The sequence below is a fragment of the Streptomyces sp. 184 genome, assembly GCF_045781775.1.
GTDB lineage: Bacteria > Actinomycetota > Actinomycetes > Streptomycetales > Streptomycetaceae > Streptomyces.
In genome coordinates this window covers 7,394,559-8,186,397 of the sequence record NZ_CP123230.1, presented here as the reverse complement: position 1 = coordinate 8,186,397, position 791,839 = coordinate 7,394,559, and the positions used below count along the sequence as shown (strand labels likewise).

Below are 791,839 nucleotides of genomic sequence, written 5' to 3'. Positions count from 1 at the left end.
GCCGAGCTGCACCATTCAAGTCGCTGTCCACAGGCTGTGCACAGTGTCCGGTGGCGTGTCGGCCGCACGGGGCCGGTTTGACCGGATGGCACGCGCCCGCGTACCGTGTCGAGGTCGAGATGTCGACGGCTGCTGCCGCCTGCCTCCGAACAGTCTCAGGCCGCGACAGTGATCATGTCACGTGTCGGGCGATGACGAGCCGGCTCGAGGGCGCACGGTGGCAGCCGTTCGGCGCCTAACCACCCGTGACAAATCTCCTGGAGCCCCCGAGTGAGCAAGCGCACTTTCCAGCCGAACAACCGCAAGCGTGCCAAGACGCACGGCTTCCGGCTGCGTATGCGTACCCGCGCCGGCCGTGCCATCATCACGGCCCGTCGCACCAAGGGCCGCGCACGCCTGTCCGCCTGACCACGGTGTGTGCTCGTGCTGCCCGCTGAGCACCGGCTGCGGCGGCGCGAGGACTTTGCCCGAGCGGTACGCCGCGGGCGACGGGCTGGCCGCCCGCTGCTCGTCGTACATCTGAAGAGCGGCGGTGACCCGCATGCCGCCGGGGAGGACACCTCCCCGCCGCGTGCGGGTTTCGTCGTCAGCAGGGCCGTCGGTTCCGCGGTCGCGCGCAACCTTGTCAAGCGTCGCCTGCGTCATCTCCTACGGGATCGGATGGATCTGCTGCCCGCAGGTAGCCTGGTGGTCGTACGGGCGCTGCCTGGCGCCGCGGAGGCCGGCTACGACCGGCTGCGCGATGACCTGGACGCAGCGCTGGGGCGGTTGCTGGGAAGGGCGCCGCGATGAAGTATCCGCTGCTTTGGTTGATCAAGCTCTACCAGTGGACCATCAGCCCACTGCTGGGGCCGGTCTGCAAGTACTACCCGTCGTGCTCGCACTACGGCTATGAGGCGATCCGGCTGCACGGCGCGGTCAAAGGCACGGGCCTGACCGCCTGGCGCATCCTGCGCTGCAATCCGTGGTCGCTCGGCGGAGTCGATCACGTTCCGCCCCGCAAGCATCCGGTCTGGCACCAGCGGCTGCGCAGCCGCCTGGGCAAGACGCAGCCCAAGGCCCAAGGAGCCTGATTCGTGGACACGGTCCTCAAACCTCTCTATATCGCCGTTTCCTGGATCATCGTCCAGTTCCACTCGCTGTTCAGCCTGGTCTTCGACGAGGCCAGCGGCTGGGCGTGGGGGCTGTCCATCGTGGCGCTGGTGGTCGTGATCCGTATCGCGCTGATCCCGCTGTTCGTGAAGCAGATCAAGGCGACGCGGAACATGCAGGTTCTTCAGCCGAAGATGAAGGCGATCCAGGAGCGCTACAAGAACGACAAGCAGCGCCAGTCCGAGGAGATGATGAAGCTGTACCGGGAGACGGGTACCAACCCGCTCTCGAGCTGTCTTCCGATCCTCGCCCAGTCCCCCTTCTTCCTGGCGCTCTTCCAGGTGCTGAACAAGATCGCCGGTAACAACGAGGTCGGCGTCCTCAACGCCACGCAGGTCGAGCAGGCCCGTGAGGCCCACGTCTTCGGGGCGCCGATCGCGGCCAAGTTCATGGACAGCGCGAGCAAGGTGGAGAGCCTCGGCGCCACGCTCGCCGACGTGCGGGTCGTCACCGTCATCATGATCGTGCTGATGTCGGGGTCGCAGTTCTACACGCAGCGCCAGTTGATGACGAAGAACGTCGACCTCACGGTCAAGACGCCCTTCATGCAGCAGCAGAAGATGCTGATGTACATCTTCCCGCTCATGTTCGCCGTCTTCGGCATCAACTTCCCCGTCGGCGTCCTGATCTACTGGCTGACCACCAACGTCTGGTCCATGGGCCAGCAGATGTACGTGATCAAGCGGAACCCCACCCCGGGCAGCAAGTCCTACGCGCACCTCCTGGAGCGCATGCAGAAGCACGTCATCGACCGCGGCGGCGTGCGCGGCCGCCGCGACCGCTACGTCGTCAAGCAGATGGTCGCCAAGGGCAAGGACCGCAACGACGACGAGCGGAAGTTCGTCTCGGCCCTGGCCAAGCACGACCTCCTGCCCCAGGCGGACGGCACCGTGATCAAGAGCGAGACCCCGCTGGCGGACGCCAAGCCGGGCGGCGGTGACCCCGGCCGGCGGCAGCAGCCGAAGCGGCAGTCGAAGTCCCAGCGCCGCAGCCACGCCCAGTCCGGCGGCTCCGACGAGCAGGACGAGAGCGACGCCGCGGAGCCCGAGGACAAGAAGCCCGCGTCGAGCACCGCGAAGAAGAAGGCGGGCGGCTCATCCGGCCGCGGCGGTGCGGGCGGCAACGCCCGTAACGCGAAGTCCGGTCAGCGCAAGGGGCCGCAGCGGCCCAAGCACCCGTCGAAGAAGTAAGAAGGAGTCCCCACGTGACGGACACCGCTTCCGCGACCGGCGAAGCCGGTTCGGAGATCGAGGCCCAGCCCGAGAAGACCGAGGCCACGGCCGAGGACGTCCTGACGCGGCTTGAGCAGGAAGGCGAGATCGCCGCCGACTATCTGGAGGAACTGCTCGACATCGCGGACCTCGACGGCGACATCGACATGGACGTCGAGGGCGGCCGGGCCTCGGTGTCGATCATCAGCGAGGGCTCGTCCGACCGACAGTTGCAGAAGCTGGTGGGGCGCGAGGGCGAGGTGCTGGAGGCGCTCCAGGAGCTGACGCGGCTGGCCGTGCACCGCGAGACCGGCGACCGCAGCCGGCTGATGCTGGACATCGCCGGGTTCCGGGCGCAGAAGCGGGCCGAGCTGACCGAGCTGGGCACCGAGGCCGTGGAGCGGGTGAAGGAGAGCGGCGAGCCGGAGAAGCTGCGGCCGATGTCCCCGTTCGAGCGCAAGGTGGTGCACGACGCGGTGAAGGCCGCCGGGCTGCGCAGCGAGTCGGAGGGCGAGGAGCCCGAGCGGCGCGTGGTCGTGCTCCCGGCCTGACCGAAACGTACTTGCTTCACCTCTGGGCCGGTTGACCCGACCGGCCCAGACTGCTCCCCTGTCACCTGCCGCCGCTCGACCGCCAGCGCTCCAGCGAGAGGACCTCCCCGTGTCCGATGTTGCGGATCTCCCGCCGGCGCCGGAAGCCGCCGAGAAGATCTTCGGCGGTGCCCTCCCGGACGCGGTGCGCTACGCCGAGCTGCTGGCCGACACGGCGGTGACGCGCGGGCTGATCGGCCCGCGGGAGGTGCCCCGGCTGTGGGAGCGGCACCTGCTGAACTGCGCGGTGCTCGGCGAGGTGGTGCCCGAGGGCGTCGCGGTCTGCGACGTCGGCTCGGGCGCCGGGCTGCCGGGCATCCCGCTGGCGCTCGTCCGTCCCGACCTGCGGATCACGCTCCTGGAGCCGCTGCTGCGGCGGACCCGGTTCCTCCAGGAGGTCACCGAGCTGCTGGGCCTTGAGCAGCAGGTGACGGTCGTGCGCGGCCGGGCCGAGGAGGTCCTCGGCACGCTGGAGCCCGTCCATGTGGTCACCGCGCGGGCGGTGGCCCCGCTGGACCGGCTGGCCGGCTGGGGCGTCCCGCTGCTGCGCCCGTACGGCGAGATGCTGGCGCTCAAGGGCGAGAGCGCCGAGGAGGAACTGCGCGCCTCGAAGGCCGCGCTGCACAAGCTCGGCGTCACGGAGACCGAGATCGTGCAGGTCGGAGCCGATGCGGTCGACCCCCCGGCGACCGTGGTGCGGGCCGTGGTGGGCGAGAGCCCCGGCGGTGTGCGCTTCGCCGCGAAGCGGGCGCGGGCTGCTCGGAAGGGCGGTCGCGGCGGGCACGGCCGACGCCGTTAGTCTGCTCGTATCCGAAAGAGGGCCGATCGGTCCATTAAAGCCGCCTACCGTACATACACCGGAGTGTCGCTGCGGTGGTGCCCCCGCGGGGCTGTGCATCGTGTTTCACGTGAAACATCGTTCGTTGCTCCCCGGGATCCTCAGCCGAGGACGCGGTGCCCGAGAGGCCCGCGAGTCGGCTGTGGATAAGGAATCATCCACAGGAGAACGGGCCTCGCTGGTTCGCGACCCCGAAAGCATGGCAGGCTCTGTGCAGTGCGAGTCTGAAGTCGAGGAGAGTGAATCCTTGCGGTCCGACGCCAATGTCGCGGGACCGATGGCCGATCCGGTCCCCGGTCCCCGCTCCGAATCGGCGGATGTTTCACGTGAAACTCCGCCTCCGATGGACGACACTCCGATCGGGCGTGCCGCTCAACTCGCGGTAGAGGCGCTCGGGCGGGCCGGTCAGGGTCTGCCGCGCCCTGCGCAGACCCGTGTGATGGTCGTCGCGAACCAGAAGGGTGGGGTCGGCAAGACCACCACCACGGTCAACCTGGCGGCATCGCTGGCCCTCCACGGGGCCCGGGTGCTGGTCGTCGACCTCGATCCGCAGGGCAATGCCTCGACCGCGCTGGGCGTCGACCACCATGCGGAGGTGCCGTCGGTCTACGACGTGCTGGTGGAGGCCAGGCCGCTGGCCGAGGTGGTGCAGCCGGTCCCCGATGTCGAGGGGCTGTTCTGCGCGCCGGCGACCATCGATCTCGCGGGTGCGGAGATCGAGTTGGTCTCGCTGGTGGCGCGGGAGAGCCGGTTGCAGCGGGCGATCGACGCCTACGAGCAGCCGTTGGACTACATCTTCATCGACTGCCCGCCCTCGCTCGGCCTGTTGACCGTCAACGCCATGGTGGCGGGCAACGAGGTGCTGATCCCCATCCAGTGCGAGTACTACGCGCTGGAAGGGCTGGGTCAACTGCTGCACAACGTCGACCTGGTCCGCGGGCACCTCAACCCCCGGCTCCATGTGTCGACGATCCTCCTGACGATGTACGACGGGAGGACGCGCCTGGCCTCCCAGGTGGCGGACGAGGTCCGCGGTCACTTCGGCGCCGAGGTGCTGCGGACGAGCATCCCGCGTTCGGTCCGTATCTCCGAGGCACCGAGCTACGGGCAGACGGTCCTCACCTACGATCCGGGGTCGAGCGGCTCGCTCTCCTATCTGGAGGCGGCCCGCGAGATGGCCATGCGCGGTATGCCCGTACAGGGCGAAGCTCATCACGAGCAGCACGGAGGGGCTCAGTGACGGAAAGACGCAGAGGGCTGGGCCGCGGGCTGGGGGCGCTGATCCCCGCCGCTCCCACTCCCGCCGATGACTCGGGACCGCTGGTCGGCGGCGCCACCATGTCGCCGGGAGCGGTGCCGGTCATAGTGTCGGAGCGGGCGCCGCAGCCCGAGACCCAGGGGTACGAGGAGCTGCCGCCGGAGCACGCCTACGAGGCGCCGCCGGCCGTCGAGGGTGCCGCGGAGAGCGGCGAAGTGGCCGGTGCGCACTTCGCCGAGGTTCCGCTGGACGCCATCACGCCCAACCCGCGGCAGCCGCGTGAGGTGTTCGACGAGGACTCCCTCGCCGAACTGGTCACCTCCATCCAGGAGGTCGGGCTCCTCCAGCCGGTCGTCGTCCGCCGGCTGGGCCAGGACCGCTATGAGCTGGTCATGGGTGAGCGCCGCTGGCGTGCCTGCCGTGAGGCCGGCATGGAGCGGATCCCCGCGATCGTCCGCGCCACGGACGACGAGAAGCTCCTCCTGGACGCCCTGCTGGAGAACCTCCACCGGGCGCAGCTCAACCCGCTGGAAGAGGCCGCGGCCTACGACCAGTTGCTCCGGGACTTCGACTGCACGCACGACCAGCTTGCGGACCGGATCGGCCGCTCGCGTCCCCAGGTCTCCAACACGCTGCGGCTGCTGCGGCTCTCGCCGCCCGTGCAGCGGCGGGTGGCGGCCGGGGTGATCTCGGCGGGCCATGCGCGGGCGCTGCTGTCCGTGGAGGAGGCGGGCGAGCAGGACCGCCTGGCGCACCGCATCGTGGCCGAGGGGCTGTCGGTGCGGGCCGTCGAGGAGATCGTGACCCTGATGGGGTCGGAGCCCAAGAGCGGGCGCCGGCCGAAGGCGCCACGGGCCGGCAACCGGATGTCTCCGGCGCTGACCGATCTGGCGTCCCGGCTCTCCGACCGCTTCGAGACCCGGGTGAAGGTCGACCTGGGGCAGAAGAAGGGGAAGATCGTCGTCGAGTTCGCCTCGATAGAGGATCTGGAGCGCATCCTCGGCTCGATGGCACCCGGCGAGGGCAGGGTGCTGGAGAAGAAGCTGAGCGGCGAGGACGCCGACGAGGACGAGTGACCCACTCCCCTCTCGATCCCGACGAGACAGGCCGCGGAATGAATCCGCGGCCTGTTTTGTCATCTCCGGATACGATGCACACGGGTATCGAGGGGGATGCCGGTGAAGGAGAGGATCGGGCGCCATGGGGCGAAGGCTCGTACCGCTCACCCTGGACAATCTCCCGGACGTCCCCCGGCGTTGCCGCTCGTGCGTCTTCTGGGAGCTGGATCCCGTCAACGGTGAAGCCGCCGTCAAGGCCGGGCGGCCGGAGGGGGAGAAGGAAGCCTGGATCTCCTCCGTTCTGCTGGAGTGGGGATCCTGCGGCCGGGTCGTCTACGTGGACGATGTGCCGGCCGGGTTCGTGATGTACGCCCCGCCCGCGTACGTGCCCCGCTCCCTCGCCTTTCCGACGAGCCCGGTGTCGGCCGACGCCGTCCAACTGATGACCGCGTGGCTCAACCCCGGGTATCAGGGGCAGGGTCTCGGCCGGACCATCGTCCAGACCGTCGCCAAGGATCTTCTGCGCCGGGGCGTGAAAGCCGTCGAAGCGTTCGGGGACGCCGCCTGGAAGGAACCGGCGTGCGTGCTGCCGGCGGACCATCTGGTGTCGGTCGGCTTCAAGACCGTACGGCCCCACCCCCGCTATCCCCGGATGCGGCTGGAGCTGCGCTCCGCGATCTCCTGGAAGGAGGACGTGGAGCTGGCGCTCGACAAGCTCCTCGGTGCCGCGCGGAAGGATCCGGTGCTGCGGCCCCTCTGACACCCGCCCGGCACGACGAAGGGCCCGTCCCCGCGGGGACGGGCCCTTCGTATGTCCGCGTCTGCGTTTCACGCGCCACGTTCACGTTTCACGTGAAACGAGGATCGCTCTGTCAGCCGATGAACTCGTTGAGGTCGCGCTCCAGGGCGGCCTTCGGCTTGGCGCCGACGATGGTCTTCACGACCTCGCCGCTCTGGTAGACGTTCATCGTCGGGATCGACATGATCCCGTACTTCGCGGCCGTCGCCGGGTTCTCGTCGATGTTGAGCTTGACGACGGTGATCTTCTCGGGGTTCTCCGCGGCGATGGCCTCCAGCGACGGGGCAATCTGGCGGCACGGACCGCACCAGGCAGCCCAGAAGTCCACCAGCACGGGCTTGTCGCTCTTGAGGACCTTCTCCTCGAAGTCCGCGTCGGTCGCGGTCACCGTGGCACCGGCCATGGCGTACTCCTTACGTCGTTGTGCGTTGATGGCTACTCGGTCTCAGACGGCGTCTGCGACCTTCTCCGGCTCCGCCGACTTCTCCTTGTCGGCGATCGCGGCGAGGTAGCGCTCGGCGTCCAGCGCCGAGGAGCAACCCGTCCCCGCGGCGGTGATCGCCTGGCGGTAGGTGTGGTCGACAACGTCGCCCGATGCGAAGACCCCGGTGAGGTTGGTGCGCGTGGAGGGGGCGTCGACCGTGAGGTAGCCCTCCCCGTCGAGCTCCAACTGTCCCTTGAACAGCTCCGTGCGCGGGTCGTGTCCGATGGCGATGAACAGACCCGTGACCGCGATCTCGGACTCCTCGCCGGTCCGGACGTTTCGCAGGGTCAGACCGGAGAGCTTGTCGCCGCCGTGGATGGCGGCGACCTCGCTGTCCCAGATGAACGAGATCTTCGGGTCCGCGAAGGCCCGCTCCTGCATCGCCTTGCTGGCGCGCAGGCTGTCCCGGCGGTGGACCACCGTGACGCTGCTGGCGAAACGGGAGAGGAAGGTGGCCTCCTCCATCGCCGTGTCGCCGCCGCCGACGACCACGATGTCCTGCTCGCGGAAGAAGAAGCCGTCACAGGTGGCACACCACGAGATGCCCCGACCGGACAGTTCGTCCTCCCGCGGCAGCCCCAGCTTGCGGTGCTGCGACCCGGTGGAGACGATCACGGCCCGCGCGCGGTGCACGGTGCCCGCGGTGTCGGTGACGTTCTTGATGTCGCCGGTGAGGTCGACGGCCACCACGTCGTCGGGAACCAGCTCGGCGCCGAAGCGCTCCGCCTGGGCGCGCATGTTGTCCATCAGGTCGGGGCCCATGATCCCGTCGCGGAACCCCGGGAAGTTCTCCACGTCCGTGGTGTTCATGAGCGCGCCACCGGCGGTGACGGCGCCTTCGAAGACCAGCGGTTGCAGCGCGGCGCGGGCGGTGTACAGCGCGGCGGTATAGCCCGCCGGCCCCGAGCCGATGATGATCACGTTGCGAACGTCGCTCACGGACTCTTCCTTGTCTACGACCGGCTGCCTGAAGGGGCGGGGACCGCTTGCAATCCGTCCCTCTCACCCCACCCAACGGATCCTACGGGCCGGACATTCCCGTGTGCGGGTGGGCGCGGCTCAGGGGCGCCGGAAGGTGTCGCGGTGCAGAATCTCGCCCGGCTGGTCCGGGGAGGCTGTGCAGGAGGAATCCACCACGTAGGCGTCCACTCGCTCTGGGGCGCCGGTGTGCGGCAGCACGACGACGTAGACGGGGGTTCCCTCGTACGTGTCGGTATCGGCCGCGAGCACCGCCTCCGAGCGGTTGACGGCGGCCCGTACGCACTGGGGAACCTGCGGGGCGTCGCCCTCGGCGACGAGCGGACCGTCGCCGCTGTCGGCCGTGCCCTCGCCGGCGCCACCCCCCTCCCGCCGATCCGGCTGCTCCGGCTGCTGGAGCATGCCGACGACCCGGGACTCCAGCGAGCCGGGGCTCAGTGGCCCCCGGCTTGCGTCGCTCGGCGCGGTCTTGGGGGCGTTCTCCTGGGTGTGCTCCTGGCCGGTGGCGACGTCCGCGGCCCCGCCTTCGTCGCCGCTGTCGCCGCTTCCGGGGAGCTGGACGAGGAGGACGGTCAGGGCGACGAGCGCGGCGGCCCCCGCGGCGCCGAGAACGGCGCGGGGCCAGCGCCGCGCACGCCGGCCGGGGCCGGTGGTGTCCGCGCGGTGTGCGGCGGGGCGCCGGTGCGAGCGGGCGGGCCGTGTTTCACGTGAAACAGCCTCGCGCGGCGCGGGTACGTGGGTGTCCGGCGGCTCGGTTTCACGTGAAACATCGGCGGCCGACACATCGACGGCGTAGCGCGCCTCGGCCGCCAGTGCGGCGTCGATACGCCCCGCGACCTCCGCCGGCATCGGGGCCGGCTCCGGGAGGCTGCCGAGGAGTCCGCGTACGCCGTCGAGGGCGTCCCGGATCTCGCGGCAGATGGCGCACTCGTCGAGGTGGCGGTGGAGCTGCTGGCTGCGGGCCGGGGACGTCAGGCCCTCGGCGAGGTCGGCCAGTTCCTCGACCTCCGGGTGCCCGTCATCGGCCCCGGAGGACTGCGGGGTCTGCGTCACGGCTTCTCACCTCCGCCCTTCGACGCGCGTACGTCCTTCTGCTCTGTCGTCGGTGGGACGGATGTCCCCGGCGCCGGGTTCCGTCCCCCCGCCCCGGAGCCCGCGGCGGACAGCCGCAGATGCCGTACGAGAGGGAGGAGACGGGCGCGACCGCGGGCGCAGCGACTCTTCACGGTACCCGCGGGAACGCCGAGGATGTCGGCCGCCTCCGCGACGGGGTAGCCGGCCATGTCCACGAGCACCAGGGCCGCCCGCTGCTCCACGGGCAGCGTCGCCAGCGCCTCGCGTAGCTCACGGCCGGTGTCCTCCCGTTCCGCGGGCGCCTCTGCGGACTCCTCCGGCTCCAGCAACTGCTCGAAGTGCTCGGTGTCCGCGACCGGTGCCGCGCGGCGGCTGGCGGCCTTGCGGGCCCGGTCCAGACAGGCGTTCACGGTGATGCGGTGCAGCCAGGTGGTGACGGCGGACTGGCCGCGGAAGGTGTGCGCCGCGCGGAAGGCCGACAGCAGCGCGTCCTGCACCGCGTCCGCGGCCTCCTCGCGGTCGCCGAGCGTGCGGAGCGCCACGGCCCACAGCCGGTCCCGGTGGCGCCGGACGATCTCGGCGAAGGCGTGCGGGTCCTCACCGGAGACATGGCGGGCGAGGAGTGTGCGGTCGTCGACTTCGCCGCCGCTGGCGTTCTCCAACGCCGACCCCTCCCCCTCGTCGAGTGCTTTCTGCTCAGCTCCGAATCCGGATGTCGGAGATCTTGCCACGGAAGTTGCCCTCGTTCGACGGCGGAATCTCCGTGAGCCACAGCAGAACGTACTGGGTGACGACCGGCTTGGTGGGCTTGAGCGTCAGATTGGTGCCCTTCGCGGCGTCGAACTCCTCGAAACCGGAGAGGTCCGTCGGCATCGACGCCGCGTCCTGCGGGGTGGCCATGGCGGTCAGCTTGCTGTCGCCGATGAGGGACACCTTCACGCTGCCGACGCGCTTCGGCTCACCGAGGTCCAGGACCAGCCCGACGCCGTCCTTGAGGTTCCCGAAGACCTCGCTGGTGTACCACTTGGTCTCCCAGTAGCTCGACGGGTCGGAGTCGTAGGCCGCGGCGACACTGCTCGGGGATTCGCTGCCGGTGCCGTACGGGTCGAAGTCCCGGGCGCTCTCGATCTCCACCGGCTTGCCGCCGGCCTCGCGGCCGCCGCCGGAGCCCCCGCCCCCGCCGGGCTGCGCCGCGGAGTTGCCGGTGTCGCCGTTGCGGCCGTCGTGGTTGATGAGGGCGTCGGCGAGCTGCCAGCTACCGAGGGCGAGCGCGACGATCAGCAGCACGGACACGCACCACTTCACCGCCTTCCCGGTCCGGCCCGGGAGCGCGGGCGGAGCGGGCGGCGGCACGGCGGCGGCTGCCGCCCCGGCGGGCCCGCCCGGGCGGCCACCGCTCTGCGCGTAGCCCTGCTGGTACGTCGTCTGCTGGTACGGCGCGGGCCGCGGGTACTGCGGCTCCGGGGGACGGATACGCGGCAGTTCGGCGCAGGCGGCGCTCAGCTCCGCCGGCGTCGTGCACGGCCGCGAGTGTGCCGCGGCGGCGGGGGAGCCGGCCGCCAGCGCGCGCATGGCCAGCTCCGAGAGCCCGCGATGCACCCCCGCGCGCACCTGGTCCGGGGCGATGAGGCCGACGTGCTTGGGCAGCCCCGCCAGCCCGTAGGCGTCCCCCTCGTACGGCCAGCGGCCCGTCAGCGCGGCGTACAGCAGGGCGCCGACGGCTTCGGTGTCGGTGCGCTGCGGATCGTCCGCCTCGGTGCCGTACAGCGCCGCGTGCACGGACAGCCCGCGGATGCGCCACTGCCCGCTGCCGGTCCGCAGCACGGCGGACGGCGTCAGCCTCAGGTGCGCGAGGTCCTTGCGGTGGGCCGCGGCCAGCGCCTGGGAGACCTGCGTGACGAGTTCGTACGCCTCGTGCGGCTCCATCGGTGCTCCGCCGGCGAGCAGCGTGGACAACTCGGTGGCGTCGGGGAGCCATTCGTGGACCACGTAGACGACGCCGTCCTCCTCGACGGCGTCGAGGACCTGGACGAAGCGCGGGTCGCCGATGAGGGCCGCGGCGCGCGCCGCGTCGAGGACGGCGTCGGCGTGGGCGTGCCCGGCGGCCAGGACGTGGACGCCGACCGCGCGGCGCAGCTTCTCGTCCACCGCGCGCCAACTGCTGAAGCCGTCGAGCCGGGTGACGCACTCCTCCAGCCGGTAGCGCGCGGCGAGTTTGTGGCCGCTGTGCATGTCGACGACGGGTACGCCGCCCCGTGGCGGCTCCTCGGGCGCGGGCGGCTGCGCGGCCGTGGCCTCCGCGTCGGGGGCCTCCCCGGCCGGGCCGTCCCCGGCACCGGCCTCCGTAGCGCCTGCCTCCGCGGTACCGGCCTCTGCGGCGCCGGCCCCCGGGTCGGGCGGTTCCGGGTCGGTGGCCTCGGCAGCGGGGGTCTCCGCAGCGCTTGTCGGGTCTTCCGTGTCCGCCGCGTTCGTCGTGTCGGCCGCATCGCTGCGGTCGGCCGCCGAGCCGTCGACGGCTGCCGTGCTCCGTTCCGCCACCGGCGTTCCTGCCTCCCCAACTCTCGTGTCGTGCAGCCGCGCCGTGCCAATTGTGCCCACAGCCTCACGTCATCCACGACACACGGCGATGACGGAAGGTTGTGCCCCCGGTTACCGGCCGAGGCGGCCGCGGACCATCCCCATCATCGCGTTCAGCTCCTGGATCCGCATCCGCCGGGCCGCGACGTAGAAGATCACGCCGAGGACGAGCGAGCCGGCCAGGAGCGCGGCGATGGAGCCGGTGACGCCGTCGCCCAGCTTGTTGGTCGTGGCCCACGCCGTGGCGCCGCCGGCGAGCGCCGCCGGGATGCTGGCGCCGATGAGGCGGGCGTATGTGCGGACGACGTGGGCGCCGTCCAGGTCGTTGGTGCCCATGCGCTGCTTCAGCCGCCGCCAGGCGACGCCGACGCCCACGGCGTACGCGATGCCGTAGCAGGCGGCCATGCCGATGACCGCGTGCCGGTCGGGCAGCAGGACGAAGGCGATCACCGAGCCGGTCGCGAAGACCGCGGCGACGATCAGCGTGTTGTAGAAGGGCGTGCGGGTGTCCTCGTAGGCGTAGAAGCCGCGCAGGACGACGTACTGCACGGAGAAGGGGATCAGCCCGAGGCCGAAGGCCATCAGGACGTATCCGATCGAACTGGCGGCGTCGCTGCCGACCGCGGCGAACAGCAGGGTGCACATCGGGATCCCGAGCGCGACGAGCGCGAAGGCGATCGGCACGATCGCGACGGCCGAGGTGCGCAGGCCGTGCGAGATGTCGTCGCGCACCGCCGTGGGCTCGCCGTCGGCGGCGGCCCGGGAGATGCGCGGCAGCATCGCGGCCATCACCGACACCGTGATGATCGCCTGCGGCATCTGCCAGATCAGCAGCGCGTTCTGGAAGGCCATGATGCCGGTGCCGTCGTGGCCCACCTCGGAGGCGGACTCACCGGCCCAGGTGGCGAGCTGCGTGACGACGAGCATGCCGGCCTGGTTGGCGAGGACGAAGAGGAACGTCCACTTGGCGAGCTTGGCCGCCTTGCCGAGGCCGTGGCCCTTCCAGTCGAAGCGCGGCCGGATCTTGAAGCCCGTCTGCCGCAGGTACGGGATCATCGCCAGCGACTGCACCACCAGGCCCAGCAGCGTGCCCACGCCGAGGAGCCGCACGCCCTCCGTCGGGATGGTGCTCTCGTCCATCGCCGAGGAGTCGGAGGTGCCGTACACCCACAGGAAGAGGCCGAAGGTGGCGATGATGACGATGTTGTTGAGGACCGGCGTCCACATCATCGGGCCGAAGCTGCCGCGCGCGTTGAGGATCTGCCCCATCACCACGTGGATGCCCATGAAGAAGATGGTGGGCAGGCAGTACTGCGCGAAGGTGATCGCGACCTCGTTGGACTGCGGGTTGTCCGCGATCTTCACCGACATCGCGCGGATGAGCAGCGGGGCGGCGAAGACGGCGACGAGGACCATCCCGCCGAGGATGACCGAGACGAGGGTCAGCAGCCGGTTGGCGTAGGCGATGCCGCCGTCCGGATCGTTCTTCATCGCGCGCACGAGCTGCGGGACGAAGACGGAGTTCAGACCGCCGCCGATGGTGAGGATGTAGATCATCGTCGGCAGCGTGTACGCGACCGTGTACGTGTCGCCGAGGACGGCGACGCCGAGGGCCGCGGAGATCACCAGCGTGCGCAGGAACCCCGTGATGCGCGAGACGAGGGTGCCGGCGGCCATGACGGCGCTGGAGCGGGCCAGGCTCGCGACCCGGCCGCCGCGGGCGCGCTGCGGCGGTACGGGCGCGGGCCCCGCCGGCTGCGGCTGGAGACCCATCGGGGGCGGCTGCGGGGCACGCTGGTCGCGGAAGAGGTGGGCGAAGGCGTCCGGCTCCGGCTGCGCCGGCTCGCCGGCCCGGGTGACGAGGTCGTCGACGCCGACGAACTGCGCACCCTGGTCGCCGTAGCGCAGGTGCCGCGTGGGGCCGTCGGGCTCGGGCGCGGGCGGGCCGGCCCACAGCCGGGGGTCCGGGTTGTAGTGCGGCGAGGGCGGCTGCTGGTACGGCGGCTGGGCCGCGGGCTGGCTGCCCGCAGGCGGCGGGGGGTGGGCGGCGTGGTCGTACAGCGCGTCACCGAGGGGGTCGGCGCGCTGCTGGTACGGGTCGGGGGCGTAGGCGTCCTGGAGGTACGGGTCCTGGGGGTAGGGCGGCGACGGGGAGGCCGCGGCCTGCGCGGCGTGGCCGTACGGGTCCTGGGGGGCGGCGTGCGGGTGCTGCCGGTGGCCCTGGGGGTGGTGCGGCTGCTGCGGGTGCTGCGGGGCCCGGGGGTCGGGCTGCTGGTACGGGGAGCGGGGGTCGTGCGGCGCCTGCGGGCCCGCGGGCTGGGCGTAGGGGTCCTGGCCCGGCTGGGCGGGGCGGCCGTACGGGTCGGGCGCGTGCGGGCTCTGCGGCTGCCCCTGGTGCGCGGGGGGGCCGGGCTGGGCGTACTGACCGGGGTGGCCCTGCTGGGCGGGCCCGCCGTGCTGAGGCGGCTGCGGGTAGCCGTAGTGGGGCGGCTGGCCGTGCTGACCGTGCTGACTGGGCTGGCCCTGCTGGTTGTGGTAACCGGGCTGGCCGTGCTGCGCGTACGGGTCCGGGGCCCCCGGGTGGGCCGGCGGTGCGTGCTGGGCGTAGGGGTCGGGAGCGGCGGGAGGCGCGTAGTGGCCCGGGCCGCCCTGCGCGTACGGGTCGGCGGCCGGCGGGGCGTAGTGCTCCTGCGGGTACGGCGCGTACGGGTCCTGGGCCCCCTGCGCGTACGGGTCGGGCGCGTACGGGTCGGCGTTCTGCTGGTCGGCCGGGGGCTGCGGGTGGGCAGGCGGAGGCGGCGACCCGGCGGGCGGCAGGTTCGCGGGATCGCCGGTGCCCTGACTGCGGTCACCGTCGTACGGCGCGTTCATCGACACCCCACAAGGGTCATGGCCGGCCTGGAAACGGCCTGGTCTTTCTCACCGCTCCACTCTCTCACTGGCACCCGACCGGGCACCGCTTTCCGTGTCGGTGTCGTCGGCACGGTCGCCGCCGGTGGGGTGCGTTCGGTGTGCCTCCTTGTCGGATTCCCCGCTATCGCCGTCGTTACCGGGGTCTGCCGTGTCTTCCGGGCCCCCGGCGCCGTCGGAGCCGTCGTCCCCGTCCCCGTTTCCGTTCTCTTCCCCGTCCCCGTAGGTGTCTTCGTCCGTGTCCGCCGTCCGGGCGGCGCGCTTGCGCTGCGAGTACATCCGTACGCCGGCGAGGACTAGCAGCAGGATCCCGGCGCCGATGACGAGCAGCACCGTGGAGGTGATGGAGGTCACCTCCACCTGGAAGGTCTTCGCCTCGCCGAAGGGCTTGCCGTCCGCGGTGAAGAGCTGGGCGGTGATCTTCACCGGCCCGCTGGCCCGCGCGGACGCCTCGAACTTCACCGAGGTGCTGTGGCCGCCCGCCACCTCGATGGGCTGCCGCTCCTGCTCGATCCGCAGCCGGCTGGGCACGCCCGACGTCAGCCGCAGCTCCAGCCCGCGGACGTTCTGCACCAGGTTGTTCTGCACGGTCACCGGGATCGTGCCGCTGTTGCCGGACAGCGTGAGGTCGGACTTGTCGATGAGCTGCACCTGCGAGGTGAGGTCCTGGAGGTACTCCTGCACCTCCAGCCGGAACGCCTCCGCCTCGGCCTTGCGCCCGCGCCACTGCGTGGACATCTCACGCAGCAGCGCGTTGCCGAAGGGCACGATGACCCGCCGGCTCCGGTCGAGGATGTCGGAGAAGTTGTCGAGCTGCTGCCGGGTGGCGAGGATCCGGTCGAACGCCCTGCGGGGGATCTCCTGCTTCCGCAGCTTCTTCGGGTACGCGCCGGTGCCCGGCACCGTGCGGTTCGCGGCCGGGTCGGCGGGCTCCACGGCGGCGCTGCTGAGGTTGAGCGGCGTCATCCACGTGCTGGTGTCGAGGTCGCCGAGCGCCTCGGCCATCGCCTGCGCCTGGCCGAGCGTGGGCGTGCGCTGGGGCGCGACGACGATGCTCCGCTGCATGTTCGGCTGCTGGAGCGTCGTCACGAGGGTCTGGGCCAGGAACTCCTGGACGGCCAGGGAGAACGTCTCCGCCCGGCTCATGTCCCCCTCGAAGGCCCGGGAGAGCTGTGCGTCGGCCACCAGCGCCGTCTGGCCGCCCCCGATGGGGCGGGCCGCGGTCGGCGTGTATGACAGGCCGCTCTCGGTCATGCTGTCGCTGCGGGCGAGGAGCCACTGCGCCCCGGCCGCACCCGCGACACCGGCGATGCGCCGGTCGACCGCGCCCTCCGCCGGCCAGGCGAGGTCGGTCTCCGGCTCCAGGTGCAGGACCGACTCCACGGTCGTACGGGCCAGGGTGGTGGCGTCGCCGAGCTGGTCGAGGGTGCCGGAGACCTTGCGGCCGCGGTGGGCGATGGAGGCCAGGTCCGGGTCGCCGAAGGGCAGTGCGACGACCTCGCGGCCCTTCACGGCGTTCTGGAGGTCCCCCAGCCACTGCCGGGCGGTCTCCTGGCCCTTGCCGGGGACGGTCTCGCCGTCCTCGGTCAGCACGTTGTACGGCTCCGTCATCGCGGACGCCGCGGCCAGCAGCTCCGGATCGACGACCCACGTCACGGGCAGTTCCTCGCCGAGCGCGACCATCTGCTGGAGCCGGCCGCCGGGCTCCATCTGCTCCAGCAGGCCGTCGCCGGCGAACAGCGGCGTCTGCACGTCGTCCGGCTCGGTGCGTGCGGTGAGCCGGGGGGTGGCGATGAGGGGCCAGACGAAGGTGAGCCGGGTCTTGGTGGACAGGTTGTCGGGCTGCCAGGGCAGGAAGGTGTGCTCGATGCCGAGCACCTGCTCGTAGCCGGCGTCCGCGGAGGTCCCGCTGAGCGAGACGGCGAGCTGGTAGACGCCGGGCGCGTCCAGCGGCAGCCGGTCCACGGGGATCGTCATGCTGAACTCGCGGCTCATGCCGGGGGCCAGGCTCCGCAGCTCCTCGGTGCCGGGACCGCCGATCTCCGCCCCGTCGTACTCCGAGATCCAGCCCGTGCGCTCCGTGGCCTGGGAGACCTCGCTGCGGCTCGTCAGCGGTCCGCTGAGGCGCAGCGAGACATGCGGGTCGGTGATCTTGGCCTCGGTCTTGTTGGTGACCTTCCCGGAGACCGTGAGGTCGTCGCCGCCGGAGGGGACGGAGGGGTTCAGATAGTCCACGGACACGCTGACCGAGCGGGAGCCGGACGGCTGCGCACGCGCCTCGCCGGCCGCCGGCAACTGCACGAGCGCGGCCGGCAGCAGCAGCGCCACGAGCAGCAGGGCGGTCAGCAGCCGCCGGTGGGCCGGGGGACGGGCGGGAGGCCCGCCCGCGGACCCCGTGAAATGTGCCAGCTCGGCCACGCGCTCGCCCGTCCTCGTCGTCCTCGTGCCCGGCCCGCGGCCTTGTGCCGCCTGCCTTGGACCCCGATGGTAACGAGGTGCGGGACGCCGGGTGTCGGGGACTGCGTCAACCTCCGGGCGGCCCGCCACCCGATCGACGCCGGGGCAGTACGGAGGTGCCGCGGAGGGTGGCCAGTTGCGGTCCCGCGGCGCGCGGCCCGTACCCTGTTCTGTTGTGCCGAATGCCCGCGAAGACCACCGAACCCAGCAGGCCACGCTCAGCCGTGCCCAGCGCAGCGCCGTCAGCGAACTGCTGCGTGTCTCCCCCGTCGCCGACGACCTGGCCCACCGCTTCCGGGACGCCGGCGCCCGGCTGGCGCTGGTGGGCGGCTCCGTACGGGACGCGCTGCTCGGCCGGCTCGGGAACGACCTCGACTTCACCACCGACGCCCGCCCGGAGCGGGTGCTCGACATCGTCCGGCCGTGGGCGGACGCGGTGTGGGAGGTCGGCATCGCGTTCGGCACCGTCGGCTGCCGCAAGGGCGATCTCCAGATCGAGATCACCACGTACCGCTCCGAGGCGTACGACCGGACGTCCCGCAAGCCCGAGGTGTCGTACGGCGACTCCATCGAGGAGGACCTCGTCCGCCGGGACTTCACGGTCAACGCGATGGCCGTGGCGCTGCCGGAGAAGGAGTTCGTCGACCCGCACGGCGGGCTGGACGACCTGGCGGCCCGGGTGCTGCGCACCCCCGGCACCCCGCAGGAGTCCTTCGGTGACGACCCGCTGCGGATGATGCGGGCCGCGCGGTTCGCGGCCCAGCTCGGCTTCGAGGTGGCGCCGGAGGTCGTCGCGGCGATGACGGACATGGCTGAGCGGATCGAGATCGTGTCCGCCGAGCGGGTGAGGGACGAGCTGAACAAGCTGCTCCTCGCCCCCCGCCCGCGCCTGGGTCTGCACCTGCTGGTCGACACCGGCCTGGCGGAGTACGTGCTGCCGGAGCTGCCCGCGCTGCGGCTGGAGCGCGACGAGCACCACCGGCACAAGGACGTCTACGAGCACTCCCTGATCGTGCTGGAGCAGGCCATCGCGCTGGAGGCGAACGGGCCCGACCTGGTGCTGCGGCTCGCGGCGCTGCTCCACGACATCGGCAAGCCGCGCACGCGCCGCTTCGAGCAGGACGGCCGGGTCTCCTTCCACCACCACGAGGTGGTCGGGGCCAAGATGACCAAGGCCCGGATGACGAAGCTGAAGTACCCCAACGAGCAGATCAAGGACGTCTCCCGGCTGGTCGAGCTGCACCTGCGCTTCCACGGCTACGGCACCGGCGAGTGGACGGACTCCGCGGTGCGCCGCTACGTGCGCGACGCCGGGCCGCTGCTGGACCGGCTGCACAAGCTGACCCGCTCCGACTGCACCACCCGCAACAAGCGCAAGGCGCTGGCCCTCCAGCGTGCGTACGACGGGCTGGAGGAGCGCATCGCGCGGCTCCAGGAGCAGGAGGAGCTGGACGCGATCCGCCCGGACCTCGACGGCAACGAGATCATGAAGGTTCTCGGCATCGGCCCCGGGCCGGCGGTCGGCGGCGCGTACCGGCACATGCTGGAGCTGCGGCTGGAGCACGGCCCCCTGGAGCACGAGGCCGCCGTCGAGGCGCTGCGCGCGTGGTGGGCGGAGCAGAACCCGGCGTAGGGCTACGGGGCCGGAGGCCGGCGGCGTGCGGCCGACCGGCGTAGGGCGAACCGACGCGCCACCGGCCGACGCAAGGCCGCCCGGCCTACGGAGGCGGCGGCGCCGCGCCGGGCGCGGGCGTCACGTTTCACGTGAAACATGCGGCTCGGCGCCGCCCTCCAGGGCCGCCGGGTGAGCCTCCTCGGGCGTGTGTTTCACGTGAAACATCGACAAGGCGATGCCCGCGAAGATGAGCGAGACCCCTACCACCAGCACCGCCGAGCGCCCGTCCGCGGGCAGCAGCGCCGCCGACGCCGCGGCGGCGCCGACGAAGGCGACGTTGAAGAGCATGTCGTAGAGGGAGAAGACCCGGCCGCGGTAGGCATCGTCCACCGATGACTGCACCACCGTGTCCGTCGTGATCTTGACGCCCTGGGTGGTGACCCCGAGGACGAACGCCGCGGCCAGCATCGGCCCCGGCGCGAAGGACAGCGCCAACGTCGGCGTCAGCACCGCCGCCAGCGCCGCGCACAGCGTCATCCAGCCGGACCGGCCCAGCCGCGTCACCAGCCAGGGCGTCAGCACCGCCGCGACGAAGAACCCCAGCCCCGACAGGCCGACGGCCACGCCGAGCAGCGCCATGCCCTCGTCCTCGCCGTCGGACCAGGCGTAGCGGCAGAGCATCAGCAGCATCACCGTCAGCGCGCCGAAGCAGAAGCGCATCAGGGCCATGGCGGACAGCGCCTGCGCCGCCTCGCGCCGCTCGCGCAGGTGCCGTACGCCCGCGACCAGCCCGCGCGCGGTGCTGGCGACCGCCGCCGCTACCCGCGGCAGCACCAGCTCCGGGTCCGGCCCCAGCGCCCCCGGCGTCATCCGCAGCGCCGCCAGCGCCGCGCAGAGATACAGCCCCGAGCCGACGAGCACCGTTATCGCGTCGGCCGCGCCTCCCTTGGGCCCGGCCAGCCCGACGAGGAACGCGACGCCGCCGCCCGCCGTGGCCGCCAGCGTGCCCGCGGTCGGCGACAGGGAGTTGCCGACGACGAGCTGTTCTTCGGTGTCCACCACGCGCGGCAGCGCGGCGGAGAGCCCGGACAGCACGAAGCGGTTGACGGCGGTGACGGACAGCGCGGAGAGATAGAACAGCCAGTCCGGCACCCCGGCGAGCAGCAGCGCCGCCGTGCCCGCGGCGAAGACGGCGCGCAGCACGTTCCCGTACAGCAGCACCTGGCGGCGCCGCCAGCGGTCCAGCAGTACGCCGGCGAAGGGGCCGACGATCGAGTACGGCAGGAGCAGCACCGCCATCGCGGAGGCGATGGCGGCCGGCGAGGTCTGTCGCTCCGGGGAGAAGACCACGTACGCGGCGAGCGCCACCTGGTAGACGCCGTCGGCGCCCTGGGAGAGCAGCCGCACGGCCAGCAGCCGGCGGAAGCCGGGCAGCCGCAGCAGGCTGCGGAGGTCGCGGACAACGGGCATGGCGTTCAGCATCACATGCCGAGGGGCCCCGGGCGGCAGCCCGGGGCCCCTGAAGACGGCGAGTCGCCGGCGACGGTGCCGCTCAGCGCTCGACTTCGCCGCGGATGAACTTCTCCACGTTCTCCCGCGCCTCGTCGTCGAAGTACTGCACGGGCGGGGACTTCATGAAGTACGAGGACGCCGACAGCACCGGGCCGCCGATGCCGCGGTCCTTGGCGATCTTCGCGGCGCGCAGCGCGTCGATGATGATGCCCGCGGAGTTCGGCGAGTCCCAGACCTCCAGCTTGTACTCCAGGCTGAGCGGCACCTCGCCGAAGGCGCGGCCCTCCAGGCGCACGTACGCCCACTTGCGGTCGTCCAGCCAGGCGACGTAGTCCGACGGGCCGATGTGCACGTTGCGCTCGCCCAGGTCGCGGTCGGGGATCTGGGAGGTCACGGCCTGGGTCTTGGAGATCTTCTTGGACTCCAGCCGGTCGCGCTCCAGCATGTTCTTGAAGTCCATGTTGCCGCCGACGTTGAGCTGCATCGTACGGTCCAGGATGACGCCCCGGTCCTCGAAGAGCTTCGCCATGACGCGGTGCGTGATGGTGGCGCCGACCTGCGACTTGATGTCGTCGCCGACGATCGGCACGCCCGCCTCGGTGAACTTGTCGGCCCACTCCTTGGTGCCCGCGATGAACACCGGCAGGGCGTTGACGAAGCCCACACCGGCGTCGATGGCGCACTGGGCGTAGTACTTCGCGGCGTCCTCGGAGCCGACCGGGAGGTAGCAGACCAGCACGTCTACCCGGCGGTCCCGCAGCACCTGCACGACGTCGACGGGCTCCTCGGCGGACTCCTCGATCGTCTCGCGGTAGTAGCGCCCGAGGCCGTCGAGCGTCTGGCCGCGCTGCACGGTCACGCCGCTGTTGGGCACATCGCAGATCTTGATGGTGTTGTTCTCGCTCGCGCCGATGGCGTCGGCGAGGTCGAGACCCACCTTCTTGGCGTCGACGTCGAACGCGGCGACGAACTCGACGTCACCGACGTGGTAGTCGCCGAACTGGACGTGCATCAGCCCGGGCACCCGGCTGCCCGGGTCGGCGTCCCTGTAGAACTCGACGCCCTGCACGAGAGACGCGGCGCAGTTGCCCACGCCGACGATGGCTACACGAACCGAACCCATTGACGGTTGCTCCCTGTTCTTCGTTGAGGCCGTGTTAGGGCAGGGCCTCAGTTGGCGGTGTCGTCGGACGGATCCGGCCGGGTGCTGTCCCGGTCACGGGGCAGGCCGCCCGTCTCTGGTGAACCGGCGTCTCCCGAAGGGCGCTGGTCGCGCCCCGCCCGTTCGCTCTCGATCAGCTCGGTGAGCCAGCGCACCTCGCGCTCGACGGACTCCATCCCATGCCGCTGTAGCTCCAGGGTGTAGTCGTCGAGTCGCTCGCGCGTGCGCGCCAGCGACGTGCGCATCTTGTCCAGGCGCTCCTCCAGCCGGCTGCGCCGGCCTTCGAGCACCCGGACCCGTACGTCACGCGACGTCTGGCCGAAGAAGGCGAAGCGGACGCCGAAGTGCTCGTCCTCCCACGCCTCGGGCCCGGTCTGGGCGAGCAGCTCCTCGAAGTGCTCCTTGCCCTCGGCCGTCAGCCGGTAGACGATCTTGGCGCGCCGGCCCGCCAGCGGCACGGCGGGGCCGTCCTGCGGTGCGGGCGCGGCCTCCTCCGTCAGCCATCCCTGTGCGACCAGAGTCTTCAGACAGGGATAGAGGCTGCCGTAGCTGAACGCGCGGAACACCCCCAGCGAGCTGTTGAGCCGCTTGCGCAGCTCGTAGCCGTGCATGGGGGACTCGCGGAGCAGGCCGAGGACGGCGAATTCCAGGACGTCCGAGCGTCTGCTCATCGCCTCCTCCTCCCGTGCCGCGGATGCCCCGCTCTGGTTATGCCGGGCCGATGTGTCAGACCGATGTGTCGTGCTGATGTATCGACTCGATACATCCCGACGATAGAACGGGTCGGGGGCGGCGGCAAGCGAGGGTTCTGTGAACGGCGTCACATCCGCTTGACCGGGCGAGCCGAAGTGTCCGGTATAGCGCGTAATACCCGGCGCAAAGCGGGCAACGGCGGTGCGTACTCTGTTCCGCATGCTGTCGGAAGGGAACCTGGAGCCGCCTGCGGACGTCTTCGTCCTCGGTACAGTGCGGCTGGTTGCCAGAGGACAGAGACCGGTCGTGCATCGGGGGGACCGGCTGACAGAAGACGCCCACAGGCGATGCCACCTGTTCGAGGAGTAGTCCCTTCATGAGCGAGCACCGTCGCAAGCCGCCGAACAGCGGCCGCGGAGGAGGCCGTCACGGCGCCCACTCCGGCCGCCGCGGGACGTCCGGCGCGGAGGGTGGCTACGCCCCCGGCCGCGCCGCCGGCGGTGGCGGCCGACGGCGGGCCGGCGGCACGAACCCCGGCACGAACCCCGGCTACGGCGCGGGCGCAGGCGCCGGTGCGGGCGCCGCGGGCGCGGCAGCAGGCGGAGCCGGGCACGGCGGCGGCCACGGACCCGGCCACGGCGGCCACGGCGGCGGTGGCCACGGCGGCGGCGGACACGGCCGCAGCCACTCCGGCGCCGGCGGCTACGACGGCCCGCGCCGCAGGCGCCGCCCCGAGCCGCCGCCGCGGAAGCGGTTCATCGACTACCCCCGCTCCAACCACACCGGCCTGCGCCGCTGGCTCCCCTCCTGGAAGCAGGTCATGGGGATGTGCGTGCTCGGCGTCGGGCTGCTCATCGGCCTGTTCTTCCTCGGCTACATGCTCGTGGAGGTGCCGAGCGTCGCCGCCGCCGCCAAGGCGCAGAACAACGTCTACTACTGGTCCGACGGCACCCAGATGGCCACGTACGGCGGCGAGAAGAACCGCCAGATCGTCGATCTGGAGGACATCCCGGAGGAGATGCAGAACGCGGTCATCGCCGCGGAGAACGCCACCTTCTACTCCGACCCCGGGATCGACCCCAAGGGCATCGTCCGCGCCATGTTCAACATGGCCGCCGGCGGCTCCACCCAGAGCGGTTCGACCATCACCCAGCAGTACGTCAAGAACGCCCGGCTCGACGACCAGTCGCAGACCATCTCCCGCAAGGTGCAGGAGCTGTTCATCTCCATCAAGGTGGGCGCGAAGGTCGACAAGAACGAGATCCTCGCCGGCTACCTCAACACCGCGTACTACGGCCGCGGCGCCTACGGCATCCAGGCCGCCGCCCAGGCGTACTTCCGTGTAGACGCCGAGGACCTCGCGCCCGACCAGTCCGCCTTCCTCGCCGCCGTCCTCAAGGGCCCGGACCTCTACGACCCCCAGGGCGGCTCCGTCCCGGGCGCCTCGCCGGAGGACAACCGGGCACGCGCCGAGGAGCGCTGGGAGTGGATCCTCGACCGGCAGACCGAGGTCGAGCTGGACGGCCAGAAGATGATGTCGCCGGCCAAGCGGGCCGAGTACGACAAGTTCCCCGAGATCGAGAAGTACAACCCCAGCGCGGGTCTGACGGGACAGAAGGGCTATCTCATCGAGACGGCCAACAGATACGTCCTGAAGAACTCCAACATCGAGAAGGAACAACTGGAGCGCGGCGGCTACCGCATCTACACGACCTTCGACAGGAAGAAGGTCGCGCAGATGGAGAAGGCGGTCGACGACGCCCGCAAGGAGTACCTCGACCCGAAGAAGCGGGAGAAGGACAAGTACGTCCAGTTCGGCGGGGCCTCCGTCGAACCGGACACGGGGAAGATCGTCGCCCTCTACGGCGGCGAGGGCTTCGACAAGGACCACTTCACGAACAACGCCGACACCCTCGGCGTCCCGGTCGGGTCCACCTGGAAGCCGTTCGTCCTCGCCTCCGCCTTCGAGAACGGCACGTACCGCAGCGACGGCGAGCCGATCTCACCGGAGAGCAAGTACAACGGCAACAACGAGATCATCATCCGGGACCAGAACGGCGACCCGATGCCCGGGCCAGGAGGCGAGGACTTCCGGCAGGTCAACGAGGCCGACCAGAGTTACGGATACGTCGACCTCAACATGGCGACCGGGCTGTCCATCAACACCCCGTACGTCCAGCTCGGCATCGACGTGGGACTGGACAACATCCGCGAGACGGCCGAGAACCTCGGGATCCTCGAGGACTCGATGGACCCGAACAACAACGCCTCGTTCTCCATCGGCACCTCGACCCCCAGCGCCATCCGCATGGCCAGTGCGTACGGAACGTTCGCCGCCTCCGGCGAGCACATCGAGCCGTACTCCGTGACGAAGGTGGTCGAGGACGGCAAGGAACTGCCCGGCTACGACAAGCACCCCACCAAGCGCGGCATCGACGCGAACGTCGCCGACACCGTGACCAAGGTGATGGAAGACAACGTCATCAACGGCGAGTTCGGCGAGTTCGGCTCCGGCACCGGCGCCGCCGCGCGCGACCTGGAGCGGCCCGCGGCGGGCAAGACCGGCACCACGGACAAGAACAAGTCAGCCTGGTGGGTGGGGTACACCCCGCAGTTGTCCACGGCCGTCACCCTCTTCCGTACCGACCCGCGCAGCGACAAGCAGGAACTGCTGTCGATGAACGGAACCGGCGGCTTCGACTCCATCCACGGTGGTCAGATCCCGACGGAGATCTGGACCAACTACATGAAGGCCGCCCTGGCGGGCGAGGACGCGAAGGAGTTCCCGGAGCCCGGCCCGCTGGGCGAGATCGTCGATGGCGGCGGCGTCCCCACGCCCACCCCGACCGACATCGAGCCCGAGCCGTCCGAGACCAAGCCCAGCGAGGAGCCGGACAAGCCCACCAACAGCCCGCCGCCCTCGACGTCGCCCCCGCCCAGCCAGACGTGCGAGCCGTGGGACCTGGAGTGCCAGACCGGCGGCGCGACGAACGGCGATCCAGGCGGCGAGACGAACGGGGAGACCACGACCGGGGAGACGACGGGAGAGACGACCGGGGAGACCACCGGGGAGACGACGACCGACGGCGGCTGGAACGGCGGCAACAACGGCAACGGAGGCAACGGCGGCGACGACGGCGGAGGAGTGATCCCATGACGCCCGCCGCGCCCCCGTCCGCCGCGCCCTCATCCGCCGCGCCCCCGGCCCCCGCCGCCGTGGTCCCCGTCCCGGCCGACGTGTCCTGAGCGCCCCCGGCCCGCCTGGAGCGGGAGCCCGCGCCGGGCGGGCCGCCCGCCCGGTCCCGGTGGCCCGTACGCGGCCGGGGCCCGCCCGCCCCGTCGCGCGCGGTGCCCGTACGCCCGCCTGCGCCCCGCCCTCGTACGGCAGGATGGCCCCATGACGAGCGTGGACCACGACCCGGCCCGGCGGCCGGCCGCGGCGGGGGCGCCCGACGGGCCGCCCGTGGCCCCCACCCGGCACGACGAGATCGCCGTCCGCGGCAGCGAGGTCCTCGGCGGGCCGCTGGGCCGCCGGGCGCTCTTCGGCGGGTCCTGGTGGACGCCGGTGCGGGTGATCGCGCTCGTGGCGATCGGGATGTTTGCGCTGGGCATGGTGCAGAAGTACCCGTGCTACGACGGCGCCTGGTTCTCGGGCGCCAACGCGCAGTACACCCGCGCCTGCTACTCCGACATCCCGCACCTGTACCAGGGCCGCGGCTTCGCCGACGACCTCACCCCGTACTTCGACCGCATCCCGCCCCAGGTCTCCGGCGGCATGGAGTACCTCGAATACCCGGTCCTGACCGGGCTGTTCATGGAGGCCGCCTCCTGGCTCACCCCGGGCGGCGACGACCTCGTCCACCGCGAGCAGGCCTACTGGCTCGTCAACGCTGGCATGCTGATGGCCTGCGCCGCCATCGTCGCCGTCTGCGTCGCCCGTACGCACCGCAGACGGCCCTGGGACGGGCTCCTCGTCGCGCTCGCCCCGGCGCTCGCGCTCACCGCGACGATCAACTGGGACCTGCTCGCCGTCGCCCTCACCGCCGCCGCGATGCTCGCCTGGTCCCGCAGCCGCCCCGTCGCCGCCGGCGTGCTCCTCGGCCTCGCCACCGCCGCCAAGCTGTACCCCGTGCTGCTGCTGTGGCCCCTGCTGGTGCTCTGCCTGCGCGCCGGGCGGCTACGGCAGTTCGGCACCGCGACCGCCGCCGCGGCCGGCGCGTGGCTCGTCGTCAACCTGCCGGTGATGGTCAAGGCCCCGGACGGCTGGGCGAAGTTCTACACCTTCAGCCAGGAACGGGGCGTGGACTTCGGCTCGTTCTGGCTGATCATCTCCCAGCGCTCCGGCGAGCCCCTGGACGACGCCAACATCTACGCCGCCTGCCTGATGGTCCTCGGCTGCCTCGGCATCGGCGCCCTCGCGCTCGCCGCGCCGCGCCGCCCGCGGTTCGCGCAGCTCGCGTTCCTGATCGTGGCGCTGTTCATCGTCACCAACAAGGTCTATTCGCCGCAGTACGTCCTGTGGCTCATCCCGCTCGCCGCCCTCGCCCGGCCGCGCTGGCGCGACTTCCTCATCTGGCAGGGCTGCGAGGTCGCGTACTACCTGGGCATCTGGCTCTACCTCGCCTACACCAACGGCGGCGAGGACGCCAAGGGCCTGCCCCCGGACGGCTACCACCTGGCCATCGCCGCGCATCTGCTCGGCACGCTGTACCTGTGCGCCGTCGTCGTACGCGACATCGTGATGCCCGACCGCGATCCCGTACGCCGCCTCGGCGACGACGACCCCGGCGGCGGCGTCCTGGACCGGGCGCCGGACGTGCGGGTGCTCGCCGAGGCCGGCCACGGGCGGCACGCGGCGGGCGTGCCGGGCGGACCGGGCGTACCGGTCGGACCGGGCGCGCTTCGGGTGCGGTGGGGTGCGGAACGTAGCGCAAAAGCGGGTCGGGTGTCCCCGATCGAGTGACGCGCTAGCGCTCGATCACCCGGTCCGGCTGCGTCGTCGTGTGCCGCAGATGCGCGACCATCTCGTCCCCCTGCACCGGCGCCGACGACTCCGCCGGCAGGTACAGGATCGAGACCTGCATGTGCGGGGGCTCCGCGAACCAGCGCTGCTTGCCCTCCCACACGAACGGCGACAGGTTCCGGTTCACCGTCGCCAGCCCGGCCCGCGCCACGCCCTTCGCCCGCGGCGCCAGCCCGTGCATCGCCTTCGGCGCCTCCAGCCCGACGCCCTGGGACGTACCGCCGGCGACCACCACCAGGTGGCCGTCGCCCGACACCTTCTGCTGCCGGTAGCCGAAGCGGTCGCCCTTCGCCACGCGCGTGACGTCCAGCACCGTGCCCCGGTACTGCGTCGCGTCGTGGTCGCCCAGCCACAGCCGGGTGCCGATACGCGCCCTGAAGCGCGTCTGCGGGAACTGCCGCTGCAACTGCTCGAACTCGTCCGCCCGCAGATGGCTGACGTACATCGTGTGCAACGGCAGCCGCGCCGCGCGCAGCCGGTCCATCCACGCGATGACCTCGTCCACCGCGCTGGAGCCGTCGGTGCGGTCCAGCGGCAGGTGGATCGCGAAGCCCTCCAGCGTCACGTCGGAGAGCAGCGACGCCAGCTTCGGCAGCTCCTCCTCCGTCACCCCGTGCCGCCGCATCGAGCTCATCACCTCGATGACGATCCGGGCCCCGACCAGCCGCCCCACCGCGTCCACCGACGCGACGGTGCGGATCACCCGCGTCGGCAGCGGTACGGGCTCCTCGGTGAGCTGGTACGGGGTGAGGACCAGCAGGTCGCCGCTGACGAAGTCGCGCGCCCGCGCCGCCTCGTACACCGTGCCCACCGCCAGCGGACTCGCCCCCAGCCGGGCGGCCTCGGCGGCCAGGCGCTCGTGGCCGAAGCCGTAGCCGTTGCCCTTGCAGACGGGGACGAGTCCGGGGAACTGCTCCAGGATGTGCTGCTGGTGTGCGCGCCACCGCGCGGAATCGACGTAGAGCGTGAGCGGCATGGCGGTCGATGTACCTTCCTTCGCGGTGTCGGGGGCCCTTTCCTTCACGCGCAAGCCCGCTGCTTCACGCGCGAGTCCGCTGAGGTCAGCGGCGGGACATGTAGATGTCGAGAGCCTTGTGCAGCAGCTTATTCAGTGGGTAGTCCCACTCGCCCAGGTATTCGGCCGCCTGCCCGCCCGTGCCCACCTTGAACTGGATCAGCCCGAAGAGGTGGTCGCTGTCGACGAGCGCGTCGCCGATGCCGCGCAGGTCGTACACGTGCGCGCCGGCGGCGTGCGCGTCCTTCATCATCTGCCACTGGATGGCGTTCGACGGGCGCACCTCGCGCCCGTGGTTGGCGGAGGCACCGTACGAGTACCACACGTGCCCGCCCACCGTCAGCATCGTCGTCGCCGCCAGGCACTCGCCCTGGTAGAGGGCGAAGTACAGCCGCATGCGGCCCGGCTCCTCGGCGTTGAGCACCTTCCACATGCGCTCGAAGTACCCCTGCGGCCTGGGCCGGAACTTGTCGCGCTCGGCCGTGATCTCGTACAGCCGCTGCCACTCGCCGAAGTGCTCCAGACCGCCCTGCACCACCTCGACGCCGGCCTTCTCGGCCTTCTTGACGTTGCGCCGCCAGAGCTGGTTGAAGCCCTTGAAGACCTCGTCCAGGGACCGCCCCGCCAGCGGCACCTGGAACACGTAGCGGGGCTGTACGTCGCCGAAGCCCGCGCCGCCGTCCTCGCCCTGCTGCCAGCCCATCCGCCGCAGCCGCTCGGCGACCTCGAACGCCTGCGGCTCGACGACGTCGGCGTTGACGTCGCGCAGCCGCTTGACGTCCGGGTCCGCGATGCCCGCCTTGATCGACGGCGCCTCCCACCGGCGGATGATCACCGGCGGCCCCATCTTCACGGAGAAGGCGCCCTGGCTCTTCAGATGCGCCAGCATCGGCGTCAGCCAGGCGTCGAGGTTCGGCGCGTACCAGTCGATGACCGGCCCCTCCGGCAGGTACGCCAGATACCGCTTCACCTTCGGCAACTGCCGGTACAGCACCAGAGCCGCGCCCACCTGCCGGCCGTCGGCGTCGAACCAGCCCAGGTTCTCCGCGCGCCACTCGGACTTCACGTCCGCCCACGCCGGGATCTGGCAGTGGCTCGCGGCGGGCAGGCTGCGGATGTACGCCAGATGCTGCTCGCGGCTGATGGGCTGCAGGGTCAGGCTCATGGCGGCGCTCCTCGTGCTGCGGCGGGTTGCCGACGGCGGCAGGCTTCTCGCGGGTGAAGCCTACTGCGGGCGCGCCTGCCCCCAGGAGGGAAGGCCCCAAGCCGCGGGGCCGCGCAGACATGCGTGAGCGCCGGCCGCCGAAGGGCGCCGGCGGCGGCCGGCCGTCGTCACGCCGGGGGCGTCAGGCCGGGGCGTCAGGCCGGGGGTGTCAGAGGGAGAAGCCCCCGCGCGCCATCGCCAGGAAGAAGCCGAGGCCCGCCGCTCCCAGTCCGAGGAGGATCAGGAACCGCTCCCGGGTGGTCACCGAGATCATCTGTCCCCATGCCCCGGTGACGATCCCGATGAGTCCGGCCCAGGTCGCCGGCACGTGCAGGCCGCGCCACTGCGCCAGTACGAGCGCGAGGGCGCCGACCACCAGCGTGATGGCGACAAGGGTGTCCTGGGCGACGTGCGGTCGGCCGTCGCCGGCGAAGAGGCCGATGTTGCGCTGCGGGGGCTGTACTGCCTGAGGCATAGGGCACCTCCATGCCCGTATGGCGGCGCGGGCTACCGGTCGTACGTGACGCCGCTCACACCCGTTACGTACAGATTGCCGGGAATCGTGGCCGGATTTCAACCGGAAGGGCTGCTGCGGGTACTGTGTACGTTCTGTAGCGGAGTCTGCCCAGGCCATCCCACCGCATCGGCGCCGTACCCGGCGCCGCCGCTCCGGGATGTCAGTGCCGGGCGCTACCGTTGCGACGCAATGAAGAACCTCCTGCCACGGAGAGACCGTGGCCGCCGAGTCCAGAGGAGGTGGGTTCCACAATGCGTCACTACGAGGTGATGGTCATCCTCGACCCCGATCTCGAGGAGCGTGCAGTCTCCCCGTTGATCGAGTCCTTCCTGTCCGTGATCCGTGAGGCCAAGGGCAAGGTGGAGAAGGTCGACACCTGGGGCCGTCGTCGTCTCGCTTACGAGATCAAGAAGAAGCCCGAGGGCATCTACTCGGTCATCGACATCCAGGCCGAGGCCGATGTCGTCAAGGAGCTCGACCGGCAGATGAACCTCAACGAGTCGGTGCTGCGGACCAAGGTCCTGCGCCCCGCAATCCACTGACGGCAACCGACGAGCAGTCCGCGTGCGGCCCGTCCGGTCACGGACGGTCCGCGTACGAGTAACCGAACCGACAGCACCGACTGCACCGACAAGCCAGACCGCACCACCCGGCAGCAACCGCGAGAGGTCAAGACATGGCAGGCGAGACCGTCATCACCGTCGTCGGAAACCTGACCGATGACCCCGAGCTGCGCTTCACGCCGTCCGGCGCGGCCGTCGCGAACTTCACGATCGCGTCGACGCCCCGGACGTTCGACCGGCAGACGAACGAGTGGAAGGACGGCGACCCGCTGTTCCTCCGCGCTTCGATCTGGCGCCAGGCGGCGGAGAACGTCGCCGAGTCGCTGACGCGCGGCACGCGCGTGGTTGCCCAGGGCCGGCTCCGCCAGCGTTCGTACGAGACCCAGCAGGGCGAGAAGCGGACCGTGGTGGAGCTGGAGGTCGACGAGATCGGCCCGGCGCTCCGGTATGCCACCGCCAAGGTCACCAAGACCACCGGCAGGGGCGGCCAGGGCGGCGGATTCAGCGGCGGTGGCGGTGGCGGTGGCCAGCAGGGCGGCCAGGGCGGCGGCTGGGGCGGAAACCCCGGCGGCGGCCAGGGCGGCGGCCAGGGGGGTGCCCCGCAGGGCGACCCGTGGGCGACGTCCGGCGGCGGCGGTCAGCAGGGCGGCCAGGGCGGTAGCTGGGGTGGGAACTCCGGCGGCGGCCAGGGCGGCCAGGGCGGCGGTTACTCGGACGAGCCCCCGTTCTGATCCCGGGCCTCCCGGGACGTGACGTGGGTGCTCGCACACCACACTTCTTGATCACACTGGAGTAAGAGACATCATGGCGAAGCCGCCTCCGCGCAAGCCTAAGAAGAAGGTTTGCGTCTTCTGCAAGGAGAAGATCTCCTACGTCGACTACAAGGACACGAACCTGCTGCGGAAGTTCATTTCCGACCGCGGCAAGATTCGTGCCCGCCGGGTCACCGGCAACTGCACCCAGCACCAGCGCGATGTCGCCACGGCCGTGAAGAACAGCCGGGAGATGGCGCTGCTGCCCTACACCTCGACCGCGCGCTGACTGGGAGGGTGAGTAAAGCATGAAGATCATCCTCAAGGGCGAGGTCTCCGGCCTCGGTGCCGCGGGCGATGTCGTCGAGGTCAAGGACGGGTACGCCCGCAACTACCTGATCCCCAACGGGCTGGCGATCCGCTGGACCCGTGGCGGGGAGAAGGACGTCGCGCAGATCCGGCGCGGCCGCAAGCTGCGCGAGATCGCCTCGGTCGAGCAGGCCAACGCCGTCAAGTCGGAGCTGGAGGGCGTGCAGGTGCGCCTGTCCACGCGCGCCGGCGCCAGCGGCCGCCTCTTCGGCGCCGTCACCCCGGCCGACATCGCCACGGCGATCAAGGCGGCCGGCGGCCCGGACGTGGACAAGCGTCGCATCGAGCTGTCCGCGCCGATCAAGAGCCTCGGCGCCCACCAGGTGTCCGTACGGCTGCACCCCGAGGTCGACGCGAAGGTCGGCGTCGAGGTCGTGGCCGGCTGACACGCTGTTCGGCAGCGGGTAGAACGAAGGACGGGCCGCATCCCCACGGGGGTGCGGCCCGTTCGCGTGCGCGGAACTACGGGACCGGGCGGGCGGGGGACGTACGCGACCGGGCGGGCGGGGGCACCGACGGCACCCGGAGCTGTGGGTTCCGTGGGCCCGTACGGCAGGGGCGCCCCTGCGCGTCCGTCCGTGCGGGACCGGCGCCTACGCCCGCACGGCGCCCGTGACCAGCCACCGCCCGGACCGCGCGCGCAGCCACAGCGTCACCAGCCGGGTCAGCATCATCAGCCCCATCGACCACCACACCGCCGTCAGTCCCCCGCCCAGCGCCGGCACCGCCAGCGCCACCGGCGCGAAGACCGCCAGCGTCAGCAGCATCGCCCAGGCCAGATACGGCCCGTCGCCCGCGCCCATCAGGACGCCGTCGAGCACGAACACCACCCCCGCCACCGGCTGCGTCACCGCGACGACCAGCAGCGCCGGCAGCAGCACGTCGTGCACCCCCGCGTCGTCCGTGAACAGCGGCAGGATCAGGGGCCGGGCGGCCACCACCAGCGCGCCGAGCACCGCGCCGGTCGCCACCCCCCACTGCACCATCCGCCGGCACGCCTCCCGCGCGCCGTCCACGTCCCCCGCGCCCAGATACCGGCCGATGATCGCCTGCCCGGCGATCGCGATCGCGTCGAGCGCGAACGCCAGCAGCGACCAGATGCTCAGCACCACCTGGTGCGCGGCGACGGACTCGTCCCCGAGCCCCGCCGCCACCGCGGTCGCGATGAGCCCGATGGCGCGTAGCGACAGCGTACGGATCAGCAGCGGCACCCCGGCCCGCGCGGAGGCCCGTATGCCGGCCGGCTGCGGGCGCAGCGCGGCGCCGTGGCTGCGGGCGCCGCGTACGACGACGACCAGGTACACCGCGGCCATCCCCCACTGCGCGAGCACGGTGCCCCAGGCGGAGCCGGCGATGCCGAGGCCGGCGCCGTAGACGAGCGCGACGTTCAGCACGGCGTTGGCGGTGAAGCCGCCGATGGCGACGTACAGCGGGGTGCGGGTGTCCTGAAGGCCGCGCAGCACGCCGGTGGCGGCGAAGACGACGAGCATGGCGGGGATGCCGAAGGCGCTGACGCGCAGATACGTGACCGCGTACGGGGCGGCGGTGTCGGAGGCGCCGAAGAGGCCGACGAGGCCGGGAGCGGTCGGCACGGTGACGGCGACGAGCAGGGCGCCGAGGAGCGCGGCGAGCCAGATGCCGTCGATGCCCTGCTGGATCGCGGAGCGCAGATCGCCGGCGCCGACGCGGCGGGCGACGGCTGCGGTGGTGGCGTAGGCGAGGAAGACGAAGACGCTCACGGCGGTGGTGAGGAGGGCGGCGGCGACGCCGAGCCCGGCGAGCTGGGAGGTGCCGAGGTGGCCGACGATGGCGCTGTCGAAGAGCACGAAGAGCGGCTCGGCGACGAGGGCGCCGAAGGCGGGGACGGCGAGCGCGACGATCTCGCGGTCGTGCCGCCGCCGGGCGCGGCGGCGCCGCTCGCCGGGCTTGCCCTGGTCGGCGGCGGTGGGCGAGGGGGCGTCGTGCATGCAGCAAATCTAATAGTCCACAGGTAACAGACGCAACTGGGTAAGGCCACTTACAAGTCGACGTGTGGGGGGTGAGCGGGCGCGGCGCCCGCCGCGACCTTGGCCCGGACGGGAAAGTTTTTCTCCTCCACCGGCGGTGGACGGAGAATCAGCAGGTCAAACGGGTGATCGCGGAGCGATAGTGTGCTTGTCCACAGCACTGTCCCCCGGCTCGTACACAGCTTTCCCCAAGTAATCCACAGGTTGGCGGACGCTTTCCACACCCCCTGTGGATAGCGCAATTGGCCAGGGGCCGCCGCGGACCTACGGTGGACCCTCCCCCCTGCCGATACCGGCGCCGCCGCCCCGCGGTCCCGGGGGCCGGCCGACGCGCCGTAAGCGGAACGCCGCGGGCGAATTGTCAGCGGCGTGCCGTAAGAAAGAGGGGCGCCCTGAGAGGTCCGCCGCAAGGCGGGTGGGAGGAGGTGGGGCTGCCGTGTCCGAGCACCGGGACTACGTGGACACCATGCCCGGGGACGTCCGTCCACTGCGCCGGGAGCCGGACCAGCACAGCCGGCCGGAGCAGCCCGTCCCCGAGGACCCCTGGGGCCCCGGCGCCCCGGCCGCCTTCGAGCGCGTACCCCCGCAGGATCTGGACGCCGAGCAGTCCGTCCTCGGCGGCATGCTGCTGTCCAAGGACGCCATCGCCGACGTCGTCGAGGTCCTCAAGGGCCACGACTTCTACCGCCCGGCCCACGAGACCGTCTACACCGCGATCCTCGACCTCTACGCGCGCGGCGAGCCGGCCGACCCCATCACCGTCTCCGCCGAACTCACCAAGCGCGGCGAACTCGCCCGCGTGGGCGGCGCGTCGTACCTCCACACCCTCGTCCAGTCCGTCCCCACCGCCGCCAACGCGGAGTACTACGCCGAGATCGTCCACCAGCGCGCCATCCTGCGCCGCCTGGTCGAGGCGGGCACGCGCATCACCCAGATGGGATACGCGGCCGACGGCGAGGTCGACGACATCGTCAACTCCGCCCAGGCCGAGATCTACGCCGTCACGGAACAGCGCACCGCGGAGGACTACCTCCCCCTCGGCGAGATCATGGAGGGCGCGCTCGACGAGATCGAGGCCATCGGCTCGCGCAGCGGCCAGATGTCCGGCGTCCCCACGGGCTTCACCGACCTCGACTCCCTGACGAACGGGCTCCACCCCGGCCAGATGATCGTCGTCGCCGCCCGCCCCGCGATGGGCAAGGCCCTGGCCCTCGACACCCCGCTGCCCACCCCCACCGGGTGGACGACGATGGGCGAGGTCCGCCCCGGCGACTTCCTCCTCGCCGCCGACGGCGGCCCGACCCGCGTGGTCGCCGCCACGGAGGTCATGACCGGCCGCCCCTGCTACGAGGTCGCCTTCGACGACGGCACCACGATCGTCGCCGACGCCGACCACCAGTGGCTGACGGACACCCGGGCCTCCCGCCGCTCCCGGCGCACCCCGGCCGCGGTCCGTACGACCAAGGAGATCGCGCAGACCCTGCGCTGCACGCACCTGGCGGACAACCGCCTCAACCACTCCATCCCCACCGCCGCCCCCCTCACGCTCCCGGCCCGCCCTCTGCCCGTAGAGCCGTACGCCCTGGGCGCCGCACTGGGAGAAGGCGACACCGCGGACACCGCGGGCGCGCGGCAGGCGGGGGCGCTCCGTGCGAACGGCCTCCCGCGGGACTACCTGCGCGCCTCGGCCGCGCAGCGCACGGACCTGCTCGCCGGACTCCTCGACAGCGCCGGCACGGTCACCCGCGCGGGCTCGGTCCGCTTCGCCGTCACCAGCAGGACCCTGGCCGACGACTTCCGCGAACTCGCCACGAGCCTCGGCCACCGCTGCGCCACGACGACGCAACACCCCGCGGAATCGCCTGCCGTCCACGTCGTCGGCTTCACCACCCCCGACGACGTCTTCCGCCTGGAGCACAAGCGCCGCACCCACGCCGCCCGCCGCAGGCCCGGCACCCGCCGCCACCGCTTCGTCACCGAGGTCCGCGAGGTGCCCAGCGTCCCGGTCCGCTGCGTACAGGTCGAGCACCCCGACCACCTGTACCTGGCCTCCCGCTCGATGGTGCCCACCCACAACAGCACGCTCGCCCTGGACTTCGCCCGCGCCTGCTCGATCAAGAACAACCTGCCCAGCGTCATCTTCTCGCTGGAGATGGGCCGCAACGAGATCGCGATGCGGCTGCTCTCCGCGGAAGCCCGCGTAGCGCTGCACCACATGCGCTCCGGCAGCATGACGGACGACGACTGGACCCGCCTCGCCCGCCGGATGCCGGAAGTCACGGGCGCCCCGCTCTACATCGACGACTCGCCGAACCTGTCGATGATGGAGATCCGCGCCAAGTGCCGCCGCCTGAAGCAGCGCAACGACCTCCGGATGATCGTCATCGACTACCTCCAACTGATGCAGACGGGCGGCTCCCGCCGCCCGGAGAGCCGCCAGCAGGAGGTCTCCGAGATGTCCCGGAACCTCAAGCTGCTCGCCAAGGAGCTGGAGGTCCCGGTGATCGCCCTCTCCCAGCTCAACCGCGGCCCCGAACAGCGCACGGACAAGAAGCCGATGGTCTCCGACCTCCGCGAGTCGGGATCGATCGAACAGGACGCGGACATGGTCATCCTGCTGCACCGGGAGGACGCGTACGAGAAGGAGTCACCGCGCGCGGGAGAAGCGGACCTGATCGTGGCCAAGCATCGCAACGGCCCGACGGCGACGATCACGGTCGCCTTCCAGGGCCACTACTCCCGCTTCGTGGACATGGCCCAGACCTGACCGTGCGAGCGTGCGGGCCCGCCGGCCCGCTCGCCGGGTGGTCCTCGGTCAGTCCTGGCCGGTTTCCGCGGAGAAGTCCGGTGGTGCCTGGAGGTCGTGGGCGCGGAACAGGACGGCGTGCTCGACGCCCATGGCCTTGCCGCTCATCGCGGTGAACGTCGGGATGAAGTCCTTGGGGGCGGGGTGGTCCGGGAGCGCCGCCAGGTACGCGGCGTGCGCTTCGAGCGAGGCGATGCCGCGGTCCAGCGGCTCACCGGTGACCTCGACGCCGTGGGTCGCGCCGCGGCCGGGGAGCCCGGGGGTGATGAACCAGCGCACCGAGTGCGGTTCGAGGCCCTCGTCGTCGACCTGTTCCGGGAAGACCCACCGGTTGCCCGCGTCGCGCACCGCGTCGAGCGTGGCGAGCCCGGCGGCGCGGTGGTCGGCCTGGTCGAAGCCGAAGGGCGTCTCGACCGCGTACCCCGTACCGAGCACGACGTCGGGCTTGAACCGGCGGATCTCCCGGGAGATGTCCCGGCGCAGGTCGAGGCCGTAGACGAGCACGCCGTCCGGATGTTCGAGGACGGTCAGGTGCTCGACGCCGACGACGGCGCAGGCGGCCTGCTGCTCGGCGACGCGCAGGCGCGCGGTCTCCTCGGGAGGGTTCGGCATGCCCGCCTCGCCGCGGGTGAGCAGGAGGTAGCCGACGTCGATGCCGCGCGCGGTCCAGCGGGCGACGGCCGCGGACGTGCCGTACTCCATGTCGTCCGGGTGGGCGACGACGCAGAGCACGCGCCGGAAGGACTCCTCGGGGAGGGCAGGCAAAGTCATATCGGCCATCCTTTCGTGTTCAGGAGCCCGCCGCCAGGCACATGGGGTGCCGGCGAGCCCCGGGCCGCGGACCGGCGCGCCGCCGGCCCCAGCGGTAACGCGGCCCGCCGGCGGGACTCAGCCGCCTGTCAGTTCCCACCTCTATGCTCCGGCCATGAGCATGATCGGAGAGTACGTGCGGGTCACGCCGGCCGAGTTGGACCGAGCCGTTCGCGAACCCGACTGGGCAAAGACCTTCGTCTTCGGACTCCTCGAAGTCGAACCCGATGACGAGACCGACGACGAGCCCGATCCCGGCGAAGCGCGCTTTCTGGATACGGACAAGGCGTGGGGCGCCATCGAGTACCTGCTCCGCCGCATCGACTTTCCGGTGAACGTGGTCCACGGTGAGGAGTCCCTCCCCGGGGCCGAGGAGTGGGGCTACGGTCCGCCGCGCTATCTCACTCCCGAGCAGGTGCGGAAGGCCGCCGAGGGACTCGTGACGACCGGATTCGGTCGGCTGGCGCAGGGTGTGACCCCGGACGACCTGGCACGCGCGGACGTCTACCCGCAGATCATCTGGAAGCGCGCCGAGTCGTTCGACTACGTGCAGGGCCACTACGAAGCACTCGTCGAGTTCTTCGAGGCGGCGGCGCGAGAGGGCGATGCGCTGCTGGTGTGGCTGGGCTAGGAGGGGCGGTGCCGGGGCGGTGCTGGTACCGGTGGCGCTAGCGGGGTGCGGAGCGTACGCCGAGCCACTGTTCGGCGCCGTAGGCTTCGAAGCGTTCCGCCTCGGTGAACCCCAGCCTGGTCGCGAGGCGCATCGAGCGGACGTTGGCGCTCTGGGTGACGATCGCGACCGGCTCGCCGGGGAGCACGGGATGTTGTTCGTGCTCCCCGGGGGTGGGCTACTCCTCGCCTGCCAGGGTCAGGGAGCGTAGGCGCTGGGCGGCGAACCACGTGGTGCCCACGGTGACGACCAGGAGGAGGACCGTCGCCACCGGCAGGGCCACGTCGGAGACGACGTGGCCGCCCTGGCCGATCTTCTCGCCGACCGCCAGCGCCCACTGCTGGATGCTGAGCGTCTTCACGCCCTCGACGAGGCTGCCGAGCAGGGCTTCCCATACCAGCGCGTAGACGAGTCCGAAGACCACCGCGTGCCGCGAGATCGTGCCGAGCATCAGGAAGAAGGCGGCGTACGCGACCGACGCGACCGCCGCGGCCAGGGCGTACGCGACCGCCAGGCGGCTGCCGTTGCCGCCGAGGATGATGCCGGCGATCAGCGTGGGGAACGCGGAGAAGACGGCGGTGACGCCGACCGCGACGGTCAGTTTGGTGAGGATGATCGTCGGCCGCGGCACGGGCTTCGCGAGCAGGTAGACGATCGAACTGTCGTCGATCTCCGGGCCGATGGCGCCCGTGCCGGCGATGACGCCGATGAGCGGCACCATGGTCGCCAGGGCGAAGCCGCCGAGCAGGTCGGCGGTGACCTCGTCGTCGGCGCCCACGAGGGCGCGTACGACGATGGCGATGACGATGAGCAGCGCGGGCAGCAGGAGCAGGATGAGCGCCCGGCGGCGGCCGAGTACGGCCCGCTGGGTGAGCCGGGCGACGGTGGGGTGGTACAGCATCGCGTTTCTTCGCTCCTTCTCAGGCCGCGACCAGGTACGAGAAGACGGATTCCAGGGACTCGTCGGACGGCGAGACCTCGTAGAGGCGGATGCCGTGGTCCCTGGCGACGCGCGGCAGCAGTTCGGTGAAGCGGGCGAAGTCGACGGCCTGGACGTGCAGGACGCCGTCGCGCCGGTCGAGTTCGAGCCCGGCCGTGGACGGGTCGGCGATGAGTGCGGAGGCGAGTGTGCGGTCGTCGCTGGAGCGTACGGCGTAGTGGTGGGGGCGGTCCGTCATCAGCCGGCGGATCTTGCGGAAGTCGCCGGAGGCGGCGTGCCGGCCGGCGACGATCACCTCGATGTGCGCGGCGAGTTGCTCGACCTCCTCCAGGATGTGCGAGGAGAACAGCACGGTGCGGCCCGCGGCGCCCATCTGCCGCAGCAGGTCCATCAGGTGCATGCGCTGGCGCGGGTCCATGCCGTTGAACGGTTCGTCGAGGAGCAGCACGTCGGGCTCGTGGACGAGCGCGGACGCCATCTTCACGCGCTGCCGCATGCCCTTGCTGTACGTGCCGATCCGGCGGTTCTGCGCGTACTCCATCTCGACCGTGGCCAGCGCCTTCTGCGCGGCGGCGGCGCCGAGGCCGTGCAGCTCGGCGTTGGCGAGGACGAACTCGCGGCCGGTGAGGAAGTCGTACATCGCCTCGCGCTCGGGGACGAGCCCGATCTGCTTGTAGACCTGCTCGTTGCGCCAGATGCGGACGCCGTCGAGGGTGACCGCGCCGGTGGAGGGGGCGAGGAAGCCGGCCATCATGTTGATGAGGGTCGACTTGCCGGCGCCGTTGGGGCCGAGGAGGCCGGTGACGCCGGGGGCGATGGCCATGCTCACGTCGTTGACGGCGACGACGTTGCCGAACCAGCGGGAGACGCTGTCGATCCGGATGGTGGTCACAGCCCGGCCTTTCGGTAGCGGCGCAGCAGGAACAGGTGGCAGCCGGCGGCGATGGCCAGCGCGATGAGCAGGGCGGCCACCCCGGCCGCGGTCGACGGGTCGACGGGTTCGGGGGAGGCGGTGGCGGGGGTCGCGCCGAGGAACGTCGACTGGATGTTGTCGATGAGGCCGATGGGCGAGAAGAGCGCGAACCAGCCGATGGCGCCGAGGTTGTCCTGCTCCCAGGAGATGCCCTGGAGGGCGCTCACGGCACCGAACGGCACGGTGAACGCGGCGATGACGGCGGCGACGCCGAAGCCGCGGCGCGGGGTGAGGGCGGCGATGGCCAGGCCGATGCCGGCGAAGAGCAGCGACAGCAGGGCGACGGAGACGAGCGCCTGGGCGAAGCCCTTGGTCTGGTCGGTGAAGTCCAGCTTCGCCAGCAGCGCGCCGACGTAGAGGATCAGCAGGGGGGTGGCGGTGAGGATGAAGAGCGCGGAGGCCATCGCCGCGTACTTGGCGGAGACGTAGTCGATGCGCTCGACGGGGCGGGAGAAGTACAGCGGTACGGTCCGGAACCGCAGGTCGCGGGAGACGGACACGGGGGCCTGGGCGGCGATGAAGAGGAAGATGACGGGCTGGAGGTAGATCGCGTAGTCGGTGTAGTCCAGCGGCAGTTCGTCCATGTTGGTGCCGACGGCGACCGCGACGATGATCAGCGCGACCAGGGACATGATGCCGAAGAGGAGCGCGGGCGGGACCTTGGACTTCGCGGAGCGGCCGAGGCCGTATGCGGCGCGCAGGGACTGGGTGAACAGCGAGCGTCGGGCGTAGCCGCGGCCGAGGCGGGGGCCGTCGTAGTGGCGGTAGCCGATGTCGTGGATGACGTCGGTGGCGGCGGGTGTGCTCGTGCCGGGGGCCGGGCCGGGGCCGGTGTCGCCGGTGGTGGGCGCGTCAGTGGGCATGAGGGCTTCCTGCAGTGTCGGTCGCGGTGTCGGTCGCGGGCGGGCTCGCCTTGGCGGTCGCCGGGTCGGCGTCGTCGCGGAAGATCTCCGCGATGCGGTGCCGGCGCTGTTCCATGCGCACCAGCCCGAGGCCGAGCCCGGCAACCGCGTCCCGTACGACGTCGTACGTGCCGTCGTCCTCGGCCTCCACGTACAGCAGCCGGCCGTCCGCGGTGATCCCCAGGCCCGCGCCGGCGAGCGCCTTGCGCAGGGTGGCGGTGCCGTCGGGGTGGGCGTCGGTGTCGGTCACCTCGACCGCGAGGGTGGCGGTGCTCTGCGTGAAGTCGCTGGTGGAGCTGGAGCGCAGCAGCCGGCCGCCGTCGATGACGACGACGTGGTCGCAGGTGCGCTCCAGCTCGCCGAGGAGGTGGGAGGTGACGAGGACGGAGATGCCGAAGTCGGCGTGGACGCGGCGGATGAGGCCGAGCATGTCGTCACGGCCGACGGGGTCGAGGCCGTTGGTCGGCTCGTCGAGGAAGACGAGCTGCGGGTCGTGTACGAGGGCCTGCGCGAGCTTGACGCGCTGCTTCATGCCCGTGGAGTAGCCGCCGATGGGGCGGTAGCGCTCCTCGTACAGACCGACGTGGCGCAGGGTGTCGGCGGTGCGTTCGCGGGCCGCGGTGGCGGGCAGGCCGGACATGCGCGCCATGTGGACGACGAACTCCGTGGCGGAGACGTCGGGCGGCAGGCAGTCGTGTTCCGGCATGTAGCCGACGCGCTCGCGGATGGTGGCGGCGGTGTCGCTGCCGGCGGCCACGTCGAGGCCGAGCACGGTGGCGGAGCCCTCGGAGGCGGGCGAGAGGCCCAGCAGGATCTTGATCAGCGTGGACTTGCCGGCGCCGTTGGCGCCGACCAGGCCCGTGACCCCGGGGCCGATGTCGAGGGTGAGGCCGTCGAGCGCGGTGACCCGGGGAAACCGTTTGCTCAGATTCTCGGTGGCGATGACTGTCACGTGCATGACGGTAGTGGGGAGCGGGCGTGGGGGGCGTCAGACCTGGCGATGGTTGGGAGATACGCCGCGGGGGTGACGAACCCGTAGGGGGAGAGGGCCCGGAACCCTGAGGTTACCCGCGGTATCCACAGGGCGACTGCGGGCATTGACGGAGCCATGGGCCGATGTCACAGTCATTGGTGTCAGCTTTCGGGGGCGGTGCCGGCTTCGGTGAAGTCGGTCCGGGCAGTGTGGATTTGGGGTGTGGCTCGGCCCGGCAGCGCCGGCAGCGCCGGCAGCGCCGGCTGCGGCGGTGCGGGTTCGGGCGGCGGGTGCGGGACGGGAACGGGAGGGGCGGACTGATGACACTCACCGGGTCGTCGGCGGTGCTGCGCGGGTTCAGGAGCGTGCAGCGGCTGGCGTACGAGTGCGCGGAGGCGGTGGCGGCGCAGCTCCGGCCGGGGGTCACGGAGCGGGAGGCGGCGCGGATGCAGCGGGAGTGGCTGCGCGAGCGCGGCGTGCGGGACTGGTTCCACCTGCCGTTCGCGTGGTTCGGCGACCGGACCGCGTTCGCGGGCTTCAAGGTGCCGCTCCAGTTCTTCCCGACGAACCGGGAGCTGGCGCCGGGCATGCCGTTCATCCTCGACCTCGCGCCGGTGCACGGCGGCTATACGGCAGACGTCGGCTATTCCGGCTGCCTCGGGCCCAACCCCGTGCACGACCGGCTGATGCGCGACCTGCGGGTGCACCGCGAGCTGATCCTGCGCGAGGTGCGTGAGCGCCGCCCGCTGCGGGAGATCTACGAGGACGTGGAGTGCCTCATGGTCCGCCAGGGGTATCACAACCGGCACCGGGCCTATCCGTTCGGCGTCATCGCGCACAAGGTCGACCAGGTCCGGGAGCGGCGCTTCGCACCGCACGTGTTCGGCTTCGGCGCGCAGAGCCTGAAGGGGCTGGCGAAGGACGCCCTGCGCGGGCACCGCGAGGGCTGGTCGCCGCTGTGGAGTCCGCACCGGTTCTCGCAGCATCCGCCGCGGCCGGGGCTGTGGGCGGTGGAGCCGCACCTGGGCTTCCGGGGCACGGGCGCGAAGTTCGAGGAGCTGCTGGTCGTCACGGATTCACGGGACGCGCAGGAGAGCGCGTTCTGGCTCGACGACGACCTGCCGCACGTGCGGCGGTGGGCCGAGGCGGAGGCGGACCGGGAGTTGGAGGCGGACCGGGAGCGGGAGGCGGACCGGGAGCAGGAGGCGGAGGGCGAGATGGAGTCGGGCGGGGAACAGGAGTCGGGCGGGGCCGTGGCGAAGGGCCGGGCGTCCGACCGCGCGCGGGAGTCGGCGCAGGGGCGGGAGCCGGAGAAGGGGTGGGTGGCGTGAGCGAGTCGCGCGGCGCGGCTGCGGTACGGGAGCGGTGGGTGCGGGCCGCCGGGGTCGACCTGTGCGTGGCCGAGCTGGGGGAGGCCGGGCGGCCGACAGTCGTGCTGCTGCACGGCTATCCGGACAGCAAGGAGGTGTGGTCCGAGGTCGCGTCCCGGCTCGCCGAGCGCTTCCACGTCGTGCTGTACGACGTCCGCGGCCACGGCCGCTCCTCCGCGCCGAGCCCGCTCAGGGGCGGCTTCACGCTGGCCAAGCTCACGGACGACTTCCTCGCCGTGGTCGACGCCGTCAGCCCGGACCGCCCGGTGCACCTCGTCGGGCACGACTGGGGCTCGGTGCAGGGCTGGGAGTTCACCACGGTGGAGCGCGCGGAGGGCCGCATCGCGTCGTTCACCTCCCTCTCCGGCCCGTCCCTCGACCACTTCGGGCACTGGATCAACGGCCGGCTGCGCCGCCCCACGCCGCGGCGGGCCGCCCAACTGCTCGGCCAGACCGCCAAGTCCTGGTACGTGTACCTGCTGCACACCCCCGTGCTGCCCGAACTGGCCTGGCGCGGCCCGCTCGGCGCGCGGTGGCCGGCGATCCTGCGGCGGCTGGAGAAGGTTCCGGGCGACGGCTATCCGACGCCCTCCCTGGGCGACGACGCCGCGCACGGCGCCTGGCTCTACCGGGACAACGTCCGCGCCCGGCTGCGCCACCCCCGCGCCGACGCCTACGCGCACGCGCCGGTGCAGCTCATCACCCCCGCCGGGGACGCCTTCCTCTCCCCGAGCCTCTACGACGACCTGGACCGCTGGGTGCCGCAGTTGCTGCGCCGCACGATCGACGCCCGGCACTGGGTCCCGCGTACCCGGCCCGACCAGCTCGCCGAGTGGATCGGCGAGTTCGTGCTCGCCCACGAGGACGGCAAGCCGGTGGCGGAGATCGTCCCCGACGCCCCGCACGCGGACCGGTTCGGCGGGCGGCTCGTGCTGGTCACCGGCGCGGGCAGCGGCATCGGCCGGGCCATCGCCTTCGCCTTCGCGGAAGCGGGCGCGCGGATCGTGGCGGCGGACATCGACGCCGAGGGGGCGGCCACGACGGCCGAGCTGTGCCGGATGATCGGCGCGCCGGAGGCGTGGGCGGAGGCCGTGGACGTCGGGGACGAGGGGGAGATGGAGAAGTTCGCCGAGCGCGTCGCCGCTTCGTACGGGGTGGTGGACGTACTGGTGAACAACGCCGGGATCGGTCTGTCCGGCCCGTTCCTCGACACCTCGGCGGCGGACTGGCGCCGGGTGCTGGACGTCAACCTGTGGGGGGTCATCCACGGCTGCCGGCTCTTCGGCAAGCAGATGGCCGAGCGCGGCCAGGGCGGGCACATCGTCAACACCGCCTCGGCCGCCGCGTACGCGCCGTCGCGCACCCTGCCCGCGTACGCGACGTCGAAGGCGGCGGTGCTGATGCTCTCGGAGTGCCTGCGCGCGGAGCTGGCCGGGCAGGGGATCGGCGTATCGGCCGTCTGCCCCGGCTTCGTGCACACCAACATCACGGCCACCACCCGGTTCACGGGCGTATCCGAGGAAGAGGAGCGGCGCCGCCAGAAGAGCGCCCACCGCTGGTACGGGAAGCGGAACTACCCGGCGGAGAAGGTCGCGGACGCCGTGCTGCGGGCGGTCGTGCGCAACCAGGCGGTGGTGCCGGTCACCCCGGAGGCGCGGGGCTCGCGGCTGCTGGCCAGGTTCGCGCCGCGCGCGCTGCGGGCGATAGCCCGGGTGGAGCCGAAGATCTAGCGCCCCGGCTCCCCTGCCCGGCACCCTCTTGCCCCTGCCCCTGCCCCTGCCCCTGCCCCTGCCCCTGCCCCTGCCCCTGCCCCTGCCCCTGCCCCTGCCCCTGCCCCTGCCCCTGCCCCTGTCCCTGTCCTTGTCCCCTGTCGCCTGTCCTGGTCCCTGCCTCGGTTCCTCTCGCCGTCGCCGTCTCTGTCCCTGTCGTCGATTGCCGTTGCCGTTGCCGGCCCGGTTTCCCTTTCCAGGAGTCGCCTCGTGAGCACCGTGCCGGTCGTACCATCCCTCCCAGGAGAGCCCGCCGCGGCGGGCCGGGGCGCGGACCGGTGAGCGGGGCGACGAGCGGGCCGGGTCATCGGCTGGGGGGCAGGAGAGCGGTGCTGGAGCAGCAGACGGCCGGCGAGTACCGGATAGAGGACCTGGCGCACGCCAGCGGCACGACCGTACGCACCATCCGCGCGTACGCCGACCGCGGGCTGCTGCCCCGGTCGGAGCGGCGCGGGCGGACGAACGTCTACGGAGACGAACACCTCGCCCGGCTGCGCCAGATCGCCGGTCTCCTCGACCGCGGCTACACCCTGGCGTCCATCAAGGAGCTGCTGGAGGCGTGGGACGCGGGCCGGGGGCTCGGCGGGGTGCTGGGTCTGGTCGCCGAGGTGCAGGGGCCGTGGACCGACGAGGAGTCCGGGCAGTTGAGCCGTGCGGAGCTGGAGGAGCTGTTCGGCGGGGCGGCGGACGAGTCCGCGGTCGAGGAGGCCGTCGAGCTGGGCGTGCTGGAGCGGGTGGCGGGCGAGCCGGAGGTGTTCCTCGTGCCCAGCCCGCAGCAGCTCACGGTCGCCGCGGAGCTGCACGCGGCGGGCGTACCGTTCGCCGCCATCACCGGCCAACTGCGCGAGCTGCGGCTGCGGGTGGAGGAGATAGCCGCCGGCCTGCTCGACTTCACGGCCGAGCACGTCTTCCAGCGCTACCTCAGCCACCCCCCGTCGGACGCGGAGGCGACCGAGGCCGCCGGCCTGGTCCGCCGGCTGCGCCCGCTGGCGCAGCAGACGATGGACGCGGAGCTGGCCCGCGCGATGCGCACCCTGGCCACGCGCCAGCTCCACCAGCACCTTGCCGGCCCGGCCGACCCGCCGGCTGCCGGCCCCGCGACGGTGCCGGTGAGCCTGCCGGCGGCCACGGTGGCGGCGGTCCGCGACCTGGTGGGCCCGGCGGCGACGGCGGAGTTCGTCACCGCGGCGGCGGAACGGGAGGTCCGCAAGCGCCGCATGGACACCCTGGCGAAGGACCGGGGCGGGACGGCCGGCGCGGGCGGGGCGGACGCCCCGGGCTGAGCGGGTCTGCCCGGGCCGCGCGGCCGGGGCCGAGCGGGTCCGTCCGGCCGAGTGGGTCGGTACGGGCCGAGTGGGTCGGTTCGGCGGGCGGGTGCGTGGCGGATCCTGCGGGCCCAGCGCGGGGTTGACCCCACGTTACTCGCGGGTCACTCTGACTCAGCCGGACAACGGGAGGAGAACACGCATGCGCAGACGCAGTTTCGTCAGAGGGTTAACCGCCACGACCGCCGCCACCGGTCTCGGCCTCACCGCCGCCGGACACGCCCACGCCACCGGCACCGGTACCGCCGCAACCGGAGGCCACCGGTCCGTCCCGACCGCCCGGTCCCGTGCCGCCGCCTGGCGGGAGGTTGCCGTACCGGCCGGTGAACCCGCCGTCCTGCTCAACGCCGTTGCCGCCGCGGGGCCCGATCTCGCCTGGGCCGTGGGCGAGGAAGCCCGCAGCGGCTCCGCCTCCGGCCGCCCCCTCGCCCGTACCTGGGACGGCTCCGCCTGGCAGCCCACCGACGTCTCCCACCTCGCCTTCGCCGGCAGCCTGCGCAACGTCGCCGCCGCCCCCGCCGGCGCCGCGGGTGCGGTCGCCGCCTGGGCCGTGGCCTACGACCGTGCCGGTGCCGACCACCTCCTCGCCTGGGACGGCGCCACCTGGCGCGAGCACGACTTCCCCGGCCGCGGCGAGGCCGGCACCGAGCTGTGGGCCGTCACCGTCGCCCCCGACGGCACCGTCCGCGTCTCCGGCACCCGCGACGGCGCCTCCCGCGTGCTGCGCTCCGACGACGCCGGCGGCACCCGCTGGAGCTGGTCCCCCGCGCTGCCCACCGACGACGGCTCCGCCCCCAGCCTGTGGAACGTCCACGTCGACGGAGCGGGGGCCACGTGGGTCTCCGGCGGCCTCGTCGTGGCCCGCTACGACGACGGCTCCTGGCACGTCCTGCCCAAGCTCTTCGGACTGCGCCTGTCCGTCACCGACCTGCTCCCCGTCGCGCCCGACGACATCTGGCTCACCGGCCACGACTACGGCGCCGGCGGGCCGCCCGGCAAGCCGCCGGGCGTCGTCCTGCGCCACTACGACGGCACGGCGTGGAGCGACGTCGCCGCCCCCTTCACCGTCGGCTCCCTCGGCGCCATCGCGCCCGACGCCGCCGGGCGCCCCGCCGTCATCGCCGGCTGGGACTTCTGGGACGGCACCAGCGCGCACTACCTCCGCTGGGACGGCACCGCCTGGACCAGCGAGCGAGGCCCCGTCGGAGCCGGGGGCGTCACCCCCCTGATGTCCGCACTCGCGCCCATACCGGGCACGGCCGGCTTCTGGTCGGTGGGCACCACGGCGCAGTCGCCGTTCCCGCCCGCGCAAGCGCGTATCGAGCGCTACGGCTGACGTTCCCGCCCTCTACGCTGGACGCCGGCAGAACGGACGGCGCCGGGAGGGTGGCTGGTGGGCAGCGGACGGATCCCCGTCGTCGTACTCGCGGGGTTTCTGGGCTCCGGCAAGACCACCCTCCTCAACCGGCTGCTGCGCAACGGCGGTGGCAGCCGGATCGGCGCCGTGGTCAACGACTTCGGCAGCATCGAGATCGACGCCATGGCCGTCGCCGGCCAGGTCGACTCGATGGTCTCCCTCGGCAACGGGTGCCTGTGCTGCGCCGTCGACACCGCCGAACTGGACGCCTACCTCGACCGGCTCGCCGGCACCGGCCGGATCGACGTCATCGTGGTCGAGGCCAGCGGCCTCGCCGAGCCGCAGGAACTCGTCCGCATGGTGCTGGCCAGCGAGAACGACCGCATCGTGTACGGAGGGCTGGTCGAGGTCGTGGACGGCGCGGAGTTCGCCGCCACCCGCGAGCGGCATCCCGAGATCGACCGCCATCTCGCCGTCGCCGACCTCGTCGTGCTCAACAAGACCGACCGGATCGACGACGCCGAACGCCGCCGCCTCCGCGAGACGATCGGGGAACTGAGCCCCGGCACGCCCGTGGTGGCGACGGCGTACGGGCGGGTGGATCCCGAGCTGTTCTTCGACCCGCGGGGCGACGACCGTCCCGGTACGCCGTCGGCGCCCCGGCACCGCCAGCTCTCCTTCGCCGACCTCGCCGCGGACGACGGCCCCGGCGGTAGCGACAGCGCCGCCGACGACCACAGCGCGCACCTCCACGCGGCGTACGAGAGCGTCGAGTTCACCACCGACCGGGCCGTCAGCCCGCGCCGCCTGCTGGACTTCCTCGACACCCGCCCCGCCGGCCTCTACCGCATCAAGGGCTTCGTCCACTTCGGCGTCCCCGGCCACCCGCAGAAGTACGGGCTGCACGCCGTCGGCCGCTTCCTGCGCTTCCGCCCCACCGCCTGGGGCCGTGGCGAGGAGCGGGCCACGCGGCTGGTGCTGATCGGCTCGGGGATCGACGCGGACGCCGTACGCAAGGAACTAGACGCCTGCCGGGGCCATGCGCCGCAGGACGGGGGCGAGGACGCGATGTGGGGAGTGCTGCGGTACGTGGACGGAGAAGAGGACTCCGGGGCGTAGGAGGTCACCCGGGTTCAACTGCCCGTTGCGGGACAGAAAGTCTGCGGGCCCCGAGACGCTGCAAGCTGGCCCCGTCGTGCATCCGACCGAGAGGGATCCCGCATGAGCACGTTGAGCCGCCGCGCCCTGGTCACCGGGGCGTCCGCCACCGGCCTCGCCCTGGCGCTGCCCCGCCCCGCCACAGCCGCCGAGCCCACCGCCGAGCCCACCGCTCAGCCCACGGCCCAGCCCGACGCCGGCGCCGCCGTCGCGTACGCCGCCTTCCGCCTCGCACGCCTGCGCCCCGGCGACCCGGCCACGCCCGAGGTGACGCTCCCCGACGGCTACGAGTTCGTGCCCGGCGACCGCTACCACGTCGCCAGCCGCGCCGAGTACTACTCCTTCGTCCGCGGCCCCGCCACCGCCGACGGCATCGAGGTCTCCGTCCGCTGGCCCGGCGTCACCGTGGCCGCCGTCGTCCACATGGACACCCGGCTGCGGATCAGACGCGACCGCGCCGACCGCCACCGCATCGCCTTCACCCTCCCGGTCACCCAGCCCTCCGCCGACGCCAACCAGCCCACCCTCCAGATCTGGAGCCACCCCGACATATCCCCGGGCATGTACTACAAGCTCGACCACAACGACCCGAACCGCGTCGCCGGTCCCTGGGCGACCGTCGCGTGGCCGGCGAAGGAGGCCCGCTCCCAGCTCCACCAGCTCGTCGCCGCGCACCGCATCCTCGTCGACTCCGGGCTGAAGGCGACCGCGGCGGGCAAGGGCCACCGCTGGTTCGTCGCCGGCTTCGAGACGAACAACACCCTGCACGCGGACAACCCGCCGCACTGGCACATCTCCTACAACTCCGGCCCCGACTTCAACTCCCCCACCCACAACACCCACTTCTGGCTCGACGCCGACGCGAAGAACTTCTACAACGGCATGGACGTCACCGGCCTCGGCCGCCTGCGCCACTACGTCGGCGACCCCGCCCGCCTCTACGACTTCACCGGCGACGCCAACGACGGCCGCGGCGAACTCGTCGCGACCATGACCATCCGCGAGGACGGCGGCATCGACATCGCCCCGCCCACCGGCCCCGCGTACGCCCTCGCCGCGGGCCGCGACGGCACCCTGGTCGAGGAGGTCACCGTCGAACGCGACGGCCGCCCCTGGCTGCGCGTCGCGACCGAGGACCGCTACCGCGCCGGTCTCATGACCGTCCGTACGAAGGGCCTGCGCCACCCCGCCGACAACGACTTCACGCTCCTGCGCTACGACCCCCTCACGGGCGTCCTCGCCTGAGCCCCGACCCACCGGCCCACGGCTCACCGGCCCACGGCTCACCGGCCCACGGGTCACCGGCCACCGGCCCCGCGTACGGGCGGTCAGATCCCCGGCCCGTACCCGGGGTCCGGCGGGCGCCGCGGCGACCACCACTCGGTGAGCCCCCACACCCCCAGCCCCAGCACCGCCACGGCCGCCAGCGCCACCACCCAGGGCCGCCGCACCCACCGCAGCCCCAGCGCCCAGACGCCCAGAGGCAGCAGCGCACCACCCAGGACGACGAGCGGCAGGTCGACGTAGAGCACGCGCAGGTCCCGGGCGTGGCCCTCGAACCCGCCGCGCACGCTGACCGCCGCCCGCGGTGCCCAGGCAAGCGGCGCGACGGCCGCGCCGACCAGCGCGAGCAGACACCCGCCGAGCCCGACGCTCCTGCCGAGCCCGACGCCCCCGCCGTCCCGCGCCCCCGCACCACCCGTGCCCGTGCCCGTGCCCGCGCCCACGTCCATGTCCCCAACAGACGCACCCGCCCCGGCGGAAGGTTCCCGCACCTCCCCCCACGCGCCCCCTGGCGACGCGCGTAGACATCGGGCATCATCCTGCGTTGTACCACCTGCTCAGCCGGACCCCCACAACTCCCCACCCCCAGCAGGAGGTTCCACATGCGCGTACGTTCCGCACTCACGGCCCTCGCCCTCGCCGCCGGCGTCGCGGTGGGCGTCACCGCCGCCCCCGCCCAGGCCACGCCCGCCCAGGCCGCGTCCCCCGCCGCTTCGGCGTCCACGGCCCCCGCGTCCGCCACGGCCCCCGCCGCGCCCCTGGTCACGAAGATCACCCACGCCCAGGCCACGTCGAGGTTCCGCTCCTCCGGCATCACCTGGTCGTCCTCCGGCGGCTGCTCCAACCGCAACAACCCCACCTGCACCTCCTTCGACCAGCTCAACCTCGCCTCCGCCCAGGGCGCCCAGACGCTCAAGTCCGCGAGCGGCTGCGCCCTGAACATCACCGGCGGCACCGAGACGGGCCACGCCGGCGGCACGTACAGCCACTGGAACGGCTACAAGCTCGACTACTCCCTCGGCACCTGCATCAACAACTACGTCACCGGCAACTTCGCCTACATCGGCCAGCGCAGTGACGGCGCGGCCATGTACCAGTCCGGCTCCGGCAACATCTACGCCCGCGAGGGCAACCACTGGGACGTCCTCTACTACAACTGCGGCGGCTGCTGACACCACCCCGCACCCACCACCCCGCACCCGCCGCTCCGACGCCCCCACCGCGACCCTGCGGCCCCGCAACACAGGCCGTAGGGTCGCGGTATGCGACTGAGCACCCTGATCCTCCCGGTCCGGCGGTGGCACTCCGGCGGCCGTGCGCAATGGCAGCGGGCGGAGGAGCTGGGCTTCTTCACCGCGTACACCTACGACCACCTGTCGTGGCGTACGTTCCGCGACGGGCCCTGGTTCGGTGCCCTGCCGACGCTGACCGCCGCCGCCACCGCGACGGCCCGGCTCCGCCTCGGCACGCTCGTGACCTCGCCGAACTTCCGGCACCCGGTCACGCTCGCCAAGGAGTTGATCTCGCTGGACGACGTGTCCGGCGGCCGGATGACGCTGGGGATCGGGGCGGGCGGTTCCGGGTTCGACGCGACCGCGCTGGGGCAGCAGCCGTGGGCGGTACGGGAGCGGACGGAGCGGTTCGGGGAGTTCCTGCCGCTGCTGGACACGCTGCTGACCGAGGACACGACGTCGTACGCGGGCACGTACTACTCGGCGCACGAGGTGCGCAACATCCCCGGCTGCGTGCAGCGTCCCCGGCTGCCCTTCGCCGTCGCCGCGACCGGACCGCGCGGGATGCGGCTGGCCGCGCGGTACGGGCAGGCGTGGGTGACGACCGGCGACCCCAAGACCTCAGCGACCGGCACCGCCGCCGAGTCCCTGGAGGCCCTGCGCACCCAGGTCGCCCGGCTCGCCGAGGCGGGCGCCGCCGTGGGCCGGGACGTCGCGGCGATGGAGAAGGTGCTGCTCGCCGGCTTCACGCCGGACCGGCCGCTGGACTCCCTGGACGCCTTCGTCGACTTCGCCGGCCGGCACGCCGCCCTCGGCTTCACCGAGATCGTGCTGCACTGGCCCATCCCCGACTCCGTCTTCGCCGCCGACGAGCGGGTCTTCGAGCGCATCGCGGTCGAGGCGCCCGCGCAGTTGGCGAGCTGACCGCTACGGGGTGCGCAGGGCGTCCACCGCCAGGCGGGCGGCGGTGCCGATCACCGCGTCGGCCGCCGGGAGGGTGACCGCGGTCGCGGCGGCGCGGGTGCAGACGGCGACCGCGTAGCGGCCACCGTCCGGGTACTCCACGACGCCGATCTCGTGGCGCAGCGTCGGCAGCGTGCCCGTCTTGCCGCTGATCCGTACGTCGTCGAAGGGGAAACCGGACGCCAGCCGGTGGCCCCACGCCTGGGTGCCCAGCGTGCGGCGCAGGTCGGCGGCGTACGCGCCGGTGCACACCTCGTCGCGCCAGACGGCGGCGAGGAGGGCGGTGAGTTCGCGGGGGGTGGAGCGGTTGGTACGGGCCGGGTCGAGGGCGCGGAGGCGGGCGACGCGGGCGGGGTCGAGGAGCGCGGTCGCACCGGCGTCGCCGGCGTCCTCGGCGAGCGCGGCGTAGAGGTCGCGTACCTTCTGCACGGCGGTGGTACGGGTCAGGCCGAGGCCGGTCATGGTGCGGTTGACGGCCTCGGTGCCGACGGTGTCCCACAGCACGTCGGCCGCGGTGTTGTCGCTGACCGAGACCGCGAGCACGGCCAGGTCGCGCAGCGAGAGGCGGGCGGCGTCGCGCATGGCGCCGAGCCCGGTCGGGCCGGGGGTGCGGCCGGCGACCGGGACGTCGACGGCGGCGGTGAGGTCGACGCGGCCGTGTTCGGCCTCGCGGTAGAGGGTGGCGAGGAGGCACACCTTGTGCACGCTGGCCGTGCTGACCGGGGTGTCGGCGGCCACCGCGAGGTCGGCGCCGGTGTCGATGTCGCGGGCGTGGAGCTGGCCGGTGACACCGGCGTCCGTGAACGCCCGACGGATGCGGGCCCCGGCGGTGCGGTGGGCCCGGTGCTCCGGCTGCTCTGGGGGCGGGGGCGGGGGCGGGGTCACAGCGGGAACTCCGATGCGGGGCGGGGGTGGACGGCCGCGGCGGGGGCCGGACGCATGCCGGCGTGGTCGCGCATCGCCTCGTGGGCGGCCTCCGCGAAGCGGGCCACGGCCGGGTTGCGGCCGTCCGCCGGCCACGCGGCGGACGTACGCCAGCCGATCGGCTCGCCGGCCAGCGGGCGCCACACCGTACCGGGACCGGCTGTCGTACGGGGCAGCAGGGCGACGACACCGCCGGGCGCGCCGGGTGCCTCGGGTGCCTCGCGTTTCGCCGGGGCGCCCGGTGCGGTGGAGAGGACGAGCGCGCGGGTGAAGTCGCCGCCGGACGCCTCGTGGACGGCGGCCGGGGTGCAGCCGTGCCGGGCGCAGGCGGTGAGCACCTCGTCGTACAGCGCCGGGTCGTCGGCCCGCGGCGTGAGGACCAGCGCGCGTCCGCTCAGGTCCGCCGCGGTCAGCCGCCCGCCCGCGGCGAGCGGGTCGGCGGCGGCGAGCAGCGCGCCGAGCGGCTGGTGGAGTACGGGCCCGAAGGCGAGCCCGGGTGCGGGACACGGATGCCGTACGACGCCCGCGTCGAGGGTGCCGGCGGCCAGTTCGCGGGCCTGCGCGGTGGTGGTCAGCTCGCGCAGCTCCAGCTCGCCGCCCGGGGACCGCTCGCGGTAGCCGGTGATGAGCGCGGCGACGGCGGCCGGGCCCAGGTGCGGCGGGACGGCGGCCCGCAGCGTACCGGCCGCGCCGCTGCCGATCCGGGCGACGGCGGCGGCGAGCCGGTCCGCCGCGGCCAGCACCCGGTCGGCCTCCTCCAGCACGAGCCGGCCGGCGGGGGTGAGCGCCGTGCCCTGGCTGCCGCGGTCGAAGAGCCGCACGCCCAGCTCGTGCTCCAGGCGGCGGATGCGCTGCGACAGCGACGGCTGCGCGATGCGCAGCCGCTCGGCGGCGCGGCCGAAGTGGCGCTCCTCGGCGACCGCCCTGAAGTAGCGCAGATGCCGGAGGAGGTCCATGAACAGCGAGGATAGTCAATCGCCTATCGGCTCGATGAGGATATTGGTCTTGGACTGGACAGCCGGGCGGCTGATCTGCTGTCCGGCATGACACGACATGGGGTGGGGTACGGGGACGGGGCGCGGGACTCGCCGCACGAGAGCGGCGCGTACGGCGCTTCGTACGGCGGCGATCCGGATGGCGCCGATCCGTACGGCGCCGATCCGTACGGCGCTGACCCGTACGGCGCTGACCCGTACGGCGCTGATCCGTACGGCGCCGAGCCGCATGGCGCCGGACCGTACAGCGCCGATCCGTACGGGCTCGACCCGTACGGCGACGTCTCCCCGCCGCGCCCGCGCGTGCGGCGGCGACGGCGGCGCGGTCCGGTGCTCGCCGCGGTGGCGGTGGTGCTGGCAGGCGGCGGGTACTGGGCGGCGACGGCCGGACCCCTCGACGGCGGCGCCGACGGCGGGGGCGGCGGCTCCGCGGACCCGGAGGCGCGGCGCACGGCCGAGCGCTTCCTCGACGGCTGGTCGGCGGGGCGGATGAAGGCCGCGGCCCGGCTGACGGACTCGCCGGCCGAGGCCGAGCGCATCCTCGCGAGCTTCACCGAGGGCCTGGAGATCGCGAAGCCGAAGCTCACGGCCGGGAAGGCCCGGGCCGACGGCGACGACGGGGCGCAGGTGACGTACACCGCGAAGATGCCCGTACGCGGTCTCGGCACCTGGACGTACGACGCGACCCTGCCGCTCGCCCGCGAGGGCGACGACGGGGCGTGGCGGGTGCGCTGGGAACTCGGGGTGGTGCACCCGAAGCTGACGGAGACGGAGAAGTTCCGGCTGGTGCGGGAGGAGTCGGCGGAGCTGGACGCCGTCGACCGGGACGGCGCCGCCGTCTCCGCCGCGGACCACCCGTCGCTGGCGGGCGTGCTCGGCCTGGGCGGCGGCCGGCCGCAGGGCGCGGTGCAGGTCGTCGACCGGCACACCGGGGACGTACGGAGTACGGAGGCGCGCTTTGGGCCGCCGCGGGGCGCGGGGGACGGGACGGTGCGTACGACGGTGGACGCGGAGTTGCAGGGCGCCGCGGAGGCGGCGATGGAGCGGCACGTCGGCGGGCGCAACGCCGGGCTCGTCGCGCTCGACATGGACAGCGGCGAGGTGCTGGCCGCCGTCAACTCGCCGGCCGCGGGCTTCAACCGGGCCTTCCAGGGCACGTACGCCCCCGGCTCGACCTGGAAGGTCGTCACGACGGCCGCGCTGCTGGACAAGGGCGCGGTCAGCCCGGGGACGACGGTGGACTGCCCGAAGTACCTGACGGTCGGCAAGCAGTTCCACAACGTGGAGACCTCCGAGATCCCCGGCGCGACCTTCCGCGAGGACTTCATCCACTCCTGCAACACCGCCTTCGTCGCGCTGCGCGACTCCCTCGGCGACGAGGAGATGACGGACTTCGCGCGCCGGTACTTCGGTATCGGGGAGGAGTGGAGCACGGGGGTGCCGTCGTTCGACGGGGAGGTGCCGGTGCCGGGGGACGAGACGGAGAAGGCCGCGGCGCTCTTCGGACAGGGGCGGCTGCGGGCGAACCCGCTGGTGATGGCGTCGGTCACGGCGACGGCGGCGACGGGGACGTTCCGGCAGCCGGTGATCGTGGCGGAGCAGGAGCCGACGGCGTCGGCGGAGGAGTTGCCGGAGGCCGTGGTGACGCAGCTCCGCGAGCTGATGGCGGACACGGTGACGGAGGGCAGCGCGCAGGTGCTCGCGGGGCTGCCGGGGGACGTGGGGGCGAAGACGGGGACGGCGGAGGTGACGGCGACGGGGCCGAACAACGGGTGGCTGGTGGCGTATCGCGACGGGGTGGCGGTGGCGTGCGTGGTGGAGGACGCGGAGAGCGGGTCGGGGGACGCGGGGCCGGTGGTGCGGGAGGTGCTGGAGGCGGTGGGGTGAGGCGGGCGGGATAAGGCGGGTGGGATGAGAGGGGCAGGGTGAGGCCGGTGGGGTGAAGGCGGCGGGGCGAGGCGGGTGGCTCGGCGTGCGCCGTGGCCCGGGCGGGTGCCGGGGCCGGTGCGGGTGCCGGCCCGGGGGCGGGTGCTGACCGCCCGGGCGGCGGCCGGCCCGTACGCCCGTGCCGCCTGCGTGGGCCGTACGCGATGATGGCCGGGTGACCGACGCCGCCTCCTTCCCCACGTTCCCGCCCTCCCCTCCCCCTCCCCGGCTCATCGCCACGGACCTCGACGGCACCCTCCTGCGGGACGACAAGACCGTCTCCGCGCGCACGGTCGCCGCGCTCGCCGCCGCGGAGGCGGCGGGGCTGGCGGTGGTGTTCGTCACCGGCAGGCCGGCGAGGTGGATGGGGCTGGTCGCGGAGCACGTGCACGGGCACGGGATGGCGATCTGCGCCAACGGCGCCGCCGTGGTCGACCTGCACCGCGGGGGTGAGCCGACGGAGGTCTGCCCGCTGCCGACGGCCGACGCGCTGGCGGTCGTCGGCGTGCTGCGCACGATCGCGCCGGGTACGGCGTTCGCGGTGGAGCACACGGGCGGCTTCGGCCGCGAACCGGAGTACCCGCTGCACCGGGGGCCGGGGCAGATAGCGCCGGTGGACAAGCTGCTCGCGGACGACGCGGCGCGGGCGGGTGACCCGCTGCTGAAGCTGCTGGCGTACCACCCGACCGTCGAGGCGGACGCCTTCCTGCACGAGGCGCGGGCGAGGGCGGGGGCGCACGGCGAGTTCACCCGGTCGTCGCCGAGCGCGCTGCTGGAGGTGAGCGGGCTGGGCGTGAGCAAGGCGAGCACGCTGGCGCGCTACTGCGAGGCGCGGGGGATCACGCCGGAGGAGGTCGTGGCCTTCGGCGACATGCCGAACGACATCGAGATGCTGACATGGGCCGGCAGGTCGTACGCGATGGCCAACGCCCACCCGGCGGTACGGGCCGCGACGACGCACAGCACGGCGGGGAACGAGGAGGACGGGGTGGCGCTGGTCATCGAGCAGTTGCTGCACGGCCGCTGAGCGGGACCTCCCACATCAGCGACGTCCCGCCGCCGCAGTCCCCGAGCCCCGGGCCGTACGTCGCCCGGCCGCCCAGCTCCTCCGCCCGCCGCTCGATGTTGCGCAGTCCGCTCCGCCGCCCGTACGGCGACAGCCCCCGCCCGTCGTCCGCCACCGTCAGCCGCACCGCGTCCCGGCCGTCCGCCAGCTCCGCCGTCGCGTCGACCACCACCCCCACCTGCCCCGCCCCCGCGTGCCGCGACGCGTTCGACAGCCCCTCCCGCAGCGCCGCCAGCAGATGCCGCGCGATCGACTCGTCCACCCGCTCGTCCACCGCGCCCACGAAGCTCGTCGACGGCTGGAACCCCAGCGGAGCCGCCGCCGTCGCGACCTCCCGCAGCACCAGCGCCCGCAGCCCCGTCGGCGCCTGTTCCGGCTCCTGCTGGAGCGCGTAGATCGTGCCGCGGATCTCCTCGATCGTCGTCTCCAGCGCGTCGACCGCCGCGTCGATCCGCTCGCGCACCTCCGGCGCCCGCTCCAGCCGCTTCGCGCCCTGCAACTGCATCCCCGTCGCGAACAGCCGCTGGATCACCAGGTCGTGCAGGTCGCGCGCGATCCGGTCGCGGTCCTCGTACACCGCCAGCCGCTCCCGGTCCCGCTGCACCTCCGACAGCATCAGCGCCAGCGCCGCCTGCCCCGCGAACTGCGTCGCCGACTGCTTCTCCGTCTCCCGGTAGAGCCGGGCACCCGGCGCCCGCGGCAGCGACAGCGCACCCAGGACCCGCTTCCCGCTCCGCAGCGGCAGCATCATGCACGGCCCGAAGCGGTCCGCGGCGTCGCTCGCCGCCCGCGGGTCGGCGGCGGCGTCGTCGAGGAAGACCTCCTTGCCCGCCAGCAGCGCCTTCACCGTCGGGCTGTACGACGGCAGCACCCGCCCGACGAGGTCGTCCACCCCCTCCCCGGCCACCGCCGCGACCTCCAGCCACTCCGGGCCGTGGCCCCGCCCCTGGCCCTGGCCCTGTTCCTGTCGCTGGCCCTGTCCTCGCCCCCGTGCTCGCCCTCGCTCCCGGGCCGCGCCGGCGGTGACGTCGTCGCCCGACCGCGGCAGCAGCACCACCCCCGCCATCGCGTCCGCGAGGCCCCGCGCCTGCTCCGCGATGACCCCCAGGGCATCCCGCGCGTTCGCGCTCGACAGCAGCGCGGTCGTCACCGCGTGCGCCCCGTCGATCCACCGCTCGCGCTGCCGCGTCTCCAGGTGCAGCCGCGCGTTGCCGATGGCGATGCCCGCCTCGGTGGCGATGATCCGGACGAGGTGCAGGTCGTAGTCCCGGAACCGGCCGCCGCCGAGCTTCTCCGACAGCACCAGGTCCCCGAAGTACCGCCCGTCCACGTCGATGGGGACCGTCAGCGTCGTCCCCGGCTCGTCCGGGATCTCGTCGATACGGGCCCGGTCCACCTCGTCCACGCCGTACGACGCGAACTCGTCCAGGTCACCGCTCTGCTCGTCGATCACCACGATCGAGGCGTAGCGCGCGCCCGCCAGCTCCGCCGCCGTCTGCGCGATCACGTCGAGCGTGGGGTGGAGCTGGAGCCCGGTGCCGATGGACCGCATGGCGGCCAGCAACTGCGTCACCCGCTCGGCCAGCTCGCTGGAGACGCCCTGGAGTCCGCGGGTGGCGCGGGCGGCGGCGTCCATGGAGTCGGCAGCGGTCATGTCCCGAGGGTAATAAGCGGCTCTCGGTCGGGAAAGTCGGGATTGTCGGTTGGGGTGGGGGTGGCGTGGCCGTCCGTCGCCTCCTGCGGGTACGGAGACGGGTGCGCCCGCTCCCGTAGCAGCGTGCGCCGGAACGGGCCCTCGGCCTCCGCCAGCCCGGCGTACGAGCCGCGCTGCACCACCCGGCCGCGCTCCAGCACCACGATCTCGTCCACCGCTTCCAGGCCGGTCAGCCGGTGCGTGATCAGCACCGTCGTGCGGCCTTCTGTGGCGGCGAGCAGGTCCGCGGTCAGCGCGTCGGCGGTGGGCAGGTCGAGGTGCTCGGCGGGCTCGTCGAGCACGAGGACGGGGAAGTCGGCGAGGAGCGCGCGGGCGAGCGCGAGGCGCTGGCGCTGGCCGCCGGAGAGCCGGGCGCCGTGTTCGCCGACGGGGGTGTCGAGGCCGAGGGGCAGGGTCTCGACCCAGTCGAGGAGGCGGGCGGCGGCGAGGGCGGCGCGCAGGGCGTCGTCGTCGGCGTCGGTGGGGGTACCGCTCGGGCCGTTCAGGGTACGGGGGAGGGCGAGGCGGAGGTTCTCGCGCAGGGTGCTGTCGAAGAGGTGGGCGTCCTGGGCGCAGAGGCCGACGAGGCGGCGTACGGCGTCGGAGTCGCAGGCGAGGGCGTCGGCGGTGCTCTCGTTTGAGATCAGTGCTCTCGAAGGAGAGCGGTGCTCCGAATCGAGAGCGGGGTCCGCGGCGGGTGCTGGGGCCGGGGCCGCAGCGGCGGGTGCCGCGGCCGGGGGCGTGGCCGCAGCCTCCGGGCCCAGCCTGTACGTGCCCGCCACCGGATCCAGGAACCGCAGCAGCACATGCGCCAGCGTCGTCTTCCCCGACCCCGACGCACCCACCACCGCGACCCGCCGCCCCCGCGGCAGCGTCAGGTCCACACCCTCCAGCGCCAGCCCGCGCTGCCCCGGGTGCCGCGCCGACACCCCCGTCAGCGTCACCGGGAACGGATCGGCCGGCGGCTGCCCCGTCCCCTCCGCGGCCGGCGGCGGCGCGTCGAGGATCTCGTCGATACGGGCGGCGCTCCGCCGCACCCGGGCCCGCTGCTGGAGCGCCAGCGGCATCCCGTTCACCGACTCGAACGCCGCGAGCGTCCCCAGCACCACCACCCCCAGCCACACCCCGGGCAGCCGCCCCTCGTACACCGCCTGCGCCCCGGCCGCCGCCGCCCCCACCACCGTCAGCCCGCAGACCAGCGCAGAAAGACCCGCGCCCAGCGCGAGCGCCGCGGCGCTGCGGGCGGCGATACGGGTCAGCCGCCGGTCGGCGTCGCGGAGCGCGGCGAGCCGGCGGGGCAGGGCGCCGGCGACGGCGAGTTCCGCCGTACCGGTGAGGACGTCGACGACCTCCGTGGCGAGCGCGGCCCGCGCCGGCGCGAGCCGCGCCTCCGTGCGCCGGGCGGTGGCCGCGGCGAGCAGCGGCACCCCGACGCCGGCCGCCAGCAGCCCCGCCGCCAGCATGGCACCGGCCTCGGGCAGCAGGACGCCGGCCGTCGCCACGGACGCCGTGCCGACGAGGGCCGCGGCGGAGACGGGCAACAGCCAGCGCAGGTAACGGTCCTGGAGGGTGTCGGTGTCGGCGACGAGCCGGGTGAGCAGGTCGCCGCGGCGGTGCGGGGCGAGGCCGGCGGGGGCGAGGCGTTCGAGCCGGGTGTACACGGCGACGCGGAGGTCCGCGAGGATCCGTAGCACCGCGTCGTGGGAGACGAGGCGCTCGGCGTAGCGGAAGACGGCGCGGCCGATGCCGAACGCGCGGGTGGCGGTGACGGCGACCATCAGGTAGAGCACGGGGGGCTGCTGGGAGGCGCGCGAGATCAGCCACCCGGAGACGCCCATGAGCCCGACGGCGGACGCGAGGGCGAGTGCGCCGAGCAGCGCGGCGAGCGCGAGCCGGCCCCGGGCGGTGGTGCTGCGGAGCGCGCTGCCGCCGGCCCGCCCGGCGCGGGGTGCGCCCTGCGGCCCGTACGACCCGCTGCCCTGCCCGTACGCGCCCTGGGCACCCTCCTCCGGTACGGACACGGCCGCCGACGCCGACGTGTTCGCCGGGGCTGTCGCGGGTGCCGGGGCCCGTACCGCGTCCGTTCCCGCGGTCACCCGGGTGCGGCCGTCCCCCAGCCGCACCACCCGGTCCGCGACCCCCAGCAGCGCCGGGCGGTGCGCCACGAGCAGCACCGTGCTGCCCCGGGCCAGCCGGGCGATCGCGGCGGTGACGGCCGCCTCGGTGTCGCCGTCGAGGGCGGCGGTCGGCTCGTCGAGGAGGACCACGGGCCGGTCGGCGAGGAACGCCCGCGCCAGCGCGACCCGCTGCCGCTGCCCGGCGGAGAGACCGGCGCCCGCCTCGCCGAGGACGGTGCCGGGGTCGAGGTCGCCGGCGGCGGCGTCGCGGAGCGCCCGCGCGACCTCGGCGTCGGTGGCGCCGGGGCGGGGGAGGCGGACGTTGTCGGCGATCGTGCCGGCGAAGAGCGCGGGCCGCTGCGGCACCCAGGCGACCTGCGCGTGCCAGCTCGCCAGGTCGAGCGCGGCCAGGTCCCGCCCGCCTACGAGCACCCGGCCGGCGGCGGGCCGTACGAGGCCGAGGAGCGCGGCGAGCAGCGTCGACTTGCCGGTGCCGGAGGGCCCGGTCAGCGCCACGGTCTCGCCGGGGCGGAGGGTGAGGGTCGTACGCGGCAGGGAGTCCTCGGTGCGGCCTTCGTGCCGTACGACGAGCCCGTCGAGGACGAGGCGGGCCCGGCGGGCGTCGGGGCAGGCGCTGCCGGTGCTGTCCGTGCCGCCCGTGGCGCTCGTGCTGTCCGCGCTGTCAGTGGGGCGGCCTACCCTTGGGCGGGAGTGCGGGGTTTCCTGGGTCTCCGAGCGCTGCGAGCGCTGCGAGGGCTCCGTGGCCTGCGAGGGCTCCGAGCGCTCCAGGATGGCGAACACTCTGTCCGCCGCCGCCAGGCCCTCCGCCGCCGCGTGGTAGTGCGTACCGACCTGGCGCAGCGGCAGGTACGCCTCCGGGGCCAGGATCAGCACCACCAGCCCGGTGTACAGGTCCAGTTCGCCGTGGACCAGCCGCATGCCGATGGTGACCGCGACCAGCGCCACCGAGATCGTCGCCAGCAACTCCAGCGCGAACGACGACAGAAAGGCGATACGCAGGGTGCGCATCGTCGCGCGACGGTAGTCGGCGGTGATGGTGCGGATGCTGTCGGCCTGCGCCTTCGCGCGGCCGAAGACCTTGAGCGTCGGCAGGCCGGAGACCACGTCGAGGAAGTGGGCGGAGAGCCGCGACAGGGTGCGCCACTGGCGGTCGGTGGCCGTCTGGGTGGCCCAGCCGATGAGCAACATGAAGACCGGGATCAGCGGCAGGGTGCCGGCGATGATCGCGGCGGAGACCCAGTCGTCCGTGACGATGCGCGCCAGGACGGCCGCAGGGACGACGACGGCGAGGCCGAGTTGGGGCAGGTAGCGGGCGAAGTAGGCGTCCAGGGCGTCGATCCCGCGGGTGGCGAGCGCGGCGAGTTCGCCGGTACGAAGCTCGTCCCCGCCGGTCCCGGCCGGCCCCCCGGTCCGTACCGCCTCCGTCAGCAGCCGCATCCGCAGCTCCGACTTCACCGCCGCACTCGACCGGTGCGCCGCCAGCTCCGTCAGCCAGCTCACCACCGCCCGCCCGGCGGCGACGGCGGCGAGCAGCAGCAGCGGCGTACGCAGTCCGGCGGCCGACAGGCCGTCCTCGAAGGCGCCGACGACGATCTCCGCCATCAGCACCGCCTGCGCGATGACCAGCCCCGCACCGGCCACGCCCAGCGCGACGGTGGCGAGCAGGAACAGCCGGGTGCCGCGGGCGTACCGGGTCAGGCGGGGGTCGACGGGCTTCATGTCACCGGCCCGCCCCACCGGCACCCGAGCCGCCCGACGTGCCTGAGCCCTCCGCGCCGCTCGTGCCCGACCCGTCGCCACCCGACCCGTCGCCGGCCGCGCCACCGGCCCCGTCCGCGGCGACCGCCGCGTGCGCCTCCGGTGCGATGTGCTGCGTCCCGATGCGCTTGCGGAACACCCAGTACGTCCACCCCTGGTACATCAGCACCACCGGCGTCGCGATCCCCGCGCACCACGTCATGATCGTCAACGTGTACGGCGTCGACGAGGCGTTCTCCGCCGTCAGGCTCCACTCCGGGTTCAGCGACGACGGCATCACGTCCGGGTACAGCGCCAGGAACAGCATCGCGACCGTGGCCACGATCGTCACCCCGGAGTAGAGGAACGACCACCCCTCCCGGCCCGCCGCCACCGCGCCGATCGCGCAGAACAGCGCCGCCACCGCCACGACCAGCGCCACCATGCTCTGCTCGTCGCCCGTCTCCGCCTGGAGCCACAGCAGGAAGCCCAGCGCCAGCGCCGCCGTCGCCGTACCGAGGACGGTGGCCAGCCGGCGCGCCCGCATCCGGATGCCGCCGGTGGTCTTCAGGGCCGTGAACACCGCGCCGTGGAAGGTGAAGAGGAAGAGCGTGACCAGCCCGCCGAGCAGCGCGAAGGGGTTGAGCAGGTCGAAGACGTCGCCGACGTACTCCTTGTCGGAGCCGATCTTCACCCCGCGCACGATGTTGGCGAACGCGACGCCCCACAGGAACGCGGGCAGCAGGGAGGCCCAGAAGATGGCGAGTTCCCAGTTGCGCTGCCAGTGCTCCTCGGGCCGCTTGGCCCGGTACTCGAAGGCCACGCCGCGGATGATCAGGCAGACCAGGATGACCAGCAGGGGCAGGTAGAAGCCGGAGAAGAGGGTGGCGTACCAGTCGGGGAAGGCGGCGAAGGTGGCGCCGCCCGCGGTGAGCAGCCAGACCTCGTTGCCGTCCCAGACGGGGCCGATGGTGTTGATGAGCACGCGCCGCTCGGTGCGGTCGCGGGCCAGCACCCGGGTGAGGACGCCGACGCCGAAGTCGAAGCCCTCCAGGAAGAAGTAGCCGGTCCACAGGACGGCGATGAGGACGAACCAGACGGTGTGCAGTTCCATGACGTGGTCTCCCCCCTCAGTACGAGAAGGCCATGGGCCGGTCGGAGTCTTCGCGGTCGTGGCCGCCGATCTTCGTCGGCGGGTTGCGGTCGGACTCGGTGAGTTCGGGCGGTCCGGCCTTCACGTACTTGATCATCAGCTTGGCCTCGATGACGGCGAGGGCCGCGTACAGGAGCGTGTAGACGCTCAGCGAGGTGATGACCTCGCCCTGCGAGACGCCGGGGGAGACGGCGGAGGAGGTGGGCAGGACGCCGTAGACGACCCAGGGCTGGCGGCCCATCTCGGTGAAGATCCAGCCCCAGCAGTTGGCGATGAGCGGGAAGAGGAGGGTGAGCAGGGCGAGTCGCCAGTACCAGCCGCCGAGGCGGGCGCCGAGTTCGCGGTCCTTGGTGAGGGCGAGCCGGGGGACGTCGTCCGCGCCGGTACGGAGCCGGTCGGCGAGCCAGAAACGGCGGCGGGTGAGCCAGAGGCCGAGGATGCCGAGGCCGAGGGAGGACATCCCGAAGCCGATCATCCAGCGGAAGCTCCAGTACGCGACGGGGATGTTGGGCCGGTAGTCGCCGAGGCCGAACTCGTCGTCGTACTTCTCCCTCATCTCCTCGTTGGTGGGGTTGATGCCGGGCACCGAGTCGGAGAAGTTGTCGTGGGCGAGGAGGGAGAGCACGCCCGGGACCTCTATGGCGACCCTGTTGTGGCCCTTGTCGACGTCGCCGATGGCGAAGAGCGAGAAGGGCGCGGGCGCCTCGGTCTCCCACAGGGCCTCGGCCGACGCCATCTTCATCGGCTGCTGCTCGTACATGATCTTGCCGAGCCGGTCGCCGGTGAACGCGGTCAGCAGCCCGGCGACGACCATGGTCATCAGCCCCAGCCGCAGCGAACTGCGCATGACGGCGACGTGCCGGCCGCGCATGAGGTGGTACGCGGCGATGCCGACGACGAACGCGCCGCCGGTGAGGAAGGCCGCGGTGATGGTGTGGGCGAACTGCGCGACGGCGGTGTTCTGGGTGAGTACGTGCCAGAAGTCGGTCAGCTCGGCGCGGCCGGACTCCTCGTTGATGCGGTAGCCGACGGGGTGCTGCATCCAGGAGTTGGCGGCGAGGATGAAGTACGCGGAGAGCACGGTGCCGGCCGCGACCATCCAGATGCAGGCGAGGTGGATCTTCTGCGGCAGGCGGTCCCAGCCGAAGATCCACAGGCCGATGAAGGTGGACTCGAAGAAGAAGGCGATCAGGGCTTCGAAGGCGAGGGGCGCGCCGAACACGTCGCCCACGAAGCGGGAGTAGTCCGACCAGTTCATGCCGAACTGGAACTCCTGGAGGATGCCGGTCACCACGCCCATGGCGATGTTGATCAGGAAGAGCTTCCCCCAGAACTTCGTCGCCCTGAGGTACTTCTCGTCGCCCGTGCGCACCCAGGCGGTCTGAAGCCCGGCGACGAGGGAGGAGAGGGAGATCGTCAGGGGGACGAAGAGGAAGTGGTAGACGGTGGTGATCCCGAACTGCCAGCGCGCCAGGGTCTCCGGGGCGAGTGCCAGATCCACGTGGGCTCCTCTCCGCGATCACGGGGCGCGGCACTGAAGATGATCCACGCGCCGGTCGGTCCGGTGGGGCCGTGGCGGCATGGCATACAGGCGGAAACCCACATGAACAGCACCGCTCGTGAATGCGTTCACATTCACAAGCCCCAGTGTGGCACAGCGCTTCTCCGTCCTGGCAGGGGGGTCCCCTACGTCTCGTTTCGACGCCTGCGGGGGGTGCGGGAAAAATGCGAGAGCGATGCTCTCAAGCGAGAGCAGTGCTCGCGCGCGTGACGATGCTCTACGACGAGTGCGGCGCTCTCGTACGAGATCACTGCTCTCGTACGAGAGCGCCGCTCTCCGCTCTCCCGCCCCCAGCTCCAGCCCGCCCCGCGGCCTACAGCTCCTTGCGGAACTCCTCCGCCACCGCCAGCAGGATGTCGTTCGCCTCGGGCTCGCCCACCGACGCCCGTACCCCGTCCCCCGCGAACGGCCGCACCACCACGCCCGCCGCCTCGCACGCCGCCGCGAAGTCCACGCTCCGCTCCCCCAGCCGCAGCCAGACGAAGTTCGCGTGCGTCTCCGGCACCGTCCAGCCCTGCGCCAGCAGCCCGTCCCGCACCCGCGTGCGCTCCGCGACCAGCGACTCCACCCGCGCCAGCAGCGCCTCCTCGCTGTGCAGCGAGGCGATCGCCGCCTCCTGCGCGATCTGGCTCACCCCGAACGGCACCGCCGTCTTCCGCAGCGCCGCCGCCACCGGCTCGTGCGCCACCGCGAAGCCGACCCTCAGCCCCGCCAGCCCGTACGCCTTGCTGAAGGTGCGCAGCACGCACACGTTGGGCCGGTCCCGGTAGATCTCCAGGCCGTCCGGGATCCCGCCGTCCACGCCGTCGTCCCGTACGAACTGGCAGTACGCCTCGTCCAGCACCACCAGCACGTCCTGCGGCACCCGGTCGAGGAACCGCTCCAGCTCCCCGCGGCGCACCGCCGTGCCCGTCGGGTTGTTCGGGGTGCAGACGAAGATCAGCCGGGTGGCGTCGGTCACCGCGTCCGCCATCGCGTCCAGGTCGTGCCGCTCCTCCGCCGTCAGCGGAACCTGCACCGACCGCGCGCCCGAGATCTGCGTGATGATCGGGTACGCCTCGAACGACCGCCAGGCGTAGATCACCTCGTCGCCCGGCCCGGCCGTCGCCTGGAGCAACTGCTGCGCCACGCCCACGGACCCGGTGCCCGTGGCCACGTGCGCGGGCGGCACGCCGAGGCGCTCGGCGATCTCCGCGGTCAGCGCCGCGCACGCCATGTCGGGGTAGCGGTTGAAGCTCCCGGCCGCCTCGATCGCCGCCTCCAGCACGCCGGGCAGCGGCGGGTAGGGGTTCTCGTTCGAGGAGAGCTTGTACGCCGCGGCGCCGGCACCGGCACCCGCCGCCGCCGGCTTCCCGGGCTTGTACGTGGGAATGCCCGCCAGCGCGGACCGCAGCCGGGGAGCCCCCGGCGCCCCGGCAGCAGCCCCGGCAGCCCTGGAGGCCCCGGGAGCCTCGGAAGCCCCGGTAGCCCCGGTAGCCCCGGTAGCCCCGGTAGCCCCGGGAGTCTTGTCGTTCGTCACCGCGGTCCTCCTCGACCCAGCCCTGCCGTCACCCGCCACCGGGCATCACACGTGTCGTACCTGTCGTCCCTGCCGTACATGTCGCACCCGTCCTACCTGCCGCATACGAAGGCGTATACGAAGGGGGCGCATCCACCCTGGCGCGCACGGGTGGCGGACGCCATGGCGCGCATCACCCGTGAAGGTGACTGAGACCTCTTCGAGACCTTCGTACCATGACAGGTACCACGCACGTTGCGCCATGGACCGGCGGTCGGCAGTGGTGCAACCACTTGGCATTCCATGGTCGTTTGACCGTTGCGGCCCCGCAGAATCGTGCCTGTCAGTTACGGTTCGGATTCTCCCGCAATCGAGCCATCCGAGCCCTACTATCAGCTCGCGATGACAAGCCTGACTATTGCGGCTTGCACGGGGGACCACGTACGTGTTTGAAGAAAGAAGGCGCATGACCGGCTCGATCCAACCGCAAGTGAGCCGGCCGCCCAGCCGCAAGCTGGCGCGGGCGGGCATCCGGGATGTCGCCGCCGCAGCGGGCGTCTCGATCACCACCGTCTCCGACGCGCTCAACGGGAAGGGACGGCTGCCGGAAGCGACCCGCCGGCACGTCCGCGAGGTCGCCGACCGCCTGGGCTACCGGCCGTCGGCCGCCGCGCGCGCCCTGCGCACCGGCAAGTCGGGGCTCATCGGCTTAACGGTGACGACGTACGGGGAAGAACCGTTCACCTTCACGGAGTTCGCGTACTTCGCCGAGATGGCCCGCGCCGCGACGTCCGCAGCCCTCGCCCGCGGCTACGCGCTGGTGATCCTCCCCGCGACCTCGCGGCACGACGTGTGGTCCAACGTCGCCCTCGACGGCACGGTGGTCATCGACCCGGCCGAGGGCGACCCGGTGGTCAGCGAGATCGTCCGGCAGGGCATCCCCGTCGTCAGCGACGGCCGCCCCGGCGGCTCCCTGCCCGTCACCGCCTGGGTCGACAACGACCACCAGGCCGCCGTCCTCGACCTGCTCGACCACCTCGCCGAGGCCGGTGCCCGCCGCATCGGGCTGCTCACGGGCACCAGCACGGACACGTACACCCGGCTGTCCACCACCGCGTACCTCACCTGGTGCGAGCGCGTCGGCCAGGACCCGGTCTACGAGTCCTACCCCGCGCACGACCCGCGGGCCGGCGCCGTCGCCGCCGACCGGCTGCTCGCGCGCCCCGACCGCCCGGACGCCGTCTACGGCCTCTTCGACCCCAACGGCACCGACCTCCTCGCCGCCACCCGCCGCTACGGCCTGCGGGTGCCCGACGACCTGATGCTCGTCTGCTGTAGCGAGTCCCCGGGCTACGCCTCCACCGACCCGCCGATCACCACGCTGTCGCTGAAGCCGCGCCGCATCGGCACGGCCGTCGTGCAACTGCTGATCGACGCCATCGAGGGAGTCGACGCGGGCCGGCCCATCGAGCAGGTCATACCGACGGACCTGATCGTGCGGGCGTCCTCGCAGCGCCGCCCGCCGCGTACGGTCGTCAGCGCCCCGCGCCGCCCGGCGTAGCCGCGGGCGCGGGGGCCGTCACGAGAGCCGTGCGCGAAGGCCCGCGCGCGGCCCGTGCGACGCGCTGAGACGCGCTGGGACGCGCTGAGAGGCGCTGACGCGACGGGCCGTACGGCCCCGGCCCCCGCCGGGTTCGTACGGCCGGATACGGCGCCGCGCGACGGCCGCGCGACAACAGATGACCGCTTGCGGCCCACGAGAAGCACGAGCACCGCCTCGCCGCGCCTCGCGCCCCACGCCGGTCGTGCCCCGTTTGCCCGGTTCTGGTGGTCCGACGGGTGCCGTCTTCCGCAGCCGGAACCAATTGGCGGCCCCTGGTACCGCACAAGCTGCGACAGGCATTTCTATGATGGGCGCACGCACACCGCGGATCTCCTCCACCTGCACGGGGGAGCGGCACCTGGTCCCATGGCGGCCCGGTCGTGTCCCGGTGGGAGAACGGCTAGGCGGTGGAGGGGTTCGATGCAACAGGGGGCCGGTCAGACGCCGGGGCTGCGGACCACGGCTGGGGTGCCCGCCGGGGCGGCGCCCCCCGTCCCCGCGGCACCGCCCGCCGACGGCGACGCCTACGGGCACGCCGACGACGGGTACACCCCGACCCAGGCCGACCTGCCGGTCATCAGGCCCGGCGAGAGCGGCGGCTACGGCCCGCTGTACGTCGTCGGCGACGTCCACGGGTATCTCGACGAGCTGCGCGCCGCCCTGCGCGCCCAGGGCATCGTCGACGAGGCCGACCGCTGGATCGCCGGCAACACGCGCGTGTGGTTCCTCGGCGACTTCACCGACCGCGGCCCCGACGGCATCGGCGTCATCGACCTCGTCATGCGCCTGTCCGCCGAGGCGGCAGCGGCCGGCGGCTACTGCAAGGCGCTCATGGGAAACCACGAGCTGCTGCTGCTCGGCGCCAAGCGCTTCGGCGACACGCCGGTCAACTCCGGTGCCGGCACCGCCTCCTTCCAGGCGGCCTGGCTGCTCAACGGCGGCCAGCGCACCGACATGGAGCGGCTGGAGGACGTCCACCTCCAGTGGATGGCCCGGCTCGACGCCATCGCCGAGGAGGACGACCACCTCCTGGTGCACTCCGACACCACCGCGTACCTGGACTACGGCGAGTCCATCGAGGGCGTCAACGACACCATCCACGACATCCTGGCCCGGTCGGAGGCGGACGAGGTCTGGGACCTCTTCCGCAAGTTCACCAAGCGGTTCGCCTTCCGCGACGAGGAGACGGGCCCCTCGGCGGTACGGGAGCTGCTGGGCCGCTACGGCGGCGAGCGGCTGGTGCACGGGCACAGCCCGATCCCGTATCTGCTCGGCGAGGTGCCCAGCGAGGACACCGACGGCGAGGAGCGGGGAGCGGCTGTCCAGGGCCCGCACATCTACGCGGACGATCTCGCGATCGCCATGGACGGAGGGGTCACCATGGCCGGAAAACTGCTTGTCGTGCGACTTCCGCTGGTCGGACGCTAGCGGACTTCCGCCCGTCGTGCTCTAATACGGAACCTCCTTTTCTGAAAAGACACTTATCCGCCATACGCGAAGCGCTCTACCATCGGTATTAGGCCCTGCCGCCCAGGGCCTAGCGCCGCAGGCACGCTCCGTCCCCGTTTGCCTTGTTGCCTGCCCATCCGGGGGAGCACGAGCACATGACCAGTGCGTCGCATCTGCTGACGGAGGACCGCCCGGACTTCGAGCGGCTCCTCGATACCGCGCTGCACAGCGCCGAGTTCACGGTCGGCGCCGGTCGCGCACGCCCGCTCAACCCCGAGCAGCTTCGCACCAAGGCCCTTGGCGCCATGGCCGCAATTTCCGCGTGCGCGTCGGCCGAATACGAACGCTACGTACGACTGCGCACCGAGCTGCGCCGGCCCACCCCGAGCGGCGGAACCCTGGGCGGCGCGGAGGGCATCCGCTTCGCGGGCGCGATGGCCGGCGGCCAGAGCGGCAGCACCAACGCGGGCGTGGCCGCGGCGGCGGCGGTGCTGGTGCCGGTGCTGGCCGGTACGGCGGCGGTGATCTTCCTGCTCGTCGGCTATCTGCTGCAACTGATGGACCCCGAGCCCTCCGTGGCGTCCTCGATGCGCCAGGCGGGCTGGATCTTCGCGATGCTCGCGGTCGCCGCCATCGTCATCGCGATGGTCGCGCTGCTGCTGACGGCCGTACGCAACGGCTCGACGTCCATCAGGGCCGCGGCCAGCCGGGAGTTGACCGACGAGGTCGACAGAGCGCGCGAGGAGTGGCGCGAGGCGCTGCTCGCGCGGGGCATCCAGCCCTTCCTGGAGCAGGCCCTCGCCGTCGGGGCCGAGGCCGGCGGCCCGGAGGGCGTCGGTTCCGGGGGCGGCGGGGCGTACCCCGCGGTGCGTACCGACCCGGCCGCCACCCGCACCCCGCGCCTGGGCTACTCCCGCCCGGCGTTCTCCAGCCCCGACGACGGGCAGGCGAAGGACGGGCCGAGCTATTCGAGCCCGGACTTCACCAGCCCCGACTACGGCGGCCCCGAGCACGACCCGGACTGAGCCCCTTGCTGAACCGCTTGCTGAACCGCGGACAAAGAACCGCGTGCTGCACCGCGGGTCGGACGAGTAATCGATTGTCCGCGGCCCTGCCCGCGTTCTAGCCTCACGCCATGTCCCGGCTGCACATCTTCGACATGGACGGCACCCTGCTGCACGGCTCCTCCGCGAACATCGAGATGGCCCGGCAACTGGGCCTGGTCGCGGAGTTCCAGGCGCTGGACGCCGCGTTCGTCTCCGGCGAGATCGACACGTACGCCTACGCCCAGCACGCCCACGGCATGTGGAGCACCCTGACGCCCGAGATCCTGGCCCGTGCCTTCGCGGGCGCGCCGTGGCTCGCGGGGATACGCGACGTGTGGGCCGACATCACCGCGCGCGGCGAGCACTGTGCGGTGATTTCGCTGGCGCCCGGGTTCTTCGTCGAGCGGCTGCTGGAGTGGGGGGTGCACGCGGCGCACGGTTCGCGGTTTCCGGCGCTGCCGTTTTGCGAGCCGGTGGACATGGGGGGCATCCTGGGGCCGCCGGACAAGGTGCGGATCGCGGATCTGCTCTGCGCGGAGTACGGGCTGACGCGGGCGGACTGCATCGCGTACGGGGACTCCATGTCGGACACCCACCTGTTCGGGGTGGTGCCGCGGTCGGTCGCCGTGAACGCCGACCACCATGTGAGCGGGCTCGCCTCGCACGCGTACAGCGGGCTGGACCTGCGTGAGGCGTACGCGCTGACGCGCTAGCCGGCGCCCTCGGTGACGGAGCCGTCGGCGAGGAAGTCGGGGGCGAGGACCGCGAGGACGCCCTCGATGTTCGTGCGCAGAAAGGCGCGCAGGCTGGGCGGGACGACGTCGACGGAGTCGACGCCCTCGCGGGTGAAGGGGATGCGCACCGCCTCGTACTCGCCGCAGGGCTCGTCCACTTCGGGGCCGTGCCGCCGCATGAGGTCCATGGACGTCAGCCGGCAGGCGAAGAAGTGCTGGACCTTCACGCCGCGTTCGCCCTCGGGGACGGTGTCGACGAAGACGGGGACGACGCCGGTGACGCGGGCGCCAAGCTCCTCGTCCACCTCGCGGTGCAGGGCGGCGACGACGGAGGCGTCGGCGGGCTCGACGCCGCCGCCGGGGGTGATCCAGTAGGGCTCGCGGCCCGGCTTGGTGCGCTTGATGAGCAGCATCTCGTCGCCGTCGAGGAGGACGGCGCGGGCGGTGCGCTTGACCACGGGCCGGTGGGACACGGTCATGGGATGTATGTGGCACGCGGGGCGGCGGTCGAAACCCGCGCCCGCCGAACGAAACCGGCGGCAGGGTGCGTACCGCGGGAGCACCCCCGTCCCGCCGCGCCGGGCGCACGGGGCGCGGGGCGCGACGGGACGGGCGGGAGGGGTGGGGAGCCGGTGGACGGCGGCGGGGTGGTGCCGCCGCTCGTGCTCACCGCCGCATGTCGTCGTCGCCGTGCGGGTCGTCCGCGCCGTAGACGCGGTGGGTGGTGCCGCTCTCGTCGGTGCCCGGCCGGCTCTCGTGCGCGGTGCCGCCGGTGATGTCGCTGTGGGTCGTGTGGTCGCCGGGGGCGGGGGACGTACGGGAGGCGGACGTACCGCCCTTCATGCCGGACGAACCGGAAGTGCCGGACGTGCCACCGGACATGTCGCCCTTGCCGCCGTGCATGTGGCGCTTGCCGCCGTGTGCGTCGTGCTTGCCGCCGGCGCGCATGTCGTCGTCGGACTTGCGCATGTGGCCGGTGTCCGCGCCGTAGTCGCGGCGCGTGCCCGTGGTCTGCGCGGCGCGGTTGGTGGCCTCGCTGCGGCGGCTGCCCGTGCCGGACTTCTTCGCCAGCCCCGCGAGGCCCAGCAGACCTGCCAGGCCCAGCCAGCCCCAGTTGCTCGCGCCGTCGCCCTTCGGGCCGCGCGGGCCCTGCTCCTGCTGGACCGTGGTCTGGGGGCTGTCCGCCGGGGCGGCGGCGGGCTGCGCGCTCGCGCCGGTCAGGGGGGCCAGGGCGAGTATCCCGGCCGCACCCAGTGCTGCGGCGATCTTACGCATGGTGTGATCTCCCTTGAGAGCTGTTCCGACGGGCGTCTCGAACGCGGCTCTCGACCCGCGTGCCCGCGGTTTCCCCCACACACCATGAACACATGCCTTGCTGATTTACGCGAGTTTTATCCCTTTTGCTGGCTTTGTGCGGCGTCAGCGGGCGAGGGCGTACGCCAGCGCTTCCCGCAGGTCAGCGACGAGATCGGCGCTGTCCTCGACCCCCGCCGAGAACCTCACGAAGCCCTCCGGCACCGCGTCCCCGCCCCACCGCCCGCGCCGCTCCGCGGTCGAGCGCACGCCGCCGAAGCTCGTCGCCTCGTCGACCAGCCGCGCCGCACCCAGGAACCGCTCCGCCGCCGCCCGGTCCGGCAGCGTGAACGCCACCACGCACCCGTACCGCCCGGCGCGCATCTGGCGCGCGGCCAGCGCGTGCGCGGGATCGGACGGCAGGCCGGGATGGCGTACGTCCCGCACCCCGGGCGTCGCGCGCAGCGCTTCCGCGACGGCCAGGGCGTTCGCCGCCTGGCGCGCGGTGCGCAGCTCCAGGGTCGCCAGCGAACGGTGCGCGAGCCACGCCTCCATCGGACCGGGGATCGCGCCCGCCGTCTTCCGCCAGGTGCGCAGCCGGCGGGCGAGCGCGGGGTCGCGGGTGACGGCGTAGCCGAGGAGGACGTCGCCGTGGCCGGTGAGCGCCTTGGTGCCGCTGGCGACGGACAGGTCGGCGCCGAGCTCCAGGGGGCGCTGGCCGAGGGGGGTGGGCAGGGTGTTGTCGACGGCGACGAGGGCGCCGGCGGCGTGCGCGGCGGCGGCCAGGCGGCGGATGTCGCAGACGTCGAGACCGGGGTTGGAGGGGGACTCCAGCCACAGCAGGCGGGCGCCGTCGAGGAGTTCGGCCTGCGCGTCGCCGGCGGTGGGGGCGGCGCGTACCTCGGTGCCGTGCTCTTCGAGGAGGGTGCGCAGGCCGCCGGGGACGAGGTTGTAGCCGTCGGAGGGGAGGACGACGTGGCCGGGGCGGGGGGCGTCGGCGGGCTCCGCGGTGGGCGTGGGGCCGGGGAGGGCCATGAGGACGGCGGTGATCGCCGCCATGCCGGAGGCGAAGGCCACGGCCTCGGCGGGGACGCCGGGCGACTCCAGCTCGGCGAGGGCGGCTTCGAGGCGGGTCCAGGTGGGGTTGGCGTCGCGGCCGTAGTCGTAGGGGGCGGCGGTGACATCGCCGGGGAGGTGGTAGTGGGCGGCGAAGACGGGGCCGGGGAGGGCGGGTTCGTACGGCTCGGGGGCGGGGAGTCCGGCGCGTACGACGCGGGTGGCGTCGGCGTCAGCGGGGCGGGCGCCGGGGCCGGGCGAGGGCTGGGCGCCGGGGGGCTCGTCGGCGGGCGGGGGGTTGTCGTGGGTCATCGGCCGGCTCCCGTCAGTGCCGCGCGCGCCGCCGCGCCGCACTGCGCGCCGTAGCCTGCGCCGAACAGCGCGGCGTGCACGAGCAGGTGGTGGAGCTGGTACAGCGGGACCCGGCCGCGCCGGCCGGGCAGGGGGCGTACCTCCTCGTACGCCCCGAGCAGCCGCCCCAGGTGCGGGCAGCCGAACAGCTCCAGGAACGCGAGGTCCACCTCGGGGTGGCCGCCCTGCGCGGCGGGGTCGATGAGGTACGCGCGGTCGCCGGCGGCCCACTGCACGTTGCCCGACCACAGGTCGCCGTGGATGACGGCGGGCGGCTGCGGCGGGCCCGCGACCTCGTCGATCACGGCGCAGAGGCGCTCGACGGCGCGGGTGTCGGCGGGCGTGAGGGCGCCGTTGTCAGTGGCGAGGCGTAGAAAGGGAAGCAGCCGGTGCCGGGCGTAGAAGCCGGGCCAGTCGTCGGGGGAGGCGGGCGCATGTGCGGCGTGCTCAGGGGGTGGTTCCGGAGCCGGATCCGGGCCAGGGCCCGGACCAGGGATGCCCGGGCTGCCCGCGCCGTCCGGGACGGTCGGGGACGGAAGCGGCAGCGAGCCGATGTAGGCGGGCCAGGGCGTGCCGAAGGCGTCGGCGGGGGTGTCGTGCAGCGCGGCGAGATCGCGGCCCAGCCGCTCCGCCTGCGCGGGCGTCGCGGAGGCGGGTTCGATCCACTCCAGCAGGATCATCCCGGGCTCCTCGCCGAGCACGGCGGGGACGGCGACGGCGCCGGTGTCCGCGAGGAGGCGCAGGCCGTGCGCCTCGGCGGCGAAGAAGTCGGCGGGGACCGCGGCGCGGGTCTTGGCGAAGACGCGGCGGCCGTCGGCGAGTTCGAGGCGGTGCGCGGCGGAGATGTCCCCGCCGCCGACACCCGCGCGAGCGCGTACGGGGGCGCCGGCGAGCGCGGCGGCGCGCGCCTCGACGCCGCGGGGGCCGTCGGCGGACCGGCTGCCGGGGTCGCCGCTGCCAGAGGCGCCGCTGCCGGGGGCGGGTCCGGGTGCCGGGCCGGTCACGGGCGGGCGGTGAGTTCGTCGCGTACGGCCTGGAGCAGGCCGTCGGCGGCGGTCTCGATCAGGTCCAGAGCTTCTTCGAAGCCGCCGGTGCCGCCGTAGTAAGGGTCCTCGACGTCGCTCAGGTCGACGTCGGGCGCGAAGGAGAGGAGCAGCCGCACCTTCTCGGCGTCCACGGGCGTCGGCGCGATCTTGAGCAGCCGGCGCACGTGCCCGCTGTCGAGACCGAGGACGAGGTCGCGTTCGGCGAACCAGTCGGGGGTGAACTGCCGGGCGGTGTGCGCCAGCTCGTAGCCGTGCCCGGTGAGCACGGAGGCGGCGCGCGGGTCGGCCGTTTCGCCGACGTGCCAGCCGTCGGTGCCGGCGCTGTCCACCTCGATCTCGCCGTCGAGCCCCGCCTCCGCGACACGGGCGCGGAAGACGGCCTCGGCCATCGGCGAGCGGCAGATGTTGCCGGTGCAGACGAAGCAGACGCGGAAAGGCGCGGGTCGGGGGCGCTCGCTCGTTCGCATGCGCTCCATCCTGCCTCAGCCCGGGCGAGGGCGCCCGGTGCCGGTGGCCGGTACCTGCCGCCCGGAGGCTGACTTTCCGTTTCCGTACCGGCGCCCGCGTGCTCCCGGCCCGCGGACCGGGCTCGGGGGCCCGTGACGGCCCCGGTCGCAGCCCGGCGCTCAGTCCCGGTCGAGGGCCATGCTCGTCGCCCACGAGACGATGCTGATCACCAGTCCGCCGAGCACCGCCGTCCAGAACCCGTCCACGTGGAAGCTCAGGTCCGCCTCGTCCGCGATCCAGGAGGTGAGCAGCAGCATCAGCGCGTTGATCACGAGCGTGAACAGCCCGAGGGTCAGCACCAGCAGCGGCAGCGACAGGAGTTGCACGAGGGGCTTGACGATGAAGTTCACGACACCGAAGATCAACGCGACCAGCAGCAGCGTGAGCGCCTTGTCGGCGTTGTCGTCACCGGTGAGCGCGATGTCGGGGATCAGCCAGACGGCGACCGCGAGGGCGCCTGCGTTGGCCAGGGTCTTGATCAGGAAAGTCTTCATGGGTGTGATCGTTCCAGAGGTAGTCGGGAGCACCATGGAAGCGGAGGGCGGAGCACGATGAAGGCATTCCGGCTGGACGACCTGGAGGCGGAGCGCCGTGCGAACGACGGAGCGTACCTCCAGTTCCTGCGCGAACGGAACATGTCGGTGGGCCTGTACGCGCTGGACGCCGGGGCCACCGACACGCAGCAGCCGCACCGCCAGGACGAGGTCTACGTGATCATGAGCGGTCGCGGCTCTGTCACCGTGGGCGACGAAACCCTCCAGGTCGGAAGGGGCTGCGTCGTCTACGTACCGGCGGGCGTGCCGCATCGTTTCCACCACATCACCGAGGATCTCCGGGTACTGGTGGTCTTTTCTCCACCCGAGGCGTGAATCAGTCCCTCAGGGTCGCCTCGGGGTTCGTTCCGGGATGGACCGGGGCAGGGGGCACTCCCATCCGCCCGTCCGGCGTTTTAGCATCGAAGACACCGGGACAACCCCGGCGTACCGGAGGAGGAATGACCGTGTCCGTGAAAGAGATCACCGCGGGACTGCCGTGGTGGGTGACGTGGGTGCTGGTCCCGGCGATCGTGCTGGTGGTCTTCGGCAGCCTGATCATGTGGGTGGTCGGCGTCATCATCGGCCTGCTGTTCAAGGTGCTGCTGGCCGCGGCGCTGATCGCGGGTGCGATCTTCCTGGTGCGGAAGTTCATGACCGCGTCGTCGTCGAAGGGCGACTGGTAAGCCGGCCGCCGTTCCCGACTCCGGCGCTACCTCCGGCGCCGCCGACCGCCGCCGCCCCGGCGGCGGGAGCGGCCCTCGGGAGGAGCCGCGGCAGCGCCGGAGCCCGTGCCCGCCCCCGAACCCGGTCCGCCCCAGGCACCCGCACCCGTACCAGCCCCCGCCACCGCCCCTGGCCCTGAAGCCGGCCCGGCCCAGACACCACCCGCACCACTCGTACCAGCCCCCGCCCCAGAACCCGGCCCGGCTCCCGTCCCGGCCCCCGGACCCGGCTGCCCGCCCGGCCCGGCCCCCGGCCCCCGGCGGCGGTCGGCCGAGACGACGAGCGCCGCGAGCCCCGTCGTCAGCGGCACCGAGGCGACCAGCCCGATGCTCCCCACCAGGGTCCGTACGATCTCCTCGGCGACGAACTCGCTCGTCGCCACCGTGCCGACGCCCTGGTCGGCGATCGTGAAGAGCAGCAGCATCGGCAGCGCCGCCCCCGCGTACGCCAGGACCAGCGTGTTCACCACCGACGCGATGTGATCGCGCCCGATCCGCATCGCGGACGCGTACAGCTTCCGCCACGGCGCCGACGGATCCGCCTGCCGCAGCTCCCACACCGCCGACGCCTGCGTCACCGTCACGTCGTCGAGCACCCCGAGCGAGCCGATCAGCACCCCCGCCAGCAGCAGCCCGCTCATGTCGATGTCCGGGTACTGGGTGTGGATGAGCCCCGTGAAGTCGTCGGTGTTCCCCGTCAGCTTCGACCAGCCGATGAACAGCGAGCCCAGCAGCCCGATCAGCAGCAGCGACGCCAGCGTGCCGAGCGCCGCCACCGACGTACGCACGTTGAAGCCGTGACACAGGTAGAGCGCGATCAGCATGATGGCGCTGCCCCCGACCACCGCCACCACCAGCGGATTCGACCCGTCGAGGATCGCCGGCAGGATGAACAGGATCAGGATCGCGAAGCTCACCGCCAGCGCCGCGAGCGCCGCCAGCCCCCGCAGCCGCCCGACGATCACCACCGCCACCGCGAACACCAGCGCCAGCGCCGTCATCGGCACCGTACGCACCACGTCGGAGACCGCGTACTGCAACTCGCGCGGCGCCTTCGGCGAGTAGGAGACGACGAGTTCCTGCCCCACCTCGTACCGCCGGGACGCATCCGGCGCGACGACCTCCGTGAAGGTGCGCCCCGCGTGTTTGCCCGACGTCACCTCGATCGTCGCCTGCTCGCACACCGCGTCCTCGTCCGGCCGCGGCTCGTCCGCACCGCCACCGCCACCGCCGGGCGACCCCGGCTCCTGGATCTGCGCGCCCACATCCGAGCACTTCACCTGCTCGACCTTCGTGACCTTCGCCCGCTGCCGCTCCTGGTCGAAGCCGATACCGCTGCGCTCCCCGGCCGGTTCGTCCCCCGGCCACAGCGCGATCAGCCCGGCGAGCACCGCCAGCGCGAACGGGACGAGCACCGCGGCGATCACCGTACGCAGCCGGTGCGAGGCGGGCGGGGCCGGGGCGCCGCCGTGGTCGTGGGCATGGCCGTGCGAATGAGTCACGGCCAGATCATCGCAGGAACCGTCCCGGGGCCCTCTTTCGTGCCGGGACGTGCAGCGGTTAGCGTGGGCGGCGAACTGCACACCGCGGGAGCTCGGAGCACCGGGCTGAGAGGGCGCTGACAGATCCGAATCCGGACCGAAGCTGCGCCGACCGCCGAACCTGTTACCGGGTAATGCCGGCGTAGGGAGTGGGTCTCCATGACCGTTTCGGATGCACGTACGCCCGCCACCGGGGAATCCCCCGGGGATCCCACCGGGATCGGCTGGCACAAGGACCACCACCAACACCCCGTCCGGCCCGACATCAGGGTCCCGGTGCGGCGCGTGCACCTCACGAACGGCCGCGACGTGACGCTGTACGACACGTCCGGGCCGTACACCGACCCGACCATCGACACCGACGTACGCCGCGGGCTCACCCCGCTGCGCGACAACTGGATCATCGCCCGCGGCGACACCGAGGAGTACCCGGGCCGCCCGCCCAGCCCCGAGGACGACGGCCTCAAGCACACCTCACCCCGCGGCGGCCTGCGCAACCTCGACGCCGTCTTCCCCGGCCGCCCGCGCCAGCCGCGGCGCGCCCGCGGCGCCGCCGTCACGCAACTCGCGTACGCCAGAGCGGGGGAGATCACCGCGGAGATGGAGTTCGTCGCGCTGCGCGAGCGCGTCGAGCCCGCCTTCGTACGCGACGAGATCGCCGCCGGCCGCGCCGTGCTCCCCGCGAACGTCAACCACCCCGAGTCCGAACCGATGATCATCGGCAAGAACTTCCTGGTGAAGGTCAACGCCAACATCGGCAACTCCGCCGTCACCTCCTCCATCGAGGAGGAGGTGGAGAAGATGACATGGGCCACCCGCTGGGGCGCCGACACGGTCATGGACCTGTCCACCGGCCGCAACATCCACACCACCCGCGAGTGGATCCTGCGCAACTCCCCCGTCCCCATCGGCACCGTCCCCCTCTACCAGGCACTGGAGAAGGTCGACGGCCGCGCCGAGGAACTCAACTGGGACGTCTACCGCGACACCGTCATCGAGCAGTGCGAACAGGGCGTCGACTACATGACCGTCCACGCCGGCGTCCTGCTCCGCTACGTCCCGCTCACCGCCCGCCGCAAGACGGGCATCGTCTCCCGCGGCGGCTCCATCATGGCCGCCTGGTGCCTGGCCCACCACCGCGAGTCGTTCCTCTTCACCCACTTCGAGGAACTCTGCGAGATCCTCGCCGCCTACGACGTGACCTTCTCCCTCGGCGACGGCCTGCGCCCCGGCTCGATCGCCGACGCCAACGACGAGGCGCAGTTCGCGGAGCTGCACACCCTCGGCGAACTCAACCGGACCGCGAAGTCCCACGGCGTACAGACGATGATCGAGGGCCCGGGCCACGTCCCCATGCACAAGATCAAGGAGAACGTCGACCTCCAGCAGGAAATCTGCGAAGAGGCACCCTTCTACACCCTCGGCCCCCTGGCCACCGACATCGCCCCCGCCTACGACCACATCACCTCCGGCATCGGCGCGGCGATGATCGCCTGGTGGGGCACGGCGATGCTCTGCTACGTCACCCCCAAGGAACACCTGGGCCTCCCCGACCGCAACGACGTCAAAACCGGCGTCATCACCTACAAGATCGCCGCCCACGCCGCGGACCTCGCCAAGGGCCACCCCGGCGCCCAGGACTGGGACGACGCCCTCTCGGACGCCCGCTTCGAGTTCCGCTGGGAAGACCAGTTCAACCTGGCCCTCGACCCGGACACGGCCCGCGAGTTCCACGACGAGACCCTCCCGGCGGAACCGGCGAAGACGGCCCACTTCTGCTCGATGTGCGGCCCGAAGTTCTGCTCCATGAAGATCAGCCACGACATCCGCCGCGCACACGGCACGACGGAGGAGGAGATCGAAGCGGGCATGGCGGAGAAGTCCAAGGAGTTCGCAGCCTCGGGCAACCGCGTCTACCTCCCCCTCACGGACTGACCCACCACCCGCGAGGACGGGCCCGCATCGCACGAAAGACCGCGAGCCCGTCCTCTCGCATCCCCCCCCACTCGGCGACCGCCCCCGCCGCCGTGAGCGGGCGTCGCACAGCGACGCCCAACCGAGCCCCTGCTCACGGCGCACGGACGACCCCGGTGCTCCATCAGCTCCCGGCTCCGTCAGCTCCCGTGCTCTCATCGGCATGCCCGCCGATCGCGGGGCCTGCCACTGCGTCGCCTGCAAGGACATCGACGAGCCGGACCCCCGCACCCAGGCCACCATGCGCACCGTCGAGCGGCACGGCTGGCAGGTCGTCATGGTCCCCACCGACGACAAAGGCCCAGGCTGGGCCTACACCATCGGTCCGTGGCACCGTCACCGGATCCCCGAGCCGGCCGTGTTCGGCCCGGACAGCCACCTGACGCAGAACCTGCTCAACGGCCTCGGCCGGCGGGCGGTCGACGGACAGTCCGTGGCAGCCGACCAGACGCAGCACGACTTCACCGGCGCCACTGTCACCCTCAAGGCGATCGACTACCGCTGGTACAAGGCTTACTTCGGAACCGCGATCCGCTTCTACCGCAAGCCGCCGTTCCCGTTCCTCCAGGTCGTCCGGCAGGCCGGCGGCGAGGACCTCCGGACCGTCCAGCCCCAACTCTGGCTGCACCCCGACGCGCACCCCGCGGGCATCTGGACCCAGGACCTGTAGGGGACACGTGCTCGATCGGTGGCGTGATGAGCGTCGCGTGGTAAGGGATCCGGCTTTGCTGGACATTGCTGAACATGGACCAGGACGAGCGCAGTGAACAGCTGGAACGGCTGTTCCGACAGACCTACCGCCGGGTCATGGCCTACTGCCTGCGCCGGACCGACGAGAGCGCCGCGCACGACGCGGTGGCCGAGGCGTACGCGGTCGCCTGGCGTCGGCGACGGCACTTGCCCGCGGACGACGAACAGGCCGTGCTGTGGCTGCTGGGCATCGCCCGCCGGGTACTCGCCAACCAGGCACGCAGCCGGCACCGCTGGACGCGGTTGCTGCTGCGCGTGGCCCAGCGCGCCGATCCGGAGCCCGCCGCCGTCCACGGGCACGACACCACGGACGAGCTGGCCACGGCGCTGGCGGAGCTGCCGGCAGCCGATCGCGAACTGCTGCGCCTGGCCTACTGGGACGACCTGTCCCGAGCCGAGATCGCCGCGGTGCTCGGCATCTCCGTCGGTGCCGTCGACACCCGGATGCACCGGAGCAGGAAACGTCTCCGCGAGCGGCTCGCCGCCGCCAACCACCATCAGGCCACCCCAAAGGAGCGGGATCATGCTGAGCGATGACGAACTCGATCGGATGCTCCGCGACAGCGATCCGCATCCGGCTTCGACGGCCACGGCCACCGCCACCGACCCGGAGTCGCCGACCGCCGTACGGATCCTCGCCCGGGTGCGCCGCCGCACCCGGCGGCAGCGGCGCTTCCGGGTCATCGTCCCGGTCGTCGCGCTGGCCGTGGTCGGCGCCACCGCGGGGACCTACGCCTGGGTGGCCGGCGACGGCCAAGGACACACGCTCGACTCGTCGGGGCTCAACTGCGTCGGATCGTCCTCCTCCGATGCCGTCATGAATTTCAATCCCGTCACCCAGGATCCGGTGCGCGAGTGCCGGAGCAACTGGGAGGAAACGTTCGGCAAGCCGGCACCGGCCGAGCTCACCGCCTGCGTCGACAGCTCCCAGCAAGGCTCCATCAAGGTCTATCCCGGCGGCCGGGAACAGTGCGCACGCCACCGGGCCGACGTCTACCGCGGGCCGACAGGGACACAACTCGCTCTCGGCCGCTTCCGCACCGACATCGAGGCACACTTCGCGGGCCGCACCTGCGTCACGTATCCCGAGCTGCGCAAGGGGATCGACAAGTTCCTGACCAAGCACGGTCTCCACGAGTGGTCGACCCGCCTGCACTCCTCCGGCAACGAATCGGCAGACGCCTGCGCGGAGGTCGTCTACTACGACGAGCCGGAGCGGACCGTCTACATCTGGAACCACGAAGACGGCGACCCCATCATCTGGCCGTAGACCTCAACCACCTCAACCACCTCGGCCACCTCGACCGCCCGCGGCTCCCCGGCAGCCGCGGGCGGTCCGTGACGTCGAATGCGCCCCGCCGTCCGACCGGTGACCTCCCCGGCGGCATCTAGGGGGTCGGTTCGAGGAAGAGCCCTGCCAGGCGCGGGAGGCGGCGGTGCATCTCCTTGTCGTCGTCGAAGTCGAAGGCCTCGCCCATGTCCCCTTCCGTGCTCCCCCGGCCACCGGACTCGGCGCGGGCCGCGTAGAAGGCGTCGCGGTCTCCGGTACGGCGCTCGAAGGCGGTGCCGGCCGCGTAGTTCACCTCTTCGTAGAAGAGGGCCTCGTCGTAGAGCTTGGCCCGCCCTTCGAGCAGGGCGGCCTCGTCCCCGTACAACTGCGCCGCCTCGGTGACGGCCGGGTGCCCGGCGAGACCGTCCGGTTCGGCGGCCGCGCGCTCGTACCACTCGCGGCCGAGGGCGATCACCCCGGCGCGGAAGTCTATGAAGCTGTCGTCGGAGCAGCCGCCGCCTATGAGGTACGCCGCGGCCCACACGTCCCAGCGGTACAACGCATCGTGCGCCTCCGAGAATCGCGCCTCGAACTCCAGGATCTCCTGCGTGGAGAGCCCGGCGAGGAGCTTGACGAGCGCCTCGTCGAAAGGCTCGCCCGCCGCGACCGCGGCGGAGCGTGCCGATTCGACCAGGCCCCAGAACCGATCGATGTCCATGGCCCGTACTGTGCCACCCTCCACTGACAATCCGGTCGCGCCGGAACGGTGCCGAAAAGGCGTTGCACGGGCCCGGCAGGCGTGGGAAGTTGGCGGCCGTCCGCGATCTCGCGGACCAAGCCGCCGACCGGCCCGTCGGCGCACTCACGGTGAGGAACGAAGCCTTTGATCCCGGCGTCCGCCAGTGGCCGCCGTCGGCGCCGAACGGCCGGCCCGCTTCCGTAGCGGAGCCGTCGGCTCGTACCGCAGGACACGACCGTTCGGACACGACCCGTACGGCGGCCCCACGATGCCCGCGCGCAGTGCCGCGTGGGCGCTCTCTCCTGTCTGCGCACGTCAGAGACTTCGTGAGGTCGATATCACCGTGGCCACCACCATGGACAAGCAGGTCCAGAACTTCGCCGTCGCCAACCTCCGCCGCCGCCCCGCCGTGGTCGAGACCGGCGGATTCGTCGCGGGCTTCTCCCCCGACACCGACAGTCCGTACCTCAACTACGCAACCCCCCTGCCCGGCGCCGCGCCCACCCGCGGCGACGTCGCCGCGCTGGTCGGCGCCTTCCGGGAGCGGGGGCTGCTGCCGCGGCTGGAGTTCGCGCCGGAGGCCGCGCCCGCGGTGGCGCCGGCGCTGCGGGCGGCGGGGTTCGGGACGGAGGCGGTGCACGAATACCTCGTCTGCACCCCGGACACGTACACCGACCCCCTGCCCGGCGGCGACGGGCCGCGGGTCGAGACACCCGCCACCGACGAGGAGTTCCGGGCGCTGGACGCGGCGCTCGCCGAGGCGTTCGGCGGCGCGTTCGGCGCGTCGGCCGAGGGGGCGGCGCGGCTGCGGCGGCTGGCGGAGAGCGGCGGGGAGGCGCGTTTCGTACGGGCCGGGGACGGCGGTTGCGCCGGCGGCGCGACGTGCTCGCCACCGGCCGAGGACACCGCCGAACTCGCCGGCGTCGGCACCCGCCCGGCGCACCGGCGCCGCGGAGTCGCCGCGGCGGTGACCGCGGCGCTGACGAGGGCGATGTTCGGCCGCGGGGTCGGATCGGTGTGGCTGGAGTACTCCGGCGAAGGCTCCCGCCACACGTACACCCGCGTCGGCTACCGGCCCGGCGGCACCCGCCTGTACGTCTCGCTCCCGGCAACACCGCCCGCCTGACCGGGGGATGCGGGGGAGGGAGGGGCGGGGGGTGGGGTGCCGGGGCCGGGAGCGCTCCGGGGTCACAGCTCCGGCTTCCAGGGCAGGACGTGGAAGTCGCCGGTGCCGCGCTTGACCTTCTCGAACGGTGCCGAACTCACGCACGGCGCCAGGTCCTTGTCCTCCGCCGGGCTGCCCGTGCCGGCCCAGCTGTAGCCGAGGCGGTCGTTGCCGCCCTGGTCGTGGACGGTGACGCCGACGCGCAGACCCTTCGCGCCGGGGAGGTCGGTGTCGGTGATGGTGCCGGTGACGACGGCCACCTTGCCGCCGGTGACGAGGCAGTCGACATCGGCCTTTGCCCAGGCGCCTTCGCCGCCGAGGTAGTGGCTGAATCGGAAGGTGCCGGTGGCCTGGAGGGGGTCGTCGTTGTGCTTGGCGGCGAGGCGGGCGTCGAAGGAGAAGGTGATGTCGTCGCCGAGGGAGCGGGTGAGCTTCGCGGTACCGGTCAGGGCGGCGGCCGGCCGCTTCCCGCGATCGCCGCCGTGGGCTCGGGCTTCGGTGTCGGTGTCTGTGGCGGCTTCGGCTTCGGTGCCGGCGTGGACGGCGGCGTTCCGGGCGCGGTCGGCACCGCCGCGGTCGCCGTCGCCGCCGTCGCCGGTCGCGGCGGCGGTACCGGCGGTGGCCGTCGCGAGGAGGGCGGCGGTGAGGGCGACGGCGCGGAGGCGGTTGCTGCGTACGTAGCGCAAGGGAACTGCTCCTCAAGGGCTGTTGGCCCGGACGTTCCGGGTGCCAGCAGCTTCGCCCGCGGCGGGTGCGCGCCGCGTCAGCCCGCGGCGGCAAGTGACGTACCCCCGCGGTCTGGCCCACCGACCGGCGCGGCTACCTCCGGGGCATGACACGCTGTACGTGACCTGGCCATGTTCCCGACCACCGGCAGGGTGCGCCGCACCCCACCGCGGACGCCGCAGCCGCCGCTCGGCCGCCTCGAAGATCGAAGGGGACGGATTCCATGCCCACCGGATCGCTCGCCAAGGGCGCCAACCTGCCCGTCGACGCCCCCGCGGTACGCGCCGAACTCTCCTGGTCCGAGGGCCCCGGCGTGCCCGACGTCGACGCCTCGGCGCTGCTGCTCACCGCGGCCGGACGGGTCCGCGACGACGGCGACTTCGTCTTCTACAACCAGCCGCAGCACATCTCCCAGGCGGTCACCCACCTCGGCAAGCAGAACGGCGGCGGCCGGTACACCGACTCCGTCGAGGTGCTGCTGAAATCCCTGGGACCGGGCGTCGAGCGGGTCGTACTGTGCGCCTCGGCCGACGGCGGCACGTTCGGCCAGGTGCCCGGGCTGTCGCTGCGGCTGCTCGACGCCGGCACGGGCGGCGAGCTGGCCCGCTTCGACATGGAGGCGACGACGGAGACGGCGTTCGTCGGCGGGGAGCTGTACCTGCGCAACGGCCGCTGGAAGTTCCGCGCGGTGGGCCAGGGCTACGCCTCCGGGCTGGCCGGCCTGGCCACCGACTTCGGCATATCGGTCGACGACACACCCCCGGAGCACCTCCCTCCGGAGCACCAACCGCTGGGCCACCTCTCCCCGGAGCACCAACCCCGGGGCCACCACCCCCCGCCCCCTCCCTCCCCCATCCCCGCCCCGCCCGCACCGCCCGCACCCCGCTCGTATGCCGCCCCCGTGCCTGCCCCTGGACCTGCCGCCTCACCCGGCCCGGCCGGTGGGCCGCGCCTGGTCAAGGGCGAGGAGCATCTGCCCGTCGACATGCGCAAGCGGCTGTCGCTGCGCAAGGAGCAGGTGGCCATCAGCCTGCGCAAGCACGGGGCCGCCGATGTCTCCGCTCGCGTCGTCCTCGTCCTGGACGCGTCCGGTTCCATGACCCGCCTTTACGCCCAAGGCGCCGTCGCCGACGTCGTCGAGCGGATGGCCGCGGTCGCCGCGGAGCTGGACGACGACGGCGCCATGCAGGCGTGGACGTTCGCCTCCCATCCGGCCCGGCTTCCGGACCTGTTCCTGGGGGATCTCCCCGAGTGGCTGCGACTGCACGTGCACGTCGGGCAGCTCGCCCTCTTCCGCCCCCGCAAGAAGCGCAAGGGCCTGGAGAACGGGCAGATCGACATGCGGTCGGTCGGCATCCAGAACGAAGAGCAGAAGGTCATCGCCGAGGTCCGCGCCTACGTCCGCCAGAACCCGGCCCCCGACCCCACGCTCGTGCTGTTCTTCTCCGACGGCGGCGTCTACCGCAACGCCGAGATCGAGCGCGAGCTGCGCGAAGCGGTCGAGGAACCGATCTTCTGGCAGTTCGTGGGACTGGGTGCGTCCGACTACGGCGTACTGGAACGGTTCGACAGCCTCGGGGGCCGCCGCGTCGACAACGTCGGGTTCTTCGCCGTGGACGACATCGGTGGACTCCCCGACCCACAGCTCTACGACCGCCTCCTCTCGCAGTTCCCCGGCTGGATCACCGCCGCGCGCCACGTGCGCATCCTCTGACCCGGCCTCTGTCTCCCTCCTCCCCTACTCCTCGACTCCGGCGCCCGCCGGTGCCGCCGGGTCAGCTTCCGGCTGCGCCCGTGTGCGGGACAAGCGCGGATATGACCGTGTCCCACAGCTCCGGGGGCGGCATCTGGTGGCCCATGCCGGGCAGCGGTACGAGCCCCGCCCCCGGGATCTCGCGGGCCAGCGCCTCGCCGTGGGCGTACGGGAAGAGCGGGTCGTGCGTGCCGTGGAGCACGAGGGTCGGCGCGGTGATGCCGCCGAGGGAGAACGCGGCCGGCTCCTTGGCGTCGTCGAGCAGCCAGTGGTTGGCGGCAGCGGCGGGGACGGGGCTGCGGTCGAAGGCGCGGCCGGCGATGCGGCGTACGCGCTGCTCGTCCACGGGGATGGCGCCGGCGAAGGTGCGTTCACCGGCGAGGAAGTAGGAGACCACCGACTCGCGGTCCGACCAGTCCGGCCCCGGCTGCGGCTCCGCGAACTTCCGCGCCAGCTCCTCGCTCATCGGCGGCAGCTCGGGGCGGTCGGGCCCGCCCGGCGCCTCGGGGCTCGTGGAGATCAACGTCAGCGAGGCGACCCGGCCGGGATAGCGCGCCGCGATGAGCTGCGAGAGCCCGCCGCCCATCGAGACGCCCACGAGATGCGCCGAGGCGAGCCCGAGCGCGTCGAGCAGCCCGATCACGTCGGTGATCAGGTCCTCGCGGCCGTAGGTCGGCGCCCCGACCGGGAACGTCGTGGACCGGCCCGTATCGCGCGTATCGAAGCGGACGACGTACCGCCCGGCTGCGGCGAGGCGTGCGCAGAAGCCGTCCTCCCACCAGTCCATCGACGCCTCCGCGCCCCCGATCAGCAGGATCGGGGGATCCGCGGCTGCGCCGAACGTCTGCGTACAGATCTCGACATCCCCGACGCGCACCAATCGCTCGGCCGCGGGTTGGACTTGTGCCGTGGCGTTCATGATTTGCCTCCCTCACCTGGCTTTCCTGAAAGCTACTACATTTATCGAAGCTTGTGCTACATTTTTCGTAGTGAATTTCGGGCGAGGGAGGAGAGCGGCGATGGCGAGGGGCAGCGGCGACGAGAGGCGGACCTACGGGCAGGCGTGCCCGATCGCCCACGCGCTCGACATGATCGGGGAACGGTGGGCGCTGCTCGTCGTGCGCGAGCTGCGCCTGGGCCCGCGGCGCTACGCCGACATCCAGGCCGCGCTCCCCGGCATCGGGCCCAGCGTGCTGTCCCAACGCCTGCGCGATCTGGAGCGGTTCGGCGTGCTGGAGCGCCGCACGCTGCCGCCGCCCGCCTCGGCGAAGGTGTACGGGCTGACGGAGTGGGGCAGCGAGCTGGAGCCGGTCTTCGCCGCTCTGCGCAGGTGGGGGCTGCGTTCGCCGGTGATACCGCTGGAGGGCGTGCTGACCTCCGACACCGTTCTGCTCGGGCTGCGCGCCTACTTCCAACCGCAGCCGCACGCGGCGTGGTCGGCGAGTTACCGCATAGAGCTGGAGCGCGAGGTGTACCGGCTGGAGGTCGCCGACGGCGAGCTGACCGCGGTGCGGCGCGGGGAGGAGCCGCTGGCACCGGACGTCGCGGTGACGACGGACCACGACACGCTCCAGTCGGTGCTGTCGCACGAGCGCCCGCTGTCCGAGGCGGTCGAGGCGGGGGAGCTGACGGTCGAGGGCGACGGTGAGGTGATGGAACGGCTGGTGGAGGCGGTGCAGCGGCGCTGAGGACCCGGGCGGCCAAGTCGCCGAGGGTGCACCGGGATTCGGGAGGCGGGGAGGCGTCGCGGGAACGCGTGGGTCACCAGATGGGGCGGAGCGGAGGGGGGTCGTCGCCGGCGAGGCCGTGGACGAGGTGGAGGAGTTCGGTGCGGAGGAGGGGGATGTCGGTGCCCGTGCGGCGGGCGAGTTCGGCTTCCAGGTCGTGCAGGGCGTCCCCGGCGACGGCGAGGTGCCGGCGGGCGGCATCGGTGAGGACGACGAGTTTGCGGCGTCCGCCGGCGGGGTGGGCGGTGCGGAGTACGTAGCCGCGGCGTTCCAGGTCGTCGACGAGTTGGCCGGCCGCCTGTTTGGTGACGCCGAGGCGGGCGGCGAGTTCGCTGCTCGTGGCGCCTTCGGCGCCGAGGATCTGGAAGGTCATGCCGTGCACCGGCCGCAGATCGGGGTAACCAGCCGCGGCCACACGCTCGTTGAACTCGGTCAGCACGAGCTGGAAGGCCATGCCGAGCAGGAACAGCAGCTCGGGGGCGGGCGGGCTGTCGTCGTCGCGGGTCACGGGGACATCTTGACACGGTTGAGTAAACCTCCTTTACTCAACCCATCAAGTAAAGGAGCTTTACACGCATGAAGGTCATCACTCCGACCCCCGACCGCACCGTCACCACCCCGAACGCCGCCATGGAGTCCCTTGCCACCCCCTCCCGGGGCAGCACCGCGCTCAGCACCTGGCGGGTGCGCATGGAAGCCGGCCGGTCCGGGCCCGTGCACGCCATCGACCGCGAGCAGGTCTGGATGGTCATATCCGGCACCCTCGCCGTGACCTGCGACGGCCGCACCGAGACCGCAGCCGCCGGGCAGGCGGTCCTGCTCCCGCCCGACGTGCTGCGGCAGTTCGCCGCGGCCGAGGGGGCCGGCGCCGTCGAGGCGCTGGTGGCGATGGAGGCCGGCGGCAGCGCCGTCACCGAGGACGGGCAGCGGCATCCGCTGCCGTGGGCGGAGTAGGGGCGGCCGGCGCCGCGTCCTCGTCCTCGTCCTTGTTCCGTCCGGTGCCGCTGTCTTTTCGCAGGTCGTCGCCTTCGTCGCGTACGGCGCTGCCCGCCACCCGCAGCGTCCGTGAGGCCGCCGCCGCACCCGCGGTGGCGCCCGCGCGGCGCTCCAGTCTCGCGGCGAGGACCGCGAGGGCCAGGCCGGAGGCGGCGAGCGTGGCGCCGACCCAGTTGGGGGCGGTGTAGCCGAGGCCGGCGGAGATGGTGAGGCCGCCGAGCCAGGCGGCCAGGGCGTTGCCGAGGTTGAACGCGCCGACGTTGACGGCGGAGGCGAGGGTGGGCGCGGCGGCGGCCTGGTCGAGCACCCGCTTCTGGAGCGGCGGCACGGTCGCGAAGCCGAAGAACCCGACGAGGAAGATGCTCAGGGCCGCCGCCGGCTTGTTGTGCGCGGTGAGCGTGAACAGCGCCAGCGTGGCGGTCAGCGCGCTGAGCGCGACGTACAGCATCGGCATCAGGGCGCGGTCGGCGTAGCGCCCGCCGAGCAGGTTGCCGCCGACCATGCCGAGGCCGAAGAGGGCGAGGAGCCAGGTGACGGAGCCGTCGGCGTAGCCGGCGACGTCGGTCATCATCGGCGCGATGTAGGTGACGGCCGCGAAGACGCCGCCGAAGCCGAGGACGGTCATGCCCATGGCCAGCAGCACCTGGACGTTGAGGAAGGCGGCCAGCTCGCGGCGCAGGCCGGGGCCGTCGGTGGTGGGGGAGGCGGGTTCCCCGGGCGTCCGCGGCAGGTCCGGTACGAGCCGGGCGACGCCGGCCAGCCCGACGACGCCGATCGCCGCGACCGCGAGGAACGTGGCCCGCCAGCCGACGGTCTGCCCGACGAGTGTGCCGCCGGGGACGCCGACGACGTTGGCCACGGTCAGCCCCGTGAACATCATCGCGATGGCCCCGGCCCGCTTGTCCTTGGCGACGAGTCCGGCGGCGACGACCGCGCCGATGCCGAAGAACGCGCCGTGCGCGAGCGAGGCGACGATGCGCCCGGCGAGCAGGATGCCGAAGGCGGGTGCGAGGGCGGAGAGGACGTTGCCGGCGATGAACAGGCCCATGAGGCCCATCAGCATCCGCTTGCGCGGGACGCGGGTGCCGAGCGCGGTGAGCAGCGGGGCGCCGCCGAAGACGCCGAGGGCGTAGCCGGTGGTGAGCCAGCCGGCGGTCGGGACGGAGACGGAGAACTCGTCGGCCACCTCGGGCAGCAGGCCCATGACGACGAACTCCGTGGTGCCGATCCCGAAGGCGCCGATGGCCAGCGCGAGCAGCGCGAGAGGCATGCGGGGACTCCTGCGGTGGGTGCGGGACTGCCATTTACCAAGCGTCCACAATAATTGCGCACGCCGACCCTTGCAAGCGCGGGCTATTGCGGTGGTGGAGTAAACTCGGAGTCAGGAGACGGCGATCGCACGTACTCACTCACGGGACGCGGAGGCGCTCATGGCGGCCACAGCCGAGCAGCTCGACGAACTGGCCCGGGGCTGGTCGGCCCTGGCATCCCTGCACGCCCGCATCGAGACCCACGTGGAGCGCACGCTCCAGCGCGCCCACCGGCTCAGCGCCCGCGAGTACTCCGTACTGGACGCCCTCGGCCGCCAGGACGACTTCCACCTGCGCATGAACCAGCTCGCCGACACCGTCGTCCTCAGCCAGAGCGCCACCACCCGCCTCGTCACCCGCCTCGAAGACCGCGGTCTGCTCAGCCGCTACCTCTGCCCGGACGACCGCCGCGGCATCTACACCGAGGTCACCGAGGCCGGCCGCCGCCTCCTCGCCGAGGCCAGGCCCGGCTACGAGGTCGCGCTGCGCGCCGCGCTGGACGAGGCCGCGAAGCGGCCGGAGCTGGCGCCGCTGGTATCGGCGGTCGAGAAGCTGGAGTCCCCGCCGGCGTACGTGAGGTAGGAGAAGCGGGCGCGAGGTTGCTCCCGGGCTCTTGGGAGCTTCGCTGCTTCGGTGCCCTATCGCTTCCGGAGGCTCGTACGGCATGGGGGAGCCCCGGGGGCACGCGTAGGGTCGGCTGCATGAGCGACCTGGAAATGCGCCACGCGACGGCCGCCGACGTCCCCGCCATCGTGGCGATGCTTGCCGACGACCCCCTGGGCGCCGCCCGCGAGACCCCCGACGACCCCGCCGTGTACGAGCACGCCTTCGCACGGATCGACGCCGACCCCGGGCAGCACCTCGCCGTCGCCGAACGCGACGGCCGCGTCGTCGGCACGCTCCAGCTCTCGGTCATCCCCGGGCTGTCGCGGCGTGGCGCGACGCGGGCGCTCATCGAAGGGGTGCGGGTGCACCGCGACGAGCGCGGGGGCGGGCTGGGCACGCAGCTCATCGAGTGGGCGGTCGAGGAGGCGCGGCGGCAGGGGTGCGCGGTCGTGCAGCTCACGTCCGACGCGACGCGCACGGACGCGCACCGCTTCTACGAGCGGCTGGGGTTCGCGGCGTCGCACGTGGGCTTCAAGCGGATGCTGTAGCCCTCGCGCTGCTCGTCTCTTGCGTGACGTGTCCCTGGTTATCGCCTGGTCAGAGAGGTGTCCAGGGGGAAGATCCAAAGTTATCCACAGGCCCGAGCGGGCCGGCGCGGGCTTCGGCATACTGCCACTATGCAGATCACGACAGAGCAGCGACGAGCCCGGATCGGGGTGCGGCACGCACTGGCGCCGACCGCCCGGGCGGCCTCACCCGTCGAGGCGGCGGACGCGGTCGTCGCGCTGCATGCGACGGACGCGGCGACCGTCTTCCTCTCCGCCTGCGCGCGCATGAGGGAGCCGGGCGTCACGCCCGTCGAGCGCGCGCTCTACGAGGACGTGGCGCTGGTGAAGCTGCTGTCCATGCGGCGCACGCTCTTCGCGGTCAGCCGCGAGCTGGCGCCCGTCGTGGACGCCGCGGCGGCGCGGGCCATCGCGGCGCGCGAGCGCGCCACCTTCCTCAAGCACCTCAAGGGCTCGAACGGCCTGGACGAGGCGTGGCTCCAGCGCGCCGAAGCCGCCGCGCTGGCGGTGCTCAAGGACAAGGGCGAGGCGACCGGCAGCGAGATATCCGCCGCCGAGCCGCTGCTGCGCACCAAGATCACGGTCTTTCCCGGCACCCGGCAGGAGACGCAGCAGGGCGTGGCCACGCGCGTGCTGCGGATGCTGGCCTGCGACGGCCACATACGCCGCGGATACCCGCGCGGGTCGTGGACGTCCAGCCAGTTCCGCTGGGCGCCGGGCGAGGACTTCGGCGGCATGGACGTCGCCGAGGCCCAGACCGAGCTGACCCGTCGCTGGCTGTACGCGTACGGGCCGGCCACCGAAGCGGACCTCGTGTGGTGGACCGGCTGGACGAAGACCGCCGCGCGCAAGGCGCTGGCCGCGACCGGTGCGGTGGCGGTGGACCTGGACGAGGGCGCGGGGTACGTGCTGCCGGACGACACCGACCCGGTCGCGGAGCCGGAGCCGTGGGCGGCGCTGCTCCCGGGGCTCGACCCGACACCGATGGGCTGGAAGGAACGCGACTGGCACCTCGACGCCGGCTACCGCAAAGCGCTGTTCGACGGCAGCGGCAACGTGGGGCCGACGGTGTGGTGGAACGGCGAAGTCGTCGGCGGCTGGGCACAGCGGCAGGACGGAGAGGTGGTGTGGCGGATGCTCACCGACGTGGGCGGCGAGGCGGAACGGGCGGTGGCCGCGGAGGCCGAACGGCTGGCGGCGTGGGTGGGCGACGCCCGAATAACGCCGAGGTTCCGCACGCCGCTGGAGAAGGAGCTGTCGGCGTAGGGCGCGGTCGGCGTAGGGCGCGGTCGGGGCAGGGGGTGTGAGGCCCGAGGGCTGGAGGGTCGGGGGCTGTGGGGGAGCCGCCCGGGGTCGCTGTTGGGGCGAGGGCTGTGGGGCGGCAGTCGGTAGTCGCTCACTGCCGGGCCAGGGCAGGTTGGGGCAGCCGTCCGGGGGCGGTTCCGTCAGGTCCAGCCTCGGGTGCCGCCGGGGACGGGGGCGTCCCGGTCGTACGGTTCGCGGGTGAAGACGAAGGTGCCCAGGTCGAGGTGGGAGACCTCGCCGTCCACCGACCGCTCCACCCGCAGCGTCTCACCGGCGCAGTAGCCGTCGACCGCCGTCCACGTGCCGTCCGCCTCCGGGCGGAGGCGCGAGGTGTAGCCCGCGCCGGCCAGCGGACTCAGGTCCAGCCACCGGTCCTCCTTCAGCCGCAGCACGTGCGGGTTCGCGCCCCAGTACCACGGCCCGGTGAGGGCCAGCAGCTCCGGATCCACCGCGTCCGCGGCCAGCGGACGCCACGGCTCGGGGATGCGCGGCTCGTGCCGCACCACGGTGCCGATCAGGTCGCCGGCGAGCCCGGAGACGGACACGCCGGAAGTGACGTTCGTGAGGGCGACCGCGCTCACGCCCTCGTCGATGTCGGAAAGGAGGCAGGCGAGGAAGCCGGGCATGGAGCCGGTGTGGCCGGCGAGCAGCGTGCCGTCGCGGCGGATGAGCTGCATGCCGAGTCCGTACGCGCTGTCCCAGGACGCCGCCTCGGGGGCCACGGCGGGGGTGCGCATCTCCGCCAGTGTCTCGGCGCAGAGCACGCGGTCGTCGCCGCGTACGAGGAAGGCCGCGAAGCGGGCCAGATCGCCGGCCGTGGACCACAACTGGCCCGCGGGGCCCATCCGGCCGGTGTCGTGCAGCGGCTCGGGCTGCATGACGTCGGCCCACGGATGGACGGCGAAGCCGCCGGCGTGCGGGGCCTTTGGCAGCAGCGTCGTACGCCGCAGCCCCAGCGGCTCCAGCAGCTCGCGGCGCAGCACTTCGCCCCACGGTGCGCCGCGCAGCGCCTCGACGAGCGCGCCGAGGTAGGCGAAGCCGGGGTTGGAGTAGTGGTGCCGGCGGCCTGCCGGGTGGCGGGCGGGGTCGCCGTCGAAGAGTTCGCCGACCTCGGGGCGGAGCGTGCCCGGGGTCCGCTCCCACCAGGGGCCGCGGGGCTCGGCACCGATACCGGAACTGTGAGAGAGGAGTTGGGCGATGGTCACCGCGGGAGCCTGAGTGCCGGGGAGGTGCTTCCCCAGCGGATCGGCGAGGTCGACGAGGCCCTCGTCGCGCAGCCGGAGCACCAGCACGGCGACGAACGTCTTGGTGATCGAGCCGATGCGGTACTGGGTGCCGGACGTCGGCTCGTGTCCGTCGATCATCGAGCGGGCGCCGGACCACACCGGCTCCCCGTCGCGTACGACGGCCGCGACCAGCGACGGCGTACGGCCCTCGCGCTGCGCGACGGCGAGCCGGTGGCGCAGGGCCCGGTCGGTGGCGGGGAGCAGGGCGTCGTCATTCGGCGGCAAGGGGCGCGGCATGGGGCGCAGCCTAGCCGCGGCCCGCGGCGCGGGGCGCGGGGGTTTCGGCGCCGCGGCTGCCGGCGACGCGGGTGGCGTACCAGACGGTGGCGGTCACCAGCGCGCAGCCGGCGTACTGCGTCGCCGTGGGCCGCTCGCCGAGGAAGGCGACGGCGGTGGCGATGGCGAGCACCGGTTGCAGCAGGAGCAGGGCCGCCCCGGTGGCCGGGGCGAGCCGAGGGAGGGCGGGGGTGATGAGGAGGAGGGCGAGGACCTGGCCGAGGGCGGCCATCGCGGCCAGCCAGCCGAGGGCGGCGGGGTCCGGCGTCGGATCGATGCCGGTCCACAGCGCGCCGAGGATGCCGGAGGCGATGCCGGCGGAGAACGTCGCGGTGCACACCGGCACCGCGATGTGTCCGCGGGGGCTCCGGGGGCCGGCGGCGCCGCCCAGGCGGGTGAGGAAGAGGTAGCCGGCGAAGGCGACGCCGGCGGCCGTGCCGTAGAGGATGCCGGTGACGGGGCTGCTGCCCGGTTCCGGATCGCCGATCGCGCCGCCCGCCAGCGCCACCCCGGCGAGCAGCACCGGGGCGGTCAGCCAGAAGCCGCGCGGCAGCGGCGTACGGGTCAGCAGCCGCGCCAGCAGGGGGAAGACGAGGACCTGGATGTTGAGCAGCACGGTCGCGATGGAGGCGCCGACGTCCCTGATACTGGCCGCCCAGAAGACGAAGTCGACGCCGAGCAGCAGTCCGGCCGCCAGGTCGGTGAGCACCGGGCGCCGGGCCCGTGGTCCGAGGCGGCGCAGTTCGACCGCCGCCAGCGGGACGAGCAGCAGCAGGGCCAGGGCGCAGCGGAGGAAGGCGGCGGTGCCGGCGTTCACGTCGGAGAGCTTCACGAACATCGCCGACAGCGAGATGCACGCCGAGCCGCCGATGACCATCGCGACCGGGGTGGCCAGGCGGTTCAGGAGTCCCGGGGCGGTGGAGGCGCCCCGTAGGTCGTCGGGGAGTGAGGTGCTGTCCGGAGGCAGTGGGTGGGTGGGGGGTGGTATATCGCCGTGGTCGGGCCGGTCGCCCCCGTCGACTCGCATGCTTCTCACTCTGCCTGCCCGGTCTCCCAAGAAAAAGCGATGATTCGTTAGCCGAAAGCGTTAGCATCGCTTGGTGTTCAGTATCGAGCGCCTGCGCGCCCTCGACGCCGTCGCCGTGCACGGCACCATCGCCCGCGCCGCCGAGTCGCTGCACGTCACGGCCTCCGGCGTCTCGCAGCAACTCGCCAAGCTGGAGCGCGAGTCCGGGCACCGGCTGCTGGAGCCGTACGGGCGCAGCGTCCGCCTCACCCACGCCGGCAAGGTGCTCGCCGCGCATGCGGCGCGGGTCTGCGCGCAGGTCGCCGAGGCCGAGGCGGATCTCGCCGATCTCCAGGACGAGATCCTCGGTCCGCTGCGCCTCGGCGGCGTGGGCAGTTCGCTGCGCGCGCTGCTGCCCGAGGTGCTGACGGCGCTCACCGCCTCGCACCCGCGGCTGGCCCCCACGGTCGTCGACGGCGAGGTCGTCGAGCTGGTCCCCCGGCTGGCCGGCGGGGAGCTGGACCTGCTGCTGATCGAGAGCTGGAGCAGCCGGCCCATCCGGCTGCCGCAGGGGCTGGCGGCGCGGGCGCTGGTGGTCGAGGACGTGCAGGTGGCGGTGGCGGACGCGCATCCGCTGGCGGGCCGCGAGCGCGTCGGCCTCGCCGAGCTGGAGGCGGCGGTGTGGGCGAGCTGCCCGGTCGGCACCGAGCCGTACGAGGGGCTGACGCAGGCGCTGCGCGAGGTGGGTCTGGAGCCGGAGGTGCGGTATCAGGTGACGGAGTACGCCACGCAGCTCGCGCTCGTGCGGGGCGGGTTGTGCGTGTCGCTCGTACCGGAGATGGCGCAGCGGCCGTGTCCGCCGGGGGTGCGGTTCGTGCCGGTGCGGCCGGTGGTGCGGCGCACGGTGCAGGCCGCCTGGCGGACCCGGGGCGAGAGCCCGGCGGTGCGGGCCTGCGTGGCGGCCCTGGGGGACGCGGCGCGGGCGGCGCTGGCGGGGCCCGCGGCGGGCGGGTGACCTGCGGGGCCGCTTCCGTCCCGTGCGAGGATCACGGTACCGAGCACAGCCACTGGAGGACCGGATGTTCGCGATACCCCTGGGGGACGACGGTGCCGAGCTGCGGCCGCTGGAGCCGTGGCAGGCCGAGGAGTTCCTCGCCCACATGGACCGCGGTCGCGAGTTCATCGGCCGCCACGTCGGCCTCCCCGACGCCGCCGCCGACCTCGACTCCGCCCGCGCCTGGCTCCAGTCGTACGCCGACAAGGCCGCCGCCGACACCGGCCGCCTCTACGGCATCTGGCTCGACGGCCTCCTCGTCGGCGGCGTCCTCTTCCGCGTCTTCGACGCCCAGCAGCGCTCCTGCGAGGCCGGCTGCTGGCTGGAGCCCGCGGCGGCCGGCCGCGGGCTGGTCACCCGCGCGGTGCGCGTGATCATCGACTGGGCGGTGCGCGAGCGCGGCATGGAGCGCGTCGAGTGGTACGTGTCCGCCGAGAACACCCCGAGCATCAAGGTCGCCCAGCGCCTCGGCATGAGCCGCGACGGAGTGCTGCGTTCGAGGTACCCGTACCGGGGGGTGCGGCAGGACACCGAGGTGTGGTCGGTGCTGGCGGCCGAGTGGGTCAAGGATGGAGGGGCGTAGCGGCGATTCCCTGGCGTACGGGCCCCCTCGCCCCGATCGGGCGTCCTGCCCCGTCCCGCCCCGTCAGGTCGCCGTTCCGGCTGCCTCCAGCAGTGCCGGCAGCTTGCGCATGTCGTCGAAGAGCACCGTGCCGGGACCGGCCAGCCAGTCCGCCGGTGACAGCCCGCCGGTGAAGCCGTACGCGCGCATGCCCGCGGCGCGCGCCGCCTGCACGCCGTAGCGGCTGTCCTCCACCACCGCGCACGCCTGCGGCGCGTAGCCCATCTGCCGCGCCGCGTACAGGAAGAGGTCGGGCGCGGGCTTGCCGCGCCCGCCGACGTCGGCGGCGGAGTAGATGCGTCCGGCGAAGCGGTCGTACAGCCCGGTCCGGCCGAGGGTGCGGCGCATCCGCTCGTGGCCGCCGCTGGACGCGACGCAGGTGGGCAGGCCGGCGGCGGCGATGGCGTCGAGCGCCTCGACGACGCCGGGTACGGCTTCGAGGCGGTCGAGGCCGGCGAAGAACTCCTCGTAGTAGCGGGTGCGCCAGGTCTCGTCGGTGCCCGGGCCGAGGCGTTCGACGACCATGGCGCCGACGGATTCCTGGGACTTGCCCATGAAGAGTTCGACGGCGTCGGCTTCGGTGAGCGGCCAGCCGAGTTCCGCGCCGACGGTGACCTGCACGGCGGCGGCGATGCGCTCGGAGTCGACGAGGACTCCGTCGCAGTCGAATATGACGAGTTCGATGGCTCCGGGCATGGTCACGAGGCTAGCCGAGGGGCGGCGGCCGGGCCGCGGTGGTAGCCGGCGGGGGCCGCCGGCGTCAGCGGGTGCCGGGGACGACGAGGCCCGATTCGTACGCCATGACCACCGCCTGCGTTCGGTCGCGCAGACCGAGCTTGGCCAGCAGCCGGCTGACGTGCGTCTTCACGGTCTCCTCGCCGACGTGCAGGCGCGCGGCCAGTTCGGGGTTGGACAGCCCCTCGGCGAGGAGCCGCAGCACCTCCGTCTCGCGCGGCGTCAGCGCCGCCAGCGGCGCGCCCGGCCCGTCCTGGTCGCCGCCCCGCTCCGGCCGGGACGAGCGCAGCCGCGCGAACTCGGCGATGAGCCGCCGCGTCACCGCCGGCGCGAGCAGCGCCTCGCCGGCCGCGACGACGCGCACGGCGTCGAAGAGCTGCTCCGCGGTGACGTCCTTGAGCAGGAAGCCGCTGGCACCGGCGGCGAGCGCGTCGTAGACGTACTCGTCCAGGTCGAAGGTGGTGAGGATCAGCACCTTCGGATGAGGGGCGTCCGCGGTGAGCCGGGCGGTGGCCTCGATGCCGTCGACGCCGGGCATACGGACGTCCATGAGGACGACGTCGGCCCGCCGCGCGCGGCAGACGCGGACGGCCTCCGCGCCGTCGTACGCGGTGCCGACGACGTCGAAGTCGGGCTGGGTGGCGAGGAGTCCGGCGAAGCCGGCGCGTACGACCTCGTGATCGTCGGCGACGACGACGCGCACGGGGGCGGTGTCCGCCCGGCCGGTCATGCCGCGGCTCCCTTGTCGCTCTCGTCGTCCTTGTTGCTCTTGCCGTCCCCTCCGCGGTTCGCGCCCGTGCCCGTTCGCGTCTGTGCCGGGAGGGTTGCTTCGAGCAGGAAGCCGCCGCCCGCGGCGGGCCCGCTGCGCAGCCCGCCGCCGACTGCCGCGGCGCGTTCGCGCATGCCGACCAGCCCGTGCCCGCCGGCGCCCGCGGCCCCGAGGCGCGGACCGGGGCCGTTGTCGCGGATGCGCAGGCGCAGGGCGGCGTCGGCGTAGTGGAGTTCCACGTCCACGGCGGAGCCGGGGGCATGCCGGCGGGCGTTGGTGAGGGCTTCCTGCACGATGCGGTACGCGGTGAGTTCGATGCCGGTGTCGAGGGGGCGTACGGCGCCGCTGACGATGAGGCGGACGGCGGCGCCGGCGGCGTCGCGGGCACCGTCGAGGAGTTCGTTGAGCTGGGCGAGACCGGGCGGAGGGCGGCGTTCCGCGGGGGCGGCCCCGGCGTCTTCGCGCAGCACGCCGAGCAGGCGGCGCATCTCGGTGAGGGCGGTGCGGGCGGTGTCGCCGATGTCGCGGAGCCGGCGCGCGCCTTCGTCGGGGAGGCCGGGGGTGGTGAGGCGGGCGGTCTCGGCCTGTACGGAGATCATCGAGATGTGGTGGGCGACGACGTCGTGGAGTTCGCGTGCGATGCGGGCGCGTTCGCCGCGGGCGGCGTGCTCGTAGAGGGTGTGGGCGATGGCGCGTTCGGTGGCGCTGTGCGCGGCGGCGGCGCTGCGCGCGCGGCGGGCGAGGCCGGTCGCGGTGGCGGCGGCGAGGAGCACGGCGGCGGCTACGGCGAGCAGCCGCCCGGCGTCGCCGAGCCGGCCCCCGGCGGCGGTGCCGGGGTCGCCGACGGCGTACCCGGCGAGCGGCAGCACGAGCAGCACGGCGAGGGTGCGCACCCGGCGGGTGCCGTGGCGGGCGAGCCGGTGCAGGAGGAGTGCCTGGGCGGCGACGCCGGCGGCGACGGGGGCGCCGAGGAGGGCGACGAGCGGGGCGTTCGCGGCGGTGGCGAGGACGGCGGCCGGGGTGGGGTGGGTGCGGAGCAGCGCGACGGGGGCGGTGGCGCCGAAGGCGAGGAGCAGGGCGGCGGTGAGGCGGTCGCCGGCGCCGGCGCGCAGGACGGCGTCGACGGCGGCGAGGAGCGCGAGGACCGCGGCGGCGGCGAGGGGGCCGTCGGGCGAGGCGGCGAGCCGGCGGAGCCGGGCGGCGGCGGGGGTGTGGCGGCGGGGCGGGGGAGTTGTGGCGTGGCTCGTACGGTCCGGGTGGGGCGGGTCTGCCGCGTCCTTCGCGTACGCGCGGTCCCTGCTTCTGCCGTCCGCGCCGTCCGCGCCGTACGGACTGTCCGCGTCGTACGGACCGTCCGCACCACGCGTCCCGTCCGTACCCCCCGTCCACTCCCCCCGTGCTTCCGTCACGCCGCCATTCTCCCCGCGTCCGCCCCTCCCGGCGTCCCTCGTGCTCCGGACAGCCGCCTCCCCCACACGAGCTACGCCGCCGCCCGCAAGACTCCTCCCCCGCGTGACGACCCGCCCGCCGCCCGCTTCGTAGCCTCCTGACCATGGCAGCGTCAGAAGCAACCATCGAGGTCCGGGAGCTGCGCAAGCGCTTCGGGCCGGTCGCCGCCGTGGACGACCTGTCGTTCACGGTCGTCCCGGGTCAGGTCACCGGGTTCGTCGGCCCCAACGGGGCCGGCAAGTCCACCACCATGCGCATCGTCCTGGGCCTCGACGCCCCCGACGCGGGCAGCGCGCTGGTCGGCGGCCGTCCGTACGCGGCGCTGCGGCGCCCGCTCCAGCACGTAGGCGCCGCGCTGGACGCGGCGGCCGTGCACCCCAGCCGGCGCGGGCGCGACCACCTGCTGTGGCTGGCGCACTCGCACGGCCTGCCGCCGCGCCGCGTCGACGAGCTGCTGGAGCAGGTCGGTCTCGCCGCGGCGGGCCGGCGGCGGGCCGGCGGCTACTCGCTCGGCATGCGCCAGCGCCTCGGCATCGCCGCCGCGCTGCTCGGCGATCCGCCGGTGCTGCTCTTCGACGAGCCGGTCAACGGCCTGGACCCGGAGGGCATCCGCTGGATCCGCGGCTTTCTGCGCCGGCTGGCGGCGGAGGGGCGGGCGGTGCTGGTCTCCAGCCATCTGATGAGCGAGCTGGAGGACACCGCCGACCACCTGGTGGTCATCGGCCGCGGCCGGCTCGTCGCCGACATGCCGGTGGCCGAGGTGCTGGCCGCCGCCTCCGACAACCGGGTCGCGCTGCACACCGGGGCGCGGGAGCGGGCGATGACGGTGCTGTCGGCGGCGGGGGCGACGGTGGCCGCGACGGGCCGGGAGTCGCTGACGGTGTCGGGGCTGCCGGCGGAGCGGGTGGCGGAGCTGCTGGGCGCGGGGGCGGTGCCGTTCTCGGGTCTCGCGGCGCACCGGGCGTCGCTGGAGGAGGCGTACATGGAGCTGACGCGCGGCGAGGCGGAGTTCGCCGCCGAGCCGGAGGGGGAGGGTCCGCGATGAGCGGGGGCGGGGGTACGGACCCGGGTGCCGGTGCCCGTGCCGGTACGGGTGCCGGTGCGGGGTCCGAGCTTGGCGGCGGTACGGGAGAAGGTGACGGCGGCGGTACGGCGACGCGGGTGCGGGCGGGCGCCGGGGGTGTGGCCCCGTACCGTTCGAAGCTGCCGCCCGCGCGTGACGGGTTCCGGCAGTTGCTGCACGCCGAGTTCACGAAACTGCGCACTATCGACCGCTGGCTGCTTACGCTGCTCGCGGGCATGGTGGTGACCGTCCTGGTGTCGCTGGTGTCGGCCGGCGGCAGCGATGTGGTCACGTCGGGCGACGCGGGCGCCTCCGGCAAGGAGGAAGCGGCGGCGCCGCGGGTGGCGGACTCGTTCCGCTTCGTGCACCGGCCGCTGGGCGGGGACGGCAGCGTCACCGCGCGCGTGACGGATCTGACGCTCGGCACGGGCACGGACGCGCCGTGGGCGAAGGCCGGCGTGATCGTGAAGGCGGACACGGAACCGGGCAGTCCGTACGTGGCGCTGATGCGCACCGCCGAGCACGGGGTGCGGCTCCAGCACGGGTTCGAGCACGACACCGCCGGTGGTGGTGTGGACGGTGACGCCGCGGTGTGGCTGCGCCTGACGCGCGACGGCGACCGGCTGACCGGCTACCGCTCCGCCGACGGCGAACGCTGGGACGAGGTCGGCAGCGTCTCCGCGGCCGGACTGCCGCGGACGGCGCGCGCCGGGCTGTTCGTGGCGGCGCCGGAGACGGTGCAGGTGGAGCGGTCGTTCGGGTCGCTGAGCATCGGGACGGGGCCGAGCGAGGCGACGGGGGTCTTCGACCACGTACGACTCGAAGAGGACGGCGGCGGCGACGGTGGCGGGTCCGGCGCGGCGGCGTGGCGGGACGAGGCCGTGGGGCCGGTATCCGGCCCGGCGGCGGCGAACGGCCCGGTCGGCGGCACCGAGCGCTCCGGCGGCACCTTCACCGTCACCGGCTCCGGCGACATCGGCCCGCGCCCGCCCGTGGCGGACCTGACGTGGATGAGCCTGGCGGGCGCGCAGGTCGGGCTGATCGCGTTCGCGGCACTGGGGGTGCTGTTCATCACCGCCGAGTACAAGCGCGGCATGATCCGTACGACGTTCACGGCCGGCCCGCGGCGCGGGCGGGTGCTGGCGGCGAAGAGCGCGGTGCTGGCGGCGGTGTCGTTCGCGGCGGGGCTGGCGGGCGCGGTGGTGTCGTTCCTGGTGGGGCAGCAGGCGCTGCGCTCCGGCGGGCACCGGCCGCCGCAGTTCCCGGAGGTGTCGCTGTCCGACGGGCCGGCGCTGCGGGCGGTGGTGGGCACGGGGCTGCTGGTGGCGCTGGTGGCTTTGTTCGCACTGGGGCTGGGGGCGCTGCTACGGCACACGGCGGCTGCGGTGACGATCGTGGTGGTGCTGTTCGTGCTGCCGCTGGTGCTGGGCGGAGGTCTGCCGCTGGGGGCGGTGGAGTGGCTGTTCCGGGTGACGCCGGTGGCGGGGTTCGGGGTGCAGAGCACGACGCCGCGGTACGGGCAGGTGGAGACGGTGTGCCTGCCGGAGGACGGGTGCATGCCGCAGGGGCCGTGGGCGGGGCTCGGGGTGCTGGCGGTGTGGGCGGCGGTGGCGCTGGCGCTCGCGGTGTGGCGGCTGAGGCGGCGCGATGCTTGAGGGGGGTGTGGGACATGAGGGGCGTGACGGGCTGCGGGGACCGCGGGAGTCGCGGGGCACGCTGAGGCCGCGGTACGCGCCGGGGGACGGGCCGGTGTTCGAAGGCGTACGGGCCGCGGCGTACGCCGCGCGGGCCGAGTGGACCAAGCTGCGCACCGTCCCCAGCACATGGTGGCTCCTCCTCGCCGTCGCCGCCGTCACCGCGGCGGTCGGCGCGGGCGCGGTCAGCGGGCTGTCCACGGCGCACTGCCCGCCGGACGGCTGCCGCGAGGACGTCGTGAAGACCAGCCTGGCCGGCGTGTGGGCCGGCCAGGCGGCGGTCGCGGTGCTCGCGTCGCTGGCGTTCACGGCGGAGTACGGCACGGGCACGATCCGCACGACGCTGACCGCCGTGCCCGGCCGGCTGCGCCTACTGGCCGCGAAGTCCGCCGTGGTCGGCGCCGCGGTGCTGGTGGCGGGCGGCGCGGGGGTGCTGGGCGCGCTGCTCGCGGGGCAGGCGCTGGTACCGGCGGGCTTCGACTCGTACGACCTGGGGGCGGGGCCGGTGCTGCGGGCCGGCTTCGGGACGGCGCTGTACCTGGTGCTGGTGGCGCTGCTGTCGCTGGGCCTGGGCGCGGCGCTGCGGGACACGGCGGGGGCGGTCGCGGCTTGCCTGGGCGTGCTGTACGCGTCGCCGCTGGTCGCGGGGATGCTGGCGGACCCGGAGTGGGTGGAGCGGCTCCAGCGGTACGGGCCCACGTCGGCGGGTCTTGCCGTGCAGTCGACGGTGGGCACGGCGGAACTGCCGATCGGGCCGTGGGCGGGGCTGGGGGTGCTGGCGGCGTGGTCGGCGGCGGCGCTGGCACTGGGCGCGACGGCACTGCACCGCCGGGACGCCTGAGGCGGAGCCGGCGGCGAAGCCGACTGCGGGCGCGGAGGCGGTGCACCGGCTCCGCGCCCGACACCGGCGGCCCGGCTACACCCCGGCAGGCGGCGGAGCTGGCGCTACATCCCGGCAGCCGACGAATCCGGTGCTACGTCCGACGCCGGCCCATCCGGCGCTGCACCCGGGCGCTTTCGGCGAACCCGGTGCTACGTCCGGCGTCGGCAAATCCGGTGCTACGCCTCGGCAGTCGGCGCATCCGGCGCCAAGCCCCCGCAGGCGGCGCCCCGGGCGCTACGCCCTCGCATCCGGCGCACCCGGTGCTACGCCCCTCACCCCCGCACCCCGTCCAGAAACCCCGCCACGAGGTCGCCGCCCCGGCCAGCAGCTCCGCGACGTCGCCCAGGGTGTCCCACAGCCCAGGCCCGCCGTGGCAGAACACCGCCGGTATCGCGCCGTCCCCCTGCCGCACGGCCCACAGCCGCACGCCGTCCCCGGCGGCCACGACCGGGCCGCCCTTCTCTTCCACGCCCTCACCACCCCTCTCGTCGAGCACCCCCCGCCCCTGCCCGGCCCGCTCCCCCGTTATCTTCTTCGCGGTCCTGCAAGAGGGCCGCTGGCCTCCGGGTCCGGCATGACTGTTCCCCCCTGTCGAACGGATGACCTGGGGGGTGGTGTCACCGGGCCCGAGAGGCGCCGTTGGAGACGCTGATGAGAGGTCCGACTACCGCCTGGCCTGGTGCAATGCCCGGCCGCCTTGCGGGCGGCAGGTCTGCATAACGTGGATGCGCGCATACGACGCCAACGCCCTGGCCAGCACCGCACGAACCCTGTTCGGGAGGATGGGTTGGACGACATCGACGACGTGGGCGTTTTCCTCGGCCTGGACGTCGGCAAGAGTGCCCATCACGGGCACGGACTCACACCGGCCGGCAAGAAGGTCTTCGACAAGCAGCTGCCTAACAGCGAGCCGAAGCTGCGGGCCGTCTTCGACAAACTGGCCACGAAGTTCGGCACCGTGCTGGTGATCGTGGACCAGCCCGCCTCCATCGGAGCCCTCCCTCTGACGGTCGCCCGGGACGCCGGCTGCAAGGTCGCCTACCTGCCCGGCCTGTCCATGCGCCGGATCGCCGATCTCTATCCGGGCGAAGCGAAGACCGACGCGAAGGACGCCGCGGTGATCACGGACGCCGCACGGACCATGCCACACACCCTGCGCTCGCTGGAGCTCACCGACGAGATCACCGCCGAGCTGACCGTGCTGGTGGGCTTCGACCAGGACCTTGCGGCCGAGGCCACGCGCACTTCCAACCGGATACGCGGCCTGCTCACCCAGTTCCACCCCAGCCTGGAACGCGTCCTGGGCCCCCGCCTGGACCACCCTGCCGTGACCTGGCTGCTGGAACGCTACGGATCCCCGGCCACCCTGCGGAAAGCCGGTCGTCGCAGGCTGGTCGAGGTGATCCGGCCCAAGGCCCCGCGCATGGCCCAGCGGCTGATCGACGAGGTCTTCGACGCGCTCGACGAGCAGACCGTCGTCGTCCCGGGCACCGGCACCCTCGACGTCGTCATCCCGTCCCTGGCCCGCTCGCTCGCCGCCGTCCACGGACAGCGACGAGCCCTGGAAGCACAGATCGGGCAGCTGCTGGAGGCTCACCCTCTTTCCGCGGTCCTGACCTCGATTCCGGGGGTCGCGGTCAGGACCGCCGCCACGCTGCTGGTCACCGTCGGCGACGGCACCAGCTTCCCCACCGCCGCCCACCTGGCCTCTTACGCCGGCCTCGCCCCCACAACCAAGTCGTCGGGGACCTCGATCCACGGCGAACACGCGCCCAGAGGCGGCAACCGGCAGCTCAAACGCGCGATGTTCCTGTCCGCGTTCGCCGCCCTGCACGACCCCGCCTCCCGCACCTACTACGACCGATGCCGGGCACGGGGGAAGACCCACACCCAGGCCCTCCTCCGCCTGGCCCGACAACGGATCAACGTGCTGTTCGCGATCCTCCGCGACGGCACCTTCTACGAACCCCGAACCCCACGCCTCGCTTGACGAAAAACATAGAGGCACCCCCGCTACCTATCTCGCAGCGCCCGTCCCAGCAGCCGCACCCCCTCGGTCACCGCGTCGGGGTGGCTCGCCGCGTATCCCAGGACCAGGCCCGGCGGGCCGGACCGTAGCCGGTGCCAGGACAGCGGCTGCACCTTGACGCCGCAGCCGAGCGCCGCCGCCGCCAGCTCCGTATCGGTCACCCCCGCCAACCCCGCGCCGGCCCTCCCGCCCGGCCCGTCGAACGTCACCGTCAGGTGCAGTCCCGCCGCCGCCCCGTGGACCACCGCGCCCGGCAGGTGCTCCGCGACCGCCGCGATCATCGCGTCCCGCCGCCGCCGGTGCCGCCCCCGCAGCAGCCGCAGGTGCCGCTCCAGCTCCCCCGACTCCATCAGCCGGGCCAGGACGAGCTGCGGCAGCACCGCGTTGCCGAGGTCGGTGAACCGCTTGGCGTTGACCAGCGCGTCCCGGTATCCCGGCGGCGGTACGACCCACCCGACCCGCAGCGCCGGCGCCAGCAGCTTCGAGACGCTGCCCATGTAGCAGACCCGCTCCGCGAGCATCGCGCGCAGCGCGGGCACCGGCGGCCGGTCGTAGCGGTGCTCGGCGTCGTAGTCGTCTTCGAGTACGAGCCTGCCGCCGTCCTCCGCCCAGCGCAGCAGCTCGCGGCGGCGCTCGCCGCTGAGCACCGCGCCGGTCGGGAACTGGTGCGCCGGGGTGAGCAGCACCGCCCGGGCGCCGGTGGCGCGCAGCGCGTCGACACGTATGCCGTCGGCGTCGACCGGCACCGGGAGGATGTCCAGCTCGCCGTTCTCCAGATGCTGGCGCATACCGAGCGAACCGGGGTCCTCCAGCGCCACCGCCTCCATGCCGTCGGCGCGCAGCACCGGGTGCAGCAGGGTCAGCGCCTGCGCGGTGCCGGCGACGATGACGACGTCGTCGGGGTCGGTGCGGATGCCGCGGTTGCGGGCGAGCCAGCCGGCGACGGCCCGGCGCAGCGCGGGGGTGCCGTGCGGGTCGCCGTAGCCGAGGTCGGTGGCGGACAGCTCGGCGAGGACGGCGCGCTCGGCGCGCAGCCAGGCGGCGCGGGGGAACGCGGCGAGGTCCGGCAGCCCGGGGGTGAGGTCGATCCGGGCCGGGGCGCCGCGCAGCGCGTCGAAGGCGTCGGGCCCGGGCGCGGGCGGGAAGAACACGGAGGGCCGCCCCGGTCCCGGCCACTCGGACCCCGGCCCGCCGGAGCCCCGTGAGCCCGGACCCGGGCCTCCCGGATCCGGCCCTCCGGCGCCCCGCGCGCCCGCACCCAGGTCTCCCGAACCCCGTCCCCCGCGCCCCGACCCAACGGATCTCGGCCCCCCGGACCCCGGCCGCCCGGATCCCGGCCCCCCGGATCCCGCCGCCGACCCGGCCCGTACCGGCGCCGCGACCACCACCGTCCCGCCGCGCCGCCGCCCCTCGACGTGCCCGTCCTCCGTCAGCCGCCGGTACGCCTCCGTGACCACCCCGCGCGACACCCGCAGCTCCGCCGCCAGCACCCGCGTCGGCGGCAGCCGGCCGCCCACCGCCAGCCGCCCGTCCGCGATCGCCTCCCGCAGCCGCCACGCCAGCCAGTCCGCCATCCCGCCCGCCGGCGCGTCACCGACGTCGAGCTGGAGGAAATCCGACCCGTACGTTTTGGACCTCTCGGAGGTCTGCTCTTCCACCCCGTTCATGGAGCCATCGTGGCACGCGCCACTGACAACGCCCCTCCGCGGCCCGGCGGCCACGGCTCCATACGGCCCGCTCACTCCCGGCATGACGACGAGTCACTCCCCGAAGACGAACTCCGGCGCCCCCTCCGTCAGCAGCGCCGCCTTCGGCGCCACGCCCCACAGGCGCTCCAGCTCCCCTTCCACCGCACCGACCAGCTCCGCCACATCCGCCGCGGCCGTCCCGTGCATGGCCTCCGCCACCACCAGCACCCTGCGCGTCTCCGCGCCGACCGCCGAATAACCGCTCTGCCGGTTCGTCCAGCGCCGGGCGTGCGCGCGCCCCGCCGAGTCGGCGAACGTCACCTCCCCCGGCACCGGGTGCTCGGTCCCGCCGCCGAACGTCGTGTACGTCTCGTCGCCGCCCGCGCGGCGCACCTGGAGCCACGGCTCGGCGATCCGGTCCACGTCCAGTACGGCAACGGGGATCGCGTACGCCACGGAGACCGCGTTGCACAGGTCCACCACCGGGTGGATCCGCGGCAGCGACCCCTCCCGCCGCAGCCGTCGCAGCAGCGACTCCGACGCGCACCGGTACTGCGTCGGCCGCAGCCCCAGCTTCGTGTACGTCCGCCGCCACGCCCGTACCTCGGGGAACTCCCCCTCCGTGCCCGCCGCCAGCCGCCCCCGCGCGACGTCCGTGTACGCCGCGACCCGCGCCTCCCACTCAGCGCCCCCACCGGGGCCACCCCCGCCGACAGCACCACCGCCCCCGCCGGCCCCGGCAGCACCACCGCCCCCGAAGTCCGCGTACAGCGCCCCCGCCGCCAGCTCCGGAAAGTCCGCCCGCAGCTCCCGCGCATGCCCGAACCGCATCGTCACGCCACCGCCAGCTTCGCGCCCAGCCCCACGAACGACACCGCGAACACCCGCCGGATCGCCGCCATCACCCGCGGCCGGCCCAGCACGTGCCCGCGTACGGCCGCCGCGCACATCCCGTACGCCGCGAACACCACGAACGTCAGCCCCATGAACACCGCGCTGAGCCGCAGCATCGCCGCCACCGACCCCTCCTGGCCCGCCGGCACGAACTGCGGCAGGAACGCGACGAAGAACATCGTCAGCTTCGGGTTGAGCAGGTTCAGCAGCACGCCGGAGACGATCACCCGTCCCACCGGCTGCGGCCCTGCCGCCGCGTCGTCCTGGACGACCAGAGCCTGCTTGTCGCGCAGCGTCGACCACGCCATGTACAGCAGATAGGCGACGCCCAGGTACTTCACCACCTCGAACGCCACGGCGCTGGCGTGCAGCAGCGCCGCGAGCCCGGTGACGGTGGCGACGACGTGCGGGACGGTGCCGAGCGTGCAGGCGAACGCGGCCACCACGCTCGCGCGCCGGCCGTGGGACAGCCCGGCGGCGAGTGTGTAGACCACGCCGGTGCCCGGCGTGACGACCACGACGAGCGTGGTCAGCAGAAAGGCGATGCTCACGGGACGGCCTCCGGCGGTGACGATGCGGTACAGCGGAACGTCACCCACCCTCGCCCACCGATGGCCTGACCGGCAGAGCCAAAGAGGGGAGAGATCACCGGTCCATAACTACTGTGCCCTCCTACGCCTCCACCTCCTACGCCTCCACCTCCTGCGCCACCATGTCCGCAAACGTCCGGGCCAGCGGCGACAGCGCCGCCCACCGCCGCACCGCCCACCCCGCCCACAGCGGCGGCAGATCCGGGACGGGCACCAGCCGCACCCCCGGGTGCCGCCCGTGCCGCCACCCGGGCAGCTCCGGTACGACCGCGTACCCGAGGCCCAGCTCCGCGAGCAGGATCGCCGTGTCCCAGTCCGCGACCGACGTGTCGAACGCCGGCAGCTTGGCCCCCGACTCCGCGAACCACGCCTCCAGATGTGCCCGCGAACTGGAGTTCCCGGGCAGACCTATGAGCCGCACCGCCGCCAGGTCCGCCGCCCCCACCGCCGGCCGGTCCGCCAGCGGATCGTCCTCCCGTACGGCCAGCACCCACCGCAGCTCCGCCGCGCGCCGCAGCTCCACGCCCCGTACCGGCGCGGCGATCGTGATCCACGCCAGGTCGGCGCCACCCGCGGCCAGCGCGGCGACGCAGCCGCGGCTGGAGTTCTCCGTCTGGAACTCCAGGCTCACCTGCGGATACCGCTCGCGGAACGCGACGACCGCCGCCGACATGAAGTGCCGTACGGTCGTCGCCCCCGTCGTTACCCGCACCGACCCGCCGTCACCGCGCGCCAGGTCGCGCAGCCGCCGCAGCGCTTGGTCCACGCCGCCGATGCCCTCGGCGGCGGCGCCGCGCAGCAGCTCCCCGGCGTGCGTGGGCACCACGCCGCGCGGATGCCGCTCCACCAGGCTGAGGCCGACCTCCCGCTCCAGCCGCTTGACGTGCTGGCTGACGGCGGACTGCGTACAGCCCAGCTCCCGCGCCACCGCGCTCAGGCTCCCCGCCCGGCACACCGCGACGAACACCCGCAGGTCGTCCAGAGTCATGCGCGTCAAGCTAGCCCTTGGGGACGCCCAAGGACACCCGCGGATTGACTTGGGCGGATCGCCGCGCACACGATGACACGATCTTCACCGCGCACCCGGCCCGCCCGGAACGCGACCGACCGACCGCCCCGACGACCTACGGAACGAGGGACGCCGTGGAACCGCTCGAAGCCGTCGCGCTCGCCGGCGCCGGACTCGTCGCCGGCGGCATGAACGCGGTCGTCGGCTCCGGCACCCTGATCACCTTCCCCACGCTCCTGGCCCTCGGCTACCCCCCGGTGCTCGCGAACGTCTCCAACACCGTGGGCCTCGTCCCCGGCGTCGCCGGCGCCGTCTACGGCTACCGCCGCGAGCTGCGCGGCCAGCGCAGCCGCATACTGCGCTTCGGCACCGCCTCCCTCCTCGGCGGCCTGGCCGGTGCGCTGCTGCTCCTGCAACTGCCGGCCGAGGCGTTCCAGGCCGTGATCCCCGTCCTGATCCTGACGGCCTGCGCGCTGGTCCTCCTCCAGCCCGTCCTCAGCCGCCGCCTCGCCCGGCGCGGCGAGGACGACGACAAGGACGGCGGCACCCCGATGTGGTTCGGCGTCCTCGGCACGGGCGTCTACGGCGGCTACTTCGGGGCCGCCCAGGGCGTCATCCTCATGGGCCTGTTCGGCACGTTCGTCCGCGACGACCTCCAGCGCCTCAACGCCGTCAAGAACGTCCTCGCCGCCCTCGTCAACGGGGTCGCCTCGATCGTCTTCATCATCGTCACCGACGTCGACTGGACCGCGGCCGGCATCATCGCCATCGGCTCCACGCTCGGCGGCTTCCTGGGCGCGCACCTGGGCCGCAAGCTCACGCCCGCCCTGATGCGTACGATCATCGTCGCCGTGGGCACCACGGCCGCCCTCATCATGATCATCCGCTGACGGCGGGAGCCCGGGCCACGCACCGGCCCGCGGGTGTACGTGCCTAGCCGAACACCCGGTCCAGCACCGCCGCGATGCCGTCCTCGTCGTTCGACGCGGTCACCTCGTCCGCCACCGCGACCAGTTCCGGGTGCGCCCCGGCCATCGCCACGCCGTGCCCGGCCCAGCGGAACATGGGGATGTCGTTCGGCATGTCCCCGAACGCGATCGTGTCCGCCCCCCTGACCCCCAGGCGGCGCGCCGCGAGCGACAGGCCGGTGGCCTTGCTCAGCCCGAGGGGCAGCACCTCGACGGTGTCGGCGCCGGCGAGTACCACCTCCACGAGGTCGCCGACGGTGTCCCGGGCGGCGGCCGTCAGCGCGTCGTCGTCCAGGTCGGGGTGCTGGAGGTAGAGCTTGCCGATCGGCTGCGCCCACAGCTCGGCACGCTCCGCGACCCGGCGGACCGGCAGGTTCCCCCGGGCCACGGCGCGGAAGCCGGGGCCGAAGACCACCTCGCCCGCGAGCCCGTCGGTGCTGGCGGCCACGGCCACCTCGCCGACCTCCGCCTCCAGCTTCGCCACCGCGTCGGCGGCGAGGCGCCGGTCGAGCGTCACGGAGGTCAGCAGCCGGTGCTCGCCCGCGTGGTAGACCTGCGCGCCCTGGCCGCAGACGGCCAGCCCGTCGTAGCCCAGCTCGTCGAGTATGTGCCGGGTCCAGGCCACGGCGCGGCCGGTGACGACGATGTGCGCCGCGCCCCGCGCGCACGCCGCCTCGATCGCGGCGCGCGTACGCGGTGAGACCGTCTCGTCGCTGCGCAGCAGTGTGCCGTCGAGGTCGGTCGCGATGAGCCGGTACGGGAGCACGCCGTCCACGCCGCTCATTTCGCGACCGGCTCCAGCAGCTCGCGCCCGCCCAGGTACGGCCGCAGCACCTCCGGCACGACCACCGAGCCGTCCCGCTGCTGGTGCGTCTCCAGGAGCGCCACGATCGTCCGCGGCACCGCGCACAGCGTCCCGTTCAGCGTCGCCAGGGGGCGCGCCGCCTTCTTCTGGCCCTGCCCGTCGCGCATCCGCACCGACAGCCGCCGCGCCTGGAACTCGCCGCAGTTCGACGTGGACGTCAGCTCGCGGTACTTGCCCTGCGTCGGGATCCACGCCTCGCAGTCGTACTTCCGCGCGGCCGACGCGCCCAGGTCGCCGGACGCCACGTCGATCACGCGGTACGCCAGGCCGAGCGCCGACAGCCACTGCTTCTCCCACTCCAGCAGCCGCGCGTGCTCCGCCTCGGCGTCCTCCGGGGCCACGTACGAGAACATCTCGACCTTGTCGAACTGGTGCACCCGGATGATGCCGCGGGTGTCCTTGCCGTGCGAGCCCGCCTCGCGGCGGAAGCAGGGCGAGAACCCGGCGTAGCGCAGGGGCAGCCGGTCGGCCTCGATGATCTCGTCCATGTGGTACGCCGCGAGCGTGACCTCGGAGGTGCCGACGAGGTAGAAGTCGTCGCGCTCCAGGTAGTACACGTCCTCGGCGGCCTGGCCGAGGAAGCCCGTGCCCTCCATGGCGCGCGGCTTGACCAGCGCGGGCGTGAGCATCGGGGTGAAGCCGGCGGCCGTGGCCTGCGCGATGGCCGCGTTGACCAGGGCCAGCTCCAGCAGGGCGCCGACGCCCGTCAGGTAGTAGAACCGCGAGCCGGAGACCTTCGCGGCGCGCTCGACGTCGATGGCGCCCAGGATGCGGCCCAGCTCCAGGTGGTCGCGCGGCTCGAAGCCCTCGGCGGCGAAGTCGCGCGGGGTGCCGACGGTCTCCAGCAGCGCGAAGTCGTCCTCGCCGCCTACGGGCACTTCGGGATGGACCACGTTCGCCAGGCGCAGCAGCAGGCGCTGCGTCTCGGCGGCGGCCTCGTCCTGCTCGGCGTCCGCGGCCTTGACGGCCGCCGACAGCTCGCCGGTGCGCCGCAGCAGGTCCTGCTTCTCCTCGCCCTGCGCGCGCGGGATCAGCTTGCCGAGCTGCTTCTGCTCGGCCCGCAGCTCGTCGAAGCGGGAACCGGACGACCTGCGCCGCTCGTCGGCGGAGAGCAGGGCATCGACGAGGTCGACGTCCTCTCCACGGGCGCGCTGCGAGGCGCGCACTCGGTCGGGGTCCTCACGAAGCAGGCGAAGGTCAATCACGGAGTCAGGTTACCGGGGTGCGCGGACCGGCTCGAAGCCGATTTCCACCCCTGTGGATTTCCAGGCGTTTTGCGGTGAATAGCCGGTTTCGCGGATCGCCCTCCCCGCGGGGTGGAGAAAAGGGGCGTGAAGGTGCAATCAGGACATAAGGCCGACGGATGTCCGTGGTGCGCAGGGCAGTTGAGGATCCCTTTTCCACAGGTGGACGCGGATCCCGAAAGTTATCCACAGGTCGGGGAGGCGGCCTGTGGAAGTCGGGGAAGATCGTTCCGTGTGGCCGGTGCTGGCGCAGGAATTCCCCGATGAGGCCCCGGCTACACACCCTTTGGAGCGGAATTGCCTACCGCCTTAGAGTGGATCAAGCGAATTGCCGTGACGAGTAACCATCTGAGCAGTTGGACGCCGGAAATCAGTCACTAGACAGATTTGTCGACATTGCCCGTTCGGGTGCCGGAGTTATGCACAGCACGCCCCCGCACCCTGTGGATAACTCTGTGACCTGTGCACAGATGCCAGGTCAGCCGCGGCCGTCCAGGCACCGCGTGAGCCAGTCGGAAGCCTCCGTGAAGGCCGTGTCCGACGTCCCGAGCCGCAGCGGCTGCACATCGGCCGGCGACAGCCCCGCGCGCGGGTACGAACCCAGGAACCGCACCCGCGGACAGATCCGCTTCAGCCCCATCAGCGCCTCGCCCACCCGGCGGTCGGTGATGTGCCCCTCGCAGTCCACCGAGAAGCAGTACCGCCCGATGCCCTCGCCCGTCGGCCGCGACTCGATGCGCAGCAGGTTGACGCCGCGCACCGCGTACTCCTGGAGCAGCTCCATCAGCGCGCCCGGGTGGTCGTCGCCGAGCCAGATCACGACCGACGTCTTGTCCGCGCCCGTCGGCGCCGCAGGCCGCGCCGGGCGGCCGACGAGGACGAACCGGGTCTCGGCGTTCTCCGCGTCGTGGATGTCGGAGACCAGCGGCTCCAGCCCGTACACCGACGCGGCGAACTCGCCCGCGAACGCCCCGTCCACCCGCCCCTCCTGCACCTGCCGCGCACCGTCCGCGTTCGACGCCGACGACTCCCACACCGCGTCCGGCAGATGCCCGGCCAGCCAGCGCCGCACCTGCGGCTGCGCCACCGGGTGCCCGGTGACCGTCTTGAGGTCCTCCAGCCGCGTCCCCGGCCGCACCAGCAGGGCGAACGCGATCGGCAGCAGCACCTCGCGGTAGATCATCAGCGGCTCGCCGAGCGCCAGCTCGTCGAGCGTGGCGGTGACACCGCCCTCAACGGAGTTCTCGATCGGCACCAGCGCGCCCGCGGCACCCCCGCCGCGCACCGAGTCCAGCACCGCGGGCACCGACACCATCGGCACCAGCTCGCGCGTCGCCGCCTCCGGCAGGGTGCGCAGCGCGGCCTCGGTGAAGGTGCCTTCGGGGCCGAGATAGGTGAAGCGGCTGGCGGACATGAGGGCGGCTCCTCGTGGGCGGTCGGCGAGACGGCCACGATACCCACGGGCGCGGGGCGGGGGGCGCCGGTCCGGGTAACGGACGATCATGGAGCGGGGCGGGGGGCGGTCGGGGGAGACGGCCGGTGCGCATCCCGTACGACCCGGGCGGGCCCGTGCCGTACGGAAACCGCGAGGCCCGTGCCGTACGGGAAGCGCTGGCCCCTGCCCTACGGGAAGCGCGGACCGTGCCGGGTACCCCCGGTCCGTACGAGAGCCCCGCTCAGCCCTCCAGCAGCCGCTGCCCCACGTACTCGCCCGCCGCCGCCCCGCCCGGCACCGCGAACAGCCCGCTCGCCTCGTGCCGCAGGAAGCGCGACAGCCCGTCGCCCCGGTCCAGCTTCCGCTGGACCGGCACGAAGCCCTTCAGCGGATCCGCCTGCCAGGCGACGAACAGCAGCCCCGCGTCCGGCACCGGCCCGTCCCGGGTGTCCAGATAGCCGTCGTGGTACGAGAACGAGCGGCGCAGCATCGTCGCCCCGCCGTTGGACTCCGACGCCGCCACCCGCACGTGCGCGTCCCCCGCGATGGCGAGCGACCCGTCCGCGAGTTGTTTGTTCATGTCCACCGGCGTCGTCTCCTCGCCACCGGACAGCGGGGCCCCGTCGGACCTGCGGCGGCCGATGACCCGCTCCTGCCGCTCCCGCGACAGGTGGTCCCACGTGTCGAGCAGCATCCGGATCCGGCGGAACACGGCGTACGAGCCGCCCGCCAGCCACTCCTGCTCGCCTCCCCCGCCGGCTACGCCCTCATTGGCGGGGGTACCCCCATTGGCGGGCACGAAGACGTGCCCGTCGAAGTCCGGGTCGGTGGGCTTGGGGTTGTTGGTGCCGTCGACCTGCCCCATCAGGTTGCGTGCCGTACGGGGCCGGTCGGTGGCGCCCGGCGTGCGGTTGAAGCCGCTCATCTGCCACCGCAGCACCGCCGCGTCGCCCGCCCGGCGCTGGAGCGTGCGCAGCGCGTCGAACGCCACGAGCGCGTCGTCCGCGCCGATCTGGAGCCACAGGTCGCCGTCGCTGCGCCGCGGGTCCAGCGCGTCCGCGGAGAACGGCGGCAGGGGGGCGAGCCCGGCGGGGCGCCGGGCGGCCAGGCCGGTGCGGTCGAAGAACGTGCGCCCGAAGCCGAACGTCACGGTCAGCCCGGCGGGCCCGGCGTCGAGCGCGCTGCCGGTGCCGTCCGCCGCCGCCCCGCCCTCGCTCAGCTCACGGGCCGTCGCCGACCAGCGCTTGAGCAGCGCCGCGGCTTCCTTGCGCCTGGCTCCCGGGGCGAGGTCGAAGGCGGCGAAGTGGCCCGCGGCCTGGAGCGGTGTGGTGATGCCCGCCTGGTGGGTGCCGTGGAACGGCACGCCGTTCGCGCCGATCGACGTCAGCGGCGCGGGCGGCTCGTCCCGCAGCGCTTCGGCGGCGACCGCGCCGGAGGCGCCCCCGGCGAGGAGCCCCGCCGCCCCGGCGGCCCCCGCGGCGCCGACGAGGCGGCGGCGGGAGACCGGGTGCCGTGGGGGCTCGGCGGCGTCGGCGTCGGCGTCCGGTTTCGTACGGGAGGAACGTGTGGAACTCACGGGATGGTCAACTTCTTCTTTTCTGTCACCTGGTCGATGGGTGAGGTGCGCACGGTCATCCTCAGGGTCCACTCCCCGGCCATCGGGAGCTGCACGCCGGTGGCGGCCCAGTGCCCGTTCTCCACGGGGGTGGGGACGACGTCGAGCGGGCCGACGTCCTTCTCCTCCAGGGTGAAGGAGAGCCGTAGCTCGGGGACGTTGAGGAGCTGGTTGTTGGCGTCGGTCAGGTAGATGTGCAGTTGGTTGTCGCCGGTACGACCGGGGTCCACGGTGATCTCCGCGGTACCGGCGCCGCCCTGCCCGCCCGTGTCGTACGGGATCCTCACCTTCACCGGCCCGGCCGGCTGCTGCTGCGCCGACTCGGCCGCGGCCTGCTCGGTCTCGGCCCTGCCCGGCTGGGTGCCCGTGAGCAGCGTGACGACCGACAGCAGTACGACGGCGAGGGCCGTCTCGACAAGGACCGACTGGCGCAGGCCCCGGCGCACGGGGTCGGAGTCGCGCTCCTTGCGCGCGCGGTTCGCGTCGACGGCGGCCCGCTGGCGGGCGAGCTGCGCGGCGCGGTCGGGGTCGTCGGCGTCGCCACCGGTGTCGGTGTCGGGTTCGTCACCGGAGGTGTCGCCGTCAGGTACGGAGCCACCGGAGCCCGAGCCCTGGACCGGCACCGTGGCGCCGTCCCGCGCCCCGCCACCGCCCGCCGGCACCGCCCCGCCGCCGGCCGCGGCGTGGACGAGCGGCGCCTCCGCCGTCTCCTCCGCCGGCTCCGCGCTCGCCGCGAGCCCCGAGCCGGCCAGGCGGTGCGTCCAGCGCCGCGACGTCCAGCCCGCGGTGATCAGCACCGCGACCAGCCCCAGCTTCACCAGCAGCAACTGCCCGTACGTCGTGTCCGTCAGCGCGCCCCAACTGCCCAGCCCGCGCCACGCCTGGTACAGCCCCGTGCCGGCGAGCACGGTCACCGCCGTCAGCGCCATCCGCGAGAAGCGGCGTATGACGTACGACGGGACGCGCGGCCCGAGGCGCAGGCTCAGCGTCAGCGAGGTGAGGCCGCCGAGCCAGACGGCGACGGCCAGCAGGTGCAGCATCGTCATCGGGACGGCCAGCCACGGCTGGATGCCGGTGGAGGCGTGCTCGGCCATGCCCCACGTCGCGGCGAGGCCGACGGCGACCACGCCGCCGCCGAGCAGGAGGCCGATGGCCAGGTCGCGGCTGCGGGCGGCGGCGTCGTCACCGGACGCGGGCGCGGCGGCCGTACCGGAGCCGGCATCCGGGCCCGTACCCGCATCCGCGCCCTTCTCGGCCTCCGCGCCGACCCCGGAGCCCGCCCCGGCGTCCGCTCCCGCTCCCGCCTTCGCCCCCGCCTCCGCCTCCGCGCGCGCGGTCTTCGCGCCCGGGTCGGTCTCCCGCCCGTACACCCCGAACAGCACCGCCAGCACCACCGCCGCCGCGCCCAGCAGCAGCAGCCGCGACAGCAGGGCCGTGCCAGGGCGGGTCTCCAGCACGTCGCGCAGCGAGTCGAGCCCGAAGTCCGCGCCCGTGTACGGCCCGCGCAGCAGCAGCAGTGCCACGGTGGCGGCGAACAGCAGCGCCCACCCCCCGCTCGCCACCCGCCGCACGATCCGGTTGCGCCCGCCGCAGACGCCCGCGAACACCGCGCCGCCGACGAGCAGCACGAAGCCCGCGTACGCCACGTAGCGCGCGGTGTCGTAGAGCGCCTTGGCGCTGCCGTTGTCCTCGCCCGCCTCGGACACCGCCACCGTCGTCTTCGACGGCTTGCCCACGGAGAACGTGAACGCCCCCGAGATCGGGTGGCTGTCGGCGGACACGGTCTTCCAGACCACCGTGAACGTGCCGTCCGGCAGCCCGGGGCGCAGCGCGGTCGACGCCGTCTTGGTGTTGCCGTCGACGTGGCCGGCGTCGCCCTTGGTGACGTCGTTGCCGTCGGGGTCGAGGACGCGGATGGCGTCGTCGCTCAGTTGCACGCCCTCGGAGAAGGTCAGCGTGACGGCCTGCGGCGCCTCCTGCACGACCGAGCCCTCGGCCGGGTCGGTGGCGGTGAGCGCGGCGTGCGCGGCGGCCGGGGTGGCGCCGGGCAGGAGGACGCACAGCACGGCGGCGACGGCGGCGCACAGCGCCCCGAGCGCGCGCCTGCGGTGCATCGAGCGCCGGCGGATCGGTGCGCGGCGCACTCGGTGGAGCTGTCCGGATGGGGTCATGGCACGCCTCTCACTCCGCGGGGCGGTATGTCGTCGGCTGCACCGGCACCTCGACCTCGATCGGCTCCGACTCGGCGAAGTGCAGCACGAAGGAGACCTTCTCGCCAACCTCCGGGCGCCGGTCCAGCTTCTCCAGCATCAGGTGGTCACCGCCGCGGGCGAGGCTCAGCTCGCCGCCCGCGGGCACGTCGAGGCCGTCCACGGCGCGCATCCGCTCACCTTGCGTGGTGTGCAGGGTGACGTCGTCGGCGAGGTCGGTGCTGACGCCGGTGAGCCGGTCGGCGGCGGCGCCGTCGTTGCGTACGGTCAGGTAGCCGGCGGCGAGGTCCTTCAGCACCGGCCGGGGTACGAAGCCGGCCTCGGCGCGCAGCCGCGGGCCGTCGCCGGAGCGGGGTTCCGCCTTCGTCCCCGTACCGGAACCGCCACCGGAGCACGCGGTCAGGCACCCGAGGGACAGGGACACGGCTACCGCAGTAACTACTGCTGCCCGCCCGGCACGCCTCACGGGTTCTGCCCCCTGACCAGCTTCGGCATGTCCTTGGCGTACTCCTCCGCCGTCACCCCGGCGAGATACAGGACGTGCGCCTTGTCGTCCTTCGGCGAGTACGCCAGGACCTCCGCGCCGTGGCTGACGGTGATGCTGCCGTCCTTCTCCTCGACCGGCTTCTCCAGGTGCACGCCGACGCTTTTCGCGGCGTCCTTGACCGCGGCGAAGTCGCCGGTCAGGCCGATGAAGTCCTTGTCCTGGGCGTCGAGCCAGGCGCCCAGCCGGCGCGGGGTGTCCCGCTCGGGGTCGGTGCTGACCATGACGACCTGGAGCTTCTCCTGCTCGGCGCGGGGCAGCTTCTGCTTGGCGATGGCGATGTCGCTCATCGTCGTGGGGCAGACGTCGGGGCAGTTGGTGTAGCCGAAGAAGAGCAGGGTGGGCTTGCCCGCGGTCTCGGCGACGAGGTCGAACTCCTTGCCCTCGGTGTCGGTGAGGACGAGGGCCGGCTTCTCCTTGGGGGTGTCGAGGACGACGCCGGGATCGGTGCTGCCGCCGGAGATCTCGACGGCCGGCTTGGCGCCGTCGCCGCCGGAGTCCGAGCCGCAGGCGGTGAGGGTGAGGGCTGCGGCGGCGGCGAGGGCCGCGGCGGCGTAGGCGGTGGTGGTACGGGTTGTGCGCATGCTGTGGTTCCTTGAGGGGTGGGGTGGCCCGGCCCGGCGCTGCCGGCCGGGCCACCGCTTGCGTATGGCGTGCCGAGTGCCGTTCCCGCGCCTACTGCGCCGCGGACGAGCCGCCCGCGCCGCGCCGCCGCGACAGCACGCCGAACGCGACGCCGCCGGCGCCGAGCACGATGCCGACGATGCCGAGCGTGCGGGCCGTGGTGTCGGAGGAGCTTTCGTCGTCGGCGGCCGTGTCGTCGGCGCCGTCGTCGCCCTCGGCCGCGGCGGGCTCGGTCTCGTCGCCGTTCGCGGCGTCGTCGGCGTCGTCCCCGGCGCCGCCGTGGCCGCCGTCCTCGGCCGGCTCCAGCGCCAGCACGGGCGCCGGGTGCTCCGGCTCCTCCGCGCCCTCCTCGGGCACCTCGATCCAGCGGACGACCTCGTCGCTGTCGTACGTCTGGACGGCCTTGAACACCAACTGGTCGGCGTCCTCGGGCAGCGCGCCCATGGAGACGGGGAACTGCTGGAACGTGCCCGGCTCGATCTTCCCGCCGGACCAGGTGACCTTGCTGGCGGCCTCGGTGATCTTCTCGCCGTGCGAGTCGATCGGGGTGTCGAGCGTGGCCTTCTCCACCTTCACGTCCCAGCCGGGCACGGGCTGGGGCATGACGGACGTCAGCGGGTGGTCGGTCGGCAGGGTGACCTCCAGCTTGATCGTGGAGGCGTCGTCGCGCTCGTTGGGCACCTTGAAGTTGACGGTCGCGTACCCGCCCTGCTCGGCCTCGCCGGGGTCGATGCTGACGTGCGCGGCGGCCGGCCCGGCGAGAACCAGGACGGCGCCGGCGGCGATGGCGGTACTGACGGACATTCGCCGCATACGGGATGACTTCATGACTGACACACTCCGGTCGGTGGGGATGGATTGGGGGGTTGGCGCGCGTGCGGCAGCGGCGCGACCACCCGCTCATCCGAAGCCCGGGGCCCGTGCCCGCCCGTGCCGGGCGGGGCGTGCGGCGCGTGGGCCGTAAGCCGGAGGGGTGCCGTCGCGTCAGGCCGCGAGGGCGAGGGCCGGGGGCCCGCGGCGTACGACGGCGTGCTGGAGATCGCGTACGGTACGGGCGCTCCGCCCGTCGTACGCCGTCGCCGCCCCGGGGCGCGCGGCCGGCCGGCCGGCGTCGTCGAGCCCGGCGTCCAGTGCCCGCACGTAGCGCACGGCGGCGCGCAGCGGGGCGAGGCCGGCGCCCGCGCCGGTGGCGGCGGCGATGCGCAGGAGGGTCGTGATCGCGGCGTCGCCGCGGCGCAGGAGGCAGCCGGCGGCGAGGGCGGCGAGGAGGTGGCCGAGGACCATCGGCAGGGAGTACGTGGACAGGTCGAACGCGGCGCCGAGGCCCTCGCCGATCCCGCCGTGCCCGGCGTGCGGGAGCGCCGCGCCGCCCGCGCCGCCCGCCCCGCCCGCGCCGCCCGCCCCGCCCGCGCCGCCCGCCCCGCCGAGGCCGGCGTCCGGGTCGAGCCCGGCGTTCGTGACGATCTTGCGCGCGTGGCCCTCGGAGAGGTTCATCGCGGCGTCGTTGCACAGCAGCCGGCGGGCGAGGTCGACGGCGGCGCTGCCGCCCTCGCCGCCCGCGTGCGAACCGCCGTGCGCCCCCGTCGCCGTACCCGCCCCCGCGGCCGTACCGCCGACGGCGCAGTACTGCCCGAGCCCGAAGACGCCGTGCAGCCCGATCTGCCCCACCGCCAGCAGCGCCGCGATCCCCGGCAGCGACCGCTCCCGCCCGGCCAGCGGCACGGCCACCGCGAACACCAGCGCCGCGGCGACGCCGAGCGTCCACAGCGGCACCGTCTCGTCCGAGGCCAGGACGTGCCCGCCGGCGGCCAGCACGACGCAGACCGCGGTGAACACCGCGGCCCGTAGGAGGCGCAGCTCCGCAGCGGCGGGAGCGTGAGGGGCAGCCATGGCGGGCGCTATCATCTCACCGCACGGCCGTACGAGCCCGTCCGGGGCACCGATCGGCCGGATCCGGGCCATGTCATGTCCCACCCCGAAAGGCGGAAGAAACCCCTCCGCCGAATGAGGGTTCTCACGCAACTCGCGTGCTTACGGTGCCGACACAAGGGTTATACGTACCGTATGTCGGGGTGGCGGCCAGGAGGCTGAACGCATGAGCATGTGGTGGTCCCTGCGACTGCGCCGGGAGGCGGCCAGCGTCCCGCTCGCCCGCCGCCTGCTGGTCGGCGCGATGGAGACGGCCGGGGTGGACCCGGACGTCGCCTTCGACCTCTCTCTCGCCCTCACCGAAGCGTGCGCCAACGCCGTCGAGCACGGCGGCGCCGCGGCCGGCGATGACTACCGTGTCACCGCCCACTTCGACGGCGACCGATGTCACATCGAGGTCATCGACTCCGGCCCCGGCTTCGCCGCCCGCACACCCCCCGACCCCACCCACCCCCCGGCCACCGCCCCGCCCCTCACCGACACCGGCGCGGAGGGCGGCCGCGGGCTGTTCCTGATCGCGGAGCTGAGCGACCACGTCGACATCCGCGACCGCCCCGGCCGCGGCGCGGTCGTCAGCTTCGACAAGATCCTCAAATGGCGCGAGGACGCCCCCCTCCAGGCCGCCTGACCCTCTGACCCTGGGCCTGCGCGTTCAGTCGACGGCTTCGTGCAGCAGGTCCCGCAGGGTCAGTGCCGCCGGTAGCGGGGCGGCGGGCAGTGCCACGTGGACGGTCCGGCGCAGGGCCGGGTCGGTGAGGCGGCGCAGGACGAGTTCGGCGGGGACCATCCGGGCGGCCAGCGAGGGGACCAGCGCCACCCCCAGGCCGGCGGCCGCGTAGCCGAACTTCCCGGTCCATTCCGCGATCCGGATGATCTTCCTGGGGGTGAAGCCCGCCCGGGCGCAGGCGTCGGCGAGCATCGTGGGACGGTCGCCGTACGCGCTGTGGAGCCATGCCTCGTCGTGCAGTTCACGCAGGTCGACCGTCGAGGCCCCGGCCAGGCGGTGCGTGCGGGGGAGGGCGACGAACAGTTCGTCCTCGCACAGCACGGTCGTCGTGACGCCGTCGGCCGACGGCAGGCCGGACGGGTAGTCGCTGACGACGGCGAGGTCCAACGCCCCGTCCGCGAGGCGCTCCATCAGCGTGTCGGTCCAGCCCTCGACCGCGATGACCTCGACGTCCGGCTTGGCGTGCCGGAGTGCCCGCAGGGCGGTGGGCACGAGCGAGATGTTGGCGGTGGCGAAGGCGCCCGTGTGCAGCAGTCCGCCGTTTCCGGCGTTGATCACGGCCAGTTCCCGCGCCGCCCGCGACAGCCGGTCGAGCACCTCCACGGCGTGCCGGTGCAGCGTACGGCCGAGGGGGTTGAGCCGTACGCCCCGGGGGAGTCGTTCGAACAGCGGGCCGCCCGCCTGCCGTTCCAGCGCGGCGATCCGCCGGGACACCGCGGACTGCGTGTAACTGAGCCGGGTCGCCGCCTTGGTGAACGATCCGGTCTCCGCCACGGCCACGAGCAGCCGAAGCGCGTCGACCTCGAACACGTCACTCCCCCTCCCTCGGCCACCCATTCTCCCAGTGCATGGGTCCCATGCGATCCAGTCGCTGGTGGAATGCCTTGGCCCGCCCTAACGTCATTCACCCGGCGGGCTTCGCGGGGGAACGGCCCGCCGCACCGCTGCCCATGAAGGCCGAGGGGGAGATGTGCCGTCAAGACCGGGAGCGCGGCAGACAGACGGCACGGGGAGGGACCGGTGACCCGGGGGGCGGCCGTCGAACTGCCGGCGATGCTGGCCGATCTGGCGGAACTCGTACGCTGCGAGTCCTTCTCGGCCGACCACGCGGCGGTGGCGCGAAGCGCCGAGGTGGTCGGCGCGCTCGGGCGGCGGCTGCTGGGGGCCGGGCCGGAGACGGTGGTGATCGGCGGTGTGACCCATCTGCGGTGGACGTTCGGCACCCCGCGGGTCCTGCTGGTGGGGCACCACGACACGGTGTGGCCCATGGGCTCGATCGAGAGCCGCCCCTGGTCGGTGGCCGGCGGGATCGCGCGCGGCCCCGGGGTCCTGGACATGAAGGCGGGCCTGGTGCAGATGTTCCACGCCGTGGCCTCGCTTCCGTCCCCGGACGGGGTGCGCATCCTCGTCAACGGGGACGAGGAGGTCGGCTCGGCAACCTCCCGGCAACTCATCGAGGAGTCCGTGCGCGGGTGCGCGGCCGCCCTTGTCCTGGAAGCGTCCGCGGACGCCGAGGGTGCGCTCAAGACCGCCCGCAAGGGCACTTCGCGGTACGAGGTCGTGGTGCACGGCAGGGCGGCGCACGCGGGCCTGGAACCGCAGAAGGGGATCAACGCCGCGGTCGAGGCCGCCCACCAGGTGCTGTCCATCGCCGGTCTAGGGGCCGGTCTCGGGGCGGGGGTCGGTGCCGGGGTGGGTGCCGTCGAGGGCGCCGACCCCCTCCTGGGCCTCGGCCCCGCGACCGTCACGCCCACCCTGCTGTCGGCCGGCAGCGCGCGCAACACGGTGCCCGCGCTGGCGCGGGTGTCGGTCGACGTGCGCGTGCCGACCTCGGTGGCGCAGGACCGGGTCGACTCGCTCATGCGGGGGCTCACGCCGCGGCTGCCCGGCGCCCGGCTGGAGGTGCTGGGCGGCAGCCGACGCCCGCCCATGGAGCCGGGTTCCTCCGCCGCACTGTTCGCCCTCGCCTCCCGAATCGCCGCGGAACTGGGCCAGGAACCGCTGCGGGGGATCGCCGTCGGCGGCGCCTCGGACGGCAACTACACCGCGGCCGCGGGCTGTCCGACGCTGGACGGCCTGGGCGCCGTGGGCGGTGGCGCCCATGCGGACACCGAGTACGTCAACGTCGGGCAGATGGTGCCCCGCACCCGTCTGCTCGCCCGGCTCATCGAGCGGAGCCGCAGGTGACGGCCTACGGCCGGTCCACATCGGTGGGTACGGCCCTGTTCCGGGGGAGGCGATGCACCATGCGGCATGGCGGGGACGGGTCCGGCCTCGGCGAGAAGCTCGGAAGCTATCCCATCGCGGGGGTGGGGGGCGGCCTGGCGCAGGTGGCGCGCCGGATCGGCATGGTGCTGTACGGCCTCGTGATCGTCTGCCTGGCAGCGCTCTCGCCCCCGGCGGCGTTCGCCAAGGGCGCCGTCCTGACAGCGGTGGTGCTCGTCCTGGCCGGCCTCGTGCCGGCATGGCGTCGTCTGTCCGCCAGGTTCGGACTCAGGCAATGCCACCTCTACACGGACGGCCTGGTCGTCACCAACCTGTTCGGCGGCGTGCAGGACGCGGTGACGTGGAGCGAGGTGACCGCGCTGAACCGGCTCAGCGGCGCGTCGGTCTTCATGGCCTTCCACCGGGTCGAGATCGCACGGCGCGGCCCGAGGCCCCTGGCGTTCCTGGCGATGGGCCCGAAACCACCCCTCGTGGACGCTCTGGTGGGCCAACTGGCCAGGAGCGGTATCCGCTGAGAGCGGCAGGCCGGGGCGGTGCGGGCTGCGCCGCGGGGCGTTACTCGAAGCTCACCTCGCCGTGTTCGTCCGCGCGGACGGGCAGGTCGTTCCAGGCGAAGTCGAAGTCGCCGTTCCGGCAGGACCACAGGATGTCCTGGCAGTAGTAGCCGGTGTCCTCGCCCGGTTCCGCGGTGAAGACGTCCGGCAGCCGGTCGCAGCGCGGGTCGCGGGGGGCCAGCGGGCCGGCGGCGTCGCTGCGGCCGACGTGCCAGGCGTACGCGGCGTAGACGGCCCTGGCGGTGTGGACGCTGGTGAGGGGGCGTATCTCGTAGCGGGGGCGGCTGTCCGCGGCGGCGTCGCGGGAGGTGTCGCGGGGGGTGTCGGTGATACGGACCCTCCAGGGCACCTCCACGTCCGCGTAGAGGACCGTGCAGCGCGCGGTGGCCCCGGCACGGTCGGGGAGTTCGCCGCCGGTGCAGCGGCCCGGCCGGACGGGCCGCAGGTCGTCGGCCATCAGCAGCGTCTCGCGCTGGAGGCGGACGAGGATCCTTTCGGTGTCGCTCGCGCCGCGGCCCGCCGCCGGTACGGCCCGCGCGGCGGCGGCGCCGGCCAGGGCGGGGCGCTTGCCGCCGGGGCGGATCTCGACGGGGCGCTGGTGGCCGCGGACGTCGGAGGGCTCGGGGCGGTCGTCGCAGCGGTGCGACGCCTCCGTACAGCCAGATAACAGGGTCACCACGGCTGTCACGGCTGCCACGGCGGAGACCAGGGCGCGGCTCATTACTCCGTTCTACCTCCGGACACCCTCCCGAACGAACAGTGCGCCCGGTTTACCCCGGCGGACACTCCGGCGGCGCTCGCTCTGTACGCTCCGGCGGACCGGCGCGTCCGCGGGCCCGTGGGCGCTTCCGCAGGCGCTTCTGTGGGCGCGTACGCCCGTTCGCTGCTCCGGTCGTGCGACCCCTTTGCCCTGAATGTACGATTTTGGCGTTGCCATTTCCTCCTGGAAGGAAGTCCGATGCCCCGTACGCGGAAAGCGACCCTCGGCGCCCTGGGCGCCACGCTCTGCGCGACCGCCCTTGTCGGCACCGCAGGCACCGCCCAGGCACAGGACGACAACGGCGTCGCGAAGAAGAGCGCCGCCGACATAGCCGCCCAGGCCGAGGAAGCCTTCAACGGCGCCCGGTCCATGCACGTCACCATGGAAAGGCAGGGCTCCGGCCTCGGCCGCGAGGACCCGACCAGCCTGGAGGTCTCCGCCGACCGCTCCGACAACTGCGTCGGCACCGTCGGCTACGCCGCGGACGGGGGCAGCCTGGAGATCATCAGGCACGGCGACAAGGTGTGGCTCAAGGCCGACACCGCCTGGCTGCGGAACAACCTCCCCTCCGACCAGGCGAACGACATCCAGAAGCTGGCCGGCAAGTACCTCCAGGGCACCGCCCAGGACCAGGGACTCTCCGACCTCGCCCGGCTGTGCAGCATCGACGAGTACCGCGACACCCTCAAGGACGCCACCTCCGCCGGCACCCTGGAGAAGGGCAGCGAGACGACCGTCGACGGCGTGCCCGTCATCGAGGTCACCGGCAAGCCCAACGGCATGGACCTGACCCTCTCCGTCGCCACCACGGGCACCGCCTTCCCGGTACGGGCGACCATGAACGGCAGCGGCGAGCAGCAGACGTCGAACTTCTCCTTCGACCAGCCCGTCCCCGACAAGACCCCGACCGCCGGCGAAACCGTCCCCTGGGGCACCTGACCCCGCCGCCTGACCCGCCCACCTGACCCGGCCACCGGACCCCGGCCCCCGGCACACACCCGCCCGCCCGCGCTCGCCCTGCCGCGATGTCAGTCCCCGGTGTGAGACTGGGGCGCATGAGCGAAGAGCGCGGGCGGGCACGTGACTTCGGCATCCCGCTGACCGGCGAGCCCGGCGAGTGGAACGCGATCACCGACGTCCCGGGAGTCCAGGTCGGGTACGTGACGCTGACCGAGGGCGACGACGTACGCACCGGGGTCACGGCGCTGCTCCCGCGCGGGCGCGACGGCGTCGGTGTCCCGTGCGCGGCCGGCTGGCACTCGCTCAACGGCAACGGGGAGATGACCGGCACCGCGTGGCTGGAGGAGAGCGGCGCGCTGGCGACGCCGGTGCTCCTCACCAACACGTACGCGGTCGGGCCGGTGCACCGCGGAGTGGTCGAGTGGGTGCGTACGCACCGGCGGGACATGGCGCCGGAGTGGCTGCTGCCGGTGGTCACCGAGACGTGGGACGGACACCTGAACGACATCCACGGCGACCACGTCACGCCCGCGCACGCGGGCGCCGCCATCGACGCGGCGGCGGGCGGGCCGGTCGCGGAGGGCAGCGTCGGCGGCGGCACGGGGATGCGGTGCTACGGGTACAAGGGCGGCTCGGGGACGGCGTCGCGGGTCGTGCGGTACGGGGCGGAGCGGTACACCGTCGGGGTGTTCGTGCAGGCCAACTTCGGGGCGCGGCGGGAGCTGGTGGTGGCGGGGACGCCGCTGGGGCGGGGGCTGGCGGAGGCGGCGCGGGCGGAGCGCGGGGGCGGTGCCGGTGGCGGCGGTGCCGGTGGCGGTGGTGCCGGCGGTACGGGCGCGGGCGGCGGGCCGGGCAGCGGCGGACGGAGCGGCGGTGCGGGTCGGGCCGGCGGCGGGCCGGGGGACGGTTCGTACGAGAACGGGAAGAGCCCTGCGAGCCCTGCCGGCCCCGCGGGTCCTTCGGGTCCCTCCGGTCCCGAGCGGCCCCTGCCGCCCGGGGCCGGGTCCGTCATCGTCGCCGTCGCGACCGACGCGCCGCTGCTGCCCGGCCAGTGCAAGGCCCTCGCCCGGCGCGTGCCGCTGGGCCTGGCCCGTACGGGCACCACCGGCAGCCACTTCTCCGGCGATCTCTTCCTCGCCTTCTCCACCGCCAACCCCGGCGCCCTCACCAGCACGTTCCCCGCGCGCCCCGCCGCGGGCGGGGACGCCGGCGGCGCCGAGGAGGCTCCGTACGAGACGCTGCGCTTCATCCCCTGGGGCCGTGTCGACCCCTTCCACACCGCGGTCGTCGAGGCCGTCGAGGAGGCCGTGCTCAACGTGCTGACCGCCGCCGGGCCCATGACCGGCCGCGACGGGCACCACGTGCCCGCGTTCCCGCTCGCCGCCCTCGCCGCACTGCCGGAGGCGCGTACGGACTGAACCGACCCCGGCGACCCCGCCACCGCGACCCCGCCCCGTCGGCGGCGTGTCGGTCCGCGCCCCGCCGCCGCCGGTGCCCACGATGGGTGCGCCGAGGCGAGAGGAGCCGCACCGTGGCCCTGCACCAGACCGACCGCGGCGTGGACGCACCGTACGACGACGTCTACGCGATGCCCATCAGCGAACACGGCCTGCCCAAGTACCGCATGCCCGAAGCGGTCTCCGACCCGCGCGCCGTCCACGCACTCATCCACGACGAGCTGGCCCTCGACGGCAACGCCGCGCAGAACCTGGCGACGTTCTGCACCACCTGGGCCGAGACCGAGGTCCACGACCTCATGGACGAGTGCCTCGACAAGAACATGGTCGACAAGGACGAGTACCCGCAGACCGCCGAGATCGAGAACCGCTGCGTGCACATCCTCGCCGACCTGTGGCACTCCCCCCACGGCGAGACCACCATGGGCTGCTCCACCACCGGCTCCAGCGAGGCCGCGATGCTCGGCGGCCTCGCCCTCAAGTGGCGCTGGCGCAAGCGCCGCCAGGCCGAGGGCAAGCCCGCCGACCGGCCGAACCTGGTGTGCGGGCCGGTGCAGGTGTGCTGGGAGAAGTTCGCCCGCTACTTCGACGTCGAGCTGCGCCAGGTGCCGCTGGAGCCGGACGCCACCGGGCTGCGCCCGCACCAGTTGCGCGAGTACGTCGACGAGAACACCATCGGCGTCGTCGCCATCCTCGGCGTCACGTACACCTGCGACTACGAGCCCGTGAAGGAGATCGCCGCCGAACTCGACGCGATCCAGGACGACACGGGCCTGGACGTACCCGTGCACGTGGACGCCGCCAGCGGCGGCTTCGTCGCCCCGTTCCTCCGCCCCGAGCTGGAGTGGGACTTCCGCGTGCCGCGGGTGGCGTCCATCAACTCCTCCGGCCACAAGTACGGCATGGCGCCCCTCGGCGTCGGCTGGGCGGTCTGGCGCTCCGCCGACCTGCTGCCCGAGGAGCTGATCTTCCGCGTCAGCTACCTGGGCGGCGACATGCCCACGTTCGCGCTGAACTTCTCCCGGCCCGGCGGCGAGGTCGTCGCGCAGTACTACAACCTGCTGCGGCTGGGCCGCGAGGGCTACCGCCGCATCTACCGCGCGGGGGCCGCCAGCGCCGAGTGGCTGGGCGGGCAGATCGCCGGCATGGGCCCGTTCACGCTGCTCTACGACGGGCGCGGCGCGCTGCCCGCGGTGTCGTGGACGCTGACGGACCCGGCGGGCGCGGGCTTCACGCTGTACGACCTGACGGAGCAACTGCGGCTGCGGGGCTGGCAGGTGCCCGCGTACCCGCTGCCGCCGCGGCGGCAGGAGACCGTCATCCAGCGGGTGCTGATCAGGCACGGGATCAGCCACGACAAGATCGAGCTGCTGGCGGGGGACGTACGGGCGGCGCTGGCGCGGCTGAAGGACGGGGCCGGGACGCCCGCGCCGCAGCAGCCGGGGTTCCACCACTGAGGCGGGGACGGCTGTACGGGGTCAGCCGGGGACGCCTGTGCGGGATCACTCGGGGACGCCCGTACGGGGTCAGTCGGCCGCACGGCGTACGGTCGGCGCGTAGAAGCGGGCGAAGAGCAGCGTCAGCACCGCACCCCCCACCGCCCACGCCCCCAGCACCAGCAGCGGCCCCGTGATCGCCCGCCCGTCGAAGTACGCGATCGACCGCGCCGTCCACGTCCCCGCGCCCGGGATCAGCGCCGGGCCGATCTCCCGCCAGAACGGCGGCAGCAGCGGATACGGATACGCCCCGCCCGCACTCGGGTTGCCCGCGATGACGATCACCAGCACCGTCACCCCGATCCCGACGACGCCCAGCATCCCCTGGAACGCGAACGTCGTCGCCCCCGCCGCACACACCACCAGCGCCCCGAGCGCCGCCAGCCCCACCACACTGCCCGGCAGCGCCCCCAGCACCGGCCCGACGACCACCGCCCCCAGCAGCCCCAGCGCAACCGAGTACAGCACCAGCACCGCCAGCCGGATCACCGCCCGCCGCAGATCCGAGGGGCGGGCCCCGTAACTGACGGCGAGGATCGCCGCGCACAGATACCCGCCGACACACCACCCCACGACCAGGTAGAACGCCGACAGCCCGCGCGCGTCCCCGGCGCTCGCCGGCGCCACGTCCACCGTCCGTACGGCCCGCCCCTGCTCCCGTTCCGCCGCCGTGACGACCTCCCGTACCGCATCCGCCAGCGACTGCCCGCCGCCGCTCGCGACCAGCAGCACGTCCCTGTCCCCCCGCGGGTCGGCGACCAGCGCGCCGTCCAGCTTCCGGTCCCGGATCCGCGCCACCGCCTCGTCCCGCGACGCCACCGCCCGCGCCGCCAGCGGCGAGCCCGCCAGCCCGTCGAGCCCGCCGACCAACTCCCCGCGCACCCGCTCCGGCGCCACCACCCCGAACGGGACGTCCTTCGGCTTCGGCGAGTGAAAAGCACCCGCGTACGAGGTGATGAACAGCACCCCCAGCGCCAGCACCCCGAGCACCAGCAGCGCCGAACGCGGCGTCACCGCGTCCCTCACCTCGCCCCGGAAACTCCCCGCCCCGCCACCGCCCGTCCCAGAGGCCCCGCCGCCCCCCGCACCGCCCCCGGCCAGCCCGCCGCCGGCCGCCCCGCTGCCACCCCGGCCGTCCCCGCTGTCCAGACGCATGACCTCAGCGTCCGCGACACCCCACCCGCCCGCACCGCGGATACACCCGAACGTGCGCCCCCACCCCGCTCACGGCATCACCGCCAGCACCAGATACGCGCAGAACAACGCCAGATGCACCCCGCCCTGCTGCAATGTCGCCCGCCCGTGCGTCACCGTCAGCGTCCCCACCGCCACCGTCATCGTCAGCAGCACCAACTGGCTGCTGCCCAACCCCAGCTTCAGCGGCCCCTCCAGCCATATCGACGCGATCGCCACCGTCGGGATCGTCAGCCCGATGCTCGCGATCGCCGACCCGTACGCCAGGTTCAGACTCGTCTGCACCCGGTCCCGGCCCGCCTCCCGCACCGCCGCGATCGACTCCGGCAGCAGCACCAGCAGAGCGATCGCCGCACCCACCGCCGACTGCGGCAGCCCCGCCGCATCGAGCCCGTCCTCGATCGCCGGCGACAGCCCCTTCGCCAGCCCCACCACACAGACCAGCGCCAGCAGCAGCATCCCGGTACTCAGCCACGCGGCCCCCCGCGACGGCCGGTGCGCCGGATCGTCCAGGTCGTCGATCACGTCACCGCCCGGCGTCACCGGCAGGAACTTCTCCCGGTGCCGCACCGTCTGCGTCGCCACGAAGACCCCGTACAGCGCGATCGACGCCAGCGCCGCGAAGGCGAGCTGCGGCGTCGAGAAGACCGGCCCCGGCTCGCTGGTGGTGAACGTCGGCAGAACGAGGCTCAGCCCCGCCAGCGTCGTCACCGTCGCCAACTGCGTGCCCGTGCCCTCCGCGCTGAAGAACGCCTCCCCGCGGCGCAGCGCGACCAGCAGCAGGCTCAGGCCCACGATCCCGTTGCAAGTGATCATCAAGGCGGCGAAGACCGTGTCGCGCGCGAGCGCGCTCGACTTCTCACCGCCGTCGACCATCATCGTGACGATCAGCGCCACCTCGATGACCGTCACCGCCACCGCCAGCACCAGCGCCCCGTACGGCTGCCCGATCCGCTCGGCGATCACCTCCGCGTGGCGCACGGCGGCGAGCACGGCGGTGATCAAGAAGAAGGAGACCACGCCGGTGAGAAGGCCCGAGAGCGAACGCTGCCAGGTGAAGGCGAGCATCACGGCGGCGACCGGCGGCACGACGGCCGACCAGTGGAGGCGCCTGGCAGCCGTGCGGACGGTCATGCTCCGACACTGGCAGACGGCAGGCGCCCCTGCTCATCAGGCGCGGCCGGACGGCGGTCCCGTACGCCCCCTGCCCCACACCCCGAACCCCCCTGCCCTACGCCCCCCTCAGCCCACCGCCGCCAAGCGGTGCTCCTGCGGGCTCACCCCGTGCACCCGCTTGAACGCCGCACTCAGCGCAAACGGACTCCCATACCCCACCCGCCGCGCCACCGCACCCACCGTCGCATCCGGCTCCCGCAGCAGATCCGCCGCCAACGCCAGCCGCCACCCCGTCAGATACGTCATCGGCGGCTCCCCCACCAACTCCGCGAACCGCCGCGCCAGCGCCGCCCGCGACACCCCCGACCGCACCGCCAGCTCCGCCACCGTCCACTGATGCGCCGGATTGTTGTGCAGCAGCTTCAACGCCCGCCCCACCACCGGATCACCCTGCGCCCGATACCACCCCGGCGCCCGCGCCTCCGGCCGCGCGAACCACGCCCGCAGCGCCGCCACCACCAGCAGATCCAGCAGCCGGTCCAGCACCACCCGCTGCGCCGGCCCGTCCCGCCCGATCTCCTCCTCCAGCACCGGCAGCAGCGGACAGTCGCACATGTCCTTCGTCAGCACCACCAGCCGCGGCAGCGCATCCAGCAGCCGCGCCCCGATCTCCCCCGTGTTCTCGTACGAACCGATCAGCATCTTCGACGACGCATCCCGGCTGTACCCCCACGTCCGCACCCCCAGATCCATCTCCCCCGCGAGACTCTGCCCGTCCGGCGTCTCACACCGCCCGCCCGGATGGATCATCGCCTGCGGCTCGGTCGACGGATCGTCGGAGAAGACGTACGGATCCGGGCCGCGCATGATCGCCATCTCGCCCTCCCCCACCCGCACCGGCGCCGCGTCGTCATACGTCACCCACGCCGAACCACTCGCCAGCGCCACGATGCACAACGGCGCCCGGTCCACGATCCGCACCGACCACGGCGGCTCCAGAATCGCGCGCATCATGAAAGCGCCGTGCGCGCGCGGGCTGTCCAGTAGCCCCGCAATCGAATCCATGCCCCCCAGCCTAGACGCTCGCGTATGCCGACGAGCCTTTCAACCATGGAGCGTCCAGCCCGCCGCGGCTTCACTATCCCTATGACACAGACCGGCACCACCACAGAACAGAACACCCACCTCATCATCGGCGGCACCGGCAAGACCGGCCGCCACGTCGCACAGACCCTCACCGCCCGCGGCCACGCCGTCCGCGCCGTCTCCCGCCGCAGCGACACCCCCTTCGACTGGCACGACAGCACCACCTGGAAACCCGCCCTCCACGGCGTGAGCGCCGCCTACCTCACCTACGCCCCCGACCTCGCCGACCCCGCCGCCGCCCCCGCCATCCGCGCCTTCACCGAGACGGCCGTACGCGCCGGAGTGGAGCGCCTCGTCCTCCTCTCCGGCCGCGGCGAACCCGAGTGCCACCCCAGCGAGGACGCCGTCAAGGAATCCGGCGCCCGGTGGACCGTCGTCCGCTGCTCCTGGTTCATGCAGAACTTCGACGAGGACTTCCTCCTCGACCCCGTCCTCAGCGGCGAACTCGTCCTCCCTGCCGCCGACGTCCCCGAGCCGTTCATCGACACCCGCGACATCGCCGACGTCGTGGTCGCGGCCCTCACCGAAGACGGGCACAGTGGGACCACGTACGAGCTGAGCGGCCCCCGGCTGCTCACGTTCGGCGAGGCCGCCGCCGAGATCAGCGGCGCCACGGGCCGCGACGTGCGCTACGTGCCCGTCACCCCCGAACAGTTCCGCACGGCCGCCGCCGGACACCTCCCGACCGATGTCGTCGAGATCTTCGCCGACCTGTTCACGCGCATACTCGACGGCCGCAACGCCCACCGCACCGACGGCGTACAGCGAGCCCTGGGGCGCGCCCCCCGCGACTTCACCGACTTCGTGCGCGAGGCCGCCGAGAGAGGAGCCTGGAATGTCTGACTTCCGTACGGCGGTGCTGTTCGCGGCCGTCCTCACCACCGGACTGAGCGCAGGACTGTTCTACGTCTGGTCGTACTCCGTGATGCCGGGCCTCGCCCGCGCCGGCGACCGCACCTTCGTCGAGTCCTTCCAGCACATGAACCGGGCGATGATGAACGGCTGGTTCGCCCTCAGCTTCGGCGGCGCCTTCGTCCTCCTGCTCCTCGCCGGCGGACTGCTCCTCGGCGCGGACGGCGACCAGCGCTCCAAGGCACTGCCCTGGCTGATCGCCGCCCTCGTCCTGTACGTGGCCATGCTCGTCATCACCTTCGCCGTCAACGTGCCGATGAACAACGAACTCGACGCCGCCGGCGCCGTCGACCAGATCAAGGACCTGGCGGGACTGCGCGAACGGGTCGAGGACAGGTGGGTGCGCTGGAACAACGTCCGCTCCGTCGTCACCGTGGCCTCCTTCGGCTGCGTGAGCTGGGCACTGCTCCAGTACGGACGCGCCACCGGCAAGGGATAGCGGGGTGGCGGCACGAGGCCGGCGCCGGGAACCACGGGGTTCCGGCGCCGGCCTCCGGCGTGTGCGGGGGGCGCTTGCGCGGGCGCGGGCCGGGCCGGGAGGCGGGCCGGGGGGCGGGCCGGGGGGCGGGGCTCAGCGCGGGCCGGGCCCGGCCAGGGCTCGCGGCCGGGCAGGGGAAAGCCCCCGGCGGGGCCCGCCTCCGCGTGCACTGGGGGGAGTGTCGCGGGGCGGCCCGCCGGGGGCCCGGGGGATGGTCTGGGAGCGGATGCGGTGACGGGGGAGCGGGGACCGGGCGCGGCGGTTCTGCCGGCTGTCAGCCGGGGGTCAGGGCCGTCGCCGTCGGATCAGTCGTCGTCGCGGTCGTCGGAGTCGTCGTCGTCCCGGTCGTCGTGGTCGTCGTCCTTGCCGTCGTCGTCCCGGTCGTCACGGTCGTCGTCGCCGTCGCCGTCGTCGTCCCGGTCGTCGCTGTCGTCGGTGCGGTCCGCGACGACGTCACCGCTGCCGGCATCGACGTTCACCTCGTACCACTTGCCGTCCTCACCGAGGATGTCGATCTCCCACCGGTGGGCCCCGCCGCGGTCGTCACCGTCGAACTCCGCCGACTCCACCGTGCCGGCCCGCTCCTGGAGCGCCGCCGCGATCGCGTCGTCCACGCTCACCTTCGCCGCGGCGAGCGCCTCGCCCTCGGCCCGGTCGTCGGCGTCGCGGCCGTCGTCGTCGCGGCCGTCCTTGCCGTCGTCGTCCCGGTCGTCCCGGTCTTTCCGGTCATCGCGGTCGTCCCGGTCGTCGCCGTCGTCGTCACGGCCGTCGTCGTCGCCGACCTGCACGTCCGCCGGCACCGAGGCCGCATCCGCCCCGCTGTCGCCGTTCGAGACCGCGACCGCGGTCACCGTGCCACCCGTGACCAGCGTCGCGGTCGCGATGGCGGCGATGACGATGTTGCGCTTCATGAGGGTCCTCCCGCTTTCGGCGGCTCGTGCCGCTGTGTGCTGACAGAGACCAACCTGCCTGAACGATCCTGAAGGGACCCTGAAGGGACCTGAAGGGTTCTTCAGCTTCGGTTTGCGACCCTTGGGGCATGCGACTGCTGATCGTCGAGGACGAACGACGCCTCGCCACCTCCCTCGCCCGCGGACTCGCCGCCGAGGGCTTCGCCGTGGACGTCGTCCACGACGGCGCGGAGGGCCTGCACCGGGCCACCGAGACCGACTACGACCTCATCGTCCTCGACATCATGCTCCCCGGCATGAACGGCTACCGCGTCTGCTCCGCCCTCCGCGCCGCCGGCGACGAGACCCCGATCCTCATGCTCACCGCCAAGGACGGCGAGTACGACGAGGCCGAGGGCCTCGACACAGGCGCCGACGACTACCTCACCAAGCCCTTCAGCTACGTCGTCCTCCTCGCACGCGTACGCGCCCTCCTGCGCCGCCACGGCCGCACCGCCGCGCCCGTCCTGCGCGTCGGCGCCCTCGCCGTCGACCCCGCCACGCGCCGCGTCCACGTCGGCGAGGCGGAGGTGGCCCTGACGACCAAGGAGTTCGCCGTCCTGGAAGTGCTGGCGCAGCGCGCCGGCGAGGTCGTCGCCAAGTCCGAGATCCTCGACCACGCCTGGGACTTCGCGTACGACGGCGACCCCAACATCGTCGAGGTCTACGTCAGCGCCCTGCGCCGCAAACTCGGCGCCCGCACCATCCAGACCGTACGCGGCGCCGGCTACCGGCTCGCCGACCCGGACGGCGCCGGCGGTGCCCGTGCGTAGCCCGTTCGCCTCGGTACGCGCCAAGGCCGCGGTCGGCGCGACGGCCGTCGTCGCCCTGGCGCTCGTCGCCGCCGGCGTCGCCGTCCTGCTCGTGCTCCGCTCCAACCTGCACGACCAGGCCGCACTCCGGGCCGAGGTCAACGCCCGCCGCATCGCCACCGACCTGAGCAACGGCACCCCGCTCGCCGACATCGACCTCCCCGACGACAACCCCATGGTCGTACGCGACGACAACGACCAGCCGGTGCTCGCCAGCGACGACCTCACCATCATCGACGGCGCCGGCGGCCCCGAGACCCAACTCCCGCCGGAAACCCGCAAGGAGCCGACCGCATCCCCGACGCCGACGTCGAGCCCGAGCCCGAGCCCGGCGAGCCCGACGCCGAGCCCCACCGGGGACTCCGACGACTCCGACGACTCCGACGACTCCGACGACGACGGGGACGACGGGGACAGCGGGGACGACGACTCCGACGACGACGCGGACGACGACTCCCCCTCCGGCTCCGACGACGACTCCAACTCGGACGACTCCGGCTCGGACGACTCCAACGCCGACGACTCCGCCTCGGACGACTCCGACGACGACCCCGCGCCGCGCCGGGGCGAGGTCGAGGACGAGCCCGACCACGACGACGGCACGGCCGTACTCGACGGCGAACGCGGCGACTACCGCTTCGCCGGCCTCAAGACCACCTCCCCCGACGGCCGGACCTACACCGTCTGGGCCGGCGTCCCCCTCGACACCGAGCAGAAGGCCGTCGACACCGTCGGCCGCACCATGCTCGCCGGGCTGGTGCCGCTGCTCGCCGTCGTGGCCGGCGTGACCTGGCTCGTCACCCGGCGCGCGCTGCGCCCGGTCGAGGGCATCCGCGGCGAGATGGCCGCGATCACCGCCTCCACCGACCTGTCCCGCCGGGTCCCGGAACCCGCCACCCGCGACGAGGTCGCCCGGCTGGCCCGTACCACCAACGAGACCCTGACCGCGCTGGAGGAGTCCGTCGAGCGCCAGCGCCGCTTCGTCGCCGACGCCTCCCACGAACTCCGCAGCCCCATCGCCTCCCTGCGCACCCAACTGGAAGTCGCCGCCGCCCACCCCGAACTGCTCGACCTGGACGGCGCGGTGGCGGACACCGTGCGGCTCCAGCACCTCGCCGCCGACCTGCTGCTGCTGGCCCGGCTCGACGCCGGGGAGGAGCCTTTGGGCAAGCCGGTCGCGCTGGACGCGCTGGTGCGCGAGGATGTGGAGCGCCGGAACGCGGAGGGACCGGGCGGCCCCGACGCCGGGCGCCGGGTGGCGGTCGTGGCCGGGGAACCGGCCGACGCGACGGTGGCCGGTTCGCGGAGCCAACTGGAGCGCGTCCTCGGCAACCTGCTGGACAACGCCGTACGGCACGCCGCCGGCCGGGTCGACGTCCGGGTGCGCCGCGAAGGTACGTGGGTGGTGCTGGAGGTCGCGGACGACGGCGCGGGAGTGCCGCCGGCGGACCGGGAGCGGATCTTCGAGCGGTTCGTACGCCTCGACGACGCGCGCAGCCGCGACGACGGCGGCGCGGGCCTGGGGCTGGCGATCGTCCGGAACGTCGTCGAACGCCACGGCGGCTCGATCGGCATCGGCGAAGCCCCGGGCGGCGGGGCGCTGTTCACGGTGCGGCTGCCGCTGCGCGGGCAGACCGACGGATGATGACCCATGGCTAACGAATGACGGATGACGGCTGACAGATTGCAAATTCTGTCAGGTGGTCGTGGGTTGGCGACGGATGGCCCCGGCGGCTGCCGGCGGGCACGGAATTCGTGCGAACCTTCCGTGCCCGCCTTGCGTCTTCTCCAGTGCACCGGCCGGTGTCCGCCCGTACGCACCGGCCGGTGCTCCGCACTTCTCGCGCAGCCCCGCGACCGCGTCCCCGCGCCCTGCCCCCGCCTCAGGCGCGCAGGCGCGCCATCCAGGATTCCACCTCGTCTGCCTGCCGCGGCAGGTGGTCCGACAGGTTCCGGCAGCCCAGCTCCGTCACCAGGATGTCGTCCTCGATCCGCACCCCGATGCCCCGGTACTCCTCCGGCACCGTCAGGTCGTCGAGCTGGAAGTACAGCCCCGGCTCCACCGTCAGGCACATGCCCGGCCGCAGCGTCCCGCCCACGTACTCCTCGGTGCGGGCGGCGGCGCAGTCGTGGACGTCGATGCCCAGCATGTGCCCCGTGCCGTGCAGCGTCCAGCGCCGCTGGAGCCCCAGCTCCAGCACCTTGTCCACGTCGTCGACCTGGAGCAGCCCCCACTCGATGAGTTTCGCCGCCAGCACCCGCTGCGCGGCGTCGTGGAAGTCGCGGTACGCCGCGCCCGGCCGGACGGCGGCGATGCCGGCCTCCTGCGCCTCGTAGACGGCGTCGTAGATGCGCCGCTGGAGCGGCGTGAACGTGCCGTCGATGGGGAGGGTGCGGGTGACGTCGGCGGTGTAGAGGTTGCGGGTCTCGACGCCGGCGTCGAGCAGGAGCATGTCGCCGGAGCGGACGGTGCCGTCGTTGCGTACCCAGTGGAGCGTGGTGGCGTGCGGGCCGGCGGCGCAGATGGAGCTGTAGCCGACGTCGTTGCCCTCGACGCGGGCGCGGAGGAAGAATGTTCCCTCGATGTAGCGCTCGCTGGTGGCCTCGGCCCGGTCGAGGACCTTCACGACGTCCTCGAAGCCGCGCGCGGTCGACTCGCACGCGTACTCCAGCTCCGCGATCTCGAACTCGTCCTTGACGAGCCGCATCTCGGAGAGGAAGACGCGGAACTCCTCGTCCCGCTCGCCGGTGACCTTGTCGTCGAGTGCTTTGTCGACGGCCGCGTCGTAGCCGCGCAGCAGCCGTACGGGCCCGGTGGCCTCGGCGAGGTGCTCGGTCAGCTTGCGCACGTCCTTGACGGGCAGGCCGAGCAGTTTCTCGTTCTCGGTGAGGCTGTTGCGCCGGCCGACCCACAGTTCGCCCTGGCCGGAGAGCCAGAACTCGCCGTTCGTACGGTCCGAGCGCGGCAGCAGGTACGCGGTCGCCTCGTGGCCCGGCTTGCCGTCGTCGGTGGTGACGGGTTCCAGGACGAGCACGCCGTCCTCGGTCTGGTCGCCGGTGAGGTAGGCGTAGTCGGAGGAGGGCCGGAAGGGGTATTCGGTGTCGTTGGCCCGCACCTTGAGGTTGCCGGCGGGGACGACGAGGCGTTCGCCGGGGAAGCGGGCGGAGAGCGCGGCGCGGCGGTCGGCGGCGTACGGGGCCTGCGGGACGGGCCGCAGGTCGTGGCGTTCGGTGTCGGCCCAGCCGGACTTCATGTTCTCGGCGAGTTCGTCGGAGAGGCCGCCGTAGAGGCCGTTCTTGCGCTGCTTGACGGGCTTCTCCGCGTCCTCGGTCCCCTCGGCCCCCTCGGCGCCTTCGACTCCTTCGGTTCCCCCGGCGCCCTCCGCACCGTCCGCGCCCGCGGCGCCTTCCGCGGTCTCCGCGGGTTCCGCGGTCTCCGCGTTCTCGGGCGTCCGGGTCTGCGGCTGCTCCTCGGTCACGGCTTCCTCCTCTGCGATGCGTCGGCCGCTTCCAGCGTACGGCCGGGGGCGCGGCTCGAAGACCCTGCGAGCAGTGACGTTTCGAACGAGCGGGAGCGCTCAGCCGGTGAGCTGTACGGCGAGCAGGACGACGTCCTCGGGGTGGTCGGCGCCGTCGTCGGGGCCGGGGGGCAGGAGGCGGGCGAGGACGTGGTCGGTGAGCGCTTCGGGGTCGTCGCGTACGGGCGCGGGGGCGGTGGCGGCGGCGTGGTGGAGGCGGGTCATGGCCTGGTCGGTGGGCCGGCCGGTGCGGTGGAGGAGGCCGTCGGTGTAGAGCAGGACGGTTTCTCCGGGGGCGGGGTCGATGGTGACGCTGGGCGCTTCCCAGCAGGTCAGCATGTTCAGCGGCGCGGACAGGGTGGTCTCGGCGTACTCGGTGCGCCAGGGGCCGGTGACGAGCGGCGGGCAGTGGCCGGCGCCGGCGACGACGATGCTGCGGCGGCCGGGCGGCGCGTACGCGAAGAGGGCGGTGGCGCGGCGCCCGGGTTCGGTGAGCCGCATGAGCAGTTCGAGGTCGGAGAGGACGGCGACGGGGTCTTCGCCTTCCATGACGGCGTACGCGCGCAGTCCTGCCCGCAACTGGCCCATGGCGGCGACGGCGGCGGGCCCGCCGCCGCCGGCGGAGCCGACGGCGAGGCCGAGGGCGCCGTCGGGGAGGGGGAGTACGTCGTAGAAGTCGCCGCCGCCGCGGGGTCCGGTGCGGTGCCGGACGGCGACGCGGGCGCCGGGTACGCGGGGGAGGCACGCGGGGAGCAGCGCGGCGCGTACGCCGTCGGCGGCGGTGCGGGCGCGGGCGAGGTCGAGGAGGCGGGCGAGGTGGTCGCCGGCGTGGCGGGCGTAGAGGCCGGCGATGCGGCGCTGGCGGTCGGTGGGGCGGGCGGGTTCGTCGTAGAGCCACTCGACTGCGGCGAGGAGCGCGGGCGCGGAGGAGGCGGGCGCGGGGGCGGGGCGTCCGGGTGGGCGGGGGGCGCCGGGTTGCGGGGGCGCGCCGGGCCGGGAGGGCGGCGGCGGTACGGGCCCGGGGCGTGCGCCGGGGGCGTAGGGGGGTCCGGTGGGCGGTACGGGGCCGGGCGCGCCGGGTTGTCCCGGTACGGGGTATCCGGGGGTGTGCGGGTCGGGGGGTGTCGCGGCGGGGCGGCCGGGGTGGGCGGGGCCCGGTGCGGGCGGGGCCTGCGGTCCGTAGCCGGTCGGGCCGGGTGCCGCGGGGTGCCGCTGCCCGTACGTGGTCTCGCCGGGCTGGGCGGCACCCGGCTGCCCCGGCCCGGCGTGCCCCGGGCCCGTACCCGCGTGTCCGGGAGCCGGCTGCCCGGGTGCCGCTTGTCCCGCGCCCGCTTGCACCGCGCCCGGCTGTCCCGCGCCCGGCTGTCCCCGCTGTCCCCGCTGTCCGGTTCCCGTCTGGCCCGGTTGTGCCATACCGCCCTGGTCCGGCTGTCCCGGTCCCGGGTGTCCTGAACCCGCCGGTGCGCTCCCCGCCGGCCCTCCGTCGCCCCCCGCGCCCGCGCCGCCGGCCCTGTCCGTCGTCGCGGTGAGCGGCACGGCGTAGCCCGCCGCGTAGCCGAGGCGGGTGGCGACGTCGCGGTGGCGGGGGTGGAGATCGGGTTCGGCGGCGAGGTCGGGGCGGCAGATGTCGGCGGGGCGGGTGGCGGCGGGGGTGTCGAGGATCCGTCCGTACGACGTGGACGCGCGTGGCACGGTTTCCATGGCGCCCAGTTCCGCGGCGCCGATGCCGTAGCCGACGCGGGCGTCGGGGCCGCGGCCGTCGGCGGGCTGGAGTACGGCGAATCCGCGGCGCGCGCCGAGCAGTTCCGCGCCGGCGCGGAGGATCTCGTGGAGCGCTTGTTCCAACTCCGTGGTGCGTGCGAGGCGTCCGGTGAGTTCGTGCAGGGCGGTGAGGTCGCCGGCCCAGGCGGAGAGGCGGTCGTACGAGGCCGCGGGGGACTCGGTGGGGTGGGTGATTGCGGGTCGTAGCAGCCGCTGTAGCTCAATTCCAGCCACATTCGGGAACGGTGGGGTGCTCAAAGCAGGCGGCCTTCGCGCAGCGGTCCCGCACCCGCGGCCGGCGGTCCGGTGCAGCCCCTCCATACGGGCCTGACCGGCACTTGCATCGCGCTCAGCAGCATTGCAGACCCCCATCTCATGCTGTACCACTCGCAATAGATCCACATTTACACGGACTGGTGATGCGATGTCCAGTGTTGTCGGCCCGGGCATGGTGGTGTTCGCGGGGCATCTGTGATTGGCTGAAAATCGATGGGTGCTCTGTTCAACTGCGGTCGACTGGATTTCGACACGGAGGTCCCCACACAAGCCGGCAACGGCAGGAACCCGCCCAGGCGGCAGTGCGTCCTACAGATCAGAGCCCGGGCTCCGCCCGTGCGTGCCGCGCGACCGTACGAACCCAGCGCACGCACCGACGCACCGAAGCAGCGCACCGACGCAGCAGAGACACCGCATCGAGACAGCAGTGACTGCATGACCCTCGCAAGGTGATCGGCCAGCAGACCCTGGTGCCACGGAAGGATGAGCGCTCATGCGCGAATATCCCGGAAAGCGGCGCAGGCGTAACGGGCAGCGGGCGCTGCCGGACGCGGCGCTGACGTTCGCTTCGCAGTGGCAGTGGCCCGTCGTGCCCGGAGCGAGCCTGGAGCCCCCGAGGCGCGGCCGGCGAGACCGGACGCAGGCCCCGGCCGCGCAGCCGCGCGACCGCGGGTGTGCCTGCCCCTATCCGGAGTGCGCCGCACCCGGAGCACATCCCCATGACCCCGGCGTGCTCGCCGCGACCACGGACCCGCGGATGGTCCACTGGTGGTGGGAGCAACGCCCCGACGCGCCGGTGCTGCTCGCGACCGGCGGCCGCGCCCCGAGCGCGGTCAGCCTGCCCGCCGTGACCGCCGCCCGGGCGCTGACCCGGCTGGACCGGCTCGGTGTGCGTACGGGCCCGGTGGTGGCCACGCCGGAGCGCTGGGCGCTGCTGGTGGCCAGCTACGACTACGACGAGCTGGGCGAACTGCTCGGCGAGCACGGCTGGGTGCCCTCGTCGCTGGGTTTCCACGGCGAGGGCGGCTATCTGGCGCTGCCGCCGTCGGAGACGGGTGCGGGGCGGGTCCGCTGGGAGCGGGCGCCGCGGCCGGACGGCGGGGCGCCGTGGGTGCCTCCGGTGGCGTCGGTGGTCGACGTCCTGGTGGAGGCGGTGGCGGCGGCCCCGGGCGGCGGCAGCAGACTCGCCGGCTGAGCGGCGCGCGGCGCCGGGCCGTATGGTGCCGGGCCGTGTGGTGATGAGCGGCGCGGCGCCGGGCCGTGTGGTGCGTACGTACGGCCGGGCCGTGCCTGTGCGCGGCCGTGTGGTGCGTACGAGAGGCAGAGCGGTGCGTACGGGCAGGTGTGCCGTGAGGCGGCCCGTGCGCGCCGTCGGCTTTTCCGGCTCCACCGGAATGGCCCTGTGCGGTCGGGGTGGTGGGTTCCGCGGCTTCGCGTGAAATTTCGGCGGGCGCCGGCGACCGGGCATGTAAAGACCCGGCCGCTGGCGACGGGGGATGCACCAGCGACCGGGCTACAAGCGACGGTAACAACACTTTGGCGTTTCGCAAATTCGAACGTCGTAATTCCCGTCAAATGATGGACCCGTCATACCGCACGGTATGCAGTTGATCAGCTCAGCGTCACCTGGCGGTTGGCGAGTCCGCCGCGGGCCTTGCGCTCGGTCCCCGTGAGCGGTTCGGTCACGGCCAGCGCCGCCTCCAGCCGCTCCCGGAACTCGGCGGCCGGCTTCTCGCAGTCCTCCGCCGTCATGGCCGACGGCAGGTCCCACACGGGCACCACGAGCCCGTGCGCGCGGAACGACCCGACGAGCCGGGTGTCTTCGGCGAGCGCGGAGGTGCCGGCGGCGTGCAGCCGGGCGAGGGCGTCGAGGAGGCGCTCCTCGGGGTGGGGCATGACCCAGCGCAGGTGGTTCTTCTCCGGCGCCTCGCACCAGTACGCGGCCTCGACGCCGTCGAGGCGGGCGGTGGGGATGGCGGCGGCGTTGGCCCGTTCCAGCGAGGCGGTGACCTCGCCGGTGGCCGACTCGGCGTCGTCCAGCCAGAACTCGAACCCGTCGTGCACCACGGGCCTGATCGCCGCCGAGGAGTCGAGGAGGTCCTGGAGCCGCGGGCCGTCGCCGGTGCCGGTGGGGGCGGCCGGTTCGACGGGGGAGCCGGGGGTGGCGGTCAGCGCGCGCTTGAGCACGTCGGCGAGGTCGCGGCTGATGTCGCCGGAGGCGGTGTCGTTCTGGAGCCCGAGGAGGACGGTGCCGTCGTCGCGGCGCAGCGCGGGCCAGGCCATGGGCAGCACGGTGGCGAGGGTGAGCGACGGTACGTCGTCGGGCAGGCCGGCGGCGAGGGTCAGTTCGGCGGTGCCGGCGGGCACCAGTTCGCGCAGCGCCACCCAGTCGCACTCGCCGGGCAGGCCCTCGAAGGGCCGGCGGACCAGCTCGGTGACGGCCTGCGCGGCGGCGCGGCCGTGGCATGCCTTGTACCGCCGGCCGGAGCCGCACGGGCAGGGCTCGCGGGCGCCGACGACGGGAATGTCGCCGTCGGGCACGGCGGCGGGCTGGGATGCCTTCGTACGGGGGCGGCGCTTCTTCGCCATGGCTGGATTGCTCCGTTCGGGGCGCGGACGGTGTCACGTACCGCCGGAGCCTAGTCCCAGCGTCGGGTGTCCGGGTCGGGTGCCCGTGCCCGGGGCGGTGGCGCGTGCGGTGCGGGGTCCGTGCCGCGTGCGGTCCCGGGGCCGGCGTCAGTGGCCGGGAAGGGACGCCCAGACCGTGACCTCGCCGAGGGCGCCGGCGTCGTAGCGCACGCCCCAGTCGCAGGCGAGGGAGGAGATGATGGCCAGCCCGCGGCCGCCTTTGGCGGTGACCGAGGGTGTGGCGGGAAGTGGTCGGGTGGGTCCGCCACCGTCCGTGACGGCGACGGTGACGCGGCCGTCCGGATCGATGCGCCAGTCGGCCCGTACGCGGGTGTCCGCGGTACCGGGGGCCGGGGCGGCGGGCGGTGATTCGGGGGCCTGGGCGGCGGTGCCCGCGGCTTCCGCGCCGGGGGGCGGGTTCCGGCCCGGGCCGTGGTCCGGCGCGGTGTCGCCCCGGGCGCGTACGAGCACTTCGGCGTCCGCGGTCGACGCGGCCGTGGCCAGCGGTCTGGCGTGCCTGCATGCGTTGCTGAGCAGCTCGGACAGGACGAGCACGGCGTCGTCGACGGTCGCCTCGGACGTGCCCCGGGCGCGCAGGTCGGCGCGCAGGCGGCGCCGCGCGAGCCCCACTCCGTCCGGGCCGTGGGGAACGGCCATGGACGAAGCCGGCGCTTGCTGTGCCACCACGAACATCACCACCCCCAGCGATCTCCTCGCCCCGCAACAGGGAGTCAATGCCCCCGCGGGGTGGATCGGAAACCGGCCAACCGGCGACCGTTGATGCACTCGTTACGTAACCGAACGCAGTGCGCGCGCCGGTGTACTACGCGTAGTCACGCATGGCCCGTGGGCGGGTTGTCGTAGCCGATGCGGTCGAGTTGGGCCCGGACCTGGCGCGGGCGGTTGGTGATGAGGGCCTCGACGCCGAGGCGCGCGCACAGGTCGACGTCGTCGGGTTCGTTGACGGTCCAGACGTGGACGCGGTTGCCGGCGCGGTGGAGGCGGTCGACGTAGCCGGGGTTGTTCCGGACGATGCGCAGGCTGGGGCCGGCGATGCCGACGCCGCGCGGGAGGCGGCCGTCGCGGAAGCGGGGGAGGAGGAACTGCATGAGGAAGACGGTCGGGACGGCGGGCGCGGCGGCGTGGATGCGGTGCAGGGAGCGGGCCGAGAAGCTCATCACCCGGACGAGGGAGGGCTCGTCGGTGGCGGGGGTGGTGCCGGGGGCGGTATGGGGTGGGAGGCCCGCGGCCCTGCGGGTTGTGCGCCGGGTGCCGCCGGCCGGCGGGGTGCCGGGGCCCGGCGGGCCGGCGAGGCCGAACCGGCGCAGCAACTCGACCAGCTTCTCCTCCACCTGCCCGGCCCAGCGGGTGGGGTGCTTGGTCTCGATGGCCAGCTCCACCCGCCGCCCGGCGTCGGTGACCAGTTCCAGCAGCCGCTCCAGGGTGAGTACCGAGGTGCGTTCCCAGTCCGGTTCCTCCGGTGCCTCGCGCTGGCGCCGGCCGATCTCGTCGCGGCGGGCCTCGCGCGCCTTCCAGGAGCCGAAGTCGAGGGTGGCGAGGTCGGCGAGTTCCAGTGCGGAGACGGCGCCGCGGCCGTCGGAGGTACGGTTGACGCGCCGGTCGTGGACGCAGACGAGATGGCCGTCGGCGGTGAGCCGCACGTCGCACTCCAGGGCGTCGGCGCCCTCCTCGATGGCCGTGCGGTACGCGGCGAGCGTGTGCTCCGGTGCGTCCTCGGACGCGCCCCGGTGCGCGACGACGGCGGGCGGGCCCGGTTCCGTACGCCCGTACGGCCGATCCGCGGGTGCTTGGCTCACCGGCTCATGGTGCCACCCGTCGGGGCCGCCGGCCCGGCCCTCGTCTGCCACCCAGGGGATGCGCCCGGTATGTCCGAAGTAAAGGATGTCAGCCAAAGACTAGGTGCGGTTTACCGTCCGCTGACAAGGCGTGCGGGACCCTGGTTGGGCGGGTAGGCGCAACTGGCACCTGGCGTGAGACGTGAAGGAGAGAGCTGTGAGCACCGAGAACGACGGCGCGACGCCTCCGCGGCCGGACTTCCCGCCGCCGGATGCCGGAGCGAGGTCTCCGGTCGGGTCTCCTGAGCGTACGAGCGGAGGGGCCGGCGGCGCCTGGCCGGCGGGACCCGAAGGGCCGGGTGGTTCGGACGCTGCCGGCTCTCCGGGTGGCCCGGGTGCCGGGGGGCACGGTGGGGCGCGTACGGAGCAGTTCGCCGCGGTCGGCGCCGCGGGCGGGACGGGCTCCGGCGCCGGCCACACCGGGCCCGCCGGAGGTCAGGCCGGGCCCAGCGGCGCCGCCGGTTCGTCCGGCGGCGCCGGCCCGCAGTGGCCCCCGCCCCCGCCGCCGGCGGGAACCTCCCCTGCGGGTGCCACACCGGCGAGCCCCCTCCCGGCGGGCTCGCCGCCTCCCACCCAGCCCGGCTGGGGCAGCGCCCCGCCCCCGGGCGGCGGCGGCTGGGACTCCGGTCCCCGGCCCCCCTCGGGCGGCGGCCGGCGCGTGGGCACCGTCGTCGCGGCCACCCTCGTCGCCGCACTGCTCGGCGGCGGCATCGGCGGCGGCGTCGGATACTGGGCCGCCGAGCGCGACGACGACTCCAGCGGCACGTCCACGACCGTCTCCGGCACCCAGGACGGCCAGAAGATCGAGAACCCGCCCGGCTCCGTCGCCGGCATCGCCGACAAGGCGCTGCCCAGCGTCGTGACCATCGAGGCCAGCGGCGGCGGCGGTGACAGCGGCACCGGCGAGGAGGGCGGCGCCGCCACCGGCACCGGCTTCGTCTACGACAAGCAGGGCCACATCCTCACCAACAACCACGTCGTGGCGGGCGCCGAGGGCAGCGGCTCGCTGACGGCGACGTTCTCCAACGGCAAGACGTACGACGCCGAGGTCGTCGGCCAGGCCAGCGGCTACGACGTGGCCGTCATCAAGCTCGCCGACGCCTCCGACGCCGACCTGACGCCGCTGCCGCTCGGCGACTCCGAAAAGGTCGACGTCGGCGACCAGACCATCGCCATCGGCTCGCCCTTCGGCCTGTCCGGCACGGTCACCACCGGCATCGTCAGCGCCAAGAACCGCCCGGTGGCCTCCGGCGACGCGACCGGCCAGCAGGAGTCGTACATGAACGCGCTCCAGACCGACGCCTCCATCAACCCCGGCAACTCCGGCGGCCCGCTCCTGGACCACGACGGCAACGTCATCGGCATCAACTCCGCGATCCGCCCCGCGGACAGCGGCAGCCCCTTCGGCGGCGGGCAGGGCGGCAGCATCGGCCTCGGCTTCGCGATCCCCATCAACCAGGCGAACCGCGTCGCGCAGGACCTCATCGACACGGGCGAGCCGGTCTACGCGATCATCGGCGTCTCCGTCGACAACTCGTACCAGGGCAAGGGCGCGAAGGTCAGCGAGTCGGCCAGCGACTCCACCGGCGACCCGGTCACGCCCGGCGGCCCCGCCGCCGACGCGGGGCTCCAGCCCGGCGACGTCATCACCAAGCTGGACAACACGATCATCGACAGCGGACCGACGCTGATCGCCCAACTGTGGGCGCACAAGCCGGGCGACAAGGTGGAGATCACCTACGAGCGCGGCGGCGACCAGAAGACGACGGAACTCACCCTCGGCGAACGCGAGGGCGACCAGTAGGCGGACCGGGGCAGCAGGCGGCCGGGCACCCGAGGCGGGTGCCCGGCCGCTGTGGTGTGTGGGGGGGTACGGGACGGGGGCCGCGGAGCGGAAGGCGCCGCGGAACGAGAGACGGAGAGCCCGCGGAACAAGAGCCCGCGGAGGGCCCGTAGACGGAGAGCCCGTGGCGGGAGGGCGGCACGTAGAGAGGTCCGGGCCGGGTGTTCAGGGCCGTCCCTCACGCTGCCCTGCCCCTCACCCGGCCCGGACCCGTTCACGACCGGGGCCCGTCACCGCCCCGCTCGGAACCTCCGCACGCCCGCGGTCACGTGCTGCGGGCCGCCTCCGCCCGCGCCTGCGCCCAGGCCGCTTCCTTCAGCGCCATCCGCGCGGCGGGCAGCCGGCCGCCCGCCGTCTGCCAGTACGGATGGGTGGACACCCGGACCGAGAGCCGCAGCAATCGCCGCCGCAGGACCGCGGTTTCGCTGGCGCTGTGCCGCGGCTCCTCGGCGAGTCTGCGGTACACCGCGTACCAGTCGCGCTGGGTCTGGACGAGGTCTTCGGGGAAGGTGTGGGTCACGCAGTTATTCTGACACGTGTTCGATTTTCGAGTCACGTGTATTCCCCGGCTCCCATCCCGCCACAGCGGCCCACCGCTCCGCCGCGATCATCAGCACCTCCGTCGCCGGCGCCTTGACCTGCCCGTACGACTTCAGGGCCGGAAAGCCGTCCGCCAGCCGCGACTTGAACTCGCCCCACGCCCGGCGCGCCGCGGCGTCCGCGCGCAGATAGTCGCGGAAGAGGAGCGCGAAGCGGGCGTTCGGGCCGTCGGCCTCGCGTACGTGGACGTTGCACCGCCGCGCGCCGACCGGCGGCGCGAACACCAGCTTGCGGCACTCCCGACCGCCGGAGACCTCGGTGCGGTTCCAGGGCTCGGGGCGGCAGCGGTAGCCGGCGGCGCCGAGGAGCCGGACGGGCTCTTCCTCGTCGAGCGGCGCCGCCACCCGTATCTGGATGTCCACGCAGTCCTTCGCCGGCAGCCCCGGCACGGACGTGGACCCGATGTGGTCGATGGCGTGCGCGTACGGGCCGGCGGCGGCCCGCAGCTCGCCGGCCAGCCGGGCGAAGTCCCGCGGCCACTCCGGCCGGTACGCGAGTACAGCCGCCACCTGCGGTTCGTCAGGGAAAGGCATCCCGCCAGTGTGGCGGCGGCCCGGGGCGGCGCGGGGGAAAACCGTTCGACAGCGCGGGCGTCCGGGGGATGGGATGAGGCGGACCGCAGGCCGGGAGGAGAGTCGTTTGTCGGCCGAGACCACCGCGGGCAGCCCCGCGGGCAGCGACGTCGTCACCACCCCCGTCGTCGACGAGGCGCTGGCCCGGCGCCTGTTGGCGGCGCAGTTCCCGCGGTGGGCGCATCTGCCGCTGCGGCCCCTGCACCCCGGCGGCTCGGACCACGTGATCTTCCGGCTCGGCGATGCCATGTCCGTACGCCTCCCGCGCGGCGACTGGGCGGCGGGCCAGGCCGAGAAGGAACACCTGTGGCTGCCCCGCCTCGCCCCGCACCTGCCGCTGGCGGTGCCGGCGCCGCTGGAGGTGGGCGGGCCGGCGTTCGGCTACCCGTGGCACTGGTCGGTGTCGCGGTGGCTCGACGGCGAGCCGCCGACGCCCGCCGGCCTGGCGGACCCGGACGAGGCCGCCGCGGACATCGCGGAGTTCCTGCGCGCGTTGCAGGGCCTGGCGCTGCCCGCCGAGGGCGCGTACGGGCTGCTCTCCCCCGCCGTAGCGCTGCGGGAGCGCGACCGTACGACGCGGGCGGCGATCGCGGCGGTCGGCGCGGAAGGCGCGTTCGACGCCCGCGCGCTGACGGAGGTGTGGGAGGCGGCCGTCGCGGCGGGGGAGCGGGACGGTCCGCCGGTGTGGTTCCACGGCGACATGCACAACGGCAACCTCCTGGCCCGGGCCGGGCACCTCAGCGCCGTCCTCGACTTCGGCGGCCTGGGCGTCGGCGACCCGGCCTGCGACCTGGTCATCGCCTGGACCCTGCTGGACCCGGGCCCGCGCGCCGCGTTCCGCGCGGCCTTGGGCGCGGACGACGCGGCGTGGGCGCGGGGGCGGGGCTGGGCGCTGACGACGGCGCTGAGCGCGTACACGACGTACGCGGCGACGAACCCGCACGTCGCCCGCAACACGACCCGCCAGATCACCGAGGCCCTGGCGGACACCACGGCGTAGCCGCCGGCTGCGAGGGAGCGACACGATGACCACCGAGGACATCCACACCGAGGGCACGCACATCGGGCCGGCGAGCGTGGCCGACTTCCACCGGGTCCTCGCCGACCACCCCCGCTACTGGGGCGAGCGCGACATGCGCGCGCTGCACCTGCTGGCGATGGTGCAGGAGTTCGGCGACACCTGCCTGGTCGCCCGCGCCCCGGACGGCATCCGCGGCTACCTCTTCGGCTTCGTCACCCCGACCGCCACCGCGTACGTCCACCTGATCGCCACCCGCGACGACGCCCGCGGCACGGGCCTGGGCCGCCGCCTGTACGGGGAGTTCGCGGCGGCGGCGGAGCGGCAGGGGGCGCGGCGGCTGAAGGCGATCACGTCGGTGGCGAACACGGGGTCGCGGGAGTTCCACCGCAGGCTGGGCTTCGAGTCGCGGGTGGCGGAGGACTACGACGGGGCGGGGCGGACGATGGTGGTGTTCGGGCGGGGTCTGCCGCTGTAGGGGGCGACTATCCGCGACGAGTGAGAGGTGGGCGCGGGGGTTGCCCGCGCCGTCCGACAACGCCCCGAACGTCGCCTGCATCTCGACCCGGATCGGCAGGGCGGGGAGTTCGGCGTCCGGCTCGAACCCAGGCCGCCTGGAGGCTGTGGGTGCACGGCGCTGCGGGCGCGGTGCGGTGCGCAGGGCGGAGAGTGTGGGATTCGAACCCACGGTGACGGGATACGCCACGACGGTTTTCAAGACCGTTCCCTTAGGCCACTCGGGCAACTCTCCCTGCCGTCGCTCGGCGGCGGCAGGGACCAAGGCTAGCGGTTCGGGTGACGGCGTTGCGTGCGGGATGGGGGCGGTCTGCGGGGGTGGTGGGGCGGGGTCAGGCGGCTGTGGCGGCGGTGGGGTCCATCCAGAAGATCTCCCACTGGTGGCCGTCCGGGTCGAGGAAGCTGCGGCCGTACATGAAGCCCTGGTCGTTGGGCTCGTTCGCGACGGCGCCGCCTGCCGCCAGCGCCTTGTCGACGATCTCGTCGACCGCCGCGCGGTCGTCCACGCTGAGGGCGAGGATCGCCTCCGTGGAGGTGGTGGCGTCCGCGATCTCCTTCTTGGTGAAGCCCTTGAAGAACGGCTCCGTGAGGAGCATCGCGTAGATGTCGTCCGTGATGACGAGGCAGGTGGCGTTCTCGTCGGTGAAGTTCTCGTCGAAGCGGTAGCCGAGGGCGGTGAAGAACGTCACCGAGCGGTCCAGGTCCTTCACGGGAAGGTTGACGAAGATCTTGTGCGGCATCGTGGTGGCCCCTCTCCGGGCTGCGGTCGTCGGCTCCTGGAGCGCGCTGTCTGAGGGGTAGACGGAGTGGGCGCGCGGAACTCATCGGTGGGTGTCGCCTCCGGGCGGAGTTTTTCTGCCGGGAGGTGGCAGGGCCGGGGCGGGGGTGGGGCGGCGCCGGGTGGGCGGGCGGTCTGCCGGTGGGGGTGGGTGGGCCGCGGGGGTGTGGGCGCTTTACGGGGGTGTGTGTTTTGCCGCCGAGGCCACCGTCGCCTTCGCCTCCCGTTCCGGCAGGCCCGTCGTCATCGCCGCGCGGACCAGCGCCGCCGCGACGTCCGGGCCGTGGCCCGTCTCGTACGCGCGGCAGGCGGCCCAGAAGAGGCGGGCGTTGCGTTCGCCGGGGTGGGAGGCGGTGACGAAGCGGATCAGGGAGTCCGCTCGGCGTTCCCATCCCGGGCGCTCGTCCGCGGCTGCCGAGTGTGCGAGCGGGGGTGTGGGCGGGGGGTCCGGTGGGGGCGGGGTCAGGAGGCGGAGCAGCGCTCGCGGGGCCGGGGCCGGGGCGCGGGTGGAGCGGGGTGCCAGTCGGTACGTACCGTGCAGGGTGCGTGAGCCCGGGCCCGCGAGGTAGCCGCCGGCGCCGCGGACGTCGATGCCCGGCGCGAGGCGGCCCACGGAGTTGGGGACCGTGTGGTCGGGACGGCCGGTGAGCCAGATGTGCCGGCCGCCTCCGGGGGTGAGGATCACCACCGTCGGCGGCAGCACGATCCCGTGCGTGGCGAGCAGCGACTCGAACATCCCGAGCGCGTCCGTCCCCGTTTTCACGTCGAGATCCAGCCCGATCAGGTGATGCGGCGGCCGGCCGCACGCGATGCCGTAGCCCGTGGCCCAGGGCGCGGCGGCGAAGAGGGTGTGTATCGCGTCGGTGTCGGTGGTCGCGTCGTACACGCCGTGGCCGATACGTCCGCACTCCCCGCGGCAGGGCACCCGAGGCCAGTCGACGTGGTGCGGGGAGCGGACCGCGGGCTGTTTCGCGCGGGACAGCGGGAAGACGGGCAGGCCGCGGCGGGCGGCGGCCAGCGCGGCGGTCAGGGCGTGGCTGTGTACGGAGCTGTCCATCCCCCCAGTCTCGTACAAATGTTCGATAGCCGAAAGTGCCACGGCTGTGCGGGTTTACCTGCCGCCGATCATGCCTGCGGGGGAACTGGGCCCCGGGCGGCGATTGTCCCGGGTTCCGTGGGAAACGATGCTCTCGCGACGTCGCAAACCGCCGGAGAGCCGGCCGGGAACCCCCGGCCGGCTCCCGATCACGGAACCGTCTTCCGTTACATAGGAGGAAGCAGATGGCACGCACGCGCATCACCCGCATCATGGCCGTGGCAGCTTCACTGCCGCTCGCTGTCGCGCTCTTCGGAGGGGTTGCGCACGCGGACAACGGGGTCGGGGCGTTCGCCAACGACGACTCCAACTCCGCGGTCGTCGGCCAGCTCGGCGGCGTCGGTGACGACAACTACGGCAACAACGCCCAGACCCAGCAGGTGAACAACGGCGGCGGCTTCAACGAGTCCAACACCGCCAACGTCCAGGGCTTCGGCAACTTCGTCGACCAGTCGGACACGGTGGTCGTCTTCGCCAACCTCTGGTAGGGCTCACGTAGTTCGGGGTGCTCATGGGGATGGCCGCGCGGCCGCACCGTCACGGTGCGGCCGCGCGGTCGCGTGCGGGGTGGGGTGGGTTTCGTTCCGCTGTCCTGTTCGGGGTCGTGGTTCGTCTCGTTTCTCGTACGGGCCCCCGGCCCTCGGTTCTCCTTCGTCCCTTCGTCCCTTCGTCCCGCGTACGGGCCCCACTCCACCCTCCGGACGGCCCACCGGTGCGTGTCGCACCGGCCGCTCCGTCCGCCCGGGTCGTTCACTGCTCGACATGCCTCCCCCCGAGACCCGCCCCCGCCGCTCCCGCCGCTCCCGCCGCTTCCGCCGTTTCCGGCTTTTCCTCGCCCCGCTCGTCGCCGTCCTCGCCGTGTTCGCCGGCACCCTCGCCGGCAGCCCCAGCGCCGCCGGCACCGCCGCCCCCGTCTCCGTACCCGCCGACCTCCGCGACCCCCGCGACCTCGGCGCCCACGTCTTCCGCGGCCGGGCCTTCGACACCTGCCACACCCCCTCCCGCGCCGCCATGTCCGCCTGGCGCGCCTCCCCCTACCGCGCCGTCGGCGTCTACTTCGCCGGCCGCGGGCGCGCCTGCCCCGAGCAGCCCCACCTCACCACCTCCTGGCTCCGCGGCGTCCACCGCATGGGCTGGCGCGTACTCCCCATCTACGTCGGCTCCCAGTCCCCCTGCGTCACCGCCGACAACAAGCGCCACGTACGCATCGACTCCGCCCGCCCCCGCCGCCAGGGCCGCGCCGAGGCCCGCGACGCCGTGCGCAGCGCCCGCGCCCTCGGCATGGTCAAGCGCAGCGCCCTCTACCTCGACATCGAGCACTTCCGCGGCTCCGCGGCGTGCAAGCGCACCACGCTCGCGTACATCCGCGCCTGGAACCGGGAGGTGCGCCGGCACGGCTGGTTCCCCGGCCTCTACAGCAGCGCGAACTCCGGCATCCGCATGATCGAGAAGGCCCGCCGGGCCGGGCAGGACGGCATGCCGTCGATGATCTGGGTGGCCCGCTGGCACACCAGGCCCTCGCTGTACGGTGAGCCGCACGTCGACCCCGCCGCCTGGCGCCCGCACCGCCGTCTCCACCAGTACGCCGGTATGGTCGAGGAGCGCCACGGCGGCAAGCGGATCCTCATCGACCGCAACGTCGTGGACGCCCCGGTCGCGATCATGGGACCCCGGACGTAGTACCCCGACGGGTCGTCCGGGCGGCCCTCCACCTACGGGAGGTCCGGCCGGCTCCCCACCTACTCCCTCGGGTGGAGCCAGCATCGCGACCTCCGGCCGATCCGCCGACCCGGGTGCCGCTCCTAGCGTGGAGCCATGTCCACAGCCAGCACCACCGAAGCCCCCGCGGCGGACACCGCGCGACCGCCCCGTCCGACCTTCGCGGCGTACGTGAACCTGCGGGGGCCGGTGCTGCTGCGCACCGCGCGCTCCCTGACCACCAGCCCCTGGGACGCCGAGGACCTGCTCCAGACGGCGCTGGCGCAGACCTATCTGGCGTGGGACCGGATCGAGGACCCGCGCGCCCTCGACGGGTACGTACGCCGCGCGCTGCTCAACACCCGCACCTCGCAGTGGCGCAAGCGCCGCGTCGACGAGTACGCCGCGGGCGACGACCTCCCCGAGCCCACCCCCGTGCCCGGCCCCGACCCGGCGGAGCACCAGGCGATGCGCGACGCGATGTGGCGCGCGGTGCTGCGGTTGCCGGAGCGGCAGCGGGCGATGGTGGTGCTGCGGTACTACGAGGACCTGAGCGAGGCGCAGACGGCGGCCGTGCTGGGGGTGTCGGTCGGGACGGTGAAGAGCGCGGTCTCGCGAGCGCTGGCGAAGCTCCGGGAGGACACGGGGCTGGGGGAGATGGCGCAGGCGGCGTAGCGGCCTGTCCCGGCCGCGTTGGCGTGGCCGCCCTTGCCCCGCCGGCCGCCTTGCGGAGGCGGCTCGCGTACGGGCCCTCCGTGCGGGCCCTTGTACGACGCCTCTGTACGGGCCTCCGTACGGGCGTGCATAGGGGCTGATGTAGGGGGCAGGGACGTACAGACATCCCCGCCCGAGGTAGTGACAAGGTGCCCGGTCACCAGCAGAATCAGCGCCACCGTTTACTGGCGCGTAACCGCTGCGTGTCTCTGCGTGTCCTACCCCCGGGAGGCCCTCCGTGTTGAGCACGATGCAGGACGTACCGCTGACCATCTCGCGGATCGTCACCCACGGTTCGACCATCCACGGCTCCGCCAAGGTCATCACCTGGACCGGATCGGGCGAGCCGCCCCAGACCAGGGACTACGCCACCGTCGGCGCCCGCGCCGCGCAGCTCGCGCACGCGCTCCGCGACGAGTTGGGCGTACGGCAGCAGGAGCCGGTCGGCACTCTGATGTGGAACAACGCCGAGCACCTGGAGGCGTACCTCGCGCTGCCCGCCATGGGCTCCGTACTGCACACCCTCAACCTGCGCCTCGACCCCCGCCAGCTTGTCTGGATCATCAACCACGCCCGCGACCGCGTCATCCTCACCAACGGCACCCTCCTCCCCCTTCTCGTCCCGCTGCTGCCGCAGCTCCCCGGCGTCGAGCACGTCGTCGTCTCCGGCGCCGGCGACCGCGCGCTCCTCGACGGCACCCACGTCACCGTCCACGACTACGAGGAACTCATCGCCGGCCGCCCCGAGTCGTACGACTGGGCGGTCCTCGACGAACGCGAGTCCGCCGCCCTCTGCTACACCTCCGGCACCACCGGCGACCCCAAGGGCACCCTCTACAGCCATCGCTCCATCTACCTGCACTCCCTCGGCGTCCTGGCCGCCGAGGGCTTCGGCATCACGCCGCGGGACCTCGCGCTGCCGATCGTGCCCATGTTCCACGTGAACGCCTGGGGCCTGCCGCACGCCGCCTTCATGGCCGGTACGTCCCTGCTGATGCCCGACCGCTTCCTCCAGCCCGGCCCGATCGCCGAGATGATGGAGACCTGCCGGCCCACCATCAGCGGCGCCGTCCCCACCATCTGGCAGGGCCTGCTCAACGAACTCGACGCCAGACCCCGCGACGTCTCCTCCCTGCGCACCGCCATCATCGGCGGCTCCATCTGCCCCGCCCAGCTCATGAAGGGCTTCGAGGAGCGGCACGGCATCCGCGTCGTCCAGGCGTGGGGCATGACGGAGACCTCGCCGCTGGGCTGCATCGCGCACCCGCCGCCGGGACTCGAACCGGCGGAGGAGTACCCGTTCCGGCTGATGCAGGGCCGCTTCCCCGCGAGCGTGGAGGCGCGGCTGCGCGGCCCGGACGGCAACCTGCTGCCGAAGGACGGAGCGTCGGCGGGGGAGCTGGAGGTACGCGGGCCGTGGATCACGGGCGCGTACTACGGGGGCGCGGACGGCGAGCCGTTCCGGCCGGAGGACAAGTTCAGCGAGGACGGCTGGCTGTGCACCGGCGACGTCGGCACGATCACGCCCGACGGCTATCTGGTGCTGACGGACCGGGCGAAGGACGTCATCAAGTCGGGTGGCGAGTGGATCTCGTCCATGGAGCTGGAGGACCACCTGATGGCCCACCCGGACGTCGCGGAGGCGGCGGTCATCGCCGTACCGGACGAGGAGTGGGACGAACGGCCGCTGGCGGCGGTGGTGGTGCGCGAGGGCGCGGACGTCACCTACGAGGAGCTGCGGGCGTATCTGGGGGAGAAGATCGCGAAGTGGCAACTGCCGGAGCGGTGGGCGCGGATCGGGGAGGTGCCGAAGACGAGCGTGGGGAAGTTCGACAAGAAGGTGCTGCGGCGGCGGTACGCGGACGGGGAGTTGACGGTGACGCGGTTGTGAGGGCGGCGGGGCGCGCGGGGGTGGTGGCGGCGTGATTCCCGCGCGTGCTGCTGTCGCTGCTGCCTGACGGCGGGTTTCGTTTCGCCGACTACGTCGAGCGTTGTGCGTCGTGCGTCGTGCGTTGTGCGCCGTGCGGGGCTGCGTTCTGGCGGTTACGTGGTGCCGATCTTCGCCAGCAGGTCGACGATCCGGTTCTGCACCTCGGCGCTCGTCGACCGCTCCGCCAGGAACAGCACCGTCTCCCCCGAGCGCAGCCGCGGCAGTTCGGCGCGGTTGATGTCCACGGCCGTGTACACCACCATCGGCATGCGGTTCAGCATCCCGTTCGCGTTCAGCCAGTCCACGATGCCCGTACGCCGGCGGCGGATCCGCATCAGGTCCATCACGACCAGGTTCGGCCGGAAGCGCGTCGCCAGGTCCACCGCCGCCTCGTCCGACGTGGCGTGCATGACCTGCATCCCGCGCCGCTCCAGCGTGGCCGCCAGGGCGTCCGCGATGTCCGGGTTCTCCTCGAAGAGGAGCACGCGCGGCGGGTGTTGCTCGCTGTCGCGCGGCGCGAGCGCCTTGAGCAGCACCGCCGGGTCCGCCCCGTACGCCGCCTCCCGCGTCGCCTGCCCGAGGCCCGCCGTGACCAGCACCGGTACGGACGCCTCCACCGCCGCCATCCGCAGCGACTGGAGCGCGGTGCGTGTGATCGGGCCGGTGAGAGGGTCCACGAAGAGGCCGGCGGGGGAGACGGAGATCTGCGCGTCCAACTCCTCGCGGGAGTGGACGACGACGGGCCGGTAGTTGCGGGCGGTCAGCGCCTGCTGCGTGGCGGCGTCGGGCTCGGGCCAGACGAGCAGCCGGCGCGGGTTGTCCAGCGGCTCGGGCGGCATCTCGTCGTCGAGGCGCAGCGGGGTCGTCTCGGGGTCCTGCGCGGCGACCTCGACCACGCCGTGCCGTCCGTCGAGCGGTTCGGGGCCCTCGGCGGCGGAGGCGTCGGGGGCTCCTATGGCGAAGGCCCGCCCGATGGCGTCCCGCCGGGCCCCTGAGCCGGGGCGGGGCGGGGGGCGGTGGGGGGCGTGTTGCTGGGGGTGCTGCGGGGGGTGTTGCTGGGTTTGCTGGTGGGGCTGGTGGTGGGTTTGCTGGTGGGGCTGGTGCTGGGACTGTTGGTCGGGCTGGTGCTGGGGGCGCGTGGACTGCGGGGGCGCGTCCGCGGCGGCCATGCCGTTGCCGTGGGGCGCGCCGTGCGGGGGCGCGCCGTCCGCGGGGGTTCCGGCGCCCAGGCGGCGCCGGCGACCGCCGGTGTGCTCGTCGGCTGAGTCGTACGGCTCGTGGGTGGGGCCGTGCGCGGGGTCGCCCGCGGAGGCGTACGGGTCGTACGCGGAGTCGTGGGCGGGGTCGTAGGGGTCGTGGGGGTCGTGCGTGGGGTTGGTGGTGCGGGGGGCGCCGGTTCTCCCGGTTCCTCCGGCTCCTCCGGTGCTGTCGTGGGTGCTTCGGGTGCCTTGGCCGCCTCGGGTGTCCTGGATGCTCTGGCCGCTCTGGCCGCTCTGGCTGCTCCGGGTTTCTTGGCCTTCTCGGGTGCCTTGGTTGCCCTGGGGGCCCTGGCCACCCTGGCCGCCTTGGCCGCCCTGGGAGGGCGGGCCTGTGGGCTGGTCGACGTAGGCCACGCCCTGGCCCAGGGTGCGCACGCTGATGGGGCCCGACTGCTGCGCCGGCAGTGCCGGCATCGCGGGGGTCGGGGCGGAGCGGGCGAAGCGGGTGGCGCCGCCGCGGGCGGTGGGTGCGGAGCCGGTGGCGGCGGGGCGGGGTCCGGCGGCGTCGGCGGGGGTGGCCTGGGCGTGCGCGGGGTCCGGTGCGGCGCGGGGTGGCGCCTGGGGCGCGGCCGCGGGCGGGGTGTCCTGAGCGGGGACGGTGGGCGGGGCAGGGGTGTGGGCGGCGTTCCCGGTGGGGGGCGCGGTCGGGGCCGGGGCCCCGGGCGGGGCCGCGGTGGGCTGGTGCGGGTGGGCCGTGGCGCGGCGCGGGTCGACGCCGCGGGCGGGGGTCTGCATCTCGTGCCGCGGGTCTACGGGCACGGGGGTGTGGCCGGAGGCGTGGGGGCCGGCGGCGTGGGGGCCGGCGGACTGGGCGGCGGGGGCGTCGGCGGGGTGCGGGCCGGGCTGCCGGCGGGCGGGGGCGCCGCCCTGGGTACGGGGATCGCCTTGGGTGCGGGGGTCGTTCTGGCCGCCTTGCGTGCGCGGGTCGTTCTGGCCGCCCTGGGTGCGGGGGTCGCCCTGGGTGCGCGGGGCGCCTTCCCCGCGGCCGTCGCCCTGCGCGCGCGGGTCGTGCTGGGCGGGGACCGCCGGGGCCGGGTTGCCGCGCCGGGGGTGCCGGGTGTCCGGGGTGCCGTGGCCGGGGTGCGGGGTCTGCGAGGTGCGTACGGTGCGGACCTCGCCCGTGTCGTCGCCGGCGGGCGCGCCGCGGTCGGCGCTGTCGCCGGCCCCGCGGTCGCCGTCGTGGGGGTACGGCCCGGTGTCCGGGTCCTGTACGGGCCGGCCGGTGGGCCGGCGGGGGCCGGGGGCGGCGTAGGCGGGCGGGGCGTCGTCGTAGGCGCCGGGGCCGTGGCCGGGGTTCTGGGAGTGGGGGTACGGGCCGGTGTCCGGATCCTGGACCGCGGGGTCGGGGCGGCCGGGGTGGTCGGAGCGGGTGGGGTGGCCGGGCGGGCGCCGGTTGCCGGGGGCCGGTGCGGGGCCGGCGGCGGCGTTGGCGTTGCCGGGGTCCGGTGTCGCCGCCCAGTCTTCGCCGGGGGGCAGGGCGGGGACGCCCTGCGGGGTGTCGGCCGGTGCGGCAGGGCGGCGGCGACGGCCGGTGGGGTGCTGCGGCTGAGCCGGTCCGGCGCCGGTGCCGGCGGGGGGTACGGGGGCGCCGGGGGCGTGCCGTACGGCCGGGTCGGTGGTGCCCTGGGGCAACTGCGGCGCCGCCGGGTTCTGCGCGGCGGGGAGCGCGGGGTGCGCCGTACCGGGGCGGTGCCCGGCGGGGTCGGCGGGCTCCAGCCGGTCGGCCGAGGGCCCTCCGGCGCCGGCGCCACCGTGCCCCGGCTGCGCGGCGTTGCCGTACTCCCCGGCGCCGGGATCGCCGCGTCCGGCGTACGCGCCGGGGTTGCGGCGCGTACGAGCGGGCCCGTGGCCCGGCTGCGCGGGGTCCTCGTATTCGCCGTTGCCGGCCGGGCCGTTGGGGCCGCCGGGTCCTGCGTACGCCGCGGGGTTGCCCCGGCCGCGTCCGCGCGCCGCGGCGTCGTCGTACTCGCCGGGCTCGGAGTCGGCGCCCGCGCGGGCGGGGCCGTGGGGATCGCCGCGTCCGGCGTACGCGCCGGGGTTGCCGCGCGTACGGGACGGGCTCTGACCGGCCGCCGCGGGACCGTCGTACTCACCGTCGCCCATCGCGTCATCGGGGTCACCGGGTCCGCCGGGTCCTGCGAATCCGCCGTGGTAGCCCCGCGCACCGGCCGGGCCGTGGCCGGGTGCCACCGGGTCGTCGTACTCGCCGGGGCCCGCCGTGTAGCCGGGCCCGGGGCGTCCGCCGGGGGACCGCCGCGTACGGGAGGGCCCGCGCCCGGCGTCGTCGTACTCGCCCGGCCCCGCCGTGTACGCGGGACCGGCCTGCCGACCACGCGAAGGGTGCCCGCCGGGCGCCGCCGGGTCGTCGTACTCGCCGGGTTCGCTCGGCTCTACGTCGCCGGGGGCGTGGCCCGTACGCGAGGGATGGTCGCCCGGCTCCGCCGGGGCGCCGGGGCCCATGTGGGCGCCGGAGTCGGCGTGCGCGGTGGGGCCGCCGGGGGCCACCGGCCCGGGGCCGACCGGACCGTGCGGCCCGACCCGCCCACCGGGACCACCGGGCGCCGCGGGGCCAACGGGCCCGCCCGGTGCGCCGGGCCCGCCGGGTCCAGCCTGCCCACCGGGCCCGCCGAGCCCTCCGGGCCCGCCCGGACCACCGGGACCTCCGGGCCCGATCGGGCCGCCCGGCCCCATCGGGTCGTCCGGCCCTTCGGGCCCGCCCTGGCCGTCGTACCCGCCGGGGCCACCGTTTCTGCCGCGCCTACCTGGGCCACCTTGCCCACCCGGGCCGCCGGGTCCACCGGGACCGCCGGGTCCGTCGTGCCCACCCGGACCGCCGTGACTTCCGGGCCCGCCCGGACCGTCGTGTCCGCTCTGACCTCCGTGCCCGCCCGGACCGTTCTGCCCGCCCGGCCCGCCTTGGCCACCCGGCCCGCCCGGACCGCCGTGACCATCCGGACCACCGGCTACGCCAGGTCCGCCAGGTCCGCCCTGCTCGTCGAGCCCGGGTCCGCCCGGGGCCCCGGGACCCTCCGGGCCCGCCGGCCCACGTCCTACGGGACGCCGCCGGGCGCCCGCCGTGGGGTCACCCGCCTCGCCCAACTCCCCCTGCTGCGCCTGACTGACCGGCCCCTGGCCCACGGGCCGCCGGCGACGGCCGCGGCCCTGCGTCCCCGGGAGGGCGTGCCCGAGCGCCGCGGCGCCGGTCTCCACGGCGCTGATCTCCCCGGCACCGGCGCCACCGCCAACCGCGGCACCACCGTCAGCCTCCGAACCGCCCGAACCACCGGGACCGCCCGCGCCACCCGAACCGCCCGGACCAGCCACGCCGCCCGGACCACCCGAACCGCCCATGCCGCCACCCGGCGCCGGCACACCGCCCCCGCCGTCGTACGCGCCCTGCCCCTCGTCCGGCGTCCCCCGCCGCCGGCGCCCGCCGGCCCCGCTCGTACCGTGCGGCGGCGTCGGCCCACCGGGAGCCGCCTGCCCGGCGACGCCACCGACCGCGTCGGGCGCCGCCGCGCGCCGCGGCGCACCGGGCCCCGCCGCGCGCCCCGGCTCCTGCGCAACCGCCGGCCCACCGGCCTCCGCGCCACCGGCCCCGCGACCGCCTACCGCGCCCGCACCGTCGTGCCCCGCACCGCCGTGCCCCGCACCGCCGTCCGCCCCGGGCCCCGGCGGCAACCCCGCCACCGCACCGCCCTCCGCGGACTCCCCGGCCCCGGCGCCGGTCGGCACCCCGGCCGCCGGGGTGGACCCGCGCCGGCGCCGGCCCGTACCGCCGACACCCGTACCGCGCGGGGGTGTTCCGGCTCCGTCGCCGGAGTCCGCGGCGGGAGCAGCGCGGCGCCGCCGCCCACCGGCCGTACGCCCAGCACCACCCGTACCGCCACCGGAAGCACCACCACGGGCAGCACCACCAGCCGCGCCACCCTCAGCCCCAACAGACCCAGCATCCCCACCAGCGGAACCAGCCCCGCCAGGAGAACCAGCCCCACCCCCCGACCGACCCCCCGGCGCACTCCCCCGCCCCGGCGCCTCCGCGCCCGGCATCACCGTCGTCTCGTTCCCCGTGTCCCGCCCGCGCCCCGACGCCTCCCGCGCCCGCGCGGCCCGCGCCGCCGGACCCGCGGCCGCCACCGGCACCTCAAGCAGGTACGCCCCGCCGTTCTGCCCCGGCACCTCATGCGTCTGGAGGATTCCGCCGTGCAGCAGCGCAACGCCCCTGGCCAGCGGCTCGTGCACCGAGCCCGCCCCGGCCGACTCCCCGGCACCGCCCCCGCTCCCGGCACCGGCACCGGCACCCGAACCGCCCCCGGCACCACGGGACGACCCGGCGCCACGGGCACCGGAACGGCCACCCGGCCCCCGCGGCCCCTGCACCTCTATCCGCACCACGTCACCGCGCTGCGCCGCCGCCACCACGACCGGCGCGTCCGACGCCCCCGCCGTCCGCTGCCCCGTGGCGTCGACCCCCGCGACCTCCGCGATCAGGTGCGCCAGCGCCAGCGCCAGCCACCGCCCGTCCGCCTCGATCTCCAACTGCGGCGCGTGCACCACGAACTGCGCCCGCCCCGGCCCGATCAGCTCGTCCGCACCCTCGGTCGCGGCGTGCACCGCGTCCGCGACGTTCACCGGCCCCACCGCCAGCCGGTCCTTCCCGGAGTCCAGCCGCTGGAAGTCGAGCACGCTGTCGATGAGCGCGGTCATCCGCCCGTAGCCGGCGGAGAGGTGGCGCAGCGTCTGGTTGGCCTCGGGCCAGAGCTGTCCCGCCGGATCGTCGACGAGCGTGTTCAGCTCCGCGCGCAGGGTGTCGAGCGGACCGCGCAGCGCCACGTCGAGCACGGCCTGCAACTGCGCGAGCCGCGCCTCCAGCGCGTCGCGCCGCCGCCGGTCGGTGAAGGCGAGGACGGCGCCGACGAGTTGGTCGCCGTCGCGCACCGGGGCCGTCGTCATGTCCACCGGCACCGGCAGCCCGTCGCGCCCCCAGAGCACCTGGCCGCGTACGCGGTGCTTGCGCCCCGAGCGCAGGGTGTCGGCGATCGGGGTCTCCTCGTACGGCAGGGGGGTGCCGTCGGGGCGGGAGTGGTGGATGAGGGGGTGGAGGTCGGCGCCGCCGAGTTCGCTGGCGCGGTAGCCGAGGATCTGCGCGGCGGAGGGGTTGACGAGGACGACCTTGCCGGTGGTGTCCGTACCGACGATGCCCTCGGCGGCGGCGCGCAGGATCATCTCGGTCTGCCGGCGCTGCCGGTGCAGCTCCGCCTCCACCTCCGCGGAGCCCGTGAGGTCCCGTACGACGAGCATCAGCAACTCGTCGCCCGTGTAGTGGTGGCCGGGCGCGTACGGGGACTCGCCGCCCGGGCCGTCCTCCAGGTCGGCGCTGGTGACCTCGGCGGGGAAGTCGCTGCCGTCGGTGCGGCGCGCGGCCAGCCGCAACGGCTTCGTACGCTCGTCGGCGCTCAGGCCCGCGTCCGGGGCCACGGAAGCCGTGGCGTCGCCGCGCGGCCGGCGCATGGAACCGGGGATGAGCTGCGGGTCGAAGTCCGGCAGCAGATCGAGCAGCCCGCGGCCGACGACGGCGGCGCCGGGCCGCTCGAAGGTCTCCAGCGCGACGCGGTTGGCGGCGACGACCGTGCCGTTGGTGTCGACGAGGAGCAGCGCGTCGGGGAGCGCGTCGAGTATGGCGGCGAGGCGAGCAGCGCCTCGGGATGGCCTGCTGCTCACGACGAACTTCCTCCTCGACGACCGTTCTTGCTGTGCTCCGCGGCCGGCCCTCGCGCCGTCGCGCTTCCCGTACGCACCCGCGTGCGTGCCGGTGGCCGTGCCACGAGAGGATTCTACGGTCCTCCGTTGCCCGGGGGACGGCGGATGAGAATCGTCACGCCGCCACCACAACTCCGCCCGGCCCCGCCGCGTCCGCCGGTGAGCGGCCGGGAGGCGGCCCGCGCCGTCCTTGTATCGTGCGGTCCGCGACGGTACGGGCACGTGGTACGGGGCACGCGGTACGGCTCCGCACCGGTGGCCGGGCACAGGTCGTGCACGCGCCGGGCACCCGCCCGGCACTGGCGGCAGGGTACGTGAAGAACTCGCGGGCGGTTGCGGGAAAACCGGGGGACGGGGCGGCATGAAGGCAGAGCGCGACGGATCCGGCGGCCGTACCGACCACCCCGCAGGCCCCACCAACACCCCCGGCCTCCGCGCCGCAACCCCCGCGAAACGCCCGGCCAGAAAACCCACCGGCGCAAGGAAACCCACCCCCGCGAGGGAATCCACCCCCGCGAGGAAACCCACCCCCACCCCCACCCGCACCCACCTCCGCCGGTCGTCTCCACCGGCGGCGACCACCGCGTCACCCCCGCCGAGCTGTTCTTCGACCTCGTCTTCGTCTACGCCTTCATGCAGGTGACCGCGCTCCTCGCCGAGGACCCGACCCCCATGCGCCTGCTCGGCGCCGGCGTGGTCCTCGCGCTGCTGTGGTGGTGCTGGTGCTGCTTCGCCTGGCTCGGCAACGTCGTACGCGCCGACACCGGCCCGCTCCTGGGCGTACTGCTGACGGCGATGGCGGCGGTGCTCGTCGTGTCCCTGACCGTGCCGGAGGTCTTCGCGGGCGGGGAGGGCGGCATCAACGCGCCGCTGGTCTTCGTCCTCTGCTACGGCGCCCTGCGCGTCCTGCACCTCGTCGCGTACTGGGTCACCCACCCCGGCGACGACCGGCTGCACGCCACCATCCGCGCCACCGCCCTGACGTCGGTCGCGCCGCCGTTCGTGCTGCTGGTCATCGGCAGTTTCTTCACCGGCTGGACACAGATCCTCATCTGGCTCGCCGCGGTCCTCGTCGACTACGGCGCCATCTACGCCACCGGCGGCTCCGGCTGGCGCCTGGCGGCACCGGGGCACTTCGCGGAGCGGCACGGGCTGATCGTGATCATCGCGCTGGGCGAGTCGATCGTGGCCATCGGCGTGGCGGTACGGGGCTACAGCCCGACGTACGGCGTGCTGGCCGGCTCGGTCGCCGGGCTGCTGGTCTCGGCGGCGCTGTGGCGGCTGTACTTCCGCCGGGTCGGCGAGCCGGCGGAGGAGCGGCTGGCGGCGGCGGAGGGCGACGCGCGCACACGGCTGGCCCGCGACGTGTACACCTTCCTGCACCTGCCGCTCGTCGGTGGCGTCGTCCTCACGGCGCTCGGCGTGAAGCAACTGCTGCACCAGGTCGCCGACACCGGGCACTACGACCTCGCCGAGCCGCTGCACGGCGTCGGCGCGTGGGCGCTGGCGGGCGGGGTGGGGCTGTTCCTGCTGGGCGCGGCGGCGATCCGGAGCCGCACGGGCGGCCGGCCGCCGGCGGCGCTGGCGGCGGGCGGGGTGGTGTGCCTGGCGGCGGGTCCGGCGGTGGAGCACGTACCGGGGCTGGCGGCGCTGGGGGCGCTGGCGGTGGTGACGGCGGCTGTGGTGGGGCTGTACGGCCGGGAGGCGGGCCCGGCACGGGCGTAGCACCACAAGCAACGAACCCCACCCAACGCCACCCCGCCCAACGCCACCCCACCCCCCTCTGCCCAGGGCGAATCTGCCCCCGGCAAAGACCCCTCCCGTTCGCGGCGCCTCCCGCCGACTGTGGAAGCAACGCAAGCAGCACGCATGCCACGAGGGAGGCACGATGACAGCACCGCCCCGACCCACGACCTGGCCGCCCGGCACCCCCACCGCCTGGACACCGGCCCTGACACCGCGCGCAGAGGACGAGGAGGCGGCACCGCCCCCGTCGAGGTTCGACGACCACCTGTCCGCCCAACTCCTCGGCCAGCGCATCGTCCTCCTCGGCACCGAGGTCACCGACGCCTCCGCGAACCGCGTCTGCGCGCAGCTCCTCCTGCTCTCCGCCGAGGACCCGCGCACCGACATCGCGCTCTACGTCAACAGCCCCGGCGGCTCCGTCCACGCGGGCCTCGCCATCTACGACACGATGCGGCTGATCCCCAACGACGTGGCCACGCTCGCGATGGGCTTCGCCGCCAGCATGGGGCAGTTCCTGCTCACCGTCGGAACGAAGGGCAAGCGCTTCGCGCTGCCGCACGCGCGGATCATGATGCACCAGCCCTCCGCGGGCATCGGCGGCAGCGCCTCCGACATCGAGATCCAGGCGGACAACCTGGAGTACAGCAAGACGCTGATGGAGCGCCTCCTCGCCGAGCACACCGGCCAGGACGAGGCGACCATCTCGCGGGACGGCGACCGCGACCGGTGGTTCACGTCGGAGCAGGCGAAGGAGTACGGGATGGTCGACCACGTCGTCGAGTCGCTGGCCGACATCCGCCCGGCAGGTTCGAAGCGACGGATGGGGCTGTGACATGAGCCAGTACACGATCCCGAACGTCGTCGAGCGCACCGCGCACGGCGAGCGCGCCTACGACATCTACAGCCGGCTGCTCTCGGAGCGGATCATCTTCCTCGGCACCGAGATCGACGACGGCGTCGCGAACGTCGTCATCGCCCAGCTCCTCCACCTGGAGTCGGCGAGCCCCGGCAGCGAGATCTCGATCTACATCAACTCACCCGGCGGCTCGTACACCTCGCTGATGGCGATCTACGACACCATGACGTTCGTCGGCGCCCCCATCTCCACGTACTGCGTGGGCCAGGCGGCGTCGACCGCGGCGGTGCTGCTCGCGGGCGGCGAGAAGGGGCGGCGCTTCGTACTGGAGCACGCGCGGGTGCTGCTCGGGCAGCCGGCGAGCGGCGTGCGGCGCGGGACGGTGTCGGACCTGAGCCTGGAGGCGAAGGAGATCCTGCGGATCCGCGCGCAGATGGAGGAGGTGCTGGCGCGGCACACGGGACACGAGACGGCGACGCTGCGCGCGGACACGGACCGGGACAAGGTGTTCACGGCGCAGGAGGCCGTGGCGTACGGCCTGGCGGACCAGGTGATCAGCAAACGCCAGCTCTGACGGGACGGGGCGGGGCGGGCACAGCGGGGCGCCGCCCCGCTGTGCCGTACGGGAACGGACCGCTCAGGCGGCCAGCCGCACGTCGCCGGACCGCGAACGGGCGGAGGGCAGTTCGGTGACGGAGGAGAGCGCGGCGGACCGCTCCCGGCCGGCGGCCTTCTCGTGGTCCCGGATGGCGGTGAGGCGGACGATCTCGCCGTGCACGAGCACGAGCAGGTCGGCGAGGCGCAGCCCGAGCGCCTGCGCGGCGGCGGCGAGGACTTCGGAGGAGGCTTCCTTGAGGCCGCGCTCGACCTCGGAGAGGTACGGCATGGAGATACGCGCGGCGTCGGCGACGTCCTTCAACGTACGCTCCTGCGCCAGCCGCTCCCGCCGCAGCACACCCCCGACGACCTGCCGCCACAGTGGCTCGCGCCCGTCATCGGCCTCGCGCGCCGGCGGGCGCAGGGGGAGGACGCGGGCGTGGCGGTTCGGCGCGTGGTTGGTCACGGTCTCAGCGTAGAAGGACGGCGGGCGGAGGCAAGGGCGAGGCGATCTGCCAACGGCAGAATCGCCAGAGGCGAACACGGGGGTCGGCGCCCGCGGGGCGGGAACCCACCGCCCCGGCAGCAGGCAGCCGGAAGGCCGCGACCGCAGAAACCCCGTAAACAACCCGCCCCCGGCAGAACCCGAAAACAACCCGCCCCCCGGCAGAAGAAGCGCGAACTCCCCACCGCAGGAACCAGTCCCCCCACCTCCCCTCCCCCCGGCACTCACTCTCTCCCCTGAGCCTCCCGGGCGGCGTCCTCGACCCGCCGCCGGTAGGACTCCCACCAGGCGCGGTCGCCGGCCGCGAGGTTGTCGTTGGTCCGCCGCATCCCGGCGGACCCGTCGACCAGCTCACGGACGATGTCGGCGTGCCCGGCGTGGCGCTGGGTCTCGGCGAGCATGTGGACGAGGACGCGGTGCAGGGACACCTCGGCCCGGTCGTCGGGCCAGTGCGGGACGCGGCCCAGGTCGTCCAGGGCGAACTCCGCGATCGTGGTGTCGGAGTGCGCGCACACGCGCCCGTAGAGATGGACGATGTCGTCGCGGGACTCGTCGGCGGTCGCCCACATGTCGACGTTGGGCTCCTCGGCGGCGGGGCCGTCGAGCCAGGGCACGGATTCGCCGAAGGGGCGTCCGAAGGTGTCGCCGAAGTACGTGGTCTCGCAGCCGATCAGGTGTTTGACGAGCCCCAGCAGGTTGGTGGCGGTCGGCGTCAGCGGCCGCCGTACCTCGTACTCGGACAGCCCGTCGAGCTTCCACAGCAGCGCGTCGCGGGCGGCCTGGAGGTAGCGCTGGAGGTCCGCCTTGGGATCGGTGTCGGCCATGCGCACCAGCATGGCACTGCCCCGTACCGCTCCAGGGGATGGCGCCGCGGGCCCTCGCCCGGGGCGCCGCGGGGCGACGCCCGTAGGATCGGGGGCATGTACTTCTTCCACCTGCGCTAGGGCGCCGTCGGCGAGGCGAGGAGCCCCCGTCGCCGACGAGGCGGGGCGGCGTGGCGCCGTCCCGGGCCTTGGCGTGGGAGAAGAACACATCATGCGCGACGACGCACACTTCGTCGCTCGGTGCGCCCGCGGTCTGGAACCGCAGTTGGCGGCCGAGATCCTTGAGGGCGAACTGGGCAGTATCACGAGGGCCGGACACCGCTCCGTCCACTTCCGGGCCTGGCGCCCGTACGACACGGGGGTGACGGCGCTCCGTACGGCGGACGACGTGTTCCTGCTGGGAGCAAGGGGCCGGGAAGCAGGACGAACGAGATCGGCCCTGCGAACGATGGCGGAACTGGCAGCGCAGGCGAACCCGGAAGAACTACTAAGCCACCGCAACGCCCTGGCCCCGCACCCCACCGCGAGACCTTCGGGGGTGGAGGTCTCGGCATCGTTCCTGGGGAGAAGGAACTTCAACAGGTACGACGCGGAGGACGCGGTAGGGGAGGCGCTGGCGGCCCGCCTGGGGGTCCCGTACCACCCACGCCGCACGGAGGGCGCGCCCCCGCCGGACTACGCGGCGTGGCGCCTGACGCTGGACGGCACCGAGGCGACGCTGATGCTCCGCATCACCCCGCGCCCACTCCACCGCCGCCCGTACAAGCAGTCGACGGTACCGGGGAGCCTGCACCCGCCGCTGGCGGCGGCGATGACGAGGCTGGCGGCCATCGGCCCGGGCCACACGGTCCTCGACCCCTGCTGCGGAGCGGGCACCCTGCTCATCGAGGCGGCACTGGCCCACCCGGAGGCGGGGCGCTACCAGGGCTACGACATAGACCCGACGGCGCTGGCAGCGGCCGGCACCAACAAGAGAACAGCGTCGTTGGACCACATCCGCCTCCACCGGGCAGACGCAGGCAGACTCCCACTCCCCGACACCACGGTGGACCGCATCGTGTGCAACCCCCCGTGGGGGACCCAGGTCCCCCCGAAGGCCCGCCTCGCCAAAGCCCCCACAGCCTGGTGGCAAGAACTCCGCCGCGTCCTCACCCCCACGGGCACCGCAGTACTCCTACTGCCCACCCCAACGCCGCTGGCCCCAGCCATCCAAGCGGGCCTACTCCCCACCCACACCCAACGCATCCACCTATCCGGCACCCCCACCTACCTAACCAAACTAGAACCCAAAACGCCGTGACACCACAACCTGCTCGCCACCCCCACCCCGCAAGACACCCCCGAACCCGCCCGCACTACACAAGACGGCGCCCAACCAACGCCGCAGGCCACCAAGGGCGCACCGACTGACGCCGTTGCCGTAGGACATGCGAAAGCCCCCGCAGATGACGTCTGCGGGGGCTTCGGCTGGTGCGCGCTCGGCAGGATTCGAACCTGCAACCTTCTGATCCGTAGTCAGATGCTCTATCCGTTAAGCTACGAGCGCCTGCTTTCGGGCATTAGCGGCCCGGCTGCGTTGCGGGAACAACCTTACATGACCCTCCGCGCCAGGTGAAATCCGATTCCCGCACCCCCTCCGACCTGCGGAAAGTCGTGCCCGCGGGGCGGATGCAGAGAGCCCGCGCCGTTGGGCGCGGGCTCGCTGGTCTGGGGCGGAGGCGGAGGGATTTGAACCCTCGATGGGGGGTAAACCCCAAACCGCATTAGCAGTGCGGCGCCATAGACCAGACTAGGCGACGCCTCCCGCACACCTGCCGGTCAAGCAGGTGTGTGCAGATGATGGCACAGGCGGCGGGGCCGCTGCCAATCGCACCTACCGTACCGGTCACCGGGTCGCCGGGGCAAAGGGCTTGTCGGGGTGCGGGGTCGGGGCGAAGGGGAGGAGGCGGGGCGGAGCGGGCATAGCATCGGTGTACGGGCCGTTTCGGTTCGTAGGCCGATGGTCACGATGCGACAGCACCTCTAGGAGGCGCACGATGGCGTCCGTCCGCCGCAAGGTCCGCGGCGCCCGGGTGAGCATCTGGCTCACCGGGCGGCCGAAGGGGCGGCGCAGGGGGCCTGCGCCCGCCGCGGGGGAGGCCGACGGGCTGGATCTGGAGAAGATCGTCGCGGCCACCGTGCGGTTGCTCGACGCCGAGGGGCTGGGGCGGTTGTCGATGCGCCGGCTCGCCGCCGAGCTGGGGGTCACGGCGATGTCCGTGTACTGGTACGTCGACACCAAGGACGAACTCCTGGAGCTGGCCCTGGACTGCGCGTACGCCGAGCTGGACCTCCCGGCCGAGGACGACGGCGACTGGGCCGCCCAGCTCCGTCAGCTCGCGTACGAGCACCGGCGCATACTCGTCGCCCACCCCTGGGTCTCCCGCCTCGCCGGCGAGTATCTGAACGTCGGTCCCCGCGCCATGGCGTGCGTCGCCGCCGCGCAGCGCGCGATGCTGCGGGCCGGGTTGCCGGAGGAGTGCCTGACGGGCGGGCTGTCGCTGCTGTTTCCGTTCTCGTACGGGTTCGGGGGTGCCGGCGGGCGCTGGGCTGAGCTGTGCCGGGCGGCGGGGGTGACGGAGGACGAGTGCTACGGCGAGTTCGTACGGACGCTGCGGGAGCATCCCGAGTACGTGCAGCCGCCCGCCGCCGCCGCGCATCCGGTGCCCGTCCCTCCCGCTCCGCCCGCTCCCCCCGCTCTCCCCTCCCCTCCCGCTCCCCCCGTGTCTTCCGTGCCCGACGGGCTTTCCGGGCACGAGCAGCGCGACCGCGACTTCAACTTCGCCCTGGAGTGCGTCCTCGCCGGCATGGCCGCCATGCGCGACCGCGTGGCCGAGCAGGTACGGCCCACCATCACCCCCGCGTGAGCGCCTAGACCCTCGCCTTCGCCGGCGTCTCCGTGCGCTCCGGCGAGCCCGCCTGCTGGAGTCCGCTGCGCGTCCGCAGCGCCACCTCCTTGATGCACGTCACCATCACGAACGCCAGCAGCGCCGCCGGCGCCGCGTACAGGAAGATGTCCGCCAGCCCGTGCCCGTACGAACTCTCCACCACCGTCCGTACCGGCACCGGCAGCTTCGCGAGGTCCGGGATCGTGCCGTCGCCGCCCGTCTCGCCCGCGGCGCGGGCCGGCGGGATGCCGAGGCCGTTCAGGCCGTCGCGCATGTAGCCGGAGATGCGGCTGCCGAGGATCGCGCCGAGGGCGGAGACGCCGACCGCGCCGCCGAGTGAGCGGAAGAACGCGACCGCCGAGCTGGCGGCGCCGAGGTCGGCGGGGTCGACCTGGTTCTGGGTGCACAGGACGAGGTTCTGCATCATCATGCCGATGCCCGTGCCGAGCGCGGCCATGAAGATCGCGATGTGCCAGTACGGGGTGTCGTAGCGCATGGTGCCCAGCAGGCTGAGTCCCGAGGTGAGCAGCAGCCCGCCGGCGACGAGCCAGACCTTCCAGCGGCCGGTACGGGTGATGACCCATCCCGAGATCGTCGACGACAGGAAGATCCCCATGATCATGGGGATGGTCAGCAGACCCGACTTCGTCGGGCTCTCGCCGCGCGCGAGCTGGAAGTACTGGCTGAGGAAGACCGTCGCGCCGAACATCGCGATGCCGACGAAGAGGGAGGCGAGCGAGGCGAGGGTGATGGTGCGGTTGCGGAAGAGGCGTAGCGGAAGCACCGGCTCCGGCACCCAGGTCTCGACCCACAGGAACGCCAGCCCGAGCGCGAGCGCGCCGCCGGTCATCGCGAACGTCTGCCAGGACAGCCACGCGTACGACCCGCCCGCCAGCGTCACCCAGATCAGCAGCAGCGAGACGGACGCGCTCATCAGCACCGCACCGCGCCAGTCGAGCGACACCTTCCGGCGCACCACCGGCAGCCGCAGGGTCTTCTGGAGTACGACGAGCGCGAGGATCGCGAACGGGATGCCGATGTAGAAGCACCAGCGCCAGCCCAGCCAGCTCGTGTCGGTGATGACGCCGCCGAGGACGGGGCCGCCGACGGTGGCGACGGCGAAGGTGGCGCCGAGGTAGCCGCTGTAACGGCCGCGTTCGCGCGGGGAGATCATCGCGGCGAGGATGATCTGCGCGAGCGCGCTGAGGCCGCCGACGCCGATGCCCTGGACGATGCGGCAGGCGATGAGCATGCCGGTGCTCTGGCTCAGGCCGGCGACGGCCGATCCGGCGACGTAGATCACGAGGGCGATCTGGACCAGGAGCTTCTTGCTGGCGAGGTCGGCGAGCTTGCCCCACAGGGGCGTGGAGGCCGTCATCGCGAGCAGGGCGGCGGTGACGACCCAGCTGTACGCGCTCTGCGTGCCGTCCAGGTCCGCGATGATCCGGGGCAGCGCGTTGGTGACGATGGTCGAGGAGAGGATGGCCACGAACATGCCGAGCAGCAGGCCGGAGATGGCCTCCAGTATCTGCCGGTGGGTCATGCCGGGAGACTCGGCTTTAGTTTGTTGCACTAAGCAACAGTATGACGAATGGTTGCCGAAGGCAATCGAAGCCGGGGCGGCGGCGGCGCGGGCGGCCGGAAGGGGGCGTTCCCCCCGCTGACAGGCGTCAGGGGCGTTCGCTAGTGTCCTGCTCCATGGCTCACAATCCGCAAGGTCAACAGCCCGATCCCAACAACGACCCGGCCGGGAGCACGCAGATGTTCCGCGCCTTCGTGGACGAGGGCGGCGGCCCGCAGGCGCGGCGGCCGCAGCAGCCGGCGGCCGCGGCGGCGAGTTCGGGGCCGCGGGTGGGACTGATCATCGGGATCGTCGTCGCGGTGGCGGTGCTGGCGGGAGTGGTGTGGCTCGCGGTGGGCTGAGCCGGGGGCTGCGGAGGACCCGAGCGCGCTTTCCGGGCCCGTTCGGCGTCCTGAGTCCTGAGTCCTGAGTCCTGAGTCCTGAGTTCGGTGTCCGGGGGTCGTGACGCGTCCGGGGTTCCGCAGGTCGCGGCCGTTGGTTGCGGCGCGTGGGGTGCGGCTCGTGGCGGTCCGTGGGGTGCGGTCCGTGGGCCTGGGCCTCTCGCCCCGGCCTGGCGTTCCTCGCCGGCGGTCGCCGCCGTACGGGCGCACGGGCGCATCGCCCTCTGTACGTTCCGTAGACAGGGCATACGGCGCCGTCCACGGTCCCACGCGGTACGAGCCGGGGCCGGCCCCGCGCCGGCCCCCGTCGTCAGTCCGCGATCAGCCCTGCCCGAAGCTGCGCCAGCGTGCGCGTCAGCAGCCGGGACACGTGCATCTGCGAGATGCCCACCTCGTCGCCGATCTGCGACTGCGTCATGTTGCCGAAGAACCGCAGCATGATGATCCGCCGCTCCCGCGCCGGGAGTTGGGCCAGCAGCGGCTTCAGCGACTCGCGGTACTCCACGCCCTCCAGCGCCGTGTCCTCGTACCCGAGGCGGTCCGCGAGCGAGCCCTCGCCGCCGTCCTCCTCCGGGGCGGGGGAGTCGAGCGAGCTGGCCGTGTACGCGTTGCCGACGGCGAGGCCGTCGACCACGTCCTCGTCGGACACCCCCAGGTAGTGGGCGAGTTCCGGCACGGTCGGGGAGCGGTCCAACTGCTGCGCGAGGTCGTCGCTCGCCTTGGTGAGCGCCAGGCGCAGCTCCTGGAGCCGGCGCGGGACGCGCACGGACCAGCTCGTGTCGCGGAAGTAGCGCTTGATCTCGCCGATGACCGTGGGCATGGCGAAGGTCGGGAACTCGGTGCCGCGCCGGCAGTCGAACCGGTCGATCGCCTTGATCAGGCCGATCGTGCCGACCTGGACGATGTCCTCCATCGGCTCGTTGCGACTGCGGAAGCGGGCCGCCGCGTAGCGCACGAGGGGGAGGTTCAGCTCGATCAGGGTGTCGCGCACGTACGACCGCTCGGGGCTGTCCCCGGGGGGCAGCTCGGCGAGGCGGAGGAAGAGGGCGCGGGAGAGGGTGCGGGTGTCGATGCTGCCGGAGGTGACGGTGGCGTCGGGGTCCGGGGCGGCGTCGGGGCCCGGCGCGGCGTCCGGGCCCTGGGCGGCGTCGTCGGCCGGGACGGCGGGGGCCGGCACGGTCGGGGCGACGGCCCCGGCGGCACCGAGGGCCGTGGGGGCCGCGGGGGCACCGGCGGCGTGGGGGGTCGGGCCGGTACGAGGTACGCCGGCGGCGGTCGTCGTGAGGCTCGTCGTGGCACCTGCCGTGGTCGTGGCCGTGGCCCCGGGTGGTGGTGACGGTGGCGCCTGGGCGCGGCCGTCGGCAGCCGGGTCGGAGGCCGGGGCCAGGGTGCGGGCCGGGCCCTGGGCCGAGGCCGGGGCGTCGGGGAAAGCCGCTTGTGCGCCAAGCGGCGCGACTTCGGTGAGCATCTGCGAGCTGCCCAGTTCTGCGGACATGCCACCCCCTTGAGGTCGCGGACGGTTGCAGACCGCCCCTCCCATTGAACCGGAAGGAGCCTCGACTCCCGCCGGACCGCCGAGAGAAGCAGCCTCCGACTGAGATACCGGGTGCCGGGGCACGCCAAACACCGTTCCAGCAGAATGTCACAAGTCGGCAACGCGCTGTAGCGCCAAGTCGACATATACGCGCAGATACGGAGCCTGGGCGTCAGCGATGACCTCGAAGAGTCCTACCCGATCCGGTTAGGAATCGATCCGGTTTGCGGACCGCAGTCGCGCGAAGCTGCGCGACAGCAGCCGGGAGACGTGCATCTGGGACAGCCCCAGCTCCGCGCTGATCTGCGACTGAGTCATGTTGCGGTAGTAGCGCAGCATCAGAATGCGCTGCTCGCGCTCCGGCAGTTGGACGAGGAGGTGGCGTACGAGGTCGCGGTGCTCGACGCCGGCCAGCGCCGGGTCCTCGTACCCGAGCCGGTCCAGCAGGCCCGGCATGCCGTCGCCCTCCTGGGCGGCTTCGAGGGAGGTGGCGTAGTACGAGCGACCCGCCTCGCGGCAGGCCCGTACCTCGTCCTCGCCGACCTTCAGATGCGCGGCGATCTCGGCGGTGGTGGGCGCCCGGCCGTGCCGTACGGTCAGGTCCTCGGTGGCGCCGCTGACCTGGGCCCACAGCTCGTGGAGCCGGCGGGGGACGTGGACGGTGCGGACGTTGTCCCTGAAGTAACGTTTGATCTCGCCGACCACGGTGGGCATGGCGAAGGTCGGGAACTGCACGCCGCGGGCCGGGTCGAAGCGGTCGATGGCGTGGATGAGGCCGATGGTGCCGACCTGGAGGACGTCCTCCATGGGCTCGTTGCGGCTGCGGAAGCGGGCGGCGGCGTAGCGGACGAGGGGCAGGTTGGCCTCGATGAGCGCGGTGCGGACGCGGGTGTGCTCGGGGGTGCCGGGTTCGAGGTCGGTGAGCTGCGCGAAGAGGGCGCGGGTGAGGGTGCGGGAGTCGGGTTTGCGGGGCTCATCGTGGTCGATGGAGGGGGCGGGGTCGGAGGGGTCGCCGGGGGCGGCGGGGTCACTCGATCCGCGGGGTTCGCCGGGGGCGGTGCCGGTGCCGGTGCCGGTGCCGGGTGCCCGTTCGGGGTCGCCGGCCGGCGCGGGCGGGGCGGCGGCAGGCGCCGGGGCGGGAGTGGGCGCCTGGGCCGGGGTGGCGGCGGGCGGGCCGGGGGCAGGCGGGGCGGTACGCGCGGACAACGGCTGCACCACACCACCACCCCTTCGCGACCACGTGACGTAGACCGGCACCATGGCGCGCACCGCAGGCGGGCCCGGCAAATCCGGAAAAGCGGTCATAGCATCACAAGAGATGCGCACTCTGTGCAAGCACCGTAATTTGCCGTGTTGGCGGCCAGTTGGCCGCCGCCGCGGCCCCCGGCCGGAGGCCGTTCGGCCAGGCAGGAGGGCTGATCGCGTACGGGCGTACGGGGCTGATCGCGTGGTCGCCGATCACCCGGGTGGAGATCCGCCGCGGGGCCGCCCGCCCCGGTGCGTACCCCCCGGTGTCACTCCGACGACGAGGCGTCGTCCAGCAGGTCGGACATGACGTCCCCGATGGCCTTGGCCGCCTCCGAGATCCACTCGAAGACGACCTGCACGACGTCGGCCGCCTGCGACGGGGAGCTGATGATGGAGTAGATGGCGAAGAGCCCGACGAGCGCCAGCGCTATCTTCTTGAAGTCCACGAGCGTCGATGCCTCCCCTGTGCGGCACACGCCCGATCCCGCTCTCTCCCCAGGCGCAGTCGCACGATTCTATCCGCGCTTGGAGTCGTACCCATGATTTATGGACTAAAGGCCCGGTCACACGGGGCTTTTGCTGGTCACGCCGCCGGCCGCGGCGGCGCACCATGGACGCAGAGCCCGCCGGGCCCGGCAGGACCCCGGCGGGCTCGGGGCGGGCTCACTGCGCGTCCGCCGCGGCTACTCCCCCCTCGCCGCGGCGTGTCGTACGGGCCCGCCCGCTGCGGGGGGAGGCGGCCGGATTCCCCCCGGGGCCGCCTCCCCCTCCGCCGTCTCCCGCTCCGCCGCCCTCCCCTTCCGCCGACTCCGCCCCCCGGGCTCCACGGGCTCGTGTCGTACGGGCGAGGCATCATGGAACCCATCGGGCGCCGGGCGTGTGAAGGGGCGGGCGTGGACACACAGCAGCGGCTGGCGGAGCGGTTCGAAGAGCACCGCGCGCAACTGAGAGCGGTGGCCTACCGCATGCTCGGCTCCTTCAACGAGGCCGACGACGCCGTGCAGGAAAGCTGGTTCCGGCTCAGCCGCTCCGACGTCTCGGACGTACGCAACCTCGGCGGCTGGCTCACCACCGTCGTCTCCCGCGTCTGCCTCGACATGCTCCGCACCCGCCAGTCCCGCCGCGAGGAGCCCCTCGACTTCCACCTCCCCGACCCGGTGGTCACGGCGGCGGAGGGCGCGGATCCGGAGGCGGCGGCGCTGGCCGTGGACTCCGTCGGCTGGGCGCTGCTCGTCGTCCTCGACACGCTGGCGCCGGCGGAGCGGCTCGCGTTCGTCCTCCACGACATGTTCGCCGTACCGTTCGACGACATCGCCCCCATCGTCGAACGCACCCCGGCCGCCACCCGCAAACTCGCCAGCCGCGCCCGCGCGCGCGTGGAAGGCCGCTCGGCGGCGGTCGAACCCGACCTGGGCCGCCAGCGCGACGCGGTCGACGCGTTCTACGCGGCCGCCGCGGGCGGCGACTTCGACGCCCTCCTCGCCGTCCTCGACCCGGACGTCGTCCTCCAGGCCGACACGGGCGCGGCCCTCGCGGGCGTGGCGAAGCTACGCCGCGGCGCAACGGAGGTCGCGGACAGCGCCCTGCTCTTCCGCACCCCGGGCGCGGTCAACCACCCGGTCCTGGTGGGCGGCACCGCGGGGGTGGTCACGTACGTCGCCGACAGGCCGACGTCGGTGGCGGCGTTCACGGTCGCGGAGGGCCGAATCACCCGCATCGACATCCTCTCGGACCCGACCCGCATGGAAACGCTCCCGCTGCCACATAGGACGTGACCACCACTTGGCCGCAGGTTACGGGCACGTCCACCGGGCTCCCCTACCTCTTCGGGCTCAGGACTGGCAGGGGCACTGCGAGGATCTCTGCGCCCCGCCCGTCCAGCACTCGAACTTGAACTCGATACTGGGCGACGACCCGCTCGTTCTGACACGTGCCCGGGTAGCCACCTGGCACCGGGGTCGACGGCGAGACCATCACCGGGGCGGTGGACTACCGGAACTTCCAGCGGGCCGCACTCAGGCCGCTGCCCACCCGAGACGAGGTGGCCTGCCTGTTCCCTTGCGTGACGCGGGTGCAGCCCGGCGCGGTGTCCTACTCGCGTTGGCGGACCTCGGAAGACGTCGGGCTGGGCCGGCTCGTCGCTCGTAACAAGGCTCTCCTATAGCTTCGTTCGAGACTACGTACCGCTGCCCTGGGAGGAACCGTGGGTAACCGTCCGACGGACTGGCACGTGCTCGACCTGGACGAGGACCCCACGCCGGGCGATCCGGACCGGGTGAAGCAACTCGCCCGGGAGTTGCACGACTTCGCCGACGACGTTGCGGATGCGTTACGCCAGATCAAGGGCATGGCCGGCGAAGACGCCCTCCTGCGCTGGGCGGGCAAGACCGCGAAGGCGTTCCAGGACGAGTTCGAAGAGGTCCCCAAGAACCTCAGGAAACTCCAGCGCTCCTACGACCTCGCGGGCGACGCGCTCGCCGCGTACTGGCCGAAGCTGGAACGCGCCCAGTCGCTCGCGGACAAGGCGCTGGCCAGGGGCCGCGAGGCCCGCAGCGAACTGTCCGCCGCGGCCGGCCGCCTGGACTCGGCCACCTCCTGGGTCGAACGCGCCACCGCCAAGACCGAGGAGTATGACGAGAAGGAGGGCAAGGAAAAGCCCGACGACTCCGAGGTACGGGCCGCCACCCGCAACGCCACCGACGCCAAGTCCGCCCAGACCAGCGCCCAGACGGCCGTCGACAACGCCGAATCCGGCCTGGAAGCGGCGAAGAAGATGGCCGCCGACGCCAAGAAGATGCGCGAGGACGCCGCCTCCGACGCGAAGGACAAACTGGAGGACGCCTCCGACGCGGGCATCCAGAACCGCAAGTGGTGGGAGAAGGCGGTCGACTGGGTCAAGGACAACTGGGACACCATCGTCACCGTCTGCAAGGTCATCGTCGCCGTCCTCGGCATCGTCGTCCTCATCATCGGCGGCCCCCTGGCCTGGGTCGTCCTCGCCGCCGCCCTGGTGGTCCTCGCGGACACCCTCGTGAAGTACATGAACGGCGAAGCGTCCCTGTGGGACGTCGCCTTCGCCGCCCTGGACTGCATCCCCGGCCTGAAGGGCCTCACCACCCTCGGCGGTCTGGCGAAGATGGCCAAGGGCGGCCTGAAAGCCATGAAGGGTCTGAAGGCCATGAAGGCCGGCGTGCTGGGCTTGGCCAAGCGTGGGCGCACCATGCTCGGTGATGCAGCCCGAGGCGCCCGTGACCGGTTCAAGAGCGTCGTCAACAAGCTCACCGACCCGATCGACCTGGCCACCGGCGAGATGTATCTCCCCCAGACCGACATCGAGTTACCCGGTCTCCTGCCCCTGGCGTTCAACCGTCGGGTCGGCTCGGCGTACCGGTGCGGGTGGTGGTTCGGCCCCACCTGGACTTCCACCGTCGACCAACGGCTGGAGATCGACGAGCAGGGTGTCGTCTTCATTACCGAAGACGGACGCCTGCTGGCCTACCGCCACCCTTCCGGCCCCGGCGTTGCCGTCCTGCCGGAATCGGGCCCGCGCTGGCCCTTGACCGTTCTGGAGACCGGCAGTTACACGATCACGGATCCAGTCACCGGTCGCACCCGCCACTTTCAGAACCCGGACAGCGATGGTCTCACCCTGTTGCACCGGATATCCGATCGCAACGGCCACACCATCACCTTTTCCTACGATGACGCAGGCGCTCCGACTGACATTCGCCACTCTGCCGGCTATCACCTCCGTCTGACGACGGAGGACGACCGGGTCACCGCCCTCCACCTCGCCGGTGCCGCCACTGACGGCACCGACGTGGAGATCAAGCGCTTCGGGTATGACGAGGACGGCAACCTCACCGAGGACTACAACTCCTCCCGCTTCCCGCTGACTTTCACCTATGACGACCGCCTGCGCGTCACCTCTTGGACCGATCGCAACAACCACTCCTATACCTATACCTATGACCGACATGACCGCTGCGTCGCTGAAGGCGGCGAGGCCGGTCATATCGCTCTCACCCTCACCTACGGCGCCGCCGACCCCGCCTGGCCAGACTGCACCGTCACCACTCTCACCACGACGGACGGCTCGACCACCCGCTTCGTCATCAACGACAACTCCCAGGTCATCGCGGAAATCAACCCCCTCGGCGCGATCACCCGAAGTGAATATGACGACCGCCACAACCTGGTTGCCGAGACCGACCCTCTTGGCCACAGCACTCGGTACACCTATGACGGCGACCGCCGCTGCACCACCGTCACCCGCCCCGACGGAAGTGAGACTCACGCGGTCTATGACGGCCACCCCACACCCGTCGAGTTGATCAACGCCGACGGCACGGTCTGGCGTCAGACCCTCGACGACCGGGGCAACCGGGTGGCACTGACGGACCCAGCCGGCCACACCACCGGCTACGCCTACGACGGTGCGGGCCGGCTCGCCTCGGTGACCGATCCCCTGGGCGCAATCACCGAAGTGGAATGCAATGCCGCCGGCTTGACCACCCGGATCACCGATCCCACCGGCGGAGTCACCGCCTACGACTGGGACGCCTTCGGCCGCCTGATCGCCGCCACCGAACCGACCGGCGCCACCACCCGCATGGAATGGACTATCGAGGGCCAGCCGGCCCGCCAGGTCGGGCCTGACGGCGCCGAGCAGCGGTGGACTTACGACGGCGAGGGCAATTGCCTGACCCTCACCAACCCCGCGGGGTACACGACGGCGTTCACGTACACCCACTTCGACCGGATCGCCACTCGCACCGACCCCGACGGCACCACCCACACGTTCACCCACGACCAGCGGCTACGCCTCACGCAGGTCACCAATCCACTAGGACTGACCTGGGACTACACCTACGACCCAGCCTGCCGTCTCGTGTCCGAATCCGACTTCGACAACCGCCGGACCACCTATGAACTCGACCCCGCCGGCCGGCTAGCCACCCGCACCACCCCTCTTGGCGCAACCGTCACTTACCAGCGTGACTCGCTCGGCCGTCTCACCGAGAAGAACACCGGCGACACCGTCACCCGCTACACCTACGACCGCGCAGGCCGCCTCGCATCTGCCACCAGCCCTGATGGTGAACTCCGCCTCAAGCGCAACCTGGTCGGACAGATCACCGCGGAAGTATGGAACGGGGCAACCGTTGCTCACGGCTACGACGCCGCCGGCCGCCGTACTCACCGGAGCACTCCATCCGGTCACGTCAGTACCTACACATACGACGCCGCGGGCCGCCGGACCAGGCTGACGGCCGGTAGCCACGCCGTGGACTTCGCCCACGACGCCGCCGGCCGTGAAACCGAACGCAGCATTGGCGCTCTCACCCTCGCCTCGGACTGGGACCCAGTCGGCCGCCTCGCCCAGCAGACCCTCACCGCGGGGCTCACTCCCGTCCAATCCCGCGCGTACACCTACCGCCCGGACGGATACCTCCTTGCCCTGGACGACCAGATTTCCGGGCGGCAGACCTTCGACCTCGATCCCGCCGGCCGCGTCACCCAGGTCAGCGCCGCCGACTGGACCGAGACGTACGCCTATGACTCCCTCGGAGCTCAGGCCAACGCCACCTGGCCCGCCGAACACACCACCCCCGACGCGTCAGGTCTGCGCACCCACACCGGTACCACCCTCACCCGTGCCGGCCGCTACCGCTACCAACACGATGCTGCCGGACGGCTGGTTCGCCGCACGCGGACGCGCATCTCCAAGAAGCCCGAGACCTGGCGTTTCGCATACGACGCCGAAGACCGCCTCACTCACGCAGCCACCCCGGACGGCACCGAATGGCGCTACACCTACGATGCTCTCGGTCGCAGACGCGCCAAGATCCGCCTGGCCCCAGGCACCGACACAGTCGTCGAAACGATCACATTCGCCTACGACGGCCTCACTCTCATCGAAGAATCCACCCGTTCCCCCAGCCTGCCCAATCGCCTCACCCTCACCTGGGACTACAACGGCATTGCCCCGATCTCCCAGACCGAGCGCATCACCGATGCCACCACCCAGGACGAGATCGACGCACGCTTCTTCGCGATCGTCACCGATCTCGTCGGCACTCCCCGCGAACTGGTCACTCCCGACGGCGACATCGCCTGGCGAACCCGCACCACCCTCTACGGCACTACCGCTTGGAATCAGGGAGCGACCGCCCATACCCCTCTCCGCTTACCCGGCCAGTACGCCGACGCGGAGACCGGTCTCCACTACAACCTGCACCGCTACTACGACCCCGCTACCGCCCACTACACCACCCCCGACCCTCTAGGCCTCGAACCCCTCCCCAATCCCACCACCTACGTCCGCAATCCTCATACCCAGACCGACCCCACCGGTCTTGCACCATGCCTTGCTCTTGGTCTGAGTCGAGGCGGGGACCTGGTGGAATTCGCCAGACGGAATTCCTTTGAACATTTCATGGGCATGAGCTTCGAAGACGCACTGGCCAACGTCAGGCACGTCGCCCATGAGGAACCACAGAGAAGAATCCACGTCCTGCTCGACGGGTTCATGACCACGAACAGGAACCCGTCCCCGCAAGAGCAGTTTGAGTACTTCTACCAAGAAGGAAGGGCAGGTGCGAATTGGATCACGACCCAGCGGGAGATGAACATTCTCGGTGAATCAGTCCGGCGTGGCAGCAGAGACTGGTCGTCCATCACCTTTTGGCGCGACGGGGAGATCCAAGACCTCGTGGAGCCGAACTTCGACGGACTTCGCAGAGACGTCGGGCTCGGATAGTCCCAACGCTAAAATACCCTCAACGACAGGCATGCCAGTAAAAAGGGGAACGGTTCATGATCATTGCTCGGTGGGAACGTGACTTCAAGGTTTGGCAGTACAGCCAGAGCTGGTCTCGACTCCTCCTTCGGAGTGAGCCCAGGAATGAGGATGACACCAGGCTTGAGATTCTCTTTTCGAACGTTATCTATATGCAGATTCCGACAAAGTTGAGCGAGTTGGAAGTTTCGGAAGGCTCGCTGTCCGAGGTGGACCTGCCGCTGGGAGTCCGTGAGGAGCCAGGGCGGCCCTGCAAGGTATTTCGCCTCAACGACGGCGTCGGCACCGTGATCGCGACTCATTGCAACTGGCGTGAGGACAGCGAGTGGGTGGACGCTCCCACGCCCTTCGGGCCGATGCCCGGAGTGTCAGGGAACGAGGTGGATTGACTCCGTCGGTCCTAGCCCTGGCAGCGGCGGGTGGGAGGTCGGATCCGGCGCGGTGGCTGTGGGGTTGGGGGCGGGCGTGGAACCGCCTCCGGCCCGGGGTGTCGGGCGGAGGCGGGTTCTCGTTGGCGGTAGCGGTGGGATTTGAACCCACGGTGGAGTTGCCCCCACACTCGCTTTCGAGGCGAGCTCCTTCGGCCGCTCGGACACGCTACCGCCGAGCAGCTTAGCCCACCTGCCGCCGTGAGCAGAAATCGTTACTGGCGCGGGGGGGCCGCCGCCGGGCCCTCGCGGAAGAAGGTGGTGAGGAGGGCGGTGGAGGCCGGGGCGAGGACGTGGGGGACGACCTCGGGGCGGTGGTTGAGGCGGCGGTCGCGGAGCACGTCCCAGAGGGAGCCGGCCGCGCCCGTCTTCGGGTCGCGGGCGGCGTAGACGACGCGGTCGACGCGGGCGAGGACCGCGGCGCCCGCGCACATCGTGCACGGTTCCAGCGTGACGACCAGCGTGCACCCCGTCAGCCGCCAGCCGCCCACCGCCGCCGCCGCGGCCCGTAGCGCCAGGATCTCCGCGTGGGCCGTGGGGTCGCCCGTCGCCTCGCGCTCGTTCCTGGCGCGGGCCAGGATCCGGCCCCGCGGGGGCGCCTCGATCAGGGTTTCGTACGGGGTGGCGGACGCGTCCGTGTGCACCGGGCCCACCACCACCGCGCCCACCGGGACGTCCCCCGTCTCCAAGGCGCGCTCCGCCTCCGCCAGGGCCTGCCGCATCGGCGGTGCCCACAGCTCCTCGTACGGGCCGCTCTCCCCTCCTCCGCCGGGATCCGTCAGCGGACCGTCTCCAGCACGTCTGCCGCGCCGAGCATCTCGGCGATCTCGTTGACCGCGTCGCCGTGCAGCGCCAGCAACTGCTTCTCCGAGACCCCGAGGTCCTCCAGCAGCTCCGTGTCGCCCACCGGGCCCGCCGGGGCGCCGGGCGGGGCGTCGGCGTCCGCGTCGGAGTCCGGGTCCGGGACGGTGTCGTCGTCCGGCTCGCCGTCCTCGGTGCCGTCCAGGTCCGTCAGGCTGTCCAGCGCGCTGTCGTCCTCCGGCTCCCGGCCGAGCAGCTCGGGGGTGAGCAGGATCTCCCCGTACGCGCTGCGCCCCGCGGCGGCGGCGTTCGAGACGAAGACGCGCGGGTCGTCCTCACCGTCTATCCGGATGACGCCGTACCAGATGCCCTCCTGTTCGAGCAGCACCAGCACGGTCTCGTCGTCGTCGGCCGTCGCCTCGCGGGCGAGGTCGGCCAGGTCGTCCAGCGTCTCCACGTCGTCGAGCTCTGTATCGCTCGCTTCCCACCCGTCTTCGGTGCGCGCGAGCAGTGCGGCGAAGTACACCGTGACTCTCCCACTGGTCCTAGGTGTGCCGGGCCGGGTGGTCGAGCTTGCCTGCTCTCTCCCCCCGACCAGGGGCGGGGGACCCGCCCTCACCGGAATCGTGACAGAAACCTGCGCTGTCTGCGGGGTCTTCCGCTGTGCGTCGTGAATTGGGCCGCCGCGAGGCCCGCGTTCGGGCGCACTTCGGCCGTCTACCAGCGGAACGTCCGCATGCGGTGGACGTGCCGCCGTCGCGCCGCCCGGGCGCGCCGCGGCTGGACGCGTGCTCGCAGCTCCTCGGCTTCGTGCAGGTCGCGGAGGAAAGCGGCCCGGCGTCGGCGGCGGTCGTCGGTGGTCCCGGGCAGCGGTTCACCGCTGCGCAGATCACGATCCGGCATCACACACCTCCTGCGTCAGGGCGGGCCGGGCGGACATATCCACCTTGCACCCGGTTGGCGGTTGTGTACGAACCGCGGCCCGTTCATCCACGCGTACCCCCTGCCCCTCACACGTATCCGTGCCCGGTCAGGACTCGGATAGATTCGGTCGCATGCGGATTCATGTGGTCGACCACCCCCTGGTGGCGCACAAACTCACCACGCTGCGCGACGAGCGCACGGACTCTCCCACCTTCCGCCGGCTCGCCGACGAGCTGGTGACGCTCCTCGCGTACGAAGCGACCCGGGACGTCCGCACCGAACAGGTCGACGTCCGCACCCCGGTCGCCGCCACCACCGGCGTGCGCCTGGCGCGCCCCAGGCCGCTCATCGTGCCGATCCTGCGCGCCGGGCTCGGCATGCTGGACGGCATGATGCGGGTGCTGCCGACGGCGGAGGCCGGTTTCCTCGGGCTGATCCGCGACGAGGAAACCCTCCAGCCCAGCACCTACGCCAACCGGCTGCCGGAGGATCTGTCCGGGCGGCAGGTCTACGTCCTCGACCCGATGCTGGCCACCGGCGGCACGCTCGTCGCCGCGATCCGCGAGCTGATCCGGCGCGGCGCGGACGACGTCACGGCGATCTGCCTGCTGGCCGCCCCGGAGGGGACCGACGCGGTGGAGCACGAGCTGGCGGGCGCGCCGGTGACCGTGGTCACGGCGGCGATGGACGAGCGGCTGAACGAGGCGGGGTACATCGTGCCGGGGCTCGGCGACGCGGGTGACCGGATGTACGGCACCGCGTAGCGGCCGGCGGCTGGCTGTGGCCCCGCGTGGCGGCGGCCCTGGCTGGCGGCGGCCCCGTGTGGCGGCGGCCCTGGCTGGCGGCGGGTCTTCGCGGCGGCCCTGCCTGGCTGGCGCCGGGTCCTCGCGGCGGGTCCTGGTGCCTGGCGGCAGGGTGTCTGATCCCCGGTTTCTGGCGGTCTGCGTGGGCCGCCGGTTGTGCCGGGGGTTGTGGGGCCCGTGCGTGCGCCGGGCGCGCCGTGGCGCGGGTGGTTGCGCGTCGCGACCGGGCTCAGTCCGCCCGTACCGCCTGTCCCTCCGCCCTCAGTCGCACTGGCCCGGCCTCGGCACCGGCGTCGCCAGCGCCTTCAGCGCCGCCTTCGCCTCCGCCGGCTTCGTCAGCCCGCGGAAGTCGTCGCCGATGATCAGGTCGACCACCGCGCCCTTGCGCTCCACCGCCTTCGGCTCCGCCTTCGCCAGTTGCGTGCCCAGCACCTTCAGCTCGCCGTCGACCGTGCCCGGGGCGCCGAGCAGCACGCCGGGGCCGCGTACCTTCTTGTCGTACTCCGCGGGCGCGTTGTCCACCTTGCCGATCTTGAAGCCGCGCTTCTCCAGCTCGTCGGCGGTCTTCTGTGCGAGGCCGGTCCTGGCGGTGGCGTTCAGCACGTTGACCTCGACGCGCGCCGGGGCCGGCAGCCTCGCCGGCTTCTTCCCGCCCCTGCTCTCCGGCTTCTTGCTCTCGCCGGACTTCGCGCCCGTGTCCCGCGCGGCGCAGTCCTCCGGCTTGCCGGCCTGCACCGTCGTGTCCTCGTCGCCGCCGCCCGCGAAGGTGTCGACGAGCTGTAGCGTCCCCCAGCCGACGACCGCGACCGCGAGCACGGCGCCGAGCAGGGCCAGCACCTTCCGGCGCCGGCGGTTTCGGCGCATATGCGGGTACTTGGTGCCCTTGATGCGGTACGGCCCGCCCATGTCGGGGGGCGTCAGCATGCTCATGGCGGCAGCGTAGTGGCCGGAAGGGGCCGTGCCTACTAAATGATCTACGGGGTGGACTCGGTTCCCCCCGAAAGGGGCAACGGACTGGTCAGTCCAGCTCAAGGACGCGCGCGTGCAGCACCTGGCGCTGCTGGAGCGCCGCGCGCACCGCGCGGTGCAGTCCGTCCTCCAGATAGAGGTCGCCCCGCCACTTCACGACGTGGGCGAAGAGGTCGCCGTAGAAGGTCGAGTCCTCGGCGAGGAGCGTCTCCAGGTCCAGTTGCTGCTTCGTCGTCACCAACTGGTCGAGGCGTACCGGGCGTGGTGCGACGTCAGCCCACTGGCGGGTGGACTCCCGGCCGTGGTGGGGGTACGGCCTCCCGTTTCCGATGCGCTTGAAGATCACACGGAAAGCCTACCGGGGATGCGCCTCCGGGCGCAGCAGTGATGCACAGGAGTGGCAAGTCAGAGGCAAGCGCGGAGCAAGGCGGAGGCAAGGTCCGGGCGGGAAAGGGGCCCGGGGGCGGTGTGGGGCCGGGGCAGGGAAGGGGGTGCGGGGGGCGCGGAGTGGTCCGGGGCGGGGACGGGGGTGCGGGCGGCAGGGAGCCCGGGCCGTTTCCGCCGCCCGGGCTCCCCATGCCTTCGTGCTACGCCGTCACGCGCTCACCGCTCCGCGTGGTCGTCGTGCGCACCGCCGCCGCTGCCCTCGTTGCCCTCGGTCGGCACGAACGACACCGGCTCGCGCAGGGCGCTCACGTCGTGCGCGTACGTCCCGACCGCGTTGGCGATGACGTCGATGTTCGCGTCGAACGCCGGCATGCTGATGTTGTCCAGGTCGTCGCACGCCTCGTGGTAGCACGGGTCGTACGCGACGCCCGCCGTGCCGCCGAACTTCACGGCCTGCGCCTCCGTCTTCGTCCCCTCCGCGCCCGTGAACGTACCGCCGGACGGGATGCCGACCTCGATGAACGGGCCGTAGTCGGAACGGCCGGTGAAGTCGGTGCCCTCGTGCGGCAGGCCCCGCCGGTCCATGAAGTCGGTGATCTGCCGTTCGAGCTGCGCCGAGCCCTCCGGGCCCGCGCCCTCGCCGACGCCGTCGGAGTCGTCGCCGTCGTAGACGAAGAGGCCGTAGTTCGGCGAGGCGACCATGTCGAAGTTCAGGTACAGCTCGATGTCCCGCAACTGGCGCGGGGTCAGCCGGCTCACGTAGTCCGTGGAGCCGACGAGGCTCAGCTCCTCCGCCGACCAGAACGCGAAGCGCACCTGGTTGCGCGGCTTCTTCTCGGCCTTCGCCAGCTCCTTCGCGACCTCCAGGAGCGCCGCCGAGCCCGAGGCGTTGTCGTTGATGCCGGCGCCCTCGGGGACGGAGTCGAGGTGCGCGCCGAGCATGACGGTGCGGTCCTCGGCGCCGCGCTTGGTCTCGGCGATGACGTTCCGCGTCGTCCGCGGCTCGACGATCATCTGGATGTCGACGTGGACGGTGACCTCGCCCTGCGTCAGCAGCGCGGCCAGGGCCTCGCCCTCGGCCTTGGTGATGCCGCCGGTGGGCACCTTGACGGCCTCGGCGTCGCCGAGGGTGCCGTTGAGGGAGCCCGCGGTGTTGTTGTAGATGACGGTGGCGACGGCGCCCGCGTCCGCGGCGTTGCCCTGCTTGACGGCGAAGTCGCAGCCGCCGCGCTGGACGAGCGCGACCTTGCCGGTGTAGTCGCCGCCCGCGAAGTCGCCCGGCTCGCAGCCCGAGGTGCCGTCGGCATCGACGGGCGCGGCGGCCAGCGGGGCGTCGAGGCCGCCCTCGGGGGTCGCCTTGGAGAAGGTCATCGCGTGTATCTCGATGTCCCGCGCCTCGGGCGAGACGACGGCGAACTCGTCCTTCAGCGTCTGGGAGTAGGTGAAGTCGAAGGTGTCGTACGAGACGTCGTAGCCGGCCTTCTTGAGCTGGTCGTAGACGTACGCGGCGGACGCCTCGTAGCCCGGCGAACCGGCCGCGCGGTGGCCGCCGTTGCGGTCCGCGATCCGCTGGAACGCCTTGAGGTGCTTGTACGCGTCCGAGGCGCCGGCCTTGCGCACCAGCTCACGGGCCAGCTTCGCGCCGTCCTTCGCCGGGGGCGCGGCGCTCGCGGGCGTGGAGCTGGCCAGGAGGAGGGGGACGGCGAGGGCGGCCGCGCCCAGCGCAGCCGTGAATCTTCGAGGGAACACAGGAGTCCTTCCGACGTCAAAGGTGGGCGAACCTGTCCGGCGTGTGGGGTCTCCTGTCCGCAAGGCGGACGGGGTGCGAGCAACCTAGCGACTCGAACGGCGTTGCGGAATGGTCCGGAGGCCAACCCGTCCCGGTTCGGGACGTCTTCTTCGCCTCCGCGTTCCCGGGGCGCTGCCTACGCCCCGCGCGCCCCGGATGTCCCCGCTGTCCCGGACGGCTTCGCCTTCGCCGCCTGCTTCGCCTCCTGCTTGTACGCCCGCACCTCGGCCAGCGAGTCCGGCCCGGTGATGTCCGCGACCGAGCGCCGGCTGCCGTCCTCGCCGTACGCACCCGCCGCCTCGCGCCAGCCGTCGGGCGTGACGCCGTACTGCTTGCCCAGCAGCGCGACGAAGATCTGCGCCTTCTGCTTCCCGTACCCCGGCAGCGCCTGGAGCCGCCGCAGCAGCTCCTTCCCGCTGGTCACCCCGCGCCAGACGCCCTCGGCGTCGCCGTCGTACTCGTGCACGAGGTACGCGCAGAGCTGCTGGACCCGCTTGGCCATCGAGCCGGGGTAGCGGTGCACCGCCGGCTTCTCCGAGAGGAGCTGCACGAAGGCGTCGGGGTCGTGCGCGGCGATGGCGTGGGCGTCGAGGTCGTCGCCGCCCATGCGGTGGGCGATCGTGTACGGGCCGGAGAACGCCCACTCCATGGGTACCTGCTGGTCGAGGAGCATGCCGATCAGGGCGGCCAGCGGGCTGCGGCCGAGCAGCGCGTCGGCCTCCGGCTGCTGCGCGAGACGGACGGTGACGTTCATACGAGCATCATGGCAGCCCGCCCCCGCGGCCCCGCCCGGCAACACGCGGGCCCCCGGCGCGGCCGAAGCGCCGGGGGCGTGGGGGCTCGGGGGGAGGGGCCCGGAGGGAGGGTCCGGGGGCGGGCGGCTCAGGCGCCGGCGGGGAGGTGCTTCGCGCGGTGGCGGATGCGCATCGCGGTGACGATCTCGATGACGCCGACCGCCAGCAGCCAGGCGCCGGCCAGGTAGGTGAGGAGCGCGATCGACGTCAGCGGCGAGACGATCAGCACGATGCCGGCCAGCGCCGAGATGACGCCGAGGCCGATCTGCCAGCCGCGCGCCGGCATCGCCTCGTCGGAACCGGCGGCCACCGCCTGGGTGATGCCGCGGAACAGCCAGCCGATGCCGATCCACAGGGCGAGCAGCAGGATGGACTGGAGCGCGCTGCGGAAGCACAGCAGGCCCAGCAGGATGCACAGGGCGCCGCTGATGAACGCCATCACGCGCAGCGCGGTGGAGGCGTGCGTACCGAACGCGGCGACGAGCTGCATCACGCCGCTGACCACCAGGTACACGCCGAAGAGGATGCCGACGACGCGGAGCGTCTCGCCGGGCCAGGCGAGCGCGAGGACGCCGAGGACGAGGGCGGCGACGCCGGCGAGCAGCACCGTCTGCCAGGCGCCCCTGGCCAGCAGGGCGAGGGGCCCTTCGGGGAGGGCGTCGCGGTCGCGGTCTCGGTCGGCGGTACGTTCCGTGCCGCCGCCGGGGGGCGGCGGGCCGCGGTGCTCGTCGCCCTCGACGACGGTCAGCCGGCGCTCCTGGGGGGTGGCCGGGGCCGTGGGCCGGGGGGTGTCCCGGCCTGCGGCGCGGTCGTCCATGCGGCGGATGCCGTTGCCGGCGCCGCGAGGGCCGTTGCCGGCGCCGCGGGTGCCGTCGTCCACGCGGCGGGTGCCGTCGCCGACGGGACGTATGCCTTCGTCGGAACGGAGGGGCCGGTCGTGGCCGCCGGGCTGGCCGGATCGACCGGGCCGGCCGGGCTGGCCGGGGTGGGATGCCGGGTCGGTGCTCATGTTCCAGGCTGCGAGCGGAGCCTGCCGGGCTGCCACCGGCGTGGGCCGAACGGGTGACCCGTACGCCCTCTCCCGCAGGCCCCCCTACTTCCCCGGCCCGCCCTTCAGCCCCGCTCCAGCTCCTCCGCGAGGACCGGCACGTGGCTGCGCTCCACTTCCTTCGTGCTGGTCACCAGCGTCAGCGGCCCCCGCTCGTACAGCTCGCGCAGATGCGCCAGCGCCTGCGCGCGCCCGCCCTCCGCCAGCTCCGCGCGATAGCGCCCGGCGAAGTCGGGGAAGCGGTCGAGGTCCGCGTGGAGCCAGTGGCGCAGCTCGTCCGAGGGCGCCACGGCCTTCAGCCACTCGTCGACGTGTGCCCTGTCCTTGGAGACGCCGCGGGGCCAGAGCCGGTCGACGAGGACGCGCGTGCCGTCGTCGGGCTCGGGGGCGTCGTAGACCCGTCGTATCCGAGGGGGTGCGTGCTTTGTGGCCATACGTCCACGGTAGCCGTGCGGCGAGCCCCCCGCGCCCGCCGCACGGCCCCGCTCACTCCTCGCCGGCCCCGTGTCCTTCAGCCGCCACCGCCCGGAGCAGCCCGCCCGCCGGCGGTACGGGCCCGCCCGCCGCGGAGCCGGCCGTCAGCCGGGGGAGCAACTGTGCCGTGAGGAGGGTCGAGAGCGCGGAGACGTCTCCGCCCCCGCCGCCGTCCGTGCGGATGACCGTCGGCTGCGGCGCGCTGCCCGCGAGCACCGCGCCCACCTCCAGCCGCCGCCTGGCCAGCTCGTACTGGAGCACCGCGCGGTTGTCGCGGTACGCCTGCGCCAGCCGCCGCTGCGCCTTCGCCTCGTTCTCGGCGGCGATCAGGCCGCTGCGCCCGCGGGTCTCGATCTCGAAGCGGACCTTCTGCGCCTCGGTCTCCTGCTGCTCCAGCAGCCGGGCGACCTCCTCGCGGGCCCGGTTCAGCGCGGCCTTGACCTCGACGAACCGCGCGTCGCGCGCCTTCTTCGCCCGCTCGATGTCCATCTGGAGGTTGTCGATGCGGCGCTTGCGCGTCAGGCCCCACTCCTGCTCGTACGCGGTCCGCTCCTTCGCCACCCGCTCGCGGGTCGCCAGGTGCTGCTGGTACTGCGTGGGAAGTTGGACGTCGGGGATGTTGGCGCCGGTGATGCGTACGCCGTAGCGGGCCAACTGGCGGTTGAGCAGGTCCTGCATGTCCGCGACGTCCGAGCCGCGCAGGTCGTACGCCCGCTCCGTACGCACCCGGCGGGCGCGCTGGCGGATGGCGTCCTGCACGGCGCTGGAGAGTACGAGGTCGAAGTTGCCGGCGCCGATGGTGCGGACGAAGAGCACCGCGTCGGTGATGCGGAACTTCAGGAAGAACTCGATCGAGCGCAGCGGCACGTTCTCCTGCGTCGGGCAGGCCATGACCGGCGCCGAGTAGGGGATCTCGGTGGCGGTGTCGACGACGAAGTCGACCCGCGACCAGGGGTGCCAGACGAAGTGCCGGCCCGGGTCGAGCGTGCGGGAGATGGCGCCGTAGCGGGTGAGGACGCCGTTCGTACCCTGCTCGATCTTCACGATCGAGGAGCGCCACCACCACAGCACGCCGACGATCAGCAGGAAGACGCCGGTGCCGTACGAGGCCGCCGCCAGCGCGTCGTACGCGCCGGCGCTCCAGCCGTCGTCGCTGCCGCTCTGGAGCCCGGACATGACGCCCGTCGCCAGCGCCAGCAGCGCCAGCCACAGCGGCACCATCCACCACAGCCGGCGGCGGTGGCGCGGGATGATGACGGGGATCAGGGTGCCGGCCTCGCCGCCGCGCAGCAGTTGGGGGATGTCACCCCAGGCCGCGACGAGTTCGGAGATGACCGACCTGCGCTTCATGGCCGACGTGCTCATGCTCCCGCCTCCTCGTGGCCGTGGCTCTCGTGTCCGTAACCCTCGTTCGCGGCCCCGACTCCGGCGCCGACTCCGACCGTCTGTTGCTGTCCCGCCTCGCCGCTGCCCGCCGGGGCGGGCACCGGCGCCGGCCGCTCGGCCTCGCGCAGCGCCCGGATCTCCGGCTCGCGCTCGGCGATCCGCGCCGCGACCTCGGTCAGCCGCTCCCGTACGGCAGCCATCTCGGCCTCCGAGAAGAGGTCCGCGCCGTGCTCGCCGATCAGCTCCCGGGCGAGCGCCAGGAAGTCGACGCCCGCGCCGCCGCCGGCGCCGTCCACGGGGCCGCCGATGCGCAGCAACTGCGGCAGGTGGTCGGCGACCTGCTCCAGGGTGTCGAGCACCTGCTGCTGGTAGCGGTACTCCAGGATCTCCGGCGCCTCGGCCGTCGTCACCGCGCGGATGTCGAGCGCCTGCGCCTCCAGCAGCGCGGCGTTGGCCCGCGCCTCGGACTCGGCCTGGACGTACCGCTGGCGGGCCAGCGCCTCGGCGCGGTTGGTCTCGCGCTCGACGGCGGTGTCCATCTGGGCCTGGTACTGGGCGATGTCCGCCTGGATCGCGGACAACTCCTCCTCGCGGGTCGCCAGTTCCTTGCTCAGGTCGCCCTCGTCCTGCTCCTTGCGGAGCTGGAGCGAGTACTCGTGGGTGTACGCCTCCTTGGCCATCCGCACCATCTCCGGCGCCGCGAGGTCCATGCGGTACGGCTGGTCGGAGGGCTCGGCGCTGGTGATGTTGGCGTTGGTCAGCTCGACCGCGGGCCGGAACTGGTGGTTCAGCGAGTCGAGCAGCCGGGTGGTGTCCTCGCCGACCATGTCGTAGATGCCGGCGGCCTCCTGCTCGTAGATGAGGCTGCGGATCGTCTCGCTGACGGCGTTGTTCAGCTTCTCCTGGAAGCCGCGCACGGCGCCGAGGGTGTAGACGAACTCGACCGGGTCGCTGATCCGGAACTGGATGAACAGGTCGATGGACGCCTTCACCCCGCCCTTCGTCGGAGCCTCGCGTACGGGCGCGTTGAAGGGGTACTCACGGGTGGTGTTGAGGATGTACGAGACCCGCTTCCACGGGTTCAGCAGGATCACCCGGCCGGGGCCGACGACCTGCTCCAGCTTGCCGAACTTGGTGATCAGCGCATGACACCCGTCCGGCACCATCACCATGCCCTGCCGCCACCACACGAACCCGACGGCGAAGATCGCCAGCACCCAGTAGTGGGCGCCGAACAGCGGGTTCGTCACGACGGAGTCGCCGGTGGCGGCCACCGCGATCGTGCCGACGGCGCCGATGACGAGGAGCAGTGAGACGGGCAGCATGCTGAGGAACGAGCGCCCGCGCGGCAGCACCATCGGGCAGATGGCGTGCACCTGCTCCAGGCCCTCGCGCTTCAGCTCGCTGCGGTTCAGCACCTCCCCGGCCTCGTCCAGCGGCACGGACTGCTGGCTCATGACGGTGTCGAGGCTGCCGCCCTGGTCGCGGGCGGCGGGGAAGTCGGCCGGGTCCATCCCGTCGTCGCGGGGCGCGTCCCCGCGCCGGCCCCGGCCGGCTTCCCTGCCCTCGTGGCCCCCCTGCTCCCCGTCCGGCAGCACGCCGCGACGGCGCAACTCGTCCTGGGCGAGCTGTCTCGGGTCGTTCCCCTGCATCACGGCCTGTGCAGCGCTTCTGATGGTCTGCGCGCGCGAACGTGCCATATCGTCCCCCTCTTCAGGTCGCGTGATCACTCTCCGCAATCACAACTGTTTCGTACAGCAGTACGCAAGGACAGTCGCGGATCGTGACAACACGGGTACGTGGTCATTGCACGATTCCGGCAGCGAAAGCCCGGTCCCCGTAGGATGTTCCGCACGCCGAAACGTGTCCGTCTCGGTTCGGCGACTTGGCGCGGTGGCCGGCAGGGAGGGGGCGAGGTGACGACGAAGCAGGTGGTGTGTCCCCGTACACCGGAGGACATCCGTCGTGCGCTGGAGCGCAAGCCGGAGTGGCTGCACGGGTTCCAGCAGGAGTGGATGGCAGCGGCCACGGACTTCTCCGGCCAGGCACTGGACGAGGTGCTGGACAGGTGGCACCCGTTCGCGGTGGCGTGCGCGACTCCGGGGCACATGGACGAGGCGGAGGACCTGGCGCGCCGGCTGGGCACCGGCGACACCGAGGGGATCGTGTTCTACGACGACGACGGTCGGGCCTGGACCGCGGACAACGAACGGGTCCCGGAGAGGGACGACCCGCGCTGACGGCGACGTACACGATCCGCTACGCGGACCGGGCGCGGGCGGTGAAGCGGAGCCTGTCTTCGGAGCAGAGGGCGTCGTTAGGGGCGCTGGAGAAGAGGCTCGCGGGCAACCCGTACGGGCACAACGCCAAGAGCAACCGGGACAATAGCTGGTCGGCGTCCTTCACCGGCGGTGTGATCACCTACGTCGTGTCGAACAGGTACCTGATCATCAACGTGATCGCCGTCGTCGGCTTCTGACCTGGCCCGTGACCTCCGGGGCTTCGCCTGCCCTGGACCGCCGCCTGGTCGTAGCCCAGGCGGTGGCCCTGGACCCCCTCCAGTCCCGCTGAGGTTCTCTACGCGGAGAACTCGCCGCCCTTGACGGAGCCGACGAACGCCGCCCCGGCGGCGGGTTCGAAGAGCAGCACGGGGCCGTGGGGGTCCTTGCTGTCACGGACGGGGACGACAGCGGGGAAGTCGTCGCAGACCTCGATGCACTCGCCGCCGTCCTGGTTGCTGTACGAGGACTTGCGCCAGGTAGCGGTGCTCAGGTCGGTGCGTCAGCGTGGCGTCGGCGATGTCGTCGACGTGCACGAAGTCCCGTACCTGCATCCCGCCCCCGTTGAGGTGCAGCGGCAGGCCCAGCGCAGCCCGCATGGTGAACCAGGCCACCGCCCAACTGTGGCTGTTCTCCTTCACCACCTGCGGCTCGCCGTAGACGGAGAAGTAGCGGACGATCGCGTATGAGTCGTTTCCGCTGCCCAGGGTCAGGGCTGTCTGGTGCGCGACCGCGGACGTCAACGCCGACGCCGGGCGCTGCTGGCTCGACCTCGGCGACCCGGTCCGGGCCAGCGCGGCGATCGACGACGGACTGGGTCGGGTCGACCCCCGCCGCGCCCGCACCACAGCGGTCTTCCTGACGTACCGTGCCGAAGGCGCAACTCCGCACCCGCAACGCCCCGGCCGCCGCCGCCAACGCCCGAGCCGCCCTGGACAGGGCACTCGACACAGGGGCCGCCCGCTGCGTCGACCTCGTCACCAACCTCATCGACGGCTTGGACGAGCGCACCGAGCGACCCCTCGTCGAGTTGCGCGAGTACGTCCGTGAACGCCTCGCTGGGACATGACCTCCATCGCCGCCCGACCCGGAATTCGGGTGCGGCTGGGGGCGGGGCGGTGTGGGATCGGGGGATGAGGGTCTCTTTGGGTGTGCCCGCGGTTGGTGGGCTTGAGGGTGTCGGTCGGGTGTTGGGTGCTTGGCAGGACGACGACGGGCACGTGCAGCTTCATCCCGGGGATCTCGGGTGGTTTCGGCGGTTCGGGGCGGAGGCCACGGCCGCGGCCGTGCGGACGTGGAGCCGGGGCGGGGAGGTGCTGGCGGTCGGGTTGCTGGACGGGCCCGGGTTGCTGCGGCTGGGGGTCGCGCCGGGGGCGCTGGAGGACGGGGAGTTGGCGCGGCAGGTGGCCGAGGACGCGTCGGTGCCGGGGCGCGGGGTGCTGCCCGGGGGCGAGGTGTACGTGGCCGCGCCGCCCGGTGCGCTCGTCCGGGAGTTGCTGGCGCGGGGCGGCTGGGAGGTCGACGAGCCCTGGACGCCGCTGCGCCGCGATCTGGTCGAACCCGTACCGGATCCCGGTGTGCACGTCGAGGTGGTCGGTCCGGAGCAGGCGGCCGAGCGGGCCGCGGTCCAGCGGGCGGCGTTCGGCAAGTCCACGTTCACCGCCGAGCGCTGGCACGCGATGGCCGCCGCGGCGTCCTACGCCGACGCGCGCTGCCTGCTCGCCCGCAACGACCGCGGCGAGCCGGTGGCCGCCGTGACGGTGTGGTCGGCGGGCGAGGGCAGGCCGGGCATGATCGAGCCGATGGGTGTGCACGCGGACCACCGCGGCCACGGTTACGGCCGGGCGATCACCGTCGCGGCGGCGCACGCGCTGCGGGGGATGGGTGCGTCCAGCGTCGTCGTGGACACGCTCGGTTCGAACACGGCCGCCGTCGCCACGTACCGCTCGGCCGGGATGCGGCAACTGCCGGATCTGCTGGACCTGCGCCGCGGCGCCTCTTCCCCCGCGGCGTAGCGGATCGTTACCGGAAGGCTTCGACGTTGCGGCGGGCCCACTCGGTGAAGGGCCGGGGGGCGCGGCCCAGTATCCGCTCGACGTCCGGGCTGAGCCGCAGCTCGGCTGCGTTGGGCTCGCCGAGGACGGCCAGCGTGGTCTCGATGACCGGCTTTGGCATGAACGCGGCCATCCGCGCGTGTGCCTCGGCGCGGGTCAGCTCCACGAACCGCACCGGCTCGCCGAGTGCCAGCCCGATCGCCTCGGCCTGCTGCCGGGGCGTGACGGCCGCCGGCCCGTTCAACTCGTAGACGTGTCCCGTGTGTTCGTCCTTGCGCAGGGCCACGGCCGCGACCTCCGCGATGTCCGCAGGGTCGACCACCGGGATCCCGACGCCGCCGAACGGCGCCGCGACGGTCCGCTCGGCGCGTACCGACTCCGCCCAGGCGCAGGCGTTGGACGCGAAGCCGCCGGGCCGCAGGATCGTCCAGGCAAGGCCCGACTCGCGCACCGCTTCCTCGATCGCCCGCATCACGCCTCCGTGCGACGGCGACTCGGGTCTGGTCACGACGCCCTGCGAGGAGAGCAGCACCACCCGCCGGACGCCGGCGGCCCCGGCCGCCGCCAGGATGTCCCGCGGCCGGAGCCCGTGGCCGCCCGCGCCGCCGTCGTGCAGGAACAGTGCATCGGCGCCGTCGAGGGCGGGCCGCAGGGTCTCCGGGGCGGTCAGGTCGGCCCGTACGTGTCCGACCCCCGTCGGCAGGTCCACCGGGGAGGCCCCCCGCGACACCGCGGTCACCCGCTCGCCCGCCTCTGCCATGGCCCGCACCAGCGGCCGTCCGACGTTCCCGGTGGCACCCGTCACCACGATCATGTGCAACTCCCGTGTCTTTCCGTGTTTTCTCGCGACGACGGGGACGCTAGCAACCTCGGTATAGTAGGTACCTAGAGGAAAGTGACTACCTCGGCGGGGAGAATCATGGCGACCGAGACGGGCCGGCCGACGGCCGATGCCACCACCGCCCCCGAGCTGGCCTGCCCGGTCTCCCCCGTCGTGGACATCGTGTTCAGCCGCTGGACCACTCCGATCCTCTGGTCCCTCCACACCTTCGGCCGCCAGCGGTTCGTCGAGTTGCAGCGGCGCGTCACGAGCATCACCCCCAAGGTGCTCACCCAGCGACTGCGCCAGTTGGAACGCGACGGCCTGGTCGTGCGCACCTACCACCCCGAGGTGCCGCCGCGCGTCGAATACGAGATCAGCGAACTCGGCCGCAGCCTCGCCCCCCTCTTCGCCCACCTCGCCGAGTGGGCCGACACCAACCTGGAGCATGTCGAACGGGCCCGGCGGCACTACGACGACGCGGGGTCGCCGCGCGGCTGAGGCCGGAGGACCGGGGAGGACGGAGTGCTAGGGCAGGGTTCTTACCGGGCCGCCCGTGAGCCAGCCGGCCACCTCGCGTAGCTCCTCCGCGTGCGCGGCGGGGTCGAAGCCGTCCTCCGTGGCCGCCAGGTAGGCCGCGTCGATCACGGTGACGAGCCACCGCGCCGTCCGCGCCGGCGGGAACGCGGGCCGGCGGCCGGTGGCCGCCAGGCGGTCCAGCAGCGTCGTCAGCGCCGCCATCGTCCCGGCCTCGTCCTCGCTCAGCAGGGCCGCGAACTTCTCGTCGCGGCTCGCCTGGAGCAGGGCCGCCGCGATCAGGCCCGGGGCCAGGGGGTCGGCGAAGTCCGCGGTGAGGCGGTCGAAGAGGAGGGCGAAGCCCTCCTCGGGGTCCTCCGCGGCCACCGCGCGCTCGCGGATCTCGGCGGTACGGGCCAGGTCGTCGGCGAAGAGGGCGTGGAAGATCGCCTTCTTGGTGGGGAAGTAGTGGAAGAGGGTCCCCGAGCCGATGCCCGCGCGGCGGCAGATGCGCGCCGTGGACGTCCCGTCCACCCCGTTCGCCGCGAACTCCTCCGCCGCCGCGGCCAGGATGCGGGCCCGTTTGCGGGCGTGCTGCTCGGGGTTGACGGTGCGCATGACCGCCGAATATACGGTGTGGCGCGGGCGGGTGACCGGCGTAGGGTCGCGGCCATGTCTGCTGCCCGGATGCACGCCGACGAGGCGGAGATACGCCCCGGCCTCGTACGTCGCCTGATCGCCGCCCAGTTCCCGCGGTGGGCCGGCCTGCCCGTCGAGCGGGTCGCCTCCGGCGGCACCGTCAACGCCGTCTTCCGGCTCGGGGACGAGCTGGCCGTACGGATGCCGCTGACCCCGGGCGGCGCCAAGGACGTGGATCTGGAGTACGAGCATCTGCCCCGGCTCGCCGCCGGCCTGCCCGTGCCGCTGCCCGTGCCCGTGCCCGAGCCGGTCGCCAAGGGCGAGCCCGGCCCCGGCTACCCCTGGCCCTGGACCGTCTGCCGCTGGCTGCCCGGTACGGTCCTGCCGCCCGACGCCGGCGTCGCCGCCCCCGGCCCGCTCGCCGGCGACCTCGCCGTCTTCGTCAACGCCATGCGCGCCGCCGACCCGGCCGGCGCCCCGTCCTCGTACCGCGGCGGGACCCTGGCCGACCGCGACGCGGGGACCCGCGCCGCCCTCGCGCTGCTCCGCCCCGGCGACGGGGTCGACGTACCGGCCGTCACCGCCGCCTGGGAGACCGCCCTGCGTGCGCCCGCGCACACCGGGCCGCCGGTGTGGCTGCACGCCGACCTGTCCCCCGGCAACATCCTGGTCACCGACGACGGCCGCCTCGGCGGCGTCATCGACTTCGGCTGCATGGGCCTCGGCGAACCCGCCGTCGACCTGATCGCCGCGTGGAACCTCTTCACCGGCCCCGCGCGCGAGGCGTTCCGCGCCGCCGTCGCAGGCGGCGGCGGTGCCGGCGACGAGGAGGCCGCGTGGGCGCGCGGGCGCGGCTGGGCGCTGTCGATCTCGCTGATCCAGCTCCCGTACTACCGGCACACCAACCCGGTCATGGTCGCCAGTTCGAGGTTCGTCATCGACCAGGTGCTGGCGGATGGGTAGGATGGTGCCCATGACCTGGCGACATTGATTCACCCGCGGTACCGGCGCATCTCCCGGTGCACCTTCGGGGCGGCGGCTGGCCGCCTGCCTTTACGCGTACGCCTTCCTGGACGACTTCGTCCTGCTCTACCCGGTGTACGCGCTGCTCTTCGCCGACCACGGGCTGTCGCTCTGGCAGGTCTCCTCGCTCTTCGTCATCTGGTCGCTGACGTCCGTCCTGCTCGAAGTCCCCTCCGGGGCCTGGGCCGACGCGTTCTCCCGCAAGCTGCTGCTGTGCGCGGGGCCGCTGCTGACGGGTGCCGGGTTCGCGCTGTGGGTGCTGGCGCCGTCGTACGGGGCGTTCGCGGCGGGGTTCGTGCTGTGGGGCGCGAAGGGCGCGTTCGCGTCGGGGGCGCTGGAGGCGCTGGTCTACGAGGAGTTGGGCCGGGCGGGCGCGGCGGACCGGTACGCGCGCGTGCTGGGGCGGTCCCGCGCGGCGGGCACGGTGGGCGTGATGGCGTCGATGGCGGTGGCGGCGCCGGTGTTCGCGGCGGGCGGCTACGCGGCGGTGGGGGCGGCGAGCGTCGCGGCGTGCCTGGCGGGCGCGGCGGTGGCGACGCGGTTTCCCGAGCACCGGGCGGGTGCGGGCGGCGGTGCGGATGACGTCGTACGGGACGGGGGCGGGGGCCTCCGTGCGGACGAGCGGGGCGGGGACGGCGGTCCGGGCGGGCCCGAGCCGGGTGGCTCCACGCCCGGTGGCTCCGGTTGCGGCGAGTCCGCTCCCTGCGGCGGCCCCGAGCCCGGCGACGGTCCGGCCGGCCCCGAGGCCGGTGACCTCGGTCTGGGCGGCACCCTGCGGGCCGGCTTCGCCGAGCTGCGGGCCGGGCCCTCCGTCCGCGGCGCCGTCCTCCTCGTTCCCGCCGTCGCCGCCGTCTGGGGTTCCCTCGACGAGTACACCCCCTACCTCGTCCGCGAGTCCGGCGTCGCCGACCCCGCCGTGCCGCTGTACCTGCTGCTCGTCTGGGCCGGCGCCGCCGCCGGCGGGCTGCTGGCCGGCCGGGTCGAGGAGCGGGGGCGGGCCGGGCGGACGCCGGCGGGGGTGCTCGCCGCGCTGCTCGCCGGGTCCGCCGTCGCGCTGGCCGCGGGCGGGCTGCTGGGTACGGTCGCGGGGATCGCGCTGGTGGGTGTCGCCTTCGGCGGGTTCCAGGTGGCGACCGTGCTGGCGGAGGCCCGGCTCCAGGAGCGGATCACCGGCCCGGCCCGGGCGACCCTGACCTCGCTGGCCGGCGTCGGTACGGACCTGGGGACGATCGCCGTCTACGGTGCGTACGGCCTGCTCGGCTCGGCGGGGGGGCTCGGGCACGGGGCGGCGTTCGCGGTGTGCGCGCTGCCGTATCTGGTCGTCGCGCCGCTGCTTCTGCGCCGGCGGAAGCGCGGCGGGGCGTAGGGCGCGCCCACGGCGGACGGCGGATGGCGGACGGCGGATGGCGACGGCGGCGGGGACCGGAGGCGAGGGCGTCCGGCGCCCCGGTCCCCGACGCCGCTACGCGCCGTCCCCCGACCGCGGCGCGTGGCCGGGGACCGACGTCAGGCCGGCGTGCAGCACCTTCGGGTCGGCCGGGCTGACGGCGAGCGCGCCGATGCCGTGGTGGCCCGAGTGCCGGATCGTCAGCTTCCCGCTGCCCGCGTCGTGGCGGTAGAGGTTGGTGCCGGTCCACTGGTCGCCGTACTCGAAGTAGGCGACGTCCGCGTCGGTCGGGTCGGGGCGGATCCAGCCGCCGTTGTAGATCACCACGTCCTCCCCGTCCTGGAACTGGTCGACCACGGCCCGGAAGGTCCGGCCGCCGTCGGTGGAGCGGTAGAGGTGCCGGCCGCTGTCGCCCGCCTCCAGCTCGGTGACGTTGAGCCCCTTCGCGTAGACGACGCGCGGGTCGACGGGGGAGATCGCCATCGAGAAGCCGTTGACCTTGTCGCCCGCGGCGCCGAGCTTGGCGCGGCGCCAGGTGCGCCCGCCGTCGTTGCTGGTGAAGCCGCCGGCGTCGCTCACCCCGACGACGATGCGGTCGAGGTCGGCGGTGGAGACCTTCGCGTCGTAGAACATGGTGTGCGGGCCGACGTCGTCCAGCGGGACGGGTGTGCCGACGGGGCGGAAGGAGCGCCCGCCGTTCCGGGAGTCCAGCACCCGGCCCTCGTCGGTGACGGCCCGCAGGTGGCCGGGGTGGCGCGGGTGGGCGGTCAGGCCGTAGAGGCCGCCGAGCCGCTCGCCGTCGAAGGCCGGCATTTTGACGACCTTGGTGCCGTAGACCCGGTAGACGCGCTCGCCGCGCAGCTCCCAGACGTAGGCGCTGCCGTCGCGCGCCGGAGAGACGAACCAGTGGCCGTTGCCGAGCGTGGCGATGGTGCGCCAGCGGCAGCCGGAGTCGGTGGACCGGGTCACCCGGCCGTTGATGTCGGTGGCCAGCAGCCGGTTGCGGGTGGCGAGGGGCTCCAGGCCCGTCACCAACTGGTAGTACGGCGGGCGTTCGGCGGTGGTGGTCGGGGCGAAGGTGGCGCCGCCGTCCCGGGTGTGGGTGAGCGAGCCGTCGCTGACGACCCGTGCGCACTTCGGTGATTCCCAGTGCCCGGGGTGCTTGGCGGCGTGTGCCGGGGCGGCGGCCGTGAACAGGCTCGCGACGAGCGCCGCACCGGTGGCCACGGTGGTAATCGCGCGGTGAAGGGGTCTCACCCGGATCTCCTCCTCGATGACGTTGTCCTCACCAGGAAGTACCGTGATCGTCTGGATGTCCACGTGCTTCGGCTGGCGAACGGACGCCATGGCGCGCATGCGCCGCTCGCTCTGCCCCCACCAGGCGGGACATATCCGATACGTGCCCGGGGGGCTCCACGTCACATGTTCGAACCGTTCGGCGTCCTCGCGTCCGACGAGGCCCTGTACCGCCTGCTGCTCCGCCAACCGCCCGTCGACCTCGCGGGACTGGCCGCGGCGGCCGGGCGTACGGAGGCCGAGACCGCCCCGGCGATCGACCGGCTCACGGAGCTGGGCCTGGTGACGCTGCTGCCCGGCGCCCCGGTCCGGCTGGTCGCGACCCGGCCGGACGCGGCGGTCGACCAGCTCACGGTCCGCTGGCAGGACCAGGTCTCCGTGGCCCGTACGGCGGCCACCGCGCTGCTCGCCGACCTTCCGGTCGAGCGGCGGCACCGCCCCGAGGACCAGGTGGAGATCCTCTTCGGCCGCGGCTCGGTCGCGGCGCGCTTCGACCGGCTCCAGCGGTCGGTGCGCAGCGAGTTGCTGGTCCTGGACCGTCCGCCGTACGCGCAGGAGCCCGCCGAGCCGAACCGGGCGGAGCTGGAGATACTGGCGCGCGGCGCGCGGGTGCGCGGCCTGTACGCGCCCGAGGCGCTTCAGGTGCCGGGTGCGTTCGACATCTTCGAGGCGGTCGTCGCGGCCGGTGAGCAGGCCCGGGTCCACACGGACGTGCCGCTCAAGCTGGCCGTCGCGGACGCCTCGACGGCCATCCTGCCGTTCAGCCGCGAGGCCCACGAGATGGTCGACAGCGCCTTCGTCATCCACGAGGGGGCGCTGCTGGACGCGCTGGTGCAGCTCTTCGAGCTGCTGTGGGCCGCGGCGGTGCCCGTGCCCGGTCCGTGGTCCGGCGGCGGGGCCGAGGGTGAGCCGGCGACGGATGCCGCGGCCGACCGGCAACTGGTCACGCTGCTCGCCGCCGGGCTGAAGGACGAGGCGGTGGCGCGGCGCCTGGGGGTGAGCGCCCGTACCCTCAACCGCCGGGTCAGTGCGCTGATGCAGCGCCTCGGGGCCCGGACCCGCTTCCAGGCGGGGCTTCAGGCCGCGCGCGACGGCGCGGTGGATACCTGACGTAGCGTCAGCTACTTGAGGAGGGCGGGGGAGCGCTAGATGCCGGCGGGCGGTGGCGCGTCCGGCAGCGCCTGCTCCAGCACCTCGCGGTGCGTCGGCCTGGCGTCCTCGTACAGCCGCCGGCCCTTCTCCGTCAGCAGGACGAAGATGCCCCGCCGGTCCACGTCGCACATGGCCCGCTGGACGAGGCCCGCGCGCTCCAGCCGGGCGGTCAGCCGCGACGTCGCGCTCTGGCTCAGGTGTACCGTGCCGGCCAGCTCGGCCGCGCGGCACTTGTCGTGGCCGCAGTTCGCCAGGCCCTCCAGGGCCTCGAACTCGCTGACGCCGATGCCGTGCCTGCTCTGCAACTCGCGCTCCAGCGCGCTCCACACCGCCGCGTGACAGGCCAGGAGGCCGTGCCAGCGGTCCACCAGGGCGCGTTCGGCGCCGACGTCGCTCACGCTCACGTCGTCCAAGGTAACATGCGCGTGAACCTAATGCGACTTCATTAAATGCGTTGGCATTAGATGTCTCTGCATGTAGTGTCGTCCCCCATGAGCTCTTCCGCACATCTGTCCACGACTTCGACGAAGTGGGACGCCCGCCTGTGGGGCATCCTGCTGACCGTCTCCCTCGTGGTCGGCCTCGACGCTCTCGACGTGTCGATGGTGGGGGTCGCCCTCCCCTCCATCCAGGCCGACCTCGGGCTGTCCACCAGCACCCTCCAATGGGTCGTCAGCGGGTACGTCCTCACCTACGGCGGTCTGCTCCTCCTCGGCGGCCGGACCGCCGACCTCCTCGGCCGGCGCCGGGTGTTCCTCGTCGCCGTCGCGGTCTTCGCCGTCACCTCGCTGCTCGGCGGGCTGGTCGACGACGGTGGGCTGCTGATCGCGACCCGGCTGCTGAAGGGCGTCTCCGCGGCGTTCACCGCGCCCGCCGCGCTCTCGATCATCACCACGACCTTCGCCGAGGGCCCGGCCCGCAACAAGGCGCTCGGGATCTTCGCCGTCTTCGGTGCCAGCGGCTACAGCGCGGGGCTCGTCTTCTCCGGCCTGCTGACCGAGGTCGGCTGGCGCTGGACATTCTTCCTGCCGTTCCCCATCGCCCTGATCGCGCTCGTCGCGGCCTTCCGCGTGCTGCCGAAGGAAGGGCGGCCGGAGCGTACCGGCGGCTACGACCTCCCCGGCGCGGTGACGGGCGTCGGCGCGATGCTGCTGCTCGTCTACACCGTCGTCGAGGCGCCCGAGGTGGGCTGGGGCGCGTCCCGCACGCTCCTCCAGTTCGCCGTGGCCGCGGTGCTGCTGGCCGCGTTCCTCGCCATCGAGCGGCGCAGCAAGCACCCGCTGATCCGCCTGGGCATCCTGCGCTCCGGGCCGCTGGCCCGCGCGAACCTCGGCGCCGCGGTGTTCTTCGGCGGCTACCTGGGCTTCCAGTTCCTGGTGATGCAGTACCTCCAGTCCGTGCTGGGCTGGTCGGCGATGGAGACGGCGCTCGGCTTCCTGCCGGCGGCGCTGATCGTCGCGTTCGGTTCGCCGCGGATGGACGCGGTGATCGCCCGGGTCGGCACCACGCGCACCATCGCGGGCGGCGTGGTGGCGCACCTGCTGGCGTACGTGCTGTTCCTCGCCATCGACCGGGACGCGCCGTACCTGGTCGGCACGCTGCCGAGCATGGTGCTGCTGGGCCTCGGCTTCATGCTGGCGTTCGCGTCGTTCAACATCCAGGGCACCGCGGGCATCCCGGACCACGAGCAGGGACTCGCGGGCGGGCTGCTGAACACCTCGCTCCAGGTGGGCGGGGCGATCGGGCTGGCGATCGTGACGGCCGTGCTGACCGCGAACGCCGAGGGCGAGACCGGCTCGGGGGCGCTGCTGAACGGCTTCGACCCGGCGCTGTACGTGGTCGCCGCCATGGCGGTGGTCGGCCTGGTCATCGCCCTGTCCGGCCTGCGCGGGACGCGCCGGCCGGAGCAGGAGCCGAAGCCGGTGGAGGACCGCGAGTTCGTCTACGCGGCCGACTGACCACAGTCGTCGGAACCACGGGGAATCGGGGGTATGCGGACCCGGGCCGGGCAGGCCCGGGTCCGCACGTACGCGGGCACGGGGGTACGGGGGCGGGGGAGCTACGGGGCCGGGTCGTCCTGTTCGTCCGGGTCCACCCCCAGGCTGTGGAGGAACGCCGCCGCCGCCGGGGACGGCCGGGTCCGCGGCCAGACCAGGCGCTCCTCCCGGGTCGGGCCGCCCGCGACCCGCACCGTGGCCAGGCCCGTGAGGCGCGGCGCGAAGGTGCTCGGCAGCAGGGCCACGCCCAGGCCCGCGCGGACCAGGTCCGCCATGAAGTCCATAGAGGACACCTCGAAGCCCACCGTCCGCCGCAGCCCCGCCGCCGCGAACGCCTCCTCCGACTGCGCCCGCGCCGCCGTGCCCGCCTCGAAGTCGACGAACGTCTCCTCCGCAAGCCGCGCCAGATCCGTCCAGCCGGCGTCCGCCAGCGGGTGGTCCGGCGGCACGACGGCCAGGTGCCGGTCCCGTACCAGGACCCGCTCGCGGACCTTCTGCGCGCGAAAGCCCGCCGGCACCCCGAGCAGCGCCAGGTCGTACGTGCCCTCCGCGACCGCCCGCACCAGCTTCTCGCTCGCCCCCACCGCCAGGCTGATCCGCACCTGCGGGTACGCGTCGTGGAACTCCCGCAGCGCCGCGGGCAGGTCCACCGCCGCCACCGTGGGGATCGTCCCGATCGCGAGGCGCCCGCGCACCTCCCCCGTCGCCGCCGCGACCTCCGCGCGGGCCCGCTCCGCCGCCGCGAGGGTCGCGCGGGCGGCGGGCAGGAACGCCTCGCCGGCGCGGGTGGGGCGGACCTGCCGGCTCGTCCGGTCGAACAGCCGGGCGCCCAGCTCCCGTTCGAGCTTGCCGATCTGGTGGCTCAGCGCCGACTGGACGACGTGGCAGCGCTCGGCGGCCCGGGTGAACCCGCCGGTGTCCGCGACGGCGACGACGTAGCGCAGTTGTTGCAGCTCCATGCGATCCATCGTGATACGAGATGGATCAGATGACAACTATGTGTTGGACTCATCGATGCCGGTGGGCGGAGCCTGGCTGCATGACAACGGACTCGGTTTCCCCGCGCGAGCAGCCCGGCACCCTGGGGCGCGGACTGCTGCTGCTCATGGCGACCGCCACCGGCCTGTCCGTGGCGGGCAACTACTTCGCCCAGCCCCTCCTCGACCTCATCGGCCGCGACCTGCACGTCGGCAGCACGCTCGCCGCGCTCGTCGTCACCGCCGCGCAGACCGGCTACGCGCTGGGCCTGATACTCCTCGTCCCCCTCGGCGACGTGACCGACCGGCGGCGGCTGTCCGTGGGCCTGTTCGTCGCCACCGCCGCGTTCCTCGCGCTCACCGCCGCCGCGCCCAACGGCCCCGTGCTGCTCGCCGGTACGGTCCTGACCGCGCTGGCGTCCGTCGGCGCGCAGGTAGTCGTCCCGTACGCGGCCGGGCTCGCGGCGCCGGAGGAGCGGGGGCGGGTCGTCGGCGTCGTGATGTCCGGCATCCTGCTCGGCGGGCTGCTGGCCCGTACCGCCTCCGGTGCCCTGTCCGAACTCGGCGGCTGGCGCACGATCTACTGGGTCAACGCCCTGCTCATGGCCGGCATGGCCGTCCTCCTCCACCGCCACCTGCCCCGCCTGCCCGCGGCCGGCGCCGGCATGTCCTACCCCGCGCTGCTGCGCTCCACCGTCGCGCTGCTGCGCGAGGAGCCGGTGCTGCGGCGGCGGTCCGCGCTCGGGGCGCTGTCGCTGGCCTCGTACAGCGTGCAGTTGACGGCGCTGACGTTCCTGCTGGCCCGGCCGCCGTACGGCTGGTCGGAGTCGGCGATCGGGCTGTTCGGACTCGTCGGGGCGCTGGGCGTGGTGACGATGACGTTCGCGGGGCGGCTGAACGACCGCGGCCACGTGCAGGCGGTGACCGGCGCGGGCGTGCTGCTGCTGACCGGCTCGTGGGTGCTGCTGGGGGTGGCGGGCGAGTCGCTGGTGTGGCTCGTCGTCGGGATCGTCGGCCTCAACGTCGCGCAGCAGGCGGTGCTCAACAGCAACCAGGCGGTCGTGTACGCCATCCGCCCCGACGCCCGCAACCGCATCAACTCCGCCTTCATGACGAGCTTCTTCGCCGGCGGCGCGGTCGGCTCCGCGCTGACGTCGGTGGTCTGGACGCGGGGCGGCTGGCCGGCGGTCTGTGCGCTGGGCGCGGTGCTGGCGGCCGGGACGGTGCTGCTGTGGGTGGCGGAGCGGGTGGGCGCGAGGCGGGAGCGGGTGGGCACGGGAACGGCGGCGGAGCCCGGGGCGCCGGCCGTACGGGACGAACCCGCGCCCCGCGACGAACCCGCGCCCCGGCACGCGCCCGTGCGGTGACGGGCTACCCGCCGCCCCCGCCCTGCTGCAACGGCGCCAGCGCCGCGGCGATGTGCGCCTCCGTCGCCGCGCGGTCGACGCCGAGCCGGGAGAGCACGCCGTCGCCGTTCTCCTGCTCCAGCAGCGCCAGCAGGATGTGCTCCGTACCGATGTAGTTGTGGCCCAGCCGCAGCGCCTCGCGGAAGGTCAGTTCCAGCGCCTTCTTCCCCTCCGCGTTGTACGGGACCAGCTCCGGCACCGTGCCGCCGGTGGCCGGCGGCAGCGCCGCGGCGGCCTCCTGCCGTACGGCGTCCAGCAGGATGTCCTGCGCCTTGATGGCCGCCCCGCCGACGGCGTCGGGCTCGGCGAGCAGGCCGAGGACGAGGTGGGCGGGGCCGATCTCGGTGTTGCCCGCGGCGCGCGCCTCGTTCTGGGACGCCATCACGACGTTCTTGGCGCGGGGCGTGAAGCGGGCGAAGCCCTCGCTCGGGTCGAGCGTGACGCCCCCTTCCGAGCCCTTGGTCACGAACCGCTTCTGGGCCGCCTGCCGGGTGACGCCCATGCTCTTGCCGATGTCCGTCCAGGAGGCGCCGGAGCGCCGGGCCTGGTCGACGAAGTGGCCGATGAGGTGGTCGGCCACCTCGCCGAGGTGGTCCGCGGCGACGACGGCGTCGGTGAGCTGGTCGAGGACGTCGGGGTGGACCTTCTTGATCGCCGCGATCAGGTCGTCGAGGCGTACGGGATTCGCCGTGCGTTCGGGTTCGGTCATGGTGACAACCCTAGGTTGACACCCTCCCCTGCGTCAACCTTCGGTTGACACCACGCGGTAGTGGGTGGTCAGCCGGCCGTCCTCGTCCAGGACGTGGAACGCCAGGGCCGGCGGCTGGTCGAGATGCACGTGGTCGTCCGCGTGCGCCCGGTGCTCCCAGGGCAGCCGGACGGTGTTGACGACGCCGGGCGCGACGAGCAGCGGCCGGCCGGCGAAGGTGGTGGCGGCGGCGGTGTGCGCGTGCCCGGCGAGGAAGGCGGTCAGCCGGGGGTGCCGGCCGGCCAGCTCCGCGAGGCGCCCCTCGTCGAACTGCCGGATCCCGTCGACGTACGGGATGTGCAGCGTCACCGGCGGGTGGTGGAACGCGACGAGCACGGGCTCGCCCTCCGGCGCCCGCCCCAACTCCTCCTCCAGCCACGCCAGCGTCCCGTCGCCGAGCCACCCCTCCGGCTTCCCCGGCACCGACGAGTCGCACGCGATCACCGTGAACCCCGCCCCCCGGTGCACCTGGTCCACCGGCTCCGCCGACCCCGGCTGCCCGAGCAGCCCGCGCCGGAACTCCGCGCGGTCGTCGTGGTTGCCGGGGCAGACCAGCACCGGGTGCCGGGAGGCGAGCAGGCCGCGGGCCGTCGCGTACTCCTCGGGGGTGCCGTGGTCGGCGATGTCGCCGGTGACCAGGACAAGGTCCAGGTCGTACGGCAGGTTCTCCAGGTAGTCCGCCACCGCGCGGGTGCGGCGGACGCTGCGCTCGTCGTCGATGTGGACGTCACTGAGGTGCGCGATCACGGCCATGGTCTGGCTCCCTCCCCGGTACGCCGACGTCGGTGCCGGCGCCCGTGGCGGCGACGCTACGGGCCGGACACGGCGGCGGTGAACGGCCAGTCGGGGGCCGGTGGCCCGACGGCGACCACGGCGCAATCATCGTGTGGTTGCCGCGCCGGTGCTTTCAGGTCCGGCCGGAGCTGGATCTGCACGTCGAGCAGGGGGTGGACCCCGGCGGTGGCCTCCTGGTGGTCGAGGTCACCTCCTACGATCAGGACGCGGATACCTGCGACCCCGTGGAGAAGCCGCTTGCCTATGCAGAGGCGGGCCTTCCGGTCTGGCTGCTCATCGACCGTACGACCTGTGAGACCGTCATCCACAGCGAGCCCGAGGACGGCGAGTACCGGGCCGTACGTTCCCACCCCTACGGCAGCACTTCCGGTCCGTGATTCCCAAGACCCGCACGGCCCCGCGCCCATCTTCGACACGGCCGCCTGGTCGTCGTTCGTCGAGGCCGTCAAGGGGCGGACAGTTCCCCACTTGAGTTTCAGGAAGCCGCAGCTTGAGATAGATAGCTGCCAAAGATATACGTCACCTGGTCCAGGAACGTGAATCCAGTTGACGTGTAGGTATCGGCATGTTCATTGGAGCAACTCATCGCCATCTCGTTATGGGAATTCGGAAGATCGGTGGTGGATATATTCCATATCACAAACCCGAATACGGCACAGATCAGTCCGACGCGGGCCCAGCGGGGCGGCCTGGGTCGCCCGACCGTGAGAACCATGAGAAAAGTGGTAGCGAACAGTAGAGTTCCTGATGCCACCTTGCCGGCGCCGAGCAGCACAACGCCGAACAAGCCGGTAAGGACAATTCCTGTCCACGTCGCCATCTTCTTGAGGTTGTCCATCAGGGGTTTCTCCTTGTTTGCGGTCAGGCCGTTCGGCTGGCTCGGCCGGAAAGCTGGATGCCGTCGGCGACGGTGAGGTCACCGAGCCCTCGGTCGGCTCGTCCGGCCCGGTGACGGGGTGTGCAGGCGCTCGTAGCGCCTGGCCACACCTGCCAGTTCGATCACGTGGGTCGGGGGAATCGTCCGCCCTGGGGGTCGCAAGGGCTCATGCCGTGCTGTTCCCCGCGAACATAGGGTCGGGCCGTGCCACGGCGCGTCGGCCGCGGCAACGACATCCGGCCGTCCTCGCGGAGGACACGGCGGCGGGTCATCCTTGAGGCGTACGCCGGCGGGACAACTCCCGTGGTCGTGCGGCGGACGTCCAAGCGATTCGAATGGGCCTTCCGGCAGCCTCCGGATGGGCTGCACGGCACGTGCGGCGGTTGCTGGACGACGTGTGCAGCGTGCCGCAGGGCGGTGTGCCGGGTGCGGCCGGCGGGGGCTTGACCGTCGTGCGGGAAGCCGGATGGTTCCTCACCTTGAGGGCCGCGTGCAGGGAGGGGCCGCCCGGGATTCTGGTCAGCGCCGCGGCGCACTGCCTGATCGCCCCTGTCGGTACCGAGCCCGCCCGGCTGGAGGTCTACGCGCGGCCCCGCCACGAGCGCCCCGACGCTCTGGACGGCCGGGCATTGAACCCCCTCGGCGTGCACACCGTCGCCCGGGGCCAGGTCCTTGCGCTGGCTGCCGGACAACGTGTCGCCGTCTTCACGCAGCCGGAGATCGTCTGCCCGCATCTGCTGCTCACCGGGCCCCTGGTCCTCGCCTACCGGCCGGCCTATGACCGCACGACGCTGTGTCCGGTCCAGGTCATCAGTGGGCGCAACCGTCGATACGGCCGACACCGACTCCGTGCTCGCCTCGGCCGACGCCCTCAACGCGCGGAACGGTGACGAGGATCTGCTGGTCGACCACCTCAAGCACGAGCTTGGCGATCTCGCCTCCTGGCAGAAGGGCAACCCCTACACGGGACCGTCACTGCTCCTGGGCCACGGTGACGCGCCGTCTGATCGGTGTCGACCTGAGCGGCGAGGAGTTCGACCAGGCCCCCGACGTCCCCGGCGACATTTCCGAGATGGCCGCCGAGAAGGCCCGCGTCCGGGGCACCGCCGTTTGATCGTCCTCGACACATGCGCGGTCATGGCCCTTGCCGCCGTGGGGCGGCGGCGACCGGGCACCGGGGGTTGTTGCGCCGGGACGCCCCGGGGTCAGCGGGTCGCCGGGCGGGTCGGCGCCGGGTTCGGTTCCAGGACGTCGACCTTTTCGTTGCGCAGGAGCCCAGGTCGCGGCCCTCCTTGTGGGCGTTCAGCAGTTTCCCCACCTGGGGCTCGGACAGGCCGTTCTCCTTACCCGGTCGGCCCGGACTACGCCGGCCCCGGCGCGTTCTCCGGCGCCCGCCCGGCACGCAGCAGGCCCAGGCTGGTGAACATCTCCCAGCACCACGCCAGCGCGGTGTCCACCGTCTCCCACTGCGAGTCCTCCGGCGACAGGTACGACAGGACGTACGGCTCCACGATGCCCCCGGGCAGGTCCTCCGCGTAACAGTCGTACGGCCCGCCCCCGTACGAGGTGTCGCGCATGCGGCGGGCCACCGCGTGCGGGGCGCTGTCCCATGCCGCGAACCACAGGCGGCGCAACATCGCCGGGTGCGCCATGACGAACATCAGCCGCCCCATGTCCAGCGGTTCCGCGGCCGAGATCACCCGCGCCACCGCCGCGAACCGGTCCGTGTCGCCGACGTACGGGGTGAAGCCGGACCAGATCTCGACGCTGTGGCCCGCCGCGATGATCGAGGAGCACAGGGCGGACAGCGCCACCCCGCGGTGGTGGATGGCCGAGTGCGGGGTGGTGTTCACGTACCCGGCCGGGACGAGGAACGTCACCACGCGGCCCCGGGCGGAGATCCGCTGCGGCACCGCGTCCACCATGCACTCCGGCTCGCCGCTCAGGTAGGCGCCGATGTCGACCTCGCTGCCGGTGACGTCCCACGCCGGCACCAGGGCGGTCGTCAGCACCTCGTCGCCGATCCGCTCGCGCAACTGGGCCACCTCGGCGTCCACGTCGGGCAGCACGGTGGTCCAGCCGTCCTCGGCAAGGCGCAGCGCCTCACTCCACGTCGCGCCCGGCCAGTCGCCCCCGGCATGCCGGCCGTCCCCGTCGTCGATGGTGTCCGGCGCGCGGGCGGCGTCCACGAACTCCTGCCAGGACCACATCGGAGGCAGGGCGTGGTCGGTGTCCTCCGGCCCCGGGTGCCGCCGGCTCACGTCCCGGCGTCCTCGTCCAGCCCCAGGGCCGCGCGGTGGGCCGCCGACATGCCGCGCACCACCCGCCACCGGACGGCCTGCTCGACGCTCGCCCCCGCCTCCAGCAGCCGGGCCGCGTCGATGCTGGCGCGGGGCGAGAACATCACCGGCAGCCGCTTCTCGGCCGCCGTGGCGCGCAGCTCCCGCACGTTCTCGATCACCCGCCGGGCGTCCGCCGTCCGCGAGGGCGCGTACGCGAGCGCGACGCGCTCCTCCAGGTCCTCGTCCACCGGCACGTCGATGACGACGTACCGGTCCAGCGTCGCCGCGTCCAGCGCCTGCCGGCCCACGTACTGCCGGTCGCCGCCGGTGCCGTAAGTGTTCCCGGTGGCGATCAGGCGGAACTCCGGGTGCGCGTCGACCATGCCGTCGGCGAAGGCGCAGGACCGGATGGACAGGGCCTGGTTCAGCTCCGCCAGCAGCCCCGGGTGGCCGCTGTCCAGCTCGTCGAGCAGCATCAGGCCGCCGTGCTCGAAGGCGCGGCGGAACGGCGTGTCGTGGTAGTGGCCGTGCGCGTCGTAGTAGCCGAAGATCTTGCTCATCGGCGTCGTCGGCCCGAGGGAGAGGGCGTGGAACTCCCGCCCGAACGCCTCCGCCGCCTGCTGCGCCATCATCGACTTCCCGGTGCCGGCCGGGCCCACCAGCAGCACGTGGCAGCCGGCGCCGAGCGCGAGCAGCACGTCCGGCAGCAGGGCGTGGGTGTGTCCACTGACGCGGACCGGGTCGGCGGCTTTTCCGACCCTGACGTCCACGACGTGCGGCGCCTCGGCGACGGCCTCGGCGACCGCGCGGGCCGCCTCCTTCCGGGCGAACGCCGAGGCGGACCGCATCATCTCCGTCCGTGACTCCGCCATCTCGGTCCGGGCGTTGCCCAGCGCCTCGTCCAGCTCCCCCTGGGCCTTGCCCAGCACGTCGTCCAGCTCCCCGCGGGCCTTGCCCAGGACCTCCCCCGCCGCGTCGCGCGCCTCTGCCAGCGCCTTGGCCGACGACTCGGCGGCGAGGCCCGCGGCCGTCGCCTCGGCGACCCGTTCCGCCGTCCGGGTCGCCGTGGCCCCGGCCGCCGCCTCGGCGGCCCGGACGATCTCCTCGGCGTGCGCGACGCGCTCGTCGGCGATGGCGTGGGCTGTCTCCGTGGCCACCCGCTGCGCCGTCGTCTCCATCGTCTGCTGGGCGTACGGGGATCTGGCGAGGACGTCGGCGTAGCGCATGATGGTCTCGCTCGCCACGGCGTCTGCGATCAGGCGGACTTCCGCCCTGCTGGTCTCACGCATACCGGAATTCTGGCGGGCCGCGCCGGGACCCCTCCCGGTGCCGGGGCCGTTCACTCCTCCGGCCCGCCGCGGAGGACTCTTCTCCCCGGTCTCCCCGGTCTTCCCGGTTCGATCGGGTCAGCGGGCCGACAGGCGGTCCAGCGCGAGGTTCAGTTCCAGGACGTTGACCCGGTCGTTGCCCAGGAAGCCCAGGTCGCGGCCCTCCTTGTGGGCGTTCACCAGGTTCTCCACCTGGCGTTCGGACAGACCGTTCTCCCGTGCGACCCGGTCGACCTGGATCTCCGCGTACGCCGGGGAGATGTGCGGGTCGATCGCCGAACCCGAGCCGGTGACGGCGTCCTTGGGGACGTCCGCGACCGGCACGTCGTTGAAGGCGGCGACCTGCTCGCGTGCCTCCTTCACCGTCCTGACCAGGGTGGCGTCGGAGGCGCCGAGGTTGGAGGGGCCGGTGGCCAGCGGGTCGTAGCCGCTGTGGGAGGGGCGGGGCTGGAACCAGCGGGGGTCGGGTTCGTCCGTGCCCTCGATGTTCCAGCTCTGGCCGATCAGCTTCGAGCCCGCGTCACGGCCTTCGAATGCGACCTTCGAGCCGTTCGCCTCGTCGGAGAACGCGCCCTGCGCGATCCCTGTGATCACCAAGGGATAGATCACGCCGGTGACCACGGTGAGGACGAGCAGCGCGCGCAGCGCGCTGAAGAGCAGCCGTGCGGTGGTGTGTGCGGAAGAGTTCATCGGGGGTCCTCAGCCGATTCCGGGGATGAGCGAGACGACGAGGTCGATCAGCTTGATGCCGGCGAACGGGGCCACCAGCCCGCCGAAGCCGTAGACCCCGATGTTGCGGCGGAGCATCCGGTCGGCGCTGACCGGCCGGTACCGCACGCCCCGCAGGGCGAGCGGTACGAGCGCCACGATGACCAGCGCGTTGAAGACGACCGCCGAGAGGATCGCCGACTCCGGCGAGGACAACTGCATGATGTTGAGCCTGTCCAGGCTCGGGTAGGCGGCGGCGAACATCGCGGGGATGATCGCGAAGTACTTCGCGACGTCGTTGGCGATGGAGAACGTCGTCAGCGCGCCCCGGGTGATGAGGAGCTGCTTGCCGATCTCCACGATCTCGATGAGCTTGGTGGGGTCGGAGTCCAGGTCGACCATGTTCCCGGCCTCCTTGGCGGCGGAGGTGCCGGTGTTCATGGCGACGCCGACGTCGGCCTGGGCGAGCGCCGGGGCGTCGTTGGTGCCGTCGCCGGTCATCGCGACGAGCTTGCCGCCGGCCTGTTCGCGCTTGATCAGGGCCATCTTGTCCTCGGGCGTGGCCTCGGCGAGGAAGTCGTCCACGCCCGCCTCGGCGGCGATGGCCCGGGCCGTCTTCGTGTTGTCGCCGGTGATCATGACGGTCCTGATGCCCATCCGGCGCAGCTCCGCGAAGCGTTCGCGCATGCCCTCCTTGACGACGTCCTTGAGGTGGACGACGCCGAGGACCCGCGCGCCGCGGGCGTCGGCGACGGCGACGAGCAGCGGGGTGCCGCCGGACTCGGCGACGGAGTCGGCCGCGTCCCGTACGGCGTCGGGGACGTCGCCGCCCCGGTCCCGTACCCACGCCGCGACCGCCCCGGCCGCGCCCTTGCGGACCTGCCGGCCGCCGGTGTCCACGCCCGACATGCGGGTCTGCGCGGTGAACGGCACCCGGTCGGCCCCCGCCAGTTCGCCGGGGCCGCGCTCGCGCAGCCCGTAGCGGGACGTGGCGAGGACGACGATCGAGCGGCCCTCCGGGGTCTCGTCGGCGAGCGACGACAACCGCGCGGCGTCGGCGAGTTCCGCCTCGGTGGTGCCGGGCGCGGGCACGAACTCGTGCGCCTGCCGGTTGCCGAGGGTGATGGTGCCGGTCTTGTCCAGCAGCAGCGTGGACACGTCGCCGGCGGCCTCGACGGCGCGGCCGGACATCGCGAGCACGTTGCGCTGCACCAGCCGGTCCATGCCCGCGATGCCGATCGCGGACAGCAGCGCGCCGATGGTGGTGGGGATCAGGCAGACGAGCAGCGCGGCGAGCACGACGAGGGACTGCTCGGCGCCCGCGTAGACCGCGAACGGCTGGAGCGTGACGACGGCGAGGAGGAAGACGACCGTGAGCGAGGCGAGCAGGATGTTCAGCGCGATCTCGTTCGGCGTCTTCTGCCGCGCCGCGCCCTCGACCAGCGCGATCATCCGGTCGATGAACGTCTCGCCGGGTCTGGCGGTGATCCGTACGACGACGCGGTCCGACAGCACCCTGGTGCCGCCGGTGACCGCGGAGCGGTCGCCGCCCGACTCCCTGATCACGGGGGCCGACTCGCCGGTGATCGCGGACTCGTCGACGGAGGCGACGCCTTCGACCACGTCGCCGTCGCCGGGTATGACGTCGCCGGCCTCGCAGACGACGAGGTCGCCGACGCGCAGGTCGGTGCCCGGGACCCGCTCCTCACCGTGCGCGGTACGGCGGCGGGCGACCGTGTCCGTCTTCGCCCTGCGCAGGGTGTCGGCCTGCGCCTTGCCGCGGCCCTCGGCGACGGCCTCCGCCAGGTTGGCGAAGAGCACGGTGAGCCAGAGCCACCCGGCGATGACCCAGCCGAACCCGTCGCCGGGGTCGGTGACCGCGAGGACCGTGGTGAGCACCGAGCCGATCTCGACCACGAACATCACCGGCGACTTCACCAGCGTCCGCGGATCGAGCTTGCGCAGCGCCTCGGGTACGGAACGGACGAGCTGTCCCGGGTCGAAGAGCCCGCCGGCGACCCGGGGTCCGGGCTCGTGCCGTACGGGATCCGCGGCCTGATCGTGCGGCGCGGGGGCGGGGGTGTGGGTCTGGATGCTCATGCGGCCAGTCCTTCGGCGAGCGGTCCGAGTGCGAGCGACGGGAAGAAGGTGAGCCCGGCGACGATGGCGATGCAGGCCACCAGGACGCCGGTGAACAGCGGCTTGTCGGTACGGAGCGTCCCGGCCGACGCCGGCACGGGCCGCTGCCGGGCGAGCGAGCCGGCCAGCGCCAGCACGAACACCATCGGCAGGAACCGGCCGAGCAGCATGCACAGGCCGAGCGCGGTGTTGTGGAACCCGGTGTTCGCCGAGAAGCCCGCGAAGGCGCTGCCGTTGTTGTGGGAGGCGGAGGTGTAGGCGTAGAGGACCTCGGAGAAGCCGTGCGGGCCGGTGTTCGTCATCGACGACTCGCCGTTGCCCGTGCCCATCGCCAGCGCCGTGCCGGTCAGCACCAGCGCGGGGGTGACGAGGATGTAGCAGGCCGCGAGCTTCATCTCGCGCGGCCCGATCTTCTTGCCCAGGTACTCGGGCGTACGGCCCACCATCAGCCCGGCGACGAACACCGCGACGATCGCCATGACCAGCATTCCGTACAGCCCGGAGCCGACGCCGCCGGGCGCGATCTCGCCGATCATCATCCCGAACAGCAGCACGCCGCCCGACAGTCCGCCGAAGGAGTCGTGGAAGGCGTTGACCGCGCCCGTCGACGTCATCGTCGTGGAGACCGCGAACAGCGACGACGCGCCCTCGCCGAGCCGCTGCTCCTTGCCCTCCATCGCGCCGCCCGCCAACTGCGCGGCGGTGCCCGGGTGCGCGGCCTCCAGCCAGGTCACGGCGACCACGCCGGCCAGCCAGATGCCGGCCATCGCGGCCACGACGGCGTAGCCCTGGCGGACGCTGCCGACCATCTTGCCGAAGGTGCGCGGCATGGCGAACGGGATGACGGTGAGGAGGAAGATCTCCAGGAGGTTGGAGAGGCCGTCGGGGTTCTCGAAGGGGTGGGCGGAGTTGGCGTTGTAGAAGCCGCCGCCGTTGGTGCCCAGCTCCTTGACGGCCTCCTGGGAGGCGACGGCCCCGCCGGTGAGGTGCTGGGTCTGCCCGGTCACGGTCGTCACGGACTGCGTGCCGGAGAAGTTCTGGATCGCGCCGCACGCGACCAGCAGCACGGCCGCCACGGCGGCCATCGGCAGCAGGATGCGTACCGTGCCGCGCACCAGGTCCGCCCAGAAGTTGCCCAGGTCGCCGGTGCGGGAGCGGGCGAAGCCGCGGATCAGCGTGACCGCGACGGCCATGCCGACGGCGGCCGAGACGAAGTTCTGCACGGCCAGGCCGCCGGTCTGGGTGAGGTGGCCCATCGCCGACTCGCCCGGGTACGACTGCCAGTTGGTGTTCGCGACGAACGACGCGGCGGTGTTGAACGCCTGGTCGGGGCTGATCGCCGCGAAGCCGAGGGAGAGCGGCAGCCTGTCCTGGAGCCGCTGGAGCAGGTAGAGGAAGAGGACTCCGGCCAGCGAGAACGCGAGCACGGCACGCAGGTACGCGGGCCAGCGCATCTCGGCGTCGGGGTCGGCGCCGATCGCGCGGTAGATCCAGCGCTCGACGCGCAGGTGCTTCTTCCCGGCGTAGACCCCGGCCATGTGGTCGCCGAGGGGGCGGTGGACGAGCGCGAGGGCGACGACCAGCGCCGACACCTGGAGCACGTCAGCGAGTATCGGGCTCATGCCGGGACCTCAGAACCTCTCGGGGAAGACGAGGGCGAGGACGAGGTAGCCCAGCAGGGCGACGGCCACGATGAGGCCCACCACGTTGTCGGCGGTCACAGCTTGGCCACCCCTCGGGCGATGAGCGCCACCAGCGCGAAGACCGCGAGGGTGGTGACGACGAAGGCCGCGTCGGCCATCGGGTGCTCCTAGACGGTGTCGGTGTCGGGTCGGTGTCGGTGTCGTTGTCGGTCTGGTGTCGGATCGAACGGACACGTCCAGGGAAACCCCGGGGCGGGGCGGATGTGACGGGTGTTGACGGGCCCCTGACGAGGCGGGGGGCGGCGTTGACGGGATTCATACGCAGGTGAGGGGCGCGCGCGGCGGGTAGCCTGGGGCTTACGGAGACGGCCCCCCGGATGACGGGTGTGCCCTCCCTGCGGCGGTGGGGCCCGCCGTACCCGAACCGCGGCGCCGGATGCCGCCAACGGTCCCTGCTTGCGACGGAAGGCGCGCGCTGCCGCGCGCCGCGGCGAGTGGGCGAGGTACGCGATGGCACAGGTCCCGCAGCCCGGGGAGCCCGCCGGCCGGGCACACCCGGCCGAACCGGTCGACCCCGACGTCGAGGTGGCGCTCCCCGCGCCGCCCGACCACCGGTGGCGCGGACAGGGCGCCCCGGTCGCGATGGTCGCCCTCGGCGGCGGCCTCGGCTCCGCGGCGCGCTACGGCGCGGGGCTGCTGTGGCCCACGGAGCCGGCGGCCTTCCCGTGGACGACGCTGGCGGTCAACGCCGCCGGGTGCGCGGCGATCGGCGTGCTGATGGTCCTGATCACGGAGGCGCGGACGGCGCACCGGCTGGTGCGGCCGTTCCTGGGCGCCGGGGTGCTCGGCGGGTTCACGACGTTCTCGACGTACGCGGTGGACGTGCAGCGGCTCGTGGCGGAGGAGGGCCGGGCGGGGGCGGGCCTCGCGTACCTGGCGCTGACCCTGGCCGCGGCGCTGGCCGCGGTCACGGCGGCGCAGGCCGCGACGCGGCGCGCGGTGCGGCGGCCGCCGTCGTCCGGCGGGGGCGGGGGCGGGGCGTCGGCGGCTTCGGCGGCGGGTGAGGGGGAGGGGGGCGCGTGAACTGGCTGCTCGTCGTCGCCGGGGGGATGGTCGGGGCGCCCCTGCGGTACGTCGCGGACCGGGCGGTGCAGTTGCGCCACGGCTCGCCGTTCCCCTGGGGCACGCTCGCCGTCAACGTCGCCGGCTGCCTGATCCTCGGCACCCTCACGGGCGCGACGCTGGCCGGCGCCGCCTCGGAGCCGGTGCGACTGCTGCTGGGCACGGGGCTGTGCGGGGCGCTGACGACGTACTCGACGTTCTCGTACGAGACGCTGCGGCTGGCCGAGACGGGGCGGGGGCGGTGCGCGGCGGCGTACGTGGGGGCGAGCCTGGCGGTGGGCCTGGGCGCGGCGTTCCTGGGCGCGGCGGTGGGGGAGGCGGCTTGGGGGTGAGGGCTCGCGCCTGCGGGGCGGGGGGTGTGGGGCGTACCGAACGGTGCGTACGGGAAACCCGTGTGCTTCCGCGGCGATCCGTCGGGTAGCGTGCGCGTCATGTCGAGCCCCGAGTCGGACAGGGCGGGGGCTTTCGGTCACGCCGTCAGCCCCCTGGACCGCTAGTCCGCAGCCTCCCGCCCCGCCGCGCAGCGGGGCCGGACGCGCGCGCCGCCGGGCGCTGACCGCGGTGATCGAGACGCCTCCCTTCCGTGCTTCTCCTCGCCTCGGAGCCTCTCGATGCCCTTCCCGCTCTATCTCCTTGCCCTGGTCGTCTTCGCCATGGGCACCTCGGAGTTCATGCTCGCCGGCCTGCTGCCGGACATCGCCGCCGACCTCGACGTCTCCGTCGGTACGGCCGGCAGCCTCACCTCGGCGTTCGCGATCGGCATGGTCGTGGGCGCCCCGCTCGTGGCCGCGCTCGCCCGCAACTGGCCGGGCCGCGGCACGCTCCTCGGGTTCGTCCTCGTCTTCTCTGCCGCGCATGTCGTGGGCGCCCTCACCCCGAGCTTCGCGGTGCTCTTCGCGACCCGCGTCGTGGCCGCGCTCGCGAACGCGGGCTTCCTCGCCGTCGCGCTGACCACCGCCGCCGGCCTCGTCCCGCCCGACCGGAAGGGGCGCGCGCTGGCCGTCCTGCTCTCCGGCACGACGGTGGCCACGGTCGCCGGGGTCCCGGGCGGCTCGCTGCTGGGCGCGGCGTTCGGCTGGCGGGCCACGTTCTGGGCGGTCGCCGTCCTCTGCCTGCCCGCGGCCCTCGGCATCCTCGCGGGGATCCCCGCGCGCCGGGGACGGCCGGGCGGGGCCGACGGGCCGGCGCTGCGGGCGGAGATCGCCCGGCTCGGGAGCCCGCGGCTGGTCCTCGTCATGCTGCTCGGCGCGCTGGTGAACGCGGCGACCTTCGGCAGCTTCACGTTCCTGGCCCCGCTGGTGACCGACACCGCGGGGCTGGCCAAGCCGTGGATCTCCGTCGCGCTGGTGCTCTTCGGGGCGGGTTCTTTCGCGGGCGTCACCCTCGCGGGCCGGCTCGCCGACCGGCGGCCCTGGCAGGTCGTCGCGGCCGGCGGGCCGCTGCTGCTCGCCGGCTGGCCGGCGCTGGCGCTGCTCGCCGGGTACCCGGTGGCACTGCTGGGGCTCGTGTGCGTGCTGGGGGCGCTGTCGTTCGCGGTGGGCAGCACACTGATCACGCGTGTGCTCTACGAGGCCGCCGGGGCGCCGACGATGGCCGGGGCGTACGCCACGGCGGCGCTCAACGTCGGCGCCGTGGCGGGTCCGCTCGTCGCCGCGGGGGCCATCGGCGTCGGCGGGAACCGCGGGCCGCTCTGGGCCAGCGGGCTGCTCGTCCTGGCGGCGCTGGTCGTCGCGGTGCCGTTCCGCGGGGTGTTCGCGGCGGCGCGGAGCGGCGCGGGGTGACGCCGGGCGGTGGCGCCGGTGTCGTCAGAGGAGGTCGGGGAGGAGGGGGAGGTCGAGGTCGATGCCGCCGCGGTCGGAGTCGTCGTCCGAGCCGCCGCCGTTGCCGGAGCCGGAGCCGCCGCCCGAGCCGCCGTCGCCGCTGCCGCCCTCTTCGCTCGGGGTGGGCGTCGGGGTGCCGGTGGACGGGGACGACGAGCCGGACTCCGTGGAGTCCGGTGCCGTGACGCGGCCCTCCGCCGGGGTGGTGGTCGACGGTGCCGGGTCGTCCGTCGTCGGCGCCGCGCTCTCCGACGGCCGGTCCGCGCCGCGGGCCGCCTTCGACGGCGGGGTCCGCGGCTGCGTGGGCTCCGCCTCGTCCGGCGTCGCCGCGCCCGAGGGCCGGTCGCCGTCCGGGGTGGGGCCGCCGGTGCCGTCGCCGGGCTCCTCGGAGGGGAGCGGCTGCACCGGGGTGTCGGCCCGTTCCGCGGCGTTGTCCGTACGGGCGCCTCCGCCGCCGCCCATGGCGTTCGCGGCGAGCAGCCCGCCGGACAGCACGGTCATCCCCGCCGCCGCCAGCCCGGCCAGGCGCCGGCTCCGCCGCTTGTAGCGCCGGTGCCGCGACCGGGGCCGTACGGGCACCAGTTCGGCCCCCACGCCGCCGCCGCCCCCGGCGTCCGCCGGGTGCCCGGCTTCCGGCACGTCCGCGGGGTCCCCGGCGTCCTCGGCCGCGTACGGCGACCGGTCGCGGTCCGCGAACAGCTCCAGGTCCCCGGGCGCAGGCCCGTCCGACGCCCCCGCGGGCAGTTGCAGCGCCGCCGCGCTCAGCGTCCCGTAGACCTCGGGAACGCTCCGCGGCGGAGCGCACCACGGTGCTCCCGCCGCGTCGTGCCGGCTGTCGCAACGCGGGCAGTAGATCGTCGTCACTGTCCTGCCGTCCCTTCCGTCGCCTTGGGGGGAGGGGTGCTCGACGCCGGAACAATGTGCCAGCGCCGGAATCCCGCGGAGCACGAAGAATCCCCATAAGGAGTGCGGCGGTGAGACCTATCTCACATGGCGGGTCCGGGCGCAGACCACCCTTCGTCCGGACATGGCACCCACGGCCGCCCCGGAACCCGCGCTTCCCGGGGGGACTGCGAGACTGCGGCGATGACGGTTCAGCTCGTGTCCGTGATCGGGAACAGCCCCGGGGTCGGCAAGTCCACCCTCTGCCGCGGCCTCGCCGCGGCGCGCCGCGAAGGCGGCGCGGAGGTCGACCACTTCGAGGAGGCCGACATCCTCACGCGGGAGGCGTTCCGCCCGGTGGCCGAGGAGTTCGCGGACGGGGCGGGTGCCGTACGGCCGGGGACGCTGGTCGCGTGCATGCGGGCGTACGTCGCTGAGGCGGTCGCCGCCGGGACGGACGTCCTGGTGACGGACGCGCTGCTGCCGTTCGTGCCGTCCCTCGTGGCGTGGGGCCACGACGAGGACACGGTCGCGGGTGTCGTGGCGGACCTGGAGTCGGCGGCGGCGCACCTGCGGGCCGAGACGGAGCTGACCCGCCGGGTGCTGGCGCGTACGCCGTGGCGGGTGGTGCCGGTGGACGCGGGGCGGCTGGACGCGGAGGCGGCGTTCGCGTACGCCCGCGGGCAACTGGCGGAGCCGGCCGCGGGGTTCTAGCGGGAGGGACGGCAGGGCGTCGATCCGTACGAGTCCCAAGCCCCAAGCCCCAAGCCCCAAGCCCCGAGTCCCGAGGTTCGTGTCCCGAGGCCCTTGGGTCGCTGCGCTCCGCGGGTCGTGGTCGGTGTCCCCGTTGCCCCATACGTCCCGTGGGTTTCTCCCGCCACGAGCGCCCCGCTGACCCCCGATGTCCGACCCGCGCGCGATGCTCGAATCCGAACCGTTTGTTGACGACTTCCGTAAGGATCCGAGATGAGCAAGCTTGACGACCTCCGCTCCGCCGTCCGGGGCCGGGTGCTGCTGCCCGGCGACGACGGCTTCGAGCCGGCCACCCAGCCGTGGAACCGCGCCGTGCCGCAGCCCTCCGCCGCGGCCGTGGTGGAGGCGGCCGACGCCGACGATGTCGCCGCGCTGGTCCGCTATGCGCGGCGGGCCGGTGTCGCCGTTGCCGCGCAGCCCGGGGGGCACGGCGCCTCGGGCGACGTGGAGGGCGCCGTGCTGCTGCGTACCCGGCTGCTGGACGAGGTGCGCGTCGACCCCGCGGCGCGTATCGCCCGGGTCGGGGCCGGGGTGAAGTGGGGGCGCGTACAGGAAGAGGCGTCCCGGCACGGGCTGACCGGGCTGCCCGGCAGCTCGCCCGTCGTCTCCGTGACGGGCTACACGCTGGGCGGCGGCGTGAGCTGGTTCAGCCGCGCGCACGGCTGGGCGGCCGACTCCGTGACCGCCTTCGAGGTCGTCGACGCGGACGGCGAGGCGGCCCGGGTGACCGCCGAGTCCGACCCCGAGCTGTTCTGGGCGCTGCGCGGCGGCGGTGGCGACTATGCGCTGGTCACCGCGACCGAGTTCCGGCTGCACCCCGCGCCCGCCCTGTACGGCGGGCAGATGGTGTGGCCGGCGGCGCGGGCCCGGCAGGTGCTCGACGTCTACCGCGAGGTGACCGCCGCCGCGCCCGACGAGCTGACGGTCTGGGCCGGGCTGCTGAGCGTCCCCGGCGCCGAACCGGTGGTCGCCGTCCACACCACGTACCTCGGCGAGGGCGCCGGCGAGGCCGCGCCCGCGCTGCTGCGCCCGTTCGACGCCGTCGAGGACCGGATCGACGACACCCGCGCCGTGCTGCCCGTCCACGAGCTGGGTTCCATCACCAAGGAGCCCACCGACCCGAGCCCCGGCCTCATCCGCGGCGAGCTGCTCACCGCGCTGGACGACACCGTGGTGGACGCGCTGCTCGCGGAGCCGATCGACCCGCTGCTCGGCGTCCAGCTCCGGCACGTGGGCGGCGCGCTGGCCCGCCCCTCGGACTCGCCGCACGGGCCGCTGACCGAGCCGTACGTCCTGTACTTCTTCGGCGTGCCCTTCTCCCCCGAGGTCGCCGCCGGCATCCCGGTCCGCCGGGGCGCGCTGCTGGAGGCCCTCGGTGCGTACGTCGCGGGGCACAAGCCGTACACGTTCCTCAGTGCCGGCGAGCGCGCCTCCGACACCTTCGGCGCCGAGAGCCTGGCCCGCCTGCGGGCCGTCAAGCGGGCCCGCGACCCGCAGGGGGTCTTCCGCAGCAACTTCCCCGTCGACAAGGGCTGACCGCCGTCACTTCACCACCGCGGTGAACTCCGCGGTGCGCACGGCGTCCTCGTGCTTGAAGTCGAGGAACAGCCGGTACGTCCCCGGGCCCGGCACCTGCGCGTGGAACGCCACGACGGGCCCGGGCTCGGTCGTGCCGTCGCCGGGGGAGCCGTCCGGGTGGACGTGGACGTACGCGAGGTCTTCGAGGCGCAGCGCCACGAGGTGCCCGTACGCGGCGAGGTAGGGCTGGAGGTCGGTGACCGGCCGCCCGTCGCGGGCGACCGCGAACTCCAGCCGCCGCCGCTCGCCCGCGGCCGGCTCCCCGGTGAGCGTCACCTCGCGGCCGTCCACGGCGAAGGCGGGCGCGGGCCCGGGGAGTTCGCGCGCGGGGCCGTCGCCGTCGCCGGCCCCGAGGTCGGCGCCGAGGGTGAGGGTGCGGCCGAGCGCGGCGGGGGCGAAGTCGGCGAAGACGCGGTAGGCGCCGGCCTCGGGCAGGCGGACGCGGACGGACCAGGTGCCGTCGTCGGCGACGGCGGGGTGGACGTGGACGTAGCGGGTGAGGTCGCGGCGTACGACGATCAGGTGGACGAGCTTGTCGTGGATGGGCGTGAGGTCGGCGACGGGGCGGCCGTCGGTGCCGAGGAGGCGGAAGCGCAGGTCGGAGTCGGTGCCCGCGGGGAGCGCGACGGTTTCCAGCGCGAGGGTGTAGCCGTCCTGGGAGCTGTCCAGACCGGCGGGACCGTGCTGCTCGTGCTGTCCGTGGTGGGCGTGGGCGTCGTGGTGGTGCGGGGTGTTCATGGCGGGTGTCCTGCCTTTCGAGTCCGGTGCGGCCTGTCGGTGGCGAGCGTAGCAGATATACCCCCAGGGGGTATCTGGGCTTTACGCCGCGGTGGTCGTACGCTCCCGGGTCCACCGCGCGCCGCGGGCCGGCCGGTACGCGCCGGCCGCCGCCCCGCCCGTACGCCCCGAGCCCGCCGGCCGCCACAGCAGCACCGCCGCCACCGCCGCCCCGAGTCCGATGACCGCCAGCGCGCCCGCCGCCGCGGCCGTCCCCGCCCGCGCCGCCAGATAGCCGGCCAGCGGATACGTCAGCAACCACGCGACGTGCGACAGCGAGAACTGCGCCGCGAACGCCGCCGGCAGGTCCGCCTTCCCCGGCACCGCGCCGCGGATCAGCCGCCCCGTCGGCGTCACCATCGCCGAGGTCGCCGCCCCGAGGACGGCCCACGCGGCGAGCAGCGCCGGCCAGGCCCGTACGCCCGCCGCCAGGCCCGCCCCGACGGCGGCGAGCACCGGCGCGGGCACGAACGCCGCCGGGAGCATCACCGCCCGGTCGCCGACCCGCTCCAGCACCCGGGGGAGCGCCAGCGCGACGGCCATCGACCCGGCGCCGAAGGCGCCGAGGGCGAGCGAGACGTCGCCGACCGAGCGGGCGAAGTGGTCCCGTACCAGGACAACGGTGTTCACGACCACCATCGCGCCGGCCGCCGCCACCGCCAGGTTGAGGGCCAGCAGGGCGCGGAGCTGCGGCGCGGAGCCGAAGAGCCTCATGCCGTACGCGGCCTTGCCGAACGCCCCGCCCCTCGCGCTGCTTCCACCGCTCCCGCCGCGGGTGTCGCCGGGCGTCGGCTTCGGCAGCGCCACGGAGACGACGAGCGCGGCGGAGGCGGCGAAGCCGGCGGCGGTGCCGAGGAAGAGCCGGTCGTAGGTGATCAGCGTCAGCAGCCCGGCGGCGAGCACGGGGCTGAACAGGCTCTCCATGTCGTACGCCAGCCGCGACAGCGACAGCGCCCGGGTGTAGTCGCGCTCGGCGGGCAGCACCTCGGGGATGGTCGCCTGGAAGGTCGGGGTGAACGCGGCGGAGGCGGACTGGAGCAGGAAGATCAGCACATAGATCTGCCAGACCTCGGTCACGAACGGCAGCGCGAGCGCGACGGCGCCGCGCACGAGGTCGGCGGCGACCAGCAGCGCGCGGCGCGGGATGCGGTCGGCGAGGGCACCGACGACGGGGGCGATGCCGACGTAGGCGACCATCTTGACGGCCAGGGCGGTGCCGAGCACGGCGGAGGCGTTGCCGCCGGCGAGGTCGTACGCGAGGAGGCCGAGCGCGACCGTGGCGAGGCCGGTGCCGAGGAGGGCGATGGCCTGGGCGGCGAAGAGGTGTCTGTAGGTGCGGTTGCGGAGTACGGGGAACATGGCACTGACCTCTTCCCTTGCTCGTGTGCGCATATACGCACACGTTAAAGGGAGGAGGGCCCGGGCGCTATTCCCGACGCGGTGGGACCCGGCTCAGGAGTGCCAGGGCTCGCCGGTCATGAGGTGATCGGCGTGGTTGAGCGCCTCGACGACGAGGCCGCGCAGGTGCCCGTCGCGCAGCGAGTACACGACGCGGCGGCCTTCCTTCCTGGAGTGCACCAGGTGGGCGAGGCGCAGCTTGGCCAGATGCTGGCTGACGGCCGGCCGGGCGGCGCCGCTGGCGTTGGCCAGCTCGGTGACGTCGGCCTCGCCCTCGGCGAGCAGCCACAGCAGGTGCAGCCGCGTCGCGTCGGCGAGCAGCGCGAACACCGTGCTCGCGGCTTCGAGCTGCTCCCGGTCGGGGGTCCACTCGTGACGGTGGACGGCGGGGGTGGGGGCGGTGTCGCGCTCCGGCATGCGCCCATCGTATGGCCGTGCGAGGCGGGCGGCGGGTGGTGCGTCCGGCGGTGAGGCCGCTCAGCGGGGGCTGAGGTAGCGGTACATGCCGACGGAGTCGTGCGCGGCGACGTCGGCGAAGCCGAACTTCTCGTACAGGAACCGCGCGGGGCCGTCGGCGATGAGCGACACGTAGGCGGTGGCGGGCGCCCCCCGCTCCAGCTCCGCGGTGAGCGCACCCATGATCCGCTTCCCGAGCCCCTGCCCCTGGTGCGCGGGCAGCACGCACACGTCCACCACCTGAAACGCGGTCCCCCCGTCCCCCACGACCCGCCCCATCCCGACGGCCGTCCCCCGGTGGTACAGCACGACGCCGTACCAGGTGCGCGGCAGCGCAACGGCGGCGGCCTCGGCCGACTTGTCGGACAGCCCGGCCCCGGTCCGCAACAGCCGGTACACCTCGACGGAGGGCACCCCGGGCCGTATCTCGTAAGGGTCGCGATTCGCTTCCATGCATTACACCTTAACCGGGTGCCGCCCGGCGATCACCCGGCGGGGCATGGACCGCCCGACGGCTCTCCAGCACCTCGCAGCGCGGCGGCGACGGTCTCTGCCTTGGTGGTCGTGCCGAGGACCTGGGCGACCTCGGCGAGGAGGTCGTCGTCCAGGTCGATCACGGTGCGGCTCATCGCATGACTCCGGGTCGCGTCGGGGTGTCGATCTGACCACGAGTCACACCCCCTGCTCCACCTCTCCCGCCCGCACTCCCCCGGCGGGCATGCGTCTGCGATGATGGGCGCGCCTACAGGTGACGGCGGAACGAGGAAGCCGGTGTGAATCCGGTGCGGTCCCGCCACTGTGATCGGTGAGTCGACTCCGAACAGGCCACTGCCCGGATGCGGGTGGGAAGGCCAGGGGTCGGTGGTGAACCGAGAGCCAGGAGACTCACGTCGTCGCCTCCTCGACGGATCTGGGGCGGATTTCCCCGGAGAGGAGCGTGCGTCGTCGTGCGTGCTCGTGTGCGCCGTCCGGTGGTGCGGCCGCTGCGTGTGGTCGTTCCCGCGGCTCTGCTGTTCGTTGCCGCCTGCGGTGGTCCCGCCGGGGGCGGTGGTGGGGGTGGAGGGAAGGCGCCGGCGGGGTTTCCCGTTTCGGTCGGCAACTGCGGGGTCGAGACCACCTACGAGCGGCCGCCCGAGCGGGCCGTGACCCTCAACCAGCACGTCACCGAGATCATGCTCGCGCTCGGCCTGGAGAAGTCCATGGTCGGCACCGGCTATCTCGACGACGAGATCCTGCCCGAGTACCGCGCCGCGTACGACGGCATCGAGGTGATCGCCGACGAGTACCCCTCGTACGAGGCGCTGCTCGCCGCCGAACCCGACTTCGTCTACGGCGGGTTCGCCAGCACCTTCGAGGAGGGCCGCAGCCGCGACGCGCTCGCCGGGGCCGGCATCGACTCGTACCTCAGCCTGGAGGAGTGCGCCGAGCCGCCCGTGACCGTGGACCTCATGGACCGCGAGATACGCACCGTCGCCGAGGTGTTCGGGGTGCCGCGGCGGGCGGAGCGGCTGCTCGGGGAGTTGCACGGGACGCTGGACGGCGTACGGGATGCGGTGGGCGGGGTCGAGGCCGCGAGGGTGTTCGTCTACGACAGCGGGGACAAGACCGCGTTCACCGCCGGCGGGGCCGGGATCGGCAACGAGATCATCGGACTGGCCGGCGGCGCCAACGTCTTCGCCGACCTCGGCAAGACCTTCGGGGACGTGTCGTTCGAGCAGGTGGCCGCCCGGGCGCCGGACGCCGTCGTCATCTACGACTACGGTGACCAGTCGGTCGCCGACAAGAAGCGGTTCCTCCTCGACCACCCCGCCCTCCAGGACGTTCCCGCGATACGCGACGAGCGCTTCGCGGTGCTTCCGCTGTCCTCGACCGTGCTCGGCGTGCGCGTCCCGGAGGCCGTCGAGTCGCTGGCCCGGCAGCTCCATCCGGAACGCTTCCGGTGACGAAGGTCCGGGCGCCGCGCCGGCCGGCGCTGCCCTTTCCGCTTCTTCTGCTTCTCCTGTGCGGCCTCGTGCTGCTCTCCGCCACCGCCGCCATCGCCCTCGGCTCCGTCCGCGTCCCCGCCGGCGAGGTCTGGGGCATCCTGCTGCACCGCCTCCACCCCGCCCTCGCCGACCCCGGGTGGGCCCCCGTGCGCGAGACGATCGTGTGGGACGTACGCCTGCCGCGCGTGCTGCTGGCCGGGGCGGTGGGGGCGGGGCTCGCGGTGTGCGGGATGGCGTTGCAGGCGCTCGTACGCAATCCGCTGGCCGATCCGATGCTGCTGGGCATCTCGTCGGGCGCGACGGTCGGCGCCGTGCTCGTCGTGGTCTTCAACGTCACCGTCCTCGGCCTGTTCACGCTGCCGCTCGCCGCCTTCGCCGGTGCCCTCGGCGCCCTCGTCGCCGTCTACTTCCTCGCCCTCGGCGCCGACGGCCGGATGACGTCGCTGCGCCTGGTGCTCGCGGGCGTGGCGATGGCCGAAGTCCTGTCGGCCGTCGTCGGCTTCCTCATCGTCACCTCCGGCGACCCGCACAAGACGCAGGCCGCCCTGCGCTGGATGCTCGGCGGGCTCGCCGGCAGCACGTGGCGGCTGATCTGGATCCCGCTGGCCGTCGTCGTCCTCGGTACGGTCGCGCTGCTCGCCGTCGCCCGTCCGCTCAACCTGCTCCTCGCCGGCGAGGAGGCAGCCGCCGCCCTCGGCCTGGACGTCCACCGCTTCCGCTCCGCGATGTTCGCGCTGGTCGCCGTGATGGTCGGGGCGGCGGTCGCGGTCAGCGGCGCGATCGGGTTCGTCGGGCTGATCCTGCCGCACGTGGTGCGGTTGCTCACCGGGGCCGACCACCGGCGGGCGCTGCCCGCGGCGGCGCTGCTCGGCGCCGCGTTCCTGATCGCCGCGGACCTGGCCGCGCGCACGCTGATCAGCCCCGAGGAGGTGCCGGTCGGGGTGCTGACCGCGCTGGCCGGCGGGCCGTTCTTCCTGTGGCTGATGCGGCGGGGGGCGGCGGCCCGGTGACATACGCGAAGGGAGCGAACGCCGCCGGCGCCCCGGGCGCGCTGCGGCTGGAGTCCGTCAGTGTGGCCGCCGGCGGGCGCGCGCTCGTCGACGCCGTGTCGCTGGACGTCGCGCCCGGCGAGGTCGTCGGCCTCGTCGGCCCCAACGGCGCCGGCAAGACGACGCTGCTGCGCACCGTCTACCGCGCCCTGCGGCCCACCTCCGGGCGCGTACTGCTCGACGGCGACGACGTCCGCGCCCTGCCCGCCAAGCGGCTGGCGCGGCGGCTCGCCGCGGTGCTCCAGGAGATCCCGGGCGCCTTCGAGCTGACGGTGTACGACGTGGTGGCCATGGGCCGTACGCCGCACAAGCGGGCCTTCGAGGGGGACGACGACGCCGACCGCGCCGTCATCGCCGACTGCCTCGCGGCGGTCGGGGCGGGCGACCTGGCCGCGGCGCCGTTCGACCGGCTGTCGGGCGGTGAGAAGCAGCGGGTGCTCATCGCCCGCGCGCTGGCGCAGCGCGTGGGCACGATGGTGCTCGACGAGCCGACCAACCACCTCGATCTACGCCACCAGCTCGACGCGCTCCGCCTCGTGCGCGGCCTCGGTGTCACCGCCCTCGTCGCGCTGCACGACCTCAACCTGGCCGCGGCCTTCTGCGACCGCATCTGCGTGCTACGCGCCGGCCGCGCCGTCACCGTAGGGCCGCCGGCCGACGTGCTGACGCCCGCGCTGCTCGCCGAGGTGTACGGCGTGGCGGCGGAGGTCGCGGTGCACCCGGCCACCGACCGCCCGCACATCACCCTGCTCCCCGACGCGGTGCCGCCGGGGGCGGCCACGGCCGGGGGCGCGGGCTCGCCGGGTGGCGTTGACCTGCCCGGGAGCGCGGGTTCGCGCGGTCCGCTCAGCCTGCCCCCGGACGCCGTCCTGCCCACGGGCGTGGACCCGCCCGGCCTGCCGGGCCCGCCCGCCCCGCGCTCGGACACCGCTCCGCCCTCGGCCGCCGATTCCCCCGGTCCGATACCGGCCGTCGATCCGCCCGATCCGCCCGATCCGCCCCATCCACCCGGACCACCCACCGGCGCCGACCCGCCCCGTCCCGCCCCGAAGGGAGCACCGTGACCCCCTCCGCCGACCGGCCACTCCCCGCCTCCGCAGCCGCCGCCGCGCTCGCCGACGCCGCCGCCCTCGGCCCGTTCTTCACCCTCACCGTCGGCGGCCCCGACGCCGGCTGGCACCCCGTCGCCGACACCTACGCCCGCGGCGCCGCCGACCTCGTCGCCGCCACCGCACGCAGGCTCGGCACCGCCGAACTGCGCATCGGCGCCTCCCTCGTCCAGTTCGGCCACGCCTCCCGGCTCTGGTCCCCCGTGCTCGCCTGCGCCCTCCTCCACGGCGTCGTACCGGACCTGACCGGGCTCCAGCGCGCCGACGACGGCCCCGCACTGCGGCTGCCCACGGCCGCCGGCCACCCCGCGCCCGCGACGGCCGGGCTGCCGGAGGCGCTGTACGACGCGGTGGTGACCCGGCACCTGGAGCCGCTCGCCGCCGGCCTGCGCGTGAAGGTCGCCCCGGGCCTGCTCCACGGCAACGCCGCCTCCGCGCTCGTCGGCGCCGCCGCCGCGCTCCGCGCCGCCCGCCCGGCGCTGGGCGACCCGCTGACCCGGCTCACCCGGGCCCTGCTGGGCGCCGGCCGGCTGGCCGGCACGGGGGTGCTCACCGGGCCGGGGCCCACCTTCCGGCGCCGTAGCTGCTGCCTGTACTACCGGGTGCCCGGCGGCGGCACGTGCGGCGACTGCTCACTGCGTACGTAGGCACCGTCCACGGCACCCCCACGACAGCCCCCACCCGGAACCCTCACCGCTTCCCCCGCGCCCGCAGGAAGCGGTCCAGCCCCTCCTCCAGCTCCACCACCCGCTCCGGATACCCCAGCCGCTCCCGCTCCCCCGCCGGCAGCATCCACGGCCGGTGCGCCTTCGCCCCCGCCACCTCCGCCAGCTCCGGCACCCACCGCCGCACGTACGCCCCCTCCGGGTCGTAACGCTTCGCCTGGGTCAGCGGGTTGAGCACCCGGTTGGGCCGGGAGTCGGTGCCCGTCCCGGCCACCCACTGCCAGTTGAGCTGGTTGTTCGCGATGTCGCCGTCGACCAGCAGGTCCAGGAAGTGCGCGGCGCCGACCCGCCAGTCCACGTACAGCGTCTTCGTCAGGAAGCTCGCCGCCAGCAGCCGCCCCCGGTTGTGCATCCAGCCCTCGTGCGCGAGCTGCCGCATCGCGGCGTCGACGATCGGGTAGCCGGTGCGCCCGTCGCGCCACGCCGCGGTCCCGGCCGCGTCCGTACGCCACCGGTCGCCGTGCGGGCGGTAGTCGGCGTGGGCGGCGTCGGGGCGCGCGGCCAGCACCTGGTGGTGGAAGTCGCGCCAGGCGAGCTGCCGTACGAAGGCGTCGGCGCCCGCGCCGCCCGCCGCGCGGGCGCGGTGCACCAGCTCGGCGGCGGACAGCGTGCCGAAGTGCAGGTGGGGGGAGAGCCGCGAGGTGGCGTCGCCGGGGAGGTCGTCGTGGCGGTCCGCGTAGGCGGACACCCCGGCGCGCAGCCAGGCCGCGAAGCGCCGCCGGCCCTCCTGCTCCCCGCCGCGGGCGAGGCCGGGGGAGGTGCCGGAGACCGCGGCGCGGGCGGGCGGTGCGGCGGACCGGAGGCCGGCCGGCACCGGGACGCGGCGCGGGGCGGGCAGCGGCGTGCGCAGCGGGGCGGCGCGCCAGCGGCGGAAGTACGGGGTGAACACCGCGAAGTGGTCCCGCCCCTGCGGCGTGACCTCGCCGGGTGCGAGCGCGGTGACGGCCGCGTCGTGGACGGTGAGCCGGCGCCCGTCCGCCGCCAGCGCCGCGCGCAGCCGGGTCTCGCGGTGCTGCGCGTACGCGCTGACGCCCGCGGCGACGTGCACCTCGTCCGCGCCGGCCCGCGCCGCCACCCGGACGGCCTCGCGCACCGGTTCCCCGGTGCGTACGACGAGCCGGCCGCCGCGCGCCCGCAGCGCCTCGTCGAGCGCGGCCAGGCAGTCGGCCAGGAACGCCCGTCTGTTGGGCGGCGCGAAGCCGATCCGGGCGATGGCGTCGTCCGACACGAACAGCGGCACGACTTCGTCGGCCGCCCGCACGGCGGCGTGCAGCGCGGGGTTGTCGTGCAGCCGCAGGTCGGACGTGAAGAGGCAGACGGCGACGCTCATGGCGGCATTCTCACGGCGCCGGGGCCGGTGCGGCGTCCGCCATGCCGGTGGCGTACGACCGGACCCGCTCGGTGACGTACGCCATCGAAGGCCCGTGCCCGCGGGGCGTTTACCGGTTCATGACACGGCAAGACGCCGTCCATGTCTAACAGAAGCAGACCCAGTGCGGCGGCGGTGGTCGTCGCGATAGCGGATCTGGCCGCGTTCGTGATCGGTCTCTGGATCCTCCTCTTCATCCTGGACGCGAACCGCACGAACGACTTCGTGGACTTCGTGCACGACCTCGCCGGCTGGCTGGCGGGCTGGTCCCGGGACATGTTCTCCGTCGATCCCGACTGGTGGCGTGTGATGCTCAACTACGGGATCGCGGCCGTCGTGTACCTCATGATCGGACATGTGGCGGCCCGCGCGGTCAGACGGTGGTGAACTGAGCCGATACCGCACGCCGCCCGACGCAGGGAGGGCCGATGAGGGGACCCCGGCTGACGTTGGTGGTGCTCAGCTCCAGCCCGGACTGCGCGGTGATCCGCGTGGGGGGCGAGCTGGACCACGGGGGCGAGCGGCTGTTCCTGGACACCCTCGGGTCGAGCGTGGACTCCGGGCACCGCTACCTCGTGCTCGACATGACCACGCTCACGTTCTGCGACTCCCGCGGCCTCAACTGCCTCTTCGCGGTGCGCTGGCTGCTGCGCCGACAGGGCGGCGAGCTGCTGCTCGCCGCCGTCGGCCGGCGGCTGACGTACCTGCTGGAGCAGACGGGCAGCGCGGACATGCTCACCGCGTACCGCAGTGTGCGGGAGGCGCTGGACCAGGTGCCGGAGGGGCTGCGGGCGAGCTGGCCGCCGGGAGCGGTCCCGGGGCCCACCCACCCTCCTTCTCGATAGCTAATTTCGGCGTGCTGCAAATGGCCTATGAGCGGTCAGAAATGGCTGCTGGAAGGGGTGTTGCCGGGTCGAGATGATTCCAGTGGCAAAGTAACGGTCAGGTATAGGTGCTGTGCGGACGGGTAAGCGCACAAAACGTTTGTCCAGCAGAAGCCCACCTGGGGGACGACATGACGACGACATCAGTGACGCGCGACAGCGGGACCGCGACCGGCCCCGACACGAGTTCGGTCACCGACCCGCTCGCCGGCTTGGACCTTCCGCCGCTCCCTGAGCTGCGCGAGGCGAGCACGGCTGACGCGCGCGCCATGTCCCGTGTTCTCTTCGTCCGGCTGGCCGAGCTGGAGGAGGGCACGTACGCGTACTCGTACGTCCGCAACACCCTCGTCGAGCTGAACCTCGCGCTCGTCCGCTACGCCGTCAGCCGCTTCCGGCTGCGCAGCGAGTCCCGCGAGGACGTCGTGCAGGTCGGCACCGTCGGCCTCATCAAGGCGATCAACCGCTACGACCTCGCCGAGGGCACCGAGTTCCCCACGTTCGCGCTGCCGACGATCGTGGGCGAGATCAAGCGCCACTTCCGCGACACCTCCTGGGCGGTGCGGGTGCCGCGCCGGATGCAGGAGCGGCGGCTGCTGCTGGCGAAGGCGAGCGCGAAGCTGGAGCAGTCGCTCGGCCGCGCGCCGAGCGTCGCGGAGCTGGCGGAGCAGACGGGTCTGGACCCGGACGAGGTCGTCGAGGGGCTGGTCGCCGCCAACGCATACAAGACGTCGTCCCTCGACTACCACGCCGCCGACGAGGAGGGCGAGTCCTTCCTCGCGCGGCGCACCGGTGCACCGGACCCGGACCTGGAGAAGGTCGAGAACCTGGTGTCGCTGAAGCCACTGGTCGAGGCGCTGCCGGAGCGCGACCGCAAGGTCCTGGACCTGCGGTTCGGCGCCGAGATGACGCAGAGCGAGATCGGCGCCGAGCTGGGCATCTCGCAGATGCACGTGTCGCGGTTGCTCAGCGGAATCCTCAGACGGCTGCGCGCCGGGCTGACCGAGCCGGCGTGAGCGCGCGCGTGCGGCGGGCCGGGCGGGGCGGGTTCGCGAGCATACGGACCGGGCGTTCCGGAGTCGCCGTGCCCTCGTGGGCAGGCGGGCTTTCTGAGCGCGTGGGCCGAGTCGGCGGTGCCGGCGGCGCAGGCCGTGCAGGCCGCGTACGGAGCAGGAAGGCGGCCGGGGCCGCCGGCCCCGCCGTCGCCGGCGTACGGCGAACGGCGCGGGTGCTGCGGGCCGCCGGACTGGGCGTGTACGAGGAAGCCGCCGGCCGGGGCCGTGGCGCCCGGGCCGCGGCGAGGCGGCTGCGCGCGGCTGACCGGGTGCTCTTCGCCCGGGTCGCCGCGACCCGCTGGCCCGGCGCCGAGCCGGTGCTGCCGCGGCTGAGCCGGGGCGCCGACCACGGCTTCCTGTGGTTCGGCACCGCTGCGGCGATCGCCGCGGTCGGCGGCCCCCGAGGTCGCCGCGCCGCGCTGCGCGGCATCGGCTCGCTGGCGCTGGCCTCCGCGACGGTGAACACGGCCGGCAAGGGCGCGTTCCGCCGGGCGCGGCCCGTGCTCGACACCGTGCCCGTCATCCGGCACCTCTCCCGCCAGCCGATCACGTCGTCCTTCCCCTCCGGCCACGCCGCCTCCGCCACCGCCTTCGCGTGCGGGGTGGCGATGGAGTCGCCGCGCTGGGGCGCGGCGGTGGCGCCGGTCGCGTGGTCGGTCGCCTTCTCCCGGATCTACACCGGCGTGCACTACCCCAGCGACGTGCTCGCCGGTATGGCGCTCGGCTTCGGCGCGGCGCTCGTCGTACGCCGCCTGGTGCCGCCGCGCCCCCGCGGCACGCACCCGACGCCGCCGCCCGCGGAGGCGCCGGCGCTGCCCGACGGCGAGGGTCTGTACGTCGTCGTCAACCCCTCCGCGGGCGCGCAGCCGCAGTTCCTCGACCCCGTACGGCAGCTCGCGGCGGTGCTGCCCGAGGCCGAGGTGGCGGTCGTCGGTGAGGACACCGGCTCGCTGCCCGAACTGCTCGACGCCGCCGCGAAGGAGGCCGAGCGGTCCGGCGGGGCCCTGGGCGTGTGCGGCGGGGACGGCTCGGTGGCCGCGGCGGCGGTGGCGGCCATGGCGCACGGCGTGCCGCTGGCGGTGCTGCCGGGCGGCACGTTCAACCACTTCGCCACCGACCTCGGCGTGGAGAACGTCCCCGAGGCGTGCCGGGCGGTGGCGAACGGCAGCGCCGTCGCCGTGGACGTCGGCCGGGTCCGTCCCGGGCCGCGGGCGGCGTCGGGCCCGCCCGCCTACTTCCTGAACACCTTCAGCCTCGGCGTCTACCCCGAGCTGGTGCGGCTGCGCGAGCGCTGGTCGCCGCGGGTCGGCGGGCCGCTCGGCTCGGCCGCGGCGGTGCTGCACGTCCTTCGTACGGCGCAACCGGTCACCGCGCGGATCAACGGCCGCCGCCGGGAGCTGTGGCTGCTCTTCGCGGGCTCGGGCGCGTACCACAGCGTGGGCATCGCGCCCGTGCGCCGTGACAACCTCGCCGACGGGGTACTCGACGTGCGTGCCGCCCACGCCGGGCGCTTCGGCCGCACCCGCCTGCTGGCCACCGCGCTGGCCGGCGGCCTGGCCAGGACCCGGCTGTACGCGGCGGGGCGGCTGCGCCGGGTCACCGTCTCCGGGCTGCCGGACGGCACGCGGATGGCGTACGACGGGGAGGTCGTCCCCGCGCCGACCGCGTTCGTGCTGGATAAGCTCGAAAGAGCGCTGACCGTCTACCGGCCGGTCAAGGACTGACGCATCCCCCGGGAGGCCCGATGTTCGAGGCACACGACATCCGCGAATGGCGCGGCCACCCCGTCCGCGGCGCGGACGGCGGCAAGATCGGCGAGCTGGAGGCCGTCTACGTCGACACCCGCACCGACATCCCTGCCTTCGCCACCGTCAAGGCCGGAGGGCCGGGGCGCAAGCGGCTGGTGTTCGTCCCGCTGGCCGGCGCCTCCGTCAGCCCCGGGTACGTGACCGTCGCGTACGACAAGGGCCTGGTCAAGGGCGCGCCGTCGATCGGCACGGACGGCGAGCTGGCGTTCGAGCAGGAGCCCGCGGTCTTCTCGCACTACGAGCTGGAATACCAGGCCGGCGCCGAAGGCGAACGGCGGCTGGCGCGGCGCTGACGCCGCCCCCGGCGCCCCGCGTGCGGGCGCCGCGACCCTCACCGCGGTACGGCCGTCACCGACGGGCGCCGCGGGGGGCGGGCGGTCTCGGGCGCCGCGGCCTCGGCGCGGGCCAGCAGCGCGTTGAACTGCGCGCCGGCCAGCAGCGCCAGGTTCGAGAACCACAGCCAGATCAGGAAGACGACCACGCCGGCCAGTGACCCGTACAGCCTGCTGTACGTGCCCGCCGCGTACGAGGCGTAGAGCGCGAAGGCCGCCGACGCCAGCAGCCACAGCGCACCCGCCAGCAGCCCGCCGGGCACGGCGTGCGACACGGCGCGCGACTCGGGCGGCCCCGAGCGGAAGAGCAGCAGCACCAGCAGCGCCGCCACGACGCCCAGGAACGGCCAGCGCAGGAAGTCCCACGCCGCGGCCGTCTGCTCGCCCAGCCCGAACGGCCGCCCCAGCGCGCGGGCCACGGGACCGGAGACGACGAGCGTCAGCGCACCGGAGACGAGCAGCGTCAGCAGCAGCAGCGCCATCGCCAGGATCGCCGGCGCGCGGCGCAGGACCGGCCGGCTGTCGGGGGTGCCGTACATCGCGTGCAGGGCGCGGCGGAAGACGGACAGGAAGCTGCACGCCGACCAGACGGCGCTGGCGGCGCCCGCGGCGGTGAGGATCCAGGCGGTGGAGTGGCCGCGGGTGACGTCGTGCAGCGCGTCGTTGAGCGCGGCGCCGGAGCCGGCGGGGGCGATGCCGGCGACGTAGGCGATGAGGGCTTCGGTGCCGGAGGGGTCGGCGAGGCCGATGACGGTGAGGGTGACGAAGAGCGTGGGCAGGACGGTGAGTATGGCGTAGTACGTGAGGGCGGCGGCCCAGTCGGTGATGTCGTCGTTCCACAGGGCCACGGGGGTCCGGCGCAGGGCGGCCCGGTAGCGCGCCCATTCCGACTGCCCGCCCCGTGCGTGCGCCCCACGCTTCATCCGCCCATGCTCCGTTCTTCGTTCGCTCCGCGCCTGCCCGGCTCGCCGGCCGTCGACTGCCCTGTCTACCGCGTGCGGGCGGCGCGCGCTTCAACCGGGCGTGCGCGACCCGTCGTGGAACCGGTGCCACCAGTGTCGGCGGCGCGGGTGGACGGCGCGGCCGAGCCGGCGGCCGAGGAACAGATAGCCGAGGAAGGCCCCGGTGGTGTTGAGGATGACGTCGTCGATGTCGAACGCCCGGCCCGTGACGAACGTGCCCTGGACCACCTCGACCGCCAGCATCACCACGGCGGTGCACACCCCCACCCGCAGCAGTCCGCGGGCGCGCGGCACGAGCACGGGCAGGAGCAGCCCGAAGGGCACCCCGAGCAGGATGTTGCCGCCGAGCTGGCGGAGGGTGTCGACGAACTCCGGCTGGGAGAGGTAGTCGCGGATCGAGTCGCCGGGGCGCGTGTTGGTGTGCGTCAGGGGCTCGGAGGCGGTCGAGGACTCCAGGGTCAGCCGCGCCAGCACCGCGGCGAACCCCACCATCAGGGCGAACGCCAGCAGCATCGCGAAGGCCCGCACCCACCGCGTGACGGGCGGCGTGCCGACCGGCGTTCCGGTGGTCTCCTTCGCCGCCGGCCCGCCGGTCCCGGCGGCCGTCTCGTCGTACGGCCGCTTCCGGGAGATTCTCATGACGCCCCCCTCGGCCCGGAGAGCCGGGTGTGGCCGGCGGGCGGCAGCCCGCCCGGGGCGGGCCGCAGCTCCCCGTGGTCGGTCCGGCCGGCGGGTGTCGACTCGTCGGTGGACAGGGGCCTGATGGACATGAACCCTCCCTTCCGGAGCCGGGCGGTCTGCCCGGTGGGTTGCGAGCGGGCGGTTACCCGGCCGGCCGGCCGGTATGCACGGGGGCGTGGCGCGCGGGGGCGGCGCGGTCCCGTGGGGCCCGTGGGAGGGGTGTGCCGGCGCTACGACGGGCGTTCGGCGGTCCCGTGTACGTGCGACGGCCGGGCGGCGGGGCTGTGGGATTGCGGGCTGCGGGCTCCCGCCCGGTGTCCGGGGGCGTGCCGTCGTGTGCCGTGCCGTCGTACGCCGCGGCGCGGGCCGGCCCCGTGTCCGGCCCGCGCCGCGGCTGTCCCGGTGCGGTGTGCGCGCTCGATGCGCTTCCCGTGGTGTAAGTGAGGTACGTGAGACATGCGCCCTCCGCTCACGCGCCCCCGTCGAGAACCTCCCGGAGCTTCGCCCCGAAAGCCTCCGGCCGGCCCGCGTAGCCGAACTCCGCGTCGAGGAACCCGCCGTGGTGGCTCGGGAAGACCGTCGCCTCCTGCCCCAGCAGCGCGGCCGTCCCGCGCGCCGTACGCGCCGTGAACGTGTCGCCCGACTCCTCGCCCACCGCGATCACCACGCGCGTCGGCGCGGCGGCGAGCGCCGCCGGGTCCGGGCGGTAGCTGCTGACCTGCCAGGAGTGGTCGGAGAGCAGCGGGTCGTCGCGGTTGCCGTCGTCGCCGTCGGGCATGCCGAAGGCCGCCGGGTCGGGCAAAGGCTGCGCGAAGTAGGCGTCGGTGAACTCGCCCTGCCACGCGCCCAGCGCCAGGAACGCCGCCATGCCGGCGCCCCAGCCCTTGGCGTTGTACGCGTCCGTGACCCCCTGCCGGGCCCGCTCCGCGGCCTCGGCGTCGGGCAGCGCCGGGATGATCGGCGGTTCGTGCGCGACGAGCGTGGTCACGTCCCCGGGGTACGCGGCCACCAGCGCCAGCGCCGTCACCGCGCCGCCGCTGCTGCCGAACAGCTCGACCGGGCCCGCGCCGAGCGCGTCGATGACGGCGTGCACGTCCTCGGCCTGCGTCTGCGGGGTGTTGTCGAGGCGGCCGTCCTTGCGGATGCTGCGGCCCAGGCCGCGCGGGTCGTACGTGACGACGGTCCGGTCCGGGAACTGCGCCGCCAGCGCGCGGAAGCCGGTGGCGTCCATGGGCTGGCCGATGAGCAGCAGCGGGGGGCGGCCGTGGGCGGTGGGCAGCGGGCCGCGTACGTCGTAGACGAGGTCGGCGCCGGGGGTTTCCAGCGTGTGAGTGTCCATGTGTGTGCAGACGGTCCGAGCGGCGGAAACTCATCGGCACCCGCCGCGAGGCCGCCGTTACTGCAACTCGTGGGTTGCAGTATGGCTCTCCATGTGCAATGCTTCAGTTGCAGGTAAAAACACGAGGAGGAACCGTGAACGACATCGCTTACACCGAGGAAGAACTGACCGAGCTCGACCGGATCGCCCGGCAGATCGACATCGACGCCCCCGCCGACCGGGTCTGGGACCTGGTCGTCCGGCCCGGCTGGTACATCAACGACGGCGAGGTCGACCCCGCCGGGCAGGACGTGCGCCAGGAGGGCGACGTGACCGTCATCCGCGAGGCGGGCTCCGGCGACTACCGGTTCAGCACCGTGGAGCTGGACAAGCCGCGCTACGCGGCCTTCCGCTGGCTCTCCGCCCCGCACCGCAAGGAGGCGACGGGCTCGACGCTGGTGGAGTTCTGGATCGACGAGCGCCCCGGCGGCGTGACGCTGCGCGTCGTGGAGAGCGGCTTCTCCGGCCTCTCCGAGGACCCGGCGGTGTGGCTGAAGGAGCGCGCGGGCAACGACAAGGGCTGGCTGGAGGAGCTGGCGGCGGGGAAGGCGTACGTCGAGAAGACCGCCGCGGCGCCGCGGCCGTGACCGCGGCCCCCGGCCTCCCCGTCGTGTGCGCCGCGCTCGGCGAGCCGACGCGCTGGGAGATACTCACCCACCTCGGCGAGGGCCCCATGTCGGCGTCCGCGCTGGCCAAGGTCATGCCGGTCAGCCGGCAGGCCATCGGCAAGCACCTCGACGTGCTGCGCGAGGTCGGGCTCGTGGAGTCCGAGCAGCGCGGCCGGGAGGTCGTCTACGTCGCCGTGGGCGCCCGGCTCAACGCCCTCGCGCGCGAGCTGGACCGGATCGGACGCTCCTGGGAGACCCGCCTGCTGCGGATCAAGGAGCTGGCCGAGCGGCCCGACGCCGACCCGCCCCCGCCGGCCTGACCGCGCGGGACCCCTCTCCCCGGCCGTACGGGGGCGGCCGGGGAGGGGTGCCGCGGGCTACCGGCCGCCCCGGCTGCGTACCAGCAGGTACATGAAGTACGGCGTGCCGATGACCGCCGTCATCAAGCCCGCGCCGAGCTGCGCCGGCGCGATGACCGACCGGCCGAGCACGTCCGCCGTGCACACCAGCACCGCGCCCAGCAGCACCGCCACCGGGAGCACCCGGGTGTGCTGCCGGCCGACCAGCGCCCGCGCCGCGTGCGGCGCCACCAGGCCGACGAACCCGATCGTGCCCGCCGCCGACACCGCCGTGCCGGCCAGGGTGACGCTGAGGATCAGCAGCCACAGCCGGCTGCGGCCGAGGTCCAGGCCCAGCAGCCGCGGGGTGTCCTCGTCGAGCGAGACGAGGTCAAGCTCCCGCCGCCGGGCCGCCGCGATCGCCAGGCCCGCGAGAAGGACGATCGCCAGCGGTACGACGTCCGGCAGCGTCCGCCCGTACGTGGAGCCGGAGAGCCAGGTCAGCGCCATCGTCGCGTTGAACGGGTCGGTCAGCACGATGAGCAGGCTGATCAGCGCCGTCGAGGCGGTGGCGAAGCCCATGCCGACGAGCACCAGCCGGTTCTGCTGGAACCCGCCGCGCGCGGCGAGCCCGAAGACCCCGACCGAGGTGAGCGCCGCACCGCCCAGCGCCGCGGCGGACAGCCCCCACGAGCTGGGCACGTCCACCGTCGTCACCAGCAGCACAGCGCCGAGCGCCGCGCCGTTGGAGACGCCGAGCACGCCCGGCTCGGCCAGCGGGTTGCGGGTCACGGCCTGCACGATCGTGCCGGACAGCGCGAGCGCGGCGCCGGCCAGCAGCGCGGCGAGCACCCGCGGGACGCGGGTGTCGAGCACCACGTCGGTCGTCGGACCCGCCCGGCCCTGCACCCAGTTGAGTACGTCTCCCAGCAGCAGCTTGGTGTCCCCGACGAGCAGCGCGACGATCGTGACGGCGACCAGCGCGGCCAGCAGCACCGCCGTGGCGGCGACGAACGTCCGGTGGCTGCGGATGCGCAGCTTGTCGGTGTCGGCCGCGCCCGCGGTGTCCCGCAGCCGGGCCGCCATCACCACGAGGAACACCGCGCCGACGAGGCTGGTGACCACGCCCGTCGGTACGGAGACCGCCGTGTCCGCCGGCACCATGGCCCGCAGCAGCACGTCCGCGCCGAGCACCAGCGCCATGCCCAGCAGCGCCGCCAGCGGCATGCCCGCCCGCGTCCTGCCGTAGATACGGAACCTGCGGGCGACCGACCGCACCAGCGCCGGCGCGCACAGCCCCACGAACCCGATCGGCCCGGCGAGCGTCACCGCCGCCGCGGAGAGCAGCACCGCGAGCAGCACCGCCGTGACGCGGGTGGCGCGCACCGGCACGCCGAGGCCGCGCGCGGCGTCGTCGCCGAGCGCCAGGGCGTCGATGCGCCGCGCGAGCAGCAGCAGCCCGGCGAGCCCGGCGAGGACGAGCGGCAGCATCTGCACCACGCCGTCCCAGCCGCTCTGCGAGATGCTGCCCTGCTGCCAGTCGTAGAGGCCCTCGGTCTCCTCCGGGAAGAGCAGCAGCATCGCCTCGGTGACCGCGTACAGACCGAGCGTCAGCGCGGTGCCCGCGAGCACCAGCCGCACCGTGCCCGTGCCCAGGCCCGAGAGCCCCAGCACCACCGCCGCGGCGGCCAGCCCGCCGGCGAACGCGACGCCGGAGGACGCGAGCATCGGCAGCGACACCCCGGTGGCGGCGGCGAGGCCCAGCGCGGCGTACGCACCGGCGTTGACGGCGAGGGTGTCCGGCGAGGCCAGCACGTTGCGGCTGACCGCCTGGAGGGCGGTGCCGGCGATCGCCAGCGCCGCGCCGACCACCAGGCCCGCGGCCATCCGCGGCAGCCGGGAGGCGATGACGACGGAGGAGTCGCCCGAGTCGGCCTGGCCGGTGAGGGCCTTCCAGACCTCGGGGGCGCCGGCGTCGGAGGTGCCCTGCGTGAGGTCGACGACCGCGAGGACCGCGACCACCAGCGCGAGCCCGGCCGCCACCGCCGCCGCGCCCGTGCGTGACCGGGCGGTCGGCGGACGGGCGGGGGCGGGGGCGGTCTTGGCCGGGGCGGAGACCGCCATCGGCTACTTCGTCAGCGCGCCGACGAGGCCGTCGACGTACTGGTTCATGGACTCGGTGCCGCCGAACATCCAGATGCCGTCGTCCAGCCGGTGGACATCGCCCGCCTTCACGAACGGCAGGGACTTCCAGACGGAGTTGTCCGCAAGCTCGCCGCCCTCGGTGAACGGGGTGCTGGAGTCGTCGTCCTTGTTGGCGATGTAGGTGAACTTCACGTCGTCGGGGAGCTTCGTCAGGCCCTCGACGTCGGTGGAGCCGAGGCCGTAGTCCTTGTCGCCCTCGACGTCCCAGGCGTTCTTCAGGCCCAGCCGCTCGTTGACCGCGCCGAGCAGCGAACCGCTGGTGAACGGGCGGATGGAGACCTGGTTGGAGACGACGTAGCCGTCGGCGAAGGCGACGTTCGCGCCGCCCAGGCCGGCGTCGTCGAGCGCCTTCCTGCCCTCGGCGAGCTTGGCGTCGAGGCCCTTCTTCAGCTCCTCCGCCTTGTCGGTGGTGCCCGTGGCCTTCGCGATGAGGTCGAGGTTCTCGGTCATCCGGCCGATGGGGTCGGCGGCGTCGGCGGAGCGCAGGGTGAGCACGGGGGTGCGCTTGCTGAGCTGCTTGACGGCCGACGCGGGCAGGTCGCTGGTGGCGACGATGAGGTCGGGGTTGAGCGCGGCGATGGTGTCGATGCTGGGCTCGCCGCGGGTGCCGATGTCCTCGGGCTCGTTGGTGAGCGGGACCGCGGAGTCCCAGGTGTCGTAGCCCTTGACGTCGGCGACGCCGACGGGGTCGATGCCGAGCGAGACGAGGTGCTCGACCACGTTCCACTCGGTGCCGACGACCTTCGTGGCGGGGCCGTCTTCGAGCGTGACCTTCTTGCCGGTGGAGTCGGTCAGGGTGATCGGCTGCGCGGCGCCCTTGCCGGCGCCGCCCTTGTCGTCGTCGTCCGCGGCGTCTTCGGTGGTGCCGCAGGCGGCCAGGGTGAGCGTCGCGGCGGTGGCGACCGCCGCGGTCAGCAGGAGGCGTCTCATGAGGAAGTGCTGAGCCTTTCGCTTCGCTGGTGGTGTCGGCCGATGGCGCGGGTGCGCAGCCGGCCCGTCAGGGGGTCGTCGTCGACGTCGATGCGGATCCCGTACGCCTTGCTGAGCAGTTCGGGCAGCAGGACGTCCTCGGGGCGGCCGTCGGCGACGATGCGGCCGTCGTCGAGCAGGACCATGCGGTCGGCCACGGCCGCCGCCTGGTCGAGGTCGTGCAGGACCGCGCCCACCGCGATGCGGTGGTCCTCGGCCAGGTCGCGTACGAGGTCGAGCAGTTCGACCTGGTAGCGCAGATCGAGGTGGTTGGTCGGCTCGTCGAGCAGCAGCACGCCGGTGTCCTGCGCGAGGCAGCCGGCGAGCCAGACGCGCTGCAACTGCCCGCCGGACAGGTGCTCGGCGCCGCGGTCGGCGAGGTCGGTGACGCCGGTCATCGCCAGCGCCCGGTCGACGGCCGCCCGCCCGCCGGGGTCGGAGGCGCCCCAGCGGCCGCGGTACGGGTAGCGGCCGAACTCCACGACGTCGCGGACCGTCAGCCCGCTGGGCGTGGGCCGCCCCTGCGTGAGCAGCGCGACGTGCCGGGCGAAGTGGCGGGTGGACAGCGCGAACCCGTCGGTGTCCTCGTCGATGACGAGGCTCGCCCGCCGGGCCCGCTGGAGCCGCGCGAGCGTGCGCAGCAGCGTCGACTTGCCGCTGCCGTTGGGCCCGACGAGGACGGTCACCTCTCCGGGCCGCAGCCGCAGCGAGGCGTCGTGGACGACGTCCACGCCGTCGTACGCCACGGTGACGTCGGCGGCGGACAGGGCGTGCCCGCGGGGTCCCGCGGCGGTCGGCGTGCTCTCTCCGGCTCTCACGGGAGCTTAGGTTAACCTAACCTCACCCCGGCCCGGCAGTCGGTGTACGGAGATAGCGTGCGCCCCACCGCCCGGAGCCGCCCCGTCCGCCCCGGTCGCCCCGGCCGCCCCGTGCACGCCGTGCGTCTGCGCGTGTCCCGGGAGCCGCCGGAAGGCACCGAGGCGAACCTCACTGGCGCACGACGGGGGTGGCGGGGCGAGAATACGGGTGGGCGGCGTGCGGATGCCGGACCACCGGGCGGTGCCGCGGCACCCGCGGCGCCCGACGACGAGCACATCCAGGAGGCTCCGTGACCGCCGCACCACCGCGTACGACAGCCGCCCCCGCCCCCGCCGCCGGCGGCGCGCAGGCGCCGCAGGCCGCCGTGCCGTGGGCCGCGGCCGTGTGGCTGCGGGCGCCGTGGCTGGCGGCGCTGAGCCGCCGGGCGTGGTTCCGGCCGGCGCTGGCCGCCGTGTCCGGGGTGCTGCTCGCGGTGGCCTTCCCGCCGTACGGGCTGTGGCCGCTGGCCGCCGTCGGGCCCGCGGCGCTCTTCGTCCTGCTGCGCGGCGCCCGCCGCAAGCGGGACGCGTTCTGGCTCGGCACGGCCTTCGGCGTCGCGTTCTTCGTGCCCCTGCTGTGGTGGCTGTCCAACCTCGGCATCCTGCCGTGGCTGCTGCTCAGCGTCATCCAGGCGGTGCTGCTCGGCGCGCTGTGCCTGGCCGTGCCGCCGCTGGTGCGGCTGCCGGTGTGGTGGCTGTGGGCGGCGGCCTGGTGGGTGGCGGTCGAGGCGGTGCGCTCGCGGGTGCCGCTGGGCGGCTTCCCCTGGGGCCGGCTCGCCTTCAGCCAGGCCGACGCCCCGACCCTGGGCTGGGCGTCCGTCGGCGGCGCCCCCCTGGTCAGCGCCGTCGCCGCGCTCGCCGCCGGGGCCCTCGCGGCGCTGGTCACCGCGCGGGCCGCGCGGCGGACGGTGCCGGCGGTCGCGCTGGCCGCGGCGGTCGCGCTCGGCGCGTGCGGGACGCTGCTGCTGCCCAGCGCCGGCGACGCCGGCGACGAGCGGGCGGACGTGGCCGTGGTGCAGGGCAACGTGCCGCGGGCCCGCAGCCTTCAGGAGCAGGCCCGGGTCGAGATGGTCGCCGAGAACCACATCGCCGCCACCGAGGAGCTGGCCGAGGACGTCAGGGCGGGCCGGGTGGAGCGGCCCGACCTGGTGCTGTGGCCGGAGAACGCCACCGACCGCGACCCGCGCAACGACCCCGTACTCAGCGCCCGGATCTCCCAGGTCGTGGACGACCTCGGCGCCCCCGTCGTCGTCGGCGCCATCCTCGACGCCCCCGACGACCGCATCCGCAACGCGGGCCTCCTCTGGCTCCCGGGCAGCGGCCCCGGCGCGTACTACGCGAAGCGGCAGCTCGTGCCCTTCGGCGAGTACATCCCGATGCGCTCCCTCCTCGGCGGCTTCGGAGACCTCCAGCTCATCCCGCGCGACTTCGAGCCCGGCGACAAGGCGGTGCGCCTGGACGCCGGGGCCGTGCACCTGGCGGAGTCCATCTGCTACGAGGTCGCGTACGACGGCCAGGTCCGCGACCAGGTGCGTACCGGCGCCAACCTGCTGGCCGTACCCACCAACAACGCCACGTACATGCGCGACGGCAACCTCGGCGAGCCCGAGCAGCAGCTCGCGATGTCCCGGCTGCGCGCGGTCGAGCACAACCGCTCGACGCTGGTCGCCTCCACCACCGGCATCAGCGCGATCGTCACGCCGGACGGCGAGACGGTCGACGAGACGGGCCCGTGGCGCCGCGAGGTGCTGACCGCGTCGGTGCCGCTGCGCACGGACGAGACCCTGGCGACGCGGGTGGGGTCGGCGCCGGAGTGGGCGATCGTGGCGCTGGCGGCGGGTGCGCTGGGCACGGCGCTGTACCTCCGGCGCCGCGACGGCGCCGCGGCCGGGGCCGCCTCCGGGGCTTCCGGGACCCGTACGGCGACGGAGGACTGAGCCGCGCCGTGACCGGGTCGGCGTGACCGGGCCCCGGCGCGGCTCGTACGCCGCCGGGGGTCTCGGCGTGGCTCGACGGCCGCCGGGGCGTCAGTGGAAGCGGGTCGTGACGATGCGGGCCTTGTAGATCTGCGCGCCCGGGCGGGTCTTCGACTGGCCGGCGGAGAAGTAGACCGTCGGGCCGCCCCAGGGCGGGTCGGCGGGCGTGGGGTCCAGGGTCCACATCGCCTCGCCGTCGGTGTAGCGGACGTAGGACTTGACGTAGTTCTCCTCGGAGACGACCGTCACCTTCCGCGCCGCCTTGTCCAGCGAGTACACCCGGCCGCTGTCGGTGACCCACAGCTTGCCGGGGTCGGTGTAGTCGGGCTGGATGTCGTGGCCGTTGCCGGCGAAGGCGATGTCCGTGCCGGACTTCACCAGCCGCGCGGTGGAGTTGGCGCCGGTGACGCGGTAGGTGCGGATGACCTTGCCGCCGGTGACCCACAGCAGGTCGTTCACGTCGTCCCAGAGCACGGCGTGCGGCTTGGGCATGTCGGTGATCGTCTGCACCTCGCGCAGCGTGGAGTGGTCGCTGTTGGCGCCGCCGTAGACGTGGATGCGGTCGCGGGTGCCGGCGACGACGACGGCGGCGAGGTTGGGGACGCGCTCGATGCAGTGCGGGTAACTGGCGACGGACGCCTCCCAGATGAGGTCGCCGCGGTCCAGCCGGTTGCCGTTGCCGGTGACCCGGACGATGCCGGCGCGGCCGTTGCCGGGCCGGCCGGCGGTCATCAGCGCGATCGTGCCGTAGCGGGTGGTCTCGCGGAAGCGGATCTCGAACGGGTCGTCCCAGCCGTTCGTCGTGCCCGGGGTGAAGCTCCAGTTCGACGCGCCCGACCAGTCGCCGGTGCGGTCGAAGACCTGGAAGCTGTTGGTGCTCTGGTCGGTCAGCGCGATGGGGTAGTTGGCCGCCGCGGCGCGCGCGGGGGAGGCGCCGAGGGTCACGGCGGCGGGCGCGGCGGCGGCGCCGGCGAGGGCTCCGCGGAGGAGGCTGCGTCGCTTCATCGTCCGTCCGTTCCTCGGTGCGGATTCGGCAAGTCTTCCGTTGTAACGCAGGGCGGTTGCGGGACGGTTGCGCGGGGTCAGGGGCGTACACCGACTTCATAATTCTGTCAGGAGCATGACTTCCCACGGCCATTCTACGCGCATAGTCTGAGCGCCGGCACGACCGACTGCCGGCACGCCCGCGGCAGTTGGCGCACCCCCCAGGCCGTGCGCCGCGACCCGGCGCACCTACCCGAGGAGTCCCCCATGCGCCCCACCGCAACGAAGGGTCTGGTCGCCGCAGGCGTCACCGCGGCTGCCCTCCTGGCAACGGCCACCACCGCCGAAGCCGCCCCCGCCGACAAGCCCCAGGTACTGGCCAACTTCACCCAGACCAGCGCCGCGAGCTACAACGCCTGGGCGTCGGCCGAGTCGAACCGCGGCGCCTGGTCGGCGTACGCGTTCAACTGGTCGACCGACTATTGCAGCAGCTCCCCCGACAACCCGTTCGGCTTCCCCTTCGAGAAGTCCTGCCAGCGCCACGACTTCGGCTACCGCAACTACAAGGAGATCGGCGCCTTCGACGCCAACAAGTCCCGTATCGACAGCGCCTTCTACGAGGACCTCAAGCGCGTCTGCAACCGCTACTCGGGCGCCACCAAGACCTCCTGCAACAGCACGGCCTGGGTCTACTACCAGGCCGTACGCGCCTTCGGCTGACCCACCCCACCCGGCCCCGGCGGTACCCCCACGCCGCCGGGGCCGGGGCAGGCGCCGGGGCACTCCCGGGGCACTCCCGGGGCACTCCCGGGGCACCGCCGGGGTGAAGTCGCCCGGCGGACATATTCCGTTGACCGAGAGTCGGCCCGGGCGCAAGAGTGGTGGTCCGGTCGGGATCGGCGGTGTACCTGGGGCGGTGTGCGGTGGCTGGCGCGGAGATGGCCCGTGACCTGCAAGCCAAGGCGTCCCCTCCCGCCACACCCCTGTGGACGGCGGATTTCCGGCTGTTCTTCACCGCCCGCACCACCTCCCTCCTCGGCGACGCCATGCTCCCCGTCGCCATCACCGCCGCCGTCCTGCACGCCGGATACGGCGCGAGCGGCGTGGGCTACTCGCTGGCCGCGCTCGTCGGGCCGTTCGCCGCGCTGATCATCTTCGGCGGCGTACTCTCCGACCGCCTCGGCGCCCGCCGGCTGATGATCGTCTCGGATGTGGCGCGGCTGGTCTTCCAGATGGCGCTCGCGCTGCTGTTCCTGCTGGGTACGCCCCGGCTGTGGCAGATCCTCGTGCTGCTGGCCCTGGTCGGCGCGGGCAGCGCGCTCTTCCAGCCCGGCGTCGCCAGCATCACGCCGCGCGTCGCCGTGGACGTCCAGAAGGCCAACGCCACCCTGCGCATCTCCGAGTCCGTCACCCTCGTGCTCGGCCCGTCGCTCGCCGGGCTGCTGCTGGCCGTCTCCTCGCCCGCCGTCGTCGTCGCCCTCGACGCCGTGACGTACGCGGTCAGCGGCGCCTGCCTGTTCGCGCTCCGCGCGGTCCCCATGGGGCGCGGCGGCGAACGGGACGGCGCGCCGTCGTTCCGGGCCGATCTGGTCGAGGGCTGGCGGGAGTTCACGGCCCGCACCTGGCTGTGGAGCGTCATCGTCGTCTTCATGCTCTGGCAGCTCGCGGGCGCGGGACCCACCACGACCCTCGGCAACAGCACGCTCGTCACCGACTACGGCGCCTCGACGTTCGGCCTGGTCATGTCCTCCCTCGGGGCGGGCAGCGTGCTGGGCGGGATCGTCGCGATCAGACTCCGCCCGCGGCATCCGCTGCGCGCGGGCGCGCTGTCGATGACGGTCTGGGCGCTGATGCCGCTGGGCGTCGCCCTCGGGCTCTCCGCGCCGCTGGTCGCGGTGTGTTACGGGATCAGCGGGATCGGCGCGGCGTTCTGGATAGTCATGTTCCACACCAGCGTGCAGACGCACGTCCCGCAGGACGTCCTGGGCCGCGTGCACGCGTACGACGCGGCGGGCTCGCTGGTGATGAAGCCGGTCGGCCAGGCGGCGGCGGGGCCGCTGGCGGGGGTGGTGGGGACGGTGCCGCTGCTGTACGTGTCCTCGACGATGGCGGTGCTCACGTGCCTGCTGCTGCTGGCGATCCCGGCGGTACGGGGGCTGCGGCGGGTGGACCGCTAGGCGGGGGGCCTGGGCGTTGGTCGCGGGGGCGCCGGTGGCCGTCTCGGGCGCGCGTGATGATCGAGCACCACGAGGGCGCCGTCGCCATGGCCGGGACGGAGCGGGCGGACGGTTCGTACGGGCCCGCGAAGAAGATGGCCGGGCGGATCGTCAGCTCCCAGGAAGCCGAGATCGACGCGATGAAGTCGATGCTCGACAAGGGCTGACCGCGCCTCGCGCGGGGCGGACGCCGTACGCCGGCGCCCGCCCTACGCGCAGCGGACGGTCCGCCGCCGTACGGACACGAGGGCCACCAGCGAGACGCACACCGTCAGGACGTACGCCGCGAACGCCCAGGCCGCCGGGTCCCCCGAGGAGATCGTCAGCAGGGTGATCGCGGCGCCGGTGCCGACGAGGACGTAGAAGAGCAGGTTCTCGGAGGCCGGGTCGCGCCATGCCTTCACGACCGTCGGCAGCGCCGCCGCCGCGTCCGCGGCCACCGCGAACAGCACGGCGAGCGCCGCCTCGCCGAGCCCCAGCCACACCCCGAGCGCGGCGACGGCGACGGCCGCGCAGGCGAGGTCGAAGACCCCGAGCCGCGCGAGGTTCCGCCGGGTGCACACCCCGGTCACCACGACGACGAGCGGCCCGGCCCCGGCCACCAGCGTCTGCACCGCGGGCAGCCCCACGCCGGAGTCGAGCTGCGCGGAGAACGCGATCAGCGGCACCGCGGCCCACAGCGACCACGTCACCAGGTTCGGCCGTGCGGTGCCCCGGACCACGGCGAACGCGTACCGGACACTGCCCGCGACACCGAGGACGGCGCTGACGAACACCCAGTGCGGATCGATCAACCCAACCCCTCGTCACCTTGCGCTACGCCCCGGGCCGGAACCGCCGAACCGGCCGGTGGCGCCGCTGCGATGCCGTTGCCGATGCCGCCGCCGTGACGGCCCGCCGTGCCGAGCGCACGTACCGCTAGCAGTTGCAGTCGCAGCCACCGCCGTCGCAACCGCCGCAGCCGCCGCAGTCGCAGGCGCCGCCCTTCTCCTTGTGCTCCTCCTTCTCCCCCTCCGCACCCTGCCCCAGCGCGCCGAAGTCGGGCGGCGGCGGCCCGAATTCGCCGCCCGCGTGCGCGAACGTCCGGCGCACCGCCCGCTCCAGCTCGCCGACCAGCAGCGCGCGGACCAGCCGGTCGTCGGTGAACTCCGCGTCCGCCAGGGCGAGTGCGACTCCGCGCGTCGCGTCGTCGCACAACTGCCGGACCCGGGCGGGCGCCGTCTCGGTCGCCGTGATCGGGTTCCACGCGCCCGTACGGCGGTCGTCCGCCGCGTCCTGCACGGCGTCCAGCAGGTGTGCGACCCGGCCGAAGAGGCGCCCGGCTTCGGCCAGCGCCGCCGCGTTCCCGGGCCGGCCCGCCAGCCGGGCGGTGTGGGCGAACGCCGCGGCCGTCGCCAGCTCCGTGGGCTCGGTCACCACCAGCACCGACGTCCCGGGCTCCGCCAGCGCCTCCACCTCCCGCTGCCGCTCCACCGCCTCGACGAGCACGTCCGTGTCGAACCCCAGCCCCGCGCCGCCCCGGGCCCCGGCCGCCTCCCAGCCTCCTGCCACCCGCCGTGCCGGAGCCGCCAGCACCGGCCGCGCCAGCGCGCCGTCGCCGTCGGCGACGTGGTCGCGGATCTTCGCGGAGGCCAGCAGCAGCGACACCACCGCCGCCAGCCGCGCCCCGTCCCCGTACGCGACCTCCGCGCGCCGCATGCGGCGCAGCGGGCACGGCCCGGCGGTGCGCCAGCCGCCTCCGCCGCTGCCCTCGGCCGGGGCGGCCTGCGCGTCGTACAGCACGGATATCAGCAGCCCGTCGTGGTTCGTGGCCGCCCGCGCGACCTGCCCGCCCTGGCCGCGTAACGCCAGGCAGAGCCCGCACAGGTGGCCCAGCCACTGCTTGGCGAGGCCCTTGGGCAGGCGGCAGCGGCACGGACGAATGATGCCGAACATGCGTGTCCTCTCTCGCGCTTCCTTGGTCGGGTGGAAGACGAGGCTATGCGGGGCACGGTTCGCCGGCGGGGGCGGGCGGTAACGCTTTGGCGGCTGGTCGCCAAGTGTGTGATGTAGGCAGGGGTTGAAGGGATCACACATGGTCAGCAGCTCGGGTGAGGCGGTCCGCCGGATCGGCACGGATCCGCAGGCGTTCGAGGCGTTCTATCGCGCGCACGTCGATGCGGTCGAGCGGTTCATCGTGCGCCGGGTGGCGGATCCGCATCGCGCCGCGGATCTGACCGCGGAGGTGTTCCTGGCCACGATCGAGTCGGCCGAGAGCTACAAGCCGTCCCGCGGAGCGCCGGTGGCCTGGCTGTACGGCGTCGCGCGCAACGTGCTGGCCGGTGACAGGCGGCGCAGCGCACGCGAGCGCGACGCGGGACAGCGGCTGGCGGGGCGGCGGCTCGTCGAGGGGGACGACATCGCCCGGCTGGAGGACCGCATAGACGCCGAGGCGCAGGCCAGGACGTTGTACGAGGCCATAGGGCAACTGCCCGCGCATGAGCGGGCGGTGCTGGAGCTGGTCGCGGTCGACGGCCTCACCGTGAGCGAGGCGGGCAGGGCGCTGGGCATCCGGGCGCCCACCGCGCGGGTCCGTCTGCACCGGGCCCGCCGCCGCGTCCGCGAGCACTTCGCAGCCCCCGTCTCACCGCCGGCCGTGCCGGCGGCTTCCGGACCGAGACCGTAGGAGATACCACCATGAGCAAGGAAGAGAGCCGGCTCACCGGCTTCGAGGAGCGGTTGCTCGGCGAGCTGAAGCGCGTCGTCGCGGAACGCGGCGCGGCGGAGAGCCCGGCGGTCCCGCCGGTGGCGGTGGAGGTCCGCGCGCCGCGCCGCCGGCTGTGGGTGGGGCTCACCGCCACGGCGGGCGTCGCGGCGGCGGGCGTCACCGCCGTGGTCGCCCTGCCGGCGATGGGGGGTTCGGCCGCGTACGCCGTCGAGACGAACGACGACGGGACGGTGACGGCGACGATCAAGGAGTTCACGGACGCCGAGGGGCTGGAGCGGCAGTTGGAGGAGCACGGCGTGTCCGCCGAGGTCGACTACATGGAGTGGGGGCAGTGGTGCCAGGGTGACCGCGGCGAGGGTGTCAACCGCGACTTCCTGTTCCGCCAGGACCCGCCGCCGACCACGGACGGCCCGTGGTCCTTCACCGTCCGCCCCGCCGACCTCGGGCCCGGGGAGACCCTCGTGATCGAGACGGCCCGGGCGCGGGACGGCGAGATGGTCAGCGAGGGCGTCGGCTGGCAGCTCGTCACCGGGCCCGTGCGGGCCTGCCACCCGTCCGCCGCCGCCCCCGGCGAGGACGAGCCCGTCGAGCTGCCCGGACAGCCCACGGGCAAGCCTCTGAAGGAGAAGGCCATGCCCTGACGGTCGTGCGCACCACGCCCCGCGCCGTGCGCACGGCGGCCCCGCGGGCTTGCGCACGGTGGCCCCGCGGCCCGTGCGCACGGCTCCGGGGCCCGGGGGCTGGGGCCTGGGGGCACGGCACCGGGGGGTGCGTGGCCCGTACGAGGGGGGCACGGTGCCGGGGTGCGCGGGCGCGGCGCCGGGGCGCGTGGTCCGTACGGTGGGAGGGCCGGCCAGTCAGCGCCCGGCGGGCCCCTCCTCCCACCACGTGAGGTGGGCGGCGGCCTGGGCCACCGGCTCGATCAGCTCCCAGCCCTCGGCGATCAGCCCGCCGTCGATGCGCCAGATGTCGACCACCGCGATCTCCGGCCCGCCCTCGGGGAGCCACCGCCGGGAGTGCATGACGACGTGGTCGCCGTCGGCCAGCAGGTGGTGGATCTCGACCCGCATCCCGGCGAGCGGGGTGAGCGCCGCCTCGACGGCGGCGAGCCACCGCGCCTTGTCCGAGGTGGTCGCGTCCGGCCGGTGGTGGACGAAGTCCTCGCTCAGCAGCGGCGCGATTCCTTCGGCGCTGCCCGTCTCGATCAGTTGCCCGAGCGCCCGTTGGACGACGGTCCTGTTGTCTGCGGTCATGCGTCGCAGTCTTTCCGCGGCCGCGGCGGCTGTCGATGACATGGCATTTCATCAGCGGACCCGACCGCACCCGAGCCGACTTCGTCCGGAGCTGACGGACTCTTCGCCGCGGCCGGGCCCCGCGGGCCCGTTCGATCTACGGTGCCCTGGTGCCACCCGGCCGCCCCGCACCCCGCCCGTCCCGGCGTACCCGCGCGCCCGGGGCTTCCGCGCCGTCCGCGGTTCCCGATCGAACAGGAAACAGGAGACCATGAACCGCATTCAGGAATCCGACGTCCGACAGCTCATCGAGGAGTTCCGCGCCAACGCCGGCCAGGTCGGCGGCCGTTACGCGGGCCGCCGCATGCTCCTGCTGACCACCGCCGGTGCCGACGGCATCGCCGCCCGCACCACCCCCCTCGTCTACGTGCCCGACGCCGAGCGGCGGATGGTGGTCGTGGCGGCGCCCACCGCCGCCGGGGAACTCCCCGCCTGGTACGGGGAGCTGGGGAACCGGGAGGAGGTCGAGGTCGAGACGGACGACTGGACCTCCCGGGCCACCGTGCAGATACTCCACGGCGCCGAGCGCGACCTCCTCTTCGACCGGGCCGCCGAGGTCGACCCCGACTTCGCCGCCGCCCGCGACGCGGCGCGGGCCGCCGCCCCCGTCGTCGCCCTGACGCGCGTCGAGGACGACCTGCCGCCCGGCCCCCTGGGCGACACGCTGCTGACCGCCCACCGCGGCCTCCGCCAGGAACTCGCCCTGCTCCGCGCCGAGGTCGCGAGCGCGGCGGCCGAGGGCAGGCCGGCCGGTGGGCTCGCGCTGCAACTGCGGGTCAACTGCCTGTCGTTCTGCCAGGGCATGGAGATCCACCACACCGGCGAGGACCAGTTGGTCTTCCCCATGCTGGAGAAGCTGGCCCCCGACCTCGCCGAGCCGCTCGCCCTCCTGCGGCGGGAGCACGAGGTGCTCGCCGGCCTCATCGACCGGCTCCGCGTCCTCGTCGGTCTCGACGAGTCCGGCGACCAGACCCCGCCCCCCGAGCCGGCGACGGTGCTGGACGAGGTCGACAAGCTCGTGGACGAGCTGGAGGCGCACCTCGACCACGAGGAGGACCAGCTCGTCGCCGTCCTCAACGCGGCCGCGTTCTGACCGTGGCGGCGCGGTCCGCCCCGGCCGCGGCCGGGGCGGTGACCGTTTCGGTACAGCGGATACCACAGACTTGCCGGTCCCGTCCCGGCCCGCTGCGCTAGCATCGGCGACGCAGTGCCGCGGGTGACTCCGCGGCTGGTGGGGGGAGTTCAGGGGCCGACCGCGGATGCGTGGCGAGCGCGGCTCCCCTGTCGTACGGGGTGGGGGTAGCTGCATGCCGTTAGGGGCGCTGGGGGATCGGCACGGTGTCGCCGCACAGCTCACGGATCTCGCCGCGGAACCGGGACTCGCGTCCAGACGTGACGAACTCACCGCGCTCGCCGACGCGCTGCGCGGCATCGGCACCAGCGACCTCCAGCCGTGGACGGAACTGGACCTGATCGCGGCGTACGCCCGGCCCGAGTCGGTGCACGAGGCGCTGTGCCCGCCGCCGCAGCCGCGCTACCTCGCCTGGGTGGAGGCCGCCCTCGGCGCCCTGGTGTTCGTGCCGCTGCTGCTCACCTGGTTCGGTCTGACCAGGGCGTCCAGCGCGTACGACGCCCTGACGCAGGCCGAGCCGAAGCAGGCCGAGCGCCCCTTTCTCCAGCTCTGGCAGACCGGCTTCGACGGCCACCTCACCGGGTGGTTCACCTTCGGGCACGTGGTCGCCTCCGCCACGGCGGTCATCGCCTTCCTGCTGCTCCTCGCGCTGCTGCACGGCTGGGGCCGTGCCGCCGCCGACCGCGCGGAGGACAAGGCGCGCCAGGACGGGGACCGGCTCCTCGCCCGGCTGGTGCCGGTGCTCACCCGGGCGCAGCTCCTGCTCAACGAGGAGCGCTTCGGCTCGCCGGCCCGCTTCGCCGCGGAGCTCGGCAAGTCGGCCGCCAGCCTCAACCGGCTGACCAGCAAGGCCGTCACGACGCAGGAGAAGCTGGAGAAGGCGTCCGAGCAGGTCGGCGCGGCCGTACGCGGCGCCGAGCGCCGGCTGGCGGGGGTCGACGCCGCCGTGAAGCCGCTGGAGAAGGCGACCGAGGGGGTCGCGAAGGCGGTCCTCGACAGCGGGGCCCGGATGAACGGCGCACTCGGCGACGTACGCGCCGTCAACGGCGAGATCCGCGACCAGCTCGACCGGGCCGGCGAGCGGGTCGAGGACGCCGTCACCGTCCTGGCCGCGTCCCAGCGGTCGTTCACCACCAGCACCGAGGTGGCGGCGGACGTCACCGGGCAGACGATGACCAGGCTCGGGGAGGTCGCCGAGCAGACGGCGCTGGCCGTCGCCGCGTCGCAGGACACGGCCCGCCGGATCGCCGAGCAGACCGACGCGCTGCACGCGATGGCGGAGAGCTTCGCGGAGCTGGCCACGTGGGTACGTACCGCTCCCGCACCCGTGCCGACGGTGGCCCTGCCCGCGGCGATCTCCGACCTCCCGCCCGTCTCCGACCTCCCGCCCGCGGGCGACGCCGCGGCCCGGCCGAAGGCCGCCGGCCCGGCGGGCGGGGGCGCGGCATGAGGTCCGGCCGGCGGTCCGGGCGGCTGCACCCGTTACACCTCGCCGGCTGGCTCTTCGCCGACGTCCTGCTGGTCCTCGCCCTGATCGCCATGGGCGACCAGGGCGATCCGGCAGCCGCCCGGCAGGCGGAGGCCGGCGCCTCCCAGTCGCCCGGCGAGGCCGGCCCGAAGCCGTCGCCGAGCCCGTCCGGCCCGCGGGCCGTGGAGCGCAAGCCGGTGAAGGTCTCCGTCGAGGCCGACTCCTCGGACCGCGAGCGCATCGTGGAGCAGCTCCGCAAGGTGACCGCGAAGCACGAGGGCAGCCAGGCCGCCATCGTGCTGACCTTCGGCCACAACCAGGACGCCGGCTCCGGCGTCGCCTACGCGCGCCGTATCAACTCCCTGCTCGACGAGGCCCGCCCGAAGATGTTCCGGGGGGCGACCACACGCGACTTCGTGCTGCTCAGAGGCGTCGGCGGCCGGGCGGACCTGGAGATCTACTTCTACACCTACTGACGCTGTCCCCACTCCGAACCGGAGGAACGCCCGTGCAGATCCTGCCCTTCTACCTGGTGTGCGACGAGTCGGGCTCGATGAGCGGAGCGCCCATCGAGGCCATCAACAAAGCGCTTCCCGAACTGCACCAGGAGATCAGCACCAACCCCACGGTGGCCGACAAGACCCGCTTCGCCCTCATCGGCTTCTCGGACGACGCCACGGTGCTCCAGCCGCTGGTGGACCTCAGCGAGCTGAGCAGCCTGCCCGCGCTCGCCGCCGGGGGAGTGACGTCGTACGGGCAGGCGTTCCGCGTCCTGAAGGCATGCATCGAGACGGACGTGGCGGATCTGAAGGACGAGGGTCACGAGGTCTACCGGCCGGTGGCGTTCTTCCTCTCCGACGGGGTGCCCACCGACGGGGGGTGGGAGGAGGCGCTGCGGGAGCTGAACGAGTCGCGCTACTGCCCCAAGATCATCGCGTTCGGCATCGGCGAGGCGGACACCGCCAACATCAGTCAGGTCGCCAACTTCCGCGCGTTCATGCAGCAGGACTCCGCCATCTCGCCGGCCGCCGCGCTGCGCGAGTTCGCCGCGAGCCTGACCCGCTCCATCGTGCGCTCGGCGAGCAGCATCTCCGCGGACGGCAGCGGCGACTTCACCCTCGCCGTGGACGACACGGTGCCCGGGTTCAGCACCGTCGCGCTGGACAAGCTCTGACCGCGGGGAAGGGCTCGGACCGTCACCATGGACCGCCAGACACCGCCGGACGGCGACACCCCGCGGACGCAGGGCACGGGCAGCCACGGGGGCAGCGACGGGCTGCTCGAAGGGCTCCCGCCCGAGATCCGGCAAGCCATCATCCAGCCCCGTGACCCCGCGCCCCCGCCCGAAGGGGCGCGCGGCGTCCCGGAACACGTCGGTGGGCGCCCGCCGAGCTATCCGCCCAGGCCGCTGGCCCTGCCCGCGGTACGCGAGTGGGATCCGCTCGCCGCCCTGGTGCCCGACACCGTCGTCGACGGCGCCGAACTCGGGCCGCTGACCGTCCGGGCCGTGTCCGTACGCGGCGACGCCCACCGGTGGCGCGGCGAGTGCCGGCAGGACGCGCTCGGGGTGGCGCAACTCGGGCCCGCGAGCGGCGCGGGGCCTGCGGGCGGCGCCGGTACGGACGGCCTGCTGCTGCTCGCGGTGGCGGACGGGGTGGGCTCCGCGCCGCTGTCGCACCGCGGCGCGCACACCACCGTCGGCTGCGTCGGCCGGCAGCTCGACGCGCTCGCCGAGGACCTGACCGCCGCGCTGCGCGCCGAGGACGCCGGCCGGTTCCTCGACCTGGCGGACCGGGCGGTCGCCGCCGCGGCGGCGGAGCTGCGGGCGTCGGCCGACGGGCCGCCGTCGGCGTACGCGACGACGTTCCGCGCCCTGCTCGTACCGCTCGACCCCGCCGTCCGCGTACGCGGCTTCCTGGCCGTCGGCGACGGCGGCCTGTTCCTGCTGCGCGACCGCGGCTGGTGGAACCTGGAGCACCCCGGGACCGCCAACGCCGGCGTCATCGACACCGGGACGGCGGCCCTGCCGGACGCGTACGAGCACGTCCGCGCCCACCTCCTGGAACCGTCCGAGCCCGGGGACGTGCTGGTCCTGTGCACGGACGGGTTCTCCGGACCGCTCGCGGGCGACAAGGACTTCCGCGAGCACGTGGCCGAGCAGTGGGGGCACACCGCCGGCGTACCGCAGCCCTCGGACTTCCTGTGGCACGCGCAGACCCGGCTGAAGTCGTACGACGACGACCGCACCGTCATCTGCCTGTGGGAGGGCATCCAGTGACCGCCGACGACGGCACCGACGTGCCCCTGTCCGCCCTGGTCTTCGACGGCAAGATCGGCGACGGCGGGCAGGGCGAGGTGCACGCGCTACGGGACGGCCCCGAGCTGCTGTACAAGAGCTACCGCGCGCCCCACGAGGTCGACGGGCAGGCGCTGGCCGCCCTCGTCGCCGTACACCGGGCCCTGGCGCCCGGGGACCGCGCCTATCTGGACGCGCGCGCCGCGTGGCCGCTGTGCCGGGTGGTGGACGGCGGACGGGCGGTCGGCTTCCTGATGTACCGGGCCCCGGCGACGATGACCTGGCGCACGCCCAACCAGACCACGAAGCTCACCGAGCTTCAGTTCCTGCTGCGCGAGCCGAAGTCCTCCTGGCAGAGCATCGCGCAGCCGGAGGCCGGCCAGCGCCGGGAACTCGCGCTGGCGCTGGTCGAGTTGGTCGAGCGGCTGCACATGTGGGGCCTGGTGCTGGGCGACGTCTCGCAGGCCAACATCCTGTGGACGGTACGCCCCGAGCCCGCGGTGTACCTGCTGGACTGCGACGGCTTCCGGGTCGCCGGACGCCCTCCGGTCCTCGCCCAGGCCGACACCCCCGACTGGGGCGACCCGCTGGCGCCGGTCGGCTCGGCCACGGTGGACAGCGACCGCTACAAGGCCGCCCTGGCCACCGGCCGCATCCTTGCGCAGGACGCGTACACCGCACCCGGGCGCCCACTCGACCTGGTCCCCGGCGAGCTGGACGAGCGCCAGGAAGCGGCCGTACGCGACCGCTACACCCAGGCCGCCGGCGCCTACGGCACCCGCCCCACCCTCGCCGAATGGCGCACGGCCCTGGTCGGCCGGGACGTCATCAAACTCACCGCCGCCACCCCGGCCCCCCGGCCGCAGGTGAACCGCGCGGTCCTGGACAGCGCCCGCGACCGCGGCTCGATACCGCTGCGGCCACCGCAGGACTGACCGTCGGCGAGATGCCCAGCAGGAACGCGGTCCTCGACTTCCCGGCATGCAAGGACATCTCGGCCCGCTTGGGAAGTTTATGGGGGAGGCGAAAACAGTACGGCGCGTGCATCCGGAGATCCCCGCCCCTCTTCGAACACTTCCGCCGCCTCACCCCGACCGCACGACCCCCGACCTCGCCGCCCTCGACCGCACCGCCCCACCCCGGGCCGCGGCCTGACACTCCCGCCCCGGCCGTGAAACGACCTGCCGTGGACGGACATCGCCCACAGCAGGGAAACTTTCTGTGTTAAGGTGAGAAAGTTGCAGTTGTGGTTCCCATGTACTTTGTGTGCGCCTGCTGGCTTTGACCTCGGGCGCATTTTTGTTTGTCGGTGCTTGCTCCGGACGGGGAATTCATCGCGGCGACGCGGGATGACGCACACGTGTGATCCCTCTTATGCCACCCAAGAAGGAGAAAGACCATGGCCAACGGAACCGTGAAGTGGTTCAACAGCGAAAAGGGCTTCGGCTTCATCGCCCAGGACGGCGGCGGCGCCGACGTCTTCGCGCACCACTCCAACATCAACGCGCAGGGCTTCCGCGAGCTGGCCGAGGGCCAGAAGGTGGAGTTCGACCTCGTTCAGGGCCAGAAGGGCCCGCAGGCGGAGAACATCCGCGTCGTCTGACGCGCAGTTCCACCACACCGCGAAGACCGCAGGGCACCGGACCGCGCCGCAGGGCGCAGGACGGTGCCCTGCGGCACGTGCGGTGCATGCGTCACCCGGAGCCGCCGTGTGGCGGCCGGGTGCCGGGCGGGCGCGGGGCGCGGCCCGTCGTCAGAGCTTCTCCATGTGGTCGTACGGGGCGGTGACCCGGACCTGGCGCGAGCCGAAGTCGACGAGCATCGCGACGCCTTCCTCGGCGGCCACGATCGTGCCCAGGCCGTACCGGTCGTGTGTGACCCGGTCGCCGGGCGCGAAGCTCTTGGCCGCGGGGACGACGGGCGCCTTGAAGGGGCTGGTGGGCAGGTGGCGCCGGGGCGCGGATGCTTTTTTCATCGGAAGCCCAGTATGGGGCGCGGAAGCGGTCGGCGTGCCATTCGTACGCGATCCGTTTGCAATCCGTATCGTGCGGGGCCGTCCCCCGCACCCGCCCGCCCGGCGGTGACCGGGGCCGGAGCGGCGGCCGGGGGCGGTGTCCCGCACCTGCGGCAGAGCCCCGGATCCGCGGTGGAACCGGGCGATTTGCGCCCCGCGCGGCAGCCTCCTGCGGGTCCCGCGGGGGCACGGGGCCGCCGGGAGACCCGCGCGGAGAGGTGGGTGACAATCACCACTCGTACCCACCGTCAGCGTGGCGGTGTGCGGACGAGGAGTTGACGTGGACTGGTCGGCGGGAGGGCTCGGGTTCGCCGCCGGGGTGGTGATCGCGTTCGTCACCGCGCCGGTCGGGGTCTCCGGCGCCGTCTTCCTGCTGCCGGTCCAGTTGAGCGTGCTGGGTGTGCCCAGCCCGGCCGTCACCCCCACCAACCTCCTCTACAACGTCGTCGCCGGCCCGGGCGCCCTGCTGCGCTACCGCCGGGACGGGCTGCTGTACGGGCCGCTGGCCCGCCGGCTGGTCGCCGGGAGCGTGCCCGGTGTCGTCGTCGGTGCCGTCGTCCGCGTCTTCGCCGTGCCCGGGGCCGGGGTCTTCCGGGTCCTGGTCGCCGTCCTGCTGCTGCCGCTCGGCGCCTGGCTCGCCGTCCGTACGCTCCGCCCCGGCGCCGCGCGGTCGCCGGCCGAGCCGTCGCCGCGTGCCGTCACCGGGCTCGCGCTGGTGGTCGGGGCGGTCGGCGGGATCTACGGCATCGGCGGCGGCTCCCTCCTCGGGCCGATCCTGGTCGGCCGGGGCATGTCCGTCGCCCGGGTCGCGCCGGCCGCGCTCGCCGCCACGTTCCTGACGTCGCTGGTCGGGGCCGGTACGTACGCGCTGCTGGCCTTCACCGGGGGCGAGGACATCGCGCCGGACTGGTCCCTGGGCGTCGCCTGCGGGCTGGGCGGGCTGATCGGCGGCTACTGCGGCGCCCGGGTGCAGGTCCACGTACCGGAGAAGGCCCTCCGGCTGCTGCTGGGCGGACTGGCCGCCGCGGTCGGCGCCTTCTACGCGGCGCAGGCCGCCGGCTGAACGGGCGCCGGCCGGCCCGGCGGCCTGTGTCGCCCCCGCGTACGACGAGACGAAGGGCCCCCGCGCGTATCCGACGCGCGGGGGCCCTTCGGTGTGCCGCCTGCCCGGTGACGGTTGGAAGACGATCACGAGCAGGACGTGCGGGTGTGCCGGGGTGTCGGTGTCACGGCGCGAGCAGCAGGCTGTCGCCGTTGCCCTTGGCGGCGGTGTAGCGCCGGGCCACGTCCTGCCAGTTGACGACCTCCCACATGGCGTCGATGAAGTCGACCTTCTGGTTGCGGTACTGGAGGTAGAAGGCGTGCTCCCAGGCGTCGAAGACGAGGATGGGGGTGGAGCCCTGGCCGATGTTGCCCTGGTGGTCGTAGACCTGCTCGACGATGAGCCGGCCGCTGAGCGGCTCGTACGCCAGGACGCCCCAGCCGGAGCCCTGGGTGGTCGCGGACGCCTTCGAGAGCTGTGCCTTGAAGTTGGCGAAGGAGCCGAAGGACTCGGCGATGGCGTCCGCCAGCTCGCCGACGCCGTCCTTGTCCAGCGGCTCGCCGCCGCCGTCGCCGGTCATGTTGTGCCAGTAGATGCTGTGCAGGATGTGCCCGGAGAGGTGGAAGGCCAGGCTCTTCTCCAGGCCGTTGATCGGGCCCCACTGCCCCTTGTCCCGCACCTCGGCGAGCTGCTCCAGGGTGTCGTTCGCGCCCTTGACGTACGCCGCGTGGTGCTTGTCGTGGTGCAGCTCGATGATCTCCGGGCTGATCACCGGGGCCAGCGCCGCGTAGTCGTACGGAAGTTCGGGGAGCGTGTACAGCGCCATGTTCAACATCCTCCGACGTAATTGCAACTCATTCGCAGTTGCACGCTAGCAGCAAGAGGAGGGGCGCCCGATCAGGCATTGGTCCTAGGACCGCTCTGTGTCGCCCTCCGCGGCGATGCCGGCGATGCCGGCGATGAGCGCCTCGACGCGCCCGCGGATCTCGTCGCGGATGGGGCGTACGGCGGCGACGCCCTGGCCTGCGGGGTCGTCCAGTTTCCAGTCGAGGTAGGTCTTGCCGGGGAAGACCGGGCAGGCGTCGCCGCAGCCCATGGTGATGACGACGTCGGATGCCTGCACCGCGTCGGCGGTAAGGACCTTGGGCTGCTCGTGGGCGATGTCGATGCCGGCCTCGCGCATCGCCTCGACCACGGCGGGGTTGACGGCGTCGGCCGGGGCCGAGCCGGCGGAGCGGACCTCGACGCGGTCGCCGGCGAGGTGGGTGAGCCAGGCGGCGGCCATCTGGCTCCGGCCGGCGTTGTGGACGCAGACGAACAGGACGGAAGGCTTGGAGGGCATCGCGGTCTCGTCTCTCGGGTCACACGGCGGTGGGGGGTCGCATCAGTGCTGCCTGATGTGACAGTATCAGCCCATGCTGACATCAGTCGATGCTGAAGTGATCCGTGCGCTGGGGGACCCGCTCCGGCTGCGGATCGTCGAGCTGCTGGCCGCGGAGACGCTGTGCACCACGCACCTCGTGGCGGAGACGGGCGCGCGGCAGACCAACCTCTCCAACCACCTGCGCGTCCTGCGCGAGGCCGGACTGGTGGAGACCGAGCCGTGCGGTCGCTTCACGTACTACAAGCTCCGCCCCGCGGTGCTGGAGGCGCTGGCCGGCGGGTTCACCGACCTGGCCGCGACCGCCCGCGCCACGGTCGAGGCGGACCGTAAGCGGGCCTGCTGACATGGCGGCCGGCCTCGACACCGGCGCGGACGACTCCGTCGTCGGGAAGCTCTCGACGCTCGACCGCTTCCTCGCGGTGTGGATCCTGCTGGCCATGGCCGCCGGCCTCGGCCTGGGGCGGGCCGTCCCGGGCCTGGACGGCGCGCTGGCGAAGGTGGAGGCCGGCGGCATCTCCCTGCCCATCGCCCTCGGCCTGCTGATCATGATGTACCCGGTGCTGGCCAAGGTCCGCTACGACCGCCTGGAGGCCGTCACCGGCGACCGGAAGCTGATGACCGCCTCCCTCGCGGTCAACTGGATCGTCGGGCCCGCGGTGATGTTCGCCCTGGCCTGGATCTTCCTGCCGGACCTGCCCGAGTACCGCACCGGCCTGATCATCGTCGGGCTCGCCCGCTGCATCGCGATGGTCGTCATCTGGAACGACCTGGCCTGCGGCGACCGCGAGGCCGCCGCCGTCCTGGTGGCGCTGAACTCCGTCTTCCAGGTGCTGGCCTTCGGCCTCCTGGGCTGGTTCTACCTCGACCTGCTGCCGGGCCGGCTCGGCCTGGGAGAGGGCGAGCGCCTGGACATCTCCATGTGGAAGATCGCGCTGAACGTGGTCATCTTCCTCGGCGTCCCCCTGCTCGCGGGCTTCCTCACCCGCCGCATCGGCGAGCGGAAGCTGGGGCGCGAGATCTACGAGTCCCGGTTCCTGCCGCGTATCGGCCCGTGGGCGCTGTACGGGCTGCTCTTCACGATCGTGCTCCTCTTCGCCCTCCAGGGCGAGACGATCACGTCGCAGCCGCTGGACGTGGTCCGGATCGCGCTGCCGCTGCTGGTGTACTTCGCGGTGATGTGGTTCGGCACCTTCGCCCTCGGCAAGGCCATCGGCCTGGCCTACGACCGCACCGCCACGCTCGCGTTCACCGCCGCGGGCAACAACTTCGAACTCGCCATCGCGGTCGCCATCGCCACCTTCGGCGTCACCTCGGGCCAGGCACTCTCGGGGGTCGTCGGCCCGCTCATCGAGGTCCCGGTGCTCGTAGCGCTGGTGTACGTGTCGCTGGCCTGGCGCAGGAGGTTCACGGCAGGCGCAGCCGGTACGAAGGCCGCGCTCTCCGGTACGGGTCAGACCCCGTAAGGGCGCAGCGTCTGCCCCAGGGCGGCGAGGACGGACGGCTCGACGCGGTAGAAGACCCAGGTGCCGCGGCGCTCGGAGGTGAGCAGGCCGGCCTCCTTGAGCTTCTTCAGGTGGTGGCTCACGGTGGGCTGCGAGACGCCGACGTCGGAGATGTCGCACACGCACGCCTCGCCGCCGTCGTGCGAGGCGACCAGGGAGAACAGCCGCAGCCGCACCGGATCGGACAGCGCCTTGAACATGGCGGCGGTCCGCACCGCCTCGTCGGCCGTCAGGGGCCGCTCGGTCAGCGGCGGACAGCACGGGGCCACGGGCAGCACCGTCTTGAGGTTAGACATACGTCTATGTTCACACAGATCGAATCAACCAAGGTGATTCGACAGACATCTATGTTGACGCTCATCGAATCAGATGTAATGCTGGCGGCACGTAAGCATCGATGAGAATCGAATCAGAGAGATCGAGGAGCCAGCCGCCATGGACACCGCGAAGGATCTTCCCGTAGCCGTGATCGGAGCCGGGCCGATCGGCCTGGCCGCCGCCGCCCACCTCCTCGACCGCGGCATCGAACCGCTCGTGCTGGAGGCGGGACCGACCGCCGCCACCGCCGTACGCGGATGGGCGCACGTACGGCTCTTCTCCACCTGGGCGGAGCTGACCGACCCAGCGGCGGAAAAGCTCCTCGCCCCCACCGGCTGGACCAGGCCCGAGGAGACCGCGTACCCGACAGGCGGCGAATGGGCGGAGCACTACCTCCAGCCGCTCGCCGACGCCCTCGGCGACCGCGTCCGCTACGCCACCACGGTCACCGGCGTCGCGCGCGCCGGCCGCGACCGCGTCGTCGACACCGACCGCGACGCCCAGCCCTTCACGGTGCACGCCGTACGAGCCGACGGCGCCGAGGAGCGCACCCTCGTACGCGCCGTCATCGACGCCTCCGGCACCTGGGCCACCCCCGGCCCGCTGGGCGCCGACGGCCTGCCCGCGCTCGGCGAGCGCGCCGCCGCCGACCGCATCACCTACCGCATCCCCGACCTGGCCGACCCGGCCGTACGCGCCCGCTACGCGGGCAGGACCACCGCCGTCGTCGGCTCCGGCGCCTCCGCCTTCACCGCCCTGGCCGCACTCGCCGACCTCTCCGGCGAGGCCCCCGGCACCCACACCCTGTGGATAGTGCGCCGCGGCATCGGCACGAACACGTACGGCGGCGGCCAGGCGGACCAACTCCCCGCCCGCGGCGCCCTCGGCCTCGCCGCCAAGGCCGCGGTCGACGACGGCAACGCCACGGCCGTGACCGGCTTCCGCACCGCGGCCGTCGAACGCGCCGGCGACCGCCTCGTCCTCGTCGCCGAGGACGGCCGCCGCAGCGACCCCGTGGACGAGGTCATCGCCCTGACCGGCCTGCGCCCCGACCTCACCTACCTCGCCGAACTGCGCCTCGCCCTGGACGAACGCCTCCAGGCCCCCGTCGCACTCGCCCCCCTGATCGACCCCAACGTCCACTCCTGCGGCACCGTCTACCCCCACGGCGCCACCGAACTGTCCCACCCCGAACCGGACGTCTACCTCGCCGGCATGAAGTCCTACGGCCGCGCCCCGACCTTCCTCGCACTGACCGGCTTCGAACAGGTCCGCTCGATCGCCGCGGCCCTCGCCGGCGACCACGAAGCCGCCGCCCGCGTCGAGCTGACCCTCCCCGAAACAGGCGTCTGCGGCGGCTCGGGCCTGACCACCGGAGCAGACACCGCACCGGCCGAAACCACGCAATCCGAAGGCTGCTGCACCCCCGCAACCACCGGTCTCCTCCAGATCACCCCCACCGAAAACCGCTGACTCCACCACCACGACGAGGCCCCCGCAGCGCAGTGCCGGAGCGGGGGCCTCGTATTACCTGGTCAGGCAGGGTGCGGAGGATGCGACTTCTGCCGGCCGATCGCCTGGCGGACGGACCGTCGAAGGGTCCGCCTTGCTGCTGATGTCCACTGCCCGTCAATCCGTCTCGGTGCTCCACACACCAGCCCAGAACGACCCACCCATCCGCCGGGCACCCCTAGGCAATGGCAAAGTCGAAATAGGTGTCCGGGTAGGGCTCTCCGTTCAGGGTGTAATGCCACCACTCGCACTCGTAGGAGCTGAAGTCGCAAGCCTCCATGAGGGAACGGAGGGAGTCCCGGTTTCTCGCCTCGCACTGCGTGATCCCAGGTGTCCCATGGTGTGAAAGGGGATCCATCAGGTCGTGGTCGCCCCCCATGCGGGCGAGTTCGCCGGTGTCCAGGTGGTAGAGCGTGAGGTCGACGGTGCTGCCCCGGCTGTGGCCCGACCTGGCGGCGACGTACCCCCGCTCGAACATCTCGGCTCTGCCGATGTTCGGATAGTGTCGTTGCTTCGTGCGCCCGTCCTCCGGCTGCTCCGACCAGCGCAGGAAGCAGTCCACTGCACGTTGCGGACGGTAGCCGTCCCAGAGCAGCACGCCGAATCCACGGGACTCTGCCTTTTCTTGCACCCTGCCGAGGGCCGTGCACAATGCTCTCGTGCCGACGATTCGATTGGCCAGGTAGCCGTCCACGGGCTTGCCGGTGAAGTTGTCCCAGGTGGCGTACTTGGCATCCCATCGTATTCCGGGTACAAGCTCGTCGACAAAGGCGAAGTCGTCGTTCATCGGGATTCGGCTGCCAATGCCGAGAACACCAGCCGGTCGATCACCTGGGAGAGCGGCAAACCCGCCGCCGCCATCATGCGCGGATAACGGCTGTAGGAGGTCATGCCGGGAAAGGTGTTGACCTCGTTGAGGACTACTTTTCCATCCTCCGTGAGGAACATGTCAACCCGTGACAGCCCGCTGCATCCCAGGATGCGGTATACGTTCTTTGCCGTCTCCTGGACAAGCGAGCGCGACTCCGCCGAAATGTCGGCGGGTACGATGAAGGTGGAATTCTCGGAACCGCTTTCGGGGTCCTCCTCCTGGTGGATCTTGAAGAAGCCGTGCGAAAGGGCGATGCGATCCACCTCGCCGGCGACCAGATCCGGATCGTTGCCCAGGATGGCACACCCGACCTCGCTGCCGACCACCGCCTCCTCGATCAGGACCTTCGAGTCGTACTGCCGTGCACTCTTGACCGCACTCGGCAGTTCCGCCGGCCGGGACACCTTGCTGACGCCGAAAGACGAGCCGGAACGGGCCGGCTTGACGAAGACGGGATACGTCAGCCGGTCCGGGGCGGCATCCTCGTCTGCCGTGACGGTCCAGAAATTCGGCGTGGCGATTCCTGCGCTCCGGACGACGCCGTAGGTGAGGGATTTGTCCATGCAGAGGGCAGAGGTCTGGACATCGCAGCCCACGTAGGGGATGCCGGCCAGCTCCAGCAGGCCCTGCATCGCGCCGTCCTCGCCGAGTTTTCCGTGGAGAACGGGCAGTACGACGTCCAGGTTGATCGTTCCGTACCGGCCCTGCTCCAGGACGAGCACCCCGCGTACGCTTCGGTCCGGTGACAGCAGCGCCGGACGGCAGTTGCCCTTCTCCCAGTCCGGGCCGGGACCGTCGCAGAGCTTCCAGGCGCCGCTCTCCGTGATCCCGATGTAGTACGGCTGGTACTTTTCGAGATCGAGGTTCCGGGCGACTTCCTGCGCGGACTTCACGGAGATGGGATGCTCTTCGGAATGGCCGCCGAATATGATGCCGACCTTCAGCCTACTCATGCCGATTCCTGCTTTCGAATTCCAGGCAGTTGGTCAGGGAGTTCTCGACCGCGTCGCTCAGGGCGTGGTCCGTGTAGTACGCGGTGTGCGGACTGATGAGCACGTTCGGCATCTCCTGGAGCCGCACCAGCGGCCCGCTCCCGATGGGTTTGTTTCTGCGATCGGTGTAGAAGATCCCTTCCTCGCCTTCGAGGACGTCCAGCGCCGCACCTCCCAATCTGCCGCCCGCCAGTGCTGGAAGCAGTGCCTCGGTGTCGAGCAGTGCGCCGCGTCCGGTGTTGATGACGAAGGCGCCGTGCTTCATCTGCTCGATGCGTCGACGATCGAGAAGGTGGTGTGTTTCCGAGGTGAGCGGCGTGTGGAGCGTGACGATGTCGCTCCGCCGCAGCAGTTCGTCGAGAGGCACGTAGTCGGCGGCGGTGGCGGGACGGACGTCGTAGGCAAGGACTCGGCAGCCGAAGCCCCGTAGGCGATTCATGACTGCTGCACCGATGCGCCCTGTCCCCACGACCCCGATGCTCAGATCGCGCAGTTCCCTCCCGCGCACCTCATGCAGCCTGTAATCGTGGACATCTGCACGACGGAGGGTGGATTTAGCATGCCGCACCGCCATCAGCATGAGCATCAGGGTGTAGTCGGCCACGCTGTCGGGCGAATAGGTGACGTTTCCGACGGAAATGCCGACGCTCTCCGCGTACCCTACGTCGATATGGTTGCAGCCGATGCTTCTGGTGGATACATAGGCGACGCCCGCTTGGCTGAGCGCAAGAAGAGTGGACTTTGTGATCCGGGTCTTGTGGTCGACGCTGATGCATCGGTTTCCGAAGGCCAGCTCGATATTGGCTTCGGATACCGCCGCCGCTGTGATGGTCGGCACCACGCCGAAGCGGGGCGCCAGCTCTCGGAGCAGCCTTGCCTCGTCGCGCCCGCAGCCATAGACGGTGATTCCCGTCGTCACGGCGGTCCGGGCCGCCGCTCGTGCTGGTTCGCTGTAGGTCATGCCTACAGTCAAGGAGATGCGGTGTTGCCGGTGCGTATGCGGATCTCGATATACTGACGATACGTTACCGCCTGGTAAGGGCGCGCCGAAAGGTAACACGCAACCCGTCCCCGCTCTACGGGCCGGCAGCATATCGTCGGCATATCGAAAAACGTATACGCGCCGGCAACACCACGCCGCATTGACTTCAGGCGTGACCCACAGCGAACCAGCCTCTTCCTACCTCTACCTCTCCGGCCTCGCCCCCGCTCCCCGGCTCCCGCGCCGCGCGGGCGTGATCCCGCTCAGTCTCCGCGAGATCGCCGCGGTCGTCGGCGGGACCGTCGAGGGCGACGGCGCCGTGACGGTGACCGCTCCCGCCGTGCTCGACGGCCGGCAGGCCGAGCCGGGCGGCCTCTTCGTCGCCGTCGCCGGTGAGCGCGTCGACGGCCACGACTACGCCGGGCAGGCCGGCCGCGCCGGCGTGGTCGCCGTGCTCGGTTCCCGGGCCACGCCGCTGCCCACCGTCGTCGTCGAGGACGTCCAGGCGGCGCTTCAGGCGCTCGCCGCCCACGTCGTGGCCCGGCTGCGGCGCGGGCTGACCGTCTTCGGACTGACCGGCTCGCAGGGCAAGACCGGCACCAAGGACCTGCTGGCGGCCGTGCTTTCGGGCACCGCGCCGACGACCGCCACGATCGGCTCGCTCAACAACGAGCTCGGGGTGCCGCTGACCATGCTGCGCGCCGACATGGGCACCCGGTTCCTCGTCCTGGAGATGGGCGCCCGCCGCGTCGGCGACATCGCCGCGCTCACCGGCCTGGTCGCGCCCGACATCGCCGTCGTCCTCAACGTCGGCCAGGCCCACCTCGGCGAGTTCGGCTCGCGCGGGGCCATCGCCGAGGCCAAGGGCGAGCTGGTACGAGGGCTGGCGCCCGGCGGCACCGCCGTCCTCAACGCCGACGATCCGCGAGTCGTCGCGATGCGCTCGCTCACCGACGGCCCGGTGGTGACCTTCGGACGGGCGGAGCATGCCGACGTACGGGTGCTCGACCTGGCGCTGGACGAATGCGGCCGGCCGTCCTTCACCCTGCGTACCGCCGACGCCTCGGCTCCCGTCACGCTGCCGCTCGTGGGCGCCCACCAGGCGCTGAACGCCTCCGCCGCCGCGGCGGCGGGACTGGCGGCCGGACTCCCCCTCGACGTTGCCGCATCGGCGCTGGCCACCGCGTCGTTGTCACGGTGGCGCATGGAACTGCGCCGCCTCGCCGGCGGCGCGACGCTGCTCAACGACTCGTACAACGCCAACCCCGACTCCACCCGCGCCGCCCTGGACGCGCTGGCGGCGGTCGAGGGCAGGCGCCGCATCGCCGTCCTCGGCGAGATGCTCGAACTGGGCGAGGAGAGCGAGGCCGAGCACCGCGCCGTCGGCGCGTACGCCGCCTCCCGGGCCGACCTGGTGGTCACGGTCGGCACGGCCGCCCGCCCGATCGCCGACGGCTCGGGAGAGCGGGCAGTGGCGCTGGCCGACAACGCCGCCGCCGTCGACTGGCTGCGCGGCAACCTCGCCGCCGGCGACGTGGTGCTCGTCAAGGCCTCCCGCGGGGCGTGCCTCGACGAGGTCGCAGCCGCGCTCACGTAGCCGGGCGGGCAAGCCGGGGACCGCTTCGCCGTGCTGCCGGCCGTAGTCCTCCTCGCTCCCCGCCATGTGTCAGTGCTCCGGCAGGAGTCGGCACGGGCCGTCGTCGGCGCGGGGCAGGTCCCGCAGGAACCGGGACGACTTCCCGGCTTCGCCGACGTACCCGCGGCTCCGGTAGAAATCGTGCGCGGCGCGCCGACGATTCCCACTGGTGACCTCCATGCGGAGGCATCCGCGCGTGGCGGCGAAGGCTTCCGCGGCGGCGACGAGTTGCGATCCGACGCCACGGCCGCGCGCGCGATCGGAGACCACGAGGGCTACGATCCGCCCCCAGGAGCCGTCACGTTCGAAGAACGGGCACACGTGGACGGCGATGACCCCGAGCAAGCCGCCGTCGGCGTCGGCCACATAGACCGCGCCGGACGGGTCCTCGGCCCAGGCCCGGATTCGGCTCGCCGTCGCCGCCCGGCCGCCCTGCGGATAGCCCAGTTGGGCAAGCAGCTCGCTGACGGCCGAGGCGTCGGCGCGGCGTGCCGACCGGACCGTCACGCTCATCGCGCCCGCCGCCTGACGGACTCGCGCCGCCTCAGATAGAGGTCGAACGCCCGGTAGACCATCGGCCGCAGCGGCAGATCCCACTCGCCGACGTACCGCACCGCCCGGCCGCCGGTGCCGGCCTTGAACTGGATCAGCCCGACGTGCGGGTCGTCGGCGTCCAGGGTGGGGGTGATGCCGCGCAGGTCGTAGACGTCGCAGCCGGCCGCCAGCGAGTCGCGGATCATCGCCCACTGGCAGGCGTTGGAGCCGCGCACCTCGCGGTTGGCGGTGGAGGAGGCGCCGTACGCGTACACCGCGTGGGCTCCGACACGTACCAGGACGGCGGCGGCGACGAGGTCGCCCCGGTGGCGGGCCAGGTAGAGCCTGATGCGCTCGGGGTCCTCGGCGCCGAGCGCCGCGAACATGGTCTCGAAGTAGCCCAGCGGCCGCGGTGTGAAGCGGTCGCGCTCGGCGGTGTGGGCGTACAGGTCGTGGAACGCCTTCAGATCCCCGGGGCCCTCGCCGACCGTGACCTCGACACCGGCCCTGGCCGCCTTCTTGATGTTGCGGCGCCAGAGCTGGTTCATGCCCCCGAGCAGGTCGTCCTCGGTCCTGCCGGCCAGCGGGATCTCGTACTTGAACTGCGGATGCCCGGTCCCGAAGCCGTCCTCGGGGCTCTGCGGCAGCCAGCCGGCGGCCCGGAGCCGGCCGGTCACGCGGGCGCCGACCGGGTCCGCCCAGCTCTCGGACAGCTCGGTGAGCCGCTTGCTGCCCGGGTCGGCGATGCCCTCCTTGACCTGGCCGGAGCTCCAGGTGTGGGTACGCACCGGAGGGCCGAGCCGGATCGCGAACGCGCCGTGCTCCCTGAGGTAGGCGGCCAGCGGGTCGAGCCACGCGTCGATCTCGCCGGCCCAGTCGACGGCCGGGCCCTCGGGCAGGTAGGCCAGCGTGAAGCGGTCGAGCTTCGGCACCGGGCGGTGCAGGACGAGCCCGGCACCGACCAGCTCCCGGCCGTCGTACCAACCGAGGGACTCGCTGCGCCACTCGGTCTTGACGCGGCCCCACGCCGGGGTCTGAAGGAAGCTGACCGACCGCTGTTTCCGTACGAACGCCAGGTGCTCGGCGGCGGTGATCGGCCGGACGTCCAGGCTCCCGCCCGAGACCCTCGGCCAGTGGTGATGCGCGGTTCGACCCGGCTCGCTGGAGGACATGCGGCCAGCCAAGAGGGCGCGGTGTTGCCGGCACGTATGTGGTTTTCGATATGCCGACGACATGCTACCGGCAGGTAGCATCGGGTGCGGTTCCGATACGTGGACGATATGCGCCGACTCGTAGCATGACCCGCATGCACGTTTTGACCGTTGAGTACGGGCCCTGCCCGGTGACCTCCGGAGGGGACCGTGCATAGGCAGCCCGGTCTGAGCGTTCGCGTCAAACTCACCCTCAGCTACGCGGGATTCCTCATGCTCGCCGGCGCCTTGCTGGTCTCCGCCATCGGCGTGTTTCTCCTGCGGCAGGGGTGGTTGCGAACCACAGAAGAGGGGGCCTGGAGAGCAACCCCGGGCACCGAATTCGTGCGCGGATTCGCCCCCGTGGCAGCCGCGGTAATGGTCTTTCTCCTGGTATTCGGCCTCCTGGGGGGATGGATCCTCGCCGGCCGCATGCTCGCTCCTCTGTCCCGCATCACCGACGCCACCCGCATGGCCACGAACGGATCGCTCTCGCACCGGATCCGGTTGCCGGGCCGCAGGGACGAGTTCCGCGAACTCGCCGACACCTTCGACACGATGCTCGCCCGGCTCGAAGCCCACGTCGCCGCACAGCAGAGGTTTGCGGCCAACGCCTCGCACGAACTGCGCACGCCGCTCGCGATCTCGAAGTCGCTCCTCGACGTGGCCCACAACGACCCGACACAAGAGCCCGGCAAACTCGTCGACCGCCTTCGCAGCGTCAACACGCGCGCGATCGACCTCACCGAGGCGCTGCTCGTGCTCAGTCGCGCCGGACAGAGGTCCTTCACCCGCGAACACGTCGACCTGTCCCTACTCGCGGAAGAGGCCACCGAGACACTGCTCCCGCTCGCCGAGGAACACGGTGTCACCATCGAGACCTCTGGCGATATCGCCCCGGCTTTCGGGTCGCAAGCGCTCCTGCTGCAACTGACCACGAACCTCGTGCACAACGCGATCGTCCACAACCTGCCCGCACAGGGAACCGTCTGGGTGCGCACCAGCAACCGCCCCACCGGTGTGGTGCTCACCGTCGAGAACACGGGCGAAGAAATCTCCCCACATCTCGCCTCGACGCTGACCGAACCGTTCCAGCGCGGCACCGAACGCACCCACACCCACCACGCGGGCGTCGGCCTCGGCCTGGCCATCGTCGAAACCATCACCCACGCCCACGGCGGCACCCTCGCCCTCACCCCACGCCCCGCCGGCGGCCTCCGCACCACCGTGGAACTACCACCGCCAACCCCGCCCCCCGGTAGATGACGACCCCGGGTATGCCGGGCCCCCCACCCGGCAACGTCACCGCCCCCGGCCCGACAGCCCGGTCAGCCCCACGCCGTCTCCCGGCACCAGCGAGGCCCCGCAGCGGCGTGCCGGTGCGGGGCCTCGTTTTGCCTGGCCAGGCGGGGTGCGGAGGATACGAGATTCGAACTCGTGAGGGTGTGAACCCAACACGCTTTCCCATTCGCCGCGCGTGGGTCCGCGGGCGGACTACGGCGTCCTGACCTGCGGCTGAAAGCGGCGGTGAGCGTTCGGCAGACCGTGCCGGACGGCAGTGAACGAGACCAGAACCGAGACCAAGCCCGCCCCTGTCACCTCCGGTCAGGCAGCCCGTTGTCCTGTGCGGCACGGGTGTGACGGGACCGCACTGCCGATGACGCGGAGGCGGGTCGGGGGCGGCCTGCTGGGACGCCCGTCATGAGGCACCCTCCTCGCGGTAGCGCAGGAGCAGCATGGCGGCGTCGTCCTGGAGGGGGCCGCGTACGTGGTCCACAAGGCTTTGGCGAACGGCCGCCAGCGCGGTGTCGGCATCGGCGTCCCTCAGGAGCGCGGCGCACTCGGTGAGGGGGTAGAAGGCTCCTTGTTCGTTGCGTGCCTCGGTGACGCCGTCCGTGTAGAAGAGGACCTGATCGCCGGGGCCGAAGGGGTGCACCTGCGGTTGGGGCGGTGCGGTGCCGTGTACCCCGAGGCCGAGGGGCAGTGCGCGTGCGAGCGGCTCCAGCAGACGAGCCTTGCCGTCGGCCCGGACCGCAAGTGGCGCGGGGTGCCCGTAATTGAGCAGGGTCACGGCTGACTCGTCGCCGATCTCCGCCATGATCGCGGTGACGAACTTCTCGGACGGCAGTTGACGGTCCAGTGCCCGTTCCACACGCTCGCCGACCGCCTGGAGGTCCGGTTCGTCGTACGCCGCCTCGCGGAAAGCGCCGAGCACCACCGCCGCGGTCTCCACCGCTTCCAGCCCCTTGCCCTGTACATCGCCGACGATCACTCGTACACCCACTGGTGACGTCACGACCTCGTACAGGTCGCCTCCGATCCTGGCGTCGGCGACCGCGGAGGTGTACGAGAGCGCGATCCGCAGCTTTCCGGCGGCCAGCGGCACCGGCCGCAGCAGCACACGCTGGGCCGCCTCGGCGATCGAGCGCACACTGGCCAGCTCCGCTTCTCGCGCCTGTCGCATCCGTACGGCCACGAGGCCGGCTGCGGTGACCCCGACCACCGAGAACATCGCGGTGTACCCGCGGCGGTCACCGAGCAGCCCGTTGTACTGGCCGAGTGCGGCGCAGAGCAGCAGCGCCAGCGCCCCGATCAGCACGGTGCGCCGCCACCCGCCCACCAGGCCGGCGAACGCGGGGCCCAGGGACACCAGCGGCAGGTAGCCGACCTCCGGGCCGGCCGACGTGTCCACGGCCGCGACGACCGCCATGACGGCGTAGGGCAGTACGGACAACACACCGCGGAAGGGCGAGGTCGGCCTGAATCTCTGCGGCTTGTTCACGGATTCCTCTCCCGTGAGGAATCGCCCGGCGCCCCACGACGAACATCACCCGTCACGTTAGACACGCCGCGTCTTCGCCTCACCGCACCCCCCACCGCCGTTATGGATCCGCAGTGATCTCCTGCCCGGAACGTCACTCGACCCTCAGCGGTACTGAGGAGGCGGGCGGACCGGATAGGAGCGCATCACCGCGGTGTAGGAGATGGCCAGGAAGCAGAAGACCGACCCGATGTACTTGACGACCTGCCGCGAGAAGGGGGTCTCCTCGATTCCGCGCGGTCGCACGATGCCCATCGGGTCGTAGACCACGGAGATCTGATCTCCCGGGGTGGTTGCCGAGGTGCATCCGCGCCAGATCCAGACCGGAGCGTACGAGCCCGGAACCTCGTTGACTGAGCAGTACTGCGTCGTCTTCCCCGGCCGGTCTGCCGCAGGTGCCACCGCGGCCACTTCCGCGGAGAGCTGAACGCCACGGTTGTCCAGCACGAGCTGTCCCGCCAGCTGGGGCGTCAGTGCAGCCACCGGGATACCGACTGTCGCCACCGCGATCACGAACAGCCGGCCGACCCTGATGACCAGCAAGGAGAGGGCGAAGGCCAGCACCAGTACGATGCCCGCCGACCCGTCTCGGAACGGCTCGGCCCGGCTGTACGCGCTCACCGCGCCGAGACCCACCAGGGCGACGGTCGCGACGAACACGAACACCGCGCTCTGTATCCGCAGCCAGTGAGGCGGACGGCCGGAGAACGGGGCGGGCCCCACCAGCATGTCCCGAAGACGCCCGGGGGAGCCCTGGGCCCTCCCGCGGAATGCGGGGCCCAGGGAGTCGCTGACGTGCCGCTCAGCCATGCTCCACCCCTCCATCACATTCTTTGCACTATGCAAAACTTGTCAAGGGTGTGCTCGCGAGGGCCTGCCGGGGTAGAAGTGGTTCATGGCCGAGCCCGCAGACCTGCTCGCGGACGCGGACGACATCGACGCCGTAACGCGCGCGGTCCTCACCGCCTCGCGTGTGCTCGTCGCCGTCGCCGCCCGGTCACTGGCGGCCGTCGAGGGGACCGTCACCCTGGCGCAGTTCCGGATGCTCGTGGTGCTGTCGACGCACGGCTCGGTCAAGCTGGTCGCGCTCGCCCAGCAATTGGGGGTCAATCCGTCGACCGCGATGCGCATGGTGGACAGGCTCATCACTGCCGGACTCATCTCGCGGCAGGTCAACCCCAGCGATCGCCGGGAGACCGTACTGCGATTGACTCCGGCGGGACTGCGCATTGTTGACGAGGTCACGGCGCGGCGGCGTGATGAGATCGCCGCGGTCGTCGAGCGGATGGCTCCACAACAGCGCGAAGCGCTGGTCGCAGCCCTCACCGCTTTCACCGACGCCGGCGGCGAGCGGGACGCGGAAACCCCCACACCGCCGCCCTACCCTCTGGGGTGGGCCGAACCCGCCCCTCCGCGCAGACCTGGCTGCGGACGTTGACCCGGCAGAAGATCGCGTGGGCGGACCTTCGGCCCGGCGGCCAGACCTTGACCGCCGACACCGAGCAACGCAGCTATGCCACTGGCGAGGCAGACGGCGGCACCCGCCTCCACCTCACGGTGGACACTGCCCTCACGCCCGACCCGCCCGGCCCGCCCGCGCCGCGTCACTCATCATCCATACGCTGACGAGCTGTAGAACACCCGTACGTACCCTGCTTCACGAGGGCGCAGGACATCCGTAGGGAAGAAGGTCCCGGTCCCGTTCCCGGCGAAGCAGCCGATGCGGGCCTGTGGTACCGGAGGCGCAGTTCTCTCCTCGGCTATGGACCCGCGTCGTCGGTGGTGTTGCGCTGGTAGATGTCCGGGATGCCGTCGTGGTCGGCGTCGGTGTTCTCCTCCTCGTACAGGCGCCGGTAGACACGGTTACGCCGGCGCAGCAGCACCGTGGCCAGCAGTGCGGCGAGGACGGACCCTACGAGGACGGCCGCTTTGACCTCCTCGCCCAGTGCGGAGCCGGAGAAGGCGAGATCGCCGATGAGCAGCGAGACGGTGAACCCGATGCCGCCCAGCGCCGCGAGCGCCAGGACGTCGGCCCAGGCGAGGTTCGGGTTGAGCTGGGCGCGGGTGAAGCGGGCGGCGAGATACGTGCCGATGAAGATCCCCAGGGTCTTGCCCAGAACCAGCCCCAGGACCACGCCCAGGGCCTCCGGCCGAGTGAAGACCTCCCCCAGGGCGGTGGGGGACACGCTGATCCCGGCGGCGAAGAGGGCGAAGAGCGGCACGGCGACGGTGGCGGAGAAGGGATGCAGCAGGTGTCCGGTGCGCTCGCCGGGCGAGGACTTCTCGCCTTCGTCACGTGTGGCGCGCAGGATCAGGCCCATCGCCACGCCGGCGACGGTGGCGTGGATTCCGCCGTTGTACATCAGCGCCCAGGTCACCGCGCCCAGCGGCACGTACCACCACCAGCCCGTTACCCGCAGCCGCTGCAGCAGGTAGAAGACGGCGAGTCCGGCAATGGCTCCTGCCAGGGCGGGAAGGTTGAGGTCGGACGTGTAGAACAAGGCGATCACGAGGATGGCCCCGAGGTCGTCGACGACCGCCAGCGTCAGCAGGAAGGCCCGCAGGGCGGTCGGCAGATGCGTGCTGATCACCGCGAGGACGGCCAGGGCGAAGGCGATGTCGGTGGCCATCGGCACCGCCCACCCGACAAGGTCGCCGCCCCGGAAGGCCGCTGCGGTGACGTAGACGGCGGCCGGCACGGCCATGCCGCACAGCGCCGCCACGACCGGCAGCGCCGCCGTCGCGGGCGTGCGCAGTTCCCCGACGACCAGTTCCCGCTTCAGCTCGATGCCGGCGACCAGGAAGAACACCGCGAGCAGACCATCCGCGGTCCAGTGCTGCACCGACAGGTCCAGCCCCAGCCCGGAGACACCGAAGTGGAAGCCGCGGACCTCTTCGTAAACGTGGCTGAGCGGACTGTTGGCCCACACCAGTGCCACCAGCGCGGCGACCAGCAGCACCAGCCCACCGAGCGTCTCCGTACGAAGCGCCCGGGCGACCGCCTGCCGCTCGGGCCACGGCAGCACACCGAGGAACGAAGAACGGGAACGCGGCGTGTCGGCCACAGCGGCGTAACCTCCAGGGAGCCGATCACGGGCGCGTAGGCCCTCGGACCGCCGACCAGACTTCCCGGCACACCCTGCGCCCCGGCGCATTGCCAGCACCTTATCCCACATGCCCGAACACGCTGAGTCATCGGTGGCGGAGTTCGACTGCCGGTGGATACCCGGGCCCGGTCGTCCACAGGGACTGCTGCACGTTGCGACCCCACCCCGTCCGACCACACGCGTTACCGGCGGGTTCCTACGCTGGAAGCCGCCGCTTCCCGACGTCCTGGCGGCGCGTCCTCTCGTCGTGAGGACGATCGTCGCTCGATGGACGTTCAGACCCGGGGACGGGCCTCCTCTGCGGCCGACGATGGTGACCTTCATACCGCGTTGGGCCTACTTGGTTCCTACCGCGGCCAGTGCGGTGGCGGAAGAGCACTCCAGGACAGGTGCGAGCCGGTGGGTACACGCGTGGCTGGTGAGACTCAACGCGCGCGGTGGCAGGAGTACGCAGTGACGTTTTCGGATGTGGTCTATCTCTGCCTGGGCATCGGGGCGCTCGCGGCGGCCGTGCTGCCTCGGGTTGTTTCCAAGCGGCCGTTCTCCCTGCCGATGATCTTCCTGGCCGCAGGCGTGCTCATCCAGTTGCTGCCGCTGCCCGTGCCGGCGGTGGACCCCGTACAGGACCGCCTGTGGGTCGAGCACACCACCGAGGTGTGTGTGATCGTGTCGCTGATGGGTGCGGGGCTCGCCATTGACCGGCCCTTTGGCCTTCGAAGGTGGTCCAGTACCTGGCGGTTGCTGGGCGTCACGATGCCGCTGACGGTGGCGGCCGTCGCTGTGCTGGCCTGGGGTCTGCTGGATTGGCCGCCCGCCGTCGCCCTGCTGCTGGGCGCTGTGCTCGCGCCCACCGATCCGGTGCTGGCCGGGGAGGTGCGGGTGGGGGAGCCGCTGGGCACCGAGCATGAGGAGGCCGATGCGCAGTTCGCTCTCACCAGTGAGGCGGGGCTGAACGACGGCCTCGCCTTTCCGTTCGTCTATGCGGCCATTGCTCTCGCTGCGGCGGCGGGCACCGGCTGGTCGACGGAGTGGATCGGACGTTGGGCCCTGACGGACGTGCTGGGCAAGTGTGCCGTCGGGCTGGTCGTGGGTGCGGCCGTCGGCTGGTTGCTGGGATGGATGTTCTTCCGTGCGAAGCCGCCGGTGCTGCGGCTGTCCGAGCACATGGAGGGCTTCGTGGCGCTGGGGGCCACCTTTTTGTCCTACGGGATCGCCGAGGTGCTCCACGGCTATGGATTCCTGTCCGTCTTCGTCACCGCTTGCGCTGTCCGTGCCGCCGAGCGCAGCCACGGCTACCACAACGTTCTGCATGAGTTCACTGAGCAGATCGAGCGGTTGCTCACCGCTATTCTGCTGTTTCTGCTCGGCGGATACCTCGCCACCGGCGCCTTGTCTGCCCTGACCCTGAAAGGGGCGGCCGTCGGTGTCCTGGTGCTACTGGTCGTCCGGCCTCTCACCGGGTGGCTGGCTCAGGTGAAGAGCCCAATGGGGCGACCGGAGCGCGTTGTCGTAGCGTCGTTCGGTATCCGCGGGATCGGCTCGCTTTTCTACCTGTCCTATGCGCTGGGGCAGAATCCCTTCAGCGGGCTGGAGCGCGAACTGTGGGCCGTGGTGACCTTCACCGTAGTGGGATCGGTGGCACTGCACGGCGCCATGGCGGCACCGGCGATCAGCCGTATGGAACGCAGAAGCCAACATGCCGAGCCCGGCACTCGCCCGTAGACACGCCCTGACCTACCTGGCCGGACTCCACCTCGCCACCGATTTCATATGCTCAAAGCCGTGACCTTTCAAGCACTGTCTGGGTGGTATCGGCTGAGAGAATTGCTTGCACGGCTGATTGACGGGTGTCCGATGCCCGCCGCATGCCGATCAGGAACGGTCGGCCCCGTACCTGCGCACGCGCTCGGCCAGCGGGACGGGCGTCTCGTCCACACCTGTGACGGACCCGCTTGCCATTCGTGCGCACACACCCTGGCAGGCCAGCAGCTGCTTGTCGTCGCGATGGGAGACCACGCGCGCGTTCGCAGCCGCGGCGTGACGGTAGTCGGTGCCGCAGATCACACAGGCCAGTCCCCAGTTCATCTCGGCGGTGGGTGCTGAACGGCCGCTAGGACGGCCGGAGATCGCGTCCTGGGAGTACATGCTCCGCACAACCGTCCTCTTGATCGGTCCCGGGGGCCTGACGGAAGGTGCGCCGACGGCCTCGTCGTTCGCCGAGGGCGACGCTGGAGGGATGGCTGCGTCTAAGACGCGCTCGGTACGACAACAGTACCCCGGTCTCACCGTGCGCGGACGCATCGAATATGCCGCGACACCGGCTACTGCTGCGGTCCGTGAAGTGGCCGCCCTCCGCCGCGGCGAACTGCTCGCGTGTTCCGTAGAAGAGGGCTGCAACTAAGCTCGGGGAGTGGGGGTAGAGGGGTGGCAGGCTGTGGATCTGCGCCAGCTTCGCTATTTCGTGACGCCCTCCGAGGAGTTGCACTTCGGCCGGGCCGCGCCCCGTGAGTACACCGTGCAGTCGGCGCTCAGCCAGCAGGTGCAGCGTCTGGAGCGAGCCGTGGGGGTGCGGCTGGTGGCGCGGAGTTCCTGCGCCGCTGCGTCGTTGCCCGGCTCCCGGAGCACGACACCGAACGCCTCGTGCTGATCGCCGAGAAGCACTTCCGCCACTCCGCTGGCCGGTTCCTGAACGCCGACCGGGAGCAGGCGGGCGTGCTGGCGGAGGAGCTGAACAACGCCGAGAGGAGGCGAGGAAGCGCGCCCTGAGGGTGCCCAGCACAGCGGAGTACCTGGATGCGCTCCGCGCCAGCCGAAGCCTGCGCATGGCACACCGAGCTGCCTGACCGATCCAGTGGGGCGGCATCCGCAGAACGGATGCCGCCCCACACGCGCGTTCTCACGCATATCCCAAGGACGGAGCGACCTGTGGACGAGGAACCGACGCGAGCAAACGCCCTGACGGGACATCCTCCATCTACTTCGGCGCAGACGGGTACTGGCACGGTCGGGTCACCGTTGGCGTACGAGACGGCGGCAAACCCGCCCGCCGGCACGTGATGGGCAAGAACGCAGCAGAGGTCATCAAGAAGGTCCGCGACCTGGAGAAGCAGCGTGACGCGGGGCAGGTTCCGCAAGCCCGGCAAGCCGTGGACGGTGGCCGGGTGGCTGCGGCACTGGGTGGACGAGATCGCCAAACCGTCCGTCCGCGAGAGCACGTACAGCGGGTACGAGGAGATCGAACCCTACGAGGTGGAGGACGTGCACCGGCTACTCGCAGAAGCCCTTGAAGCTCCGACGTGGATCTGACGAACGGACTCCTAGGTGTGCGCAAGAACCGGCTGGTGCCCAAGTACAAGCATGGCTGCGGTGGTGACCGTGGCAGGAAGCCCGGGTATTGCCCGCAGCGGCAGCGTCGGAACGAGGACACAGCCAACACGAAGTCGCGCGCCGGCCGCCGTGTCATCGGACTTCCCGAGGAACTGGTGGAGCTCTTCAAGCTGCACCACGAGGAACAGGCGCGGGAGCGTGCCCTGGCGGGGTCGATGTGGAAGGAGAGCGGATGCGTCTCCACCTCCCCGACAGGGGACCCGCTGGTGCCCAGCACGACCACGACGCCTGGAAGCAACTGCTCACCGATGCCGGAGTGTGTGATGGACGCTTGCACGACGCCCGACACACCGCCACGGTCCTGCTGATCCTGGGAATGCCGGAACGGGTCGTGGTGCAGATCATGGGCTGGTCGTCGACCGCGATGGCGGCCCGCTACCAGCACGTCACCGGCGGCATCCTCGGGGACGTGGCCAAGCGCGTCGGCGGGCTTGTCTGGGACGTGGCGCAGGGCACGGACGAAGTGGGCAGGGGGAGCCCGAAACGCCCCGTTGAGACTACTGATGGGACTACGAACCACGACGAACCCCCCGGCGGCATGCCGCGGGGGGTTCGTTTCGCCTGGTCGGGCGGGGTGCGGAGGATACGAGATTCGAACTCGTGAGGGTGTGAACCCAACACGCTTTCCAAGCGTGCGCCCTAGGCCTCTAGGCGAATCCTCCGCGGGCAACCCTACAAGACGGGGCGGGGTGGTCGCGAACTCGTTCGCAGGGGGTGGGATCGGTTAAGGTGGGCTAGCCCCTCACGCGGCGCTATCTCGCTGAACTCCCCCAGGGCCGGAAGGCAGCAAGGGTAGGTGGGCTCTGGCGGGTGCGTGGGGGGCGCCTCTTTGTGCGGGTGGGGGTGGGTGTTCCCCGGGGTGGGCGCCGTTGTCGGTCGTCACCGATATCGTCGTAGTCGTGTCGCAGCTCGCTCTCTATCGCCGCTACCGACCCGAGACCTTCGGTGAGGTCATCGGGCAGGACCACGTGACCGGCCCGTTGCAGCAGGCGCTGCGGAACGGGCGGGTCAATCACGCGTATCTGTTCAGCGGGCCACGCGGCTGTGGGAAGACCACCAGCGCGCGCATCCTTGCGCGCTGTCTCAACTGCGAGCGCGGGCCGACGCCGGAGCCGTGCGGGGAGTGCCGGTCGTGCCTGGACCTCGCGCGGAACGGGCCGGGGTCGATCGACGTCATCGAGATCGACGCCGCGTCGCACGGCGGTGTGGACGACGCGCGTGAGCTGCGCGAAAAGGCGTTCTTCGGGCCGGCCGCCAGCCGGTACAAGATCTACATCATCGACGAGGCGCACATGGTCACCTCCGCGGGGTTCAACGCCCTGCTGAAGGTGGTCGAGGAGCCGCCCGAGCACCTGAAGTTCATCTTCGCCACGACCGAGCCCGAGAAGGTCATCGGGACCATCCGGTCCCGGACGCACCACTATCCCTTCCGCCTCGTCCCGCCCGGCACCCTGCGCGACTACCTCGCCGACGTCTGCCGCGTCGAGTCGATCCCCGTCGAGGACCCGGTGCTGCCCCTTGTCGTACGGGCCGGGGCCGGCTCCGTGCGGGACTCGATGTCCGTCATGGACCAACTGCTCGCCGGCGCCGGTGAGCAGGGTGTGACGTACACCATGGCCACCGCCCTTCTCGGGTATACGGACGACGCTCTGCTCGACTCCGTCGTCGACGCCTTCGCGGCGGGCGACGGGTCGGCGGCGTTCGCCGTCGTGGAGCAGGTGATCGAGGGCGGGCACGATCCGCGGCGGTTCGTCACGGACCTCCTGGAGCGGCTGCGGGACCTCGTGATCCTCGCCGCCGTGCCCGACGCCGGCGACAAGGGGCTCATCGACGTTCCCACGGACGTGCTGGAACGGATGCGGCACCAGGCCGACACCTTCGGTGCCGCCGAGCTGAGCCGCGCCGCCGACATCGTCAACGAGGGGCTGACCGAGATGCGCGGCGCCACCGCGCCGCGGCTCCAGCTTGAGCTGATCTGCGCGCGCGTGCTGCTCCCCGGTGCGTACGGGGACGAGCGCTCGGTCATGGCCCGCCTCGACCGCCTGGAGCGCAACGCCGCCTCAGGGCCGCCCACCATGGGGTACGTGCCCGGGCCTGACGCCCACCAGCCCCCCGCCGGAGGTGTCGACGTCGGGGACGGGGTCAGCGGTGGTGGTCCTGTCGGCGGTGGCGGGGCCGGGGCTGCTCGTGCGGCTCTCGCCGCCGAGCGGGAGGGTCCGGTTGCGCCCGGGGGCGCGTCTGGTGCCGGTGGGGCTGTTGCCGAGTCCGGTGGGGGCGAGGTCGGCGGGGACGGGTCTGGCGTTGCCGAGTCCGGGGGTTCCCAGGGTGGCGGGGCTGCCGCGGCTGTTTCTTCGCCGGCTCCGGTTTCCGGTGGTGACGGGGGCGTCCGTCGGCCCGGGGCCTGGCCCGGGGGCGGGGGTGGGGGCGTAGCGCCTGCGGCGGGGGCCGCGCCTGGCTCGGGGTCTTCGCCTGCGGCCGCCGGAGCTGCTCCTGCGGCGGCATCTGCACCTGCGGCTGCGTCCGCGCCCGCCGCTGCCGGTGGCGGCGGTGTTGCCGCTGCTACGGCCGGGGGGGTGCCCGCGCAGCAGGGGGGTGGCGTTGCGGGCGCCGCTTCCGTGCGGCAGATGTGGCCCGACATCCTTGAGGCCGTCAAGCACCGGCGGCGCTTCACCTGGATTCTGCTGAGCCAGAACGCCCAGGTCACCGGGTTCGACGGGGGGACTCTCCAGCTCGGTTTCGCCAATGTCGGCGCGCGGGACAGCTTCGTCAACGGCGGCAGTGACGAGGTGCTGCGCGAGGCGCTGGCGGACCGGTTCGACGTGCAGTGGAAGGTCGAGGCCATCGTGGACCCGACCGGCGGTGCCGGCGGCGGTCCCGCGGCCGGGCCCGGTGGCGGTGGGGGTCCGGGCGGTGGCAGCGGCGGCGGGCCGGGCGGTTCCGGGGCCGGCGGCGGTGGTGGCGGGTTCGGCGGGGGCGCCGGGTTGCGGCAGTCCGTACAGACTCCGCCCGCGCCCTCCGTACCGGCGCCCGCTCCTCCCCGGCAGCCCCGGCCCGCGGCAGGCTCCGGCGGCCCGCCCCCCGACCCCGGGCCGCCGCCCGATCCCGGCCCGCCTCCGCCGCCGCTGGAGGAGGACATCCCCGACGACGACGACCCCGACCTCGTCGACACCGCCCTCTCCGGCCACGACCTCATCGTCCGCGAGCTGGGCGCCACCGTCATAGAGGAGATCCGCCACGACTGAGGCGGTCCGCCCGGCCCCGTACTCCGGAAGTATGACGACGGCGGGAGGTGCGCCGACTCCCCGCGGGGCAGGCCCGAAAGAGCGCGTCCTCCCTGCGATGGACGGCAGCGCGGCGGCAGAGAACGTAGGCTCGCCTCGACCGGCCCGACACACGACCGACGACCTCGTAGACGACTCGTAGACGACGTAGACACAGCGCGACAAGGAGCGAGCGACGTGATGCCTGGTGGTGGCCAGCCCGACATGCAGCAGTTGTTGCAGCAGGCCCAGAAGATGCAGCAGGAGCTCGCCTCCGTCCAGCAGGAGCTGGCCGAGACGCCGGTCGAGGGGAGCGCGGGAGGCGGCCTCGTGAAGGCCACGGTCACCGGCTCCGGCGAGCTGACCGGTCTGGTTATCGATCCGCGCGCCGTCGACCCGGAGGACACCGAGACGCTTGCCGACCTCGTCGTGGCCGCCGTGCGGGACGCGAACAACGCCGCGCAGCAGTTGCAGCAGGAGCGGCTCGGGCCGCTCGCGCAGGGGCTCGGCGGGATGCCGGGGCTGCCCTTCTGACCCCTCCCGGAGATCCCCGAGGGTCCCGGAGGGTCCCGCGGGGCACCCTCCGGTGAGGTCGTTCTCGGCCGTCCGGATCTGCCGGGTTCCGGAACCGGTCGCCACCCCCGAGGCGGGTTGAACCCGGCGGTAGCGGCTAGCTTGGTGCAGGAGAGCGGACACGAGAGAGGCATTGCGTGTACGAAGGCGTGGTCCAGGAGCTGATCGACGAATTGGGCAGGCTGCCCGGCGTCGGTCCCAAGAGCGCGCAGCGCATCGCCTTCCACATCCTCCAGGCCGAGCCCGCCGACGTCCGCCGGCTGGCGCATGCGCTGACCGAAGTGAAGGAGAAGGTCCGGTTCTGTGCGGTCTGCGGGAACGTCGCGCAGGAGGAGCACTGCCGGATCTGCGCCGACCCGCGGCGCGACCCCGCCATCCTGTGCGTCGTCGAGGAGCCGAAGGACGTCGTGGCCGTCGAGCGGACCCGTGAGTTCCGCGGGCGGTACCACGTGCTCGGCGGCGCGATCAGCCCCATCGAGGGCGTCGGCCCGGACGACCTGCGGATTCGGGAGCTGCTCGCCCGGCTCGCGGACGGCGCCGTCACGGAGCTGATCCTCGCCACCGACCCCAACCTCGAGGGCGAGGCCACGGCCACGTACCTGGCCCGTATGGTCAAGGCCATGGGGCTGAAGGTGACCCGGCTGGCCAGCGGTCTGCCCGTGGGGGGCGATCTGGAGTACGCGGACGAGGTCACCCTCGGCCGTGCCTTCGAAGGCAGGCGGTTGCTCGATGTCTGAAACGGAACATGCCCGCCGGCTGGATCCCGGCGCAGCGCCCAGCAGCCCGGCAGGCCGCCGCACGCGGCCGGGTGGTGCGCGGGGCGCCGACAGAGGAGGTCTGCTCGATGTCTGACGCCACCTTGCACCAGGCGACGCAGGACCCGGACAGCTTCGCGGTCCAGATCGCCGACTCGATCGAGAGCTTCATCGTCGCGGTCACCGAGGTCGCGAAGGGCGACGAGCCGAACAGCGCGGTGCCCTTCCTGCTGCTGGAGGTCTCGCAGTTGCTGCTGGCCGGCGGCCGTCTCGGCGCGCACGAGGACTTCGTGCCGGACGAGCGGTACGAGCCGGACACCGGCCCCGAGCCGGACGTCGACGAGCTGCGCGAGCGGTTCGCCGAGCTGCTGGACCCGGTGGACGTGTACTCCGAGGTCTTCGACCCGTACGTGCCGCAGAGCACGCCCGTCGCCAGCCGGATCTCCGACGACATGGCCGACGTGATCACCGACCTGCGGCACGGCCTCGCGCACTACGCCGCGGGGCGGGTCAACGAGGCGCTGTGGTGGTGGCAGTTCTCGTACCTGTCCAACTGGGGCCCGACCGCGAGCGCCTGCCTGCGCGCGCTCCAGTCGCTGGTGGCGCACGTGCGGCTGGACACGCCCCTGGGGGAGCTGGACGGGCTCGACACCGACAGCGACGCCGCGGTGGACGACGGGCGGCTGGAGGAGGAGGCGGGCCGCGTGATGGCGGCGGAGATCGCGGAGCCGCTGGGGCTGCGGCGCACCTGAGTCGGGCGGGCGGTCCGCAGCGGGGCATCCGGAGCGGTGCGCCGAGGCGGGGCGCCGGGGCGAGGTGCCGGAGCGGGGCGGGCGCGGCGCGGGGCGTACGGTGCCTGGCGCACGGGGTGCGTACCCGCGTGGGGCGCGCGGAAGGGTGCGTACGCCGGGCGTACACGTCGAGTAGGTGACCGGATTCAGCGCCTCCGGATGTGAGCTGCCTTACGTTTCCGTGTGCCCGCGGTGGTCCCGGGCAGGTTCGTCTCCGAGTCGGCCCGCCCAGTGCGTATGCGCCGGCTCGCTAGACTGAGCCGACCGAAACACCATTGCGAGGAGCGCACGTGGGCCTTGTCGTGCAGAAGTACGGCGGCTCTTCCGTCGCCGACGCCGAGGGCATCAAGCGCGTCGCCAAGCGGATCGTGGAGACCAAGAAGGCCGGCCATCAGGTCGTCGTCGTGGTGTCCGCGATGGGCGACACGACGGACGAGCTGATCGATCTCGCCGAGCAGGTCTCACCGATCCCGACCGGCCGCGAACTCGACATGCTGCTCACCGCGGGCGAGCGGATCTCCATGGCGCTGCTGGCGATGGCGATCAAGAAACTGGGTCACGAGGCGCTGTCGTTCACCGGCAGCCAGGCGGGTGTGATCACCGACGCCGTGCACAACAAGGCGCGGATCATCGACGTCACGCCCGGCCGGATCCAGGAGGCGGTGGACAAGGGCGCCATCGCGATCGTCGCGGGCTTCCAGGGTGTTTCACAGGACAGCAAGGACATCACGACGCTCGGCCGCGGCGGCTCGGACACCACGGCGGTGGCGCTGGCGGTGGCGCTGGAGGCGGAGGTCTGCGAGATCTACACCGACGTGGACGGCGTGTTCACCGCCGATCCGCGGGTGGTGAAGAAGGCTCGTAAGATCGACCGGATCCCGTACGAGGACATGCTCGAACTGGCCACCAGCGGCTCGAAGGTCCTGCTGCACCGCTGCGTCGAATACGCCCGCCGGTACAACATGCCCATTCACGTCCGCTCCTCGTTCTCGGGGCATGCGGGCACCTGGGTAGGCAATATCTCCGAGGGAGCAGAAGGCATGGAGCACGCGATCATCTCCGGAGTCGCGCACGACGTCTCCGAGGCGAAGATCACGGTGGTCGGGGTCCCGGACAAGCCGGGCGAGGCCGCCGCCATCTTCCGCGCGATTGCGGACGCCGAGATCAACATCGACATGGTGGTGCAGAACGTCTCGGCCGCCGCCACCGGCCTGACCGACATCTCCTTCACCCTGCCCAAGACCGACGGCCACCGCGCGATGGAGCTGCTCACCAAGGCGCAGCCGTCGATCGGCTTCGAGTCGCTGCGCTACGACGACCAGGTCGGCAAGATCTCCCTCGTCGGCGCCGGCATGCGCTCGCACCCGGGCGTCACGGCCACGTTCTTCGAGGCGCTGTCCAACGCCGGGGTCAACATCGAGCTGATCTCCACCTCCGAGATCCGCATCTCGGTGGTGACCCGCGAGGACGTCGTCATGGACGCGGTACGGGCCGTGCACACGGCTTTCGGCCTCGACAGCGAGAGCGACGAGGCGGTCGTCTATGGCGGCACGGGCCGCTGAGCCAGTCGTAATCGATCCGTTGGTCCATACCGCTTGCGCCGAACGGCCTTGCCATCCGACGATTTCGGTTCGCGCCGTCTGCAACCGCGGCGGCGCCGCGAAGCGTCTCTGTCCCTGCCCGCAGTGGCCGGCCGCACGGGTAGCGAGGGAGTGGGCATGGCAGTACGCGCGGTAACAGCAACGGCGTCGCCGCCGTGCGCGTACAACCTTGACGGGGGTCGGCGTGTCAAACAGGCGTGGCAGAGGCACTCAGCATTGCGACCCTTCCGGCCGGCCCCGCGCTGCGGCCCGGTGGTACCCCCGCGTCCCGGGGGCTGCCGGTGATCGCGCCGTGGTCGGCGCGGCCCGCCGTGAAGAAGTCCGCGGCGGACGCTGACGACGCCATGGCCGAGGGCACCAGCGTCGACCACCTCACCGAGACGTACCAGACCCACTACCGGTCGCTGCTCGGGCTCGCCGCGCTGCTGCTCGACGACCTCGCCTCGTGCGAGGACGTGGTGCAGGAGGCGTTCATCCGCGTGCACTCGGCGCGCAAGCGGGTCAAGGACCCGGACAAGACCCTCGCCTACCTCCGGCAGACGGTCGTCAACCTGTCACGTTCCGCGCTCCGTCGGCGCATCACCGGGCTGAAGCTGCTCTCCAAGCCCATGCCCGACATGGCCAGCGCGGAAGAGGGTGCGTACGAACAGTTGGAGCGCGACCAATTGATCCAGGCGATGCGCGGGCTCCAGCGCCGGCAGCGCGAGGTCCTCGTGCTGCGTTACTTCGCGGACATGACCGAGGCGCAGGTCGCCGAGGCGCTGGGCATCTCGCTCGGCTCCGTCAAGGCGTACGGCTCCCGGGGCATCGCCGCACTGCGAACAGCCATGGGAGCGCCGGCATGAGCGAGCGTTTCTACGGATCGGGGCCCCCGTGGGAGCGGGGTTCCGAGGGAACCGGCGGGTCGGGATCGGGGCTGGGCTCCTCGGCCGGTCTCGGGTCCGGTGTCGGTGCCGGTCTTGAGCCCGGGGCCGGGCTCGGACGGGTGTCGGTGGCGCGGGACGCGCGCGGGTCAGTGGATGTAGCGGATACGGCGGATACGGCTCAGATGCCGGCAGCCGGTTCGGACGAGGCGACGGCGCCCGTGCCCCAGGCGGCGGCGGGGCCGGATGACGGGGCGAAGGTGCAGAGCGCGTCGGGTACGTCGAAGGGGTCCGGTGCGGACTCCGAGGAGCCGGGCGGTGTGACGGGCGGTTCGGCTGGGTCGGGCGGTGCCGGCGAGGCCGCCGGTTCTGCGGCTGCGGACGGTTCCGGTGTTCCGGACGGTCCGGGTGGTCCCGACCGTTCCGGTGGCGTGGACGGTCCCGGTGGGGCCGGCACGCCGCGCTGGCCCGGCGGTCACGGGCACGGCGGCGGTGGCGGCGGTGACGACGAGGGCGGCGAGGACGAGCTGCGGCTGCTGCTGCACTCCGCGGTCGACGGCCTGGAGCCGGCGCCCGGCACGCTCCAGTACCTCCAGCGGGCGGTGCCCGCGCGGCGTACGCGGCGCCGCCAGTTGGTCGCGGTCGCCGCGGTCGCGGTGGTCGCGGTGGCGGTCTCGGTGCCGGCGCTGATGAACGTCGCCGGCTCGACCAGCGAGAAGAACCCGCGCCACGACATCGCCAACAGCCAGTTGCCCGGCGCCGGGCAGCAGGGCGGGGGCGGTGCCGTGGAGGGCAGCGACTCCGACGCCACGGCCGGCAGCACGGAGCCGGACGACAAGGAACAGAAGACCGAGAGCCCCGGGCACGAGGAGAGCACCTCCGACCCGACCGGCGGCTCCGAGGGCACGGCCGCCGCGGAGCCGTGTGCGCCGGCGCAGATCAGCGAGCCGGTCGCGGCGAGCGGCACACCGGACGAGGCGGGCCGGGTCACCGGATCCTTCACCGTCACCAACGTCTCCACCACGGCCTGCGTGGTCGAGTCGTCCGGCGGCGTGCAGGTGGGCGGCACGTTCGGTGCGGCGAGCGCGAGCGCGGTCGACACCCGTACGCACACCGTCGGCGACGCCGCCACGGACCTGCTGCCGTCGCCGGCGTCGGCCGGCGCGCTGGTGCTCGCGCCCAGCGAGTCGTACGTGGTGGAGTTCGCCTGGGTGCCGGAGACGACCAGCGACGGCGGCTGCACCACCACCGCCACGACGCCGACCCCGAACCCCAGCGGCGAGACCCAGTCGGCGCCGGACGAGACGCAGTCCGAGACGGACCAGGGGACCGAGACCGGCGGCGACACCGGCGGCACCGGCGATACGGGCGACGGCGACGGCACGACCGACGGCTCCGTCACCCTGACCCACTCGCCGGAGGCCGACTCCTCCGCCGTGGCCAGCGTCACGGTCCAGAACGCCTGCGCGGGCACCGTCTACTACACGGAACCGCTCCCCAGCGCCTGACCCGCCCGCGGACCCGCCCCCGCGATCGCGCCTCCGCGCGATCCCGCCCCCTGGGCGGGAGGCCGCCGGGGGAGGCCGTACCGTGGAGGCGTGTACCGGTTCCTGCTGACGCCCCGGTGGTGGGTCGTCAACGTCCTCGCCGCACTCGCCATCCCGGTCTGCCTGGTGATGGGTAGCTGGCAGATGAGCCGCTTCGAGACGCGCGTGGACACCCACCAGGAGCAGCAGGAGCAGCGGGACCGCGCCGCCGACGGCGTCGCCGGCCGGCCGATGGGCGACCTGCTGCCCGTGACCCAGGAGACGACCGGCGAAGCGGCGACCGTCACCGGGCGGTACGGCTCCCAACTCCTCGTCCCCGACCGCACCCTCGACGGCGAGACCGGCTTCTACGTGCTGACCCTCCTGCGCACCGACGCCCCCGTGGGGGACGACGGCGACGCCCGAACCCGTACCTCCGTCCCCGTCCTGCGCGGCTGGCTGCCCGGCGAGGCGGACCCGGCGAAGGCCCCCGAGCCGCCCGCCGGCGAGGTCACCGTCACCGGCGCGCTCCAGGCGTCCGAGCACCGGGGCTCCCCCGGCGTGCACGCCGAGGGCGGGCTGCCGCGCGGCCAGGTCGGCATGATCAGCGCCGCGGCGCTGGTCAACGTCGTGGACGAGCAGGTCTCCACGGCCTGGATCACCCTCTTCGAGGCGGACGGCGGGATGCGGCCCGTCCCCGCCGAGGTCCCGCAGGGCAGCGGGCTCGACCTCAAGGCGTTCCAGAACCTCGGCTACACGGCCCAGTGGTTCGTCTTCGCCGGCTTCGTGATCTTCATGTGGTACCGGCTCTTCCGCCGCGAGGCGGAGGTCGCGCGCGACGCGGCCCTGGGCCTCACCTCCCCCGATCCTGCCGAGAGCGGTGCCGGGGACCCGGCTCGGGATCCGGCCGAGACGGCTGCGGAGCCAGGTCCGGAAGCAGATGACGGCGAACGAAGTCCAGCTCCAGCCGCAACTGCTTGATCCGCTCGTCCACGACCAGCGAGCCGTGCCCCGCGTCGTAGCGGTACACCTCGTGCGGGTGCCCTCGGTCCGCCAGCCGTCCGACGTAGTTCTCCACCTGGCGGATCGGGCACCGCGGATCGTTGACCCCCGCGGAGACGAACACCGGCGCCCGCACCTGGTCCACGTACGTCAGCGGTGAGGACGCGGCGTAGCGCTCCGGGACGTCCTCCGGCGAACCGCCCATCAGCGTGCGGTCCATCGACTTCAGGGCCTCCATCTCGTCCTCGTACGCCGCCAGGTAGTCCGCGACGGGCACCGCCGACAGGCCCAGCGCCCAGGCGTCCGGCTGGGTGCCCAGGGCGAGGAGCGCCAGATACCCGCCCCACGAACCGCCGCCGACGACCAGCCGCTCCGGGTCCGCCAGGCCGGAGGCGACCGCCCACTCCCGCACCGCCGCGATGTCCTCCAGCTCGATGAGGCCCACCCGGTGCTTGAGCGCGTCGGTCCACTCCCGGCCGTAGCCGGTGGAGCCGCGGTAGTTGACCCGGACCACGGCGAAGCCGTGGTCGACCCAGGCCGCCGGGCCGGCGGCGAAGGCGTCGCTGTCCTGCCACGTGGGGCCGCCGTGCACGTCGAACAGGCAGGGGAAGGGGCCCTCGCCCGCCGGCCGCTGCACCAGCGCGTGGATCCGCCCGCCGGGGCCGTCGACCCAGGTGTCCTCCACCGGCACGGAGCGCGGCGCCGCGGGTCCCGGCGGCTGGAGCACCACGGCCCCGTCGGCGGCCCGCACCTGCGGCGGCTCCGCGCCCGACGACCAGTGGAACTCCACCGTGCCGTCCGGCCGCGCCGTCGCCCCCGAGATCGTCCCCGGCGGGGTCTCCACCCGGGTCAGCGCGCCGGAGTCGGCGCCCCGGAGCCCGTACCGCCACAGCTCGCTGCGCGCCTGGTACGTGTGCAGCACGAGCAGCGCGCTGCCGTCCGGATACCACTCCGCCGACACGTCCCCCGGCAGGTCCAGCTCAAGGTCCCGGGTCTCCCCGGTGACCGGGTCCCAGATCATCGGCTCCCACCGGCCGCGCCGCTGGTGCCCGACGAGCAGCCGCGGGTCGCCCGGCACCGGCGCGAATCCCAGCACCTCCAGGCCCAGTTCCTCGCGGCCGCCCTTGGTGTCGTCCAGCTCGGCGACCACCGGGTCCCCGGCGGGGGCGCCGCCGAGCCGCAGCACGCGCAGGGCGGCGTGCATCGCGTCGCCGTGCTCGGTGTGCTCGATGGCGAGCAGCCTGCCGTCGTGCGAGAGGTCGCCGACGCCGGCGGACTCCCGGTGCCGGTAGATCTCGCTGGGCTCGCCGCCGGGCCGGACGAGGTGGATCGTCGTGCCCGCCTCCTCCGTGGACCGGCCGACCACCGCCGTGCCGTCCCGCCCCAGCGCCAGGCCCGCCGAGTACGCCGCAGGCAGCCCCGGCGCCGCGGCCCGGTCCTGTCCCGGGGCGGCGCCCGCGAACGGCTGCCGCCGCCACACGCCGAACTCGTCCCCGTCGGTGTCGCAGAACCACCACACCCACTCGCCGTCCGGCGTCAGCGCGCCGTCCGTCGTGCCGTTCGGCCGGTCGGTGACCTGGCGGATGCCGCCCGTGCGGCGGTCCCAGGCGTACAGCTCGAACGTGCCGGTCACGTTCGACACGTACAGCGCGCGATGCGGCGCGTCCTCCGCCCATCCGGGCAGGCTGATCCGCGGCGCCCGGAACCGCTGCTCCCACGCCGGGACCGCCCCCGCCGGCCCGTCGGCGCCGTCGCCTGCGCCGTGCCCGCCTGTTCCGGCCCTGTCCGTCCCCTGCCCGCTCGTCCCGCGCCCGCCTGTCCCGTCCCCGCCGTGTCCGTAGCCCTCGCCGCCGACGCTCGCGTCGTCACCGGCACGTACCGCCTTGCCCCCGTCGATCTCGCTCATGCCGACATTCTGCGTCCTAGCCGCGGCCCGGCGGAGTCCGCACCGCCAACCTGTGGATTACTGCACAGTTGTGGATAAACTCCCGCCGCGCGGCGGGACGCGACCCCACGGCCCCCGGCCGCGCAGCCGTGGCCGCCCTACGGCCGAACGCCCGACACCGCGTACTCGAACAGGGCCTTGTTGCTGTTCCGCTTGCGGATGACCTCCACCTCGACCCCCGTGAAGCCCACCTCGCGGAGCAGGGCCGCGTACCACTCCTGCGCCGGCACCTGGTTCCCGTAGAAGGTGGAGTTGCCGATCACGTAGACCGCCCGCCCGCCGCCGCGCACGTTCTTGTACGCCGCCCGGAAGTGCGCCCACATGTCGTGCACGTACTTGCCCACGTAGTTCGCCAGCAGCGGCCCGTTCCGCCCGCCGTCCCTGCGGATCGCCGCCTGCGCCCCGGCCAGTTCGCCCGCCACCGGCTCCGGCACCCCCTCGGCGTCCGGCCCCGGCGGGCGCCAGGCCCGTACGCGCGAGGTGGCCGCGCCCCAGGTGCCGCCGATGGCCTGCCAGTCCAGCCGGCCCGCGTCCTCCGCCCGCCGCAGGTGCCGCATCCAGTACATGTACGGGCGCAGCTCGCGGATGTACGACATCCGGTTCACGTACGGCGGTGAGGTCAGCAGCAGGTCGCAGGGGGTGAGCCGGCCGGCGGCGGGCTGCATGTCGCGGGAGTCGCCGTACAGGACGCGCGCGGTGCCGGGCAGCGGCGTCGCGGCGTTCGCGAGCGTGGTGCCGGCCTCGCGGCGGAACGTCTCCAGCACGGTCCGCGCGGCGTCGAGGTCGAGCGGCTGGAGAGCACCGCTCCCCGCGCCTTCCTGTTCCTCCTTGAACGACATGCTCTGGTGGTTGAACGCCGCGTTGCTCGACGCGATCAGCGTCCGGCAGAACGCCACGTCCAGCAGGTCCCGACCGCCCGGCGGCAGCCCGCCGGCCGCGACGTCCAGCGCCCGGCGCACCGCCTTCAGCGCGTCCAGCGCGCTCCGCGCCCACCAGCGCCCGATGTTGTGCAGCTCCGGCTGCCACAGCTCCCCGGACGCCGGCAGCAGCTCCTCGGCGCGGTGCACCAGCGGCGCGAGTGCCCGCCGGGTCTCGCGCAGGTGGTCCGGTTCGTACGCGGCCGTCTTCATCTTCCCCAGCCAGATCAGGAAGGGGTTCACGTCCAGCGACTGCCCGGTCAGCCCGTGCTCGGCGGCGGCGAGCGGGGTGGTGCCGGTGCCGGAGAAGGGGTCGGTGACGACGGAGCCGGGCGGCATCTCGGCGGCGTAGCGGCGCACGAGGCTCACCGAGTAGGCGGGGGTCAGCCGGAGCCACCCGTGGCGGCCGGCGCCCGCGTTGGCGCGGTAGGTGAGGTGTGCGTTCTGACGTGTGTCCGACCGCATGCTCTCGCTCTCGCCGATGGGGGTGGGGGGTGTCGTGGATCGTAGTGCGCCGCGGCCGGTCACCCGGCGCGAACGGGCAAGTCTCGTCGTACGGAGCGAAGGCATCCGGCCGTACGACGCGCCCGTACGCGCCGCCGCCGACCCCTCGCCCCACGCGCGGGAGACGCCTGTCGCCTTCTGTCGGTGTTTCCCGTGAAACCTACGCCGCGCCCCCGATCTCGGCCGCGCCCCGACGCCTTTGTCACCGCTCCGATCTCCCCTTACGGGCTCGCAAGCGCTTGTCGGCGCATGTCCCATCTGCTTGACTCCGGCTGCCAGTGCCCCATCGCACGGGGGAGGACCCCATGGAGTTCACCCGCAGACGCCTGCTGTCCACCCTGCCCGCCGCCGGCCTGCTCGCGGTCCTCCCGGCCCGCCCCGCCGGCGCCGCCCCGGAGAGTGCCCGCGCCGCGGACCCCGCCCTCCTCCTCGCCAACACCCGCGCCGTCTTCGCCGGCACCCCCGAGACCAACGCCCGCCCCGAGGCCGCCGCGAAGATCGCCGCCCTCCACGGCACCGCCCGCGCCAACCTCGCCGCGATGGCCGACACCGGCACCGCCACCGGCGAGCTGTTCGCCGGCGTCCCCCTCGGCACCAGCGACGTCAACCTCGCCACCTCGTACCGCATGCTCTACGAGATCGCCCTCGCCACCCGCGCCCCCGGCGGCGACCTCCACGACGACGCCGCCGCCCAGCAGCGCGCCGTCGACGGCCTGGTGTGGCTGCACGAGCGCTACTACGGCGACCAGGCCCAGGGCTACTACGGCAACTGGCACAACTGGGAGATCGCCATCTCCACCCACGTCGGCAAGACCTTCGCGCTCCTCGCCGACGTCCCCGGCGCCGTCCCCGCCGGGCTGCTCACCACGTACGTCGCCTCCATGGACGCGTACCTCCGCAACGGCAAGGACGGCGACGTCGACCTCGACTCCCGCTTCCACACCGGAGCCAACCTCGCCGACATCACCACCAACCGCATCATCCAGGGCGCCCTGCTCGACGCCGCCGGGGAGCCCGGCGGCCAGGCCCGGGTCGCCAAGGCCCTTGAAGACCAGCTCACCGTGTTCGCCACCATCGACCCGTACGACATCCGCCACGGCAACACCGACGGCTACTACGCGGACGGCTCGTTCATCCAGCACCACTCGGTCGCCTACACCGGCTCGTACGGCAAGGGGCTGCTCACGCGCGTCGTCCAGACGCTGAAGATCCTCGACGGCACGGGCTTCGCGAACACCGACGCGCTCGTGCCCGTCGTGCAGCGGTGGGTGCGCGACGGCTTCGCGCCGCTGATCTTCGAGGGCTGGATGATGGAGATCGTCAAGGGCCGCGCCGTCGTCCGTACGACCTCCGGTTACACGGACGTCGCCGTCGTCGTCGAGGCCGTCGTCGACCTCGCCGACTACGCGGCCGGTGCCGAGGCCGCCGCGCTCAAGAGCTACGTCAAGCACATCCGCGCCACCTCGCGTGCCGCGCTCGACCCCGTCGGGTTCGTCTCCCCCGTCAGCGTGGTGCGCTACGCCGACATCGTCGGCGACGACGCCGTCCCGCCCGCCGACCTCAACCCCGCCGCGCGCAGCGTCGCGTTCAACGCCATGGACAAGCACGTCCACCGCCGCCCCGGCTACGCCTTCGCGCTCGCGCGCAGCTCGGACCGCATCAGCAAGTACGAGTACATGAGCGGCGAGAACCTGATGCCCTGGTTCCAGGGCGACGGCGCGTACTACCTGTACCTCTCCGGCCAGGACCAGACGCGCGCGTACGGCGTGGACTACTACACCGTCGTCTCCCCCTACGGACTCGCCGGCGCCACCGCGCCCGTCGAGCGGCGGGGCACGGTGCCGGAGCTGTACGACGGCAGGCTCTGGTACGAAAACCCCGGCCACCCGCTGAACTTCACCTCGTCCTCCGAGTCGCAGAACAAGTACGTCTACTTCCCGCGCGGCACCAACCGGCACTCCGGCGGCGCCGTCCTCGGCGCGTACGGCACGTCCGCGATGGTGCAGTCCGACGACGTCGCCTACGCCGAGCGCGACGTCCTGCCGGCCGACTTCGTCGTCTACCGCAACGCGAGGGCCACCAAGTCGTGGTTCATGCTCGACGACGAGATCGTCGTCCTCGCCGCGGGCATCGGCGACCCCGCCGGTCGCGCAGTAACTACTGCCGTCGACGCGCGCACCGCGGACCCGTCCGCCGCCGTCACCGTCACCGGCGTGCGCCGCGACGGCCGCGCCTGGGAGGGCCCGGGCACGGCGGAGCTGCGCTGGCTGCGGTACGCCGACGCGGCGGAGGGCACCGCCGTCGGCTACGTCTTCCTGGACGCTCCGCGCGTGCGGGTCGGCCTGGAGGAGGTCACACGCAGCCGCCGCGTCGTACGGACCGGCAACCCCGACACGGCGGTGACGCGCACCGTGTTCAGCGCCGGCGTGCACCACGAGCCGCGGCGCGGGCCGGCGCGCCTGGCGTACGCGCTGGTGCCGCACGCCTCCGCCGAGCAGTTGGACACGTACCGCCGCCGCGGCCCGCTCACCGTGACCGCCAACTCCCCGCGCCTCCAGGCCGTCCGCCACTCCGGCCTCCGCCTGACCGCCGCCAACGCCTTCACCCCCGGCCGCCACGACACCGCCGGGCTGAGCATCGACGGACCGGCCTCGGTGCTCGTACGGACCGGGGACGACGGCCGCGTGGGGGTGGCCGTGGCGGACCCGACGATGGACCGCGACACGGTCACCGTGGTGCTGCGCGGGCGGCCCCTGCGGAAGGCCGCGGGGGACGACGGGGTCCGGGTGAGCCGGGTGCCGGGCGGGACGAAGCTGGTGGTGGACACGCATCACGCCTACGGCAGGAGCCTGACGGTGAGTCTGGAGAAGTAGGCGGGCAGCCGGGGCACTTCGTCCGGTTCGGGGTCATGTGCACGGGGGTCGGCGGGTCTACGCTGTGGTCAGGGGCTCGGGCCTGGGACGGCCGGCCGGACCGGGGGAGGACGAGTGTCCGAGTTGTTCTTACGTGGCCTGAGCCGGTGGCAGGCGGACACGCAGCGCGAGGCCGTGGCGGACGTCTACGTCGCGTCGTACAACGGCGCGGTCGGCGGGGCTGTGCCCGAGCGGGAGGGCTTCCTGCGGCGGCTTGAGGACCACGTGCAGCGGCCGGGCTTCGAGATGGTACTGGCCGGCGGCGACCGCCCGGTGGGCTGCGCGTACGGGTTCCGGGCCGACCGCTCCGGCGTGTGGTGGCCGGACTTCCCGGAGGGGCCGCCGCCGGCGCTGACGGAGGTCACCTCGTCCCCGCGGGCGTTCGTGGTGGCCGAGCTGATGGTGGTGCCGGACCAGCGCCGCCGGCACATCGCCACGCGGCTCCAGCAGCACCTGCTGGCACGCTGGGCCCCGTCCCCCGCGGTGGCGCTGCTCCCGCAGGACAACGCCCCGGCGGTGGCGGCGTACGTCACCTGGGGCTGGTCCAGGACCGGCAGCCTCCACCCGGTACCGCCGACGCCGCCGCTGGACCTCTGGACGCACAGATAAGTTGCCCGGCCCTGGTCGTCAAGGGCGCATCAGGCTTCAGGGCGGCGCGGGTCAGGGCGCGGATCGGGGTGCACGCCCCGGGCATAGCCTCGTCGGTCTCGCCGGTCTGGTGGGGTGCTCGCGCCCAACCTGTGGGTGCTCGTCGTCTCCCGGGTGCTGCTCGGTTTCGGCACCTCCGCCGCGTATCCCGCGTCGATGTCAGTACTGCGCACGGAGTCCGAGCGCACCGGTGCGAAAAGTCCGACCGGCATCCTGGCGATCCCGTCCGTCTCCAACCAGGTGATCGCGGTCATCGGGCCGGCCCTCGGCGGGCTGCTCATCGGTGCGGGCGGCTGGCACCTGATCTTCGGTATCAACGTGCCGCTGGCCGTCGCCTGTCTGTAGTTGCCCACCGCCGTGGCGGCGCTCGGTGTCACCGCGCTGACCGGGCGGCACGCGCAGGTACGGGGCAAGCTGGCGGCCGGGTCGCTGATCCAGGTCGCCGTCTGCGCCGCGCTGTTGCTGCTCACCCCGGACAGCCCCGTCTGGGCGCTGGTGCTGCTGGCCGCCGGATTCGGCCTCCCGCAGGGTTTGAACGGCCTGGCCAACCAGAACGCCTTGTACGCGCAGGCCGAGCCGGCCCGGATGGGTGCCTCGGCCGGGCTGCTCCGCACGTTCATGTACCTGGGGGGCGCTGCTCTCCTCCGCCGCGACGGCCGCGTTCTTCGCCTCCGGGGCCACCACCGCCGGACTGCACGAGCTGGCCTGGCTGATGACCGCGGTGGCCGTGCGGAACCTGGTCTTCAGCCTCACCGACCGCTCCCTGGCCCGGATCGGACGCGAGAGCAAGGAGTGAACCCGCGTCCCCGATATCACTCGGAAGTGGTGAATAAAGTGCGGATGGGGCAGAAGTGGCTACGCTCAGTCGCGTGCCGGGTACCCACGCCGCCGTGCTGCCGCGACTCTGCCGCGCCGTGATCGCTCTTCTCGCAGGGCTGGCGATCGTCGTGCTGGCCCCGGTGTTCGCGTGCGTGGACGCCGGTACGCCGCACCACGAGGGCGGCGGGAGCCTGCGGGGGAGCGCCTTTGCGGCGGCGGCGCCGGCACCGGTGGCGTACGCGGAGGCGGCACGGGGCCGCCCGGCGGGCCACGGCAGCGAGCGGGCGGGCCGACCGGCCGGCAGCCGGGTCGCCGGGCCCGTGGACGGTCCTATGGACGATCACCGCGACGCCCATCCCGATGCCCACCGCGATGTCCAACGCGACGCGCATCTCGATGCGCACCTCGACGTCCATCGCGACGCCCATCTCGACGACCACGCAAGTCACGCCGACTGCCGCGAGCTGTGCTGCGAGCCTTCCGCCGCCCTCCCCGACGCCGTCGTACGCGACGACTCCGCCGGCGCCGCCCTCCCCGCGCCGGCCCTCCCCGCCGCACCCGCCGCCACCGCGCCGCGAGCCGCCGGCAGCCGTACCGGGCCGCCCCCAGCCGACACCCGCCCGGCGCCCCGCCCCGGGACCGCCCTGCTCCGCCTGGTCTGCGTCAGCCGTACGTGACGGCCCCCGCGCGCCGCGGCGCGCCCGGCCCCACGTACGTACGCGCACACCCGGCCCCGTACCCGCGCGGCCGCGGAAGGACCACCCATGCACTCCGCCACGCACCCCGCCCTGCGCCCCGTCTCCCCCGGCGACCTCCGCGGCCCGGCCGCCGCGGGCGGCGCCCGCAGCACCCCCGCGGGCCTCGTCGGCAACACCCCCGTGCTGTGGATCGGCGAGCCGTTCGGCCCGCCCGGGCACGGCTTCTGGGCGAAGCTGGAGGGCGCCAACCCCGGCGGCCTCAAGGACCGCTCCGCGCTGCACATGGTCGCCGCCGCCCGCCGCCGCGGCGAACTGGCGCCGGGCTCCTCTGTTGTCGAATCGACGAGTGGCACCCTGGGCCTCGGCCTCGCGCTCGCCGGGATCACCTTCGGCCACCCGGTGACCCTCGTCACCGACCCTGGTCTGGAGCCGCTGCTGCGGCATCAGTTGGCCGCGTACGGGGCGCGCGTCGAGGTCGTACGCGAGCCGCACCCCTCCGGCGGCTGGCAGCAGGCCCGCCGCGAACGGGTCGCAGAGCTGCTGGCGGCGCAGCCCGGCGCCTGGTGCCCGGACCAGTACCACAACCCCGACAACCCCGCCGCGTACGACGCCCTCGCCCTCGAACTCGCCGTCCAGCTCGGCCGTGTGGACATCCTCGTCACCGCGGTCGGCACCGGCGGCCACTCCGCCGGCGTCGCCCGCGCGCTGCGCGCGTTCTCGCCGGGGATGCGCCTGGTCGGGGTGGATTCGGTGCGCTCCACGGTCTTCGGGCAGCCTGCGGGCGAGCGGCTGATGCGCGGGCTCGGCAGCAGCATCCACCCGCGCAACGTCGACCACGCGGCGTTCGACGAGTGTCACTGGGTCGCGGCGCACGAGGCGGTGTGGGCGGCCCGGCGGCTGGTGCGGCACCACTACGCGGGCGGCGGCTGGAGCGTCGGCGCGGTGGCGCTGGTCGCCGGGTGGCTGGCGCGTACGCGCGGGCCCTCCGTCCGTATCGCCGCGGTCTTCCCTGACGGGGTGCAGCGGTACTGGAACACCGTCTTCAGCGACGAGTACTGCCGCGCCCACGACCTGCTCGACCGCCCGCCGGCCGAGGACCCCGACGAGATCGCGCATCCGGCGGATCGGGCCGTCGAGCGCTGGACGCGCTGCCGCAACGTCGTCGCCCCGGGGGTGACCGCGCGATGAGGGGGCTGGTGCGGGAGTTCCGTTCCTACGGCGGCGGGGTGCGGCTGCTGATGGTGCAGCAGTTCACCATCAACACCGCCTTCTACATGCTGATGCCGTACCTCGCCGCCCACCTCGCCGACGGTCTCGGCATGGCGGCGTGGGCCGTGGGCCTGGTCCTGGGCGTGCGGAACTTCTCCCAGCAGGGCATGTTCCTGCTCGGCGGCACGCTGGCCGACCGGCTGGGCTGCAAGCGCATGATCGTCGCCGGGTGCGTGCTGCGGACGGCGGGCTTCGGGCTGCTGGGCGTCGTGCAGTCGCTGCCGGCGCTGGTCGCGGCGTCGGCGCTGACGGGCTTCGCGGGGGCGCTGTTCAACCCGGCCGTGCGGACGTACCTCGCGCAGGCAGTGGGGGAGGAGCGGCGCGTGGGGGCCTTCGCGCTTTTCCACGTCTTTTACCAGACGGGGATGTTCGTCGGCCCGCTCGTCGGACTGGCGCTGCTGGCCGCCGACTTCCGGCTGGTGTGTACGGTCGCGGCGCTGCTGTTCCTGGGGCTGACGGTGGTGCAGGTGCTGGCGCTGCCCGAGCGGGAGACGGTACGGGCCGACCGGCCGGGGGCGCGCGGGGTGCTGGCCGACTGGCGCACGGTCGTCTCCAACCGCCCCTTCATGCTCTTCTCCGCCGCCATGATCGGCTCGTACGTCCTGTCCTTCCAGGTGTATCTGGCGCTCCCGCTCCAGGCCCACCGGGCGTTCCCCGGCGGCGGCGACGGCGTGACCACCGCGCTCTTCGCCGTCTCGGCGGCCGTGGCGGCGGCGGGTCAACTGCGCGTCACCGGCTGGGTGAAGAAACGCTGGCCGGCCCAGCGGGCCCTGGTGTACGGCATCGCGCTGATGGGCGTCGCCTTTCTGCCGCTGCTGCTCGCGGGCGCCCCGCCCGGCGGCGACGGGGCGGCGGCCCGGACGGCGGCGCTGGCCCCGCTGCTGCTCGCCGCGGCCCTGCTGGCGCTGGGTACGGTGCTGGCGTACCCGTTCGAGATGGACACGGTGGTGTCCCTCTCCGGCGGGCGCCTCGTCGCCACGCACTACGGGCTCTACCACACGGTGTCCGGCCTCGGCATCACGCTGGGCAACCTGGCGACGGGGGCGCTGTGGGACGCCGCGGAGAGGTATCCCCGGCTGCCGTGGCTGGTGCTGACCGCCACGGGCGCGCTGTGCGCGGGCGCCCTGGCGGCGCTGAGCCGAGGCGGGTGGTTGCGCGCGATGCGGCCGGAGCCGGCGAAGGCATAGGCGTAGGTGTCGGCGTGAGCCGCACCGCGCGCATGGGCGTCCCTAACGGACGTCGATGAAGACCGGGTTGGAGTAGAACCACAGGTCCTCCCACGGACTCTCCAGACCGTCCGCGACCGGCTCGGCCTCGTCCGTGCTCGTACCGCGTACGCGCGCGTACATGTCGCCGTCCACGTCCCGCAGCGTGTGCCGGACGACGTACTCCCTGCCCTGCCGCCGCCAGTCGCCGGGGCCGAACCGCGCGACGACCCTGGTGGTGGGGTTGGTGTCCGCGTCGCGGTCGGCGCTCGGGCCCGTGACGCTGCCGGTGATGAGGTCGACGCGGCGGACCTCGGGGCGGTCGCCGTTGGCGTTCTTGCCGTCCAGGGGACGGAAGCGGATCTCGATCTCGACGTCCGTACGGCCCCGCCCGCCGACCGTCAGCGTCTCGCCCATCGCCGCGCTCCGGCCCCGGTTGCCCGCCGTCAGGTCGAGGGAGGTGATGAGGTCCCCGGTGCCGACCCAGACGCGGCCGTTGCGCAGGCCGTCCATGACGTCCGCGTAGTCCTGCCGCGCCAGGACGTGCGTCTTGCTGTACTCGCCCGGCCAGAAGTCGGCGCCGCCGCGCGTCCAGTGCACGTGCGAGTCCGACGTCGCCGTGATCCACCACCGGCGGCCCTCGCCCAGCAGCGAGTCCCACAGGCCGCCCAGACGGGCGGTCATCTGGTCGAAGCCGCCGTACGTGGGGTGGTTGCCGTAGCCGCCGCGGGCGCCGCCGTTGAGCGGGCCGGCCTGGTGGCCGGGGGCGCCCTCGAAGCCGACGTAGATGTTCGGGGCCGCGTCGTTGCCGTTGCGGAACTCCCGCGGGGTGTCCTGGCCGTAGGCGCCGAGGCCGGTCGCGGACCGCGACGCGTGGTGGGCGAGCACCAGCGGCTTACGGTCCATCGTGTTCGCGGCCTTCAGGAACTCGATCATCTTGGCCTCGGTGTCGCGGCCGGGGTCCGCCGGGAACGGATCGAGCTTCGCGAACCGGCGCTCCAGCTCGTACAACTGCTGAGCCTCTTCGCGGTGGTGCGGAATCATCAGTGTGTGGTGGTCAAGCGCGGGCGCGTCGAACTCCATCCCCCAGAACTGGAGCACCTCGGGTACGAGGACGCGCGAGCGCAGCAGGTCGGGGTAGGCCAGCTCCAGATTGACCTTCGAGTGGGTCGGGCCGCCGTGGTCCGTACACATGACCCAGGCCAGGCCGAAGTGCTTGGCCATGACGGCGTTGGTGACGATGGGGTACACCGCGTCGGCGCCCTTGTGGAACGTGGGCGGGCTGGTCGTCGTGTCGAACCTGCCGCTGTACTCGGAGTGCACGTGGTGGTCACCGGCCCGCCAGACGCGCCGCCGGTCGTTCCCGTGCCCGCCCCGGCCGTGCCCCTGCGAGCCGTCGGCGGTCGCCTCGCCGCCGACGACGAGCGGGCTCGCCGCCGCGAGCGTCGCCCCCACGCCGGCGTACCGGACGAGCCGGCGCCGTGAGATCCCCGTGTGGTCGGGGCCGTCGGCGCCTTCGATGTGTCCGTCGTTCATGATGCGGGCCTCTCCTTCGCGTTGCGGGGGGCGACCTGCGAGTTTCGACGGCGGAACGGAACGGGGCGTGAACGGCGGTGCGGGGGGTGGGAAACAACGGGTCATGCGGCGTCGGCCGCGGGTGCGGCCGGCACGCGCGCGTCTGCTGCTTTTGTACGACCGGTGTTGTGCGGCCGGCCCCGGCGCCGTACGGGGGGCCTCCCGACCCCGTACGCGCAGCCTGCCGACCCTTCCTCTACCCGTCCGCTAACGGACGTCGACGAACACCGGGTTGGAGTAGAACCACAGGTCGTCCCACGGGCTCTCCGCCCCGTCCGCCAACGGCTCGGCCTCGTCCGTGTTCGTGCCGCGTACGCGCGCGTACATGTCGCCGTCCACGTCCCGCAGCGTGTGCCGGACGACGTAGTCCGCGCCCTGCCGCTGCCAGTCGTTCGGGCCGAAGCGCGCGACGACCTTGGTGGTGGGGTTGGTGTCCGCGTCGCGGTCGGTGACCGGCCCCGTGATGCTGCCGGTGATGAGGTCGACACGACGCACCTGCGGACGGTCGCCGTTGCCGTTCTTGCCGTCCAGCGGCCGGAAGCGGATCTCGACCTCGATGTCGGTCAGCCCCTGGCCGTTCACGAAAAGCGTCTCGCCCATGGTGGCGGTACGACCGGTGTTGGTGAGGGCCAGGTCGAGGGACGTGATGAGGTCCCCGGTGCCCACCCAGATACGGCCGTTGCGCAGGCCGTCCATGATGTCCCCGTAGTCCTGCCGCGCCAGGACGTGCGTCTTGCTGTACTCGCCCGGCCAGAAGTCGGCACCTCCCTGGGTCCAATGCAAGTGGGAGTCCGACGTGGCCGTGATCCACCAGCGCCGGCCCTCGCCCAGCAGCGAGTCCCACAGGCCGCCCAGACGGGCGGTCATCTGGTCGAAGCCGCCGTACGTGGGGTGGTAGAAGTAGCCGCTGCGGGGATAGCCGGCCTTCTGGGCGGCCTGGTGGCCGGGGGCCCCTTCGAAGCCGACGTAGACGTTCGGGGCGGTGTCGTTGCCGTTGCGGAACTCCCGCGGCGTGTCGTGGCCGTAGACGCCGAGGCCGGTCGCGGAGCTGGAGGCGTGGTGGGCGATCACCAGCGGCTTGCGGTCCATGGCGTTCGCGGCCTTGAGGAACTCGATCATCTTGGCCTCGGTATCGCGCCCGGGGTCCGCCGGGAACGGGTCGAGCTTGGCGAACCGGCTCTCCAGCTCGTACAACTGCTCCGCTTCCCCACTGTGGTGCGGGATCATCAGCGTGTGGTGATCGAGCGCGGGGGCGTCGAACTCCATCCCCCAGAACTGCAACACCTCGGGCACGAGGACGCGCGAGCGCAGCAGGTCCGGGTAGGCCAGCTCCACGTTGACCTTCGAGTGGGTCGGGCCGCCGTGGTCGGCGCACATCATCCACGACAGACCGAACTGCCGGGCCATGAGGGCATTGGTGGCGATGGGGTAGATCCCGTCGGTGCCCTTGTGGAACGTGGGCGGGTTGGTCGACGTGTCGAACTCGCCGCTGTACTCGGAGTGCACATGGTGGTCACCGGCCCGCCAGGCACGCAGCCCGTCGTGCGCACGCCCGCCTCGCCGGGCCGCCGACGCCTCGTCGGCCGCCGCCTGGCCGCCGGGGACCAGCGGGCCCGCCGCCGCGAGCGTCGCCCCCACGCCCACGTACCGGACGAGCCGGCGCCGCGAGATCCCGCCGCGCGCGTCGCCTTCGTGGTTTAAGTCGTTCATGGTGCTGCCTCTCCTTCGTCGGATCCAGTGCCGGATCGCGCGGCCGGGGAGATCCGGCCGCGGAAGCAGCACGGTAGGTGAACGGAAACCGGGGGGAATGGTGAACGCCCGTGCGCCCATCAGGAGTCGAGGCCGTGGTACGGGCGGGGCCGAAGGGCTGCGATGTCGCACGCGCGAGCCTCAGGCCGCACGCGCGGCTCGGGCGGTCCGTGCCCGCCGCCCCGAGGTCCGTACGTGCCGTTCAGGCGGCCCGTGCGAGCCTCAGGCCACTCCCGCCCGCGCCGCCGCCCTCTCGTCCGTCAGCCGCCGCTCCAGCGGCCGTATCGCCACGCTCGCGACCAGCGCCAGGCAGCCGACCACCACCCACGGCAGCACCCGCTCCACGCCGTACAGGAGGCCGAAGAGACCCGGGGTGACCATGTCCGCCGTCGCGAACGAGTACTGGAACGCGGCCAGATACGTCCCCCGGGCCCCCTCCGGCGCCGCGTCCGCGGAGAGCGCGTTGGAGGCCGGCCCGTGCAGCATCTCCGCGGCGGCCCAGAGCAGCATCACCAGCGCCAGGTAGCCGACCAGCACGGGGCCGCGCGGCAGCAGTACTGCGAACGCGATGGCCCCGCACCACGCCGCCCACGCCACGCCGCCCCAGGCCATCGCGCCGCCGCGGGAGGTGCGCCGGCGGATGCGGCGGGTGACCTCGGCGGTGGAGGTGGCGACGACGGCGGTGGTGAGGGCGAGAAAGGCGCCGACCGCCCAGCCGGGCGCGTCCAGCCCGCGGACGACGTAGACGGGGGTGGCGACGGCGAGGAGGACCGTGCAGATGTTGAACAGTACGTTGACGCCGATCAGCGACAGATAGGCGCGGTTGCGCAGCAGGTGCCGTACGCCGTCGGCGGGCTTTCCGGCGCCGTCGCCGGCGGCCGGCCGCGGGCGGCTCCGTACGAAGAACGCGACGGCGCCGGCGGCAAGGACGAAGGACAGCGCGTTCGCCAGGATCATCCCCCGGTACGCGTTCTGCGAGGCGAGCCCCAGCAGCACCCCGGCGAGCACGGTGCCCGCCCCCGTGCCGGCCGCGCGGATCATCGCGGCACGGGCGAACCACTGGTCCCGGGCACGGTCGTCGCCCTGCTCGGCGATGAGCGCGAAGACCGACGACCAGTACACGCGCAGCCCGGCCGACTCGACCAGCGCCGCGGCGAACAGCGACGCCGGCCCGTCCACCGCCAGGTACAGGAGGAACCCGCCGGCCTGGAGCAGCAGCCCCGCGACCACCACCGGCCGCGGGCCGACGCGGTCCACGACCCGCCCGGCGAGCAGCGGCAGCAGGAGCGCGGAGGCGGTCGCGGCGGTCATGAGCAGGCCGACGCGGGCCTCGGAGAGGTCGGTGACGGCGAGGAAGTAGACCATCGACAGCGGCAGATAGAGCCCGGTCCCGACGGCGTCGACCCCCAGCGCCACCGGAATCGCCCAACCGGCCCCGTCCCGCCCCCTGGTACGCACCCACCGCCCCCGTCCGCGCCCCGACAGCCAAGTGCAACGTTGTAACTCCGGTGCTCGACGAAGTCAAGAGCCCCCCAGGTCGGATAGAGCGCGCTGGGACGAAGGGCGTGCGCCCCTTCTCTCACCGAGAAGAGGCGCACGCCCTCACGTGCGGGAGCCGGGAGGTGTCACTTGCACAGTGACATGCACCGGTGCAGGAGCGGCTCGAGCTTCAGCAAGGCCCCCTCCCGCTCGAAAACCTGGAGGGCGTCCAGGCATGCGTACACCCAGTCGGCGTCCTCCTCGTCCCCCAACTCAAGGGCGATGACCATGATGATGTCGTCCGCATCGGCTGCCCCGTCGCCGAATTCCTCGGCGACTGCCCAGTATCCCGTCAGGAGCTTCGAGTTTGCGGAGATTCCCGTCGCCTGTACGAATTCCCGGGCGGCGGAACGATCCGTGGTCAACTCCGCCATCTTCTGCAGTGCTTCCTCCGCGCCGTCGAGCTCGCGGTGTAGCTTGTATGCGCGTTCGACGAGGTACGGCCATCCGCCGGTCAGTTCGTAGAGGCGGTCGAGACGTCCATTCGTGTAGAACAACTCCGTCCGCTGGGCCCAGTCCTGCAGGCTCCGGTGGTCATAGCGACGGAGCACCACGGGCAGCGCCGAGGATTCTTCCGTTTCCAGGAGCAGAGAACGCCATAGGTCGAGCTGCCTGGTGTCCGTGACAATCACCACCGAGCGAGTCACGCCCGGCGTGACGGGGAGCGCGGTCTGAGCCACGTCAACCGCTTCCCGCCAGGTTTCCTTTCGCACATTCTCGGCGTACTGGGTGAAGTCACTGATGACCACGCGGCGTTCGCCGGGCCGGCCGCCGGTGAGCTCCTGCTTGAAGACGCTGGGCCTGCCGACCGCCGGCAGTTCCCAGCCGGAGATACGACCGGTCACCGTGCGTAGGGTGTTGCCCACTTCGGTGACACCGGTGGCCTTGGTGCCGAGTACCACCCGAGTGCGGTTGGCGCGGTCGCCGAGGAGATCGTCCAACTGGGTGATGGTGAGTGGGGCCGGACGCTTGTCCGGCAGCTCCGGCCGGCCCTCCAGGACGATGCGGTTGCCCAGCTTGTAATCCCGATGAGCGCGCTCAAGCCGAGCCTCAACTTCGTGCGAGGTGCCGATCATGCGCAGGGCGTTCGGACCGCGCAGGTGCCAGCCTTGGCCGTCGTGGTTGGGGGCCAGGACACCCAGCCCGACCATTTCCGACAGGTAGGCGCGAAATCCCTCGGTGTCGAGGTTCTCGAAGCCCTCGGGCCAGTACGTTTCGCAATCCTCGCGGAGGGCGGCGTCGCTGAGCCGCCCCTCGAGTCCGTAGTGGCGGGCGTGGTAGGCGAGTACGTTGGCAATCACGTCGTATCGGTGGTCCAGGCTCAGGGTGTCCTTGAACGCAGCCGAGATGCCGGCGCGAAGATCGGTGTCCGACTCCACGGCCTCGACATCGACTTCCTCGATCGTGTATGGGGGCCCCTCGCCAGGGCGCCGTTGACGCTTGCGCTGCATGACTTCGACCAGCCGGTGACCGAACATCTGGAGCAGGAACGGCTGGTAGGAGCAGTAGTTCAGGATCCGGTTCGTCACGTCCACGTCGGCGAACTCGAAACCGAGGGCCCGCAACGGGTGTACCAGCAGGTCTGCGGCGAACTGCGGAGCGAGCGGGCCGATGACCGTCGGCGTCTGTGCGAGGTGTCCGAACGGCCCGTTGCTGGCAAGCTTGGAGAACCGCTGTACGGAGTGCAGTCCGGCGAACACGACCTTGACCCGGTCCTTGGTCTCCGAGCCGAGCCCTTTGAGTTTCTTGGTCTGCTCGAATCGGGGGGCATCCGCCTCGAAAAAGAGGTCGCACTCGTCGAGCAGGATCAGCAGGCGGCGCATGGAGTCCTGGTCGAGCCAACGCCGTAGCTCCCTGCGAACGTACTCCCAGCGGTCTCCCGGCAGCGGCTTGCGTCCCTTCGCGCGCGGCAGCACGTCGACGGCGGCCAGTTCGCGCTCCAGAATGCTCCAGAGCGTTTCCGGACCGAGAGCGCTGCCCTTGCCGATGTTCACCTGGTCCAGGTTTACGTACACGGTCTGACGGAAGCCGGGGTACTGCTCGGTGAACCTGTCCCCGGCGTCGCTCAGAAGTGCCGACTTCCCCAGTCCTCGCCCGCCGAAAATGACCTGAGTGCCCTGAGGATCGAGGATGCTCTTGCGTTCCGCGTCGCGTCCGTAGAACATCTCCCCTCCGATCCGACCGCGCTTCTCCAGGATGTACGGATTGATGCCGGAGAACGGCAGCAGGGTCTGAGTGGCGGAGCTCACCTGTCGGCTCCCGCGGGCTGCAAGGTAGGCGAGTGCGGCGTCGTCAACGACGAGCAGCGGCCGCTGTCCGTCGCTGCCGACTGCAAGCTCCACCCGGTCCTTCGTGCTCAGTGTGCCGAAGTAGAGCACCAGCAGTCCGGACCCGCTCGGGTCCCGCGAGGCAAGGCTCATCACCACCTCCGCCGGCGGGCGCCCCCACACCAGCAGAAGGCGGAGCCGGCCCCCCTGCTCCCTGATCTTCGAGCCGAAGTCCGGCACGGTGGCACGGCCGTAGATCTGTACGTCCGTGGCCTCAAGGAAGCGGTGCTCGCGACGCTGATGCGACAACTCCTCCAGACGGCGCGGACCCTTGGCGTCGTAACCGAGCAGTCTCAGTGCGGGGAGCAGCTTCGCATTGGGGATGTTCGGTCGGTCCTTCGGCTCGAGGGCGCCCACCTCACGCCAGTTGTCGAGTGCCGTCGCGGCCAGCTCGGCCTCGTCGCCGGAGAGGTGCCGGTAGTCGAGCACGGGCACGGCCGGATGGCTGCCACCGGACCGCACCAGACGGATGAGCTCGCCGTCGATTCCCCGGGGCAGCTTTTCCGGCACCTCCGGGAAGAACTTGCCGAGATGGGTCTCGCCGGTGTCGATCTCCGGCATCGGCTCCCCGATCTCCATGAAATAGACCAGGTCAGCAGCGGTCGGCAGCTTGCCGGTGTCCAGGTGCCGCAGCACCTGGTCCCGTTCGGCCTGCGCGACGTCGAGAGCGTCGAGCCGAGCCCGGATCCGGCCGGCTGCTTCTTCCCGGTAGGCCGGGAGGCTGGTACGTACACTCCGCAGAGTCGCGCGTACCTCGCTCAGGTCACTCTGCGTCGTTCCCTCCAGACCCGTCCGGGCGCCTTCCAACAGCTCCTGCATGCTCAGGTCCTGGTCGTCCGTCACCGCCCCGTCCGCCTGGGCCTGGCGCAGCTCGGCGAGGAGCGCCTTGCGGCTCGCGTCGAGTTCCTGCCGCCTTCTCGCCTTGAGCACGTCGATGTCGGTGAGCTTCTGGGGGCCGAACGACACGCCGTCCGAAGCAGGCAGATCGCCGCGTTCGGCGAGCTTCACGATCGTGCTGGCCGCGTGGAACGCGTCGTGGTCAAGACGCTCTCGCAGCGCCTCGTCCCACGGACGCCACACGGCGGTGAGCAGTTGCTCCACGGAAGGGTGGTCGGCGACGGCATCGCAGACCTTCAGCAGTTCCGCGTCCAGGGCGACATCGGGGTCCTCGCGGTTGACATTACGGCCCTGCTCGGCCTTGCCCTCAAGGAGCGAGAAGAGCTCGGACAAGGAGTCGTACGCGGCGTGGGCAGCAGCCGCGGCCGTGACCTCGGGCCGCCGTGTCAGACGTTCCAGGTCGGCCAGCACCGGTTCCTTGCGGGCAAGCAGCGAGCGGCGTAGGGAAGAGACCTCCTTGGCCACTCTGTTCGTGTCCGACCGGCCGCCCTTGCGGGCGTCCTCGACGGCGATGCACCACTCCTTGGCCAGGGCCACCGTGTCCTCGACCATGCGAACGAGATCCTGTCGCCCCGCGCCTTGGAGGGCCTTCCTGCTGGAGGAGCGGTACTTGCGGTCGATGCGGTCGATCTCGCTGTTGATCTCGGGGAGCTTCGCGAGCCGCTCCGCCTCCTCCCGGACCGACGGCAGCATGTCGCGGTCGTCGTTGATCACCCGGGTCAGCATCGAGCCCAGCAGCCCGTCGTCCGGCCTCAGCCATCGCTTGCCGATTTCCGTCGCCCGGGCGAAGCGGAGGCGCGGTGGCGAGTCGATGAACGTGCGGCACTGCTTGTGGATATTGCGCAACCGGCCTTCGGTACCCGACGCGTCAGCGATCACCGCAAGCGGGGATGCGAGCATCAATGCGCCGCTCAGCGTGCGGTCCGCCACCTGCGTGGTGACCTCTCCGAGCATGTGGGGGAGCCGGGGTGCCAGGGTCTTCAACTGCGCCCCGGCCATGTGGTCCCCGGTGATCAGTGCCACCCGCAGCAGGGCCGGGACCAACAGCAGGTCGGTGCCTTCCGGATCGTGGTCGGCCGGGTCGCTCTGCTTCCGGAGCAGATCTCCCACCAACCGCGCGCAGGGGCCCGTGGCGGAGGTGAGTAGCGCCGCCGCCCCGGCCAGCCGGAGAGCCGTCGCTTGAGGCTCCGGGTGGCCCGCGGCCTTCGCCATATGATGAGCCAGGCCGAAACGCCGTTCCCTGATGAGGCGTGCGAGAGCTCCCTCGATCTGGGCCGCCCCCCCCGGCTTGGCCGAACCGCCCGTACGGCTCGCGACTGCCGGACTGGGCGCGACGAAGCGGGCCGTCCCGTGGCCGCTGGTGTCGGTCGGTGCGGTCGTGGCGCCAAGGGACGGAACGGGCGGCTCGACGGCACTCTGACCACCGGCGACGTCTGTCGGCTGGGTACCGGTCGCGGCGGAGCGAAGCAAATCCTCCTCCCCGGCTTCGGCGAACGAGCGCTGTGCGGTGTCGCCGTCGACCGGGTCTGCGCCGGGTGGCACAGCCGTCGGCAGACTGTCAGCCGAAGGCGGCGGCCCGGTTCCGTCCGGAGGTTGTTCGGTCTCGGCCTCCGTCCCCGCCGGGTTAATCCCGTCAGCGGGAGCAAGCGGGGCGGCAGCCTCCTCGTCACTGCCGCGCAGACCCTGTCCGGAGGGTTCGGCAAACTCCTGTACCTCGTCGGAGGTCAATTCGCTTTCCGAGCCTTCGACCGGTCCGGTCCGTTCCCCGAGGGTGAGGTCGGGTGCCATTGCCGAGGCCGCAGCACACGAGGGAAGGGCGCGTACCACCTGCATCTGGAGCGACAGGATGGTGTGGGGATCGGCGTCTGTCCTCTGTCCCAGGCGGATGAGTTCGGCGATGGCGACCAGGGCAGAGCCCTCCTCGCGCTGTTTCCCGTCCCACACCGGAACATCAAGAAGTTCCCGTGCACAGGTACGGACGGTCTCCGCGTGTACGACGGCAGGGCTTCCCGGGCGGCAGCCGATCGACAGCAGCTCCCGCAGCGTCTCACGCAGTGCCGAATCCATGACGCGCTGGGCAGTGAACGACTCCGCCGCGCGGCGCATGTCGTCCAGGCGCAGCGGGCCCGGTTCGACACCCACTTCGTCGAGCTCGGACCGCGCATGGCGGAAGGCCGCGGGCAACTCGGCCAAGTCCCCTACATGTTCGTCCTCCGGCGGACGACCGTCATCGAGAGCTTCGCATACCGACGACACCGACCGGCGCGCCCGCTCGACGGCCAAAGCCAGGGTGCGGCACACCTCTGCCGGATCATCGGGACCGACGGCTGCGGCCTTCTGGGTGCGTTCCGGGGTCTGCCCGTCGGCTGCATTGCCAGCAGTTGGACGGAGGGTGGCACCGTCGTCGGCCACTGCGCGACCCGACTCCGCCCTCGTGCCCTCCTCGAGCATGAAACCTGCGTGGGCTTCGACGACAGCCATCGCGGCTGCGTGTACGGCATTGAGCTGGGGTGCGTGTCCTGTGTCCGCGTCGGCGTCGAACCACCACCCGTGCTCGGCAGCCCAGACGAGAAGGAAAGCATCGGCGACCGAGGCGTTGCACCAGGCGAAGACGGTCGCGCGCAGCAGCGTTCCATCCCAGCGTCCCACGAGGTCCGCGGACGCGTCGCCGCCCTCGAATACGGCCGCTAACACCTGGTTCAGTACGGTGTCCGTTAGCACTCGGAGGCCGCAGACACAGCCGTCCTTGCGCGTCGCCCGGCGCAGTCTGGCCAGGATGTCGTCACAAAGCGCGGGACCCGCTCGGCGCGGCGCTGCCATGCGGATACCGAGACGCCTCAGCAGAAGTTGCCGTCCGGGAACGGGGAGGGAGTTGAATGCCAACTCGACCATGTCGGGCGGCAGTTCCGCCAGCGCCCGGTCCGCGGGGCGGTCGAGCTGGTTCAGCGCGGCGGCGAGTTCGCCGAGGCTCTCGGCAGACGCACCTGGTGGGGACAACGGTGGCCCTGTGATGACGTAGTACCGGTCGTGCATACGTATGTGCTCCGATTCTTAGGTTTCCCGACGAGCCGCTCAGAAAGAGGGTGATAGGCAAGGGGCAGCATTCCTCATTGACCACGGGTGTGCTGGGTGACGAACGTGTAGCCGTCCGGCAATTCCCAGCCGTCTGCTTTGCCGAGAAGTCTGCAATGCTCCTGGAATGCCTCCTTCTGGGTATCGCTGGCCGAAGCGCCGGGCAGTAACCGTCGCAAGTGCCCAGGCACGTACTGCACGCCGCGCATCTCCTCTTGGGAGTCGTCAGCTCCCCACGGCCGGCGGACACGAACCACCGGAGGGCGGTACCCGATGAGTGGGATGATGCGTTCTGTGGAACGTGCGGGGTAGTGAGGTTGCCCCGCCGGATCACGGCTTCCGACGGCGGGTGTGAGTACCTTCTGGGCCAGCAGTTCGGCTACGGCCGATTCGAGGGCCGCTGACTGAGTGCGAGCCGGCTCGACCCCTCCGTAAACGGCGCGGGGCAGGAAGCCACGGTCGAGGAGTGCGTGACCGTCCGAGGTCAGTAGCCCGCAGCGCCGTACTGTGCGCATCACGAGTTCCCGTGGTGCCAGGCCTACGGCTGTGTCACCGTCGCGATCACTTCCCGGAACGTCCTCGCGGGTGAGAACACGAGCGTCGTAGCAGTGACCGAGCAGGCGGTCCCCGAACCGGACGGGATCATCGAGCGGTTCCGTCGCGGCATGGAGCGTGCGGCCACCCCGGGACCAGCGGAACACGATCTGCAACCCCGGAAAGAAGTCGAGAGGCCAGGTCACGCCGACCAGACATCGGGTCTGGTCGGTGACTTCGGCATAGGTCTTCTGAGGGTCACCGGCTTCGCCAGGGAGTTGCCCCCGGTGTTCAATTTCGAACCATACTGCTTGGCTTCGGCCGTCGGCCGAGCGCAACTCCTCGGCGACAATCGGGTGTAGAGGCGCCATGCCTGCGGCAAGATGCGCCAGCCGCAATGGCCGTCGGTAAACAACGGTGTCTTCCGTGACCCGCAACAGTTCGACGGGATCCAGGTCCGCGTCATCCTCAAGCGGGTTATCGATGGGTGTTGCTTGGGGCTCAGGAGTCGGGGCCGCGGCATCTGCTACAGAAGAGGTCCATCCACGACCTTCCGGGGTGAGAGCGTCCTGTGGAAAGTTCAAGTCGCCCGGGTATTGAGAACTCCAGACTCCGCCCCCTTCGAAGAAATCGTCCAAATGAACCCGCACTCCGTTCGGGAGGAGCCCGTTGTTGCTGTCCCGCCGAATGAAGTCGGCAAGTGTGGTGTTCGCCCTGCATACGGCTGATGCATAGCCGATACCTTCAAGGGCTTCTGTGGCCCCAGGGAAAGAGCGGAGGCGAGGACCTACAGCCGTGTAGACAGCCGTCGGAGCCTTCGTTGAATGACGCCGTCTTGACTGCGGCGCCGCAGGCAGGGCTCCGTGCTCCACCGACGACACCAGACTTCTCAAGTCGTCGCCGCCAAGTGGTCCCGTGTCTCGCCAACCAGCCGCCAACGATTCTCGCGTCATGGCATAGGGGCCCCACATCCGGAGTTGGTCACTTGAGGTGAGAATGCGGCGTACCGTGTCGAGGAGTCGCAAGAGCCCGGGTAAGAGGATCTCGTCACCTGTGCCCCCGACCAATTCAGTGAGGGACACAGAGACGAACGGGCTCAGAAGTTGCGGACGTCCGGTGCTCAGCAGATAGCGCGCGTAGGTCGTCAGATCGTCTTGGGTGCCGGCATCCTTGGAGTCGTAGACGGCCTCGACGACGATGTGGCCATCTGCGTTGATCCAGCGCTGACGACTGCGAAGTCGGTGGAGCTGCGCGGGGGACAGCGACAGCCCCGGGCCGAAGGCATGAAGGTCAGGAACGAGGAGCTCACGGCGCTTGGCTGCATCGCGGTCTCCCGGATCGCCAGGGCCTTCGGCGCCCACTGGTGAACCGGACAGCCAGGCGGGTGTGTTGCCCAGGCTGTCCACCGCGGGGTGGGCACCCTCCTTGTAGCAGATCTCCGCGTACAGCGGCTGCGACCCCGTGGTCACGCTGATCATGGCTCCCACGGGCAGCGGTGGGGTGCACTCGCCGAACGTCACCGACGGAAAGTCGTCGAGACGGAGAGGGCTACGCCCATACCCTTCATCGGCAAAGTGATAGCCGAAGTAGGCAGCGTTGAATGCAACCGACACGTGTACGGGCATCTTGCGGGCAGCGACCACGGCTTCCAGGTACCGAAGCAGTCGCTGCCGCTCTTCTACTGGCACTACTCCGTAGTCCATGGCCATGGCCGGAGTGAGCAGCGGAAGCCCGTCGTAGGGATCAACCTCCGCTGACTGGCGCCGGTGTGTGTTTCCCCCGCTGGAATGCATGAAAGGGCGAGATGCTCCGGTCAACCCCTCGTTGAGGTGTCCATGTACATCTCCGGCTGTGCGTGCTCCGTGTGGTTCATCGGCCATAACACCCCTCTTCCGCGGGCAGCCTGTGCCCGCCCACCACGGTGTTGCCACGCAGGGTATGCCTTCTCTCGATCCTGCCGCCATGTTTTCGTCAACTGGATCGTTGTGTGGAGCGACGCGCGCGCCGTCCGCTGAAAGGTCTTGGGCGGTGCAACCGCTTTCGATCCGCCTCTCGGCATCGGCGAGCCGGTCCGGAATGACGAGAACGGTTCGCATCCGCCACTTGACATGACCCACTGCCCCCCGCCACACCTGCCTGAGCGCATCCCTTGTGTCGATTGGGCGCTTCGCTCCGCCGTGCTCGTCATGCCCCGGGCGGCGTGTCTCGGCTGCTCAGAAGCGCGGTGAGGGATGCCATTCTGCTGTTCACGGATCCGCGACCTGGAAGGGGTGCGAGAGTTGCTGGTTAGACCGGTCACGACGAGGGCGAATTCTGGCCAGCGACGTCGCGGCTACGGTTCGGTCAGGTCCAGCAGGCGCCTTCTTCGGGGGGATCAAGGTGATGGATCTTTCCGGATGAGTTCCCTGCCCGGTTAGCGTGTGGCGTATGGCAGTAGTGGACGCGCTTCACCGTTTCAACCAGCGGCATCCCTGGAGCCACAACGACCACTACGGGCCGTGGATCGCCCGGCGGGTGGCCGAGGCCGGGGCGCGGGACGTGCTGGACGTGGGGTGCGGGGCGGGGAACCTGGTGGCGCTGCTGCGGCGGCGCGTTGCCGTGACCGGGCTCGAACCCGATGCCGCGCTCGCCGCCGTCGCGGCCGGGCGGTTCGAGGGTGATCCCGCGGTCACCGTCGTACGCACCGACTTCGCCGGTCGCGAGGCGGGGCGGCGGTGGGACGCCGTCACCATGGTCGCCGTACTGCACCACATGCCGCTGGTGCCCACGCTGCGCGAGCTGCGCGGGTGCCTCACGCCGGGCGGGCGGCTCGTCGTCGTCGGGTGCTACCGGCAGGCCGGGACCGCCGACATCGTCGCCTCCCTGCCGGCCGTGGTCGCGAACCCGCTCGTGGGGCTGGCGAAGCACCCGGCCCGTGCGAGGACCGTGCCCGTCCACATGACCGCGCCCACCGCCGACCCCGCAGAGACCCTGGCCGAGATCCGGGCCGCCGCGGCGGCGGAACTGCCGGGCGCGCGGATACGCCGGCGGCTGTTCTGGCGCTACAGCCTCGTCTACGACGCCCCGGCCTGACGCGCACCTGACTGACGCCCTGACCCGGCGCCCCCGCCCCGGCGCGCCCGCCCTACTCCGCCCAACCCGCCGTGACCGCCGCACGGTCCGCCCACTGCCGTACCCCCGGCCCGCCCGCCTCCCACCGCTCGCAGAACCGCCGCATCTCCGCGCACTTCGCCAGCATCGCCGCCCGGCGCACCGGCCACGGCGGCACCTCCCCGCCGTACGCGCGGAAGAAGCCGTCGAGCGCACCGCGGTGCCCGGGGTGGTGGGTCCGTACGATCCACTCGCACCAGGCCAGATCCTCGACCGCCGCCCCGCGGTGCGCGAACTCCCAGTCCACCACCGCCGTCACCGCGAAGGTGCCCGGGTCGAGCAGCAGGTTGTTGGGGCCGAAGTCGCCGTGTACGAGGACGGCGCCCGCCGGCGGGTCCCCGGGCCCGTCCTCCTCCGGCAGCACGTCCCGGCCCGCCCCGTGGATCCGGCGCAGCACCTCCCCGCACGCCGTCAGCACCGCCGCCGCGTGCCCGCCGTCCAGCAGCTCCTGACCCGGTACGCCGGCCACGTGGCCGAGCGTCAGGTCATCGGCGGACACCGCCCGTACCGGCGGTACGGGCAGCCGGTCGCGTAGCCCGGTGAGCACCGTGTGCTCACGGCGGAGCCGGAGGGCGGCGTCCGGTCCGTCGTAGGTCTTGCGCACGAGAGCGCCGTCACCGAGCGTGCGGTTCGTATAGCCGTGCTTCATGGGGCGCATGCATTGATCATCCCCACCCGGCCCGGCGCCCGCACGGCGATATTCGCTTGCACGTCCGGTCGCCGATCAGCATCGTGTGTACGGTGAGTGACGACGACGCACCCCAGCGGTGGACCGACGCAAGTGTCTACCCCGACATGTGGGCGGACCCCGACAAGGACCCCCGCAACAATGACTCCAGCCCCGACGGCGAGCTGGCGACGCTCCAGGACTTCCTGGTCAACTACCGGCTGACGCTGAAGATGAAGTGCGACGGGCTGGACGCGGAGCAGTTGGCGCGCCGTTCCGTACCGCCCTCGACCATGTCGCTGCTCGGGCTCATACGCCACCTCGCCGAGGTCGAGCGGGACTGGCGCAACTGGGTCGTGCCGGAGGACCCCGCCCCCAAGATCTACGGCGAGCGCGACGCGGACTTCGCGGGAGCCGCCGCCGACCAGGCGCTCGTCGATGCCGCCTTCGCCGACCTCGCCCGCGAGCAGGCGGCGTGCGACGCGGTGCTCGCCGAGTACACCGACCTCGGCTTCCGGCTGCCCAAGGACGGCACATCGCTGCGCGAGCTGTGGGTACACCGGGTGGAGGAGTACGCGCGGCACTGCGGCCACGCGGACCTACTGCGCGAGTGTGTCGACGGCAGGGTGGGTCAGTAACGGCCGGCAGTGACTGACGGCGTGTAGCCGGCCGGCGAGGCAACCCGGCGCTGTCCTCATCGCGTTCGACCAGTGTGCGACGTGAAGTGAGGACCGGATGGCAGGCGCAGGATGCTGAGGCGGGGCGCGGCACGGCCGCCTGGGTTCGAGGAGTTCGTGGCGGCCCGGGGGCCGCGGCTGCTCCGCGTGGCCTGGCTGCTCACCGGGGACGCCCAGCTCGCCGAGGACCTGCTCCAGACCGTGCTGGCCAAGGTGTGGCCGAAGTGGGAGCAGATAGCGGACGGCAGCCCAGAGGCGTATGTCCGTACGGCCATGGTGCACACCCACATCTCCTGGTGGCGCCGCCACTGGTGGGGCGAGGTGCCGCACGGCGAGCTGCCCGACACGGCCGCCTCCGCCGACGCCTTCGCGCGGGTGGACCTGGAGCAGTCGCTTGCCGCCGCGATACGGCGTCTCCCGCCGCGGCAGCGCGCGGTGGTCGTCCTGCGGTACTTCGAGGACCTGAGCGTCCAGGACACCGCGGCGACCCTCGGCTGTGCCACGGGCACGGTCAAGAGCCAGTCCGCCAAGGCGCTGCGCACGCTGCGCGGGCTGCTGCCCGCCGCCGAGCTGGTGGAGGGCGGTGAGTCCGGTGGCCGGGAACACGGCTGAGGGGGCGGGACCGGGCGGGCCTGCCGAACCGGGGAAGCCGATGGCCCCGGCGGCCCCGGCGGACCCGGCGGACCCGGCGGACCCGGCGGACCCGGCGGACCCGGCGGAGGAAGAGCGTGCGCTGCGCGCGCTGCTGGAGCAGGCCGTCCCGCGGCCGGCCGCGCCCGCGGAGCGGATGGAGCGGATACGGGGACGGGTGCTGCGGCGCCGCCGGCGGCGGGCGGTGTGGGGGGTGACCGCGACGGCCGCGGCCGTGGCCGTACTGCTGCCGCAGGTGCTCCCCGCCGACGACCCGCCACCGCGCTACGTGCCCCCCGCCGCCGGCGCCGCGACACCGCAACCGCGGGACGCGGAGACCCGGTTGGCCGAGCTGTCCGACCTCACGCTCCAGGTGCCCGCGGGCTGGAGCAGCCGCACGGTCCGTACGGACTCGCCGGAGGGCACGTACGTCGGATACGTGGCGAGCCTGTCCCTCAGGCCCTCCCCCGAGCCCTGCCCCACCGGCGCCGACGGCACCTGCACCACGCCGCTGCGGCAACTGCCCAGGCGCGGCACGCTGATCACGCTGCGGCTGCTCTACGGGCCGGAGAAGCCCGACCCGGGCCTGCGGGCGCGCGAGGTGGGCAAGGCGTGCGTCGTCGCGGGCGGCACCGAGGAACTGTGGGCCGTACGCAGCCCGGCGGGCGCGGCGGAGGGGGTGCACGTGCTGGCCACTGTGTGCCTGGCCGCGCCGGCGAACGGGGACGTCGCCGAGGTCCGCACCGTACTCGGCTCGATGCGCTTCGACCCCGTCGCGCAGCCCCGCCACCAGAAGAGGAGCGTCCGGTGACGCTTCCCCGCCGCCGGCTGCTCTACGCGGCCGGGCTCCCCCTGCTCGCGGCGACGGGCTGCACGGACGCCGCCGCCCCGCCCCGCGAAGAGAACGCCCCGCCACGGGACCCCGCACCGGCCCGCTCGCGCGTCGCGGCGGCGCCCGCGCGACTGCCGCGGGACATACCGGGGCTGGGCCCGCGCACCCGCGCGCGCGTGCCGGTACGCGCCCGCCAGGCGCTCGTCGTCACGGGCGTCTCCCGGCGCTCGTCCGACTCCACCGCCGTGCTCTACGAACGCGGCCCCCACGGCTGGCGCGCGGGCCCCGCCTGGCCCGCCCACAATGCCCTCCGCGGCTGGACCCGGCACCACACCGTCGGCGACCTCCGCACCCCGGCCGGCGTCTACGGCCTCACCGACGCCGGCGGCCTCGACCCCGACCCGGGCACGAAGCTCCCGTACGACCACGGCCCCGCCTTCACCGCCACCGGCCGCGGCTACGAGGGCGAACCCCTGGCCGGCTCCTTCGACTACGTCGTGGCGATCAACTACAACCGCAAGCCCGGCACCACCCCGCTCGACTGGACCCGCCCCCTGGGCGACGACCGCGGCGGCGGCATCTGGGTCCACGTCGACCACGACGGCCCGACGAGCGGCTGCGTATCGATCGCCAAACCCCACATGCGCACGCTCCTGCGCACCCTGGACCCGCGCAAGCACCCGGTGGTGGTGATGGGCCCGGAGGCGTGGCTCGCTCGCTGACACCGGCGCCGCCGGCTGTACGGCCGGCACGGGCTGCTTCCAGGGCCCCGGTTCGACGACGAGGTCGCGGCGGCCGTCGGCGGTGTGGCCCCAGCCCACGCCCGTTCGGCCCGGTGCGGCACGGGCGCGCGATGGCTAGCCTGCCGGGATGGGCATGGCGGAGTTCCTTCTCACCGCGGTGGGCACCGTCGCCGGCGTCGTCGGCACGTACTTCGCCTACGTCTCCGTACGCGGCCGGCCCACCCGCCGGCGCCCGCCACCCCCCGCCACCACCGCAGGTGAACCGCCCCCGGCCCCTGCGGCCGGCGCCCGCCCGGCCCCGTACGACGTCTACGTGTCCCACAGCCCCGCCGACGCCCCCTGGGCCCGTGCCTTCGTCCGGCGACTGCGCGAGCACGGCCTGCGCGTGGCCGACGACGAGGTGGTCCGCACCCCCGGCGGGCTCCGCGTGCACGCCGTCGAACAGGCCATCCGCGACTCCGCCCACGGACTGCTGGTCTTCAGCCCGGAGTCGACGGTCGACGGGTGGGTGCTCCAGGAGTACGCGGCCCTGATGGAGCGCTCGATCGAGTCCGGCCGGTTGTTCATCCCGGTCCTGGTCGGCGACGCCGTCCTGCCCGAATTCGCCCGTACGCGATTCAGCGCGGATTTCCGCGACGTGGACGACGACATCTACGCGCACCGGCTGGAGCAGATAGTCACGGCGTTACGAAACCGCTGACCCGTCGTCCTCCTGGACGCCCACGGAGTCCACCGTGCCGTCGATATCCCCCGCGCCCTCGATTTCCCCCGCGGCCCCGGCGCTCTTCGTCAGCGCCGCCGTTCTGGCGTGCCGCTGGGCGCTCTCGATCATCTCGAAGGCGCGCTGGATCGGCAGGTAGCGCAGCAGTTCGTCGGCGTTCCCGCTGACGACCTCCGGTACGCCCATGTCCTTCAGTTGGCGCAGGAACATCTCCATGGCGATGGTGTCGCCACCGAGCATTTCGATCCTCCGCTCCAGCACCACCGTCTGGAGCATCATGTCGGCCCGCTCGCCGCGCCGTTCGCGGTCGCGGATCCGTTCCCGGATGACCGAGTTCTCCTCTTCCGCCTCCAGTTCGCGGGTCTCCATCTGCTTGTCGGCGAGCCGCCGCCGGGCCCGGTCGAGTTCGGGGTCGGAGGACTCGAACTCACCCAGCGTCGTCCCCCTCGCCTCGATTCCCCACGCGGCCAGCGCGTTGCGAACCTGGGAGGAGAGATCCGTGCGCGTACTCGCGTACATGCTGAGGAATTCCTCCACCGTGGAGGCCGAGGCAATGGCGTTGAAGTACGTCTCGACCATTCCGCCCAGCACCCGTTCGACGAACCGCTGCACCGGAAGGGGATCGTTCACCAGCCCGCCCAGCCGGGAGGTGTGGGCGCCGCCGAACCGGCTGACCAGCGTGGGAGCGGCGGCCTCCGGGATCTCCAGCGTCTGCGAGATGTCCACCTGGAGCCGGTGGCCCTGGACGTTCACCAGGATGGGCCGGAGCGCCGCGTCGTAGTTGCTCGGCGAGCGTTCCTTCTTCGTCCACTCGATGACGAGCGTACGCGTCGGAATGAGGACGACGCGCACGAACCACGGATTCAGGGCGTATACGGACCCCTCGCCCAGCGTCTCCTCCTGCACACCGCGCTGCCCGCCCCTGGCGAGAAACTCCCAGGGCAGCCGGAAGTTGCTGTGGCCCGCGATGATCGGCCCGATCGGCCGCTCGTCCTTCCTGGCCTCGGCGCCGTCCAGCGTGACGACCACCCCGGACTCGCCGATCTGGATGGCGATTTCCTTGAGGTGGTCCTCGGTGAGACCGTCCTGGCGGGACTTTCCCACGTTGGTGGTGGTGATCACCTCGAAGAGGTCCGGGTTGATGTTGTAGTACGACCCACCCGTGAGGATGGCCAGTTGCCTGCCCTGCTCGCCGCCCTCGCGGAGGAAAGCCTCGCCGTCCTGGAAGTTGTCGCACTCCACATGGCGGCCGAACGGCCGGTCCGGGGGCCGCACTTTCCCGTCCTTCGCGATGACGAGAGCCACCGTCCCCGGCTGTACGTACGTACGGGGCGCCAATTCGACGTCGAAAAGCGCCCTGTTGATGTAGTACGAGGAGTCGCCGGGCAGGATGGCGATCTGCCTGCCCTGCTCGCCGCCCTCGCGGAGGAAAGCCTCACCGTCCTGGAAGCTGTCGCATTCCACCTGCCGGCCCAGCGTCCGCTGCGCGGGCCGCCTCGCGCCCTCCCGCGCGGTCACGAGCCCGACCATGTCCGCCGGCACGTCCGTCCGCGGTGCCAGCTTGACCCGGTAGAGCAGGGGCGGAAGCCAGTAGACCCGGCCGGGGAGCAGCACGCGGGCCTGCACGCCGCGTCCCTGGCTGTGCGGCGTGACGCGCTTGAAACGCCCCTCCGGGTCGCCGCGCCCGAACCGGCGGGTGACGATGCCCACCTTGTCCGCGGGCACCACGCGCAGACCGAAGTTGAGCCGTGCGCCGCCCGTGCGCTGGGGCGGCGGCGGGGTGCTCGACCGGGGTTTGGTGCCGGAGGCGGGCTGTCGCTCGGGCCGGGCCAGGGCGACCAGGGCGACGAACACGACGCCGACGACGAGAAGCGCCACGAGTAACACGGTGATCATTCGACTCCGCCCTCCGCTCGCATACGCAGGTGTACGGCAAGCACGGTTTCGGTCCACTGGTCGTACCAGTCCGGATAGCGCTCGTTCTGCGGGTTACGAAGCGTGGGAAAGAACCCCGGAGGCCGGGCCGGGCCGGTGAACTCGCGGTATTCCGAGACCCCGTCCTCCACCGAACCACGCCAGCCGTACGCTAACGAGAGTGCCAGGAAATCGCGGTGCCGCGCACTCGCGGGACGTGCCCTTTCCCGCTGTGTCCGAAACCCGTACCTTCCGCCCGAGAACTCCGCCCAGGCGGCGTCCACTTCGCGCAACAGCCCGGCCGGCAGCCGCCGCCCGTCGCTCCGGCGCAGCCATCCGCTCTCCAGCCGGTCGACGGCCTGGAGCAGCAGCGCGGTGGTCAGCACGTCGGCGTGCTCCCACTCCTGCTCCGCGAGCAGTGCCCCGAGCCGCGCCCCCGCGGGCGCGTCGGGAACGAGGCTCGCCACCGGAGCCGCCACGGCGGGCCCCGTACGCGCCGCGGCCGGCCCACTCGGCGCGGGGGCGGGGGCGGGGGCGGCGGCGGGCGCGACGGTGCGGCCCGCGTCCTGGAGGCGGCGTAGGAGGTCGAGTTCGGCGTACCCGGGGAGCGAGCCCGTACGGGCGTCGAAATGCCAGGTGCTCGCCAGCAGAAAATGCCGGTCGCCGCGTACCAGAATGGGAAAGAAGGGACGGCTGTGCCGCTGCCCCTCCAGGATCTCCCGGGTGATGTCGTCGGAGTTCTCGGCCTCCGGGGACATCAGAACGATGATCCCCAGCGCGTGCCGGATCTGCGCGCGAATCGTCCACAGGACGTCGTCGCCCCAGGTCAGGTGGCTGATGGACCAGACGGGAAGACCGGCCCGGGAAAGCGCGGGAAGCAGCCGGCGCGCGTAGTCCCTTTCCCGGCGCGCGTAGCAGACGACGAAAGAGGGCTCGGCCGGGACGTCGACGGAACGGGCGGCGCCTTGGTCGCGGAGATCCATGGCCTCCGAATCGCCGTTGGCGCCGGGCCCGTCGCCGAGGATCACGCGCGCCAGCTCGCTCACCTTGTCGTGGAATGCCTGCCCGGTGACTTCCCGGAAATCGACCCATAAGCGGGTGGCCGCGAAGGGCAGCGCACCGATATCGACATCACTGTGGAGTACGGGGATGAGCCGCAGCCCGCGCCGCGCGGAGGCGGACAGCAGCGCCGCGTACTCCTGAAGCACCCAGGGCTTGTGCACGGCCACCGGGCTGAGTACCTGAATTCCGTGAGTGGAGCGGCGGATGGCGGCTTCCAACTGATGGACGACGACATCACCGGGCAGCAGACTGCACTCGTCGAAAAAGACCTGCACCCCGTTGCGCCGGAGCCCCGCCGCCAGTTCCCCCGCCCAGGCACGGTCCTCTGCCGCGTAGGAGATGAAGACGTCCGCCACGCCGGTTCCCCTTCGCCGAGACGCGCCATCGCTCCGCATGTCCAGCATACGGGCAGAGCGGTGCGCAAGCCCTGGTTGCGACGGCGGCCGAACCGTCAGCGGCGGGTGCGGCCGAGGAGGGCCATCGACTCGTCGAGCCGGATACGCGCCCAGTCGAACTGCCTACTGTCGGTGTGCCCGCGGTAAACGGTCTCGATGACCATGATGAGCATCAGATGGAGGCAGTACAGGCGCCGCCGCACGCGCTCGGTCCCGGTCAGTTCCGGATGGCCGTAGCCGCGCATGAAGGGCACCGGAAAGCCGAAGGACTCCATCTGGGTGCCCGCGAAGCCGGACTCGATCAACGGGTCGCCGTAGAACGCCCGCTCGTGGTCGATGACACCGACGATCTTGCCGTCGCGGACCAGGACGTTGCCGGCCCACAGATCCCACTCGACAAGCCGCGGCTCGGTCACCTCGTCAAGGCTGCCGGCATGTACGTCGACGACCGTACGCACGGTGTCGTAATCCCACCCGAGGTCGACGCCCCGCCGTTCACCGTCGGCGAGCACGTCCTCGACCATGCCGGTGAACACCCGCCGCCAACTCGGATCCCCGGGCCCGTCGAGCGGCCCGAAGGCGCCCCCGCGCAGCGAATTGATCTCCCGGTTGAACGCCCCGACCTGCTCCATCAGTGAGTCGCACGCGGCGGCGGGAAGCTGCTTCGCGACGACGCCGAGGTTGTCGCCGTCGATGTACGGCATGAAGAAGTAGTCGGCGTCGCACAACTCGCGGCTCCGGTCGGCGAAGTGCACGACGGGCACGGGCACGGAGGTGTGCGTACGAAGCAGATCCAGCATGCGCAACTCGACCGCCATGGCACCACGCTCGTACGTCATCACCTCCACCTCCGACGGCGGCGCGATCTTCACCACCACCTCGGCCCCGTCCCGCAGCAGAACGCGATAAGCAACGTTGAACCACCCGTGCCCCAACTCGGTAGCCCACCCCTCCCCGACCGGCACCCGGCCGCCCCCGTAGGCACGCTCGACCATGGCCCGCAGCGCGGCAGGGGACTGCCTGTTCTTGGTAACGCTCTCCACACCCAACCCCTCCACCGAAGCCCCCGCAGGCGTCACGAATCGCCCCCCGCCCACCCGGCGGGAAGCCTCGCCACGCACACGCGATGGCGGGCTCTTACGGTCGCGCTGAACATCGCAAAGGGCATCATCGCCGACCCGACGCCCCCGGTCACCGCGCCTGACACCACCACATGCGTCGCACCGGCAACCCGGCCCACCCCGGTTCGTCGCCTACGGACCAAGATCACACCCAGCTCACACCCAGGGTGCCCCAGGGAAAGAATCAGGGCCGCTCTCCCGTGCGGGAGACCGGCCCTGATCTGGTGCTTTGCTGTCGGGGTGGCGGGATTTGAACCCACGACCTCTTCGTCCCGAATGAGGTTCCGCCAAGATCGACACCGGGCGGTTTGGCGTTTTGCCTGGTCAGGGCGTTGGTGTGCGGTGGTGTCGGGTGGTCTGGAAGGGGCTTGGGGAGCGGGTTGGCTCCCAGATGGCTCCCAGCGGGAAGCGGTCAGCGTGTGTCGTCGAGCTTGCGCATCAGGTCGGTGACCAGCGTGTGATCGCGAGCGACGTCGGAACGCTCGGACGGATCCCGTTGGACTAGGTGCTTCTGGAGCCACTCGTTCCCCTCTGCTTCCCGGAGCGCGAACACACGCTCGGCTCTGCCGTACACGACGGCGAACTCCTCGGGCAGCTCCTCCTCGGCCCCCTGCTCCAGGAGGAAGTCCACCAGTTCCTCCAACAGTTCCAGGTAGGCAATACGTGGTTCGCGCTCGGGCTGCGCGGCGAGCCGGCGCAGCTCTTCCAGGCCGTTCTGGACCAGACCCTCGGTCGCCTGTTCGCGGGAGGCTCTGGACGGTGTCCGGCGCAGCTGGTGGTACAGCGCGATGGACCAGTACCAGTCGCCGGCCTCGACGTACTCCAGCATTTCGGCGTGGATGGCGGCAGTCACCTTTTCCCGGAACCGCTGGGCGTGCTCCCGCGGCCCTAACGGGCTGGCATCGAGAGAGTTGATCAGGCCCTCCAGGTGGGAGAAGGGTCCATAGGGGGTGAACGGGGAGACCGTCTCCTGCATCACGTACGCGGCCAGCGTGGCAGAGTCCAGCAACTCGGCCGTCTCCAGTACCCACTCCAGATGCGTCGACCGGCTTTCGTCCTCGTGCCACAACCTGGTCTCCATGTCACCGCCCATCGCTTGGACGATGGTGCTCACGGTCGACTCGTGCTCCCGCAGTCGGGTCAGAATGCCCGCCCCGTCAGCCATACGAGCTGCAGCGACGAGTCGTTGCACCTGTTCCTCGTGGACGAGTGCCTTGAGGAGTTCCGAGAAGTGGGCCCGGTCGGCGTCGAGGTGGAAGCGGACATAGTCCTCGATCGATGGGTTGTGGAATGCCACCCGCCCCTGTTCGACCGAGATCATCGTGCCGTCCAGCAGCTGCAGTGCCCTGCGGAACGTTCTGCCGTCCGCCGCCCGCTCCATCTTCTTGCGGTACGAGCGCCAGGACTCCTCCAGGTCGTCCAGACCGGCGGATTTGAAGGTGAACAGCACCTCCAGCATGTGGACGGCCTCGTCCGTCAGCTCGTTCTCAACGATGCGTTCCCATACGCGGCGGGGGTCGTCCAGGTTCTTCCGCATCGCCGCGGCGACGTCCTGGCCCCGGCGCGCGGACAGCCTGAGGGTCCCCTGGATCAGACGCGGATTGAAGTGCTTGTGCCGAACCATCGGACGCCACACCTTCGGATCGGCGAACCGGCGCTTGACGTCCGGTGGCAGGGAGGAGTGGTGGACGTGGTTGTAGAGGATCTGGCCCCGCACCCGCCGATGCAGGTCGGTCAGCCGGATCACGCTGACCGCGTCCGACACGTCCGGCGCCACCAGCCGGTCGTACCGGAGACGGGCGTGCTCCAGCAGGTAGTCGCGGGTCGTCATCACCAGTGCCTTGCCAGGTGTCTCCTGGATCTCCCGGATCACCGACAGCAGGCGGTTGTCCTCGTTCTTGTTCAACGACGTGTCCAGGGTCGTACGCCCAAGGAAGTCGTCGTAGAGGAACACCTGCCGAGTGCCCTCGCGCCACAGGGTGCCGATCTCGTCGACGTCTTGGGTGATCTCGTGGACCTCGTAACCATTGCCAATCAGCCAGGCCGTGAGCATCAGCGCCACCGTCGTCTTGCCCACCCCGGGGATGCCAGCGATGACACAGACCTGCTGGGCGTCCAAAAGCTGCTGGGCTCGTTCGAAGCCCTCGTGCGGGACGAAGGTGTCGGCGACGCCCGGTAGCCGTTTCCGAAGCCACGACGAGCGCAGGTACTGGTCCTGGTTCAGCACGGTCTGAAGGACGGCGGTACTGCTCAGCCAGAGCCGGAAGTGTCGTCGGACCAGGTCCGGGCGGCGCAGCAGCTCGGCGACGATCTCGTCCACGCCGTACAGGTCGCCGGTGCCGCGAACGTACGGGGAGAAGGCGCTGCGGAGCTCTTCCTTGCCGTCGACGGTCAGACCGACCGTCGTGGCGACGATGTAACGGTCGGGTGCCAGCGCGCGGACCTTGGGTAGTTCATCCATGATCAGGCGTCTGATCAGAGTCTTCTGGGTCGCGCTCGGCCAGTGCTTGCACTGCACGACGGTCGTCCCGGCGGGGTCGGTGTGCCGCAGGTCGACGCCACAGTCCCGGCCGCGCGGGAAGATCTCCAGCGGGATGCCAAGGACATCACTGAACAGATCACGGCAGACCACCTCGAAGTCATGGTCTGTCAACCGCCCCAACTCGAAAGAGTCCATGCTGTGTTCGCCCCGTGAATGCTGCCGCTGGCCTTGATTCTCCTGGTCCCCGGCAAGCTCTACTCCAGCACGGAGAGGAGTCCGCCCCACTTGCCCATATCTGGGGCGGGGAGCCCCCAGTCACGGTACGGGCACCCGTCACCGTCGCACGTGCCCCCGAGGAGCGGTTGGACGCCAGCGGCAAGGAGATCGGCCGCCAAGCCCTGGGGCGGGAGCAGGGCCATCGGGGGTCCGGCGAGCTCCGCACGTTCCAAGACGAGCCGGTCACGGGTGAGGAAAACGTGAGCGCCAACGGCCTGAGCCTCAAGTACCAAGTCGCAGTCGGCGCCATCAGGAAGGCCGGTCACCTCACCGACGGGAGTGGGCGACGGTCCGTGCGACGGCGCAGGCACGGACCAGTTTCCTACCTGGAATGCCAAGCTGTCCGCTACCGCGTTGATTGACGGGAGCCTGCGTTCCAGGAAGCGCTCGGTGACCTTCTTGGCGTCGGTCTTCGAGCGGGGGGTCACCACGAATCGAATGTCGCGCAACAGCCACAGGTTGAGAGAGTCCGCGAGGCCGGACAGCTCGTCGGCGTAGGCGACGTCCGCCGCAACGCGATCGGGCAGCGGCTCATCGTTCATGAGCGCAGCCCCATGCTGCTGGAGGTCGATCAGGACGTTCGAGTCGAGGGCGACGACCAACGGACCGTGGTAGCCGGGCGGCAGCAGACCGGGAAGGACGTGATGGCAGAAGCCCAACCCGCCATCCTCGGTGACTTCGTGGAGCACCCCCGCAGACTACGCCGGTGCGGGAAAGCGATGTAGACCAGCCGACGCACCGACCTTGCTGGCCAGGCTCAACTACCATCTTGCGTAGGTGGGGAGTTGGCCCGGGGGATGAGAGCAGAGCTACTTACGAGACTTCCAGAAGAACGTCTCAGTTCTCAGCTCCATGGATCGCTCAGACACCACGCGTCGGCAAGGGGTTGCAACGGGGAGCAGGACTGGAACTGGGCATGAAATACGACATCGCAGCCCCTGAACCTGCAGGCATGGTCGCCTCGCTCAGCTCTCTCGGCTATTCACTGCCCGCCGCCATCGCGGATCTCGTGGACAACAGCATCTCCGCGAAGGCAGCCAACATCGACATCGAGTTCACATGGGCTGGACAGGACTCGTGGATCGCTGTTGTCGACAACGGCGAAGGGATGAGCGCGGACGAGCTCGTGACCGCCATGACCGTGGCTGCGCGCGGTCCCGCCACACCGCGTACCGTCACGGACCTGGGGCGCTTCGGCGTCGGACTCAAGTCCGCGTCGTTCTCCCAGGCCCGTCAGCTCACCGTCGCGACCGCTGTCTCCGGAGAGTGGCACGTACGTACGTGGGATCTCGACGTCGTTGAGAAGTTCGGTGAGTGGAGGCTGTTGCACGGCGCGGACGAGGCGACGGCGGACCTGCTCGACAGGATCCGCGGTAGCGCTGACCACGGCACGGTCGTTTTGTGGCGGCGGCTAAACGGATACCACGTCGACGGCGTGACCGAGGACGACGAGCGGACCCAGAAGCAGTTCTACGCAGAGGCCGCCCGCGCGGAGTCGCACTTGGGCATGGTCTTCGCCCGGTTCCTGACGGGCAGTCGACGCCGCACCATGCGTGTCTCCGGTAGCCCGGTCGAGCCCTGGGACCCCTTCCTCTCCGGTCACCCTTCCGTTCAGCCCCTACCTGTGGAGCAACTTCCGCTCGGCACCGGCTCCGTACGAGTGGAGGCGTTCGTCCTCCCCAGCGCGCAGCGGCTCACGCCTACCGAGTACGAGGAGGCCGGCGGCCCACGCGGTTGGCTCGATCAGCAGGGGTTCTACGTGTACCGGCGGGACCGTCTGATCCTGGCCGGCGACTGGCTTGGCCAGCGCGGTGTACGTCGCGAGGAGAAGTACAACCTGGCACGGATCGCCGTGGACATCCCCGCCGAGACGGACGTCGAGTGGGGCGTCGACGTCCGTAAGTCCAGTGTTGTGCCACCCGTCGGCCTGCGTCCTCACCTTCGCCGCATCGCCCTGCAGGCTCGGAGGAGAGCCTCCGACGTGCTGCGCCACCGCGGGCAGATCGCGGCGCGAACGCACGGTGATCCACTCCTCTACGCGTGGAACGTCCGCCGTGCGAGTGACCAGGTCACCTGCAGGATCAACCGTGGTCACCCCTTGGTGAGGGCGGCGCTACGCCCCGGAGGCGCCAGCGCAGACGACGTGCGAGCTCTGATCCGCCTGTTGGAGGAGACCGTGCCGGTTACGGCCCTCCGCGTGATGCATGAGACGGACACCAGTGACGACCCCGAGCCCTTCGGCGGTCCGGGACCCGCCGACGCCGGAGCGACCGAGGTTGCACAACGGATCTACGAGGCGATGGTCTCCGACGGTCGTTCGCCCGCTGCTGCCCGGGAGCGACTCCGGACCATGCCCCCCTTCGACCAGATGCAGGGCTTCTGGAGCGGGTGAGCCCGTTGTCAGTGGTCGCCCCTACCCTGCCCGAGACCGTCCCCGTTCAGCTGGAGGTCAGCTGTGAGTTCCACCCCTGAGGACTCCCTCGAGTCCCTTGCCAAAGCCAGGCGCTTGGTTCTCGCCTTGCTGTCCCAGGACCGCCAGCCGACTCCGGAAGAGGTACAGAACGCGGTCACCGTCATCTTCGGGATGTTGGCCGGCCAAGGGGAGGTTCTCGACCGAGACCTGCTGGCCAAGGAGATCGAGGCCATAACCGCCGTGTTCCAGGAGGGCTCCTCCGGTCTGGAGAGCGACAGGGGACACGAGCCGTGGCTGCCGGAGGCGAAGAACGACCGCGAGTGGGACTTCTGGGAGCGCTACCGGCGCTACCTCGAGGACGTCCGCAGCCTGCCCCCGGTCGTCGTGCGTCGGCTGGACCAGAGCACGGACGAGGTCCTGAGCCAGTTGGAGGACCCGCGTCGCATCGGCTCCTGGCGCCGGACCGGCCTCGTGATCGGGCAGGTTCAGTCGGGCAAGACAGGGCAGTACATCGGGCTCGCCGCGAAGGCCGTGGACGCGGGATACCAGTTCGTGGTGATCCTGGCCGGAATCCACAACGACCTCCGCAGCCAGACGCAACTGCGTGTCGACGAGGGCCTTCTGGGTTTCGACACACAGCACCAGCAGCGGTCCAACCAGAACGGGAAGTCCCGTCTCATGGGTGCTGGGCGGATGCCCGGCGCCAAGAGGCTCGACATCGCGTCGCCCACCAACAGCTCCGAGAAGGGCGACTTCGGTCGTCAGGCGGCCAACGCGGTCAACTTCCCCCTCGGTCGGTTCCCGGTCGTCTTGGTCGTGAAGAAGCACTGGAAGATCCTCGAGTACCTGCGTACCTGGGTGACGGAGGTACAAGGCACCGAGGACGAGACCGGCCGCAAGGTCGTGCGCGACATCCCGCTGTTCGTCATCGACGACGAGGCCGACAACGCCTCCATCAACACCAGGCGGGACCCTGACGCGGATCCGACGAAGACCAACGCCGCGATCCGAGACCTCATGCAGAGTTTCGAGAAGTCGGCCTACGTCGGGTACACCGCGACGCCGTACGCCAACATCTACATCGATCCCGATGTGGACCACGCCGACCTCGGCGCCGACCTCTTCCCCGACAGCTTCATCCGGACCCTGCCCTCACCATCCAACTACCTCGGTCCGGAGCGAGTCTTCGGACTCCAGGTCGACAACGACGACGAGGACGACGTGCCCCCGTTGCCGCTCGTGCGTCCCGTGGACGACGCCGAGAGCTGGGTCCCGAGCAAGCACAAGTCCGCCTTCGTCCCGTCCGACGACCTACCCCAGTCCATGCGTGAGGCGATCGCCTCGTTCGTGCTCTCGTGTGCCGCTCGCAGGGCGCGGGGGCAGACGAAGGTGCACAACTCCATGCTGGTGCACGTCACCCGCTTCACCGCGGTCCAGGGGATCGTTCGTGACCAAGTGGCCGACCATCTGGGCCTTCTCGTGGACTCGCTCCGTGACCGGTACGGGCAGGCTCCGGAGCGGATGGCAGAGCTCCAAGCCCTGTGGGAGCGCGACTTCGTCCCCACCACGGACCACTTCCCCGCGGACGAGGCCGAGCCCTTGACCTGGGAGGAGGTGGCCCCACAGGTCATGCCGGCCCTGCGCAAGATCGTGGTCAAGACGGTGAACGGCGCCTCACGTGACGCGCTCGACTACTACGAGCACCGTAGGACCGGTCTATCCGTCATCGCCATCGGAGGTCAGAAACTCTCCCGAGGACTCACCCTGGAAGGGCTGACCGTCAGCTACTACCTGCGTACGTCCAACACCTACGACACCCTGCTGCAGATGGGCCGGTGGTTCGGCTTCCGCCCAGGGTACGAGGACCTGTGCCGTCTCTACACGACGTCCGACCTCCAGGCCAAGTACGTCGAGGTGACCGCCGCGACCGACGAACTGCGCCGTGAGGTGGAGGAAATGGCCGCGCTCAACCTCACACCGAGGAACTTCGGGCTGAAGGTACGTGCCTCCTCGCTCGGCGTCGCGATCACAGCCATCAACAAGATGCGCCAGGGTACGAAGGTCATGCTCAGTTACTCCGGCGAGGGCCCGGAGACCGTGATCTTCAACCTTGCTCAGAAGACCGTTGACCAAAACCTCAAGGCACTTGAGGACTTCGTCCAGCGGCTCGACGGCGTCGCGGCGGCCGAGTCGAAGGTTCCGGGCGGCAATGTCGCGTGGAAGTCGGTGCCTTCCGAGGTGATCGCCGACTTCCTCTCCAGCTACGAGACCGACCGCATGGCGCAGCGCGTCCGTCCCAGGTTCATCGCGAAGTACATCGACCAGTGCGTGGCGGTGGGCGAACTGCCTGAGTGGACGGTGCACCTGGTCGGCAAGGCCGCGGCACAGGATCCGCAGAACGTCGCCGGACACACCATCGGGCCGGTGACCCGCGCGGCGATCAACCCCGGTTTCAGGACGGAGGGGCGCTACACGATCCGCCGGGTACTCAGTCCGCCTGACGAGTACCTCGACCTCGAACCGGCCCAGGTGAAGGCCGCTCTCGACGCCACGCAGATGGCCGCGGCGATGAAGAAGAAGGAGAAGGTTCCCCAGACCCCCTCGGGCGAGCACCTGCGCTGGCAGAGGAGGCCCGACCAGGCCCTGCTGCTGATCTACCTGATCGAGCGGCCGGCGGCCTCTCCGGACGGTGAGGCAGAACCGCCTCTGGTGGGCTTCAAGGTGAGCTTCCCCCGCTCCGAGCACCAGTCCGACACGGAGTACGTCGTCAACACCATCTGGCAGCAGGAGGGCCTCGACGCCTTCCACGACGAGGAGGGCGGGGAGTGACCGTCACCGAGGCCGAGTGGCGTGACCTGGAGACCCCCCAGAGCACGCCCGGTAGGTCCCGGCTTCGGCTGCATCCGAACGCTCCTCTGGACGTCTTCCTGTCCGTCACCCACCCGGGTCACCAACGCATGTTGGCCCTCAGGACCGACGCCCGCTCCGCGGACCACATCGTGCGCTCGGTGGGGCGGCTGCCGCGTGCGGCCGGACTGGAGATGAACCTGAGCGCGGTGTCGCGGCTCGAGTACGAACTCCAGGTGGTCCTGACCGCGAACGAACTGCGTGAGGTTTTCAACCCGCTCGTCACCGACGTTGCCGACACCGTCAGGGACGCCCCCGAGGCCGCTGCCGCCCTGACCGCCGCCGTGGACAGGTTCGAGCGGTGGCAGGACCTTCTGCGCTCCGTCAGTAGGGACGGCCTGGCGCCCGAGGCGCGCCGCGGCCTCGTTGGCGAGCTCCTCGTCCTCCGAGAGCACGTCCTCCCCGCCGTCGACCCGGCTGATGCAGTGGAGGCGTGGACTGGTCCGAGCGGAGCCAACCAGGACTTCCAGCTACCCGAGGTGGCGATCGAGGCGAAGGCCAGCACCGCCAAGCGTCCACGGAGCATCCGTATCGCCAGCGAGCGGCAGCTGGACGGCACCGGCACGCCCGCGCTGCTGCTGGCACTGGCGATGCTCGACGAACGGCGTGGTGGATCGGGCGAGAGTCTGAACCGGCTGGTCGAACGCATACGCGAGCGGCTCACCAGCTCCGCTGACCGGGCTCAGTTCGATGGGCGTCTCGTCCAAGCCGGATACCTTCCCGGACAGCGAGACATGTACGACGAGCCCCGCTACACCCTTCGCGACCTGCACTTCTGGCACGTGCGGGGGGATTTTCCGAGAATCGTCGAAGCGGATCTCGCGGCAGGTGTCGGCGACTGCACTTACCACGTGAGTACCTCGGGGCTGGATCAGTACCGCGCCACGACCGACGAGGTGACCGAACTGATCGGGGGCTTGCATGTCTGAGCTCGACTTGTCCGAATACTCCCGCGATCTCGTGGCAGACGTCCAGGCGACCGCCGACGCAGAGGGAACCAATCCCTCGGAGGCGTTCACCCGCCGGGTCTTCGAAGACCTGGAGCAGGCGGGCATCGCTTCCAACACCTTCACCGCTTACCACAAGGCACAAGGGCATCTGGTCCACGGGTATGGCATTGGGGAGTCCGGGGAGTGCCTCGACCTGTTCGTCACGGACTTCACCCTGGTCCCCTCGGAGTCCAAGCTCACGAAGAGCCAGACCGAGACGGCCTTCAAGCGGCTGCTGACGTTCGTAAAACGGTGCCGGGACGGGCTGCGTCAGCACATCGACGAGTCCTTCGACGTCTACGACATGTGCGCGGCGGTCGAGAAGGCCCTCACCGAGGTACAGAGGATCCGGCTCTTCCTCCTCAGCAACCGTGTCGGCACCAGCACCGTGGTTCCGCCCACCGACTTCGACGGTCTCCCCGTGACCCACGAGGTGTGGGACCTGGCGCGGCTGCACCGCCATGCGACGTCCGGCAGCATCAGCGAGCCCATCGTGGTCTCCTTCGAACCTCCGCTGCCGTGCGTCTCCGCGCCCAGCAGCGAGTCGGACCACTCGGTGGCCATGGCAGTCATCCCGGGGCGGAGACTGGCCGAGCTGTACGGGGAGTACGGCACCCGACTCCTCGAACTCAACGTCCGCTCGTTCCTGCAGGCCCGTGGCTCGGTGAACCGGGGAATCAGGGAGACGCTCCTGAGTGCGCCCGGCAGGTTCCTGGCGTACAACAACGGCATCACGGCGACCGCCTCGCAGGTCGACTTCGTGCACGGCCCGGACGGACAGCCGACAGGCATTTCCCGTGTTCACGGACTCCAAGTGGTGAACGGTGGCCAGACGATGGCGTCACTGCACTACGCGCAGAGCCGCGACAAGGCGGATCTCTCGCATGTGTCGGTACAGATGAAACTGACGGAGGTGTCCCCCGAGCGGCTCGCGGAGATCGTCCCGATGATCTCCGAGTACTCGAACACACAGAACCGGGTGACGCTGGTCGACTTCAGTTCGAACCACGAGTACCACGTGGCCGTCCAGCGGATCACGCGATCCCTTTGGGCGTCGGCGACCGACGGGAGCGGTCAGGAGACTCACTGGTTCTACGAGCGTGCACGCGGCCAGTACACCGACGAGGTGGCCAAGGCCCGGACCCCTGCGAAGCAGCGCACCTTCAAGAAGCTCAACCCTACGAGGCAGAAGTTCACGAAGGCGGACCTCGCCAAGTACGTCAACTCCTGGAACCACCTTCCGTTCCAGGTCAGTCGTGGAGCGCAGAAGAATTTTGCGGCGTTCATGGTCCGCATCGACGAGGCGCCCCCTCACGTCGACGTGCAGTACTGCCAACGCGTGATCGCGATGGCTGTTCTGTTCAGAGCGGTCGACCGCATCGCGGCGACCCACGAGGCAGGCAGTTACAAGAGCATGATCACGACCTACACGGTGGCACGCCTGTCCCTCGCCACGGACCGGCGCATCGACCTCGACCGGATCTGGCGTGAACAGCGGATCTCGCCGGCTCTCGAAGACGCGATCGACGATCTGTGCCCCCGGGTCATGGCGGTGGTGACCAATCCACGCGAAGGTAACCACGTCGGCGAATGGGCCAAGAAGCCCAGCTGTTGGGACGCGGTCTCCAGGGTTCGCTGGACCGTCCCCCGCGACCTGCAGTCGGAGCTCCGCGAGCATCCCTTGGACGAGGAGGCGCCGGCGGGCGGCACCGAGGGAGACGAGGGGGCCAGGGATGAGGTGACGATGGTCCCCGCCGACGAGTGGTACGCGCTCGAGCGGTGGGCCAAGGAGACCCACAACCTCGTACCCGCACAGCGTCAGCTGGCCCAGTACGTCGGAAGGCGTCTCGAACTCGACCAAGAGGTTCCCGAGCCGCAGGCGGTGCAGGCCCTGCACGCTCGCAACGAGGCCCTGTCCCTCGGGTTCACCCCCGGGGCGTAGACGACACCCCACCGACGGTCAGAGCTGCCCCCGCTCGATCAGGTCCCTCATCGCGTCCTCGGCGCGGCGGAGCACGATCCGTCCGTCTCCGTCACTGAACGCGATGAGCGCGGCCTCCGGCGCGATGCCCGCCTCCGCGAGCAGGCTCATGGGGAGTTCGATCCGGCCCTGGCTGTCGATCTGGAGTTCAGATGGTTCCCTAAGCATGGGAAGAGAGTGGCACCCCTCCCTACGCCCAGATTGGCCGACGGCGGGACAACGAACATGGCAATGGGAGACGACACGGCGGGCACCGGTTGGGTCAGTACCGAGAAGAGCGGTCACCTGCGCGGGCGGCGCGTACGTGACACCGCTCCGGAGGTCGCTCTGCGACGCGCCGTGCATCGGCTCGGGCTGAGGTTCCGACTTCAGCGCCGGGTGGCCGCCCGCTGCAGAGCGGACTTCGTCCTGCCCAGGTACCGCGTCGCCGTCTTCGTCGACGGGTGCTTCTGGCATGGCTGCCCAGTACACGGGCCTGCGGACTTCCGAGGCCCGAACGCCCCGCTGTGGAGGGCGAAGATCGAGACGAACAGAGCGCGGGACCTCCGCAACACCGAGGCGGCCGAGTCGGAGAACTGGACCGTGCTCCGCGTTTGGGAGTGCGAGATCCGCACCGATGTCGAGCAGGCCGCGCTCAGGGTGTACGAAGCCTGCACCGGGCAGCCCTCCTGATCGCCATCTTCCAGCCCGCTCCCCCTACGTTGAGGTCTGTTTCCTCTCTCCGCGCTCCCTGACCTGTGATTCCCCGTTGCCCTTTGTGGTCACTGAGACGTCTGATGCGTCGGACTTCCGCTTGCAGTGTTTACTCAGCGGGCATTCGGAGCACATCGGTTCACGCGCGCTGCAGACGGTGTTGCTGATGAGACGCAGCGCCGCCATGCGGAGCGGTGCGTCCTCGCCCCCGGCGCCCACGAGCCTTACCAGGTTGACCCGGCCGTCACTGAGTCTGTTCGTGCGGTCCGCGTCGCTGTCGTTCAGACGTGCGGCAACGCGTAGCGCCCCTTGGCCCACCCAGAGGAGGTCCTCGCCCACCAGCAGGCGATAGAGCGACGCTTCGGCCGGCTTGAGGGCGAGGCGCTTGGGAATCTCAAGACGCCTGTTCTCCTGCCAGGCGGCTGAGTCATCGACGAGCGGAGCAAGGCGTTCCAGTCGTGTCCTGATCTTCTCGGAGGGGGCTGCTTCCAAGAGGTTCTGGAACGCCTTGGACGTGAGGGTCTTGCGCCATCTCACGTCCCTCAGGATCTCGTCCAGTTGGGCTGCCGACGGTTTGGCGCCGGAGACAAGCGCAATCACGGCTGCCGCGAGCTGCGACATCTGCTCGCCGGGGAGGTGGCACCAGTCGTCGCCGTTCCGCCTCTCCCGGGCCCAGGCCACCAGCTCCTCCCTGACCTGCCGCCAATGCGGCTGTAGTCCTCCGAGCTGTGCCTGCACGCCTTCCACGGGTGCGAGTGCCTCGGCTGCTGCCTTGCCCAGCAGCGGTGGCACCGCGTTTCCGATCTGCCGGAAGGCGTCGCTACGGGTGCCAGCGAACCGGAACCAGTCCGGGAACGTCTGCACCCGGGCCGCCTCACGCACAGTAAGTGTTCGGGGCTCGTCCGGGTGGATGTACCAGTAGCCGTCCTTGGCGATATGCGCAGTGATGGAACGGCTGCGCTCGCCCCAGGCCAGCTTCTTGTACTTGTCCGTGAAGTTCTCGGCACTGTAGCGACGGAACTCCTCCGGAATATCCGAGTACAGGGTCTTGGAGTCCATGTGCTCGGAGAAGATCTTCCAGTCGTCGTCTCGGACCCGGCGCGTCATGTGGTCCCAGACAAGCCCCTCCGGGGCGCCCTTACGCATCATCTCCACGAAGGCGGAGGGAGCCTCTGGCATGCGGTAGGGCATCTCTCGTTCGCCGACGCGTTTCCTGGGCTGCGGATCGAGGCCGGGAAGGTCGCCGATCGCCTCACGGAGGTTGGTGAAGCCGTCCTGCTTCGGCTGCCAGTCGAAGCGCTCGACGTCGTTCCTCGCGAGCAGGATCAGGCGCTTCCGGTGCTGCGGAACACCGTAGTGCCAGGCGTCGACAAGGCGGACCTGCGTGGCGTACCCAAGATCCTCCAGGTGCTGCTCGATCGTGCGCACCACGAAGAAGTCGTCTCCAAGCCCCATGTCTGGCACGTTCTCCATGAGGATGGCCCGGGGCCTGACACGCGTGACAACGTCCACGTAGGCGCGCCACAGTTCCTTGCGAAGATCCTCCGGGTCCCGTTTGTGGTTCGTCACAAGATCCCGGATCTTGCTGCGTCCGGCGCGGCTGAAGGGCTGGCAGGGAGGCCCGCCTGCGATCAGGTCGATGTCAGCAGTCTTCAGGAGCTCAACCAAGCGGTCACGCTCGTCAGGGTTACCGAGGTCCATGTGGAGACTCATGCCGGGAAAGTTCGCCGCATGGGTCTCCAGAGCGCGCTCGTCGAAGTCGACGGCAGCCGCGACCGTCCAACCCGCCTGCTTCACGCCGTAGCTCAGACCACCGGCTCCGGAGAAAAGGTCGACGGCGAGCCGCTTGCCCTTACCGTGGGTCTTCAGCCATTTCCGGAAGTCCTCCGGAGAGCAGCTCTCCTCGTGCCGTTCGAGCGGAAGGTAGTCGCTCCGCTCCAGGGGTACGCCGTACTTCCCCTTCTCCACAGCACAACCTCCAACACGCACGAGACGAACGAGCACCAGGAGATCACGGACACGCTCGCGGAAGCAACAATTCCGACGAGGTCGAGCCTCCCGAACACCCGGCATCCACCTGGCTCGATCCGCCAGCGGGCTTCATGATCGGTAAGGTTCGCCCACTGTGTCTTCGAGATGATGTTTCTGGCACACCCTTGAAATGATCGATCGTACGGGATGCCACCGACAGCTCGATCAGGGGCCTCGCGCACAACCATCCCGTTCCACCCGTTATGCCCCAACGGATCCGCCCGCCAGAAGGCACACCCGAGTGAGTCATTTCCCTGGTTGGCGCCGCTCTGGAGCGGTTTTCAGCCACTCCTGAGCAAGGATGTCCTCAGCCGCACGGCTACGCACGGGCCGTCATCCGCAACGTCGATAGAATCTGCCTCCGTCCCGCCGCGCTGAGGGCTGGACCGGAACGGACCGAAAGTGGGGCCCAGTTGGATACGGTGGGCACGGAAGCGTATCTCCGGCCGCGCGCGCGGTTGATGAGCACCTTGGGCGAGGAACTGATCAGCAACGAGCGTGTGGCGCTCACCGAACTGGTGAAGAACTCCTACGACGCTGATGCCAGCCTCGTACTGATCCGCTTCAACCCACCGCTCGAGGAGGGTCAAGGCTCGATCGAAGTGTGGGACGACGGGCACGGCATGTCCCCGGACACGGTGCGCGGTACCTGGATGGAGATCGCCACTCCGCACAGGCACCGGAACCACCGCAGCGAGTCGGGCGGGCGGCGTGTGCTCGGAGCCAAGGGCATCGGTCGGTTCGCAGCCGCCCGCTTGGCCCATGTCACCACCATCACGACGCGACGTGTCAACGAGCCAGAGGTCACCCTCCGGATCAACTGGGGCAACTTCACGCAGGGTGACGCCTACCTGGACGAGGTTCCGGTCACCTGGTCCACAGCCTCGCCGTCCGTCTTCGCCGTGGGCGGCGAGGCGGAGCGGAACTTCGCCGAGGTCGTCAGGGGGTTCCAGACAGCTTCGGCCGGCGTGTCGGTTGGTCACGGAACCGTAGCCCGACTCGAGAAGCTACGGATGCCCTGGGGGCCCGACGCCGTCGAGGCCCTCAAGCGCTCCCTGTCACGGCTCCTGCCCCCGCCGCCTCCCGCTGAGTTGTCGGTGCCGGACCAGCCGGAGTTCGCCATCTACGTAGACACCCCTGACGGTCCGCTCCGCCACCACGCCGGCTTCGTGGCCGCCAGCGAGACACTGGCCCACCCGCTCTACCGGCTCGTCGGCACTGTGGACGCCGTCGGGAACGCGCACCTGGCCATCTACGCCAGCGGGGACGAGCCCGTGGAGGTCGTCGAGGAGAACCTCCGGAAGGACTCGGACAGGCCGTCCTGCGGACCACTGAAGCTGGACTTCCGCGTATGGGACCTGGAGAAGTCGGCGCTGGAGCCGCTCTTCCACATCGACACCGGGTCGAAGAACCTCACCGAGGTGCGGAAGCTCATCCGGGACAACAGTGGCGTGGCCCTGTACCGGGACGGGTTCCGTGTCCAGCCGTTCGGCGAACCGGGCTACGACTGGCTCGGGTTCGACCAGCGACGTGTCAACAACCCGACGATGCGACTGTCCAACAACCAGGTTGCCGGATTCGTCTACATCTCGGCGGACGAGAACCCGGGCCTCCAGGACCGGTCGCACCGGGAAGGGCTGATTGACAGTCCGGAGTACGAGGAACTGAAGACGGTCATACTGCAGGCGATCTCGAAACTCGAGATCCAGCGCTACAAGTTGCGCCGCCCGGAGTCCACGGTGAAGACGACCAGCCAACTCCTGGTCAGCCCGTCCCAAGCGGGAGGTCACGGAGTCTTCCAGAGCTTCAACCTGGATCCGCTACGCCAGGTCGCCACCAAACGGTATCCGAACGATGTCGTCCTGGGACGCGCCATCGAGGAAGCCACGGCGACGATCAACGAAGGTGTGCGTAAGGTCCAGGAGATCATCTCCCAGTTCTCCCGGCTCGCGACGCTGGGCACCCTCGTCGACGTCGTGCTCCACGACGGCCGGACGGCACTGGCCCGCATCGCATTCGACCTTCGTCGACTCAGGAAGATCACGGGGAAGGTCGAGGTCCACGACACGGACCTATCCGGCGCGCTCGGCGAGCTGCACACGGATTTCACCGCGCAGGAGAGGGCTCTCGACCGGCTGTTCACACGCATCGAGCCCCTCAGCGGTCGGCAGCGTGGGCGTCCCCGCGAACTCTCGCTTCACCAGAGCATCTCCGAAGCTGTCTCCGTACTGGAATCCGAGATCGCCAAGCACGGTGTGATCGTGACCATCGGGGGGGAGGACGTGACGGTGACGGCCGAGCCGGGTGACATCAGGACGCTCGTGCTCAATCTCGTGAACAACGCGGTGTACTGGCTGTCAACGACGCCCAGCGGGACGGCACGCGAGATCCTTGTCGAGACCGAGCGTGCCCAGGAGGGCGAAGCCGACGTGGTGGACATCACGGTCAGCGACAGCGGGCCCGGGGTGCGCGAGGAGATCAAGGACCTGATCTTCGACACCTACTTCAGTGACAAGCCGGACGGTATCGGTCTCGGCCTCAGCATCGCAGGCAGCGTCGTGAAGGACTTCTACGACGGTGACCTGTGGCTGGTAAGTCCCGGCGCCCTCTCCGGCGCGAGTTTCCGGGCGCGACTGCGAAGGAGAGTTGGGTGACGACGCCGGACGTTGCGTATCGCGTACTCATCGTCGATGACGACGCCAAGATGACCGAGGACCTCCGGGAACTCCTCATCGACGAGCTCACGGACCTGGGGCGCATCGAGTTCGAGGTCGAGCAGGACTTCGCGAGCGCGGAGGAGCGACTGAACCACGAGGACTTCGACTTGGTCATCCTCGATGTCCGGGATGCCGCTGACGGCAGCCCGTCTGCGGACATAGAAGGACGCGGACGTGAGCTCTACAAGAAGATCGCCAGCGTCAGGTGGGTACCGGTGGTCTTCTTCACCGGCGTCCCTCAGCAGGTGCGTGCCTTGGAGGAGCCTCCTCTCATCCGTGTGGTGACGAAGAACGCTTTGGACGACATCGCCCCTGCGGTCCGAGAGGGGCTGCTTTCAGGCGTGCCGGCGTTGACGCGTCGCATCTCCGGTCTGGTCGAGCGCCAGGTCCGCGATTTCATGCGCGACGTCGTTGCACCGCACTGGACCGAGATGGCGGCCGCTGACCCGAATGAGATCGCTCCAGTCATCGTCAACCGCCTCGCGGCCTGGCTCAGGGAGAACGGCCTCCGCGAGCTGGATCGCGTCGTGGACGGCGACCTCGTCGCAATAACAGGGCGGTCCGCGGCAGCACGTGTCTATCTGATGCCTCCTGTGACCCACCACCTCACGGCGACCGACCTCCTCGTCGATCCCCAAGGCGGTTGGTGGCTGGTCATCACCCCAGCGTGTGACCTCTACGAGGACCATCCGGACGCGACGGTTGAGAAGCCTCGCAAGGCGAAGGTCCAGTACGTACACCTGGCCAAGGCGGACCGCGTGTTCACCGACGACGGGGACGGCTCTGAGTCCCCGCCCATCACCGCCTGGCTGTCGAGCGCCAAGAGCAACAAGGATAAGGGCCCCGCTCAGCGTCCCTTCAGGGTCGATGACAACCGCTATCGTGCACTCCCTCGCTATCTCGACGTCCCGGACCTGGTGATCGACTTCGAGAACGTCAGATCGGTATCGCTTGATGAGGCACGGGGTTGGAAGAGGGTCGCGACGCTGGACAGCCCCTTTTCTGAATCAATGCTGATTGCGTACAGCCGATCCGTCGGCCGCATCGGGACGCCGGACCTCAGTTTCGACGACGTACAGGTGCGGCTCGGGCTCGCGAAGCCGAAATCCGAGCCTGTTCCCATTCAACCGTCCTCCAGCCCGCCGAACGGCGCGGTGCTCAACCCCTGAGTTCCGCACCGTTTGGCCCTTAGGGCCCGGAACCGTCATCTCAGTGGTGCTGTGAGGATGGGATCGGGATTCACTCTGCCATCCACTGGTGCGCCGTCCACGGCACCCGCACAAGCACGGCTGCGCTGTCCCAGTGGCGATGTTCTGAAGCCTTACGTGGCCGACGCGCGTCGGCTCCTCTGAACGTGAGGAGGAGTTCCTGGGGGTTCCCACTCCTGCGTGGGCGATCACCGGGTTGCTCTTCTGTGACGACATCAACTGCGCCCCGTAGATGGTTGGTTGATGGAACCCAGGTAGCGGGCGAGAGGGAGCTGGGCTAGACGTTGTCCCGTAAGTGATCTTGTCGTGGGATGATCGCGCGGTGGGTGGTGTGATCACGGCCTCGGAGCCGTCCTGGATAGCCCCGTTCACCGGGCTGAGTCCGCGCTCGTTCGGCAAGCTGGTGGCCGCGCTGCGGCGGGAGGGCGTCGATGCACGGGGCCGTGGCCGGCCGTGGCGCCTGCCGTTGGAGGACCGGGTGCTGCTCGTGGCGGCGTACTGGCGCACCAACTTGACGATGCGGCAGCTCGCGCCGCTGTTCGGCGTCTCGAAGTCGGCCGCGGACCGGGTGATCGACCACCTCGCGCCGCTGCTCGCGTTGCAGCCGATGCGCCGGCCGCGCAGGGACACCGTCTACATCGTGGACGGCACGCTGGTGCCCACCCGCGACCGCACGGTGGCCGCCTCGTCCAAGAACTACCGCCACTCCACCAGCCACCAGGTCGTCATCAACGCCGACACCCGGCTGGTCGTCCTCGTCGGCCGACCCCTGCCGGGCAACCGCAACGACTGCCTCGCCTGGGAAGAGTCCGGGGCGAAGGAAGCGGTCGGCAACGCAACGATCATCGCCGACGGCGGCTACATCGGCACCGGCCTGATCATTCCCCACCGACGCCAGAGCGGACAGACGCAACTCCCCGCCTGGAAAGAGGAACACAACTCCCTCCACCGCCGGGCACGAGCCCGCGTCGAGCATGTCTTCGCCCGCATGAAGACCTGGAAGGTCCTGCGCGACTGCCGCCTCAAAGGCGACGGAGTCCACCACGCCATGCTCGGCGTCGCCCGCCTGCACAACCTCGCCCTCACCGGATAAGCACAGTCACAGCCCGCATCCGACGACTCAAAGATCATTTACGGGACAACGTCTAGACCGAGCGCCCCGTCGCGACTGGCTTGGATATGTCGCCAGCTCCCGTCCGCTGTCAGTGCCGTGAGACATGATTGGAGGCATGATTCCTTCGGTCGGTTAGGAGCCTCCGTGATCCCAGTTGTGGACATAGAGATTGACCCCACGTTTCCCGCCAACGTGGCACTCGGTCTACCCCCCGAGGACGAGATCGATGAAGAGGGGTACGGCTTCTTTCGGGGCGTCTGGGACATCGGCGACGTGAGCCACGAGGAAGCCGTCACCATGGTCAAAGAGGAACGGCGCCTTGCCAGCCTGGTTGACCTTGCCGCGTCAACTCACGCTGACTTCGAGGCAATCGCCAGAGCCTTGGAGGCCAACGACCCGGACTGTCTGCCAGCAGGTTTTGCCGCCGAGCATCCCGAGAGCGAGATAGTCGAACTCGTTGGGGGCGGCTATGAAGCCGAACCGCTTCTCGGCTCCTTGGAGCTTGGCGTGGCGGGTCTCTCGTACGCCCTCACATCCGTTGGTTGCTTCACTGCAGCAAGCTGCCGGAGTCACCTGTCCCATCACTCATGGTCTGAACGTCCCATCGTCTACTTCGCAGCGGAGCGCCCGACCGCCCACTGGCTGACACCGTTGGTTCGCGACACCGGGTGCGGATTCGGGGATGGCAGCGGCCACGGACGGTTGTTGTTCGTGGAAGCGCCGTCGATCGCGAACTTCATGGACTTGGCTGACCGGATAGTCGGTCAGGTGGAGCGACAGTCACCTCGTAGGTGAGTAGCTGTTGTTGTACTGGACCTGAGCTTGTTGTTTTGATCTCCGCGTACGAGCCTCGTTCGGAACGCGGAAGTCAAGAAACAAGCTAAGACAATGTCTCACGTGGTGAGTTTCGCGAGCTTCTTGTAGCAGGTCAGGGTTGCCGCGAGCCCGAGGAAGGCCAGGAAGTGGCTGCCTTCGCGCTCGTACCGGACGGTCAGGCGGCGGTAGCCGAAGAGCCAGGAGATTGACCGTTCGATCTTCCAGCGGTGTCGGCCAAGGCGCTCGCCGGACTCGACGCCGGGCCGGGCGATACGCGGAACGATGCCCCGCTCACGCAGCCACTTCAGCCTCTCAGCGGAGTAGTACGCCTTGTCGGCACGGAGTATGCCGGGGCGGCGTCTGCGGGGACCGCGCCGGGACCGGATGGCGGGTATGCCGGCGACCAGCGGCAGCAGCGCCTGGCTGTCGTGGACATTGGCGCCGGAGACGCCGAGGGCCATGGGTAAGCCCTGTGCGTCGGACAGGACGTGGAGTTTGCTGCCTTTCTTACCGCGGTCGACCGGATTGCGCCCGGTCAGCGATCCCCCCTTTTCGCGCGGACGGAGGCCGCATCCACAATCGCCGAGGACCAGTCCACCTCACCACGGGCGCCGAGTTCGTCCAGAACGGTCTGATGCAGGCGACGCCAGAGGCCGGCCTCAGTCCATGCGGCGAACCGGCGGTGTGCAGTCGCCGGCGAGACACCGAACGTCTCCGGCAGATGCCGCCAGGCGCATCCGCTGGTCAGCACGTACACGACGGCAGTGAACACCGCTCGCTCATCAACCGGGGCCGTGCCTCCGCCCTGCGGACGCGACGCAAACGGCGGCAGCAACGGAGCAACGAGGGACCACAGTTCGTCAGGAACCAGCCTCTGCGACAGACCAACACGCATGGCACGGCATCATGCCGCATCAACCCGACACCACATGAGACAACCTCTAAGCCCCCCAACAAGCTCCAAGTCTTCGTCTGTGGGTGGAGGTATGCGAGAGGGGGTCTGACCTGCGGTGGGGCGGAGGCCGGTGAGTCCATTGAACGCGCCCGGACGCCCACGAACGAGACCACCGATCCGTGGGTTCTGCCTGGTTAACGGGCTCCCAGGGCCTCGGAGAAGGCTGCAATGATCGTTTCCCGTTGAATGGTGGTGCTGTGTACCCGTGCGACACGGTTGAGCGGGCAGCGTTCCCTGACTACTGTGCTGTTTCCGGCGCCGATCCGTGTTCCAGGTAGGCGGTTATGCCGTGGGCGCGGGCCTGGATCCCGGCGGTGATCCGGCGTACGAGGCGGGGGATAGTGAGCTCTGGCAGTTGCTCGGCGTGGTGGAAGTCGTAGCTGCGGAGCTCGTCGGCTTGCAGCGCGATCTGCTGGCGTTGGTCCGCGCTGAGACGGCCGCCGTCGAAGAGGTAAAGGACCTTGTCTCCCTCTCCTGGATTCGGTGCCCAGTCCACGACGAGCAGGCGGCCGATGTGTGGCTTGATACCCAGCTCTTCGTGGACTTCGCGTACGCAGGCTTGTCGGGGAGACTCCCCATGCTCGACGTATCCGCCGGGGATGTCGCGGTAGTCCTTGTACGAGGGTTCGACGAGCAGGACTCGGTCGGCGTCGTCGAAGAAGAGTGCGCCGGCTGCCATGCGCGGGTGGGCCATCTTCGCTTCGTGCTCGTTCTCACTCACGGGACGGACTCTAACCGCCGACGACGCCGAGCCTGCGTGCCAGGTCTGCCACCGGCTGGGACGGGCGGCCTCGGGTACCTCGGATCCAGCCGATGACCAGTTCCCGGCTCAGGTAGTGGTGGCGCACCTGCTCGGGGGCAGCCTGTTCGGCGTCCAGCAGGGTGGCCAGGGCTTCGTCGGTCCGGTTCCAGGCGCTGAGTGCTCGGGCGACTTCCAGGTTGTGCCTCACGCGGCGTTCCACCGGCAAGCCGCTGGTGTCGATGCGTTGTCCGAGGTCCGCCGCTATCTGGATGTCTCCGAGCTCTCCGGCGGTAGCGACGCAGTGGATGGCCACGTTCGTCGGGCCGAAGGCCGTCCACAGGTGGTTGGCATCGGTGCCCAGCCGCTGTGCGGCTTCGTCGGCTTCTCGAAGGAAGGTCTGCGTCGTCGCCCGGTCCTCCGCTCGGGCGGCTGCCATGGCGCCGGCGAGGAAGAGGGTGCCGTAGACCGAGAGGTATTCGTCGTTCGCGGTGTCCAGGCCGGGCTGCATCACCGCCGCCGCATCGTTCACCAGCTGGACCGCCGGGGTGAAGCGCCCGGTGGCCAGCAGGCAGTGTGTGACCGCCCGGAAGAGCGAGCCCGTCACCGCGCTCTGGCCGCTGTGCTGCGCGGCCGCCAGGCCGCGGTCGGCGGCGATCCATGCCAGCTCCGACTCCCCGACCTTGCCCAACACCATGGCCGCGCCTTGGTAGGTCAGGGCGAGTAGGGCATGTGCCTCCTCCCTATTACGCCCCGAGTACCCGCGGGATGCGGCGAGGGCATCGGCCAGTACGAGGGGAAGGCGTCGCGTGGCGAAGCCGTAGCGAGACGCCTGATAGGCGTCGAGGATCTCCTTCACGTTGGCCCGAAGGTCCTTCAGGGCGGGCGGTTCGTCATCGGGCGGAGGTACGAGCAGCGGCGTGAGCTGCTTGTAGTCCATGAGGGCTTCGCGCAGGGCGGGGACCGTGCGGCGGCCGCTGTCGTTCGACCACTCCATGAGGGTCGGTTCGGCGAGCAGGTCTCCGAGGGAGACGTCGAGGGCCTCGGCGAGTGAGGTGATCACCGAGAGCCGGTCGAGCTCGATCCGATTGTTCTCCGCTTTGCTCAGCCAGTCCGTGGTCCGCCCGACAAGGCCGGCCAGGACTTCTTGGGAAAGGCCGCGTCGGCGCCGGTACCAGGCGACGCGCTCGCCGATGGTCAGGTTCTCTGTCATCCCTCGCATGTCCTGAGCATCACCTCGTGGCCGGAATCGACCCCGGAAGGATTTTCCGGGGTGCTGCGGGGCGCCCTACCTACTGTCGCAGTAGATCGAAAAAGCCGCCGGGCAATGTGGTCAACTCCCTCTGCTTCGGCTGGCTTTGGTGATCGGTCCTGCTTCTCAAATGGGAGCAGGGCACGGCTCGCTGATACGGACTGGGGGTGTGGAGGGTGCGCAGCACGAATACAGCGGAGCCGTGGATCGAGCAGGGTCTCGGCCCGTTCGGACCAGCAGCTCTCAAGCCGTACTCCAGAACGCGGTTCGCCACGGACGGCAGTGCCTTGCTGAAGATCTACGTGGGCATCGACCCCGAGGGGCGGCGCCAGCGTGAGGTCGCGACGGTTGAGCGCGCTGCCCTGTGGGGTATCTCGGTCCCGGCCGTCCTGGCCACGGGAAACGATGAGCCCGGGTCTTGGACGGCATTCCGGACGGTGGAGGGGGCGCCGTGCTCGGTAAGCACGCACTCAGCGATTGAGGATTACATCGGTCACGTCGTGGCTGTGAGCGGCAGGCTGCACCGGCCTATCGCTGGCGCCACTCCCGGCTCCGGCTGGGAAGCACGGCAAGCAAGTGTCGTTTCCTCGCACCAGTTCCTGCTCGATCAGTTCTCTCCTCGCTGCCGGTCGCTGCCCTGGTGGGCGGTGCTGAGTGAGGCCCTCCAACCGATCGATTCCCATCCGGTCGTTCGCCTGCATGGTGATCTCAAGCCCGAGCACCTCCTCATCGACGGCGAGCGCCTGCACGTCGTCGACTGGGAGGCGAGCGCCTGCGGACCGGCCGTACTCGACTACACCGACGTGGTGTTCCACCTCGTACGCGACCTGCTGTACGGGGGCATGCCGCCCGGACGCATCCCGGTCGATCTCCTGACCCGGTTGCCGTTCAGCGGGCCGGTCCTGGCCTGGCGCCTCCTCCTCTGGCTCGATCGCCGTCGGACGCGAGACATCGACCTCATTACGGCCCACGACGTCTATCGACTCGCTGCCCAGGAACAGGCTGCCTCCGCGTACCGATCGCTTGTTCAGTCGGTCGCGCTTCTCCGCGCTGCTGGCGTCCCTCGCTGAATCCTCCGCTCCACCGCTCGTCCAGGCGTGCTGACGCCTGCGCTCATCCCCTTCTGCCACCCCTGAACGGGAGTTCGTGATGCCTCGTACGAGCACGACCATCGACAACAGCCACATCGTCATCGACACCGGCATGGCCCAGCCGGACGCGACGACCATCGTGGAACGCAAGGGCCTCGGCCATCCGGACACCCTGGCCGACCATCTCGCCGAGCGGTTGTCCCGCGCCTACAGCCGCTACACCGTTCAGCACTTCGGCGCCGTACTGCACCACAACTTCGACAAGCTCGCCCTCCTCGGGGGAGCCAGCGAAGTGCGGTACGGCGCCGGCCGGATGACGTCGCCGGTGCGGGTCCTGGTCAATGGGAGGGCCGCGCCGTTGTGCGGCGGCGAGCGGATACCGGTCGAGGACATAGTGGAGGCCGAGGTTCGGGCGTTCTTCGCCGAGCGACTGCCCGAGGTCTCGGCCCACCTCGACATCGTCTTCAACATCACCAGCAATTCGAGCCCGGGTGCTGTACTCACCGGCGACGGGGTGCCCGACCGCACCCGCTGGTTCAACCCGCGCTCCGTCGAAGATCTCCGCGAGCGGCGGGTACGGCTCTCCAACGACACGTCCCTCGGCACCGGCTGGGCGCCGGAGAACCCCTTCGAGTCGTTCGTACGGGAACTGGTGGACCACTTCTCCGGGAAGAGCGAGTTCACGCTCGCCCACGCCTGGTGCGGCTCGGACGTCAAACTCATGGGCTACTGGGACGGAGCCCAGGCCGACATCGTGTTGTGCGTCCCCCAGAAGTCGCGTCACGTCGCCAGCCGGGCGGAGTACGTCCGCAACACAGAGACGGTCCTCGCTGAGTGCCACCGCCTCGCAGCCCTCCGGCTGCCCGGGGCGGAAGCGCGCTTCCGGCTGAATGCCCGCGACGTCCCGGAAAAGGACGAGCTGTACCTGACGTACACCGGCAGCTCGATTGAGTCGGGTGACGAAGGCGTCGTTGGTCGAGGCAACCGGGTCAACGGGCTGATCACACCGCTGCGGCCGATGAACCTTGAAGGCGCCAACGGCAAGAACCCCGTCTACCACGTCGGCAAGCTGTACAACGTCGCCGCGCAGCGACTCGCCACCCGGCTCCACGAGGCGACCGAGGGGCACGCCGAGGTTCACCTGGTAAGCACGACCGGGCAGCGACTCGATCAGCCCTGGCGCGTCCTCGTCCGCCTGTCCTCTCCCGACGTCGAGGTGGACAAGGTGCAGGCCCTGGTCACCGAGGCGCTCGGCGAGTTCCCAGCCCTGACGGACGAGCTGGTTTCCGACGGGATCGTGCTGAGCTGATGGTGATGCGGACGCTCGGAGAGGTTCCCGCAGGGTGCCGACAGCGGCTACTCGCGCACTACGGGCCGGAAGCCCAGGCGTGGCTGGACGCAGCGCCGGCCCTGCTGGAGCAGGCCGCCGAACGCTGGCAGTTGTCCCTCGGCGACTACCACGACGCCGGACACGCCTCGGTGATCGCGACAGCGACCGCCCTCGACGGGCGTCCGCTACTCCTCAAAGCATGGACCGACCCCACCCGGTATCGCCACGAAGTGAGTGCACTGCGGCTGTGGGCCGGCGGACCGACGGCGGACGTCATCGAGTTCGCTGACGACCTGACGGTGGCCGCCCTGGAGCTGGTGGGAGGGCGCCCTGGTGGCGCCCAGCGGCCAGAGCGCGAGGTTCAGATGGTGGCGGCTGCCCTTCAGGGGCTGCACATACTCGGCCAGCGCCGAAGGCGACCGAACAGCTTCCCGCTGCTCACCGACCACCTCGGCACGGAGATGCTGCCGCGGATCCGGCGACGGATGGAGACGCTCGAGCTCGACGCATGGCGTCTGCTCGTCGACACCGCGCTCCCTGCGCTCGCCGGACTGAGGGAAGACGCAGGCAGGACGACTGTCCTGCACGCGGACTTGTATCGGGAGAACGTGCCGTTCGACTGGCTGGGGCACCCTCGCCTGCTCGATCCGCTGCCCATGCTGGGCGACGCGGCATTCGACTGGGCCTTCTGGTCCGTCTATTACGACCTTGGGCACGGGACCGACGGGCGGCTGGCTGCTGCCGCCCGGATCTCGCGGATCCCCGTTCCCGTACTCGCGCTGTGGTGCAGAGCGCTGGCCCTCGACGGACTCCTCTACTACCTGGAGGCCGGGGACCCGAGAGCACCGCAGATGGCGGAAGTGCTCGTCGGCCTTTCCGCGTCGCCCCCGAGGAGGGGCTCGTGACCACCTACGTCCTCCGCCACGGCCAGACGAACTACAGCAAGCGGTACCTCGTCAACGGCGACCCGTCCCAACCCATCCACCTGACCGAGGAGGGTCGGCAATCGCTGAGCCTGGGCTGGTCCACCCTCCCCCTCCACACCGTGAGGACGTGGCTGACCAGCGAGTTCCCGCGTGCCCAGCAGACGGCTTCTCTGCTGATGGGAGTGCCGGCGGCGAAGCTGGTCATCGATCCTCGCCTGAATGAACTCGACTACGGAGAGTTCGAGGGCCGCCCGTTCCTGGAGTACGCGGTCTGGCTTGACGCCCAGGGTCCGAACGAGCGGCCTGCGGGTGGCACCGAGTCCCAGCGCGCCGGCATCCGGAGGATGCTCACCGGATTGCTCGCCACCCTGGAGCGACCCGGACCCCGCGTTCTCGTAGGCCACGGCCTTTTGGCCTCCGTGCTCCTCTGGCATCAGAACCGATCTCCGAAGGAGGCCATGCCGCTCTTCTTCCCGGAGGCGCCGTACGTCGAGCCGATCGCCATACCCGACGACGAGCTGCCGGACTGGATCACGGCGCTGATGAGTGATCTCGACAGGGACGTTCCCGGAGGTCGCGCCGACCGCGGTGGCGCGGACATATTCCGGATCGGTGAGGGCTCGGCGGTTGCTACCGTCGATTCCGTATCCCACCAACCGGATCAAAAGGATCTTCCTCATGCATGATGCCCGCGCCCTAATCGAAATGGGTGCCGAAGCGGTTCGTCGGCTCGCTCGTCGCGGTTACTCCCTGGACCTGTCCGAGCTGGAGTCCCTCCAGTCTCGGCGCAACCAGAACATCCGCTCGGCCGACGAGCTGCGGGCTGAGTCCAAGCGGGTGGCGAGTGAGGTCCAGCAGACGGCCAAGCAGGGCGGCGACATCTCCAAACTGAAGGAGCGCGCCCGCGAGCTCAAGGACCAGATCCGGGACATCGAGGCCGGGCAGGTGCAGGTCGAGGAACAGCTCCGCGATCTCCTCCTCAGCATCCCGAACCTGCCGGACGACGCGGCCCCCGACGGCGACTCCGAGGATTTCGCGGAAGAGGTCCGACGGGTCGGCACTCCGCCGGCCTTCCCGTTCGAGCCGAAGGACCACGTCGACCTCGGCGAGGCCACCGGCATCCTCGACTTCGCTCGGGCGACGAAGCTGTCCGGCCCGCGCTTCGCGGTCTCGCGCGGCGCCGGAGCAGCGCTGGAGCGTGCCCTGGCCACACTCTTCCTCGACCTGCACACCCGTCGTCACGGATACGTCGAGCACGCGGTTCCGTACCTGGTCACCCGCAAGACTATGACCGGCACGGGGCAGCTGCCGAAGTTCGAGGAGGACCTGTTCAAGACCGGCGTCGCCGACCGCGAGCTGTTCCTGATCCCGACGGCCGAGGTGCCGCTGACCAACCTCTACGCCGACGAGATCATCCCGCCGGCTGAGCTGCCGCTGGCGCTCACCGCCCACACGCCGTGCTTCCGGTCCGAAGCCGGGTCGTACGGCCGCGACACCAGGGGCCTGATTCGTCAGCACCAGTTCGCCAAGGTGGAGATCGTCCAGATGGTCGACCCCGCGGACGCGGACACCACGCTGGAGACGATGGTCGGCCACGCCGAGGCGTGCCTGAAGGAACTCGGCCTCGCCTACCGCGTCGTCAAGCTGGCAGCTGGTGACACGGGCTTCTCCGCTCAGCTCACGTACGACATCGAGGTCTGGATCCCGAGCCAGAACACGTACCGAGAGATCTCCTCGGTCTCCAACTTCGGCACCTTCCAGGCCCGCCGGGCGAACATCCGGACCCGCGGTGAGGGCGGCAAGCCCAAGCTCGTCGCCACGCTCAACGGCTCCGGTCTCCCCGTCGGCCGCACCCTGGCCGCTCTCCTCGAGCAGTGCCAGCAGCAGGACGGCTCCATCGTCCTGCCCGAATCGCTCGTCCCGTACCTCGGCTTCCGCCGTATCTCGGCGGACGGAACACCGGAGGCATAACGTGCTCGTCGGCGTCTGCGACTTCCCTGGTAGCTACGCCTTTCCACCCGCCGGCTACGGCGGGATCGAACGATGGCTGTGGGCGGTCGCCGTAGGCGCCCGAGCCGCAGGCGCCGACGTACACCTTCTTGGGCCGGGCTGGCTCACGGACCTGGAGAACGACTGGGTTCGTCGGCCGGTCCGCCTGGAGGACCTCACCACGGGATCCCTCGCCGAGCGCGATCTCCGCAGCACCGGATACGACCTCCTGGTCGTCGGGCACGAGTACCCGTCGCTGCCAGCCTGGACGCGTACCTGGAACGAGCTGGGCTGCGACGTCGCCACGTTCCAGCACTCGCCCGTCTTCCAGCACGCCGACACAGCCTTCGACGGCAAACAGTCACGGCTCTACTGCTATTCGCCCGAGATGATCGAGCGGTACGCAGACCATCAGCCGATTCCTGAACTCGCTGTACACCTTGGCCTAGACGAGGAGGAGCCGCCTGCCGCCGCGGGGCACGACCTCGTGTGGCTCGGCCGCATAGACGAGGAAAAGGCGCCCCACATCGCCGTCCGAGCCGCCCAGATCCTCGGCCGCCGGATACAGATCGTCGGCCCCGTCTTCGACGAGGCATACGTGCGAAGCCACGAACGCCTCTTCAACGCAGGTCACGTGAAGTGGGTCGGCGAACTCGGCGGCCCCGCCAAGACGGCCGCCATCCGCGACGCCTCCGTCTTCGTCTACACCTACGCCCGTACGTACGTGGAGGCCGGCGCCGCCGTCTTCGGTGAGTCCCTCCGCGCCGGCACCCCCATGGCCGCGCTCACCTGGCGTGGGGGAACCTGCGCCGAGGCGGCCCTGTGCGATCAGACGGGCGTGATCACGGTGGCCGACCCCGACGAGGACGACGAGACAGCAGCGGAGCTTCTCGCCCTTGCTATCGAGCAGGCCGAGGGCCTCAAGCACACGGAGGTCCAAGAGGTCGGGATGCATCGCTTCGATCCGGCCCGCCACTTCACCGCGATGTCGACTCGGTCATGCTGACGAGCGGTTCCAGAGAGCTCGTACTCGGGCCGTCGGCCCGTTCGGAGGCCCGCTTGCCTGCGGTCCTCCGTCAAGCCCTCGGAGCGCAATGGGAGTTCACCGTCTCCGACGGACGGATCGCGATTGAGCATGCGCACAGAGGATCGCCGTACTGTCCGCCTCGTCAGGCCCCGTCGTGGGAAGAGCTACTGGCAGGGCTCAAGGCGGGCTTCGCGGCCCAGGGCGTCTCGCAGGACGCCTGCCTGCCAATTCGGTGGGGCCGCGAGACCGAGCTGACGATCTCGGCCGTCCAAGCCCTTGACCCCCTCCTCAAGGACGGGCGTCCGCTGACCTACCGCAGCGGCTTCCTGCCCCAGCCTGTTGTCCGTTTCACCGGGCAGCGTGACGCAACGGGCGACCTCCGGGAAGGGTTTCTGACCTCGTTTGTCAACGTCTCCCGCGTCCAGCCGATTCAGTGCATCGACGAGTACGGGGGGATCTTGGACGGCTGGCTCAGCGTGCTGTCGCGACTGGGTTTCCACGCGCGCCACATCAGCATCAACGGCAAGGTGGCAGCATGGCGGCGCCGCCAAGTCGAAGGCATCACTCTTCGCTTCAACCACCTCGATCTGCCTCTCGGCGACATCGTCCTTCTTTGGAATGCCGACAACCCCGCACGCATGGCCGTAGACCTCGGCACCGGGCTGGAACGGCTGGCCTGGGCGAGGACGAGGCTGAGGTGGAGGGAGCTCGTCTTCGGCCAGTTCGCGTCCCTGGCGCCCCCGCCGACCCTGGACGCCGTCCGCACGGCCACTCTCCTCCTTGCACACGGTGTCCGTCCCGCAGCGCGCGGAGCCGGCGGGATCACCCGCCGGGTGATCGGAACGATCGACCCGGGTGCGGCGAGGCTGGGTGTCAGCTCCCTGGTTCGCGCGTCGTATCGCTATTGGCGACTGTTCGGTGAACCGAAGGTCCCATGGCCAGCCGTGACCATGGCGATCGAGGAGGAGCTGGGCATCTGAAGGAAGACCTCCAGTGAGTCGAGTCCGCTTACCGGGGCAAATCTGTCCTTCGCCAGTTGTTCCAATCGAACCGAGTCGTGCCGCATCCGGCGTGCCCAGAACCACGAAACGAATGAGGGCCGACGGCAAGCCGTCGGTCCTCTGGTCAGCTATCCCACAGCACAGCACGCCCTGCAGCTCATCAGCCGCCGAGAGTCCCCATGCACGTCATGCACCGGCTCGTCGCCCGCAGCTGCGCGTTCCCCTCAGTGGCCATGGCTGGGCTGCTTTCGCTGATACGGCCCCAATCTCCGGGGGACGGATCGAGAATCCAACCCCACTTCGGAGGCCGCACCTCGTCTTCTGTCATGTGATCGCAGGCGCCTGGAACGTGCGCCTTACCATTCTGTTTGATCAAGATGGCGTTGCCGGGGAACCGCCGCCACTCCTGTCGAACACACCTTTCCTCCGGGTGCGCCTTGGGCACGCTGCCATCAGGAGGGCAGGCGCACCCCATGCCGATGATGTTGTCGCATCGCTCGCAGCGCACCTCTTTCATGTGACCAAGTGTCCCATCCGAGAGCGTGCAGCTCACGCGTAACGCCATGGCGGCGGTGTCCATTGCGGCGACACCGAGAGATCACCGCGATTCGACTGGGTTGGATGGCAAAGCGGCTGGCTTCGTTGACAACAGACACCAGTTCGCCGGGGGCAGACAGGAAAGATCCCGAAAGGACTGATGCCCTGCGGCACGGCATGTCAACGTACAACGCCTGCCGGAAGAACTGACGTCCGAGCCCACGGAGGCGCCCCTGCACCCGCACCACCCCAGTGACCCTACTCGTTCCGACTTGCCGGACCCGATGTACTGGGTCACTCCGTGCCACCTGGCCGGTGACGACGGCGCGCTCGCCGAGCGGATCGGCGACACCCTGACCGGCCTCGGCTGGCATATGTGGCCCACCTCCCGCCACACCCTGCTGTATGTGAGCCCGGACGGGCTGCGCGGCGCCGAGTGGATCCTCGCGGCCTACCCGTTCGAGCTGGGCGGACTGTCCGTAGCTTGGCAGCTGAGTGCCCGCCCGCATGCTGCCTCCGCGATGACGGAGTGGAACGCGTACTTCACTGCCGGCGTCCCGTACGAAGCGCTCGCTGATCTCATTGTCGCGCTCGACGCCCGTGAGGTGCCGGACGCTGGCTTCGAAGGGCCCGAGACGGTCCTCAACGCAGTCGGTGCCCAAGGCTGGATCCGTGACGTGGACTGCCCCCACGCCACCGCCATGGACCCCGGGTTCTCCGCCACCGTCTCCCTGGGGCTGCAGCCGCCGCTTGTCCAGGACGCGGATCCGCACCCTGACTTGATGGGGTGGCAGGCGTGGGCGGAACCCGTTCTCGGCACCCCATATCTGTGGTGTGCCAGCTTCAGCGCCAGTGTCCCGCATGACCTAGTCGCGGCATTCGCCTCCTCGCTCGCCTCACCGGTCCCGGTGCCCCGTCGCACCGTGCCCAAGATCGCGGAGGGCCGGCTCAACTTCGTCCGCCGCAGCTGACGATCCGCGCCCTGCAGTGCTTGTTGTGCTGTTCGTCGCCAATTCCCCTGAGTACACGTTCCCCTGTGTCCGTCAGATGACAGAGATGGAGACCGTATGTTCCGACGACGTGCTCGCGCAGACCGCGAGTTCCGTGAGGCCCAACGTGAGGCGTTCGCGGTGCTGCGGATGCATGCACCCGAGCTTCTGCCATTCGACATCGTCCGCGCTGAGGCGCCGATGTCGACCGGATCGGCCTCGGCGACCACGATGCCGGATTTCCCACCAGCCGATCTGCGGGCGCCGTCCCGACAGGACGTCGAGGGAGCGATGATGCGGTGGATGCAGCCGCTCGTCATCGGCGGTGAGATCCGCGCGTGCCCGACGTGCGGCGCGTACCGGGACTGGATCGTCTTCTGCCTGCGCGACGACTCGGTGTGGCTGCGCTGCCGGGCCGGCCACCAGGTGATGGAGCCCCGTCTGGATGCGGCCTGGTACAACCGCAACTCCGGTCCGGTCGATCACTGGCACCCCACCCTTGAGGACGGGTTGCGCCACCTCGGCCACTGACCCCCGAAACCCCACTCCATACCCCTGCATTTCGCCGGCGCCGGAGGCCCGGCTGGTCAGACCGTTCGTTCCGTAGCGATTTTGGGGTTCCGCATGCGCCTTCACACCACGACCGTTCGCAGCCTGAGCGCCCTCGCCGTCCTGGCCCTGGCTGGCTGCACCACAGGCAGCACGCCCGCCGACGATCCGGTCTCCTCCGACTCCGCGCCCACGCAGCAGGAGGGCAAGCACTCCCCGGTGCCCGAGCTGTTGTCCTCGGCGGCGCTGAGCAAGCGCCTGTTGGATGAGAGTGATCTTGGCGAGGGTTACATCCGCAAGCCGCAGCAGCCCAGGCCGCAGGACGATGTCGTCGTTTCCGGTTGCCCGGCGTTGGAGAAGCTCGGCGGTGACGCGGCTGTCGGCGACAGCCTCGACTTCCCCCGCAGGGCGAAGGCGTCCTTCACCTATACGGGCGGCAGTGACTCGGAGGTGGCTGAGGAGCTGTACAGCGACTCCGCCGCAAAGCTCTCCAGGGGCGTGAGCCGGATCTTCGACGCAATGATCTCCTGCCCCACGTACCAGGTCTTCGTGGGCAGCACCTCCGTCGACATGGGCACCGAGGAGATGGCCGCGCCGCCTCTCGGCGACGAGCAGTGGAGCCAGCTGCTCACCTATTCCGTCGGCCGGCAGCGCAGCGTTGTCCAGCAGACGGCGATCCGTATCGCCAACGTTCTGGTGGTCGTTTCCGGCTCGCCGGGTGTTGTCGACGCGCACTTGGCGAAGGCCGTTGACAAAGGACAGCGCACACGGTGACTGCAGGGGACACGAAGGGGGCCGGTGACCGGGATGGTTTCCCGGTCACCGGCCCCCTTCCTCGTCTGGGGGTGCGGTCGGTGCCGTCGTCTGTCAGAAGGTGTACGGGGTGAACGGACGGACCGGTTCGGCCGCCGCGTTGACCAGCCGCTGGAGCTTCAACCGCTCGTTCTTGTTCATGATGTCGATGGCCTTGCCGAAGGACTGCTCGTCGAGCTGGTCCAGGAAGGGGGCGAGGAAGCGGTCCAGGACCTCGGGGGCTTCGAGCCAGGTCTGCAGGTACTCGTGATACCGGTCGATCTGCTTCTTCGCCTCTTTGACCTCGTTGATGGTGGGCGCGAGGGCGGCGGCCTGTTCCGCCTTGGTGAAGGGGCCTCCATCGTCGTGGCGCCAGGTCTTGGTGCTGGCGTGGTACTTGAAGTACGCGCCGCACAGCTGAGCGACGACGTGTCGGCGGGGTTCGATGAGGAGGATGCGGGTGCTCCTTGTTGAGGGGTGGGGCGGTGGGGCAACACATAGGGTCCGGAGAATCCCCGGTTTCGGTAACCGGGGATGTGCAGCTACAGTCCGTCGGCTTCGTGCCGGTCCGTGGCTGCGCGTGGTGTCGTTTCTCGTGGCCCGCGCCAGGGGCTCCGGCTCAGCGGGACCGTCCGGCGTGGGATGTAGGCGGCGTGTACGCGCCCGGGAGCCCGGGATCGGTCTGCGGGGCGGTCTGAGCGGGAAGGCGGCGGGCCTGCGCGGCTCGTGCGCCGGGGCCGGGTGCATGCCGGTCGCCGAGGCGTTGGATGCGCCAGACGAGGACCTCGGATGCTGACTTCGCGTCGTCCAAGGGGCGGTGCTGGGCTGCCTGCTGGAGGACGGTGGCCGGTTTGTGGCCAGCGGCTTCGGCGGCGGCGAGGGCGGCGGTGAGGGCGGACCAGGCGTTCTCCGTGAGGATCTGTTTGGCGTGGCGGGGCAGGACCTCGTGCAGGGCGCGGACGTACCGGTGCACGGTGTTGTCGGAGGGATAGTGCCTGCCGAGTTCAGTGAGGCTGGTGGGGGCTATCTGGTCGTAGGCGGCTTGCAGGTGGGTGAGCGTCTGACGGGCGGCGGCCACCTGCCGGTCGTGGTGGTGTAGTGCGCTGCGGCGCTGGACTGCGAGGACGACGAGGATGGCGGCATCCAAGAGCATGGCCAGCCCGGTGTGGTCCGCAGGCTGGTAGCGCATGGCCTTGAGCGCGCCCCGTAGTGCGCGGGCGTGCTGGTGGTCGGCGCGGGCGCGGGTGTGGGCGGCGTGTTCGAAGGCGGCAGCCGCACGGTGGAGTTCGGCCTGGAGTCGGGCAGGGGCGTGGGCGGGTAGCGCGTACAGGACTTCACCGAAGACGGTGAGGTGGGCCTAGACGGCGCCGTCGTCGGCGTGGGCGAAGTGGTGGGGGATGCGTTCGGCGGCAGCGGTGGCCACGTGCCATGGGTTGGGGCGGTGCCGACGAGCTGATGAGGCTGCGGTGGGCTGTGTCTCGGTGGCGGCCAGGCGCTGTTGGATCTGGGGGAGGGACAGGTCGGTGGCGAGGCTGGAGCCGGAGAACCAGATGGGCGTGCCGTCGTCGGACAGGGCGACCTTGTAGCCGCCGAGGTCGCCGGAGGGCAGTGTGCGGGTCTCGACGTGAAGGCCGGCATCGGCGAGCAGGTTGAAGAACTCCTCCAGATCCTTCGCGTGGGACAGCGCGGTACGCACGACGTGCCGCAGCCGCTCACGCGCGGTCTTGTCGTGGCCCCGTCGCTTGGCCTTTTCCTGCTCGGCCCGGGTGGAGCGCTTCACCGCCGAGGTGCCGGCAGCAGCTTCGGGACCACGCGCAACCCGGGTGAGGCCGAAGTCCTCCTCGACGGCTGTGAGTTCGTTCATGGCGCGGCGGTAGTCGTTCCAGTTCCGCGGCGGGCGCAGATCACCGCGCACCTTGGTGGCGACGATGTGGATGTGGTCCTCCGCGTGACGCACGGCAACCCAGCGGCAGCCGTCCGGATCGCCGTCGGGTGCGATGCCGGTCGCATGCACCATGCGCCGGGCGATGGTGGCCCACTCGGCGTCGGTGAGGACGCGGTCCTCAGGCGCGGCACGCACCGAGCAGTGCCACACGTGCCCCTCAGGTGCCTTGTCGCTGGCTTGCTTGACCCGCAGATCCAGGGCCTGAGTGAGCTGGCCGAGCCGTTGCTTGTGGCCAGGGCTGTCCCAGGGGCCGGGGTCGGGGATGAAGTTGTCCCAGGAGGCGACGATGTGCTGGTCAGTGTGTTCGTTGGCGCGGCCTTTGTCGAAGAGGTAGGCCAGCACGCCGTAGGTCTTGTTGCCCGGCTTGACGATGTTCGCGATCACCTCAGACCGCCCACTTCTGCTCGGCTGCCCGCAAGGCGGCGTCGTCGATCGCCCGGACTGCGTCGTGGGCTGTGGCGAGCAGGCGGTCCGCCCGGTGAAGGATCGCGGCGTCCACAGGGTGTGGATCGCCGTCCGCGTTGAGGCGGCGGGCGATCTGGTTGACGTTGTTGCCGATCCGGGCGATCTGCGCCCTCATAGCGACGAGCTCGTCGACCGCATCGTCGTAGACCGTGCGCTCGGCCGCGACGGTGATCTCACCGCGGACGCGGGCCATGGTGGCGTCGGCGATGTAGCGGGCCATGGTCACGTGAGCGGTCTTCGCCGACGACTGGATGTCGTGCTTCTCGTGCGGCGCGAAGCGCGCGGTGACGTGCTCGGAGCGCTGCGCATCGAGGTTCGCGCGGCGGTACGGCGCACGCTGAGGGGCCCGGGCAGAGGGATCGCTCGGCTGATCGCCGGCGCCTACCCGCTCCTGCTCCGGCACGCCCTCGTGCCGGAGCTGCTCCTCCGCCACCCCCGGGGCGGAGGAGTCCGCGATGGACCGGCCTATGGACGGTCCATCGCCATTGCTTGCTGCGCTGCCGAGGTCGGTGATCATCTCCTCCTGGGGGGTGGGGAGTTCGTGGTGCGATTCGTGCATTGAGTGGTTTGCCTTGGGCGTTGGGGATGGTCTCAGTGCGGGTGGCCGACGGGCGCCGTAGGCAGCTCGGCCTTGACGGTGCGGATCACCTCGCCGGCGGTGTCGCTGGCCACGCTGTAGCCGTCCTTGCGTACGGCCACCTCCAACAGGTCGCGGGCGAGACGTCCGTGCTCGCGGAAGAGGTCACGGGCGTATTCGTTGAGGAGGTCCCGTGTAGCGCGCGGTTTGGAGCTCGGGCGCTTCGACTCCGCCCGCGAGGCGGTGCGTGGGTCGTTGCCCGGCGTTTCCCCGCCCGGTTTTGGTTCCGGGCCGACGGTGGTGCGGGCGGGCTGTTGCGGGCGGTTTTCGGGCAGGGGGCGGGCTGCCCGGTCGGCGGCGTCATCGCCCGCGACCTTGTGGGGCGGGAGGCCCGAACTTTCTGCCCGCTCTCTTGCCGTAGCCCGCGGGCGGGCCGTCGCGGAGCCGCCCCTCGTGCGTGCGGGCGGCGTCGGGCCAGCGCGCGGGCAATGACCTGGAGGCCAGAACATTGACCTGTTGGCGGGTGGCGAGCTTGCGCAGCAGCAGCTCGTCCTGGCGCTCGTCGCGGTCGACGTCAGCCTGCTCCAGGGCCTGGTGCAGGCGGCGGGTGAGGCGTCGGCCTCGCCGCTTGGTGCGTTTGTCGGGTGTCATGCTCTCTGCCCGGAGGATCAGGGTGACGGCCTGGTCGAGGGCGCGGTCGCGGATGATCCGGGCGGCGTCCGCGTCCCGGTCGGTAATCCCCAGACGAGCCAGCAGCCGTTCGCGTGCCTGTCGGGTGAGGAGGGCGGCCAGGCTGCGGGAGTCGGCGTGCGGGCTGCGATGGCGCAGTTCGATGCCCATGGCCAGGTGCCAGAGCACTGCCGCCAGGACCGGGCCGACGAAAGCCCGCACAGTTCCGCCAACCAGCCCGGACTCGGCGTAGGCGGGCACGATCTGCACGCAGGTGATCACCCAGGTGAGAGTGCCGGGCACCCCGGGCGCCTGCTTGGAGCCGTTGAGGTTCGCCCGCGCCATCAGCGCGGTGGCGAACAGCGCCAGTTCGGCGGCGCTGAACATCGCGGCGCGCTCGACGGCGCTGCCCATGTCGAGGTAGTCGGCGGCGAATCGCCAGCTGGTGTCCGCGCTGTAGGCGGTACAGCCGATCGCGGCGACAGCGGCGACCGGGATCGCGGCGGTGCTACGACGCTGTCCAGCGCTCGGCTTCCGTCGGTACTTCCGCAGGGACCATGCGGCGGACAGTACGACGACGAGCAGAGCCGCGATGGCAGCAGGCGCAGGGAACCAGTGCGGCAAGGCGGGCATGCCGATGTCGTTGGCGCTGATGAGCGTGGTGGGGCCAGGGGTCATGCAGAGGCTCTCCAAGGGACCCGGGCGTTCGAGGGCAGGCGGAAGCCCGGGCGGGCGAGGTGGTGGGACGGGAGGGACCGCGGGCCGTTCAGATAGCGGGCGCGGTGCGGCGTCGGTCGGAGCCGGTGAGGATGACCCGCTCGGTCATCTCGGCGAGGCGGGAGGCGACGCGGTCGCCGAGCGCGGTGCGGAGCTCGGCGGTGGGGAGGTTGGTGGTGATGAGGGTGGGGAGCATGTGCTCGTACCGGTGGTTGACAAGCCGGTAGGTGAGCTCCTCGGTCCACTCGCTTGTCTTGGCCGCGCCGAGGTCGTCCAGGAGCAGCAGCGGGCAGCGGGCCAGCGTCTGCAGTTCTCGTTCGCCGTCGTGGCCGGCGCGGGGGCGGAGCCGCGCGTGGAGGTCGGCGGAGGTGGTGGCCTCCCAGCGTAGGCGGACGCCTCGGGTGAGGAGGGCCCGGACGGCGCCGTACGCCTGGTGGGTTTTGCCGGTGCCGGTGGGGCCGGCGATCAGCAGCGACGGGCCCTCGGCGATACCGGGTCCGGTCGGGCCGGGGCGTCCGGCGCGGGCGATCTGGTCGGCCCAGACGATGATCTGGGGGTGGTCGGTCAGGGCGCGGCGGTAGCGGGCGGGGATGCGGGAGTCGGCGAGTTCCAGGGCGGTGACGGTCTCGGGTGCCGGGTCGTGGGCGGCAGTGGTAGTGGGGTCGATGCCGCGGTTGGCGAGGATCGTGTTGAGCCGGTCGGTGATCGCGCCGACGGGCTGGGGTGCGCGGGTGAGGGTGGCGGTCAGAGCTCATCTCCGTAGGCGGCGACGACGTCGGTGGGGTTCGTCCACGCCCGGTGGGCGGCGGGCGCGGCGGGGGATGCGGCGTTCATGACCTCGTGGACGAGACTGGGCAGGACGCCCGGGGACAGGCCCTTGGCCCGGTGGCGTTCGAGGGCGGCCCGGAGGTGGGCGGGGGCGATGCCCTCGTCGAGCAGCTTGCGCACCTGTCTGCCGAGATGGTTCAGGAAGGCATCTGGCGGGCGGTGGTTGCACGCGGCGATGTACTCGCCGAGGAGCTGCTTGGCCGAGACAGTGTCGGGCGCGTGGGCGCTTGCGCCCCCCGAAGGGATATCTCCTAGATCCACGGTCCTAGGTCCTAGATCCGGACCGTGAGACGTCACTGCTGCCTCACCGAGCGCTCCCTGATCCCTCGCGGAGGACTCCGTGAAGCCCTCTTGACCTGCGACTTCGCTCTCAAGTCCCGGATTCAGCGCGGACTCACGGACCTCGCCGGAGCCCTCAGTGAGGACTGCGTGAGGCGGCAGCGAGTACTCCGTGACACCGGCGCCCACGGCAGGAGCCGACGCGACCGAAGCGTCGTGAACCGGGCAGCTCGGGAGGCGGCTCTTGCTCGCCCGGTTGATCTTCTGATGCTGGTGCCAGGTCACGACGTGCAGGTACCGCTTGTGATCCGGCCCCTTGTAGCGGCAGATCAGTCCCGCGTCGGCGAGCTGGGCGAGATCCGTCTCGACATCGGACGGGGTGTGCTCCGGGCGCAGCACCCACAACTGCCCAGCGAGGATCGCGGCGTGGTCGCGGTGGCGGCCCTGGTCGTCGGCCTGGGTGAGCAGGCCGAGGAAGGTGCGCTCGGCGGTCAGGGAGACGACGGCCAGGGACTCGGAGACGAAGGCTTCGGGCTTGATGGTGCGGATTCGTGCCAAGTGTGGGGCGGTCCTCACTCGGTGGCCTGTGCGCGGACATCACGGCTCACCGTCGGTCGGGGCGGGATTCGAGGGGGTGTTGGCGCGGAGGCGCGCCGGGAAGCGATTGCGTTTCCGGGGTGTCGTCAACATAGCCATACCCCAGTCGCGCAAGTCCAGCCCTATCCGGCGCAATCTCTCACGGCAGAAAGGCTGCGAGAAATGGGGCTCGGTGACGGGCGGGAGGAAAACCGTAAGGCACGATCCGCCGTTGACCAAATAGTTGCCCGGACCGCCGAGCCAGAAGCATCACATCGGCAAGCCGTTGACGGGCCGCCGACGGGGAAGCTACAACACAACACCGCACTTCAGAGCCATGATCGGCGTGCTGGTCCGTGTCCATTCCCGACTCCCTGGAACCACATCTCGGCGAACGACGCGAGCGCAACATAGACCACGATCGCCGGTTACCCAAACCGGCGAATGCACCTTTCAATTGGAGCCATGCCCCCACGCCCACTGGAAGTCGGACCCGCAGGAATGCAGGCGGCCCGCACCATCGAAATGCTCCGAACCGAACGCGGCCTGTCGCAACGCCAGTTGGCCGACCGCGTGACCGCTTTCGGCCATCCGATGTCCAACACCATGCTGTCCCGCATCGAACGCGCCCAACGCCGATGCGATGCCGACGACCTCGTCGCGATCGCCGAAGCCCTCATGGTCTCGCCTCTCGTGCTGCTGCAGGGGCCGACCGCCACGTGACGAGGACCGCTCAGCACCGCTGACCGAGCACGCCCCCCCCACCCAGTAAGGACCCGCCTTTCTTGTACCGCTCCGACATACCCCCTGCCCTCGTAAGACGCCTTCCCGGCACCGAGGGCGGAGCCCCCTTGCCTCGTCTCTACCGCCCCGAAGAAATCGCCGAAGCCCTCGGCTGCTCCGCCTGGTGGGTCAAGGACCGGGCCCGACGCGGACTCATCCCGCACACCCGCGTCGGCCGCGCCTACCGCTTCACCGCCGCGCACCTCGCCGAGATCGTCCGCCTCCACGAAGAGCGCCCGAAGCGATCCGTCAGCAGCGCGCCGGCGAGTCGGGCAGCGACAAGCCCTCCCTCGGCACGAACTCGTGCCGCCCGGCCGCCTGAGCCGACTACGGCCCCGACGCCAGGGCGTCTGCGGGCTCGACCGCCGCGCCGCACCCAGTACGAGACCGTCGCGTAGCGCGCCCGCACCCAGTCACAAGCCGAGAACAGGGGAGGAAGACGGAAGTTGGGTTTCGCGGAGAAGCGCGGAAACTACTGGCGTGGCCGGTACAAGACCGCGCCCGGCAAGCACCTCACGGTGGTCGACGACAACGGCAAAGCGATCCGGTTCGCCACCAAGGGCGAGGCCCAGCGCGCCGCGAGCGAGGCCGAGAACAAGTATCGGCGCGGCGACTGGCGCGACCCGGCACTCGGCCAGGAGACCTTCGGCGAGTACGCCAACCGCTGGTACGAGGCCCAGGACCTGGCCGCCTCGACCATGCAGAACTACAAGCGCCACATCGAGGAGCACCTCCTCCCCGACTTCGAGGACAAGGCGCTCGTCGGCATCCTGCGCACGGACGTCGACCTGTGGGAGAAGAAGGAGAAGGCCGCTTACGCGGCCTCCAGCGTCAAGACCTGGCGCTCGACGCTCCACCTGATCTTCGAGGACGCGATCGACGAGGGCCTGATCACCTCGAACCCGGCCGCCAGACGGCGCGGACGTGGCAAGCGCGCCGGACGCTCCCGCGACCGCGGCCCGGAGAAGGTCGTCACCGACCCCCTGGGCACCCTGCTGACCGCGGAGCGAGCCGCCCTGCTCTCCGGCCGCGACGACGAGTTCGTCGCCGTCGTCCTCAAGGGCTACACCGGCATGCGCTGGGGCGAAATCGTCGGCCTGGAGACGGAGTTCGCCCGCTCCGGGGCCGTCCGCGTCGAATGGCAGCTGTACGAACTCGACACCGGCGAGCTGGTTCGCTGCCCACCCAAGGACGACAGCTACCGCACCATCGACGTGATGGACTGGCTGTCGGCCCTGGTCGCCAACCACGTCGCCCGCACGAAGCCGAAACCCTGCTCGTGCCACGGCAAGACCTACGTCTTCCGGGGCCAGGGCACGGCCCGCACCGGCGGCCACCACGGCGCAAAGCTCGTCGACGTCGCACGCCGAGCCGAAGTCTCCACCGGCACGGTGTCCAACGTCCTCAACCACCCCGACCGTGTCACCGAAGCCAAGCGGGTCAGGGTGGAACAGGCCATCGCAGACCTGGGATTCGTGCGCGGCGGCGCGGTACCGCAGCACGCAGCCCACTGGCGCCGAAACGGCTTTGCCACCTGGCTGTTCACCCCGGCGGTCTCCGGCTGGTACCCAAAGAAGGCGCCGCAGGAAGCCCGCCCCGTACCTCTCCTCGGCGAGCCGTGGCCCGGCGTCCCAGCCCGAGGGCGTGGCGCCAGCGACCGTGCCGACGCCTGCTGGCTCCCGATCGCCAAGGGCCTCACACCCCACGGCCTCCGCCATACCCACCGGACCGTGATGGAGGACCTCGGCACCGAGAAGGTCCTCATGGACGACCGCATGGGCCACATCGACGGCTCGGTCTCCGCGCGCTACGCCCACGTCACACCCGGAATGCGAAAACGCCTCATGCTTGGACTGACCGAGCAGTGGGAGGCGGCACTCGACACCCGCCTGGCGATGAGCCCCACGTCACCCGTGCGCGTACTCGATGATCTCCTACGTGCGCGCAGGGAATCACGTAAGCCTGCGGAGTCCCAGCGGTGACTGCTGCTGCACCTCTGGTGGTCACCACCAGAGGCACAGCCGTCTCCGGCGACACCTTGCGGGGGCAGCGTCAACCTCGTGGAGGTCACCTCGCTCCGGAGGTTATGGCAAACGCCCGGTGAGAGGGCCAAGGGACCTGGCTCAATAGGCACATGGAGATTGGCGAGCACTGGGCGTACCGCGCGAGGCCGAAGGACCTGGGTAGCGAGGTCCGCCAGGTCGAGGTCGTACGCGTGGGCAGCTCCGGCAGGTCTGGCTGGATCCACGTGCGGTTTCTCGAAGGCGATGCCGCTGGCCTGCAGGAGTGGGTCAGTTCCGGCTCTCTCGTAGCGCCGTGGGCGGATGTTGATACGTTCCGCGCGGATGACGCGGCGGAGCTGGTGCTGGCGGAGTCCTCTCGCCACGTCCGGGGCAGCACGGATTTCGAGGCCGCCCGCATGATCCTCGGCTTCGTCCGTCCGAAGAACAGGCTCCGCCTGCGCCGAACAGTGGCCGACGCCGGGGTCCTGGAGCTGAGCCGCCTCGACGAGACGGCACCGCTCATCGGCATCGACGCAGCTGAACTCCGCGGTGACGCCATGGTGCACGAGAACCGCCACGGCATGTGTCTGGCTGGGTGGCCGGTCACCGAGCGCGTCGCCCGCCAAGTGGCCGGCCGTCTCGCCGACGAGATCCTTCCGGAGGTGGACCGCAAGCAGCAGGGCATCGAACAGGAGCGTGCCCAGTCCTCTTGGTACTCCTACAGCCGACGGGACGACCGGAAGCTGGACGCAGAGGCAGCTGTCTTGCGAACCGTCCGGGCCTGGTGCGGCGAAGACAAGGCCGACCGCTACGACGAGTTGGTCGCCCTTCGCGCCGAGGTCATCAGGCTCGGGGGACTCGTCGAGAAGGCGGTCAAGGCTCTACGCGACCGAGGTCACGGCGTCATCGCTTCCACCATTGAGCGCGACCTTGGCGTCCATATCGCCACCCTTGATCCTGATGTGCGTCGATGACGCCGCGCCATGAGTCCGGCTCCGGCTTGGGAAGCGTTGGCTGAGCCGGAGGCTCCTTCTCCGGCCGGTCCGGCCGCCAGCCGTCGAGGAACGGTCGCAGCTGCTTCTGCGTCGGCTCCACGTTGAAGTCACCGGCGGCCAGACCCCTGCCATTCGTCGTGGGGTCGAGCTGATCGGCCTCTGTGTTCCCCCAAGCCGACCACTCGCGCAGCCTCTCAACTTCGAGGGCGTCCTCCGATGCGGCGGCGACGTCATCCAGCGCAGCACAGAAGGCCCGGATCTCACCGGCGGCCCGCCACTGCTCCAGGGCCGTGCCGAAGTGCTCGGCCCGTACCGCGTGAACCGCCTTGACCGAGGCCGCACTTACCGCGGCCTCCCACTCCCGCCGCTCGCGTTCCTCCCGCTCCGCTGCAAGTCGTCGGCGCTCGGCCTCCTGGTGCTCCCGTTCCTCTCGCAGACGCCGTTGCTCGGCCTCTCGTTCCAGCCGGGCCCGCTCCTGCTCCTCCGCACGTGCTTTCAACGCCCGGAAGATTGAGGCGATCTGCTCCTCCAACGGCTTCTTGGCCGTGTCGGCCCATTCCTTCTTCCAGCCGTAGTTGTAGCTGTAACCCGAGTTCTCGCTGACCAGCAGCTCCAGTTCGCCGGACGGCTCGAACTTGTGGGCCGGCGTGACCCGCTGCCAGTCGTACGTGCGCCGACCTGGTTGCTTGGGGACGTAGCGGACCTGCTTCTGCCGCTCACGGAAGCCGACCTCGTACGTCCTGCCGTGGACAGTGAGCAGCGGCCTCGGCTGCCTGCGCTTCTTGGACACCGCGATCTCGCCGTACCGCGCGAGGGCCTGTTCGGCGAGCAGCCGGAGCAGCGCGAGCACCCTCGGTAGGACCTCGTCGGAGATCTCGAAGGCGCTGTGGTCCTTGGTGACCGCGGCGAGCACGTCCTCGACATCGGTGATCACTCGGCTTCGCGCCAGTCGGATTCGGTTCCACTCGGTGTCGTCCTCGCCAGACACCCTCAGCAGACCGAGGAAGAAGTCCCCCTTCGCCCGCCCGCTGTACTTCAGGTGGTACCCATCCGGAGCGCACTGCCGGGCTGCGTCGAACGCCCTGCGATACCGAGCCCGTTCCTCCGCGCTGGGGTCAGGGATCCGAAGAAATCGTCCGGCCTCCTGCACCTGCGCGATGAGCGCCGGCCCGACAGCTGCTGGCGACGGGCGCGGGGGTTTCACAGCCCGTTTCGGGGCGGGCTTTGTCTCGGTCGGAGGATCGGCATCCTGCGACGGACCAGCGGCAACGGGCGCCCCGGCTTCAGACGCCGCCGCGCGAGGCTTCCGTGGAGCCAACTCCGGACGGTCGGGATGATGCCCGTGCTCCAGGTAGAAGCGTCCCGCGTCAGTGATCTCCGCCTGCCACCTCCCCTTCTTCCTGGGCATGGTCACCAAGCCCCGGTCCCTGAGCGCGCGAGCCGTGACGGCGAGCTCGGGGCTGTTGGACGTGACGGGGTCGGTTCCGCCCCCGATGCGGGTGAGGAGTGCGAGCTGCCGGTTATTTAACGGAGACCAAGGGTGCATGGCGATCGTCGTACCGTCTGTGGTCTCTCCGGCACAAGCCCACGACTCGCTGGAACCGGTGCACACCGAAGCGGCGTGCTGGTGCTCTGGAGCTAAGCGGCGCTTTCCTCCTGAACCACGTCAGCGATCTGCTGCGCGATCTCCTCGATGGAGTAGTCGCTGGTGCTCATCGCCACTTTGTCTGCGAGGGAGGGGCTGTAGCGCCGGACGTCTTCTGCACTCAGGTTGTGCCAAATTGGCAGGAGTGATTGCTCCCCGGCCACATTACGGGTGACGAGTCCGTCGAGTTCGTGGTTGGTCCAACCCTTGGCGAAGAAGGGGGCCGAGAGCACTACGATGCCGAAGCGGCTCGCCCTGATCCCTTCATCGATCTTGCGGCGGAGGCTGTGGCCGATCCGCATCTGGGCTTCGTCGAGCCAGACAGTCACACCCAGCTTGGTAAGCGCGTCTCGAAGGGGGCGGGCAACAGCTCCTTTGTCCTCGGACGCGTGGGAGATGAAGACGTCCCAGGTCTGGCCACCAAGTATGTCGCCAGTAGGCTCCTCCGGTTCATGGACCGCGACGGAGCGGGCCGGACTGCCCTGTGGGTCGCGGGCCGGGGGCAGGAAGCCCCGCGGAGGTGGCTGGACTTGGACAGACGCAGAGATGCGACCGGAATAGCCGCCAAGGTCGATGGCCACGACCCACTGTCCGTTACTGGGGATGGTGATCTGGTGAGGCGAGCGAGTGACGCGACCGCCCAGGTACCGGTATCTCTTCCCCGACTTGTATTTGCTGTACTCGCTGCGCGTCATCACCTGGACGTTGGCTTGGTTGCGCAGGGTGACGATGACCGTGGAACCTCTCTTGAGGTTGCCGAGGTCTTTGTAGAAGTAGTCCACGGGTGCTCCTGGAGATGTGCGGCCGAGCACGTCTCAGAGTAAGGACTGTCACTGACAATCGGAGGCGACGATGTCTGAAGCGGGGTGGAAGCCCACGTCGGCTGGACGCTCGTCTCTCCCCTGGCGCTAGGACTCGGGGAGCCGTCCGGGAGCCGCTCACCGAGGTCGGCTCCCAAATGGCTCCCAAACTGGGCCCACAAAGCAAATCAGGCCCGGTTCTGATCTCTCAGAACCGGGCCTGACCTGGTGTTTCATCTGTCGGGGTGGCGGGATTTGAACCCACGACCTCTTCGTCCCGAACGAAGCGCGCTGCCAAGCTGCGCCACACCCCGTGACTGCGAGAACTACTGTAGCCCACCCGGGCGGGTCGGGTGAAATTCGTTTCCGGGGCCGGGGGTCAGGGTGAGGAGGGTGGCTTCCGGGGGGCAGGCGAAGCGGAAGGGGGTGTAGCGGTTGGCGCCGCAGCCGGCGGAGACGTGGAGGGCTGCGCGGCGGGCGCCGGTGGTGTGGGTGGAGAGGCCCTTGACGCGGCCGGTGTCCAGGTCGCAGTTGGTCACCAGGGCGCCGTAGAAGGGGATGCAGAGCTGGCCGCCGTGGGTGTGGCCGGCGAGGATCAGGGGGTAGCCGTCGGCCGTGAAGGCGTCGAGGACGCGGAGGTACGGGGCGTGGACCAGGGCGAGGGAGAAGTCCGCGTCCGGGTCGGGGCCGCCGGCGACCGCTGAGTAGCGGTCGTGCTTGATGTGGGGGTCGTCCAGGCCCGTCAGGCCCAGTACCGCGCCGCTGTCCAGCTTCAGCCGGCCGCGGCTGTTGTCCAGGCCGGCCCAGCCCGCCGCGTCGAAGGCGTCGCGCATGCCCTCCCAGGGGTTGCGGGGGACGTTGTGGCGGAGGCGGTGGCGGCCGTTGAGGCCGTGTATGCCGCGGGCTTTCTCGATCAGGTAGCGGCCGGGGTTTCGGAACGTCGGGGCGTAGTAGTCGTTCGAGCCGAAGACGTACGTCCCGGGGAACTCCATCAGCGGGCCCAGGGCGTCCAGCAGCTCCGGCACCGCGTCGGGGTCCGACAGGTTGTCCCCCGTGTTGACCACCAGGTCCGGCCGCAGGCCCGCCAGCGACTGGAGCCAGCGCCGCTTCGCGTGCTGGCCCGAGACCATGTGGATGTCGGAGATCTGGAGGACGCGCAGCGGGTGCATGCCCTTCGGGAGTACGGGGACGGTGATCCGTCGGAGCCGGAAGGCGCGGGGCTCGATCACGGCCGCGTAGGCCACGCCGCCGGCCGAGAGGGCGGCCAGGCCCAGGGGCACTCCGTATCGCGCGCGCATTCTCCTATCGTCGCAGAGGCGCGGGGTGCGGGTGTCCCGGGGCCGTTTCCCGCGGGGCGGCGGGCTGTCGGCGCGGCATGGGAGACTCCGACCATGACCACGCTCAAGTCGAAGCTGAAGGACGACCTCACGGCCGCCATCAAGGGCCGGGACGAGCTGCGCGCCGCCACCCTCCGGATGACGCTCACCGCGATCACGAAGGAGGAGGTCGCGGGCACCGAGGCGCGCGTGCTCTCCGACGACGAGGTGCTGAAGGTGATCACCCGCGAGGCGAAGAAGCGGCGCGAGGCCGCGGAGGCGTTCGCGCAGGGCGGGCGTGCGGAGTCGGCCGAGCGGGAGCGCGCCGAGGGCGAGGTGCTCGCGGACTACCTGCCGAAGCAGCTCGGTGACGAGGAGCTGGGGGTGCTGGTCCGGGAGGCCGTGGCCGAGGCGAAGGCGGGCGGTGCCGAGGGGCCGCGGGCCATGGGCGCCGTGATGAAGATCGTGAACCCCAAGGTCGCCGGGCGGGCCGAGGGCGGGCGTGTGGCCGCCGCCGTCAAGCGCACCCTCGCGGAGGGGTGACGGCCCCCGGGCGCTGAGTTCGCCGCGGGTCGGGGCCGCAGGTCGGGGCCGCGGGTCTAAGGAGCTCGCCTGGGCGCAGGTCTGGGCTTTCCGGTCGTGGGCGAGGTCCCCGTCACCTGCTGTCCGGCCAGCCTCCCGGGCCGCTGTTGCCGTTGCCGTTGCCGTTTCCGGCGTCCGTCCAGCCGCCGTCCGCCGTACCCCCGTCGGTCGTACCACCGTCCGTCGTGCCGCCGTCGAGCGTGCCGCCGCCGTCCAGGGTGCCGCCGGTCAGGCCGCCGCCGGCGTCTCCCCCGCCGTTGCCGCCGCCGTTTCCGTTGTTGCCCCCGAGGAGGCCGCCCAGCGGGTTCTCGGGTTTGTCGTCGTCCTCGTCCTCGTCGTCATCGTCGTCGCCCCTGTCCGGGCGGTCCGCCGCCACGGGGACCTTGTACAGCGGCGGCGACGTCTTGCCCGCAAGGGCTCCGTCCATGGCGTCGCGCCAGATCGGGCCGGGGACCGCGCCACCGAAGACGCGGGCGTGGTACGTGGGGCCGATCTGGATGTTCTCCATGGAGACGTCGTCCGTGGGCCCGCCGACCCACACGGCGCCGGCGAGGTCGGCCGTGTAGCCGACGAACCAGGCGGCCTTCCGCTCGTCCGTCGTACCGGTCTTGCCCGCGTTGTCGCGCCCGGTCAGACCCGCCTCCTGGCCGGTGCCGTCCTCGACGACGCCCGACAGCAGCGTGTTGATGGTGCCGGCCGTCTTCTCCGACATGACGCGCTTGCACTGCGTCTTCGGCACCGGGAGCTTCTTGCCCTGCGCGTCCTTGATCGACTCGATGGCGACCGGGGTGCAGTACTCGCCGCGGTTGGCGAAGGTCGCGTAGGCGTTGGCCATCGTCAGCGGCGCGATCGTCTGGCCGCCGAGGGTGAGCGACGGGCTCTCCTGGAGGTCCTTGCCGTCGCCGCGGTGGACGCCCATGTTCTGCGCCAGCTCCTTGACCGGGCAGATGCCGATGTCGGAGATGAGGGCGACGAAGTAGGTGTTGATGGACTTGGCGGTGGCCTCGCGCATGCTGTACGGGCCGACCTCCTCCTCCGTCTCGTTCGCGACGTCGGAGCCCTCGGTGTTGACCCAGTCCTTGCCGTCCTCGCAGGTCTCCACCGGGCTCGGATACGGCATCTCGTTCGGCGACGGGTACACCTTGGTGTTCGCCACGCCCTCCTCCAGCGCCGCCGCGGCCGTGAACGGCTTGAAGGTGGAGCCGACCTGGAAGCCGTAGTTGGACCCGTTCATGGACTTCTCCACGGACAGGTTGATCATCGTCTCGTTCTTGCCCGAGCCGTACGGCCTGGACTGCCCCATCGCGCGGATCTTGCCGGTGCCGGGCTCCACGATGCTCACGGCGGTGGCGACGGTGTCGTCCTGGTAGACGTGGCTCTTGATCGACTCGTTGGCGGACTTCTGCGCCGCCGGGTCGAGCGTGGTGCGGACGGTCAGGCCGCCGCGGTTCCAGCGCTTGAGGCGCTGCTCCCGGGTCTCGCCGAAGCCCTTGTCCTTGAGGAGCACTTCGCGTACGTAGTCGCAGAAGAACCCGGCGCCGCTGACGGCGGTGATGCAGCCGCTGCGCGGCTGGCTGACCTTGAGGCCCAGCGGCTCGGCCATGGCCTTGTCGGCCTCGGACCGGGTGACGTTGTCGTTGCTGACCATGCGCCGCAGCACGGTGTTACGGCGCTTCTTGGCCTCTTCCGCGTCGTTGAGCGGGTCGTACCGGCTCGGTGACTGCACGATGCCGGCGAGCATCGCGGACTCGGCGAGGGTCAGCTTGTCGGCGGACTTGCTGAAGTAGCGCTCGGCGGCGGCCTCGATGCCGTACGCCTGCTGGCCGAAGAAGGCGATGTTCAGGTAGTTCTCCAGGATCTCGTCCTTGGTCAGCTCCTTCTCGACCTGGATCGCGTACTTCAGCTCCTGGATCTTGCGCCCGAGGGTCTGCCGGGTTGCCTCGGCGACCTTCTCGGCGTCGTTGCCCGCCTCCTCGACGAAGACGTTCTTCACGTACTGCTGGGTGAGGGTCGAGGCGCCCTCGGAGACCGTGCCGGACTGCGCGTTGCTGTTGAGCGCGCGCAGGATGCCCTGGAGGTCGACGGCCCCGTGCTCGTAGAACCGCTCGTCCTCGATCGCGACGATCGCCTGCCGCATCACCGGGGCGATGTCGTCGAAGTCGACGACCGTGCGGTTGCGCGAGTAGACGTCGGCGAGGTGGCCGCCCTCGCGGTCGAGGATGGTGGTCTTCTGGCTGAGCGGCGGGCGCTTGAGGTCCGCGGGGATGTCGTCGAACTCCGAGACCGTGCCCTTGGCCGTCAGGCCCAGCAGACCGGCGGCGGGCAGCGCGAGGCCCGCGAGGACGGAGCCGGCGAGAACGCTGACGCCGAGGAATTTCGCGGCTTGCTGCGTGGCGGTGAGTCCGCCGCCCGGGCGCTTGTAGGCCATGGGGTCACCCTAACTTCTGATTCGCCGGACAGCCGCCCGTCTGTTCGCCTACGCTGTTTTCGGCCACCACCACCGGCCACGGTCTAGCCCGCTCGTTGATTCACTCCTGTGGGTGATGAGGCTTGACCGAATTGACGACATGTGACGCCCGAGATCCGACCGCGAGCTGGCTCCCCTGCCCGCTTTGACCGGATTGCCCCTGGCTGGGACGGCTCACTCCGGTGGGTGACCTGCCGCGTACGCATAGTCCGTTCGGGCCATTCAACTTTGGGCCTGACGGGGGTGTTGCGTTGCCGCACTCCTTCCGTAACGTCCTCAACTGGCAACGGTGCATATGCCCTTTGCCGCCGTGGGGGAGCCTCAATTCGGGAGAGGACGGCGCCAGCATGAGCTGGGTTACCGACTGGAGTGCACAGGCAGCCTGCCGCACTGCCGATCCGGACGAACTGTTCGTGCAAGGCGCGGCACAGAACAGAGCCAAGGCGGTCTGCACCGGATGCCCGGTGCGCACGGAGTGCCTCGCCGACGCGCTCGACAACCGCGTCGAGTTCGGCGTATGGGGCGGTATGACGGAGCGCGAGCGGCGGGCGCTGCTGCGCCGCCGGCCGACGGTCACGTCGTGGCGCAGACTGCTGGAGACCGCGCGCGAGGAGTACGAGAGCGCGGGAACGCCGCTGCACGAGGGCGTCCTGCACGAGGACGCGCTGCGCGCGGCGGAGGAGCTGCCGGTCGCCGCGGGCTGACCCCGGGCTCCGGGGCCCTGAGCCCCGCGCTGAGCCCGTTGTGCGCCCGTCGTGAATCCGCCGGCAAGCCCCTCGTGAGCCTGCCTTGAGCCCGTTGCTACGGGCCGAGCGCCGGCCGTGCGCTGCGCGCCACGGCCACTCCCCCCACGCGCGCTCGCGCCCAGGTGACCGGCGTCCTACGTGCCGGGCTGCCCCGCGCCCGCGGCCCCACGCGCCCGCCGTCGCCCGCGCCCGCCGTCCACGTGCCCGCCGTCCTACGCGCCCGGAGCCTCCTGCGACGTCAGCCGCTCGGCCACGTCCCGTAGCCCCGCGAGGTCGTGCACGTCCCCCGGCAGCGCGGCGACCTGGGTCACCGGAACCCCCGGGTGCAGGGCCGCGAAGCGGTCCCGGGTACGGCGCTCGTGCGCCAGAACCTGCATCCGCTCCGCATGCAGCCGCAGTAGCGCCGCGGCGCCCTCTGCCCCCTCCACGCCCTCCGCGCCCGTACTCTCCGCCCCCGTGCTACCCGCGCTCGTACCCTCCGCCTCCGCGCTCTTCGCGCCGGAGTGCGCGTCGTCCACGCCCCGCTCGTCCAGCGCCTCCGCCGCCGCCTGCGCGCGCTCCGCGCTCAGGTGCGCCGCGTCGCTTTCGTGCACCCGGTTGAGCACCAGTCCTGCCAGCGGCATCCGGTCGGCTTCGAGCCGTTCGACAAAATATGCCGCCTCCCGCAGCGCGTCCCGCTCCGGCGTGGCCACCACCAGGAAGGCCGTCCCCGGGGCCTGAAGCAGCCGGTACGTCGCCTCTGCGCGCGTGCGGAAGCCGCCGAAGAGCGTGTCCATCGCCGCGACGAACGTCTGCACGTCGCGCAGCAGGGAGGCCCCCAGCAGCTTGCCGAGCGTGCCCGTCATCATCGACATCCCGACGTTGAGGAACTTCATCCCCGCCCGGCCGCCCACCTTCGCCGGCGCGGTCAGCAGTTTGATGAAGCGCCCGTCGAGGAAGGAGCCCAGCCGCTTCGGCGCGTCCAGGAAGTCGAGCGCGGAGCGGCTCGGCGGGGTGTCCACGACGATCAGGTCCCAGGATTCCCGGGCGCGCAACTGGCCCAGCTTCTCCATCGCCATGTACTCCTGGGTGCCGGCGAAGCCGGCCGACAGCGACTGGTAGAAGGGGTTCTCCAGGATGGCGCGGGCCCGGTCGGCGTCCGCGTGCGCCTCGACGATCTCGTCGAAGGTGCGCTTCATGTCGAGCATCATGGCGTACAGCTCGCCGGGCCCCTCGACGCCCTCGACCCGGCGCGGGCTGTTGTCCAGGGCGTCGATGCCCATGGACTGCGCCAGCCGCTTCGCCGGGTCGATGGTGAGCACGACGACGCGTCGGCCGCGCTCCGCGGCCCGTACGCCGAGGGCGGCGGCCGTCGTCGTCTTGCCGACGCCGCCGGCGCCGCAGCAGACGACGATGCGGGTCTGCGGGTCGTCGAGGAGCGCGTCGGCGTCCAGCCGGGGCGCGGTGTCGAGGCTCATAGGGGCCACTGCTTTCCCAGCTCGCCGGACAGCCGGTAGAGGCCGGCCAGATCCACTCCCTCGGTGAGCAGCGGCAGTTCGTACTGCGGCAGCTCCAGTCGCGCCAGTGCCGTCCGCTGCGTACGTTCCAGGGCCAGCCGCTCCGTGTGCTCGCGCGCCTGCCGCAGCAGCGGCGCGACCAGCCGCTCCGCCCGCGCGCCCCGGCTCGCGCCGCCCAGCCCGGCGGCGGACAGCGCGGCGGCGAGGGCGGCGGGGTCGGCTTCGGCCCGTTCCAGCTCGGCGTCGTCCATGAGGGCCGGGCGCACCATGTTGACCACCGCGGCGCCGACCTGGAGCCCGGCCCCGCGCAGCTCGGCGGCGCCGTCGACGGTCTCCTGCACGGGCATGTCCTCCAGGAGGGTCACGAGGTGTACGGCGGTACGGGCCGAGGTCAGCACCCGCATCACGGACCGGGCGTGGTTGTGGATGGGGCCCGCCTTGGCCAGCCCGGCGACCTCCGCGTTGACGCCAAGGAAGCGCGTGATGCGGCCGGTCGGCGGGGCGTCCATGACGACCGCGTCGTACACGTGCCGCCCGTCCTTGTCCTGGCGGCGGGCCGCCTCGCACGCCTTGCCCGTGAGCAGAACGTCGCGCAGGCCGGGGGCGATGGTGGTGACGAAGTCGATGGCGCCGAGGCGGCGGAGGGCGCGTCCCGCGCTGCCCATCCGGTAGAACATCTGGAGGTAGTCCAGCAGGGCCTGCTCCGCGTCGATGGCGAGCGCAAACACGTCGCCGCCGCCGGGCGCCGAGGCGATGCGCCGCTCGCCGTACGGCAGCGGCTCGGTCTCGAAGAGCTGGGCGATGCCCTGCCGCCCCTCCACCTCGACCAGCAGGGTGCGCCTGCCGTCGGCGGCCAGGGCCAGCGCCAGCGCGGCAGCCACGGTCGTCTTGCCGGTCCCGCCCTTGCCGGTCACCACGTGCAGCCTTTGGAGCCCGCTCATGTCCGCGAGCCTAATTCCTCGGCGCGCGAGTCAGCAGACCGCCTCCGCCGACGGCCCCCAAGCGGCGGCCAGTCGCGGCGGGCTACAGTCTGGCCCATGAAGAAGTGGGAATACGTGACCGTGCCGCTGCTCGTACACGCGACCAAGCAGATCCTGGACCAGTGGGGCGAGGACGGCTGGGAGCTGGTCCAGGTCGTGCCGGGGCCGAACGCCGAGCAGCTCGTGGCGTATCTGAAGCGGGAAAAGAGCTGATGGCGGGGCGGGTCGAGGCGAAGCTCGCGGAGCTGGGTCTGAGCCTGCCCGAGGTCGTACCGCCGCTTGCGTCGTACGTCCCCGCCGTGCTCAGCGGGCCGTACGTGTACACCTCCGGGCAGCTCCCGATGGTCGACGGCACGCTGCCGCTGACCGGGAAGGTCGGGGCCGAGGTCACGCCGGAGGAGGCCAAGGAGCTGGCGGCGCGGTGTGCGCTGAACGGGCTGGCGGCGATCAAGTCGGTCGCCGGGGACCTGGACCGGATCGTACGGGTGGTGAAGGTCGTCGGGTACGTCGCCTCGGCGCCGGACTTCACGGCGCAGGCGGGCGTGATCAACGGGGCCAGCGACCTGCTCGGCGAGGTGCTGGGCGAGGCGGGCGTGCATGCGCGCAGCGCGCTGGGGCTGGCGGTGCTGCCGCTGGACGCGCCGGTGGAGATCGAGTTCCAGGCGGAGTTGGGCGCGTAGGCGAGGGCCGCCGCGGCCCGGGGGGCCGGTCGGAGGCGTCCGTCCGGGGCGTTGGTCGGGGCGGGTGCCGTTCGGCGGCGGGTGTTCCCCAGGGCCGGTGCCGAGCCGGGATCGCCGGGTGCGGACGGGCCGGGTGCGGGCGTCGGCGGGGCCGGAGTTATCCACATGCCGGGGGTTGTCCACAGCCTGAGGTTGCCCACTCGAACATGGCGTCGGCAGCACGTAGGCTCCCGGTCATGTCCGAAATGAACGCCGCGAACGCCGCGACCGGCGCGAACGCCCGGTGGATTCCGCCCGCCGAGCGCATCCGCGCGCTCGCCCGCGGCGAGCTGACGCCCGTCACCCCGCGCCGCGCGGCGACGGTGCTGCTGCTGCGCGGCACGGCGCCCGACGGCCCGTGGGTGTACATGCTGCGGCGGCGGACCTCCATGGCCTTCGCCGCCGGCGCGTACGCCTATCCGGGCGGCGGCGTCGACCCGCGGGACGAACGGCCGCTGGATGCGGCAGCCTGGGCCGGGCCGCCTCCGGCGCAGTGGGCGGCGCGGCTGGGGGTGGCCGAGCCGGTGGCGCAGTCGGTGGTCTGCGCGGCCGTACGGGAGACGTTCGAGGAGGCCGGGGTGCTGCTCGCCGGGGCCTCGGGGGCGGAGGTCGTCGCGGACACCACGGGGGCGGACTGGGAGGCCGACCGCGCGGCGCTGGTCGCCCGCGAGCTGGGCTTCGCCGACTTCCTCGCGCGCCGCGGACTGGTCGTACGGACCGACCTGCTCGGCGCCTGGGCCCGCTGGATAACCCCGGAGTTCGAGGCCCGGCGGTATGACACGTGGTTCTTCGTCGCCGCGCTCCCCGAGGGCCAGCGCACGCGGAACGCCTCGACGGAGGCCGACCGCGCGGAGTGGGTCAGGCCCGCCGAGGCGGCCGCGGGGTACGACAGGGGCGAGCTGTCGATGATGCCGCCGACGATCTCGACGCTGCGCCGGCTGCGGGCGTACGGGTCGGCGGCCGAGGCGCTGGGCGCGGCCGGGGAGCAGGATCTGTCGGCGGTGCTGGCGAAGGCCCGGATGGAGGGGGACGAGGTCGTGCTGAGCTGCCCGGGGCACGAGGAGTTCACGCTGCGGGTGCCGTCATGAGGGCGGCGGGTCCTGGGGAGGCCGGCGGCCGGGGGGCGGCGGTGGGCAGGGGAGCGGTGGGGGTGGTCCTGTGACGGACGCGGGTAGGGGAGCGGTGGCGGGGGAGGTCCTGTGACGGACGCGGCGGCGTTGCCGGGGCAGCCTCGCGGCGGGGTGCTCGGCGGACCGGCCACCGCCCGGGCGACGTGCGTGCTGGCGCCCAACGCCTCGCCCATGACGCTCGACGGTACGAACACGTGGATCGTCGCCGAGCCCGACTCCGCGCAGGCGGTGGTGATCGACCCCGGGCCGCTGGACGAAGGCCATCTGGCGGCGGTCGTGGACACGGCGGAACGGGCGGGCCTGCGGGTGGCGCTGACGCTGCTCACCCACGGGCACGCGGACCACGCCGAGGGCGCGGCCCGCTTCGCGGAGCTGACCCGGACGAAGGTGCGGGCCCTGGACCCGGCGCTGCGCCTCGGCGACGAGGGGCTGGCCGCGGGGGACGTGATATCCGTCGGCGGGCTGGAGCTGCGGGTCGTACCCACGCCGGGACACACGGCGGACTCGCTCTGCTTCCACCTGCCTGCCGACGACGCGGTGCTCACCGGCGACACGGTCCTCGGCCGCGGCACCACGATGGTCGCCCACCCGGACGGCCGGCTGGGCGACTACCTGGACTCGCTGCGCCGGCTCCGGTCCCTGACGGTGGACGACGGCGTCGCGACGGTGCTGCCGGGCCACGGGCCGGTGCTGGAGGACGCGCAGGGCGCCGTGGAGTACTACCTGGCGCACCGGGCGACGCGGCTGGCGCAGATCGAGACCGCGGTCGAGGCCGGGTACCGCACGCCGGGGGACGTGGTGGCGCACGTGTACGCGGACGTGGACCGCTCGCTGTGGCCGGCGGCGGAGCTGTCCGTGCGGGCCCAGCTCGAATACCTGGAGGAGCACGGCCTGATCACCTAGCCGGGCTCGACCGGCGGCGGGCGGGGCGTCAGCGGGCGGCCGGTGTCAGCGGGCGGCGAACGTCAGCGGGCGGTGGGCGTCAGCGCGAGCGCTTGGCCAGGCGCTCGACGTCCAGCAGGATCACGGCCCGCGCCTCCAGGCGCAGCCAGCCGCGGCTGGCGAAGTCCGCCAGCGCCTTGTTGACCGTCTCCCGGGAGGCGCCGACGAGCTGGGCCAGCTCCTCCTGCGTGAGGTCGTGCACGACGTGGATGCCCTCGTCCGCCTGCACGCCGAAGCGCCGCGAGAGGTCCAGCAGGGCGCGGGCCACGCGGCCCGGGACGTCGGAGAAGACCAGGTCGGACATCTGGTCGTTCGTGCGCCGCAGCCGGCGGGCGACCGCCCGCAGCAGCGCGGAGGCGACCTCGGGGCGGGCGTTCAGCCAGGGCTGGAGGTCGCCGTGGCCGAGGCCCAGCAGCTTGACCTCGGTGAGCGCCGTGGCGGTGGCGGTGCGAGGGCCCGGGTCGAACAGGGACAGCTCGCCGATCAGCTCGCCGGGGCCGAGCACGGCCAGCATGTTCTCGCGCCCGTCGGGGGAGGTGCGGTGGAGCTTGACCTTGCCCTCGGTGACGACGTAGAGCCGGTCGCCGGGCTCGCCCTCGTGGAAGAGCGCGTCACCGCGCGACAGCGTCGCCTCGGTCATGGAGGCACGCAGCTCCGCAGCCTGCTCGTCGTCGAGCGCGGCGAAGAGGGGCGCGCGCCGCAGAACGTCGTCCACGAGTTCTCTCCTTGTCGGGGTGCCCGGGCGACCGCGGGCCGTTGCTCGGTCGGCCCGTCGCTTTCCATGATGCCGGACAGTAAAACAGTGCGATCAGTCACAAGTTTGACGTACCGCAGCGTGAACCGTACGCCAGGGGTCCGATTGGCGGCAGTTTTCCGGTGCTCAGCGGACGGCGCTCGGGGGATTGCGCGGGGGCGCGCAGGTGCGCGTGGAGGCCCGAGGGGCGCTCAACGAGCCGGTCGGGGCGCCGCCGTGCGTGACGCGCGGGTTGACCCGTACGGCCCTATTCCGCTCTCAGCGAACGCACCTCCCGCAATCCGATAAACCGGACATAACTCCGCCGTGCCAGCGCCCTGTGCGCGCCGTGCCAGCGGCCCTCGGCACGCTCCTTCCCGCAGACCGAGAAGGAGACACCCGTATGACCTACGCATTCCGGGCCGAGGGCCTGGTCAAACGGTTCGGCGCGACGACCGCGCTGGCCGGCATCGACCTCGCGGCCCGGCAGGGCACCGTCCTCGGCGTCCTCGGACCCAACGGCGCCGGCAAGACCACCGCCGTCCGCATCCTGGCCACCCTCCTCAGCCCCGACGAGGGCACGGCGACCGTCGGCGGCCTGGATGTCGTACGCGACGCCGGCGAGGTGCGCCGGCTCATCGGGCTCACCGGCCAGTACGCCTCCGTGGACGAGGACCTGACCGGCACCGAGAACCTCGTCCTCATCGGCCGGCTCCTCGACATACGCACCGCCGACGCCCGGGCCCGCGCCCGCGAGCTGCTCGCGCACTTCGAGCTGGCCGAGGCCGCCGGCCGCACCGTGAAGACCTACTCCGGCGGCATGCGCCGCCGCCTCGACCTCGCCGTGTCCCTCGTCGGCCGGCCCGACGTCATCTACCTGGACGAGCCGACCACGGGCCTCGACCCGGTGCGCCGCGAGGACGTGTGGGGCATCGTCCGCTCCCTCGTCGGGGACGGCGTGACCGTGCTGCTCACCACCCAGTACCTGGAGGAGGCCGACGCGCTCGCCGACGAGATCTCCGTCATCGACCACGGCCGGGTCATCGCCCACGGCACCCCGGCCGAGCTGAAGCAGCGCGTCGGCGGTCGCCACCTCGACCTGCGCCCGCTGGACCCGGCGCGGCTGCTGGAGTCGGCCGCGATCCTGGCGGAGGTGGCCGGCACGCAGCCGGAGTCGCCGACGCGCGGCACGCTGACCGTTCCCGTCGAGGACGACGGGATGCTCACCGCGGCCGTACGCCGCCTCGACGGGGCGGGGATCGCGGTGGCCGAGCTGTCGCTGCGGCTGCCCGACCTGGACGACGTGTTCTTCACCCTCACCGGCCACGGCACCGCCGCCCCTGCCACGGCCACCGCTTCCGTGTCCGTCACCAAGGCGCCCGGTGCGGCCGGTGCGGCCGGTCCGGCGCCGACCGAGGAGACCGTCCGATGACCACGCTCACCGCTTCCGAGCGGACCGCCGTGCCGTCCCGCCGGGACGGCGCCGCGCGCCCCTTCCCGCTCGTACGGCACAGCGTCGCGCTCGCCGGCCGCAGCCTGACCAAGACCAGGCGCACGCCCGAGCAACTGATCGACGTGACGCTCCAGCCGATCCTGTTCCTCGTCATGTTCCTGTACCTGCTCGGCGGTGCGGTCGCCGGCTCAACGCACGACTACCTCCAGAGCCTGCTGCCGGCGCTGATGGTCATGAACACGGTCTTCGCCTCGGTGCAGACCGGCATCAACCTCAACGACGACATCAAGAAGGGCGTCTTCGACCGCTTCCGTAGCATGCCCATCGCCCGCTCCGCGCCGCTGATCGGCTCGGTCCTCGGCGACCTCATCCGGTTCGTCATCCTGATGACGGTGCAGCTCGGCTTCGGCTACGCCGTGGGCTTCCGGGTCGAGACCGGAGTGCTGCCGGCTCTGGCGGCCTGTCTGCTGGTGATGTTCTTCGCGTTCTGCCTGTCGTGGATATTCGTGCTGATCGGCATGCTCGTACGGGAGCCGGGGGCGGTGCAGGGCTTGGGCTTCATGGCGATGTTCCCCCTGACCTTCGGCACCAACGTACTGGTGCCCACCGACACCCTCCCCGGCTGGCTCCAGGCGTGGGTCGACGCCAACCCGGTGACCGGCGTGATGGACGCCGCGCGCGGGCTGATGGTCGAGGGCGCGGTCGCGGGGCCGGTGCTGGAGACGGTGCTGTGGAGCGTCGGGGTGTTCGCGGTGTTCTTCCCGCTGGCGGTACGGGCCTACCGGCGGCGCGCCTAGGGGGAGCCGGGAGCGGGGCCGCCGGCCGGGGCGGGGGCGTCGTCGGCGGGCGGGTCGGCGGCAGAGGGGGAGCCGGGAGCGGGGCCGCCGGCCGGGGCGGGGGCGTCGTCGGCGGGCGGGTCGGCGGCAGAGGGCGGGCCGGCGGCGGCCGGGGCACCGGCGGCGGCCGGGTCTTCGGCCACGTACGCGCGGAGCAGTTCGACGGCGTCGCTCTGCTTGAGGGCGGCGCCGCGGGCCCGGGCCGGCCCGAAGTCCGCGCCGAGTGCGCGGTGCAGCCGGGCGGTCAGCTCCGCGGCGTCCGGCAGGGCGACGTCGCCGACCCCGCGGACGGCGTCCGCGGCGCCGAGCAGTTCGGCGGCGCGGGCGAACGGCGGACGCCCCGCCGACGCCGCGTGCTCCGCCGCCAGCGTCGCCACCCCGACCCCGACCATCGCGACCACCGGCATGTCCTTCACCCCCGTCGCGATGCCGAGCCCCGTCGCCAGCTCCGTACGCGCATCCGCCAAGTCCCCCCGTACGCACGCCAGCAGCGCCCGCCCCGTCCGTACGATCGCCTCGATCTGCGCCGCCGCCACCCCGCCCCGCCGCAGCGTCGCCAGCGCCTCGTCGTACCACCGCGCCGCCTCGTCCCACTCCCCCGCGCCGCGCGCGAGGTCGCCCAGGACGTCGCGGCACAGCGCCACGACGTGCGCATGTCCGTCGCGCACGGCCGCACGCAGCACGCGGTGCAGCTCCGCGCGCGCCGCCTCCGTGCGCCCCTGCGCCGCGTCGAGCTGCGCGAGCCGGGTGCGCAACTGGCCCACGTCGTCCTCGGCGTGCACCTCGCGCATCAGCCGCAACGCCTCCTCGAACCCCGCCCGCGCCCGCTCCGCGTCCCCCAGCAGCGCCCGGTACTCGCCGAGCTGGTGCAGCGCCATCGCCAGCCCCCACCGCTCGCCGACCTCGCGGAACCCCTCCGCCGCCGCCTCCAGGTCCTCCTCCAGCCCCGGCGCGTACCCCCGGTTCTCGCGGAACGCCGCGCGGATCATCCGCAGCAGCGCCCGCGCCCACGGGTCCGGGTGGCCCAGCCGCGCGTCGATCGCCGCGAGCCCGCGCTCGTCGTCGTCCGTGAACACCGCGATGCCCGGCTCCAGCACCGCGAGCATCGGGTGCCCGCCTTCCGGATCGATGCGCGCCACCAGCGCCGTCAGCTCCTCCAGGGTCTCGGTGCGGGGCCCTCTGCCGCCGCCGGTGGCCGAGTTGATCAGGTAGAAGCCGAGCGCGACCGCGTGCGCTTCGAGGGGCGGGTCGCCGGGGACGTCAAGCGCGAGGCGGAGCCAGTCGGCGGCCTCGGAGTGGTTGCCGAGGATCGTCCAGTAGATGCCGAGGGCGGCGACCATGCGGACGGCGGTGCCGGCGTCCCCGACGTCGACGGCGTGCCGCAGGGCGGCGAGGAGGTTGTCGCGCTCGGCGTCGAGCAGGGCGATCCAGCCGAGCTGTTCGCGGCTGCGTACGTGCGGGTCGGCGGTCTCGGCGAGCCGGAGGAAGTGCGCGGCGTGCGCGGCCCGTACGCGGTCGAGGTCGCCGGCGTCGGCGAGGCGGTCGCGGCCGAACTCCCGGATGGTCTCCAGCATGCGGTAGCGCGGACCGGCGCTCGGCTCGGCCTGCGCGCCCTGCGGCGCCTCCGCGATCTGGAGCAGGGACTTGTCGGCGAGCGCGGCGAGCAGGTCGAGCGCGGTGACGACGTCCATGCCGCACACCCCCGCGACGGACTCGGGCGTCGCGCCGCCGGGGAAGACCGACAGCCACTCCGCGAGCCGCCGTTCCGCGTCCTCCAGCAGCTCCCAGCTCCAGGCGACGACGGCCTGGAGCGTACGGTGCCGGGGCAGCGCGGTCCGGCTGCCGGTGGTCAGCAGCCGGAACCGGTCGTCCAGGCGGGCGGCGACCTGCTCGACGGGCAGCGAACGCAGCCGGGCGGCGGCCAGCTCGATGGCCAGCGGCAGCCCGTCGAGGCGGCGGCAGATCTCGGCGACGGCGGCGGCGTTGGCGGGGCCGACGGCGAAGTCGGGTCGGGCGGCGCGGGCGCGGTCGGCGAAGAGCCGCACGGCGGGGGCGTCGGCCGGGGTGTACGGGATGTCCGGGGTGTCGGGGGAGTCCGGGGCATCCCCGGCGGGCGGCGCGGGCAGGCCGAGCGGCGGGACCGGACACAGGGCTTCGCCGTCGATGCCCAGCGGCTCGCGGCTGGTGGCGAGGACGCGCAGCTCCGGGCAGCGGCGCAGCAGGTGGTCGGCGAGGTGGGCGGCGGCGGAGACGACGTGTTCGCAGTTGTCGAGTACGAGGGTGGTGGGCGCGGCGGCGAGGGTGTCGGTGAGCCGGGTGAGCACGTCGCGCGGCGGCAGGTGGCGGTTGTCGAGCACCGCGGTCTCGCGCTGGCCGAGCGCGCCGAGCACGGCGAACGGGACGTCGTCGCCGCCGGTCACGGGCGCGAGCTCGACGAGCCACACGCCGCCGGGGGAGGCGTCGAGCAGCGTGGCGGCGGCGGTCGTGGCCAGCCGGGTCTTGCCGGCGCCGCCGGGGCCGGTGAGCGTGACGAGCCGCGAGCCGCCGAGCAGCGCGCGGACCCGGCGCAGCTCGTCGTCGCGGCCGACGAAGCTGGTGAGGGCGGCGCGCAGGTTGGTACGGACCGGGGGCTCGGGTTCGTCGGCGGCGGGCGGCGTGCCGTCCGCGGCGGAGGGGCCGCCGTCGCCCGGGCTCGTACGGGACGGACCGCCGGCGCCCTCCGGACTCGTACGGGAGGAACCCCCCGGGCGCGTACCGTACGGGCCGCCGCCCCACCCCGTCACCTCGCCCCGCAGCACCGCCACGTGCAGCTCCCGCAGGCGCTCCGGCGGGTCCACGCCCAGCTCCTCCGCCAGCAGCGCGCGGTACTCCTCGTACGCCGCCAGGGCTTCCGGCTGCCGCCCCGCCGCGCACAGCGCGCGGATCAGCAGCGCGCGCGGGCGCTCGCGCAGCGGGTACGCCGTCGTGAGCGCCTCCAGCTCCGGGACCGCGGCACCGGGGCGGCCGGCCGACGGGCCGCCGGTCGCGCCTTCTTCGGCGAGACCGGCCTCGATGCGGTCCTCGGTGGTCTCCAGCCGCAGCTCCTCCAGCCGGTGCGCGGGCGCCGCCGCGAACGGCGCGTCCGCCACGTCCGCCAGCGCGGGCCCCCGCCACAGCGCCAGCGCCTCTTCCAGCAGCCGCCGCGCGGCTGCGGCGTCGCCCGCCGCCAGCGCCGCGCGCCCGGCGTGCGCCACCCGCTCGAAGCGCACGGCGTCCACCGCCTCCGGCGGCAGCGCGAGCCGGTAGCCGGCGGGCCCGTACGCAAGGGCGTCGGCCCGGCCGAGCGCCCGGCGCAGCCGGGAGACGAGGGACTGGAGCGCGTTGCCGGGGTCGGCGGGGGCGGTGTCGCCCCACAGGTCCTCGGCGAGCAGGGCCGTGCCGACGTACCGGCCGGGGTCGAGCGCGAGCCGTACGAGCAGCGCGCGGAGCCGGCCCCCGGCGATCTCCACCGGCACCCCGCCGACCGCCACCTCCAGCGGACCAAGCACCCCAATGCGCACGTGAGCCAGCCTCTCACGCACCCGGTGAGCGGCCGATCTCCTTTTACCCGCCCCTGAACCGCGGGACCGGCATCCGGCCGCCCCGGTGGGCACCGCCGGCCGCGGTGCCCACCGGGCGGGCCGGATCGGATCCGGTCAGACCCGGTCCGCGGCGATCAGCAGGTACTGGAAGCTCCCGCTGCGGTACGCCGTGAGGAACACCTCCTCGATCCCCGTGGCCACCGAGGACTTCGCGCGCAGCTCCCAGTACGGAATCGTCGCCTCGGTGAGGTCGATGACCGCAGCGGGCACCAGCCGGTGCGCCACCATCTCCCTGAAGTACGTCGACCGCGGGTGGACGTTGCAGATGTAGTGCGCGTTGATCTGGCTGACGGCGCGGGACGGCAGCCCGTAGGCGTCGTTGTAGCAGCCGGTGATGGTCACGTACCGGCCGCCGCGGGTGAGCAGCCGGGAGTGCTCCGCGAAGAGCTGCGCCAACTCCACGTACATCGTGCTCTCGTTGTTCCAGATCCCGCGGAACGCGCCCGTCTCGAAGCCCGTGTCGAGCATGTTCTTCAGGTGGAACCGCACCGTGCTCCCCAGACCGCGGCGCTGCACCTGGTCGTTGGCGAAGGAGACCTGGGACTGGGAGATCGAGATGCCGTCGACGCGGCTGCCGAATCGTTCGTGCGCCATGAAGCTCGTGCCGCCGCGGCCGGAGCCGGCGTCCAGCAGGCGAGCGCCTTCGTCGGGGTCGCCGAGGTGGTCCAGCAGGAGGGTGGCCTGCGCGGTCTCCAGGCGGTGCATCTCCGCGATGATCCGCGCTTCCCTGGTCTCCTCCGGGCCCTCCAGCACGGACTGGTCGACGTCGCCGATGCCGTAGTGGTGGTGGTACGTGCCGCTGACGTCGCCGAGCTTGAGGTTGACCGGGTCCTTCTCCCGGTTCCAGTAGTCGGCGATGGAGTGCTGGTACGGGCTGGTGAGGACGTTCGTGTCGGCGGCTGCCGCCATGGTCGTTCTCCTTCTGAGGGCGTGCTGAAGCGTGCAGAGGCTGCTGAGGCGGGTACGAAGACGTTCAAAGGACGTGCCGCGGGCGTGCCGAGACGGCGCGTGGGCTCGTCAGGCGGACCTGCGGGGCGTCGGGAGACGGGCGGGTCGGACCGGTCTGGCGGGACGGGGCCGGCCGAGTCGGTCAGGCGGGCTGGTAGCGCGCGCTCGTGGCGTGCCACTCCTTGCAGCCGCCCATCCAGGCCCACACCCCGGCCAGGAACCGGCCGAGCTGCGGGGAGCCGGCGGCCGTGAGGGCCGCGGCCTCCGCCTCGTAGGTGTGCATCAGCTCGTCGTGGATCAGGGCCGTCCGGTCCACAGCCTCCTGGAGGGTGCAGCCTTCCTCGGCGGCGATCAGGTTGGGCAGGTTGGTGTCCGTGGGGTCTTCCTTTCCCATCGAGTACAGGTCGTTGAGGAGCACGCTGGCGGTGCCGGCGTAGAGGTACGTGCGGCGCACCCGGGCGTCGGCGAACTCGTCGGGCGGCAGTTCGTACCCGCTGACGGGGTCCACGAGGACCATGCAGGGGAAGAAAGCGTTCTCGTAGCGGTGCAGCAGGTACTCCCACACCGCGGGGGTGCGCCGCGAGGCGCGCCACTCGGCCTCCTGGCCGTAGCCCACGAACATGACGGCCAGCTCGTGCCGCAGCCGGGCGACCTGGGTGGGGCCCGCGTACCGCGAGAGGTGCGCGAGGGCGGAGCGGAACGCGCGCAGCACCGGCTCGCGCTGGACGGTCTCCTCGAACTGCGGCATGTAGCGCGCGGGGAGCCGCACGGGGTCGATGACGGCGTGCGCCAGCGCCATTCGCTGGCCGAGCAGATCGGGATCCGCGTCCTCCCCCTCGTCCACCCAGTGGTCGTCGACGGACCACTCCGACAGGCCGCACCTGGCGGCGGCCAGCAGCCGGTCGGGGTCGTCGCAGTCGGGGTGGGCGAGCATGAAGAGGCGGCCGAACTGGTGGGAGCGCAGGCGCTCGATGCGGCCGGTGAAGATGCCGATCTCCTCGGCCCATTCGACCAGGCGCTCGTTGACCTCGTCGCCCAGCGCGGGGTCGTTGCGCAGGGCGTCGGGGCAGTGCAGCGGCGGGATCCGCAGGCCGCCGCGCTCCGTACCCCCGTCGGGCCGGGGCGCGGGGGCGGACCCGGACTCGGACCCGGCGTCGGCCTCGGCGTCGGGTTCTGCGCCGGACGCGGGCTCCGGCCTCGGCTCGGTACTGCCGGGGGGCTCCGCCGCGGACGGCGGCGCGGCCTCCGGCGCGTACCCGGACAGCGGGCGGGCGGCGGCGGTGCCGAGGCCGGTGGGGCCGAGGGTAAGGAGGGCGCGGAGGGCGTCGAGCGTGTCGGCGGGTGCTTCGGTCGGTGCTCCGGTCATGCGTGGCACCCGGCCTCCGCGGAGGCCGGCGGGGAGATCGTCATACTTCGAAGCTAGGCATCTGCGCCGAGTGCGGCAATCGCTCGAAAGAGTATGCATAAAAGGGGGATTGGCAGGGTGGAGGTCCCTCGCGCGAACCGTCGGGTGAAACGCTTGCGTTTCTCCCGCTCGTGACTTAGCGTGATGGTACGAAACCGTTCCGTACGAAAAGGACCGCCCGTCATGCCCGGCAGACCCGTCGGCCAGCTCCCCGACCAGACCTCCGACGCCCGGATCCGCCGACCCCGTATGACCCCCGAGCGCGAGCGTGAGCTGCTCGAAGCGGTCCTGGGCGTGCTGCGCGAGTCGGGGTACGGGGCGCTGTCGATGGACCTCGTCGCGACCCGCGCGCGGTGCAGCAAGGCGACCCTGTACCGGCAGTGGCACAGCAAGGCGGAGATGGTGGTGGCCGCGATGGTCGCGAACCGGCCCGCGGACCCCGGCGCGGTCGACACCGGCTCCCTCCGCGGCGATCTGCTCGGCCTCGTCGAGGAGCTGTCGGCCACCGCGGAGAAGGACACCGCGCTGATCGCCGCGATACACCACGCCGCGCTCACCGACGGGGACCTGGCCGCCACCCTGCACACCTCGCTCGCGGACTACGAGTTCACGCATCTGTCCGGGCTGCTCGACCGCGCGGTGGAGCGCGGCGAGCTGCCACGGCGGCCGGGCGCGGCCGAGTTCCTGCCGCAGTTGCTGTTCGGCGCGGTCGTCACCCGCCCCCTGATAGACGGGGCGTTCGCCGACTCCACGTACCTCGCCCGGTTCGTCGACCTGGTGGTGCTGCCGGCGCTGCGCCATTCCTGACCCGTACGCGCCTCACCGCCCCCACCGGCCGCCGGCGCCGCACCACGGCCCCCGCACCGCGGCACGCCGCACGGCCGCCGCGCCGGGGAGGCCGTACGCCCCTGCCGACCCGACGGCCGCCGAGCGCGACGGTTGCCCGGCGCGACGCGTGCCAGGCGCGACCCGCATCCGGACCCGCGTCCGCGTCCACACCCGTACGCACCGAACCGGCCCTCCGAGCATCCGACCCCCCACACGGAGCCCGCCATGTCCCGCACCCGTGCCGAAGCCGGCAGCGACCCCGCCGACCCGTCCCATGACGAGCGCGCCCACCGCCACCGCTGGCTGATCCTGGGCGTCCTCGGCCTCGCCCAACTGATGGTCGTCCTCGACGTGACCATCGTGAACATCGCGCTGCCGTCCGCCCAGGCCGACCTCGGCTTCTCCAACGGCGACCGGCAGTGGGTCGTCACCGCGTACTCGCTGGCCTTCGGCAGCCTGCTGCTCCTCGGCGGCCGCATCGCCGACCTCATCGGCCGCAAGGTCACCTTCCTCGTCGGCCTGGTCGGCTTCGCCGTCGCGTCCGCCGTGGCCGGTGCGTCCGTGAACTTCGACATGCTGATCGTCGCCCGCGCCTTCCAGGGCGCCTTCGGCGCGCTCCTCGCCCCGTCCGCGCTGTCGCTGCTGACGACGACGTTCACCGACCCGGGCGAGCGGGCGAAGGCGTTCAGCGTCTACGGCGCGGTGTCCGGCGCGGGCGGTGCCATCGGCCTGCTGCTGGGCGGCGTGCTCACCGAGTACCTCGACTGGCGCTGGACTCTGTACGTGAACGTGGTCCTCACCGTCGTCGCCTTCGCCTTCGCCTCCGCACTGCTGTCCCGCACCGCGCGCGACCCGAACGTCAAGCTCGACGTACCAGGCACGCTCCTGGTCACGGCCGGACTGTTCGCCGTCGTCTACGGCTTCTCCAACGCCGAACACCAGGACTGGGGCGCGCCCGCCACCTGGGGGCTGCTGATCGTCGGCGGCGTGCTGCTCACCGCGTTCGCCTGGTGGCAGACGCGCAGCCCGCATCCGCTGCTGCCCATGCGCATCGTCACCGACCGCAACCGCGGCGCGTCCTACCTCGGCATGCTGATCGCCTCGGGCGGGATGTTCGGCGTCTTCCTGTTCCTCACGTACTACCTCCAGACCGGCCTCGACTACACGCCGATCGACTCCGGCGTCGCCTTCCTGCCGATGGTCGGCGGCCTGGTGGTCGCCGCGACGCTCGCCACCAACGTCGCCGTGCCGCGCCTCGGGCCGCGGCTGGTGGTGCCGGTGGGCATGGCGATCGCGGCCGTCGGCCTGGCGTGGATGACGACGCTGGACCTGAGCAGCTCGTACGCGGCGCACATCCTGCCGATGACCGTCATCGCCGGCTTCGGCCTCGGGCTGGTCGTGGCGGCGGCGATGAGCCTGGGCACGCTGGGCGTCTCCGTGCACGACGCGGGCGTGGCCTCCGCCACGGTCAACGCCATGCAGCAGGTCGGCGGCTCCATCGGTATCGCCCTGCTCAACACCCTCTCCGCCAGCGCCGCCGCCGACTACATCGCCGGGCGCAACCCCAGGGACCCGGCCGTGCGGGCGCAGGCGGCGCTGGAGAGCTACCACACCGCGTTCTGGTGGTCGGCGGGCATCTTCGCCGTCGGCGCCGTGGTGACCCTGTTCCTGTACCGGCCCGGCGCACCCAAGGAACTGGCGGGCGGGGCGCCCACGATCCACATGTGAGCGCCCCGCCCGCACCCGGGCCCACGCGCTCCCCGGGGGGCGTACACGCGCCCAAGCGCTCACGCGCCGGGCGGCCACCCGCTCACCCGCCCGGCGGCCCCCCGCTCACACGACGAGCAGCGACTTGCCCACCGTCGCGCGCCGCGCGAGCGAGGCGTGCGCGTCCTCGGCGCGCGCCAGCGGGTAGGTCGCCCCGATCACGGGCCGGATGCGGCCCGCGGCGGCGAGGTCCAGGGCCTCGACGAGCGCGGCCTGCGAGACCTCCCTGGCGGGCGGCCCGCCCGCCAGGAGGTTGGTCACCCGCACGTCCCGCTCCTCGGCCGCGCGCGGGTCGATGTCGGCGAAGCCGCCGCCGGACGTCCCGTACGTGACGAACCTGCCGCCCCGCGCCACCGTCCGGAACGCCGCCCTGCCCAGCTCGCCCCCGGCGCCGTCGAAGGCCAGGTCGACGCCGTCGCCGCCGGCGGCCTCGCGGACCCGGTCCTCCCAGCCGTCCTCGGAGTAGTCGACGGTGTGCTCCGCGCCCAGCTCGCGGGCGAGGGCGAGCTTGCGCTCGCCGCGTGCCGCCGCGACGACGCGCGCCCCGGCGTCCCGCGCCAGTTGCAGCACCAGCGACCCCGCCCCGCCGGCCGCCGCCGCCACGAGCACCGTCTCGCCCTCGCGGGCCTGCCCCGCGCGGGCCAGGCGCACCGCGGTGGTGCCGTCGTGCAGCACGGCCGCCGCCTCGGCCAGGCCGAGTCCGTCGGGGACCGCGGCGATCTCCGCCACCTCGGCGACGACCCGCTCCGCGTACCCGGCGGACGCCGGGGCGACCACGCGCCGCCCGACCCACGCCGCGTCGACCCCCTCCCCGGCGGCCAGCACGGTCCCCGCGCCGCCCCCGCCCGGCACGTACGGCGGACGCACCGGGAAGATCTCGCCGCCCCAGCCGCTGCGCAGCAGCGTGTCCAGGTAGATGACGTCGGCCACCTCCAGCCCCACGACGACCTGCCCCGCCCCGGCCACCGGCTCGGGCACCTCGGCGGGCACCAGTACCTCGGGCCCGCCGAACTCCCGTACCTCGATCGCACGCACCGCGACCACGCTCCTGTCTTGATCGACTCGACGCGGCCCAACGTAGAAGTTCAACGGAGGTTCAGGTCAAGCGGCGGCCGTGGCCGGCCCCGTCACCCCCGGCCGGGCCGCGCGGCCAGCTCCACCAGCGCGGCGTGCGTGTCGCCGTCGGCCGCCGCGATCAGCCCGCCCGCGCTGTCGTGCAGCGGGCGGCCGTCGATGCCGCTGACGACGCAGCCGGCCGCCCGGCACAGCGCGATCCCGGCGGCGAAGTGCACGCTGGCGCGCAGGTCGCCGCCGTCGGTGACGTACGCGGCCCGGCGGCCGGCGGCGACCCAGGCCAGCGCCAGCGTGGTCGACAGCACCCGCGGCCGGAACCGCGGCGCGAAGCCGGGGGCGGTCGGCAGCCCGGCGGCGTCGTAGGCGGGGAAGCGGGGGAACGGCGGGTCGAGGTTGACGTCGACGAGGCCGGAGCCGGGTGCCGGCGCCAACTCCCCGTCCACGCCGCCGCGGCGCAGCACGGCCCGTACGCCGTCCGTCCAGAACACCTCGTCCGCGAACGGGTCGGCCACCGCCGCCACGGCCGTCTCGTCCCCGTCCCGCAGGGCGACGTTCACGGCGACCAGCATGGTGCGGGCGTCGTAGTTCAGCGTGCCGCAGAGCGGGTCGACCAGCCAGCGTCGCCGCGCCTGCGCCGTGCCGCTCGCGCCGCTCTCCTCGCCGCTGACGGCGTCGCCGGGGCGGGCGGCGCGCAGCACGGCAAGGACGGCGCGTTCGGCCTCGAAGTCGGCGGTCGTGGCGAAGTCGCCCGCGGACTTCTCGTACCGCCGCAGCGTCGTGCCGTACAGCTCGCGGAGCACCGCCGCACCCGCCAGGGCCGCCGTCACGGCCAGCCGCGCGTCGCTCCCGGCCGCCGCGTCCCCCGTCGCGTGTCCCGCGCTGTCCCCCGCCGGGCCCGCCGGCTTCCGTTCGTCCATGCGGCCAGCCTCCCCCAGCCGTACGCGACGCAGTTCGGCGGGGGGAGGAGGTCAGGGCGGCCGGACCGGCACGCCCTAGCGGTCCAGCCGTTCACCTTCCGGCTGCCGGGGCGGGGGCATGGTGTTCCTCACGGAGTCCAGGATGCTCAGCCCCTGGCCCACCAGCCCCGCGGTCAGCTCGCCGAGGCCGTCGGCCCCGTTCAGGACGTTGATGTTGGCGCCCTTGAGACCGGCGGCGGCCTGTTCGACGATCTTCGGGAGCTGGTCGATCAACTGCTGGTCCAGCGCGACCCTGTCGTACGAGGACGCCGCCTCGGCCTGGATCTTCATCCGTTCCGCCTCGGCGAGCGCCAGCACCCGCACCCGTTCCGCCTCCGCCTCGGCCGGTTTGACCACCTCGGCCTGCAACTCCTGCTGGCGGAGCCTGGCCGCGCGCTCGGCCAGCTCGGTCTGCGCGGCGAGCACGGCCTGCTGCGCGTGCGCCTGCGCCAGCGGCCCGGCCTGCGCCGCCTCCGCCTCGACGCGGCTGATCTCGGCCTGGTACTGCGCGCGCACCATGGCGGTCTGCCGGGCGTACTCGGCCTGCTTCCGCGCGGACTCCTGCTCCGCCTCGGACGCCTTCTGCGCCGCCTGCGCCTCGGCGATCTTCGCCTCGCGCTGGATGGCCGCCTGGTGGGGCGCCGACATCGCCTTGATGTAGCCGGTGTCGCCGTCGTCGATCGACTGGATCTGGAACGAGTCGACGATCAGGCCGATCCGGCCCATCTCGCTCTTGGAGGTCTCCACCACCTCGGAGGCGAGCTTCTGCCGCTCCGTGACGATCTCCTCGACGGTCATCGAGCCGATGATGGCGCGCAGGTGACCGGCGAAGATCCGCCCGGTCAGCACCGACATCTCCTTCTGCTCGGAGAGGAAGCGCTGTCCGGCGTTGACGATGGACTCGATGTCGTTGCCGACCTTGAAGGCGATCACGGACCGTACAGTCAGCGGGATGCCCTGCCTGGTCACGCAGTACTCGGCGACCTCCGACTCGTGCATCGCCAGCGACAGGAAGCGGGTCTTGCGGAAGATCGGTAACACGAACCTGCCGTGCCCGACGACGACGCGAAACGGTGCACCGTCCCGCCGGCTCCTGCCGCCCGACACCAGCATGGCCTGGTCGGGGGCCGGAACGCGATAGCCGAACATGCTTACCTCCTCAATCGACGGGACCGATGCCGTCGGTCAGTTCGTCCAACGGATCCGTCCACGCGATCACGGTGACCTGGCGACCGCCGCAGTACTCGATGACCAGTACGTCCGCCCCCTGCGCCAACGGCTCGGCGGACCAGGCGAGAAACGTCTCGGTGCCGCCTCTGATCCGCACCAGCACCTCGCCGGGGCCGGCGGGCCCGCGCGTGGGGATGACGAGAACGCCGACACAGCCGATCACGGCGTCGTCAGGCACCATCGATGGATCCCCCTCCATCACCCTGCTCGCGACGTTCATGCGTACCCTACTCACGACGACGGCCGCTCAATCTTGGTTTCGCTCCCCCGGGAGGGGGCCCCAGCGGTTTCGCTCTTCGGTGTCAGCCGGGGCCCGTAGTCTGGGCCCATGGCGAAGAGTGGCAAGGCAGCGCCCGCGGCCGGGGGCCGCGCGGCGGTGCGCAAGGCGAAACCGGCGCCGACGCGGACGGGGCTGGTGCGGCAGGCCCGGCGGATCTACCGCGAGCTGGCCGAGGTGTATCCGTACGCGCACCCGGAGCTGGACTTCGAGAACCCGTACCAGCTCCTCGTCGCCACGGTGCTCTCCGCCCAGACCACCGACCTGAGGGTGAACCAGACGACGCCCGCGCTCTTCGCGAAGTACCCGACGCCCGAGGATCTGGCCGCGGCCGATCCGGAGGAGGTCGAGGAGCTGATCCGGCCGACCGGGTTCTTCCGCGCCAAGACCAAGTCGATCATGGGTCTTTCGCAGGCCCTGCGGGACGACTTCGGCGGTGAGGTCCCGGGGAACCTGAAGGACCTGGTCAAGCTGCCGGGCGTGGGCCGCAAGACGGCGTTCGTCGTCCTCGGCAACGCCTTCGGGGTCCCCGGCATCACGGTCGACACGCACTTCGCCCGGCTGGTGCGCCGCTGGAAGTGGACCGAGCAGACCGACCCGGACAAGATCGAGCAGGAGGTCGGGTCCCTCTTTCCGAAGAAGGACTGGACGATGCTCTCGCACTACGTGATCTTCCACGGCCGGCGCATCTGCCACGCCCGCAAGCCCGCCTGCGGCGCCTGCCCCATCGCCCCGCTCTGCCCGGCGTACGGCGAGGGGGAGACGGATCCGGAGAAGGCGGAGAAGCTGCTGAAGTACGAGAAGGGCGGCATGCCCGGCCAGCGTCTCAAGCCCCCGCCGGACTACCCCGGGAAGCCCGCGCCCCCGCTGGGAGCCGCATGACGCGCTCACGCGAGATGCCCGGCGGACCGGGCGGCGGCGCGGCCGCGGGTGCCGCGTCCGGCACCGCGCCCGGTGCTTCCCCGGGTGGGGGGCGTGCTGAAGCGGGCGGGGGCGCGCGGAGCGGTGCTGGAGCTGCCGACGGGCGCGCCGGGGGCGCGGACCCCGTCCGTACGCCGGTGGCCGTCAGCGACGCCGGGCTGCCCGGCTGGCTGGCGCCGGTCGCCGACGCGGCCCGTACCGTACGGGCCGAAGAGCTGAGCCGCTTCCTCCCGCCCGACGGCGACGGCGGCCGGCCCGCCGCCGTGCTCGTCCTCTTCGGCGACGGCGCCCACGGCCCCGAACTGCTGCTCACCGAGCGGGCCAGCTCGCTGCGCTCGCACGCCGGCCAGCCCTCCTTCCCCGGCGGCTCCCTCGACCCCGAGGACGGCGACCCCGAGGGCGAGGGCCCGCTGCGCGCCGCGCTGCGCGAGGCGCAGGAGGAGACGGGGCTCGACCCCGCGGGCGTGCAGGTGTTCTCCGTGCTGCCGCGGCTGTACATCCCGGTCAGCGGCTTCGTCGTCTCGCCCGTGCTCGGCTGGTGGCGCGAGCCCAGCCCTGTCGGCGTGGTCGATCCGGCCGAGACCGCCCGGGTGTTCAGCGTCACCGTGGCGGATCTCACCGACCCGGCGAACCGGGCGACGGCCGTGCATCCGCGCGGCCACCTCGGCCCCGCGTTCCTCGTCGGCTCCGCGCTGGTCTGGGGTTTCACCGCCGGCGTGATCGACCGCATCCTGCACCTGGCCGGGTGGGAGCGCCCGTGGGATCGTGACCGCCGGGTGCCGCTGGACTGGCACGCATGAGACGGTGACCGGGTGAACGTGCTGGACATCCTGCTGGTGGCGGCGGCCGCGTGGTTCGCCGTGGTCGGCTATCGCCAGGGCTTCGTGGTCGGTGTCCTGTCCGTGTGCGGCTTCGTCGGCGGCGGGCTGCTGGCCATCTATCTGCTGCCGGTCGTCTGGGACTTGGTGACCGATGGCGCCGCCCTCGGCCCGACGGCCGCGTTCGGCGCCATCGTCCTCGTCCTGATAGCGGCCTCGGTGGGGCAGGGGCTCACCACCCACCTCGGCAACCAACTGCGGCAGTACATCACCTGGTCCCCCGCCCGCTCCCTCGACGCCACCGGCGGCGCACTGGTCAACGTGGTGGCGCTGCTGCTCGTCGCCTGGCTGCTCGGTACGGCGCTGGCGTCCACGACGCTGCCGACCGTCGCCCGCGAGGTGCGTGCGTCGAAGGTGCTGGGCGGCGTGGCCGAGGTGATGCCGAAGTCCGCCGACACCTGGTTCGGCGAGTTCAGTTCGGTGCTGTCGGAAAACCGTTTCCCGCAGGTCTTCGCGCCGTTCCAGAGCGAGCAGATCACGAACGTCCCGGCGCCCGACCCCGAGCTGGTCGACAGCCCGGTGGTGGAGCGGGCCCGGGAGAGCATCGTCAAGGTCGTCGGCACGGCACAGTCCTGCGGCAAGGTGCTGGAGGGCACCGGCTTCGTCTTCGCGCCGCAGCGCGTGATGACCAACGCCCACGTCGTCGGCGGCGTCGACGAGCCCACCGTGCAGATCGGCGGCGAGGGCCGGCTCTACGACGGCGAGGTCGTGCTCTACGACTGGGAGCGGGACATCGCCGTGCTGGAGGTCCCCGAGCTGGACGCGCCCGCCCTGCCGTTCGACCAGGACGACGCCGGCCGCGGCGACGACGCCATCGTCGCCGGCTTCCCGGAGAACGGCGGCTTCGACGTACGGGCGGCGCGCGTGCGCGACCGTATAACGGCCAACGGCCCGGACATCTACCGCCGCGGCACGGTCAACCGCGACGTCTACTCGCTCTTCACCCTCGTCCGCCAGGGCAACTCCGGCGGCCCGCTGCTCAGTCCCGAGGGCGCCGTCGTGGGCGTCATCTTCGCCAGGTCCATGGACGACAAGGACACCGGCTACGCGCTCACCGTCGACGAGGTCCGGGACGACGTCGAGCGCGGACGCACGGCGTCGCGGCCCGTGGACAGCGATAGCTGTGCCATGTGAGACGCCCCGGCGGACCGAGGTGTGAAGAGGAAAAGGGTGAGTGCACGAGCCCCCGGGGGCTAGTGCACGCGTCGCAACCGGGCGCTCATCCAGCGGGCCCGGCGGCGGAGAATGTGCGGGATCCCCAGACGGAGGTCCACTTCGCGGTGCGCCGCGGCGCCCTGGAGCGGTCTGGCGTCCGGGGCGGGGTAGCGGTGGGTTCCTACGTCGTTGTAGTCATGCGTCCAACCCATACCCCCGATCCTCCCCTCACCGGGCGGCCGGTAATCGCCCTTTCTCGCGCCCATCGGCCTATGCGGAGCGCAATTGCCGTGGGCGGTGCGGGCGCCGGCGGTGCCGGGTCCGCTTCGCTTCCGTAGCAAAGGGTGCCGTACGGGCGGTGGCCCGGCCGGTGACCTGGGGTGGTTTCAGCGGTCGGGCTCGGGATCCCGTAGCCAGTTGACGAGTTCGGCGGTGAACGCGACCGGGTCCTCCTCGTGCGGGAAGTGCCCGAGACCGTCGAAAAGCCGCCACCGGTACGGCGCTTCCACGTACGCCACCGACCCCGCCGCGCTGCGCGTCCGCATCACCGGATCGAGGGACCCGTGCAGGTGCAGCACCGGCACCCGCACCGGCAGCTTCATCCGGCGGTAGAACTGCACGCCGTCCGGCCTGCCCAGCGACCGTACGAGCCAGCGGTACGGCTCCACCGAGCAGTGCGCCGTCGAGGGCACGGTCATCGCGCGCCGGTAGACCTCCAGCGCCTTGTCGTCCGGCTGCCGCGGCCCCGACCAGGCGCGGATCAGCCGGCCGACCAACGCGGCGTCGTCGGCGACGAGTTGCCGCTCGGGCAGCCAGGGGCGCTGGGCGCTCCAGACGAAGTGGCCCGCTGCGCTCTGCCGCGGGTCGGTGAGCATCGCGGAGCGCCAGCGGCGCGGGTGCGTCATCGAGGAGACGGTCAGCCGGCGGATCAGCTTGGGCCGCATCACGGCCGCGGTCCAGGCCAGATAGCCGCCGAGGTCGTGGCCGACGAGCGCGGCGTCCGGCTCGCCGAGGGAGCGGATCACGCCGGTGACGTCGAGGGCGAGGTTCGCCGGGTCGTAGCCGCGGGGCGTACGGTCGCTGCCGCCGACGCCGCGCAGGTCCATGGCCACCGCGCGGTACCCGGCCTCGGCGAGCGCGGGCAGTTGATGCCGCCAGGTCCACCAGAACTGCGGGAACCCGTGCAGCAGCAGCACCAGCGGCCCTTCGCCCATCTCCGCGATGTGGAAGCGGGCGCCGTTCGCCGCGACGTCCCTGTGGGTCCAGGGCCCCTCGATATGGACTGCCGGGTCGACTGGCGACGGTGCCGTCATGACTCCGAGCGTGCCACGCCCGCGGCCGGCTTGCGTCGGTCCGCCGGATGACTTCTGCCGCGCAGGGAGTCGGAGATGACGGAGGCGGTCTCCTTGGTGGAGTTCATCGCGCGCTCGGGCTTGCGCATCTGACGCATCTTGGCGATGCCCCAGAGGGCGATGACCGTGCCGATGACCACGTGGGCGCCGAAGACGATGAGGAACGACCAGCCGAGGGCGAGGCCCAGGGCGTGCAGACCGTACGCCGCGGCGAAGCTGAGCACCGGGATGCCGAAGAGAACAAGCGTGGCGGCGATGGTGAGGGCGGTGCCGCCGGCGCCGGCGCGCTTGAAGTCCTGCCGGGTCTCGGCCTTGAGCAGGGCGATCTCGTCGTGGACCAGCGCGCTCAGGTCGGTGGTGGCGGCAGAGACGAGCTGCCCGAGGCTCTGCTGTGCGTCGAGGTGGGCGTCCCCGTCGGGGCCGGTGGACGCGACGACGCCCGCGGTGCCCTGCGTCGTGCTGACCCTCGCCGCACCGACTTTCGTCGTGGTGCCCGCGGCTGCGGGCGTCCGGTTTCCTGCCGCACCGTTACCGGCTGCGCTCATCGTCCGTCCCTTCGCCGCCTGGAGTCACATCATGCCCGACCGTCACCCGGCTCGCCGGTTGGGTGCCGCATTTCGGCACGCCTGCGGTGCTCGGCGGCCTTTGCCTCGTAGAGGACGGCCATGCGGAGGTGGTACTCGGGGTCGCCCTGCTGGTACGAGTCCGGGATGCCGTCCCCGTCCTCGTCACGCTCGTCCTCCTCCGCGATCGCCTTGTAGCGATTGTCGCGGATCTTGAGCATGACGCACGCCAGCATGGCGGCGATGAACGAGCCGGTCAGCACCGCCGCCTTGGTCTCCTCGGCGAGCCCGGCGTCGTCGCTGAAGGCCAGCTCGCTGACGAGCAGCGAGACGGTGAAGCCGATGCCGGCCAGGGTCGCGACGGCGAACACGTCGGGCCAGGCCAGCGCGGGATTCAGCTCCGCCCGGGTGAAGCGGGCGGCGAGCCAGGAGCCGAGGCTGATGCCGACGATCTTGCCGAGCACGAGGCCGAGCACGACGCCGAGGGGCTCGGGGTCGGTGAAGACCCCGCTCAGCGAGTCGGCGTTCACGGCCACGCCCGCGGCGAAGAACGCGAAGACGGGCACGGCGAGCCCGGCGGAGAGCGGGCGCATCCGGTGCTCGATGCGTTCGCCGGGCGACTGCTCTTCGCCCGGTCGGGTGGTGACGCGCAGCATCAGGCCCATGGCGACGCCCGAGATGGTGGCGTGCACGCCGCTGGCGTGCATGAGCGCCCAGATGACGAGGGCCAGCGGTACGTACACGTACCAGCCGCGGACGTCGTGGCGTTGGAGGAACCAGAAGAGGACGAGGCCGGCGAGGGCGAAGCCGAGGGCGACGAGGTCGATCCCGGCGGTGTAGAAGACCGCGATGATCAGGATCGCGAAGAGGTCGTCCACGACGGCGAGTGTCAGCAGGAAGGCGCGCAGCGCGGAGGGGAGGTTGCTGCCGATGACCGCGAGCACGGCGAGGGCGAACGCGATGTCGGTGGCGGTGGGGATGGCCCAGCCGCCGAGATCGCCGCGACCGGCGTTGACGGCCACGTAGAAGAGGGCGGGGGTGGCCATGCCGCACAGGGCGGCGACGATCGGCAGCGCGGCGGCCCGCGGGTCGCGCAGCTCGCCGTCGACCAGCTCGCGCTTCAGCTCGACGCCGACGACGAAGAAGAAGATCGTCAGCAGCCCGTCCTTGGCCCAGTGGGCGAGGTCGAGGCGGAGGTCGAGCGCGGAAGGGCCGAAGGTGAAGCCCTTGATGTCCTCGTACGTGCCGCTGAGGGCAGTGTTCGCGAAGACGAGGGCGATGACGGCCGCGGCCAGCAGGATCAGTCCGCCGACGGTCTCCGTACGCAGGGCCTCGGTGAGGAACTTGCTCTCTTTGAGGGACGGCCTGCGCAGGAACTGGGACTGCTCAGAGCGCTGGGGCGCGGTCACGACGGGCCTCCCGGGCGGTGGACGGCGGATACACGTGTGCTGTGTGCCGACCAGACTTCCCGGCGCGCCTCAGGGTTCTATCGCTCTCTTTACGTGTCTTCGCCACCCTACAGGGCGGCACCGGTCGATCAACCTGGGGTCAGATTACGGGCAAAAGGGAGATACGGCGCGGGCGGCCGGCGGGCGGCCGGCGGGCCGCCGGCGGCGGGGATGCACCCCCGCCGCCGGCGCCGCTGTCCGCGCGACCGTGCGCGTACCTTCGGTACGGCCGGCCGGTACGGCGACCGGCACGCCGACCGGTCTGTCGATAGTCCGGTGCGCCGACAGGGCCGCGGGCCGTCCGGTACGCCGCCCGCCCGGTCTCAGTCCTCCGAGGCCGCGCCCGGCAGCTTGGCCTGGATGAGGTCCATGACCGTGGTGTCCGTCAGCGTCGTGACGTCGCCCATCTTGCGGTTCTCGGCGACGTCCCGCAGCAGCCGGCGCATGATCTTGCCGGAGCGGGTCTTGGGCAGCTCCGCGACCGGCAGGATCCGCTTCGGCTTGGCGATCGGGCCCAGGGCCTTCGCCACGTGCGCCCGCAGCTCCTCCACCAGCCCGTCGGCCTCCTCGGCGCCCCCGCGCAGGATCACGAAGGCGCAGATGGCCTGCGTGGTCTGCGGGTCGGTGGCGCCGACGACCGCGGCCTCGGCGACCTTGGGGTGCGAGACGAGGGCGGACTCCACCTCGGTGGTGGAGATGTTGTGCCCGGAGACGAGCATGACGTCGTCCACGCGGCCCAGCAGCCAGATGTCGCCGTCGTCGTCCTTCTTGGCGCCGTCACCCGCGAAGTACCGGTCCTGGAAGCGGGCCCAGTACGTGTCCTTGTAGCGCTGGTCGTCGCCCCAGATGGTGCGCAGCATCGACGGCCACGGCTCCGTGAGCACCAGATAGCCGCCCGAGCCGTTCGGCACCTCGCGCGCCTCGTCGTCCACGACGGTGGCGGCGATGCCGGGCAGCGGCACCTGCGCCGAGCCGGGCTTGGTGCTCGTCATCCCGGGCAGCGGGCTGATCATGATGCCGCCCGTCTCGGTCTGCCACCACGTGTCGACCACGGGGGTGCGGCCGGCGCCGATGTGCTCCCGGTACCAGATCCACGCCTCGGGGTTGATGGGCTCGCCGACCGAGCCGAGCAGCCGCAGGCTGCTCAGGTCGAACTTGGCCGGGATGGCGTCGCCCCACTTCATACAGGCGCGGATCGCGGTGGGCGCGGTGTAGAAGATCGAGACCTTGTACTTCTGGATGACCTCCCACCAGCGGCCCTGGTGCGGGGTGTCGGGCGTGCCCTCGTAGAGCACCTGGGTGGCGCCGTTGGAGAGCGGGCCGTACACGATGTACGAGTGGCCGGTGACCCAGCCGACGTCGGCCGTGCACCAGAACACGTCGGTCTCGGGCTTGAGGTCGAAGACGGCGTGGTGGGTGTAGGACACCTGGGTGAGATAGCCGCCGGTGGTGTGCAGGATGCCCTTGGGCTTACCCGTCGTGCCCGAGGTGTAGAGGATGAAGAGCGGGTGCTCCGCGGGGAACGCCTCGGGGGTGTGCGTCTCCTCCTGCCGGTCGACGACGTCGTGCCACCACACGTCGCGGCCCTCGGTCCAGGCCACGTCCTGGCCCGTACGGCGCACCACCAGGACGTTGCGCACCCGCTCGGAGCGCTCCACGGCCTCGTCCACCGCCGGCTTCAGCGCGGACGGCTTGCCGCGGCGGTACCCGCCGTCGGCGGTGATGACCACGCGCGCGTCCGCGTCCGCGATCCGGGTCGCGAGCGCGTCGGCGGAGAAGCCGCCGAAGACCACCGAGTGGGGTGCGCCGATGCGGGCGCAGGCCAGCATGGCGACGACGGTCTCCGGGATCATCGGCATGTAGACGGCGACCCGGTCGCCGGTCTGCACACCCAGCTCCACCAGCGCGTTCGCCGCCTTGGCCACGTCCCGCTGGAGCTCGGCGTAGGTGATCGTGCGGGAATCGCCCGGCTCGCCCTCGAAATGGATCGCGACGCGGTCGCCGAGGCCGGCCTCGACGTGCCGGTCCACGCAGTTGTACGCCACATTGAGCGAGCCGTCCTCGAACCACTTCGCGAACGGCGGGTTCGACCAGTCGAGCGTCTTGGTGGGCTCGGTGGCCCAACTGAGCCTCCGGGCCTGCTCCGCCCAGAAGCCCAGCCGGTCCGCACGTGCCTGCTCGTACGCCTCCGCCGTGACGTTCGCGTGTGCCGCCAGCTCGGCTGGCGGCTCGAACCGGCGTTCCTCCTTGAGCAGGTTGGCCAGGCTTTCGTTGCTCACGACATGTCCCTTCCCAGGATGTCCGCCTCAGTCCCGGGCCTAGCTCATCAGGCGTGGGGAGGGCGTGACAAGGGCCTGGGGATAAAATGGTTTAGACCTGTGGGTACCCGCAGGGCCCATGTGCTATCGGACATCACGCCGGCGCGGGCTGCTGCTGGCGCCCGGCGGGCCCGGGGCGTACGGCCGTGAAGTCCCCCTGCGTCACCAGCACATAGGTCTGCGCCTCGCCGACGTCGAAGTACATGCCGTGCAGGCTCAGCGAGCCGTCGGCCAGCCGGCGGCGTACGCACGGGTGCCGGCGCAGATGGTCGAGCTGCTGCGCGACATTGGCCAGGCTCACCCGCTCGGCGTCGTCCGCGTACGGCCGGCCGGTGATCCGGGGGCCGCCGGTCCGGGCGCGCGCCAGGCTCGGCAGCCCGTGCCGCAGCCAGCGCCGCAGCGGAGTGAGCGGTACGTCGTCGGCCGCGGCCCCGGCGTCCCCGCGGGCGGCGTCCTCGTCGAGCAGCGCCTGCACCGCGCCGCAGCCGGAGTGCCCGCACACCGTGATCGACTCGACGCGCAGCACCTCGACCGCGAACTCGATCGCCGCCGCGACCGAGTCGTCGGGCAGGGCGGCGCCGTCGGCGCCGGCGGAGCCGGCGTCCCCGCGGGTGCCGCTCCCGGCGTGCGTACCGGTCCCGTCCCCGGGCTCGTCCGGCAGCGGCACCAGGTTCCCCACGTTCCGTACGGTGAACAGGTCGCCCGGCCCGCTCGACGTGATCATGCTGGGGACCACCCGGGAGTCCGCGCACGTGAGGAAGAGCTGCGTGGGCCGCTGCCCCTCGCGGGCCAGCCGCGCCAGCTCCTCGCGCAGCCGCGGCGCGGTGTGGCGCTGGAAGTTGCTGATGCCGCTGAGCAGCCGGTGCGCCGGGGCGGAACGCTCCGGTGTCGTGACGCAGCAGTGGTTGCGCCACGGCGTCCAGGGGTGGCAGTGGTGTGCCGTGGCCGGCTCGGCGATGCGCCGGCCCGTGACGGAGGCCAACTCCGCGACGCCGCCGTGCGCGACGTGCGTCTGGCGCCACTCCTGGAGCGTCTCGTACGCGGCGTGGTCCACGAACGAGCCGGTCAGCTCCACCTTCGCCGTCGTGCCCTGCGGCACCTGCGCGAGCACCCGGCTCAGCCGCGGGACGGCGAGGAAGGTGAGCTGCCCGCGGATCTGCACGCGATACGAGTCCTCCCGCACGCCCCTGGCGTCGCCGTCGCCGTCCGTGTCCCGCGCCGGACCCCTGTCGCACCGCTCCAGCGACACCCGCGTACGGGACAGCCGGTGCAGCGACACCGCCACCGCCACCGCGACCCCCACGGCGACGCCCTCCAGCACGCCCAGCACCACGACGCCGGCCACGGTCGCCGCGTAGACGAGGATCTCCCGGTGCCGCCGCACCGACCGCACGTGGCTGATCTTCACCATCTGGATGCCGACCACCATCACCAGCGCCCCCAGCGCCGCCAGCGGGATCAGCTCCAGCATCCCCATCAGCAGCAGCGACGCCAGCACCACCCACACCCCGTGCAGCACGGCGGACCGGCGACTGACCGCCCCCGCCGCGACGTTGGCCGAGCTGCGCACCGCGACCCCGGCCACCGGCAGCCCGCCGAGCACGCCCGCGAGCACGTTGCCGGCGCCCTGGGCGCGCAGCTCCTTGTCCAGGTCGGCGCGCGGAACGGGGTTGCCGCCTTCCCGCGCTCCCGCGAGCTTGTCGATCGCCACCGCGGACAGCAGCGACTGCACGCTCGTCACCAGCGCCACCGTCAGCACGGCGGACGCCAGCCCCAGCACCGGCCCGTCGGGCATCCCCGCGAGCGCGTGGCTGCTCCACGACGGCAGGTCGACGCGCGGCAGCCGCAGCCCGGCGAGGGAGGCGAAGCCGGTCGCGAGCACGATGGCGGCCAGCGCCCCCGGTACGTACCGCAGCGGACGCGTGCCCCGGCCGCGCAGCCACGGCCAGCCCAGCAGCACGACGATGACCACGGCGCTCACCGACACCGCACCGGGGTGCAGGTCGGCGAACCGGCCGGGCAGCGCCAGGGTGTTGTCGACGGGCGAACTCTGCGGGCTGCCGCCCAGGACGATGTGCAACTGCGCCAGCGCGATCGTCGCGCCGATGCCGGCGAGCATGCCGTGCACGATGGCCGGGCTGACCGCGAGCGCGGAGCGGGCCACCTTGAGCGAGCCGAGTGCGAGCTGCGTGAGCCCCGCGAGCGCGGTGATGGCGCAGGTGGCGCGCCAGCCGTACTGCTGGATGAGGTCGGCAGTGACCACGGTCAGCCCGGCGGCCGGCCCGCTGACCTGGAGCGGAGCCCCGCTGATCAGGCCGACGACGATGCCGCCCACGGCCGCGGACAGCAGCCCGGCCTGAAGCGGCGCGCCCGTCGCGAGCGCGATGCCCAGCGAGAGCGGCAGGGCGATGAGGAAGACGGTCACGGAGGCGGACAGGTCCGCGACGAAGGCCCGCCGGGGGGCGGTGGCTTCGGGCGGAGCGGCGGGCCCGGGGACGGTGGTGTGCGCGGTCTTCGCGTGCTCGGCGTCCGCCGGGTGTTCCGGGTCGCGTTCCCTGTCGTGCTCCGGATCGTGTTCCGGTTCCTTCGCGCGCTCGGCGGAGGTGCTTCCCAGGGGTGTCGGGCGTCCTGCGGGCATGTGGCGTCTCCTCGATGCGGAGGGGGCGTCGTGCAGCACGGGCACACGGGTTACGTCACTCAGTGTGACGGTTCGGTGACCCTCAAGGGCAAGTAAATGAATCGTAATGCCATGTAAAGAGTGAGCGAAGCATTTTGCGCTGGTCGGCCCACTTCTCCCATCCATCGAGTGAATACAGAGAGATAATCTGAATTCCCGGTTATCTCTCTTTCCGAGCGTGCCGCGAGAAATCGCGTGTGCATTCGGCCATTCGAGTCAGCGCGTCCCTGGCGACGCCGGGAAGAGGTGGGAGCTTTGTTCGGAACATGGCGGGCGACCGTGGGAATCTGCGGCGTCCTCGCACTGGGGGGAGCGGCCGTCGCAAGCTGTTCTCCCGGGACCGGACCGGACGGCGATACGCAGCGTTCGCGGAGCGATGACGCGGCACCCGGCAAGGGCCGGCCGATGAAGCTCATCGGCGACGGCTCCACGGCCTACACCGGCACGCAGCCCAACCAGCCCACGATCAGCCGGATGACGTCGGCCGCCAAGCCGCCGCAGTTCGTCGTCTTCTCCTGGGACGGCGCCGGCGAGGACGGTCAGCGCCTCTTCTCCCACTTCCGCAAGGTCGCCCGGGAGAACGACGCGGCCATGACGTACTTCCTCAGCGGCGTCTATGTCCTGCCCCGGGACAAACGCATGGAGTACGCGCCCCCCGGCCACCCCCGCGGCGCCTCAGACATCGGCTACCTGGACGAGGAGGAGGTCGTCGCCACCCTGAAGCAGGTGCGTGGCGCGTGGCTGGAGGGCAGCGAGATCGGCACCCACTTCAACGGCCACTTTTGCGGCCGTACGGGCGTCGCGAGCTGGTCGAAGGAGGACTGGAAGAGCGAGATCGCGCAGGCCAAGCAGTTCGTGCAGCAGTGGAAGACGAACACCGGCCGGAAGAAGGCGGATCCGCTTCCCTTCGACTACGACAAGGAGCTGGTCGGCGGTCGCGCCCCCTGCCTGGAGGGACAGAAGAACCTCATGAAGGCCGCCAAGGAGATGGGTTTCCGCTATGACACCAGCGGTGTCAGCAGCCAGGTGTGGCCGAAGAAGAAGGAGGGCATCTGGGACCTGTCCCTCCAGGAGGTCCCCTTCCCCGGCCGGTCCTTCGAAGTCGTGAGCATGGACTACAACTTCATGGCCAACCAGTCCGGCACCGCCTATGCGCCCGCCGCGCAGCACGCCGCCTTCGAACGGCAGATGCGCGAGGGGCTACTGGCCGGCTTCGAGCGCGCGTACACGACCAACCGCGCGCCCCTCGTCATCGGAAACCACTTCGAGAGCTGGAACGGCGGTGCCTACATGCGCGCCGTAGAGGACACCATCAAGACCGTCTGCCCCAAGAAGGACGTCCACTGCGTCTCCTTCCGGCAGTTGGTGGACTGGCTGGACGCCCAGGACCAGGGCACGCTCGCGAAACTGCGCACCCTCGACGTGGGCGAGCGGCCGGCGAAGGGCTGGGAGAAGTTCCTTCAGGAGCCGGCGAAGCGGGGGAGCGCGCAGCGCGCCGGCGCGCCGGCGGGATCCGGGCAGAAGGACCACGCCGGCACCGCCGACGCCAAGCAGGGTCAGGCGGGCTGACGGGCGGCGGGCGTGCCCGGTGCCGCCGCGCCGGGCACGGCGGCGCCCCGTACGGCCGCGGCCGGCACGGGCTCCGTGCGCGCCGTCTCGCCCAGGACGAAGCCGGGGTCGATCTGGTCCCTCAGGTCGGCCCCGGTCCTCGCGTTTCCCCAGCTCTCCGCGTTCTTGCGGTGGAAGTGCACCATCTGCTCGGTGTAACGGGCCCAGTCGCGCCGCTCGTACGACGCGTCCACGGCCCCGTACAGCTCCCGCAGCACCTGCGCGGCAGGCTCCTCCAAGGCGGCGAAAGCCGGCGGGCGGCCCTTCTCCATCGACCGCACCCAGTCGGAGTGCGGGAACGAGGCCAGCAGGTCGGCGCCCACCTCGGCGCGCAGGAACTCCAGATCCTCCGGGCCCTGCACCTTGTTGCCGACGACGCGCAGCGCGACATCGAAGTCGCGGGCGTACTCCTTGTACTGGCGGTAGACCGAGACGCCCTTGCGGGTCGGCTCGGCGACGAGGAACGTCATGTCGAAGCGCGTGAACATCCCGGAGGCGAAGGAGTCGCTGCCCGCCGTCATGTCGACGACGACGTACTCCTCGCGCCCGTCGACCAGGTGGTTGAGGCACATCTCGACCGCGCCGGTCTTGGAGTGGTAACAGGCGACGCCGAGGTCGGCCTCGGTGAACGGGCCGGTGACCATCAGGCGTACGGAGCCGTTGTCCAACGGCACGGGGCGCGCGCAGGCGGCGTACACGGGATTGTCCCCGGTGACCGTGAGCAGGCGCGAACCCGTGCCCGGGGGCGTCGTCTTGATCATGCCGGCGGCGTCCGCGATCCGCGGGTTGGTGCCGCGCAGATGCTCCTTGACGAGCGGGAGGTGCGCGCCGAGCGCGGGTAGCCGGGCGGCCACCTCCTCGTCGAGCCCGAGGGCGGCGCCCAGGTGCTGGTTGATGTCCGCGTCGACGGCGAGCACGGGGCGGCCGGTGCCGGCGAGATGGCGGACGAAGAGGGACGACAGGGTGGTCTTGCCGCTGCCGCCCTTTCCAACGAAAGCGATCTTCATGTTCAGAAACGGTAGCGGGATCTTGCCCCGAGGTCAGGGAAAGGGCTGGACAAGTCCACTCCATCGGGTTGCGTAGGCTCGTACGCATGACGAGCGCGACCGACCCGCTGGCGGCCCTGAGCACCCTCCCGGGAGTGCCGGAGGCGGTGTCCTCTGTAAGAAAGTCGGTCGACCGCCTCTACGGGCACCGGGTCATGCGGCGCCGCAGCAACGAGGTGTCGGCGGAGGCCGCGCTGCGCGGGGCACGGGCCTCGGCGGCGCTGTCCGGGGCGGACTGGGCGCTGGAGGAGGTACGGCGGCGCAGCGACTTCTCCGCGGCCGGGGAGCCGCGGACGGTGGGCGGGGCGCTACGGGTGAACGCGGAGGCGGGGCAACTGCTGAGCACGTGGCGGCAGTCGCCGATGCGGGTGCTGGCGCGGCTGCACGTGGTGGCGTCGGGGGGTGCGCAGATCTCGTCGGCGGGCGGCGCTGGTGGTGTCGGGAGCGCGGAGGGCGCGGGCGGTGCGGAGGGTGCGGCCGGCGGTGCCGGTGAGGCGGTGGGGCGGCCGCGGCTGGCGGGCGAGAGCGTCGCGGAGCCGGGCGCGACGCTGCCGGCGCCGCTGCCGGACGCCGACGAGGTGGCGGCGCGGCTGGACGCGCTGGCGGCCCTGGTGGTCGCGGGGTCGTCCGCTCCGGCGCTGGTCATGGCGGCGGTGGTACACGGCGAGTTGCTGACGCTACGGCCGTTCCGTACCGGCAACGGCCTGGTCGCGCGGGCCGCCGAGCGGATCGTGCTCGTCGGCAGCGGGCTGGACCCGAAGGCCGTCTGCCCGGCCGAGGTGGGGCACGCGGAGCAGGGGCGCGAGGCGTACGAGACGGCGCTCGCGGGCTACGCGAGCGGGACGCCGGAGGGCGTCGGCGGGTGGATCGCGCACTGCGGCAGGGCCGTCCACCTGGGGGCGCGGGAGAGCACGGCGGTGTGCGAGGCGCTCCAGCGCGGGGCGGCGTAGCGGGGCGGTGTGGCTGTGCGGCAGCGCGCGGGGGCCCGTGCGCGGGCGTGGCGCGGGTCCGTGCGGGGCGGCGCGGGTCCGTGAGCGGGGCGCTGGGGGGCTCGCGAGGGCTCGCAGGCACAGAGTTGCGGCGGCGCCCTGGGGCACCGCCGCCATCTCATGTCGGCCGGGGTACCAGTGCGTGCAATCTCTTTGCCCATCAGGCCCGGCACTTGTCCGTTGCCTGGTGTGGCGGTCCCTATTCGAGGGATCGGCGTCGCGTGGGTTCCCGACTTCCATGTGCGGTCCGTGGGGCCGTCGTTGCTCGGGGATCCTCGTCGGATGCCCTGGCTCTCGCGGGCCGTAATCCCTTTGTACTCCTGTCTGGGGTGAGAGGGAAGCCCGGCGTTGAGATCTTTACTTTCGCCTGCAAATGCCTGCAAACGTTTCGTATGGGGTGAAACGGAGTATGTGCAGGTCAAGGCGGGATGGCGGGGCTCAGGCCGCCTGGAGGCGGCGGCGGTACGTGTACCAGACCACCCCGGCCGCGGTCGCCGCCGCCAGCCCCGCGGCAGCCGCGGCCAGCACCGGCCGGGAGGGCAGCGAGAACTGCGGCAGCCGCTGCTTCAGCCGTACGGGACGGGCGAACGACAGCACCGGCCAGCCGCGCTGCTCCGCCTCGCGGCGCAGCCCGCGGTCGGGGTTGACGGCGTAGGGGTGGCCGACGGCCTCCAGGAGGGGGACGTCCGTGATCGAGTCGCTGTACGCAAACGAGCGCGCGAGGTCGTACCCCTCGGCGGTGGCCAGCTCCCGTACCGCCTCCGCCTTGGCGGGGCCGTAGGCGTAGTAGTCGATCTCGCCGGTGTAGCGGCCGTTCTCGACGACCATGCGGGTGGCGATCGTGCGGTCCGCGCCCAGCAGCTCGCCGATGGGCTCGACGACCTCGGCGCCCGAGCTGCTGACGATGACGACGTCCCGGCCGGCCAGGTGGTGGTCCTCGATGAGGGAGGCGGCCTCGTCGTAGATGATCGGGTCGATCAGGTCGTGGAGGGTCTCGGCCACGATGTCGCTCACCTGGGCCACGTTCCAGCCGCGGCAGAGGTTGGAGAGATAGGCGCGCATGCGCTCGGTCTGCTCGTGGTCGGCGCCGCCCAGGAGGTAGATGAACTGCGAGTAGGCGGATCGGAGGACAGCCCTCCGGTTGATCAGCCCACCGTGGTAGAACGACCGGCTGAAGGTCAGCGTGCTCGACTTCGCAATGACCGTCTTGTCCAGATCGAAGAAGGCGGCCGTCCTGGGCAACGAGTGGTTTTCCACGAGTGCGAGCATAGGCGCCCACCATTCGGCGTAAGGTGTGGCGCGTGGGTTTGCCTGAGAAGGCTCTCGGGTACACCATGGAAGTCACGGATCGTTCGCGACCGTGCTAACCCGGACCGGCTCCTCCCCCCCCGAGTCGGCCGTGGGGACGACCCCCGCTCTCCCCCCCGGCGGGGGTCGTCGCATGTCCGGACTTCGACATTCTCGTTTTTCTCCGGGCCCGTCGGATCTTCTTCCGCTCTTCCCGGTCACTCCTTGCCTTGAGCCGCCCTTGGGGCTGTCTTCATCGCCGTCGTTCTACTAGACGCATCACCGTGGGTAACCGTTGCCCTGGATCTGCATGCTCCCCCGATCGGGTGACGGAGTTGTCCACAACTGGTGGGTTATCCCCAGATCTTGACCAAGATCCCCGAGGGGCGGGGTGCCGGGGGCACGGTGGGGATCGGAAACGGGCCGGGTGCTGCCGCGGAGGGCGGTGGCGCGGGCCGGGGCGGACGGCGTGCCGGGTGGCGCGGCGGAGGACACGGGGGAGGCGGCGCGATGGGCCGGGTACGGAGCGGTGGGCTGCGGAGCGGTGCGCTGCGAAACGGTGGGCTGCGGAGCGGTCAGGCGTGGAGCGGCGGGGTTTGGAGCGGCGCGGCCGGGCAGAGCGCGGGGCGCGGGCTCGTGGGAGCCGGCGCCGCGGGGCGCGCCGGAGGCGCCGGTGGCGCGTCGGGGGGCGAGGGGAGCGCGTCCTCCGGTGCCGGGAGCAAAGCCGACGACGGCGGCGCCGGCGGGCGGCCGTTGGTCGTCACGGAGGACGAGGAGCTTCTTGACGACCTGCTGCGGCTGTGTGCCGCGGCGGGGACGCAGGCGGACGTCTCGCACGCTCCGGGCCGGCAGGACTGGGCCGCGGCGCCGCTGGTGCTGGTCGGGGTCGACAGCGCCGGGCGGCTGGTGGCGGCGGGGCCGGCCCGGCGGGACGGGGTGGTGCTCGTCGGCCGGGACCAGGGCGACCCGGGGGTGTGGCAGCGGGCGGTCGCGGTCGGGGCGGAGCAGGTGCTCGTGCTGCCCGACCAGGAGACGGAGTTGGTGGACCGGATCGCCGACGCCGCGGAGGGAGTCGGCGCGCAGGCCCGCACGGTCGGCGTCGTCGGCGGCCGGGGCGGCGCCGGGGCGTCCACGCTGGCCTGCGCGCTTGCGGTGACGGCGGCGCGGGCCGGACGGCGGACGGTGCTGGTCGACGCGGACCCGCTGGGCGGCGGGCTCGACGTGCTGCTCGGCGGTGAGGAGGCGGAAGGGCTGCGCTGGCCGGCCTTCGCCTCGTCGCGGGGGCGGATCGGCGGAGCCGCGCTGGAGGAGTCGCTGCCGCGGCTGCACGACGTGCGGTTGCTGAGCTGGGACCGGGGCGGCGGCGCGGCCGGGGCGGTGTCGGTGGCGCCGGAGGCGATGCGTTCGGTGCTGGCGGCGGCCCGGCGGCGGGGCGGGGTGGTCGTGGTCGACCTCCCGCGGCGGGTGGACGAGCCGGTGGCGGAAGCGCTGGCCCAGCTGGACGTGGGGCTGCTGGTGGTGCCGGCCGAGCTGCGCGCCGTCGCGGCGGCGCACCGGGTGGCGGATGCGGTGCGGACGGTCCTGGGCGATCTGCGGGTGGTGGTCCGCGGCCCGACGCGGGGCGGCCTGATGGCCGAGGACGTCGCCGAGTTGCTGGGCCTCCCGCTGGCCGGTGAACTCCCGGCGGAGCCGGGCCTGCCGCAGTCCGCCGAGACCGGCGCCCCTCCCCCGGGCACCCGCCCCCGTACGCCGTTGTCGCGTTTCTGCACGGACTTCTGGACCCGGGCCCTGCCCGGTGCGAGCGGGGAGGGGGCGGCGGCATGAGTCGCAGGGAGAAGGCGGCGGAGAGGTCGGCCGCGGGCTCCGGGTGGACCGCGCAGGGGTACGGCCGGGACGACGCGGAGGCCAGGGGACCGGCGGCTGAGGCCGTGCCGCGACATGCCGGGTCGTGTACGGGCCGTGGGGGCAGTGCCCGGCCGGAGCCGGAGCTGCCGGCGCGCGGGCCGGGCGCGGCCGGTGCCGATCCGGTTCACGCGGTGCCGGGGTGCGAGGTGCAACCGGGGGCGCTGCTGGCGGTGTTCGGCTCGGGCGGTGGAGGGCCGGCGTCAACTGCCCCGGTGCGTAGCGCGGGTGCGGGCGAGGTTCTGCCGGGCCGGATGGACTGGGGGTACGGCTTGGGCCGTCCGGGGCCGCTCGTTGCCGATCCGGCGCTTCAGCCGGGCTCGGGGGGCAACGGTCAGCCGGGCTCGGGCCCTGAGTTCGCGCCCGTCGGCGCCGGGGCGGCCGCGGTGGTCGTCCGCGATGAAGTCCCGCCGGCGTCCACCCCCGGGCGCTCGCGCTCGGTCCGGCGTCCCGGTGACGGCGAATCCCTCGCCGTGTCCGGGCAGTTGGTGGGGGCCGTACGGCGGCGGTTGGCGGAGAGCGGTGGGGAGCCGACGCCCGCGGGGGTGGCCGCCGCGCTGCGGCGGGAGGGGCGGCTGCTCGGCGACACCGAGGTGCTGGCCATCGTGGGCGCGCTGCGTTCCGAGATGGTCGGGAGCGGGCCGCTGGAGCCGCTGCTGGCCCAGCAGGACGTCACCGACGTGCTCGTCACCGCACCGGACGAGGTCTGGGTGGACCGGGGGTGCGGCCTGGAGCGGGTCGACGTGCGGTTCGCGGACGCCGATGCCGTACGGCGCCTTGCGCAGCGCCTGGCCGCCGTCGCAGGGCGGCGCCTCGACGACGCCCGCCCGTGGGTCGACGCCCGGCTGCCCGACGGTACGCGGCTGCACGCCGTCCTGCCGCCGGTGGCCGTGGGTTCGGCCTGTCTGTCGCTGCGGGTGGTGCGGCGGCGCGCGTTCAGCCTCGCGGAGCTGGCCGCCGCCGGCACTGTGCCGCCCGGCGGCGAAGGGCTGTTGCGCGGGCTCCTCGACGCCCGGCTGTCGTTCCTCGTCAGCGGTGGTACGGGCAGCGGCAAGACGACGCTGCTGAGTGCGCTGCTGTCGCTGGTGCGGCGGGACGAGCGGATCGTGCTGGCGGAGGAGTCGGCCGAGTTGCGGCCGGACCACCCCCACGTCGTACGGCTCGAAGCCCGCCCGGCGAACCAGGAGGGAGTCGGCGAGGTGAGGCTTCAGGACCTCGTGCGGCAGGCGCTGCGGATGCGCCCCGACCGGCTGGTCGTGGGCGAGGTGCGGGGCCGCGAGGTCGTCGATCTGCTGGCGGCTCTCAACACCGGTCACGAAGGCGGTGTCGGGCGGCTCAGAACATTTCAGGGCGCCACAAAAGACTTCAGTAGAGATTTCAGTAGACCACCGAAGCTTTCAGTGGCATGACGCAGCGTGGCCGGGTAACCGGAGCTAGCCCGCTGGGCGTTGGGGGAGGGGGACGGCACGTTAGCCGACTGCGTATCGCCGTGCCTGAGGCGCTAGTCTTGATCTTTCGTGACGGCCCGCGGAGGGAGCTGGCGGGGGGTTTCGCGTTCCGCGCATGGTTGCTGGCAGGCTGATTGCCCTCACAGTCGCGTCGGGTGGGTGCCGGGTTCCACGGCTCCGGGCGGGGTGTTGCTGCTCGCGGGGACGGGAACGTGTCAGTCGGGGTTCGGGAGAGCTTCGAGCTGTGCCAGGGCGCCTGTGATCATGTCGGTCCAGGGCCAGTGGCGTGCGAATCACAGATGTCGGCGGCGGACAGCCTCAGGCTGGCCGGCCGGGCAGGGGCAGGCTGGGATGTTGTTCACGGTCCATCGGATCCTGGCGCATATCGAGGACTACGAGGAACGGTTCGCCGTGGTCAGGAAGCCGCGGGAGGGCAGGGCGCGCTGGACGCCAGATGAGGCGAGTCGGTACGTTCGGCCGCCAGGTCGACCACCCGGTCACGCCGCAGGAGAAGATCACCGCGATCCACTGTCTGCCCCAGGAGGCGGAGGTCGCCGCGGCGGTCACTACCGACTTCTCAAACGTCCCCAGGTCGCGGCCAAAGTCACCGCGAGGACAAGGCCCAAGTGGTGGAGGAATTCACCCGCGATGAGTCGATCGCAGCGAGCACGTCGACCAACCTGCTGCCCCGGGCGGACGTGGCGTTCAAGGTGATGAGCGACGCCAGCGCCCGCTTCCAGGTCAACCATGCCCAGAACGAACGCCACCGGCAAGCCCGCGAGGACTTCGAGGAGACCAGCCCCGTTGCCCCAGCGATCCGGCACATTGATCGGGCAGTGGAGTTCCTGGACCTGGTCACCGCCTGCCTACGACGACCTGAACCGGCCCAACGGGCACGGCTGATCGAGATCCGCGACAACCTGATAGCCCGCATCGCCGAAGCCGAGCAGGAGGGCTGGCTCGGCGAGGTCGAAGGTCTCCAGGTCAGCCTGGCCGGCGTCGAAGAGAAGCTCCGGCAGATCGACGCAGAGGTCCACCGCCGCACAACCGCCGTCGATCTCGGGATGCCCCTTTGGCCAGAGCGCCACCCGTCAGAGCGAAGCACAGGGCCCCGGCCAATGACCGAGGCCCCGCCGCGAGGGTCAGTTGCTCAGGCCATCATCACCGGCCTGGCCGCCGTCGTTACGCCTCCTCCGGATCTCCACCCAGAGGATGATCGACGCGGCACCAAGTTCCACGATGGCAGTGAGGATGTTCAAGGAGGTCTGCACCGCAGGACCAGCCCTTTCCGCCCGGGCTCCGGCGCATAGCAGGACCCCGGACATTAGTCCGGTTCCTGCCGCTGACCTCTACATCAACCGTCTGGCTTTCTCCGAAGGAGCGATCCAGCACAAGTCCCGACTGTTGGCCCATTGGCTGGCCGCATGCCGATCGCCGACATCGACCGCGGTGGAGACCCCTCCCGCGCCAACGGCTGCGGACCCTCAGGAGCGGGATCTACACACGCCCATGATGACACGTCGATCGTTCGAGATTCGAACTAGCAGGTCGCAGCGGTTGGTTCAGAGAAGCCTGCATCTGCTGCCCCATGCTCCAGCCCGAACCGATTCAGCGACCCCGCCTGGTCGAGATCCGTGACAACCCCATCGCCCGGATCACCGAAGCGGAAGGGGAGAGGTGGCTCGGCGAGGTCGAAGGGATACGTGTCGACCTCGCCGGTGCGGAGGAAAAGCTAGGCCAGCTGTCCACCGAAGCGAGACGGAGGTCAACCGCAAGGACCTCGGCATGCCTTCGTTCAGCGGGCCTGGTGCACTGGCCTCATACTTCAAGCAGGCCCACTGCCGACATCGGCTCTGCGGCAGAACCCTGGGTCGGCGCCGCCGTCGGCGGCGCCGACCGGGTCGCGTCGATCACGCGCCAACATGATCGGTGCGCGGTTTCCCTGCGCAGCCGTGATTGGAGCCAAGAACCTCAGGGATACGCCGTGAAACGGCGCGTTTTCGGATGGTCGCAGCCCGGTACGCGCGCGGCAAGCGCTGACGGGCCGGATTGAAATATCCCGGTGACCGCAGGGCCTCACGGCTCCGGGCGCATTTGCGGGTGCACGTCCATCTGCCTGGTCGAGGGGTTGTGTCGGGGTGTCCCATTCGAGCGTGCCAGTGGATGGCTGCGATCGCGCTGGGACGGATGTGGGTCAAACTCCGGTCGCCTGGCCTGCTGCCGCTGCGGATGCTGGCACGATGCATCTCGCCACGGAGGGTGCAGCACCAACTGCCCTTCGTATTCGCGTGGTTGGAGCCAACGATCCGGTGGCCGTGGGGCGCCAGGATGTCAGGAGGTACAGATGCCGGGTGCTGGAGTCGGGTGCGGAGCAGACGAGCCCGACGGGGCTGCAGGGCCTGCCGGTCGTCGGCTGGGCGGCGGCGAGATCTGCGTGATCGTGGTGGTGGTCCTGGCCGCGGGGGCGCTGGCAGTAGCCGGCATGCCGACGGTTCAGATCGTGGGGCTGCTGAGTGCCGCTGGACCGACGGCGGCCGCCATCCTGGCAGTGAGCGCCGGCCGGGGGCTGCGGCTGCAGCTGCTGCCTCCGGGACCGGCGTGAAAGGGGTCGGTGGCAATGGGTCGGCCGGAAAAGCCGATACCACCGGAGGTCGCCTCCCAGGCGTTGGGCCTGCTGGCGGCCTACCTGCGCCAGGGCCGTCGGCAGGCCCGCTACCTGTTCGACGGGAAGCTGATCCGCGGTGTGCCGTACAGCGAGTTGGCCCGAAGGACCGGGTACAGCGCCTCGACGCTACAGCGGGCGGCCTCCGGGCGGCACGTGAGCCCCGCGGGCGGGCGAGAGGGCTCGGGGACGTAGGGGCCGTGGACGCGGCGGTGACGGTAGCCCCGCAGGTGATTCCCCGGCGGCAAGCCGGTACAGGCCGAGGGCCATCAGCTTGTTCGTGAGGACATTTCGTTCAGCGAAGACATAATGATGGTCTGCGCCGAGGACGCGGTCATAGGAGTCGATGTTTGCTCCCCGAAGGCGGCATCTAGACGCCGCCCGAGGCGACCGAATGCCGGCGAGCCCCGGCCGGCCACGTTTGGCCGACCGGGCTCGGAGTCCAGGCAGTTCTCAGCCTGCCTTCTCGAAGCTGATCGGGTCGTTCGGGCAGTCGGCTGCGCGTTCTTTCAATGCGGCGAGTTCGGCGTCGTCGACCCTCAGGTCCCAGCGCAGCTTGGTCGCGACCCATTCCCCCAGGTATCGGCACGATGCGCCTTCGGCGGGCACCCACCATGTCGCCGGGTCCTGGTCACTTTTGCTGCGGTTGGAGCGGGCCGTCACCGCGATCAGCGAGGCGTCGGTGTCGAGGTCGTTGGCGTACGCCTCCCGCCGTTTCGCGTCCCAGTTCGAGGCCCCGCTGTCCCAGCTTTCGGCGAGCGGAACCAGGTGGTCGATGTCCAGGCCGCGGGGGCCGTCGACGTAGGCGTCGTCGTAGTAGCTGTACCAGCGGCCGCCGGTCAGCCGGCATCCGCTGCCGACCTCCGGGGCCCCGACGGCTTCGGCCAGGAGAACCTCCGACCTGGTGTGGCAGCCGTCCCGGTCGGCGTCGACCCAGTGGCGGAACAGGTCGCGGTCGTAGCCCTCCCGGGATTCGGCTGCGACGGGCAGCCGCTCGATCGCGGTACGCACTGGCAGCGTCTCCGGCGCCGGCATAGTCACCGCATCCGCTACGGGGACGGGCTCGGCGACCGGCGCTGCGGCCGTGGGGCCGGCCGGAGCAAGCAAGGCCGCGGCGGACAGGGCGAGTGCGGCCAGGGCGTGAGTGGTCTTCTGCATGCCCGGAGGCTGCGCCCCGCGCGTGCGTTCATGCGTGCCAGGATGCTGATCCACCCGCGCGGGGGCATCCACGTCACATGGTGTTGACACCGCCCGGCTGCAGTTCAGGGCGGCCTCACCGGGTGATGGTGCGGGGGCGGGGCGGTCTGGGTCGCCACAGGGGCGGCGCTCCCGACAAGAACCGCAACGAGAAGAAGGCCGGGACGAGTGTGCTGGTCGCACGGCGGCACCGCCTTGCGCCCGGCGGCGAGCGCGTCGGTGACCATGGCCAGCGCCTGCTGCGGCTTTGTCGCGAAGGTGATCTCCTTCGGCACTCCGGCGACCTCGCGGCGTTCCTCGTCCGCGGCCCAGTCCGCCTGGAGGTAAAGGGCCCGATCGGTGATCACCTTTGTCGTCGCGGTGACCGCCGCAAGGTGTACCGCTACCTGGCAAAGTCCGACACCGCCGATTGCACCGGAGTATTGCCAGCCTGCGCCCACGCAGTCCGTGGACAACTTCGCATCCCCCGCCTCGTCCGCTATCAACACCACGCTCTGACCCGCGAGTTCATCGATCACGAGGCCGGCGATCCCGCGCCGGGCCCGCTCATGGTCGAACCGGGCACGCGAGAGCAGGTGCTGCGGCCGGTGCGGGCCGGATGTCCCAGAACCTGCGCGAGCGTCCAGCAGTTCCGCGTGTCCACCTCCAGCAACAGCCCCGCGACCAGCTCCGCCGCCGTCACCCGGGCTTCGCGCCGCGCGAAGCAGCCCGCGCCCGCCCGCCCGCATCGCTCTCCCGAACGCCTCGCCCCACGCCTGCTCGGCTATCGTTGCTTCCACGGCCACTGCGTCTTGATACGTCGTCACAAACGTTCATGATCACGGTGGCCGTACTCATGCTCGCACTCGCCCCGGCTCCACGCTGACCAGCGCAGACGCTGGAACTACAGCTGCCGTGGCCGTGCTTACTGAGGTTCAAAGCGTGGTGTCGTGTGGGCTGACGCCTCATGATCCGTGCGGTTTGCCGGATGTGTGAGGTACGCGCAAGGCGGCGGGCTGACCGATGAATGGCGGGCCTTCCGCGAGAAGTTACGACTGGAGGCGGCCGAGCGGTTCCGGGCCGGTGAGGACAATGCAGTGATCGCTCGTGACCTGCGTGTCAGCGTCCGGTCGGTGCAGCGCTGGCGCAAGTCCTGGTCGCAAGGCGGAACATGGGCCCTTGCATCCAGGGGACCTGCCTCACGGCCGCTGCTGAGCGACGAGTTGTTCACCGTGCTGGAGCGTGAGCTGGCCAAGGGCGCGGTCGCGCAGGGCTCGCCGGACCAGACCTGGTCCCTGTCGCGCATCAAGACGCTGATCGGGCGCCGCTTCCACAAGAGCTACACCGTGCAGGGGGTGGCCGCGCTGCTCCGGCGGCACGGCTGGAGCTACCAGGTCCCGGCCCGCCGCGCGATGGAGCGCAACGAGGCGGCGGTGGCCGGCTGGGTGAAGGAGATCTGGCCACAGGTGGAAGGACCGCGGCGGCGCCCGGCGCCTGGCTGGTCTTCGAAGACGAAGCCGGAATTCTCGATGACGCCGCCGACCACCCGCACCTGGTCCCGCCGCGGCCACACTCCCGTTGTCCGCGTGCGGGGCCGCTCCCGCCGCCGCTTATCCGTGGCCGCCCTGGTCTGCTACAAGCCGGCCAGCGCCCCCGGCTGATCTACCGGCCCTGCCCGGACGCCCGGCCCGACGGGCGCAAGAGCTCCACCTGGAAGGACTACCGCGACCTGATCCAGACCGCCCACCACCAGCTCAACGGACCGATCGTGCTCGTCTGGGGCCATCTCAACACCCACCTGGCCGCCGGGATGCGCCGTTACATCGCCGCCCGCGAGTGGCTGACGGTCTTCCAACTGCCGCCCTACGCACCCGACCTCAACCCCGTCGAGGGCATCTGGTCCGTACTGCGACGCTCCACCCTCGCCAACCGGGCCTTCGCCACCCCGGACGATCTGACCACCACCGTCCGGCAAGGGCTACGCCGGCTCCAATACCGGCCCGATGTCCTCGACGGCTGCCTCACCGGCACAGGACTCCGACCCGCACCACCATGACGACATCACACATTCAAGGTCAGTAGTGGTGGGAGCAGCGCTTGGCTACTCATACGGTGAGTCAGCGACTACGCTGTGCGAAGCGATCTTGCGTCTGTGGGGAGGATGTCGTGGTACAAGGTGGGGCGCGCCTTGAGGTAGCGATTGAGTACTATAAGGCTTCCCTTAATGCGAAGCTCAATGCTGTAGCCATCCAGGGGCAGCCAGAGGATCAACTACGTGCTCCGCTGGAAGCTTTGGTAACTTCCCTCGCTGAAATCTGCGGGCTCACCCCGTCTCAACTAGTGCTCATCGGCGAGTCGTCTCTGAAAGATTTGAGGACGAGGCCTGATTACGCCGTCACGTACGAGGACCTCCTTCTGGGCTTCATTGAGATTAAAGCGCCCGGCAAGGGGGCTGATCCTCGCAAGTTTAGAGAACCTCACGACAAGGAACAATGGAAGAAACTCAAAGCACTTCCAAACTTGATCTACACGGACGGCACGCACTTCAGTCTCTGGCGTAATGGTGTTCTCGTCGGCAAGGTAGCCAAGTTCGACGAGGATATTCAGGGTGGTGGGCGAGCGTCCAAGAGTGCTCCCGCCGGACTGCTTCCGCTGTTCGAGGCCTTCTTCTCGTGGGAGCCGATTGTTCCTACGAGTCCGAAGGCGCTGGCTGAAGTGTCGGCTCGTCTGTGCCGGATTCTCCGCGAAGAGGTCGAGGAACAGGTTGAAGCTGGCGACCCCACGCTGAAGGGGCTGCATAGAGATTGGCGTCAACTGCTTTTCCCTGAAGCCACTGCCAAACAGTTCGCGGACAGCTATGCACAAGCTGTCACCTTTGGGCTTCTCCTGGCGCGCTCGCAAGACATCAGCCTTGCCCAAGGAGTTGGGGTCGCAGCTAAAAAGCTAGCCGCGAGCACGCACTCGCTGATTGGGGCGGCTCTTCGTGTGCTCACCGATGCCGTCGTGGAGACAGACGTCCTGGCTACCTCTGTTTCTACGATCACCAGGACGTTCTCAGTCGTTGATTGGCAATTGATCGCCAAGGAGCATCCGGATGCCTGGCTCTACTTCTACGAACACTTCCTCGGAGAGTATGACAACGATCTGAGGAAGCAGACCGGTGTCTATTACACACCGGTTGAGGTCGTGACAGCGATGACTCGAATTGTGCATGAAGCACTTCAGAGTCGCCTCTCAATGGACAGCGGTCTCGCAGACCCTAGGGTAACGGTTGTAGATCCGGCCATGGGTACGGGTACGTTCCTTCTTGAGGTTATCCGGCGCATCTCTGCCCAGGTTGCCGAGGAACAAGGGGAGGGTGCGGTCCCAGCAGCCGTAGCGGATGCGATGGAACGGCTGATCGGGTTCGAGTTGCAACTCGGTCCATTCGCTGTGGCTCAACTTCGGGTGCTGGCTGAGCTCCGAGAGGCTGGGGCTCAGGTGGTGAATCCGAAGAGCATTCGGATGTATGTCACGAATACGATTGACAACCCCTATGTGGAGGAGCAGACACTCGGGACCTGGTACGAACCCATCGCTGAGAGCCGACGTGAGGCGAACAAGATCAAGCGGGACGTTCCCGTTCTAGTTGTGCTGGGTAACCCTCCATACAAGGATAAGTCCCGAGGTAAGGGCGGGTGGATCGAGAAGGGGAGTCCGGCCGTCGATGTCGCGCCCCTAGCTGACTTCATTCCACCAAAGTCCTGGGGCGTCGGTGTGCACAGTAAGCACCTGTATAACCCGTATGTTTACTTCTGGAGGTGGGCAACTTGGAAGGTGTTCGACGCCCACTCGGAAGCAGACAACGGAGTGGTGTGCTTCATCACGCCAGCCGGTTTTGTAGACGGTCTCGGCTTTCAGCGCATGCGTGAGTACCTACGGCAGAAGTCCGACGCGATTTGGGTGATCGACTGCTCACCTGAAGGTTTCATGCCCCTAACGAACACTCGGGTTTTCGAAGAGGTGAAGCATGAAGTCTGCATCACCATCGCGGTACGCGATGGGAGCACTACAGATGATTCACCAGCCCCCGTATACCACCGCTCGTTGGCCAAGGGAACGCGAGACGCTAAGTTCGTGGAGCTCGCTAATATTGGGTTGGCCGACGGAGAGTGGGAACTCTGCGGTGAGGGCTGGCGTGATCCCTTCGTGCCACCTAGCGGTGAGCAGTGGTCGGAATTCCCGCACCTCGACGATCTCCTGCGGAGGTCTCGTGGTGGCACACTAACTGGTCGCACCTGGGTTGTTGATCCCGACCCGGAGTTTCTGCGCGATCGCTGGAATACATTGGTGAGCGTAGATAGTGACAGAAAGCCGTTGCTCTTCTCTGAACACAAAATAGATCGGCGAGTTGATAGCGTGCTATCCACTGGCCTCGACGGGAGGCCGGAAAGCGCGCCAGCGGGGAGTATCGGAGAGGAGACAGGTCCTTGCCCGGAACCCATCAGAATTGGGTATAGGACACTGGACCAGCAGTGGATCATTCCCGACAAGAGGCTCATCAACCGGCCTAGCCCTGAGCTCTGGGCAGCGCACTCTGAAAGGCAGGTGTACCTCACCGCTCTGGATACGGAGTCTCCGACTGCGGGGCCTGCTGTCACCTTCACTGCTGGAATCCCGGACCATCATCACTACAAGGGTAATTTCGCGGGTCGCGCTTATCCCCTCTGGCAGGATGCCGCGGCTTCACGCCCTAACGTGGTGCCAGGGCTTCTCGAAAGCCTGAGCTCTCTTTACGGCTTCGATGTATCGGCCGAAGACATGTACGCATACATCGCTTGCGTAGCGGCTCACTCAGGGTATGCAGACCGATTCCGTGCGCAGTTGGAAAACCCGGGAGTTCGTATTCCGCTCACTGGGGATGGCGCTCTCTTCCGTCGCGCCAAGTCGATAGGTGCAAAGATCATCTGGCTTCACACCTATGGTCAGCGGTTCATTGACCCTTCGGTGGGCTTGCCAGGGAAGAAGCCGCGGCTGTCGGCAGAAGAGGCGCCTAAGGTGCTTGCCGGTCACTCAATCCCTACAAGTAGCGACGAGATGCCGGACACGCTGGATCACGATGCGAGTGAACGCATTCTCGAAGTCGGGGCTGGAAAAATCGGTAACGTTCCTCCTGAGGTGTTCGAGTATGAAGTCTCAGGCATGAACGTGCTCGGCAAGTGGTTCAGTTATCGCAAAAAGACTCGTGAACGTGTCGTCATGGGGGATCGCCGTACTTCCGAGTTGCTCCTTTTGCATTCCAAGCAATGGAGCTCTCGATACACGGCGGAGCTGCTCGACCTTCTTCACGTCATCGGGCTGCTAGTGAAGCAGGAGGCGGAGCAGCGGCAGATTCTGGATGAGATCGTGGCGGGCCAACTCATCAACATTTCGCAGTTGACCAGCATGGGCGTTCTCCCTGTTCCTGGCCAAGCTCGTAAGGCCGTCAAATTCGAGTCGGCGCCTAGCAAGGGTCAGTTGCCTTTCTCGGTGTGACTTGCATAGGTAGCCGGGACCAAGTACACCAGAGTGTGCCCTCCCCGGCGTACAGCCAGGGAGGGCCGCGCTTACCCACTTACTGACCTTGAATGTGTGATGTCGTCATGGTGGTGCGGGTCGGAGTCCTGTGCCGGTGAGGCAGCCGTCGAGGACATCGGGCCGGTATTGGAGCCGGCGTAGCCCTTGCCGGACGGTGGTGGTCAGATCGTCCGGGGTGGCGAAGGCCCGGTTGGCGAGGGTGGAGCGTCGCAGTACGGACCAGATGCCCTCGACGGGGTTGAGGTCGGGTGCGTAGGGCGGCAGTTGGAAGACCGTCAGCCACTCGCGGGCGGCGATGTAACGGCGCATCCCGGCGGCCAGGTGGGTGTTGAGATGGCCCCAGACGAGCACGATCGGTCCGTTGAGCTGGTGGTGGGCGGTCTGGATCAGGTCGCGGTAGTCCTTCCAGGTGGAGCTCTTGCGCCCGTCGGGCCGGGCGTCCGGGCAGGGCCGGTAGATCAGCCGGGGCGCTGGCCGGCTTGTAGCAGACCAGGGCGGCCACGGATAAGCGGCGGCGGGAGCGGCCCCGCACGCGGACAACGGGAGTGTGGCCGCGGCGGGACCAGGTGCGGGTGGTCGGCGGCGTCATCGAGAATTCCGGCTTCGTCTTCGAAGACCAGCCAGGCGCCGGGCGCCGCCGCGGTCCTTCCACCTGTGGCCAGATCTCCTTCACCCAGCCGGCCACCGCCGCCTCGTTGCGCTCCATCGCGCGGCGGGCCGGGACCTGGTAGCTCCAGCCGTGCCGCCGGAGCAGCGCGGCCACCCCCTGCACGGTGTAGCTCTTGTGGAAGCGGCGCCCGATCAGCGTCTTGATGCGCGACAGGGACCAGGTCTGGTCCGGCGAGCCCTGCGCGACCGCGCCCTTGGCCAGCTCACGCTCCAGCACGGTGAACAACTCGTCGCTCAGCAGCGGCCGTGAGGCAGGTCCCCTGGATGCAAGGGCCCATGTTCCGCCTTGCGACCAGGACTTGCGCCAGCGCTGCACCGACCGGACGCTGACACGCAGGTCACGAGCGATCACTGCATTGTCCTCACCGGCCCGGAACCGCTCGGCCGCCTCCAGTCGTAACTTCTCGCGGAAGGCCCGCCATTCATCGGTCAGCCCGCCGCCTTGCGCGTACCTCACACATCCGGCAAACCGCACGGATCATGAGGCGTCAGCCCACACGACACCACGCTTTGAACCTCAGTAAGCACGGCTCGCTTGGATCAGCGCACCCTATGGATCTGACCGCAGTTACCGTGACGCAAACCGACTTGCTCGGTTGGCGGCAGTCGGCAACGGAACGTGATTCGCCAGTGGTGTGGGGGTCAGGTAGTCGCGGCAGGTTTGCGACTCGGGTCCCTGGTGTCGAGGGAGAGCAGCGCTCCCTGCAGGGGAACATACAGGGCGTCGCCGATGACAATCATCTGTCTAGTTTCGTAACTGCCGAACGCTACCCCCTTGGGAACGCCGGTGGCCCAGCGCTGTCTTCCCGAGGTGCGGTCCAGGGCAGCAACTCGGCCGGTGGTAGCCAGGACGTAGACGCCTTCGTGCGAGACCACCGGGGCGGTTGCGGCGTCGATGCTCGCGGTCCGCTGCCACCGGGTGTGGCCGCTGCGGGCGTCGACCGCGTAGATTCTGCTGTCTGCCCCGATGCCGTAGAGCATCGGTTCACCGGGTGCCATCGCGCATAGCAGGCCGAACCCACCATCGGGCGGATGCAACAGGAGGTCGGCCTCCACAGGTTGTAGGTCGAGCTCGCGGGTATCCGGATCCAGCACTCCGATGGAGCGGACCTCGCGGGCAATGGCGTTGTCCTCCTCCTCGATCAGAACAGGTCCTTCGTCAGTGACCCTTAGGAGCTTTAGATCGCGCGACGATGAGAACGTCCACAACTGCTGGCCGTCAGCGGCACGCAGGGCTGCCACTCTGGTCTTGTCGTTGGCATCGGGACACGCCAGGTACACCACTGTCGAATGCGCCTGTATCGAGCAAGAGGAGGTGTCGTGCGGGTGCTTCCACCTCCAGGCGATCTTTCCGGTACGCATATCGCGACCCACGATGGCGGTGTAGCCGAGGGGATGGACCATCATGTCCTGCACGACGGCGTTCACATGTTCAGGGGTGTGCCACGTTGCCTGCCACAGCCGCCGCCCGGTGGCTGCGTCATATCCGGCCAGCTGCTCTTCGATACCGTCGCGCGAGTTGTCCGAGGCGAAGGCCGCCACTGCGGTCGGTGAGGCGGCGACCACTCCGGTGGTGTTGGTGTTGTGGTGGCCACCGGCCACGGGCTTTGCGGCCTGCCACACGAGCCGGCCAGACGCTGCTTCCAGCCGTACCGGCTTGGCCGTTGCATCCGCAGGGCTGCAGAACAGGCTGTCCCCCTGCGTCAGGCAGGTTGGCGGACCGCCGCGCTGGTCCCAGGTGCGTCGCCATGGCTGCCAGCTGGCGGGGGTGTCCGCATGCTGTACGGCGGTATCAGATGCGGGCGGTTTCGTGTCCCTGTCGGGGAAGGCCAGCGCGGCTGCCACGATCACACCGCAGGCTACGACGATCGCGCTGGCTGCGAGCACGCCCGGGCGCCGACGAAGCACACGAAAAGCACTGCGCGGCTCCGCTGCCGGATCGGACGAGCTGGGCTCGGCGCGGACAGGGCTGGTCATCGTCGGGTGTGGGCCCCAGTCCCCGGCCGGCGTGGCGCGGAACGCCTCCAGCAGCTCCAGCGGTTTCGGGCGCTCGCCCGGTTCCTTTGCCAGACACCACTGGACGATCTCCCGGACCGTGCCCGACAGTACGCCCACCTCGGGCGGCTCATACACTACCCGGTAGGCAGTCAGGTAGGGGCTGTCCGAATCAAACGGGCCGCGCCCGGTCAGCGCATACACGAGTACCGAGCCCAGCGAGAAGACGTCCGAGGCTGGGGTTACGCGGTGCGGCCGGCGCAGTTGCTCCGGTGACATGTACGGCGGCGTGCCCAAGACCCGGCCGGTGACGGTGAGCGTTTGATGATCGGCGGCCCGGGAGATGCCGAAGTCGATGACCCGCGGTCCGTCATCGGTCAGTAGCACGTTGTCCGGCTTCAGGTCGCGATGGATCAGGCCGGTCGCATGGATGTCCCGCAACGCTTCCACCAGGCCCACCGCCAGTGTCCGCAACTCGCGCCCGGCCAGTGGTGCATGAATGGCCACGCGCTTGGCCAGCGTCAGCCCGGGCACGTACAGCGTGGCCATCCACGGCCGGTTCGCCGCGGGGTCAGCGTCGATGACCGGGGCGGTGTAGGCGCCGCTGACTCGCCGCGCAGCCGCTACCTCCCGCCGGAATCGGGTACGGAACTCATAGTCCTCGGCGAACTGCTGATGCACGACCTTGATGGCTAATTGGCGACCAGATTGTGCGCGAGCGAGGTAGACGGTTCCCATCCCGCCCACCCCCAGCCGGTCGATCAGTTCATACCCGCCTATCGACTGCGGATCATCGGACGACAGAGGCACCCGAGCCACACCTCTCCAGCTGTCCATGTCTGACGAACATCAGGCCAGTTAGTCCTTGACCACCCGGCGACCTGGCGCGCCGACTCTAGCCCAGTCACACAACCCACGTGCCTTCTTCCCGAGACCACTCACCATTCGTCAATGGCTTGCCCCTCGGGCCGCCACCCCTGCCGTCCAGCCGCAGCATGTCCCGAACCGACCGGTTCCTCGCCCACCGCCAGCGGCATGAGCTGCCTTCGATGCCTCAGTCGCCGGACTCGCCGGCATCGGGGTGTTCGTTGATCCATTGCAGGCCGTCGGAGTCGAGGTGGTGGCGGGCGCGGGTGACGGCGACGTAGGCCAGCCGTGCTTCGTCCGGTGGGACGGGGCCGGGGATGGGACGGCCGTGGGCGTCGTGCTCGCCGGTGTCCTTGGGGGGCGGGAAGTCGGCGGCGATGCGGACAGTTCCCCATTCGCGGCCCTTGGCCTTGTGGACGGTGGAGACGGTCACCTGTGCGCGGGGTTCGGGGACGAGGTGGTCGACGGCGTTGAGGATGGCGTCGGGTCCGTGGTCGTCGACGAGGTTGACGAAGGGCTGGAGGTCGGCGCCGGCGGGGTCGAGTTCGGCGTAGTCGCGCAGTGCGTTCCAGGTGGTGAAGAGGACGAGTTCGGGGTGGTGGGTGGGGCGGTTGTCCAGGAGGTTCTGGGCGGCTTGGGCGAGGGCGCGCAGGGCGTTGCCGCCGCCGACGAGGGCGGTGGGGTGCCCCGTGGCCTGGTGGGTGAGGATTTCGGTGACGGCGCCGATGTTGGTGCGGCACAAGATGGCATCCGGAGCGCCGGATCGGGGGCCGACGGTGGTCGTTTGGGTGGGGCTTCCGGTCAGGCGGATGGGGGCGTCGGTTAGGGCGAGCCAGCGGTTGGCTTCGTCGGCGAGGTGGGGGCCGAAGCGGAAGGACTGGCTGAGGGTGAGGTGGGTGCCGTCGGAGCTGGTCATGATGTCGCGGGCGCCGCGCCAGCCGTAGATGGCCTGGGCGGAGTCGCCGACGATGACGATCTGGGCGTGGTCGCGTTGGGCGGCGATGAGGTGTTCCAGGACGGGGTTGGTGTCCTGGGCTTCGTCCAGGAGCAGGAAGTCGGTGTGCAGGACGGGGTCGGTCAGGGCCCACATCTTCAGGTAGTGGTCGTGGTCGAAGCGCACGGTGCCGGCTGCGGGGTTTTGCAGGTCGTCCCATGCTTTGGCCGCGTACGGCAGGAGGAGGTCGGCGAGTTCGGCGTGGGCCTTGTCGTCTTCCAGGCCGCGCAGGCGGGGGACGTGGGTGTGGGTGAGTTCGCGGTCGGCGGAGTGGCAGAAGGCGGTGACGGTGCGCAGGGCGGTGTTGGACAGGGTGGTGGGCTGCAGGTCGTGGCCGGCGATGCGGGCGGGGCGGGTCAGGCCGAGGTCCTGGCCGGTCTGCCAGCCGGGGCGGCGGGGGCTGTTCAGGCGGGTGCGGTAGCGGTGGCCGACGGCGGCGTAGGCCAGGGAGTGGGCGGTCTTGCACTGCACGCTGGCGGGGAAGCGGGTGGCGGCTTCGGTGGCGATGGCGCGGTTGAAGGCGAGGTAGCGGCCGCGGCGGGTGCCGGCCTGTTCGGCCATGAGGGCGAGGGTGGAGGTCTTGCCGGTGCCGGCGCCGGCCTGCACGACCAGATGCTTGCCTTCGCGGAAGGCGTCGACGGCGGCGGCCTGCTCGTCAGTGGGGGCAAAGGCAGGTGGCATGGGGCACTCCGGTCGGTCACGCGCGGGAAGGCGCCCGTGCTCTCAGAGCGCAGGCGGGAACCGGGAGTGAAGGTGCCAGCCGACACGCCGCGTGCGAAGGCGCGCGCCGTCGGGGTCCCACGGGAGGGTGATCCAGCCGGAACGTGTGTCCGTCTCTAGCGAGAGTGGCCGATTGTGGGGTCCGGTTCGGGTGATAGTGACCGGGATCGTCTTCAGCTGCTGGTGTCTGGGGGTTCGTGGTCGTCGCACAGGGCGCCGAGGAGTTCCCCGAGCGGAGTGTGCAGGGCGTGGGCGAGGGCGTGCCAGGTGGCGAGGGTGCCGATGGTGCGGCCCTGCTCGATCTCGATGAGGGTGCGCCGGGACAGGCCGCTGGCGTCGGCCAGCCGGTCGTAACTCCACCCGCGCTCGGCCCGCAGGCGGGAGAGGGCGTGCCGCAGGGCCTCGAGGTCGGGCTCCGGCGGGAAGATCGTCACCCGCCCATCCGACGGTGCAGACCCCTGCCCTGACAGTGCAGACCTCTGCCCTATTTGCGGGGATCCGCGTGAATCCCGCCAGGGCAGCCCTCTGCACTACCGTGACCGCGCCCCGCGCCTCCCTCAAGACAGCGCCGGACCTCCCCGACTACGGCTGGAAAGACCCATGACCCCTTCCCTGCCCGCCCGCGTCTGGATCGTCACCATTGGCACCAGGGCCGGACGTAGCACCCTCACCTGCAGCGCCTGCCCCACATCAGATGTCGAACCGGAGGTGCCACTGGAAAGGCGGATCCGCCGCCATCTCGCCGATCACCTGATCGGCACCCCGGTTCCGGTGCACCTGCGGATCTGCCAGTGCCGTGAACACCGGTGCGCCTGGCATCGGCTACAGGTCCCCTGCTCGGGCCCGCTGCGCCTGCTCCTCGCCCGCACCGATGCCGGCCGCACCTGGCGCCTGGCCGACACCTGTCACGGCTGCGCCAGCGCCACTCCGCACGCAGCAGCCGTCCACGAACCCCCGCAGCCCACCGCCACCTCTACCGCCGCTCTCCCCGGCGGAGCGCTTGAGCCAACGCCAGAGACCGGAGCATGGATTGAAGCCCCGTGAGTGCCCGTGAACCCTCGGGTAGACGAGGCGTGGTCCGTCCTGGCGTGGCAGCCGCGGGCTCGCTGCAACTGCTGAACGACTGCTGCGGCGCGCGATCCGCCGCCGCAAGGCCCCCATGCGAGGGTGTGGGCCGGTGTCCGGCCGAACCGGTGGACCTGGGGCGAGCCGGCCCTACCGGACAGCCACCTGGCAGTCTTCGAATCTACGTTCTATCCACCCGGATGGGAGCCTTGCGAGGCCGGATCCTGTACGGCACGCTGCAGAGTAAGACTTCTCGGTGGATTCTCGGCAGCCTCGCATGGGAGGAAGGGCGATTTGGAAGACCTTTCGCCACAAGGCGCCCTGCTCGCGTTGTGCGTCTCCCGGCTTCCCCGGCGCACGCTGCCCAGGCATGCCTGGGCGGCCGAGGTTCTCGTTGAGCAACTGTGGGCTTACACCGCTGAGCGAGCGAACCGCGATGGTTGGCTAGACGTCTTGATTCCGCTGGTCGGCAGCGGTGGTGTGGATGCACGCCGGGTCCGAGCCGAGGTTTGGGCGTTGGCGCAGGAGGGCGCGCTGGTGCCGGTGGGCGTGGGAGCCGCAGCCCGGTACGAGGTGGCCGAGAACCTTCGCTGCGCGGCGATGCGCAGTGAGTTGACGCTTGAGCAGGACCGTGTGGTCGACTTGGCGGTGGATCAGCTGACAGCCAGGCTGTTGGCCTTCTCGAAGACGGCGAGTGCCTGCTGATCACGCAGGTCGGTCACCGTCACGTCGGTTTCCGCGCGGCGCCATGACAGTGTCTTGCGTTTGTGCGTGGTCAGGGTGAGACCGCCGCCGCCGGCTGGTTTCGCTGTGACACGGATGCACTTGCGGGCGTCGTGAAGAAACGGAGCCTCCCAGGTGTCGCCGCCCGTCTCCCGCCAGTTCGCGATCTTGATTTTGGCGAGCTGATCGCTCATCTCCCGGGCCTTTTGGAAGCGGCGGGATGGGTCGGGGTCCATCGCCTTCTGGACGACTTTGCGCAGCGATCGGCATACCCAGGCAGGGAGTACGAGATCGTCTGGGCGCAGTGGTGACTCTCCTCTGGTCAGGGCATCGATGATGTCTGTTCTCGAGTACGAGTCGTAGTCGAACTTACCGCGCAGAAGCTCCAGGAGCACCACACCGAGGGAGTACAGGTCGGCGGCTCGCGTCAGGCCGTCGCCGGTGAGTAGTTCGGGCGGGGAATACAGTTGCGGCGCGTTCACGCCCGGGGTCCTGCCGTCCCAGTCCATCTTGCCGGCCAGGCCCAGATCGCCGAGCTTGACCGTCTGGGCATCCCCGGTGAGGAAGAGGTTTGGGCTCTTCACGTCACGGTGCAGGATGCCGTGGCGTTCGTGCATCTCCGCCAGTCCCTGCAGTGCTGCACGGACGATGCGCAGTGCCTGTCCGGGAGTGAAGCGCTTGCCAGCCTCAAGGGCGTCGGTGATGCTACCCGCCTCGTAGAAGGGCATGAGAACCTCGACGACCCGCATCGGTGGAGGAAAGCCGGCGACGGAGGCAACGGAGCGGACCTTTACGACATTGGGGTGGTCGATCATTTCCATCACCTGCGGCTCCACCAGGTCGGCTCCGCCTTCGACCTCGGAAATGTCGACGCGCTTGCCGACGAGCCAGTTCGCGAGGTCCGGGTCCCACCACACGCGTACCTCGTGGAGGCCCGTCGGCATGGTCTGCAGGCACTCGTAGTTAAGGGTGAGTCGTCTCTCGCGCTGCTTCACGCGCGGTCTCCTTCGTCGACGCGCTGCGGCGCGTCAGTTCCCGGACCCGTCTGTCACATAGGCCAGGGCAGCGGCGAAAGCCGCTGCCCGCCCTGCGTTCCAGTATGGCGGTCGTTGTACCAGCCCGATCGTCTCGTGACTGAAGGTGCTCAGGGAAGCAGGGGGGAGGCCGACGAGCTTGCCGATCCGTTCGCTCTTCAACTCCTCATACTCCAGGTTCTGCTGGGCACACGAGAGCATCAGTGCCGAGATCAGGGAGATGCGCTCCGTCGCCTCCCTGTACGTCCAGTTGCCGTGTTTGCGCGTACCCACCAGGACCACGGCGTCCGGAGCGAGGATGCGCAGATCTTGGGTGATCCTGTCGAACGTGTCGGCCAGCCGCTCGGAGCCCGCTAAGCCGGCGGCGGGAACCAGACGGGTCGGGGCGTCAGATATCACAGCAGGAGCGGAGGCGCCCTGCGGGGCGTCGAGAGCCCCGAAGTGCAGTATGCCCGAGGAGGCGACAACGCCGAGAACCTTCACAAGTCATATCTTTCCGGGGGAGGACGGGGGTGCGGCACCCAGGAGAGCACAGCCACGCAGGCCAGACTGCGGTGACCAACCGCGCCATCTAGCCCTTGACGAGCCGCAGTTGCGGGCGCGATGGTACGGACCGCTGACCTCCCCCCTCGACTGCGACCGGGACAAGGCCGAACACGTACTCGTTGAGTTCCTCGACGAAGATGTTCAGCTCGGCCGCCACATCTGCGGGAGACTGCTTCAGCCGATCACGCAGCGCATCGAACACCTTGGCCAGCAGCTGGCTGCTCTCACGGATCACCGAGGAGTCGGGCTCCGCCTTGCGGTAGCCGCGGCGGGCCAATTCCTTCGTGGTCTGACTGTAACGCCACTCCGATAGCAACTCGAGCTTGTGCAGGCGGTAGGTCAAGGCCATCGCAGAGACGCCCCACCTGCGTTTGGCGCTCAGTATCCGGTCGAGGGAGGCGTTGTGGAGCCGCTGCGCGACAATGCCTGCGCGTGGCATCAAAAAGGCCGAGGCGAAGGCGTTCGCCTCCCCTTCCGAGTCCCGGCCATGGGGGACGCGGTGCTCGCAGTGCATCACTAGATGCCCCAGCTCGTGGGCGGCATCGAACCGGCCTCGCTCACCGGTCTTGCGGGTGTTCAAAAAGACGTACGGGGTACCCTCGTTGATGGTGGAGAACGCGTCGATGTCCAGGCAGTCCGACGGCAGGGAGAACACCCGTACCCCGCGTGCCTCCAGCAGATGCACGGTGTTCGGCACTGGAGCCTCCCCCAGGCCCCAGGCGGCTCGTACCTGTTCGGCGGCCGTCTCGGGCTCCAGGTGCGGATAGGTGGGCAAGTCGGGCCGCGGCAGCTTGAACAAGCTCTCCAGCCAGACATTCAGGGCAACGGCGATGGCTCCCGAACTCAGAGCGCTGTCGCGCTCCGTTGCCGTCATCTTCGATGGCGCCCTGAAACTCACGGAGTCCAGCTGCAGTTCTGTCGGCCGCGGCGCGGCGAAGAAGGAGACCGGGTAGCGCAGGGCTTTCGCGAGCGCGGACAATGTCTCCGACGAGGGGATCTTGCGGTGGTTCTCGAAGGCCGTGATGCTCTGCGCCGAATACCCCGAGGCCCTGGCCAGCTCCGCGAGCGTCATGCGCCGCCGCCTACGCGCCAGGACCAACCGTTCTGGGGTGAACACGTTCCCTCAGCTCCCACACTCGTTCCTACGCCAACCCGGTCAGCCCTACAGCAGCTCCACCATGACATCCGGTCCGTCGCCGTCATCCGGTCCGTCAAGCAGCCCGATGTCCGCGCCCGGGTCACCAAGATCCGGAAGGTCAAGCGGGATGCGTTCCTGCCACTCGTCGACGAACTTCCCGTTCATCTTGACCGGCAGCGACAGCTCCGCGCTGAGCACTCGTCTGTCCCACCTGTACAGCAGGCACCACGTCGGGATCTGATCGAGCTCCCGCCCGTAGAGCACTTCATCGTGGGACATAAAGGCGAACTGGCCGTTCCTCTCCACCAGGCGCGCCATCGCAGGACCCTTCGGGTTCTTCGACCGTACGCGAGCTCTCAGGTCACCCACGCCGCCATCGGCACTGATCGCCGTGACCGCATGGCTGACGCTGGGGTGGATCACCCGGAGAATGCTGTCCCGCGACGTACGCCCCCACCCCTCAGGGTCGAGCGCTTCGGCGAGATACCGGTTCGCGCGGCTCCAGAACATAAAGCCGCGCATCGCCGGCGCGTCGAAGTCGGTACAGGTGCGGACATCTTCGACCGCAAGTTCGAGCACCTCGTGGAACAGCCTCGTCGAGAAGCCGAGCTGCGCGAGCCGCTGCCTGCGCTGTTCCGGATCCAGGTTCTGCAAAGCCCCCTCCAGGCACTCGTGAGTTTCAAAAACCATACCTCAAATGAGGCGTCGGTTTTGAAACCTGCGCTATCCTCGCATGTCAGTTCGAATCTGTCACGCGTTCAACGTCTCAGCCGCAAGCGGCTGGCCGAGAAGGAGGACCGCATGGGGTGTGGCGGCGCCGGGGAGTCCTGCCGTCCTGCGCTCGCGAGTGTTGGAAGCCTCTAGGGTGCGGCGCCGTCGGCACTCGAGTGGCCACCGGCGGAAGGTGTATGCCCGTATGGGCTGCTCGCGCGGCTGGGGCGTACGGATTTGACCTGGTAGGGAGACAGGTCGTTGACATAGGCAGGCGCCTGGGGAGGCAAGGAGACCAGGTCGGCATGCAGTGCTTCGCGCATGTGTGCGGTGTCGTGGTTGTATGGGCCGAACACCAGCGATGTCCCGAATACCAACCGTCCGCGATTTGGGTAGCGCAGGGGCGAGCCGAGGTGGCTCTTCAGCCACCGCACCGCCTGTTCTGGGCCGTCTTCCGTCGCCGACAGGAAGTGGGCCACGTGCGCGGCGCCAGCCATGTACAGCGGGTCGGTCCACTGAGGCCACAGTTCCGACTGAGCTGGGGGCCACCACTCGTAGTAGCTGCCGTAGTCCCGTCCACGGGTGACGTCGGCGTGGGGCGCCTGCAACTCGGGCTGGGCGCTGTACAGCATGCTGCCGGTGAGGACGTCTGTGACGATGGCTGTCAGTGACGCGAACTCTGTCTCTGGAACTGATGCGTCAGAGGTTCCGTGCAGCCAACGCAGCAGCCGCTGTTGGCCCTTGAAAGCGTCGTAGTCACGCAGAGGGATGGTCTCGGCACGATCCAAGTTGGCACGGCACTCGACGAACTTGTCCGACAAGGGGGTCTCCGATGTCGGCGAGTCCTCTGTCACAGACTCGGGGCGCCGACGGTGGCATATCCGGCTGTCCCGGCCCCAGTTCACTCCAGTCTGTACCTGTTTGCATCGTGGGCATACTGCGTGCAGGTAGACCCTGTGTTCCAGGCACGCGAAAGTCCATGGCAATCTCCAGTCCAGCCGCCACCGGTCGTCTTCAGCGAGGCACTTGGGGCAGAAGTTGGAGTGGCGACGCAGCACCCAGGAGCCAATGGACCAAGGCATCAGTACGCTGTGGGAGGTGTAGGGCGCAGGTGGAAGGTTCGGAAGCGCGGTGGTCTTGAATCGCGACAGCAGCAGTGCTTCGATCATCTTCACCGGCACCCCGGTCGCCGTACTGATGGCCTGCTTGGAAGGTGCGGAGAGGTCCAGATTCGCGGTCTCCACCGTCATCTCGCCGCGGGAGGTGAGTCCCAGTGCACCGAGAAGGTCCGGTCGGTGCAACTGGTAGGCAATTCCGATCCGGTTGATCCAGCTGGTCAGCGACTCCTGTGCTTCCGGCAGGGGAACAGCGGGCAGCCGGCGGGGCATCGCCGCGGGGCGAACGGGGTGGAAGGGGACCGGGCGCGGCACGGTGCGTCCCTCAGCGACCGCGGGGGTCGATGTCCAACAGCCCGGCGGAGGCGGCTCCCAGTGTCTTGGCGAGTGCGGGGATGGAGTCGAGCGAGATTCCGTGTAGCGCAATTTCCCCCTCGTTGCAGACGGAGCCGTCCATGCCCGCCGAGCTGGCCTCCCTGGTCTGGGGCAGACCTGCATGCGGATGCGGGACCTTCAGCCTTCGGCGGTGGACCGGTCGTTCGTCCGGGGTGTCATCACCGGCATCGCTGTTCGCCACAGCTGGTAACCGTAGTAGCGTCCACAGGTTGTAGGAAATGTCCCACCGTTCGCGGCTGGAGGGGGCGGTGATGGACCGCGGTGGCCTTCCACGACGGCTTCCGGCCGTCCCGGTTCCGGCCGCTGGCGAGGCATTCGCCTCCTGGCTCACCCGGGCCGCCGCCGACTGGCAACTCTCACCCGGCGAGGCCGCGCAGGCGATCGGGTTGGAGCGCCGGCGCGGCGTGTCGGTGACGGCTCCGCTGTTCTTTGGCGTCGTGCTGACCGAGCGGAGTCTGGTGCGGGCGGCTGCGGCCACTGGGCTCGGGGCTCGGGTGCTACGCGAGATGCAACTGTCCCGGTACGCGTCAAGCGTGCTGGACTTCTCCGGACTGAACCTGACGTCGGAGGCCTCACTCAGCCGGCTCGGCCACCGGGAGTGGGCCCTGTTCACCTCCAGCCGGGCTTGCCCGAAGTGCCTGGCTGAGCGCCCCGTGTGGCCCCTGTGGTGGCGTCTGGGGATTGCCGCCGTATGCCCGGTGCACCGGGTGCTGCTGGTGGACACTTGTCGGCGCTGCCGAATCCGGCTGGGGCAGGGGTACGCGGGCCGTCCCCGCGGGCTGCTCACCCGCCGCGGGGAACTGGACCTGAAGCGCTGCAACAACCGACGCCCCGCCGGCAGGCGCCGCAAGCCCGGCTTGTGCGACCAGAAGCTGGCCGCGCTGCCCACCACGCCGGTGCCGTCCGCTCTCGTCGCCTTGCAGCAGCGTGTGCTGGACATCGCGGACGGGAGCGGTCAGCCTCGTGTTGTCGACTGCACGGTGGCCCCGGCGGAGTTCTTCGCCGGGCTGCGGTTCACCGCGGCGCTGGCACGGCTGGCGGCCACTTACGAAGACCTGGCCGCCGGAGCCGAGTTACCGGACGCGCTGGCCAATGCCTTCGCTGCCGACCAGCAAGGGCGCCGGGCAGCCCGCCGCGGTGGGGCGGGCACCCAGCTGCGGGCCAGCCCACCGAGTGCGGCCCACGCTGCGGCCGTGCTCGCTGTGACCGCACCCGTGCTCTTCGCACCGGACCGTGACACCTGTCGCGAGGTGCTGACCCTGTGGATGGGCCGGGCGGTCGCCTGGCGCCGCACGCAGGGCAAGAGCGACCCGCTGCGGTCGGTGCCCCGGCCGCCGTGTCTGGAACCGCTGATCCGGTCGATCACCCCGCCCACCTCGCGCATCGCCGGGGCCCTCGCCGCCCGACCGGAGCCCGTGCGCGCCTTCACCGCGGACCACCTGCCCCACCTAGTGGATGCGGACGACTATGCGGAACTCATCGCACCTCACCTGCCCGGCACCGCCCCGGTCAGCGGGCGGCGTCTGGCCACCCTGGCCCTGGGACGTCTCGCGGGGGCCTCCAGTTGGCAGCATGCCGCCGCCGCCACGGCCATGGACTCCCGCAAGGCCGCCCGCGTCACCAACACGCTGGTCCAGCGCATCACCGCCCCTGACGCTTTCTGGGCGGCGATCGAACAAGTCGCAGACCGCCTGGTCGGGCGCAGTTTGGTCAACTACGCCTTCCGGCGTCGGGCGCTGGCCGGGCTGACTGCCGTGCCGCACGCGGTGCTGTATCCGGTGTGCCGGCCCCTGGAACATGACGTCACCCTTCAACGCCGCCGTCACGCCGCCGCCTGGATCTGGCAGCACTTCACCGGCGGCGACGTCCGCGAAGCCCCCGCGTACGAACCGGTTCTGTGGGCACCCACCAGCACCGGGTCCGTCCGCGAGGGCTGGCGCCGCTTTGCGGCTTGGATTCCCGGGACGGTCAGCATGCAGCTGATCAGCTTCGGGCGGGAGCTTCTCCACCCCGATGCAGGAGGGACATGAGCCCGAAAAGATCCCGCACGCTGCGTCCGGTACGACGTACGTCCGGCCAGATGTTCATCCATTATCACGACGCCGATGCCACCGAACGCCTGGTGCCCGCCGAGGAAGCCGCCGACGAACGTTTTGAGACCTGTATGCCCGCGCGCGACATTCCTTCCTACGCCGGGCAGAAACACACCCCCGGCGCCTACTGGGCGGCCAGCAGCAACACCGTCGTCGAGTACGAGAGCTTCCTCGAAGCCCGCTGGATGAAACTCCTGGACTTCGACGCCAACGTCGCCTGTTTTGCCGCTCAACCCTTCATTCTTGAGGGCATCGACGCCGACGGCAGCTGGACCCACTACCCAGACTTGTTCGTCCGCCGCACCGACGGTTCGGGGCTGCTGCTGGATGTGAAGAATCCCGAGGAGCTGGACAAACCCAAAGTCCAGCAGCAAGCCCGGCGCACATCCGCAGCCTGCCAGCAACTCGGCTGGGACTACCAGATGGTCGGTGAACCCGACCCGCAGCTGTGGGCCACTGTCGAATGGCTCGCTGGCTACCGAAGGCCCCTGCGAGCCGCAGCATCCTTCGCCCACGTCCTGCTCTTCCGGGCCGAATGCCCCATCTCCATCGGCGAGCTGCTGTCTGTCTGGCCCGAACCGCAGGTCCAACGCGCCGTCACCTACCACCTGATGTGGCACCACCGCCTGCAATTCGACCTCACCCAACCCTTGCGCGACTACACTCGCGTGTGGGCCGCGGCCGCGCTGGAGCAGCCCTGATGGAACAACGCCACCGCATCGCCGTCACCGATTGGATCGAGTTCGAAGAAGAGCAGCACCAAGTCACCGGTGTCACCGGCTCCCTAGTCCGGCTCCGCTCGGCATCCGGGCACCACCAGACCATCATGCTCAACACCCTGCTGACCGACTCCTCCTTCCGCGCGCAGACGGTCCCGCCGGCCGTCGCTACGGACACCGCCGCGGGCCTCGACCCGGGAGGAGTGCTGGCGCTGTTGCCGAATGATGTCCGCAACAAGGCCCTGGAGTTGGAAGGGCATCTACAAGAGGTCACCACTGGCTACACCTCGGGCGACCGGCTGCAAGCAAAGAAGGGCGAACCCCGCTCCGGCTACCACCCCGATCTGCCGATTGCCACCCGCGTCGAGACCAAGGCGGCCGAATTAGACCTGACAGCTCGCCGCATCTGGCAACTGCTGGCCCAGTGGAAGGAGAACGGGCTATGGGCGCTGGTCGACCGGCGCAAGGCCCGCCTGCAGAACCCGCTGCGCAACATCGATGAGCGTGTCATCACCGCCATCCGCGAGCAAGCCGCAGTCGAACGCCGCGACAGCTCCTCCAGCATCTCCACCCGCTTCCGTCGCCGGGTCCAAAACCGCCTGGATGCGGACCACGGGACCGGAGTTGTCCCGCTGCCCAAGGAATCCACCTTCCGCCGCGCGGTCAAGCTCCTGCTCCACCGCAGGCCCTGCGACCCCGCCGACCAGCGAATCTCGCAAGACAACCAGCCCGACCGCACCTTCGGCAACGTGATCGCACATCGGCCTGGCCAAGTCGTCATGCTCGACACCACCCCGCTAGACGTCCTGGCCTTCGATCCCGTCACGAACGACACCTACACCGTCGAACTCACCATCGCGATCGACGTCGCCACCCGCTCCATCCTCGCCTGGCGCCTGACACCGGCCGGCACCAAGGCCATCGACATCGGCCTGCTGCTGGCGGACGTCATGACACCCGAGCCCATGCGCCCCGACTGGGCCGATGCCTTGCGTTACCAGATGCTGCGCGTCCCCTACGAACGCCACCTCAGCGTGGACGAACGTCTCGCCGAGGCCGCCGCCCGGCCCGTCATCTACCCGGAAACCCTGCTCTACGACCACGGCAAGCCCTACAAGTCCGACGTCGTCAAGCGTGCCTGCCGAACATGGAGGATCGATCTACAGGACGCCCGCAAGCTCCAGCCGACTGATAAACCACAGGTCGAGAGGCTCTTTCTCACCATCAATGAGAAGTTCGCCCAACACGTCGCCGGATACAAAGGACGCAACACCGCCCACCGCGGCGAGACTGTCGAGCAGCAGGCCCGCTGGGCCCTGGACGAGATCGCGGAATTCTTCGCCGAATACGTCATCGCGGTCTACCAGAACCAGCACCACACAGGGCTCCACCTGCACGGCTTCCCCGACCTGAACACCTCACCCAACGGGGCCTACGCCATGGCCCTGGGCTCGGCTGGCTTCGTCGACTCCCCGCGCGACCCCAACTTGTACTACGAACTCCTGCCCATCGCCGCCCGCGGCCGGGTCATCAACCCATACGGCGTAGAACTCAACCACCTGGTCTACGACGCACCGGTGCTCTACCAGTACCGACGGGCCAAGTCTCCTTACGGCACCGGGCTCTGGCCCATCCGCTACGACCCGCGCAACCTGCTGCACGCCTACTTCCACAACCCGCGCGACGGCAAGTGGTACACGCTGCGCTGGACCAAGGCGCTCAGCGACCTGCAGCCCTTCACCGACATCACCCTCCGCGAGGCCAAACGACTGGTCGAACTGCGCCGGGGAGACCCCAAGGACAAGCACTACCAGGAGCAGGTGGCTCAAGCCCTGTGCGATCTGCAAAACCGTACCGACGCCCCCGAGACGTGGTCCAAGACCGACCGCAAGCGCCACACCCGCGACCGGCACCGCGCCGACGCCCAAGCCCAAGACGAAGCCCGCTCCACACCGGCCGTCCCCGCCCCCGCCCCACCACCGGACACCGCGAAACCTGCGACCTCCCCCTTGCACGTCGTACCTGACATCCCCGACGAAGACGACGACTTCGACCCGAACACCGTCCAGCCCGCCGAGGTCTGGAACCCCCGCTCCAGCCAGGAGGGTTGACCGTAGTGCCGAACCGCCCGCCCTTCGCGGAGGAACCGGGATATTTCACCCACCCCGGGCTGTCAGAGCCGCGCACCAAAGAGGAGTGGCGCGACTACCTGAACTACAAACTCCCGCCCCGGCCGACCCTGCTACCTCTCAAGGACTACAAGGAACTCGGCTCCACGGAACGCCGGCTGCACAACAAACCCCGCATGGCCTACCACAGCGCCTTGGTCATCGTCCGTACCACCAAGCTGAAAACCATCCATCACCAGATCGCACGCCGGATGGCAACCAACGCCGAGCAGCCCGCCGGCGCCCGACGCGGCATCGTCATCGACGGCCAGGCAACCCTCGGCAAATCCACTCTGGTCAAGACCTTCGCCGCCGACTTCGAGCACGAACTACGCCGTGACTACCCCGAGCGCTTCACCAGGACATACATCGTCGAAGATCACGTCATCGACTACACACCCGTTGTTTACGTCAGCATCCCGTCACAGGCCACACCCAAGGACCTCTCCGTCGCGCTCGCCCACTACCTCGGCCAGAAGTACCGCGCAGGAGCAACTAAGGGCGACATCACCCAACTCGTGCTGAAGAACATGCGCCTAGTTGGCACCGAGCTGGTCATCATCGATGACGCCCACTTCATGGACCTCTCCCTCAAGGAGGGAAAGGTCGTCAATGATCACCTGAAGTACATCGCGAACCACACCGCAGCGACCTTCGTCTACACCGGCGTCGATCTCCACCACTCCGGCCTCTTCCTCGAAGGCGCCGGTGGCAACCGCGCTACCCAGACCTCCGGCCGCAACACCCTCGTCCGCCTGACCCCCTATGCCATCGAGACCAGGGAGCAGAAGGCTGAGTGGACCTCCGTCATCTCCGCGATGGAAGACGCACTCGTCCTCTACCACCACCAGCCCGGAACCCTCAAAAGGGCGTGGAAGTACCTGCACCGACGTACGCGTGGCAACATCAGCTCCCTCGCGGAACTCATCTGCGAAGCAGCCGCCGAAGCCGTGCTCACCAAAGCCGAGCGGATCGACCGGGCCCTCCTCGAAGACATCGTGATCAACGAACACGCCCAAAGCACCTACGAGAACACCCGGCCGCACGACGGCCCCACCCCTCCCGCGACAGATGCCAAGAGGCCTTCCGGCGAGGAAGCCGCTAGCTAGAACCTCCGTCGCCCTGCGTAACGACCTACTCGAGCATCCGGCGGGGTACTGAAATTCTCCGTGGCGTGTATGTGACTTGAGTCACACCAGGAAAGATTTCAGTGCCCAGGCCAGAGGCGCGGCGACTGAAATCTTTGGCGCCGCCCGACAGGCGGCTCGGGGACCGTCCACGCGAACGCGGCGGGCGACGTGCCCGCCCGGCTTGAGGCGCTGGGCGCCGTCGCGGGCCTCGACCGGCCGGCTCTGCACAGCCAGTTGGTCGCGGGGGTGTCGGTGCTGCTGCACCTCGTGCGCGACCGGCGGGGGCGGCGGCGTATCGCGGAGGTGCACGTGCTGGAGCGGGACGGCGCGGGGCTGGTGACGGCGGTGCCGGCGGCGGTGTGGGCGGCCGAGGGGTTCGCGCGGCGGGCCGGGTGGCCTCGGCTGGAGCGGCTGTTGGAGCGGGGCGGGGGTGCGCGGTGAGCGGGGAGGTAGCGGCGGTGGCGCCGGTGTGCGGGGCGGCGTTGTGCGCGGGGGCGGCGGTGGCGCTGGCCGGCGGGCGGAGGCCCGCGGTGCGCCGGGCCCGGGTGTTGCTGGCGCCACCGGGGAGCGTGGCGCGGGCGGGGCCGTGGCCGCGGGTGGCCGGAGTCGTACGGACGTGGGGCGGGCGGCGCGAGCTGTGGTGCCTGCCGGCCGGCGGGGTCGTGGCGCTGCTGGGTGCTTCCTGGCTGCCGTTGCTCGCGGGTGCGGTGGCGGTGCCGCTCGTCGGGCGGCGGCTGCGCGGCCGGGAGCGGCGCGGGGCGGAGGTGCGCCGGGCGGCGGCCGTGATCGAGCTGTGCGCGGCGGTCGCGGGTGGGCTGCGGGCCGGCAGGCAGCCGGCCGATGCGCTGCTCGCCGCGGCGCCCGGCGGCCCGGCGGGCGGTCCGGAGGTGCTGGCCGCCGCGCGGTTCGGCGGCGATGTGCCGGGCGCGCTGCGCGGGGCGGCCGGTGCCCCCGGTGCGCGGGGGCTGGCGGGCGTCGCCGCGTGCTGGCAGGTGGCAGCGGGCGGGGGTGCGGGGTTGGCGGCCGGTCTGGACCGGGTGGCGGCGGCGCTGCGCGCGGAGCGGGACGAACGGGACGAATTGGAGGCCCAGTTGGCGGGTCCGCGGGCGACGGCGCTGCTGCTGGCCCTGCTGCCCGGCTTCGGGCTGCTGATGGGCTCGGCGCTCGGCGCCGCGCCGCTGCGGGTGCTGCTGCACACGCCGGCGGGGCTGGTCTGCCTGGTGGCGGGCGGTCTGCTGGAGTGGGCGGGGCTGGTCTGGGTGGGCCGGATCGTGCGAGGTGCGCATGCGCGCTGAGTTCATCCACAGCCTGTGGACGGTGATGTCGGTCCTGGCCGCCGCGTACTGCGCGGTGGACGCGGCCCTCGCGTCCTGGCGCGCACGCGCCGCGCGGCGCCGCCTCCCCGCCGTGCTGGGGCCCCTGGAGGCGCCCGTACGGCCACAGGGGGCCGGAGGGCTCGCCGCCGGGCGGGAGTCGGCCGTGGGGCGGCTCCGGGGGGCTGCCGTGCGGTGGGGGCCGGGTCTGCTCGCGGGGGTCGCGGTGCTCATCTTCGTCGGCGGTGCGGTCGGTGCCGTGGCGGGACTCGCCGCCGCGTACGGCATACGGCGGTGGCAGCGCCGGGCCGCCGCCGTCGCACGCCGCGACGGCGGCATACGGACCGGGGCCGACCTCGCGTCGGCCGCCGACCTCCTCGCCGCCTGCCTCGCCGCCGGCGCCGGGCCGCGGGAGGCCGCCGCGGAGGTGGGCCGCTCGCTGGGCGGCCCGGTCGGGGAGCGCCTCGCGCAGGGCGCGGCGGAGCTGCGCCTCGGCGGCACCCCGCGCGCGGCGTGGGCGCCCCTCGCGGAACTCCCGGGAGCGGCGCGCCTGGCCGACTGGCTGGAGCAGGCGGGCCACACGGGCATGCCGGTGGTCGACGCGGTCTCCCGGCTTGCCGCCGAGTGCCGGGCGGAGGAGACCAGGGCGGCGGCGGCCCGCGCCCGCCGGGCGGGCGTCAAGGTGGCGGGCCCGCTGGGGCTGTGCTTCCTGCCCGCGTTTTTGGCGGTCGGGGTGGCACCGGTGGTGATGGGCCTGGCGGCGCGGCTGCTGGGCGGCAACGGATGACGGATTCGGATACGGAGACACGGGGGTCGAGATGGCAGGCAGGTTCGTCCGGAGGGTCCGCGCGTGCGCGCGAAGGCTCGGCGGGGACGCGGGGATGACGACGTCCGAGTACGCGGTGGGCACGATCGCGGCGGTCGCGTTCGCGGCGATCTTGTACAAGGTGGTGACGAGTGAGCGGGTCAGCGGTGCGCTGCAGGCGGTCGTGGAACGTGCGCTGGACGTCCCGTTCTGACGCGCGTCCCGCGCCGGCCGCCGGTGCGCGGACGGACGCGGGGCCCGGTTCGCGGGCAGGCCGGCCGCGCGCGTGCGGGTTCGCGGGACCCGCCCCGCGGCCCCGCCGGGTGCGGGGGGACGCGGGGGTGGTGACCGCGGAGGCGGCGGCGGCCATCCCGGCGCTCGTGGTCCTCGCTCTCGGGCTGGTCTGGGCGTTGATGGCCGCCGCCGCGCAGATCCAGTGCGTGGACGCCGCCCGCGCGGGGGCGCGGGCCGCGGCCCGGGGCGAGCCCGCCGCCGGCGTGCGAGGGGCCGCCCTCGCCGCGGCTCCTCGCGGAGCGGCCGTGGCGGTGGCGCGGGACGGCGACCTGGTGCGCGTACGGGTGCGGGCGGAGGCCCCGGGCCCGGGGCCGCTGTCCCTCGGCCTCGGAGGGGAGGCGGTCGCCCTTGCGGAGGAGACCGTTCGATGACCGGGGCGGGGCGACGGTGTGGTCGGCACTGGCGTGCTTCGCGCTGTGCGCGGTGTTCGCCGCGGCGCTGGGCCTGGGGCAGGCGGTGCACTCCCGCCACCGCGCGGGCGGGGCCGCCGACCTGGCCGCGCTTGCGGCGTCGGAGCGGGCGCTGCTCGGCGAGGCGGCTGCCTGCACGGCGGCCCGCCGGGTGGCGGCGGCGCAGGGCGCCCGGCTGCTGCGGTGCGCGGTGTCCGGGGAGGTCGCGGACGTCGTGGCGGCGGCCCGCACCGGCCGCTTCACCGCCGAGGTCCGCTCCCGCGCCGGCCCGCCGTCCCCGGCCGGTGCCCGCTCCCGCGGCGGGCACACCGCCGGACCGGTGGCCCGCGACCGCCCCGCGGCCGACCGCCCGGGGTTGCGGTAGAGCGCGCTCCAGCGTTCAGACTCCGGCTTTGGCAGACACACGAAAGGACTCCGCATGAAGTACCGCACGATCGGCGCCGACCCGCAGAACCGCCGCGAGGTCAGCGTGCTCAGCCTCGGGGCGATGCTGTTCGGCTCCCGGACCGACGAGGAGACCTCGTTCGCGATCCTCGACCGCTACGTCGAGGCCGGCGGCACGTTCGTCGACACCTCCGACAACTACGCGTTCTGGGTGGACGGTTCGCAGGGCGGCCAGAGCGAGAGCCTGCTCGGGCGGTGGCGGCGCAGTCGCGGGATCGGGGACGAGGTGGTCATCGCGACCAAGCTCGGCGCCCGGCCGCTCGCGCCCGGCACCTCGTACGTCGACAACGCCGAGGGCCTGTCGGCGAAGGTGATCCGGCAGTCCGCGGAGGAGAGCCGGCAGCGGCTCGGGGTGGACAAGCTGGACATCCTGTACGCGCACATCGACGACGTGACGGTGCCGCAGGAGGAGACCGTCGAGGCGTTCGGCGCGCTCGTGGCGGAGGGCTCGGTCGGGCTGCTGGGAGTGAGCAACCAGTGGGTCTGGCGGGTGGAGCGGGCCCGTGTCCACGCGGCTACCTCCGGCCTCGCCGGATACGAGCTGCTCCAGTACCACCACACCTACCTGCGCCGGCGCACCGACTGCCCCAGCGAACTCGACCCGGACGGTTCGCCGGGCGGCGTGGACGGGGCGATGCTCAGCTACCTGCGCCACAACCCCGGGCTCGCGCTCGTGGCGTACTCGCCGCTGCTGGCCGGCGGCTACGTCCGCGCGGACAAGCCGCTGGGGCACGAGCTGGACCACCCGGGGACGCCGGCCCGGCTGGAGGCGCTGCGGACGGTGGCACAGGAGGCCGGGGCGACGGTCAACCAGGTGGTGCTGTCCTGGCTGATAGGCGGGGAGGTGCCGGTGATCCCGCTGGTCGGCGCCTCGTCGGTGGCGCAACTGGACGAGAGCCTGGCGGCGGTGGACCTGGAGCTGACCGAGGACCAGCGGGCCCGGCTCGACGCCGCCGGCTGAGCGCGTCCCGTACGCGAACGGTCAGCCCTCGTCCGCCGCCCCGGCGGCCGCGGGCCCCGGCGCCGCCCCGGACCCACCGCCCGTCTCCGTCTCCGTCTCCGCCCCCGCCTCCGTCTCCGTCTCCGCCAGCAGCGTCGTCAGCAGGCGCAGCGCCGCCGCCTTGTCCAGCGGGTCGTTTCCGTTGCCGCACTTCGGGGACTGGACGCAGGACGGGCAGCCGGTGTCGCACTCGCAGGCGGCGATCGCCGAGCGGGTTGCGGAGAGCCAGTCGCGGGCGACGCCGAAGGCCCGTTCGGCGAAGCCCGCGCCGCCGGGGTGGCCGTCGTAGACGAAGACGGTCGGCAGCAGGGTGTCGCCGTGCAGCGGTACGGAGACGCCGCCGATGTCCCAGCGGTCGCAGGTGGCGAAGAGCGGCAGCATGCCGATGGCCGCGTGCTCCGCCGCGTGCAGGGCGCCGCCCAACTGCTCCTGGGCGATCTCCGCCGCGTCCAACTGGTCGTCGGTGACGGTCCACCACACGGCGCGGGTGCGCAGCGTCCGCGGCGGCAGGTCGAGCTTCGTCTCGCCCATGACCTCGCCGGTGATCAGCCGGCGGCGCAGGAAGGAGACCACGTGGTTGGTGACTTCGACCGACCCGAAGCACAGCCGGGCGTCCCCCCACGGGATCTCGCGCTCGGTCTCCAGCACGGAGACGGAGGTCGTGTCGCGGGCGACGGTGGTGTACGGGGGATCGGCGCGTTCCACGAGCGCGACGTTGTCCTCCAGGTCCAGGGTGCGGACCACGTACGTCCGGCCCTGGTGGAGGTGGACGGCGCCCTCGTGGACGGTGGTGTGCGACGCGGCGGCGTCGACGGTGCCGAGCAGGCGGCCGGTGCCGTCCTCGACGACGTCGACGGGCCGGCCGCCCCCGCCGCGGATGTCGGCGAGGTCGCAGGCGCGTTCCCGCCGGGTCCAGTGCCAGGCGGCCCCCGGTCCTGCGGGGCCGCGGCGGCGCAGCAGGCCGCGGTCGGCGAGCTGCGGCAGCAGCCCGGCGGCCCCGGCGTCGAAGCACGCGGTGTCGCCGGTGAAGTCGGCGTCGGTCAGCGGGAGTTCCGCGGCGGCGGCGCAGAGGTGCGGGGCGAGTACGTACGGGTTGTCCGGGTCCAGCACCGTGGACTCCACCGGACGGTGGAAGAGCGCCTCCGGGTGGTGCACCAGGTACGTGTCCAGCGGGTCGTCGCGCGCGACCAGCACCGCCAGCGCGCCCTGCCCGGAGCGCCCCGCGCGCCCGGCCTGCTGCCACAGCGAGGCCCGGGTGCCCGGGTAGCCGGCGATCAGCACGGCGTCCAGCCCCGACACGTCCACGCCCAGCTCCAGCGCGGACGTCGCGGCCAGCCCCAGCAGCTCGCCGGACTGGAGCGCGGCCTCCAGGGCCCGCCGCTCGTCCGCCAGGTAGCCGCCGCGGTAGGCGGCGACCCGGTCGGCCAGCGCCCGGTCGACGGCCGCCAGCCGGTCCTGGGCGATCATCGCGACCAGCTCCGCGCCCCGCCGGGAGCGGACGAAGGCGACGGTCCGTACGTCCGCCACCGCCAGGTCGGTCAGCAGCTCCGCGCACTCCGCCGTGGCCGTGCGCCGCACCGGCGCGCCCCGCTCGCCGTGCAGCTCCGTCAGCGGCGGCTCCCACAGCGCGAACGCGACCTCCCCGCGCGGCGACGCGTCGTCCGTGACCTCCGCCACGGCCCGCCCCGTCAGCCGCTCCGCGGAGCGCCCCGGCTCGGCCGCGGTCGCGGAGGCGAGGAGGAACACCGGGTCCGCGCCGTAGCGCGCGCAGAGCCGGCGCAGCCGGCGCACGACCTGGGCGACGTGCGAGCCGAACACGCCCCGGTAGGTGTGGCACTCGTCGATCACGACGTAGCGCAGGGCGCGCAGGAAGGAGGACCACCGGGAGTGGGCCGGGAGTATGCCGCGGTGCAGCATGTCGGGGTTGGTGAGGACGAGGTTGGCGTACAGGCGCACCCACTCGCGTTCCTCGGCGGGCGTGTCGCCGTCGTAGACGGCCGGGCGCACGGCCTTGCCGAGCGGGGCGGCCAGCGCCTTGACCGCGCGCAACTGGTCCGCGGCCAGCGCTTTCGTGGGGGCCACGTACAGGGCCGTCGCGCCCCGCCCGTTGGGGGCCTCGGAGCCGTCGAGCGCCGCGCTGAGCACGGGCGCCAGATACGCCAGCGACTTGCCCGACGCCGTGCCCGTGGCAGCGATCACCGACTCGCCCGCGAGGGCGTGCGCCGCCATCGTCGCCTGGTGCGCCCACGGCCGCTCGATCCCGGCCGCCTCGATGGCTCCGACCACTTCCGGCCGGATGCCCGCAGGCCAATCGGCATGGCGCCCGCCGCGCGGGGGCAGGTGCTCCGTATGAGTGATGCGAGCGGCGCGGTCCTCCCGGGCGGCGAGCCGGCGCAGCGCGGTGCGCGGCGTGACATGCGCCGGTCCGTCCGCGGTGCCGTCGGACGTCGTGCGGTCCGCCGTGCCGGACGGGGTGCGATCCCGCGGTCCGGCCGGTGTGACGTGCGGTGCGCCGGGCCGCGTGCCGGGCCGGGGTGCCGGCAAGGTGACGTCGGCCGCGGGGGCTGCCCCCGGCTCGTTCGCGTCCCTCCGCTCGTTCGCGTCCATCGGCACGAGTGTGTCACCGATGCGACGGACAATGCCCCCAAGGCGTCGTGCACGCCCGGGGGTAAGTGATTGAATGCCATGGCGGATGCCGATCCGTCTCCGGCCGGACGGCGGGGGACGCCCGGGGCAGCCGCTCGCTGAAAGGTGCTGGAGGATCCGTGGACCTGTCTCTGTCGACGCGTACCGTGGGCGACCGCACGGTCGTCGAAGTCGGTGGCGAGATTGATGTGTATACCGCCCCCAAGCTGCGCGAGCAGTTGGTCGAGCTGGTCAACGACGGCAGCTACCACCTGGTCGTCGACATGGAGCGGGTCGACTTCCTCGACTCCACCGGCCTCGGCGTCCTCGTCGGCGGACTCAAGCGGGTCCGTGCGCACGAGGGCTCGCTCCGCCTGGTCTGCAACCAGGAGCGCATTCTGAAGATCTTCCGTATCACCGGCCTGACCAAGGTGTTCCCCATCCACACCTCGGTCGACGAAGCCGTCGCCGCGAAGGACTGACACAGGACGCCGCACAGGCGGAGGGACCGGGCCGCGCGCCGGGTCCCTCCCCTGTCGGCTCCCGTACGGATGGCTTCCCGTGGTGATACGGGATGGCGTGGGATGACGTGAAGGGGATGGCATGCCCACCGTTGAATTGCGCTTCAGTGCCCTTCCCGAGCACGTCCGCACGGCCCGCCTGGTGGCGGCCGCGGTCGCGCGCCGGGCCGGGGTGGACGAGGCGGTGCTCGACGAGGTGCGCCTCGCCGTGGGCGAAGCCTGCCTGCGCGCCGTCGGGCTGCACCAGCACAACGGGCTGTCGGGTCCGGTGCGGGTGGTGCTCACGGAGGAGGAGAAGAAGTTCTCCATCGAGGTGGGCGACGACGCGCCGACGGCCGCCGGTCACGTACCCGCGGCCCGCAGCACCGCCGAGACCCACCCGGATCCGGACGGCGACGGGAACGCGAGCGGCCCGGGCAGCGAGGCGGATATCGACGACCAGATGGGCCTCGCGGTCATCAGCGGTCTCGTCGACGACGTCGAGGTGACCGCGGGCGAGTCCGGCGGCACGATCCGGATGAGCTGGCCGGCCGCCTCCCTCGCAGCCGGTTCCTGACGCGCGTACGCCCGCGTACGACCGCGTAACGCCGCCCCCGACCGGCCCGGGGCCGCACCCGGCCGCGCCCGACGGCCTACGGCCGCACCTGACCGCCTACGCCGTCCCCGACCGCGTGGGGCATGCACCTGACCGCCTACGGCCCGCACCCGGCCGCCTACGGCCGAAACCGCCCCGCGTGCGGCCGATCCGACGTGCGTACGCCCCCTGCCCCGCAGACGGCTGCCCACCCCCGCGTACGGCGTGCAGCCGCAGGTCTTGGACCCGTACGGCAAACTCCTGCCTCCCCGCGGCCGCCCCCGGCCGGCGCCGATCAACTCCGGCCGGCCGCCGATCTGCCCGCCCCCGCCGTTCCCGGGGCCTGCCGCACCCCACCTCTTGACCCGCGCATTTCAAGATCAAGGCGCTTCTGAGCAGCGCTTTCTCCCGGCTCGTAGATCATTCTCCCGCCATTGCCCGGCCGTTCCCGCATCCCTCTTTCGAGCGAATTGACAGCGGCTCTTCCACGCGTTGATCGTCGTCGGAGCCGAATTCCCCCGGGGACGCTCTGTTTTGATCTAGTTCCGCTCCCTACAATCCGTCCACAACTTGCAGCTCAGGACGCCTGAGCGCTGCGGCCGCCCAAACCCCGACCGCCCATACCCGCAGTCGGGGCTGCCGCGCGCCCATGTGCCGTACGTCAAGGAGGACGAATGGCGGGGCATTTCACCCCACTACAGCAGGACCACCTACTGGCCGTGGAACTCACCAGCGGCAACCGTGCCATCGTGGCGATCATCGCCGTGGTTGCCGTTGCCGCACTCGCGGTCGCCGTGGTGCTGCTCCGTCAGGTACTCGCCGCCGGCGAGGGCACGGACAATATGAAGAAGATCGCGGCGGCGGTGCAGGAAGGCGCGAACGCCTATCTGGCCCGCCAGTTGCGCACGATCGGCATCTTCGCCGTCGTCGTGTTCTTCCTGCTCTTCCTGTTGCCCGCGGACGACTGGTCGGAGCGAGCCGGACGCTCGATCTTCTTCCTGGTCGGTGCCGCCTTCTCGGCCGCGACCGGGTACATCGGCATGTGGCTCGCGGTCCGCAGCAACGTGCGCGTGGCAGCCGCCGCGCGCGCCGCCACCCCGCGCGAGGGCGAACCCGCCAAGGACCTCACCGCGGTGAGCCACGAGGCGACCAAGCTCGCGTTCCGCACCGGCGGTGTCGTCGGCATGTTCACCGTCGGCCTCGGCCTGCTCGGCGCGTGCAGCGTCGTGCTCGTGTACGCGGCCGACGCGCCCAAGGTGCTGGAGGGCTTCGGCCTCGGTGCCGCGCTCATCGCGATGTTCATGCGTGTCGGCGGCGGCATCTTCACCAAGGCCGCCGACGTCGGCGCCGACCTCGTCGGCAAGGTCGAGCAGGGCATCCCCGAGGACGACCCGCGCAACGCCGCCACCATCGCCGACAACGTCGGCGACAACGTCGGCGACTGCGCCGGCATGGCGGCCGACCTCTTCGAGTCGTACGCCGTCACCCTGGTCGCCGCGCTCATCCTGGGCAAGGTCGCCCTGGGCGACGCCGGTCTGGCCTTCCCGCTGATCGTCCCGGCGATCGGCGTCGTCACCGCCATGATCGGCGTGTTCGTCGTGGCGCCCAAGGCGAGCGACCGCAGCGGGATGACCGCCATCAACCGCGGGTTCTTCATCTCCGCGGTGATCTCCCTGGTGATGGTGGCCATCGCCGTCTTCGCGTACCTCCCCTCGTCGTACGCGGACCTCGACGGCGTCGGTCAGGGCATCGCGGAACACGACGGCAACCCGCAGGTGCTCGCGCTCGTCGCGGTCGCCATCGGCATCGTGCTCGCGGCGGTCATCCAGCAGCTCACGGGCTACTTCACCGAGACCAACCGCCGTCCCGTCCAGGACATCGGCAAGTCCTCGCTGACCGGCCCGGCCACGGTGGTGCTCGCGGGCATCTCCATCGGCCTGGAGTCCGCCGTCTACACCGCGGTCCTCATCGGCCTCAGCGTCTACGGTGCGTTCCTGCTCGGCGGTACGTCCATCATGCTGGCGCTCTTCGCGGTCGCCCTGGCCGGCACCGGCCTGCTGACCACCGTCGGCGTCATCGTCGCGATGGACACCTTCGGCCCGGTCTCCGACAACGCCCAGGGCATCGCCGAGATGTCCGGCGACGTCGAGGGCGACGGCGCCCAGGTCCTCACCAACCTGGACGCGGTCGGCAACACGACCAAGGCCATCACCAAGGGCATCGCCATCGCCACCGCGGTCCTCGCGGCGGCGGCGCTCTTCGGCTCGTACCAGGACGCGGTCAACGAGGCGGTGGCCGAAGCCGGCAACGTCGGCAGTCCACTCGGCCTCAGCCTGGACATCGGGCAGCCGAACAACCTCGTCGGCCTCATCCTCGGCGCCGCGGTCGTCTTCCTCTTCTCCGGTCTGGCGATCAACGCCGTCTCGCGCTCCGCGGGCGCGGTGGTCTACGAGGTGCGCCGGCAGTTCCGCGAGCGCCCGGGGATCATGGACTACACGGAGGAGCCGGAGTACGGCAAGGTCGTCGACATCTGCACCCGGGACGCGCTGCGCGAGCTGCGCACGCCGGGTCTGCTCGCCGTCATGGCGCCGATCGCGGTCGGCTTCACGTTCGGCGTCGGCGCGCTGGCGTCGTTCCTCGCCGGTGCCATCGGCGCGGGCGTGCTCATGGCGGTCTTCCTGGCCAACTCGGGCGGCGCCTGGGACAACGCCAAGAAGCTCGTCGAGGACGGCCACCACGGCGGCAAGGGCAGCGAGGCCCACGCCGCCACGGTCATCGGCGACACGGTCGGCGACCCGTTCAAGGACACCGCGGGCCCGGCGATCAACCCGCTGCTGAAGGTGATGAACCTGGTGGCGCTGCTGATCGCGCCGGCGGTGGTGAAGTTCTCGTACGGCGACGACTCCAACGTCGGCGTACGGATCGTCATCGCGGCGGCGGCCATCGGGATCATCGCCGGTGCCGTCTACATCTCCAAGCGCCGCGGCATCACGGTCGGCGACGACGAGGCGGAGTCCACGGCGTCCGCCAACTCGTCGCCGAAGTCGTCGACCGACCCGGCGGTGGTCAACGGCTGAGACGGGTCTGCGTCACCACACCCCGCCGGCCGGGAGGCGAGATCGCTCCCGGCCGGCGGGGTGTGGTGTGTCCAAGGACCGTTGTGGCCGGCTGTTGCCGTTGTTACTGCTGTGCCTGCCGTGACTGTTGTGGCAAATGGAGCAGGACGCGGCGTGCGGCCCCGACGATTCGTCGTACCGGCGGGGTACCGGTGTATGTTCCGGGTGTCTCAGTCTCGAAGGGATGATCCGGTGAACAAGAAGCTTGCCGCCGCCCTGGCCGGTGCCGCCGTCACGCTGCTGGTGGCGTCCGGTTGCAGCGATGACAACGGCGCGGAGGTCCAGAAGTGGGCGGGCTCCCTCTGCGACCGGATCCAGCCGGAGTTGCAGAAGCGGGATCAGGCCAACCTCGCCATCAGCGAGGCGACGACGGAGAAGGACCCGCGGAAGGTGCAGGAGGCGGACGCCAAGGCGTTCGGTGAGATCTCCGACGCGTACACGGCCATGAGCAAGGCCGTGAACAAGGTGGGCGCGCCGCCCGTCGACGACGGCAAGAACACCCACGGCGGGGCCGTGACCGAGCTTCAGCAGGTGGCGTCGGCGTACGCGGACCTCCAGAAGCAGGTGGAGGACCTGGACGTCAAGGACCAGGCGGCGTTCGCGGAGGGCCTGCGGGAGCTGGCCGGCGAGGCGGACAAGATCAGCAAGAGCGGCGACGAGGCGCTGAACAAGCTCCAGGCGGGTGAGGTCGGCCAGGCGCTGGCCGAGCAGGAGGGCTGCCAGAAGTCGAAGGCGAAGCCGTCGCAGGAGGCGTAGGGCTCCGCGGCGGGCCGACGGGGCCCGGCGGGCTGAGCAGGCTTGCCAGACCGGGCGGTACGGGCGTGCCGGTCGGTGGTCCGCGGCGGCCGGTCGGCGTGGCCGCCGCGGCGGCAGCACAATGGTGCCCGTGAGCGCGACCGACGACCTTCCCCGCCCCGACCGCGCCGCCGAGTTGCGCGCGGCGCTGCTGGCGGCGGACTTCACCGCCGACGGCCTGCTGGACCTCCTGGGCGCCCCCGCGTACGCGGCCCTCGCCCGCAGCGAGACCGTCCCCGCGGAGCGGGCGACACGGTGGCCGCCGGGCGACACGCCGCCCGCCCTGGCCACCCTGACCCGGCTCTTCCTCCTCCAGCACGCGGTCCCCCGCGCGCACGCCGCGGCGGTGCTCCCGCTGGCGGCGTGCCTCGCGGACGGCTGGCTGCGCGAGGACGGCGAGGCGGTACGGGCCGTGCTCGACGTCCGGCCGTACAGCGGGCCGGCGGGGCAGGACTGGTGGATCGTCTCGGACCTGGGCTGCGCGGTGGGCGGTGCCGCGGGCGCGCGGCGGGCGGCTGCCGGCGCGTACGGTGCCCGGGGCTCCGGCTCGTACGGGAACGGTGCCGATCTCGTGCTCGGCGTCGGCGGCGCGTCCACCACGCTCGCCGGGCTCACCGTGCCCCTCGACGGCGGGCGCGTGCTCGACGTCGGCACCGGCTCGGGGATCCAGGCGCTGCACGCCGGCGCCCGCGCCCGCGCCGACGCCGTCACCGCCACCGACGTCAACCCCCGCGCCCTCGCCTGCGCCCGGCTCACCCTCGCCCTGTCCGGCGTGCCGGACGCCGACCTGCGCGCCGGATCGCTCTTCGAGCCGGTGGCCGGCGAGCGGTTCGACCTGATCGTCTCCAACCCGCCCTTCGTCATCTCCCCCGGCGCCCGCCTGACGTACCGCGACGGCGGCATGGCCGGCGACGAACTGTGCCGCACCCTCGTCCGCGAGGCCGCGGACCACCTCGCCGACGGCGGCTACTGCCAGCTCCTCGCCAACTGGCAGCACGTCGAGGACGAGGACTGGCGCGAGCGCGTCGCGGGCTGGGTGCCGCCCGGCTGCGACGCCTGGATCGTGCAGCGGGAGGTGCAGGACGTGACGCAGTACGCGGAGCTGTGGCTGCGCGACGCCGGCGACCACACCGACCCCGCGGCCTACGCCGCCCGCTACGACGACTGGCTCGACGCCTTCGCCGCCGGCCGCACCCGGGCGGTCGGCTTCGGCTGGATCACCCTGCGCCGCACCGGCGCGGCGGACCCCGCCGTCACCGTCGAGGACTGGCCGCACGCCGTCGAACAGCCGCTCGGCGAGGCCGTGGTGGAGCACTTCGCGCGGCAGGAGTTCCTGCGGCGTACGGACGACGCGGCGCTGCTCGCGACGACGTTCCGGATCGCGGACGACGTGGTGCAGGAGCAGGTGGGCCGGCCGGGCGAGGAGGACCCGGAGCACGTGGTGCTGCGGCGGCAGCGGGGGATGCGGCGCGCGACGCGGGCGGACACGGTCGCCGCGGGCTTCGCCGGCGCGTGCGACGGGACGCTGCCGGCGGGCGTCATCCTGGACGCCATCGCGCAGGTGCTGGAGGAGGACCCGGCGGTGCTGCGGAAGCGCACGCCGGGGGTGATCCGGCTGCTGGTGGAGCAGGGTTTCCTGGCTCCGGCGGACTGAGTCCTGGCGGACTGAATGGCGCCCCCGAGTCCTGGCGGGCCGGGTCCCGGGGGACCGGGACCGGCCTGAGGCCGGGGCCGGGTGCTACGCCACGTTCCGTACCACGGCCCACACCACCGCCACCCCCAGCACCACCGCCGTGCCGAGCCGTCCGAAGGACGGCCGCCAGCGGCGCCCGCGCAGCCCCTCGTACAGCCAGCGGCCGTAGAGCACCGCCGCGAACGGCAGGCCGAGGAGCAGCATCAGGGCATTGCCGTGGAAGGCGGCGCCGAGGTCGCCGTGGAGGAGGTCGTACGCCATGCGGGTAGCGCCGCAGGCGGGGCAGTCCAGGCCGGTGGCCCAGTTGAACGGGCAGCGGGGCAGCCAGTGCCCCGGCTCGTGGGGGTTCGTGCCGTAGAGGTACGCCGCGCCCGCGGCCCCGGCCGCCGCCAGTGCGAGCGGCGCGGTGGCCGGCCGGCGCAGCAGGCGCCGTACGCGCCCCGCGCGCCTGCGCCGTTCGCCCTCCGCCGGCCGCGGGCGCGCGGCACCCGCCGTCTCCGGTTGCGGGGGAACGGGAGGCGGCGGGTCCGGGTGCCCTGGGGACGTCGGAGGGCCGACGGCGTCAGGAGCGGAGGATGCGGCCCTTGGCATCGGTCTTGTCGTCACTGACGAGGATCATGATGCCGTCGATCAGCGCCCAGATGCCGACGCCGCCGCAGGTGAGGAGCTGGGCGATGGCCATACCGGTGTGACCGGTGTAGAAGCGGCCGATGCCCAGCGTGCCTATGAAGAGCTGGAGCACGCCCGCGACGATCTTGGACTTGTCCGAGTACGGGCGGCCGTGCGGGTCGTAGCCGTACGGTGCGTTCGGGTCGTAGCCCTGCGCCGCGGCGGCCGGGGCCTGCGGGAGCCCGCCGGGCTGCCCGCCCGGGTAGCCGTAACCGGGCTGCTGGCCGGCCTGCTGCGCGTACGGGTTCTGGTTCGGGTCCTGCTGGCCGTACTGCGGATAGCCGTATCCCGGCTGACCCGGCTGGCCCGGCTGCCCGGGCTGCTGGCCGTAAGGATTCTGGTTCGGATCGGACACTGGTACGTCCCCCCGGTCGGATGTCTGAGTGGTGGGCTCCGAGCGGGCCTTGCGGCACGTTCGGACGCCCATACTCCCATCTGTAGTACTGGCCGTTGTCAAGGGGCTGTGCGATACAGACCACGGCGACCGGAATGTGCCCTGTGCGGGAGCTAGGCGGCTTGTCGGGTTACCGTTCGAGTGGCGCCCCGGGTTTTAGCCGCTTGACACGGGGGCGGGTTGTACCGTCACACTCCGCAGCAACGCCCAGCACAGCGACGTACGACCCGTACAGCCGTCCAGAAGAGCGCCCACAAGGCCACCGACAAACGACCACCGGCAAGATCGCCGCGAATCCCCCCACCAGATCGCTGCCAGCTTCCGACCGGAGAAGAGAGAGCCGAAGTTGTCCGCCACCAGCAAGACCCGCCGACTCGTCATCGTGGAGTCGCCTGCCAAGGCGAAGACGATCAAGGGCTATCTGGGCCCCGGCTACGAGGTCGAGTCGAGCGTCGGGCACATCCGCGATCTCCCCAACGGTGCCGCCGAGGTGCCGGCGAAATACAAGGGGGAGTCCTGGGCGCGGCTCGGGGTGAACGTCGACCATGACTTCGAGCCGCTGTATGTGGTGAACAGCGACAAGAAACAACAGGTCAGCAAGTTGAAGAAACTGCTGGCCGAGTCGGACGAGCTGTATCTCGCGACGGACGAGGACCGCGAGGGCGAAGCCATCGCGTGGCACCTGCTGGAGGTGCTGAAGCCCAAGGTCCCGGTGCACCGGATGGTCTTCCACGAGATCACCAAGGACGCGATCCGCCAGGCCGTCGCCAATCCGCGGCAGCTCAACCAGAAGCTGGTGGACGCCCAGGAGACCCGCCGCATCCTCGACCGGCTGTACGGGTACGAGGTCTCGCCGGTGCTGTGGAAGAAGGTCATGCCCCGGCTCTCCGCCGGCCGGGTCCAGTCCGTCGCCACCCGCCTCGTCGTCGAGCGGGAGCGCGAGCGCATCGCGTTCCGCTCCGCCGAGTACTGGGACCTGGCCGGCGTCTTCGCCACCGGCCGCGCCGGTGACGCCACCGACCCGCGCAGCCTGGGCGCCAAGCTCTCCGCGGTCGACGGCCGCCGGATCGCCCAGGGCCGCGACTTCGGTCCTGACGGGCAGCTCAAGGGCGGTTCGTCGGCCGAGGTGCTGCACCTGAGCGAGGAGAGCGCCCGCGCGCTGGCCGCCGCGCTCCAGGACACGGCGTTCGCGGTACGCAGCGTCGAGGCGAAGCCGTACCGGCGCTCGCCCTCGGCCCCGTTCCGTACGACGACGCTCCAGCAGGAGGCGTCGCGCAAGCTGGGGCTCGGCGCCAAGGCCACCATGCAGGTGGCCCAGCGGCTGTACGAGAACGGCTTCATCACCTATATGCGCACCGACTCCACGACGCTGTCGGAGACCGCGGTCGCCGCGGCGCGGGCGCAGGTCACGCAGTTGTACGGGCGCGACTATCTGCCGGACCGGCCGCGGAACTACGCGGGCAAGGTGAAGAACGCGCAGGAGGCGCACGAGGCGATCCGCCCCTCCGGCGACCGCTTCCGCACGCCGGCGGACACGGGGCTGTCGGGCACCGAGTTCCGGCTGTACGAGCTGATCTGGATGCGTACGGTCGCGTCGCAGATGAAGGACGCCGCCGGGCAGTCCGTGACCGTGAAGCTGGGCGGCACGGCGGCCGACGGGCGGGACGCCGAGTTCTCCGCGTCCGGCCGGGTCATCACCTTCCACGGCTTCATGAAGGCGTACGTCGAGGGCTCCGACGACCCCTCCGCCGACCTCGACAACCGCGACCGGCCGCTGCCGCAGCTCGCGGAGGGCGACCGGCTGACCGCCGAGGAGATCACCGCGGACGGGCACGCCACCAAGCCGCCCGCCCGCTACACCGAGGCGACGCTCATCAAGGAGCTGGAGGAGCGGGAGATCGGCCGCCCGTCCACGTACGCCTCGATCATCGGCACGATCCTGGACCGCGGGTACGTCTTCAAGAAGGGCACGGCCCTGGTGCCGTCCTTCCTCTCCTTCGCCGTCGTCGGCCTGATGGAGAAGCACTTCGGCCGCTACATCGACTACGACTTCACCGCCAGGATGGAGGACGACCTCGACCGCATCGCGCGCGGCGAGGCCGAGGCGGTGCCGTGGCTGCGGCGGTTCTACTACGGCACGGACGACGTCGCCACCTCCGCCGAGGAGCGGTCCGGCACCGACCACCTCGCGGGGCTGAAGGAGCTGGTCACCGACCTGGGCGCGATCGACGCCCGGGAGGTCTCCACGTTCCCGGTGGGCGAGGGGATCGTGCTGCGCGTCGGGCGCTACGGGCCGTACGTGGAGCGCGGCGAGCGGGACTCCGAGGACCACCGGCGCGCGGACGTGCCGGACGAGATGCCGCCGGACGAGCTGACCGTGGAGCTGGCCGAGGAACTGCTCGACAAGCCCAGCGGGGCGTACGAGCTGGGCACCGACCCGGACAGCGGGCGCGAGATCGTCGCCAAGGACGGGCGCTACGGGCCGTACGTGACCGAGGTGCTGCCCGAGGGCACGCCGCAGTCCGGCAAGAACGCGGTGAAGCCGCGGACGGCGTCGCTGTTCCAGTCGATGTCGCTGGACACGGTGACGCTGGCGGACGCGCTGAAGCTGCTGTCGCTGCCGCGGGTCGTCGGCACCGACCCGGAGAGCGGCACGGAGATCACCGCGCAGAACGGGCGCTTCGGCCCGTACCTGAAGAAGGGCACCGACTCGCGCTCGCTCCAGAGCGAGGACCAGCTCTTCACGGTGACGCTCCAGGAGGCCCTCGCGCTCTACGCCCAGCCCAAGCAGCGCGGGCGGGCCGCGGCGAAGCCGCCGCTGAAAGAGCTGGGCGAGGACCCGGCGAGCGGGAAGCCGGTGGTGGTGAAGGACGGGCGCTTCGGGCCGTACGTGACGGACGGCGAGACGAACGCGACGCTGCGGCGCGGGGACGAGCCGGAGTCGATCACGCCGGAGCGCGGGTTCGAGCTGCTGGCGGAGAAGCGGGCGAAGGGGCCGGCGAAGAAGACCGCGAAGAAGGCGCCGGCGAAGAAGACCACCGCGAAGAAGGCGCCGGCCAAGAAGGCGGCGGCGAAGAAGACCGCCGCGAAGACGGCGACGAAGACCGCGGCGAAGAAGGCCACCGGGTCGAAGACGGCGGCGGCGAAGAAGGCGACGACGAAGAAGACGGTGTCGGCGAAGGCGGACGTGCCGGACGAGGACGGGTAGCGGGGACGGGTCGCGAGGTCGCCGGGGCGGGGCTGTCGGGCAGTCGGGCAGTCGGGTCGGGGGGTTCGGTCGGGCGGTGCCGCGGTGCTCGGCCGGGCCGTGCTCGTCGGGGGCGGAGGCCGCGGATTGTCCACAACCGGCCGGTAATCCACAGAACCGGGCAAGTGTTCGTGCGAAGCTCACCGGTCCGGCCCGTCCCGCTAGGCTGACCGCATGCGAGCCGACCAGCCGACGACAGCGCCGGACCCCACCGAGAGCCTTGTCGCGGACTCGCGCGAGCGCGCCGTTCGGGCGCTGCTGCGCGTGCCGTCCCTGAGGCGGTTGTGGGGCGCCCATCTCACCAGTGCCACCGCGGATGCGTTGGCGATGCTCGTTCTTGTGCTGCTCGCGCTCCAGGCGGGGCTGGCGGACGAGTCGTTCGGCGGCGGCTATCGCGGCGCGGCGGTCACGGTCAGCGTGGTCTTCGCGGTCCGGCTGCTGTCGACGGTCGTCTTCGGCGCCGTGCCGCTGGGCCCGGTCGGGTCGCTGCTGTCCGGGTCCGGGGCGCTGGACCGGCGCTGGACGATGGTCGGCGCGGACGTGCTGCGCGTGGGGCTGCTCATCGTCGCCCCGCTGTGGATCGACTGGACGCCGGACTCGGCGCTGACCTGGATCCTCGTCACCGTCTTCGTCGCCGGCGCGGCCGAGCGGGTGTGGGTCGTCGCCAAGGACAGCGTCGCCCCCGCGCTGCTGCCCGCGCCGCCGCCCGAGGGCGCGGCGATAAGGCCGCTGCCCGACCACGGCATCGCGCTGCGCCGGCTGTCGCTGCGCACGGGGTACGGCGCGCTGCCGCTCGGTGCCGCCGCGCTGCTGGTCACCGCGTGGATCGGCCGGCTGCTGGGCTCCGGGTTCGACTGGTTCGACGGACACCCCGGCGCGGTCGGCTCGTATCTGGCCGCCGGGCTCTTCGCGGCCTCTGTCTCGGTGCTGTTCTTCATGGAGCTGCCCGACGGCGGGGCGCGGGCGCGCTCCCCGCTGGAGGGGCTGCGCCGGCCGCGGACCGCGGACGGCGGCCCGGAGCGGGGGCGTACGGGCGCGGTGCCGCTGCTCGTCGGCGCCTGCGCCGCCGCGGCCGCCGCCGTCGCCGCCTCCGTGGCGCTCGCCGTCCTCCAGGCGCAGGAGGCGTATGACATCAACGGCACCATCGCGTACGCGCTGCTGGCGCTGGCCGTCACCGCCGGTCCGGTGCTCGGCGTGCGGGCCGCGCCGCGGGTGCTGCCGGCGCTGTCGCGGCGCCGGCTGCTGGCGCTGGCCGTCGGCGTCGCCGGGATCGGGCTGCTGCTGGTCGGCCTGGTGGCCGACGCGGCGACCGGGGTGCTGTGCGCGCTGCTGGCCGGGACCGCCGCGGGCGTCGCCGCCGCCACCGGGCACGCGCTGCTGGAGCTGGAGACCGAGGACGCCCGCAGGCCCCGGCTCATCGACCATCTGCACGCCGTCTCCCGCGTCGCGGTCGCGCTCGGGCTGATCGGCGCGCCGCTGCTCGCCGCCGCCATCGGCCGGCACCGCCTGGAGGCGGGCGACCTGGTCTTCGCGCACGGCGGCGCGGCGTTCACGTACATGCTGGCCGGCGCGCTGCTGCTGCCGGTGGCGGTGCTGGTGCTGGTGCGCATCGACGACCGGCAGGGGGTGCCGCTGCGGGTCGACCTGCGGGACGCGCTGCGCGGCGCGGACCCGGACGAGGGACGCTCGGAGAGCGGGTTCTTCATCGCCGTCGAGGGCGGCGACGGGGCCGGGAAGTCCACGCAGGTCGAGGCGCTGGCGCAGTGGATCAGGGACAAGGGGCACGAGGTCGTCGTCACCCGCGAGCCGGGTGCCACCTCCATCGGGCAGCGGCTGCGCTCCATCCTGCTCGACGTCTCCACCGCCGGTATCTCGCACCGCGCGGAGGCCCTGCTGTACGCCGCGGACCGTGCGGAGCACGTGGACGGCCTGGTCAGGCCCGCGCTGGAGCGCGGCGCCGTGGTCATCTCCGACCGGTACATCGACTCCTCCGTCGCGTACCAGGGCGGCGGGCGCGAGCTGTCGCCGACCGAGGTGGCGCGGGTCAACCGCTGGGCCACCGGCGGGCTCGTCCCGCATCTGACGGTGCTGCTGGACATCCCGCCGGAGACGGCGCGGGAGCGGTTCACCGAGGCGCCGGACCGGCTGGAGTCGGAGCCGCCGGAGTTCCACGAGCGGGTGCGCGCCGGGTTCCTGGCGCTGGCCGCCGCGGACCCTGGCCGCTACCTGGTCGTGGACGCCGGCCAGGACGCCGGGGTCGTCACCACCGCCGTGCGGCACCGCCTGGACCAGATCCTGCCGCTCTCCGACCAGGAGGTGCGCGCCCGGGACGAGGCCCGCCGCAAGGCCGAGGAGGAGCGCAAGCGCCGGGAGGCCGAGGAGGCCGCGCGCAGGGCCGAGGAAGAGCGGCTGGAGCGGGAGCGGCAGGAGCAGTTGGAGCGGCTGCGCCGCGAGGAGGAGGAGCGCAAGCGCCGCGAGATCGAGGAGGCCAAGCGGCTGGAGGCCGAGCGGGAGGCGGAGCTGGCCCGGCAGCGCGCCGAGGAGGCCCGCCGCCAGGCGGAGGAGGAGCGCAAGCGCCGCGAGGCCGAGGAGGCCGCCCGCCGCGCGGAGGAGGAGCGGATCCGGCGGCAGGCCGAGGAGGAGTCGCGGCTGCGCCGGGAGGCCGAGGAGCGCCGCCTGGAGAAGCAGCGCAAGGCCGAGGAGGCGCTGCTCCGCGCCGAGCAGGAGCGGCTGGCCGCGGAGGCGGCGGCAGCGCAGGCGGCGGCATCCGCGGCCGGTGCTGCCGGTGCGGGCGGTGCTGCGGGTGCGGCAGGTTCCGGGGCGGCCTCGGGGAACGACACCACGCAGCCGCTGCCGGTCTCCGGCGACCCGGACATGGAGGAGACGTCCGAGACGTCCCGGCTGCCGCACACCCGCGCGGACGACGGCCCGGACGCGGCCGAGACCCGCGTCCTGCCGCAGGTGCCGGACCCGGACGTGGAGGAGACGGTCCAGGTACCGCAGGTGCCGGCCCCGGAAGAGCAGGACGCCCGCCGGCGCCCCCGCCCGGACTGGGCGGAGGAGACCCCGCTGGACGACCTGCCGACGCTGGCCGACGAACTGCTGGGCCCCCGCGGCGAAGAAGACCGCGACGACCGCCGCCGCTGAGGGCGGGGACGCCGAAGCGCCGGTACGCCCGGGGCGTACCGGCGCCGGAAAGGTGCCTGCGCGGGTGCGGGCCGTGCCGTACGGGCCCGTCCACGGCGCGGTCCGCGATCGGCCGAGCGGCTACGACGGCCCTCGTGCCGGTGGTGTACGCGTGGCTACGACGGCCGTCGCGCCGGCGACGTACGTGCGTCCACTTCCCGCGGCGCCCCGCCCCGCCGCCCGCGGGGCGTCAGCGGATGAACTGCTCCACGTAGTCCTCGCCCAGGCCGTTGCCCGCGTAGTGGGCGCGGGCCATGTCGATCTTGGTGAACACGTCCTCGTAGCCCGTGTTCCGGTTCTCCTCGTCCAGGTAGATCATCGCGCCGCTGATGTTGAAGAACGTGATCATCTCGGCGCAGTCCTCCGGCACGGCCAGCGTGTGGATCTCGCCCGGCGGCTCGTAGACGAAGTGGCCCTCCTCGGCCACCCACGGGTGCTCGTAGTAGTGCCACTTGCCCTTGATCACGTACCCGAAGACCGCGCCCGGGTGCCGGTGCCGGGAGACGATGCCGGCGGCGGTGACCTTCAACAGGTTGCACCACTGGCCCGTGACCGTATTGAAGAGCAGCGGCCGGAACCACACATTGGGCGCCTGCGGCACCCACACGCGCTCGTCCTCCGGGACTGCGGCGACGGCGAGTTCGGGCGGCAGCGACGTGGTCGCCGCGATGACGGCTGGGGCTACTTCATTGGCCATCCCCCAACGAAGCCACCCCGTCCGAATGCTGGTCAAGGGCCGAGTTTCGAATAGCCGCATTCGCCGGGCGGATATGGCTGTCACGAGCAATACGCCGTGCACGACTGTTGCCCCCGCGTAGTCCGCAACTTAGCCTGAGGGCGGCTGTTGATCACTGGTGCCGTTGTGCTGATCGAGCCGATCGGGCTGGTTAGGGCGGGAAGACGCGCTGCTTGGGTGCGGGGTGAGGGCAAGATGTTGAACCCGGATGTCAGGCTGGAATGGTTCGTCTCGTTCCTCGCGGTCATCGAAACGGGGAGCTTCGTCGCCGCTGCCGAGTCCACGAAGCGGTCGCAGCCCCGCGTCAGCATGCACGTCGCCGCGCTGGAGCGCGAGATCGGCCTGCCCCTCTTCGACCGCCGCAAGCGCCCCGTGGAGCTGACCGAGGCCGGCGTCGTCCTCGCCGACCACGCCCACGAGATCCTGCGCGCGCTGGAGTCCGCGGAGGCCGCGATGGCCCCGTGGCGCAGCGGTGCCCGCGGTGTGGTGACGCTCGGTTCGTACCCGAGCGCGAGCGCCGCGTTCGTCCCCGCCCTGCTCCAGGGGCTGGCGCGGACGAGCCCCGAGGTGCGGGTCGTGCTGGTGGAGCGGTCGACGCTGGAGCTGGACGACGCCCTCACCTCCGGCGCCGTCGACGTCTATCTGCGCCCGATGTCGCCCCCGCCGTCCTCCGCGTCCGTGCGCAGCCGGCTGCTGTGGGGCGAGTCGCTGGTCGCGATCCACCCCAGTGAGCACCCGCTGTCCGACGTGCCCGATCCGCTGTCGATCGACGCCGTCGCCGAGCACCCGATCGTCTCGATCGGCCGGCTCGACGCCCCGGAGACCCCGGACTTCGAGACATACCGGACCTTTCGCGACTGCGGCCACGAGATCGAGCCCGTGCAGGCCACCAACCAGCCGCAGACGCTGGTGTCGATGGTCCGCCAGGGCATCGGCGTCGGCGTGACCAACTCGCTGGCCGCCCAGGTCGCCGACGTGGACGGCGTCCGCGTACGCCGGCTGAAGGGCGCCCCGGAGCGGCGCGTGGCGGTCTGCTGGGACTCCTCGCGGCCGCTCACGCCGTCGGCCCGCACCCTGCTCCGCGCCATCGTCCGCGCCCGGATCCCCGCCGGCACCCACGCGGTGCCCGCCGCGGCGTGACCGGGCGTGCGTACGTGTCCGACCGGTGCGGCCCGGCACATCAGCTTTGCGAATACTGTCATTCGCAATTCAGTCTTAACGCCCTGGCAGTCCGCTTCTAATGTTTCCGTAGCCGGAACCATGCACGGCTGGGACCGAATGAAGGGAGAGGGGCGTTGACGGAGGAGTCTGATTCCCCGACCGGGGATCTGCACGGCCGTCGTGCGCTCATTACGGGAGCGGGCAGCGGAATCGGGCGCGCAGTTGCGCTCGGACTCGCCGCCGTCGGCGCCGACTTGGTATTGCTGTCGGAGCGCGACAATCTCGATCCGGTGGCCAAAGAGGCCGCTGAATTGGGGGTTTCCGTCACTCGCGTGCACGTCGACCTGACCGATCCCGGGGCCCGTAGAGGTGAGATCAGCCAACTCGTCGAGAGATTCGACCTGGACATTCTGGTCAACAATTCAGGACTCATTCGAAGAGCCCCGGCCGCGGAATTCAGGGACGCCGACTGGTACGACGTCGTGGAGTTGAACCTGCACGCCGCATTCGAGCTGACCCGGGCCATCGGCGCGGGCATGCTGGAGCGCGGCTACGGGAAGATCATCAACATCGCGTCGGTGCTCAGCTTCCAGGGCGGGATGTTCGTCCCGTCGTATACGTCGAGCAAGCACGCCCTCGTCGGGCTGACCCGCGCACTGGCCAACGAATGGGCCGGCCGCGGGGTCAACGTCAACGCCGTGGCTCCCGGCTACATCGACACCGCCGTGACTTCGGAGCTGCGCGCGGACGGCGTCCGCAGCAGCGAAATCCTCGCCCGCATCCCCGCCGGCCGGTGGGGCCGCCCCGCCGACATCGCCGGACCGGTGGTGTTCCTCGCCTCGCCCGCCGCCGACTACATCCACGGCCACGTCCTGGCCGTCGACGGCGGCTGGCTGTCGCGCTGAACCACCGGCCGCGACACAGCACGCACGTACCAGATCGGAGCCAACTCGAGATGACGACGACCATCCCGCCGGAGACCATCGCGGCCTTCCACGGCATAGCCACCGCGTCGGTGGCCGACGCCGTGGAGCAGAAGGGCGTACGGGGCTACCTCACCGGAAGCATCAAAGCGGTGCTGCCGGGCAAGTTGGTGGGCCCCGCGGTGACGGTGCAGGAGGTGCCCTCCCACGTGTCGGAGCCCCCCACGCACGCGCTGCGCGCCATCGACGAGTCGGCGCCGGGCAGCGTCATCTGCATCGCCGCGGGCGGCGCCGACGTCGCGGTGTGGGGCGGGCTGATGGCCGCGGGCGCCGTCACCAACCAGATCGCCGGCGCCGTGCTCGACGCGGGCGTCCGGGACGTCGAGGAGATCCGCCGCGACTACCCCGAACTCCCCATCTACGCCCGCGGCGCCGTCCCGGCCACCACGGTCGGCCGCTACCGGACCGTCTCGCTCAACGAGCCGGTCGAGGTCGGCGGCGTGTCCGTACGCCCCGGGGACCTGATCGTCGCCGACAGCGACGGCGTCGTCTGCGTGCCGCTGGAGCTGGTGGCCGAGGTGCTGGCGCTGGCCACGGACATCGAGGAGCGGGAGCGGGAGCAGACCCGGCTCATCCGCGAGTCCGGCTCGCTGCGCGGCGGGCTCGAGAAGTACCAGCGGATCTGACGGCGGCGGACATGGACAACGACATCCTCGCGATCGGCGAGCCGCTGCTGGAGTTCAACGCCCGCGTCGAGGGCCGCGAGCCCGTCGGGCCGGGCGACGACTTCGCCGTCGGCTACGGCGGCGACTCGTCGAACTTCGCGGTGGCCGCGCGGCGCTCCGGCGCGCGCACCGGCTACGTCACCCGCATCGGCGACGACGACTTCGGCGACGCCCTGCTGCGGCTGTGGCAGCGCGAGGGTGTCGGCACCGAGCACGTCGTCCGGGAGGCCGGCGGGCGTACCGGGATCTACTTCATCTCCCGTACGCCCGCGGCCAGCAGGTTCACGTACTACCGCGCGGACTCGCCGGCCAGCCGGCTCACCCCGGCCGACGTACCGGCCGCGGCGATCGCACGGGCGCGGATGCTGCACGTCACCGGGATCACCCAGGCGATCAGCCCGTCGGCCTGCGACGCGGCCTTCCACGCCATGGAGCTGGCCCGCGGCAGCGGCACGCTGATCGGCTACGACCCCAACTACCGCCCCGCGCTCTGGCCCGTCGAACGGGCCCGCGCGGTGGTCATGCGCAGCATCGAGCTGTGCGATGTGGCACTGCCGAACCTGGAGGAGGGCAGGCTGCTCACCGGCCTGCACGAGCCCGAAGAGGTCCTCGACGCCTTCGTGCGCCGCGGGCCCGGCATCGTCGTGCTCAAGATGGGCGACCAGGGCGCCCTGCTGGCCCACGAGGGCACCGTGACCCGCATTCCGCCCCACCCGGTGCGGGCCGTCGACCCCTCCGGGGCCGGCGACACCTTCGACGGCGCGTTCGCGGCCCGGCTGCTGGAAGGCGCCGTACCGCTGGAGGCGGCCCGCTACGCGGCCGTCGCCGCCGCGCTCACCACCACCGGACCGGGAGCGGTCCTGCCGATTCCGCACCGGGCCGCGGTGGACGCGCTGCTCCCCGGCGCTCCCACACCAGCCCCGTAGCCGTACGGATCAGGAGAGACTCATGTTTCGCGCAACACGTCACATAGCAGTGGCGGCGGCTTGTTCGGGAGCCCTGCTGCTGGCCGCCTGCGGCGGCGACTCGACCGTGGACGACGACGTCGACGGTGGCGGGGGCGGCGCCGAGCCGACCAAGCTGTCCGCCGGGTACGTCTCCGCCATCGACCAGATCGGCCTGCCGGCCGGCGTCGAGGCGGGCTACTTCGACGAGCAGAACCTCAACGTGAAGCTGAAGGAGCCCTACCCCACCGGCGTGGACGCGCTGAACGCGCTCCAGGCCGGCGAGGTCGACGTGGTCCAGGTCGGCACCCCGGCCATCGCCGCCGCCCAGCAGGGCATCGACCTGGTGCTCGTCGGCAACTACACCGGCTCGTCCTCGCAGCTCAGCATCGACGAGACGATGGCCGTGGTCGCCGGCGGCGACTCCGGCATCGACGGCAAGGACCTCTCGACGCTGCGCGGCAAGCGCATCGGCGTCTCCGAGGGCTCCATCAACCACCTGTACCTCCTCGGCCTGCTGGACGACGCGGGGCTGGAGGCCGGCGACGTCGAGATCGTCAACACCGAGCCGCCGGACATGGCGGTCGCCCTGGAGACCGGCGGCATCGACGCGGGCATCGTCTGGGACCCGTGGCCGATCACCATGACCGGGCAGGTCGACGGCGCCAAGGAGGTGCTGCGCGGCGGCGGCTACATCCCGTTCATCGGCTACCTGGTGACCACGCGCGACTACGCCGAGAAGAACCCGGCGGTCATCGAGCAGTTCCTCACCGCCCGTGCGCAGACCGACCAGTGGATGCGCGAGAACCCCGACGACGCCGCCGACTCGGCGACGCGCTGGCTGCCGGGCACCGAGAAGAAGGTCGCGCAGGAGGCGATGAAGCACAACGTCAAGCAGCTCGACGGCCGCTTCTCCGCCTGCAACTACCTGGCGCTCGACACCCTCGCCGGCCTGCTGGCCGAGCAGGGCAACGTCAAGGAGGGCTTCGACGTCAACAAGTACTTCCAGCCCGAGCCGATCCTGAAGGTCATGAAGGACAACCCCGACCTCTTCGCCGACCTGCCGCCCGTCCCGGACGCCGCGGCGATCGACGGCGGGTACACCTTCGACCGCGACACCGCCGCCGAGGCCTGCCCGTCGTGACCACGCCCCGTACCGAAAAACAGGCCACGGCCGCGGCCGCCCCCGCACAGGGGCGGCCGCGGCCGGGCGGGCGGCCGCCGGGGCAGCAGCGCAAGCGCAGGGGCGGGTCCAACACCCCGGCCGCGCGCGCGATCTCCGCGCTGTGGTTCCTCACCCCGCTCGCGCTGCTCGTCGTGGTGTGGCTGGTGGCCGTCGCGATCACCGATCCGCCGCTACGTGTCTTCCCGCAGGTCGGCGACGTCCTCTCGGCGCTCGGCGACATGTGGTCCAGCGGCGAGCTGTTCGACCACCTCGGCGCGAGCCTGCGCCGCATGGGCATCGGCGCCGCGATCGCCATCGCCACGGCCCTGCCGTTCGGCATCGCGCTGGGCTCCAGCGCCGCGCTGTCGGCGTTCTTCTCCCCGCTGCTGCGGTTCTCCGTGGCGCTCGCGGGCATCGCCTGGATCCCCGTCGCCACGCTGTGGTTCGGCTACGGCGACAAGGCCGTGATCTTCATCGTGTGGAACGCGATGTTCTTCGCGATCACGTACAACGCGATGCTCGGCGTCCGGCAGATCCCGACCCAACTGCTGCGCGCCGCGCGCAGCATGGGCACGACCCGGATGCGGATGTTCTGGGAGGTGCTGCTGCCCGGCGCGCTGCCCAGCGTCGTCACCGGCCTGCGGGTCGGCCTCGGCTACGGCTGGCGCGGGCTGGTCGCCGCCGAGATCATCGCGAGCAACGCGGGCCTGGGCTACGCCCTGTTCCAGGCGCAGAAGTACTTCCAGACCGACGTGATCATCGCCTCGATGGTCATCATCGGCGTGCTCTGGCTGCTGATGGACCGGCTGATGCTGGCCCCGCTGGAGAAGCGCACGGTGGAGCGCTGGGGGATGTTGGGAGGGAGGAGCTGATGGCGTCGGACACGACGGACACGGCCAGTACGGCCAAGCCCGTACGGCGCGCACCCTCGGGGCGTACGCCGCGCAAGGGCGGCGCGAGCCCGGGCGTGGTCCGTGCCCGCAAGGTCTGGCTCTGGCTCACCCGCCGCGCCGTGTTCCGCAACCTCGGCCCGTTCGTGCCGGTCATCGCGCTGTGGTGGCTGGTGGCGGAGATGGGCGTGTTCGACGAGGCGTTCTTCGTCGGCCCGCCGCGGGTGGTCGAGGAGTTCGGCGACCTGATGGAGAAGGGCATCCTGCCCGGCTACCTCACGGACTCGCTGACCAGGCTGGCGTACGGCGTCGGCTTCGGCCTCGCCATCGGCCTGCCGATGGGCTTCGTGGTGGCGATGTTCGCCAAGGTCCGCCGGTTCTTCTGGCCGATCCTGCTGTTCTTCCAGGCGGTCGCCGACATCGCCTGGCTGCCGATCGTGATCGTCTGGTTCGGCTTCAGCCTCACCGCGGTCACCTTCGTCATCGTCTACACGATCGTCTTCCCGCTGATGCTGAGCGTCGTCGCGGGTGTGGAGCAGGTGCCGCGCGAACTGCTGCGTGCGGCGCGCAGTCTCGGCGCGGGCCGGCTGCGGGTGTTCTTCGAGGTCATCCTCCCGGGCGCGCTGCCGTCCGTGGCGGGCGGCATCCGCACCGGTCTCGGCTACGGCTGGCGGGCCCTGGTCGCCGCCGAGATCATCGTCGGCACCAGCGGCGTCGGTTTCATGATGTTCGACGCCCGCCGGGTGGGCGACATCAGCCAGGTGTTCCTGGGCATGGCAGTGCTGGGAATCCTGTGGTACGCGCTCGACGCCATGGTCCTGGCGCCGTTCGAGCGATCCACCGTCGAACGGTGGGGCATGGTACGGAGTTTGGAGGCCGACGGATGACGGCGCTGGAGATCACAGGACTACAGAAGAACTACGTCGACTCGTACAGCGGCGAGGAGGTCACCGCCATCGGCGACGTCTCGTTCAGTGTGAACGAGGGCGAGTTCGTCTCCGTGCTCGGCCCGAGCGGCTGCGGCAAGACCACCGTGCTGAACATCGTGGCCGGCTTCGTGAACCTCACGGAGGGCGAGGTCGTCGTCGACGGCCACGCGGTCAGCGGCCCGGGTCCGGACCGCGGCGTGGTGTTCCAGAGCCACGCGCTCTTCCCCTGGAAGACGGTGCTCGGCAACGTGGTCTTCGGGCTGCGGATGAAGGGCGTGCCGCGCGCCGAACGCGACGCCAAGGGCAAGGAGTTCCTGGAGCTGGTCGGGCTCGGCGGCTTCGAGCACAAGTACCCGCACGAGCTGTCCGGCGGCATGCAGCAGCGCCTGGGCGTGGCCCGCGTGCTGGCCAACGAGCCGGCCGTGATGCTGATGGACGAGCCGTTCGCCAGCATCGACGCCCAGACCAGGCGCAAGCTCCAGGAGGACCTGACGCGCATCTTCGAGAAGCGGCACCCCACGGTCTTCTTCGTCACCCACGACGTGGACGAGGCGGTGTTCCTCTCCGACCGGATCGTGGTGCTGTCCAAGCGGCCCAGCCGGGTACGGGAGATCGTCACCGTCGACCTGCCGCGCCCGCGGGAGTGGCGTACGGCGCTGGAGATGCCGGAGTTCCGGGAGATCGCGAACCGGGTCAACGAGCTGCTCGTCGACGACGAGGGCGCCGCGGCCAAGGGCGCGCGGGACGACTCGGGAGGTGCGACCGATGCCGACGGAACGGCAGTCGCTGGCGTTTAGGGCGCTCCGCAGCCCGACGGTGCGCCGGCTGGCCATCCTGGTCCTGCTCATCGTCGCGTACCAGGTCTGGCTGACCGTCCAGGCGAGCGGCAAGGTCGATCCGGCGGTGGGCGACGAGCGCGACCAGCGCGGGCGTTTCTCCGCCGACGTCGAGCTGGGCTTCGCGCCGGAGCGGTACCACATCCTGCGGATGCAGAAGCACGGCCGGATCGCCGGTACGGACGGCAACGTCGTCCATCTGCGCGGCGTGGCGCCCGCGGGTGTGGACGCGCTGGCGCGGGAGTACTGGATCGAGCGCATCGTGCCGCCGGAGGACGAGAGGCCGGCGGGGCGGTGAGCGCGCGTCGGGCGCGCTGAAGCCGGGAGCCCGTACGCACCACCCTGGTCGGGTGCGTACGGGCTCCTGCCCTTCCTTCCCCCCGTCCTTCCCGCCCGCCGAGGGGGCGGGCCTCGGATTCGGGTCGCGAATGGGCGTATCCGCAACTCGCCCTTAACGGCCGGGACGCACGTACGTACGCTGGCGCGCATCCCCCTGCACGCGGACGCACCATGTACGACGTGGTAGCTGTACGCACCACGTACTACGCACCACCGCACGACGCACTACCGCAGCATCAGGCAGCCGGCAGAGCACAGAAAGCGAAGGTGACGTATGGAATCCCCCGCACACGACGGCAGTTCGCGCCGCTCCTTCCTCAAACGCGGCTCGACCGCCGCGGCAGCAGCCGCGATCGGCGCCTCGGCGGGCGCCGCGGCCCCCGCGTTCGCCGCCCCGGGCGGCGGCAACGGGCCCGGCCACGGCCACGGCCCCGGCGGCAACGCCCCGTTCCCGAAGCTGAACTGGCCCGACGACGTCCGCGAAGGACCCGACACCCCCCGGCTCTGCCAGTGGATCGACCGCCGCCCCGACGACGCGACGGTCCGCAAGTGGCGGCAGGCCGGCGTCACCGGCGTGGTCTCCGGCGCCCCCGACTCGCCGTGGACGGTCGAGGAGCTGACCGCCGACCGCGAGAACCTGGAGTCCAAGGGCCTGCACGTCACCGCCTTCCTCATCAGCGCCCCCGACTCGGTCGTACGCGGCGAGGACGGCAGCGACCAGGCCATCGAGGACATGAAGACCTCGCTGGTGGCGGCGGGCCGGGCCGGCATCCCGGTCGTCGAGTACAACTGGTACGTCCACCGGCTGAAGGAGGGCTATTACGAGGAGATCGACGAGACCGACCGCATCGGCGCCGGCTACACCGCCTTCGACCTCGACCACGAGGTGGACGGCGTCAAGGTCCGCGACCTCCCCCGCCCCGACGGCGTCCGCGCCTTCACCCGCGAGGAACTCTGGGAGAACTACGAGCACTTCCTGCGCGAGGTCATGCCGGTCGCCGAGGAGGCCGGGGTGCGGATGGCCGTGCACCCCAACGACCCGCCCGCCGAGATCAGCCGCGGCAACCCGCAGATCATGGGCTCGGTCGAGGACTGGAAGCGCATGGTCGACACCGTCGACAGCCCGTCCAACGGCATGACCGTGCACGCGGGCGTGACGGCCGAAGTCGGCTTCGACTCCGTCGACTTCCTGCGCTGGATGTGCCGCAAGGACCGCGTCAACCACATCCACTACCGCAACGTGCGGGTCGACAAGCCGCGGGTGAAGTACGCCGAGGTCTTCCCGGACAACGGCGAGACCGACATGTTCGGCTTCATGCGCATGCTCGTCCGCGCCGGCTACTCGCGCGGCATCCTCGCCGAGCACCCGCGCGCGAACGACTTCGACCGCGAGAACGGGTCGGACCAGAGCAACCAGTACAAGGACGTGGGCGGCGGCGGCCACGGCATGGAGCTGTACGACACGGGCTACGCACGGGCGATGATGCAGGCCGCGCTGATCATGGAGCGTGGCCGGTTCGGGCGCGGCGACGACGACGAGTGAGCGGGCTCCTCTTCGAGGACGCGGCGCGGGCCGCCCTGCGCCGCGGCGTTGACGCGGTCGCGAACGCGGCGCGGGTCACCCTCGGGCCGCGCGGGCGGCTGGTGGTGCTGGGCGGCGGTACGGGACCGGGGTCGGCCGGCTCCCGGGCCGGCCGCCCCGGCGCCGGCCCCGACCGCTCCGGGGCCGGGGCCGGATCCGGTTCGGGGGCCGGTGCCGAGGGCGCCGGCTCCCGGGCCGGCGGCGGGGCCGGCGCCGCCTCCGGCCCCGTCGCCACCCGCGACGGCGCCACCGTCGCCGACGCCGTCCGGCTCTCCGACCCGTACGCGAACCTCGGCGCCTCCCTCGTCCGCCAGGCCGCCACCCGCACCCGCCGCGCCGTCGGCGACGGCACGACGACCACCATCGTGCTCACCCAGGCGCTCCTCGCGACCGGCCTGCGCGCCGTGACCGCAGGCGCCGACCCCGTGGCCGTACGCCGCGGCATCGACACCGCCGCGGCGGCGGCCGTCGCGCACCTGACCGCCACCGCCCGCCCTGTCGGTGGCGAGCAGGACACCGCGATGGTCGCCGCCGCGGCGGCCCGCGACCCGGAGCTGGGCGAGCTGGTCGCCCGCGCGTTCGCCAAGGCGGGCCGGAACGCGGCGATCTCGGTGGAGGAGGCGCATGTCGCGGGCGTGGAACTGGAGTTCACCGACGGTCTGCGGCTGGACCGCGGCTTCCTCAGCCCGTTCATGATGACCCACCCCGAGCAGGGCACGGCGGTGCTGGAGGACCCGTACGTCCTGCTGCACCACGGGCGTATCGCCCGACTCGACGAACTGCTGCCGGTGCTGGAGCGGGTCGCGGCCACCGGCCGCCCGCTGCTGGTCGTCGCGGACTCCGTCCAGCAGGACGCGCTGGCGGCGCTGGTCGCCAACCGCCTGCGCGGCACCCTGCTCTCCGCGGCCGTCCCGGCGCCGGCGCTGGGCGCGCGGCGGCTGGCGCACCTGGAGGACCTGGCGGCGCTGACCGGCGCGGAGGTCGTGCTGCCGGAGAAGGGGATGCTGCTCGGCCGCACGGAACTGGCGTCGCTGGGGCGCGCGGAGCGGGTCGTCGTGACGAGGCGTACGACGACGGTGACGCGGGGCGCCGGTGCCGCCGAGGCGGTCGCGCAGCGGGTGGCGCACCTGGAGCACACGCTGGCCGGGGAGGCGTCCGACTTCGACCGGGAGGTGCTGGAGCTGCGGCTGGCCCGGCTGACGGGCGGGCTGGCGGTGCTGCGCGTCGGCGGCGCCACGGACCCGGAGCGGGCGGAGCGCCGGGAGCGGGTCGCTGGGGCGGTGGCGGCGGTACGGGCGGCGCTGGCGGAGGGCGTCGCCCCGGGCGGCGGCACGGGGCTGGCGGGGGCGCGGCGGGCGGTGGACGCGTTGCTGTGCGGCGGTACGGGGCCGGAGGGCGGGGCGGCGACCGCCGGATCCGCGACCGCTGGGAATGCTGGAGTCGGTGGGTCCGCTGGAGCCGGTGCCGCCGGATCCGGCGGCACCGCCGCCGGTCTGTCCGCGGACGAGCGGGCGGGCGCCCTCGCCGTACGGGCCGCGCTCACGGCCCCGCTCCACCAGCTCGCCCGCAACGCCGGCGCGGACGGCGCCCGCGTCGTCGCCGAGACGGCCGGCCTCCCGCCGGGCCACGGCTGGAACGCGGACACCGGCACGTACGGCGACCTGCCGGCCGCCGGCGTCCTCGACCCGGTGCGCGTGCCCCGTACCGCACTCCAGAACGCCGCCTCCGTCGCCGGCCTGATGCTGACCGCGGGCGCCCTGGTGGTGGACCGCACGCCGCGCGACCCGGACGCGATCAGTTGGCGCCGCAGGGGCCACGGCCACCACCACGGCACGGGTCACCACCACTGACGGACGGCCGGGTGTCGGTGCCGTACCGCACAATGGTCGGCGGGCGACGGAAGGACGGTGCCATGGCGGTGTGGGACGAGCTGGTGGGGCAGCGGCGGGTGGGCGAGCAGCTCGTCGCCGCGGCCCGCGCCGCCGACGCGCGGGTCACGGCCGAATCCGGCACGCCGACCCCGAGCACTTCGGCCCCCGGCACCCACCCCGCCGAGGCCGCCGGCCCGCCCTCCAACTCCGCGATGACGCACGCCTGGCTGTTCACGGGCCCGCCGGGCGCCGGCCGGGCGACGGCGGCCCGCGCGTTCGCCGCGGCGCTCCAGTGCGTCAGCCCGGACCGCGCGACCGCCGGGCCCGGCTGCGGCTTCTGCGACGGCTGCCACACCGCCCTCGTCGGCACCCACGCCGACGTCACCGTCGTCGCCACCGACCTCCTCACCATCGGCGTCAAGGAGACCCGCGAGCTGGTGCGCCGCGCCCAGCTCGCCCCCTCCGGCGGCCGGTGGCAGGCCATTGTCGTCGAGGACGCCGACCGCCTCACAGAAGGCGCCGGCAACGTCCTCCTGAAGGCCATCGAGGAGCCCGCCCCCCGCACGGTGTGGCTGCTGTGCGCGCCGTCGCTGGAGGACGTGCTGCCCACGATTCGCTCCCGCTGCCGCCACCTCTCCCTCAGCACCCCCGCCGTCGCCGCGGTCGCCTCCGTCCTCGTACAGCGCGACGGCATCACCCCCGCGGTCGCCGAGTCCGCCGCCCGAGCGGCCCAGGGCCACATCGACCGCGCCCGCCGCCTGGCCACCGACGACCGCGCCCGCGAACGCCGGGCCGCGGTGCTGAGGATCCCGCTGCGCGTCGAGGACATCGGCGGCTGCCTGCGCGCGGCGCAGGAGCTGGTCGAGGTCGCGGCGGACGCGGCGAAGGAGCAGGCCGACGAGACGGACGAGCGGGAGACGGAGGAGATGCGCACGGCGCTCGGCGCGCAGCCCGGCGGCCGGATGCCGCGCGGCACGGCGGGCGTGATGAAGGACCTCCAGGAGCGCCAGAAGCGCCGGTCCACCCGCAGCCAGCGCGACAGCCTCGACCTGGCCCTCACCGACCTCGCGGGCTTCTACCGGGACGTGCTCGCCCTCCAGTTGGGCGCGGTGGCCGACGTGTCGCTGCTGCCGTGCGCGGACGTGGGGGAGGGGCTGCGGCGGATCGCGGAGGACAGCAGCGCGGAGATGACGCTGCGGCGGATCGACGCGATCATGGAGTGCCGGGAGGCGCTGGAGCGGAACGTGGCGCCGCTGCTGGCGCTGGAGGCGATGACGGTCACGCTGCGCAAACCGTAGCGGGTGCTTCACCCGTACGGGGCGAGGGTGACCCGGCGGAAGCCCTGCTCCCAGCGGTTACGCTCAGGCGCATGGACTTCCGCAGCCTGTTCCGCACGGCCGCACCCGCCACCGCGCTGGTGGTGCTGGTCGCCGCCGCCGGGTGCGACTCCGCCGGATCCGACGACACCGGCGGCGGGGGCGGGGGCGCCGACGCCGCCCGCGCCGGCAGCGTCAGCCGGGTCCTCGAACCGCTCCCGGCGCAGACCCCCGCGGATCTGAAGCCGTACTACGAGCAGAAGCTGCGCTGGACCGAGTGCGGCGCCCCCGGCTTCGAGTGCGCCACACTGCGCGTACCGATGGACTACGCCAGCCCGGGCGCCGGCGAGGACGTGGAGCTGGCGGTGGCCCGCAAGCGGGCCGAGAACCCCGGCGAGCGCCTGGGCTCGCTGCACATCAACCCGGGCGGCCCGGGCGCCTCCGCGATCGAGTTCCTCCAGAACTTCGCGGGCGTCGGCTACCCGGCGGACGTCCGCGCGCGGTACGACATCGTGGCGGCCGACCCCCGCGGCGTGGGCGGCAGCCAGCCGGTGAAGTGCCTGACGGACGCGGAGTTCGAGAAGCACACCCAGATCGACCAGACGCCCGACGACGAGCGCGAGGTCGAGGCGCTGACCGCGTCGTTCGAGCGCTTCGCGGAGGGCTGCGAGAAGCGCGCGGGCAAGCTGCTGGGCCACGTCTCGACGGAGGAGGCGGCCCGGGACATGGACGTCTTCCGCGGCGTCCTCGGCGACAAGAAGCTAACGTACGTCGGCGCCTCGTACGGCACGATGCTCGGCGCCACCTACGCGGGCCTCTTCCCGCAGCGCACCGGCCGCCTGGTCCTCGACGGCGCGATGGACCCCTCCCTCACCTCCCGGCAACTGAACCTGGACCAGAACGCGGGCTTCACCACCGCCTTCGACGCCTTCGCCGAGGACTGCGTCAAGCGCGCGGACTGCCCGCTCGGCACGGACAGCGCCGAGGCCGCGGGCAAGCAGCTCCGCGCCTTCCTCGACCGCCTCGACTCCAAGCCGGTCCCGACCGGCGAGCAGCGCGGGCTGGGCGAGCCGCTGGCGACGATGGGCGTGCTGATGGCGATGTACCAGGAGGACTTCTGGCCGCAGCTCCGCGACTCCCTGACGGACGCGATGGAGCGCAAGGACGGCAGCGGGCTGCTGGCCCTGGCGGACATGTACTTCGAGCGCGAGCCGGACGGCTCGTACGGCAGCATGATGTACGGCTTCGCCGCGGTGAACTGCATCGACCAGCCCGCCCCCTTCGACACCCCGGCGGACGTCGAGAAGCTGGTCCCGGACTTCGAGGCGGACTCCCCGGTCTTCGGCCGCGACTTCGCCTGGGCGGCCCTGAACTGCGCCGGCTGGCCGGTCGCCCCCACGGGCGAGGCCAACCGCATCGAGGCCGCCGGCACCCCGCCGATCCTGGTCGTCGGCACCACCCGCGACCCGGCGACCCCGTACGTCTGGGCGGAGAGCCTGGCGGCCCAGCTCAAGGAGGGCGTACTCCTGACGTACGAGGGCGACGGCCACACGGCGTACGCGAGGGGCAACGGCTGCATCGACGACGCGATCGACACCTTCCTCCTCGAAGGCACCCCACCCGCAGACGGCAAACGCTGCCGCTGACCGCCCCACCCGAAACCGAGTGCAGAGGCCCCCCGGGAACTGTGTAAACTTGTCGCCGTTGCCCGGGCCCCGGCCCGCAACCCGCCGCCTTAGCTCAGTCGGCCAGAGCGACGCACTCGTAATGCGTAGGTCAAGGGTTCGATTCCCTTAGGCGGCTCCACCGGACCCCAGCTCAGAGATTCTCTGAGCTGGGGTTTTTTGGTTCAGCGGATGCGACGGCGCCGCCGCGCGCGGGCGGCTCGGGTGTCTCCGGTCTCAGTTCTGGTCTCAGACGCGGGCCCGGGGCGGGGCATGAAGGCGTCTCCCACGCGGCGCATGGCGTCCTTCGAGAGGTGCGATCTGCCCTTGACGTACCGCCGCGTCTGGCTGATCTGGGTGTGCCGAAGGATCTCCATGATGGTGGGCATGTCCACCCCCAGCTCGTTCAGGATCGTGCCGGCGGTGTGGCGGCTGCCGTCGTACAGCCGCCGGTCATCGATGCCCGCTTCGGCAAGCAGCTCCTTGAACTCCTCCCAGTCCGCCCGCGGGTCCAGCGGACGCCCGTCCGGCCGTGTGAACACCGCCTTGTGCTCCTGCCACAGCTCGCCCGCGGCGGCCCGCGCCGCCTCCTGCTGGGCCTTGTGCTCGCGTAGGTGAGGAATGAACGGCGGCGGGATCGGCACGGGGTCCGTGCTCTTCTTCGTCTTGGGCCGGGTGAAGGTGAGTCCGCCGCCCTTACGCTCCGGGCACGTGCTGGCGTGTCGAGTGCAGCCCTTCGGGCAGGGCTTAGGACAGCCACGCGTGTACGACTTGTGCCGGGTGCACCCCTGTGCGCAGGGCTCGAAGCGGTGCAGCCGGGCGCCGCAGGCGTGCGGGTCGTTGCAGCCGTGCCGCCACGTCAGCCGCTGGAGCTGCCACTTCGGGTGGATCAGCTCATTGTCGAGGTCGACGTAGGGCCAGCGGAGTCCAAGCGTCTCGCCCTGCCGGAAGCCCATCCCGACCCCGACGACCCACCGCATGAACGTGGGCCGCTTCGCTGCCGCTTCGAGGAACGCCTTCGCCTCCTCCCTGGTGAAGGGGTTTGCCTCGGTCTCCTCCAGGGAGGGCGGCTCTACGAGCGTGGCGACGTTCTCACCGATGATGCGGCGGCGGTGGGCGATCTTCAGTGCGCGGGACAGAATGCGGTGCACCTTGAGCACGTGCGAGGGGGCGTGCCCCTCGGCGAGCATCGCGGCGTACATCCTCTCCAGATGCTCCGGGCCCAGCTTGTCGAGCCGGTGCTTGCCGACGCCGGGAACGATGTCGTTGCGGGTCTTGGACCAGTAGTCATCCAGGGAGCGGGGTCGAAGTTTCAGGCTGGCAATGGTGGTGAGGTAGGTCGTCATCCACTGCTCTACGGTGGGCACCCGCCCGGCCTTGGGTGCCCGGCCGTCGTCCCGGAGCTTTTCCAGGGCCCTGACCTTGCGTCGCACCTCCGCCTCGGTGCGTGCGCGGCGGTGCCGGCGGTCTGGACTGCCGTCAGCCTTGACGCCCATGGTGACGCGACCGTGCCACCATCCGTCACTGCCGAGATAGACGGATGAGGCCATGTTGGGCTTGCGTGGGCTCATGCACTTCCTCCATGCAGAAAGGCGGCCCCGGACTGAAGTTCGGGGCCGCCTCGGGTGCGGTGCGGTGTTCAGGCGGCGGGGGAGAGTCCCGCCACGTAGCTCTCCAGGTCGCTGCGGCGGATGCGACGACAGCGGCCCAGCTTGATGTACTTCACGGCGCCTGCCGCCATCAGCTCATAGAGGGTGGAGCGGCCGATGGCGAGTACGCCGGCGGCTTCCTTCGGGGTGTAGAGGAGCCGGTCGGCAGGGGCGGGGGTGCTCATGCGGTGCAGCCTCCTTGGCGGGCTCGCTCCTGTCCGAGGTTCGGATTTCTGCGTCATTGCGTCATCTGCGTCATTCGGGCCGCTGAACTGCGGTCTTGTATGACGCAGGGGCTTCGAGGCTGCGTCATACATGACGCAGGGCTGCGTCACCCATGACGCAGATGACGCAGGATGACGCAGCGATCAGCCGTCTGCGTCATGGGTGTAGCCGCAGGTCAACGGCCGGTTTTCGGCTCGCATGACGCAGATGACGCAGCGTTCCTCTACTTCGGACAAGAGAGGGGTGTCTGTTGGTAGTGCGCGGGAGCTCTCAAGCGTGAAGGGCGAAGAAGGAGCCGCTTCGCGGCGCGACCATCGGGGGCGGCAAGCCGCCGAACAGCAAGAGGAGCACAACGGCGGGGCGTGCTCTTCTTGCTGTTCGGGACGGACTCTGACGCCGCGGGTCAGAACACCTGCTTCTGCTCAGGCGGGAGCGGGGCCGGTGGGCGGCTCATCTCGATGTAGCGGGCCGCCATGGTGCGTCCCCAGTCGATGAGGACGCCGCGGGCTGCCAGCGTCGGCTGAAGCCGTTTGAGCCGGTCGGAGAGCACCTTGCCGGTGGTCGGCCAGCCCCTCGGCAGGGGACGGCAGTCCTCCCCGACGTAGAGGCGGGTGAGGCAGTGCAGCCACTCGGCAGAGGTCATCCGCTCCTCTGCGCCGGCCTCCATTCCGGCGGCGTGCTGAAGCACAGTCTGCGCCAGCAGGTCGCCCTCGATCACGTCGTCGTTGAGGTCGTCCAGGCTTCGCCGGTACGCACTGAGCGCCCCGAGACCGGTGGCCACGTCGAGTTGCGCGCACAGGTGCGCGAAGTCCGCCATCCGCAGGTCCGTTGGGGTCTCCGCTTGGGCGGCGCGGACCTGGACCGTGAGGTCGAGCAGAGAGCCGAGGACGACGGGCAGGATCTCCTCGTACTCCGCCCACAACTCCGCCTCGGTCCGCCGGACCTTGGGCCGCTCAAGACGCAGCGGAAGGAGCCGTTCGGCAAGGTCGGGGCGGATGACGCCCACGTCGATGCCGGTCATGAGCAGCGGCCGGCGGTAGCGGGCCCGGACCACGTCGCCATCCGTGTACAGGGCGCGTTTGACGTTCTCGGCGCCGGTGACGATGCAGCACATCGCATCCGACAGGTCCGGCGTGAGGTGCGAGAGGTTGTCCAGCGCGGTCACCCACCCGGCCGCCACCGCCGCCGTCAGGTTCTCCTCATCCTTGGGGGCGCGGCGCAGGTCGCTGCTCATGCCCTCGATGATCCGCACGAGCATCCGCCCGCCGGTGGACTTGCCGGCGCCCTGCGGTCCGGTGAGGAACGGCGCGGGTACGGGCACGGACGGGCCCAGGCAGCCGATGAGCCAGGCCAGGGCCAGGCACTCGGTTTCCGCACCGGCGAAGTTGCACAACCGCAGCAAAAGGTCGATGCCCTTGCCGCTGGTGTCCTTCGCCGGCAACGGGAGTTCGCCTGTGAGCTGCGTACGGCGCCAGCACACTTCGCGCGGGTCGGGGGTGGTGATGTCCCATCCGGTGGGGTGGATGCGGACGGACTCGCCGTCGTTGCGTCCGAGGTCGAGCCAGGTCGCGCCGTCGAATCCGGGCGCGACGCGGATGTGTACGGGCTGGACTTCCTCGGTCAGCGCGAGGGCTTCGATCAGGTCAAGCGCCTCCTTCAGTGCGGTGCCGTTGAAGACGCCGCAGCCGTCGCGGAACAGGCCGACCATGAGTTCCTGGCGGTGGCTGCCGGTGGTGCCCTGGGAGCGGATCGGGCGGGCTACGGGGTGGCCGTTGCGCTGCGCGTACACGGTGCCGTCGGCGGTGCGGAAGTAGCTGAAGTTGGCTTGCGCGTAGTCGGCGATGACCTCGCGGGCCGGGGGCTTGTCGTCGTCGGACATGGCTACAGTCCCAACCTGGTACGGGCGTTGGTCCATGCATCGGTGCAGTGCCGGGCCGTTTCCCCCTTGGCCTGCGCGGCGGTGAACAGCCGCGCGACGTGGGCGTCGGTGAGGCAGCCACACCGGCCGTGCGTTGACAACACGGCCAGGAACGTGCCGTAGACCGTGCTGTGCACCGCGCTGCACGCCTCCGTGATGCGCTGCTCCGCCATCGCGATGCCGCGTTCCAGGAACGCGGGGGTGCGGTGCCGGCACGGGCCCTGCCCGCCCGGCACAGCCACGGCGACAGCCCCCGCCGGGCGGGCCGGGGACGGCTCCTTGGTGGCCAGCTCACGCACGGCGTCCGGCAGCGCGGTCATGGTGCCGGTGCCGAAGCCGAGCCAGCGGGCGTAGGCCATCGTGGATTTGATGTCGACGCCGGGCCGTACCGCGTTGGCGGACGGCATTCGCCCGAGGTAGAGCCAGTGTTCACCCCGTGTGGTGGGCACGGTCTGGGTCGGCGGCAGGGTCTCGCGGGCCCAGGCCACGGCGTCGGTGTCGTCGAGGTCGACGACGGTGAGCCCGGCCCCGCCCGGGTGATAGGCGACCGCAGCCGCCCGCACCCACGCGCGCCGCCAGATGCCGGAGCTGATCACGTCCCGGTCGGTCGTGGCGGCAGCCCATGCGTGGCACGGCGCCGGGCAGGTGCAGGGGCCGGGGGTCTTCATGTTCGGCCGGCCGCCGCACGCGTTGCCCGCACAGCGGCGGCAGTTGCCGAACGGCACCTTCCCCACCCGCAGCGGGAGGGCAGGGATGCCGGAAGCGGCAAGGTCCAGGGCGGCGCGCATCAGGCGGTGGTTCATGCGGCGGCGCTCCCTTCCAGGGTGAGGTACTGCCCGGCGATCCAGTGGGTGTAGGCGGGGGGTACGGCTTTGCGGGCTTCGAGGTTGGTCATCCAGGTGCAGCCCATGGCGTCGGCGTAGGCACGCTCGGCCTTGTGCTCGAAGGCGAGGAGGTCTTTGCGGTGCCAGCAGGGCGGCACTAAGTCCCCGCCGCCGTGCCAGGAGGTTTCGAAGACGCGATGACGCCGGACACCCAGGCCGAACTGGGTACCGCACAGCAGGTAGTCCGGGCGCAGCAGCCCGGCAGCGGCGGTCTCGGGCACGTTCTCCATGACCCAGGGCCGGCCGGTGGCCTGCATGACCTCCCGCCCCGGGCCGACCAGGTCCGGGTGCGCCTGGGGGTCACCGCGCCACTTGGTGACCGTGGCGTAGCGCTCGCACGGCCAGGAGCCGTGAACCAGATCGAAGGTGTGGCCCCAAGTGGCGCAGTACTCCAGCCCGTCGGCCTGGACGAACGTGAAGGGGTAGTTGGGCTGGGGGCGGATGTCGACGCCGACCACGTCGAAGCCGGCGAGGTGGTAGCCCATGGACAGGCCACCGGCGCCGCAGCACAGGTCCAACAGGCGAGGTCTGCGCCTGATGGAGCGTCGGATGTCGGTGGGGTCGGGCATGCTGGTATCTCCAGTTCAGTGAGGTATGGCTGGACGGTGGGCGGCCGTGTTCTTTGGCGAGAGGCGGTCGCCCACCGATATGGCTGACCAGGGAAATAGAGGCAGATGACGAACGCGTGGCTGGTCTTGGTGGTCGGTGACAATCGAACCCACGGGAGCAACGACGGCTACGACGACGAGCCGTCCCGGCACTACATCTGGGATGACACCGTCCCCAATCACGCGGCGCTGGCGCCCGGTGACGTGATCGCGTTGTGGGACAAGAAGTCGCTGCTGGGCGTGTCGGTCATCGAACGCATCGACACCGGCCAGGCGGTGAAGAACACCTACACCTGCCCGGAGTGCGGCAAGGCCAGCTTCAAGGCCCGCAAGACCAAGACGCCGGCCTACCTGTGCTGGGACTGCGCCGCCGAGTTCGAGACCCCCGTGACCCACCGGAAATCCGTCACCACCTACCGGTCCCACCACGCGGCGGCCTGGGTGGACATGCCGGGCGTGCTGTCGGGGAAGACCCTGCGCGAGCTGTGTGACTCGCCCAGGTCACAACTGAGCCTGCGTTCGCTGCGGTGGGAAAAGCTCCGCAACGCCATCGCAGACGCGGGGGTGGCCATGACCGTGACCATTGCCGACACCACCCAGCAGCGCATCCACGGCGGACACCGGCATGCCACCGTCCGTGTCCGTGTCGGGCAGGCAGCCTTTCGCCAGCGTCTGCTGGACGAACACGGCACGGTCTGCGCCTTCACCGGCCCCTGCCCGGCCGCAGCACTCGACGCCGCACACCTCTACAGCTACGCCGCCGAAGCCGAACACCACGCCCGCGGCGGACTGCTCCTGCGCCGAGACCTGCACCGGCTGTTCGACCTGGGACTGATCGCGGTGAACCCCAGCACCACCAGGCTGGACATCTCCCCCGAACTGGCCGGCTATCCCGGCTACAGCGGCTTGCAGGACGCCGAACTGGCCGTCCAGCCCACCCGCGAACATCTCCAGTGGCTGGCCAAACACTGGAACATGCACCGCACCGCCCCCCGCGTCCCCTCCAGCCGACAACCCGAGCAGCCGGCACAGCGCTGACGGGTACGGCGCGGTGCAACCGGCAGGCCGTCAGCCGTTGAAGGTGTTGCGCTTGAACACGGCCTTGCGGATGTGGACCGTGCTGCCGCGTCGGCCGCTGGCGATGGTGCGGACGGGCATGCGCCAGGCGATGACGGCCAGCGCGATCCACATGACGCTGCCGGAGCCGAAGCCCGCGGCAGCGGAGACGACTTCGCCGATCCCCCAGCCGACGCCGGCGGACAGGGCGCCGCCGCCGATTCCGGCGGCGGCGAAGCGCTGCGCGATGGGGTCCAGCAGCGGCAGGGGGGTGAGGTCGCGGGGTTCGGGGCGTGCTATCGGTGCCGGGGCGAGGTGCTTGGGCATGGGGACCATGCGGCCGTAGGCGTCGGGCACCCACACCACCGGCCCGCGCTCGGTGGCCAGTTCCACCGCCGTCGACTCTGGCGCGTAGGGGTCGAGCGGTGCCGGGTCGTACACGGGCGTGGTCGGCGGGCCCGGCCGTGGGACGGGTTCGTTCATGACTGTGCCTCCTGTCAGTTGCCCAGGGCGCGGGCCGCTTGGGCGGTGGCCTGGACCAGGTCGCGGATGGGCTCGTACGCGCCGGTGCCGGCGGTGAAGAACCCGAAGAGGAACACCAGCACCGCGGCGCCGGCGCCGGCCGCCTTGGTGCGGACGGCGAAGAACGAGGCGACGCCGAAGAGCAGCACGGCGGAGACGGTGAAGCTCATCGGGTGACCTCCGTGTGCGGCTGGGTGGTGCCGGCGCGGTGGATGCGGGCCCAGCGGTTGTAGAGCCAGCGGCCTACGCGTATGCGGCGGCCGGTGGCGCGGCAGCGCCGGCAGCTTCGGCCGCGCTTGAGCTGTCCGCGGCGGTTGGTGCGCGTCGCGTAGCCGAAGCCGCGGCACTTGCGGCAGGCGCCGAACGGGGAGACGGCACACAAGCCGCAGTAACCGAGAGTGACGGCGAGTAGGCAGGCGATAGCGAGCAGGGCAGGGGTCATGAAGGGCCCTCCAAGGCAGTTTCGTGGGGTTGTCGCAGGTGGGCCACTATCTGCTAGCAGCCTGATCAGGCACGGTTTGGGGTGCTAGCGGAGCCGCTATCGATAGCGGGGTGTGCTGCTATCGATAGCGGCTCCTGGCGGTCAGCTTGCGTCCCGGTTTCCGTCACGCTCCGCAATCGCAGTGGTGATGTGGGAGCGGTCGATACCGCGCTTGTTGATGAACTTGCCGTCGATGCGGCGGCCCACCTGGATCGTGGTGATCCCGTGCGGCTTGAGCGCCGCCGACAGCGCGTCAGGCTCCCACCCGCTGTACACGTCCGGTCGCAGTTCGGCGAGGCGGGTCACGATGGTCTCGGACCACGCCTTGGCCTCGCTGGCGGGGACGATGGCGAGGATGTCGGCGAGCAGGTCGTACGCGGGCGCGGCCGGTTCCGGGGCCTCCCCGAGCGCGTGGCCGGACAGGGTGCCGGCCCGCTCGCGGGCCTTGCGGGCGGACAGCGCGATGCGCTCAGCGGCGGGGGCATCGACGTAGACGCTGCGGATGATCCGGGCGTCGGAGCCGTCGCCGACGAAGTACGCGATGCCCTTGTCGTCCCAGGTGAACATGGTCGCGCGTACCCCGCGCTTGTGCGCGGAGGTGCCCAGCACCATGTCGTTGGCGGTGTGGTCCATGACCTTCATGCACAGCCGGACACTGGCGTTGGCGCTGATGCCGGTGGGCAGCGACTTCGCGTCGGGCCGCTGCGTGGCGGTGATCAGCACGATGCCGGTAGCCGGTCCCCGCTTGACCAGGTCGGTGCAGATCTCCTCGAACTCCTTGCCGTACTCGTGGTGCTCAAACCACACCTGGCACTCATCCACGCAGATGATGATGGGGTGCAGACCCAGGCTCGCCTTGGAGGCGAGTTCGCTGGTCACCTTGGATTCCGGGCAGATGTCCCGGGGAAGCGAGCGGATCACCTTGGCGCGGCGGCGCAGCTCGGTGCGCACGTTGCGCATGTCGGCGATCGCGTACTCGATGTCCGGGTCTTCCTCGCCCGCGCGGTGCCGGTGGGAGACGTGTTCGCCGACCGGGTCCAGGTCGCCAGTCCCTTTGAGGTCGTAGGTGTGCAGCTCTGCCCGTGCGTCCAGGGCGGCGATCAGGGCGAACAGCCGCAGCAGGAACGTCTTGCCCATGCGCGGGATGGCGCCGATGATCGCAGCGATGTACATGAAGGTCAGGCCCACCCAGCGTCCGCGCTGGTCGGTTGCGAAGTTGACCGGCTTGAACAGGTCCACGCTGCCGCCCTTGGCCAGCGGCCAAGCGGGCTGCGGGGCCTTGTTCATGTCCTGGTCCCCGACCCACAGCACCAGGTGCCCGGTGTGCTCATCCGGCACCGCTTCGGGCCACACGCAGCCCAGCGGGCGGCGCAGCCCGGACGCCAGACGCTCGCGCTTTTCGATGATGTCGGTGACCGTCACGCCGTAGGGAAGGTCACCCTCGGCACGCCAGCCGGGCCCGTCCCGGGTGATCGGGGCAGTGAACTCGAACCCGTCCCGGCCCTTGGCCTGCGCCTGACTGATCGGCGAGATGCCCAGCGATCCCAGCGCGCGCAGCACGATGTCCGACGTGAGCTTGGTCGCCTTGGGCAGTTCTACGGCGCGGTGGATGACCGGGGCGTCTGCCTTGCGGCCGGCCGTACCGAGGGCCAGCGTCACCGCGCCCACCGAGACGGCTTGCAACCAGCCGGGGGCAAGCACGTAGATGGCCAGCGCGGAACCCATGCCGACGAACAGCGCCAGCACCGCGACGAGGGTGCGCAGTCGCACGCGCCCGTCACGCTGCCGGGAGAGCTTGAGGTAGCGGTCGGCGTCCTCGGCGCGGACGGCGGCGAGTCGGACCGGCTCGCCTTCCCGGTCGGCCATCCACCGCAGCGTGCCGCCGACGAACCGGGCGGTGCCGGTCGGTGCCTGCAACGCGAGTCGGGCGGCGTAGACCGGGGAGCGAAGCGCGTGGTAGCCGGCGGCGTGCGCGTAGTGCCGTGCCACCCAGGACACGGCAGTCTTCAGCTCCTCCGTCGACTTCAGCCACGGCGGAACGACCGCCCGCCGCTTGGCGCCCAGGAGCCGACCGAGGTAGCCGGGCCCGGCCGACTTCGGGGTCGGCAGATCCACGTACGGGCGGGCGGTCGGGTCGGCCGACTCCTCACCCGACCCGGTCGGGTGGGAGTCGGCCGACCCGCGGGTGTCGAGTCGGGTAGGCGAGTTGGCGGACCGGTCCCGGTCGGAACGGGCCTTGTCGAGGTCGACTACCTCGCCCCCGGAGTCGGCCGCCATCTCCGCTTCGAGTCGGTTGAACAGCTCGTGTTCTTTGTCGTCGTCGGGATGCTTCACTAGGAGTCCTTCCACTTACGGGTGTGAGGGAACGCGGGCCCGGCCGACGCTGTGAGAGGTGAGCGGCCGGGTCCGTGCGAATGACTCTGGGCCGAGGTGATGGGGCGTTGCCACGCCATTCAGCCGCCATTTCCGACTCGTTTCGAGCTTCCAGTGGATGTGATTTCGCACCTCTTGCGGCTTTCGCGCGCAAGATGTCGTGCGCAACGACACGGAAACGACGGGAAAGCGACCAAGGAACGAAGGAGTCATGGCCTTGCATTGCCCCCAGCCAGGCTGCTATGTGCCCGGGTGGGCGCAGGGCACGCACATGCCCAACGATGTGGGGATGCAGTACCAGCGCTCCACGCGGCACTTCGGGCAGGTGCGGCGGGCGGTCATCATGGCGTCGAACGCGGCCCACTTCGCCAGCGTCATCGGCCGCACCGGCTTGGCCTTGATGACCTCGTACAGGTACGCCACCCGGGGCTCGCCGGTACGGCGGGCCAGGCGCATCACCTGGGCGGCGATCGGCTGCCCACCCGGCCGCAGCCCGCGGGAGCGGAGCTGCCGGCGGGTGGCCAGCCCTTCGGGCGCGAGGCGCCAGGGGTAGGTGGGGATGCCGTAGCGGGTGCCGGTCGGGTCGTAGCACTCGGCGTAGGCGGTGGTCATGCCGCCACCAGCTCAGGCGACCCGCCTCCCTGGCGCTCGGTACGCAGCGTGTCGCGCAGCTTGCGGGCGTTGGCCTGTGAGCAGCCCACCGCCGTGCGGATGCGGTCCGCGGTCAGCTCTGCCACCGCCCACCCCGCGGTCGCCTCGCGAGCGGCGGTCAGCAGCTCGTCAAAGCTGCGCTGCGGCCTGCCCCTACCCTTGCCCGCGACGCCGTTGCGGCGGCGCGGGCGCGGCTTCGGTCCGGCGCCGCCGGCGGCGGGCGGCTTGGCCTCATCGGCGACCACAGGCGGGGGTGGGTCGGTGGCGGGGGCGAGGTCGCCCATGCGCAGCAGGACGCGCTCACGCCGCGGGGCCTTGAACCGCCACCGCCGGCCGTACTGCTCGCGCAGTGCGGCGCGGGCGAGCTGGCGCTTCTTCTCCCGCGTCAGCGCCTCGCTGTAGGAGGTGATCTCCCACAGCGTCATGCGGCGCCAGAGCCCGAAGGTGGAGCGCGGCGCGAGCAGCCATCGGGAGAAGCGGACTTTCTCCATGCGGCGGCCGGTGACCGCGCCGATGCGTACGGCGTAGATGTGGGCGCCGATCTCGGAGAAGACCACCCACAGCAGCGGCATCGTGCCGTGGGCCAGCCGGGCGGACAGGGTGTGTCCGGCGGCGATGTTGAGCCAACAGGTGATCAGGGTGAGGATCCAGGGCACGAACCGCACCCACGCCAGCGTCATGTCCATCCTGATCAGCAGCAGGTTGGCGACGGTGAACACCGGGATCGCGATGTCGATACCGACCGGCAGCATCCACGGCGTGCCGAAGCCCCACCGCTCAGCGGCGGCCGATACCGCCTCGAACGAGGACGCCAGCCCGAGCACGCCGACGCCGGCCGCCGCCAGCGCGGCGACACCCGCAAGGCCCGTCTCTGGGCGGGTGAGCGGCGGCACACGCCGTTCCTCGGGGGTCGTGGTGGTGCTCATGCGGCACCTCCCAGCGTGAGCAGTGCAGCGGTGAAGAGGAACGCGCCTGCGGTGCGGATGAGGTCGACGGCGCGGCCGACCACTTTGAACTTGACCAGCGCGATGCGGGACAGGTTCGCGATGTCCGCGGCCTGGTCGTCGGGCAGCCGGGTGCGGATCTCCTGGGGGGTGAGGGTGGCCCACAGCGGGAAGCCGTGCCCGCCGCGCGTGTTCGGGCGTACCGCCCGCAGCAGCAGCGCGACGGCGACGACCAGCAGCCCGACGCCCGTTCCGCCCAGGACGCCGGCCGGGACGGTCAGCGGCGCGTTGCTGCCGACCGTCCAGGCCCCTGCGAAGACGGCGGCGATGAGCGCCAGTAACAGGCTGGCCTTGGTGTCGATACGGGCGATCTCCGCCTTTACCTCCGCATGAGCGGCGGCAAGGCTCGACTCCCGGGCACTCACGCCGCACCGCCCGCCGTGCCGGCGGTGCGGCCGTTGGCCAGCTTGCGGCGGGCGGTGAGGACCCGGCGGCGGGCCCGGCGCAGACGTCGGGTGTCCAGCTCGCCCGGTACCCGGTCCAGGACGGTGATCTGCGCCTCCAGGTAGGCGACTTCGGTGTGGATGACGGGCATCTCGGCTTCGATCGCGTCCAGCTCCGCCGCGGTCGGCTCACGGCCGGACGTGTCACCGGAGTCGGCGACTTCAGGTGCGGCAATACTGTTCATGGGTCGTTGTCCTTTCAGACGGGGACGGCCCGACAGCACCCCCGGAGATGCCCCTCCGGGGGTGCGCGCCGTGTGGGTGGAGACCAGGCGGCGGGCCGCCGTCCTGGTGTGGAGCGGGAAACGGGGTGCCCCGGGCGGGATTCGATCCCGCGCCCTCACGGCATGGATGCCGGGGCTGTCGAGCAATCGGGCCGGCGGGTGCCGGGCGCGGGTTCAGGACTGGTCGGTCAGGTGTGCAGCGTCCGTCTGGGCGGTGCGCGCCTGCTCTTGTGCCCAGGCGAGTTCGCTGCCTGCCATGGGCGGATCCGCGCTGGCGATCCACGCGCTGACGGACTCGCCGTACTGCTGCGAGTGCTCTGCCGCCGGGTCAGGCCCGTATCCGGAGCCCGCCATCAGCCGCGACCCCGCGCACGCACGTCGTCCTCGGATCGCTTGTTCTGCTCCCCGTTCTTCCGCGAAAGCTCCTGGCGCTCCGCTTCTGTCAGACTCGTGACCACAGGTGCCTCCTACACAGGTGCCTGTGGCACGGCCCTGGGGTGCCACCCGGGGCCGTGCACTTTGGTTCCGGACTCTCCGGCTCCCCGCGCCCCCGCCCGTCCGCACACCCGGCGGGGGCGTGAGGACGGGCGGGAGAGGCAGCCGGCCACCGTGTTCCGCGGCTTGGATGCCGGGGCGGTGGTGCCGGGCGTTACTTGTTCTGGTCGTCGCTGGGGTGCAGCACGTCCAGAACCTCGTTGATGTTCTTGTGGTAGTCCTCGTACCTCGGGTCGCTGGTGTCCTCGACGCTCTGGCACAGCTCGGCGGTCCGGGTCAGGTAATTGGGCATACCGTCGACGCGGTGGTCACTCATCAGAGAATCTCCTCTTGTTGGGTTCGGCCCGTTCTGGCCGACTGCCCGTGGCCCCGGCCGGTGGCCGGGGCCGCAGACGGCCCGTCAGATCCGCGTGCCGTAGAGCACTTTGGCGCCGGCTTCGCGCAGCGCGGTGTGCGCCTGGCGGGCCCGCAGCCCGGCCGCGTCCCGCTCGCCGTCCGGCACGTCACCGATGGCCATCGCCGCGTTGACCGCTTCCTGCGCCGTGGCCAGCAGAGTGCGGTTGGTGGTGGTCATGTGCAGCGTGTCCATCGCGCTGGTCACCGCCGACCGGGCGGCGTAACGGGCCTGCCGCGCCTCGGCGGTGTCGGGCTGCCCGTCGCGGCGGGCGGCGACCTTGAGCCACTGGTGTTCGCGGTGGGTCACGATCGCCGCGAGCAGCGCGGGAACGGCATCGGCGAGCGCCTGCCGGCGCCGCTCGGCCGCCGCGGTCCGTGCGTTCCGCGTGGCGGTGAGGTGCTGCATGAGCCCAGCAACAACCGCGCCCGCGAGCGTGCCCAGAACAGCAATGAGTGTGCTGGTCATGAAGTCTTCTCCTTGGGGTTCCGGCTCCCCGCACCCCCGCCCGTACGGCCAACGGCCGGACGGGCGGGGGAGGCAACCGGCCGCAGCCCGGCAGGGCTGCGGAGCAGTCGAAGAACGCGCGGGCCTCACCCCGCGCTGGCCGCCTTATCGGAGGAGGCGACGAACCTCGTCACGCTGTGGAGTTCTCAACGAGCCTTCGCTTCCCTTGAGCCCACTTCCGCGGGCCCGGCAGGGCGTTGCAGTACCTGTTTTACAGGTACTGCATGGAGCCAGTCAAGCGCACCGGTCGAACTTCTCGGCCTGTGCCAGGACTTCTTGGTGCACCATCAGAATCGCCGCAGGTCAGGGGAGTTGGTCACCCCCTGCGTGGACAGCTCAGGTAGATCTCGCTACCGTCAGGACGTCCCTAGAAGTCCCCTCGGGGGTGCGGATGTCCAATGAGCGTCTGAGGTCGACCCTCTTAGCGCAGAACATGACTGTGCGTCAGCTCGCCGAAGCGATCGAAGTGAACCCGAAGACGGTCGAGAGATGGATCACGCAGGGCAAGGTGCCGTACCGGCGCCATCAGTACGCCACTGCGTCTGTGCTCAACGTTGAGGTGACGACGCTGTGGGAGGACGATTCGCGTGCCGTCGACAGCGCAACCGACCTGTGTAAAGCGGAGATCCTTACGGCATATCCGCATCGCCATGTCGTCCCGGCTGACCTGTGGCGCCAGATGTGCGAACGCGCGATGCGGCAGATTGACATCCTGGTCTACGCAGGCATCGGACTAGCGGAGGATCCGCGCTTCCTGTCGGTCCTCAAGGCCAAGTCGAGGAACGTCGACATCCGCGTCCTGATGGGCGACCCCGAGTGCGAAGCCGTTGTCCGCCGTGGCATCGATGAGGGGCACCGCATCATGGACGGCAAGATTCGCAACGCCCTGGTTAATTATCGCCCGCTGTTCACCAGCCATCCTGAGATCGCCTTCCGGCTACACGACACCGTGCTCTACAACTCGGTCTACCGAGCGGATGACGAGATGCTGGTCAACACGCACGTGTACGGTATCGGTGCCTACCTGGCTCCGGTGCTTCACCTGCGGCGACTCCCTGGCGGGGGGCTTTTCAGCACGTTCGCCAACAGCGTTCAGCAGACCTGGGAAGGCGCCAGGTCAGTGACCGAGCACGACATCACAGGAGCTTGAGCATGGGACGCATCGACTACCTTCACGACCCCGACGCCCCGCCGGCCAACTCCGTTGTGCCCTCGGTAGTGGCCTACGTCCAGAACGACGCGGGGCAGGTTTTGGTGATCCAGCGATCCGACAACGGCCGGTGGGCGCTGCCCGGCGGTGGTCACGACCTGGGGGAATCGATCTCCGACACTGTTGTGCGCGAAGTCTGGGAAGAGACCGGCATCAAGGCCGAAGTAGTCGACATCTCGGGGATCTACACGGACCCCGGGCACCTCATGCAGTACGACGACGGCGAGGTTCGCCAGCAGTTCAGCATCTGCTTCCGCGCCCGGCCGGTCGGTGGTGAGGTCCGTACCAGCAACGAGACGACACAGGTCCGCTGGGTCGACCCAGCGGACCTGTCGCAGCTCGACATCCACCCCACCATGCGGCTGCGGATCGAGCACGCTACCGATCGGACGCGGGTGGCTCCCTACATCGGCTGACGCTTGACGCCCGCGACCCGTTCGAGCACGCGCGCCGTGCTCGCGAGGATTTCGGGCTCAGCTCGCCGGATGAACGTCCCGATCAAGCTTTCCGGCCCGTACCGTCCTGCGATCTCGTTCACTCGGTCGATGGGGTTCGTGGGCGTACCGTCTGGTGTGGTGTTCATGTCGCAGAAGCACAGGGCGTCGTTCAGGTGCGCGTGCTCGCGAGGGAACTCTTCCAACTCGTCGCGCAGGCCGCGAGCGTCTGCCTCCATCCACGCGCAGGAGTGGTGTGCGACCAGGTTCACGACCCGTTCGTCGGCGTTGGCCACATCCCGGAGGTAGCGGGCACCGTCGAGCGGGTGGAAGCCCGTCTTGGCTAGGTCCGGCGAGTACCCGATGTCGTGCAGTACGGCAGCCGCCTCCAGCAACGTGGCATCCTCCCCGAGTACCGGCGCGATGACGCGCGCCCGCTGTGCCACGCCTTGCGAGTGCGCCCACCGGCGTGGCAGCGGCTCGGCAAGCAGTGACTCGGCGAGGGGATAGGCCCACTCCACCAGGTTCGACAAGCTAACTCTCCTCCTGAACCGGTACGGCGCGGACAGTCCGCGCCTTGCCTTGCCCTTCACTCGCCAGCACGCCGGCGGCTTCTAGCTTGTCGAGCGCCTTGGTCACGGTGGGACGTGAGACCCGGAACCGCCCGGCCAGCGCAGAGGCGCTAGGGAATGGTTCCCCCACTTCGAGCCCATCAGCCGTGATGATGTCTGCGATGCGCTCATCGAGGGGGCGGCGGTCGACATGCTCGCCGGCCCGGACGACGCGCCACCGGCCACCCGGCACGGGCTCCGCCGCGCCTTCCTCGCGGAGCACGTCGAACGCACGAAGTACGACCCCACGCGAGACCCCGCGGCGCTGCATGAGGTCTGCGACCGTCGGCAACCTTGTCATCTCCGGGTCGTCCGCGATCTGGGCCCTCACTTCTGCCGCGATCTCCAGGAAAGTCCCCCGAGGGCTTGCCTGATGCGCCACTCGGCCCCCCTTCTGTTCGCCCTAGTCAAGCTCTACGGGTCCAGAATCGCACGTCCCAGTGTCAACTTGAGGGGGAGGGGCGAACTGCCCTGGAGATGAGCAGGCACGAGGCTCCAGCGCTGACACCGGTACGCGCGTCGCACTGTCCGAGCCTTCCGGTACGGCGGTCATGCAACGGCGTTCCGCTATCGGCATGACGGGCCCAGACGCCGGAACTCGTACCCCAGGCTTCCGTCCGAAGCCTCGTAGCCAAGTGGCTCACCGAAGGACTGAGGTGCCGCTATCGTGCTCCTATGACTCAGTACGTTGACAACCCTGCCGGCCGTCTGGAGAAGCTTCTCCGTGATCTGCACGCTGCATACCCCAGAGATCAACAGCAGAAGCAAATGCAGGCATGGGCGGCGGTTGTCGAGCTGATCGACAACGAGGCCGGGGTTGCCGGTGAGGCTCAGATAGTTGGCAATGTTGCAGCGCTTCCTGCGCAGATTCGAGATTCCGTAGCGCGGCTCTCCGTGGATGTTGACCGTAAAGAACAACTTTTGTTGCACCTGGACGAGGTTGAGCAAGGCATAAGGAATATGCTGACCCGTCAGCCGCTCTACAATATGTTTGTGGCGTTCGCCACTAACGGTGAGGTGCCTCGGTCTGCGACCATCAGTTCCCTGGCTCATTGCTCGTATGAACTTCATCGTTCGCTGCCTGAGAGAACTATTTCTGACGAGGATCTGGCGAGCATTATTGAACAGATCCATGATCTGATGCGTGGCGTAGCTGAAGCCAAGCTTCCCGAAGAAGTCAAGCGCGCAATGCTGAATCATCTCACCGCGCTACTTCAGGCAGCGAACAATGTCAGATTCTCTGGCGCCCAGCCTTTGGATGATGCGCTGTTCGCGTTGGCTGGATCTGCATTTCACAGAGGTCCCGTGCAGGAGGATCTTTCGCAGGCAGGACTGTGGGATAGGTTTAAGGATTTCATGCAAACCTTGAACCTAATGCTGACTACTGGTCAAAGCGCTGGCCAAATTGGACAAGGGGTTGCCGGATTCTTGGGTGGGTAGTCGTCGAATGTCAGGCGGATTGGCGTGTTTCTGCAGTTTTGGTCAGGTTGTTAACGGTGGAGACCATTCCCCGCAGGTCGAGAACTTCAGCAGTGCCGCATGTGTGACATCGTAGGCATTTCGTTTCGGGCCGTCGGGAAGAGCTTTAATCCGATGCAATAGAGGGTCATCTCCACGCTTATAGTCGACCCAAGTCCCGTCTCTTCTTCGCTCATCTGGCTTGTCGACTTCGATTAGCCCAAAGGCTGCCAGCGCTTGATGCGTGTCGTATACCTCGCGAGATAATCCGAACATCCCCGCCCGTACCTTCCATTCGGCGGTTATGAAATCGTGGAACGCGCCGAGTTGCAGCCACATCAGGTACGCCGCAATTTCGCTCTTAGTGAGAACGTGAACCCACCCGTTGATGAAGAACTCTGGTGGCACTGAGAAAATCGGTTCCGACTTGGCAGGTACTCGATAGGCTGCGGCTCCTGCGCCTGAGCTCGAACCATCCTCCTTTAGTAGCTTGAAGCCCTCATATCGAGATCCGGTACCCGGCTCGCCTAGATCCACGAGTCCTTTCTCGGCGAGATTCTCCAAGGCTGAACGGAACTGTCGTAGCTTGTTCCCGGTGTATGTGGAGATTTGTGCTGCTTTTTCTCTCGATTTTGCAGAGACTGCAATTAGGTCCAGCCAAGATATGGGGTTCTCATTCCTCCCCTTTTCTAGCGGGATATTGTTACGCCACTCCTTCCCAGGCTTTGCTCCGCATTGCGCGACAAACAGGGAAGTCAAGTGGAACTGCATTGCCACGCCTTGCGACACTATGAGCTGGGCGAATCGAGGCGATAAGGAGGCAGGGGGGCGCCTTCGCTCATCGATGAGTTCCTCTGGCGGCATGCGTTCGTTGCGGGTGTAGGCACGGCGCAGACGGATCGCGACTGGACTCCGACCGGTCGTCCAGACGTCTCGCGTGGCTCTGATGATCTCTGGCAGGCCTCGGTCGCGTTGTAGCACCTTCAAGGTGGCGGCGCGCTTCGCGGCCTGAGCCCGATTCTGGTTCCTGGTCAATTTTGACCCCTTGTTCGCTACGTCTTGGTCCGTGTGATGTGGCTCTCTACGTTTCTCTATATCAATGGCTACGCACAGTCGGACCAAGCTGCTACACAAGCGTACCTGACGCAGTGTCAACGTGTACGAGGATTGGATGTGCCGGAGCAGAATGGATGCTCCGGCGATCGGGAGCGGCAACGCCGGCAAGCACCTGCCGCTCCCGATCACATCACCAGCCCTTGGAGGTCCAGCGATGTCCAACCAGCCTAAGCGGCGTAGTAGCGATGCCATAGCCTTCCTGGCCGTTCTTGCCACAGGCGTCATCCTGATCAACAGCGGAGTCAGCGCTCAAGAGGTGGCGGTTGCTGGCTCAGCTATGAGCAGCCTCTACGCGGTGTGGCACAGGCCCGCCTCACGGCAGAGCTGATCGTTCGCCGCGGCGGTCTCGTAGTCGCGCGGTGCTGCCGGTCTCGGTTGTGGTCTCGACTCACCTTCTGTTCAGATGCGTACGTCGGCATCCGGGTACGTCCGTCACCCCGCTTGACCAGCAATACAGGCTCGGTCACGGACGAACCCGGACGGCAGTGGAACGTGATCGGACAACTCGTAATGCGTAGGTCAAGGGTTCGATTCCCTTAGGCGGCTCCACCGGACCCCGGCTCAGAGACTCTCTGAGCTGGGGTTCTGCCTTCACGAGCCGGATGGTGGGGACGCCGGCGGGGAGGGGGCCCGAGGGGGTCTCGATCAGGTGCTTGCGCGGTCTGGTGTCCCTGCCATGATCTTGGCTCGGAACAGGCCCCTGGGGTCGTGCTGCGGGAGGGGCCCGCGGTGGGCTCGCTCGCCATGGTTCGACGACCGGCTAGGTGGAACAAGGAGACCCCCGATGACTCCCGTGCAAGTCGACTGGCTGTCTCTGGTGTTCGGCCCCGTTGTGGTCATCTTGCTCCTGACCGCCTTCTTCACGGCCCGTTCCGCGGCCCGGAAGGGTGATCGGGTGCCCGGTTGGACCAAGGCCGCCCAGAACGTGGGGATCGTCCTCGCGGTGTGCGTGGCCCTGGCCAACATGGCGTGGGGCGGCTAGGACATCGGTCCGGAAGGCGCGGTGGGCACCGGCCAGCGTTTCCAGACCGCGACGTGCAGGATCACCGCGGTGCTCAGGGCGTTCAGCATGACGTGTGTGCTCCAGCTCCACTCGCGCGCATGCGGCACTCCGAGGGCGTGGGCGAGCTTCGGCAGGAGCCAGGTCAGCAGCACGGTGAGGGTCACTGCGATCAGCACGGCGACGGTACGGCCCGGGGCGGGGGCCAGCCGGATCGCCGGCCAGGCTTCGAACAGCATGGCCACCAGCAGGATGCAGCCGATGGCGGTGCCGGCGGTCGCGGTGATGCGGCCTCCCGGCCAGTCGAGAACGTGGCCGGTGAGCAGGTAGCCGGCCCATCCGCACGCGATCACGGCGACGTTGCCCAGCAGCAGCCGCGGCCACGTCCGGTCGATCCGGGCGAACGGCCAGCCGCGCAGCGCGACCCAGAAGAACATCTGCCACGCGCCGATCGACGTGAACCAGGCGCCGTAGCTCTCCGACTCGACCGCGTCCGAGCGGACCAGGGCCAGCCAGGCGAGCAGGCCGAGTGCCCAGCACAGGCCCACGGCGGCGAGGCCCGCGGGCACGGGGTCCAGGCGGCCCAGGGGCCGGCGTTCGCAGACCAGGGTGAGCTGGAGTACGAGGGTGAAGATGCTGCCGGCGAGGGAGTTGGCGGCCGGATCGAGGCCGGGGTGCGCGGGGCCCGGGGCGAAGACCCCGACCAGGTCCGACCCGTTGACGACGAGTTGGCCGAGTACGGCCAGCGCCGTGCCGCCGGCCACGACGAGCGCGGTGTCGTAGAGGCCGGACCAGGGGCGGGGGAACCGGGTGCCGGGCCAGTCCTCCCACCAGAACGCGATCATCGCCATGATCGGCAGCGCGAAGGTGGTGATCGGCCCGAGCACGACCAGAGAGTGCAGCGCGCCGCCGGCGGCGGCGGACACCAGCACGGTGACGGGGACGACGAAGGCCAGCCCGACCAGGCCGCGGACCGGCTGGTGCCGCCTGGCGTCGGCCAGCGCGGCCGGACTCAGCGCGTCCGGCCGGCTGACCGACGGGCGGGTGTCGGGGGTGCCGGCCGTGTCGGGGGCGTCGGGGGTGCCCGGGGTGTCGGGGGGCGGTGGGGGCGTCGGCTGTTCAGAGGACATGTTCCAGCCGGATCGGCAGCCGGCGCATGCGTCGGCCGGTCGCGTGGTGCACGGCGTTGGCGATCGCCGCGGCCACGCCGACCATGCAGACCTCGCCCGCGCCCTTCACCCCGGCCGGGTTGAACCGCAGGTCGGGTTCGTCGATGAAGTCGACGTCGATCCGGTCGATGTCCAGGTTGACCGGCACCGGGTAGTCCTCCAGCGTCGTGTTGAGGAACCCGCCGAACCGGTCATCCACCTCGCTCTCCTCGCGCAGCGCCTCCCCGATCCCCCAGACCACGCCGCCGCGGACCTGGCTGGTCGCGGTGACCGGGCTGGCAACCCGGCCGCAGTCCACGACGGTGACCACGCGCGGCACCCGGATGCGCCGCGTGGTCGCTTCGATCCGGACCTCGACGAAGTGCGCGACCCAACTGAACGTGACGAACTCGGGGTAGACCGGTCCGCCGATGGCGAGGACGCCCTTGTCGAGCTGCGCGAGGTCGTCCCGGCTCTGGCCGGGGGCGAGCGTGGTCGCCTCGACCGCCACCGCCGGCTTGTCCGTGGCGCGGACCGCGGCGGCGATGTCCACGTCGCCGTGGCCGGGGACGTTCAGGGCCGTGCGCAGTTCGCCGAGGGCGGCCTGCACGGCGGGCAGTGCGCTCGCGGTGCCCCAGGAACCGGCGGTGAGGTGCTGCGGCGCCCCCCGGGTGTCCCCGACCTGCACGGTCACGGTGTCCACCGGCACGCCGAGGTCCCGCGCGACGAGCAGTGCGACGGCCGAGCGAAGGCCCTGGCCCATCTCGTGCCCGCCGACGACGACGGCGACGGTGCCGTCGGCCGCCGCGGACAGGTGCGCGACGACCGGCACGATGCCGCCGGGGTAGCAGCCGGCCGCCACGCCCCAGCCGAGGGTCGAACCGTCCTCGGCGGTCATCGATCCCGGCTCCGGATCGCGTGCGGCCCAGCCGAATCGGGCCGCGCCGCGGCGCAGGCACTCGGCGAGGTGCCGGCCGGAGAACGGCAGGCCGGTGACCGGGTCGGCGTCGGCGTCGTTGGCCAGCCGCAGGTCGACCGGGTCGCGGCCGGTCGCGTAGGCGAGTTCGTCCATGGCCGATTCGAACGCGAACATGGCCGGGCTCTCGTGCGGCGACCGCATGAAGCCCGGGGTCTGCACGTCGGTACGGACCAGGCGCTGCTCGCCGCGGAACGCGGGTGCCGCGTAGAGCCGCGACGAGACCTCGGTGGTCTGGCTCGGGAACAGGTCGTGCCGGGAGGTCTGCTGGTCGACCTCGTGGATCGCGGCGAGGAGTTCGCCGTTCGCGGTCGCGCCGAGCCGCACCCGGTGCACCGTGCTCGGCCGGAACGCGCCGAGGTGGAAGACCTGCGGCCGGGGCAGCACCATCTTCACCGGCCTGCCGAGCCGGCGCGAGGCGACGGCGATCGGCCCGAGGTGCAGGTGCATGGCGTTCTTCTGGCCGAAGCCGCCGCCGACGTACGGCGAGCGGACCTCGACGTCGGCCGGGTCGATGCCGAGCTGGGTGGCGAGCCCGAACCGTACGGCGTTCGCGTTCTGGGTGGTGTCGTCGATGATCAGCCGGTCGCCTTCCCAGTGCGCGACGCTCGCGTTCGGCTCCATCGGCATCGCGTGCTGGGCGGGGTGCTCGTACGTGCCGGTGATCTGCACCGGGCTGGCCGCGAACGCCGCGTCCGCGTCGCCGACCTTGATGTCGGCCAGGAACGGCAGCGGGATCGCCTGTTCCTGGAGCACGGTGTCGGCGCCCTCGGCGTCGGTCTTCACCGTGAACGGCTCCTCCTCGTACTCGGCCGTGATCAGCAGGGCCGCCTCGGTCGCGGCGACCAGGCCGTCGGCCACGACCAGCGCGATCGGCTGGCCGCGGTACGCGATGTGGTCGTCGCGCAGCGGCTGGAGGCTCTGCACGGCGTGCCCGCCGGCCATGAGGAAGCCGACGTCGTGCAGTTCGTCCGGCCCGAACCGGGTGATCACCAACCGGACGCCGGGCACGGCTTCCGCGGCGGCCGTGTCGACGTGCACGATGCGCCCCTTGCCGGTACGCGCGGTGGCCCATGCCCCGTACGCGACGTTCTCGGGTACCCGGTCGGCGGCGTAGCGGGCGTGGCCGGTGACCTTCTCGCGGGCGTCGACGCGGCGGGTGTCCAGCGGTCGGCCACCGGTGCCGGGAGCGTGGGCGGCGGTCATCGGGTGGCTCGCTCTCCGGCGATGCGCAGCGCGTCGGCGACGGTGCGCACGCCCAGTTCGATGCGGAATCCGTTGTCGTTGCCGGGGCGCGCCGCCGCAAAGGCGGCCTCCCCGGCGCGCCGGGCGGTCTGCGGCGTCAGCCGCCCACCGATCAGGGTCTGTTCGGCGTCGGTGGCCCGCCACGGCCGGGTGGCCACGCCGCCGAGGCCGATGCGGCACTCGCCGACCGCGCCCTCGGCGTCGAGGGTCAGGCCGACGGCCGCGGCGGTGAGGGCGAACGCGTAGGACTCGCGGTCGCGGATCTTGAGGTACGTGGACCCGCGCCCGGCCGGGGTCGCGGGCACTCGGATGCGGACGATGAGTTCGTCCGGGGCGAGCACGTGCTCGCGGGTGGGGTCGTCGCCGGGTTCGACGTGGAGTTCGGCGAGCGGCAGGGTGCGTTCTCCCGCGGGGCCGAAGACGTCGATCACGGCGTCGAACGCGATCAGCATGACGGCGAAGTCGCCGGCGTAGGTGGCGATGCACGTGTCGCTGCCCCCGAGCAGCGCGTGCGCGCGGTCGTGGCCGCCGATGGCGGCGCAGCCGCTGCCCGGGTCGCGCTTGTTGCACGGGAACTCCGAGCCGTTGCGGAAGTACGGGCAGCGGGTGCGCTGCAAGAGGTTCCCGCCGACGGTCGCCATGTTCCGCAACTGCTGCGACGCGGCGCGCCACAGTGACTCCGACAGGCCCGGGTACGCGGCGCGGACCGCCGGGTGGTCGGCGACGTCGGCCATGCGCGCACCGGCCCCGAGGACCAGTTCGCGTTCGCCGACGTCGATGGTGTCGAGTGCGGCGATCCGGTGTACGTCGACGACCGCGGGAGGCGTCTCGATGCCCAGCTTCATCAGGTCGTACAGGGTGGTCCCGCCGGCCAGGATCCTGGTGCCGGGCGGTGCGGTGCGCAGCGCGGCCACGGTGGCGTCCACGGTGTCCGGCGCGACGTAGGAGAAGGCGCGCACGGCGTCACGCCCCGTTCCGCGCCGCGTCCGCGGTCTGCCGTACGGCGGCCACGATGCCCACGTAGGCGGCGCAGCGGCAGAGGTTGCCGCTCAGGTACTCGCGGATCTCGTCGTCGGTCCCGCAGTGGCCCTCGGCGATGCACGCGATGCCGGACATGATCTGGCCGGGCGTGCAGTAGCCGCACTGCAACGCGTCATGGTCGATGAACGCCTGCTGCAACGGGTGCAGGCCGCCGTCCTCGTCGGCGACGCCCTCGATCGTGGTCACCGCCCGACCCGAGACCTGCACCGCGGGCGTCAGGCAGGACAGCACCCGCCGGCCGTCCACGTGCACCGTGCACGCGCCGCAGTGGCCCTGGTCGCAGCCCTTCTTCGTGCCGGTCAGCGCGAGCTGCTCGCGCAGCACGTCCAGGAGGGATTCCCGGGGATCCAACCTGAGCGATACGTCCTGACCGTTGACCGTGCAGGCCAGCGCCATTTTCATCTCATTTGTGGACATGTTGTGGAATTGTAGGGATACCACAACGTCCCGGGATGGAGCGGCGGATCCGGCGCGCCTCCCGCTGCCGCGGCGCTCAGCCGTTGGCCAGGCGGCCCACTCCGCCGTAGAGCCACACGTCGTCGAGGAGCCGTGGCCGGACGGGGCCGTCCGGGTGCCAGCGGGGCAACTGGACGACGCCGGGCTCGACGACGTCGAAGCCGTCGAAGAACGCCTCCACCTGGTGCAGGGGCCGCGGCACCATCAGCGCCGCGGCCCGCCTCTCGCCGTACACCGCGGCGGCGTCGGCGGCCCTGCGGGGCTGGATGTCGTTGGTGGTGTGGGACAGCGCCAGGTAGCTGCCCGGCGGTAGGGCGTCGCGGAAGGCGGCGACGATACGGGCGGGCTCCTCCTCGTCGCGTACGAAGTGCAGGACCGCGGAGAGCGTCAGCGCCACCGGCCGGTCCCGGTCCAGGGTCTCCCACAGCGCCGGGGCCCGGAGGATCTCGTCCGGCCGGCGCAGGTCGGCCCGGATGTACGCCGTGCGGCCCTCGTCGGAGCTGCTCACCAGGGCGCGGGCGTGGGCGAGGACGACGGGGTCGTTGTCGGCGTAGACGACCCGGCAGTCCGGGCTGATCCGCTGGGCGACCTCGTGGAGGTTGGGCGAGGTGGGGATGCCGGTGCCGACGTCGAGGAACTGCCGCATGCCCCGTCCGGCGAGATAGCGGACCGCGCGGCGCATCCAGGCGCGGTTCGCGCGTGCGGATTCCCTGACCTGGGGTGCGCGCCGGCTGGTCTCCTCCGCGGCGGCGCGGTCGGCGGCGTAGTGGTCCTTGCCGCCCAGGAGGTAGTCGTAGATCCGCGCGGGGTGCGGTACGTACGGGTTGACCGGGGCCTGCGTCCGGTCGCCTAACGGCGGTTCGTGTGTCACGGGCGTCCTCGTCTCCGTCGGTCGTCGCCTGGCGCGCACTTCGGCATTTCGCCGCGACCAAGATAAAGCGGGCGAAGCGCCGCCCACCATCGGATCACCCGCCCCCGGCCGCTTGAGGCAACGGATCGTTTCCGGCGCGGACGGGGCCGGGGACGGGCTCGTGCCGGGGGCGGTCCGGTCAGACGATGCCCGCGCGGATCTCGTCGTACAGGTGGACGGGGTCCTCGGCGAGGGACTTCTTGACGTGGGCGCTCCAGTCGTCGGCGATCACCTCGGCCGCGCCCGCCTCGATGCCGTTGAGGCCGGCGCGGACGACCGGGGCCGGGTCGCCCTTGGGGCCGGTGTAGGCGGCGCTGAAGTCGGTGTCGACGGCGCCGAGGTGGAGGGCGGTGACGAGGGTGTGCTGGTCGGCGAGTTCCATGCGGGCGGCGTTGGTCAGGGCCCACTGGGCGGCCTTGGCGGCGTGGTAGCCGTTGGTGGCGGGGTAGGCGAACCAGGACTGGGCGGACAGGACGTTGAGGATCGCCCCGCCGCCGTTGGCCGCGAGGATGGGGGCGAAGGCCCGTGTCATGTGGAGCGTGCCCCAGAAGTTCGTCTCCATCTCCGCGCGTACGGCGTGCAGATCGCCGGTGACGAGGTCGGTCCAGTGGCTGACTCCCGCGTTGTTCACCAGGAGCGTCACGTCGCCCGCCGCGTAGGCCGCGGCCCGTACCTGGTCGGGGTCCGTGACGTCCAGCCGCAGCGGTACGACGCCGGGCAGGTCGACCGTCTCCGGTCGTCGGGCGGTCGCGTAGACGCGGGATGCGCCGCGGTCCAGGAGCTGCCGGGCGAAGTGGCGGCCCAGGCCGCGGTTGGCGCCGGTGACGAGCGCGACCGTGCCGTCGAGCCGGAGGCCGGGGGCGGGGTGGGGGCTCGGTGCTGCGTTCGGAGTGCTCATGTCGGGTACGCTAAGACCTACCGTTGACGTCAGGTGCAAGTCTGTGGGGTGGCGCGTGCGTATCGGAGAGGTCGCCCGGCGCTCCGGAGTGAGCGTCCGGGCGCTGCGCTACTACGAGGAGCAGGGCCTCCTCACGCCCACCCGCAGCCCCGGCGGTCAGCGCGAGTACGCCGACGACGCCGTCGACCGGGTCCGCTTCTTCCAGCAGCTCTACGCGGCCGGCCTGCCCAGCCGCCGCATCGCCGAACTGCTCCCCTGCGTCGACACCGGCACGACGACCGGCGAGCAGCGCGCCATGCTCGACGCCGAGCGGGACCGCATCAGGAAGCAGATCGAGGAGTACACCGCCGCCCTCGCCCGCCTCGACGAGATCGTCGATGCCGCCGCCGCCCGCCGCGCCTGAGCCCCCGCCGCCTCAGTCCTTGGCGCGGCGTCCGGTGTGGGTGGAGCGGGGGGTCGGCCAGCTCCTGGGGGACTCCCGGGTCAGGCCCGTGAGGACGGCTTCCACCGCGCGTTCGGTCTGCTGGTCGGCTTCCTCGGGGGTGTCGAGGGTCATGAGGCCGTCGGTGAGGAGGGTGGCCACCCCGTGGACGGCGGCCCAGACGGTGAACTCGGCCGCGGGGCGGGCCGCGGCCGGCAGGTCGCCCGTCTCGGTGAGGCGGTCCGCCCACGCCTTCTACGCCGGCCGGGCCTCCTGAGCTGCGTCGCCCACCTCCGCTTCGGGGGCGTGGCGGGCCGGGGGTTCCGGTTCTTCCTTGGGGGTGCGGTAGGCGCGGAGGGGGGAGTTGGCGGCGGCTATCGCCGTTATGGCCGCCACCGCGGCCAGGCCGCCTGTGACCAGGGAGAAGGTGGCGGAGGTGGCGGAGGCGACCAGGCCGCCGCGGAAGTTGCCGAGTTCCGGGCCTGCCACGCCGATGACGTGTTCCACCGACGAGACCCGGCCGCGGTAGGCGTCCGGGGTTTCGAGCTGGACCAGCGCGCTGCGGGTGACGACGGAGACCGTGTCGGCGGCGCCGGCCACGGCGAGGCAGGTGAGGGCCAGCCAGAGGGGGCCGGCCAGGCCGAAGCAGGCGAGGGCCAGGCCCCACAGGGCGGCGGCGGTGAGCTGGACCAGGCCGCCGCGGCGCCAGCGGGTGACGGTGCCGGAGAGGAGTCCCGCCGTGATGCCGCCGACCGCGACGGCCGAGAGGAACAGGCCGAGGGTCTGCGGGTTGCCTTCGAAGCGGACCTCGTTGACCAGGGGGAAGAGGGCGATGGGCATTGCGAGGAGGGTGGCCGACAGGTCGGTGGCCAGGGAGCCCCACAGCGTGTCGCGGCGCAGGACGACGCGCCAGCCGCCGCGTTCCGCCCGGCGCCTGCCGCCCTCGGCCCGTACGCCTTCGGGGCGCATCGCGGGGAGGCGGAGGACCGCGAGCGTCGCGAGGGCGATGGCCGCGGCCTGGGTGGCGTAGGCGGCGGCGAAGTCCCAGCGGGCGATGATCAGTCCGGCCGCGGCGGGTCCGGCGAGCATGGCGAACTGGAAGGAGACGTTGTTCAGCGCGAGGCCGGCGGCGACCTGGTCGGGCGGCAGCAGGCGGACCGGGAAGGTGCGCCGGGCGGGGGCGCCGAGGGCGCTGCACGCGGTGGCGAAGGCGACGAGGGCGAGCAGGAGGACTACGTTCCGGTTGCCCGCGAGCGCCTGGACGCAGAGGGCTCCGGCGGCCAGCAACTGGCCCGCGGTCGTGGCCCGTACGAGCGCGCGGCGGTCCACGGTGTCTGCCAGGGTGCCGCCGAGGAGGCCGAACAGGACCATCGGCAGGCCGGTGGCGAGGCCGATGGCGCCGGTGCCGACGGGGCTGCCCGTCAGCTCCCAGACCTGGGCGAGTACGGCCACGTTGGCTATCTGGGCGCCGAGTTGGGAGGCCGAGGTGCCGATCCACAGGGCGCGGTACGGGGGGCTGCTGCGCAGCGGGCGGGTGTCGATGAAGCGGACGCGCCGCTTCATCGGGGTGGCTCGGCGAGGTGGTTCTCGATGCGTTCGCGCATGGACCGGTGTGTCAGCGCCTTCTGTACGTCCTGCACCACCTCGGTCATCGCGTGCGGCAGTTCGCCGTTCAGCTCGGCGATCGCCGCGTGGGTCGCGCGCCACTCCGCCTCCAGGAACGGCACGAGCGACCGGCCGCGCTCGGTCAGGTCGATCCGCCGGGTGCGGGCGTCGGGGCCCGGCTCGGAGGTGACCAGGTCCGCCTTGCGCATGGCGGCGATGGTCTGGCTGACCGCGGAGTGCGAGCGGTGCAGGGACTCGGCCAGCTCGCGGATGGTCAGCGGGCCGGTGTGGGCGAGCCGGATCAGCGGATACGCGAAGCGGGGGCGTACGCCCTCGATGCCGCGGTCGGTGTAGACCCGCTCGATCTCGGCGTCGAGGGAGGCCAGCAGTGTGTGCAGGGAGTGCCAGGGGTCGGGCAGCTTGGTGGGATCCGCAGATGTCACAGCGCTAATATAACAGCGCTGTGACAATCTCGGTCACGGCGGCGCCGGCGGGCGCGCGTCACGTCGTACGGTGCGGTGCGTGCCTGCTGCGGAAGGCGCCCGGCGGCAGCCCCACCCGCCGCGTGAACAGCCGCGTGAAGTGCCCGGGGTCGGCGTAGCCGATGCGCCGGGCGATGGCCGCCACCTTGAGGTCCGTGGTGGCGAGCAAATCCTTGGCCGTGTTCAGGCGGGTGCCCAGGACGAAGTCCTTCGGGCTGCACCCGGCCGTGTACTGGACCTCCTCGCGCAGTTCGGCCAGCGGCAGCGACAGCCTGCGGGCATGTTCGGTCACCGAGACCGGCAGGTGGGCGGCGCGGCCGAGTTCCTCGACGACGGTCGGCGGCTGCGCCGGCGGGGTGGCGCGGGAGCGGCGCAGGGTGGCGAGGAGTTCGTGGAGTCCGGCGGCGGACGTGGCGTCGTAGGTGGGCTCGGTCTCGTTGCAGACGGTGGCGAGCTTGCGGATCGTACGACGGGCGGGGGCGCCCGTGGCGAGGGGGACGACGGCCTCGTCCGGGGCGGGGACGAGGCCGCGTTGGGCGCAGGCGGCGACGGCGGGGCCGGTGAAGCCGGCGAAGGCCACCGTCCAGCCGGGCTTGCCCGGCCCGTAGCGGTGCGGGACGCCCGGCAGCAGCCACAGCAGCGTCGGGGCGCCCACGTGGATCCGCTCCCGTCCGCCCGCGGAGAACCAGCCGGAGCCCGCCAGCAGGACCAGCGCGACGTGGTGGTGCACCACGCGCGGGCCCACGCCGCGCGGCGGCATGTGCTGGACGCCGAGGTCGGTGCAGCCCAGGCCCGGGTGCCACGGTGCCGTCGGCGGCACCGGACGCCGCCGCCACCGCTCACGGCGCTCTGTCCCCGGTGCCCAGTCGGTCGTCCCGACGTCGAGCCGCGCAACGCTGCTCATGCCTCTCCCGTACGGACTCGGTGATCGGTTCCTGTGGGGGGAGAGCGCGTACGGGCCCGGCCGTCCCGCTGTTTTACCCGTGCTTTACCCAAATGGCGGCGGCCGTTCACCGTCGTCGTCAGTAGCCGAAGGCGGGCCCCCGGTAGCGGAAGCGCAGCGAGGCGGTCGCCTCGTAGTTCGCCGTCGTGCCGATGTCCGGGGCGTGCGGGCGCCCTTCGGCGGCGGCGTGCCAGTCGTCGAGGCCGAGGAACTGCCCGGAGGAGTCCCGCTGGGTGAAGACGACCTTGTCGTCGCCTTCGAGGAAGTACTTCCAGTGGGCCGTGGAGGCGTCGGACGCGCAGGCGCCCTGCCGCTGGCTGACCGGGGCGCCGTCGGCGTCGGTGCCGGAGTGGGTCAGGCACATGCCGGTCGCGTGGTTGCGGATCCGCACCTCCTGGACGGGCGGCAGCGAGACGAGCAGTTCCCACTGCTGGCTCCGGCTGCCGTCGCAGTCCGCCTCGTACGGCTGGGAGCCCTCGGCGGCGCCGATGTCCATGCAGCGGCCGGTGGAGGCGACCGGCAGCGCGGTGCGGTCGTCGGCGGGCGGCGACCAGTCCGGCGGCGGGCCGGTGTCGTCGTCGCCGGCGGGCGGGTTGCCGGAGGCGGTGGGCCCGTGGTCCGGGTCGCCGTCTCCGTCTCCGTCTCCGTCCCTGTCCTTGCCGGCGTCCGGCCCCTGGGCGCGGTCGGCCGAGGCGGTGGGCGGGGGGTCGTCCGGGTCCTCGTCGCCGTCCCGGTCCCCGGACCTGCTCCGCTCCGTGGAGGGGGACGGGGCGGCGGTGGTCGCGGTGGGGGCGGGCGGTGGCGGCGGGGGGTCGCCGCCGTTGGGGAGGGTGGTGTAGCCGGTGACGACGATGGCGAGGACGGCGGCGCCCACGGCCGCGGCCTTGGCGGCGGCGGCCAGCCCGGCGGACGCGGCGGCGGCGCCGGAGGCCGCGCCGGCCGCCCCGCCCGCCGCCCCGCCCGCGGCGGAGGCGGAGCCGAGGGTCGTCACGGCGCCGCTCGCACCGCCCGCGCCCCCGGCGGCCGTGCCCACGCCTGCCGTGCCCGCGCCTGCCGCGTCGCCGCCGGAAACCGCTGCACCGGGCGCGCTGCCGCCGGACGCGCTGCCGCCGGACGCGCCGGCCGTGGCGGAGTCCGGGGCGCCGGGGGCACCGGCGGCACCCGGTTCGGCCGACGCACCCGACGCACCCGACGCGCCGGTCGACTCCGCGCCCCCCGTGCCCCCCGCCCCGTACGACGCCCCCGCCCACAGCAGCAGGCTCGCCGGCAGCGCCGCGCTCAGCGAGCTGTTCAGCTCCCGCAGCTCCGCGCTCGTACGCCGGCACCGCCGGCACACCGCCAAGTGGTGCTCCAGCCCTCGCTGCGCGCGCCGCCGCCGGCCCCCGCGCCGTACCGACGCGGCCAGCAGCCCCGTGTAGTGCCGGCACTCCGCCGGCGCCCCGGCGCCCCCCGCGCGCTCCGCCAGGTACGCCTCTCGCAGCCCCTCCCGCGCCCGCGCCGTGAGCGACGCGACGCCGCTCGTCGTCAGGCCCAGCAGCGGCGCGATGCGGTCCGGCGACTCGCCCTCGACCGCCGAGTGCCACAGCGCCGTCTGCCACCGCTCCGGCAGGCTGCGGAACGCGCGCAGCACCAGGTTCGCGTCCTCGCGGCGCAGCGTGCCCTCCTCGCTGCTCTCCACGGTCGGCGCCCGCGTCAGCCAGCCCTCGAAGTCGGGGGACAGCTCGGTGCGCCGGGCCGTACGGGACCACGCCGCCGCCGTCCGCCGGACGGTCGTCAGCAGGTACGGCCGCCACGGTCCGTCCGGCCCGCTGCCGCCGCGCACCGCGCGCAGCGCGCCGGCGAACGCCTCCGACGTCAGGTCCTCCGCGGTGTGCGGGTCCCGCGTGCAACTGCGCGCGTACGCCAGCACGGCGGCGCGGTGCCGGCGGTACAGCTCGTCGAGCGCCGCGTCGGCGGTGCCGGGCAGCGCGTCGCGTATCAGGGCGGTCAGTTCGGCGTCGCCCGTGTCGCCCGCGTCGCCGGCGGCGGCGCCGGACGCGGGGGAGGCGGTCGGGCTTTCGGGCATGGCGGTCATTCCAAGAGGGAGGAGAGGAGGGGAGAGCGCAGATGGGCGCTTGTCAGGGAGAGAGCGGGCCGCGGGCGGCTCGTCCCGCGACGATGCGAATCCGTTATGCGGCCGGGGTGTTCACCGGCCAAAAGTGCAAGTGCCCGCGTCGGCCGGGTCCTTGGCTTGCCATGTGACGTGTGTAATTTTACATGTCACCAAGCCCCGTGTGCATGACAGTCCGAGGTTTCCCGGCTGTGCGGCACACGCGGAACCCACGAACTCGGAGGCTCCCTTGATAGCCAAACCCCCCATGTCGAGAACGGGGTTCTACCTTCTGGTAGTCGCCCTGGTGATGTGTCTGGGGGCGGGGTACGCACTCGTCACCCCCGCCGCAGAAGCCACCGTCGTGCCGGGTGAGGGCCCCGCGCCGAAGTCGCTCCCCGCCCCCAGGCAGTCCACCCCCGACGCGCTCGCCGCCGCTCTCGCGCCCGGCGACCCGGCGACGACCGCCGAGGCGAAGGCCGACGCCACCCTCCTCCCGCCGCAGGAGGCCACCACCGACGCCATCGCGCGCAAGGCGGCCCGTACCGCGGCGGGTTCCGAGGCCGCGGCGGAGTGCAACGTCGGCGACTTCACCTCCAAGACCGGCGCCGCGCTGGTCGAGCAGATCAAGGCGTCGGAGACGGCCTGCGTGAACACGCTGTTCTCCGTGACCGGCGGTGACGCCCGCGCGCTCTTCCAGGAGTCGCAGATGGTCACGGTCGCCGACGCCTACCGCGACACCGCCTCCGCCTACCAGGGCGACAACAGCTCCTCGATCACCCAGATCGTGCTGTACCTGCGCGCCGGCTACTACGTGCAGTACGGCGACCCCGACGGCGTCGGCGAGTACGGCCCGGCGCTCAAGACCGCCGTCCAGGGCGGCCTGGACGCCTTCTTCGACTCCTCCCGCGCGTACGACGTGACGGAGGCCAACGGCGAGACGCTGTCCGAGTCGGTGATCCTGATCGACAGCGCCATGGAGAACGCCCGCTACCTCGACGTCGTCAAGAAGCTGCTGACCGGCTACGACTCCTCGTACGACGAGTTCTACTGGATGGTCAACGCGGTCAACAGCACCTACACCGTGGTCTTCCGCGGCAACTGGGTGCCCGAGCTCATCGACGCCGTGGCGGGCGACCCGAGCCTGCTCACCGTCCTGCACGACTTCGCCGCCGGCCACAAGGACCTGATCGGCACCGACAAGCAGTTCCTGACCACCAACGCCGGCCGCGAGCTGGGCCGCTTCCTCCAGCACGACGAACTGCGCGAGGCCGTCCGCCCGCTGGCCGGGGAACTGCTCGACACCACCTCCCTCGACGACCCCGCCACCGCCGCGCTGTGGGTCGGCGTCGCGGAGATGACGGACGTCTACGACAAGGAGAACTGCGACTTCTTCGGCACCTGCGACCTCCAGGAGCGCGTACGTGCGGCGGTGCTCCCGGTCGAGCACACCTGTGCCGACACGCTGGAGATCGTGGCGCAGAAGCTGACCGCCGAGGAGCTTGAGCAGTCCTGCGCGAGCATGCTCGGGCAGGACGAGTTCTTCCACGGCGTGGCCAGGGACAACGGCCCCGTCGCGGACGACCGCAACACCAAGCTGGAGGTCGTCGCCTTCGACTCCAGCCTCGACTACCAGACCTACGCCGGCGTCATCTTCGGCATCGACACCAACAACGGCGGCATGTACCTGGAGGGCGACCCCGCACAGGAAGGCAACCTGCCGCGCTTCATCGCCTACCGCGCCGAGTGGGCCGAGGACTTCGAGATCTGGAACCTCAACCACGAGTACACGCACTACCTCGACGGCCGCTTCAACATGTACGGCGACTTCGAGGAGAACATGCGGACCCCGACCGTCATGTGGGTCGAGGGCTTCGCCGAGTACGTGTCCTACTCGTACCGGGACCTTCCCAACGAGGACGCGATCGCCGAGGCGGCCAACAAGACTTACCCCCTCAGCACGCTCTTCGACACCACCTACGAGAACACCGACACCACCCGCACCTACCAGTGGGGCTACCTCGCGGTCCGCTATCTCATCCAGTCCCACCCGGATGACGTCGCCACGCTGCTCGGCCACTACCGCACCGGCGACTGGGAGGCCGCGCGCACGCTGCTGACCAGCACCATCGGCAACCGCTACGACGCCGACTTCGCCGGCTGGCTGGGCAGGTGCTCGGCGGGCGACTGCGGCACGGCCGCGGCACAGTAGTTACCGGGACGATCCGGTGCCCCATCCGCGACCCGCGGATGGGGCACCGCCGTACGAGGATGCGCTACGGCACACGGGCGGGCGCCGACGCCGGAGGGCCGAACCGCCGCCCTCAGGCCCGCTTGTCGCGTTCCTGCTGGACCACCGACGCCATGCGCTCCACCAACTCGAAGTGCAGCTCCGTGGGCAGCTCCGTGAAGAAGTTGAACACCCCGCGGCCCATGTCGTCGCGGTTCATCACGCTCAGCTTGATCATCGACTGCTCCGCGCGCCCCGTACGCTGGTCGAAGACGTTCACCTTGAAGTCGAGTTCGTCGACGTTGAACGTCGACACCACGTCCGCCGGCGCCGCGAAGCTGTCGTGGCTCGACCGGGAAATCATCTCCGCCGCCATCCCGTCGCGCAGGTTGCTGTTCAGGAAGCCGACGAACGACGGGGCCAGGAGCGTGAGGAGATCGCATCCCAGGTTGACCCGGGTGAGGGTGCCGTACGACTTGAGTTGGACGTTCTCCTGGACTTCGCGGCTTTCCCAGCGCTTCGGTGCGCCGGCCGCCCGCCACATCGCCTCGAATACCTCGGCCGCCACGTACTCGCCGATCTCCGTGCGGCCGTCGACCATCACGAGGATTTTCTCGCTGGTCACGGACACCGCGGTGATCGACACGTAGCTGTTCCGGCCGATCGATACCCGGCCGCGGGAGAAGTCGACGTCCTTCTGCCGCAGGGCGAACTTGAGGATCTCCAGCTTCGACCAGTCCGACGCCTCGCTTATCTCGCGCACATGCGAGAGGACTTCGGGCGGATCGATGTTCAGGTGGAATTTCTCCTCGATGGTGCCGAGGAGGACTTCGGCGTCGATGTCCTCGTGCGGCAGCATCTTGGGGTTCATGGTCAGGACGACGGTGGTCATGTCGACGGACTGGACGACGTCCGGCGGCTCCTGCTCCAGTGTCTGGAGGATGTCCCTGCGGCGGGACTCCGCGTCCTGCTCGTACTGGTCAAGTGCGTTCTGGAATTCCTCGTCAGACATTCTTCCCGCTCTCGATCTGCTTCACGTACTGGGTCAGCCTCTCCAGCGCCGGAGCGATCTCGTTCCTGTCGCCGAGCGCGCGGATGCACAGGACTCTGAGGTCTGAGGGGAGCCAGATCGTCAGGCCCAGGACCTCCTGCCGTTCCTCCTCGGACAGGGGTTCGTTGAGCCTGGCTCTCAGCAGCGCGGACCAGACTTTCTGAATGGCGTTCTGCCGCAACGGCAGGAGCGAAAGCGAACGGTCGTTCCATTGCTGGAAGTTCTGGGTTCTTCGGAGCGTGAAGTACGCGGATACGAAGGCGATGCCGCCGCCTATCAACGTGGCCACCACGGAAGTCAGCACGTGCCCCCCAAAAAGCCCCGCCCCAGCACGGTGGAGCGATCCCATCATAGAGTCAGTGACTTGACGCCAGCAAGGCACGTTGCGCGGCCTTCTCCGGCCCGGCGGTAATGTTCTTGCTTTCCGATCCCCCCTATTCGGCGGCGGGAACGGCGCGGGAACTGATCGCGACGAGTTCGAGAGTGCCCCCCGGGCGGCCGGTCAGCCGGCCGCTGTCCGCTCGGCGAGGAAGTCCTCCCACGTGTCGCGGCCCACGGCGTGGTCGGGAGCCAGGTTGGCGCCCCCGCGGAACGCCGCCGCCGCCTTGCCCGGCAGCCGCACCGGCACGATCGGGCGGCGGCGGCCCGCGGCCCTGAGGTAGCTGCGGAGGAGGTCCTTCATCTCGTACGTGTGCGGGCCGCCCATGTCCTCCACGAGCCCCGCCGGCTCGGCCAGCGCCAGGTACGCGAGCCGCTCGGCCACCTCCGCGGCGGCGACCGGCTGGATGTGGAAGCCGGACGGGGCCGGGAGGACCGGCATGCGGGCCATGGCCCGCGCCGTCGTCAGCGTCAGCTCGTGGAACTGGGTGGCGCGCAGCGTCGTCCACGGCAGGCCGGAGTCGGCGATGATCCGCTCGGAGGCGTGCTTCGCGGCCACGTAGCCGAACATGGCGCGGTCGAGGCCGCTGACGACCGGGGTGCGGTCGGCGCCGACGACGGAGATGTAGACGAGGTGCGGGTTCCCGGCGGCGGTGGCGGCGTCGACCAGGTGCCGGGTCTTGACGTCGTCGCCCTTGGAGGTGCCCGCGCAGTGGACGATCACGTCGGCGCCGGCGACCGCCGCCGCCGCGCCCTCGCCGGTGGTGAGGTCGCCCGTGACGTACTCGACGTCGTCGGCGGCCCCTGCGGCCCCGGCCTCCCGGGGCTGCCGGCTGAGCACCCTGAGCTTGGCGCCGGCGGTCAGCAGCCGCGGTGCGACGAGCCGGCCGAGCGTGCCGGTGCCGCCGGTGAGCAGAATGGCTGATGTCATGATCACTCCAGGTGTTTTTGCTGTCCCTATACGTGCCCCCCGATCACAACCCGCAGGTCGGATGGGGTCTACTTCAGGGACCCCCGGCGAGTGAGGGATGTGACAGATGGACGAGCAGGAGTTGCCGGAGTGTCCGGCGGGCCGCCCGCCGGGCCGTCCTGCCGGTGGTCCCGCCGAGCGGCTGGCCGAGCGGTTCGAGGCCGAGCGGGGACGGCTGCGGGCGGTGGCGTACCGGATGCTGGGCTCGGCCGCCGAGGCCGACGACGCCGTGCAGGAGACCTGGCTGCGGCTGAGCCGCTCCGACGCCGACGCGATCGAGGACCTGACGGCGTGGCTCGTCACCGTGGTGTCGCGGGTGTGCCTGAACATGCTGCGCTCGCGCGAGCACCGGCGGGAGGAGCCCCTGGAGGCGCGGATCGCGTGGTACGGGAACGGGGGCCGGAACGGGGACGCGGGCGCCGGTGCGGCGGGCGGCGGCGGGGCCGCCGGCCCCCGGGACCCGGAGGAGGAGGCGCTGCTCGCGGACTCGGTCGGCGTCGCGCTGCTCGTCGTGCTGGACACGCTGGCGCCCGCGGAGCGGCTGGCCTTCGTCCTGCACGACCTGTTCGCCGTGCCCTTCGCCGAGATCGGGCCGATGCTGGAGCGCAGCCCGGCCGCCGTCCGCCAGCTCGCCAGCCGCGCCCGCCGCCGCGTCCGGGGGGCCGGCACGCCGGCCGCCACGCCCGGGGAGGACCTGCTGCGCCGGCGGCGGATCGTGGACGCCTTCCTGGCCGCGACGCGCGGCGGTGACTTCGCGGCGCTGGTCTCCCTCCTCCACCCCGACGTGGTGCTACGGGCCGACCGCGCGGCGATCCCCACGCCGGAGCCGGTCGAGGTCAGCGGTGCGGCGCCGGTGGCGCAGGGCGCGATGGCCGCGGCGGGCCGGGCGCAGTTCACCGGGCCGGCGCTGATCGACGGCGCGGTGGGCCTCGTCATGGCGCCGCTGGGGCGGCTGCGGCTGGTGCTGAGCTTCACGGTGGTGGAGGGGCTGATCACGGAGATCGACGTGATCGCGGACGCGGACCGGCTGCGGGGGGTGGAGCTGGGCGTGCTGGAGGGGTGACGCGGTTCTCCGCCGCCCCCGGTGGTCCGGGTGGTCCCGGTGGTCCTGACAGGCCCGGTGGCCTCGCTCGTCCCGGCGGTCCCGGCGGGTCCGTTGGCCCCGCCGGGCCCCGAGGGGCGTGCGCCGTACGGCGGTTGGGAGGGTGCGTACGGCGCACGCGGGGCCGGGTGTCGAAACACCCGCCCTCCCAACGGGTGAAGCTCGCGCCTCCCGAGGGTGGCAGCCTTCCCCGCGGTCCCTGCGCACCCTCGGCACCGCCCTACGGTGTCCGCCATGTTGATCTTGAAAGCCCGAGCGACGGCACCGCGCCGCCGCTCCGTCGCCGCCGGCGTCGCCGCGGTCATGGGGCTCTCCCTGCTCTCCTGGACCGGCTCGTCCGTGGCCACCGAGCCGGCCACCGCATCCGCCGCCAAGCCGGCCGCGGCGTCCGCGCGGTCCGCTCCCGTGCCCGTCCAACTCCTCGCCCTCAACGACCTGCACGGCAACCTCGACCCCGTCGACGGCCCCGCCGGCACCGTCTCCCGCGTCACCGAGTCCGGCGAGGAGGTCCGCTCCCGGGCCGGCGGTGTCGCCGGGCTCGCGACCCTGCTCAAGGGCGCGCGCGAGGGGCAGCCCAACTCCCTGACCGTGGGCGCCGGCGACCTCATCGGCGGCAGCCCGCTGCTCTCCGCGAACTTCCACGACGAGCCCACGATCGACGCCCTGGAGGAACTCGGCCTCGACGTCGCGTCCGTCGGCAACCACGAGTTCGACGAGGGCCCCGACGAACTCCTCCGCATCGCCCACGGCGGCTGCCACCCCGACGACGGCTGCGCGGTGCCGGAAGAGCCGTACGACGGCGCGGACTTCCCGTACCTCGCCGCCAACGTCACCCGCAAGGGCGGCACCGAGCCGCTGCTCCCGCCGTACTGGATCAAGACCCTGCCCGGCGGGCAGCGCATCGGCTTCATCGGGCTGATCACGAGGAACGCGCCCGACGCGATCTCCGCCGCGCGCATCCGGGACGTCGAGTTCCACGACGAGGTCGAGACCGTCGACCGCTACTCGCGCAAGCTGTCCGAGATGGGCGTGACCGCGCAGACCGTGATCCTGCACGAGGGCGGCGAACACGGCGGGAGCATCCCGTACAACCAGGACTGCAACGAGGGCGGCCCCGCCGCGAAGCTCGGGCAGCCGATCCGCGCGCTGGCCGGGTCGTTCACGCCGGACGTCGACATGGTCGTCAGCGGCCACTCGCACGAGCCGTACGTGTGCACCGTCGCCGACCCCGCCGGCGACCCCCGGGTCGTGACGCAGGCCGCGTCCTTCGGCCGTACGTACACCGACCTGCGCTTCGCCCTCGACCCCGAGACCGGCGACGTGCTCCGCGGCACGGTGGAGGCGGCCAACCACCCCGTCCTCACCGCCACTCCGCAGGACCCGGCGATGGCGAAGCTCGTCGGCACCTGGCGCGAGCGCTCCGCCGAGCTGGAGAACAAGCCGGTCGGCTACATCACCGCCGACCTGCCGGGACGCGGCTCGTCCGCGCCGGAGCGCCCGCTCGGCCTGGTGATCGCCGACGGGCACGTGGAGGCCACCCGCGGCAACGGCGCGGAGATCGCCTTCATCCAGCCGGGCGGGATCCGGGCGGACATCACGTACCGGGCGTCCGGCGAGGAGGGCGACGGGGTGGTGACGTACGCGGAGGCGTTCCGCGTCGCGCCGTTCGAGACCGGGCTCGTGACGCTGACGCTCACCGGCGACCAGCTCGTCGAGGCGCTGCGGCAGGGCTTCTCGGGCGTGAACGAGGGCCGTTCGCGGTTCCTCCAGCCGTCGGCGGCGCTGTCGTACGCGGTGGACCTACGCCGCGAGGGCGACGCCCGGCTCGACGCGGCGAGCGTCCGCGTGGCGGGCGAGCGGGTGGCGGCGGACCGGGAGTACCGGGTCACCGTCAGCGAGTTCCTCGCGGAGGGCGGTGACGGGTTCACGGCCTTCAAGGACGGTACGGACCGCCAGGGCGGCGACGTGACGGACACCGCGGCCCTCGTCACGTACTTCCAGAGCGTCAGCTCGCCGGAGTCCCCGCTGTCGCCGCCCGCGCCGGCGCGCGTCGAGGTCCGGCAGTAGGGCGTACGGCGTACGCCCCCGGTCGGCGGGCTCCCGCGGCTACGCTCGCGGCATGAGCGAGACGTGGGAGCCCGCCGCGGCCGGGGTGTTGCGGCTGCCGTCCGGCCGGTACGTGCGCGGGCGCGGCCTGCGCAGGCCGGCGCCCGCCGGGCCCGACCCGGAGCTGGGGCTGTACCTGCTGGGCGGGACGCCGCCGGAGACGGCGTGGGAGAGCCGCTGGGTCCGGTGGCCCGACTTCCGCCTGCCGGCCGACCGCCCGGCGGCGGAGGCGGCGCTGCGCGAGGCGTGGGAACGGGCGGTCACGGAGCGGGTGGAGGTCGCCTGCGGCGGCGGAGTGGGCCGTACGGGGACGGCGCTGGCGTGCCTCGCGGTGCTGGACGGGGTACCGGCGGGCCGGGCGGTGGCGTACGTACGGGAGCACTACAACCGCCGCGCGGTGGAGACCCCCTGGCAGCGCCGCTACGTGACCCGCTTCCCGGACGGCCGCGGCGCGACGACGGCGTAACCGGCGCACGGCCGGCGCCGCCGCCGGCCCGCCCCGGGCGCGACTCCGCCGCCGCCCGGCGGCCCGGAGCCCGGAGGCCCGGCTCCCGTACGCCGCCGGGCCCCTACTCGACCACCCGCATTTCTTGTGCACTGTGCGGGCGGGGAGGCCCTGGAGTTTCCGCACCGCTTCCCGGCGGGGTCCGGGCCGTTGCCGGGGCGAGGGGTTGTGCGGGACGCACAAGCCGGGTGCCGGATCCGGGGGCGGATCGCGTATGGATCTTCCGGTCGGCCGGGGCGGATACTCGCCGTATGGCCGAGTCGTACGAGTCGCATCGCCCGCCCGTCCAGCAGCCACCCGTCCAGCAGCCGTCCGTCCAGCAGTCGCCGGAGCCGCCGCGCCCGCCCCGTACCCCCGTGCTCGCCGCCGGCGGCATGGCCGCCGGCTCGCATCCCGCCGTCACCTTCGCCGGCGCCGCCGTGCTGCGCGACGGCGGCAACGCCGTGGACGCGGCGCTGGCGATGGCCGCGATGTCGTGGCTCGCGCTGCCGGGCCAGTGCGGCGTCGGCGGCGACGCCTTCGCCGTCGTACGGGAGCCGGACGGCCGGGTGTGGACGGTCTGCGGCAGCGGCTACGGGCCGGACGGCGGCGACGTCGACTTCTACGCCGCCCAGGGCCACGACGCCGTGCCGATCGCCGGCCCGCTGTCCGTCGCCGTCCCCGGCGCGCCCGCCGCCCTCGCCGCCCTGCACACCGCCGGCGCCACCCGCGGACTCGACGCGCTGTGGGCCCCCGCCGCCCGCGCCGCCGAGGGCGGCCTGCCCTGCACGGCCAAGACCCGCCGCGACATCGCGGAGGAGGCGCAGCTCCTTTCCGCCGACCCCGACGCGCTGCGGAACCTGCTGCCCGCCGGCCGCCCGCCCGCCGTCGGCCGCCGCCTCGCGCAGCCGGACCTGGCCGCGACGATACGTACCCTCGCCGCCGACCCCGCCGCCTTCTACACCGGCGCGTTCGCGGAGCGGGCCGTGGCGGCCCTGCGCGCGGCGGGCGCGCCGTTCAGCGGCGACGAGTGGGCGCTGTGCGGCGACGTGACGCCGCAGCCCGCACTCAGCACCGGCTACCGCGGCCGTACCGTGCACCAGACCCCGCCGCCCTCCCCCGGCTGGATGGCCCTCCAGCAACTCGCGCTCTGCGACGGCACCCTCGGCGGCCTCGCCCCGCTCGGCACCGACGCCGTGCACCTGCTCGCGTCGGCCGCCCGGCTGTCCTTCGCGGACCGCGTCGGGCGCTGCGCGAGCGACACCGGGGTGTGGCGGGAGACGCTGACGCCCGCCGCGGTCGCCGCCGCGCGCGAACGCCTCGCGCGCGGCGAGGCGCCGCCGGGCGCGGCCGGGCCCGCGGAAGGCGACACCACGTCGATGGTCGCCGTGGACGCCGAGGGGCGGGCGGTCAGCTTCATCCACTCGCTGGCGTTCACGTTCGGCTCCAAGGTCACCGTCCCCGGCACCGGCGTGCTGCTCAACAACCGCCTGGGCCGCGGCGCGTACCTCATACCCGGCCACCCCAACGCGGTCCGGCCGCGCCGCCGCCCGCTGCACACGCTCAACGCCTGGATCGTCACCGACGCGGCGGGGCGACTGGAGCACGTCGGGAACACCCCGGGCGGCGACGGCCAGGTGCAGTGGAACACGCAGCTCATCTCGCACCTGGTGGACCACGGCCTCGACCCGCAGGCCGCGGTGGAGGCACCGCGGTTCTTCATCCACCCGGGCAGCGACGCGGACGTCATCGGGCAGCCGGAGGAGCTGCGGTGCGAGTCGAGGCTGGGTGCGGAGGTGCTGGCGGGGCTGCGCGAGCGGGGGCACGAGGTGACCGACGCGGGGCCGTGGGGCGGGGGCGGCAGCGCGATGGTGATCTCGGTGGACGCGGAACGGGGCTGCCTGCTCGGCGGCGCGGACCCGCGGCAGGACGGGGTGGCGCTCGGCGTGTGAGGGCTAGGCGGTTTTGTTTGGATCATCGGGCGGACCAGAGGAGGATGCCTGCGATGTGGAGTCCGGCGAGGTAGATGGTCGGGGTCTTGTCGTAGCGGGTGGCGATGCCCGCGCCACTGCTTCAAGCGGTTGATGCAACGCTCGACGGTGTTGCGTTGCTTGTATGCCTGCCGGTCGAAGGCCGGCGGTCTGCCACCGGCCTGTCCGCGTCGCATCCGGTTGGCCTGCTGGTCGGCCCGTTCCGGGATCACCGTGCGGATACCGCGTCTGCGCAGGTGGTCTCGGATCTCGCGGGAGGAGTACGCCTTGTCGGCCAGGACCAGGTCCGGTCTGGTGCGGGGCCTCCCGCGACGGCGGGGAACGCGCAGGCGGGCCATGACATCGGTGAATGCGGGTGCGTCGCCGGCCTGTCCGGCTGTGAGATGGAAGGCCAGCGGCTGACACCGGCCGTCGGCCGCGAGGTGGATCTTCGTGGTCAGTCCGCCGCGGAACCGGCCGATGGCGTGGTCGTCCCACTTACACCGCGACATCGTGACTGGCTCGCGGGGTCGATGATGCGACGCGTCACTTCGGGGATAGTCCCGCATTGCAGTGTCGGCTGCGGCATCATGAGATGAGTGCGGTGGCGGCTGTCCGTCGCACCGCGGGCCTGCAGCAATTCTGCATGCGGGCTGCAAGAGAAGCCACTGGTCACCTCCCGCAGACTCGAATGCGCGGGCCGACTTCCCGGCCCGATGCCGAAATCTGGGGGAGACGAGATCGACTATGCCGCGGTTTGTCATCGTGGGAATGACGAGGCTGGCTATGACTGCGCCCGTCGAGGAATTCCCATTGCAGTACAGGGCGTACCGCAGCGCTTCATGGATGCGCTGCGCTGTCGTGGGAGGCGCGTACAACGTCGCCGCCGCCTTGAAGACGCTGGGGAGCGAGGCACACATCTGCACGCTCGTGGGAACCGACGAAGCCGGAGCGGTCATCCGGGAGGCCATGGAGCGGCGCGGACTGAAAGGGCGGGGAGTCGTTGACGTTGCGGAGACGGCCAAAACCATGATCCTCACCGACCCGGGCGGACGCGTGGCACGCAATGCCTGGGCCGTGGGCGGCTCCGGCGACTATCCGATGGAGCGCTTCATCGAACAGGCCGTGGACGCGGACCTGGCGGTGATCACCAGCCGGCCGTTCGGCGAGCCGTTCCTGCAGCCGGCGAAGGAACTGCTGGGGCTGCCGGTGGCCGTGGATCTGCATGTGTCGGCAGATCTGGACGACGAGAGCCACAGGCCATGGCTTGAGGTAGCCGACGTACTCTTCTGCAGCCATGAGCGCCTGCCGGGAACGTCCGCCGAATGGATCGGGGAGGTGTTCCGCCGGTATCCGGGTTGCCGGATCGCCGCGGTGGGATGCGGCGAGATCGGCTGCGTCATGGGGCTCCAGGACGGACGGCTGGTGGAGATCGGCGCCGTCACGCCGCGACTGGTTCGTGACACCGACGGCGCCGGGGACGCGTTGTTCGCGTCCTTTCTGCACGGCTGGCTCACCTCGGGCAAGCCTGTAGAAGCGCTGGAGTCGGCCGTTCTGTTCGCCGGGTGGAAAGTCGGGGCCGACTCGGCCGCCACGGGATTTCTGACCGACAAGGAACTGGCCGCTCTCCGCCGCGTTTACCCGCTGCGTACGAACGTCGGCACCTGGCGTTAGCCTTGATCGTTTATGAGTCCTCGTCAGCTTGCTGACGGGGACTCTGTGCCTGTGTGAGGGGGTCTTTCAGGGCTGGGGCAGGCTGAGGGCGCGGCTCTCGTGTCGGGTGTGCGCCGGGTTCCACTTCGCCGGTGCGGTGGTGCGGGTTGTCCGGACAGTCGACGTGGCTGGTCAGCCGGGGTTCGAGAGGATGTGGCGCCGGTCGAACGCGTGGGTGATCACGGGTGTCCGGGGCCATCGGGCGGTGAAGCGGAGCCAGTGGCGGCGTCCGGTGTGCACGAGCTGGGCGGCGGCGGAGAACAGGCGCAGGCGGAGCTTCTTGGGTTCTCAGCGGCGGGTGTCGCCGGTCAGGGCGAGCATGGGCATCCAGGCCAGGAGGTCGAGCGCGAGGGAGACGATCTCCAGCCAGATCTGGTTCTGCGCGGTGTCGTGCAGGGGCAGGTTGCGCAAGCCGGTGTCGGCGCCTCGAATGCGGTCCTCGCAGTGGGCCCGCCGGCGGTGACGCAGTTTCAGATCGGCGAGCTGGCTGCTCTTGGTGTTGGTCGCGAAGCAGGTCAGCCGCAGTCCGTCGAGGTCGGTGAAGCGCAACTGGGCGGCGGGATGCGGGGCGTTCCTTGCTGACGATCAGCCGCATTCACCTCGGCTAGGTGCTCAGGTCGGGCATGTCGGTGATCTCCGCGACCCAGGCGCCGGGCCGCTCGGTCCCTTCGGCGTCGTAGGCCGGCGTCCACGCCTTCTTCGGGATCTTCAGTGCGGCCTGGTGGATGGCGTCGGTGATGGGCATTCCGACGGAATACGACAGCAACCGCCCTGGCTTGGAGAGCCAGTCGAGGAAGGAGCGGGCGCCACCGCCGGAGTCGGTCCGGATCAGTTACCGTCCACGCCGCAGGGCTTTGGGCAACTGGGCCAGGGCGAGCCGGGCGTTTTCGATGTTGGCGGCGGCGGTGTTGGAGCCCGCGTTGCCGGGCCGCAGCAGGGCGCCCACCGGCTCTCCGGAACTGGCCTGGCCGTGGTCGACGAACGCGACGAGCGGGTGATGGCCGAAGGTCTTCTTCCAGGTCGCGGTGGCGTCCTGCTTCTCGGAGTGTGCGAGTACCAGCACGCCGTCGATGTCCACGATTACCCGGCCGCCGGCGGCTGGACTGCTCTCACCGGCCAGGTCCCAGACTCGCTCGCGCACTTGGGAACGCGCGCCCCGGATCGCCGCAAGAGCTCTCGGTCCGGACGCCGCGAGTGCGTCGACGAGACGGGAGACGGTGGGAACGGAGGCCACCGGACCGAAAGCAGCCGCCTCGGCCCGCAGCAGGCCGACATCGGCCAGGCAGTCTCCGCCGAAGGCGACGGCCAGGGCCCACGTCCAGCAGGATCTTGCCCGGATCGTGCACCGCCTGCGGCTTGCGCCATGGCATGAGTGCCGCCGATATCGCGGTGTCCAGGCCGGACTTGCGGACCGTCTCGACCAGCAGCACCGACCCGGCCTGCGAGACCACCCCACGGCCGCCGCCCTCGACACGAACACGCGGATACGACCCGCTGCGCTTCTTCACCTGGAGAGTGGTTCTTTCCTTGCAGCTGACAGATCCTCGACAAGTCCCATCATTGCAGGTCAGCAGTACTCTCCACTTATCTGTTCAAGACCCGGACAGGGCCACTCGCGAAAGCACGAGGCTAGTGCGGCGTCCGGGCAGGATCCACGGGTTCGTCCGGCCCGGCGCCGGGATCCAGCCTGTGCCGGTGTCCGGCGGCGCGCTCTGCATGCGGAAAGGCGCCGAGTCTGCCGTAGACGGCTTCGGCACGGGCGTAGTGGTCCCGGGCCGAAGCCAGATCCTCGTCCTGCTCGGCGATGTCGCCGAGGATTTCACGGATGGTCCCCTCGTCGAATACCCCGCCAGCGTCTTGAATCTCCCTCAGGGCGGCCTCGAGGTGGGCACGCGCCGCCGGGCGGTCACCAGCGCGCAGATACGCCTGGCCGAGGCGGCGGCGAGCCGGGATCTCGGAGTTGAGGTCCGCTGTCCCCGCGATCATGTCCATCGCCTTGGTGAGATGGCGCAGGGCATCGTCATCGTGTCCGAGGAGGCTCTCCACCTCGCCGATAGCGGAATGCTCCCGAGCGACTCCGCGGGTGTCATCCACCTCTTCCCGGATGGCGAGTGCGGTCCGGAACAGCTCGCCTGCCCGGTAGAGATCGTCACGTTGCCGGTGTACGAGGCCCACGTTGTGCAGGACTAGGGCCTCGCCCCTGCGGTCGCCGATCTCGCGGCGGAGTGCAAGGGCCCGGTCGAAGACGCCGAGGGCCTCCTCGTACCGGCCCGTGTCCCGCAGTGCCACTCCGAGGCCGGTGCGCAGCCTTGCCTCACCAAGGCGGTGACCGCAGGCGTGGGCGGCTGCCGCGCCGATCTCGTGACTAGTGATCCAGTCCCCGTGGTATCGCGTATGGATGAACAACCCCCACATGGCGTCCACGATCTGCCATGCGGCCGAATCGTGCCCGTGTGCCGACGCGACCCGCAGTACTGCCATGAGATTGCCGAGTTCGGCGTCGAGCCACCCGAGTGCGGTGGCGAAACTCGGGAAGGCGCGACTCTCCCGCGGCGGAAGCATGTACTCCGGTGGCGGGCGCAGACGTTGGGGATAGATGACGCGATCCGCATCGTTCGCGGTGGCGAGATAGTGATCGATGATCCGCTGTACGGTCACCTCACGAACTTCGGGGTCGTCGTCGGCCTCGGCTCGGTACCGGGCGTGTTCGTGGATCAGGTCGTGGAAGCGGTATCGGCCGGGACGTTCCATGCCGAGGAGGTTGGCGTGCACCAAAGTGGCCAGCCGATCGGCTGGCCCGGGGATCCCGGGAGGTACGGCAGCCGCGGCCTCGACGACGCCGATGTCGAACTCGCTTCCGGGATGCAGGCCCATACGGCGGTACAGGCGCGCGGCGTCGTCGGGCAGCGCCGTATACACCTGATCGAGTCTGGTCTCCATGGATACCTCCTCATCTGCTTCTGTGAGATCCGCGCCGACAACGGGACTGGTCACCGCCGTCGCGAGGCTCCAGCCGGGCCGGGCGACGAGTAGCGCCGCGCTGACGCACACCGCCAGCGGGAAACGGCCACAGGAGATGACCAATTCACGGGCGGCGTCGGCATCGGCCGCGACCCGATCGTGCCCGGCCATTCTGCCCAGCAGTTGTATGGCCGCATTCGTGTCGAGCGGATCGAGCTGAACGAGTTCCGCCCCGTCCAGGACAAGTGACCGGAGGTGCCATCGACTGGTCACCACGCAGACACTGCCTGCGGACGCCGGCATCAAGGGCCGGATCTGGGCTGCCGACAAGGCGTTGTCGCAGAGGACGGCGATACGTCTTCCGGCCGTGACCGTGCGGAAGTGGGCCATCTGGCCGGCAAGGTCTGCGGGGACCTGGTCCGGAGACACTCCGAGCGCCTGCAGAAATCGGGTGAGCACGTGGCCGGGACTGGTCGGCTGATCGGGCCGATGGCCCTCCAGGCCGGCGTAAAGGTGGCCGTCCGCGAAGTCCTCGCCGTGGCTGTGCAGCCACGACAGCGCCAGGGACGTCTTCCCCACCCCCGGCGGACCGCTGATCGAGAGGAGCGCGGAGAAGTTCTCGCTTCGCGCCCTCGCGAGCGCGCGGTCGAGGATGTTCACCTCCGCGTCGCGGTTGGTGAAGTGCCGCGGCCGTGAGGGGAGTTGCCTGGGGACCGGAGGGTGCGGCCGGGCGGCGGCACCGAGATAGACGTCCCCGTGGATGGTGGCCGCCTGAAGACTGGGGCCGTGGACGGTCCCGGAGAGCTCGTTGTGGGTGTCGCTCCGCCCCCATGGCGCATGACCGTCGGACGGTCGCATACGAGTACCCCCAGGGTCGTCATGATCAAACCTGACTGTAGCCACACCTGGGAGCGGTGGCATATCCCCTTGGCAACTGCCAACACTGAAATGAGTGGAGGACATACTCATCACCGCAATTACATCTCGGGTATATGGTAAGACTCCTTTTCCTTGAAGAAACGTGACTTCATAGCGACCTCGCCTACGGAGGCTCGGTCGGGGCTTCTCGCCGCACTGCCGACGTCGCCCCCTGCTCACCGTCGACCAGATACACGGCAAGTCGCTGCCGCAGCGCGTGCGACTCTGCGGCGAGCCCCAGTCGCTCGTAGAGTGCGAGCGCGTGCAGCCAAGTCTGCCGGGCCGCGGTGTCGTCTTGGAGTTCGAGCATCAGTGCGCCGAGACCCTCCGCCGCCAGGGCCTCCTCGTGGGATGCGCCGATCGCCCGGGCTTTCTGCAATGCCTTCTCGTATGCGGATCGAGCGGCCGTGCGGCGGCCCGAACCGTGCAGGGCGGCTGCCTTGCCCGCGAGTGCTCGTTGCCACTGGTACGAGTCACCGATCTGCTTGGCGATCCGCTCCGCCATGGTGAAGTGGATGTCCGCCTCGGTGTGCCGCATCGTTTCAGCGAACGTCAGGCCGATGTTGATGAGGGAGTCGGCCTCGCAGCGCAGATCGCTGATGGCACGGTAGTTCTTCAGTGCCTCGCGGTAATAGTCGAGTGCGGCGGCGGTGTCTCTCGCGGTGCGGCATAGGTTGCCCAGGTTGTTGTAGAGGATGGCCAGCTCCTGGCGGCCACCGACCTGGCGCTGCAGTACGAGGGCCCGTTCGTAGTAGGTGCGCGCCTCCTCCTGGTTTCCTTCCAGCCTCTCCGTCTCCCCGATGTTGTTGAGCGCCTTCAGCTCCCCGAGCCGGTCCCCGATCTCCTGGAACAAGTGCAGAGCCGTGCGGGTCTGCATTAGTGCTTCCCGGCGCTGTCCCGTGTAGGACAAGGCCACCGCCTGCTGGGTGAGAGTCTCCGCCTCTCCCCTGATATTGCCTACCTGCCGGTGCAGTGCGAGTGCCAGCTCAAGTTTTCGGATGGCCTGCGAGAACTCACCGGACACCAGGTCGACGAGGGCTCGCTGCGCCTGCGCCTCTGCCAGCCCCCAGTCGTCGTTCAACTCTCCATAGCAGGCCATCGCCTCGTCGGCACACGGCAGCGCCTCGTCGCGCAGGCCGAGACGCCACAACACCTCGCTGCGCTCCACGAGCGTCCGTGCCACAGATGGGAGATCGCTTGCTCCGCGAGACAGCGAGAGCGCTGTCGCGTAGAGATCGGCTGCCGTCTGCCAGACTCCCCAGGTTCGGAACGCCGGAGACAGGAGCAGGGGAAGGATCCGTGCGTGTTGCGGTGATTCGGTGGCCGCGTACCGGATCACCGCAACCAGATTGGCTCGCTCCACGTCCAGCCACGCCTGTGCCGCGGCCCCGTCGGAGAACGGCAGCGCGGGTTCGGCCGGCCGGACGGACATCGGGATCTTCCGGCGCTGCGGATGAGTCAGCTGGACGGCCGCCTCGGCGGCGGCCAGGTAGTAGTCGAAGAGCCCGGACAACGCCCGTCGCCGTACCTCTGCGGAATCCTGCAGTCGCCCCATCCTGCCGGCGAAAGCACGCACCAGGCTGTGCACCACGTAGCGATCACGGACGAGTTCCTCGACGAGGTGGTACTCAAGGAGCTCGTCCAGTTCCCCTCGAACGGCGGCGGTTTCCTTCCCGGAGAGCGCAACTGCCGCGTCGAGGGTCAGGTCCGGCCCGGGATGCAGGGACAGCCGGCGGAAGAGGCGTTGGCAGCCGTCGCTCAACTCCGCATACGAAAGTGCGAACACGGCAGCGATGCCTGCGGATGCGTCGAATTCACCCGACGGCTCGCCGGCCCGGGTAAGGCTGTCGGCCAGATCCCGTACGCTCCACACCTCCCGGTGCCGGAAGCGGTTGGCGGTGAGCTGGACCGCGAGCGGGTGGTGACCGTAGAGACGCGTCACCTCCAGCACCCCCGCGGTATCCCGGCTCCGCGTCGCACCGACGATGCGGGTGAAGAGGGCCACGGCCTCCCCCGCCGGGGGCACGTCGAGGGCGATGGACCGAGCTCCTTCGAGCTCCGCCATGCGGTGCCGGCTGGTCACGATCACACTGCAGTTCGGCGTCCCCGGCAAGAGCGGCCGGATCTGAGCGGCATCCCGGGCGTCGTCGAGCACCAGCAGCATCCTGCGGTGGGCCAGACGCTCCCGCCACCGAGACGCCCGCTCGTCAAGGGTCGAGGGCAGCCCTTTGCCGGCTCCCACGGCCTGTAACAGCGTGGCCAGTACCTCGGAGGGGTCGCGGGGCAGGTGACCGTCACGGCTGTGCGCACGCAGGTCGACGTACTGCATGCCGTTCGGGAACTGCTCACGCAGCAGATGCGCCGCGTGTACGACGAGAGTCGTCTTTCCGACCCCCGGCATACCGTGAACCACGAAGAGCGGCAAGGCCGTGGACCGTCTCCGGACGTCGTCGACGATGAGGCGCAATTCTTGATCGCGTCCAACGAAGTCCGGGGTGTCGCGCGGCATGGTGTCGGAGACGTCGGGCTTAGGGGAGCCGCTTCTGGAGAATTCCGGTTCCAGGAGTGCGGGGTCCCGGCTGAGGATGCGCTGTTGCAGGTCGCTCAACTCGTTCCCGGGGGACAACCCCAGTGTGTCGCGCAGGTCGCGCCGGATCCGCTGGAAGACGTCCAGGGACTCGCCGTGCCGGCCGCTGCGGTAGAGCGCCACCATGAGCTGCGCTGCGATGGGCTCGTTGGTGGGGTGCCGTTCGGCCAACTCACACAGCTCACCCACGAGATCGGCATGTCTCCCCAGACCGAGTTCCAGGTCGACGCGCACCTCCTGGACGCGGCGCCGTTCCTCGCCGACGCGATGTCGGAGGCTGGTGACCCAGTGGCCGCGTAACCCACCGAGCGGCTCCCCGCGCCACAAGGACTCGGCCTCGGTCAGCAGGGTGACCGCCTGCTCGGGACTGCCGCTGCCGGCCACCGCCTTGCCCTGCCGGTACAGCCGACGGAAGCGGTGCAGGTCGATGGTCTCGGGATCCACCTCCAACCGGTAGGCCCGGCCCGCGAAGGTGATCCTCAACCGGTCATCGGCAGCGGCGCGCAGCCGGTTGCGTAATCGGGACACGTTGGCCTGCAACACCTCGGGAGCGGACGGCGGCCGCTCGGTCCCCCATAGCCGGCTCATCAACACCTCGACGGACACCGGCCCGCCGACGACCCAGAGAAGGCTGGCCAGCACTGTACGTTCCTGCGGCGTGCCCACCGGCAACCGCCGGTCTTCGGACCATAACTCGAGCGGGCCCAGCAGTTTGAATTCCACCCAGTGCCCCGGCCATCTCTTGCCGTGTGTGCGCTCCGGCTCGCTACCGCGATACGACTCCAGTGCGACTGTGGCACAGGGCACCGGGCCCGGCCAGAGGATTGTCAGCCGCGTTGGTTGCAACAGGGCGAGTGCACCACTTAGCGCACCGGCTCCACCCATGTCCTGGCCGCGGTCCGCGACCTGACGCGGCTGGAGATGGTCACCGAGGCGGTCCGCGCCGCGCTGGAGGGCGTCGCCAACACCTCCCCGCACCTGCTGGACCAGTTGGTCTACGAGGACTGGAGTAGCCGTTACGGCCGTCCGCTCCGCCTGGGCAAGAACCCCACCAAGCTCAAGACCAGGATCCTCGCCCACCGGAAACGACGCCGTCCGGCTCCTGGAACACCTCTCCCGGCACGGAGCAGACCGCACTTCCGGCCCTCGGTTCAGGCCCTGCGTCAGATCGTGGTGCAGAACTACCACCGTGACTCCGCAGGACACCTGCGCCGGCGCACCGCCGAGACGGAAGACGGGTCCGGGCTTCCGCCCTCGTCCCGGGCGATCGTCTCCCCGTACGACACCTCGGTCGCTACGCACGGCACGGGCACATCATCAGCTGGAAGGGGCTCTCCGCCCATCTGACGGAGACATACGCTCCCGACGGCCCCAACGTGATCACGGACGTGGCCACCACTACATCAACCACCCACGACAGCAAGGTCCCTGCCCGGCATCCACACCCGCCTGCACCACCGCGGTCTGGTGCCCTCCGAGCCCCTGGTCGACAGCGGCTACACCTCCCTGCCCCACCTGGAACAAGCCCCACGCGACTACCAGGTCACCGTCTCCGGACCACTGCGGAGCAACCCCACCTGGCAACACCGCCGGGACGAGGGCTTCGCCCGGGACGACTTCCACATCGACTACGACCATCGGCAGGTCACCTGCCCCCAGGGTCAGGTCAGCCAGGGCTGGCACGGCCCTTACCGACCTCACCGCCGCCGCCCCGCTGATCGTGGCCAGGTTCACCAGAAGCCGGTGCCAGCCCTGCCCGGCCCGCACGCGGTGCACCACCTCCCGCGAAAGCACCCACACGGTCGGCTTTCCCCCACGAGAACTCCGCGACCTGCAACTCCGCGTCCGCACCGAGCAACAGACACCCGAGTGGAAGACCCGTTACGCGGTCCGCTCTGGAGTGGAAGGCACGGTCAACGAGTTCGCCCACGGCATGCGACGCTGCCGCTACCGCGGACAGAGAAAGGCCTACATCCAGCACGTCCTGACGGCCATCGCCGTCAACATCGAGCGCCCCAGCGGATTGCCACCAGCCGAGGAAGCCCTCACACCCCGCCGACCGACTGCCTTCCAGAACTACCTCGACCAGCGCGAGATACCCCGGCCGAAGTCCGGGCGAACCCTCGGCACCTGACTTCGGCAGCTCCAAGATCCCCGACAGAGTCAAGCTAGCCGACAGTGGTATAACGACCACCGCGGCAAGGTACTGGTGATCCGGTGAAGTTCTCCCCACCGGCTGCCGGCTCTGCCCCACCCGCTCGAAGTGCACCAAGACAACTCCGAGCATCGGCCGCGAGACCACGTTGCGGACCAGACCCGAGCACGAAGCAATCCGTCAGGCCGCGCCAACCAGGAAGACGCCGCATGGCTCCAGCGCTACGGGCACCGCGCCGGCGTCGAAGGCACGATCTCCCAGACATCACGGGCCTTCGGCCTGCGCAGATCCCATTACAAAGGCCAGGCCAAGACCCACCTTCAGCATCTCCTCACAGCCGCCGGCATCAACCTCGTCAGACTCGACGCCTGGATGACCGGCACCCCGCTTGTCGGCACCAGGACCAGCCACTTCACAGCACTCCGCCCCGCCGGGTAACCCCGACGGGGCGGAAGCGTCACGCCATCAGGACCAATTCGCCAACGGTGTCCCGTGGGGTCGCCCTGGCTTGACAGAAAGGGGTTACACGAATGCGCAACCGGGGAGTTAGAGCATATACATGCAGATTCGCAAAAAGTCTACAAAAGCGCTATCAGTCGCTATGTTCTGGGCAATCGCCAACATTTTAACCTTAATGCTTTCGGTAGTTCACGTACGGGTGCGGAAAATCGTTCACTCGCGCAAACATCGCTTGCGCTCCCGTTGAGGAGCACACCGTACCCGGTCTCGCGTCCCATCGGCCACATGCGCCTCGGGTGGACAGGCAGCGCAAGGGGAACGACCCAACTTCGCGTATGCAACGAGCCAGCTCGCCCACACCGGGCCGCTGCCATCCGCGAACCGGCGGAGTCCCTGCACCGCTCGCACTCCGCCGTCAGCCGGACCGTCGCCGCGATGCGCGAGGAGGACCTGGTCACTTCAGAGTCGGGGCCCGATGCCCTTCCCCTGCGGTTCGACCTGACCGAACGCGACCGGGCGCACGCCCTCTTCCTCGCCGGCTGGGTCGCGACGGACGCCGCCCCCCAAACGGCCACCGGCGCCGGGCTGATCGCCGCGTCGGCGACGGCGATGGGCGTCCAGACGCGGCGGCCCGCGGCCTGGACCGGGCGGGCATCACGACGACGTTCGTCACGGGCACGCTGACGTCGCTGGTCTCCGGCCTGGCGCAGGGCGACCGCCGGCACGCCGGGCTGCGCACGGCGATCCTGGCGGCGCTGCTGGTGGGGGCCTGGTCGGCGGGCTGCTGCTGGCGTACGCGCCGAGGGCGACGGCGGTGGCGCTGGTGCTGTGTGCGCGGCAGGGCGGGCCGTCGTCGCGTACGGGGTGACGCGGGTCCTCAGCGCCCGTGGTGGACCAGGTACTTGAGGTGCGTGACGCCGTTCCCCTCCACCGCCCGGACCTGCTCCAGCCGTACGCCCGTACCGCCGAGGTCGTCCAGGAGGCGGGAGCCGCCGCCGAGGAGGAGGGGGGTGACGTGCAGTTCGAGCACGTCGAGCAGCCCGGCCGCCAGGTACTCCCGGGCGATCCGGCCGCCGCCGTACAGCATTACGTCCTTGCCGCCCGCGGCCTCCTTCGCCCGGGTGAGCGCGGCCTCGATGCCGTCGGTGACGAAGTGGAACGTGGTCCCGCCGGCCATCTCGACGGGCTCGCGCGGGTGGTGGGTGACGACGAACACCGGGTAGTGGTACGGCGGCTCCTCGCCCCACCAGCCGTTCCACTGCTCGTCCTCGGCCCAGGGCCCGCCGCCGATGGGCCCGAACATGCCGCGGCCCATGACGGCGGCGCCGATGTTCTCGATGCTCTCCTCGAAGACAGGCGAACTGGCGGTGACCTCGCCGCCCTCGCTGCCCTGGAGGTCACGCCAGGCGGCGAGCGGCACGACCCAGTCGTGGAGGCTCTCGCCGCCCACGCCGAGGGGTTCCTCGACGCTCTGGTCCGGCCCGGCGACGTACCCGTCGAGGGAGATGGAGATGTGGCATCTGAGCTTGCTCATGGTGCTCCTCGCGAAGGGCGGCTGCTGCACGAGAGCATGGCCGGACGGCAGTGATGACGTCCAATGCCAAAACACCGATGGTCACATCAATATCCTTGATGTGTGCTGAACCTCGTCCATCTGAAGGTCCTCGCGGCCGTGGCCCGCCACGGGTCCGTGACCGAAGCCGCGCGGGAGCTGCACTACTCGCAGCCGTCGGTGAGCCACCACCTGTCCCGGCTGGAGGCGGCCACGGGCGCGAAGCTCGTCCAGCGCGTACGGCGCGGCATCCGCCTCACCCCTGAAGGCGAACTCCTCGCCCGCCGCGCCACCGAGATCGTCGGCCGCGTGGACGCGGCGACCAGCGAACTCGCCGCCCACGTCGGCCTGCGCACCGGCCGCGTCCGCCTCGCGGCGAACGCCTCCGTCCTGAGCACGATCGTCCCGAAGGCGGCGCGGGCCCTGGCCGAAGCGCACCCGGGCCTGGCGCTGAGCGTCGTCGACCGGCACCCGGTCGAGGCGCTGGGGATGCTGCGCCGGGGGGACGTGGACGTGGCGCTGGTCTTCCGCTACGCGCACGCCCCGCTGGAGGACGACGGGTTCCGCCTCCTCCACGTGGCGGACGACCCGATCCACCTGGTCAGCCGTCACCCGGACGACAGCGTGGCCGACCACCGCGACTCGCCGTGGATCGGCGGCTGCGAACGCTGCCAGAGCGAACTGACGGCGGTCTGCGCCCGCCACGGCTTCGCGCCGCGGATCGACTCGGTCTGCGACGACATGGTCGTCGTCCAGGCCCTCGTCGCCGCGGGCGTCGGCGTCACCACCCTCCCGGGCCTGGCCCTACGCGCCCACCGCAACCCGGAGATACACACCACGGAGATACCGGACGCCCCCCGCCGCATCTACACCGCGACGTACGGCGACCCCCCGGACCCCCCGGCGACGACGGCCCTGATCGAGGCGATAGCGCGGGCAGCCGCCGCGGAGATGACGCCGCGGCCGGAAGATGCCCCGGTCGGCTAGGTGGTGCCGGCCGGAAGGTCGCTGACGGTGGCGGTGTCCTGACGCGAGATGAGGTCGGCGATGTCGGTGCCGGCGCGGAGCAGCGCGTCGGAGCGGGTGGCGATTGCCCGGAGTCGGCCGTGGAGCGCATCACGGGCGTCGTCCGCGTGGCTGACCGTATGGATCGACTCCATGACTGCTTGCACCGCGGGGATCCGGTAGCCGCCTGCGCGGAGCGCAGCGACGATCCGTGCGTCCTGGATCGCGGCGAGCGGATAGCTCCGCGCGTTGAGCCGTGTGGTTCGTTCCGGGGTGACGAGGCCCTGCTGCTCCCAGAAGCGGAGTGTGGACGGGCGCACGCCGAGCGCGGCCGCCAGCTCGCTGATGCTCATCGCATCGGCAGAAGTCGGGGGCGCAGCGTGGGCACCTTCTTCGACGATGCTGTCCAGCGCCCGCAGAGCGGCGATGGTGTCGTCACGGGACCGGGCCAGGTGGACGTGGAGCGCGACGACTCGCGCGATCGCCTCGTCGTGCGGGAGCTGACGTGCTTCTCGCATGGTGGTGCGGGCGACGACCGGACCGACTGCGACGGCCAGCCGCCGGTAGGCGCGTAGCGCTGTGAGGTGCTCGGGTCCGAAGCGGCGGTAGCCGTTCGGTCGCCGGATCGCGGGAGGGATCACGCCGAGCCGTTCGAGGTCGCGGATCTGCTGTGCGGAATAGCCTGAGGCCGCGGCCAGGCGACCGGTCGTATGGGCATCGGGTGCGGATGCGGTGACCTCGTCCATGACGCCAACCCTCCGTACGCACTTCAAGCTCACACTTGAAGCATGGCTATGGAACGGATTCTCTCAGAGGTCAGAAGCCATGTCGGTGTGCTGGAGCTCGCTCCCCGAGCCGGGAGCGAGCATCCCGAGATCTCCTGGGGTGACTTCTTCTTCTACTACGCGCCTGACGGCGAGGTGCCGCGGAACCGGCAGCCCTACGCGACGATCGTCACGAGGGACTACCCCGACGACACCCGCTCGCGACTCGATGCGCCCGATCGGTGGCGTCTGAACATCCACGTCGGGACACAGCTCTTCACCGATCTCGTCGGATACCCGCCGGAGTCGAGCGAGGAATCGGCTGTCGACTTCAGCGTGACGGACGTGTTCCTCCCGCACCCGGTCTACGGCGCGTACGGGTGGGTCGCGGTCGTGAACCCCGGCCCCTCGACGACAGCTCGCGCGCTGGAAGTGCTCCATGAGGCACACCTCGCCGACCAACGCCGCGTCGTACGTCGCGAAGGGCGAGGCGGCGCAAACGCGTCGCGGGACGGATGAGCGCAATCACCGCAACCAAGGAGGGCGCGGGTCAGGGGTTCAGGAGGGCGGCGGCGCCCTGCTCGGCCAGGTCTTCCGCGTGCGGGGGCAGCGCTGTGCCGGAGCGCAGGTGGCGGCGGACCAGTGCGAGGGGGAGGTCGATCAGGGCGAGCGTGATCCGGTCGGCGGCTTCGGGGCCGCGGAGGTCCAGGACGGCGGCCAGGGCGGCGAGCGCGGCGTGGACGCGCTCGTTGCCCGCGTCGGCGCGGTGGCGGTGCGGCTTGGACCAGGCGGCGCGGTCGAAGGCTTCGGGGCCGTAGAGCAGGACGGTGGCCTGCGCGGGGTGGGCGCGGCTCCAGGCGACGATGTGACGGGCCGCCGCCCGCGCCGCCTCTGCCGCTCGCGCGGCGTCGCGGTCGGCCGGTGCCAGGACGGCGAGGTAGCCCTCCTGGAACGTCTCCACCGTCCGCAGCCAGGTTTCGGCAAGCAACTCGGTGCGTCCGGCGAAGCGGTGGTAGATCGAACCGCTCGGGGCACCCACCTCGGCGGCGACCGCGGACATCGTCACCGCCGCCGGACCGCCGGCCGCGGCCTTGCGTACGGCGGCGTCGAGGAACTGGTCGGTGCTGAAGCGGGGTTGCCTGGCCATGGAAATAGAGAGTACTCTCTACAGAGTAATTAGAGGGCATCCTCTAAAATCGTCGGACGGGGAGCGCGGAGCGATGGGCGTATACAACGTGCACGAACGCCTGCTGGAGGCCGAACCGCGTGAGGTGGGCGCGCTGGTCGACTCCCTCGCCGGTGACGGCGACGCACTCTGGCCCCGCGCCGCCTGGCCCGCCATGCGCTTCGACGGCCCCCTGGCCGTCGGCGCGACCGGCGGCCACGGCCCCATCCGGTACGCCGTCACCGCCCACGTCCCCGCCACCTGGGTCCGCTTCACCTTCGACGCGCCACGCGGCTTCGACGGCTTCCACGAGTACACCGTCCACGCCGTCGACGAACACCGCACCCTGCTACGCCACACGCTGGCCATGAACGCGCGCGGCCCGGCGCGCCTGACCTGGCCCCTGCTCTGGCGCCACCTGCACGACGCATGCCTCGAAGACAGCATGGACCTGGCCGAGGCCCACTGGCAGACACCGGCACACCCGGCACGCTGGAACGGCTACGTCCGCCTCCTCCGCGCCGTGGCCGCCCGCACCGCCGCCCGGCGCCGACGCACCGCCCCCGCCCCGCGTGAACGGCTCACTCGCTAACGCCCACCCGGAGCTCGACCCACACCGCCTTCCCCGGCCCGAACGCCCCTCCGCCCCCCACGCATCCGCCAGCGCCCCCACGAGCACCATCCCCCGCCCCACGTCGTCCATGGGCCCCGCCGCCCGTACGACGGGCACCCCCTCCCCGCCGTCGTGCACCTCGACCCGCACCCGCGCGCCGTCGTCCGCGACGCGGACGAGGAACTGCCGCCCCGCGGGGACGCCGTGCCGCACGGCATTGGTGGCCAACTCGGAAACACACACCCGCACATCGTCCAGCCGCCCGTATATGGGCCGCCCGGCCAACGTCTCGACCACGAAGGCCCGAGCCTTGGCCACGGACGCCGCATGACGGGTGAACTGCCTCTGGATTGGCTTCTGCACGTATCCAGCCAAGTGGGCGGCGGGGGAGATTCCCAGGGTGGACAGCCGGGTTGGGCGGGCGTTTCCCCGGGCATTTTTGCCGGTGGGCTTGTTACTTGTCGACCAGCCGGAGCTACGGTGTCGCCGTGACCAGGAACATGGCACTCGCCGCCGCAATGGCGGAACTGGAGATGACGGCACCTGAACTGGCCGGTCGGGTTAACCGGGAGATCGAACTGCTGACCGGCAGGCCCGGAGTGATCGACGACCGAATGGTCAGACGCTGGTTATCCGGAGGGGGCAAGTGGCCCCACGCCAAGCAACGGATCTGCCTGGAGAGAGTTTTCGACAGACCGGCGGTGGATCTCGGCTTCGTACCGCGGAGGAGATCCACCCCAGAATCCACGGAGGCCCAAGTACGCCGCCGAACATTCCTCACCGCCACCACCGGCACCACCCTTGCCGTAACGGCTGCGCATGCGCCACGGGCTGCGGCAGCGCGTCCCGGCGTCGGGCTGAGCGACCTCGAACGGCTGCGTGACAAGCACGTACGCCTCATCCGCGAAGGGAACCGCAGCGGCGGGACACCCGCGGTGATCAAGGCGTCCGAGGGTCTCGCGGAAGAAATCCAGCACCTCATCGCCGACAGGGCCGTCTCGGGACGGGTGAGCCAACGTCTGTACGGGCTGGCGCCGGGCGCGATGTCGACCGCGTCATTCGCCGCCCTCGACGCGCGGGCCCCGGACCACAGTCGGGCTCTGACGGACCGCGCGGTCACGCTCGCCGGGATGAGCAACGACAGCGCCACCGTATTCCGAGTCTGGAACAACATGGCGATGATCTCCCAGCAGCGCGAGAACTACACCGAGTCCGCCGCCGCCGCACAGGCCGCGCGCTCGACATCCGTCGGCCGCGGCAGCCCACTTTTCTCCTCCCTGGCCACGGCACGGATGGCGATCGCGACCGCTTGCCTGCACGACTCCCGTAAGGCCGAGAGGCTGCTGTCCAGCGCCACCAGTTCGTTCGAGCGTGCCGGACACGACGACACACCGGCGTGGGCCGACTTCTACGACATCGCCGAACTCGACGGCTTGTCCGGCATCACGTACATGAACCTGGGCCGACCGCAGCGCGCTGAATACCACTTTCACCGCACCCTGGCTCAACTGCGCCCCGGATACGCGCGCAACCGCGCCCTCTACACCGCCTCCGCCGCCCTCGCCCAGGCCCGTCAGGGTGAGCTGGAAGCGGCCGTGGACACCGCCGACCGCGCCTGCAAGCTGGCTGAGGGCGTCCCGGGCTCCCGGCGCATCTGGAAGAACCTGACCGAGGTGCGCCGCGCGGTCGGCGCCGCGGGCTCCCGCAGCCCGGAGATCACCGGCTGGCTGGAGAGGACGCAGTCATGGAGATGAAGTCATATGGGCGGGCGGACGCCGCCGGTATCCGGGAGTTGCTGCTCGACGTCCACGACGCCGCGTATGCCGGGAGCGACGACCCCTTCGACTCCCGCGAGCGGTTCGCGCAGTTCGTCGACAGTTGGTCCGGCAAGGAGGGCTTCGCCTGCGTCGTCGGCTACGACGGCGAGGAGCCGGTCGGCTTCGCCTACGGCGCGCCGTTCGCGGCCGGCGGCTGGTGGCGGGGCAGCGACCTGCCTCCGGGATACGCCGGGCCGAGCTTCGCGCTGTCCGAGCTGATGGTGCTGCCGAGGTGGCGCAAAACCGGTGCCTCCACCCGCCTGCACGAAGCGCTCGTCGGGGCCAGGACCGAGGCCCGCGCGACGCTGCTGGTCGACGTCCTGCACCCGAGGGTGCAGGCCCTGTACGAGTCCTGGGGCTACACGAAGGTGGACGAACAGAAACCCTTCTCCGACTCACCGGTGTTCGCGGTCATGGTCAGACCGCTGGACCGGCCGGAGGCCCACGGCGCGCGGGTGTTTCGGGGGGCTTGGGTTGCCGGGGTGCGGCGGCATTTTCCGGGGGAGCCGAAGCCGGGGTACGTCTCGCCCTGGGAGGAGACCCCCGAGTGGGAGCGGGAGGCGGCCGGTGCCGTGTACGGGCAGGTGCGGCAGTTCCTTGAGGTGAGCGGCGGGCAGGCGGTGCGGCTCACGCGGGAGCAGAAGGGGCGCTTCGTCGCGACGTGCTGGACGGCGCAGATGTACCGGCACTTCGGGGATCCCAAGCCCGCGTACGTCGCGGACTGGCCGGAGCTGCCGGAGTGGCAGCGGGAGACGGACGCCGACATCTTCGAGGCGATCACGGACTTCGGGAGGTAGAGGCCCCCGAGCGGGGTCAGCCCGGGGTGACGTAGCCGTTTTCGTAGGCGAAGACCACCGCCTGGGCGCGGTCGCGCAGGTGGAGCTTCGCGAACAGGCTGCCCACGTGGCTCTTCACCGTCGCCTCGGTCACGACCAGGTGCGCGGCGATCTCCGGGTTCGACAGGCCCTTCGCCACCAGGAGCAGCGTCTCCCGCTCGCGGGGGGTGAGGGGGGTCGGTGGCTCGGCCGGGGGGCGGAGCGGTTCGGTGCGGGTGGCGTAGTCCTCGATCAGTCTGCGGGTGATCGACGGGGAGAGCAGGGCCTCGCCGGAGTGGACGACGTGGATGGCCTCCAGCAGGCGGTCGCGGGAGGCGTCCTTGAGCAGGAAGCCGGACGCTCCGGCCCGTAGCGCGCCGAAGACGTATTCGTCCAGGTCGTACGTCGTGAGGATCAGCACCCGGGGTGCGGCGCCGAGGGCGGTCAGCCGGGCGGTGGCCTCGACGCCGTCCATGTGCGGCATGCGGATGTCCATCAGGACCACGTCGGGGGCGAGCGCGGCGGACTGGGTGAGCGCTTCGTGGCCGTCTGCGGCTTCGCCGACGACTTCCAGGTCGTCCTGGGTGCGCAGGAACAGCCGGAAGCCGGTGCGGATCAGCTCCTGGTCGTCGGCGATCAGGATGCGGATGGTCATGCCGCGTCCTCGACGGGGAGCCGGGCGGACACGAGGAACCCGGCGGCGGTGCGCCGGGCGTCCAGGCTGCCGCCCGCCACCGCCGCGCGCTCCCGCATCCCGGGGATGCCGTGGCCACCGGTGGACGGGGCGCAGTCGCGGACGGTGCCGTCGTCCTCGACGGCGACGTCCAGCCGCGCCGGGCCGTAGTGGAGCGTCACCGTGACCCGGGTGGGGTCGGTGTGTTTGAGCACGTTGGTCAGCGCCTCCTCGACGATCCGGTACGCCGACAGCTCCAGCCCGCCGGCGAGGGCGCGGACCTCGCCGGTCCGTTCGAGCCGTACGGGCATCCCGACCGCCCGGTACTCGGCGACCAGCTCGGCGAGCCGGTCGAGCGACGGCTGCGGTCGCCACTGCGTGCCGTCGTCCGAGGTGCGCAGCAGGCCGAGGATCCGGCGCACTTCGGCCAGGCTCTGCTCCGCGCTGGCCTCGACGCGTTCCAGTGTCGCAGCCGCGACCCGCGGTTCGGTCGGCAGGATGTCGCGGGCGCCGCGTACGCCGATCAGCGTGACGGTGACGGAGTGGGCGACGATGTCGTGGAGTTCGCGGGCGATGGAGGTGCGTTCCCGCTGGGCCGCGAGCTGGTCGCGCTGCTCGCGTTCGCGTTCCAGGGTGGCCGCGCGGTCCTCCAGCGCCCTGGTGTAGCGCCGCCGGGTCTGGAGGTACGAGCCGAGGGCCCACGCGCCGATCGTGATCGGCGGCGAGCAGATGCTCGCCAGCTCCAGGTACAGCGTCGTCGGGACGAGCACCGCCACCGAGACCCTGCGGTCGCGCAGGTCGGCGAGCGAGGCGAGGGCGACCACGGCGGGCGCCCCGCCCGGCGCGTAGCCCGGCGGGACGAGCACGGCGGCTCCGGCGCAGGCCGCGAGGAGCACCGGCAGGGGTGCCCGGCGGCGGGCGAGCAGGACGGCGCCGGTCAGCACCGTCACCACCAGCGGGAACACGCCGACGCGGATGTTGCTGTCGAGGAACAGCCCGATCTCCACCGCGGTCGTGACCAGGGCCAGCACGACGTCGAACAGCGCCGAGCGGTGTACGACCAGCACGTCGTACACCGCCCGGATCCGCCGCCGGAGCCGGCTCATGCCAGATCGCGCCGTCGCTCGACGACGACCGCGACGAGCGTGACCGCGGCCGTCCAGGCGGCCAGGACCCATCCGGCCGAGACCACCGACAGGGTGGTGTGGTGCGTCATCCTGCTCAGGATGCCCGCCGCGCCGAACGGTGTGAAGTTGACGCCCGACTCCCAGAAGCCGGACACCAGCGGGACCACGGCGAAGTTCACGATCAGCAGGACGACGACGCCCAGGACCGGGTTGCGAAGCAGGGCGCCGAGGGCGGCGCCGAGGATCGCGGACAGGACGAACGCCACGAGGTTGCCCGACACGACGGCGCCGACGTCTCCCGCGGCGAGGTCGGGACCCGGCTGGTCGCTGAGCAGCGGCAGCGCCAGCCCGACCGACACCGCGACCGTGAGCGTGCCGAGCAGCAGTCCGGTCAGCGCGTACGCGGCGATCCTCACCGCCAGCACGATCCCGCGGTCCCGGCGCCCCACCAGCGCCGCCGGCGCGGCGGTGCGGTGCCGGTACTCCCCGGCCGTACCGACCAGGCCCCAGAGCAGCAGCAGGACCGGCAGCGCCGACAGGGCCTCCTGCTTCTCGGCCACCTCGTCCAGCGTGCCCGACCACACCGCGACCGCCAGGACGTTGAGGACGGCGAACGCGACCCCGCCGAGCGCGAAGCCCGGCAGGGTCCGGGTGGTCACGGTCTTGAGCAGTTCGCCGCGCAGCAGATGGATCATCGCTCCGCCCCTTCCGTGAGACCGAAGAACACGTCCTCCAGCGACGCGGTCCGCCGGGCGATCTCCTCCAGCAGGATGCCGCAGCGGTGGGCCAGTTGCGCGACCTCCGCGGCGTCGAGCCCTTCGACCAGCAGCGCGCCCGCGTCGTCGCGCCGGGTGCGGCCACCGGCCGCGACCACCAGCGCCGCCAGCCGCTCGGCCGCGGCGGTGCGTACGGCGACGAGGCTCTCCCCGGACCGTTCGAGGTCCCGGATCGTGCCCTCGTGGACCAGCCGGCCCCGGTCGATCATGATCACGTCATCGACGGTCTGGGCCGCCTCCCCCAGCATGTGGCTGGACAGCAGGACCGTGCCGCCTGCCGCCGCCCGGTCCCGTAGCAGCGTGCGCAGCCAGCGGATGCCCTGCGGGTCCAGGCCGTTCACCGGCTCGTCCAGCACCAGGATCTCCGGGTCGCCCAGGAGGGCCGCGGCGAGCCCGAGGCGCTGCCGCATGCCCATCGAGTACTTCCCGACCCTGCGCCGGGCCGCGTCCTCCGCCAGGCCGACGAGTTCCAGTACCTCCTCGACGCGGCGGCGGGGGAGTCCGGCGAGTGCGGCGAGCGAGCGCAGGTGCGCCCGGCCGGTCCGGCCGGGGTGGGCGCCGCACGGCTCGATGTGGACGCCGAGGAGCCGGGCGTCGGGCCTGAGCGCCGCGACCGGCGTGCCCCGCAGGAACGCCCGGCCCGCGGTCGGGCGCGCCAGCCCGGCGACCGCCTTGAGCGCGGTGGTCTTCCCCGCCCCGTTCGGGCCGAAGAACCCCGTCACCCTGCCGGTACCGACCGTGAACGACAGGTCGTCGACGGCCGTTCTGCGGCCGTAGCGCTTGGTCAGCCCTTCGACTTCGATGGCCGCCGGGCTTGCGGCGGCTGTTCGCGTGGGAGTCATACCGGAAGCTTCCGGCCTGCGGATCTCCCGGTCATCCGCCCACGGTCGAAACCCGGATTCCGACCAGAGGGGGAGACGACCCCGAGGCGCGGGTGAGGGTACGCCCGCGGCCGTGCGGGCGCCGCCTGCGTCAGCTCGCCGCGCCCGCCAGGGCCATGTCCACCTGCCGCGGCGACAGGGCGTGCTCGATCGCCAGGATCCCCGCGCCGATCGCCGCCGCGTTCTCGCCGGTCCGGCTCGGCTCGATGCGCAGGACGTGCGTCGCCAGCGGGTGCGACCTGCGGTACACCGCTTCCCGTACGCCCGCCAGCAGTTGGTCGTGCACCGCCGCGAGCGCGCCGCCCACCACCACCGTCTCCGGGTTGAAGAAGTTCACCAGGCCCGCCAGGACCTCGCCGACCGCCCGGCCCGCCTCGCGGACCATGCGGACCGCCTCGCGGTTGCCCTCCTTGACCAGGCGTACGACGTCGAGGCCCGCCGACGCCTCCAGGCCCAGGTCGCGCAGCCGGACCGCCAGGGCGGCGCCGCCCGCGATGGCCTCCAGGCAGCCGGAGTTGCCGCAGCGGCACAGCTCTTCGCGCTCGCCCACGCGGATGTGGCCGATGTCGCCCGCCGAGCCCTGCGCGCCCCGGTGCAGGCGGCCGTCCGCGATGATGCCGCAGCCGATGCCGGTGCCCACCTTCAGGTAGAGCAGGTACGACGTGTCGGGGAAGGCCCGGCGCTGTTCGGCCAGCGCCATGACGTTCACGTCGTTGTCCACGAGCGCGCGGACGCCGAAGCGCTCGTCGAAGAACTCGGGGATGGGGAACTGGTGCCAGCCCGGCATGATCGGCGGGTCCACCGGGCGGCCGGTGGAGAACTCCACGGGGCCCGGCACGCCCGCGCCGATGGAGCGGAGCGTCTTGGGGTCCCGGTCGGCGTCCTCCAGCAGCGCGTGCATCGTCCGCTCGACGTGGCCGAGAACCGCCGCCGGGCCGTCCGCGATCGTCAGGGGGTCCTCGCGGACCGCGAGCAGCGTGCCGCCGACGTCCAGCAGCGCGACCCGGCAGTGCGAGGCGCCCAGGTCGACGCCGGCGACGACGTGCTCGCGGGTGCGCAGCGACAGCCGCCGCGGGGGACGGCCGCCGGTGGAGCCGGCCTCCGCGTCCTCGTCGACGAAGCCGTGCGCGATCAGCGCGTCGACGCGCTGGGAGACGGTGGAGCGGGCGAGCCCGGTGAGCCGGGCTATCTCGGCGCGGGTGGCCGCGGCGCCGGAGGAGATGAGCGCCAGGACCTCGCCGGGAGACTGGCCCGAGGGCGGGCTGGGCGGCGGCGTTCCGGAGGCCGATGGCGGCGGCGGTGGCGGCATCGGCGAGGAAGGCGAAGAAGCGGCTGTCACATCGACCACCCTAGAGACGGCCTTGACCACTAACAAGACCTCCTTTGTTCGACATTCGGCCAAAGCCTTTGCCAACTCATCAGCGAAAGCCCTTGCTTAGGCTCTTGACAGTCCAAAGAAGCCTGGGGACATTGCCTTTCATGCTGACGATGGAGGACGTGTCCAAGAGCTTTCTCGGGGTACGGGTGCTGCACGGGGTGTCGCTCGACCTCGAACCGGGCGAGGTCCACGCCCTGGTGGGGGAGAACGGCGCGGGCAAGTCGACGCTGATGAAGGTGCTCGCCGGGGAGTACGCGCCCGACGAGGGCACGATCACGCTCGACGGCACGGTGCACGCCTTCTCGCACCCCGTTCAGGCCCAGGCCGCCGGTATCGGCCTCATCCACCAGGAATTCGCGCTGCTCCCCCACCGCACCGTCGCGGAGAACGTCTTCCTCGGCCGCGAGCCCGTACGCCGCGGCCTCGTCGACCGGCGCGCCATGGAGCGCCGCACCGCCGAACTCCTCGCGGAGCTGGACGAGACCGGAATCGCCCCGCACATGCAGGTCAAGGACCTGTCGGTGGCCCGCCAGCAGACGGTGGAGATCGTCAAGGCGCTGGCGGCGTCCGAGGTCCGGGTGCTTGTCATGGACGAGCCGACCGCGCCCCTCGCCGACCACGAGGTCGAACTCCTCTACGCGCTCATCCGCCGCCTCGCCGCCCGCGGCATCGGCATCCTCTACATCAGCCACCGCCTCCGCGAGGTCTTCGACCTCTCCCGCCGCATCACCGTCCTCAAGGACGGCCGCAAGGTCGCCACCCTCACCACCGCCGAGACCACCCCCGACGACGTCGTCCGCGCCATGGTCGGCCGCGAACTCGGCTCGTACTACCCGCCACGCGCGGCGCCCGGGGAGATCGGCGAGCCGCTGCTGACCGTCTCCGGCGCCGCCAACGAACGCCTCGCCGGCATCGACCTCACCCTGCGGGCCGGGGAGGTCACCGGGGTCGCCGGACTCCAGGGCTCGGGGCGTACCTCCCTGGTACGGGCCCTCTTCGGCGCCGCGCCCTTCACCCGCGGCCACATGACCGTCGCCGGCCGCGCGCTGCGCCCCGGCAGCCCGCGCCAGGCCATCCGCGGCGGCGTCGCGCTGGTCACCGAGGACCGCAAGGGCGAGGGCCTGGCCTTACGCCAGTCCGTACGCGACAACGCCCTGCTCGTCACCCGCGCCGTCCACGGCGGCGGCGCCCGGGCGAGCGAGGTCCCCGGGCTGCTGGACCGCGTCAACCTCCGCTCCCGCGGCCACGACCAGGAGGTCCAGTACCTCTCCGGCGGCAACCAGCAGAAGGTCGTCATCGCCAAGTGGCTCGCCGCCCGGCCCCGCGTGCTGCTCTTCGACGAGCCCACCCGCGGCGTCGACGTCGGCGCCAAGGCCGCGATCCACACCCTCGTCCGCGAACTCGCCCGCGACGGCATGGCCGTCCTCATCGTCTCCTCCGAACTCCCCGAGCTGATCGGCATGAGCGACCGCATCCTCGTCATGGCCGACGGCACCCTCGCCGGCGAACTGCCCGCCGGGGCGGGCGAGGAGGACATCATGCGGCTCGCCACCCGGGACGCGGCGGACACGGCCCCCGAGGGGAGCGCCGCATGACGGCCGTACGCACCGACGCCCCCGCACCGGCCGCCCGCCCGCGCCGGCTGCCCGCGGCCGGGCGGCTCAAGCTCACCGACCCCGTCGTCGGCGTCTGGCTGGCCGCCGCCGCGGTCACGCTGATCGGCTGGATCGTCGTCACCATCGACGGCGGCCAGTTCATGACCCAGTCCAACGCGACCGGCATCCTCCAGAACTCCGTCGCCCTCGGCCTGGTCGCCGTCGGCCAGTCCGCGGTGATCCTCACCGGGTCGCTCGACCTGTCCGTGGCGTACCTCATCAGCCTCGGCACGCTGGTCGCCGCCGAGACGATGGAGGGCGGCAGCGTCATCACCGCGGTGCTCGCCGTGCTCGCGCTCTCCGCCGCGGTCGGCCTCGCCAACGGCCTCATCGTCACCGGGCTGAAGGTCAACGCCTTCATCGCGACCCTCGGCATGGCCTTCATCCTGCGCGGCTACATCGAGGACAACTACACCGGACCCTCGGGCGACGTCCCCGCGTCCTTCCAGCGCCTCGGCTACGACCGCATCGGCTTCATCCCCGTCTCCGTCTTCCTGCTGATCGCCGTGGCCGCCGTGCTCTGGCTGGTCACCAAACGCACCCGCCTGGGCCACCACATGTACGCCACCGGCGGCGACGAGCACGCCGCCCGCCTGTCCGGCGTACGGACGAAGCGCACCGTGATCTACGCGCACGTGCTGTGCTCCCTGTGCGTCGGCGCCGCCGCCCTGTTCCTCGCCTCCCGGCTCGGCGCCGGCGCCCCCTGGGCGGGCACCGAGGCGCGCTACGACCTGGACTCCATCGCCGCCGTCGTGCTCGGCGGCACCGCACTGGCCGGCGGGCGCGGCGGGGTGGCGGGGACGCTCGGCGGGGTGCTGCTGCTGTCCGTGCTGGACAGCATCTTCAACCAGCTCTCCGTCGACCCCTTCTTCAAGAACGTCGTCCGCGGCGTCGTCATCATCGCGGCGGTCGCGCTGTACGCGAGGCCGTTCCGCCGCCGGGCGAAGGAACGCGACCGGGCGCGCAAGGAACAGGCGCAGAAGGGAGCGCTCGCATGACGACGACCACTCCCGGCACGCCCCCCGGCACCGCCGCCGCGGGCCCCGCGACGGTGCTCGCCGGCGTCGGCCGCCGGCTCGGCACCGGCGCCCCCGTCTACGTGCTCCTCGCCGTGCTGCTCGCCGCGCTGGCGATCACCGACCCCGGGTTCTACGAGCCCGACTCGTTCCTCGCCTTCGTCAAGCGCGCCGCGCCGCTGGTGATCCTCGCCGCCGGCCAGTACCTCGTCATCGTCTCCGGCGGCTTCGACCTCTCGGTCGGCGCGGTGGTCACGGCGGGCGTGGTGGCCGGGGCGGAGTTCTACGGTTCGTACCCGGACGCGCCCTGGCTGCTGGTCACCGCCGGGCTGCTGCTCGCCGGGGCGATCGTCGGCCTGGTCAACGGGTTGATCACGACGGTGCTGCTGGTGCCGTCGTTCATCACCACGCTCGGCATGATGCTGATCCTCGAAGGCGCCGTCTTCTACTGGACCGGCGGCTCCCCGCAGGGCGTGCTGCCCGAGTCCTTCCGCAACTTCGGCCGCGGCGAGGCCGGCGGCTGGCTCCCCTGGGCGGTGCTCGCCTGCCTCGCGGTGGGGGCGATCGCCTGGTGGCTGATGCGCGCCGACTTCGGCCGTACGCTCCTGGCCACCGGCGACAACGAGCGCGCCGCCGCGCTCGCGGGCGTGCGCGTACCCCGCGTCCGCACCCTCGCGTTCGTGCTCTCCGGCACCGCCGCGGCGCTCGCCGCCGTGCTCGTCGCCGGCTTCTCCGGCGTCTCGGCGCAGGCCGGCCGGGGGCTGGAGTTCGAGGCGATCACCGCCGTCGTGCTCGGCGGGGTCATCCTCGGCGGCGGTCGCGGTTCCGTCGTCGCCGCCATGGCCGGGGCGTTCTCGCTCCAGGCGCTGTTCACGCTGCTCAACCTCCAGGGCGTCTCCGGCGCGCTGGAGTCCACGGTCCAGGGATTCATCGTCATCGCGGCCGTCGGCCTGGGAGCGACGGGTATCCCGCGGTTCTCCCGCCTGCGCCGCCGCCGTTCCTCACCCTCGGAAGGGAAGTCCTCCTCATGAGCCGTACGCGACGCACGACACGATTCGGCGGCAGCCGCCGGCTGGCCGCCCCGGCCGCCGCACTGCTGGCCGCCGCGCTGCTCGCCTCCTGCTCGTCGGACGCGCCGAAGGACGACCTGGCCGACGACCCCGCGGCCTCCGAGCAGGCCGAGGACGGCGACAAGAAGTCGGAGTTCTTCGACCAGGCCGACTACGACCGGCAGTTGCAGCTCACGGAGGCGACCCCGGAGGGGCCGGAGGGCAAGCCCTGGGAGCAGATGCTCGATCCGCAGTCGGGCGGGATGGTCGACACCTCCGAGTACGCCATGAAGGGCGGCGTCGAGGGCGCCAAGCTGTGCTTCTCGAACGCCGGCGTCTTCAACCCCTGGCGGCAGGTGGGCCTGAAGACGATGAAGGCCGAGGTCGCGCAGCACGACGAGATCGCCGACTTCACCGTCCTGGACGCGCAGGGCAAGGACGACAAGCAGATTTCCGACATCCAGGAGCTGTCCGGCCAGGACTGCGACGCGCTGATCGTCTCGCCGAACACCACCGCCACCCTCACCCCCGCGGTCGAGGAGGCGTGCGGCAAGATCCCGGTGATCGTCTTCGACCGCGGCGTGGAGACCGACTGCGCGGTGACGTTCATCAGCCCCATCGGCGGCTACGCCTACGGCGCCGCCGCCGCGGACTTCCTGGTGGACGAGGTGGACAAGGGCGGCAAGATCGTGGCGCTGCGCATCTCGCCCGGCGTGGACGTGCTGGAGACCCGCTGGTCGGCCGCCGAGATCGCGTTCGAGGAGGCCGGACTCGACGTCGTCGAGGTGAAGTTCACCGACGGCGACCCGTCGAAGGCCAAGTCGATCGTCTCCGACGCCATCGCCCGGCACGGCTCGATCGACGGCGTGTGGATGGACTCCGGCGCCACGTCGGTGGCGGCGGTCGAGGCGTTCGAGGACGCGGGCGAGGACATCCCGCCGATCACCGGCGAGGACCAGCAGGACTTCCTCCAGGCGTGGAAGGACAAGGACCTGACCGCCATCGCGCCCGCGTACCCGACGTTCCAGTGGCGTACGCCCGTGATCGCCGCGCTGAAGATCCTGGCCGGCGAGGAGGTCCCCAAGGAGTGGACGCTGCCGCAGCCCGTCGTCACCGAGGAGAACTTCGACGAGTACTACAAGGAGGGCATGCCCCCGCTGCACTACGGCGCCTGCGGCTGCGAGGACCTGCCGGGCTACCCCGGCGACTGGGGCGGTGAGTGATGCCGGCCGGACGCCGGCTGATCGGCGCCAACCCGTGGATCTGGCACTCCCCGGTGACCGAACGCGCGCTGGAGGCGGTGCTGCCGCGGCTGGCGGGCTGGGGGTTCGACTGCGCGGAGCTGCCGCTGGAGCAGCCGGGTGACTGGCAGCCGGCCGTCGCGGCCAAGCTGCTGGACGACAACGGGCTCGCGCCGGCCGCGGTGGTCGCCGTGATGCCGCCGGAGCGCGGGCTCGTCCGCGCCGAGCCGCTGGCGGTCCGTACCACGCAGGACTACCTGCGCCGCTGCGTCGACGCGGCGCGGGAGATCGGCGCGCCGGCCGTCGCCGGGCCGATGTACGCGGCGGTGGGCCGGACCTGGCGGATGGACGCGGACGAGCGGGCGGCGGCGTACGCCGAGTGGCGGGACAACATCGCGCCGGTCGTCGCGCACGCCGCGGCGGCCGGGGTGCTGCTGGCCGTCGAGCCGCTCAACCGGTACGAGACGAGCCTGCTCAACACCGTCGCGCAGACCCTGGCGGCGCTGGACGGGCTGCCCGGCGAGACGATCGGCATCGCCCTCGACACGTACCACCAGAACATCGAGGAGCGCTCGCTGCCCGGCGCGGTGCGCGCGGCGGCGGGGCGGATCGCGCACGTCCAGGTGTGCGCCAACGACCGGGGCGCGCCCGGCGCGGACCACCTGGACTGGGCCGGGTTCCTCGGTGCGCTGGACGAGGCGGGCTACCGCGGCCCGCTGTGCATCGAGTCGTTCACGGCGCACAACGCGACCATCGCGGTGGCCGCGTCGGTGTGGCGGGCGCTGGCGCCGAGCCAGGACGCCATCGCCGTCGACGGCCTCGCCTTCCTGCGCCGGGCGTTACGCACCTGACGTACCCCGGAGCCCGTACCCCGTACCCCGTACCTCCGACGCCGTACGCACCCTGACCGCGTACGCACTCCTGACGGCACTCCGCACAGCATCCAGCACACCACCGCACGCACGACCGCACCCCCACCACAGTGCCGCCGGGCCCGGAGTTCCGGGACCCCGATCCGGGTCCGGCGGACCACCCCTGCGCACACCGCGCCCCTCCATCCCCTCTCACCGACCGGTACGCCCCACACATCCCGCACACCGAAGGAGAGGACCGATTCATGAGCTGTCATGCTCGTGACATAGGCAGGTCGTTGGTCACCTTGCTGGCCGCCGTCCTGCTCGCGCTCACCGCGCTGCCGTCATCCGCCGCGGAGAAGGCGCCCGCCTTCAAGGCGCTGCTGTTCACCAAGGCCGTGGGCTACGTCCACGGCTCCATCCCGGCGGGCATCCAGATGGTCCAGGAGGAGGCGGAGGAGAACGGGTTCGAGGTCGACCAGACCGACGACTCGACCGTCTTCAACGACGCCGCCCTCGCCGAGTACGACGTGATCATCATGCTCCAGAACTCCGGCATGGTCTGGGACACCGACGAGCAGCGCGCCGCCATGCAGACGTACGTGAACAACGGCGGCGGCGTCGCGGCCGTCCACAACACGCTCGACATGGGGATCGAGAACGAGTTCCCGTGGTGGGACGAGCTGATCAACGGCGGCGCCCACATGCCGACCCACTCGCCCGGCGTGCTCCAGGGCACCGCGAAGGTCGCCGACACCGTGCACCCCTCGACCAAGGGCCTGCCCGAGCGCTGGGAGCGACCCGAGGAGTGGTACAACTTCGACGCCAACCCGCGCGGCGACGTGCACGTCCTGGTCACCGCCGACGAGACGACGTACGACCCGGGCGGCGACGCCATGGGCGCCGACCACCCGATCTCCTGGTGCCGCAACGCCGAGGGCGGCAGGGTCTGGGCCACCGCCATGGGCCACGACACCCCCGCCTACAGCGAGGCCGAGTTCCGCGACCACGTCATCGGCGGCGTGAAGTGGGCCGCCGGCGCCGAGCCCGGCGACTGCGGCGGCACGGTCTGGAACGGCTACGAGAAGGTCACCCTCGACGACGACACCGCCGACCCGATGGAGCTGGACGTGGCCAAGGACGGCCGCGTCTACTACGTCCAGCGCGCCGGCCAGGTCCAGGTCTTCGACCCGGCCACCCACCAGACCACCACCGCCGGCAAGCTCGACGTCTACACCGGCGGCGAGGACGGCCTCGTCGGCATGGAGCTGGACCCGAACTTCGCCACCAACGGCTGGATCTACCTCTACTACGCCCCCGCCGGCAGCGCCGAGGACGTGAACCGCCTCTCGCGCTTCACGCTCAAGGGCGGCAAGCTCGACACCGCCAGCGAGAAGAAGCTGCTCGACGTGCCCGCGTACCGGGACCGCACCTATCCCGAGCCCGGGCACACCGGCGGCGCCGTCGAGTTCGGCCCCGACGGCACGCTCTACCTGAGCACCGGCGACGACGTACCGCCGAACCTCAGCCCCGACTGGCAGGGCTACGCGCCGATCGACTGGCGCGACGGCCAGGAGATGCTGGACGCCGCCAGGACCGCGGGCAACACCAACGACCTGCGGGGCAAGATCCTGCGGATCAAGCCCACCAAGGGCGGCACCTACACCATCCCCAAGGGCAACCTGTTCGCCAAGGGCACCGCGAAGACCCGTCCCGAGGTCTACGCGATGGGCTTCCGCAACCCGTTCCGCTTCACCGTCGACCAGGAGACCGGCTACGTCCACGTCTCCGACTACGGCCCCGACCGCGGGCTGCCGACGACGGACCGCGGACCCGAGGGCATGGTCGAGTACAACGTCATCAAGAAGGCCGGCAACTTCGGCTGGCCCTTCTGCCACGGTGACAACCAGCCCTACGCCCCGTACAACCCGGACACCGGCGAGATCGGCGCGAAGTTCGACTGCGCCAACCCGGTCAACCCCTCGCCGAACAACACCGGCCTGACCGACCTGCCCGACATCCAGATGCCGGAGATCTGGTACGGCTACGGCGCCTCCGAGAAGTTCCCGGAGGTGGGCGAGGGCGGCTCCGCGCCGATGAGCGGCCCGGTCTACAACTACGACCCGGACAACCCGTCCGAGACGAAGTTCCCCGAGTACTTCGACGGCGCGAGCTTCTTCTACGAGTGGGCCCGCAACTGGGTCAAGGAGGTCCGCTTCGACGAGAACGAGGAGCTGCTGAAGATCAACGACTTCCTGTCCTCGGCGAAGTTCAACAAGCCGATGGACATGACCTTCGGCCCGGACGGCTCGCTCTACGTCCTGGAGTGGGGCAGCGAGTTCGGCGGCGGCAACAGCGACTCGGGGCTGTACCGCATCGACTACAGCCAGGGCAAGCGCTCCCCGGTCGCCAAGGCCACCGCCTCCGCGACCAACGGGGCCGTGCCGCTGGCGGTCGACTTCTCCAGCGAGGGCTCCCACGACCCCGACGGCGACTCGCTCTCCTACGAGTGGGACTTCGACGGCGACGGCACCTTCGACTCCACGGAGGCGAACCCCAGCCACAGCTACGACACGAAGGGCGACTTCACCGCACAGCTCAAGGTCACCGACTCCACCGGCAAGACCGGCTACGCCAACATCCCCATCACCGCGGGCAACACCGCGCCGAAGGTGACGATCGAGGCCCCGGTCAACGGCAAGGCGATCGAGTTCGGCGACCAGGTCCCGTACAAGGTCACCGTGACCGACCCCGAGGACGGCGAGGTCGACTGCTCCAGGGTCTTCGTCAACCCGGCGCTCGGCCACGACGACCACGAGCACCCGACGACCGACCTGCCGGGCTGCGAGGGCACCGTCGACACCGGTGACCTCGGCGGCCACCCGGAGGGCGCGGACCTGACGTACGTGCTGAACGCGAGCTACAAGGACGGCGGCGGCGACGGCGCCGGCTCGCTGACCGGGTACGCCAAGGCGGTCCTCCAGCCCAAGCACAAGCAGGCCGAGTACCGCGACGACCAGTCCGGTACCCGGATCATCGAACAGGCCGGGGCCGAGAACGGCAAGCGCATCGGCGACATCTCCGACGGCGACTGGATCGCCTTCGACCCGATGTCCGTCGAGGGCATGAGCCAGGTCTCGTACAAGCTGTCGTCGCCGTACGGCGTGGGCGCCATCGAACTGCGCGCCGACGCCCCGGACGGGCAGTTGCTGGCGACGACGCCGGTGCCGAACACCGGGGACTGGGACACCTACCAGGCCACGGACGCGGTGCCGGTCGAGGCGCTGACCGGCTCGCACAAGCTCTATCTGAAGTTCACGTCACCGCAGAACAACTCGTTCGACGTCGACTCGGTGACGCTCGGCTAGCGATCGGAGAACGAACCGACGGCGGCGCCCCGGGCGGTGAGCCCGGGGCGCCCGCTGTGCGTGCGCCGCGCTCAGATCTTGACGCCGTACTTGGCGAGGTACTCGACCGGGTCGATGTCCGTGCCGTAGTCGGCGCCCTTGCGCACCTCCAGGTGCAGGTGCGGCCCGGTGGTGTTGCCGGTGTTGCCGGACTCGCCGATCCGGGTGCCGCCCTCGACGCGGTCGCCCGCGGCGACGGACATCCGGTCCATGTGGGCGTAGAGGACGTAGTGCCCGTCGGGCAGCCGGATCAGGATGTGCTTGCCGTACGCGCCCTCGGCGGAGGTGCTGTGGACCGTGCCGGGGCCCACGGAGAACACCGGGGTGCCGGTGGGGACGGCCAGGTCCACGCCGGTGTGGTGGCCGGCGATCCAGCCGTCGCCGGGGATGCCGTAGCGCGCGGAGATCCGGTACTCGACGTCGACCGGCGCGGACCAGCCCGGCTCGGGCGCGACGAGGACCTGGCCGGGCCGCAGCAGGTTCGGGTCGCCGCCGATCACGGATCTGTTGATCTCGTACAGCCGCTTCAGCGGCACCCCCAGCCGGCGGGCGATCCCGAAGAGGGTGTCGCCTTTGCGTACGCGGTACGGGGGCGGCGGCTCCGGAGCCGCGGGCGCGGCACCTGCGACGTACGGGGCGTACACGGGGGGCGTACCGGCGGCGACGGCTGACGCGGCTGACGTGGCGGAAGCGGCTGACCTGGCGGATGTGGCTGACGCGGCGCCGGCTGTGCTCGCTCCGGTGAGGGCCGCGAGCACGGCGGCGAGGACAACGGCGACGGCGGTGCGCCGCCTTCGGGGGGAGAGGTGACGTCTTGTTGACACGGCGTCACGCTAGGTCGGCACCCGCCCCGTTCCGGTGACGGCGCGCCGGGATCACTCCACGACGAGGTGCACCGGGATGTTGCCGCGGGTGGCGTTCGAGTACGGGCACACCTGGTGGGCGGCGTCCAGCAGCGCCTTGCCCTGCTCGGCGGAGATGGCGTCGGGCAACTCCACCCGCAGCGTCACCTCCAGCGCGAAGCCGCCCTCCGCGTTGGGGCCGATGCCGACCTCGGCGGTGGTCGAGACGTCGGAGACGTCGAGGTCCATGCGTTTGGCGACGACGCCCATGGCGCTGGTGAAGCAGGCGGCGTAGCCGACGGCGAAGAGCTGCTCGGGGTTGGTGCCGTTGCCGTCGCCGCCCATCTCGGGCGGCGGGGCGAGCTTGACGTCGAGCTTGCCGTCGGAGGTGGCGCCGCGGCCGTCGCGGCCGTTGGCGGTGCCGACCGCGGTGTACAGAACGCTCATGGGAGGGGCCTCTCGGGGGGTCGGTGGCGGACGGTGGCGAGCGGACGGGTCCGTCCGGCTCGGATCTCAGACTAGACAGATCCGCCCGGTACGCCGCCGTCCTCGCGCGCGCCCGCCGGACGCTCGCGCCTACGCGCCCGGGGCCCCGTCCGGACCGCCGTGTCCGCCCTGTGCGTCCGCTCCGCCCGGTCTGCCCGGTCTGCCCGGTCCGCCGTGTCCCCCCGGTCCGTCCAGCGCCTCCAGCTCCGTCGCCGCCTCCGTGAGCCAGACGATCCAGAACGTCTCCTGCGCGATCCCCCCGCGCAGCACCACGTGCCGCAGCCGGTCCGCGGCCGTGTCCCGGCCGGGCCCGAAGTCCCGCTCCTCGATCGCCTCGTACTCCGCGAGCTGCCGCCGGTGCAGCTCCAGGTGGCGCGCCACCTCCGCGCGCAGCCCCGCCGTGCCGACCACCGCCGCCGCCCGCAGCCGCAGCGTCAGCGGGTCGCGCAGCGGGCGCGGGTCCTGCGGCTCCGCCGTCCAGCGGGCCAGCTCGGCGCGGCCGGCGGGCAGCACCTCGTACTCCTTGCGCCGCCCCCGCGCCGGCCGCTGCGCCGGCACCGCGCGGATCAGGTCGTCCCCCTCCAGCCGGCCCAGCTCCCGGTAGATCTGCTGGTGGGTCGCCGACCAGAAGTAGCCGATGGACCGGTCGAAGCGCCGCGTCAGCTCCAGCCCGGACGACGGTTTCTCCAGCAGGGCGGTGAGGATGGCGTGCGGGAGGGACATGGGCGCATGGTACGGATCGGGCGCGCTGCCGGCCGGTCCGCTACAGGGCCGCCGCCACCTCCGTCCCCTGCCGCACCGCCCGCTTCGCGTCCAGCTCCGCCGCCTGGTCGGCGCCGCCGATCACGTGGGCCCGTACGCCCGTCGCGCGCAGCTCCTCGTACAGCGTGCGCAGCGGCTCCTGGCCGGTGCACAGCACGACGTTGTCGACGGGGATGACCTCCGTCCGCCCGTCGACGGTGACGTGCAGCCCGTCGTCGTCGATGCGTTCGTACGCCGCGCCGGCGACGGTCGTGACGCCGCGGTGGCGCAGTTCGTTGCGGTGGATCCAGCCGGTGGTCTTGCCCAGCCCGGCGCCGACCTTGGAGGTCTTGCGCTGGAGCAGGTGCACCGTGCGCGGTGTGCGCGGGCGCGGCGGGGCGGCGGTCGCCAGGCCCCCGGGGGAGCGGTAGTCGGTGTCGACGCCCCAGCGCCGGAAGTAGGCGTGCGTGTCCAGGCTGGCGCGGTCGGCGGGGTCGGTGAGGAACGTGGCGACGTCGAACCCGATGCCGCCCGCGCCGACGACCGCGACCCGCGCGCCGACCTCGGCGCCGTCGCGGAGGACGTCGAGGTAGCCGAGGACCGAGGGGTGGTCGGCGCCGGGGATGTCGGGCACGCGGGGCACGACGCCGGTGGCCACGACGACCTCGTCGAAGCGCCCGTGCGCGCCCTCGGCGCCGTGCGCCAGGTGGGCGCCGCCGGTGCCGTTGACGGCGCGCGGGCCGCTGCCGCCCGTACCGTACGGGCCGGTGGTGCGCCCGCCGGTCAGCTCCGCCGCCGTCACCCGGGTGTTGAGCCGCACCTCGATGCCGTGCACGCCGAGCTGCACCCGGAAGTACCGCAGCGTCTCGTCGAACTCCTCCTTGCCCGGGATCCGCCGCGCGATGTCCAACTGCCCGCCGATGCGGTCCGCCGCGTCGAAGAGCGTGACCGCGTGTCCGCGCTCGGCCGCCGACACCGCGCACGCCAGCCCCGCGGGCCCCGCGCCGACGACGGCGACCCGCTTGGCCCGGCTCGGCGGCACGGGGGTGAGGATCAGCTCCGTCTCGTGGCAGGCGCGCGGGTTGACCAGGCAGGAGGTGATCTGACCGGAGAACGTGTGGTCCAGGCACGCCTGGTTGCAGCCGATGCAGGTGTTGATGGTCTCCGGCCGGCCGCGCCGCGCCTTGGCGACGAAGTCGGGGTCGGCGAGGAACGGGCGGGCCATCGAGACCATGTCGGCGCGGCCCTCGGCGAGCACCCGCTCGGCGACCTCGGGGGTGTTGATGCGGTTGCTCGTCACCAGCGGCACCCCGACCGCGCCCATCACCCGCCGGGTGACCCAGGTGTACGCGCCGCGCGGCACGGACGCGGCGATGGTGGGGATGCGCGCCTCGTGCCAGCCGACGCCGGTGTTGATGATCGTCGCCCCGGCCGCCTCGACCTCCTTGGCCAGCGCGACCACCTCGGCGAGCGTGGAGCCGCCGGGCACCAGGTCGAGCATGGACAGCCGGTAGACGAGGATGAAGTCCGGCCCCACGCGCTCGCGTACGCGCCGGACGATCTCGACGGGGAAGCGGATCCGGTTCTCGTACGGGCCGCCCCAGGCGTCCTCGCGCCGGTTGGTGCCGGCGGCGGTGAACTCGTTGATCAGGTAGCCCTCGGACCCCATGATCTCGACGCCGTCGTACCCGGCGGCCCGCGCGAGGGCGGCGGCGCGGGCGAAGTCCTCGACGGTCTCCTCGATCTGGTCGCCGCTCATCGCGTGCGGTGCGAACCAGCCGATCGGCGCCTGGAGCGCGCTGGGCGCGACCAGGTCCTCGTGGTAGGCGTACCGGCCGAAGTGCAGGAGCTGGAGCGCGATCTTCCCGCCGGCGCGGTGCACGGCCTCGGGTATCGGGGCGTGCCGCTCGGCCTCGGCCTCGGTGGTGAGCTTGGCGCCGCCCTCGTACGGGCGGCCGGCCTCGTTGGGCGCGATGCCGCCGGTGACGATGAGCCCGGCGCCGCCGCGGGCGCGGGCGGCGTAGAAGGCGGCGAGCCGGTCGAAGCCGCCCTCGGCCTCTTCGAGGCCGAGGTGCATGGAGCCCATGAGGACGCGGTTGGGCAGGGTGGTGAAGCCCAGGTCCAGCGGCTCAAGCAGGTGGGGGTAGGGGGTCACGACTCTGTTGTAGCCCACCGCGGAACCCTTTTGCAACGAGTTGCAAAAGGGTTCCGCGGTGTCGTTCGCGCGCGTCGAGGGATCAGACGGCACGCGTGTACGAGACTCATCGCCCCGGCGCCGCCGACTCCCCCCGCCGCCCCAGCAGCGCCCCGGCGGCCAGCGCCCCGACGAGGACGAGTGCGGCGTTGACCCCGACCGCGGTCCTGACCCCGTCGAGCACCGCCTCCGGGCCGTCCTCGCCGGCGGCGGCGATACGGGCGGTGGCGATGGCGCTCATCACCGGGATGCCCATGGTGATGCCGACCTGCTGGGTCATCGTGGCGAGCCCGGTGGCCAGGCCCTGTTCTGAGTCGGGCAGCCCGGAGGTGGCGGTGACCATGAAGCCGACGATCATCAGCATGTTGCCGACCCCGCCGGCGAAGGTCGCCGCGAGCAGCAGCCAGATCCAGTCGCCGGAGGTGCCGAGCGCGAGCAGCGCCGCGGTGGCGACGGCCTGGGCCACGCCCCCGTAGACGATCGTCGCGCGGCTGCCGACGCGGCCGACGACGCGCCCGCCGAGGGTGCCGCCGAGTACGGTGCCCAGGCCCAGGACGCCGAAGGCGAGGCCGGTGGCCAGCGGGGTGTAGCCCAGGACTTCCTGGAGGTAGAGGGTGAGCAGGAAGACGAGGGAGGTCTCGGTGAGGAAGGCGACGAGCCCGGCGGCGTTGCCCCACACGACGGTGGGCCGCCGGAGGATGCGTACCGGCACCAGCGGCTTCCGCGCGCCCCGCTCGACGAACCAGAACGCGGTGAGCAGCGCGGCGCCCGCGCCGAGCGCCGCCAGGGTGACCGGCTCGGTCCAGCCGGCCTCGCCGGCGTGGGTGAGCCCGTAGACGACGGCGAGCAGCCCGCCGGTGACGGTGACCGCGCCGGGCAGGTCGAGCCGCTGCCGGCCGGCGGGGCGGGAGTCGGCGATGACGGCGGGGGCGACGGCCAGCACGGCGGCGGTCACCGGCACGTTGATCAGGAACGCCCAGCGCCAGGAGAGCAGGTCGGTGAGGAGCCCGCCGAGCACGGCGCCCGCGGTGAATCCGGCGGACATCAGCGCCCCGTTCAGCCCCAGCGCCCGCTGCCGCAGCGGTCCCTCCGGGAAGGCGGTGGTGAGCAGGGAGAGGCCGGCGGGGGTGACGGCGGCGGTGGCCAGGCCCTGGAGCACGCGGGCGACGAGCAGCATCCCGGGGGAGGTGGCGAGGCCGCCGAGCACGGAGGACAGGCCGAGCAGGGCCATGCCGCCGAGGAAGAGCCGCTTGCGGCCGAAGAGGTCGGCGATGCGGCCGAAGAGGAGGGTGAAGCCGGCGGCGGCGAGCGCGAAGGCGGTGGCGATCCACTGGAGGTGGGCGAGGGGGAAGCCGAGACCGGCGCCGATGACGGGGAGGGCGACGTTCAGGATGGAGAAGTCCACCGCGACCATGAACTGGGCGCCGAGGAGGAGGGTGAGGACGAGCTTCTGCCGGCCGGTCATGCGGGGCGCGGCGGGGGCGGGCGCGGTGGCGGCCTGGTCGAGGACGGACATGGAGGTTCCCTTCGTACGAGCTAACGGGACCTGCGTTCCGTTAAACTGGAGCCGAAGGTAGCAGAGGATCGCCTACTAATGAAACTGGAGACCCGTTAATGATGGCGGCAGCGTCGAGCCCCGAACCCGATCCCGGCACCCTGAGGCCCGGCGGCCGTACCGCACGGGTGCGGGCGGCGGTGCTCCGGGCCACCGGCGACGCCCTCGCCGAACACGGCTTCGCCCACCTCGACCTCGCCGACGTCGCCCGCCGCGCCGAGGTCGGCAAGACCACCGTCTACCGCCGCTGGGGCTCGGCCACCGGGCTCGTCGCCGACCTGCTCGCGGACATGGCGGAGCAGTCCGTGCCGCGCACCGAGACCGGCACGCTGCTGGGCGACCTGCGCGCCAACGCGCGCCTGGTCCTGGACACCCTCACCGACCCGCGGCAGGGCGCGCTGTTCCGCGCGGTGATCGCCGCGGCCACCTGCGACGAGCGCACGGCGGCGGCCCTGCACCGCTTCTACGAGATCCGCATCGCCGAGTGGGCCCCCTGCGTCGAGCAGGCGGTGGCCCGCGGCGAACTCCCCGCCGGCACGGACCCCCGCGAGGTCGTCCGCGCCGTCTCCGCCCCCCTGTACTACCGGCTGCTGGCCAGCGGCGATGCCCTCGACACCGCCGCCGCCGACCGCGCCGCCGGGGCGGCGGCGGTGGCGGCGCGGGAGGGGGCGTACGTCGTGTGAGGCCCGGCGGGGGCGTCAGGAGTCGTGCTTGCGGAGGAACGTTTGCAGGCCCGCCAGGTCGTCGGTGTTGATCCAGTCGACGTTCGCGTCGAGCAGCGTGCGCCACAGGTTGTCGCGGGCCGGGCCCGGGGCGTCGGGCGTGGCCCAGAAGCGGACCGTCTGGCCCTGCCGGTGGGCGGTGTGGACGATGAGGTTCAGCCAGTTGCGCTCGGCGGCCGGCATCGTGCCGGTGCCCTGCCAGGTGAAGCTGGAGTTCCAGTTGCCGCTGACGAGCGGGATGAACGACGCGGGGACACCGGAGTTGATGTCGTCGTGGCGGCCGTCGTAGAAGGCGTGGCGAAGCTTCTCCGCCTCCATCGGCGCACGGGCGCCGCGGTCGCCCGAGATGACCGCGGTCACCGCGCGGCGGCGGACCCGGCCGCCGCTGGCGGAGCTGAAGACCGAGCCGTAGCCGCGCAGCACCTTGGACAGCGCGCGGTACGTCGGGTCGCCGGCGGTCTTGAGGTCGATGAGCAGTTGCAGGGTCAGCTTGTGGCCCTTGTACACCCGGCCGCCGTTGGCCCGCACGCGGCGCGCCAGCGGGTCGAGGTAGAGCCGCTGGAGCGTGCGGGCGGGGTCGAGCTGCGACTCGTCGTGGGCGACGAGGAGTTGGCCGTCGACCAGCCAGATGTCCGACTCGACGCTGGCGAAGCCGTGGTCGAGCGCGTCGAGCAGCGGGCGCCCGTGGAGGTAGTCGTTGTGCGCGTGCGCCCGCTTCAGGGGCGCGGGCCCGCGGCCCCGGCCGCGGTCGGCGGCCTGTGCGGTCGCGGGGAGCCCTCCGGCGAGAGCGCCGCCGGCGACGGCGGCGGACAGCGTGGCGACGGCGCGGCGTCTGGAGTAGGCGGACAACGGGTCCCTCCCCTGGTACGGCGTGCAGGATGGACCGAAGTATCGACGGCCCGGGGCGACTTGCACAGGGTGCCCGCGGTGAACGCGAGTCGACCCGCGCACGGCGCGGGCGGGCCGGTCCCGTACGGACCTGCCGCCGGCCCGTACCGTACGAGTCGCGCGGGCAGCGGCCCGTACCGTACGGGCCCGCCGTGCCTCAGCTCGCGCCGTACGAACCCCCCGACGGGCGAGCCCGCTTGAGGATCGCCTCCGTGTCCACCCCCGGCGGCAGCGTGCCGAACGCCAGTCCGCCGTCGCCGTCGAGGCGCCCCGCGCAGAAGGCGTCCGCCACCGCCGCGTCGCCGTGCCGGTGCAGCAGCGCGCCCTGGAGCACCAGCGCCATCGACTCCACCACGCGCCGCGCCCGGTACTCCACCGCCGTCACGTCCGCCAGGTCCCTGCGCAGCCGCCCGACCGCCGCGTCGAGCCGCGCGTCGGCGCCCGCGGCGGCGTCGACCTCGGCGAAGAACGCCGTCACCGTCTCCGGCCGGCGGGCCATCGCGCGCAGCGCGTCGAGCGCGGCGACGTTGCCGGAGCCCTCCCAGATCGACGGCAGCGGCGCCTCCCGGTAGAGCCGGGGCATGCCGGACTCCTCGACGTAGCCGTTGCCGCCCAGGCACTCCAGCGCCTCGGCAGCGTGCGCCGGACCGCGCTTGCACACCCAGTACTTGGTCACCGCGAGCCCGATCCGGCGGAACAGCGCCTCCTGCTCGTCGGCCGTGCCCGTCTCGCCGCGGTCGACGGCGCCGGCCAGCCGCATGCTCGCCACCGTCGCCGCCTCGGCCTCCACGGCGAGGTCGGCGAGCACGTTCGCCATCAACGGCTGGTCCGCGAGCCGGGTGCCGAACGCCCGCCGGTGGTCGGCGTGGTGGAGGGCCTGGACGACGCCGAGGCGCATGCCGCCGGCGGTGGCGAGGGCGCAGTCGAGCCGCGTCATGTTGACCATCTTGATGATGGTCTTCACGCCCGCGCCCACCTCGCCGACGAGGTGTCCGACCGCGCCCTCGTACTCGATCTCGGCGGAGGCGTTGGAGCGGTTGCCGAGCTTGTCCTTCAGCCGCATCAGGCGGATCGCGTTGCGGGTGCCGTCCGGCAGCACGCGCGGGACGAGGAAGCACGACAGCCCGCCGGGCGCCTGGGCGAGGGTGAGGAAGACGTCCGACATGGGCGCGGAGGTGAACCACTTGTGGCCGGTGAGCGCGTAGAGGCCGTCGCCGTCGCCGGTCGGTACGGCGCGGGTGGTGTTGGCCCGTACGTCGGAACCGCCCTGCTTCTCCGTCATCGACATGCCGGCGATCAGACCGGACTTGGTGGTGGGCGGGCGCAGCCCGAAGTCGTACGCGGCGGAGGTCAGCAGCGGCTCGTACGCGGCGGCGAGGTCCGGCGAGGTGCGCAGCGCGGGGACGGCGGCGTACGTCATGGAGACCGGGCACAGGTGGCCGGCGTCGGTCTGGCCCCAGACGAAGAGCTTCGCGGCGCGCGCGACGTGCGCGCCGGGGGCGGACTGCCGCCAGGGCGCGGCGTGCAGGCCGTGGGCGACGGCGGTGCGCATCAACTCGTGCCAGTGCGGGTGGAAGTCGACCTCGTCCACGCGGTGGCCGTAGCGGTCGTGGGTCCGCAGCACGGGCGGCTGCTCCTCGACGTTGCGGGCCCACTCCTGTGCCGCGGCGCCCCCGGCGAGCAGCCCCAGCTCGCGCACGTCGTCCTCGGCCCAGCCGGCGCCGTGGGCGCGCAGGGACTCCAGGAGGGCGGGGTAGGCGGCGACGTCGTAGGAGGCGAGGGGCGGGGGCTGGTTGGTGACCTCATGGGTCGGCGACATGGGGAACTCCCAGGGCTCTCAGGGTGAAGGCGGCGAGGCGCGCGGGGGTGCCGGGGCCGGGGATGCCGGGGGTGTGGGTGCCGGGATCAGGCGTGCCGGGGGTGTGGGGGGCGTACGGGTCGGGGGTCGTGGCCGCCGCGCCGGACAGCGGTCCGATCAGCGCCTCCGCGCAGGCCCCGACGACGCCGGCCGCGGTCAGCAGCGGGTCCTGCCGGGGCAGCCGCCCGGTGGCGGTGCCCTCGGCGATCCGGGCGGCGAGCACGTCGCGGAACGCCCGCCGGAAAACGAGGCGTTCGGCCTCGACGGCGGTGTCGACGGGCTCGGCGAGCAGCGCGTACGCCAGTCGTGGGCTGGCCAGCGCCCGGCGCGCGAACGTCTCAGCGCCGGCGGCGACGCCCCCGGCGGGGTCGGCGGGCCGGCGCGCGGCGGCGGACACGGCCTCGACCTCGACGGTGACGACGCTGCGGAACAGCTCGACGGCGAGCACGGACTTGCTGGGGAAGTGCCGGTAGACGCTGCCGGTGGCGATGCCGGCCCGGGCGGCGACGGCGGCCACGGTGCAGCCGGCGTAGCCCTCGTCGGCGAGCAGCGCGCGGGCGGCGTCGAGGAGCGCGTGCCGCCGGTCGTCCATCCGCGCCTGGACGGCGGCGGTGCGGCGGTAGGGCATGGGAAGGATTGAAGCAGCGATTCACTGCTTCAACAAGAAGGCGGCGGCGATGTCAGTGGGGGGTGCCAGACTCGGGGGCATGACGGAGGAGCTGCGGCTGAGGGATGTTGCCGAGGAGGACCTGGAGGTCTTCCTCGCGCACGAGCACGACCCGGAGAACGTGCGGCGGTCGCACTTCCCCCCGCGCGAGCGGGAGCGCTTCCTGACGCACTGGCGGGAGCGGGTCCTCGGGGACCCGACGGGCCTGGTGCAGGCGGTGGAGGTCGGCGGGCAGGTCGCGGGGAGCGTGGTGGCCTGGTGGGACGGCGACCGGCGGTTCCTGGGGTACGTCCTCGGCCGGGAGTTCTGGGGCCGGGGGATAGGCACCCGGGCGGTGGGCCGGTTCCTGGAGCTGGAGCGGCACCGCCCGCTGTACGCCGACCCGTACGTGGGCAACGAGGGCTCGGTCCGGCTGCTGGAGAAGCTCGGCTTCCGGCGGACGGGGCACAGCGACTGGAACGGGGACGACGAGCACGTGATGCTCGTCCTGGAGTAGCGGCCCGGGCGGGCCGTGCGCCCTGCACTACGCTCGTTCGATCATGCATGTGCTGCGCGGGATCAACCATCTGACGCTGTCCACGGCCGACCTCGACGGGCTCGTGGCGTACTACACGGAGTGTCTCGGCGCGAGGCTCGCGTTCGAGCGGGCCGCCACGGCGAGCGACCCGAGGGTCGCGGCCCTCGACGTCGGCGGGGACGACCACCTGATGCTCGTCGAAACCGGCACCGCCTCCGGCACCGGCCTCGACCCCCTGGGCGGCGCGGGGTGGGCGCTGCGGGTGGAGACGTACGAGCAGCTTTGCGAACTCCGGGAGCGGCTGCTGGGCGCCGGGCGGCCGGTCGGGGAGATCGTGACGCTGCCCGCGCAGTGGACGATGACCGCCCGCGACCCCGACGGACGCCCCGTCGACATCCGGGCCCACCGCCCCCGCCAGGCCGCCTCGGCGGCGGACGCGGGCTGAGGTCGCGCGGGCTCACAGCGCGCAGGCCGGCCCGCGGGCGCGCGGGCCGCGGCCGGGACGCGCCCGTCTCACGCCGTTCGTGCTACGCCGCGCCCTTGCCGCCGCGGACCACCAGCGAGTCCAGCAGCTCGTGCGTCACGGCGGCGATCTCCTCGACCGCCTTCTCGAACGCCTCGGCGTTGTGCGGGGCGGGGTGGCGGAACCCGGAGATCTTCCGTACGTACTGCAAGGCCGCCGCGCGCTCGTCGTCCTCGGTGACGGTGTCGGCGAACGGGGGGCGCAGAGTCTTGATGCTTCGGCACATACGTACGACGGTACGCCGTACGTATGACATCCGGCCGCTGCCGGAACGGGGGCCGGGGCTACCAGCTCGTGGCCAGCAGGTGGTTCACCGCCAGCGCCGCGGCGGCCTGCGCGGCCAGCCAGACGCGCCGGTCCCGGGCCGGGAGCAGCGCTGCGGCCGGGAGCAGCCAGAGCGTGAACGGCAGCCAGATCCGCTCGGTCTCCGCCTTGCTGAGCCCGGAGAGGTCGGCCGCCACGATGCAGGCCAGCCCGGCGACCGCCAGGGCCGCCACGGCGTACGCGGAGGGGCAGCGGTTCGGCCGCGTGCCGGGGGGCGGTGCCGCGGGCCGGAGGGTCCGTAGCGCGCGGCGGGTGCCCGCGACCGCCGCCGGGCCCGCGCTGAGCGCGGCCACCGCCAGGTTCGCCCAGACCCAGTAGCCGTACGGCCGTTCCCCGCCGAAACCCTGGTAGTAGCGCTCGTGCAGCAGCTCGTACCCCTCCCACCACCAGAAGCCCGCCGCCGTGAAGACCACCGCCACCGGCAGCGCGCCCAGCACCGCCCACGGCACCGTCCGCAGCACCACCCCCCGCAGCGCCCCGCCCCGCGGCCCCGCACCCCGAGGCTCCGCGCCCCGCGGCGCCCCGCGGGCGGCGCACCACAGCACCGCCGCCACCGGCAGCACCAGCAGCGTCAGCCCGTACGAGAGGTACACCGCCCACCCCAGCAGCAGCCCCGCGCCGACCGCCGCCACCGCCGGGCGCCGGGCCGCCCCCGTCGCCGCCAGCGTCAGCAGCGCCAGGCCCCAGGCGGCGACCGCCGCGAAGTAGCCGTCGGCCGACACCCCCGCCCAGATCGCCCACGGCCCCAGCACCAGGAACGGCACCGCCCGCCGCGTACGCTCCTCGCCGCCCAGCGCCCGCAGCGCCACCAGCACCGCGACCGCCGCCGACCCGCCCACCGTGACGCACAGGACCGCCGCCCACGCCCCGCCGCTCAGCCCCGCGTGGTCCAGGCCGGCGAAGGTGAGGACCGCGCCGGGCGGGTGCCCGGCGATGTGCGCGGGCCAGTTGTCCGGGGTCTCGATGAGGATGTGGTCCGTGAAGGTGCGTACGGCGTGGCCCACGTCGGCGAAGCGGGCGACGGTCTCCGGCCGGGCGTACTCGTGCGTCCGCGTCAGCCGCTCGGCGACCCCGTCCCCCCAGCCGTCGACCAGCGCGAGGGACCAGATCCACGCCATCGACGCCAGCCACGTCGCCGGCAGCAGCCGCCGCCACGGCAGCCGGGCGGCGAGCGCCGGCCCGTACGCGACGACGGCGACCGCCACGGCGAGCGCCGCGGGGGTGCCGGGCCCGTAGTGGGGCTCCCAGGAGGCGGAGAGCGGCGGCCAGCGGACGTGCAGGATGTCGTCGCCGTTGACGGCCCGCCCGACGACGGCGGCCACCGCGACCAGCACGCCGGCGAGCCCGGCGGCCAGCAGGTCAGGGCGGCGGCCGGCGGGCGCGGGCGCCGGGCTGTCCGCGGTGGCGGTCTTCGGACCGGTTCCCGTCGCGGTCACGGTTGCGGTCTCTGTCTCCGTACCGGCGGCGGGCGGCCGGGTGGGTGAGGCGGTCACGCCGCCACGCTAGGCAGCGGCGGCCCGCCCGCGGCGGGAGCGCGCGGCGACGTCACGCTTTCGTCAGGAGTCGGTGCGCCGATTCGGGCGTATCCGCGGCCTACGGTCGGTCCATGCCCGCCGTACCCCCGCCGGCCCCCCGCCCGGACCCCGGCCCGGACCCAGGCCCGGGACCCGCGCTGCCGCCGCCCGGCCCCTTCCGCCCCGCCTTCTGGCGCAGCCCGCTGCGCGGCCCGTGGTTCACCGCGCTCCTCGGCACGGTCCTCCTCGTCGGCCTCCCGCTGCTGCTGCTGACCGGCTTCCTGTCGTACGCCGCCTACAACCCCGGCCTCCCCGGCAACGACCGCACCCCCGGCAAGGGCCTCCTCGGCTTCTACCTCTTCGCCTGGCCCACCGACCCGCACTGGCTCTACCGCCTCAACCAGGGCGTCCACGTCACCCTCGGCGTCGCCCTCGTCCCCGTCCTGCTCGCCAAGCTCTGGTCCGTGCTGCCCCGCCTCTTCGTCTGGCCGCCGCTGCGCTCCGCCCGGCACGCGCTGGAGCGCGGCTCGACGCTGCTCCTCGTCGGCAGCGGGATCTTCGAGTTCGCGACCGGCATCGTCAACATGCAGCTCTTCTACGTGTTCCCCGGCTCCTTCTACTCCCTCCACTTCTACGGCGCCTGGGTGTTTCTCGCCGCCCTCGCCGTCCACCTCGCCACCCGCGTCGGCAAGCTGCGCGGCGGGCTGCGCGACCGGGGCATGGACGACCTGCGCGCCACCGACCCCGCGCCGCCGACGATCACCCGGCGCGGGGCGGCGGCGCTGGTCGGCGCCGGATCGCTGGGGCTGCTCGCGGTCACCGCCGGGCAGAGCATCGGCGGCCCGCTGCGCCGCACCGCGCTCCTCGCCCCGCACGGCGGCGGCGACCCGGGCGAGGGACCGAACGGCTTCCAGATCAACAAGACCGCCGCGGCCCTCGGCATCGCGCCGGCCGACATCGGCGAGCGGTGGCGGCTGGTCGTACGCGCCGGGAACGGCCGCCGCGCGGTCCTCACCCGGGCGGAGCTGCTGGCGCTGCCGCAGCACACGGCGGCGCTGCCGATCGCGTGCGTCGAGGGGTGGTCGACGGACGACCAACTGTGGCGCGGGGTCCGGCTCGCGGACCTGGCCGCGCTGGTGGGGGCGGGGGACGGGGACGGGGTGTTCGTGGAGTCGGTGCAGCGGAAGGGGACGTTCCGGGCGGCGTCGCTGCGGGCCAACCAGGTGCGCGACCCGCGGTCGCTGCTGGCGCTCCACGTCAACGGCGCGGCGCTGTCCCGCGACCACGGGTACCCGGCGCGGATCATCGTCCCGGCGAACCCCGGGGTGCACAACACGAAGTGGGTCACGCGTCTGACGTTCGGGGACCTGCCGTGAGCGGGGACCGGGCCCCGGGCGGATCCGTACGCCGCCGCGCCCTCGCGCTCGTCCGCCGCCCGCCCCCGCGCGTGCCCCTGCGCCGCCTGCTCGCGCCCGGCCCGCTGCCCACCCTCGTCCTCCTCCTCGCCTCCTTCGCGCTCACCGGCTACGCCGGTGTCCGCCTCTTCGGCAAGGACCCCCTCGGCGTCGCGCTGTGGCTGGCCGGTGCGGCGGTGCTGCACGACCTGGCGCTGGTGCCCGCGTACTCGCTCGCCGACCGCGGCGCGCAGCGCGTCCTCGGGCCGCGGCTGGTGAACTACGCCCGCTTCCCCGCCGTCGTCTCCGGGCTGCTGCTGCTCGTCTACTTCCCCCTCATCACCCGCCAGGTGGGCCGCTACGAGCGCATCACCGCGCTGCCCGCCGACGCCTACCTCCACCGCTGGCTGCTGCTCACCGCCGCACTGTTCGCGGCGTCGGCTCTGGTGCTCGCAGTGCGGCGAACCGTCGCCCGCCCGCGGCCCAGCGGTCCTCCTCCCGCCAGCGGCCCGCCGCCGCGTACCTGAGCAGGGCGGGCAGCCCGACCCGGGCCCAGGGGAAGCCGTGGTGGCCGGGGTGGGCGCGGTCGGGGCGGCGGGCCGCGCGGGGGCCGCGGACCCCGTCCGTGACGTGCACGTGCACGCGCTCGTCCACGTCGTCGTCCGCGGCGACCTCCACGACCAGCCGTCCCCCGGGCCGCAGCAGCGCGGCGGTGCGGGCGAGGAGAGCGGCGGGGTCGCCGCCGATGCCGACGTTGCCGTCGATGAGGAGCGCGGTGCCCCAGCGGCCCTCGCCGGGCAGCGGCTCGAACACCGACCGGCGCAGCGCGGCGGCGCCGCGCGACCGGGCGTGCGCGACGGCCTCGGAGCTGACGTCGATGCCGAGTGCGGGCCGGCCCAGCGCGGCGAGCGCGGCGACGAGCCGGCCGGGGCCGCAGCCGATGTCCAGCACGGGCCCGGTGCACCGGCGCAGCACGGTCACGTCGGCCCCGTCGGGCACGCCGCACCACCGCTCCACTTCGAGCGGCAGCAGCCAGCCGTCGCGCCGCCGCAGGAAGAGCGGTCCCGCGCCGCTGCGCAGGGCGTGCGCGTAGGGGTCGGCGCGGTCCCAGGCGGCGTCGGCGGCTGCGTCGATGGCGGCGTCGGCGGGGGTGTCGGTGGCCGGGGGTGCGGGGCGGGCGGCAGGGCGGCGGGGTGGGGGCGGGGTCATCCGGCGGCTTGGTCGGCGACGGTCCGGGCGGCGGCGGCTCCGGTGACGGGGGCGGGTCCGGCGGCGGGCCGGGCGGCGGCTCCGGGGGCGGTTGCGGCGGCGGTGCGGTCCCGGGCCGCGAGGCGGTGCGCGGTGGCGGCGAAGCGGCCTCCCGGGGCGGCGGCGGCGACCACCGGGACGTCCGCCGGGGTGTCCACGTCGCGCAGCGGCGGCAACTCCCGTACGCGCAGGCCCGCCCGCAGCAGCCGGCGGCGCTGCGCGGCGCACGTGTGCGGCGTCGACATCGGTACGCCGCGCAGCAGCGCGGGGTCCGGCCGCGCCAGACCCAGCGCCCAGAAGCCGCCGTCCGGCGCCGGGCCGAGGTAGGCGTCGCAGGCGGCCCAGGCGTCGTCGGCGAGGACGGGCGCGAGCAGGGCGGCGGTGAGTTGCGGGGTGTCCATGCCGACGAGCAGCGCGGGACCCGTACAGCCGCCGAACGCGGCGGCCAGCCGCTCGTCGAGGCCGCCGCCGGCCTGCGGTACGACGGTGAAGCCGGGCGGCAGCCAGTCGCCCGGTTCGCCGTCCAGCACCAGGACGCGGCGCCGGGCGGGCAGGTCCCGTACGACGGCGAGCGTGTCGGCGAGCGCGGCCTCGGCGAGCTGCGCGGCCTCACCGGGCGTGTACGCGGGGGAGAGCCGGGTCTTGACCCGGCCGGGCCGGGGCTCCTTGGCGATGACGAGCACCGCCGGGCCCCCGCTCACCGCCCCACCCCCGCGCCGGAGCCTCCGGCGGAACCACCCGGCGGTCCGGCCGCCCGCCCCCCGGTGCCGCCACCCCGGCCGCCCGGGCCCGGAGCTGCTACCGCCCGTGTACGTGCCGTCTTCGTGTCCGTGCCGGGTCCGGCCGGGCGAGACTCGGCGCCGTCGTCGCCCGAGCCCGGGCCCGGGCCCGGTGCCACGCCCGCGTCCGCCCCCGCTCCTGCTCCCGGGCCCCCGCCGGCAGCCGCGCCGGTGTCCGCGCCCGCTCCGCGTCCGCCTGTGTCCCCCGCGGCCTCCCCCGGGGCCGTCCGCAGGACGCCCCGCATGTCGTGGACCGCGTGCCACGTCCCCCGCCACGTCCCCGTCACCTTCGACTTCCCCGTCCGCGGCGCGTACGGGACGGGCAACTCCTCGATCCGCCACCCCGCGTCCGCGGCCCGTACCACCGTCTCCAGCGGGTAGCCGCTGCGCCGGTCCGCCACCTGAAGCCCCAGCAGCGCCGCCCGCCGGGCGGCGCGCATCGGGCCCAGGTCGTGCAGCCGTACCCCCGTGCGCCGGTACAGCATGCGGGCCAGCGCGACGTTGCCCGCGCGCGCGTGCAGCGGCCACGCGCCGCGCTCGGTCGGCCGGCGGCGGCCGAGGACGAGGTCCGCGGTGCCCGCCGTGATGCGGTCGGTGAGCCGGGGCAACAGGCCGGGATCCAGCGAGCCGTCGCAGTCGCAGAAGCAGACCAGCTCGGCCGTGGCCGCCCGCAGGCCGGCCGCGCAGGCGGCGCCGAAGCCGCGCCGCGGCTCGTGCACGACGGTGGCGCCGAGTGCGCGGGCGAGGTCGCCGGAGCCGTCGGTGGAGCCGTTGTCGACCACGACGGCGCGCCAGCCGGCGGGGATACGGGACAGGACCCAGGGCAGCGCTGCGGCCTCGTCCAGACAGGGGAGTACGACGTCGGTCATGGCCCTACCCTACGAGCGCAAAAGCCGCATAGCGGACGCAAGGTTCTTACGAATCACGGACGTCGCCCGCCGCCATCCGTTCGGCCCCCGCCGACCGTCCCCCACCCGTGCCACGCTGACGCCATGGACCCCGCCCCACCCGCCGGGCCCCGGCCGCCAGGCCGCCCGGCCCGCGTGCTCGTCGTCGACGACGACCCCACCGTCGCCGAGGTCGTCGCCGGCTACCTCGACCGCGCCGGCCACACCGTCGACCGCGCCGCCGACGGCCCCGAGGCGCTGGCCGCCGCGGGTGCCGCGCGGCCGGACCTCGTCGTACTCGACCTGATGCTGCCCGGCATGGACGGCCTGGAGGTCTGCGCGAGGCTGCGCGCCACCGGCCCCGTACCGGTGATCATGCTCACCGCCCGCGGCGACGAGGACGACCGCATCCTCGGCCTCGAAGTGGGCGCAGACGACTACGTCACCAAGCCCTTCAGCCCGCGCGAGCTGGTGCTGCGGGTGGAGTCGGTGCTGCGCCGCAGCCGCGCCGTGGCGCCCCGCGGCGGCGCACTGCGCGGCGCCGGGCTCACGCTGGACCCGGCGGCGCGCAGGGCCGCCAAGCACGGGGCCGAGCTGGCGCTGACGCTGCGGGAGTTCGACCTGCTCGCGCACTTCCTGCGGCACCCGGGGCGGGTGTTCGGGCGGGAGGAGCTGATGCGGGAGGTGTGGGGCTGGGACTTCGGCGACCTGTCGACGGTGACGGTGCACGTACGGCGGCTGCGGGGGAAGGTCGAGGACGACCCGGCCCGACCGCGGCTGATCACCACGGTCTGGGGCGCGGGCTACCGCTTCGACACCCCGGGCGGCGGTGGGGAGGACACGTACGACCGCGAGACGGATTCCGACCGCGAGACGGATTCCGACCGCGAGACGGATTCCGACCGCGAGACGGATTCCGACCGCGAGACGGATTCCGACCGCGGGACGGGTTCCGACAGTGGGGCCGACTCCGGCCGCGGGGCCGGTCCCGGCCGCGGGACCGGCGCCGGACCCCGCCCCGACCGCGGGACCGGCCCGCGCCGTGAGCCCGCCCCCGGCGCTCCCCGAGGCGAGCGCCCGTGAGCGAGATCCTTCTCATGGCCGCCTTCGCCTTCCTCGGCGCCGCCGTCGCCGGCGTCCTCGGTGCCATCGCCCTGCGCCTGCTGCGCAACCGCTCCCTCGTCGTCTCGATCTCCGTCGTCGCCGCGACCGCGATCACCGCGATGCTCCTCGGCACCCTCGCCGTGGCCTGGGAGATGTTCCTGTCCGGCCACGACCTCACCGTCGTCAGCATCGTCTGCCTCATGGCCGCGGTCGTCGCCCTCGCCACCGCCGTGCTCCTCGGCCGCTGGGTCGCCGCCCGCAGCAACGCGCTGGCCGCCGCGGCCCGTTCGTTCGGCGACGCCTTCGACGAGGGCGGCTCCTTCGCGCCCCCCGCGGGCGGCGCGACCGCGGAGCTGGCGGCGCTGAGCCGGGAGCTGGCGGCGACCGCCGCGCGGCTGGCGCGGTCGCGGCAGCGGGAGCGGGCGCTCGACGCCTCCCGGCGGGAGCTGGTCGCGTGGATCTCGCACGACCTGCGTACGCCGCTGGCCGGGCTGCGCGCCATGGCGGAGGCGCTGGAGGACGGGATGGCCGCCGACCCCGGCCGCTACCACCGGCAGATCCGCGCCGAGACCGAGCGCCTGGACGCCATGGTCGGCGACCTCTTCGAACTCTCCCGCATCCACGCCGGCGCCCTCGCGCTCGCGCCCACCCGGATGTCGGTGTACGACCTCGTCGGCGACGCGCTCGCGGGCGCGGACCCGCTGGCGCGCGAGCGCGGGGTACGGCTGGTCGGCGAGCCGCCGGAGCAGGCCGCGGCGGTGCCGGTGGAGGTCGACGGCAGGGAGATGACCCGGGTGCTGGGCAACCTCCTGGTCAACGCGATCCGCCGCACCCCCGCCGACGGCACGGTCGCGGTGGCGGTCGCCGTCGGCGAGCGGGACGGCGCGGCGGTGGTCGTCTCGGTCACCGACCAGTGCGGCGGCATCCCGGAGGAGGACCTCGCGCGGGTCTTCGACACGGGCTGGCGGGGCAACCACGCCCGTACGCCGGTGCCGCCCGCGGGGGCGGGGCTGGGGCTGGCGATCGTGCGGGGGATCGTCGAGGCGCACCGCGGGCGCGCGGAGGTACGCAACGTGCCGGGCGGCTGCCGCTTCGAGGTCACCCTCCCCGCAGCCGCCGGCTGACCGTCAGGGCGCCACCGCCAGCGGGGACTTCGCGAACTCCGTCACGCCCTCCTCGAACCCCACCGCCGGCCGCCAGCCCAGCTCGGCCCGCAGCCGGGCGGAGTCCGCCGTGATGTGCCGTACGTCCCCGAGCCGGTACTCGCCGGTGACCCGCGGCGCCGGGCCGCCGTACGCCGCCGCCAGCGCCGTCGCCAGCTCGCCGACGGTGTGGACGTCCCCGCTGCCCGCGTTGTACGCCGTGAGCGCCCCGGCCGCCGCCCCGCCCCCGTACACCTCCTCCAGCGCGCGCACGTTGGCCTCCGCGACGTCCCGTACGTGGACGAAGTCCCGCCGCTGCGCCCCGTCCTCGTACACCCGCGGCGCCTCGCCCCGCTCCAGCGCCGAGCGGAAGAAGGAGGCGACGCCCGCGTACGGGGTGTCGCGGGGCATCCCGGGGCCGTAGACGTTGTGGTAGCGCAGCGACACCGCACGCGCGCCGGTGACGCGCGCCCACACGCCCGCGACGTGCTCCTGCGCCAGCTTCGTCGCCGCGTACACGCTCCGCGGGTCCGCCGGCGCGTCCTCCGCCACCAGCCCCGGCCGCAGCTCCGCGCCGCAGCGCGGGCACCGCGGCTCGAAGCGCCCGCCCGCGAGGTCCGCCGCCGCCCGCGGCAGGGGGCGCACGGCGCCGTGCGCGGCGCAGTCGTAGCGCCCTTCCCCGTACACGACCATCGACCCCGCCAGCACCAGCCGCCGCGACCCGGCCTCCGCCATGGCGGCGAGGAGCACGGCGGTGCCGAGGTCGTTCACGCCGACGTACGCGGGGGCGTCCGCGAAGTCCTCGGTGAGGCCGACCATCGCGGCCTGGTGGCAGACGGCGTCGGCCCCGGCGAGCGCCGCCGCGACGGCGTCGCGGTCCCGCACGTCGCCGCGCACGTACGCGGCGCACGGCGGCCCCGCGTCCCGTACGTCCAGCACCACCGCCTCGTGCCCCCGCTCCGCGAGGGCGGAGACCACGTGCGATCCGATGAAACCGGCGCCGCCGGTGACGAGTACGCGCATGCCGGCGAGCCTAGGGTCGCCGACGGCGGCGGGCGGCTCCTGCCACGCCCGCCGTCATACTCCGGTAAGAGGCAAGTACTATCCAGCAATCAAGAAAGATATTCCTACTCTTTCGAGCGATTGCTGCCGCTTTGCCCGAAGCCTAGCTTCGGTGCCATGACGACCTCGCCTGAAGAAACGTCCGCGTCCGTCGAACCCCCCGCCCGTCTCAGCCTCGACACCGCCGCCGCGCGGAACCTCACGACCACCACCAAGACGCCCCCGCAGATGCAGGGAATCTCCTCCCGCTGGCTGCTCAAGGCGCTGCCGTGGACGGAGGTCAAGGGCGGTGCGTACCGGGTGAACCGACGCCTCACCCACACCCTCGGCGACGGGCAGGTCGAGTTCACCTCGGTCGGCGGCGAGGTGCGCGTCATCCCGCAGGAGCTGCGCGAGCTGCCGCAGTTGCGCGCGTTCGAGGACGAGGAGGTGCTGACCGCGCTGGCCGGCCGGTTCGAGCAGCGGGAGGTCGCGCCGGGGGACGCGGTCGTGTCCGCGGGCGCGGCGGCGGACCAGGTGGTGCTGGTCGCGCACGGGCGGCTGGAGCGGGTCGGCGCCGGGAAGTACGGGGACGAGACCGTCCTCGGCGTCCTCGCCGACGGCGACCACGTCGGCGGGGACGTGCTCCTCGCCGCCGACGGCAGGTGGCCGTACACCGTGCGGGCCCAGACCCGCGGCACGGTGCTCGTCCTCGCGCGCTCCGCGCTCGACGAGCTGCTGGGGCAGTCGCCGGGGCTGCGCGAGCACCTGGAGGCGTTCCGCGACATCCCGCAGCAGCGGCAGAACAGCAAGGGCGAGGCGGAGATCGCGCTGGCCTCCGGCCACCACGGCGAGCAGGCCCTCCCGGGCACCTTCGTGGACTACGAACTGACGCCCAGGGAGTACGAGCTGGAGGTCGCGCAGACCGTGCTGCGCGTCCACAGCCGGGTCGCCGATCTCTACAACGACCCGATGAACCAGGTCGAGCAGCAGTTGCGGCTGACCGTCGAGGCGCTGCGCGAGCGCCAGGAGTACGAGCTGGTCAACAACCGCTCGTTCGGCCTCCTGCACAACGCCGACCTCAAGCAGCGCATCCACCCCCGCTCGGGCCCGCCCACGCCCGACGACCTGGACGAGCTGATCTCCCGCCGCCGGCAGACGCACCTGCTGCTGGCGCACCCGCGCGCGATCGCGGCCATCGGTCGGGAGTGGAACAAGCGCGGCATCTACCCGCCGCGCACGGAGTACCTGGGCAGCGAGGTCAACAACTGGCGCGGCATCCCGCTGCTGCCCTGCAACAAGATCCCGATCACCGCGGAGGGGACCAGCTCGATCCTCGCGATGCGGCTCGGTGAGGCCGACCAGGGCGTGGTGGGGCTGCACCAGACGGGGCTGCCGGACGAGATCCGGCCGGGGATGAACGTCCGCTTCATGGGGATCAGCGACAAGGCGATCATCTCCTACCTGGTGAGCACGTACTTCTCCGCGGCGGTGCTCGTCCCCGACGCCCTCGGCATCCTGGAGGACGTCCAGCTCGGCGCCGGCTGACCGGTGCCCGACGGCGCCCGGCCGGCACGGCGACCGCGCCGGCCGGGCGCCGCTGGGCGGGGGTGGCGCCGCGTGCCGCCCCCGGCGGGTGCCGTCCTCAGCCCGGCCACGTCCAGTCCGCCACCTCGGGCAGGTCGGTGCCGTGCTCGCGGATCCAGGCGTGGTGCCTGCCCCGTACGTCCTCCATCCGCTGCCGCACCGCCGCCGCCCGCACCGCCAGCCCCGGGACGCGGTCGATGACGTCCATCACCAGCCGGTAGCGGTCGAGGTCGTTGCGTACGACCATGTCGAACGGCGTGGTCGTGGTGCCCATCTCCTTGTAGCCGCGCACGTGCAACTGGTCGTGCCCCGCGTGCCGGTAGGCGAGCCGGTGGATCAGCCACGGATAGCCGTGGTACGCGAAGATGACCGGGCTCTCGCGGGTGAACACCGAGTCGAACTCCCGGTCTGTCATCCCGTGCGGGTGGTCCTCGTGCGGCATCAGCCGGGCGATGTCGACGACGTTGACGACCCGTACCGCCAGCTCCGGCAGGTGCTCGCGCAGCAGCGCCGCCGCGGCCAGCACCTCCAGCGTCGGCACGTCCCCGGCGCAGGCCAGCACCACGTCCGGCGCCTCGCCGGAGCGTTCTGTGCCGGCCCACTCCCAGATGCCGACGCCGCGCAGGCAGTGCGCGCGGGCCTGCTCCAGCGTCAGCCAGTCGAACGACGGCTGCTTGCCGGCGACGACGACGTTGACGACGTCGCGGGTGCGCAGCGCGTGGTCGGCCACGCACAGCAGGGTGTTGGCGTCCGGCGGCAGGTAGACCCGTACGACGGCGGGGCTCTTGTTGAGGATGTGGTCGACGAAGCCGGGGTCCTGGTGGCTGAAGCCGTTGTGGTCCTGCCGCCAGACGTGCGAGGTCAGCAGGTAGTTGAGCCCGGCCACCGGCGCCCGCCAGGGCTCCTCGCGCGCGGTCTCGATCCACTTGATGTGCTGCGCGGCCATGCTCGCGACGATGTGCGCGAACGCCTCGTACGACGAGAACAGCCCGTGCCGGCCGGTGAGGACGTACCCCTCCAGCCAGCCCTGGCACAGGTGCTCGGAGAGCACCTCCATGACGCGGCCGTGCCGCCCGTGGTGCTCGTCGGTCTTCTTCGTCTCCGCCTGCCACGCCCGGTCCGTGACCTCGAACAGCTCCTGGAGCCGGTTGGACGCGGTCTCGTCCGGACCGAAGACGCGGAAGTCGCGGCGCTCCGCGGTGTCCGCCATCACCTGCCGCAGCATCGCGCCGAGCACCCGCGTCGGCTCGTGGAGCCGCACACCGGGCCGGTCGACGGTGACGCCGTACGCCTCGGGGCCCGGCAGCGGCAGCGCGCGCAGCAGCCGGCCGCCGTTGGCGTGCGGGTTGGCGCCCAGGCGGCGGTCGCCGCGCGGCACGCAGGCGAGGACGCGGGCGCTCGGCCGGCCGTCGGCGCCGAAGAGCTTCTCCGGCCTGTACGAGCGCAGCCACCGCTCCAGCTCCGCCAGGTGCTCGGGGTTCTCGCGCACCTCGGGCAGCGGCACCTGGTGCGCGCGCCACGTGCCCTCGACCGGCGTGCCGTCGACCTCCCGCGGCCCGGTCCAGCCCTTGGGGGTGCGCAGCACGATCGCGGGCCAGCGGGGGCGGCGGGGCCGCCCGCGCCCGCCCCTGGCGCGGGCGGCCTGCTGGTACTCGGCGATCCGGTCGAGCGCGGTGTCCATGGCCGCCGCCATGTCCCGGTGGACGCGCGCGGGATCGTCGCCGGTGACGTGCAGGGGCTCGTGGCCGTAGCCGCGCAGCAGGTCGTCCAGCTCGCTCTCGGGGATCCGGGAGAGGACGGTGGGGCCGGCGATCTTGTAGCCGTTGAGGTGCAGGATCGGCAGCACGGCGCCGTCGTGCAGGGGGTCGAGGAACTTGTTCGCGTGCCACGACCCGGCCAGCGGCCCGGTCTCCGCCTCGCCGTCGCCGATGACGCATGCCGCGACGAGCCCGGGGTTGTCGAAGGCGGCGCCGTAGGCGTGCGCGAGCGAGTAGCCCAGCTCGCCGCCCTCGTGGAACGAGCCGGGGATCACGGGCGCGACGTGGCTCGGCGTCCCGCCGGGGAAGGAGAACTGCCGGAACAGCCGCGCCATCCCGTCGGCGTCGCGCGAGACGTCGGGGTGCACGTCCCCGTACGAGCCGTCGAGCCACGCGCCGGCGTAGACGGCGGGACCGCCGTGGCCGGGGCCCCAGACGCAGACGGCGTCGAGGTCGCGGGCGCCGATGACGCGGTTGAGGTGGGTGTAGACGAGGTTGAGGCCCGGACAGGTGCCCCAGTGGCCGAGCAGCCGCGGCTTGATGTCGCCGGGCGTCAGCGGCTCGGTGAGCAGCGGGTTGCGGGTGAGGTAGATCTGGCCCGCGGCCAGGTAGTTGAGGGCGCGCCAGTGGGCGTCGAGGTCGGCCAGCTCCTGCTTCTTCATCGTCGTCCCATCAACGGTGGGGGCGGTACGCGGTATGGCCAAGTTTCACGGCCGGGGTGCGCGCAAACCACCGGAAGGCGCGCGGCGCGCCCCCGCCCGCCCCGGACGGCCCCCCAACCACCCGAATGGCGGGCACGGCTCGCGCGGGACGGGGGGTACAGGTGGGACAGACTGCCTCGTATGTGGACGGCGAACCCGGGGACCGGTGATCAGATGGCCGTGTCGGTGTCGGTTGTGCTGCTGCTCCTCGTGCTGGCCGTGGTGTTTCTGCGCAGCGGTTCGCTGAAGACCTCGCACGCCGTGGTCTGCGTGCTGCTCGGCTTCTATCTGTCCGGGACCACCGTCGCGCCGACGATCCAGTCCGGTCTGGAGGCCACGGCGAACGTGGTGAGCAGCATCCGGCCGTAAATGTGGCCGGGGCGGGAACTATTCGGTACCGCCTTGTGCGTTGAACCCTCGGGGGATGACCTTGGTGGACGCCTGATCGGAATCAAGCGCGCACGCTGTGTGCACGTGCATTTGCGCGTGCACCTAGCCGCCAACACAGCTATGATCCCCGACAGTTGACATTGGCAACCACCTTGGAGAAGCGCTGTGGCCCACGCATACAACGGCATTGCGGCCAGAGATCTTCACGGCGCCGCCTGGCAGAAGAGCCGGCACAGCAACTCGCAGGGTTCCTGTGTGGAGTTCGCCAGACTTCCCGGCGGCGAGATAGCCGTTCGCAATTCCCGATTTCCCGAAGGTCCCGCCCTCGTCTACACCCGTGCCGAGGTAGAGGCGATGCTGCTGGGCGTCAAGGACGGAGAGTTCGACCACCTCATAGTTGACTGACACCCCCCTATTCCCGGCTGCACCGTCCGCTTCCGCCATCCGCGGGGTGACACTGGAGCCGGCTGTCATCCGGATCCTGGCTGAGATATCGCCCGTAGCAGGCGTTGATCGCGGTGCGTCCGCGATCCGCACAGAATGCGATCGCTTCCTTTCCGTCCGCGAACGGTCCCGGAGCGTGAATCACCCAGTATCCAGGGCGCAGCGAAGGGTAGTCGTCGCTGCGCAGCAGTTCCGCCTCCGGCACTTCGGCCCGGACGTTCGCGAGTCTGTCGTCCCGTGCCGCCGCGCCGTTGGCGACCGGCTCGGAGGCCAGTACCGCGATCCATGAATCGTTCGGCGGCGACGAGCCGGGGGGCTGCGGAGAGGACGAGGGCGAGGAGGTCGGGTCCTGCTGCCCGGACGGCCCGCCCGTGCCGCCGTCCCCGGCGTCCTTCCCGTCCTGCGTCGCGTCCTCGTTCGCGTCGTCGGCCCCGGCGTCCTTCCCGTCGCCGTTCCCGTCGCCCTTCCCGGCGCCCCCGGCCGGTGCGGTGCTCGCCGTGCCGTCGCCCGCGGCGCCCGGACCGCCGTCGTCGCCCGGGATCAGCAGCAGCCCGGCCACGGTGCCGCCGAGCACGACGACCGCCGCCGCCAGCACCCCGACGAGGAGCCCGCCGCGCCGCCCCCGGCCGGGCGCCGCCGCCGGCGCCGTGGGGCGCGGGCTGTCCAGCGCGGTCGGCGTGTACGGGGCCGGTCTCTGGGCGTACGGGGTCGTGGAGGGGGAGGCCGGGGACGTGGCCGGCGCCGGGGGCGGCGAGGGCGCCGGGGCCGGACGGGGGGCGTAGACCGGCGCCGCGCCGAACTCTCCGGCCGCCGCCGCCCGCAGCATGCCGTCCAGCGCCGCGGCGTCCGGCCGCGCCCCCGGATCCCGTACGAGCAGCGCGTCGAGCACCGGCGCCAGCGCCCCCGCCCGGCGCGGCGGCGCCAGCGGCTCGTCGAGCACGGCCGCCAGCGTGGCCAGCGCCGTCCCGCGGCGCAGCGGGCTGGTGCCCTCCACGGCCACGTACAGCGTCATGCCCAGCGACCACAGGTCGGCCGGCGGTGCGTCCGGGGCGCCGCGGATCCGCTCCGGCGCGACGTACTCGGGGGAGCCGACGACCTCCCCGGTCGCGGTGAGCGCGGTGGAGCCGGCGAGCGCGGCGATGCCGAAGTCGGTGAGCACGGCGCGCTCGTGCGGCTCGCCGGGGTGCAGCAGGACGTTCGCGGGCTTGACGTCGCGGTGGTGGATGCCGGCGGCGTGCGCGGCGGTCAGCGCGGCGAGCACGTCGCGGCCCAGGCGCGCGGCCTCGGGCGGCGGCAGCGGTCCGGCGGTGGCGAGCCGGTCGCCGAGGTTCGGTCCCGGGACCAGCTCCATGACGAGCCAGGGGTGCGGCTCCGCGGCGACGATGTGGTGGATGGTGACGACGTGCGGGTGGCTCAGCCGGGCCAGCGCCCGCGCTTCGCGCAGCACCCGCTCCCGTACCATCTCCGCGTCGTGCGCGGGGTCCGGCGGCCGTACCTCCTTGAGCGCCACCTCGCGCTCCAGCACCGTGTCGCGCGCCCGCCACACCGTGCCCATGCCGCCGCTGCCGAGGCGTTCGATCAGCTCGAACCGCCCGTCGACCAGTTCCCCAGGCCCCCCGCTCATGCTGAGAGAGCCTAACGGGCGGAGCCCGTCGGGCCGTCAGGCGGTGGTTTGCGCGTACGGGCCCTCAGTCGGCCGCCGGCGACGGCAGGTGGAACACCGCCCAGACGACCTTGCCGCGCAGCGCGCCGTCCAGCGGGTGCCAGCCCCAACTGTCGCTGAAGGAGTCGACCAGATACAGCCCGCGCCCCGACTCGGCGCCCACGTCGGCCACCCCGGCCACCGGACTCGCGGTGCTCGGATCGCGTACGGCGCACACCAGTCGCGACGCCCAGCGCATCAGATGCAGCCGCACCGCCGGATCCTGGCTGCTGCAACAGGGCAGGGCGTGCCGGAGCGCATTGGTGACCAGCTCCGAGACCACCAGCGCGACATCGTCGCTGAGGTCGGTCAGCTCCCAGTGCCGCAGCGTGGTGTGAGTAAAGGCGCGCGCGCCGCTTACGGACTCGTGGCTGCCGGATATCGCACAGGACGCGGCACCGTCGACGGAGCCGGGGTCCAGCGGGGGCAGCCCTCGCCATAAGGGCGCGAGCACGGCTGCTGCTTCGGTCCCCATGCGCGGCACTCCCCAGTCGCGTGCGTGTCTGTCGTCACCGTGCGGATGCCCATGGTTCCGAATGCTTTTGGCAGATGCAAGGGCAGATGCACGTGCACGAGCGAGGAATGTGTAGCAACTTACCGGTTCATGGGGATTGCCCGGCAAGATTTTCTCGGTTGGGTAACCGTTCGGGCACGCAATGATACGGAGTGGTGGCAGTATGGGCCGGTGGCGCCGGGGGCGCGCTTGTAGTGCCATGTCCTTTGTAAGTGCCATGTCGCCGAGGTGGGTGGAGGGCTCCGATGGCCGTGGACGGATCAAGCGGATCGGTCGTGCGCCGTATCCTGCTGGGCTCCCAGCTCAGACGGTTGCGGGAGGAACAGGGGATCTCGCGCGACGCCGCCGGATACGCGATCAGGGCCTCGGAATCCAAGATCAGCCGGATGGAGCTGGGCCGGGTGAGTTTCAAGAGCAGAGACGTGGAGGACCTGCTCACGCTGTACGGCGTGACCGATCAGACCGAGCGCGACGCGCTCGTCGGCCTCGTCAGCGAGGCCAACACCGCGGGGTGGTGGCACAGTTACAGCGACGTGCTGCCCGGCTGGTTCCCCACCTATGTGGGACTGGAGTCCGCCGCCTCCGGCATCGACGTGTACGAGGTCCAGTTCGTGCACGGCCTGCTTCAGACAGAGGAGTACGCGCACGCGGTCGTCACCGCCGGCCTGCCGATCTCGCCCGCCGAGGCGGAGAAGCGCGTCGGCGCCCGGCTGGAGCGGCAGAAGCGGCTGTACGCCGAGCATCCCGCCCAGCTCAAGGCGGTGCTCGACGAGGCCGCGGTCAGCCGCCCGTACGGCGGCCGGCAGGTGATGCGCAAGCAGTTGCAGCACCTGCTCGACGCCTCCGAGATGCCCAACGTGTCGCTGCGGATCATCCCGCTGGCGCAGCACGGCCACACCCCCGACTCCGGCGCCTTCACCATCCTGCGCTTCCCGGAGGAGGACCTCTCCGACGTCGTGTACGTCGAGCATCTGACGAGCGCGCTGTACCTGGACAAGCCGGAGGACGCCGCCACGTACGCGAAGGCCATGGACCTGCTGCGCGTCGCCGCCCAAGACGAGGCGGAATCGAGGGAGTTGCTGCACAGGATCATCCGGGAGGTGTAGGCGGGGCGCACTCGCGCACCAGTACGATGACGGGTCAGCGGTCACAGCCGTGCCCGCCGTCCGCCGTGCGCAGGGGTGCAGCCTCGCTCATGTCTCTCTTCTCCGACCTGGCCCTGCAATACATCGACGGCAAGTGGTGTCCCGGCGCCGGCTCCTGGGACGTCATCGACCTCGACCCGTACACCGGCGAGCAGCTCGCGGCCATCACCGTCGCGACCGCCGCCGAGGTGGACGCCGCGTACCGCGCGGCGCAGCGGGCGCAGCGGCTCTGGGCGGAGCGCACCCCGTACGACCGGAGGCTGGTCTTCGAGCGCGCCCTGCGGCTGGTGGAGGAGCGCGAGGAGGAGATCACCCGCGCGATCGTGGCGGAGCTGGGCGGGACGCGGCTGAAGGCCGCGTTCGAGATCGCGCTCACCAAGGACGTGCTGCGCGAGTCCGTGTCGTACGCGCTGCGCGCCGAGGGCCGGGTGCTGCCGTCGCCGACGCCCGGCAAGGAGAACCGCGTCTACCGGCTGCCCGCGGGCGTCGTCGGCGTCATCAGCTCGTACAACTTCCCGCTCTTCCTGGCCGCGAAGTCCGTGGCGCCCGCGCTCGCGCTCGGCAACGGCGTGGTGCTCAAGCCGCACAACTACTCGCCCGTCGTCGGCGGCACGCTGCTGGCGTGGCTGCTCCAGGACGCCGGGCTGCCGCCCGGGCTGCTGAACGTCGTGGTCACCGACACCGCCGAGATCGGCGACGCCTTCATCGAGCACCCCGTGCCGCGCGTGCTGTCCTTCACCGGCTCCACCGAGGCCGGCCGGCACGTCGCGGGCGTCGCCGCCCGGCACTTCAAGCGGACCGTGCTGGAGATGAGCGGCAACTCGGCGATCGTCGTGCTCGCCGACGCCGACGTCGACTACGCGGTGGACGCCGCCGTGTTCAGCCGCTTCGCCCACCAGGGGCAGGTCTGCATGGCCGCCAACCGGGTGCTGGTGGACCGGGCGGTGCTGGCGGAGTTCGCGGAGAAGTTCGTCGCCAAGGCCGCCGCGCTGACCGTCGGCGACCCCTCCGACCCCGCGACCCAGCTCGGCCCGCTCATCAACGCCCGCGAGGCCGCCGACCTCGCCGCCCAGGTCGACGCGGCGCTCGCCGCCGGCGCCACCGCGCTGCTGCGCGGGCGCACGGACGGCACGCTCGTGGAGCCCACGGTGCTGACCGGGCTGCCGGCGGACAGCGAGCTGCTGCGGCGGGAGTTCTACGGGCCGGTGGCCTTCGTGCTGCCGTTCTCGGGCGAGGACGAGGCCGTACGGATCGTCAACGACACCCCGTTCGGGCTGAGCGGCGCGGTGCACACCGGGGACCTGGAGCGGGGCGTACGGCTCGCGGGGCGGATCGACTCGGGGATGGTGCACGTCAACGACGGCACGATCCAGGACGAGCCGCTGGTGCCGTTCGGCGGCGAGAAGTGCTCGGGCGTGGGGCGGCTGAACGGTGAGGCGACGGTCGAAGCCTTCACCACGCTGAAGTGGATCTCCGTCCAGCACGGCCGGACGCACTTCCCGTTCTGAGCGCCCGTACGGCCCCCTCCCCCCGCCGTTCACCCGTTCGGCGGCGCGTATGTCGCCCGGTCGGCCGAGGGCCCGGAGCATGGCGGTGACGGATCCCCCATCCCGCACCCCATCCCGCACCCCTTCCGGACCGTAAGGACAGGAGACCCGCGATGACCGCTCCCACCACCGCGCGGACCGCCCGCGACCTCATGCACGAAGGCTGCGAGTGCATCGACTCGACCGAGTCGGTCGCCACCGCCGCCGCGAAGATGCGCTCCATGGACGTCGGCTGCCTGCCGGTGTGCGGCCAGGACGGCAAGCTCGCCGGCATGATCACCGACCGCGACATCGTCGTGGAGTGCGTCGCCACGGGCCGGGACATGACCACCTGCATGGCCGGCGAGCTGGCGCAGGGCCGCCCGGTCCACGTCGACGTGGGCGCCCCGGTCGAGGAGGTGCTGCGCACGATGGAGCAGCACCAGGTGCGCCGCCTCCCGGTCATCGAGGACCACCGGCTCGTCGGCATGATCAGCGAGGCCGACCTGACCAGGGGCCTGACGGACGAGCAGATGGCGGCCTTCTGCCGCAGCGTGTACGCGGGCGGTCACTGACCCCCGTACCGCTCCACCGTTCCACCGCTCCACCGGACCGGCGGAGGGCCGGGTTCCCGCGCGGGGAGCCCGGCCCTGCGTCGTGGCGGGGCGTCGTTGCGGCTCGCACCGCCCCCGTGCACCGTTCTAGTCAAGGTTGACTAGGCTGGGAGGCCACACTTCCCCGCGGAAGACAAGCGGAAGACGAAGGGGCTCCATTTGTCCGCGACTCGCCTCCTGGTCCTGGGTGCGGTCCGCCGGCACGGCCGGGCGCACGGCTACCAGGTCCGGGCCGACCTGGAGTACTGGGGCGCCCACGAGTGGTCCAGCGTCAAGGCCGGCTCGATCTACCACGCGCTCAAGCAGATGGCCAAGCAGGGCATGCTGGTCGCCCACGAGGTGGCGCCCAGCACGGCCGGCGGCCCGCCGCGCACCGAGTACGAGATGACGGGCGACGGCGACGCGGAGTACTTCCGGCTGCTGCGCGAGGCGCTGCGCGGGTACGACGAGAAGATCGACTTCCTCACCGCGGGCGTCGGCTTCCTCGTCGACCTGCCGCGCACCGAGGCGATCGCGCTGCTGAAGGAGCGCCTGGAGGCGATGGAGGAGTGGCGCGCCCAGGTCCTGCGGCACTACTCGCCGCAGGAGGGCGAGGACTTCGGGCACATCGGCGAGATCATGCGGCTCTGGCTGCACACCGCCGAGGCCGGCGCCGAGTGGACCCGCGCCCTGATCGGGCGGCTGGAGTCCGGCGCGTACGTGATGGCCGGTGAGGGCGACCCGTGGGCCGGGGTGGCGACGAGCCCGGAGGACCCGGCCGCTCCCGATCCCCGCTAATCAAGTTTGACTAATGGTCGGGCCGGGGATACCTTCGCTCCGGTGGTCAAATTTGACTACTTGAGGGAGCGGAGGAGGCGTATGACGGCGATCCTCGCCGAAGGACTGCGCAAGACGTACGGGAAGAAGGGCGCGGCGAAGGCGGCGCTCGCGGGCCTGGACCTCGCGGTGCCCGCGGGCACGGTGCACGCCGTGCTCGGCCCCAACGGCGCGGGCAAGACCACGGCCGTACGGATCCTGGCCACCCTGCTGCGCCCCGACGCCGGCACCGCGCGCGTCGCGGGCCACGACGCCGTGCGCGAGCCGGACGAGGTGCGCTACCGCATCGGGCTGCTCGGCCAGCACGCCGCCGTGGACGAGGTGCTCAGCGGCCGGCAGAACCTGGAGCTGTTCGGCCGGCTCTACCACCTGGGCAGGGCCGGCGCCCGGCGGCGGGCCGCGGCGCTGCTGGAACAGTTCGGCCTCGACGGCACCGGCGACAAGCCGATCAGCCAGTACAGCGGCGGCATGCGGCGCCGGCTCGACCTGGCCGCGAGCCTGATCATGCGGCCGCAGGTGCTCTTCCTCGACGAGCCGACGACGGGCCTCGACCCCCGCGGCCGTACGGAGGTGTGGCAGGCGGTCCGCTCGCTCGTCGGCGACGGCACCACCGTGCTGCTGACCACCCAATACCTGGAGGAGGCCGACCAGCTCGCCGACCGGGTCTCGGTCGTCGACCACGGCCGCACCGTCGCCGAGGGCACCGCCGACGAGCTGAAGGCCCGGCTCGGCGGCGACCGCATCGACGTCGTCGTACGGGACGCGGACCGGCTCCGTGCCGCCGCGGCGGTCATCGGCATGGCCGCGCGCGCCGAGGAGGCGGACATCGAGGTCGACGCCGATACACGGCGGATCAGCGCCCCGGTCGCGGACCGGATGGCGGCGCTGTCCGAGACCGTGCGGGGGCTCGGCGCGGCGGGGGTGGCGGCGGAGGACGTGTCGCTGCGCCGGCCGACGCTGGACGAGGTGTTCATGCACCTCACCGGCCGCAAGCCGGACCAGGACCGGGACCAGGACCGGGAATCGGACCGGGGATCGGGCCGGGAAAGGGACCAGAAGCACGATCCGGGGCGGGCAGGGGGCGGCGCCGCCGGCCGTGCGGGCTCCGTAGCGGAAGGAAGTGCCGTATGACCGCCACCGCCACCGCCACCGCCACCGCCCTCGCCGCCCCGCCGCCCGCCCGCACCGCGGGCGCGCGGCTGAAGTGGGCGGTCGCCGACGGGCTCACGATGACCGGCCGCGGCTTCGCGCACTGGGCCCGCCAGCCCGGCCAGGCCGTCGTGAGCCTGGTCTTCCCGGTGATGATGCTGGTGGTCTTCACCTACCTGCTCGGCGGCGGCATGGCCGTGGGCGGCGGCGGCAGCTACCGCGAGTACCTGGTGCCCGGCATGCTCGCGCTCGCGATGTCCTTCGGCCTGGAGGCCACGATGGTCTCCCTCACCTCCGACCTGGGCAAGGGCGTCGTCGACCGCTTCCGTGCCATGCCGATGGCCCCGTCCGCGGTGCTCGTCGGCCGGGCGCTCACCGACATGGCCGAGTCGGCCGCGGGCCTCGTCGCGATGGTCGGCGCGGGGCTCGCGGTCGGCTGGCGATGGCACGGTACGTGGGCGGAGGCGCTGGCCGCGTTCGGGCTGCTGCTGCTCCTGCGGTTCGCCATGCTGTGGGCCGGGATCTTCCTCGGACTGGTGGCGGGCAAGCCGGAGATGGTGCAGGCGGTGCAGATCCTGGTGTGGCCGGTGGCGTTCCTGTCCAGCGCGTTCACCTCGCCGGAGACGATGCCGGGCTGGCTGGGCGCCGTCGCGGAGTGGAATCCGATGTCGGCGACGGCGAGCGCGATCCGCGAGCTGTTCGGCAATCCGGGCTGGACCGGGGACTCGTGGGCGGCGCAGCATCCGGTGCTGCTGGCGGTGGTGTGGCCGCTGGTGCTGCTCGCGGTGTTCTTCCCGCTGGCGGTGCGGCGGTACCGGCGGCTGGGCCGCTGAGGCGGCGTAGGAGCAGGTGGCGGGCGGCGCCCGCCGGCGCGGGGGCGGCGCTCTCGACGCCGGGGGCGCCCCCGCTGCGCGCCAGTGGCGCCCCGTTTGTACGACTTGATCCGATGTGCCGCCGTGCTGCCGTACCCTCCCGACCCCCCGGGGGCGTTCTTCATGCGCCCGACTTATGCTCGCGGGCGTAAACCTTTCGGCACGTCCGCGGGGGGTGATGGTCCAGTGGGTCAGGAGCCCGAACCGGATAACGGCGAAGACAAGCCGCAGTCCGACGAGGCGCACAGCGCGTTCACGCCGCCCTTCGGCGTGCCTCTCCCACCGGCGCCCGAAGACGGCCAGACAACCTCCGAGTTCGCCCGCCCTGCGGGCTTCGACGAGCGCGCCGCCGACGAGCAGGACGAACATTCGGGCTTCACACCCCCGCGCGGCGGTCCGGCGGCCGCCGCGGGCGTCGCCCCGCCTCCGCCGCCCGCAACGGGTCCTCTCTCGCGGTCCCAGCCGTGGCAGGACCGGATGCGTGTCATGCTCCGTACGCCCATGACGGAACGCCCCACACCCGAGCGGACGCTGTCGCCCACCGAGGAGACCGCACTGCCGGTGCCGCGTGTGCTCGACCTCACACTGCGCATCGGCGAACTGCTGCTCGCCGGCGGCGAGGGCGCGGAGGACGTCGAGGCGGCGATGTTCGCCATCGCCCACGCCTTCGGGCTGGACCGCTGCGAGCCGACCGTCACGTTCACCCTCCTGACGGTCACGTACCAGCCGTCCCTGGTCGACGACCCCGTCACGCTCAGCCGCACGGTGCGCCGCCGCGGCACCGACTACAACCGGCTCGCCGCCGTCTACCGCCTCGTCGACGCCATCGTGGACGAGGACGCCGCCGTCAGCCTGGAGGAGGCGTACCGCGGCCTCGCCGAGATCCGGCGCAACCGCCACCCGTACTCCAAGTGGGCGCTCACCGTCGCCAGCGGCGGGCTGTCGGGCGCGGCGGCGACCCTGGTGGGCGGCGGGCCGCTGGTGTTCTGCGCGGCGGCGATCGGCGCGATGCTCGGCGACCGGCTCGCGTGGCTGGCGGCGGGGCGCGGGCTGCCGGAGTTCTACCAGTTCGTGGCCGCCGCGATGGCCCCGGCGGCGGTCGGCGTCGCGCTCAACATCGCCGACGTCGAAGCCCAGTCCTCCGCCGTCATCACCGGCGGGCTCTTCGCGCTGATCCCCGGACGCGCCCTGGTCGCCGCCGTCCAGGACGGGCTGACCGGCTACTACATCACGGCCTCGGCGCGCCTGCTCGAAGTGCTCTACCTCGTCGTCGGCATCGTCGTCGGCGTGCTGATCGTGCTCTACGTGGGCGTGCAACTCGGCGCCGAGCTGAGCCCGGACGCCGCGCTGCACCGCCAGGAGCGGCCGGTGGTCTCGCTGCTCGCGGCGATGCTGCTGACGCTGGCGTTCGCGGTCCTGCTCCAGCAGGAGCGTTCCACCGTGATCGCCGTGACCCTCAACGGCGGCGTCGCCTGGCTGATCTACGCGGTCATCGCCGACCAGGCGGGCAAGTCGCCGGTGCTGGCCACCGCGCTGGCCGCGGGCCTCGTCGGGCTCTTCGGCCAGCTCTTCTCGCGCTACCGGTTCATCTCCGCGCTGCCGTACGTCACGGCCGCCATCGGCCCGCTGCTGCCCGGCAGCGCCACGTACTACGGCCTGCTGGGCTTCGCCCAGGACGAGCTGAACCGCGGCGCCCGCTCGCTGCTGACCGCCGCCGCGCTGGCGCTGGCGATCGCGATCGGGGTGAACCTGGGCAGCGAGATCGCCCGGCTGTTCATGAAGCGGCCGGGCGTGAAGACGGCCCCCGCCCGGCGGGGCGCCAAGCGCACCCGCGGGTTCTAGGGGCCGTCTTTCAGAGGCGGTCGCGCCGCGTTACGTCCGTGCGTGCGCCGTGTCCGTGCGTACTGCTCCGGCCGTGCGTGCCGCTACGTCCGTGCGTGGCGTGCTAGGTCAGTGGTGGCCGCCCGCCGCCTCCAGGCGCTTCTTCGACGCCTCGATCTCGGCCTCCGCGTCCTGCCGGCCCACCCAACTGGCGCCCTCCACCGACTTGCCGGGCTCCAGGTCCTTGTACACCTCGAAGAAGTGCTGGATCTCCAGCCGGTCGAACTCCGACACGTGGTGGATGTCGCGCAGGTGCTCCACCCGCGGGTCGTGCGCCGGCACGCACAGCACCTTGTCGTCGCCGCCGGCCTCGTCGGTCATGCGGAACATGCCGATCGTGCGGCACGCGATGAGGCATCCGGGGAACGTCGGCTCGTCCAGAAGGACCAGCGCGTCGAGCGGGTCGCCGTCCTCGCCGAGCGTGCCTTCGATGAAGCCGTAGTCTGCCGGGTAGCTGGTCGAGGTGAAGAGCCGCCGGTCCAGGCGGATCCGGCCCGTCTCGTGATCCACTTCGTACTTGTTCCGCGAACCCTTCGGGATCTCGATGGTGACGTCGAACTCCACGGGTGGCTCTCCTTCAAGATCAGCATGGTTCAGATGATTAAGTGTCCCCCACGCAGCGGGGTGGTGGCGAAAGGGGCTGGTCCCTGGTGAGGGTCGGGGTCGCGGTGGCACGGCGGAAGGCCGCCCGCTGGGCACGGCACTGGACCCGGCGGTGGGAAGCACAGCCCCTGCACACCCGTCGTACGGTGCGGCTGGTGGCCGCGTCCGGCGCACTGGGCGGCGTCCTCGCCGCCGGCGTGATCGCCGCCGCGGGGCCCTGGGACTCGGGTCAGCGTACGGCGGAGAGGCAGACCGCCGCGCGCGCGGACGCCGCCGGGGGCCGTACAGGTGACGCGGATCACGGCTCCTCCGACGGCGTACCCGGCAAAGGCGCCCCGGGCGACGGCGTCCAGGGCGCCGGCGCGGGAGCCCCGCGGGTGCTGACCCCGCTCGGCCCGCAGGACGGCACCCGGCCCGTCGGCAGCCCCCGGCCGACCGGGGCCGGGCTCGCCAAGGAGTTGGCGCCGCTGCTCAAGGACCCCGCGCTCGGCTCGCCGAGCACCGCCGCGGTGTGGGACGTGACCACGGGCCGCGAGCTGTACGGCGCGCGCGAGACCACCGGCGTCGTCCCCGCCTCCACGGTCAAGCTGGCCACCGGCGCCGCCGCCCTCGCCGCCCTCGGCCCCGACCACCGCATCCCGACCGCGTCGCTCGCCGAGGACGGCGAGGTCTTCCTCGTCGGCGGCGGCGACCCCACGCTGTCCGCGAAGCGGCTCGTGGGGCTGGCCAGGGACACGGCGCGGGAGTTGAAGAAGGACGGGGTGCGGCAGGTGGCCGTACGGTACGACGCCACTGCGTACGCCGGCGACGTGCTGCACGAGATCGGGCCGAACGAGAACATCGCGCCCGTCACCCCGCTCATGGTGAACGAGGCCCGCCTCGACGACTCCCGGCACGGCCCGGCGCCGCGCGCCACCGACCCCGCGCGGGACGCGGCCGACGACTTCACCGCGACGCTGCGCAAGGCGGGCGTACGGGTCGCGGGCGAGCCGCGCGCCGAGCGGGTGCCGGAGAAGGCCGACGAACTGGCCACCACGTACTCGGCGCCGCTGGCGGAGCTGACCGAGCGGATGCTGACGTACAGCGACAACGACCTCGGCGAGGCGCTGGCCCGGCAGACGGCCATAGCGGCGGGGCGGGACGCGAGCTTCGCGGGGTCGGGGCGGGCGGTCGCGGGGCAGCTCAAGAAGCTGGGGCTGCCGGTGCACGGAGCGCGGTTCGCCGACGGCAGCGGCATCAGCCGCGACAACCGGGTCTCGGCGGACCTGCTGGCCCGGCTGCTGGTGACGGCGGCGGACCCGGACCGCCCGGAGTTGCGGTCGCTGCTGACGGGGCTGCCGGTGGCGGGGTTCAACGGGACGCTGCGGGACCGGTACGGCGACGGCGACCGAGGCGACGGCGGTACGGCGGCGGCGCGGGGCGTGGTGCGGGCGAAGACGGGGACGCTGACCGGGGTCAACTCGCTGGCGGGGACGGTGGTGGACGCGGACGGGCGGCTGCTGGCGTTCGCGTTCTTCACGATGGGCGCGACGGACCGTACGGGGGCGGGGGACGCGCTGGACCGGATGGCGGCGGCGGTGGCGCGCTGCGGCTGCCGCTGACGGCGGGGGCGCTCTGCGCCGCGTGCCGGTGCCGGTGCCGTGTCCGTGCCCCGTGCCCGTGTCCGTGCCCTGTGGCTGTTCCTGCCCCTGTTCCTGTGCCCGTACCCGTGCCCGGTACGGGGGCTGACCGGGGCGGTCGGCCGGCGGCCTGCGCAGGGCGCTCCTCCCGGCGGCTCGCCGGTGTCCCTCGAACCACCTTGTGTCCCAGGCGTGTTGCAACTCCTCATCCGGTTATCCACAGGCCTGTGGAGGAGGGCTGCGGGAGTTGCGGCCGATATGGCAGCATCCGAGGCAAGTGATCGCCCGGGGCTGGCCAGAGCCCCGGGACGGGCCTGCTGGGGGAGAGGCCCGGAAGAGCGCGATCGGGGGGAGTGGGAGACGCATGCGCGAAACCGGGGGAGCGCGGGCGGCGGGGGCGCGTCGGCGCAGGGGGATCGCCCTGGCCGTGACCGGGCTGCTGGCGCTGCTCGTGCCGCTGACCGGGCCGTCCGCCGAGGCGGAGCCGAAGCCGACGGTCGAGGAGGTGCACGCCCGCGTCGAGCGGCTGTACCGCGAGGCGGAGGCCGCCACGGACGCGTACAACGAGGCGGAGGAGAAGGCGAAGGAGCAGCGCAAGGAGGTCGAGCGGCTCGACCGGGCGAAGGCCGACGCGAGCCGGCGGCTGGACGGGCTGAAGGACGAGGCGGGCGCGCTGGCCCGGGCGCAGTACCGCGGCGGCGGGGTGCCGATGGAGGCGCAGTTGCTGCTCAGCGACGATCCGGAGCAGTTCGTCGACGACCTGAGGCTGGCCCGCAAGGGGCAGCATGCGCAGCGGCGGCTCATCACCGAAGTGACGGGTACGCAGAAGCGGTTGGACGGCTATGCGAAGAAGGCCGCCGGGACGTACGAGCGGCTGGAGCGCAGCCGCGAGGCGAAGGCCGGGGCGAAGGAGCGGATCCAGGAGCGCCTGACCGAGGCGAAGGAGCTGGAGAAGAAGCTCAGGGCCGAGGAGCGGGAGCGGCTGCGCCGGCTGGAGCGGCAGCGGGCCCGCGAGGCGCAGGCGCGCTGGCTGGACTCCGGGGTCCTGGACGAGATCGACGCGCAGGCGACGCCCGCCGGCAAGAAGGCCATCGCGTACGCCACGGACCAGCTCGGCAAGGACTACGTGTGGGGCGCCGAGGGGCCGGACACGTTCGACTGCTCGGGGCTGACGATGCGCGCGTGGGAGGCGGCGGGGGTGCCGATCCCGCGGACCTCGCAGACCCAGTTGGCGGGGCTGCCGCGGGTCGACGTGCGCGAGATGCGCCCGGGTGACCTGATCATTTATCACTCCGACGCCAGCCACGTCGGCATATATGTCGGTGACGGCGCAATGCTGCACGCGCCGCGGCCCGGCCGGCAGGTGACCGTGGCGGGCGCGGGGACCATGCCGATCAAGGGCGTTGTGCGTCCCGACGCGTGATCTGCGTCATGTGGGCGACCTGTCGGATACGGGGCGGGAGGGCCCGGCGCGGGCCCTCCCAACAGGGCAAAGGACCGGGGGAGCGGCCGTGTTCCGGGCCGCGTCGCCCGTTCCGTACCGGCGGGTGATCACGCTAGGGTCCCTCCTTGGCGGTTTGCCGTATGCAGGATGAGCCGCCGTCCACGGCCGCGAGCGCGCTCGCGCCCGGCCGTCACCCCCGGGGGGAGGGAAGGAAGAGCGATGCCCGCACCCGGGCGTTCCCCGGCCTCCGGACCGTCCGGCGGACCTGACCCGTCCGCCGCCGGCGCCGGGGTGACCGACGCGCAGGCCGCACCGCGGCGACGGCTCCCGCAGCCGTCTGCCGTGCACGCGCCGTCGCCGCTGCCGCACACGCCGTTGCCGGCGCAGCGCTCGGCGCACGGCCCCGTGCCCGGGCCGCCGCACACGCGCCCGCGGCCGGTGCCGGAGGCGCTGACGCTGCTGCTGATAGAGGCGGAGCCCGGCAGCGGGCCCGGCGTCGCGCGGATGCTGGAGCAGGCCGGTGCCGGCCGCCACGGCGAGCGGATCCGGGTGCGTACCGCGCGCAACCTCACCGAGGCCGAGCGGCTGCTCAGCCCCGACGTGCACTGCATCCTGCTGGACCTCGGCGTGACCGGCGAGCCCGGTGACGCCCAGGCCCAGGACGCCGCCGACGCCGAGGAGGGCGACGAGCTGGAGGCGCTGCGCGAGGTGCTGGCCATGGCGCCGCTGCACGCCGTGCTGACGCTCACCGACGAGGACGACGTCGAGCTGGCCGCCGAGGCCGTCCGCGTCGGCGCACAGGACTACCTCTTCCGCGGCGAGCTGGACGGCCGGGTCCTCGGCCGCGCCATCCGGTACGCGGTCGAGCGCAAGCGGGCCGACCTGGCGCAGAGCCGGCTGACGGCCTCGCGGCTGCGGGCGCAGGAGAACGCCCGGCTGGAGCGCGGGCTGCTGCCCACGCCGCTGCTCGCCGGCTCCGGCCTCGGCTTCGCCGCCTGCTACCGCCCCGGCCTGCCGCTGCCCTCCGCCGGCACCACGCCCACCCGGGCGCTGCTCGGCGGCGACTTCTACGACGCGGTGTGCACCCCAGACGGCGCGGTGCACGCCATGATCGGCGACGTCTGCGGCCACGGCCCGGACGAGGCCGCGCTCGGCGTCGAGCTGCGCATCGCCTGGCGGGCGCTGACGTTCGCGGGCCTGGTCGGCGACGAGCTGCTGGCCACGCTCCAGCAGGTGCTGGAGAACGAGCGGGCCGACGACGAGATATTCGCCACGATGTGCACCGTCGACATCTCCCCCGACGCCCGCCGCGCCGGGCTCTACCTGGCCGGGCACCCGGCGCCGCTGGTCGCCGTCCCTGGCGGCCGGCCGCGGCTGATGCCGCAGGAGCTGGGCGGGCCGGCGCTCGGCCTGCTGCCGCGCGCCCGCTGGCCGCGCCAGCAGGTGGAGCTGGGCGGCGCCTGGAGCCTGATGCTCTACACCGACGGCCTCATCGAGGGCCGGACGGGTCCGGGCCGCGGCCGGCTCGGCCAGGACGGCATGCTCGCGCTGGTCGGCAGGCTGCTGGACCAGGGGCTCGCCGGCGACGACCTGCTGCACGGCGCGGTCACCGAGGCGCGTGCGCTCAACGGCGGCGACCTCACCGACGACGTGGCGGTCGTGCTACTGGATCGGCCCCCGGGCCCATGCGGACCCGGGGACCGGAGGTCGTGATCGCCGGCGCGGCTCAGCGCCCGTTGAACGGGCCGTAGGGCCCGTCGGAGCTGCTGCCGCCGCCGCTGCGCCGGCCGCCGCCGACCTGCTTGAGCGCGGGCCGGACGTCCACCATGAAGACGATGGTCGCGATCAGCGCGATGATCGGCAGGAACGACATGATCGGGAAGATGACCATCACGGCGAAGCCGACGCCGAGGATGATCAGCCAGAACTGCTTGGTGTTCTTGTTGGCGGCGCGGTACGCGTCTTCGCGGGCGGTCGCCGCGAAGAACAGTGCCACGCCGGCGAACACCGTCAGGGCCAGGCTGAGCAGGGCCAGCAACGAGTTGAAGCCAGAGATGAGCACGCGGTCCACCGCCTATTAGGTCCGACTCAGTGGTTCAGGGATCCGGCGCAGACACCGTACCCGCATAACGCCCCGGGCACGCGAAGTGTGCCCGGGGCCCGGGACTTCAGGAGTCCGACTTGGGGGTCTCCTTCGCGGCGGACTTCTTCGCGGCGGACTTCTTCGCGGTGCCGTTGGCGCTGGTCCGGCCGGTGCCGCCGGCGGCGGCCTTGCGGGGCGCGGCCTTCTTGGCGGCGGGCTTCGCGGTGGACTTCGCGCCGGCCGGCTTCTCGGCACCGGACGTGGCAGCGTCGTCGGCGACGGTCTTGCCGGCGGCGGTCTTGCCGGCGGCGGTCGTACCGGCGGCAGCGGCAGCGGCCTCCTCGCCGATGTCCTTCTTCTCCTCGTCGGGCCGGATGATCTCGGTGGTCACCTGGACCGTGTCGGCGGTCTCGCCGCGCCACTCCGCGACCGCGCCGCGGCCGCGCTCGGCCAGCTCGTCGTAGGTCTCGCGGGCCTTCACCGCGTACTCCGCGGCCCGGCCCACGCCCTGAAGGGCGAGATCCTGGGCGGTCTCACGCAGCTTCTTGATGTCGGTGTCCAGCTCGCCGAGCCGCTCGGAGACCTTCGCCTGCGCCTCCTTGGCCTGCTTCGACACCCGCTCCTGCACCTCGCGCGGGTCGGTCTCCCGCACCGCGGAGAGCCGCCCGGGCGCCTCGGCCCGCAGCTTCTCCACCAGCGCGGGCACCTCGCGCAGCTTCTCCAGCGCCAGGTCGGCGGTGCCGGCGACGGCGTAGAGGGGCGTGGGGTCGCTGAACGTCTTGCGTACGTCGTCGGTGATGGTCATGGTGTTCTCCCTCGGTCGCTGGCGGGCTTCGCGTCGCCCTCGCCCGTCGCGGCACCCGGCCGCGGGGCGTCCCCGTTCGTCTGTTCCTCCTCCGCCTGCCCGCCCGCGTCGTCGCGCGCGTTCTCCTTGCGGAAGGAGTCGTAGATCTGAAGCAGCACCTGCTTCTGCCGCTCGCTGATCGCGGGGTCGGTGAGTATCGCGGTGTGCACCGCCATCCCGTCGGCCCCGTCACTGCGGCGCTCGTCCAGGATCCCCGCCTGCACGTACAGCGTCTCGGCGGAGATCCGCAGCGCCTTCGCGAGCTGCTGAAGAATCTCGGCGCTGGGCTTGCGCAGCCCGCGCTCGATCTGGCTGAGGTACGGATTCGACACCCCGGCGGCATCCGCGAGCTGCCGCAGGCTGAGCCGCGCGCTGCGCCGCTGCTCCCGCAGGAACTCACCGAGGTTGCCGACGTGTATCGAAGCCATGCCCCGATGCTGCCGCAGCCGTGCTAACTATTGCAAGCACCTGCTTGCAAGTGTGTCGTACGCCACATATCGCGATACTGTCGCGAGTTCGTGCGGGCTGTCGGTATGACCTTGCTCCCCAGTGCATAGTTCTCGCATGATCTGCGGATGGACGATAAGCCCAGCCATCTCCCGACCGCCCTGCCCGCGTTGCGCTCCAGGGCGCGTGACGCGGGCTTCGTCCTTTCCAGCGAGGACCGCACGGGCAGCCTCCTGGCAGCACTCGCCGCCACCCGGCCCCGGGGGCCGGATCCTCGAACTCGGCACCGGGGTCGGGGAAGGCGCCGCCTGGCTGCTGAGCGGCATGGACGGCGCCTCCCGTCTGACCACCGTCGAACTCGACCCCGACGTCCAGGCCATAGCCAGGGAGGAACTGGGGGCCGATCCGCGGGTGACCTTGGTCTGCGGCGACGGCGGCACATGGCTGGAAGAGTTCGACGGCGCGCCCTTCGACCTCGTCTTCGCGGACACCTGGCCCGGCAAGTTCACCCATCTCGACCAGGCGCTCGACCTCGTGGCGCCCGGCGGGACCTACCTGATCGACGACCTCTTGCCCCAGCCCGGCTGGCCGGAGGGCCACGAGGTCTCCGTCGAACGGCTGCTGGCCGAGCTGGACGAGCGGAAGGACTTCCGCTGCGTCCGCCTGGCGTGGGCAAGCGGGCTGCTGATGGCGGTGCGCACGGCCTGACGGCCGGGAGCCTGGAGGCGGCGGTTGACCTTCACCTTGGGGGAAGCCGCAGCATCGGTCGGGCCGGGCGTCCGCCCGGCGCGAGGAGGGACGGGCATGGGGTTGCTGACCATCGGGGCCTTCGCGAAGGCGTCCCGGCTGTCGCCGAAGGCGCTGCGGCTCTACGGCGAGCTGGGCCTGCTGCCGCCCGCCCGCGTCGACCCCGTGAGCGGCTACCGCTTCTACGCACCGGAGCAGTTGGAGCAGGCCCGCCTGGTCGCCTGGCTCCGGCGGCTGGGGATGCCCCTGGCCCGTATCCGGTACGTCTGCACGCTGGACGCCGGTCCGCCCGGGAGATACGCGCGTTCTGGGCGCAGGCCGAGGCCGACACCGCCGCGCGGCGGGACCTGGTTGCCTTCCTCGTCGTCCACCTGTCCAGGAAGGACCCGGCCATGTCACCGACCGCCGGCCCCCTGGGAATTCGTTACGCCGCCCTGTCCGACACCGGCCTCGTACGCGACCCCGAGCGGTCCCTGCTGATCCGCGCCCTGGGCCGGGACCCCGACGTCGCGCCGGACGTGCGCCTGCACGACGCCCGGCGGGCGGACCGGTACCTGCTCTGCTCCGACGGCCTGTCGGCCGTGGTGCCGGACGGGGAGATCCACCGCGTGCTCGCCGAGGGCGGGGACCCGGAGCACACGGTCTGCGCGCTCGTGGCCCTTGCCAACGGCTCCGGCGGCCCCGACAACGTGAGCTGCGTGGTCGCCGACGTGGTGGCGGTCCGGCAGTAGGTACGGGACAGGTGCGGGACAGGTACGGGACGCACGCCGGGTCGGCCCGGAGACGAGTACCGGCCCGCCCGGGCCGTCAGGCGAACGTGTACGTCGTCCAGTCGGCGACCGGTTCGTAGCCGAGGCGCTGGTAGAGCGCGTTGCTGGTGGGGTTGGCCGCGTTGGTGAAGAGCACCGCCTCCGTGGCGCCCGCGTCGAGCGCCGCGCGCGTCACCGCCGCCGTCACCGCGGACGCGTAGCCGTGGCCGCGGTGGGCGGACGGGGTGTAGACCGGGTCGACCATGGCCAGACCGGCGACCGTCGGGTTGAGGCCGGCCATGGAGACCGGGGTGCCGTCCGGGGTCTGCCAGAAGGTGTAGTCCTTGTCGGCGTAGCGGGTCGTGGCCCAGGTCGCGGCGTCGATGGTGACGTCCTCGCCGACGTCGGCGGCGAACCCGCGGCAGAAGTCGATGAGTTGTTCGCGCTCCCCCTCGCCCGCCGCCGCGGCCCGCCCCGCCGGTGCGGGCCGCGGCGGCGTGAGCGTATCGAGGCGGCGCAGGCGGAGCCGGACGGCGGGGGTCGGCGTCGCGCCGGTGTGCCGCTGCCAGGCCGTCGCGAAGGCCGCCGTGGTGTCGCGGTCGCCGCCGACGGACGGGAGGGCGTGCCCGAGGGCCGCCAGGTGCGCGGCGAGGGAGTCGGTCTGCGCGGCCGTGAGCGGGGTGAGGCCGAGGCCGCGGCCCGGCAGCCGGTGGCAGGCGCCCCGCACGGACCCCGCCCGCGACAGCAGGCCCAGCAGCGGGCGTCCGCCGCCGTACGGGCCGGTCCCGCGCGCTTGCAGCCTCGCCGCCCAGGTCAGCGCCATGACGTGCGGTACGGGCCGGGCGCGCAGGAACTCCCCCGCCGCGGCCAGGAATTCGTCTACGTCATCGGTGAGGTGCCAGCCGTCCGCGCGCATGCCTCATGATCCCCCGCCGCGACCGCCGCGCAAAAGCCCGGGATCAGCCCGGGCGGCGGGCGTCGATGAGCGCCTGGATGCCGTCGAGCACGCGCTCCAGGCCGAACGCGAACTCGTCGTAGTCGGAGGCGTTCTGCGGCGCCTGTACGTCGGGTTCGTCGAAGGCGCCGCCCTCCACCGCCGTGCGCAGATGCGGCAGGCGGCCGGTGTCGGAGATCCGGAGCAGGAAGTGGCTGTACTCGTTCATCAGCCGCTCCACGTCCGGGCTCGCGCCCATCGCCAGGACGATCGACACCTCGGCGCGCACCTGGTTGCTGATCAGCAGCGCCGTGGCGACCTTCTCGAACTCCGTCAGCGGGGTGTCGCGGAGGATGTACAGGGCCTGGTCGAGCGCCGCGAGCTGGTTCGGCGTGACCGGCGGGCCGCCGGTCGGCACGTGCGCGGCGGCCCACGGGTGCGCGAACATCGCGGCGCCGATGGCCTGGTGCCAGTGCCGCAGCCCGGCCCGCCAGTCGCCCTCGACGCTCTCCGGCAGCGGCGGCGGCGGGCCGAAGGCCCCGTCGACCATCAGCGTGAGCAGCTCGTCCTTCGTGGCCACGTACCGGTAGAGCGCCATGGTCGAGACGCCCAGCTCCTTGGCCACCCGCCCCATCGACGCGGCGTCGAGCCCTTCTGCGTCCGCGACCGCGACCGCCGCCGCCACGATCCCGTCCAGCGTCAGCCCCCGCTTCGGCCCCTTCTGCGGCCGTGGCCGCAGGCCCCAGGCGGCCTCGACGCTGGCGGGGACGGCTCCGGCCTCGCGGGTGTCGCGCTTGTCCTCGCCGGCGTCGGCGTCCTTGGCGTCCATGCGTTCAGTTTACGGCATACGCAGTTCCGTGTATGCTCTACGCAGTAGTGTGTACGGCATACGCAGAAGCAGCTCTAGGGAAAGAGGGGGAAGCTGTGCCGCAGCCCACCCGCCCCGCCGTCGAGGCCGCCGGCCTCACCAAGGCGTACGGCGGCACCACCGTGCTCGACGGCGTCGGCCTGACCGTCCCGCCCGGCACCGTCTTCGCCCTCCTCGGGCCCAACGGCGCCGGTAAGACCACCACGGTCCGGATCCTCGCCACCCTGCTGCGGCCCGACGCGGGCACGGCCCGGGTCGCCGGGTTCGACGTGGTCGCGGAGCGCTCGCGGGTCCGCCGGGCCATCAGCCTCACCGGCCAGTACGCCGCGCTGGACGAGCAGCAGACCGGCGCGGAGAACCTCCGCATGGTCGCCCGCCTCACGGGCCTCTCCCGCCCCGCCGCCGCCCGCCGCGCGGCGGAGCTGCTGGAGCGGTTCGCCCTCGCGGGCGATGCCGCGGACCGCCGTGTCGGCACGTACTCGGGAGGCATGCGCCGCCGTCTCGACCTGGCCGCCGGCCTGGTCGGCGACCCCTCCGTGATCTTCCTGGACGAGCCGACCACGGGCCTCGACCCGCGCAGCCGCCAGGCCGTCTGGGACGAGGTGCGCCGGCTCGCGGACTCCGGGGTCACGGTCTTCCTCACCACGCAGTATCTGGAGGAGGCCGACCGGCTCGCCGACCGCATCGCGCTCCTCGACGGCGGCCGGCTCGTCGCCGAAGGCACGGCGGCGGAGCTGAAGCAGCAGGTCTCCGCCGAGCGGCTGGACCTCACGCTGGTCTCACCGGAGGCGTACGAGAAAGCGGCCCACGCCCTGGACCACCTCGTCGTACGCAGCGACCCGGGCACCCGCACCCTCGGCGTCACCACCGACGGCCGCGCCGCGCACATACGCGACCTGCTCGACGCCCTCGACCCCGACCGCACCCTGATCGAGCGCTTCGCCGTGCACTCGGCAACGCTCGACGACGTCTTCCTGAAGGTGACCCGCGATGGCTGACGCCCTGACCCACTCGGCGACGATGGTCGGCCGCTCCGTGCGGCTCAGCTCCCGCAACCCCGACGCGGTGATCACGGCGCTGGCGCTGCCCGTGCTGCTGATGCTCGTCTTCGTCTACCTCTTCGGCGGCGCGATCGACACCGGCGGAAGCTGGCGCTACGTGGACTACGTCGCCCCCGGCGTCCTCGTCCTGTGCGCCGGCTTCGGCGCCGGCACGACGGCGATGAGCGTCGCGGACGACATGAAGGGCGCCGTCATCGACCGGTTCCGCTCCCTGGACGTCGGCGGCACCGCCGTCCTCGCCGGCCACGTCGCCGCCAGCGTCGTGCGGAACCTGGCGGCCACGGTGCTGGTCTTCGGCGTCGCCTTCGCGATCGGCTTCCGCCCGGAGGCGGGCGTCGGCGGCTGGCTCGCGTCGGCGGGCATCCTGCTGGCGGTGATCACGGCCATATCCTGGGTCGCGGCGGCCGTCGGCCTGCTGGCCAAGTCCCCGGAGGCGGCGGGCGGCTTCACGTTCTTCCTGGCCTTCCTGCCGTACCCGTCCAGCGCCTTCGTCCCGGTCGAGTCGATGCCGGGATGGCTCCACGGCTTCGCCGAGCACCAGCCGCTGACATCGGTGATCGAGTCGCTGCGGGGGCTGCTGCTGGGCCAGCCGGTGGGCAGCAGCCCGTGGGAGGCGCTGGCGTGGTGCGCGGGGCTGACGGCGGCATCGGTGGTGGCAGCGGCGGCGCTGTTCCGCAGGCGGATGACGTAGGCCGGAGGCGGCAGATGTGAGCCGGAGGCGGGTGTCGTAGGCCGGCGACGAGGGCCGTGAGCCGGAGGCGGGTGACGTACCCAAGCCGGGGGCGGCGTGCGCGCCGCGCCGTCCTCACACCCCGCCGAACAGCTCCAGCAACTCCGTCCTGCCGGCCGCCCGCGCCGCCGCGACCGCCGACGGCGAGCCGGCCTGCGGATCCGCCCCGTGCAGCAGCAGCACCCGCACGACCTCGTCCGCACCCGCCCGCACCGCCGCCGCCAGCGGCGTCGCACCCACCGCCCCGACCTGGTCCGCGTCGGCGCCCCGCTGCAACAGCGCGGCGACGGTCCCGGGGTGCCCGTGCACCGCGGCGAGCATGACGAGGGTGTCCCCCTCGTCGTCGCGCAACCCGGCCGGCACCCCGGCGTCCACGTAGGCGGCCAGCGTGTCGGTGCGCCCCTGCCGGGCAAGCTCGAAAGCCTTGGTGGCCAGCTCGAACACGGCCGGATCGTGCGCGGGCTCGTCGGCTCCACTCATGCCGTCACCCTACGTCGCACCCACCTCCGTGCTACGTGACCGCCACCCGCCCGGCCGGTGCCAACTCCGCCAACTCGGCGACGGCGGGCGGCGCTCCCGGCAGCTCGCGCAGCCGCCGGCGCTTCGCCGGCTCGCGGTGGTAGCCGCAGAAGGCGACCCCGGCCGCGGCGGCAGCGGCGGCGTCCGCCGGGGAGTCCCCGACGAGCACGCACGTGTCCGGCCGCACCGGCCAGTACGCGAGCGCGCTCCGGAGGACGGCCGGGTGCGGCTTCATCAGCCCCGCGTCGTCGGGGCGGCCGACGACCGGGCCGTCCTCGAACCAGCGGGCCATCCCGGCGCGTTCGAGGAACACCCGGATGGCCGCTTCGGAGTTGTTGGACGCGACGCCGAGGAGCACGCCCCGGTCCGCGAGCCGCGCCAGCAGGCCGGCGGCGCCCGGGGTGGGCACGGCGGTGGCGCCGGCGGCGGCGAGTTCGCGCTCGTCCAGGCGCTTGCGCATGGCCGCGACGACGGGGTGCTCCGGCTGCCCGTCGCGGCGCAGCGCGGCGGCGGTGCGCCGGTACACCTCGTGCGGGTCGGGGAGCGGCGCGAGCCGGGCGCGCAGCTCGGGCAGGCCGCCGAGCAGGGCGCGCAGGTCGTCGGCGATGCCGGGGGCGAGGCTGTCGGGACCGCCTGGCGGCCCGGCGAAGAACCGGCACAGCGGCCCGTCGAAGTCGAGCAGCACGCAGCGCGCGCCGGCCAGCGGATCCGGCCGGGCGGAACCGGGGCGGGCCGCCGGACCCGGTCGGCCGCCGAGCCCGGCGCGGGCCGGGTCCGGGCCTCGGTCCTCGTGGTCGGAGCGGTTTGCGGGAACGGCGAAACGGCCGTTGTCAGCGCGTGTCATGGGCGGCTTCGGGGTCGCGTGCGGGACGGGCGGGAAGGGCAGGACGGGCAGGACGGGCAGGACGGGGCCTCAGCGGCCCGGCGGGCCCTGCGGGGCCGGTGGCGCGGGCGGCGGTGCGGCTCCGTTGAGCAGCTCCCGCATCCGGTGGACGACGAGGTCGGCGCGCCCGGTCCCGAAGGCGGTGGCGTGGGGCGGGGCGGCGAAGCCGACGAAGGACACCCGGGCGGTGCGGGCGGCCAGAAGGTCGGCGGCGGTGTCGCCGATCATGACCGTCTCGCCGGGGTCGGCCCTCGTGGCGGCCAGCGCCCGGTTCAGGCAGTGCGGGTCGGGCTTGAGATGCCGGGCGTCGGCGGTCCGGCCGTAGATGTGGTCGCCGAAGTGCCCGGCGAGACCGATCCGGTCGAGGTAGGCGCGTACGGACCGCGCGGAGTTGTTGGTGGTCACGGCTATCTGGCGGCCGGAGTCCACCAGCCGCGCTATGAGCAGGTCCGCGTCCGGCGTCGCCCGGGCCGTGGCCACGGCCTTCAGCTCCTCCTCGGTCAGCAGCCGCTCCAGCGCGATCGCCGCCGCCCGCCCGGCCGGCGCGTGCGCCACGTGGCTGAGCACCCGGTACGGGTCGGTACGCCCCGCCACGTCCGCCATCAGGCGCGTCTCTCCCAGGTCCGCGAGCCGCTGCCGCATCCGGTCGGCCACCTGGGCAGGCGGGTGTCCGTGGAAGAGCCGGCAGATGGGCCCGTCGAAGTCGAACAGAACGCACTTCGCGGACTGTAGGAGTGCGTGGAGATCGGCCACATCGCTCCATAAGTCGGTTGCCCCGGGCGGTGGTCAGGGCGGTGGGGGCAGCGCCCCGGCCGAGTACCGGCGTTTCAGGCGCTGGCGACGACGATACCCCGACTGGCCTTCGAGCCAGCGGGCGAGCGCCGCCGTGACCTCCTCTTCCTCGGGTACCCGCGCCAGGCCCGCGGCCTTCACGGCGTTCTCCAGGGACCGCCGGATGCGCTGGGCCCCGCGCCGCAACTCGGCGGCGTCGGCATCCGGGGACAGGCTGAGCGCCGTGCGCATGGTGTCGGGGTAGAGCGACTGCGCGCGTTCGAAGTCGAGGTAGACCTCCAGGTCCTCGAAGCCGCGGGTGGCGTCCGCGAGGCCGTTTCCGGCCATCTCCTCGTACCACAGCTCCTTCATCCGTTCCGCCTCCCGCGGCGCGTATCCCGTACGCACCAGATGGGTGGCCAACTCGTGCAGCGGGTCGCCGAAGAGGGCGATCTCCCAGTCGAGGACGAAGAGGTCGCCCGCGTCGCCGGGCAGCCGCAGGACGTTGTCGCGGTGCAGGTCGGTGTGGAGCAGCCGGAAGGGCCTGCGGGTCAGGTCGGCCGCGCGCCGGCAGAAGCCGCGGGCGGCGGCGCCGGTGATGCCGAGTGCTTCGAAGAGCGTGCCGAAGTCCTCGTGGTACGTGAGGAAGACACGGGTCTCCGCGAAGTCGACCAGCGTCCGCAGGAAGGCGGGGGTGTCGTCGCCCACCGGCCACTCGGGCGGCAGCGGCGGCAGCTCGCCGGCCGGCACCTCGGCGATGCGCCGCATCACCTCGGCGAGCTTGCGCATCGTCGGCTCGCCCACGGGCTCGCCCGCCGGGTGGTGCACGGACAGCGGCGTGCCCTCGGTGAAGGTGTGCAGTGCGTGGCCGCCGCGGGTGAGCAGGCAGGTGGGCACCGCGGGCAGGTGCGGCCGGACGGCGGCGAGCACGTCGGCCTCGCTGCGCCAGGTGCGCGGCAGGACCTCGACGGTCTTCATCGCCGTACGGATCTTGCCGCTCGCGCCCGGCTCCGCACGCACTATCGCGGCGAACGTCTCGTCCAGCGGCACCACGTAGTTGGTGTTGTGCTGGCCGCGCAGGAGGATGCCGCCGCGACGGCGGCGGTGTCGCCGGAAGTGCCGGCGCAGCCGCAGCTCGTGCAGCAGTCGCGGCAGGCCGCGCTGGGGTCCGGGCGCTTCGGTGGGCATGGGCGGTGGCAGACCGTTCACGAGCACGTCGGATGGGAGCAGCCGCCCTGCTGAGGGCGGCTGACAGGGGCTGAGAGTACCGCAGGCGTGTTGCCGCGGCGTGACGTCGGCGCTCACAAGGTCGGGGGAATCCCCGGATACGGCTTCGCAATTTTCTGCCAGGCGGACTCGAACCACCGCTTGGCGCTGTCCACGTACGCCGCCTCGTGGCGGTCGCGCGCGTCGTGGGCGGAGGAGTGGCGGAACAGGGAGGTGTCGACGCCGAGGACGTCGTAGATGTCCATGTTCTCGTCGCCGGCGGGGGTCGGGACGCTGTTGGGGACGACCTCGTAGAAGCCCGTGAGGGCCTCGGTGCCGTTGAGGACGTAGAGCTTCGTGGTGGGGGTGAGGGCCACGCCGCGGACCTCGACGGAGAGGTCCTTCACCCGGCCGCGTTCGCGGAGGTACTGGAGCGCGTGTGCGAAGGAGCGCGCGTGGAGTTCGATGAGCCGGTCGAGGCGCTTGAGCGGGCGCGGGTCGGAGGGGTCGGCGACCAGCAGGGGCAGCGCCAGGTGGGCGTCGGGGCTGGGGACCATGATGCGGCAGGTGACCGAGCGGGGGGCGGGGCGGCCGGCGGCGATGGCCATCAGGGTGGGCGCGATCGCCTGGTTGAGGGTCTCGGTGGTCAGGCTGAAGGCGTCGAGGGTCACCTGGGTGGCCTGAAATGCCACATCGAGCCGTTCTGCCAACTCCACGCCCGCGGTGAGCGGAGTGGACGTCTCGCGGTGGGCGGAGGGCTCCGCGACGGTGGGCGGCGACCCCCTGCCGACGTCGGCGAGCAACTGCTCGCGCTTGAGCAGGTCAAGCGCTTTCCGTACAACGCCCCGCTCCACGTCGAACTCGTCCATCAGGGCTTTCTGCGTCGGCAGGCTGTCGCCCGGCTGGAGTTCGCCGGAGTCGATACGTGCGCGCAGTGCGTCGGCGACCCGGTCGCGTGCGACCCGGCCGCCGTTCGCCGAAGGCTGGTCCCTGCTCACCCCACCAACATTACAACTTCCGGCCAACCGGCGGGGGTTGTCTCAGGAAGGTTTTGAGTTGGTCACCAACTGGGCACAACTTAAGCAGAGTTGGTAACCAACTCTGCGGCCCCGGTGACAACTGCCCGAAGTTGGCGGTGATGGTCGTCGCCGGGACGCGCGCTCTCCCGCTGTTCGAAGGCGCATGGGGGGAGGGGGGACCACTGCGTACGCAGAAGGGAGGGACCCACCATGCCGGTCGGAATCACTCTGGCCATGTCCGCGCTGCTCTTCGGCTTCGAACGCTTCGTCGAATGGCGCTTCGGCGCGGTGGGAGCGATCGGGCTCACCACCTTGCTCGTGGGGCTCAAGGCGCAGAACGTCACGTGTATGACCATCGGCGGCATCGCGCTCGCCGTGCTGCTGCTCCAGTCCGCCGAGCCCGGCCGCGCCGCGGCCGGGCAGTGAGGCAGAAGAACCAGCAAGTCCCTGCGGGGATCTAGAACATGTCGGGACACCACGGCCGGCGCGAGGTGCGCAGCAGGGCGTCCGCCCGCGCGGCGGCGCCCGGGCGCTCCTCGTCGACCACGCCCAGGGCGGCGAGCCGCACCGCGGACTCGTCGCCCAGGCAGAGCCGCGCCAGCTCCGCCACGCTCAGGGCGAGGTCGGCGGGCCGGTCCGTGGGTATGCAGCCGGTGCCGCCCGGGCCACCGGCGTCCAGCAGGAAGCGCCCGCCGGCCAGGCCGGCCGGGTCGTGCACGTCCAGCACCAGGGAGCCGGAGGCCGCGTACGTGCGGGCCTCCAGAAGACGCGGGACGTCCAGTGGCCGCAGCCACAGGTAGTCCGCGTGCGTGGTCACCCGGGCCGCCCGAGGGTCACCTAGGTAGAGGGGGAGGAGATCGTCGGGCGCCCGGTGGCCCGTATGGATGGTCGTGATCCAGTCGAAGGAGACCAGGTAGCGCCAGAGCGCCCGCTCCGCGGCGGGCGTGACGGCGATCAGGTCGGTCACCGTCAGCTCGTCGTCGGAGAGCTTGCCGGGCCAGTCGCCCCACTTGGTGCGGTACGTGACGATACCTTCCGGCTCGCCCGTCGCGGAGCGGTAGGCCGCGTAGAAGGGCTCGTGCCACGGCTCGTCGACGCTGAACCGCGCCGCGCCGGTGTGCACCCGCCACCGGTACCCGCTCCGGTTCACCGCGCCCGGCACCAGCCGGCGGAAGCGGTCGTGCAGCGCGGGGCCGATCTCCAGCAGCTCGGCGGCGTCGAGGAGTTCGACCGTGCCGCCGTCGTCCGGGCCCGCGTACCGCGGGTCGAGCTGGGCGCGCCGGGTGCTCACGTCGTAGCTGGTGGTCCAGGCGGCGGGGCCGAAGCCGTAGCGGCCGTAGATCGGGTACTCCGCGGCGACCAGGCTGGCGACCACGTCGCCGCGCTCCTTCGCCGCCGCCATGTCCGCCCGCAGCATCCGGCTCAGCAGGCCCCGGCGGCGGTGCGTCGGCGAGACCGTGACCGCGGACACCGCGCACGAGGGCACCGCGGCCCCGCCCGGGACGGTCAGCTCCTGGTCGAAGCTGCGGTACGTGCTCACCCACCGCCTGCCGTCGTACGCGCCCCGCGTCCGGGACAGGTCGCGCTCCGCCACGAACAGCGCCACGTCCGCCTCGGTCACCGAAGGCGCGCGCATGAAGCCGGTGTGCAGCGCCCGCATCCAGTCGCCCACGTCGTCCTTGCCGAGCGTACGGATCTCGACGCCGTCGCTCATGACCTCACCCCGCCGGCGGGGTGAACAGCACTGCCGCAGTCTTGGATCATCCGCCCACGCTAGGCGCCGCGCGTCAGAACGTCGCGCGAATTTCCCCGACCTGCTCCGCGCCGCCCAGCAGCGGCGCCGCCCCGATCCTGGCCAGCACCGGCGACCGTACGCCCAGCAGCGCCAGCCCCCGCGCCAGCACCGGCCCGACGGCCCGCAGCGCGCCGTCGTCGACCTTGAACGCCAGCGCCCGCCCGTCCGGCAGCGCCACCGCCTGCACGCCCTCCGCGCCGACCTTCGCCAGCGCCCCCGGCACGCCCCGCATCAGCCAGGTGTCCCACCGCCGGGTGCCCGCGACGTACTCCGGGTGCGCCCGCATCGCGTCCGCGACCCGCCGCTCCGGGGTGTCCTCCGCGGCCAGCACCAGGTGCCGGAAGCCGCGCGCCAGGGCCGTCAGCGACAGCGACATCAGCGGCGCGCCGCAGCCGTCGACGCCGACGTGCCGTACCGGCTCGCCCGCCGTCTCCTCCACCACCTCCCGCACCAGCCGCTGGAGCGGATGGCCGCCGTCGAGGTACGACTCCCGCGGCCAGCCGTTCGCCACGCAGGCCGCGAGCATCGCGGCGTGCTTGCCGGAGCAGTTCATGGCCACCCGGTCCCGCGTCCCCCCGGCGGCGAGGTACGCCTCCCGCTCCTCGGGGTCCAGCGGCAGGTCGGGAGGGGTCCTGAGGTCGTCCTCGGAGAGCCCGGACTCGGCGAGCATCTTGCGTACGAGGTCCCGGTGGAACCGTTCGCCCGAGTGGCTGGCCGCGGCCAGCGCCAGCCGCTCACCGGCCAGCGCCCCGAGGGCCGTACGCGCCCCCGCCCGCAGCACCGCCGCCGCCTGGAACGGCTTGTTCGCCGAGCGCGGGAAGACCTGCGTGGCCACGTCCCCCCACGCCCGCTCCACCGCGCCGTCCGGCCCGAGCAGCACCAGCGACCCGCGGTGCCGCCCCTCGGCGAAGCCGGAGCGCACCACCTCCGCCAGCACGGGCGCGGGACCGGCGTACGCGCCCTCCGCGGCCGGCCGCGGACCGGGGGCCGGGGGCGGGGATATCCAGGTGTCGTCGTGCATGGGCGGCCTTCCGTGCCGGGGACGGCCTCGGGATCGCCGCGCCGTCGCTCGGTCGTCAGAGTCAGGACAGCAGGTCGTCGACCTGCGCCTCCCCTTCACGATAACGGCGCGCGATCTCCGCGCTGCACTCGTCCGCCGTCCGCTGGAGCCGCTGCCGGCGGCCGGAGATCCGCGCCTCGTAGCCGGCGAGCCGGGCGAGGCCCTGGTGCAGCTCCTCGTCCGTACGGGCCGACAGGTCGGAGAGCGCGACCTCGGCGAGCATCTGCTCCGCCAGCTCCCGGTACTCCTCGCGCAGCGGCGGGCCCAGCGTCACGTGCCGGGCCGAGGCGGCCCGTAGCGAGGGACCGTCGGTGAGGATCTCGGGCAGCCGGTCCAGCACCGGCGAGTGCGGGCTCGCGCGGCGGCCCAGCTCGGCGCGGAGGATGTCGATCCGGCCGTGCAGCAGCCGGCGCACGTAGCTGAGGTCGGCCTCCTCCTGCTGCGCGGAGCGGCGCAGCCGGCGCAGCTCGGGCAGGCCCAGCGCGTCGAGCGGACCGGGCGCCGTGGGGCCGGGGGTGGCGACGAGGGAGGCCACGGTGGTGGCCGCCCCCACCGGCGCGGGCGCCGCGGAGTGCGCCCCCGCCTTCGCGGCCTGTGCCGCCTGAGCCGCCTGCGCGGGCCCGCCGTCCGGGGCGCGCGGGCCCGGCGGGCGGGGCCGGCGGGCGGCAGCCGGGCTGCTGCGCGCGGTCGGTACGGGCGGCGTGGGCCGCCCGGCTGCGGGAGAGCTCATGCGAGTGTTCAGTCCCCTTCGTCCGAAGATGCCGCATCGGCGTGGCGACCTGCCGGACACCGAAGGCAATCGTGCCATTGCCCAGGGTCGCGTCGCATGGAGACCGCGCCCGTTCGGCCCCGCGCACATTGCGGCGCCCGGGGGCACGGCGGCGCACGTCGTGCCGCCGGGATAATGCGACCCATGCGAGCGGTGGTGCAGCGGGTGGACGGGGCGCGGGTCGAGGTCGGCGGCGAGACGGTCGGCGAGGTGATCGGCGAGGGGCTGTGCGTGCTCGTGGGCGTCACCCACGACGACACCCCCGCGAAGGCGGCGCAACTGGCCCGCAAGCTGTGGACGCTGCGGGTGCTCGACGACGAGAAGTCCTGCTCGGACGTGTCCGCGCCGCTGCTCGTGATCAGCCAGTTCACGCTGTACGGGGACCCCCGCAAGGGGCGGCGGCCGACCTGGCAGGCGGCGGCGCCAGGGGAGGTCGCCGAGCCGCTGGTCGAGGAGGTCGTGGCGCAACTGCGGGCGCTGGGCGCGCAGGTGGAGACGGGGGCGTTCGGCGCGAAGATGCGGGTGACGCTGACGAACGACGGCCCGTTCACGGTGCTGGTCGAAGTCTGAGCCGCACGGGCTCCCGCGGCGTACGGGCTGCCGCGGATTCCCGCGGCGTACGGGCTCCGGGGTGTACCGAACGTGCGCCCTACGAACGCCGCGGCGGACCGGCCCGCGGGGCACGGGGGGCGTACGTGACATCCGAGGCGCACGGGAGCACGCCCGCGCGCTCTGGGCGCCGCTGCCCCCGCGGCCTCAGGGCTCGACCACCGTCTCCTGCGCCGCCGCCGTCTCGTCCGCCAGCAGCGCCGCGTCCGCCGGAACGTTCCGCTTCACCAGCGCCAGCGCGATCGGCCCCAGCTCGTGGTGGCGTACCGAGGTCGTGACGAAACCCAGCTTGCGCCCCTCCTCCTCGGTCGCCAGCCGGATCGCCGCCCCGTGCGGCGGCAGTGTCACCTCGCTGCCGTCCAGGTGCAGGAAGACCAGCCGGCGCGGCGGCCGGCCCAGGTTGTGCACCCGTGCGACGGTCTCCTGTCCCCGGTAGCACCCCTTCTCCAGGTGCACCGCGGTGCCTATCCAGCCGACCTCGTGCGGGATCGTGCGGTGGTCGGTCTCCAGGCCCAGCCGCGGCCGGTGCGCCGCCACCCGCAGCGCCTCGTACGCCAGCACCCCGGCCGGCGGGCCCGCGGCGGCGGCGAAGTCCGCCAGCGTCGCGCGGGGCAGGAACAGGTCGCGCCCGTACGCCGTCTCGCGGACGGTCACGCCGTCGGGCACCTCGGCGATGGAGCCGGCCGGCAGATGGACGACGGCGAGGTCGTCCGTGCGGTCCGCGATGTCCACCCGGTAGAAGAACTTCATGCTCTCCAGGTACGCGATGAGGTCTTTCTGCGTACCCGGCTCCACGTGCGCCCACGTCGTCTCGCCGTCGTCGACGAGGTACAGCGCGTGCTCGATGTGCCCGTGGGCGGACAGCACCAGCGCCTCGGTGGCGTGCCCCGGCGCGAGGGCTTCCACGTGCTGCGTCAGCAGCAGGTGGAGCCAGCTCAGCCGGTCCTGGCCGGTGACCGAGAGGACACCGCGGTGGGAGAGGTCGACGAAGCCCTCGCCTGCGTCCAGCGCGCGCTGTTCCCGGAAGAGATCGCCGTAGTGCGCGGCGACGCCCTCGTCGGGAGCCTCGGCGGCGACCGCCCCGGGCAGGGAGAGGAGGGGAGAAGGCGCGTTCATGCTTCAAGAGTACGTCCGGGCGGGCACCCGGGGTCACGGTCCGGATGCGGCAGCTCCCCGGCGCCCTCAGGGGTGGGACGCGGCCGGGGCGTCGGACCTGCCGGACTCGGCGCAGGTCGCGCAGCGGCCGAGGATCGCGAAGTGCTGGACGTCGCTCTCGAACCCGAACCGCTGCCGCAGCGTCTCGGCGAACGGCTCCGCCACCGCGTTCTCCGCCTCGATCACCCGGTCGCAGACGCGGCACACGAGGTGCAGATGGTGGTGGCGGTCGGCGATGTGGTACGTCGGCGGTCCGTGGTTGAGGTGGGCGTGGCTGACGAGGCCCAGCTCCTCCAGCAGCTCCAGCGTGCGGTAGACGGTGGAGATGTTGACACCGGCGGCGGTCTTGCGGACCTCGCCAAGGATGTCGTCGGGCGTCGCGTGCTCCAGGCAGTCGACGGCCTCCAGCACGAGCTGGCGCTGCGGCGTCAGCCGGTAACCGCGCTCGCGCAGGTCGCGCTTCCAGTCGGTGGTCTCCACGGCTCAAGTGTATGAGCGTCGCGGCGGAACCCCCGCCGGTTGCCGGAATGCGCTCCCACGGGCCGGTCCGCGGGAGCGGCGGGGCCGGCCGGGCTCAGCGGAAGAACGCGATCCCGTCGTCCGGGAGGTCCTTCAGGTCCTTCGCCCACTCCCGCGGGTTCACGACCTTCTTGAGCTGGGCCGACATGTACGGGCGCAGCTCGACATCCGGCGTCGCCTTCTCGCCGACCCACATCAGATCGCCGTTCACGTACCCGTAGAGCCGCTTGCCGCCCGCGTACGGCGGCGAGACCGAACTGCGCGCCACCGCGTCCGTGGCCAGGTCGAGCTGCGGCTTGCCCTCGGCCATCTCGCCGTACCAGACCTCGGCGACGCCCTGGTCGCGCACCATGACGGCTTCGAGCTGCCGGCCGGGGCGGATCCGCCAGTACCCGCTCTCGCTCTCCAGCGGGCGCACCTTCTCGCCTTCCTCGTCGAGCACCCAGGTGTACGACGAGTAGGCCAGGAAGTCCCGGCCGTCGTGGCCGAAGCGCACCTCCTGGCCGAAGTTGCACTTCTCGCTGCCGGGGAAGTCGAAGACGCCCGCACCCTGCCAGTCGCCCAGGAGGAACGCCAGCGGGACCAGGTCCTTGTGCAGGTCGGAGGGGATTTCGATCGGCATCGTCAGCGCTGGCCCTGGTACAGCTTCTTCACGACCAGGCCGGCGAAGGCCAGTGTGGCCACGCAGACCAGCACGAGCAGGATGTCGAAGGTGACGACAAGCACGAAGGCGCTCCGTAACGACGAGGGACGTACCGCCGCCGAGTCTAACCGCCGGGCCAGGCACCGGCCCGGCGGGAGTCAGCCGAGGAGCTGGTGCTGGAGGACCAGGGTCTGCTGGAACGGCACGAGCGGTGCCTCCTTTGGCGCCTCGACGGTGACCAGGCCGACGGTGTCACCGGCGACGACGTACGCCTGCCGGACGTGCTCCTTGCCGCGCGGCTCCGACTCGTCGTAGACGTACAGCTCCACCTCCGGCAGCCGGTCCTTGTCCGACCAGCGCTCGTCCACCGCCACCTCGGGTGCGCCCGTCAGGTCGCGGGCGGTGGCGATGCCGCCGGCCAACTGCTCGTCGTAGAAGTGGGCGGCGAGGGCGCCGGTGTTGAACTGGAGCAGGTAGATCCGGGCACGGGTGCCGTCGGGCATGGTCCAGCCGGTGGCGGCGATGTGGCGGACGGCGTCGTCGGTGAGCGCCTGCCGCAGCTCGGCGCGTTCTTCCTTCGCGTAGACGGCGGCGAAGTCGGCGGGCGCCAGCCAGCCGTCCTCGGTCTTCAGCCCGTCGTCGTCCTCGGCGCCCGCGGGGGCGGGCAGCAGCAGTTCGCGGAGGTCGGCGTGGTGGACCTCGCCGGCGTTGGCGGGCGCGAACGGCGGCGGCCTGCCCGCGGGCAGCGCGGGCAGCTCCAGCTCGGGGTAGTCCCAGCGGCCGTCGCCGTCGGTGGCCAGGCCGGGCAGGTCGCCGCGCTCGGCGCCGGTCACCGCGTACGCGGAGCCGAACGCGGCGCCCGCGAGCAGGAGGGCGGCGGCGCCCCAGCGCAGCAGGGGCCGCAGCCACCGGCGGCGCGGCGCGGGGGCGGCGGGGGGCGCGGGCTGGGGGTGGGGCTGGGGCTGTCCCGTGTACGGGGGCGGGGGGTGCTGGACGTACGCGGGTGCGGGCGCCGGGGCCGGCGCGGGCGCGGGCGCGGGCGGTTCGGGTGCGGGGCCCGGGCGGGTGGGTCCGTAGCCGCTCATATGGACTTCCCCGGGGCGTCGATGTGGCCGAGCTGGTCCTCCAGGAGCCGTACGGTCCTGTCGCCGTGGGCGGCCGGTCCGTACGAGGTGAGCGTGACCAGCAGGTCTCCCTTGGCCGCCGAGCAGGTCATCATCTTCACCCCGTCGCCTTCGGCGCTGACGGAGGTGGCCGGCACCAGGAAGCACGCGGCGCTGTCCTGCCCCTCGACCTTCGGCCCCTCCTCGAACTCGCCCATGCTGCGCGTCAGTTCCTCCTGGACCGCCGCGAGCCCGGCCGCCGTGCCCTCGCCCGCGACCTCGGCGAGCTGCACCTCGACGACGAGGTCGAACTCGTCGGCCGCGTAGGACCGCATGGCCATCCCCTTCAGCTCCAGGTCCTCCAGCGCGTCGAGCTGCAACCGCCGCTGGTCGGGCGGCAGTCCGCGCGCGGTCTCCTTGTACACGGCCTGCGCCTGCTTGGCGGTCAGGACGGTGTCGTTGCCGAAGCCGTCGATGTCGGGCCCGGGGTGGTAGCCGCGCGGCATCGGCAGCAGCGCGTTGCCGATCGGGCCGCCGGGCGGCGCGGGGACGCCCGGGTCCTTGGCGGCGTCGCCACCGAGGCCGCGCTCCTTCGGCTTCTTCCAGACGTCGGTGCTGCCGGCGCCGCGGTCGGCGTCCTGCACCTTCAGCGCGGTGGCGACGACCCCGGTGGCCGCCGCGCCGGCGGCGAGCACCGCGGCCAGCACGACGAGCACGAGCCGCCGCCGCCCGGACCGCGGCGGCGCGGGCTGTGCGGGCGGCGAGGGCGGCGGGGGCGCGAGCGGGGCCGCGGGCGCGGGGTAGTGGCCGGTCACAGGCGCTCCAACTGGCGTTCGGCGAGCTTCGTCAGGTCCTTCTCCTCGATCGGGGAGCTTTCGATCAGGTAGATCTCCATCACGATGTCGCCGCGGCGCGCGACTGCCGTGCCCTGGTAGAGCGGCGGCACCCCCGCCTCCTCGTAGGGCTCCTCAAGGAAGTACGCGCGGCCGTTCGCGGAGCCCTTCAGCGACACACTCGGCACCTCGCCGCCGGTCATGCCGATGGACGCGATCATCTGCTGCTCCGCCAGGTAGTCCACGGACCCCGCCGTGGCGTCGTTGCGGAACTGGAAGAGGTTGATCATGACCACGGAGTCGAAGCCCCCCTCCTTGCGCCACGAGGTGAACGCGGTCCGCCGCAGCCCCTTCTCCAGCATGAAACCGAGCATGTCCCCGGGCGCACCCGTGTCGGCCACCACCTCGTACGGCGCGAGCCAGCCCTCGCCGCTCCCGCCGATGTCCGTCTCGGCGTCGACCGTCCCGGCCGGCTTGGAGACGAGCAGTTCGCGCAGGTCGCCGTCCGTCTTCACCCGGCGGTCCTGCGCGGCGGACAGCGGCTCGGGGGCCTCGGCGTCGGGCAGCGGTTTCTCGGGGTGGGCCAGGCCCGGCTGGTTGAGCGGGGGGAGCGGGGTCGGGGGTTCGCCGGCCTGCTCGGCGTAGCCGTAGGTGACGCCGCCGAGGGTGCCGGCGAGGACGGCGGCGGCCAGCAGCAGGGCGGTGCGCAGCCCGCGGCGGCGGGGCGGCCGGGCGGCGGGCGGGGGCGGCCCGTAGGCGGCGCCGGCGGCCGGGCCGTACGCGCCCGCTGCCGGGCTCCCGTACACGCTGTTCGACGGGGTCGGCGGCGGCCCGGTGTCGGGCCTGATCGGTGTGAGCCTGGTCGTCGGCGGGTCGTCGGCCGCGGGCGGGCCGCTCGTTCCGTCGGGAAAGGTCACAAGCGCCCCCTGCTCAGGTCCATACCTGTACAGCGCGCGGCGGCGCGAGAATGTCACGCTTCCCCGCAGTACCTACAGTTGGCGCATGGCCAAGAAGCTTGTGATCAAGGTGACCGCGGGTACGGATGCGCCGGAGCGCTGCTCCCAGGCGTTCACGGTGGCGGCCGTCGCCGCCGCCAGCGGCGTGGAGGTGTCGCTCTGGCTGACCGGCGAGTCCGCGTGGTTCGCGCTGCCCGGGCGGGCCGCGGAGTTCGAACTGCCGCACGCCGCGCCGCTGCCGGACCTGATCGACGGGGTGCTGGCGAGCGGGCGGGTCACGCTGTGCACGCAGTGCGCCGCGCGGCGCGGGATCGAGGAGAAGGACGTGCTGGAGGGGGTACGGATCGCCGGGGCGCAGGTCTTCGTCAGCGAGGCGATGGCCGACGGCACCCAGGCCCTCGTCTACTGACCGCGGGCGCGCGGGGCGTCTCTCCTCTGTTGGTGCACCGCACGTCTCATTTCTCGTCCCACCACGTGTCGCCTTCCTCCCGCCGGTTGCCGGTGATCACCGCCACCGGCGGGAGGACGGCCGCGACCGCGCACATGGCGACGGCGGCGGGCGCGGAGAAGTGGGAGACGACGGCGCCCGCCAGCACGAAGAGCAGGACGGCGGCGCCCATCAGCAGGAAGTAGCGCCTGCGGCGCCGCGGCTGACTCCGCGGCTCGCGGGGGTCGGATGGGACGCCGGAACGGCGGAAGCCCCGCATGCCTCCACGGTACGCCCGGGAGGCGGTGCGGGGCTTCCGCGCGGTTTGCGCGCCCGTACGGCCGGGTCTCAGACCGCGATCGCGACCTCCGAGAGGCCGCCCTGCTGGGCGACCACGGTGCGGTCGGCGGTGCCGCCGGGCACCAGGGCCCGTACGGTCCAGGTGCCCTCCGCGGCGTAGAACCGGAACTGGCCGGTGGCCGACGTCGGCACCTCGGCGGTGAACTCGCCGGAGGCGTCCAGCAGCCGCACGTAACCGGTGACGGGCTCGCCGTCGCGGGTCACGGAGCCCTGGATCGTGGTCTCGCCGGCCTTGACGGAGGCGGCGTCAGGGCCGCCTGCCTTGGCTCCGCACATGGGGAGTGGTGTCCTTTCGTCGGGGTGTGACCGGGCGGTCAGCGGTCAGTCGTTGGCGCCGAGCTCGATCGGCACGCCGACGAGGGAGCCGTACTCGGTCCAGGAGCCGTCGTAGTTCTTGACGTTCTCCTGGCCCAGCAGCTCGTGCAGCACGAACCAGGTGTGGGCGGAGCGCTCGCCGATGCGGCAGTAGGCGATGGTGTCCTTGGACAGGTCCACGCCCTCGCCCTCGTACAGCTCCTTCAGCTCGTCGTCCGACCGGAAGGTGCCGTCGTCGTTGGCCGACTTCGACCACGGGATGTTCCGCGCGGAGGGCACGTGCCCGGGCCGCTGCGACTGCTCCTGCGGCAGGTGGGCCGGGGCCAGCAGCTTGCCGGAGAACTCGTCGGGGGAGCGCACGTCGACGAGGTTGAGGTTGCCGATGGCGGCCACGACGTCGTCGCGGAAGGCGCGGATGGCGGTGTCCTGCGGCTTGGCCTTGTACTCGGTGGCGGCGCGCTCCGGCACCTCGGCGACCAGGTCGCGGGAGTCCAGCTCCCACTTCTTGCGGCCGCCGTCGAGGAGCTTGACGTCGCCGTGGCCGTAGAGCTTGAAGTACCAGTAGGCGTACGCCGCGAACCAGTTGTTGTTGCCGCCGTAGAGGACGACCGTGTCGTCGTTGGCGATGCCGCGCGCGGACAGCAGCTTCTCGAAGCCGGCCTGGTCGACGAAGTCGCGGCGCACCGGGTCCTGGAGGTCGGTCTTCCAGTCGATGCGGACGGCGTTCTTGATGTGGTTCTTGTCGTACGCGGCGGTGTCCTCGTCGACCTCGACGAGGACGACCTTCGGGTTGTCGAGGTTGGCCTCGACCCAGTCGGCGTCCACCAGGACGTCACTGCGGCTCATCTGCTTCTCTCCTCCGGAGCGCTGGACAGGGGTACGGGCGGGTGTGCACCCGGCACGCGCGGCAGGCAGGGCGGAACGCCGGATGCGGAGTGTGCGGACAGCCGGGCGGGCGGTGCGGGGAGGCACGGGCCCGGCTGGGGGCGGGAGCTGCGAACCCGGACCCCGGTCAGGCGGTGCGACAGAGCATGGCGGCGACGCGGCACAGGTCGACGGCCCGCCGCTTGGTCAGGTGATCTGCCTGTCCCCTGGGGCGGGGACCGCTCATCGAGCACAGCATGTGGTCGATCGTACGGAGGGACGTGCGCATGTGTCACCGTTGTGTCGGATTGTGAGACGGCTTCGTCCGGGATATGGGATGAGAGCGGGGTGGGCGATGGCCGCGCGGCGGTGTGCGGAGGGTGGCGGGGCCGGGACTTCTGCGGTATGGACGCGGGGGTCTCAGCTTACGGACGCGGGCAGGGAGGTATTTGTGTGTCCGGTGACCGGTGTGTCTCGCCGCGGTGCGGTGGTGGGCCTCATCGTCAGTTGCGCGCCGAGCGCTCGTCGCCCAGCTCCACGTCCCTGCCGCTGCCCGTGACGACGATGCCGTCCTTCGTCACCTCGACGTCCGTGAGACGTATGCCCGGCGGCAGGTCCTTGATCGTCCAGTTGTAGTCCATGCGTTCGCGTACGAAGTCCTCCAGGCCCGGCACGCCCTGGAGGTTGTCGACGCCGGTGGCCCGCAGCCGTATCGTGTCGCCGTCGGCCACGCTGACCTCGCCGAGCAGCGACTCCTCCAGCCGCTGCCCGAGGAACGTCGCCCCGACCGTCGCCTTCACCTTGTTGTCGCCGGCCGCGTCCTTCCCGCCGTACGAGACCTCCACCACCGGCAGCGCCGCGGAGATGTCCTCGTACGTGATCGTCACCTTGCCGTCGGCCTTGTCCGCGGTCGCCCGGTCCCAGTCGTCGCCCTTGATCCGCACGCCCTCCAGCGCGCCGCGCACGCCGTCCAGGCGCAGGGCCCGGCCGCCGCTGCCGACGGCGTCGATGCCGTCGATCCGTACGTCCACGGCCTCGAACTCGCGGGACATCACCTGCGTGAGGAAGGGGAACCCCTTGATGTCGATCCCGGGCCGCTGGGAGAGCCCGTACTCCTTCTCGATGCGGTCGGCCGCGTCCGACTCGGCCAGCTTGAGCGCGATGCGGTCGGCGGCGAGCGCGAGCACGCCGACGACGAGCAGCACCACCACTGTGATCCTCAACCAGCGCATCGCTTCTCCGCCCCCCGGTCGGTCGTGCCTGAGAGCTTAGACAGATGTACGGCTCCGTACCCCCGGGTTGGCGGGGGTGTCGGGGGCCGGGGCACCCGGAGGATCAGAGCAGTGCCAGCCCGAGCAGGTGGACCGCCGGCACCGAGAGCGTGAGCGGCAGGGACACCCCGGCCGTCATGTGCACGAACCGCGACGGGTAGTCGTAGCTGGCCACCCGGACCGCGACGAGCACGCACACCCCGGCCGCCAGGCCCAGCAGCCCGCCGGCGGCGCCCATGTCGGTGCCCAGCCCCGCCGCGAGCCCGCCGGCCCCGGCCGCGGCGACCGCGGCGACGGGCGAGGCGTTCGGCGGCAGCGGTACCCCGCGCCCCAGCGTCCCGGCGGCCACGGCGACGGCGCCGACGACGACGGCGTGCCGTTCGGCGGCGAGGTAGCCGGAGGCGAGGACGGCGAGGGCGGCGGCGGCGAGCGCGACGTTCAGGGCGGTGAGGCGCTCCTTGGGGGCCTTGGTGCTGCGCAGTTGGACGAGGGCGATGAGGAGGAACCAGCAGCCGAGGGAGCCGAGCGCGGCGATCGTCGCGTCGTCCTCGTCGACGGCGAGGACCGCGCCGGTGGCGGTGAGGCCGGCGGCAGCCGCGAGGGCGATGCCCTCGCGGGCGGGCCACATGCCGTTCAGCCGGAACCAGCCGGCGGCGGTGACGAGCTGGAGCAGGGCGACGGCGACGGCGAGCCCGGGGCGCACGTCGAGCGCGGCGGCGGCGGCGAGGAGGGCGGCGAGCACGGCGGTGAGCGCGGCGGGCTGCGGCCCGGGCGCTATCAGAACGGAGGTGCCCTCCTCGCGCAGCACCTCGGCGGGCGGCTTGGGCCGCCGCGGGGTCGGGGCGCCGTAGAGGGTCCCGGTCTCGGGCCCGCCGGGCCCGGGGAAGCCGGGGTCGGCGGAGCCGGGGGCGGGAGCGCGGCCGGGGGGCGGGACGTCGGGCTGCCCGGCTACGTCACCGGGGTGCCCGGGCGCGCGGCGCCGCCCGCCACCGTGCCGCCCGGGTGCGGGGGCGGGGTGGCCGGGCGCGCCGGGGTGGCCGGGCGCGCCGGGGTGGCCCGCCGCGTTGCCGTGGGGCCCGGGTGCGGTGCCGGGGTGGCCCGGGCCCGGGGTGCCGCCGCCCGTGGCGCCGCGTTCCCAGCCGTTGGGCCAGTAGGCGCCGTCGCCGCCCGGGGGTTCGTGGTCGGTGACCGGCGGCAGGTAGGCGGTCTGCTCGACGGCCGGCTCGGCACCGCCGCCGCCGTACGCGGCGGCGCCGCCGTCCGCCACCGGCGGCGGGTACGCCGTCCCGCCGGCGATCCCCGCCGCGCCCGCGCCCGTACCCCCGCCCCGGCCGTCGCCTGCGGTCGGCGGCGGATAGCCCGCCTCCGCGCCCTGCCGGCCGCCGTGCGCCCCGCCGCCGTACGTCTGCGGATGCCCCCCGGCTCCGCCGGTGCCGCCCCCGTACGACCCGCCGTACCCCGCGCCGTGTCCGCCGGGCTGCCCCGCGCCCGCGGGCGCCTGCCCGCCGCCGTACGGCGCCGCGTGCCCGGCGCCGCCCGCGGCCCCGCCTCCGTACGACCCGCCGGGCCGCCCGTCCCCGTACGAACCGCCGCCCTGCCCCTCTCCGTACGACCCGCCGTAGGTGCCCCCGTACGGGCCCTCGTCCGTGACCGGCGGCAGGTACGCCGTCTGCTGGGCCGCCGCCGACTCCTCGTGGAGTGCCATCCCCAACTGCGTCTCCGGGCCGGCGTAGCCGTCGTCGCCCTGGCCCGCCGCCGGCGGGAACTGCGTGTGGCCGCTCGGGGTGCCGGCGTCGGCGCCGTCGTGCGGCTCCTCGTACGGGGCCCAGCCCGCGGGCGTCGCCGACCACGGCGCGGGGTCGTGTCTCTGGTCGCTCATCGTGCGCCTAGCCTCCCGCGAACGGGGGCAGGACCTCAACCGTCCCCCCGTCCGCCAGCGCCACCCCGGCGTGGTCGCGCGCGCCCACCGCCCGCCCGTCCACCAGGAACGAGCACCGCGCCAGCACCCGCGCCAGCTCCTCCCCGTGCCGCCCCCGGGCCGCGGCCAGCGCCTCGGCCAGGGTGTCCGCCGCGTAGGTCTCCTCCGCGGTGCCGGCCGCGGCCTTGGCCGCGGCCCAGTACCGGATGGTCCCGTTGGCCGTCATGGCGTGGCGAACCCCCTACGAATACCTGTCCAGATTTCCAGATCCGACTGCGTCGTGCTGTCCCGCGTACCCCGTACGCCCCCATCATGCCCCTAGCGAAATGCTCGTCGCCCCGGGCAACCATCGACGTACGCTTCGGACGTGCTCGTCCGAATCCTCCGCGCCCACCTGCGCCCGTACCGCCGGGACCTCGCCTGGGTCGTGGCGCTCCAGTTGATCGCCACCCTGACGACGCTCTACCTCCCCACCCTCAACGCCGACATCATCAACCACGGCGTCATCCCGGGCGACAACGGCTACATCGTGCGCACCGGCGGCTGGATGGTCGCCTTCAGCGTGCTCCAGCTCTGCGCCGCCGGCGGCGCCGTGTTCTTCGGCGCCCGTACGGCCACCGCCCTCGGCCGCGACGTGCGCGCCGCCGTCTTCGACCGCGTGCAGTCCTTCTCCGCCCGCGAGGTGGCCCACTTCGGCGCCCCGTCCCTGATCACCCGCACCACCAACGACGTGCAGCAGATCCAGATGCTCGCCCTGATGACGTTCACGATGATGGTGACGGCGCCGATCATGTGCGTCGGCGGGGTCGTCATGGCGCTCAACCAGGACGTGCCGCTGACGTCCCTGCTGCTGGTCGTCGTGCCGCTGCTGGGCGTCGTCATGGCGCTGATCGTGCGCCGGATGCGCCCGCTGTTCCGCAGCATGCAGAAGCGCATCGACGAGGTGAACCGCGTCATGCGCGAGCAGATCACCGGCATCCGCGTCATCCGCGCCTTCGTCCGCGACGAGCACGAGCGGCGCCGCTTCGGCAAGGCCAACGCCGACCTGCGGGACGTGGGGACCCGGGCCGGCCGGCTCATGGCGCTGCTGTTCCCCACCCCGATGTTCGCCATGAACCTGTCGAGCGTCGCCGTGGTCTGGTTCGCGGCCGGACGGATCGACAGCGGCGCCATGGACGTCGGCGCGCTGACGGCGTTCCTGTCCTATCTCATGTACATCCTCAGCAGCGTCATGATGGCCACCTTCATGTTCATGATGATCCCGCGCGCGGAGGTCTGCGCCGAGCGGATCCAGGAGGTGCTGGACACCGAGTCGTCCGTCGTCCCGCCGGCGGCACCGGTGCCCGCGGCGACCGAGCCGCGCGAGCGCGGCCGGCTCGACGTCCGCGGCGTCGAGTTCCGCTACCCGGGCGCCGAGGAGCCGGTGCTCAAGGACGTCGACCTGGTGGCACGCCCGGGGCGTACGACGGCGGTCATCGGCAGCACGGGCAGCGGCAAGTCGACGCTGCTGGCCCTGGTGCCGCGGCTGTTCGACGCCACGGCGGGCAGCGTCGCCGTCGGGGGCGTGGACGTACGGGACCTGGACCCGGCGGCGCTGGCGCTGGCCATCGGGTACGTACCGCAGAAGCCGTACCTCTTCAGCGGCACCGTCGAATCAAACCTCCGCTACGGAAAACCCGACGCCACCGAGGACGAGCTGTGGGACGCGCTGCGCACGGCGCAGGCCGAGGACTTCGTCCGCGCCATGGACGGCGGCCTCGACGCGCCCGTCGCGCAGGGCGGCTCGAACGTCTCCGGCGGCCAGCGGCAGCGCCTCGCGATCGCCCGCGCGCTGGTGCACCGGCCCGACATCTACCTCTTCGACGACTCCTTCTCCGCCCTCGACTACGCCACGGACGCCGCCCTGCGCACGGCGCTCACGCGCCGGCTCGGGGACGCGACGGTCGTGATCGTCGCCCAGCGGGTCGCGACGATCCGCGACGCGGACCGGATCGTGGTCCTGGACGAGGGCCGGGTGGCGGGTACGGGCACGCACGCGGAGCTGATGGCGGCGAACGAGACGTACCGGGAGATCGTGCTCTCGCAGCTCACGGAGAAGGAGGCGGCGGCATGAGCACGCGGGCGAAGGACCCGGGCGACGGGCCGGAGGAGCGACAGCCGGGAGAACAGCAGCCCGGGGAGCAGCCGCAGGGGGAACAGCAGGCAGGGGAGCAGCGGCAGGGAGAACAGCAGGCCGGGGAGCAGCCGCCGGGCGGGCCGCAGACCGAAGCGGAGAGGCCGCCGCCGCCCGCCAAGGGCTCCGGCTCCGGACCGCAGACCCTCGCCTCCCGGCCGGGGCCGCGCCCCGCCACCGGCCCCATGCGCATGTTCAGCGGCCCGCCCGTCGAGCGCTCCATCGACTTCCGCGGCTCCGCCGTCCGCCTCCTGCGCACCCTGGGCCCCGACCGCACCCTGATACGCGCCATCCTCGTCCTCGGCGCCGCCGGCGTCGCGCTCACCGTCGCCGGCCCGAAGCTCCTCGGCCACGCCACCGACCTCGTCGTCGCCGGCGTGTACGGCGACCGGGTCGACACCGGCTCGGCCCGCCCCACCGACGGCATCGACTTCGACGCCGTCGGCCGGACGCTGCTGTGGGCGGCGCTCGTGTACGTCGTCGCGTGGGGCCTCGGCCTCGCACAGGCGCGGCTGACGGCCGTGGTCGTGCAGCGGGCGGTCTTCCGGCTGCGCGAGGAGGTGGAGGCGAAGCTGTCGCGGCTGCCGCTGTCGTACTTCGACCGCAACCAGCGCGGCGAGATCCTCTCCCGGGCGACCAACGACATCGACAACGTCGGGCAGTCGCTCCAGCAGACCATGAGCCAGATCGTGTCGTCGCTGCTGACGATCGTCGGGGTGCTGGCGGTGATGTTCTGGATCTCGCCGCTGCTGGCGCTGGTCGCGCTGGTGACGGTGCCGCTGTCGATCACCGTGGCGACCCGGGTCGGCAAGCGGGCGCAGCCGCAGTTCGTGGCGCAGTGGGCGTCCACGGGCAAGCTGAACGCGCACATCGAGGAGATGTACACCGGCCACTCGCTGGTCCAGGTCTTCGGCCGCCGCGACGAGGCGGCGCAGACCTTCCGGGAGGAGAACGACGAGCTGTTCCGGGCCGGGTACCGGGCGCAGTTCATCTCCGGGCTGATCCAGCCGGCGATGATGTGCATCGGCAACCTCAACTACGTGCTGGTCGCCGTCGTCGGCGGCCTGCGGGTCGCCTCCGGCGCGCTGTCGATCGGCGACGTGCAGGCGTTCGTGCAGTACTCGCGGCAGTTCAGCCAGCCGCTGGGGCAGATCGCGTCGATGGCGAACCTCGTGCAGTCCGGCGTCGCCTCCGCCGAGCGGGTCTTCGAACTGCTGGACGCGGACGAGCAGGAGCCCGACGCCGAGTCGCCGGCCCGGCCGGCGGCGCCGGTGCGGGGGGAGGTGGCGTTCGAGGGCGTCTCGTTCTCGTACGACCCGGAGAAGCCGCTGATCGAGGACCTGTCGCTGACGGTGCGCCCGGGCCAGACGGTGGCGATCGTCGGGCCCACGGGGGCGGGGAAGACGACGCTGGTGAACCTGCTGATGCGGTTCTACGAGGTGGCCGGCGGCCGGATCCTGCTCGACGGCGTGAACGTCGCGGACATGAGCCGCGAGGGGCTGCGGGCGCAGATCGGGATGGTCCTCCAGGACACGTGGCTCTTCGGCGGCACGATCGCGGAGAACATCGCGTACGGGGCCCCGGCGGGCACGCCGATGGACAGGATCGTCGCCGCCGCGAAGGCCACCCACGTCGACCGCTTCGTACGCACCCTCCCGAACGGCTACGACACGGTGATCGACGAGGAGGGCACGGGCGTCTCGGCGGGGGAGAAGCAGCTCGTCACCATCGCCCGGGCGTTCCTCGCGGAACCGGCGATCCTGGTCCTGGACGAGGCCACCAGCTCGGTGGACACCCGCACGGAGGTCCTGATCCAGCACGCGATGGCGGAACTGCGCACGGGCCGCACGAGCTTCGTGATCGCCCACCGCCTGTCCACGATCCGCGACGCGGACGTGATCCTGGTGATGGAGTCGGGCAGCATCGTGGAACAGGGCACGCACGAGGAACTGCTGACGGCACAGGGCGCGTACGCCCGCCTGTACCAGGCCCAGTTCGCGGAGCCGGTGGCAGAAACGATCTAGGTCACCCGTGCGGGTGGACTGTCCGCCGGGCCGATGATCTGCCCGGCGTGGGTGGGAGAAGCCGGCTGCGAACCCGGAAGAGGGTGCACCCATGACCGTTATGGCAGAGCGCACGCGGTACATGGCGGTCGAGGAGTTCGAGTCGCTTGCCAGGTACGCCGAGAACGAGATCGAAACCGTCAGGTTCGAGTTCATCGACGGACGGATCGGAATCAAGGTCATGCCGGACGGAGACCACAGCGAGATCGTCAGGTGGTTGCAGGAGCAGTGCCATCTGAGCGGGAGCCCTCTGTGTTCGTACGCGGGCGACCTCGGCCTCCAGGTCGGCGAGTACCGCAGCGGCCGAGCCAAGCCGGATATCGTCTTCGCGCCGAAGGGGACGTTCGCCGGTCAGGGTGATGGGGCTGAACCTGACCACGTCGCGATGGTGGTCGAGGTGACCTCGTACGACTCGGACACCCACCGCCGGGATCGCGTGGGGAAGCCCGCGCCTATGCCGCAGCCGGCATTCCGGCATACCTGCTCATCGACCGTGATGCGTGCACCCTCACCGTGTACAGCGAACCCTCTCCCCGTGGCTACCGCGACACCCACTCGGCGGATTTCGGCGACAAGATCGCCCTCCCCAAGCCGGTGGACACCGAGCTGGACACCGAGGAACTCAAGGACTACGTCCGCTGACCCTCCGCCCCGGCCGCCTTCGTCGCCCACTCCGCGATGCGCGTCAGCAGTTCGTCGCTTGCCGCGTTCTCCGCGTGGCCGAAGTCCTCCTCCAGCCACAGTTCCGCCGCTCCCGGCTCCGCCGCGGCGGCGAGGGCGTGGGGGTGGTCCAGGGGGAAGTAGGCGTCCCTGGTGCCGTGGACGACGAGGAGGGGGACCGGGGCGATCAGGGGGACCGCGGCGGTGGGGGAGAGGGGTTCGGGGTTCCAGCGGCGGTGGTGGATGCGGGTCTTCAGGGCGAGGCGGGAGACCGTGCGGCCCGCGCGGCGCTCCACTATCCAGTGCAGCCGCCGCATCGGCGCCGTGCCGCGGTAGAACCAGCGGGCCGGTGAGCTGACCGACACCACCGCGTCGGCGTACGAGGCCGTGTCCGTACGAAGCACGTTTCCGTCGAGCGCGCCCCCGTCGAGCGGCGCCGCGCCGTCCGCCGCCGGGCCCGGGGCAGCGCCGCCGCCGCCCGCGGCGGCGTTTTCGTACGCCTCCGTGCGCCCCTCGCGCCCCCCGCGCTCCCGTTCGTCTCTCCGCGCCGCACCGCGGTACAGCGCGCCGTGGCGCAGCACCACCGAGCCGCCCATCGAGAACCCCACCGTCGCCACCCGGGCGTGCCCCAGCGACCGGGCCCACGCCACCGCCGCCGCCAGGTCCAGCACCTCCCGGTCCCCCACCGTCGACCGGCCGCCCGAGCCCCCGTGGCCGCGGAACGAGAACGTCACCACCCCCGCACGCTGCGCGAACACCGCCGCCGCCCGCCGGATCGCGGGCCGCTCCAGGGCGCCCGTGAAGCCGTGTGCGACCACGATCGCCGGGGCGCCGGGGCCCGGCCCCGGGGCGTACGCGGCCTCGATCGGCACCCCGTCCGCGGCCCGCAGCAACGCCGTGCGGGAACCCGGCGGGGCGGGTGCGGAAGGGCCGGGGGAGGTGTCTCGCCGGCCGGACGAAGCCGCGGGGGTGGAGCGCATGTGGGCTATTCTGACGTGTGAAGGATCCGGGCAAGGTTGCCCCCGGGTCCTTTCGTGCTTTCATGCACCTTCTGAGGAGGCCGACGCCATGGGCACAGACAGAGGCAGAGCCGAGACGCCGACGACCGCGCCGGACGGGACGACCGCGACGACCGCGGCCGACGCCGGCGCCCCCGCGCACCGGGAGGTGCGCCCGTGAGTTCTCTGCTGCTTCTGACCAACGCCCTCCAGCCCTCCGCCGAGGTGCTTCCCGCGCTCGGCCTGCTGCTCCACAACGTCCGGGTGGCCCCCGCCGAGGGCCCCGCGCTGATCGACACCCCCGGCGCCGACGTCATCCTCGTCGACGGCCGCCGCGACCTGCCGCAGGTGCGCAGCCTGTGTCAGCTCCTGCGCTCCACGGGCCCCGGCTGTCCGCTCATCCTGGTCGTGACGGAGGGCGGGCTCGCCGCCGTCACCGCCGAGTGGGGCGTGGACGACGTGCTGCTGGACACCGCGGGCCCGGCCGAGGTCGAGGCGCGGCTGCGGCTGGCGCTGGGCCGGCAGCAGCTCCCCGCGGACGAGAGCCCCACCGAGATCCGCAACGGCGACCTGACGGTGGACGAGGCCACGTACAGCGCGAAGCTCAAGGGGCGGGTGCTGGACCTGACCTTCAAGGAGTTCGAGCTGCTGAAGTACCTCGCGCAGCACCCGGGGCGGGTGTTCACCCGGGCCCAGTTGCTCCAGGAGGTCTGGGGCTACGACTACTTCGGCGGCACCCGCACCGTGGACGTCCACGTGCGGCGACTGCGGGCGAAGCTCGGGCCCGAGCACGAGTCGCTGATCGGCACCGTACGGAACGTGGGTTACCGCTTCGTGGTGCCGGAGAAGGCGGAGAAGAAGGCCGAGAAGCAGGAGCCGAGGAGCGTGCCGCAGGAGATGCGGCACCGCGCGTAGCCGGGGCCGACGCCTTGGCCAGGGCTTCACAAGGCGGGGTAGTGCGAGAAGTCATCACGCGTAGACTTGCGCCGTGGCCAAGGTGACGCGGGACGACGTGGCACGGCTGGCGGGGACCTCGACCGCGGTCGTGAGCTATGTCATCAACAACGGACCCCGGCCGGTCGCCCCGGCCACCCGGGAACGGGTGCTCGCGGCGATAAAGGAGCTGGGCTACCGCCCCGACCGCGTCGCGCAGGCCATGGCATCGCGGCGTACGGACCTCATCGGCATGATCGTGCCCGACGCCCGGCAGCCGTTCTTCGCCGAGATGGCGCACGCGGTGGAGCAGGCGGCGTCCGAGCGCGGAAAGATGGTCCTCGTCGGCAACTCCGACTACCTCGACGACCGCGAGGTCCACTACCTGCGCGCCTTTCTGGGCATGCGCGTCTCCGGCCTGATCCTCGTCAGCCAGGGCCCGAGCCCGGCGGCCGCCGCGGAGATCGACGCCTGGGACGCCCGGGTGGTGCTCATGCACGAGCGCCGGGACCAGCCGGAGGACCTCGTCGTCGTCACCGACGACGTCGGCGGCGCCCGTCTGGCGACGAGCCACCTGCTGGAGCACGGGCACGCGTACGTGGCCTGCCTCGGCGGCGTCGAGACCACACCGACGACGGGCGATCCGGTCACCGACCACGTCGAGGGCTGGCGCGTCGCGATGCGCGCCGCGGGCCGGTCCACGGAGGGCCGGCTCTTCCAGTCCCCGTACAACCGCTACGACGCCTACCAGGTGGGCCTGAAGCTCCTCGCCGGCCCGGACCGCCCGCCGGCCATCTTCTGCGCCACGGACGACCAGGCGATCGGCCTGCTGCGGGCCGCGCGCGAGCTGCGCATCGACGTGCCGGGCGAACTGGCCGTGGCGGCCTTCGACAACGTGAAGGAGGCGGGCCTCACGGACCCGCCCCTGACGACGGTGGCCTCCGACCGCCCGGCGATGGCCCGCGCGGCGGTGGACCTGGTCCTGGACGAAACCCCCCTGGCGACCCGCCGCGAGCGCCTGAAGCAGTTCCCGTCCCACCTGGTCGTCCGCCGCTCCTGCGGCTGCCCCTAGCGGCCCGGGCGCCGACGCGGAAGTCCGGACGGCACCCAGAAGTCAGGAGGGCTTACGGGCCACGCCGCCGAAGTCGTCCACGGGGCCGGCCGCTCCGACGTCCGCGGCGTCGGGACGCCACTGCGTGGTCGACACGACTCCCGGGGGCAGGAGGTCCAGGCCGGCGAAGAAGCCGGCGATCTGCTCCGGGGTGCGCAGCACCAGGAGCGCGCCGCCGCCGCTGTTCCACTGGCGGACCGCGGCCTCCATCCGCTCGCCCCGGATCTCGCTCGTCGGGTGCGTGAAGACCAGGTGGCTGCCGGGGGGCAGGGCGTCCATCAGGGTGGAGACGATGCCGTACGCGGGGCCGTCCTCCCGGACGAACTGGAGGATGCCGCACAGGATCAGCGCGACCGGCCGCGTGAGGTCCAGGGTCTCGGCGGCGGCGGCGAGGATCCGCTCCGGGTCGCGTACGTCGGCGTCCAGGTAGGCGGTGGCGCCCTCGGGGGTGGAGCTGAGCAGGGCGCGGGCGTGGGCCAGGACCAGCGGGTCGTTGTCCACGTAGACGATGCGGCACTCCGGGGCGATGCCCTGGGCCACGTCGTGGGTGTTGCTCGCGGTCGGCAGGCCGGTGCCGACGTCGAGGAACTGGCGGATCCCCGCCTCGCCGACCAGGTAGCGCACCGTACGCTCCAGGAAGCGGCGGTTGCCGCGGGCGTTGTCGCGGATCTCGGGGAAGTAGCCGGCGATCCGGTCGCCCATCTCGCGGTCCGCGGCGTAGTGGTCCTTGCCGCCCAGCCAGTAGTTCCAGATCCGGGCCGAGTGCGGCACCGTCGCGTCGATCGGTGATCCGGACTCGGGGGTTAACGCGTGGTCTGCCACGGAGCCGTCCTCTGCTGCGTTTGCTGGGTGTCCGACAGCGGGCCAACGTATCGCAGCGGCAGGTGCGGCAGACCCACGGCTTTATATCGGGCAAACGCGGTTTTACTCCGCTTCTTACATCCGTCTCAGACACCTCTCAGAATCGGCGGGGACCGTAGCAGGCATGACGGAGCAGACATACCGCACCAGCAGCCAGCCCGACTTCACCGCCGGCCGTGACGGGGCCCTGCCCGCCGACCCGCCCGGCGCCGGGTACCCCCGGACACCCGCCGGCGGGCACGGCGGCTTCGCCGGGTTCGGCGCCCCGCCGCCGCCCCCCGCGGGGCCGCCGCGGCGCAGGCGCGCCAAGGGCCCCCTCGGGCTGCTCGCCGCCGCCGCGCTCGTCGCCGCCATCGTCGGCGGCGGCAGCGCCGCGCTCGTCGGGGAGCTGACCGACTCCTCCGGTACGGTCGGCAGCGCCGCCGGCGCCGCCAGCGGCACCCAGGTCTCCGCCGGCAGCAACGGCACCGTCGCCGGGGTCGCCGCCGCCGTCAGCCCCAGCGTCGTGGAGATCAAGTCCTCCGGGACCGCCGGTCAGTCGACCGGCTCCGGGGTGGTCGTCAGCGAGGACGGCGAGATCCTCACCAACAACCACGTCGTCTCCGGCGCCGAGCAGGTGCAGGTCACGTTCAGCGACGGGTCGACCGCCACCGCCGAGGTCGTCGGCACCGACCCCGACCTCGACATGGCCCTGGTCAAGGTGGCCGGCAAGAGCGGCCTCAAGCCCGCCGCCCTCGGCGATTCCGACTCCCTCAAGGTCGGCGACGAGGTCGTCGCCATCGGCTCCCCCGAGGGCCTGAGCGGCAGCGTCACCAGCGGCATCGTCTCCGCGCTCGACCGCGACGTGACCGTCGAGAAGGAGCAGGAGCAGCAGCCGCAGCGTGGCGAGCAGTGGCCGTTCGGCTTCGGCGGCGGCCAGTACAACGGCCGGCTCGGGTCGGAGACGACCACGTACCAGGCGATCCAGACCGACGCCTCGCTCAACCCCGGCAACTCCGGCGGCGCGCTGGTCGACATGCACGGCCGCATCGTCGGCATCAACTCGGCCATGTACGCGCCCCCGGACGGCTCCTCCGCGGGCAGCGTCGGCCTCGGTTTCGCCATCCCCATCAACGATGTGAAGCACATCCTCGACGACCTCAGGAACAATTGAGGCCGTGACCGAGCAGCAGCAGCGCATCCTGATCGTCGACGACGAGCCGGCCGTACGCGAGGCGCTGGAGCGCAGCCTCGCCTTCGAGGGCTACGGGACCGAACTCGCCGTCGACGGTCTCGACGCCCTCGACAAGGCCCTCTCGTACCGCCCCGACCTCGTCGTCCTCGACGTGCTCATGCCCCGCATGGACGGCCTGACCGCCGCCCGCCGGCTGCGGGCGGCCGGCGACCGGGTGCCCATCCTCATGCTCACCGCCCGCGACACCGTCGGCGACCGCGTGACGGGGCTCGACGCGGGCGCCGACGACTACCTCGTCAAACCGTTCGAGCTGGACGAACTGTTCGCCCGCATCCGCGCCCTGCTGCGCCGCCGCTCCTACGCCGACGGCGGCGAACAGCCCGACACCGCCGAGACGCTGGAGTTCGGCGACCTGCGGATGGACCTCGCCGCCCGCGAGGTCACCCGCGGCGGCCGGCCGGTGGAGCTGACCCGCACCGAGTTCACGCTGCTGGAGCTGTTCCTCAACCACCCGCGGCAGGTGCTCACCCGGGAGCAGATCCTCAAGGCCGTCTGGGGCTTCGACTTCGAGCCCTCCTCCAACTCCCTCGACGTGTACGTCATGTACCTGCGCCGCAAGACGGAGGCCGGCGGCGCCCCGCGGCTGGTGCACACGGTGCGCGGCGTCGGCTACGTCCTGCGCGCCCCGGAGGGCGACGCCCGGACCGCCGGCGGCAGGGGCGCCGCCAGGTGACCTCCCGCGTCGGCCGGCTGCCGCTGCGGTCGCGGCTGGCCCTGCTCACCGCCGCGGCGGTGGCGGTGGCGATCGCCGCGGCGGCGGTCGCCTGCTGGCTGATCACCCGCGACCAGCTCATGAGCCAACTGGACCGTTCGCTGAGGCAGGTCGAGGCGACGAGCACCCTGCCCCAGGTCGTACGGTCCGTCGGCTGCGTCGACGAGCGGCCCGCGGACGGTCCGCTGCTGCCGCGCGTCGAGCTGAACGCGGACCGGACCACCGCGCAGCTCGTGCTGGCGGACGGCACGGCCTGCTGGCTCCAGGGCGAGCACACGATCACCGTCACCGAGACCGACCGGGCCATCGCCGCCCGGCCCGAGTCGCAGCGCAGCGAGGTCATGCACAACGTGACCTCGGACGGCACCGAGTGGCGGGTGCGCACCATCAACGGCGTCATCCTGAACGGCCAGCCCGCCGGGGTCTCCGTGGCCCGCCCGCTCAGCGAGGTCACCGACCCGCTCGGCACCCTCGCCCTCGTCCTCGCCCTCGTCGCCGGCGGCGGCGTCGTCGGCGCCGGGGCGGCCGGACTCCTCGTCGCCCGCGCGGGCCTGCGCCCCGTGGAGCGGCTGACGCACACCGTCGAGCACATCGCCCGTACCGAGGACCTCGCCGTCGAGATCCCCGTCGAGGGCGACGACGAGATCGCCCGGCTGTCCCGCTCGTTCAACGCCATGACCGCCGCCCTCGCCACCTCCCAGGAGCGGCAGCAGCAGCTCATCGCCGACGCCGGGCACGAGCTGCGGACGCCGCTGACCTCGCTGCGTACGAACATCGAACTGCTGGCCCGCAGCGAGGAGTCCGGCCGCGAGCTGCCGCCGCGGCAGCGGGCCGAGCTGCTGGAGTCCGTCACCGCGCAGATGACCGAGCTGGCCGCGCTCATCGGCGACCTCCAGGAGCTGTCGCGGCCCGACGCGGCGCCGGACAGGGCGCAACTGGAGGTCGTCGCGCTGGACGAGATCGCCGAGCGGGCGGTGCGGCGGGTGCGGCTGCGGGCGCCGGAGGTGCGGATCGAGGCGGAGCTGGCGCCCTGGTTCGTACGGGCCGAGCCCGCGGCGCTGGAGCGGGCCGTGGTCAACCTGCTGGACAACGCGGTGAAGTTCTCGCCGGCCGGCAGCCGGGTCGAGGTCCGGCTCGGCGGGGGCGGGCTGCTGCGGGTGCGCGACCACGGTCCGGGGATCCCGGAGGCGGAGCTGCCGCACGTCTTCGAGCGGTTCTGGCGGTCGCCGTCCGCGCGCAGCCGGCCGGGCAGCGGTCTGGGGCTGTCGATCGTGGCCCGTACGGTGCAGCAGGCCGGCGGCACCGTGGAGCTGCGCCGGGCGGCCGGCGGCGGGACGGAGGCGGTACTGCGGCTGCCGGGGGCGCCGGCGCCGCCGCCTGGGTCGTTATCGGCGATCCGGGGGCGGGTGGGGGGCCGTTCGGCGTAATCCGGGTGCCGTCGCGGGGCGGGCCGTGTGCCCCGTACGGGGCAGGGAATCGGAATCGAAGGACATGCCTCCTTCGGGTGACGGTACCGCGCGCCGCTGACCGACTGGGGTATCTCTGACGTGCCAGACGCCCGACTCCTCCCGGGCGTCACGCCCACCGAGGAGAAACCCCCCATGACCGTCCGGCCTCTCGCCGCCGTCCTGGCCGCCACCGCGGTCGCCGTGCTGCTGCCGCTGACCGCCGCCGCCACCGCCTCCGCCGAGCGCCCGCTGCCCGAGCCGTTCGAGGCCACGCACCTGCGGCTGACGACGAAGTTCGTCAGCGACCGCGCCAGGGGCGGCTTCACGTACCTCAACTGCGACCCCGTCGGCGGCACGCACCCCGCGGCGGAGTCGGCCTGCACGGACCTGACGAAGGTCGACGGGCGGTTCGAGGACCTGTCCGACAAGCAGGGCGCCTGCACGATGCAGTACGAGCCCGTGGAGCTGCACGCCACGGGCACCTGGCGCGGCAAGCCCGTCGACTACGTCTCCGAGGTCTTCCCCAACCCCTGCGTGGCGGACCTCGCGACCGGCGGGAACGTCTTCCACTTCTGAGGTCGCGTCCCCGCCGGCCGCACCGCGGTCCGCTACTCCCCCACGACCGTGATCCGGTCGGCCGCCGGCGGCGCCAGGGGCTGGTCGGCGCTGGAGTTGGCCGTCAGGTAGCTCTCCAGCGCGGCCAGGTCGTCCCCGCCGACCAGCGGGTCCGTGCCCGCGGCGAGGGTGGCGAAGCCGTCGCCGCCGCCGGCCAGGAACGAGTTGACGGCGACCCGGTAGGTGGCCGCCGGGTCCAGCGGCTGCCCGTCGAGCCGGACCGAGTCGGCGACGACGCGGTCGGCGCCGGCCTTCGTCAGGTCCAGGGTGTAGGTCAGCCCGGCGGACGGCTGGAGGATCTTCGGCGACGCCTCGTTGGCGCCGCCGACCTGCTCGCGCAGCACCTGGAGAAGCTGCTCGCCGGTCAGGCTGGTCAGGTTCACGGTGTTGGAGAACGGCTGGACCGTGAAGCCCTCCCCGTAGGTGACGACCCCGTCGCCCTCGCCGCCGGATGCCGCGTACGTGATGTCCGCCCGGATCCCGCCGGGGTTCATCAGCGCGAGCTGCGCGCCCTCGTCGAGGGTCCTGGCGTGGGCGAGCTGCGCGTCCGCGATGAGGTCGCCGAGCGGCGACTCGGTGCCCGCGCGCGGGATGTCGCCGGAGACGTAGCCGACGGGCTTGGCCGCGATCGGCGCGGCGAGCGCGTTCCACTCCTCGACCAGCGAGGTCATGTCCGGCGCCTTCGGCTGCTCGCGGTCGACCACGTGGTTCTCCGCGTGCGGCAGCTTGGTCGCGGTGCGGACGATGTCGCCGCTGCGGCGGTCGTACGTGAGCGTGGTGTCGGTGTAGAGCCGGCCGAAGGACGACGCGGAGGTGACGCTGCGCGGCTTGCCCTTCGGGTCGGGGATGGTGCAGGCGTACGGCTGGTGGGTGTGGCCGGTGACGAAGGCGTCGACGCTCGCCGTGGTGCCCTTGGCGATCTCGGCGACCGGACCGGAGATGCCGGCGCCGGGGCCGGGGCTGTCGCAGTCGTAGTTGTACGCGCCGCCCGCCGAGGCCGCGGGGAACCCGCCCTCGTGGACGAGCGCGACGATGGACTCCACGCCCTTCCGCCGCAGTTGCCTGGCGTACGTGTCGAGCGTCTCGATCTCGTCGTGGAACGTGAGGCCCTTGACGCCCTCGGCGGAGACGATGTCGGGGGTGGCCTCCAGCGTCACGCCGATGAAGCCGATCTTCACGCCGTTCTTCTTCCAGACGTGCACCGGGTCGAGGACGGGCTTGCCGGTCTTCTCGTTGGTCACGTTGGCGGCGAGGTAGGGGAACTCGGCGCCCTCGAAGGCGCGGCCCTCGGTGTAGCAGCCGTCCTCGGGGTGGCAGCCGCCGTCCTGGAGGCGCTTCAGCTCGGCGCTGCCCTCGTCGAACTCGTGGTTGCCGACGCCCGCGACGTCGAGGCCGAGGCCGTTCATGGCCTCGACGGTGGGCTCGTCGTGGAAGAGGCCGGAGATCAGCGGGCTGGCGCCGACGAGGTCGCCGGCGGCGGCGGTCACGGAGTAGCGGTTGCCCTCGCGGGCGTCGCGCAGGGAGGTGGCGAGGTACTCGACGCCGCCGGCGGGGATGGTCTTCTTCGAGCCGTCCGGCTGGAGTTCGGTGACCTGGCCGGAGGAGCCCTGCGGGGGTTCGAGGTTGCCGTGGAAGTCGTTGAAGGACAGGAGCTGCACGTCGACGGTGCGGCCGTGCCCGTGCCCGTGCCCGTGGCCGTGTCCGTGCCCGTGGCCTCCGCCGTGCCCGCTTTCCGCGCCCGCCGGCTGCGCCGCGGCGAAGAGGCTGCCGGCCACCGCCAGCGCGGCTGCCGCCGCCGCGGCCCTGCGCCCCCTCCGGGTCGTACGAACCCTGCCTGCCCGCTGTGCTCTTCGAGACCTCACCATGAACGCCCCCTCGGCGCGACGCGGAAACACCGCTGGGCAGCTTACGGTCGACGCGCGTAGCGCGTCTCCAACAAAGACTGAACGATTCCCAAAGCTTGTCCCGCGTGCCGCTGGCCTTAGGCTTCCTCCATGACGGAGTCCGGTACGACCGACAAGGGGAAGCCGCGCGGCAGGCGCATCGACGTGCTCGACGAGCTGACGCCGTCCCAGTCCCACGCCGTGCTCGGCATCATCGACGCCGCCGCCGAGACCGACGGCCGGCAGGCCGTCTCCGAGCAGGGCCGGCTCACCCTGCGCAGAGGCCACCGCGACGGCGTCAAGCACCTCCTCCTCTACGACGGCACGGAACCGGCGGGATACGCCCAGCTTGAGGAGACCGACCCCGTCGAACCGCCGGCCGCCGAGCTGGTCGTCCACCCCGCGTACCGCCGCCGCGGCCACGGCCGGGCCCTCGGCCGCGCGCTGCTCACCGAGTCCGGCCAGCGGATGCGGCTGTGGGCGCACGGCGGCCACCCCGCCGCCCGGCACCTCGCCCAGCTCCTCGGCCTCACCCTCTTCCGTGAGCTGCGCCAGTTGCGCATGCCGCTCGCCGGGTTCGCGGCGGACGGCGTGGGGGAGGCGCGGCTGCCGGCGGGGGTCACGGTGCGTACGTTCCGGCCCGGCGAGGACGACGCCGACTGGCTGGCGGTCAACGCCGCCGCCTTCGCCCACCACCCCGAGCAGGGCTCGCTGACGCAGACCGACCTGGACGACCGCATGGCGGAGCCGTGGTTCGACCCGCGCGGCTTCTTCCTCGCCGAGCGGGCGGGGAAGGTCGTCGGCTTCCACTGGACGAAGGTGCACAGCGCGGAGCAGCTCGGCGAGGTGTACGTGCTGGGGGTGCACCCCGACGCGCAGGGCGGCGGCCTCGGCAAGGCGCTGACCACGATCGGGCTGCGCCACCTGGCGTACGAGCGCAGCATGCCGACCGCCATGCTCTACGTGGACGCCGACAACGCCCCGGCGGTCGCCGTCTACGAGGGGATGGGCTTCCGGACCCACGAGACGGACCTCATGTACCGCACGGAGGGGTAAGCGGCGCGCAGCCACGGTCACACCGAGGGTTAGTCGGGGCGTTACCGTCGGTTCAACCGCGGTTGCGACCATCGACGGATGCAGCAGCGCTCCGCCGCGAACCTCTCCACCGTGCCGGGTCAGGCCCGTACGCGGGAGAATGAGGGCATGGACGACAGCTCGCCCCTCGTCACCACCGCCCAGCCCGCGCAGCCGGCCCAGCCGTCGGTGGGCTCGATAGCCGCCCGCCGCCCGCACCCGGTGGCCCCCGCCATGCAGCGCGCCGCCCAGCAGATCGACCCGGACATCGACGCCGACGCCGACGACTACGACGGGCAGGAGGCGGACGAGGAGCTGCCCCAGGGCCGCTTCCTGGACCGCGAGCGAAGCTGGCTGGCGTTCAACGAGCGGGTGCTGGAGCTGGCCGAGGACCCGGCCACCCCGCTGCTGGAGCGCGCCAACTTCCTGGCGATCTTCGCCAGCAACCTGGACGAGTTCTTCATGGTGCGCGTCGCCGGCCTCAAGCGCCGTATCGCCACCGGCGTCGCCACCCGGTCCGCCTCCGGGCTCCAGCCGCGCGAGGTGCTGGACCTGATCTGGAACCGCTCGCGTGAGCTGATGGCACGGCACGCCGCCTGCTTCCAGCAGGACGTGCAGCCGGCGCTGGCCGACCAGGGCATCCAGCTCATCCGCTGGGCCGACCTGGGCGAGAAGGAGCAGGCCAGGCTCTTCACCCTCTTCCGGCAGCAGATCTACCCGGTACTCACGCCGCTGGCCGTCGACCCGGCGCACCCGTTCCCGTACATATCGGGACTCTCCCTCAACCTCGCGGTCGTCGTCCGCAACCCCGTCAGCGGCCACCGCCACTTCGCCCGGGTGAAGGTGCCGCCGCTGCTGCCGCGGCTGCTGGAGACCGCCTCCGTCGGCGGCGCGCAGCGGTTCGTACCGCTGGAGGACGTCATCGCGGCCCACCTCGAAGACCTCTTCCCGGGCATGGAGGTCCTGGCCCACCACGCCTTCCGGGTCACCCGCAACGAGGACCTGGAGGTCGAGGAGGACGACGCGGAGAACCTGCTGAAGGCCCTGGAGAAGGAGCTGATGCGGCGCCGCTTCGGGCCGCCGGTGCGGCTGGAGGTGGAGGAGTCCATCGACCCGTACGTGCTGGACCTGCTGGTGCGCGAGCTGAAGGTCTCCGAGGCCGAGGTCTACCCGCTGCCGGGGCCGCTCGACCTCACCGGGCTCTTCGGCATCGCCTCGCAGGACCGGTCGGAGCTGAAGTACCCGAAGTTCGTCGCCGGCACGCACCGCGACCTCGCCGAGGTCGAGTCGGCGTCCGCGCCCGACATCTTCGCGGCCCTGCGCGAGCGCGACGTGCTGCTGCACCACCCGTACGACTCCTTCTCCACCTCCGTCCAGGCGTTCCTGGAGCAGGCCGCGGCCGACCCGGACGTGCTGGCCATCAAGCAGACGCTGTACCGCACGTCCGGCGACTCGCCGATCGTCGACGCCCTCATCGACGCGGCCGAGAGCGGCAAGCAGGTGCTGGTGCTGGTGGAGCTGAAGGCGCGCTTCGACGAGCAGGCGAACATCAAGTGGGCGCGGAAGCTGGAGGAGTCGGGCTGCCATGTCGTGTACGGGCTCGTCGGGCTGAAGACGCACTGCAAGCTGTCGCTGGTCGTACGGCAGGAGGGCGAGACCCTGCGCCGCTACAGCCACGTCGGCACCGGCAACTACCACCCCAAGACCGCCCGGCTCTACGAGGACCTGGGGCTGCTGACCGCCGACCCGCAGGTCGGCGCCGACCTCTCCGACCTCTTCAACCGGCTCTCCGGCTACTCGCGGCGCGAGAACTACCGCAGGCTGCTGGTCGCGCCGACGTCGGTGCGCGAGGGCCTGGTCCAGCGCATCCACCGCGAGATCACGCACCACCGGGCGGGCCAGCCCGCGTACGTGCGCATCAAGGTCAACTCGATCGTCGACGAGGCCGTCATCGACGCCTGCTACCGGGCGTCGATGGCGGGCGTGCCGGTCGACATCTGGGTGCGCGGCATCTGCGCGGTGCGGCCGGGGGTGGCGGGCCTGTCGGAGAACATCCGGGTACGCAGCATCCTCGGCCGGTTCCTGGAGCACTCCCGGGTCTTCGCCTTCGGCAACGGGGGCGAGCCGGAGGTGTGGATCGGCAGCGCCGACATGATGCACCGCAACCTCGACCGGCGCATCGAGGCGCTGGTCCGGGTCTCGGACCCGGCGCACCGGGAGGCGCTGAACCGGCTGCTGGAGACGGGGATGTCCGACACCGTCGACTCCTGGCGCCTGGACTCCAACGGCGACTGGACGCGCAACGTGGTGGACGACGCGGGCGTCAGGCTCGCGAACGTACAGGAAATGCTCATCGACGCCCGGAGGCGCCGGCGTGTCATCACGTCCTGAGACATCCGCGACGGCCACGGCCGCGCCGGGCGGCGCCTTCGCCGCGGGCGAGGTGCTGGCGGGGTACCTGAGCACGCAGGCGACGGAGCTGCTGCGCGGCCTGCGGGACCTCCCGGCGCAGGACGCGGGCGCCGCGGCGGGCGCCGCGGCGGGCGCCGCGGCCGTCGCGGGGGCGGTCCACGACGCGGCGTTCCGCATCGCGGACACGCTGGGCACCTTCGGTCCTTTACTGGACGCGGAGTGGGCGGAGCGGCTGGAGGGGGAGCTGTACTGGCTGGGCACCACGGTGCTCCGCGAACACGTGTACGCGGCCCGGCGGGACCGGCTGGTGGGGGCACTGCGCAGGCTGTCGGGCGAGGAGGAGCCGGGGGACCTCGCGGTCGGCGGCGCGGGTGCTGCCGGTACGGACGGGAGCCGGCACCCGGCGGTCGGCGGGGTGGAGGCCGGGGACGCGGCCGTCGGCGCCACGGCCGGGGGCGGCGCGGTGCCGGGCGCACGGCCCGGGGGCGGCGGCGAAGCCGCGCCCGCGCCGACGGGTGGCACCCGTGGTGCCGGGCCGGCAGCCGCCACCGCCACCGCCACCGCCGACGCCGCGGAGCAGCGGCCGGGCGGCGGTTCGCGTACGTCGGCGGGCGCGACCCGCGAGGGCCGGCCCCGGGACGGGGCCCCTGGACACGCTTTCGGTACCTCCGCGGCCGGTTCCGCGTCCGCCTCCGCCGGGGCCGCGTCCGACGTTGCCGCGTCCGCCGGGGGCGGATTGTGTGCCTCCGGATCCTCCGGCCCGCGCTCCGGCGCCTTCGCCACCGCCGCGCCCGCGCCCGGCGGCGCTGCTGCCGGGGCCGGGTCCGGGCGGGTGTCCGCCTCCGGTACGCGGCGTACCGGCGTGGCCTCCACCTCCGCGCCCGGGGCGGCGCGGGCCGCCGCGCTGCTGGAGCGGCGGTTGGGGCTGGCGCGGAGCCGGGCGCACTCCGAGGCGCTGGGCGCGCTGACGTCCGCGCGGTACCACGCGCTCGCCGACGCCGTCGCCCTGCTCGTCTCCGATGCGCCGCTGACCGGCGCCGCCCTGCGGCCCGCCGCCGCGCTGCCCCGGCACCACGACGAGCTGCGCCGCCTGCTGACCGCCGCCGTCGCCGCGCTGCCGCTGGCCCGCGCCGGCCGCCCGTACAACGCCGCCGCCCTCGCCCGCGGGCTCGCCGCCCCCCGCCAGGCCGCCGCCGGCGCCACCGCCGCCGACGACCGCGACGACGCGCCCTGGCGGCACGTGCACGCCCTCGTCCGCCGCGCCCGGCACGCCGCGGAGATCCTGGCGGCGTGCCCGCCCGGCACCGTCCCCGTACGCCCGCCGGGGCCGCCGCTGCCCGCCGCGGGCGCCGCGCTCGACCGCGACCGCGAGGCCGTGGAGGCCGCCGCCGCTGCCGCCTCCGCCGCCGCCACCCCGCGGATCGCCCCCGCCACCGCCTACGCACTCGGCGTGCTGCACGCCGACCAGCGCCACGAGGTGGAAGCCGCGCGCTTCACCTTCGGCAGGCTCTGGCTGACGAGAGGGGAGCAGGAGTGAACGAGCACCAGAAACACCCGGCCGACCCGATCCGCGCCGCGGGCTGCGTGCTGTGGCGGTCCGCACCGGCCGCCGCCGGCGGGCTGGAGATCGCCCTCGTCCACCGCCCCAGATACGACGACTGGTCCCACCCCAAGGGCAAGCTCAAGTCCGGTGAGGAGCCGCTGGCCGCCGCGCTCCGCGAGGTGGCGGAGGAGACCGGCATGGCCTGCGAGCCGGGCGCCCCGCTGCCCACGACCCGCTACCGGGTGGCCGACGGCCGGCCCAAGGAGGTCCGCTACTGGGCCGCGCGGGCGGGCGCCGGCGCGTTCGTCGCCAACGACGAGGTGGACCGCGTCGACTGGCTGCCGCCGGCCGCGGCCCGCCGCAGGCTGAGCCACGTCCACGACCGCGCCCTCGTCGACGCGCTGCTGGCGGCGCTGCCCTCCGAGGCGGCCTGAGCCCTCCCGGTCAGACCGCCGGGCAGGCCGCAGGTCGGGCCGCCGGTCAGGACGCCGCGTACTGCTCGGCGAACTCCCCGGTCGGCGCGATCGGGGTGATCACGTCGATGAGAATCCCGTTCGGGTCCGCGACGATGAAGTGCCGCTGCCCGAACTCCTCGCTGCGCAGCCCCAGCTCGGGCTTCAGCCCTTCGCGTACGACGAGCCGCTCCCACTCCGCGTCGACGTCCGTGACCTCGAAGTTGAGCAGCATCCCCCGGGCGGGCGCGCGGTAGCCCTCGGGGACCGTGGGGTGCGCGGGGTCGAGCAGGGCCAGCTCGTACGGCGGGTCGCCCGGCCGGCGCAGGCTCACGTACCAGTCGGCCTCGAAGGTCACCTCGAAGCCCATCAGCCGGACGTAGAAGTCGCGGGACTCGGTCAGCCGGCTCGTGCCGAGCACGGGATAGAAACTGGTCAGCTCCATGGCCGACTCCTTTCACGTACCATCGGTATGTCAAGACCGTAGTTCGCGTACCATCGGTACGTCAAATGGGATCGGGGTGGGCATGGCCGCGCGCGGCGGAGTCAGGGCGGAACAGCGGGCGCAGACCAGGCGGGCGCTGCTGCGCGAGAGCCGGCGGCTCTTCGCCGGCCGCGGCTACGGGGCCGTGGGGCTGGCCGAGATCGTGCGCGCGTCCGGGGTGACGAAGGGCGCGCTCTACCACCACTTCGACGGCAAGGCGGACCTCTTCCGCGCCGTGCTGGAGGAGGTGCAGCAGGAGGTCGGCCGGCGGGTCGCGGAGGCCGCCGGCCGGCACGCCGACCCGTGGCGGCAACTGACCGCCGGCTGCCGCGAGTTCCTCACCGCGAGCACCGACCCCGAGATACAGCGGATCATGCTGGTCGACGGGCCGGCGGTGCTGGGGTGGAGCGAGTGGCGGACGATGGACGAGGCGGCGTCCGCGCGGCATCTGACGGAGGCGCTGACCGGGCTCGTCGCGGCGGGGGTCGTGGCACCGCAGCCGGTGGCGCCGCTGGCGCACCTGCTGTCCGGCGCGATGAACGAGGCGGCGCTCTGGCTCGCCGACCCCGGGCACGACCCGGGGTCCGGCGATCTGGCCGACACCTGGGCGGCGTTGGAGCGGATGCTGGACTCGCTCCGTACGGCCCCTACTCGGCGCGCTCGCCCGTCAGGTGCGTGAACGCCGCCAGGTTGCGCGTCGACTCCCCGCGCGCCGTACGCCACGCGTACTCCTTGCGGATCGCCGTCGCGAACCCCAGCTCCAGCAGCGTGTTGAAGCTGCCGTCCGCGGTCTCCAGCACCGTGCCCAGCACCCGGTCCAGCTCGTCCGGCGTCACCGCGGCCAGCGGCAGCCGCCCGGCGAGGTAGATGTCGCCGAGCCGGTCGACGGCGAAGGACACCCCGTACAGCCGGGTGTTGCGCTCCAGCAGCCAGCGGTGGACGCCTGCCTCGTTCTCGTCGGGGTGGCGGATCACGAAGGCGTTCACCGACAGGGAGTGCCTGCCGACGATGAGCTGGCAGGTGGTCGACAGCTTCCGCGTGCCGGGCAGGGAGACGACGTACGTGCCCTCCGCGGGCGACTCGTAGTCGATGCCCGCTTCCCGGAGGGTGTCCTCGATGACCTTGCCCGCCGCACCCGCGGTCGTGTCCGTGCTCGCTGCCTCAGCCATGCGGCGATCGTAGGCGACCGGGCCCGCCGCCCACGCGCGGTCGTACGCCGCGGGGGTGCCCGGCGACCGCCGCGGCGTACACGTCGGCCGTCGCGCGGGCGGCGGCGTCCCAGCCGAAGCCCGCCGCGTGCCCCGCCGCCGCCGCGCCCATCCGGTCGGCCAGCGCCGGGTCGGCGGCCAGCCGCCCCAGCGCGTCGGCGAAGTCCGCCGGGTCGTGGCCGTCGACCAGCAGCCCCGTGACACCGTCGCGCACCGCGACCGGCAGCCCGCCGACCGCCGCCGCGACCACCGGCGTCCCGCACGCCTGCGCCTCCAGCGCGACCAGCCCGAACGACTCGCTGTACGACGGCATCACCAGCACCGACGCCGCCCGGAACCAGCGCGCCAGCGCCTCCTGCGCCACCGGCGGCGTAAACCGTACGACGTCACAGATTCCCAGCCGCGCCGCCAGCTTCTGGAGCGCCTCCGGCTTGGCCAGCCCGCTGCCGCTCGGCCCGCCCACCACCGGCACCACCAGCCGCTCGCGCAGCGCCGGCGTCCGCTCCAGGAGCAGCGCCACGGCGCGCAGCAGCACGTCCGGGGCCTTGAGCGGCTGGATGCGGCCGGCGAACAACGGCACGAAGGCGTCCGGCGGCAGCCCCAGCGCGGCGCGCGCGTCCGCACGGGCGGCGGCACGGGCGTCGGCGCGGGCGGTGGGCGGTGACCCGGCCGGTCCGCCGGGGCAAAAGACGTCGAGGTTCACGCCGGGGCGCACGATGTCGACCCGGGCGGGGTCGGCGTCGTAGTGGTGGATCAGGTCGTGCGCCTCGTCGTCGGTGTTGGCGACGAGCCGGTCCGCGGCCCGCACGATCTGGCTCTCGCCGATGACGCGGGCGGGCGGCTCGGCGGTGTCGCCGGTGGCGAGGGCGGCGTTCTTGACCTTGGCCATGGTGTGCATCGCGTGCACCAGCGGCACGCCCCAGCGCTCGGCGGCGAGCCAGCCGACGTGGCCGGAGAGCCAGTAGTGGGAGTGCACGAGGTCGTAGTAGCCGGGGCGGTGCCCGGCCTCGGCCTGCATCACGCCGTGCGTGAACGCGCAGAGCTGCGCGGGCAGCTCCTCCTTGGCCAGCCCCTCGTACGGCCCGGCGTCCACGTGCCGGACGAGCACACCGGGCGCCAGCTCGACGACCGGCGGGAGGGCGGCGGTGGTGGCGCGGGTGAAGACCTCGACCTCGACGCCGATCTCGGCGAGCCGGCGGGCCAGCTCCACGATGTACACGTTCATGCCGCCGGCGTCGCCGGTGCCCGGCTGGTGGAGGGGCGAGGTGTGCACGGAGAGCATCGCGACGCGACGCGGCCGGCGGTGTCGCGCCAGGGCGCGGAGCCGGGACAGATGGTGGCTCACGGCTGCTGGTTCCTCCTCGGAATCGCCGTCATCCCCGCCGTGAGGGTGCGAACACCGCGGGTGGCGGCTTCATTCCCGGGGGGCGCGCGGCAGGCGGGTCACGTGCCCCATCCCCCGCGGCGCGACCGCCGCCCACGCCACCGTCAGCTCGCCCTGGCGCCAGCGGCCGGGCCCGTCCGTCAGCGGCCAGTCAGCCGACAGCGCGCTCGCCGTACGGATCCAGCGCTGCCGTGCGCCCAGCGGCGCGTACGGTGCCGCCGCCGCCCAGGCGCGGTCGAAGTCGCGGAGGAACGTGTGCACCGCCTCCCCGGCGACGTTGCGGTGGATCAGCGCCTTCGGCAGCCGCTCCGCCAGGTCCGAGGGTGCGTCGAGGGTCGCGAGGTGGGCGGCGAAGGTGACGGTGCGGGGGCCCTCCGGGCCCAGCGCCACCCACACGTGCCGCCGGCCCGCCTCGTCGCACGTGCCCTCCACCAGCAGCCCGTCCGGGCCGAGCCGTTCGGTGAGCAGGGCCCACGCCGCGGGGACCTCGTCCTCGCCGTACTGCCGCAGCACGTTGGCCGCCCGGATCAGCGCCGGGCGCACCCCGCCGGGCAGCGGCACCTCGAAGCCGCCGCGCACGAACGTCAGGCCCGCGCGCGCGTACGGGCGCGCCGCCGCGACCCGCTCCGCGTCGATCTCCACGCCCGCGACCTCGGCCGTGGGGCACGCGGTACGGAGACGTTCCAGCAGCTCGACGGGGGTCCAGGGGGCGGCGCCGTAGCCGAGGTCGACGGCGACGGCCCGGCCCTCGGCGCGCGCGGTGCGGCGCAGGGCGCTGCCGTGGGCGGCGGCGATCCAGCGGTCCATCCGGCGCAGCCGGTTGGGGTTGGTCGTCCCGCGGGTCGCCGATCCGACCGGCCGGGCGGGTCGCGCGCCGGACGCGCCGGACGCGGGACCTGAGGGCCGCCGATGGGACGCCATGGGTTCCAGCGTACGAGCCGCGCCAAATCCCCCCGCGCCCCCGGACCGCGCTCCGCGCGGTGGCCCGCCCCGGCGGCGGGGCCGGGTCAGCGCGGGACCCGTACCCCGGCGGCGCGCAGGGCGGCGACGAGCCGCCTGCGGTGCGGTGTGCGGAGCTGGATCGCCTCGCCCGCGTGCAGGTGGAGGTCCACGCAGCCCTGGACCGGCCAGGTCCCCGGCTGGTCGACGGCGCCCAGCAGCGCCGTGAGCGGGACGTCCAGCGCCGCGCCGTCCGCGCCGCGCAGCAGCCGCGCGTCCGCCGTCACGGCGACCGCCCCCGGGCGCTGCGGGCCGCGGTCCCACGCCGCGGGCCCGGTGGCGTCCCGGCCGGCGGCGTTCAGCCCGTAGCGCACGGGCACGGCCCGCGCCGCGCCGCGCCGCCCAGCGCCGCACACGCGGGGGCCGCGGCGGCGGCGAGCGCGCGGTCCGCCCGGCGGCGTACGACGAGCGCGCACGGCAGCAGCAGCGCCGGCACCCCCGCCCCGATCCCCGCCGCGACCGCGACGTTGGCGACGGTCCGCGGGCTCACGGCCACCGCGACCGCGAACGCCACCAGCACCGGCGCGGCCATCGCGGCGAGCAGCAGCACCCTGCGCCGCTGCGGCGCCGCCGACTCGGGTCGCGCCAGCAACTCCCGCATCAGCCGCCGGTTGCGCGCCAGGATCTCCGCGGGCGTCACCGGGCGCTACCCCGTCGCCCCGGACGCACCCTCGCCCTCCGCCTCGTCCACGAACACCGACCGGCCCGCGATCACCGCCACCAGACCCGCCAGCTCCCCCGCCTGGAGCGGGTTCAGGCTCGTACCGACGACCAGCAGCCCCCGGCCGCCGCCCACCGGCGTGGCCAGCGCGCCCGCGAGACCCACCTGCACCGGCTCCTCGCCGACGCCCTCGGCCCCCGCCACCGCCGCCACCGGCAGCGCCGGCCGCGCGACGAAGCCGAAGCCCATCCCCATGTCCGTCGCGTACGCCTCCGTGTACGCCGGCGCCGCGCTGTAGTGCTCCGCGAACACCGCCGTCATCAGCTCGCCCAGGTCCAGGTCAGACGGGCTCTCCGGCACCTCGACCACGCCCGCGAACACCAGCCACGCCGCCTGCTCCCCGCTGCTCGGCAGCGGCGCCGTGACGATGCCGTTCATCAGCACCCCGTCCGCGTACAGCACGTCGTGCCACGCCACCAGCGCGTCGGTGAACTGCTCCCGCCGCTCCGCCGCCGTCCGCGGGTACGTCAGCCGCACCAGCTCCGCGCAGCGGGCGCGGGTGGCCTCGCGGTCGGCGCCGTCGGCCATCAGGTCGAACCAGTCGGTGGGCGCGTACAACTGGATCCGGCCGGGCGTCAGCGTGCCCATGGGGCCACCGTGTCCTTGTTCGTCAGCGGGCCGAAGTCCCAGGTGAGGAGCTTCCCGGCGGTCTCGATGGTGTCGTGCGAACCCTCGGCGGTGAAGGCGTTGCCGGTCCAGGTGGTGAAGTACTGGCCGGTGCGCATGCCGAACTCGCGCACGCTCATGCTGTACGAGGCGCCGCGCGCGAGCTGGAAGTAGCCCTGCGGCAGCTCCATCGCGGGCAGCCGGCCGCCGAGTTGGGCGACCATCCGCGTCGGCTGGTTGCTCGCCTTCGCGGCGGCGAGGATCTCGTCGCCGAAGCGGGCGCCGAGCTTGCCGAGGCCGAAGCCGACGGCGTCGAGGATGACGTCCTTGGTGGTGAGGGCCTTGAGGAAGCTCCCGGTGGTGCCGACCGCGGAGAGGTAGTGCGCGACGAGCGCGACGCCCGCGAGGGCGAGCGAGGCGGCGCCGAGGAACTGGAGCCCGGGGACGAGTGCGAGCAGGCCGGTGACGGTGCTGAGCAGGCCGGCGATGTCGCCGAGCGTCTTGAAGAGCGGGGCCAGCTCCTTGAGCGTGCCCATCGGGTCCATCACGGCCTGGCCGATGGCCTCCAGCGCCCCGCCGACCGCGTCGCCGAGCTTGTCCCAGAAGCCGGGCTCGTTGGGGGCGATGTCGAGGGCCTTCTTCAGCCGGGTGGCGGCGTCGCGGCCCTCCTGCTCGTAGTCGTCCTGGAGGCCGTGCGCCCGGCGGCGTACGTCGGCGAGCGGGTCCTCTTCGGACCCGGACCCGGCATCCGCGCCCTTCTTCCCGTCCTTGCCGTCTCCGCCGTCCTCGTCTCTCTTCTCTTCTTCCTTCTTCGCCTCCGCGTCCGCCGTCCGCTTCAGCTCGGCGGCCTCGTCCTCCAGCCGCAGCGCCGCCCGCTGCCGGCGGTCGATGTTCTCGGCCCAGTCGGTGAGGACCGTACGGGCCGTGGAGAAGGCGCTGTACGCGTCCTTGACCTTGGGGCGGAAGTCGTCGGCGAGCAGCGCCCGGAAGGCGTCGGCGGCCTTGCCGCGCCAGTCGCCCTCGTCGGCGCCTTCCAGGACCCGGCATATCTCGCCCAGCGCGTCGGAGGTACGGCGGACGGTGGCGGCGGTGTCCTTGGCTGTCTCGTAGTCGCCGGGGCAGGGCACGAAGCCCAGCGTGGGGAAGTCCGCGGTGGTGGGTGCGCTCACTTCTTCGCCGCCTCGGACAGCGCGGCGGCCAGGTCCTTGTCGAGGTCGGCGAAGCCCTTCTCGATCTGGTCGAGCGCCTCCGCCGCGCCCTTGGCGAATTTACGCAACTGCCCGAACCCGTATGACCACTCGTCGCCGAACTCGTCCATGCGCCGCTCCAGCGCGCTCGCACCCATGGCCTTGGCGTCCACATCCGCCATGGCGCGGGCGGGCTTGTCCAGGACTTCACCGATATGTGCAAGGTTGTGGCGGACGCGCTTGAGCATGGCGTTGTCGATGTACAGGTCGGACACGGGGTCCCCCTCGGACCGGAACGGCGGGCTCTCCGAGGGGCAGACGCTACCTGTGTGACGTGTGAGGTTCCTAGGCGGGTCTCCCCGACGATTCTTCGACAGCCTTTTCGGCCGACTCCGCGGCCGGCTTCCGGACCGGCGCCGACACCGACTCACCGACCGGCGCCGGGAGCGGCTCCGCGAACGGCGCCGCGGTCGACTCCCCGGCCGACTCCGTGACCGGCGCCGGGCCCGACTCCACCGCCGGAACCGGGTCCTCCGTCGGCAGCCCGCGCATCAGCAGCAGGTACCCCGCCGCCGCCACCGTGCCCACCGCCGCGCACCCGGCCCACAGCCACCCCGCCCCGACCGCGTCGATGACCCACCCGCCCAGCAGCGGGGCGGCGAGCGAGGCGACCGCCCAGGACGTCGTGTACATGCCCTGGTACCGCCCGCGGCCGTGCACGGGGGAGAGGCGGACGACGATGCTGGTCTGCGTCGGGGCGTTGATGATCTCGCCCAGGGTCCAGACGCAGACGACGAGCGCGTACGCCGCGACCGACTCGGCGAAGACGTTGAGCCCGAACCCGTAGCCGGCCAGCAGCGAGGAGAGGATGAGCAGCGTGCGCGGGTCGCGGTGCTCGATGAACCGGGTCACGGGTATCTGCACGACGACGATCAGCACGCCGTTCACGGCGATGGCGAGCCCGAAGTCCGAGCTGGAGAAGCCCTGGTCGCCCATCGCCACCGGCAGGGACACGTACGCCTGCATGAAGATGAGCGCGATCAGGAACGACAGCCCGACGACCCCCATGAACCGCCCGTCGCGCACCACCGTGCCCAGGCTCACGGAGTCCGCCGCCTCCCCCGCGGCGCCCGCCGGGCGTTCGGGCCGGGACTCCGGGAGCTTGACGAAGACGAGGATCGCGCAGACGAGGGTCAGGGCGCCCTCGATGAGGAAGCCGGCCCGGTAGCTGTACTCGGCGATGAAGCCGGCGCCGGTGGAGGAGACGGCGAAACCCAGGTTGATCGCCCAGTAGTTGAGAGAGAAGGCCCTGACGCGGTCCTTGGGCGGGACGATGTCCGCCATCATCGCCTGCACCGCGGGCCGGGAGGCGTTGGACGCCATGCCGACGGCGAAGGCGACGGCGGGGACGGCGACGGGGTGGGTGGTGAAGCCGAGCACGGCGACGGTCACGGCCGTCGAGGACTGCGCGAGCATCAGCGTCGGGCGGCGCCCGAGGCGGTCGGCGAGCACGCCGCCGCCGAGCGAGGAGATCACGCCGCCGAGCCCGTACACCGCGGCGACCAGCCCGGCGTACGAGGCGGAGTGGCCGCGCTCCTGCGTGAGGTACAGGGCCATGAAGGTGGCGACGAAGCCGCCGAGCCGGTTGACGAGCGTGGACGTCCACAGCCACCAGAACTCGCGGGGCAGACCGGAGACGGTCTCGCGGGTGGCGCGTCCGATGCGGGAGACGGGCACGGCAAGAACCCCCGGATGTAAGTGGCGCGAAAGATGAGGGGATATTACGAAGCGACGCTGCCCTCACGCCACCGAATTGACGGCTGCCGTCAATCCGGGCCCCGAGCGTGGGGAGATGCCCGCTCTATTAGGCTCGGAGCCATGGCCGACGCACCGTACAAGCTGATCCTCCTCCGCCACGGAGAGAGCGACTGGAACGCCAAGAACCTGTTCACGGGCTGGGTGGACGTGAACCTCACCGACAAGGGCGAGAAGGAGGCGGTGCGCGGCGGTGAGTTGCTGCGCGAGGCCGGCTGGCTGCCGGACGTCGTCCACACCTCGCTGCTCAAGCGCGCCATCCGGACCGCGAACCTGTCGCTGGCCGCCTGCGACCGGCACTGGATCCCGGTCGCCCGCTCCTGGCGGCTCAACGAGCGGCACTACGGCGCGCTCCAGGGCAAGGACAAGGCGCAGACGCTCGCCGAGTTCGGCGAGGAGCAGTTCATGACCTGGCGCCGCTCGTACGACACGCCCCCGCCGCCGATCGCCGACGACAGCGAGTTCTCCCAGGCGCACGACGCGCGCTACGCGCACATCCCCAGCGAGCTGCGGCCGCGCACCGAGTGCCTCAAGGACGTGCTGGAGCGGTCGCTGCCGTACTGGTACGACGGCATCGTGCCGGACCTCCAGGCCGGGAAGACCGTGCTGGTCGGCGCGCACGGCAACAGCCTGCGGGCGCTGGTCAAGCACCTCGACGGCATCTCCGACGAGGAGATCCCGGGCCTGAACATCCCCACCGGCATCCCGCTCGCGTACGAGCTGGACGGCGACCTCCGCCCCGTCACCAAGGGCGGCACGTACCTCGACCCGGACGCCGCCGCCTCGGCGATCAAGGCCGTGGCCAACCAGGGCAAGAAGTAGCCGGGCGGCCCCCCTCCGCCGGCGCCTTTCGTACGTACACCGCAGCCCCTACCCGTCGTCGTCAGGGCAGGGGCTGCGGGCGTCTCGTCGCAGGCGTCGTCTCGCGGCTCAGCCGCAGCTCCCGCCGCAGTTGCACGACCCGCCCGACTGGCACCCGCAGGAGCAGCCGGGGCCGCAGGAGCAGGCGCTCAGCTTCGGCAGCGGGGTCATCTTCGGGCGCATCCGCGGCGGCCGTGCCGTGACGCGCGGGTCGGCACGGGTGCGGGAGGTGAACTCTTCCGGCATCGGGTCCTCCTAGCAGGGGTGTTCCCTTCGACGGAAGGCTGCCCCGGCCCCCGGGGCGCACATGCGGGCGCGCGGATGCATCTCCGGCCGTCGTACGGCCGTACGCCCCCGGGGCCGCGCCCGGCGCGTGAGCCGCCTCCGGGCGCGCCCGGCGCGCGCGGGTTCCGTGCCCCCGCGCTCCCTCCGCTACGCCCCGTCGACCGGCCCCGCCGCGCTCAGCTCGTCGGCGTGCTCACCGGTCACCAGATACACCACCCGGCCCGCGCAGGACACGGCGTGGTCGGCGAAGCGCTCGTAGTAGCGGCCGATCAGCGTCACGTCCACGGCGGTCTCGATGCCGTGCTTCCAGCGGTCGTCCATCAGGTGCTGGAAGATCTTGCGGTGCAGGTAGTCCATCCTGTCGTCGTCCTGCTCCAGCTCCAGTGCCAGGTCGACGTTCTTGGTGGTGACGACCTCCGCGGTCTTGGCCATCAGCCGCTGCGCGAGCTGCCCCATCTCCAGCACGGTGGCGTGCAGGTCGTCCGGGATGCAGCGGCCGGGGTAGCGCAGCCGGGCGAGCTTGGCGACGTGCTTGGCCAGGTCGCCGGCGCGCTCCAGGTCGGCGCTCATCCGCAGCGACGTCACCACGATGCGCAGGTCCGTGGCCACGGGCTGCTGCCGGGCGAGCAACTGGATGGCCCGCGTCTCCAGCTCGCGCTGGAGGTCGTCCACCTTCTCGTCGCCCGCGATCACGCTTTCGGCGAGCTGTAGGTCGGCGTCGAGCAGCGCTGCCGTGGCACGCCCCATCGCGGAGCCGACCAGCCGGGCCATGTCGACCAGGCCCTCGCCGATCGAGTCCAGCTCCTCGTGGTAAGAGTCCCGCATCCCAGTGTCCGTCCGTCCTCTTTGCCGATTTATGCAGCATCCACCATGCAGGGGACGGCGCGCCACTTAGTGAATCGAGACCGACCTGAGGGTGAACTCTTGGCGACCAGTGTTCGAGACGGCACCCGGATGGCTGTGGAAGGGGTCGGCATGGTGCCTAACCTGGAGTCATGGACGTGAACGCGGCGGTCGCCGCGGCGGCAGCGCTCGCCGGTCTGTGCACCGGCGTGATCGCCGTGCTCGCGTTTCGGTGGAGCGAGCGTGAGCAGGCCAGACCCACGCGCACCTCGCTGCACACGGACGCGGTACTGCCGCCCGGCGTGGACACCGTGCTCTCGGTCCTGCGCTCCTCCGCCGTCGTGCTCGACGAGGACGACGCGGTCGTCAAGGCCAGCTCCGCGGCGTACGCCCTGGGGCTGGTGCGCGGCGGCCGGCTGGCCGTCGAGCCGATGCTGGCCATGGCCCGCGACACCCGGCGCGACGGCGAAATACGGCAGGTCGAGCTGGACCTGCCCCGGCGCAGCGGACGCGGCGAGGCGCTGGCGGTCTCCGCCCGCGTTGCGCCGCTCGGCTCCCGGCTCGTCCTGCTGCTCGTCGAGGACATGACCGAGGCCCGCCGCATCGAGGCCGTCCGCCGCGACTTCGTCGCGAACGTCAGCCACGAGCTGAAGACCCCGGTCGGCGCCCTGTCCCTGCTCTCCGAGGCGGTCATGGACGCCGCCGAGGACCCCGAGGCGGTGGAGCGGTTCGCCGGCCGGATGCAGGGCGAGGCGACGCGGCTGACCAGCCTCGTACAGGAGCTGATCGACCTCTCCCGGGTGCAGAACGACGACCCGCTGGAGGACGCCGAGCCGGTACGGGTCGACGAACTGGTCGCCGAGGCCACGGAGCGGTGCCGGCAGCAGGCCGGCGCCAAGCAGATAACCATCGCCACCGGCGGCCAGGCCGCACTCCGCGTCTGGGGCCACCGCGGCCAGCTCGCGGCGGCGCTGGGCAACCTGGTGGAGAACGCCGTGAACTACAGCCCGGCCCGTACCCGGGTCGGCATCGCGGCCCGCCGGCTGCCCGCCGGCGGCGGCGACCTGATCGAGATCGCGGTCACCGACCAGGGCATAGGCATCTCCGAGAAAGACCGCGAGCGGGTCTTCGAGCGCTTCTACCGGGTCGACCCGGCGCGCTCGCGGGCCACCGGCGGGACCGGACTCGGTCTCGCGATCGTCAAGCACGTGGCCGCCTCGCACGGCGGGGAGGTCACGGTGTGGAGCGCTGAGGGCCAGGGCTCCACCTTCACCCTGCGGCTGCCCGAGGCCGCACGTCCGAAGAGCGGCCGGCCCGACACCGGCCGCAGCGGAGCTCTCATCGGCCCGGAGGACCTCGACGGCGAGGACCGGCTCCGGCTCGACGGGACCGACGCGACAGACACAGCTCCGGAGGTCATTCCGTGACCCGCGTGCCCACCGCCCGGCGCGGCTCCACCCCTCGCCGCCCGGCTCCCCCAATCCCGTACTGTCCGTTCACCTCGGAGGTCAGAGCGTGACCCGGGTTCTCGTGGTCGAGGACGAGGAATCGTTCAGCGACGCACTGTCGTACATGCTCCGCAAGGAGGGCTTCGAGGTCGCCGTGGCCACCACGGGTCCCGAGGCGCTCGACGACTTCGACCGCAACGGCGCCGACCTGGTGCTGCTGGACCTCATGCTGCCGGGGCTGCCCGGCACGGAGGTGTGCCGCCAGTTGCGCGGCCGGTCCAACGTCCCGGTCATCATGGTGACCGCCAAGGACAGCGAGATCGACAAGGTCGTCGGGCTGGAAATAGGAGCCGACGACTACGTGACGAAGCCCTTCTCCTCCCGGGAGCTGGTCGCCCGGATCCGCGCGGTCCTGCGCCGCCGCGGCGAACCGGAGGAGGCGGAGCCGGCGGCCCTGGAGGTCGGCCCGGTGCGGATGGACGTCGACCGGCACGTGGTGACGGTCGCCGGCGACAAGGTCGACCTGCCGCTGAAGGAGTTCGACCTGCTGGAGATGCTGCTGCGCAACGCGGGCCGGGTGCTGACGCGGATGCAGCTCATCGACCGGGTCTGGGGCGCCGACTACGTCGGCGACACCAAGACGCTCGACGTCCACGTCAAGCGGCTGCGCGCGAAGATCGAGCCGGACCCGGGCGCGCCGCGGTACCTGGTGACGGTCCGCGGCCTGGGCTACAAGTTCGAGCCGTAGACCGGCCGGTGCGGCGGGTGCGCGGGCGTGTCCCGCCGGACGGATCCCGTCGTACGGAACGAGAGGGCACCCGGCCCCGGCGCGCTTCCGCGCCGGGGCGCCGGGCGTAGCGGCTACTGCTCGCCGACCGGGCTCTCCGAGGACGACGCCTCGTCGGTTCCCGGGGTGCCTTCCGCGGCGTCCTCGGCGGCGCCGCCCGTGGCGTCGGCGTCCGGCGACTCCGTGGCCTCGCCGGTGCCGTCCGTGCCCTCCTCCGCGGCGTCCGTGCCCGCGCCGGCGTCCTCGCCCGGCTCGGCGTCGGGGGAGGACGTGCCGGTCTCCAGCGGGCTCGGGGACTCGGTCGCGGCGAAGTCCCCGTACTCGTCGTCGTCCGCGACGATGAACGCGGAGAGCCGTACCTCGCCCTCCTCGCTGAACTCGAAGGCGAGCTTCTGCGTCGCGCCGTGTCCGGCGTCGTGCCCGTCGGGCAGCACCGCGGAGGCATGGCCCTCGCCGCCCAGCATCACCGAGCCGCCCGCCGGCACGACCACGCCGCCCCGGCCCTCGCTGCCGGCCAGCTCCAGCTCCTGGCCCCCGTCCGCGAGCGTCAGCCGGTCCAGCGTCTGGTCCCGGTCGCCGTTGTTGAAGATGCGCGCGGAGACCGCGGCCGGCCCCTCGGCCTCCCCGGGCGTGATGAGCACCGCGTTCTGGATCTTGATGTGGCCCGCGGTGACACGCGCGTTGTCGGGGTTGATCTTCAGGGTCTCGGCGTTGTTCCCCGCCCCGCACGCGGTGAGGACGGCGAGCGAGAGAGCGAGGGCGGTCGCGGCGAGCGTGCCGCGTCGAATGCTGCTGCTGCTCACGGCGGCGGCATCTCCTTGAACGTGAAGGCCGGTTGGCTCGGCTGCGGTGGTGTTGGTGCTGGGGGAACAGTACCGACCCCCTTCTGGGCACACGGACCCGACCCGCCCTCTCGCGCCCGCGCGCGCCATCGCTCACGGCCGCGCGTACGGCCGTGCTAATGCCCGGCAATATCTGCGCGGCAAGCGGTGTTGGAACTGGCAAGGGAACACCGGCGGAGGGAGAACGTGGATATCGATCACAGCCCGCGTGATCAATTCCGGGAATCCGGCCGGATTCGTTCGTGATCGGCCGAACGGAGCAGCACGACTTCACCGGCCGAGTCCGACAAATCGGGACGTACGCCGCTCTGTCGAACCTTCCGGCGGCAGGTAACCTCCGCGTTTCAGCATTCGTGTAGACGGCATCCCACCTGCGGAAACCGTGATTCCGGCGGCGCGCGAAGCACGTTCGAGGGTCGATTGTCAAGCCCCGAGACGGGCCCTGACCTGCGAAAACGCCATTCAGAAGCGGCCTGTGCCGTGTTACCCTGGATAGCCACGGAAGGGGTACCTGTCACATGACGTTCAAGGTTGGCGACACCGTGGTCTATCCCCATCACGGGGCCGCGCTGATCGAGGCCATCGAAACTCGCCAGATCAAAGGTGTGGACAAGACCTACTTGGTGCTGAAAGTCGCGCAGGGCGACTTGACGGTGCGCGTGCCGGCGGACAATGCCGAGTTCGTCGGGGTACGCGATGTGGTTGGGCAGGAAGGGCTGGAGCGGGTCTTCGAGGTGCTGCGTGCGCCGTATGCCGAAGAGCCCACCAACTGGTCCCGGCGGTACAAGGCAAACCTGGAGAAGCTCGCCTCGGGTGACGTGATCAAGGTCGCGGAGGTTGTCCGGGACCTGTGGCGCCGGGAGCGTGAGCGCGGTCTCTCCGCCGGAGAGAAGCGGATGCTCGCCAAGGCCCGCCAGATCCTGGTGAGCGAGTTGGCGCTGTGTGAGAGCACGAACGAGGACAAGGCGGAAGCGCTGCTCGACGAGGTGCTGGCGTCCTGAACGGTGCCTGACGGCGCCTCACGTCATGCCGACGGTGCCCGAGGGCGCCGTGGGTCATGACGGCCGCGGTACCACCCGGCTTGCCGGGTGCCGTAGCTGCGCCGCGGCTGCCCGGTGAGGTCTCGTCCGGCTTGTTTTCTTCGGTGCCGGTCGTCGGCTGTGTGTCGGCACGTGTCGTCACGCGGTGTCGTCACGCGCAAGCCGTCGTTCCCGGCGCCGTGGTTTCGTCCGCCGCCGTCTCGACGCTGCCCGGTCACGTCCTTCGTGGTCCGTCCGTTTGTCCCCGCTCGTCCTTTCACGTCCGTTCCGACGGCCTGAAGGCGTGCCGGGTTTCCGGGGGCAGCCGTAGGCTCCCGCGCCGCGCGTGCGTATGCTCGCGTGCGGCGCGCCGGGCCGACGGCTGTCCCGCTTTCATGTGGACACGCCGTGCCGGGCCCGGGTAGCTACTGCGACCATCAGCGTCACGGAAGGGGGTCGGCAGCGAGCTCCGCGGTGGGGGCACGAAGCACGTGCCCGGCACGCTTTTGGCCATACCCATGTCGTCCAAGGACACAAACCTGAACACCGCAATGTCTCCGTCAGGCTCGTCCGACTCGCCCGCCGCGTCCGTGGGGACCCGGCCCGGCCACTCGGACCCGTCCGGTCCGCACCGATGCGCCGCGGTGATCCCCGCCGCCGGCCGCGGAGTGCGGCTCGGCCCGGGCGCGCCCAAGGCCCTGCGCGCCCTCGGCGGCACGCCGATGCTCGTGCACGCCGTACGTGCCCTCGCCCGCGCCCGCGCGGTGTCCCTGGTCGTCGTCGTCGGCCCGCCCGGTGAGGCGGCGCAGGTGCGCACCCTCCTCGACGACCACCTGGAACACCTCGACTCGACCGAGGTCGTCGTCGTCTCCGGCGGCGACACCCGCCAGGACTCCGTACGCCTCGGCCTGGCCGCGCTCCCCGACGACGTCGGCGTCGTGCTCGTGCACGACGCCGCCCGCCCGCTGGTCCCGGTGGACACCGTGGAGGCCGTCGCCGCCGCGGTACGGGCCGGGGCGCCCGCCGTCGTACCGGCGCTGCCCGTCACCGACACCGTCAAGCAGGTCGTGCCCGGCGGCGAGCCGGGCGCCCCGGAGCCGGTCGTCGCCACGCCCGAGCGGGCCGCGCTGCGCGCCGTGCAGACCCCGCAGGGGTTCGACCGCGGGGTGCTGACCGAGGCGCACGACAAGGTGCCCGCCGCCGGCGAGGGCGCCACGGACGACGCCGGCATGGTCGAGCGGCTGGGCGTCGAGGTCGTGCTCGTACCCGGGCACGAGGAGGCGTTCAAGGTGACGCGACCGCTGGACATGGTGCTGGCCGAGGCCGTGCTGGCGCGCAGGAGGGCGACCGATGCCTTCTGACGCGAACGCGCCTGCCGCGGGCGCTCCTGCGCCCGGTGGGGACCCGGGTGCGCCCGGTGCGTACGGCCTGCTGCCGCGCATCGGCGTCGGGACCGACGTGCACGCCTTCGCCGAGGGCCGCGAGCTGTGGTGCGCCGGCCTGCTCTGGGAGGGCGAGAGCCACGGGCTCGACGGCCACTCCGACGGCGACGTCGCCGCCCACGCCGCCTGCGACGCGCTCTTCTCCGCCGCCGGCCTCGGCGACCTCGGCGCGCACTTCGGCACCGACCGCCCGGAGTGGTCCGGCGCCGCGGGCGTCGCGCTGCTCGGTGAGGCGGCCCGTATCGTCCGCGCGTCCGGCTTCCGCATCGGCAACGTCGCCATCCAGGTGATCGGCGTCCGGCCGAAGATCGGCAAGCGGCGGGCGGAGGCGCAGGCGGCGCTCTCGGCCGCCACCGGGGCGCCGGTGTCGGTCTCCGGCACCACGACCGACGGCCTCGGGCTCACCGGCCGCGGCGAGGGCCTGGCGGCGGTCGCCACCGCGCTCGTGCTGCCGCCGCCCGGGTGACGCGGACCTTCCGCCGCCGCGCGGAAGGTCCTTGGGGCGCGGGTTGTTGGGTACGCAGAGAGTTCCCACGTCCGCGAAACCCGAGGAGTCCCACGTGTCTGCCGCCCTCTCCGACAACCTCAAGCAGGTCCTCGACGGCAAGGTCTTCGTCACCGTCGCCACCGTGCAGCCCGACGGCGCCCCGCAGGCATCGCCCGTCTGGGTGAAGCGCGACGGCGACGACCTGCTCTTCTCCACCACCGCCGAGCGCGTCAAGGCCCGTAACCTGAGCCGCGATCCGCGGGTCAGCGTCGTCGTGGTCAACCCGGCGGCCCCGTACAACTACGCCCAGGTGTACGGCACCGCGAGCATCACCACCGAGGGCGGTGCGGAGCTGATCGACGAGCTGGCGGTGAAGTACACGGGCAAGGACTACGACACCTTCAGCGGCGGCCACGGCGGCGACGGCACCCGGGTCGTCATCCGCGTCACCCCGGAGAAGATCTCGGGCCAGGGCGACCTGCATTGAGCGAGGTGCATCGAGCAGGGCGCCTTGAGCGAGGTGCCTTGTGCGAGGTGCGTGGAACGCGCGGGCGGCCGGGTGCCCGCGCGTCCGCATCGGGCCCGGGCGCGCGGGCCCGATGAGGGCCCGATGTCAGCGGGGCGGCCTACCCTTGGGCGGGTGCGCGGGGGGTGTGCCCGAGGGGGTGTTCGGGGCATCCGCGGACCGGGGCCCCCGGGGCGCCCGGGTCCTACTACCCTTGAGGCGTGACCATTCGCCTGTACGACACCAGCACCCGGCAGATCCGTGACTTCACCCCGATCGTCCCGGGTTGTGTCTCGATCTACCTGTGCGGCGCCACCGTGCAGGCCGCTCCGCACATCGGGCACATCCGGTCGGGCCTCGACTTCGACATCCTGCGCCGCTGGCTGCTCCACCGCGGCTACGAAGTGACGTTCATCCGCAACGTCACGGACATCGACGACAAGATCATCTCCAAGTCCGCCGACCAGGGCCGCCCCTGGTGGGCCATCGGGTACGAGAACGAGCGCGCCTTCGACGACGGCTACCGGGCGCTCGGCTGCCTCCCGCCGACGTACGAGCCGCGCGCCACCGGCCACGTGCCCGAGATGATCGAGATGATGCGCGCCCTCATCGACTCCGGCCACGCCTACGCCGCCGACGGGAACGTCTACTTCGACGTCCGCTCGTACCCCGACTACCTGGCCCTGTCCAACCAGGAGCTGGACAACCTGCGCCAGCCCGAGGGCGAGGGCGAGACCGGCAAGCGCGACCAGCGGGACTTCGCCCTGTGGAAGGCCGTCAAGCCGGGCGAGCCGTCCTGGGAGACCCCCTGGGGCCGCGGCCGGCCCGGCTGGCACCTGGAGTGCTCCGCGATGGCCCACAAGTACCTGGGCTCCCGCTTCGACATCCACGGCGGCGGCATCGACCTCGTCTTCCCGCACCACGAGAACGAGATCGCGCAGTCGAAGACCTTCGGCGACGAGTTCGCCGACTACTGGATGCACAACGCCTGGGTGACCATGAGCGGCGAGAAGATGAGCAAGTCGCTCGGCAACTCGGTGCTCGTCTCCGAGATGGTCAAGCGCTGGCGCCCCATCGTCCTGCGCTACTACCTGGGCACCCCGCACTACCGCTCCACCATCGAGTACAGCGAGGAGGCCCTGCGCGAGGCCGAGTCCGCCTTCGCGCGCATCGAGGGCTTCGTGCAGCGTGTGGTCGAGAAAGCCGGCGGCCCCGTCGCCCCGGCCGCCGACGTGCCGCCCGCCTTCGCCGAGGCGATGGACGACGACCTCGGGGTGCCGCAGGCGCTCGCGGTCGTGCACACCACCGTCCGGCAGGGCAACGCCGCCCTGTCCGCCGACGACAAGGAAGCCGCCGTCGCCCGCCTCGCCGAGGTACGCGCCATGCTCGGCGTCCTCGGCCTCGACCCGCTCGACGCCCACTGGACGGGCGCGGCCGGCGCGGACCGCGGCGCGGACCTGCACGGGGCCGTCGACACGCTCGTACGGCTGGTGCTGGAGCAGCGCGAGGCGGCGCGGGCGCGCAAGGACTACGCCGCCGCCGACGCCATCCGCGACCAGCTCCAGCAGTCGGGCCTCGCCATCGAGGACACCCCCGACGGGCCGCGCTGGACCCTGTGCTGACCGGCCGGGACCGGGCGCGCTAGCCCCCGTGTGCCGCCCGGCGGACCGGGCGGCACACTCATGACGTAGAGAACGACCGATCGCAGAAGCAGGTGGAGCCCCCATGGCCGGAAACAGCCAGCGCCGAGGCCGGAGAACGGCGAGCAAGAAGGGCGCGACCAAGGGCAGCGGCGGCAAGGGCCGCCGGTCCCTCCAGGGCAAGGGCCCCACACCGGCCGCCGACCAGCGGCCCGGCCACGCCAAGCAGCGTGCCGCCAGGGCGCGGGCGAAGAAGGCCGCGTCCGCCCGCCCGGCCGCGCGCCGCGGCGGCAGGGGCAGCAGCGAGCTGGTCGTCGGCCGCAACTCGGTGTACGAGGCGCTGCGCGACGGCGTGCCGGCCACGACGCTGTACGTCCAGCAGTACGTCGACAGCGACGACCGCGTCCGCGCCGCACTCCAGCTCGCCGGCGACCGCGGCGACGTGCACCTGATGGAGGCGCCGCGCCCCGAGCTGGACCGGATGACGGACGGCCTGAACCACCAGGGCCTGGTGCTCCAGGTCCCGCCGTACGAGTACGCCCACCCCGACGACCTGCTCGACGCCGCCGCGGAGGACCCCGCGGGCCTGCTGGCCGTCGCGCTCGACGGGGTCACCGACCCGCGGAACCTCGGCGCCGTGGTCCGCTCCGTCTCCGCCTTCGGCGGGCACGGGGTCGTCATCCCGGAGCGGCGCGCGGCGGGCATGACGGCGGGGGCGTGGAAGTCGTCGGCGGGGACGGCGGCCCGTACGCCGGTGGCCCGCGCGACGAACCTGACGCGCGCGCTGGAGGCGTACCAGAAGGCCGGCGTGATGGTCGTCGGCCTCGCCGCCGACGGCGAGGCCGAGCTGCCGGATCTCGACCTGCTGGACGGGCCGGTGTGCATCGTGGTCGGCAGCGAGGGCAAGGGCCTGTCGCGGCTGGTGGGGGAGACGTGCGACGTACGGGTACGGATCCCGATGCCGGGCGGAGCGGAGTCGCTGAACGCGGGCGTCGCGGCCGGGGTGGTGCTGTACGAGGCGGCCCGCAGGCGGGCGTGAGCGGCGTGAGCGGCGTACGGGAGGGCGTGCGGCGAATCGGCACGAGCCCCCGCGAACGGTGTGTTTGACGGGCCTCCGACACAAAAGGGCCGTGTCAGGCAGTGTCTTAATGCCGCATCACTCGGTTAGTGGAGTGTGGACACCAGAACACCGCCCACCCCCACGGGTGGTAGCGAGCAGGAGCCCGAGGAAACCGGCCGGCTGACGATGGTGCGGGTCCCCAGCGACCCCACCCGGATCAACGTCGACAACCCGAGCTTCCGCGTGCAGCTCGGGCCCTCGTCCCGCCGGACGCTCGCCGCGGCGGGCGCACCGCTGTACGGGGGCGGCGGGCTCGCGCCGGCCCTGGTGGGCGCGGGCGCCCTCGCGGGCGCCGGGGCCGTGGGCGCCGCCGGAGCGGCCCGCAGGCGGGCGCCCGTGGTGTGGACCGGGCGCGTCGACGACACGGCCGCGGGCCGCCTCCTCCAGGCCATCCCCCGCGGCGACGCCGACCACCGCCCGGCGGGCGCCGCCGACGCGATGCCGACGCAGTTCCTGCCCCGCTTCGACGACGGCTTCGACAACCGCTTCGACGACGCGACGCAGGTGATCCCGCGCATCAGCGACGACACCCACCGGCTGCCGCGCATCGACGGCTCCGGCGCCCCGCCGCTCGTCGCCCCGCGCCGGCCGGGGCCCGCAGGGGACGCCACCCAGGTCATCCCGCACGTCTCGGGAGGCTCCGGTGCGTACGGGCCGGAGGACGGTCCGTACGAGGGGCACGGCGGCCCCGGCGGGCACGGCGGCCCCGGTGGCTACGACGGGCCGTACGACCTCTACGCCGAGCCGGGCGACGGCACCGCCGACCCCGGCACCGATTCGCACGGTGACCCGGACGCCGACCGCCCCCGCGGGCGCACCCAGCGCCACGGCGCCGACCCCGTACGGCACGCCTACTACCCCGGCCGCCGGATGAACCTCGGCGTCGTCCTGCTGCCCCTGCGCATCGTCCTCGGCCTCGTCTCCCTCTACGCCGGCATGGGCAAGCTCAGCGACCCGCTGTTCTTCGACGCCGGCGAGCACGGCTCGATGCGGAGCTGGCTGGAGCGCATGGACCCGTGGCTCATCGCCGAGCCGCTCTACGACGTCGGGCTCGCGCACCCCGTCGGCACCGGGCTGACGGTGGCGTTCCTCCAGATCATCGTCGGCGTGCTGACGATCTGCGGGCTCTGGCAGCGGCTCGCGGCGGCCATCGGCGGGTTCATCGCGCTCGGGCTGCTGGTGACGGTGGCGTGGCAGACGTCGTCCGCGTACGACGCGACGGACGCCCTGTTCCTCGCCGCCTGGTCCCCGCTCGTGATCGCCGGCGCCCCCGTCTACTCCCTCGACGCCCGCCTCGCGGGCGAGGCGTGGCGGACGCTGGGGCCGCGCTCGGAGCTGTGGGAGCTGCGCCGCCGGGTGCTGCGCCGCGGGACGGTGCTCGCCACGGTCATCGTGGGCCTGGCGCTGCTGGTCGGGTCGATGCTGGGGGCGGCGGTGCGGTCGTCGAGCACCGTACGGGTACCCGGCCCCGACGAGCCGCCCGTCAACCACCTGCCGGGCACCCCGCTGCCCCCCACGCCCGGCGGCGCGGGACGTGGCGGCGACGCGGGCTCGGCCACCCCGTCGCGGGACGGTTCCGCGGCACCGGACGGCGAGGCGACCTCCCCCGGCACGGCCGGCGCGCCGGGTACGGAGGAGGCGGGCCCGGCGACGGAGTCGGGCAGCGTGCCCCCGGCGCAGCAGCCGGCGGCGCCCCCGGCGTCGCAGGCACCGCCGCCCCCGTCCGCCGAGAACCCGGCGCCGCCGCCCTCCGACGCCGGCTCCGGCGCGGACCCGGGCCCGGGCACGGCGGAGTCGGGTGCCGACGGTGCGGGAAGCACGGGGGGCGGCGGCTCGTCGGGCGGAGGCTCGACGGGCGGGGGTCCGGAGGAGAAGCCGCCGGGTCTCGTGGGCGGGTTGCTGGGTTAGGCGTTGCGGTCGGCGGGCCGGGGTCCGGCTGCGTGGGTACGCGCCCACGGAGCGGGGCTCCGGCCCGGACGCGTGGAGGGCTCGGCTCGTACGAAGGGAAGGCCCGGCCCGTACCGCCTCAAGACCTGAGGGCCTACGGGCCTACGGGCCTCAGGGACCTCCGCGTGCCGCCGGGCCTCCCGCCCTCAGCTCCGGCCCAGCTCCTTCGCCGCCTCCGTCAGGTCCTTCGCCGTGTCGATGGCCCGCCAGTACGCCCCCTGCGGCAGCGGGAAGCCCGCCAGCCGCCGCTGCCGCGCCAGCCGCGGGAAGGTCGCGCGCTCGTGGTCGCCGCGCTCCGGCAGCAGGTCGCGGAAGGCGGCGGAGAAGACGTACACGCCGGCGTTGATCAGATACGGGGACGGCGGCGCCTCGATGAAGTCGATGACGTGCCCGAACTGGTCCGTCTCCACCGCGCCCCACGGCATGTTCGGCCGGGCCAGCGCCAGGGTCGCGTCCGCGCCGCGCTCCTGGTGGAACGCGGCCATCTCGCGCAGCGAGAACCGGGTCCAGATGTCGCCGTTCGTCGCGTACCACGGCTCGTCGGGCCGCGGCAGCGACTCCGCCGCGAACTTCAGCCCCCCGCCGCGCCCCAGCGGCTCCTTCTCGACCACGCAGCTCACCTTCAGCGGCAGCTCCGTGGCGTCCAGCCACTCCTGGAGCACCTCGGCGAGATGCCCGCAGGACACCACCGCGTCGGTGACGCCCTCGGCCGCCAGCCAGGCCAGTTGGTGCCCGATGATCGGCACGCCGGTGCCGGGGATCTCGACCATCGGCTTGGGGCGGTCGTCCGTGTACGGACGGAGCCGTGACCCCTGCCCGCCGGCAAGGACCACGGCTTGAGTGGGTTGTGCTGCGGCTGCGGTCATACCCCGCACCCTAACCGGCCGGTAGCCACCGGCCCCGGGTGCGGGGTCCTCCTGTGAAACCTCTGCCGGAACGCCCCTACTGGGCCGCGACGACCCCGGAGGCGAAGGCGGTGTCGCACACCGGGCGCGAGAACGACTGCGCGCGGGCGACCCCGTACTTGGCCACCGCCGCCTCGCCCAGCGCGCGGGCGATGCCGGCGCAGTGCCGCGCGAGCGACGGCCGGGCGTGCACCTCGCGCTGCAACTGCGTGAGCGCGGCGCCCGGGTCGTTCTCCCGCAACTCGGCGACGAGACGGTCCCGCAGCACCTCCTGCGGGGCGCGGGCGCCCGACTTGGTCGCGGCGCTCTTCGCGGAGGCGCTGAGCATCCGGGAGTCGGTCGAGGGCGACGCCCAGGGGACCGTGGCGACCGCGAGCGTACCCGACAGAACGAGTACGACGGGAAGGACGAATGCGATGGTTCTGCCGATACGGCGGGCTGCCTGTTTCACGAGGGCGATCGTAGCGAGCGGTAGTGATTTGGCGACATTGAGTCACTCTTACGAGCGCGGTTGGCCGGGAAATTCGAATTCCGTGTTGACGTGGAGGTCGAACGAAATGCCGGTCTTTCCGACGCACTTGCCGTTACGCGCGGGTACGCGCCGCGGCCCCGGAAACGCGCAACGGCGCCGCACCCCGTCGGGGGCCGCGGCGCCGAGGCGCGTGAAGTGCCGGGCGGTGTCGCTCAGTCGCTGACTCGGTCAGTCGCTGAGACGCGCGCCGGTGGAGGTGGAGAACACGTGGGTCTCGCCGGAGCGCGGGACGATGTGCAGCGTGGAGCCCTTGTCCGGCACGGCGCGGCCGGAGACGCGGACGACCAGGTCCTTGTCCTCGCCGCCGACGTTCGCGGAGCCGTAGACGTAGGCGTCGGCGCCCAGCTCCTCGACGACGTTGACGGTGACGGGCAGACCGGCCGGGGCGCCGCCCTTCTCCGTCGACACGGCCTTGTCCGCGGGCACGTCGCCGTTGGCCAGGTCGAAGTGCTCGGGGCGGACGCCGACCGTGACGGTGCGGTCGCCCTTGTCGGTGGCCGCGGCCAGGGCCTCGCGCTCGACGGGCACGACGCTGTTGCCGAACTTGATGCCGCCGTCGGTGATCGGCACCTCGACCAGGTTCATCGCCGGCGAGCCGATGAAGCCCGCGACGAAGAGGTTCTCCGGCTTGTCGTACATCTCGCGCGGCGTCGCGACCTGCTGGAGCAGCCCGTCCTTGAGCACCGCGACCCGGTCGCCCATGGTCATGGCCTCGACCTGGTCGTGGGTGACGTACACGGTGGTGACGCCGAGACGCCGCTGAAGGCCGGCGATCTGCGTACGGGTCTGGACGCGGAGCTTGGCGTCGAGGTTCGACAGCGGCTCGTCCATGAGGAACACCTGCGGCTCCCGGACGATCGCGCGACCCATCGCGACACGCTGCCGCTGACCACCGGAGAGCGCCTTGGGCTTACGGGCCAGGTAGTCGGTGAGGTCGAGGATCTTGGCGGCGTCCTCGACCTTCTGCCGGATCTCGGCCTTCGGCACGCCGGCGATCTTGAGCGCGAAGCCCATGTTGTCGGCGACGGTCATGTGCGGGTACAGCGCGTAGTTCTGGAACACCATGGCGATGTCCCGGTCCTTCGGGGGCAGGTGCGTGACGTCGCGGTCGCCGATGTGGATGGTGCCGGAGTTCACGTCCTCCAGCCCCGCGAGCATGCGCAGCGAGGTCGACTTGCCGCAGCCGGACGGGCCGACCAGGACGAGGAACTCGCCGTCGGCGATCGAGATCTCCAGCTCGCTGACCGCGGGGGTGTCGGACCCCGGGTAGGTGCGGCTGGCCTTGTCGAACGAAACCGTTGCCATGGTGTTTCCCTTCACCGGCAGGAACGTGCCGGACGATCCGAGTAAAGGATGTGGTGTAGTCCACTGCGTGAACCTTGGCGCTGACCGTACCTGCCGGTCAGGCCCCTTGTCACCACCTCGAAGGTCCCGAAAACGCATCGCCGGGCCCCCGGGCGCCCCGGTTACACTGCACGGGCGCGCCTCCTTAGCTCAGTTGGTCAGAGCAACGCTCTTGTAAAGCGTAGGTCGTCGGTTCGAATCCGACAGGGGGCTCCGACACCCAGCTCAGAGCGATTCTGAGCTGGGTTTTCCATGACCCGCACACGCGGGGATGGTCCCATCGCCGACGGGCTCATCGAGTTCGACCACTGGTGCTCCCCGCACCCGTGGGGATGGGGTTCACTGCCGTCTTCCGGGGCTCGTCCGGCCCTCTCGACCTGCGTTTTCCCCTCAGGCTTGGGGGCGGCTTAATACAGAGGCGGTGCTTGCTGTGACGTGGAAGGCTCGGGGGCGCCGATGAGTTCCGGCGGGTTCGCCGGTCTGTTTCGGTGAAGCGTTCGAACCATCCAGTCCGCGGCCCCCGGCTGCGTGGTGACTGTGATCAGGAACCCCAGCGAGGAGCTGTCATGCAAGCTGCGATATCGAAGCGACCCGCCGCCGGGGATGCGGAGGGGCGGACGCCTACCGTGGTGCGGCTGCTGGTGCTGGCGACGTTCGTGGTGATCCTCAACGAGACCATCATGATCAACGCGATCCCGCGGCTGATGGAGTCGATGGACGTCACCGAGCAGTCGGCGCAGTGGGTGTCCACGGCGTTCATGCTCACCATGGCCGCGGTGATTCCCGTCACCGGTTGGTTCCTCCAGCGGATCACGACCCGCCGGGCGTACGCGGTCGCCATGAGCACGTTCCTTCTCGGCACGGTGATCTCCGCGGTCGCGCCCACGTTCGCGGTGCTGCTGGCGGGCCGCATCGTGCAGGCCGCGGGGACGGCGGTGATGATGCCGCTGCTGATGACCACGCTGATGGCCGTGGTGCCCGCGGAGCACCGTGGCAGGGTGATGGGCCACGTCACGCTGGCGATGTCGACCGCGCCCGCGCTGGGGCCCACGGTGTCCGGGGTGATCCTCCAGGCCGGCTCGTGGCGGCTGCTGTTCGTCGTCGTGCTGCCGATCGCGGCGCTGGTGACCGTGTTCGGGCTGCGCAAGCTGGAGAACGTCGGTGAGCCGCAGGTCAGCTCCATCGACTGGGGCAGCGTGGCCGTGGCGGCCCTCGGGTTCGGCGGTCTGGTGTACGGGCTGAGCCTGGTCGGCGAGAGCGACCGCAGGGGCCTGGGCATCGGCATCGCCGTCGCGGGTCTCGCGGCCATCGCCCTCTTCGCCTTCCGTCAGTTCGGGCTCCAGCGCGCGGGGAATCCGCTGATGGACCTGCGGACCCTGCGGTACGGCGCGTTCACCCGGTCGCTGGCCGTGATGTCCATCGGCTTCCTGGCGATGATGGGCTCGATGATCCTGCTGCCGCTGTACCTCCAGAACGTACGCGGCCTGAGCCCGCTGGAGACCGGCCTGCTGGTCATGCCGGGCGGTCTGGCGATGGGTCTGCTGGGCCCGTCCGTGGGCAAGGTCTTCGACCGGTTCGGCAGCCGCCGGCTGGTGCTGCCGGGTTCGGCGGGCATCGCGGTCGCCCTCCTCGGCTACACGCAGATCTCGATGTCCATGCCGTACTGGCAGATCCTGGCCCTGCACGTGGTGCTGATGGTCAGCCTCGCGGCGACGTTCACCCCGGTCTTCACCCTCGGCATGGGCGCGCTGCCTCCGCACCTGTACTCGCACGGCAGCTCCATCCTCGGCACGCTCCAGCAGGTCGCGGCGGCGTTCGGTACGGCGCTGGTGGTCACGGTGATGTCCTCGCGCGCCACGGGTCTGGTCGCCGACGGCATGGACCCGATTCCCGCCCAGGTCAGCGGCATGAAGGTGGCCTTCGCCACGGCGGCGGCCCTGGCGGTGGCGATGATCGCCCTGGCGGCCACCCTGCCCAGCCGGGTCCCGGACATCCCCGAGGACGAGGACGGCATCGGCGACATCGCCGTCGAGAGCACGACCGACATCGTCGCCGGGAGCACCCCCGACACCACCCGGGCGGCCGTCACCGACGCGGACCACACCCCCGGCAAGCGCGTCACCGCCTAGGGCGTACGCCGGAACCCGCCGGCGACGTCCTGTCGTCCCTCCTCTTGCGTGGCCATGGCATGTGGCGTGTGGCATACGGACGGATGGGGTGGTTCGGGTGGATCCGGTTTCTGCGGGGTTGCTGGTGGCGCTGGCCGGTGGGGCCGGGGGCGAGATCGGGCGGCAGGGCTGGGCGGGGCTGGTGCGCCTGGTGCGGCTGCCCTTCCGGCGGGACGGCGGCGACGGCGACGGTGGCGACGGCTGTGACGACGGCCCCGGCTCCGGGGAGGTGGAGTTGGCGCGCCTGGCCGCGGAGCCCGGTGACGAGGCGCGGGCGCAGGCGCTCAGTACGGCCCTGGCCGTACGTGCCGCGCTCGACGCGGAGTTCCGCGCCGCGTTACGGACCTGGCAGGAGGAGCTGCCGCCCCTGCCGGGCCACGGCGATGGCGCGGACTCGGTGACCAACATCGTCAGCGGCACGGTCGAGGGCGGCCCCGTCGTCCAGGGCCGCGACTTCCACGCCGACACCTTCCACATCGGCGTGAGCCCTCCGCCGCCGGAGGGCCCCGCCCCTCAGCGGTAGCAGTACGAGTCCGACGAGGCGTCCCCGCCCTGGAGGTGCGTCTGGTGTACGCGCCGCCCCCGGAACTCCGCTCCGTGCGGGAAGAAGCGGCGGTCCACCGCCAGCCCGCCCGTCGCCGGGTCGGCGTCGAGCTTGGCCAGCCACGGCTCGATGCCGTCCGGGTAGAACTGGTCGTCCCAGGAGCCGTAGAGGGAGTTCGTCAGGTAGACCCGGCGCCCGTCGCGGCTGAGTTCGACCATCTGCGGGCCGCCCGTCAGCGGCGTGTCCGGGGCCGCCGGGTGCGGGGTGCGGGCGGTGATGCCGCCGAGGCGGAGGGAGGCGGTGCGGCGGGGGTGGAACGGGTCGCTCACGTCGTACCGGAGCAGTTCGCCCGTGCCCCAGGCCGAGACGTACAGCCAGCGGTCGTCGACCGACAGGTTGATGTCCGTCACCAGCGGCGGCACCGCGCCGAACGGCCGCAGCGCCGGCGGCAGCTCCGCCGGGTCCGCGGGTTCCGCGGGGATCGTGATCACCTTGCGTACGGTGAAGTCGCCGCCGTCCGGGTCGCGGTGCCACAGCCACACCGACGCCGACAGGTCCGCCACGCTCACCACCACCCCGGCGAAGCCCCACATCGCCTCGGGGTCGTGCGCGGGGCGCAGCTCCAGCACCATCTGGTGCTCGTCGCCGAGGTCGACGCGCTGGAGGTGCCGGCCCGTACCCAGCTCCCAGAAGTGCAGCGCGTGCCCGTACTTGCGGCCGAGCAGCAGCTCAGGGTCCACGCCCTCCTCGACCATCGACGGGGTGCCCCACTCGCTGGTCACCGCGATGTCGTGGTTCAGGTGCCACCACACGTCGTACGCGAGCTGCTGCGGCCCCCGGTCCGTCTCCCAGGCGCGCAGCACGTCGAACGTCTCGTGGTCCAGCAGCGCCACGCCGCCGGGCCCGTCGGCGCCGTTCCCGCCGCCGAGGCAGGAGAGGAAGACGCCGTCGGGGCCGCAGTGCAGGGTGTGCGGGCGGGAGTAGCCCGCCTTGGCGGCGAGTTCGTCCGCCTCGACGGTCTTGACCAGCCGCGGCCGGGCGGGGTCGGGGTGGGTGTCGAAGACGTGCAGGCGGGAGGAGCGCAGGCCGGGGGCGAGGAGGTAGCGGCGCTCGGGGCTGTGGTGGCCGGCGTGGGCCAGTGCGCTGGAGCAGGCGTTCCAGCCGAAGTGGTGCAGTTCGTCGCCGAGGGTGGGCAGTTCGGTGACACCCACGACCGTGCCGTACGACGCGGATGCCGGATCGGTGTCGAGGGTGAACAGGGCGTCGGGGCGCCGGGCGCTGCGGTCGAAGCCGACGACGTACGCCAGGTGCTCCGGTGGCGCGGCGGCGGCGTCGGCGGGGGTGCGGTAGAGCGTGGGGTCCGCGTGCCGGCCGCCGGGGTGGTCGCCCGGGTCGGCGCCGCCCTCGTGGTGGCCGTGGTGTGCGTGCCGGCTGTGATCCGTCGTCATACGCCGCTCCGCGCGCTCGGGGTACGCGCAACGTAGCGGCGGGGCAAACGGGCACGGAAGGGGCCGATCGGTCCGGCCACGCACCCGCAACACGCCCGCAACACACCGCCCCCGGCCGACCGCGCGCCCCCGCCGGGGCACGCCCGGCCCGGGGCGCCGCCGTCAGCGGAAGTCCGTGATCCGGAACGTCGCCAGCATGTCGTGGTGGCGCGGGTCGCCCGCCGACGAGTTGTAGCGGTGGTCGAGCCTGGCCAGGGCGGCGTCCGGGGCGAGCCGTACTGCCCACTCCTCCGTCCACGTCTGGCCGATCTGCCAGGTGAGGTGGACGAGTTGCGCCCCGGTGGCGTCGGTGCGCGTCGTGTACGTGCCGGTGCGCGTCTCCGCGGGCGCGCCCGTGAAGCCGCCGGCGGTCAGGGTCCGGCACCGGCGGGGTCTTCGAGTCGTTCGCGCCGGTGGCGCAGGACGGGTCGGGGGTCGTGCCCGTGGCGTCGCGGGCGGGTGGGCCTTCTGGGTCCAGAGGTTTCGGTCAGTGCCGTAAGTAGACCGAGGGCCGTGCCTGGCGTCAATGGCTGCGGGTCAACTTGCGGACGTGTCGAGAGTCTTGACGAGGTTTACGGGCACGGCGTATCACTTTCGGCTAGTGCCGTAATTCACGGAACCGGAGGTGTCCCACACCATGTCGACGCGCCGCGCCTTTCTGGTGAGCACGACCGCAGCCCTGTCCGCCACCGCCCTGCCCGCGGTCCCCGCGTGGGCGGCGGCCCCGGCCGGCGCGGCGGCGCCCGTCCCCGACTCCCTCGGCATCCCCCTCGCCGACGTGCTCCTCATCGGCGGCACCGTGGCGCCCGGCCCGGACGGCCGCCCGGCCTGCTGGAACGTCTCCACCGGCGCCCCCGCCCACCTCAACGCCATCGACCCCGCCACCGGCGACGTCCTCGTCTCCGCGCCCCTGCCGGGCGCCGACGGCGCCTGGGCGACGGCCGCCGCCCCCGACGGATCGGTGTACGTGGGCTCGTACGGCAACGGCGGCCGGCTCTACCGCTGGCGCGGCGGCGCCACCGCCGAGGACCTCGGCGTGCCCGTCCCCGGCGAGACGTTCGTCTGGCGGCTCGCCGTCGACGCCGACGGCAAGGTGTGGGGCGGCGGGTCGCCGAACGGCCACCTCTTCCGCTACGACCCGGACACCGGCGCCGTCGAGGACTTCGGCCGCCCGCTCGCCGACCAGACGTACGTCAAGAGCCTCGCCTGCGCCGGCGGCAGGGTCTACAGCGGCGCGTACTCCCAGGCCCGTATCGCCGAGTTCGACCCGGCCACCCGCACCTTCACCGAGCTGCCCAAGCCGCCCGGACTGCCGTCGGTCGAGGGTCAGTCGGTGTACGACATCGACATCCACGACGGCCGCCTCTACGCCCGCATGGGCAGCGCCTTCCCCGGCCCGATGTTCGTCTACGATCTCGCCGCCCGCGCCTGGACCGACGAGATCCCCGACGCGCACGGCCTCAACATCTCCCCGCCGGACGCGGACGGCGCCGTCTACCTCATCCAGCAGAGCGAGCTGCGCCGCTACGACCCCGCCACCCGGCAGCTCACCGGCACCGGCCTCACCTTCACCGGCCGGGTGCAGAACGCCCGCTCCATCGGCTGGGCCGAGCTGGGCCTGCCCGACTACCCCGGGACCAGCCTCGTCGGCACCCTGTGGCGCGGCGCGATGTTCCGCTACAACCCGCAGACCGGCGCGTACGCCACCGTCGAGTCCCAGGTCCGCCGCGACGAGCCGATCGAGATCCTCGCCCTCGGCGCCGGCGGCCGGGGCACGGTCTACGCGGGCGGGTTCCTCAACGGCGGCCTGGCCGCGGTCGACACCCGCACCGGCACGCCGGACTTCCACCGCTTCTCGCAGATCGAGTCCCTGCTGCGGGGCAGCGACGGCTCCCTGTGGATCGGCACGTACCCGGAGGCGCGCCTCTACCGCTACGAGCCGGGCGGGACCTGGAGTTCGCCGGAGTACTCCCCGGGTCCGGAGGGCACGCCGGACAACCCGGAGCGGGCGTACACGCTCAAGGAGCACGTCCAGATGCGGGCCAAGGCCCTGGTGGAGGTGGGCGGGAAGATCGTCATGGGCACCGTCCCGGACGGCGACCGGCTCGGCGGCGCGATCGCGGTGTACGACCCCGCGAGCGGCGAGCTGGAGGTCACCCGGCACGTCGTCGAGGACGAGTCGGTCTTCGCGCTGGCCGCCGCGGGCGGCGTCGTCTACGGCGGCTGCTCGGTCACCGGCGGCCTCAGCACCACCCCGCCGACGCGCGAGTCGGGCGCCGTCTTCGCGTGGCACGTACGCGGGCGGCGCAAGCTCTGGGAGCTGGTTCCCGAGGTGGGGGCGGACACCGTCACCGCCGTGGCCATCGGCCCTGACCGCAAGCTCTGGGGCATCGCGGGGAACACGGTTTTCGCCATCAGCCCGCACGCCCGGAAGGTCGTCCGGCGCTTCACGGTCGGCGCGGGCCGGGGCGGCGGCGATCTCGCCGTGCTGGGCCGCCACCTGTACGCGAGCATCGACGGCAACGGCATCTACCGCGTCGACCCCTGGTCGCGGAAGCCTCCGGTGCTGGTCGTGGAGCATGCGCACCGGCGGCTGACCGCCCACTTGGACGGCCGGCTCTACTTCAGCGACGGCGCCGAGCTGTACCGCGTCGACCCGCGGGACCACACCGCGGGCGGCGGCGACGACTGATCCGGGCCCCTCCCAATTCCCCCTCACCGCAGAGCCATTGACAGTCCCAAAGTAGATGGCTAGTTTCGGTCAAGGCCGAAACTAGACGGGCTCCACTGCACCCTGAGGCCCCCGGAGGCCCTAATGAACTCATCGCTCAAGCGCGTCCGCGTCCCCCTCGCCCTGCTCAGCCTCACCGCCCTCGCCGCCGCCTGCGGCGGCTCCGGCGGCGGCTCCGGCTCGGTCTCGGAGGAGGTGACCGTCTGGATGTACCCGGTGATCGGCGACCCCAAGGCCAACGCCGAGTACTGGGAGGGCCTGGAGAAGGCGTACGAGAAGAAGTACCCGGACGCGGAGCTGACCATCGAGCAGCAGCCGTGGGACAACCGCGACGAGAAGCTCGCCACCGCGTTCAGCGGCGGCAAGGGCCCCGACGTCGTGGTCCTGCAACCGGACCAGATACCCCAGTACCTCGCGAACGACGCCCTGGCCCCCGTCGACGCCGCGATCAAGGACCACGCCGACACGTTCCTCCCGGCCGCCCTGAAATCCCTCACCCACGACGGCAAGGCGTACGCGGCGCCGATCTACCACACCATCACCACGACGCTCTACAACAAGAAGCTCCTCGACCGGGCGGGCATCGAGGAACCCCCGGCCACCTGGGACGACATCAAGGCCGCCGCACCGAAGCTGAAGGCCGAGGGCCTGGCCACGCTGGACTACTCCGCCAGCAACGAGGCCACCTTGAACCTCAACTTCTACCCGCTGCTCTGGCAGGCCGGCGGCAGAATCTTCAGCGAGGACGGCGAGAGCGTCGCCTTCAACGACGACAAGGGCGTCGAGGCGCTGACCTTCCTCACCGACCTCTACGAGGACGGCGCCATCCCCAAGTCCGCGATGACCAACGTCAACGTCGTCGCCGACCAGGCGCTCGGCAAGCAGCAGGTCGCCATGGGCTTCACCAACTCCGGCATCGACTTCGGCGTCGCCGAGGAGGCGTGGGGCAAGGAGAACGTCATCGTCGGCGCCCCCCTCACCGGCGCGGAGCAGGCCGCCTTCGGCGTCCCCGGCGCCCTCGGCATCAACGCCCAGGGCAACCTCAAGGGCGCGGAGCAGTTCATCGGGTTCATGACCCAGCCGGACCAGATCGTCAGCCTCAACAAGGAGACCGGCTTCCTCTCCCCGCGTACGGACGTCACCGTGCCCTCCGGCAGCCCGTACGCCAAGCAGCTCGAAGACGCCCTGTCCGTCGTCGTCCCCGGGGAGTCCAGCCCGGTCGCCCGGCAGCTCATGGGCATCCTGGCGCCGGAGATCCAGGCGGCGATGACCGGCAAGAAGTCCCCGCAGGAGGCCCTGGACGCGGCGGCCGGGCAGGGCGACGACCTGCTGGCCAGGCAGCGGTAGCCGCAGAATGCGGAAGATTGCGCCGCTGCGCCGGCACGACGCACGCGCGGGGCTGCTGTTCGTGGCCCCGATGCTCTTGCTGTTCACGATGTTCCGCTTCGGCCCGGTGGTCGGCGCGGGGTTCCTGTCGCTGACCGACTACCGGCTCAGCGGCGAGTGGGAGTTCATCGGGGCCGAGAACTACTCCCGGCTGCTCGACGACGACCTGTTCTGGGAGAGCCTCGGCGTCACCGCCATGTACACCGCCGTCTACGTCCCGCTGACGGTCGGCGTCGCCCTCGGCACCGCCATGCTGCTGCACCGCACGGTCTGGCTGCGCGGCTTCTTCCGCGGGCTGTTCTTCCTGCCGTACGTCACCAGCATCGTGCTGGCCGCCGTCGTCTGGAAGTGGATCTACGAGATAGAGGACGGCCTGCTCAACTCCGCCCTCGACGCCCTGTCCTTCGGCGCCGTCGACTTCCTCGGCAGCGACACGCTCGTGCTGCCCTCGATCGCGGCGGCCTCGGCCTGGAAGGGCTTCGGCTACTCGATGCTCATCCTGCTGGCCGGCCTCCAGTCGATACCCAGGGCCGTCACCGAGGCCGCGACCATCGACGGCGCCGGCGGCTGGCAGCGCTTCCGGCACATCACGCTGCCGATGCTGCGGCCCGTGCTGTTCTTCGTGCTCGTCATCGAGGCCATCCAGGCGTTCCAGGTCTTCGACCAGATGTACGTCATGACGGCAGGCGGCCCGGTCCGCTCCAGCTACAGCCTCGTCTACCTCCTGTACGACACCGGCTTCAAGTACTTCGACTTCGGCTACGCCAGCGCGCTGGGACTCGTGCTCTTCGTGGTCGTACTGGTCTTCTCGCTGATCCAGCGGTGGTTGATCGGGAGGGACGACTGATGGCTCTGCTCACCCGCGACAACGCGCCCCCGGCCACCGGCGGCGGCAAGGGCCGGGGCGGGGGCCGTACGCCGAAGGCGCCGCGGCGGGACCGGGGCCCGGCGCGGCTCGGGCTGCCGACGCTGCTGGTGCTGGTGGCGTTCGTGACGGTCGCCCCGTTCGCGGTGATGGTGCTGGTCGCCTTCGCCCCGCACAGCGGCAAGACCCTGCCGGGCGCGTTCGACGTCACCCGGTCCACGCTGGCGAACTTCGACGAGGTCCTGGGCAGCTCCGACATCCTGCGCTGGGCGCTGAACTCGACGATCTACTCCGTGGTCTCCGTCGCGCTGATCCTGCTCTTCGCCTCCATGGCCGGCTACGCCTTCGCCAAGAAACGCTTCCCCGGCCGGGAGATCATGTTCTGGTCGTTCCTGGCGACCCTGATGGTGCCGTTCCAGGCCACGCTCATCCCGTACTACATCCTCATCTCCGAGATGGGCGGCGTGGACACGTACTGGGGGATGATCGTCCCCACCCTCGCCAACTCCCAGGCCGTCTTCCTGATGCGGCAGTTCATCGTGCAGTTGCCGGACGAGCTGTTCGAGGCCGCGAAGATCGACGGCGCCTCGGAGTGGCGGATCTACACCACGATCGTCCTCCCGCTGATCCGGCCGATCATGGCGACGCTCGGCGTGTTCGTCTTCCTGTGGCACTGGAACGACTTCCTGTGGCCCCTGGTCATCGCCCAGTCCGGGGACATGCACACGCTGACCGTGGGGCTGGCCACGCTCGACGGCGAGAACGTGACGATCAACCAGGTGATGGCGGGGGCGACCATCACCGTGGTGCCGTGCCTGCTCGTCTTCGGGCTGCTCCAGCGGTACCTGACGGACAGCATCGCGACGACGGGGCTGAAGTCGTGAGGGTCGTCGACGTCAACCGGATCCTCGGGCCCGTACCGCACGACGACGTGCCCGGGCGCGACCCGGACGGGATGCGCGCGGAGCTGGACCGGCTGCGGATCGACGAGGCGTGGGTGGTGCACTCGCACGCGGTCTACGGGGACCCGCTGACCGTGCCGCCGGTCGAGGAGGACCGGCTGCCGGCCGTGCCGGTGGTGGTCCCCGGCCCGCTCGGCACGGGGGAGTTGCCGCCGGCGCCGGTGGTACGGCTCTACCCGGCGGCGCACCGCTTCTCGCTCGGCGACGGCGACGGCGACGGTGACGGCGGGGCCGGCGGCGGCGGTGACGACGACGGCGCCCGGCTGCTCCGGCTCCTCGGCGAGCGGCGCACCGTGACCCTGATCGACTGGGAGCAGCTCGACGCCGCCGGCCGGCGCGACCTCTCCCGCCGTACGGGCATGCCCCCGCTCGTCCTCCTCGGCACCGGCTACCGCAGCCTGCGCGAGCTGGCCGACCTCATGGCCCGCTGCGCGCACCTGCACGTCGACACCTCCACCCTCTGCGGCCACCGGCAGGTCGAGTGGGTCGCCGAGCGCTTCGGGGCGCACCGCGTGCTCTTCGGCACCGGCTCGCCGCTGACCGACGACGCCGGGCCGCGCTTCCTGCTCGACCACCTCGACCTGCCCGCCGCCGACGTGGCGCGGATCGCCGCGGGCAACGCGGACCGGCTGGTGCGGGAAGCCGGGAGGGGGGAGGCCCGGTGAACGTCATCGACGCGCACGCGCACCTGGGCCGCTGGTTCAACTTCGCCATCCCCGACGGCTCCGCCGAGAGCCTGCTCGCCGTGATGGACCGCTGCGGCGTCGCCCAGGCGTGCGTCTCCCACCTGCTGGCCGTCGGCCCCGACGCCCGCGCCGGCAACGCGCTGCTCGTCGCCGACCTGGCCCGCCACCGCGGGCGCCTCCTCGGCTACGCCGTCTACCAGCCGCACGACCCGCAGGCCGGCGCCCGGCTGCGCGACCTGCTGGACGTCCCCGGCATGGTCGGCGTCAAGCTCCACCCGGACGTGCACGAAGCCGAGCTGGACTCGCCCGCGTACGCGGAGGCGTTCGAGATCGCGGCGGAGCGCGGCGTGCCCGTGCTCTCCCACGGCCAGTACGGCTCGCCGTGGTCCGACCCCGCGCGCTTCGCGGCGGTCGGCCCGCGCTACCCGGCGCTGCCGGTCCTCATGGGGCACGCCGGGCTCTGGCCCCAGGGGTTCGCCGCGGCGGCGCGCGCGGCGGACGCGGCCCCGAACCTCGTGCTGGAGACGTGCGGTTCGCGGATGACGGCGCGGCACCTCGTCCGGCTGGTACGGGAAGTGGGCGCCGAGCGGATCGCGTTCGGCTCGGACGCCGTCTTCCTCGACCTCCGGGTCGGGCTCGGCCGCGTGGTCCTGGCGGATCTCTCCGAGGCGGACCGCACGCGGATACTCCACGGAACCATGAAAGGGCTCTTGTGACGTCGTCGCCGGTACGCACCGCACCCTGGCCCGAATGGCCGCCGCCCGCCACCGGCGAGCAGCGCGAGGCGCTGCTCGCCGTGCTCGACAGCGGCCGGTGGGGCGCGACCAACGGGCCGGAGGTCGAGGAGTTCGCCGCCGCGTTCGCGCAGAGCGTGGGCGCGCCGTACGGGGTGTGCACCGTCAACAACACCGTGGGGCTCTTCCTCGCCCTGCGCGCGGTGGGCGTCGAGCCCGGCGACGAGGTGATCGTCCCGGCGTACACGTTCGTCGCCAGCGCCTCCGCGGTGGTGCTGGCGGGCGCCCGGCCGGTGCCCGCGGACGTGGACCCCGACACCCTGCTCGTCGACCCGGAGGCGGTCGCCGCCCTCGTCGGGCCGCGGACAAGGGCGGTCATGACGGTCCACATCTCGGGGGCGGTCGCCGACGCCGGCGCGCCCGGGGTGCCGGTGGTCGAGGACGCGGCGCAGGCGCACGGCGCGGTGCGCGGCGGGCGGGCGGCGGGGACGCTGGGGGACGCGGGCTGCTTCAGCTTCCAGGCGAGCAAGGCCATGACGGCGGGCGAGGGCGGCGTCGTCGTCACCGCCGACCGCAGGACGTACGAGCGGCTGTGGTCCCTGCACAACGTCGGGCGGAAGCTGGACGGCGGCTGGTACGAGCACCCCTCGCTGGGCTGGAACCTGCGGATGACCGGCTTCCAGGCGGCCGTACTCCGGCCGCAGCTCGCGCGGTTGCCCGCGCAGATCGACCGGCGCACGCGCTCCGCGGCGGTGCTCGCGGAGGCGCTGGCGGACGTCGAGGGCCTGTCCGTACGCCCCGCGCCCCCGGACACCGAGCGGCACACCTGGCACCTGGCGCTGCTGCGGTACGACGCGGGGGCTTTCGGGGGCCGTACGAAGGACGAGTTCATCGCGGCGATGGCGGCGGAGGGCATCCCGCTCGACGCCGGCTACCGCGCGCTGTCGGTGGAGCCCTCGCTCGCCGCGTACGCCCGGCCGTGCCCGGTGGCCGAGGCGGAGGCGGAGGCGACGGTGTGGGTGCGGCAGCACCTGCTGATGGCCGACGACGACGCGATGGCGGACATCGCGCGGGCGGCGCGGAAGGTGCGGGAGGCGTTCACGCGCCCGGTGTGACCCGAGACGGCGGTGGGGACCGGCCGGTCCCCACCGCCGTCTTCGTGCCCGGGGTGCGGGTCAGCAGACCCGGTAGGTGTAGAACCGCTCGTTGCGCGACATGTACAGGTTGCCGTCGGCGCCCTTCTGGAGGTTCGAGACCGGCCGGGCGATCAGCGTCATCTCCATCGTCGCCGGGTCGATCCGGTACGCCTTGCCCTGGGTCTTGCCCCACAGATATCCGGCGTGGAACAGCAGGTTGGTGTCGTGCCAGACCTGCGTGGCGGTCTCCCAGGGGTACGTCTGGTGCTTGGCGGTGCGCAGGGTCTCGCCGGTGGCCGGGTCCATCTCGAACACGGCGTCCGGGGTCAGCCCCCAGAGCCGGCCCCTGTCGTCGAAGGCGATCTCCCCGAGCGCCAGGTCGCCGGGGACCGGGGCGCTCTCCCAGAGCACCTTGTCGGCGGCGATGTCGTACGCGAAGACCTTCGCCACCGTGTCCTGCGGCGTGCCGACGCCGCCGAACGCGGAGGTGGCGCCGTAGACGACGCCGTCGCGGTGGGCCACGCCGACGACCGAATGCCCGGGGACGATGTTCCGGCGGACGCGGGACTCGCCGGTGGCCGGGTCGATCAGGCCCAGCGCGCCGCCCACGGTGCCCGACTTGGGCACGGTGCCGAAGGCGAGCCAGTCGCCGGCCGAGACGAGGGTGAAGGGCCGGTCCTGCTCCTGCTCGTGGAGGTTGAGCAGCAGCTTGGGCTCGTCGCCGTCGAACTCGTAGATGCGCGCGCCCGGGTAGACGCCGAGGTACAGCTTCCCGTTGTGGGTGACCATGCCCTCGCTCTGGCCGACGCGGGGCCAGAACTGCGTGGCGCCGGTGGCCGGTTCGTACGCGACGAGGCCGCCGGTGAAGAACCCGCCCGCGTACAGCCGCCCGTCCGGGCCCTCGGCCATGGACCGGATGGAGACGGGCAGGCCGGTGAGGGAGTCGTCGAGGAGCCTGCCGGTGCCCGTCCTGCTGTCGTAGTGCCACATGCCGCCGGTGGACGAGGTGCCGACGAGGGTGTCGCCGCGCCAGCCGAGGGGGCGTACGGCGCCTTCGCCGAACTCGGTCATGCCGAGCCCGGTGACCTTGCCGGACCGCAGGTCGAGCCGGACCAGCTCGCCGTCCTGGACGAGGTGGACGGAGGAGCCGCGGGCGCCGCCGCCCACGGTGAGGCTCTCCACGTCCTCGGTGAGGTGCAGCCAGGTGCGGCGCTTGAGGTCGTAGACGCCGAGCGTCTTCTCGGCGGCGGAGGTCTCGTAGCGGACGAGGAGGTGGCGGCCGACGACGTCCACGTCGTACGACCAGCCGGTGGCGTCGAGCGGCGGCTCGATGACGCGGCGGACGTCGCCGTCGGGGGAGAGCACGGCGACCTGCATGCTCGACGGGCCCATGCCGGCGTAGACGGTGCCGTCGCGGCCGACGGCGAGGTCGCGGATGTAGCCCTGGCCGGGGACGGGCGCGCCGAGGTCCCTGGTCTCGCCGGTGCCGGGGTCGTGGCGGAAGAGCCGGCCGCCGGGGGAGGTGCCGCCGTAGACGTGGTCGCCGGTGGCGGCGACGGTCCAGACGAAGGTCTCCGTGGCGACGGGGACGCCGAGTTCGGTGACCGAGTCGTCGGCGGGGTCGTAGCGGAAGAGCCTTCCCTTGTGCTCGTCGCCGCCGTAGCTGCCGACGTAGACGGTGTGGTCGGGGGCGACGGAGACGGCCCAGGAGCCGAGGGCCCGGGGCAGGGGGTGTTCGGCGATCAGGGTGCCGTCGTCGGCGTCGCGGATGCCGAGGAGGGCGGGGCCGGAGGCGGAGGAGGTGACGGAGTAGACGCGGCCGCGGTCCATGGCGGTGCCGGCGGTGGTGGCGCCGGTGAGCGGCAGGCTGCCGAGGTCGGCGAAGCCGCACGGGGCGGGTGCGGGGGCGGACGCGGGGCGTTCGGGGGCGGTTTCGGCATGGGCCGGTACGGCGAGGGTCACGACGAGCAGACACGCGGCCGTGAGGGCACGACGCATGGGACCTCCAACGGGAGTGATTTACGGCCCTGACCGTAAATGCAGGAGGGGGCGACGGCAAGACGTCGCGCGGCCCGGACTTCGCGGGCCGCGGGGCCCGGTGCCCGGGCCCGGCCCCCGGCGAAGTCCCCGGCTCAGTCCGCCAGTTGCGCCAGCACCCCGCCGAAGCCCTCGATGGCCCGGAGGGCGTCCGCCTGGGGCATCCCCGGCGGCTGGAGGCGCAGGATGACGCCGTCCGCGCCCATCGCGGCGTAGCGGCCGAGGCCGTCCGCGCACTGCTCCGGCGAACCGACGACGCTGCGCGCGGCGATGTCCTCCCAGCTCTGCGCGTAGCGGGCGGCGTCCATCGAGGTGCGCTTCCACGACCCGTACGCGTCGTACAGCCCGCGCAGCGGCTCCTCCAGCGCCTTGCGGGCCTGCTGCGAGGTGGGGGCGCAGTACCCCTCGCGGCAGACGAGCACATCGGCGCCGAGGGTGCCGGGGCCGCGCTCGTACGAGAGGTATTCGGCGATCTTCGCGGGGAGTTCGGCGTCGGTCTCGTTGAAGGAGGTCGTCCAGCCGTCGCACATCCGCGCCGTGCGCGCCAGCGCGGCCGGCACCCGGCCGCCGTTCCACAGGCGCGGGCGGGGGCGCTGCGCGGGGCGGGGGGAGAGGAAGGCGTCGGTCACGGAGGTGAAGCGCCCCTCGTACGTCACCGACTCCTCGGTCCACAGCCGGGTGACCAGCTCCACGCACTCCTCGAAGCGGGCGGCCTTCTCGCGCGGCGGTACGCCGTACAGGGCGAACTCCTCGGGCCGGTAGCCCAGGACGAGGCCCGCGGTGAGCCGGCCGCCGGAGAGCACGTCGAGGTGGGCGAGGGTCTCGGCGAGCCACACCGGCTGGTAGACGGGGGCGATGAGCCCGGCGGTGGCCAGGCCGATCCGCTCGGTGTGCGCGGCCAGCCAGGTCAGCGAGGTCAGCGCCTCGTGGTAGCCGGGGCGGTGCAGGTGGCGCTCGCCGAGCACCACCCAGTCGAAGCCCGCCTGTTCGGCGAGCCGGGCCTGCTCGACGGCGTCCGCGAGCGCGGGGCGGTCGTCCTTGCCGGTGAAGAGGTTGACGTAGAGGCCGAGTCGCATGGCAGGACTCCTATCCCTTTACGGTCTGGGCCGTAAAGGCTAGCGTGTGGTCCGTGGTTGCCAAAGGGGTTCGGGACAAGTGGTCGACATGACGGGCGCGCTGCCGGCGCGACTGCGCGGGACGGTACTCCCGGCGGTGCTGACGCCGATGGACGGGCGGGGGGCCGTCGACTTCGACGCCCTCGCCGCGTACGCGGCGAAGCTCGACGCCGCACCGGTCGGCGGGTTCGCGGTGTGGGCCCACACCGGCCGCGGCCTGTACCTCTCGGCCGCCGACCGCGCGCGCGTGCTGCGCACCTGGCGCGCGGCGACGGACAAGCCCCTCGTCGCCGGCGCCGGCGTCCCCCGCGACCTCGCGCCCGCGACGGTCGCGGACGCGGAGGCCGCGGTCGAGGCGATGGCGGTGACGGCGGCCGGACTCGGCGCCGACGCGGTGATGGTGTACCCGCTGGCGGCTCTGGCCGACCGCCCCGACGGCCACGCCCGCGCCGTCCGGCTGCACGAGCGCGTGGCGCGGGCGAGCGGACTGCCGGTGCTCGGCTTCTTCCTGCACGGCGAGGCCGGCGGATACGAGTACCCGCCCGCGCTCGTCCGCGACCTGCTGGCGCTGCCGGACGCGCTGGGCCTCAAACTCGCCACCCTGGACCGCGCGATGGCCTGCCAGGACGCCATCCGCACGGCCCGGGCGACGGACCGGCTGGTCGTCACCGGCGAGGACCGCATGTTCGGCCCCAGCCTGATGTGGGGCGCTGACACGGCCCTCGTCGGCATCGCGGCGGCCCGCGCGGAGCTGACGACGGCGGTCCTCGACGCCTGGCGCGCGGCGGACCACACGGCGTTCGTCCGGGCGTCGGCCCGCCTGGACCGCTTCGCGGAGGCCACGTTCCTCTCCCCGATCGAGGGCTACGTCCAGCGGATGCACTGGGCCGCCGTGTGGGAGGGCCTGCTCCCGGAGTCGGCGGCCCACGACCCGTACGGCCCGGAACTCCCGCGGGCCGAACGGGACCGGGTGGTGCGGTGCCTGGCGGAACTGGCGGCGGACGGCGCGTAGCTCCGCGGCCGGGCCGCCGGCTCCGGAGACCACGACCGGTGGCAGCGGCGGCCCGGCGGGCGGCTCAGCCGGGCCTCGGCAGGCCGAACAGCTCCGCCGCGTTCCGCCACAGGACCCGGTCCAGTTCCGCCCGGGTGAAGTCCGCGTCGCGGATCACGCCCAGCGACACGCTCGGGTCCACCAGCGTGGAGTCCGTACCGAACAGCAGCCGCTCCACCGGAACGCCCGCCTCGCGCGCGTACGGGATGCGGCCCGCGTCCGTCGCCGTGCGGCAGTGCTCCAGATACAGGCGGTCGCACTCCGCCGCCGCGTGCGCCGCCTCGCGCCAGGCGTCGCCGCCCGCGTGGCCGACGACCACCCGCAGCCGCGGGAGATCCGCCAGCAGGCCGGGGAGGAGGGCGACGTCCGGGTCCCAGGTGTGCAGGAGCAGGGGGACGGCCAGGTCGTCGAGGAGGGCGAACGCCTCGCGCATCTGCGGCGAGCCGATCGCGCGGCCCGGGTAGTGGGTGTGGATCTTGGCGCCGACGAAGCGGCCCGCGGCCAGGTGGCGGCGCAAGTCGGCCGCGCTGTCCTCGATCCGGTTCGGGTTGACCACCGCGTACCCGTACAGCCGCGGCTGCGCCGCCAGCACCCGCGCCAGCGCCGCGTTGCCCGCCACCGCGTCGTACGTCACCGCCTCCGCCGCCGAGACGATCTGCACGTCGATCCCGTAGCGGTCCATCAGGCGGAGGTTCGTCGCGCCGGACGCCTGTGCGTCGCGGTGGTACGGCCAGGTGCCCCAGTGTCCGTGTACGTCGATGACCGGCATCAGCTCAGCAGCTCCTCGACGTTCCCGCCCGCGATGGCCTCCCGTTCGGCCGCGCCGATACGCGCGTACCGCAGCCGCAGCGTCTGCGGCGAGATGTCCGTGAACGGCGTACGGGAGCCGAAGACCAGCCGCCCCGCCCCCACCGCCGCCACCACCCGCTCGACCGAGTCCGGCGCCGACAGCAGCCGCGTCGTCGCCATGAACCCCGGCTCGCGGCGGGCCAGCAGCAGGAAGTCGCCCAGCAGGTAGGCGTGCAGGTCGAGGAAGACCACGCGCGCCCCGCGGTCCGCCAGCGCCGGGCCGAAGCGGCGCGGGTCGCCGTCCTGGAGCAGCACCATGCCGCGCGCCAGCGCCAGGTCCACCACGTGCCGGTAGCCCGGGAAGCCCGGCTCCGCCCCCTGCTCGACGGTGAACAGCCGCAGGAACCGCACCCCCGCCGCGTGCAGCCCCTCGATCCGCTCTTCCGCGCCCCACGCGTCCCGCAGGTCCACCGTCCCGACCGGCAGCAGCTCCGGGCAGTCGGCCAGCTCGCGCAGCGTCGCCGCGTTGCCGGAGTCCGCGTCGAAGAGGGCGCCGCGGGTGGACAGCGCGAGCGCCCGCTCGACGGGGGAGCGCGCCAGCCGTTCGCGGACCTCCGCCAGGCCCACGTCGCGGTGGTGCCGCGGCCAGGGACCGTAGAGCACGTCGACGTCCCAGCGCACGCGCTCGGCGGGGGAGGGGGTCAGCCAGTCGTACGTCACGGGGAGGCCGCCAGGACCGCCCGCGCGATGGCGTCCACGTCGGCGTCGGTGTACCCCTCGTTCCAGTCCAGCACCAGCAGCGTGCGGCCGATCAGCCGCTCCGCCCGCGGGCACAGCCCTTCGGGGTGGCCGGTGAACACCGGGTTCGCGTACAGCGGGCGCTCCAGGTAGCCGGCGGCGGCCGGGACGCCCGCGGCCGTCAGCGCCTGCGCCCAGCGGGCGTTGTCGTCGACCAGCAGCGGGTACAGCCACCAGGCGTGCCCCTCGGGCCGCGGCGCGGTCCGTACGCCCGCCGCCCCCGCGAGCGCGGCGGTGAGCCGCGCCGCCCGCTCGCTCCGTACCCGTACGACCTCCGCGACCTTCCCCAACTGCGCCCGCGCGACCGCGGCCGTCAGCTCCGGCATGCGGTAGTTGAGCCCCGGCACGCGGTGGATCCGGCCCTCCGACCGGTCCCAGCCCTTGTCGGCGAAGAGCCGCATCCGGCGGGCCAGTTCGGCGTCGTCGGTGAGGGCGATGCCGCCGTCGCCGGCCGTGATGTGCTTGTACTGCTGGAGGCTGAAGCAGGCGATGTCGCCGTACGTGCCCAGCAGCCGCCCCGCGCCGTCTGCCCCGAGCCACGCCTGCGCGCAGTCCTCGATGAGCACGAGCCCGTGCCGGTCGCACAGCTCCCGCAGCTCCGCGACGCGGGCGGCGGCGCCGAAGAGGTGGACGGCCAGGACCGCCTTGGTGCGCGGGGTGACGGCCGCCGCCACCGCCGCCGGGTCGAGGTTGCCGTCGTCGGGGAGCACGTCGGCGAAGACCGGCCGGCCGCCCTCTGCCAGGATGGGGGCCACGGTGCCGAAGTCGGAGATGGGCGTGGTGATGACCTCGTCGCCCGGTCCGATGCCGGCCGCCGCGACCGCCAGGTGCAGCGAGGCGGTGCCGGAGCTGCACGCCACGGCGTGGGTACGCCCGTACAGCTCGGTCATCTCCCGCTGGAGCGCCGGCACTTCGGTGCCGAACGTGCCGCACAGCACGGCGGAGTCGAGCACCCGCAGCACCGCGGCGCGCTCCTCCTCGCCGAGGGTGCGGCCGCGCGGTTCGAGCACGGTGGGCAGCGGTCTGTCCCGTACGGACATGACGGCGGAATCCTCTCGACGTAACGCGCTTATGGCCTGGACCGAAAGGTAAATCCGTCTTTGCGGCACGTCAACCCCGGTACCCGGGGAGCCGCTGCGGTCCGTAATGCCTAGACTTACCCGCGATGTTTGGGACCCGGCCAGAACAGGCCGTATGGATGAAGGAGACGGGGCGAATGGCGTTCACCGTCGGGGTGATCGGCCCCGAGGACCTGGTGCAGAAGGTGCAGGCGGTCGGGGCCCCGGGCACCACCCGGCTGCTCGGCCTGCGCTACCGGCACGAGGACGAGACCCTCGACGTCGTCCGCGAGGCGGCGGCGTCCGGCGCCGACGCCCTGCTGTTCACCGGGGTCGTGCCGCACGCCCTCGCGGCGGACGCCGGGCTGCTCGACCGGCCGGCGATGTACGTGCCGTACAGCGGGGCGACGCTGCTGCGCGCGCTCGTCGAACTGCTGCGCCTCGGCCACGACGTGTCGCGGATCTCCATCGACACCCTCCAGCGCGCCGAGGTCGTCGAGACCATGACCGAGGCCAAGCTGCCCACCGAGCACGTGCACGTGCTGCCGTACCGCCCCGGGCTGACCGGCGACGACCTCGTCTCCTTCCACCTCGGCGCCCGCGACAAGAAGCGCACCCGGGTGGCGCTCACCTGCCTCGGCTCCACGTTCCACACCCTCGACAACGAGATGCACGCCGTCCGCCTCGCGCCCTCCCGGCACTCCATCCGCGCCACCGTGCAGTCGCTGGTGCTCGCCGCCTCCGCCGCGCAGAGCGGCGACACCCAGGTGGCGATGGGCATCATCGACATCCCGGCCGGGTCCGACGACTCCGAACTGGCCGCCGACCTCGCCGCGCTCGGCGGCAGCCTGGCCTATCTGCCGGACGGGCGGCGGCTGGTGGTGACCACGCGCGGCGCGCTGGAGAAGGCCAGCGAGCGCTACACCCGGCTCCCGCTGCTCGACGCGCTCGCCTCGCGGCACACCTCGGCGCACGTGGGTTTCGGTCTGGGCCGAACCGCGGCGGAGGCCGAGTCGCTGGCCCGGCGGGCGGTCAACCGGGCCGCCGCGGTGGGGCCCGTGGCCGGGGTGGTGTCCATGCGGGACGACGTGGACATGGTGATCGACGCCGGCTCCGGCGGGGCGTCCGCGGCGGCCGGGCCGGAGAACAGCGCGCTGCTCGCGCGGCGCGTGGGGCTCAACCCGCAGACGCTGGACAAGCTGCGCGAGCTGGTCGCCGAGGGCGCCGGCGAGGGCCTGACCGCGCACGCGGTGGCGGAGCACCTCGACGTCCAGCAGCGCACCGCGAGGCGGGTGTTGAAGCGGCTGGAGCGGGCCGGGGTGGCGGTGCCGATCGGCAGCCAGCAGCACGGCCAGACGGGCCGGCCGCCGATCGTCTACCGGGTGCGGCTCTGACGCCGGCGGCGGTACGGGGCCGGGTGCCCGCGCGCCGCCGCCCCGTGCGCGTACCGCCCTACGCCCCTGACGGCGGCCGTCTCCGGCGCGATGCGGCCGCGGTGCCGGACCCCGGGGGTCCGGACTTCTTGCCACAGGCGGCTTCGCGAATTACGGTCTAGGCCGGAACCTGGGTAAGGAGCCGCGCTTGAGAATCGCCTCGGTCCGCACTCGTGTGGTCAGCGCACCGTACGTGCGTCCCTTCGTCATCAGCAGCGGCACCAGCTCCGACCTGGTCAGCCTCGTCGTCGAGGTGACCACCGACGACGGCCTCACCGGCCACGGCGAGGCCGCCCCCATGACCGCGTACACCGGCGACACCCTCGCCGGCGTCCGCGCCGCAGTCACCGAACACGTCGGCCCCGCGCTCCTCGGCCGCGACCCGCGCGACGTGGCCGGCGCGCACACCGCCATGGACACCGCCATCCGCGGCCAGCCCCTCGCCAAGGCCGCCCTCGACCTCGCCCTGCACGACCTCGCGGGCCTCGCCGCCGGCTGGCCGGTGCACTTCCTGCTCGGCGGCCGGGTCCGCGAGCACATACCGACCGCCTGGGTCGTCGGCCTCGGAACCCTGGACGAGATGACGGCGGAGGCCGCCGCGTACGCGGCCAAGGGCTTCGGGCACATCAAGGTGAAGGGCGGCGTGGACCCGGCGGCCGACATCGAGCTGATCCGGGCCGTACGCGCCGTCCTCCCGGCCGCCACCGAACTCTCCCTGGACGCCAACGAGGGCTACGGCCCGGGCGTCGCCGCCCGCGCCCTGACCCGGATGGCGGAGGCGGGGCTCGACCTCGTCGAACAGCCGCTGCCGCGCTGGGACCTGGACGGGCTGGCCGCCCTGCGCAGCAAGGTGGGGGTGCGGGTGATGGCCGACGAGAGCGTGCACTCGCTGCACGACGCGCTGGAGGTCGTCCGCCGCGGGGCCGCCGACGTGCTCAACATCAAGATCCTCAAGGTGGGCGGCCTGCACCGGGCGCGGCAGATCGCGGCCGTGGCGGAGGCGGCGGGGCTCGCGGTGAAGATCGGCTCGATGCCGGAGCTGGGGGTGGCGACGCTCGCCGCGGTCCACCTCGCGGCGGCGCTGCCGCACGCGACGGTGGCGGCGGACCTGGTCGGTCCGCTGCTCGTGGCCGAGGAGCCGCTGGCGCCGCGGGCGTTCGCGTCGGCGCACACGGGACGGGTACGGGTGCCGACGGACGCGGGCCTGGGCCACGACCTGGGGTGAGGGCACGCGCGGGGTTGCGTCGGGCAGGCGTTGCCACGGTGGGCGCTGCCGCGGCGGGTGCTTGCCGCGGGTGGCGGTCGGCCCCGGGCGGCGATGCCGCTACCGCCCCCCGGGGCCGACGTCCGCCGCTCCGTGGGTCGTTCGGCGCGCGGCGGTCCTCCCGCCGGCCGCCGCGCGCCGGTGCGCCCCGCCACCGGGGGGCCGTTCACGGTGGCGGGGCGCGGTCCGTACAGGTGCGCCGGGGCGCTTACGCGCAGGGGCCGAGGTCCTCCCACACGCCGCTGCCGGCGCCGGGCGTCTCGCCCTGGGTCCACCACTTGGCGCGCCAGTTGTGGCCGTTGTGGGTGACCGTGTTGCCGCCGTTGTAGACGGAGCCCGCGCTCCAGGGCGACCCGGTGCACTGGTCGGGGTCGCCGGGGTCCGGGTCGCCCCCGCCGCCGCCGATGTTGACGTCGATGCAGGAGTAGAAGGCCATGGCCGTGTCGTAGACGTTCCAGACGGCGAGGACCTTCTGCTTGCCGCTGAAGCCGCCGAAGTTCACGTTGTGGTACACGTCGGCGGCGGGCTGGGCTCCGCCGTCGTTGAACTCCGCGATCTTCGTGCCGCCGATGAAGTACTGCCAGGTGCTGGTGCGGTGGCGGGCGGTGAGGTGCCAACTGAAGGTGGTCGAGCTGCCGACCGAGGTGACGCGCCAGCCCTTGCTGTTGTTGTCCAGATCGGCGAACTGCCCGTTGCCGCCGCTACAGCTCGTCAGCCCCTTCGGGCCCTCGACGCTCTGCGGCTCGTACTTGATCTGCCCGCAGCTCACGACGCCCTTCGCGCACTGGTCCTGCCGGCTCGACGGGGACGTGACCCAGCCGTGTGCGCTGGCCGAGGGGGCGGGGAGGCTCAGGGCCAGGACGGGGGCGACCGCCGCACCGACCACTGCCGCAAGTCTTCGTTTCGTGTGCATGTCAACTCCAGGGCTCGCGTGACATGGGAGGACGTGCATGTGGCCACGGGTTGTCGAGCGGGTCGCCGTCCGCGCGCTGCCTGAGCGCGTCGTCGACTGCGGGCGGGCGACCGGGTGTTGGTCTAGACCTTATCCGCTGTCGGGGTACGGTCAAGAGGGCATGACCCACCAAGTCCGCACGCGACTCCACTGGTCTGGACAAGACCGCTCATCGCCCATCTCCCCCTGCGCGTACGGGAGTCGGGCCCCGCCCGGCCGCGTCGTCCGCCGCGACCAGAAACGGCGTCAGCAGCTCCGGCACCGCCTCCTCGGCGAACCGCAGCCCCTGCGCCTCCCCCACGTCGTACGCCGCGTACGCCTGTGCCCCCGCCGCCGTCGTCGCCCGCAGCGTCACCAGCCCCGCCCGCCGCTGGAACACCGACTGCCGCACCGTCCACCCGACCACCCCGTCCCGCCGCAGCGCCACCGTGGAGCGCCGCAGGGTGCCGCTGCGTACGAGCAGATACGGCCCCGCGAGCCCGTGCCCCAGGCTCCGGTACGCATCCCGCGCCAGCAGCGCCGCCGCCGGCAGCAGCACCGCGGCCGTCGCCGCCCCCGCGTACGCCAGACCCCGTACCGACAGCGCCGCGCCCAGCGCCAGCAGCACCGCCACCGGCACCAGCGCCGCGCCCAGCGACCACCGCAGCCGGCGCGCCAGCGCGGCCCGCGGGTGCGGGGCCAGCTCCGGCCGGGTCAGCGTCACGGGGGTGCGCAGCACCCGGGCCGTCACGTCGTCGGCGACGGCGCGCGGGGCGGCGGGCAGCAGGGTGTTGAGGTCGTTGTCCTCGCTGTCCTTGCGGGACAGGCCGGTCGCGATCGCGTCCACCCGGGCCGCGCCCGACAGCCGCACCCCCAGCGGCTCGACGACGTCGAGGCCGCGCAGCCGCGCCTCCTCCAGCGATATCGACCGGGTCGTCAGCAGCCCGCGGCGCACGCGCAGCGTGCCGTCCGGCTCGCGCTCCAGCCGGTAGCTCCACCACATCTCGGTCCACAGCCCGAGCGCGCCCACGAACCCCGTCACCAGCGCGATCGACCCCAGCGCCAGCACCGTCCACAGCGCGGGCAGCGGGCTGAAGGTGTCCCGTACCCAGTCGACGACCGTCTCCTCCGCGCCGAACCACTGGCTGACCTGCATCACCGCACCCCAGCCCGTCAGCGCGAGGAGGGGGGTGAGGAAGGAGAGGGGCGCGTAGCGGATCCAGCCGGGGGCGAGGGAGGCGAGCCGCGGGTCGTCGTCTCCCGCACCGGGAATCGCGGCCGTCGAGGCCCGGCGCAGGAGTTCGCGGCGCAGCGACTCGCCCTCCGCGCGCCGCACCGGGGCCAGTTGCAGCACGGACTCGCCGGCGGCGGTCTGGTCGCCGGTGCCGATACGGACCTTGACCAGCCCGAGGAGGCGCAGGAGCGGGTGCGCGGTGAGGTCGACGGTGCGGATCCGGTCGCGGGGGAGGGAGCGCCGGGTGGTGAACAGCACGCCGGTACGCAGCTCGACGCGCTCGGCACCGACGCGGTAGCGGGTGTGGCGCAGCCGCAGGGCGTCCACGGCGAGCCCGCCGCCGATCAGCAGCGCGCAGCCGGCCAGCACCCAGGCCACGGCGGCGCGGAAGTCGATGTGGCTGGCGAGCCCGGCACCGACGGGGACGCCGGCGCCGAAGGCGGCGCCGAGGAGGAGTTCGGCGGTGACGAGGAGGGAGCGGGGGTCGAGGCGACGCCAGGCGGGAGCGGGGTCGGCGGGGTGGCCGGGGTGGTCGGGGTCGTCGGCGGCGGGGGAGGCGGCGGTAGGGGCGGTGGGGGTGGCCTGGTCGTCGGCCTCGGCGGCGCGGGCAGGGCGGCCGGGGACCTCGGCGGGGTGGTCGGGCGCCTCGGCGGGGTGGTCGGTCTCGGCAGGGCGGTCCGGGGTCTCGGCGGCGGCGTGGGCGGCAGGGGGCCGGGCGGCGGCGTCCGGGGTGCCCGTCCCCGTACCCGAGTCGGTCACGTCGCGTCCCCCGGGGTCTGCTGCGTCGCCAGCGCCAACTGCTCCGCCAGCTCCGCCGCCTCCTCGTGGTCCAGCGCCTCGATCCGCAGCGCGCCCTTCGCCGACGCGGTCGTCACCGTCACCGCCGCCAGCCCGAACGCCCGCTGGAGCGGCCCCCGTTCGGTGTCCACGGTCTGGATCCGCGACATCGGCGCGATCCGCGAGTCGACCCAGAAGTAGCCGGTACGGACGTACACCGCGTCGTCCGTGACCTCCCACCGGTGCACGCGGTAGTACCACGGCGGCAGCCCGAGTCCCGCCCCCAGACCCGCCGCGGCCACCCCCGCGCCCACCGCCAGCAGCCAGAACCGCGCCGGCCCGACCAGCGCGCCCAGCACCGCCAGCACCGCGACCGGCACGGCCGCCGCCAGCAGCAGCCGCGTACGCCACCAGGCGACGGCCCGGCGGTCCACCCGGTGGTGCGGCGGCCGCAGCCGCGGCCCCGCCGGGCCCGGGACCCGGCCCTCTCGATCTACGCCCACAACCTGAACCGTACGTCCTGCGCCCCGGACGTCACCGCCGGGTACGAACCGTTCCGGCCGCCCCGACCGGCTCGTAGTGCTCCAGGAAGAGCTTGCCGACGAGGGCGCCGCGGGTGGAGACGCCGGTCTTGTCGAAGACGGCCTTGATGTGGTCGCGCACGGTGTGCGGGGAGAGGAACAGTTCGGCGGCGATGCCCTCGGTGGCCAGGCCGCGGGCGAGGAGCTGGGTGATCTCCAGCTCCCGGGCGGTCAGTTCGTACGCGTCGGCGAGCAGCGGGGCGATCTCGGCGGCGGCCGCCGGCTCGATGACGACGGCGGTGGAGTGGGGGGTGCCGTCGGCGCCGTGGAGGCAGGAGGCGTGGCAGGTCAGCCACCGTCCGGCGGCGGTACGGAGCCGGATGCGCGGGGCTGCTCCCGTCCCGCCCTCCGCGGTCGCCGCGCGGGCCTGGAGCACGACGGCGTGCAGCCACGCGGGCACCGCCAGCCCCAGCGCCGAGGCGCGGGCCGGCCCGGGCGGGAGGGCGGCGAGGTGGCGGCGGGCCGGGTCGTTGGCGGAGACGAGACGGGCGTCGGCGTCGAAGAGCAGCAGCCCGGGCTCGCCGCCCTGCCCGTTGCGCCCGTCCTGTCCGCTCTGTCCGCTCTTTTCGCTCTGTTCGTTCTGCCGGGTGTCTTCCGTGTCCGTACGCGCAGGAGCAAGGGCCGGCTCCGCGTACGAGCGCAGCCGGCGCGCCAGCGGCGTCGTCAGCCCCGCCACCACCCGCTCCTCCGCCGCGCTGAACGGCGCCCGCCCGCGCTCCCGGAACAGGCTGATGTGACCCTGCGGCCGGCCGCCCACCCGCAACACCGCCCGCAGCTCGTCGTGCAGCCCCCGCGGGCGCAGGAACTGCCGGTAGATCGCCGCCCGCTCCGGCTCCCCGCCCGTCGACGCGCGCAGCGCCGCGACCGGCACCCGGGCTAGCGCCAGCTCCGCGAAGCGGTTGACGCGCTCGTCGAACAGCTCGCACTCCCAGTAGTCCCAGCAGCCGCGCTTGTCGGTGTTCTCGGTGCGTACGGGCGCGGTCATCAGCCCGGTCGCCGGGTCGGTGGCGCGCCAGACGGCGGCGTCGTACGGCAGCAGTCGGCGCAACTGCGCCGACACCTCGGCGAAGAGCGCCAGCGCGTCGGGCGCGCGGTCGGCGCGCGCGAGCAGCTCGCCGCGGGCCGCGCCGCGGGCGGCGGGGGTCGGGACAGCGGGTGTCGGCACGGTCGGCCACCTCCGCCACGGTCAACGGCCGGGGGCGATGCCGTGATTCCCCTCAATCGGGGGATGGGTTGGCACGGGCGCCGGGCGGAGAGTCGCGGACATGGAGTTCATGCAGTTCAGACCGGGTGAGCCCGGCTACGAAGAGGAATTGGCCGGCTTCAACCGGATCGTGTCCCACCGGCCCGCGCTGGTCGCCGCGGTGACGTCGGTGGCGGAGGTACGGGCCGCCGTGCGGTACGCGGCGGAGCGCGGCATGCCGGTCGCCGTGCAGTCCACCGGCCACGGGCCGGCGGCGGCGGTCGGCGCGGACAGCCTGCTGCTGTCGGTGCGGCGGCTGCGGGGCGTGCACGTCGACCCCGCGGCCCGTACCGCGCGGGTCGCCGCCGGCACCCGCTGGCAGGAGGTCATCGACGCCGCCGCCCCGCACGGCCTCGCCCCGCTGTGCGGCTCGTCGCCGCTGGTCGGGGTCGTCGGCTACACGCTGGGCGGCGGCCTCGGCCCGGTGGCCCGCACGTACGGCTACGCGGCGGACCACGTCACGGCGGTGTCGCTCGTGACCGCGGACGGGCGCGCGCGGGAGGTCACCGCGGAGCGGGAACCGGAGCTGTTCTGGGCGCTGCGCGGCGGCGGGAAGAGCGGGTTCGGGGTGGTGACGGCGCTGACGTTCCGGCTGGTGCCGGTGGCGCGGCTGTACGGGGGCGGGCTGCGGTTCGCCGGTGCGGACGCGGCGGCGGTGCTGGGGGCGTGGCGGCGGGTGGCCGAGGGGGCGCCGGAGGAGCTGACGACGTCGGTGGCGCTGCTGCGGCTGCCGGGGGAGGCGAGGGGGCTGACGGTGCATGTGCGGGTGGCGCTGGTGGCGGGGCCGCCGGGGTCGGAGTCTGAATCGGAGGCGCTGGGGGAGAGGCTGACGAGGCCGCTGCGCGAGGCGGCGGCGCCCCTGGCGGACACGGTACGGATACGCCCGTACAGCACGGTCGCGGAGATCCACGAGGACCCAGTCGACCCCATGCCGTACCACGAACGCGGCATCCTGCTGCGCGAGTTCGGTCCTGACGCGGAGGCCGCGCTGCTGGCGGCGGCGGGGCCGGGGGCGGAGTGCGGCGACTGGGTCGTCGAGCTGCGCCACCTCGGCGGCGCGGCGTCGCGCACGCCGGCGGTGCCGAACGCGGTCGGCAGCAGGGCGGGCGCGTTCGCGCTGACGACGGTCGCGCCGCCGGGCACGGACAGCGGGGTACGGACGGCGCTGGCCGGCTGGTCGACGGGCGGCCGGTACGTCAACTTCCTCGCGGGCCCGGACACGGAGTCCCTGACGGCGGAGGCGTACGACGCGGAGACGTACACGCGCCTGCGGGCGCTGAAGGCCGCGTACGACCCGGCCGACGTCTTCCGCCACGGCCACGCGCTGCCTCCGGCGGGGGCGGCGAACCGTGCCGGTGCGGCGCCGGGCGGAGCCCCGGACGCGCCTGCGGGCGCCGGCGCCGCCGGCCGCGCCGGACCGGGCGGGCCCGTGCCGCCCGGCACGGGGAGGCCCGATCCCGGCGGGCAGCGCGCGCCCGCGCCGGACGGTCCTCCCGAGCCCGGCGGGGCGGCGCTGCCCGACTCCCCGGAGTCAGGTGACGCCCGCGCGGCGTCGGCCGGCACCGGCGGCACCGCGCCGGCAGGAGCCGCCGGGCCCGGTGCCGCCGGGGCGACAGGCGCCCCCGTCAGCGATGCCTCGGGCCCCGCCGCCTCGACCGCCTCGACCGCCTCGACCGCCTCGGCCGGTTCGGCCGGTTCGACTGGCTCGGCCGCCTCGGCCGGCTCCACCGGCGCCCCCGCAGGCACCCGCACCCCCCGGAGGGTCTCGTGACCGTTCCCGCCGCGGCCTCCGCCGCCTCCGCGTCGCACCGTCCCGCCCCCGGGACCCGTTCCGTCGGGCTGCGGCTCGGGGCGCTGTTCGGGCCCGCCGTCTTCGGGGTCACCGCCGCCGGCGTCGCCCTGCCCGACGTGGCGCGCGGGCTCGACGCCTCGCCGACCGCCGCCACCTGGGTGCTCACCGCCCACGCCCTCGCCCTCGGCGTCGGCACCGCCCTGGCCGGGCGGCTCTCCGACGCCCTCGGCGTACGGCGCATCCTGGCCGCCGGCGCCGCGGTGCTCGCGGTCGGCGCAGTGGTGTGCCTCCTCGCGCCGTCCCTCGGCGTGCTGGTCGCCGGGCGGTTCCTGCTCGCCGCCGGGTCCGGCGCGATGACGTCCGGCGCGCTGGTGCTGACGGCCGCCACCGCGCCCGAGCGGCGCGCGCAGGTGCTCGCCGTCTTCGGCGCCGTCATGGCGGTCTGCTCGGCCGCCGCGACGCTCGCCGGCGGCGTGGTCACGGAGTGGGCCGGCTGGCGGCCGACGCTCGTGCTGCCCGCGCTCTCCCTCCTCGCCCTCCCGTTCTGCCTGCGCCTCGCGCCGCAGCGCGGCGGCGCGGGCCGCACACCCGACCTGCCCGGCGCCGTGCTGCTCACGCTCACCGCCGCGAGCCTGCTCATCCTCATCCAGTCCACGACGCTGGACCTGTCCCCCGCCGCCGTCGCCGGCACCGCCGCCGTGCTGCTGGTGGCGGGCACGGGCTGCGCGGCCCGTACGGTGCGCAGGCCCGCCGGCTTCGTCCCGTACGACCTGGTCCGCGACCCGCTCTTCCGGCGGGCGGCGGCGACGGGCGCGGGGGTGTACGCGGGGCTGTTCGGCGCGATGTACGCGGTGCCGCAGTTGCTCGTACGCGACCACGGCTGGAGCGTCTTCGCCGTCGGCGGCTGGCTGCTGCCCGGCGCGGTGGCGGGTGCGGCGCTGTCCCGGGCGGCGAGCCGGCTCGGACCGCGGGGCGCGCGGCTGCCGGCGGCGGTGGGAGCCGCCGCCGCGGTGCTGCTGGGCGCGGCGGCGGTGACCGGGGAGCCGGCGGTGCTGGTGGTGGGTACGTCGGCGGCGCTGGCGGCGTTCGCGGTGACGCAGGTGGTGCTGACGGGGCTGCTGTCGGGGCACCTGGCGCCGCAGGCGCGCGGGGGTGCGCTGTCGCTGCTGAACCTGGCGTTCTTCGTGGGCGGCGGCGCGGGTTCCGCCGTCGCGGGGGCGCTGGCGGACGCGGAGAGCCTGTCGGTGGCGCTGGCGGTGGTGGCGGCGTTCCCGCTCGCGGCGTCGGCCGTGGCGGCGCGGCTGCGGGGGCCGGGCGGGGGGTGAGCGGCGGCGGTGGCCGGATACCGACTCCGGCCACGGCTCGGTAGCCGGGGGAGACGGCCCGTGGGCCAGGCCCGCGGGCCGTTCCGGAGGTCCGGCCCCTGTCGAAAGGGTGAGGCCCGTGCGGAGGATCATGAGGTGAATAGCAGGTCTAGTCGGCCCCAACTCCGCACCACCCAGTATGTACTCCTTTTTAAGACACGAAGGTGAAACTGGCCAAATCCGCAGCTCGCGGGCAGAACCACCTACGTACTCACGAGGGGGACACTTGTCCAGCACCAGACATGCGGCCGCGACAGCGGCCCCACCCGGCAAGGGGAGAGCCGGCCCCGGCGCCGGCGGCGAGGACACCGGCCCGTCCGGGGCGTACTCCGTGCTCGACTTCCTGACCGAGGGCGAGAACGACGTCGCCGGACGTCAGGTGGCCCAGCTCTTCTCCGGCTACCTCTACACACCCATCGCGGTCGCGCTCGTCGAGTTGGGCGTCCTCGGCCGCCTGACAGGCAAGTCGCTGACCGCGGACGAGATCGCGAAGGAGGCGGGAACCGACCCCGACGCCACGGGCCGGCTGCTGCATGCGGGGATGGCCGTGGGGCTGATCTCCGGTGCCGACGACGGCAGGTTCCGGCTGACCGCGGCCGGCGAACGGCTCGGCCCGGACGCCGGGCGGCTCGGCGAGATGGCCGTGCTGTGGCTGGAGCCGATCCGCGAGGCCATGGCCGGCCTCGCCGAGCACGTACGGACCGGCCCCCGGGTGGATCCGGCCGCCCCCGGCGGGTTCTGGGACTACCTGGGCAGCCACCCGGGCGAGGCGGTGAAGTTCGCCCGCGCCATGGGCTACGCCACCTCCCGGCTGCCCGGTGCCCTGGGCTCCGCCGGCTACCGGCCGCCGCCCGCCTCGCGGGTCGTCGACGTCGGCGGCAACCGGGGCACGATGCTGGCCTGGCTGCTCAAGGCGCTGCCCGAGGCGACCGGGGTGATCATCGACCGGCCCGAGGCCATGGCGACCGCCCCGGACTTCCTCGGCGCCGCCGGCGTGTGGGGGCGCGCCGAGCTGGTACCCGGCAGCTTCTTCAACGAGGTGCCTCAGGGCGACCTGCACCTGCTCAGCCGCGTCCTGCACAACTGGGACGACAAGAGCGTGCGGCGGATCGTCGCCAACTGCGCCGCGGCGAGCAGCCGGGGCGGCTCGCTCGTCGTGATCGAGTACGTCCTGCCGTCCGTGCCGGAGCCGACCGTCGGCCACCTGATGGACGTCATGATGATGGTCCTCTACGGCGGCCGTGAACGGACCCTGGAGCAGCACCAGGCGCTCATCGAGCCCGCCGGGTACGCGCTGCGCAAGGACTTCCCGGTCGGGGCGGTGAACGGCGGGCAGCCGCCGCTGCGGGTGCTGGAGTTCGCCCGCACCTGAGCCGTCCCGCTACGCCGTGCTCCTACGAGTGCACGTGAGCCAGGGCCCGCCGCAGGGGCGACACCCCGCAGGCGCGGCTTGACTTCCCCATCGGTGCCCCATCATGGCACCGGGCACGGTTCGTCGGCGTACCTGCGCCGACCGCGCACGAACCGTGCCCGTCCCCCGCCTTCCCCCGGGGGCGTCCGCCCTACGGCTCCAGTACGACCTTCCCCACCGTCCCCCGCGTCTCCAGCGCGCGGTGTGCCTCCGCCGCCCGCGCCAGCGGGTAGCGCTGCACCAGCGGCGTCCAGCGGCCCGTCGCCGCCTCCGTCAGCGCCGCCTCCTCCATCCGCCGCAGGGGGTTCTCGCCGCCGATGCGGCCGAGCCAGTCCGGGCCGAGGACGTTGACCGACGTGATGCCCCGCTCCGCCAGCTCCGCGTCCGTGAACTCCAGCGGCGCGCCCGACGACCAGCCCAGCACCAGATGACGGCCCCCGGGCCGGAGCAGGTCGGCCGCCGCACGGGCCGCCGCGCCGCCGACGGTGTCGAGGAGCACGGTGGGCCGCCGCTCGCCGAGGGCGGCGCGTACGCGGTCGGGCCAGGCCGGGTCGGTGTAGTCGGCGGCGGCGTCCGCACCGAGGTCCCGTACGCGCGCGACCTTCTCCGGACCGCCGGCCAGGCCCACGACGTACGCGCCGAGGTTGCGGGCGTACTGGACGAGGAGCGACCCGACGCCGCCCGCCGCCGCCGTGACGATCACGATGTCGTCCGCCGTCAGCCCGGCGAAGTGCAGGAACCCCATCGTCGTCCGCCCCGTGCCGATCATCGCGACGGCCTCCGCGGCGTCGAGGGAGTCGGGCAGCGCGTGCAGCCGCTCGGCCTCGGTGACGGTCAACTCCGCGTAGCCGCCCGGCACGAGGCCGATGTGCGCGACGACGCGGCGGCCCAGCCACTCCGGGTCGACGCCGTCGCCCACGGACTCGACGGTGCCGGCGACCTCGCGACCGGGGATCGTGGGCAGGTCGGCGGGCGGCATGGGGCCGCCGGTCTCGCCGGCGCGGAGGAAGGTGTCGAGGAGGTGTACCCCGGCGGCGGCGACGGCGATACGGACCTGGCCGGGGCCGGGTACGGGGTCGTCGGTCTTCTCGTAGACGAGGTTCTCTGCGGGGCCGAAGGCGTGCAGTCGTATGGCGTGCATGGGGCCAGCAGACAACTTGAACAGAAGTTCAGGTCAAGCGGGAGCGGCACACGCCGGCCGCCCGGCCGACAAGGCGGGCCGCAGCCCGCGCCCACCGACCGGGCGAACCGCCCCCGTGTCCCCCTCCACATCCCCCCTCGGGCTCCCCCCTCGGGCCCCCGATCCCCCGATCCCCCCGGCCTCAGGCCCCCGGGCCGCACCCGGCGGGCCGCGTACTCTACGGCCCCGCGCAGCGCTTCCGCGTACACCCCCGCGCAAGCGCCCCCGCGCCCGCGCCCCGCGCTCTCGCGCCCGCGCCGCGCCGCTCCGGCCGCGTGCCGCCTACGCCGCTCTGCCGAGCCGCTGCTCCGCCAGCGCCAGCGTCACCGCCTCGATCGCACTCGCAAACGCCACCTCGCTCAGCACCCCCGGCGCCGCCACCTGGTCCCCCGCCAGGTACACCCCGTCGCCGCGATCCACCGCCGGCCGGTCGCGCCACGTGGTGCCCGGCGGGTCCACCGCGCCCGTGCGGCCCGCGGCCAGCGCCTCGCGGCGCCACACCGTACGGTCCCGCCAGCCCGGGTAGCCGAGGTCCAGCAGTTCCTCGGCCCGCGCGACGCCCACCGCCTTGCCCTCGTCGGGCGCCACCGGCACCTGGCCCTGGATGAGCTGCTCGCCGGCCGGGGCGAGCGTCGCGTCCCCGGCGGAGAAGCGCTCCAGCCAGCCGGGGGCGTCGAGGTCGGAGACGACGAAGGCGTCGCCGCGGCGCTGGCGTACGGCGAGGTCGACGAGGACGGTACGTCCCGAGTGCCAGGTCAGCGACGAGTCGCCGAGGAGCGTGCGGGCGGCCGGCAGCGAGGTGGCGACGACGACGGGGGCGTCCTGCGGCAGCTCGCTCACGCGGGTGCCGATCTCCATCCGTACGCCCAGGTTCCACGCCATGCTCGTCATCAGGTCGACCACCGAACCCCAGCCGCCCGCGGGGTAGTGCGCCTCGGGCGGCAGCGCGGTGGTGCGGCGCAGCCGCTCCTGGACGAAGGCGGCGGACAGCGAGCCCGGGTCGTGGTGGAAGATCGCGACGGCGCTGTAGCGGGCGGCGGCACGGGCGCCGGCCTCGCCGGCGATCTGCGCCGCCCAACTGTGGAAGTCGCGGTCCACGGGCGCCTCGCGGCGCCGTACGAGGCGCAGCATCGCGGCCGGCGGCACCTTGCGCAGCTTGCCGTCGCGGCGGAAGCGGAACCGGGAGCCCTCCAGGGGCGGGATCGGGGCGAGCGGGCCGAGCAGATCGCGCTGTTTGAGCCAGGTCCAGTGCGGGCCGCGGTAGTAGAGGGCGTGCGGGCCCTCGTTGGTGCGGTAGGGCGCGTCGGCGGTACGCGCGCGCCCCCCGAGGCTGCTGTGCGCCTCGTACAACGTCACCCGGGCGCCGGCCTCGGCGGCGGTGATGGCAGCGGTGAGCCCGGCCAGCCCGCCGCCGATGACGGAGATCCGTCGCATGATCTGCTCCTCGCCTGCTGATGTCGCACGTTCTGCGCAAGAGACGAACCAGGGGGTCCGGAATGTGACATCGGGGCCGCTGTCAGTGCCGTAGGTCACGATGGGGCGCATGACGAAGCGGAAGACGATCAAGGCGCCGCGGCGGCCGTCGGTGCGGCTGCCGGAGGCCCTGGAGCCGTACGGGGCGGGGGACGGGGGCGACGCGGGAGCGCCCCGCGCGGCGGACCTGGAGCCCGACGGGGACTACGACGCGCTGGAGTTCGCCGGCCTCGACCTGACCGGCGCGGACGGCGCGGGCGCCCGCTTCATGGACTGCGCGCTGCGCCGCTGCGTGCTGGACGCGGCCCGGCTGCCGAACGCGCGGCTGATCGACTCGGTGCTGGAGGAGGTGCGCGGCGCGGGGACGGACCTGGCGGGCGCGACGCTGCGGGACGTGGAGCTGACGGACACCCGGCTCGGCGGGGTGCAGTTGCACGGGGCGACGCTGGAGCGGGTGGTGGTGCGGGGCGGCAAGGCGGACTTCCTGAACCTGCGGGCGGCCCGGCTGACCGACGTCGTCTTCGAGGACTGCGTCCTGGTGGACCCGGACTTCGCGGACGCCCGGCTGGAGCGCGTGGCGTTCGAGGGCTGCGCGGTCCAGCGCGCCGACCTCTCCGGCGCCCGCCTGACGGACGTGGACTTCCGCCGCGCGGCGGACCTCACCCTGGAACGCGGCGTGGACCGCCTCTCCGGCGCCGTCATCAGCCCGGACCAACTCCTCGCCCTGGCCCCGGCCTTCGCCGCCCAGGTGGGGGTGGAGGTGCGGGCGTGGGATGACGTGCAGAAACGTCCCTGAACACCCGTTCGGGTGAAGGCGTCGCCGATGCCGCCACGCGATCTCGCCTAGGCTGAAAGCGTCCTTCCGACGAAGGAGGTCATCATGGCTTTGACTATTCCCGAGCGCGAGGTGCTCGTGACTGCAAACGACCCGGTCGAGGACGCCTTCTTCGCGGCAAGCGCAGCCGTTCCGCAAGGACGGCGCGTGGAACTGATCGAAGGGCAAATCCACGTGACGCCTCCGGCCAACGGTGAGCACGAACAGATCGTCGTCAGGTTCAACGACCAGGTCTTCGACCACGACAGGAGTCTTGCGAGGTACACGGGAATCGGTCTGGAACTCCCCGGTGGCGAGGTGAGGGACAGAGTAATTCCCGATGTGGTGGTCGCCCCTTGGGATAGCTATCGGGACCAGCTCGAATGGCACGACCCTGCTCCGGCCCTGCTTGTCGCGGAGATTACCTCTCCGTCCACGGGTGGCAACGATCGCGAGAAGAAGCTGCGCGGCTACGCCCACGCCGAGATTCCGGTCTACGTGCTCGTCGACCGTGAAGAAGGCGTCGTCTCGGTGCACAGCGAGCCGAGCGGAGGGAAGTACACGCGCAGCCAGCAGGTGGCGCTGGGCAAGAAGATCATGCTGCCCAAGCCGTTCGACTTCGAGCTGGACACCGCCGAGTTCTGACCCGCCCCGTTCCGGTCCGGAGCCGCGAGTGGCCCGCCGCGCGGGGGCGCGGCGGGCCACTCGGTGTTGCCGGACGTCCTGCGGACCCCGTGGGTCAGACGGTGACGCCGAAGTCCTGGGCGATGCCCGCCAGGCCCGAGGCGTAGCCCTGGCCGACCGCGCGGAACTTCCACTCCGCGCCGTTGCGGTACAGCTCGCCGAAGACCATCGCGGTCTCCGTCGCCGCGTCCTCGGTGAGGTCGTAGCGGGCGATCTCCGTGCCCCCGGCCTGGTTCACGACGCGGATGTAGGCGTTGCGCACCTGGCCGAAGTTCTGGCTGCGGGTCTCGGCGTCGTAGATCGAGACCGGGAAGACGATCTTGTCGATGTCCGCCGGCAGGCCGGCGAGGTTGACGTTGATCTGCTCGTCGTCGCCCGCGCCCTCGCCGGTGACGTTGTCACCGGTGTGCACGATCGTCTGGTCCGGCGACTGCCGGTTGTTGAAGAAGATGAAGTGCTGGTCGGAGAAGACCTTGCCCTCGGCGTTCACCGCGATGGCGCTCGCGTCGAGGTCGAAGTCCACCCCGGTCGTGGTGCGGACGTCCCAGCCGAGTCCGACCGTGACGGCGGTCAGCCCGGGGGCTTCCTTGGTGAGCGATACGTTGCCGCCCTTGGACAGGCTTACGGGCATGGGGAGTCCCCTCCTGGTTCTGGCTCCACGTGCCGGAGCCTCGTCTACGGACCACAACGCCGGTGTGCCCTACCCGGTTCCACGCACCGTACGCCCACCGCCTTCCGGGTGACGGCGGGTGCGGGCACGTGCGGACAAACGACGTGACAGGCCGAACATCCGCGCGGGATCATAGGTGACATGTCCGGTCCACACCGCATCCGCGGCTCGGTCGCCCTCCCGGAGGCCGAGCTGCTCTGGCGTTTCTCCCGTTCCTCGGGCCCGGGCGGTCAGCACGTGAACACCAGCGACACCCAGGCCGAGGTCCGCTTCGACCTCGCGCGTACGCGGTCGCTGCCGCCGGTGTGGAAGGAGCGGGCCCTGGAGCGGCTCGCGGACCGGCTCGTCGACGGGCACGTCGTGGTGCGGGCGAGCGAGCACCGTTCGCAGTGGCGCAACCGTGAGACGGCCGCCGTACGGCTCGCCGCGCTGCTCGCGGAGGCCACGGCGCCGCCGCCCGCGCCGCGGCGGAAGCGGAAGGTCCCGCGGGGGGTCAACGAGCGCCGGCTGCGGGAGAAGAAGCAGCGGTCGGACGTCAAGCGCGGCCGTACGGGCCGCGGCTGGGGCCAGTGACTCCCGCCCCAGCGGCTCCCGCCGCCGCGGCTGCCGTCGCCAACGCGAAGGTGTGAATCCTCACCCCAGCGTCCGGTACCGCCCCCGGAAGTACGTCAGCGGGCTCCCGTCGGAACTCGGCTGCGTCGCGCTCAGCACCCGCCCGATGACCAGCGTGTGGTCCCCCGCCACCACCCGCTGCTCCGTCCGGCACTCCACCGTCGCCAGCGCCCCGCCCACCAGCGCGCACCCCGTGACCTCGCCGCGCGTGTACGGGATGTCGTCGAAGAGCAGCCGGTCGCTGATCCGCCCCTTCATCGCGAACCGCCCGGCGATGTGCCGCTGGCTCTCGGAGAGCACCGACGCCGCCCACTCCTCGCGCTCCGTCAGCAGGTCGTCCATGCGGGAGCCGTTGCGCACGCTGACCATCACCAGCGGGGGGTCGAGGGACACCGACAGGAACGCGGTCGCCGTCATCCCCACGTCCTCGCCGTCCAGTCCGGGGTCCGGGTCGTACGCCGTGACCAGCACCACGCCCGCGGCCAATCGGCTCATGGCCGCCCGGAACTGCTCCTCGCTCACCCCAACAGGATGGTCCACCGTTTGCGTCTCATGCAGCACGCCTCGAACCGTAACGGGACGAACGGGCCCCGGGCATCGGGCCGAGGGCGGAACGGAGTCCTAGGTCTCCGCCCCGTCCCAGCGGCCCCGGACTCCCGCCCGGACCAGGCGCGGAGCCCTCGCGGGCCCGGCCGCGGGGACCCCCGGCGCGAAGCTCCCGGGGACCGGCGTGCAAGCCTTGGTCGCACGCCGGTTAACACCTTCCCATCCTGTGACTTGAGTCACAGAGAGCATCCAATGTTGACCCTGTGTACCCGCCGAAGAGCGGGCTGTGATTCAGTGGCCGTGTCGTTGGTGAAATTCCACGCGGGGGTCTTCCGCCGAGGTCGGGGCGAGACGGGAGGGCAGGTATGGAGACGGAGGCAGAGCCTTACGTAAGGCTGGCGAGCCTGCGCCGGCTGCATCAGGTCCTCGCGGACCTGAACCAGACGCGCAGCCTCGCCGACACACTCCAGAGCGTTGCGGACGGGCTCGTCGCCCTCGGTTACGAGGTGTCCGCGGTGAACCTCGTACGGCCAGACGGCGACCTCGTCGTCGCCGCCGTCGGCGGCGATCCCACCGCCGAGGCGATCATGGGCGGCCGGGTCGGCCCGCGCGAGGCGTGGGAGCGCCGGCTCCACATGGGCGTCGAGTGGGGCGAGCTGCGCTACATACCCCACAGCGAGGGCTGGGTCCTCGACGACGACGAGGTGCCGCAGACGCACCCGGTCGTCCCGCCGCCCTCCGCGCCCGGCGACTGGGCCACCGGTGACCGACTCTTCGCGCCGATCTACGACGCCGGCCGGGAGCTGCTCGGCGTCCTGTCCGTCGACAAGCCGGCCAACGGCCGGGTGCCGACCCCCTGGGGCCGTGAGGCCCTCCAGATGTACGCCTCGCAGGCCGCCATAGCGATCACCAACGCCCGGCTGCGGGCCAACATGCAGCGCGCGCTGGTGCGCCTGGAGCGCGAGCAGCAGGCGCTGCGCGCCAGCGAGGAGAGCTTCCGCCAGGCGTTCGAGTACGCGCCCAGCGGCATGGCCGTCGCGGAGATGGGCGGCGACGACCACGGGCGGCTGATCCGTACGAACGACGCGCTGTGCCGGCTGCTGGGCCGCCAGCCGTCGAGCCTGCGCCGGCTGTCGTTCTCCGACCTCGTCCACCCCGAGGACGTCGGCACCCTGCTGCGCACCTTCGCCGAGGGCGGCAAGGCCGAGCTGCGCCTCGCCCGCCGCGACAGCACGTACGTGTGGGTGAACCTGCGCAACTCGGTGGTCGCCGACGCCGCCGACGGCCCGCGCTACCTCCTCACCCACGTCGAGGACATCGAGGAGCGCAAGCGCCACGAGGCCCAGCTCGCGCACCGCGCCAGCCACGACTCGCTCACCGGCCTGCCCAACGCCGCCGAGCTGCGCGCCCGCCTCACCGCCCGGCTCTGCGACCGGCCGCCGGAGCTGTACACCGGCGCCGTCAGCCACTCCGCCGCCGGGCTGCCCGGGCCGCGCGGGCGGGCCATCGTCGGCGCCGGTGCGCCGGCCCGCGGCGAGGTCGACAGCAACGGGCACGGCTTCGGCCCGGACGGCGCCGAGGAGCAGCAGTGGGGCGGCCCCGGTCCGTACGAGCACCATGTGCACGCGATGGTCCCCGAGGGCGGCGGCGGGGAGTCCGCGGGCAAGGGGCTCGCGGTGCTCTTCTGCGACCTCGACGGCTTCAAGTCCATCAACGACCGCTTCGGGCACAACACCGGTGACGCCGTGCTCATCGCCGTCGCGCAGCGGCTGACCCACGCGGTCCGCGACGGCGACACCGTCGCGCGGCTGGGCGGCGACGAGTTCGTGGTGCTGGCCGACGGCCTGACCCCCGGCGGCGCCGAGGACCTGGCGGTGCGGCTGCGGAACGCGATCATCCCGCCGATCCGGGTGGACGGCCGGGCGGTGCGCGTCGGCGCGAGCATCGGCACCGGCTGGGCGATGTGCGGGACGTCGACCGAGGAGATCCTCAGCTCGGCGGACCAGCTCATGTACCGGGAGAAGCGGGCCCGCTCGCAGGGCCGTTCACACCGCCGGGCAGGCTAGTGGCGCGCGTACGGGCCGCGGGCTCCGCCGTTCGGCCGCGGCGGGTTGTCCACAGGCGGCCGTCGTGGCTTCGTCCACAGTCGACCGAAGCGACGCTCGGGGACTGCTCCGGACGGGGTAGGCTCGCTGCTTGGCCGGCGCTTCACCGGCCGGGACGCAACGCCCATCAGGGAGTGAGAGGGAGATGACGGCCGGCAACCACGGTGCGGGCACGCCGCCCGAGGACGACGACCCCTTCGCCCACCTGTACCGCCCCGAGGGCGGTGCCGCACCGGTACCGGGGCCAGGCGAGGGCACGGCACCCGCCCCCGGAGTGCCGCGGACGTCGTACACCCAGGTCAGAGCGGTCGGCGAGCGCACCTACGGCGGCCAGCAGGCCGCGCAGCAGGTGCCGCCCCAGCAGGCGTATCCGTACGGCCAGTCCAGCCCCAGCCCGCACTACGCGGCGCCCGAGACCTACGGCGGCCCGCCGCCGCAGCCCCCGTCCTTCTCGCCCGGCGGCCCCGGCGAGGGCCCGCGCCGCGGGCGCGGCGGCGGGCGGAACGGGCTGATGCTCGGCGCGGTCGCGGTGGTCGCCACGGTCGTGATCGCCATCGTCGCCGCGGTGCTCTTCAGCGGTGACGGCGAGGACGGGGACGTCGGCGGTGGTGGTTCCGAGTCCGTCGCGCCCAGCCCCGACGCCAAGGGCGACGGCGGCAAGAACGGCGACGACAAGCCGAAGAAGGACCCGACCGCCCCGCCCACCGAGGACGGCACGAAGCTGGCCCTGGCCGGCGGCGCGGTCGTCGGCAACGACGCGAACGTCTCCGAGGACGGCTCGTACGTCCACGGCCTGGAGACCGCGGGTGCGTCCGCGACCTGGAAGCCCGAGGTGTCCAAGGCCGGGGAGTACACGCTCTTCGTCGGCTACAGCGTGCCCGGTACGGACGCCGAGCTCACCCTCACGGTCAACGGTGAGGCGGAGGGCCGGCCGTTGAACCTGGGGAACTTCGCGAAGGCCAAGAAGGACGACTGGCTGGCCGGCTGGACCCGTACCTACTCGTGGATCTCCCTGGACGAGGGCGCCAACGAGATCAAGCTGTCCTGTGAGTCGGGCAACAAGGAATGCCAGACCGCGATCAGCCAGGTGTGGCTCAAGGAAGGCCAGGTCACGTCCTAGGGCCGCCCGCGCCCTCGCGCTGATACGGGCCCGCCGCGCAGGTGCGCGACGGGCCCGTGACCGTCTCCGCGACCGTCAGCCGCCGACGACCTCCAGGAACCGGCGCACCGTCGCCGCCATCGCGTCCCGCCCCGGCGCCAGGTACTTGCGCGGGTCCACCACGGCCGGGTTCGCGTCCAGGTGCTCGCGGGCCGCGCCGGTGAACGCGGTGTTCAGGGCCGTACCGACGTTGATCTTCACCATCCCCGCCGCCACCGCCTGCCGCAGCTCCGCGTCCGGCACCCCGGACGAGCCGTGCAGCACCAGCGGCACCGCGACCGCCGTCCGCAGCCGGCCGATCAGCTCGTGGTCCAGCGCCGCGGTGCGCTCGGTCATCGCGTGCGAGCTGCCCACCGCGACGGCCAGTGCGTCGACCCCGGTGCCCGTGACGTACGCGACCGCCTCTGCCGGGTCCGTACGCACCCCCGGCGCGTGCGCGTCGAGCGGCGCCTCGCCCTCCTTGCCGCCGACCTTCCCCAGCTCCGCCTCGATCCAGATCGCGTGCTCGTGCGCCCAGTGCACGGCCTCCGCGGTGGCCCTGACGTTCTCGGCGTAGGACAGCTTCGAGGCGTCGAACATCACCGAGCTGAAGCCCAGCCCGTGTGCGGAGTGCAGCAGGTCGGTGGAGACGACGTGGTCCAGGTGCAGCGACAACTGCGCGGACGAGGCGTTCGCGACGGCCGCCGTCGCGGCGGCGATGGGCGCGAGCCGGCCGTGGTGGAACCGTACGGCGTTCTCCGAGATCTGGAGCACCGCGGGCGCGCCCGCGGCCTCCGCGCCGGCGGCGATGGCCTCGGCGTGCTCCAGCGTGATGACGTTGAAGGCGGCCACGCCGTGGCCCGCGGCGCGGGCCGCGGTGACGAGTTCTCCGGTGGTCGTGAGTGGCATCTTTCAGGCCCCATCCCGGGCCGTACCGCGGCCCGACGTGATCTCGATCAGCGGCAGTGTCTCCGCGTAGACGGCGGCGTCGAACTCGCCTGCCACGGGCGCGGCGACGGTCGCCGCGGACAGCGCCACCGCGCGGGCGAGCCGGGCGGGCCAGTCGAGCCCCTCGGCGAGCCCGGACAGCAGCCCGGCGACGGCGGAGTCGCCGGCGCCGGTGGGGTTGCCCGGCACGTGCCGCGGCGGTGCGGCGCGCCAGGTGCCGTCGGCGGTGACGGCGAGCAGCCCGGCGGCGCCGAGCGAGGCGACGACGGCACGGGCGCCGCGGCGGCGGGCGTCGTCGGCGGCGCGCAGCGGCTCGGCGGTGCCGGTGAGCCGGGTCAGCTCCTCGGCGTTGGGCTTGATCAGGTCGGGGTGGGCGGCGACGCCGTGGAGCAGGGGGTCGCCGCTGGAGTCGAGCAGGACGGGTACGCCGGCGGCGTGCGCGGCGCGTACCAGCTCGGCGTACGCGCCGGCGGGCGCCCCGGGCGGCAGGCTGCCGCACAGCGCCACGGCCCGCACGGGCCCGGCCCCTTCGCCGGCGTCCGTCAGGAGCGCCGTGTACGCGTCGAGGAACGCCGCCCACTCCCCGGCGGTGACCTCCGGGCCCGCCTCGTTGAGCTGGGTGGTGTCGCCCGTACTGCCGTCGACGACCGCGACCGTGCGCCGCGTGTTGCCCGCGACGTCCACCAGCGCGTCGGTCACCAGCGCGTCGGTCACCAGCGCGTCGGTCACCAGCGCGTCGGTCACCGGTGCGTCGGTCACCGGGCCCGCCTCGGCGGCCAGCAGAGCGCGCACGTGCGCGCCGGTGGGGCCGCCGGCGAGGCCGGTGACGGTCACCGGGTGGCCGAGCGCGGCGAGCACCCGGGCGACGTTCAGGCCCTTGCCGCCCGGCCGTTCGGTGACGTCGGTGATCCGGTGGGACTCGTGGGCACGCAGCCGCGGCACCCGGTACGTGACGTCGAGCGCGAGGTTGAGTGTGACGGTGAGGAACATGTGCGCGAAAGATCCTGCCATGGTGCCCGGGTGCCGTCGACGGCGCGCGCCGCCGACGGCGCGCCTCAGCTACCGGGTTCGACGATCCACGCACCCTTGCGCATGATCCCGACGAGAGCGAACCGCTCGTCCAGCACGACGAGGTCCGCGTCCTTCCCCGGCTCCAGCGAGCCGATCCGGTCGTACGCGCCGAGGAGCTTGGCCGGCGTCGCCGACAGCGCCTCCACGACGTCCCCGACCGGCAGGCGGTCGACGGTGACCGCCCTGCGGAACGCGGTGTCCAGCGTGAGCGTCGAGCCGGCGATCGACCCGCCGTCGACCAGCCGGGCCACGCCGTCCAGCACGTCGACCTCCATCGGGCCGAGCGGGTAGCGCCCGTCGCCCATGCCGGCGGCGCCCATCGCGTCCGTGATGAACGCGACCCGGCCGCTCCCGGCGCGCTGGAACGCCAACTGGAGCACCGCCGGGTGCAGGTGCACGCCGTCGTTGATCAGCTCGACGGTCACCCGCTCGTCCTCCAGCAGCGCGGCGACCGGGCCGGGCGCGCGGTGGCCGAGCGCGGGCATGGCGTTGAACAGGTGGGTGGCGACGGTGGCGCCGGCCTCGACGGCCTCGTGCACCGCGTCGTACGAGGAGTCGGTGTGCCCCACGGCGGCGATGACGCCGCTGTCGGCGAGGAGCCGTACGGAGTCGAGGCCGCCCGGCAGCTCCGGCGCCAGCGTGAGCATCCTGGTCTGCCCGCGGCCGGCCTCGACGAGCTTGCGCACGTCGGCGGGCGCGGGGTCGCGCAGCAGCGCGGGCTGGTGGGCGCCGCAGCGGTGCGGGGAGATGAACGGGCCCTCGAAGTGAATGCCGGCCAGCTCGCCGTCCTCGGCCATTTCGGCGAGGACGGCGGCCTGGCGGGCCAGGTCGTCCAGGTCGCCGGTGACGGTGGAGGCGAGCATGGTCGTGGTGCCGTGCCTGCGGTGGGTGTCGATGACGGTGCGGGCCTCTTCGTGGGTGCCGCCGGAGAAGGAGGCACCGCCGGCGCCGTGCACGTGGACGTCGACGAAGCCGGGGACGATCCAGTGCCCGGAGAGGTCGGTGGCCGCGGGCCCGCCGTCGTCCCGCGGTTCCCCGGGCGCCTGCGGTTCCCCGGGCGCCTGCGGTGACACCGCGGCGATCCGGCCGTCCGTGACGGTGAGCCGCGCGTCCTCTACGGTGCCGGCCGGCTGGACCACACGGGCGCCGGTGAGCACCGTGCGGCCCTCCCGCATCGAATCCCGCATCAGGCGGTTACCTCCGTGGCGAGTAGGTCCCAGGCGAGCTGCCCGGCGCCCAGGCAGGCGGCGGCGTCTCCCAGCTCCGCCGGGACGATCTGTGGGGATGTCTGGAACGTGATGCGCACCCGGACGGCGCGCGTGAGCGGTACGAACAGGGTGTCGCCGGCCTCGGCGAGGCCGCCGCCGACGACGATCCGGCGGGGGTCGAGCAGGGTGATGCCGGTGATCAGGCCGCCGGCCAGGGCGTCGACGGCGTCCTGCCAGACGGCCTCGGCCAGCGGGTCGCCGGACTCCACGGCCTTGGCGCAGTCCGCGGCCGTCGCGGCGGGGTCGCCGCAGGCCGTCGCCCACGCCTCGCCCACGGCGGACGCGGACGCCAGCCGCTCCAGGCAGCCGCGCTGCCCGCAGCCGCAGGGCGGCCCGTCGGGGCGTACGACGATGTGGCCGATCTCGCCGGAGCCGCCGTGCGCGCCGGGCTCGATGCGGCCGTCGATGCCGATGGCGGCGGCGATGCCGGTGCCGAGCGCGATGAACAGGAAGCGGTCCACGTCGCGCGCGGCGCCGAGCCGGCCCTCGGCGAGGCCGCCGGTCCGCAGGTCGTGGCCGACGGCGACGGGGCAGGTGAGCCGCTCGCCGAGAAGCCGGCGAAACGGTACGTCACGCCAGCCGAGGTTCGCCGAGAACACCGCGACGCCCTCGGCGTCGTCCACGATCCCGGGCACCGCGACACCGGCGGCGACGGCCGGTTCGCCGTACTTCTCCACCCCCGTGTCCCGCAGCTCCGCGGCGAAGTCCAGGACGGCGGCGACGACGGCCTCGGGCCCCGCCTCCCGCGGGGTCGCCCGGCGCGTTTCGTGGAGCAGCGCGCCGTCCGCCCCGACGAGGGCGGCTTTCATGCCGGTGCCGCCCACATCGAGGGCGATGACGTGTCTCACGGGGAACAGTCTCGCCCGTAAAGAGGCGAGAGGTCTAGTCCAGTCGCGATGACGGGTCCGGTTTCCACCGGTATCCGGGTGAGTGCCCTGGCGGGCGGGGGGTGCGGGGCGGCGGACGGCGTACGCGCCGGGCGTACGCCGCCGCCGGGCCGCCTACGCAGGACCGTGTCGTACGACCGGTGCCAGCAGTACCGCGCCGACCGCGCCCGCTCCCGACCGCGCCCGCTCCCGACCGCGCCCGGTCCCGATCGCTCCCGACCGCGCCCCACTGCCGACCGCGGCACCGGCGAGGGTGCGACGGCCTACCGCACGGCCTACCGCACGGCCTACCGCAGGACGACGCTGCGCGTCAGGTTCCGCGGCCGGTCCGGGTCGTAGCCCTTCGCCTCCGCCACGGCCACCGCCAGCCGCTGGGCCCGTACCAGGTCCGCCATCGGGTCGAGCCCTCGCGCCGTCGACTCCGCGCTCAGGTGGCCGCCCACCCGGCCCACGTCCGCCGCCAGCCCGTCCGGCAGCTCGCCGAAGTGCCACACCGCCCGCCCGGGACCGGTGATCGCCATCGGCCCGTGCCGGTACTCCATCGCCGGGTAGCTCTCCGTCCAGGCCCCGGCCGCCTCGCGCATCTTCAGCGCCGCCTCCGCCGCGATACCGCAGGTCCAGCCCCGGCCCAGGAACGTCCACTGCACCGCCGCCGCCAGCTCCGGCGGCAGCGGCTGCGTCACCGCCAGCTCGGCGTCGACCGCCGCGTCCGTGACGGACTTCACACCCGCCGCCGGCGCCCCGTGCAGTTCGAGCCCGGCGCGCAGCAGCGCCAGCGCCGTCGTCGCGAACCGGGTCTGGACCACCGACTCCTCGTCCGCGTACGCCAGAGTGACCAGCTCGTCCGCGGCCGTGGCGACGGGCGTCCCCGCGTCCGCCGTGAGGGCGGTCGTCGCGGTGCCCGCCGAGCCCCGTACCGCCGCCAGCAGGTCCAGCACCTCGGTCGTCGTCCCGGAGCGGGTGATCGCCACCATCCGGTCGTACCGCCGCCCAGCCGGGAACTCCGAGGCGGCGTAGGCGTCCGTGTGCCCCTGCCCCGCCGCCTCGCGCAGCCCGGCGTACGCCTGCGCCATGAACCACGACGTGCCGCAGCCGACCACCGCGACCCTCTCCCCGGGCCGCGGCAGCCCGGTGACGGTCTCCGCCTCCTGCCGGGCTCGGCGCCAGCAACTCGGCTGGGTGGCTATCTCGGCGGCGGTGCGGGACGGTTCTGCGGCTGCCATGAGGTGCGGCTCCCTGGTTGTGCCGGTGTACGTACGTCGCCACGCGCGGTGTTGCGATCGTGCGCGCTTTCGTGCTGTTCCGCGACCGTTGGTGTGCGATTCAGCTCGCCGCCTCCCTATCAGCCCGGTGCCCGGTGCGGCAATGGCAGTAAGTGGCGGTGGTTACGGAAGTGATATCCATCTGGTGTAGACCTGGGAGGGGCGTTCCGGTCAGACTCGCCCCCTCAGATGATTCTGTACGAGGTGGGCTAAAGCTGTGCAGCGGCGTGGATTTCTGAAGGCGGCAGCCGGTGCCGCGGGAGCGGCGGCCCTACCGCTGAGCGCGTGCGGGGACGGCAGTGGCGGCGGCGATGTCACGCTGAAGCTGGTGGCCGCCGAGTACGGGACGGGCGAGTCCGACACCTCCCGGCGCTACTGGGAGCAGCTCGCGGCGAAGTTCTCCAACGACACCCCGGGCATCTCGGTCGACATCGAGATCATCCCGTGGGAGGACATCGACGCCAAGGTCGACAAGATGGTCAAGGACGGCAACCCGCCGGACATCGCGCAGATGGGCCCGTACGCCGAGTACAGCTCCCGCGACATGCTCTACAGCACCGACGAGTTGCTCTCCATCCCCACCCAGGCCAACTTCGTGCCCAGCCTCGCCGCCGCCGGCGAGGTCAACCGCGTGCAGTACGGCATGCCGTTCGTCTCCAGCTCGCGGCTGCTGTTCTACAACAAGTCCCTCTTCGAGGACGCGGGCCTGGGCACCGACCCCGAGGACGCGCCGAAGGACTGGGACGAACTGCTCGACGCCGCGCAGGCGCTCAAGGACGCCGGCGTGAAGATCCCGTACGCGCTCCCGCTCGGCCCCGAGGAGGCCCAGGGCGAGACGCTGATGTGGATGATCAGCGGCGGTGGCGCGTACACCGACGACGTCGGCAGCTACACGATCGACTCCGAGCAGAACATCCACACCTTCAACTGGATACGCGACAACCTCGTCGGCTCCGGCCTCACCTACGCCGCGCCCTCCGAGACCAACCGGCGCACCGCCTTCGCCGACTTCGTCAAGGGCGACGTCGGCATGATCTTCGGCCACCCGACGCTGATGCAGGATCTGCGGCGGGAGAAGGTCGACTTCGGCATCGCGCAGAAGCTGCCGGGCCGGGACGGCCCGTCGGAGTCCACGATGGGCGTCGCCGACTGGATCATGGCGTTCAAGGCCAACGGCCGCCGCTCCGAGATCGGCAAGTTCCTCGACGTCCTCTTCGACGACACCAACGTGCTGAAGTTCGCGCAGCGCTACGACCTGCTGCCGACCACGGTCTCCGGGGTGGACAAGCTCAGCCAGGGCCGCAGGGACCTCCAGCCGTTCCTGGACCAGCTCCAGACCGCCGTCTTCTACCCGGACAACAAGACGTCGTGGGCGCGGGTGAACGCGGAGCTGAAGAAGCAGATAGGCAAGGCGGCCGAGTCGGGCGGCGAGCCGCCGGAGCGGGTGCTGACGAACCTCCAGAGCATCGCGGAGTCGGCCTCCACGACGGAGGAGGAGTAGAGCCCGTCAGCCCTCGCGGGCGTCGCGGCGGGCCTGCCGGACGCGCCGCAGGCGCTTGACGGTCACCGGGTCGTGTTCCTGCGCGCGCGGGTCGTCCAGGAGCGCGTTGAGCAGTTGGTAGTAGCGCGTCGGGGAGAGGCCGAGACCCTCCCGGATCGCCCGTTCCTTCGCACCCGGACCCGGCCACGCGCGCTTCTCCAGCGCCAGGACGGCCAAGTCCCGCTCGGTCAGCGCCGGGTCACCCTCAGACATGCCCTGCACGTTACCGCGGGCCGGTAGGGTCCTGGACATGGGCAGCACCTCCGCAGCACAGCTCCCCGTTCCGCGTACCGAGGCGGGCCGCGCCGGACTCGCGGCGCTCCTCGCCGATCCGGAACAGGCCCTCGTCGCCTTCGACTTCGACGGCACCCTCGCGCCGATCGTCCCCGACCCCGACTCCGCCCGCGCCCACCCCGGCGCCGTACCCGCGCTGGCCCGGCTGGCGCCGCGCGTCGGCACCGTCGCCGTCATCACCGGCCGGCCCGCAGCGGTGGCCGTACGGTACGGCGGCTTCGCCGGCGCCGCCGGCCTGGCGCACCTGCGCGTCCTCGGCCACTACGGCGACGAGCAGTGGGACGCCGCCACCGGCACCCTGCGCACCCCCGAGCCGCACCCGGGCGTGGCCGCCGTGCAGGCCGAACTGCCGGGGGTGCTGGAGACGGCGGGCGCCTGGCAGGGCACGTGGATCGAGGACAAGGGCCGCGCCGTCGCCGTCCACACCCGTCGCGCCGAGAACCCCGCGGAGGCCGCCGACGCGCTGCGCAAGCCGCTGGACGACCTGGCGGCGGCGCACGGCCTGGTGGTCGAGCCGGGCCGCTTCGTCCTCGAACTCCGCCCTCCCGGCATGGACAAGGGCCGCGCGCTCACCGACCTCACCCACGAGACGGGCGCCCGCACCGTCCTCTACGCCGGCGACGACCTCGGCGACCTCGCGGCGTACGACGCGGTGGACGCGCTGCGCCCGGAGGGGATCGCGGGCGTGCTGGTGTGCAGCGCGGCGACGACGGGCGAGGGCGCGGACGCGCTCGCGGACCGGGCGGACCTGACGGTCGACGGGCCGCAGGGCGTGGTGGACCTGCTGACGGCACTGGCGGCGGCGCTGGGCGCGTAGCCCCGCGCGGGCAGCCCGTAGCCCCGGGCCGTGAGCCGGTAGCTCCAGGCCATCGGCGTCGTAGCCCCGCGTCACCAGCCGCCGCCCGGTCGTCAGCCCGGCCGCCTCCGCCTCCGTCTCTGCCTCCGCCTCAGTCGGACAGCCGGCGCAGGAAGTCCCGTATCAGCCCCGCGCTCTGCGCGAACCGTGTGGTCAGCGGGAAGTGGCCGGCGTCGAGCAACTGCACCTGGGCGTCCTTGGCGTCCCGGGCGAAGGCCCGCGCCCCGTCGGCACCGAAGATCTCGTCGTGCCGCCCCCAGGCGGCGAGCACCGGCGGCTGGTGCACGCGCAGGTACTCCTGCCAGTCGGGGTACCGGCCGGGGTTGGTGCCGTAGTCGAGGAACAGGTCGAGCTGGATCTCCTGGTTGCCGGGGCGGTCCAGCAGGGCCTGGTCGTGCACCTCCAGCGCCGGGTCGACCAGCGAGGTGTCCGGGACGCCGTGGGTGTACTGCCAGTGCGTGGCGTCCGGGGTGAGGAGGGAGCGCAGCGCGTCGCGGTTGGCCGGGGCGGGGTCGGCCCAGTAGGCGCGCAGCGGGGCCCAGAAGGGGGTGAACCCCTCGTCGTATGCGTTGCCGTTCTGGCTGACGATGCCGGTGACGCGCTCGGGGTGGCGCAGCGCGAGGCGGAAGCCGACCGGGGCGCCGTAGTCGTGGACGTAGATCGCGAAGCGCCGGACGCCGAGCCGGTCGAGCAGCTTGTCGACGATGTCGGCGAGGTGGTCGAAGGTGTACGCGAACTCGTCGGCGGGCGGCGCGGAGGTGAGCCCGAAGCCGGGGTAGTCGGGGGCGATCAGCCGGAACTCGTCGGCCAGCTCGCCCATCAGCGGCGCGAAGCCGACCGACGAGGTCGGGAAGCCGTGCAGCAGCACGAGCGTCGGCGCGCCGGGGTCGCCGGCCTCCCGGTAGAAGACGTCGAGGCCGTCGATGCGGGCGGTGCGGCTGCGTACGGTCATCGGGGAACACTCCAACCATCAAAATGCTTTTGAACGGTTAAGACGCTCCGAACCTATCCCCACCCCCGCCAACCTGTCAACCCGACTTGAACGGTTAGACTGCCGGTATGGCACGACCACTGACCGGAGAACCGCTCGCCCTGGACCTGGTGAACACCTGGTGGATCGACGAGGGCAGCCCCGTCGACTTCTTCTACGAGCCCGACGGCATAAGCCGCTGGCTGGGAGAGCACGAGCTGACCGCCGACGCGGCGGACGCCACCGCGACCGCCCCCGCCGCCCTGCGCGAGCCGCTGACCGCCGCCCGCGCCGCCCTGCGCGCCGCCCTCGACGGGGACGAGCGCCCGCTCGACGCGATCCTGGCCCACGGCGCCCGCCGCCCCCTGCTGCGCGACGGCGTCGCCACCTCGGAGGTCGTCGTGGACGACCCGGCGTGGCTGCCCGCCTGGTGCGCGGCGGCCGACCTGGTCCGGCTGTACGCGGAGCATCCGGAGCGGATCCGCGGCTGCGCCAACCCCGAGTGCGTGCTGTGGTTCTACGACACCAGCAAGAACGGCCGCCGCCGCTGGTGCTCGATGGAGGGCTGCGGCAACCGCGCCAAGGCGGCCCGCTTCCAGGAGCGCCACCGCCGCTGAGGGCCCCGCGGCCCGTACCGCGAGCCGCGCCCGTACCGCGACCTACACGCGAGCTGCGCCCGTACCGCGAGTGCCCGCAGCGCGAGCTACCCCCGCAGCGCGTCCAACTGCGCCAGGAACCACGCCTGCGGCGGCAGCGCCGTGGCCGCCGCCGCCAGCCGCTTCGTCCGGCGGGCGCGTTCGCCGCGCGGCATCGACAGCGCCTCGTGCAGCGCCTCGGCGGTGGCCCCCACGTCGTACGGATGCACCACGAGCGCGTCCTCGCCGAGGTCCGCGTACGCGCCCGCCTCCCGGGACAGCACCAGCGCGCAGCCGTCGTCCGAGACGACCGGGATCTCCTTCGCGACCAGGTTCATCCCGTCGCGCAGCGGGTTGACCAGCGCCACGTCCGCCAGCCGGTACGCGGCGAGCGAGCGGGCGAAGTCGTCCTCGACGTGCAGCACGACCGGCAGCCAGCCGTCCGTCCCGTACGTCTCGTTGATCTCCGCGGCGAGGCGGCGCACCTCGGCGGTGTAGTCCCGGTACACCGCCAGGTCCTGCCGCGACGGGTACGCGAAGGCCAGCTTCACCACCCGCCCGCGCCACTGCGGCCGTCCCTCCAGCAGCTCCCGGTACGCGAGCAGCCCGCGGACGATGTTCTTCGACAGCTCCGTGCGGTCCACCCGCACGAGGACCTCGCGGTCCGCGCCGCCGATCTGCTCGCGCAGGGCCGCCATCCGCTCGGCCACGTCCGGCCGCCGGGACCGCTCGCGCAGGAAGTCGGCGTCGGCGCCGAGGGCGTGCACGTCCACGAAGGTGGTCCGCTGCCCCCGCGGGTCCTCACCGCCCCAGGCGACGTCCGCCGCACCGCCGAGCACGTCGCGGCAGCAGGAGACGAACGCCTCGGCCCACCGGCGGGTGTGGAAGCCGACGCGGTCGGCGCCGAGGAGCCCGCGCAGCAGCGCGGCGGCGATGTCGTCGGGCAGGAGCCGGAAGTACTCGGGAGGTGCCCACGGCGTGTGGGTGAAGTGCGAGATGCGCAGGTCGGGCCGGCGCTCGCGGAGCATGCCTGGCACGAGGCACAGGTGGTAGTCCTGCACCAGCACCTCGGCGCCCTCGGCGGCACCGTCCGCCAGGGCGTCGGCGAAGGCGCGGTTGTACGCCTCGTACGCGGCCCACTGGCGGCGGAACCCGGCGTCGAAGACGGGAGCGACGGGGATGTCGTAGAGCATGTGGTGCACGAACCACAGCACGGAGTTCGCGACGCCGTTGTACGCGTCGTGGAAGACCTCCGGGTCGATGCCGAGCATCCGCACCCCCGGCTCGGCCACCCCCCGCCGCACGGCCTCCCGGTCCCCGCCGCCCAGCGCGGCGCACACCCACAGCGCCCCGGCGTCGGGCCCCACGGCACTGAGCCCGGAGACGAGCCCGCCGCCGCCGCGCTTGGCGGCGAGTTCACCGTCGTCCCCGACGGCGTACGAGACGGGCCCGCGGTTCGACGCGACGAGCAGGGGGGCACCGGGGGACTCGACCATGCGCCGAGCCTAGCCACGACGGGCCCCCGCGAAACGCACCCGGGACGGTGTGGCCGAGACCGGTGGCCGAGACCAGTGGGGGGAGCGGTGGGGGAGCGGCGCGTGCGAGCACGGGGATTCCCCGGTACGGCCCGCCCGCCGCGGGCTACGCCGCGCGGCGCTCCACGTACTCCCGGATCTCCCGCATCGGCGGCCGCTCCTCCGTGTCGACCCCGTACGTCCGCGGCTCGAACGTCCCGTCCGCGCCGCGGTCGAACTGCGTCAGCCGCGGCCGCACCAGGTGCCCCCGCGCCAGCCGGAGCTGCGCCGTGCGGTAGATCGCCGCCGCCATGCGGCCCAGCGCACGGTCGTCCTGGTGGCGGTGGCGGCGGACGCCGACGTCGACCTGCGCCAGGGCGTCGAGCCCCACCGTGTGCAGCGCGTCGACGAGCAGGCCCAGCTCCACCCCGTACCCGACCGGGAACGGCAGCCGCTCCAGCAGCGAGCGCCGCGCCGCGTACTCGCCGCCCAGCGGCTGGACGAAACCGGCCAGCAGCGGCCAGTGCAGGTTCAGCAGCGGCCGGGCCACCAGCTCCGTCACCCGCCCACCCTGGCCGCCCGCCTCCGCGCGACCCGCACCGCCCGCCGTACCCGCCGCCGCACCGACCGCCGAACCGACCGCACCGCCCGCACCGAACTCCGCACCCTTCGCACCGCCCCCCGTACCGAGGGGTCTGTCGTACACCGCCTTCACGAACTCCACGTCCGGCTCCGTCAGCAGCGGACCCACGATCCCGCTCACGAACGCCGTGTCGAAGTCCCGCAGGTCCGCGTCCACGAAGCACACGATCTCGCCGCGCGTCACCAGCAGCGACCGCCACAGCACCTCGCCCTTGCCCGCCACCGCCGGCATCCGCGGCAGCACCTCGTCGCGGTGCACCACCCGCGCGCCGGCCGCGGCGGCGACCTCCGCCGTACGGTCCGTGGAGCCGGAGTCCATCACGACCAGCTCGTCCACGAGCCGGTCGCCTTCCGGGCCGCCCGGAGCCATCAGCTCCGCCCGGATCGCCGCGACGATCGCCCCGACCGTCGCCTCCTCGTCGAGCGCCGGCAGCACCACGCTGACCGTCCCCCGCGCCCCCAGCGCCCGCTTGGCCGCCAGGAGCCGGGCGCGCGGCCGGTCCGGCGCGGACCAGGACCGCGTCTTCAGCCACTGCTCCACGTCATCGAGCACCTGCGGGCCTCCCCTTGCCGGTGGTCCTGTGAGGTGTGAGAGCCGTCTCGCGTGCCGGACGGCCCTCACAACTGTCCTGGTCGTCGGTTACAGTCTTGAACAACGTGCGTGACGTCCCTATGTCGGGGTCCGCGCGTCGCATAAATGCGTCGGACGGCCCCGCCGGGCCGGCGCCATACAGAGCTCATCCAGAGGGGCAGAGGGAACGGCCCGTAGAAGCCCCGGCAACCCTCCGTCCGGTACTCGCGACGCTGCGAGGCCCCGGACGGTGATGGTGCCAATTCCGTCCTGCGGCGAGACGCGTCGCGGGGAAGATGAGGAGAGAGGGCCTCGCCAGTATGGCTGTAGACACAGCTCCCACCCCGGCCGTCGTAGACGGCGCCCCCGACCTGGGTCCCGCCGTCGCGCTGTCGTGCCGGGAGTGCGGGGAGCGGGTGCCGCTGGGGCCGGTGTTCGCGTGCCAGTCCTGTTTCGGGCCGCTGGAGGCGGCGTACGAGCTGCCCGGCGGCGACGCCGGGTCCGCGGCCCGGCTGCGGGAGCGCATCGAGGCGGGACCGCGGAGCATCTGGCGGTACGCGCCGCTGCTGCCCGTCCCCGCCGACGTGGCGTCCAAGCCCAATCTGAACCCCGGCTTCACCCGGCTGCACCGCGCCGACCGGCTCGCCGCCGAGCTGGGCGTGACCGGTGAGCTGCACGTGAAGGACGACTCCGGCAACCCCACGCACTCGTTCAAGGACCGGGTGGTGGCCATCGCCGTCGAGGCGGCCCGCGCCTTCGGCTTCACCACGCTGTCCTGCTCGTCCACCGGCAACCTGGCCGGCGCCGTCGGCGCCGCCGCCGCGCGGGCCGGGCTGCGGTCGTGCGTGTTCATCCCGTACGACCTGGAGCACGCGAAGGTCGTCATGGCCTCGGTGTACGGCGGCGACGTCGTCGGCATCGAGGGCACGTACGACGACGTGAACCGTTTCTGCTCCGAGCTGATCGGCGATCCGATCGGCGAGGGCTGGGGCTTCACGAACGTCAACCTGCGCCCGTACTACGCGGAGGGCTCCAAGACCCTCGCGTACGAGATCTGCGAGCAGCTCGGCTGGCGGCTCCCGGACAACATCGTCATCCCGGTGGCGTCCGGCTCCCAGCTCACGAAGATCGACAAGGCGCTGAAGGAGCTGATCGCGACGGGCCTGGTCGAGGAGCGCCCGTACAAGATCTTCGGCGCCCAGGCGGCGGGCTGCTCGCCGGTCTCGCGGGCCTTCAAGGACGGCCACGACGTGGTACGCCCGGTCCGGCCCGACACCATCGCCAAGTCCCTCGCCATCGGCAACCCGGCCGACGGACCGTACGTGCTGGACATCGCCCGCCGCACCGGCGGTGCGGTGGAGGACGTCACGGACGCCGAGGTCGTGGACGCGGTCAAGCTGCTGGCCCGCACCGAGGGCGTCTTCGCGGAGACGGCGGGCGGCGTGACCTTCGGCGTGCTGGCGAAGCTCGTCGCGGACGGCCGGATCGACCCGGCCGAGACCACCGTCGCGATCAACACCGGCGACGGTCTGAAGACCCTCGACGCGGTCGCCCCCACCACGGGGCCGAGCGCGATCATTCGTCCCACACTCGACTCCTTCCGAGAGGCCGGCCTCGCATCATGAGCGTGAACGTCCGAATTCCGACCATCCTCCGTACGTATACCGACGGGCGGGCAGAGGTGAGCGCCGAGGGCGCGACCCTGGCGGAGGTGATCGAAGACCTGGAGAAGAACCACCGCGGAATCGCCGGCCGGGTGCTAGACGATCAAGGCAAGCTGCGTCGCTTCGTGAACGTCTACGTGAACGACGACGACGTCCGCTTCGCCGATGGCCTGCGGACTCCCACCCCCGAGGGGGCCGGCATCTCGATCATTCCGGCGGTCGCCGGAGGCTGCTGAACCCCGCTGTCGTGTGTGCGGCCCCACTGATCCGGAGTGGGGCCGTTCGCATGTCCGGACACGCGATAGGGTTGGGGCGTTCCCCCCTCGTGGCCCATGCTCCGCGCATATGAGAACGCGACAAGTTCCCCGCAAATGCGGAGAGTTAATTGTCGTGATGGTGAGTTATGCCCTGCCCGAGTTGTCGGGGAATGGCGGAAATTGATTGGAAAAATACCGATCGAGTGTCCGCAGAATTCTCGTCCGATTGACCTGTTGCACTGGGCATCTGTGCGGATACATTCAGCCGCGGTCGACGCGTTCCGGCGCACGCCCCCCGGCGTGTATCCGGGGGTGAGGTCTGACCCGGGTCCGCGGAGTGCGGTCCTGTGTAGGGCCGGCAATAGGGGAGTTTGGAATGGCTCAGGGCACCGTCAAGTGGTTCAACGCGGAGAAGGGGTACGGCTTCATCGCGGTCGACGGTGGTGCGGATGTCTTCGTCCACTACAGCGCGATTCAGATGGACGGATACCGCACCCTCGAGGAAGGCCAGCGGGTCGAGTTCGAGATCTCGCAGGGTCAGAAGGGGCCGCAGGCAGACATGGTCCGCGTCAGCGGCTGAGCGCCGGGCATCGACCACGGACGACTCGCGACGGGCCCGCACCCCCGGGGTGCGGGCCCTCTGCTGTCCGCCGCCGTGTTCCGCCGCCGCTGTCCGCAGCCCTCCCGCCGCCGTCCGACACCCTCCGCCGCCGCCCGCCGCCGTCCTCCTCCTGATACGGGGGGCCGCGGTCCGGTTCCGCTCTGCGCATGAGAAGCCCCTACCCGCTTGCACTCGCAGGGGGCGAGTGCTAATCATTGGCGTTAGCACTCTCCCAGTGAGAGTGACAGCACGGGACCGGTTCGGTGAGGTCCGCAGGCCGGGTGGGAGGGAACCACGCGGGTCGCGGACCGTCCGTCGCGGGCGCCAGCGCGGTCCGGACACAGTCGACCCCCCTGTCCGGGAGGACTCAACACAATGGCCAAGACCATCGCGTTCGACGAGGAGGCGCGGCGCGGCCTTGAGCGCGGCATGAACCAGCTCGCCGACGCCGTCCGCGTCACCCTCGGCCCCAAGGGCCGGAACGTCGTCCTCGAGAAGAAGTGGGGCGCCCCCACGATCACGAACGACGGTGTCTCCATCGCCAAGGAGATCGAGCTGGAGGACCCGTACGAGAAGATCGGCGCCGAGCTGGTCAAGGAGGTCGCGAAGAAGACGGACGACGTCGCCGGTGACGGCACGACGACCGCGACCGTCCTGGCCCAGGCGCTGGTCAAGGAGGGCCTCCGGAACGTGGCCGCCGGCGCCAACCCGATGGCGCTGAAGCGCGGCATCGAGAAGGCCACCGAGGCCGTCTCCGCCGCCCTGCTGGAGCAGGCCAAGGACGTGGAGACCAAGGAGCAGATCGCCTCCACCGCCTCCATCTCCGCCGGCGACACCCAGATCGGCGAGCTGATCGCCGAGGCCATGGACAAGGTCGGCAAGGAAGGCGTCATCACCGTCGAGGAGTCGCAGACCTTCGGCCTTGAGCTTGAGCTCACCGAGGGCATGCGCTTCGACAAGGGCTACATCTCCGCCTACTTCGCCACCGACATGGAGCGCATGGAGGCGGAGCTGGAGGACCCCTACATCCTCATCGCCAACTCCAAGATCAGCGCGGTCAAGGACCTGCTGCCGCTCCTGGAGAAGGTCATGCAGTCGGGCAAGCCGCTGCTGATCATCGCCGAGGACGTCGAGGGCGAGGCCCTGTCCACCCTCGTGGTGAACAAGATCCGCGGCACCTTCAAGTCCGTCGCCGTCAAGGCCCCGGGCTTCGGCGACCGCCGCAAGGCCATGCTCGGTGACATCGCCATCCTCACCGGTGGCCAGGTCATCTCCGAGGAGGTCGGCCTCAAGCTGGAGAGCGCCACCCTCGACCTGCTGGGCCGCGCCCGCAAGGTCGTCATCACCAAGGACGAGACCACCATCGTCGACGGTGCCGGCGACAGCGAGCAGGTCCAGGGCCGGGTCAACCAGATCCGCGCCGAGATCGACGCCAGCGACTCCGACTACGACCGCGAGAAGCTCCAGGAGCGGCTTGCCAAGCTGGCCGGCGGCGTGGCCGTCATCAAGGCCGGTGCCGCGACCGAGGTCGAGCTGAAGGAGCGCAAGCACCGCATCGAGGACGCCGTGCGCAACGCGAAGGCGGCCGTCGAGGAGGGCATCGTCGCCGGTGGCGGCGTGGCCCTGCTCCAGGCCGGCCACGTCTTCGAGAAGCTGGAGCTCCAGGGCGACGAGGCCACCGGCGCCGCCGCGGTGAAGCTGGCCCTGGAGGCCCCGCTGAAGCAGATCGCGGTCAACGCCGGCCTTGAGGGCGGCGTCGTGGTGGAGAAGGTGCGCAACCTGACCGCCGGTCACGGGCTCAACGCCGCCAGCGGTGAGTACGTCGACATGATCGCCGAGGGCATCCTCGACCCGGCCAAGGTGACCCGCTCCGCGCTTCAGAACGCGGCGTCGATCGCGGGCCTGTTCCTCACCACCGAGGCCGTCGTCGCCGACAAGCCGGAGAAGGAGAAGGCCGCGGCCGGGGGCGGTATGCCCGGCGGCGACATGGACTTCTGATCCGGGATCGCCGAGTCCGTACGTCCGCGGCGTCAGCGACGTCCGGGGACGGACAGCGGACGGACTGACGAACCGAGGGCGGTACCCCGCAGGGGGTGCCGCCCTCGGGCGCGTCGGGGCGCATTCGACCGCGGTTGCGGCGGTCCCGGCGGTCGCAGCGGTCCTGACGGTCCCGGCGGTCAGCTCACGTCGGTCGCGGACTTCAGGGCGACGCGCAGATGGCCGTGCGAGGCGTCGAGCAGCCGCTCCGCCGTACTGCCGTCCACGCCGCCCAGGATGGTGAGGATCGCGCTCTTCACCTCTCCGTGGGTCTCGGTGAGGGCGGCCTCCACCTCCTCGTCGCCCGCGCCCGTCGCCAGCGCGACGATGCGCCGCGAGCGGGCCTGGAGCTTCTCGTTGGAGGCGCGCACGTCCACCATCAGGTTCCCGTACGTCTTGCCCAGCCGGATCATCGTGATCGTCGACAGCATGTTGAGCACGAGCTTCTGCGCCGTGCCGGCCTTCAGCCGCGTCGACCCCGCGATCAGCTCGGGGCCCACGACGACCTCGATGCCGTGGTGCGCCGCCGCGCACAGCGCCGAACCGGCGTTGCAGGACAGCCCGATGGTCAGCGCCCCCCGGCCGCGCGCGAACGCCACGCCGCCGACCGCGTACGGCGTGCGGCCCGAGGCGGAGATGCCGACGACCGTGTCGTCGGGCCCCAGGTCAGCCGCCTCCAGGTCGGCCGCGGCCAGCTCCTTGCTGTCCTCCGCGCCCTCCGTGGAGGTGCGGATCGCCTTGTCCCCGCCGGCGATCATGCCGACGACCTGTGCCGGGTCGGTGTTGAACGTCGGCGGACACTCGCTGGCGTCCAGCACCCCGAGTCTGCCCGCGGTGCCGGCGCCCAGATAGAACAGCCGGCCGCCGCGGGACATGCGCTCGGCGGTGGCGTCGATGGCGGCGGCGATCTGCGGCAACTGCGAGGCGACCGCGCCCGGTACCCCGCTGTCCTCCTCGTTCATGATTCTGGCGATGTCCAGGCTGGAGAGGCGGTCGATCTCCGCCAGCTCGGGGCGGAACGCCTCGGTGGTCAGGTTTTCCAGCTCCCGGCGGATTTCGGCTGAGGGAGAGGGCATGTCGGAGCGGCTCTTTCCATGCGGTGCGTGGCGCGCGGTGGGCGGTGCGCGCACGCGGAGGTGGGTCGGTCACGGCGGCTTGCGTGGTGCAGAAGCGGTGCCTGGTGCGTAAGTGGTGCGTGGTGCATGAGCGGTGCTTCGTGCGTGAGCGGTACGTGACGCATGGGCGGTGCTTGGTGCGGGTGGCGCAGGTGCAGGTGGCGCGGGTGGTGCATCCGGCGGCCCGGAGCCGTCCGGCGCGCCCGACACGTCCGGTACATCCGAACTGTCCGTCGACTCCGGCGCGTCCGGTGCCATGGGCGGGGGCCGCGCCTGCGTGGAGGGCGGGTCGCCGGGGCATCGGTCGTCGTCGGTGTCGCCGGGCGGCGTCAGGACCTCGGGCGCAGCGGGCTGTGCCGGTGGGCCAGCGCCTCGTACGAGGCGGCGAGCGCCGGGGCGGCACGCTCGTACGTCCGCTGGGCCACGCCTATGAACAGGCAGTCCACGACCAGCAGTTGGCCCGTCCTGCTGGACATGGCCGCCGGCCGCAGCTCGCTCTCGCGACCCGTGGACGTGGTGAGTATGTGATCGGCGTACGAGGCGACGGGGCCGTCCGGGCGGCCGGTGATGGCCACCGTCGTCGCCCCGTGGTCGAACGCGACCCGCAGCGGCTCTATGACGTCGACCGTGCGACCCGAGTGCGTGATCGCGATGGCCACGTCACCCGCGCGCAGTTGGACGGCGTTGGTCACGGCCAGGTGCGGGTCGGGCGAGGCGTGCGCCACGACGCCGATCCGCAGCAGCTTCTGGACCAGGTCCTGCCCCACGAGGTTGGAGGCGCCGATCCCGTACACATCGATGCGCCGGGCCGCGGCCATGGCGGCGACCGCCGCTTCCAACTGCGCGGGGTCGAGCCCGGCCGCGGTGTCCGCGAGGGCCTGCTGCTCGTCCCGCGCGAGCTTGGCGATGACGTCGGCCGTCGAATCGTCCACCGCTATGTCCGCGGTGACCGCCGGCGCCCGCCCGGCCTCCTGCTGCGCCGCCGCGGCGGCCAGGGCCAGCCGGAGGTCGCGATACCCGGGATAGCCGAGCAGCCGCGCCGTCCGCACGACGGTGGCCTCCGACGTGCCGGTGCGCTCCGCGAGGCCGGTGACGGTGAGCGCGGCACAGCCGGCCGGATCCCCGGCGACGGCCTCGGCGACGCGCTGCATGGAGCGCGTCATGGACGGCGCGACCGTGCGCACCTTGGCCGCCAGAGCGGCCGGCGCGGGCGGCGCGGGCCCGGTCGGGGAGTCGGGAGTGAAAGTTTCCTTCACGCTGTAGCTCACACACGAAAGATATTTTCGCGACGGAGGGGGAGTCAACCCCCCGCGACGGCCCTGTGGAAAACCCCGGAGGAGGCCGGGCCGCCCTCGCCCGGTCGGCCGCCGGCCCCCGGCCGCGGAGGCCGATTGCGGGAGAATGGACCCATGGAGCACCAAGGGCTGGAGCAGGCGCTGCACCGCGCCCGTGCGCTGATCCTCGCCGACCTCAGCGCCGCCGACGTGGCGGAACCGGACGTCGTGACCTTCGTCGAGGACTCCGTGGCGCACCGCCGGTGGTGGGTCGAGCAGTGGCCGGAGGGCGTGGCGTACCTCGACGGCCTGGTGGCCCAGGACGTCCAGGACGCGCTCCTGGAGAAGTACGGCAGATGGCCGCTGTGCCCCGTCTGCCACGACGCCGACTCCGCGGGCCCGCACGCGCTGGACATCGAACCGGAACTGGGCCCGGACCCGCGGTGGGTGTGCGGCAGGACGGGCGCGGTGGTCGCCCGGGTCGGCGCCCTGGGGCCTGGCGGTGCGCGATGACCATCTACGTGGACCCGCCGACCTGGCCCGGTCACGGGCGGATGTGGTCGCACCTGGTGAGCGACGAGTCGTACGAGGAACTGCACGCGTTCGCGGAGTCGATGGGCGTACCGCGGAGGGCGTTCGACCGGGACCACTACGACATCCCGTCCACGCGGTACGAGGACGCGGTGAGCCGCGGGGCGGTGGCGGTGGGGTCGAAGGAGTTGTTGCGGCGGCTGGTGGCGGGGGGTCTGCGGCGGCCGGGGAGGAGGACGGGGGCGGGGTGAGCGGTCATCCCCGCGTGGGCGGGGAGTGCGCGTCCAGTTCGTGTACGACTGGCAGGACGCGGGACCATCCCCGCATGTGCGGGGAGTGCGCGGCATCGGTCACGAACGCCTCGAACTCGTCGGGACCATCCCCGCACCCGCGGGGCGCACCCTTTTCCACCTGTGGGTTTTCCCCGTACCGTGGCGGTCGTAGGAATGTTCCCCTCCCGCCTTGGTGTTTGACTCGTCATGTCCCCGACCGCCCCCCGGGCCGGAGCCCGCCTCCCCGTCGCCGTGTACGTCCTCGGCGTCGCCGTCTTCGCCCTCGGGACGTCGGAGTTCATGCTCTCCGGCCTCCTCCCCGAGATAGCCGACGACCTCGACGTCTCCATACCCCGCGCCGGGCTCCTCATCTCCGCGTTCGCCGTCGGCATGGTCGTCGGCGCCCCGACCCTCGCCGCCGCCACCCTCCGCCTCCCCCGCCGTACCACCCTCGTCGGGCTGCTGATCGTCTTCGGCGCGGGTCACATCGTGGGGGCCGTCTCGACCTCCTACGGTGTCCTCTTCGCCACCCGCATCGTGAGTGCCCTCGCCTGTGCCGGGTTCTGGGCCGTGGGTGCCGCCGTCGCCATCGCCACCGTCCCCACGGGGGCCCGCGCGCGGGCCATGGCGATCATGGTCGGCGGGCTGAGCGTCGCGAACGTCGCCGGGGTGCCCGGCGGGGCGCTGCTCGGGCAGCACTTCGGCTGGCGGTCCGCGTTCTGGGCCGTGACGCTGATGACCGCCGTCGCGCTCGTCGGGGTGGTGGCGCTCGTACCCGGTGGCACGCCCGACGACGCCGAGCCGCCGCGCCTGCGGCAGGAGTTGCGCATCTACCGGGACAGCCAGGTGTGGCTGGCCATGGCGACGATCGCGCTCTTCGCCGGCGCCACGTTCTCCTTCTTCTCCTACCTCGCCCCGCTGCTCACCGACGTCGCCGGCCTCGGCGACGGCTGGGTGCCGACCGTGCTCGCGCTCTTCGGCGCCGGCGCGTTCCTCGGCACGCTGGTCGGCGGGCGGATGGCGGACCGGTACCGGTTCGGCACCATGTACGTCGGGCTCTCCGCGACCGCCGCCGTGCTGGTCGCGTGCGCGCTGCTCGCCGAGTACCCGGTGGCGATCGTGACCCTGTCCATCCTGCTCGGCGCCACGGCCTTCACCACCGCGCCCGCCCTCAACGCCCGGATCTTCGATGTCGCCGGCGCCGCGCAGGGACTCGCCGGCGCGACGGCCACGTCCTCGTTCAACATCGGCAACACCGTGGGCCCGTGGCTCGGCGGCCTCGTCATCAGCGCCGGTCTCGGGTACGCGGCCACCGCGTGGACCGGCGCCGTGCTGGCGGTGGGCGCGGTGGCGATGACGGTGGTCGCCGGCCGGTCGGCGGCACGTCGTACGAGGCTGGTGGCGCGCGGCGAACCCGCCGCCGAGGGCGCGGTGAAGGCGGCGGGAACGGCGGGATAGGCGCGGCTGCGAACGCGGTGTACGACCGCCTGGACCCGTACCTGACGCACGCCTTCGACCGGCTGGACAGCGGCGGCCGGCAGGCCGTCATCGACGCCGTGGCCGACACGTTCGCCCGCGCGGACCTCTCCGACGACGCCCTCCTCGCCGCCGACGCCCAGCCGGCCGAGCTGGTCCGCCGCATCACCGCCTCCGTGCGCCCGCCCACCGGCCTCGGCGAGACGGAGACGCGGCTGTACGAGACGCTGTTCGCGGAGTGCGTCGCGTACTGCGTACGCATCGTGCGCAGCCTGCCCGTCTTCGAGGAGCGCGCCGCCGCCGAGCTGCTGGCGCGTACGGCCACGCTGGGCGCCGAGGTGGCGCGGATCCTGGAACGCCTGCCGGACCGCTCGCTGTTCGCGCCGGACGGCTCGGACCTCGACACCCACTTCCGGCGTACGTACATGGAGCTGGTCAGCCGGGAGCTCGACGAGGTCGAGCTGTTCCGCGGCACGTCCGACAAGGCGACCCCGCAGCGCGTCAGGCTGTCGGTCGCGTACGTCAGCCTGCGCACGACCGGCGACGACGCCCGGCCCCGCCGCGCCACCCGCCGGGCCGTACCGCAGCTCAGGCCCGACATGAGCAACTGGGAGGAAAGCGGGCACGAAGCCGCCGGCCTGCGCGTCGAGGCGGCGCTGAGCGGCGCGCCCCGCGTACTGCTGCGCGGCGAGGCGGGCTCCGGCAAGACGACGCTGCTGCGCTGGCTGGCGATCACGGCCGCGCGCGGGGGCTTCACGGACGAACTCGCCGAGTGGAACGGCCTCACGCCGGTCTTCGTCAAGCTCCGCGACTACAGCGGCCGCAGGCCCCCGAACCCGGAGGCGATGCTCGACGGGGTCGCGGGTCCCATCACCGGGGTCATGCCGCGGGGGTGGGTGGAGCGCCAACTCGCCGCGGGCAACGCGCTGCTCCTGATCCAACACAGAAGCTGTTCCCGGCGAAGCGGAAGACGGATCCGCCCGCCCTGGCGGCGGTGGGGCCGACCCTGCTGCGGTGGCTGCCGCCGTCACTTGAGGATCTGTCCGAGCCGGCCGCGGCGCACACGGTACGGACCGCGGCGCTGATCGGGGGCGAGAAGGCCCTCGACCTGCTGGCGGGCTACGTGGGCGACGAGCGCTTGGAAGTCGTCAACGAACTCATCAAGGCGTGGAACTACTTCGACGCGGACGCCTACGCCGACCGCGTCCTGTGCCGGTTGCCGCTGGCCGGAAACCTGGTGGCGATCAATCACCCCGGTCAGATGCGGGCGGCGGCCCGACTTCGCGAGCTGACGGGCGCCTACGTGCGCTATCCCCTGCGCGGGCCCAAGGCTCTGGCCGACCTCCCGCCCCTGCGGGTGCTGTGGGTGGACGAGGTGTCCGAAGCGGCGGACCGGTCCGTTCTCAGCGGCCATCCCGACCTGATGGATCTCACGCTGAGCGTCACCAAGGCGCTGCGCGGTGGGGCTGCTCTCGCGGATCTCATCCGGCTGCGCTGGCTGACGACCCGGCTCCCCGAGGACCTGGACCTGAGCACACTGCGGGACTGCCGGGATCTGGCGGATATCAGTCTCTCCGGTGTGGCGGAAAAGGATCTCAGTCCGCTGACGACCTTCGCCGGCCTGCGGTATGTGGACCTGTCTGGGAGCGGCCGGGAGACGCTCCGGGGCTTCGACGACCTGAGGGAGATGCACGGTCTGAGGTTCCTGCGGCTCGAAGGTGTCGACATTGACCCGTGGCTCAGGAGGGTGAGGAATCTTCCGTCCACGCTGACAGACGTGTATCTGGCGAACTGCGTGGTGCCGCCCGACCCCGAGGTCTTCCTGCGGTTCCCCAACCTCAAACTGCTGGCTGTCGATGCGTGCCGTACCTCCGACGGCACGCCCGTCGCCGCCCCGTACATCCCGGGGACGGACGTCCGCATCGGCTGATGTCCCTACCCGCCCAGCAGCTCCAGCTCCGTCCCCACGTTGTGCCGCGCCGCCGCCTCCCAGCGCGCGTACCCCGTCTCCGTACGGAACAGCCGCGGCAGCTCCAGCAGTTGCCGTAGCACCGCCGCCCGCCCCTCCCGGAACGCGTCGTCCGGCACGAAGCCGTACTCCTCCCGCACCGCCGCCGCGTACGCCGCGTACGCCGCCGGCGGGCCCGCCAGTACCGCGAGGTCCGCGTCGCACAGCACCTCGCCGTTGCGGTCGCCGGCCTCCGGGTCGTGGGTCACCGTGAGCCGTACGAGCCGCGCCACCTCCGCGACGCGCTCGTCCCCAACCCCCGCCTCCGCCAGGGCGACTTGCGCGAGACGCGCACTGCGCTCCTCGTTCTCGCTCCGCTCCGGCCGGTAGACGGCGTCGTGGAACCAGGCCGCCAGGCGGACGGCGTCGGGGTCGTCGGCGTGGTGGGCCAGCTCGTCGGCCCGGTCGAGGACGGCCGCCAGATGCGCCACGGTGTGGTAGCGCCGCTGCGGCTCACCCCACCGTTCCAGCAGGTTCTTCCCGTACGGTACGGGGTCGGGGGGCGCGGCGCCGGACCGGCAGCGGGTGAGGAGGGCCGTCCAGCGGTCGAGCAGACCGGGGCCGGCGGGCTCGGGCGCGGATGTTGCAGCCTGGTTATCTCCGGGGGCGGGCATGGTCACCATTCTGCGCGATGTGGCAGGCTGTGCTTCATGTCTAGACCAATGCTGCTTGAGGTCATCGCCCTGAACGCCGCCGACGCCGCCGCCGCGGAGGCGGGCGGCGCCGACCGTCTGGAGTTGGTCACGGACATGGCCGCCGACGGGCTCACCCCGACGCGCGAGACGGTCGCCGCCGTGCGGGCCGCGGTGGAGATCCCCGTGCGCGTCATGCTCCGCGCGGAGGACGGTTTCGCGGCGGGGGACGTGGAGGCGCTGGCGGCGCGGGCGCGGGTGCTGCGCGCGGAGGGGGCGGAGGAGTTCGTCCTCGGGTTCCTGGACGAGGCGGGCGGGCCGGACCTGGCGGCGGTCGGGCGGTTGCTGGAGGAGGTGGGGGACGGGTGCCGGTGGACGTTCCACCGGGCGATCGACCGGGCGGCGGACCGGGACAAGCTGCGCAAGCAGCTCGCGGGCCTGCCGGGGCTGGACACGTACCTGACGGCGGGCTCTGCGCGCGGCGTCGCGGACGGCCTGGCGGTGCTGGTCGCGGAGGCGGCCCGCGCGACCGCCGGCCAGCCCGGCTACGAGGCCCGCATCATGGCCGGCGGCGGCCTCACCACCGCCCACGTCCCCCGCCTCCGCGCGGCGGGCCTGGACGCCTTCCACGTCGGCGGCGCGGTCCGCCCGGCGGGCTGGTCGGGCCCGGTGTCGCCGGAGTCGGTCGCGGAGTGGCGCAGGCTGCTGGACACGTAACCGGGCGGCGGTGTCCTCGGCACGCGCGCGCTGGCGGCGTAATACGTGGCGTATTACGCTGGTCTCATGACCGTACAGACCATTAGTTTCCGCCCGGACGCCACCACGCGCCGTGAACTCGACGCGCTGGCGAGCATGCGCGACGTGACGGTGTCCGACGCCATAAGGCAGGCAGTGCACGAGGCGTACGTTCGCGAGCAGTACCGCCAGGCGGCGGCGGAGGTGCAGGAGTGGCGCCTGGACCCGGCATACGCGGCGGAGGCGGCCGCGGTGCGGGAGGAGATGGACGACCTGCGTGCGTGGTGACATCTACCGCCTGCGCGCGCCGAAGCAACGGGTGGGGCACGAGCAGCGGGGCATGCGGTACGGGGTCGTGCTTCAGACGGAGGCGCTGGCGACATCGACGCTCGTCGTGGCGCCCACGTCGACGAGCGCGCGGCCCGGGCTCATCCACCCGCGGGTGGAGATGGCCGGTACGGACACGGTGGTGCTGGTCGAGCAGATGGCGGCGGTGGACCCGGGGCGGCTGGGGGACTTCGCGGGGCGGGTGGAGCCGGCGGAGTGGGAGGACATCGAACACGCGGTCCGGCTGGTGCTGGGGCTGTTGTAGGGGCGGGCGGCGCGGGGTGCGGTCGGGCGTACGGCACGGGGGCCGGGTGCGTACGTCGGTGGCCTTCGGGGGGCCGGTGCTTGTCATAGGGGCGGCCTACCCTTGGGCGGGTGTGCGGAGGATGTACGCCACGCCCCCGTCCCCCTGCTACGCCCCCGGGCCCGACGTCGACTCCCTCACCTGGAGCGACGTTCGCAGCACCACCGTCTGGAGCGGCCGTTCCGTCCCCGCGATGCGCTCCTGTAGCAGCCCCGCCGCCGTCCACCCCAGGTCGTACGACGGCAACTGCACCGTCGACAGCGGCGGGCGGACCAGCGACGCCCACGGGACGTCGCCGAAGGACAGCACCCCGGTGCGCGGCGGCTCCGTGCCCGCCTCCCGTAGGGCCTCAAGGGCGCCCACCGTCATGAGGTTGTTCGCCACGAACACCGCGTCCGGCGGCTCCGGCAGCGCCAGCAGGTCCGCCATCGCCGCCCGGCCGCCCTCGACCCGGAAGTCGGCGTGCCGTACGTACTCCGGCGGCAGTGCCCCGCCGTCCGTCTCGCGCAGGTGGTCGCGCATGACCGCGCGGTAGCCCGCGAGCCGGTCGTCGGACGTGGACGCGCCCTCCGGGCCCGCGATGCACGCGATCCGGTGGTAGCCGCTGCGCAGCAGGTGGGCGGTGGCCTCTTCGCCGCCGTGCTGGTTGTCGACCATCACCGCGTCCACGGACGCCCCCCGCGGGCGCCGGTCCACGGCGACCACCGGCATGCCGCGGCCCTCCAGCACCGACAGGTCCGTGCGGTTCCGCGAGGCCACGGCCACGATCACGCCCGCCATCTGCTCGGCCGCGGCGATCTCCAGGTAGCGCCGTTCCTTGTCCACGTCCTCGTCGGTGTTGCACAGCACCACCGACAGGTTGGTCTGCTGCGCCGCGTCCTCCACACCCCGCGCGAGCGAGGTGAAGAAGGGGTTCTCGATGTCCGGGATGATCAGCCCGATGACGCTGGCCCGCTGCATCCGCAGCGACCGTGCCACGCGGTTCGGCGAGAAGCCCAGTTCCGCCGCGGTCTTGCGGACGCGCTCGGCTCGCTCGGCCGTGACCCGGCCCCCGTTGAAGACCCGGGAGACTGTGGCCGGCGAGACCCCCGCGGCGCGGGCCACATCGTTGATGGTCGTCACTTGTCCGCTACCTGAACCTCTCACGCAGGCGCGGGAGTCGGCCGCGCGTCCGGTGCCCTGCCCGCCATTCTCCGCCAGTGCGGGGCCCCGTTGAGCCGCGGCGGGACATCGGATACGCGCATCCGGCGGCCCCGCGGTGCGGCCCGCGGCGCGGTCCCGGCATCGGGTCGGGTGCGTGGACGGGTCGGCGTGGACGGTGTTTTCCACGGTCTCGTACGGACCTCTTGACACCGTCTTGCGTGAACTCTACGTTCGCGTGAAATGGATTTCAAGGGATTTCCGGTGGGGTCGCCTCACGTCACCGGGATCTCTCTCAGTTGCTGCGCGCATTTGGGAGGACCCTTCCCCGACCCCGTACGAAAACGATTTCACGAACCGATTTCACCACGGAGCGTCCATGAGCACCACGTTCGGCCTGGATGACCTCGCCCGTACGACCCCCGCCCTCACCCGCTCGATCAGCGCCGAGAACCCCACCGGCGCCAAGGGTGCGGGCGGTGCCGCCACCGAGGGCACCGGCGCCCGGGCCGCGAGCCGGCTCGGCCGGGGGTGGAAGATCTCCCCGAGCATCGACATCGCCGCCGGCGAGACCGCCGTGCTCGCAGAGATCGACGGGCCGGGCACCATACGCCACCTCTGGTGCACCACCGCCCCGCACGCCGCCTGGCGGCAGACCCTGCTGCGCGTCTACTGGGACGGCGAACGGACCCCCGCCGTCGAGGTGCCGCTCGGCGACTTCTTCTGCAACGGCTGGAGCGTCTTCAGCCAGGTCTCCTCCGTGCCCGTGACCGTCGCCCCCAACGGCGGCTTCAACGCCTACTGGCCCATGCCGTTCCGCCGCGGCGCCCGCGTCACGCTGGAGAACCTCGCCCCCGAGCAGATGACGCTCTACTACCAGATCGACTACGAGCTGGCAGACGTCCCCGCCGACGCCTCCTACCTCCACGCCCAGTGGCGCCGCAGCAACCCCGTGGACGAGTCCTCCGTCCACACCCTCCTCGACGGCGTCACCGGCGCCGGCCAGTACGTCGGCACGTACCTCGCCTGGGGCACCAACAGCCCCGGCTGGTGGGGCGAGGGAGAGCTGAAGTTCTTCCTCGACGGCGACGAGGACTGGCCCACCATCTGCGGCACCGGCACCGAGGACTACTTCGGCGGCGCCTGGAACTTCGACGTCAAGCCGCACGGCTACACCGCGTACACGACGCCCTATCTGGGCCTGAACCAGATCCTGCGGCCCGACGGGCTCTACGCCAGCCAGCAGCGGTTCGGGATGTACCGCTGGCACGTCCTGGACCCCGTCCGCTTCCAAGAAGACCTCCGCGTGACCGTGCAGTGCCTCGGCATCGGCGCCGGCCAGGGCAACGGCCTCAAGCACCGCTACCGGAAGAACCGCGACGACATCGCCTCGACCTCACTGTTCTACCTCGACGCACCGTCGAGCGCATCCCTGCCGGCAACTCCCGGCCTGCTGGACCTGGAAGTCGACGCCCCCGACTGACCTCCCCGTACGAACCCTCGGGCCCGGGCACGACGAGCCCCCGGCCCCCCGACAGCACCCACCCGACAGACAGGGGCAACGACATGCTCCAGCACGGCAACGGCGCCGTACCCGCCCGCGGCGCCCCCTCGCGCCGCCGCTTCCTCGGCGGCACGGCGGGCGTCGCCGCGGCGACCGCGGCCACGGCCGCCGCCACCCCGCTGCTCAGCGGCTGCGGCGGGTCCGCGAGCGCCGGCGGCACGCTGAAGTTCTGGCACTTCTACGACCCGAAGGCGTCCGACCCCGCGATGGTCGCCCAGTCCAAGTGGTTCGACCGGCTCATCAAGGACTGGAACGACACCCACGACGTCACGATCGAGCCGTACTTCGTCCCCGGCGTCAGCTACCAGGGCTCGAAGATGGTCACCGCCTTCGCCTCCGGCGCCGGACCCGACATCTTCCTGCTCAGCCCCGGCGACTTCACCCGCTACTACAACGGCGGCATCCTCGCCGACCTCACCCCGCACCTCGACGACGGCGTGATCGAGGACTACGGCACGAGCCTGACCAGCCGCACCGTAGACGGCAAGGTCTACGCCCTCCCCATGGAGGTCGAGCCGCTGGCCATGTTCTACAACGTCCCCGTCTGGGAGAAGGCCGGCCTCTCCGAGGCCGACATCCCCGTCACCTGGGACCAGCTCCTCGACACCGGCGACCGGATCCGCAGCAGGACCGGCGCGGCCGGCCTGGTCTTCCACACCGACCCCGGCTACTACCAGAACTTCACCTGGTACTGCTGGATGTGGCAGGGCGGCGGCGAGGTCGTCGACAAGTCCGGCAACGTCGTCTTCGACTCCAAGGGCGCCCGCCAGGCCCTCGCGCTCTGGCAGGACGCGATCGAGGCCGGCATCGCGCCCCGTACGCTGCCCGCCGCCGACGACCGCATCACCGCCTTCACCTCGAACCTCGCCGGCATGTGGCAGATCGGCGTCTGGGAGGTCCAGGCGTTCAAGGCGGGCGCTCCCAAGCACGAGTACGGGGTCTTCAAGCTGCCCGTGCCGCCCGGCGGCGAGTACACCACCACCCTCGGCGGCTGGTCGTTCTGCGCCAGCACCCAGGGCGCCAGCCCCGACGCCGCCGCCGAGTTCTGCGGCTGGGCGCTCGGCCGGATGTCGGACGAGTCCATCGACCGCACCGTCGAGTGGTGCACGGGCGTGAAGTCCGACATCTCCCCGCGCACCTCCGCGCTGGAGCGCGGCGCCGAGCAGGGCGGCTACGACTCCTGGGCGATGAAGAAGTTCAAGGAGGAGATCTTCCCCGGCGGCCGGGCCGAGCCGCGCTACCCGCCGATCGTCTACAAGGCGATCTCCGACGCCGTCCAGGCCACCATGCTCGCCGGCAAGGGCGTGGCCGGCGAGGCCGACCGGGCCGCCCAGACCATCGACGCCTTCATGAAGAGCTACCAGGGGGCGAGCCTGATATGACGAGCATCGCCACACCGCAGCGCGCACCCGGCGCCGCCGCGAAGCGGGCCGCCGCCCCCGCGGGCCGCCGCCGGCTCGGCCGCAAGGGCCGCGAGCGGCTGGCCGCGACGCTGTTCCTGCTGCCCGACGGGCTCGGCCTGGGGATCTTCGTGGTCCTGCCGATGCTGCTGTCGTTCGTGCTGAGCTTCTTCCAGGTCTCGGGCTTCGGCTCGTACGAGTGGATCGGCGTCGGCAACTACGAGCGCATGTTCAACGACCCGTACTTCTGGTCCTCGATGGGGGTCACCGCGAAGTACGTCGTCGTCCTGGTGCCGACGCTCTTCGTGGTCAGCCTCGGGCTCGGCGTGCTGATGAAGCAGATGCTGCCCGGCATGTCGGTCTACCGCACCGCGCTCTTCCTGCCCCACATGCTGAGCCTGGTCGTCGTCGGCCTGCTGTGGAAGTTCATGCTGGACGACCAGACCGGCGTGGTGAACAAGGCCACCGGCGAGGTGGGCATGGGCGCCCGCTCCTGGCTGGGCGATCCCGACCTCGCGCTGTACGCGGTGATCGCGGTCACGGTCTGGTACTACATGGGCTACTACATGATTATTTTCCTGGCGGGTCTCAACGAGATCCCCCGGGAGCTGTACGAGGCCGCGAAGATCGACGGCGCCGGGCCCTGGACCTCGTTCCGGCAGATCACCTGGCCGCTGCTCAAGCCCACCAGCTTCTTCGTCCTCATCGTCAGCACGGTCGCCGCCATCACGGGCACCTTCGACCTCATCTTCGTGCTGACCGACGGCGGTCCCGCCAACGGCACGGCCGTGGCGATGTTCTACATCTACCAACAGGCGTTCGTCTTCGGCGAGTACGGCTACGCCGCGGCCCTGGGCTCCTTCCTCGTCGTGGTGATGGTCGCCCTGTCCTGGCTGATCTTCAAGGCGACCAAGGGCGGGAGGTTCGACGATGAGCAGTGACACCCTGGCCGACGGCACCACCGCCGCCCGCCCCACCCCGCTGCGCGGCCCCGGCCGCCGCCGCGCCCGTGCCGGGCTCACGGTCCTGGCCATCGTGCTGTCGGTGCTGAGCGTCTTCCCGATCCTGTGGCTGATCACCTCGGCGTTCAAGCCGCGCGAGGCCGTCACGGACGGCAAGCTGGTCCCCGAGGACGTCACCTGGGAGAACTTCCGCTACGTCCTCACCGAGGTGGCCTTCGACCGCTGGCTGTGGAACAGCTTCTTCACCGCCGCGATCATCACCATCGTCGCGCTCTTCTTCCACTCGATGGCCGCGTACGCCCTCGCCCGGCTGCGCTTCCCCGGCCGCGACGGCATCTTCGTCGTCATCTTCTCCACGCTGCTGATCACCCCGCCGGTGATCCTCATCCCGCTGTTCATCGTGGTCCGCGAGCTGGGCATGCTCGACAGCTACGCGGCCCTGATCATCCCGCCGCTCTTCAACGCCTTCGGCATCTTCCTGCTGCGGCAGTTCTACCTCGGCATCCCGCGGGAGCTGGAGGAGGCGGCGATCGCCGACGGCGCCGGCTACTGGCGGATCTACTGGAGCATCATCCTGCCGCTGTCCCGGCCGATCCTGGCCGCGCTGTCGGTGTTCTTCTTTCTCGCCAACTGGAACGCCTTCGCCTGGCCGCTGGTCGCCACCAGCAGCGAGAACCTGACGGTCACCCAGGTCGGCATCGCGTCCTTCACCACCCAGTACGGCTCGAACTGGAACTACATCCTCGCCGCCGCGGTGGTCGCGGTGATCCCCATGCTGATGCTCTTCCTCTTCTTCCAGCGCCAGATGGTCGAGTCCATCAAGACCTCCGGCCTCAAGTAACGCCCCCGCGCCCCCGCGACCCACGTACGCGCGCATCGCCCCACGCACGCGCATCGCCCGACGTACGCGCATCTCCACAACCGCACGCAATTGGAGGCCAGCCACATGGCACGCATCGGTCTGCTGTCCATCTCCGACGGCCGGGACTACGTCCAGCGGGACGTACGCGACCACGTCTCCCGCGCCGCGCGCGAGCTGGCGGCCATGCTCGGCGACGCCGGGCACGAGGTGATCGTCGCGCCCGAGCACGTGGAGTCCAACGTCCTCGCCACCTCCCAGGCCCGCTGGCTCGCAGAGCGGCACGTGGACGTGACGATCTTCCACCACTCGGTGTGGACGTTCCCGCACTTCACCATGCTGGCCGCGGAGTCCACCCCGGGACCGATCCTGATGGTCGCCAACCTCGACCCGCAGTTCCCCGGCATGGTCGGCCTCCTCGCCGGCGCCGGCGGCCTGGACCAGATCGGCCGCGTCCACGCCCGCGCCTGGGGCGACCTGGCCGAGCCGGACGTACGGAACCGGATCCTCACCCACGTCCGCGCGGGCGCCGCGGTGCAGCAGTTGCGCGGCTCCACCTTCGGCCGGATCGGCGGCCGGCCCATGGGCATGTACACCGCCACCGCCAACACCGACCAGTGGATGAAGGTCTTCGGCGTGGACGTCGAGGAGATCGACCAGTGGGAGATCGTCCGGCGCAGCGAGAACGCCGACGCCGCGCGGGTGAAGAACGCCCGCACCTGGATCGAGCGGCACGCGGCCGGCGTCCACTACGACGGCGACCGGCTCACCCCCGAGCTGCTGGAGCGGCAGATCCGCGCGTACTACGCGATGCGCGAGCTGATCGAGGAGTGGAACCTCGACTTCTCCGGCATCAAGGGCCAGCCGGAGCTGACGGCGAACTTCGCCACGATGGACGTCGCCGAGGCGTTCCTCAACGACCCGTACGACTGGGAGGGCCCCAAGGACACCCATGTCACCTCCACCGAGGCGGACATGGACGCGGCGCTGACGATGCAGGTGCTCAAGCTGCTCTCCGGCGACCCCGTGCTCTTCGCCGACGTGCGGCATTACCACACCGACAAGCAGGTCTGGGACCTGTGCAACTCCGGCCAGCACGCCACCTGGTACGCGGCCCGCTCCGACGACCCCGCCGAGAACATGCGGCACGTCAACTTCCTGCCGGAGGTCTTCTACTTCCCGGCCGGCGGCGCGTCCGTCCAGCACCTCGCCGCCCCCGGCGCCATGACCTTCGCCCGGCTCACCCGGCTGAACGGCGAGTACCGGATGCACGTGATGCGCGGCGAGCTGGAGACGTACGACGCGGAGACCAACGAGCGCATGATGCGCGCCTCCACCTGGGAGTGGCCGCACGCCTTCGCCCGGCTGAACGCCACGGCGGAGGAGTTCCTCACCCGCTTCGGCAGCAACCACATCCACGCGGTCCCCGGCGACTACGTCGCCGACCTCCGCGCGGTCTGCGACCAGCTCGGCATCGCGTACGACGGCTTCGGCGACTGCCGGTAGCCATGGCCGACCACGCAGGCGCAGCGCCCCTGCTGGCGATGCGCAAGATCGCCAAGTCCTTCCCCGGCGTGCGGGCCCTGAAGGGGGTCGAGCTGACCGTGCACGCCGGGGAGGTGGTCGCGCTCCTCGGCGAGAACGGCGCGGGCAAGTCGACGCTCATGAACGTCCTCGCCGGGGTGCACCCCGACTACGAGGGCGTCATCGAGCGGGACGGCGTGCCCGCCGCCATCCACTCGCCGAGGGACGCGCAGCGGCACGGCATCGGGATGATCCACCAGGAGCTGAACCTCGTCCCGGAGCTGTCCGTCGCCGAGAACGTCTTCCTCGGCCGCGAGCTGCGCACCGCCCGCGGCACCGTCGACAAGAAGGCCCAGGAGGCCCGCGCCCGCGACCTGCTCGCGGGCCTGGGCCTGGCCGTGCCGCCGCGGCGGCTGGTCAAGCACTGCCGGCTGGCGGAGCAGCAGCTCATCGAGGTGGCGAAGGCACTCAACCTCGACGTCCGGTTACTCGTCATGGACGAGCCGACGTCGGCGCTCGCCGACGCCGAGGTACGGCGCCTGTTCACCGTCATCCGCGACCTGACCGCGCGCGGCGTCGGCGTCGTCTACATCTCCCACCGCCTTGAGGAGCTGGAGGAGATCGCCGACGCCGTCACCGTGCTGCGCGACGGCGCGTACGTCGGCACCCGCCGGATGGCCGAGACCACCAGGGCCGAGCTGGTCCGGCTCATGGTCGGCCGCCCGCTCGGCGAGCTGTTCCCGCGCCGCGCCGAGCAGCACCGCGGCGGGGAGGTCCGGCTCGCCGCCGAGGGGCTGACGTACGTCTCGCAGGACGGCGGCCCGTCGCTGTACGGCGTGGACGTGTCCGTACGGGCCGGGGAGATCGTCGGGCTCGCCGGGCTGATGGGCGCCGGGCGCAGCGAGGTGCTCCAGGCGCTCTTCGGCCACTACGGCGCCCGGGCGCACGGCCGGATGACCGTGGACGGCAGCCCGTACCGCCCGCGCAGCCCCGGCCACGCCATCCGCCGCGGCCTCGCGCTCGTCGCCGAGGACCGCAAGGGGCAGAGCCTGGTCACGGCCAACACCGTGCGGTTCAACGGCTCGCTCGCCGCCCTGGCCCGCTACCGCAACCCGTGGCGGACGGTGAACAGGCGCCGCGAACGGGCCGCGGTCGCCGGGCAGATCGAGGCGCTGAAGGTGAAGACGCCCGGCATGGAGACCGCCGTGGAGCATCTGTCCGGCGGCAACCAGCAGAAGGTCGTCCTCGCCAAGTGCCTGCTGACCAGGCCCAGCGTGCTGCTGATGGACGAGCCGACGCGCGGCATCGACGTCGGCGCGAAGGCCGAGATCCACCGGCTCATGGACGAACTGGCCGCGCAGGGCACCGCGATCCTCGCGGTCTCCTCCGAGCTGCCCGAGCTGATCGGCATGTGCGACCGGGTGCTGGTGCTCTGCGAGGGCCGGCTGACCGGCGAGTTCCACCGTGATCCGGCGCGCGGACCGCAGGCGGACCAGGAGGCCATCCTCACCGCGGCGATGGCGCGCGAGACCGTCACCACCCACCACCTTCGAGGAACGCGGAGATGACGCGGAGATGACCAGGACAGCACAGCCGGACGGGGCCGCCGCCGGCGACGGCGGCGCGAACGGCCCGGGCGGCGGCAAGGGCGCGGACGGGCCGGGTGGCGCGGGCGGCGCGAAGGGCGCGGGCGGCGCGGGCGGCTCAGACGGCGCCGGTGGCCCGGACGGCGCGGGCGCGGTGTCGCGGGCCCGGCGGATCCTGCCGGTGCTCGGCTCGCTTCAGGCGTACATCGGCCTGATCCTCATCGTCGCCATCGGCGTGATCACCAAGGGCGACGTCTTCCTCAACCAGACCAACCTGACCAACGCCGTGGGCGCGTTCGCCACCCGCGGCATCCTCGCGGTCGGCGTCACGCTGGTCATCCTGGCGGCGGGCATCGACCTGTCCGTCGGCTCGCTGATGGGCTTCGCCTCGATGTCCGCGGCCATCATGGTGGCCCACCACGACATGCCCGTCTGGCTGATCGTGCCCGCGTGCATGCTCATCGGCGCCGGCTTCGGCCTGGCCAACGGCATCGGCACCGCCTGGCTGAAGATCCAATCGTTTGTCATGACTCTGGCGATGATGTCGATCGCCAGAGGGCTCGACCGGAAGATGAGCGACAACGAGTCGGTCGGCACCCTCGTCGCCGGCCCGGACGGCGAACTCACCGAGAACTCCGAGTCGTTCCAGAAGCTCGGCACCCCCGACAACAACGTCCTCGAAGGCATCCTCGGCCCGGACGGCATCTACTTCCCCGTCCTCGCCTTCCTCATGGTCTGCGTCGTCTTCCACCTCCTGCTCTCCCGCACCACCTTCGGCCGGCACATCTACGCCGTCGGCGGCAACCCCACCGCCGCCCGGCTCTCCGGCATCAACGTCACCTTCGTCATCATCGCCGTCTTCACCCTCTCCGGGATGCTCGCCGGCTTCGCCGGCCCCATCGACGCGGCGTACAGCGTCTCCGCCGACCCCCAGGCCGGCTACACGTACGAACTCGACGCCATCGCCGCCGCCGTCATCGGCGGCGCCTCGCTCGCCGGCGGCAAGGGCACGATCATCGGCACCTTCGTCGGCGCGCTGATCCTCACCCTGCTCGACAACGTCCTCGGCCTGAACGCCGTCGACGACAACTGGCAGTTGGTCATCAAGGGCTCGATCGTCGTCCTTGCGGTCGTGCTGCAACGCCCCGACCTGCTCCAGAGCATCAAGAACGGCATCGACAGGCTACGCGGCGGCCGATCCCGTACGGGCCCCGGCCGCACCCCCAAGGCCCCCGTCCCCGGCCCCGCACCCGCACCCGCCGCAGAGGAGACTCCACGATGAGCAGCAGCACGAGCACGAGCAGCACCAGCCCCAGCAGCACCCCCCGTATGCTCCGCCGAGCGCTGACCGCCGCCACCGCCGTGCTCGCCGCCACCGCGCTGGCCGCCGGCTGCGCCTCCAAGACCGAGAAGGGCGGCGGCAGCGAGAAGGGCGCGGGCGACGAGTTCGTCATCGGCTACTCGCAGGCCAACAACGCCGAGCCGTACCGCGCCCAGCTCAACAAGCAACTTGAGCACTACGTCAAGGAGTACCCGAACCTCAAGCTGCTGCCGATCGCCGACGCCCAGCAGGACAACGCGCAGCAGGTCAGCCAGATCCAGCAGTTCGTCCAGCAGAAGGTCGACATCCTCATCGTCTCGCCGAACGAGCCCGCCCCCGTCACCCCCGCGGTCGAGCAGGCGTGCGCCGCAGACATCCCCGTCATCATCCTCGACCGCACCGTCGACACCGACTGCTACACCTCCTTCATCGGCGGCGACAACTACGAGATCGGCAAGAAGGCCGGCGAAGCCGTCGTCCGCGAGCTGCCGGACGGCGGCAACGTCGCCGAACTGCGCGGCCTGCTCTCCACCGAGCCGCAGAAGCAGCGCCACGACGGCTTCATGGAGGCCATCGGAGCGAACCCCGACATCGAGGTCGTCGAGGAGCGCGAGGGCAAGTGGCTCCAGCCCGAGGGCACGAAGATCATGCAGCAGTGGCTCGCCCGCGGCACCGACATCGACCTCGTCTACGCCCACAACGACCCGATGGCCATCGGCGCCCAGCAGGCGGCGAAGGCCGCGGGCAAGGACGAGATCGCGTTCATCGGCATCGACGGCCTCGCCATCCCGGACGGCGGCATCCGCGCCGTACAGCAGGAGCGGATGGCGTACACCTACCTCTACCCGACCGGCGCGGAAGAGGCCGCGAAGACCGCCGCCGACATCGCCGCGGGCGAGAAGGTGGAGAAGAAGCAGACCCTCGGCACGGTGGAGATCACCGCGGAGAACGCCGAGGAGATCTACGCCAAGTACGACATGAGCGGGAAGGTCGACTGACAACCATGGGGCTCCTCCTCGGCATCGACATCGGCACCTCGTCGTCCAAGGGCGTGCTCGTCCGCGGCGACGGCACGCTCGTCGCCCAGGCCGTACGCGAACACGCCACCGCCACCCCGCGGCCCGGCTGGGTCGAGCACGATGCCGAGGAGGTGTGGTGGGCCGACTTCACCGCACTGACCGCGGAACTGACGGCCTCGGCCGCCGAAGGGATCGACGCCGTGGGCGTCAGCGGCATCGGCCCCTGCCTCCTCCCCGTGGACGAAGCCGGCACCCCGCTGCGCCCCGCGATCCTCTACGGCGTCGACACGCGCGCCGGCGCCGAGATCGAGGCGCAGACCGCCCGCTACGGCGGTGCCGACGGACAAGCAGTCATCGCCCGGTGCGGCTCCCCGCTGACCAGCCAGGCCGTGGGCCCCAAGCTGGAATGGCTGCGGCGGCACGAGCCGGAGGTCTACGCCCGTACCCGCCGCTGGTACATGGCCAGTTCGCTGCTCGCCCACCGGCTCACCGGCGCGTACGTCCTGGACCACCACTCCGCGAGCCAGTGCACGCCGCTGTACGACCTGCGCGAGCGGCGCTGGATCGCCGAGCGGTGCGAGGAGATCGCGCCGGGCCTGGAGTGGCCCGAACTGGTCTGGCCCGCCGACGTCGTCGGCGAGGTCACCCCCGCCGCCGCTGCCGCCACCGGCCTGCCCGCCGGGATCCCCGTCGTCGCCGGCACGGTCGACGCCTGGGCGGAATCCACGGCGGTCGGCGCCACCGGCGCCGGCGACCTGATGCTGATGTACGGCACGACGATGTTCCTGGTGAACGTCGTCGAACAGCCGGTCTCCAGCCCGAAGCTGTGGGGCACGGCGGGCGCCTTCGCCGGCACGTACTGCCTCGCCGCAGGCATGGCCACCTCCGGCGCCGTCACCGGCTGGCTGCGCGACCTCACCGGCTCCGACTACGCCACCCTCGTCGCCGAGGCCGCCGCCGTCCCGCCGGGCGCCGAAGGGCTGCTGATGCTCCCGTACTTCGCGGGCGAACGCACCCCCCTCTTCGACCCCGACGCCCGCGGCCTCATCCACGGCCTCACCCTCCGCCACACCCGCGGCCACCTCTACCGCGCCGCCCTGGAGGCCACCGCGTACGGCGTCCGCCACAACCTCGCCGCGATGACCGAGGCCGGCGGCGCCCCGGCCCGCCTCGTCGCGGTCGGCGGCGGCGCCCGCGAACTGTGGACGCAGATCGTCTCCGACGTCACCGGCCGGGAGCAGCAGATCCCCCGCCACCTCGTCGGCGCCGCGTACGGTGACGCATTCCTTGCCGCCGTCGGCGCCGGCACGGCGGCCCCGCCGGACATCTCGGCGTGGAACCCGGTCGAGTCGACGGTGACCCCGAACCCCGCCGCGGCCGGCGTCTACGAACAGCTCTACGCCCACTACCTGGACCTCTATCCGGCGACGAAGGACGTGGCCCACGCACTGGCCGCCCGCCAGCACGCGGACGCATGACCGGGGGGCGGGGGAGATCTCTATCACGTGTCTGTGACTGCATGGTTGCCTTCCCGCCATCGAAGACGCGACCATGCTTCGCTAATCTCATCGGGGCACAACGGGGGCAGGTGGCTCCCCTCCCACATGCGACGGAGGGAAAGACCGCACCATGAACGCGCGTAGGGCACGCACGGGGGCCGCGGCAGCGGCTGCGGCGATGGCGGCCGCGCTGCTGCTGGCCGGCTGCGGCGGTGACGACGGGGGTTCGTCGTCCGGCGACAAGATCGAGGGCGCGCAGTCGGGCAACGAGGACCCGAGCACCGAGCCGTCCGCCGACGACCCCGACGCCCCGGAGTTCGACCTCCCGGACGATGTGGAGGTCGAGATCGCCGAGGACGAGACGGGCGACAAGAAGAAGGACGAGGTGCTGCGTTACCACGGCTACGCGCTGATGGCGCAGCAGGAGGCGTACGCCGCGACCGAGGCGACCCCGAACTTCACGAAGTTCTGGGACGACGTCGCCGCCGGCAAGCTGACGAACGACTTCAGCACGTACCGCAAGGACGGCATCACCATCACCGGCCTCGACCGCTTCTACTTCCGCGAGGTCGTCTCGATCGACGGGACCACGGCCGTCGTGGCCGCCTGCGAGGACCAGAGCAAGGCGTACGTGAAGGACGTGGAGACCGGGAAGGTCGAGAAGACCGAGACGACGCTCAAGTCGTACATCGACCTCCGCTCGACCATGGAGAAGACCGCCGACGGCTGGAAGGTCGTCGACTACACCGCGACAAGGGGGAGCGAGGAATGCCGCGACAAGGCCTGAGCACCCGATCCGTGCGCGTCGCCACGACCGTCGCACTGGCCTGCGGGCTGGCGCTGGCGACCGCGGGACAGGCGTCGGCAGACCGGCCCAGCGGGGGCACCACCTACGACCCCTCCGGCGGCAGCAGCCCCGGCGCCGGGTTCTCCTTCAGGTACAGCAGCCCCGGCAGCGGCGGCACGCCGATGCAGAGCTCGAACGCGAACTGGTCGCCGCCGCCGTGCTGGTACGCGCCGACGTACACCAACGACAGCCTCGACAAGCACAACGAGGAACTGCACGAGGACCCGACCTCCGGCGTCCGCGGCGACGTCCTGGAGCGCCGCAAGGAAGAGACCGAGGAGAAGCGGAAGAGCGGCGAGGAGGGCATGTGGTGGGAGCGCAAGCCCGATGACGCCGCCCTGCTGCCCCGCGAGTGCAACCTCGGCGAGTGGATCGTCTGGGTGGAGGAGGGCGACCCCGACCCGCCCGAGGGCGCGGTCGACCCCGAGATTCTCGCCGGCTTCGCCTACGAGCGCATGAAGCTCCCGGCGCCGCCCATCGACCTCAAGCCGGACCCCGACCGCAACGTCGTCAACCTGCCGACCAAGATCGAGTTCAGCGAGGCCCTCCAGCGCGAGTGGGTCACCGCCAACTACGACAACGCCGAGGCGAACGTCCACATCGCCGCCACCACCGTCGCCCAGCCGGTCTCGCTGCGCATCGAGGCGGGCACCGAGTATGCCGAACCGAACGCCTGCGAGTACCGGCTCACCGGGGGCGGCGACGGCGGCTACCAGGTCAACAGCGACGACGCGGGCTGCAACATCACGTACCGCAAGTCCTCCGGCGAAGGCACGTACCCGCTGCGGGCCGAGATCGTCTGGGAGGTCTCCTGGAACGCCACCGACAACCCCGACGGGCCCCCGGAGGGCGACCCGGAACTGCCGAACGGGCTGTCGGTGTTCGAGCAGGACGTAACGGTCAAGGAGATCCAGACGGTCGTCCGCTGACCTCGTTCTTTATGCTCGTTGAGGCGCCCCTGGCCGGAGAGGCCGGGGGCGCCTCGCTCGTCTGCCGAACAAAGGACACCGCGTTGCGCAAGCTCGTCTACTACATCGCCGCCACCGTCGACGGCTTCATCGCCGGCCCGGACGGCGCCGACCCCACCGGCCCCGCCGGCTTCTGGCCGCTGCCCGCGGACTACGTCCAGTACCTCGTCGCGCACTACCCGGAGACCCTGCCCGTCATGGCCCGCGAGGCGCTGGGCGTCACGGCGGAGGGCACGCACTTCGACACGGTGCTGGAGGGTCGCAAGTCGTACGAGATCGGGCTGGCGGTCGGCGTCCCCGACGCGTACCCGCACCTGCGCCACCTGGTCTTCTCCACGACCCTGGGGGAGAGCCCGGCCGAGGCGGTCGAGGTGGTCGCGGGAGACCCGGTCAAGCGGGTGGCGGAGCTGAAGAGCGAGGCGGGCAAGGACATCTGGCTCATCGGCGGCGGCACGCTGGCGGGCGCGCTGTACGGGGAGATCGACCGGCTGATCATCAAGCTGGGCCCGCTGACGACGGGCGCGGGCATCCCGCTCTTCGGCCGCGAGGCGGCGTTCGACCCGCGGGTGTGGCGGCTGACGGGACACGAGGTGACGGAGAGCGGGGCGGTGTTCCTGACGTACGACAGATGAGGTGACGGGGCAGCGGGGAGGCGGTGACGCGGCCCGCGGCCGGCGACCCGTGGCCCGCGAACGGTGGTCCGTGGGCGGTGGCCCGCGAACGGTGGCTCGTGGACCGGCACGCCGACGGTTGTCAGAGGTGGCTGGCAGGATCGAGTCCATGGCCCACACCCGTACCACCCCGCCGCGGCCGGCCGACGTCTCCGTGCTCTTCCCCGGGCTGGCCCCGCTGGCCCGCGCGGCGATCCGGCTGCACCCCCGCCCCGGATCCCCGTCGCCGCAGGACAGCTCGGTCGGCGGCCCGCTGCTGTGGCCCGCCGCGGAGCCCTGGCCGCACTGCGAGCTGTGGCACGAGGGGGTCGACGGGCCGATCGCCATGGTGCCCGTGCTCCAGTTGCACGTGCGTGACGTACCCCTGCTGCAACCGCCCGGGCGGGCAGATCTGCTCCAGGTGTTGTGCTGCACGTTCGAGCACCCGCCGGAGTACAAGCCGCCGACCGCGCTCGTCTGGCGCTCCGCCGCAGAGGTCACCGACGTCCTCGCGGCACCGCCCGAGCCGCACGCGGTCGAGTACGACTCCTACATACCGAAGCCGTGCGTGCTCGCGCCGGAGGAGATCACCGAGTATCCCGACCTGCTGGCGGTGGACAAGGAGACGCACCAGCAGCTCGCCGACTGGAACACGTGGCGGTCGGCCGGGGTGGAGGTGGACGGTTCGTATGAGATCGCCCCGCAGGAGTTCTACGGGAACGAGCTGTCCGTCGCCCCAGGCTGGAAGGTCGGCGGCTGGCCTTCGTGGGGCCTCACCGACCCCGTCGCCCGCTTCTGCATCGCCTGCGGCGCCGAGATGAGCCCGCTGGTGACCATCGCCTCGAACGAATGGGACGCTTCCAGCCACGGCTGGGTCCCGTACGAGGACCGCGAACTCGCCGCACTCCGCAACGCCGCGGCGGCGAACCCGCCGGGCGTCACGGTCTCCCGGGGCAACCACCTCCAGCTCTACGTCTGCCCGGACCACCCGTACCACCCGCACACCGATCTGATCCAGTAACCCCGCACGGGCGGGGAACGACCGGGAATCAGCCCGTTGACGAAGTCCTTGACGGGACCACCCCCGCGTATGCGGGGACCACGTCAAGGTCCTGCTCTACCGGGCCGGAACGTTCGGACCAACCCCGCATGTGCGGGGAGCGCTGCGCCTGGGCGGCGCGCTTCGGCGGGGGCAGGGGACCAACCCCGCATGTGCGGGGAGCGCTGGGAGGGCAGCACGCTGTCCGAGCGGCGCCGGGGACCAACCCCGCATGTGCGGGGAGCGCCCCTTGCCGAACTTCGCCGCCATCTCGTCGGCGGGACCAACCCCGCATGTGCGGGGAGCGCCCTTTGCGACCTGCGGCTTTCTCCTGCCATTGCTTGCGTTTCCGTCACTTGTGCCGATCTGCGCATACCCGGCGATAATCCGTGCAAGCCAATGACTCTCTGCGATTGCCGCAAGGTGCATGCGGCTGCCTCCGCATCATCGAACCTGGCTTCAGTACTTCGGGTCGCACGCTTCCTGCTCGGCAGGCGAACAGTCACCGCCGTCCGAAGCAGGCTTGCAGTCAGGGTCACACGCGCTCACGTCCGACCGGAAGGGAACCCGCCGCAGCGCCGCGGCCCACGGCTCGCCGCCGAGGACCACGGCCCACTCTTGCTCACGTAGGTTGCCGGTGTGGCGTCCGCGCCGACCCCGGGCAGCGAAGCTCTGCCGAGGCGCCGCGTCCGGTCCGTGCGGATCTTCGTCACGCCGAGCGCTTCGAGTTCGCGTCGGGCCTCGTTCACGCGCTGGCTGGGGAGGACTTCGACGATGCCGACGCGCAGGGGGATGCCCTGCCGCAGCGCCTCGACGATGTGCGCCCGGGTGCGCTTGTGGCTCCCCGCGCGCGTCGTGATCGCGTCGTGCTCCTCGGCGTCCAGCGGGCTGCTGCGGAGCCGTCAGGCGGCGGCCAGCGCCCTGGGGAGTGGGGTGGCGTGGAGGATGGTGAGGCCTGAGACTGCGCGGGTGAGGCAGACGTAGAGCCGGCGGAGCCCTGTTCGTTCGTCCGGTTCGCCCGCGACGATCGCCGCCGGGTCGTCCAGCACCACGTAGTCGTACTCCAGGCCCTTCGCCAGCGACGCCGGTACCAGCGTCAGCCGTGCCTCCGCCGTCGTCTCCTCACCCGGCGACAGAAACGACAACCCCGCCGCGTCCAGAGCCGCCCCCAGCGCGGCCACCCGGCCGTCCGCCGCGATCAGCCCCACCGAGCCCTCCCGGTTTCGCAGCACCGACCCGCACGCCTCCGCCACCGCCCCGTCGAGCGCTGCCCCCGGTACCGCCCGTACCGCCAGGTCGCCCGCCGATTCCCTGATCGACGTCGCCTCCGCCAGCCCCGGCGCGATGGACGGCAGCAGCCGTGACGCGTAGGCGATCACCTCGCGCGGCACCCGGAAGCCCTGCGTCAGCTCCTCCACCACCGCCCCCGGCTTCCCGAGGTGCTCCAGCGCCACGCCCCAGCTCTCCGTCGCCCACGGCGTCGTCCCCTGCGCGATGTCCCCCAGCACCGTCGCCGACCCCGTCGAGCAGCGCCGCCCCACCGCCCGGTACTGCATCGGCGACAGGTCCTGCGCCTCGTCCAGCACCACGTGCCCCAGCGACGGCGTCCGCTCCACCACGTCCCGCGCCTCGTCGATCAGCACCGCGTCCGCCGCCGACCACCGCGCCGACCGCACCCCCCGCGGCGCCTTCTCCCACAGCAGCAACCGCTGCTCCGCCTCGTCGAGGATCCCGTCCGCCTGCGCGGCGAGGAAGTCGGCGTCCGACAGCAGCCGCAGTACGAGCTTCTCCGGATCCACCGCCGGCCACACCGTCTTCACCACCGCCTTGACCGCCGCGTTCCGCGCCACCGCGTCCTGCACCCGGTCGTCCGGCGCCTCGCCCGCACGCTCCATCCGTACGAGCACCGCGTGCGCGATCCGCTGAGGCAGCGCCTCCCGCGCCGCCCCGTACCGGATGTCGCGCTCCAGCAGTTCCCGTACCAGCTCCTCCACCTCGTACGCGGGCACCCGCCACCGCCGCGACCCGCGCACCACCACGACCGGCTCCGTCGGCATCGTCACTCCGGCGCGCACCGCCCGCCGCAGCACCGCCGCCATCCGCGCGTCGCCCTTGAGCCGCGCCACCGGCGCCGGATCCGCCCCCCGCACCTCCACGTGCGCGACCAGCTCCGCCACCGTCGCCTGCTTGACGTCCAGCTCGCCCAGCGTCGGAAGCACCTGCTCGATGTAGCGCAGGAACGAGTCGTTCGGCCCGATCACCAGCGTTCCCGTGCGCGCCAGCCGCTCCCGGTGCGTGTACAGCAGATACGCGACCCGGTGCAGCCCCACCGCCGTCTTCCCCGTCCCCGGCGCCCCCTGCACGCACACGGTGCCGCCGATCTCGGCCCGTACGATCGCGTCCTGCTCCGGCTGGATCGTCGCCACGATGTCCCGCATCGGCCCGACGCGCGGCCGCTCGATCTCCCGCTGGAGCAGGGCGCTCGACTTCGCCGCCTCGGCCGGGTCGGTCAGATGCTCGTCCTCGTACGCCGTGATCTCCCCGCGGTCGTACCCGAACCGCCGCCGCAGCACCACATCCATGGGCTCCTTCTTCGACGCCCGGTAGAACGGCTGCGACACCGGCGCCCGCCAGTCGATCACCATCGGGTCCCCGTCGGCGTCGTGCACGTGCCGCCGCCCGATGTAGAAGTTCTCGCCGGGTGCGCCTTCCTTCGCGTAGTCGAGGCGCCCGAAGAAGAGCGGGGTGTCGGCGAGGTCGGCGAGTGCCTTGATCCGCTGGTCGATCTCGGATTGCAGCACCTCGGCGCTGACCCAGCTCGCGGTCACGTCGGTGAGGTCCAGCGCCTCGGCGTCGGCGCGCATGGCGCGCAGCGCGGTACGGGAGGCGGCGAGGTGGGCGCGCTCGCGGACGAGCGGGGTGGGGACGAGGGGTGCGGGGGTGGCGGATTCGGGCATGGGGGCGGACATGGTGGTACGAGCCTCCGGCGGCTGGCGGTACGCGGCGGTACGGTCACGGGCGTGGCGTAGGCCGCCGGTTTCCGACCGGCGGGCGGCACTCCCGGCACGCCAGAACGGCCGGTGAGGCGGGGGCAGACGCGCGAGCATACGCGCGGGGTGCGGACCGGTCCAACGAATTTCTTCGCCTGGGTCGAATGGCCGGTACTGCGCTGGCCTCCGGGCGTAATGGCGCAGTTGTCTGTACGCCGACAAGTGTTCGCGACTCTACGAACCCGAAGGAGCCCGCGCCATGCGAAGAACCCGGTTATCCGCCGCCCTGGCCGCCCTCACCCTGACCGCCGCCCTGGGCGCCACGGCCACGGCCACCGCCACCGCCGCCGCCCCGGAACCCCCGACCGCGGCGCCCTTCTGCGCCAAGGGGTACGTCTGCGTCGAGCAGGGCTTCGGCATCGTCACCCTCGTCCCGGAGGGCAACCGCCACGAATTCGACCCGCCCGTGCGCATCGTGTCGGTGGTCAACAGCACGAGCACCGGGTACTGCCTGACGGGCACGTACAACACCGGCGTCGCTCCCGGCGGCACCTTCGAACCGCGGGTCGCGTACTCCCTGCGCTGGCTCACACCGTCGCCCGGGGGCATCTGCTCCACGACGGACGGCTGACGCCGGTGGTCGGTCCCCGGGCCCTCTCCGGGGACCTACCGCAGGAGAGACCGCTCGGTGGGCGCCAGCCGCAGCCGTTGTGGGGCCATCGCCGACCGTTCCGAGAGGGCCGGCAGGTCAGGCCGCCTCGGCGTTCAGGCGGCGGGGAACTCCTCGCGCTTGACGGCGGCGACGAAGGCGTCCCAGGCGGTGGGGGTGAAGGCCAGTCGGGGGCCTTCGGGGTCCTTTGAGTCGCGCACGGGGACGGCGGCGGGGGTGGTGGCCACCTCGATGCAGTTGCCGCCGTTCGCGTCGCTGTGGCTGCTCTTGCGCCAGTCGGCGGCCACCTCGATGCAGTTGCCACCGTTGTCGTGGCTGTAGCTGCTCTTACGCCACACGATCATGCCCGTATCCCTCCATGAACTCGCCAATAAGGGTGGCGGATTCGCGGGCGGACAGAGAATCCGCCCGGAGCACATCATATGTCCGGAGTTGGTACTCGTAGACCGTCGGATTCGCGCTGAAGTGACCTCGGTCGAGTGCCTCGGCGTACGCCCATTTTTGGTCGTCGGGCAGCGTGATGAGTGACATGGAGCCGCGCGGGCGGACGAGTTCCGGCCGGTCAGCCGGGGCGACCTGGATCTGGATGTTGTTTCGTTTCCCCACGCTCAGAAGGTGCTCGCCTTGCCCACGCATGACCTCCGGTGCACCGACAACGTTGCGCAGGCAACTCTCGTCCAAGACGACGACGTAGAACGGACCTTCCGTCGAGAGGAACCTCTGCTGGCGGCTGAGCCTGGCTCGTACGCGCTCCTCGACCTTCTCCTCGTCGTGGATGACGCGAGCGAACAAGGTGCGCGCGTACTGCTCGCTCTGAAGCAGGCCGGGTACGACCCCTTCCTGGTACTCGCGTAGGGACACACAGTCTGATTCCATCTGCGCTCGTCGTTCGAACCAGTTGGGATGCTCGACATCCGGGTACCAGTCGACCTTCAGCCAGAGTCGCGCTAACAGTCCGTTACCGCCCAGCACTTCGTCGCACTTCGCCGCGAACGTGTCCGGCGGCACGCTCGTACCCGTCTCGACCCTCGCGACGTACGACCGGTCGCAAGGGATGAGCTTCGCCAGCTCCACCTGTGTCATGCCTGCTGCCTCGCGCAGGTACTTCAGCACGTCACCGAACATCTCGGCCGTCGTGCCGGTCGCGCGATGGGTGGCGTTCCGTGGGGTCATGTCTGCCTCCCAGTTCAGGTCACGTCTGTAACGTGCCGGGCCTTGCTCTCGGCCACTCCGCTCCGAAAGCCTTTCACCACGCAGCGTAACCGAGCGCTACGACAATACAGCCGTAAATCCCAAAGTGTCACTGTAATTCTGGAGTTGATGTGGATGGCCGAGCATGGAGCATGCGGTTCGGAGGGGATGGCGCGCGAGTGGTCGATGGGGTACGTGATGGCGCACCGGTCCGTGCCGCTGGTGCGGGTGCACGTGCGGCGGCAGTTGGCGCTGTGGGCGTGGGGTGGGGACGCGCAGGATGCGCAGGACGCGGCGGTCGTGGTGTCGGAGTTGGTGACGAACGCGATCCAGTACGGGCGGCGGGTCGGCCGGCGGGTGTGGGTGCGGCTGGCGGTACGGGAGGACGGGTCGCTGGTGATCGACGTATCGGACCCGCAGACGACGTTGCCGCCGCGGGTGCTGGATCCGTCGCCTCCGGGGCCGGAGGACGAGCGGGGGAGAGGGTTGTTCCTGTCGCGCGGGCTGGGGGCGGAGCTGTCGTGGTTCCCGCGTGAGTTCGCCGGCAAGACCGTACGGGCGACGCTGGAGCCGAGGCCGGTGGCCGGGCGGGCGGGGGACGGGGAAGTCGGGGAAACCCTGAGACTTTCGTAGGGGTGCGGCTGGCTCTTGGGTCGTAGATCGGGGGCGGTGCGGTTCCGCCCGCGGGCCGAGGTTTTCGCAGGTGGATCCCGGCAGGCTGGAAGCATGAGCAGCGCTTCCATCGCCCCGCCGCGCGGGGCAGCAGACACCCGGCGGGCCGCCGAAGCCCCGCACCCCGACAGCCCGCGCATCGCGAAGGTGGCCGCGCGTGCGACGCGACACCGCCTCCACACCGCGTGGCGGGCGATCACCGCCTTCGGTGGTGCGGTGGTCTCGGTGGTCGTCCTGGGGGAGTACGCGGACGGCTGACGGGGTCGGTCGCTCGGCGAACGTTCCGCACCTTCTACGGCAGGCGATCTGCGTCGGCCTTGACCCCCGGCCGCGTACGCCCGGTTCCGCTCCTGGCTCCCGGAAGCGGCGCTGAGGCCACCGCCGGGTCAGAGAACGGCGGAACGTGGGGTGGGCCGGTGGCCGGAGGGCCTGCGAGGGGAGTAGCCGTGACGTGTGGGCTCCCCCCGGGCCACCCCACTCCTTGAGTGTGCGGGCCTGCGTCCGCCGTCAAGGGCGTCCCCTCCGCTTCGCTGCGGGGACGTCGCTTCGCGATGGGGCTTCGCCCCACCCTTGACGGCGGACTCCGGCCCGAAAAGACCGGCGGCTATGGGTGGCCCGGAGGGAGCGGGCACCCTAACGCGGGCCTACGGATGCAGACCCCGGCCGACGGGGGGCCGGAGCGCCGGAGGCGGGCCTGCCCCGATCGCGGATGCAGCCGGATGGACGGGGGCCGGTTCACCGGAGATGGGCCGTCCCGATCGCGGACATCCCGGGCGGACGGGGGTCGGATTACCGGAGACGGGTCGGGTCCGGTCGCGGGGTGTTCCGGATGGCGGGGGCCGGACCGCTGGAGGTGGGTCTGCCCCAATCGCGGGCGGGCTCCGGACTGCGGGGGCGGCAGCCCTGCTTGGCGCGGCTCGGTCTCCGGGCGTAGCGCGGTGTCGGGGGGCGGGTTTCGGGGTGCTGGTGCGTCGTCGGGTGGGTGTCGCGAGGCGCCGAGGGCCGGGTGGGTGCGTACGGAGGGGAAAGAGCCGGCCCCTGGGTCCCGAATCGGTTCGGATTGACGGGTGTTACCGCGAGTTACGACCCAATTTCTCCGCTCGGGCCCCGCGGGAGGCGGTACCGGGCCGGGGCACCGGCCGGGTGCGTGTGGGTGGGCGAAAGTCGGTCCGCCTGGGCGTTTTGGGATACTTTCGGGGGTGGGTTACCGCGAGTTTGTCTCGGCGGCGTGCACTCGGGTCGCCTTGGGGTCCAGAGCGCCGCCTTGCGGGTGGGTCCGTGCGTGTCGCGTAGCGAAACTCGGCCCCCGAGGGGGATTTGGGCCGGTTTGGCGGGCTGGTTACCGGGACTTCGCGCCGGTAGCGCTCATTCCGGGCCGCTTGGGCGGCGGCCGGCGAGGGCTGGGGCGGTCCGTGCGTCTGGATGCGCGAAAGTCGGCCCCGGAAGCCCGAATCGGGCCCAATCGGGGAGTGTTACCGCGAGTTACGACCCAATTCCTCCGCACCGGAGGCGTGGCGCGCGGAGCCGCCGCCCCCGCCGCCCGTCCCCGTCCGCGAATCGGACAAGCCCGGTCGGATCCCCGGCCTCCGGCCTCCAGTCCGCCGTCCGCCGGGAGCATCAGCGATCGGTGTCGCCCGGCCCCGCCCTGTCGGGCGCGGAGCTTGTCCGCGATCGGGGCGGACCCGTCTCCGGTGTACCGAGCCCCGTCGCCCAGGGCGTCCGCGATCGGGACGGGCACCACGCCGGCGGCGCGGCCCCTGTCCTCCAGGACACTCCGCGATCGGAGCGGGCCCGACTCCGGCGGCCCGGTCCTCGTCCGCCCGGGGCCATCCACCATCGGGGCGGCCCCGACTCCGGCGGTCCGACCCCCGTCCGCCCGGGGTGTCCGCGATCGGGACGGGCCCCTCTCCGGCGGCCCGGTCTCCGTCGTCCGGGGCGCTCCGCGATCGGGGCGGACCGTCTCCGGCGGCCGGGCCCCGCCCGTCCGGGGGCATCCGCGATCCCGTCTCCGGCGGCCAGGCCCCCCGCCCGTCCAGGGCCTTCGGGATCGGGAGGGATCCGCCTCCGGGCGGCCCGGCCCTCCGTCCGTCCGCCGCATCCGCGATCGGGGCAGGCCCGTCTCCGGTGCTCCGTGCCCCCGTCCGCCCGGGGCCATCCACTCGGGGCGGCCCTGCCTCCGGTGGTCCGGCTCTCCGTCCGCCGCTGGCATCCGCGATCCGGCCTTCCCGCTCCCGGCGCTCGGCCCCCCGTCGTCCGGGGTCTGCATCCGTAGTGCTGGTCGAGGGTGCCCGCTCCCTCCGGGCCACCCATAGCCGCCAAGTTTTTCGGGCCGGAGTCCGCCGTCAAGGGTGGGGCGAAGCCCCATCGCGAAGCGACGTCCCCGCAGCGAAGCGGAGGGGACGCCCTTGACGGCGGGCGGAGGCCCGCACACTCAAGGAGTGGGGTGGCCCGGGGGGAGCCACAACGACACGGCCCCACCCCGATGCGGGTCCGTGCCGTATCCGGCCCACCCGGCGAACCACCGCCCACCCCGGCACCGATCCCCCGGCCCCGCCCCACCGAACCGGGCGGGGCCACCGCCCGCCCCGTAGAACCAGCACTGTCAGAGCAGGCGCATACCCTTGGGCGGGCGTGAGGGGACGTGGGGGGTGGTGGACTACGGGACCCCCGGTGCCGTGCCCCCGGTGTCGCCGCCCTCCGGTGCTGCCCTCCGGCGCCGTATCCCCGGTGCCGCCTTCCGGGGCGCCCCCGGTTGCGGCAGCCCCCGGCGGTACTGGGACCCGGAGGTGCCGGGCCTTCGTCCGGTACGGGCCTTCGGCGGTACCGGGCTTCCGGCGGTACCGGCGACCCCGGCGGTACCGGGCCTCCGGCGGTACCGGCGACCCCGGCGGTACCGGGCCTCCGCCGTACGGGCCTCCGGTCGTACGGCAGTCCGGCTCCGTAACGGTGACCCGCCGGACGTGACGATGACCCACCGGCCGCACCGGTAACCCTTGTACGCACCAGTGACCTGCCAGTCGTACCGGCGGGCCACCTGTACGCACCGGCGACCCGCCGGCCGTACCGGTTACCGGCTGTCCGTACCGGCGGGCCGCCTGCCCGGTACCGGTGACCCGCCGTCCGTACCGTCAGGTCCCCGTCCGTACCGGCAGGCCGCCGGCCGTACCGACACCCCCCTCCGCACCGGCCCCCCGGCGGCCAGCCCAACCCCCGCCGCCGGCCCGGCTCCCCCTCAGCCCTCGGGTCCTACTTCAAGTGCCTGCCGAAGAACCGGTTCCCGTCCTCCACCTCGAACCACGGCGTCCCCAGGTGTCCGCCCGTGTTCGCGTGCAGCGTCTTCTCCTCCGTCCCGAACGCATCGAACAGGTCCAGCACCCGCTGCCGCGGATTCCCCTCGTCGTCCCACTGCAACAGCACCAGCAGGGGAACACCGACCCGCCCCGCCTCATCGCGCTGCGTGCGCGGCACGAAACCCCCCGCGAAGAAGCCCGCCGCTGCGATCCGCGGCTCTACCACCGCCAGCCGGATGCCCAGCGCCATCCACCCCGAGTACCCCACCGGGCCCCCGACTTCCGGCAGCTCAAGCAGCGCGTCCAGGGTGGTCTGCCAGTCCGGGGCCGCCTTTTCGACCATCGGGCCGATGAACGACTCGAAGATCTCGGTGACCTCGTCGGCCGGCGCGCCCGCCTGCATCGCCCGGCGGAGGCCGGCGCGTGCCTCCTCGTCGGCGGCGGTACGGGGCCGGTCGCCGCACCCGGCGGCGTCGATGGTGGCCACCGCGTACCCGTACGCCGCGGTGTGCCGGGCCCGCGCCACCAGGCGCGATGCCGCCTTGGGCAGGCCGTTGTTGTGGGCCATCAGGATCAGCGGAGACGGCGCCTCGGACTCAGGGGTCCACAGGGTGCCCGGAATCTCGCCGAGGGAGAACTCGCGCTCAAGGGTGCCGTCGTCCAGGCGCAGTTCGGAAGTGAAGTGCAGGGATGTGAGTTGCATGGTCGTGCCTTTCGGGAGTGCTGCTGAACGGCACTCCCGGACGACCTATCGCCCGACCGTGACCCCGGAGGGGAGCACCCATGTCGATACGTTCACGGGTACCACCTCCTCGTCTCTCGCACGGCCTCCGGAAACGTAGCAGCGGCCACCCGCCCCGACAAACGGTTTTTCCCCCGCCTCCTCAGCCGCCCCGCCCTCTCCGCGCGGACGATAGCCGTCCACCTCCCCTCCTCCTTCCGCGTCCGGCCCCGGACGGTCCACGCGCGGCAGGGTATTGACGCGGACCGGGGAGGGGTACCGGCCGCAAGCGGCACGTGGGTCCTCACTTTCGGTGTCCTCCGAAACATCTCCCGCCGCCCGCAGCCCCCGCCGCACACTCCCTCCCATAGCCCGGCGCCGCTTGTTCGGACCACGAGGCGGCGCCGGGCCCAGCAGGACCGGGCAACCGGGCACCACGGGGGATCGGGGGACAGGCGTGCGCATGCGTACGTACGAAACGGCCGGCACGGACCGAACAACGACCGCGAACGGAAGGGCGTACAGAACAAGGGCGTACAGAACAACGGCCTACGGAACAAAGGCGCACGGGGCAAAGAGCACCAAGGCGTACGGGACCACCGCCCTCTGCGCCCTCCTCCTCGCCACCGCCACCGCCTGCGGCGTCGCCGACGGCACCGAGGGCGGCGACCGCGGCACCACCCCGCGCTCCGCCACCCTCCGCGAACGCGCCCTCCTCGACCGGGCCGAGGAGACCCTCGTCGACCGCTGCATGGACCGCAACGGCTTCGAGTACCACCCCGCGCCCCAGGCCACCGCGGACGAGCTGCGCGTCTTCCCCTACGTCGTGGACGACCCCGCGTGGGCCCGCGAGCACGGCTACGGCGGCGCGCTCGACCGCGCGGCCGTGCGCGAGCGGAAGGACAACCCCAACGCCGCGTACGTACGCACCCTGCCCCCCGACCGCCGACGCGCCTACGGCACCACCCTCTACGGCGACGGCGGCAAGGCCATCGAGGTCACCGTCCCGACCGGACTGGACGTCCGCAGGTCCCGCACCGGCTGCCTCTCCGAGGCGCAGGGCACGCTCTACGGCGACCTGCGCGAGTGGTTCCGCGTCGACAACGTCGCCTCCAACCTCCCCGACCACGGCGCCGAACTGCGCCGCGCGCCGGACTACCGCGCCGCCGCCGGCAAGTGGTCCGCGTGCATGACCGACCGCGGCCACCCGTACGACAGCCCTGACGACGTCCGGCGCAAGCTGCCCGCGCTCACGAAGGGCGCGAGCCCGGACGAGGCGCACGCCGTCGAGGTGCGGCTGGCGACGGCGGAGGCGGAGTGCGCGCGCCGTACGCCGCTCGCGGCGACGGTCGACCGCCTGGCGCGCGAGCTGGCGCGGCCCGACCGGGAGCGGTACGCCGCGGAGATCGAGGGCCGCGACCGGATGCGCCTGGTGGCGCTGGAACAGGCCCGGGCCCGCGAACTGCTGCCCCGCTGACCCGCCCCGCACCCGTACATCCACAAGCCCACGCACCCACACATCCACGCACCACCGCCACAACCAACCGAGGAGAGTGAGATCACCCATGCGCAAGTACAAGCTGGTTCTGGCCGCCGCGGCGGCCGTCGCCGCCGCCGGGGCCCTGGTCCCGGCCACCACCGCCGCCGCGGACTCCGCGGACACCGCGCCCCGGGCGACCGCCGGCACCGAGGTGCGCGACGTGTCGGCCCGGGACCTGAAGTGTGCGGCCACCGTCGACCGGTACGGGAACACCGGCACGATCAACGTCTACGACCGCCGCAACTGCGCCGGCTCGGCGATGTGCAAGGACTACGACAACGACAGCAACTACGGCAGCGGCGGCGCCTGCAAGGGCGGCGACAACAACGACACCAGCTCCGCCGCGAACCTGGGCTGGAGCGGCCGTATCGACGACGTGATCTTCTACAAGGGCTCGTACGCGAACAGCGGCGAGAGCACGCGCATCGGCTGCCTCAGGCGCGGCGACTACTGGACCGACCTGGACTGGGGCGCGGCCAACAACTCCGTGTCCTCCCATCGCTGGTCCAACTGCCCCTGACCGGACCCACCCGGCAGGCCCCGCAGGCCCCCCAGACACCGCCCGCGTTCGGCCGGAGTACTACGGCCGAACGCGGGCGGTCTGCCTCAGTGCCCCCGTACCCCTACGCCTCGCAGATCTCCGGCGCGCGCTTCTTGATCCCCAGCAGGTCGAAGTAGTTCTGCCCGAGCGCGATCCGCCGGAACGCCGTGTCCCCCAGCGCCTTGTTGATGCGGCTGGTCACCTCCAGCTCCTCCTTGTAGACGCCGAAGTCCTTGTCCCGCGACGCGACGAAGTCCGTCCCCGGGATCGCCTGCTCCGGGTACGCGTCGAACAGCGCCGCGTACTTCTCCCGCACCCCCGGCTTGCCGAAGTACCTGTCCTCCAGCACCCGCCAGCTCAGGTCGAGCGTGAGGTTCGGGTAGCGCTCCAGGAGCCGCTGCATGATGCCGATGTGCTCGTCGGGGTCCATGGTCGACAGCTCCTTGGAGAGCCCCATGTGCGCCCAGACGATCTTGTTGTGCGGATACAGCTCCAGCACGCGCTCCATCAGGTGCAGATAGCGCGTCGGCTCCTGGTCGTTGCCGAGGTCGGAGTGGATGGTGATGGGCATGCCGCGCCGGCGCAGCTCGTCCATGAACGGCGCCCACTCCTCGATGTCCGCCTCGTCCGCGGGCTCGTGCTTGTTGGGCAGGAGGGCCTGCTTGATCAGGTTGACCTCGCCCATCCACTGGAACATCCCCGGGAACTCCTGGTCGAGCCGCTGCATCCCGCCCATCACGGTCTCGGGGTGGGCGAGGTCGGGGTACGTCATGGACAGGGCCAGGTCCACGTCCTCCTGCTTGTGCTCCACGACGTTCTCGGCGTTGACGAAGTCGTTCTTCAGGCTGGGGAGTACGGGGGTGCCGGGGCAGTCGAGGTAGTACGTGCAGGAGGAGTCGACGGGGAGCTTCTGTCCGATGCCGAAGACACCGGCGTGCCGTACGCCGGTGCGCTTGAGGTAGTCGACCAGCTCGCGGAACGGGATGGCCTCGCCCCCGAAGGGCCGGAAGTGCAGGTGCCCGTCGACGGCCGAGGTGTACGGCTCGGTGCGGCGGTCGAAGCAGTCCTGCTCGGTCGCGGACGCCGCCGTCCCGGCGGCGGGCCCGAGGACGACGGCGGCGGCGAGCCAGGTCGTGGCGGTCACGGCGGCCCTGCGACTCACGTACGGCACGCGGAATCCCTTCGGCGGTGGAGCGATCGAAGTGAAGACGAAGGGATTGTGTGATCAAGAGGAGGCGGGCGGGAGGCCGCACCGCCGCGCGGATCTACAGATGACCGAAACGGGCTACGGGCCCGGTGCCCAGGGTGCGGATGGGCCGTACGTACGGGGCTGTGGCGTACGTACGCACGGCCCTCCGCGACCTCACACCCGGGCCACCGCGTCCGCCAGGACGCGCCCCGCGTCCCGCGCCGCCCGGAGGGCCTCGTCGTGCCGCCGCGCGGCCTCGTCGCGCAGTTCCTCCATGCCGGGGGTGGTGGCGGCCAGGGTCAGTTCGCGCTCGATCACCGTGAGGTCCGCCTGCCAGATGTCGACCAGGACCCGGCGCAGGTACGGGGTCGAGTGGTCCCACCCCTCGCGCGGTTCGCCGGGCCGGTAGCCGCCGCCCTTGGTGGCGACCAGGACGGTGGGCTTGTCCTTCAGTACGGGCGTGGCGGCGCCGGCGCCGTGGATGACGAGGTCCGCCCAGGTCTTGAAGTGCTGGGAGACGCCGTAGTTGTAGAGCGGCACGGCCAGCAGCACGGCGTCGGCGCGGTCGAGTTCCGCGGCTAGTTCGGTGGCCAGCGCCCCGGCCTCGCGCTGCGCGGGGGTGTGTTCGGGGGCGGGGGTGAAGGCGGCGGTGGTGGCCAGCGCCCAGGCGTCGGCGGGGAGGGGTGCGGTGCCGAGGTGGCGGCGCTCGACCGGCGCGGCGGGGTGGGCCAGGGCCCACTCCGCCTGGACGGCGTCGGCGATCTCGGCGGAGGCGGAGGCGCCGGGGAGGATGCTGGCGTCGATGCGGAAGAGGTTCATAGGGGTTCGTCTCCGTATGCAGGGGCTTGCGCGTCTTGCGACGGCTCTCGGTCCAGCATAAGCGGACTTCACCCCGCTTATATTCCTGACGGTACGGTGGCGCCCGTGGAAAGCGACCCGATCCCCCTCGAACGACCCCGCGCCGAACGGGCCGACGCGGCGCGAAACCGCAGGCTGCTGCTGGACACGGCCCGCCGGATGATCGCCGAGACGGGCGCAGGGAACGTCACCATGGACGGCCTCGCGGAGCAGGCCGGGGTGGGCAAGGGCACGGTCTACCGCCGCTTCCGCACCCGCGCGGGGATCTTCACCGCGCTCCTGGACGAGGAGGAGCGCGGCTTCCAGCAGCGCGTGCTGTCCGGCCCGCCGCCGCTGGGCCCGGGGGGCGACCCGGTGGACCGGCTGATCGCCTACGGCCAGGGCCGTATCACCTTCCTGCTGGAGCACCACGCCGTCGCCCGCGCGGCACTGGACCGCAACCAGCCCGTACCGGTCGGCGGCCCCGGCCTCACCCGCATGCACATCCGCCTGCTCCTGGACCAGGCCGGCGTGGGCGGCGACCACCTCGACGCCCTCACCCTCCAACTCGCCGCCGCCCTGGAGGGGCCGGTCCTGCTCTACCTCGCGACTCCCGAACCCGAGGGACCGGCGGCGGACGGGGCGCGGGAGCACGAGAGCACCCGCGTTCTGCGGTCGCTGGCGGAGGGCTGGCAGACCCTGGTCACCAGGGTCTGCCGCACCTGACGGCGGTGACGCGGACCGGATCGCGGGCCGCGCCGCGGACCCCTCCCGGGCCCGCGCGGGTACGTTTCCGGTCAGGAGCCGGTTCGTGGGGAGGTCCCGTGGCGGAGTTACCGAACTCCCGGCCCATGCCGATCTGGTGGACGGCCGTTCAGGCCGTGCTGGGAGCCGCCGGCGGCCTGGCGCTGGCCGCGCTGTGGACCCGCGCCGGCACCTGGGTCACCGACCGCTCGTCCGGCATGGAGGGCCCGGCGGTCCTCGCCGTCGTGATCTTCATGACGGGCCTCGTGTGCATGATCGCCGTAGGGGCCCGGGACCTGCCGTGGCCCTACGTGGTGGCGACGGGGCTGCTGCACGCCCTGATGGTCATGCCCCTCGCCTTCCACGGCGACGCCGTACTCGACCGGCGCGGGGAGCGGGTGACGGCCGTGGTGACGGACGTCAGCACCTCCGAAGGGATGAACACGGGCCACACCGGCCACCACTGCCGGGTCCGCCTCCCGGACGGAACCGAGCCGAAGCTCACCGGCCCCGGCTGCGACGGGAACACCCGCGCCGGCGACCGGCTGCCCGTCTACCGGGACCCGCAGGGCCGGGTGCCCGCGAAGCTGGAGGTGCAGGTGACGGACGAGCAGCGGAACTGGGTCATCACCGCCTGCGCGGTGGGGTTCACCGCGCTGGGCGCCCGCGTCGGCGCCCACGGGGGGCGCCGTCGCGACGGCACGGCGGACGCGGTCAGTAGGCCAGCGTGAGGTCGATGTCGATCTCGTACGGGAGGGAGAGCTTCAGCCGGTCGGTGTGAATCCCCGTGAGCATGTAGTTCCGGGTGGCGTCGTCCAACTGGTAAACGTGCACGACCGCCTGCTCGCGCTTGTTCTCGACCCGCCAGAAGTGCTGGATCCCCGCCTTCGCGTACTTCAGCGGCTTGGTCTCACGGTCGCGGTCCACGGATTCCGGCGAGACGACCTCGACGGCGAGCAGCACGTCTTCCGCCTGGCAACTGGTCTGCGCAAGTTTGGTCGCCGCGTCCCTGCGGACCGCGATGAGGTCGGGCTCGGGCCGCTGGTGCTCCCCGATCACGACCGTCATCTCGCGCAACACCGCAAGATCACCGGGGACCGTGCGGAGAAGACCGTTTTCCAGCATGCGGATGGTCACCATGTGGAAAATGCTCTGCGGCGTCGTGAAAACAAGGCTCCCGTCGATCAGCTCCGTGTGCGGAGGCAGGTCGGGGAGCGTGTCCAGGTCGTCGGCCGTATAGCCGCCGGATGGCGGCACCGGCCATGCCGGGGCCGTGTGCTCCGGCTTCTTCGGTGCCACGCTCATAGCAGGTGCTCCCATACGACGGATCCTCGCCGGTACGACCAGCGTACCCACCGGGAACGCCGATCTTGCCCCTCGCACGAGTGACCGACCGGCGCTCCCTTGACGAACGGGTCCGCCGTCAGATCCCCCGGGCCGTGAGGATGCGGTCCGCCGCGTTCACGGAGTCGACCAGCGGGTGCAGTGCCACCGCCCGCAGGGCCTTCGCGCGGCTGCCGGTGTCCGCCGCCGCGATCGTGGCGCGTTCCACGTCCTTCAGCGTCAGCATCAGGCCCAGTTGGTCCGCCGCCGCCGGGCGCGTCGGGATCGGGTGGGCGCCGGCCGCGTCCACGCGGCAGGGGACCTCGATGACCGCGTCGGCGTCCAGGCCGGGGATCGTGGTGCGGTTGGGGACGTTGAGGATCAGGGTGGAGCGTTCGTCGCGGGAGATGGCGCGCATCAGGGCCAGGGCCACGCGGTCGTAGCCGCCGCCGTCCAGGTCGCAGGTGTCGCGCTGCCAGCCGCCGGTGCTCTCCCGGCTCTCCGCCATGTACGTCGCCTCGCGCTCCTTGCGCGTACGCTCCCACACCGCCGCCGCCTCGCCGGGGTCGGCCGCCGCGGCGGCGTAGAACGCCGCCTGCTGCTCGCGCAGGAACTCGCCGCGGGTCGCCGGGGCGTCGCGCAGGGCGCTGATGGCCTCGCGGTTGAAGTAGTAGTAGTGCAGGTACTCGTTGGGCAGCGAGCCCAGCGCCTGGAGCCACTCGGCGCCGAAGAGCTTGCCCTCCTCGAAGGACTCCAGCGACGCGGGGTCGGCGAGCAGGGCGGGGAGGCGGTCCTCGCCGTCGACCACGATGCGGCGCAGCCAGCCGAGGTGGTTCAGGCCCACGTAGTCCAGCTCCGCGCGCTCGGCGTCCACGCCCAGGGCGCGGGCGGCGCGGCGGGCCATGCCGACGGGGGAGTCGCAGATGCCGATGACCCGGTCGCCGAGGAGGCGCTGCATGGCCTCGGTGACCATGCCGGCGGGGTTGGTGAAGTTGATGACCCAGGCGTTCGGGGCGACCGCCGCGACGCGCTCGGCGATGTGCATGGCGGCGGGTACGGAGCGCAGCCCGTACAGGACGCCGCCGGCGCCCACGGTCTCCTGGCCCAGCAGGCCCTCCGAGAGCGCCGCGCGCTCGTCGAGGCTGCGGCCTTCGAGGCCGCCGGCGCGGATGGCGGAGAAGACGAAGTCCGTGCCGCGCAGGGCGTCGTCGAGGTCGGTGGTGGTACGGACCGCCGGTGGCCGGGCGCCTCTGGCCGCCGCGTCCGCCGCGTGCTGCGCGAGGACGGCGCCGATGGCCTCCAGACGCCGCGGCTCCGTGTCGTACAGGACGAGCTCGGCGCACCGACCTGACTCGTCGCCGCTGTCTTCGAGCAGGGCCCGGTACACCAGCGGCACGCGGAACCCGCCGCCGCCCAGCACTGTCAGCCTCATACCGTGATTACCTCCACACCGGCCTCGCCGAAGGCGGCGAGGGTCGCCGGGTCCGATGACGTGTTCGTGATGAGCATGTGCACGTCCTCGGGGCCGCAGATGCGCACGAGCCCCGAGTCGCCGGGGAACTTGCCGGCGCTGGCGAGCAGCACCACCTGCCGGGACGCCTTGATCATGGCGCGTTTGACGGGCACCTCGACGTGCGTGCTGTCGAGCACGCTGCCGTCGGGGAGGATCCCGCTGGCGCCGAGGAAGAGGCGGCCGACGTACAGCTCACGGAGGTTGGACTCGGTGAGTACGCCGACGACCGAGCGGTAGTTCCGCCGGACCTCGCCGCCGAGCAGGATCAGGGTGACCGCGTGGTCGTCGCGCAGTTCCTCGTAGACCGCGAGATTGCTGGTGACGATGGTCACAGGGCGGCCCCGCAGCCGCTGGGCCAGGGCCAGCGTGGTGGTGCCGATGTCGAGCAGCACCACGTCCCCGTCCTCGACCAGCTCCGCGGCGCGGGTGGCGACGGCCTCCCGGCCGCCGGGGTCGTCGACCGCCACCTCGGCGAAGGGCCGCTCGTCGTCCGCGCGGGCGGCTACGGCGCCGCCGTAGACCCGCGTGAGGCGGCCGGCGCGGCCCAGTTCGGTGAGGTCGCGGCGGGCCGTGGCCTCGCTGACGCCGAGCCGCGTGGCGATCTCCCGTACGGGCAGCACGCCCTCGTCGCCGAGGATGCTGAGCAGCTTCTCGTGGCGCGTCTCTCGCAGCATGGACCGCAATGTACTCCACCTGAGCGAGTTTGCGCGAGTGTGAGTGACCTCTTGCAAAATCCGTCGCGGCGGTGCAAGGTGTCGCTCAATGTGAACCACGAGCAGGAAGGACACGCCGTTGAGCACTCCCTCGGCGGTCCGCACAGCGATCGACCCGCTGGCGGGCACACGGGCTCCCGGCGATCCTGAGCACGACGTTCTCCTCACCGGCACCGTGTTCATGGACATCGTCTTCACCGGTCTCGAAGGCGCGCCCGTGCGCGGCAGCGAGAACTGGGCCCGCGGCATGGGCTCCAGCCCCGGCGGCATCGCGAACATGGCCACCGCGCTCGCCCGCCTCGGGCTGCGCACCACGCTCTGCGCGAGCTTCGGCACCGACCTCTACGGCGACTACTGCTGGGAGAGCCTGTCGGAGAGCGAGGGCGTGGACCTCGGCCCGTCGCGGCGGCTGGCCGGCTGGCACTCGCCGGTCACGGTCTCCATGGCGTACGAGGGTGAGCGCACCATGGTGACGCACGAGCACCCCGCGCCCGCGCCCGTCTGCGCCACGCTGCCGCGTGCCCGCTCCGTCGTGGCGTCGCTGGAGCCGGGCCGCGACGAGGCGTGGGTGCGGCACGCGCACGAGCAGGGCTCGCAGGTCTTCTCCGACGTCGGCTGGGACGAGACCGGCCGCTGGGACCTGGCCGCGCTGACCGGGCTGCGCTACAGCCACGCCTTCCTGCCCAACGCCGCCGAGGCGATGCAGTACACCCGCACCGAATCGCCGGAGCAGGCCGTACGCGCCCTCGCCGAGCTGGTGCCGATCGCCGTGGTGACCAAGGGCCCCGACGGCGCGGTCGCCGTGGACGGGGTCACCGGCGAGACCGCCGACGTCCCCGGCCTGCTCGTGGACGCCCTCGACCCGACCGGTGCCGGCGACGTGTTCGTGGCCGGCTTCATGACCGGGACCCTGGCGGGCTGGCCGCTCGCCGACCGGCTCGCCTTCGCCAACCTCACCGCCGCGCTGTCCGTGCAGCACTTCGGCGGCTCGCTGTCCGCGCCCGACTGGACGGAGGTGGCCGCATGGTGGATCGAGGCCGCCGCCCGCGCCAAGGCCGGCGACGCGGACGCCGCCGAGGTGGCCCGGCGGTACGACTTCCTGGACGGCCTGGTCCCGGCCCTGGTGCGGAGCCGTCCGCGCCGGCGGGCGATTCCGACCATCGGCTTCCGGGACGAGTAGAACGAAGGAGTTCTGATGGGATTGCGCAACAAGGGCGGCGGTAGAAAGCGGACCCGGCCGAGGGCCGTGGCGTCCGCCGCGCTCGCCGCGGGTCTTGCCGTGATAGCGGCCGGCTGCGTGCCCGGCACCGACGGCTCCGGTGCCGTCGAGGGCGGCGGCGCCGGCGGCGCGGGCGGTCTACCGGACCCGTCGAAGGCGGGGAACGTGACGCTGACCGTCTGGGACCAGGAGGTCCGCGGCGGCACCAACGCCGAGCTGGAGCAGCTCAACAAGGAGTTCCAGGACAAGTACCCGAACGTCAAGATCAAGCGGGTCTCCCGGAGCTTCGACGACCTCAAGACGACGCTGAAGCTGGCGCTGTCGGGCAACCGGCCGCCGGACGTCGTCCAGGCCAACCAGGGCTACCCCGACATGGTCGCCTTCGTGCAGGCCGGGCTGCTGATGCCGCTCGACAACTACGCGGGCCTGTACGACTGGAACACGCGCTATCCCAACACCCTGCTGAACCTCAACCGGGTCTCCGCCGACGGCAAGCAGTTCGGCACCGGCAGGCTCTACGGCATCTCCCAGACCGGCGAGTTCATCGGCGTCTACTACAACAAGGAGAAGCTGGCCGACGCGGGCATCGAGCCGCCGAAGACCTGGAAGGAGTTCACCGACAGCCTGGGCACGCTCAAGGAAGAGGGCGAGCTGCCCATCCAGTTCGGCAACCTCGACCAGTGGCCCGCCATCCACAACTTCGGCGTACTCCAGGACCAGCACGGCGCCGCCGAGGCACGCGACACCGTCCTCGGCCGCGGCGACGGCTTCGACAACGCGTACACCAAGGACGCCGCCGCCGAACTCGCCGACTGGATCGACAAGGGCTACCTGCCCAAGGACGCCAACGGCCGCGGCTACGACGACGCCTACAAGCAGTTCGCCGGCGGCGACGGCGGATACCTGATCGCCGGCACCTGGTTGCAGGCCGACCTGAAGAAGCCCATGGGCGACAACCTCGGCGTCATGGCGCCGCCGCCCGCCACCGAGGGCGGCAACCCGACCACCACCGGCGGCCAGGGCCTGTCGTGGTCCGTCACCTCCAAGTCCGCGCACCCCGAGGTCGCCGCCGCGTACCTGGACTTCATCACCAACGAGCACGCCGCCGACGTGATGACCGAGAACGGCGTGCTGCCCGCGGTGCCCGGCAAGGCCGCGGACGAGGTGGACCCGGAGAGCCCCGACGGCCAGATGATCGCGGCGTGGAAGCGGCTGAACGACGACGACGGCCTGGTCCCGTACCTGGACTACTCGACGCCCACGTTCTACGACACCACCTCCGCCGCGCTCCAGGACCTCATCGCCGGCAAGACCTCGCCCGACGGCTTCGCGAAGAAGCTCCAGGACGACTACGGGCCGTTCATGGAGAAGCAGCGCGGCGACGACGCCGGCGCCGAGCCTGCGGGGTCGTGATGAAGTCCCTCACCGCCGGCTACGGCCGCCGCGCGCCCGGCGAACCACGCGCGGTCGGGTACCTGTACGTCCTGCCCGCGCTCGTCATCTACGCGCTGTTCCTGCTCGTCCCGTTCGGGCAGTCGGTGTGGCTGTCGTTCCTGCACTGGGACGGCCTGACCCGGGCCACCTCCGCGGGCTTCTCCAACTACTCCGACATCTTCACCGACCCGTCGCTGCGCGCCCCCTTCGGGCACGCGCTGGTGCTGCTGATCTTCTACTCGGCGCTCCCGGTCTGCATCGGCCTGCTGCTCGCGGCGGCCATGTCCCGGATCCGGGTGCGGGGCATGACGTTCTTCCGCACCGTGCTGTTCCTCCCGCAGGTGCTGGCGATGGTCGTCGTCGGCGTCGCGTGGCAGTCGATACTCGCCCCCGACGGGCTGCTGAACGACGTGCTGCGCGGCGTGGGCCTGGACTCCCTGGCCCGGCCCTGGCTCGGCGACTACGACTGGGCGCTGCCCGCGGTCGGCATCGTCGGCACCTGGGTCATGACCGGTCTGTGTCTCGTGCTGTTCCTCGCCGGTGCCCAGCGCATCCCGAAGGAGCTGTACGAGGCCGCACGGCTGGACGGCGCGGGCGCGTTCCGCGAGTTCTTCGCCGTCACGCTGCCGGCGCTGCGCGCCGAGATCGCGGTCGCGCTGACCCTGACGATCGTCGCCGGGCTGCGCAACTTCGACCTCATCTACGTCATGACGAGCGGCGGCCCCGGCGAGGCCACCTCCGTGCCGGCGTACGAGGTGTACCACCGAGCCTTCGAGCTGAACCAGGTCGGTTCCGCCGCGGCCGTGGGCGTCGCGCTCACCGTGCTGATCTTCACCCTGACCGTCACGGTCTCCCGGCTCGTCGAAGGACGCCGCTCATGAGCACCAGGATCGAACGCACCTTCACCTACGGCATCCTCTCGATCTTCGCCGTCATCTCGCTGACCCCCGTGATCGGCATCCTGTCGACCGCGTTCGGCGAGAAGGGCTCGCTCAACACCGGGTTCTCCCTGCCGGACGGCGGGCTGAGCTGGAGCAACTTCTCCGACGCCTGGAGCCAGGGGCACTTCGGCACGTACCTGGGGAACTCGATCCTCGTGGCGGTCGTGGTGGTCACGGTCGCCACCGTGCTGTCGATCCTGGCGGCGTACGCCTTCGGCGTGATGCGCTTCCCCGGCTCGAACGTGCTGTTCTACGTGTTCGTCATCGGCCTGACGCTGCCGCAGGAGGCGCTGGTCGTACCGCTCTACTTCGACCTGCGGCACTACGAGATCACCGACACGTACTGGGCGCTGATCCTGCCGCAGACCGCGCAGTCCTTGGCGTTCGGCGTGTTCTGGATGCGGACGTACTTCCGCAACAGCGCGCAGTCCGTCATGGAGGCCGCGCGGGTCGACGGGGCGAACAGCTTCACGACGCTGTGGCGGATCCTCGTCCCCATGGGGCGGCCGGCGATCACCACGATGATCGTCATCACCTTCATGTGGACGTGGAACGAGTTCCTGATGGCGCTGGTGATGATCAGCGAGGAGGGGCTGCGCACGGTGCCGCTGGGCCTGGCCTTCTTCCAGGGGCAGCAGACCTCGGACACCTCGCTGCTCGCCGCGGCGGCCGTGCTGATCGCGCTGCCGGTGGTGGTCGTGTACATCGCGCTCCAGCGGCGGTTCATCGAGGGAATGCTCACCGGAGCAGTGAAGGAGTAAGGGAGTTGGGAGTGGCAGTGCCGATGCCGAAGCCGTACGACGTGGTGACCATGGGGCGGGTCGGGGTGGACATCTATCCACTCCAGACCGGCGTCGGCCTCGCGGAGGTCAGCACGTTCGGCAAGTACCTCGGCGGGAGCGCCACCAACGTCGCCGTCGCCGCCGCCCGCTACGGGCACGGCGCGGCGGTGATCACGAAGACGGGCGCCGACCCCTTCGGCACCTTCGTCCGCGACGCGCTGCGCGGATACGGGGTCGGCACCGACTTCGTCGGCACCTCACCGGGGCTGCCCACGCCCGTGACGTTCTGCGAGATCTTCCCGCCGGACGACTTCCCGCTCTACTTCTACCGCTACCCCAAGGCACCCGACCTGGACCTGGCGGTCGACGAGCTGGACCTCGACGCGGTGCGCGCGGCGCGGGTGTTCTGGATGACGGGCACCGGGCTGTGCGAGGAGCCCTCGCGGGCGGCGACGCTGGCGGCGCTCGAAGCGCGCGGGCGCGCGGCGCACACCGTCTTCGACCTGGACTGGCGGCCGATGTTCTGGCCCGAGGGGGCGGGGGAGTCGGCGGACGGCCCGGCGCGCGGGCTGTACCGGCAGGCGCTGGCCCACGCGACGGTCGCCGTGGGCAACCTGGAGGAGTGCGCGGTCGCGACGGGGGAGCGCGAGCCGCGCGCGGCGGCGCGGGCGCTGCTGGCGACGGGGGTGGAACTGGCCGTCGTCAAGCAGGGCCCGCGGGGGGTGCTGGCCGTGCACCGCGACGGCGCGGAGGCGGAGGTGCCGCCGGTGCCGGTGGAGGTCGTCAACGGCCTCGGCGCGGGCGACGCCTTCGGCGGGGCGCTGATCCACGGGATGCTGGAGGGCTGGGCGCTGGACCGCACGATCGCCTTCGCCAACGCGGCGGGAGCCCATGTGGCGGGGGAGCTGGCGTGCTCCGACGCGATGCCGACGGCGGCGCAGGTGGAGGCCCGGCTGCGCGCGGCGGGAGCGGAGGTGTGACCCGTCCGCCGCGTGTACGTCCGCACGACCCCCAGGACATCCCCCCGGACGCCCGTCCCCCGCGCACCCGCCCAAGGGTAGGGCGCCCCTGTGACAAGCCGCGTACGCAGCGGACGACGGTGACCGGTGCGACGATCGAGGTTCGCACCGCGACCACCGCGACCACTGTGCCCACCCGCGTACGCGCCCACTCCCCGGAGACCCAGGCATGAGCGTTGACAAGACCGGCGACCTGACCGCCACCCGTGTCCACAACCCGGAGGCCGTCGCCGTCGCGGCAGCCGCCCGCCGCCCCGCGGCCTCGCCGCTCGGCAGCGGCGACCCGGGCCGGGCAATGATCATCGCCGCCGACCACCCCGCCCGCGGCGCCAACGCCGTCGGCGGCGACGTCAACGCCATGGCCGACCGCGGGCTGCTGCTGGAGCGGCTGTGCCTGGCCCTGGAGCGCCCCGGCGTCACCGGCGTGCTGGCCACCGCCGACATCCTGGAGGACCTGCTCCTCCTCGGCGTCCTCGACGGCAAGACCGTCTTCGGCTCGATGAACCGCGGCGGCCTCGCCGGCTCCGCGTTCGAGATAGACGACCGCTTCACCGGGTACGACGCCGAAACCATCGACGCCATGGGCTTCGACGGCGGCAAGATGCTCACCCGCATCGCCCTGGACGACCCCGCCACCGCCGCCACCCTGGAATCCAGTGCCCGCGCCGTCGACGCGCTCGCCGACCGGCGGCTGATCGCGATGGTCGAGCCGTTCCTGTCCCGCTGGGAAGACGGCCGGGTACGCAACGACCTCTCCCCGGACGCCGTCGTCAAGTCCGTCTCCATCGCCTCCGGCCTCGGCCGGCGCAGCGCGTACACGTGGCTGAAGCTGCCCGTCGTGCCGGAGATGGAGCGCGTCGTCGCCGCGACCACGCTGCCCGTGCTGCTGCTCGGCGGCGACGCCGGCGGGGCCGACAGCCAGCGCGCGGTGTTCGACGCCTGGCGGGGGGCGTTGCGGCTGCCGGGGGTACAGGGACTGGTGGTGGGCCGTTCGCTGCTGTATCCGGCGGACGGCGACGTGAGCGGGGCAGTGGACCGGGCGGTGAGCTTGCTGTGAGCGGTACGAACGGCATGAGCGGCATGAGCGGCATGAACGAAACAGACAGGACAAGCGACGGGCACGGCAACCTGTACGTACGCGGCGGGGACGCGGCCTCCGGCCCGTACCGCACGGTCATCACCCCCCGCTCCGCCGGCTGGGGCTACTCCGGCCTGCGCATCCTCGAACTCGCCCCCGGCGAGAGCCGCACCCTGGCCACCGGCGACGCCGAGCACCTCGTGCTCCCCCTCGCCGGCGGGTGCACCGTCGAGGCGGCCGGCGAGCGCCTCGCCCTCGCCGGCCGCGACGGCGTCTTCGGCGCGCCCACCGACTTCGCGTACGTGCCGCGCGACGCCGAGGTCCGCATCGCCAGCCCCGGCGGCGGCCGGTTCGCGCTGCCCTCGGCGCGCTGCGAGCGGCGGCTGCCGGTGCGCTACGGGCCCGCCGAGGACGTGCCCGTGGAGCTGCGCGGCGCCGGCACGTGCAGCCGCGAGGTGCACAACTACTGCCTGCCGCAGACCTTCGACGCCGACCGGCTGCTGGTCTGCGAGGTGCTCACCCCCGGCGGCAACTGGTCCTCGTACCCGCCGCACAAGCACGACGAGGCGCGCGCGGGCGAGGAGAGCGAGCTGGAGGAGATCTACTACTTCGAGGTCGCCGACGGCCCGGACGGCGGCCCCGGCATGGCGTACCAGCGCGTGTACGGCACGGCGGAGCGGCCGTTGGAGGTGCTGGCCGAGGTGCGCAGCGGCGACACCGTGCTCATCCCGCACGGCTGGCACGGGCCGTCGATGGCCGTGCCGGGCTACGACCTGTACTACCTGAACGTCATGGCCGGACCCGGCGCCGAGCGGGCCTGGCTGATCTGCGACGACCCGGCGCACGGCTGGATCCGCAGCACCTGGGACGACCAGGAGACCGACCCGAGGCTGCCGTTCGGAGGAGGGACGCGATGAGTACGGACCACGCGCAGACCGTCAGGCTGACCACCGCGCAGGCGCTGGTGCGCTTCCTGGCCAACCAGTACAGCGAGCGCGACGGCGTCGAACGGCGGCTGATCCCCGGCATGTGGGGCATCTTCGGCCACGGCAACGTCGCCGGCGTCGGGCAGGCGCTGCTCCAGGCGGCCCGTACCGGTGAGGCGGACCTGCCGTACCACCTGGCCCGCAACGAGCAGGCCATGGTCCACTCCGCCACCGCCTACGCCAAGATGGCGGGCCGGCTCCAGACCTACGCCTGCACCTCCTCCATCGGCCCCGGCGCCACCAACATGGTCACCGGTGCCGCCCTCGCAACCACCAACCGCCTGCCGGTCCTCCTCCTGCCCGGCGACGTCTTCGCCACCCGGGCCGCCGACCCGGTGCTCCAGCAGCTCGAAGACCCGCGCAACGGCGACGTGTCCGTCAACGACGCGCTCCGCCCGGTCTCCGCGTACTTCGACCGCGTCGAACGCCCCGAGCAGCTCGTCCCCGCCGCGCTCGCCGCGATGCGGGTGCTCACCGACCCCGCCGAGACCGGCGCCGTCACCCTCGCGCTGCCGCAGGACGTGCAGGCCGAGGCGTACGACTGGCCGGTGGCGTTCCTGCGCCGCCGGGTCTGGCACGTGCCCCGCCCCGCGCCCGAGCCCGCGGCGCTGGCCCGCGCCGTCGCGCTGCTGCGCGGCGCCCGCCGGCCGCTGCTCGTCGCCGGCGGCGGCGCGGTGTACTCCGAGGCGTGGGAGGAGCTGCGGGCGTTCGCGCTACGCACCGGCATCCCCGTCGCCGACACCCACGCAGGCAAGGGCGCCGTGCCCTGGGACCACCCCTGCGCCGTCGGCGCGCTCGGCTCCACCGGCACCGCCGCCGCCAACGCGCTGGCCGCCGAGGCCGACGTGGTCCTCGGCGTCGGCACCCGCTACAGCGACTTCACCACCGCCAGCCGCACCGTCTTCGCCCGCCCCGACGTGGCGTTCGTCAACCTCAACGTCGCCCGCCTCGACGCCGTCAAGCACGCCGCGGAGCCGCTGGTCGCGGACGCCCGCGCGGGCCTGGAAGCGCTCGACGCCGAGCTGGCCGACTGGCAGGTGGACGACGCCCACCGGGCGCGCGTACGCGAACTCGCCGACGCCTGGCGCCGCACCACCGACGCCGTCTACCACCCCGGGCGCGGCCACGGCCCGCCGCCCGCGCAGACCGAGATCCTCGGCGCGGTCAACGACCTGGCCGGCGACCGCGACGTCGTCATCAACGCCGCCGGCTCCATGCCCGGCGACCTCCAGGCCCTCTGGCGGGCGCGGGACCCGAAGGCGTACCACGTCGAGTACGCCTACTCCACCATGGGCTACGAGATCGCCGCCGGCCTCGGCGTGAAGCTGGCCGCGCCGGACCGCGAGGTCGTCGTCCTCGTCGGCGACGGCTCGTACCTGATGCTCTCCCAGGAGATCGTCACCGCGGTCGCCGAGGGGCTGAAGCTGGTCGTCGTCCTCGTCGACAACGGCGGCTTCGCGTCCATCGGCGCGCTGTCGGAGTCGCTGGGCTCGCAGCGCTTCGGCACCCGCTACGCCGGCCGCAACCCGGACACCGGCGAGCTGGACGGCGACCCGCTGCCGGTGGACCTGGCCGCGAACGCCGCGAGCCTCGGCGCCGACGTGCTGCGGGCGACGACGGTCGCGGAGTTCCGGGACGCCTTCGTACGGGCCAGGGAGGCGGAGCGCACCACGGTGGTGCACGTCGTCACCGACCTGACCGGGCCCAACCCGCCGGGTTCCGCGTGGTGGGACGTGCCCGTCAGCGAGGTCTCCGAGCTGGAGTCCACGCGCAAGGCGTACGAGGAGTACCGCGACGGCAAGCGCGCCCAGCGCCCGTATCTCTGACCGCGACCCCGGTCCTGGCCCTGGTCCTGGTCCAAGTCCCGGCCCCGATCCCGATCCCGATCCCCGGCAACCCCTGCACTTCCCCGGCAAGTTAAGCGAGACCCTCATGCACACGATCGAGCACTGGATCGCCGGCGGGCTCACCGCCGCCTCCTCCACCCGCACCGCCCCCGTCTACGACCCGGCCACCGGCCGCGAGCAGGCCCGCGTCCTGCTCGCCGAGAGCGCCGACGTCGACGCCGCCGTCAGCGCGGCGGCCAAGGCGTACGACACCTGGCGGGACAGCTCGCTGTCCCAGCGGATGCGGGTGATGTTCGCCTTCCGCGAGCTGCTGGTCCGGCACGAGGACGAGCTGGCCCGCCTGATCTCCGCGCAGCACGGCAAGGTGGTCTCCGACGCGCGCGGCGAGATCGTCCGCGGCCGGGAGGTCGTCGAGTACGCCTGCGGGATAGCCGACGCCCTCAAGGGCGGCTACTCCGACCAGTACTCGCGCGGCGTCGACGTCCTCTCCTTCCGCGAGCCGCTGGGGGTGTGCGCGGGCATCACCCCGTTCAACTTCCCCGCGATGGTGCCGCTGTGGATGCACCCCATCGCCATCGCCACCGGCAACACCTTCGTGCTCAAGCCCAGCGAGCGCGACCCGTCCGCATCCAACCTCGTCGCGCAGCTCTACGCGGACGCCGGGCTGCCCGACGGCGTGTTCAACGTCGTCCACGGCGACAAGACCGCGGTCGACGCGATCCTCGACCACCCCGGGATCTCCGCCGTCTCCTTCGTCGGCTCCACACCCATCGCCACGTACGTGCACGAGCGCGCCACCGCCGCCGGCAAGCGCGTCCAGGCGCTCGGCGGCGCGAAGAACCACGCCGTCGTGCTGCCCGACGCGGACCTGGAGTTCGCCTCCGACCAGCTCGTCGCCGCCGCCTACGGCTCCGCGGGCGAGCGCTGCATGGCGATCTCCGTCGCCGTCGCGGTCGGGGAGGCGGCGGACCCGCTGGTCGAGGTGCTGGAGCGGAAGGCGCGCGCGGTGCGCGTCGGGCCCGGCGACGACCCGGCCAGCGAGATGGGCCCGCTCGTCACCCGCGCCGCCCAGGAGCGCGTCGGCGGCGCCGTCGCCTCGGCGGCGGCGCAGGGCGCCACGGTCGTGGTCGACGGGCGCGAGCTGAAGGTCGCCGGGCACGAGGAGGGCTTCTTCACCGGCCCGACGCTGCTCGACCACGTCGGCGCGACGATGGACGCGTACCGCACCGAGATCTTCGGCCCGGTGCTCGCGGTGATCCGCGTCGGGACCCTGGACGAGGCGATCGCGCTCATCAACGCCAACCCGTACGGCAACGGCACCGCGCTCTTCACCGGCGACGGCGAGGCGGCCCGGCGCTTCCAGCGCGGGGTGCACGTCGGGATGGTCGGCATCAACGTGCCGGTGCCGGTGCCGATGGCCGCGTACTCCTTCGGCGGCTGGAAGGACTCGCTCATCGGCGACAGCCCCGTGCACGGCCCGGAGGGCGTGCGCTTCTACACCCGCCCGAAGGTCGTCACCACCCGCTGGCCCGCCGGCGGCAACCCGGCGGCCCGCGGCGCGGCGTTCGCCTTCCCGACCGCCAACTGAGCCGCCAACTGAGCCGCCACCGAGCCGCCGACCGAGCCGCTCCCGCAGCCCGTTACGAGCCCCCGACCACCGAGAGGCCGCACCCTCATGACGAACGCACCCGGCGCCCCGCGCACCGCCGCCGGAAATCTGTGCCTGGGCTCCGCCCCCTGCTCCTGGGGGGTGTGGTTTCCCGAGGAGGAACACCAGGTCCCGTACACCCGCTTCCTCGACGAGCTGGCCGAGACCGGCTACAAGTGGCTGGAGCTGGGCCCGTACGGCTATCTGCCCACCGACCCGCAGCGCCTCGCCGGCGAACTCGCCGACCGCGGCCTCCAGGTCTCCGGCGGCACGATCTTCGGCGCCCTGCACCGCCCCGCCGAGTGGGACGAGACGCTCGCCGCCGTCCGCCGCGTCGCCGAGCTGACCGCCGCCGCGGGCGCGCACCACCTCGTGCTCATCCCGCCGCTCTTCCGCGACGAGAAGACCGGCGACTTCACCGAGCCGCCGGAGCTGACCGCCGAGCAGTGGACGGCGCTCGGCAAGGCCGCCGACGACCTAGGCCGGATCCTCCTGGACGACTACGACGTCCGCCTCGTCGTCCACCCGCACGCCGACAGCCACATCCAGACGCAGCCGGAGATCGAGCGCTTCCTGAACGCCACCGACTCCCGCTACGCCAACCTCTGCCTGGACACCGGCCACGTCGCGTACGGCGGCGGCGACAACCTCGACCTGATCCGCCGCTACGCCGAGCGCATCGGCTACGTCCACATCAAGCAGATGGACCCGGTGATCATCGAGCAGGTCCGGGCCGAGAACCTGTCGTTCAGCGAGGCCGTCAGCCGCGGCGTGGCCGTCGAGCCGCCCGCGGGCGTGCCGAACCCGGCGGACATCGTCGAGGCGCTGTCCGGCCTGGACGCGGAGCTGTTCGTGGTCGTCGAGCAGGACCTGTGGCCGTGTGCGCCGGAGGTGCCGCTGCCGATCGCGGTCCGTACCCGCGACTACCTGGCGGGCGTCGGCCTGAGCGGCACGCGCCGCCCCCGCTGAAGCGGCCCGCCGAGGCGGCCCGCTGAGAACGAGTACTGAGGAGCAAGAAGTCATGACCGTACGCATCGGAGTCGTCGGCACCGGCGCCATCGGCCGCGAGCACATCGAGCGCATCACCCGCCACATCAGCGGTGCCCGCGTCAGCGCCGTCGCCGACATCGACGCCGCGCTGGCCGAGAAGGCCGCGGCGGAGGCGGGCGGCGCCCGGGTCGCCGCCGCCACCGACATCGCGGGGGCGCTGATCGCCGCCGACGACGTGGACGCCGTGCTGGTCTCGTCCTGGCACGCCGCCCACGCCGAGCACGTGCTCGCCGCGATCGCCGCGGGCAAGCCGGTCCTGTGCGAGAAGCCGCTCGCCACCACCGCGGAGGACGCGCTGCGCGTGCTGGCCGCGGAGGAGGCGTACGGGCGGCGGCTCGTGCAGGTCGGGTTCATGCGCCGCTACGACCCGGGCTACCGGGAGCTGAAGCGCGTCATCGCCGACGGCGGCATCGGCCGGCCGCTGATGATGCACTGCGCCCACCGCAACCGGTCCGCGCCCGAGCGCTACACCACCGAGATGGCCGCGCAGGACACCGGCGTGCACGAGATCGACGCCGCCCGCTGGCTGCTCGACGACGAGATCGTCTCGGCGCAGGTCATCCTGCCGCGCGCCACCGAGCGCCGCTTCCCGCACCTGCGGGACCCGCAGTTCATGCTCTTCGAGACCGCCGGCGGGGTCCGTATCGACCTGGAGGTCTTCGTCAACTGCCAGTACGGGTACGACATCCGGTGCGAGACGGTCGGCGAGACCGGCCTCGTCCGGCTGCCCGACCCGGCGCGCGCCGAGGTGCGCGCGGCGGCCCGGGTGGGCACGGAGATCGACCAGGAGTGGGGCGGGCGCTTCGCCGAGGCGTTCGACATCGAGGTGCAGGCGTGGGTCGACTCGGTGGCCGCCGGCGCGGCCACCGGCCCGAGCGCCTGGGACGGCTACGCCGCCACCGCGGTCGCGGCGGCGACGGTCGAGGCGCAGCGCACCGGCGCGGTGGTGGACGTGGACCTCGTGGAACGCCCGGCGTTCTACGCCTGACCCCCGCGGTCCCGGCCCCCACCGCGGGGGGAGGGGCCGGGCCGCGGGAACCCCGCCCGCCTCCGGCACGTCTCTTGGAGTCAGCAGACGTGTCCGAAGGGGGTAGGGGATGTCGCTGGGGGAGCCGCCCCTGCTGAGCCGTCCGCCGTGGGTCGGCGTGACGACGACGCTGGGGCAGATGGCGTACGCGCTGGGGGCCTTACCCGCCGCGCTGATGGCTTTGATGATCCCGCTGTTCCGCGGCGAGCGGGAGTACTGCTCGCCGCCCGACCACACCGGGCCGTGCGACCGCGTCCAGGAGATGAGCACCGGCGCCGCGGCCGGTCTCGGCCTGGGGATCCTCACGCTGCTGCTGGCCGGCGCCGTCGTGCAGGCGGCCGGCCGGCGGCTGGCGGAGGCGGGGCGGGAGCGGCGCGGGGTGGCGCTGGTGGTGGGGACGCTGACGGTGCCGGCGGTGACGTACGCGATGCTGGCCTACGGGTACACGACGGCGTGACGCCGCCGGCCGGGCGGCGCTCTCGGGCGGCGCTCTCGGGCGGCGTGGTCAGGCGCTGTCAGGCGTCGTCGCCGGCCAGGACGTCGTCGGCGTCCACGATCCGGTACGCGTACCCCTGCTCGGCGAGGAACCGCTGCCGGTGCGCGGCGAAGTCCTGGTCGATGGTGTCGCGGGCGACGAGCGAGTAGAACCGCGCCTCGTGCCCGTCCTCCTTCGGCCGCAGCACCCGGCCGAGCCGCTGCGCCTCCTCCTGCCGCGAGCCGAACGTGCCCGAGACCTGGATGGCGACCGTCGCCTCCGGCAGGTCGACCGAGAAGTTCGCGACCTTCGAGACCACCAGGACGCTTATCTCCCCGCTGCGGAAGGCGTCGAAGAGCTTCTCGCGGCGGGTGTTGGTCGTCTCGCCCTTGATGACGGGCGCGTCCAGATGCTCGCCCAGCTCGTCGAGCTGGTCGATGTACTGCCCGATGACCAGCGTCTGCTCGCCCGCGTGCTTGGCGACCAGCGCCTCGGCGACCTTGCGTTTGGTGTCGGTCGTGGCACAGAAGCGGTACTTCTCCTCCGCCTCCGCCGTGGCGTACGCGAGCCGCTCCGCGTCGGTGAGGTTCACCCGCACCTCGACGCAGTCCGCGGGCGCGATGTAGCCCTGCGCCTCGATCTCCTTCCACGGGGCGTCGAAGCGCTTGGGCCCGATGAGCGAGAACACGTCGGACTCGCGGCCGTCCTCCCGTACGAGCGTGGCCGTCAGCCCGAGCCGGCGGCGCGCCTGGAGGTCGGCGGTGAACTTGAAGACCGGCGCCGGCAGCAGGTGCACCTCGTCGTAGACGATCAGGCCCCAGTCGCGGGAGTCGAACAGCTCCAGGTGCGGGTAGACGCCTTTGCGGCGCGTGGTCAGCACCTGGTACGTGGCGATGGTGACCGGCCGGATCTCCTTGCGGGCGCCGCTGTACTCGCCGACCTCCTGCTCGGTCAGCGACGTCCGGCGCAGCAGCTCGCTCTTCCACTGCCGGGCCGCGACGGTGTTGGTCACGAGGATCAGCGTCGTCGCCTTCGCCTCGGCCATCGCCCCGGCGCCCACGAGCGTCTTGCCCGCCCCGCAGGGCAGCACGACGACGCCGGAGCCGCCGTGCCAGAAGCCCTCGACGGCCTGCTTCTGGTACGGGCGCAGCCCCCAGCCGTCCTCGACCAGCGAGATCGGGTGCGCCTCCCCGTCCACGTACCCCGCGAGGTCCTCGGCGGGCCAGCCGAGCTTGAGCAGCGCCTGCTTGATCTGGCCGCGCTCCGAGGGGTGCACGGCGACGGTGTCGTCGTCGAGCCGCGCGCCGACCAGCGGCTGGATCCGCTTGGACCGCAGGATCTCCTCCAGCACCGGCCGGTCGGTGGTCCTGAGCACCAGCCCGTGCGCGGGGTCCTTGGACAGCGTCAGCCGCCCGTACCGCGCCATGGTCTCGGCGACGTCCACGAGCAGCGCGTGCGGCACGGGGTAGCGCGAGTAGGTCACGAGGGCGTCCACGACCTGCTCGGCGTCGTGCCCCGCGGCGCGCGCGTTCCACAGGCCCAGGGGGGTGACGCGGTAGGTGTGGATGTGCTCCGGCGCGCGCTCCAGCTCGGCGAAGGGCGCGATGGCGCGCCGGCACTCCTCCGCCAGCTCGTGATCCACTTCCAGCAGGAGCGTCTTGTCCGACTGCACGATCAGACAGGACATGCGGATCTCCTCCCACTGCTGCTGCGCCCGACCGGGGAAACAGGGAAGTCTACCTCGGGGCGGGGGTCGCGTGCGGTCCGCGGGAGCCCGGAGGCGGGCGACCGGCGTGGGTGACCGGCGGCCCCCCGGCCGCCGGTCACCCGCGTACGCCCGTCGCCCCGCGGACCCCCGTCACCCGGTGCACAGCGACGCCGCGGCGAGGGCGAGGCCCACGACGATGCAGCAGATGCCCCAGCGGAGGGAGCGGTACTTGCGCGCCAGGATCCCGCTCAGGTCGCGGAACTGCGTGAGCAGCCACTCCGTCGGTGCGTCGCCGGCCCGTGTCACGAGGTGGACGAGCTGCGCCGGCTCCGCGTCGTGCAGGGCGTCGGCGTAGTACGTCACCCCCGCCGTCGTACGCCGGGTCCGCGTGGTGGGCAGCACGGTTCCGACCAGCAGGGCGACGCCGAGGAGCCAGATGCCCCCCGCCCCGGCCCACAGGACGGCGCTCTCGCCCAGACCCGACTTCGGCACCCGGCTGCCGACGAACACGGGCAGCGCCAGGGCGCCGGACAGCATGATGGACGCCTTGGTGTCGGCCCGCGCCACGTCCTCGCGCGTCGCGACGACCAGCCGTTCCGCGATGTACAGCGCCGAGTCCGGCCCCTGCTGTCCGGCGCCCCGGGAGGTCATCGCGGCTCGTCCCGGCCGCCGGGGGGCGGCGGAGGGGCGGGCGGCATCGGCGGGGCCTCCGCGGGGATGACGGGCGGGCCGTCCGCCAGGCCGGCGTCCGCCGGCTTCGGGGCGGGCGCCGCCGTCGGGTCGTGGGCCGGCGGCTCGTGGGCGGGCGGCGGGAGGGGGAGGGACGTGGGCGGCTGCGGCAGGCCGCCCTGGCCGAACACGTCGCCGGCCACGTTCCGGCCGTAGTCGATCAGCCGCTGCACCTGGTCCTCCACCTGGTGGCGCTGCACCACGCCGGCGTCGACGAGCCGCCCCAGGTACTCCAGCGCCCCGGCCCGCTGGTCCTTGGCCAACTGCTGGATCTCCCGCAGCACGCCCTCGGCCCGGCCGGGGTCCTGCGCCATGAGGTACGCGTACCGGTCCGACTCGCCGGCGCTGATCAGCGTGCGCGCGTGGTCCATGTTCGCCTCGGTGCGCTGCTGCTCGGCCCGGTCCCGCGCCATGTTGACCTGGGAGGTGTGCGACACGTCGACCATCTCGTTGAAGTGCCGCTGCGCCGCGGCACCCAGGTCGATGCGGACGTACACCTGCGTCACCAGGCCCAGGGCCGCCCCGAAGTCGTTCCAGCGGCCGGTGGCCAGCTCCGCCTGGATCGCCTCGTCCGCCGCCTGCGCCCGGTCCAGGCCGTACTGGCGCGAGATGCCGCGCAGCCGGGCGAGCAGCTCGGGGCGGAGCATCTGCGCGACGTCCACGACCCGCTTCTCCGCGGTGAGGTAGAAGTCCTGGACCTCCCAGTTGACGTCGGCCTCCGCGACGAACTCCGCCTTGTCCTGGAACGAGGGCAGCCCCACCCGGAACGAGACCTGGTGCCTGCCGCGGGCGATCCAGCAGACGGAGGTCGGCTTGCCGACGAGCGGCTTGTTGACGTGATGCGCCCCGCGCACCGTCACGATGCTGTGCCCGCCGTTCTTGTAGAACTGCACGGAGGCCACCTGGGTGCCGCGGTGCCGGTAACTCCCCACGGGGGTGAACTCTCTGATGAAGGGTCCCAAGAGCGGGTGCGGCAGTTGGATCTCCGCGGTGTATCCCGCTGGGGCCTGGTACTTCGACGTCACCTTGCGCCTTCTCCCCGGACGGCCCGCCGCAGTAGACGGGCGTGGTCCTGTGCCAGTGGGTGGTACGGATCCTGCGTCAGCTCGTCGACGAGCGACAGCAGTCGCCTCTCGTCGTCCTCGGTGTGCAGCAAGTGGCGGAGGAAGCCCAGCAGATACGGGGCCCACGGCTCACCGGCGGAGCCGGTGAACCAGCCCTCCACCGCCTCCAGGGCCGACTCGTACGAGCGGCCGGTGTTCAGGGCGGTCCACAGCAGCCCCGCCAGCCCGGCCGCCTGCGCGGGCCGGGCCTCGGCCAGCGCCACGAGAAGGGGGACGTTCCCGAGGTGCTCGATCTCGGGGGCCGGGTTCCACACCTCGTCGACCCTGGTGCCGGCGAGGAACAGCGTGCTCTGCAAGCCGAGGTTCTGGTATTCGACGCGGGTGTCGCCCAGCCAGCCGCGGAGCCGCTCCATGGGCAGCGGCGCCACCGTCGAGCCCATCAACTGCACGATGTTCTCCGCCGCGTCGGCGCGCGCCTCGCCCTCCTCCCAGGTGCCCACCGTGCCGAGCAGGTCGAGCGCCCCGGCGACGGACGCCGTGGCCCGGCCGCGGCCGAGGACGATGGCGGCGGTGCGGCGGAGCCCGGCGGAGCCGTCCGCGGCCCAGCGGCGTACCAGCGAGGCGACGGCCGCACCCACGTGCGGGTCGGTGATCGCCAGGTCGAGGGCGGTCGCGGCGAACTGCCGTCTGCGGACCTGCTGCGCGGCGGCCATGGGTTGCAGGATGTGCTGGACCGTGTGCGAGCAGTCGAGGCGGCACAGGGCGCCGGCGGCGATGGCGGCGCGTACCCACACCTGGGAGCGCGGGTCGTCGCCCAGCGAACCGAGCCAGCGCAGCACGGGCCCGCGGACGTTGTGCCGGTACTCCCACAGGTGCTCCAGGACGGCGGGCGCGAGGCGTTCGCCGGCGAAGTGGACGGTGCGTACCGGGACGTCCGCGTCGCCCAGCGCCTCGGTGCCGGCGCCCGCGACGGCCCGCGCGGAGACGAGGCGGGCGTCGAGGTCGTGGTTGAAGAGCGGGCGGCCCGGGGCGCTGTCGGGGTCCGTGGTCACCGCGAACTCCCAGGTGAGCAGTTCGGCCGCCTCGACCACGGCGCTGACGGGCGCGTGGCCCAGCACGGCGAGCGCGATGCGGAACGCGGAGTCGCGCAGCCGCGGCAGCTCCTCGGTGCGCTCGCCGTTCGCGAACCAGACGGCCGCCTGGCGCATCGCGAAGTCCCGGCACCCGGCGAGCAGTTCCTCCCGCGGGAGGTCGCCGGTGACGCGGCGGGCCAGCAGCCGGGCGAGCCGCGTCGCCTCGGCCGGTAACAGCTCGCCGAGGCCCATCGCGGTCGTGACGTCCTCGGACCGGGCGAGCGCACGGGCTTCCTCGACGAGGTCGGGCCGGTCGGCGAGGGCGTACACGAGCTGGCTGTCCAGTACCTCGTCGGCGCCGGACGGGCGGAACGGGAGCCGGTAGCGGCCCGCCGGAGCCAGCGCATGGCCGGCTTCCGGGACGGCGAGCAGCACGCCGTACGCCTCGCGGCGCTCCAGGATGCCGCGCAGCCGGTCGAGTTCCAGCTCGCCGGGGAAGGACAGGGGCTCCAGGGCGAAGCCGTGCCCGGAGGCGAGGTGCTCGGCCTCCACCTCCTTCAGGTCGGTCGCCGGGTCGAGGCGGGACACGCTGCCGCGGGAGAGGTCGTCGAGGAGGGACAGCGCGGTGAACATCCGGCCGGTGCCGGAGCGGCCGAGCAGGACGATCAGCCGGTCGGCACGCAGCCGCCGCTTGAACTCGGCGTAGTCGGGCGGCTCGTGCAGGGTGTCGCGGAGCGTGGCCAGCTCGTCCGCGGCGACCGGGCCGGCGAGCAGCCGGGCCTGCCGGTCCACCTGCACGCTGATCGTGCCGATGCTGCCGGCGGACACGTAGCTGCTGGAGTCGCGCAGCGTGAAGGTGGAGCGGGCCTCCCGGTACGTCCTGGACGCGGCGGCCGACGACTCCGGCAGGTCGTCGTCCCGGGCGTCGGCGTCCCGGGCCCCGGCGGCGCCGAAGAGCCGGTCGTCCTGCCGGGGGCCGGCGCCGTCGTCGGCGCCGCCGCCGGGCTCGCGGGCACCGCCCCGGTCGGGCTTGCCCGCCTCGCGGTCGGGCGCGTTGTCGGGGCTCACCGATCACCGTCCGAGCCGGAGCCCATGTTCAGGGTCTCGATGCGTTCGACGCCGGAGACGACCTTCCCGGTGCCGTGGTTGATGACCGTGTTCGTGACCCGCGCCGGGCCGGGCCTGTCCTCGGCGGCGCCGGACCGCGCCGGCGCGGCCTCTGCCACCGCGGCCTCGCCGGCCGCGGGTTCCGGCGGCGCCGGCTCGCCCGCCGCCGGCTCCGCCGGCAGCTCGGGCGGCCGTTCGAGCCCGAGTACCTGGATCCACGCGGGCTGCGGGCCCTCCTTGAGCCCGAGGACGTAGCGCCGGTACCGCTCGGGTTCCACCCAGCGTCCCCCGCGCCGCACCACGTCCTTGTACAGCGTGTCCGAGGCGACCACGGCCAGGCAGGACCGGGGCGCGGCGGCGAGGAGCCGCTTGGCCGTACCGGAGTCGCCGATGCGGCAGGCGAGTTCGACGGCGTGACCCGACCACCCGTGCGGGTCCCGGGTGACGGGCCCGATGGTGATCCCGGCGCGCAGCCGCAGCGGATGCCTGCGGCCGCCGTTCGCCGCGCGCAACTCCTCGTGCAGGTACTCGACCCACTCCCCGACGATCCTGACCGGGGGCACGCTCGTCTCCAGGATGGCGAGGATCCCGTCGCCGCGGTCCTCCTGGCTCAACTGCGCCTGGCCGATGCGCGCCTGCGCGAACGCCCTCCCGGACACGTCGTGGATGAGCTTGCGCATGGCGGGCTTGTCCCGGTCCGGGACGCTGCTGGAGCCCTGGGCATCCAGACTGATGGTGAACCTGTACGTCGATTCGGGTTCCATCCCTGCTCCAAGGTCGGTTTCCGGCGGCTCTGGTCTCAGAGTGCTGGTCGGGAGCCGGACCCCGCTGTATTCATTTACACAGCGGGGGGTTTCCCGCCCGTCGGGAGCGCAGCGCCGCCGCCGACGCGCCCCGCTGGTCGCCCACGTCCCGCTCCTTCAGAGGTCCGCGCCCGCCAGCAGCCGCAGCGGCCCGAGGCTGGAGACGGTCAGTGTGTTCGGCCCGGTCCGCACCAGGCCGCGGTCCCGCAGCAGCCGCAGCGCCTTGGCCACGGCGTCCCGCGTCGAACCCACCGCGGCGGCCAGCTCGTGCTGGGGCATGGGCAGGGAGATGGTCACGGAGTCGCCCTGGGCCCGGCCCGCGTGGTCCGCCAGCTCCACGAGCGTTCCCGACAGCCGCCGCAGCACGGTCATGGAGGCGAGCGCCCGGCGCTCCCTGTCGGAGCTGCGCAGCCGCTCGGTCAACTGGCGGAGAACGAGGCTGGTGGCGCGGGGACGGGCCGACAGGAACGCGCGGAACCGGTCGCCCGCGACGACGACGCCCGTCACGGGCCCCAGGGTGCTGACCGACGCGCTGCGCCGGCCGCCGTCGAACGCGGCCATCTCGCCGATCAGTTCGCCGTCCGTGCGCAGGCCGAGGATCAGCTTGCCGCCGCGCTCGGTGTCGAGCCAGACGGTGCACCAGCCGTCCAGTATCACCAGGACGTGCGTGCTCTGCTCGCCCTCGGTGAGGAGCGTCGTGTGCGGTGCGTACGAGCGTGTGGGGCCCAGGGCGAGGAGAGCCGTCTGGTCGGCGGGACCGAGCCCGGGCAGAAAAGCCTCATGCTCGCGGAATAGCCCCATCCGCACCCCCTCCACCCCGCGGTGCGGTAACAGAGTAGTGGTGCCGTCACGGAGGCGAGAGTGGTTTGCCGGGGTCGCGTCGCCGCACGGCGGAGAACCCGGCCCGGCGCGTCCGCGGGCGGGTGCGGAAGCAGGGGGGCGGGCCCGGCCCGCGCGGGCGAAGAGGACGCACATGCCCGCCCGCGCGACCCTCGCGGGAGCCACGGGACACGTAGCCGATCGGCCCGCGCCGCGGGGCGGGCGCGCACGTCCTCGCGGAGCCGGAGCCTCAGCTCATGGCCTTCTTCACCAGCTCCGTGATCTTCTTCTCGTGGGCCGGCGTCAGCTTGGTGATGGCGAAGGCGGTCGGCCACATGGTGCCGTCGTCGAGGTTCGCGGCGTCGTCGAAGCCGAGGGTCAGGTACCGCGACTTGAACTTGTCCGCGGCCTGCACGAAACAGACGATCTTCCCGCCCTTGCCGTTCTTCGCGCCCTTGGCGTACGCGGGCATCCCGTACCAGAGCCGCGGCGCCAGCTCGGGCGCCGCCTCCGTGATGAGGTCGTGCAGCTTCTTGGCGATGGTGCGGTCGGAATCCGGCATCTCGGAAATCTTCGCCAGCAGCTCGGCCACCGGGTCCGCCTTGGTGCCGCCGCGCTTGGTCTTCTTGATCTCCTTCGCGCGGTCCTTCATGGCCGCGATCTCTTCCTCGGTGAAGCCCTCGTAGGACTCGTCGTCCTTCGTGCCGGCTGCCTTCTTCGTGTCCGCCATCGCAGTGCCTTTCTGGGGTCCGACCGGATACGGCTCTCAGCCTACGAAGAATCACCGGCGGCGACTTCTTGAGAACTGACCGCTCGCACGACCGCTGGAGTGACGGCCGGGACGGCCGGGTCGGGGGTGCCGGGTCGAGGGAGCCGGGTCAGGGGTGCTCGGCGCGGGTGACCGGCTCCTGGAGTTCCGTGACCCAGTCGGCGTGGTCCTCGTGGACTTGGAGGTACAGCTCGCGGGCGTAGCCGGTGGAGCGGTAGCCGTTCTCGTCGATCCAGGCGGCGAGGGTCTGGACGGTCGGCAGGACGGCGTCCATGTCGCCGCGGTGGACGACGGTGGCCGCGGCGGCGAGCGGCGGGAGGTCGGTCACCGCGAAGTCGTACTCCGGTGCGGGCTCCACGCCGACGCGGAGGCCGGCGTGGACGGTGACGGTGCCGTCGGCGGCGTCCTCGTACCAGGCGACGGCCGGGCCGGTCGGCTCGACGCCGGCCGCGTCAAGGCGGCGGCACAGCTCGTCGTAGAGCGGCTGGATCACCGGGCCGACGTCGGCCGGCTCGAAGCTCGCGGCGCTGCCGCTCAGCTCGGCGACCCGGACGGCGGGGACGGACTTCAGGACGACCTCGGTGGCGGGCATGCGGCCCTCGCTCTCGATCGTACGGAGCCTCCCCTCCACCCCGGCCAGCCGCCGGGCCGCGTCCGCGGCGGCGGTCTCCAGCTCCGCGCGGCGCAGCCGCAGCATGCCGCGCAGCTCCTCGGCGCCCAGCTTCTCGTCCAGGATCGAGCCGACCTGGTCGAGGCGGAAGCCGAGGTCCTTGAGCGCGACGATGCGGTTGAGGCGGGCGAGCTGGGCGGCGTCGTAGCTGCGGTAGCCGCTGCGCGGGTCGACGCGGGCGGGGCGCAGGAGGCCGAGGGCGTCGTAGTGGCGCAGCATGCGGACCGAGACGCGGCCGTGGCGGGCGAACTCTCCG

General features: G+C 72.5%; 714 protein-coding genes, 8 tRNA genes, 1 other RNA gene, 20 pseudogenes and 3 riboswitches (1 of these 746 running past the window's edge). Of the genes and pseudogenes, 386 read left to right on the top strand and 357 right to left on the bottom strand.

The genetic code is table 11. The annotated features are described in order from the left end of the window. Nucleotides 1-270: 270 nt before the first annotated feature. The 9 genes from rpmH (at nucleotide 271) to QBL21_RS35085 (ending at nucleotide 6,867) form a co-directional block, all read left to right on the top strand. A complete protein-coding gene (gene rpmH / locus QBL21_RS35125) occupies nucleotides 271-408 on the top strand; it encodes a 50S ribosomal protein L34 (protein ID WP_027773413.1) in 138 nt (45 codons plus the stop codon). Nucleotides 409-423: 15 nt separating this feature from the next. After that, nucleotides 424-792 (top strand): ribonuclease P protein component, encoded by a 369-nt coding sequence (gene rnpA / locus QBL21_RS35120; protein ID WP_407566246.1) that lies wholly within the window; start codon nucleotides 424-426, stop codon nucleotides 790-792. Next, the gene (gene yidD, locus QBL21_RS35115; protein ID WP_018838819.1) at nucleotides 789-1,073 is read left to right on the top strand and encodes a membrane protein insertion efficiency factor YidD; all 285 of its coding nucleotides are present in this window, start codon (nucleotides 789-791) and stop codon (nucleotides 1,071-1,073) included. Before rnpA ends, yidD begins: the two co-directional genes overlap by 4 nt. Before the next feature lie 3 nt (nucleotides 1,074-1,076). Beyond that, nucleotides 1,077-2,342: a membrane protein insertase YidC gene (gene yidC / locus QBL21_RS35110; protein ID WP_407566245.1), complete on the top strand. Its 1,266-nt coding sequence runs from the start codon at nucleotides 1,077-1,079 to the stop codon at nucleotides 2,340-2,342. A 56-nt stretch (nucleotides 2,343-2,398) separates the two neighbouring features. Next, nucleotides 2,399-2,914 carry a protein jag gene (locus QBL21_RS35105; protein WP_407566677.1) on the top strand — a complete coding sequence of 172 codons (516 nt, stop codon included), beginning with the start codon at nucleotides 2,399-2,401 and terminating at the stop codon, nucleotides 2,912-2,914. A gap of 109 nt (nucleotides 2,915-3,023) precedes the next feature. Further along, nucleotides 3,024-3,752, top strand: a complete 729-nt coding sequence (gene rsmG, locus QBL21_RS35100) for a 16S rRNA (guanine(527)-N(7))-methyltransferase RsmG (RefSeq protein WP_407566244.1) — start codon at nucleotides 3,024-3,026, stop codon at nucleotides 3,750-3,752. A 238-nt stretch (nucleotides 3,753-3,990) separates the two neighbouring features. Then, complete coding sequence (locus tag QBL21_RS35095; RefSeq protein ID WP_407566243.1) at nucleotides 3,991-5,031, top strand: ParA family protein; 1,041 nt, start codon at nucleotides 3,991-3,993, stop codon at nucleotides 5,029-5,031. Next, nucleotides 5,028-6,125, top strand: a complete 1,098-nt coding sequence (locus QBL21_RS35090) for a ParB/RepB/Spo0J family partition protein (protein ID WP_407566242.1) — start codon at nucleotides 5,028-5,030, stop codon at nucleotides 6,123-6,125. Before QBL21_RS35095 ends, QBL21_RS35090 begins: the two co-directional genes overlap by 4 nt. Before the next feature lie 124 nt (nucleotides 6,126-6,249). Further along, on the top strand, nucleotides 6,250-6,867 hold the full coding sequence (locus QBL21_RS35085) for a GNAT family N-acetyltransferase (protein WP_407566241.1): 618 nt from the start codon (nucleotides 6,250-6,252) through the stop codon (nucleotides 6,865-6,867). Between the two features lie 112 nt (nucleotides 6,868-6,979). On the opposite strand, the gene trxA is transcribed toward QBL21_RS35085, so the two are convergent. The 7 genes from trxA to QBL21_RS35050 all read right to left on the bottom strand — a co-directional run bounded on the left by trxA (nucleotide 6,980) and on the right by QBL21_RS35050 (nucleotide 17,347). Then, nucleotides 6,980-7,339, bottom strand: a complete 360-nt coding sequence (gene trxA, locus QBL21_RS35080) for a thioredoxin (RefSeq protein WP_407566676.1) — start codon at nucleotides 7,337-7,339, stop codon at nucleotides 6,980-6,982. A 12-nt stretch (nucleotides 7,340-7,351) separates the two neighbouring features. Further along, entirely contained in the window at nucleotides 7,352-8,329 is a 978-nt protein-coding gene (trxB, locus tag QBL21_RS35075) for a thioredoxin-disulfide reductase (protein ID WP_407566240.1), read from the bottom strand. A gap of 120 nt (nucleotides 8,330-8,449) precedes the next feature. Beyond that, nucleotides 8,450-9,421 (bottom strand): hypothetical protein, encoded by a 972-nt coding sequence (locus QBL21_RS35070; protein WP_407566239.1) that lies wholly within the window; start codon nucleotides 9,419-9,421, stop codon nucleotides 8,450-8,452. Continuing rightward, the gene (gene sigM / locus QBL21_RS35065) at nucleotides 9,418-10,104 is read right to left on the bottom strand and encodes an RNA polymerase sigma factor SigM (protein ID WP_407566238.1); all 687 of its coding nucleotides are present in this window, start codon (nucleotides 10,102-10,104) and stop codon (nucleotides 9,418-9,420) included. The genes QBL21_RS35070 and sigM overlap by 4 nt, the downstream gene beginning before the upstream one ends. 34 nt (nucleotides 10,105-10,138) lie before the next feature. Next, on the bottom strand, nucleotides 10,139-11,980 hold the full coding sequence (locus QBL21_RS35060) for a protein kinase family protein (protein WP_407566237.1): 1,842 nt from the start codon (nucleotides 11,978-11,980) through the stop codon (nucleotides 10,139-10,141). A gap of 111 nt (nucleotides 11,981-12,091) precedes the next feature. Next, the gene (gene murJ / locus QBL21_RS35055) at nucleotides 12,092-14,890 is read right to left on the bottom strand and encodes a murein biosynthesis integral membrane protein MurJ (protein ID WP_407566675.1); all 2,799 of its coding nucleotides are present in this window, start codon (nucleotides 14,888-14,890) and stop codon (nucleotides 12,092-12,094) included. Between the two features lie 48 nt (nucleotides 14,891-14,938). Further along, on the bottom strand, nucleotides 14,939-17,347 hold the full coding sequence (locus tag QBL21_RS35050; RefSeq protein ID WP_407566236.1) for a DUF6049 family protein: 2,409 nt from the start codon (nucleotides 17,345-17,347) through the stop codon (nucleotides 14,939-14,941). 214 nt (nucleotides 17,348-17,561) lie between these two features. Here QBL21_RS35050 and QBL21_RS35045 point away from each other — a divergent pair, with 214 nt between their 5' ends. After that, the gene (locus QBL21_RS35045) at nucleotides 17,562-19,019 is read left to right on the top strand and encodes a CCA tRNA nucleotidyltransferase (protein WP_407566235.1); all 1,458 of its coding nucleotides are present in this window, start codon (nucleotides 17,562-17,564) and stop codon (nucleotides 19,017-19,019) included. Between the two features lie 120 nt (nucleotides 19,020-19,139). Here the strand turns inward: QBL21_RS35045 and QBL21_RS35040 are convergent, their stop codons facing one another. From QBL21_RS35040 to QBL21_RS35030, 3 genes are all read right to left on the bottom strand, one after another. Beyond that, complete coding sequence (locus QBL21_RS35040; protein WP_407566234.1) at nucleotides 19,140-20,471, bottom strand: MFS transporter; 1,332 nt, start codon at nucleotides 20,469-20,471, stop codon at nucleotides 19,140-19,142. Nucleotides 20,472-20,553: 82 nt separating this feature from the next. Further along, the gene (locus QBL21_RS35035) at nucleotides 20,554-21,636 is read right to left on the bottom strand and encodes an inositol-3-phosphate synthase (protein ID WP_407566233.1); all 1,083 of its coding nucleotides are present in this window, start codon (nucleotides 21,634-21,636) and stop codon (nucleotides 20,554-20,556) included. 47 nt (nucleotides 21,637-21,683) lie between these two features. Beyond that, nucleotides 21,684-22,346: a PadR family transcriptional regulator gene (locus QBL21_RS35030; RefSeq protein ID WP_407566232.1), complete on the bottom strand. Its 663-nt coding sequence runs from the start codon at nucleotides 22,344-22,346 to the stop codon at nucleotides 21,684-21,686. A gap of 398 nt (nucleotides 22,347-22,744) precedes the next feature. Here QBL21_RS35030 and QBL21_RS35025 point away from each other — a divergent pair, with 398 nt between their 5' ends. Both QBL21_RS35025 and QBL21_RS35020 read left to right on the top strand, forming a co-directional pair. Beyond that, nucleotides 22,745-25,525 (top strand): transglycosylase domain-containing protein, encoded by a 2,781-nt coding sequence (locus QBL21_RS35025; protein WP_407566231.1) that lies wholly within the window; start codon nucleotides 22,745-22,747, stop codon nucleotides 25,523-25,525. Nucleotides 25,526-25,765: 240 nt separating this feature from the next. Next, nucleotides 25,766-27,331 (top strand): glycosyltransferase family 87 protein, encoded by a 1,566-nt coding sequence (locus QBL21_RS35020; RefSeq protein WP_407566230.1) that lies wholly within the window; start codon nucleotides 25,766-25,768, stop codon nucleotides 27,329-27,331. Nucleotides 27,332-27,335: 4 nt separating this feature from the next. Here the strand turns inward: QBL21_RS35020 and QBL21_RS35015 are convergent, their stop codons facing one another. The 3 genes from QBL21_RS35015 to QBL21_RS35005 form a co-directional block, all read right to left on the bottom strand. After that, a complete protein-coding gene (locus QBL21_RS35015) occupies nucleotides 27,336-28,367 on the bottom strand; it encodes an alanine racemase (protein ID WP_407566229.1) in 1,032 nt (343 codons plus the stop codon). Between the two features lie 85 nt (nucleotides 28,368-28,452). Further along, complete coding sequence (locus QBL21_RS35010; protein ID WP_407566228.1) at nucleotides 28,453-29,571, bottom strand: lipid II:glycine glycyltransferase FemX; 1,119 nt, start codon at nucleotides 29,569-29,571, stop codon at nucleotides 28,453-28,455. Between the two features lie 208 nt (nucleotides 29,572-29,779). After that, complete coding sequence (locus tag QBL21_RS35005; protein ID WP_407566227.1) at nucleotides 29,780-30,085, bottom strand: hypothetical protein; 306 nt, start codon at nucleotides 30,083-30,085, stop codon at nucleotides 29,780-29,782. 293 nt (nucleotides 30,086-30,378) lie between these two features. On the opposite strand from QBL21_RS35005, the gene rpsF reads away from it, so the two are divergent. The 4 genes from rpsF (at nucleotide 30,379) to rplI (ending at nucleotide 32,197) form a co-directional block, all read left to right on the top strand. Beyond that, nucleotides 30,379-30,669, top strand: coding sequence for a 30S ribosomal protein S6 (rpsF, locus tag QBL21_RS35000; protein WP_018838796.1), 291 nt, complete (start codon nucleotides 30,379-30,381; stop codon nucleotides 30,667-30,669). A 134-nt stretch (nucleotides 30,670-30,803) separates the two neighbouring features. After that, nucleotides 30,804-31,421 (top strand): single-stranded DNA-binding protein, encoded by a 618-nt coding sequence (locus tag QBL21_RS34995; RefSeq protein WP_407566226.1) that lies wholly within the window; start codon nucleotides 30,804-30,806, stop codon nucleotides 31,419-31,421. 73 nt (nucleotides 31,422-31,494) lie between these two features. Further along, nucleotides 31,495-31,731, top strand: coding sequence for a 30S ribosomal protein S18 (gene rpsR / locus QBL21_RS34990; RefSeq protein WP_018838794.1), 237 nt, complete (start codon nucleotides 31,495-31,497; stop codon nucleotides 31,729-31,731). A 19-nt stretch (nucleotides 31,732-31,750) separates the two neighbouring features. Next, nucleotides 31,751-32,197, top strand: a complete 447-nt coding sequence (gene rplI / locus QBL21_RS34985; protein ID WP_407566225.1) for a 50S ribosomal protein L9 — start codon at nucleotides 31,751-31,753, stop codon at nucleotides 32,195-32,197. 207 nt (nucleotides 32,198-32,404) lie between these two features. On the opposite strand, the gene QBL21_RS34980 is transcribed toward rplI, so the two are convergent. Beyond that, nucleotides 32,405-33,778, bottom strand: a complete 1,374-nt coding sequence (locus QBL21_RS34980) for an MATE family efflux transporter (RefSeq protein WP_407566224.1) — start codon at nucleotides 33,776-33,778, stop codon at nucleotides 32,405-32,407. 505 nt (nucleotides 33,779-34,283) lie between these two features. On the opposite strand from QBL21_RS34980, the gene dnaB reads away from it, so the two are divergent. Continuing rightward, nucleotides 34,284-36,584 (top strand): replicative DNA helicase, encoded by a 2,301-nt coding sequence (gene dnaB / locus QBL21_RS34975; RefSeq protein ID WP_407566674.1) that lies wholly within the window; start codon nucleotides 34,284-34,286, stop codon nucleotides 36,582-36,584. A gap of 48 nt (nucleotides 36,585-36,632) precedes the next feature. On the opposite strand, the gene QBL21_RS34970 is transcribed toward dnaB, so the two are convergent. After that, the gene (locus QBL21_RS34970; protein WP_407566223.1) at nucleotides 36,633-37,394 is read right to left on the bottom strand and encodes a PIG-L deacetylase family protein; all 762 of its coding nucleotides are present in this window, start codon (nucleotides 37,392-37,394) and stop codon (nucleotides 36,633-36,635) included. 154 nt (nucleotides 37,395-37,548) lie between these two features. Here QBL21_RS34970 and QBL21_RS34965 point away from each other — a divergent pair, with 154 nt between their 5' ends. Further along, complete coding sequence (locus tag QBL21_RS34965; RefSeq protein WP_407566222.1) at nucleotides 37,549-38,064, top strand: YfbM family protein; 516 nt, start codon at nucleotides 37,549-37,551, stop codon at nucleotides 38,062-38,064. 37 nt (nucleotides 38,065-38,101) lie between these two features. Here QBL21_RS34965 and QBL21_RS34960 read toward each other — a convergent pair. From QBL21_RS34960 to QBL21_RS34940, 5 genes and pseudogenes are all read right to left on the bottom strand, one after another. After that, nucleotides 38,102-38,251 (bottom strand): annotated as a pseudogene (locus QBL21_RS34960) (GNAT family N-acetyltransferase); the annotation flags it as partial. Nucleotides 38,252-38,281: 30 nt separating this feature from the next. After that, nucleotides 38,282-39,001, bottom strand: coding sequence for an ABC transporter permease (locus QBL21_RS34955; protein WP_407566673.1), 720 nt, complete (start codon nucleotides 38,999-39,001; stop codon nucleotides 38,282-38,284). 22 nt (nucleotides 39,002-39,023) lie between these two features. After that, nucleotides 39,024-39,935, bottom strand: a complete 912-nt coding sequence (locus QBL21_RS34950; RefSeq protein ID WP_407566221.1) for an ABC transporter ATP-binding protein — start codon at nucleotides 39,933-39,935, stop codon at nucleotides 39,024-39,026. Further along, nucleotides 39,932-40,879, bottom strand: a complete 948-nt coding sequence (locus tag QBL21_RS34945; RefSeq protein ID WP_407566220.1) for an ABC transporter permease — start codon at nucleotides 40,877-40,879, stop codon at nucleotides 39,932-39,934. The genes QBL21_RS34950 and QBL21_RS34945 overlap by 4 nt, the downstream gene beginning before the upstream one ends. Continuing rightward, a complete protein-coding gene (locus QBL21_RS34940) occupies nucleotides 40,869-41,876 on the bottom strand; it encodes an ABC transporter ATP-binding protein (protein WP_407566219.1) in 1,008 nt (335 codons plus the stop codon). Before QBL21_RS34940 ends, QBL21_RS34945 begins: the two co-directional genes overlap by 11 nt. A gap of 335 nt (nucleotides 41,877-42,211) precedes the next feature. Between QBL21_RS34940 and QBL21_RS34935 the strand changes: the two are divergent. The 6 genes and pseudogenes from QBL21_RS34935 to QBL21_RS34910 all read left to right on the top strand — a co-directional run. Beyond that, nucleotides 42,212-43,036 (top strand): annotated as a pseudogene (locus tag QBL21_RS34935) (M24 family metallopeptidase); the annotation flags it as partial. Nucleotides 43,037-43,218: 182 nt separating this feature from the next. After that, the gene (locus QBL21_RS34930; protein WP_407566218.1) at nucleotides 43,219-44,991 is read left to right on the top strand and encodes an SDR family oxidoreductase; all 1,773 of its coding nucleotides are present in this window, start codon (nucleotides 43,219-43,221) and stop codon (nucleotides 44,989-44,991) included. A gap of 368 nt (nucleotides 44,992-45,359) precedes the next feature. Beyond that, nucleotides 45,360-46,313, top strand: a complete 954-nt coding sequence (locus QBL21_RS34925) for a MerR family transcriptional regulator (RefSeq protein ID WP_407566217.1) — start codon at nucleotides 45,360-45,362, stop codon at nucleotides 46,311-46,313. Nucleotides 46,314-46,497: 184 nt separating this feature from the next. After that, on the top strand, nucleotides 46,498-47,691 hold the full coding sequence (locus tag QBL21_RS34920) for a hypothetical protein (RefSeq protein ID WP_407566216.1): 1,194 nt from the start codon (nucleotides 46,498-46,500) through the stop codon (nucleotides 47,689-47,691). A 57-nt stretch (nucleotides 47,692-47,748) separates the two neighbouring features. Continuing rightward, nucleotides 47,749-48,831, top strand: a complete 1,083-nt coding sequence (locus tag QBL21_RS34915) for a CobW family GTP-binding protein (RefSeq protein WP_407566215.1) — start codon at nucleotides 47,749-47,751, stop codon at nucleotides 48,829-48,831. Nucleotides 48,832-48,933: 102 nt separating this feature from the next. Continuing rightward, complete coding sequence (locus tag QBL21_RS34910) at nucleotides 48,934-50,115, top strand: hypothetical protein (RefSeq protein ID WP_407566214.1); 1,182 nt, start codon at nucleotides 48,934-48,936, stop codon at nucleotides 50,113-50,115. 83 nt (nucleotides 50,116-50,198) lie between these two features. Here QBL21_RS34910 and QBL21_RS34905 read toward each other — a convergent pair whose 3' ends face one another. After that, nucleotides 50,199-50,603 carry a hypothetical protein gene (locus QBL21_RS34905; RefSeq protein WP_407566213.1) on the bottom strand — a complete coding sequence of 135 codons (405 nt, stop codon included), beginning with the start codon at nucleotides 50,601-50,603 and terminating at the stop codon, nucleotides 50,199-50,201. 153 nt (nucleotides 50,604-50,756) lie between these two features. On the opposite strand from QBL21_RS34905, the gene QBL21_RS34900 reads away from it, so the two are divergent. Continuing rightward, nucleotides 50,757-51,326 (top strand): hypothetical protein, encoded by a 570-nt coding sequence (locus QBL21_RS34900; RefSeq protein WP_407566212.1) that lies wholly within the window; start codon nucleotides 50,757-50,759, stop codon nucleotides 51,324-51,326. A gap of 90 nt (nucleotides 51,327-51,416) precedes the next feature. Beyond that, entirely contained in the window at nucleotides 51,417-52,310 is an 894-nt protein-coding gene (locus QBL21_RS34895) for an LLM class flavin-dependent oxidoreductase (RefSeq protein WP_407566211.1), read from the top strand. A gap of 3 nt (nucleotides 52,311-52,313) precedes the next feature. Here QBL21_RS34895 and QBL21_RS34890 read toward each other — a convergent pair whose 3' ends face one another. Both QBL21_RS34890 and QBL21_RS34885 read right to left on the bottom strand, forming a co-directional pair. Further along, on the bottom strand, nucleotides 52,314-53,165 hold the full coding sequence (locus QBL21_RS34890) for a serine hydrolase (RefSeq protein ID WP_407566672.1): 852 nt from the start codon (nucleotides 53,163-53,165) through the stop codon (nucleotides 52,314-52,316). Nucleotides 53,166-53,230: 65 nt separating this feature from the next. Further along, a complete protein-coding gene (locus tag QBL21_RS34885) occupies nucleotides 53,231-54,229 on the bottom strand; it encodes a LysR family transcriptional regulator (RefSeq protein ID WP_407566210.1) in 999 nt (332 codons plus the stop codon). Between the two features lie 102 nt (nucleotides 54,230-54,331). Here QBL21_RS34885 and QBL21_RS34880 point away from each other — a divergent pair, with 102 nt between their 5' ends. After that, nucleotides 54,332-56,155, top strand: a complete 1,824-nt coding sequence (locus QBL21_RS34880) for a penicillin-binding transpeptidase domain-containing protein (protein ID WP_407566671.1) — start codon at nucleotides 54,332-54,334, stop codon at nucleotides 56,153-56,155. Nucleotides 56,156-56,369: 214 nt separating this feature from the next. Continuing rightward, nucleotides 56,370-57,221, top strand: coding sequence for a Cof-type HAD-IIB family hydrolase (locus QBL21_RS34875; protein WP_407566209.1), 852 nt, complete (start codon nucleotides 56,370-56,372; stop codon nucleotides 57,219-57,221). Here QBL21_RS34875 and QBL21_RS34870 read toward each other — a convergent pair. From QBL21_RS34870 to hisC, 5 genes are all read right to left on the bottom strand, one after another. Beyond that, nucleotides 57,193-58,914, bottom strand: a complete 1,722-nt coding sequence (locus QBL21_RS34870; RefSeq protein WP_407566208.1) for a GAF domain-containing protein — start codon at nucleotides 58,912-58,914, stop codon at nucleotides 57,193-57,195. The two genes, QBL21_RS34875 and QBL21_RS34870, sit on opposite strands and share 29 nt — an antisense overlap. Next, nucleotides 58,911-62,810, bottom strand: a complete 3,900-nt coding sequence (gene cydD, locus QBL21_RS34865) for a thiol reductant ABC exporter subunit CydD (RefSeq protein WP_407566207.1) — start codon at nucleotides 62,808-62,810, stop codon at nucleotides 58,911-58,913. Before cydD ends, QBL21_RS34870 begins: the two co-directional genes overlap by 4 nt. A gap of 1 nt (nucleotide 62,811) precedes the next feature. Continuing rightward, entirely contained in the window at nucleotides 62,812-63,942 is a 1,131-nt protein-coding gene (gene cydB / locus QBL21_RS34860) for a cytochrome d ubiquinol oxidase subunit II (protein ID WP_407566206.1), read from the bottom strand. Nucleotides 63,943-63,958: 16 nt separating this feature from the next. Next, the gene (locus QBL21_RS34855) at nucleotides 63,959-65,482 is read right to left on the bottom strand and encodes a cytochrome ubiquinol oxidase subunit I (RefSeq protein WP_407566205.1); all 1,524 of its coding nucleotides are present in this window, start codon (nucleotides 65,480-65,482) and stop codon (nucleotides 63,959-63,961) included. Between the two features lie 373 nt (nucleotides 65,483-65,855). Further along, the gene (gene hisC / locus QBL21_RS34850) at nucleotides 65,856-66,935 is read right to left on the bottom strand and encodes a histidinol-phosphate transaminase (protein ID WP_407566670.1); all 1,080 of its coding nucleotides are present in this window, start codon (nucleotides 66,933-66,935) and stop codon (nucleotides 65,856-65,858) included. Nucleotides 66,936-67,506: 571 nt separating this feature from the next. Between hisC and QBL21_RS34845 the strand changes: the two genes are divergently transcribed. From QBL21_RS34845 to QBL21_RS34830, 4 genes are all read left to right on the top strand, one after another. Next, nucleotides 67,507-68,601: a LacI family DNA-binding transcriptional regulator gene (locus tag QBL21_RS34845; protein WP_101423471.1), complete on the top strand. Its 1,095-nt coding sequence runs from the start codon at nucleotides 67,507-67,509 to the stop codon at nucleotides 68,599-68,601. Between the two features lie 462 nt (nucleotides 68,602-69,063). Continuing rightward, entirely contained in the window at nucleotides 69,064-70,071 is a 1,008-nt protein-coding gene (locus QBL21_RS34840; RefSeq protein WP_407566204.1) for a metallophosphoesterase, read from the top strand. A gap of 176 nt (nucleotides 70,072-70,247) precedes the next feature. Then, nucleotides 70,248-71,117 carry a hypothetical protein gene (locus tag QBL21_RS34835; protein ID WP_407566203.1) on the top strand — a complete coding sequence of 290 codons (870 nt, stop codon included), beginning with the start codon at nucleotides 70,248-70,250 and terminating at the stop codon, nucleotides 71,115-71,117. 110 nt (nucleotides 71,118-71,227) lie between these two features. After that, on the top strand, nucleotides 71,228-71,851 hold the full coding sequence (locus QBL21_RS34830) for an HAD family hydrolase (RefSeq protein WP_407566202.1): 624 nt from the start codon (nucleotides 71,228-71,230) through the stop codon (nucleotides 71,849-71,851). On the opposite strand, the gene QBL21_RS34825 is transcribed toward QBL21_RS34830, so the two are convergent. The 6 genes from QBL21_RS34825 to QBL21_RS34800 all read right to left on the bottom strand — a co-directional run bounded on the left by QBL21_RS34825 (nucleotide 71,848) and on the right by QBL21_RS34800 (nucleotide 76,619). Beyond that, on the bottom strand, nucleotides 71,848-72,351 hold the full coding sequence (locus QBL21_RS34825; protein WP_407566201.1) for an NUDIX hydrolase: 504 nt from the start codon (nucleotides 72,349-72,351) through the stop codon (nucleotides 71,848-71,850). The genes QBL21_RS34830 and QBL21_RS34825 overlap by 4 nt on opposite strands. Nucleotides 72,352-72,538: 187 nt before the next feature. Next, a complete protein-coding gene (locus QBL21_RS34820) occupies nucleotides 72,539-73,147 on the bottom strand; it encodes a WGxxGxxG family protein (RefSeq protein WP_407566200.1) in 609 nt (202 codons plus the stop codon). A 144-nt stretch (nucleotides 73,148-73,291) separates the two neighbouring features. Beyond that, nucleotides 73,292-74,533, bottom strand: a complete 1,242-nt coding sequence (locus tag QBL21_RS34815) for a cystathionine gamma-lyase (RefSeq protein ID WP_407566199.1) — start codon at nucleotides 74,531-74,533, stop codon at nucleotides 73,292-73,294. Then, complete coding sequence (locus tag QBL21_RS34810; protein WP_407566198.1) at nucleotides 74,530-75,576, bottom strand: fructosamine kinase family protein; 1,047 nt, start codon at nucleotides 75,574-75,576, stop codon at nucleotides 74,530-74,532. Before QBL21_RS34810 ends, QBL21_RS34815 begins: the two co-directional genes overlap by 4 nt. Beyond that, nucleotides 75,573-76,094 (bottom strand): low molecular weight protein-tyrosine-phosphatase, encoded by a 522-nt coding sequence (locus QBL21_RS34805; protein ID WP_407566197.1) that lies wholly within the window; start codon nucleotides 76,092-76,094, stop codon nucleotides 75,573-75,575. The genes QBL21_RS34810 and QBL21_RS34805 overlap by 4 nt, the downstream gene beginning before the upstream one ends. Before the next feature lie 150 nt (nucleotides 76,095-76,244). Then, complete coding sequence (locus tag QBL21_RS34800; RefSeq protein ID WP_407566196.1) at nucleotides 76,245-76,619, bottom strand: phage holin family protein; 375 nt, start codon at nucleotides 76,617-76,619, stop codon at nucleotides 76,245-76,247. A gap of 57 nt (nucleotides 76,620-76,676) precedes the next feature. Between QBL21_RS34800 and QBL21_RS34795 the strand changes: the two genes are divergently transcribed. Then, nucleotides 76,677-76,994, top strand: coding sequence for a cupin domain-containing protein (locus tag QBL21_RS34795; RefSeq protein WP_407566195.1), 318 nt, complete (start codon nucleotides 76,677-76,679; stop codon nucleotides 76,992-76,994). Between the two features lie 137 nt (nucleotides 76,995-77,131). After that, entirely contained in the window at nucleotides 77,132-77,344 is a 213-nt protein-coding gene (locus tag QBL21_RS34790; RefSeq protein WP_407566669.1) for a DUF5326 family protein, read from the top strand. Between the two features lie 26 nt (nucleotides 77,345-77,370). On the opposite strand, the gene QBL21_RS34785 is transcribed toward QBL21_RS34790, so the two are convergent. Continuing rightward, nucleotides 77,371-78,885, bottom strand: coding sequence for a YibE/F family protein (locus QBL21_RS34785; RefSeq protein ID WP_407566194.1), 1,515 nt, complete (start codon nucleotides 78,883-78,885; stop codon nucleotides 77,371-77,373). A gap of 74 nt (nucleotides 78,886-78,959) precedes the next feature. After that, nucleotides 78,960-79,091, top strand: a riboswitch (TPP riboswitch). Here QBL21_RS34785 and thiC point away from each other — a divergent pair. From thiC to QBL21_RS34765, 4 genes are all read left to right on the top strand, one after another. After that, on the top strand, nucleotides 79,084-80,859 hold the full coding sequence (thiC, locus tag QBL21_RS34780) for a phosphomethylpyrimidine synthase ThiC (protein WP_407566193.1): 1,776 nt from the start codon (nucleotides 79,084-79,086) through the stop codon (nucleotides 80,857-80,859). (Overlaps the previous riboswitch by 8 nt.) 202 nt (nucleotides 80,860-81,061) lie before the next feature. Beyond that, nucleotides 81,062-81,568, top strand: coding sequence for a DUF4262 domain-containing protein (locus QBL21_RS34775; protein ID WP_407566192.1), 507 nt, complete (start codon nucleotides 81,062-81,064; stop codon nucleotides 81,566-81,568). Between the two features lie 74 nt (nucleotides 81,569-81,642). Beyond that, nucleotides 81,643-82,185: an RNA polymerase sigma factor gene (locus QBL21_RS34770; RefSeq protein WP_407566191.1), complete on the top strand. Its 543-nt coding sequence runs from the start codon at nucleotides 81,643-81,645 to the stop codon at nucleotides 82,183-82,185. Then, a complete protein-coding gene (locus QBL21_RS34765; RefSeq protein ID WP_407566190.1) occupies nucleotides 82,172-82,918 on the top strand; it encodes a hypothetical protein in 747 nt (248 codons plus the stop codon). Before QBL21_RS34770 ends, QBL21_RS34765 begins: the two co-directional genes overlap by 14 nt. A gap of 118 nt (nucleotides 82,919-83,036) precedes the next feature. Here QBL21_RS34765 and QBL21_RS34760 read toward each other — a convergent pair whose 3' ends face one another. After that, complete coding sequence (locus QBL21_RS34760) at nucleotides 83,037-83,636, bottom strand: DUF4240 domain-containing protein (RefSeq protein ID WP_407566189.1); 600 nt, start codon at nucleotides 83,634-83,636, stop codon at nucleotides 83,037-83,039. 376 nt (nucleotides 83,637-84,012) lie between these two features. Between QBL21_RS34760 and QBL21_RS34755 the strand changes: the two genes are divergently transcribed. Next, on the top strand, nucleotides 84,013-84,783 hold the full coding sequence (locus QBL21_RS34755) for a GNAT family N-acetyltransferase (RefSeq protein ID WP_407566668.1): 771 nt from the start codon (nucleotides 84,013-84,015) through the stop codon (nucleotides 84,781-84,783). Between the two features lie 62 nt (nucleotides 84,784-84,845). Here QBL21_RS34755 and QBL21_RS34750 read toward each other — a convergent pair whose 3' ends face one another. Then, nucleotides 84,846-85,508, bottom strand: a complete 663-nt coding sequence (locus QBL21_RS34750) for a Repetin (RefSeq protein ID WP_407566188.1) — start codon at nucleotides 85,506-85,508, stop codon at nucleotides 84,846-84,848. Between the two features lie 263 nt (nucleotides 85,509-85,771). Here QBL21_RS34750 and QBL21_RS34745 point away from each other — a divergent pair, with 263 nt between their 5' ends. Further along, nucleotides 85,772-87,262, top strand: a complete 1,491-nt coding sequence (locus tag QBL21_RS34745) for a VWA domain-containing protein (RefSeq protein ID WP_407566187.1) — start codon at nucleotides 85,772-85,774, stop codon at nucleotides 87,260-87,262. A 61-nt stretch (nucleotides 87,263-87,323) separates the two neighbouring features. Here the strand turns inward: QBL21_RS34745 and QBL21_RS34740 are convergent, their stop codons facing one another. After that, entirely contained in the window at nucleotides 87,324-88,220 is an 897-nt protein-coding gene (locus QBL21_RS34740) for an alpha/beta fold hydrolase (RefSeq protein ID WP_407566186.1), read from the bottom strand. 100 nt (nucleotides 88,221-88,320) lie between these two features. On the opposite strand from QBL21_RS34740, the gene QBL21_RS34735 reads away from it, so the two are divergent. Continuing rightward, nucleotides 88,321-88,989 carry a winged helix-turn-helix transcriptional regulator gene (locus tag QBL21_RS34735; protein ID WP_407566185.1) on the top strand — a complete coding sequence of 223 codons (669 nt, stop codon included), beginning with the start codon at nucleotides 88,321-88,323 and terminating at the stop codon, nucleotides 88,987-88,989. A gap of 73 nt (nucleotides 88,990-89,062) precedes the next feature. On the opposite strand, the gene QBL21_RS34730 is transcribed toward QBL21_RS34735, so the two are convergent. Further along, the gene (locus tag QBL21_RS34730; RefSeq protein ID WP_407566184.1) at nucleotides 89,063-89,536 is read right to left on the bottom strand and encodes a MarR family winged helix-turn-helix transcriptional regulator; all 474 of its coding nucleotides are present in this window, start codon (nucleotides 89,534-89,536) and stop codon (nucleotides 89,063-89,065) included. Nucleotides 89,537-89,604: 68 nt separating this feature from the next. On the opposite strand from QBL21_RS34730, the gene QBL21_RS34725 reads away from it, so the two are divergent. Then, nucleotides 89,605-89,982, top strand: coding sequence for a cupin domain-containing protein (locus QBL21_RS34725; RefSeq protein ID WP_407566183.1), 378 nt, complete (start codon nucleotides 89,605-89,607; stop codon nucleotides 89,980-89,982). On the opposite strand, the gene QBL21_RS34720 is transcribed toward QBL21_RS34725, so the two are convergent. Continuing rightward, nucleotides 89,939-91,294, bottom strand: coding sequence for an MFS transporter (locus QBL21_RS34720; RefSeq protein WP_407566182.1), 1,356 nt, complete (start codon nucleotides 91,292-91,294; stop codon nucleotides 89,939-89,941). The genes QBL21_RS34725 and QBL21_RS34720 overlap by 44 nt on opposite strands. A gap of 160 nt (nucleotides 91,295-91,454) precedes the next feature. On the opposite strand from QBL21_RS34720, the gene QBL21_RS34715 reads away from it, so the two are divergent. The 3 genes from QBL21_RS34715 (at nucleotide 91,455) to QBL21_RS34705 (ending at nucleotide 93,772) form a co-directional block, all read left to right on the top strand. Beyond that, nucleotides 91,455-91,916, top strand: a complete 462-nt coding sequence (locus QBL21_RS34715) for a MarR family winged helix-turn-helix transcriptional regulator (protein WP_407566181.1) — start codon at nucleotides 91,455-91,457, stop codon at nucleotides 91,914-91,916. A gap of 119 nt (nucleotides 91,917-92,035) precedes the next feature. Continuing rightward, on the top strand, nucleotides 92,036-92,488 hold the full coding sequence (locus QBL21_RS34710; protein ID WP_407566180.1) for a GNAT family N-acetyltransferase: 453 nt from the start codon (nucleotides 92,036-92,038) through the stop codon (nucleotides 92,486-92,488). A 129-nt stretch (nucleotides 92,489-92,617) separates the two neighbouring features. Then, nucleotides 92,618-93,772 carry a winged helix DNA-binding domain-containing protein gene (locus QBL21_RS34705; RefSeq protein ID WP_407566179.1) on the top strand — a complete coding sequence of 385 codons (1,155 nt, stop codon included), beginning with the start codon at nucleotides 92,618-92,620 and terminating at the stop codon, nucleotides 93,770-93,772. 179 nt (nucleotides 93,773-93,951) lie between these two features. Here the strand turns inward: QBL21_RS34705 and QBL21_RS34700 are convergent, their stop codons facing one another. Next, nucleotides 93,952-95,322 carry a serine hydrolase domain-containing protein gene (locus QBL21_RS34700; protein ID WP_407566667.1) on the bottom strand — a complete coding sequence of 457 codons (1,371 nt, stop codon included), beginning with the start codon at nucleotides 95,320-95,322 and terminating at the stop codon, nucleotides 93,952-93,954. Nucleotides 95,323-95,344: 22 nt separating this feature from the next. Beyond that, entirely contained in the window at nucleotides 95,345-96,400 is a 1,056-nt protein-coding gene (locus QBL21_RS34695; RefSeq protein ID WP_407566178.1) for a DMT family transporter, read from the bottom strand. A gap of 73 nt (nucleotides 96,401-96,473) precedes the next feature. Here QBL21_RS34695 and QBL21_RS34690 point away from each other — a divergent pair, with 73 nt between their 5' ends. Next, complete coding sequence (locus tag QBL21_RS34690; RefSeq protein WP_407566177.1) at nucleotides 96,474-97,394, top strand: LysR family transcriptional regulator; 921 nt, start codon at nucleotides 96,474-96,476, stop codon at nucleotides 97,392-97,394. Nucleotides 97,395-97,458: 64 nt separating this feature from the next. After that, entirely contained in the window at nucleotides 97,459-98,016 is a 558-nt protein-coding gene (locus QBL21_RS34685; protein WP_407566176.1) for a GNAT family N-acetyltransferase, read from the top strand. A gap of 63 nt (nucleotides 98,017-98,079) precedes the next feature. Here QBL21_RS34685 and QBL21_RS34680 read toward each other — a convergent pair whose 3' ends face one another. The 3 genes from QBL21_RS34680 to QBL21_RS34670 all read right to left on the bottom strand — a co-directional run bounded on the left by QBL21_RS34680 (nucleotide 98,080) and on the right by QBL21_RS34670 (nucleotide 100,968). Continuing rightward, nucleotides 98,080-98,751: an HAD family hydrolase gene (locus tag QBL21_RS34680; RefSeq protein ID WP_407566175.1), complete on the bottom strand. Its 672-nt coding sequence runs from the start codon at nucleotides 98,749-98,751 to the stop codon at nucleotides 98,080-98,082. 64 nt (nucleotides 98,752-98,815) lie between these two features. Then, a complete protein-coding gene (locus QBL21_RS34675) occupies nucleotides 98,816-99,520 on the bottom strand; it encodes a response regulator (protein ID WP_407566174.1) in 705 nt (234 codons plus the stop codon). Next, the gene (locus QBL21_RS34670) at nucleotides 99,517-100,968 is read right to left on the bottom strand and encodes a sensor histidine kinase (RefSeq protein ID WP_407566173.1); all 1,452 of its coding nucleotides are present in this window, start codon (nucleotides 100,966-100,968) and stop codon (nucleotides 99,517-99,519) included. Before QBL21_RS34670 ends, QBL21_RS34675 begins: the two co-directional genes overlap by 4 nt. Nucleotides 100,969-101,111: 143 nt before the next feature. Between QBL21_RS34670 and QBL21_RS34665 the strand changes: the two genes are divergently transcribed. The 4 genes from QBL21_RS34665 to QBL21_RS34650 all read left to right on the top strand — a co-directional run bounded on the left by QBL21_RS34665 (nucleotide 101,112) and on the right by QBL21_RS34650 (nucleotide 106,638). Beyond that, nucleotides 101,112-102,053: an ABC transporter ATP-binding protein gene (locus tag QBL21_RS34665; RefSeq protein ID WP_407566172.1), complete on the top strand. Its 942-nt coding sequence runs from the start codon at nucleotides 101,112-101,114 to the stop codon at nucleotides 102,051-102,053. After that, nucleotides 102,050-103,726, top strand: a complete 1,677-nt coding sequence (locus tag QBL21_RS34660) for an ABC transporter permease subunit (RefSeq protein WP_407566171.1) — start codon at nucleotides 102,050-102,052, stop codon at nucleotides 103,724-103,726. The genes QBL21_RS34665 and QBL21_RS34660 overlap by 4 nt, the downstream gene beginning before the upstream one ends. Before the next feature lie 94 nt (nucleotides 103,727-103,820). Next, complete coding sequence (locus QBL21_RS34655; protein WP_407566170.1) at nucleotides 103,821-104,606, top strand: ABC transporter permease subunit; 786 nt, start codon at nucleotides 103,821-103,823, stop codon at nucleotides 104,604-104,606. 829 nt (nucleotides 104,607-105,435) lie between these two features. Continuing rightward, nucleotides 105,436-106,638, top strand: coding sequence for an IS110 family transposase (locus QBL21_RS34650; RefSeq protein WP_407560493.1), 1,203 nt, complete (start codon nucleotides 105,436-105,438; stop codon nucleotides 106,636-106,638). 23 nt (nucleotides 106,639-106,661) lie between these two features. On the opposite strand, the gene QBL21_RS34645 is transcribed toward QBL21_RS34650, so the two are convergent. The 4 genes from QBL21_RS34645 to QBL21_RS34630 all read right to left on the bottom strand — a co-directional run bounded on the left by QBL21_RS34645 (nucleotide 106,662) and on the right by QBL21_RS34630 (nucleotide 110,837). Next, nucleotides 106,662-108,344, bottom strand: coding sequence for a PLP-dependent aminotransferase family protein (locus QBL21_RS34645; RefSeq protein WP_407566169.1), 1,683 nt, complete (start codon nucleotides 108,342-108,344; stop codon nucleotides 106,662-106,664). Between the two features lie 93 nt (nucleotides 108,345-108,437). After that, entirely contained in the window at nucleotides 108,438-109,196 is a 759-nt protein-coding gene (locus tag QBL21_RS34640) for a B3/4 domain-containing protein (protein WP_407566666.1), read from the bottom strand. 2 nt (nucleotides 109,197-109,198) lie between these two features. Continuing rightward, nucleotides 109,199-109,810 carry a LysE family translocator gene (locus tag QBL21_RS34635; protein ID WP_407566168.1) on the bottom strand — a complete coding sequence of 204 codons (612 nt, stop codon included), beginning with the start codon at nucleotides 109,808-109,810 and terminating at the stop codon, nucleotides 109,199-109,201. A gap of 136 nt (nucleotides 109,811-109,946) precedes the next feature. After that, entirely contained in the window at nucleotides 109,947-110,837 is an 891-nt protein-coding gene (locus QBL21_RS34630) for a LysR family transcriptional regulator (RefSeq protein ID WP_407566167.1), read from the bottom strand. A 155-nt stretch (nucleotides 110,838-110,992) separates the two neighbouring features. Between QBL21_RS34630 and QBL21_RS34625 the strand changes: the two genes are divergently transcribed. After that, nucleotides 110,993-111,748: a sulfite exporter TauE/SafE family protein gene (locus QBL21_RS34625; RefSeq protein WP_407566166.1), complete on the top strand. Its 756-nt coding sequence runs from the start codon at nucleotides 110,993-110,995 to the stop codon at nucleotides 111,746-111,748. A 43-nt stretch (nucleotides 111,749-111,791) separates the two neighbouring features. Here the strand turns inward: QBL21_RS34625 and QBL21_RS34620 are convergent, their stop codons facing one another. From QBL21_RS34620 to QBL21_RS34580, 9 genes are all read right to left on the bottom strand, one after another. After that, the gene (locus tag QBL21_RS34620) at nucleotides 111,792-112,610 is read right to left on the bottom strand and encodes a Cof-type HAD-IIB family hydrolase (protein ID WP_407566165.1); all 819 of its coding nucleotides are present in this window, start codon (nucleotides 112,608-112,610) and stop codon (nucleotides 111,792-111,794) included. Then, on the bottom strand, nucleotides 112,607-113,896 hold the full coding sequence (serS, locus tag QBL21_RS34615; protein ID WP_407566164.1) for a serine--tRNA ligase: 1,290 nt from the start codon (nucleotides 113,894-113,896) through the stop codon (nucleotides 112,607-112,609). The genes QBL21_RS34620 and serS (QBL21_RS34615) overlap by 4 nt, the downstream gene beginning before the upstream one ends. A 517-nt stretch (nucleotides 113,897-114,413) precedes the next feature. Then, nucleotides 114,414-115,349: a prephenate dehydratase gene (gene pheA / locus QBL21_RS34610; protein WP_407566163.1), complete on the bottom strand. Its 936-nt coding sequence runs from the start codon at nucleotides 115,347-115,349 to the stop codon at nucleotides 114,414-114,416. 262 nt (nucleotides 115,350-115,611) lie between these two features. Beyond that, a complete protein-coding gene (gene efeB, locus QBL21_RS34605) occupies nucleotides 115,612-116,946 on the bottom strand; it encodes an iron uptake transporter deferrochelatase/peroxidase subunit (protein ID WP_407566162.1) in 1,335 nt (444 codons plus the stop codon). Further along, complete coding sequence (locus QBL21_RS34600; RefSeq protein ID WP_407566161.1) at nucleotides 116,943-119,156, bottom strand: copper resistance CopC/CopD family protein; 2,214 nt, start codon at nucleotides 119,154-119,156, stop codon at nucleotides 116,943-116,945. The genes efeB and QBL21_RS34600 overlap by 4 nt, the downstream gene beginning before the upstream one ends. Nucleotides 119,157-119,166: 10 nt before the next feature. Beyond that, nucleotides 119,167-119,661, bottom strand: coding sequence for a copper chaperone PCu(A)C (locus tag QBL21_RS34595; RefSeq protein ID WP_407566160.1), 495 nt, complete (start codon nucleotides 119,659-119,661; stop codon nucleotides 119,167-119,169). Beyond that, a complete protein-coding gene (locus QBL21_RS34590; protein WP_407566159.1) occupies nucleotides 119,658-120,323 on the bottom strand; it encodes an SCO family protein in 666 nt (221 codons plus the stop codon). The genes QBL21_RS34595 and QBL21_RS34590 overlap by 4 nt, the downstream gene beginning before the upstream one ends. A 91-nt stretch (nucleotides 120,324-120,414) precedes the next feature. Next, on the bottom strand, nucleotides 120,415-121,176 hold the full coding sequence (locus tag QBL21_RS34585) for a YcnI family protein (protein ID WP_407566665.1): 762 nt from the start codon (nucleotides 121,174-121,176) through the stop codon (nucleotides 120,415-120,417). A gap of 171 nt (nucleotides 121,177-121,347) precedes the next feature. Beyond that, a complete protein-coding gene (locus QBL21_RS34580) occupies nucleotides 121,348-122,325 on the bottom strand; it encodes a hypothetical protein (RefSeq protein WP_407566158.1) in 978 nt (325 codons plus the stop codon). 133 nt (nucleotides 122,326-122,458) lie between these two features. Here QBL21_RS34580 and QBL21_RS34575 point away from each other — a divergent pair, with 133 nt between their 5' ends. Continuing rightward, nucleotides 122,459-122,920, top strand: a complete 462-nt coding sequence (locus tag QBL21_RS34575; protein WP_407566157.1) for an ATP-binding protein — start codon at nucleotides 122,459-122,461, stop codon at nucleotides 122,918-122,920. 24 nt (nucleotides 122,921-122,944) lie between these two features. Here QBL21_RS34575 and QBL21_RS34570 read toward each other — a convergent pair whose 3' ends face one another. Further along, nucleotides 122,945-123,829 (bottom strand): LysR family transcriptional regulator, encoded by an 885-nt coding sequence (locus QBL21_RS34570; protein ID WP_407566156.1) that lies wholly within the window; start codon nucleotides 123,827-123,829, stop codon nucleotides 122,945-122,947. A 243-nt stretch (nucleotides 123,830-124,072) separates the two neighbouring features. Here QBL21_RS34570 and QBL21_RS34565 point away from each other — a divergent pair, with 243 nt between their 5' ends. Both QBL21_RS34565 and QBL21_RS34560 read left to right on the top strand, forming a co-directional pair. Next, complete coding sequence (locus QBL21_RS34565; protein ID WP_407566664.1) at nucleotides 124,073-125,206, top strand: M20 family metallopeptidase; 1,134 nt, start codon at nucleotides 124,073-124,075, stop codon at nucleotides 125,204-125,206. Between the two features lie 59 nt (nucleotides 125,207-125,265). Next, nucleotides 125,266-125,760 (top strand): hypothetical protein, encoded by a 495-nt coding sequence (locus tag QBL21_RS34560; protein ID WP_407566155.1) that lies wholly within the window; start codon nucleotides 125,266-125,268, stop codon nucleotides 125,758-125,760. Nucleotides 125,761-125,800: 40 nt separating this feature from the next. On the opposite strand, the gene QBL21_RS34555 is transcribed toward QBL21_RS34560, so the two are convergent. Continuing rightward, complete coding sequence (locus QBL21_RS34555) at nucleotides 125,801-126,520, bottom strand: hypothetical protein (protein ID WP_407566154.1); 720 nt, start codon at nucleotides 126,518-126,520, stop codon at nucleotides 125,801-125,803. A 237-nt stretch (nucleotides 126,521-126,757) separates the two neighbouring features. On the opposite strand from QBL21_RS34555, the gene QBL21_RS34550 reads away from it, so the two are divergent. The 3 genes from QBL21_RS34550 (at nucleotide 126,758) to QBL21_RS34540 (ending at nucleotide 130,433) form a co-directional block, all read left to right on the top strand. After that, nucleotides 126,758-127,498, top strand: a complete 741-nt coding sequence (locus QBL21_RS34550) for a hypothetical protein (RefSeq protein WP_407566153.1) — start codon at nucleotides 126,758-126,760, stop codon at nucleotides 127,496-127,498. A 116-nt stretch (nucleotides 127,499-127,614) separates the two neighbouring features. Continuing rightward, complete coding sequence (locus tag QBL21_RS34545; RefSeq protein ID WP_407566152.1) at nucleotides 127,615-128,937, top strand: P1 family peptidase; 1,323 nt, start codon at nucleotides 127,615-127,617, stop codon at nucleotides 128,935-128,937. 113 nt (nucleotides 128,938-129,050) lie between these two features. Then, entirely contained in the window at nucleotides 129,051-130,433 is a 1,383-nt protein-coding gene (locus QBL21_RS34540) for a glutamate decarboxylase (RefSeq protein WP_407566151.1), read from the top strand. A gap of 69 nt (nucleotides 130,434-130,502) precedes the next feature. On the opposite strand, the gene QBL21_RS34535 is transcribed toward QBL21_RS34540, so the two are convergent. The 3 genes from QBL21_RS34535 to QBL21_RS34525 all read right to left on the bottom strand — a co-directional run bounded on the left by QBL21_RS34535 (nucleotide 130,503) and on the right by QBL21_RS34525 (nucleotide 133,847). After that, complete coding sequence (locus QBL21_RS34535) at nucleotides 130,503-131,627, bottom strand: DUF3533 domain-containing protein (RefSeq protein ID WP_407566150.1); 1,125 nt, start codon at nucleotides 131,625-131,627, stop codon at nucleotides 130,503-130,505. A 69-nt stretch (nucleotides 131,628-131,696) separates the two neighbouring features. Then, nucleotides 131,697-132,800: a calcium:proton antiporter gene (locus QBL21_RS34530; protein WP_407566149.1), complete on the bottom strand. Its 1,104-nt coding sequence runs from the start codon at nucleotides 132,798-132,800 to the stop codon at nucleotides 131,697-131,699. A 108-nt stretch (nucleotides 132,801-132,908) separates the two neighbouring features. After that, nucleotides 132,909-133,847: an AraC family transcriptional regulator gene (locus tag QBL21_RS34525; protein ID WP_407566148.1), complete on the bottom strand. Its 939-nt coding sequence runs from the start codon at nucleotides 133,845-133,847 to the stop codon at nucleotides 132,909-132,911. A gap of 81 nt (nucleotides 133,848-133,928) precedes the next feature. Here QBL21_RS34525 and QBL21_RS34520 point away from each other — a divergent pair, with 81 nt between their 5' ends. Both QBL21_RS34520 and QBL21_RS34515 read left to right on the top strand, forming a co-directional pair. After that, entirely contained in the window at nucleotides 133,929-134,771 is an 843-nt protein-coding gene (locus QBL21_RS34520) for an NAD(P)H-binding protein (RefSeq protein WP_407566147.1), read from the top strand. Then, complete coding sequence (locus QBL21_RS34515; protein ID WP_407566146.1) at nucleotides 134,764-135,279, top strand: DUF1772 domain-containing protein; 516 nt, start codon at nucleotides 134,764-134,766, stop codon at nucleotides 135,277-135,279. Before QBL21_RS34520 ends, QBL21_RS34515 begins: the two co-directional genes overlap by 8 nt. A 344-nt stretch (nucleotides 135,280-135,623) precedes the next feature. Here the strand turns inward: QBL21_RS34515 and QBL21_RS34510 are convergent, their stop codons facing one another. Continuing rightward, the gene (locus QBL21_RS34510) at nucleotides 135,624-136,229 is read right to left on the bottom strand and encodes a PepSY domain-containing protein (protein WP_407566145.1); all 606 of its coding nucleotides are present in this window, start codon (nucleotides 136,227-136,229) and stop codon (nucleotides 135,624-135,626) included. Nucleotides 136,230-136,357: 128 nt separating this feature from the next. On the opposite strand from QBL21_RS34510, the gene QBL21_RS34505 reads away from it, so the two are divergent. After that, nucleotides 136,358-137,041 carry a response regulator transcription factor gene (locus QBL21_RS34505; protein ID WP_407566144.1) on the top strand — a complete coding sequence of 228 codons (684 nt, stop codon included), beginning with the start codon at nucleotides 136,358-136,360 and terminating at the stop codon, nucleotides 137,039-137,041. 214 nt (nucleotides 137,042-137,255) lie between these two features. Beyond that, nucleotides 137,256-138,725 carry a sensor histidine kinase gene (locus tag QBL21_RS34500; protein WP_407566663.1) on the top strand — a complete coding sequence of 490 codons (1,470 nt, stop codon included), beginning with the start codon at nucleotides 137,256-137,258 and terminating at the stop codon, nucleotides 138,723-138,725. A 238-nt stretch (nucleotides 138,726-138,963) separates the two neighbouring features. Here the strand turns inward: QBL21_RS34500 and QBL21_RS34495 are convergent, their stop codons facing one another. Together QBL21_RS34495 and QBL21_RS34490 are read right to left on the bottom strand one after the other, a co-directional pair. After that, nucleotides 138,964-140,559: an aminopeptidase P family protein gene (locus tag QBL21_RS34495; protein WP_407566143.1), complete on the bottom strand. Its 1,596-nt coding sequence runs from the start codon at nucleotides 140,557-140,559 to the stop codon at nucleotides 138,964-138,966. 99 nt (nucleotides 140,560-140,658) lie between these two features. Continuing rightward, on the bottom strand, nucleotides 140,659-142,593 hold the full coding sequence (locus tag QBL21_RS34490; protein ID WP_407566142.1) for a SpoIIE family protein phosphatase: 1,935 nt from the start codon (nucleotides 142,591-142,593) through the stop codon (nucleotides 140,659-140,661). Nucleotides 142,594-143,128: 535 nt separating this feature from the next. On the opposite strand from QBL21_RS34490, the gene QBL21_RS34485 reads away from it, so the two are divergent. Continuing rightward, entirely contained in the window at nucleotides 143,129-143,830 is a 702-nt protein-coding gene (locus tag QBL21_RS34485) for a bifunctional DNA primase/polymerase (RefSeq protein ID WP_407566141.1), read from the top strand. Between the two features lie 416 nt (nucleotides 143,831-144,246). Here the strand turns inward: QBL21_RS34485 and QBL21_RS34480 are convergent, their stop codons facing one another. The 3 genes from QBL21_RS34480 to QBL21_RS34470 all read right to left on the bottom strand — a co-directional run bounded on the left by QBL21_RS34480 (nucleotide 144,247) and on the right by QBL21_RS34470 (nucleotide 147,080). After that, a complete protein-coding gene (locus QBL21_RS34480) occupies nucleotides 144,247-145,224 on the bottom strand; it encodes a DUF5926 family protein (RefSeq protein ID WP_407566140.1) in 978 nt (325 codons plus the stop codon). A 147-nt stretch (nucleotides 145,225-145,371) separates the two neighbouring features. Next, nucleotides 145,372-145,962 carry an ATP-binding protein gene (locus QBL21_RS34475; protein WP_407566139.1) on the bottom strand — a complete coding sequence of 197 codons (591 nt, stop codon included), beginning with the start codon at nucleotides 145,960-145,962 and terminating at the stop codon, nucleotides 145,372-145,374. Between the two features lie 134 nt (nucleotides 145,963-146,096). Further along, entirely contained in the window at nucleotides 146,097-147,080 is a 984-nt protein-coding gene (locus tag QBL21_RS34470; protein WP_407566138.1) for a glycerophosphodiester phosphodiesterase, read from the bottom strand. 196 nt (nucleotides 147,081-147,276) lie between these two features. On the opposite strand from QBL21_RS34470, the gene QBL21_RS34465 reads away from it, so the two are divergent. Next, the gene (locus tag QBL21_RS34465) at nucleotides 147,277-148,923 is read left to right on the top strand and encodes a S1C family serine protease (RefSeq protein WP_407566137.1); all 1,647 of its coding nucleotides are present in this window, start codon (nucleotides 147,277-147,279) and stop codon (nucleotides 148,921-148,923) included. A 304-nt stretch (nucleotides 148,924-149,227) separates the two neighbouring features. Here QBL21_RS34465 and QBL21_RS34460 read toward each other — a convergent pair whose 3' ends face one another. Beyond that, nucleotides 149,228-149,482 (bottom strand): hypothetical protein, encoded by a 255-nt coding sequence (locus QBL21_RS34460; protein ID WP_407566136.1) that lies wholly within the window; start codon nucleotides 149,480-149,482, stop codon nucleotides 149,228-149,230. A gap of 4 nt (nucleotides 149,483-149,486) precedes the next feature. After that, nucleotides 149,487-150,095, bottom strand: coding sequence for a GrpB family protein (locus tag QBL21_RS34455; protein WP_407566135.1), 609 nt, complete (start codon nucleotides 150,093-150,095; stop codon nucleotides 149,487-149,489). A 106-nt stretch (nucleotides 150,096-150,201) separates the two neighbouring features. Here QBL21_RS34455 and QBL21_RS34450 point away from each other — a divergent pair, with 106 nt between their 5' ends. After that, on the top strand, nucleotides 150,202-151,134 hold the full coding sequence (locus tag QBL21_RS34450) for an aminoglycoside phosphotransferase family protein (protein WP_407566134.1): 933 nt from the start codon (nucleotides 150,202-150,204) through the stop codon (nucleotides 151,132-151,134). Nucleotides 151,135-151,159: 25 nt separating this feature from the next. Continuing rightward, entirely contained in the window at nucleotides 151,160-151,630 is a 471-nt protein-coding gene (locus tag QBL21_RS34445) for a GNAT family N-acetyltransferase (protein ID WP_407566133.1), read from the top strand. 185 nt (nucleotides 151,631-151,815) lie between these two features. Here QBL21_RS34445 and QBL21_RS34440 read toward each other — a convergent pair. The 3 genes from QBL21_RS34440 to QBL21_RS34430 form a co-directional block, all read right to left on the bottom strand. Then, nucleotides 151,816-151,903, bottom strand: a tRNA-Ser gene (locus QBL21_RS34440). A gap of 97 nt (nucleotides 151,904-152,000) precedes the next feature. After that, complete coding sequence (locus QBL21_RS34435; RefSeq protein WP_407566132.1) at nucleotides 152,001-152,408, bottom strand: VOC family protein; 408 nt, start codon at nucleotides 152,406-152,408, stop codon at nucleotides 152,001-152,003. A gap of 213 nt (nucleotides 152,409-152,621) precedes the next feature. Continuing rightward, nucleotides 152,622-153,503, bottom strand: coding sequence for a bifunctional DNA primase/polymerase (locus QBL21_RS34430; RefSeq protein ID WP_407566131.1), 882 nt, complete (start codon nucleotides 153,501-153,503; stop codon nucleotides 152,622-152,624). A 224-nt stretch (nucleotides 153,504-153,727) separates the two neighbouring features. Here QBL21_RS34430 and QBL21_RS34425 point away from each other — a divergent pair, with 224 nt between their 5' ends. The 4 genes from QBL21_RS34425 to QBL21_RS34410 all read left to right on the top strand — a co-directional run bounded on the left by QBL21_RS34425 (nucleotide 153,728) and on the right by QBL21_RS34410 (nucleotide 157,845). Continuing rightward, nucleotides 153,728-154,030: a hypothetical protein gene (locus QBL21_RS34425; protein ID WP_407566130.1), complete on the top strand. Its 303-nt coding sequence runs from the start codon at nucleotides 153,728-153,730 to the stop codon at nucleotides 154,028-154,030. 274 nt (nucleotides 154,031-154,304) lie between these two features. Beyond that, nucleotides 154,305-155,222: a glycoside hydrolase domain-containing protein gene (locus tag QBL21_RS34420; RefSeq protein WP_407566129.1), complete on the top strand. Its 918-nt coding sequence runs from the start codon at nucleotides 154,305-154,307 to the stop codon at nucleotides 155,220-155,222. Nucleotides 155,223-155,357: 135 nt separating this feature from the next. Then, nucleotides 155,358-155,915, top strand: a complete 558-nt coding sequence (locus QBL21_RS34415) for a SigE family RNA polymerase sigma factor (protein WP_407566128.1) — start codon at nucleotides 155,358-155,360, stop codon at nucleotides 155,913-155,915. Nucleotides 155,916-156,192: 277 nt separating this feature from the next. Continuing rightward, nucleotides 156,193-157,845 carry a long-chain fatty acid--CoA ligase gene (locus tag QBL21_RS34410; protein WP_407566127.1) on the top strand — a complete coding sequence of 551 codons (1,653 nt, stop codon included), beginning with the start codon at nucleotides 156,193-156,195 and terminating at the stop codon, nucleotides 157,843-157,845. A 152-nt stretch (nucleotides 157,846-157,997) separates the two neighbouring features. Here QBL21_RS34410 and QBL21_RS34405 read toward each other — a convergent pair whose 3' ends face one another. Further along, on the bottom strand, nucleotides 157,998-164,864 hold the full coding sequence (locus QBL21_RS34405; protein ID WP_407566126.1) for a PAS domain-containing protein: 6,867 nt from the start codon (nucleotides 164,862-164,864) through the stop codon (nucleotides 157,998-158,000). 672 nt (nucleotides 164,865-165,536) lie between these two features. Here QBL21_RS34405 and QBL21_RS34400 point away from each other — a divergent pair. From QBL21_RS34400 to QBL21_RS34390, 3 genes are all read left to right on the top strand, one after another. After that, nucleotides 165,537-166,628 carry a low temperature requirement protein A gene (locus QBL21_RS34400; protein ID WP_407566125.1) on the top strand — a complete coding sequence of 364 codons (1,092 nt, stop codon included), beginning with the start codon at nucleotides 165,537-165,539 and terminating at the stop codon, nucleotides 166,626-166,628. Between the two features lie 163 nt (nucleotides 166,629-166,791). Continuing rightward, entirely contained in the window at nucleotides 166,792-167,481 is a 690-nt protein-coding gene (locus tag QBL21_RS34395; RefSeq protein ID WP_407566124.1) for a ClpP family protease, read from the top strand. A 1-nt stretch (nucleotide 167,482) separates the two neighbouring features. After that, a complete protein-coding gene (locus QBL21_RS34390) occupies nucleotides 167,483-168,079 on the top strand; it encodes a ClpP family protease (RefSeq protein WP_407566123.1) in 597 nt (198 codons plus the stop codon). Between the two features lie 63 nt (nucleotides 168,080-168,142). On the opposite strand, the gene QBL21_RS34385 is transcribed toward QBL21_RS34390, so the two are convergent. After that, nucleotides 168,143-168,568 (bottom strand): helix-turn-helix domain-containing protein, encoded by a 426-nt coding sequence (locus tag QBL21_RS34385; protein ID WP_407566122.1) that lies wholly within the window; start codon nucleotides 168,566-168,568, stop codon nucleotides 168,143-168,145. A 263-nt stretch (nucleotides 168,569-168,831) separates the two neighbouring features. Beyond that, complete coding sequence (locus QBL21_RS34380) at nucleotides 168,832-169,431, bottom strand: DinB family protein (RefSeq protein WP_407566121.1); 600 nt, start codon at nucleotides 169,429-169,431, stop codon at nucleotides 168,832-168,834. Between the two features lie 211 nt (nucleotides 169,432-169,642). Between QBL21_RS34380 and QBL21_RS34375 the strand changes: the two genes are divergently transcribed. After that, a complete protein-coding gene (locus QBL21_RS34375; protein WP_407566120.1) occupies nucleotides 169,643-170,731 on the top strand; it encodes a methyltransferase domain-containing protein in 1,089 nt (362 codons plus the stop codon). Between the two features lie 173 nt (nucleotides 170,732-170,904). Here the strand turns inward: QBL21_RS34375 and QBL21_RS34370 are convergent. After that, a tRNA-Arg gene (locus QBL21_RS34370) sits at nucleotides 170,905-170,977 on the bottom strand. A 167-nt stretch (nucleotides 170,978-171,144) separates the two neighbouring features. After that, nucleotides 171,145-171,235 (bottom strand) — tRNA-Ser (locus QBL21_RS34365). Nucleotides 171,236-171,467: 232 nt separating this feature from the next. Here QBL21_RS34365 and QBL21_RS34360 point away from each other — a divergent pair. After that, entirely contained in the window at nucleotides 171,468-172,337 is an 870-nt protein-coding gene (locus tag QBL21_RS34360; RefSeq protein WP_407566119.1) for a TetR/AcrR family transcriptional regulator, read from the top strand. Nucleotides 172,338-172,341: 4 nt separating this feature from the next. On the opposite strand, the gene QBL21_RS34355 is transcribed toward QBL21_RS34360, so the two are convergent. Next, on the bottom strand, nucleotides 172,342-173,901 hold the full coding sequence (locus tag QBL21_RS34355) for an MDR family MFS transporter (RefSeq protein WP_407566118.1): 1,560 nt from the start codon (nucleotides 173,899-173,901) through the stop codon (nucleotides 172,342-172,344). Between the two features lie 155 nt (nucleotides 173,902-174,056). Between QBL21_RS34355 and QBL21_RS34350 the strand changes: the two genes are divergently transcribed. Continuing rightward, nucleotides 174,057-174,281 carry a hypothetical protein gene (locus tag QBL21_RS34350; protein ID WP_407566117.1) on the top strand — a complete coding sequence of 75 codons (225 nt, stop codon included), beginning with the start codon at nucleotides 174,057-174,059 and terminating at the stop codon, nucleotides 174,279-174,281. 349 nt (nucleotides 174,282-174,630) lie between these two features. On the opposite strand, the gene QBL21_RS34345 is transcribed toward QBL21_RS34350, so the two are convergent. The 3 genes from QBL21_RS34345 to QBL21_RS34335 all read right to left on the bottom strand — a co-directional run bounded on the left by QBL21_RS34345 (nucleotide 174,631) and on the right by QBL21_RS34335 (nucleotide 177,548). After that, nucleotides 174,631-175,497: an RNA polymerase sigma factor SigF gene (locus QBL21_RS34345; protein WP_407566662.1), complete on the bottom strand. Its 867-nt coding sequence runs from the start codon at nucleotides 175,495-175,497 to the stop codon at nucleotides 174,631-174,633. A 564-nt stretch (nucleotides 175,498-176,061) separates the two neighbouring features. Next, nucleotides 176,062-177,072, bottom strand: coding sequence for an RNA polymerase sigma factor SigF (locus QBL21_RS34340; protein ID WP_407566116.1), 1,011 nt, complete (start codon nucleotides 177,070-177,072; stop codon nucleotides 176,062-176,064). Nucleotides 177,073-177,368: 296 nt separating this feature from the next. After that, a complete protein-coding gene (locus tag QBL21_RS34335) occupies nucleotides 177,369-177,548 on the bottom strand; it encodes a hypothetical protein (protein ID WP_407566115.1) in 180 nt (59 codons plus the stop codon). A 447-nt stretch (nucleotides 177,549-177,995) separates the two neighbouring features. Here QBL21_RS34335 and QBL21_RS34330 point away from each other — a divergent pair, with 447 nt between their 5' ends. From QBL21_RS34330 to QBL21_RS34320, 3 genes are all read left to right on the top strand, one after another. Continuing rightward, complete coding sequence (locus QBL21_RS34330) at nucleotides 177,996-178,877, top strand: sigma factor (protein ID WP_407566114.1); 882 nt, start codon at nucleotides 177,996-177,998, stop codon at nucleotides 178,875-178,877. 455 nt (nucleotides 178,878-179,332) lie between these two features. Then, nucleotides 179,333-183,865, top strand: a complete 4,533-nt coding sequence (locus tag QBL21_RS34325; protein ID WP_407566113.1) for a DUF6531 domain-containing protein — start codon at nucleotides 179,333-179,335, stop codon at nucleotides 183,863-183,865. Nucleotides 183,866-183,921: 56 nt separating this feature from the next. Further along, the gene (locus QBL21_RS34320; RefSeq protein ID WP_407566112.1) at nucleotides 183,922-184,293 is read left to right on the top strand and encodes a hypothetical protein; all 372 of its coding nucleotides are present in this window, start codon (nucleotides 183,922-183,924) and stop codon (nucleotides 184,291-184,293) included. A 123-nt stretch (nucleotides 184,294-184,416) separates the two neighbouring features. Here QBL21_RS34320 and QBL21_RS34315 read toward each other — a convergent pair. From QBL21_RS34315 to QBL21_RS34300, 4 genes are all read right to left on the bottom strand, one after another. After that, nucleotides 184,417-184,506: transfer RNA gene (locus tag QBL21_RS34315), tRNA-Ser, on the bottom strand. Nucleotides 184,507-184,547: 41 nt separating this feature from the next. Then, the gene (locus QBL21_RS34310) at nucleotides 184,548-185,054 is read right to left on the bottom strand and encodes a nucleoside deaminase (protein WP_407566111.1); all 507 of its coding nucleotides are present in this window, start codon (nucleotides 185,052-185,054) and stop codon (nucleotides 184,548-184,550) included. 56 nt (nucleotides 185,055-185,110) lie between these two features. Then, nucleotides 185,111-185,659 (bottom strand): hypothetical protein, encoded by a 549-nt coding sequence (locus QBL21_RS34305; RefSeq protein ID WP_407566110.1) that lies wholly within the window; start codon nucleotides 185,657-185,659, stop codon nucleotides 185,111-185,113. 191 nt (nucleotides 185,660-185,850) lie between these two features. Beyond that, entirely contained in the window at nucleotides 185,851-186,036 is a 186-nt protein-coding gene (locus QBL21_RS34300; RefSeq protein WP_407566109.1) for a hypothetical protein, read from the bottom strand. Between the two features lie 152 nt (nucleotides 186,037-186,188). Here QBL21_RS34300 and upp point away from each other — a divergent pair, with 152 nt between their 5' ends. Further along, on the top strand, nucleotides 186,189-186,821 hold the full coding sequence (gene upp, locus QBL21_RS34295; RefSeq protein ID WP_407566108.1) for a uracil phosphoribosyltransferase: 633 nt from the start codon (nucleotides 186,189-186,191) through the stop codon (nucleotides 186,819-186,821). A 300-nt stretch (nucleotides 186,822-187,121) separates the two neighbouring features. On the opposite strand, the gene QBL21_RS34290 is transcribed toward upp, so the two are convergent. From QBL21_RS34290 to QBL21_RS34255, 8 genes are all read right to left on the bottom strand, one after another. Continuing rightward, nucleotides 187,122-187,784, bottom strand: a complete 663-nt coding sequence (locus QBL21_RS34290; protein ID WP_407566661.1) for a LytR C-terminal domain-containing protein — start codon at nucleotides 187,782-187,784, stop codon at nucleotides 187,122-187,124. A 94-nt stretch (nucleotides 187,785-187,878) separates the two neighbouring features. Beyond that, nucleotides 187,879-188,175 carry a type II toxin-antitoxin system VapB family antitoxin gene (locus tag QBL21_RS34285; RefSeq protein ID WP_018836497.1) on the bottom strand — a complete coding sequence of 99 codons (297 nt, stop codon included), beginning with the start codon at nucleotides 188,173-188,175 and terminating at the stop codon, nucleotides 187,879-187,881. Between the two features lie 257 nt (nucleotides 188,176-188,432). Beyond that, nucleotides 188,433-189,965 (bottom strand): M20/M25/M40 family metallo-hydrolase, encoded by a 1,533-nt coding sequence (locus tag QBL21_RS34280; RefSeq protein ID WP_407566107.1) that lies wholly within the window; start codon nucleotides 189,963-189,965, stop codon nucleotides 188,433-188,435. A 176-nt stretch (nucleotides 189,966-190,141) separates the two neighbouring features. Next, on the bottom strand, nucleotides 190,142-190,759 hold the full coding sequence (locus tag QBL21_RS34275; RefSeq protein WP_407566106.1) for an HhH-GPD-type base excision DNA repair protein: 618 nt from the start codon (nucleotides 190,757-190,759) through the stop codon (nucleotides 190,142-190,144). Between the two features lie 128 nt (nucleotides 190,760-190,887). Then, nucleotides 190,888-191,808, bottom strand: a complete 921-nt coding sequence (locus tag QBL21_RS34270) for an HdeD family acid-resistance protein (protein ID WP_407566105.1) — start codon at nucleotides 191,806-191,808, stop codon at nucleotides 190,888-190,890. Nucleotides 191,809-191,912: 104 nt separating this feature from the next. After that, nucleotides 191,913-192,281, bottom strand: coding sequence for a DUF488 domain-containing protein (locus QBL21_RS34265; protein WP_407566104.1), 369 nt, complete (start codon nucleotides 192,279-192,281; stop codon nucleotides 191,913-191,915). A 52-nt stretch (nucleotides 192,282-192,333) separates the two neighbouring features. Next, on the bottom strand, nucleotides 192,334-193,686 hold the full coding sequence (locus QBL21_RS34260; RefSeq protein WP_407566103.1) for an SPFH domain-containing protein: 1,353 nt from the start codon (nucleotides 193,684-193,686) through the stop codon (nucleotides 192,334-192,336). Continuing rightward, nucleotides 193,683-195,407 carry an SPFH domain-containing protein gene (locus QBL21_RS34255; RefSeq protein ID WP_407566102.1) on the bottom strand — a complete coding sequence of 575 codons (1,725 nt, stop codon included), beginning with the start codon at nucleotides 195,405-195,407 and terminating at the stop codon, nucleotides 193,683-193,685. The genes QBL21_RS34260 and QBL21_RS34255 overlap by 4 nt, the downstream gene beginning before the upstream one ends. Before the next feature lie 216 nt (nucleotides 195,408-195,623). On the opposite strand from QBL21_RS34255, the gene QBL21_RS34250 reads away from it, so the two are divergent. Together QBL21_RS34250 and QBL21_RS34245 are read left to right on the top strand one after the other, a co-directional pair. Further along, nucleotides 195,624-195,947, top strand: coding sequence for a DUF6247 family protein (locus QBL21_RS34250; protein WP_407566101.1), 324 nt, complete (start codon nucleotides 195,624-195,626; stop codon nucleotides 195,945-195,947). Between the two features lie 41 nt (nucleotides 195,948-195,988). Continuing rightward, nucleotides 195,989-196,186, top strand: a complete 198-nt coding sequence (locus tag QBL21_RS34245; RefSeq protein ID WP_407566100.1) for a hypothetical protein — start codon at nucleotides 195,989-195,991, stop codon at nucleotides 196,184-196,186. A 98-nt stretch (nucleotides 196,187-196,284) separates the two neighbouring features. Here QBL21_RS34245 and QBL21_RS34240 read toward each other — a convergent pair whose 3' ends face one another. After that, the gene (locus QBL21_RS34240) at nucleotides 196,285-196,422 is read right to left on the bottom strand and encodes a DUF397 domain-containing protein (RefSeq protein WP_407566660.1); all 138 of its coding nucleotides are present in this window, start codon (nucleotides 196,420-196,422) and stop codon (nucleotides 196,285-196,287) included. Between the two features lie 67 nt (nucleotides 196,423-196,489). Beyond that, nucleotides 196,490-196,708 (bottom strand): annotated as a pseudogene (locus QBL21_RS34235) (NAD-dependent epimerase/dehydratase family protein); the annotation flags it as partial. Nucleotides 196,709-196,854: 146 nt separating this feature from the next. Between QBL21_RS34235 and QBL21_RS34230 the strand changes: the two are divergent. Then, nucleotides 196,855-197,055 (top strand): hypothetical protein, encoded by a 201-nt coding sequence (locus tag QBL21_RS34230; RefSeq protein WP_407566099.1) that lies wholly within the window; start codon nucleotides 196,855-196,857, stop codon nucleotides 197,053-197,055. Between the two features lie 64 nt (nucleotides 197,056-197,119). After that, nucleotides 197,120-198,001 carry a GNAT family N-acetyltransferase gene (locus QBL21_RS34225; RefSeq protein WP_407566098.1) on the top strand — a complete coding sequence of 294 codons (882 nt, stop codon included), beginning with the start codon at nucleotides 197,120-197,122 and terminating at the stop codon, nucleotides 197,999-198,001. Nucleotides 198,002-198,008: 7 nt separating this feature from the next. Here the strand turns inward: QBL21_RS34225 and QBL21_RS34220 are convergent, their stop codons facing one another. Then, on the bottom strand, nucleotides 198,009-198,854 hold the full coding sequence (locus tag QBL21_RS34220; RefSeq protein WP_407566097.1) for an SDR family oxidoreductase: 846 nt from the start codon (nucleotides 198,852-198,854) through the stop codon (nucleotides 198,009-198,011). Nucleotides 198,855-198,959: 105 nt separating this feature from the next. Between QBL21_RS34220 and QBL21_RS34215 the strand changes: the two genes are divergently transcribed. Further along, nucleotides 198,960-199,361 (top strand): winged helix-turn-helix transcriptional regulator, encoded by a 402-nt coding sequence (locus QBL21_RS34215; protein WP_407566096.1) that lies wholly within the window; start codon nucleotides 198,960-198,962, stop codon nucleotides 199,359-199,361. A 27-nt stretch (nucleotides 199,362-199,388) separates the two neighbouring features. On the opposite strand, the gene QBL21_RS34210 is transcribed toward QBL21_RS34215, so the two are convergent. Further along, nucleotides 199,389-199,994, bottom strand: coding sequence for a TetR/AcrR family transcriptional regulator (locus QBL21_RS34210; protein ID WP_407566095.1), 606 nt, complete (start codon nucleotides 199,992-199,994; stop codon nucleotides 199,389-199,391). A 69-nt stretch (nucleotides 199,995-200,063) separates the two neighbouring features. Between QBL21_RS34210 and QBL21_RS34205 the strand changes: the two genes are divergently transcribed. Together QBL21_RS34205 and QBL21_RS34200 are read left to right on the top strand one after the other, a co-directional pair. Continuing rightward, a complete protein-coding gene (locus QBL21_RS34205) occupies nucleotides 200,064-200,978 on the top strand; it encodes an aminoglycoside phosphotransferase family protein (protein ID WP_407566659.1) in 915 nt (304 codons plus the stop codon). Between the two features lie 133 nt (nucleotides 200,979-201,111). Then, nucleotides 201,112-202,404: an MFS transporter gene (locus QBL21_RS34200; protein ID WP_407566094.1), complete on the top strand. Its 1,293-nt coding sequence runs from the start codon at nucleotides 201,112-201,114 to the stop codon at nucleotides 202,402-202,404. A gap of 96 nt (nucleotides 202,405-202,500) precedes the next feature. On the opposite strand, the gene QBL21_RS34195 is transcribed toward QBL21_RS34200, so the two are convergent. Continuing rightward, nucleotides 202,501-203,772, bottom strand: a complete 1,272-nt coding sequence (locus QBL21_RS34195) for a WD40/YVTN/BNR-like repeat-containing protein (protein ID WP_407566093.1) — start codon at nucleotides 203,770-203,772, stop codon at nucleotides 202,501-202,503. 75 nt (nucleotides 203,773-203,847) lie between these two features. Here QBL21_RS34195 and QBL21_RS34190 point away from each other — a divergent pair, with 75 nt between their 5' ends. Beyond that, nucleotides 203,848-204,831, top strand: a complete 984-nt coding sequence (locus QBL21_RS34190) for a LuxR C-terminal-related transcriptional regulator (protein WP_407566092.1) — start codon at nucleotides 203,848-203,850, stop codon at nucleotides 204,829-204,831. Between the two features lie 35 nt (nucleotides 204,832-204,866). On the opposite strand, the gene QBL21_RS34185 is transcribed toward QBL21_RS34190, so the two are convergent. Continuing rightward, nucleotides 204,867-205,271: a MarR family winged helix-turn-helix transcriptional regulator gene (locus QBL21_RS34185; RefSeq protein ID WP_407566658.1), complete on the bottom strand. Its 405-nt coding sequence runs from the start codon at nucleotides 205,269-205,271 to the stop codon at nucleotides 204,867-204,869. 93 nt (nucleotides 205,272-205,364) lie between these two features. Here QBL21_RS34185 and QBL21_RS34180 point away from each other — a divergent pair, with 93 nt between their 5' ends. After that, a complete protein-coding gene (locus QBL21_RS34180; RefSeq protein WP_407566091.1) occupies nucleotides 205,365-206,831 on the top strand; it encodes an MFS transporter in 1,467 nt (488 codons plus the stop codon). 101 nt (nucleotides 206,832-206,932) lie between these two features. Here QBL21_RS34180 and QBL21_RS34175 read toward each other — a convergent pair whose 3' ends face one another. Beyond that, nucleotides 206,933-207,829, bottom strand: coding sequence for a LysR family transcriptional regulator (locus QBL21_RS34175; RefSeq protein WP_407566090.1), 897 nt, complete (start codon nucleotides 207,827-207,829; stop codon nucleotides 206,933-206,935). An 80-nt stretch (nucleotides 207,830-207,909) separates the two neighbouring features. On the opposite strand from QBL21_RS34175, the gene QBL21_RS34170 reads away from it, so the two are divergent. Beyond that, nucleotides 207,910-209,214, top strand: a complete 1,305-nt coding sequence (locus tag QBL21_RS34170; protein WP_407566089.1) for an MFS transporter — start codon at nucleotides 207,910-207,912, stop codon at nucleotides 209,212-209,214. Nucleotides 209,215-209,218: 4 nt separating this feature from the next. Here the strand turns inward: QBL21_RS34170 and QBL21_RS34165 are convergent, their stop codons facing one another. Beyond that, nucleotides 209,219-209,962 (bottom strand): Clp protease N-terminal domain-containing protein, encoded by a 744-nt coding sequence (locus QBL21_RS34165; RefSeq protein WP_407566088.1) that lies wholly within the window; start codon nucleotides 209,960-209,962, stop codon nucleotides 209,219-209,221. 33 nt (nucleotides 209,963-209,995) lie between these two features. Further along, on the bottom strand, nucleotides 209,996-210,754 hold the full coding sequence (locus tag QBL21_RS34160; RefSeq protein ID WP_407566087.1) for a metallophosphoesterase: 759 nt from the start codon (nucleotides 210,752-210,754) through the stop codon (nucleotides 209,996-209,998). A 32-nt stretch (nucleotides 210,755-210,786) separates the two neighbouring features. Between QBL21_RS34160 and QBL21_RS34155 the strand changes: the two genes are divergently transcribed. After that, entirely contained in the window at nucleotides 210,787-211,173 is a 387-nt protein-coding gene (locus QBL21_RS34155) for a Uma2 family endonuclease (RefSeq protein WP_407566086.1), read from the top strand. After that, nucleotides 211,088-211,336: a DUF397 domain-containing protein gene (locus QBL21_RS34150; RefSeq protein ID WP_407566085.1), complete on the top strand. Its 249-nt coding sequence runs from the start codon at nucleotides 211,088-211,090 to the stop codon at nucleotides 211,334-211,336. Before QBL21_RS34155 ends, QBL21_RS34150 begins: the two co-directional genes overlap by 86 nt. Here the strand turns inward: QBL21_RS34150 and QBL21_RS34145 are convergent. Next, the gene (locus tag QBL21_RS34145; RefSeq protein WP_407566084.1) at nucleotides 211,272-211,634 is read right to left on the bottom strand and encodes a hypothetical protein; all 363 of its coding nucleotides are present in this window, start codon (nucleotides 211,632-211,634) and stop codon (nucleotides 211,272-211,274) included. The genes QBL21_RS34150 and QBL21_RS34145 overlap by 65 nt on opposite strands. 422 nt (nucleotides 211,635-212,056) lie before the next feature. Between QBL21_RS34145 and QBL21_RS34140 the strand changes: the two genes are divergently transcribed. Beyond that, a complete protein-coding gene (locus QBL21_RS34140) occupies nucleotides 212,057-212,563 on the top strand; it encodes a hypothetical protein (RefSeq protein ID WP_407566083.1) in 507 nt (168 codons plus the stop codon). 101 nt (nucleotides 212,564-212,664) lie between these two features. Then, nucleotides 212,665-212,787 carry a hypothetical protein gene (locus QBL21_RS34135; RefSeq protein ID WP_407566082.1) on the top strand — a complete coding sequence of 41 codons (123 nt, stop codon included), beginning with the start codon at nucleotides 212,665-212,667 and terminating at the stop codon, nucleotides 212,785-212,787. A gap of 247 nt (nucleotides 212,788-213,034) precedes the next feature. On the opposite strand, the gene QBL21_RS34130 is transcribed toward QBL21_RS34135, so the two are convergent. The 6 genes from QBL21_RS34130 to kdpF form a co-directional block, all read right to left on the bottom strand. Beyond that, on the bottom strand, nucleotides 213,035-213,934 hold the full coding sequence (locus QBL21_RS34130; protein WP_407566081.1) for a hypothetical protein: 900 nt from the start codon (nucleotides 213,932-213,934) through the stop codon (nucleotides 213,035-213,037). Continuing rightward, nucleotides 213,931-215,244, bottom strand: a complete 1,314-nt coding sequence (locus tag QBL21_RS34125; protein ID WP_407566080.1) for an AAA family ATPase — start codon at nucleotides 215,242-215,244, stop codon at nucleotides 213,931-213,933. The genes QBL21_RS34130 and QBL21_RS34125 overlap by 4 nt, the downstream gene beginning before the upstream one ends. A gap of 117 nt (nucleotides 215,245-215,361) precedes the next feature. Further along, entirely contained in the window at nucleotides 215,362-215,973 is a 612-nt protein-coding gene (gene kdpC, locus QBL21_RS34120) for a potassium-transporting ATPase subunit KdpC (RefSeq protein ID WP_407566079.1), read from the bottom strand. A gap of 9 nt (nucleotides 215,974-215,982) precedes the next feature. Beyond that, the gene (gene kdpB / locus QBL21_RS34115) at nucleotides 215,983-218,091 is read right to left on the bottom strand and encodes a potassium-transporting ATPase subunit KdpB (protein ID WP_407566078.1); all 2,109 of its coding nucleotides are present in this window, start codon (nucleotides 218,089-218,091) and stop codon (nucleotides 215,983-215,985) included. Further along, nucleotides 218,088-219,752 (bottom strand): potassium-transporting ATPase subunit KdpA, encoded by a 1,665-nt coding sequence (kdpA, locus tag QBL21_RS34110; protein WP_407566077.1) that lies wholly within the window; start codon nucleotides 219,750-219,752, stop codon nucleotides 218,088-218,090. The genes kdpB and kdpA overlap by 4 nt, the downstream gene beginning before the upstream one ends. A 9-nt stretch (nucleotides 219,753-219,761) precedes the next feature. Continuing rightward, on the bottom strand, nucleotides 219,762-219,851 hold the full coding sequence (kdpF, locus tag QBL21_RS34105) for a K(+)-transporting ATPase subunit F (protein ID WP_018836529.1): 90 nt from the start codon (nucleotides 219,849-219,851) through the stop codon (nucleotides 219,762-219,764). Nucleotides 219,852-220,283: 432 nt separating this feature from the next. On the opposite strand from kdpF, the gene QBL21_RS34100 reads away from it, so the two are divergent. The 3 genes from QBL21_RS34100 (at nucleotide 220,284) to QBL21_RS34090 (ending at nucleotide 222,676) form a co-directional block, all read left to right on the top strand. Then, nucleotides 220,284-220,856 (top strand): fluoride efflux transporter FluC, encoded by a 573-nt coding sequence (locus QBL21_RS34100; RefSeq protein ID WP_407566076.1) that lies wholly within the window; start codon nucleotides 220,284-220,286, stop codon nucleotides 220,854-220,856. After that, nucleotides 220,853-221,227, top strand: coding sequence for a fluoride efflux transporter CrcB (crcB, locus tag QBL21_RS34095; RefSeq protein ID WP_407566075.1), 375 nt, complete (start codon nucleotides 220,853-220,855; stop codon nucleotides 221,225-221,227). Before QBL21_RS34100 ends, crcB begins: the two co-directional genes overlap by 4 nt. Nucleotides 221,228-221,506: 279 nt before the next feature. Further along, nucleotides 221,507-222,676, top strand: coding sequence for a Cmx/CmrA family chloramphenicol efflux MFS transporter (locus QBL21_RS34090; RefSeq protein ID WP_407566074.1), 1,170 nt, complete (start codon nucleotides 221,507-221,509; stop codon nucleotides 222,674-222,676). Nucleotides 222,677-222,700: 24 nt separating this feature from the next. Here QBL21_RS34090 and QBL21_RS34085 read toward each other — a convergent pair whose 3' ends face one another. Further along, a complete protein-coding gene (locus tag QBL21_RS34085) occupies nucleotides 222,701-223,579 on the bottom strand; it encodes a hypothetical protein (protein ID WP_407566073.1) in 879 nt (292 codons plus the stop codon). A 222-nt stretch (nucleotides 223,580-223,801) separates the two neighbouring features. On the opposite strand from QBL21_RS34085, the gene QBL21_RS34080 reads away from it, so the two are divergent. Both QBL21_RS34080 and QBL21_RS34075 read left to right on the top strand, forming a co-directional pair. Further along, nucleotides 223,802-224,311 carry a hypothetical protein gene (locus QBL21_RS34080; RefSeq protein WP_407566072.1) on the top strand — a complete coding sequence of 170 codons (510 nt, stop codon included), beginning with the start codon at nucleotides 223,802-223,804 and terminating at the stop codon, nucleotides 224,309-224,311. Between the two features lie 252 nt (nucleotides 224,312-224,563). Then, a complete protein-coding gene (locus tag QBL21_RS34075) occupies nucleotides 224,564-225,886 on the top strand; it encodes an FAD-binding oxidoreductase (RefSeq protein ID WP_407566071.1) in 1,323 nt (440 codons plus the stop codon). 6 nt (nucleotides 225,887-225,892) lie between these two features. On the opposite strand, the gene QBL21_RS34070 is transcribed toward QBL21_RS34075, so the two are convergent. The 5 genes from QBL21_RS34070 to QBL21_RS34050 form a co-directional block, all read right to left on the bottom strand. Then, complete coding sequence (locus QBL21_RS34070) at nucleotides 225,893-226,666, bottom strand: hypothetical protein (RefSeq protein WP_407566070.1); 774 nt, start codon at nucleotides 226,664-226,666, stop codon at nucleotides 225,893-225,895. An 81-nt stretch (nucleotides 226,667-226,747) separates the two neighbouring features. Then, the gene (locus QBL21_RS34065) at nucleotides 226,748-228,064 is read right to left on the bottom strand and encodes an MFS transporter (protein ID WP_407566657.1); all 1,317 of its coding nucleotides are present in this window, start codon (nucleotides 228,062-228,064) and stop codon (nucleotides 226,748-226,750) included. A gap of 93 nt (nucleotides 228,065-228,157) precedes the next feature. Next, nucleotides 228,158-228,520 carry an ArsR/SmtB family transcription factor gene (locus QBL21_RS34060; protein ID WP_407566069.1) on the bottom strand — a complete coding sequence of 121 codons (363 nt, stop codon included), beginning with the start codon at nucleotides 228,518-228,520 and terminating at the stop codon, nucleotides 228,158-228,160. Nucleotides 228,521-228,580: 60 nt separating this feature from the next. Continuing rightward, a complete protein-coding gene (locus QBL21_RS34055; RefSeq protein ID WP_407566068.1) occupies nucleotides 228,581-229,012 on the bottom strand; it encodes a GNAT family N-acetyltransferase in 432 nt (143 codons plus the stop codon). A 32-nt stretch (nucleotides 229,013-229,044) separates the two neighbouring features. Next, on the bottom strand, nucleotides 229,045-229,188 hold the full coding sequence (locus QBL21_RS34050; RefSeq protein ID WP_407566067.1) for a type II toxin-antitoxin system VapB family antitoxin: 144 nt from the start codon (nucleotides 229,186-229,188) through the stop codon (nucleotides 229,045-229,047). 90 nt (nucleotides 229,189-229,278) lie between these two features. Next, nucleotides 229,279-229,467, top strand: a riboswitch (cobalamin riboswitch). Between the two features lie 51 nt (nucleotides 229,468-229,518). On the opposite strand from QBL21_RS34050, the gene QBL21_RS34045 reads away from it, so the two are divergent. The 4 genes and pseudogenes from QBL21_RS34045 to QBL21_RS34030 all read left to right on the top strand — a co-directional run bounded on the left by QBL21_RS34045 (nucleotide 229,519) and on the right by QBL21_RS34030 (nucleotide 233,349). Continuing rightward, entirely contained in the window at nucleotides 229,519-230,502 is a 984-nt protein-coding gene (locus QBL21_RS34045; RefSeq protein ID WP_407566656.1) for an ABC transporter substrate-binding protein, read from the top strand. Beyond that, nucleotides 230,499-231,554: a FecCD family ABC transporter permease gene (locus tag QBL21_RS34040; protein ID WP_407566066.1), complete on the top strand. Its 1,056-nt coding sequence runs from the start codon at nucleotides 230,499-230,501 to the stop codon at nucleotides 231,552-231,554. The genes QBL21_RS34045 and QBL21_RS34040 overlap by 4 nt, the downstream gene beginning before the upstream one ends. After that, nucleotides 231,521-232,372: pseudogene (locus tag QBL21_RS34035) on the top strand (ABC transporter ATP-binding protein); the annotation flags it as partial. The gene QBL21_RS34040 and the pseudogene QBL21_RS34035, both read left to right, overlap by 34 nt. A 281-nt stretch (nucleotides 232,373-232,653) precedes the next feature. Then, on the top strand, nucleotides 232,654-233,349 hold the full coding sequence (locus QBL21_RS34030) for a (2Fe-2S)-binding protein (RefSeq protein WP_407566065.1): 696 nt from the start codon (nucleotides 232,654-232,656) through the stop codon (nucleotides 233,347-233,349). Between the two features lie 43 nt (nucleotides 233,350-233,392). Here the strand turns inward: QBL21_RS34030 and QBL21_RS34025 are convergent, their stop codons facing one another. After that, on the bottom strand, nucleotides 233,393-234,757 hold the full coding sequence (locus QBL21_RS34025; protein WP_407566064.1) for a cryptochrome/photolyase family protein: 1,365 nt from the start codon (nucleotides 234,755-234,757) through the stop codon (nucleotides 233,393-233,395). 141 nt (nucleotides 234,758-234,898) lie between these two features. Between QBL21_RS34025 and QBL21_RS34020 the strand changes: the two genes are divergently transcribed. The 5 genes from QBL21_RS34020 (at nucleotide 234,899) to QBL21_RS34000 (ending at nucleotide 238,833) form a co-directional block, all read left to right on the top strand. Then, on the top strand, nucleotides 234,899-235,183 hold the full coding sequence (locus QBL21_RS34020; protein ID WP_407566063.1) for a hypothetical protein: 285 nt from the start codon (nucleotides 234,899-234,901) through the stop codon (nucleotides 235,181-235,183). A 41-nt stretch (nucleotides 235,184-235,224) separates the two neighbouring features. Next, the gene (locus QBL21_RS34015; protein ID WP_407566062.1) at nucleotides 235,225-235,641 is read left to right on the top strand and encodes an STAS domain-containing protein; all 417 of its coding nucleotides are present in this window, start codon (nucleotides 235,225-235,227) and stop codon (nucleotides 235,639-235,641) included. 170 nt (nucleotides 235,642-235,811) lie between these two features. Beyond that, nucleotides 235,812-236,693, top strand: a complete 882-nt coding sequence (locus QBL21_RS34010) for a SigB/SigF/SigG family RNA polymerase sigma factor (RefSeq protein ID WP_407566061.1) — start codon at nucleotides 235,812-235,814, stop codon at nucleotides 236,691-236,693. Nucleotides 236,694-236,929: 236 nt separating this feature from the next. Further along, nucleotides 236,930-238,456 carry a bifunctional phosphatase PAP2/diacylglycerol kinase family protein gene (locus QBL21_RS34005; RefSeq protein WP_407566655.1) on the top strand — a complete coding sequence of 509 codons (1,527 nt, stop codon included), beginning with the start codon at nucleotides 236,930-236,932 and terminating at the stop codon, nucleotides 238,454-238,456. A 20-nt stretch (nucleotides 238,457-238,476) separates the two neighbouring features. Continuing rightward, entirely contained in the window at nucleotides 238,477-238,833 is a 357-nt protein-coding gene (locus tag QBL21_RS34000; protein WP_407566060.1) for a PRC-barrel domain-containing protein, read from the top strand. A 38-nt stretch (nucleotides 238,834-238,871) separates the two neighbouring features. On the opposite strand, the gene QBL21_RS33995 is transcribed toward QBL21_RS34000, so the two are convergent. The 4 genes from QBL21_RS33995 to QBL21_RS33980 form a co-directional block, all read right to left on the bottom strand. Then, on the bottom strand, nucleotides 238,872-239,795 hold the full coding sequence (locus QBL21_RS33995; protein ID WP_407566059.1) for a YihY/virulence factor BrkB family protein: 924 nt from the start codon (nucleotides 239,793-239,795) through the stop codon (nucleotides 238,872-238,874). Nucleotides 239,796-239,885: 90 nt separating this feature from the next. Then, nucleotides 239,886-240,473: a VanZ family protein gene (locus QBL21_RS33990; RefSeq protein ID WP_407566058.1), complete on the bottom strand. Its 588-nt coding sequence runs from the start codon at nucleotides 240,471-240,473 to the stop codon at nucleotides 239,886-239,888. Next, the gene (locus QBL21_RS33985) at nucleotides 240,470-240,604 is read right to left on the bottom strand and encodes a hypothetical protein (RefSeq protein WP_407566057.1); all 135 of its coding nucleotides are present in this window, start codon (nucleotides 240,602-240,604) and stop codon (nucleotides 240,470-240,472) included. The genes QBL21_RS33990 and QBL21_RS33985 overlap by 4 nt, the downstream gene beginning before the upstream one ends. 380 nt (nucleotides 240,605-240,984) lie before the next feature. Then, nucleotides 240,985-241,854, bottom strand: a complete 870-nt coding sequence (locus QBL21_RS33980; protein ID WP_407566056.1) for an alpha/beta fold hydrolase — start codon at nucleotides 241,852-241,854, stop codon at nucleotides 240,985-240,987. Nucleotides 241,855-241,988: 134 nt separating this feature from the next. Here QBL21_RS33980 and QBL21_RS33975 point away from each other — a divergent pair, with 134 nt between their 5' ends. Both QBL21_RS33975 and QBL21_RS33970 read left to right on the top strand, forming a co-directional pair. Next, entirely contained in the window at nucleotides 241,989-242,480 is a 492-nt protein-coding gene (locus QBL21_RS33975; protein ID WP_407566055.1) for an SRPBCC domain-containing protein, read from the top strand. Continuing rightward, entirely contained in the window at nucleotides 242,477-242,821 is a 345-nt protein-coding gene (locus QBL21_RS33970; protein WP_407566054.1) for an ArsR/SmtB family transcription factor, read from the top strand. The genes QBL21_RS33975 and QBL21_RS33970 overlap by 4 nt, the downstream gene beginning before the upstream one ends. A 57-nt stretch (nucleotides 242,822-242,878) precedes the next feature. Here QBL21_RS33970 and QBL21_RS33965 read toward each other — a convergent pair whose 3' ends face one another. The 3 genes from QBL21_RS33965 to QBL21_RS33955 are packed head-to-tail and all read right to left on the bottom strand — an operon-like array spanning nucleotide 242,879 to nucleotide 246,831. Further along, nucleotides 242,879-244,963, bottom strand: coding sequence for an iron ABC transporter permease (locus tag QBL21_RS33965; RefSeq protein ID WP_407566053.1), 2,085 nt, complete (start codon nucleotides 244,961-244,963; stop codon nucleotides 242,879-242,881). Nucleotides 244,964-244,966: 3 nt separating this feature from the next. Further along, a complete protein-coding gene (locus QBL21_RS33960) occupies nucleotides 244,967-245,974 on the bottom strand; it encodes an iron-siderophore ABC transporter substrate-binding protein (RefSeq protein ID WP_407566052.1) in 1,008 nt (335 codons plus the stop codon). Next, nucleotides 245,971-246,831, bottom strand: a complete 861-nt coding sequence (locus tag QBL21_RS33955) for an ABC transporter ATP-binding protein (protein WP_407566051.1) — start codon at nucleotides 246,829-246,831, stop codon at nucleotides 245,971-245,973. The genes QBL21_RS33960 and QBL21_RS33955 overlap by 4 nt, the downstream gene beginning before the upstream one ends. A gap of 290 nt (nucleotides 246,832-247,121) precedes the next feature. Between QBL21_RS33955 and lnt the strand changes: the two genes are divergently transcribed. Continuing rightward, on the top strand, nucleotides 247,122-248,807 hold the full coding sequence (gene lnt / locus QBL21_RS33950) for an apolipoprotein N-acyltransferase (protein ID WP_407566050.1): 1,686 nt from the start codon (nucleotides 247,122-247,124) through the stop codon (nucleotides 248,805-248,807). A 90-nt stretch (nucleotides 248,808-248,897) separates the two neighbouring features. On the opposite strand, the gene QBL21_RS33945 is transcribed toward lnt, so the two are convergent. Further along, nucleotides 248,898-249,851 carry a hypothetical protein gene (locus tag QBL21_RS33945; RefSeq protein ID WP_407566049.1) on the bottom strand — a complete coding sequence of 318 codons (954 nt, stop codon included), beginning with the start codon at nucleotides 249,849-249,851 and terminating at the stop codon, nucleotides 248,898-248,900. Between the two features lie 246 nt (nucleotides 249,852-250,097). Between QBL21_RS33945 and QBL21_RS33940 the strand changes: the two genes are divergently transcribed. The 3 genes from QBL21_RS33940 (at nucleotide 250,098) to QBL21_RS33930 (ending at nucleotide 252,213) form a co-directional block, all read left to right on the top strand. Next, nucleotides 250,098-250,550: a phospholipase gene (locus QBL21_RS33940; protein WP_407566048.1), complete on the top strand. Its 453-nt coding sequence runs from the start codon at nucleotides 250,098-250,100 to the stop codon at nucleotides 250,548-250,550. A gap of 203 nt (nucleotides 250,551-250,753) precedes the next feature. Next, on the top strand, nucleotides 250,754-252,007 hold the full coding sequence (locus tag QBL21_RS33935; protein WP_407566047.1) for an MFS transporter: 1,254 nt from the start codon (nucleotides 250,754-250,756) through the stop codon (nucleotides 252,005-252,007). 56 nt (nucleotides 252,008-252,063) lie between these two features. Continuing rightward, nucleotides 252,064-252,213, top strand: coding sequence for a DUF305 domain-containing protein (locus QBL21_RS33930; protein ID WP_407566046.1), 150 nt, complete (start codon nucleotides 252,064-252,066; stop codon nucleotides 252,211-252,213). A 42-nt stretch (nucleotides 252,214-252,255) separates the two neighbouring features. Here QBL21_RS33930 and QBL21_RS33925 read toward each other — a convergent pair whose 3' ends face one another. Both QBL21_RS33925 and QBL21_RS33920 read right to left on the bottom strand, forming a co-directional pair. Then, complete coding sequence (locus QBL21_RS33925) at nucleotides 252,256-252,840, bottom strand: hypothetical protein (protein WP_407566045.1); 585 nt, start codon at nucleotides 252,838-252,840, stop codon at nucleotides 252,256-252,258. 124 nt (nucleotides 252,841-252,964) lie between these two features. Further along, nucleotides 252,965-253,981 carry a DUF5685 family protein gene (locus tag QBL21_RS33920; protein WP_407566044.1) on the bottom strand — a complete coding sequence of 339 codons (1,017 nt, stop codon included), beginning with the start codon at nucleotides 253,979-253,981 and terminating at the stop codon, nucleotides 252,965-252,967. Nucleotides 253,982-254,120: 139 nt separating this feature from the next. Here QBL21_RS33920 and QBL21_RS33915 point away from each other — a divergent pair, with 139 nt between their 5' ends. Both QBL21_RS33915 and QBL21_RS33910 read left to right on the top strand, forming a co-directional pair. Then, nucleotides 254,121-254,711 (top strand): RNA polymerase sigma factor, encoded by a 591-nt coding sequence (locus tag QBL21_RS33915; protein ID WP_407566043.1) that lies wholly within the window; start codon nucleotides 254,121-254,123, stop codon nucleotides 254,709-254,711. 11 nt (nucleotides 254,712-254,722) lie between these two features. Next, a complete protein-coding gene (locus tag QBL21_RS33910) occupies nucleotides 254,723-255,394 on the top strand; it encodes a hypothetical protein (protein WP_407566042.1) in 672 nt (223 codons plus the stop codon). Nucleotides 255,395-255,610: 216 nt separating this feature from the next. On the opposite strand, the gene QBL21_RS33905 is transcribed toward QBL21_RS33910, so the two are convergent. Continuing rightward, the gene (locus QBL21_RS33905; RefSeq protein WP_407566041.1) at nucleotides 255,611-256,006 is read right to left on the bottom strand and encodes a nuclear transport factor 2 family protein; all 396 of its coding nucleotides are present in this window, start codon (nucleotides 256,004-256,006) and stop codon (nucleotides 255,611-255,613) included. A 250-nt stretch (nucleotides 256,007-256,256) separates the two neighbouring features. Here QBL21_RS33905 and QBL21_RS33900 point away from each other — a divergent pair, with 250 nt between their 5' ends. From QBL21_RS33900 to QBL21_RS33870, 7 genes are all read left to right on the top strand, one after another. After that, a complete protein-coding gene (locus QBL21_RS33900; protein ID WP_407566040.1) occupies nucleotides 256,257-257,138 on the top strand; it encodes a nitroreductase/quinone reductase family protein in 882 nt (293 codons plus the stop codon). A 214-nt stretch (nucleotides 257,139-257,352) separates the two neighbouring features. Continuing rightward, a complete protein-coding gene (locus tag QBL21_RS33895) occupies nucleotides 257,353-258,627 on the top strand; it encodes a methyl-accepting chemotaxis protein (protein WP_407566039.1) in 1,275 nt (424 codons plus the stop codon). Continuing rightward, nucleotides 258,624-259,121, top strand: coding sequence for a hypothetical protein (locus QBL21_RS33890; protein WP_407566038.1), 498 nt, complete (start codon nucleotides 258,624-258,626; stop codon nucleotides 259,119-259,121). Before QBL21_RS33895 ends, QBL21_RS33890 begins: the two co-directional genes overlap by 4 nt. Before the next feature lie 32 nt (nucleotides 259,122-259,153). Further along, entirely contained in the window at nucleotides 259,154-259,819 is a 666-nt protein-coding gene (locus QBL21_RS33885) for a vWA domain-containing protein (RefSeq protein WP_407566037.1), read from the top strand. A gap of 27 nt (nucleotides 259,820-259,846) precedes the next feature. Continuing rightward, complete coding sequence (locus QBL21_RS33880; RefSeq protein WP_407566036.1) at nucleotides 259,847-260,923, top strand: protein phosphatase 2C domain-containing protein; 1,077 nt, start codon at nucleotides 259,847-259,849, stop codon at nucleotides 260,921-260,923. After that, nucleotides 260,920-261,876, top strand: coding sequence for a hypothetical protein (locus QBL21_RS33875; RefSeq protein ID WP_407566035.1), 957 nt, complete (start codon nucleotides 260,920-260,922; stop codon nucleotides 261,874-261,876). The genes QBL21_RS33880 and QBL21_RS33875 overlap by 4 nt, the downstream gene beginning before the upstream one ends. A 464-nt stretch (nucleotides 261,877-262,340) precedes the next feature. Continuing rightward, nucleotides 262,341-262,544, top strand: a complete 204-nt coding sequence (locus tag QBL21_RS33870) for a cold-shock protein (protein WP_407566034.1) — start codon at nucleotides 262,341-262,343, stop codon at nucleotides 262,542-262,544. Nucleotides 262,545-262,694: 150 nt separating this feature from the next. On the opposite strand, the gene QBL21_RS33865 is transcribed toward QBL21_RS33870, so the two are convergent. After that, entirely contained in the window at nucleotides 262,695-262,916 is a 222-nt protein-coding gene (locus QBL21_RS33865; RefSeq protein WP_407566033.1) for a hypothetical protein, read from the bottom strand. 319 nt (nucleotides 262,917-263,235) lie between these two features. Between QBL21_RS33865 and QBL21_RS33860 the strand changes: the two genes are divergently transcribed. Further along, nucleotides 263,236-264,018: a TSUP family transporter gene (locus tag QBL21_RS33860; RefSeq protein ID WP_407566032.1), complete on the top strand. Its 783-nt coding sequence runs from the start codon at nucleotides 263,236-263,238 to the stop codon at nucleotides 264,016-264,018. 163 nt (nucleotides 264,019-264,181) lie between these two features. Here the strand turns inward: QBL21_RS33860 and QBL21_RS33855 are convergent, their stop codons facing one another. Beyond that, a complete protein-coding gene (locus QBL21_RS33855) occupies nucleotides 264,182-264,823 on the bottom strand; it encodes a superoxide dismutase (protein ID WP_407566031.1) in 642 nt (213 codons plus the stop codon). Nucleotides 264,824-264,907: 84 nt separating this feature from the next. Beyond that, nucleotides 264,908-265,339: an arsenate reductase ArsC gene (locus QBL21_RS33850; RefSeq protein ID WP_407566030.1), complete on the bottom strand. Its 432-nt coding sequence runs from the start codon at nucleotides 265,337-265,339 to the stop codon at nucleotides 264,908-264,910. Between the two features lie 73 nt (nucleotides 265,340-265,412). Between QBL21_RS33850 and QBL21_RS33845 the strand changes: the two genes are divergently transcribed. Beyond that, complete coding sequence (locus QBL21_RS33845; RefSeq protein ID WP_407566029.1) at nucleotides 265,413-265,724, top strand: ArsR/SmtB family transcription factor; 312 nt, start codon at nucleotides 265,413-265,415, stop codon at nucleotides 265,722-265,724. Nucleotide 265,725: 1 nt separating this feature from the next. Continuing rightward, on the top strand, nucleotides 265,726-266,844 hold the full coding sequence (gene arsB, locus QBL21_RS33840) for an ACR3 family arsenite efflux transporter (RefSeq protein WP_407566028.1): 1,119 nt from the start codon (nucleotides 265,726-265,728) through the stop codon (nucleotides 266,842-266,844). Here arsB and QBL21_RS33835 read toward each other — a convergent pair. Beyond that, nucleotides 266,832-267,179 carry an ArsR/SmtB family transcription factor gene (locus tag QBL21_RS33835; RefSeq protein WP_407566027.1) on the bottom strand — a complete coding sequence of 116 codons (348 nt, stop codon included), beginning with the start codon at nucleotides 267,177-267,179 and terminating at the stop codon, nucleotides 266,832-266,834. The two genes, arsB and QBL21_RS33835, sit on opposite strands and share 13 nt — an antisense overlap. 139 nt (nucleotides 267,180-267,318) lie before the next feature. Between QBL21_RS33835 and QBL21_RS33830 the strand changes: the two genes are divergently transcribed. Further along, nucleotides 267,319-268,674: an NAD(P)-binding domain-containing protein gene (locus tag QBL21_RS33830; protein ID WP_407566026.1), complete on the top strand. Its 1,356-nt coding sequence runs from the start codon at nucleotides 267,319-267,321 to the stop codon at nucleotides 268,672-268,674. Nucleotides 268,675-268,891: 217 nt separating this feature from the next. Here QBL21_RS33830 and vanX read toward each other — a convergent pair whose 3' ends face one another. From vanX to QBL21_RS33815, 3 genes are read right to left on the bottom strand one after another with little or no spacing between them, the layout of a single operon-like run. Further along, a complete protein-coding gene (vanX, locus tag QBL21_RS33825; RefSeq protein WP_407566025.1) occupies nucleotides 268,892-269,500 on the bottom strand; it encodes a D-Ala-D-Ala dipeptidase VanX in 609 nt (202 codons plus the stop codon). Then, nucleotides 269,497-270,537, bottom strand: a complete 1,041-nt coding sequence (gene vanA-Sc / locus QBL21_RS33820; protein ID WP_407566024.1) for a D-alanine--(R)-lactate ligase VanA-Sc — start codon at nucleotides 270,535-270,537, stop codon at nucleotides 269,497-269,499. Before vanA-Sc ends, vanX begins: the two co-directional genes overlap by 4 nt. Continuing rightward, the gene (locus tag QBL21_RS33815; RefSeq protein WP_407566023.1) at nucleotides 270,530-271,537 is read right to left on the bottom strand and encodes a D-isomer specific 2-hydroxyacid dehydrogenase family protein; all 1,008 of its coding nucleotides are present in this window, start codon (nucleotides 271,535-271,537) and stop codon (nucleotides 270,530-270,532) included. The genes vanA-Sc and QBL21_RS33815 overlap by 8 nt, the downstream gene beginning before the upstream one ends. A gap of 274 nt (nucleotides 271,538-271,811) precedes the next feature. Here QBL21_RS33815 and murF point away from each other — a divergent pair, with 274 nt between their 5' ends. Continuing rightward, the gene (murF, locus tag QBL21_RS33810) at nucleotides 271,812-273,155 is read left to right on the top strand and encodes a UDP-N-acetylmuramoyl-tripeptide--D-alanyl-D-alanine ligase (RefSeq protein ID WP_407566654.1); all 1,344 of its coding nucleotides are present in this window, start codon (nucleotides 271,812-271,814) and stop codon (nucleotides 273,153-273,155) included. A gap of 69 nt (nucleotides 273,156-273,224) precedes the next feature. Here the strand turns inward: murF and QBL21_RS33805 are convergent, their stop codons facing one another. Both QBL21_RS33805 and QBL21_RS33800 read right to left on the bottom strand, forming a co-directional pair. After that, nucleotides 273,225-273,707, bottom strand: a complete 483-nt coding sequence (locus QBL21_RS33805) for a GNAT family N-acetyltransferase (RefSeq protein WP_407566022.1) — start codon at nucleotides 273,705-273,707, stop codon at nucleotides 273,225-273,227. Then, on the bottom strand, nucleotides 273,704-274,900 hold the full coding sequence (locus QBL21_RS33800) for a lipid II:glycine glycyltransferase FemX (RefSeq protein WP_407566021.1): 1,197 nt from the start codon (nucleotides 274,898-274,900) through the stop codon (nucleotides 273,704-273,706). Before QBL21_RS33800 ends, QBL21_RS33805 begins: the two co-directional genes overlap by 4 nt. A gap of 189 nt (nucleotides 274,901-275,089) precedes the next feature. Between QBL21_RS33800 and QBL21_RS33795 the strand changes: the two genes are divergently transcribed. Next, entirely contained in the window at nucleotides 275,090-276,184 is a 1,095-nt protein-coding gene (locus QBL21_RS33795) for a sensor histidine kinase (protein ID WP_407566020.1), read from the top strand. A 433-nt stretch (nucleotides 276,185-276,617) separates the two neighbouring features. Here the strand turns inward: QBL21_RS33795 and QBL21_RS33790 are convergent, their stop codons facing one another. Both QBL21_RS33790 and QBL21_RS33785 read right to left on the bottom strand, forming a co-directional pair. Further along, nucleotides 276,618-277,628 carry a PP2C family protein-serine/threonine phosphatase gene (locus tag QBL21_RS33790; RefSeq protein ID WP_407566653.1) on the bottom strand — a complete coding sequence of 337 codons (1,011 nt, stop codon included), beginning with the start codon at nucleotides 277,626-277,628 and terminating at the stop codon, nucleotides 276,618-276,620. Nucleotides 277,629-277,844: 216 nt separating this feature from the next. After that, the gene (locus tag QBL21_RS33785) at nucleotides 277,845-278,405 is read right to left on the bottom strand and encodes a hypothetical protein (RefSeq protein WP_407566019.1); all 561 of its coding nucleotides are present in this window, start codon (nucleotides 278,403-278,405) and stop codon (nucleotides 277,845-277,847) included. Nucleotides 278,406-278,634: 229 nt separating this feature from the next. On the opposite strand from QBL21_RS33785, the gene QBL21_RS33780 reads away from it, so the two are divergent. Continuing rightward, nucleotides 278,635-279,177 (top strand): MarR family winged helix-turn-helix transcriptional regulator, encoded by a 543-nt coding sequence (locus QBL21_RS33780; RefSeq protein ID WP_407566018.1) that lies wholly within the window; start codon nucleotides 278,635-278,637, stop codon nucleotides 279,175-279,177. Nucleotides 279,178-279,499: 322 nt separating this feature from the next. On the opposite strand, the gene nhaA (QBL21_RS33775) is transcribed toward QBL21_RS33780, so the two are convergent. Continuing rightward, nucleotides 279,500-280,804 carry a Na+/H+ antiporter NhaA gene (gene nhaA / locus QBL21_RS33775; RefSeq protein WP_407566017.1) on the bottom strand — a complete coding sequence of 435 codons (1,305 nt, stop codon included), beginning with the start codon at nucleotides 280,802-280,804 and terminating at the stop codon, nucleotides 279,500-279,502. Between the two features lie 495 nt (nucleotides 280,805-281,299). Here nhaA (QBL21_RS33775) and QBL21_RS33770 point away from each other — a divergent pair, with 495 nt between their 5' ends. Beyond that, the gene (locus tag QBL21_RS33770) at nucleotides 281,300-282,568 is read left to right on the top strand and encodes a cation:proton antiporter (protein WP_407566016.1); all 1,269 of its coding nucleotides are present in this window, start codon (nucleotides 281,300-281,302) and stop codon (nucleotides 282,566-282,568) included. 150 nt (nucleotides 282,569-282,718) lie between these two features. On the opposite strand, the gene QBL21_RS33765 is transcribed toward QBL21_RS33770, so the two are convergent. Continuing rightward, nucleotides 282,719-282,991, bottom strand: a complete 273-nt coding sequence (locus QBL21_RS33765) for a hypothetical protein (protein ID WP_407566015.1) — start codon at nucleotides 282,989-282,991, stop codon at nucleotides 282,719-282,721. Nucleotides 282,992-283,280: 289 nt separating this feature from the next. Here QBL21_RS33765 and QBL21_RS33760 point away from each other — a divergent pair, with 289 nt between their 5' ends. From QBL21_RS33760 to QBL21_RS33745, 4 genes are all read left to right on the top strand, one after another. Next, complete coding sequence (locus QBL21_RS33760; protein ID WP_407566014.1) at nucleotides 283,281-283,493, top strand: LysR family transcriptional regulator; 213 nt, start codon at nucleotides 283,281-283,283, stop codon at nucleotides 283,491-283,493. Further along, the gene (locus QBL21_RS33755; protein ID WP_407566013.1) at nucleotides 283,487-283,612 is read left to right on the top strand and encodes a hypothetical protein; all 126 of its coding nucleotides are present in this window, start codon (nucleotides 283,487-283,489) and stop codon (nucleotides 283,610-283,612) included. Before QBL21_RS33760 ends, QBL21_RS33755 begins: the two co-directional genes overlap by 7 nt. Before the next feature lie 345 nt (nucleotides 283,613-283,957). Further along, on the top strand, nucleotides 283,958-284,152 hold the full coding sequence (locus tag QBL21_RS33750; protein WP_407566012.1) for a hypothetical protein: 195 nt from the start codon (nucleotides 283,958-283,960) through the stop codon (nucleotides 284,150-284,152). Between the two features lie 253 nt (nucleotides 284,153-284,405). After that, nucleotides 284,406-284,837 carry a tyrosine-type recombinase/integrase gene (locus tag QBL21_RS33745; protein WP_407566011.1) on the top strand — a complete coding sequence of 144 codons (432 nt, stop codon included), beginning with the start codon at nucleotides 284,406-284,408 and terminating at the stop codon, nucleotides 284,835-284,837. Here the strand turns inward: QBL21_RS33745 and QBL21_RS33740 are convergent. Further along, nucleotides 284,811-284,895: transfer RNA gene (locus QBL21_RS33740), tRNA-Ser, on the bottom strand. The genes QBL21_RS33745 and QBL21_RS33740 overlap by 27 nt on opposite strands. Before the next feature lie 72 nt (nucleotides 284,896-284,967). Here QBL21_RS33740 and ffs point away from each other — a divergent pair. The 9 genes and pseudogenes from ffs to QBL21_RS33695 form a co-directional block, all read left to right on the top strand. Then, nucleotides 284,968-285,062, top strand: an RNA gene (ffs, locus tag QBL21_RS33735) — signal recognition particle sRNA small type. A 70-nt stretch (nucleotides 285,063-285,132) separates the two neighbouring features. After that, entirely contained in the window at nucleotides 285,133-287,475 is a 2,343-nt protein-coding gene (locus QBL21_RS33730) for a DNA polymerase III subunit gamma and tau (protein ID WP_407566010.1), read from the top strand. Between the two features lie 216 nt (nucleotides 287,476-287,691). Beyond that, on the top strand, nucleotides 287,692-288,027 hold the full coding sequence (locus QBL21_RS33725) for a YbaB/EbfC family nucleoid-associated protein (protein WP_027741379.1): 336 nt from the start codon (nucleotides 287,692-287,694) through the stop codon (nucleotides 288,025-288,027). A gap of 176 nt (nucleotides 288,028-288,203) precedes the next feature. Beyond that, nucleotides 288,204-288,803 carry a recombination mediator RecR gene (recR, locus tag QBL21_RS33720; protein ID WP_407566009.1) on the top strand — a complete coding sequence of 200 codons (600 nt, stop codon included), beginning with the start codon at nucleotides 288,204-288,206 and terminating at the stop codon, nucleotides 288,801-288,803. A 107-nt stretch (nucleotides 288,804-288,910) separates the two neighbouring features. Beyond that, a complete protein-coding gene (locus QBL21_RS33715) occupies nucleotides 288,911-289,573 on the top strand; it encodes a DUF5063 domain-containing protein (RefSeq protein ID WP_407566008.1) in 663 nt (220 codons plus the stop codon). Between the two features lie 329 nt (nucleotides 289,574-289,902). Next, nucleotides 289,903-291,174, top strand: a complete 1,272-nt coding sequence (locus QBL21_RS33710; protein WP_407566007.1) for an aspartate kinase — start codon at nucleotides 289,903-289,905, stop codon at nucleotides 291,172-291,174. A 320-nt stretch (nucleotides 291,175-291,494) separates the two neighbouring features. Beyond that, the gene (locus tag QBL21_RS33705; RefSeq protein WP_407566652.1) at nucleotides 291,495-292,058 is read left to right on the top strand and encodes a SigE family RNA polymerase sigma factor; all 564 of its coding nucleotides are present in this window, start codon (nucleotides 291,495-291,497) and stop codon (nucleotides 292,056-292,058) included. Between the two features lie 449 nt (nucleotides 292,059-292,507). Beyond that, nucleotides 292,508-293,584 (top strand): hypothetical protein, encoded by a 1,077-nt coding sequence (locus QBL21_RS33700; protein ID WP_407566006.1) that lies wholly within the window; start codon nucleotides 292,508-292,510, stop codon nucleotides 293,582-293,584. Between the two features lie 90 nt (nucleotides 293,585-293,674). Beyond that, nucleotides 293,675-294,370, top strand: a pseudogene (locus QBL21_RS33695) (SURF1 family protein); the annotation flags it as partial. A gap of 85 nt (nucleotides 294,371-294,455) precedes the next feature. On the opposite strand, the gene QBL21_RS33690 reads toward QBL21_RS33695, so the two are convergent. Further along, a complete protein-coding gene (locus tag QBL21_RS33690; protein WP_407566005.1) occupies nucleotides 294,456-296,510 on the bottom strand; it encodes a S9 family peptidase in 2,055 nt (684 codons plus the stop codon). Between the two features lie 137 nt (nucleotides 296,511-296,647). Continuing rightward, nucleotides 296,648-297,931 carry a DNA methyltransferase gene (locus QBL21_RS33685; RefSeq protein WP_407566004.1) on the bottom strand — a complete coding sequence of 428 codons (1,284 nt, stop codon included), beginning with the start codon at nucleotides 297,929-297,931 and terminating at the stop codon, nucleotides 296,648-296,650. A 344-nt stretch (nucleotides 297,932-298,275) separates the two neighbouring features. Here QBL21_RS33685 and QBL21_RS33680 point away from each other — a divergent pair, with 344 nt between their 5' ends. The 7 genes from QBL21_RS33680 (at nucleotide 298,276) to QBL21_RS33650 (ending at nucleotide 305,503) form a co-directional block, all read left to right on the top strand. Continuing rightward, nucleotides 298,276-300,843, top strand: a complete 2,568-nt coding sequence (locus QBL21_RS33680; RefSeq protein WP_407566003.1) for a polysaccharide lyase family 8 super-sandwich domain-containing protein — start codon at nucleotides 298,276-298,278, stop codon at nucleotides 300,841-300,843. A gap of 114 nt (nucleotides 300,844-300,957) precedes the next feature. Continuing rightward, the gene (locus tag QBL21_RS33675) at nucleotides 300,958-301,491 is read left to right on the top strand and encodes a GNAT family N-acetyltransferase (protein ID WP_407566002.1); all 534 of its coding nucleotides are present in this window, start codon (nucleotides 300,958-300,960) and stop codon (nucleotides 301,489-301,491) included. Nucleotides 301,492-301,605: 114 nt separating this feature from the next. Continuing rightward, nucleotides 301,606-301,875, top strand: a complete 270-nt coding sequence (locus QBL21_RS33670) for an MFS transporter (RefSeq protein ID WP_407566001.1) — start codon at nucleotides 301,606-301,608, stop codon at nucleotides 301,873-301,875. A 244-nt stretch (nucleotides 301,876-302,119) separates the two neighbouring features. Further along, nucleotides 302,120-302,326: a hypothetical protein gene (locus QBL21_RS33665; protein WP_407566000.1), complete on the top strand. Its 207-nt coding sequence runs from the start codon at nucleotides 302,120-302,122 to the stop codon at nucleotides 302,324-302,326. Between the two features lie 73 nt (nucleotides 302,327-302,399). Further along, nucleotides 302,400-303,026, top strand: coding sequence for a hypothetical protein (locus QBL21_RS33660; RefSeq protein WP_407565999.1), 627 nt, complete (start codon nucleotides 302,400-302,402; stop codon nucleotides 303,024-303,026). Between the two features lie 87 nt (nucleotides 303,027-303,113). Continuing rightward, nucleotides 303,114-304,235 carry a PLP-dependent cysteine synthase family protein gene (locus tag QBL21_RS33655; protein WP_407565998.1) on the top strand — a complete coding sequence of 374 codons (1,122 nt, stop codon included), beginning with the start codon at nucleotides 303,114-303,116 and terminating at the stop codon, nucleotides 304,233-304,235. Next, a complete protein-coding gene (locus QBL21_RS33650) occupies nucleotides 304,232-305,503 on the top strand; it encodes an MFS transporter (RefSeq protein ID WP_407565997.1) in 1,272 nt (423 codons plus the stop codon). Before QBL21_RS33655 ends, QBL21_RS33650 begins: the two co-directional genes overlap by 4 nt. A gap of 42 nt (nucleotides 305,504-305,545) precedes the next feature. On the opposite strand, the gene QBL21_RS33645 is transcribed toward QBL21_RS33650, so the two are convergent. The 5 genes from QBL21_RS33645 to QBL21_RS33625 form a co-directional block, all read right to left on the bottom strand. Next, the gene (locus QBL21_RS33645) at nucleotides 305,546-307,057 is read right to left on the bottom strand and encodes a phosphoesterase (protein WP_407565996.1); all 1,512 of its coding nucleotides are present in this window, start codon (nucleotides 307,055-307,057) and stop codon (nucleotides 305,546-305,548) included. A 246-nt stretch (nucleotides 307,058-307,303) separates the two neighbouring features. Next, nucleotides 307,304-308,806 (bottom strand): phosphoesterase, encoded by a 1,503-nt coding sequence (locus tag QBL21_RS33640; RefSeq protein WP_407565995.1) that lies wholly within the window; start codon nucleotides 308,804-308,806, stop codon nucleotides 307,304-307,306. A gap of 261 nt (nucleotides 308,807-309,067) precedes the next feature. After that, nucleotides 309,068-310,261, bottom strand: coding sequence for an MFS transporter (locus QBL21_RS33635; RefSeq protein WP_407565994.1), 1,194 nt, complete (start codon nucleotides 310,259-310,261; stop codon nucleotides 309,068-309,070). Nucleotides 310,262-310,470: 209 nt separating this feature from the next. Then, entirely contained in the window at nucleotides 310,471-316,641 is a 6,171-nt protein-coding gene (locus tag QBL21_RS33630; protein WP_407565993.1) for a hypothetical protein, read from the bottom strand. A gap of 74 nt (nucleotides 316,642-316,715) precedes the next feature. Beyond that, a complete protein-coding gene (locus QBL21_RS33625; protein WP_407565992.1) occupies nucleotides 316,716-318,923 on the bottom strand; it encodes a hypothetical protein in 2,208 nt (735 codons plus the stop codon). A 718-nt stretch (nucleotides 318,924-319,641) separates the two neighbouring features. Between QBL21_RS33625 and QBL21_RS33620 the strand changes: the two genes are divergently transcribed. Beyond that, on the top strand, nucleotides 319,642-320,286 hold the full coding sequence (locus QBL21_RS33620; RefSeq protein WP_407565991.1) for a class I SAM-dependent methyltransferase: 645 nt from the start codon (nucleotides 319,642-319,644) through the stop codon (nucleotides 320,284-320,286). Nucleotides 320,287-320,338: 52 nt separating this feature from the next. Here QBL21_RS33620 and QBL21_RS33615 read toward each other — a convergent pair whose 3' ends face one another. Next, nucleotides 320,339-321,022 (bottom strand): phosphotransferase family protein, encoded by a 684-nt coding sequence (locus QBL21_RS33615; RefSeq protein WP_407565990.1) that lies wholly within the window; start codon nucleotides 321,020-321,022, stop codon nucleotides 320,339-320,341. Nucleotides 321,023-321,105: 83 nt separating this feature from the next. On the opposite strand from QBL21_RS33615, the gene QBL21_RS33610 reads away from it, so the two are divergent. From QBL21_RS33610 to QBL21_RS33590, 5 genes are all read left to right on the top strand, one after another. Beyond that, on the top strand, nucleotides 321,106-321,669 hold the full coding sequence (locus tag QBL21_RS33610) for a DinB family protein (RefSeq protein ID WP_407565989.1): 564 nt from the start codon (nucleotides 321,106-321,108) through the stop codon (nucleotides 321,667-321,669). A gap of 111 nt (nucleotides 321,670-321,780) precedes the next feature. Next, entirely contained in the window at nucleotides 321,781-322,320 is a 540-nt protein-coding gene (locus QBL21_RS33605; RefSeq protein WP_407565988.1) for a SigE family RNA polymerase sigma factor, read from the top strand. 40 nt (nucleotides 322,321-322,360) lie between these two features. Next, complete coding sequence (locus tag QBL21_RS33600; RefSeq protein WP_407565987.1) at nucleotides 322,361-323,149, top strand: hypothetical protein; 789 nt, start codon at nucleotides 322,361-322,363, stop codon at nucleotides 323,147-323,149. Further along, nucleotides 323,146-323,892, top strand: a complete 747-nt coding sequence (locus tag QBL21_RS33595) for a L,D-transpeptidase family protein (RefSeq protein WP_407565986.1) — start codon at nucleotides 323,146-323,148, stop codon at nucleotides 323,890-323,892. Before QBL21_RS33600 ends, QBL21_RS33595 begins: the two co-directional genes overlap by 4 nt. Nucleotides 323,893-324,046: 154 nt before the next feature. Beyond that, a complete protein-coding gene (locus QBL21_RS33590) occupies nucleotides 324,047-324,613 on the top strand; it encodes a toll/interleukin-1 receptor domain-containing protein (RefSeq protein WP_407565985.1) in 567 nt (188 codons plus the stop codon). Here the strand turns inward: QBL21_RS33590 and QBL21_RS33585 are convergent. The 5 genes from QBL21_RS33585 to QBL21_RS33565 all read right to left on the bottom strand — a co-directional run bounded on the left by QBL21_RS33585 (nucleotide 324,599) and on the right by QBL21_RS33565 (nucleotide 332,573). After that, nucleotides 324,599-326,530: an SPFH domain-containing protein gene (locus tag QBL21_RS33585; RefSeq protein ID WP_407565984.1), complete on the bottom strand. Its 1,932-nt coding sequence runs from the start codon at nucleotides 326,528-326,530 to the stop codon at nucleotides 324,599-324,601. The genes QBL21_RS33590 and QBL21_RS33585 overlap by 15 nt on opposite strands. Beyond that, the gene (locus QBL21_RS33580) at nucleotides 326,527-327,966 is read right to left on the bottom strand and encodes a TIR domain-containing protein (protein ID WP_407565983.1); all 1,440 of its coding nucleotides are present in this window, start codon (nucleotides 327,964-327,966) and stop codon (nucleotides 326,527-326,529) included. Before QBL21_RS33580 ends, QBL21_RS33585 begins: the two co-directional genes overlap by 4 nt. A gap of 95 nt (nucleotides 327,967-328,061) precedes the next feature. Further along, entirely contained in the window at nucleotides 328,062-329,048 is a 987-nt protein-coding gene (locus QBL21_RS33575; RefSeq protein ID WP_407565982.1) for a phosphotransferase family protein, read from the bottom strand. 490 nt (nucleotides 329,049-329,538) lie between these two features. After that, nucleotides 329,539-331,803, bottom strand: coding sequence for a restriction endonuclease (locus tag QBL21_RS33570; RefSeq protein WP_407565981.1), 2,265 nt, complete (start codon nucleotides 331,801-331,803; stop codon nucleotides 329,539-329,541). 59 nt (nucleotides 331,804-331,862) lie between these two features. Then, nucleotides 331,863-332,573 carry a hypothetical protein gene (locus tag QBL21_RS33565; protein WP_407565980.1) on the bottom strand — a complete coding sequence of 237 codons (711 nt, stop codon included), beginning with the start codon at nucleotides 332,571-332,573 and terminating at the stop codon, nucleotides 331,863-331,865. A 227-nt stretch (nucleotides 332,574-332,800) separates the two neighbouring features. Between QBL21_RS33565 and QBL21_RS33560 the strand changes: the two genes are divergently transcribed. The 4 genes from QBL21_RS33560 to QBL21_RS33545 all read left to right on the top strand — a co-directional run bounded on the left by QBL21_RS33560 (nucleotide 332,801) and on the right by QBL21_RS33545 (nucleotide 340,135). Beyond that, complete coding sequence (locus QBL21_RS33560; protein ID WP_407565979.1) at nucleotides 332,801-334,276, top strand: ATP-binding protein; 1,476 nt, start codon at nucleotides 332,801-332,803, stop codon at nucleotides 334,274-334,276. A 63-nt stretch (nucleotides 334,277-334,339) separates the two neighbouring features. Beyond that, on the top strand, nucleotides 334,340-337,126 hold the full coding sequence (locus tag QBL21_RS33555; protein WP_407565978.1) for a Z1 domain-containing protein: 2,787 nt from the start codon (nucleotides 334,340-334,342) through the stop codon (nucleotides 337,124-337,126). After that, nucleotides 337,123-338,133: a PD-(D/E)XK motif protein gene (locus QBL21_RS33550; protein WP_407565977.1), complete on the top strand. Its 1,011-nt coding sequence runs from the start codon at nucleotides 337,123-337,125 to the stop codon at nucleotides 338,131-338,133. The genes QBL21_RS33555 and QBL21_RS33550 overlap by 4 nt, the downstream gene beginning before the upstream one ends. Then, nucleotides 338,126-340,135 carry an AIPR family protein gene (locus QBL21_RS33545; protein WP_407565976.1) on the top strand — a complete coding sequence of 670 codons (2,010 nt, stop codon included), beginning with the start codon at nucleotides 338,126-338,128 and terminating at the stop codon, nucleotides 340,133-340,135. Before QBL21_RS33550 ends, QBL21_RS33545 begins: the two co-directional genes overlap by 8 nt. A gap of 18 nt (nucleotides 340,136-340,153) precedes the next feature. Here QBL21_RS33545 and QBL21_RS33540 read toward each other — a convergent pair whose 3' ends face one another. Further along, the gene (locus tag QBL21_RS33540; protein WP_407565975.1) at nucleotides 340,154-340,342 is read right to left on the bottom strand and encodes a hypothetical protein; all 189 of its coding nucleotides are present in this window, start codon (nucleotides 340,340-340,342) and stop codon (nucleotides 340,154-340,156) included. 57 nt (nucleotides 340,343-340,399) lie between these two features. Between QBL21_RS33540 and QBL21_RS33535 the strand changes: the two genes are divergently transcribed. Continuing rightward, nucleotides 340,400-340,846, top strand: a complete 447-nt coding sequence (locus tag QBL21_RS33535) for a very short patch repair endonuclease (protein ID WP_407565974.1) — start codon at nucleotides 340,400-340,402, stop codon at nucleotides 340,844-340,846. Between the two features lie 24 nt (nucleotides 340,847-340,870). On the opposite strand, the gene dcm is transcribed toward QBL21_RS33535, so the two are convergent. Further along, nucleotides 340,871-342,835, bottom strand: coding sequence for a DNA (cytosine-5-)-methyltransferase (gene dcm, locus QBL21_RS33530; protein WP_407565973.1), 1,965 nt, complete (start codon nucleotides 342,833-342,835; stop codon nucleotides 340,871-340,873). Between the two features lie 524 nt (nucleotides 342,836-343,359). Between dcm and QBL21_RS33525 the strand changes: the two genes are divergently transcribed. The 4 genes from QBL21_RS33525 (at nucleotide 343,360) to QBL21_RS33510 (ending at nucleotide 348,732) form a co-directional block, all read left to right on the top strand. Further along, a complete protein-coding gene (locus tag QBL21_RS33525) occupies nucleotides 343,360-345,552 on the top strand; it encodes an ATP-binding protein (protein ID WP_407566651.1) in 2,193 nt (730 codons plus the stop codon). Next, nucleotides 345,549-346,784, top strand: coding sequence for a hypothetical protein (locus QBL21_RS33520; RefSeq protein ID WP_407565972.1), 1,236 nt, complete (start codon nucleotides 345,549-345,551; stop codon nucleotides 346,782-346,784). Before QBL21_RS33525 ends, QBL21_RS33520 begins: the two co-directional genes overlap by 4 nt. Before the next feature lie 361 nt (nucleotides 346,785-347,145). Then, a complete protein-coding gene (locus tag QBL21_RS33515; protein WP_407565971.1) occupies nucleotides 347,146-347,916 on the top strand; it encodes a transposase in 771 nt (256 codons plus the stop codon). A gap of 165 nt (nucleotides 347,917-348,081) precedes the next feature. After that, nucleotides 348,082-348,732: a hypothetical protein gene (locus QBL21_RS33510; protein ID WP_407565970.1), complete on the top strand. Its 651-nt coding sequence runs from the start codon at nucleotides 348,082-348,084 to the stop codon at nucleotides 348,730-348,732. Between the two features lie 98 nt (nucleotides 348,733-348,830). On the opposite strand, the gene QBL21_RS33505 is transcribed toward QBL21_RS33510, so the two are convergent. From QBL21_RS33505 to QBL21_RS33495, 3 genes are all read right to left on the bottom strand, one after another. Beyond that, nucleotides 348,831-349,648 (bottom strand): IS5 family transposase gene (locus tag QBL21_RS33505; protein WP_407560850.1). Its coding sequence is split into 2 segments (ribosomal slippage): nucleotides 348,831-349,298 and nucleotides 349,301-349,648, totalling 816 coding nucleotides; the frame shifts between segments, so codons are not numbered across the junction. 298 nt (nucleotides 349,649-349,946) lie between these two features. Beyond that, nucleotides 349,947-350,429, bottom strand: a complete 483-nt coding sequence (locus tag QBL21_RS33500) for an NUDIX domain-containing protein (protein ID WP_407565969.1) — start codon at nucleotides 350,427-350,429, stop codon at nucleotides 349,947-349,949. 10 nt (nucleotides 350,430-350,439) lie between these two features. Next, entirely contained in the window at nucleotides 350,440-351,660 is a 1,221-nt protein-coding gene (locus QBL21_RS33495; protein WP_125514169.1) for a helix-turn-helix domain-containing protein, read from the bottom strand. A 215-nt stretch (nucleotides 351,661-351,875) separates the two neighbouring features. Here QBL21_RS33495 and QBL21_RS33490 point away from each other — a divergent pair, with 215 nt between their 5' ends. The 11 genes from QBL21_RS33490 (at nucleotide 351,876) to QBL21_RS33440 (ending at nucleotide 362,404) form a co-directional block, all read left to right on the top strand. Next, complete coding sequence (locus tag QBL21_RS33490) at nucleotides 351,876-352,769, top strand: phosphotransferase (RefSeq protein WP_407565968.1); 894 nt, start codon at nucleotides 351,876-351,878, stop codon at nucleotides 352,767-352,769. Nucleotides 352,770-352,848: 79 nt separating this feature from the next. Next, the gene (locus tag QBL21_RS33485; RefSeq protein ID WP_407565967.1) at nucleotides 352,849-354,099 is read left to right on the top strand and encodes a methionine adenosyltransferase; all 1,251 of its coding nucleotides are present in this window, start codon (nucleotides 352,849-352,851) and stop codon (nucleotides 354,097-354,099) included. Next, the gene (locus tag QBL21_RS33480) at nucleotides 354,099-355,025 is read left to right on the top strand and encodes a phosphotransferase (protein WP_407565966.1); all 927 of its coding nucleotides are present in this window, start codon (nucleotides 354,099-354,101) and stop codon (nucleotides 355,023-355,025) included. The genes QBL21_RS33485 and QBL21_RS33480 overlap by 1 nt, the downstream gene beginning before the upstream one ends. Continuing rightward, complete coding sequence (locus tag QBL21_RS33475; protein WP_399706481.1) at nucleotides 355,022-355,732, top strand: histidine phosphatase family protein; 711 nt, start codon at nucleotides 355,022-355,024, stop codon at nucleotides 355,730-355,732. The genes QBL21_RS33480 and QBL21_RS33475 overlap by 4 nt, the downstream gene beginning before the upstream one ends. Beyond that, complete coding sequence (gene serS / locus QBL21_RS33470) at nucleotides 355,725-357,017, top strand: serine--tRNA ligase (RefSeq protein ID WP_252545239.1); 1,293 nt, start codon at nucleotides 355,725-355,727, stop codon at nucleotides 357,015-357,017. Before QBL21_RS33475 ends, serS (QBL21_RS33470) begins: the two co-directional genes overlap by 8 nt. Nucleotide 357,018: 1 nt before the next feature. Beyond that, complete coding sequence (locus QBL21_RS33465; RefSeq protein WP_407565965.1) at nucleotides 357,019-358,041, top strand: glycosyltransferase; 1,023 nt, start codon at nucleotides 357,019-357,021, stop codon at nucleotides 358,039-358,041. A gap of 53 nt (nucleotides 358,042-358,094) precedes the next feature. Continuing rightward, nucleotides 358,095-359,042 carry a hypothetical protein gene (locus QBL21_RS33460; protein WP_310433215.1) on the top strand — a complete coding sequence of 316 codons (948 nt, stop codon included), beginning with the start codon at nucleotides 358,095-358,097 and terminating at the stop codon, nucleotides 359,040-359,042. Nucleotides 359,043-359,884: 842 nt separating this feature from the next. Then, nucleotides 359,885-360,571, top strand: a complete 687-nt coding sequence (locus QBL21_RS33455) for a DUF317 domain-containing protein (protein WP_407566650.1) — start codon at nucleotides 359,885-359,887, stop codon at nucleotides 360,569-360,571. A 96-nt stretch (nucleotides 360,572-360,667) separates the two neighbouring features. Next, nucleotides 360,668-361,120, top strand: coding sequence for a hypothetical protein (locus QBL21_RS33450; RefSeq protein ID WP_252545246.1), 453 nt, complete (start codon nucleotides 360,668-360,670; stop codon nucleotides 361,118-361,120). A 93-nt stretch (nucleotides 361,121-361,213) separates the two neighbouring features. Further along, a complete protein-coding gene (locus tag QBL21_RS33445) occupies nucleotides 361,214-361,912 on the top strand; it encodes a hypothetical protein (RefSeq protein ID WP_252545247.1) in 699 nt (232 codons plus the stop codon). Nucleotides 361,913-361,936: 24 nt separating this feature from the next. Next, a complete protein-coding gene (locus tag QBL21_RS33440; protein WP_407565964.1) occupies nucleotides 361,937-362,404 on the top strand; it encodes a hypothetical protein in 468 nt (155 codons plus the stop codon). Between the two features lie 145 nt (nucleotides 362,405-362,549). On the opposite strand, the pseudogene QBL21_RS33435 reads toward QBL21_RS33440, so the two are convergent. The 5 genes and pseudogenes from QBL21_RS33435 to QBL21_RS33415 all read right to left on the bottom strand — a co-directional run bounded on the left by QBL21_RS33435 (nucleotide 362,550) and on the right by QBL21_RS33415 (nucleotide 367,968). Beyond that, nucleotides 362,550-364,259: pseudogene (locus QBL21_RS33435) on the bottom strand (relaxase/mobilization nuclease domain-containing protein). 1 nt (nucleotide 364,260) lies between these two features. Then, nucleotides 364,261-364,857 carry a plasmid mobilization protein gene (locus tag QBL21_RS33430; RefSeq protein ID WP_407565963.1) on the bottom strand — a complete coding sequence of 199 codons (597 nt, stop codon included), beginning with the start codon at nucleotides 364,855-364,857 and terminating at the stop codon, nucleotides 364,261-364,263. A 420-nt stretch (nucleotides 364,858-365,277) separates the two neighbouring features. Beyond that, the gene (locus QBL21_RS33425) at nucleotides 365,278-366,264 is read right to left on the bottom strand and encodes a hypothetical protein (RefSeq protein ID WP_407565962.1); all 987 of its coding nucleotides are present in this window, start codon (nucleotides 366,262-366,264) and stop codon (nucleotides 365,278-365,280) included. An 88-nt stretch (nucleotides 366,265-366,352) separates the two neighbouring features. Further along, on the bottom strand, nucleotides 366,353-367,051 hold the full coding sequence (locus QBL21_RS33420) for an ATP-binding protein (protein WP_407566649.1): 699 nt from the start codon (nucleotides 367,049-367,051) through the stop codon (nucleotides 366,353-366,355). Then, on the bottom strand, nucleotides 367,048-367,968 hold the full coding sequence (locus QBL21_RS33415; protein ID WP_407565961.1) for a hypothetical protein: 921 nt from the start codon (nucleotides 367,966-367,968) through the stop codon (nucleotides 367,048-367,050). Before QBL21_RS33415 ends, QBL21_RS33420 begins: the two co-directional genes overlap by 4 nt. Nucleotides 367,969-368,451: 483 nt before the next feature. Between QBL21_RS33415 and QBL21_RS33410 the strand changes: the two genes are divergently transcribed. The 4 genes from QBL21_RS33410 (at nucleotide 368,452) to QBL21_RS33395 (ending at nucleotide 371,746) form a co-directional block, all read left to right on the top strand. Then, a complete protein-coding gene (locus QBL21_RS33410; RefSeq protein ID WP_407565960.1) occupies nucleotides 368,452-368,709 on the top strand; it encodes a helix-turn-helix domain-containing protein in 258 nt (85 codons plus the stop codon). 77 nt (nucleotides 368,710-368,786) lie between these two features. Beyond that, on the top strand, nucleotides 368,787-369,167 hold the full coding sequence (locus tag QBL21_RS33405; RefSeq protein ID WP_256904188.1) for a helix-turn-helix domain-containing protein: 381 nt from the start codon (nucleotides 368,787-368,789) through the stop codon (nucleotides 369,165-369,167). Nucleotides 369,168-369,215: 48 nt separating this feature from the next. Next, nucleotides 369,216-370,751, top strand: a complete 1,536-nt coding sequence (locus QBL21_RS33400; protein ID WP_364802904.1) for a LacI family DNA-binding transcriptional regulator — start codon at nucleotides 369,216-369,218, stop codon at nucleotides 370,749-370,751. Between the two features lie 152 nt (nucleotides 370,752-370,903). Beyond that, nucleotides 370,904-371,746, top strand: a complete 843-nt coding sequence (locus QBL21_RS33395) for a PE-PGRS family protein (RefSeq protein ID WP_407565959.1) — start codon at nucleotides 370,904-370,906, stop codon at nucleotides 371,744-371,746. Here QBL21_RS33395 and QBL21_RS33390 read toward each other — a convergent pair. The 4 genes from QBL21_RS33390 to QBL21_RS33375 form a co-directional block, all read right to left on the bottom strand. After that, complete coding sequence (locus QBL21_RS33390) at nucleotides 371,676-372,701, bottom strand: hypothetical protein (protein ID WP_407565958.1); 1,026 nt, start codon at nucleotides 372,699-372,701, stop codon at nucleotides 371,676-371,678. The genes QBL21_RS33395 and QBL21_RS33390 overlap by 71 nt on opposite strands. A gap of 704 nt (nucleotides 372,702-373,405) precedes the next feature. Then, a complete protein-coding gene (locus QBL21_RS33385) occupies nucleotides 373,406-374,194 on the bottom strand; it encodes a DUF1883 domain-containing protein (protein WP_125514183.1) in 789 nt (262 codons plus the stop codon). Between the two features lie 258 nt (nucleotides 374,195-374,452). Beyond that, nucleotides 374,453-374,526 (bottom strand) — tRNA-Pro (locus QBL21_RS33380). A gap of 12 nt (nucleotides 374,527-374,538) precedes the next feature. Continuing rightward, nucleotides 374,539-375,510, bottom strand: a complete 972-nt coding sequence (locus QBL21_RS33375) for a metallophosphoesterase (protein WP_407565957.1) — start codon at nucleotides 375,508-375,510, stop codon at nucleotides 374,539-374,541. A 93-nt stretch (nucleotides 375,511-375,603) separates the two neighbouring features. On the opposite strand from QBL21_RS33375, the gene QBL21_RS33370 reads away from it, so the two are divergent. Further along, nucleotides 375,604-376,071 (top strand): GatB/YqeY domain-containing protein, encoded by a 468-nt coding sequence (locus QBL21_RS33370; RefSeq protein WP_407565956.1) that lies wholly within the window; start codon nucleotides 375,604-375,606, stop codon nucleotides 376,069-376,071. Between the two features lie 112 nt (nucleotides 376,072-376,183). On the opposite strand, the gene QBL21_RS33365 is transcribed toward QBL21_RS33370, so the two are convergent. Further along, nucleotides 376,184-378,538, bottom strand: coding sequence for a transglycosylase domain-containing protein (locus QBL21_RS33365; protein ID WP_407565955.1), 2,355 nt, complete (start codon nucleotides 378,536-378,538; stop codon nucleotides 376,184-376,186). Between the two features lie 386 nt (nucleotides 378,539-378,924). Here QBL21_RS33365 and QBL21_RS33360 point away from each other — a divergent pair, with 386 nt between their 5' ends. Continuing rightward, the gene (locus tag QBL21_RS33360) at nucleotides 378,925-379,281 is read left to right on the top strand and encodes a WhiB family transcriptional regulator (protein ID WP_181785772.1); all 357 of its coding nucleotides are present in this window, start codon (nucleotides 378,925-378,927) and stop codon (nucleotides 379,279-379,281) included. A 254-nt stretch (nucleotides 379,282-379,535) separates the two neighbouring features. On the opposite strand, the gene QBL21_RS33355 is transcribed toward QBL21_RS33360, so the two are convergent. After that, nucleotides 379,536-380,780, bottom strand: coding sequence for an ArsA family ATPase (locus tag QBL21_RS33355; RefSeq protein ID WP_407565954.1), 1,245 nt, complete (start codon nucleotides 380,778-380,780; stop codon nucleotides 379,536-379,538). Then, nucleotides 380,777-381,760 carry an ArsA-related P-loop ATPase gene (locus QBL21_RS33350; protein ID WP_407565953.1) on the bottom strand — a complete coding sequence of 328 codons (984 nt, stop codon included), beginning with the start codon at nucleotides 381,758-381,760 and terminating at the stop codon, nucleotides 380,777-380,779. Before QBL21_RS33350 ends, QBL21_RS33355 begins: the two co-directional genes overlap by 4 nt. Before the next feature lie 96 nt (nucleotides 381,761-381,856). On the opposite strand from QBL21_RS33350, the gene QBL21_RS33345 reads away from it, so the two are divergent. From QBL21_RS33345 to QBL21_RS33330, 4 genes are all read left to right on the top strand, one after another. Beyond that, entirely contained in the window at nucleotides 381,857-382,012 is a 156-nt protein-coding gene (locus QBL21_RS33345) for a DUF4177 domain-containing protein (protein ID WP_407565952.1), read from the top strand. After that, a complete protein-coding gene (locus tag QBL21_RS33340; RefSeq protein ID WP_407565951.1) occupies nucleotides 382,012-382,479 on the top strand; it encodes a RidA family protein in 468 nt (155 codons plus the stop codon). The genes QBL21_RS33345 and QBL21_RS33340 overlap by 1 nt, the downstream gene beginning before the upstream one ends. A gap of 236 nt (nucleotides 382,480-382,715) precedes the next feature. Further along, nucleotides 382,716-383,606, top strand: a complete 891-nt coding sequence (locus QBL21_RS33335; RefSeq protein ID WP_407565950.1) for an NUDIX hydrolase — start codon at nucleotides 382,716-382,718, stop codon at nucleotides 383,604-383,606. Nucleotides 383,607-383,717: 111 nt separating this feature from the next. Next, complete coding sequence (locus QBL21_RS33330) at nucleotides 383,718-384,551, top strand: MBL fold metallo-hydrolase (protein ID WP_407565949.1); 834 nt, start codon at nucleotides 383,718-383,720, stop codon at nucleotides 384,549-384,551. 79 nt (nucleotides 384,552-384,630) lie between these two features. Here QBL21_RS33330 and QBL21_RS33325 read toward each other — a convergent pair whose 3' ends face one another. Then, entirely contained in the window at nucleotides 384,631-385,305 is a 675-nt protein-coding gene (locus tag QBL21_RS33325; RefSeq protein WP_407565948.1) for a Crp/Fnr family transcriptional regulator, read from the bottom strand. Nucleotides 385,306-385,726: 421 nt separating this feature from the next. Between QBL21_RS33325 and QBL21_RS33320 the strand changes: the two genes are divergently transcribed. Both QBL21_RS33320 and QBL21_RS33315 read left to right on the top strand, forming a co-directional pair. Beyond that, complete coding sequence (locus tag QBL21_RS33320) at nucleotides 385,727-386,755, top strand: ATP-binding cassette domain-containing protein (RefSeq protein ID WP_407565947.1); 1,029 nt, start codon at nucleotides 385,727-385,729, stop codon at nucleotides 386,753-386,755. Next, the gene (locus QBL21_RS33315; RefSeq protein WP_407565946.1) at nucleotides 386,752-387,573 is read left to right on the top strand and encodes an ABC transporter permease; all 822 of its coding nucleotides are present in this window, start codon (nucleotides 386,752-386,754) and stop codon (nucleotides 387,571-387,573) included. Before QBL21_RS33320 ends, QBL21_RS33315 begins: the two co-directional genes overlap by 4 nt. Here QBL21_RS33315 and QBL21_RS33310 read toward each other — a convergent pair. The 3 genes from QBL21_RS33310 to QBL21_RS33300 all read right to left on the bottom strand — a co-directional run bounded on the left by QBL21_RS33310 (nucleotide 387,570) and on the right by QBL21_RS33300 (nucleotide 393,546). Further along, on the bottom strand, nucleotides 387,570-391,172 hold the full coding sequence (locus tag QBL21_RS33310) for an AfsR/SARP family transcriptional regulator (RefSeq protein WP_407565945.1): 3,603 nt from the start codon (nucleotides 391,170-391,172) through the stop codon (nucleotides 387,570-387,572). The genes QBL21_RS33315 and QBL21_RS33310 overlap by 4 nt on opposite strands. 114 nt (nucleotides 391,173-391,286) lie before the next feature. Next, nucleotides 391,287-392,141 carry a geranyl diphosphate 2-C-methyltransferase gene (locus QBL21_RS33305; protein WP_407565944.1) on the bottom strand — a complete coding sequence of 285 codons (855 nt, stop codon included), beginning with the start codon at nucleotides 392,139-392,141 and terminating at the stop codon, nucleotides 391,287-391,289. Between the two features lie 181 nt (nucleotides 392,142-392,322). After that, entirely contained in the window at nucleotides 392,323-393,546 is a 1,224-nt protein-coding gene (locus tag QBL21_RS33300) for a family 2 encapsulin nanocompartment cargo protein terpene cyclase (RefSeq protein WP_407565943.1), read from the bottom strand. Between the two features lie 222 nt (nucleotides 393,547-393,768). Here QBL21_RS33300 and QBL21_RS33295 point away from each other — a divergent pair, with 222 nt between their 5' ends. Both QBL21_RS33295 and QBL21_RS33290 read left to right on the top strand, forming a co-directional pair. Beyond that, on the top strand, nucleotides 393,769-394,392 hold the full coding sequence (locus QBL21_RS33295) for a TetR/AcrR family transcriptional regulator (RefSeq protein WP_407565942.1): 624 nt from the start codon (nucleotides 393,769-393,771) through the stop codon (nucleotides 394,390-394,392). Between the two features lie 246 nt (nucleotides 394,393-394,638). After that, the gene (locus QBL21_RS33290; protein WP_407565941.1) at nucleotides 394,639-396,141 is read left to right on the top strand and encodes an MFS transporter; all 1,503 of its coding nucleotides are present in this window, start codon (nucleotides 394,639-394,641) and stop codon (nucleotides 396,139-396,141) included. 105 nt (nucleotides 396,142-396,246) lie between these two features. Here QBL21_RS33290 and QBL21_RS33285 read toward each other — a convergent pair whose 3' ends face one another. The 4 genes from QBL21_RS33285 to QBL21_RS33270 form a co-directional block, all read right to left on the bottom strand. Beyond that, complete coding sequence (locus tag QBL21_RS33285) at nucleotides 396,247-397,215, bottom strand: zinc-binding dehydrogenase (protein ID WP_407565940.1); 969 nt, start codon at nucleotides 397,213-397,215, stop codon at nucleotides 396,247-396,249. Between the two features lie 92 nt (nucleotides 397,216-397,307). After that, entirely contained in the window at nucleotides 397,308-398,171 is an 864-nt protein-coding gene (locus QBL21_RS33280; RefSeq protein WP_407565939.1) for an inositol monophosphatase family protein, read from the bottom strand. Between the two features lie 75 nt (nucleotides 398,172-398,246). After that, complete coding sequence (locus QBL21_RS33275; protein WP_407565938.1) at nucleotides 398,247-399,359, bottom strand: flotillin family protein; 1,113 nt, start codon at nucleotides 399,357-399,359, stop codon at nucleotides 398,247-398,249. 10 nt (nucleotides 399,360-399,369) lie between these two features. Further along, nucleotides 399,370-399,621, bottom strand: a complete 252-nt coding sequence (locus QBL21_RS33270; RefSeq protein WP_407566648.1) for a hypothetical protein — start codon at nucleotides 399,619-399,621, stop codon at nucleotides 399,370-399,372. 147 nt (nucleotides 399,622-399,768) lie between these two features. Here QBL21_RS33270 and nth point away from each other — a divergent pair, with 147 nt between their 5' ends. From nth to QBL21_RS33255, 3 genes are all read left to right on the top strand, one after another. After that, nucleotides 399,769-400,599 (top strand): endonuclease III, encoded by an 831-nt coding sequence (nth, locus tag QBL21_RS33265; protein WP_407565937.1) that lies wholly within the window; start codon nucleotides 399,769-399,771, stop codon nucleotides 400,597-400,599. A gap of 176 nt (nucleotides 400,600-400,775) precedes the next feature. Further along, nucleotides 400,776-401,438, top strand: a complete 663-nt coding sequence (locus QBL21_RS33260) for an NUDIX hydrolase (RefSeq protein ID WP_407565936.1) — start codon at nucleotides 400,776-400,778, stop codon at nucleotides 401,436-401,438. A gap of 12 nt (nucleotides 401,439-401,450) precedes the next feature. Beyond that, a complete protein-coding gene (locus tag QBL21_RS33255; protein ID WP_407565935.1) occupies nucleotides 401,451-402,650 on the top strand; it encodes a MarP family serine protease in 1,200 nt (399 codons plus the stop codon). Between the two features lie 407 nt (nucleotides 402,651-403,057). Here QBL21_RS33255 and QBL21_RS33250 read toward each other — a convergent pair whose 3' ends face one another. The 5 genes from QBL21_RS33250 to QBL21_RS33230 all read right to left on the bottom strand — a co-directional run bounded on the left by QBL21_RS33250 (nucleotide 403,058) and on the right by QBL21_RS33230 (nucleotide 410,990). Then, nucleotides 403,058-403,984, bottom strand: coding sequence for an alpha/beta fold hydrolase (locus QBL21_RS33250; RefSeq protein WP_407565934.1), 927 nt, complete (start codon nucleotides 403,982-403,984; stop codon nucleotides 403,058-403,060). Then, nucleotides 403,981-404,568: a phage holin family protein gene (locus QBL21_RS33245; RefSeq protein ID WP_407565933.1), complete on the bottom strand. Its 588-nt coding sequence runs from the start codon at nucleotides 404,566-404,568 to the stop codon at nucleotides 403,981-403,983. Before QBL21_RS33245 ends, QBL21_RS33250 begins: the two co-directional genes overlap by 4 nt. A 29-nt stretch (nucleotides 404,569-404,597) precedes the next feature. After that, complete coding sequence (gene nhaA, locus QBL21_RS33240) at nucleotides 404,598-405,995, bottom strand: Na+/H+ antiporter NhaA (protein WP_407565932.1); 1,398 nt, start codon at nucleotides 405,993-405,995, stop codon at nucleotides 404,598-404,600. Nucleotides 405,996-406,357: 362 nt separating this feature from the next. Beyond that, on the bottom strand, nucleotides 406,358-408,313 hold the full coding sequence (gene acs / locus QBL21_RS33235; RefSeq protein ID WP_407565931.1) for an acetate--CoA ligase: 1,956 nt from the start codon (nucleotides 408,311-408,313) through the stop codon (nucleotides 406,358-406,360). Between the two features lie 133 nt (nucleotides 408,314-408,446). Next, nucleotides 408,447-410,990: a SulP family inorganic anion transporter gene (locus QBL21_RS33230; RefSeq protein WP_407565930.1), complete on the bottom strand. Its 2,544-nt coding sequence runs from the start codon at nucleotides 410,988-410,990 to the stop codon at nucleotides 408,447-408,449. Nucleotides 410,991-411,434: 444 nt separating this feature from the next. Here QBL21_RS33230 and QBL21_RS33225 point away from each other — a divergent pair, with 444 nt between their 5' ends. Beyond that, complete coding sequence (locus QBL21_RS33225; protein ID WP_407565929.1) at nucleotides 411,435-412,598, top strand: hypothetical protein; 1,164 nt, start codon at nucleotides 411,435-411,437, stop codon at nucleotides 412,596-412,598. Here QBL21_RS33225 and QBL21_RS33220 read toward each other — a convergent pair. After that, entirely contained in the window at nucleotides 412,586-413,644 is a 1,059-nt protein-coding gene (locus QBL21_RS33220) for an ATP-binding protein (RefSeq protein ID WP_407565928.1), read from the bottom strand. The genes QBL21_RS33225 and QBL21_RS33220 overlap by 13 nt on opposite strands. An 86-nt stretch (nucleotides 413,645-413,730) precedes the next feature. Between QBL21_RS33220 and QBL21_RS33215 the strand changes: the two genes are divergently transcribed. Beyond that, nucleotides 413,731-414,633 carry a Fic family protein gene (locus QBL21_RS33215; RefSeq protein ID WP_407565927.1) on the top strand — a complete coding sequence of 301 codons (903 nt, stop codon included), beginning with the start codon at nucleotides 413,731-413,733 and terminating at the stop codon, nucleotides 414,631-414,633. Nucleotides 414,634-415,110: 477 nt separating this feature from the next. On the opposite strand, the gene QBL21_RS33210 is transcribed toward QBL21_RS33215, so the two are convergent. Then, entirely contained in the window at nucleotides 415,111-415,941 is an 831-nt protein-coding gene (locus QBL21_RS33210) for an HAD family hydrolase (RefSeq protein WP_407565926.1), read from the bottom strand. A gap of 654 nt (nucleotides 415,942-416,595) precedes the next feature. On the opposite strand from QBL21_RS33210, the gene ssd reads away from it, so the two are divergent. The 6 genes and pseudogenes from ssd (at nucleotide 416,596) to QBL21_RS33180 (ending at nucleotide 422,166) form a co-directional block, all read left to right on the top strand. Next, on the top strand, nucleotides 416,596-417,783 hold the full coding sequence (gene ssd / locus QBL21_RS33205; RefSeq protein WP_407565925.1) for a septum site-determining protein Ssd: 1,188 nt from the start codon (nucleotides 416,596-416,598) through the stop codon (nucleotides 417,781-417,783). A 563-nt stretch (nucleotides 417,784-418,346) separates the two neighbouring features. Next, nucleotides 418,347-419,192 (top strand): annotated as a pseudogene (locus QBL21_RS33200) (TadA family conjugal transfer-associated ATPase); the annotation flags it as partial. Between the two features lie 381 nt (nucleotides 419,193-419,573). Continuing rightward, nucleotides 419,574-419,723: pseudogene (locus tag QBL21_RS33195) on the top strand (DUF6192 family protein); the annotation flags it as partial. Between the two features lie 40 nt (nucleotides 419,724-419,763). After that, nucleotides 419,764-419,961, top strand: coding sequence for a DUF6192 family protein (locus QBL21_RS33190; protein WP_407565924.1), 198 nt, complete (start codon nucleotides 419,764-419,766; stop codon nucleotides 419,959-419,961). Continuing rightward, nucleotides 419,939-420,619: a DUF6192 family protein gene (locus QBL21_RS33185; RefSeq protein ID WP_407565923.1), complete on the top strand. Its 681-nt coding sequence runs from the start codon at nucleotides 419,939-419,941 to the stop codon at nucleotides 420,617-420,619. Before QBL21_RS33190 ends, QBL21_RS33185 begins: the two co-directional genes overlap by 23 nt. A 1,307-nt stretch (nucleotides 420,620-421,926) precedes the next feature. Continuing rightward, nucleotides 421,927-422,166: a helix-turn-helix domain-containing protein gene (locus QBL21_RS33180; RefSeq protein WP_407565922.1), complete on the top strand. Its 240-nt coding sequence runs from the start codon at nucleotides 421,927-421,929 to the stop codon at nucleotides 422,164-422,166. Nucleotides 422,167-422,424: 258 nt separating this feature from the next. On the opposite strand, the gene QBL21_RS33175 is transcribed toward QBL21_RS33180, so the two are convergent. Continuing rightward, nucleotides 422,425-423,129: an HNH endonuclease family protein gene (locus QBL21_RS33175; protein ID WP_407565921.1), complete on the bottom strand. Its 705-nt coding sequence runs from the start codon at nucleotides 423,127-423,129 to the stop codon at nucleotides 422,425-422,427. A 104-nt stretch (nucleotides 423,130-423,233) separates the two neighbouring features. Further along, nucleotides 423,234-423,896: a transposase gene (locus tag QBL21_RS33170; protein WP_407566647.1), complete on the bottom strand. Its 663-nt coding sequence runs from the start codon at nucleotides 423,894-423,896 to the stop codon at nucleotides 423,234-423,236. 243 nt (nucleotides 423,897-424,139) lie between these two features. Between QBL21_RS33170 and QBL21_RS33165 the strand changes: the two are divergent. The 3 genes and pseudogenes from QBL21_RS33165 to QBL21_RS33155 all read left to right on the top strand — a co-directional run. Further along, nucleotides 424,140-424,667, top strand: a pseudogene (locus QBL21_RS33165) (winged helix-turn-helix domain-containing protein); the annotation flags it as partial. Nucleotides 424,668-424,915: 248 nt separating this feature from the next. Then, on the top strand, nucleotides 424,916-425,203 hold the full coding sequence (locus tag QBL21_RS33160; protein ID WP_407565920.1) for a transposase: 288 nt from the start codon (nucleotides 424,916-424,918) through the stop codon (nucleotides 425,201-425,203). Nucleotides 425,204-425,313: 110 nt separating this feature from the next. After that, on the top strand, nucleotides 425,314-428,661 hold the full coding sequence (locus QBL21_RS33155) for a type ISP restriction/modification enzyme (protein WP_407565919.1): 3,348 nt from the start codon (nucleotides 425,314-425,316) through the stop codon (nucleotides 428,659-428,661). A 105-nt stretch (nucleotides 428,662-428,766) separates the two neighbouring features. Here QBL21_RS33155 and QBL21_RS33150 read toward each other — a convergent pair. The 5 genes and pseudogenes from QBL21_RS33150 to QBL21_RS33130 form a co-directional block, all read right to left on the bottom strand. Further along, nucleotides 428,767-429,292, bottom strand: a pseudogene (locus QBL21_RS33150) (transposase). 9 nt (nucleotides 429,293-429,301) lie between these two features. Continuing rightward, nucleotides 429,302-429,829: pseudogene (locus QBL21_RS33145) on the bottom strand (winged helix-turn-helix domain-containing protein); the annotation flags it as partial. A 185-nt stretch (nucleotides 429,830-430,014) separates the two neighbouring features. Next, nucleotides 430,015-432,177 carry a protein kinase domain-containing protein gene (locus tag QBL21_RS33140; protein ID WP_407565918.1) on the bottom strand — a complete coding sequence of 721 codons (2,163 nt, stop codon included), beginning with the start codon at nucleotides 432,175-432,177 and terminating at the stop codon, nucleotides 430,015-430,017. A 244-nt stretch (nucleotides 432,178-432,421) separates the two neighbouring features. Next, nucleotides 432,422-433,909, bottom strand: a complete 1,488-nt coding sequence (locus QBL21_RS33135; protein ID WP_407565917.1) for a UvrD-helicase domain-containing protein — start codon at nucleotides 433,907-433,909, stop codon at nucleotides 432,422-432,424. 212 nt (nucleotides 433,910-434,121) lie between these two features. Then, nucleotides 434,122-434,382, bottom strand: a complete 261-nt coding sequence (locus QBL21_RS33130) for a helix-turn-helix transcriptional regulator (RefSeq protein ID WP_407565916.1) — start codon at nucleotides 434,380-434,382, stop codon at nucleotides 434,122-434,124. 925 nt (nucleotides 434,383-435,307) lie between these two features. Here QBL21_RS33130 and QBL21_RS33125 point away from each other — a divergent pair. After that, nucleotides 435,308-435,718, top strand: coding sequence for a hypothetical protein (locus QBL21_RS33125; RefSeq protein WP_407565915.1), 411 nt, complete (start codon nucleotides 435,308-435,310; stop codon nucleotides 435,716-435,718). On the opposite strand, the gene QBL21_RS33120 is transcribed toward QBL21_RS33125, so the two are convergent. The 5 genes from QBL21_RS33120 to QBL21_RS33100 form a co-directional block, all read right to left on the bottom strand. Then, on the bottom strand, nucleotides 435,667-436,731 hold the full coding sequence (locus QBL21_RS33120) for a serine/threonine-protein kinase (RefSeq protein WP_407565914.1): 1,065 nt from the start codon (nucleotides 436,729-436,731) through the stop codon (nucleotides 435,667-435,669). The two genes, QBL21_RS33125 and QBL21_RS33120, sit on opposite strands and share 52 nt — an antisense overlap. 33 nt (nucleotides 436,732-436,764) lie before the next feature. Continuing rightward, entirely contained in the window at nucleotides 436,765-437,253 is a 489-nt protein-coding gene (locus QBL21_RS33115; protein ID WP_407565913.1) for a hypothetical protein, read from the bottom strand. A gap of 88 nt (nucleotides 437,254-437,341) precedes the next feature. After that, nucleotides 437,342-438,433, bottom strand: a complete 1,092-nt coding sequence (locus tag QBL21_RS33110; RefSeq protein ID WP_407565912.1) for a helix-turn-helix domain-containing protein — start codon at nucleotides 438,431-438,433, stop codon at nucleotides 437,342-437,344. A 45-nt stretch (nucleotides 438,434-438,478) separates the two neighbouring features. Then, on the bottom strand, nucleotides 438,479-439,108 hold the full coding sequence (locus QBL21_RS33105; RefSeq protein ID WP_407565911.1) for a hypothetical protein: 630 nt from the start codon (nucleotides 439,106-439,108) through the stop codon (nucleotides 438,479-438,481). A gap of 206 nt (nucleotides 439,109-439,314) precedes the next feature. After that, nucleotides 439,315-440,553 carry a TniQ family protein gene (locus QBL21_RS33100; RefSeq protein WP_407565910.1) on the bottom strand — a complete coding sequence of 413 codons (1,239 nt, stop codon included), beginning with the start codon at nucleotides 440,551-440,553 and terminating at the stop codon, nucleotides 439,315-439,317. Nucleotides 440,554-440,894: 341 nt separating this feature from the next. On the opposite strand from QBL21_RS33100, the gene QBL21_RS33095 reads away from it, so the two are divergent. The 11 genes and pseudogenes from QBL21_RS33095 to QBL21_RS33045 all read left to right on the top strand — a co-directional run bounded on the left by QBL21_RS33095 (nucleotide 440,895) and on the right by QBL21_RS33045 (nucleotide 451,013). Next, complete coding sequence (locus tag QBL21_RS33095) at nucleotides 440,895-442,706, top strand: TniQ family protein (RefSeq protein WP_407565909.1); 1,812 nt, start codon at nucleotides 440,895-440,897, stop codon at nucleotides 442,704-442,706. Further along, on the top strand, nucleotides 442,703-443,470 hold the full coding sequence (locus QBL21_RS33090; protein WP_407565908.1) for a TnsA-like heteromeric transposase endonuclease subunit: 768 nt from the start codon (nucleotides 442,703-442,705) through the stop codon (nucleotides 443,468-443,470). Before QBL21_RS33095 ends, QBL21_RS33090 begins: the two co-directional genes overlap by 4 nt. Beyond that, nucleotides 443,470-445,599: a transposase gene (locus tag QBL21_RS33085; RefSeq protein WP_407565907.1), complete on the top strand. Its 2,130-nt coding sequence runs from the start codon at nucleotides 443,470-443,472 to the stop codon at nucleotides 445,597-445,599. The genes QBL21_RS33090 and QBL21_RS33085 overlap by 1 nt, the downstream gene beginning before the upstream one ends. Before the next feature lie 5 nt (nucleotides 445,600-445,604). Beyond that, a complete protein-coding gene (locus QBL21_RS33080; RefSeq protein ID WP_407566646.1) occupies nucleotides 445,605-446,765 on the top strand; it encodes a TniB family NTP-binding protein in 1,161 nt (386 codons plus the stop codon). Between the two features lie 150 nt (nucleotides 446,766-446,915). Next, a pseudogene (locus QBL21_RS33075) lies at nucleotides 446,916-447,227 on the top strand (pilus assembly protein CpaF); the annotation flags it as partial. Then, nucleotides 447,224-448,081, top strand: coding sequence for a type II secretion system F family protein (locus QBL21_RS33070; protein WP_407565906.1), 858 nt, complete (start codon nucleotides 447,224-447,226; stop codon nucleotides 448,079-448,081). The pseudogene QBL21_RS33075 and the gene QBL21_RS33070, both read left to right, overlap by 4 nt. Then, nucleotides 448,065-448,886, top strand: a complete 822-nt coding sequence (locus tag QBL21_RS33065) for a type II secretion system F family protein (protein ID WP_407565905.1) — start codon at nucleotides 448,065-448,067, stop codon at nucleotides 448,884-448,886. Before QBL21_RS33070 ends, QBL21_RS33065 begins: the two co-directional genes overlap by 17 nt. A 31-nt stretch (nucleotides 448,887-448,917) precedes the next feature. Then, the gene (locus tag QBL21_RS33060) at nucleotides 448,918-449,118 is read left to right on the top strand and encodes a DUF4244 domain-containing protein (RefSeq protein WP_407565904.1); all 201 of its coding nucleotides are present in this window, start codon (nucleotides 448,918-448,920) and stop codon (nucleotides 449,116-449,118) included. Between the two features lie 109 nt (nucleotides 449,119-449,227). After that, nucleotides 449,228-449,569, top strand: coding sequence for a TadE family type IV pilus minor pilin (locus tag QBL21_RS33055; RefSeq protein ID WP_407565903.1), 342 nt, complete (start codon nucleotides 449,228-449,230; stop codon nucleotides 449,567-449,569). After that, nucleotides 449,547-449,972 (top strand): Rv3654c family TadE-like protein, encoded by a 426-nt coding sequence (locus QBL21_RS33050; RefSeq protein ID WP_407565902.1) that lies wholly within the window; start codon nucleotides 449,547-449,549, stop codon nucleotides 449,970-449,972. Before QBL21_RS33055 ends, QBL21_RS33050 begins: the two co-directional genes overlap by 23 nt. 54 nt (nucleotides 449,973-450,026) lie before the next feature. After that, complete coding sequence (locus QBL21_RS33045; protein WP_407565901.1) at nucleotides 450,027-451,013, top strand: aldo/keto reductase; 987 nt, start codon at nucleotides 450,027-450,029, stop codon at nucleotides 451,011-451,013. A gap of 21 nt (nucleotides 451,014-451,034) precedes the next feature. Here the strand turns inward: QBL21_RS33045 and QBL21_RS33040 are convergent, their stop codons facing one another. Then, nucleotides 451,035-453,659 carry a DEAD/DEAH box helicase gene (locus QBL21_RS33040; RefSeq protein ID WP_407565900.1) on the bottom strand — a complete coding sequence of 875 codons (2,625 nt, stop codon included), beginning with the start codon at nucleotides 453,657-453,659 and terminating at the stop codon, nucleotides 451,035-451,037. 158 nt (nucleotides 453,660-453,817) lie between these two features. Between QBL21_RS33040 and bldG the strand changes: the two genes are divergently transcribed. From bldG to QBL21_RS33015, 5 genes are all read left to right on the top strand, one after another. Then, a complete protein-coding gene (gene bldG / locus QBL21_RS33035; protein ID WP_018835875.1) occupies nucleotides 453,818-454,159 on the top strand; it encodes an anti-sigma factor antagonist BldG in 342 nt (113 codons plus the stop codon). A 121-nt stretch (nucleotides 454,160-454,280) separates the two neighbouring features. Beyond that, entirely contained in the window at nucleotides 454,281-454,754 is a 474-nt protein-coding gene (locus tag QBL21_RS33030; protein ID WP_407565899.1) for an ATP-binding protein, read from the top strand. 692 nt (nucleotides 454,755-455,446) lie between these two features. Continuing rightward, nucleotides 455,447-457,849 carry a sodium-translocating pyrophosphatase gene (locus QBL21_RS33025; protein ID WP_407565898.1) on the top strand — a complete coding sequence of 801 codons (2,403 nt, stop codon included), beginning with the start codon at nucleotides 455,447-455,449 and terminating at the stop codon, nucleotides 457,847-457,849. A gap of 231 nt (nucleotides 457,850-458,080) precedes the next feature. Further along, nucleotides 458,081-458,644, top strand: a complete 564-nt coding sequence (locus tag QBL21_RS33020; protein ID WP_407565897.1) for a small secreted protein — start codon at nucleotides 458,081-458,083, stop codon at nucleotides 458,642-458,644. A 121-nt stretch (nucleotides 458,645-458,765) separates the two neighbouring features. Further along, a complete protein-coding gene (locus QBL21_RS33015) occupies nucleotides 458,766-460,337 on the top strand; it encodes a methyltransferase (RefSeq protein ID WP_407565896.1) in 1,572 nt (523 codons plus the stop codon). A gap of 84 nt (nucleotides 460,338-460,421) precedes the next feature. Here QBL21_RS33015 and QBL21_RS33010 read toward each other — a convergent pair whose 3' ends face one another. Together QBL21_RS33010 and QBL21_RS33005 are read right to left on the bottom strand one after the other, a co-directional pair. After that, nucleotides 460,422-460,802, bottom strand: a complete 381-nt coding sequence (locus tag QBL21_RS33010) for a DUF2752 domain-containing protein (RefSeq protein ID WP_407566645.1) — start codon at nucleotides 460,800-460,802, stop codon at nucleotides 460,422-460,424. Between the two features lie 136 nt (nucleotides 460,803-460,938). Continuing rightward, complete coding sequence (locus QBL21_RS33005; protein WP_407565895.1) at nucleotides 460,939-461,400, bottom strand: TM2 domain-containing protein; 462 nt, start codon at nucleotides 461,398-461,400, stop codon at nucleotides 460,939-460,941. A gap of 385 nt (nucleotides 461,401-461,785) precedes the next feature. On the opposite strand from QBL21_RS33005, the gene topA reads away from it, so the two are divergent. Further along, entirely contained in the window at nucleotides 461,786-464,647 is a 2,862-nt protein-coding gene (gene topA / locus QBL21_RS33000; RefSeq protein WP_407565894.1) for a type I DNA topoisomerase, read from the top strand. Between the two features lie 213 nt (nucleotides 464,648-464,860). After that, nucleotides 464,861-467,833 carry a dTMP kinase gene (gene tmk, locus QBL21_RS32995; RefSeq protein WP_407565893.1) on the top strand — a complete coding sequence of 991 codons (2,973 nt, stop codon included), beginning with the start codon at nucleotides 464,861-464,863 and terminating at the stop codon, nucleotides 467,831-467,833. Between the two features lie 229 nt (nucleotides 467,834-468,062). Here tmk and QBL21_RS32990 read toward each other — a convergent pair whose 3' ends face one another. Continuing rightward, nucleotides 468,063-468,569 (bottom strand): 2,4'-dihydroxyacetophenone dioxygenase family protein, encoded by a 507-nt coding sequence (locus QBL21_RS32990; RefSeq protein WP_407565892.1) that lies wholly within the window; start codon nucleotides 468,567-468,569, stop codon nucleotides 468,063-468,065. Between the two features lie 234 nt (nucleotides 468,570-468,803). Here QBL21_RS32990 and QBL21_RS32985 point away from each other — a divergent pair, with 234 nt between their 5' ends. The 14 genes from QBL21_RS32985 to QBL21_RS32920 all read left to right on the top strand — a co-directional run bounded on the left by QBL21_RS32985 (nucleotide 468,804) and on the right by QBL21_RS32920 (nucleotide 483,095). After that, nucleotides 468,804-469,748 (top strand): LysR family transcriptional regulator, encoded by a 945-nt coding sequence (locus tag QBL21_RS32985; protein WP_407565891.1) that lies wholly within the window; start codon nucleotides 468,804-468,806, stop codon nucleotides 469,746-469,748. A gap of 155 nt (nucleotides 469,749-469,903) precedes the next feature. Continuing rightward, nucleotides 469,904-470,674, top strand: a complete 771-nt coding sequence (locus tag QBL21_RS32980) for an SDR family oxidoreductase (protein ID WP_407565890.1) — start codon at nucleotides 469,904-469,906, stop codon at nucleotides 470,672-470,674. A gap of 50 nt (nucleotides 470,675-470,724) precedes the next feature. Continuing rightward, entirely contained in the window at nucleotides 470,725-471,378 is a 654-nt protein-coding gene (locus QBL21_RS32975; protein WP_018841348.1) for an RraA family protein, read from the top strand. Between the two features lie 11 nt (nucleotides 471,379-471,389). Continuing rightward, on the top strand, nucleotides 471,390-472,343 hold the full coding sequence (locus tag QBL21_RS32970; protein ID WP_407565889.1) for a sugar kinase: 954 nt from the start codon (nucleotides 471,390-471,392) through the stop codon (nucleotides 472,341-472,343). A 22-nt stretch (nucleotides 472,344-472,365) separates the two neighbouring features. Continuing rightward, on the top strand, nucleotides 472,366-473,505 hold the full coding sequence (locus QBL21_RS32965; protein WP_407565888.1) for an ABC transporter substrate-binding protein: 1,140 nt from the start codon (nucleotides 472,366-472,368) through the stop codon (nucleotides 473,503-473,505). Continuing rightward, the gene (locus tag QBL21_RS32960) at nucleotides 473,502-474,398 is read left to right on the top strand and encodes an ABC transporter permease (RefSeq protein WP_407565887.1); all 897 of its coding nucleotides are present in this window, start codon (nucleotides 473,502-473,504) and stop codon (nucleotides 474,396-474,398) included. Before QBL21_RS32965 ends, QBL21_RS32960 begins: the two co-directional genes overlap by 4 nt. Continuing rightward, nucleotides 474,398-475,303, top strand: a complete 906-nt coding sequence (locus tag QBL21_RS32955; protein ID WP_407565886.1) for an ABC transporter permease — start codon at nucleotides 474,398-474,400, stop codon at nucleotides 475,301-475,303. The genes QBL21_RS32960 and QBL21_RS32955 overlap by 1 nt, the downstream gene beginning before the upstream one ends. Next, nucleotides 475,300-476,142, top strand: a complete 843-nt coding sequence (locus QBL21_RS32950) for an ABC transporter ATP-binding protein (RefSeq protein WP_407565885.1) — start codon at nucleotides 475,300-475,302, stop codon at nucleotides 476,140-476,142. The genes QBL21_RS32955 and QBL21_RS32950 overlap by 4 nt, the downstream gene beginning before the upstream one ends. Further along, nucleotides 476,111-476,479 carry a hypothetical protein gene (locus QBL21_RS32945; protein ID WP_407565884.1) on the top strand — a complete coding sequence of 123 codons (369 nt, stop codon included), beginning with the start codon at nucleotides 476,111-476,113 and terminating at the stop codon, nucleotides 476,477-476,479. Before QBL21_RS32950 ends, QBL21_RS32945 begins: the two co-directional genes overlap by 32 nt. 315 nt (nucleotides 476,480-476,794) lie before the next feature. After that, the gene (locus QBL21_RS32940) at nucleotides 476,795-478,063 is read left to right on the top strand and encodes a mannonate dehydratase (protein ID WP_407565883.1); all 1,269 of its coding nucleotides are present in this window, start codon (nucleotides 476,795-476,797) and stop codon (nucleotides 478,061-478,063) included. After that, entirely contained in the window at nucleotides 478,060-479,952 is a 1,893-nt protein-coding gene (groEL, locus tag QBL21_RS32935; RefSeq protein WP_407565882.1) for a chaperonin GroEL, read from the top strand. The genes QBL21_RS32940 and groEL overlap by 4 nt, the downstream gene beginning before the upstream one ends. Before the next feature lie 62 nt (nucleotides 479,953-480,014). Then, nucleotides 480,015-481,271 (top strand): DNA polymerase III subunit delta', encoded by a 1,257-nt coding sequence (locus QBL21_RS32930; protein WP_407565881.1) that lies wholly within the window; start codon nucleotides 480,015-480,017, stop codon nucleotides 481,269-481,271. Between the two features lie 71 nt (nucleotides 481,272-481,342). Then, complete coding sequence (locus QBL21_RS32925; protein ID WP_407565880.1) at nucleotides 481,343-482,935, top strand: alpha/beta hydrolase; 1,593 nt, start codon at nucleotides 481,343-481,345, stop codon at nucleotides 482,933-482,935. A gap of 83 nt (nucleotides 482,936-483,018) precedes the next feature. Then, nucleotides 483,019-483,095, top strand: a tRNA-Thr gene (locus tag QBL21_RS32920). Nucleotides 483,096-483,138: 43 nt separating this feature from the next. Here QBL21_RS32920 and QBL21_RS32915 read toward each other — a convergent pair. The 5 genes from QBL21_RS32915 to QBL21_RS32895 form a co-directional block, all read right to left on the bottom strand. Further along, a complete protein-coding gene (locus QBL21_RS32915) occupies nucleotides 483,139-484,524 on the bottom strand; it encodes a tyrosine-type recombinase/integrase (RefSeq protein ID WP_407565879.1) in 1,386 nt (461 codons plus the stop codon). A gap of 68 nt (nucleotides 484,525-484,592) precedes the next feature. Next, entirely contained in the window at nucleotides 484,593-484,787 is a 195-nt protein-coding gene (locus QBL21_RS32910; protein WP_407565878.1) for a helix-turn-helix domain-containing protein, read from the bottom strand. Nucleotides 484,788-485,230: 443 nt separating this feature from the next. Continuing rightward, nucleotides 485,231-486,706 (bottom strand): ATP-binding protein, encoded by a 1,476-nt coding sequence (locus tag QBL21_RS32905; protein ID WP_407565877.1) that lies wholly within the window; start codon nucleotides 486,704-486,706, stop codon nucleotides 485,231-485,233. Nucleotides 486,707-486,708: 2 nt separating this feature from the next. Beyond that, nucleotides 486,709-487,548, bottom strand: coding sequence for a DNA primase (locus tag QBL21_RS32900; RefSeq protein WP_407565876.1), 840 nt, complete (start codon nucleotides 487,546-487,548; stop codon nucleotides 486,709-486,711). Continuing rightward, entirely contained in the window at nucleotides 487,545-488,198 is a 654-nt protein-coding gene (locus tag QBL21_RS32895) for a DNA cytosine methyltransferase (RefSeq protein ID WP_407565875.1), read from the bottom strand. Before QBL21_RS32895 ends, QBL21_RS32900 begins: the two co-directional genes overlap by 4 nt. Before the next feature lie 105 nt (nucleotides 488,199-488,303). Between QBL21_RS32895 and QBL21_RS32890 the strand changes: the two genes are divergently transcribed. Then, nucleotides 488,304-489,275, top strand: a complete 972-nt coding sequence (locus QBL21_RS32890; RefSeq protein WP_407565874.1) for an HNH endonuclease — start codon at nucleotides 488,304-488,306, stop codon at nucleotides 489,273-489,275. Between the two features lie 30 nt (nucleotides 489,276-489,305). On the opposite strand, the gene QBL21_RS32885 is transcribed toward QBL21_RS32890, so the two are convergent. The 11 genes from QBL21_RS32885 to QBL21_RS32835 all read right to left on the bottom strand — a co-directional run bounded on the left by QBL21_RS32885 (nucleotide 489,306) and on the right by QBL21_RS32835 (nucleotide 496,348). After that, nucleotides 489,306-489,776, bottom strand: coding sequence for a hypothetical protein (locus QBL21_RS32885; RefSeq protein ID WP_407565873.1), 471 nt, complete (start codon nucleotides 489,774-489,776; stop codon nucleotides 489,306-489,308). A gap of 14 nt (nucleotides 489,777-489,790) precedes the next feature. Next, the gene (locus tag QBL21_RS32880; protein ID WP_407565872.1) at nucleotides 489,791-489,985 is read right to left on the bottom strand and encodes a hypothetical protein; all 195 of its coding nucleotides are present in this window, start codon (nucleotides 489,983-489,985) and stop codon (nucleotides 489,791-489,793) included. Beyond that, complete coding sequence (locus tag QBL21_RS32875) at nucleotides 489,982-490,257, bottom strand: hypothetical protein (protein ID WP_407565871.1); 276 nt, start codon at nucleotides 490,255-490,257, stop codon at nucleotides 489,982-489,984. The genes QBL21_RS32880 and QBL21_RS32875 overlap by 4 nt, the downstream gene beginning before the upstream one ends. A 141-nt stretch (nucleotides 490,258-490,398) precedes the next feature. Then, nucleotides 490,399-492,630 (bottom strand): cell division protein FtsK, encoded by a 2,232-nt coding sequence (locus QBL21_RS32870; RefSeq protein ID WP_407565870.1) that lies wholly within the window; start codon nucleotides 492,628-492,630, stop codon nucleotides 490,399-490,401. 279 nt (nucleotides 492,631-492,909) lie between these two features. After that, nucleotides 492,910-493,281: an RRQRL motif-containing zinc-binding protein gene (locus tag QBL21_RS32865; protein ID WP_407565869.1), complete on the bottom strand. Its 372-nt coding sequence runs from the start codon at nucleotides 493,279-493,281 to the stop codon at nucleotides 492,910-492,912. Next, nucleotides 493,278-494,246: a DUF2637 domain-containing protein gene (locus QBL21_RS32860; RefSeq protein WP_407565868.1), complete on the bottom strand. Its 969-nt coding sequence runs from the start codon at nucleotides 494,244-494,246 to the stop codon at nucleotides 493,278-493,280. The genes QBL21_RS32865 and QBL21_RS32860 overlap by 4 nt, the downstream gene beginning before the upstream one ends. Continuing rightward, nucleotides 494,243-494,689 (bottom strand): Pycsar system effector family protein, encoded by a 447-nt coding sequence (locus QBL21_RS32855; protein WP_407565867.1) that lies wholly within the window; start codon nucleotides 494,687-494,689, stop codon nucleotides 494,243-494,245. Before QBL21_RS32855 ends, QBL21_RS32860 begins: the two co-directional genes overlap by 4 nt. Next, entirely contained in the window at nucleotides 494,686-494,952 is a 267-nt protein-coding gene (locus QBL21_RS32850; protein WP_407565866.1) for a DUF6284 family protein, read from the bottom strand. The genes QBL21_RS32855 and QBL21_RS32850 overlap by 4 nt, the downstream gene beginning before the upstream one ends. 213 nt (nucleotides 494,953-495,165) lie before the next feature. Further along, on the bottom strand, nucleotides 495,166-495,345 hold the full coding sequence (locus QBL21_RS32845) for a hypothetical protein (RefSeq protein ID WP_407565865.1): 180 nt from the start codon (nucleotides 495,343-495,345) through the stop codon (nucleotides 495,166-495,168). Nucleotides 495,346-495,640: 295 nt separating this feature from the next. After that, nucleotides 495,641-495,802, bottom strand: a complete 162-nt coding sequence (locus QBL21_RS32840) for a hypothetical protein (RefSeq protein WP_407565864.1) — start codon at nucleotides 495,800-495,802, stop codon at nucleotides 495,641-495,643. An 84-nt stretch (nucleotides 495,803-495,886) separates the two neighbouring features. Next, nucleotides 495,887-496,348, bottom strand: a complete 462-nt coding sequence (locus QBL21_RS32835; RefSeq protein WP_407565863.1) for a hypothetical protein — start codon at nucleotides 496,346-496,348, stop codon at nucleotides 495,887-495,889. Nucleotides 496,349-496,820: 472 nt separating this feature from the next. Between QBL21_RS32835 and QBL21_RS32830 the strand changes: the two genes are divergently transcribed. Next, nucleotides 496,821-497,537 carry an XRE family transcriptional regulator gene (locus QBL21_RS32830; RefSeq protein WP_407565862.1) on the top strand — a complete coding sequence of 239 codons (717 nt, stop codon included), beginning with the start codon at nucleotides 496,821-496,823 and terminating at the stop codon, nucleotides 497,535-497,537. 2 nt (nucleotides 497,538-497,539) lie between these two features. Beyond that, nucleotides 497,540-498,013 (top strand): NUDIX domain-containing protein, encoded by a 474-nt coding sequence (locus tag QBL21_RS32825; protein ID WP_407565861.1) that lies wholly within the window; start codon nucleotides 497,540-497,542, stop codon nucleotides 498,011-498,013. On the opposite strand, the gene QBL21_RS32820 is transcribed toward QBL21_RS32825, so the two are convergent. After that, a complete protein-coding gene (locus QBL21_RS32820; protein ID WP_407565860.1) occupies nucleotides 498,001-498,564 on the bottom strand; it encodes an HD domain-containing protein in 564 nt (187 codons plus the stop codon). The two genes, QBL21_RS32825 and QBL21_RS32820, sit on opposite strands and share 13 nt — an antisense overlap. A 1-nt stretch (nucleotide 498,565) precedes the next feature. After that, nucleotides 498,566-499,024: a GntR family transcriptional regulator gene (locus tag QBL21_RS32815; protein WP_407565859.1), complete on the bottom strand. Its 459-nt coding sequence runs from the start codon at nucleotides 499,022-499,024 to the stop codon at nucleotides 498,566-498,568. Between the two features lie 293 nt (nucleotides 499,025-499,317). On the opposite strand from QBL21_RS32815, the gene QBL21_RS32810 reads away from it, so the two are divergent. Further along, nucleotides 499,318-500,082 (top strand): hypothetical protein, encoded by a 765-nt coding sequence (locus QBL21_RS32810; RefSeq protein ID WP_407565858.1) that lies wholly within the window; start codon nucleotides 499,318-499,320, stop codon nucleotides 500,080-500,082. A gap of 42 nt (nucleotides 500,083-500,124) precedes the next feature. Here the strand turns inward: QBL21_RS32810 and QBL21_RS32805 are convergent, their stop codons facing one another. After that, entirely contained in the window at nucleotides 500,125-500,877 is a 753-nt protein-coding gene (locus QBL21_RS32805) for a hypothetical protein (RefSeq protein ID WP_407565857.1), read from the bottom strand. A gap of 1,123 nt (nucleotides 500,878-502,000) precedes the next feature. Here QBL21_RS32805 and QBL21_RS32800 point away from each other — a divergent pair. Continuing rightward, on the top strand, nucleotides 502,001-502,198 hold the full coding sequence (locus tag QBL21_RS32800) for a hypothetical protein (RefSeq protein WP_407565856.1): 198 nt from the start codon (nucleotides 502,001-502,003) through the stop codon (nucleotides 502,196-502,198). Here QBL21_RS32800 and QBL21_RS32795 read toward each other — a convergent pair. The 6 genes from QBL21_RS32795 to QBL21_RS32770 all read right to left on the bottom strand — a co-directional run bounded on the left by QBL21_RS32795 (nucleotide 502,195) and on the right by QBL21_RS32770 (nucleotide 508,890). After that, nucleotides 502,195-503,346, bottom strand: coding sequence for a hypothetical protein (locus tag QBL21_RS32795; protein ID WP_407565855.1), 1,152 nt, complete (start codon nucleotides 503,344-503,346; stop codon nucleotides 502,195-502,197). The genes QBL21_RS32800 and QBL21_RS32795 overlap by 4 nt on opposite strands. Next, a complete protein-coding gene (locus tag QBL21_RS32790; RefSeq protein ID WP_407565854.1) occupies nucleotides 503,336-505,546 on the bottom strand; it encodes a xanthine dehydrogenase family protein molybdopterin-binding subunit in 2,211 nt (736 codons plus the stop codon). Before QBL21_RS32790 ends, QBL21_RS32795 begins: the two co-directional genes overlap by 11 nt. After that, nucleotides 505,543-506,544, bottom strand: a complete 1,002-nt coding sequence (locus QBL21_RS32785; RefSeq protein ID WP_407565853.1) for an FAD binding domain-containing protein — start codon at nucleotides 506,542-506,544, stop codon at nucleotides 505,543-505,545. The genes QBL21_RS32790 and QBL21_RS32785 overlap by 4 nt, the downstream gene beginning before the upstream one ends. 4 nt (nucleotides 506,545-506,548) lie before the next feature. Further along, entirely contained in the window at nucleotides 506,549-507,043 is a 495-nt protein-coding gene (locus QBL21_RS32780) for a (2Fe-2S)-binding protein (protein ID WP_407565852.1), read from the bottom strand. Nucleotides 507,044-507,119: 76 nt separating this feature from the next. Beyond that, nucleotides 507,120-507,953 (bottom strand): SAM-dependent methyltransferase, encoded by an 834-nt coding sequence (locus QBL21_RS32775; RefSeq protein WP_407565851.1) that lies wholly within the window; start codon nucleotides 507,951-507,953, stop codon nucleotides 507,120-507,122. 178 nt (nucleotides 507,954-508,131) lie between these two features. After that, nucleotides 508,132-508,890 carry an SDR family oxidoreductase gene (locus QBL21_RS32770; protein WP_407565850.1) on the bottom strand — a complete coding sequence of 253 codons (759 nt, stop codon included), beginning with the start codon at nucleotides 508,888-508,890 and terminating at the stop codon, nucleotides 508,132-508,134. Between the two features lie 55 nt (nucleotides 508,891-508,945). Between QBL21_RS32770 and QBL21_RS32765 the strand changes: the two genes are divergently transcribed. Continuing rightward, nucleotides 508,946-509,293 carry a MerR family transcriptional regulator gene (locus QBL21_RS32765; RefSeq protein ID WP_407565849.1) on the top strand — a complete coding sequence of 116 codons (348 nt, stop codon included), beginning with the start codon at nucleotides 508,946-508,948 and terminating at the stop codon, nucleotides 509,291-509,293. A gap of 12 nt (nucleotides 509,294-509,305) precedes the next feature. Here the strand turns inward: QBL21_RS32765 and QBL21_RS32760 are convergent, their stop codons facing one another. From QBL21_RS32760 to QBL21_RS32740, 5 genes are all read right to left on the bottom strand, one after another. Continuing rightward, the gene (locus QBL21_RS32760; RefSeq protein ID WP_407565848.1) at nucleotides 509,306-509,473 is read right to left on the bottom strand and encodes a hypothetical protein; all 168 of its coding nucleotides are present in this window, start codon (nucleotides 509,471-509,473) and stop codon (nucleotides 509,306-509,308) included. Nucleotides 509,474-509,566: 93 nt separating this feature from the next. Beyond that, entirely contained in the window at nucleotides 509,567-510,874 is a 1,308-nt protein-coding gene (locus QBL21_RS32755; RefSeq protein ID WP_407565847.1) for an MFS transporter, read from the bottom strand. Then, nucleotides 510,871-511,359 (bottom strand): MarR family winged helix-turn-helix transcriptional regulator, encoded by a 489-nt coding sequence (locus QBL21_RS32750; RefSeq protein WP_407565846.1) that lies wholly within the window; start codon nucleotides 511,357-511,359, stop codon nucleotides 510,871-510,873. Before QBL21_RS32750 ends, QBL21_RS32755 begins: the two co-directional genes overlap by 4 nt. A gap of 58 nt (nucleotides 511,360-511,417) precedes the next feature. Then, complete coding sequence (locus QBL21_RS32745; RefSeq protein ID WP_407565845.1) at nucleotides 511,418-512,302, bottom strand: helix-turn-helix domain-containing protein; 885 nt, start codon at nucleotides 512,300-512,302, stop codon at nucleotides 511,418-511,420. 118 nt (nucleotides 512,303-512,420) lie between these two features. Then, entirely contained in the window at nucleotides 512,421-514,406 is a 1,986-nt protein-coding gene (locus tag QBL21_RS32740) for a sigma-70 family RNA polymerase sigma factor (protein ID WP_407565844.1), read from the bottom strand. A 334-nt stretch (nucleotides 514,407-514,740) separates the two neighbouring features. Here QBL21_RS32740 and QBL21_RS32735 point away from each other — a divergent pair, with 334 nt between their 5' ends. Continuing rightward, complete coding sequence (locus tag QBL21_RS32735) at nucleotides 514,741-516,642, top strand: collagenase (protein WP_407566644.1); 1,902 nt, start codon at nucleotides 514,741-514,743, stop codon at nucleotides 516,640-516,642. 112 nt (nucleotides 516,643-516,754) lie between these two features. Here QBL21_RS32735 and QBL21_RS32730 read toward each other — a convergent pair whose 3' ends face one another. The 3 genes from QBL21_RS32730 to QBL21_RS32720 form a co-directional block, all read right to left on the bottom strand. Further along, a complete protein-coding gene (locus tag QBL21_RS32730) occupies nucleotides 516,755-517,672 on the bottom strand; it encodes a hypothetical protein (protein ID WP_407565843.1) in 918 nt (305 codons plus the stop codon). Beyond that, nucleotides 517,665-518,015 carry a hypothetical protein gene (locus tag QBL21_RS32725; RefSeq protein WP_407565842.1) on the bottom strand — a complete coding sequence of 117 codons (351 nt, stop codon included), beginning with the start codon at nucleotides 518,013-518,015 and terminating at the stop codon, nucleotides 517,665-517,667. Before QBL21_RS32725 ends, QBL21_RS32730 begins: the two co-directional genes overlap by 8 nt. 198 nt (nucleotides 518,016-518,213) lie before the next feature. Beyond that, a complete protein-coding gene (locus QBL21_RS32720; RefSeq protein ID WP_407565841.1) occupies nucleotides 518,214-519,020 on the bottom strand; it encodes an SDR family oxidoreductase in 807 nt (268 codons plus the stop codon). 106 nt (nucleotides 519,021-519,126) lie between these two features. Between QBL21_RS32720 and QBL21_RS32715 the strand changes: the two genes are divergently transcribed. The 4 genes from QBL21_RS32715 to QBL21_RS32700 all read left to right on the top strand — a co-directional run bounded on the left by QBL21_RS32715 (nucleotide 519,127) and on the right by QBL21_RS32700 (nucleotide 524,703). Beyond that, complete coding sequence (locus tag QBL21_RS32715) at nucleotides 519,127-520,122, top strand: sigma-70 family RNA polymerase sigma factor (RefSeq protein WP_407565840.1); 996 nt, start codon at nucleotides 519,127-519,129, stop codon at nucleotides 520,120-520,122. A gap of 273 nt (nucleotides 520,123-520,395) precedes the next feature. After that, nucleotides 520,396-522,228, top strand: a complete 1,833-nt coding sequence (locus QBL21_RS32710; RefSeq protein WP_407565839.1) for a bifunctional metallophosphatase/5'-nucleotidase — start codon at nucleotides 520,396-520,398, stop codon at nucleotides 522,226-522,228. A 52-nt stretch (nucleotides 522,229-522,280) separates the two neighbouring features. After that, nucleotides 522,281-522,733, top strand: a complete 453-nt coding sequence (locus tag QBL21_RS32705; protein WP_407565838.1) for a protein phosphatase — start codon at nucleotides 522,281-522,283, stop codon at nucleotides 522,731-522,733. A 290-nt stretch (nucleotides 522,734-523,023) separates the two neighbouring features. Then, the gene (locus QBL21_RS32700; RefSeq protein WP_407565837.1) at nucleotides 523,024-524,703 is read left to right on the top strand and encodes a gamma-glutamyltransferase; all 1,680 of its coding nucleotides are present in this window, start codon (nucleotides 523,024-523,026) and stop codon (nucleotides 524,701-524,703) included. Between the two features lie 22 nt (nucleotides 524,704-524,725). On the opposite strand, the pseudogene QBL21_RS32695 reads toward QBL21_RS32700, so the two are convergent. Next, a pseudogene (locus QBL21_RS32695) lies at nucleotides 524,726-525,212 on the bottom strand (IS5 family transposase); the annotation flags it as partial. Between the two features lie 295 nt (nucleotides 525,213-525,507). Here QBL21_RS32695 and QBL21_RS32690 point away from each other — a divergent pair. Continuing rightward, the gene (locus QBL21_RS32690; protein ID WP_407565836.1) at nucleotides 525,508-526,395 is read left to right on the top strand and encodes a carbohydrate kinase family protein; all 888 of its coding nucleotides are present in this window, start codon (nucleotides 525,508-525,510) and stop codon (nucleotides 526,393-526,395) included. Between the two features lie 171 nt (nucleotides 526,396-526,566). Here the strand turns inward: QBL21_RS32690 and QBL21_RS32685 are convergent. The 3 genes and pseudogenes from QBL21_RS32685 to QBL21_RS32675 all read right to left on the bottom strand — a co-directional run bounded on the left by QBL21_RS32685 (nucleotide 526,567) and on the right by QBL21_RS32675 (nucleotide 533,623). Beyond that, nucleotides 526,567-527,942 (bottom strand): annotated as a pseudogene (locus QBL21_RS32685) (IS1380 family transposase). 121 nt (nucleotides 527,943-528,063) lie between these two features. Then, complete coding sequence (locus QBL21_RS32680; RefSeq protein WP_407565835.1) at nucleotides 528,064-530,055, bottom strand: tetratricopeptide repeat protein; 1,992 nt, start codon at nucleotides 530,053-530,055, stop codon at nucleotides 528,064-528,066. 382 nt (nucleotides 530,056-530,437) lie between these two features. Continuing rightward, nucleotides 530,438-533,623, bottom strand: coding sequence for a BTAD domain-containing putative transcriptional regulator (locus tag QBL21_RS32675; RefSeq protein WP_407565834.1), 3,186 nt, complete (start codon nucleotides 533,621-533,623; stop codon nucleotides 530,438-530,440). Nucleotides 533,624-533,821: 198 nt separating this feature from the next. Here QBL21_RS32675 and QBL21_RS32670 point away from each other — a divergent pair, with 198 nt between their 5' ends. The 5 genes and pseudogenes from QBL21_RS32670 to QBL21_RS32650 form a co-directional block, all read left to right on the top strand. After that, nucleotides 533,822-534,247, top strand: a complete 426-nt coding sequence (locus QBL21_RS32670) for a hypothetical protein (RefSeq protein ID WP_407565833.1) — start codon at nucleotides 533,822-533,824, stop codon at nucleotides 534,245-534,247. 373 nt (nucleotides 534,248-534,620) lie between these two features. Beyond that, nucleotides 534,621-535,034, top strand: coding sequence for a transposase (locus QBL21_RS32665; RefSeq protein WP_407565832.1), 414 nt, complete (start codon nucleotides 534,621-534,623; stop codon nucleotides 535,032-535,034). A 129-nt stretch (nucleotides 535,035-535,163) separates the two neighbouring features. Next, nucleotides 535,164-535,493 carry a transposase gene (locus tag QBL21_RS32660; protein WP_407565831.1) on the top strand — a complete coding sequence of 110 codons (330 nt, stop codon included), beginning with the start codon at nucleotides 535,164-535,166 and terminating at the stop codon, nucleotides 535,491-535,493. Between the two features lie 456 nt (nucleotides 535,494-535,949). Then, entirely contained in the window at nucleotides 535,950-536,198 is a 249-nt protein-coding gene (locus QBL21_RS32655) for a hypothetical protein (RefSeq protein ID WP_407565830.1), read from the top strand. Next, nucleotides 536,153-536,260: pseudogene (locus tag QBL21_RS32650) on the top strand (DUF1275 domain-containing protein); the annotation flags it as partial. The gene QBL21_RS32655 and the pseudogene QBL21_RS32650, both read left to right, overlap by 46 nt. Nucleotides 536,261-536,391: 131 nt before the next feature. Here QBL21_RS32650 and QBL21_RS32645 read toward each other — a convergent pair. Next, entirely contained in the window at nucleotides 536,392-537,048 is a 657-nt protein-coding gene (locus QBL21_RS32645) for a dihydrofolate reductase family protein (protein WP_407565829.1), read from the bottom strand. Between the two features lie 102 nt (nucleotides 537,049-537,150). On the opposite strand from QBL21_RS32645, the gene QBL21_RS32640 reads away from it, so the two are divergent. Further along, nucleotides 537,151-538,053 (top strand): LysR family transcriptional regulator, encoded by a 903-nt coding sequence (locus QBL21_RS32640; protein ID WP_407565828.1) that lies wholly within the window; start codon nucleotides 537,151-537,153, stop codon nucleotides 538,051-538,053. Here the strand turns inward: QBL21_RS32640 and QBL21_RS32635 are convergent. Then, entirely contained in the window at nucleotides 538,050-538,817 is a 768-nt protein-coding gene (locus QBL21_RS32635; protein WP_407565827.1) for a MerR family transcriptional regulator, read from the bottom strand. The genes QBL21_RS32640 and QBL21_RS32635 overlap by 4 nt on opposite strands. A 42-nt stretch (nucleotides 538,818-538,859) precedes the next feature. Here QBL21_RS32635 and QBL21_RS32630 point away from each other — a divergent pair, with 42 nt between their 5' ends. Beyond that, complete coding sequence (locus QBL21_RS32630) at nucleotides 538,860-539,354, top strand: DUF6194 family protein (protein WP_407565826.1); 495 nt, start codon at nucleotides 538,860-538,862, stop codon at nucleotides 539,352-539,354. Between the two features lie 31 nt (nucleotides 539,355-539,385). Here QBL21_RS32630 and QBL21_RS32625 read toward each other — a convergent pair whose 3' ends face one another. Beyond that, complete coding sequence (locus QBL21_RS32625; RefSeq protein ID WP_407565825.1) at nucleotides 539,386-539,982, bottom strand: helix-turn-helix domain-containing protein; 597 nt, start codon at nucleotides 539,980-539,982, stop codon at nucleotides 539,386-539,388. Nucleotides 539,983-540,055: 73 nt separating this feature from the next. Between QBL21_RS32625 and QBL21_RS32620 the strand changes: the two genes are divergently transcribed. Continuing rightward, nucleotides 540,056-540,592, top strand: coding sequence for an SRPBCC family protein (locus QBL21_RS32620; RefSeq protein WP_407565824.1), 537 nt, complete (start codon nucleotides 540,056-540,058; stop codon nucleotides 540,590-540,592). A gap of 114 nt (nucleotides 540,593-540,706) precedes the next feature. Here QBL21_RS32620 and QBL21_RS32615 read toward each other — a convergent pair. Next, a pseudogene (locus QBL21_RS32615) lies at nucleotides 540,707-540,910 on the bottom strand (ATP-binding protein); the annotation flags it as partial. A 191-nt stretch (nucleotides 540,911-541,101) separates the two neighbouring features. On the opposite strand from QBL21_RS32615, the gene QBL21_RS32610 reads away from it, so the two are divergent. The 3 genes and pseudogenes from QBL21_RS32610 to QBL21_RS32600 all read left to right on the top strand — a co-directional run bounded on the left by QBL21_RS32610 (nucleotide 541,102) and on the right by QBL21_RS32600 (nucleotide 543,227). After that, complete coding sequence (locus QBL21_RS32610) at nucleotides 541,102-542,367, top strand: XRE family transcriptional regulator (protein ID WP_407565823.1); 1,266 nt, start codon at nucleotides 541,102-541,104, stop codon at nucleotides 542,365-542,367. Next, nucleotides 542,358-542,780: pseudogene (locus QBL21_RS32605) on the top strand (GNAT family N-acetyltransferase); the annotation flags it as partial. The gene QBL21_RS32610 and the pseudogene QBL21_RS32605, both read left to right, overlap by 10 nt. Nucleotides 542,781-542,843: 63 nt before the next feature. Next, nucleotides 542,844-543,227, top strand: coding sequence for a hypothetical protein (locus QBL21_RS32600; protein ID WP_407566643.1), 384 nt, complete (start codon nucleotides 542,844-542,846; stop codon nucleotides 543,225-543,227). Nucleotides 543,228-543,243: 16 nt separating this feature from the next. Here the strand turns inward: QBL21_RS32600 and QBL21_RS32595 are convergent, their stop codons facing one another. From QBL21_RS32595 to QBL21_RS32575, 5 genes are all read right to left on the bottom strand, one after another. Then, complete coding sequence (locus QBL21_RS32595) at nucleotides 543,244-543,900, bottom strand: response regulator (RefSeq protein WP_407565822.1); 657 nt, start codon at nucleotides 543,898-543,900, stop codon at nucleotides 543,244-543,246. Continuing rightward, the gene (locus tag QBL21_RS32590; protein WP_407565821.1) at nucleotides 543,897-545,024 is read right to left on the bottom strand and encodes a sensor histidine kinase; all 1,128 of its coding nucleotides are present in this window, start codon (nucleotides 545,022-545,024) and stop codon (nucleotides 543,897-543,899) included. Before QBL21_RS32590 ends, QBL21_RS32595 begins: the two co-directional genes overlap by 4 nt. Next, nucleotides 545,021-545,740 (bottom strand): ABC transporter permease, encoded by a 720-nt coding sequence (locus tag QBL21_RS32585; protein WP_407565820.1) that lies wholly within the window; start codon nucleotides 545,738-545,740, stop codon nucleotides 545,021-545,023. The genes QBL21_RS32590 and QBL21_RS32585 overlap by 4 nt, the downstream gene beginning before the upstream one ends. Then, nucleotides 545,737-546,663, bottom strand: a complete 927-nt coding sequence (locus QBL21_RS32580; RefSeq protein ID WP_407565819.1) for an ABC transporter ATP-binding protein — start codon at nucleotides 546,661-546,663, stop codon at nucleotides 545,737-545,739. The genes QBL21_RS32585 and QBL21_RS32580 overlap by 4 nt, the downstream gene beginning before the upstream one ends. Nucleotides 546,664-546,793: 130 nt before the next feature. Further along, entirely contained in the window at nucleotides 546,794-548,041 is a 1,248-nt protein-coding gene (locus QBL21_RS32575; protein ID WP_407565818.1) for an ROK family protein, read from the bottom strand. 140 nt (nucleotides 548,042-548,181) lie between these two features. Here QBL21_RS32575 and QBL21_RS32570 point away from each other — a divergent pair, with 140 nt between their 5' ends. From QBL21_RS32570 to QBL21_RS32545, 6 genes are all read left to right on the top strand, one after another. Next, on the top strand, nucleotides 548,182-549,675 hold the full coding sequence (locus QBL21_RS32570; RefSeq protein ID WP_407565817.1) for a sugar ABC transporter ATP-binding protein: 1,494 nt from the start codon (nucleotides 548,182-548,184) through the stop codon (nucleotides 549,673-549,675). Next, nucleotides 549,672-550,733 (top strand): ABC transporter permease, encoded by a 1,062-nt coding sequence (locus QBL21_RS32565; RefSeq protein ID WP_407565816.1) that lies wholly within the window; start codon nucleotides 549,672-549,674, stop codon nucleotides 550,731-550,733. The genes QBL21_RS32570 and QBL21_RS32565 overlap by 4 nt, the downstream gene beginning before the upstream one ends. Further along, nucleotides 550,730-551,782: an ABC transporter permease gene (locus QBL21_RS32560; RefSeq protein WP_407565815.1), complete on the top strand. Its 1,053-nt coding sequence runs from the start codon at nucleotides 550,730-550,732 to the stop codon at nucleotides 551,780-551,782. Before QBL21_RS32565 ends, QBL21_RS32560 begins: the two co-directional genes overlap by 4 nt. Continuing rightward, complete coding sequence (locus QBL21_RS32555) at nucleotides 551,779-553,023, top strand: substrate-binding domain-containing protein (RefSeq protein WP_407565814.1); 1,245 nt, start codon at nucleotides 551,779-551,781, stop codon at nucleotides 553,021-553,023. The genes QBL21_RS32560 and QBL21_RS32555 overlap by 4 nt, the downstream gene beginning before the upstream one ends. Then, nucleotides 553,023-553,892 carry a sugar phosphate isomerase/epimerase family protein gene (locus tag QBL21_RS32550; protein ID WP_407565813.1) on the top strand — a complete coding sequence of 290 codons (870 nt, stop codon included), beginning with the start codon at nucleotides 553,023-553,025 and terminating at the stop codon, nucleotides 553,890-553,892. The genes QBL21_RS32555 and QBL21_RS32550 overlap by 1 nt, the downstream gene beginning before the upstream one ends. 266 nt (nucleotides 553,893-554,158) lie before the next feature. Beyond that, nucleotides 554,159-557,263: a ThuA domain-containing protein gene (locus tag QBL21_RS32545; protein WP_407565812.1), complete on the top strand. Its 3,105-nt coding sequence runs from the start codon at nucleotides 554,159-554,161 to the stop codon at nucleotides 557,261-557,263. A gap of 71 nt (nucleotides 557,264-557,334) precedes the next feature. On the opposite strand, the gene QBL21_RS32540 is transcribed toward QBL21_RS32545, so the two are convergent. From QBL21_RS32540 to QBL21_RS32520, 5 genes are all read right to left on the bottom strand, one after another. Next, on the bottom strand, nucleotides 557,335-557,946 hold the full coding sequence (locus tag QBL21_RS32540; protein WP_407565811.1) for a LysM peptidoglycan-binding domain-containing M23 family metallopeptidase: 612 nt from the start codon (nucleotides 557,944-557,946) through the stop codon (nucleotides 557,335-557,337). A gap of 231 nt (nucleotides 557,947-558,177) precedes the next feature. Then, nucleotides 558,178-558,591: an organic hydroperoxide resistance protein gene (locus QBL21_RS32535; protein ID WP_407565810.1), complete on the bottom strand. Its 414-nt coding sequence runs from the start codon at nucleotides 558,589-558,591 to the stop codon at nucleotides 558,178-558,180. A 129-nt stretch (nucleotides 558,592-558,720) separates the two neighbouring features. Then, on the bottom strand, nucleotides 558,721-559,353 hold the full coding sequence (locus QBL21_RS32530; RefSeq protein WP_407565809.1) for a PadR family transcriptional regulator: 633 nt from the start codon (nucleotides 559,351-559,353) through the stop codon (nucleotides 558,721-558,723). Between the two features lie 40 nt (nucleotides 559,354-559,393). Then, on the bottom strand, nucleotides 559,394-561,526 hold the full coding sequence (locus QBL21_RS32525) for an FAD-dependent oxidoreductase (RefSeq protein ID WP_407565808.1): 2,133 nt from the start codon (nucleotides 561,524-561,526) through the stop codon (nucleotides 559,394-559,396). 106 nt (nucleotides 561,527-561,632) lie between these two features. After that, nucleotides 561,633-563,081 (bottom strand): MFS transporter, encoded by a 1,449-nt coding sequence (locus QBL21_RS32520; protein ID WP_407565807.1) that lies wholly within the window; start codon nucleotides 563,079-563,081, stop codon nucleotides 561,633-561,635. Between the two features lie 101 nt (nucleotides 563,082-563,182). Between QBL21_RS32520 and QBL21_RS32515 the strand changes: the two genes are divergently transcribed. Beyond that, nucleotides 563,183-563,803 carry a TetR/AcrR family transcriptional regulator C-terminal ligand-binding domain-containing protein gene (locus tag QBL21_RS32515; protein WP_407565806.1) on the top strand — a complete coding sequence of 207 codons (621 nt, stop codon included), beginning with the start codon at nucleotides 563,183-563,185 and terminating at the stop codon, nucleotides 563,801-563,803. Nucleotides 563,804-563,818: 15 nt separating this feature from the next. Here the strand turns inward: QBL21_RS32515 and QBL21_RS32510 are convergent, their stop codons facing one another. The 3 genes from QBL21_RS32510 to QBL21_RS32500 form a co-directional block, all read right to left on the bottom strand. Further along, a complete protein-coding gene (locus QBL21_RS32510; RefSeq protein WP_407565805.1) occupies nucleotides 563,819-564,691 on the bottom strand; it encodes a phosphatidylinositol-specific phospholipase C/glycerophosphodiester phosphodiesterase family protein in 873 nt (290 codons plus the stop codon). 196 nt (nucleotides 564,692-564,887) lie between these two features. Beyond that, entirely contained in the window at nucleotides 564,888-566,549 is a 1,662-nt protein-coding gene (locus tag QBL21_RS32505; RefSeq protein WP_407565804.1) for an acyl-CoA dehydrogenase family protein, read from the bottom strand. Continuing rightward, entirely contained in the window at nucleotides 566,533-567,216 is a 684-nt protein-coding gene (locus QBL21_RS32500; protein WP_407565803.1) for a TetR/AcrR family transcriptional regulator, read from the bottom strand. The genes QBL21_RS32505 and QBL21_RS32500 overlap by 17 nt, the downstream gene beginning before the upstream one ends. Nucleotides 567,217-567,295: 79 nt before the next feature. Here QBL21_RS32500 and QBL21_RS32495 point away from each other — a divergent pair, with 79 nt between their 5' ends. Both QBL21_RS32495 and QBL21_RS32490 read left to right on the top strand, forming a co-directional pair. Continuing rightward, the gene (locus QBL21_RS32495) at nucleotides 567,296-567,751 is read left to right on the top strand and encodes a GNAT family N-acetyltransferase (protein ID WP_407565802.1); all 456 of its coding nucleotides are present in this window, start codon (nucleotides 567,296-567,298) and stop codon (nucleotides 567,749-567,751) included. Between the two features lie 43 nt (nucleotides 567,752-567,794). Beyond that, a complete protein-coding gene (locus QBL21_RS32490) occupies nucleotides 567,795-568,217 on the top strand; it encodes a VOC family protein (protein WP_407565801.1) in 423 nt (140 codons plus the stop codon). An 82-nt stretch (nucleotides 568,218-568,299) separates the two neighbouring features. On the opposite strand, the gene QBL21_RS32485 is transcribed toward QBL21_RS32490, so the two are convergent. Both QBL21_RS32485 and QBL21_RS32480 read right to left on the bottom strand, forming a co-directional pair. After that, a complete protein-coding gene (locus QBL21_RS32485) occupies nucleotides 568,300-568,521 on the bottom strand; it encodes a DUF2277 domain-containing protein (protein ID WP_407565800.1) in 222 nt (73 codons plus the stop codon). 58 nt (nucleotides 568,522-568,579) lie between these two features. Further along, nucleotides 568,580-570,112 (bottom strand): hypothetical protein, encoded by a 1,533-nt coding sequence (locus QBL21_RS32480; protein WP_407565799.1) that lies wholly within the window; start codon nucleotides 570,110-570,112, stop codon nucleotides 568,580-568,582. A gap of 113 nt (nucleotides 570,113-570,225) precedes the next feature. On the opposite strand from QBL21_RS32480, the gene QBL21_RS32475 reads away from it, so the two are divergent. Together QBL21_RS32475 and QBL21_RS32470 are read left to right on the top strand one after the other, a co-directional pair. After that, nucleotides 570,226-571,509 carry a molybdopterin-dependent oxidoreductase gene (locus tag QBL21_RS32475; protein WP_407565798.1) on the top strand — a complete coding sequence of 428 codons (1,284 nt, stop codon included), beginning with the start codon at nucleotides 570,226-570,228 and terminating at the stop codon, nucleotides 571,507-571,509. Further along, nucleotides 571,506-572,054 (top strand): hypothetical protein, encoded by a 549-nt coding sequence (locus tag QBL21_RS32470; RefSeq protein WP_407565797.1) that lies wholly within the window; start codon nucleotides 571,506-571,508, stop codon nucleotides 572,052-572,054. Before QBL21_RS32475 ends, QBL21_RS32470 begins: the two co-directional genes overlap by 4 nt. On the opposite strand, the gene QBL21_RS32465 is transcribed toward QBL21_RS32470, so the two are convergent. The 3 genes and pseudogenes from QBL21_RS32465 to QBL21_RS32455 form a co-directional block, all read right to left on the bottom strand. Then, nucleotides 571,942-572,736: a class I SAM-dependent methyltransferase gene (locus QBL21_RS32465; RefSeq protein ID WP_407565796.1), complete on the bottom strand. Its 795-nt coding sequence runs from the start codon at nucleotides 572,734-572,736 to the stop codon at nucleotides 571,942-571,944. The two genes, QBL21_RS32470 and QBL21_RS32465, sit on opposite strands and share 113 nt — an antisense overlap. Further along, a complete protein-coding gene (locus QBL21_RS32460) occupies nucleotides 572,733-573,476 on the bottom strand; it encodes a DUF2064 domain-containing protein (protein WP_407565795.1) in 744 nt (247 codons plus the stop codon). Before QBL21_RS32460 ends, QBL21_RS32465 begins: the two co-directional genes overlap by 4 nt. Before the next feature lie 281 nt (nucleotides 573,477-573,757). After that, nucleotides 573,758-574,423: pseudogene (locus QBL21_RS32455) on the bottom strand (glycosyltransferase family 2 protein); the annotation flags it as partial. 123 nt (nucleotides 574,424-574,546) lie between these two features. Between QBL21_RS32455 and QBL21_RS32450 the strand changes: the two are divergent. Together QBL21_RS32450 and QBL21_RS32445 are read left to right on the top strand one after the other, a co-directional pair. After that, nucleotides 574,547-575,524, top strand: coding sequence for a response regulator (locus QBL21_RS32450; protein WP_407565794.1), 978 nt, complete (start codon nucleotides 574,547-574,549; stop codon nucleotides 575,522-575,524). Beyond that, a complete protein-coding gene (locus QBL21_RS32445) occupies nucleotides 575,521-576,669 on the top strand; it encodes a sensor histidine kinase (RefSeq protein ID WP_407565793.1) in 1,149 nt (382 codons plus the stop codon). Before QBL21_RS32450 ends, QBL21_RS32445 begins: the two co-directional genes overlap by 4 nt. Nucleotides 576,670-576,672: 3 nt before the next feature. Here QBL21_RS32445 and QBL21_RS32440 read toward each other — a convergent pair whose 3' ends face one another. Beyond that, nucleotides 576,673-577,710, bottom strand: coding sequence for an NAD-dependent epimerase/dehydratase family protein (locus QBL21_RS32440; protein ID WP_407565792.1), 1,038 nt, complete (start codon nucleotides 577,708-577,710; stop codon nucleotides 576,673-576,675). Nucleotides 577,711-577,866: 156 nt separating this feature from the next. Between QBL21_RS32440 and QBL21_RS32435 the strand changes: the two genes are divergently transcribed. Continuing rightward, nucleotides 577,867-579,276, top strand: coding sequence for a family 2B encapsulin nanocompartment shell protein (locus tag QBL21_RS32435; protein ID WP_407565791.1), 1,410 nt, complete (start codon nucleotides 577,867-577,869; stop codon nucleotides 579,274-579,276). Between the two features lie 97 nt (nucleotides 579,277-579,373). On the opposite strand, the gene QBL21_RS32430 is transcribed toward QBL21_RS32435, so the two are convergent. Continuing rightward, nucleotides 579,374-581,770 (bottom strand): phosphoketolase, encoded by a 2,397-nt coding sequence (locus QBL21_RS32430; protein ID WP_407566642.1) that lies wholly within the window; start codon nucleotides 581,768-581,770, stop codon nucleotides 579,374-579,376. 177 nt (nucleotides 581,771-581,947) lie between these two features. Between QBL21_RS32430 and QBL21_RS32425 the strand changes: the two genes are divergently transcribed. Both QBL21_RS32425 and QBL21_RS32420 read left to right on the top strand, forming a co-directional pair. After that, nucleotides 581,948-582,142, top strand: coding sequence for a hypothetical protein (locus QBL21_RS32425; protein ID WP_027753143.1), 195 nt, complete (start codon nucleotides 581,948-581,950; stop codon nucleotides 582,140-582,142). A 186-nt stretch (nucleotides 582,143-582,328) separates the two neighbouring features. Then, entirely contained in the window at nucleotides 582,329-582,568 is a 240-nt protein-coding gene (locus tag QBL21_RS32420; RefSeq protein WP_018835984.1) for a DUF397 domain-containing protein, read from the top strand. 7 nt (nucleotides 582,569-582,575) lie between these two features. On the opposite strand, the gene QBL21_RS32415 is transcribed toward QBL21_RS32420, so the two are convergent. Beyond that, nucleotides 582,576-584,231 (bottom strand): serine/threonine-protein kinase, encoded by a 1,656-nt coding sequence (locus QBL21_RS32415; RefSeq protein WP_407565790.1) that lies wholly within the window; start codon nucleotides 584,229-584,231, stop codon nucleotides 582,576-582,578. Nucleotides 584,232-584,295: 64 nt separating this feature from the next. Next, nucleotides 584,296-584,784 (bottom strand): ATP-binding protein, encoded by a 489-nt coding sequence (locus QBL21_RS32410; RefSeq protein ID WP_407565789.1) that lies wholly within the window; start codon nucleotides 584,782-584,784, stop codon nucleotides 584,296-584,298. 284 nt (nucleotides 584,785-585,068) lie between these two features. Here QBL21_RS32410 and QBL21_RS32405 point away from each other — a divergent pair, with 284 nt between their 5' ends. From QBL21_RS32405 to QBL21_RS32375, 7 genes are all read left to right on the top strand, one after another. Then, the gene (locus tag QBL21_RS32405) at nucleotides 585,069-585,929 is read left to right on the top strand and encodes a helix-turn-helix domain-containing protein (protein ID WP_407565788.1); all 861 of its coding nucleotides are present in this window, start codon (nucleotides 585,069-585,071) and stop codon (nucleotides 585,927-585,929) included. Between the two features lie 89 nt (nucleotides 585,930-586,018). Continuing rightward, nucleotides 586,019-587,476: an aldehyde dehydrogenase family protein gene (locus QBL21_RS32400; RefSeq protein WP_407565787.1), complete on the top strand. Its 1,458-nt coding sequence runs from the start codon at nucleotides 586,019-586,021 to the stop codon at nucleotides 587,474-587,476. A gap of 152 nt (nucleotides 587,477-587,628) precedes the next feature. After that, nucleotides 587,629-588,069 carry a CBS domain-containing protein gene (locus QBL21_RS32395; RefSeq protein WP_407565786.1) on the top strand — a complete coding sequence of 147 codons (441 nt, stop codon included), beginning with the start codon at nucleotides 587,629-587,631 and terminating at the stop codon, nucleotides 588,067-588,069. 198 nt (nucleotides 588,070-588,267) lie between these two features. Further along, the gene (locus QBL21_RS32390) at nucleotides 588,268-588,885 is read left to right on the top strand and encodes a PadR family transcriptional regulator (RefSeq protein WP_407565785.1); all 618 of its coding nucleotides are present in this window, start codon (nucleotides 588,268-588,270) and stop codon (nucleotides 588,883-588,885) included. 81 nt (nucleotides 588,886-588,966) lie between these two features. Beyond that, the gene (locus tag QBL21_RS32385; protein WP_407565784.1) at nucleotides 588,967-590,055 is read left to right on the top strand and encodes an ATP-binding cassette domain-containing protein; all 1,089 of its coding nucleotides are present in this window, start codon (nucleotides 588,967-588,969) and stop codon (nucleotides 590,053-590,055) included. Beyond that, nucleotides 590,052-590,906, top strand: coding sequence for an ABC transporter permease (locus QBL21_RS32380; RefSeq protein ID WP_407565783.1), 855 nt, complete (start codon nucleotides 590,052-590,054; stop codon nucleotides 590,904-590,906). Before QBL21_RS32385 ends, QBL21_RS32380 begins: the two co-directional genes overlap by 4 nt. A gap of 225 nt (nucleotides 590,907-591,131) precedes the next feature. Next, nucleotides 591,132-592,787, top strand: coding sequence for a threonine/serine exporter ThrE family protein (locus QBL21_RS32375; RefSeq protein ID WP_407565782.1), 1,656 nt, complete (start codon nucleotides 591,132-591,134; stop codon nucleotides 592,785-592,787). A gap of 108 nt (nucleotides 592,788-592,895) precedes the next feature. On the opposite strand, the gene QBL21_RS32370 is transcribed toward QBL21_RS32375, so the two are convergent. Then, nucleotides 592,896-593,390: an inorganic diphosphatase gene (locus tag QBL21_RS32370; RefSeq protein WP_018835994.1), complete on the bottom strand. Its 495-nt coding sequence runs from the start codon at nucleotides 593,388-593,390 to the stop codon at nucleotides 592,896-592,898. An 86-nt stretch (nucleotides 593,391-593,476) separates the two neighbouring features. Between QBL21_RS32370 and dacB the strand changes: the two genes are divergently transcribed. The 3 genes from dacB to QBL21_RS32355 all read left to right on the top strand — a co-directional run bounded on the left by dacB (nucleotide 593,477) and on the right by QBL21_RS32355 (nucleotide 598,205). Then, a complete protein-coding gene (gene dacB / locus QBL21_RS32365; protein WP_407565781.1) occupies nucleotides 593,477-595,030 on the top strand; it encodes a D-alanyl-D-alanine carboxypeptidase/D-alanyl-D-alanine-endopeptidase in 1,554 nt (517 codons plus the stop codon). Between the two features lie 382 nt (nucleotides 595,031-595,412). Then, the gene (locus QBL21_RS32360) at nucleotides 595,413-596,471 is read left to right on the top strand and encodes an NlpC/P60 family protein (RefSeq protein ID WP_407565780.1); all 1,059 of its coding nucleotides are present in this window, start codon (nucleotides 595,413-595,415) and stop codon (nucleotides 596,469-596,471) included. A 240-nt stretch (nucleotides 596,472-596,711) separates the two neighbouring features. Next, the gene (locus QBL21_RS32355) at nucleotides 596,712-598,205 is read left to right on the top strand and encodes a SpoIIE family protein phosphatase (RefSeq protein WP_407565779.1); all 1,494 of its coding nucleotides are present in this window, start codon (nucleotides 596,712-596,714) and stop codon (nucleotides 598,203-598,205) included. A gap of 13 nt (nucleotides 598,206-598,218) precedes the next feature. Here the strand turns inward: QBL21_RS32355 and QBL21_RS32350 are convergent, their stop codons facing one another. The 3 genes from QBL21_RS32350 to QBL21_RS32340 form a co-directional block, all read right to left on the bottom strand. Then, a complete protein-coding gene (locus tag QBL21_RS32350; RefSeq protein WP_407565778.1) occupies nucleotides 598,219-598,554 on the bottom strand; it encodes a DUF2516 family protein in 336 nt (111 codons plus the stop codon). Between the two features lie 106 nt (nucleotides 598,555-598,660). Further along, nucleotides 598,661-599,380, bottom strand: a complete 720-nt coding sequence (locus QBL21_RS32345; protein ID WP_407565777.1) for a hypothetical protein — start codon at nucleotides 599,378-599,380, stop codon at nucleotides 598,661-598,663. Continuing rightward, nucleotides 599,377-599,847, bottom strand: a complete 471-nt coding sequence (locus tag QBL21_RS32340) for a helix-turn-helix domain-containing protein (protein ID WP_407565776.1) — start codon at nucleotides 599,845-599,847, stop codon at nucleotides 599,377-599,379. Before QBL21_RS32340 ends, QBL21_RS32345 begins: the two co-directional genes overlap by 4 nt. Before the next feature lie 205 nt (nucleotides 599,848-600,052). On the opposite strand from QBL21_RS32340, the gene QBL21_RS32335 reads away from it, so the two are divergent. Together QBL21_RS32335 and QBL21_RS32330 are read left to right on the top strand one after the other, a co-directional pair. After that, complete coding sequence (locus QBL21_RS32335) at nucleotides 600,053-600,574, top strand: O-methyltransferase (RefSeq protein WP_407565775.1); 522 nt, start codon at nucleotides 600,053-600,055, stop codon at nucleotides 600,572-600,574. A gap of 96 nt (nucleotides 600,575-600,670) precedes the next feature. Beyond that, nucleotides 600,671-601,344, top strand: a pseudogene (locus QBL21_RS32330) (MerR family transcriptional regulator). A gap of 76 nt (nucleotides 601,345-601,420) precedes the next feature. Here the strand turns inward: QBL21_RS32330 and QBL21_RS32325 are convergent. Both QBL21_RS32325 and QBL21_RS32320 read right to left on the bottom strand, forming a co-directional pair. Continuing rightward, on the bottom strand, nucleotides 601,421-602,278 hold the full coding sequence (locus tag QBL21_RS32325) for a GNAT family N-acetyltransferase (protein ID WP_407565774.1): 858 nt from the start codon (nucleotides 602,276-602,278) through the stop codon (nucleotides 601,421-601,423). Between the two features lie 43 nt (nucleotides 602,279-602,321). Further along, on the bottom strand, nucleotides 602,322-603,125 hold the full coding sequence (locus QBL21_RS32320; protein WP_407565773.1) for a TetR/AcrR family transcriptional regulator: 804 nt from the start codon (nucleotides 603,123-603,125) through the stop codon (nucleotides 602,322-602,324). Nucleotides 603,126-603,220: 95 nt separating this feature from the next. Between QBL21_RS32320 and QBL21_RS32315 the strand changes: the two genes are divergently transcribed. Both QBL21_RS32315 and QBL21_RS32310 read left to right on the top strand, forming a co-directional pair. Further along, nucleotides 603,221-604,162: an ATP-binding cassette domain-containing protein gene (locus tag QBL21_RS32315; RefSeq protein WP_407565772.1), complete on the top strand. Its 942-nt coding sequence runs from the start codon at nucleotides 603,221-603,223 to the stop codon at nucleotides 604,160-604,162. Continuing rightward, complete coding sequence (locus QBL21_RS32310) at nucleotides 604,155-604,916, top strand: ABC transporter permease (protein WP_407565771.1); 762 nt, start codon at nucleotides 604,155-604,157, stop codon at nucleotides 604,914-604,916. The genes QBL21_RS32315 and QBL21_RS32310 overlap by 8 nt, the downstream gene beginning before the upstream one ends. 114 nt (nucleotides 604,917-605,030) lie before the next feature. Here the strand turns inward: QBL21_RS32310 and QBL21_RS32305 are convergent, their stop codons facing one another. The 5 genes from QBL21_RS32305 to QBL21_RS32285 form a co-directional block, all read right to left on the bottom strand. Continuing rightward, on the bottom strand, nucleotides 605,031-605,435 hold the full coding sequence (locus QBL21_RS32305; protein ID WP_407565770.1) for an ankyrin repeat domain-containing protein: 405 nt from the start codon (nucleotides 605,433-605,435) through the stop codon (nucleotides 605,031-605,033). Between the two features lie 31 nt (nucleotides 605,436-605,466). Continuing rightward, nucleotides 605,467-606,318 (bottom strand): HAD family hydrolase, encoded by an 852-nt coding sequence (locus QBL21_RS32300; protein WP_407565769.1) that lies wholly within the window; start codon nucleotides 606,316-606,318, stop codon nucleotides 605,467-605,469. A 69-nt stretch (nucleotides 606,319-606,387) separates the two neighbouring features. Beyond that, entirely contained in the window at nucleotides 606,388-607,110 is a 723-nt protein-coding gene (locus QBL21_RS32295) for an HAD family hydrolase (protein WP_407565768.1), read from the bottom strand. A 33-nt stretch (nucleotides 607,111-607,143) separates the two neighbouring features. Next, a complete protein-coding gene (locus QBL21_RS32290) occupies nucleotides 607,144-608,316 on the bottom strand; it encodes a phosphotransferase family protein (RefSeq protein ID WP_407565767.1) in 1,173 nt (390 codons plus the stop codon). Between the two features lie 113 nt (nucleotides 608,317-608,429). Next, the gene (locus QBL21_RS32285) at nucleotides 608,430-609,332 is read right to left on the bottom strand and encodes a GntR family transcriptional regulator (RefSeq protein WP_407565766.1); all 903 of its coding nucleotides are present in this window, start codon (nucleotides 609,330-609,332) and stop codon (nucleotides 608,430-608,432) included. A 231-nt stretch (nucleotides 609,333-609,563) separates the two neighbouring features. Here QBL21_RS32285 and QBL21_RS32280 point away from each other — a divergent pair, with 231 nt between their 5' ends. After that, nucleotides 609,564-609,779 carry a hypothetical protein gene (locus QBL21_RS32280; protein ID WP_407565765.1) on the top strand — a complete coding sequence of 72 codons (216 nt, stop codon included), beginning with the start codon at nucleotides 609,564-609,566 and terminating at the stop codon, nucleotides 609,777-609,779. Between the two features lie 31 nt (nucleotides 609,780-609,810). On the opposite strand, the gene QBL21_RS32275 is transcribed toward QBL21_RS32280, so the two are convergent. From QBL21_RS32275 to QBL21_RS32265, 3 genes are all read right to left on the bottom strand, one after another. After that, complete coding sequence (locus QBL21_RS32275) at nucleotides 609,811-611,067, bottom strand: GNAT family N-acetyltransferase (RefSeq protein WP_407565764.1); 1,257 nt, start codon at nucleotides 611,065-611,067, stop codon at nucleotides 609,811-609,813. A 73-nt stretch (nucleotides 611,068-611,140) separates the two neighbouring features. Next, nucleotides 611,141-612,169, bottom strand: coding sequence for an asparaginase (locus tag QBL21_RS32270; RefSeq protein ID WP_407565763.1), 1,029 nt, complete (start codon nucleotides 612,167-612,169; stop codon nucleotides 611,141-611,143). Nucleotides 612,170-612,230: 61 nt separating this feature from the next. Further along, the gene (locus tag QBL21_RS32265) at nucleotides 612,231-612,938 is read right to left on the bottom strand and encodes an ABC transporter substrate-binding protein (RefSeq protein ID WP_407565762.1); all 708 of its coding nucleotides are present in this window, start codon (nucleotides 612,936-612,938) and stop codon (nucleotides 612,231-612,233) included. A gap of 183 nt (nucleotides 612,939-613,121) precedes the next feature. Here QBL21_RS32265 and dtd point away from each other — a divergent pair, with 183 nt between their 5' ends. Beyond that, nucleotides 613,122-613,547: a D-aminoacyl-tRNA deacylase gene (gene dtd, locus QBL21_RS32260; RefSeq protein WP_407565761.1), complete on the top strand. Its 426-nt coding sequence runs from the start codon at nucleotides 613,122-613,124 to the stop codon at nucleotides 613,545-613,547. A 186-nt stretch (nucleotides 613,548-613,733) separates the two neighbouring features. Here the strand turns inward: dtd and QBL21_RS32255 are convergent, their stop codons facing one another. The 6 genes from QBL21_RS32255 to QBL21_RS32230 form a co-directional block, all read right to left on the bottom strand. Further along, nucleotides 613,734-614,702, bottom strand: coding sequence for a YgfZ/GcvT domain-containing protein (locus QBL21_RS32255; RefSeq protein ID WP_407565760.1), 969 nt, complete (start codon nucleotides 614,700-614,702; stop codon nucleotides 613,734-613,736). A gap of 66 nt (nucleotides 614,703-614,768) precedes the next feature. Further along, nucleotides 614,769-615,221, bottom strand: a complete 453-nt coding sequence (locus tag QBL21_RS32250) for a Fur family transcriptional regulator (protein ID WP_407565759.1) — start codon at nucleotides 615,219-615,221, stop codon at nucleotides 614,769-614,771. Nucleotides 615,222-615,315: 94 nt separating this feature from the next. Then, a complete protein-coding gene (locus tag QBL21_RS32245) occupies nucleotides 615,316-615,882 on the bottom strand; it encodes an FABP family protein (RefSeq protein WP_407565758.1) in 567 nt (188 codons plus the stop codon). A 179-nt stretch (nucleotides 615,883-616,061) separates the two neighbouring features. Further along, on the bottom strand, nucleotides 616,062-616,988 hold the full coding sequence (locus QBL21_RS32240; protein WP_407565757.1) for a hypothetical protein: 927 nt from the start codon (nucleotides 616,986-616,988) through the stop codon (nucleotides 616,062-616,064). Further along, nucleotides 616,985-617,821, bottom strand: coding sequence for a hypothetical protein (locus QBL21_RS32235; protein WP_407565756.1), 837 nt, complete (start codon nucleotides 617,819-617,821; stop codon nucleotides 616,985-616,987). The genes QBL21_RS32240 and QBL21_RS32235 overlap by 4 nt, the downstream gene beginning before the upstream one ends. Further along, on the bottom strand, nucleotides 617,818-618,756 hold the full coding sequence (locus QBL21_RS32230; protein ID WP_407565755.1) for a hypothetical protein: 939 nt from the start codon (nucleotides 618,754-618,756) through the stop codon (nucleotides 617,818-617,820). Before QBL21_RS32230 ends, QBL21_RS32235 begins: the two co-directional genes overlap by 4 nt. Nucleotides 618,757-618,841: 85 nt before the next feature. Between QBL21_RS32230 and QBL21_RS32225 the strand changes: the two genes are divergently transcribed. After that, nucleotides 618,842-619,204, top strand: coding sequence for a DsrE family protein (locus tag QBL21_RS32225; RefSeq protein WP_407565754.1), 363 nt, complete (start codon nucleotides 618,842-618,844; stop codon nucleotides 619,202-619,204). Nucleotides 619,205-619,250: 46 nt separating this feature from the next. On the opposite strand, the gene QBL21_RS32220 is transcribed toward QBL21_RS32225, so the two are convergent. From QBL21_RS32220 to QBL21_RS32190, 7 genes are all read right to left on the bottom strand, one after another. Beyond that, entirely contained in the window at nucleotides 619,251-619,502 is a 252-nt protein-coding gene (locus QBL21_RS32220; RefSeq protein WP_407565753.1) for a DUF3099 domain-containing protein, read from the bottom strand. A gap of 68 nt (nucleotides 619,503-619,570) precedes the next feature. Continuing rightward, nucleotides 619,571-619,858, bottom strand: a complete 288-nt coding sequence (locus tag QBL21_RS32215) for a DUF1416 domain-containing protein (protein ID WP_407565752.1) — start codon at nucleotides 619,856-619,858, stop codon at nucleotides 619,571-619,573. Between the two features lie 45 nt (nucleotides 619,859-619,903). Beyond that, on the bottom strand, nucleotides 619,904-620,743 hold the full coding sequence (locus QBL21_RS32210) for a sulfurtransferase (protein ID WP_407565751.1): 840 nt from the start codon (nucleotides 620,741-620,743) through the stop codon (nucleotides 619,904-619,906). A gap of 166 nt (nucleotides 620,744-620,909) precedes the next feature. Then, the gene (locus tag QBL21_RS32205; protein ID WP_407565750.1) at nucleotides 620,910-621,050 is read right to left on the bottom strand and encodes a putative leader peptide; all 141 of its coding nucleotides are present in this window, start codon (nucleotides 621,048-621,050) and stop codon (nucleotides 620,910-620,912) included. 214 nt (nucleotides 621,051-621,264) lie between these two features. After that, nucleotides 621,265-621,993, bottom strand: a complete 729-nt coding sequence (locus QBL21_RS32200; RefSeq protein ID WP_407565749.1) for a DUF2993 domain-containing protein — start codon at nucleotides 621,991-621,993, stop codon at nucleotides 621,265-621,267. A 103-nt stretch (nucleotides 621,994-622,096) separates the two neighbouring features. Further along, nucleotides 622,097-623,911: a hypothetical protein gene (locus QBL21_RS32195; RefSeq protein ID WP_407565748.1), complete on the bottom strand. Its 1,815-nt coding sequence runs from the start codon at nucleotides 623,909-623,911 to the stop codon at nucleotides 622,097-622,099. A gap of 7 nt (nucleotides 623,912-623,918) precedes the next feature. Then, complete coding sequence (locus QBL21_RS32190) at nucleotides 623,919-624,176, bottom strand: MoaD/ThiS family protein (protein ID WP_407565747.1); 258 nt, start codon at nucleotides 624,174-624,176, stop codon at nucleotides 623,919-623,921. A gap of 141 nt (nucleotides 624,177-624,317) precedes the next feature. Between QBL21_RS32190 and QBL21_RS32185 the strand changes: the two genes are divergently transcribed. The 3 genes and pseudogenes from QBL21_RS32185 to QBL21_RS32175 all read left to right on the top strand — a co-directional run bounded on the left by QBL21_RS32185 (nucleotide 624,318) and on the right by QBL21_RS32175 (nucleotide 628,828). Continuing rightward, nucleotides 624,318-626,063 (top strand): ABC transporter ATP-binding protein, encoded by a 1,746-nt coding sequence (locus QBL21_RS32185; protein WP_407565746.1) that lies wholly within the window; start codon nucleotides 624,318-624,320, stop codon nucleotides 626,061-626,063. Between the two features lie 245 nt (nucleotides 626,064-626,308). After that, nucleotides 626,309-628,147, top strand: a complete 1,839-nt coding sequence (locus tag QBL21_RS32180; protein WP_407566641.1) for an ABC transporter ATP-binding protein — start codon at nucleotides 626,309-626,311, stop codon at nucleotides 628,145-628,147. A 91-nt stretch (nucleotides 628,148-628,238) separates the two neighbouring features. Beyond that, nucleotides 628,239-628,828, top strand: a pseudogene (locus tag QBL21_RS32175) (Uma2 family endonuclease). On the opposite strand, the gene QBL21_RS32170 reads toward QBL21_RS32175, so the two are convergent. Then, a complete protein-coding gene (locus QBL21_RS32170; RefSeq protein ID WP_407565745.1) occupies nucleotides 628,816-629,826 on the bottom strand; it encodes an alpha/beta hydrolase family protein in 1,011 nt (336 codons plus the stop codon). The pseudogene QBL21_RS32175 and the gene QBL21_RS32170 overlap by 13 nt on opposite strands. Nucleotides 629,827-630,021: 195 nt before the next feature. Here QBL21_RS32170 and QBL21_RS32165 point away from each other — a divergent pair, with 195 nt between their 5' ends. Beyond that, nucleotides 630,022-630,759, top strand: a complete 738-nt coding sequence (locus QBL21_RS32165) for a response regulator transcription factor (RefSeq protein ID WP_407565744.1) — start codon at nucleotides 630,022-630,024, stop codon at nucleotides 630,757-630,759. Nucleotides 630,760-630,832: 73 nt separating this feature from the next. Continuing rightward, complete coding sequence (locus QBL21_RS32160; RefSeq protein ID WP_407565743.1) at nucleotides 630,833-631,849, top strand: LacI family DNA-binding transcriptional regulator; 1,017 nt, start codon at nucleotides 630,833-630,835, stop codon at nucleotides 631,847-631,849. Between the two features lie 42 nt (nucleotides 631,850-631,891). Here QBL21_RS32160 and QBL21_RS32155 read toward each other — a convergent pair whose 3' ends face one another. After that, a complete protein-coding gene (locus QBL21_RS32155; protein ID WP_407565742.1) occupies nucleotides 631,892-632,710 on the bottom strand; it encodes an SAM-dependent methyltransferase in 819 nt (272 codons plus the stop codon). A gap of 163 nt (nucleotides 632,711-632,873) precedes the next feature. Here QBL21_RS32155 and QBL21_RS32150 point away from each other — a divergent pair, with 163 nt between their 5' ends. The 4 genes from QBL21_RS32150 (at nucleotide 632,874) to QBL21_RS32135 (ending at nucleotide 636,719) form a co-directional block, all read left to right on the top strand. Beyond that, entirely contained in the window at nucleotides 632,874-633,902 is a 1,029-nt protein-coding gene (locus QBL21_RS32150) for a S1C family serine protease (RefSeq protein WP_407565741.1), read from the top strand. Between the two features lie 4 nt (nucleotides 633,903-633,906). After that, nucleotides 633,907-634,656: a response regulator transcription factor gene (locus QBL21_RS32145; protein ID WP_407565740.1), complete on the top strand. Its 750-nt coding sequence runs from the start codon at nucleotides 633,907-633,909 to the stop codon at nucleotides 634,654-634,656. Beyond that, the gene (locus QBL21_RS32140) at nucleotides 634,653-636,122 is read left to right on the top strand and encodes a sensor histidine kinase (protein ID WP_407565739.1); all 1,470 of its coding nucleotides are present in this window, start codon (nucleotides 634,653-634,655) and stop codon (nucleotides 636,120-636,122) included. The genes QBL21_RS32145 and QBL21_RS32140 overlap by 4 nt, the downstream gene beginning before the upstream one ends. Nucleotides 636,123-636,296: 174 nt before the next feature. Next, nucleotides 636,297-636,719 carry an SSI family serine proteinase inhibitor gene (locus QBL21_RS32135; protein ID WP_407565738.1) on the top strand — a complete coding sequence of 141 codons (423 nt, stop codon included), beginning with the start codon at nucleotides 636,297-636,299 and terminating at the stop codon, nucleotides 636,717-636,719. Nucleotides 636,720-636,751: 32 nt separating this feature from the next. Here QBL21_RS32135 and QBL21_RS32130 read toward each other — a convergent pair whose 3' ends face one another. Then, nucleotides 636,752-638,623 carry a bifunctional metallophosphatase/5'-nucleotidase gene (locus QBL21_RS32130; protein WP_407565737.1) on the bottom strand — a complete coding sequence of 624 codons (1,872 nt, stop codon included), beginning with the start codon at nucleotides 638,621-638,623 and terminating at the stop codon, nucleotides 636,752-636,754. 129 nt (nucleotides 638,624-638,752) lie between these two features. On the opposite strand from QBL21_RS32130, the gene mshD reads away from it, so the two are divergent. The 4 genes from mshD (at nucleotide 638,753) to QBL21_RS32110 (ending at nucleotide 644,104) form a co-directional block, all read left to right on the top strand. Next, nucleotides 638,753-639,697: a mycothiol synthase gene (gene mshD, locus QBL21_RS32125; protein WP_407565736.1), complete on the top strand. Its 945-nt coding sequence runs from the start codon at nucleotides 638,753-638,755 to the stop codon at nucleotides 639,695-639,697. Between the two features lie 147 nt (nucleotides 639,698-639,844). Continuing rightward, complete coding sequence (locus QBL21_RS32120; protein ID WP_407566640.1) at nucleotides 639,845-642,106, top strand: RNA degradosome polyphosphate kinase; 2,262 nt, start codon at nucleotides 639,845-639,847, stop codon at nucleotides 642,104-642,106. Nucleotides 642,107-642,542: 436 nt separating this feature from the next. Continuing rightward, on the top strand, nucleotides 642,543-643,664 hold the full coding sequence (locus QBL21_RS32115; RefSeq protein WP_407566639.1) for a metal-binding protein: 1,122 nt from the start codon (nucleotides 642,543-642,545) through the stop codon (nucleotides 643,662-643,664). Further along, nucleotides 643,661-644,104 (top strand): NUDIX hydrolase, encoded by a 444-nt coding sequence (locus QBL21_RS32110; RefSeq protein WP_407565735.1) that lies wholly within the window; start codon nucleotides 643,661-643,663, stop codon nucleotides 644,102-644,104. Before QBL21_RS32115 ends, QBL21_RS32110 begins: the two co-directional genes overlap by 4 nt. Before the next feature lie 46 nt (nucleotides 644,105-644,150). On the opposite strand, the gene QBL21_RS32105 is transcribed toward QBL21_RS32110, so the two are convergent. Further along, a complete protein-coding gene (locus tag QBL21_RS32105) occupies nucleotides 644,151-644,567 on the bottom strand; it encodes a VOC family protein (RefSeq protein ID WP_407565734.1) in 417 nt (138 codons plus the stop codon). Between the two features lie 82 nt (nucleotides 644,568-644,649). Here QBL21_RS32105 and QBL21_RS32100 point away from each other — a divergent pair, with 82 nt between their 5' ends. After that, complete coding sequence (locus QBL21_RS32100; protein ID WP_407565733.1) at nucleotides 644,650-645,285, top strand: TetR/AcrR family transcriptional regulator; 636 nt, start codon at nucleotides 644,650-644,652, stop codon at nucleotides 645,283-645,285. Here QBL21_RS32100 and QBL21_RS32095 read toward each other — a convergent pair. The 9 genes from QBL21_RS32095 to QBL21_RS32055 all read right to left on the bottom strand — a co-directional run bounded on the left by QBL21_RS32095 (nucleotide 645,254) and on the right by QBL21_RS32055 (nucleotide 652,448). Continuing rightward, entirely contained in the window at nucleotides 645,254-645,775 is a 522-nt protein-coding gene (locus QBL21_RS32095; protein ID WP_407565732.1) for a YbjN domain-containing protein, read from the bottom strand. The genes QBL21_RS32100 and QBL21_RS32095 overlap by 32 nt on opposite strands. After that, nucleotides 645,768-647,159 (bottom strand): D-inositol-3-phosphate glycosyltransferase, encoded by a 1,392-nt coding sequence (gene mshA, locus QBL21_RS32090; protein WP_407565731.1) that lies wholly within the window; start codon nucleotides 647,157-647,159, stop codon nucleotides 645,768-645,770. Before mshA ends, QBL21_RS32095 begins: the two co-directional genes overlap by 8 nt. Before the next feature lie 69 nt (nucleotides 647,160-647,228). Beyond that, nucleotides 647,229-648,119: a class I SAM-dependent methyltransferase gene (locus QBL21_RS32085; RefSeq protein WP_407565730.1), complete on the bottom strand. Its 891-nt coding sequence runs from the start codon at nucleotides 648,117-648,119 to the stop codon at nucleotides 647,229-647,231. An 86-nt stretch (nucleotides 648,120-648,205) separates the two neighbouring features. Further along, the gene (locus QBL21_RS32080) at nucleotides 648,206-648,517 is read right to left on the bottom strand and encodes a hypothetical protein (protein ID WP_407565729.1); all 312 of its coding nucleotides are present in this window, start codon (nucleotides 648,515-648,517) and stop codon (nucleotides 648,206-648,208) included. After that, nucleotides 648,496-648,837 carry a hypothetical protein gene (locus QBL21_RS32075; protein WP_407565728.1) on the bottom strand — a complete coding sequence of 114 codons (342 nt, stop codon included), beginning with the start codon at nucleotides 648,835-648,837 and terminating at the stop codon, nucleotides 648,496-648,498. The genes QBL21_RS32080 and QBL21_RS32075 overlap by 22 nt, the downstream gene beginning before the upstream one ends. A gap of 6 nt (nucleotides 648,838-648,843) precedes the next feature. After that, on the bottom strand, nucleotides 648,844-649,506 hold the full coding sequence (locus QBL21_RS32070; RefSeq protein WP_407565727.1) for a hypothetical protein: 663 nt from the start codon (nucleotides 649,504-649,506) through the stop codon (nucleotides 648,844-648,846). Beyond that, nucleotides 649,494-650,693, bottom strand: coding sequence for a putative T7SS-secreted protein (locus QBL21_RS32065; protein ID WP_407565726.1), 1,200 nt, complete (start codon nucleotides 650,691-650,693; stop codon nucleotides 649,494-649,496). The genes QBL21_RS32070 and QBL21_RS32065 overlap by 13 nt, the downstream gene beginning before the upstream one ends. Then, nucleotides 650,690-650,986 (bottom strand): hypothetical protein, encoded by a 297-nt coding sequence (locus QBL21_RS32060; RefSeq protein WP_407565725.1) that lies wholly within the window; start codon nucleotides 650,984-650,986, stop codon nucleotides 650,690-650,692. The genes QBL21_RS32065 and QBL21_RS32060 overlap by 4 nt, the downstream gene beginning before the upstream one ends. Before the next feature lie 70 nt (nucleotides 650,987-651,056). Further along, nucleotides 651,057-652,448 carry an MFS transporter gene (locus QBL21_RS32055; RefSeq protein WP_407565724.1) on the bottom strand — a complete coding sequence of 464 codons (1,392 nt, stop codon included), beginning with the start codon at nucleotides 652,446-652,448 and terminating at the stop codon, nucleotides 651,057-651,059. Nucleotides 652,449-652,589: 141 nt separating this feature from the next. Here QBL21_RS32055 and QBL21_RS32050 point away from each other — a divergent pair, with 141 nt between their 5' ends. Further along, nucleotides 652,590-653,348 (top strand): phosphoglyceromutase, encoded by a 759-nt coding sequence (locus QBL21_RS32050; protein ID WP_407565723.1) that lies wholly within the window; start codon nucleotides 652,590-652,592, stop codon nucleotides 653,346-653,348. Nucleotides 653,349-653,456: 108 nt separating this feature from the next. On the opposite strand, the gene QBL21_RS32045 is transcribed toward QBL21_RS32050, so the two are convergent. Next, nucleotides 653,457-653,633, bottom strand: a complete 177-nt coding sequence (locus QBL21_RS32045; protein ID WP_407565722.1) for a hypothetical protein — start codon at nucleotides 653,631-653,633, stop codon at nucleotides 653,457-653,459. 186 nt (nucleotides 653,634-653,819) lie between these two features. Beyond that, nucleotides 653,820-654,497 (bottom strand): phosphate signaling complex protein PhoU, encoded by a 678-nt coding sequence (phoU, locus tag QBL21_RS32040; RefSeq protein WP_407565721.1) that lies wholly within the window; start codon nucleotides 654,495-654,497, stop codon nucleotides 653,820-653,822. Nucleotides 654,498-654,667: 170 nt separating this feature from the next. Between phoU and QBL21_RS32035 the strand changes: the two genes are divergently transcribed. Both QBL21_RS32035 and QBL21_RS32030 read left to right on the top strand, forming a co-directional pair. Further along, entirely contained in the window at nucleotides 654,668-655,942 is a 1,275-nt protein-coding gene (locus tag QBL21_RS32035) for a sensor histidine kinase (RefSeq protein ID WP_407565720.1), read from the top strand. 88 nt (nucleotides 655,943-656,030) lie between these two features. After that, the gene (locus QBL21_RS32030; protein ID WP_047016404.1) at nucleotides 656,031-656,711 is read left to right on the top strand and encodes a response regulator transcription factor; all 681 of its coding nucleotides are present in this window, start codon (nucleotides 656,031-656,033) and stop codon (nucleotides 656,709-656,711) included. A 113-nt stretch (nucleotides 656,712-656,824) separates the two neighbouring features. Here QBL21_RS32030 and QBL21_RS32025 read toward each other — a convergent pair whose 3' ends face one another. After that, the gene (locus QBL21_RS32025) at nucleotides 656,825-657,553 is read right to left on the bottom strand and encodes a hypothetical protein (RefSeq protein ID WP_407565719.1); all 729 of its coding nucleotides are present in this window, start codon (nucleotides 657,551-657,553) and stop codon (nucleotides 656,825-656,827) included. Between the two features lie 557 nt (nucleotides 657,554-658,110). Here QBL21_RS32025 and QBL21_RS32020 point away from each other — a divergent pair. The 7 genes from QBL21_RS32020 to QBL21_RS31990 all read left to right on the top strand — a co-directional run bounded on the left by QBL21_RS32020 (nucleotide 658,111) and on the right by QBL21_RS31990 (nucleotide 665,713). Further along, nucleotides 658,111-658,593, top strand: coding sequence for a CarD family transcriptional regulator (locus QBL21_RS32020; RefSeq protein WP_018836077.1), 483 nt, complete (start codon nucleotides 658,111-658,113; stop codon nucleotides 658,591-658,593). Between the two features lie 569 nt (nucleotides 658,594-659,162). After that, nucleotides 659,163-659,972: a 2-C-methyl-D-erythritol 4-phosphate cytidylyltransferase gene (ispD, locus tag QBL21_RS32015; RefSeq protein WP_407565718.1), complete on the top strand. Its 810-nt coding sequence runs from the start codon at nucleotides 659,163-659,165 to the stop codon at nucleotides 659,970-659,972. Beyond that, nucleotides 659,962-660,519: a 2-C-methyl-D-erythritol 2,4-cyclodiphosphate synthase gene (gene ispF / locus QBL21_RS32010; RefSeq protein WP_407565717.1), complete on the top strand. Its 558-nt coding sequence runs from the start codon at nucleotides 659,962-659,964 to the stop codon at nucleotides 660,517-660,519. Before ispD ends, ispF begins: the two co-directional genes overlap by 11 nt. Nucleotides 660,520-660,613: 94 nt before the next feature. Continuing rightward, entirely contained in the window at nucleotides 660,614-661,027 is a 414-nt protein-coding gene (locus QBL21_RS32005; RefSeq protein ID WP_407565716.1) for a PPOX class F420-dependent oxidoreductase, read from the top strand. Between the two features lie 239 nt (nucleotides 661,028-661,266). Next, a complete protein-coding gene (gene cysS, locus QBL21_RS32000) occupies nucleotides 661,267-662,667 on the top strand; it encodes a cysteine--tRNA ligase (RefSeq protein ID WP_407565715.1) in 1,401 nt (466 codons plus the stop codon). Nucleotides 662,668-662,770: 103 nt separating this feature from the next. Continuing rightward, nucleotides 662,771-663,724: a 23S rRNA (guanosine(2251)-2'-O)-methyltransferase RlmB gene (gene rlmB, locus QBL21_RS31995; RefSeq protein ID WP_407565714.1), complete on the top strand. Its 954-nt coding sequence runs from the start codon at nucleotides 662,771-662,773 to the stop codon at nucleotides 663,722-663,724. Between the two features lie 207 nt (nucleotides 663,725-663,931). Continuing rightward, the gene (locus tag QBL21_RS31990; protein WP_407566638.1) at nucleotides 663,932-665,713 is read left to right on the top strand and encodes a DoxX family protein; all 1,782 of its coding nucleotides are present in this window, start codon (nucleotides 663,932-663,934) and stop codon (nucleotides 665,711-665,713) included. A 185-nt stretch (nucleotides 665,714-665,898) separates the two neighbouring features. Here QBL21_RS31990 and QBL21_RS31985 read toward each other — a convergent pair whose 3' ends face one another. From QBL21_RS31985 to QBL21_RS31975, 3 genes are all read right to left on the bottom strand, one after another. Further along, the gene (locus QBL21_RS31985) at nucleotides 665,899-666,618 is read right to left on the bottom strand and encodes an NDP-sugar synthase (protein WP_407565713.1); all 720 of its coding nucleotides are present in this window, start codon (nucleotides 666,616-666,618) and stop codon (nucleotides 665,899-665,901) included. Between the two features lie 76 nt (nucleotides 666,619-666,694). Next, nucleotides 666,695-667,108, bottom strand: a complete 414-nt coding sequence (locus QBL21_RS31980) for a hypothetical protein (RefSeq protein WP_407565712.1) — start codon at nucleotides 667,106-667,108, stop codon at nucleotides 666,695-666,697. Nucleotides 667,109-667,357: 249 nt separating this feature from the next. Next, the gene (locus QBL21_RS31975; protein WP_407565711.1) at nucleotides 667,358-668,494 is read right to left on the bottom strand and encodes an ABC transporter ATP-binding protein; all 1,137 of its coding nucleotides are present in this window, start codon (nucleotides 668,492-668,494) and stop codon (nucleotides 667,358-667,360) included. A 178-nt stretch (nucleotides 668,495-668,672) separates the two neighbouring features. On the opposite strand from QBL21_RS31975, the gene QBL21_RS31970 reads away from it, so the two are divergent. The 3 genes from QBL21_RS31970 to QBL21_RS31960 all read left to right on the top strand — a co-directional run bounded on the left by QBL21_RS31970 (nucleotide 668,673) and on the right by QBL21_RS31960 (nucleotide 671,224). Further along, nucleotides 668,673-668,746 (top strand) — tRNA-Thr (locus tag QBL21_RS31970). 353 nt (nucleotides 668,747-669,099) lie between these two features. Continuing rightward, on the top strand, nucleotides 669,100-670,662 hold the full coding sequence (locus tag QBL21_RS31965) for an MDR family MFS transporter (protein WP_407565710.1): 1,563 nt from the start codon (nucleotides 669,100-669,102) through the stop codon (nucleotides 670,660-670,662). Nucleotides 670,663-670,759: 97 nt separating this feature from the next. Then, a complete protein-coding gene (locus QBL21_RS31960) occupies nucleotides 670,760-671,224 on the top strand; it encodes a hypothetical protein (protein WP_407565709.1) in 465 nt (154 codons plus the stop codon). Here QBL21_RS31960 and QBL21_RS31955 read toward each other — a convergent pair. Next, nucleotides 671,215-672,693, bottom strand: a complete 1,479-nt coding sequence (locus tag QBL21_RS31955; protein WP_407565708.1) for a selenium-binding protein SBP56-related protein — start codon at nucleotides 672,691-672,693, stop codon at nucleotides 671,215-671,217. The two genes, QBL21_RS31960 and QBL21_RS31955, sit on opposite strands and share 10 nt — an antisense overlap. 676 nt (nucleotides 672,694-673,369) lie before the next feature. On the opposite strand from QBL21_RS31955, the gene QBL21_RS31950 reads away from it, so the two are divergent. The 7 genes from QBL21_RS31950 (at nucleotide 673,370) to QBL21_RS31920 (ending at nucleotide 681,211) form a co-directional block, all read left to right on the top strand. Continuing rightward, a complete protein-coding gene (locus QBL21_RS31950) occupies nucleotides 673,370-675,424 on the top strand; it encodes a hypothetical protein (RefSeq protein WP_407565707.1) in 2,055 nt (684 codons plus the stop codon). Between the two features lie 123 nt (nucleotides 675,425-675,547). After that, nucleotides 675,548-676,810 carry an extracellular solute-binding protein gene (locus QBL21_RS31945; protein WP_407565706.1) on the top strand — a complete coding sequence of 421 codons (1,263 nt, stop codon included), beginning with the start codon at nucleotides 675,548-675,550 and terminating at the stop codon, nucleotides 676,808-676,810. 7 nt (nucleotides 676,811-676,817) lie between these two features. Then, nucleotides 676,818-677,696, top strand: a complete 879-nt coding sequence (locus tag QBL21_RS31940) for a carbohydrate ABC transporter permease (RefSeq protein ID WP_407565705.1) — start codon at nucleotides 676,818-676,820, stop codon at nucleotides 677,694-677,696. Next, a complete protein-coding gene (locus QBL21_RS31935) occupies nucleotides 677,696-678,598 on the top strand; it encodes a carbohydrate ABC transporter permease (RefSeq protein WP_407565704.1) in 903 nt (300 codons plus the stop codon). Before QBL21_RS31940 ends, QBL21_RS31935 begins: the two co-directional genes overlap by 1 nt. Beyond that, nucleotides 678,595-679,341, top strand: a complete 747-nt coding sequence (locus QBL21_RS31930; protein ID WP_407565703.1) for an amidohydrolase family protein — start codon at nucleotides 678,595-678,597, stop codon at nucleotides 679,339-679,341. Before QBL21_RS31935 ends, QBL21_RS31930 begins: the two co-directional genes overlap by 4 nt. Further along, nucleotides 679,338-680,078 (top strand): amidohydrolase family protein, encoded by a 741-nt coding sequence (locus tag QBL21_RS31925; protein ID WP_407565702.1) that lies wholly within the window; start codon nucleotides 679,338-679,340, stop codon nucleotides 680,076-680,078. The genes QBL21_RS31930 and QBL21_RS31925 overlap by 4 nt, the downstream gene beginning before the upstream one ends. Then, nucleotides 680,075-681,211 carry a DegT/DnrJ/EryC1/StrS family aminotransferase gene (locus QBL21_RS31920; protein WP_407565701.1) on the top strand — a complete coding sequence of 379 codons (1,137 nt, stop codon included), beginning with the start codon at nucleotides 680,075-680,077 and terminating at the stop codon, nucleotides 681,209-681,211. Before QBL21_RS31925 ends, QBL21_RS31920 begins: the two co-directional genes overlap by 4 nt. A 60-nt stretch (nucleotides 681,212-681,271) precedes the next feature. Here the strand turns inward: QBL21_RS31920 and QBL21_RS31915 are convergent, their stop codons facing one another. Further along, entirely contained in the window at nucleotides 681,272-683,230 is a 1,959-nt protein-coding gene (locus QBL21_RS31915; protein ID WP_407565700.1) for a hypothetical protein, read from the bottom strand. 134 nt (nucleotides 683,231-683,364) lie between these two features. Continuing rightward, nucleotides 683,365-684,345: an LLM class flavin-dependent oxidoreductase gene (locus tag QBL21_RS31910; RefSeq protein ID WP_407565699.1), complete on the bottom strand. Its 981-nt coding sequence runs from the start codon at nucleotides 684,343-684,345 to the stop codon at nucleotides 683,365-683,367. 88 nt (nucleotides 684,346-684,433) lie between these two features. Here QBL21_RS31910 and QBL21_RS31905 point away from each other — a divergent pair, with 88 nt between their 5' ends. After that, complete coding sequence (locus QBL21_RS31905; protein ID WP_407566637.1) at nucleotides 684,434-685,396, top strand: dihydrodipicolinate synthase family protein; 963 nt, start codon at nucleotides 684,434-684,436, stop codon at nucleotides 685,394-685,396. A 64-nt stretch (nucleotides 685,397-685,460) separates the two neighbouring features. On the opposite strand, the gene QBL21_RS31900 is transcribed toward QBL21_RS31905, so the two are convergent. Genes QBL21_RS31900 through QBL21_RS31890 form a run of 3 tightly spaced genes read right to left on the bottom strand, consistent with a single transcriptional unit; the run spans nucleotide 685,461 to nucleotide 688,062 of the window. Next, a complete protein-coding gene (locus tag QBL21_RS31900; RefSeq protein WP_407565698.1) occupies nucleotides 685,461-686,204 on the bottom strand; it encodes an amidohydrolase family protein in 744 nt (247 codons plus the stop codon). Further along, nucleotides 686,204-686,944 carry a hypothetical protein gene (locus QBL21_RS31895; protein ID WP_407565697.1) on the bottom strand — a complete coding sequence of 247 codons (741 nt, stop codon included), beginning with the start codon at nucleotides 686,942-686,944 and terminating at the stop codon, nucleotides 686,204-686,206. Before QBL21_RS31895 ends, QBL21_RS31900 begins: the two co-directional genes overlap by 1 nt. Then, nucleotides 686,941-688,062 carry a DegT/DnrJ/EryC1/StrS family aminotransferase gene (locus tag QBL21_RS31890; RefSeq protein WP_407565696.1) on the bottom strand — a complete coding sequence of 374 codons (1,122 nt, stop codon included), beginning with the start codon at nucleotides 688,060-688,062 and terminating at the stop codon, nucleotides 686,941-686,943. The genes QBL21_RS31895 and QBL21_RS31890 overlap by 4 nt, the downstream gene beginning before the upstream one ends. A gap of 176 nt (nucleotides 688,063-688,238) precedes the next feature. Between QBL21_RS31890 and QBL21_RS31885 the strand changes: the two genes are divergently transcribed. Together QBL21_RS31885 and QBL21_RS31880 are read left to right on the top strand one after the other, a co-directional pair. Then, entirely contained in the window at nucleotides 688,239-689,474 is a 1,236-nt protein-coding gene (locus QBL21_RS31885; RefSeq protein ID WP_407565695.1) for a hypothetical protein, read from the top strand. Between the two features lie 187 nt (nucleotides 689,475-689,661). After that, complete coding sequence (locus QBL21_RS31880; protein ID WP_407565694.1) at nucleotides 689,662-690,738, top strand: mandelate racemase/muconate lactonizing enzyme family protein; 1,077 nt, start codon at nucleotides 689,662-689,664, stop codon at nucleotides 690,736-690,738. 247 nt (nucleotides 690,739-690,985) lie between these two features. On the opposite strand, the gene QBL21_RS31875 is transcribed toward QBL21_RS31880, so the two are convergent. The 4 genes from QBL21_RS31875 to QBL21_RS31860 all read right to left on the bottom strand — a co-directional run bounded on the left by QBL21_RS31875 (nucleotide 690,986) and on the right by QBL21_RS31860 (nucleotide 695,465). Continuing rightward, nucleotides 690,986-691,690: a lytic polysaccharide monooxygenase gene (locus QBL21_RS31875; RefSeq protein WP_407565693.1), complete on the bottom strand. Its 705-nt coding sequence runs from the start codon at nucleotides 691,688-691,690 to the stop codon at nucleotides 690,986-690,988. A 208-nt stretch (nucleotides 691,691-691,898) separates the two neighbouring features. Continuing rightward, nucleotides 691,899-693,701, bottom strand: a complete 1,803-nt coding sequence (locus QBL21_RS31870) for a PH domain-containing protein (RefSeq protein WP_407565692.1) — start codon at nucleotides 693,699-693,701, stop codon at nucleotides 691,899-691,901. Continuing rightward, a complete protein-coding gene (locus QBL21_RS31865; protein ID WP_407565691.1) occupies nucleotides 693,698-694,222 on the bottom strand; it encodes a PH domain-containing protein in 525 nt (174 codons plus the stop codon). The genes QBL21_RS31870 and QBL21_RS31865 overlap by 4 nt, the downstream gene beginning before the upstream one ends. A gap of 31 nt (nucleotides 694,223-694,253) precedes the next feature. Further along, on the bottom strand, nucleotides 694,254-695,465 hold the full coding sequence (locus tag QBL21_RS31860) for a LuxR C-terminal-related transcriptional regulator (RefSeq protein WP_407565690.1): 1,212 nt from the start codon (nucleotides 695,463-695,465) through the stop codon (nucleotides 694,254-694,256). A 109-nt stretch (nucleotides 695,466-695,574) separates the two neighbouring features. On the opposite strand from QBL21_RS31860, the gene QBL21_RS31855 reads away from it, so the two are divergent. The 3 genes from QBL21_RS31855 (at nucleotide 695,575) to QBL21_RS31845 (ending at nucleotide 700,071) form a co-directional block, all read left to right on the top strand. Continuing rightward, complete coding sequence (locus QBL21_RS31855; protein WP_407565689.1) at nucleotides 695,575-697,314, top strand: FAD-binding protein; 1,740 nt, start codon at nucleotides 695,575-695,577, stop codon at nucleotides 697,312-697,314. Beyond that, nucleotides 697,311-698,660, top strand: coding sequence for an MFS transporter (locus QBL21_RS31850; protein WP_407565688.1), 1,350 nt, complete (start codon nucleotides 697,311-697,313; stop codon nucleotides 698,658-698,660). The genes QBL21_RS31855 and QBL21_RS31850 overlap by 4 nt, the downstream gene beginning before the upstream one ends. 265 nt (nucleotides 698,661-698,925) lie before the next feature. Continuing rightward, complete coding sequence (locus QBL21_RS31845; RefSeq protein ID WP_407565687.1) at nucleotides 698,926-700,071, top strand: methyltransferase; 1,146 nt, start codon at nucleotides 698,926-698,928, stop codon at nucleotides 700,069-700,071. 190 nt (nucleotides 700,072-700,261) lie between these two features. On the opposite strand, the gene QBL21_RS31840 is transcribed toward QBL21_RS31845, so the two are convergent. Then, complete coding sequence (locus tag QBL21_RS31840; protein WP_407565686.1) at nucleotides 700,262-701,251, bottom strand: zinc-binding dehydrogenase; 990 nt, start codon at nucleotides 701,249-701,251, stop codon at nucleotides 700,262-700,264. A gap of 321 nt (nucleotides 701,252-701,572) precedes the next feature. Further along, nucleotides 701,573-702,724 carry an NAD(P)-binding protein gene (locus tag QBL21_RS31835; protein ID WP_407565685.1) on the bottom strand — a complete coding sequence of 384 codons (1,152 nt, stop codon included), beginning with the start codon at nucleotides 702,722-702,724 and terminating at the stop codon, nucleotides 701,573-701,575. A 109-nt stretch (nucleotides 702,725-702,833) separates the two neighbouring features. On the opposite strand from QBL21_RS31835, the gene QBL21_RS31830 reads away from it, so the two are divergent. After that, nucleotides 702,834-703,559 (top strand): pentapeptide repeat-containing protein, encoded by a 726-nt coding sequence (locus QBL21_RS31830; RefSeq protein WP_407565684.1) that lies wholly within the window; start codon nucleotides 702,834-702,836, stop codon nucleotides 703,557-703,559. Nucleotides 703,560-703,643: 84 nt separating this feature from the next. Next, complete coding sequence (locus QBL21_RS31825; RefSeq protein ID WP_407565683.1) at nucleotides 703,644-704,222, top strand: Uma2 family endonuclease; 579 nt, start codon at nucleotides 703,644-703,646, stop codon at nucleotides 704,220-704,222. A gap of 94 nt (nucleotides 704,223-704,316) precedes the next feature. Here QBL21_RS31825 and QBL21_RS31820 read toward each other — a convergent pair whose 3' ends face one another. After that, nucleotides 704,317-704,892 (bottom strand): TerD family protein, encoded by a 576-nt coding sequence (locus QBL21_RS31820; RefSeq protein ID WP_407565682.1) that lies wholly within the window; start codon nucleotides 704,890-704,892, stop codon nucleotides 704,317-704,319. Between the two features lie 180 nt (nucleotides 704,893-705,072). Between QBL21_RS31820 and arfB the strand changes: the two genes are divergently transcribed. Beyond that, nucleotides 705,073-705,504, top strand: coding sequence for an alternative ribosome rescue aminoacyl-tRNA hydrolase ArfB (gene arfB / locus QBL21_RS31815; protein ID WP_407565681.1), 432 nt, complete (start codon nucleotides 705,073-705,075; stop codon nucleotides 705,502-705,504). A 60-nt stretch (nucleotides 705,505-705,564) separates the two neighbouring features. On the opposite strand, the gene QBL21_RS31810 is transcribed toward arfB, so the two are convergent. After that, nucleotides 705,565-706,104 (bottom strand): flavin reductase family protein, encoded by a 540-nt coding sequence (locus tag QBL21_RS31810; RefSeq protein WP_407565680.1) that lies wholly within the window; start codon nucleotides 706,102-706,104, stop codon nucleotides 705,565-705,567. A 350-nt stretch (nucleotides 706,105-706,454) separates the two neighbouring features. Here QBL21_RS31810 and cdgB point away from each other — a divergent pair, with 350 nt between their 5' ends. Next, nucleotides 706,455-708,155 carry a diguanylate cyclase CdgB gene (gene cdgB, locus QBL21_RS31805; RefSeq protein ID WP_407565679.1) on the top strand — a complete coding sequence of 567 codons (1,701 nt, stop codon included), beginning with the start codon at nucleotides 706,455-706,457 and terminating at the stop codon, nucleotides 708,153-708,155. 184 nt (nucleotides 708,156-708,339) lie between these two features. Further along, the gene (locus QBL21_RS31800; RefSeq protein WP_407565678.1) at nucleotides 708,340-709,314 is read left to right on the top strand and encodes a CBM35 domain-containing protein; all 975 of its coding nucleotides are present in this window, start codon (nucleotides 708,340-708,342) and stop codon (nucleotides 709,312-709,314) included. A 75-nt stretch (nucleotides 709,315-709,389) separates the two neighbouring features. Here the strand turns inward: QBL21_RS31800 and QBL21_RS31795 are convergent, their stop codons facing one another. The 5 genes from QBL21_RS31795 to QBL21_RS31775 all read right to left on the bottom strand — a co-directional run bounded on the left by QBL21_RS31795 (nucleotide 709,390) and on the right by QBL21_RS31775 (nucleotide 714,729). Beyond that, complete coding sequence (locus QBL21_RS31795; protein WP_407565677.1) at nucleotides 709,390-710,241, bottom strand: ketose-bisphosphate aldolase; 852 nt, start codon at nucleotides 710,239-710,241, stop codon at nucleotides 709,390-709,392. Between the two features lie 3 nt (nucleotides 710,242-710,244). Further along, nucleotides 710,245-711,270, bottom strand: a complete 1,026-nt coding sequence (locus tag QBL21_RS31790) for a 1-phosphofructokinase family hexose kinase (RefSeq protein ID WP_407566636.1) — start codon at nucleotides 711,268-711,270, stop codon at nucleotides 710,245-710,247. 65 nt (nucleotides 711,271-711,335) lie between these two features. Continuing rightward, nucleotides 711,336-712,538: an N-acetylglucosamine-6-phosphate deacetylase gene (gene nagA, locus QBL21_RS31785; RefSeq protein WP_407565676.1), complete on the bottom strand. Its 1,203-nt coding sequence runs from the start codon at nucleotides 712,536-712,538 to the stop codon at nucleotides 711,336-711,338. Next, nucleotides 712,538-713,467 carry an ROK family protein gene (locus tag QBL21_RS31780; protein WP_407565675.1) on the bottom strand — a complete coding sequence of 310 codons (930 nt, stop codon included), beginning with the start codon at nucleotides 713,465-713,467 and terminating at the stop codon, nucleotides 712,538-712,540. Before QBL21_RS31780 ends, nagA begins: the two co-directional genes overlap by 1 nt. A 326-nt stretch (nucleotides 713,468-713,793) precedes the next feature. Then, nucleotides 713,794-714,729, bottom strand: coding sequence for an SIS domain-containing protein (locus QBL21_RS31775; protein ID WP_407565674.1), 936 nt, complete (start codon nucleotides 714,727-714,729; stop codon nucleotides 713,794-713,796). A gap of 256 nt (nucleotides 714,730-714,985) precedes the next feature. On the opposite strand from QBL21_RS31775, the gene QBL21_RS31770 reads away from it, so the two are divergent. Beyond that, nucleotides 714,986-716,269 carry an ABC transporter substrate-binding protein gene (locus QBL21_RS31770; RefSeq protein ID WP_407565673.1) on the top strand — a complete coding sequence of 428 codons (1,284 nt, stop codon included), beginning with the start codon at nucleotides 714,986-714,988 and terminating at the stop codon, nucleotides 716,267-716,269. Between the two features lie 6 nt (nucleotides 716,270-716,275). On the opposite strand, the gene QBL21_RS31765 is transcribed toward QBL21_RS31770, so the two are convergent. Next, entirely contained in the window at nucleotides 716,276-716,521 is a 246-nt protein-coding gene (locus tag QBL21_RS31765; protein WP_407565672.1) for a DUF3263 domain-containing protein, read from the bottom strand. Between the two features lie 37 nt (nucleotides 716,522-716,558). Between QBL21_RS31765 and otsB the strand changes: the two genes are divergently transcribed. Beyond that, complete coding sequence (otsB, locus tag QBL21_RS31760; RefSeq protein ID WP_407565671.1) at nucleotides 716,559-717,419, top strand: trehalose-phosphatase; 861 nt, start codon at nucleotides 716,559-716,561, stop codon at nucleotides 717,417-717,419. 130 nt (nucleotides 717,420-717,549) lie between these two features. Here otsB and QBL21_RS31755 read toward each other — a convergent pair whose 3' ends face one another. After that, nucleotides 717,550-718,410, bottom strand: coding sequence for an alpha/beta fold hydrolase (locus tag QBL21_RS31755; RefSeq protein ID WP_407565670.1), 861 nt, complete (start codon nucleotides 718,408-718,410; stop codon nucleotides 717,550-717,552). A 107-nt stretch (nucleotides 718,411-718,517) separates the two neighbouring features. Here QBL21_RS31755 and QBL21_RS31750 point away from each other — a divergent pair, with 107 nt between their 5' ends. Beyond that, complete coding sequence (locus QBL21_RS31750; protein ID WP_407565669.1) at nucleotides 718,518-719,045, top strand: CGNR zinc finger domain-containing protein; 528 nt, start codon at nucleotides 718,518-718,520, stop codon at nucleotides 719,043-719,045. Nucleotides 719,046-719,131: 86 nt separating this feature from the next. Here the strand turns inward: QBL21_RS31750 and QBL21_RS31745 are convergent, their stop codons facing one another. Next, nucleotides 719,132-720,559, bottom strand: coding sequence for a trehalose-6-phosphate synthase (locus tag QBL21_RS31745; protein ID WP_407565668.1), 1,428 nt, complete (start codon nucleotides 720,557-720,559; stop codon nucleotides 719,132-719,134). A gap of 145 nt (nucleotides 720,560-720,704) precedes the next feature. After that, a complete protein-coding gene (locus QBL21_RS31740) occupies nucleotides 720,705-721,772 on the bottom strand; it encodes a glucosyl-3-phosphoglycerate synthase (RefSeq protein WP_407565667.1) in 1,068 nt (355 codons plus the stop codon). A gap of 181 nt (nucleotides 721,773-721,953) precedes the next feature. Further along, a riboswitch (SAM riboswitch) is annotated at nucleotides 721,954-722,093 on the top strand. A 17-nt stretch (nucleotides 722,094-722,110) separates the two neighbouring features. Here QBL21_RS31740 and thrC point away from each other — a divergent pair. From thrC to groL, 4 genes are all read left to right on the top strand, one after another. Then, complete coding sequence (thrC, locus tag QBL21_RS31735; RefSeq protein WP_407565666.1) at nucleotides 722,111-723,415, top strand: threonine synthase; 1,305 nt, start codon at nucleotides 722,111-722,113, stop codon at nucleotides 723,413-723,415. Further along, a complete protein-coding gene (locus QBL21_RS31730; RefSeq protein ID WP_407565665.1) occupies nucleotides 723,412-723,690 on the top strand; it encodes a MoaD/ThiS family protein in 279 nt (92 codons plus the stop codon). The genes thrC and QBL21_RS31730 overlap by 4 nt, the downstream gene beginning before the upstream one ends. 397 nt (nucleotides 723,691-724,087) lie before the next feature. Continuing rightward, nucleotides 724,088-724,291 carry a cold-shock protein gene (locus tag QBL21_RS31725; RefSeq protein ID WP_018839739.1) on the top strand — a complete coding sequence of 68 codons (204 nt, stop codon included), beginning with the start codon at nucleotides 724,088-724,090 and terminating at the stop codon, nucleotides 724,289-724,291. Nucleotides 724,292-724,687: 396 nt separating this feature from the next. Next, nucleotides 724,688-726,310 carry a chaperonin GroEL gene (gene groL / locus QBL21_RS31720; protein ID WP_407565664.1) on the top strand — a complete coding sequence of 541 codons (1,623 nt, stop codon included), beginning with the start codon at nucleotides 724,688-724,690 and terminating at the stop codon, nucleotides 726,308-726,310. A 179-nt stretch (nucleotides 726,311-726,489) separates the two neighbouring features. Here the strand turns inward: groL and murQ are convergent, their stop codons facing one another. Next, entirely contained in the window at nucleotides 726,490-727,425 is a 936-nt protein-coding gene (murQ, locus tag QBL21_RS31715; protein ID WP_407565663.1) for an N-acetylmuramic acid 6-phosphate etherase, read from the bottom strand. 368 nt (nucleotides 727,426-727,793) lie between these two features. After that, a complete protein-coding gene (locus QBL21_RS31710; RefSeq protein ID WP_407566635.1) occupies nucleotides 727,794-728,720 on the bottom strand; it encodes a MurR/RpiR family transcriptional regulator in 927 nt (308 codons plus the stop codon). A gap of 153 nt (nucleotides 728,721-728,873) precedes the next feature. Between QBL21_RS31710 and QBL21_RS31705 the strand changes: the two genes are divergently transcribed. The 5 genes from QBL21_RS31705 (at nucleotide 728,874) to QBL21_RS31685 (ending at nucleotide 732,947) form a co-directional block, all read left to right on the top strand. Beyond that, nucleotides 728,874-729,251 (top strand): hypothetical protein, encoded by a 378-nt coding sequence (locus QBL21_RS31705; RefSeq protein ID WP_407565662.1) that lies wholly within the window; start codon nucleotides 728,874-728,876, stop codon nucleotides 729,249-729,251. After that, a complete protein-coding gene (locus QBL21_RS31700; RefSeq protein WP_407565661.1) occupies nucleotides 729,248-729,520 on the top strand; it encodes a DUF4031 domain-containing protein in 273 nt (90 codons plus the stop codon). Before QBL21_RS31705 ends, QBL21_RS31700 begins: the two co-directional genes overlap by 4 nt. Nucleotides 729,521-729,748: 228 nt before the next feature. Beyond that, entirely contained in the window at nucleotides 729,749-730,999 is a 1,251-nt protein-coding gene (locus QBL21_RS31695; RefSeq protein ID WP_407565660.1) for a Cmx/CmrA family chloramphenicol efflux MFS transporter, read from the top strand. Nucleotides 731,000-731,016: 17 nt separating this feature from the next. Beyond that, nucleotides 731,017-732,102, top strand: coding sequence for an NACHT domain-containing protein (locus QBL21_RS31690; RefSeq protein ID WP_407565659.1), 1,086 nt, complete (start codon nucleotides 731,017-731,019; stop codon nucleotides 732,100-732,102). Further along, nucleotides 732,012-732,947, top strand: coding sequence for a hypothetical protein (locus QBL21_RS31685; RefSeq protein ID WP_407565658.1), 936 nt, complete (start codon nucleotides 732,012-732,014; stop codon nucleotides 732,945-732,947). The genes QBL21_RS31690 and QBL21_RS31685 overlap by 91 nt, the downstream gene beginning before the upstream one ends. A 5-nt stretch (nucleotides 732,948-732,952) precedes the next feature. On the opposite strand, the gene QBL21_RS31680 is transcribed toward QBL21_RS31685, so the two are convergent. Next, the gene (locus QBL21_RS31680) at nucleotides 732,953-733,648 is read right to left on the bottom strand and encodes a hypothetical protein (protein ID WP_407565657.1); all 696 of its coding nucleotides are present in this window, start codon (nucleotides 733,646-733,648) and stop codon (nucleotides 732,953-732,955) included. Between the two features lie 27 nt (nucleotides 733,649-733,675). Between QBL21_RS31680 and QBL21_RS31675 the strand changes: the two genes are divergently transcribed. From QBL21_RS31675 to QBL21_RS31665, 3 genes are all read left to right on the top strand, one after another. Further along, nucleotides 733,676-734,374 (top strand): copper homeostasis protein CutC, encoded by a 699-nt coding sequence (locus tag QBL21_RS31675; RefSeq protein ID WP_407565656.1) that lies wholly within the window; start codon nucleotides 733,676-733,678, stop codon nucleotides 734,372-734,374. A 66-nt stretch (nucleotides 734,375-734,440) separates the two neighbouring features. After that, on the top strand, nucleotides 734,441-734,680 hold the full coding sequence (locus QBL21_RS31670; RefSeq protein WP_407565655.1) for a ribbon-helix-helix protein, CopG family: 240 nt from the start codon (nucleotides 734,441-734,443) through the stop codon (nucleotides 734,678-734,680). Further along, nucleotides 734,670-734,984: a type II toxin-antitoxin system PemK/MazF family toxin gene (locus tag QBL21_RS31665; RefSeq protein WP_407565654.1), complete on the top strand. Its 315-nt coding sequence runs from the start codon at nucleotides 734,670-734,672 to the stop codon at nucleotides 734,982-734,984. Before QBL21_RS31670 ends, QBL21_RS31665 begins: the two co-directional genes overlap by 11 nt. A gap of 147 nt (nucleotides 734,985-735,131) precedes the next feature. Here QBL21_RS31665 and QBL21_RS31660 read toward each other — a convergent pair whose 3' ends face one another. Continuing rightward, nucleotides 735,132-736,145, bottom strand: a complete 1,014-nt coding sequence (locus QBL21_RS31660) for a LacI family DNA-binding transcriptional regulator (RefSeq protein ID WP_407565653.1) — start codon at nucleotides 736,143-736,145, stop codon at nucleotides 735,132-735,134. A gap of 397 nt (nucleotides 736,146-736,542) precedes the next feature. On the opposite strand from QBL21_RS31660, the gene QBL21_RS31655 reads away from it, so the two are divergent. The 13 genes from QBL21_RS31655 (at nucleotide 736,543) to QBL21_RS31595 (ending at nucleotide 751,383) form a co-directional block, all read left to right on the top strand. Next, a complete protein-coding gene (locus QBL21_RS31655) occupies nucleotides 736,543-737,646 on the top strand; it encodes a glycoside hydrolase family 172 protein (protein ID WP_407565652.1) in 1,104 nt (367 codons plus the stop codon). A gap of 83 nt (nucleotides 737,647-737,729) precedes the next feature. After that, a complete protein-coding gene (locus QBL21_RS31650) occupies nucleotides 737,730-739,109 on the top strand; it encodes an ABC transporter substrate-binding protein (protein ID WP_407565651.1) in 1,380 nt (459 codons plus the stop codon). After that, nucleotides 739,106-740,068 (top strand): carbohydrate ABC transporter permease, encoded by a 963-nt coding sequence (locus QBL21_RS31645; RefSeq protein WP_407565650.1) that lies wholly within the window; start codon nucleotides 739,106-739,108, stop codon nucleotides 740,066-740,068. The genes QBL21_RS31650 and QBL21_RS31645 overlap by 4 nt, the downstream gene beginning before the upstream one ends. Next, nucleotides 740,058-740,930: a carbohydrate ABC transporter permease gene (locus QBL21_RS31640; protein ID WP_407565649.1), complete on the top strand. Its 873-nt coding sequence runs from the start codon at nucleotides 740,058-740,060 to the stop codon at nucleotides 740,928-740,930. The genes QBL21_RS31645 and QBL21_RS31640 overlap by 11 nt, the downstream gene beginning before the upstream one ends. A 105-nt stretch (nucleotides 740,931-741,035) precedes the next feature. Further along, nucleotides 741,036-742,454 (top strand): L-fucose/L-arabinose isomerase family protein, encoded by a 1,419-nt coding sequence (locus QBL21_RS31635; protein ID WP_407565648.1) that lies wholly within the window; start codon nucleotides 741,036-741,038, stop codon nucleotides 742,452-742,454. 2 nt (nucleotides 742,455-742,456) lie between these two features. Further along, complete coding sequence (locus QBL21_RS31630; RefSeq protein WP_407565647.1) at nucleotides 742,457-744,040, top strand: sugar ABC transporter ATP-binding protein; 1,584 nt, start codon at nucleotides 742,457-742,459, stop codon at nucleotides 744,038-744,040. Between the two features lie 7 nt (nucleotides 744,041-744,047). Continuing rightward, nucleotides 744,048-745,340 (top strand): ABC transporter permease, encoded by a 1,293-nt coding sequence (locus QBL21_RS31625; protein WP_407565646.1) that lies wholly within the window; start codon nucleotides 744,048-744,050, stop codon nucleotides 745,338-745,340. Then, complete coding sequence (locus tag QBL21_RS31620; RefSeq protein WP_407565645.1) at nucleotides 745,337-746,377, top strand: substrate-binding domain-containing protein; 1,041 nt, start codon at nucleotides 745,337-745,339, stop codon at nucleotides 746,375-746,377. Before QBL21_RS31625 ends, QBL21_RS31620 begins: the two co-directional genes overlap by 4 nt. Nucleotides 746,378-746,382: 5 nt before the next feature. Then, a complete protein-coding gene (locus QBL21_RS31615) occupies nucleotides 746,383-747,876 on the top strand; it encodes an FGGY-family carbohydrate kinase (RefSeq protein ID WP_407565644.1) in 1,494 nt (497 codons plus the stop codon). Between the two features lie 151 nt (nucleotides 747,877-748,027). After that, nucleotides 748,028-748,684 carry a hypothetical protein gene (locus QBL21_RS31610; protein WP_407565643.1) on the top strand — a complete coding sequence of 219 codons (657 nt, stop codon included), beginning with the start codon at nucleotides 748,028-748,030 and terminating at the stop codon, nucleotides 748,682-748,684. After that, nucleotides 748,666-749,673 carry a hypothetical protein gene (locus QBL21_RS31605; protein ID WP_407565642.1) on the top strand — a complete coding sequence of 336 codons (1,008 nt, stop codon included), beginning with the start codon at nucleotides 748,666-748,668 and terminating at the stop codon, nucleotides 749,671-749,673. The genes QBL21_RS31610 and QBL21_RS31605 overlap by 19 nt, the downstream gene beginning before the upstream one ends. 83 nt (nucleotides 749,674-749,756) lie before the next feature. Then, a complete protein-coding gene (locus QBL21_RS31600; RefSeq protein WP_407566634.1) occupies nucleotides 749,757-750,344 on the top strand; it encodes a dihydrofolate reductase family protein in 588 nt (195 codons plus the stop codon). A 148-nt stretch (nucleotides 750,345-750,492) separates the two neighbouring features. After that, nucleotides 750,493-751,383 (top strand): hypothetical protein, encoded by an 891-nt coding sequence (locus QBL21_RS31595; protein WP_407565641.1) that lies wholly within the window; start codon nucleotides 750,493-750,495, stop codon nucleotides 751,381-751,383. 920 nt (nucleotides 751,384-752,303) lie between these two features. On the opposite strand, the gene QBL21_RS31590 is transcribed toward QBL21_RS31595, so the two are convergent. Further along, nucleotides 752,304-754,358: a HelD family protein gene (locus QBL21_RS31590; RefSeq protein WP_407565640.1), complete on the bottom strand. Its 2,055-nt coding sequence runs from the start codon at nucleotides 754,356-754,358 to the stop codon at nucleotides 752,304-752,306. Nucleotides 754,359-754,650: 292 nt separating this feature from the next. On the opposite strand from QBL21_RS31590, the gene QBL21_RS31585 reads away from it, so the two are divergent. Further along, nucleotides 754,651-755,022 (top strand): hypothetical protein, encoded by a 372-nt coding sequence (locus tag QBL21_RS31585; protein ID WP_407565639.1) that lies wholly within the window; start codon nucleotides 754,651-754,653, stop codon nucleotides 755,020-755,022. A gap of 134 nt (nucleotides 755,023-755,156) precedes the next feature. Here QBL21_RS31585 and QBL21_RS31580 read toward each other — a convergent pair whose 3' ends face one another. Both QBL21_RS31580 and QBL21_RS31575 read right to left on the bottom strand, forming a co-directional pair. Then, on the bottom strand, nucleotides 755,157-755,405 hold the full coding sequence (locus tag QBL21_RS31580) for a DUF397 domain-containing protein (RefSeq protein ID WP_407565638.1): 249 nt from the start codon (nucleotides 755,403-755,405) through the stop codon (nucleotides 755,157-755,159). Continuing rightward, complete coding sequence (locus tag QBL21_RS31575; protein ID WP_407565637.1) at nucleotides 755,389-756,234, bottom strand: Scr1 family TA system antitoxin-like transcriptional regulator; 846 nt, start codon at nucleotides 756,232-756,234, stop codon at nucleotides 755,389-755,391. Before QBL21_RS31575 ends, QBL21_RS31580 begins: the two co-directional genes overlap by 17 nt. A gap of 153 nt (nucleotides 756,235-756,387) precedes the next feature. Between QBL21_RS31575 and QBL21_RS31570 the strand changes: the two genes are divergently transcribed. Continuing rightward, entirely contained in the window at nucleotides 756,388-756,885 is a 498-nt protein-coding gene (locus tag QBL21_RS31570; RefSeq protein WP_407565636.1) for an ATP-binding protein, read from the top strand. A 93-nt stretch (nucleotides 756,886-756,978) separates the two neighbouring features. Next, entirely contained in the window at nucleotides 756,979-757,182 is a 204-nt protein-coding gene (locus tag QBL21_RS31565) for a hypothetical protein (RefSeq protein ID WP_407565635.1), read from the top strand. Between the two features lie 2,988 nt (nucleotides 757,183-760,170). On the opposite strand, the gene QBL21_RS31560 is transcribed toward QBL21_RS31565, so the two are convergent. Next, nucleotides 760,171-760,902 carry an alpha/beta hydrolase gene (locus tag QBL21_RS31560; protein ID WP_407566633.1) on the bottom strand — a complete coding sequence of 244 codons (732 nt, stop codon included), beginning with the start codon at nucleotides 760,900-760,902 and terminating at the stop codon, nucleotides 760,171-760,173. A gap of 496 nt (nucleotides 760,903-761,398) precedes the next feature. On the opposite strand from QBL21_RS31560, the gene QBL21_RS31555 reads away from it, so the two are divergent. Together QBL21_RS31555 and QBL21_RS31550 are read left to right on the top strand one after the other, a co-directional pair. Further along, nucleotides 761,399-762,412, top strand: a complete 1,014-nt coding sequence (locus QBL21_RS31555) for a hypothetical protein (RefSeq protein ID WP_407565634.1) — start codon at nucleotides 761,399-761,401, stop codon at nucleotides 762,410-762,412. Nucleotides 762,413-762,500: 88 nt separating this feature from the next. After that, on the top strand, nucleotides 762,501-762,995 hold the full coding sequence (locus QBL21_RS31550; protein ID WP_407565633.1) for a hypothetical protein: 495 nt from the start codon (nucleotides 762,501-762,503) through the stop codon (nucleotides 762,993-762,995). A 103-nt stretch (nucleotides 762,996-763,098) separates the two neighbouring features. Here the strand turns inward: QBL21_RS31550 and QBL21_RS31545 are convergent, their stop codons facing one another. Beyond that, nucleotides 763,099-764,187: an amidohydrolase family protein gene (locus QBL21_RS31545; RefSeq protein WP_407565632.1), complete on the bottom strand. Its 1,089-nt coding sequence runs from the start codon at nucleotides 764,185-764,187 to the stop codon at nucleotides 763,099-763,101. 192 nt (nucleotides 764,188-764,379) lie between these two features. Then, entirely contained in the window at nucleotides 764,380-765,024 is a 645-nt protein-coding gene (locus QBL21_RS31540; protein WP_407565631.1) for an FMN-dependent NADH-azoreductase, read from the bottom strand. Between the two features lie 96 nt (nucleotides 765,025-765,120). Between QBL21_RS31540 and QBL21_RS31535 the strand changes: the two genes are divergently transcribed. Continuing rightward, the gene (locus QBL21_RS31535; RefSeq protein ID WP_407565630.1) at nucleotides 765,121-765,768 is read left to right on the top strand and encodes a TetR/AcrR family transcriptional regulator; all 648 of its coding nucleotides are present in this window, start codon (nucleotides 765,121-765,123) and stop codon (nucleotides 765,766-765,768) included. Between the two features lie 98 nt (nucleotides 765,769-765,866). Then, a complete protein-coding gene (locus QBL21_RS31530; protein ID WP_407565629.1) occupies nucleotides 765,867-766,517 on the top strand; it encodes a hypothetical protein in 651 nt (216 codons plus the stop codon). Here the strand turns inward: QBL21_RS31530 and QBL21_RS31525 are convergent. The 3 genes from QBL21_RS31525 to QBL21_RS31515 all read right to left on the bottom strand — a co-directional run bounded on the left by QBL21_RS31525 (nucleotide 766,501) and on the right by QBL21_RS31515 (nucleotide 769,296). Then, entirely contained in the window at nucleotides 766,501-767,091 is a 591-nt protein-coding gene (locus tag QBL21_RS31525; RefSeq protein ID WP_407565628.1) for a Uma2 family endonuclease, read from the bottom strand. The two genes, QBL21_RS31530 and QBL21_RS31525, sit on opposite strands and share 17 nt — an antisense overlap. Before the next feature lie 118 nt (nucleotides 767,092-767,209). Further along, a complete protein-coding gene (locus tag QBL21_RS31520) occupies nucleotides 767,210-768,541 on the bottom strand; it encodes a 6-phospho-beta-glucosidase (RefSeq protein ID WP_407565627.1) in 1,332 nt (443 codons plus the stop codon). After that, nucleotides 768,538-769,296, bottom strand: a complete 759-nt coding sequence (locus QBL21_RS31515; protein WP_407565626.1) for a DeoR/GlpR family DNA-binding transcription regulator — start codon at nucleotides 769,294-769,296, stop codon at nucleotides 768,538-768,540. The genes QBL21_RS31520 and QBL21_RS31515 overlap by 4 nt, the downstream gene beginning before the upstream one ends. Nucleotides 769,297-769,414: 118 nt before the next feature. On the opposite strand from QBL21_RS31515, the gene QBL21_RS31510 reads away from it, so the two are divergent. The 12 genes from QBL21_RS31510 to QBL21_RS31455 all read left to right on the top strand — a co-directional run bounded on the left by QBL21_RS31510 (nucleotide 769,415) and on the right by QBL21_RS31455 (nucleotide 782,823). Continuing rightward, nucleotides 769,415-770,515, top strand: a complete 1,101-nt coding sequence (locus tag QBL21_RS31510) for a carbohydrate kinase family protein (protein WP_407565625.1) — start codon at nucleotides 769,415-769,417, stop codon at nucleotides 770,513-770,515. Nucleotides 770,516-770,530: 15 nt separating this feature from the next. Then, a complete protein-coding gene (locus QBL21_RS31505) occupies nucleotides 770,531-771,967 on the top strand; it encodes an extracellular solute-binding protein (protein WP_407565624.1) in 1,437 nt (478 codons plus the stop codon). Continuing rightward, on the top strand, nucleotides 771,967-772,869 hold the full coding sequence (locus tag QBL21_RS31500) for a carbohydrate ABC transporter permease (protein WP_018836104.1): 903 nt from the start codon (nucleotides 771,967-771,969) through the stop codon (nucleotides 772,867-772,869). The genes QBL21_RS31505 and QBL21_RS31500 overlap by 1 nt, the downstream gene beginning before the upstream one ends. Continuing rightward, nucleotides 772,866-773,690 (top strand): carbohydrate ABC transporter permease, encoded by an 825-nt coding sequence (locus tag QBL21_RS31495; protein WP_407565623.1) that lies wholly within the window; start codon nucleotides 772,866-772,868, stop codon nucleotides 773,688-773,690. The genes QBL21_RS31500 and QBL21_RS31495 overlap by 4 nt, the downstream gene beginning before the upstream one ends. 23 nt (nucleotides 773,691-773,713) lie before the next feature. Continuing rightward, entirely contained in the window at nucleotides 773,714-774,691 is a 978-nt protein-coding gene (iolC, locus tag QBL21_RS31490) for a 5-dehydro-2-deoxygluconokinase (RefSeq protein ID WP_407566632.1), read from the top strand. A 208-nt stretch (nucleotides 774,692-774,899) separates the two neighbouring features. Then, complete coding sequence (locus QBL21_RS31485; protein WP_407565622.1) at nucleotides 774,900-775,787, top strand: aldolase; 888 nt, start codon at nucleotides 774,900-774,902, stop codon at nucleotides 775,785-775,787. 32 nt (nucleotides 775,788-775,819) lie between these two features. Further along, entirely contained in the window at nucleotides 775,820-776,725 is a 906-nt protein-coding gene (gene iolB / locus QBL21_RS31480) for a 5-deoxy-glucuronate isomerase (protein ID WP_407566631.1), read from the top strand. Further along, nucleotides 776,722-778,620, top strand: a complete 1,899-nt coding sequence (gene iolD, locus QBL21_RS31475; RefSeq protein ID WP_407565621.1) for a 3D-(3,5/4)-trihydroxycyclohexane-1,2-dione acylhydrolase (decyclizing) — start codon at nucleotides 776,722-776,724, stop codon at nucleotides 778,618-778,620. Before iolB ends, iolD begins: the two co-directional genes overlap by 4 nt. 106 nt (nucleotides 778,621-778,726) lie before the next feature. Further along, nucleotides 778,727-780,229: a CoA-acylating methylmalonate-semialdehyde dehydrogenase gene (locus QBL21_RS31470; protein WP_407565620.1), complete on the top strand. Its 1,503-nt coding sequence runs from the start codon at nucleotides 778,727-778,729 to the stop codon at nucleotides 780,227-780,229. Between the two features lie 87 nt (nucleotides 780,230-780,316). Then, nucleotides 780,317-781,258, top strand: a complete 942-nt coding sequence (locus tag QBL21_RS31465) for a TIM barrel protein (RefSeq protein WP_407565619.1) — start codon at nucleotides 780,317-780,319, stop codon at nucleotides 781,256-781,258. 52 nt (nucleotides 781,259-781,310) lie between these two features. After that, a complete protein-coding gene (locus tag QBL21_RS31460; RefSeq protein WP_407565618.1) occupies nucleotides 781,311-782,327 on the top strand; it encodes a Gfo/Idh/MocA family protein in 1,017 nt (338 codons plus the stop codon). Between the two features lie 109 nt (nucleotides 782,328-782,436). Then, nucleotides 782,437-782,823, top strand: a complete 387-nt coding sequence (locus QBL21_RS31455; protein ID WP_407565617.1) for a hypothetical protein — start codon at nucleotides 782,437-782,439, stop codon at nucleotides 782,821-782,823. A 58-nt stretch (nucleotides 782,824-782,881) separates the two neighbouring features. On the opposite strand, the gene QBL21_RS31450 is transcribed toward QBL21_RS31455, so the two are convergent. The 8 genes from QBL21_RS31450 to QBL21_RS31415 all read right to left on the bottom strand — a co-directional run. Further along, nucleotides 782,882-784,528: a DNA repair helicase XPB gene (locus QBL21_RS31450; RefSeq protein WP_407565616.1), complete on the bottom strand. Its 1,647-nt coding sequence runs from the start codon at nucleotides 784,526-784,528 to the stop codon at nucleotides 782,882-782,884. 171 nt (nucleotides 784,529-784,699) lie between these two features. Continuing rightward, nucleotides 784,700-785,200 carry a Pycsar system effector family protein gene (locus QBL21_RS31445; protein ID WP_407565615.1) on the bottom strand — a complete coding sequence of 167 codons (501 nt, stop codon included), beginning with the start codon at nucleotides 785,198-785,200 and terminating at the stop codon, nucleotides 784,700-784,702. After that, complete coding sequence (locus QBL21_RS31440; RefSeq protein ID WP_407565614.1) at nucleotides 785,197-786,210, bottom strand: hypothetical protein; 1,014 nt, start codon at nucleotides 786,208-786,210, stop codon at nucleotides 785,197-785,199. Before QBL21_RS31440 ends, QBL21_RS31445 begins: the two co-directional genes overlap by 4 nt. Before the next feature lie 89 nt (nucleotides 786,211-786,299). Next, complete coding sequence (locus tag QBL21_RS31435; RefSeq protein ID WP_407565613.1) at nucleotides 786,300-788,483, bottom strand: hypothetical protein; 2,184 nt, start codon at nucleotides 788,481-788,483, stop codon at nucleotides 786,300-786,302. Further along, nucleotides 788,480-789,286, bottom strand: coding sequence for a hypothetical protein (locus QBL21_RS31430; RefSeq protein WP_407565612.1), 807 nt, complete (start codon nucleotides 789,284-789,286; stop codon nucleotides 788,480-788,482). The genes QBL21_RS31435 and QBL21_RS31430 overlap by 4 nt, the downstream gene beginning before the upstream one ends. Nucleotides 789,287-789,442: 156 nt before the next feature. Then, nucleotides 789,443-790,126: a Crp/Fnr family transcriptional regulator gene (locus tag QBL21_RS31425; RefSeq protein ID WP_407565611.1), complete on the bottom strand. Its 684-nt coding sequence runs from the start codon at nucleotides 790,124-790,126 to the stop codon at nucleotides 789,443-789,445. 268 nt (nucleotides 790,127-790,394) lie between these two features. Further along, complete coding sequence (locus QBL21_RS31420) at nucleotides 790,395-790,874, bottom strand: iron chaperone (protein ID WP_407565610.1); 480 nt, start codon at nucleotides 790,872-790,874, stop codon at nucleotides 790,395-790,397. Nucleotides 790,875-791,022: 148 nt separating this feature from the next. Then, nucleotides 791,023-791,839: the 3' portion of a MerR family transcriptional regulator gene (locus tag QBL21_RS31415; protein ID WP_407566630.1), read on the bottom strand. 11 nt of this gene lie beyond the right edge of the window; the window shows 817 of its 828 coding nt (coding positions 12-828); its start codon lies beyond the right edge, outside the window; it ends in the stop codon at nucleotides 791,023-791,025.

Excerpts from the sequence above, each read along its gene's own strand:
- QBL21_RS33210 (WP_407565926.1), bottom strand. The coding sequence starts at position 415,941 with ATGCTCGCACTCGTGGAAAACCACTCGTTGCCCAGGACGGCCGCCTTC.
- kdpC (WP_407566079.1), bottom strand. The coding sequence starts at position 215,973 with ATGAACTCTTCCGCACACACCACCGCACGGCTGCTCTTCAGCGCGCTG.
- QBL21_RS33015 (WP_407565896.1), top strand. The coding sequence starts at position 458,766 with ATGGTGCCCGTGAGCGCGACCGACGACCTTCCCCGCCCCGACCGCGCC.
- QBL21_RS33585 (WP_407565984.1), bottom strand. The coding sequence starts at position 326,530 with ATGATCACCGTGTTACTCGTGGCGCTTCTCGTCGTCGGCGTCGTGTTC.
- QBL21_RS31565 (WP_407565635.1), top strand. The coding sequence starts at position 756,979 with ATGAGCAGCGCTTCCATCGCCCCGCCGCGCGGGGCAGCAGACACCCGG.
- QBL21_RS32450 (WP_407565794.1), top strand. The coding sequence starts at position 574,547 with ATGGACCCCGCCCCACCCGCCGGGCCCCGGCCGCCAGGCCGCCCGGCC.
- QBL21_RS31425 (WP_407565611.1), bottom strand. The coding sequence starts at position 790,126 with ATGGGGCTATTCCGCGAGCATGAGGCTTTTCTGCCCGGGCTCGGTCCC.
- QBL21_RS32205 (WP_407565750.1), bottom strand. The coding sequence starts at position 621,050 with ATGCGCACGTCCCTCCGTACGATCGACCACATGCTGTGCTCGATGAGC.
- QBL21_RS31675 (WP_407565656.1), top strand. The coding sequence starts at position 733,676 with ATGTCTAGACCAATGCTGCTTGAGGTCATCGCCCTGAACGCCGCCGAC.
- QBL21_RS32595 (WP_407565822.1), bottom strand. The coding sequence starts at position 543,900 with ATGACCATCCGCATCCTGATCGCCGACGACCAGGAGCTGATCCGCACC.
- QBL21_RS34765 (WP_407566190.1), top strand. The coding sequence starts at position 82,172 with ATGCTGAGCGATGACGAACTCGATCGGATGCTCCGCGACAGCGATCCG.
- iolB (WP_407566631.1), top strand. The coding sequence starts at position 775,820 with ATGAACGAAACAGACAGGACAAGCGACGGGCACGGCAACCTGTACGTA.
- QBL21_RS32800 (WP_407565856.1), top strand. The coding sequence starts at position 502,001 with ATGACTCCCGTGCAAGTCGACTGGCTGTCTCTGGTGTTCGGCCCCGTT.
- QBL21_RS34435 (WP_407566132.1), bottom strand. The coding sequence starts at position 152,408 with ATGCCGCACAAGATCTTCGTCAACCTTCCCGTGAAGGACCTGGACCGC.
- QBL21_RS33060 (WP_407565904.1), top strand. The coding sequence starts at position 448,918 with ATGGCAGGCAGGTTCGTCCGGAGGGTCCGCGCGTGCGCGCGAAGGCTC.
- QBL21_RS33290 (WP_407565941.1), top strand. The coding sequence starts at position 394,639 with ATGTCCCGCACCCGTGCCGAAGCCGGCAGCGACCCCGCCGACCCGTCC.
- QBL21_RS32730 (WP_407565843.1), bottom strand. The coding sequence starts at position 517,672 with ATGTCTGACGAGGAATTCCAGAACGCACTTGACCAGTACGAGCAGGAC.
- QBL21_RS35010 (WP_407566228.1), bottom strand. The coding sequence starts at position 29,571 with ATGAGCCTGACCCTGCAGCCCATCAGCCGCGAGCAGCATCTGGCGTAC.
- QBL21_RS33965 (WP_407566053.1), bottom strand. The coding sequence starts at position 244,963 with ATGGCGGTCTCCGCCCCGGCCAAGACCGCCCCCGCCCCCGCCCGTCCG.
- QBL21_RS32305 (WP_407565770.1), bottom strand. The coding sequence starts at position 605,435 with ATGAGTGGAGCCGACGAGCCCGCGCACGATCCGGCCGTGTTCGAGCTG.
- QBL21_RS35015 (WP_407566229.1), bottom strand. The coding sequence starts at position 28,367 with ATGCCGCTCACGCTCTACGTCGATTCCGCGCGGTGGCGCGCACACCAG.
- QBL21_RS34400 (WP_407566125.1), top strand. The coding sequence starts at position 165,537 with ATGCAGGTGACCGCGCTCCTCGCCGAGGACCCGACCCCCATGCGCCTG.
- ispD (WP_407565718.1), top strand. The coding sequence starts at position 659,163 with ATGTCTCCGTCAGGCTCGTCCGACTCGCCCGCCGCGTCCGTGGGGACC.
- QBL21_RS32490 (WP_407565801.1), top strand. The coding sequence starts at position 567,795 with ATGCATGTGCTGCGCGGGATCAACCATCTGACGCTGTCCACGGCCGAC.
- QBL21_RS31705 (WP_407565662.1), top strand. The coding sequence starts at position 728,874 with ATGGAGCACCAAGGGCTGGAGCAGGCGCTGCACCGCGCCCGTGCGCTG.
- QBL21_RS33525 (WP_407566651.1), top strand. The coding sequence starts at position 343,360 with ATGAGCACCTTGGGCGAGGAACTGATCAGCAACGAGCGTGTGGCGCTC.
- QBL21_RS34020 (WP_407566063.1), top strand. The coding sequence starts at position 234,899 with ATGTCTAACAGAAGCAGACCCAGTGCGGCGGCGGTGGTCGTCGCGATA.
- QBL21_RS32700 (WP_407565837.1), top strand. The coding sequence starts at position 523,024 with ATGGCCGAGTCGTACGAGTCGCATCGCCCGCCCGTCCAGCAGCCACCC.
- QBL21_RS34445 (WP_407566133.1), top strand. The coding sequence starts at position 151,160 with ATGACCACCGAGGACATCCACACCGAGGGCACGCACATCGGGCCGGCG.
- phoU (WP_407565721.1), bottom strand. The coding sequence starts at position 654,497 with ATGCGGGACTCTTACCACGAGGAGCTGGACTCGATCGGCGAGGGCCTG.
- QBL21_RS32915 (WP_407565879.1), bottom strand. The coding sequence starts at position 484,524 with ATGAGCCCACGCAAGCCCAACATGGCCTCATCCGTCTATCTCGGCAGT.
- QBL21_RS31550 (WP_407565633.1), top strand. The coding sequence starts at position 762,501 with ATGCGCAAGTACAAGCTGGTTCTGGCCGCCGCGGCGGCCGTCGCCGCC.
- QBL21_RS32440 (WP_407565792.1), bottom strand. The coding sequence starts at position 577,710 with ATGCGCGTACTCGTCACCGGCGGCGCCGGTTTCATCGGATCGCACGTG.
- QBL21_RS34220 (WP_407566097.1), bottom strand. The coding sequence starts at position 198,854 with ATGATCGTGGTGACGGGTGCCACCGGGAACGTCGGACGGCCGCTGGTG.
- QBL21_RS31950 (WP_407565707.1), top strand. The coding sequence starts at position 673,370 with ATGTCGACGCGCCGCGCCTTTCTGGTGAGCACGACCGCAGCCCTGTCC.
- QBL21_RS33645 (WP_407565996.1), bottom strand. The coding sequence starts at position 307,057 with ATGAACGACGGACACATCGAAGGCGCCGACGGCCCCGACCACACGGGG.
- QBL21_RS34555 (WP_407566154.1), bottom strand. The coding sequence starts at position 126,520 with ATGAGCCGCGCCCTGGTCTCCGCCGTGGCAGCCGTGACAGCCGTGGTG.
- QBL21_RS32050 (WP_407565723.1), top strand. The coding sequence starts at position 652,590 with ATGGCCGACGCACCGTACAAGCTGATCCTCCTCCGCCACGGAGAGAGC.
- QBL21_RS32535 (WP_407565810.1), bottom strand. The coding sequence starts at position 558,591 with ATGAGCGTTCTGTACACCGCGGTCGGCACCGCCAACGGCCGCGACGGC.
- QBL21_RS34705 (WP_407566179.1), top strand. The coding sequence starts at position 92,618 with ATGCAGATCACGACAGAGCAGCGACGAGCCCGGATCGGGGTGCGGCAC.
- QBL21_RS33605 (WP_407565988.1), top strand. The coding sequence starts at position 321,781 with ATGCTGAGGCGGGGCGCGGCACGGCCGCCTGGGTTCGAGGAGTTCGTG.
- QBL21_RS32955 (WP_407565886.1), top strand. The coding sequence starts at position 474,398 with ATGGCGTCGGACACGACGGACACGGCCAGTACGGCCAAGCCCGTACGG.
- QBL21_RS33845 (WP_407566029.1), top strand. The coding sequence starts at position 265,413 with ATGCTGACATCAGTCGATGCTGAAGTGATCCGTGCGCTGGGGGACCCG.
- QBL21_RS34050 (WP_407566067.1), bottom strand. The coding sequence starts at position 229,188 with ATGAGCCGCACCGTGATCGACCTGGACGACGACCTCCTCGCCGAGGTC.
- QBL21_RS32925 (WP_407565880.1), top strand. The coding sequence starts at position 481,343 with ATGGACTTCCGCAGCCTGTTCCGCACGGCCGCACCCGCCACCGCGCTG.
- QBL21_RS31935 (WP_407565704.1), top strand. The coding sequence starts at position 677,696 with ATGGCTCTGCTCACCCGCGACAACGCGCCCCCGGCCACCGGCGGCGGC.
- QBL21_RS33880 (WP_407566036.1), top strand. The coding sequence starts at position 259,847 with ATGGACCGCCAGACACCGCCGGACGGCGACACCCCGCGGACGCAGGGC.
- QBL21_RS35020 (WP_407566230.1), top strand. The coding sequence starts at position 25,766 with ATGACGAGCGTGGACCACGACCCGGCCCGGCGGCCGGCCGCGGCGGGG.
- QBL21_RS31900 (WP_407565698.1), bottom strand. The coding sequence starts at position 686,204 with ATGCCGGTCATCGACGTACACGGACACTGGGGCACCTGGCCGTACCAC.
- QBL21_RS34455 (WP_407566135.1), bottom strand. The coding sequence starts at position 150,095 with ATGCCTTTCCCTGACGAACCGCAGGTGGCGGCTGTACTCGCGTACCGG.
- QBL21_RS31725 (WP_018839739.1), top strand. The coding sequence starts at position 724,088 with ATGGCTCAGGGCACCGTCAAGTGGTTCAACGCGGAGAAGGGGTACGGC.
- QBL21_RS33250 (WP_407565934.1), bottom strand. The coding sequence starts at position 403,984 with ATGACGGCACCGTCGCCAGTCGACCCGGCAGTCCATATCGAGGGGCCC.
- QBL21_RS32190 (WP_407565747.1), bottom strand. The coding sequence starts at position 624,176 with ATGACGGCCAACGGGACCATCCGGTACTGGGCCGCGGCCAAGGCCGCG.
- QBL21_RS31855 (WP_407565689.1), top strand. The coding sequence starts at position 695,575 with ATGCAGTTCAGACCGGGTGAGCCCGGCTACGAAGAGGAATTGGCCGGC.
- QBL21_RS33430 (WP_407565963.1), bottom strand. The coding sequence starts at position 364,857 with ATGATCACCGACCTCGGCAGCGCAGCAAGCAATGGCGATGGACCGTCC.
- QBL21_RS31955 (WP_407565708.1), bottom strand. The coding sequence starts at position 672,693 with ATGACGACGGATCACAGCCGGCACGCACACCACGGCCACCACGAGGGC.
- QBL21_RS34870 (WP_407566208.1), bottom strand. The coding sequence starts at position 58,914 with ATGACCGCTGCCGACTCCATGGACGCCGCCGCCCGCGCCACCCGCGGA.
- QBL21_RS31620 (WP_407565645.1), top strand. The coding sequence starts at position 745,337 with ATGAGCAGCAGCACGAGCACGAGCAGCACCAGCCCCAGCAGCACCCCC.
- QBL21_RS33815 (WP_407566023.1), bottom strand. The coding sequence starts at position 271,537 with ATGACCTACAGCGAACCAGCACGAGCGGCGGCCCGGACCGCCGTGACG.
- QBL21_RS34660 (WP_407566171.1), top strand. The coding sequence starts at position 102,050 with ATGAGCGGGGGCGGGGGTACGGACCCGGGTGCCGGTGCCCGTGCCGGT.
- QBL21_RS34090 (WP_407566074.1), top strand. The coding sequence starts at position 221,507 with ATGCCCTTCCCGCTCTATCTCCTTGCCCTGGTCGTCTTCGCCATGGGC.
- QBL21_RS34525 (WP_407566148.1), bottom strand. The coding sequence starts at position 133,847 with ATGGATTCGATTGCGGGGCTACTGGACAGCCCGCGCGCGCACGGCGCT.
- QBL21_RS34100 (WP_407566076.1), top strand. The coding sequence starts at position 220,284 with ATGGCACAGGTCCCGCAGCCCGGGGAGCCCGCCGGCCGGGCACACCCG.
- QBL21_RS32715 (WP_407565840.1), top strand. The coding sequence starts at position 519,127 with ATGGACGAGCAGGAGTTGCCGGAGTGTCCGGCGGGCCGCCCGCCGGGC.
- serS (WP_252545239.1), top strand. The coding sequence starts at position 355,725 with ATGCATGATGCCCGCGCCCTAATCGAAATGGGTGCCGAAGCGGTTCGT.
- QBL21_RS32500 (WP_407565803.1), bottom strand. The coding sequence starts at position 567,216 with ATGCCCTACCGCCGCACCGCCGCCGTCCAGGCGCGGATGGACGACCGG.
- QBL21_RS34355 (WP_407566118.1), bottom strand. The coding sequence starts at position 173,901 with ATGACCCACCGGCAGATACTGGAGGCCATCTCCGGCCTGCTGCTCGGC.
- QBL21_RS35085 (WP_407566241.1), top strand. The coding sequence starts at position 6,250 with ATGGGGCGAAGGCTCGTACCGCTCACCCTGGACAATCTCCCGGACGTC.
- QBL21_RS31610 (WP_407565643.1), top strand. The coding sequence starts at position 748,028 with ATGAACGCGCGTAGGGCACGCACGGGGGCCGCGGCAGCGGCTGCGGCG.
- QBL21_RS33780 (WP_407566018.1), top strand. The coding sequence starts at position 278,635 with ATGGCCGAGCCCGCAGACCTGCTCGCGGACGCGGACGACATCGACGCC.
- QBL21_RS32215 (WP_407565752.1), bottom strand. The coding sequence starts at position 619,858 with ATGTGCGGAGCCAAGGCAGGCGGCCCTGACGCCGCCTCCGTCAAGGCC.
- QBL21_RS32620 (WP_407565824.1), top strand. The coding sequence starts at position 540,056 with ATGGGCGTATACAACGTGCACGAACGCCTGCTGGAGGCCGAACCGCGT.
- QBL21_RS32580 (WP_407565819.1), bottom strand. The coding sequence starts at position 546,663 with ATGACTCCCACGCGAACAGCCGCCGCAAGCCCGGCGGCCATCGAAGTC.
- QBL21_RS32795 (WP_407565855.1), bottom strand. The coding sequence starts at position 503,346 with ATGTCCTCTGAACAGCCGACGCCCCCACCGCCCCCCGACACCCCGGGC.
- QBL21_RS33340 (WP_407565951.1), top strand. The coding sequence starts at position 382,012 with ATGGCGGGGCGGGTCGAGGCGAAGCTCGCGGAGCTGGGTCTGAGCCTG.
- QBL21_RS32245 (WP_407565758.1), bottom strand. The coding sequence starts at position 615,882 with ATGCCGATCGAAATCCCCTCCGACCTGCACAAGGACCTGGTCCCGCTG.
- QBL21_RS33915 (WP_407566043.1), top strand. The coding sequence starts at position 254,121 with ATGGTCAGCAGCTCGGGTGAGGCGGTCCGCCGGATCGGCACGGATCCG.
- QBL21_RS34175 (WP_407566090.1), bottom strand. The coding sequence starts at position 207,829 with ATGGAGCTGCAACAACTGCGCTACGTCGTCGCCGTCGCGGACACCGGC.
- QBL21_RS33370 (WP_407565956.1), top strand. The coding sequence starts at position 375,604 with ATGACCACGCTCAAGTCGAAGCTGAAGGACGACCTCACGGCCGCCATC.
- QBL21_RS33335 (WP_407565950.1), top strand. The coding sequence starts at position 382,716 with ATGTCCGAAATGAACGCCGCGAACGCCGCGACCGGCGCGAACGCCCGG.
- QBL21_RS31640 (WP_407565649.1), top strand. The coding sequence starts at position 740,058 with ATGAGCAGTGACACCCTGGCCGACGGCACCACCGCCGCCCGCCCCACC.
- QBL21_RS33855 (WP_407566031.1), bottom strand. The coding sequence starts at position 264,823 with ATGGCGCTGTACACGCTCCCCGAACTTCCGTACGACTACGCGGCGCTG.
- QBL21_RS31595 (WP_407565641.1), top strand. The coding sequence starts at position 750,493 with ATGGCCCACACCCGTACCACCCCGCCGCGGCCGGCCGACGTCTCCGTG.
- arsB (WP_407566028.1), top strand. The coding sequence starts at position 265,726 with ATGGCGGCCGGCCTCGACACCGGCGCGGACGACTCCGTCGTCGGGAAG.
- QBL21_RS33680 (WP_407566003.1), top strand. The coding sequence starts at position 298,276 with ATGGAGTTCACCCGCAGACGCCTGCTGTCCACCCTGCCCGCCGCCGGC.
- QBL21_RS32280 (WP_407565765.1), top strand. The coding sequence starts at position 609,564 with ATGCCGGTCGGAATCACTCTGGCCATGTCCGCGCTGCTCTTCGGCTTC.
- QBL21_RS31430 (WP_407565612.1), bottom strand. The coding sequence starts at position 789,286 with ATGGAACCCGAATCGACGTACAGGTTCACCATCAGTCTGGATGCCCAG.
- QBL21_RS34180 (WP_407566091.1), top strand. The coding sequence starts at position 205,365 with ATGAGCTCTTCCGCACATCTGTCCACGACTTCGACGAAGTGGGACGCC.
- QBL21_RS33655 (WP_407565998.1), top strand. The coding sequence starts at position 303,114 with ATGCACTCCGCCACGCACCCCGCCCTGCGCCCCGTCTCCCCCGGCGAC.
- QBL21_RS34190 (WP_407566092.1), top strand. The coding sequence starts at position 203,848 with ATGTTCGAACCGTTCGGCGTCCTCGCGTCCGACGAGGCCCTGTACCGC.
- QBL21_RS33980 (WP_407566056.1), bottom strand. The coding sequence starts at position 241,854 with ATGGACACTCACACGCTGGAAACCCCCGGCGCCGACCTCGTCTACGAC.
- QBL21_RS34380 (WP_407566121.1), bottom strand. The coding sequence starts at position 169,431 with ATGGCCGACACCGATCCCAAGGCGGACCTCCAGCGCTACCTCCAGGCC.
- QBL21_RS34685 (WP_407566176.1), top strand. The coding sequence starts at position 97,459 with ATGTTCGCGATACCCCTGGGGGACGACGGTGCCGAGCTGCGGCCGCTG.
- QBL21_RS31500 (WP_018836104.1), top strand. The coding sequence starts at position 771,967 with ATGAAGTCCCTCACCGCCGGCTACGGCCGCCGCGCGCCCGGCGAACCA.
- QBL21_RS33280 (WP_407565939.1), bottom strand. The coding sequence starts at position 398,171 with ATGGACGAACGGAAGCCGGCGGGCCCGGCGGGGGACAGCGCGGGACAC.
- QBL21_RS34715 (WP_407566181.1), top strand. The coding sequence starts at position 91,455 with ATGGCGGCCACAGCCGAGCAGCTCGACGAACTGGCCCGGGGCTGGTCG.
- QBL21_RS33245 (WP_407565933.1), bottom strand. The coding sequence starts at position 404,568 with ATGAGCGCAGCCGGTAACGGTGCGGCAGGAAACCGGACGCCCGCAGCC.
- QBL21_RS32195 (WP_407565748.1), bottom strand. The coding sequence starts at position 623,911 with ATGAGCGACCAGAGACACGACCCCGCGCCGTGGTCGGCGACGCCCGCG.
- QBL21_RS33535 (WP_407565974.1), top strand. The coding sequence starts at position 340,400 with ATGGCAATGGGAGACGACACGGCGGGCACCGGTTGGGTCAGTACCGAG.
- QBL21_RS34645 (WP_407566169.1), bottom strand. The coding sequence starts at position 108,344 with ATGAACGGGGTGGAAGAGCAGACCTCCGAGAGGTCCAAAACGTACGGG.
- QBL21_RS34720 (WP_407566182.1), bottom strand. The coding sequence starts at position 91,294 with ATGCCTCTCGCGCTGCTCGCGCTGGCCATCGGCGCCTTCGGGATCGGC.
- QBL21_RS32880 (WP_407565872.1), bottom strand. The coding sequence starts at position 489,985 with ATGAGCTTCACCGTCTCCGCCGTGCTGCTCTTCGGCGTCGCCTCGTTC.
- QBL21_RS34745 (WP_407566187.1), top strand. The coding sequence starts at position 85,772 with ATGCCCACCGGATCGCTCGCCAAGGGCGCCAACCTGCCCGTCGACGCC.
- QBL21_RS32720 (WP_407565841.1), bottom strand. The coding sequence starts at position 519,020 with ATGACATCAGCCATTCTGCTCACCGGCGGCACCGGCACGCTCGGCCGG.
- QBL21_RS34775 (WP_407566192.1), top strand. The coding sequence starts at position 81,062 with ATGCCCGCCGATCGCGGGGCCTGCCACTGCGTCGCCTGCAAGGACATC.
- QBL21_RS35025 (WP_407566231.1), top strand. The coding sequence starts at position 22,745 with ATGAGCGAGCACCGTCGCAAGCCGCCGAACAGCGGCCGCGGAGGAGGC.
- QBL21_RS33650 (WP_407565997.1), top strand. The coding sequence starts at position 304,232 with ATGAGGGGGCTGGTGCGGGAGTTCCGTTCCTACGGCGGCGGGGTGCGG.
- QBL21_RS34845 (WP_101423471.1), top strand. The coding sequence starts at position 67,507 with ATGACCGGCTCGATCCAACCGCAAGTGAGCCGGCCGCCCAGCCGCAAG.
- rpsR (WP_018838794.1), top strand. The coding sequence starts at position 31,495 with ATGGCGAAGCCGCCTCCGCGCAAGCCTAAGAAGAAGGTTTGCGTCTTC.
- QBL21_RS31450 (WP_407565616.1), bottom strand. The coding sequence starts at position 784,528 with ATGTCCTGTCTGATCGTGCAGTCGGACAAGACGCTCCTGCTGGAAGTG.
- QBL21_RS31635 (WP_407565648.1), top strand. The coding sequence starts at position 741,036 with ATGGCACGCATCGGTCTGCTGTCCATCTCCGACGGCCGGGACTACGTC.
- QBL21_RS32780 (WP_407565852.1), bottom strand. The coding sequence starts at position 507,043 with ATGTCCACAAATGAGATGAAAATGGCGCTGGCCTGCACGGTCAACGGT.
- QBL21_RS32875 (WP_407565871.1), bottom strand. The coding sequence starts at position 490,257 with ATGACCCCTGCCCTGCTCGCTATCGCCTGCCTACTCGCCGTCACTCTC.
- QBL21_RS32740 (WP_407565844.1), bottom strand. The coding sequence starts at position 514,406 with ATGCCCGAAAGCCCGACCGCCTCCCCCGCGTCCGGCGCCGCCGCCGGC.
- QBL21_RS34675 (WP_407566174.1), bottom strand. The coding sequence starts at position 99,520 with ATGACCGGCCGGGCGGACACCGCCCCCGTGCGCGTCGTCGTCGCCGAC.
- QBL21_RS33170 (WP_407566647.1), bottom strand. The coding sequence starts at position 423,896 with ATGCGGGCGGGCGGGCGCGGGCTGCTTCGCGCGGCGCGAAGCCCGGGT.
- QBL21_RS34760 (WP_407566189.1), bottom strand. The coding sequence starts at position 83,636 with ATGGACATCGATCGGTTCTGGGGCCTGGTCGAATCGGCACGCTCCGCC.
- QBL21_RS33425 (WP_407565962.1), bottom strand. The coding sequence starts at position 366,264 with ATGACCCCTGGCCCCACCACGCTCATCAGCGCCAACGACATCGGCATG.
- QBL21_RS34995 (WP_407566226.1), top strand. The coding sequence starts at position 30,804 with ATGGCAGGCGAGACCGTCATCACCGTCGTCGGAAACCTGACCGATGAC.
- QBL21_RS33025 (WP_407565898.1), top strand. The coding sequence starts at position 455,447 with ATGGCGGGGCATTTCACCCCACTACAGCAGGACCACCTACTGGCCGTG.
- QBL21_RS31455 (WP_407565617.1), top strand. The coding sequence starts at position 782,437 with ATGTCGCTGGGGGAGCCGCCCCTGCTGAGCCGTCCGCCGTGGGTCGGC.
- QBL21_RS34885 (WP_407566210.1), bottom strand. The coding sequence starts at position 54,229 with ATGGACCTCCTCCGGCATCTGCGCTACTTCAGGGCGGTCGCCGAGGAG.
- QBL21_RS34940 (WP_407566219.1), bottom strand. The coding sequence starts at position 41,876 with ATGCACGTGACAGTCATCGCCACCGAGAATCTGAGCAAACGGTTTCCC.
- QBL21_RS31540 (WP_407565631.1), bottom strand. The coding sequence starts at position 765,024 with ATGAACCTCTTCCGCATCGACGCCAGCATCCTCCCCGGCGCCTCCGCC.
- QBL21_RS32465 (WP_407565796.1), bottom strand. The coding sequence starts at position 572,736 with ATGACCCCGCCCCCACCCCGCCGCCCTGCCGCCCGCCCCGCACCCCCG.
- QBL21_RS32105 (WP_407565734.1), bottom strand. The coding sequence starts at position 644,567 with ATGGAGCTGACCAGTTTCTATCCCGTGCTCGGCACGAGCCGGCTGACC.
- QBL21_RS31730 (WP_407565665.1), top strand. The coding sequence starts at position 723,412 with ATGAGCGTGAACGTCCGAATTCCGACCATCCTCCGTACGTATACCGAC.
- QBL21_RS31585 (WP_407565639.1), top strand. The coding sequence starts at position 754,651 with ATGCGAAGAACCCGGTTATCCGCCGCCCTGGCCGCCCTCACCCTGACC.
- QBL21_RS31525 (WP_407565628.1), bottom strand. The coding sequence starts at position 767,091 with ATGAGCGTGGCACCGAAGAAGCCGGAGCACACGGCCCCGGCATGGCCG.
- QBL21_RS32100 (WP_407565733.1), top strand. The coding sequence starts at position 644,650 with ATGGCCGCGCGCGGCGGAGTCAGGGCGGAACAGCGGGCGCAGACCAGG.
- QBL21_RS34420 (WP_407566129.1), top strand. The coding sequence starts at position 154,305 with ATGCCTCCCCCCGAGACCCGCCCCCGCCGCTCCCGCCGCTCCCGCCGC.
- QBL21_RS31905 (WP_407566637.1), top strand. The coding sequence starts at position 684,434 with ATGACGGGCGCGCTGCCGGCGCGACTGCGCGGGACGGTACTCCCGGCG.
- QBL21_RS33745 (WP_407566011.1), top strand. The coding sequence starts at position 284,406 with ATGCGTCTCCACCTCCCCGACAGGGGACCCGCTGGTGCCCAGCACGAC.
- QBL21_RS34970 (WP_407566223.1), bottom strand. The coding sequence starts at position 37,394 with ATGACTTTGCCTGCCCTCCCCGAGGAGTCCTTCCGGCGCGTGCTCTGC.
- QBL21_RS34755 (WP_407566668.1), top strand. The coding sequence starts at position 84,013 with ATGGACAAGCAGGTCCAGAACTTCGCCGTCGCCAACCTCCGCCGCCGC.
- QBL21_RS32360 (WP_407565780.1), top strand. The coding sequence starts at position 595,413 with ATGCGCGAAACCGGGGGAGCGCGGGCGGCGGGGGCGCGTCGGCGCAGG.
- QBL21_RS33135 (WP_407565917.1), bottom strand. The coding sequence starts at position 433,909 with ATGCCACCTGCCTTTGCCCCCACTGACGAGCAGGCCGCCGCCGTCGAC.
- QBL21_RS32710 (WP_407565839.1), top strand. The coding sequence starts at position 520,396 with ATGTTGATCTTGAAAGCCCGAGCGACGGCACCGCGCCGCCGCTCCGTC.
- QBL21_RS32045 (WP_407565722.1), bottom strand. The coding sequence starts at position 653,633 with ATGCCGGAAGAGTTCACCTCCCGCACCCGTGCCGACCCGCGCGTCACG.
- QBL21_RS31580 (WP_407565638.1), bottom strand. The coding sequence starts at position 755,405 with ATGATCGTGTGGCGTAAGAGCAGCTACAGCCACGACAACGGTGGCAAC.
- QBL21_RS32270 (WP_407565763.1), bottom strand. The coding sequence starts at position 612,169 with ATGCACGACGACACCTGGATATCCCCGCCCCCGGCCCCCGGTCCGCGG.
- QBL21_RS34580 (WP_407566158.1), bottom strand. The coding sequence starts at position 122,325 with ATGGCCCGGATCCGGCCGATCGGTGCCCCGGACGGGCTCGTACGGCCG.
- QBL21_RS31460 (WP_407565618.1), top strand. The coding sequence starts at position 781,311 with ATGACCGTACGCATCGGAGTCGTCGGCACCGGCGCCATCGGCCGCGAG.
- QBL21_RS33320 (WP_407565947.1), top strand. The coding sequence starts at position 385,727 with ATGACCTACGCATTCCGGGCCGAGGGCCTGGTCAAACGGTTCGGCGCG.
- QBL21_RS32130 (WP_407565737.1), bottom strand. The coding sequence starts at position 638,623 with ATGGTGAGGTCTCGAAGAGCACAGCGGGCAGGCAGGGTTCGTACGACC.
- QBL21_RS31835 (WP_407565685.1), bottom strand. The coding sequence starts at position 702,724 with ATGCGACGGATCTCCGTCATCGGCGGCGGGCTGGCCGGGCTCACCGCT.
- QBL21_RS32340 (WP_407565776.1), bottom strand. The coding sequence starts at position 599,847 with ATGGCTTCGATACACGTCGGCAACCTCGGTGAGTTCCTGCGGGAGCAG.
- QBL21_RS34260 (WP_407566103.1), bottom strand. The coding sequence starts at position 193,686 with ATGAGCACGTCGGCCATGAAGCGCAGGTCGGTCATCTCCGAACTCGTC.
- QBL21_RS32485 (WP_407565800.1), bottom strand. The coding sequence starts at position 568,521 with ATGTGCCGAAGCATCAAGACTCTGCGCCCCCCGTTCGCCGACACCGTC.
- QBL21_RS32965 (WP_407565888.1), top strand. The coding sequence starts at position 472,366 with ATGTTTCGCGCAACACGTCACATAGCAGTGGCGGCGGCTTGTTCGGGA.
- QBL21_RS32565 (WP_407565816.1), top strand. The coding sequence starts at position 549,672 with ATGACGGCCGTACGCACCGACGCCCCCGCACCGGCCGCCCGCCCGCGC.
- QBL21_RS33395 (WP_407565959.1), top strand. The coding sequence starts at position 370,904 with ATGGAGATTGGCGAGCACTGGGCGTACCGCGCGAGGCCGAAGGACCTG.
- QBL21_RS32300 (WP_407565769.1), bottom strand. The coding sequence starts at position 606,318 with ATGACACGCGCTGACAACGGCCGTTTCGCCGTTCCCGCAAACCGCTCC.
- QBL21_RS33630 (WP_407565993.1), bottom strand. The coding sequence starts at position 316,641 with ATGCACGACCGGTACTACGTCATCACAGGGCCACCGTTGTCCCCACCA.
- QBL21_RS33495 (WP_125514169.1), bottom strand. The coding sequence starts at position 351,660 with ATGACAGAGAACCTGACCATCGGCGAGCGCGTCGCCTGGTACCGGCGC.
- QBL21_RS33450 (WP_252545246.1), top strand. The coding sequence starts at position 360,668 with ATGTTCCGACGACGTGCTCGCGCAGACCGCGAGTTCCGTGAGGCCCAA.
- QBL21_RS33600 (WP_407565987.1), top strand. The coding sequence starts at position 322,361 with ATGGCCCCGGCGGCCCCGGCGGACCCGGCGGACCCGGCGGACCCGGCG.
- QBL21_RS34485 (WP_407566141.1), top strand. The coding sequence starts at position 143,129 with ATGCGCGAATATCCCGGAAAGCGGCGCAGGCGTAACGGGCAGCGGGCG.
- QBL21_RS33910 (WP_407566042.1), top strand. The coding sequence starts at position 254,723 with ATGAGCAAGGAAGAGAGCCGGCTCACCGGCTTCGAGGAGCGGTTGCTC.
- QBL21_RS33275 (WP_407565938.1), bottom strand. The coding sequence starts at position 399,359 with ATGTTCGGCTATCGCGTTCCGGCCCCCGACCAGGCCATGCTGGTGTCG.
- QBL21_RS32395 (WP_407565786.1), top strand. The coding sequence starts at position 587,629 with ATGACCGCTCCCACCACCGCGCGGACCGCCCGCGACCTCATGCACGAA.
- QBL21_RS32705 (WP_407565838.1), top strand. The coding sequence starts at position 522,281 with ATGAGCGAGACGTGGGAGCCCGCCGCGGCCGGGGTGTTGCGGCTGCCG.
- QBL21_RS34590 (WP_407566159.1), bottom strand. The coding sequence starts at position 120,323 with ATGCGCACAACCCGTACCACCACCGCCTACGCCGCCGCGGCCCTCGCC.
- QBL21_RS34265 (WP_407566104.1), bottom strand. The coding sequence starts at position 192,281 with ATGGCCACAAAGCACGCACCCCCTCGGATACGACGGGTCTACGACGCC.
- QBL21_RS32745 (WP_407565845.1), bottom strand. The coding sequence starts at position 512,302 with ATGAGCAGCGTTGCGCGGCTCGACGTCGGGACGACCGACTGGGCACCG.
- QBL21_RS33945 (WP_407566049.1), bottom strand. The coding sequence starts at position 249,851 with ATGAAGCGACGCAGCCTCCTCCGCGGAGCCCTCGCCGGCGCCGCCGCC.
- QBL21_RS34735 (WP_407566185.1), top strand. The coding sequence starts at position 88,321 with ATGGCGAGGGGCAGCGGCGACGAGAGGCGGACCTACGGGCAGGCGTGC.
- QBL21_RS31830 (WP_407565684.1), top strand. The coding sequence starts at position 702,834 with ATGACGAAGCGGAAGACGATCAAGGCGCCGCGGCGGCCGTCGGTGCGG.
- QBL21_RS32985 (WP_407565891.1), top strand. The coding sequence starts at position 468,804 with ATGTTGAACCCGGATGTCAGGCTGGAATGGTTCGTCTCGTTCCTCGCG.
- QBL21_RS31795 (WP_407565677.1), bottom strand. The coding sequence starts at position 710,241 with ATGCCACTCACGACCACCGGAGAACTCGTCACCGCGGCCCGCGCCGCG.
- QBL21_RS34145 (WP_407566084.1), bottom strand. The coding sequence starts at position 211,634 with ATGGACAACCTCAAGAAGATGGCGACGTGGACAGGAATTGTCCTTACC.
- QBL21_RS32555 (WP_407565814.1), top strand. The coding sequence starts at position 551,779 with ATGAGCCGTACGCGACGCACGACACGATTCGGCGGCAGCCGCCGGCTG.
- QBL21_RS32690 (WP_407565836.1), top strand. The coding sequence starts at position 525,508 with ATGACTGCGCCCGTCGAGGAATTCCCATTGCAGTACAGGGCGTACCGC.
- QBL21_RS34390 (WP_407566123.1), top strand. The coding sequence starts at position 167,483 with ATGAGCCAGTACACGATCCCGAACGTCGTCGAGCGCACCGCGCACGGC.
- QBL21_RS31645 (WP_407565650.1), top strand. The coding sequence starts at position 739,106 with ATGACGAGCATCGCCACACCGCAGCGCGCACCCGGCGCCGCCGCGAAG.
- QBL21_RS34170 (WP_407566089.1), top strand. The coding sequence starts at position 207,910 with ATGACAACGGACTCGGTTTCCCCGCGCGAGCAGCCCGGCACCCTGGGG.
- QBL21_RS33365 (WP_407565955.1), bottom strand. The coding sequence starts at position 378,538 with ATGGCCTACAAGCGCCCGGGCGGCGGACTCACCGCCACGCAGCAAGCC.
- QBL21_RS31965 (WP_407565710.1), top strand. The coding sequence starts at position 669,100 with ATGCAAGCTGCGATATCGAAGCGACCCGCCGCCGGGGATGCGGAGGGG.
- QBL21_RS33545 (WP_407565976.1), top strand. The coding sequence starts at position 338,126 with ATGTCTGAGCTCGACTTGTCCGAATACTCCCGCGATCTCGTGGCAGAC.
- QBL21_RS31775 (WP_407565674.1), bottom strand. The coding sequence starts at position 714,729 with ATGGCAGCCGCAGAACCGTCCCGCACCGCCGCCGAGATAGCCACCCAG.
- QBL21_RS32210 (WP_407565751.1), bottom strand. The coding sequence starts at position 620,743 with ATGAGCCGCAGTGACGTCCTGGTGGACGCCGACTGGGTCGAGGCCAAC.
- QBL21_RS31470 (WP_407565620.1), top strand. The coding sequence starts at position 778,727 with ATGCACACGATCGAGCACTGGATCGCCGGCGGGCTCACCGCCGCCTCC.
- QBL21_RS33540 (WP_407565975.1), bottom strand. The coding sequence starts at position 340,342 with ATGCTTAGGGAACCATCTGAACTCCAGATCGACAGCCAGGGCCGGATC.
- QBL21_RS32975 (WP_018841348.1), top strand. The coding sequence starts at position 470,725 with ATGACGACGACCATCCCGCCGGAGACCATCGCGGCCTTCCACGGCATA.
- QBL21_RS31590 (WP_407565640.1), bottom strand. The coding sequence starts at position 754,358 with ATGCCCGAATCCGCCACCCCCGCACCCCTCGTCCCCACCCCGCTCGTC.
- QBL21_RS32545 (WP_407565812.1), top strand. The coding sequence starts at position 554,159 with ATGAGCTGTCATGCTCGTGACATAGGCAGGTCGTTGGTCACCTTGCTG.
- QBL21_RS34310 (WP_407566111.1), bottom strand. The coding sequence starts at position 185,054 with ATGCGGCAGGCCCTGGCGGAGGCGGAGCGCGCCTTGGAGACGGGGGAC.
- QBL21_RS34600 (WP_407566161.1), bottom strand. The coding sequence starts at position 119,156 with ATGACCCCATCCGGACAGCTCCACCGAGTGCGCCGCGCACCGATCCGC.
- QBL21_RS32120 (WP_407566640.1), top strand. The coding sequence starts at position 639,845 with ATGGACGACAGCTCGCCCCTCGTCACCACCGCCCAGCCCGCGCAGCCG.
- QBL21_RS31985 (WP_407565713.1), bottom strand. The coding sequence starts at position 666,618 with ATGACCGCAGCCGCAGCACAACCCACTCAAGCCGTGGTCCTTGCCGGC.
- QBL21_RS32085 (WP_407565730.1), bottom strand. The coding sequence starts at position 648,119 with ATGGCGTCCCATCGGCGGCCCTCAGGTCCCGCGTCCGGCGCGTCCGGC.
- QBL21_RS32275 (WP_407565764.1), bottom strand. The coding sequence starts at position 611,067 with ATGAGCGACGGCGTCGAGATCCGTACGCTCGGCAAGGACGACGTGGGC.
- QBL21_RS31625 (WP_407565646.1), top strand. The coding sequence starts at position 744,048 with ATGACCAGGACAGCACAGCCGGACGGGGCCGCCGCCGGCGACGGCGGC.
- ispF (WP_407565717.1), top strand. The coding sequence starts at position 659,962 with ATGCCTTCTGACGCGAACGCGCCTGCCGCGGGCGCTCCTGCGCCCGGT.
- QBL21_RS33805 (WP_407566022.1), bottom strand. The coding sequence starts at position 273,707 with ATGAGCGTGACGGTCCGGTCGGCACGCCGCGCCGACGCCTCGGCCGTC.
- QBL21_RS34195 (WP_407566093.1), bottom strand. The coding sequence starts at position 203,772 with ATGGCGTCCGTTCGCCAGCCGAAGCACGTGGACATCCAGACGATCACG.
- cydD (WP_407566207.1), bottom strand. The coding sequence starts at position 62,810 with ATGAAGCCCGTCGACCCCCGCCTGACCCGGTACGCCCGCGGCACCCGG.
- QBL21_RS32385 (WP_407565784.1), top strand. The coding sequence starts at position 588,967 with ATGACGGCGATCCTCGCCGAAGGACTGCGCAAGACGTACGGGAAGAAG.
- QBL21_RS32560 (WP_407565815.1), top strand. The coding sequence starts at position 550,730 with ATGACGACGACCACTCCCGGCACGCCCCCCGGCACCGCCGCCGCGGGC.
- QBL21_RS33790 (WP_407566653.1), bottom strand. The coding sequence starts at position 277,628 with ATGGCGGTCGTCGCGGCCGTGGACACGTCGGCCGGCCCGGAGGTCGGC.
- QBL21_RS32755 (WP_407565847.1), bottom strand. The coding sequence starts at position 510,874 with ATGAAGCGGCGCGTCCGCTTCATCGACACCCGCCCGCTGCGCAGCAGC.
- QBL21_RS32135 (WP_407565738.1), top strand. The coding sequence starts at position 636,297 with ATGACCGTCCGGCCTCTCGCCGCCGTCCTGGCCGCCACCGCGGTCGCC.
- rlmB (WP_407565714.1), top strand. The coding sequence starts at position 662,771 with ATGGCCGGAAACAGCCAGCGCCGAGGCCGGAGAACGGCGAGCAAGAAG.
- QBL21_RS33620 (WP_407565991.1), top strand. The coding sequence starts at position 319,642 with ATGGCAGTAGTGGACGCGCTTCACCGTTTCAACCAGCGGCATCCCTGG.
- QBL21_RS34770 (WP_407566191.1), top strand. The coding sequence starts at position 81,643 with ATGGACCAGGACGAGCGCAGTGAACAGCTGGAACGGCTGTTCCGACAG.
- QBL21_RS34565 (WP_407566664.1), top strand. The coding sequence starts at position 124,073 with ATGCTGGCCGATCTGGCGGAACTCGTACGCTGCGAGTCCTTCTCGGCC.
- kdpA (WP_407566077.1), bottom strand. The coding sequence starts at position 219,752 with ATGAGCCCGATACTCGCTGACGTGCTCCAGGTGTCGGCGCTGGTCGTC.
- QBL21_RS31515 (WP_407565626.1), bottom strand. The coding sequence starts at position 769,296 with ATGCTGCGAGAGACGCGCCACGAGAAGCTGCTCAGCATCCTCGGCGAC.
- QBL21_RS32355 (WP_407565779.1), top strand. The coding sequence starts at position 596,712 with ATGCCCGCACCCGGGCGTTCCCCGGCCTCCGGACCGTCCGGCGGACCT.
- QBL21_RS34695 (WP_407566178.1), bottom strand. The coding sequence starts at position 96,400 with ATGCGAGTCGACGGGGGCGACCGGCCCGACCACGGCGATATACCACCC.
- QBL21_RS34805 (WP_407566197.1), bottom strand. The coding sequence starts at position 76,094 with ATGGAGCGCATGCGAACGAGCGAGCGCCCCCGACCCGCGCCTTTCCGC.
- QBL21_RS34585 (WP_407566665.1), bottom strand. The coding sequence starts at position 121,176 with ATGCGGCGAATGTCCGTCAGTACCGCCATCGCCGCCGGCGCCGTCCTG.
- QBL21_RS34160 (WP_407566087.1), bottom strand. The coding sequence starts at position 210,754 with ATGGCCGTGATCGCGCACCTCAGTGACGTCCACATCGACGACGAGCGC.
- murJ (WP_407566675.1), bottom strand. The coding sequence starts at position 14,890 with ATGAACGCGCCGTACGACGGTGACCGCAGTCAGGGCACCGGCGATCCC.
- QBL21_RS31615 (WP_407565644.1), top strand. The coding sequence starts at position 746,383 with ATGGGGCTCCTCCTCGGCATCGACATCGGCACCTCGTCGTCCAAGGGC.
- yidD (WP_018838819.1), top strand. The coding sequence starts at position 789 with ATGAAGTATCCGCTGCTTTGGTTGATCAAGCTCTACCAGTGGACCATC.
- QBL21_RS34395 (WP_407566124.1), top strand. The coding sequence starts at position 166,792 with ATGACAGCACCGCCCCGACCCACGACCTGGCCGCCCGGCACCCCCACC.
- QBL21_RS32790 (WP_407565854.1), bottom strand. The coding sequence starts at position 505,546 with ATGACCGCCGCCCACGCTCCCGGCACCGGTGGCCGACCGCTGGACACC.
- QBL21_RS34945 (WP_407566220.1), bottom strand. The coding sequence starts at position 40,879 with ATGCCCACTGACGCGCCCACCACCGGCGACACCGGCCCCGGCCCGGCC.
- QBL21_RS33485 (WP_407565967.1), top strand. The coding sequence starts at position 352,849 with ATGCCTCGTACGAGCACGACCATCGACAACAGCCACATCGTCATCGAC.
- QBL21_RS31820 (WP_407565682.1), bottom strand. The coding sequence starts at position 704,892 with ATGCCCGTAAGCCTGTCCAAGGGCGGCAACGTATCGCTCACCAAGGAA.
- QBL21_RS31750 (WP_407565669.1), top strand. The coding sequence starts at position 718,518 with ATGGCACGACCACTGACCGGAGAACCGCTCGCCCTGGACCTGGTGAAC.
- QBL21_RS31800 (WP_407565678.1), top strand. The coding sequence starts at position 708,340 with ATGACGGCCGGCAACCACGGTGCGGGCACGCCGCCCGAGGACGACGAC.
- QBL21_RS33045 (WP_407565901.1), top strand. The coding sequence starts at position 450,027 with ATGAAGTACCGCACGATCGGCGCCGACCCGCAGAACCGCCGCGAGGTC.
- QBL21_RS34800 (WP_407566196.1), bottom strand. The coding sequence starts at position 76,619 with ATGAAGACTTTCCTGATCAAGACCCTGGCCAACGCAGGCGCCCTCGCG.
- QBL21_RS32290 (WP_407565767.1), bottom strand. The coding sequence starts at position 608,316 with ATGCCCACCGAAGCGCCCGGACCCCAGCGCGGCCTGCCGCGACTGCTG.
- QBL21_RS31915 (WP_407565700.1), bottom strand. The coding sequence starts at position 683,230 with ATGCGTCGTGCCCTCACGGCCGCGTGTCTGCTCGTCGTGACCCTCGCC.
- QBL21_RS34505 (WP_407566144.1), top strand. The coding sequence starts at position 136,358 with ATGCGACTGCTGATCGTCGAGGACGAACGACGCCTCGCCACCTCCCTC.
- QBL21_RS31680 (WP_407565657.1), bottom strand. The coding sequence starts at position 733,648 with ATGGTGACCATGCCCGCCCCCGGAGATAACCAGGCTGCAACATCCGCG.
- QBL21_RS32400 (WP_407565787.1), top strand. The coding sequence starts at position 586,019 with ATGTCTCTCTTCTCCGACCTGGCCCTGCAATACATCGACGGCAAGTGG.
- QBL21_RS34905 (WP_407566213.1), bottom strand. The coding sequence starts at position 50,603 with ATGGACGTGGGCGCGGGCACGGGCACGGGCACGGGTGGTGCGGGGGCG.
- QBL21_RS32970 (WP_407565889.1), top strand. The coding sequence starts at position 471,390 with ATGGACAACGACATCCTCGCGATCGGCGAGCCGCTGCTGGAGTTCAAC.
- QBL21_RS34725 (WP_407566183.1), top strand. The coding sequence starts at position 89,605 with ATGAAGGTCATCACTCCGACCCCCGACCGCACCGTCACCACCCCGAAC.
- QBL21_RS34630 (WP_407566167.1), bottom strand. The coding sequence starts at position 110,837 with ATGACTCTGGACGACCTGCGGGTGTTCGTCGCGGTGTGCCGGGCGGGG.
- QBL21_RS34575 (WP_407566157.1), top strand. The coding sequence starts at position 122,459 with ATGAGCATGTGGTGGTCCCTGCGACTGCGCCGGGAGGCGGCCAGCGTC.
- kdpB (WP_407566078.1), bottom strand. The coding sequence starts at position 218,091 with ATGAGCATCCAGACCCACACCCCCGCCCCCGCGCCGCACGATCAGGCC.
- QBL21_RS32150 (WP_407565741.1), top strand. The coding sequence starts at position 632,874 with ATGACGGAGCAGACATACCGCACCAGCAGCCAGCCCGACTTCACCGCC.
- QBL21_RS31755 (WP_407565670.1), bottom strand. The coding sequence starts at position 718,410 with ATGACCGTACGCAGCCGCACCGCCCGCATCGACGGCCTCGACGTCTTC.
- QBL21_RS32225 (WP_407565754.1), top strand. The coding sequence starts at position 618,842 with ATGGCCAAGAAGCTTGTGATCAAGGTGACCGCGGGTACGGATGCGCCG.
- QBL21_RS31495 (WP_407565623.1), top strand. The coding sequence starts at position 772,866 with ATGAGCACCAGGATCGAACGCACCTTCACCTACGGCATCCTCTCGATC.
- QBL21_RS31885 (WP_407565695.1), top strand. The coding sequence starts at position 688,239 with ATGGCGTTCACCGTCGGGGTGATCGGCCCCGAGGACCTGGTGCAGAAG.
- QBL21_RS31575 (WP_407565637.1), bottom strand. The coding sequence starts at position 756,234 with ATGACCCCACGGAACGCCACCCATCGCGCGACCGGCACGACGGCCGAG.
- QBL21_RS34225 (WP_407566098.1), top strand. The coding sequence starts at position 197,120 with ATGAGGGTCTCTTTGGGTGTGCCCGCGGTTGGTGGGCTTGAGGGTGTC.
- QBL21_RS31520 (WP_407565627.1), bottom strand. The coding sequence starts at position 768,541 with ATGAGGCTGACAGTGCTGGGCGGCGGCGGGTTCCGCGTGCCGCTGGTG.
- QBL21_RS34270 (WP_407566105.1), bottom strand. The coding sequence starts at position 191,808 with ATGAGCACCGACCCGGCATCCCACCCCGGCCAGCCCGGCCGGCCCGGT.
- QBL21_RS33345 (WP_407565952.1), top strand. The coding sequence starts at position 381,857 with ATGAAGAAGTGGGAATACGTGACCGTGCCGCTGCTCGTACACGCGACC.
- QBL21_RS31420 (WP_407565610.1), bottom strand. The coding sequence starts at position 790,874 with ATGGCGGACACGAAGAAGGCAGCCGGCACGAAGGACGACGAGTCCTAC.
- QBL21_RS33560 (WP_407565979.1), top strand. The coding sequence starts at position 332,801 with ATGAAATACGACATCGCAGCCCCTGAACCTGCAGGCATGGTCGCCTCG.
- QBL21_RS32095 (WP_407565732.1), bottom strand. The coding sequence starts at position 645,775 with ATGGCTGAGGCAGCGAGCACGGACACGACCGCGGGTGCGGCGGGCAAG.
- QBL21_RS31840 (WP_407565686.1), bottom strand. The coding sequence starts at position 701,251 with ATGCACGCCATACGACTGCACGCCTTCGGCCCCGCAGAGAACCTCGTC.
- QBL21_RS34665 (WP_407566172.1), top strand. The coding sequence starts at position 101,112 with ATGGCAGCGTCAGAAGCAACCATCGAGGTCCGGGAGCTGCGCAAGCGC.
- dnaB (WP_407566674.1), top strand. The coding sequence starts at position 34,284 with ATGCCCGGGGACGTCCGTCCACTGCGCCGGGAGCCGGACCAGCACAGC.
- QBL21_RS31605 (WP_407565642.1), top strand. The coding sequence starts at position 748,666 with ATGCCGCGACAAGGCCTGAGCACCCGATCCGTGCGCGTCGCCACGACC.
- QBL21_RS33985 (WP_407566057.1), bottom strand. The coding sequence starts at position 240,604 with ATGTCCATCAGGCCCCTGTCCACCGACGAGTCGACACCCGCCGGCCGG.
- QBL21_RS33905 (WP_407566041.1), bottom strand. The coding sequence starts at position 256,006 with ATGACCGCAGACAACAGGACCGTCGTCCAACGGGCGCTCGGGCAACTG.
- QBL21_RS34320 (WP_407566112.1), top strand. The coding sequence starts at position 183,922 with ATGATCATTGCTCGGTGGGAACGTGACTTCAAGGTTTGGCAGTACAGC.
- QBL21_RS32900 (WP_407565876.1), bottom strand. The coding sequence starts at position 487,548 with ATGAACCACCGCCTGATGCGCGCCGCCCTGGACCTTGCCGCTTCCGGC.
- QBL21_RS33295 (WP_407565942.1), top strand. The coding sequence starts at position 393,769 with ATGCCCGGCAGACCCGTCGGCCAGCTCCCCGACCAGACCTCCGACGCC.
- otsB (WP_407565671.1), top strand. The coding sequence starts at position 716,559 with ATGGGCAGCACCTCCGCAGCACAGCTCCCCGTTCCGCGTACCGAGGCG.
- QBL21_RS34415 (WP_407566128.1), top strand. The coding sequence starts at position 155,358 with ATGTCCACAGCCAGCACCACCGAAGCCCCCGCGGCGGACACCGCGCGA.
- QBL21_RS33180 (WP_407565922.1), top strand. The coding sequence starts at position 421,927 with ATGGGTCGGCCGGAAAAGCCGATACCACCGGAGGTCGCCTCCCAGGCG.
- QBL21_RS34300 (WP_407566109.1), bottom strand. The coding sequence starts at position 186,036 with ATGCCGGATCGTGATCTGCGCAGCGGTGAACCGCTGCCCGGGACCACC.
- QBL21_RS32255 (WP_407565760.1), bottom strand. The coding sequence starts at position 614,702 with ATGAACGCGCCTTCTCCCCTCCTCTCCCTGCCCGGGGCGGTCGCCGCC.
- QBL21_RS32950 (WP_407565885.1), top strand. The coding sequence starts at position 475,300 with ATGACGGCGCTGGAGATCACAGGACTACAGAAGAACTACGTCGACTCG.
- QBL21_RS32325 (WP_407565774.1), bottom strand. The coding sequence starts at position 602,278 with ATGCGCGCGGACGGCTGGCACCTCACCGATGACGTAGACGAATTCCTG.
- QBL21_RS33920 (WP_407566044.1), bottom strand. The coding sequence starts at position 253,981 with ATGTTCGGCATCATTCGTCCGTGCCGCTGCCGCCTGCCCAAGGGCCTC.
- QBL21_RS34920 (WP_407566216.1), top strand. The coding sequence starts at position 46,498 with ATGCGCAGACGCAGTTTCGTCAGAGGGTTAACCGCCACGACCGCCGCC.
- QBL21_RS31945 (WP_407565706.1), top strand. The coding sequence starts at position 675,548 with ATGAACTCATCGCTCAAGCGCGTCCGCGTCCCCCTCGCCCTGCTCAGC.
- QBL21_RS33930 (WP_407566046.1), top strand. The coding sequence starts at position 252,064 with ATGATCGAGCACCACGAGGGCGCCGTCGCCATGGCCGGGACGGAGCGG.
- QBL21_RS34275 (WP_407566106.1), bottom strand. The coding sequence starts at position 190,759 with ATGAACGTCACCGTCCGTCTCGCGCAGCAGCCGGAGGCCGACGCGCTG.
- QBL21_RS34530 (WP_407566149.1), bottom strand. The coding sequence starts at position 132,800 with ATGACCGTCCGCACGGCTGCCAGGCGCCTCCACTGGTCGGCCGTCGTG.
- QBL21_RS34740 (WP_407566186.1), bottom strand. The coding sequence starts at position 88,220 with ATGAACGCCACGGCACAAGTCCAACCCGCGGCCGAGCGATTGGTGCGC.
- QBL21_RS31650 (WP_407565651.1), top strand. The coding sequence starts at position 737,730 with ATGCTCCAGCACGGCAACGGCGCCGTACCCGCCCGCGGCGCCCCCTCG.
- QBL21_RS33615 (WP_407565990.1), bottom strand. The coding sequence starts at position 321,022 with ATGCGCCCCATGAAGCACGGCTATACGAACCGCACGCTCGGTGACGGC.
- QBL21_RS34815 (WP_407566199.1), bottom strand. The coding sequence starts at position 74,533 with ATGACCCACGACAACCCCCCGCCCGCCGACGAGCCCCCCGGCGCCCAG.
- QBL21_RS34205 (WP_407566659.1), top strand. The coding sequence starts at position 200,064 with ATGCACGCCGACGAGGCGGAGATACGCCCCGGCCTCGTACGTCGCCTG.
- QBL21_RS32550 (WP_407565813.1), top strand. The coding sequence starts at position 553,023 with ATGCCGGCCGGACGCCGGCTGATCGGCGCCAACCCGTGGATCTGGCAC.
- QBL21_RS33305 (WP_407565944.1), bottom strand. The coding sequence starts at position 392,141 with ATGGCGGCAGCCGCCGACACGAACGTCCTCACCAGCCCGTACCAGCAC.
- QBL21_RS34065 (WP_407566657.1), bottom strand. The coding sequence starts at position 228,064 with ATGTTCCCCGTACTCCGCAACCGCACCTACAGACACCTCTTCGCCGCC.
- QBL21_RS32630 (WP_407565826.1), top strand. The coding sequence starts at position 538,860 with ATGGCTATGGAACGGATTCTCTCAGAGGTCAGAAGCCATGTCGGTGTG.
- QBL21_RS34710 (WP_407566180.1), top strand. The coding sequence starts at position 92,036 with ATGAGCGACCTGGAAATGCGCCACGCGACGGCCGCCGACGTCCCCGCC.
- QBL21_RS32825 (WP_407565861.1), top strand. The coding sequence starts at position 497,540 with ATGGGACGCATCGACTACCTTCACGACCCCGACGCCCCGCCGGCCAAC.
- thiC (WP_407566193.1), top strand. The coding sequence starts at position 79,084 with ATGACCGTTTCGGATGCACGTACGCCCGCCACCGGGGAATCCCCCGGG.
- QBL21_RS34835 (WP_407566203.1), top strand. The coding sequence starts at position 70,248 with ATGACCAGTGCGTCGCATCTGCTGACGGAGGACCGCCCGGACTTCGAG.
- QBL21_RS33865 (WP_407566033.1), bottom strand. The coding sequence starts at position 262,916 with ATGAAAAAAGCATCCGCGCCCCGGCGCCACCTGCCCACCAGCCCCTTC.
- QBL21_RS34620 (WP_407566165.1), bottom strand. The coding sequence starts at position 112,610 with ATGAGCGGCGTGGACGGCGTGCTCCCGTACCGGCTCATCGCGACCGAC.
- QBL21_RS31445 (WP_407565615.1), bottom strand. The coding sequence starts at position 785,200 with ATGACCTCCCGGGGCGCCGGACAGCAGGGGCCGGACTCGGCGCTGTAC.
- QBL21_RS33640 (WP_407565995.1), bottom strand. The coding sequence starts at position 308,806 with ATGAACGACTTAAACCACGAAGGCGACGCGCGCGGCGGGATCTCGCGG.
- QBL21_RS32655 (WP_407565830.1), top strand. The coding sequence starts at position 535,950 with ATGCGCGAGGAGGACCTGGTCACTTCAGAGTCGGGGCCCGATGCCCTT.
- QBL21_RS32600 (WP_407566643.1), top strand. The coding sequence starts at position 542,844 with ATGGTCAGACCGCTGGACCGGCCGGAGGCCCACGGCGCGCGGGTGTTT.
- QBL21_RS32990 (WP_407565892.1), bottom strand. The coding sequence starts at position 468,569 with ATGGCCAATGAAGTAGCCCCAGCCGTCATCGCGGCGACCACGTCGCTG.
- QBL21_RS32020 (WP_018836077.1), top strand. The coding sequence starts at position 658,111 with ATGACGTTCAAGGTTGGCGACACCGTGGTCTATCCCCATCACGGGGCC.
- QBL21_RS32910 (WP_407565878.1), bottom strand. The coding sequence starts at position 484,787 with ATGAGCACCCCCGCCCCTGCCGACCGGCTCCTCTACACCCCGAAGGAA.
- QBL21_RS31975 (WP_407565711.1), bottom strand. The coding sequence starts at position 668,494 with ATGGCAACGGTTTCGTTCGACAAGGCCAGCCGCACCTACCCGGGGTCC.
- QBL21_RS34425 (WP_407566130.1), top strand. The coding sequence starts at position 153,728 with ATGGCACGCACGCGCATCACCCGCATCATGGCCGTGGCAGCTTCACTG.
- QBL21_RS33445 (WP_252545247.1), top strand. The coding sequence starts at position 361,214 with ATGCGCCTTCACACCACGACCGTTCGCAGCCTGAGCGCCCTCGCCGTC.
- QBL21_RS34830 (WP_407566202.1), top strand. The coding sequence starts at position 71,228 with ATGTCCCGGCTGCACATCTTCGACATGGACGGCACCCTGCTGCACGGC.
- QBL21_RS33900 (WP_407566040.1), top strand. The coding sequence starts at position 256,257 with ATGAACCGCATTCAGGAATCCGACGTCCGACAGCTCATCGAGGAGTTC.
- QBL21_RS32645 (WP_407565829.1), bottom strand. The coding sequence starts at position 537,048 with ATGAGCAAGCTCAGATGCCACATCTCCATCTCCCTCGACGGGTACGTC.
- QBL21_RS32735 (WP_407566644.1), top strand. The coding sequence starts at position 514,741 with ATGTGTCTGGGGGCGGGGTACGCACTCGTCACCCCCGCCGCAGAAGCC.
- QBL21_RS33455 (WP_407566650.1), top strand. The coding sequence starts at position 359,885 with ATGTACTGGGTCACTCCGTGCCACCTGGCCGGTGACGACGGCGCGCTC.
- QBL21_RS33220 (WP_407565928.1), bottom strand. The coding sequence starts at position 413,644 with ATGAAGATCGCTTTCGTTGGAAAGGGCGGCAGCGGCAAGACCACCCTG.
- QBL21_RS34210 (WP_407566095.1), bottom strand. The coding sequence starts at position 199,994 with ATGCGCACCGTCAACCCCGAGCAGCACGCCCGCAAACGGGCCCGCATC.
- QBL21_RS32220 (WP_407565753.1), bottom strand. The coding sequence starts at position 619,502 with ATGCGGGGCTTCCGCCGTTCCGGCGTCCCATCCGACCCCCGCGAGCCG.
- QBL21_RS32265 (WP_407565762.1), bottom strand. The coding sequence starts at position 612,938 with ATGAGCTCTCCCGCAGCCGGGCGGCCCACGCCGCCCGTACCGACCGCG.
- QBL21_RS33230 (WP_407565930.1), bottom strand. The coding sequence starts at position 410,990 with ATGCCCGCAGGACGCCCGACACCCCTGGGAAGCACCTCCGCCGAGCGC.
- QBL21_RS32835 (WP_407565863.1), bottom strand. The coding sequence starts at position 496,348 with ATGACCAGCACACTCATTGCTGTTCTGGGCACGCTCGCGGGCGCGGTT.
- QBL21_RS31555 (WP_407565634.1), top strand. The coding sequence starts at position 761,399 with ATGCGTACGTACGAAACGGCCGGCACGGACCGAACAACGACCGCGAAC.
- QBL21_RS32410 (WP_407565789.1), bottom strand. The coding sequence starts at position 584,784 with ATGGGGACCGAAGCAGCAGCCGTGCTCGCGCCCTTATGGCGAGGGCTG.
- QBL21_RS33100 (WP_407565910.1), bottom strand. The coding sequence starts at position 440,553 with ATGCCCCGCCGGCTGCCCGCTGTTCCCCTGCCGGAAGCACAGGAGTCG.
- QBL21_RS33625 (WP_407565992.1), bottom strand. The coding sequence starts at position 318,923 with ATGGCCATGGACTACGGAGTAGTGCCAGTAGAAGAGCGGCAGCGACTG.
- QBL21_RS32320 (WP_407565773.1), bottom strand. The coding sequence starts at position 603,125 with ATGGACGCCAAGGACGCCGACGCCGGCGAGGACAAGCGCGACACCCGC.
- QBL21_RS33215 (WP_407565927.1), top strand. The coding sequence starts at position 413,731 with ATGACGAGCGCGACCGACCCGCTGGCGGCCCTGAGCACCCTCCCGGGA.
- QBL21_RS33375 (WP_407565957.1), bottom strand. The coding sequence starts at position 375,510 with ATGCGCGCGCGATACGGAGTGCCCCTGGGCCTGGCCGCCCTCTCGGCC.
- QBL21_RS33800 (WP_407566021.1), bottom strand. The coding sequence starts at position 274,900 with ATGTCCTCCAGCGAGCCGGGTCGAACCGCGCATCACCACTGGCCGAGG.
- QBL21_RS32860 (WP_407565868.1), bottom strand. The coding sequence starts at position 494,246 with ATGAGCACCACCACGACCCCCGAGGAACGGCGTGTGCCGCCGCTCACC.
- QBL21_RS33175 (WP_407565921.1), bottom strand. The coding sequence starts at position 423,129 with ATGCAGAAGACCACTCACGCCCTGGCCGCACTCGCCCTGTCCGCCGCG.
- QBL21_RS32635 (WP_407565827.1), bottom strand. The coding sequence starts at position 538,817 with ATGGACGAGGTCACCGCATCCGCACCCGATGCCCATACGACCGGTCGC.
- QBL21_RS34825 (WP_407566201.1), bottom strand. The coding sequence starts at position 72,351 with ATGACCGTGTCCCACCGGCCCGTGGTCAAGCGCACCGCCCGCGCCGTC.
- QBL21_RS34515 (WP_407566146.1), top strand. The coding sequence starts at position 134,764 with ATGTCTGACTTCCGTACGGCGGTGCTGTTCGCGGCCGTCCTCACCACC.
- QBL21_RS33095 (WP_407565909.1), top strand. The coding sequence starts at position 440,895 with ATGTCCCACCGTTCGCGGCTGGAGGGGGCGGTGATGGACCGCGGTGGC.
- QBL21_RS33830 (WP_407566026.1), top strand. The coding sequence starts at position 267,319 with ATGGACACCGCGAAGGATCTTCCCGTAGCCGTGATCGGAGCCGGGCCG.
- QBL21_RS32515 (WP_407565806.1), top strand. The coding sequence starts at position 563,183 with ATGGCGGCAGCGTCGAGCCCCGAACCCGATCCCGGCACCCTGAGGCCC.
- QBL21_RS32850 (WP_407565866.1), bottom strand. The coding sequence starts at position 494,952 with ATGAACAGTATTGCCGCACCTGAAGTCGCCGACTCCGGTGACACGTCC.
- QBL21_RS34895 (WP_407566211.1), top strand. The coding sequence starts at position 51,417 with ATGCGACTGAGCACCCTGATCCTCCCGGTCCGGCGGTGGCACTCCGGC.
- QBL21_RS34025 (WP_407566064.1), bottom strand. The coding sequence starts at position 234,757 with ATGAGCGTCGCCGTCTGCCTCTTCACGTCCGACCTGCGGCTGCACGAC.
- upp (WP_407566108.1), top strand. The coding sequence starts at position 186,189 with ATGCGGATTCATGTGGTCGACCACCCCCTGGTGGCGCACAAACTCACC.
- mshD (WP_407565736.1), top strand. The coding sequence starts at position 638,753 with ATGACGGAGTCCGGTACGACCGACAAGGGGAAGCCGCGCGGCAGGCGC.
- QBL21_RS33480 (WP_407565966.1), top strand. The coding sequence starts at position 354,099 with ATGGTGATGCGGACGCTCGGAGAGGTTCCCGCAGGGTGCCGACAGCGG.
- QBL21_RS34375 (WP_407566120.1), top strand. The coding sequence starts at position 169,643 with ATGCGCGACGACGCACACTTCGTCGCTCGGTGCGCCCGCGGTCTGGAA.
- QBL21_RS34535 (WP_407566150.1), bottom strand. The coding sequence starts at position 131,627 with ATGCGTCTGGACAGCGGGGACGGCCGGGGTGGCAGCGGGGCGGCCGGC.
- QBL21_RS34290 (WP_407566661.1), bottom strand. The coding sequence starts at position 187,784 with ATGCTGACGCCCCCCGACATGGGCGGGCCGTACCGCATCAAGGGCACC.
- QBL21_RS33410 (WP_407565960.1), top strand. The coding sequence starts at position 368,452 with ATGCCCCCACGCCCACTGGAAGTCGGACCCGCAGGAATGCAGGCGGCC.
- QBL21_RS33085 (WP_407565907.1), top strand. The coding sequence starts at position 443,470 with ATGGAACAACGCCACCGCATCGCCGTCACCGATTGGATCGAGTTCGAA.
- QBL21_RS35035 (WP_407566233.1), bottom strand. The coding sequence starts at position 21,636 with ATGGGTTCGGTTCGTGTAGCCATCGTCGGCGTGGGCAACTGCGCCGCG.
- QBL21_RS32345 (WP_407565777.1), bottom strand. The coding sequence starts at position 599,380 with ATGACCATCACCGACGACGTACGCAAGACGTTCAGCGACCCCACGCCC.
- QBL21_RS32200 (WP_407565749.1), bottom strand. The coding sequence starts at position 621,993 with ATGCGCTGGTTGAGGATCACAGTGGTGGTGCTGCTCGTCGTCGGCGTG.
- QBL21_RS32625 (WP_407565825.1), bottom strand. The coding sequence starts at position 539,982 with ATGGCCAGGCAACCCCGCTTCAGCACCGACCAGTTCCTCGACGCCGCC.
- QBL21_RS34545 (WP_407566152.1), top strand. The coding sequence starts at position 127,615 with ATGAGCGAAGAGCGCGGGCGGGCACGTGACTTCGGCATCCCGCTGACC.
- QBL21_RS33570 (WP_407565981.1), bottom strand. The coding sequence starts at position 331,803 with ATGGACTCTTTCGAGTTGGGGCGGTTGACAGACCATGACTTCGAGGTG.
- QBL21_RS33315 (WP_407565946.1), top strand. The coding sequence starts at position 386,752 with ATGACCACGCTCACCGCTTCCGAGCGGACCGCCGTGCCGTCCCGCCGG.
- QBL21_RS34560 (WP_407566155.1), top strand. The coding sequence starts at position 125,266 with ATGCGGCATGGCGGGGACGGGTCCGGCCTCGGCGAGAAGCTCGGAAGC.
- dtd (WP_407565761.1), top strand. The coding sequence starts at position 613,122 with ATGCGAGCGGTGGTGCAGCGGGTGGACGGGGCGCGGGTCGAGGTCGGC.
- QBL21_RS33940 (WP_407566048.1), top strand. The coding sequence starts at position 250,098 with ATGCGCCCCACCGCAACGAAGGGTCTGGTCGCCGCAGGCGTCACCGCG.
- QBL21_RS33350 (WP_407565953.1), bottom strand. The coding sequence starts at position 381,760 with ATGAGCGGGCTCCAAAGGCTGCACGTGGTGACCGGCAAGGGCGGGACC.
- cydB (WP_407566206.1), bottom strand. The coding sequence starts at position 63,942 with ATGGAACTGCACACCGTCTGGTTCGTCCTCATCGCCGTCCTGTGGACC.
- QBL21_RS34000 (WP_407566060.1), top strand. The coding sequence starts at position 238,477 with ATGTTCGAGGCACACGACATCCGCGAATGGCGCGGCCACCCCGTCCGC.
- QBL21_RS32240 (WP_407565757.1), bottom strand. The coding sequence starts at position 616,988 with ATGAGCGGCTACGGACCCACCCGCCCGGGCCCCGCACCCGAACCGCCC.
- QBL21_RS32520 (WP_407565807.1), bottom strand. The coding sequence starts at position 563,081 with ATGTCCGTCCTCGACCAGGCCGCCACCGCGCCCGCCCCCGCCGCGCCC.
- QBL21_RS32590 (WP_407565821.1), bottom strand. The coding sequence starts at position 545,024 with ATGAGCCGGCTCCGGCGGCGGATCCGGGCGGTGTACGACGTGCTGGTC.
- QBL21_RS31485 (WP_407565622.1), top strand. The coding sequence starts at position 774,900 with ATGAGCGTTGACAAGACCGGCGACCTGACCGCCACCCGTGTCCACAAC.
- QBL21_RS31940 (WP_407565705.1), top strand. The coding sequence starts at position 676,818 with ATGCGGAAGATTGCGCCGCTGCGCCGGCACGACGCACGCGCGGGGCTG.
- QBL21_RS32840 (WP_407565864.1), bottom strand. The coding sequence starts at position 495,802 with ATGAGTGACCACCGCGTCGACGGTATGCCCAATTACCTGACCCGGACC.
- thrC (WP_407565666.1), top strand. The coding sequence starts at position 722,111 with ATGGCTGTAGACACAGCTCCCACCCCGGCCGTCGTAGACGGCGCCCCC.
- QBL21_RS31695 (WP_407565660.1), top strand. The coding sequence starts at position 729,749 with ATGTCCCCGACCGCCCCCCGGGCCGGAGCCCGCCTCCCCGTCGCCGTG.
- cdgB (WP_407565679.1), top strand. The coding sequence starts at position 706,455 with ATGGAGACGGAGGCAGAGCCTTACGTAAGGCTGGCGAGCCTGCGCCGG.
- QBL21_RS32380 (WP_407565783.1), top strand. The coding sequence starts at position 590,052 with ATGACCGCCACCGCCACCGCCACCGCCACCGCCCTCGCCGCCCCGCCG.
- iolC (WP_407566632.1), top strand. The coding sequence starts at position 773,714 with ATGCCGAAGCCGTACGACGTGGTGACCATGGGGCGGGTCGGGGTGGAC.
- QBL21_RS34480 (WP_407566140.1), bottom strand. The coding sequence starts at position 145,224 with ATGGCGAAGAAGCGCCGCCCCCGTACGAAGGCATCCCAGCCCGCCGCC.
- QBL21_RS34215 (WP_407566096.1), top strand. The coding sequence starts at position 198,960 with ATGGCGACCGAGACGGGCCGGCCGACGGCCGATGCCACCACCGCCCCC.
- nth (WP_407565937.1), top strand. The coding sequence starts at position 399,769 with ATGGCGAAGAGTGGCAAGGCAGCGCCCGCGGCCGGGGGCCGCGCGGCG.
- QBL21_RS33690 (WP_407566005.1), bottom strand. The coding sequence starts at position 296,510 with ATGAGCGAGATCGACGGGGGCAAGGCGGTACGTGCCGGTGACGACGCG.
- QBL21_RS32180 (WP_407566641.1), top strand. The coding sequence starts at position 626,309 with ATGCGCATGTTCAGCGGCCCGCCCGTCGAGCGCTCCATCGACTTCCGC.
- QBL21_RS34070 (WP_407566070.1), bottom strand. The coding sequence starts at position 226,666 with ATGAACACCCCGCACCACCACGACGCCCACGCCCACCACGGACAGCAC.
- QBL21_RS34910 (WP_407566214.1), top strand. The coding sequence starts at position 48,934 with ATGAGCACGTTGAGCCGCCGCGCCCTGGTCACCGGGGCGTCCGCCACC.
- QBL21_RS33270 (WP_407566648.1), bottom strand. The coding sequence starts at position 399,621 with ATGGTGCCTGACGACGCCGTGATCGGCTGTGTCGGCGTTCTCGTCATC.
- QBL21_RS32810 (WP_407565858.1), top strand. The coding sequence starts at position 499,318 with ATGACTCAGTACGTTGACAACCCTGCCGGCCGTCTGGAGAAGCTTCTC.
- QBL21_RS31630 (WP_407565647.1), top strand. The coding sequence starts at position 742,457 with ATGGCCGACCACGCAGGCGCAGCGCCCCTGCTGGCGATGCGCAAGATC.
- QBL21_RS33960 (WP_407566052.1), bottom strand. The coding sequence starts at position 245,974 with ATGAGACGCCTCCTGCTGACCGCGGCGGTCGCCACCGCCGCGACGCTC.
- murQ (WP_407565663.1), bottom strand. The coding sequence starts at position 727,425 with ATGCCCTCTCCCTCAGCCGAAATCCGCCGGGAGCTGGAAAACCTGACC.
- QBL21_RS34015 (WP_407566062.1), top strand. The coding sequence starts at position 235,225 with ATGAGGGGACCCCGGCTGACGTTGGTGGTGCTCAGCTCCAGCCCGGAC.
- QBL21_RS31655 (WP_407565652.1), top strand. The coding sequence starts at position 736,543 with ATGAGCACCACGTTCGGCCTGGATGACCTCGCCCGTACGACCCCCGCC.
- QBL21_RS31670 (WP_407565655.1), top strand. The coding sequence starts at position 734,441 with ATGACCGTACAGACCATTAGTTTCCGCCCGGACGCCACCACGCGCCGT.
- QBL21_RS31570 (WP_407565636.1), top strand. The coding sequence starts at position 756,388 with ATGGCCGAGCATGGAGCATGCGGTTCGGAGGGGATGGCGCGCGAGTGG.
- QBL21_RS32405 (WP_407565788.1), top strand. The coding sequence starts at position 585,069 with ATGGCCGTGGACGGATCAAGCGGATCGGTCGTGCGCCGTATCCTGCTG.
- QBL21_RS35005 (WP_407566227.1), bottom strand. The coding sequence starts at position 30,085 with ATGCCTCAGGCAGTACAGCCCCCGCAGCGCAACATCGGCCTCTTCGCC.
- nagA (WP_407565676.1), bottom strand. The coding sequence starts at position 712,538 with ATGCGGGATTCGATGCGGGAGGGCCGCACGGTGCTCACCGGCGCCCGT.
- rplI (WP_407566225.1), top strand. The coding sequence starts at position 31,751 with ATGAAGATCATCCTCAAGGGCGAGGTCTCCGGCCTCGGTGCCGCGGGC.
- QBL21_RS34840 (WP_407566204.1), top strand. The coding sequence starts at position 69,064 with ATGCAACAGGGGGCCGGTCAGACGCCGGGGCTGCGGACCACGGCTGGG.
- QBL21_RS33765 (WP_407566015.1), bottom strand. The coding sequence starts at position 282,991 with ATGTACTCCCAGGACGCGATCTCCGGCCGTCCTAGCGGCCGTTCAGCA.
- QBL21_RS34255 (WP_407566102.1), bottom strand. The coding sequence starts at position 195,407 with ATGGCACGTTCGCGCGCGCAGACCATCAGAAGCGCTGCACAGGCCGTG.
- QBL21_RS32930 (WP_407565881.1), top strand. The coding sequence starts at position 480,015 with ATGGCGGTGTGGGACGAGCTGGTGGGGCAGCGGCGGGTGGGCGAGCAG.
- QBL21_RS33895 (WP_407566039.1), top strand. The coding sequence starts at position 257,353 with ATGCCGTTAGGGGCGCTGGGGGATCGGCACGGTGTCGCCGCACAGCTC.
- QBL21_RS33090 (WP_407565908.1), top strand. The coding sequence starts at position 442,703 with ATGAGCCCGAAAAGATCCCGCACGCTGCGTCCGGTACGACGTACGTCC.
- QBL21_RS34060 (WP_407566069.1), bottom strand. The coding sequence starts at position 228,520 with ATGCCGGAGCGCGACACCGCCCCCACCCCCGCCGTCCACCGTCACGAG.
- vanX (WP_407566025.1), bottom strand. The coding sequence starts at position 269,500 with ATGAACGACGACTTCGCCTTTGTCGACGAGCTTGTACCCGGAATACGA.
- QBL21_RS31745 (WP_407565668.1), bottom strand. The coding sequence starts at position 720,559 with ATGGTCGAGTCCCCCGGTGCCCCCCTGCTCGTCGCGTCGAACCGCGGG.
- QBL21_RS32830 (WP_407565862.1), top strand. The coding sequence starts at position 496,821 with ATGACTGTGCGTCAGCTCGCCGAAGCGATCGAAGTGAACCCGAAGACG.
- QBL21_RS34550 (WP_407566153.1), top strand. The coding sequence starts at position 126,758 with ATGCCCCGTACGCGGAAAGCGACCCTCGGCGCCCTGGGCGCCACGCTC.
- QBL21_RS34350 (WP_407566117.1), top strand. The coding sequence starts at position 174,057 with ATGGCTCACAATCCGCAAGGTCAACAGCCCGATCCCAACAACGACCCG.
- QBL21_RS33590 (WP_407565985.1), top strand. The coding sequence starts at position 324,047 with ATGGCGGAGTTCCTTCTCACCGCGGTGGGCACCGTCGCCGGCGTCGTC.
- QBL21_RS32495 (WP_407565802.1), top strand. The coding sequence starts at position 567,296 with ATGACGGAGGAGCTGCGGCTGAGGGATGTTGCCGAGGAGGACCTGGAG.
- QBL21_RS31505 (WP_407565624.1), top strand. The coding sequence starts at position 770,531 with ATGGGATTGCGCAACAAGGGCGGCGGTAGAAAGCGGACCCGGCCGAGG.
- arfB (WP_407565681.1), top strand. The coding sequence starts at position 705,073 with ATGTCCGGTCCACACCGCATCCGCGGCTCGGTCGCCCTCCCGGAGGCC.
- QBL21_RS33190 (WP_407565924.1), top strand. The coding sequence starts at position 419,764 with ATGAGGCGAGTCGGTACGTTCGGCCGCCAGGTCGACCACCCGGTCACG.
- QBL21_RS34500 (WP_407566663.1), top strand. The coding sequence starts at position 137,256 with ATGGTCGTACGCGACGACAACGACCAGCCGGTGCTCGCCAGCGACGAC.
- vanA-Sc (WP_407566024.1), bottom strand. The coding sequence starts at position 270,537 with ATGAGTAGGCTGAAGGTCGGCATCATATTCGGCGGCCATTCCGAAGAG.
- QBL21_RS32895 (WP_407565875.1), bottom strand. The coding sequence starts at position 488,198 with ATGCCCGACCCCACCGACATCCGACGCTCCATCAGGCGCAGACCTCGC.
- QBL21_RS34125 (WP_407566080.1), bottom strand. The coding sequence starts at position 215,244 with ATGCGTGAGACCAGCAGGGCGGAAGTCCGCCTGATCGCAGACGCCGTG.
- QBL21_RS33360 (WP_181785772.1), top strand. The coding sequence starts at position 378,925 with ATGAGCTGGGTTACCGACTGGAGTGCACAGGCAGCCTGCCGCACTGCC.
- iolD (WP_407565621.1), top strand. The coding sequence starts at position 776,722 with ATGAGTACGGACCACGCGCAGACCGTCAGGCTGACCACCGCGCAGGCG.
- QBL21_RS31790 (WP_407566636.1), bottom strand. The coding sequence starts at position 711,270 with ATGTTCCTCACCGTCACACTCAACCTCGCGCTCGACGTCACGTACCGG.
- rpsF (WP_018838796.1), top strand. The coding sequence starts at position 30,379 with ATGCGTCACTACGAGGTGATGGTCATCCTCGACCCCGATCTCGAGGAG.
- QBL21_RS34075 (WP_407566071.1), top strand. The coding sequence starts at position 224,564 with ATGAGCAAGCTTGACGACCTCCGCTCCGCCGTCCGGGGCCGGGTGCTG.
- QBL21_RS32415 (WP_407565790.1), bottom strand. The coding sequence starts at position 584,231 with ATGAGCGGGGGGCCTGGGGAACTGGTCGACGGGCGGTTCGAGCTGATC.
- QBL21_RS33990 (WP_407566058.1), bottom strand. The coding sequence starts at position 240,473 with ATGAGAATCTCCCGGAAGCGGCCGTACGACGAGACGGCCGCCGGGACC.
- QBL21_RS32475 (WP_407565798.1), top strand. The coding sequence starts at position 570,226 with ATGCCCGCCGTACCCCCGCCGGCCCCCCGCCCGGACCCCGGCCCGGAC.
- QBL21_RS34520 (WP_407566147.1), top strand. The coding sequence starts at position 133,929 with ATGACACAGACCGGCACCACCACAGAACAGAACACCCACCTCATCATC.
- groL (WP_407565664.1), top strand. The coding sequence starts at position 724,688 with ATGGCCAAGACCATCGCGTTCGACGAGGAGGCGCGGCGCGGCCTTGAG.
- QBL21_RS34510 (WP_407566145.1), bottom strand. The coding sequence starts at position 136,229 with ATGAAGCGCAACATCGTCATCGCCGCCATCGCGACCGCGACGCTGGTC.
- QBL21_RS34980 (WP_407566224.1), bottom strand. The coding sequence starts at position 33,778 with ATGCACGACGCCCCCTCGCCCACCGCCGCCGACCAGGGCAAGCCCGGC.
- QBL21_RS32670 (WP_407565833.1), top strand. The coding sequence starts at position 533,822 with ATGGTCACCGAGGCGGTCCGCGCCGCGCTGGAGGGCGTCGCCAACACC.
- QBL21_RS32585 (WP_407565820.1), bottom strand. The coding sequence starts at position 545,740 with ATGATCCATCTGCTGCGCGGCGAACTGCTCAAGACCGTGACCACCCGG.
- QBL21_RS31910 (WP_407565699.1), bottom strand. The coding sequence starts at position 684,345 with ATGCGACTCGGCCTCTACGTCAACCTCTTCACCGGCAAGGACGACCGC.
- QBL21_RS34965 (WP_407566222.1), top strand. The coding sequence starts at position 37,549 with ATGAGCATGATCGGAGAGTACGTGCGGGTCACGCCGGCCGAGTTGGAC.
- QBL21_RS32505 (WP_407565804.1), bottom strand. The coding sequence starts at position 566,549 with ATGTCGCCGACCCATGAGGTCACCAACCAGCCCCCGCCCCTCGCCTCC.
- QBL21_RS33030 (WP_407565899.1), top strand. The coding sequence starts at position 454,281 with ATGCCCACCGTTGAATTGCGCTTCAGTGCCCTTCCCGAGCACGTCCGC.
- QBL21_RS31825 (WP_407565683.1), top strand. The coding sequence starts at position 703,644 with ATGGCTTTGACTATTCCCGAGCGCGAGGTGCTCGTGACTGCAAACGAC.
- QBL21_RS32310 (WP_407565771.1), top strand. The coding sequence starts at position 604,155 with ATGGCTGACGCCCTGACCCACTCGGCGACGATGGTCGGCCGCTCCGTG.
- QBL21_RS32770 (WP_407565850.1), bottom strand. The coding sequence starts at position 508,890 with ATGAGCACTCCGAACGCAGCACCGAGCCCCCACCCCGCCCCCGGCCTC.
- QBL21_RS32170 (WP_407565745.1), bottom strand. The coding sequence starts at position 629,826 with ATGCGCTCCACCCCCGCGGCTTCGTCCGGCCGGCGAGACACCTCCCCC.
- QBL21_RS34055 (WP_407566068.1), bottom strand. The coding sequence starts at position 229,012 with ATGGAAGCGAATCGCGACCCTTACGAGATACGGCCCGGGGTGCCCTCC.
- QBL21_RS32905 (WP_407565877.1), bottom strand. The coding sequence starts at position 486,706 with ATGTCCGACGACGACAAGCCCCCGGCCCGCGAGGTCATCGCCGACTAC.
- QBL21_RS34010 (WP_407566061.1), top strand. The coding sequence starts at position 235,812 with ATGACGACGACATCAGTGACGCGCGACAGCGGGACCGCGACCGGCCCC.
- QBL21_RS34900 (WP_407566212.1), top strand. The coding sequence starts at position 50,757 with ATGCGCGTACGTTCCGCACTCACGGCCCTCGCCCTCGCCGCCGGCGTC.
- QBL21_RS32890 (WP_407565874.1), top strand. The coding sequence starts at position 488,304 with ATGACGAACGCGTGGCTGGTCTTGGTGGTCGGTGACAATCGAACCCAC.
- QBL21_RS31890 (WP_407565696.1), bottom strand. The coding sequence starts at position 688,062 with ATGTCCGTACGGGACAGACCGCTGCCCACCGTGCTCGAACCGCGCGGC.
- QBL21_RS34165 (WP_407566088.1), bottom strand. The coding sequence starts at position 209,962 with ATGACCGAACCCGAACGCACGGCGAATCCCGTACGCCTCGACGACCTG.
- QBL21_RS31875 (WP_407565693.1), bottom strand. The coding sequence starts at position 691,690 with ATGCACACGAAACGAAGACTTGCGGCAGTGGTCGGTGCGGCGGTCGCC.
- QBL21_RS34795 (WP_407566195.1), top strand. The coding sequence starts at position 76,677 with ATGAAGGCATTCCGGCTGGACGACCTGGAGGCGGAGCGCCGTGCGAAC.
- tmk (WP_407565893.1), top strand. The coding sequence starts at position 464,861 with ATGCGAGCCGACCAGCCGACGACAGCGCCGGACCCCACCGAGAGCCTT.
- QBL21_RS34430 (WP_407566131.1), bottom strand. The coding sequence starts at position 153,503 with ATGGACAGCTCCGTACACAGCCACGCCCTGACCGCCGCGCTGGCCGCC.
- QBL21_RS34080 (WP_407566072.1), top strand. The coding sequence starts at position 223,802 with ATGACGGTTCAGCTCGTGTCCGTGATCGGGAACAGCCCCGGGGTCGGC.
- QBL21_RS34360 (WP_407566119.1), top strand. The coding sequence starts at position 171,468 with ATGGCGTCCGTCCGCCGCAAGGTCCGCGGCGCCCGGGTGAGCATCTGG.
- QBL21_RS35040 (WP_407566234.1), bottom strand. The coding sequence starts at position 20,471 with ATGCCCGTTGTCCGCGACCTCCGCAGCCTGCTGCGGCTGCCCGGCTTC.
- QBL21_RS31465 (WP_407565619.1), top strand. The coding sequence starts at position 780,317 with ATGACGAACGCACCCGGCGCCCCGCGCACCGCCGCCGGAAATCTGTGC.
- QBL21_RS33835 (WP_407566027.1), bottom strand. The coding sequence starts at position 267,179 with ATGTCTAACCTCAAGACGGTGCTGCCCGTGGCCCCGTGCTGTCCGCCG.
- QBL21_RS33225 (WP_407565929.1), top strand. The coding sequence starts at position 411,435 with ATGAAGCTCATCGGCGACGGCTCCACGGCCTACACCGGCACGCAGCCC.
- QBL21_RS33040 (WP_407565900.1), bottom strand. The coding sequence starts at position 453,659 with ATGGACGCGAACGAGCGGAGGGACGCGAACGAGCCGGGGGCAGCCCCC.
- QBL21_RS33685 (WP_407566004.1), bottom strand. The coding sequence starts at position 297,931 with ATGCGGTCGGACACACGTCAGAACGCACACCTCACCTACCGCGCCAAC.
- QBL21_RS33300 (WP_407565943.1), bottom strand. The coding sequence starts at position 393,546 with ATGACCGGAGCACCGACCGAAGCACCCGCCGACACGCTCGACGCCCTC.
- QBL21_RS32940 (WP_407565883.1), top strand. The coding sequence starts at position 476,795 with ATGGAATCCCCCGCACACGACGGCAGTTCGCGCCGCTCCTTCCTCAAA.
- QBL21_RS32865 (WP_407565869.1), bottom strand. The coding sequence starts at position 493,281 with ATGACCACCGCCTACGCCGAGTGCTACGACCCGACCGGCACCCGCTAC.
- pheA (WP_407566163.1), bottom strand. The coding sequence starts at position 115,349 with ATGTCCGCCAGCCGCTTCACCTATCTCGGCCCCGAAGGCACCTTCACC.
- QBL21_RS32570 (WP_407565817.1), top strand. The coding sequence starts at position 548,182 with ATGCTGACGATGGAGGACGTGTCCAAGAGCTTTCTCGGGGTACGGGTG.
- QBL21_RS32035 (WP_407565720.1), top strand. The coding sequence starts at position 654,668 with ATGGACGTGAACGCGGCGGTCGCCGCGGCGGCAGCGCTCGCCGGTCTG.
- QBL21_RS33715 (WP_407566008.1), top strand. The coding sequence starts at position 288,911 with ATGTCTGACGCCACCTTGCACCAGGCGACGCAGGACCCGGACAGCTTC.
- QBL21_RS32530 (WP_407565809.1), bottom strand. The coding sequence starts at position 559,353 with ATGTCCCTCCCGCACGCCATCCTCACCGCCCTGCTGGAGAAACCGTCG.
- QBL21_RS32435 (WP_407565791.1), top strand. The coding sequence starts at position 577,867 with ATGACGACCTCGCCTGAAGAAACGTCCGCGTCCGTCGAACCCCCCGCC.
- QBL21_RS33850 (WP_407566030.1), bottom strand. The coding sequence starts at position 265,339 with ATGCCCTCCAAGCCTTCCGTCCTGTTCGTCTGCGTCCACAACGCCGGC.
- QBL21_RS33995 (WP_407566059.1), bottom strand. The coding sequence starts at position 239,795 with ATGAAGCGTGGGGCGCACGCACGGGGCGGGCAGTCGGAATGGGCGCGC.
- QBL21_RS34680 (WP_407566175.1), bottom strand. The coding sequence starts at position 98,751 with ATGCCCGGAGCCATCGAACTCGTCATATTCGACTGCGACGGAGTCCTC.
- QBL21_RS35095 (WP_407566243.1), top strand. The coding sequence starts at position 3,991 with ATGGCAGGCTCTGTGCAGTGCGAGTCTGAAGTCGAGGAGAGTGAATCC.
- QBL21_RS34820 (WP_407566200.1), bottom strand. The coding sequence starts at position 73,147 with ATGCGTAAGATCGCCGCAGCACTGGGTGCGGCCGGGATACTCGCCCTG.
- QBL21_RS35030 (WP_407566232.1), bottom strand. The coding sequence starts at position 22,346 with ATGAGCAGACGCTCGGACGTCCTGGAATTCGCCGTCCTCGGCCTGCTC.
- QBL21_RS31700 (WP_407565661.1), top strand. The coding sequence starts at position 729,248 with ATGACCATCTACGTGGACCCGCCGACCTGGCCCGGTCACGGGCGGATG.
- QBL21_RS34640 (WP_407566666.1), bottom strand. The coding sequence starts at position 109,196 with ATGCGGTTCGGGCATGCGCGGGAGCTGCGGGCGGACTTTCCGGAGCTG.
- QBL21_RS32945 (WP_407565884.1), top strand. The coding sequence starts at position 476,111 with ATGCCGACGGAACGGCAGTCGCTGGCGTTTAGGGCGCTCCGCAGCCCG.
- QBL21_RS32425 (WP_027753143.1), top strand. The coding sequence starts at position 581,948 with ATGGCCGTGTCGGTGTCGGTTGTGCTGCTGCTCCTCGTGCTGGCCGTG.
- QBL21_RS32845 (WP_407565865.1), bottom strand. The coding sequence starts at position 495,345 with ATGGCGGGCTCCGGATACGGGCCTGACCCGGCGGCAGAGCACTCGCAG.
- QBL21_RS32885 (WP_407565873.1), bottom strand. The coding sequence starts at position 489,776 with ATGAACGAACCCGTCCCACGGCCGGGCCCGCCGACCACGCCCGTGTAC.
- QBL21_RS32070 (WP_407565727.1), bottom strand. The coding sequence starts at position 649,506 with ATGGGCACGCTGACGCCCGGCCGGATCCAGTTGTACGCGCCCACCGAC.
- QBL21_RS33870 (WP_407566034.1), top strand. The coding sequence starts at position 262,341 with ATGGCCAACGGAACCGTGAAGTGGTTCAACAGCGAAAAGGGCTTCGGC.
- QBL21_RS31765 (WP_407565672.1), bottom strand. The coding sequence starts at position 716,521 with ATGTCTGAGGGTGACCCGGCGCTGACCGAGCGGGACTTGGCCGTCCTG.
- QBL21_RS31990 (WP_407566638.1), top strand. The coding sequence starts at position 663,932 with ATGGTGCGGGTCCCCAGCGACCCCACCCGGATCAACGTCGACAACCCG.
- QBL21_RS33890 (WP_407566038.1), top strand. The coding sequence starts at position 258,624 with ATGAGGTCCGGCCGGCGGTCCGGGCGGCTGCACCCGTTACACCTCGCC.
- QBL21_RS33355 (WP_407565954.1), bottom strand. The coding sequence starts at position 380,780 with ATGAGCCTCGACACCGCGCCCCGGCTGGACGCCGACGCGCTCCTCGAC.